Below are 922,746 nucleotides of genomic sequence, written 5' to 3'. Positions count from 1 at the left end.
CCCGTGCCGGTGCGGTACGTGGCCTGCGGCAGCGCTCCGATCGGCGGCCCGAGCGCGGTCTCGTGGAGGAACGCGACGTCCGCCTCGGTGGTGATCACCACGGGTGACGGGTGTCCGGCGCTGGCGAACAGCAGGTCGCGCCGCACCGGGTCGTAGCGCACGCAGACCACGGTGGCGAACTGCCGGCGCCCGAGGTTGTCCACCAGCCGGTTGAGCCGGGTCAGCGCCTCGCCCGGGTCGAAGCCCTCCAGCAGGTACGCCCGGAGCGCGTTGCGCAGCTGCCCCATGGCCGCGGCCGCGTGCACGCCCTTGCCGACCACGTCGCCGATGACCAGGTCGAGGTGGCCGCCCGGACCGACGATCACGTCGTACCAGTCGCCGCCGACCTCGGCCTCCGCGGAGCCGGCCAGGTAGCGGCTGGCGGTCACCGCGCCCGGCACCTTGGGCAGCGACCGGGGCAGCAGGCTGTGCTGCAGCGTGGTGGCGATCCGGTGCTCGGCCTCGTAGAGCCGGGCGTTCTCCAGCCTGATCCCGACCAGGCGGCCGAGCTGGGCGAGCACCACCTCGTCGAACGGGGTCGGGTCGTGCCCGTCGCGCCAGACGGCGAGCTCACCGAGCGGGTCGCCGGTCGCGCCGGCCAGCGGCACCACCGCGGACGGCTGCTCCGGGGTCTCCTCGACGCGCCGGGTCTCGAAGCTGGCACCGCGCACGGTCGCGACCACCCGGCCGGCGTTGACCATGCGAAGCGCGTGACCGGCCGCGGCCTCGATGACCGCGGTGGTGGAGCGGGCCGCGTTCAGGTCCGCGGCCGCGTCGACCAGCGCGCGCAGCCGGGCGGTGATCCGGCCGCGGAGCTGGCCCAGTTCCAGGTTCGCCCGGACCCGGGCGACCAGGTCACGCGCGGTGAACGGCTTGACCAGGTAGTCGTCGGCACCGGCAGCGAGTCCCTCGACGGACGCCTCGTCACCGGCCCGCGCGGACAGGATGATCACCGGCACGCCGCTGGTCCGCTGGTCCTTGCGCAACGCCTCGACCAGCGCGAACCCGTCCATCCGGGGCATCATCACGTCGGTCAGCACCAGGTCGAACGACGTGCCGAGCGCGGCGTCCAGCGCGGCCTGCCCGTCCGCGACCGCGACCACGTCCCAGTGCGGGCGCAGCAGCCGGGTCACGTGGTCGCGCAGGTCGCCGTTGTCGTCCGCGAGCAGGATCCGGCCCCGCCCCGGCGTCCGGGGCGGCGGGGCCGCGGCCGGTGGCTCCTCGGCCAGCCACGGCCGCGTCTCCTCCAGGAACTGCCGGCCGTCGACCTGGTCGGCCAGTGGCGCGGGCTCGATCATCCGGTCCGGCGGCAGGTGCGCGCTGCCGAACGGCACGGTCAGCCGGAACACGCTGCCCTCGCCGGGCGTGCTGGTGACCGTGACGGTGCCGCCGTGCTGCTCGATCAGCTCGCGGACCAGGGCCAGCCCGATGCCGGTCCCCTCGTGGCTGCGCGCCCGGACCCCGGCGACCCGGTGGAACCGTTCGAAGAGCTGCGGGATCTCCTCGGCCGCGATGCCCACGCCGGTGTCCGCGACCTCGACGACCGCGACCGGTCCGGCGGCCCGCGCCCGAACCGTGACGCTGCCGGTGAAGGTGAACTTCACCGCGTTCGACAGCAGGTTGAGGATGATCTTTTCCCACATCTCCCGGTCGACGTGCACCGGCGCGGGCAGCGACGGGCAGTCCACCACCAGGCGCAGCCCGGCCCGGTCGGTCGCGGAGCGGAACGTGCTGGCCAGCCGCGCCGTGTAGTCCGCGAGGTCGGTGGGCTGGTAGGTGGCGCGCAGCCGGCCGGCCGAGATCCGGGAGAAGTCCAGCACCGTGTTGACCAGCTTCAGCAGCCGGAACCCGTTGCGTTGCATGACCTCCAGCCGCTCCCGCGCGTCCTCGGCGAGGCCGGGCGTGGCGAGCGCGTCCTCCAGCGGGCCGAGGATCAGCGTCAGCGGCGTGCGCAGCTCGTGGCTGACGTTGGAGAAGAAGCTGGTCTTGGCCTCGTCCAGCGCGGTCAGCGCGGCCGCCTGCGCCCGCTCGTGCTCGTAGGCGCGCAGGTTCGCCACCGCGTTGCTGACCTGCGCCGCGACCAGCCGGCAGAAGCCCAGGTAGGCGTCGTCCCGCGCGAGGTGCCGGCTCAGGCCCAGCACCAGCACGCCCACGGTCTGGTGGCCGGCCGTGATCGGTGTCGCGAACGCCTCCGCGGCCGCGGAGTCGGGCGCCGTCGCCAGCAGGTCCGCGGTGGGCAGCAGCGTCTCCGCGTCGACGGGCACCGGCCGCACGTCCGCGTCCGCGGCGCCGCCGACCGCCAGGATCGGCGCGTCCCCGGACTCCAGGCGCACCATCGAGAACGGCACGTCCGCCGGGAACTCGCCGAGCACCCGCACGATCTCCGCGGCCAGCGCGGGCTGGCTCGCGGTCTCGCCGAGCCGGGAGCCGAGCGTGCTCAGCGCCGTGACCCGCCGCTCGCCGACCACGCGCGAGGTGGTGTCCGTGACGATGCAGTAGACGCCGCCGACCGTGCCGTCCGGCAGGCGGATCGGGTCGTAGGAGATGTCGAAGTACGTCTCCTCGAGGTAGCCGTGCCGCTCCAGCATGAAGCGGTGGTTCGGTGCCCAGTACGCCTCACCGCTCGCGACCACGCCGTCGAAGAGCCCGCCGATCAGGCCCCAGATCTCGCTCCACATCTCCCGGCCGGGCCGCCCGAGGTGGGCCGGATGCTTCGCGCCCATGGCCGGGATGTACGCGTCGTTGTAGAGCGCCACGTACTCCGGGCCCCAGAAGATGACGATCTGCGCGCGGGAGGCGAGCATCAGCGCGACCGCGCCGCGCAACACCGGCGGCCACGAGGCGGGCGCGCCGATCGCGGTCGCGGACCAGTCCAGGTCCCGCATCCGGGCGCCCATCTCCCCGCCGGTGTCGAACGCCAACGCGAGCTCGGCAGGGAGGTCGCCAACCGTCGTGTCCTGGTCCGATGCGGAGCCCATTGCGCATCCTCCCGACGCGTCCCCCGATTCGGACGGCCCTATACCCGCCCGGTGCCGCGCCGTAACACCGCGGCCCGGGCAACGCCGGGGACGGGGTTCAGGCGGCCATCCGCGCCCGGGTGACGACGGCGCGGCTCCGCGCGGCCTCGACCAGCGCGGCGAACGGCCGGAGGTCGTCGGTGCGCTCCGGGTGCCACTGCACGCCGAGCACGAAACCGGCGTCCGGGTCCTCCACGGCCTCGACCAGCCCGTCCTCGGCCCAGCCGGTGGCGACCAGCCGGCCCGGGTCCGCGACCGCCTGGTGGTGGAACGAGTTGACCGGCGCGTCCAGCCCCATGATCGCGGCCGCGCGGGAGCCGGGCGCGAGCCGTACCCGGTGGAATCCGTCCTGGTCGTCGCCGGGCATGTGCCCGGTGTGCCCGACCACGTCCGGCACGTGCTGGTGCAGGCGGCCACCGGACGCGACCGTGAGCAGCTGCATGCCCCGGCAGACGCCGAGCACCGGCAGGTCCGGCGCGGCCAGCGCGGCGCGCATCAGGAGCATCTCGGCCTCGTCGCGCTCCGGCACGCTGACCGTCAGCGGGTGCGGCTCGGCGCCGTAGTAGCCGGGGCTCACGTCCGAGCCACCGGTGAACACGATGCCGTCCAGGCCGTGCAGCACGTCGTCACCCGGATCGTCCGTGGTGATCAGCACGGCCCGGCCGCCGGTCGCGTGCACCGCGCGCACATAGGTCAGCGGCAGCACCGCGGACGGGACGTCCACCGTGCCGAACCGGGTGTCCTGTGCGTACGTGGTGAGTCCGATCAGCGGTCGCGTCATGCGGTCCTCCCCTGTTCCGAGCGTGTTGAACTCATCGGCGGCGCCGGGCACGGCCCGCACGCCGGCGGGTTGCGGTTCGGTTAGGCCTTCGCCGCGTTGACCAACGCGGCGAACGGCCGAAGGTCACCGGCCTCCTCCGGGTGCCACTGCACCCCGAGCAGGAACGGGTGCGCCGGGTCCTCGACCACCTCGATCAGCCCGTCGTCGGCCCAGCCGGTCGCGGTCAGCCGCCCCGGGTCGGCCACGCCCTGGTGGTGGTAGGTGTTCACCTCGGCCACCGGCCCGAGCAGCGCGGCGATCCGGCTGCCGGGGGCGCAGCGCAGCCCGTGCGTGCCGAACACGCCGGGCGCCGGGCGGTGCTTCTCGTGCCCGAGCACGTCCGGCAGGTGCTGGTGCAGCCGGCCGCCGTGCACGGCCGCGAGCAGCTGCATGCCCCGGCAGACCCCGAGGATCGGCAGGCCGGTGCGGAGCGCGGCGGTCAGCAGCGCGACCTCGCCGGCGTCCCGGTCCGGCCGGGAGTCGGTGGCCGCGGCCGGCTCCGCGCCGTAGAGGCCGGGTCCGACGTCCGCGCCGCCGGCCAGCAGCAGGCCGTCCAGCGCGCGCAGCACGCCGGCGTCACCGTCGTCCGGCGGCAGCAGCACCGCCCGGCCGCCGGCCTCGGTCACCGCCCGCACGTAGGTGTGCGGGACCAGGTCCGCGGCCGTGTCCCGCCAGATGCCCCAGGACGCCGGCTCCCGATAGCTCGTGATGCCGATGATCGGTCGCATCGTGCCACCCTAGATCGCGGGGCGACCGGTCATCGAGGCCCTTCCGGACCGCCTTCACCCGCAAGCGGACGATCCGTACCCCGTCAGGAGCATGACGGTCGTGCTCCCGCGGCACCGGTCGTCGCCGGCGCTCCTCCCGGCACGATCCACGGGTGGTCACCGTCACGAGCCGGGGCGGTCACCGGTCCCGGCGGCCGGATCCCAGGACCCGCGGTGCGGAAGAGCCTCGTAGCGGGCGGTGAGCGCGGCCAGCTCGGTGGTGAGCGTGGACCGGGCCTCGTCCAGGCCGGCCTCGGCGTCCGCGGTCCGGTAGGCGGCGATCCGCTCCCGCACCGACATGCCGACCGCGGTGGTGATCGCGCGGCGCGCGGCCGCGGACTCGTCCTGGCGGCGGACCAGGTCGCGCCAGGCCGCGTGCACGGCGGACCAGCCCGCGTCCACGTCCGCGCTCATCCGGGCCAGCTCGCCGCCGCCCGCCTCGGTCAGCCCGTCACCGGTGGCCCAGGCGTTGAACCGGCTGCTGACGATCAGCACCCGGCCGGCCGCCTCGCACACGGCCGGGTCCGCCAGCCCGCTGCTCAGCACCTCGCCCAGCAGCCGTGGCCCACCGGTCGGCGCGGGCGTACCCACGCCCAGGTCAGGAAGTCGCATGCGGAGAGCCTAGGACCCGCGCGGAGCGGCCCGCCCGGAGCCGCCGGACCCGCCCCGGAACAGACGCCGGCACCACGGCGTGATGCTGCCGTGGTGCCCGGCGGTCCTGCGGCCCGCACCCGTCGACGCAGCTTCGCGGCGGTACGTCAGCGGGGCCTGTGGCCCTTCTCTGTGTCCCGCCCCGGCCGGGAAGATCGCCCGCGACGAGTTGTTATCCAGAACACTGCCCTGGGTGGGACGTCCCCAAACCCGTAATCCGCGCCGCGCTACAGCGGTGTCACGTACGCGCCGGTGATGCCGCCGTCCACGACGAACTGGCTGGCCGTCATGAACGAGGCGTCGTCGCTGGCCAGGAACGCGACCGCGGCCGCGATCTCGGACGGCTCGCCGAACCGGCCCATCGGCACGTGCACCAGCCGGCGCGCGGCTCGCTCCGGGTCCTTCGCGAACAGCTCCAGCAGCAGCGGCGTGGCGATCGGGCCGGGGCAGAGCGCGTTCACCCGGATGCCCTCGCGGGCGAACTGCACGCCCAGCTCCCGGGTCATCGCGAGCACGCCACCCTTGCTGGCCGTGTACGCGATCTGCGAGGTGGCCGCGCCCATCAGGGCCACGAACGACGCGGTGTTGATGATCGAGCCCTTGCCCTGCCGGCGCATGTGCGGGATCGCGTACCTGCAGCAGAGGTAGACGCTGGTGGTGTTGACCCGGAGCACCCGCTCCCACGCGTCCAGCCCGGTCTCCAGGATCGAGTCGTCGTCCGGCGGCGAGATCCCGGCGTTGTTGAACGCGACGTCGACCCGTCCGTGCCGCGACGCGACGCCGTCGAACAGCGCCCGCACCTGGTCCTCGTCGCCCACGTCGCAGCGCACGAACTCGCCGCCGGTCTCGTCGGCCGCGGCCTTCCCGGCGTCCGCGTCCACGTCCGCGCAGACGACGAACGCGCCCTCGTCCCGGAACCGGCGCGCGGTGGCGAGCCCGATGCCGCTGCCCGCGCCGGTGATGACCGTGACCCGCCCGGCGAGTCTCCGCATGCGTACCGCCACCCCTCGATAGTTTTCGGGCGCGGCACGTCCGGCGCCGCTGCCGCCCGGTCCGCCCTCAGGGCCCGGTGTCGATGAAGACGTTCTTGACGTCGGTGAACGCCAGCAGCGCGTCCGGGCCCAGCTCGCGGCCCAGGCCGGACTGCTTCATGCCGCCGAACGGCGTCCAGTGCCGGACCGAGGAGTTGGAGTTGACGCTCAGGTTGCCGGCGTCGACCCGCCGGGCCACCCGGATCGCGCGGCCCACGTCACGGGTCCAGATCGAGCCGGAGAGGCCGTAGGCGGTGTCGTTCGCCAGCCGCACCGCCTCGTCCTCGCCGTCGAACGGCAGCACGGAGACGACCGGCCCGAATATCTCCTCCCGCCAGTGCCGGTCCCGCGTGCTCGCCGCGCGCAGCACGGTCGGCGGGAACCAGAAACCACCGGACCCGGCCGGTACGTCGCCGGCGAACAGCGTCTCCGCCCCGTCCACGTAGGAGGCGACTGCCGCCCGGCGCTCCTCGGAGATCAACGGGCCCATCTGCGCCGTCTCCAGCGCCGGGTCCGCCACCCGGAACGCGCGCACGGCCGGTTCCAGCAGCGCGAGGAAGTCGTCGTAGACCGCGCGCTCGACCAGCAGCCGGGAGCGCGCGCAGCAGTCCTGGCCCGCGTTGTCGAAGACCGCGCCCGGCGCCGCCTCGGCCGCGCGCGCCAGGTCCGCGTCCGCGAACACGATCGACGCGCTCTTGCCGCCCAGTTCCAGCGTCACGCGTTTGATCTGTGCGGCCGCGCCCGCCAGGACCCGTTTGCCGACCGCGGCCGACCCGGTGAAGCAGATCTTCCGGACCGCCGGATGGGTCACGAACCGCTGCCCCACCACGTCACCGCGGCCGGGCAGCACGGTGAACACGCCCTCCGGCAGGCCGGCGTCGAGCGCGAGCCCGGCCAGGCGCAGCGCGGTCAGCGGGGTGAGCTCGGCCGGCTTGAGCAGCACGGTGTTGCCGGCCGCGAGCGCGGGCGCGAAGCCCCAGGCCGCGATCGGCATCGGGAAGTTCCACGGCACGATCAGGCCGGCCACGCCGAGCGGCTCGTGGAACGTGACGTCCAGCCCGCCGGCGACCGGGATCTGCCGGCCGGTGAGGCGTTCCGGCGCGCCCGCGTAGTAGTCGAGCACGTCGCGGACGTTCCCGGCCTCCCACCGCGCGTTGCCGATCGGGTGGCCCGCGTTGCGCACCTCCAGCGCGGCCAGCTCCTCGACGTGCGCGTCCACCACCGCGGCGAAGCGGCGCAGCAGGCGGGCGCGGTCGCCGGGCGCGACGGCCCGCCAGCTCTCGAACGCCGCGGCGGCCCGGGCGATCGCGGCGTCGGTCTCCTCGACGCCCGCCATCTCGACGTCCGCGAACCGCTGCCCGGTGGCGGGATCGATGACGCTACAGTCGCTCGAACCCACGCCGCAGCTCCCAGTCCGTGACCGCGGCGTCGAACGCGGCCAGCTCCACCCGGGCGTTGTTGGCGTAGTGGGCGGCCACGTCGTCGCCGAACGCCGCGCGCACGAACGCGGACGACTCCCACAGCGCGAGCGCGTCCCGCAGCGTCGGCGGCACCCGTGGCGCGTCCTCGTCCGAGTAGGCGTTGCCCGGGTGGGCCGCCTCCAGCGGCAGCTCGCGCTCGATGCCGTGCAGCGCGCCGGCGATCAGCGCGGCGATCGCCAGGTACGGGTTCACGTCCGCGCCCGGCACCCGGTTCTCCACCCGCGTCGACGGCCCGTGCCCGGCGATCCGCAGCGCGCACGTCCGGTTGTCCACCCCCCAGCGCACCGCGGTCGGCGCGAACGACCCGGGCTGGTAGCGCTTGTACGAGTTGATCTGCGGCGCGTAGAACAGGCTCGCCTCGCGCATCGTGGCCAGCAGCCCGGCCACCACGTATCCGCCGACCCGGGACAGCCCGCCCGGCCCGGCACCCGGCATCGCGGGCGCGCCGGTGTGGTCGCGCAGCGAGAAGTGGATGTGGCAGGAGTTGCCCTCGCGCGCGTTCGGCTTCGCCATGAACGTGATCGACATGCCCTCCTGGGCCGCGATCTCCTTCGCGCCGTTCTTGTAGATCACGTGGTGGTCGGCCGTGGTGAGCGCCTCCGCGTACCGGAAGCCGATCTCGTGCTGGCCGAGGTTGCACTCGCCCTTCGCGCTCTCCGGAACCAGGCCGGCGCCGTACATCTCGTTGCGGATCCGGCGCAGCAGCGGTTCCACCCGCGCGGTGCCGAGCAGCGAGTAGTCCACGTTGTACAGGTTGGCGGGCGTGAGGTCGCGGTAGCCCTGGCTCTGCGCGGTCTCGTAGCTGTCCCGGTAGAGCACGAACTCCAGCTCGGTGCCGGCCCAGGCGGTGTAGCCGTACTCACCGAGCCGGTCCAGCTGCCGTTGGAGGATCTGCCGGGGCGAGGCCGGCACGTCACCGGAACCGTCCGGCCAGGCCAGGTCGGCCAGCAGCATCGCGGTCCCGGGCTGCCACGGCACCCGGCGCAGCGTGCCGAAGTCCGGCACCATCGCGAGGTCGCCGTACCCGCGCTCCCAGGAGGACATCGCGTACCCGTCGACCGTGTTCATCTCCACGTCCACGGCGAGCAGGTAGTCGCAGCCCTCGCCGCCGTGCGCCACCACCTCGTCGAGGAAGTGGGCGGCGTGGAACCGCTTGCCCTGCAGCCGGCCCTGCATGTCCGTGATCGCCAGGACGACCGTGTCCATCTCACCGGTGTCGATCGCCGCACGTAGCCCGTCCAGGGTGAGTCCCATGGTGATCTGGTCTACTACCAAACGCATTCGCGCACAACAATGCCCGGGCCTTTTCCCGGCCCGGGCATCGTGTCGTGCGGCTCGGCTCGGCGTCACTAGCTCAGCTCGGCCGCGACCTCCTGGCGGAGCGCGGCGAGCGTGGGGTGGAACGCGTTGCCCGGGCACTCGGTCGCGCCCGCGCCGATCGCCTGCCAGTCGCGGTGGCCGAGGATCGTGTTGACCTGGCCGCTCGCGCCGGAGACCGGGTTGCGGTAGGTCACCCGCGCGGTCGGGTCGATGTTGACCAGACCCGCGATGCCCGCCAGCACCTTGACCAGCGACTCCCGCGCGGCCGCGGTCGGCTGCCGGTTGGTGAACCGGCCGAGCAGCGAGACGCCCACGTTGCCGGCGTTGTAGCCGCCCACGTGCGCGCCGTTGACCGCCTTCGGCCGCCCGTCCGGGCCGGCCGTGCCGCCGTAGACCGGCACACCGTCGGTGCCGGACCAGCGGCCCTCGTAGACCGCGCCCGCCTCGTCGATCAGCAGCTGGTAGCCGATGTCGCCGTAGTCGTCCGCGATCGTGTCGTCGTAGTAGATGGCCCGGACCGTCGCGGCCGGGTTGGGGTCGTCGTTGTGCGCGTCCACGCCGGTGTGGTGCACGGTCAGCGTCTGGACCGGGAAGAATTCCGCCACCCACTTCTGGGTGCCGTCCGGGTTGAGCCGCAGCGACTCGTCCGCGCCCCACGCCTGCCGGGGCAGGTAGCGGTTGAGCGCGAGCGCCTGGGCGCCCCGCATCGGCAGCGCGTTCTTCGCCACCGCCGCGATCTGGCCGGCCGGGCCGTCGATCGTGTTGATCTCACGCACCACGGCCGGGCTGCCGTCCGCGGTCTGCACCTCGTAACCGGTGACACCGTGCGCCAGCACCATGGAGCGGTTGCCGGCCGCGGCTGATATGCCGTCCCGGCCGCCGTGGCAGCCGGCGAGTTCGAGCCACGCACCCCATCCGTTCGCGTCCCGCAGCCGCACCGCGGCAGCGGCTGAGGCCGTCACCGAGAGGTGCGTCAGCGTGAACTCCGCGACGTCGTTCTGCTCGCGGCTCGCCACCCGACCGCGCTGGTGCGCGAGCGTGCGCGGGATGCGGCGCGGCTCGTTCGCCGCGTAGGCGACACCACCGGCCGCCGCCGCGATCGCGCCCGCGCCCACCACCGTCGCGCCGGTGAGCAGTGTCCGTCGAGAAACCACGTGTGGACCTCCTGGTAGGTTCGGGCCCCGCCCACCGGAACTCCGGTGCGCGAAACCAGGTCAGCCGACATCGACCCCACTCTTACCCGGAATCGGTGTTCGGAACATCGATCCGGGACGCTCACACACTACTCATCGATGGCCACTGTGGAATCGACGTTTCGGCGTGGGCCGATGAACCAGTGGCGGGCCGAGACGAGCCACCAGAGCGCGACCAGCAGCAGTACGCCGCCGACCGCGAGCGGCGCGTAGTTGACCGCGGACCAGGTGAAGTCGCTGGTGAACGGCACACCGGCGGGCACGATCGGCAGGACGAAGTAGACCGAGACGACCGCGATCTCGAGCAGCGCGATCCAGCAGAGCGGCCGGTGGAGCCGGCCCAGCGTCCACGGTCCGGGCCGGAAGGCCGCACCCATCCGCAGCCGCAGCGCGATCGGGATCGCGAACGCCAGGTAGAGGCCGATCACCGCGACCGAGACCACGGCGTAGAACGCGATCGGCACGCCCTCGCGCTGGTAGAGCGCGGGCAGCGTGAGCAGCAGCCCGGCCGCGCAGACCGCGAGGATCGCCGCCGTCGGCGTACCGTTGCGGTCCACCCGCGACCAGAGCCGCCAGCCCGGCACCGCGCGGTCCCGGCTGAACGCGTACGCCATCCGCGAGGCCGACGTCACGCAGGACATGCCGCAGAAGAACTGGCCGACCGTGGAGATGATGATCACAACCTGGTAGAAGAACGGCGTGAGCGCGGTCTCGAAGATCGCCCCGGAGAAGCCGTACGCCTCGTTGATCGCGGTCACGTCGGTCGCCGCGAACAGGAACGACAGCAGCAGCACCCAGCCGCCGATCGCGGAGTAGAAGATCGACTGCCAGAGTCCGCGGGCCGCGGCCGTGGACGCGCCCCGGGTCTCCTCCGAGACGTGCGCGCACGCGTCGAACCCGGTGATCGTGTACTGGGTGAGCAGGAAACCCAGCGGCAGCACGTAGAACCAGTAGGCCGCGTCGCCGAAGCCGGAGTTGTTGAACCGTTCGGTGAAGACGAACTCGAAGCTCTGGTGCCGCTCCGGCACCAGCAGCAGGATCAGCACCACGGCCGTCGCGCCGGCCACGTGCCACCAGACCGACACGTTCTGCAGCAGGTCGATGACCCGGTGCCCGAACACGTTGATCGCCGCGTGCAGCGCCAGGATGATCACGAAGAGCACGAACGCCTGGCTGAGCGTGCCCGCCCAGCCCGGCACCAGCGCGGACAGCGTCAGGTTCAGGAACGTCGCGGCGCCGTAGTCGACGGACGCGGTGACCGCGATCAGCCCGATCAGGTTCAGCCACCCGGTGAACCAGCCGTGCACCGGCCGGCCCATCGTCGCGGCCCACCAGTAGATGCCGCCCGCGGTCGGGTACGCCGAGACCAGCTCCGACATGCAGAAGCCGATGATCAGGATGAACGCCGAGATCAGCGGCCAGCCCCAGGCGACCGCGACCGGCCCGCCGTTGTTCCACGCCTGGCCGAACGTGGTGAAGCACCCGGCCAGGATCGAGATGATGGAGAACGAGATGGCGAAGTTGGAGAACCCGCTCCACGTGCGCTTGAGCTCCTGCTTGTAGCCGAGTTCGGCCAGGCGCCGGGCGTCGTCGTCGATTTCGGTGCTCACGAAACACCTCCGGGACACGGACCTTCGCCGGTACGCAGAGGAGATCGTCGATCCGGCGGCTGCGCGCCAGTCTCGACCCGAAGGATCACCGCGGTCAATACGTACCGGTAAAACACCAGATTCGGCCGCGGCCGCGCCGGCCCGCGCGCAATTGCGTTGCGACCTGCCCGTACCCGCCGCATCCTGGGTGGGTGACGAGGGGCCTTCGGCCGGCCCCGCGGCGCCGGACGGGCCCGGCCATCTCTCTCGCCCGGGCTCGTTCCGGCGCTTCGCCGCACGACAAAGAAACCCCCAGGCCGATGCCTGGGGGTTTCTTATATGCACGGCGGTCTCGCGGTGCGCACCGCGTCCCTGCCGTGAGCCGCAGCGGGTTCCGGTGCCGTCGTTCCTTTCGGAACCATCGCCCCTGTCTCCCGCTGCTGTCTTCGACGGTACGCCGCGGCCCGGCCCGCGCGTGGCGGAACGCGGGAAAACGTCTACCGCCGCGCCGGCAGCTGGGCGTCCGGGCGGACCCGGTGGTAGGCGTTGGAGGCGTGCCGGCGGACCGCGCCGAGGCGGTGCCGGGCCGCGACCGTGGCGTAGCGCACGCGCTGGGCCGGCGGCGCGGTGCCGATGCCGGACAGCACATATCCCTGCGCGGCCAGGCGGTCGCCGAGCGCGTCCTCGCAGAGCGCGATCTGCCACGGCTCCAGGCGGTCCCGCCAGGTGCCGACGCGGTCGTCGCCGACCTCCGCGTGCGTGCGGACGTGCCATTTCTTGCGCTCGGGTACGGCCACGGACGCGACCTGGTCCGGCCGGGTCATCGCGTCGTCGAAGTCCTCGCCGAGGAACGCGCAGAGGCGGCGCAGCTCGGTCTCCGGGCTCTGCACCAGGCTCTCGTACCGCAGCGGGAAGTAGGAGTCCGGCGGGAGCGCGCGCTCGGCGCGGCGGGCGCTGTCGACGGACCGGGCCCAGGCGGAGATCGCCTTGTGGATGCCATCCCGGTGCCACGGCATCTCCAGCAGCGACGCCACGCAGTCGCGCCCGTCCCGGGTGATCGTGACGATCTGCGCGTCCGGGAAGAGCCGGAGCACGACGTCGACGTTGTGGATGTAGGACGGCCGCTTGTCGCCCCAGCGCGGCTTGCCGAAGCGCTCGGCGTACGCCTGGAAGACCGCGCCCATCGCGGAGCCGAGCGTGGGCGGGCCGGCCACGATCCGGGCGGTCACCGCGTCCCGGTCCAGCCCGAGGTCGGCGACCTTGGTCTCCTCCGTGAAGATCCAGTCGGCCAGCGCGCGGCGGCGGTCGGGCTTGCGGAGGTCGCCGAAGCGGTGCCGCAGGCCGTACCCGGACAGCACGAATCGGGTCTCGGGCGGGATCGCGATCCGCGGATGTGCGTGCAGCATGAGCTGCAGCATCGTGGTACCGGACCGCGGACACCCCATGACGAAGATCGGCCGGCTGTTCACGCCGGGTAAAACGATGCTTTATCGCCCGAGATACTCAAATTTCGGCAGCGAGCTCCGTCGTCAGTCGGCTCGGGGACGGGCGGCCGGGTCGGCCACGGGCACCCGGCGCACGATCGCCAGCAGGGACGCCTCCACGTCCTCGACCGGGCGCTCCGGCGTGAACACCAGCCAGTCCACCGCGACCACCAGGCCGACGCCGAACAGCGCGGACGACGCCACCCGCACGTCCAGGTCGGCCGGCAGGTCGCCGCTGCGCACGCCGCGCGAGATCGTCTCCGCGATCACCGAGATCGCCTCCTCGCGCAGCAGCGTGAGCGTCTGCTGCCACTCCCGGTTCGTCCGCCACATCTCGGAGAGCAGCAGCTGCGCGAACGCCCGGTACCGCTGGATGTAGGTCAGCTGCGCGTGCACCAGCGCGGCCAGTGCCTCGCGCGGCGGCAACCCGTCGACCGCGGTCCGGAACGCCTCCGTGAGCAGCCCGATGCCGTGCCGCAGCAGCCCCTCGAACAGCGACGTCTTGGACGCGAAGTTGTAGTAGACCGTCCCCTTCGCCACCCCGGCCCGGAGCGCGATGTCGTCGACCGTGGTGGCGGAGTAGCCCTGCTCCGCGATCAGCTCGACCGCGGCCTCGTACAGCCTCTGCCGCGTGTCGTCCCGCCGCCGCGTCCGCCCGTCCACCACACCCCGATCACATCACGAGGGAGGGGTGCAGCGTGCCCGGGGTCAGCACCCGTCCGCGCACCACCGCGGCCACGGTCAGCGCGAACCCGCCGGCCGCGAACGCGCCCAGCACCAGCGCGGCGGTGAGCACCGGCCCGGACCCGCCGCCGTCGATCGCGTGCCGCAGCCCGTCCACCACGTACGACAGCGGCAGGTACGGATGGATCCAGCGGAAGAACGCCGGCGAGGTCTCCACCGGGTAGGTCCCGCCGGACGAGGTCAGCTGCAGCATGAGCAGCGCCAGCGTGAGCAGCCGCCCGGGCGTGCCGAGCCACGCGCCGATCGCCTGCTGCACGCAGACGAACGCCACGGACGTGACCGTGAGCAGGCCGAGCGTCCGCCACGGGTGCACCGGCTCCAGGCCGACGGCCAGCACCACCACCGCGAACAGCACCAGCACCTGGGCCAGCCCGATCACCGCCGCGGGCAGCAGACCGGCGAGCGCGACCCGGTGGCCGGGCGCGCCGCTGTGCACGTGCCGGCGCTCGACCGGCCGCAGCAGCATGAACGTGATCATCGTGCCGACCCAGAGCGCCAGCCCGAGGAAGTACGGCGCGAAGCCCACGCCGTAGGTCGCGGCCCGGTTCTGCACGGACCGGTCCAGGCCCACCGGGTCGGCCAGGATCCCGGCGCGGGCGGCGGCGTCGGTGTACCCCGGGACGGATCCCGCGCCGTCGGCGAGCCCGCCGGCCAGCCGGTCCGCGCCGTCGCGCAGCCGGACCAGGCCGGTGGCCAGCTCGTGCCCGCCGCCGTCCAGCGTGACCAGGCCGTCGGAGAGCCGTTCCGTACCGTCGGAGAGCTGGTAGAGACCGCCGCTGAGGTCGGAGCCGGCACCGGCCGCGGTGCTCAGCCCGGACGAGAGCCGGTCCGCTCCCCCGGCGATGCGGTCCAGCCCGGCCGCGAACGCGTCGATCTGCGTGCGGGCGGCATCGAGGTCACCGGCGAGCCCGGGTGCCGCGTCCGCGACGGCCCGGGCGGTGGCGGCGACCCGGGTCATGTCCGCGCGCAGCGCCGCGAGGTCAGTGGCGCCGATCTGACCGGCCAGCCGGTCCGCGGTCTCGGCCGCGGTCGCGGCGGCCGCGCGGGCCGCGGTCAGCGCCGGGTCGCCGGCCAGCTCCGGATGCGCCACGACCAGCGCGTCGATCCGGTCGATCACGGTGTGCGCGTCGGTCCGCACCGCGTCCGCGAGCCCGGTCAGCGCGTCCAGGTTCGCCGCGACCAGGTCCGCGCCGTCCGCGATCGCGGTGGCGGCGGACGCGATCTCGTCCGCGTGCGCGGCCAGCTCCGGGCCGATCGTGTCGGCCGCGCGGTCCACCCGGCCGGCCAGCTCCCGGCCCGCGGCCGCGGCCTGCGCGGTGGCGGTGCGCAGCTCGCCCGCACCGGCGTCCAGCGTGGCCAATCCGTCCGCGAGCCGGTCCGCGCCGGCCGCGGCGCGCCGGGTGCCGTCGGCCACCTCGGCCGCGCCGCCGGTGGCCGTGTCCAGGCCGGTCGCGAGGTCACCGGCACCGCCGGACGCGGTGCCGAGCCCGTCGTCGAGCTGCCGGGCGCCGTCCGCGGCCTCGCCGGTCCGCTGCTTGAGGTCGGTGAAGCCGACCAGCATCCGGTCGAAGTAGTCACCGGAGGCACTGGCCGACGCGGCGGCCCGGATCTCGCCGAACGCGGTCCGGGCGAACTGGCCGGACAGGTAGTTCACGGCATCGTTCGAGACCACCTCCAACCGCGCCTGCCGTGCGGTGGCGGTGGCGTCCGGCCCGGCGGCCAGCGCGGCGGAGAAACCCGCCGGGATGCGCAGCATCAGGTGCACCTCGCCGTCCGCCAGCTCGCGCCGCGCGGTCGTCTCGTCCGTCACCCGCCAGCCGAAGACCTCGCGGTCCAGCAGCTCCGTGGCCAGGTCCGCGCCCGCGTGCACGGTGCTGCCGTCGCTCGCGGTCACGGGCACGTCCTGGTCGACCAGCGCGACCGGGATCCGGTCGAGCCGCCCCTGCGGGTCCCAGAACGCGGCGAGGTAGAGCGCGCCGTACAGCAGCGGCACCACGGCCAGCACCACCAGTGCCGCGATCGGCAGCCCGCCGCGGGTGAAACGCCGCAACCCGAGCCAGATCATGCTGCCACTCCCGTCGAGAACGTGCGGATGTCCTGGTCGAGCGCCTCCCGGCAGGTCACGATCACGGCCGGGCCCGCGGCCGCGACGGAGGCGAGCACGTCCCGCAGCGCCGCGCGCTCCACCGCGTCCAGGCCGAGATCGACGTCGTCCGCCACGATCAGGCGCGGCTCGCCCAGCCGGGCCAGGGCAAGACCCAGAAGCTGCCGGCGGTACGGCGTGAGCCGCGCGACCCGGGCCGCCGGGTCCAGCCCGAACGGCGTCTCCGGGCGGTCCCGCCGGCCGAGGAGCAGCGCGCGTTCACGCAGCTGCTCCGCGACGGTCAGCGCGGGCTCCGGCTCGTGCACGCCCGGGACCAGCGCGAGCGCGGCCGGGCCGGAGCGGCACAGCGTGCCGGCGTCGACCCGCAACCGCCCGGCCAGCGCGAGCAGCAGCGACGTGCGCCCGCTGCCGGGCGGGCCGGTGAGCGCGCACAGCTCGTGCTCGTCCACGTCGACGTCCACGTCTCGGAAGATCCACTCCCTGCGGTGGCGGACGCCCAGCCCTCGCGCCTCGACGACCGGCATCGCAACTCCCCATGTTTTTAGACTGACCAGTCGGTCTAAAAACATACCCCCATGGCACTTGTGCGGCACGGACGGTTGCGTCACTCCGTATTTACGTAACAATGGAGTTATGGAGAATGCCGAGATCACCGAGCGCCTCGCCCTGATCGAGGACCGGCTCGCCGCGCTCGAGGGCCCCACCGCGCCGGCCGTCACACCCGGCGACCGGTTCTTCGCGCTGCACGGCGTGCGGGACTCGATCGGCGCCGGCACCGTCTACGCCGGGCACGTCGAACTGCCGACCGGCGAGGTCTACGACTGGCAGTGGGGTCCGGTGCCGCTCCGGACGACGCTGGACGCGGACTGGGCCACGGCCGTGGGCGTGCTCAGCGCGCTGGCCAACCCGGTGCGACTGCGCCTGCTCCGCGAGGTGCTGCTCGGCACCCGCGGCGCCACCGAGCTCGGCGCGCTGGACGGCCTCGGCACCACCGGCCAGCTCTACCACCACCTGAAGCAACTGGTCAGCGCCGGATGGCTGCGCTCCCCCGCGCGCGGCGTCTACGAGGTGCCCGGCGACCGGGTCGTGCCGCTGCTGGTCATCCTGACCGCGACCGCCCGATGAGGGCGGCCGTCGCCACGGTGGTGGCGATCCTGGCCGCCGGGGGCGCTCTCGTCGCCGGTCCACGGCCGCCGTCGCTCGGCCCGGAGCAGACCGGGGACGCCGCGCTCGCCACGCTGGTCCGCGACGCCGCGGGCGATCCGGGCGGATACCGCGGGCTGTCCGTGGCACACGTGCAGGACGGCGCCGTGCGGTTCGCCGGGGTCGGCGACGACCGGATCACCCCGGACACCGCGTTCGAGATCGGCTCGGTGACCAAGGCGCTGACCGGCATGCTGCTCGCCGACCTGGAGTCCGACGGCCTGCTCCGCGCGCAGGACACGCTCGGCACGCTGCTGCCCGGCACCGGCGGCCCGGCCGCGTCGATCACGGCGGAGGAGTTGACCGGTCACCGGTCCGGACTGCCCCGGCTGCCGCCGCAGAACCCGGCGACGCTGTTCCTCCGGCAGGCCCGGGCGGCCGATCCGTACGCCGGGATCACCCCGGAGCGGATCGGCCGGGACGTCGCCGGGACGGAGTCGCTGGACGGACGCGGCCAGGTCGCCTACTCCAACTACGGCGTGTCCGTGCTCGGGCTGGCGCTCGCCACCCGCGCCGGCGTGCCGTACCCGCGGCTGGTCACCGACCGCGTCCTGACCCCGCTGGGCATGTCCCGCACCGTGTTCACGCTGGACGGCGCCGCGCCGCCGCCCGGCGCGGCCGAGGGCGGCACACCGTCCGGGCGGGCCGCGGCGCCGTGGACCGCGTCCGGCACCGCACCGGCCGGCACCGGCGCCTGGTCCACCGCGGCCGACCTGGGCCGGCTGCTCACCGCGCTGCTGGCCGGCACCGCGCCCGGCCAGGCCGCGACCACGCCCCGGTTCGACGCCGGCCCGGACGAGCGGATCGGGTACGGCTGGTTCACCCGCACCGTGGACGGCCGGCAGATCGTCTGGCACAACGGGGCCACCGGCGGGTTCCGGGCGTTCGTCGGCTTCGAGCCGGCGACCGGCCGGGGCGTGGCCGTGCTCGGCGACACCACCCGCAGCGTGGACGCGCTCGGCCTGCGCCTGCTCGGCGCGGACGCGCCGGACGAGACGCGCTCGCTGCCGGAGTGGAGCGTCACCGTCATCACCGTGCTGCTGCTGCTCGCGGGCGTCTCGCCGGTCACCACCGGGGCGGCACCGATCCGCCTCCGCGGCCGCCGCGTGATCGGTACCGAGCCGCCGGACCGGCTGCAGGTCGTGGACGCCGCGCTGGTCTCCGCCGGCTGCCTCACCGTGGTACGCCTGACCGGCGACTGGCAGGTCGTCCCGGCGTGGCTGTGGGCGCTCGCGGTGGGCCTGTCCGCCGCCGGCGCGGTCGTCGCGGCGCTGCGCTGGCGGGAGCTGAGAACGCTGCGGGAGGGCAGCAACGCGGCGTCCCGGTGGACCGGCACGGCGATCTCCGCCGTGACCGCCATCGCGCTGGCCGCACTGTTCCTGCTCCCCTGACCCGCACGGCGCGGGCGCTCCCCGCACCGGGTCGCCGCACCGGGCCCGCTCGCGGCACCGGCCGAGCGGAAACCCGGTGCGGGGCCGCCGCGCGCGATCACCCCGGTACACGGCCACCGCGCGCGATCACCCCGGTGCACGGCCGCCGCGCGCGATCGCTCACCCGGCGGGAGGCCGCCGGGTGCCGTCACTCGCCCGGTGCGAGGCGGCCGGCCGCGGCGAGGCGGCGCATCACCGCACGGTGCGGCACCGCGTGACTGATCCGGCCGCCCGCGCCGCTCGTGGTGACGGCCATGAACAGCGAGTTGAGCAGCGCCTCCTCGACCGCGTCCAGCACCGCCGTGAACGCCGGGTCCAGGTCGCCGTCCGGGATCACCGCCTGGCCGGGACGGGCGGTACTGAACGCGATCGCGTAGTCGCCGCTGCCGCCGCTGAACGCCGCGCCGACCCGGCCCATCGCGAAGACCGCGCGCCGGGCCAGGCGGCCGAGCTGGCGCGCGTCCAGCGGCAGGTCCGTCGCGACCACGATCATGCAGGAGTTGCCGGGCGGCGTGACCGGGGGTGCGTCCGGGATCAGCTCCGCCACCGGCAGCGGCACGCCGAGCACGGTCAGCACGCCGCCGACGTTCGACTGCACCAGCGCGCCGACGGTGCCGGCCCGGCCCGCCACCCGGACCATGCGCGACGACGTACCGGTGCCGCCCTTGAAGCCGAGCGCGGTGGTGCCGGTCCCGGCGCCGGCGCAGCCCTCGGCCGGTGGGGCCGCGGACGCGCCGCGCAGCGCGGCCAGCACGTGCTCCTCGGTGATCGGGCGGCGGCGGATGTCCGACAGGTAGCCGTCGTTCACCTCACCGACCAGCGGATTGAACGACAGGCCGTCCGGCCGGCGGTCCATCAGGTAGCTGAGCAGCGCGTCCGCGGCCCGGAACACGGACAGCGTGGCGGTCAGCACGATCGGCGACTCCAGCACGCCCAGCTCGTCCACCTGCGTCGAACCGGTCAGCTTGCCGTGCCCGTTGCCGGTGAACACCGCGGCCGGCCGCGTCCACCGCCCGGGGCCGAGCCCGACCGGCACGATCGCGGTCACCCCCGTACGCAGCGACGCGTCGCCGTCGACCGTGGTGTGCCCGACCAGGACGCCGCCGACGTCCGTGATCGCGTTGTGCGGACCGGTGGGCAGCGACCCGACGACCACGCCGAGGTCCCGGGCGCGACGGCTCGGCTGGTGCACGGCTCCTCCTCGAGGGACGCGATCCGGACAGCTAAACACAGTGGACCGTCCGGCGCGGGCCTGCGAAGATCCGCGGATGGTGGTGGAGCGACACGACCTCGACGGCCCGGGCGAGCTCGACGCGCTGCTGGAGTTCACCCGGCGCACCTGGACCGCGGTCTCCCGCTGGCACATCGGTGACATAGCGTGGACGTTCGGCCAGTTCAACGGCCCGGTGCCGGGGACGCGCACGTCGATGTGGCGGGAGGACGGGCACACGCTGGCCGCGATCACCGCGTTCGGCGCGGAACGCCAGGATGGCGCCACGCTCACGTTCCACGCGGACCAGGCCCGGCCGGACGCCGCGGACACGGCGCTGACCTGGGCGAAGACGGTGTATCCGGGCATGTCCGTCGGCATCCTGGAGACGGAGCACCACCTGGCCGCCGCGCTGGTCCGGGCCGGCCTGCGGACCGGTCCGGCCGACGACGGCCCGTTCTTCCTGGCGCACCGCGTCACGCTGGACGTCCCGCTGCCGGTGGTGAAGCCGGCCGGCTACACGGTGCGCCCGGTGCGCGGGCCGGACGAGATCCCCCGCCGGGCCGCGCTGCACCGGGCGGTCTGGGCACCGTCCTCGGTCACGGACGAGCGCTACCGCACGATGGCCGCGCGCCCGCCGTACCGGCCGGAGTTCGACACGGTCGTCGAGAGCGCGGACGGTGAGCTGGTCGCGTACTGCCTGGGCTGGTACGACGAGGCGAACCGGGCCGGGCTGCTGGAGCCGATCGGCACGCTGGCCCGGCACCGGCGCCGCGGGCTGGCCCGGGCCGCGATCCTGGCCACGCTGCACGCGTTCCAGGCGGCCGGCGGCGACACCGCGATCGTCTACGCGCGCGGCGACGACGGCTATCCGGTGCCGCGCGCGGTCTACCCGACGGCCGGTTTCACCGCGTTCGCCCGAACTCGCGTCTACCGCTAGAAGATGCCGGCCTCGTGGCAGGCCGCGGCGTAGGAGCCGGTGCACAGCTGCGGCGCGGTGTAGAAGCCGTCCGCGACCACCGTGTCCTTCACGTTCGCCCGGGTCACCGAGACCGGCGGGAGCAGCACCGACGTCACCTTGGCCGTGCCGTTGTCGGTGACCGTGGTCGCCTGCCCGGCGTAGGCGGTGCCGGTCGCGGCCGCCACCGCCATGTCCGCCGCGACCGTGGCCTGCGGCTTGATCGCCTTGTAGATCGTCGAGTGCTGCTCGCCGGCCAGGATCCGCTGGATCGCCGCGATCTCCGCGTCCTGCCCGGTGACCGGCGGCAGGTCGGTCACGCCCGCGGCCTTCAGCGCCTCGATCGCGCCGCCGGCCGTGCCGTCGTTGGCCGCGTACACCCCGCCGATCCGCTCCGCGCCCAGCGCGGTGATCGCCGCGGCCATCCCGGTCCGGGCCGCCTCCGCCGACCAGTCGGTCGCGTCGAACTCGCGGCCGATGGTGACCTTGCCGTCCAGCACGGAGTGCGCGCCCCTCTTGAACCCGGCCGCGTTCGGGTCGGCCGGCGCCCCGTTGATCATGACGATCGGCCGGGTGCGTTCCCCGCCCAGCGCGTCCAGCAGGGACTGCGCCTGGACCTGGCCGACCTTCTCGTTGTCGAACGAGACGTAGTAGTCGACCGGTCCGGTCGCCAGCCGGTCGTAGGCGACCACCGGCACGCCCCGCGCCTCCGCGTCCGTCACCACGGACGCGGCCGCGGTCGCGTCCACCGCGTCCAGGATCAGCACCCGGATGTCCTGGGCGAGCAGCTCCGCGGCCTGGGTCGCCTGCTGGGCGGCGTCCGAGTCGGCGTTGCGGTAGAGCACCTCGCAGTTCGCGCACACCTCGCCGATCCGCGCCTCGATGTAGGGCCGGTCGAACGTGTCGTACCGCGTGGTCCTCGACTCCGGCAGCAGCAGCCCGACGCGGTACCCGGCGTCGGCGCCCGGCGACGCGCCCGGTTCGCCGTCCCCGCCGCACCCGCCCGCCGCCAGCGCCGCCACGGCCGCCGCGGCCGCCACCATCCGCCTGCCCAACCTCACCACCCCGCCAGCCTAAGGATGAAATTTCGGGTTTCAGGAGGTTTCGAGTAGTCGCTTCGCCGGGCCGACCGTGGAGACCGAGACACCCAGCCGCTCGTGCAGCATGCCGGCCTGGTGCCCGAGCGCGCCGACCACGGCCGGAACGACCGGCAGCACCCAGTCCGCCAGCAGCCCGTGGTCCGGCAGGTTCAGGATCAGCACGGCCGCGGCCGCACCGCCGAACCCGTGCGCCAGCCCGCGCCACGCCGCCCGGCCGGTGTGCCCGACCGCCGCGCGCCGCGCCGCCTTGTCACCGAGCTTGGGAAAGCCGTCCAGCGCACGGGCGTCCCGCCGCCCGAAGTTCACCCCGGCCACCGCGGCCGCCACCGACGTACCGGCCACCACCGCCACCAGCAGGTCCCGGGTCACCAGCCACAGCAGCCCGAACACGCCGGCGCCGGCCGCCAGCGCGAGCAGCGCCCGCAGCCATTCCTTCCGCTCCCCCGGATACCAGTAGTACTTCGTCGTGGTCTCCGAGACCTGCTTCACGATCTGCCCCATGTCCCACCCCCGCTGAGTCGTAACTCAAACGTCACTGATCGTAATCATCGGCGGCGCTGGACGAACCGAATCCCAGGAACAGCCCGGACCTTCCCCGCCCGCCCCGGCGTGACGCCCCGCGGAGCGCTCCCGGCCAGGACGGGACGCGAGCGGCACCGCGCTCCCGCGACGGCGGGACGACGCGGCCGGGACCGGCACCGCCGCGGGGCCGCGTGGTCGTGGTGACCCACGGCGGATCCGGAAGGGAGGAGCGCCGGCGACGACCGGGGCCCGCGGGAGCATGCGGACCGCGACCACGCCGGGAGCGGGAAGAGCCGCTCCGAGGTTCTCGGTCGTCAGAACAGGATCGTGGCGAACGTGCCGGCGGAGCGGAAGCCGCAGCGGGCGTAGACGCGGCGGGCCGCGTGGTTGTAGTCGTTGACGTAGAGGCTGACGGTCGGCGCGACGCGGCCGAGCGCGTCGGTGACCACGGCGGCCATCGCGGGGGCGGCGATGCCGCGGCCGCGCCAGGCCGGGTCGACCCAGACGCCCTGGACCTGGGCGGTGTGCGGGGTGACCACGGCCAGCTCGGCCTTGAAGACGACCTGACGGTTCTCCACGCGGACGTAGGTGCGGCGGGAACGCACCAGCTCGGCGACCCGGCGCTTGTAGCCGCCGCCACCGCCGTCCGCGAGCGGCGAGACGCCGACCTCCTCGGTGTACATCGCGACCGCGGCCGGGAAGACGATGTCTATCTCCGAGTTCTCCGCGAGGCGGACCGCGGGGTCGGGACGGATCGCGGGCAGCTCGCCGGTGGCCAGGATCGGCTGGTTCGGCCGGACGTCGCGGGGGTGGCCCCAGGCGCCGGCGAGGCGGTCCCAGAGGCCGAGCACGGCGTCGGCGCGGCCCACGATCGAGGAGCAGACCCGGTGCTCGCCCGCGACCAGCTCGGCGAACGCCTCCACCGCGGGCGGCGTGGCGAGGATCGGGGTGAGGTGCGCGCCGGACCAGAGCAGCGACTCCAGGTGGCGGCGGGCGCCGTAGCCGTAGATCCGGCCGTCGCTGCGCCACCAGGAGAGGCCGTGGACGGCGATGCGCTCGGCGACCTGGGCGGTCGCGTACGGATCCGAGTCGAGGACCCTCATCACCGCCGAACGCTCGGTCTCGCCGAGCTGGCGAACCGGCATCGTCAGCACGCCCTCAAGCCTGCCAGATCCACGGGTCCTCGCGTGCATCAACTCCCCGCCCTTTCGCTTCACCCGGACGGGCATGCGGGGCAGCCCGCCCGGCGTACCTGATCAACGACTCGTCTGTTCGTTACCCCGAACGCCGGTCACCTATCGCGGTCATCACGAGATCGACGAGGCCGTCCGCGTAGTCCTGGTCGAGCGGGCCGGTGCGCAGCAGCCAGCGGTGGTACAGCGGCCCGAAGAGCAACTCCACCGCCAGATCGAGATCGACCTCCGGGGGTACGCCGCCGGCGCGCAGCCGGTCCTTGACCGCGTCGAGTTGCGGGCGGAGCAGCCGGTCGCGCACCTGCGCGGCCAGGTCGTCGTCGGCGAGCGTCTCGATCGTGAGCGCGCGGGTGGTCGCGGACAGCACCGGGTCGGCGAACTCGGCGACCGTCGCGCGCAGCACCGCGCGCAGGTCGGCCCGCAGGTCACCGGAGTCCGGCAGCGTCATGCCCTCGGCCGCCACCGTGTCGACGAGCGCGTCCAGCACGACCGCGCTCTTGCCACCCCACCAGCGGTAGATGGTCTGCCGGCCGGCGCCGGCCCGGGCCGCGATCGCGCCGACGGTCAGGTCGGCGTATCCGGTCTCGGCGAGCAGGGCGCGCGTGGCGTCCAGGATCGCGCGGCGGGAGTTCTCGTTGCGGCGGTTCGGATCGGGCACGGCGTCATCCTAACGCGGCGAGACGAGACGTCTCGTCTTGACATTGCACCCGGACTCCGTCATGGTTATCGGCGAGACGAGACGACTCGTCTCGCCACCGCTCCGGAGGTCACCGTGTCACACATCGCCATGGTCAGCATCCCGTTCCACGGCCACGTCAACCCGAGCCTCGATCTGGTGCGCGCGCTGGTCGCCCGCGGCCACCGGGTCACCTACGCCAACGACTCGTCCTGGGCGGCGACCGTGCGCGCCACCGGTGCGGAGCTGAGACCGTACGCGTCGACGCTGCCCACCGACGGCGGCGCGGACGAGGACACGATCGCGCAGCTGACACTGTTCCTGGACGACGCGATCGCGATGCTCCCGCAGCTGCGCACGGCGTACGCGGACGACCGCCCCGACCTGTACCTCTACGACATCGCCGGCGCCGCCGCGCGACTGCTCGGCGCCGAGCAGGGCGTCCCGGCGATCCAGCTGACGCCGACGTTCGCGCCGTGGGACGGCTACGAGGAGGAGATGGCGCCGTTCGTCGACGAGATGCGGGCCGACCCGCGCGGCGCGGACTACTACCGCCGGTTCACCGCGTGGCTCACCGCGCAGGGCTCCCCGATCACCGACGGGCCCACGTTCATGGGCCGGCCGGACCGCGGGCTGGCGCTGATCCCCCGGGCGCTGCAACCGCACGCGGACCGGGTCGATCCGGCGGTGTTCTCGTTCGTCGGCCCGCTGCTCGGCGACCGGTCCACCGCGGGCACCTGGTCCCGCCCGCCGTCCGCGGCGAAGGTACTGCTGGTCTCGCTCGGTTCCGCGTTCACCAACCACCCGGACTTCTACCGGCGCTGCATCACGGCGTTCGGCGACCTGCCCGGCTGGCACACCGTGCTGCAGATCGGCCGCGAGGTCGATCCGGCCGAGCTGGGCGAGGTGCCGTCCAGCGTGGAGGTGCACCCGTGGGTGCCGCAGCCGGCGATCCTGGCCGAGGCGGACGCGTTCGTCACCCACGCCGGCATGGGCGGCAGCGCCGAGGGCCTGTTCCACGGCGTCCCGATGATCGCCGCCCCGCAGGCCGCCGACCAGTTCGCCAACGCGAACCAGCTGGCCGCACTCGGCGTCGCCCGGGTGATCTCCTCGGAGACGGTGACGGCCGACGAACTGCGCGCGGCGCTGCTCGCGCTGACCACCGACCCGGCGGTGTCGGCCCGCTGCGCGGGGCTGAGCCGCGAGGTACGCGCGGAGAGCGGCGTGGAGCGGGCGGTCGCCCTGGTCGAGGCCGCACTGCCGGCCGCACGCGCTGACCGGCGGCCGGCCCGGTTTGCGGCCGGCGTGGTTCGGTGATCGATCCAGTCGGCGATCACCGAACCGCCGGCGCACGCGGGCCGGCCACCCACCGACGGCCGGCACCCGGGCCGGCCACCCACCGGTAACCGGCGCACGCCGGGCGTCCGCCTACGGTGGCCGGCTGCACGCAGTCCGGCCACCTACCGATGGCCGGGCCAGACAGTCCGGCTACCGGTAACCGGCGCACGCCGCTCACCCGCCCGCGGTGGCCGGCCCGGGCGGGCCGGCCACCTACCGGCAAGCGGCGCACGCGGGCCGGCCGCCTACCGGTGACGCGCGCAGGAGCGGACGGCCGGCCGGGGACGCCCGTGGCGGCGCGGTCGCGCGGACCCGGCGCCCGGCCGCGTGACCCCTCGCCCGACCTCCGCCCGCCGGTCCGCCTCCGCCCGCCGGTCCGCCTCCGCCTGCCGGCCCGCGTCCACGCCGGAACCCGAGTCGCGGAGGCACCCGGCGCCCTCGCCGGCACAGAGCAACCGGACCAGTTCCGCCAGCACGATCAGTGGCGCGAGCGTCTCGGCCAGGCCGCGCAGGTCCACCAGGCCGAGATTTCCGACGGCGACGCAGGCCAGCCCGAGCGAGAACAGCGCGCCGAATCGCCGCACGCGGTGGTCCTTCAGGCGGGCCGCGATCCGGCATGCGATGCGACTTGCGCGCGGGTTGCACACTCGACGGAAATGGCGCAGAGAATTGCCGGAGGCATCCGGATGCTGCGCCGGAACAGATTGGCGGGCACGTTTGGCACTTGATGTGCTAATGTTGCTCATGGCAATTGCCTTCCGCTCGCGACAGGCCGTTCGACGGATGATGCGATCGCCACTGCTGGGTCGGTGTTGGCGCACCGGCCCAGTTCCGTTCCCGCGAATGGCGAGCATCGCGGAACGATGACGGGCATCCCCGATCGCACATCAGACTACTCGGTGAATGACACCAAGTCGAATCAAGAGCGACTTCCGGTGAATCGCCTCCACCCGCTCCGGAAACACTTTTCCGGCCGCATGTGACGCGCATTCTTTCCGTCGGCAATTGCGGCTAGCCGATGCTCTATGCACTGGCCAGCGGGCACTCAAACTTGACACTTGCCCGACGGCACGGACCCGCGGCGTTTACCTGACAGCCATTGCCCCTGGCCGATTCCACTGGCAAGTGCAATCATGAGGTCACGTGACACCGGCAAGTGCCCGGGCGCGGATGCACCGTCTAAGGCGATCTTGAATACCGGCCCCTTGCGAGGGAACATTGTCCGAACACCCCAATCCCGTGGTCATGCGACAGCAATTGGCCTCGATGCTGCGCGAGGCACGGCACGCCGCCGGGATGACCATCGATCAGGTGGCGGCACACCTGCTCTGCTCGCCGGCGAAGATATCGCGCATGGAGACGGGCCGGCGCCCGGCGAGTCAGCGCGACGTCCGGGACCTTTGCGACCACTATTCGGTGGATACCGAAAAACGGGAGCAGATGATGGCCCTTGCCCAGGACGGACGCAGACGAAGCTGGTGGGACGAGTACGAGCTTCCCCGGGGATACAGCAATCTGATCGGCATGGAGGCGGCGGCGTCGTCCATGCGGGACTTCAAGTCGAGCACGATCAACGGCCTGCTCCAGACCGAGGAGTACGCGCGGGAGGTCATCAGCTCGTACTTCCTGCCCGCGAACCCGGCACTCATCGATCAGCTGGTCGCGGTCCGGATGGAGCGGCAGCGGGCGGTTCTGCGCCGGGACCCGTTGCCGGACATGCAGTTCGTGCTGGACGAGGCGGCGCTGCGCCGGGTCGTCGGCGGCCCCGTCGTCATGGAGGAGCAACTGGGCAGGCTGCTCGCGATCACGAGTGAGCTGCCGTCGGCGACGATCCAGGTGCTGTCGCTCCGGCGCGGCGCGCACGCGGCCATGGACACGACGTTCACGGTGCTCGACTTCCCGCCGGGCACGCCGCTGAAGCCGGTCGTCCACGTCGAGGACGTGTTCGGGGACATGAAGCTCGAACGGCAGGAGGACGTGGACAACGCGCGACAGGTCTTCCAGCGCGCCGCGGACGCCGCGCTGTCGCCCGGGGAGTCCCGGGAACTGCTGGAGGAGATCCGCGCGCAGTACGAACGCGAACAACCGCCGGAGCGGTGACGACGGCCGGGCGCATACCGACACCGACACGCAGGGAGGCACCCATGGCCACGGCAATGCCGGTACGCCGGTCCGCGACCGGCGTACCTCTCTCCTGGTTCCGATCGTCCCGGAGCGGGTCGACCGCCAACTGCGTCGAGGTGGCGAAGGCGGACGGCCCGGTGCTCGTCCGCGACTCGAAGGACCGGGCCGGGCCGGTGCTCGAGTTCGCGCCGCAGGCCTGGGCCGCCTTCGTCGACGGACTCACTCCCCGGCCGGCGAACCTCCGGAGACCGCGGTAGGCGGGAAGCGGAGGATGCGGTCGTCGGCCGAGGTCGGGGAGCCTCGGCCGTCGCGGTTGCTGGTGGTGACCCAGAGGGAGCCGTCCGGGGCGACCTCGACGGTGCGCAGGCGGCCGAACTGGCCCTGGAGAACGGCGGCCGGGGTGCCGGTGCCGCCGTCCGCGGTCAGTGGCACGGTCCAGAGGCGGGTGCCGCGCAGCGCGGCCACGTAGAGCGTGGAGCCGGCGACGGCGGCGCCGCTCGGCGAGGCCTGGGCGGTGGACCAGACGACCAGCGGGTCGACGTAGCGCGGGTCGTTGCCGTCACCCTCGACGGCCGGCCAGCCGTAGTTCGCGCCCGGGGTGATCAGGTTGACCTCGTCCCAGGTGTTCTGGCCGAACTCGGCGGCGTAGAGCCGGCCGGCCGCGTCCCAGGCGAGGCCCTGCACGTTGCGGTGGCCGAGCGAGTAGACGAGCGAGCCCGGCGTCGGGTTGTCGGACGGCACCGTACCGTCCGGGTTCAGCCTGAGGATCTTGCCGCCGAGGCTGGCCGGGTTCTGCGCGTTGGCCGTGGTGCCCGCGTCGCCGGCACCGGCGTAGAGCTTGCCGTCCGGGCCGAACGCGATCCGGCCGCCCGCGTGGATGCTGCCGCGCGGGATGCCGGTCAGGATCGCCTGCGGTGCGCCGATCGCGTCCAGCCGGAAGCGCACGATCCGGTTGTCGGTCGCGCTGGTCAGGTAGGCGTAGACCCATTCGTCCGGGGAGGCCGCGAGCCCGAGCAGGCCGGCCTCGCCGACCGGGGAGACACCGGGCACGGTGCCGACGGTCACCGGCGCGCCGCCACCGGCCGGGATGCGCAGCAGGCGCGCGGTTCCCCGCTCCGCGACCAGCGCGTCGCCGCCCGGCAGCCAGGTCAGCCCCCAGGGCACCTGGAGTCCCTGCGCCACCACCTGCGGGGCGCCGAAATCAAAACCCTCGGCCGACGGTACGGCGTCCGTCCCGGCCGCCGCGCGTGCGCTCACCCCGCCGGCGAGTGCCAGCCCGAGCGCGATCACCGAGGTCAGGGCAACGGTTCTGCGCATGGTGCGAACCTCCTCGAATGCATCGACAGTCGTCGTTACACCCGCAGGCTACCCCGAAAACGGACCATTCAAGCTAAGCGGACTCGCGGATCACCAGTTCGGTGGGCAGGATGACGGCGGCGTGCTGCTCACCGGCGATGTGCGCGAGCAGCAGGCGGACCATCTCCTGGCTGACCCGGCCGAACGGCTGGCGGATCGTGGTGAGGCGGGGCGTGATGGTGGTGGCGACCTTGGAGTCGTCGAAGCCGGCGATCGCGATGTCGTCCGGCACGCGTTTGCCGATCCGCTGCAGGTAGGTGATCGCGCCGGCCGCCATCAGGTCGGAGCAGACGAACACCGCGTCCAGGTCCGGGCCGGCGCGCAGCAGCCGTTCCATCGCGGCCTCGCCGGACGCCTGGCTGTAGTCGCCGGCCTCGATCAGCGCCGGGTCCACGTCGCCGACCACGTCGCGGTAGCCGGCCAGCCGGTCCACGCCGCCGGACGTGTCCAGCGGCCCGGTGATGATGCCGATCCGCTGGTACCCCCGGGAGCGCAGGTGGACGACCATCTGCCGGGCACCGTCCCGGTCGTCGGCCGCCACGTAGCTGACCTCGCGCTCGTGGCCGAGCGGGCGGCCGCAGACCACGAACGGCAGCCCGCGGCCCTTCAGCTCGTCGAGCAGCGGGCTGCCCAGGTGGTTGGAGACGACCAGCGCGCCGTCCACGTGCCCGGCCGTGACCCAGCGGCCGATGCGCTTGCGGTCCGCGCTGGTCCCGGCCACGGTGAGCAGCAGCGTGATGTCGTGCTCGGCCAGGATCTGGGTGCAGCCGCGCAGCAGGTTGTTGAAGTTCGGGTCCTCGAAGAGCCGGTCCTGCGGCTCGGAGAGGATGAACGCCACCGAGTCGGACCGCTGGGTGACCAGGCTGCGCGCATGCTGGTTGACCACGTAACCGGTCTTGCGGATCGCGCGCTCGACCGCCTCCAGCGCGGGGCCGCTGACGTTGTGGCCGCCGTTGAGCACGCGGGAGACCGTGCCCCGCGAGACACCCGCGACCGCGGCGACGTCGTCCATCGTCGGGCGATGACGCTGCGGACGGGTGCTGCGGGGACGGTTCGGTTCGGCCACGGGTCACATTCTCCCGTACGGGCGTATCAACCTTTCACCGCTCCCGAGATCAGGTCGGTCCGCCAGTAGCGCTGCAGCGTCAGGAACAGCACGATCAGCGGAATGATCGACAACAGTGATCCGAGGATCACGAGGCTGTACAGCGCGGGCACGGTGGAACCCTGGTTGAGCAGCGTGAACAGGCCGACGGTGACCGGGAACTTGTCGTCGCTGGAGAGCATGATGAACGGCAGCAGGAAGTTGTTCCAGATCGCCACGAACTGGAACAGGAACACGGTCACCAGCCCGGGGACCATCATCGGCAACGCGACCCGGGCGAAGATCCGGAACTCGCCGGCGCCGTCCGTGCGCGCGGCCTCGACCACGGTGTCCGGCACGGCCGCGGCCGCGTAGATCCGGGCCAGGTAGATGCCGTACGGGCTGATGATCTGCGGCAGCAGCACGGCCCAGTACGTGTCGGTCAGCCCGACCTCGGCCAGCAGCAGGTACTGCGGGACCGCCAGCGTGATGCCGGGCACCAGCACGCCGGCCAGCAGCACGTTGAAGATCGCGCTGCGCCCGGCGAACCGGTACTTCGCCAGCGTGTAGCCGGAGATGCCGGAGACCAGCGCGGACAGCGCGCCGCCCACGCCCGCGTAGATCGCGGTGTTGACCAGCCACCGCCAGTAGATGCCGTCGCCGTTGGCCGACAGCTCGCCGAGGTTCTCGAAGAACCCGGTGCCGGGCGCGAACGTGAACGACGTGAACAGGTCGGACCCGTTCTTCGTCGACGCGGCCACCACCCAGGCGATGGGCAGCAGGCAGTAGACGGCGCCGACCAGCAGGATCGCGGAGCCGAGCCAGGACGGGCGGTGGCGCGCTCCCGGCCGTACCGCCGGCGCCGGACCTTGATCTTGATCGTGCGACACAGCGACGGCGGTCACCGGTTCTCCCCTCCGAAGGCCTGACGGGACACCAGGCGCAGGAATCCGAACGAGAGCACGAGCGTCACCAGCGCGATGACGACCGAGCTGGCCGCGGCGGAGTAGATGTCGTTCTGCGAGAACGCGTCCCGGTAGACCTTCATCAGCGGGGTCCAGGTGGACGAGATCGAGTTGGTCAGCGAGCGGATCGTCAGCGGCTCCGTGAAGACCTGCAGCGTGGCGATCAGCGAGAACACCGTCGTCATGATCAGCGAGGGCAGCAGCAGCGGGATCTTGATGCGCAGCGCGATCTGCAGGTCCGACGCGCCGTCCAGCTGCGCCGACTCGTAGATCTCGCCGGGCACCGCGCGCAGCGACGTGAACAGCACGATCATGTTGAAGCCGACGCCGCCCCAGACCGCGATGTTGACGATCGCGAAGAAGACCGATCCGCCGTTCAGCGGGTCCGGCTCGGGCAGGCCGGCCGCGCCGAACAGGTCGTTGAACGGGCTGACCGCGGGCAGGTAGAGGAAGCCCCAGAGCATGCTCGCGATCACGCCGGGCACCGCGTACGGCAGGAAGATCGCCAGCTTCGCGAACCGGCCGAACCGCACCCGCGGCGCGTCGAGCAGGAGCGCGAAGAGCAGCGCCAGCCCGAGCATGAGCGGGATCAGGACCAGGCCGTAGAGCAGCACCCGGCCGGCGCTGCCGAGCAGCTCCGGGTCGCCCAGCGCGTTCCGGTAGTTGTCGAGGCCCGCCCAGATCTCGGTGCGGGCGTTCTTGCCGAGGCCGAGCCCGCTGACCTTGATCCGGCGGAAGCTCAGGTAGATCGCGTAGCCGATCGGCAGCAGCAGGAAGAGCGTGAACAGGATGATCGCCGGGGCGAGGAAGAGGTACGGCACCCCGCGGGGCGCCGTACCCTTCCGCGTCCGGCCCTCGGTGGCCGGGGTGTTCATCTCAGCCGGCGACCGTGAAGCCGTTTTTCTGCATGTCGGCGACCGTGGCCGACTGCATCTGGTCCAGCGCGCCGGAGAACGGCGTCCTGCCGGTGATCGCCTTCGCGAACGCGTCCTTGTACGTGTCGTACGTGACGTTCGTGTTCGGTCCCCAGGTGAAGCCGGCCGCGCCGCCCGCGATCGTCTTCGCGGTCGGGTAGAAGTCGGCCTGCTCCGGGAAGAACGCCGGCGGCTTCTGCAGGTGCTGGCTGGACTGCGCGCCGGTGGCGGCCGGGTAGATCGCGCCCGAGGTGATCAGCGAGTCGGTCGCGGCCGGGTCGGTGTTCATCCAGGTCGCGAACCTGATCGCGGCGGCCTTGTGCTTCGACGCCGCGGTCACGCCGGTCGACGAGCCACCCCAGTTGCCGGTCCGGTTCTCGCCGGCGGTCCACTGCGGCAGCGGCGCCATCGCCCACTTGCCCTTGGTGTCCGGCGCGTTGCCCTCCAGCACACCCGGGCCCCAGACCGCGCTCGGCCAGGCGATGATCGTGCCGTCGTTGAGCGCCTTGTTCCACTCCGGCGTGTACATCGGGTTGCCGGCGATCACGCCCTCGTTGACCAGGGTGCCCCAGTAGTCGGCGACCTTCTTGGTGGCGGCGTCGTTGACCGAGACCTTCCACGTCTCGCCGTCGATGCCCCACCAGGACGCGCCGGCCTGCTGCGCGAGCCCGGCGAACCAGCCCGGGTCCGCGGCGGAGAACGTGGTCAGGTACTTCTTGCCGTCCTTCTGCCGGACCGTACGGGCCGCGGCCGCGAACTCGTCCCACGTCTTCGGCACCGCGATGCCCAGCTCGGCGAAGATGTCGGCGCGGTAGTAGAGCATCATCGGCCCGGAGTCCTGCGGGATCGCGTAGACCGACTCGGTGCCGAGCGTGACCTGCTGCCAGGCGCCGTCCGGGAACTTGCCCTTGACGTCGGCGGTCTGCTCCGCGATGTCGGCCAGCACGTCGTTGCTGACCAGCGTGGGCAGCGACTGGTACTCCACCTGCGCCAGGTCCGGCGGGTTGCCGGCCTTCGCGGCGGTGAGCAGCTTGGTGACGATGTCGCCGCCGCCGGCCTGCTTGCTGAGCACCACCGTCGTGTCCGGGTTCTGCTGGTTCCACAGGTCGACGGTCTTCTCGATGCCGGGCGCCCAGGACCAGAAGCTGAGCTCGACCGGGCCGGTCGGCTCCTCGGCCGCGTCGTCGCCGGAGCCGGTGCACGCGGCCGTCGCCAGCAGCGTGGTGGCGAGCGCGGCGGCGGCGAAGATCTTGCCTATCGAAGGCCTCATCGGGAGCCTCTCTTCGACGTTTCGTGTGAGTCGTGAGCGCGTGCGGTTTCGCCCGGGCGGGGCGGCATACCTGCACGTCGGCCGGCCGACCTCACGGGTGCCCGTGGCGTGGCGGCGCGGCGGTGCCGGTGGTTACCGGCACGTGACTAGGCGGAAACAACTGTGAGCGCTCACAGCCTGGCGCTCAGCCAGCAAGCTGTCAATACCTGTATTTGCAGTTCAAAGCTGTGTAATCATGCGTCGAGTCCGTTGGGAGCGTTCACAGTTCGGAGCCGCACATGGTCCAGGTGTCTCAGTTGGCGGTACCGCGGGTCGCGCCGCTCATCCCCGGGTTGGACCGGATCGCCTACGGCGGGGACTACAACCCGGAGCAGTGGCCCGAGGAGGTGTGGGCCGAGGACGTGGCGCTGATGCGCGAGGCCGGCGTCAACCTGGTCAGCGTCGGCATCTTCAGCTGGGCGATGCTCGAGCCGAGGCCGGGCGTCCACACCTTCGACTGGCTGGACCGGCTGCTGGACCTGCTGCACGCCAACGGGATCGCGGTGGACCTGGCCACGCCGACCGCGGCGCCGCCACCGTGGTTCCTCCGCGCGCATCCGTCCGCCCGACCGGTCACCCGCACCGGCCAGGCACTGGGCGGCAGCGCGCGGCAGACGTTCTGCCCCAGCTCACCCGCCTACGCGGCCGCGGCCGCGGCGATCACCACGGAGCTGGGCCGCCGCTACGGCTCACACCCGGCCGTGGTGCTGTGGCACGCGCACAACGAGTACGGCGGCGCGAACGGCATCTGCTACTGCCCCGGTTCCGGCGTCGCGTTCCGGGCCTGGCTCACCGCGAGGTACGGCACGCTGGAGGCACTGAACGCCGCCTGGGGTACGACGTTCTGGAGCCAGCGCTACGCCGACTGGGACGAGATCGAGCCCCCGGTCGAGGCGCCGACCGCGGTCAACCCGGCCCAGGAACTGGACTACTTCCGGTTCTCCTCGGACGCGCACCTGGCGAACTTCCGGCGCGAGCGGGACCTCCTGCACACGCTGTCACCGGGCGTCCCGGTGACCACGAACTTCATGCTGGCGAACTGCAAGAACATCGACTACTGGAGCTGGGCGGCCGAGGTCGACCTGGTCTCCAACGACCACTACCTGCAGGCCGAGCGGCCGGACAACCACATCGAGCTGGCCATGTGCGCGGACCTCACCCGGTCGGTCGCCGGCGGCGCGCCGTGGCTGCTGATGGAGCACTCCACCGGCTCGGTCAACTGGCAGCCCCGCAACATCGCCAAGAAGCCGGGCGAGCTGGTCCGCAACAGCCTCGCGCACCTGGCCCGCGGCGCGGACGGAATCATGTTCTTCCAGTGGCGGGCCTCCCGGTCCGGCGCGGAGAAGTTCCACTCCGCGATGCTGCCGCACGGCGGGACCGACACCCGGATCTGGCGGGACGTGGTGTCGCTCGGCGGCCACCTGTCGGCACTGAACCCGGTGCGCGGCACGCCGGTGACCGCGGACGCCGCGATCGTCTGGGACTGGGAGTCCTGGTGGGCGCTCGAACTGCAGTGGCGGCCGTCGGCCGAGCTGTCGTTCCGGGAGCGCCAGGAGGCGTTCTACGAGGCGCTGTGGCGGCGGCACGTGACCGTGGACTTCGCCCGGCCGGACGCGCCGCTCGCGGCGTACCCGGTGGTGTTCCTGCCGACCGGCTACCTGCTGACCACGGCGGCGGCCGAGAACCTGCGCGCGTACGTGGCCGGTGGCGGCACGCTGGTCGTGTCGTACTTCTCCGGGATCGTGGACGAGAACGACGCGGTGCACCCCGGCCCGCACCCCGGCGCGCTGCGCGACGTGCTCGGCCTGCGGGTGGAGGAGTTCCTGCCGCTGCACTCGGGCGAGACCGTGTCGCTGGACTCCGGCGCCACCGGCGACGTGTGGGCGGAGCGGCTGCTGCTCGACGGCGCCACGGTGCTCGCGTCCTACCTGGACGGCCCGGCGGCCGGGGAGCCGGCGGTCACCACGCACTCGTACGGCGCCGGGCGGGCGGTCTACGTCTCCACCCGGCTGACCGGCGAGTCGCTGGACGCGTTCGTGGGCTCGCTCGGCCTGCCCGCGCACGACGACCTGCCGATGGGCGTCGAGGTGGTGCGGCGCGGCGAGTTCGTGATCGCGCTCAACCACACCGCCGCGGACGTGACGGTGCCGGGCTCCGGGGCGGAGCTGCTGACCGGCGAGTCCTGCCCGGACGGCGTCGTGGTGCCGGCCGGTGCGGTCCGGGTGCTGCGGACCCACGCTTGACAGCGACCGGCGTGAATGGTTCCGTGAGCGCTCACAGCGTACCGTCGGCAGATTTCAGATCTTCTCTGTCAACAGCGCTGTGAGCGCTCACAGAATTCTTAGGAGCTCCGGATGCTTCGCAGACCTGTCCTCGTCTCGATCCTCTCGCTCGGCCTGATCCTCGGCGCCGCCACGCCCGCGCTCGCCTCCCCGGCCGGCGTCACCAACGGCGGCTTCGAGACCGGCCTGTCCGGCTGGTCGGAGAGCGGCCACCGGGACGCGTCGTTCACCGAGGCCGGCGGCTTCGACGGCGACACCCGGCTCATGCATCACGCGTCGACCGCCCACCGGGTGGAGACCACCCAATCCGTCACCGGGCTCGCGCGCGGCCCGCACACGCTCAGCCTGCGGGTCCGGTCCGACGGCAACCAGCCGGACGCGTACGTGTCGCTGCGGCACTGCGGCTCCGGCGAACGACGGGCCGCGATCCCGCGCACCGGCGACCTGTGGGTGCGGCTGGCCGTCACCGTGACCGTCACCGGCGGGCGCTGCACGATCGTGCTGCACTCCACCGCCGCGGCCGGGCAGTGGACCCACTTCGACGCCGTCTCGTTCGGGCCCGGCTCGGCCCCCGGCCCGGCGGTGCGCGGCGCCGACGTCTCGCACATCACCAAGAACGAGGACCACGGCGCCGTCTACCGGGACTTCTCCGGCCCGCGCCGGGACCCGTTCCGGCTGCTCGCCGCGAACGACGTCAACTACATCCGGCTCAAGGTCTGGGTCGACCCGGTCGACGGCTACAACGACCTCGCGGACACGCTGGTGAAGGCGCGGCGGGCACACGCGGCCGGCCAGCAACTGCTGATCGACTTCCACTACTCGGACGCGTGGGCCGACCCCGGCAAGCAGAACAAGCCCGCGGCCTGGGCGTCCCTGCCGTTCCCCGCGCTCGTCGACGCGCTCTACGCGCACACCTTCGACGTGCTCGCCGCGCTGCGGGCACAGGGCACACCGGCCGCGATGGCCCAGGTCGGCAACGAGATCAACGGCGGCATGCTGTGGCCGGACGGGCGCTGGGACAACTGGGACGGACTCGCCGCGCTGCTCACCGCCGGCAGCAACGCGGTCAAGGCCGCGTCACCGTCCACCCGGGTCGTGCTGCACCTCGCCGAGGGCGGCGACAACGGCGCGCACCGCTGGTGGTTCGACCAGGCCGTCTCCCGCGGCGTCCCGTTCGACGTCATCGCGGTCTCGCACTACGTCTACTGGCACGGCACGCTCGGCGAACTGCAGGCGAACCTGATGGACCTCTCGACGCGGTACGGCAAGCCGGTCATGGTCGCGGAGACCGCCTACGGATTCACGCTCGAGGAGGGCGACCACGAGACGAACATCTTCAACGCCTCGCTGGCCGCGGCCGGCGGCTACCCCGCGACGCCGCGCGGACAGGCGGACGCGCTGCGCGACATCCTGACCGTGGTCGCGGGCGTGCCGGACGCGCTCGGCGTCGTCTACTGGGAGCCGACCTGGACGGCCGTGCCCGGCGCCGGCTGGGACCCGGCGGACCCCACCTCCGGGGACGGGTGGGAGAACCAGGCACTCTTCGACTACTCCGGCCGGGCGCTGCCCGCCTTGCGGGTCTTCACCCGCTTCTGAGGCGGACGTGACGTGCCGGCGCCGAGCCGGCACGTCACGCCGCGCGGGCACCGCCGAGCGGGCCCGCCGGCGTGCCACGAAGGACACCGCGGCAGCTCGGGCAGGGTGCGTCTCCGGCCACTCGGACGCGGTCCCGCGCATCTCGCGGGCGGCGATCTCCACGGCGTCGTCGCCGCCGTGGAACGGCCGGCCGTCGAGAACGTCGCCCCGCTCCGCGAAGATCGTGTAGAGCCCGCCGGCGGCGCCGTTCCCTTCGCACCGGGCGGTTCGGTGCGAGGGGAACCTCGGCTCGCCCGCGGCATGATCAGCCGAGAGCGGCAACCGCACAACGGCTCCTCGCCACCGACCGGTTCGCGGCGTCGGCCGGTTCACGCCGCCAGCCGGTTCGCGGCATCGGCCGGTTCACGCCGCCAGCCGGTTTACGGCACCAGCCGGTTCACGGCACCAGCCGGTTCACGGCACCAGCCGGTTCACGGCACCAGCCGGTTCACGGCACCAGCCGGTTCACGGCACCAGCCGGTTCACGGCACCAGCCGGTTCACGGCACCAGCCGGTTCACGGCACCAGCCGGTTCACACCGCCGCCCGGTTCACGCCGCCAGCCAGTTCACGCCGCCAGCCGGTTTACGGCATCGGCCGGTTCACGGCACCAGCCGGTTCACACCGCCAGCCGGTTCACGGCATCGGCCGGTTCACACCGCCGTCCGGTTCACGCCGCCAGCCAGTTCACGCCGCCGGCCGGTTCGCGGCGTCGGGCCGGCACCGGTTCGCCGCCTCCGTCGCCGGGCGGGAGCCTTCGCCCGGCTCCCGCCGGGCGCGGGGCCGGTGTGGTCGAGGCAGCGGTGGGCTCGGCGCCGGGACCGGCTCCGTCGCGGTGGGCGAACGGAGCCCTGGCGGAGTTGAGCCCGCCGGCGCGGTTGGCCCGCGGGAGCATGCGGAACCCGCGCCGCCGGGAGCGGGAAGAACGAGAAGTTGATCTTCAGGGTTCATTTCGGGGTTGGCGCCGATAGTCTTCCGATATATCGTCGAACTATCAACGACAACACGCCGACAGTGTGATCGGCGGGACGGAGAGCAGCCATGAAGGGCTTTGCCAGGGAATTCTTCGAGGACGAGGGGCGTCGGCGCGGGTTCGGGTTCCCGCCGTTCGGGCCCGGTGGGCCAGGCTTCGGGCCGTGGGGGCACGGCGGGCCGCACCACGGGCCCGGCGGGCATCGTGGGCGTGGGCGCGGCGGGCGCGGGCGGAACGTGCGCGCGGCGGTGCTGGCGCTGCTGGTCGAGCGGCCGATGCACGGTTACGAGATCATTCAGGAGCTGGAGCAGCGGACCGGTGGCATCTGGCGGCCGAGTCCGGGGTCGGTCTATCCGACGCTGCAGCTGCTGGAGGACGAGGGCCTGATCGTCGCGGAGACCGACGGTGGGCGGAAGCGGTTCACGCTGACCGAGACCGGCCGGGAGGCGGCGGTGAGCGCGGCGGAGACACCGCCGTGGGCGGAGTTCGGTGACGAGCACGTGTCACAGGCGCAGGACTTCCGGCAGGCCGCGTTCGGGATCATGAGCGCGCTCAAGGAGGTCGGCGTCAGCGGCACGCCGGAGCAGCGGCAGGCCGCGCTGGAGATCCTCAACGAGACCAAGCGCAAGCTGTACGCGATCCTCGCCGAATCCGAGTGAGCCACCACGACGACGACGCCCCGGGCCTGGTGGAAGCAGGCCCGGGGCGTCGCCCCTGAAGATTACTAGTGGACCGTCACGATCGGCTTCGTGGCGGGCAGCAGGTCGCGGAGTTCCTCCGGGAGGTCCGTGCCCATCTCGTCGGCGAGGCGCAGCGCCTCCTCGACCAGCGTCTCGACGATCTGCGACTCCGGCACGGTCTTGATGACCTGGCCCTTGACGAAGATCTGGCCCTTGCCGTTGCCGGACGCGACACCCAGGTCGGCCTCGCGGGCCTCGCCGGGACCGTTCACCACGCAGCCCATGACGGCCACGCGCAGCGGTGCCGGGAAGCCGTCGAGCGCGGCCGTGACCTGCTCGGCGAGCGTGTAGACGTCGACCTGGGCGCGACCGCAGGACGGGCAGGAGACGATCTCCAGGCCGCGCTCGCGCAGGCCGAGCGACTCCAGGATCTGGTTGCCGACCTTGATCTCCTCGACCGGCGGCGCGGAGAGCGAGACGCGGATCGTGTCGCCGATGCCCTCGGCCAGCAGCGCACCGAACGCGACGGCCGACTTGATCGTGCCCTGGAACGCCGGGCCGGCCTCGGTCACGCCGAGGTGCAGCGGGTAGTCGCACTGCTCGGCGAGCTGCCGGTACGCCCGGATCATGACGACCGGGTCGTTGTGCTTGACCGAGATCTTGATGTCCCGGAAGCCGTGCTCCTCGAACAGCGAGCACTCCCAGAGCGCGGACTCGACCAGCGCCTCCGCGGTGGCCTTGCCGTGCTTCTCCAGGAGGCGCTTGTCCAGCGAGCCCGCGTTCACGCCGATCCGGATCGGGACCTTCGCGTCGCCGGCCGCCTTGGCGATCTCCTTGACCTTGTCGTCGAACTGCCGGATGTTGCCCGGGTTGACCCGGACCGCGGCGCAGCCGGCGTCGATCGCGGCGAACACGTACTTCGGCTGGAAGTGGATGTCGGCGATCACCGGGAGCTGGGACTTCTTCGCGATCGCGGGCAGCGCGAGCACGTCGTCCTGGGACGGGACGGCGACCCGGACGATCTGGCAGCCGGCCGCGGTGAGCTCCGCGATCTGCTGCAGTGTGGAGTTGATGTCGGCGGTCAGCGTGGTGGTCATCGACTGCACGCTCACCGGCGCACCACCGCCGACCGCGACGGGTCCGACCATGATCTGACGGCTGGCTCGGCGGGGGGCGAGCGGCGGTGGGGGAACGGCGGGCATTCCGAGACTGATGGCGGTCACAATGCTGTCCTTCGACTCAGTTCAGAGTGATCGGGTTGACGATATCGGCGGTCAGCGTGAGCAGCGTGAACGCCCCGAAGATGAGAATGACGACGTAGGTCACCGGCATCAACTTGAAGTAGTCCACCCGGCCCGGGTCGGGCTTGCCGAGGCGCGCGTAGAACCAGGAGCGGATGCGCTCGAACCAGGCGATCGCGATGTGCCCGCCGTCCAGCGGGAGCAGCGGCAGCAGGTTGAAGATGCCGATGAAGAAGTTCAGCACGACCAGCAGATTGAGCGCGATCGCGTACTCCTGGCGCTCGACCAGTTCGCCGCCGAGCCGGGTCGCGCCGAGCACGCTGATCGGCGTCTCCGGGTCGCGCTCCTCGCCGAGGATCGCGGCCCAGAGAAGCGGGATCTTCTCCGGGATGCGCTTCAGCGACTCGAACGTGTTCCGCACCATGTCGATCACGCCGTGGTAGGTCAGCCCGAACGCGGCCGAGGGGCCGGCCACCGTCTTCGGGATCACCGGGCTGATGCCGAGCACGCCGACCGTCTCGATGTCCGCCGGCGTGATCTCCTCGACGGTCTCGACGCCCGCGTCCGGCTTGACCCGCTCGGCCAGCGGGATGACGACCGTGGCGGACTGCGTGGCGCCGTCGCGCTCCCAGGTGAGGGTGGTCGACTTGCCGCCGGCCGCGCGGATCAGGCCGCTCATCTGGCCCCAGCCGGTCACCGCCGTGCCGTTCACCGAGGTGATCACGTCACCGGCCTGCAGGCCGGCCTGCTTCGCCGCGCTCGGCGTGCCGGTCGCCGGGTCGCAGTCGACGCGCCGGCCGTCCACCACCACGATCTTCGGAGTGGTGCACTCGTTGATCGCGGCCACCTCGGGACGCACCTCGTCGGCGCGCGCCGGGTCGCTGAACGGGATGAACGCGAACGTGCCCCAGAGCAGCACGGTGCCGAGCGCGAAGTGCATCGCGGAGCCGGCGCTCATCACGATCGTCCGCTTCCAGAGCGCCTGGCGCCACATGGCGCGCGGCTCGTCCTCCGGTGCCACGTCGTCGTCCTGCGGCACCATGCCGACGATCTTCACGAACGCGCCGGCCGGGATGGCCTTCACGCCGTACTCGATCTCACCGCGGCGGAACGAGAACAGCGTCGGGCCGAAGCCGATGAAGAACCGGGTGACCTTCATCTTGAAGGCCTGCGCGGACCACATGTGCCCGGCCTCGTGCAGGGCCAGCGAAATGATCAGGCCGATCGCGAAGACCAGCACGCCGACCCAGAACATCCAGCTCATGCAGCTCCCCCGGTACGGGACGCCGGGCTACCGGCGATGATCTCTCGGGCACGCGTGCGCGCCCACGACTCAGCGGAAAGTACGTCGTCGACGGTACCCGGTTCCCCGAAATCGGGGGCCTCCGCGAGAACGTCACGAACGGTGTCCACGATGCCCAAAAACGGCAGATCGCCCTTGGCGAACGCGGCCACGCACTCCTCGTTCGCCGCGTTGTAGACGGCCGGGCGGCACCGGCCCTCGCGGCCGGACTGCTTCGCCAGCTCCACCGACGGGAAGGCCTCGTCGTCCAGCGGCTCGAACGTCCACGCGCTCGCGGTGCTCCAGTCGACCGGCTTCGCCGCGCCCGGCACCCGCTCCGGCCAGCCCAGGGCCAGCGCGATCGGCAGCCGCATGTCCGGCGGGCTGGCCTGGGTGAGCGTCGAGCCGTCCACGAACTCGACCATCGAGTGGATCATCGACTGCGGGTGCACGACGACCTCGATCCGGTCGTACGGAATGCCGTACAGCTCGTGTGCCTCGATCACCTCGAGGCCCTTGTTGACGAGTGTGGCCGAGTTCATGGTGATGACCGGGCCCATGTCCCACGTCGGGTGCGCCAGCGCCTGCTCCGGTGTGACGTTCCTCAGGTCGTCCCGCTTCTTGCCGCGGAACGGGCCACCGCTCGCGGTCAGGATCAGCTTGTGCACCTCGTCCGCCGTGCCGCCGCGCAGGCACTGGGCCAGCGCGGAGTGCTCGGAGTCGACGGCGACGATCTGGTCCGGGCGCTGGATCGCGGCGCGGACCAGCGAGCCGCCGGCGACCAGCGACTCCTTGTTCGCCAGCGCGAGCGTGCGGCCGTGCCTCAGCGCGGCCAGCGTGGGCGCCAGGCCGAGCGAGCCGACCACGCCGTTCAGCACGATGTCGCAGGGCAGCGCGGCCAGCTCGGCCATCGCGCCCGGCCCGGCCACGATCTTCGGGATCTTGAAGTCGCCGCTGGTCCAGCCGCGACGGGAGGCCTCCGTGTAGAAGGCGAGCGTCAGGTCCTGCGCGGCCGTGGCCTTCGCCACACCGACCACCTCGACGCCGAGTTGCAGCGCCTGACGGGCCAGCAACTCGACGTTGCCGCCGCCCGCGCCGATCGCCACCACCCGGAAGCGCTCGGGATTGCGCTCCACGATGTCGATGGCCTGCGTGCCGATGGACCCGGTCGAGCCGAGCAGAACGATGTGCCGAGGCGAACTCACGCCCCCATCATCCCCCACGCTCCCCGGCAGCCCGCCGACCGCCCGCCGCCTACCCCGCCGGCGGCTCGGCCGGGTCGAACTCGACGGCGAACGTCTCCGTCACGGCGAACATCGGCCGCGGCCGCGACGAGCGGCTGGTATCGCCGTCCCCCAGGCGACTGGTATCGCCGTCCCCCCACGCGAACAGCGTGACCGCCGGAACCCGGTTGCGGACGTCGACGCGGAGGAAGAAGGGCAGACCTGCGGCCGCGTCTCCCTTGGGACGATCGATGACGTCCTCGCGGCGGCTTCCGGCCGAGACGCCGGTTCGTGACCGGGTCGCGTCGCGGTCCGCGCGTGCGAGGGACGGAAGCGGGGAACAGATAGGTCCATGGGGATCTTTCGGCCGCTGAAAGGGCGGGATCTGGCGCTGCATGCGGCGGCGATCACGTTCTACGGCGGCATCGCGGTGGTGCCGGTGGCGTTGCTGGCGATCTGGGCGGCGAGCCTGCTGGCGGGGCCGGACGGGATGCGGGCGCTGGCGATGCCGGCGATCGAGGCGCTGCCCGATCGGATCGGGGCGGACCGGGCCGCGGCCGGGTTGCTGGACGCGGGGCTGGGGCTGACGCCGGGGCTGGCGCTGGCCGCGCTGTTGCCGGCCACGTTCTACGGCGAGGGGCTGCGGCGGGCGTTCGTGTCCGTGGCCGGGCCGCGGGAGTCGCTGGCCGGGTGGCGCGGGCGGGTGCTGCTGCTGCCGATCGTGGTGGCGTCGCCGGGGCTGCTGGCGGCGACGCTGGCGTGCGTGCCGTTCGCGGCGCAACTCTTCGAGCAGGGCGGGTGGGCGCGGTTCGGCGGGATCGTGGTGTCGTTCGCGGCGGTCTGGGTGGCGCTGACGCCGGTGCTGATCTGGGTGTACCACGGCCTGGCGCCGGGACGGTCGCCCGGATGGGTGCGCACCGTGCTGGTCGGGTCGTTCACGGCGGCGAACCTGTCCGGGTTCCTGCACGGGTTCATCCTGTTCTGCGCGTTGCCGCTGGATCTCGGGCTGCCGTTCGGCGGGCTGGACATGGTGGGCGGCGTGGTCGCGGTGGGGCTGTGGCTGTACCTGTTCCACGTGATCGTGCTGGCCGGTTTCGCGGCCAGCCGCAGCGGTTCCCGGCACACCACGCCGGAACCGGCCACCACACCGGAACCGGTCACCGCGACGGAACCGGCCACCACGACGCAGCCGACATCGACGCAACCGGTGGAGACGGCGGCGGCGCCGGACGCGCGAGTGGTGCCGGGCTCGGCGCCGGATGTGACGACCGGGGCCGGTGACGTGGACGGGGCCGGTCACGGACGAGCCCGGACCGCCGCGCCGGTCGGGCTCGGAGCGGAGCGGGCGCCCGTTCTCCGTACCGTTGAATGATCTTGATCTGGTTCTAGGATGTGGGGATGAGCACCGCGCCGACCCGGCGGGAGCAGGTGCGGACCGCGACCGTCGCGGAGATCAAGGCGGTCGCCCGGCGGCTGCTGGTGACCGGTGGGCCCACGGCGATCTCGCTGCGCGCGATCGGGCGTGCGGTGGGACTGACCGCGCCCGCGCTGTACCGGTACTTTCCCGGGCTGGACGCGCTGGTCGGCGCGCTGGCGGCGGACCTGTTCGCGGAGCTGACCGCGGCCGTGCGGGCGGTGCGGGACACGTTGGCGGGTGAGCCGCCGACGGTGCGGCTGACCGGGATGGCGCACGAGTTCCGGCGCTGGAGTCTGGCGCATCCGCGGGAGTTCGCGCTGATGTTCGGCGGCGTGCGCGAGGAGTGCGACAGTTCGGGGTTCGCGGCGCTGTTCCTGGACGAGCTGTCCGGGCCGACGGACCTGCTCGTGCTCGCCTGGAGCCGGGTGTTCGGGCTGGTCGCGCTGGAGGTCTTCGGTCACGTGCGGTGGGACGTGGAGCCGCTGTTCGCACGGGAACTCGATCTGCTCGCGGAGGCGTTAGGCTCGCGGCCATGACGACCTCGCGGGCCGATGTGATCATCGTGGGCGCCGGGCACAACGGCCTGGTCTCCGCGATCCTGCTGGCCCGCGCGGGCCTGGATGTGGTGGTGCTGGAGGCGTCGGACGTGATCGGCGGCGCCGCGCGCACCGAGACGCCGTTCCCGCGGGTGCCCGGCCTGCGGCATTCGACCGGGTCGTACCTGCTCGGCCTGATGCCACCGGAGCTGCTGCGCACGCTGGACGTGGACCTGCCGGTGCTGCGCCGCGACCCGCACTACTTCCTGCCCACGCCGGACGGGCCGTACCTGCTGTTCGGCCGCGACCGGGCGTCGACCCGCGCCCAGATGACGTCGTTCTTCTCGGCGGCGGACGTGGCGGCGGACGACGCGATGCAGGCGGAACTGTCGGCACTGCGCGACGATCTGGCCCCGGCCTGGCTGGCCCCGCCGCTGCCGGTCGAGGAGACCGCCGACCGTTACGTCCGGCCTTCGCTGCGGCCCGCCTTCGTCGACCTGGTGCGCGGTTCGGTGGCGGACTACCTGGCCCGGTTCGGCTTCGCGTCCGAGCTGCTGACCTCGATGTACGCGGTGACCGACGGCCTGTCCGGCCTGAACGCGGGCCCGGACGACGCCGGCACCGGCCACAACTTCCTGGTGCACAACATGTGCCGGCTGCCCGGCGCGGACGGCACCTGGATGATCACCGAGGGCGGGATGGGCACGGTCTCCGCCACGTTCGCGTCCGCGGCCAGGGCCGCCGGAGCAAAGATCTTCGCGGGTACGGCCGTGAGCGCGATCTCCGTCGACGGTGGCGCGGTGTCCGGCGTGACACTGGCGGACGGCCGGGAACTGCACGCGCCGGTCGTGCTGGGCGCCTGCGACCCGTACCGGCTGATGTCGCTGGTGCCCTCCGGCGCGCTGCCGTCGTCGCTGGTCGCGCGGATGGAGGCGGTACGGCGGCCGGGCACCACGCTGAAGGTGAACCTCGCGCTGTCCGGCTTGCCGCAGTTCTCCTGCCTGCCGGCGGGTTCGCCGAGCCCGTTCGGCGCCACGATCCACCTGCTGCCGGGATCGTCGGCCGGTGGCGCGCCGATGCGGGCGCTGCGCGAGATGTGGGCGTCCGTGGTCGCGGGCGAACTGCCGGCCGAGCCGACCATCGAGTGGTACCTGCACACCACCGTCGACCCGTCCCTGCAGGACCCGGCCGGTCACCACTCGTCGGCGCTGTTCGTGCAGTCGGTGCCGTACGCGCCGAACGGGGGCTGGGACGCGGCGCTGCCGTCCTACGTGGACCGGCTGCTGGACATCTGCGAGTCCTACGCGCCCGGCACGCGGAAACTGGTGGCGGATGCGGTGCCGCTGACACCCCCGGGCATCGAGGCACACTTCGGGATCACCGGCGGCCACATCCACCATGTCGACAACACGGTGTCGTTCACCGACCGCATGCCGTACGCCACCGGCCTGGACGGCCTCTACGCGGGCAGCGCGGGCACGTTCCCCGCCGGCAGCGTCATCGGCGCCGCCGGCCACAACGCCGCCAACACCATCCTGGCCGACCTCGCGGTCCGCAACTCTCGGTAAGCAATCCTTCCTTTCCGAGCGGCACGGCAACACTTTCCCGACTTCCGCGCGGCCGGGCGCCGGGCTTGCACGCGGCCGGGTGCCGGGCTGCCGGGTTGCCAGGTTGCCGACACGATTCGCAATATCGCGACATTTCCGTTTCGCTCTGTTTTTCAGGCTCTCGTTGCGGTCTCACGCCCCGCGAACAGCAATGCGAGCCGGAGGGACCAGCTTCGATCCCAGCCTGCAAAAGATCATTCCCGCATAACGGGCAGCATCGTTTGATCTTCATGCGCACCGCGCAGACCGCCGCCGCCTGCCTGCCCCGTCTGCCGTCGACCACCCCTTGGGGTGCAGATCATCGGCAGGGCCGCCACCACCACGCCAACCGGCGCCGGACAGCGGCAACCGGCAGGTCTTCCACCACGCAACCCCCACCGACGCGACCAAAGCTGGCGGCCCTGCCGATGATCTGCTCGGCTCGACCTGGAAGACGGCAGACGGGGCAGCCAGGCACACCAGACGAAACCCACCCCACCCACGAAAAAACAGCCGGGCCAACGAACGCCAAGCCCGCCGGAACCCCCGCCCCCTCCCCGGAGCCCGAGGCCCGCCGGAGACGCCCTGCGTGACCGGGTTCGGTGCCGGTCCGGGTTCCGCCACCGACAAACGCCAGTCTGAGCACGCGCTACGGTCTCGCCGACCGCACAGCTTCCGCCAACCGGGCGCCATCCCACCAGCCGCGCGACATCCACCAACCGCGCGGCATCCGCTAACCGCGTGGCATCCACCAACCGGACGGCATCCGCCAACCGGACGGCATCCGCGAGCCGCGCGGCCGACCGAGCACCGCAGGTCCACCCGCGACTTTCGCCGGCCTCCCCCGCCACCCGACCCGCCCGGCGCGACATGAGCCGCCAGCACGCCCCGGCTCTCCCGGCCACCCACTCAACCCGCAGGGAGGCCGCCCGCGGCCGACCGGTGCCCGCGGGAGCACTCGGAAGGTGCCCACGCCGGAAGCGGGAAAATAGCTCTTATGTTCGTAAATCCCCCGGCGGCCGGGCGACGAACGAAGTCTTGTCGTCGGTGGAGAATCCGCAGCTGCGGTAGAAACCGTGCGTGGCCGGGTCGCGGGAGCCGGTGGCGAGCATCGCCTTGTAGCAGCCGGCGTCCCAGGCGGCCGCCAGTGTGCCGGCCATCAGGCGTTTGCCGATCCCGCGGCCGCGAAGGCTCTCCTCGACGACCACGTTCTCGATCACCGCGTACGGCGAGGCGGACCGGCTGAGGTTGGGGATGATGTTCAGGTAGGTGGTGGCGGCCACCGCGCCGGCGTGCTCCCAGACGAGCAGGTGCAGGCCCGGGGTGTCGAGGATCCGCCGGTAGACCGCGTGGTCCGAGCCGTCGGCCAGGACCGGGTCGTCCGGGTTGAGCTGGTGGTACAGCCGGGTGATCGCGTGGAGGTCGGCGGCGGTCGCCTCACGGAGCATGGTCTGCAGCCTATGGGGCGGTGGCGAGGATGTTCGACAGGCGGGCGTGGCATTCGGCGACGAACGCGGGGAACGTGTCCCGGTAGTAGGCGACGCCGCTGACGCCGACCACGATCGCCCAGGCGCGGGCCCGCTGCCAGGTGGCGTCGTCGATGTCGAGCGAGGCCCGGTACGCGTCGCGCGCCTCGGCCGGCAGGTCCCACGTGGTGGCGTGTTCGGCGTCCGGATGGCCGGTGATCAGGCCGGCGAAGTCGATCACGGCGTGCAGCGCGCCGTCGCGGGCCAGCAGGTTCGTGGGTTTGAGGTCGGCGTGCAGCAGCACGCGCGGGCCGGTGGGGTCGGGCAGCAGCATGGCGTCCCGCCACATCCGTTCCAGCGTGCCGATGCCGGGGATCAGGCCGGCGCAAGCCGCGAAGCTGCGGTCGACCCAGTCGCCGGCGTCGCGCAGCAGACCGCCGCGGTATCCGCTCAGCGTGCCGTCCGCGAGGTCGAGGCCGTGCAGCGTGCGCACGAAGCCGGCCAGGTCGCGGCCGAAGGCGGCCCAGTCGTCGACGGTGTCCGGGCCGGCCTCGGCGCCGTCGATCCAGCGGTAGACCGCCCAGGGCAGCGGGAACACGTCCGACGGCGCGCCGTGGTGCACCGGTTCCGGGACGGTGAGCGGCAGCAGCGGCGCGAGCCGGGGCAGCCAGGCGCGTTCCTTGGCCAGCATGCCGGCGTTGTACGCGTTGCGGGGCACCCGGACGAGCAGGTCGTCGCCGAGCCGGAACATGGTGTTGTCGGTGCCGGCGCCGGCCCGTTCCAGCGGGCGGTCCGCCCAGTCCGGGCGTTCCCGCTCCAGCAGGGTCCGCACGATCGGCTCGTCGACCGGGATCTCGTCCTCGTGCAGTGCCACGGTCGCGATGATCGCGTCGTTCGCGGCGCCCGGCAAGCGATTTGCGGGCGGACGTGGACGTGGACCGGGTGCCGGGCGACGTGCCCGGCACCGGGCCGCGCGTGGGTCAGGAGGCCGGGGCCTTGCGGTCGGCGCGGATCTTGTGGCCGACCGAGGTGAGGCAGCGGCCGGACGGCAGGTCGAAGCGCCAGCCGTGCAGCTGGCAGGTGAGCTGGTCGCCGTCGACGATGCCGAAGCGGCTCAGGTCGGCCTTGAGGTGCGGGCAGCGGCGCTGCACCTCCCAGTCGCCCAGCTCGATGCTCTCCGCCTCGACCGCGCGCTCGTGCTCGTCGTACCAGCCCTCGGCGTACTGCAGGCGCTCGGTGGAGAGGCACTTGAAGAACGCGTAGACGAACTCGTTGTACTGCCCGATGCGGGCGGCGGAGAAGCGGCAGGAGAGGAAGAGCGAGTTGACCCAGTCGACCTCGCCGGTGAAGAGCAGGTGCTCGATCAGCGCGCGCTCGGTCTTGAAGCGGTACCGGACCTTCTCGTCCGCGTACGGCCGGACCTGCTTGCCGGGGAAGTCGACCACGATCGACTCGACCGACTCGCCGTCGTAGCCGACCAGGTCGAAGCGGACCGGGCCGCCGACGCCCTTGGCCATGTAGATCGACTCTTCGAGCAGCGGCTCGATGCGCCGCTTCATCTCCGCGAGCACGTCGATCTCCGGGTGCCGCCAGGACGCCTTCTCGGCCTCGATGATCGGGCGCTTGCGCTCCCGCATCTCCTCCAGGTGGGCGGCCTTGTTGGCGAAGAACTCGTCGACCGGCACCGGGTGCGTCGTCTCGATGCCGCCCTCGGCGTTGAGGACCGACTCGGAGCCGGGCAGCAGCACGACGCCGTTGGTGCCGCCGACCTTGGCGTACTCCGTCAGGAACACGCTCTGGTCCGGGAAGATCGCGCCCTCGTCGCCGAAGATGTCGTTGAACTGGTAGAGCGAGTCGTCCAGGAAGCACGGCGGGCCGGCGATCGGGAAGACGTGGTCGGCCTTCAGGTCGTCGATGTAGCGCCAGGTGCGGTCGAACTGCCGCTCGCGCTTCTGCTTGCCGAACGCGCGCTTCGCGGCCTCGGGCAGCTCGTAGACCATCGGGTACCAGATCGCGCCGGAGAACTGGAGCATGTGCGCGTGCACGTGGCCGAGCTCGGCGAAGCGGGACAGGTCGCTCGGGCGGGCGTCGTTCTGGTTGAGCAGGCGGACGCCGTCGTACTCCACCCAGAGCGAGGAGTCACCGATCGGGCCGTCGGTCGGCGAGATCAGCGCCTGGATCATGATCTTGAGGCCGCCGTCGAGCTCGACGACCTCCTCGTTCTTCGTCTTGATGAAGCTGCGGAAACCCAGCTCGCGCAGCTCGTCCTCGAGCTCGCTGGTCGGGTACTCCGGCAGCAGCACGGCCGCCTTCTTCGACACGAACCGCTTGAGGTTCTCCGCGTCGAAGTGGTCCCGGTGCAGGTGCGAGACGTAGAGGTAGTCGACCTTGCCGAGCGACTCCCAGTCCAGCTGCGAGTTGTCCGGGAAGGGGAACCACGACGCGAAGAAGGCCGGGTTCACCCAGGGGTCGGTGAGGATGCTTCCGGCCGCGGTGTCGATCCGCATGCTCGCATGACCGGTTCCCGTCACTCGCACGGCACTGCTCCCTTAAGCTACGACGGTCGGTGGTTCGGGCCAGACGTTACCGGACCCGCGCGGCGCGTCTCCGGTGCGTCGGCGAAGAGGGTGGATGCGTCACAGGAGGCTTGCTGCGTCCCGGCATCCGCCGCATGTCAGACTAATCGCGGATGTGAACGCACAGCGCGAGGAAGGACCCACAGTGGCGGATAGCGAGCCGGTGGTCGCACCCGATCAGCTCAAGCCCGGCAACCGCAGGGCGGGACGCATCCTCGGGGTGCTGACCATTCTGTCCCTGCTGGCCTGCACGCTGGGGAACCACGAGGGCAACATCGAGAACATCTTCCTGGTCGTGATCGCGGCCGGCATCGCGGTGGTGCTCATCGGCGACGTCGTGCTGCGCCGCGCCGGCCTGCGCGAATAAGGTTCCGAAACCAAAGATCGAGCCCGCTCCCCCGGTACGCCGGGAGGCGGGCTGATCTATATGTGCCGCCTCTATATGTGCCGCCGGGTCTCGGTGGCCCGGCGGGCTCAGTGGCCCAGCAGGATGTCCTTGACCTCCTTGAGCGCGGCGTCCACCTCGGCCTCGAAGTAACCGCCGGGCACCAGGCCGAACTGCAGCGTGTCCAGGTCGTTCTCGTTCACCGGCATCGGACCGCGGCCGGACATGGCCGTGAGGATGCCCTCGAACAGCCGGTCCACCTGGTCCGGGTCGTACCCGCTGCCGAACCGCCGCGGCTGGAACGTGCGGCGCAGGTGGTCCACGCGCTGCAGGTCACCGCCGGGGCCGCCGACGGGACCGCCGGGGCCACCCACCGGCGGGCCGCCGAAGCCACCCGGGCCGTCGCCGTAACCGTCGTCGTAACCGCCACCGGGCGGCGGGATGGGCGGGCCGCCGAACGCGCCGGGCGGCGGGCCACCACGGCCGGGCGGCGGGCCACCGGGGCCACCACCCATCGCGGGCGGGCCGGACTGCGGCTGGTTGCGCGGGCGCCGCTCCAGCTCGGGCAGGCGGATCTCCGCGGTCATGTCCATCTTGCCGTGCCGGCCGGGCTCGAAGCCGGGGAAGCCACCGCTGGGGGCGTCGAAACCGCCACGGTCACGGGGGTCGTCGTACGGGTTCTGGTCGTAACCGCCGGGGCCCATGCCACCGGGGCCCATGCCGGGACCCTGCGGTCCACGGGGGCCGGGGCCCTGCGGGGCGCCGGGACCCATGCCGCCGGGGCCCTGGGGACCGCCCGGTCCCTGCGGTCCGCCACGCGGCGGAAGATCGAAGCCGCCGGTACGCGGGTCGTCGCGCGGCGGCAGGTCGAACCCGCCGGTGCGCGGGTCCTCGCCGAAACCGCCGCGGTCACGGGGGTCCCGCGGGTCGCGGGGTTCGCGCGGGTCGCGGGGCTCCCGGGGGTCGCGCGGGGGCGGGCCGCCGAAGCCACCGGTGCGCGGCTCGTCGAAGCCGCCCCGGTCACGCGGGTCGCGCTGCGGCGGGCCGCCGAAACCGCCGGTGCGCGGCTCCTCGAAGCCGCCGAACGAGGGGCCGTCGTCGAAACGGCCGGGGCCGGCCGGGACGCGGCCGGGTGGCGGACCCATCCGGTCCGGCGGGCCCATCCGATCGGGCGGGCCCATGCGGTCCGGCGGGCCCATGCGGTCCGGCGGGCCCATCCGGTCGGGCGGGCCCATCCGGTCGGGCGGGCCCATCCGGTCCGGCGGGCCGAAGCCGGGGCCGTCGGGGCGGCCGGGGGCGTCGAAGCCGCCGGTGCGGGGGTCGTCGAAGCCCTGGTCGAAACCGCCCGGGCCGTCGAAGCCACCGGGACCGTCGTAGCCGCCCGGACCGTCGAAACCACCGGGGCCGTCGAAACCACCGGGGCCCGGGCCGAAGCCGCCGGGGCCGCTGTGCGCGCCGGGGCCACCGCTCATCCGGTCCGGCGGGCCCATCCGGTCCGCGCCGGCCGGGACGCGCTCGGGCCCACGGGCGCCGCCGCGCTCGTCGAGCTCGGCGAGCTGCCGCTCCACCCGGTCCAGGTGCAGGTCGACCTGCCACTCGTCGTAGCCGCCGAAGCGCACGCGGAAGACGACGTCGTGCACCTCCTGCGCGGTGACCGGAGGGCCGCTCTGCTCGCCGGCCAGCGTGGCCTCCACGCGGTCGAGGAAGGAGTCGACCTCCTCCACCTTGTAACCGCGGCGAAGCGCACGCCTCCGAAAGCGCTGACCCTGACTCGTCACTGTGTCTCCTGGTCCTGGTTCGCTCGCTCGGCGCCGGCGGGCGCCTTCGCACACGCGGCCGTCAGTGAACCTCGTTCATCACGGCCCCGAGCCCGGCGGCCGTGAAGAGCGTCCATCCGTGCGACGCCAAGACGTACATACCCGCGAGACGGAGGGTTCATCGTGCCTCCGCGCCGTCGACCGAGCTCGCCGCCAATTGCCCGCAGGCACCGTCGATCTCCTGGCCCCGCGTGTCGCGGACCGTGGTGGAGACGCCGGCCGCGCGCAGGCGGCGGACGAACTCACGCTCCACCGGCTTGGGACTCGCGTCCCACCGGCTGCCCGGCGTGGGGTTGAGCGGGATGAGGTTGACGTGCGCCAGCTTCCCGGCCAGCAGACGGCCGAGCAGGTCGGCACGCCACGGCTGATCGTTCACGTCCCGAATCATCGCGTATTCGATCGACACGCGCCGCCCCGTGCGCGCCGCGTACTCCCACGCGGCATCCAACACCTCGGCCACCTTCCACCGCTGGTTGACCGGAACGAGTTCATCGCGCAGATCATCATCGGGCGCGTGCAGGGACAGCGCAAGGGTCACCGAAAGGTCCTCATCGGCCAGTTTGCGCATGGCCGGGACCAGGCCCACGGTGGAAACCGTGATATGCCGCTGGGAAAGCCCCAAACCGTCCGGCGCGGGACTGGTCAGGCGCCGGACCGCGGCGATCACCCGCGGATAGTTGGCCAGCGGCTCGCCCATGCCCATGAACACGACGCGGGACAGTCGCGGCGGCGAGCCGGCGACCGCGCCGCTCGCCGCGACACCGGCCAGGTAGACGACCTGGTCCACGATCTCGGCGGTGGAGAGGTTCCGGGTCAGCCCGGCCTGGCCGGTCGCGCAGAACGGGCAGGCCATGCCGCAACCGGCCTGGCTGGACACGCACGCGGTGACCCGGTCCGGGTAACCCATCAGCACGCTCTCCACGAGCGCGTTGTCGTGCAGCCGCCAGAGCGCCTTGCGGGTGGCGCCGTCGTCGCAGGACAGCTCGCGCACCGGGGTGAGCAGGTGTGGCAGCAGGTCGGCGCCGATCTTCTCCCGGGCGGCGGCCGGGAGGTCGGTCATCTCCGCGACGTCACGCACCAGGCGCCCGAAGTAGTGGGTGGAGAGCTGCTTGGCCCGGAACTCGGGCAGGCCCAGCTCCTTGACGGCCGCGCGGCGCGCCTCGGGGTCGAGGTCGGCCAGGTGGCGCGGCGGCATCGCCGGACGACGGCGACGGGGGCCGGCCTGCGCGGGCACGGCGTCGTCGGGCGTCTCCGGGGTGCTGGGAACGACGGGGATGAGAGGGAGAGTCGGGCCCATCACGGTGTCTGCAGCTGCCTCACTACGTCGGGTCATTTCTCGCGGCGGGATTCTCACCAGGGTGGGAACACGGCCGCGACCTGTCCAGTCTCCCACGGTACGGCCGGTCGCAATGCCGCACAGGGTGCCAAAGCTGCGTCATCGCTCACCCCAACCCCCTCGCCGCGAGAGCCGGCCGGCCCTCGCGGCGCGCTCAGGAGCCGGGCGCGAGCACGGAGAGCAGCAGGAACGCCGTCGGCAGCGCGAACAGGATCGAGTCCAGGCGGTCCATCAGGCCGCCGTGGCCCGGGAGCAGATTGCTCATGTCCTTGATGCCGAGATCCCTCTTGATCATCGACTCTGCCAGATCACCGAGCACCGCGGAGATCGTTACGCCGATTCCGAACAGCGCGCCCCACCAGGGGGCCACGCCGAGCAGCAGGTAGACCAGCAACGCGCTGCCCAGAGCGGACGCGAGCGCGGAGCCGGCGAAGCCCTCCCAGGACTTCTTCGGACTGATCGACGGCGCCATGTAGTGCTTACCGAGGAAGACCCCGGCGACGTAACCACCGGTGTCGGTGAGCACAACCGCGACGACCGTGACCACCACGCGGGCCACGCCGTCGTCCGGGTAGGCGAGCAGTGCCGCGAACCCACCGAGGAACGGCACGTAGACCGCGATCAGCGTGGCCGCGGCCGCGTCCCGCAGGAACCCGGCACGGCCGTCACCGAGCCGCCACAGCATGCTGGCCAGCACCGTGACCAGCAGTCCGAGCGCGAGCGCGTCCGGGCCGGCGAACCAGGCCAGGCCGGCCATCAGCACACCGCCGATGGTCAGCGGGATCTGCGGCGCGCGGGCACCGCCGACCGCGAGCGCGCGGGTCATCTCCCAGACGCCGACCACGATCATGGCCGCTATCAGCAGCAGGAAGCCCTCGCGCCAGAAGAACAGGGAACCGGCGACCACGGCGCCGAGGCCGAGGCTGACGCCGATCGCGGCCGGCAGGTTGCGGCCGGCCGAGGGCAGGCTGCGGGCCTTCGCGGACTCGTCGTCGCCGGACGCGTAGGCGGCCTGGCGGATCGCGTTGCCGGCCGCGGGCGCACCGGTCCAGGTGGCCCTGCGGCGACCCTTGACCCGGCGGCGCGGCGGCTCCGGCAGGTCCTCGGAATCCGTCTCCCCCGGGCCGGCGGGGCGGGTGCCGCGCGGCGACCCGCCGGGTGTGTCGGGGCCCTTCCGCACCGGGCCGTCGAGGCCTGGGCGCACCGGGCCGTCGGTGCCCGGGCGTACCGGCGCACCGGGTCCCGGACGCATCGGACCACCGGATCCCGGACGCACGTCGGCACCCGGACGCGTATCGGTACCCGGACGCACGTCGGGGCCCGGGCGCGTGGGAGCGCCCGGGCGGCCGGGGATCACGGCCGGGGGCGGGCCGGACGGGCGGTCCATCACGAATTCCGTGGTGGCTCCCGTCTCCGATCCCGGCGGCGCGTAGACGGGTGCGATCGGCTCCCGGCCGGCCGGCCGGTCACCGCGAGGATCGCGGTCCGGCTGCTGCTCCGGCCGGTACGGGTCGGGCGCGGCACCACCGTGCCGCGCCCGCTGCCGTGCCTCGCGCGCGTCGTCGTAGGGGTCGAGGTGCGGCATCAGACCTCGAGGAGCTCGGCTTCCTTGTGCTTGACCAGCTCGTCGACCTGGGCCACGTACCGGTGGGTGAGGTCGTCCAGCTCCTTCTCGGCGCGGCGACCGTCATCCTCGCCGGCCTCGCCGTCCTTGACGATCCGGTCCAGCTCCTCCTTGGCGCGGCGGCGCACGTTACGCACCGCCACCTTGCCCTCCTCGGCCTTGCCGCGGGCGACCTTGACCATCTCGCGGCGGCGCTCCTCGGTCATCTGCGGCAGCAGGATGCGCAGCATCGAGCCCTCATTCGACGGGTTGACCCCGAGGTCCGAGTCGCGGATGGCCTTCTCCATGGCGCTCAGCTGGGAGGCGTCGTACGGCTTGATGATCGCCATCCGCGGCTCCGGGATGGCGACGGACGCCATCTGCGGAAGCGGCGTGGGCGTGCCGTAGTAGTCGATGACGATCCGGGAGAACATCGCCGGTGTGGCGCGACCGGTGCGGATGGAAGCCAGCTCGTCCTTGGCGTGCTCCACGGCACGCTCCATCTTTTCCTCGGCCTCGAGGAGCGTATCGTCGATCACCGCTCCGTCGCCTCCTCACTCCTGCTCGGCGGGTGCTGCGTCCAATACCCGGGGTCATCCACTGGTCCGGCAGGGCTGCTCGCCGCACGCGGCGCGGCGCCTCCCGTACCCCATCATGCTCTTCAATTTGATCTTGTGTTGCCCGCCCTAGGCGGTGATCAGGGTGCCGATCTTCTCGCCGCCCACGGCCTTGATGATCGTGTCCGGCCCCTCGGCGCCGAAGACCAGCATCGGCATCCCGTTGTCCATGCAGAGGCTGAACGCGGTCGCGTCGGCGACCCGCAGGCCCTGCTGCAGGGCCTCGGCGAACGTGACGAAGTCGAGCTTGGTGGCGGTCGGGTCGGTCCGCGGGTCCGCGGTGTAGACGCCGTCGACGCCGTTCTTGCTCATCAGGACCACGTCGGCGTTGATCTCCAGCGCGCGCTGGGCGGCCACGGTGTCCGTCGAGAAGTACGGCATGCCGGCGCCGGCCCCGAAGATCACGACGCGGCCCTTCTGCAGGTGCCGGATCGCGCGCAGCGGAATGTACGGCTCGGCGACCTGGGCCATCGTGATCGCGCTCTGCACGCGCGTCTCGACGCCCTCCTTCTCCAGGAAGTCCTGGAGCGCGAGCGCGTTCATCACGGTGCCGAGCATGCCCATGTAATCGGCCCGGTTGCGGTCCATGCCGCGCTTCTGCAGGTCGGCGCCGCGGAAGAAGTTGCCGCCGCCGACGACCACGGAGACCTGGACACCGCGCCGGACCACCGTGGCGATCTGCCGCGCGATGGCCGACACCACATCCGGGTCGACGCCGATGCTGCCGCCGCCGAAGACCTCGCCGGAGAGCTTCAGCACGACCCGCCGGGGCTTGCCGCCCGTCGGTGAGCCCGCCGCGTCCTCCACCGGAACGACCTGCTCGGTCACCACCGTCATGCGACCCGCCTTCCCTCAACCTGTTGTCTCTGACTTACCCGCCGGCGCTGCCACGCCGACACATGACCGTCGCGGTGTGCACCATATGCGACGAGGAGACCGCGGTGCCTGTCGCAGTACACCAACGGCCTCCTCGTGTCATGGCCTACGGCGCCGGCCTGCAAGCCGGCGCCGTGTCGTGCGTGAGCCCGGTATCAGGCCTGGCCGACCTCGAGCCGGACGAAGCGGGTGATCTCGATGCCCGCCTCGCCGAGAACCTGCTTCACGGTCTTCTTGCTGTCGGCGACCGAGGCCTGCTCGATCAGCACGGTGTCCTTGAAGAAGCCGTTGACCCGGCCCTCGACGATCTTCGGCAGCGCGGCCTCCGGCTTGCCCTCCTCGCGGGCGGTCTGCTCGGCGATCCGGCGCTCCGACTCGACGACGTCCGCCGGGACCTCGTCGCGGGTGACGTACTTCGGGCGCATGGCGGCGATCTGCATCGCGACGGCGCGCGCGTCCGCGTCGGCGGCCTCGTCGGACTTGCCGGTGTACTCCACCAGCACGCCGACGGCCGGCGGCAGGTCCTGCGCCTTGCGGTGCAGGTAGACGGCGGTGTTGCCGTCGAGAACGGCGAACCGGTTCACGACCAGCTTCTCACCGATCTTGGCGGAGAGCTCCTGGACGGCGGCGTCGACGGTGCGGCCGTCGGCCAGCGTGGAGGCCTTCAGGCCCTCCGCGTCGGTGACGCCGGCACCCGCGCCGTGCTCGACCAGCTCCTGCGCGAACGCGACGAAGTCGGCGTTCTTCGCGACGAAGTCGGTCTCACAGTTGATCTCGAGCAGCGCCTTGCCGGAGTGGGCGACGAGACCGTTGGCGGCGGTACGGCCGGCACGCTTGCCGACGTCCTTCGCGCCCTTGATGCGGAGCAGCTCGACGGCCTTGTCGAAGTCGCCCTCGGCCTCGGTCAGGGCCTTCTTGCTGTCCATCATGCCGGCGCCCGTGAGGTCGCGCAGCTTCTTGACGTCCGCGGCGGTGAAGTTGGACATGACTCTCTCTTCGATGTCTGTGTCGGCTGGCGGCAGGTGCGGTGCGGGCCGTCGCCGGCCCGCACCGCGTCGTGCTGCTTCTTGCTCGGCTTTACTCGGAGACGGCTTTACTCGGCGGCGGCCGGCGCCGGCTCGGCGGCCGGGGCCTCGGCGGGGGCAGCGGCGGCGGGAACCGTCGCGGCGGGCGCCTCGGCGTCGGCGGCCTTCTTCTCGCCGGACTCCAGCAGCTCACGCTCCCACTCGGCCAGCGGCTCGTCCGCGCCCACGGCGGTGCCCTGCGGCTTGTCGCCGCCACGGCCCGCGCGGCCGGAGCGAGCGATCAGACCGTCGGCGACCGCCGCGGCGACCACGCGGGTCAGCAGCTCGGCGGAGCGGATCGCGTCGTCGTTGCCCGGGATCGGGAAGTCGACCTCGTCCGGGTCGCAGTTGGTGTCCAGCACCGCGATGACCGGGATGCCCAGCTTGCGAGCCTCGTCGACCGCGATGTGCTCCTTCTTGGTGTCGACGACCCAGATCGCCGACGGCACCTTCTGCATGTCCCGGAGACCGCCCAGCGTCTTGGTGAGCTTGGTCTTCTCCCGGTAGAGCTGCAGGGTCTCCTTCTTGGTGTAACCCGCGGCGGTGCCGGTCAGGTCGCCCAGAGCCTCGAGCTCCTTCATCCGCTGCAGCCGCTTGTAGACCGTCTGGAAGTTGGTCAGCATGCCGCCCAGCCAGCGGTGGTTCACGTACGGCTGGCCGACCCGCGTCGCCTGCTCGGCGATGGCCTCCTGCGCCTGCTTCTTGGTGCCGACGAAGAGGATGCTGCCGCCCTCGGCGACGGTGTTCTTGATGTACTCGTACGCCTTCTCGATGTAGTCGAGCGTCTGGCGGAGGTCGATGATGTAGATGCCGTTGCGCTCGGTGAAGATGAAGCGCTTCATCTTCGGGTTCCAGCGACGGGTCTGGTGCCCGAAGTGCACGCCGCTCTCCAGCAGCTGGCGCATGCTGACTACAGCCATGGTGAAATGCTCCCTGCGTCGTCCCTGGTTGTGCCGCCGATGCCAGTCGGCTCGGCGCCTGGCGCCCGGTCGCCGGCCAGGGTGGGCCCGTCGCTTCTGCTTGCGCCGAGAACGGGACCAGGGAGGCCGGCGCCCCACGACGGGGAATCGATGATCACATTCCGTGATCATCGACCGCCGTGAAGAAGGCGCGCGAGGTCGACCGCCGGTGGCGGTCGCCGTGGACCAGCATACGCCGCTCCCGGGGTGCCGCCCCGGGAGGGCTCTCGTTTCCCGTTCTACCTGGCAGCGATCGCGGCCGCGAGGAGCAGGACGATCCCGAGCGGGAGGTACGCCAGCGGCGGGCGCCACCACGTGCGGTGATCGGCGGCGCGGCCGGTGGTCAGCAGCGCGTAGAGGCCGACGCCGGTGAGCGGCAGGCTGAGCGCCAGCGCGAGACCGCTGACCAGGTTGCCGGCCGCGGCGGTGCCGCCGGTGAACCCGTCCAGGAGCAGGCGCAGCGCCGGGATCTCCAGGAGCAGGGCGACCAGGCCGATGGGTACGGCGAGGATCGGCCGGCGGGTCGTGTAGACGCGCTCGCCGCCGGCCGGGGCGGAGTAGGGCGCGCCGCCGGCGGGCGCGTAGGGCGCGTCACCGGCGGGGACGTAGGGCGGCTCGCCGGGGGCCGGGCTGACCGGAATGTAGGGCGGCTCGCCGGCGGGCGGGATGAAGGCCGGGGCCGTGGGCGGGTGCGTGGCGCCGGGAATCAACGGGCTCGCGCCGGGGACCGCCGGTCCGGGGCTCACCGGTCCCGGGCTCGCCGCGGCGAGGTCCGGTGCGGCGGGGTCGGGGGCGGGTGGGCTCGCGGGCGGACGGCGCAGGGCGGCGCGGTCCAGGGCCTCGGTGCGGAACCGGGGGACGTCGCCGGTCAGCGGGTACGCCGCGGTGCGGCTCGCGTCCGGGGCCGTGACGCCGCTCACCTCCGGCGGCGCGGCGAACTCCGGGGCGGCCGGGGCCGCGGCGGTGGGCGTGACCACCGGAAGCGCCTCCAGGCCGCGCCCGGTGACGGCGTCGAGCTCGTAGCCGCGCTCCTGGCCGTGCCGCGACCGGGGCTCGGCCGTGTCCGGCGTCTCCGGCGTCCGGGTGCGTGGCACGTTCCAGTGGTCGCTGTACCCGGTCGGGTCGGTCAGCGGGTCCGAGGCGCGGCGGGGGCGGGTCGCCGCGCGGGGGTCGTCCGCGGGCTCGTCGGCGGCGGGGGTGCGCCAGTCGCCGTACCACTGCGGTTCTGGTTCATCTGCAAACCGACGTCCATCCACGGTCGGCACCGTATGTCACCGGAACTTCCGGGCGCTACTCCCCACGCGAGCGGGTACCACAACCACCGCGAGATCATCCGCGTTTCCACAGGCGGTTTCCCGCTCCACATCTCGATCATGAGCCGTTGCCCCCGCCCCCACCCCGCACCACGGTGAACCCATGACAACCACAACCCGCGCGGTCGGCGCCTACGGGGAACGAGTGGCACTGCGGCACCTGGTCGAGGCGGGGATGACCCCGGTCGCCCGCAACTGGCAGTGCGCCGACGGTGAGATCGACATCATCCTCTCCGACGGCGACGACGTCGTCTTCTGTGAGGTCAAGACGCGCCGGTCCACGACGTTCGGCGCGCCCGCCGAGGCCGTCGGCCGGCGCAAGCAGCAGCGGTTGCGGCGCGTCGCCTCGCACTGGCTCGCCGACGCACCCGGTCACGGTGGCCACGTCCGCTTCGACGTGGTCGCGGTGACCGCCCGGCGTCGTGGCGCGGCCTCGGTCGAGCACGTCCGAAGCGCGTTCTGACGGCCGCGATGAGCTACGCCAAGGTGTGCTGCGTCGGGCTGGTCGGCGTGGCGGGCCACCTGGTCGAGGTCGAGGTCGACATCGCGCCGGGCCTGCCCGGGGTCACGCTCACCGGCCTGCCCGACACCGCGCTCAACGAGGCTCGTGACCGGGTCCGCGCCGCGATCGTCAACTCCGGCGAGGAGTGGCCGAACCGGCGGCTCACCGTCAACCTCCTCCCCGCCACCCTGCCCAAGCGCGGCTCCGCCTTCGACCTGGCCATCGCGGCCGGCATCCTGGCGTGCGCCGGCGGGCTGCCACCGGTCGGCCTGGACGGCGTCGCGATCCTCGGTGAGCTGGGCCTCGACGGCACCGTGCGCCCGATCCGCGGCATCCTGCCGATGGTCGCCGCCGCCGCGCGGGCCGGTCTCACCCGCGCCGTCGTCCCGCTGCACAACGCGGACGAGGCGACCGTCGTCCCCGGCGTGGACGTCCGCGCGGTCGACACGCTGCAACGGCTGATCGGTTTCGTCCGCGGCTCGGGCACGCTGCTCCCGCCACCCGGCTCGCCCGGTCCCCCGGTGCCGCCCGGCCCGGACCTGGCCGACGTGGCCGGGCAGGCCGTCGGGCGCCGGGCCATCGAGGTCGCCGCCGCCGGCGCGCACCACCTCGCGCTCATCGGGCCACCCGGCGCCGGCAAGACCATGCTCGCCGAGCGCCTGCCGTCCGTGCTCCCCGAGCTGGACGACGAGGCCGCGCTGGAGGTCACCGCGGTGCACTCGATCGCCGGCACGCTGCCGCCCGGCGGCCGCCTCATCCGCCGACCGCCGTTCCAGGCCCCGCACCACACCGCCAGCCTGGCCTCGCTGGTCGGCGGCGGCTCCGGCCTGGCCCGTCCCGGCGCGCTGTCCCTGGCCCACCGCGGCGTGCTGTTCCTCGACGAGGCGCCGGAGTTCGCCGCGCGCGTGCTCGACTCGCTGCGCCAGCCACTGGAGTCCGGCCGGGTCACGCTCAACCGCACCGGCGGCACCACCGAATACCCCACCCGCGTGCAGCTGGTCATCGCGGCGAATCCGTGCCCGTGCGCGAAGCCCGCCGGGGACGCCGCCTGCGAGTGCACGCCGGTGGCCCGCCGTCGCTACCTCGGCCGGCTCTCCGGGCCCCTGCTCGACCGCCTCGACCTGCGCGTCCGGCTGCACCCGATGCGCGCGGCCGACCTGGTCGGCGCGGACACGCCGCGCGAGACCTCCGCCACGGTCGCCGCCCGGGTCGCCCAGGCCCGTGCCGCGGCCGCGGCACGCTGGTCCGCGCACGGCTGGCGCACCAACGCGGAGGTTCCCGGCGCCGCCCTGCGCCGGCCGCCCTGGCAGCTGCCCCGGCCGGACGTCGACCGCCTCCAGCGCGCGCTGGACAGCGGCTCGCTCACCGCCCGCGGCTTCGATCGCACGCTCCGATTGGCCTGGACCGTCGCCGACCTGGACGGTCTGGACCGGCCCGGGGCGGACGAGGTGGCCGAGGCCAGCCAGCTGCGCGCCGGGGAGCACGGATGAGCACGCGGGAGGACCGGCTGGCCCGGGTCGCGCTGAACTGGCTGCTCGAGCCCGGGCACCTGATCGGCTGGGAGATGGTCCAGGCACACGGTGCGCCCGAAGCGCTCTGGCGCATCCTGCACGACCCGTCCTGCCACTCCGGCACGCGGAACACGGCCGCCGCGCGCCTGCGGGCCGGTGACCCGCTGCGGACCGCCGAGGAGAAACTGGAGCGTGCGCAGCAGGTCGGAGCGCGGCTCGTCGTCCCCGGCGACGCCGAATGGCCCGACCAGGTCGCCGACCTGCGGACCATCGACCTGCGCGGCGGACCGCACCGGGTCGACCGGGACACCCGGCCGCCGCTGTGCCTGTGGGTCCGCGGGTCGCTGCCGCTCGCCGCGGCCCTCGCCCGCTCGGTCGCGGTCGTCGGCGCCCGCGCCGCCACGGAGTACGGGAACCGGCTGGCCACGGAGATCGGCTTCGACCTCGCGGGCCGGGGCTGGACCGTCGTCTCCGGCGGTGCGTACGGCATCGACGGTGCCGCACACCGCGCCGCGCTGCGGGCCGGCGGCGTCACCGTCGCGGTGCTCGCGTGCGGCGTCGACCGGCCCTACCCGGCCGGCAACACCGCGCTCTTCGAGCGCATCATCGACGGTGGCCTGCTGGTCAGCGAGTGGGCGCCGGGCGAGGATCCGCTGCGGCACCGCTTCCTGGTCCGCAACCGGCTGATCGCGGCCGCCACGCGCGGCACGGTCGTGGTCGAGGCCGCCGCCCGCAGCGGTGCCGTCCAGACGCTCGGCCGGGCGTGCGGCCTGCCCGGCCGGGTCGCCATGGCGGTGCCCGGCCCGGTCGGCTCCGCCATGTCCGTCGGCTGCCACGACGTGCTCCGCCACCAGCCCGGCACCCGCCTGGTCACCGGCGCCGCCGACATCCTGGAGGAGGTCGGCACCATCGGCGCCGACCTGGCGCCCCGCCCGCGCGGCGACGTCCGCGACCGTGACCGCCTCGACGACGAGTCCGCCCGCCTCCTGGAGGCGTTCCAGGCCGGCCGCGAGATCACGCCCGACCAGCTCTCCGCCCGGACCGGCATCGGCCCGCGCGCCACCCTCCGCCGTCTGGCCCTGCTCACCGAGCTCGGCCTCGTCACCGCACGCGACGGCGCCTACAAACTTGCCCGGCCGCGCCGTGGATCGCCATGACGGCCGCGCGCCGCGCGCGTGCCGAGTTGACGACCGGCGGTCCGGGGCGGACCGTCGACGGATGGGGAGCAGCGAGCCGCCGCGCACTCGCGCGACACAGGACGTGTACGAAGGCCTCCCGGCCGGGATGCGCACGATCGTCGACGAGTTCGCCCATCACGTGGCCACCGTCCAGGACCGCTCGGCACACACGGTGCGGGCCTACGTGGGCGACGTGGTCTCGCTGCTCGGTCACGCGGCCGCCGCCGGCTGTTCGACGATTGCCGACCTGGACATCGCCGAGCTGCGCAGCTGGCTGGCGACCCAGCGCGCGCACGGCGCCGCGCGCACCTCGATGGCCCGCCGGGCGGCGTCGGCCCGGGCGCTCACGGCCTGGGCACACCGAGCCGGCCACCTGGAGCACGACGTGGGTGCCCAACTGGCCAGCCCGCGGGCGCACCGCACGCTGCCCGGAGCACTCCGCGCGGACCAGGCGGCCGCGCTGGTCTCGTCCCCCGCCTCCGCATCGAGACAGGCCGGCCGCACGGCGGCCGGATCAACGGTGCCCGGTGCCACGCCCGGCCCCCGCCGGCCCGGGTCCGCAGTCGGACCTGCGGTCCCCGGCGCCGCTGCCGAGCCAACCGACTCCACCACCGCCACCGACTCCGGCGCCGCAGGCGAACCGGCGGCGCCAGCCACCACTGCCGAGCCAACCGGCTCCCGCGCCGCAGCCGCGCTGGGGATGCCCGGCGCCGCTGCCGAGCCAGCCGACTCCGGCACCGCAACCGGACCGGCGGTGCCCGGCGCCACTGCCGAGCCAGCCGCCTGCGGCACCGCAACCGGCTCCGGCGCCGCAGGCGAACCGGTGGCACCAAGCACCACTGCGGAGCCAGCCGACTCCGGCGCCGCAGTCGGCTCAGGTTCCGCAGCCAGCCCTGCGGTCGGATCGGTGGGCACCGGCCGGGTCTCGGGCGCTGCCGGAGGTGAAGCGGGCGCCGAGGCCGGCGGGACACCGCCCACACCCGTGGAGCTGCGCGACCGTCTCGTACTGGAGTTGCTCTACGCCACCGGCATCCGGGTCAGTGAGCTGTGCGGCCTCGACCTCTCCGATCTGGACCGCGCGCGCCGGCTGGTCCGGGTCCTCGGCAAGGGCAACCGGGAGCGCTCGGTCCCGTTCGGTGTACCGGCCGAGCGGGCGCTCGACGCCTATCTCCGTCTCGCGCGCCCCACCCTGGCCAGCGGGGACAGCGGACCGGCCCTGCTGCTCGGCGCGCGCGGAGGCCGCCTGCAGCCGACGATCGCGCGCCGGATCGTGGCGGCCTACGCGCGGGCCGAGCGGTTGCCGCACACGACGCCGCACGGGCTGCGCCATTCCGCCGCCACCCACCTGCTGGAGGGCGGTGCCGACCTTCGCTCGGTGCAGGAGCTGCTGGGGCACGCGTCGCTGGCGACCACGCAGATCTACACGCACGTGTCGGTCGAGCGGCTGCGTGCGGCGTACCGTCAGGCTCACCCCCGCGCCTGAAAAGCAGCGTCCGCGCCGCTGCGCCCCTTACGATCGACGGGTGGGCACTGGTGACGTACGGCCGCCGGACACAATCGCCGGTGCACGACTGCTCTTCTCACTGGATCCGGCCGTCTCCTACCTGAACCACGGCACGGTCGGCGTGACCCCGATCGCGGTGCAGCGCGCCCAGCAGCGTCTGCGCGACGAGGTCGAGCTCGATCCGATGCGGTTCTACACCCGGGGCCTGCGCGATCGGGTCGGGCACACCCGGCGGCACCTGGCGACGCAGTTCGGCGCGGACCCGGACGGCACCGCGCTGATCCCGAACACGACCGCCGGTGTCGCGATCGTGCTGCAGTCGATGGGCCTGCGGGCCGGCGACGAGATCCTGCTGACCGATCACGGCTACGGCTCGGTCGCGATCGCGGTGGCGCGGGAATGCCGCCGGACCGGTGCCGTGGCCCGCACCGTGGCGGTACCGCTGACCGCCGGCGACGGCGAGGTGGTGTCGCTGCTCCGGGCCGCGTTCACCGACCGCACCCGCCTGCTGATCGTGGACCAGGTCGCGTCCTCCACGGTGAAGCTGTTCCCGCTCGTGCCCATCGTGGAGGCCGCCCACCGCGCCAACGTGGCCGTGTTGGTCGACGGCGCCCACGCCCCCGGCATGCTGCCGCTGGCAGTCGACGGGATCGGCGCCGACTTCTGGGTCGGCAACCTGCACAAGTGGGCGTTCGCACCACGCTCGGTGGCGATGCTGACGGTGGCGCCGCGCTGGCGGGACCGCATCGAACCACTCGCCGTCTCCTGGGACCACGACGACGGATTTCCCGCGAACGTCGAGTCCCAGGGCACACTCGACTACAGCCCGTGGCTGTCCGCGCCGACCGGCCTCTTCGTGCTGCGCACCCTCGGTCACGACCGGGTCCGCGCCCACAACGCAGCATTGGCCGCCTACGGTCAGCGGGTGATCGGCGCCGCGCTCGGTCTCCGCCCCGCCGACCTGCCCGATCCCGGCGGCGCCGGCATCGCGATGCGCGTCGTGCCACTCCCGTCCGGCGTCGCCACGACGGACGCGGACGCGGTCGCCCTCCGCCACCGCATCGCGGACAAACTCGGCGCCGCAGTCGGCATCAACGCCTGGAATTCCCGCGGCTGGCTACGCATCTCCGCCCAGGTCTACAACCAGCCGGACGAATACGACCGCCTCGCCGCACGACTCCCCGCGCTGCTCACCGCCGGCAGCTGACCGAATGACATTCACTTTGCCCGCTTCCGGCGGGCCGATTTCCGCACACTCCCGCGGGCACCGGTCGTCGCTGGCGCTCCTCCCTGCACGATCCGTGGCCGCAAGACAAATCCGCACCCCACGCGCGAACGGCCCTTCTCCAACTCCTCCCGAACGACGCCGCCTCGACGATCCCGGCAGGCAGGCGACCGGAAACGTGCCCGGCACCGGCGTCGAAACCACCCTCCTTCGATTCCTCCGGTAACACCGCCCGAAAAACGAATCCAATCGTGCGCCACCTTCACGCGCTCTCCCACCCGGGCACACGGCACCACACCGGACCAGAGCACCCGTCACCGCAGCCGAACACCAAACCCACCATGTCCCCCGCCCCTGGACCAGGCCTCGCCCCGAACCACAGAACCGCCTAACCAGGCCAAGAAGCCGGTCCACGCTCAATTGCAGCGAAGGCACGATGGCACCTCAGCACGGCAACACGCTGGCGCGCCGACGTGCCGGCATTCAGTCGGCGCGGCAGCACTGCAGCGCGCCGGCACGCCAACACAGCGGCCCGGCAGCCCGGCGGCCCGGCGGCCCCGCGGCCCCGCGACGGCACAGGCCAGACCGGAGGACGCGGTAGTCAAGGCGAGCCGATAGCGACCGATGGCGAGCACGGCCAGCATCGTGCCGGTCCAGGTCGACGTCGCGACGGGCCGACGTCGGCTTGTCCCTGCTGGTTTGTGGCTTCGTTACTGGTCCAGTGTGAGCCGGGCTGCAGGTCTGCGGCGGGTTATCCACAGGCAGAAACTTTGTCCACAGATCCGAGAATCGGCATTCGGCGGGCGCACCGTTCACGCAATCCTCGGCTCATGCACCTCACCGCACTCCCCCTGGCCGTTCTCAGTCTGGCGGCACTCCTGCCGGCCGGCAGCGCGCCGCCTTCACGCTCCGTCACTCGCTCGACCGCACCGGTCTCGCAGGTCGCACCGACGCAGTTACCGGACACCAGATCGAGTCCGCCGGAGACACCATCGTCAACCGCACCTGCGGCAACCGCGCCTGCGGCAACCGCGCCACCTTCAGCCGGGCCACCGTCTGCCGGCGGCCCGACCCCGGCGACGTCGGGTCGCGGGCCGTCTACCGGCTCGTCCGCACAAGCCGGGGTCAGGTACAGCTGGCCGTTGAGCGGGCCGCCTCCGCAGATCGTCCGTCGCTTCGATCCGCCGCCACAGCGCTGGCTGCCCGGTCATCGCGGCGTGGATCTCGGCGCATCTCCCGGGACGATCGTTCGTTCCGCCGGAGCAGGCACGGTGCTCTTCGCCGGTCAGGTCGCGGGTCAAGGCGTGGTGAGTGTCGAGCATCCCGGCGGCTTGCGCACGACCTACCAGCCGGTGCACGTCGGCATCGCACGCGGCCAGCCCGTGACGGCCGGTACTCCCCTGGGCACGCTGGCCACCGGTCATCCCGGCTGTCCGGCTGCCGCCTGCCTGCACTGGGGTTTGCGCCGAGGTGCCGAGTACCTCGATCCCCTGCTGGTGCTCGGTCTCGGCCGAGCCCGCCTCCTGCCCCGGCAACCAAACCCTTGACCGCCGCAACCGACTGCCCAGGACACATCGCGCCGCAAGGGCCCACCACACCGCGCCGACACAGCCGCGCCACGAACACACCGCACCTCGCGTCCCTGACGCGCTGCTGATCCCGCGCTGCGATCGCTCCGCACCGCCGAACCCCTACGGCGCGGGCAGTGCGGGCAGTGCGGGCAGCGCGGGCAGCGCGGGCAGCGCGGGCAGCGCGGGCAGCGCGGGCAGCGCGGGCAGCGCGGGCAGCGCGGGCAGGAACGCGCCATGGCATTGCGCGGAACACGACACGACAGGTCCCGAACGCGGCGCGGGACACAGCACGGAACGGAGGGAAGCGCGGCGCAAAGGCAGCGCGGCACAGAACCGCCGCGCGGTCCTCCGCGAGACCTGGCGACTCCGCGCGACGCAGCCGCCCGTGTCCTCGGCCGGCCGCTCACGTCCCTAGCCACAAGCGACAAACGCCGCGGCCGCACCGGCCGCGAAACCCGACCTACCGGCCAGCCTCGTGGCGCACCGAGTGGGGAGGCCGGTCCCTACACATGCGGAGGCCCGGAGTGCGGTGGGATACCGCGGCCCCGGGCCGGAAAGGAGGGGAGAACGTCAGCTGGGGAAGCCGGTGTCCGTCGGCAGCGAGATCTCCGGCTTCTCCAGCTCCTCGACGTTGACGTCCTTGAAGGTCATCACGCGCACGTTCTTGACGAAGCGGGCCGGCCGGTACATGTCCCAGACCCATGCGTCCTGCATCTCGACCTCGAAGTAGACCTCGCCGTCCGAGTTCCGGACGTGGAGGTCCACGTGGTTCGCGAGGTAGAAGCGCCGCTCGGTCTCGACCACATAGGAGAACTGACGGACGATGTCGCGGTACTCCCGATAGAGCTGCAGCTCCATCTCGGTCTCGTACTTCTCGAGATCTTCTGCGCTCATCGTTGTCCGCCCTTCATCTGGCCATCTTCCCCCACCCACGTCGGCGGTCGTGGCTGCTGCTCCGATGCCACGCCGACGGTACTCCAGCCCGCGGCGACCCGTGCCATCGCCTCGGCCCCGGTGGCGGCGCCCACGGGCGCGGCACCGGTGCCGCCGGACGACACGACCGACGGGCGATCGGACTCCGCTGAGACCGGACGGCGGGCCCGCGGTGGGCTGCCGTCGCGGCCGGACGCGGCAGCCACGTTCGCGTACGAGTACCGATGCTCCACGCACGGGCCATGTTCCGCCAGTGCCGCGTTGTGCTCGGCGGTCACGTACCCCTTGTGGTCGGCGAAGCCGTAGGCCGGGAACTCGGCGTCCAGCTCCACCATGATCCGGTCTCGGGTGACCTTGGCGAGCACGCTCGCCGCCGCCACGCATGCGGCGACCTGGTCGCCCTTCCACACGGCGAGCCCGGGCACGCCGAGCCCGTCCACCGCGAAGCCGTCGGTGAGGACGTACTCGGGGCGGACGGCCAGCGAGGCCAGCGCGCGGCGCATGGCCGCGAGGTTACACACATGCAGACCGCGCGCATCCACCTCGGTGGGGGGTATGACCACGACCGAGTACGCGAGTGCCCGCTTGACCACCTCTGCGTAGATTCGCTCGCGCGCGGCGGCGGTCAGCAGCTTCGAGTCGGTCAGGCCGTCGATCTCGCCGCGTTTCCCGGTCGGCAGCACCACCGCGGCCGCGACCAGCGGGCCCGCGCACGCGCCACGTCCGGCCTCGTCCGCGCCGGCGACCAGCGTGAACCCGCGGCGCTGCAGCGCCCGCTCCAGCGCGTAGATGCCACCCTCACGCCGGACGATCGTCTTCGGCGGGCTAAGCACCGGCCGTCACCCGCCGCAGCAGGTCGGCCAGGCCGGCGGGGTGCACCGGCTCGGTCGCGGACGCCAGCTCGGACGCGGACCACCACCGGTACGACGTGATGCTCTCCCGTTCGATCTCGTCGAACCCGCTCGTGTCGATCTCACCGCCGGCCGCCCGTACCAGGAAGAACTCCTGTTCCTGCCGGTACCACACGCTGTCGAACGGAAACTCGGTCACCTCCGCGTGCACCGGCTCGCCGAGCTCGGCCACCGGCAGGTCCAGCCCGGCTTCCTCGCGCAGCTCGCGCGCGGCGGCCTGGGCCGGCGTCTCCCCCTCGTCGAGGCCACCACCGATCGTGAACCAGTACGGCTCGCCGGGCCGTCCCGGGTCGACGCCCCGGAACAGCAGCAGCCGCCCGGCCTCGTCGACCAGCAGCACACGAGCCGCCCGGCGCGGCACGAAGTCCACCATCACACCAGCCTAGGAGACCCTCAGCCGCCGCTGCCGGACGGGACCTGTTCGAACGTCTCCGGCGCGGACAGCCAGTCGACCCGGGAGAACGGCCAGAACAGCACGAAGGCACGCCCGACGACCGCTTCCTCGGAGATCGTGGACTTCGCCATGTCACCGTCCGACGTCGTCCAGTGCTCCAGCGAGTCGCCGGACTGTGAGCGGTGGTCGCCCATCACCCAGAGTCGGCCGTCCGGCACCACGATGTCGAACTCGGTGGACGCGGCCGGGTCCTGGATGCCGTTCTCCGCGTAGATGTACGGCTCGTCGAGCGAGACGCCGTTCACCTGGAGGCGCCCCTGTGCGTCGCAGCACATGACCCGGTCGCCACCGACGCCGATGATGCGCTTGATGAAGTCCTCGCCCTTGGGCGTGCTGCGCCAGCCCTCCGGCGCCTCGAACACGATGATCTCGCCGCGCGCCGGGTCACGGAAGTTGTACACGAGCTTGTTGACCAGGACCCGGTCGTAGACGTTGAGCGTGTGCTCCATGGAGGGGGACGGGATGTAGAACGTCTGGAGCACGAACGTCCGCACCAGGATGGCGACAAGCAGCGCCACACCGAGGAGGATGGGGAGTTCTTTCCAGAACGAACTGCGTGGCTTGTCGGTCTGCTCGTCGATCACGAAGGCAGCCTACGACGACGGGCTGAGAACCGAGACCGGGAACGCGCCTTAAACGCCAGAGATGCCAACAAGGGGACAGTGAGCACGAATCCTCCTTGAGTGTCAGGGGTCGTGTCCTGAGGCGCCGCGGCGGAGTCCGGCACGTCGTCCCACACCTCCGGTACGGGAATCCCGGCCCAGCTGTCCCGTGGCCAGACGATCACGAACGCCTGGCCGACCACGTTCTCCACCGGGACCGGGCCCTGGCAGCGGGCGTCCTGGGAGACCGACCGGTGGTCGCCCATCACGAAGATCTGGCCCTCCGGGATGACGATCTCCTGGAAGCGGCGGGAGCGGCAGTCGTTGCCGTCGCCGACCGTGTCGTCCAGCGGCGAGTCCTCGAAGATGTACGGCTCGTCGATCGGCATGCCGTTGACCAGGATGCGGCCCTGCTCGTCGCAGCACGAGACGGTGTCGCCGCCGACGCCGATCACCCGCTTGATGAAGTCCTTCTCACCGGGCCGGCCGACGCCGACCAGGTCGCCGATCGTACGGCTGAGCCTGGTCATGAACGTCAGCCCGGAGGTGTCGTCCGTGTGCTCCGGGGCCCACCGGTCGGTGCCGCGGAACACGACGACCTCGCCGCGCTCCGGCGTGCGCACGTCGTAGACGACCTTGTTCACCAGCACGCGGTCGCCGACGAGCAGCGTGTTCTCCATCGACCCGGAGGGGATGTAGAACGCCTGCACCAGGAACGTGCGGATCAGCACGGCCAGGCAGAACGCCACCACCAGCAGGATCGGCAGCTCCAGCCAGAGCGCCATCTGCTTCACCTGGCGCCGCGGCCGGTCGCCGCCACCGCCGTCGGAGCCGTCGACGTCGGCCACGCCGCCGGAACGGGCACCGCCCCGGCCACCGGAGTCGGCCGGCCCGCGGGCGCCCCGGCGGCGGCGTGGCCGCTCGGCGGCGGCGTCCTCCGGACCGGGCCCGTCGAAGAAGGAACCACCGCCGGTGCCCGGATACAGCACTACCGCCCGAGCCCCGTCCCCGTCGGAGTCCGCGGGGGGAGGCGTCGAGCGGTAGGGCGATGTTTCTCGACTGTCGCCGTCGTAGCGCCCGTACGTCACAGAAGCAAGCTTAGGTCGCGTTCGGCGTTACGGCTGCTGTCGGAGCGAGAGAAGGTTTACCCGGACGGGGGACGTCAGCGGGTGATCGCCTCACGCTTCTCCTTGATCTTCGCGGCCTTACCGCGGAGCTCACGGAGGTAGTACAGCTTGGCCCGGCGGACGTCACCGCGGGTGATGACCTCGAGGCGGTCGATCGCCGGGCTGTTGAGCGGGTAGGTGCGCTCGACGCCGACGCCGAAGCTCACCTTCCGGATCGTGAAGGTCTCCCGCAGGCCGGCACCGTGGCGCCGGATGACGACACCCTGGAAGACCTGGACACGGGAGCGGTTGCCCTCGACGACGCGCGCGTGCACCTTCAGGGTGTCACCGGCGCGGAAGTCCGGGATGTCGGTCCGCTGCGACTGGGCGTCCAGTGCGTCGAGCGTGTTCATCGCTGCTGCATCCTCAAGGCTCGTGGCGAATCCCCGCGCCATGGCCAGTGGCGGCGCGAAAGAAAACTATCCGTTGCGCATGCGGGGACGTGCCCCGATAGCGGCAACCTCTCTACTTTGCCACACCGGCCTCGGGCACCGGAAATCCGGCCCCGGTCAACGTGGCGACATCGTGCTTGTCCAGCGTTTCCGGTGCGGCACTGGCCAGCATATCCGGACGCTGCGCGGCCGTGCGCAGAAGGGACTGCGCCCGCCGCCACTTCGCGATCTTCCCGTGGTCGCCGGAGCGCAGTACCTCGGGCACCTCGCGCCCGCGCCAGACCGCCGGCTTCGTGTAGAGCGGCGCCTCCAGCAGGCCGTTCGCGTGTGACTCCTCGGTCAGTGAATCCGCGTTCCCGATCACACCGGGCAGCAGCCGCACGACCGCCTCCAGCATCACCAGCACCGCGACCTCGCCGCCGAACAGCACGTAGTCGCCGAGGGAGACCTCACGCACCCGCATCCGGGTCGCGGCCTCCTCCAGTACCCGCTGGTCGATCCCCTCGTACCGCCCGCAGGCGAAGATCAGCCGCTGCTCACCCGCGAACGAGTGCGCCATGGCTTGATCGAATCGTTGCCCGGCCGGCGTGGGCACGACCAGAACCGGCGCAAGATCAAGATCATCCGGCGGTACGGGCGTCAGCGCGTCGAACGCGGCACCCCACGGTTCTGGTCGCATGACCATGCCCGGGCCGCCGCCGTAGGGCGTGTCGTCCACGGTCCGGTGCACGTCGTGCGTCCAGGTCCGCAGGTCGTGCACGCCCACGTCGAGCAGCCCCGTGGTCCGGGCCTTCCCGATCAGGGAGAGCTCCAGCGGGGCGAAGTAGTCCGGGAAGATCGTCAGAACGTCGACGCGCATCTACAGGTCCAGCAGGCCTTCCGGTGGGTCCACCACGATCCGGCCGCCGGCCACGTCCACGGTCGGGACGATCTGCCGGACGAACGGGATCAGCGCCGTCCCACCCTGTGCCCGCTTGAGCACGATCAGGTCGGACGCGGCCGCGTGATCGATGCGCAGCACCTCGCCGAGCTTCTCGCCGGCGGTGTCGACCACGGTCAGCCCGACCAGCTCGTGGTCGCGGAACTCGTCCGGGTCGTCCAGCGGCGCGACCTCGGCGCTGTCCACGCAGAGCAGGACGCCCTTCATGGCCTCCGCCTCGTCCCGGTCGAGGATGCCCTCGAACGTCACGAGCAGTTTGTCCTGATGCGGCCGTACCGTCTCGATGGTCAGTTTTTTCGGCACCTCGAAGCGCACGGCGCCGTCCGGGACCGAGGCGCCGTCCGCCGGAGCGGTGCGGACCTTCGAGGAGATCTCGGTGGTCAGCACCGCCCCGGGGACGAAACGCGCCTCGGGCTCGTCCGTGCGCACGTGCACGGCGACCTCGCCACGCACGCCGTGCGCGCGGGCGATGTGCCCGATGATGAGGAGCATCGACTCAGTACGCGTCGACTATGTCGACTCGCACGCCACGCCCGCCGATCGACCCGATCACGGTACGCAGCGCCTTGGCGGTGCGGCCGCCACGCCCGATGACCGTTCCCAGGTCCTCGGGGTGGACGCGCACCTCCAGCCGCTTACCGCGGCGCGAGTCGACGAGCCGGACGCGCACGTCGTCCGGGTGGTCGACGATGCCCTTGACGAGGTGCTCCAGCGCGGGCCGGAGCGCCCCGTCAGCTCGCGTCGCCGGCGCCCGCATCGGCGGGCTCCTCGGTCTTGGCCTCGGCGGCCTTGGGCTCGGCAGCCTTGGGCTCGGCCTTCTCCGCCTTCGGCTCGGCCTTCTTCGACGCGGACTTGGCCGGGGTCACGCCCGCGGCGGCCTGCGACTCGGCGTCGTAGACGGCCTTGCGGTCCGCCTTCGGCTCCGCGACCAGGAGCGGCGGCGGGGCCGGCAGACCCTTGAACTTCTGCCAGTCGCCGGTCTTCTCCAGGATGCGCTGCACGGCCTCGGACGGCTGCGCGCCGACCGACAGCCAGTGCTGCACCCGGTCGGACTTGACCTCGATCACCGAAGGGTGCTCCTTCGGCTGGTAGATGCCCACGTACTCGATGGCCCGGCCGTCGCGCTTGGTCCGCGAGTCGGCCACGACGATGCGGTACTGGGGGTTGCGGATCTTGCCCATCCGCAGGAGCCGGATCTTTACGGCCACTGTCTGTTCGCTCCTGTTGCGATCTACACCGGCCTCGACGGCCGGTGCGCGGGTGAGCAGGCGGGCTCCCACGTGGGGCATGGGATCCGATGCTTCGAGGATTGGCGCCGCGCTCGTAGTTAGAGGGCAACAAACGCGTGCCGGATACCAGCTCACCATTGTGCCAGATCCGGGGCCCGCGTATGAAACGACCCCGCATCCCGTACGCATATCGGGCAAATGGCTCTTAACGCGTGAGGACCGGGCGGTTCCATCCGGGAAGCGGCACGCCCGGCTCCCACGACGGGTCCGGGACGAAGTCGGTCCAGGTGCCGTCGAACGGGAACTCGCCGGCCTCGATCCGCTCGACCACGCGCTTGCCCTCGGCCCACACCGCGTCCGCGTCCGGCACCCAGTAGTGGTCCGGGAAGGCCAGCCGCTCCGCGAACTCGTCCTCGTCCTTCCACCGCCACGTCCGGTCCGGCGCGACCACGATGTCCAGGTCCTGGTCGACCATGTCGACGCCCGCCACGGTGCCGTCGTCCCAGCGGAGAACGGGCGCCTCCAGGTTCACGTACCACCCGCTGAAATTCCCGGCGTCGTCCCGGAACCACCAGACCGAGTGCGCCTCACCGGGCGGCATGAACTTGAGCACGCCCGGCCCCTGCCAGACGCTCTCGTGCAGCCGGTAGTCCAGCTCGACCCACTCGCTGAACGGCATCGCGCGCATCCCGCGCCCGTCCGTCGCGACCTCGTTGAGCACCCGGGTGCCGCGGTCCAGCCAGACCAGCAGTCCGCGCTCGTCGTCGCTCACCACCCGCACCGGGCGGACCCACCCGATCCGATGGTGACGGACGTTCCGGTGCATTATCAGTCGGCCTCGCGCGAATCCCACGATCAGCCAGGTTAACCGTCGGTGGTGACCATGTCGTTACGACGCGGCCACCACCGATCGGATTTCAGTACGAACGTCCCAGCACCGCGATCAGGTCCGGCTCCGTCTCCGACTCCGGCACCGAACCGTCCGCGCGGATCAGGCACCGCACGGTCACCGCGGACTTGTTCGCCTCGGCCTCGCCCTCGACACCGACGGCGGACCACGGCACGCGCGCCCAGCCGGTGGCCGACGCCTCGATCGCCTCGCCCAGCGTCTTCACCTCGTGCGTGTTCGCCTCGCGGTGCGCCAGCGCCTGGTCGAAGAGCGCCTGCTGGTCGCCGGTCAGCGCCGCGGTCACCGCCTCGACCACGCCGGCCAGCGGCACGCTCGCCTTGCTGCCGTCGAACCGCCGGGCCACCGTGACATTCCCGTTGGCGAGATCCCGCGGGCCGATCTCGATCCGGATCGGGTAGCCCTTCAGCTCCGCGTCCACCGCGCGCCGCCCGAACGGGGTGTCGACCCGGTCGTCGAAGCCGACCCGTACCCCCGCGGCCTTGAGCTCGTCCCTGATCGTCGCGGCCGCGGCAGCGACACCCTCCCCGTCCTTGACGACCATCACGTGCGCCTGGATCGGCGCCAGCACCGGCGGGACCCGCAGCCCGTTGTCGTCGCCGTGGCACATGATCAGGCCGCCGACCATCCGCGTCGAGGTGCCCCAGGACGTGGTCCAGGCGTGCTCACGCGCGCCGCTCTGCGCCGAGAACGCGATGTCGAACGCCTTCGCGAAGTTCTGCCCCAGCTCGTGCGAGGTGCCCATCTGCAGCGCCTTGCCGTCGCCCATCATGCCCTCGAGGCAGTAGGTGTTGGTCGCGCCGGCGAACCGCTCCCGGTCCGTCTTGCGCCCGACCAGCACCGGCATCGCGAGCACCTTGACCATCAGGTCCTCGTAGGCCTCGTGCAGGATCTTCTTCGCGTACGCCCGCGCGTCCTGCTCCGTGGCGTGCGCGGTGTGCCCCTCCTGCCAGAGGAACTCACTCGTCCGGAGGAAGACGCGCGGCCGCATTTCCCACCGGACGACGTTCGCCCACTGGTTCAGCAGCAGCGGCAGGTCCCGGTACGAGTCGATCCACTTCGCCATGAACTCGCCGATCACGGTCTCACTGGTCGGCCGCACCACGACCGGCTCCGCGAGCTGCTTGCCGCCACCGTGCGTGACCACCGCGAGCTCCGGGGAGAAGCCCTCGACGTGCTCGGCCTCCCGGGTCAGGTAGCTCTCCGGGATGAACAGCGGGAAATACGCGTTCTCCGCGCCCGCGTCCTTGATCCGCGCATCCATCTCGGACTGGATCCGCTCCCAGATCGCATACGCCGTCGGCCGGATCACCATCGTCCCGCGCACCGGCCCGTTGTCGGCCAACTGCGCCTTGGCGATCAGATCCTGGTACCAGCGGGGAAAATCCTCCGCTCGGGGAGTCAGCACACGAGCCATAACCGCACATCCTAGGCCTCGCGCCGGACGCGCCGTCGGGCGACGGGCACCCCGGGAAACACGAAGATCAAATTCATGGTCCCGCTTCCGGCGTGGTCGCGCCGGGCGTGCTCCCGCGGGCAAACCTCCGGCTCCCCTCCGACTCCGCTGGCGCTCCGCTCCGGTCCGCCGACCGGAGCCGGTTCCGGCCCGCTCACCGAAAACCGGGCCGGTTCTTTTCGCCGCTTTTCTCGCTCTCATCTCGACCGCACGAAACGACATATCGGCGGATTGACCGGCGCGGGTCACGTTGCCCACGCAAGACCGGCACCGAGACCGGAACGCAGCCGGGGCGCCGAAGCAGCACCACCGCAAAGCCGCGCGACCGCAAAGCAGCACCACCACCAAGCCGCGCCACCGCAAAGCAGCACCGTCACCAAGCCGCGCCACCGCAAGCAGCACCACCGCGAAGCCGCACTACCGCGGCCAACTGAAGGGTTCGGCAAAGCCTGCGCCGAGGCGGGAAATGCGTGTGACCGGGAAGCAACCTGGCCGCGGCCAGCGGAAAGGACCCAAAGCCTGCGACCGCCGAGAAGCGTGTGTGGCCGAGAGGCAGTGCGTCCGCAGCCAGCGACAGGCCAGAAAAACCGGCGCCGAGGCCGGGCAAGCGCGTGCGACCGGGACGCAACGCCGCCGCAGCCTCCGAACAGGGGCGGCAAAGCGGGCATCTGGATCCGGGCGGTGCCGGTGGGACGGAAACAAAGCCGAGAACTGGCGCGGTCGAAAGCAGCGCAGCCGGAAAGCAACGCGACCACAGCCAGCTGAGGGTCCAGCAAAGCCGCCGCCGAGGCCGCAGAACAGGTGCGCCCGGAAAACAGCGTCACCGCAGTCAATGACGGGACCAGCAAAGCCTGCGACGAGGCCGGAGAGCAGGTGCGACGGAAAGCTGGTGCGACGGAAAGCAGCGCGGCTGCGGTCGGCGAAAAGCACCGCAAGCCAGTGGACGGGCGCTGAGCGCCCGAAATATACCCCTATAGCGGGCAGTCAGAGGAATCGCCGGAGTATGCGCCGGCTGTGCGAACGTCAATCTGTGCACTTTGTCAATCACAGCTTCAGCGAGTCGGCATATCTGACATTTCATCTTTAGTCGGCCGACAGGATAAGACTTCCGACGAAGAGCTTCGCGCCCATGCGGGAATGGATCATTGACCGATACGAAAAGTAGGTCAACTTCGGTAAATGACGACCTTTTCGTATCGGTCAATGATCCTTCCGCCGGCGCTGCACGCGCCGCTACCCGCGCTACCGCTGCCACCCGCGCTACCGCTGGCGCCGCTGCAGACGCCGCGACCGTGGCCCACCGGCGCCACTGCAGACCCGCACCGCGACCACCCACGCCACTACCGGCACCGCCGCAGACCCGCCACCGGCGGCTACCCACGCCGCCGCAGACCCGCCACCGGCGACCACCCACGCCACTACCGGCACCGCCGCGGACCCACGACCGCGGCCACCCGCGCTATCACCGGCGCCGCTGCGAATCCGCCACCGCGGCTACCCGCGCCACTATCACCGCTGCCACCGCAGGTGGCGCCGCAAGGTGGCGCCGCAGGTGGCGCCGCAAGGTGGCGCCGCAAGGTGGCGCCGCAAGGTGACGCCGCAAGGTGACGCCGCAAGGTGACGCCGCAAGGTGACGCCGCAAGGTGACGCCGCAAGGTGACGCCGCAAGGTGACGCCGCAAGGTGACGCCGCAAGGTGACGCCGGTGTCACCTGCGCCGGTGCCGGCGGAAGCACCGGCACGGGGCCGGAACGGGAGCGGCAGCGGGGCGGCAGCGGGGCGGCAGCGGGGCGGCAGCGGGGCGGAAAGCGAAGGGCGGCAGGTGGGGCGGATGCGGGTTCAGCGGAGGGGGTGGCCGCGGAGGATGATGTGGCGGGGGGTGCGGACGACCGTGAGGTCGCGGCGGGGGTCGGTGTCGTAGATGACCAGGTCGGCGAGGCCGCCCTCGGTGAGGCCGGGCAGGCCGAGCCAGGCGCGGGCGGCCCAGGAGGCGGCGGCGAGCACGGCCTCGGCGGGCATGCCGGCGCGGGTGTGCAGCAGCAGCATCTCCTCGGCGGCCTGGCCGTGGGCGATGCCGCCGCCGGCGTCGGTGCCGACGTAGATCGGGACGCCGGCCTCGTAGGCGGCGCGGACCACGGACGGGTGGCGGTCGCGGAGCGCGCGCATGTGGGCGGCGTACCCGGGGAATTTCTGGTCCGCCTGGGCGGCGATGTCGCCGAACGTCAGGATGTTGATCATTGTGGGTACGAGTGCGGTGCCGCGGCGGGCCATCTCGTCGACCAGCGCGGTGCTGAGCCCGGTGCCGTGCTCGATCGAGTCGACGCCGGCCCGGACCATGATCTCGACGCCCTCCTCGGAGAACGTGTGCACGGCCGCCCGCGCGCCGGCCGCGTGTGCCGCCTCGACCGCGGCGGTCAGCGTGGCCGCGTCCCAGCTCGGGGCCAGGTCACCGGCGCCGCGGTCGATCCAGTCGCCGACCAGTTTGACCCAGCCGTTGCCGGCCTTGGCCTGCGCGGTCACGGCCGCGGGCACGTCCACCGGCTCGACCTCGACCGCGGTGTTCCGCAGGTAGCGCCTCGGTGCCGCGACGTGCTGCCCGGCGCGGATCAGGCGTGGCATCTCCGGGTCGTCGTCCAGTTCCGCGTAGGGGAACGGCGATCCCGCGTCCCGGATCGCCAGCACGCCCGCGTCCCGGTCCTGGAACGCGAGCTCCCGTGCCTGTGCCAGCGAACCCACCGGCCCGCCGCCCGGCGCGATCCCGGCATGGCAGTGCGCGTCGACCAGCCCGGGGAGCACGAATCCGCGGTCCGCGATCGTCTCCGCCCCGGGCTGCGGCTCGAACGTCACCCGATCACCGACCAGCCACAGATCCCGGACCTCGTCCTCGGGCAGCAGCACCCCACGCACATGCAAGACCATGTGCTCAGTCTTACCGCCCGGCACGCGCGCGGTCACGTCACCGCGGGCCGGGCGGATCGACGTCAGTCCTCGTCGCGCTTCTTGGGCTTGTTCAGCTTGTTGAAGTCGATGTTGGGGAGCTTGAAGCCGGGCATGCCGCCGCCGCCCAGCGCGTTCGGGTCCATGCCCGGGGGGAGCTGGGGCATGCCGCCCATGCCCGGGAAACCACCCGGCATGCCACCGGTACGCGGCCGGTTGTTGCCGCCACCCTTCGTACCCTTGCGCTTGTTCTTCGGGCTCTTCGTGGCCTTGCGGCGGTTGCCGCCGCCGGGCAGGCCCATCATGCCGCCCATCTGCTTCATCATCTTCTGCGCGTCGGCGAAGCGGTTGAGCAGCTGGTTGACGTCCATCACCTGGACGCCGGCGCCGTTGGCGATGCGGGCGCGGCGGGAGCCGTTGAGGATCTTGGGGTTGGTGCGCTCGGCCGGCGTCATCGAGCGGATGATCGCGGTGACCCGGTCGAAGTGCTTGTCGTCGAGCTCGGAGAGCTGGTCCTTCATCTGCCCCATGCCGGGCATCATGGACAGCACGTTCGCGATCGGGCCCATCCGGCGGACCGCGACGAGCTGGTCGAGGAAGTCCTCCAGCGTGAACTGCTCGCCACCGAGCAGCTTCGCCGTCATCTTCTCCTTCTGGTCCTCGTCGAACGCGGCCTCGGCCTGCTCGATGAGGGTCAGCACGTCGCCCATGCCGAGGATGCGGCTGGCCATCCGGTCGGGGTGGAAGACGTCGAAGTCCTCCAGCTTCTCGCCGGTGGACGCGAAGAGGATCGGCTGGCCGGTGACCTGCCGGACGGAGAGCGCGGCACCACCGCGGGCGTCGCCGTCGAGCTTGGAGAGGACCACGCCGGTGATGCCGACGCCGTCCCGGAACGCCTCGGCGGTGCGCACCGCGTCCTGGCCGACCATGGCGTCGATGACGAAGATGACCTCGTCCGGGTCGACGGCGTCGCGGATGCCGGCGGCCTGCGCCATCATCTCCTCGTCGATGCCGAGCCGACCGGCGGTGTCGACGATGACGATGTCGCGGGCCTGGCGCTTGGCGTGCTCGATCGAGTCGCGCGCGACCTGGATCGGGTCGCCCTCGCCGTTGCCGCCGGAGGGCGCGTAGACCTCGACGCCGGCGCGCTGGCCGAGCACCTGCAGCTGGTTGACCGCGTTCGGCCGCTGGAGGTCGGCGGCGACCAGCAGCGGCTGATGGCCCTGGCCCTTGAGCCAGCGGGCGAGCTTGCCGGCGAGCGTGGTCTTACCGGCACCCTGGAGGCCGGCCAGCATGATCACGGTGGGCGGGTTCTTGGCGAACTGGAGCCGCCGGCCCTCGCCACCGAGGACGCCGATCAGCTCCTCGTGCACGATCTTGATGACCTGCTGGGCCGGGTTGAGCGCCTCGGAGACCACGGCGCCGCGCGCCCGCTCCTTGAGCGTGTGGATGAACGCCTTGACCACCGGAAGCGCGACGTCCGCCTCCAGCAGGGCGAGGCGGATCTCGCGCGCGGTGGCGTCGATGTCGGCGTCGGTGAGCTTGCCCTTGCCGCGGAGCTTGCCGAAGATCCCGGAGAGGCGGTCACTCAAGGTGTCAAACACTGCGCAACATCCCGTTTCTGTCGAAAAAGCACCGGCGCGAAGAGGCCCGCAGCAAGGGTAACCCGGTCGGTCAGGCGTGCGCGGCGGCGGCCAGCACGGCAGCCTCCACCTTCTCCCGGGCGGCCTCGTCGAAACCGGTTCCGACCAGGTAGAACGCGTCCACGACGTCACCTCCGAGCGTGGAGATCCGCGCGGCGCGCACCGACGCGCCGACGTCCTCGAGCGCGGACGCCAGCCGGTAGAGCAGGCCGGGCGAGTCCGCGGCGCGCACCTCCAGCACCACCGCGTCCGTGGCCACGTCCCGGTGCCAGACGACCTTCGGGGCGGCGCCGGTACGGGTCGCGGGTGCCCGCCCGCGCAGCCGCTGGGTCACGGACACGTCGCCGTTGAGCACCCGGCGCAGGTCGGCGGTGAGCGCGATCGGCTCGGCCGGCGTGCCGTACCGGGGCTGCACGCGCACCTCCAGCACGGCCCGCTCCCCCACCGTGGTGACGTCCGCGGTGAGCACGTCGAGCCGGTGCATGGAGAGACAGCCGGCCACGGCCGCAAGCAGTCCGCGCCGGTCCGCGGCCGCGACCGCCACCCGCTCGCCGTCCAGGTGCACCACGGGCAGCGGCGCGTCCAGCAGCTCCGGGCCGGGTGCGGCCGGCAGCGGCAGGGCGCCGGTGTCGAGCGCGGTCCGCACCCGGGCGACCAGCTCGCGGATCAGCCGGCCCTTCCAGTCCGACCAGGCGGCCGGGCCGGTGGCGATCGCGTCCGCGCGGGCCAGGCCGTGGAGCAGGTCGAGCGTGAGCGAATCCTCGACCGCGGTCGCGACGCGCGTGATGGTGACCGGGTCGCTCAGGTCCCGGCGGGTGGCCACCTCGGGCAGCAGCAGGTGCAGCCGGACCAGGCGCTCGATCAGCGCGACCTCGGCCGGTGGGAGCCCGATGCGCTGCGCGATGCCGGCCGCGATGGGCGCGCCGACCGCGCTGTGGTCGCCGGGCAGGCCCTTGCCCACGTCGTGCAGGAACGCGGCGAGCAGCAGCAGGTCGGGCCGGTCGACGTCGCGGGTGAACGCGGTGGCCTCGGACGCGGCCTGGACCAGGTGCCGGTCCAGCGTGAACCGGTGCACCGCGTTGTGCTGCGGCAGACTGCGCATCCGGGCCCACTCCGGCAGCCAGCCGTCGACCAGCCCGTACCGGTCGCAGGTCTCCCAGGTCGCGGGCAGGCCGGGGCCGGCGCCGAGCAGCGTGATCAGGGCCGACCGGGCCGCCTCCGGCCAGGGCGCGGGCAGCGGCGGGCAGTACGTGGCGAGCCACTCGCAGGTGGCGCGCGCGATCGGCAGCCGGTTGACGGCGGCGGCCGCGGCGACGCGGAGCGAGAGGCTGGGGTCCGGGCGCGGCCCGATCGCGGTTCGTGCCAGTACGAGTTCGCCGTCGTGCTCGACCACGTCCCGGGCGACCGGGCGGCGGGTCGGCCCGACCGCGCCGAGCGGCCGGCGGCGTCCGCTGCGGAGCCGGTCCGCGGCCCGCCAGGCGTCGTCGACCGCGTGCGCGACGGTCCGCGCGTCGCCCGAGACGCGGCGCAGCAGCGCGTCGCCGTCGTCGAGGCCGAGCGCGGTGGCGACGGTCTGCCGTTCCTGGGCGATCAGGCGGTCGACCCGGCGACCGACCGCGAGGTGCAGCGCGTCGCGGACGTCGAGCATGTGCAGGTTCGCGGCGCGGACGGCCGGGCGCATGGTGTCCGCGATCCCGGCCCGGCCCATGCCGCGCAGGATCGTCACGTCGCGCAGCCCGCCGGACGCCTCCTTGACGTCGCCCTCGAGCAGGAACGCCAGCTCACCGTGGGTTTCCCAGCGGGCGCGGGTGATCTCCCGCAGCGCCTCCAGGTTGCGCACCGCGGTGCGTCGCCACAGGTCCGCGGCCTCGGTGATCAGCCGCTCGGACAGCGCGCGGTTCCCGGCGACGTGCCGGGCGTCCAGCATGCCGAGCGCGGCCTTGACGTCCTCGGCCGCGACGTCCAGGGCTTCCCCGACCGTACGGACGGAGTGGTCGAGTTTGTGCTTCGCGTCCCAGATCGGGTACCAGATCGAGGAGGCCAGTTCGTCGATCCCGGTCACGCCGTCGTGCACCAGCACCAGGTCCAGGTCGCTGAACGGCGCGACCTCGCGGCGGCCGAGACCGCCCACCGCGACCAGCGCGACGCCGGGAATCCCGGCCGGAAGCAGAGTGGTCAGCCACGAGTCGAGCGCCGCCGCACGCGTGGAGCGTGCGGCGGCGCCGATGTCATTCATATCCGTGGGTTACAGCGCGTCGAGGCCGCGCTCGCCGGTCCGGACCCGGATGACGTCGTCCACGGACGTCACCCAGACCTTCCCGTCGCCGATCTTGCCGGTCCGGGCCGCCGTGACGACCGCGTCGACGACCTTCTCGACGTCGATCTCGTCGGTCAGCACCTCGACCCGGATCTTCGGCAGGAACTCCACCGTGTACTCCGCACCGCGGTAGACCTCGGTGTGCCCCTTCTGCCGGCCGTAGCCCTGCACCTCGCTCACGGTGAGCCCGGCGACGCCGAGGGCGTGCAGGGCCTCCTTCACCGCGTCGAGCTGGTACGGCTTGATGACCGCGGTCACCAGCTTCATGCTCAGTCCCTCCATCGTGGCAACGTAACCGGTGACCTGTTAGCCGGCGACCTTTTCGTCGACCGTGGCGGACGTGGCGGGTGCGGCCGGCGCGGCGGGGGTGCCGCTCGCCGGCGCGATGCCCGCCAGGGCGAACGCGCCGCCGCCACCGGTCGGGGCGGAGAAGTCGTACGCGCTCTCCGCGTGCTCGACCTGGTCGACACCCTCGGTCTCCGCCTCGGACGAGACGGTCATGCCGATCGTCTTGTCGATCGCGAGGCCCAGGACGATCGAGATGATCAGCGAGTACGCCAGCACCGCGAACGCGCCCGCGGCCTGCTTGCCGAGCTGCTCGACACCGCCGCCGTAGAACAGGCCCTGCGGGCCGGCCTCGCCGTAGAACTTCTGGGTGGCGATCAGGCCGATGGACAGCGCGCCGATCAGGCCGCCGACCATGTGCACGCCGACCACGTCGAGCGAGTCGTCGAAGCCGAGCTTGTACTTCAGGCCGACCGCCAGCGCGCAGATCGCGCCGGTGACGATGCCGAGGCCGATCGCGCCGATCGGCTCGACGTACGCACAGGCCGGGGTGATCGCGACCAGGCCGGCGATCGCGCCGGAGGACGCGCCGAGCAGCGTGGGCTTGCCGTCGCGGATCCACTCCACGACCAGCCAGCCGATGACCGCGGCGGCGGTGGCGACCTGGGTGTTCAGGAACGCGACACCGGCGATCGCGTCGGCCGCGCCCTCGGAGCCGGCGTTGAAGCCGAACCAGCCGAACCAGAGCAGACCGGCGCCGAGCGCGATGGTCGGCACGTTGTGCGGCTTGTACGCACCCGACGGCCAGCCGTTCCGCTTGCGCAGGATGATCGCGAGGCCGAGCGCCGCCGCACCCGCGTTGATGTGCACCGCGGTGCCGCCGGCGAAGTCGAACGCGCCCATCTCGAAGATCCAGCCGCCGCCCCACACCCAGTTCGCGACCGGGAAGTAGACGATGGTGGCCCACGCGACCGCGTAGACGATCCAGCCGGCGAACTTGGCGCGGTCCGCGAGCGCGCCGCTGATCAGCGCGACCGTGATGATCGCGAACATCATCTGGAAGACGGCGAAGACGAACGTCGGGACCGGGACCGCCTCGGACCAGGCGCCGGTGAGGTCCTGCGTCATGAACGCGTACTGCGTGATGTCGCCGAAGAAGCCGTTCGACGCGCCGAACGCGACGGAGAAGCCGTAGAAGACCCAGAGCAGGGACACGATGGCGATGGAGCTGAAGCTCATCATCATCATGTTCAGGATGCCCTTGGACTTGGTCATGCCACCGTAGAAGAACGCGAGACCCGGAGTCATGAGCAGCACAAGAGCGGACGAAACAAGCAACCAGGCGGTGTGCCCGGAATCGATGGCAATCTCCGGCACGCTGCCTCCTCTCGGTTTGAATTCCTCCCTCCCGGTGGCAAGGCAACATCGCCCCGTCGCCGGTTGGACGAGAGCTTCACGGGCCGCTGTTTCGCGCTGGGTCTCCAGTCCGTTTCTTGAGAGTCACGGGTTGTTTCCAACGTGTGAAGAAAAACTCACCATCCCTGAACAGGGGGTGCCATATCATCCGATCATCTATCGCAGAGTGTACTCAAGTGCATTCCGCTCGTAGTCGAGCAGACGAAGATCGCGCATCGGACGACGCAGGTGTCCCTTCTGCACGATGGTCACGAACGCGGGATCACCGGCCGCCGCCATCCGCCGGATGCCCTCGACGTGGTCGACGATCCGCTTGCGAATGGTCCGGACCAGGCGGTGCCGGTCGCGCGGGATCAGCCCGTACGCGTCCGCGAACAGCCGCAGCCGGCGTGGCCGGTTCGGCCGCTTCCAGCCCAGCGTCTGCGAGTCCCGGTCGGAGAAGAGCGGCACCCAGGTCCACGCCGCGTACGCCACGTCGTAGATCCGCGCGCCGGGCGAGGCCAGGTCGAAGTCGATCAGCGCGAGCGTGCCGTCCGGCCGCCAGATCACGTTGTGCGGCGCCGCGTCGTGGTGACAGATCACCTCGGTGTCCGGCGGCGGCGGGCCGAACGAACGCCACACCGCGCCGGGCGGCGGCTGGAACCCGTACTGCGCGTCGTGGAACATCCGCAGCATGGTGGCCACGGTGACCAGCGCCTCGTCCGTCACCCAGTGCTCGGCCAGCGGGTACTCGCCGCACTCGCCGTCGATGTAGGACAGCACCTCGCGGCCCTTGTCGTCTATCCCGAGCGCGCGTGGCGAGCCGCTGAAGCCGACGTACTCCATGTGGCGCAGCAGCGCGTGCACGGACGGCGTCCACGGGCCCGCGTTGCGGCGCACGGTGTCGCCGACCCGGTGCACGGTGGAGACGTTGCCGCCGCGCAGCGGCACCTCCTCGTACCCCGGCTCGGGGTGCAGCTGCGGCACGTACGGCCGGCCGGGCTGCTGGGGGGTCTGCGGCGGGTACTGGTGCACGGGCGGGGGCTGCTGCGGCGGCTGGTGGTAGACCGGCGGCTGCTGCTGCGTGTAGTGGTGCGGCTGACCGGAGCCGCCCGGGGGCGGCCACGACATGTCCGGCGCGCGGTGTGGGTGCGTCACGGCGGTTACGCGCCGGTCCCGAGCAGCGCGTCGACGAACTGCACGGGCTCGAAGGGCGCCAGGTCGTCCGGGCCCTCGCCCAGGCCGACCAGCTTGACCGGGATGCCCAGCTTGCGCTGCACCGCGATCACGATCCCTCCCTTCGCCGTGCCGTCCAGCTTGGTCAGCACGACACCCGTCACGTCGACCACCTCTGTGAAGACCCTCGCCTGCTCCAGGCCGTTCTGCCCGGTGGTGGCGTCGAGCACCAACAGCGTCTCATCCACCGGCCCGTGCTTCTCCACGACCCGCTTGACCTTACCCAGCTCGTCCATCAGGCCGACCTTGTTCTGCAGCCGGCCCGCGGTGTCCACCAACACCGTATCCACCCGCGTCTCGATACCCCGTTTCACGGCATCGAACGCGACACTGGCCGGATCGGCCCCCTCCGGGCCGCGGACCACCTCGGCGCCGACCCGGGAACCCCAGGTGGCGAGCTGCTCCGCGGCGGCCGCCCGGAACGTGTCGGCCGCACCCATCAGCACGGTACGCCCGTCCGCGATCAGCACCCGGGCGATCTTGCCGCAGGTGGTGGTCTTGCCGGCGCCGTTCACGCCGACCACCATGATCACCGCCGGGGTGTCACCGGTGGGTGCGGACCGCAGCGTCCGGTCCATGCCCGGCTCCAGCGCCGCGACCAGCTCCTCGGCCAGCAGCGCGCGCACGTCCGCCGCGGTCTTCGTGCCCAGCACGCGGGTGCGCTCGCGCAGCCGCTCGACGATCGCGGTGGTCGCCTCGATGCCGACGTCCGCGCCGATCAGGCTGTCCTCGATCTCCTCCCACGTGTCGTCGTCGATGTGGTCGCGGGAGAGCAGGCCGAGCAGGCCCTTGCCGAACACGTTCTGCGAGCGGGACAGGCGCGCGCGCAGCCGCACCAGCCGCCCGGCCGACGGCTCCGGCCTCTCGACGGCCGGCGCCTCCGGAACGGCCGGCGCCTCGACGGCCGGCGCCGCGGGGACGACCGGGGCGGGGACGGCCGGCGCCTCGGCGGCCGGCGGGGCGTCCACCACGGGCGTGGGCGCCCCGGCGACCGGCGGCGCCTGCCCCGGCCGCTCGGTGACGACCGGAGGAGAGGAGGGCGTAACGGGCGGCACCGGGGGGCGCCGGCGCAGCCGTGGCACCACCAGACCGAGCCCGCCGAGCACCAAGACGCCCAGCATCACCAGAGCGACGACCACGTAGTCCATGACCGAATCCTGTCAGATGGGCCCGCAGGCGTCCCGCCGACCGCTCCACCCCTTACCGGGCCTTCGATGACGCAACGCTCCCGGTCACCCCCGGAGTAACGGCCGGTGAACCGACGGCGTCGGGTGACGAGTGACACCCACCCCGGTGGCGCGTGGTCGATCTCGGTGGGCAGGATGAAGCCCACCATCCCCCGGAGGTCCGTTACATGACGACCGATCAGCCCAGCGAACCGCTGCTCATCGGCCCGCTGCTGCGACGTGTCGCCGGCACCAGGGCCACCATCTGGGTCGAGACCGCGCACCCGGCGGAGATCGAGGTGCGCGCGGGCGAGGCGGGCGGCCGGGCGACCACGTTCTCCGCGTTCGGTCACCACTACGCGCTGGTCGTGGTGAGCGGGCTGGCCCCCGACGCGGCCACCCCCTACGACGTGTACGTGGACGGGACGCACGTCTGGCCGCCGGCGGACTCGCCGTACCCCCGGAGTGTGATTCGGACCCGGGGCGACGCGGACCGCGCGGCGGACGCGAAGCTGGTGTTCGGTTCCTGCCGGGAGACGACGCAGCACGCGACGACGCGGCGGCTGCCCCCGGACGCGCTGGACGCCTACGCCCGGCGCCTGATGCGCGACGGCGACGGCGCGTGGCCGGACGCGCTGGTGCTGCTCGGCGACCAGGTCTACGCGGACAAGACCTCGGACACGGTACGGAAGCAGCTGAAGGCGCGCACGAAGCCGCACCACGGCGTGGGCGACGACGTGCAGACCTACGACGAGTACACCAAGCTCTACCTGGAGTCCTGGCGCGATCCGGAGATCCGCTGGCTGTTCTCCACCGTGCCGACCGTGATGATGTTCGACGACCACGAGATCATCGACGACTGGAACTCGTCGGCCTCGTGGCGGGCGGACATGCAGAACGAGCCCTGGTGGGCCGAGCGGATCATGAACGGCCTCGCCTCGTACTGGGTGTACCAGCACATGGGCAACCTGCCGCCGGACCGGTTGCAGGAGGACGCGCTCTACCCGAAGGTCGCCGGGGCCGCGGACGCGACCGAGATCCTGCGCGAGTTCGCCGCGCGGGTGGACCAGGAGGCGGACTTCGGGCACGACCCGGAGAGCTGGAAGTCCCGGCAGTACCAGTGGAGCTTCGCGGTCGACCTCGGGCGGACCCGGCTGGTGGTGCTGGACAACCGGTGCAGCCGGGTGCTCGACCCGGACCACCGCGCGATGCTGCCGGCCGCGGAGTGGTCCTGGTTCCTCGACCAGGCGCACGGCTCGACGTTCGACCACCTGGTGGTCGGCTCGTCGCTGCCGTGGCTGATGCCGCCCGCGATCCACTACCTGGAGGCGTGGAACGAGCGGATCAGCGCGTCCAAGCGGCCGCGGGTGGCCGCGTTCGGCGAGAAGGTGCGGCGCGCGGTCGACCTGGAGCACTGGGCCGCGTTCCAGAGCTCGTTCGAGGCGCTGGCCGACCTGTTCCGGGTGCTCGGCCGCAGCAGCACCGGCCCGGCGTCGATCTCGGTGCTCTCCGGGGACGTGCACCACTCGTACGTGGCGAAGGCCGAGCTGGGCCCCGGCGTGCTCACCCCGGTGCACCAGCTGACCTGCTCGCCGATACACAACCAGGTGCCGAGCTTCATGCGGCCGCTGATGCGGATCGGCTGGGCGCGCTGGGCCGGGCTGGTCGCCCGCGGGCTGGCGTTCAGCGTGGGCGTGCGCTCGTCGTCGCTGCGCTGGCGGAAGACCGGGGACGACCCCTACTTCGGCAACGCGGTCGCGACGCTGACCCACCGGGGCCGCCGGGCACGGGTGGTCATCGAGGGCACCACGCCGGACGGCCACCTGGACACGGTCGCGGACGTGCTGCTCACGACTCCGTGACCTCGTGGAACGGCCCGTTGTTGAACCAGAGCGCGTCGATCGTGTAGGCCCGGCCGGCACCGGTGAACCGCACCACGAGGCGCTCCGGCGACGGCTGCGCGGTGTCCGCGGCGAACCCGGTCGCGGGCGTCGCGGACACCAGGCTCACCACCCGGTCCACGATCTGGATCACCGCCTGCCCGCCGTCAACCTTGAAACTTCGGACATATGTTACTTTGCCGCCGGTTTCGGTCGCGGTCCAGCCGTTGACGACCGTCTGCTTCGGCGCGGCGGGCGCGGCCTCGGCCGTGGGAGCGCTACTACGGCTCGCGGTCCGGCTCGGCGACGGCACCGGGGGCTCCGCGACGGGCGATGACGGCGTGGCCGACGGTGTCACCGAGCGTGTCGGCTCCGGCGCGAGCGTTCCGACCGGCGGCACCGGAGCGGGCGATAACCTGCGCAGATCCGACGCACTCAACGGAATGGCGCGATCGGGCAGCGCCGTGTTCAACACGGGGCGTAAGCCCACCCACATCGTCACGGCCCCGAGCACGGTGGCCAGAACCCATGCCACCGCCCCGCCGCCCAGCTGCCAGATCCGCACGGGACTCATAGTGCCAACTCGGGATAGCGTGCTGCCATGCCCCTCGTCCTGCTCGTCGACGACGACCCCACGGTGCGCGGCGCCATCGCGCATACGCTGACCGACCTCGGACACGCCGTCCGCGCGGTCGGCAGTGCCATGGAGGCGCTGCAGGAGATCACCCACAATCAACCTGACCTGGTCATTCTCGACCTCGGCCTGCCCGACATCGACGGCGCGGACGCGTTGCGCATGCTGCGTACGATCTGCGACGTGCCGGTCATCGTCGCCACCGGACGGCGCGGTGAGCTGGACATCATCCGCCTGCTCAACGCGGGTGCGGACGACTACGTGGTGAAGCCGTTCTCCACCGCGCACCTGGCCGCCCGGGTCACCGCGGTGCTGCGCCGGGGCCGTCCGGCCGCGCCGGAGCGCAGCTCGGAGCCGGTCCGGGTGGGTGGACTGTGCGTCGACCCGTCCCGCCGAACCATCACGCTCGACGGCGAGGTCCTGAAACTCACCCGAAAGGAGTACGAGCTGCTCGCCTACCTCGCCGGCCGCGCCGGACAGGTGGTCACCCGCAAGGAACTGGTGACCGAGGTGTGGCGCGCGCCGTACGCCGGCTTCGAGAAGACGCTCGACGTGCACATCTCGTGGCTGCGCCGAAAGCTCGGTGAGACCGCCGCCCAGCCCCGCCTGCTGCACGCCGTCCGCGGCGTCGGCATCATGCTGGCCGATCACAGTTGAGGGCCGCACTCGCCCGGCTGGCGCTGGCCGTGACGTCGATGGTGGCGCTGTCGTTCGTCGTACCGCTGGCCCTGGTCGTCATGGAGATCGCCGAGGACCGCGCGCTCGCGGACGCGCGCCAGCAGGCGGTCGGCATGGTCGCGGCGCTGACCGTGACGGACGATCCGGACGTGCTCACCCGCGCCATGGCCGCGACCGCCGCCGGGGCCGACAACCGGCTGGCCGTGCACCTGCCCGGCGCGCCGCCGATGGGCACCAGCGTGGCCGACGCCGGCGACGTGGAGCTGGTGGAGTCGCGCCGGCAGGCGACCACCGCGGTCGTGCCCGGCGGCCAGGTCTACCTGCAGGCGACCGCGATCGACGGGAACCGTACCGCCGTGATCGAGGTCTTCGTGCCGGACGCCGACCTGCGCCGCGGCGTCGACGTGGCCTGGGCCGCGATGGCCGGGATGTCGCTCGTCCTGGTGGCCGGCTCGGTGTTCGTCGCGGACCGGATCGGCGTCCGGCTGGTCCGCGCCGCCCGCTCACTGGCCGGCGCGGCCCGCGCGTTCGGCGCCAAGGACCTCTCCGTGCGCGTCACCCCGGCCGGCCCGCCGGAGCTGCGCGAGGCCGCGACCGCGTTCAACACCATGGCCGACCGCATGATCCGGTTCATCGACAAGGAGCGGGAGCTCGCGTCCGACCTGTCGCACCGGCTGCACACGCCGCTGACCGCGCTGCGCCTGGACGCGGACCGCATCCCGCCCGGCCCGGTCGCGGACCGCGTACGGCAGGCGGTGTCGGATCTCCAACACGAGATCGACGAGATCATCAGCGGCGCGCGGCGGCCGGTCACGGAGCGTACCGACGCGCAGACCGATCTGGTCGAGGTGCTCGCCGACCGGCTGTCCTTCTGGGCCGTGCTCGCGGATGACCACGGCCGCCCCTGGCAGGTCGTCGGCGCGGACCGGCCGGTCTGGGTCAGCGTGCCCGAGGAGGACCTGATCGGCGTGGTCGACGCGCTCATCGGCAACGTCTTCGAACACACCCCGCAGGGCACTCCGTTCCTGGTCACGGTCTCGGACGACGCGCTCACCGTGTCCGACGCCGGCCCCGGCATCCGCGACCCGCGCGCGGCTCTCCAGCGCGGCCACAGCGGCGGCGGCTCCACCGGGCTCGGCCTGTCGATCGTCCACCGGGTCGCCACCGAGCTCGGCGGCGGCGTCCACATCGACCGTGGGCAGCTCGGCGGTGCGCGGGTCACCCTGCACCTCAAGCCGGCCGACGCGCACGCGCTATCTTGATCGCTCGTCACCCCCCGCAGTTGTCATTCCGCTGAACGGCCGGCACGCGCGCCGGTGGAGGGAAGAGCCAGTCCGTGAACATCCTCGAAGCGGTGCTGCTCGGCGCCGTCGAAGGCTTCACCGAGTTCCTGCCGGTCTCCAGCACGGGTCACCTCACGATCCTGGAGAAGCTGCTCGGTTACCAGATCGACGCACCGGACATCACCGCGTTCACCGCGATCATCCAGTCCGGCGCGGTGCTGGCCACGCTGCTCTACCTGCGCGGCGACATCCTCCGGATCATCAAGGCCTGGTTCCTGGGCCTGTTCAAGGCGGAGAACCGCGGCACCCCCGACTACCGGTTCAGCTGGGCGGTCATCCTCGGCTCGGTCCCGATCGCGATCATCGGTCTGCTCTTCAAGGACCAGATCGAGACCACGCTGCGCAGCCTCTGGTTCGTCGGCACCGCGCTGATCGTCTGGAGCTTCGTCATGTGGTTCGCCGACCGCGCGGCCACCCAGACCCGCCACGAGGCCGACGTGACCTGGAAGGACACGCTGATCATCGGCGTCACCCAGTGTCTCGCGCTGATCCCCGGCGTCTCCCGCTCCGGCGCCACCATGTCCGCCGGTCTGCTCCGCGACCTCGACCGCGTCACGGTCACCCGGCTGTCGTTCTTCCTGTCCATCCCGGCGCTGACCGCGGCCACGCTGCTGCAGGTCGTCACCGAGTTCGAGAACATCTCCAACGGCGTCGGCTGGGTCAACACGCTGGTCGCGACCGTGGTCAGCTTCATCGTGGCGTACTTCGCGGTCAACTGGCTGCTCAAGTTCGTCGCCAAGCACAGCTACACGGTCTTCATCGTCTACCGCATCGTGCTCGGCACGATCGTCCTCGCCCTGGTCGCGACCAACACCATCTCGGCCACGTAGGCACCACTCGACGGGTCGGCCGACCACGGCCGGCCCGTCGAGTCGTCCCACCACGCGCTGGCTGCCGCACGCCGCATATTTACCCATAAAGGTGCCCGCCGGCCATTCGTGATCGCCGCTCGCCAGCGTAAAGACCGGTAAAGATCATTGACCGATGCGAAAGCGCGGTCGAACGGCCGAAACGATCTCCTTTTCGCATCGGTCAATGATCCGGGGCCGCACCGGTGGCGCGGGGGCGAGCACGCGAACGCCGCCGCACGCGGGATCCGGCGACCCGCGGGAGCGGGTCGGGCAGAATCGGGCCCATGACGATCGATTGGACCGCGCCGGCCATCGCGCGCGCCTCGGAGCCCTTTGTCGCACCGGAGCGGGAGATGCTGGAGGGCTGGCTGGACTGGCACCGGCAGACGTTGCTCACCAAGTGCGCGGGGCTGACCGTGGAGCAGTTGAGAACCGCGAGTGTGGAGCCGTCGATCCTCACGCTGCTCGGCCTGGTGCGGCACATGGCCGAGGTGGAGCGGTGGTGGTTCCGCGTCTTCACCGGGGTGGCACCGGATCTCGACGACATCTACTGCACGCCGGACCAGCGCGACGGCGACTTCGAGAACGTCGCGGACGCGGACGCGGAGCGGGACCTCGCCACCTTCGTCGCGGAGACGGAGGAGGCGCGGGCAGCCGTCAAGGGCGTCCCGCTCGACCACATCTACCGGCACCCCACGGACGGGACCGAGCGCAACCTGCGCTGGATCTACGTGCACATGATCGAGGAGTACGCCCGGCACAACGGCCACGCCGACTTCCTGCGCGAGCGCATCGACGGCGTGACCGGCGACTGACCGGGGACCGGCCCTAGAGGTCGAGGGCGGCCCGGACGTAGCGGAGATCGTCCGGGCCGCTCCAGCGGAGTGCGGAGAGGCCGGCGGCGCGGGCGCCGCGGACCGCGCGGTCGTCGGCGTCGATGAAGAACACCAGCGACGGTGGCAGCTGGAGGGCCTGGCAGGCCGCGACGAAGAACCCCTTGGCCGGCTTGTGCACGCCGACCACGGACGAGTTGACCACCACGTCGACCTCGCCGGTCAGGCCCAGCGCGTCCAGGTCGGCGGGGAGCGCGTCGGTGCCGTTCGTGGCTATGCCGACCGGCAGCCCGGCGGCCCGCACGTCGCGCAGGAACGCCAGCATGCTCTGGTCGACGACGCCGCGCTCGGCCTGCCATTCGTGGACGGCCGCGCGCGCCCGCTCGGGGCCGCCGGCCGCGAACGTCAGCTCGTCCGCGACGACGGACATCCACTGGGCGTGCGACACCTCGCCGACCAGCGCGGGCTGCATGCGGCCCCACACGGTCGCGGTGTCCAGGAGCCGGCCGGGCTCCATCCCGTACCGTTGCTCGATCTCCTGGAGCTTGATGTCCGGTACGTGCCGGAGCACGCCGTCCAGGTCGACGAGCAGGGCACGTGCCCGCTGCCTACGCATCCGCATTCTCCTTGACGAGCTTCTGGCTGATGACCTCGGTGACGCCGGCGCGCATGGTGATGCCGTAGAGCGCGTCCGCGACCTCCATGGTCCGCTTCTGGTGGGTGATGATGATCAGCTGCGAACGCTCCCGGAGCTGCTCGAACAGCGTGATCAGACGGCCGAGGTTCACGTCGTCCAGCGCGGCCTCGACCTCGTCCATGATGTAGAACGGGCTGGGGCGGGCCCGGAAGATCGCGCAGAGCATGGCCACGGCGGTGAGCGAGCGCTCGCCGCCGGACAGCAGCGACAGCCGCTTGATCTTCTTGCCGGGCGGGCGCGCCTCGACCTCGACGCCGGTGGTGAGCATGTCCTCCGGGTCGGTCAGGATCAGCCGGCCCTCGCCGCCCGGGAAGAGCACCTGGAACACGTGCTCGAACTCGCGCGCGGTGTCCTCGAACGCGGACGTGAAGACCTCCAGGATCCGGTCGTCCACGTCCTTGACCACGGTGAGCAGGTCCTTGCGGGTCGCCTTGAGGTCCTCGAGCTGGTCGGAGAGGAACTTGAACCGCTCCTCCAGCGCCGCGAACTCCTCCAGCGCCAGCGGGTTGACCTTGCCGAGCAGCGTCAGGTCACGTTCCGCCTTGGCCGCGCGCTTCTCCTGCGTCGGCCGGTGGAACGGCGCCGGCTCCGGGACCGGCTTGCCGTCCCGCTCCGCGGCGGCGACGTCGGCCTGGCTCGGCGGCACCGGGTTCTGCGGACCGTACTCGCTGGTCAGCGTCTCGACGTCGAGCGAGAAGTCCTCGGCCGCCTTCGCCTCCAGCTGCTCCAGGCGCAGCCGCTGCTCCGCGCGGGCCACCTCGTCCCGGTGCACCTCGCTGGTCAGCCGCTCCAGCTCGCCGGCGAGCTGCTTGGCGACCGAACGGACCTCGGAGAGCTCGGCCTCGCGCGCGGACCGGGTGGCGGCGATCTCGTCGCGGCTCCGCGCGGCCGTCTCCAGCGACGCGACGATCCGGGTGAGCGCCGCACCCGCGCCGGTCACCACCGCGCGGGCGATGGCCGCACCACGGGCGCGGGCCGCCTTGCGCGCCGCGGCGCGTTCCCTGGCCTGGCGTTCCGCGTTCGCCTGCCGGAGCAGCGAGTCGGCCCGGCCGGAGATGGACGAGACCCGTTCCTCGGCGGTACGGACGGCGAGCCGCACCTCCATCTCGTTCTGCCGGGCCTGCGGCACACTCGCGGCCAGTATGTCCCGCTCATCCGTGGAGGGCTCCTCGTCCAGCGGCATCTCCTCCGCGACGCGCAGCCGTTCCTCCAGCTCCTCCAGGCGCATCAGGTCCTGCTCGCGGGCCTGCTCGGCCTTGGCGCGGGAGGCGGCGAGCCGGTCGGTCTCGGCCTTGGCGGAGCGCGCGGCGGCGCCCAGCTCGGCGAGCCGGCGGGCGGCCGCGTTGCGCTGGCTCTCCGCCTCGCGCTTGGCCGCGGCCGCGACCTGCACCTCTTCCTTGCGCGCGGCCACCTCCTCGCGCGCCTCGGCCAGCTCCGACTTCAGCCCCGCGATGGTCTCCTCGGCCGCTTCCCGGTTCGCCTTCGCCTCGTCGACCGCGGCCTGCACCTCGATGTAGCTGACCGCCTTGCCGGAGCCGCCGGCCGCGGCGAACGCGCCGAGCACGTCGCCCTCCGGCGTGACCGCGCGCAGCTCCGAATTGCTCGCCGCGATCCGGGCCGCGGACTCCAGGTCGGGCACGAAGACCACGTCGCGCAGCGCCCGGTGGACCGCGGGACGGACCTGCTCGGCGCAGGTGATCAGGTCGGGGGCCCAGAGCGCGCCGTCCGGTAGCGCGGGCCGCAGCGCGTCGAGCGAGCCCAGGTCGCCGGGGCCGGCCTCGCCCGCGACCAGCATCGCGGCCCGGCCGGCGTCGGAGATCTTGAGCGTGCGCATCGCCTCCACGGCCTCGTCCACGCCGGTCACCGCGACCGCGTCGGCCAGCACGCCGAGCGCGGCGGCGAGCGCGGCCTCGTGCCCGGGGCGCACGCTCAGCATGCCGGCCAGGCTGCCCAGCAGGCCCGGGACCTGCCCGGCCTTGGCCAGCAGCGCGCCGGCGCCGTCCTTGCGCTTGAGGCCCATCGCGAGGGCCTCCTCGCGCGCCTTCCAGCTGGCCGCGTCCTTCTCCGCCTTGCGCTCGGCCTCGGAGAGCTGGCGGACCACGGCGGACGCGGCGTCGTGCGCGGCGACCGCCTCGGCGTGCCGGGCGTCGAGATCCGCGTTGTCCCGGTCGGCCTCGGTCGACTCGGCGGAGACCGCGTCCACCGCGGCCTGGGCCCGCTCGGCCCGCTCGGCCGCGTCGGTGTGCGCGGTGACCAGCCGGGAGATCTCCTCCTGCGCGGTGGACGACCGGGCCTGGGCCGCGTTGACCTGGCCGGTCAGCTTCGCCAGGCCCTCCCGGCGGTCCGCGATCGCCTTCGCGGCGGTGCGCAGTGCCCGCTCCGCGTCCGCGAGCTGGCGCTCCATGTCCTGCCGGGCCTCGATCGCCTCGGCCAGCCGGGCCTTGTCCTCCTCCAGCGCCTCGCGGAGTTCCTCCTCCTGCGCCCGGACCTCCTCGGCCTGCGCCTCCAGCATGTCCGGGTCGCGGCCGGGCCGCTCCTCCTCGCCGGGCGCGGACAGGTGCCGCAGCCGCTCGCCGGCCAGCTGCTCGGTGGAACGGAAGCGTTCCTGCAACGCGGACAGCTTGTACCAGGCGTCCTGCGCGGCCGCGAGCAGTGGCGCGTCCTCCGCGTGCGCGGCCTCCAGCGTGGCGAGCCGCCGCTGGGCGATCTCGTTCTCCTTCTCCAGCTCACCGCGGCGGGTGCGGAGCGCGGCCTCGTCCGCGATCTCCTTCTCCAGCGTGGTGCGCAGCGTGGTGAGGTCGTCCGCGAGCAGCCGGAGGCGGGCGTCGCGCAGGTCGGACTGGATGCCGGCGGCGCGGCGGGCCACCTCGGCCTGGCGGCCGAGCGGTTTGAGCTGGCGGCGCAGCTCAGCGGTCAGGTCGGTCAGCCGGTTCAGGTTGACCTGCATGGCGTCCAGCTTGCGGATCGCCTTCTCTTTCCGCTTGCGGTGCTTGAGGACACCGGCCGCCTCCTCGATGAACGAGCGGCGGTCCTCCGGCTTCGCGTGCAGCATGCTGTCCAGCCGGCCCTGGCCGACGATGATGTGCATCTCGCGGCCGATGCCGGAGTCGGAGAGCAGCTCCTGGATGTCGAGCAGCCGGCAGCCGTTGCCGTTGATCTCGTATTCGCTCTCGCCGGACCGGAACATCCGGCGGGTGATCGAGACCTCGGTGTAGTCGATCGGCAGCGCGCCGTCGGTGTTGTCGATGGTGAGCGTGACCTCGGCGCGACCGAGCGGCGCGCGGCCGGCCGTGCCGGCGAAGATCACGTCTTCCATCTTGCCGCCGCGCAGCGCCTTCGCGCCCTGCTCGCCGAGCACCCAGGCGATCGCGTCCACGACGTTCGACTTGCCGGAGCCGTTCGGGCCCACCACACAGGTGATGCCGGGCTCCAGGCGCATGGTGGTGGCGCTGGCGAAGGACTTGAAGCCCTTCACCGTCAGGCTCTTGAGATGCACGAATCCGTATCCTCACCCCGGCGCCCCGCCGCAGGGAGGCCGGCGGGCAAGCGATTCCGCAGGGTAACCCGCGGTAGACGAGCATCACGCGGCGCCCTCGTCCCCGCCGCTGCCCCGAGTGGTCAACGAGCAGGCCAGGCTCCCGGGAACGTCCCACGCTAGCCGCTGAAACGGCCCGGACAAAGGGCTGCGCGCCGCCACGTTGAGTGTGTGTCGGCGCGCTCAGGGATTCTGTTGTTTCATTCGGGCGTACCCGATCGGGGGCAGTGCACTGCTGTGGGCGCCGGCGGGCCGACGCCCCGGAATCAGGTCAGCGCCGGTTCGCGCAGACTCAGCAGATCGTCCGCCTCGGCGGCGGCAGCGGCGAGCCGATCGTTGTCGGCACGCAACCGCGTGATCTCGAACTCCAGTGCCTGCACCGTGGCACGCAGACGGGTGACCTCGTCGACGAGGCGCCGGTCTTGCGCCATGCCGACGTGGCCGTAGAGGGCCTTCGCCATTTCTGTCTCCTCATAATGCGCTGCCGGAAAGGCCGGCCAACGCGCGCCCAGCAAATCGCGACTCCACGCTCATGGGCACACACGGCGTGATCGGGCGCGACTGGCGACACCTCCATAGTCCGCCGAGCCGCCAAAAGAGTCAAGCGCGGCGTGTCCCGCGCCACGTCGATCACGCCCGGTAATTAGCATTTTGCGGACGGTCCGACGGTTCTTAGGTCTTCCCTAGGTCTTCCTTAGGTCTGTTGGAAGTGTGCTGGTCACCCGTTTACGTTCGATCGGCAAGCTGCATTCATCGACCGCTCTGCGTGAGCAGGCGGTTCTTCCGTCTGTGGAGGCGTTCACCCCGTGTCACGGCGAGCCGAGCGAGCGACGAGCCAGCGAGAGCTGCCCCGGGCCGAGGAGATCACCTCCGGTGGGCGGCACAAGGCGAAGAAGGTCCGGAAGGCGCGCCGGCTGCCCGGCGGCACCGCGGGGCTGGTGGCTCTGGTCGCGGCCGTCCTGGCGATCTTCGGGCTGGCAGCCTACATGCTGCCGCCGAACGTGTCCGGCGGGTCCGCGGACGGCACGGTCGACGCCGCGAGCGCGAACCGTGACGACGTCGCCGCCGACCCGGCCGCGGCGCGCGGGGCCGACCGTCCCGCGGGAGAGATCAGCGGCGAGGCGATGTTCGGTGCGAACCCGGCCTCGCCGTCGCCGAGCCCGTCGCCGTCCGCCGCGCCGAAGGCCAGCGCACCGGCCGCGCCCGCGCCGCCCGAGGAGACCGAGCCGGAGCAGGACGGCGACGACGACGGTGGGAGCGGCGACGCCGGGAGTGGCGGCGACAGCGGTGGCGACAGCGGCGGCGACAGCGGGAACTCGGGTGGTGGCGGTGCCACCGACGGGATCACGTCGCTGGAGAACGCGGTCACCAAGATCGTGAACGCGCGGCGCGCGGAGGCCGGCTGCGGCGCGGTCACGAACAACGAGAAGCTGCGCACCGCGGCGCGCGGTCACAGCCAGGACATGGCGGACCAGAACTACTTCAACCACACCAGCGCGGACGGGCGGTCGCCGTGGGACCGGTCCAAGGCCGCCGGCTACCAGAACGCGATCGGCGAGAACATCGCGAAGGGCCAGCAGACCGCCGAGCAGGTCATGGAGTCGTGGATGAACAGCGACGGCCACCGCAAGAACATCCTCAACTGCGATGCCAAGGAGACCGGGGTCGGCCTCGCCTACGACGGCAACACGCCGATCTGGACCCAGATGTTCGGCGCCGGCAGCTGACGGCGGCGCGTCCCACGATCGGGGTGTCCCGCACGTCGTCAGGACGACGTGCGGGACACCCCGATCGGTACGCCACAGCGGATCTTGCAGGGAGGCCGCCCGCGGCCGACCGGTGCCCGCGGGAGCACTCGGAACGTGCCCGCGCCGGAAGCGGGAACATCGGCTTTTATCGGGGTCTGGGCTGGCAGCGCGGGCAGCTGAAGCTGGACCGGTTCATGAAGGACTCGCGGCGGACGGCGGTGCCGCAGCGGGCGCAGGGCAGGCCCTCCTGGCCGTAGACGTTGAGCGCGCGGTCGAAGTAGCCGGACTCGCCGTTGACGTTGACGTAGAGCGCGTCGAAGCTGGTGCCGCCCTCCTTGATCGCGGCGGACAGGACGTCGCGGACGTGGCCGAGCAGGCGGGCGACGGCCGGCCCGGTGAGCGCGTCGGTGGGGCGGGCGCCGTGCAGCTTCGCACGCCAGAGCGCCTCGTCGGCGTAGATGTTGCCGACGCCGGAGATCAGCGACTGGTCGAGCAGCGCGCGCTTGATCTCGGTGCGCCGGCGGCGCAGACGCGCGGCGAACTCGCGGTCGTCGAAGAGCGGGTCCAGCGGGTCGCGGGCGATGTGCGCGATCTCCGACGGCAGTTCGGCGCCACCACTGGAGACGGACAGGCCACCGAACGTGCGCTGGTCGATGAAGCGCAGCTCGGGGCCGTCGTCGTCGAAGCCGAAGCGGACCCGCAGGTGCGTCTCGTCCGGCGCCTCGCCGGGCTGGATCAGCAGCTGGCCGGACATGCCGAGGTGGCCGATGATCGCGTCGCCGGAGTCGAGCGGCAGCCACAGGTACTTGCCGCGCCGGCGGACGTCGGTGATCGTGCGGCCGGCCAGCACGTCGGCGAAGTGGGTGGCGCCGGGCACGTGCCGGCGGATCGCGCGCGGATGGCGGACCTCGACCGTGTGCAGGCGGCGGCCGACGACCCAGGGGGTCAGACCCGTGCGGACGGTCTCGACCTCGGGAAGTTCGGGCACGTGGTTCCTCAGATCGTGTAGGGCCAGACGGTGACGAGATAGGCGCCGTACCAGAGGCCGAACGCGGCGTAGCCGGCGAGCGCGGGGACGATCGTGCGCCAGCGGGCCCGGCCCAGCGCGGTCGCGAGCGGCAACATGATCAGCAGCACCGGTACGAGCAGGCGCGGCTTGGAATGGTAGTACCCGCCCTGCCCGACGACCAGCACGAGCGTGACCAGGCCGTAGGCGACCAGCGGCCACCACGGCCGGTGCAGCACGGCCGTGACCGCGAGCAGGACCGCGCCGATCAGGATCCAGGCCACGCTGACCTGCACCCAGCCGTTGCCGGTGCGCAGCGTGCTGTCCAGGAACGAGAGCGTGCTGCGGCCGAAGTCGAACGTGGAGCCCCAACCGGCGGTCTGCACCCGGAACCAGGCGTCCCAGTCGCCGATCCGGTGACCGGCCCACAGCAGGTACGCCGGGGTGCCGGCCATCGCGACCGCGGCCGCGCCGAGCGCGGTGATCCGGCCCCGGCGGTCCTCGGTGCGCCAGGCCAGCAGCGCCGCGACGCCGAGCGCCACCGTCAGCGCGAAGCCGGTCGGCCTGGCCAGCGCGCCGGCCAGGCCCAGCACGCCCATCCACACCCACGACCGGCGGTGCGCGGCCAGCAGCGCGCCGGCCGCGAGCGCCAGGAACAGGCCCTCGGAGTAGCCCATGTTCAGCACCACGGACATCGGCTGCGCGATCACCAGGACGGTGAGCACATACCCGGTGCGGCGGTCGTAGAGGCGCGAACCGAGCTGGAACAGCGCGACCGAGGCCGCGGCGCCGCAGGCCCAGGTGACCGCGAGCGCCGCGTCCGGCAGGCTCAGCCCGGTGAACGAGACCAGCCGGATCAGCGCCGGGTAGAGCGGGAAGAACGCGATGCCGTTGCCGACGAGCGTGCCGTCCTCGTCATAGGTGTAGCCGGTCGGGTAGCCCTCGCCGGCGACCCGGACGAACCAGCCCGCGTCCCAGGAGAGCAGGCTGTCCGCGACCGTGGCGCCGGGCAGCGCGAGCCAGGCGATGGCCGCGGACTGCAGCCCGCGGATCGCCACGAAGAGGCCGAGCACGACGACGACGTGCCAGAGCGGGGAGAGGCTCTTCTCCGCCATGGACACGGGCTGCGCGGTACGGGTCACGGTGACCCGTCGGCGTCCGCGCTCAGCGAGTGTGGGCCCTGATCGGACAGGTTGCGCCAGGCCGCCTCCGCGGCTCGCTGCTCGGCCTGCTTCTTGCTCTTGCCCTCGGCGCCGCCGTACCGCTCACCGGCCACCACGACCCAGGCGGTGAACGTCTTCGCGTGGTCCGGGCCGGCCTCGTCGATCCGGTACTCCGGCACGCCCAGGCCGAGCGACGCGGTCAGCTCCTGCAGGCTGGTCTTCCAGTCCAGGCTCGGGCCCTGCTTCGAGGACGCGGCCATCAGCGGGTCGAACAGCTTGTGGATCACCTTGGCCGCGACGTCCAGCCCGTGCTGGAGGTAGATCGCGCCGAGCAGCGCCTCCAGCGTGTCCGCCAGGATGCTGGCCTTGTCCCGCCCGCCGGTGGTCTCCTCGCCCTTGCCCAGGAAGAGGTACGCGCCGAGCCCGTCCGGGCCGAGCGTGCGGGCCACGTCCGCGAGCGCGGTCATGTTGACCACGCTGGCGCGCAGCTTCGCCAGCTTGCCCTCGGGCAGGTCCGGGTGGTCGGTGAAGAGCGCGGTGGTGATCACGACGCCGAGCACGGAGTCGCCGAGGAACTCCAGCCGCTCGTTGGTGGGCAGGCCGCCGTTCTCGTACGCGTACGACCGGTGGGTCAGAGCGCGTTCCAGCAGCTCAGGGTCGATCGACACACCGAAGGCGGACTCCAGGTGCCCGACCGACGGCCGGCGCCGTTTCTCCCGGTCGGTCATGCCACGTCCCCCGGTCCACTTCGGTCACGCCGCGGTCGGCACGAAGCCGATGATTCGTTCGCAAGCTCACTCAAGCCGGGCACCCCAAGTCCGCTACGGTCACGCCGTGGTCGGCGCTGAGCCGATGATTCGTTCGCAAGCTCACTCATGCCGGGCACCCCGGTTCGCTACCGGGACGCGGTGGTCGGCGCTGAGCCGATGATTCGTTCGCAAGCTCACTCATGAGCATCTCCGATAAGTGCGCACATGGCCGCCGTGGCGGCGCGTCGATGGAGGTCGGCGGCCAGGGCGATGCCCGAGGCCAGGTCGGCGCCGGAGGCGGCGCCGTGACAGACGACCACGGTCCCGCCGACGCCGAGGAGGGCGGCGGCGCGGGGCGGGGTCTCGTCGGAGGCGGTCGAGCCGTAAACGCCCTCGACGCCCTTGAGCAGCACGTTGCCGGTGAAGCCGTCGGTCACCACGACGTCGGCGAGCTCGCCGGTGGCGATCTCGTAACCCTCGACCAGGCCGGCGTACCGCGCGGCGCCGGGCAGCGCGCGCTCGGCCAGCGCGAGGTCGGCGGCCCGCCGGGGATGGTCGCCCTTGCCGGGTTCGGTGCCGATGGAGAGCAGGCCCAGGCGCGGCGCGGGCACGCCGAGGACGGCCGTGGCGTACGCGACGCCGAGCAGCCCGTGCTGGACCAGGGTGGTCGGGCTCGCCTCGATCGAGGCGCCCACGTCGAGCAGCAGCACCGGCCCGTGCGCGGCCGGCAACGTGGCGGCCAGCGCGGGACGGCGGATGCCGGGCATGCGCCCGAAGCCGAGCACGGCGGCCGTGACGACGGCGCCGCTCGGACCGGCGGACGTCATCGCGTCCGCGTGGCCCTCCGCGACCGCGGCGGCGGCCGACCGCACCGTGGTGTCGGCGCGGCCCCCGCTCGCCGGGGCGTCCGCCATCGCGACCGCGCGCCGGGCGCCGCGGACGGCAACCCGGGCCCGGTCGTACGGCGGGAGGGCATGAATGATCTCGTCGGCCACCTCGGAGGGGCCGACGAGCAGAAGATGCAGGTCGGGATCGACCCGGCACGCTCGCAGAGCGCCGTCAACCACGACGGCGGGTGCGGAATCCCCGCCGAGGAGGTCGACGGCGATCCGCGCGGTGCCCGGCTCCGTGAAAGGAGCCGAGGCACCGGGCAGTCGCCGTTGTGCAGGCGCGGTCCGACCGGTGGCCGGATGCGTCACCGCGCGGCGTCAGACCTCGAGGACCTGACGACCGTTGTACGTGCCGCAGGTGTTGCACGCCGTGTGGGGCAGCTTCGGCGAGCGGCACTGCGGGCAGGCAACGGTCGCGACCGCCGAGGTCTTCCACTGCGCCCGGCGCGACCGGGTGTTGCTGCGCGACATCTTGCGCTTCGGGACGGCCACGGTAATTACTCCTCGGTGTTGGTCAGGTTGTGCAAGGCGGCCCAGCGTGGGTCGACCTGATCGTGATTGTGATCGTCGGGCAGATCGTCCCAGTGCACCCCGCACTCGGAGCACAACCCTGGGCAGTCGTCGCGGCACAGCGGGTTGGTCGGCAGGGCCAGCACCACCGCGTCCCGCACGGCCGGCTCCAGGTCGATCAGATCGCCCTGCATCCGGCCAACTTCATCTTCGTCGGTCGTCTCGTCCGTGGCGCTGTTCTCGTACGCATACAGCTCTTGGATCGTGACGGTCAACGAGTCGTCGATCGTGCGCAGGCATCGGCCGCACTCGCCGGTGATCGGCCCGGACACGGACCCCGACACGAGCACGCCCTCGGACACCGACTCCAGCCGCAGGTCCAGGCTGATCTCGGCACCCTTCGCCACGCCGATCATCTCCACGCCGAGATCCGCCGGCGCCTCGACGACCCGGCTGATCTCACGCATGGCACCAGGACGGCGCGGCAGCTCGACGGTGTCGAGCACGAGCGGCGACCGGGGGTCGAGGTGATTCTCAGGGTTCTTAGGCATAGCGATTCTCTGTAGCGCGGTGGAAGGCACAGCAGTCTCCGGCCGTGCGGACGGCCGACGAAAAAGGTTACCCGACCGTCGGCGGCAGCGTCGAATCGCCCCAGGCTAGAACGGGAGTGGGCGCTCGCCCTCGTCGGCACCGGCGAACGAGCCGATCTCGCGCAGCGCGTGCATCTTGTCCCGGCCGCGCTCGATCGACGCCAGTGCGCGCGTCAGGAACTGCTCGAAGTTGGCCAGCGCGGTGTCGACGTAGTCGTCGACCTCCTCCCGCAGCCGCTGTGCCTCGGCGCGCGCCTCCGCGACGATCCGGGCGCCCTCGTGCTCCGCGGAGACCGTGATCTCGTTCACCGAGACCAGCCGGGCGTGCTCCGCCTCGCCCTCCGAGATGATCCGCTCGGCCTCGCTGCGGCCCTTGTCGATTATCCGGTCGCGCTCCTCCAGCAGAGCCGCGGCCTTGCGCAGATCCGTGGGGAGCTCGGCGCGCAGGTCCTCCAGCATGCCGATCATCTCGCCGCGCTCGACCATGCAATTCGTCCGGGACATCGGCACGGAGCGCGCCTGCTCCACGATGTTGATGATCTCGTCGATGCGGTCGAGCGGGTCCATACGGTCGGACGGGTCCACCGGCGCCTCACTCCTGTCACTGACTGCGGCCACTCCGCCGTTCTGCTTCACCATCATGCGGCCCCGGCGCCCGTTGCGGCGAAACCCACGTCATCGGCGCGTCGGATCCGTCGCCATCTCGTTACCGACCACCGGGGCTGCCCAGCGTCACCGGTCGCGCGGGATCGCCGGGCCGGGCGTTTTGCGAGAAGTCACGCCTGGCGCAGGCGAGCCCGCAGCCGGCGGTCCACCACGTCCGGGACGTGCGCGGAGACGTCGCCGCCCCACTTCGCCACCTCCTTGACCAGACTGGAGGAGAGGAACGAGTACAGCGGGTTCGTCGGCATGAACAGCGTCTCCACGCCGGCCAGCCCGATGTTCATCTGGGCCATCTGCAGCTCGTAGTCGAAGTCGCTGACCGCGCGCAGGCCCTTGACCACCACGCCCGCCTGCTGCGCCCGGCAGAAGTCGACCAGCAGGCCCTGGAACGAGGCCACCCGCACGTTGCCGTACGAGGAGGTCACCTCGGTGAGCAGCTCGATGCGCTCCTCGATGGTGAAGAGGCCGAGCTTGGACTGGTTGATCAGCACTCCGACGATCACCTCGTCGAAGAGCCGGCTGGCGCGGCCGATGATGTCCAGATGGCCGTTGGTCACGGGATCGAAGGATCCGGGGCACACAGCGCTCGTCATGATCGGCGACCGTACCAAAGAGTGGTCTCGCCGTACTTCCGGCTGCGGACCGCAGTGATGCCCTCCACCCAGGCAAGACCGGCACCGCGGCTGGAACGCTCGACGACCACCACTGCGTCCTCCGCGAGCCAGCCGTGCTCCACCAGCGCGGCCAGCATCTCCAGCACCTCGAGATCCGGCATCGGGTACGGCGGGTCCGCGAACACCAGGTCGTAGGGCTCTCCGGCCGGCCCGGCGAGCAGCGCGGTCCCGACCTTCGCCGGCTGCAGCACGGCCCGGTCACGCGCGTCGAGCGCCGCGATGTTGCCCCGGATGATCCGCCCGGCCTTGGCGTCGTGCTCGATCAGCAGCGCGTGCGCGGCGCCCCGGGACAGCGCCTCCAGCCCGACCGCGCCGGAGCCGGCGTAGAGGTCCGCGACCCGGGCGCCGTCCAGGTCGATCAGCGTCTCCAGCGTGTTGAACAGCGCCTCGCGCACCCGGTCGGAGGTGGGCCGGGTGTGCGAGCCGACGGGCACGGTGAGCCGCCGCCCGCCCAGCGCGCCGGCGACGATCCTGGTCACACGAGTCCCTTCGGGGGTGCGAAGGAGCCGTCCGGCTCCGGCGGGTACGGATGCACCGCGATCACCGCGTGCACCGGGATCGGGCCGTAGACGTGCGGGAACTCCATGTCCGTACCCTCGCCGAGCTCCCAGCGCGGCGGCTCCGGCAGGCGGGACTCGTCGATCTCCAGCAGCACCAGGTCGGTGCGGCCGCGGGCCAACGCGGTGGCCGGGAGGTGCACCTGCGCGGCCGTCGAACAGTGGATGAAGCCCTCGGTGGCCAGCGTGTCCGCCGTGTACTCCCCCGCGCGCTGCGCGGCCGCCCAGGCCTCCGCGGTGCAGAAGTGCAGGATCATGGGTCAGCCCTTCTCCAGGTATTCGGCGCGCTCGTCGTCGACGAGCGCGGCGACGGACGCGGCCAGAGCCGGGTGCCGGTCCAGCTCCGGGTCGTCCCGGACCAGCGCCAGCGCCTCCGCCCGCGCCTCCGCGATCATTGTCTGGTCCCGCAGCAGGGACAGCAGCCGCAGGTGCGAACGGCGGCCGGACTGCGCGGCGCCCAGCACGTCGCCCTCGCGGCGCTGCTCCAGGTCGAGCTCGGCCAGGCGGAACCCGTCGGTGGTGGAGGCGACCGCGTCCAGCCGCTGCCGCGCGGGCGTGCCCTCCAGCGCGTCCGTGACCAGCAGGCAGAGCCCGGCCGCGCTGCCCCGGCCGACCCGCCCGCGCAGCTGGTGCAGCTGGGAGACGCCGAACCGGTCCGCGTCCAGCACGATCATGACGGTCGCGTTCGGCACGTTCACACCCACCTCGATCACGGTGGTGGCGATCAGCACGTCGATGTCGCCGGCGGCGTAGGCGCGCATCACCGCGTCCTTCTCGTCGGCCGGGAGCTTGCCGTGCAGGATGCCGATCCGCACGCCCTTCAGGAAGTCCTCGGCCAGGATCGGCGCGACCTCCAGCACCGCGATCGGGGGGCGCTTCGCGTCCGAGCCGTCGGCGGGTGGTTCGACCTCGTCGTCGCCGTCCTCCGAGCCGATCCGCGGACACACCACGTACCCCTGGTGGCCCTTCTGCACCTCCTCGCGCATGCGCCGCCAGGCGCGCTCGAAGAACGCGGGCTTCTCCGCGGTCGGCACCACGTGCGACGCGATCGGCGAGCGGCCGCGCGGCAGCTGGGCCAGGACCGAGACCTCCAGGTCGCCGAAGACGGTCATCGCGACCGTGCGCGGGATCGGGGTGGCGGTCATCACCAGCACGTGCGGCGGCTGCGCGGCCTTGGCGCGCAGCGCGTCCCGCTGCTCGACGCCGAAGCGGTGCTGCTCGTCCACCACGACCAGGCCCAGGTCCTTGAAGTCGACGCCCTCGTAGAGCAGCGCGTGCGTGCCGACCACGATGCCGGCCTGCCCGGACGCGACCTCGGCCAGCGCGGCGCGTTTCGCCTTCGCGCCGAGCGAGCCGGTGACCAGCGTCAGGCGCGTCGCGTCCGGGTCGGAGTCCAGCTCGCCGGCCCGGCCGAGCGGGCCGAGCAGCTCCGCGATGCCGCGGTAGTGCTGCGCGGCCAGCACCTCGGTCGGCGCGAGCAGCACGGCCTGGCCGCCCGCGTCCACCACCTGGAGCATCGCGCGCACCGCGACCAGCGTCTTGCCGGAGCCGACCTCGCCCTGCAACAGCCGGTGCATCGGGTGCGGCGTGCCCAGGTCGGACGCGATCTCCTCGCCGACCTTGGCCTGGCCCTCGGTCAGCTCGAACGGCATCGCCGCGTCGAAGCGCTCCAGCAGGCCGCCCTCGCGGCGCGGGCGCGGCCGGGCCGGCCAGGACGCGGCCCGCACCTTGCGCTGGACCAGCGTGAGCTGCACCGCGAACGCCTCGTCCCACTTGAGGCGGTGCTTGGCGCGGTAGAGGTCGGACTCGTCGGTGGGCTTGTGGATCTCCCGCAACGCGCGGTCCAGGCTCATCAGGCCGTGCTCGCCGCGCAGCCGGGCGGGCAGCGGGTCCTCCGGCATGGTGATCACGTCGAGCACGGTCCGCACGGCCTTGGCGACGGTCCAGGTCGGCACCGCGGCGGCGGCCGGGTAGACCGAGATGAACGCGCCGGCGAACTCCTCGATGTCACCGGTCCCGTCGTCGTCGGAGTCGAGCAGCAGGTACTCCGGGCTGTTGAGCTGCCGCTTGCCCCGGAAGTCGGTGACCTTGCCGGCGAACATGCCCCACACGCCCGGCTTCAGCTCGCGCTGCCGCCACGGCTGACTGAAGAACGTCAGCGAGATCGTGTTGCCGGTGTCGTCGCCGACCAGCACCTCCAGCAGCGAGCCCCGGCGCTGCCGCATCTGCCGGGACTCGACCCGCTTGACCTGGGCCATGATCGTGACGTCCTCGCCGACCTCCAGCCCGCGGATGTCGGTGTGCTCGCCGCGCTGGTCGTGCCGGCGCGGGAAGTGGTAGAGCAGGTCGCCCGCGGTGTGCAGGCCGAGCTTCTCCGCGAGCGGCTTCGCCGACTTCGCGCCGAGGACCTTCTCCAGGGGGGTGTCGACCGTGACGGCCGTCTCCGTCATGCGTTCACTCCACGCCGATCAGCAGGGGGTAGACGGGCTGGCCGCCGTCGTAACCGCGCGCCTCCACGTACGGCCAGCGGGCCGCCAGGTGGGCGCGCAGCGTCGGCTCCAGCCCGGGTGGCGCGTCCGCGCCGAAGAGCAGCGTGACCAGCTCGCCGCCGCCGCCGAGCAGCCGGTCGAGCAGCTCGGTGCCGACCGCGGTGAGGTCCGGCCCGATCAGCGTGACCTCGCCCTCGATCAGGCCGAGCGCGTCGCCGGCCCGGCAGCGCCCGGCCATGGTCAGCGCCTCGCGGCTGGCCCGGGTCACCTCGGCCCAGCGGCAGGCGCCGGCCGCCTCGGCCATCGCGATCACGTCGTCCTCGAAGCTGCGGGCGTCGTCCCGGACCGCGAGCGCGGCCAGCGCCTGCACCGGTGAGCGGGTCGGCACCACGGTGACCCGGGGGCCGCTCACCTCGCGGGCCGCGGCGACCGCGACCGCGCGGGTGTCGCCGTCGTTCGGCAGCAGCACGATCTCCTCGGCGTCGCTGCCGGAGATCGCCGCGAGCAGCTCGCGCGGCGACGGGTTGCCGCCGACCACGATCGCGCCCTCGCCGGCGTAGAGCTCGGCGAGACCCGGGCCGTCGGCCATCACCACGGCCGCGCGGGCGCGGGACGGCGGCGCGGGCGGCGTGGCCACGTGGTCGGCGAAGCGGGTGACGGTGATCTGGTGCGGCCGGCCGGCGACCACCCCGGCCTCGATGGCCGCGCCCACGTCGTTGACGTGGACGTGCACGTGCCAGACCGGTGGCCGGCCGCCGGAGCCGACCACGACCAGCGAGTCGCCGAGCCCGCGGAGCGTGCGCCGGAGCCGGTCGATCGCATCGTCCGCCGCATCCAGCAGGTACTGCACCTCGTAGGCGAAGTCGGGGGAGCCGGTCTCCCGCGGGGTGGCCGGCGGGCGCGGGTGCGGCGACGGCGGGACCGGCGGCTCCTCGACCGGGGCCGGGTCGCCGTGGAACGACTCGGCCAGCGCGTCCAGCAGCAGGCACAGGCCGCGGCCGCCGGCGTCGACCACGCCGGCCCGGGCCAGCACCGGCAGCTGCTCCGGCGTGCGGGCCAGCGCGACGACCGCGGCCTCGGACGCGGCGCGGGCCACCGCGGCCACGTCGTCGGTCCCGGCGCGGGACGCGCCGTCCGCGGCCGCGGACAGCACGGACAGCACGGTGCCCTCGACCGGCTCGGCGACCGCGGAGTAGGCCGCCGCGGTCGCCGCGCGCAGCGCCGTGGCGAGCTGCCGGCCGCGCACCTCGGGCTCGTCGGCCAGCGAGTCGGCCAGGCCGCGCAGCACCTGCGAGATGATCACGCCGGAGTTGCCCCGCGCGCCGAGCAGCGCGCCGCGGGCCATCAGGTGCAGCGCGTGACCGTGCGCGGTGCGGCCGGTCTCGGCCGAGTTGTCCAGGTCGAGCGCGAGCGCGCGCTGCGCGGAGGTGAGCGTGAGCACCAGGTTGGTGCCGGTGTCACCGTCCGGCACCGGGTAGACGTTCAGCTCGTCGATCTCGCGCTGGTGCGCCCGGAGCGCGATCAGCCCGGCGCCGCTCCAGCGGCGCACGACCGTCGCGTCCAGGGTGTCCAGCACGGAAAAAGCCTATAGTCGGTCACCGACACTTTCGCGGCAGGAAGGTCCCCGAGACCCGATTCGCTGGTCGGGGGGCGCGTCGGGTAGCCTGGTCGGGTTGCCTAGGCCTAGTGCGCGGGTGACCTCATGTCTGCGGCCCGCGCCGCGGGACTTGCCGGTGGCGTTCCGTTGCCAGCGGCAGAGCATCGAATCGATCGACAGCAGGAGACTTCCGTGGCTAGCGTCTGCGACGTCTGTGGCAAGGGGCCGGGCTTCGGCCACAACGTGTCCCACTCGCACCGGCGGACCAACCGCCGCTGGAACCCGAACATCCAGACGGTGCGCACCCCCGCCGGTGGCGGCAACACCCGCAAGGTCCAGGCCTGCACCTCGTGCATCAAGGCCGGCAAGGTCACTCGGGCATAACGTCCCGGTTCGCTTCGCGTACGCCCTGTCGCTCCGGCGGCCGGGCGTACGCGCGTTTTATCTGCGTTTTTCGCGTATCGGCTCGCTTTCCGTACCTATCCTGGGGTAACTGACTGCGACGATACGAGCGCGGGGTGCAGATGGGCAGGACCACCGAGCCTGGCAGCGACGAGGCCGTGCTATCGCTCTCCCTCGACGGCCGGATCACCGACGCCGGTGACGGCACCCGCACCTTGCTCGGCTACCGCCCGGAAGAGCTCTTCGGCCGCCCGGTCGAGGACGTCATCCCCGAGCCCGGCGGACTGCTCAGCGGTCCCCGGCACGACCTCGGCGCCACGGTCCGCAGCGACTCCGCCCATTTCGAGCTGAGCTGCCGCTGCGCGGACGGCACGGTCTTCCCGGCCACGGTCACGGTGTGGCGCAGCATGGAGGAGCACGGGCTCACCATCACGGCCGCGATCCGCAGGCTGAGCACCGAGGACAAGCTCGCCGGCGCGATAAACCTGGTCGGGGCGCTGGTCCGGTCCTCGCACGACGCGATCATCGCGGCCGACCGGGACGGTATGATCACGATCTGGAACCCGGCCGCCGAGCGCCTCTACGGCTACACCGCGGCGGAGATGCTGGGTCGCTCGCGCAGCACGCTGTTCCCCGCGGACGGGCTGCAGCTGGAGGAGGAACGATTCCGCCGGACCATCTCCGGCAGCCACGTCGAGATGTTCTCCGCGGTCCGCCGGTGCAAGGACGGCCGGCTGATCACGGTCGCGGCCACCATCTCGCCGATCGCGGACGCACAGGGCCACATCATCGGCGTGGCCGGCTTCTCCCGGGACATCGGCGAGACGAACCGGGCGCAGAGCATGTTCCGCGGGCTGCTGAACGCGCTGCCGATGGGGATCATCGGGATCGGCGAGGACGGGCTGATCCGCTTCGTGAACCCGGAGACCGAACGGCTCTTCGGCTACGCCGCGGAGGAGGTGCTGGGCCTGCCGGTCGAGCACCTGCTCCCCCGGTCCGGCACGGCGGGCGAGTCGCTCCAGGGGGTCCGGAAGGACGGCAGCCGCTTCCCGGCCGAGGTCTCGCTCTCCCCGATCGACGTGGGCTCCGAGACGCTGATCTCCGCCACGGTCGTGGACACCACCGCGCGGATCGCGGCCGAGGCGGAGCACACCCGGCTGCAGCAGGAGCTGAACGCGGCGCTGCGGCTGGAGAGCGTGGGCCAGCTGGCCGGCGGCGTCGCGCACCACTTCAACAACCTGCTGGCGATCATCGACTCGCACGCCGGGTTCGTGGCCGAGGAGCTGAGCGGGCCGGTCACCGGCGCCAGCTACCGGGAGGCGCTCACCGACATCGCGCAGATCCGCAAGACCGTGGACCGGGCCAGCGAGTACGCCCGGCAGCTGCTGGCGTTCGGCCGGCGCGAGGTGGCCCGGCCGGTGCGGCACGACATCTCACGTACCGTCGCGGACGTCTACGCCCTGCTCAGCCACTCGCTCGGCGACAACATCACGCTCACCACGAAGACACACCAGGACCTGCCGCCGGTGGTGGTCGACCCGGGTCAGCTGGAGCAGACGCTGGTCAACCTGGCGCTCAACGCGCGTGACGCCATGCCGCACGGCGGCCGGCTCAGCATCACGGCCGAGCCGTGCACGAAGAGCGCGCCCGGCGCGCGGCCCAGCCGGCACGTCAAGATCCGGGTCACCGACACCGGCACCGGCATGCCCGCGGACGTGCTGGAACGCGCGTTCGAGCCGTTCTTCACCACCAAGGACCCGGTCTCGTTCGCCGGCATGGGGCTGGCCGTGGCGCACGGCATGGTCACCGCGGCCGGCGGCGAGATCAGCATCTCGTCCGACCCGGGCCGGGGCACCACCGTGGTGATCCTGCTGCCCACGGACGACGTCCTCGAACCGCGCCGCGACCCGGACGAGACCGTGCCCGGCAACGGCGCGGAGACGGACGGCCGGCACACCATCCTGGTCGTCGACGACGAGCCGGACCTGCGCGAGGTGGTCCGGCGGATGCTCGGCAAGTCCGGCTACGACGTGCTCACGGCCGCGAACGGGCACGAGGCGCTGGAGAAGGCCGGCGCGCACGCCGGGCGCATCGATCTGCTGATCACCGACATCATGATGCCCGAGATGTCCGGTACGGAGCTGGCCGAGCAACTGCGCGAGGCCCGCGAGGGCCTGCCGGTGCTGTTCATGTCCGGGTATGCCGCCCCGGTGCTCGCCGAGAAGGGCACGCTCGCCCCGGGCACGATCCTGCTGCAGAAGCCGTTCCGCAAGCAGGAACTGATCACCGCGGTCGGGAACGTGCTCTCGGTCAGCGTGTGACCGCGTACCCGTCACCGTAGACGGACCAGCGCAGCGGCGGGTTCAGGTCGAGGTTGCCGGCCCGCAGGAAGACGCGCTGGGCGGTGTCGACCCGGCTGGTGTCCCGGTGGGCCGCCTCCCGGCGCATCGCGGCCGTACGCGCGTTCAGGAACGCGGTCAGGTAGGCGACCTCGCCGCCGCCCTGGGCCGGCGTCCGGGCACGACGCGTCGCGGCCGCCCGGATGCCGCCGAAGCTCGCCGGATCCGCGCCGGGACCGTGCATGACCATCGCGTCGTAGTAGGCGAACTGGCCCAGCGCGCGCAGCCCGTCCTTCTTCGCCTGCCCGACCGCCGGGTTGAAGTAGACCCGGTCCCGCTCGGCGTCCTGCGCGGCGCGGAACGCCGGATCCGCCGCCGCGGCCCGCCACGCGGCCGGGAAGCCGGGGTCCAGGCCCGCGTGCGAGGCCGTGCCGTTCACCCGCGTCAGCGCCGGCAGGTAGCGGGCCAGCCGGTTGTTCTTCGGCCGCGCCGCGACGTACCGGCGCACGACCGGCAGCATGTCACCGGTGCCGGAGGTGAAGCCGACGATGCCGCCGGTGTAGCCCCGGCCGTCCCGGATGTCCTCGACGTAGCCGTACTGCGCCCGCCAGTTCAGCGACGAGTTCTCCGCGCTGGAGACCAGCTTCATCGCGATCTCCTTCTTCGCGGGCGCGGTCAGGTCCAGCCGCCCCACCTTCCGCTGCGGTGCGGCCGGGGGCGCGGGCGGACCCGGGCGCGCGACCCCCACCAGCACGAACGCGGTGGCGGCCAGCAGCACGGCGACGGTGGCCGACAGCAGCGCGACGGTCCTAGAGGACGCGCGCGAACGAGAGGCAGCCCGGCTCGTCGCGGTAGAAGCCGAAGTTCTCGATCCGGTCATACCCACAAGCGTTGTACATCGCGATCGCCTCCGGCTGGAGATCGCCGACTTCGAGGATCAACCGGCGGCGGCCCCGGGCCCGCGCCGACTCCTCGACCGCGGCCAGCACCCGGCGGCCGACGCCCCGGCCGCGCACGGTGGCCGAGGTGAACATCCGCTTCAGCTCCGCGTCCTCGTCGCCGTGCGCGCGCCAGCCCGCGCCGCCGACCGGTTCGCCGTCGAGGAACGCGACCACGAAGTCGCCGCGCGGCGGAACGAACTCGGCCGGGTCCATCGGGGTGTCGTCGCCGGTGCCGCCGTAGCGGGCGGCCAGCTCGGCGACCGCGGCCCGAATCACGGTCTGCGCCGCCGGCTCGTCGTAGCGCACCGACCGCACCTCACATTCCTTCACAGTGCGAGAGGGTACGACCACGACGAGCCGGAGCTCGGAGGTCACCGGCCGAATGAGATCCCCGCTACGGCACCTGCCCCGGCTCCTCGACCACGGCGTAGGTGTCCAGCGTCCGTTCCGCGATCCACGGTTCCAGCGGACAGCCGGCCACCGGCGGGTCGAGCGGCTCCTTCCGGCGGGCCGGGTCGAACCGGGTCACCTGGGTTCCCACCCGCCAGCCCGTGGAGCGGTCGAAGAGCAGTTCCGGCTCCCGCATCGGACTGTCGTCGAGCCGGACCGCCACGAGGTCACGTCCGTCCAGCGCGACCCCGGCCACGCTCACGTCGAGATCCACCAGCACGCGCAGCAGCATCGCCCGCTGCTCGGGCCGGAGCAACGGCTGCCATTCGGCGCGGTAGGCCCACGAGAAGACCTGCAATCTCCAATGAGGGTCATCGATGTCGACCGGTATCCCGGCGCTCACCAGATCCCGCCGCAGGACATCCGGATCGTCGTAGCGCGGACCGGCGACCGGGGCCGGCTGGCCGAGCACCGGCCGGTCGTCCTCGCCCGGCGGCCGGGGCAGCCCCCATGCCTCGTCGGCGGCCCTCTCCTGTTCCAGTCGGTCCCGGTAGGCCGGCAGCGCCGCCAGGTCATCGGCGTCCGCCAGGCGGAAGACCTGCTTCAGCTCGAGGACCGTGGTGAACCACTCCGCCGCACCGGACTCCTCGCACCGCGAGGCCGGATCCATGGTCCGGAGCGTGTCGTGCCGGATGTACAGGAGCTGACCCTTGCGGATCTCCAGCGGCGGTCTCCCGGCGCCGGCCTCCGCCAGTTCGCCGAGGACACGCCGCACCACCTCGGGATCGGACGTGAAGGACGGCGGCAACGGCTCCGACCGCTGGGTGTGCACCAGCACCGCGGCGACGCCGGCCGCGACCACCACCGCGACCGCGGCCGCCACCGGCACCAGCAGACGCGGGAACCGGAGCGGCCGACGGCGGCGGGACTCCCCGGCCTCGACGCGGGCCGAGACGGTACGCCAGACCCGGTCCAGTGCCTCGTCGGCCGGTTCCGGCACGGCCGAGGCGAAGTCGCGCAGTGCGGTGCGGGCGCGGTCGTCGGGCGTCATCGCGCGTCTCCTTCCAGTGCGGCGCGGACCTTGGCGCGCGCCCGGTGCAGCGAGGACTGGACGGAGCCGAGCGGGATGCCGAGCGCGGCGGCGATCTCGGCGTACTCGAGTTCCGCGACCGCGAACAGCATCAGCACGTCGCGTTGCCGCCGGGGCAGCCGGGCCAGTACGCCGGAGAGGCGGGCGACGTCGCGGGCCGCGTCGACCCGCGACGCCGCGGCCTCGTCGTGTTCCGGGTCCGGTGCCGCCTCGCCCCGGGCGGCCTCGCGCAACGCGCGGATCTCCACCCGCCGGTGCCGCCGGAGCACGTTCGTGGCGATGCCGTAGAGCCAGGGCAGCAGCTCGCCGCGGTCCGGGTCGAAGCGGCCCCGGTGCTCGTAGGCGACCAGGAACGTCTCCGCCACCACGTCCTCGGCGAGCTGCGGACCGACGCGGCGGGTGCAGTAGCGCAACAGCTCCCGCGCGTGCCGGTCGAACACGCTCGCCAGATCCGCCGCGCCCACGACACTCCCCGTGCCTGTCGTGGGTACGTCCCCGCCGGCCGGCGAGGCTCTCATCAGCGTCCTCATACCCGGTTCTTGTCACGCGGGGCCGGCCGTGTTCCCGAAGCGGGAGAACGGATTCAGATCTTGAAGTGGTCCCAGCCGAGGCGGCCTTCCCAGGCGGTGCCGTCCACCGTGACGCCGGCGCCCTCGCGGACCGTGCCCACCTGACGCCACTCCGCCGGCAGCGCCACGCCGGGCGGGAACGTCGCACAGAGCGCGTGATCGTCGCCGCCGCCGAGGATCCAGCCGTACGGGTCGGCACCGAGCGCGGTCGCGGCGTCGCGCATCTGGTCGGGCACGTCGAACGCGTCCCGGTGGACGTCGATCGCGACCCGGCTGGCCTTTGCGACATGCCCGAGGTCGGCGAGCAGGCCGTCCGAGATGTCGATCATCGAGGTGGCGCCGAGCCGGTTCGCGATCGGGCCCTGCCGGTACGGTACCTGCGGTCGGCGGTACGCGTCGACCAGGAGCTTCGGCGTGCGGAAGCCGCGGGACAGCACGGTGTAGCCCGCGCCCGCGAAGCCGACCCGCCCGGCCATCGCGAGGATGTCACCCGGTCGCGCGCCGCTGCGCACCACCGGCTGGAGCCCGTGCATGTCGCCGAGCGCGGTCACCGCGATGGTGAGCGTCGGGCTGGCGGACATGTCGCCGCCGACCACGCTCGCGCCGACGCTCTCCGCCTCCTCGGACAGGCCGTCCGCGAGCTCCTCGGCCCACGCCGCGTCCAGATCCGGCGGCGCGCAGAGCGCGACCAGGAGCGCCGTCGGGTACGCGCCCATCGCCGCGATGTCGGCCAGGTTCGCGGCCGCGGCCCGGTGCCCGATGTCGTTGCCGCTGCCCCAGTCACGCCGGAAGTGCCGGCCGTCGACCAGCACGTCCGTGGACGCGACCACGCGTCCGTCCGGCGCCGCGACCAGCGCCGCGTCGTCGCCCGGTCCCAGCAGGCAGGTCGGGCCGGCGGTCAGCCGCGCGGTGACCCGGGCGATCAGCCCGAACTCACCATCCTCTGCCACTGACGTCCCCTCAGTCACCCTGCGCTCCTCCTGCACACGGACCAGCACTTCCGTACGGTAGTTTCACCAATCGAGCCGCCGGCGGCGGCGGATAGGAGTCGTGTCGTGGTCCAGGCGTACATCCTCATCCAGACGGAGGTCGGACGCGCGCGTGACGTGGCCGCGCAGATCAGCAACATATCCGGCGTCATCAGGGTCGACGCCGTCGTGGGTCCCTACGACGTGGTGGTGCTCACAGAGGCCGCCACGGTGGACGAACTAGGGAAGATCGTCGTGAGCAAGGTTCAGCTGGTGCCGGGCATCACCCGCACCGTCACCTGCTCGGTGGTGCGGCTCTAGATGCCCGCCGAGAAGGACCGCACCACCCGTACGGCAGCGCTGTGGGCCACCGCCGTCGCGGTGCCCGCGGCGCTCGCCGTCGGATTCTTCGCCGTCTCGTCGCTGCCCTCGGCCCAGCCGTCGGCGGCCCCGGCGTCCGGGGCGCCGCAGCCGGTGTCGACCGTGCCGGTGGAGATGGCCGCGCCCGCGCTGAGCGAGGACGAGACGGTCGCCTGCCGCGCGCTGACCTCGCAGCTGCCGGTGACGGTCCGCAGCCTGCCGCAGCGCCCGGTCTCGGCCGGCCCGGAGCAGAACGTGGCCTACGGCGACCCGGCGATCACCGTCGCCTGCGGTGGCGAGCAGCCGTCGTTCCTGGCGACGGACCTGGTCTATCCGCTGAACAAGGTCTGCTGGCACGCGACGGAGACACCGGACGGCTCGGTCTGGACCACCGTGGACCGCCGCGTCCCGGTGACCGTGACCATCCCGAAGAACTACGACTCGCCCGGCCAGTGGACGACCGAGTTCTCCGCGACGGTGCTCTCCACGCTGCTCTCCCGCGACGACATCCCGACCGGCTGCCGGACCTGAGCCGCCGCCGGACCTGAGCCGCCGCCGGGTCCGCGGGTCAGTGCAGGCCGGGTCCGTGGCGCAGCCCGGCCCGGACCACCCGCGCGACCAGCGCCGGGTAGCCGAGGCCGGCCGCGGCCCACACCTCGGGGAACGCCGCGCCCGGCGCCAGGTCCGGCATCGCGTCGATCTCGTCGAGGACGACCTCGCCCGCGGCCGTGACCAGCACGGTCACCGTGGCCGGTCCGGCCAGGTCGAACGCGGCGCGGACGGCCCGGATCAGGTGCGGCACCGCGTCCGGCACGCCCTCCGGGCAGGCCACGGCTGGTTCGTCCGCCAGCACGCCGCAGATCACCCGGCGCCCGTCGGCCGCGCGAGCCCCGGCGACCGGGAGCCCGGCCGCGCTCGCGAGCCGCCGGGTGAACGCCCGATCCGCAGCGACCGCGGACGCCAGCATGCCGGATCCGGCGTACGGAATTCCGGCCATCTCCAGCAGGCCGACGACCTCGACGCGCCCACCGGGCAGCACCACGTCGGCGCGCGCGACCGCCGCGACCCCGGCACGCGCGATCTCGACCGGCACCGCCTCGAACAAGCCCGGGTCGAGCGCCGCCACGATCGCGGCCGCGCCGGGCTGCCCGTCGGCCACGACGGCGACCCGTGTCCTCCGTGAGTCGGTCACCGTCGTGACCCTACTCTCACCGCCCGCGGGCTCGGGCCGGCCGCCGCGCCGAGCATGCGGGCGGAAAGGCCCGGTGGCACGGTTCTCCGCCCGTGCGGCGCGAGCCGCGACCCCCGCACTCGGCGAGGGTCGGGCGGGCCCGCGGCCCCCGTCGGTCCGCGGGTCCGAAAACGGGTCAGGACCAGCGGAAGAGGCGGGTGGCCAGCAGCGTGACGAGGAGGGCGTAGGCGGTCAGGACGGCCAGCGCGGTGAGCGTGACGCCGGTGCCGGCCCAGGAGTGGGACAGTGCCTGGGACGCGGCGCCGAGCGGGGTGAACTCGGCGATCCGGCGCAGGTAGTCGGGCATGATCGGGCCGGGGGTCCAGACGCCGGCGAAGAAGAGCATCGGGAAGTAGACGAGCATGCCGATGCCGCTGGCCGCCTTGGTGGTGGGTGACAGCGCGGCGATCAGCAGGCCGATCGAGAACATCGTGATCGTGGCCAGCAGCACGATGCCGGTGAACTGGAGCGGCGAGGCCGGGAACGGTACGCCGAGGAACGTGATGCCGATCGTGACCGCGGCCACGATGGAGATCAGCATGGCGATCAGGTTCACGATCAGCTGCGCGCCGAGCAGCGGGGCGGGGCCGACGGGCGTGGTGGCCATCCGGCGGAGGACACCGCGTTCCCGGTAGCCGGCGAGGTGTGCGGGGAGCGTGCTGATCGCGATGGTGCCGATCGCCATGGCGACCACGATCGGCAGGTAGACGTCGATCGGCCGGATGCCGCCCATGTCCTCGGCGGGTTCGCGGAAGCCGGGCATCAGGCCGCCGAGCACGAAGAGCAGCAGGGACGGGAACAGCAGGCCGAAGCCGATGGACATGCCGTCGCGGGCGAAGAGCCGGCCCTCGGTCGCGGTGAGCACGAAAAGCGGTCGCATGATGAAATCTCCTGAAAAATCAGTCGTTGTTCAGGGCGCGGCCGGTGAGGGCCAGGAAGGCGTCGTCCAGCGTGGCCTGGTCCATGCGCAGTTCGCGGGGGCGGATGCCGGCGACCGCGAGCGCGGACACCACCGTGAAGAGCAGGTCACCGCCGCCGGTGATCACCACGGTGCGGCCGGACCGGTCGACCGTCACGCCGGGTGCGTCGGTCAGGAAGTCCGCGGGGAGCGGCGCGTCCGGCACGAACCGGATGCGCTGCTGGTCCGCCGCGGCCGTGCCGATCAGCCCGGCCGGCGAGTCGACCGCGAGCACCCGCCCGGCCTCGATGATCGCGATCCGGTCGCAGAGCCGGTCCACCTCCTCCATGAAGTGGCTGACCAGCACGACCGTCACGCCCCGGTTGCGCACCGACTCGATCAGGTCCCAGGTCTCGCGCCGGGCCGCCGGGTCGAGCCCGGTGGTGAGCTCGTCCAGGAACGCGACCTTCGGGTTGCCGACCAGCGCGAGCGCGATGGACAGCCGCTGCTTCTGCCCGCCGGAGAGCTTGGCGAACGGCGTGTTCTGCTTCTCCCCCAGGCCGAGCAGGTCGAGCAGCTCGCGCCAGTCGGCCGGGTCCGGGTAGAACGAGGCGTAGAGCCGCATCGCCTCGGCGACCCGCAGCCGGTCCGGCAGCGCGCTCTCCTGCAGCTGCATGCCGAGCCGGCGGCGCAGCTCCGTGCCGTCCCGCTGCGGGTCGAGACCGAGGATCCGGACTGAGCCGCCGTCCGGCCGGCGCAACCCGGCGGCCATCTCGACCGTGGTGGTCTTGCCGGCGCCGTTCGGGCCGATGATGCCGAAGATCTCGCCCTGCTCGACGGTGAGCGAGACGTCCCGCACGGCGACGGTGTCGCCGTACCGCTTGTTCAGGTTGCGCAGCTCGATGACGGACATGGAAGCTCCCTAACGGGTCAGCGGGCCGAGGCCGGGCGGATGGGCATGGTGCGGTACATCCGGTAGGTGGCGGTGAGCGTGAGGAGCAGGATCGCGGCGGCGATCGCGAGGCCGGCCGGCAGCGTGGCGGGCGGCAGGTCGAGCAGGCGGTTGATGCCCCGGCCGGCCCACTGGATGTCGAACGCGGCCTCGGCCGCGACCGGGGCCAGCGCCGCGACCGGGATGATCACCAGCCCGCCCCACAGCCGGTAGCGGTAGAAGCCGATGCCGATCAGCGCGCCGGCCACGAGGTAGACGAGGTTGAGGACGGTGCCGGTGAGCAGCGCGCGGGCCGCGTCGCCGGCGCCGGTCACCGGGTACGGCTCGGCCAGCCGGTCCAGCGTGCCGGTCGCCGCGTACACCGCGTGCTCGGGCAGGTAGCCGGCCACCTGGACGGCCGCGAAGAACAGCGCCGTCGCCGCGTACAGCACGAGGTGGGCCTCGGCGAGCTGGCGCCGGGTGACGCCCATCGCCACGTAGACCCGGGCGCCGACGACGGTGACGATGCCCATGGAGAGCAGCCAGTAGCGGGGTGGCGCGCCGCCGACGTTGAGCCACATGCTCGCGTCGAGCGTGCCGACGAACCCGACCGAGAGGACCACCACCAGGTAGACCGCGATCAGGATCGCCCAGTACATCGAGACCATCAGGCCCATGCGGCGGAACAGGCACGGGACGAGGACGGTGCGGACGCCGGGGTGGCGGTTCATCGTCGAGCCTCCTCAGTAGATCTTGCCGCGGATCGCGACGGTGCGGCCGATCGCGTGGACCACGGCGAACCCGGCGGTCACCAGCACGACGGTGAGCAGCGCGGAGACCGCGAAGGGCAACCGCAGACCGGCGAGTGTGGTCGCGCCGATCGGGCTCCACTCGGTGCCGAAGAACAACTCGGAGCCGAGCGCCGGGATCATCGCCGGCGCGATCAGCAGCAGTCCGGCGAACGGGCCGTACCGGTAGAAGCCGGCGCCGATCAGCCAGCCGGAGCAGAAGTGGGCTAGGTAGATCAGGAACGCGCGGACCAGCACCGCGACCGCGGTCCCGGCGGAGTGCACCGGGTACGGGCCGGTCAGCCCGTCCATCAGCCCGGCCGCGCCGTAGACGAGCCGCTCGACGCCGAACCCGGCGAGGGAGAGCAGCGCGAACGCGGCCGCGGAGCCGAGGCCGAAGAGCAACCCGCCGCCGATGAACTGCCGCCGGGTGACGCCGAACGCCACGTAGTGCCGGAGGAAGACCGGGACCAGCAGGATCGCGACCGGGCCGACGAACCACTTGACCGTGGAGGCGGTGCCGAGGTGCCACGCGCTCTCGGTCAGCGACCCGTAGACCGCGATCAGCGTGCCGACCAGCGCGACCACGACGATCAGCAGGGCGGCGAAGACCGCGTACGCCGGGCCGACACGCCGGAACAGCGAGGTGGCGACGGTGGTCATCGCCGTGCCCCGGCCGCGGTCAGGTGGATGAACAGGTCCTGCAGCCCGACCGGGGTGATCTCCAGCCGGGCCGCCGCGGCCTCCCGGCGCTGCCCCTCGGTGAGGGCGCCGTAGACCGTGGTGGCCTTGGTGCCGCCGAGCCGCTTGTCGCCCAGCACCGCGAGCTCGGTGCCGGCCACGAACGCGTCGACCGCGTCGGCCGGGCCGGTCACGGTGGCGCCGCGCCGGCGCAGCGTGTCCGTCTCCTCGTGCACCAGCAGCCGGCCCCGGTCGATGATCAGGACTTCCTCGAAGAGGTTCGCCACCTCCTCGATCAGGTGCGTGGAGAGGATGATCGTCCGTGGGTGCTCCGCGTAGTCCGCCACCAGCTCCTGGTAGAACGCGTATCGCGAGGGCGCGTCCAGCCCCAGGTAGGACTCGTCGAAGATGGTCAGCGGCGCGCGGGTGGCGAGGCCGATCGTGACACCGAGCGCGGACCGGCCGCCCCGGGACAGCCCGGAGACGCGCTTGCGCAGCGGCAGGTCGAACTGCTTGGCCAGCCGGGCCGCGTAGTCCGCGTCGAAGTCGGGCCGGAGCTCGGCCGCCAGGCCCAGCACCGCGCTGACCCGGTCGGTGTCCTCCGCGTCGACGTTGTCGCGGATCAGGCAGACCCGCCGGGTGACCCGCGCGTTCTCGAACGGGTCCTCGCCGTCGACCAGCACGGTGCCGGCCGAGGCACGGCGGAACGCGGCGAGCACGGAGAGCAGCGTGGTCTTGCCGGAGCCGTTGCGGCCGAGCAGACCGTAGATCTTGCCGCCGGCCAGGTCGAAGGAGAGGTCGTCCAGCGCGACCGTGTCGCCGTAGCGCACCCGCAGGTCGCGCACCGAGACCGGGAGGCTCATCGCCCGCCCTCCCCGCTGGTGACCTCGGCGGCGGCGATGCGCGCGACGACCTCGTCGAGCGGGATGCCGATCATGCGGGCCTCGGTGATCATCGCGTCGACCACCTCGGCGAAGAACCGCTCGCGGCGCTGACCCACCAGCCGCTCACGGGCCTGCGGACTGACGAACATGCCGATCCCCCGCTTCTTGTAGAGCACGCCCTCGTCGACCAGCTGCTGGAATCCCTTGGCCGCGGTGGCGGGGTTGATCCGGTAGAAGGCTGCGTACTGGTTCGTGGACATGACCTGCTCGTCCTCCCTGAGCGCCCCGCTGAGGATCTCGTCCTTGATCTTGTCGGCGATCTGTTGATAGATCGGGCTCCGGTCGTCGAACACCGCCTCGCCCCCTGACGTCGCCTCGTTGGTTCGTTACTTGTGTAATGAACCCTAGCACCAACGAACCAGCGCGCGGAAGCACGAAAACGGCCCCCGCCCATCGGGGCGGGGGCCGCGGTCCGGCGAAAGACCTACTCGAAGGTCACGTCTGCGGTGGTGTATTTGCAGGTGGTGCCGTCGGGTCCGGAGCCGGTTCTGGTGGGTTCCTTGCCGGTGGAGTTGCCGGTGAAGCGGGTGCAGATGTCCATGGTCTTGTCGCCGATGATGGTGATGTTGCGGAAGGTGGCGGTGTCGCCGTAGTTGGTGTTGACGCCGGCGAGGAGGTCGCCGGGTGCGGTGACGGTGACGGTGACGACGATGAGGGTGCGTTTGTACTGGGTGGAGCAGTTGCCGCAGGAGCGGTAGAGCTTGCCGAAGTCGGTGACCTGGAAGTTGGTGATGGTGAGGGTGCCGCCGCCGTTGTGCTGGAAGACCTTGTCGTCGGCGTTGCGGGCGCCGCCGCCGTTGATGGTGAACACGGCGTTGGTGCCGCCGCGGAAGGTGGCGGCGTCCTCGCCGACGTCTTCCCACCAGACGTTGATCAGGGTGCAGGTGCCGGCGCAGTGCACGCCGTCGGCGGCGGGGGAGCCGAGGATGACGTTTTTGAGGGTGGCGCCGTCGGCGAGGTCGAAGATCGGGTCTTGGCCCTCGTCCTGTCCGGAGCCGCCGAGTGCGCCGGTGCCGTAGTAGCGGGTCATGCCGCCGTCGAGCGTGCCGGAGACCTTGACGGAGGCGGAGACGGGCTTGGTGCCGGTCGCGGTCGGCCACGGCGCGTTCGGGCTCACCGCACCGCCACCGGTGGCCGCGCCGACCTTCACGAGCTGCCACTGCTGGCCGGCCGCGGCCCGGTCGCCGGTCGACGCCACCGCGTTGCCGCCGTCCGCGGTGGACCCACCCGCGATGGCGAGCACCTTGGAGCTGTTGCGGTTGACCAGCCGCACGTAGCCACCGCCCATGTCCTGCACGGACCACTGCTGACTGGCCGCGGTCCGGTCGCCGGTGGACTGCACGATCTGCGCACCGTCCGCCTTCGAGGCGCCCTTGACGTCGACGACCTTGCCGCTGTGCTTGGCCTGCAGCCGGTAGTTCCCACCGCCCATGTCGAGGAACGCGAACTGCTGCCAGTCGCCGTTGTTGATCGACCACTGGTTGAGCACGGCGCCGTCGGCCTTGGAGAAGTTCCGGACGTCCAGCGCCTTGCCGCTGTTGCGATTCTTCAGCACGTAGTGCGCGCCGGTGTCGATGGTCGCCGCGTTCGCCTGCTGGGTGAGGACGACCGTCCCCACGCCGAGGCCGAGCGCGGCGGCGCCGGCGATGAGGCCGGTCGTCACGCGCCGAAGCACGGACGGGCGGCTTTTCGCCTTCTCTGCCATGGTGAGACCTTTCCCTTTTCCGGCGGCAGACAGATAGTCATCTGTCATTGCGCCGGTGCGTTTCGCGTCGTCAATCCAGGAAGGCCGCCACGGCCGGGTCAACGCGCCACCTTAGGGAGCACAAGAGAAGAAGCCACGCTCAGTGACCATGATCCACTCACCACGCGCCACAGTGTGACCGCGTTTCAAGGCGGACTCAAACGGCACTTAAGACGGCTTCAGCCTCGTGGCCCAACCGTGATCATGAGCCAAAGAAAGACCAAAGAAAACACCGCGAGGGTACGAAAAAAGCGCGCGCGAGCGGTTCAGCGAACGAGAACGACGACGCGGCCACCGGCGTGACCGCTCTCGCTCAGATCGTGCGCGGCCGCGGTCTCGGTCATCGGGAAGGCCGCCGCGACCGGCAGCTCCAGGCGACCCGCCTCGATCAGCGCGGTGGCCTCTGTGAGCGCGTGCCAGGAGCGCCCCTCGCCGCCGTCCGTGGTGCGGGCGCCGTGCGCGGAGAAGTCCGCGATCGAGACCACGCGCGAGGCGTCGCCGGTCAGCTCGATCAGCACCGGCACCACGCCGTGGCCGGCCGCGTCCAGCGCCCGGTCCACACCGTCCGGTGCCAGCTCACGCACGCGGGCGGCCAGGCCGTCGCCGTAGGCCACGGGCGTGATGCCGAGCCGGCGCAGCAGGTCGTGGCGGGCCGGGCTCGCGGTGCCGATCACCCGGGCGCCGCGCTCGATCGCGATCTGCGCCGCGACCAGCCCGACACCGCCGGCCGCACCGCTGATCACCAGCGTCCCGGTGCCGGCGTCCGCCCCCACGCCGATCACGTCCAGCGCGCGGACCGCGGTCTCGGCCGGTGTCGGCAGCCCGGCAGCGACCTCGAAGGACAGTGCCGCCGGCTTGACCGCCCAGTGGGTGAGCACCGCGTGCTCCGCGGTCGCGCCACCGGCCGTCACGCCGAGGACCGCGTCGCCCACGGCCACGCCGGTCACGCCGTCGCCGACCTCGTCGACCACGCCGGCCGCGTCGCCGCCCGGGATGCGTGGCCCGGTCACCGCGATCCCGGCCAGGCCGGAGCGGACCTTCCAGTCCCACGCGTTCACACCGGCGGCCACGACCGCGATCCGGATCCGGCCCGGGCCGGCGTGCGGCTCCGGCACGTCGTCGTCCACGCGCAGCACGGACGACGGGCCGGTCTCCGAGAACCGGACCGCTCTCACGGCTGGTACCGCAGGAACTCGTCGAGGCCGCTGATCGCGAGCACGCGCGCGACGTGGCCCCGGTGATTGGTGACCCGCAGCCAGCCGCCCAGCTCGGCGCACCGGTTGTCGCCGCGGACCAGGCAGGCCAGCCCGGTGGAGTCACAGAACGCCAGCTCGCCGAGGTCGACGACGAGCCGGTTGCGGCCGGTGCCGACCAGGTCGCTGATCGCGGTGTCCAGCTCGGGCACGGTACTCATGTCCAGCTCACCGGCGAGGCGCACGGTGGCCGTCCGGTGGTCGCCGGTCTCCGGCGTGACGGTGAACGTCAAGAGACTTCCTCCGCTCCGCCCGAGATTCTCTTCCCGCATCCCGATCCTGGTCCAGATGGTTGCCGCCGAACAAGGGTAATCCGTCAGCCGATGGACATCCGGTAGGACGACTCCGATTGTTCGCTTTCTGTAGTGACGAAAATCCGGACCGTCGTCCCGTCGGCGCCGCTGACGACCTCGATGCCGTCCGTCAGCTGCTCCGCCAGGAACAGCCCGAGCCCGCCCGGGGAGGTCGGCTCCGGTGGCCGCTCCCCAGGCTTCCGGCCCGGCGCGGTGAAGCCGGCGCCGTCGTCCGCGACCTGGCAGATCAACCGGTCGGGGGCGCGCAGCAGCCGCAGCCGACCGGCGCCGCCACCGTGCCGTACCGCGTTGGTCAGCAGCTCGTAGGCGGCGAGCGCGAAGTCGTCCAGCCGGTCGCCGTCCAGGCCCGCGACCCGCGCCAGATCAGCGATGCGGTGGCGCAGTGCTGTGACGTCCGTCGCGGTGAAGGGCCGATCGAGGAGGAGGCCCGTTCCGGCGCTGTCGCCAGTCATCCACGCTCCTCCCGTCCGCGCGGTCACCGCGCGGTATCCCACGAACACATCGCGATCGTCCGGACCCGAGCCTAGTTGACCTCGGCCCGTCGATCACCAGCCCGATCCGGACACTCATGACGCGATCCGCTCGCCGGACCGGTGCGGGGCGGGCACCGGGCCGCTCAGCGCGGTGGCGAGCGGCAGCGTGAACGAGAACCGGGTGCCCCCGCCGGGGTTGTCCGCGACCGTGACCGTGCCGCCGTGCCGCTCCACGATCCGGCGGCAGATGGCCAGACCGAGGCCGGTCCCGGCATATCCGGTGCCCTCGTGCGCACGGTGGAACGAGTCGAACACGTGCGGCTTGTCCGCGTCCGGGATGCCGATCCCGCGGTCCGCGATCTGGATGTGCGCCCAGCCGACCGGGTCCGCGGTCGCGGTCACGTCGACGTGCGCGGCCGTGCCGGGGCGCACGTACTTCACCGAGTTGCCGATCAGGTTCTCCAGCACCCGGCGCAGCATGCCGGCGTCCGCGATCACCTCGGGCAGGTCGCCGACGAAGATCCGCGGCGGCGGCCGGTCACCGACCGCGGCGCGGCTGGTCCGCTCCGCCACCACCTCGGCCACCAGCGCGGCCAGGTCCACCGCGCGCAACCGCAGCGGCGCGTCCCGGGCCGTGGTGTAGGCGAGCAGGTCGTCGATGAGCATGCCCATCCGCTGTACGCCGCGGACCGCCTGGCCGATCGCGGACCGCGCCTCGTCCGCCGCCGGCCGCCACGCGCCCCGGTCGCCGCCGGGCGGGTCCGCGAGCACGTCCGCGAGGATCTCGTCGGCCGCCTCGCAGTGCCCGGAGACGATGGCGAGCGGGGACTTCAGGTCGTGCGCGACCACACCGGCGAACGCGGCGAGGTCGGACTCGTACCGGCGCAGCTCCGTGATGTCCCGGAAGACCGCGACCGCGCCGCGCTGCCCGGCCGCCGGATCGAGCGGGCGGCCGTCCACACTGATCAGCACGCCGTCCGGGCGGCTGGGGTTGCGGATCACCATCTCCACGCCGTCGGAGGACTCACCGGCCAGCGCGCGGGCCAGCGGCAGCTGCGCGGCCGGGAACGGCGTGCCGTCCGGCCGGAAGATCCCGTAGTGCTTCTGCCAGCCCTCCAGCCCGGGGATGTCGTGCGACACGCCGAGCAGCGCCCGGGCCGCGCGGTTGTGCAGCAGGAACGCGCCGTGCTCGTCCACCACGCCGACGCCGTCGCCGATGCTGTTCATCACGGCGGCCAGCAGACCGGACTGGCGGCGCGCCTCGCGTTCGGCCTGGCGCAGTTCCGCGGTCGCGGCCACCACCCGTTCCTCGGCGCGCGCCCGGCCGGTGGAGAGCACGTAGATCAGGCCGGCCAGCAGCGCCACGATCGCGCTGCCGGCCAGGCCGGTGGTGAGCGGCAGCGCGCTGTGCCCGCCGGGCAGCCGGGACGAGTCGGCCGTGGTGGTCAGCGTCCAGCGGCGGTCCGCGACGTCGACCGTGCGCTCCCGGTGCAGGTCCGGGCGGCCGGGCGAGGGCACGGTGGCGACCATGATCGGCATGCCGGTGCCGTCGGTCGCCGAGAGGCTGCCGCCGAGCAGTTCCTGACCGGCCGAGACCAGCACGTCGCCGAGGAAGTCCTGGCCGCGCATGCCCATCACCAGCCAGCCGGCGAACGCGCCACCGTGGTGGACCGGGGTGGCGAACACGAACGACCGCTGCTGCTGCGCCGGGGGCAGGTGCTGGTCGCGGATCAGCACGTACGCGTCGGAGACCGAGGCCCGGCCGGTGCGCCGGGCGGCGGAGAGCGCCACCGTGGGCTCCCGGGCCCGGGTCAGGTCGACGCCGAGCGCGGGCGCGGCGCCGCCGTCCAGCGTGCGGGAGTACACCGTGAACAGGTGCTCGGAGCTGCCCGCCTGCGGGGTGAGCGTGAGCGTGGCCGCGCCGAGCCGCCGCCAGCGCGCCTGGGCCGTCGCCACCCCGCCGGCCGGCACCGGTGCGACGTAGACGACCGAGGTGGCGCCGGGCAGCTTCGTGCCGGCCAGCGGCGCGGTCCCGGCCTGGAACGTGCGCGCGTCCAGCACGGACGCCTGGGCGAGCCCGGTCGCGGCGGTGCGCAGCAGGTCGACGTACCGGCGGGTCTCCACGCTGACCGCGGTCTGCGCGAGCGACGTGCGCTGTTCCATGATCCGGTCGGCGGCCGCGATGTCCTGCCGGTGCAGCGCCGTGGCGACGGCGGCCATGGCGGCCAGCCCGGCCGTCAGCACGATGCCGGCGACCGCGAGCGCGCCCCGGCGACCGTGCCATCCATCCACGACGCCAGTGTCCCATTCACCCTCTTTGTGGGGACCCGCTTCCGATGATCCAGACGGCATTCCTGTCGCGCGGCGCGGCCACCCCGGCCCGGGTCAGTCGAGCGCGGCCCGCACGTCCGCCACCAGGTCGTCCGGGTCCTCGATGCCGCAGGACAGACGGACGAAGCCGGGCGTGGTGTCGTCGCCCCACTGCGCGCGCCGGTCCGCGGTGGTGTGCAGCCCGCCGAACGACGTGGCCGCGAAGACCAGCCGGGACCGTCGCAGAAACGTGGCCACCCGGTCCGCGGAACCGAGATCGAAGCCGATCAGGCCCGGGATCCGGCGCATCTGCGCGCTCGCCACCGGGTACGCCGGGTCGTCCGGCAGGCCGGGCCAGCGCACGCCGGTCACCGCCGGGTGCGCGGCCAGCATCGGCGCCAGCGCGGCCGCGTTGCCGGTCTGCCGGGCCAGCCGCAGGTCCAGCGTGCCCAGCGAGCGGTGCGCCAGCCAGCAGTCGAACGCGCCCGGCACGCCACCGGTCTGCGCGCGCCAGGTGGTCAGCCCGGACAGCAGCGACCCGTCGCGCGTGCTGACGTAGCCGAGCAGCAGGTCGGAGTGGCCGGTCAGCGCCTTGGTGCCGGACGCCACCACCAGGTCCGCGCCCAGCTCCAGCGGGCGCTGGCCGAGCGGCGTGGCCGCGGTGTTGTCCACCGCGACCAGCGCACCGGCCGCGTGTGCGGCCTCGGCGACCGCGCGCACGTCGCAGACGTCCAGGCCCGGGTTGGCCGGCGTCTCCAGCAGCACCAGGCGGATGCCCTCGAACGACGGGTACGGCCCGGCCGTCGGCGCGGTCCGCACGTCCACGCCCAGCTCCGCGAGCGTGCCCGCGGCGAACGCGCGGACCGCGAAGTAGCCGTCCGACGGCAGCAGCACCGCGTCGCCCGGCCGCAGCACGGTCAGCAGCGCCGCCGTGATCGCGGCCTGGCCGGACGCGAACGCCAGCGTGTCGCCGCCCTCCAGCTCGCCGATCGCGGTCTCCAGCGCGCGCCGGGTCCGGTTGTCCGGCCGCCCGTAGCCGTCCGCGGCCCCGGCCGGCCCGGCCACCGGGTCCAGGTGGTACGGCGCCGCGAACACCGGGCCGGGCAGGAACGGCTCGCCCGGCACCGGCTCCGGCAGACCGGCGTGCACCACCCGGGTGCCGTCACCCTCAAGACTCATGCCGCCCATGATCCGCCTATCGGACCTCGTGCTGCAGCTCGCGGTTCATCAGTGCGAGCATCGCCACCTTCGGCGAGACGCCCTCGTGGCAGATCCGTTCCACCTGCTCGGTGATCGGCATGTCCACGCCGTGCTTGCGGGCCAGGTCCCGGATGCCCAGGCAGCTCTTCACGCCCTCGGCGGTCTGCCGGGTGGAGGCCTGCGCCTCCTCCAACGTCTCGCCGCGACCCAGGTGCTCGCCGAACGTGCGGTTCCGGGAGAACGGCGACGAACAGGTGGCGACCAGGTCGCCGAGGCCGGCCAGACCCGCGAACGTGAGCGGGTCCGCGCCGAGTGCCACGCCGAGCCGCAGCGTCTCCGCCAGGCCACGGGTGATCAGCGTGGCCTTCGTGTTGTCGCCGAGCCCCATCGCGGTGGCCACGCCGTAGGCGAGCGCGATCACGTTCTTCACCGCGCCGCCGAGCTCGCAGCCGATCACGTCGGTGTTCGTGTACGGCCGCAGGTACGGCGCGGTGACCGCCTTCTGCACCGCCTTCGCCCGCTCCAGGTCGGTGCAGGCCACGACGGTGGCGGCGGGCTGCCCCAGCATGATCTCCGGCGCCAGGTTCGGCCCGGTGACCACGACCACGCGCTCCGCGGCCACGCCGGAGGTCTCCACGATGACCTCGCTCATCCGCTTCGTGGTGCTCAGCTCGATGCCCTTCATCAGCGACACCAGCGACGCGTCCGGCTCCAGGTGGCGTACCCACTCCGCGAGGTTGCCGCGCAGCGTCTGCGACGGCACGGCGAGCACCACGATCTCCGCGCCGGTGATCGCCTCGCCCGCGTGCGCGGTGGCGGTGATCCGGTCCGGCAGCCGCGTCTGCGGGAAGTAGTCGGGATTGACCCGCCGGTCCCGGATGGAGGCGGCCACCTCCTCCCGGCGTGCCCACATCGTCACGTCCGTACCGGCGTCCGCCAGCACCTTCGCGAACGCGGTCCCCCAGGACCCGGCACCCAGCACGGCTGCCCGCATCAGGCCATTCCCTCCCGCTCGCCCGCGCGTCCCACGGGCTCGCTCGCCGCCTCGGCCCGGCCGCGGCGCGGCGCTGCCGAGTACTGCCACAGCGGCGGCGGGGTGCCACCGCGGATCTCCGCGAGCAGGTCGCGGACCTCCGTCATCATCGCCTCGGTGACCTCGTCCAGCACCGCGCGGGTCGGCTCGACCCCGGCCCACCGGCTCAGGTCCATCGGCGGGCCGGCCAGCACGGTCACCGGGGTCCGCGGGGCGAGGCGGAACGTGGAGTCCCGGGGGTCGAACACCCGGTGCGCGCCCCACTGGGCGACCGGGACGACCGGGGCGCCGGTGAGCAGCGCCACCCGGGCCGCGCCGGTCTTGCCGTGCATCGGCCACAGGTCGGGATGCCGGGTGGTGGTGCCCTCCGGGTAGATCACCACGGCGCCGCCCTCGCGCACCGCCGCGGCCAGCGTCTCCACCGACTGGGCCGCCTCCGCGCTGCCGCGCTCGACCGGCACCTGCTTGATCCGGCCGAGCCACGGCCCGACCACCGGCAGCCGGAAGAGGCTCGCCTTGCCCAGGAAGCGGGGCCAGGCGCCGTTGCTGTAGAGGAAGTCGGCCACCGGGAACGGGTCGAAGTGCGAGGAGTGGTTCACCACCACGATGAAGCCGCGGTCCGTGGGCATGTGGTGCGCGCCACGCCAGGTCGGCCGGGTCCAGACGCGCATGGCGGGAATCACGATCCACGCGGCCAGCCGCTGCAGGAAACCCAGTCTGTGCGGTGCCACGGCGATCCCCCTGTCCCCTCTCGGGCACGGCCGCCTGCGCCACACCCCGCAGGCCGGAGGCCGTGCACGGCCTGTGGCGAAATCATGCCTGCCCCGGCCCCGGCAGACCAGGGCGGGGCGGACGCGCCGCACCCGGAGCGTTCCCCGCCGCGCACCACGGGTCGATGGCGGCGCGCCGAGCTGGCACGATGAATCGGTGCAGAGGTGGGCGGTCGTCATCCCGGTCAAGCCGGTGTCGGTGGGCAAGAGCCGGCTGCGCGGCGCGGTCCCGGCCGCGGCGCACGAGCGGCTGGCGCTCGCGCTCGCCCGGGACACCGTGGCCGCCGTGCTGTCCTGCCCGGAGGTCGGCGAGGTGCTCGTGGTCACGGACGATCCGGCGGTGGCCGGCGTGGTGACCGCGCTCGGTGCCCGGGTCGCGCCGGACGCACCGGCCGCCGGCCTCAACCCCGCCATCCGGTTCGGGGAGAGCGGCCTGCCCGCCCGGTCCTGGCGCGCCGCGCTCACCGCCGACCTGCCCGCGCTGCGCCCGGCCGAGCTGTCCGCGGCGTTGCGCGCGGCCGCGGAGCCGCCCGCCCGCCGCCGGTTCGCCGCGGACGCGCCCGGCGTCGGCACCGTGCTGCTGACCGCGCCGCCCGGCGTGCCGCTGGACCCGTGCTTCGGCGGGGCGTCCGCGGCCGCGCACGCCGCGTCCGGCGCGGTGGCGCTGGGCGGCGACTGGCCGAGCCTGCGCCGGGACGTGGACACCGGCGCCGACCTGGACGCGGCGCACCGGCTCGGCGTCGGCACGCACACCGGCGCGCTGGTCCCGGCACCGTGCGGTCCGGCATCGACGTCCCACTGATCCCGCCACGGTCCGGACGGCCCTCGCCGACCTGTCTGAAGACAGCTTCCTCGTACCCCCGCTGGGTCTAGGGTTTGGTCCATGCAGGGGACCGTTGCGCGTTTCGACGAGGACACCCATCACGGCACGGTGCTGCTGGACGACGGGAGCGAGGTGGCGTTCGGCGCGGACGCGTTCGCCGCGTCCGGGATGCGGCTGCTGCGACTCGGGCAGCGGATGACCGTCGTCCGCGACGACCGGGGCGAGGTAATCTCGATCACCTTTCCCGGCCTGACCTGACCGTTCCGAAGCGGAATTCACGTTTCAGTAACTTTTTTCGGGTGATGATGATTCGGTGAACACCGCGCCAGCCACCGTCCGCCACCGAGGCCCCGACGGGAGATTTATTCGCGCCGATGTTCCTGCTGCTAGGGTCGAGGTCCCGCGCAGCGACGATCACGTCCCGCTGCACGCGGGCCGCGACTCCTCCGCCGATGAAGCCGGATCGCCCGTGACGACCGACGCTGGAGAGGTGGCCGCCATGACCCAGGACCAGATGTCCGACCCCGCGACCGAGATCCCGCCGGTCCAGGAGATGCCGATAGAGGACCTGCTCGGTGCGGACCCGGTGCCGGACGAGTCGCTGCCCGAGGACCGGTTCCTCAACCGCGAGCTGTCCTGGCTGGACTTCAACGCCCGGGTGCTGACGCTGGCCGAGGACCCGGACACCCGGCTGCTGGAACGCGCGAAGTTCCTGGCCATCTTCGCCAGCAACCTGGACGAGTTCTACATGGTCCGGATCGCCGGGCTGATGCGGCGCATACAGGCCGGCATCCCGGTCCGCGGCGGTGACCAGCTGCCGCTGCGCACCCAGCTGCGGATGATCCTGGAGAAGACGGCCGGCCTGGTCGCCCGGCACGCGGCCTGCTTCAGCGACGAGGTCCAGCCGAAGATGGCGGCCGAGGGCATCCACCTGGTGCACTGGGCCGACCTGAACGACGGCGAGCGCGAGGAGCTGCGGACCTACTTCCGGGAGCACATCTTCCCGGTGCTGACGCCGCTCGCCGTGGACCACGCGCACCCGTTCCCGTACATCTCGTCGCGCTCGCTGAACCTCGCGGTCTCGGTGCGCTCGCCGGAGAGCCCGCAGGAGCTGTTCGCCCGGATCAAGGTGCCGAACAACGTGCCCCGGTTCGTGGTGGTCAACTCCCCCGGCCAGACCGCGCGCTTCCTGCCGGTCGAGGACCTCATCTCGGTCCACCTGGACCAGCTCTTCTCCGGCATGCAGGTGGTCGAGTGCCACCTGTTCCGGGTGACCCGCAACGCGGAGCTCGAGGTCGACGAGGACCGGGACGAGGACCTGCTCAAGGCGCTGGAGCGGGAGCTGGCCCAGCGCCGGTTCGGCCCGCCGGTGCGGCTGGAGGTGGCCGCGTCCATCTCCGACCACATGCTCGAGGTGCTGGTCCGCGAGCTCGACGTGGACAGTCACGACGTGCTGCGGGTGCCCGGCCTGCTGGACATGTCCGCGCTGTGGCAGATCTACGGCGCGGTGGACCGGCCGGACCTGAAGGACAAGCCGTACGTGCCGGCCACCCACCCGCGGCTGATCGACGGCGAGGTGCCGCGCAGCATCTTCGCCTCGCTGCGCGACGGTGACGTGCTGGTGCACCACCCGTACCACGCGTTCTCCACCAGCGTGCAGCGCTTCATCGAGCAGGCCGCCGCGGACCCGAACGTGCTGGCCATCAAGCAGACGCTGTACCGCACCAGCGGCGACTCGCCCATCGTGGACGCGCTGGTCGAGGCGGCCGGCGCGGGCAAGCAGGTGGTGGTGCTGGTCGAGCTGAAGGCGCGCTTCGACGAGCAGGCGAACATCGGCTGGGCGCGGAAGCTGGAACGGGCCGGCTGCCACGTGGTCTACGGCCTGGTCGGCCTCAAGACCCACTGCAAGACCTCCCTGGTGGTACGGCAGGAGGGCACACAGATCCGCCGCTACTGCCACATCGGCACCGGCAACTACCACCCCAAGACCGCGCGGCTGTACGAGGACTTCGGGCTGCTCACCGCGGACCCCGAGGTGGGCGCGGACGTCACCGACCTGTTCAACGTACTCACCGGGTACAGCCGGCAGACCGCGTACCGCCGTCTGCTGGTGGCGCCGCACGGCGTGCGCGCCGGCCTGATCGACCGCGTCAACCGGCAGGTCGAGCGCGCGCAGCGGGGCCTGCCGACGCTGGTCCAGATCAAGGTGAACTCGCTGGTCGACGAGGAGTTCATCGACGCGCTCTACCGGGCGTCCCGGGCCGGCGTGCGGATCGAGGTGGTGGTGCGCGGCATGTGCGCGCTGCGCCCCGGCGTGCCCGGCCTGTCGGAGAACATCCGGGTCCGCTCGATCGTCGGCCGGTTCCTGGAGCACTCGCGCATCTTCCGGTTCGGCCCCGGGCCGTCCCGGGCGGACGTGGAGGCCGGCCGGCACGAGGAGCCGGCCGAGTTCTGGATCGGCTCCGCGGACATGATGCACCGCAACCTGGACCGCCGCGTCGAGGCGCTGGTGCAGGTCACCGACCCGGTCGCCACCCGGGAGCTGGAGACCGTGCTGCGGATCTCGATGAGCGACGAGTGCGAGGGCTTCGACCTGCAGCCGGACGGCGCCTGGGTGCGCCGGGTGTCCACGGTCGACAAGCCGCTCACCCACCTGCAGTCGGTGCTGCTGCGGCGCACGATCCGGGCCAACGGTTGAACGCGTTCCGACGAGTCAGTTAACTTTCGGCGGTTATCGTGACGACCATGCTGGAGGAAGAACGCAAGTACGAGGTGGCCACGGAGTTCGACCTGCCCGACCTGACGGGTGCGCTGCCCTCCGGCGGGCGGGTGGTGGCCAAGGAGCCGAAGGTGCTGACCGCGACGTACTTCGACACGGAGGACCTCCGGCTGGCCCGGGCCGGCGTCTCGCTGCGCTTCCGCAAGGGCGACGACGAGCCGTGGACCGTGAAACTCCCGGCGGACGTGCCCGGCACCCGGCACGAGATCTCCCGGGCCGGCAAGAAGGCGAAGACGCCGCCGGCCGAGATGTCCGCGCTGGTCACGCCGTACGCGCGGGGTGAGGAACTGGTCCCGGCCGTGGTGGTCCGCAGCGCACGCCGGGCGTACCTGCTGCAGTCCGGCGACGGCACCGTGCTGGCCGAACTGGACGACGACACCGTCGAGGTGCTGGACGGCGAGAAGGTCCGGTCCACGTTCCGCGAGGTCGAGGTGGAGCGCGCGGACGGCGACGCGGCGCTGCTCGACGCGGTGGAGGCGCTGCTGGTCAAGGCGGGCGCCACGGCCGGCACGTTCACGCCGAAGCACGCGCGCGCGATGGGCGCGGCCGCGAGCGCGGCGCCGGACCTGGTGCCGGCCGGCGAACTGCCGGACGCGCCGACCGCCGGCGACGTGGTGACCGCCGCGATCCGGGACGGCATCGGCCGCATCCTGGCGCACGACCCGCTGGTCCGGCTCGGCGCGCCGCTGCCGGGCGGCGACACCGCGGTGCACCAGATGCGGGTCGGCTGCCGCCGGCTGCGCAGCGACCTGCGTACGTTCGGCGCGCTGGTGAAGACGTCCTGGGCGCGTACGCTCCGGGACGAGCTGGGCTGGATCGCCGGCGTGCTCGGCGCGGCCCGCGACGCCGAGGTGCTGCGCGCCCGGCTGCGCAAGACCGCCGCGCTCGACCCGCTGGCGCCGCTGGACGAGCGGGCCGTGGACCGGCTCGACGCCCGGCTGGCGAAGCGGCAGCGCAAGGCGCTCGACGCGCTGGACGCGGCGCTGCGCACGCCGCGGTACCGGAAACTGGTCGACCTGCTGGTCGAGGCCGCCCGGGAGCCGAAGCTCACGCCGGACGCGGACGCGCCCGCGTCCGAGGTGCTGCCGCACCTGGTGTCCCGCCCGTGGGACGTGCTGGTCAACGGCAGCAAGGGCGTGGCCGGCGCGGCCGCCCTGCAGACCGGCGACTCGGACGAGCGCTGGCACGGCGTGCGGATCAACGGCAAGCGCGCGCGGTACGCGGTGGAGGCCGTCGCCCCGGTACTCGGCGGGCAGGCCGCCGCGCTCGGCAAGGCGCTGTCCAAGGTGCAGAACCTGCTCGGCGAGCACCAGGACGCCGCGATGGCCGCGGAGACGTGGCTGGACCTGGCGGCCGAGAAGCCGGATGATCATGGCATGGCAGTGACGGCCGGCCGGCTGGCCGAACGGGAGCGCGCGGTTATCCACGCCGTTCGCGGGGCATTCCCCGCGGCGTGGGAGAACGCGGCACAACCGAAGAAGACCGCTTGGCTGCGCTGAGAACCGTGCGGGCGGCCGGTGGCGTCCTGTGGCGCCCGGCCGCGCACGGGCCGGAGATCTGCCTGATCCACCGCCCGAAGTACGACGACTGGTCGCTGCCCAAGGGCAAGCTCGACCCGGGCGAGCACCCGCTGACCGCGGCCGTGCGCGAGGTCGGGGAGGAGACCGCGGTGCCCGCGGTCCCCCAGGTCCGGCTGCCCGCCATCCGGTACGAGACCCGGGACGCCGCCAAACTGGTCGAGTACTGGTCGATGCGTCCCCGCCCGGACGTCGAGGCCGCACCGTTCACGCCGAACGCGGAGGTCGACGACCTGCGCTGGCTACCGGTGCCGCAGGCCCGCAAGCTGCTCAGCTATCCGCACGACGGCCGGGTGGTGGACGCGTTCGCCGCGCTGCCGCCGGTCACCGCCGTGCTGGCCGTGGTCCGGCACGGGCACGCCGGCCGCCGCGAGGCCTGGCCCGGCGCGGACTCGGCACGCCCGCTGGACGAGGTGGGCGCGCTGGAGTCCCGCGAGCTGGCCGAACTGTGCGCGCACCTCGGGCCGCAACGGCTGATCTCCGCGTCGCCGCGGCGCTGCCAGCAGACGCTGGCGCCGCTGGCCGCGACCGTGGACCTGCCGGTCGAGGTGGACGCGTCGTTCGACGAGCCGCGCTCCGGCGAGCGGCCCGAGCAGCGGCACGAGGTCGCGGCCGACCGGATCCGGGTGCTGGCCGCGGCCGGCGAACCGGTGGTGGTCTGCAGCCAGGGCAAGATCATTCCGGATGCGCTGTGCCGGGTGGCCGGCCACGGCACGCCGCGCGACTTCCACAGCCCGAAGGGGACCGGCTGGCTGCTCGCGTTCGCCGGTGACCGCCTGGTCGGCTCCGACCGGCTGCTGCCGTCCGACTCCCGCGTGGTCCAGGCGTCCGCTCGCTCCTGAGAGGGAGGCGCCGGCCCGCCCGCACGGCGGATACTGCGTGGCGTGTGGGAGCGGGCGAAGACGCTGGCGAGGCGGAACCCGACGGCGGTGGACGCGGCGGTCGCGATCGCCTGCTTCCTGCTGACCGTCTCCGGGCACGGCGCCGTCGAGGACCCCCGGCCGGTCGTGCTGCTCCTCGCCGCGATCTCCACGCTGCCACTGGTCTGGCGGCAGCGGGCGCCGTTCCCGGTCGCCGTGCTCTGCGGCGCCGGCACGATCGGGCTGATCGTGGCGCACGGCTTCATCGACTGGCCGTACGGGCAGCTGGTCGCCACGTACACGGTCGCCGCGGCCAGCCCGTTCGCGGCCCGGGCCGTGCTGGCCGGCGGCACGCTGACCGGCGTGGTGTTCACCCAGCAGGTGATGGACAAGCCGCTCGGCGCGGTGCTCACCTCCGGCAGCGTCTTCGTGGCCTCGTTCGCGCTCGGCACCGGTGCCCGCGCCCGCCGGGACCGGATCTCACTGCTGGAGGAACGCGCGCTGCGGCACGCCGAGGAGCGCCTCCGGCACGCGGAGGAGCGGGCGGCCGTGGCCGCCCGGGAACGGGAGCGGATCGCCCGCGACATGCACGACATCCTGGCCCACTCGATCAGCATGATCGCGGTCCAGGCCGAGGCCGGGCCGCTGCTGGTGCACCGCGACCCGGACCGGGCCGCGCGCGCGTTCGACGCGATCTCCGGCACCGCCCACGACGCGCTCACCCAGCTGCGCCGCACGCTCGGCGTGCTCCGCGGCGGTCCGGACGACCGCGCGCCGCAGCCCGGCCTGGAATCCGTTCCCGAACTGGCCGGCCGCGCCCGGGAGGCCGGCCTGACGGTCACGGTCACCGAGCACGGCACACCCGCGGCGACGCCGCCCGAGGTCGCGGTCGCGATCTACCGCGTGGTCCAGGAGTCGCTGACCAACGTGATCCGGCACGCCCGGGCGACCGCGGTCCGGGTGGACCTGACCTGGTCGGCCGGCTCGCTACGGGCCGAGATCACCGACGACGGCCGCGGCGCCGCGGCCGCCGGGGACGCCCCGGGCCACGGGTTGATCGGCATGCGCGAGCGCGTCTCGGCGTGCGGCGGCACGTTCACCGCGGGCCCGGACCCGGGCGGCGGCTTCACGGTGACCGCGACGGTGCCACTGACCGCGACGGAGCCGCGGCACTCCCCCGGCCCCGTTCCCGGCCCGCCGGGAACAGGGCCGCGCGATCGGGCCGCACGGGAACCAGCCGACCCGGCCGCACGGGAACCAGCCGGGACGGCCGCACGGGAACCAGCCGGGACAGCCGCACGGGAACCAGCCGGGACGGCCGCACGGGAACCAGCCGGGACAGCCGCACGGGAACCAGCCGGGACGGCCGGCCCTACCGCGGATCCGCAGCGGAAGCGAGTCGTGGGATCGCCTGCTGACGCCGCCCGACCGGCGGCCGGCCCGCCACGGGACCACACCGCGGCACCTCCCACCGACGCGACCGACCCACCGGCGGCCGGTCCGCTGGCGGCCGGTCCGCTGGCGACCGGTCCGCTGGCGACCGGTCCGCTGGCGGCGCCGGAGGCGCCTCGGGGTGGCGTCGGCGGGGGTGGCGCGGCCGCGGGGCGGGGCGCGGACCGGGCTGAGGTCGCCCGTGGTTGACGAACGGCGCCGGGGCCCCCTCGGGTGCGCGGTCCGGCCGGGCGGCCGGGCCGTGCGCGAATCAGCGTGCCGCGCTCCGGAACCGGCGTGGGCCGCCGCATGCCCGTCCGCGGCCGGCGCGGGAGGTCTCCGGTGAGCGACGAGCTGCGGGTGCTGGTGGCGGACGACCAGGCGCTGGTGCGGGACGGCTTCTGCGTGATCCTGGACGCGCAGCCGGACATCACCGTGGTCGGCGAGGCCGGCGACGGCGACGAGGCGGTCCGGGCCGCGCTGGCGCTGCGCCCGGACGTGGTGCTGATGGACGTGCGCATGCCGCGCAAGAACGGCATCGAGGCGACCGCGGAGATCTGCGCGGCCACCGACGCCCGGGTGCTGATGCTGACCACGTTCGACCTGGACGAGTACGTCTACGACGCGCTGCACGCCGGCGCCAGCGGCTTCCTGCTGAAGGACATGCGCCGCAACGAGCTGGTCAGCGCCGTGCGCACGATCGCGGGCGGTGACTCGCTGCTGGCGCCGAGCGTGACCCGCCGGCTGATCGCGGACATGGTCGGGCGCGGCGGCACCCCGGCGAGCCCGGCCGGGCGCTGGGCGACCGCGCTGGCGTCACTGACCGCGCGGGAGACCGACTCGCTGCGCCTGGTCGCGCAGGGCCTGTCCAACGCGGAGATCGCGGCGCGGCTGTACGTCACCGAGCACACCGTGAAGACCCACATGAGCAACCTGCTGGCCAAGCTGGGCCTGCGCGACCGGGTGCAGGCGGTGGTCCTCGCCTACGAGTCCGGACTGGTCGTCCCGGGACGTCGCTCTCCGGACTGAGGCGGGCGGCCACTCCCGGTGGCGATCCGCGACGAGGCCCGCGGCCGGAAATCTGCTGCGCATGCTTGCCTTCCTGTCCGGGGCCGCCGTGCGCCGCCCCGTGCTCACCATCGTCGTCTGGGCCGCGGTGCTCGTCGCCGGCGTCGCGGCCGCGACCGGGTTGTTCAGCCGGTTGAGTCCGGACCTCGGCGCCGTGCCGGGCAGCGAGTCCGCCGTCGTGCAGGAGCGGCTGGACGCCGCGAACCCGGTGCCGGAGTCGATCACCGCGGTCATCGACGGCGCGTCCGCGCGGTCGGTGGCGGACGCTATGACGGCGGTGCGCGCGCTCGACGGCGTCGCCTCGGTGTCCGGCCCGGTGCCCACCACCCGTACCCCCGCGGTGGTCCTGGTCTCTGTGGTGTTGGACGGCGACGCCGGGGAGCCGGCCGCCGAGATCCTGCGGGCCGTGCCGGCCGCCGACGTCGTGGTCTCCGGCGGACCGTTGACCACCGCCGAGTACAGCGACCAGGCGCGGGCGGACGTCCAGCGCGCGGAGCTGATCAGCCTGCCGGTGGTGCTGGTGCTGCTGCTGGTCGTGTTCGGCAGCCTGCTCGCGGCCGGGCTGCCGCTGGTCGTGGCGATCGTCGGGATCGCCGCGAACTTCGGCCTGCTCTACCTGTTCAGCCTGGTCACGGACGTGTCCGTCTACGCGGTGCAGGTGACCACGATGCTCAGCGTGGGGCTGGCCGTCGACTACGCGCTGCTGCTGGTGAGCCGGTTCCGGGAGGAGCGCGCGGTCGATCCGGGCGTGCCGGGCGCGGTGCTGCGCGCGTCCGCGACCGCGGGCCGGACCGTGCTGTTCACCGGCCTGACCGTGGCGGTCGCGCTGGCCGGGCTGATGGTGTTTCCGGACCCGTTCCTGCGCTCGCTGGGCCTGGCCGCGGCCGGCGTGGTGCTGGTGAACATGCTGGCCGCGGTGACGCTGCTGCCCGCGATGTTGCACCGGTGGGGGCACCGGATCTCGCCGGCGGCCGCGTCCGGGGGCCGGGTCTTCGCCCGGGTCGCGGCCCGGGTGCAGCGGCGGCCGTTGCTCACGCTGGCCGGTTCCGCGGCCGTGCTGGTGGTGCTGGCGCTGCCGGTGGCGGGCCTGACGATCGGCACCGGCGACTCGCGCTCGCTGCCGTCCGCGTCCGCGACCCGCGAACTGGACGAGGCGCTGGCGCGGGACTTCCCGGCACTGTACGGCCCGGAGCCGTTGCTGGTGCCCGCGTCCGCGGCGGACGAGGCGCGGATCGCGGCCGTGCCGGGGATCGCGCGCACGGTCGCGGAGAACGGCGTCGTGCGGGCGTTCCCGGCGGAGCGGGCCTCGTCGGCGAGCACCCAGGACGCGGTGGCCGCGCTGCGGGCGCAGGGCTTCGAGGTGGCGGGCCAGGGTGCGCGGCTGGCCGACTACCGCGCGATGCTGGGTGAGCGCGCGCCGATCGCGGCCGGGCTGGTCGGGCTGGGCACGCTGGCATTGCTGTTCGCGTTCACCGGCTCGATCCTGCTGCCGGTCAAGGCCGTGCTCACCAACCTGCTCAGCATCGCGGCCTCGCTCGGCGTGGTGGTCTGGGTGTTCCAGGACGGCCACTTCGCCTGGCTGCTCGGCAGCGAACGGCTCCACGACACGAACCTGACAGTGCCGGTGCTGGTGGCCGCGATCGCGTTCGGGCTGTCCGTGGACTACGAGATGTTCCTGCTCTCCCGCATCCGGGAACGGCATCTGGCCGGCGACGCCCCGGATCGCGCGGTGGCGGCGGGACTTCAGCAGACCGGGCGCATCATCACGTCGGCCGGGCTGTTGCTGGTGGTGGTGTTCGCGGGCTTCCTGACCGGTGGCTTCGCACCGATCAAGCAGATCGGGCTGGGGCTGGTGCTGGCGGTCGCGCTGGACGCGACGCTGGTGCGGCTGCTGCTCGTACCGGCCACGATGACGTTGCTGGGCCGCTGGAACTGGTGGGCGCCGCGGCCGATGCGCTCGCTGCACCTGCGGTACGGCCTGCGCGAGGCCTGAGGTCGCACGATCTCCACTGCCTCGGCCCTACTGCCTCGGCCCTGCTGCCGGCCCGCGTACGCCGAGGGCGCCGCACCCCCGTGCGGGGTGCGGCGCCCTCGGCGTTTCCCTTGTGCTTCTCAGGCAGGGATCAGCGCTTCTTGGCGGCCGACTTCTTCACGGCCGGCGCCTTCTTGGCAGCCGACTTCGTGGCGGTCGCGCTCTTGGTAGCGGTGGTCTTCTTGGCCGGGGTGGCCGCGGTCGCCTTGGTGGCGGCGGCGGTCTTCTTGGCCGCGGTCGTCTTCGCCGGAGCCGCAGCCGTCTTGGCCGCGGTCGCCTTCGTGGCGGTGGCCTTGGTGGCGGCCGTCTTCTTCGCCGCGGTCGTCGTCGACTTGGCGGCGGTCGCCTTGGTCGCGGTCGCCTTGGTGGCGGTCGCCTTCGTCGCGGTCGCGGTCGCCTTCGTCGCGGTGGCGGCCTTCGCCGGCGCGGCCTTGGCGGTGGTCGCCTTCGCGGCAGTGGTCTTCGCCGCCGTGGCGGTGGTCTTCTTGGCAGCGGTCGCCTTCGGCACCTTGCCGCTCGCGACCAGCTCCTTGAAGCCGGCGCCGGGCCGGAAGGCCGGTACGGACGTCTTCTTCACCTTCACCGCTTCGCCGGTACGTGGGTTGCGGGCTGTTCGTGCACCGCGCACGCGCTTCTCGAAGACTCCGAAGCCGGTGATGGCGACGCGGTCGCCCTTGGTGACCGCGTTCTGGACCTCCGCGAGAACCGCGTCCAGCGCCGCCGTCGCCGTCTTCTTGTCTCCCAGGCGAGCGGCGAGCGCCTCGATGAGCTCGGCCTTGTTCACGAGATTTCCCTCCCGATGAAGCGAATGGACTGTTACACAATGATTCTGCGCGCACGGTATGCCCTGGGAGCAGCAGATACAAACATCCGTGGGAAAAAAGTCCTTGTGTCGCAACGGAATCACCCCCGCGTGACCCCCGTTTGCCGCGCCGAGGCGACGTTTCGGGGGTCACGCGGGGGTGAAAGTCCCGCTGTAATCGGGGTTTCCGAGGCCGGTTCCGAGGCGTACCTCAGGCGGATCTCAGGCTCGCTTAAGGCTTTCCTCAGGCCAGGGCCGGCTTGAAGGACGGCCGCTTCGCCTCGTACGCCGCGATCGCGTCCTGGTGCCGCAGCGTCAGGCCGATGTCGTCGAGGCCCTCCATCAGGCGCCAGCGGCTGAAGTCGTCCATCGGAAACGACCAGACGCGGTCACCGGCCCGCACCTGCCGCTCGGTCAGGTCCACCACGATCTCGGCGGCCGGGTCCCGCTCCGCCAGCGCCCACAGTTCCTCGACGGCCGCCTGCTCCAGCTCGACCGGAAGCAGCCCTTCCTTGAGCGCGTTGCCGCGGAAGATGTCGCCGAAGCGCGGCGAGATCACCGCCCGGAAACCCCAGTTGTGCAAGGCCCACACCGCGTGTTCGCGCGACGACCCGGTGCCGAAATCCGGGCCCGCGACCAGGATCGACGCGGACGAATAGGCCGGATTGTTCATCACGAATGCCGGGTCCTCGCGCCAGGCGCTGAAGAGACCGTCCTCGAAGCCCGTCCGCGTCACCCTCTTCAGGTACACGGCGGGAATGATCTGATCCGTATCCACATTGGAGCGCCGCAGCGGTACCGCGGAGCCGGTGTGCACGGTGAACTTCTCCATGGCGTTCGTCGGCCCTTCGTTACAGGTCTGCGGGGGCCGCGAGACGGCCCTTGACGGCGGTGGCGGCGGCGACCGGCGGGGACACCAGGTGGGTACGGCCACCCTTGCCCTGCCGGCCCTCGAAGTTGCGGTTCGAGGTCGACGCCGAGCGCTCACCGGGCTTGAGCGTGTCCGGGTTCATGCCCAGACACATGGAACAGCCCGCGAACCGCCATTCCGCGCCCGCCTCCGTGAAGACCTTGTCCAGCCCCTCCGCCTCGGCCGCCTCGCGCACCTTGGCGGAGCCGGGGACGATCATCATGCGTACGTCGTCGTGCACCCTGTGGCCCCGCAGCACGTCCGCCGCGGCGCGGAGGTCCTCCAGTCGCCCGTTCGTGCACGAGCCCACGAAGACAACGTCCACCGGGATCTCGCGTAACGGGGTGCCGGGGGTGAGGTCCATGTACTCCAGTGCCCGCTCGGCCGCGGTCCGCTCGTTCTCACCGGCGAAGTCGGCCGGGCTCGGCACCACGCCGTCCAGCGCGACGCCCTGGCCGGGGTTCGTGCCCCAGGTGACGAACGGGCTGATCGCGTCCGCGTCCAGGATCACCTCGGTGTCGAAGACCGCGTCCTCGTCGGTCGCCAGGCTCCGCCAGTAGTCGACGGCCTCGACCCACGCGGTGCCGGTCGGCGCGTACTGCCGGCCCTTCAGGTACTCGAACGTGGTCTCGTCCGGCGCGATCATGCCGGCCTTGGCGCCCCACTCGATGGACATGTTGCAGATGGTCATCCGGCCCTCCATGGAGAGCTTGCGGATGGCCTCACCGCGGTACTCCACGATGTGACCGCGGCCGCCGCCGGTGCCGACCTGGGTGATCAGCGCGAGCACCAGGTCCTTCGCGGTGACGCCGGGCCGCAGCTCGCCGGTCACGGTCACCGCCATGGTCTTCGGCCGGGCCTGCGGCAGCGTCTGGGTGGCCAGCACGTGCTCGACCTCGCTGGTGCCGATGCCGAACGCCAGCGCGCCGAACGCGCCGTGCGTGGCCGTGTGCGAGTCGCCGCAGACCATCGTCAGGCCGGGCTGGGTCAGGCCGAGCTGCGGCCCGATCACGTGCACGATGCCCTGCTGCTCGTGGCCGAGCGGGTGCAGGCGCACCCCGAACTCCGCGCAGTTCTTGCGAAGCGTCTCGATCTGCGTGCGCGACGTCGGGTCGAGGATCGTCATCAGGTCGCCGCGGCGGGCGTTGAACGACGGGTCCGCGTACCCGGTCGGGGTGTTGTGGTCCTCGGTCGCCAGCGTGAGGTCCGGCCGCCGCACCGCGCGCCCCGCGAGACGCAGTCCATCGAACGCCTGCGGGCTGGTCACCTCGTGCAGGAGATGGAGATCGATGAATAGCAGATCGGGCTCACCCTCGGCGGATCGCACCACGTGGGCGTCCCAGACCTTCTCGGCCAGGGTCCGCGGAGCAGCGGGTTGTGGATTGGCTCCCACCATCTGGACATCCTAAATTCTGGGAGGTATGTTTCGGCTTGTGGGACACAGTATGAGCGGTGTCGGCGTTCTCGACAAGGCGGTGGTCATCCTGGCCGCCTGTGTCGACGGCGCCAGCCTGGCCGAACTCGTCGAGCGCACCAAGCTGCCGCGCGCTACGGCACACCGGCTCGCGCAGGCCTTGGAGATCCACCGGATGCTGGTCCGTGACACACAGGGCCGCTGGCGCCCGGGCCCGCGACTCGGCGAGCTCGCCAACGCCGCGCCGGACGTGCTGCTGACCGCGGCCGAACCACTGATGGCCGCGCTCCGCGACGCCACCGGCGAGAGCGCGCAGCTCTACCTGCGCCGCGCGGACGAACGGCTGTGCGTGGCCGCGGCCGAACGGGCCAGCGGACTGCGCGACACGGTGCCGGTCGGTTCCGTGCTGCCGATGACGGCCGGCTCCGCCGCCCAGATCCTGCTGGCCTGGGAACCGCCCGAGGCGGTCATGCCGCTGCTGCCGCGCTGCAAGTTCACCGGCCGCACCCTCGCCGAGGTCCGCCGCCGCGGCTGGGCACAGAGCGTCGCCGAGCGGGAAGCGGGCGTGGCCAGCGTCTCCGCGCCGATCCGGGACCGCACCGGGCGGGTGATCGCGGCGGTCAGCATCTCCGGCCCGATCGAACGCCTCGGCCGCCGTCCCGGAGACCGCCACGCGATGGCCGTGGTCCGCGCCGGCCAGCGCCTCTCCGGACTCTAGAACGATCCGCGCCCACGGCCCTGAGGCCTGCGGGCGCGGTTTCCCCTTTTACGTCCACTCACATCGGCCAGCTCCCGTCCCGCCGGCCGCCACCCGGCCTCCGCCCCGGCTCGCTGTTCCCGGCTCGCCGTTCGCGGGATTGCCGATCGCGGCTTGCCGTTCGCGGGGTTGCCGTTCCCGGCTTGTCGATCGCGGCTCGCCGTTCCAGCCTCCGCCGCGGCTTGCCGATCGCGGGGTTGCCGTTCGCGGCTTGCCGTTTCTGGCTTCCGCTCCCGGGACTTCCGTTGAAGGGTTGCCGTTCCGCGCCTTGCCGGCCGGCGGCCCGACCGCATTCGCCGGCCCGCACCGCGCGTGCGTCGCGGGTCTCCGTCGCCGATGCTTCCGGTCCCGGCCTCACGCCTAAGCCGGCAGTCCAGCCTGGCGCCTGGCGTGCATTGCCGGACTCCGTCGCCGGACGGCCAGGGTTCCCCGGCTCTCACGCCCGCCGACTCCGGGCGGTGGCCCCACCGGATTCTCCCGGCACGCCACCCCGGCCTTGCATGCGTTGTCAGTCTTCGTCGCAAACCCGCCGGGACTTCCGGAAGCTTGGTCCCGCCCTTCCGGCCGCCGGCGCCACTGGACTCGCCAGGCACGCCAGCCCGACCTTGCATGCCTTGCCAAGCTTCGTCGCGAACCCGCCGGGGCTTCGGGGCTGCCATTCCGCTCACACATCCCGGCTGGGCTCGGGTGCCACCGGCACCCGAGGCGGGCGGGTACGCCGCAGCGGGAACTCACCATTGTGGGGCTTCTGAGCCGGCGTGAGCGGCGCCTCAACATCGCGGTTCGCGATCTTCCGACTTGCCAGGCGCGGGGCGTGCAGCTACCCCGCTTGGCCTTGTGTGCCTGCCTTGGGCATCGGCGGTCAGCACGGCCGACGATCGGGCTCATAGGCGTTGAGGCAGGCTCACCGCCGGCTGAGTGATCAATCAGGTGTGCGAAAGATAGATCCAACCTGCCAGTGGATCGCGATTTCGCTCACCTGATTGATCACTCAGGGGTGGGCGGGCATGGCCGACCCCTCAGAAGACGGGACGGCGCGGACACGCCGGACTACGGCGCATCGGACCCCACCCGGCCGCGTGACGCACGCCCCACCCGCAACCGGCCACGGTCAAGCCCCCGGCCCCCACGTGACACGCCGGATCCGCAACCGGCCGCGCAACACACGCCCGTACCCGCCCCCGGCCGCGTGACACACGCCCAACCGCAGCCGGCCGCGTGACGCACGCCCGATCCGCAGCCGGTCACGCGAACACGCGCCGGGTCCGATGCGCGGATTCCGAAGGCCCGGGCTTCGCGCGAATTCGATGCATGGGTTCGCACACAGGATGATCTACACGCGGGTGAGTAACGGATTCGGCCGCTACCGCAGCCAGACGCGGCACAGACGTGCCCACGGGAAGCTGGACGCCATACCGATCCGCACGTCGGATCCGCGCCGCGGCTCGCAACCGAACGCGGATTTGACGTGCGGACTTGCCGGAGGCGTGGGCTTCCCGGGGATTCGATGCATGGCTTCCCGCACAGTGACGATCTTCACGCAGGCAAGCAACGGACCTGAGCGCGACCGCAAAGCTACGGTCCCGGGGACGCGGCACAGGAGTGTCATCCGAACCCGCATGCCGCGCGTCTCACCAAGTCACGCGCACCCGCGCGCCGGAATGTCCGATCAGCTGAGGCGGCCGGTGCGCTGGGGTGACCGGTTAGCCGAGGTGGCCAGTGTGCAGAGGGGCCGGGCAGACAGAGGCGCCAGAAACCGGGTGCCGATGCGGAGAGGCGACCGACGCGGACGCGAACCGTGCGCGGAAGCGAAGGGGGGATGGGGTGGTGCGGCCGGGGGCGGGGTGGAGGACGTCGGCGGGGTTCGGTCGCGGGCGGGGCGGAGGCGGGATTGGGAGTTCGATGCGTGTGGGGTGTGGGGTGGGTTGGGGTGCTGGAGTGGCCTCGGATCTTGCAGGGAGGCCGCCTGCGGCCGACCGGTGCCCGCGGGAGCGTGCGGGAAGTGACCGCGCCGGAAGTGGGACAAGCCTGAAGGTTTGGTGCGAGGGCGTGCGGATGCGAGGGAGAAATCCGGTCGGTGGGCATGGCCGGGTCGCATCGCGGCGAGGCAAGGGTGAGGGGAAGCGGGGTGTGAGGCGAGGCCAGGATTTTTGGGAAAGGGCCAACGGCGGGTGGTGGAGCGGGAAGTATGGAAAAAGGAGGAAGCCCGCCTCGCTTTCGCGAGACGGGCTTCGTCTGTAGTCCCGAAGGGATTCGAACCCTCGCTACCGCCTTGAGAGGGCGGCGTCCTAGGCCGCTAGACGACGGGACCTCGGACTTGCTTTTCTTACTTGATCTTGCGCTTTCTAGCTTACCAGGTCCGCCGCGCTGGCTTGCGTGGCCCTACCTGCCTTGCCGTCTTGCTCAGCCTCCCTCGCGGGCGACCGCTGGAACCTTACCAGATCCAGCTCCGTGACCCTTTCGGGTTACGTTGCTGGGGTACCAGGACTCGAACCTAGACTAACTGAACCAGAATCAGTTGGGCTGCCAATTACCCCATACCCCATCGGCGCCCCGCTTGCGGCGCCGGAAAGAACTTTACCTGACCCCATGTTGCCCGCCAAATCGGGCCGCCGCCCGGTAAATCCGCAGATCCCCGGACGACGGCAACGATGCAGGTCAGCGGGCTGCTACCGGGTTGGTCAGCTCGCCGATGCCCTCGACCCGGACGGAGACGATGTCACCGTCGGTGATGGTGGAGACGCCGGCCGGAGTGCCGGTGAGGATGAGGTCGCCGGGCAGCAGCGACATCACGTGGGAGACGTAGGAGACCAGGGACGGGACGTCGAAGATCATGTCCTTGGTGCGGCCGAGCTGACGGACCTCGCGGACCTCGTCGCCGGGCCGGCCCACCTCGCAGCGGACCTCGAGGTCGGAGACGTCGAGCCGGGTCTCGATCCACGGGCCGACCGGGCAGAACGAGTCGAAGCCCTTCGCACGGGTGAACTGCACGTCGTTCTTCTGCAGGTCACGCGCGGTGACGTCGTTGGCGCAGGTGTAGCCGAAGATGACCTTCTCGGCGTCCCTGCGGTCGATCCGGCTGACCGGGCCGGTGCCGCCGATCACGACGGCCAGTTCGGCCTCGTGCTCGACCTGCTGGGACTGGATCGGCAGACGGATCGTGTCGTTCGGGCCGATCACCGAGGACGACGGCTTGAGGAACATCAGCGGCTCCTTGGGCACCGCGTTGCCCAGCTCGGCGGCGTGATCGGCGTAGTTGCGGCCGATCCCGATCACCTTGCTGGAGAAGATCGGGGCGAGCAGGTGGACGTCGGCGAGAGCCCACCGCTTGTTGGTGAACGTCACCGGTTCGAAGGGCGTCCGGTCGATCTCGGCGACGGTCAGTCCGGCGACGCCGGCACCGGCCTCGCCCTCGACCACTCCGAACGACACCCCACCGGCGTGAACGAAACGAGCAAAGCGCATACCCGGAAGCCTAAATCTCCAGCGTGAAACGGACGTGGCTGGGCGGGAAGCCGGGGCGATCCGCGTCACCACGGGCGGCCGCGCCGGATCGGCGTTCACCCGTCTCGTCCCGATCCGGCCCGTCGTCCTACGCTTGACGGATGCCCCTCCTCGACGAGCCCACCTGGCGTGCCCGCGAGGCGGCCCACCAGGCACGCGTCGACACGTGGATCGTGCCGCACCTGGAACGCCGCCGTCGTGGCATCGCACACCCGGTGCTGGACTTCCTGTTCTCGTACTACTCGCTGCGGCCCGCGCAGCTGCGCCGCTGGCATCCGGGGTACGGCGTGACGCTGGAGAACGGGCCGATCGCGGACGACGCCGCGGTGCTGGCGAAGCGCGCCGAGTCGGTGGCGTGGATCCGGGGGCTGCTGGCCGCGACCGCGGGACGGGCCGGGCAGTTCGGCTGCTTCGGGATGCACGAGTGGGCGATGGTCTACCGGCAGACGCAGGAGGAGGTGCGGCACAACGCGTGGCCGCTGCGCCTCTCGCCGGACGCGACCGCGGCGCTGGTGGAGGAGCGCGGCGTGCGGTGCAGCCACTTCGACGCGTTCCGGTTCTTCACCGGGCCGGCCCGGCCGCTGAACGTGCTGCAGCCGAGCCGGGAGCGGCAGACCGAGCTGGAGCAGCCCGGGTGCCTGCACGCGAACATGGACGTCTACAAGTGGGCGTACAAGCTCGGGCCGCTGGTCGAGTCGGAACTGGTGGCGGACGCGTTCGCGCTGGCCTACGACATCCGGAGCCTGGACATGCGGGCCAGCCCGTACGACCTGGCCGACCTGGGCTACCCGCCGGTGCGGGTGGAGACGCCGGAGGGCCGCGCGGAGTACGTGGCGCAGCAGCGCGCCTTCGCCGAGCGCGCCCGGCCGCTGCGGGCACGCCTGATCGCCGCGATCGACGCGCTCCCCGCCGGCCGGGCCGAGCGGCCCGGCCGTGACCCGGAGCCCGCCGTCACGACCGTGCGGTAGCGGGTCCGCGGGCGGCCACCGCGCTTACGCCGGGGATTCGCCGGGGGTGTCCCGGTCACCGGGCCGCTGCGGGTCGGACTCCCGGGCGCACTCGCGCAGCGCCTGGTCGAGAATGTCCTCCTGCAGGGCGGGCAGCGGCATCAGGCCCTGGAGGTAGGCCTCCACCTCGATCGGCGCGGTGTCGCCGGTGAGGGCGAAGTAGCGCACCCAGAGCATGTCGTAGGAGACGCCGATCGTGCGGCGGGTCTCCTCCATGGCGGCGTGGCGCCGCTGGCCACCCATTCGGATCATCACCGGCGAGGCTGTCAGGAGTCACGGCCGACATGCGGGTCCAGGATCCGGCGAGCGATCTCGCCGGCCGTGACGTCCTCCGGCCGGGCCGATTCGACGAGCGCGGTGAAGGCGGCCTGTTCCGCGAGGTCGTTACGGGCCATCAGGACGCCCTTCGCCATCGATCGCCCGGAGCCGGGCGGTGGCGCGCTCCAGTTCGTCACGCGAGCGGACGTTCGCCAACAGGACCATGGCCTGCTCGGCGAACATCAGGAGCAGTCGTTCCTCGTCCGCAACCTGGTACCGCAGGTTGTCGGCGCGCTCGACGATGGCGTCGGACGGCGGTCTTCGCCGTGGGACTGCCCGGCCGGCAGCGGACGCCGGGCGCGCTCAACTTCTACGGCACCGGGGACCGCCGTTCGACGACGAGGCAACGCACCTCGACCGTCCTGTTCGCCGGTCACGCCGCGGTCTTCGTCGCCAACGCCGCCGCCTACGAGCAGAGCGTCGAACTCGCCGCCCAGATGCGGCGGGCGATGGCCTCGCGGGCGGTCATCGAGCAGGCCGAGGGGATCGTCATGGTGAACGACGGGTGCACCCCCGCGGAGGCCTTCAACACGCTGGTCGCGATGTCCACCCGGGCGGACGTGAAGCTCCGCGAGGTGGCCCAGCGCCTGGTCGACGAGGCCCGGAAACGCCGCTGAGGACGCCGCACGTGGAACCGGCGGCGCACTCGTGCGGGTCGACCGCTCAGCCGCCCCAGGAGGCCCCGGCGGCGTAGTCGGCGAACCGTCTGGGCGGCCGGCCGGTGACCCGTTCCACCGTGTCGAGCGGGGCCGAGTCGCCGGCGGCGGCCAGTGCGGCGAACGCGGCCACGTCACGCGCGATCTGTGCCTCCGGGACGCCGAACGCGGCCATCGCGGACCGGTAGGCCCCCGCCGTACCGTCGAATCGCACGTCCCGGCCGGCGGCCGTGCCGACGATCGCGCAGGCCGCGCCGAACGAGAGCGCCTCCGGACCGGTGACCTCGTGGGTCACGCCGGCGTGACCGTCGCCGGTGAGCGCCGCGACCGCGACGGCCGCGATGTCGCCCGCGTCGACGAACGTCTGCCGCACGCCGCCGACCGGGATCGCGACCGTGCCCGCCTCGACCGCGGGGCGCAGGAAGCCCTCGTCGAAGTTCTGGTCGAACCAGTCGGCGCGCACGATCGTCCACTCGGTGTCGCCGTCGCGCACCGCCCGCTCGGCGTCGAGCAGCCGGTCGTCGCCCATGACGTCGATCGAGCGGCTGGACAGCAGCACGATCCGGCGCAGGCCGGCGCGGGCGGCCAGCGCGATCAGCTCCTGGTCGACGGGCACGCCGTCCGGTGCCATCAGGAACATCGCGGACCCGCCGGCGAGCGCGGGCTCCCAGGTCTGCGGCGCGGACCAGTCGAAGCGGAGCGGGGTGGACCGGGAGACCGGCCGGACCTCGGCTCCGGTGGCGCGCAGCCGCGCCGTCACACGTCGCCCGACCGTGCCGCCGGGCCCCAGCACAACAATCATGCCCGCAGTCAAACACCGAGGTACGACAGTTTTCGCATCGATTGACACGGATCGAGGCGGAGACATAGATTCGGGGTTCACCTCGGGGTCTGCCACCTGAGCCGTCCGCTCGTACGGAAGGCAGACCATGTCCAGATCACGGATCGTCGCGCTCGCCGCCGCCCCACTGCTCGTCGCGACCCTCGGCACCGCGACCATCGGCACCGCACAGGCCGGCACCGCGCGGGCCGCGGCCGAGTCCGCCCCGATCGGGTTCGCCTCGGTGAACGCGCTCGGCCAGAACGGCACCACCGGCGGCGCCGGCGGGCCCACGGTCACGGTGACCACCGCGGCCGCGCTGATCGACTACCTGTCGCGCACCGGGCCGTACACGATCCAGGTCCAGGGCGCGATCACGCTGCCGACCGGAACCACGGACGGCATGCACCAGGTGACCTCGGACAAGACGCTGATCGGGCTGGGCTCCACGGCGGAGATCCGCGGTGGCGGGCTGAACATCGGGCTGCCGGTGGACGACGACGTGACCGCGCCACCGGCGAACGCGGTGCACAACGTGATCATCCGGAACCTGCGGTTCAGCGGCGCCACCGACGACGCGATCAACGTGCAGATGTTCACCCACCACGTGTGGATCGACCACAACGACCTGTGCTGCGGCGACGACGGGCTGGTCGACATCAAGCGCGGGTCGGACTTCGTCACGGTCTCCTGGAACCGCACGCACGACCACGACAAGACGATGCTGCTCGGGCACGACGACGACAACGGCGCGCAGGACATCGGGCGGTTGCGGGTCACCTACCACCACAACTTCTTCGACGGCTCGGACCAGCGGAACCCGCGCGTGCGGTTCGGCGAGCCGGTGCACGTGTTCAACAACTACTGCCGGAACGCCAGCTACTGCATCGTCTCCGCGATGAACGCGGGCCTGGTGGTGGAGAACAACTACATCGAGAGCGTGAACAACCCGGGCCGGGTCGACTTCAGCGGTGACCTCGGCCGGCTGGTCGCGCGCGGCAACATCCTGGTCGACGTCAACCACGAGATCGAGACCCGCGGCACGGTCGTCGAACCGCGCACGTACTACGCCTACTCGCTGGACCCCGCCGCCGACGTCCCCGCGATCGTGGCCGCCGGCGCCGGCGTCGGCAAGATCTAGCATCAACCGGTATCGGGGCGCCAGAACCTGCCGCGGCGGCCGATCGCGTGGTCGATCCGTGCGGTCGCGGCGCCCTCGGTGAAACGCTGGACCGCCGTCTCGCAGGTGGCCCGGCGCTCGTAACCGTGGGCCGAGACGGCGAGCAGTCCCAGCTCGTCGTCGGTGACCGACCAGCACCACCGACGACGGTCGTCCAGCTGGACGGTCACCGCCCCGCCGGCGGCCCGGTCGCGCACCCGCTGAGCGGCCTCCACGGCGGCGTCGGGCGTGTCGAAACTGCCGGGCGAGACGCCGATGACGCGGTTGTTCGGGCCGACCAGGCGCCACACGACTCCGCCGCCACGGGTTCGATGAAGATGAAATCGCACCAGTCGGCCCGAGCTCCCGTTTCAGTCTGTCCCGTGCGGACTCGCCGGACGTGCGGATCAATCGCAGCCACGATGTTCCGGTGCGGCGGTGTATCGGCGAAACGCGATTTACGTGAACACGCGTCTAATGTGAACACTCCGCGCGGTAAATGATGTTTAATCGATTGACACCTATGTAATGACGGGCGTAACGTCGCGTTCCAGGACACCGAGGGGTCTGCCACCCGAGGATCGGCCCGGCCGCACCACCGTGCCGCCGTCACCCTCCGAAAGGCAGACCATGCGACGTCGCACCCTCCTCACCGCCGCCGCGGCCACGCCGCTCGCCGCCGCGCTCCCGGCCGCGTTCCCCGGCACCGCGCACGCCGCGGCCGACACCGCACCGACCGGATTCGCCGCGCTCGGCACCGGCACCACCGGCGGCGCGGGCGGGCCCACCGTCACCGCGACGAACGCGGACCAGTTCCTGGAGTACATCGACACCGTCGGCCCGCTCGTCATCCGGGTGAGCGGGCTCATCGAGATCAGCAGCAAGCAGGGCGTCCGGCCGAACAAGACGATCATCGGCGTCGGCACCAGCGGTCACATCGACGGCGGCGGCCTGGACTTCTACAAGTCGTACAACGTGATCGTCCGGAACCTGCTGTTCACGAACGCGGAGGACGACGCGATCAACGTGGGCCAGCAGTCCCATCACATCTGGATCGACCACAACACGATCCGCGGCGCGGTCGACGGCTCGATCGACATCGTCCGCGGGTCCGACTTCGTCACGGTGTCCTGGAACCACTTCGACCACTCCGACAAGGGCATGCTGATCAGCCACTCGGACGGCGCGGCCGGCACCGACGTGGGTCACCTGCGGGTCACCATCCACCACAACTGGTTCGACAACAGCCGGCAGCGCCACCCGCGGGTCCGGTTCGGCGAGCCGGTGCACATCTACAACAACTATTTCCTCAACAACGAGCTGTACGGCGCCGCCGCCACCGAGAACGCCGGCCTGGTCGTCGAGGGCAACTACTTCGAGAGCGTGCCGCACCCGCTCTTCTCCGCGAGCGGGTACGCCGACTCCGGTCCGGGCCGCGCGATCGCCCGCAACAACGTGTCGGTCAACTCCGGCCCGTTCGAGGTGTCCGGCACGGTGGTCGAACCGTCCACGTACTACTCGTACACACTGGACGCGCCCGCCTCGGTGCCGTCCCTGGTCCGCGCCGGTGCCGGCTACGGCCGCATCTGACCATCGATCCGGGGGTACGCCGCGGGCGTACCCCCGGATGCGCGTAGCACACCGGCGGCGCGCCGGGGCGGAAATCGCCGAGAAAAAACCGAAGGGCCAGTTTCCGCGCATTCACTCAGTCCGCCGATTAGGCGGATCCTAGGTTTTCCCCAGTGGCACCGACGCGATTCAGTGCGGTGCGTCAATTGTCTTCATGATGCAGATAGAAATGCATCCGTCATGAGGGCCGAGGGGGAATTCCAATGATTTCCACAATTGCGGCAGTCGGGGCTGCGTCAGCCCTGCTGCTCGGGGGGCCGGAGGCCGGCCTCGTCACCGAGCGGGCCGCATCACGACCGCCAGGGGCAGTCTCCGCGAAGGTGGTGTCGGTAGCCGGCTCCGGGTGCCCGGGGCGCCCCACGGTCACCGCACTGGGAACGGCGGATCCGACCGTGTTCACGATCCGGCACCCGAGCATCACCGCACGGGCCGGCGGACCGGCACAGATCTTCGACCGAACCAAGTTCTGCCAGGTCACGGTGGCCGTTCGCCCGGCCCGGGGCTGGACCTGGACGCTCAGCAGGGTCGAGCAGAGCGGACGCGCGCAGCTGGCCGGCGGCGCGGTCGGCACGGCCAGGTTCAGCTACTACTGGACCGGGGAGCCGAAGACCGGCATGCACAGCCGGACCCTGAAGGGCCCGCGCAACACCGCGTGGACAGCGGCCGACACGATCGGCCTCAAGCCGCTCGGCTGGGCGCCCTGTGGCTCGAGCGCGCACCTGAACATCAAGGCCGAGGTGTCGGCCCGGGCCGGTGTCGACCGGCGCCGGACCAGCACCATGACCGCCGGCGGCGCGGGGAATGCGCCGTCCACCTACCGGGTGTCCTGGAAAGCCTGCTGACACCCATTTCGAGAACCACCCATCCGCCACGTACGAAACCGGCGGACAGCTGATTGGAAAAACAATGCGCAAGGCAATTCTCGCTACCGGACTGTCGCTCAGCATGCTCGGCGCACTGCCGGCACCGGCCGCGAGTGCGGCACCGGCCGGACCGGACCAGTTCAAGGTGCAGGTCGTGAAGGCCGGCGGGTCGGGCTGCCCGGCCGGGTCCACGACCGTGGACATCACGGACGACAACCGGTTCTCGGTGATCTACGACCAGTTCTTCGTCTGGACCGGCCCCGGCTCGACGCCGCCCGAACACCAGAAGTTCTGCCAGGTGGTCATCGACGTCGACGTCCCGCCCGGCCTGACGTACAGCATCGTGGACATCACCCACCGCGGCTCCGCGGACCTGGTGAAGGGCGCGTACGGGTCCCAGCGGGCGTCGTACTACTGGACCGGTGAGCCGCAGACCGGGACCGCCCAGAGCAAGATCTGGGGCCCGTTCAGCGGCAACTGGAGCTTCAACGACGTGCTGAAGACCGTCAAGCTCGACCCGCACCCGTGCGGCTCCGCGGCCAACCTCAACGCCAAGCTCGAGCTCGGCGTGAAGGCGACGACCAAGGAGGCGAAGAAGTCCGAGAGCAGCATGTCGCACCACACCACGGACGGAAAGTTCACCACCGTCTTCCAGATCAAGTGGCACAACTGCTGATCTCGCGGCTGACGAACCGCCGAGGGGGTACGCCCTGCGCGTACCCCCGGCGGTTGATCCCCTCCTCCCCGCGGCGGCGGTGAATACTGGGAAGCCTGCCCCGACTTGAGAGGGAGGCTGCGTGCCGTCTGCAAACGCGCCCGGTGGGACCACCACCGGGTATCCGTGGCCCATCGAGACCACCACGCTGGAGAACGGTCTGCGGGTGGTCGTCAGTGCGGACCGGTCCGCACCCGTCGTCGCCGTGAACCTCTGGTACGACGTCGGATCCCGCCACGAACCGGACGGCCAGACCGGCTTCGCGCACCTCTTCGAGCACCTGATGTTCGAGGGGTCCGCGCATGTGGCGAAGACCGAGCACATGAAGCTGATCCAGGGTTCCGGCGGCTCGCTGAACGCGACCACGAACCCGGACCGGACCAACTACTTCGAGACCGTGCCGGCCGAACATCTGGAGCTCGCGCTCTGGCTGGAGGCGGACCGGATGGGCGGGCTGGTGCCGGCGCTCACCCAGGAGACGCTGGACAACCAGCGCGAGGTGGTGAAGAACGAGCGACGCCAGCGGTACGAGAACGTGCCGTACGGCGACGCGTGGCTGCGCCTGCTGCCGCTGCTGTACCCGGCGGGGCACCCGTACCACCACTCCACGATCGGCTCGATGGAGGACCTGAACGCGGCGGACCTGGCCACGTTCCAGGCGTTCCACACCACCTACTACCGGCCGAACAACGCGGTGCTGACCGTGGTCGGCGACACCACCCCGGCCGAGGTCTTCGCGTTCGCGGAGAAGTACTTCGGCGCGATCGAGTCCGGCGCGGTCCCCCCGCCGCCGGACTCCGCACTGCCCGGCGGCCTGACGGCACCGGCCCGCGAGGTCGTGCACGCGGACGTACCGGCGCCGCGGTTCTATCTGTCGCACCGGACCGCGCCGTTCGGCACCCGGGAGTACGACGTGGTCACCGTGCTGGCCGGAATCCTCGGCAACGGCCGGGGCAGCCGCCTCTACCGCCGGCTGGTGGACGAGGCGCGGCTCGCCCAGCCGGACAACATCGGCGCGTACGGCGTGGACCTCGCCTACGCGCCCGCGCCGCTGATCATCTCGGCCACCGCGAAGGACGGCGTGGACCCGGACGCCCTGGAGGCCGGCCTGACCGGCGTGCTGGACGAGCTGGCCGCCGGTGACATCACGGACGAGGAGATCGAGCGGGCGAAGGCGCTGCTCACCACGCAGTGGTGGCGGCAGGTCTCGACCGCGGGCGGGCGGTCCGACCTGCTCGGGCGGTACGCCACGCAGCTCGGCGACCCGGCGCGGACCGGTGACCAGCTGCCGTCCTGGCTCTCCGTCACGCGGGACGAGCTGGCCGCCGCGGCCGCCACGCTGACCGCGCAGAGCCGAGTCACGCTGATCTACCTGCCGTCGGAGAGCGCTTCGGATTCTGCAGAGGAGAACGACAAGTGACGCTGGTTTCCGAACGTCCCGGGACCGGCGCGCCCCGGCCGTACGCGTTCCCGCGGATCGTCCGGCGGGACGTCGCCGGCGGCCGGGTGATCGCCGCACACCTGCCCGGTCAGGCGCTCTCCGTCGCGACGCTGCTGCTCGACGGCGGTGCCGGGCACGAGCCGGCCGGCCGCGAGGGTCTCGCGTCCGTGGTGGCGAAGGCGCTGGAGGAGGGCACCGCGGCGCGGGACGCCACCGGGTACGCGCTGGCGCTGGAAGGGCTCGGCGCGGAGCTGTCCACGTCGGCCGACTGGGACACGTTCCTGGTCGGCACGTCCGCGCCCGCGCACCTGCTGCCGCGTGCGCTGGAACTGGTCGCGGAGGCGGCCCGGACGCCCGCGCTGCGCCCGGAGGACGTGGAGCGGGTCCGCGACGACGAGGTCACCGGCCTGAAGATGGACTGGGCCTCGCCCGGGCCGCGCGCGGACGCGGCGCTGCGGGCCGCGCTGTTCGGCGCGGACACCCGCTACGGCCGGCCACTGCACGGCGACCCGGAGTCGGTCGCGGCGGTGTCCGTGGACGACGTGCTCGCGTTCCACCGCGGCTGGCTGACCCGGCCCGGCGTGCTGATCGTGGTCGGTGACCTGGACGTGCTGGACCTGGACGCGCTGGCCGCGATCGCGTTCGCCGGCACCGCACCGGGCGCGCTGGAGGCGGACGGGCCGCTGGACGTGCCGGTCCCGGGCTCACGGCGGATCCTGCTGGTGGACCGGCCCGGGTCGGTGCAGTCCACGCTGCGGCTCGGCCACCGGGCACCGCACCGGGCGCACCCGGACTACGTGCCGATGACGCTCACCGGCACGGTGCTCGGCGGCGCGTTCACGTCCCGGCTCAACCACCTGATCCGGGAGGTGCGGGGCTACACGTACGGCATCCGCGGTGACTTCGGGCTGGCCCGGCGCTTCGGCCGGCTGCTGATCAGCGCGGGCGTGCAGACGAAGTTCACCGCACCGGCGCTGGTCGACACGATCGGCGAGCTGTCCCGCACCCAGGCCGGCGGCGTCACCGAGGACGAGCTGGCGGTGGCGCGCGCCTGGCGGGCCGGGCAGCTGTCGGTGGAGATGCAGACGCCGGGCGCGATCGCGGGCGCGCTGACCACGCTGGTCGTGCACGGGCTGCCGGACGACCACTACCCGCTGCTGCGCGAGTCGCTGCTGTCCGCCACCGTGGACGAGGTGTCCGCGGCCGCGGCCGCCCACCTGCACCCGGAGGGGCTGACCATGGTGGTCGAGGGCGACGCGGCGCTGATCCGCGACGACCTGGTCGCCACCGGTCTGGGTGAGGTCGTCGACGCCTGAGTCACCCGAAGGGTGGGGGCCATGTCCGGTTCCCACCCTTTTGGCGGGTGGCTCACAGACGTCTCACAGCATGGCTTCACCACAAGCGCAGCCTCGTTTGGCAAGGTCCGGGGCATGGGCGGGGAGAGGGCCGGGCGAGTCCTTGTTGCTGATGATGACGCGAACGTCCGGCAGTTGCTGTCGATGACGCTGCGCGCGGCCGGTTTCGAGGTCGTCACCGCGCCGGACGGTGCGCGTGCCGTGCGGGCGGCCGCGACCACGCACCCGGACGTGGTGGTGCTGGACATGGCGATGCCGGGCCGGAGCGGGTTCGACGTGGCGGACGAGATGCGCGCGTCGGACCCGCCGCCGGCGGTGCTGTTCCTGACCGCGCGACCCGATCCGGACCAGCGGCTGGGCGAGGCCGCGTTCCTGGCCAAGCCGTTCGCACTGGCCGACCTGGTGGCCCGGGTGCGCGCGCTGGCCGGCTGAACACGGTCGTCCGCGCCGCCGCCGCGGAGGCGCTGTGCCGGCGGCGGAGACGCGGTGCCGGGCGGCGGGCCGCGCCGACGTCGGTGGGCGGTGCGGGTGTTGCGTCGGATGACGCACCCGGCATTTCCTGGCGGTGAGGCGGGCGATGCCGATAGCGTCCCCGGCGTGAGTGTGGATCTTTCCCGGCGAAGCCGCCCGCTGACCACGATCTGCTGGGTGGCCGCGGCCCCGTTCGCGGTGTGGGCACTGGTGCGCGGCCTCGGCCTGGACTACGGGCCGGTCATCCAGCTGATCGCGTTCACGCCGTACGTCACCGGTGCCGCGCTCGTCGTCGCCCTGGTCACGCTGGCCCTGCGCCGCTGGCCGCCGGCCGTGCTCGCGGTGCTGGCCGCGGCCGTGCTGACCGTGATGGTGCTGCCGCGCGCGGTGCCGGACGCCGACCGGGGCGCGGCCGACGGGCCGATGCTGCGCGTGCTGACCGCGAACGTGCTCGGCGGTGGTGCGGAGCCGGACGCGCTGGTCGCGCTGGTCCGCGAGCACGACGTGGACGTGCTGGCGATCCAGGAGTTCACCGGCGCGGTCGGGGCCGCGCTGGACGCGCGCGGGCTGGGCACCGACCTGCCGTACCGGCAGTTGCACCCGATCGACTCGGCGGCCGGGTCCGCGCTCTACTCCCGCTATCCGCTCACCGACGTGGGCGTGCGCGTGCACTCGTCGCAGTTCACCCAGGCGTACGGGACGGTGAACGTGCCGGGCGCGGCGCCGGTGCTGGCCGAGTCCGTGCACCCGATGGCGCCGTGGGGCATGCCGGTGCTGGACGACTGGCGCGAGGATCTGGGCAACCTGCCCCGCGCCACGCCGGACGGCCCGGTGCGGCTGCTGCTCGGCGACTTCAACTCCACGCTGGACCACTCGCCGCTGCGCGCGCTGGTCGCCTCCGGTTACCGGGACGCGGCCGACGCGACCGGCCGGGGCCTGCTCGGCACCTGGGGCCCGTACGACGGCGACCCGATCCCGCCGGTCCAGCTCGACCACGTGCTCGCGGACGCACGCATCCGCGTCGAGTCGCTGGCGGTGCTGCGCCTCCCCGGCTCCGACCACCGCCCGGTCCTCGCCACGCTCCGGCTCCCCCGCCCGGCATGACGCCCGTACGGCGCGGCTCCCGCCGGATCTCGGCGGGAGCCGCGCGGGTGCGTGCCGGGCGCGGGCGGACGGGTGTGGAAGGTTCGTCAGGCCCCGTGGTCGACGCCGTAGGTGAGCGCGTCGACCAGGGCGTGCCAGGAGGCCTCGACGACGTTCTCGTGGACGCCGACCGTGGTCCAGCCGCCGTCGGTGGCGGCCTTCGTGCCGACCAGGACGCGGGTGACCGCGGAGGTGCCGTGCGAGCCCTCCAGGATCCGGACCTTGTAGTCGGCCAGCTCGAACGTGGCCAGCGCCGGGTAGTGCGCGGACAGCGACTGCCGCAGCGCCTCGTCGAGCGCGTTGACCGGGCCGTTGCCCTCGGCGGTGGCGATCACGCGCTGCTCACCGACCCGGACCTTGACCGTGGCCTCGGAGACGACCGCGCCGTCCTCGCGATGCTCGACGATCACCCGGTACGACTCCAGCGCGAACGGCCGGACCGGCTCGGCGCCCGGCAGCTCGGAGCGGACCAGCAGCTCGAACGACGCGTCCGCGGCCTCGAAGCTCCAGCCGTCCGCCTCCAGCTCCTTGACCCGCTTGGTGACCCGGGACAGCGCCTCCGGCTGGCCGGCCAGGTCGACACCGAGCTCCTTGGCCTTGAGCTCGATGCTGGCCCGGCCGGCCATCTCGGTCACCAGGATGCGCATGTCGTTGCCGACGACCGCGGGATCCACGTGGTTGTAGAGCACCGGGTCGACCTTGATCGCGCTCGCGTGCAGTCCCGCCTTGTGGGCGAAGGCCGCGGCCCCGACGTAGGCCTGGTGGGTGTCGGGGGCGATGTTGGCGATCTCGGCGATGCCGTGCGCGACGCGCACCGCCTTCTCCAGGCACCCGTCCGGTAGGACCGGGAGCCCGAGCTTCAGTTGCAGGTTGCTGACGACGGCGAACAGGTCCGCGTTGCCGGGACGCTCGCCGTAGCCGTTGGCGGTGCACTGGAAGTGCTTCACGCCGGCCTCGACCGCGGCGATCGTGTTCGCGACCGCGCAGGAGGTGTCGTTCTGGCAGTGGATGCCGAGGACCTCGGGCGAGATCCCGAGCCGCGCGGTCAGGTCCTCGATCGCGGCGGTGATCCGGGACGGGAGCATGCCGCCGTTCGTGTCGCACATGACCACGCGCTCGGCGCCGGCGTCCAGCGCGGCGCGGACCACGGACGCGGTGTAGTCCGGGTCGTGCCGGAAACCGTCGAAGAAGTGCTCGCAGTCGATGAAGACGCGGCGGCCGTGCGCGCGGACGTGCGCGACGCTGTCCCGGACCATCGCCAGGTTCTCGTCGCCGGTGGTGCGCAGCGCGCGCTCGACGTGCCGGATGTCCGACTTCGCGACCAGGCAGACGACCGGCGCCTCGGAGTCGAGCAGCGCCGCGATCTGCGGGTCGTCCGCGACGTCGACGCCGGCCTTGCGGGTCGCGCCGAACGCGACCAGCTGCGCGTGCCTGAGGTCGAGCTCGGTGCGGGCGCGGCGGAAGAACTCGGTGTCCTTGGGCATCGCACCCGGCCAGCCGCCCTCGATGAAGCCGACGCCGAACTCGTCGAGCAGCCGCGCGACCGCGAGCTTGTCCGCGACCGAGAAGCTGATCCCCTCGCGCTGCGCGCCGTCGCGGAGCGTCGTGTCGAACACCTGGTAGTCCATGGCGATACCTTCTTCTGGGTTTGTCAACACCAACAAAAAGACCCCCCGCGGTCGCGGGAGGTCTGCGCACTCGGCGAGGGGATGCCGGTGCGCTAGGTGCCAATAATCAGGGAAGTCACGAGCCAAAGCTTGCCACCGTTGTCCACTCCTCGGTGGCAGAAACCCACAATCCGGGACGGACCTTCAGGGTGAATCTCTCTGAGCTGCGAGAAGCTCTTCCGCCGTACGCCGATGATCTGCGGGTGAATCTCGGCCGCGTGCTGCTGGAGACGCCGCTGACCGACGCGCAGGCGTGGGGCGCGGCGCTGGCGTGCGCGATCGCCGCCCGGCAACCGGACGTGATCCGGGTGTTCACGGCGGAGGCGTCCCTCCGGCTGCCCGCACCGGCGGTGGAGCAGGCGCGCGCGGCCGCCTCGATCATGGCGATGAACAACGTGTTCTACCGGGCGCAGCACATGATCGGCGGCCCGCGGCATCCGGCCGGCCTGCGCATGCGCGCGATCACCTCGCCCGTGCTGGCCGCGGCCGGCGTCACCAAGGCCGACTTCGAGTTGTGGTGCCTCGCGGTGTCCGCGATCGCCGGCTGCGCCGTCTGCCTGCAGAACCATGACCAGGGGGTACGCCGTGCGGGGCTGGACGCCGGCGCGGTGCACGAGGCGCTGCGGATCGCCGCGGTGGTGCACGCGGCCGCGGTCACGCTCGACGCGGCCGGTTAGTTCCGCACGAACTCGGGTATGTCGATGGATGACAGAGCACGAGGGTCTACACAGAGGAGGAAAGCCATCATGACTGGCCCTACGCCTCAGACTCCGTACGAGTCGCGGGACACCTTCCGGACGCCGGACCCGGCGGACCTGTCGCAGAGCCGGCCCACGGGCTGGTCCGCGTGGGACTACCGGGAGGACTCCGGCGTGACCGGCGCGGCCCTGGCCGGTTACCGGGTCGAGGCCACCGACGGTCACATCGGCAAGGTCGACTCCGCCTCCACCGAGGTCGGCGCCGGTTACCTGGTCGTCGACACCGGGCCGTGGATCTTCGGTAAGAAGGTCCTGCTGCCGGCCGGCGTCGTCAACAACGTGGACCACGACGACCACAAGGTCTACGTGGACCGCACGAAGGAGCAGATCAAGTCCGCTCCGGAGTTCGACGAGGAACGGCACGGCGACCCGGTCTACCGCGACAAGATCGGTAGCTACTACGGCGACTCGTACACCACGCCGAGTCAGATCGCACCGCCGCGCGCCTGACGGCGGTCCGCGATCAGCGAACGGCCGGTGGAGCTGCAGCTCCACCGGCCGTTATTCTTCCGCGGGTGGAGACGACGCGCAGCTACCCGTTCTCGGCCACCTTCAACTTCCGTGACGTCGGCGGCTACCCCGGGCTGGACGGCCGCACGGTCCGCTGGCGCCGGCTGTTCCGGTCCGATTCCCTGCACCGGCTGGACGCCGCGGACGAGGCCGCGTTCCGCGAGCTGGGCGTGCGATCCGTCATCGACCTCCGCCGCCCGCACGAGATCACCCGGGACGGCCGGGTGCCCGAGCACTTCGGCCTCGACTACCACCACATCCACCCGGAGCACGCGGAGTGGGACGACACGCCGTTCGAGGGCAGCGGACTGACGAACGCTCGCTGGATGGCCGACCGCTACCGGGACATGGCCGAGACCGGCGCGGCCGGCTGGGCCGAGGCGCTCACGCTGATCGCCTCCGAGTCGGCCGCGCCGGTGGTCGTCCACTGCGTGGCCGGCAAGGACCGGACCGGCATCACGGTCGCGCTCACGCTCGGCCTGCTCGGCGTCTCCGACGACGACATCATCGCCGACTACGCGCTCAGCACCGAGGCCTCGGCCCGGTTCTCCGCCTACGTGCAGTCGACCTGGGCCGGCACCGGGGCGTACCCCACGCCGTTCTTCGGCTCCGAGCCCGAGACGATCGCCACCTTCCTCACCGAGCTCCGCGAGAAGTACGGCTCCGTCGAGGCGTACGCCCGGCACGCCGGCGTCACCCCGGACAGCATCGCCGCCATGCGCGCCCACCTCCTCAGCGCCTGACCGGCCCGCGCGCCCCGCCCGCCCCGGCCCGTCGGCGTCGGTAGCAGAGGGATATCCACAGACAGGTAGTCCGCGGATACCCGAGCCCTTCATCCGGGGGTGGAACGGGGCCAAGCTTGAGGCATGACAGATCGCGCGCAACTGGCCGACTTCCTCCGGACTCGGCGGGACGCGCTGCAGCCGGAGGACGTCGGGTTGCAGCGCGGGCCGCGGCGGCGGACCGGCGGCCTCCGGCGGGAGGAGGTGGCGGCGCTCTGCGGGATGTCGGCGGACTACTACGCGCGGATCGAGCAGCAGCGCGGGCCGCTGCCGTCGGAGGACATGCTGGCCGCGATCTCCCGCGGCATGCGGCTCTCGCTGGACGAACGCGACCACCTGTTCCGGCTGGCCGGGCACGCGACACCGCGCCGGACCGCGCACACCGACCACGTCGCGCCCGGCCTGATGCGGATCCTGGACCGGCTGACCGACACCCCGGCGATCGTGTTGAACGAGCTGGGCGAGACGCTGCTGCAGACCCGGCCCGCGATCGCGCTGCTCGGTGACGACTCGCGGTGGACCGGGCGATCGCGGGTGACCGTCTACCGCTGGTTCACCGACCCGGAGTACCGGCGCGTCTATCCGGTCGAGGACCACCCGCTGCACGGGCGGGTGTTCACGGCGCAGCTGCGCACCGCGTACGTCCGGGACGGCCGCGGGTCCCGCGCCGCGGAGATCGTCGACGCGCTGCTGGCGGTCAGCGACGAATTCCGCGAGATCTGGGCCGCGCACGACGTCACGGCCACGCACCTCGACGCCAAGCGGATCATGCATCCGGAACTCGGCGTGATCGAGGTGCACTGTCAGACCCTGGTCGACCCCGGCCAGTCGCAGACGCTGCTGGTGTTCACCGCGGTGCCGGGCAGTGCGAGCTACGAGAAGCTCGAACTGCTGTCGGTCCTCGGCGACCAGCGCTTCTGACCCTCCTTTCCGCATCCCACACGTTCGAGGGGACCACCATGTCCACAATCGCCCTGATCACCGGCGCCAACCGCGGTCTCGGCCGTGCCTACGCGCTCGCCCTGGCCGAGGCCGGCATCGACCTGATCCTCACCTACCGCACGCCCGCCAAGGACGCGATCGACGAGGTCGTCGCGTCCGCGCGCGGCCTCGGCCGGACCGCGGTCGCGATCCCGCTGGACACGCGCGAGGTGCCGGCGTTCGACGCGTTCGCGGACGCGGTCCGCGACACGCTGCGCGCCACCTGGGGACGCGACGACTTCGACTTCCTGCTCAACAACGCCGGGACCGGCCCGGGAGCCACGATCGCGGACACCACGGTCGAGATGGTGGACGAGGTCTACGCGGTGCACTTCCGCGGCGTCTTCTTCCTGACCCAGAAGCTGCTGCCGCTGATCGCGGACAACGGCCGGATCCTCAACTTCTCCACCGGGCTGTCCCGCTTCACCGGTGACGGCATCTACTCGGCGTACGGCGCGATGAAGGGCGCGGTCGAGGTCTTCACCCGCTACCTGGCGAAGGAGGTCGCGCCGCGCGGCATCTCCGCCAACGTCATCGCGATCGGCGCCACCGCCACCGAGTTCGGCGGCGGCGCGCTGCTCGACGAGCAGGTCGGCGCGCACATCGGCGGGCAGACCGCCCGCGGCCGGATCGGTCGCCCGGCGGACATCACCGGCGTCGTCGTCGCCATGCTCACCGGCGACACCGGCTGGGTCACCGCCCAGCGCATCGAGGCCTCCGGCGGCATGCTCATCTGAGCGCTCCCCCGGCCGCCGGACGTTTGCTGCGGCTCACCAGGACTCTTCTGCCCGATATATACGACATATCGGTACGCGAGGTGGCCCGGTAACGCGGAGTGGGGCCGAGACGACGCGGATGCAGGAAGCGGCACAGGCCCGATGACGCGGCCCGGCGCGAGACCCGGCTCGGCGCGAGACGCGGCTCGGCGCGAGACACGGCCCGGCGCGAGACACGGCCCGGCGCGAGACACGCCGGGAGTGGTGGGGCCGGCGGGGCGGTGCGGGCGGCGGAGGCGGTGCCGTCCGGGCGGCCACGGATCGTGCAGGGAGGAGCGCCAGCGACGACCGGTGCCCGCGGGAGCGTGCGGGACCGGAGCCGCCGGAAGCGGGAAGATCGATGTCGGAAAAGCCCGAAGGGCGCTTCTTCGGTGGCGGAAGCGCCCTTCGGTGAGCGGACCGGCTCAGAGGATCTTGTGGATCCAGCCGTGGGTGTCGGGGGCGGAACCGCGCTGGATGTCGACCAGCCGCTGGCGCAGGGACATGGTGACCTCGCCGGAGCCGCCACCGCCGACGGTGAAGGAGCCGGACGGGAAGCGGGCCTCGCCGATCGGGGTGATGACCGCGGCGGTGCCGCAGGCGAACGTCTCCCGGATCCGGCCGGACTCCGCGCCCGCGCGCCACTCGTCGAAGCTGATCGGGCGCTCGACCACCTCGTGGCCGGCGTCGCGGGCGAGCGTGATGACCGACTCGCGGGTGATGCCGGGGAGGATGGTGCCGGTCAGCGGCGGCGTGACGAGCGTGCCGTCGTCGAACACGAAGAAGATGTTCATGCCGCCGAGCTCGTCGATGTACTTCTGCTCGACCGCGTCCAGGAAGACGACCTGGTCGCAGCCGGCCTCGATCGCCTCGGCCTGCGCGGCGAGCGACGCGGCGTAGTTGCCGCCGCACTTGGCCGCGCCGGTGCCGCCGGGAGCCGCGCGCGTGTAGTCGGGTGAGACCCACACCGTGACCGGCTTGATGCCACCGGAGAAGTACGCGCCGACCGGGGACGCGATGACCACGTAGAGGTACTCCCGGGCCGGGCGGACGCCGAGGAAGACCTCGCTGGCGTACATGAACGGGCGCAGGTAGAGGCTGCCGTCCGCGTCGGTCGGGATCCAGTCCCGGTCGATCGTGATCAGCTCACGCAGCGAGTCGACGAACGCCGCCTCGGGCAGGCCGGGCATCGACATCCGGTCGGCGGACAGGTTGAACCGGCGGGCGTTCGCGTCCGGACGGAACATCGAGACGCCGCCGTCGGCCGTGTTGTACGCCTTCAGGCCCTCGAAGATCTCCTGGGCGTAGTGCAGCACGGCCGAGGCCGGGTCCATCGGGATCGGCGCGCGGGCCTCGACACGGGCGTCGTACCAGCCCTTGCCCTCCGCGTACCGCACGGTGACCATGTGGTCGGTGAAGATGCGACCGAAGCCCGGGTTCGCCAGGAGCGCGGTGCGATCGGCGGCGGCTACCGGGGTGGCATTCGGGCGAATCTCGAAGTCGAGCTTGTCACCACCGCTCATAGCGCTGGAACCTCCATATCCACGGTTTGCTGAAACTTACCCCGAACGGTCGTTCACGGGGATACGCAGGGCCGTGGACTGATCCGGACCGACCCTGCCTTACGGGTGCGACCGGATGGGACGAAGCGCGCTCAGGAAGCAGCGGCGGCCAGCCGGTCACCGACGTCGGCGGTGCGCAGCGGGGCCCCCGGAGTGCGGGCGGCCAGCTCACTCGCGACCGCCTGGGTTACTCGCGCGGCCTCGTCGGCGTGCCCGAGGTGGTCGAGCAGCAGCGACGCGGAGAGCACGGCGGCGACCGGGTCGGCGACGCCCTTGCCCGCGATGTCCGGCGCCGAGCCGTGCACCGGCTCGAACATGGACGGGAAGCGGCGCTCCGGGTTGATGCAGCCGCTGGCCGCGAGCCCGATGCCGCCGGTGACGGCCGCCGCGATGTCGGTGAGGATGTCACCGAAGAGGTTGTCGGTCACCACCACGTCGTAGCGCGACGGCGCGGTGACCATGAACATGGCGGCCGCGTCGACGTGCTGGTACTCCGTGGTGACGTCCGGGAAGTCGGCCTTGACGGCCTCGAACGTGCGCGCCCAGAGGCCACCGGCGTGGGTGAGCACGTTGGTCTTGTGCACGAGCGTGACCTTGCGGCGCTCGCGGCGCTGCGCACGGGCGAACGCGTCGCGGATGACCCGCTCGACGCCGAACCGGGTGTTCAGGCTCTCCTCGGTGGCGATCTCGGCGGGCGTGTTCCGGTGCAGGACGCCGCCGGCGCCGGCGTAGAGACCCTCGGTGCCCTCGCGGACCACCACGAAGTCGATCTCGCCGGGCTTGACCGCGCCGAGCGGGCCGGCGGTGCCGGGCCAGAGCTTGGACGGGCGCAGGTTCACGTACTGGTCGAAGTCGAAGCGCATCTTGAGCAGCAGCCCGCGCTCCAGCACACCCGGCGGCACGCTCGGGTCGCCGACGGCACCGAGCAGCACGGCGTCGAACCCGGCCAGCTCGTCACGGACCGAATCCGGAAAGACCTCGCCGGTACGGTGATAGCGTGCGGCACCGAGGTCGTAGTCGACGGTCTCGACGCCGGGGAGCACGGCCTGGATGACCTTGACGGCCTGACCGGTGACCTCCGGGCCGATGCCGTCGCCGCCCACCACCGCGATCCGTGCCACGCCTGAACTCCCTCACCACGCCGTCGTGAACTGTGCCGACCCTACGCTGCCGTCCCGATGTTCGGTACGCCCGTCCCACATTTCGGTTCGGTAACACACAGGAAACTAATAGCCGGCGGCCATCTGCGGTTCAGACGCCGCGCCTACGGTGAGCCGTGGACACAGTTGTTCACCGACGGGGGAAGCACCATGAGCACCACGGTCGTACTGCCGGAGCGGGTCAGGACCGCCACGGGCATCGTCGTCCGGCACCAGGTGCAGATCGGGGCGAACCAGTTCAACTTCTGCTTCGTCGCGCCACCGGCGATGGACCGGCGCGGCGCGGGCGAGGCGCTCGCCGACGCGGTCGCGGAGCTCCGCGCGCTGGACACCACGTTCGGCCCGCTGCGCGAGCGGAGCCTGGTCTCCCGGTTCCGCCGCGGTGAGATCTCCGCGGACCTGTACGCACCGCTCACCGACCTGGTCGACCGCTGCATCCTGATGCGCGCCGCCACCGACGGCTGGTTCGACGCATGGGCGGTGCCCGGCGGCTTCGACCCGAGCGGCCTGGTCAAGGGCTGGTCGGTGGAGCGCGCCGCGGCCCGGCTCCGCGCCGCCGGCATCGAGAACTACGCGATCCACGCGGGCGCGGACGTCACCGTGCGCGGCCACTCACCGGCCGGGCGCCCCTGGAAGATCGCGGTCCGCGACCCGTACGACGGGCGCCGCGTGATCGAGACGCTGGAGCTGACCTCCGGCGCGGTCGCCACCACCGGCGCCGCCGGCCGCCACGACCACATCATCGACCCGCACACCGGCCGCCAGGCCGACGGCTTCGCACTCACCACGATCATCGGCCCGGAACTCTCCGCCGCGAACGGCTACGCCATCGCCCTCTACGCCGCCGGCCCGACCGCGCTGAGCTGGTTCCCGACGGCGGACGGATACCGGGCCCTGGACCGCACGGGCCGCCGGTAACGCTCAGGCGCATTTCAACGGGCCGGCAACCGCCGACACGCGACACCCGACGCGGCACCCAGCGCAGAACGCGCGCAGCGCGCAGCGCGGCACTCGCGCAGCGCCCAGCGCGGCACTTCAGCGCGGCACGCGCGCGGCGCCCGGCGCGGCATTCGCGGCACGCGCGCGGTCCCCAGCGCGGCACGCGTGGCAGAACGCGCTGCGCCCGGCGCGGCACGCGCGCGGTGCCCAGCGCGGCACGTACGACACCCGGCGCGGCAGACGCGACATCCAACACGACAGGCGCGACGCCCGACGCGGCACGCACGACACCCAGCACGGCGCGCGCAAACGCGCGGCGCCCAGCGCGGCTTCCACGCGGCCTGCGCGCGGCACAACAGGCAGTCCGCGCCCGAAGCCTAGGCATAGAAAGGGCGCCCGCTGGCGTCACAAAGCTTGAGTCGCCAATCAGGTGAGCGAAAGATAGGTCAACTAGCGAAGTTGACCTATCTTTCGCTCACCTGATTGATCGCTCAAGTGCGCGTAGCGGCGATTCACGACAGCAACAACCACTTGCGCGACGAGATATGACGAAATTTCGGGCGCGGAGCATCCGGATCGCAGCCGACCGCGAGACGCACGCGCCAGCCGCCTGCTGGCGCCATTGGGCGGCGCCAGCCTTGAACATGGACTGAGCCGCCGCCGAATCCGCTCGTGCCCCCCACACCAGGCACGGCTCAGTACCACTAGCCGTAAGGCCATAATCCGGTCGCCCCTGAGCTCCGCACGCCGCGGTGATTTCGCACTCGACCTTCCGCCTTCGACCAGAGGCGCCAGTCGCAGCCGGACTCTGCCGGGCGGCGCCAGCCACAGGCCAAGCCCTTGACCCACCGCGCCGGCCGCAGCGGAACCCTGCCCCACCGCGTCAGCCGCAAAGTCCGGCAACCAGGCCGCCCTGCGATCCCGACCACCGCCGTAAACCCAGGGGGATCCGCACCGCGGCGTCAGCCGCGGCCGGCCCCGCCTGGCGGGCCGACCATAGCGAAGTCCTGCCCCACCGGGTCAACCGGAGAGTGCGCCAACCAGGTGGACCGTGGATTCCGCGTGCCGCAGTGAACCTATGCGGGATCGGCACCGCGGTGCCGAGCGCAGCGGGGCGCCGGGCGGGGGCGCCAGCCGCGGGGCGGCGGGTGCGGGACAGCAGGCGCGGGGGTAGCCGGCGCGGGGGCAGCCGCGCGGGGGTAGCCGGCCACGGTGGCCGGGAAATATGCCTGTCGCGGCGGACGTGCGGGGCGGCGGCGCCTGGTTTGGGGTTGGCGCCGGGGGACGTGCAGGGAGGAGCCCCTGGGCGACGACCGGTGCCCGCGGGAGCATGCGGGCCGGGTCACGCCGGAAGCGGGAAGATCGCTTCGTGTTTCTGCTCTTCGCGTCGCGCGCGGCTGTGGACCGGCCGCCAGGGGTGCCAGCGGGCCCTCACAAGCTCGGCAAAGAATGTGAGGGCCGACCGGTTGTCGGGTGGTGGTCCGTGAGGTCGCGGAGAACGCACCCGGGTGGCCGCACCCGGGGACACCGTCACCCGAAGACGGGTCCCCACGGGCGGTCGCCCCGGCCAGACGATCGCCCTGTGTGACCAATCAAATACGCTATAGCGATGCCGGTACGCGTGACAAGGCCCGTCGGCGGGTGGAAGCATTGTGGCTCAGCGTGTCGGTCGGGGCCGAGATGACCGAACGTGGAACGGATGGCATTCTTCCCCGGTGAGTTTCGACCTGGTGGTCTGGGCGCTTGACCGGACCGGTGAGCCTGCCGACGTGACGGCCGGTCATAAGAGGTGCGTCGCGGGCATTCACGCCGCCGGCGTACCCGACCGGCGTATCAATGCCTTCTACGCCGACCTGACGGCCCGATATCCCGATCGTGGCGCGGCCAGCAACGCCTCCCCGTTCGTCTCGAAGCCGCTGCACGTGGCACGGGACCATGTGGAGATGAAGCTGGTGGAGACCTGCCCGGACGAGGTGCTGCTCCTGATCGAGCAGCTGGCCGGCGCGCACAATCTCATGCTTCTGGACGTTCAGGGCGGATCCGTCTATCCGCCGCAGGCCACGGCCCGTCCCCCGCAGTAACGATCGGTCAGGCGTCGTCGCGCAGGTCCGCCGCACTCGCGGCGGCAGCGCCGATCGCCTCCGCGGCGGCGGTGAGCAGGTCCACGCTCACGGCCGAGTCGACCATCAGCGTCATCAGCGCCTCGCCACCGGCGGCGCGCCGCGCCACCTGCATGCCCGCGATGTTCACGCCGGCGCGGCCGAGGATCGAGCCGACCGTGCCGACCACGCCGGGGCGGTCCACGTACGTGAAGAAGAGCAGGATGCCGTCGGCGGTCAGTTCGGTGCCGTAGCCGTCCACCTCGGTGATCTTCCGAATCTCACGTGCGGCGCCGGTCACGGTGCCGGAGACGCTCAGCGCCCGGCCGTCCGGCAGCACGCCGCGCACCGCCACCTCCGGCGTGCCGCCCGGCTCGGACGCGAGCGCGATGAAGAGGCCGCGCGCCTCGGCCAGCATCGGCGCGTTGACGTAGGTGACCCGTTCCGCCGTGATCGACGCGAACAGTCCCTTGATCACGGCCAGCCGCAGCACCTCGGGCGCGGCGCCCGCACCGCACACCTCGACGGTGACGCTCGCCGCCAGCGTCCCGGCGATCGCGGTGAAGACCGTGCCGAGCTTCTCGGCCAGTGGGAGCAGCGGGCGGACCTCCTCGTCGACCACGCCGCCGGCCTGCACGTTCACCGCGTCCGGGACGAACTCGCCGTGCAGCGCCAGCCGCACGCTGCGCGCCGCGTCCAGCCCGGCCTTGTCCTGGGCCTCCACCGTGGACGCGCCGAGGTGCGGGGTGGCGACCACGGTCTCGTGCGCGAACAGCGGCGACGACGTGCACGGCTCCTTCGCGTAGACGTCCACGCCGGCGCCGGCGACCCGGCCCTCGGCCAGCGCGTCCGCCAGCGCCTGCTCGTCGATCAGGCCGCCGCGCGCCGCGTTGATGATCCGCACGCCCGGTTTGACCAGCGCCAGTTCGCGTGCGCCGATCAGGCCCACGGTCTCCGGCGTACGCGGCAGGTGCACGGAGATGAAGTCGGCCTCGCCGAGCAGTTCCTCCAGCGCGACGAGCTGCACGCCGAGCTGGGCCGCGCGGGCCGGCTGCACGTACGGGTCGTAGGCAATCAGCCGGGTGCCGAACGCGGCCATCCGCTGCGCGAACAGCACGCCGATCCGGCCGAGCCCGACCACGCCGACGGTCTTGCCGGACACCTCGACGCCGGTGTACCGCGACCGGCGCCACTCCCCCGCCTTCAGTGCGGCGCTGGCGCTCGCGGTGTGCCGGGCCACGGCCAGCAGCAGCGCCACGGCCTGTTCGGCGGCGGAGACGACGGTGGACGTGGGCGCGTTCACCACGAGCACGCCGTGCGCGGTGGCGGCCGGGATGTCGACGTTGTCCAGTCCGACGCCGGCGCGGGCGACCACGCGCAGCGCCGGGCCGGCCGCGATCGCCTCCGCGTCGATCCGGGTGGCGCTGCGGATCACCACCCCCTCCGCGACGGCGAGCGCGGCGAGCAGCGCGGCGCGGTCGGTGCCGTCCACCTGCCGCACGTCGAAGTCCTGGCGGAGCTGGGTCAGGGCCGCGGGGGCGAGCTCCTCCGCGACGACCACGACTGGCCTCATGACACCTCACAAGATCGACATAAACCGATCTCGTGAGGTTACGCCGCGGTTTCGCCGTACCGGCGGGTGAAAAATCGTTAGTCGAGGACCGTGTCAATCGGGACAGGCTCGTCGTCGATCTCCGGCACCGGGGCGCGGCCGACCGCCAGGCCGAGCGGGTTCGGCAGGATCGGGCCGTCCTTCTCCGGCCGCCCGTCGATCTCCCGAAACGTGCTCGCCTCCCGGGTCAGGACGTCCTTGAACAGGTCGAACGCGAGCTGCCCGAGCGGTGGGTAGATCCAGCCGGGCGACGGCCGCGCGCCCCGTCCCGCCAGGAAGTCCGCTATCTCCGCGCGGATCGCGGGCGGGGTGACCGGCGCGTGGTAGAGCACGCCGAGCGCCTCCGACCACCGGCCGGGCCCGCGCTCGTCGCCGGCGTCGTCGTGCGACTGCGAGTCGCGCATCTCGATCTGGAGCACCGAGACCGCCTCCGACTCCGGGCGGCCGAACTGGGTGAACAGGTCGGCGAACTCGTGTGCCTCGCCGGCCAGCCCACCGGCCGCGCGCAGCCGCAGCGCGAGCGGCAGCGTCAGCGCGCGTTCGCCGGCGTCACCGGTGGCGATCGCCTCGGTGGCCAGCCCGGTGTGCGCGGCCAGCACCCGGTTCAGGAAGTAGTTGGTGACCTCGGCACCGCCGCCGCGCCGGTCGAGGAAGAGCCGGCCCTCGCGGACCACCGGGCGGGGGTGCCGCGGGATCCGGACCATCGCGTACGGGCCGCCGGCCAGGCGCAGACCGGCCGCGTACGCGGTGACGTACTCGTGCACCGCGCCGGGCACGTGGTTGTCCGCGTCCACGAAGCCCACGTACGCGCGGCCGGTCATCGCCGCGATCGCGGTGCCGACCAGCAGCGCCTCGCCCTTGCCGGCGCGGACCAGCGCGTCGTCGCCGAGCAGCTCCGGCATGCCCGCCGCCTTGACGGCGGCGGCCAGACCGGGGTCGCGCTGGTGGACAACGACGGCCGTGCGGCCGGTGAGCCGGCAGAACTCCTCGACGCTGTCCGCCTCGGCCGCGAACCGGTGGCGTGCGCTGTTCGACACCAGCACGATCAGGCAGTCGTGCGGGATGCCGGCGAGCACACCCTCGATCACCCGGCGCGGCTCGTCCATGCACGGCACCACGATCACCATCTCGCGCATGACCGCGCGGATCTCCTCGTCCGCGACCACCTCGGTGCCGCCGGACGGTCCGGGCGCGTGCCGTCCCGAGTCCAGCTCCACCACGCGCTGCAGTTCGTGGATGCGGACCGCGCCGAAACGCTCGTGTCGAATGTGCTGCTCCAGCCGCATGGCGGGGTCCTTACCCGGAGCGGCGGGCATTGAAAAGCGCGCCGGGCGACCCCGGCGCGCTTTCCACCCGGACGATCAGGCGGTCTCGGTGATCGGCCGGTCCACCCAGCTCATCATGTCGCGCAGCTTCTTGCCGGTGACCTCGATCGGGTGCGCCGCACCCTGCTCGCGGTACTTGGTGAACGCCGGGCGGCCGGCGTCGTCGTCCTCGATCAGCTCGCGGGTGAACTGGCCGGACTGGATCTCGGAGAGGATCTTCTTCATCTCCTCCTTGACCGACGCGTTGATCACGCGCGGGCCGCGGGTGTAGTCACCGAACTCCGCGGTGTCGGAGACGCTGTACCGCATGCGCGCGATGCCGCCCTCGTACATCAGGTCGACGATCAGCTTCAGCTCGTGCAGGCACTCGAAGTAGGCGATCTCCGGCGCGTAGCCCGCCTCGGTGAGCACCTCGAACCCGGTCTGCACCAGCGCCGCGGCGCCACCGCAGAGCACCGCCTGCTCGCCGAACAGGTCGGTCTCGGTCTCCTCCTTGAACGTGGTCTCGATGACGCCGGCGCGGGTGCCGCCGATCGCCTTCGCGTAGGAGAGCGCCAGCGCGAGCGCGCCGCCGGACGCGTCCTGCTCGACCGCGACCAGCGCCGGGACGCCCTTGCCGTCCACGTACTGGCGGCGGACCAGGTGGCCCGGGCCCTTCGGCGCGACCATCGCCACGTCCACGTCGGCCGGCGGCTTGATCAGCTCGAAGCGGATGTTCAGGCCGTGGCCGAAGAACAGCGCCTTGCCGGCGGTCAGGTTCGGCGCGATCGACTCGGTGTAGAGCGTGCGCTGCACGGTGTCCGGTGCGAGCACCATGATCACGTCGGCCCACGCGGAGGCCTCGGCCGGGGTGAGCACCTTCAGGCCCTGCTCCTCGACCTTCGGGCGGCTCTTCGAGCCCTCCGGCAGACCGATGACGACCTCGACGCCCGAGTCCCGCAGGGACAGCGAGTGGGCGTGACCCTGGCTGCCGTAGCCGAGGACCGCGACCTTCTTGCCCTGGATGATCGACAGGTCGGCGTCGTCGTCGTAGTAGACCGTGACAGGCATGACTTCCCTTTCGTACGGCCGAAGCCGGTTCTTTGATGTGGTGGCTCTCATGCGGCGCGCAGCGCCGGTCCGGTGGTGATGGAGCGCGACCCGCGGCCGATCGCCACCATCCCGGACTGCACCATTTCCTTGATGCCGAACGGCTCCAGGTCGCGCAGCAACGCGTCCAGCTTGTCCGCCGTGCCGGTCGCCTCGATCGTGAGGGTGTCCGGTGCGACGTCCACCACGCGAGCCCGGAACAGGTTCGCCGTCTCCAGCACCTGCGACCGGACGGTACGGTCGGCGCGCACCTTGACCAGGAGCAGCTCGCGCTGGACCGCGGCGGCCGGGTCCAGCTCCACGATCTTCAGCACGTTGACCAGCTTGTTCAGCTGCTTGGTGACCTGCTCCAGCGGCGACTCGTCCGCGTTGACCACGATGGTGATCCGGGAGACCTCGGGGTGCTCGGTCTCGCCGACCGCCAGCGAGTCGATGTTGAACCCGCGCCGGGAGAAGAGGCCGGAGACGCGCGCGAGGACGCCGGGCTTGTTCTCCACGAGCACGGAGAGGGTGTGCTTGGTCATGACGGTGGTGCCTCTCAGACCGCGTCGTCGGGGAAGTCCGGGCGCATGTCCCGGGCGAACAGGATCTCGTCGTTGCTGAGGCCGGCCGGGACCATCGGCCAGACCATCGCGTCCTTGCCGACCACGAAGTCGATCACGACCGGCCGGTCGTTGATCGCCATGGCCTCCTGGATCACCCGGTCCACGTCGTCGGCGGACTCGCAGCGCAGGCCCACGCAGCCGAGCGCGTCGGCCAGCTTCACGAAGTCCGGGATGCGGTGCTTGTGCGTGCCCAGCTCGGTGTTGGAGTAGCGCTGCTCGTAGAAGAGCGTCTGCCACTGCCGGACCATGCCGAGGTTGCCGTTGTTGATCACGGCGACCTTGATCGGGATGCCCTCCAGCGCGCAGGTGGCCAGCTCCTGGTTGGTCATCTGGAAGCAGCCGTCGCCGTCGATCGCCCACACCACGGTGTCCGGCTTGCCGGTCTTCGCGCCCATCGCGGCCGGGACCGCGTAGCCCATGGTGCCGGCGCCGCCGGAGTTGAGCCAGGTGTACGGCTTCTCGTAGGAGATGAACTGCGACGCCCACATCTGGTGCTGGCCGACGCCGGCGGCGTAGATCGCGTCCGGGCCGGCGATCTTGCCGATCCGCTCGATCACGTAGTGCGGGGAGAGCGTGCCGTCCTCCGGCTCGTCGTAACCCAGCGGGTACTTGGTCTGCAGCTCCTTCAGCGTGTCGCGCCAGGCCGCGTAGTCACCGGTGCGGTGCGCCGCCTGCTCGGTCTCGATCGCGGTGATCAGCTCGTCGATCACGTGCCGCGCGTCGCCGACGATCGGCACGTCCGCGGCCCGGTTCTTGCCGATCTCGGCCGGGTCGATGTCCGCGTGGACGATCTTCGCGCCGACCGCGAACGAGGCCAGGTCGCCGGTCACCCGGTCGTCGAACCGGGCGCCCAGCGCCACCAGCAGGTCCGACTTCTGCATCGCGTAGTTCGCGGTGACCGAGCCGTGCATGCCGGGCATGCCCATGTGCTGCGGGTGCGAGTCGGGGAACGCGCCGCGGGCCATCAGCGTGGTGACGACCGGGATGCCGGTCAGCTCCGCCAGCCGGCGCAGGCTCTCGGTGGCGTGCGCCTTGAGCACACCGCCGCCGACGTAGAGCACCGGGCGCCGCGCGCCGGTCATCAGGCGGGCGGCCTCGCGGATCTGCTTGCCGTGCGGGTGCAGCGTCGGCCGATAACCGGGCAGCTCCAGCGTGGGCGGCCAGCTGAACGTGGTCTGCGCCTGCAGGATGTCCTTCGGGATGTCCACCAGGACCGGGCCGGGGCGGCCGCTGATCGCCAGGTGGAACGCCTCGGCCAGGATCCGCGGGATGTCCTCGGCACGCTGGATCAGGTAGTTGTGCTTCGTGATCGGCAGCGTGATGCCCTGGATGTCCGCCTCCTGGAAGGCGTCCGTCCCGATGTACGGCCGGGCGACCTGGCCGGTGATCGCGACGATCGGCACCGAGTCCATGTACGCGTCCGCGATCGGCGTCACCAGGTTCGTCGCGCCCGGGCCGGAGGTGGCGATGCAGACGCCGACCCGGCCGGTGGCCTGCGCGTAACCGGTGGCGGCGTGCCCGGCGCCCTGCTCGTGCCGGACCAGGATGTGCCGGACCGAGGAGTCGTAGAGCGGGTCGTACGCGGGCAGGATCGCACCGCCGGGGATGCCGAACGCGACGTCCACGCCGAGCGCCTCGAGCGACTTGACGAGCGAGCCGGCGCCGGTGACCTGGATCGGGGCGACGGCCGGCGCGGCCGGCGTGGCGGGCGTGGCGGCGGCCGCAGAGGACGCGAACGCGTGGGCTCGGTGGGCGAGAGTCTCGGGCGTGGGTCTGCTCATGGCTGTTCGGACCTTTCGGACCTTCGGTGCTGCTACATCTCGAATGTGTTCAACCGCCGCATGCTGGAGGCTGCTCCCATGTCAGCCGGCCCAGTCCCGGCCAATAAAAACGGCCCTCGTGTGGAGATCACACGGGGCCAGCGCACTCCCAAATCGAGGGGAGTGCGCTCAGATAAGTACTCGAGAGGACCGAGGGTCGCGGGTGATCGCGAACGTGGCGGTCAGGCACAGGGACATGCTGACAGCCTTACTCATCTCACGCGCTGAGTCAACCTATCCCATATATTGGTTCACGGACGCCCATGTTTCACCCGGACGCGTCCTCACCGTCCACCGCCGGAGCTATCTGACCAGCGGATATGGCCGATCTGCCGTGCCCGGCCGCGGCCGGCACCCGGTGTTCGGGCGACGCCGCCCTCAACCGCGCCTCCAGATGCTCGGCCGGGACGCCCCCGCCGAACAGGAATCCCTGGCCGAAGCGGCAGCCGGACGCCTCGACGACGGCCAGGTGAGCGGGCGCACTGATCCCCTCGGCCAGCACCTCCAGGCCGAGCCGGTGACCGAGCCGGACCACCACGTCGACCAGCGGCTCGGACGCGACCACCAGCTTCCGGTCGATCTTCAGGATGTCCACCGGCAGGTCCCGCAGCTGCCCCAGCGAGGAGTAGCCGGCGCCGAAGTCGTCCAGCGCGATCCGCACGCCGGTGTCCCGCAGCGCGCGCAGCCGGCGGCACAGCTCGTCCAGGTCCGTCGCGACCGCGTGCTCGGTCACCTCCAGCACCAGCCGCTGCGGTGGCACCCGGTGCGTGCGCAACGCCTCGGCAACGTGGCCGACATAGTCCGGCGCGTGCAGCTCGCGCGGCGACACGTTCACCGAGACCCACACGTCGTAGCCGTCCCGCAGCCACTCGGCGAGCCGGCGGCAGGCCTGGTCCAGCACCCACCGGCCGAGCTTGGTGATCAGCTCGGACTCCTCCGCGGCCGGGATGAACTCGTCCGGGCCGACCGGGCCGAGCTCCGGGTGGGTCCAGCGGAGCAGCGTCTCCGCGCCGACCGGGCGCGCCGACGGCAGCGCCACCACCGGCTGGAACACCACGCGCAACTCGTCCCGCTCGATCGCGCCGCGCAGCTCGTGCTCGAGCGTGATGCGGCGGCGCAGCGTGCGGTCGTAGGCCGGCCGGTAACGCTCGACCCGGCTCTTGCCGCGCAGCTTCGCGTAGCGCAGCGCGAGGTCGGCGTTGCGCATCAGGGTCTCCACGTCACCGGCGGTCTCCGCCGCGGCCATCCCGATGCTGGCGGACAGGAAGACCACGCCGCCATCCTGCTCGTACGGCGCGCCGAGCGCGTCGAGCAACCGGAGCGCGGCCGCCTCCGCCTCGTCCTCGGTGGCCCACATCAGCACCGCGAACTCGTCACCGCCGAGCCGCGCCACCGCGTCACCGGGCCGCAGGTGCATCCGCAGCCGGCCGCCGACCTCCATCAGCACCCGGTCGCCGACGTCGTGACCGCGGAGGTCGTTGACGCTCTTGAAGCCGTCCATGTCGATGCCGAGCAGCACGCAGGGCGCGCCGTGGAACGCCTCCTGCGTCAGCACGCGCAGCATGCCGCGCCGGTTGGCCAGGCCGGTGAGCGGGTCGGTGTGGGCCAGGCCGCGGAAGTGCGCCTCCCGCTCGCGCAGCCGCTGCGCGCCGCGCCGCACGTCGCGCAGCGCGAGGTACTGCCGGCCGACCAGCGCGACCAGCACCAGGCAGCCGGCGACCGCGCCGACCGTACCGATGGCGCCGGTCCGCAGGGTCTGATAGGCGGTCGCGCCGGTCAGCACGACCATCGGCAGGAACACCACCGCGGCACCGCGCCGGGTGGTGTCGACCTCGGCCGGCTCCGGCTCGCGATCGGTGGCCCGGGCCGCGACCGCGATCACGGTCAGCCCCGCGGGCAGCACCAGCGCGCTGGCCAGCACCACGCCGGCCCACTGCTGGCAGACCCCACCGGAGATGCCGGCCCCGGCCAGCGCGGCCGCGGTGATGCCGGCGCCGACACCCACCGAACCGCCGCGCGGCCGGGGCATGCGCACCGACACCATCGTGGTCAGGCCGAACGCGAGCACGGCGACGCCCAGCGGCAGGAGCAGCAGCCAGCACTCCTCCGGGGTGAGCTCGCCCAGCAGCCGGGTCGGCGCGGTGACCAGCGACCAGCCCAGAAACCAGATCGAGCCGGCGATCGCCAGCCCGTCGAGGAGGTGTTGCAGCGCCGTGGCCCCGGTGTCCGCGGCGCCGGGCAACATCAGCATCCCGGCCAGCAGCGTCACCGCCCCGGCCACCATGCCGAACGCGATCAGCCGGGCCGCGGTCTGGCTGTGCGCGGTCAGCGCCACGCCCAGCCCGGCCACCGCGGCCAGCGCGATCAGCGCGCTGCCGGCGGCCAGCAGGTGATGCGCGTGCCGGCGGCGCCCGGCCCGGCGGCGCGCGGACGAGACGAGCATGACCGAGGCCGGCACGGCCGAGAGCGCGGCGGCGAGTGCGGCGATCCAGACACCAGGAGGTAGGTGCACGTATTCACTCTGCCGGATAAATGCCGGACCGTGGGGACAGCGTGTGCGAAGCGTGGTATTCCGGTCACGCAATCAGGTGGCGTTTAACACGTCGTCCCGCGTGGTGGACGTAAGGGGCGCCTAATGCTGCCGTCGCGTTTACCCCGGTGCAACACTGGGGTTCATGCCCCAGCTGCGGTCAAGGACCTCTACGCACGGCCGAACGATGGCCGGCGCCCGCGCTCTCTGGCGGGCCACCGGAATGACCGACGACGACTTCGGCAAGCCGATCGTCGCCATCGCGAACAGCTTCACGCAGTTCGTACCGGGTCACGTCCACCTCAAGGACCTCGGCGGCCTGGTCGCCGACGCGGTGGCCGAGGCCGGCGGCGTGGGGCGCGAGTTCAACACCATCGCCGTCGACGACGGCATCGCCATGGGCCACGCCGGCATGCTCTACTCGCTGCCCAGCCGCGAGCTGATCGCCGACGCCGTGGAGTACATGGTCAACGCGCACTGCGCCGACGCGCTCGTCTGCATCTCCAACTGCGACAAGATCACGCCGGGCATGCTGATGGCCGCGCTGCGGCTGAACATCCCGACCGTGTTCGTCTCCGGCGGCCCGATGGAGGCCGGCAAGACCGTCGCGGTCGAGGGCGTGGTGCACTCCAAGCTCGACCTGATCGACGCCATGGTCGCGTCCGTCGACGACCGGGTCTCCGACGCGCAGCTCGACACGATCGAGCGCTCCGCGTGCCCGACCTGCGGTTCCTGCTCCGGCATGTTCACCGCGAACTCGATGAACTGCCTGACCGAGGCGATCGGCCTGGCACTGCCCGGCAACGGTTCCACACTGGCCACGCACGCGGCCCGCAAGGACCTGTTCGTCGAGGCCGGCCGGCTGATCGTGGACATCGCGAAGCGCTACTACGACGGCGACGACGAGTCGCTGCTGCCGCGCGCGATCGCCAGCCGGCCCGCGTTCGAGAACGCGGTCGCGCTCGACGTCGCCATGGGCGGCTCGACGAACACGATCCTGCACCTGCTGGCCGCGGCGCGCGAGGCCGAGCTGGACTTCACGGTCGCGGACATCGACGCGGTGTCCCGCCGGGTGCCGTGCCTGTCCAAGGTCGCGCCGAACAGCCAGAAGTTCCACATGGAGGACGTGCACCGGGCCGGCGGCATCCCGGCGATCCTGGGCGAGCTCAACCGCGCGGGCCTGCTGCACAAGGACGTGCACTCGGTGCACTCGGCCACGCTCGACGGCTGGCTCGCCGACTGGGACGTGCGCTCCGGCAGCGCGCGGCCGGAGGCGATCGAGCTGTTCCACGCGGCGCCGGGCGGCGTCCGGACGACCGAGCCGTTCTCCACCGAGAACCGCTGGTCGACGCTGGACACGGACGCGGCCGAGGGGTGCATCCGGGACCTCGAGCACGCCTACACCGCGGACGGCGGCCTGGCCATCCTGTTCGGCAACATCGCGCCGGACGGGTGCGTGGTGAAGACCGCCGGCGTGCCGGAGGAGGTCTGGAAGTTCTCCGGGCCGGCGAAGGTCTTCGAGTCGCAGGACGACGCGGTCACCGGCATCCTCGGCAAGCAGGTCGTCGCCGGTGACGTCGTGGTGATCCGCTACGAGGGGCCGCGCGGCGGGCCGGGCATGCAGGAGATGCTCTACCCGACGTCGTTCCTGAAGGGCCGCGGTCTCGGCCGCGCCTGCGCGCTGATCACCGACGGCCGGTTCTCCGGCGGCACGTCCGGGCTGTCCATCGGGCACGTCTCGCCGGAGGCGGCGTCCGGCGGGCTGATCGCGCTGGTCGAGGAGGGCGACGAGATCGTCATCGACATCCCGAACCGGTCGATCAACCTCAACGTCGCGGAGGACGTGCTGGAGGCGCGCCGGATCGCGCAGGAGAAGCGGGACCGGCCGTACACGCCGGTCGATCGCGACCGTCCGGTCTCGGCGGCGCTGCGCGCCTACGCGTCCATGGCCACGTCCGCGTCCGACGGCGCATACCGGCGCGTTCCGTAGCGCACCCGTCGTGGTCCGCGCCGAGGGCGGGTGGCTGGGCCACCCGCCCTCGGCGTGTCAGGCGGTCAGTTGGCGGCGGAGGTCCGCGGAGTCGTGCAGCGCGGTCATCTGGATGAAGCGGCCGTCGGCGACCCGGTAGATGGCGTACTCGACGATCTCGAACGAGGCACCGGACGGCGGTACGCCCAGCCACTCCTTCGCCGGCGTACCGGTGTTGATCGCCCGGATCGCGATCCGGTCGCGGTCGAGCAGGAGTTCCCGGATCTCCCAGTGCAGATCGGGAACCGCGTCCACATCGTGGCGTTGCACCGCGAGGACGTCGTCGCGGGTGCCGGGCTCGCCGTTCAGCAGGACGCGGTCGGCGATGAACTCCTCCATCCGGTCGAATCGGTGGGCGTTGAGATCCGCGATGTAACGGGCGTACCAGGCGCGCAGTTCGTTCTCGGTCATGATCCGGCTACCAGGCCAGCACGCCGTGCTCGTCCTGCAGCGTGCCACTGGGGCCGCCCGGTGCCGCCGTGGCGAAGCGTGCCACGACCCCGGCCGTCTCGGCGACGGGACGGCCGATGCCGTACGCCGCGAGCAGGTCGGTGGCGGTGGTGCCGGGCTCCAGCGCGGTGAACCTGATGCCGGGGTGGGCCTTGGCGTACTGCACCGTGAGCATGGTGGCGGCGGCCTTGGACGCGGCGTAGAGCGCGGCCGGCATGCCGTGCTCGGGACGGTCCGGGTTGGTGACCGCCCAGAACGAGCCCATGCTGCTCGACACCGTGAGCACGGCGGGGTTCGCGGACCGGCTCAGCAGCGGCAGGGCGGCCTCGGTGACGCGGACGACGCCGACCGCGTTGGTGTCGAACGCCAGGAGCGCCTTCGGGCCGGTGATCGGGCCGTCCGCGAGGATGCCGGCGTTGTTGATCAGGAGGTCCAGGCGGCCCTCCGCGGCGTCGATCACGGCGAGGGCAGCCTGGACCGAGGCGTCGTCCGTGACGTCGAGCTGGACGAACCGGGCGCCGAGCGCGGCCGCGGCCGTCGCACCGCGCTCCGGGTCGCGGGCGCCGACGTACACGGTGTGGCCGGCCTCGATCAGCCGCTTGGTGGTCTCGAAGCCGATGCCCTTGTTGGCACCGGTGATCAGCGTGATGGACATGGGTCTCCTCGGATCGGCGCGATTTTGTACCGCTCGGTTGCATCACCACCGTAGCAATTTTTGTACCGATCAGTTAGCAACCTGGGCCACAATTTGTACCAAGCGGTAGAGTGGGGGCATGAGCACGCAGACGCCGGCCGCGGGGCGGCCACGGGCCTTCGACGAGGAGACGGTTCTCGACCGGGCCACCGAGGTCTTCTGGCGGCACGGCTACGAGGGAACGTCACTGACCGCGCTGACCGGCGCGATGGGGATCAACCGGCCGAGCCTCTACGCCACGTTCGGGAGCAAGGAGGAGCTGTTCACCCGCGTCTTCACCCGGTATCACGAGCGGCAGGTGACCCGCGCCCGGGCCGCGCTCGACCAGCCCACCGCCTATGCCTCGATCGAGGCGTTCCTGCGCGCCAGCGCGGACGGGCTGACCGCCGACGACCACCCCGCGGGCTGCCTCTCCATCCAGGGCGGCCTGGCCTGCTCGCCGGAGAACGCGCGCATCTCCGGCGTCCTCGCCACCGGCCGCGCCGCCACCGAGGCGGCCATCGCGGACCGCCTGACCCGGGCCGCGGCGGAGGGCGACCTGCCGGACGGCATGGACCCGCGCGCGACGGCCCGGTTCGTGATGGCGCTCAGCGAGGGCCACGCCGTGCACGCGGCCGCCGGCGCGAGCCGCGACGACCTCCAGGCCTCCGTCGACATGGCACTGCGCGCGATCGCGCTGCGCCCCTGAGAAGGCGACACCCGCGACATGTCGTCCTGCGGGCCGCCACCGGTGACGCCACGCTGAGCGCGGAGTTTCTCGATCGGCTGAGGCATGACCCGGACATCTACCCGTCCCCGGTGAGCCTGTGGGCGACGTGGATCTCTTGAAGGTGTGACGGCACTGTGCGCGAGCGCAACCACCGCGACCGGTGACGGCCCGGCGGCTGCGATCGGGTGAACGCGGTCAGCTGCCCTCGGCGCGGCCGAGGCGCCAGTAGCCCATGAAGGCGACGGCCCGGCGGTCGACGCCGCAGCCGGTCACCAGGTGGCGCCGGAGCGTCTTGATGACGGCGGCCTCGCCGGCCAGCCAGGCGTAGAGGCGGCTGGCGTCCGTGAGCGGGGCGCCGGTGGCATCGACCGGGACCTCCCACAGCAGGCCGTGGTCGACGTCGACGTCCTCGATGGTGGCGGGGGCGGTGGCGACCTGTGAGTCGCCGAGGATGCGGGCGGTGGCGTCCTCGACGGCCGGGATCAGGTAGGTGCCGTGGGCGGCGCCGTCGCGCGGGAGCCAGGTGACGGTGACGCCGGCCGGGGCGGTCACCGCGAAGTGGTCGCCGGTCTCCGGCACCTCGATGAACGCCTCCCCGCGCGCGTCCGCGGGCAGCTTGGCCAGGATGGCGGCGATCGCGGGCGCGGCGGTCTCGTCGCCGCCGAGCAGCAGGAAGTCGGCGTGCGCGGGCGGGCGGAAGTCGTAGCCGCCGTGCGGGCCGGGGTGGTCCGCGTTCGGCCCGAGCAGCGCGATCCGCGAGCCGGGGCGGGCGGTCAGCGCCCAGCGGGAGGCGGGACCGTGGTCGCCGTGCAGCACCATGTCGACGTCCACCTCGCGCAGGTCGGGGCGGACCTCGCGGATCGTGTACGTCCGGATCGGGTTGCGCTGCGCCTCGGGGAGCGCGCGCCACTCGCCGTACCAGTCCGGGCCCTTGGGCAGGGTGTCGAAGCCGGTCTCCGGCAGCGGCGGGATCAGCTTGAACCGCTGGTCGTAGCCCGTGGACGCGAAGCGGTCCAGGTCGTCGCCGGTGAGCGTGACGCGCAGGAAGCTCGGACTGATCCGTTCGACGCGGCGCACCTCGGTGACGAAGAAGCGCCAGGGTCGGACCGTCGTGTCGGGCTCGGCGGTCAGGGTCACGGTTCCTCCCGGTGATAGGCATGGCTAACCTAACAAAGGCACCGGGAGGAACAAAAGCCCTGCTACAGGTGTGACATGACCAACGCGGCGGCCCCGAGCAGTCCGGCGTCGCCGCCGAGCGTGCTGCGGTGCACCCGGACCCGTTTGATGTAGTCGAGGCCGGCCAGCGAGGAGATCGCGGCACGGATCGGGTCGAAGAGCAGGTCGCCGACGTTCGCGACGCCGCCGCCGATCACCACGTCGTCCAGGTCGAACAGGCCGGCCGTGGCCACGATGCCGGCGCCGACCGCCTGGCCGGACCGGCGGAACGCCTCCAGCGCGACCGGGTGGCCGGCCCGCGCGTCCGCGGCCAGCGCGATCGCGTCGGCCGTCGGCTGCGTGGTCACCCAGCCGTTCGCCCGGGCCCAGCGCACGATCGAGGTGCCGCTGCCGAGCACCTCGACGCAGCCGCGGCCGCCGCACGGGCAGTCCGGGCCGTCCAGCGACACCGGGATGTGGCCGATGTGCCCGGCGTTGCCGGTCGGGCCGAGGTAGACCCGGCCGTCCAGGACCAGGCCGCCGCCGACGCCGGTGGAGACCACGATGCCGAGGAGCGCGGCCGACGTGTAACCGCCCCAGCGGTACTCGCCGAGCGCCATGCACTGCCCGTCGCCGCCCAGGTAGGCCGGGCGGCCGGGCAGCACGTCGCGCAGCGCGTCCAGGATCCGGTAGCCGCGCCAGGCCACGATGTTGACCGGGCTGACCGTGCCCGCGTACGGGTCGAGCGGCCCGGCCGAGCCGACGCCGATGCCCCGCAGCTCGGACGCCGGGCCGGCGGCGGCGACCTGGTGCGCCAGGGCCACCAGCGCGCCGCCGACCTTGTCCGGGTCGTCCGTCGCCGGGGTGGGCACCACCGCGCGGTCGCGGATGGTGCCGTCGGGCGTGACCACGGCGGCGGCGAGCTTGGTGCCGCCGACGTCGATCGCGAGTACCGGTCCCGGGACGGATGTGCTCATCGTGCGGTGCCTCTCAAGGACGGACGTCGTTCACGCAGCGCAGGACCGGCCTCGCGGTCAGCCCGGCGGCGTCCAGCGTGGCGTCCGTGTGCACCCGGAACGTGGTGGTCTCTCCGGGGAGGAGCGTAACCAGCGCGGTGTCCACGACGGCGGCGGGATCGAGACGATCGGCCTGCAGCGTCAGGTCCCGGAGCACGGTGCGCGCGGTGACGGTCACGTCGTAGCCGCCGTCGACCGCGGCCACGTCCGTGGCGTACCCCGGCGCCGGGTAGGTGATGTCCCGGTCCTCGGCGAAGAACCAGAGCGCGCGGTCGGCACCGGCCGTGACGACGACCAGTTCGGCGGCCGGGTCGCCGGGCGTGACGACGTCCGGCGGCAGCGGGATCGTCACGGACGCCCGGGGCCGGACGTCGAGCGGGAAGACGGACTTGGCCAGGATCTCGCCGTCCAGCGAGCGGCGGGTCGCCTCGACCTCGCCGGTCCACGGTTCCCGGCCGTCGTTGACCGCGATCACCGCCGGGCCGTGCGGGCGCGGCTGCACGGTCAGCAGGCGGTCGGCGTAGCCGCGCCGGAGCGCGTACCACAGCGGCTTGCGCCGGCCGTCGCCGTCGATGGCGGACCACGAGGTGACCGGCCAGCAGTCGTTCAGCTGCCAGACCACCGAGCCCATGCAGTACGGCCGGAGCGAGCGGAAGTGCTCGACGCCGAGCGTGATCGCCCGCGCCTGGTTGACCTGGGTCAGGAAGTGCCAGTCGTCGAAGTCCCGGGGCGCGGGCAGATGGTCGTTCAGGCCCCGCTCCAGCTTGAGGTTCCCGTCGGCCGCCTTCTGGTGGTGGGCGATCCCCGGCGACGACGGCGTGAGCGGCTCGTCGCTGATCGCGCGGCGCAGCGTGGCGAACGCCGGCGGCGCCTGGAAGCCGAACTCGGCCACGAACCGCGGCCGGTAGTCGCGGTAGTGCGTGTAGTCGACCCGGTTCCACACGTCCCAGATGTGCATGGTCCCGCGGGACGGCTCGTTCGGGTGCACGTCGTGGCTGCCGGACCACGGGCTGCCGGGCCAGTAGGGACGCGTCGGGTCCAGCGCACCGACGATCTCCGGGAGCAGGTCGAAGTAGTAGCCGGCGCCCCAGGTGCGGTCACCGAGCGCGGGCTGCCAGTCCCAGTCGTGCCAGCCCCAGATGTTCTCGTTGTTGCCGGTCCAGGCGACCAGGCTGGGGTGGCTCGCGAGCCGGACCACGTTCTCCCGGGCCTCCGCGGCCACCTCGCCGGCCAGCGGCTCCTCCTCCGGGTACGCCGCGCAGGCGAACGGGAAGTCCTGGAGCACCAGCAGCCCCAGCTCGTCGCAGACCTCGTAGAACTCGTCCGACTCGTAGAGGCCGCCGCCCCAGACCCGGACCGTGTCCACGTTCGCCGCGACCGCCTCGGTCAGCCGGCCGGCGAGCCGCGCCCGGGTGATCCGGGTGACCAGCGCGTCGTCCGGGATCCAGTTGACGCCGCGGGCGAAGAGCGGCACGCCGTTGACCGCGAGCGTGAACGCGCCGTCCGTGGTGTCCAGCGCGACCGTGCGGAAGCCGACCCGGCGGTGCCACTCGTCCAGCGAGGTGCCGCCGATCGTGGTCAGCGCCACGTCGACCGGGTGCAGCGGCTGCTCGCCGAGGCTGTGCGGCCACCACAGCGCGGGCTGCGGCACGTCGAGGACCAGCACGGCCGTACCCTCGTCGGGTTCCAGGGTCTGTTCGACGCGGACGCCGCCCACGGACGCGGTCAGGATCAGCGGGTCCGCGCTCGCCCGTTCCACGTCGACGTGCAGCTCGATCCGGCCGTCGCCGGCCTCGGTGACGGTGACCAGCGGCCGGACCCGCGCGAGCCGGCCGCCGGCCCAGGTGTGCAGGCCGATCGGGCGCCAGATGCCGGCGGTGATCAGCGTGGGTCCCCAGTCCCAGCCGAAGCTGCAGGCCATCTTGCGGATGAAGTGGAACGGCTCCGGGTACGCGTTGGGCCGGTCGCCGAGCCGCTCGCGCTCCGCCTCCGCGTAGTTCTTGGCGGAGGTGAACGCGACGCGCAGCGTGTTCCGGCCGGGGGTGAGGTGTTCCCGGGCGTCGAACCGGTAGCCGCGGTGCATGTTCGCGGTCCGGCCGAGCTCGGTGCCGTTCAGCGTCAGCGCCGCGATCGTGTCCAGCCCGTCGCAGACCAGGTCGGTGCGCGGCGCCAGCTCGTCCGGCGCCCAGTCGAACGTGGTCTCGTAGACCCAGTCGGTGCGGCCGATCCACTCCTGGCGCACCTCGTTGTCGTCCAGGAACGGATCGTCGATCACCCCGGCGGCCAGCAGGTCGGTGTGCACACAACCGGGGACGCTCGCGTCCACGGAGTGTCCGGCCCCGGTCAGCGTCCAACCGTCGTGCAGCGCGCGGTACGAACCCATGTGCCTCATCCCTTGATGCCGGAGAGTGCGATGCCCCGGGTGAAGTGCTTCTGGAACGCCAGAAAGAAGATCACCGTCGGCAGCGACGTCAACAGCGATGCTGCCATGATCACGGCCATGTTGTTGGGATTGAACGCGTTCGACGCGTTCAGCCGGGAGAGCGCGACCGGCACGTTCGCCATCGTGTCGTCCTGCACGATGATCAGCGGCCAGAGGAAGTTGTTCCACTCGGCGAGCACCACGAAGATCGCCATCGCGGCCAGCGCCGGGCGCATCAGCGGCATCACCACCCGCCACCAGATCCGGAACTCGCCGGCGCCGTCCACCCGGGCCGCGTGCACCAGGTCGTCCGGGATCGAGCGCATGTACTGCACCAGGAAGAACACCACGAACGCCTTGGCCAGCGCCGGCACGATGTAGCCCGGGTAGCTGTTGAGCCACTCCAGGTTGCGCACGATCAGGTAGTTCGGCACCAGCGTGACCTGCCAGGGGATCATCATGGACGCGACCACCACCACGAAGATCACCCGGCGGCCGGGCAGGTCCATCTTGGTCAGCGCGTACGCGGCCAGCGCCGCGACCAGCAGCGACAGCACCGTGATCGCGGCGGCGACGAACAGGCTGTTGCCCATGAACCGCAGGAATCCCCCGGGTACGTCCGGGTAGCGCTGGAACAGCCCGGCGACGACCTGATCCGCGCGCACGCCCGGATCCCAGGCCGGCTCGTGGAACGCGTCCAGCGTCGGGTCGCCCGGTACGAAGCTCGGCGGGTTCCTCGTCAGCTCCGGCACCGGCTTGAACGCGGCCGACGCCATCCAGTAGAACGGCACCAGCATGGTCAGTCCGGCCAGGTAGAGCGGCAGCCGGATCAGCTCGCCCTTCAGTCGGGTCATCACAGCTCCCTCAGCGCGCGGGTGACCCGCAGCTGGATCATGCTGATCACGAAGATGATCAGGAAGAGCGTCCAGGCGATCGCGGACGCGTAGCCGAGCTGGAACTTCGTGAACCCCATGTCGTAGAGGTACGGCACCAGCATCAGGCCGCTGTCCTGCACGCCGCCGACGCTGCTCACCGCGCGGAACACGATGTAGACCGCCTCGAACACCTGGAACGCGCCGATCAGCCCGGTGATCACCACGTACGTGGTGACTGGTTTGAGCTGCGGCAACGTGATGTAGCAGAACTGCTGCCAGGCGCTCGCGCCGTCCAGCCGGCCGGCCTCGTAGAGCTCCTCCGGGATCGCGTTCAGCCCGGACACGAAGATCACCATGCCGTACCCGCAGCCGCCCCAGACCGCCATCACGACCAGCAGCGGGATGGTCCAGTGCGGCGTGGACAGCCAGGAGACCGGGTCCGCGCCGAACCAGGACAGCACCGTGTTGGCCAACCCGAACCGCTCGCCGGAGAAGATCCAGCGCCAGATCAGCATGACCGCGATGGTCGACGTGACGGACGGCAGGAAGAAGATCGTGCGCAGCACCCGGTCGCGCCAGGACGTGCCGCGGAACGCCAGCGCCAGGGCCAGCGCCGCGGCCGTGGTGAGCGTGACCGTGCAGCTCACGTAGATCAGTGAGTTGACCAGGCCGGTGCGGAACCGCGGGTCCTCGAACCAGAGCCGGCGGAAGTTCTCCAGGCCGACCCAGGACGGCGGCCGCACGCCGTTGAAGTCGGTGAACGCGAAGTACAGCGCGTTGAGCAGCGGCCAGACGAGAAATCCGGCGAAGAGCCCGGCAAAGGGCAGAAGCATGACATATCCGGGTACGGCGCGGCGCCACCGTGCCCGTTTCCCGGCTCCGGCGGGTTGCGCGGTGGACGGCTTCTCGATCAGCGCGGTGGTCATGACGTCCCTCCTCGGAATGCGGGGCCGCCGGGCGTCGCACGCCCGGCGGCCCGGGACGTCAGCCCAGGTTGCCCTGCATGACCGCGGCGGCCTCGGCCAGCGCGGTCCGCGGGTCGGCGTTGTCGTTCACCACGGCCTGCAGGCGCTTGCTGACCTCGGCGCCGCTGGTCTCCCAGCCCTTGCAGTTGGGCGGGCCGGTCACCGAGTTGAGCGTGGTCTGCAGCGTCTGCCGGAGGTTGTCGCTCGCGTTCGCCTTGGCCAGCAGCTCCGGGCGCGGCGAGATGTAGAGCTCGCCGCCGCGGGTGAACACCTCGCGCTGCAGAATCTCCACCGCCTCGTCCGTGTAGAGCCACTTCACGAAGTCGGCCGCGGCCTGCGGGTGCTCCGTGTACGACATGGCCCCGACGATCTTGCCGCCGACGAACGAGCCGGCCCCGGCCGGTCCGGTGGGCAGCGGCGCGGTCTGCCACTTGCCCTTCAGCTCCGGCTGGCCCGAGTCGAAGCCACCGGCCAGGTACGACGCGCCGATCGCCATCGCGTACTCCCCCTTGGCCAGGCCGGCGCCGACGTCCACGGTCGCCTTCGGCACGCCGTACTTCCGGTACTGGTCGGCCCAGGTGGTGGTGGCCAGCACGGCCTGCTCCGAGTTGATCGTCACCTGCGTGCAGTCGTCCGAGTAGAGCGAGCCGCCGGCCTGCTTCAGGTAGTTGAACCAGGGCAGCCACTCGAACGTGCCCCACTCCTCGACCAGCGGCGTCGGCACACCGGACGCCTTGAGCTTGTCGACCGCGGTGAACAGCTCGGCCCAGGTCGCCGGCGGCGCGCCGACGCCGGCCTTCTGCAGCAGGTCGGGGCGGTAGTAGAAGACGTACAGCGTCATGTCCATCGGGATGCCGTAGACGGCGCCGCCGGGCGAGGTGATCGAGTTCCACAGCTCGGGGCGGGTCTGCTGCTTCGCCTGCGAGACGTCGTACCCGTTCAGGTCGATCATGCCGCCGAGCTCGCCGAACTCGATGCCCCAGGAGAGGCCGCCGGAGACGATGTCCGGCCCGCTGCGCGAGGTGGCGGCGGTCAGCACCTTGGCGTGGCCGTCGTCCCAGGCGATCGCCTGCACCTTGATCGTGACGTCCTGGTGGAGCTCCTTGTAGCGGTCCGCGGCGACCTGCATCGCGGCCGCCTGCTCGTCGCTGCCGGTGTTCCAGAACAGCAGCTCGGCCGGGCCTTCCGCGTCCTGCCGCGGTGTCGTGCCGGTGCCGGTGGTGGTGCAGCCGGCGGCGAGGAGCATCGTCGCCAGGGCCGCGGCCAGTGTCCTTCTATGCATCATCGTGCCTCCGATCGATCGGGCGGATATCGATGGGGGTTGACTGAAACGAGTAAGCGCAGCCACCGTATTGAATGCAGCGATGCTCGTCAATACTGGCAGTTGTTTGCATTGACCAACGTGCACTTAACCGGGCAAGCTCAACACCCGTGAAGCGACCCACCATCGCGGACATCGCACGCCGGGCCGGCGTCTCCAAGGGCGCGGTGTCGTACGCGCTGAACGGCCAGCCCGGCGTCTCCGACACCACCCGGCGGCGGATCCTCGCCATCGCGGACGAGATCGGGTTCAGCCCGAGCAGCGCGGCCCGGGCACTCTCCGGGGCCAGGGCCCGCGCGGTCGGGCTGGCGCTCTGCCGGCCGGCCCGCACGCTCGGCATCGAACCGTTCTTCATGGGGCTGATCAGCGGCGTCGAGGCCGAGCTGTCCGCCCGGTCGTACGCGCTCACGCTCCAGGTGGTCGCGGACCCGGACGCGGAGATCGCGGTCTACCGCCGCTGGTGGGGCGAGCGCCGGGTGGACGGCGTGCTGCTCTGCGACCTGCGCACCGACGACCGCCGGGTGCCGGTGCTGGAGCAGTTGCAGCTGCCCGCGGTGGTGGTCGGCGGGCCGGACGGGACCGGCGCGCTGCCCGGCGTCTGGTCCGACGAGGCCGCCGCGCTCGCGGAGACCGTCGAATACCTGGTCGCGCTCGGCCACCGGCGCGTCGCCCGGGTCGGCGGGCTGCCCGAGCTGCAGCACACGCGGGTGCGCACGGACGCGTTCCGCGCGGTCTGCGCGCGCCTCGGCCTGGACCGCGGCGACACCGTCACGGTGCCGTCCGACTACACCGGCGAGGACGGCGCCCGCGCCACCCGGCGGCTGCTCAGCGCGGCCCGGCGGCCGACCGCGGTGATCTACGACAACGACGTGATGGCGATCGCCGGGCTGTCCGTCGCCCAGGAGATGGGCCTGACCGTGCCCGGCGACCTGTCCGTCGTGGCCTGGGACGACTCGCCGCTCTGCCGGCTGGTCCGGCCGCCGCTCACGGCGCTGAGCAGGGACATCCCGGCGTACGGCGGGCAGGCGGCCCGGCTGCTGCTGGACGCGGTGGCCGGCGTCCGGGTCGCGGCGGTACGGACGCCGACCGGGCACCTGACGCCGCGCGGAAGTACGGCACCGCCGCGGACCCCCTGAGCGCGTTCCGCACGTGGATCACGGTCCTTACGATGACCGGATGGGTTCGCACAACTGGGATGGGCCCGGGGATCCGGCCGCCGGCGACCGCTCCTGGCCGGACGGCGAGGCCACGCGGGAGGACCGGCCGCGGCGGCGCGGCCCGTTCCCGCCCCGGATCATGCCCAAGTTCGGCGGGCCCCCGCCGCCACCGACCGGCTCGCCCCCGACCGGCTCGCCCGTCGTGCCGCCCCCGCCGGTGTCCGGCGCCGGGACGCCCGGTCACGGGCACGGCCACACGCCCGGTCACGGGCACAGTCACACGGCCGGGGTGCCGCGCGTCTTCATCGTGCTGGCCGCGCTCATCGCCGTCATCCTGCTCGGTGTCTGCGCCGCCGGCGTGCTGCTGGACGAGGGCGGCGGCGATCAGCCCGTCGCGGCGGACGGGCAGGCCGGCCGGGTCGAGGGCGGCGCGGGCGGGCTGATCGGCCGGGAGGGCCTGGACGGCATCGCGGCGGCCGGCGAGCGGCTGCGGGAACGGCCCTACCAGGTGAGCTTCCGGTTCCAACGGGCCACGTCGCTGATCCGGGCCGACGAGCCCACGCCGGTCCGGGTGGCCACGCTCACCTGGAGCGGCGAGCTGCGCAGCACCGGCGGGGCCGACCCGTCCTGGGACGCCCGGAGCCAGGTGACGGCGCAGGGCACGGACGGCGTGGAACTGGGCGTGGTGGACAGCCTCGCGGTCGTCGACACCGGCGGCGTGCGCTACCTCGACTCCGCGTCGCACGCCGGCGGCCGGCCGTGGACCGCCTCGACCGGCCCGGACCGGGGCACCTACTGCTGGCCGGCCGGCACGTTCCGGCGGGCGGACGGCGGCGTCACCGCGATCCCGCTGCCGGTGGCGGACCCGGTGGAGTACCTCGACGTGAAGTCCGCCTCGGTCACCACCGAGTCGCTGCCGGCGGACGCGACCCGGTACCTGCTCGACGACGGCATCACCCCGGGCGACCGGCTCGCCGCCGCGATCCACGCGCTGGCCACGGCGACCGGCATAGATCTGCCGGAGTACGCGCTCGCGATCACGGTCACCGCGGACGGGATGCTCGCCGGGGTCGAGCTGACCGGCATCGGCGCCGCGGCCGGCACCACGCTCTCCATGATCGTGCACTCCCCCGGTGCCGAGGTCGTGATCACGGCGCCCCCGGCCGACCAGGTCTCCGGCTGAGCCACCGGGGTTCTCCCGGCCACCCACCCCACCGGCAGGGAGGCCGCCCGCGGCCGACCGGTGCCCGCGGGAGCACTCGGAACGTCACCACGCCGGAAGCGGGAAGACGGTCTGCCCGCTCCTGTCGCTGTGGAACCGGTCGCTGTGGAACCGGTCGCTCCGGGAGCGGCCGCTCGGGAACCGGCCGCTCGGGAACCGGCCGCTCCGGAACCGGCCGCTCCGGAACCGGCCGCTCCGGAACCGGCGGGTTCGCTCAGGAACCGGTGGGCGACGGGCCGGCCGGGACCGGCGGGGACGGCTCGGCCCGGGTGGGCGACGGCGGGACCGCCGGAGACGGCTGGGACGGCTCGGCCGGGGTGGGCCCGGACGGCTCGGCGGCCGGGGTGGGGCGGGCCGCGATCGTGTCGCCGATCAGGTGCCGCTCCAGCGTGACCTGGGACTGGCCGGTGCCGCCGACCCGGATGTCGTCGTAGGCCTGCAGCGACTTGGTCTCGTCGAAGTACAGCACGGAGAGCGCGAGCGGCACCGGCTCCTCCGACTCCAGGCCGCGCAGCCCGGCGCCGCCGCTGGAGCCCTGCGTCATCAGCAGCGTGGGCGCGCCCGGCTCGAGCTCGCGGACCTCGCGGTTGTGGGTGTGCCCGGCCAGCACGACCGGCACGTCACCGGCGAGCGGGCCGGCCATCTTCGGGTCGTGGACCAGCGCGATCTGCACCGGGCGGCCACCGGCCTCGATGGTCGCGTCCAGCCGGGCGCCGGTCGCGGCGAGCCTGGCCTGCTCCTCCTCGGTGGTCTCCCGGCCCGCGGTCTCCTTGTCCGGCGTGAACCGGGGGTCGCCGATGCCGGCGACGGTCAGGCCGGCCACGTCCGCGATCTGGTTGTCCAGCACCACCGCGTTCTGCTGGCCGGCGACCGCGGCCTGGGTCGGCGAGGAGTCGTGGTTGCCGCGGATGTAGACGTACGGGACGTCGAGCAGGCCGATCGAGGCGACGTAGGACGCCTCCGGCTCGCTGCCCCAGTCCGTGATGTCGCCGGTGTCGATCACCGCGTCGATCCGGTACTGCTCCACGATCGTGCGGATCACCGGCCAGGCGGCCGGGTTCAGGTGCAGGTCGGAGACGTGCAGGATGCGGGTGGTGCCCTCCTGCGGCTCGTAGACCGGCAGCGTGGAGACCGTGGCGTAGATCCGGCTGACGTTGCCGACCAGGCGTTGCAGCTGCTCCGCGTACTTGTTGTAGTCGCTGGCGATCTTCTGCACGTCACCGATCAGCGCGGGCGCGTTGACCAGCAGGCCCTCGTACCGCGGCTCCTCGATCGACTGCGGGCGGATGGTGAGCGCGCCGACGCCGAGTGAGCCGAGCACCAGCGCGAGCGCGGTCAGCCCGGACGCGGCGACCGGGCGCGCCCGCCGGTAGATCAGCGCGGCCAGGATCATCGCGGCCAGCATCGAGACCGCGGCCGCGCGGAACCCGAGCCGCATCAGGCCGCGCTGGATGTCGCCGACCACGGACTGGGTCGCGCGCGTGATCCCGGTCGGGTCGTCGATCAGCGCCTCGACGCGCCCCTGGTCCAGCTCGCCGAGCTCGACCGTGAGCTGGGACGGTCCCTGGTGGGTGTCCAGGGCCAGCGAGCCGAGCGGCGGGATGTTGACCTTCGTGTCGCCGGTCAGCGACGGGCCGACGGACAGCTCCGCGCGGAACGGGCCGATGTCCGCGTCCACCCGGCCGGCCAGCAGCAGCCCGAGCGCGACGCCGGCGACCGCGACCGCCAGGATCGCGAGCGCGGAGCCGGCCCGGCGGGCGAGCGGACGGCGCAGCACGCGCGGCACCGCGCGCAGGCGGGACCGCGCCGCCGGCGTGGGGTCCTCTCCGGCGGCGGTGTCGGGCTGGTTCTCCGGACCGTCCATGTGCAAATTCTCGCCTGCCCGCCGTACGCGGGTGTGAAACCTGGGTGTGGATCTTCTTTCCGGTGTTTCCGGGTCAGATCTTGCCGGCGCCGCCGCCGCTGAACACGAGCCGGATGATCCGGTCGTCGTCCGCGGCCGGGGTGCCCCGCCCGTCCGTGTTCGACGTGCTGATCCAGACCGATCCGTCCGGCGCCGCGACCGCGGTGCGGAGCCGGCCGAACTGCCCGGCCAGCGCCTCGGACGGGCTGCCGAAGACGGTGCCCTGCTCGGTCGTCTCGACCAGCCACAGCCGCTGGCCCTTCAGGCAGGCCGCGACCAGCGTGCGTTCCACCATCGCCAGGCCGGAACAGGACGCCTCGTCGGTCGGCCAGGTGACCAGCGGCGCGGTGAACGCCGGGTCCGGCGACGGCGGTGCGCCCTCCACGGCCGGCCAGCCGTAGTTCTTCCCCGGCTCGATCACGTTCAGCTCGTCGAACGTGTCCTGGCCGAACTCGGTCGCGTACATCCGCTTGCCCTCGTCCCAGGCCAGCCCCTGCACGTTGCGGTGGCCGAGCGACCAGACCGGTGACGCCGCGTCCGGGTTGCCCTCGGCCGGCTTCCCGTCCCGGGTGATCCGCAGGATCTTGCCGCCGAGGCTCTTCGGGTCCTGCGCGAGGTCGCCGTCCGAGCCGTCGCCGGTGGTCGCGTAGAGGAACCCGTCCGGCCCGAACGCGAGCCGCCCGCCGTTGTGCACGCCGCTGCGCGGGATGCCGGTCAGGATCGGCTCCGGCGTCACCATCGGAAGGTCCTCGCCGGCCGGGTCCGCGCCCAGCGTGAACCGGCCGACGCGGTTGTCCTCCGCGGTCGTGTAGTAGACGAACACCGTACGGTCGGCCTTGAAATCCGGCGACACCGCGATGCCGAGCAGGCCACCCTCGCCGCCCGGCTCGATCGCGTCGCTGAGGTCCGCGATCGCGGACACCCGCGGCCCGGTCCGGTCCGACTCCGGCCCGACCTTCACCAGCCGTCCCGTGTCGCGCTCGGTGACCAGGGCGCCGCCGTCCGGCAGGAAACCGATCCCCCACGGTACGTCCAGGCCGCGCGCCAGCACGGTCACCGCCGCCTCACCGCTGCCTCCGCCACCGCGCGGTGCGACGCTGCCGCTCGGGGTGGGGAACCGCGGCGGTGAACCCGCCTGTTCCTCGCTCGGCGGCCCGAAGGAGCACGCGGTGAGCAGCGGGAACACCAGCGCCCCGGCGAGCAGCGCGCGGGTGGCCGGTCGACGGCGGGCTCGGATCACGCGATCCAGAGTAACCAGGCTCCCTGAGCGTTCCCGGACCGCCGGATAACGTCGTCAGCATGAAGATCTGGGTTCCGCACGAGCACGGCGCCGGATTGCTGGGTCCGCTGCCGCCGGACACGACCGTGGAGGTGCTGTCCGGCCCCGACGCACCGATGCCGTCCGCGCCGGACGGCGTCCGGTTCTGGGTGCCGCCGTTCCTGGCCCGCGACGGCGCCGCCGCCCTGGCCGCGCGCTTCCCCGACCTCGAGGTCGTGCAGCTGCTCAGCGCGGGTGCCGAGGTCTGGACCGGCCAGCTCCCCGCGCACGTGACGCTCTGCGACGCCCGCGGCGTGCACGACTCCTCCACGGCCGAGTGGGCGATGACCGCGATCCTGAGCCACCTGCGCGCCTTCCCGGCCTTCGTCCGGGCGCAGGCCGGCCGGGAGTGGGCCTACGCCGCGCACACCCCCACGGACGAGCTGGCCGGCAAGCGCGTGCTGATCGTCGGCGCCGGCTCGATCGGCACCGCGCTCGCCGCCCGCCTCCGCCCGTTCGAGACGACGGTCACGCTGGTCGCCCGCCGCGCCCGGCCCGCCGACGACGTGCACGCGGTCGAGGACCTGCCCGCGCTGCTCCCGCACGCCGACGTCGTGGTGCTGCTCGTCCCGCTCACCGACGCCACCCGCGGCCTGGCCGACGCCGGCTTCCTGGCCGCGATGCCCGACGGCGCGCTGCTGGTCAACGCGGCCCGCGGCCCCGTCCTCGACACGGAGGCCCTGCTCGCCGAGGTGTCCTCGGGCCGGCTTCGCGCCGCCCTCGACGTCACCGACCCGGAGCCGCTGCCCACCGACCATCCGCTCTGGACCCTGCCGAACGTCCTGATCACCCCGCACGTCGCCGGTTCCGTGCACGGGCTCCACCGCCGCGCCTACGCGCTGGCCGGCGCCCAGCTCCGCCGGTTCGCGGCCGGCCGGCCCCTGGAGAACGTGGTCACCGACGGATACTGAGCATCGCCGGCCCGGGCGTCACCGCGCCCGGGCACCGGTGGCTGCGTCGAGCCCGGCACCGTGCGGGTTCGGGCGGCGCGGCGTCAGTTCCGCAGTTCCGCGATGACCTGCTCGGCCACGGACGGCACCAGCCGGAACTCGGTGTGCCCGACGCAGCCCGCGTCGGTGTTCCGGGCGCCGTCGAGCATCGCGCTGGTGTACGGGACGACGACCAGGTCGCACTTCGAGTAGAACGTGCGGTAGTCGACGGCGCCGGGGGTCTCGTCGCCGGCGTTGAGCGCGCGCAGGAAGGCCGAGCCGGGGAGCACCTCGCGGCAGGAGGCGTGGAAGCGGCAGACCGACAGCATGTGGGTGCCATGGTGCGGGCCGGCGAGCGAGACCAGGTCGTCGACGGTGGCGGTGCCGCCGAGGGTGCGCACGTAGTAGCGGGCGACCACCGCGCCCATCGAGTGCCCGACCAGGTCGACCTTCGCGCCGCCGTGGTCCTCGCGGACGTCCCGTACGTAGTCGGCGAGGCGTTCGGCCGAGGTGACGTTGGACTGGCGGTACCGGTAGCCGAACGTGTGGATGTCGCCGCTGTCGTAGCCGGCCGCGCGGAGCCGGGTGACCAGCAGGTCCCAGGTGGCGGTGGAGCTGTTGTACCCGTGGATCAGGATCACCGGGCCGGCCGTCGCGGCCCGCGCGGGCGCGGCGGGGACCGCTACGGTGAGGATCGCGGCCGCGAGGGCGGCAGTGGCGCGGGCGGCGGCGGTGGCGCGGGCGCGGGCGGCGGCAGTGGCGCGGGCGGCGGCGGCCGTGCGGGCGGCGAGGAGCGGGCGGCGCATGCCTCGGACGATATGACCAGCACGCCCGATTCAGGGCTTATTTCGGAATTTCAGTCCTCGGTGGCCAGCGTCTGCTCGCCGGCCTTCAGCAGCTGCGGGACCGCGCGGGCCGGGACGCCGGTCAGGCGGATCACGGTGCCGTCGGTGAGCAGCGCGAAGACCCGGTTGCGGCCGCCCGGCGCGATCTCGGCGACCTCCGGCCACGCTATCCGCCGCGAGCCGAGCAGCGCGCGGACCCGCAGGCCCTGCGGGCCGGCGTCGGTGCCGGAACGGACCGCCCAGACGAGCACGGCCAGCGGGATCAGGCAGACGGTGAGCAACCACGGGTTCTCCGCGGCCACCGGCAGCGCGCCGACCGTCGCGAACGCGGCCGCGATCGCGATCGGGCCGGCCTGGCGGTATCGGATCACCGTGGACTTTCCGCTGCTCACCCCCGCATCCTCCCACCGGCGTCACCCGGCCGTGGACGGCGGGTGCGCGGAATTGTCGCAGGTGCCCGGCATACTGACCGCGGAACGGTCATGAGCAGCGGTTATCCGACCTTGGGGATCGAGGTATCGACATGGCGCGACTGGTGGCGATCGGCACGGAGAAGGGGTTGTTCCTCGCGACCCACGACGGCGGGGAGTGGGAGGTGAGCGCGCTCCACTTCGCGGTGAAGTCGGTGTACGCGGTCGCGATCGACACGCGCGGCGGCACGCCACGGATCCTGGTCGGCGCGTCGAGCGCGCACTGGGGACCGAGCGTGGCGATCAGCTCCGACCTCGGCAGGACCTGGGTGGAGCCGGACGACCCGGCCATCGTCTTCCCGGAGGACACCGGTGCCGCGCTGGAGCGGGTGTGGCAGCTGGCCCCGGGGCCGGCGGACCGGCCGGAGATCGTCTACGCGGGTACGGAGCCGTCCGCGCTGTTCCGCTCGGAGGACGGTGGGCGCTCGTTCTCCCTGGTCCGCGGCCTGTGGGAGCACCCGCACCGGCCGACCTGGGAGCCGGGCGGCGGCGGTCAGGCGATCCACACGATCCTGCCCGACCCGCGCGACGACGGGCGCATGGTGGTGGCGATGTCCACCGGCGGCGTCTACCGCACGGCGGACCGCGGCGAGACCTGGACGCCCGGCAACGCGGGCATCCGCGCGGTGCACGTGCCCGACCCCTTCCCGGAGTACGGGCAGTGTGTCCACAAGGTGGCACGGGACGGCGCCGACCCGGACCGGTTCTACGCGCAGGTCCACCACGGCGTCTACCGGTCCGACGACGGCGCGGCGAGCTGGACGTCGATCGCCGACCCGCTGCCGGGCGACTTCGGCTTCCCGATCGTGGCGCACCCGTCCAGGCCCGGCACGATCTACAACTTCCCGATGATCGCCGACATGGACCGGTTCCCGGCCGACCACCGCTGCCGGGTCTACCGGTCGCGGGACGCCGGCGCGTCCTGGGAGCCGCTGTCCGCCGGGTTGCCCAGCGCGCCGTTCTACCCGTCCGTGCTGCGCGACGCGATGTGCGTGGACGCGGGCGACCCGGCCGGCGTCTACTTCGGCGCCAAGTCCGGTGAGGTCTTCGCCAGCCTGGACGAGGGCGACTCGTGGACGCGGGTCGCCGCGCACCTGCCGGCCGTGCTCTGCGTGCGGGCGGCGGTGATCTGATGGGCGCGGTGATCCTGCTGCCCGGCGTGCTCCGCCCCGAGGCGGCCGGCGCGTCCCGGCTGGAGGTGGCCGCGCCCGGCACGGTCCGCGACGTGCTGGCCGAGGTCACGGCGCGGTGGCCGCGGCTGGCCAGGCGGCTACGCGACGAGCGGGGCGAGCTCCGGCGGTACGTCAATCTCTATGTCGACGGCGAGGAGTGCCGGCGGATGAGCGGTCTCGATACGCCGGTGCCGGACGGCGCGGAAATTCAGATCATTCCGTCCGTCGCGGGCGGGTGACGCGCACCGCCCCGCGCGTACCCGGTAGGTTGGGGACCGGCCCGGCTACTGTGCCGTAACTCACCGAGGCAACAATCGTTGCTGATGGATAGGTGCGGCCGTGCCGTGGTGCGGCGGATCCACCCTTTCGCGTTCCCTCGGCGACAGGACCACCCGGTGCCCACGTCCATTGTTCTGCCCGCGGCCGGCGCGCTGCTGCTCGCCGCCGGTCTCGCGGCGCTGCTCGGCGCACCCGGCCTGCCCGCACCGGGCGCGGCCGGCGGGGCGATCGTGCTGGTCACCGCGCAGGCCGCCGGCGCGCTGATCCGCCGGGCGCTGCAGATCCACGCGGCCACCCGGACGTTCGGGCCGTGCCGCGGCGCCGGGCTGCTCGGCATGGGCGCGGTCACCGCGGGGTGCACCGTGCTCGGCGTGCTGCTCACCCCGCCGGGCGTGCGGGAGCACGTGGCGCTGGGCGGGCTCGTCGCGTCCGCGCTGGTCTACCTGTCCGGGATCATCCTGATGCCGGGCACGGTCACCACTATCCCGGCCCGGCTCCGGCGCGGGATCGACGGCGCGGGCGTCGGCACCAGTCTGGCGTTCGCGGCGTACCTGATACCCGGCGACGAGCCGATGCCGGCGGCCGCGCTGGCCGCCACGCTGCTGGCCGCGGCCGCGCTCTCGGTCATAGTGATCACCGCGCTGCGGGTCACGACCTATCGCCCGGCCGCCTGGCTGTGCGGCACCGGCGCGGTCACGGCCATCCTCGGGCTCGGCGGGATCGTGCACTACGCGTACGAGGGGAACCCGTTCGTGCTGCTCGGCGCCACGATCGCCGTGGCGGTCGGGCCGCTGGTCGCGGCGGCCGGCGCGGAGCGCACCTCGCAGGGTCCCACGCCCGCGCCCGCCGGTACGCCCGAGTCCGTGCTCAGCGGCTATCCGGTGCTCGCGGTGCCGATGCTGATCGCTCTCGGCAGCGCGGTCTACCACCTGCTCGCCGGCCACACGTTCGACACCCGAGCCGTCCTGCTCGGGCTCTCGATCATCCCGTGTGTGGTGCTCCGGGAGATCCTGGCCGTGGTCGACATCCGGCGGTACAGCCGGCGGCTCGCCGCGCAGGAGGCGCAGTTCCGGTCGCTGGTCTCCGGCGCGAACGACCTCACGCTGATGCTCGACACCGACCTGGTGGTCCGCTGGCAGTCGCCGGCCGCGGCCCGGCTGTTCGGGCTCTCCGACGCGGAGGTGGTCGGGCACTCGTTCGCGTCGCTGCTGCACCCGGACGACCGGTCCGACGTGGCCGGCGCGCTCCGCGAGGTGCTCGAGGGCACGCGCGGGGAGCGGCCGCCGCTGGTCACGGCGCGGCTGCGGGACGGGTACGGCGCGTGGCGCGACACCGAGTCGACGATCAGCGACCAGCGCGACGTGCCCGCGGTGAACGCGCTGGTCGTGCACGTGCGCGACGTCGGCGACCGGGTGGCGTTGCAGCGGCAGCTGCACGAGGTGGCGTACACGGACCAGCTCACCGGCCTGCCGAACCGGCGCGAGATCATGCGGACGCTGACCGCGCAGCGGGCGGTGCCGGGGCACACCGGCGCGCTGCTCGTCGTCGAACTGCTCGGCATCGCGGACATCAGCGACCAGCGCGGGCGGGAGACCGCGGACGCGCTGCTGGTCGAGGCCGGGCGGCGGATGCGGACGCTGCTCACGCCGGACGACCTGCCCGGCCGGCTCGGCGGCGGCGAGTTCGCGGTGCTCACCGTGCAGGGGCCGGTGCTGGCGTACGCGCTGGGCACCCGGCTGCTGACCGTACTGACCGCGCCGTACCAGCTGCCCGGCACGATCATCGATCTGCACGTGAGCATCGGCCTGGCCGAGGTGGGCCCGTCCTCCAGCAGCATCGACGAGGTGCTGAACCGGGCCGACCTGGCCCGCCGCCGGGCACGCCAGCAGGGACCGGACCGGATCGAGTGGTACGACTCGTACCTGGAGGAACAGCTCGTCCGGCGGATGGACGTCGAGCGGGAGATCGTCGGCGTCGTCGAGCGCCGCGAGCTGGACCTGGTCTACCAGCCGATCCTGTCGCTGCCGGACCGCACCACGGCCGGCGTCGAGGCGCTGCTGCGGTGGCGGAACCCGGTGCTCGGCACGGTGCACCCCGGCGAGCTGCTGCCGGTCGCGGAGGATCTCGGCGTGCTGCCGGAGATCGGGACGTGGGTGCTGTCCACCGCGCTGCGCCAGCTGGCGGACTGGACGCCGGGGTACCCGGCGCTGACGCTGACCGTGAACGTGTCGCCGCGCGAGCTGGCCGTGCCGGACTTCGTGCACCGGGTCGCGGCGATGCTGAACGCGCACGGGATCGCGCCGGAGCGGCTGTGCATGGAGGTCGCGGAGGACCGGATCCCGGACGACATGCCGGCGGTGGTCACCCAGTTCGCGAAGCTGCGGGCGCTGGGCGTGCGGACCGCGATCGACGACTTCGGCGCGGGTCAGGCGTCGCTGGCGCAGCTGCGCCGGATGCCGGTGGACATGCTGAAGGTGGACGGCGAGCTGATCTCCCGTCCGGTCGATCCGGAGTCCGGCGGCCAGCCGCTGATCGACGTGATCGTGGGGCTGGGCCGGCGGCTCGGCCTGGAGATCGTGGCGGAGCGGCTGGAGACCACCGAGCAGGTCCGCGAGGCGGTGCGGGCCGGGCTGGGCCGGGGCCAGGGCTTCCGGTTGTCCCGGCCGGCACCGGCGGAACGCGTCGAGGCGTTCCTGACCGAACCGACGACGCTGTCCTGATCAGTCGCCCAGGAAGACGTACTGGTCGTGGTCGATCGACAGGTCCAGGGCGGCCAGGCGGGCCACGGTCTCCGCGGAGTAGGAGATCGCCGGGGTGGTGACCACCAGCGCGTCGTCGTAGGTGTTCTTCCGGGTGGCGTGCATCTCGATGACCACCTCGGCGCGCGCCCCCAGCCCGAGCGTGCGGCAGGCGGCGCGGATGCCGTCCGCGTGGGGCTCGATCGCGTCGAGGAGCCGGCGGACGACGTCCTCGGTGTCGTAGGTGGCGGCCGCCGGCTGCTCGTACCGCCAGGCGCTGGACCGATGGCGCGGCCAGGGCCGGCCGGTCGCCGGGTCGCCGCGCCGGTGAGCCTCGGTGGGCTGCAGTCCGACGATCTCGGTGATCTCGTCGGGCACGAGGCCGGGCCCGGCCTCGGTGGCCTCGTAGAAGGAGAGGTAGGCGCGCTGGCGCGTGGTCGGGGTGTCCGGCATGGACGGGAGTCCAGGTAACCGGCGTGCGGGATCGCCCGGTGCGGCGCGGCCCGGCCGGAGGGCGCCCTCCGGCCGGGCCGCGTCTGCGTCACCGGCTCGTGTGCCGGCCGTCCCGGTCAGCCCTGGGCGCCGAGGCGGGAGAGGATCAGTTCGCGGACGGTCTTGGCGTCGGCCTGGCCGCGGGTGGTCTTCATGACAGCGCCGACCAGCGCGCCGGCGGCCGCGACCTTGCCGTCGCGGATCTTCGCGGCGATGTCCGGGTTCGCAGCGATCGCCTCGTCGACCGCGGCGGTGAGCGCGCCGGTGTCGGACACGACCCCCAGGCCGCGGGCGGTCATGATCTCGCGCGGCGAGCCCTCGCCGGCGACGACGCCCTCCAGGACCGCGCGGGCCAGCTTGTCGTTGAGCTTGCCCTCGTCGACCAGCTGCTGAAGCTCCGCGACCTGCGCCGGGGTGGCGCCGACCGCGGACAGCTCGATGCCCTCCTCGTTCGCGCGCCGGGCCAGCTCGCCGAGCCACCACTTGCGCGCGCCCGCGGCGGTCGCACCGGCCGCGATGGTCGCCTCGATCAGCTCGACCGCGCCCGCGTTGACCACGGACTGCATGTCCAGGTCGGTCAGGCCCCACTCCTCCTGCAGCCGCTTGCGGTGCACCCGCGGCGGCTCCGGCAGCGCGGCCTTGAGCTCGGCCACCCAGGCGGCGTCCGGCGCCATCGGCACCAGGTCCGGCTCCGGGAAGTACCGGTAGTCGGTCGCCTCCTCCTTGGACCGGCCGGGACGGGTGTCGCCGGTGTCCTCCTGGAAGTGCCGGGTCTCCTGGAAGATCCGCTCGCCGGAGTCGAGCACGGACGCCTGCCGGATCATCTCGGCGCGGACCGCGCGCTCGACCGAGCGCAGCGAGTTCACGTTCTTGGTCTCGGTGCGGGTGCCCCACTCGGTGGAACCGGCCGGGCTGAGCGAGGTGTTCACGTCGCAGCGCATCGAGCCCTGCTCCATCCGCACGTCGGAGACGTCCAGCGAGCGGATGATGTCGCGCAGCTCGGTCACGTAGGCGCGCGCGACCAGCGGCGCCTTGGCCCCGGTGCCCGGGATCGGCTTGGTGACGATCTCGACCAGCGGGATGCCGGCCCGGTTGTAGTCCACCAGCGACTCGGTGGCGCCGTGGATGCGCCCGGTCGCGCCGCCGACGTGCAGCGTCTTGCCGGTGTCCTCCTCCAGGTGCACGCGCTCGATCTCGACGCGCACCATCTCGCCGTCCACCTCGACGTCCAGGTAGCCGTCGACGCACAGCGGCTCGTCGTACTGGCTGGTCTGGAAGTTCTTCGGCATGTCCGGGTAGAAGTAGTTCTTCCGGGCGAAGCGGCACCACTCGGCGATCGAGCAGTTGAGCGCGAGACCGATCCGGATGGTCGCCTCGATCGCGGCGCGGTTCGGTGCCGGCAGCGCGCCGGGCAGGCCGAGGCAGACCGGGCAGACCTGGGTGTTGGGCTCCGCGCCGAACTCGGTCGGACACCCGCAGAACATCTTCGTGTTCGTCCCGAGCTCGACGTGCGTCTCCAGGCCGATCACCGGCTCGTAGCGCGCGACGACGTCGTCGTACGGCGGCAGCACGGTCGTGGTCATGAACTTTCTCCCGGATTCTTCAGGCTTCCGCGGCGATCAAGAGCAACGGGCGGCGGGGGTACGGCGGGAGCCGCTGACCGGCTCCCGCCGTGTCTACGGCTTTACAGCGCCGGCGGTGTGAGCACGCCGACCGTGGACTCCAGCGCGGCCGCGACCCGGTACATCCGGTCGTCGGCCATCGTCGGCGCCATGATCTGCAGCCCGACCGGCAGGCCCTCGGAGAGACCGCACGGCACGGAGATCGCCGGGCCGCCGTACAGGTTCGTCGGGATCGTGAACAGGTCGGCGAGGTACATCTGGTACGGGTCGCCGGTGCGCGAGCCGAACGGGAACGCCACGAACGGCGTGGTCGGCGAGACCAGCACGTCGACCTGCTCGAACGCGGACGTGAAGTCGCGCGTGATGAGCGTGCGCACCTTCTGCGCCTGGCCGTAGTAGGCGTCGTAGTAGCCGGACGAGAGCGCGTACGTACCCAGGATGATCCGGCGCTTGACCTCGGGGCCGAAGCCGGCCTCGCGGGTCAGCGACATGACCTCCTCCAGCGAGTGGCTGCCGTCGTCGCCGGTGCGCAGGCCGAACCGGACGCCGTCGAACCGGGCCAGGTTCGACGAGGCCTCGCTCGGCGCGATCAGGTAGTAGGCGGGCAGCGCGTACTGGAAGTGCGGGCAGGAGATCTCGACGATCTCGGCACCGAGCTTGGTCAGCGCCTCGACCGAGTCCCGGTACGCCGCCATCACGCCGGGCTCCGCGCCCTCGCCGCCGAACTCGGTGACCAGGCCGATCCTGACGCCGGTCAGGTCGCCGGTCGCGCCGAGCCGCGCGGCCGCGACCACGTCCGGCACCGGCTGCGGGATGGAGGTGGAGTCGCGCGGGTCGTGGCCGGCGATGACCGAGTGCAGCAGCGCCGCGTCGTGCACGGTGCGCGCGCACGGGCCGGGCGTGTCCAGCGAGGAGGAGAACGCGATCAGGCCGTACCGGGACGTACCGCCGTAGGTCGGCTTGGCGCCGACCGTGCCGGTCACCGCGCCCGGCTGCCGGATCGAGCCACCGGTGTCCGTACCGATGGCCAGCGGTGCCTCGTACGCGGCGATGGCCGCCGCGCTGCCGCCGCCGGAACCACCGGGGATGCGGCCCAGGTCCCATGGGTTGTTCGTCGGGCCGTAGGCCGAGTATTCCGTGGACGAGCCCATCGCGAACTCGTCCATGTTGGTCTTGCCGAGCATCACGGTGCCGGCGGCGCGCAGCCGCTCGACGATCGTGGCGTCGTACGGCGGGCGCCAGCCCTCCAGGATCTTGGAGGCCGCGGTGGTCGGGACGCCCTTCGTGGCGAGCACGTCCTTGACCGCGACCGGGACGCCGGCCAGCGGGCCGAGCTCCTCGCCCGCGGCGCGCCGCGCGTCCACGTCGCGGGCGGCGGCGAGCGCGCCCTCCGTGTCGACGTGCAGGAACGCGTGCACGCGCTCGTCCACGGCGGCGATCCGGTCCAGGTGCGCCTGGGCCACCTCGACCGCGGAGACGTCACCGGACGCGATGGTGGCGGCCAGCTCGGCCGCGGTCAGCCGGGTGAGATCCGACATGGCTCAGGCCTCCTCATCCAGGATGCGCGGGACGCGGAATCGCCCGTCCTCGGCGTCGGGGGCGCCGGAGAGCGCGGCCTCCTGCGTCAGCCCGGGGACCACGACGTCGTCGCGGAACACGTTGGTCAGCGGCACCGAGTGCGAGGTCGGCGGGATGTCCGTCGCGGCGACCTCGCCGATCCGGGCGACCGACTGCAGGATCACGTCGAGCTGGCCGGCGAAGACGTCCAGCTCCTGCTCCGTCACGGCTAGCCGCGACAGGCGCGCCAGGTGCGCGACCTCCTCGCGGGAGATGGCGGCCATGGGATTGCCCCCTCGGTAGTTCGCTCTTCGGGTGACCTGTGACCGGCGTAGCGCTGGGCAGGGCCGGCGTGCACTTACGCTCGCGCGCAGCGTCGCACGGGTCGGTGACCTGTGCGAGTCTATTTGTCACCCTCGGCACCGGCCCGGGCGACTCCCCGGATGGATCGGCCGGTGCTCGCGGAGGTGCCGGGCGGCGTGTCGCCGAGCCCTTCCAGCACGCTCTCCGCCCGGCTCTCCGGCACGCCGTCGGACTGGTGCCCGCGCCGGTTGGTGGGGCGCCGGCCGGTCCGCCGCGGCGGGGTGTCCGCCGGGCTCTCCCGCGGCGCCCGGCTCCCCGGGGCCGGGCGGCTCTCGGCGCGGTGGGCGTCCTGGAGGACCGGCGGGCGGTAGCGGGACAGCCAGACGCCGAACTCCTCGGCCGGCATCGGCCGGCCGTAGAACCAGCCCTGCGCCACGTGGCAGCCGGCCGCGTGCAGCATCCGCCAGGTGCGCTCGTCCTCGACGCCCTCGGCGACCACGCGCAGGCCGAGCGCGCCGGCGAGCTCGATCATGGACCGGACGATCGCGGCGTCGTCGCCGTCCGCGGTCATGCCCAGCACGAACGAGCGATCGATCTTCACCTCGGACAGCGGCAGCCGGCGCAGGTGCTGCATGGACGAGTAGCCGGTGCCGAAGTCGTCGAGCGCGATCGCGATGCCGAGCCGGGAGAGCCGGGAGAGCGTGACCAGGACCCGGCGCGGGTCCGCCATCAGCGCGCTCTCGGTGATCTCCAGCTGCAGGCGGTCGGCGGGCAACCGGTAGCGGGCGAGGCGGTCCTCGATCTGGTCGACGATGTCGCCGGTGTGCAGGTCCCGGACGCTCACGTTGAGCGCGGCCCGCATCGGCAGGCCCGCGTCCCGCCACGCCGCGAGCTGCTCGATGACGTCGTCGACAACGCGGCGGGTGAGCAGCCGCATCACGGCGGTGTGCTCGGCCGCCTTGATCAGCTCTTCCGGGTGCACCATGCCGCGCTCCGGGTGCCGCCAGCGCAGCAGGGCCTCGACGCCGACCACCTCGCCGGTGTCGATCGCGACCTGCGGCTGGTAGTACATCCGGATCTCGCCGGCGCCGGGCAGCTGCGGCAGTCCGGTCCCGCCGGGCTCGGCGCGCACGCCGCCGGTCACCTCGAGTGCGGTGCGCAGGTCGCCGAGCAGGCTGAGCCGTTCCGGCGAGTTGTGGTCGGCCTCCGGCGCGTAGACCGCGACCGCGTCGCCGCGGTGCTTCGCCTCGTACATCGCGACGTCCGCGTGCCGCATCAGCGTCTCGAAGTCGGTGCCGTGCTCCGGGTAGACCGCGACGCCGATCGACCCGCCGATGTCGAGCGGCAGCCCGTCGAGCGGGACCGGCTCGTCCAGCGCCCCGGCGATCTCGACCGCCAGCCGCCGGGCGGCCGTGGCGTCCGCCAGCCGGGGCGCGAGCACCGCGAACTCGTCGCCGCCGAGACGAGCTAGCGTGGCCGGCGGCCCGACCACGGTGGCCAGCCGCTTGGCGACCTCGGTCAGCAGGCGGTCGCCGACCGCGTGGCCGAGCGCGTCGTTGACCCGCTTGAACCGGTCGAGGTCCAGCAGGAGCAGCGCCATGTGCCCGTTCGCCTCGCCGCGGGCGGCGCGCTCCGCGTGCCCGGCGATCTGGTCCGCGACCTCGGTGAGCAGCGCCTTGCGGTTGCCCAGGCCGGTGAGCGGGTCGAGCCGGGAGATCTTCTCGTGCGCGGTGGTGAGCCGCGCCATCCGGTAGACCGCGTAGAGCGGCACCAGGATGAGCGGGATCAGCGCGGCGCTCAGGTGCGCCGCGACCACCAGCAGCGGGCCGAGGAACAGCAGCGCGCCCGCGGACAGCAGCTCGAAGCCGAGACCGCTGACGAACATCGCCGGCCACCGTCCGCCGAAGCGCAGCCAGACCGCGACCGTGACGGTGCCGTAGGTGACCGCGAACCAGGCCGCCGAGGCCGCGACGACCGCCAGCACGTCCGTCCACGACGGATTGCCGCCGGCCCGGAACGCCAGCTCCGGCCCGGCCGTGAGCACCGCGGCGGCCGCGGCCAGCGCGAGCACGTGCTGGGCGGTGTTGAAGCCGGTGCGCCAGACGCTGCTGCGCATCCGAACGCCGCACACCCCGACCGCGACCACCTGCACGACGATCGCCGGGCCCAGACCCCAGCCCAGCAGGATCGCGAACGTGAGCGAGACCGAGGCGAGGATGGCCGCGCCGAGCCGGCGCCGCCCGATCGGCGTGAACGGCCGCGCGTCGATCAGCACGGCGAGCGCGGCCAGCACCCAGAAGGCGAGCGGGAGATCGGCGACCTGGCCGGGGAGCGCGAGCAGGGCCGGCACCGACGCGGCGGCGGCGGCCAGGCTCACGGCCCACACGAAGCCGAGGAACGGCACCGCGCGCTCGGCCGGCACCATGTTGCGCAGCGATGCGGGCTCCACGAGACCTCCCCCGGGTGTTGTAGGCCTCGGTCGACTCGTAGGCCTGCGTCGACGGCATTCACGATAGGTCGACGGACCCAGCGAGGCATGAAACGGGCGTAGCCGTGACTAACTTGATATACGTCACATGCAACCGCAATCACCTTGCGTCGTACGGCAATGACGCTCAGTTGCGGATGCAATCATCGGGGCGGGGGATGATCCCTACTCCGCCCTGTTCGTCGCCACCGCGCGGGCCGCGTCCGGGCCGTCGGTGAGCAGCACCTCGAAGCCGGCCTCGTCCAGCATCGGCACCCCCAGGTCGGCCGCCTTGTCCGCCTTGCTGCCGGGGTTCTCCCCCACCACGACGAAGTGCGTCTTCTTCGACACCGAGCCGCTCACCTTGCCGCCGCGCGACTCGATCGCCTCCTTCGCCGCATCCCGGGAGAAACCGGTCAGCGTGCCGGTGACCACGACGGTGAGCGACTCCAGCGGCCGCGGCGTGTCCAGGTCCCGCTCCTCGGCGAGCACCACGCCGGACGCGCGCCACTTGTCGACGATCTCCCGGTGCCAGTCGACCCGGAACCACTCGGCCACGCTCTCCGCGATGGTCCCGCCGACGCCGTCGACCACGACCAGCCGCTCCGCGCTCGCGGCCGCGATGGCGTCGACCGACCCGAACGCGCGCGCGAGATCCTTGGCCGCGCTCGGCCCGACGTGCCGGATCGAGAGCGCCACCAGCAGCCGCCACAGCTGCCGGTGCTTCGCCTCGGCCAGGTTCTCCAGCAGCTTCTGCGCGTTGCCGCCGAGCGTGCCGCCCTTGTTCACGAAGAACGACGACGTACGCAGCCGGTCCGCGTCGACCGCGAAGAGGTCCCCCTCGTCGAAGATCACGCCGTCGTCGATCAGCGCGGCCGCGGACCGGCTGCCGAGCGCCTCGATGTCCAGCACGTCCCGGCTGGCCAGGTACTCCAGCCGGCCGCGGCGCTGCGCCGGGCAGTACCGCGTGTTGGGGCACCGGATGTCGACGTCCGACTCCTTCGCGGGGGCCAGCTCCGCGTCGCAGGACGGACAGCGCGCGGGCATCACGAACGCCCGCGCGTCCGCCGGCCGCTTCTCCAGCACCGGCCCGAGCACCTCGGGGATCACGTCACCGGCCTTGCGCAGCACCACCGTGTCGCCGATCAGCACACCCTTGTGCTCGACCTCGCGCGCGTTGTGCAGCGTCGCCAGCTCCACGGTCGACCCCGCGACCCGGACCGGCTCCATCACCGCGAACGGCGTGACCCGGCCGGTGCGCCCCACGTTGACCTGGATGTCGCGCAGGACCGTGGTGACCTCCTCCGGCGGGTACTTGAACGCGATCGCCCACCGCGGCGCCCGGCTGGTCGACCCGAGCCGTCCCTGGATCGAGACCGCGTCCGCCTTGATCACCACACCGTCGATCTCGTGCTCGACGGAGTGCCGGTTCTTCGCGTACTCGTCGATGAACGCGGTTATCTCCGCGGCCGAGTCGACGAGGCGCCACCGGTCGCTGGTCGGCAGCCCCCACGACCTCAGTGCCGCGTACGCCGCGGACTGGCCGGCCGGCTGGAAACCGGACCGCGCGCCGATCCCGTGCACGACCATCCGCAGCGGCCGGGACGCCGTGATCCGCGGGTCCTTCTGCCGCAGGCTGCCCGCGGCCGCGTTGCGCGGATTGGCGAACGGCGCCCGGCCCTGCTCGACCAGGCTCGCGTTGAGCCCGGCGAACGCCTCGACCGGGAAGTAGATCTCCCCGCGCACCTCGATCAGGTCCGGCACGTCGTCGCCGGCGAGCCGCTCCGGGATCTCGCGGATGGTGCGCACGTTGGCCGTGACGTCCTCACCGGTGTATCCGTCGCCGCGGGTCGCCGCCCGGACCAGCCGGCCCTTCTCGTAGGTGAGGTTGATGGCGAGACCGTCGACCTTGAGCTCGCAGATGAAGCGCACCGGGCCACCGGCGTCCCGGACCACCCGCTCCACCCAGGCCGCCAGCTGCTCCTTGCTGAACACGTTGTCGAGCGACATCATCCGCTCGGCGTGCCGCACCGGCGTGAACAGCGTCGAGAACGTGCCGCCGACCCGCTGGGTGGGCGAGTCGGGCGTGCGGAGCGCGGGGAACTCCCGCTCGATCGCCTCCAGCTCGCGCAGCAGCGCGTCGAACTCCGCGTCCGGGATCGTCGGCGCGTCCAGCACGTAGTACCGGTACTGATGGTCGGTCAGCTCGGCGCTCAACTCGGCGTGCCGCCGGCTCGCCTCGGCCGTGGGCGGTGGGCCGGCGGCCTCGATCCCCGCGGCCGTGACCTGCGCGGTCATGCCATCCTCCGCGGTCATGTCGACCTCCGGCACGCCCCCGGTGGCCGTCATGTCCCCGTCCGGCGCCATCGCCGCGCTCCCCGCCATCGGCCCGTCCCCCGTCTGCCTCGTCGCGCCCGCTCCGGCGTCTCAGCCGTCTCCAGCACGGTAACGAGGAGGTCCGACGTTTTCGACGTCGACGGCCGGGAACCGCCGTGAACGGGCGATCGGCGCCGCGGCGGACCGGGGTCGCCAGGGCGACACATAAGCCACCTGGACGGCATGCCGCCCCCTACGTGTCACCCCGGCCGCACGGGGAGCCCCGGCGTCACACCGCTCGGAGGAGTCGACGCCGGGGCTCGGGCCTCTCCGTAGTTGCGAGCCAGGAGAGACGCTCATCAGCCTAGGGCACTTAATCGACTATGTCGACCAGGTTCCCCGGTCGATCTGTGTCGACATTGCCCGGCGACCGCCCGGCGGCCGTCCGGCGGCTGTCCGGCGCCTGCTCCGCGATGTGACGTCATCGACTACGTCAACTATGTCGACTTGATTGACCAGAATTCGAATTCGGTGATCTACTTGGCATTGCGAGCCAGGAGATTGGACGAATTCATGGGTACGTCGAAAAAGGATCGGGTGTACGACGCCATCCGGGCGAAGATCCTCAGCGGAGACCTGCCGGCCGGGCACAAGCTGCCGCCGATCCGGCTGCTCCAGGAGGAGTACGGCGTCTCGTACGGCACGCTCAATCTTGTGATCAACATGCTGAAGCTCGAGAAGCTGATCGTCGGCTATCAGGGCGACGCCATGTACGTGCGCCACAAGCCCGGGGAGCCGCCGGAGGACTGAGCCGGCGCGCTCCGCTGAGCACAGGTCGCCCACCGGTGGCGTCGCGCCTGCGGGTGCGGACGCGGTCCCGGCGTTAGCGTCGCGGTCAGGTGCACCCGGCACGGCGGGTGCCACGAACCGGGACAGGGGCGACGAACGCGATGGACCGCAACCTCACCAAGGTACTTCTCGACGAGTCGGAGATGCCGCGCCGCTGGTACAACCTCGTCGCCGACCTGCCGTCCCCGCCCCCACCGGTGCTGCACCCGGGCACGCACGCGCCGGTCGGCCCGGACGATCTCGCGCCGCTGTTCCCGATGTCGCTGATCGAGCAGGAGGTCACGGCCGAGCGGTACGTCGACATCCCCGAGGACGTGCTCGACGTGTACCGGCTGTGGCGGCCGTCGCCGCTCTACCGGGCGCACCGGCTGGAGAAGGCGCTCGGCACGCCGGCGAAGATCTACTACAAGTACGAGGGTGTCTCGCCGGCCGGTTCGCACAAGCCGAACACCGCGGTCCCGCAGGCCTACTACAACGCCGAGGCCGGAATCCGGCGGCTGACCACGGAGACCGGTGCCGGCCAGTGGGGCACCGCGCTCAGCTTCGCGGCGGCGCAGTTCGGGCTGGAGTGCGAGGTGTGGCAGGTGCGGTCCTCGTACGACCAGAAGCCGTACCGGAAAATCATGATCGAGACGTTCGGCGGCGTGATCCATCCGTCGCCGTCGACGCTGACCGCGGCCGGGCGCGCGGTGCTGGAGAAGGATCCGGACTCGCCCGGCTCACTCGGCATCGCGATCTCCGAGGCGGTCGAGATCGCGGCCCGGAACCCGGACACGAACTACGCGCTCGGCAGCGTCCTCAACCATGTGCTGCTGCACCAGACCGTGATCGGTGAGGAGGCGCTGCTCCAGTTCGCGAAGATCGGTGTCACCCCGGACGTGATCGTCGGCTGCACCGGCGGCGGGTCGAACTTCGGCGGCCTGACCTTCCCGTTCCTGCGCGAGAAGCTGGCCGGCCGGCTGGACGTGACGATCCGGGCCGCCGAGCCCGCCGGCTGCCCGTCGCTGACCCGGGGCGTCTACGCCTACGACTTCGGCGACACCGCCGGGCTGACGCCGCTGATGAAGATGCACACGCTCGGGCACGACTTCATCCCGGACCCGATCCACGCCGGCGGCCTGCGCTACCACGGCATGTCCCCGCTCATCTCGCACGTCTACGAGCTGGGCCTGATCGAGGCGGTCGCGATCCCGCAGTCCGAGTGCTTCGCGGCCGGCGTGCGCTTCGCCCGCACCGAGGGCATCGTCCCGGCCCCCGAGCCCACGCACGCGCTGGCCGCCTGCATCGACGAGGCGCTGCGCTGCAAGGAGTCGGGCGAGCCGAAGGTGATCCTCACCGCGCTGTGCGGGCACGGCCACCTCGATCTGGCCGCGTACGGCGCCTACCTGGCCGGTGAGATGACCGACCACACGCTCCCGGCCGGCCGGCTCGACGCCGCGCTCGCGGGGCTGCCGACGGTGACCGGGTAGGGCACCGGGCCACGCCGTCCCGGCCGGCTCGCGCGACGCGGGCCGGCCGGGTCAGACCGGCTCCGCCGGGATCGCCCGGTACGCGGACCCCAACAGTGTCACCAGCGCGTCGTCCGGTGCGAACTGCGTCCCGTCGATCGCGGCCAGCGGGCGCACCGGACTGATCGAGTTGCTGGCGAACGCGAACCGGAACCGGGACACCTCCGCCACCGGCACCGGCCGCACCTCCCACGGCACGCCGAGCCGGTCGAGGCCGTCCTTGAGCAGCCGCATCGACACGCCGTGCAGCATGCCGGCCGCCGGCCAGACCACCCGGTCGCCGTCGGAGAAGCCGACGTTCCACACCGTACCCTCGCTGACCAGGCCGTTCCGGTCGACGAACAGCGCGTCGTCGGCGCCCTGTGCCCGGGCCCGGCGCCAGTGCCAGGTCAGGCCGAACGTGGCGACGTGCTTCACCTCCGGCAGGTCCCGCTCGTACGACACCGTGCACACCCGCAGCGGCGACGTCAGCGCCGGGACCGGCGGGTCCACGGTGACCAGCACGTGCGGCTCCGCGGGCGCGACCGCGCTGGGCCGCCGGCCCTCGCCGGAGAAGACCGTCACCCGGACCGACGCGTCCGGCGTCCCGGCCAGCGCGTGGCGCAGCAGGCCGCGCACTCGCGCACCGTCCAGGCCACGGCCGAACAACGCGTGCGACTGCCGATCCAGCCGCTCCAGGTGATGCGTCAGGCCGTGCACGGCTCCCGCGCGCACCTGGAGGGAGGTGAAGTGCCCGTAGTTCGTCACGGCCAGCGCCCGCAGCTGCTCCGCCGTGGCCTCGGCGCCGTCGACCTGCGCGACCGTCATCAGCTCAGCGCGTCCTCGTGCAGTCGCCGGGCGGCGTCGCGGCAGGCGGCCAGCGCGGCGCGGGCGAACGCCGGGGTCGCACCGGCCAGGCCGCACGCGGGCGTCACCACCACCTGTTTCGCCAGTTGCGCCGCCGGGAAGCCCAGCTCCCGCCACAGCTTCCGCACCCGGTCCGCGACCACGGCGGACGCGACCCCGGCCGGGCCGGACGACAGCCCGGTGGGTGCGGCGCCGGCCAGCAGGCCCAGGCCCGCGTCGAGCGCCTCGCCGAGCGGATCGAGCCGCTCGACCAGGGACAGGTCCAGTGCGACGCCGGCGGCACCGGACGAACGGATCACGTCCAGCGGCACGTCCGGCGCGCAGCAGTGCACCACGACCGGCACCCCGGCCGCGTCCACGACCTGCCGGAGCAGTTCCGACGCGAGCGTCGCCTCGACCGCCCGGTACGTGCCCAGCCCGCTCTCGGTGCGCACCCGGCCGGCCAGCACGGCCGGCATCGACGGCTCGTCCAGCTGCAGCACGACGGTGGCGCCGGGCAGTCGGGCCGCGACGTCCCGGACGTGCGCGGCCACGCCCTCGGCGAGCGACGCGGTCAGGTCGCGGACCGCGCCGGGATCGCGCAGCAGCCGGCCGCCGATCGGCAGCTCGATGCTCGCGGCGAGCGTCCACGGCCCGGCCGCCTGGACCTTGACCGGGCCGGTGAACTCGGCGGCCTGCTCGGTCAGCTGATCGACGTCGCGGTCCAGCAGGTCACGCGTGCGCCGCAGGTCCTTGCCGGGCCGGGCCGCGACCCGCCAGCGGCCGGCGTAGAGCTCGACCGGCAGCTCGACCAGGAAACCGGCGCCGCGGCCGACGAGGTCGGCGCCGGGTCCGCGCGCGGGCAGCTCCGGCAGATGCGGAAAGTCGGGAAGATCCCCCAGGACCACCCGCTGGGCCTCGGCGACATCGATCCCCGGCAGCGATCCGATCCCGGTCGCCGCCCCTTCCGGCCACGGCCACACCGCTGCGTCACTCATGCCGCCGACTCTACTGAGCCGGACCGGCCGCCCCGTGCCCGGAGCGACGGAAGACCGGCGCGCCGGCCCGCTCAGGTGTGGGTGATCGTGCCCGAGCCCAGCACGACGTCCCCGTCCGGGTCCGGGCGGTACATCACCAGGGCCTGCCCGGCCGCCACCCCACGGGCCGGCGTGGACAGCGCCGCCACCAGCCCGCCGTCCACCACGGACACCCGCGCCGGGTACGTCTCGCCGTGCGCCCGCAGCTGCACCACGCAGTCCAGCGGCTCGGCCGGCGCGCCGGGCAGCCCGGTCCAGACCGGCCGGCCCGCGTACACCGTGGACACCGCCAGCGCGGCCGCCGGGCCGACCGTCACCGTGTTCGTCTTCGGGGTGATCGACAGCACGTAGCGCGGCCGGCCGTCCGCGGCCGGGACCGTCAGGCCCAGCCCCTTGCGCTGTCCGACCGTGTAGGCGTACGCCCCGCTGTGCGCGCCCACCACCTCGCCGGTCGTCGAGTCCACGATGTCGCCCGGCGCGGAGCCCAGCTTCGACTCCAGGAAGCCGCGCGTGTCACCGTCGGCGATGAAGCAGATGTCGTGCGAGTCCGGCTTCTCCGCGACGCCCAGCCCGCGCTCGGCCGCCTCGGCGCGCACCTGCGCCTTGGTCGACGAGCCCAGCGGGAAGAGCGACCGGTCCAGCTGTGCCCGGTTGAGCACGGCCAGCACGTACGACTGGTCCTTGGGCAGGTCGACGCTGCGCCGCAGCAGGCCGTCGGCGCCGAGCCGGGCGTGGTGGCCGGTGACCACCGCGTCGAAGCCGAGCGCGATCGCCCGGTCCAGCACCGCGGCGAACTTGATCTTCTCGTTGCAGCGCAGGCACGGGTTCGGCGTGCGGCCGGCCGCGTACTCCGCGACGAAGTCGTCGACCACGTCCGCGTGGAAGCGCTCGGCCATGTCCCACACGTAGAACGGGATGCCGAGCACGTCGGCGGCGCGGCGCGCGTCGCGGGAGTCCTCGATCGTGCAGCAGCCGCGCGCGCCGGTCCGGAACGTCTGCGGGTTGCGGGAGAGCGCCAGGTGGACGCCGGTCACGTCATGACCGGCTTCGACGGCGCGGGCCGCCGCCACCGCCGAGTCGACACCGCCGGACATCGCCGCGAGAACACGCACGTGAAACACCCTCCCCGGGTAAAGCCTCAGATCAACGGTACTAGCGGCTCAGCCGAGAACCGATTTGATTACCCCGGCCCGGCGGGCCCGCTCGACCGCGGCGGGCAGCGCGGCGATCAGCGCGTCCACGTCCGCGGCCGTCGAGGTGTGGCCGAGCGTGAACCGCAGCGACGAGCGCGCGCGGTCGTCGTCCGCGCCCATCGCGACCAGCACGTGCGACGGCTGCGCGACGCCGGCCGAGCAGGCCGAGCCGGTGGAGCAGTCGATGCCCTGCGCGTCCAGCAGGAGCAGCAGCGCGTCGCCCTCGCAGCCGGGGAAGGAGAAGTGCGCGTTGCCGGGCAGCCGGTCCTCGGGCGCGCCGTTCAGGATCGCGTCCGGCACCACGCCGTGCACGCCCGCGACCAGCCGGTCGCGGAGTCCGCCGACGCGGGCCGCGTACTCCTGCTGGTTCTTGACCGCGGTCTCGACCGCGACCGCGAACGCGACGATGCCGGCCGCGTCCAGCGTTCCGGACCGGACGTCGCGCTCCTGGCCGCCGCCGTGCAGCAGCGGCGTCACGGCCACGTCGCGGCCGAGCAGCAGCGCGCCGACGCCGACCGGGCCGCCCACCTTGTGCCCGGTGAGGGTGAGCGCGGACGCGCCGCTGGCGCCGAAGTCGACCGGGATCTGACCGACGGCCTGCACCGCGTCGGTGTGGAACGGGATACCGCGCGCGGCCGCGAGCGCGGCCAGCTCCGCGATCGGCTGCACGGTGCCGACCTCGTTGTTCGCCCACATGACGGTGATCATCGCGATCGCGTCGCCGTACGCGTCGAGCTCGGCCTCGAGCGTCGCGGGCCGGATCCGGCCGATCGCGTCCGCGTCGAGCCAGCCCGCGCTCGCGCCCTCGTGCGCGACCAGCCAGTCGACCGAGTCCATGATCGCGTGATGTTCGACGCCACTGGCCACCACCCGGGTGCGGGCCGCGTCCACCGCGCGCCGCGCCCAGAACATGCCCTTGACCGCGAGGTTGTCGCTCTCGGTCCCGCCGCTCGTGAAGATCACCTCGGAGGGCCGGGCGCCGAGCGCCGCACCGATCCGTTCCCGGGACTCCTCGACGCGCTGACGTGCGTGGCGGCCGGCGGCGTGCAACGACGACGCGTTGCCGACCTCGCGGGCCGTGGCGACGTATGCCTCGAGCGCCTCGCTGAGCATCGGCGTGGTCGCGGCGTGATCCAGGTAGGCCATCGCCCCTCAGCCTACCGGTCCTTACCGAGTGCTCCATCGGCCCGGACCACAGTCTGAGCGCCGCCGTTCAAACCCCGGCAAAACCCGAAATCCGCCACGATACGGGGAGGGAGCGCCCGGCACCGGCCGAGGAACCCGGCCGGGAGCTGGTCATACGTAAGGGCCGGGCGGATCCGCCCGGCCCCGGTACCGGTGGTCCGGGCGGCATCCGTGTCGGGCTCCCGACCTGGACGCCGCCCGGACCACCCGGGCGGAACACCTACTTGCGCTTGCGGATCTCGTCCGCGGCCTGCGGGACCACCTTGTTGAGGTCGCCCACCACGCCGTAGTCGGCCAGCTCGAAGATCGGCGCCTCGCCGTCCTTGTTCACCGCGACGATCGTCTTCGACGTCTGCATGCCGGCCCGGTGCTGGATCGCGCCGGAGATGCCGAGCGCGATGTAGAGCTGCGGGGACACCGTCTTGCCGGTCTGCCCGACCTGGTACTGGTGCGGGTAGAAGCCGGAGTCGACCGCCGCGCGGGACGCGCCGACCGCGCCGCCGAGCAGGTCGGCCAGCTCCTCGACCAGCTTGAAGCCGTCCGCGCCGCCCACGCCGCGGCCGCCGGAGACGACCACGGACGCCTCGGAGAGCTCCGGGCGCGCGCCCTTCTGCTCCGCGACCCGCTCGACGACCTTGGCCAGCTTGTCGGACTCGGTCGCGGTGACCGGGAGCGACTCGACCGACGGGGACGCCGGGGCCGGCGTGGGGGTCAGCGAGTTGGGCCGGAGCGCCACGATCGGCAGGCCGCGGGTCACCTTGGACTTGACGATGGTGGCGCCGGCGAACGCGACCTGGGTGGCCGTGCCGTCCGCGTCCAGCCCGACCGCGTCGGTGAGCACGCCGTTGTCCAGCTTGATGGCCAGCCGGGCCGCGATCTCCTTGCCCTCCTGGCTGGAGGCGAGCAGCACGGCGGCCGGGGAGACGCGCCTGACCAGCTCGGCCAGCACGGTCGCCTTGGGCGCGACCAGGTAGCCGTCGATCTCCTCGCTCTCCGCCGCGTAGACCTTCTCCGCGCCGTACTCCGCGAGCCGGGGCGTGAGCGCCTCCGCGGCGCCGGGCCCGCCCAGCACGACCGCGGACGGCGAGCCGATCTCCCGCGCGAGCGTGAGCAGCTCCAGGGTGACCTTCTTCACGCCCGAGGCGGCGGCCTCGACGACGACGAGAACCTCTGCCATGTCTCGGTACCCCCTTCTCAGACGAACTTCTCGGTGGCGAGGAACTCGACCAGCTTCACGCCGGCCTCGCCCTCGTCGACGACCCGCTGACCGGCGGAGCGCGGCGGGCGCTGCGCGTGCTCGATCACCGTGCTGGTGGCGCCCGCGAAGCCGACCTCGGACGGGTCCACGCCCAGGTCGGCCAGGGACAGCGTCTCCACCGGCTTCTTCTTCGCGGCCATGATGCCCTTGAAGGACGGGTACCGCGGCTCGTTGATCGTGTCCCACACCGAGACGACGGCCGGCGTCGAGGCGGTGACCACCTCGTACCCCTCGTCGGTCTGCCGCTCGACGGTCAGCGTGCTGCCGTCGACGGTGAGCTTGCGCGCGCCGGTGAGCGCCGCGACGCCGAGCCGCTCCGCGAGCATGTGCGGGAGCACCTGGACGCGGCCGTCGGTGGACTCCGAGCCGCAGAGGATCACGTCCGCGTTCAGCCGGCCGAGCGCGGTCGCGATCACCTTGGAGGTGGCGACGGCGCAGGAGCCGCGCAGCGCGTCGTCGACGATGTGCACGGCCTTGGCCGGGCCCATGGAGAGCGCCTTGCGGATCGACTCGGTGGCGCCGGACGGGCCCATGGTCAGCACCGTGACCTCGCCGCCGTGCGCCTCGGTGAGGCGCAGTGCCTCCTCGATCGCGTACTCGTCCATCTCGTTGATGACGTTGCTCGCCGCACCGCGGTCAACGGTGTTGTCGTCGGCACGCAGAGACCGTTCGGCACCGGAGTCCGGTACCTGCTTGACCAGTACCACAATGTTCATCGCGCTTCGACGACCCTCCTGTTAAACGGTTCTCGCCCGACGTTACGAATTCTCGTCCGGAACCGGAGCCCGCGGTGAGCCGGGGGCTGGTTCAGGCTTGCTCGGCTGCGCCTCCAGGGTCAACCACGATGCGTGTGGACTTGACCACGACCCATGTTACTTACTAGTAGGTTCCTGATCGCGGGCACGGAGAGTGACACACCTCACCCCATGGCACCCGAAACCCGCTAGAGTCGAGCCGGCGGGAGGAGTCGCGATATGTCAGTGCAAATCGCCCCGGTGCGGCGGATCGCTCCACCGGATCTCTGGTTGACCGGCGGCAGCCTCGTGTCGTTCGGCCACCATCGGCGGAAACGGCCGGACGACCACCGCTGCGTCTGCGGACGGCTCCGCGACGAGTGCGTACGCGTCGCCGTCCGCGCGCTGTGGAGCGTCTGACCGCTACGGCCGGAAGACGTACGGCGTGGTGGTGGTCAGCGCCGTGAAGCCGAGCCGCTCCAGGATCGGCCGACTCTCGTCCGACGCGTCCACCTGCAGCAACGTGAACCCGCGCTGCTCGGCGAGCCGCGCCCGGTATGCCACCAGCGCCTTGTAGATGCCGCGCCGCCGGTGCTCCGGGTGCGTGCCGCCGCCCCACAGCGTGCCGAACGCGGTGCCGGTGACGTAGCGGATCCAGGCCGCGCAGACCAGCGTGCGGGCCTCGTCGTCCGTCTCCGCCACCACGATCGTGACCGACTGCGGGTCCGCCGCGATCTCCCGCTCCATCGCGTCCGCCCACCACTGACGGGACGTACCGGGGTAGATGAGCTCGCCGAGCCGGGCGATCCGGTCCAGGTCCTCGCGGGACGTGACCTCGCGCAGCCGTACCCCCTCGGGCACCACCGGCACCGCGGCCGCGAGCGGCGCGACCGCGCCCACCACCACGGTCTCCCGCTCCTCGGCGGCGAACCCGGCCGCGGTGAGCCGGTCGGCGAGATCGCGGGGCAGGTCGTGGCCGTGCAGCTTCCACTCCACGCTCTCGCCCAGCTCGGTGAAGAGCGCGGTCTGCCGGGCGATCAGCGCGTCCAGCTCCGCGCCGTCCAGGTCGCCGAGGTCGGTGTACGTGATGAACCCGCCCTCGTCCAGCCCGCGCAGCCGCACCAGCGGGCCGTCCCGCTCGACGGTCGCGCCCGCCGGCAACGGGTTCGGCAGGTGCGCCCGCAACTGGGCGTCGTACGTGGCGAGCAGGGCCGTGGCATCAAGATCCGGTGTGGTCACGCCGTCCAGCCCATCACAGCACGGATGTTCACGCGAGCCGGTTAGGGTCGGTTCGTGCGCGCGCTGCTCAAGAGCTGGTTCGATCCCCGGGACGTGCAGCGGGTCGGCTCCACCCCGGACTACCGCTTCTCGCTGGCCAACGAGCGCACGTTCCTCGCCTGGGTGCGCACCGGGCTGGCGCTGGTGGCGGGCGGGCTGGCCGCGTTCCAGTTCCTGCCCCGCATGCCGACGACGTACCTGCGCGAGACGATCGCGGTGGTGCTGCTCCTGCTCGGCGGCGCGGTCGCGTTCCACTCGGTGCGGCACTGGACGCGCACCGAGCGGGCCATGCGGCTGGACGAGGACCTGCCGCCGTCGCACTTCCCGGCGCTGCTGGCCGGCGGCGTCACGCTCGGCGCGCTGGTGCTCGCGGCGGCCCTGGTCCTGCAGGTCCTCGGATGACCCAGCCGGTGCACGGGCCGGGCGTGCCGATCATCCGGACCGGGCTGGCCTGGCGGCGGACCGCGCTGTCGTTCGCCGCGGTCACGCTGCTGACGCTGCGGCTCACGCTCACCTCGGACGGCGGCGTGCCGGTGGCCGTGGCCGGCGCGCTGGCCGCGCTCGCCGCGTGCGGGACCGCGCTGGTCGTGGTGCGGCGCCGGGTGGCCGACCTCCGACACGGCCGCACCTCACCGAGCGGACACTCGCTGTTACTCTGCGCCGTTCTGACGCTCGGCTACGCCCTGATCGGTGCCGTCCTGATGATCCTCTGATGCCTCCGCCTGCCGATCGGGCGTTTCGCGCGGCATCATTGCGGCATGGCTCGACTGTTCGCGTTCGTCTTCCTGCTGCAGATCGCGATGGCGGTCGTGGCCCTGATCAGCTGCCTCTCCGCGGAGCCGGAGCAGATCCGCCGCCTGCCGCGGCTGGTGTGGGCGGTGGTGATCGTGCTGATTCCGGTGGCCGGCCCGATCCTGTGGTTCCTGGCCGGGCGGGTCCGGCCGGGCCGGGGGGCGGCGGGGGCACCGCGCCGGCCGCTCGCGCCGGACGACAACCCGGACTTCCTGCGCACGCTGGACTCGGACAAGGCCCGCCGGGACCGGGAGCAGTTCGAGCGGTGGGAGGAGGACCTCCGACGGCGCGAGGAGAAACTGCGCCGCGACGAGGACCCGAAGAACCCGGAGCTGCGCAACGGCGACGCCTGACAGCGAGAACGGCCGGGCGCACCCCGATGGGCGCACCCGGCCGCGTGGTTTCTCAGCCCCAGCGGTACTGCTTGACGAACAGCTTCACGCCCCAGCCGCCGCCGACGCACTTCGAGTCGTCCCAGCGGTCCGCGCGCTCGCCGAGCCAGGCGACCCGCTCGCAGGCGCGCTTGCTGCGGTAGCTGCCGGCGTACTGCCAGTTCGCCCGCTTGTGGCCCCAGCCGTGGCCGTTGTGCCGGTCGCGGTCCCAGCGGTCCCGGTCCCGGTCGCGGTCCCAGCGGTCCCGGTCGCGGTCCCGGTCCTGGTGGACCGCGGCGGACTTGGTGGCCTCGAACGACGGCGCGGCCTGGGCGGCACCGGCCGCGCTCAGGCTGACCGCGCCGCCGGCGGCGAGGGCGACCAGCGCCAGGGCAACGGAACGCTTCACACTTCGCATCTCAGACATCTCCCTTCAGAGTGCCCGCAATGAGGCACTGAGAGGATCATGTCGGACTTTCCGGACTTCACTAACCGAAACCGTATGATGACCATCAGTTATGGCTGAACGGTTGATGCCCGACCGGACACATGGTCAAACCCCACAAAACGGATATATGACGCGAGGCGGGCGCGTGGTCGCGCCCGCCTCGAACGAACGGCCGGTGTCAGGCCATGTCGCGCCGCTGGGTCAGCACGAACGCGGCCACCGCGGTCAGCAGCGTCACCGCGCCGCCGACCAGCGTGCCGTCCACCCAGGTCAGCGCGTACTCGGCGGTGCAGTCCGGCGTCGCGCAGGCGGAGTTCCAGAGCACCACCCGGCCGTTGACGAACGCGGCCAGATAGCTGCTCAGCATCCACCGGTCCGCCTCGGGCACCTCCACGGTGCTCAGCACGATCCGCAGACCGATCTCCCACAGCACCACGTACGCCGCGACCACGCCGAGCGCGGCCGCGGTGTGCCGGCCCAGCGTCGCGAGCGAGAAGCCGACCACGGTGGTGCCGAGCACGAGCAGCAGCGCGCGCACGGCCACCAGCACCAGGTCCGCCCAGAACGTGCCGGAGGTGTCACCGGCGAAGCCGCTGATCGTGCTCACGCCCCAGAACGCGGCGATGTAGGCGGTGGTCACCACGACCGAGACCGCGAACACCGCACCGGTCACCACGGCCAACTTCGCGCCCAGCACGACCGGCCGTCGCGGCCGCCAGAGCAGCAGGTTCGTCAGACCGCCGGACGACATCTCGGCGCCGATGAACGACGCGCCGACCAGGAAGCCGAACAGCGCCAGGAACGCGGCCACGAAGTAGACCAGGCCGCTGATCTCGCGGGCGAACACGAACGTGCCGTAGAGCTGGTCCTCCGGCCGGAAGTCGGCCGGGTCCGGCGGCACGCAGGTCGGGCCGGGCCGCTCGGTCCGGCACATCTCGTAGTCCTGGCGGGCGTACCCGTAGTTGACGGCCGCCTGCTCGGTGGCCTCGCGCAGCTCCACGTCGGTCGGCGTGTGCGAACTCGCCACGGTGCTGACCACCGCGACCAGGCAGGTGCCGATGAGGAGCACCGCCATCAGCTGTACGAACCGGCGCGCCACCAGCCGGCGGGCCTCGGCGTGGAGCAGGTTCACCGGGGCACCTCCGGGGCCGGGCCGGGCTGGAACGAGAACTCGTTGAGCGGTGCGGACGGCGCCGGCGGGAGCACGGCGTCGTCCACCTGCCGGTCCCCGTCCGGCGCCGGCGCGGTGCCGGTGAGCCGCAGGAAGACGCTCTCCAGGTCCGGCGTGAGCGGCGTCAGCTCGGCCACCCACAGGCCCTGGCCGCCGAGCAGCTCGGTGAGCCGGGCCGGCTCGGTGACCCGGTGCGCGACCAGGTGGTCCGGCGCGGCCGTCACCGCCACGCCGGCCGCGGCGAGTACCTGCGCGGCGCGCGGCAGGTCGGCCGTCCGGACCCGGAAGTCACCGTGGTCGAAGCTGGCCAGCACGTCGCTGACCGGCCCGGCCAGCACCCGCCGGCCACGCGAGATGATCGTGACCGAGTCACAGATCAGCTGGATCTCGGCCAGGATGTGGCTGGAGATCAGCACCGTGACGCCGTGCCCCGCGAGCGCGCGGACCAGGTCGCGCATCTCCCGGATGCCGGCCGGGTCCAGTCCGTTCGCCGGTTCGTCCAGGATCAGCAGCTCCGGCGCCTTGAGCAGCGCGGACGCCACGGCGAGCCGCTGTCGCATGCCGAGCGAGTAGGTCTTGATGATGTCCTTGCCGCGGTCCCGCAGCCCGACCTGGGCCAACACCTCCTCGACCCGGCTCTGCGGCACGCCACCCGCGGTGGCCAGCAGCGACAGCATCCGGCGCCCGCTGAAGTTGCCGAAGAACTGCGGGCTCTCCACGATCGCGCCGACCCGGCCGATCACCTGCGGCAGCGCGCCCGGCGAGGCGTGCCCGAGAATCCGCATCTCCCCGGCGTCCGCGCGCACCAGGCCGAGCAGCGCGCGCAGCGTGGTGGTCTTGCCCGATCCGTTCGGCCCGAGAAAGCCGTGCACCTGGCCCGGCTCGACCAGCATGTCGAACCCGTCCAGCGCGCGATGCGTCCCACCGCGCAGCTTGCGGTACTCCTTCCGGAGCCCCGCGATCTCGATCACCGGAGGCATCCGTCTCCCCTCGTCGTCACGCGGGCAGCCTACGGCTCGGCGACCGGCGCGCGCGGCAGGTTCGGGCACGACCGGAACGTGACGAGCGCTTCCCCAGCCGGGGCCCGGCCGTGGTTGCGTGGTTGGATGGGAAGCGTGTCTGAGGATCTCGTGATCGCCCTGGAGTCGGCCAGCGTCGTGCGTTCCGGCACGCATCTCCTGCGGGACGTGAGCTGGCAGGTCGAGCTGGACGAACGGTGGGTCGTGCTGGGGCCGAACGGCGCGGGCAAGACCACGCTGCTCAACCTGGCCGCCGGCCGGCTGCACCCGAGCACCGGCACGGTGCACGTGCTGAACGAGCGGCTCGGCCGCACCGACGTCAACGAGCTGCGCACCCGGATCGGCATCTCCACCGCGCACCTGGCCCAGCAGATCCCGGGCGAGGAGCGGGTGGTCGACGCGGTGCTCACCGCGGCCTGGTCGGTGGTCGGCCGCTGGCGGGAGAGCTACGAGAAGCAGGACGAGTCGCGCGGCCGGGCGCTGCTGCACCAGTTCGGCGTCGGCCAGCTGGCCGACCGCACGTTCGGCACGCTGTCCGAGGGCGAGCGCAAGCGGGTGCTGATCGCCCGGGCGCTGATGACCGACCCGGAGCTGCTGCTGCTCGACGAGCCGGCCGCCGGGCTGGACCTGGGCGCGCGCGAGGACCTGGTCGGCCGGCTGTCCACGCTCGCGATGGACCCGGACGCGCCGGCCACCGTGCTGGTCACCCACCACGTCGAGGAGATACCGCCGGGCTTCACCCACGCGCTGCTGCTGCGCGAGGGGTCGGTTGTGGCGCAAGGCCTGCTCACCGACGTGATCACGGGTGACAATCTGTCCAAGGCGTTCGGCCTGCCGCTGGTGGTGGAGCGCTCCGCCGGGCGGTACACCGCCCGCGCGGCCTGACTCGCCGAAGGGGGCGCGGATGACTCGGGTGGTCGTCGCCGGCAGCGCGAACATGGACCTGGTCGGGATCGCGCCGCGGCTGCCGCAGCCCGGCGAGACCGTGCTCGGCACCGAGTTCCTGCAGATGCCCGGCGGCAAGGGCGCGAACCAGGCGATCGCGGCCGCGCGCGCCGGTGCGCAGACCTGCTTCCTGGGCGCGATCGGGTCGGACGCGTTCGGTGTGACGCTGAAGGCCCGGCTCGGCGCGTCCGGCGTGGACGCGTCCCGGGTCCGGATCGTCTACGGCACGTCCGGCGTCGCGGTCATCATGGTCGACACCAGGGGCGAGAACTCGATCATCGCGACGCCGGGCGCGAACGCCGCGTTCACCCGGCTCACCGATCAGGAGCTGACCGCGGTACGGGACGCGGACGTGCTCGTCTGCCAGCTGGAGATCCCGGTCGAGACGGTCACCGAGGCCGCGGTCACGGCGCACGCGGCCGGCACCCGGGTGATCCTCAACGCGGCGCCCGCCCAGCGGCTGCCGTCCGAGCTGCTGGACGCGGTGGACCTGCTGGTGGTGAACGAGGGCGAGGCCGCGATGATCACCGGCAGGGGCCGGGACGAGCCGCGCGCGCTGCTCGACTACGTCAGCCGGGCCGTGCTCACGCTCGGCGCGGAGGGCGCCTGCTTCGTCGACCGGGACGGCACCGAGCTGCGCGTGCCGCCCTTCGCGGTCGAGACCGTGGACTCCACCGCCGCCGGCGACGCGTTCACCGGCGCGCTGGCCGTGGCCTGGGGCGAGGGGCGGGACCTGCCGGACGCGGTCCGCTGGGCCTGCGCCGCCGGTGCGGCCTGCGTGCGCCGCCTCGGTGCCAGCAACTCGCTGCCGACCCGCGCGGACATCGACGCGCTCTACGCCGCCGCCACCCCGTGAGCACCGGGGCTTCGCGCACGCTCTGATCGTCGCGTCGGCGGCCGGACGCGGACGGGCGGGTCGTCGGGCTCCGAGCGGGACGTGGTGCGGGCTGCCGTACCGCCGCACGGGTGTTGCCGGTGGGGTTCAGGACTCGCGGACCAGGGTGACGAAGCGGCTCACCTCGGAGCGCAGCACCTCGGCCAGCTGCGACAGGCCGGCCTGGTTGACGTCGTGACTGCCGTCGACCGCGGCCGCGATGCCCTCGACCAGGCCGGACATCTCGCGGATGTTGCCGGTCACCCGCTCCAGGACGGAGATCGCGCCGACCGCGGCCGCCTGGACGGTGGAGACCTGGTTGATGATGCTCTCGCTGGAGTTCGCGGTCTCGGTGGCGAGCGTCTTGACCTCGTTCGCGACCACGCTGAAGCCGCGCCCGGCCTCACCGGCGCGGGCGGCCTCGATGGTCGCGTTCAGCGCCAGCAGGCGGGTCTGCGACGCGATCTGCGTGATCAGGTCGACGGCCTGGCGGATCTGGTCGGACGCGTCGCGCAGCGAGCTGACCGAGCCGAGCCCGCGCTCCGCGTCCGCGACCGCGTCCCGGGCGAACGTGGAGAGGTTGTTCGCGGTCGCGCCCATCTCGGTGGCCGCCGTCGCGACCTGCTCGGAGACCGTGAGCACGGCGGACTCCAGCTGGTCGGCGAGCTCCAGCCGGCCCAACTTGGCGGCGTCGACCGCGTGCACGCCCTCCTTCATGTTGTCGCTGGCCAGATTGATCGTGGTGGCGGCCTGCTCGAACGAGCCGCGCATGCCGCGCGGCAGGAAGCGGCGGTGGAACCGGTTCTCGGCGGACGCGGTGAGCGCGGCGCCGGACTCCCGGACGAACGCGTCCGTGGTGTCGAGCAGCCGGTTCACGGCCTGGCGCGCGGCCTCGGCCCGCGGGTCGTCGCCGAGCTGCGGGATCCGTGCCTCCAGGTCACCGGCCGCGGCCCGGTCACAGATCTGGGCGATGACGGTCAGCGCCTCGCCGTCGTCGGCGGGCGCCGAACCCTTGGCGCGGCGCCTCACGCGTTCCTGCCGGACGTCACGTTCCGCACGATCTTGATCGGTTTCTGGTGCCTGGCGGCGTTCGTGGTCACGTGCACCCTCCCGGTGCCGGCCCGCGGCGCGTTGGCCCGCGACGGGGACGCGGTGTGGTCCGCCGACGGAGCCGGGCCGGCGTTGCGCCGGCCGTCCCCGGCCGCCGTGCCCGGGACCGGCGCGTGCGACGAGGTGGTCGTCGCCGTCCCGGCCGCACCGAGCGTGAGGTCGAAGACGAACTCCTCGTACGTGCGGCCGCGCGCGGCCAGCTCCTCCTGGAGCATCCGCCACGACGCGTCCAGCCCGTCGGACGGGCTGCGGTGCCGGTTCTCCTCCGCGCGCAGCCGGCCGTAGAGCTCCTTGACCGCGTTGACCGCGGCCCGGTCCGGGCGCCGCCGCGACGAGTGGTAGCCGATGATCCGGCCGGACGCGTCGCGGGACGGCGTGACGTGCGCGAGCACCCAGTACTCCGCGCCGTCCGAGGCCATGTTCACCACATAGGCGAAGATCTCGCGGCCCTCGCGCAGCGTGTCCCAGAGCAGCTTGAACACGACGCGGGGCATGTCGGGATGCCGAATGATGTTGTGCGGCTTCCCGATCACGTCCTCCTCGTCGAAGACGGAGAGGCGCAGGAAAACGTCGTTGGCGTACGTGAGCAGGCCCTTCATGTCCGTCTTGGTCACGATGATCTCGTGATCGGCGAAGGTCCGCTCGATGCCGGTCGGCTGTACGGCTGTTCGTCTCATGCCCTCACCACCCCCGCGTGAAAAGAGCGTTCATGAGAATGGTGCGCGATCGGGCGACTTCATGACGGGGGTTTGGGAGACTTTCCGGCCGGTACGCGGATGAGGTTCCCTTGTAGGCGTGACCGTCTACTACCGGGACGACAGCGTCGAGGTGACCTCCAGCCGGCTCCGGGTCGAGGCGGCCGCCTACCCGATCTCGCAACTGGAGTACGTCTGGCACACCCGCAGCCGCTTCACCTCGCGCGGCGCGGCCCGGCGCCTGGTCCGCTGGCTGATCGTCACGGCGCTCACGATTCCCGGCGTGCTGCTCGCGCTCTTCCTGATCGGACTGCCGTTCATCCAGGTCGACGGCGACCTGAACGTCGGCGTGCTGGCGCTCGGCGTGGCCGCGTGCGTGGTGCTGGCGCTCGCGCTCGCACCGCTGCTGGAGGTCCCGCTCACCATGCTGGACCGGATCAACGACCGTGGCGTGGAGCAGCACGAACTATGGGCGCAGATCGTCGGCGAGCAGGTCCTGCTGCTGCGGACGCACGACGCGACGAAGTTCGGCCAGATCTACCGCGCGGTCCAGCGCGCCGTGGAGGAGACCGGCTGACCCGCGACCGCACCGCGCCCGGGTGCCCGCCGGAGCACCGGCCGCGGATCCGCGTTCACCGGGGTCGCGGGGCTGCTCTCGACGGCGCGTTGCAGCGCCCGGTAGATCTGGTTGAAGCGGCGGGCGTCCGTGCTGTGCAGCAGCCGGACCGGGACGCCGCCGACCAGGGCCCACAGCTCGAGCTCGCGGGTGCCGCGGTCGTAGGAGCGGTCGACCTGATCGAGGAGGAGGTCGGCGAGCGGGACCGCGGCCAGCCCGACGACCACGGAGCCGGCCACGATCGCGGCGGTGGTCACCAGCGAGGTCTCGAGCAGCAGCGCGAGCAGGATGCCGAACGTGGCGGCGACCAGCGGGCCGAGCATGAGCAGGCCGAGCGCGCCGCGGTTGACGACGCCGGACCAGCGGCGGGCGCCGCGCCGGTGCCAGACGCGGTGCAGTGCGGCGATCGGGTAGGCGCGGTCGCCGAGCGCTATCCGGTCCGACGTTATCTCGACCGCCGGGTCCCGGTAGTACGTGGCCATGCTTCCTGTTTACCCGAAGTTCCGGTCCGTAGTCTGATCCGTACCCGACGGGAGGACTGTCTGATGGGCGAGTTCGTGCGGCTGGAGATCGCGGACGGCATCGGGACGATCCGGCTGGACCGGCCGCCGATGAACGCGTTGAACACCCAGGTGCAGGAGGAACTGCGGGCGGCGGCCACGGCCGCGGCCGGCGACGACGCGGTACGCGCGGTGGTGGTCCACGGCGGCGAGAAGGTCTTCGCGGCCGGCGCCGACATCAAGGAGATGGCCGGCCTGGACTACGCGCGGATGAGCGCCCGGGCCGGCGCGCTGTCCAGCGCGTTCGACGCGGTCGCGAAGATCCCGAAGCCGGTCGTCGCCGCGATCACCGGGTACGCGCTGGGCGGCGGCTGCGAACTCGCGCTCGCCTGCGACTGGCGGGTGATCGCGGACGATGCCCGGCTCGGCCAGCCGGAGATCAAGCTCGGTGTCATCCCGGGCGCGGGCGGCACCCAGCGGCTCGCCCGGCTGATCGGCCCGGCCCGCGCCAAGGACCTGATCTTCACCGGGCGGATGGTGGACGCGGACGAGGCGCTGCGGATCGGGCTGGCCGACCGGGTGGTGCCGGCGGCCGAGGTCTACCCCACCGCGGTGGAGCTGGTGTCCGCGTTCCGGACCGGGCCGGCGCAGGCGCTGCGGGCGGCGAAGGCCGCGATCGACGGCGGGCTGGGGATGGACCTCGCGGCCGGGCTCGCCTGGGAGAGTCAGCTCTTCGCGTCGCTGTTCGCCACCCGGGACCAGAAGATCGGGATGGACGCGTTCGTGGCGAAGGAGAAACCCCGGTTCACCGGTTCCTGAGCGAGGTTACCTCAGGGTAACGTGCGTCACATGACGATGATCGAGGGGCACGGCGGCGACCTGGCACTGGCGGCGCTCCGCGCGTACGGCGTCACGGAGATGTTCACGCTCTCCGGTGGGCACGTCTTCCCGCTGTACGACGCGGCGCACAAGGCCGGGTTCCCGATCTACGACGTGCGGCACGAGCAGTCCGCGGTGTTCGCGGCCGAGGCGGTGGCGAAGCTGCGGCGCACGCCCGGGCTGGCCGTGCTGACCGCCGGTCCGGGCGTCACAAACGGCGTGTCCGGGTTGACCAGCGCGTTCTTCAACGGGTCGCCGGTGCTGGTGCTGGGCGGCCGGGCGCCGTCGTTCCGGTGGGGCTCCGGGTCGCTGCAGGAGATCGATCACGTGCCGATCGTGGCGCCGGTGACGAAGCACGCGGCCACGGTCGCGTCCGCGCCGGACATCCCGGCCGCGATCGGGCTCGCGCTGCGCACCGCGCTCGCGCCGCACCGGGGGCCGGCGTTCCTGGACCTGCCGCTGGAGGTGGTCTTCTCGGTGGCGTCGGCCGAGATCTCCGCGGCACCCGTCGAGCTCGCCGAGGCCGACCCCGACGAGGTATCCCGCGCCGCCGCACTGCTGGCCGGCGCCGAGCGGCCGGTGATCATCGCGGGCTCGGACGTCTGGGCCGGCGACGCCGTCGACGCGCTGCGGGCCGCGGCCGAGGCACTGGACGTGCCGGTGTTCACGAACGGGATGGGCCGCGGCGCGCTGCCGCCCGGCCACCGGCTGACGTTCGCCAAGTCCCGCCGGGCCGCGCTCAAGGGCGCGGACGTGGTCGCGGTGATCGGGACGCCGCTGGACTTCCGGCTCGGCTTCGGCGACTTCGGCGCGGCCACCGTGGTGCACGTGGTGGACGCGCCGGCGCAGCGGGCCACGCACGTCACCCCGGCCGCCTCGCCCGCCGGGGACCTGCGGGCGATCCTGACCGCGTTCGCGGACCACGCCGGGGCGCGCACGCCGCACGACGACTGGGTGCGCGGGCTGCGCGAGACGGAGGACGCGGCGGCCGCGAAGCACGCGGCGGAGATGGCGGCGGAGAGCGACCCGATCAAGCCGGGCCGGGTCTACGGCGAGCTGCGCAAGGTGCTGGAGCCGGACGCGATCACGATCGGTGACGGCGGCGACTTCGTGTCGTACGCGGGCCGCTACCTGGAACCGGCGCGCCCCGGCACCTGGCTGGACCCGGGACCGTACGGCTGCCTCGGCACCGGCACGGGCTACGCGATGGGTGCCCGCGTCACGTACCCGGACCGGCAGATCTGCGTGCTGATGGGCGACGGCGCGGCCGGCTTCTCGCTGATGGACGCGGAGTCCCTGGTCCGGCAGAACCTGCCGGTGGTCATCGTGGTCGGCAACAACGGCATCTGGGGCCTGGAGAAACACCCGATGCGCGCGATGTACGGGTACGACGTGGCCGCCGACCTGCAGCCGGAGCTGCGCTACGACGACATCGTGCGCGCGCTCGGCGGCGCGGGCGAGACCGTGGCGAAGGCCGGCGACCTGGGCCCGGCGCTGGAGCGCGCGTTCGCCGCGGGCGTCCCCTACCTGGTCAACGTGCTCACCGACCCCACCGACGCCTACCCGAGGTCCAGCAACCTGGCGTAGTCAGAGGGCTGGCCCGGCCCCCACGGCACCGGCAGGGAGGAGCGCCGGCGACGACCGTTGCCCGCGGGAGCATGCGGAATCCGGCCCCGCCGGAAGCGGGCAGATCAAGATCTTGACTGGAGTCCTTGACCTGGACCTGCCCGGCCCACAGCTCGCGGCTGTGGGCCGGCCGGGCCGGAGGACAGCGGCTACACGGTGCTGCCGAAGACCTCGTCGCGGACGGCGTCCAGCGCGGTGCGGAGCGCGCCCTGCAGGACCGGCTCCTCGGTCACCTCGGTGACCACCACCTTCGGCGCGACCAGCGTGGTGGCCGCGACCTCGTGCTGCACCCGTTCCGCGAGCGCGCTGCCGCCGGCCCGGCCGACCTCGCCGGCCAGCACCACCATCGGCGGGTCCAGCACCACGGCCGCGCTGGCCACGCCGAGCGCGAGCCGGGCCGCCAGGTCGTCGAGGAACGGGCCGCCCCTGGTCCCGGCCGCGACGGCGGCGCGCACCACGTCGGCCGCGGACGCGCCCCGGAAACCGTGCTCACGACCGGCCACGCGGACCGCCTCCGCGCCCGCCAGCAGCTGGAACGCGCCCTTGGCGCCGCGCTTGCCGGTGTCCCGCGGAATCGGCGCGCCGGGCACCGGCAGGTAGCCGATCTCGCCGGCCGCGCCGGTCGAGCCCTGGTGCAGGCGGCCGCCGAGCACGACCGCGAGACCGACGCCGCGGCCGGCCCAGAGCAGCAGGAAGTCGTCGACGCCGCGCGCCGCGCCGACGTGCGCCTCGGCGACCGCGGCCAGGTTCACGTCGTTGGCGAACGCGATCGGCGTGTGCAGGTCCTCGCCGAGCGCGTCCCGGAGGCCGTGCCGCCAGCGGGGCAGATCCCAGGCGAACCGGATGTCGCCGGTGTCCGGCTCGACCAGGCCGGGGGTGCCGAGCACCACCCGCCGGACCGTCGCCATCTCCGCGTGTGCGCTGGTGGCGGCCTGGACGACCGCGGTGTGCACCACGCCGACCGGGTCGTCGGTGTCCTTCGTGGACAGCTCGACCCGGCCGATCACCGCGCCGGTGATGTCCGCGCACGCGGCCACCACCCGGTCCGGGCCGAAGTCCACGCCGACCACGTGCGCGCTGCCCGGCGTGACCGCGTAGAGCTGCGCGTTCGGCCCGCGCCCGCCGGCCTGCTCACCCACCCGGGTGACGAGCCCGCGCTCCTCCAACCGTTCCACCAGCTGGGATGCGGTGACCTTGCTGAGCCCGGTCATCTCGCCGAGCTGCGCGCGGGTGAGCGGTCCGCGGGCCAGCAGAAGCTCCAGGGCGGCGCGGTCGTTCAGGGCGCGGAGCAGGCGTGGAGTGCCGGGTCTCGGCGTGACGGCCATCCATCCCCCTAGTATTTAGGAAACTTTCCAATTACTGTGGCAAGCCTTGACTGGACTAAGCCGTAGCGTAGCTGTGACACCCTGACACCCTGGTCCCACGTACGGTCAGGACGCCGCTGTCTCCGGCTGACACTGGGGGGAATTGATGACCACCATCGATCCCGGGCTGCGGCGCCTGGCACTGGGAACGCTGCTGGCGGCGTTCCGGGGCCCGGTCGCGCCGGAGTGGGCCCGCGACCTGACCGCCGAGGGCCTCGCCGGGTTCACGCTGTTCGGCTACAACGTGGAGACGCCGGACCAGCTGGCCGCGCTGACCGCGTCGCTGCGCGAGATCCGCCCGTCCGTGCTGCTCGCGATCGACGAGGAGGGTGGCGACGTCACCCGGCTCGCACACGCGACCGGCAGTCCGTACCCCGGGAACGCCGCGCTCGGCGCCGCCGGTGACGTCGAGGCGACCCGCGCGATCTACCGGTCGATCGGCCTGGACCTGGCCGCGCTCGGCATCAACGTCAACCTCGCGCCGACCGTGGACGTGAACTCCGCGGACGACAACCCGGTGATCGGCACCCGCTCGTTCGGGGCCGACCCCACGCTCGTCGCGGCACACGCCGCGGCCGCGGTCGCCGGACTGCAGGAGGCACGCGTCGCCGCCTGCGCCAAGCACTTCCCCGGACACGGCGACACGGTGGCGGACTCGCACACCGAACTGCCGACCGTGGACGTGCCGCTCGCCGTGCTCCGCGAACGGGAACTGCCGCCGTTCGAGGCCGCGATCGGCGCGGGCGCGCGCACCGTGATGACCGCGCACATCCGGGTGCCGGTGCTGACCGGCGACGACCCGGCCACGTTCAGCCCCGCCGTGCTGCACGACCTGCTGCGCACCGAGTTCGGCTTCACCGGCGCGGTGATCACCGACGCGCTGGAGATGAAGGGCGCAGCCGTCGCGGCCGGCGGCATCGCACCCGCCGCGGTCCGCGCGCTGGCCGCCGGCGCCGACCTGCTCTGCATCGGCGCGGACGTCGACGCGGAACTGGTCGAGGAGATCGTCACGGAGATCGTGACCGCGGTCGCGGACGGCCGCCTCGCCCCCGACCGGCTCGCGGACGCGGCCGGCCGCAACGCCGCGCTCGCCGCCTGGACCGCGCAGCCCGCCGCGGCCGGACCGGTCGACCCGTCACTGCCGGACACCGTCGCCCGCCGGGCCGTCCGGATCGACGGCTCCGTCGCCGGACTCGACCTGACCGGCCCGCTGATGGTGCAGCTCGGCTCCACCTCGAACATGGCGGAGGGACGCGTACCGTGGGGGCTCGGCGGCTTCCTGCCGCACGCCGACCTGATCCACGTGGCCGCGGCCGAGGTCACGGCACAATCGCTGTGCGACCGCGCCGGCACCCGGCCGATCATCCTGGTGGGCCGGCACATCCACCGCTTCCCGGCCAGCCGCGCACTCGCCGAGTCCCTCGCCGCCACGCACCCGACCGTGATCGTCGAACTCGGCTGGCCGTCGTCCTCCTGGCGCCCGGCCGGCGCGTGCGCGGTCATCCGCACCCACGGCGCCACCCAGCCACTCGCAAAGGCCGCAGCCGCACTGCTCAAACCCTGACACCCGGCCCACGGGGGTACGCATCCGCGCACCGCGCCCGCCACCGGCCCCTCGGCCCGGCGGCGGGCGCGGTGCGTTCCACCCCGTCGCCGGCCCCGGCGGTTCTCCGCCCGGCGGTTTCCTGCCCGGCGGTTTCCTGCCCGGCGGTTTCCTGCCCGGCGGTTTCCTGCCCGACGGTTTCCTGCCCGACGGTTTCCTGCCCGGCGGTACCGCGCACGGGCGGTTCCCGGCCTCGGGGCCCGCTCCGCGGTTTCGCTTCCGGTTCTCAGCTTTGCGGTGCAGGCGTCCGCACCGCTACTGCGACCGCACCGCTTACAAACGCTCCGCCGCCCGCCCTCCGCCGCGCGAACTCACCGCCGTCGCACCACCGCAACCCACGCCGCGCGGCCCACGCCGCGCAACCCACACCGCGCAACCCACGCCGCGCGGCCCACGCCGCGCAACCCACACCGCGCAACCCACGCCGCGCGGCCCACGCCGCGCGGCCGTATCGGCCGTATCGCTGTCACGATGCATCGCCGTGGGGCCAGTCGCGCCTGCGAGCGACAGGTGATGTGCGGCCGGGCGCTCCGCGCCCGAAATATCGGCTTTTAACGGCTGCGCCCGGCGCGCCGGGGAGTTGGGTGTGCGGGGTCAGTCCTCCAGGCCGTAGAAGGACCAGCCGCGGTCGGGGAAGCCGGCGTTCTCGGCGACCCGGGACGACGCGATGTTGGTGACGTCGTGCAGGTAGGTGGGGATCGCGCCCTCGTCCAGGATCCGGCGGGCGGCCTGGGCGACCAGCATGCGGGCCAGGCCCTTGCCGCGGGCGGCCGGTTCGGTGCCGACGGAGATCTCGTTGCCGTGCTGGTCGTGCCGTTTGATGCCGACGCCGGCCAGGTAGGCGCCGGTCTCCGGGTCGCGGTGGATGAGCACCTCGGGGGCGAAGACGCGCAGCCACTCCGGGACCACCGGGTCGGTGACCGGGGTCCATTCGCCGGCGTCGGGGAACGGGGCCGGGTCGGTGGTCCAGCGGAACAGGCCGTGGAACGCCTGCCGGTCCGGTGCGCCGACCGCGTCCGGCACCTTGGCGAGCAGGTCGTCGATCGGCAGGTCGGTCAGCGCGCGCAGGGCCGGCACGCGCGGCACCGCGGCGGACAGCACCGTGCCGGTGGCCGGGGAGCCGACGCCGAGGAACGGGTGGATCTTGCCATCCCAGCCGGGGAGTATGCGGCGCTCGGAGCCGACGACCGCCACGGTCTGCCGCGGGGGCCACTGCCCGAGCCACGCCACCAGATGGTGATAGAGGCGCTTGTCCAGCATTGTGGCGCTCCTTGCCGATGCTCGGGTGAGTGGAGTCAATCAGCTTTCCGGCACCGCGCGGGCGATGCAAGCGACGCTGACCAACGCCACAGAAGACGACGCTAGTGTCGACGATCTTCCGGCATTCCCCGCCCCGGCGTGCGAACGTCGTGACCCACCCGTGCCGCGCCGCAGGCCGTGGATCATTGATCGATGCGTAAGTGAGGTCGATGTCGCCAGATGACCTCACTTACGCATCGGTCAATGATCGCCGCCCACGATGCAAACCCACCTCGCAAGGTGAGGGGTCACCCGAAAGCGCATCTATTACGAAATATCGGGCAAGACGCTGCACCGGGCGGGACGGGCGACCGGGTGCGGTAGCGAGTGCGGGCGGCGCGGCCGGGAATGGGGGGCGGCGAGGGGTAGCGTTCCGCTGGGCCGGGCGGCGCCCGGACCGGCGAAGCCGCCCCGGGGGGATGCGCGCGGGGCGCGCGTACCCCCGGGGCGGTGTGGTTGTCAGCCTGCGGCTGAGGTCTTGACCAGGGTGCGGATCTGGCGGAGGAGCACCGAGAGCGCGGCCAGGTCGCCGGCGGACTCGCCGAAGTCGGTCATCGACTTGCGGGCGCGGGTGAGCGCGGACGAGTTGGCCCGTTCCCAGGCGTTGACGCGGTCCTCGGCGGCGATGGTGTCGTCGGAGGACTGGAGGACCTCGGCGGTGAGCGCGGCCAGCGCGGCGTAGAGGTCGTAGCGGAGCGCCATCCGGGCGAGGGTCTGCCAGCGGTCGTTGCGCGGGAGCGCGGAGACCTTGGAGAGCAGCGAGTCGACGCGGAGGCGTTCGGAGAGGACGAAGTAGACCTCGGCGACCTCGTTGACGTCCCGGCCGGTGACGGACGCGGTCTCGACGATGTCGAGCAGGCCGAAGCTGTAGACCAGGCGGGTGGCCCAGACCGCGAGGTCGCGCGGCACGTGCTGTTCGGTCATCTCGGCGACGCGCGCCTCGAAGGCCTGCAGTTCGGCGCCCTGGAGCTGACGTTCCAGGCGCGGGAGCAGCGCGGCGATACCGGCCCGGAGGCGGGCGGTCTCGTCGGGTACGTCCAGCGGGGAGCGCCGGTTGCCGACGATCCAGCGGACCGCGCGGTCGAGCAGCCGGCGGCCCTCCAGGTAGACCAGGATCTGCGCGGACGTCGGGATGACGTTGTCCTGGGCCTCGACGGCGGCCCACAGGTCGCGCAGGCCGAAGACGTCGCGGACCACCGTGTACGCCCGGATGACGTCGGAGGCGGACGCGCCGGACTCGTCCATCGCACGGTAGACGAACGACGTGCCGCCGCGGTTGACCACCTCGTTGACCAGCACGGTCGTGACGATCTCGCGGCGCAGCCGGTGGCCGGGCATGCGGTCGGCGTAGCGTTCGCGCAGCGCGGTCGGGAAGTAGTGGGTGAGCACGTCCGCGGTCCACGGCTCGTCCGCGATCGAGTCCTCCAGGATCTCCTTCTCCAGAACGATCTTGGTGTACGCGAGCAGCACCGCGAACTCGGGCGCGGAGAGTCCGTGCTCGCGCGCGTCCAGCTCCGCGTCGCTCGGCAGCGCCTCCAGCTCGCGGTCGAGGTGCCCGGCCGCGACCAGGTCGGAGATCATCCGCCGGTGCACGGGCAGCAGCGACCGGGACTGCGCGCACGCGGTGCCGAGCGCCCCGGCCTGCTCGTAGTTGTCGCGCAGCACCAGCGCGGCGACCTCGTCCGTCATCTCGGCCAGCAGCGCGTCCCGGTCGGCGACGGTCAGGTCGCCGTCCGCGACCGCGCCACCGAGCAGGATCTTGATGTTGACCTCGTGGTCGGAGCAGTCGACGCCGGCCGAGTTGTCGATGAAGTCGGTGCCGATCTTGCCGCCGTTGAGCGCGAACTCGATCCGGCCGCGCTGGGTCAGGCCCAGGTTGCCGCCCTCGCCGACCACCCGCACGCGCAACTGGCCGCCGTTGACCCGGATCGGGTCGTTGGCCTTGTCGCCGACGTCGCCGTGCGACTCGGACGCGGCCTTCACGTAGGTGCCGATGCCGCCGTTGAACAGCAGGTCGACCGGGGCGAGCAGGATCGCCCGCATCAGCTCCTGCGGGCTCAGGCTCGCCGGGCCGGGCAGCCCGAGCGCCCGCGCCGCCTCCGCGGAGACCGGGATGGACTTCGCGGTACGCGGGAAGACGCCGCCGCCCGCGGAGATCAGCGAGGTGTCGTAGTCGGCCCACGACGAGCGCGGCAACGCGAACATCCGCTGCCGTTCCGCGAACGAGGTGGCCGCGTCCGGCGTCGGGTCGAGGAAGATGTGCCGGTGGTCGAACGCCGCGACCAGCCGGATGTGCTCGGAGAGCAGCATGCCGTTGCCGAACACGTCGCCGGACATGTCGCCCACGCCGACCACGGTGAAGTCCTCGGCCTGCGTGTTCAGCCCCAGGTCGCGGAAGTGCTTCTTGACCGACTCCCAGGCGCCGCGCGCGGTGATGCCCATCTTCTTGTGGTCGTAGCCGGCCGAGCCGCCGGACGCGAACGCGTCACCGAGCCAGAAGTCCGCCGCGACCGAGATCTCGTTCGCGATGTCGGAGAACGTGGCCGTGCCCTTGTCCGCCGCGACCACGAGGTACGGGTCGTCGCCGTCGTGCCGGACCACCTCGCGCGGCGGCACGATCTTGCCACCGGAGATGTTGTCCGTGACGTCCAGCAGCGCGGCGATGAACTGCCGGTAGCAGGCCACGCCCTCGGCCAGGAACGCGTCGCGGTCGGACGCGGGCGGTGCCTGCTTGAGGACGAAACCACCCTTCGCGCCGACCGGCACGATCACCGCGTTCTTCACCATCTGCGCCTTGACCAGGCCGAGGATCTCGGTGCGGAAGTCCTCGCGCCGGTCGGACCAGCGCAGGCCGCCGCGCGCGACCGCGCCGAAGCGCAGGTGCACGCCCTCGAAGCGCGGCGAGTAGACGAAGATCTCGTACATCGGGCGCGGCGCGGGCAGGTCCGGGATCGCCTGCGGGTCGAGCTTGAACGCCACGTACGACTTCGGCCGGTTGTCCTTGCCGCGCTGGTAGAAGCTGGTGCGCAGGGTGGCCTGCAGCAGCGTCAGGAAGGACCGCATGATCCGGTCCTGGTCGAGGCTGCTCACCTCGTCCAGCCGCTCGGTGATCTCGGCGACGATCGCGTCCGCGCGCGTGGTGCGCTCGGCCTCGCCCAGCTGCAGCCACGGCGAGAACCGGGTCTCGAACAGCCGGACCAGCAGTGCCGCGATCGCCGGGTACTGCACGAACGTGGACTCCATGTACTCCTGCGAGTAGACCGCGCCGGCCTGCCGCAGGTACTTCGCGTACGCCCGGAGCACCACTACCTGCCGCCAGGTGAGGCCGGCCCGGAGCACCAGCTCGTTCAGGCCGTCGACCTCGGCCTCGGTGCGCCAGGCGGCCGCGAACGCGTTCTCCACGTGCGGCCGGACCTCCTGCAGCGCGCGGTGCGAGTCGGGCAGCCGCAGGCCGAAGTCGTAGAGGAAGACCGAGGCGGGATCGAGCGAGATCTCGAACGGGCGCTCGTCCAGCACCCGGACGCCGAGCGAGTGCAGCACCGGGAGCACGTCGGAGAGGACCATCGGCTCGCCGTACCGGAAGACCTTGAACCGGACCTCGTCGTCCTTCGGGAACAGGTGCATCTCCAGCTGGCCGGCCTCTTCGAGCAGCTCCAGCTTCGCCAGGTCCTGCACGGACTCGTACGGGTTGTACTCGTCCTTGTAGCTCTCCGGCAGCGCCTCCACGTACCGGCTGTAGAGGCGTTTCGCCTGGCCGTCGCCGAGCTTGCGGTCCAGCACCAGGCGGAAGTCGTCGTCCCACAGCCGGGTGGCGTAGGCCAGGTCCTCGGCCAGCGCGTCCGCGTTCACCGCGCCGGGCGGGTTCGCCGGGTCGGTGCGCACGATGAAGTGCACGCGGGCCAGCATCGTCTCGCTGACCCGGGTGGTGTAGTCGACGCCGACGCCGTTCAGCTCGCGGAGCAGGATCTCCTGCATGCGCAGCCGGTTGACCGTGGTGAACCGGTCCCGCGGCAGATAGATCAGGCAGGAGATGAACCGGCCGTACCCGTCCCGTCGCAGGAACAGCCGCAGCTGCCGGCGCCCGGCCATGCGCAGCACGCCGATCACCGCGTGGTAGAGGTCGTCCACCTTGATCTGGAAGAGCTCGTCCCGCGGGTACGTCTCCAGGATCGCCATCAGGTCCTTGCCGGAGTGGCTGCGCGGCGACAGGCCGGAACGCTCCAGGATCTCCGCGACCTTGCGCTTGACCACCGGCAGCTCGGTCACGCTGGTCCGGTACGCGTCCGTGGCGAGCAGGCCCAGGAAGCGCCGCTCCCCCACCACCTCACCGGCCGCGTCGAACATCTTGATGCCGATGTAGTCGAGATAGGCGGAGCGGTGCACGGTGGCGCGCGAGTTCGCCTTCGTGATGATCAGGAGGCGCTTCTCCAGCACCTTCGCGTACGCCTCCGGCGTCATCGTGGAGAGCACGCGCGGCGCCTGCTGGTCGGCCCGCAGGATGCCCAGCCCGGAGCCCATCGTGGCGCGCAGCAGTTTCTCGTCGCCGTCGCCGTCGACCAGCTCGTACTCCCGGTAGCCGAGGAACGTGAAGTGCTCCTCGGCCAGCCAGTTCAGCAACTCGATCGAGTCGGTCAGGTCCTTCTCCGGCACCGGCGGACGGTCCGGCGTGTCCCGCACCGCGGAAAGCTCCACCGCGATGTCGAGCGCGCGCTGCCGCATCCGCGGCCAGTCCTCGACCGCGTCCCGCACGTCCGTGAGCACCCGCTGCAGCTCCCGGTAGAGCTGGTCGCGGGTGACCGTGTCACGCACCGGGTCGACGTCGATCCGCATCCAGCTCTCGACCAGGTCACCGTCGATGCCCTCGTCCGGCTCGACCTCGGCCGCGACCTCGGTCAGCGCGCCCAGCGGCTCGCGGCGCACCACCAGCAGCGGGTGGGCCAGCAGATGTATGTCGAGGTGGTAGCCCTCCAGCAGCGCGGTCACCGAGTCGACCAGGAACGGCATGTCGTCCGTGATCACCTGGATGACGGTGCGGCCCTGCTCGGACAGCTCGTCGATGGAGAGCTTCAGCTCGCCCGGAACGCGCTGAGCGGCCAGCTCACGGTGCTGGAGCGCGGCGTCGAGCAGCGACTTCGGCGTGTAGCCGACCAGCTCCTCGTCGGCCGCGAACCGCCAGAACCGGTCCACCAGGCTCGCGGTGTCGTGATCGTCGCCGGCCAGCGCGACCGCCTGCGCGACCAGCCGTTCCGCGTTCGGCAGGGGCTCCTCGAGCTCGGTGTCCTCCACCTCGCGAGCGCTCACCCCCGACTCGATCGCCTCGGACCCGGGTGCCGGGACGGCCCCCTCGTCGTCCTGGGTGTTGTCGTCCCCGCCGGTCACCTGGCGCCGGTCCATCGGTGCAGCTCCCCTCGCCCCACCACGCTGTGGGTCTGTTCCTCGACCCTGAGCCTAGGCCCTCGGCACGGCAGATCCGCCGCGCGACTGTGCCGGTGTCCCGCCAGTCGGGCCGGGCCGCACCGTCCCATCCTCTGCCACAACGGGATTTCCGCTGGTCAAAACCTTCAAACCCGATCCCGGGTACGGTGGACCGCTCTTTCCCACCGATTGGGTGGTTCGGAACGTCCACCACTTGTAAACCGATCTCCACTACCGTTGCGGGCATCGATTCCGGCCTGTCGGAAGGTAATCATGCTCAGGCTCCGCACGGCCGCAGTGACGGCACTGGTCCTCGCGAGCACGTCACTCACCGCGTGCTCCGGCTCGGACGGCCCCGGCGACACACTGAACGCGTTCCTGGCCGGCTGGCGCTCCGGCAACCTCGACGGCGTCGGCGTCGTCTCCGCGGCCGGGCAGACGATGAGCCCGGCGGACGTGAACGCCGCGATCCGGGCGCTCTCCGGCGAGCTGGCGGACACGCCGCCGGAGCTGAGCGCGCCCGAACCAGCCGAGGACAAGACGCTGGCCACCGGCGACGTGAAGGTCTCCTGGACGCTGCCGGGCGGGCGGCGCTGGGAGTACCAGGCACCGGTCCGGCTCAGCAAGGGCGACGACGCGTGGCGCGTGGTGTGGGAACCCGCGGTCGTCCACCCGCAGCTCAAGGAGGGCGACGAGCTGCGCGTCCAGCGGATCGCCGGCACCCGCGCACCCATCCTGGACGCGGCCGGCGCACCGATCTTCAGCGACCGCAAGGTGGTCGTGGTCGGCATCCACCCGAAGCTCGCCACCGACCTGGCCGGCACCGTCACCACGCTCAGCGCGGAGATGAAACAGTTCGGCGTGGACCTGGGCGGGCTCAAGGCCGAGGTGGAGGCCGCCGAGCCGGACGACGAGGTGGTCGTCGCCACGCTCCGGGACACCGACTACGCCAAGGTCAAGGCGAAGATCGAGAAGCTGCCGGGCGTGCAGACGCGGGAGGAGAACCGGGTCCTGGCGCCGACCCGGGTGTTCGCCCGCGCACTGCTCGGCACGGTCGGCGACGTGACCAAGGAGGACATGGACGCGGCGCCGGGCACGTTCGAGATCGGCGACCAGACCGGGCACGGCGGGCTCCAGGAACGGTACGACGAGCAGCTGCGCGGCACGCCCGGCGAGGCCGTGGTGATCACGCAGGCGGCGCCGGCCGGGGAACCCACGTTCACCGAGCTGTGGCGCGCCGAACCGGCCGCCGGGAAGCCGGTCCGGACCACGCTCGACCCGAAGATCCAGACGGCCGCGGACGACGCGGTCTCCACGGAGACGAAACGGGCCGCGCTGGTCGCCATCAAGATCTCGGACGGCTCGATCGTGGCGGTGGCGAACGGGCCGAACGGCGGCGCGGAGAACCTCGCGTTCACCGCGCAGGTGCCGCCCGGCTCGACGTACAAGATGGTCACCGCGCTCGGACTGCTGGACGCGAACATCGTCGGCAAGGACAGCCCGGTCGACTGCCCGAAGACGTACACGGTCGAGGGCCGGACCTTCAACAACGCGTACGACATGCAGCTCGGCACCGTGCCGTTCCACACCGACTTCGCCCGGTCCTGCAACACCGCGTTCGCCGCGCTGTCGACCAAGCTCGGCGCGCCCGGACTCGCCGCGGCCAGCGCGCAGCTCGGCATCGGCGGAACCTGGGACGTGGGCGCGGAGGCGTACACCGGCAAGGTCTCCACCGGCACCCCCGCCGCGGAACTGGCCGCGGCCGCGTTCGGCCAGGGCAAGACCGTGGTCAGCCCGCTCGCGATGGCCACGGCCACGGCCGCGGTCGCCCGCGGCGCGTTCGTCGCACCGAAGCTCGTCCTCGACCCGGCCCCGGCCGGGTCCCCCGCGCCGGTGGCGCCGCTCAAGGAGACGTCGGTGACGCCGCTGAAGGAGATGATGCGCGAGGTGGTCACGGCCGGCACGGCCACCGACCTCAAGTCGGTCAAGGGCGACCCGGTGTACGGCAAGACCGGCACCGCCGAGTTCGACGACGCGAACCTGGACAAGACGCACGGCTGGTTCGTGGGCTGGCGCGGCGACATCGCGGTGGCGGTCTTCGTCGAGGAGGGCGGCACCGGCGGAGGCGCGGCGGTACCACTGGTCAAGAACTTCTTCTCGGCCCTGTAACGGGCATTCCTCCTGCACTTCGAGGCGTCATCCACGTCATACCGACGACCGGATGACGCCTCGAATCACATTCAGCGTGGCGCGTGGCGTGCGGCGCGTGGCGTGCGGCGCGTGGCGTGCGGCGCGTGGCGTGCGGCGCGTGGCGTGCGGCGCGTGGCGTGCGGCGCGTGGCGTGCGGCGCGTGGCGTGCGGCGCGTGGCGTGCGGCGCGTGGCGTGCGGCGCGTGGCGTGCGGCGCGTGGCGTGCGGCGCGTGGCGTGCGGCGCGTGGCGTGCGGCGCGTGGCGTGCGGCGCGTGGCGTGCGGCGCGTGGCGTGCGGCGCGTGGCGTGCGGCGCGTGGCGTGCGGCGCGTGGCGTGCGGCGCGTGGCGTGCGGCGCGTGGCGTGCGGCGCGTGGCGTGCGGCGCGTGGCGTGCGGCGCGTGGCGTGCGGCGCGTGGCGTGCGGCGCGTGGCGTGCGGCGCGTGGCGTGCGGCGCGTGGCGTGCGGCGCGTGGCGTGCGGCGCGTGGCGGAGCGGCGCACGGCGGAGCGGCAAGAGCCACCGGCTGAGCCGGGGCGGTGCCTGCGGACTTCACCGGTTCCGAACGCATCCAGGCGGGCGGGTTCGGCCGGTTGGGTTGAATCCAGCCGACAGGGTCCGTGGGTTTCCTAGCGTTCAGCCGGGCAGGTTCGCGTCAGTCGGCGTCGCCGGGAGCGGGGGTTGCGCGACGAAGCCGTCCCGGAGCGGCCGACGGCTGGCCGGGCTGCGTGGGATTCGCACCGATGAGGCGTCGGAGACGGCCCAGAACCGTAGGCGATGGCCGGTCGTCGGGCTGGCCTGCCACCGACGGCGAACCAGCCGTCGCCGGGGCGACGGACTCGCCGGCCGCCGTCGTCGGTTCGGGCTCGTCGTCCGGCTTCCCCGCGGGGTCCGCGACCGGGTCGCCTTGCTCGGATGAACGGGCTTCCGCGGCGGGCTCGGCCTCCGCAGCAGGCTCGATCTCCGCAGTGAGGTCGGCCTCCGCAGCAGGCTCGGCCTCCGCAGTGAGCTCGACCTCCGCAGTGAGCTCGGCCTCCGCAGCAGGCTCGGCCTCCGCAGTGAGCTCGACCTTCGCAGCAGGCTCGGCCTCCGCAGTGAGCTCGGCCTCCGCAGCAGGCTCGGCCTGCCTGACGGAATCAGCTGCTTCCGCTGCGGGCTCGGCCTCCGTGACAGAAGCGGCTTCCGCTGCCGAATCGGCGTCATCCAGGTCGACCTCGTCGCCGGGGCCGCTCTCGGCGTCCCCGTCCGTCTTCGGCGTAATTTCTGCCTTTGGCGCAGCTTCGTCGTCCGCGTCAGACTCGCTCGTCGGCTCAGCAGCACCGCTGATCTCAGCAGTGCCGGAGGGCTCGGCGAAGCTGGCTTCAGCATCGCCACCCGTCTCAGGGACGGTGCCGGCTTCAGCAACACCAGCGGCCTCGGCGACGCCGGCCTCAGCACTAGCAGCCTCAGCAGCACCAGCGACCTCAGCACCAGCGGCCTCGCCGATGTCACCAGCACCAGCAGCACCAGCGAGGCGCTCAGCCTCGCCAGCGTCGGGGCCAGGGGCCTTAGCAGCACCAGCAGCCTCAGTGAAGTTCTCATCGCCACCGGCGACAGCGGGCTCAACGATGTCTTCAGCGGCACCAGTTCCGGCAGCGCCCTCAGCCTCACCAGCGCCGGCAGCCTCAGCGGCATTGCCGGCCTCGGCGGCGCCAGTCGGCACAACCTCGTTGGCCGCCGCGCCGTGGTCCGTCTCGGACCCCTCCGCTACCTCGACGATCTCGTTTGACGAGACCTCCTCGGCCGCTGCGGTACCGCCGATAGTGTCCGCCCCGTCGACCGTCTCAGCATCGCCGACCGCCTCGGCATCGGCGGGCGACTCATGCTCGCCGGACGTCCCGGCATCAGCGGCAGTCACGGCTCCGTCGATCGGTTCAATCGCGCCGAACGCCTCGGCGCCCGCATCGACCTCAGCGTCGTCGGCCAACCCGACCTCGCCGAGCACCTCGGCATCCGGGACAGCGTCGCCCGCGTCGGCCGGCTCATCCTCATCGGAGGCCTCGGCACCCGTGGCGCCGGCTTCGTCGGCCGCCTCGCGGTCGTCGGGCGCCTCGGCAACCGCGGCAGCTTCCACCTCGTCGGCCGGCTCGAACTCGCCAACAGCCTCGCCATCGACGGCCTCGGCCTCGCCCGGCGACTCGACATCGCCCGGCGACTCGACCTCACCGGACGACTCGATCTGACCGGACGACTCGATCTCAGCGGACGACTCGGTCTCGCCCGGTGACTCGATACCGGCGCCGTCGGTCTGCTGGGCCTCGGTAGCCGCCTCGGATTCGATGGGTGCCGAGGAGGCGGCGTTGGGAACGAGATCGCCGCCACCCTCCTCCTGCTGCGGCTCGGAAACGGACCCGGCATCGTCCTCCGCAGACACGGAGACGTCCTGCGCAGACGTGCCACCGCCGTCCGCTGACGGGGAGACGTCCTCAGCGGATGTGGTGTCGCCGGCCGGGGACGCAGTGCTGCCCACGGTGGGGGACGCGGCCGGGGCGGGCTCCTCGGCATCGGGGCCCGCGTCGTCCGGGCCGCCGGCGGGGGTGCCCGGGGACGGGCGGCGCAGGGATCCGCCCTGGTGTGGTGGGCGGCGGCGCAGGCCGCCCGGGCGTACCACGTCGGGGTTGGTGACGCTGGTGCTGGTGATGGGTTCGCTCGGGGGCACGTCGTCGGCCGGCGGACGGCGACGCAGGCCGCCGGGGCGCGGGGAGTCCGAGTCGGCGTCGCCGGGGTCGGCCGGCCGGCGTGGTGCGAGCAGGCCGGAGCGGCTGGTCAGGTCGTCGAGGTCCCAGCCGGTGCGGCGCGCGGGGGCGTCGGCGCGCTTGGCCGGCTTTCCGGGGCGCTGGCCGCCGGTCCGGCGGGACGCGTCCACGTGCTGCCCGGCGATGGTGAGCGGGGCCGGGATGACGCCGCCGGCCGGTCCGCTGACGGAGAGCGGCAGGTCCGGGTCGTCCGGCTCGGGTTTCGCGGCCGCGGCGGCCGCGGCCGCGAACCGGGCCTTGGCCAGCGCCGCGGCCTCGGCTATGGAGGTGGGGCTGGACTTGCGGGCCTGTGCCTCGCGGCGGGCCAGCGCCTCCCGCACCGTGTTCGGCACCGCGGGACCGCCCGCGTCGTCGGCCGGGTGCGGGCCGCCGGGCGACAGCGTGTCGTCGCCGGCACCGTCCCCGAACCGCACCGCACGTCCCCGGTCGGCGATCAGACGCGATCGCAGCCGTGCCACCGGATCGACGTCACTCTCGTCGGCGTCCGCACCGCTCCGCGCGCCGAACGCGGTCGCCGGGCCGGAACCCGGCACCGGATCGCCGTCGCCGTCGCCCGCCCCGAACCGTCCGGCGTCATCGTCACGCGCCCCGAACCGAACGGACTCGTCGACGCGCGTCCCGAACCGTCCGGCGTCATCGTCACGTGCCTCGAACCGTCCGGCGTCATCGGCGCGCGATCCGAACGGGCCAGCCTCGCCGGCGCGCGATCGGAACCGGCCGGTCTCTCCGGTGCCCGATCCGAACGGGCCGGCCTCACCGGCGCGCGATCCGAACCGGCCGGCCTCTCCCGCGCCCGATCCGAACCGGCCAGCCTCTCCGGCGCCCGATCGGAACCGGCCCGCCTCTCCGGTGCCCGGGCCGAACCGGACGGCGTCGCCGGCCGAGCGGGGGCCCGGCTGCGCCGGTACCGGACCGCGGACGCCGTCTCCGGCCGCCGTGAAGGCCGTCCCGTCGTCGTCGGCCGGGCCCACGCCGTCGTCGGTGGCATCACCCGGTGACCGGTCACCGCCGGCCGGGTCCAGCGGCGCCCCGCCACCGGTGGCGTCCAGCGGACCGCCACCGCCGGCGGAGTCCGACGGCCCGCCCGCTGCGTCACGACCCAACGGCCCGAACCCGCCGGCACCGCCGGACGACCCGTCGCGGCCGGCACCGCCCGACGATCCAGCACCGCCGACACCGCCGAACGGCCCGGCATCACCGGCACCGCTCAGCGGTCCGGCGCCGCCGGCCGAGTCCGCCGGGTCCTGAACGGCGGGGGCGCTCAGGCCGGCGAACCCGCCCGTGCCCCGCGCCACCAGCGCCTGGTACGTCGACATCTCCGCCCGGTCGCCGTCGGACGGCGCCGTCACCGACTCGACCGGGCCGGACGGCTCCGTCGTGTTCTCGCCGCGCGGTCGTGGCGCCGCCAGCAGCCGGCCGGCCGCCTCGATGCCGGCGCTGACCGTGGCCACGATCTCGGCCGCGTACGAGCCGTCCGGGTCGTAGTCCGGGTCGAAGACCGTGATCTCCATGCCGAGGCAGTGCGGCGTACCCACGAGGTGTTCGAGGAGGGCTTCGAGTTCGGTGAACGCGATCCCGCCCGGTTCCGGCGCGTCGACGGCCGGCATCACGGCCGGGTCGAGCACGTCCACGTCGATGTGCACCCAGAACCCGGCGCAGTCGGCGATCTGGTCCAGTGCCCACTGCGCGGACCGTGGCGCACCCTCCGCGCGCAGCGCCGGGACCGGGCGCGTCACGATCCCGGCGGCCTGCAGGTCGAGCCGGTACTCGTCGTTGGCCCGGATGCCCACCACCACCACGTCGACGTCCCGGTAGTACGGCCGGCGCCCCTCCAGCGCGGTCAGGTCCGCCTGCCCGCGGCCGGTGATCAGCGCGAGGCCCTCACCCGCGGCCGCGCCCACGTAGGACGCGTTGCCGGGGTGCCGGAAGTCGGAGTGGCCGTCCACGAACACCAGCCCGACGTGCCCGCCGACGGACTGGCCGAGGCGCCGCATGGCCAGCGCGGAGCCGAGCGACACCGAGCAGTCGCCGCCCAGGATCACCGGGAACTCGCCGTTGTCGATGATCGCGCCGATCCGGTCGGCGAGCGCCACCGAGTACGCCCCGATCGCGGGCGCGTGGCAGACGCCGTCGCCGGGCCGCCAGTCGCCCGGGTCGTACCGCGGCGGGGTGAGGCAGCCGGCGTCCCGGGCGCGGAGCCGGTGGAGCAGCCCCGCGTCCCGCAGCGCGCCCGGCGCCTTGGCGCAGCCCGGCACCGACGTCTCGGTCGGCGGGCGCAGACCGAGGTTGGAGGGTGCGTCGAGGACGGCGATCCGGCGCATGGCGGCGGCCTCTTAGAACAGCGCGTTCGCCAGCGCGCGGCGGGCGCTCGCGACGGCCGGGTCGTCCGGGCCGGCGACGGTGAAGAGCGAGAGCAGGTGGCGGCGCACCGTCTCGCGCTCGTCGCCGAAGACGCGGCGGATGAGCTTGATCAGCCGGTCGTACGCCTCGGCCGCGTTGCCGTTGAGCACCTCGACGTCCGCCGCGAGCAGCTGGGCCTTGACGTCGTCGGGCGCGCCGGCCGCGACGGAGAGCGTGGCGCCCGGGTCGACGCCCTGCACCCGGCGGAACAGCGAGACCTGGGCGAGCCCGGACTCGGCGGCCGCGTCGGCCGGTGACTCGTTGAGGATCTTCTTGTACGCCGCCTCGGCCGCGTCCAGGTCACCGTCCATCATCGCGTCGTCGGCCTCGGCCAGCCGCGGGTCCTCGTGCTGCGGTGCCTGCACGCCGGCGGCCTTGAGCACGGCCTCGATGTACTGCCGGACCTGGGCCTCGGGCAGCGCGCCCTGGAAGCCCTGCACGGGCTGGCCACCGACCACGGCCGCGACCATCGGGATGCTCTGGATCTGGAACGCCTGGGCCAGGCCCGGGTTGGCGTCCACGTCGACCTTGCCGAGGATCCAGGAGCCGCCGCCCTCCTCGGCGAGCCGCTCGAGGACCGGGGACAGCTGCTTGCAGGGCTGGCACCACTCGGCCCAGAAGTCGAGGATGACCGGCGTGGTCAGGGACCGCTCCAGCACCTCGGTCCGGAAGTCGGCGTCGGTCACGTCGATGACGGTGACGGCTCCGGACGGCGAGGCGGGGGCCGCGGTGGGGGCGGCTGGACGCGCCGCGGGCGCGGACGCGGCGGTCGGCTGCGGGGTGCTCCGCAGCGCACCGAGGTCGACCGCGCCGCGGGTGAAGATCGACGAGGTGATCCGTGGGTCGCTCATGGTTGTCTAGTCTCGCACGCGAAGCCGGGCCGTCGCCCTGACCGGACGCCGATCACGGTGTGCCGTCCCCTACAGGTTCGTGCGTCGCGCTGACCATGACGACCTGCCCGTCCACGCTCTCCACCGCGAGCAGCGTGCCGGGCGGGTAGTTCTCCAGCATCGCCGGTGGCAGCTGCACGGTGCCGTCGCCCGCGACGACCGCGAACTCCTGCCCGTCGCGGCCCTCCGCGCCGACCCGTCCGTCCCGGATGGTGATCGCCCGGCCGAGCCGCGCGCCGACCTCGGGGTCGTGCGTGACCACCACGATCGTGGTGCCCCGTTCGCGGTTGACGGTGTCCAGCGCGTCCAGGACCTCGTCGCGCGCGGACCGGTCCAGCCGGGACGTGGGCTCGTCGACCAGCAGCAGCCCGGGTGAGGCGGCCATGCCGACCGCGAGCGCGGCGCGCTGCTGGGCGCCGGGCGGCAGTTCGCCGACCGTGGCCTCGCCGAAACCGCCCAGCCCGACCAGCCCGAGGATCCGCTCGAACGGTTCCACGTCGGCCGGCCGGACCTTGGCGGCGCGCCGCTGGGCCAGCCACATGTTCGCGGCCAGCGTGGCGTGCGGCAGCAGGTTGCGCGCGGCGCCCTGGAGCACCACGCCGATGTCGGTGCCGCGCATGCGGGCCAGTTCCGCGTCGGCGGCCTTGCCCAGGTCGACCAGCCCGACCTGGACCCGCCCGGCGGACGGCCGCATCAGGCCGCCGAGCAGCGCGATCAACGTGGACTTGCCGGAGCCGGACGGCCCGACCAGCGCGACCGTGCTGCCGGGCGCGATGTCCAGGTCGACGCCGGACAGCGCGACCACGTCGTTGCCCTCGACCCGGTAGATGTGCACCACCCGCCGGCAGACCACCGCGATGCCGTTCACCCGATCACCCCACAACGCAGAAGATCAAAACCATCGGTGGGTACGCGGAGCGCACCCGCACCGTGCCGGGGAGCAACCGCGCCGTCGCCGCCCGCCGGGACCGTGCCACCGTGGTCGCGTCCCGTCCCGTACCGCCTGGCTCCGCCGCTCATCGCTCCTCCACCGCTCGCCGCAGGGACATCGCCGAACCGGCCGCGACACCGGACATCACCACGAGCGCGACGACCGGGCCGAGCGCCGCCCCGGCCCCCGGCCACTCCGGCGGCGCCAGCGGGCCCACGCCGTCCACGTAGTAGGTGATCGCGTCGCGGGTCATCCACCAGGACAGCGCGCCCGCGGCCAGTCCGAGCACCGCGCCGGCGGCGACCACCGCGAGCTGTGCGACCAGCTGGCTGTGCCACGCCGGACCGGCTCGCAGTCCCTGCGCGCGCAGCGCCCGCAGCTGCCTCACGCGCCGGGGCCGGTCCGCGCCGAGCACGACCAGCGCGCCCACGCCGAGCAGCACCGCGCCGGCCGCGGTGAGCAGGTGGAACCGCAGCGCCAGCGCGGGCCCCTGGCCGGCCAGCACCGTCGCCCGTTCCGCGATCGACCGTTCGCCCGTGATGCTCAGGCCGTTCCGGGTGAGCGCCGCGACCACCGCGTCCGGCGTGTCCGCGCGCAGCCACACCTGCGGTTCGACCGCGGCCGCGGCGTCGTAGGCGGCGATGTCCGCGTACTCCAGGTCGACGAGCGTGACCGCGCCGGCCGGTCCGGCCGTGAGCCGCCCGGCGCGCCCGATCGGCATCGGCCCGGTGGCGGACGGCACCGCGTCGGCCGGTTCGCCACCGGTGACCACGGGCAGCGGCATCGGCGTGGCGGTCGACACCAGCCGCAGGTCTGGTCGCCCGCGGGAGCGGTACGACAGGCGCGCGCCGGCCGCGTCGACGGTCAGCTGCGGGGTCTCCAGCACGGTCCCGGAGACGGTGCGCCAGCGAGCCGGGTCGGTCAGACCGGCATCGATCGGCCCGGACGCGTCCGCGATCTCGGTGACGGTCACGTCGATCGCGTACTCCAGCGTGTACGGCGTCTCCACCTCCATCGCACCGAGCCGGCAGCCGGCGGCGCAGGCCTCGACCGGGGCGCTGTACGTGTGCGGGCCGGCCACCAGCGTCCCCGCCTGCACGCGCACCATCGGGCCGGTGACCGGCAGCAGCGTGACCCAGAGCCGGCTGTTCGGCGGCGGTGCGACCGCGGTGGCGCGCACGGTCAGCGTGTCACCGGCGACCCGCAGCGGCGCCGGCGGCCGCGGCCGGATCAGCGACGCGACCGTGGCCGCGTCCGGCCCGTAGCGCGGGCTCCAGGCGGCGACCGTGGCCAGCCGGGTGCTGTCGACCGCGAGCGCGTTCAGTTCGGCGCGGGTGATCCGCGCGGCCGCCATCGCGTACCGCCCGTCCGGGTCGGCGTCCCGGACCGCGCGGAGCAGGTCCTGCTCGCCGAGCGGCGCGACGGTGAGCACGCGCGCCGCGCCGACGTCGATGCGGGCCCGCTCGGCCCGGCCAGCCGCCGCCACCGCGGACGCCGTGCCGGAGAACGCGACCATCGCGAACACGATCACGGCGAGCGCCACCACGCGCAGCTGGGCCGGCTGCCGGGCGAACTCGGCCGCGGCGAGCCCGCGCACCAGCCGGCCGCGGCGCAGTGCCCGGCCGGCCGCGCGCCCGGCCAGCAGCCCGGCGATCCGCGCGCCGAGCAGCCCGGCGGTGAGCGCGACCAGCATCGGTACCAGCAGCTCCAGCCCGCCGGCCGGCTCGTCCACGGTGGTCACCTGGTAGGCCGCGGCCGCGGCGAGCGCGCCCGCGACCAGCTCGGCCGTGCCGGCCAGGGCCTGCCGGTGCCGGGCCGGGGTGGAGCGCAGCAGCACCGCGACCGGCGCCACCACGGCGCGCCACTGCGCGGCCAGGCCGACCAGCAGCGCGCCGGTGACCGCGGCGACCGCCCAGATCATCGAGTTGGTGTCGGGCAGCACCGCGGGCGCGCCGTCCAGCGTGGTCGCGGACAGCACGGCGACGATCGCCCAGGCCGCGAGATATCCGAGGGGCGTGCCGGCCAGCACCGGCAGCACCGCCTCCGCGACGACCAGCACCCAGCGCAGCGCGGCCGGGGTGCCGCGCAGCGCGAACAGGCCGGCCTCGGTGCGGCGGAGCGCGACACCGAACGAGACCGCGAACCAGAGCACCAGCCAGGCGAGCAGCACCAGCGGCAGCCCGGCCAGTTCCAGGCCGTCGCGCAGCTGCGCACCGCTGGCGACGATCCGGGCGTCGAGCGCCGGCAGGTCGGTGCGGACCGCCCAGTCGTACCCGGGTGCCCAGGCGCCCACGGTCGGCGGCGCGGTGCGCGCCGCGTCCGGGAACGCCTCCGGGCGGCCGATCAGGTCGGCGGACTCGACGTAGTCCGCCGCGAGCGTGCGGTGCACGGTTTCCCGGGTGGTGAACATCGGGTCCGCGATCGGCTCCCGCGCCTGCCATCCGGCGAAGAACGTCCGCCCCGCCCAGTAGTCCCCGGACGGGTCGACCGGCGTGTACAGCCCGACCACCGTGAACCGGCTGATCGGGTACTTCTCGCCGGTGTAGAGGATCGCGGTGCCGCCGAGCGACAGCGCGGCCCGGTCCGCCACCCGCGCGCTGACCACGACCTCGTTCCAGCCGGTGGCGCAGCGCCCGGCCGTGATCGTCAGGTGGGCGCAGACGCCGGTGCGCCAGCCGAGCGAGCCGTCCAGCCCGTCCGGCAGCTCACCCGGTGGCGGCGGCACGTCCGCGGGATCGGCGATCCGACCGGTGATCCAGAGTCCGCCGATCGTGTCGAACCCGGGCACGGCCGGCAGGTCCGGGGACAGCTCCGGCGGGAAGGCGCGGCTGGGCTGCTGGCGGTCCGGCACGACCGGGGAGAGGTGCCGCTCGGCCGTGATCCGGCGCTCGGCCGGGGTCGCGGCCGCGACCTCGACGGCGGTGGCCGCGCGTTCCGCCGCCGAGGCGTAGAGCAGCGGTGCGGCCGCGGCCGCCGCGGCGGCCGCGGCCAGCGCCATCATCACCAGCGCGGACCGCCACCGGGCGCGCAACGCGGCGCGGATCAGCCCGATCATGACCGACCGTCCCGCCGTGCCACGGAACCACCCGCGTCCCCACGGACCGCGGAACCACCCGCGTCCCCGCGCGCCGCGGGTCCAGCCGTGTCCCGCCGGGTGACGGAGCCGCCCACGCCCCGGGTCACGGCACCGCCCACGTCCCGCCGGGCCGCCAGCGCGAGCAGCGCGGCGGTCGCGGCGAGCACGGCCGCGGCGGCCCAGTACGGCAACGGTGGCACCGTCGGTGGCCGCCCGTCCGCGAAGACCGGCAGCAGGTCGTGGTGCACGGTCCAGCTGAGCCAGCCGAGCAGCACACCGGCCGTGACGCCGGTCAGCACGAGCACCACCCGGTCCCAGCGGGAGGCGACGCCGACCACGGCCGCGGAGAGGCCCTGCGCGCGCAGCGCGGTCAGGTCGGCGGACCGCCGCGGCCGTTCCACGGTCACGATCAGCAGTGCCCCGGCCAGCGCCAACACCAGCCCGAACACGGCCGCGGCCAGGTAGAGCCGGGTGGACTGCCCGGGGCCCTCCGCGACGAGCTGCGCGGCGCGCCCGGCGACCGAGGTCTCGGCCGCCACGGTCAACCCGGCCGCGTGCAGCTCGCCGGGCAGGCCGGCCGGCGCGTCCGGGGACAGCCACACCTCGTACGCCGTGTTCAGGTCGGAGCCCTCGATCAGCCGGGTCGCGTACTCGTAGTCGATCAGCATGCCGTTGTGCCCCAGGCCGGGCAGCGAGGGCAGCCCGCCCACCATGGCGACCGGCCAGGGGCTCAGGTCGAAGCCGGCGGCCTCCCGGATGCCGTCCGCGTTCACCCCCTCCTCGGGCGCGGCCACCACGACCGGGACCGGCACCGGCACGTCCGACGACCGCAGCCGCACCTCGACCACCGAGTCCCGCGGGCTCACGCCGGTGAACGAGGCGGCCAGCCACGGCCCGTCCTGCTGCATGGTGAGCAGCGCGGCGCCGAGGTTGAAGCCGGGCCGCCAGCGGCCGGGCGAGCCGAGGTCCGCGCCGGTGAGCACGGTCCGGGCCGGGCCCTCCTGGCGCATCTCGAACAGGCGCAACCCGTTCGGCCGGGGCTGGAAGCCGAAGTGGGACAGCCGGCAGCCGCCCGCGCAGCCGTCCACCGGCGCGCGCACCGTGGCCGGTCCCGGACCCTCCGGCAGGGACAGCCGCACCGTGATCGGCCGGCCGCCCGGGTCCACCAGGTGCACCGCGATGTCGGTGGCGCTGACCAGGTCGTCCGCCTCCACGTCGAGCACCAGCGCGGTGCCGTCGACGCGCACCGGCGGGTGCGCGTCCGCGTGCAGCAGGCCGGTCAGCGCACGGAACCTGTCCTGGTCGAGCCCGCGCGGCCGGGCCGCGACCGTCGCCAGCCGGTCCGGTTCCACCGCGACCAGCGCGGTGCCGCCCTGCCGGGTCCGCAGCACCGGCATGGCGAACCGGCCGTCCGGGTCCGCCGCGTGCACCGCGTCGCGCAGCGCTTGTGGCGTGGCTGCGCGCACCGCCAGCACCCGGTCCGCGCCGACCTCCCACCGCGCGCGCTCGTCCGCGGCCCGGGCGCCGAGGTCGACCGCGGTGACGGCCTGGACCAGCAGCGCGATCGCGATCGCGAAGAGCGCCAGCACCCGGTGCCCACCGGGCCGCCGCGCCAGTTGCAGCGCGGCCAGGCCGGGGCCGAGCCGCCCGGTGCGCAGCCGGGAGGTCGCGACGCGCGCGGCCAGCGGCGGGACCAGCCGGGCCGCGAGCAGTCCGCCGGCCAGCGCGACCAGCGCGGGACCGAGCAGCGCGATGCCCTCCGCGTTCGCCGCGCCGACGTTGCCGATCTCGTACCGGGCCGCGGCCGCGAGCGCGACGACCACCAGCGTGACCGCGTCCAGCGGCCGAATCCGCAGCCGGGACGGCGTGCGGCGCAGCCCTTCCAGCACCGGGCCGCGCGGGCGGTGCGCGACCGCGGCCGCGACCACCACGGCGACGCAGCCGAGCGCGGCGGCGCCGGCCCAGATCAGCGACGGAACGACCGGCGGTCCGAAGCCGAACTCGGCGCGGGCGGCGAGCGCGGTCGCGCCGAACCCGGCGAGGAACCCGGCCGGGGCCGCGACCGGGATCGCGAGCAGGCCGGGCGTGACCGCGATCAGCGCCCGGGTGCCGGCCGGCGCGCCGCGCAGCGCGGCCAGCGCGGCCTCGTCCCGGCGCTCCGCGGCGAGCTGCGCCGCGGCCAGCAGCAGCACGAACCCGCCGATCAGGCCGAGCTGGGCCGCGGTGATCGCGGCGCCCCGGAACAGCGCGTCCTCGTTGCCGCGCAGCGCGGTGAGCAGGTCCGGCAGGCGGCTGGTCAGCCGCAGGTCACCGATCCGCTGCGGGGTGAGCCCGGCCAGGTCGGCGCGGGTCGCCGCGAAGTCCAGCGCCACGTCGGTGCGCAGCACGTAGTCGTGCGTGACGTCCACGATCGGCGTGCCGAGCAGCTCGAACCCGCCGCGGTCGCCGAGCAGCGCGCCACGGTCCAGCGCCAGGCCGGGCGCGGTGCGCGCGGTCCAGAACTCGTCGTCCGGGTCGGCCGAGCGGAACACGCCGGTGACGGTGAGCGGCACGGACGCGCCCGGCACGCCGGCCAGGTCGATCGTGTCGCCGGCGGCCACCCCGAAGCGCGCGGCGGTCTGCGGCCCGAGCACGATCTCGTCCGCCCGGGTCGCGCAGGCGCCGTCCACCTCCAGGTGGTCGCAGGCGCCGTCCACCCAGTTCATCCGGAACGTCTCCGGCCCGCGCGGGCCGGCGCCGGTGACGGTGGCGCCGACCGACCCGTACCGGTTGAACCGGGCGGCGGGCAGCAGGTCGGCCGCCACGGTCCAGGACGCCGCGATCCGGTTGGCGTCGCCGAGCATGACGCCGCCGAGCCGCACCGCGCGGGCCCCGGCCGCGGTGTCGTCGAGCGCCGCGGCCGTGGTGCCGGCGACGGCGGCACCGGCCCAGGCCGGGATGGCGGCCGCGGCCGCGACCGTCAGGCCGGCGAGCAACGCGAAGATCAGCAGCCGGGCGCGGTGGCCCCGGATCAGGCCGGCCAGCAGTCCCAGCACGTGCCACCCCCCATGGATCGCTGATCGTGGTAGCGACGATAGGCGATCCGGGGCAGGTCCGAGGTCCCCTGTGGATAACGTTCAGAACCGGGCGGGCTCCCGGTAGACGCCCCACGCCTCGCGCAGCACGCCGCAGATCTCGCCGAGCGTGGCCTCCGCGCGGGCCGCCGCGAGCATCGGCGGGATCAGGTTCGCCTCGGTCCGGCAGGCCGCCGCCAGCTCGCCCAGCACCCGCCGGACCACCGCGTCGTCCCGTTCCGCCCGCCGCGCGGCCAGCACCCGCCGCTGCTCGCGCTCCACCTCGTGCGAGATCCGCAGGATCTCCAGGTCCTTCGCGACCGTCCCGGTGTGCACGTTCACGCCGACGATCCGCTTGTCGCCCTTCTCCAGCGCCGCCTGGTACGCGAACGCCGACTCCGCGATCGCCGAGGTGAACCAGCCGTCCTCGATGCCGCGCAGGATGCCGGACGTGATGGTGCCGTCCGCGCCGAGGTTCCGGATCCGGGTGAAGATCTCCTCCGCGGCCGCCTCGATCCGGTCGGTGAGCGCCTCCACGTACCAGGAGCCGCCGAGCGGGTCGGCCACGTTCGCGACGCCGGTCTCCTCCATCAGCACCTGCTGGGTGCGCAGCGCGATCTCCGCCGACTCCTCGGTGGGCAGCGCGAGCGTCTCGTCCAGCGCGTTCGTGTGCAGCGAGTTGGTGCCGCCGAGCACGGCCGCGAGCGCCTCCACCGCGGTCCGCACCACGTTGTTGACCGGCTGCTGCGCGGTCAGCGAGACGCCCGCGGTCTGGGTGTGGAAGCGCAGCCACAGCGCCCGCTCGTCGGTCGCGCCGTAGACGTCCCGCAGCCAGCGCGCCCAGATCCGCCGCGCGGCCCGGAACTTCGCGATCTCCTCGAAGAAGTCCACGTGCGCGTCGAAGAAGAAGCTCAGGCCGGGCGCGAACCGGTTGACGTCCAGCCCGCGGGACAGGCCGAGTTCGACGTACCCGAAACCGTCCGCCAGCGTGTACGCCAGTTCCTGCGCGGCGGTCGAGCCGGCCTCCCGGATGTGGTAGCCGGAGACGGACAGCGGCTTGTAGCGCGGGATCTCCGCCGCGCAGTACTCCATCAGGTCACCGATCAGGCGCAGGTGCGGCTCCGGCGCGAACAGCCACTCCTTCTGCGCGATGTACTCCTTGAAGATGTCGGTCTGCAGCGTGCCGTCCAGACCGGACAGGTCCGCGCCCTGCCGCTCGGCCGCCACCAGGTACATGCAGAAGATCGGCACGGCCGGACCGGAGATGGTCATGCTGGTGGTGACCGCGCCCAGGTCGATGCCGTCGAAGAGCACGTCCATGTCCGCGGCCGAGTCGATCGCGACGCCGCAGTGCCCGACCTCGCCGAGCGCCTGGGGATCGTCCGAGTCGTACCCCATCAGGGTCGGCATGTCGAACGCCACGGACAGGCCACCGCCGCCGGCCGCGAGCAGCATCCGGTACCGCTCGTTGGTCTGCCGCGCGTTGCCGAACCCGGAGAACTGCCGAATCGTCCAGGCCCGCCCGCGGTAGCCGGTCGGGTGGAGCCCGCGCGTGTACGGGAACTCGCCGGGCCAGCCGATCCGCGCGAAGCCGGGGTACCCGGCGCCGTCCGGCGGGCCGTAGAGCGGCGCGACCGTCTCGCCGGAGAGCGTGGTGAAGTCGGCGTCCCGTTTGTGGGCCGCGTCGTACCGCGCCTGCCAGCGGGCACGTCCGGCGGCGATCTGCTCGGCATCCATGCCGCACAGTCTAGGGCGCAACCTTAACGATCGCTAAGGGTTCCGCGCTGCCGTCCCGGAGGTGCAGCTCCGCGTCGCAGAACGCGGCCGCCTCCGCGTCGTGCGTGGCGAACACGACCGCCGCGCCCCGGTCCGCCTCCGCGCGCAGCAGCTCCAGCACCCGCGCCCGGTTCACCGCGTCGAGCTCGCTGGTCACCTCGTCGGCCAGCAGCACGTCACCGGCGAGCGCCAGCCCGCGGGCCAGTGCGGTCCGCTGCTGCTGACCGCCGGAGAGCTCCTCGACCAGCTGCCCGGACTGCTCCGCGAGCCCGAGCGCGGCCAGCGCGGTCGCGGCGGACGCGCGGGCCTCGGACGGGCCGGCCCCGTTCGCCATCAGCGCGACCTGCAGGTTCTCGCCCGCGGTCAGGATCGCGGCCAGCCCGTTGTCCTGCGGCACCAGCACGATCCGCCGGGACACCGCATGGTCCCGGTCGCGGATCACCTCGCCGCTGGCGCGCACCTCGCCGGCCAGCGGGCGCAGCAGCCCGGCCATCGCGTGCAGCAGCGTGCTCTTGCCGGCGCCGGACGGGCCGGTCACCGCCAGGATCCGCCCCGGCTCCGCGCTCACGGTCACGTCCCGCAGCACCGGCTCGCCGCCGTAGCCGAGGGTGACGCCGTCCACGATCAACAGTGACATGGACCGGACCCTATCCCTTCCGTACGCCCACCGTCGCCCCCTATGCTGGGTGATCCTTGGTGGATCAGATGATCTCCCAACCGACAGGGGTGCCGCATGTCCTCGCTCGCACCGAACCTCGCGTCAGAACCCGCTCCGATGCCGGCGCCGACGTCCGCGCCGAAAGCCGCGCCGACGCTCGCGCCGGCGGCCGCGCTCGCCGCCCTGCTGCTCGTGGTCGCGCTCCCCGCGCCCGCCCGCGCGGCCGACGCGACGCCCGCCTACGACCTCGACGACGACTGCGTCACGCTCGCCGCACCGGCCGGGCACATCACCAAGAACTCCGGAGGGTACGGGTTCACCGGCTCGGCCGCGGCCGCCGAGCGGTTCCGGTTCGACGCCACCGCGCTCGGCCGCTACACCATCCGGGACTCCGCGGGCGCGTACCCGTACCAGAGCGTCATCGGTTTCGTCCTTCCCGGCCAGGCCTATGGCGACCGGGCCGACTGGACGGCCGTCACCACCGGCGACGGCCGCTACCAGCTCACCGCGACCGCGACCGGCCAGCAACTCGGCACGTTCCTCGGCCGGCTCGGCGGCGGGTCCGCGCCCACCACGCTCGTCGCCACGCCGGCCACCGGCTGCGTCCCGGTCGAGGACATCGCGACCGGCGTGACCGGCACCGCCGCGCCCGGCGTGAACCCGGACGGCACGCTCAACGGCTGGATCGACGGCCACGCGCACGTCACCGCGGCCGAGGCGTTCGGCGGCGACCTGCACTGCGGCGACGCGTTCGCGCCCGGCGGCCCCGCGGTCGCGCTCAAGGGCTGCGCGTCGCACGCCACGCTCGGCATCGGCGCGCTGCTGGAGGCGATCATCGCGGGCACCGACCCGATCGACTCGCGCGAGGACGGCTGGCCCACGTTCGGCGACTGGCCGCAGCCCAACAGCCTGCTGCACGAGCAGTCGTACTTCCGTGGCATCGAGCGCTCCTGGCGCTCCGGCCAGCGCGTGCTCAACACGCTGCTGGTGGCGAACCGGATCATCTGCGGCCTCTACCCGACCCGGGACACGTCCTGCGACGAGACCGAGCAGATCCGCGCGCAGTACCGGTACCTGCGCTCGATGCAGGACTACGTCGACGCGCAGAGCGGTGGGCCGGGCCGCGGCTGGTTCCGGCTCGCGGCCACGCCCGAGGAGGTCCGCGCGATCGCGGCGCAGGGCAAGCTCGCGGTCACCGTGGGCGTGGAGAGCTCGGAACTGTTCGGCTGCAACGTCACCTGCACCACCGCCGCGGTCGACGCCGGGCTGGACGAGCTGGCGTCGATGGGCGTCAGCGGCCTCTACCCGGTGCACAAGTTCGACAACGCGTTCGGCGGCACCCGCTTCGACTCCGGCGCGACCGGCGTCGCGGTCAACATCGGCAACCTGATCAGCACCGGCCACTGGTGGACCGCGGACTCCTGCACCGGCCCGTCCGACAACGAGCAACCGCTGGTCAGCGACGAGCTGGCGGAGCTGCTCCGGCTCGGGAAGCTGGGCCTGCCGCCGGGCACGATCCTGCCGGTCTACCCGAGCGGCCCGATCTGCAACACCCGTGGCCTGACCCCGATGGGCGAATACCTGATCGAGCGCATGATCGAGCGCGGGATGATCATCCACCTCGACCACATGGGGGTACGGACGGCGTCCGCCGTGCTGGACATCGCGGAGGCGGCCGGCTACCCGGGCGTGGTCTCGGTGCACTCCTGGTCCGACCGCACGCTGGTGGACCGGCTGCTCGGCCTCGGCGGCTTCGTGGCCGGCTACGCGCACGCGGCCACGGACGCGGGCGACGGCGAGCTCCCGTTCCTGGACGAGTGGCGGGCCAACCGGGCACTGCCCAACGGCGACACCATCAGCGGGTACGGGATGGGCAGCGACGTCAACGGCCTCGGCCCGCTGCCGCCGCCGCAGCTGGCACCGCCGGCCGGCCCGCAGCCGTACCCGTTCACCGCGGTCAACGGCACCACCGTCGACCGGCAGGTCTTCGGCACCCGCACGTTCGACCTGAACACCGACGGCGTCCCGCAGTACGGGCTGTACGCGGACTGGGTCACCGACCTGATCCGCCAGGCCGGACCGGACGGCGCGCTGCTGCGGAGCCAGCTGATGAACGGCGCCGAGGCGTACGTGTCGATGTGGGAAGAGGCCCGTGCATGACGTTCCCGCTGTTCCCGCCCGGGTTCCGGTTCGGCATGGCCACCTCCGCGTACCAGGTGGAGGGCGCCTTCGACCGGGACGGCAAGGGCCCGGGCATCTGGGACACGTTCACGGCGCGGCCCGGCACGGTCCGCAACGGCGACGACGGGCGGGTCGCGATCGACCACTACCACCGGTACGCGGAGGACGTCGCGCACATCGCCGCGGCCGGCACGCACGACTACCGGTTCTCGTTCTCCTGGCCGCGCGTGCTGCCCACCGGGACCGGCCCGGTCAACAAGCCCGGCCTGGACTTCTACGACCGGCTCGTGGACGAGCTGCTGTCGCACGGCGTCCGCCCGGTCCCGACGATCTACCACTGGGACCTGCCGCAGGCGCTGGAGGACGCGGGCGGCTGGCTGTCCCGGGACACCGCGTACGCGCTCGCCGACTTCGCCGCGGTCCTGGCCGACCGGCTCGGCGACCGGGTGCACGACTGGATCACGCTGAACGAGATGAGCGTGCAGACGCTCTACGGGTACGCGCTGACCTCGCACGCGCCCGGCCGGGGCCTCGGCTTCGACGCGCTGCCGGTGGCGCACCACCAGCTGCTCGCGCACGGGCTGGCGGTGCGGGCGCTGCGCGCGGCCGGCGCGGCCACGGTCGGCGTGGCCGCGCAGCACTTCCCGGTCGAGCCCGCCTCGGCCGCCGCGGACGACGTCGCGGCCGCGGAGCTGTTCGCCACGCTGACGAACTGGCTGTTCGCCGACCCGGTCCTGCGCGGCGGCTATCCGCCCGGGCTCGGCGATCGGCTGCCGGTGCGGGACGGCGACCTGGAGACCATCGCGGCGCCGCTGGACTTCTACGGCGTCAACTACTACGAGCCGACCCGGATCGAGGCGCCGCGCCCGGACCGGGACTACCGCGGCGTGCTGGAGGTGGACGTCCCGGCGGGGATGCCGTTCGCGCCGGTGCCGGTGCCGGCCGCGGAACGGACCGACTTCGGCTGGGCGATCGTGCCGTCCGGGCTGACCACGATCCTGACCACGCTGCGGGACCGCTATCCGTCGCTGCCGCCGCTGGTGGTGACGGAGAACGGCGCGTCGTTCCGCGAGCCGGTCGCGGACGGCCGGCGGGTGGCGTTCCTCGACGCGCACCTGCGCGCCGTGCGCGACGCGATGGCGGCCGGGGCCGACGTGCGCGGCTACTACGTGTGGTCCGCGCTGGACAACTTCGAGTGGGCGGCCGGATTCGAGGAACGGTTCGGCCTGATCCACGTCGACCCGGCCACGCTGGCCCGGACGCGGAAGGACTCCTGGCACTGGTTCCGTGACCTGATCGCCGCCCAGCCCCGGTCCTGACCCGGCCTCTGCGAGGGATCGGTCCGTCCCGCACGGCGCAACGCCTGCGCCGCGCGGAAAGCCAGCCGCACTGCGCGGTAGATCGGCCCGCACTGCGCGGTAGATCAGCCTGCCCTGTGGGATAGATCGGCCTGCCCTGTGGGATAGATCAGCCAGCGCTGTGGGATAGATCAACCTGCGCTGTGGGGTAGATCAGCCTGCACTGTGCGGCAACTCAAACGACCGCTGTTTCGGCAGTTCAAAGGCCCTGTGCTGACTCTCGATACCGACTGTTCGATCACTCAATACCCGGTGCGGCCGGGCCCGTGGTCCGGCGCAACCGGTCGACGAACGTGGCCGCGATCCGGGTCAGTCGCTCGGACCGCCCCTCCTCCGCCCACCCGTCCACCAGGCTCAGCAGCGCGCTGCCCTCGACCAGGATGATGAAGTCGTCGATCACCGCGTCGTCGTCCACGCCGGCCCGCAGCTCGCCCCGCTCCCGCGCCTCGCGCATGCAGACCCGCAGCAGCTCCCGGATCCCCAGGTGCGACTCGCGCCGCGACGCCGCCAGCCGCGGATGGGACAGCGCCGCCCCGGCGAACGCCACGTTCACGTGCGCGTCCGCCGCCCGCTCGTCGTCGAACGGCAGCGCCGCCTCCAGCGCCGCCCGCAGCGCGGCCAGCCCGGCCAGGTCGCCGCCCAGCCGGAACGCGCGCGCCACGATCCGCTCGTACATCGCGGCCTGCGCCGCCACCAGGATGTCGTCCTTGCCGCCGAGGAAGTGCGCCAGCACGCTCAGCGAGCAGCCGGCCTCGTCCGCGATCGCCCGGGTCGTGGTGCCCTCCACGCCGCGCGCCCGGACCACCCGCCAGGCCGCGGCCAGCAGTTCCGCCCGCCGCTCCCCATGATCGACCAGCCTCGGCACGCCCTCACCCTACGACCCGCCCCGGCCCCACCCCCGGAGCGCTGCCCGGCGGACGATCCCGGCTCGCGCACCGTCCGGCCCACGCACCGTCCGGCCCGCGCGGCGTCCGGCCCGCGCGCCGGTTCACCGCAAAGGGTCAGAACGCGTCCAGCAGCGACGCCGTCACACGCGTCAGAGCGCGCGTCCAGCAGCGACCCGCCGCATGCGTCAGAACGCCTCCAGTAGCGACGCCGCCGCCGAGTACGGGTCGCGCCGCCCGGCCACGACCTCGGCCGCCAGCTCGGTCAGCGCGGTGCCGCCGCGCAGCGCGGCCAGCCGGGCGCGCACCGTGCCCAGCGCGATCGCCTCCACCTCGGCGGCGGCCCGGGCCGCGCGGCGGCGGTCCAGCTCGCCGTGGGCGACCAGCCAGTCGTGGTGCTTGTCCAGCGCGGCCAGTGTCTCGTCGATGCCCTCGGCGCGGGACGCGACCGCGCGCACCACCTGCGGACGCCACTCGCCGGGCCCGCGCTCACCGAGGCCGATCATGCCCTGGATGTCGCGGTACGTGGCGTCCGCGCCGTCCCGGTCGGCCTTGTTCACCACGAACACGTCCGCGATCTCCAGGATGCCGGCCTTCACCGCCTGGATCGCGTCACCCATGCCGGGCGCCAGCAGCACCATCGTGCTGTCCGCCAGCGACGCCACCTCGACCTCGGCCTGACCGACGCCGACCGTCTCGACCAGGACCACGTCGCAGCCCGCACCCTCCAGCACGCGCACGGCCTGCGGCGTCGCGGCGGAGAGCCCGCCGAGGTGGCCGCGGTTGGACATGGACCGGATGTAGACCCCGGGATCGGTCGCGTGGTCCTGCATCCGGACCCGGTCGCCGAGGATCGCACCGCCGCTGAACGGGCTGGACGGGTCGACGGCCAGCACGCCGACCCGGTGGCCCCGCTTGCGCAGCGCGCGGACCAGCTCGTTCGTGGTGGTGGACTTCCCCACGCCGGGCGAGCCGGTGATGCCGACGACCCGGGCCCGCCCCGAGTCCGCAGCCAGCGCCGCGGCCATCTCGGGCAGCGATCCGTCGCCGGACTCGACCAGCGTGATCAGCCGGGCGACCGCGCGCGGGTCACCGTCCCGGGCGTGTTCGACCAGCAGCGGGATGTCGCGGCTGCGGCGCAATGACGTCACCCCGCCGAGCCTGCCACCTTGATGATCAGAGCGTCGCCCTGTCCGCCGCCACCGCAGAGCGCGGCCACGCCCACGCCGCCGCCGCGCCGGCGCAGCTCCAGCGCCAGGGTGAGCGCGAGCCGGGCACCGGACATGCCGATCGGGTGGCCGAGCGCGATCGCGCCGCCGTTCACGTTCACCCGCTCCGGGCTGATCCCGAGGTCCCGGATGGACTGGATGCCGACCTGCGCGAACGCCTCGTTGATCTCCACCAGGTCGAGGTCGGCCGCGGTCAGCCCCTCCTTGGCGAGCGCCGCGTTGATCGCGTTCGACGGCTGCGAGTGCAGCGAGTTGTCCGGGCCGGCCACGTTCCCGTGCGCGCCGATCTCCGCGATCCAGCTCAGGCCCAGCTCCACCGCCTTCGCCTTGGACATCACCACGACCGCGGCCGCGCCGTCCGAGATCGGCGACGCGCTGCCGGCCGTGATCGTGCCGTCCGGCGTGAACGCGGGCCGCAGCCGGGCCAGCGACTCGACCGTGGTGTCCGGCCGGATCCCCTCGTCCTCGCTGATCACGATCGGGTCGCCCTTGCGCTGCGGGATCGAGACCGGGGTGATCTCCTCCGCGAAGTGCCCGTTCTTCTGCGCGGCCGCGGCCCGCTGGTGACTGGCCGCGGCGAACGCGTCCTGCTCCTCGCGGGTGATCCCGTGCCGGGCGCCGTGCCGTTCCGTGGACTCGCCCATCGAGCAGCAGTCCCACGCGTCGGTCAGCCCGTCCAGCGCCATGTGGTCCTTGATCACCACGTCGCCGTACTTGTATCCCTGCCGCTGGCCGGTCAGCAGGTGCGGCGCGTTGGTCATCGACTCCATGCCGCCGGCCACCACCACGTCGTACTCACCGGCCCGGATCAGCTGGTCCGCGAGCGCGATCGCGTCGAGCCCGGAGAGGCACACCTTGTTGATGGTCAGCGCCGGCACCGACATCGGGATGCCGGCCTCGACCGCGGCCTGCCGCGCCGGGATCTGCCCCGCCCCGGCCTGCAGCACCTGCCCCATGATCACGTACTGGACCGCCGCCGGATCGACACCGCCCCGCTCCAGCGCCGCCCGGATCGCCACGCCGCCGAGCTTCGTGGCCGGGAAGTCCTTGAGGTTGCCGAGCAGCCGCCCCATCGGGGTCCGCGCTCCGCCGACGATTACCGATCCCATCGCTACCGTCCCTGTGGGTGGGTCGACGCTGACCTTAACGCTTGTTCGGGTAAGACTATCGTCCATGACCTCACCGCCCGATGCCGGATTCGTCACAGACGGATACATCGGCATCCTTCGCATCGATCACGTCGGCATCGCCGTACCCGACCTCGACGCCGCCATCGAGTTCTACGCCCGCGTCTTCGGCATGCGCTGCGTCCACCGGGAGACCAACGCCGAACAGGGCGTCCGCGAGGCCATGCTCTCCGTCGGCCCGACCACCGCCGGCGGCTGCCTCCAACTCCTGGCCCCGCTCACCCCGGACTCCACGATCGCCAGATTCCTGGACCGCAACGGCCCCGGCGTCCAACAGGTCGCCTACACCGTCACCGACGTCGACGCCGCCTGCGCCGCCCTCCGCACCCGCGGCGTCCGCCTCCTCTACCCCGAACCCAGACGCGGCACCGCCGGCTCCCGCATCAACTTCGTCCACCCCAAGGACGCCGGCGGCGTCCTGGTCGAACTGGTCGAACCCGCACACCCCCACCCCCGACACCCCTGACCGAACCAAGACCCAAAAGCCCTTCACCGCAGCTCTTCCCGCTTCCGGCGCGGCACGGCCCGCATGCTCCCGCGGGCACCGGTCGTCGCTGGCGCTCCTCCCTGCCGGTCCCGCCGCCCCAGACCCCCGGCACCCCTCCCCCGACCAGCTCACCCACCACCCCGTACGCCCCGCCACCCCGCACCGGACGTTGCGCACCACGGGCCGACGGACACACCGCGCGCCGCAAGCACCCCGCGCCGCGCCCGGATCCCCCGCACTGCACGGCGAGCCTCGTATCGCGGTTCCGCCGCGCCGCTGGCTCCGCGGCACAGATCGCAAGCCGCGCCGCGGGTCCCGTCCCGCACATCCCCCGCCGCTACACAGGCCCCGCACTACGCGCCGCCGGTCGCACACCGCCGACCCGGCGTCCCGGGTCTCGCGACGCGGGTCTCGCGACGCGGGTCTCGCGGCCCGGTGCGGCTCGCACGCGCGGCGTGGGGCTCGCGGCGCGGCGGTGGTCGCGGGTTTCTCCCGCGGCGTGCGGGACCGGCTCCGAGGCCGGCCGGCAAGCGGAGCCCTGGCGGAGTCTTGCCGGGCGGCGAGGTTGGCCCGCGGGAGCATGCGGGCCGCGGTGCGCCGGGAGCGGGAACATGTGGTGCGGCGGGTCCGTGTTCCGGGGCGTGCGGCCGGGCCCGCGGTGCATGGATAAGCGGTGCGTAGATAAACCAGTCTCCCGCCGGCGCGACGGAAGGGGCGCCACGACGTGTACCGGCGGCCTCACAACGTGCTAACGTGCGCAACGCCTCGCACCCGATCGGCGATTTTCCCGTTTGTGGGAGAAAGTTCAACGAGTCGGGGCTTACGGGGGTTAGTGCCGCATTAGGCCCGATATCCGACGTCAGCGAAGCGCCTGCTCGGCCCCGTCGGCCGAGTGGTCGATCCCTGTTGGACCGAATCGGCGATCAGGCCGGTGACCAGCGGAGTTGACCATGAAAGCGGTCCGGGACATGCCCCGCACGCTCTTGCGAAGCACCAGGGTACGTCTGCCAGTATGTCCCAATGCCCCAGCAGCAGGACTCTTCCCTCGCGTTCTTCGAGAGCGCGAAATCCGAGCACGACTTCACGGTCGTTCTCCGCGGTTACGACCGCGGCCAGGTGGACGCGCACCTGGGCCGGCTGGTCGCCGCCCTGAACCAGTCGGAGCAGGCGCGGGCCGAGGCCGAGCAGCGGATGAACGACGCGCAGCGCCGGCTGCGCCAGGCTGAGCAGCGACTCAGCTCGGTCGAGCAGAAGCTGACCGACACCAACAAGCAGCTCGAGGAGAACAACCGCCCGACGCTCTCCGGTCTCGGGACCCGCGTCGAGCAGATCCTCCGCCTCGCCGAGGAGCAGGCGAACGATCACCGCAGCGAGGCCAAGCGCGAGTCGGAGGGCATCCTCTCCGCCGCCCGCCTCGAGGCGCGGGAGATCACCGACAAGGCCCGTGCCGAGGCCGCCGCCATGAAGGCGACCGCGGAGCGCGAGGCCGGCCAGGTCCGCACGCACGCGGAGCGCGAGGCCGCCGAGGTCCGGGTGCAGGCCCGCCGCGAGGCGGACACGCTGCGCGCCGACGCCGACCGCGAGACCAAGCAGCTGCGCACCGTCACCGCCCACGAGGTCGCGGAGCTCAAGTCCACTGTCGAGCGCGAGGTCTCCACGCTGCGCGCCACCGCCGAGCGGGAGATCACCCAGCTCCGGGCGAAGGCGGCCCGCGAGGCCGAGGAGAAGCGCGCCGAGGCGACCAAGATGCTCACCGACGCCCGCGACAAGCGCGACAAGGACCTGCAGGCCCTCGCGCTGGAGCTCGCCGAGCGCCGGGAGAAGGCGGAGCGCGAGGAGTCGCAGCGCCACGCCGCCCAGGTCGCCGCCACGCAGAAGATGGTCGCCGAGGCCGAGGAGCGCGCCCGCGCCGCCGAGGACCGCGCCAAGGAGATCGAGCAGCGCGCCGAGGCCCGCCGCGTCGAGTCCGAGCGCAACGCGAACGAGACGGTCGAGAAGGCCAAGGCGCTCTCCGACAAGACCATCAACGAGGCCCGCGCCGAGGCGCACCGCCTGGTCACCGAGGCTCGCACCGAGGCCGACCACACCACGCAGGCCGCCCGCCGCGAGGTCGAGGACCTGACCCGTCAGAAGGACGCCGTCACGTCCCAGCTCGGTCAGATGCTCTCCGGTCTGGCCGGCATCGTCCCCACGCCGGCCGCCGCCGCGCCCGCCGCCGCCCCGGCCGCTCCGGCCGCCGCCGCCAAGCCCGAGGCCGAGGCCACGGACTCCGGCGACGCCACCGACGACAAGGTGCCGGCCAAGGCCGGCAACTGAGCACCACCGCGATCCGGGTTTGGCAGAACCCGGACGACACCGCATACGTCCCGTCAGGCCGGCTGAATGTCCGCGCGTGACGGGACGATGCATATGTGTGACGACCAGGTTTTGACCGTCGCTTCCAACAACTGCGACTACGGCGGCTCGTTGGTACGGTAGGTCCGCCGGGTTTGGCAGAACCCGACAGTTCACCCGAAAAAGCGACAACAATGAGAAGCGCATACGTCCCGTCAGGCCGGTGTGTATCCGGGCCGGACGGGACGGCGTGTGTGTGAGGATGGAACCATGTCACACGGCGGGGAAATCTTCGATCTCGGCGACAACATGGCTCCGGAGCCCACCTTCGAGTCACAGTTCAAGGGCTACGACCGCAAGCAGGTCGATCGGTACGTCGCCCGCGCCGAGGCCGAGATCGCCACGCTCGCCACCGAGCGAGAGCAGGCCTACGGCGAGATCCAGCGCATGGCCCGCGAGGTCGAGCAGCTGAAGGCCGAGGTGGCCGCGCAGCGTCGGCGGGCAGCCACCCCGGAGCGGGTCTCGTTCCGGCACCTCGGGCCGCGCGTGGAGCAGATCCTCGCGCTCGCCGAGGACCAGGCCGAGGCGATCCGCACCGAGGCGACGCAGGACATCGCGGACCGGCGCAACGAGGCCGACCGGGTGCTGAACGAGGCCCGGGAGGATGCGGACCGGATGGTCGCGGACGCCCGGACCCGCGCGCACGAGGCGGCCCGCGACTTCGAGATCGCGCTCGCCTCCCGCCGCGCCGAGGAGGACAAGGTCGACGCGCAGCGCCGGTCCACGGCCGAGGCGGAGATCGCGGCGGCGCGCGAGGAGGCCGACAAGGCCCGCAGCGAGGGGCAGGCCGCGCTGGCCCGCGCCCAGCAGGAGGCGCGCCAGCTCACCGAGCAGACCAAGCAGTACGTGCAGCGCACCCGCGCCGAGACCGAGGCGTACGTGCAGTCCTCGCGGACCCAGGTGCAGCAGGAACTGAGCCACTGGCGCAGCAGCGTCGAGCAGGAGATCAACCAGCGCAACGCCGCGGCCGAGCGGGAGCTGGCCGAGCTGCGCACCGCGGCCGAGCACGAGGTCGCGCAGCGCCGCACCGCGGCCACGCAGGAGATCAGCCAGCTCCGCGCCGAGGCCGAGAAGCAGATCGCCGACCAGCGCGCCGACGCCGAGCGGCAGCTCAACGAGGCCCGGCGCGCGGCGGACAAGGAGGCGGCCGAGGCGCACGCGCGGCTCACCGCCGTCCAGCAGGAGGTCAGCACCACGCAGAAGCAGCTCACCGCGCTGCGCGAGGAGATCTCCACGACCGAGTCCGCGCTGGCCGACCTGCGCGAGCAGACGATCACCGCGCAGCAGGAGTCGTCCAAGGTCGCGGAGAAGCTCAGCGGCGTGCAGAAGCAGCTGGCCACGGAGCTCAAGCGGCTCACCGACGCGCAGCGCTCCGCGGAGGCGGCCGAGCGGCACGCGTCCGACGTGCGCCGCCAGGTGCAGCGCGAGGCGAAGCGGGTGGCGGAGCTGGCGGCCGCGGCGGTGCTCGCGGCGGCGGCCGGCCCGGCGGACCAGTCCGACGACGACGCGTCCGACCCCGCCGGCGCTTCGGCCGATGCTGGTGCTTCCGGCTCGTCCGACGGTTCCGGTGCGAACGGGACGCGGGTGGCGCCGGCGGCTTCGACGGGCACCACGTCGTCCACGGGATCGGTGCCGTCCGAGGGCTCCTCGGCAGCCGGCGGTTCCTCGGCGGCCGGTGGTTCCTCGGCGGCCGGTGGTTCCTCGGCGTCGGATTCGTCCGCGCCTGAGGCGTCGTCCGCGCCCGAGGCGTCCTCGACGCCCGAGACGTCTGCGACGGAGTCGTCCTCGTCCACGGTGTCTCCGGCCGGTGCTTCCGCAGCGGGTGCTGCTGCGGCCGGTTCGTCTTCGGGCGGTTCGTCTTCGGGCGGCTCCTCTTCGGGCGGTTCGTCTTCGGGCGGCGCCTCGTCGGGCAACGACGCGACTCAGGTGCTCACGCAGCAGGATCTGGCGAAGGCCGCCGCCGCGGCACAGCGGGAAGCGGAGCCGAAGCGGCCGGCGGCCACGACCGGCTCGGCCGACACCACGCAGGTGATCACCGACAAGGGCGACACCACGCAGGTGATCGCGGACAAGGCGGACACCACCCAGGTGATCGCGGACAAGGGCGACACCACGCAAGTCATCACCGACAAGGGCGACACCACGCAGGTGATCGCGAACGAGGCGGACGCCACGCAGGTGATCCCGGCGGATGCGGTCCGGCAGGCGCAGGCCGCCGCGGTCGCGCCGAAGCAGACGGACGGCCCGCCGGTGTCGCTGAGCAACGCGACCGCCGCGCCGACCGCGGTCATGCCGACCGTGCCGGCCACGCCCCGGGCCACCGCGCCGGACGCCCGCGACGGCAAGGCCGCCGAGGAGCTGAAGGCGAACTCCACCACGGTCTGATCGGTTCACCGAGCGAGGGGCGGCCGTTACCGGCCGCCCCTCGCGTCGTTCATGGCACCGCCACCCCGCGCCCGATACGCTTGCGCGCTGGAGGTGTGCAGGTGAGCCAAAGGCCCGTGACAGCGGACGAGGATTCGTCGTCGCTCCCGGCGAGCGCCGGCCCGGACCTCGTCCCGCCGCCCGGCGATCCGGTCCCGCCCGGCGATCCGGTCCCGCCCGGCGATCCGGTCCCGCCCGGTGGCGCGCCCGCCGACCACGCCACCGCCGCCGGGCTGCACGTGATGGGCCGGGCCGACGCGGACCGCGCGTTCGGCGAGGCCAAGTTCGGCGAGCCCGGCCGGCCGCTGCGCCGCAACCCGTTCCTGACCGGTTTCCTCGGCGGCCTCGGGCTGGCCCTGGCGTACGCGCTGTTCGTCGGTCTCAGCAACGCGTCGTCCGTACTGGTGCTGGTCTTCATCGCGCTCTTTCTCGCGGTCGGCCTGCACCCCGCCGTGGTCCGGCTGCAGCGCTGGCGCGTTCCCCGTGCCCTGGCCGTGGCCCTGGTCGTGCTGTTCGTGATCGGCCTGATCGTCGGTGGCATCACCGCGCTGGTCCCGCCGATCGTCACCCAGGTCGGCGGCTTCGTCGAGCAGCTGCCCTCCTATGTGGAGGCTCTGCAGCGCAGCCGCACGCTGCGCGACCTGATCCAGGACTACGACCTGGTGGAGAAGGTCCAGGCGCTGGTCAGCACGGAGAACGCCTCACGTGTCTTCGGCGGCGTCTTCGGCGGCGCGCGCCTGTTCTTCGGCACGGTCTTCAACGTGCTGACCGTGCTCATCCTGACCATCTACTTCCTGGCCTCGTTCGAGCGGATGAAGCGGGCCGGTTACCTGCTCGTCCCCGCGTCCCGGCGGGCCCGCGTCCAGCTGATCGGCGACGAGATCCTCGCCAAGGTCGGCGCCTACCTGGTCGGCGCGCTCGCCATCGCGTTGCTGTGCGGCCTGTCCACCTTCGTCTTCGCGCTGGCCGTCGGCCTCGCCTACCCGTTCGCGCTCGCCATCGTGGTAGCCATCTGCGACCTGATCCCGCAGATCGGCGCGACGCTCGGCGCCGTCGTGGTCAGCCTGGTCGGCCTGGCCACGTCCCTGCCCGTCGGCATCGCCTGCATCGTCTTCTTCCTGCTCTACCAACAGATCGAGAACTACCTCATCTACCCCAAGGTCATGCGCCGCTCCGTCGAGGTCAGCGACGTAGCCGCCATCGTCGCCGCCCTCCTCGGCGTCTCCCTCTTCGGCATCATCGGCGCCCTCGTCGCCATCCCCGCCGTCGCCGCAGTCCAGATCATCATCCGAGAGGTCCTCATCCCCCGACAGGCCTCCCGTTGACGTCGGGGTCCCCGTTAGAGTGATCATGTTGATCCAACTCAAAATTGCAAATTGCAGCACCGTTACCGAACGGAAATCCGCCGCACAGCGCTTTGCGTGAATTCGCAGTCCGGGCGCGGCCTCTCGCCTGGCAAGGCTTCATATGCAAGCCTGTCCGAGAGCAATGCGGCCTCCACGGGCTAGCCGATCGGCACCGCGATCCACCGCATTTACCGCTCCAGGGCTATCCACTTTAGATCCTCGATGCGGATAGGATGTCGGCGGCAAACAGGGCACGTTTGTCGCCTCTTCATGCGAGTGGGGGTTCATCAGCGGACCGACGGGAGGAATCGTGACTGTTCCGCCGGACGCCCCGAAACCGCCGGACACCGCAAAGCCGCCGGACACCCCGGAGCCGCCGGACGCCGTGAAGCCAGACGCTCCCGCGCCGAACGACTCCGTGGCGGTCGGCCAGCTCCCGCTCGTCACACTCCTTCGCCAGGTGCCCCCCGCGCTGCTGGCGGCCGCCACCCTCGATCTGGGCCTCGATTCACCGAGCGAGAATCCGGACTGGGCGGACGTGCCGGCCGTCGTAACGTGGTTCGAGCAACTCCCGTCGGTGCCGGGCTCGCATCCACCGCTGATCCTCTTCGTCGAGCGTGTGGCCCACGATCCCACGGTTTCCGTCTCCCGCGAGCTGCACGAGTGGATCGAGACGAGGTCCGGCCTGGACCCGGCGACACAACGCGAGATCCATGTGACGACACTGCGCCACTCGGTCCGACTGCGCGCCTTGAGTAACGAGTCTTATACTGATGGTAAAGTCGGGCAAAACGGGCACCCGTCAACGCCCCATGGAGGAGATCCCGGAGCCTTGTCCAGTTCCGTACTGGCCCACACGCCATCCGCCACGGCCGAGATCACCGAGACGGGGAGCGGGCGCGAGCCGGTGCGCATCTGGGGCGGTGTCCCGCTTCGCAATCCGGACTTCACCGGCCGTGAGACGCTGCTCTCCAATCTGCGGAAGGCACTGGAGACCCGCTCGGCGGCGTCGGTCCTGCCACAGACCCTGCACGGCATGGGCGGCGTGGGCAAGACCCAGTTGGCCGTCGAATTCGTCTATCGGTACTCCGACCAGTACGACGTGGTGTGGTGGATCGCCGCGGAGCAACAGTCCCTGGTGCTGCAGTCGCTGCTCGACCTGAGCCGCCGGCTCGGCCTGCCACGCACCGAGGACATGCGGCAGACCGCCACCATGGTGATGGACGCGCTCGCCACCACCCCGCTCCGCTGGCTTCTGGTCTACGACAACGCGCTCAACCCGGACGACATCACCGGCCTCGTCCCGTCGGCCGGCGGCCACGTCATCCTGACCTCGCGCAACCAGACCTGGGCAAGCGTGTGGGACGCCATCGAGGTCGACGTCTTCGACCGGCCGGAAAGCGTCGAGCTCATCCGCAAACGCGGCAACGTCATCGCCCGGGAGGACGCGGAGGCCCTGGCGGAGAAGCTGGGCGACCTACCGCTCGCGCTCGACCAGGCCGCCTCCTGGCAGAAGGCGACCGGGATGCCGGTCGGCGAGTACCTCGAGCTGTTCGACCACCACGTGCGGGAGCTTCTGGACGAGGGGCGGCCGGCGTCCTACCCGACCACCGTCGCCGCGTTCGTCAACATCGCGTTCGAGCGTCTCCGCGTCGACGCGCCCGCGGTGGCCCAGCTCCTGGAGTTGTTCGCCTTTCTGGGCGCGGAGCCGCTGTCCGTCAGCCTGCTGCGGTCAGCGAAGAACAGCAACGTCTCGCAGCCGCTCGCCGGGGTGCTGCGGGACACCATCAAGCTGAACCGCACCATCCGAGCGCTTCGACAGTACGGCTTGGCACGGGTCGGCGGTGACCAGTCCATCCAGGTGCACCGCCTGGTGCAGCTGGTGCTCAGGGACGGGCTCAGCGAGGATCTCGCGGAGCAGAGCCGGCGCAACGCGCAGGCGATCCTCTCCGCGGCGAATCCCGAGGAACCCGACGAGTCCCGCTCCTGGCCGATCTACGCGCTCATCGAGCCACACCTGCAGCCGGCCGGGCTGATCTACTCCGATCGACGCGACGCGCACCAGGTGGTCATCGATCAGATCCGCTACCTCGGGGTCATCGGCGACAGCGAGGGAGCGCGGCGGCTCGGTGAGCTGACCGTCAACGTCTGGCAGAAGAACCGCACCGCGCCCAACCTGGGCCCGGACGGGGAGCACACCCTCCTCGCCACCCGGCACCTGGCGGTTGCGCTGAGCGACCTGGGGCTGAGCGGCCGCGCGAAAGCGCTCAAGCTCGAGGCGTTCCGCCGTTTCCAGGAGAATGCCGCTTTCGGCCGCCTCCACGAGCACACGCTGTCCACGTTGCTGTCCATCGGCACCGATCTCCGCGCCGCGGGCGACTTCAAGGAGGCCCTGGCCTCCGAGAACGATGCAGTGGAGCGGCACGAGGCGGCCTTCGGCGAGGACGACACGCTGACGATCAGCGCTCTCGGGAACCGCGCGGTCAGCCTGCGAATGCTGAGCCGGTTCCAGGAGGCCTACGACGTCGACATCAAACGGATCTCGACACTGCAGGACACCGTCGGCGAGAACAACTGGCGGACCCTGCTGGCCCAGTCGAATCTGGCTCGTGACCTGTACGGGCTCGGCCGCTACACGGAGGCCCTGGAGCTGCAGCGCGGCGTCCTGCCGCTCCATTCGTCGACGTTGGGCGATCGACACCCGCACGTGTTGCTGGCGATCCGCACGCTGACCATCGCGCTGCGGAAGACGGGCTCGTATCGCGAGGCGCTGCCATACGCGCGCACCAACTTCCGGGACCTGACCGCCCGGTTCGGCCCGGATCACGAGCACGTCCTCAGCGCCGCCATGACCCTCGCGAACACGCTCCGCGTGATGGGTCAGCCGGGCGAGGCACGCAATATCGCGATGAGCACGCTGACGAAGTACCGGCGTGTATTCGGGGACGAGCACCCGCTCACGCTCGCGGCGAGCACCAACACGGCGATCATCCTGCGCGCCCTCGGCGAGCACCGCGACGCCTTCGATCTGGACGAGCGGACGCTGCGATCGTTGACCAACGCCCTCGGTGCGGAGCACGGCTACACGCTCTGCGCCGCCTCGAACCACTCGAACAACCTTGCCCAGGCACACGACCTGCAGGCCGCCCGCGACCTGTCCCGGAAGACGTTGGAGCTGTCCCGCTCCGTACGCGGCGTTGAGCACCCGTACACGTTGGCCTGTGCCGTCAACAGCGCGCTGGACCTGGTGGCGAGCGGTGACAGCGTCCAGGGCCGGGAACTGCTGGACGAGACGGTGCTGGCGATGAGCCGGACGCTGGGACCCGATCACCCGGAGACCGTCGATGTCGGCCGCGGCAAACGCGCCGAGTGCGACATCGAGCCGCCGCCGACCTGACACCCGCGTGCGAGGGCACCGCGAGGACGCTCAGGCGGTACTGCCGAAGGCGGTCAGGTTCTCCTCGTCCTTCGGCAGGTCGCGAAGCACCCGGGTCATCGCGTCGTCGAGCGCCGGATTCGCCTCGATCACCACGTCGCCGACCGGAAGGCTGCGCACGTCCTCCAACAGCGCTCCGGCATGTATCCGTTCCAGCCCGTTCTCACGCATGCAGGCCTCCGCACCTCTGTCTCGTACGCCGGGGATCGGGCACAGATGTCGACAACGCTGGCGGCCGGGGCAAGGGACGATGCCCGCGACTGCGCCGCGATCCAGGTGCGACGCAATCGTCGCCGAGAGGCCGTCACGAGCGGCGAACACCCCGCGTGCTCAGCAGCCTCGTACGCGCTCTGACAGTATCTTACGCTCCGTACGACGCCTTTCACAGATGAACATCACTACCCTGCGCCACGAATAGCGTGTCGTGGGATTCCGGTCAGGACCGTCCATTCCGGATTGACCAGGCCTCCTGTTTGCGCGCCAGGTCCACCCGTGAGCGTTGCGTGATCACTGCGGGCAACGGCCTCGCCTCCAGTGCGCCGATCGCCGCGCCCATCGCGGTCACGAAGCGGCGCCCGGCCGGGGTCAGTTCAGCGGACCCGTCCAGCGCCTCCCACCCGGCCCGCACCTCGGTCCGCATCGCGGCGAACTGTGCCTCCGCCTCCGGATCGATGCCGCGCAGTCGCGACCACGTGTCCGCCACGCCCAGGAACGCGTACACCCCCTGCAACAACCCCCCGGTCGGCCGCGGGTCGGTCCGCCACGGGGCGAAGTGCCGCTCCGTGCCGGACGGCTCGTACATCGGGCACAGCGCCAGCACCGCGCTCAGCTTCGAGTGCTGGAACTCGTGCACCAGCGTCACCACCAGGTCCACGGCGGAGAGCGGCCGGGTCAGCCCGACCATCCCGAACGAGTCGCGCCCGGTGCCGCTGCGCGCCGCGCCGGTGCCGTCGTCGTGCAGCGGCACCAGCACGCGCAGCCCGGCGGCCAGCTCCGGCGCGCGGTCCGGCAGCACCCGGCCGAGCAGTTCCCACGCCTCCGCGAACACGTCGGCCCACCGCGCGGCCTCGTCCGCACCGAGCCGGGCGGCCGGCGGCGCGTGGTAGGAGTCGCGGTACGGATCGCCGTCCTCCAGGACCACGCCGGCGCCCAGCGAACGCCGCGGCTCCCACGAGGCGGCCGCCTCCGCGGGCACGCGCAGCAGCCGGCCGGCGCGGGCCAGCATCACCGACCCGTCCGACACCGTGATCCGCGCCGGGCCGTCCGACGGCCGGCCCGGCAGCCGTGCCGTGCCGAGCCCGGGCAGCGTGACCGCGCCCGCGGACGCGTACCCCCAGGTCTCCGCGTCGACGCCGGCCTCGGCCGCGGCCGCGGCGGCCAGCGCGCCCGGATAGCCGAGATCCGCGGAGGTGACCGTGCCGGACCGCAGCCGCCGCACCGTGCCGGCCGCCCACGCGCCGGTCAGCGGGCTGCCGAGCAGCCGCTCGTACACCTCCGGTTTGCGTTTCTGCGCCGCGGCCAGCGCCGCGACCGCCGCGTCCCGGTGCTCGACCGGTCCGGGCCAGTGCGTGCAGACGTACCGCAGCAGCAGCAGTGTGCGGCTCAGCTGGCTTTCCGCGAGCCGGCGGACCGTGTCCGCGCCGCCGAGCCCGGTGGCGAGCCCGGCGAGGTCGTCGTCGTCGAGCGAGTGGAATTCAGTCACGGTGCGCGACCGCCAATCTCTGGTGCACGTCGTCCGACACCACCGTGATCACGTGGCGGATCAGCTTGATCATGTCGGCGCAGTACACGGTCGGGTTCAGGAAGCCAGCTCCCGCCCGGTAGCGATGTGCGTAGTGCCCGGCGCCGCAGACCGTGTGCAGCGGGCAGGATCGGCACGTACTGCATAGTGCCCGCAGCCCGATCTGACGAGCCACCACGCCGGGATTCCCGAACGCCGCGTCGAACGGGTCGTCGAACACGGTCAGCCCGGTCGCGCACGCGCCCGGATAGGCCGACTTCAGCGAGTCGACCTGTTCGATCGCGCCGTCCGACTCCACCACCGCGACCGCGACCGGGCTCAGCCCGACCTGCTCGGACCGCCCGCCGCGGCCCAGGATCAGCCGGATGACGTCCTCGAACAGCCGGATCCGGATCGGCTGCGGCCGCTCCGCATACCAAAGATCAAAAACTTTGATCAGCCATTCACCGTACGGCGCACCCGCTCGCGATTCCGGCGGATGCGCCCAATTGGCGTGTGGCAACAGGAAGTCGAGGACCGGTGGCGCATATCCGCGCAGATGGTCATAACACTCGACCGGGTCCTGCGTGATGTCCACGGTGGCCAGCAGCCCCGCATAGGCCGCCCGGTGCTCCGGCGCGGTGAGCAGCCGCAACGCCCGATCGACCCCGGCGCTGCTGCCCCGCCCGTCCGCGTACCGCCGGTGCCGGTCGTTCGCCTCCGCCGTCCCGTCCAGGCTGACGCCCACCCGTACCCCGTGGTATTTCAGCAGGTGCAGTATCGGCTCGTCGAGCAGCAGCGCGTTCGTCTGCAGTTGCAGCTCCAGCGCGGTGACCGGCGCGATCGCCGCGGTCAGGTCCGCGAGCAGCGGCTCCAGCCCGGCCACGCCCAGCAGCAGCGGCTCCCCACCGTGCAGGATCACCCGTACGCGCGGCAGCTCATGGTCGCGGGCATGGTCCGCGATCCGCCCCGCCGCCGCCCGCCACGTCCCCGGCACCATCGCCATCGGCCGGTCCCGCCAGCTCTGGTCCGCCATCGTGTAGACGTAGCAGTAGTCGCAGGCCAGGTTGCAGCGCTGATGCACCTTCAGCACGAAGTCCCGGAACGGCGTGGGCCGCCACCCGTCCGCACGCAGCGCCGCGACGTCAAGCTCCACGTCCGGCCAGCGTGGCCTCGTCACGACCTGGATGGGACCGTTCATCGCCTCATCCCTTCGGCTCGACCCGCGCACGCGGTCCGAATGTTAGGTGGGCGGCGGCTCCACATCGCACTCGCCGCGCTGACCCTGACGCAAGGCCGACACGTGCGGGTGATCCGCCCCGAGGAGCTCCTCCAGCCTACCGAGACTCTCCGCCAGCCCGGGCACCCGTTCCGACCGCGCCCCCAGCAGCCCGTAGTCGACCGCACAGGTGAGCGTCTCCGGATGCGACTCGCCCCGGACCTCACACATCAACTCGAACGTGTCCGCCAGCAGCGCGGCCGCCGACTCCTCCTCGTGCACCATCGCCAGGTCGTTGGCCAGGCCCATCGACGCCGCGAGGGTGAACGGATGCCTCGGCCCGACGGTCTGCCGCAATGCCTCGAGCGCCAGCCGATCGATCTGCCGGGCCTTCCGCGCCTCCCCCTGCGCGCGCTGGACGATGCCGAAGTTCACCGACGCCGCCAGCGACAGCGGGTTGCGTTCCCCCAGACCCCGGCGGTACCGGTGGATGGCCATGGTCGCGAGGTCCCACGCGGAGGTGAACTGGCCGGTCGCGCACAGCGTGTTCGCGTACGTCATGACGGCGGCCAGCCTGTTGCTGTGGTCGGCCTGATAGGTGCCCTGGCAGTTCAGGTAGTTCTCCCGGCTCTCGGCCAGCGCCCGGTCGAGATCGCCGGCCTTGCGCGCCGCGACGGCGAGCGTGCGAGCCCCGATGAGCGCGTGGTCGTGCCGCGGTCCCAGCTCTCGTTTGATCCGTGGCAGGACCCTCTCCATGATCTCCATGGCCTCCTGGTAGCGGCCGAGTCCGTAGAGGTCACGTGCCACGTTGGAGTCTGACAGCATCGTCCAATAATTGACGTCGCCGTACAGTCGCGCCCGCTGTTCCGCGACGTGCCGGTCGATCTCGAGCGCGGCGGCGAAGTCGCCGAGCATCCGGAGTGTGACCGCCTCGTTGCTCTGACCGCCCAGGATCCGCGCCTGGTCCGACGTACGACGCAGGGCCTCCAGGCGCTTCCGCTCCATCGTGAGCGCCTCGTCGTACCGCCCGAACAGCCGTCTGTGCTGTGCCACGGAGACCACCACGTTGATGGTGAGGCCGTGCTCAGGCCCGAACGCGCTGTCACCCCGGATCTCGTCCCAGAGCTCGTCGGCGACCCGGGTGGCCTTCTCGTAGGCACCGATGATGAGCAACGCGTGCAGCAGGTGCCGTCGGCACTGATAGGTGAGCTCGTCCCGGCCCACGCCGCCGATGGCCCACTCCCGCTGGGCCTCCTCGGCCAGCCGCACGGATTCCGTGGGGTCCCCGGCCAGCGACAGGTACCGGATCTGGTCGGTGACCAGGCGGCGCGCGCCGGGATCCATGTTCTTGATCAAGCCGGAGACGCGTACGTGCCGCCGCAGCTGGGAGTGCAGGTCCCAGACCGACTCGCCCGGGTCGCCGGGGTTGGCGGAGATGAGGAGGCGGTGCGCACTGGCCCGGGCGAGCCGCAGTTCCTCCTCGGTCAGCGCGTCGCGCACGATGAGCTGCACCAGTCGGTGCACCTCCAGCCGCTGCGCGTCCTCGCCGACCCGGACCAGTCCGTAGCGGCCGAGACGCCAGACCGCCGCGGTCAGCTCCTCCGAGTCGTCCAGGATCCGGCCGAGCGGATCCGGGATCGACTCGCCGCCGGCCCGGCTGAGCAGCGCCAGCGGTACCGGCTCCGCGCTGAGGCAGGACAGCATGTCGAGCAACTGTGCGGCACCGAAGGACTCGCGCCGGAGACGCTCGTAGGCCAGCCCGAACGCGCTGGCCACCGTCTCCGAATAGCCGGTGGGACGACCCTGCGCCAGCAGTACCGCCGCCCGGCTCTGCAATTGCTCCACGTACTCGCTGACCGGGGTTCGGGTGTACGACTGCATGGCCGCCACCTGCTCCAGGGCGAGCGGCATGTCGCCCAGGAAGTCGGCGAGCCGCTCCGCGTCCGCGAACGAGATCCGGTAGCCGCGCTCGCGCAGCAGCTCGACGCTCTCCGGTCGCTGGAACACGTCCACCTCGATCAGCCGGCCGCGCTCCCGCCACGAGGCGACGTCCCGGGTGGTGATGACGACGTCGCCACCGGCCCGGGGCATGAACGTCTCGACCTCCTCCACCGCACCGACGTTGTCGAAGATCAGCAGCCAGCGTCCGATCCCGCCGTTCTCGAGCTTGTTGAGCATGGTCCGTACGGTCTGCAACGCGGATCGGCTGGGCTGGATCTCCAGGCGGTCCGCGATCCGGGTCATCTCGGCCAGCGCGGACGACGGCTGCTCGGCCGAGATCCACCAGATGCGGTCGTAGTCGGCCCGGCGGCGATGCGCGTACTCGGCCGCGAGCTGCGACTTGCCCATGCCGCCGAGCCCGTACAGCACGATCGGTTGCGGCGGCTCCTTGACCAGGCCCTTCGCGATGACGTCGAGCAGTTCCTGGCGGCCGGTGAAGGCCGGGTTCCGCTGGGGAAGACCGTCACTGATCGGGCCGTCCGGCAGTGCCGAACCCTGCGGGGGCGGATCCGGCGCGGCCGGCGCGGCCGGGTCCCGGCCCCGCTGAGCGTCGTCGGCGGCCAGCCAGAGTGCGTGGAAACGACGCACCTCCAGCTCCGGATCGGGTCGGTGCACCGCAACGGTGGCGAGTTGCCGGACCACACACTCCAATTTGATCCACCGGGACAGCCACTCGCCGCGCAGAATCGCGCCGACCGTCTCGTGGCTCACCGTGTCCGGCATGTCATCACGCTCGCTGATCGCGGCGCTGACCCTCCGATAGGCCGGACGACCCGCGGCGCGGTAGAGCACCTGCAACTCGGCGACGAGTTCGGAGCGCGGGCCGTCCGAGCCGCCCGGTCCGGATTCTCCATGGGCCACCCGTCACGCTCCAGGTCACGACCGCCAACACACCGCTGCCACATGCCAACAACCGTCAGGTTCTGTCAGAGACAGGATTCCATAGAACTACACGGCCCGACAGGAGTAAACATTTGGCGGCGATAAGGGCATCGGCGCGCTCCGATCCGACAATCCGTATCGGCAGAAACGGGAATTCCGCCGTTCGGAGGATCGATACGGGATTCGCGAACAGATGCCGGAATGGCTCGTCCGTTCGGAGGAGGCGCGACACGAGGTTGTCAGTCGTACCGGCGCGACCGGGCGGCCGTGGAGGACCGTCCGGTCAGCAGCGGTCCCCGTCCGTGTCGGTGTGGGCGCAGGAGATGCTGACGGGAACGAGCGGTGACGCCACCGGCGACCGGTTCCCGGCGGACGAGCGTGCGGTGGGGCTGTGAGCGCTCGATCGACGCGCTGGTGACGGGCGCGCTCTTCGGCCGACCGCGATCGGGCGTACCGGTGCGGCCGCCGCCTCGATCGTCGCCGTGACCTCGCTGCTACCGATCGGCCGGGCCCGCGGCCTCGCGACGTCGGTTCTGCGTCGCGTCCGACGGCATCGCGCTGGAAAATGCCGCCAGGTTCTCACTCGTCACGGGAAGATCTCGCAGAACCCGTTCGAGTGGTCCGTCGAGTTCGGTGCCGGATGCCGTGAGGAGATCACCCAACGGCAGCGCACGGACATCGCGAAGCCCAGCGTCGGATTCTTCCCGCGCTGCTTCGTTGAACTTCACAGTCACTCCCGGATCGACACAAAAATCCCACAATATCTTGTACCGTCTTGAGCCCGGGGGCTTGGGAGGCCAGGTCCGACCGTGCATGTGCACGCTACACCCGGACGCGCCGGCGACATGCGTACATTCAGGTGCGCGATTCATCGCGCGGGGGTCAGGTCGGCGGTGGTTCCACGTCGCATTCGCCGCACTGTCCCTGGCGAAGGCTCGACACCAGCGGATGGCCGGCGCCGAGCACTTCCTCCAGCCGGCTGAGGCTCTCCCCCAGCGCGGGGATGCGCCGGTCGTCGCGGGCGTCCAGCAGCCCGTAGTTGACCGCGCAGGCCAGCGTCTCGGGGTGCTCGGCACCGCGGACCTGGCGCATCACGTGCCAGGTGTCGGCCAGTAGCGCGGCGGCGGACTCGCGCTCGCCGGGCAGCATCGCGAGATCGTTCGCCAGCCCCAACGAGGCGGCGAGCGTGTACGGATGCCTCGGGCCCACGGTCTGCCGGAGGACGGCCAGCGTCTGGCGGTCGATCTGGAACGCCTTGTTGCTCTCGCCCTGCGCGCGCAGAACGATCCCGAGGTTGATGCATGCCGTGAGCGACAGGGGATTCCGGACGCCGAAGCTACGCCGGTACCGATAGATGATCATCGTGAACAGGTCCCACGCCTTGGTGAACTGGCCGGAGGCGCAGAGGGTGTTCGCATAGGTCATCACCGACGCCAAGGCGGCTTCATGATCGTCGGGATAGGTGGACAGACAGTCCTTCTGGTTCTCGTTGCTCACCGCCAGAGCTCTGTCGAGGTCACCGCACTTGCGGGCCGCCATGGCGAGCGTTCTGTTTCCCAGCAGCACGTAGTCGTGACGGGCTCCCAACTCCCGCCGGGTCTGCGGCAGAACCCGCTCCATGGTCTCCAGGGCCTCCGCGTAGCGGCCGAGGCCGTAGAGGTCACGCGCGATGTTGGAACCGGACAGCAGGGTCCAGTTGTGGGTGGAGCCGAAGGACCGGCGGCGCTCCTGTTCCACGACGCGGTCGAGCTCCAGCGCCTCGGCGAACTGGCCGAGCTGCCGATAGCTGGCCGCGAGGTTGTTCCGCCCGTGCAGGAACCGTGCCTCGTTGCCGGGCGACTGTCGCACGCGCGAGCGGAGGTCCTGCTCGAGTGCGAGTGCGTCGCGGTATCGACCGAAGATCCGATACAGCCGGCCCCTGCGGATCGCGATGTCGATGGCCAGTTCGTGATCCGGGCCGAAGTCAGGATTGTCCCGGATCTCCTGCCACAGCAGGTCGGCGGCGACGGTCGCCTCGTCATAGCGGCCCACTTCGGTCAGAGCTTCCACCAATCCTCGGCGTGCCTTGTAGGTCTGCTCGACCGGTGCGCCGGACCTGCTCCAGATGGCCAGGACCTCCTGGGCCAGATTCACCGCTTCGTGCGGATCGCCGGAGCGTGTGAGGTACCGGATCTGGTCGAGCACCGCCGCCCGAGCGGCATGCTCGGCACTGTTGACCAGCCCGCAGACACGCACGTGGCGCCGTAACTGGGAGTGCAGATCCCAGGTGACCTGGTCGTCGGGACGCCCCGGATTGGCGACACTGATCAGGCGGTGTGCGCTCGCCCGGGCGAGCCGCAGCTCGCTCTCGCTCAGCGCGTCACGCACGATGAGCTGCACCAGCCGGTGAATCTGCAGTCGCTGCGCATCGTCCCCCACGCGGGCCAGCCCGAACCGGCCGAGCCGGCCGACCGCCGCTTCGAGTTCGGTCTGGTCGTCGACGATCCGGCCGAGCGGATCGGGGAGCCGGGTGCCTCCGGCCCGGCGGAGCAATGCCAGCGGAATGGGTTCGGCGGCGAGGAAGGAGAGCATGTCGAGCAGGCGTGCGGCGCCGAGGGACTCCTGGCGGAGCCGGTCGTAGGCCAAGCCGAACGCGCTCGCCACCGTCTCCGGATAGCCGGCCGTCTCCTGCGACAGCACCGCTGCGGCGCGGCTCTCCAGGTGTGCGAGGTATTCGCCGGCCGGCGTCCGCGTGTATGACTGCATGGCCGCCACCTGCTCGAGCGCCAGCGGCATGTCCCCGAGCACCTCGGCGAGCCGCTCGGCATCGCTCTGCGAGATGCGATGGCCGCGGGTACGAAGCAGCTCGATGCTCTCCGGGCGCTGGAACACGTCGACATCGATGAGCCTGCCGCGCCCACGCCATGCTGCCGTATCCCTGGTGGTGACGATGACATCGCCGCCGGAGCTGGGGATGAAGGGTGCCATCTCGCCTGCCGGGCCCGCGTTGTCAAAGATGATCAACCACCGTCCGGCCGTGCCGGATTCGAGCCGGTTGAGCAGGGTGCGCACGGTCTGCTGGACGGACCGGCTGCGCGGCACGCCCAGATGGTCCGCGATCCGGGTCATCTCCGCCGGGGTCGCGTCGAACTGTTCCGCCGGCACCCACCAGATGTAGTCGTAGTCTCCGCGGTGCCGGTGTGCGTACTCGATCGCCAGATGCGTCTTCCCCATGCCGGCCGGGCCGTGCAACACGATCGGCATGTGGAGCTGAACCGCGAGCTCTGCCCCGACGCGATCGAGCAACTCATGACGTCCGATGAACAGGCCCTGCGGCGGCAGTCCTTCGCCGATCGGCCGTCTGAGCCCATGGGCGGCCGGCGAGCCGGTTGGCTGCCGGGCCGAACGCGTCAGATCCCGTTCGCGCTGACGGTCGTCCTCCGAGGACCACAGCAGGTGGAAGCGGCGCACCTCCGCCTCGGGGTCCGGTCTGGTCACCGCCATCGCGGCGAGTTGCCGGACCACGCATTCCACTTTGATCCACCGGGGGAGCACGGCACCGCGGATGATCGCGCTGACCGTCTCGTGGCTGACCGTGTCGGGCATGTCGTGGCGGTCGCGGATGGCGTCGCTGACCTTGCGGTACGCCGGGCGCCCGGCGGCGCGGTAGAGCAGTTGCAGCTCGGCCACGAACTCGGATCGCGAGATGTCGGGACCGCCTGTGCCGGAGTCTCCAGGGGTCACCCGTCACGCTCCACGTCTCGCGACCGCCGACCTCGCCGTCGGTGCCAACCGGCGTCAAGTTCTGTCAGGTTGTGACTTACATGGAACTACATAAATGCGGTGCGAGTAAATATGTAGTCCTGAACAAGGCACGGCACAACCGGAATGGGCTCGTCCTTTCGGGCGACCGCGCACGTGGAAAAGGGCCGCGAATCGCATCTCGCGGCCCTTTCACGGGGGAATGTCAGTTGTACGGGCGGAAGACCGGTGCGACCGGGCGGCCGCGGAGGAAGCCGTCCACGCTGCCCGCGTCCAGCGCCTTGGCGTAGACGGCGAGGGCGGCGTCGACGGCGTCGACGGTGCGGTCCACGTCGGTGTCGGTGTGGGCGTAGGAGATGCTGAAGGAAGGGGCGATGACGCCGTTGGCGATCAGTTCCTGGAGGAAGAGCGTGCGGTACGGCTGTGAGCGCTCGCCGGACGCGTCCTTCGTGTAGTAGATGAGGTTGCAGTCGCGGCCGAGGACGCCGAAATGGTCGCTGACGCCGTGCCGGGCCGCGGCCTCGGTGACGCCGGCGGCCAGGCGGGCGCCCTGGCGGTAGAGGGTCTCCACGACCGGCTCGGAGGCGTAGGCGTCCAGCACCGCGATCGCGGCGGCCAGCGCGTGGGTCTCGGCGCCGTGCGTGGTGGAGAGCAGGAAGACGCGTTCGCGGTCGTGGCGCAGGCCGCCGAGCTCCATCACGTCGGGGCGGCCGACCAGCGCGGAGATCGCGAAGCCGTTGCCCATCGCCTTGCCGTAGACCGCGAGGTCGCCGGTGACGTCGTGGACGTGCTGGGCGCCGCGGTCGTGCCAGCGGAACCCGGTCAGCGTCTCGTCGACGACCAGCAGCGCGCCGTGCTCGTCGCAGAGCCGGCGGACCGCGGCCAGGAAGCCGGGCGCGGGCGCGGTGGTGGTCTCGGCCTCCAGCACGAGCGCGGCGATCCGGCCCGGGTGCGCCGCGAAGACCGCGGCGACGCTGTCGACGTCGTTGTAGCGGAAGCCGGCGGTGAGCGCGCGCACCGAGGACGGCACGCCGCCGGGCATCGGGGTCGCGCCGATGAACCAGTCGTCGGTGGAGAAGAACGGGTGGTCGGTGCAGATCGCGACCATGTCCCGGCCGGTGTGCGCGCGGGCCAGCTTGACCGCGGCGGTGGTGGCGTCCGAGCCGTGCTTGGCGAACTTGGCCATCGCACCGTCGTGCCGGCCGACCCGGTCGAGCAGGCGTTCGGCGGCCTCGACCTCGATCGCGGCCGGGCGGGTGAAGTTGCTGCCGTGCGGGAGCGCGCGCATGACCGCGTCGACCACCGGCTGGTAGCCGTGCCCGAGCGTGACCGCGCGCAGCCCCATGCCGTACTCGATGAACTCGTTGCCGTCGACGTCCCACACGTGGCAGCCGGCGCCGCGGGCGATGAAGCCGGGCGCGTCCTCCGGGTACTGGTCGTCGCCCTTGGCGTAGGTGTGCGCGCCGCCGGGGATCATGGCGTGCGCGCGTTCCCGCATCTCCCGGGACACGTCGAACCTCATTGCGACTCCTTCTTCAGCGACCCGTCCGGGTTCTCCCACGGCGGCTTCTCCAGCGCGGCTCCGGTGACCCGGCGGCGGAGCTTGCCGAGCCGGATGCGGGCGCGCCGGGACTGCGCGACCGCGCCGAACGTGGCCGCGCTCGACAGCCGGGTGGCCAGCGGCTGGTCGGCCGTGGCCAGGAACGTGCGCATCACGTCCGCGATCAGCACCTGGTGGTCGGCGCCGGGCCGGGCGCGCCGGGCGGCCTTGCGCGCCTTCATCGCCAGGCGTGGCTCGTGGTGGGCCAGCACGTCGGTGCGGTCCCCACCGAACGTCATGGCCGGATGCATCCGGCGATAGAACAACCGCGACGGTACGGCCTGGAAGCGCCCCCGCAGGACCAGTTCCGCGACGATCCGGGCGTCGCTGGACAGGTACTGGCCGAGCAGCCGGGTGTCCCGCAGCGCGTCGGTCCGGATCACGCCGAACAGCTCGTTGAGCAGCGACCAGCGTTGCGCGAAGTGGGCGAGCCGCCGCACCGGGTTCGGGTCGGTCAGGTCGAGCCGGTCGTCCCAGTCGCTGACCCGGTTGCCGTCCGCGTCGATGATCACGGTCTGCGGGTACGCGCACACCACGCCGGGGTCCGCGTCGAGCACGGCCACGCACTCGCGGAGCAGCGACGGGGCCATCAGGTCGTCGTGCGCGGTGAGCCGGAAGTACTCGCCGCGGGCCAGCGACACGACCCGGGCGAAGTTGCCGGCCTCGCCCAGGTTCTCGTCGTTGCGGTAGATCCGGAACCGGGGGTCCCGCGCGGCGTACTCCTGGCAGATCTCCCAGGTCCGGTCCGTCGACCGGTTGTCGCAGACGACGACCTCGAAGTCGGTGAAGTCCTGGGCCAGCACGGACTCGAACGCGAGCGGCAGGTAGCGCTCCACGTTGTACGCGGTGACCCCCAGCGTGACCCTCATGCGATCAGCAGCTCCGCGTCCACGCCGAGCGCGGCCAGCGCGGCGGCGATCTCGGTCCGGTAGGCCGGGTTCGTGATGATCACGGCTGTCGGCCGGAGCGACGTGAGCACGTCCGGCGTCTCGACCCGGTGCGCGGTGACCGGCAGGTAGCGGCCCCACTTGCGCGGGTTCACGTCGACCACGGCCGCGAGCTGCCGGGTGCGGTCCGCGAGCGTCAGGAACTGCACGCCGCGCGAGCCGGCACCCCACATCACCGGGTTCGCGCCCTCGGCCACCAGCGTGGCGATCCGCTGCTCCCAGCGGTCCCGCTCGTCGTGGTGCCGGCGGGCGAAACCGGACACCGCGGCGAGGGTACGGTCGCGGTCCTCGACCTTCGCCGCCGTACCCCCGGACGGGGTCCTGTTGGCGGAGAGTTCGAGGTAGCGGAACATGCCGTGGAAGAACGTGCCGGAGTCCTCGACGGTCCAGCCGGCCCGTTCCGCGATCGTGGTCAGCGCGTACGCGTCGAAGTAGGAGACGTGCGGGTAGATGACCTCCCATCCGGCGGTGGACAGGTCGTAGCCCGCGTCCGGCACCTCGATGTACCCGTGCACGACCCGGTCCCCGGCGCGCTCACGGAGGTCGAGCAGGAACTCGTACGGGTCGTCGACGTGCTCGAACCAGTGCCGCGTGGTGAACAGGTCGAACTCCGGCAGCGCGGCACCGCGCGGCGCGTATCCGCTGTGGAACACCGCGCCCGACGGGTCCGGGCCCTCGGCGCCGGCGTACATCGCGTCGTACCCGTGCCCGGTCGCGCCGCTCACGTGGCACAGCTCCCGGAGGAACTCGCCCTGCCCGCAGCCCACGTCCAGGATCCGCTTGCCGCGCAGGTCGTACCGCTGGGTGAGGCGTTCGCACAGGTCCGCGGAGAACTTCTGGAACGCCGGCGAGTGGTGCAGGTTGGTGTCCATCGTCGTGTCGTAGACCAGCGCCGCGGGGTCGAACGCCACGTTCCGGACGTAGCCGCACCGCGGGCAGGCCGCGAGCGTCATCTGCCCGACCGGGCTGTTCGCCGCCTCGTCCGGGTCGGCCCAGTGCACGCCGCACAGCACCGGGATCTCGCCGAGGTCGCCGAAGACGGCCAGTTCCGCCGCGCCGCAGGCGTCACAGGTTCTCACGCGGCCACCCAGCGCAGCTCGCCGTCCAGCCGGCCGGCCGCGGTCAGCGCGTTGATGTGCTTGAGCCGCTGGTGTCGCGCGCCCATCAGGTCCTCGAGGGCCAGACCGTGCCGGCGGTACGCCTCGACGAGCTGCTCGATGCCCTTCGCGACCGTCCACTGCGGCGCGAACTCCGGCACCTCCGCCGCGACCAGGTCGCAGGTGACCCGGTAGTTGCGCAGGTCGGTGCCGGCGCCCTCGGCGAACGTGACGGTGCCGCCGACCAGGTCCCGCACCAGGTTCGCCACGTCCCGGATCAGGTAGTTCTCCGACGTACGGCCGATGTTGTAGGCCTTGGCGTGGATCCGGGTGCGGTCGACGGACAGCAGCGCCTCGAACGCGGCCGCGATGTCGTCCGCGTGCACCAGCGGGCGCCACGCGGTGCCGTCGCTCTGCAGCCGGACCTGGCCGGTGTGCAGCGCGTGCCCGACCAGGTCGTTGACGACCAGGTCGCCGCGCAGGCGCGGGGAGAAGCCGTACGCGGTGGCGTTGCGCAGGAACGTCGGGGAGAAGTCGTCGTCGGCCAGCTCCAGCAGCCCCTGCTCGGAGAGGTACTTCGACTCGCCGTACGGGGTGACCGGGTTGAAGCCCGCGGTCTCGTCCAGCGGCGCGTCGTCCTCGCCCTTGCCGTAGAGGCTGCACGAGGAGGAGAACAGGAAGCGCGTCGCGCCGGCCTCCTTGGCCGCGCGCGCCAGGCGCAGCGTGGACCGGTGGTTCACCTCGTAGGTGAGGTCCGGGTTCAGGTTGCCGATCGGGTCGTTGCAGATCGCGGCCAGGTGCACGACCGCCTCGATCCGCGCGTCTCGCAGCTGGTCCGCGGTGACGTCGCGCAGGTCGGTGCGGATCGCCGGGACCTCGACCGGCGCCGGGCCGATCAGGCAGTCCGCGAAGAGCCCGACGTCCAGGCCGACGACCTCGTGGCCGGCCGCGACCAGCCGAGGGACGAGCACGCTACCCAGGTACCCCTCGTGTCCGGTGACGAGGACGCGCATGCTGAACTCCAAGGTGTCGTCGTAGAGCTTCCGCAGACACGCTAGCTGCGAAAACGAGGATTTCTCATCGGCTCAACGTTGAGCGAATATCAGTCGTTCGTCAGCCGGGGCGCGGAGCTTCGGACCATTCGGGCCGGGTGTGTGAGACGCCACACCGCGCCGGTCGCGCCGGTCATCAGCGCCAGCATCGTGCTGTACGTGGTGAAGCCCAGCGAATCGAACGTGGCCGCCACGGTCACCGCGATCAGCTGCACCGCGATCAGGCACGCCGCCAGGTGCCGGTCCTCGGGCCGGGTCGCCCGCCGGTAGGCCAGGACGCCCAGCGTCAGCGCGGTCAGGTGCAGCCCCGCCAGCCCGGCCACGCCCAGCACCCCCATGGTGACCAGGTGCTGAAGCCACTCGTTGTCGACGAAGAAGTAGATCGTCGGGATGAACGTGCCCGGCCCGCGGCCGAAGAACGGGCGCTCCGCGAAGTACTGGAAGATGATCGCGTAGTCGTCGGTCCGGCCGGTGATGCTCGGATCGTCCGGCGCGCCGGTGAACATCGACACGATCGTGCCGATCAGGCCCGGTTTGACCGCCATCAGCGCGCCGCCGAGCAGGACGCCGAGCCCGGCCAGGTTGATCCGCACCCGCCAGCTCCAGGCCGGCAGCATCGCCAGCGCGCCGACCACCAGCGCGACGATGCCGGTCCGGGACAGCGTCATCGGGATCGCCGCGCCCATCAGCACGCCGGCCACGACCGCCCACTGCCGGACGACCTTCCGGATGCCGAACATCGCGTAGTGCACCGCGAACGGCAGCAGGATCGCCATCACGGTGCTGAACTCGATGTAGTGCTGCGCCGTGCTCGCCACCCGGAAGAAGCCGTCGCCGCGGGACATGAAGCCCAGCTCCTCGCCGTGGTGCAGGACCAGGCCGGGGACCTTGATGTACTTCGTGACGTCGACCGCGAGACCGGCCTGCAGCAGCCCGATGGCCGCCATCACCATGCCGCACCAGACCGAGATCTTCAGCAGGCTGTCCAGCCGGTCCCGGTTCGAGACGCCGTCCGCGCAGACCAGCAGCACGCCGAGGAACGCGGCGGTGCCGATGATCGCCCGGTCCGCCGCGTTCGCCTCCAGCGACGGCAGGCCGCGCAGGTAGCCGGCCGCGTACGCGGACAGCACGGCGGCGAGGTAGAAGATCGCGGCCCACCGGACCGGCTGCGGGCCGCGCAGCGCGAGCCGCGGGTGCAGCTTGGAGACCAGCCAGCCGAAGAAGAACACCATGCCGAGCAGCAGCGCGGGACGGCCGAGCGAGCTGAGCTGCTGGACGACCAGGTCCTGCGGGAGCAGCAGGTTCAGCATCACGAGCAGGCTGAGCAGGGCGGCGCCGTCGAGCAGGTGCCGGCGACCGCGGGTGGTGTAGGTCGAGCCGACCGTGCCGACGTCCTCGAGCAGCGACGGCTCGAGGTCGACCGGGTGGTGGAGCGTGGCCGGAGGGCTGCTCAAGGCTTCGTGGCCTCGGTCGGCTCGGCCGCCGGACGGGACCACGCGGCGTTGGAGAGCGGCAGCACGATCGTGGCGTCCTCGGGCATCGGGCGCGGCTTGTCGGCGGGCCTGGTGGCCTCGTGCGCGGGCTTCGCGTCCGGCGCGGCCGTGCCACCGGTGCTACCGGTGGTGCCGGTGGTGCCGGTGGTGCCGCCAGAGGCGCTTCCAGCGGCGGGGTTCCCGGCGGTGGGGTTCCCGGCGGCGGTTCCACCCGCGGTTCCGGCGGGCTTCTCGGTGGTCTTCTTCGTCAGGTTGATCTGCACAGCGGGCATCGCGGGGAGCGCCGGCTTCCGCATCGGCGGGCTGTAGGCCGGCGTGGCGCCGGCGGCCGGCGTGGCGGTGGCCGACGCGCCGTTGTTGGAAACACCGCTGCTCGGCGTGCCGTTGCTGGATGCGCCGTTGTTCGGCGTGCCGCTGGACGGCGTGCCGCTGGACGGCGTGCCGCTGGACGGCGTGGTGCCGGTTCGTGCCGTGCCGCCTGGTGCGGTGCCGCCCGGTGTGCTGCTGCCCGGTGCGGTGGCGCCGTTTCGAACCGGCATGGTGCCGTCGCCCCGGCCCGGGGTGGCCGGTGCGGTCGGCGTGGGTCCGGCCTCGGCCGGCCGGCGCTGGCCGTAGACCGCGCCGCTCCCCTTCTTCCCGGGCGCCGCGGACGTCACCTTGACGATCGGGGTGGCCGGGCCGGCGACCACGACCGGCGCGATCCGCTGCGTGCTGGAGATGTCCGCCGCGGAGGCCGGCATCACCGGGGTGACCGGCGCGACCGGCGCGACCGGGCGCGGCGGGATGAGCACCGGCACCGGTGCGGGGATCGCGGCCGCGCCCTCGACCTGGCGGCGGGCCCGGCGGCGGAGCACCGCGTCGACCGAGACGGCCACGCCGATGGTCAGGATCAGGCCGACGCCGAACACCACCACCAGCGCCCGCTTGAGCTTCGTGGTGACCTTCTCGACGCTGTCCGAGTTCTCCAGCGGCAGCGTGGTGATCTTCTCGCCGTCCTGCAGCCGGTAGGCCTCCTGCTTGGTGGCGACCTCCTCCCGTACCACCGTGATCAGCGCGGACAGCGCGTCCCGGGCCTGCCGCTCGGTCGGCGAGACCACCTCGATCGAGATGATCGGCGCGTTCGTGTCCAGCGTGGTGACGGTCCACTCGCCCTGGAATCCCTGCGCGGCCAGCGAGTCGGCCAGCGCCTTGCTCTGCAGCCGGATCAGCGTCGCCTCGGCCAGCGCGGACGGCTCCCAGGGGTTGACCTCCTGGGTCGTACCGATCGCCGCCTGGGTGGAGACAGTCGGCGGGATCAGCGTCACGTTGCCGATCGCCTTGTAGTCCGGCTTCACCACGAGCGCCATCCAGACCATGGCGATCACTGTCAGCAGCAACAGCGGCGCGGTCAGATACCAGCGTCGCCACAGCAGCTTGGCGACATCCGCGAAATCCATGGGGTCCTCTCGAGGCGGGCGAGGATTCGATCGGCCGGAGAATCGTATGAATATTTAAATTCCCCGGACTCCCGATATGCGCACGGGCTGTGGTGCCTTGCTGCCAGAGCGCTCGTCAAAGGAGTCTGACCGCGATTCCGGGTCTTTGGCAACCCTCGACAATTGCGCCGAAAAGGACGTTGTGGCAATCCGGTGACGTTTCGGTGATCTTCTCCATTTCCCGCGACCGTCGCGTGGCACACTTGCGACCGAACACTGCAGGTCACAGGCCTGAGTGACGGATTTCTTACTTCCGGTTCGCATGCCCTGGTACCGCTAATTACCGTTGCCGGGTCCTGGCCGTGATCAAGGTGGGAGTTATGGACGCTATCCCGTGCCGGCTGTGTGGAAACGCACTCACCGAGACGTTTGTCGATCTGGGCATGTCACCGCTCTGCGAAAGCTTTCTCCGTGCCGACCAGATCGACGCGCGGGAGTCCTTCTACCCGTTGCACGTGCGGATCTGTTCCGAGTGCCTTCTGGTGCAACTGCCGGCGTACGTGCCGGGCGAGGACATCTTCAGCGACTACGCGTACTTCTCGTCCTACTCCACCTCCTGGGTCGAGCACGCCCGCCGCTACGCCGAGACGATGACCGAGCGGCTCGGCCTCGGCCCGGACAGCCTGGTCACCGAGGTCGCCAGCAACGACGGCTACCTGCTCCAGCACTTCGTCGCGGCCGGCATCCCGGTGCTCGGCGTCGAGCCGGCCGCGAACATCGCCGCGGTCGCGCGCGAGAAGGGCATCCGTACCGAATCGGAGTTCCTGGGTGCCGACACCGGCGCCGCGCTGGCCGAGCGGTACGGCCGGGCCGACCTGGTCGCCGGCAACAACGTCTACGCGCACATCCCGGACCTGGTCGGATTCAGCGCCGGGCTGGCCGCGCTGGTCAAGCCGGAGGGCCTGGTCACGCTGGAGTTCCCGCACCTGCTGCGGCTGATCGAGCGCAACCAGTTCGACACGATCTACCACGAGCACTACCACTACCTGACGCTGCTGACCGCGCGGCGCGCGCTCGCCACCGCCGGCCTGGCCGTGGTCGACGTGGAGGAACTGTCCAGCCACGGTGGCTCGCTGCGCGTGCACGCGCGGCACGCCGCGGCCGCCGGCGAGCCGTCCACCAACGTCAAGTCCGTGCTCGACGCGGAGGCGGAGGCCGGGCTGCACACGGTCGAGGGCCACAAGGGCTTCGCGAAGGCGGTCTTCCAGGTCAAGCGCGAGCTGGTCGAGTTCCTGCTGACCGCGCGGGCCGAGGGCAAGACCGTGGTCGGGTACGGCGCGCCGGGCAAGGGCAACACGCTGCTCAACCACGCCGGCATCCGGTCCGACCTGCTGGCGTACACGGTCGACCGGAACCCGCACAAGCAGGGCATGTTCCTGCCGGGCACGCACATCCCGATCCACGCGCCGGAGCGCGTCGCGCAGGACAAGCCGGACTACGTGCTGGTACTGCCGTGGAACCTGCGCACGGAGATCAGCAACCAGCTCGCGTACGTCCGGGAATGGGGTGGCCGTCTGGTCTTCCCGATCCCGCACCTCGATGTGGTCTGACGGTTTCTCGGTGAGCTTCGGAACGAAAGGCAGTACAGCGTGAAGGTCGTCCTCTTCTGCGGTGGTTTCGGCATGCGCATGCGGGAAGGCGCCGCCTCGGCCCCCAAGCCGATGCAGCTGATCGGCGACCGCCCCCTGCTCTGGCACGTGATGCGGTACTACGCCCACTTCGGGCACAAGGACTTCATCCTCTGCCTGGGCTACGGCGCGGCCGCGGTCAAGGACTACTTCCTCCGGTACGACGAGACGATCTCCAACGACTTCACGCTGACCGGTGGCGGCCGGGACATCCGGATGTTCTCCACCGACATCAGCGACTGGAACATCACGTTCATCGACACCGGCCTGCGCGCCACCATCGGCGAGCGGCTGATGAAGGTCCGCGAGCACGTCCAGGACGAGGAGATCTTCCTGGCCAACTACGCGGACACGCTGACCGCCTCGGACCTGGACACCTCCGTCGCGTCGTTCCGCGACAGCGGCGCCGTGGTCAGCATGCTCGCGGTCCCGCCGGTCTCCACCCACCACGTGGTCGAGATGGGCGACAACGGCCTGGTCACCCGCGTCCGCGAGGTCCGCGACCTGATGCAGTACGAGAACGGCGGATTCTTCGTGATGAAGCCGGACATCTTCGAGTACCTGCACGAGGGCGAGGACATGGTCCCGCACGCGTTCGACCGGCTGATCCCCCAGGGCAAACTGCAGGCCCAGCGGTACGACGGGTTCTGGCGCGCCGCGGACACGTTCAAGGACCGCGCCGAACTGGAGGAGATGTTCGCCCGCGGCGACTGCCCGTGGATGCTCTGGGACGACAACCGCAACGGCGTCGCGCGCAAGCTCATCATCCCGGGCCAGCCCACCCGGGCCTCGTCGCTCGTGGCGGGCTGATGCGCCCGCTCGCGCTCACCGGCATCCGCTCGCTGGTCGCGCTCGGCGCCCACCCCGACGACATCGAGATCGCCGCCGGCGGCCTGCTCCTGCAGGTCGCCGCCGCGAACCCCGGCCTCGCGGTCCGCTACGTGCTGGCCACCGGCACCCCGGCCCGCCAGGCCGAGGCCCGCGCCGCCGCCGCCGCGTTCCTCCCCGGCGCCGACCTCACCTTCGACCTCGGCACGCTCCCCGACGGCCGCCTCCCCGCGCACTGGGACACGGTCAAGACCCAGATCGAGCGCACCGCCCGCGACACCACCCCCGACCTGGTCGTCGCCCCCTGGTCCGGCGACGCCCACCAGGACCATCGCCTGCTCGGCGAACTCGCCCCCACCGCGTTCCGCGACGCCCTCGTCCTCAACTACGAGATCCCCAAGTGGGACGGCGACCTCGGCCGCCCCACCGTCTACGTCCCCATGCCCGACGCCGTCGCCCACCACAAGGTCGCGCTCCTCCACGAACACTTCCCCTCCCAGTCCCCCCGCGACTGGTGGGACGACGAGGTGTTTCTCGGACTCGCGCGCATTCGCGGCGTAGAGTGCCGCACGCGTTACGCTGAGGCGTTCCATGCGCAAAAACTCACGCTGACGATTCCCTAGCGGACGGCCGGACGGTTCATACCGTCCCGCGAACCGGCAATTGCGCGACTCCGCACCTCCGCCGGGCACCCGGAACCGGTAGCGTATGCACTCGTCTTGCCGCTTCTCGGAGGAGCCGTACGCGTGCCGTCACGAGCCAGGCACGCCGAATGGCAATATAGGGACGTAAAGTGCGCAATACACCAGGAGTGGCCTTCGTGAACACCGTCGACCCTGTCCGGGATACCGAGACAGCGCTCCGTGATGTCCGTGACCTGCCGATCGGCGAGCTCCTGGCGTCTGCTACCCCTGAACTCGACAGCGCCCTCGGCGTCGTGCTGAGCGAGCTGTCCACGTCCCAAGAGAGCCTGGCCGCCTTCGGCAACGCGCCGTAACGCCGCCCGCGAGGACCACGCCGGCGCCGCTCCACCCGGGGAGCGGCGCTTTTGCTGCGTCGAAATGACGCGGTTCAGCGCCGCTATTCACGCGTACCGCGATCAGACAGTTCCGTGACCTCACAACCTGACAGATTTTGACGCCGGTTGGCATCGGCGGCGAGGTCGGCGGTCCCGGCATGTCAGGCGCGGCGCAGAAGTGATGTCGCGAGGCGGCGTAGCCGGGGGTCCAGGGCGAGCAGCAGGATCACCACCGTGGCCACGGCCGCGCAGCCGGTCAGCAGGAGGCCGAGGACGACGTGGGTGTCGCCCGGCAGCAGGGACTCCACCAGCAGGCCGGTGCCGAGGGCGGTCAGGCCGGCGGCGAACGGCGGCAGTGACGGCAGCAGGACCGTGCGGGCCTTCAGGCGCAGCACCCGGTAGAGCGCCACCCACGCGTACACCAGCGTCATCGTGCCCTGGACCGCGAACACCGTCCAGGCGATCGCCAGGACCTGGGTCGGGACCGGGGCGTCGCGCATCCACAGGCCGACGGCGACGATCGAGGTGGCGGCGGCCGCCGCCTCGACCCAGCCGATGACCGCGCCGACGCCGGGGCGGCCGGCGGCCTGGACGGCCGGGGTCAGGATGCTGCCGATCATCGTGATGGCGCCGGTCGCGCACAGCACCCGCAGCGCGCCCGCGGCCGGTTCCCATTCCTCGCCGACCAGCCGCAGCAGCGGGCCCGCGGTCGCGGCGAGCACGCCCAGCGCCGGATACATGATCAGCGCGGCGGCGTGCAGGAACTGGCCCAGCCGCCGCCCGAACGCCGCCCGGTCGTCCGTCAGCCGGGAGAGGTCGGCCAGTGAGACCTGGCCGATGCCGCCGGCCGCGACGCTGTTGACCATCTCGACGATCCGTACCGCGAAGCGGTACAGCCCGATCGCGGCCGGGCCGAAGAACGCGCCCATCACCAGCGCGTCGATGCGGCTGGAGACGAAGAACGCGGTGACCTCCGACAGCGAGTGCAGCGAGAAGCGCCGCAGGTCGCGCAGGGCCGGGCCGATGCCGCCGCGCCGGGGGCGCCATTCGGTGACGGTCCAGACGACCGCGACGGTCAGCGCGGACATGGTGATCTGCTGCACCGCGTACGCCCACACGCCGAGCCCGGCGACCGCCGCGCCGACGCCCAGCACGCCGGAGATCGACGCGACCGTGAGCACCCGCAGCGAGATGCGCTTCATGTCCATCCGGCGGCGCAGGATCGCGTCCGGGAGCACGGCGAGCGCGTTGAGCACGATCACCGGCGCGAGCGCCCAGCACACGTACGCGAGCCGGGGGGTGCCGTTCCAGAGCGCCCACAGCGGCGCGATCGCGGCGAGCAGGCCGGCGAACACCGTGGCCAGCCCGAGCGTGCTCCAGAACGCGGCGTCGAAGTGCCGGTCGGTGACGTCCTCGCGCTGGATCACCGCCTGCGCCGGTCCGTGCTGCATGAGCATCTGCGCGAACGTCACCCAGACCAGCGCGAGCGCCATCACGCCGAACTCGGCGGGCGGCACGAACGCGGCCATCACGAACGTCACGACGCCGGTCACCGCGAAGTTACCGCCGGTGAGCACGTAGGACCAGATCACGGCTCGGCGGACGGTTCCGCTGCTGTGCGGCCCAGCTTCAGTCATCGAGCGGCTCCCAGCAGCGAAAACGTACGACGGCAAGCAGTTGATCTTAAGAGGGAAATCGGGGAAACCGCAGGTCCGCTGGCGGTTCGGGGGCGGACTGCGGCCCCGGGTCGCGAATCGCCGGGGCCGAACGGCCAGGACCACCGCAGAAACCCGACAGACCGGCCGGTACGGGGGTTCCGGTAACTAGGAATTGCCTGGTAGAAACCATCGCACCCACCCCAACGCGAGGAGGCCGCGCGGATGCCCCGGCTCGGTATCGGTCTGCCCGTCCACAACGGTGAGAGGTACCTGCCGTCGGTGCTGGACTGCCTGCGCCGCCAGACGTTCACCGACTTCGTGGTCACGGTCTGTGACAACGCGTCGACGGACGCGACCGCGCGGATCGTCCGGGCCGTGGCGGCCGAGGACCCGCGCTTCCGCTACGTGCGCAACGAGACCAACATCGGCGCGCCCGGCAACTTCAACCGCGTCTTCGCGCTCAGCGACGCGGAGCTGTACGCGTGGGTGGCCGCGGACGACGAGTACGACCCGGCCTACTTCCAGCGCTGCGTCGAGCTGCTCGACCAGCGGCCGGACGCGATCGGCGCGTTCACCAAGGTCCGCCTGATCGACGAGGCCGGTACGCCGCTGGGCGTCCCGGACGAGCTGATCCGGCTGGACGATCCGGACCCGGCCGTGCGCTTCGGCGACCTGGCGTCGTTCCGGCACTCCTGCTTCAGTGTGTTCGGCGTCTACCGGCGCGCCGCGATCGCGCGCACCCGCGGCCTGCTGCCGTTCTGGAACGCGGACCGGGTGCTGCTCGCGGAACTGGCGCTGCAGGGACCGGTCGCGGTCTACCCGGCGCCGCTCTACCGGAACCGCCAGCACACCAGCCGGCTCACCTCCCGGGCCGCGCGGCGCGACATCCGCGACTACACGTCGGAGCCGGCGCCACGCGCGCTGACCTGGTATTACGCGAGTCAGCTGTGGAAGGCGATCCAGGCCGCGGACCTCGACGAGGCACAGCGCCGCCGGCTTCAGCGCGCGTTCGCCGGCTGGACCGTGCAGAACCCGGGCAAGCTCGCGAGAAGCGCGGTGCGCGGCGCGCTGGAGAGCGCCCGCGACCTGCGGCCGGTGCGCCGTGGCGGCGCCGCGATCAGCGGTGGCATGGGCCTGAGCTGGGCGACGCTCGAGCTGGCCTCCGCGCTGCCGTCCGGCCTGGGTTTCTGAGCGCCGAAACGCGGACCCCGGACCGCGGAACCGTTTTCCCGCTTCCGGCGTGGCCGGCTACCGGTGCTCCCGCGGGCACCGGTCGGCCGCGGGCGGCCTCCCTGCACGTCGACGGGTGGTCCGGCAGAGCGGCGTGGTGAAGGGCAGGCCGGCGGCCTGCCCTTCACCACGTGGCCGGAGGCCGACCGCGAACCGGGTGACCTGAGGCCGACCGCGCACCGGGGTGCCGCGGCCGCTCACCAGACCGGTTTGCGGTCGGCCTCCGAGACGTTGCTGTCCTCCCAGATGATGCCCGGCGAGTCCGCCCGGGACACCTCGCCGTACCCGTGCCTGGGCCCGAAGACGTTGTTCCGGAACAGCACGTTGCTGATCTGCGGATCGTTGCGGATGTTCACCGTGTAGCCGCCGCCGTTGAACCAGTTCTCCTCGACCAGCACGTTCTCCAGCGGCTCGAACTCCGCGCCGACCTGGAACGCCGCGTTGAACGACACGCCCGCCACCGTGCTGGTCGCGTCGAAGACGTTGCCGCGGATCGTGGAGTTGGACCCGCCGTTGGTCTGCATCAGGTCCTGGTGCGCCTCGTCCGACTGCGCCGGGTGCATCGAGTGGAACCAGCTGTCGGCGATGATGACGTTGCTGCCGACCCGCGGCCCCTCCTCGATGTTGTAGACGTCGACCCGGCTCAGCGTGTAGTTCCAGTAACCGGCCACGAAGCCGGTCTGCGCGCCGTCCAGGTCGCTGTCCTCGATCGTCAGGTTCGCGGTCCGCTGCTCGATCTTGAGCATGATGCCGCCGCAGGTCAGCTTCGACCGCTTGATCACCACGTCCCGGGCCCGCACGTCCAGGCACCCGTCGATCCGCTTGCCGTCGATCACGGTGCCGGCCTGGGTGATCCGCAGCGGCCCGGTGTACGCCGTCAGCGTCACGCCGTCCGGCACCCCGGTGCTGTCCTCCCCCGGCCGCGTGACCTCGGGCGGCGGCGCCGGTGACGGCGCCGGGGCGGACGTCGACGTGGACGAGGCGTCCGGCGAGCCGGTGGTCTCGGGCGAGGCACCCAGCCCGCCGGTACCGCCCGGTGTGGCCGCACCACCGGACGGCGGCACCGGGTTCGCCAGCCGGTACTGGTCGCCGGCCGCGGCGTTACCGGGGATCCACCCGGCCCGGCCGGCGTAGGCGACGCCGGCCACCGCCAGCAGGGCCACGGCCAGCACCCCGACGATCAGCGCGCGTCGTCGGCCGGCGGTCATCCGTCGACGCCCCCGAGGAGCCAGCCCAACCGGCCCGCGTAGAGCACGGCGGCCCCCACCAGCAGCAGCACGGCCACCGCGGCCACCACGATCGTCTTCTTGCTCACGTGCACGTACGTCTCCTCGGTCGTCCCGGTCTTTTCTTGATCATCCCCGAGCGACCCGGTCGTTGTCGGCCCCGTGGTCGTCACCGAACGGGAACCAGTCCGCCTCGCGCTGCCGGGGGATCTCCGCCGCGGCCGGCGCGGGCATCGGCACCAGCTCGGACCAGACCGAGAGGTACGCGGCCGCCTGGTGCTCCCACGCCAGCCGGCTGTGGAAGCGCTGCAACCCGATCTCCCGCATCCGCTCCCGGCCCTCCGGGTCGTCCAGCAGCGCGTCCAGTGCCTTCGCGAACTCCTCCGGCAGCGCGGACGGCGTGTAGACCGCGGCGCCCTCGGCGGTGCGCCGCGTCTCCAGCAGGTCGACCGCGACCACGGGCAGGCCGCGCGCCACGTACTCCACGGTCTTCGCCATGGTGGAGACGTTCGACATCGGGTCCGGCTGGTCCGGCTGGATGCCGATCGTGCCGGACGCCAGCAGCGCGTCCACCTCGTCGCCGCCGAGCCAGCCGGCGAAGTAGACGACGTCGTCCAGGCCCAGGTCGGTGGCGAGCGTGCGCAGCTCGGGCAGGCTGTCGCCGTCCCCGGCGATGACCATCTCCCAGTCGTCCCGGCCGCGCATCTCGGCCAGCCGGGACGCCGCGAGCACCGCCGCGCGCACGTTGTCCTGCGGGTTGATCACGCCGAGGTAGACGATCCGCTTCCGGCCGCCCGCCTCCGGCGCCGCCGCATGGGTGATCTCGCTGCTGGCCGGGCCGTTGCGCACCACGGTGACCCGTGCCGGGTCCTGCCGGCCGCGCCCGATCGCGATCTCCCGGTACGACTCGTTCGTCGACAGCACCCAGGACGCGCACGCCATGGAGAGACGCTCGAAGACCGTGAGGACGCGCAGCACCGCCGGGTTCGGCGTGTCCGTCTTGGCGCGGTAGAGCTCCGGGCTGAGGTCGTGGTGGTCGAAGACGAACGGCTTGCCCATCAGGCGCATCAGCAGCGCCAGCGGCCAGAACACGTCCGGCGGGTTGCACGCCTGGGCCGCGTCGACCCGGTCGGTGACCAGCAGGCGGAGCAGGTGCAGCGTGACGCAGAGGAACGACCAGGCGAACTCGCCGGCGAAGCTGAGCACGCCCGAGCCGGCGAACGGCTGGCGGAACGACCGGATCGCGGTGTCCCGGGTGCCGGGGAGCCGGGTCAGGGCCTGCGATCCGCGCGGGCAGATGACGGTGACCCGGTAACCGGCGGACTCCAGCGCGAGGCACTCACGAATCACCCGGCGATCCCGTTCCACGGGCAGATTCACCACGATGATCGCGACGTGCGGCCGCCGATCCCTGGCCACGTAAACCACTCCCCACGAACGGTAGAAATCGAGGCCGTACAACATTGTTCGATGGTTCTCAAAGTTGTCGGCCGTCACGCCACTTTGGCCGCCTGGCCTGCACGTTTACAAGGTCACCTAAGCCAAAGAGCGTGTCGGCTAAGCGACAAGCGGCGCATTGGAGAGCGAAAAGTCGGACATGCCGCACCGGACCGACAGGTTTCACAACGTTGAGCTTCTTGCCATTTCGACGGGTGCGCGGAAAGACTCGCTGAGGCAAATGATTGCCCCGAAAGGAACGTGCCCTGGTGATCAGCGTGGTGGTTCCCGCCCACAACGAGGCGGCGATGCTCGGCCGGTGCCTCGATCGCGTCACCGGCCCCGAGGTGCAGGTGGTCGTGGTGCCGAACGGCTGCACCGACGACACCGCCGCGATCGCCCGCGACCGCGGCGACGTGCACGTGGTCGAACTGGCCGAGGGCTCCAAGACCGCGGCGCTGAACGCGGGCGACCGCACCGCCACCGGCTTCCCACGCATCTATGTGGACGGTGACGTGGTGCTGACCCCGGGCTCGGTGCACCGGCTCGCCGAGGCGCTGCGCCGGACCGGCGCGCTGGTCGCGGTCCCGCGCCGCGAACCGGACCTGACCGGCCGCCCGCTGGCCGTCCGCGCGTACTACGCGATCCACAACCGGCTGCCCGCGGTTCGCACCGGCCTGTTCGGGCGCGGCGTGATCGCACTCTCCGCCACCGGCCGGTCACGGTTCGGCGAGTTCCCGGCCGTGATGGCGGACGACCTCTTCCTCGACTCGCTGTTCGGCGCGGACGAGCGCGTGGTCGTCGACGAGGCCGCCGCCGAGGTCGCCACCCCGCGCCGCACCGCCGACCTGCTGGCCCGCCTGCGCCGGGTCCGCTCCGGCAACACGGCGCTGCGCGCGGCCTCGGCCGGCACCCGGAGGTCCGACCGGTGGTCCTGGCTGCGCGACGTGGTGCTGCGCCGGCCCTGGCTGGCCCCGGCCGGCGTGATCTACGTCGGCCTCACCCTGCTGGCCGCGGCCCAGGCCCGCCGCGCCCCGAGCACCACCTGGGAACGGGACGAGTCGAGCCGGGCGGGAGCGGCGTGAGCGCGCGCCCGCACGGATCATCGGTGCGGTGCCGGTCGCCGCGTCACCACCGCGTAGAGGGGAGTCCGGCGTCATGACCGACGTGAGTGTCGTGGTGGTCTCGTACAACACGAGCGAGCTGACCATCCGCGGGCTGCGCACGCTGCTCGGCACGCCCAGCCTCGCGTCGTACGAGGTGATCGTGGTGGACAACGCGTCCTCGGACGGCTCCGCCGACGCGATCGCGGCCGCGCTGCCCGAGGTGCGCGTGGTCCGGCTGGCCGTGAACGTCGGCTTCGGCCGGGCCGTCAACGCCGGTGCCGCGCACGCGACCGGCGACTACCTGATGCTGCTCAACCCGGACGCGGAACCGGTCGGCGACGTGATCGGCGCGTTCCTGACCTTCGCCCGCGCCGTCCCCGCGTCCCGCGTCTACGTCGGCCGCACGCTCGACGTGCACGGCGCCGACGACGGCCGGTCGATCTACGCGCTGCCCACGCTGTGGGGCTACCTCTGCTTCGCCACCGGCCTCTCCACGGTCTTCCGCCGGTCCGCGCTGCTCAACCCGGAGGAGCTGCCGGACCGCCCGCGCGACCTGGCCGGCCCGGTCCCGGCCGGCTCCGGCTGCCTGCTGCTGATCGACCGCGCGCTCTTCACCGAGCTGGGCGGCTTCACGCCCGACTACTTCATGTACAGCGAGGACATCGACCTCTCCCAGCGCGCCACCGCCGCCGGTGCGGTGCCCACGCTGGTCCCGGACGCCAAGGTGCTGCACGTCAACGGCGCCTCGTCGACCAGCGTCGGCAAGCGCGTCATGGTCCTCCGCGGCAAGACCACGTATCTGCGCCTGCGCTGGTCCCCCGCCCGGGCGCGCGCCGGCCGGGCGCTGCTGGTCACCGGCATCGCGCTCCGGGCCGCCGGCGCGCGGCTCACCGGCCGCGCCGGTTACTGGCGCGAGGTCTGGTCGCAGCGCGCCACCTGGCTCCCGGGCTGGCCGGCCCCCGCGGAGCTGCCCCCGGTCCGCGAGCTCTGACCGTTCGCCCCCGAGCGTGCGCTCAGGGGCGAACGGGTTCAGGCGGTGCGCTGCTCCGGGCCGGTGACCGGGACCTCGGAGAAGGCGGCGACCGTACGGTCCGCGTACGCGCTGGAGTCGCCGGACTCCATCGGGCCGTCCCAGTCGGTGGGGAGCGGGACCGGCACGCCGGGCGCGACGCGGGTGACGACCTCGTTGAGGACGGTCTCGGCGTCGCCGACCCAGAGGTGCTTGGCCCCGTCGACCCCGATCACCTCGGCCTGGGGGACGGCCGCGAACCGGGAGACCGCCTCGGCCGGGCGCAGGTAGTCGTCGAACTCGGGGACCAGCGCGGTCAGCGGCTTGCCGGTCTCCGCCCAGATGCGCAGGTCGTCGGGCTGGGAGAAGCGCAGCGGCGGGGAGAGCAGGATCGCGCCGGCCACGGACGGGTCGCAGCCGAACTTGAGCGTCAGGTCGGTGCCGAACGACCAGCCGAGCAGCCACACGTTGGGCAGCTCCGCGAACTCGGCGTACTCGATCGCGGCCGCGACGTCGTAGCGCTCGCCGCGCGCGTTGTCGAACGTGCCCTCGCTGGTGCCGCGCGTGCTGCTGGTGCCGCGCGTGTTGAAGCGCAGCACCGCGACGCCGGCCAGCGCGGGCAGCCGCCACGCGGCCTTGCGGAACACGTGACTGTCCATCATGCCGCCGTGGGTGGGCAGCGGGTGCAGGCAGACCAGCGTGGCGACCGGCTCGCGGTCCAGCGGGCGGGCCAGCTCGCCGACCAGCGTGAGGCCGTCGGCGGTGTGCAGTTCGATGTCCTCCCGGTGGGCCGGCAGGATCGAGTTCGCGCGGATCGGGGCCATGACAGCAATCCTCTCAGCGACCGGACGGATGCCGCCGGTCGCGTGCCTTCCAGCAACCGCTGTGCCAGTGCCGGCGGTCGGTGAGATCGCCGCGCCCGTCCGCCGGCCAGGCCACGATGTGTGCCACGCCCGGCGGAATGGTCTGCTGACAGCCGGGGCAGCGATAGATCTTGACCGCGTTGGTCGGCGCTACGCCGCGGACCAGCCACTCGCCGTCGTTCCACGTCTGCACGGTCTGCACACCCTGACGGGCGCGGTCCCGGTCGACCGGACCGCCCTCGGCACGGCGGTGGTTACGGCGCGGGCTCACGGGATCAAGGGTACGGGCGGGCACGTACGCTCGCCTGGTGCACCGGGTCTACGCGTGGCTTCGGCGACACCCCTCGATCATGACCGCGCTGGTGGCCGTGCCGCTCGGCGTCGCCTCGATCCCGTTCGCGCTGGTCGCGGACGGTCTCGCCGGCGTGCTGGTCTGGCCGGTGGTGCTCGCGCTGGTGGCCGGCATGGTGCTGCGGCACCGCCGGCCCGGCGCGGCCTACCTGCTGGTGCTGGCGGCCGGGCTGACGCTGGTCGCGGTCTCGGACACGGTCGTGTTCCTGCCCGTCTACCTGGCCATGCCGATGGCGCTCTACTCGGTCGCGGCCGACGGGCCGGGCTGGGCCCGCTGGTCCGGCCCGTTCTGGATCGCGGTCGCGCCGGTGCTCGTGGTGGCCCGGCTGGCCACCAGCGACCAGGCCACGGTCGCGCTGACGGCCGGCGGCGTGGCGGTGCTCTGGACGGTCTACGCGGCGCCGCTCGCGGTCGGCTGGATCTGGGGCGACGCCACCCGCAGCCGCCGCCGCTGGTACCAGCAGCTGGCCGAGCGCGCGGACCGGCTGGAGCGGGAACGCCGCGCGCTGGACCGGGCCGCGGTCGCGGAGGAGCGGGCCCGGATCGCCCGCGAGCTGCACGACGTGGTGGCGCACCACGTCTCGGTGATCGTGGTGCAGGCGGACGGCGCCCGGTACGCGCTGGACTCCGCGCCGGACCTGGCCCGCGAGGCGCTGGGCACGATCTCGGCGACCGGCCGGGAGGCGCTGACCGAGCTCCGCGGCCTGCTCGGCGTCCTGCGCAGCGACGACGCGCTGCCCGGCACCGCCGGACCGCCCGGCACCGCCGGGCCGCGTGGCGACGACGGGCTCCGCGGTGATGCCGGGCCGGGCGGTGCCGGCGGGCGGCGCGGTGGTCCCGGGGACGGCCCGGCGCCGCAGCCGGGCGTGGCGGAGATCGCGGCGCTGGTCGCCGGCGCGGCGTTGCCGGCGACGCTGCGGGTCACCGGGCGGGAACGGCCGGTCCCGGCGGGGCTGGGCCTGACCGCGTACCGCGTGGTGCAGGAGGCGCTGACCAACGCGCTCAAGCACGGCGGGCCCGGCACGACCGCGGCCGTGACGCTGGCCTGGCGCCGGACCGCACTGATCGTCGAGGTGACGGACACCGGCGCGGGGCCGGCCGGCGGCGCCGGCGGCCACGGGATCGTCGGCATGCGGGAGCGGGTCGGCGCGGCCGGTGGCCGTCTGGAGACCGGGCCCGGGCCGGAGCGCGGCTTCCGGGTCCGGGCGGAACTGCCGTTCACCAAGGAGAGCGCATGATCCGGGTCCTGCTGGTGGACGACCAGCGACTGGTCCGCACCGGGTTCCGCATGCTGTTGCAGACGCAGCCGGACCTGACCGTGGTGGCCGAGGCCGGCGACGGCGGCGAGGCGATCGAGGCGGTCAGCGCGCACCGGGTGGACGTGGTGCTGATGGACGTGCGCATGCCCACCGTGGACGGCGTGACCGCGTGCCGCCGGATCCGCGCGCTGCCGGACCCGCCGCGGGTGCTGGTGCTGACCACGTTCGACCTGGACGAGTACGCGTTCGCCGCGATCCGGGCCGGCGCGTCCGGGTTCCTGCTCAAGGACGCGCCGCCGGAGGACCTGCTGTCCGCGATCCGGGTGGTGCACTCCGGCGACTCCGTGGTGGCGCCGTCGACCACCCGGCGGCTGCTGGAGCGATTCGCGCCGTACCTGCCGGACGACTCCGCCGGCCCCGGCCCGGCGGACGCGCTCACCGACCGGGAGCACGAGGTGCTGCTGCTGGTGGCGCGCGGCCGGTCGAACGCGGAGATCGCCGGTGAGCTGTTCGTCGCGGAGACCACGGTCAAGTCGCACATCAGCCGGATCCTGACCAAGCTGGACCTGCGCGACCGCGTGCAGATCGTCGTCTACGCCTACCGGAACGGCTTGGTCCGCTGAATGTGTACCTGAGGAGGATGCGCGGTCGACCTGAGACAGACGACCGCGGCGGCGCGCGTCCATAGCGTCGGAAGGCGTGCGAAACGTTCTCCTCTCCGGGCTGCGGGCCCGCCGGACCCGGCTGCTGCTGACCGCCCTCGCCGTCGCGCTGGGGGTCGCGTTCGTGACCGGCACGCTGATCCTGACCGACACCATGACCGCGAGCCTCTACCGGGACGCCGCCCGGGACGCCGAACCGGTGGCCGCCCGCGCGGTCGCCGACGGCCGGTTCTCCGACGCCGATCTGGCCCGGGTGGCCGCGCTGCCCGGCGTGACGGACGCGGCCGGCGAGGCCGCCGCGGAGTCGCCGGTGCTGGGCCCGGACGGCCGCGTGGTCTCGGTGCTCGGCGCGACCGCCACCATGATCCGGGCGCTGCCCGAGCGGCCGGAGCTGGCCGCGCTGCGCCTGACCGCGGGCACGTTCCCCGGGCCGGGCGAGGCCGTGGTCGACGCGGCCACCGCGGCGGAGCGTGGCTGGTCGCCCGGTGACTCGCTGACGCTCGTCGCGAACCGGCGGAACCCGCATCCGGTACGGATCAGCGCGCTCGCCGAGGGCGTCCCCTACTTCACCGTCTTCCTGCCGCCCGCGGACTTCCGCGCCGCGACCGGGGTGTCCGGCTGGGGCGCGATCCGGGTCGCCGGCGCGGACCAGCGCACGATCGCGGACACGGTCGCGGCCGCGCTGCCCGGTGCCCGGGTGAGCACCGGTGCCGAGTACGCGGACCGGCTGGCCGGCGCGCAGGTCGGCAGCGTGACCATGATGCGCGCCGGCCTGCTCGGCTTCGCGCTGGTGGCGCTGGTGGTCGCCGCGATGGTCATCCACAACACGTTCGCCATCCTGGTCGCCCAGCGGGAACGCGAGCTGGCGCTGCTGCGGCTCGCCGGTGCGCTGCGCGGTCAGCTGTTCCGGCTGGTGCTGGCCGAGGCCGCGATCGTCGGCGGGTTCGCGTCCGTGGCCGGCTTCGGGCTCGGCCTGCTGGCCGGGCAGTTCGGCGCCACCGGGCTCGAGTCGCTCGGCAACGGCCGGATGACCGCGCCCATGCAGGTGACGCCGCAGACCGTGCTGCTCGGCGCGCTGACCGGTGTCGGCGTGACCGTGCTGGCCGCGGTCGGGCCGGCCCGGAGCGCGACCCGGCTCGCCCCGATCGCGGCGCTGCGCCGCCCGGACGCACCGGTCGAGGCCGCCGCGTCGCGCCGCCGCGTGCTGGCCGGCACGCTGCTCGCGCTGGTCTCGGCCGCGATGGTGGGCGCCGGCGCGGTCGGCAACACCGTGGTGCTGGCCGCCGCGGGCGCGCTCCCGGCCATGCTGGCGCTGGTCGCGCTCGGCCCGGTGCTGGTCGTGCCAGCCTGGCGGCTCGCGGTCCGGCCGGCGCTGCTGGTCTTCGGCTCCGGCGGGCGGCTGGCGGCGCGGTCCGGTGAGCGGCAGCCGCGCCGGGCGGCCGCGACCGCGCTGGCGCTGACCGTCGGCATCACGGTGGTGACCACGTTCCTGGTCGGCGCGCAGTCGCTGGCCACCAGCTCCGCGGCGGAACTGCAGCGCCGGTTCCCGACCGACTTCGTGGTGGCCGCGCCGGACGGGCAGCGGCTCCCGGCGGACCTGGCCGCGCGGTTGGTCGCGCTGCCCGAGGTGCAGCGCGTGGAGCGGCGCGCGGAGCTGTGGGTGTTCACCGAGGACGACGTGACCGCGGCGGCGGCGCGCCGCGCGGTCGCGTCCGTGACCGACACCGTGCCGCTGGCCGTGGTCACCGACGTGCGGAGCCGGGCCGAGCAGATCAACCGGACCGTGGACACGCTGCTCGCCGTGGTCGGCGTGCTGGTGATCTTCTCGGTGCTGATCTCGGTCGCCGGGATCACGAACACGCTCACGCTCTCGGTGCTGGAGCGGACCCGCGAGTTCGGGCTGCTCCGGGCGCTCGGACTGAGCCGGCGTCAGCTGCGCGCGAGCCTGCTGGCCGAGGGGATGACGCTGGCGCTGATCGGGGCCGTGGCCGGGGTGGCGCTGGGCATCGGGTTCGGGGTGGCCGGCGTCTACGCGTCGATCCCGCACGCCTGGGCCGAGGTCTCCCTGCCGTACCCCCGGATCGGTCTGGTGGTGCTGGTGGCCGCGGTCATCGGGCTGCTCGCGGCCGCGCTCCCGGCACGACGCGCGGCTCGCGTCGCGCCGGTCGCGGCCCTGGCGGACGAGTAGGCGACGGCGGGTCCGGGGCGTCTTCCACCACGTCCCGGACCGCTCGCCTACTTCTTCAGGGTGTCGAGCGTGGCGACGATCCAGGTCTCCGCGCGCTCCTTGGTGAGGCCGAGGCCGCGCAGTGCCGCGCCGCCCGCGTCCTCGTGCTCGTCCAGCAGCGCCAGCAGCATGTGCTCGGTGCCGACGTAGTTGTGGCCGAGCCGCAGAGCCTCCCGGACGATCAGGTCGAGCAGCTTCTTCGCCCCGGCCGAGAACGGCAGGTGCGGCGGCAGCTCACCCTCGACCCGCGGCGGCAGCACGCCGGCGACCGCGACCTGGACGTCCGCGAGCGACACGCCCTGGTCCTGGATGGCCATCGCGGCGAGCGAGTTCGGCTCGTCGAGCAGGCCGAGGACGAGGTGCTCGGTGCGCACCACGTCGTTGCCGGCCGCGCGCGCGGCCTTGACCGTCTGCTCCATGACGACCTTGGCCCGGTGCGTGAACCGGCTGAACCGGCTCTCGTCGACCAGCCCGGCCGGGTCGCCGACGAAGCGCTTCTGCACGGCCTGCTTGCTGACGCCCAGGCTGCGGCCGATCTCGGCCCAGCTCGCGCCGGACCGCCGGGCCTGGTCGACGAAGTGACCGACCAGGTGGTCGGAGAGGTCGCCGAGGTGCTCGCCGACCAGGATCGCGTCGGAGACCCGGGTCAGGTGATCACCGTTCGGATGCTGACTCTTGACGTGCTCGATGAGGTCATCGAGCCGGATGACGGGTTCGGTAGCCATTCGTCAACCATAGGTTGACGCTAGCCGGAGCGTCAACCCCTAGTTGACGGTGCGGAAGCCCCGCCCCGCCACCACCATCCGCTCCAGCAGCGGCGCCGGTGCGAGGCCCGGTTCGCGTGACTCCCGGTAGAGCGCGCGCAGCGTCGCCAGCACCGTGTCCGGCCCGATCGCGTCGAGCATCTCGAACGGACCGGCCGGGTAGCCGCAGCCGAGCGTCATCGCCGCGTCGATGTCGGCCGCGGTGGAGTAACCGGCCTCCAGCATGCGGACCGCGTCGTTCAGATACGGGAAGAGCAGCGCGCGCACCACGAGACCGGCGCGGTCCGGACTGGACACCACGGTCCGGCCCAGCCGCCGCAGCACGGCGCGAACCGTCGCCCGCGTCCCCGGCGAGGTGCGGATCGTGTGCACGAGCTCGGCCAGCTCCGGGCCGGTGAGGTGCAGGCCGGCCACGTCCGCCGGGCGCCGGGTGGCCATCGCGATCTCGAGCACCGGCAGCGAGGACACGGTGGTGACCAGGACGGTGCCGGGTCCGCAGACCGCGTCCAGCTCCGCGAGGAGCGCCTTCTTCGCGGCGAGGTCCCCGTCGACGGCCTCCACCACGAGGTCCACCTCGGCGAGCCGGTCCAGACCGGACGCGACGGTGACCCGGCCACGCCCGTCCGCCGCCGGTCCGTCCGCCACTGGCCCCTCCGCCGGGAGCGAGGTGGGCGGCTCCGCGCGGTCCGCGTCCCCCGCGTCGTGGCCGGCGACCGCGACGACGGCGAAGCCCGCCGTGGCGAACGCCTCGACGAGCCCGGCCGCCGGTGCGCCCGCGCCGACGACGCCGATCGTGCGCACCGCCGCCGCGTCGCCGTCCGGGTCCGGCCCGGCGTCGTCGGCGCGGACCTTCGCGGAGCCCGGCTGCTCGTACGTGTAGAAGCCGCGCCCGGACTTCCGGCCCAGGAAGCCGGCGGTCACCAGCTGCGTGATCAGCGGTGCCGGGGCGTGGCGGCGGTCCCGGCCACCGCGGCGGTACATCGTGTCCAGGATCTCGGCGGCGACGTCCAGCCCGATCAGGTCGAGCAGCGCCAGCGGGCCCATCGGCAACCCGCAGCCCACGCGCATCGCCGTGTCCAGGTCCGCGCGCGAGACGTACCCGTTCCCGTACAGCGTGACCGCGTGGTTCAGGTAGCCGAAGAGCAGCGCGTTCGCGATGAACCCGGCCCGGTCGCCGATGACCACGCCGCGCTTGCCGAGCCGCGTGCAGAGCGCCGCCACGTCCGCGACCACGTCGTCCGCGGTGACCACGGTCCGGACCACCTCGACCAGCTTCATCACCGGCGCCGGGTTGAAGAAGTGCATGCCGATCACCCGGTCCGGCCGGACGGTGCCGACCGCGATCTCGGTGACCGGCAGCGAGGACGTGTTGGTGGCCAGGACCGCGGACGGCTTGCAGACCCGGTCCAGCTCCGCGAAGACCGATCGCTTGAGGTCCAGCCGTTCCGGCACCGCCTCGATCACCAGGTCGGCGTCGCGCAGCGCGTCCGTCCCGACCTCGAAGCGCACCCGGCCGAGCAGCGCGTCCCGGTCGGCCGGCGCGAGCTTCCCGCGCGCCACGGCCCGGTCGGTCGAGCCGGTCAGGATGCCCCGGCCCCGCTCCAGCGCGGCCTCGCCGATCTCCACCGCCACGACGTCCAGGCCGTTCCGGGCGAAGACCTCGACGATGCCGGCACCCATCGTGCCGAGGCCGACCACTCCGATGGTGTTCAACGCGCACGCCTCCTGTGTTGACGGACGTCAAGCGCGAGTCTCCCACGCCCTCGGCCCGCGGGCGGTCATCGCGGTCGCCGCGGGTCAGCGCAGGCCGAGCGTGCCGTCGACGGCGCGGACCACGTCTCCGCCGGCGCGGTCCCAGGAGAAGCGGGACGAGACGTCACCGGCCCGGGCCGCGCACTCCGCGAAGAGGTTGTCGTCCGCCAGCGTCTCCGCGATCAGCTTGGCCAGGTCGTACGGGTCGTCACCGGACGCCAGCGCGCCGGAGACGCCGGGCTGGATGATCTCCGGCATGGCGAACGCGTCCCGCCCGATCGCGGGCAGTCCACGCGCGGCCGCCTCGGCGAACACGATGCCGAACGCCTCCAGCCGGCTCGGCAGCACGAACAGGTCGTGCGTGTCGTAGAGGCCGGCCACCTCGGCCAGCGAACGCTCACCGAGGAACGTGACACCGTCCGGGATCTCGCCGTCCATCGGCCACTCGCGCGGCCCGGCCACGGTCAGCGTGATCTCCGGGTCGAAGTCGCGGCGCAGGATCTCCAGTGCGGCCACCACCAGGTCGCCGCCCTTGCGCTGGAACTCGCGGCCGACGAAGAGCAGCCGGTTGCGCGGGCCGGTCTTCTCCGGCAGCGGCCCCTCGACGGACGCGCCGGCCGAGATGCCCGGGTGCACGACGTGCACCTTCTCCGCGGGAACGCCGGTCACCTCGATCAGGTTCCGGGCCAGCCAGTGGCTCATCGCGATCACACCGGCGGCCCGGTCGTACACCTCCAGCTGCCGTTCCCGCCGGCGGCGCAGCTCGCCCGTGGTCAGGTGCTGGAACAGCGGGATGCCGGACGTCTCCTGGATGTGCAGCAGCCCGTCGAAGCTCATGTCCTGGAACGTGAAGTACGGCCGGTCCACGATCGCCAGGTCCTGGATCATGACGACCGCGTCCACGTCCGCCGCGTCCGCGCCACGCTGGATCGCCTGCCGCAGGAACGCGTCGGTCAGCCGGGACTGCTTCCACGTGGTGACCGGGCGGCTGTTGCGCCAGCGCACGTGCATCAGCTTCAGTGCGGTCTGCGCCCGGTGCGGGATCTGCACGCCGACGTCCGGCACCTCGGCGTGCCCGCGCATCGCCGCGCGCAGGTGCCACGGGATGTGGGACCAGGTGGCGATCGGGTTCGGAGCCCACAGACAGGCGAAGCCGATGCGGCTCACCGGACACCTCCATCATCACGTCGACCGCGATTGTTCCTGGTGGCGGCGCGCGGTTCCTCGCCGGGTCGTGTTGCCGACAGAGCCATGATCTGTGGTACGGCTGACAGCATGCGGACCGTATTCGTCACTGGTGTTTCGCGCGGCCTGGGTGCCGCGCTGTTCGAGCAGGTCGTCGCGGCCGGGGACCGGGTGGTCGGGATCGGCCGGAGCTTCACCGGCGCGCAGGACGATCTTGCCCTGCAGGAACCGGCGCGCGTCGCACTATTGACCGCAAACCTGAGCGATCCCTCAACGTTGCCGACGCCGGAGCAGCTGCGCGCGGCGTGCGCTCCGGACGGCGAGGTGGTGCTGATCCACAACGCCGGCCAGGTCACGCCGGTCGGCCCGGTCGGCGCGCTCCCGGCGGACGAGCTGGCCACCTCGATCACGGTCAACCTGACCGCGCCGATGCTGCTCACCAACGCGTTCCTGGCCGCGGCGGCCGGGCGTACCGCCCGGGTGCTGTTCATCTCGTCCGGTGCGGCCGGGCGGACGATCGAGAACTGGTCCGCCTACTCCGCGGCCAAGCGCGGCGGCGAGTTCTTCATGGAGATCCTCGCGGCCGAGAACGCGCACCGCGAACCGCCGCTGACCGTCGCGTCGGTGAACCCCGGCGTGATGGACACGGACATGCAGGCGGCGCTGCGGGACGCGGAGTTCCCGGCCCGGGACCGCTATGTCGGGCTGCACGAGCGGGGCGAACTGCCGGACCCCGGGACGGTCGCCGAGAGGATCATCCGCGAACATCTTACTTCCGAGTAGCCCTCGGTTCTAAGCTCAGCGAATGACTCCCGGGATGCCCGTCATCGACGACGGGAAGTTGACGTCCACCAATCCCGCCACCGGCGAGACGGTCGGCACCTTCCCCGTCGCGACGGCCGACGACGTGGCGCTCGCGGTGCGCCGCGCCCGCCAGGCCGGCGCGTGGTGGGCCGGCCTGGGCTTCGCCGCCCGGCGCGAGCGGTTGCGGCACTGGCGCACGCTGCTGGCCCAGCGGCTCGAGGAGCTGACCGCGCTCGTGCACCGCGAGACCGGCAAACCGCTCTTCGACGCGGCGGTCGAGGCGGCGAGCGCGCTCGAGCACATCGACTGGGCGGCGAACAACGCGAAACGGGTGCTCGGCCCGCGCCGGGTGCGCACCCGCCTGCTGGTGGCCGAGCACTCCGCGCACCTGGAGTACCGGCCGTACGGCGTGGTCGGCGTGATCGGCCCGTGGAACTATCCGGTCCTCACCCCGCTCGGCTCGATCGGTTACGCACTCGCGGCCGGCAACGCGGTCGTCTTCAAACCCAGTGAGTACACGCCCGCGGTCGGCCAGTGGCTGGCCGACGTGCTCGCCGAGGCCGTACCGGAACACCCGGTCCTCCAGGTGGTCCACGGCCTCGGCGACACCGGCGCCGCGCTCTGCCGGGCCGGCGTGGGCAAACTCGGCTTCACCGGCTCCACCGCCACCGCGCGCACGGTCATGGCCGCGTGCGCGGAGACGCTGACCCCGGTGCTGATCGAGGCCGGCGGCAAGGACGCCATGATCGTCGACGAGGACGCGGACCTCGACCTGGCCGTGGACGCCGCGCTCTGGGGCGGCATGTCCAACGCGGGCCAGACCTGCGTCGGCATCGAACGCGTCTACGTGGTGTCGGCGATCCACGACGAGTTCGTGGCACGGCTCGCCGCCGGCGCGCGGAAGCTCACGGTCGGCGCGGAGAACGCGCACCTCGGCCCGATCACCATGCCCGGCCAGATCGACGTCATCCGCCGGCACATCGACGACGCGCTGGCCCGCGGCGCCCGCGCGGTGGTCGGCGGCGCCGACGCGGTCCAGCCGCCGTACGTGTACCCGACCGTGCTGGTCGACGTGCCGGACGACGCGGCCGCGATCCGCGAGGAGACGTTCGGGCCGACGCTCACCGTCACCCGGGTCGCGGACGCCGACGAGGCGCTGGTCAAGGCGAACGCGTTGCCGTACGGCCTGGGCGGCGCGGTCTTCGGCCACCGTCGCGCCATCGCGCTGGCCCGCGGCATGCGGTCCGGCATGACGTCGATCAACTCGGTCTTCACGTTCGCCGGCATGTCCACGCTCCCGTTCGGCGGCGTGGGCGAGTCCGGCTTCGGCCGCATCCACGGCGAGGACGGGCTGCGCGAGTTCGCGGTGGCGAAGTCGATCACGTTCCGCCGCATGCCGTCGCCGCTGCCGATCCTGTCCTTCTTCCGCAAACCGGCCCACGAGCGCCTGCTGATCCGCGCGGTCAAGACCCTCTACGGCCGCAACCGCTCCTGACTCCTTCGCGGGGCGGCCGTTCGGGCGTGATCCACCGGGTACGGGCGCGTGCGTGCGGCCCGGTGCCCGTGCGGTAGCGCGGACGTGAAAGCCCGAACGGGCCCGGTGCGCGTCGCGGACCGGGCCCGAGGCGTCAGGCGGGGTCGCCGCCGTTGTTGATCCAGGCGTCCACCGCACCGTTCGGCGCGACCACCAGGTAGTCGTCCCGGCCGTCGCCGCTGACGTCGGCCAGCACCACGCTGTCGGCGCTGCCGGCGCCGCCGGCGATCCGGCCGCGGTGGGCCCAGCCGGGCACACCGTCGCGATCGCCGCCGCGGTTGAGCCACGCGTCCACCGCGCCGGTGGCCGGGTCGACGACCAGGTAGTCCGCGCGGACGTCGCAGTCGAGGTTGGCGAAGCGGACGTTTCCGGTGCCGGTGCCGCCGGCGATGGTGGGACGCGCGGTCCAGCCGCCCTGGCCGTCGCCGCCCCGGTTGAGCCAGGCGTCCACCGCGCCGGTCGTCGGGTTCAGCACCAGGTAGTCGGCCCGGCGGTCGCCGTCCAGGTCGGCGAACCGGATGTGCGCGCCGGGTGCGCCCGCGCCGGTGGCGATCCGGCCGCGCGCGGTCCAGCCGGCCTGGCCGGGGCGGTCACCACCGTTGTTGATCCAGGCGTCGACCGCGCCGGTCGTCGCGTTCACCACCAGGTAGTCGGCCCGGCGGTCGCCGCTGATGTCGGCCAGGTGGACGGTCGCGGGGGCGGCGCCGGTGCCGGCGGCGAAGCCGGCGTGCAGTGTCCACCCGGGATTGCCGGACGCGTCACCGCCGGCGTTGATCCAGGCGTCGAAGCCACCGCGCGCGTTCAGCACCAGGTAGTCGGCGCGGCCGTCGCCGGTGACGTCGGCGAACCGGATGTTCGCCCGGGCCGCGCCCACGCCCGCGGCGAACCGGGGCCGCTCGATCCACCAGCCGGCGGAGTCGTGGCACGAGCCGCCGCCCGGCTCGACGAGCATCCCGGCGTTCCGGGCCACGGTCAGCGCCGCGTGGAACGCGGTGGCCATCGTGCGGTAGCCGGCGTCGTTCGGGTGCAGGCCGTCCGGCAGGTCCGCGGTGGTGACCCCGCGCATGTCGGCCGGGACGATGCGCTGCCCCGCGGCCCGCCGTCGCTCGGCGATCGACGCCACCGCGGCGTTGTACGTGTCGATGCGCTGCTGCACGACCGGGTTCGAGGCCGGGATGATGAGCGCGAGCAGGATCGTCGCCGAGGGCGCCTCCGCGTAGATCCGGTCGAGCAGGGCGTCCAGCCGCCGCGGCGCGCCGGCCGGGTCGACGTTGTTGTTCATGTCGTTCGTGCCGATGTGCAGCGCCACCACGTTCGGCTGGTACTGCGCCACCACGCCGGGCGCGATCGCGGCGATCTGGTCGATCACCCAGCCGGAGTGTCCTTCGTGGTCCGGGTCCGCGCCGTCCCCGTCCCGCTGGGTGCCGACGAAGTCGACGGTGCCGCCGGCGGCGGCGACGGCCTGGTAGAGGTGGGAACGGTAGCCGTTGCCGCCGGCTCCGCCCCAGCCGTAGGTGATCGAGTCACCCAGCGGCATCAGACGGATGCCCGGCGCCGCGGCCGTGGCGGAGGTCGCGTGTGCCGGCTGCGCGGCGACCGTCAGCATCAACGCCGCCGCCGTCACCGCCGCGCCGATGGATCGAAGTCTGCTCATGGCACCATCCTCGACATCGGAGGCGCCCGGCGGAACGTGATGATCAGAACAGAGTCAGTTCGTTCTTCTCGATGCCGCGGAGCTTGTCGTAGTCGACGACGACGCAGCGGATGCCGCGGTCCTCGGCGAGCACCCGGGCCTGCGGCTTGATCTCCTGGGCCGCGAATATGCCGGCCACCGGCGCCAGCAGCGGGTCCCGGTTCATCAGTTCGAGGTAGCGGGTGAGCTGCTCGACGCCGTCGATCTCGCCGCGCCGCTTCACCTCGACCGCGACGGAGCCGCCGTTCGCGTCCTTGCAGAGCAGGTCGACCGGGCCGATCGCGGTCATGAACTCGCGCCGGACCAGCGTGAAGCCCTCGCCGAACGTGGTCGGGTTGGCGGCCAGCAGTTCCTGCAGGTGCGCCTCGACGCCGTCCTTGACCAGGCCGGGGTCGACGCCCAACTCGTACGACGTGTCCTGGAAGATCTCCTCCAGCGTGATCCGCAGCTCCTCGCCGGCCTTGTTGACCACGCGCCAGACGCCCTCGGACTCCTGGAGCTTGCACGGCGGGCTCATCCAGTTGAGCGGCTTGTACGCCCGGTCGTCCGCGTGGATCGACACCGAGCCGTCCGCCTTCACCATGAGCAGGCGGGTCGCCGGCGGCAGGTGCGCCGAGAGTCGTCCGACATAGTCCACCGAGCATCTCGCAATCACCAAACGCACCCGAGCAGGGTAGCGGAACACGGCAGAGGTGGCGCATGGGTGCCATGCTGTTCTATGTGCTGGAAGTTCTGACTGGTACCGGTCTGGCCGCATCTGCCGGACTCAACGCGTACATACCGATGCTGGCGATGGGCCTGCTCGCCCGATACACCGAGGTCATCAACCTGCCGAGCGGCTGGCAGTGGCTCTCGAACGGGTGGGTGATCGCGATCCTCACCGTGCTGCTCGCGATCGAGGTCGTGGCGGACAAGGTGCCGGTCGTCGACCACATCAACGACATGGTGCAGACCGTGGTCCGGCCGACCGCGGGCGGCCTTGTCTTCGGCGCGGGCGCCGGGTCGGAGACGGTGACCGTGACGGACCCGGCGGGCTTCTTCCAGTCCAACCAGTGGGTGCCGATCGCGGCCGGCGTGGTGATCGCGCTCGGCGTGCACGGGCTGAAGGCGGCGGCCCGGCCGGTGATCAACACGGCCACCGCGGGCGTGGGTGCGCCGGTGGCGAGCACCGCCGAGGACGCGACCAGCGTGATCATGTCCGTCGTGGCGATCCTGCTGCCCGCGCTCGTGCTGGTCTTCGCCGTCCTGCTGATCGGCGCGGCGGTCTGGATCTTCCGGCGCCGGTCCGCGCGGCGCTCCGAGCGCGCGGCCGCGCGGGCGGCCGGATTCCACGTGTGACACGGCGCCGGCAGACCCGGCATATCGCCCCGAATCGGTAATATCGCTGCGTGTCCTCCCGAGTGTCCATGCTGGGCGCGGCCCGTCAGGACGTGGCCGCCGCCCGTGGGCTGGCACGCGCGGCCCAGGCCGGGGCCGAGGAGGCCAGAGCCGAGACCCGCCGGCGGTACGAGGTGATCCGCGGCGCGCACGACACCTGCCTCGCGGCGCTGACCGAGGCACGGGAGACCGCGCGCGAGGAGATCTTCGATCGTTTCCACGGTGAGGCCGTCGCGCGCGCCGGCGTGCTCGGCCGGCTCGCGGCCGCCTGCGCCCCGGGTCCGGCGGGCGCGCCCTGGCCCGCGTGGCGGCCGGCCGCGGGGGGCCGGGCCGGGCTGCTGCGGATCGGCACGATCGCGGTGGACGAGGACGTGCCGACCGTGCTCGCGCTGATCCCGCTGCTCGACCGCGCCCACCTGGAGATCACCCGGGAGCCGGACGACGGCGACGGGCGGCACCACCGCGCGTCCACGGCGGACGGCCTGATCGCCGGCCTGCTGCTGCGCGCGCTCGGCGGCACGCCCGCGGGCGACCTGCGGATCTGGGCCTACGACCCGGACCGGCTGGGCGGCAGCCTCGCCGGGTTCGCGCCGCTGGCCGCGGCCGGCGTGCTCACCTCGGTCGGGCCGGGCGGGCTCACCACGATGCTGGACGAGCTGGTCGAGCACGTCCGCCGGATCAACGAGACCGTGCTGGCCGGCCGGTACCGCACGCTGGCCGACCGGCCCGGCCGCCGCCCGGAGCCGTGGCGGGTGGCCGTGCTGCTCGGCGACGGCGCGGAGCTGACCGCACCGCAGCGCGCGCAGCTGGACCGGCTGGTCCGCACCGGCGTCGCCGCCGGGGTGCACCTGATCGCGCGCGACGTGCCGCTCGCCGAGCACCCGGACGTCGAACGCGTGCACCTGACCGGCCGGGCGGCGCACTGCGACACGGCCGGGGTGCTGCCGGTCCGGCTGGATCCGCCGCCGCCGGCGGAGCAGACCTCGGCCGTCTGCCGCGAGCTGGCCGAGGCGCTGAGCGCTGGCCCGCCGCCCGCGCTGCTGGCCGACCTGCTCCCGGCGCGGCTCTGGCAGGAGAGCGCGGCCGCCGCGCTGACCGCGCCGGTCGGCGTCGGCCCGGACGGCGAGCCGATCGAGGTCACGCTCGGCGACGACCCGCCGCACGCGCTGATCGGCGGCCCGTCCGGCTCCGGCAAGACGAACCTGATCTACGCGTGGCTGGGCGCGCTGGCCGCCCGCTACTCCCCCGCCGAACTGGCGCTCTACCTGCTCGACTTCAAGGAGGGCGTGTCGTTCGCCCGGTTCGCGCCGAGCCCGCGCGACCCGAGCTGGCTGCCGCACGTACGGCTGGCCGGTGTGAACGTCAACGACGACCGCGAGTTCGGCCTGGCGCTGCTGCGGCACCTGTCGGCCGAGCTGCAGAGCCGGGCCCGGGCCGCGAAGCGGGTCGAGGCGGGCAAGCTCGCCGAGTTGCGCGCGGAGGACCCGGACGGGGCCTGGCCGCGGATCGTCGCGGTGATCGACGAGTTCCAGGTGCTGCTCGGCGGCCGGGACGCGGTGACCGCGGAGGCGGCCACGCTGCTGGAGGACCTGGCCCGGCGCGGCCGTTCGCAGGGCATCCACCTGGTGCTGGCCAGCCAGGACGTGTCCGGCATCGAGGCGCTGTGGGGCCGGCCGGGGCTGGTCGCGCAGTTCACCCTGCGGATCGCGCTGCCCAAGGCGCGCCGCATCCTGGCCGAGACGAACCTGGCCGCGGACGTGATCCCGCGCCATCACGCCGTGGTCAACGCGGACTCCGGCGCGCCGTCCGCGAACCGGATCGCGCGCCTGCCGGACGCCGGGGACCGCCGGGCCTGGCGCTCGCTCCAGGAGCGGCTGTGGCGCCTGCGGCCGCCGGGCGCGACACCGCCGCGGCTGTTCGACGGCGACGCCGTACCGTCGTGCCCGGATTTTCCGGCGTCCGATGGTGCGCCGCGCGCCGCGCTGGGCGAGGCGATCGACGTCGAAGCCCGCCCGGCGTACGTGACGATGCCGCGCGCCCCCGGCCGGAACCTGGCGATCCTCGGCACCCGCGGTGAGGACGCGGCCGCGATCCTGGCCTCGGCCGCGCGTTCGCTGGCCGCGTCGGCACCCGGCGCCCGGTTCAGCGTGGCCTGCCCGGACCCGGCCCTGGCATCGCTGATCGCACCGTTGCGCGCCGCGCTGCCGACCGCGACGTTCCACCTCGGGTCCGCGGCGCCGGACCTGTTCGCGGCGGTCGCGGCGGACCTGCTCGGCACCGCGCCGGACCGGCCGGCCCCGCACTACCTGCTCGGCCTGGCCCTGGACGCGTCCCCGGCACCCGGCTCGGCCGGCCCCACCGGCGCGCGCCGCGGTGTGATCCCGCCGCCGGCGCACGCCCCCGGTGTGCCGGCGCGCACGCCGGACGCGCTGCGGACGATCCTTGAGCAGGGCCCGGAACGACAGGTGCACGTGCTCGGCTGGTGGCGATCGGTGGCCCGGCTGCGGGACGGTCTGGGCGGGATCGCGGCCCGGTTCGACGCGATCGGCGCCTGGGTCGCGCTGGACGCGCACGGCGCGGACCTCGCACCGCTGAGCCCGGCCCCGGGCGGCCCGGCCTGGTTCCCGAGGCCCGGCCGGGCGCTCTGCTTCGACCGCTCCACCGACCACTCGCCGCGCGTGATCATCCCCTACGCACCGTCCGGGTCCGCGGAACCGGCGGCCGAAACCGGGGGCGGGTGATGAGCGTCGAGGAGTACCGCCGGCAGCTGGCCGCGCTCGCCGAGGCCACCGCCCGCCGGAACGCGGACCTGCTGGCCACCGAGCGCGCCTACCACGACGGTGCCGCCACCGCGACCGCGGAGCTGGTGCGCGCGGAGGCGATGGCCGGCGCCGCCGCGCGCCGTGCCGCGGCGCTCACCGCGTCCGTCGCCGAGGTGGACCGCGAGGCGTCCCGGATCTGGTCGGCGCTGCGCGCGATGCACCGCCGGCGGCCGGGCTGGGCGGCCCGGGTCGGCGATCCGCCGGAACCGCTGCTGCCGCAGAGCGCGGATCTCGGCTATCCCGACCAGAGCGTCCCGGAGGCCCGGGCGCTCGCGCTGCTGGGCCGCGCGTCCCGGCGGATCAGCCAGGCCGGGCGTGGCGCGCCCCGCCCGGCACCACCGCGCCGGGTGCTGCCGCTGCTGCCGGTGGTCGGCGCGGCCGCCGCCGCGTTCACCGCGCTGTTCGCGGCCGGCCTGGTCACGCTCGGCGGCGGTTACACGACCACGCAGCTGGTGCTGCGGACCGCGGGCTGGTCCGTCTTCTTCGTCGCCCCGTTCACCGGCCTGCCGCTGGCCGCCGCGCTGCTCGACCGCCTCTTCGGCAGCCGCCTGGACATCGGCGCGATCGGCCTGCTGGTGCTGGGCGGCATGGCCGCCGCCTCCGGCATCTCCATCGCCCTGGCCCACTGAGCGGACCGGGCGGTCCACTGAGATCCTCGGGCGCCGGACAGTGCGCAGGTGGGTTCTGTCCGGCTTCCGAAGACCTCAGGCGTCTAAGTTACCGCTAAGTACACCGCACGTGGAACCTCACACCGGCCGGACCCGCCGCACGCGGCCGGACGGCACGGCGCATAGTGGACCGCATGAACGCGATCTCCGTGCGCGGCCTGCACAAGTCCTACGGCGGCGTGCACGCCGTGAACGGCCTGGACCTCGAGGTGCGCACCGGTGAGATCTTCGCGCTGCTCGGCCCGAACGGCGCCGGCAAGACCACCACGGTCGAGATCCTGGAGGGTTTCCGGGCCCGCAGCTCCGGCGACGTCGAGGTGCTCGGCGAGGACCCGGCCGCACCGAGCGCCGCCTGGCGCGGCCGGGTCGGCATCGTGCTGCAGGGCACCGGCGAGTTCGACAACCTGACCGTCCGCGAGATCGTCCACCACTTCGCCGGCTTCTACAGCGGCGCGGACGACCCGGACGCCGTGATCGCACGCGTCGGCCTGGCGGCGAAGGCCCGGGCCCGTACCCATGCGCTCTCCGGTGGTCAGAAACGCCGCCTCGACGTGGCGCTCGGCATCGTCGGCCGCCCCGACCTGCTCTTCCTCGACGAGCCGACCACCGGCTTCGACCCGGAGGCGCGGCGCGAGTTCTGGGAGCTGATCCGCGACCTGAACGCGAGCGGCACCACGATCCTGCTGACCACGCACTACCTGGACGAGGCCGAGGCGCTGGCCGCCCGGGTCGGCGTGCTCGCCGGCGGCCGGCTGGTCGAGGTCTCCACCCCCACCGACCTGGGCGGACGGCAGAACGCGCTGCCCACGGTGAGCTGGCGCGCCGCGGACGGCACGCTCGCCCAGGAACGGACCGCGACACCGACCGCGCTGGTCACCCGCCTCGCCGCGGAGTTCGGCGGCGAGGTACCCGGTCTCACGATCAACCGCCCCACGCTGGAGGACATCTACCTCCGCATGATCTCCACGGAGGACCCCCGGTGAAGCTCGCCCTCCGCCAGGGCCGCCTGGAGATCATGCAGTTCCTGCGCAGCCGCGAGTCCGTGGTCTTCACGATCGGCTTCCCGGTCATCATGCTGGCGATCTTCGCGGCGATCTTCGGCGGCACCGAGATCGACGGCGGCGTCACGCTCACCCAGTACTTCGTGACCGGCATGATCGCCACCGGCCTGATGACCGTCAGCTTCCAGAACCTCGGCATCTGGATCCCGATCGAGCGCGACCGCGGCGTCCTGAAGCGCTACCGCGGCACGCCGATGCCGAAGTGGACCTACTTCGCCGGCAAGGTCGTGATGGTCCTGGCCATCGGCGTCGCCACCACCGCGCTCCTGCTCCTCATCTCGGTGCTCTTCTTCGGCCTCCGCCTCCCCGCCACCCCGGAACGCTGGCTGGCCTTCGGCTGGGTCTCGCTGCTCGGCATCACCGCCTGCACGCTGCTCGGCATCGCGATCTCCTCACTGGCCCGCACGTCCCGCAGCGGCTCCGCCGTGGTCACCCCGATCGCGCTGATCCTCCAGTTCACCTCCGGCGTCTTCCTGGTCTTCACCGCGCTCCCCGGCTGGATGCAGTCCGTCTCCGCCGTCTTCCCGCTCAAGTGGATGTGCCAGGGCCTCCGCTACGTCTTCCTCCCCGACTCCTTCGCCGCCCAGGAACCCGCCGGCACCTGGGAACTCGGCCGCGTCGCCCTGGTCCTCACCCTCTGGTGCGTGGCCGGCCTGGCCCTCTGCCTCACCACGTTCCGCTGGACCGCCCCCCGCGAGGGCTGAAAACCCGTTCCACACCGGCTTTCCCACTTCCGGCGCGGTCCCGTTCCGCATGCTCCCGCGGGCACCGGTCGGCCGCGGGCGGCCTCCCTGTCAGTCCCGCCGTGGCCCACGACAGACCCACCCCCGGGCCGGCTCCCGGCCCGGACTTCTGTTTCAACTCAGCCGGCTCCCGGCCCGGACTTTTGATTCGACCCAGCCGGCTCCCGGCCCGGGTCTCTGATTCGACCCAGCCGGCCCCCAACCCGGGTCTCTGATTCGACCCAGCCGGCCCCCAACCCGGGCCTCTGACTCGACCCACCCGGCGCCCGCCTCCGGCTGCCGGCCCGGCCCGGCCGGCACCCGACTTCGGTGGCGCGAGCCGGCCGACGCAAGATGTCGAGGTTCTTGGCGCCCGGGCACGCCGCGCCCGAAATTTCGGTATAAGGCCGGTCAGCGGCCGGTGGAGCCGTCGATGCGCTCGCGGATGATGTCGGCGTGGCCGGCGTGGCGGCCGGTCTCCTCGATCATGTGCACCAGTACCCATCGCCGCGTCGGCGGCAGGCCGCGACCCGGCGGGCGCGGCGCGGGATCGGCCAGGTCGGCCCAGCCGTCGATGACCTCGTTCGCCGCCGCGATCGCCCGCCGGTAGTCCGCGACCAGCCCCTCGACCGTCTCGCCGCCCGTCGGCCGCAGGGTGCGGCGCAGGTTCGTGATCGGCTCGCCCAGGAAGTAGAACCGCTCCACCGCCACCAGATGCTTGACCAGCCCGAGCAGGTTGGTCCCGGACGGGACGCCGGCCGCGCGCACCGCCGGCTCCGGCACGTCCGCGACCTTCTCCACCACCGCGTTCCGCAGATAGTCCAGGAACCCGCGCAACGTCGCCTTCTCCCCCGGATCGGTCCACGCCGGCCCGGCGTCCCTCGTCCTCGGCCGCCGCTTCCGCGGAACGGCCACCGCCTCCGGCGCCACGGCATCGACCGCTGCCGTCGGCCGCCGGTTCCCGCGACCCGCGACCGGCGCAGCATCGACCGGCGCCGCGGCATCGACCGCTGCCGTCGGCGGGCGGTTCCCGCGGCCCGCCTCCGGTGCCGCGACGTCAGACGGCACCGCCGGTGCACGCTGCTCGCGGACCGCCGCATCCGGCATCGTGGCGCCCGCCGGTGCCTGCTTCCCGCGAACCGCGCCGGGCGGTGCGGCGGAGGGGTCGGCGGCGGTCATCCGGCGGTCCGGCGGATGAGGAGGACGTTGTCGGTGACGGTGGCGGTCCGGCCGCCGGGGCCGGTGGCGCGGCGGCGGGGCATGTCGGCGCGGACGACGGACCAGCGCACCGGGTCCAGTTCGAGCGAGGCCGCGACCTCGGCGGGCGTGGGGAAGTACGCGTCCGGGTCCTGGTTCCACGACCACGGTGCGGTGGAGCCGTGGTCGACGACCAGCAGCAGTCCGCCGGGGCGCAGCGCGGCCGCCGCGGACCGCAGCACCCGCGCCCGGTCCAGGGCGAACCGCGTGTGGAAGTACTGCGCGGACACCAGGTCGAAGGTGCCGCCGGGGAACGTGACCGCGAGGTCGTGCCGTTCCGCGGTGATCCGGCCGGTCAGGTCCGGTGCGGCGGCGTGGGCACGCAGCCGGTCGACGGCCGCGTGGGCGATGTCGACCGCGGTGACCTGCCAGCCGCGCCGGGCGAGCCAGAGCGTGTCGCCGCCGGTGCCGCACCCGAGGTCGAGCGCGACGCCCGGCCGCAGCGGCGCGGCGACCTCGGCGAGCAGCGGGTTGACCCGCCCACCGGGCTGCCGGCCTCGATAGTGCTTCTCCCAGAACGCCGCGGCGTCGTCGGTTGTGGTGGTCATGCCGCCAGCATCACCGGGCACGTTTCAGGCTTGCAAGAAAAATTGCGGATCCGCATCATGGCGGGCATGGACATCACCGAGGACGTACTGGCCGGCGTCGGGTCACGGTTGCGAGCGCTGCGCCGCGCGCGCGGCGCCACCCTGGCCGGCCTCGCGGCCGAGACCGGGCTGACCGCGAGCACGCTGTCCCGTCTGGAGAACGGGAAGCTGCGGCCGACGCTGGAGCAGTTGCTGCCGCTGGCCCGCGCGCACGGCGTACCGCTGGATGATCTGGTGAATGCGCCGCCGACCGGTGACCCGCGCGTCCACCTGCGGCCGATCCGGCGGTTCGGGCTGACGATCGTGCCGCTCACCCGGCGGCCCGGCGGCGTGCAGGCGTACAAGGTCGTCTACCCGCCCGCCGGCCGGGAGGTCACCACCACACCGCAGACCCACGACGGGTACGAGTGGTTCTACGTGCTCAACGGCAGTGTCCGGTTCGTGCTCGGCGAGCGGGAGTTCGTGCTGGGCGCCGGCGAGGCCGCGGAGTTCGACACCCGGGTGCCGCACTGGATCGGCAGCGCCGGCGACCAGCCCGCGGAGCTGCTCACCATGTTCGGCGCGCAGGGCGAGCGCGCCCACCTGGAGCCGCGTCAGTAGTCGTAGAAGCCCTTTCCGCTCTTCCGGCCCAGCTCGCCCGCGACCACCATCCGCTGCATCAGCTCCGGCGGGAAGAACTTCGGGTCGCCGGAGTCGGTGTGGATGTTGCGGGCCGCGTGCAGCAGCACGTCGACGCCGGTCAGGTCCGCGGTGGCGAGCGGGCCCATCGCGTGACCGAAGCCGAGCCGGCAGGCCGTGTCCAGGTCCGCCGCGCTGACCACGCCGGACTCGACCAGCTTGACCGCCTCGACGACCAGCGCGGTGATCAGCCGGGTGGTGACGAACCCGGCGATGTCCCGCTCCACCACGATGCAGGTCTTGCCGAGCGCCTCCGCGAACGCGCGCGCGGTGGCCAGCGTCGCGTCCGAGGTCCGGTGGCCGCGGACCAGTTCGCAGAGCGGCATCATCGGCACCGGCGAGAAGAAGTGCGTGCCGATCACCGACTCCGGCCGGGACGTGACGGCCGCGATCTGGGTGACCGGGATCGCGCTGGTGTTCGTGGCCAGCACCGCGGCCGGTTTGCACACCCGGTCGAGCGTGCGGAACACGTCCTGCTTGACGTCCAGCCGCTCGAACACGGCCTCGACCACCACGTCCGCGTCCGCGACCGCGTCCGCGAGATCCGTGGTCGTGGTGATCCGGCCGAGCGCGTCCGCGGCGTCGGCGGCCGTGATCCGCTCCTTGGTGACGAACCGGTCGAGCGAGCCGCGGATCGCGGCCAGTCCCCGGTCGACGGCCGGTGTGTCCAGGTCGCGCAACGTCACCTGCCATCCGGCCCGCGCGGCCTCCTGGGCAATGCCCGATCCCATCAGTCCGGCGCCAACCACCGCGAGCCGTCCCGTCACGTTGCCCTCCCTTGAACGATCACTAAGGCGACCTTACGTGAGGAGGACTTTGGAGAACCTCCGGTGCGCCCCGGATCTTCCGGGGCAAGATGGGCGCATGCCCGATAGCACCGGCTGGTACCTGGCCGGGCCTCTCATCGCGTTCGCGCTCTGCCTGCTGCTCGGCGGGGTGCTGCGCTGGGCTCTGCGCCGGGACACCGACGCGCGGGGCGACACCGTGCTGCACGCGCTCGACCGGGAACTGGACGAGGGCCTGGGCCTGCTCGGCGACCAGGACTTCGGCCTGCTGACGCCGGCCGTCACCGCGGATGACGGCGGCACGGCGGAGGAGTTCCGGCGGCTGCTGCAGAACGCGGGGATCCGGGCCACGGTCGCGTCCGCACCGGACGGCCGCCGGCTGATCCTGGTCTTCCCGGAGGAACTGTCCCGGGCCCGCCGCCTGATCGCCCAGTAGCGAGACCACCGGGCCGGCCGGCAACGCCGTGAACCGGCCCGGCTCAACAGACCGGCACGGCCCGCACAGACCGGCACGGCCCGCACAGACCGGCGCGGCCCGGCAGACCGGCGCGGCCCGGCAGACCGGCGCGGCCCGGCAGACCGGCGCGGCCCGGCAGACCGGCGCGGCCCGGCAGACCGGCGCGGCCCGGCAGAGCGGCGCCATGGGCCGGTTCAGTAGTCGAGGTCGTCCGGTGCCTCGGAGCGGTGCACCGCCACGCCGAGCGCCCGCAGGTCCGCGACGAAGTTCGGGTAGCCGCGGTCGATGTGGTGCACGTGGCCGACCTCGGTGACGCCGTCCGCGCACAGGCCCGCGATGACCAGCCCGGCACCGGCGCGGATGTCGGTGGCGCGGACCGGCGCGCCGGAGAGCCGTTCCCGGCCGCGGACCACCGCGTGGTGCCCGTCGGTCTTGATCTCGGCGCCGAGGCGGGCCATCTCGTTCACGAACATGAACCGGCCGTCGAAGATGTTCTCCGTGATCAGCGACGCGCCCTCGCTGACCGCGGCCAGGCCGATCGCCATCGGCAGCAGGTCGGTGGCGAACCCGGGGTACGGCAGCGTGACGATGTCGACCGACCGCGGGCGCCGGTCCATCCGCACCCGGAACGAGTCGGGCGCCATGGTGACCGTGCACCCGGCGGTCACCAGCTTGTCCAGCGCGATCTCGAGGAAGCCCGGGTCGATACCCTGCACGGTCACGTCCCCGCGCGTCATCGCGGCGCCGTAGGCCCAGGTGCCGGCCACGATCCGGTCGCCGACCGCGGCGTGCACGACCGGCCGCAGCTCGGACACGCCCTCGATCCGCAGCGTGGACGTGCCGGCGCCCTCGATCCGCGCGCCCATCGCGGTCAGCATCGCGCAGATGTCCACGATCTCCGGCTCGCGCGCCGCGTTGTCGATCTCGGTGACGCCCTTGGCCAGCACCGCGGCCATCAGCAGGTTCTCGGTGGCGCCGACGCTGGGGAAGTCCAGCCATATCGTGGCGCCGCGCAGCCCGCCGGCCGCGGACGCGATCACGAAGCCGTGCTCCCCGGTGATGTCCGCGCCCATCCGGGCCAGCCCGGCCACGTGCATGTCCAGCCCGCGCGAGCCGATCGCGTCGCCGCCGGGGTGGGCGACCCGCACGTAGCCGCAGCGCGCCAGCAGCGGCCCGAGCACCGCGATCGACGCGCGCAGGCGCCGGACCAGGTCGTAGTCGGCGTCGGTGCCGAGCTTCTCCGGCACGTCGATGACGACCTCGCGGACCGGCGAGTTGACGTCCGGGTCGATGAAGTCGACGGTGCAGCCGAGCCGGTCGAGCACCTCCGCCATGATGGCGATATCGGTGATCCGCGGGACGTTGGCGATCACCGACCGCCCCGGCGCCAGCAGCGCCGCGGCCATCAGTTTCAGCGCCGAGTTCTTCGCCCCGGCCACCCGCACCTCGCCCGCGAGCCGGGCCCCACCGTTCACCGAGATCTGATCCACGGACCCATCGTATGGGCGGCCCACGCCACCACCCGCGCGATGAGACCGAGAAGACCCGGCACCCCGCGCACCCGAGTACGCGGCACCGGCGCCCGGACACTCCCCGGGCCCGGCGCGGACGCGAATCGCGCGACGCGACCCACGACGAGAGCCCACCCGCGGAACGGAACGCGGGCACGCGACACACGCCACGACGGGAATCGCCGGCCGAACGCCGAGCAGGCGACGCAACACGCGCCACGACGCGAACCCGCGGCAAGAACGCGGGCACGCGGCGCACGCCACGACGGGAACCCGCGGCGGAACGCGGGCGCGCGACGCGACGCTCGCCCCGACGGGAGCCGGCGCGGCCCTGGCCACGGCGGCACCGGCTCCGCCGCCGCGGGCGGAGCGGAGCCCTGGCGGAGCCGGAGCCCTCGGCGCGGTTGGCCCGCGGGAGCGAACGGGCCGCGCCACGCCGGAAGCGGGAAGAGCGACTGTCCGGCTCTTGATCTGCGGTTAGCCCGGCCGCGGGGCACCGCCTAGGGTGTCGGCATGGCTGTTCATCTGACGCGCATCTACACCAAGGCCGGCGACGGGGGCAGCACCCGCCTGGTCGACAACGAGCTGGTGCCGAAGACGTCGCCGCGGATCGCCGCCTACGCGGACGTGGACGAGACGAACGCGGCGATCGGCGTGGCGGTCGCGATGGGCGGGCTGACGGCGGAGATCCGGGCGGTGCTCGGGCAGATCCAGAACGACCTGTTCGACGTGGGCGCGGATCTCGGGAATCCCGTCGCGGAGAATCCGGCGTGGGAGCCGCTCCGGGTCACCGAGGAGTACGTGACGCGACTGGAGGGCTGGTGCGACGAGTTCAACGAGCGCTGCGCGCCGCTCGACTCGTTCGTGCTGCCCGGCGGCACGCCCGGCGCCGCGCTGCTGCACGTGGCGCGCACGGTCGCGCGCCGGGCCGAGCGGTCGGCCTGGGCACTGATCGAGGTGGACGGCGAGCGGACCGGCACGCTGCCGGCGAAGTATCTCAACCGGCTGTCCGACCTGCTGTTCATCCTGTCCCGGGTCGCGAACCCGGACGGCGACGTGCTCTGGAGGCCGGGCGCCGGCCGCGACGCACAGTGATCGAGGCGCCGGTCAGGTCGGCGAAGCGGCATGACCGGCGCACCGGCCGTCGGCGGGGACCGTCACATCGCGGCCAGCCGGGTGGAGACCTCGCCGGGCGGCGCGGACTCCAGCCAGGACAGGAAGCCGGTGACCGTGGTCTCCGCCATGGCGATCTCCACGGTTTCCCGGCCGGGCCAGGAGCAGCGCAGGATCACCCAGTCCGCCGGCAGGGAGTAGGCCTCCTGCCCGGCGGGCGTCCGGCGGGACACGATCACCAGGCCGGTGCGCGTGAGCGTGCGCTTCGGCCGCAGCGCGAAGCTGAAGATCCGGTACCACCGCAGGTCGTCGCCGACGAACCGGCCGAGCCCGTTGGACCAGCCACGCTCCGGCACGCTGACCGAGGTGCGCACGCTCAGCCGGATGGTGCCGCCGGCCCGGACGAACAGGGCACGGCGCAGCACCAGCGCGGCAATCGCCAGAAGCAGGAGGAGGACACCGATTCCGATCCACTCCACGATCAGCATCGGTGCCGCCCGGTCAGTGAGCCGCGGCGGCGGGGGCCGTAGCGCGGGAGGCCTCTTCGGCCAGGACCGTCACGCCGGACTTGGAGATCGAGAGGAACCCACCGGTGACGTCCCACGTGAGCTGCTCACCACCGGCGAGCTTGACCCGGACCTGGGACGGCTCCTTGAGCTGGCCGAGCAGTGGAGCGTGACCGGGCAGCACCCCGAGCTCTCCCTCGGTGGTGCGGGCGACGACCATCTCGGCCTCGCCGGACCACACCTTCTGCTCGACGGCAACGACCTCGACATGCAGCTGCTTAGCCACGCCTGACTCCTCGTCAACCGGCCGACCGGTGGATGCGGGTGATCCAGGGGACGGACCGCCGGGGATTTGCCCGAGTCTAGTCGGGCGTCCGGCAACGACCCAACCCGGGTGGTACGCGTTACACGCTGTTCACGACACCAGTTCGGGGTGTTCCGACAGGTACTCCGCAACGCGACCGGCCGCGACCGCCGCGAAGAACTCGTCCGCGACCGGCAGCAGGTGCTCGCCGCGGTAGCCGGCGCCGCGCCCGACGGACGCACCGGGCAGCCGCACCATGGTGAGGTCGTCCGGCCGCAGGTGGCGCAGCGCGACCACGTAGTCGAGCAGGTCGTGGCCGCGTCCGCTGAACGTCAGCGACTCCCCCGCCGCGCGCAGCACCCGGTCCAGCCGGAGCGGGTCGGTGAGCAGGCCGGAGTCGGTCGCCTGGGTGAGCACGGCCTTGAGGAACTGCTGCTGGTGCCGCTGCCGCGCGTAGTCGCCCTCGGCCAGGCTCTTGCGCTGCCGGACGAAGTCCAGCGCCTCCCACCCGCTCATGTGCTGCTCACCGACCTCGTAGGCCTTCTGCGGGCCCCAGCCGGGACGCAGCGTGCCGTTCGGGGCGCGATGGATGGAGAGCGTGCGCTCGTCGACGTACATGTCGACGCCGCCGAGCGCGTCCACCACCGCCTCGAAGCCGCTGAAGTCGAGGATCGCGCCGGCCTCGAAGCGCGGGATGCCGGTGCGGTCGATCACGGTACGGGCCAGCAGCTGGAAGCCCTGGGCGTTGTCGATCGCGCCGGTCTCCCGGTTCCGGCTGCCGTACGCCATCGCGCCGTTGATCTTCCCGGTCCCGCCGCGGTAGCCGGCCTTGGCGAACGCCGGGATGTCCACGATCAGGTCACGCGGCAGCGAGAAGAGGTACGCGTGCTCGTGTGCCGCGTCCACGTGCAACACCATGATCGCGTCGGCCAGCGGCGGTCGCGGCTCCTCGTTCGGCCGCGGGTCGATGCCGACCAGCAGCAGGTCGAGCGGGCCGTCCAGGTCCACGTCCGGCGCGCTCTCGCTGCTCAGCACGCGGGTGCCGCCCGGCGTCGCGACCGCCAGCGGCGCGAAGTCACCGGTGTCGCCGAAGAGGTCCGCGGTGACGACCCGGCCCTGGTAACGCTCCTCCAGCACGCTCACGCCGATGATCACGAGCCCGCTCAGCACCAGCAGCACCACGCCCAGGAAGACGCAGAACCGCACCCATCGCGGTTGTGCTGTCGCCCCGGCGCTCATTACCGAAGGTTACCCATAAATTACGAAAAGTAATCACACGACCGATAAAGAGGGCCCCGCCGCGGCGAGGCCCTCTTTATCGAACGAAAGCTGGTTACTTCATCAGCTCGTGCGCGTTGCGCTCCAGGTCCTCGAGACCGCCGCACATGAAGAACGCCTGCTCGGGGAAGTGGTCGTACTCGCCCTCGGAGATCTTCTTGAACGACTCGATGGTCTCCTTCAGCGGGACCGTCGAACCCGCGACGCCGGTGAACTGCTCGGCGGCGTAGGTGTTCTGCGAGAGGAAGCGCTCGATCCGGCGGGCGCGGCCCACCGTGACCTTGTCCTCCTCGGACAGCTCGTCCATACCGAGGATGGCGATGATGTCCTGCAGGTCCTTGTACTTCTGCAGGATTCGCTGCACCTCACGGGCGACCGAGTAGTGCTCCTGGCCGACGAACTCCGGCGCGAGCAGCCGCGAGCTGGAGGCCAGCGGGTCCACGGCCGGGTAGATGCCCTTGTCCGAGATCGACCGCTCGAGGTTGGTCGTCGCGTCCAGGTGGGCGAACGTGGTGGCCGGCGCCGGGTCGGTGTAGTCGTCCGCGGGCACGTAGATCGCCTGGAGCGAGGTGATGGCCTTGCCCCGGACGGAGGTGATGCGCTCCTGCAGCAGACCCATCTCGTCCGCCAGGTTGGGCTGGTAACCCACGGCGGACGGCATGCGGCCGAGCAGCGTGGACACCTCGGAACCCGCCTGGGTGAACCGGAAGATGTTGTCGATGAAGAGCAGCACCTCCTGGTTCTGGACGTCGCGGAAGTACTCCGCCATGGTCAGCGCCGCGAGGGCGACCCGCAGGCGGGTGCCCGGCGGCTCGTCCATCTGGCCGAAGACCAGCGCGGTCTTGTCCAGCACGCCGCCCTCGTCCATCTCCAGGATGAGGTCGTTGCCCTCACGGGTCCGCTCGCCGACGCCGGCGAAGACGGACGTACCGCCGAAGTTCCGGGCGACACGGATGATCATCTCCTGGATGAGCACCGTCTTGCCCACGCCCGCGCCACCGAAGAGGCCGATCTTGCCACCACGCACGTACGGGGTGAGCAGGTCCAGCACCTTGATGCCGGTCTCCAGCATCTCGGTCTTCGGCTCGAGGTCGGCGAACGCCGGGGCGGCCCGGTGGATCGGCCAGCGCTCGGTCACCTCCAGCTTCGACTCGTCGGCGTTGAGGAACTCGCCGAGCGCGTTGAAGACGTGGCCCCGGGTCACGTCGCCGACCGGCACGGACAGCGGCGAACCGGTGTCCCGCACCTCGGCGCCGCGGACCAGGCCGTCGGTCGGCTGCATCGAGATGGCGCGGACGATGTTGTTGCCCAGGTGCTGGGCAACCTCGAGCGTCAGCGTCTTGGTGCCCTCGGAGAGGGTCACGTCCACGTGCAGCGCCTGGTAGATGTCGGGCATCCCGTCACGCGGGAACTCGGCGTCGACGACCGGGCCGATGACCCGGACGACGCGACCCACGGCGGTCTGGGGCGCACCGTCCACCGGTGCAGCGCTAATTGTCATCACTCATCACTTCCCGCCGCCGCCAGCGCGTTGGCGCCGCCGACGATCTCACTGATCTCCTGGGTGATCGCGGCCTGCCGCGCGGAGTTCATCTCGCGTGTGTACGTCTTGAGCAGCTCGTCCGCGTTGTCCGAGGCGCTCTTCATCGCCCGCCGGCGGGCCGCCCACTCGCTCGCGGCCGAGTCCAGCAACGCCGCGTAGATCCGCGTGTTGATGTACTTCGGCAGGAGCGCGCCGAGCATCTCCTCCGGCTCCGGCTCGAACTCGTACGCCGGGCTCGGACCGCTCTCCCGCTTCTTCTCCTCGACGTGCATCGGCGCGAGGAAGCGCGAGTGCGCGGTCTGGGTCATCAGCGACTTGAACTGGGTGCTGACGATGTGGATCTCGTCGACGCCCCGGATGCCGTCCGGGCCGTACGTCTCCTCCGTGTCGTCCGCGCCGGCCTCGAACGCCGCCAGCAGGCTCTCACCGATCTTGCGGGCGTCCGCGAACGTGGGCTCGCCGGAGAAGCCGGTCCAGCTGGCCTCGACCGGACGGTTCCGGAACGTGTAGTACGAGAGCGCCTTGCGGCCCACCACGTACAGCGTCACGTCCTTGTTGTCCGCGCGAAGCCGCGAGATCAGACCCTCGGCCGTCCGGATCGCGTTGGCGTTGTAAGCGCCGGCCAGGCCACGGTCACTGGTGATGAGCAGCACGCCGGCCCGCAGCACCCGGGGACGGGCCTGCAGCAGCGGGTGGTCGATGGTGGCGTTCGAGGCGAGCTCGGTGAGCACGCCGGTGATCGCCTCCGCGTACGGCTTGGCCGCTGCCTGCCGCTCCTGCGCCTTGGCGATCTTGCTGGTGGCGACCAGCTCCTGCGCCTTGGCGATCTTCTTGGTCGACCGGACCGAGCGAACCTTACGGCGCAGCGCCTGTACCTGACCGGCCATGACTAGCTCTCGTCCGAGTCGACGTGCCGGGTGACGGTCTCGCGGCTGACCCGGTCGTCACCGAGCGCCTCGGCCGGGGCGTCGTTCACCCGGGTCGCGGCGGAACCGCTCTGGAAGAGCTGCTTGAACTCGGCCACGCCCGACTTCAGCGACTCGATCGCCTCGTCCGACAGCTTGTTCGTCGTCGCGATGCCGGTGACGACGTCCGACCGGTGCTGGCGCAGCCACTGCAGCAGCTCACGCTCGAAGCGGCCGACGTCCGCGACCGGGACGTCGTCCAGCTCACCGGTGGTGCCGGCCCAGATGGAGATCGTCTCCTCCTCGACCGGGTACGGCGAGTACTGCGGCTGCTTGAGCAGCTCGACCAGGCGGGCACCACGCTCGAGCTGAGCGCGGGAGGCCTTGTCCAGGTCGGAGGCGAAGGCGGAGAACGCCTCCAGCTCGCGGTACTGCGCCAGGTCGAGACGCAGGCGACCGGCGACCCCCTTGAGGCCCTTGACCTGCGCCGCGCCGCCGACCCGGGACACCGAGGTGCCCACGTTGATGGCCGGGCGAACACCGGAGTTGAACAGGTCGGCCTCGAGGAAGATCTGGCCGTCGGTGATCGAGATGACGTTGGTCGGGATGTACGCCGAGATGTCCGACGCCTTGGTCTCGATGATCGGCAGACCGGTCATCGAGCCGCCACCCAGCTCGTCGGAGAGCTTCGCGCAGCGCTCCAGCAGGCGGGAGTGCAGGTAGAAGACGTCACCCGGGTACGCCTCGCGGCCCGGCGGGCGGCGCAGCAGCAGCGAGATGGCGCGGTACGCCTCGGCCTGCTTGCTCAGGTCGTCGAAGACGATCAGAACGTGCTTGCCGTTGTACATCCAGTGCTGACCGATCGAGGAACCGGCGTACGGCGCGATGTACTTGAAGCCGGCCGGCGCGTCCGCGGGAGCGGCGACGATGGTGGTGTACTCCATCGCCCCCTTCTCCTCCAGGATGCCCTTGACCGTGGCGATCGTGGTGGCCTTCTGGCCGACCGCGACGTAGATGCAGCGGACCTGCTTCTTCGGGTCGCCGGAGAGCCAGTTGTCCCGCTGGTTCAGGATCGCGTCGAGCGCGACCGTGGTCTTGCCGGTCTTGCGGTCGCCGATGATCAGCTGCCGCTGGCCCCGGCCGATCGCGGTCATCGCGTCGATGGCCTTGATGCCGGTCTGCAGCGGCTCCTTCACGGGCTGCCGGGACATCACGTTCGGAGCCTGCAGCTCCAGCTCGCGGAAGCCCTCGGCCTCGATGTCGCCCTTGTCGTCGATCGGCGCGCCGAGCGCGTTGACGACGCGGCCCAGGAACGCGTCACCGACCGGCACGGAGAGCACGCGGCCGGTGCGCTTGACCGGCTGGCCCTCCTCGATGCCGGTGAAGCCGCCCAGGACGACGACACCGATCTCACGGGCCTCCAGGTTCAGGGAGACACCCAGGGTGCCGTCCTCGAACTCCAGCAGCTCGTTGGCCATGGTCGAGGGCAGGCCCTCGACGTGTGCGATTCCGTCGCCCGCATCGCTGACGATGCCGACCTCCTCGCGGGAGACCTCGGGCGTGTAGGACGAAACGTAGCGCTCGAGCGCACCCCGGATCTCATCCGAGGAGATGGTCAGCTCGGCCATCCTCAGCCTTCTCTTCTGTCGTCTCGGTGCCGTCCCCACCGTAATGAAGGGGCTTCCGAGGGAACGGACCTACTTGGCGAATGCCTTGCGGGCTTCGGTGAGCCGCCGCAGGATCGTGCCGTCGTACAGGTCGGAACCGACCCGGACGCTGATCCCGCCGACGATCGCCGGATCGACCGTGACCTTGAGGGACACGCCCCGGCCGTACAGCTCGGACAACTTGGCGGCGAGTGCCGCCTCGTCGGCCTCGGCGAGCGGGCGCGCGACGGTCACGTACGCCAGGTCGCGGTCCTGACGGTCCGCGGCCAGCTCGATCAGCCGGTCCAGCGACGCCACGAACCCGCGTCCACCGAAGCCGGACAGCGCCACCTCGACGAGGCGGACGGTCACCGGCTTCGCCTTGCCACCCAGCAGCTCGCGGACCAGCTCGGCCCGGCGGGTGGCCGGCACGGACGTGTCGCCGAGCGCGGCGGCCAGCGCCTTCTCGGCCGTGACCACCTTGCTGAAGCGGAACAGCTCGTCCTCGACCTCGCTCAGCTCGCCGGCCGCGGACGCGCTGACCAGCAGCGCGTTCACCCCGGTCCGCTCGACGGCGGTCAGGAACTCGCTCGGCGTCGACCAGCGCGCGGAGACGAGCGCGGTCACCACCTTCAGCGTCGGCGCGGACACCTTGCCGGTCAGCAGCCCGCCGGCCAGCTCGGCACGCTGCGCGGCCGGGGTGGACGAGTCGGACAGCGCACGCCGCAGCCGGGGCTCACCGGTGAGCAGCCGCGCGACCGCGAGCAGTTCGTCGCCCAGCGCGGCGACGTCCGCCGCGGACGCCGAGGAGGCGTACGCGGTCAGTTCGTCCGTCGCCGCGGCATAGGACTCGCGGTTGCCGATCGACATCAGCGCCGACCCCCCGACGCGGCGGGCGCGTCGATCTCGGCGATGAAGCGCTCGACGGTGCCCCGGCTGCGCGCCTCGTCGGCGAGCGACTCGCCCACGATGCGGCCGGCCAGGTCCACGGCGAGCGTGCCGATCTCGGAGCGCAGCTCGCGGACGAGCTGCTCGCGCTGCGTGCGCAGGTTCTCCTGCCCGGCGGCGATGATGCGGTCGGACTCCTCGCGGGCCTTGGCCAGGACGTCCTGACGGATCGCCTCGGCGTCGGCACGCGCCTCGTCCCTTATCCGAGCGGCCTCGGTCCGTGCCTCGGCGAGCTGCGCGCGGTACTGCTCGAGCAGCTCGTTCGCCTCGGCCTGTGCGGACTCCGCCTTGGCGATGCCGCCCTCGATGGCCTCGACCCGGGCCGCGAACGTCTTCTCCATACGCGGGAAGACGAACTTGGCCAGGATGAACAGGATCACGGAGAAAGCGACGAGACCGACGATGATTTCGGAGACGGGCGGCAGCAGAATGCTGGCGCCGCCGCCGTGCTCCTCAGCAGCGATGTAAGGGTTCATAACACTCCCATCTGGCCGGTGATGCGTCGTTCCCGCCGATCACCGAATCGGCTCCGCGGCGACGCGGAGACCGTCGACGTATTCGCTCAGTTGCCCAGCGCGAACGCGAGCACCAGGCCGAGGAGCGCGAGCGCCTCGACGACGGCGAAGCCCATGAACATGTAGACGCGGGTCAGGCCGGCGGTCTCGGGCTGACGAGCGGTCGCCTGGATGTAGGCCGCGAAGACCAGGCCCACGCCGATACCCGGGCCCAGCGCCGCGATGCCGTAGCCGACGACGTTGATGTTTCCGGCGATCTCTGCCAGTGGCATTTTGCGATTCCTCCTGCGTTGCCGCGTACGAGTTACGCGAACGATTAAGGCGAAAACTACTGTGTTGCGAAAGCTGTGGCGTGACGCGCCGGCCTCAGTGCGCCGGGTCCACCGAGGTCTGCAGGTACGTGGCGGTCAGCAGCGTGAACACGTACGCCTGCAGCGCCAGGATGAACAGCTCGAAGAGCGTCATCACGATCGCCATTGCCCAGCTGAACACCGCGACCGGCTTGAGGAACACCGCTTCCGCGTTCATCAGTGCGACACCGCCGAGCGTGAACACCAGCAGGATCATGTGGCCGGCGAACATGTTGGCGAAGAGTCGGATCGCGAGCGTGGCCGGGCGCAGCAGCAGCACCTGGAACAGCTCGATCGGCACCAGGATCGGCTGCACCCAGAGCGGCGCGCCGGACACCCAGATGCTGTTCTTGACGTACTGCCCGAGCCCCTGCGTCTTGATGCCGACGGCAATGTAGATGACGTAGGTGAAACCGGCGAGCACGATCGGGAACGCGATGTGCGAGTTAGGTGAAATCTGGGCGAACGGAACGATGCCCCAGAAGTTGTTCAGAAGAATGAAGACGAACAGCGTCGCCAGGTACGGCGCGAAACGCACGCCGTGCTTGTTACCGATGATGTCCTTGGCGATGCCGTCCCGGACGAAGCTGTAGATCGACTCGGCGATCCACTGTCCCTTGGTCGGTACCACCTTCGGGCTGCGGTAGGCCACCAGGAAGAACACGACGAGGATGGCCACCGAGAGCCACACCAGCAGCGTGACCTTCGTGAAAGCCTGCGCCCACATCGTGCCTTCGAGCGCCGGGATGAGAGTCGGGAAGTCGAAGCTCTCCACTCCGGGCGGAAACTCCGCGGCGAGAACGTGCGGGGACTTACTCAACGCATCCTCCGTCGGTCGGGGCCGTTCACGCGCCCAGCCTCTTCACGATCAGATAAACCCCTGCCACGGTGCCGCCGATCAGCCCGATCAGCAGTCCCACGTTCGGCAGATCGAGCCAGCGATCCAGCAGCCAGCCCGCGCCACCCCAGACGATCATGCCGCCCAACAGGTAGCCGACCGCCGACCAACCGGCATCGGCCCCGGAGTTGGGCTCAGGAGCTTTGGGTGAAGGGTCATCGGCCATGACGCGGCGACGATATCAGTCGCTGGCAGGAAGCTAGGACTCACCCCCCGCACAACTCAGTTGTGCGGTCCTCGCGGGGGTCCGGCTCATCGTGTGACACCGTACTCCCCGTCACACCGAACCGGGAGGGGACTCGCTGATTTCCGACAACGGTCACCTGAAGGACCTAGTCGGACAGGACTCCGGGTCGTATGGCGGCGGTGGCGCGCACGGACGACCAGATCTGCGCGGATATCCAGATCACCATGGTGCAGATCATGCCGATCGCGGTCATCCGCACGCCGGCCCAGTTCTGGTCGATCACGACCAGCAGCACCACGCCGAGCATCGTGATCTTGAAGATGTAGGTGGCCAGCCCGATGGTGAGGACCAGCTTCGGCATGATCGAGTCGGCCCAGGCGAGCGCGAGGTTCGACACCAGGTAGCCACCGGTCAGCAGCCCCACGCCGAGCAGCGCGCCGAGCAGGCCGGGGCCGTCGTCGACCACCCGGCCCACCACGGCGAGCACCACGGCCAGCACCGTGGTCGCGGCCAGCGGCCACCAGATGTGACCCAACCGAACGATCATCGTCTCCCCAGCCCTCGGCACCCGCCCTCGGCCAGCGAGAATACCGGCCCCTACCGGTGCCGCCGGTGCATCCCGTGCCCGGAGGACACCGCCGCGCAGCTGATGCCGAGGCAGAGCAGCAGGAATACGGCCACCAGAACGTCGAGCAGCATCATCGCCACCTCCGATCGACCTCTCCACCGAGCGTAACCAATATCGCGCGATCTGGTTACCATTCAGCCCGGTCGAAACGGTTACCATCGACGCAGCGAGGGGAGTACCCCGACAAGCGCACGCCGGTCAGTACGGATCCTCCGACAGGGTCCCCGGCGGGCCGCCCGCGAAGCGGCGGGTGGGGGAGACCTCGGACGGTGAACGTTCGAGGAGTTGCCGTGCACCCTCTCGACTCGATCGCGTCCCCCGGCCTCTGGGCCGCCACCATCGCCGGGCTGCTGGCCCTGCTCGCGGTGGACGTCTGGCTCACCCGCCGCCCGCACGAGGTGGCGATGGGCGAGGCGCTCCGCTGGACCGCGTTCTACCTCGCGCTCCCGTTCGTCTTCTTCGGCTTCCTGTGGTGGGTGTACGGCGGCACGCCCGCGATCGAGTTCCTGACCGGCTTCGTGGTGGAGAAGTCGCTGTCGGTGGACAACCTGTTCGTCTTCATGCTGCTGCTGGCCTCGTTCGCGGTGCCGCCCGCGCTCGCCCAGCGGGTACTGCTCTACGGCATCGTCGGCGCGCTCGTCCTGCGCGCCGTCTTCATCGCGCTCGGCGCCGGTGCGCTGGCCACCGGCACCTGGGTGTTCCTGCTGTTCGGCGCCGTGCTGGTGTGGACCGCGATCCGGGTGCTGCGGGAGGCCGGCGAGGGTCCGGAGGCGACGATCGACGTCGAGAACATGCGCACGGTCCGGATGCTGCGCCGCTGGCTCCCGGTGACCACCGAGTACGACGGCTTCAAGCTGGTCACCCGGGTCGACGGGCGGCGCGCGCTGACCCCGGCCGCGCTGGTGGTCACCGCGATCTTCATGACCGACATCGTGTTCGCGGTCGACTCGGTGCCGGCCGTCTACGGCGTCACCGAGGATCCCTACCTGGTGCTCGCCACGAACGCGTTCGCGCTGCTCGGCCTGCGCGCGCTCTACTTCGTGCTGCACGACGCGCTGGGCCGGCTGCGGCACCTCAACTACGGCCTCGGCGTCATCCTGGCGTTCATCGGCGTGAAGCTGGTGCTGCACTGGGCGCACGGCATCTGGTCGTGGGTGCCGGAGATCCCGACCGTGCTGTCGCTCGGCGTGATCGTGGTGGTGCTGGCCGCGGTGACCGCGACCAGCCTGCTCGCCACCCGGCAGGAGCGGCGGTCAGAGCGCCGGAGCCGGCCGGGCGTAGGCGGGGAACCGCTGGACGAGCGCGGTGACCTCGTCGGCAACCTCGTGCAGCGCGGCGAGCCCGGCCGCGGTGCCCGGGTCGGACCGCACGGCGCGGCCGATCAGTCCCGCGATCTGCCGTGAGGTGCCCTCCTCCATCCCCTGTGTGGTGATGCAGGCGGTGCCGATCCGGATGCCGGACGCGACCGTGGGCTTCTGCGTGTCGTACGGGATCGCGTTCTTGTTGAGCGTGATCCGGGCCAGGTCGCAGCGCTCCTCCGCGTCCCGGCCGGTGACGCCGAGCGCGGTGAGGTCGGCGACCGCGAGGTGCGTGTCGGTGCCGCCGGTCACGCACCTGGCGCCCTCGGTGTCCAGGCCGGCCGCGAGCGCCTGGGCGTTCCTGACCACCTGCCTGACGTACCCCTGGAACTCGGGCATCTGGGCCTCGCGGAACGCGACGGCCTTGGCCGCGACCGCGTGCATCAGCGGCCCGCCCTGGGTGAACGGGAAGACCGCCTTGTCGATCCGCGCGGCCAGCCCCTCCCGGCAGAGGATCATGCCGCCGCGCGGGCCGCGCAGCACCTTGTGGGTGGTCGCGCAGACCACGTCCGCGTGCGGGACCGGGGACGGGATCGCCCGGCCGGCCACCAGCCCGATGAAGTGCGCCGCGTCGACCATCAGATAGGCGCCGACCTCGTCCGCGATCTCGCGGAAGACCCGAAAATCGATGTTCCGCGGGTACGCCGTGGCGCCACAGATGATCATGCGGGGCCGATGCACCCGGGCCAGGTCGCGGACCTCGTCGTAGTCGATCAGCTCGGTGTCGCGGTGCAGCCCGTAGCCGATGGGGTTGAACCACTTGCCGGAGAAGTTGACCTTGCTGCCGTGCGTGAGGTGGCCGCCGAGCGGCAGGTCCATCGCGAGCACCGGGTCGCCCGGCTGCACCAGCGCCGCGTAGGCCGCCATGATCGCGGACGCGCCGGAGTGCGGCTGCACGTTCACGTGGTCCGCGCCGAACAGATCCTTCGCCCGGCTCACCGCCAGCTCCTCGGCCCGGTCGGCCGGGCCGCACCCGCCGTAGTACCGGTGCCCCGGGTAGCCCTCCGCGTACTTGTTGCTCAGCGTGGAGCCCATCGCGGCCAGCACGGCGGGCGACGTCAGGTTCTCGCTCGCTATCAGCTGCAGTCCGTCGCGCAGCCGGTGCAGCTCGGAGAGCAGCACCTCGGCGAGCTCCGGATCGGTCTCGTGCAGGGCGTCGAAGTCCGGGCCCCAGAAGGTCTCGCTCATGCCGGGCCTCTCCGCACGCCGCGGTTCCGCGGTGGTCGGCACTGAGCCGATGATCCACTCGCAAGCTCGTTCATGCCGCACCCCGCTCTCACCGGCAGGCCAGAACCCGAGTCTAGGTCCGTTTAGCACGCCGTTCGGGGGCAATGATGGTTCTCATGCCACAGGACGCGCTCTGCCTGGTCACCGGCGCCACCGGATACATCGGTGGGCGCCTCGCCCCGCGCCTGGCCGCGGCCGGGTTCCGGGTGCGCTGCCTGGCCCGGCACGCGAACCGGCTCCGGGACGTGCCGTGGGCATCCGACGTGGAGATCGTCGAGGGCGACGTCAGCAGGCCCGAGTCGCTCACCGCGGCGTTCGACGGCGTCGACGTCGCCTACTACCTGATCCACTCGCTCGGCCGGCGCGGCTTCGAGGAGATGGACCGGGTCGCCGCCCGCAACTTCGCGGACGCGGCCACGCGCGCCGGCGTCAAGCGGATCGTCTACCTCGGCGGACCGGACCCCACCGGTGACGTGCACTCCGCGCACCTGCGCTCGCGCGCCGAGGTCGGCCGGATCCTGCTGGACAGCGGCGTCCCCACGGCCGTGCTGCGCGCCCCGGTGATCATCGGGTCCGGCTCCGCGTCGTTCGAGATGCTGCGCTACCTGACCGAGCGGCTGCCGGTCATGGTCACGCCGCGGTGGGTCACCAACCGGATCCAGCCCATCGCGGTACGGGACGTGCTGCGCCGCCTGATCGAGGCCGCGAGCCTGCCGCCGGAGGTCAACCGCGGCTTCGACATCGCCGGCCCGGACGTGCTCACCTACGCGGAGATGATGCAGCGGTACGCCGCGGTGGCCGGGCTCCCCCGCCGCCGGCTGTTCCCGGTGCGGCTGCTCACGCCGTGGCTGTCCGCGCACTGGGTCGGCCTGATCACCCCGGTCCCGAACGCGATCGCCCGGCCGCTGGTGGAGAGCCTGATCCACGACGCCGTCGCGCACGAGAACGACATCTCGGAGTTCTCCCGGTGGGAGCCGACCCCGTTCGACGAGGCGGTCCGGCTCGCGCTGGCCAAGCTGCGCGACGTGCAGGTGGAGACCCGGTGGACCGGCGCGGCCGGCCGGGACGCGGCCGCGGAACCGCTGCCCACCGACCCGGCCTGGGCCGGCGGCAGCGTCTACACCGACGTGCGCAAGCAGCCGGTCGGCGCCCCGTCGGACGCGCTCTGGCGGGTGATCGAGGGCATCGGCGGCGAGAACGGCTGGTACTCGTTCCCGCTCGCCTGGTCCGCCCGCGGCTGGCTGGACACGCTCTCCGGCGGCGTCGGCCTGCGCCGCGGCCGCCGCGACCCGCACCGCCTCTACGTCGGCGAGGCACTGGACTTCTGGCGGGTCGAGGAGATCGTGCCCGGCCGCATGCTGCGGCTGCGCGCCGAGATGCGCCTGCCCGGCCGCGCCTGGCTGGAGATGTACGCCGACCCCGGCCCGGACGGCACGTCCACGTACCGGCAGCGCGCGGTCTTCCTGCCGCACGGCCTGGCCGGCCACGCCTACTGGGCGGCCGTCTTCCCGTTCCACGCCATCGTCTTCGGCGGCATGGCGCGCAACATCGCCCGGTCCTCCCGGCCGTCCTGAACGGCCGGGCTTCCGCGGCGCCCCACCTCACCTGGTGGACCCCGGTATGGCGGGTGTGAAGATCCTCTTCGGCCGGACTAGGCTTGTCTGCCTATCTCGCAGTTGGGGGATCTGTATATGGAGTCATTCAGTGTCGTCTCCGGCTCGCCGGCCCGGACAGCGCTGATCGCCGCCGCGCTCGCCGATCGGCTGAGGCCCGGCGACATCGTGCTGCTGAGCGGCAACCTGGCCGCGGGCAAGACCACGTTCGTCAAGGCGGTCGCCGAGGCACTGGGCTCCACCGACCCGGTCACCAGCCCGACGTTCGCGCTCGCGCAGTTCTACGCGACCAAGCAGTCGCGGATCCTGCACGTGGACAGCTACCGGCTGGCGGACGTGGAGGAGTACCGCGACCTCGGCCTGGCGGAGTACCAGGACGACGCGATCAGCCTGATCGAGTGGGGCGAGAAGATCGCCGGTGAGTTCCCCTGTCACCTCGCGATCTCGTTCGTCGCCACCGACGAGGCCGACGGCCGTTCCCTGACGTTCTCCGCCACCTGCGACCGGTGGACCGCCGCGCTCGGCGACCTGCACGCCGCTATCTCGAAGGACACCCATGGGTCTCACGCTGGCGATCGAAACATCGTCGATTAACTACGGCGTCACGCTGGACGGTGCGGAGACCGTCCTCAGGCGCGACGACCCGTCTTTCACCAGCATCGGCGGCCTGGTCGAGACCGCGCTCGCCGCGGCCGGGCGGACCCCGGCGGACATCGAGCTGATCGCGGTCGACCTCGGCCCGGGCAACCTCAGCTCGGTGCGCGCCGGTGTGGCGTACGCGAACGGCCTGGGCTTCAGCCTCGACCGCCGGGTGGTGGGCATCCACGGGCTGCGCGTGCTCGCGTTCACCGCCGCGCCGGAGCCGGACCGGCCGGTGCTCTGCCTGCGCAACGCGGGGGCCGGCAACGTCTACGCGGCCGTCTACGAGCACGGCAAGGCGACGCTGATGCGGCACGACAAGCTGACGTCGATCTGCGAGACGGTCCGCGCGTCGCACTCCGCGCTGATCCTGGCCGGCGCGTTCCGCGACCAGGCCCGCGCGCTGCTGACCGGCGTCGACGTGACCGACAGCGGCGTCGAGGTCCCGTCCTCGCTCGCCACCTGGACGCTCACGGTGTCCCCGCCGGCCGACGCCGACTGGGCACCCGCCGACTTCGTGAGCCCGATCAACGAGCAGACGCCACCGTTCACCGGGGAGATTCCGTGATCCTGCAGAACGTCACCGACGTGACGCCCGAGATCGTCGCCGCCGCGCGGGACAGCCTGCTGGCCGGCGGCGTCGCGCTGGTCCCGACGGACACCGTCTACGGCCTCGCGGTCGCGGCCGGCCGTCCCGAGGCCGCCGCCCGCATCTTCGCGCTGAAGAACCGGCCGGCCGCGAAGAACCTGCCGATCATGGTGGCCGGCGTCGACCAGCTGCCCACGCTCGGCGTGGTGATCACCGCGGACGCGCGCACGCTGCTCGACGCGTTCGCGCCCGGCCCGATCACGATCGCGTTCGGCGTCGACCCGGCCGCCGCGCCGGAGTGGCTGGCCGGGCGGGACGAGATCGCGGTGCGCATCCCGAAGGAGGAGGCGCTGCTGGCCATCCTCCGCGAGACCGGCCCGCTGCTCGTCACCAGCGCGAACGCGCACGCGCAGGAGACGCCGGAGACGGTCCCGGACATCCTCGCGATGCTGGACGGCGAGCCCGACGTCGTGCTCGACGGCGGCCCGCGCCAGTCCGTCCCGTCGACGCTGGTCAACTGCAACCTGCCGGCCCCGCGGATCGAGCGCGTCGGCCAGATCCCCGCCGACCAGATCGAGAAGGTGCTGTCATGACGTCCAACGGCCTGATCCTCGGCATCGAGACGTCCTGCGACGACACGGCCGTCGGCCTGGTCGACGAGCGCGGCCAGGTGGTCGCGTCCGCGGTCGCGTCGCAGGTGCTCATCCACAACCGCTACGGCGGCGTCTACCCCGAGGTCGCCAGCCGCGCCCACATCGACAAGATCATTCCGACGGTACGGATGGTGCTGGAGGACTCCGGCGTCAACCCGCGCGAGCTGGAGGCGATCGGCGTCACCCGCGGTCCCGGCCTGATCGGCTCGCTGATGGTCGGCCTGGACACCGCGTCCGGCCTGGCCGCCGGCTGGAACGTCCCGATCGTCGGCGTCAACCACCTCCGCGGCCACCTGCGCAGCGCCGACCTGGAGGAGCAACGCGTCGAGTTCCCCGCGATGATCCTGTTGGTCTCCGGCGGCCACACGCTGCTCGCCCGGATGAACGGGCCGTCCGACATCAAGCTGATCGGCAACACGCTCGACGACTCCGTCGGCGAGGCCTACGACAAGGTCTCCCGCATGCTCGGCCTCGGCTACCCCGGCGGCCCCGTCGTCGACCGGATGGCCGGCGCCGGCATCCCCAACATCCCGTTCCCGCGCCCGGTCATCAACCACGGCCTGGACTTCTCGTTCTCCGGCCTGAAGAGCGCCGTGATGCGCTACCTGGAGGCCGAGAAGGGCTGGAAGGTCGAGGACGTCGCCGCCTCCTTCGTCGCCGCCTGCATGGACGTGCTGATCGCCAAGTGCCGCCGCGCGCTGGCGGCGTACCCGTCGTCCTCGCTGGTCATCGTGGGCGGCGTGGCCGCCTCCCCGCCGCTGCGCGCCGCCGCCGCCCAGCTCTGCGACGAGGCCGGCGTCCGCCTCTGCCTGCCGCCGCTGAAGTGGTCCACGGACAACGGCGCCATGATCGCCATGGCCGCCTGGGACTACCTGGCCAGCGACAACCACACCCCGGTCCAGCCGCAGACGTCCCTCACGATCGAGAGCTTCTGAACCCGGGGACCGTGGATACCCGCTGCCGGCGTGCCCACGTGCGCACGCTCCCGCGGGCTCACCTTTCCCGGTGGTCCCGTCCGGCCACCGCCGGCCCCGGCCGCTCCGCGCCGTGACGTCGCCCCGCGAGGCGAGGTCACGGCGCGCCCGGCACCAGCCGAGCCACCGGCACGCTTCCGGACCGGCGGGACGGCAGATCGGCGGGACGGCGGACCGGCACGGCACGCCCGACATGTCGAACCCGCATCCGACCCGGAAGATCGAAGATCCTTTCCGGCCGGATCGCTGTTTTGCGCGGCCTGAAACAGCGATCCGAGCTGAAGAACCTCTCGCCCGGCGGGGCGGAGACCTTGTCGAAGCCGCGGTGACGCCCCGCCCTCGGCCCCTGAGGTTCACCACCCGCCGGAGGCGCCGGGCACGCAACCGGTCCAGAACCGGCCGGCACGCAACCGGTCAGGGCCGGCCGGAGCGCGGCCCACCCGGGCGGGGCGGCGCGGGCATCCGCCCGTGGGCGGCGCGGGCATCCGCCCGTGGGCGGCGCGGGCATCCGCCCGTGGGCGGCGCGGGCATCCGCCCGTGGGCGGCGCGGGCATCCGCCCGTGGGCGGCGCGGGCATCCGCCCGTGGGCGGCGCGGGCGTCCGCCCGTGCCGGTCAGCGCCTCGGCAGCAGCCGGGCCGCGAGCGGGTCGACGGTCGCCTCGATCTCGTCCGCGATGCGGACGAACGCCGCGTCCCCCCGCCCCCACGGGTCGTCCAGATCGTCGGTCGGCAGCGACTCCGCCCCCGCCCGCGCCGCGTCCACGGCCGCGACCAGCGCGACCCCGCGCGCGTAGACCGCCTCCGGCGTCACCCCCGGCTCCGGCAGGTCGTCGTCCGGGATCGTCGCCAGCAACCGCCCGAACTCGGCCAGCACGAACGAGCGCGCGGCCGCGTCCGGCCGCAGCGCCAGCACGTACTCGTGCTGGTCGGCCGTTGCCGTGAGGATCAGATCGGCCGCGTCGATGTGGTCGGAGCGCAGCTTGCGGGCCTCGAACGCGGACGCGTCCCCACCGCGGCGTTCGATCTCGCGCGCGGCCGGCGGGTTCATCTTCTCCCCCGCGTGCCAGCCACCGGTCCCGGCGCTGTGCGAGTAGATCAGTTCCTCCGCGGCCCCGGGGTCGCCGGTCAGCCGGCGGGTGAACGCCATGGTGAGCAGGTGCTCGGCCATCGGGCTGCGGCAGATGTTGCCCATGCAGACGTGCAGCACGGAAAACGGCGGCATTCAGTCCTCCTGGCCCAGCATGTCCGGCACCACGTCGCGGAGCTTCTCCAGCGGGATCGCGCCGGCGCGCAGCATGCGGGGCACGTCGCCGGTGACGTCCACGATCGTGCTCGGCACCGGGTCGACCGCCGGGCCGGCCTCCAGGTACGTCCGGACGGAGTAGCCCATCTGCTCCTGCGCGTCGGCCGCGGTCAGCGGTGCCGGGCGGCCGGTCTTGTTGGCCGCGGAGACCGCCATCGGGCCGACCTCACGCAGCACCTCCAGCGCGACCGGGTGCAGCGGCTGCCGGACCGCGATCTGGCCGTTCGTCTCGCCGAGGTCCCACTGCAGGCTGGGCGCGTGGTCGACGATGATGGTCAGCGGGCCGGGCCAGAACGCGTCGGCCAGGTCGCGGGCCGCCCGGGGCAGGATCAGCACCAGCCCGTTGAGCGTGTGCCGGGAGCCGACCAGGACCGGCGGCGGCGTACGGCCACGGCCTTTCGCGTTGAAGAGCGAGTTCACGGCGTGCGACGAGAACGCGTCGCACCCGATGCCGTACAGCGTGTCGGTGGGCATGACCACCAGCTCGCCGTTCTTCGCTGCCTCGATCGCGGCGGCGATGCCTCGATCACGATCGGCTGCGGATCGGCAGTCATAGAGCATCACGGGGAGAGTCTGCCATGGTCGACTGAGACCGCACCCGCACCGGTGGCAACGTTTGCGATTTCGTCCGCGATCGGCAGACTGGGTCGGGTGCCCGCCCAGATGAAGCCCACCCGCCGCCAGTTACTCATCGGACTGACCGCCGGACTCTCGGTGATCGTGCTGGTCGCCACGCTGGGGCTGATCCGCTGGGCCGACAACCGGTCCGGCGGTGCGGCCGAGGCCCAGCCGTTCGGCGCGGTCACCAGCAACGCGTCCACCGCCGGTGCCTGCGGCGGCGTGGCCACGTCCGCGCCGCGCGAGCTGCGCGCCATGTGGATCACGAGCGTCAACAACATCGACTGGCCGAGCCGGAAGGGCCTGCCCGAGGCGCAGGTGAAGGCGGAGTATCTGAGCTGGCTCGACCTGGCGCAGAAGCTCCACCACAACGCGGTCTTCGTGCACGTCCGGCCGAGCGGCGACGCGTTCTGGCCGTCGAGGTACGCGCCCTGGTCGGACTGGCTGACCGGCAAACGCGACGGGCAGAGCCCGGGCTGGGACCCGATGGAGTGGATGATCGCCGAGACGCACGCGCGCAACCTGGAGTTCCACGCGTGGTTCAACCCGTACCGGGGCAGTCAGCCGGCCGCGGCCAAGGGTGCCGGCGCCGACCTGAACCAGCTCGCGCCGAACCATCCGCTGCGCGCGCACCCGGAGTGGCGGGTGACCTACCCGAGCCAGAACGGGCGGTTCTACTTCAATCCCGGCGTGCCGGAGGCGCGGGCGTTCGTCGAGGACTCGATGCTGGAGGCGGTGGAGAAGTACGACGTCGACGGCGTGCACTTCGACGACTTCTTCTACCCGTACCCGGAGGACGGCGAGGACTTCCCGGACGACGCCGCGTTCGCCGCGCACAACCGTGGCATCCCCGACAAGGGCGACTGGCGGCGCGACAACGTGAACCTGCTGGTCAAGGAGATGTCCGAGCGGATCAAGGCGATCAAGCCGTGGGTGAAGTTCGGGATCAGCCCGTTCGGCATCTGGCGCAACCAGGGCACCGATCCGGAGGGCTCGGACAGCCGGGGCCTGCAGGCGTACGACGAGATCTACGCGGACACCCGCACCTGGGTCCGTGAGGGCTGGCTCGACTACATCGTCCCGCAGCTCTACTGGAACATCGGCTTCGACCGCGCGGACTACGCGCGGCTGCTGCCCTGGTGGACGAAGACGGTGGCCGGGACCGGCGTGCAGCTGTGGATCGGCCAGGCCGACTACCGCGCCGGTGAGGCCGGTGTCTGGAAGGAACCGGACCAGCTCAGCAAGCAACTCGCGCTCAACCGCACGCATCCCGAGGTGACCGGCAGCGTCCACTTCAGTGCCAAGCAGGTCAAGGCCGACAAACTAGGATCTGTCAGCCGGTACGCGAAGGACCACTACGCGACGCCCGCACTCCCCGCGGTGATGCCGCAGCTGCCTGCCGCGCCCCCGCCCGCGCCGTCCGTGACCTCGGCGGTTCGCGACCCGAAGACCGGCATCGTGACGGTCACCGGCCGCGCGGCCGACGGCTCGAAGCCGGCCTCGTACGCGCTCTACCGCGTCGACGGCGACAGGGCCGCGCTGGTGGCGACCGCCCGGGCGACCGACGCGGCCGACCAGCGGTGGGTCGACCCCACGGCCCCGGCCGGCCCGACCACCACCTACTGCGTGACCGCGCTCGACCGCTCCTGGAACGAGGGCACCCCCAGCCCGTCGATCACCGCCGGCTGAATTCGCCGCGTGACGCCGATACGGGCTCGCGCGGGTCGACATAGTCGATTATGTTGACGGCATGACATTGACGCTCGAACGCGAGCAGAATCGGACCGTGACCACCTCCGTGACTGTTCACGACGTGCCGGACGACGTGCTCGAAGCACTGTTACGACAGGCCCGCGAACGCGGCGGGTCACTCCAGGATCTTCTCCTGTCCGTGCTCACCCGCGAGGCGAAGATCAGCCGCAATCGCCAACTTCTCGCTGACATCAGGCGAGACCTTGAGTTGACCGGCGGCGCGGGACCGGACGCACCGGACGCCGCCGACATCATCCGCCGCGAGCGCAGGGGTGAATACGACGCATGATCGTGATTGATGCGTCGGTTCTCACCAACCTGACGGTCTACACCGACGAACGCGGGACCAGAGCGTCGGAGGCGATGAGCCGGGACACCGAGTGGGTCGCTCCCGAGCACTGGCGCGCGGAGACGTTCTCGGCCATTCGCGGGCTCACGCTCGGCCGCAAGATAGAGGAGGCGCACGGCGCCAAGGCCATCCGGCGAATAGCGTGGTTGACGGTTCGCAGCGCGCCGATCAGCCCGCTGGTGCCACGCATGTGGGAGTTGCGGAACAACATCAGCGCCTATGACGCCGCCTACGTCGCGCTGGCGGAGGACCGGGAGGCCACACTGGTCACCGCCGATGCCCGCATGGCGGCGACGGCCTCCGGCTACTGCGACGTCGAGTTGGTCGGCTGAGGGCGGCGGAGCGCGCGCAGCGCCAGGTAGAGGGCGAGGCCGATCGGGGACAGCAGGATCGTCAGCACCAGGATCGGCCCCACCAGCAGTGGATGCAGGCCGCGGTCCCGGGCGTCGAGGTGGATCCAGCGGCCGACGAAGAGGTCGAAGGCGATCAGGTGGGCCCAGACCGCGGTCACCACGCCGGGGCGCAGGAACAGGGCCTGGACGCCGGCGAGGTCGGGCGACAGCATCTCGGCGGCGAACGCGGTGAAGTCCGGCGCGATCGCGACCGGCCAGACCGCCAGCGGGGCCAGCACGATCAGCGGGGAGCCGGCGATCCGGCGGGTCACGGACCGGCCGGGCGCCAGGATCATCAGCGCCCAGAACGGCACGGCCAGCAGGAACGCGAGCGGGAACAGGACCGCGTTCACCGGGCACCGGCCGCGAGCGACGACGATCGCGCGCACGAGTGGTGGCGGACGACCCAGATCGCGGCGGTCAGCACCGAGAGCAGGCCGACCGCGCCGGCGGCGAGCGTGAGCGGGTCCGGCGCGACGACCGGCTGGCCGCGCAGCGCCTGCCAGGTGAGCAGCGCGGTCAGCCACGCGTAGCCGGCGCCGGCCACCACGAGCAGGCGGGCCCGGACCGCCGGATCGGTGAGCGATGGCCGGCGCCGCGACAGCAGCGTCAGCGCGAACGCGGTCAGTGGCAACGCCTGCAGGCCGTGCAGGCCCACGAAGTGGCCGACGCGCAGGTCGCCGCCGGCCGTGCTCCAGCCGACCAGTGGCAGGCCGGGCCCGCCGTCCTCGACGCCGACGCTGTGCGCGCCGGCCAGCGTCGGCGCGGCGCCGCCGGCCAGCGCGTCCAGCTGCGACGGTGTCGGGAACGTCATCAGGAAGCCGACGGCCATGCCGGCCAGCGCGATGCCGAGTCCGAGCCCGATCGCGAGTGCGGCCGGGCGGTCGGCGAGGCGCTGCCGCAGCAGGATCACGCCGAGGCCGAGCGTGGCGACGAAGACGACCATGATGCTGGCGGCCATCACGGACCAGACCGCGATGTCGAACGCGGTGGCGACGTTGAAGTGGCTCTGCCGGCCGCGCAGCAGCTGGCCGACGATCGCGACCATCTCGATGCTCAGGCCGGCCGCGACGGCGGTGCCGAGCCGCCGGCCGGCGCGGCGGCGGTGGTCGTCGAGCAGCGAGATCATCCAGGCGAGCGTGAGCGTGTAGACGACGATCGAGATCGCAAATTTGAGCGGCTTGAGCCAGATCGGCGCGCCGACCAGCACGCGCGGGTCCAGCCACAGCCCGATCGCACACGCCACGGCCAGCAGCACCATGGCGCCGGCGACCGCGACCAGCGGACGATGCACGGCCGGCCTCCCGTTGACCGGATCCCTCACGACGAACCCCCACTCGTTATGGATAGCGGCACTCGCCGCTATCGGTAAGTAGACTATCCACCGGAGCCGGGGAAGAGCGCAAGGGGCAGGGACTGGATGCGTGTCGCGGAGCTGAGTCGCACGACCGGGGTGTCGGTGCCGACGATCAAGTACTACCTGCGTGAGGGGCTGCTGCCGGCCGGCGAGCTGACCAGCCCGAACCAGGCCAGTTACGACGAGCGGCACGTGCGCCGGCTGCGGCTGGTGCGGGCGCTGCTGGAGGTGGGACGGCTGCCGCTGGCCACCATCCGCGAGGTGCTCCGCGACCTCGACGACCAGGCCGACTGGGACATGCACCACCGCCTGGGCCGCACGCTCTACCCGCTGGCCGGCGTGCGGGAGGACGCGCCGAGCGCGGAGCTGGCCGCCGCGATGACGGACGTGGACGCGCTGCTCGCCCGCTGGGGCTGGCAGGTCGATCCGGAGAGCCCGGGCCGCCGCCGGCTGGCCGAGGTGATGCTGACGTTCCGCGAGCTGGGCGTCGGCTACCTGATGACCGAGATCGACCGGTACGCCCGGGCCGCCGAGATGATCGCGGAGTCCGACCTGCGCGGCATCGCCACCAAGCCCTCGCCGGACGACGTGGTCACCGGCGCGGTGATCGGCACGATCGTCGGGGACGCGCTGCAGGCCGCGCTGCGCCGCCTGGCACACGAGCACACCTCGGTGCACCTGTTCAAGCGCTCGTGATCCGGTTCGTCCCCCCGGCCGCCGGCACAACCGGGGAGACGACCGGGGCGATCAGCCCTTCAGGCCGGTGTGGGCCAGCCCTTCGATGAACTGCCTCTGCGCGATCACGAACACGATCAGCACCGGGATCGCGGTCATCGACGCGGCGGACAGCTGCACGTCCCACATCGGCCCGCCGTACGCGTCGACGAACTGGGTCAGCGCCTGCGGCAGCGTGAAGTTGGCCGGCGTGGTGAGGAAGACGATCGGTTCCAGGTAGAGGTTCCAGCTGTGCAGGAACGTGAAGATCGCGACCGCACCGAGCGCCGGCCGGGCCAGCGGCAGCGCGATCCGCCAGAAGATCGCGAACCGGCCGAGCCCGTCGAGCCGCCCGGCCTCCTCCAGCTCGTCCGGCAGCGCCAGGAAGAACTGCCGCATGATGAACGTGGCCAGCACACTCGGCGCGCCCAGGATCGGCACCAGGATCAGCGGCCAGTGCGTGTCGATCATGCCCCAGGTGTTGAACATCTGGAACAGCGGCACGATCGTCACCTCGCTCGGGATGAGCAGCCCGGTGAGCACGAACAGGAACAGCGGGTTCGCGCCGGGGAAGCGGATCCGGGCGAACGCGTACCCGGCCAGCGCGGACACCGCCATGGTCCCGACCGTCACCACCAGCGCGATGTAGGCGCTGTTGAAGTACTGCTGCGCGAACGGCTGGATCTCGAAGACCTCGCGGTACCCGTCGAGCGAGAACGTGGTCGGCACCGGCGACGGCGGCCAGGAGAGGATCTCGCTGACCGGCTTGACCGACGAGGTGACCATCCACCAGGTCGGGAAGACGAACGGCACCGCCATCAGGCACAGCAGTCCGTACAGCGCGGTCTTGGCCCTAACGCTCATATTCGACCCACCTCCGGCGCGTCTGCCACTGGATCACGGTCAGCACCAGCACGATCAGGAACAGCAGCACGGAGAGCGTGGCGCCGTACCCGAAGTCGTGGAACTGGAAGGCCTGCTGGTAGAGGTAGTAGACGAGCACCGTGGTGGACGTGCCCGGCCCGCCCTGGGTGAGCACCGCGATCTGCGCGAAGATCTGCAGCGACCCGACCACCGTGATGATCGAGGCGAGCAGGATGGTCGGGCTGATCATCGGCACCGTGATCCGCCGGAACCGGGTCCACGCGGACGCGCCATCGAGTCTCGCCGCCTCGTAGAGCTGCGCCGGCACGCCCTGCAGCGCGGCCAGGAACAGCACCATGTTGAGCCCGACGTTCTTGATCACCTGGAGCACGATCACCGAGACCAGCGCCGTGACGTCGCCGCGCAGCCAGTTCGGCCCGTCCGCCCCGACCGCGGAGAGCGCGCCGTTGATGCCGCCGTCGTCCTGCAGCAGGAACTGCCAGACGATGGTCCAGGCGACCAGCGACACCACGACCGGCGAGAAGAAGATCGTCCGGAACACCGCGGTGCCGTGCAGCCGCTGGTTGAGCAGCACGGCCAGGAACAGTGCCAGCGCCATGTTGAGCAGCACCAGCCCGCCGCAGAAGAACGCGGTGGTCCGCAGCACCGACGGCAGCCGCGGGTCCGCGACCAGGTCCCGGTAGTTCGACATGCCGGTGAACGTGAACGTCCCGGCCAGCACGTTCCAGTCGTAGAGGCTGTAGTAGAAGATCAGCACGAGCGGTACGAGGACGAAGACCACGATGCCGGCCACCTGTGGCGCGACGAAGAGGTACCCGGCGAGACGGTCACGCCGGCGCGTCGTCCAGAACGCGCTCTTCGGCACCTCGGCGCTGCTCATGTCGCCAGCAACGGGTCGATGGTGTCGCAGACGCCGGACAGCACCGCCCGCACGTCCGCGTCCGGCTCCCAGAGCGGGTCGAGCGACGCCCGCACCTCCTGGGTCAGCTGCGCGTTGCCGGTGTGGCTGGGTTTGACCACGCCGTTCGCGATCCCGTCGATCACCACGGCCTGCAGCTGCGCGGGCGACAGCTTGGGGTTGGCCTTCGCCAGCGTCTCCGCGGTGAGCAGCGAGGTACGCGGTGGCGGGAAGAACGCGGCCAGCCGCACCGAGTTCTCCACATCGGTGAAGAACGCCAGGAAGTCCGCGGCCGTGTCCGCGTGCGCGCCGCGCCGGAGCACCCCGACGCCGCCCTGGCCGATCACCGAGTAGGTCCCGGCCGGCCCGGCCGGCAGCGGCACCAGGTCCCAGGCGAACGAGCCGTCCAGCAGCGACGCCCGGGAGATCTGGCTGACCGTCATGGCCGCCTGCCCGGCGAAGAAGTCCGCGGTGGTGCCGGGGCCGGGCAGCGCGGCATCCGTGAAGATCGCCCGGTGCAGGAAGGTCATGAAGTCGACCATCGGCGCCTGGTCGAACCCGCAGGTCCGGCCGTCCTCGCTCCAGGCCCGCGCACCCCAGCCGGTCCACATCGTGGCCAGGTTGTCCCAGATCCGGTAGTCGAAGTCGCGCACCACCAGGCCGGCCCGCCCGGTGGCCGCGTGCACGGCCGCGGCCGACGCGATCGCCTGGTCCCAGGTCCAGCCGGCGGACGGGACCGGCTGCCCGGCCGCGGCCAGCAGGTCCTTATTGACGAAGATCCCGAACGGCGAGTTGGAGAACGGGTAGCCGAACGTCTGCCCGTCCGCCTGCCACAGCCGCAGCGTGGCCGGGTTCAGGTCGTCCGGCTCGACCAGCACGTCGTCCAGCGGGACCAGCGCGCCGGCCGCGACGAAGTCCGGCGCCGCGCTCTCCGGCAGCCAGGCCAGGTCCGGTCCCTTGCCGCCGGCCAGCTGGGTGGTGAGCGTGGTGACGTAGCGCTCGAACGGCAGCGGGTCGAACGTGATCTTCGAGGCGCGGTCCGGGTGCGCCGCCACGTACGCGGCGCCGATCTCGTCGAACAGTTTCAGGTGGGCCGCGTTCGCGGTCCACACGGTCATCCGGAGTTCGGGTGGCCCGCCGGTGCCGGGCTCACCGCCACAGGCGGTCAGACAGAGCAGCGTCAGCGCCGCCGCCGTCGCACGGAATCTCATCAGGGAGTGCCCTTCCCATCAGCATAAGATCAATATCCGGAGATGTCCGGCCAGTGCAGCTCCACGCCCGCCGCGATCAGCCGGGCCTGGAAGTCGGCCAGCAGGCCGGGGTTGTCCCGCACGGCCCGCGGTGCCACGCCGCGGGCCAGGCAGAAGTCGGCGAGGAGGCCGGCGACCTCGCCGACGTTCCACTCGACCGGGTGCAGGCGGTACGCACCGTTGGTGATGTGCGTGGTGCCGATGTTCTTCCCGGCGGGCAGGAGGTTCTCCACCCGCTGGGGCAGCAGCGCGCCGAGGGGGATCTCGAACGGGCACGCCGCCACGTCGATGTAGGTGTCGCCGCCGGTCGACGGGTGCAGGTCGATCCGGTACATGCCGACGCCGACCGAGTCCGGGTAGCGCACCGCGCCGGCGTCCCCGCGCACCGTCAGCGCGAGATCCTGCTCGACCACGGTGTACTCCGCCCGGATCCGCCGCGACTCGCGGATGTAGGGCGCCTGCGCCAGCCCGTCCGGCCCGCCGGTGACGTCGCCGCGCAGCCGCAGGCCCGGCCAGCCGGTGCCGCCGTCCGGGCGCGGCGCCTCGGTCTGCAGCCAGTAGAAGACCGACCGGGACAGCTGCCGCGCGCGGGCGATGTGCGCGGCCGGGTCCGGCACGTCGATGATCGGCGACTCGAAGTAGTCGATGATCGGCCAGTTCACCACCGTGATGTCGCTCGGGTAGAAGCCCGGCTCGAACTGCCGCCGCGCCGCAATCCGCCGGAACGTCCACAGGTTGCTGTCGCCCGGGTTCGCCCGCTGGTCGGCCCGCACCTCCAGCGGGTCGTCGTCCGGGTTCGGCGTGAACGACCGCTCGGCCGGCTCCAGCGTGCGCGGGTTGACCATGGTCCAGGACAGCAACGGGCCGACCCAGAAGTCCGGCTTGTACGCGCGCCAGAAGTCGTACCCCTCCGGCTTGTCCACGGTGTGGTCGCCGTCCACGTGGTCGACCGCGAAGCAGACCGAGACCGCCTGCATGTTGTCCGGCTGCGCGACGCCGGGCGCGGACGGCTCGCCGGTCTCGGCCGCGGACTCGAAGCCGGTGACGTACTCGGTGCCGGTCAGCGGCAGCAGGTCACCGGTCTCGGTCGCGTCCAGGACGTACGGCGCGGTCAGCACGATCTCGCCGTCCGGCCCGTCCACGGTCACCGACGTGACCCGGTCGCCGTCGCAGGTGGCCGACACCGGCCGGTACGGCTGGAGCACCCGCAACCGCCCGGACCCCCGGTACGGCGCGAGCATCCCCTCGATCACCGCGACCGCCACCCGGGGCTCGTGACAGAGCGGGCTCACCCAGCCGGCGCCCGGGTTCAGCTCCCGCCACGCCCGGGACCGCTCGGTCAGCGGGTAGTGCACGCGGTAGTAGTCGCGGATCTTGTCCCGCAACGACCGGTAGCTCGCGGTGACGCCGAACTGCTCGACCCAGGTGTGCTCGTCCGGCGGCACCGCCTGGCTGGTCAGCTGCCCGCCGAGCCACGCGTACTCCTCGGTCAGGATCACCGACCGGCCGGCCCGCAGCGCGCTCAGCGCGGCGGCCACTCCCCCGAGCCCGCCACCCACGACCAGAACCTCGGCCTCCATGCGTCTCCCTCCACCAAGCTCGACCGTGCACTCACGTCCGCGGTGCACTCAGGTCCGCGGCCCACTCAGATCCGCGGTGCACTCAGGTCCGCGGCCCACTCAGATCCGCGGTGCACTCAGGTCCGCGGTGCACTCAGCGTCACGCCCTCGACCGGCGCGCACGGCAGCAGCCGGCGCGCGTCCGCCCGGGTCGTCTCGCCCGCGATCAGCGCGGTCAGCACCTCGGTCGCCTGCCGGCCCATCTCCCGGCGCGGGATCCGGTACCCGGAGAAGTCCACGTCGGTCGGTGCCGGCCGGGTCGGGTCGCCGAGCACCAGCACGGACAGGTCGCCCGGGAGGTCCAGCCCGCGCTCCCGCGCCACGGCCGCCAGCGCCACGCCGTCCGCGAACTCCTCGACCAGCACCGCCGTCACGCCGTCCGCGATCAGCAGATCCAGAACGGCACCGGGGGTACGCCCGGCGGCGCGCGCCCGGCGCGGCACGAGACGGTGGCGGACCGCCGCGTCCCGGTAGCCCGCGAACCGGTCGGCGAACGACTCGGGCACGCGCACCGCCGCACCGCCGGACGACTCGGTCCGCCCGCCCTCGCCCAGGTAGCACAGCTCGCGGTGGCCGGCCGCGACCGCGCGGTCCACCACGGCCGCGGTCGCCGCGGAATAGTCCGCGCCCACGTACGGCACCGGCCCACCCGCGTCGTCCCGCCGGCCGACCGACACGAACGGCTGCCCCTCCGCGACCATCCGGGCCAGCTCGTCGCGGTCGAGCGACCGGCCGAGCAGGATGCAGCCGTCCGCCAGACGCAACCGGTTGTCCTGGTGGAAGATCCGGCGGCGACCGTCCACCACCGGTGCGCTGGTGAACAGCAGCAGGTCGCAGCCGAGCCGTTCCGCGCTCTCCTCGATGCCGAGCAGGAACGGGTGGAAGAAGTCGCCGGTCACGGCCGGGAAGACCGGCTCGTAGGTGAACACGCCGAGAATCCGGTTGTGCCGGTCGGCGAGCCGGCGCGCGATCGGGTCGGCCACGTAACCGGTGCTGCGGATCGCGGCCAGCACCCGCTCGCGCGTCTCCGGCGCGATCCGCACGTCCGCGTCGGTGCGCCCGTTGAGCACCAGCGACACCGTCGCCTGACTGACGCCGGTCATCCGCGCGATGTCCTGCTGCGTGATCCGCTTCCGTGCCGCCGTCACTCCGGGTCGCCTCGCCTCGTCGGTCCAGATCGGTGCTAATGCGTATTAGGCAGGGCGCGCGGCCGGTTCGTCAACCCCCGTCGCCCGGAAGGTTTTCCCGCTGATAATTCGTATTAGCTTCTTGACGCGCGGGCTCCGGCGAGCCGAGACTCATCGACCACGCTCATTGGTCACTGAACGGAGGCATGACCCATGCACCGTCGCTCAGTCCTGCGCGGCGCCGCCCTGCTCGGCACGGCCGGCACACTCGGCACGGCCGGCGCACTCGGCAGCCCGTCCCCCGCCCGCGCGGCCGGCCCGGCCGGCTTCCCGAGCTACCGCTACCTCGGCACGCCGTTCACCAAGTCCGCGCTGGCCTACAACCCGACGAACGAGCTGATCTTCCCGTGCGTGCGCGGCGTCTACGACAAGATCAGTTCGTACCGCGGCCGCTACTACCTCTGGTACGCGCCGCACAACGCGCCCGGCGGCATCTGCCTCGCCTACGGCGACTCGCTGGCCGGCCGGTTCACCGAGCACCCGGCGAACCCGATCGTCCCGGCCGACTGGGCACCGCACTACTCGGTCAGTCACGTGTCGTCCCCGCACGTGCTCTGGCACGCCCCGAGCCGGCGCTTCTACCTGTACTTCCACGGCGAGAACAGCACCACCCGGCTGGCGGTCTCCGCGGACGGGATCACCTACACGTACCACGGCGAGGTGTTGACCACCGCGATGGTCCCGAACATCACCGAGGCCTCCTACGCGCGCGTCTTCGCGCACTCGATCCCCGCGCTCGGCGCCCGCTACGTCATGGTGTTCATGGGCTACCACCGCGTCGCGCCCGGCGTCCGCAAGATCTTCTGGGGCTGGTCCCCCGACGGTCTGACCTGGCAGTACGACCCGGTCCCGCTGGTCTCGCCCACTCCGGACGGCGAGACCGACCTCAGCGGCCCGCACCTGCTCACCCGCAACGGCACCGCCTACGTCGTCTACCACGGCGGGTCCGGCCGGATGTACCTCACCGAGGTCGGCCCCGCCTTCGACCGCGAGAACCACCTCGGCGTCTTCCACACCCCGCTGACCGGCGCGCCCGACCGCAACCGCGCGGCCGCACCCGCGTTCGGCACCGACAACGGCGTCTCGTACATGTTCTACGAGGCCGGCCAGCGCGACTCCACCACGATCGCGGTCGCCAGAGCCGTCTGACGAAAAAGCGGCCGAACCCGATCTTCCCGCTCCCGGCCGCGCACGTGCCGCACGCTCCCGCGGGCACCGGTCGTCGCCGGCGCTCCTCCCTGCGGGATCCGAGGGTGGGCACCGGAAAACCCCGCGGCCGCGCCGCGCGGACGGCGTGGTTCGCCCCGGCCCCGTGCGGAACGTGCAGGGAGGCCGCCCGCGGCCGACCGGTGCCCGCGGGAGCGTGCGGCAACCGGCCACGCCGGAAGCGGGAAATCCGCTCTCGCACGGTTCTGCCGGTCCGGTTCGCCGGTCCGGGAGATTGGCGCCGGGTGCCTACGCTCGGCGGCATGAGCGGGTGGTTCGTGATCGTGGAGGAGCAGACCGGCAACGGCGAGGGCCGGCAGTGGCGGGTGACCAACGTGGCGCCCGCGGCCGAGACCGAGGAGGGCGCGCAGGAGCTGGCGCTGCGGACCGCGCGGGAGTACCAGCCGGAGCATCCCTGGTCGCCGCGCCGGCGGCGGGTCTACCGGCTGGCCACGCCGGGCTCGTTCCTGGTCGCGGTCGAGGGGCGGACCGCGACGTTCCACTTCCGGGTGTCGTTGGGCGAGCAGATCTACGACGAGCCGGAGACCGGCCTCACGCGGTGACCGTGCGGAACGCGCGGACCAGCGCGTCGGCCAGGCCGCCGCGCCCCTCCGGGACGGCGCCGTTGATCTCGGCCCAGCCCAGGCGGGCGGAGATCGGCGTGCCGGGGACCAGCGACTCCCAGTCCTCCGCGGCCAGCGCGGTGGAGATGCGCCGGCCGACCTCGGTGGCCTGGGCCGTGCCGGCGCCGGGCAGCACCACCACGAACTCGTCGCCGCCGTAACGGGCCACGAAGTCGCCGCGGCGCATCACCCGGTTTATCACGCCGGCGACCCGCTGCAGCACCAGGTCGCCGGCGTGATGACCGTGCACGGTGTTGACCGAGGTGAAACCCATCAGGTCGCAGACGCCCAGCGCGGCGCGCTCGCCGTGCTCGGCCAGCTCCGCGACGTACCGCTCCAGGCGACGGCGGTTCGGCAGGCCGGTCAGCGGGTCGGACAGCGCCTCCCCGCCGGCCTGCGCGGCGGCGCGGCGCATCTCCTCCTGGTCCAGCCGGGCCGCGATGCCGTCCACGTAGACCTCGCGCAGCCGGTCGTTGCGCTGGGTGGCGAGCCGGAACGCGAGCCGGTCCGCGCGGTGCGCCGCCTCGTGGTCGCCGGCCCGGGCGTACGAGACGCTGCGCAACCGGGCCGGCTCGGCCGCGCCGAGCGTCTCCGGCGCGACCGTGACGGAGCTGAGCTGGGTGAGCGCCTCCGTGGTCCGGCCGTCCGCGATGGACAGGCACACCTCGCCGAGCCGGCGCAGGTCCCGGGCGCGCGCGCTGTCCCCGCCGTAGGCGAGCAGCGGCCACGCGTCGACCGGGCCGCGTTCACCGAGCGCGGCCCGGCGGGCGACCGTGTAGCCGTACGCCGCGCGGCTGCTCGGCCGGATCCGGTCCAGGTGACCGGCCCGGCCGATCCGGGTCAGGTCGTCGCTGACGTCGCGGAGCACGCGCAGGCAGCCGTCCGTGTCGCCGGCGTGGTCCAGCGCGATCGCGTTGCGCAGCCGGATGCCGGGCGCGGCCAGCACCTCCTCGGCCAGGCCGGCCGCGGCGCCGATCTGCCGGGCGCGCTCGATCGCGGAGAGCGCGTAGCCGTGGAACGCCAGGTACGAGTACGCCATCGCGAGGTCGTGCCAGCCCCAGGCGGTGTCCGAGTCCGGGTCGGTCACCGCGTTGAGCGCGCGGGAGCTCTGCACCAGGTGCATCACGCAGCGGTCGAGCGCACCCTGGTGGTGGGCGGCGAGCGCGGCGAACGCGTGCAGTTGTCCCCGCACGTACGGCTCCGGCAGCTCCTGCACGGCCTCGAACGCGCGGTCCATGGCCGGCCCGTACTCCGCGGTGCGCCCGAGGTTGATCAGCGTGCCGAGCCGCTGGACCAGCGCGTCGGTCCGGGCGTAGGGGTCGCGCGTGCTCTCCGCGACCTGCTCCAGCAGCCGGGACGCCTCCGCCGAGCGGTCGGCCTGCTGCAACGTGCGCGCCTCACGCAGGCGGTCGGCCTGGTCCGCGACCCGGTCGAGCCAACCCACTCGGCGCCTCCCTGATCTGTCGAGGCGGCGTACCCGCTCGGTCCGCCGCAAAGTTGTGGTCTCGAAACGACGAGCGGTGCGTCTTCGGCCCGCCGCGATGTGCGTACCGTAATGATTATGGCGTGACCCACGCTCATGGAAAGCCCCCAGCGGGCACGGAACGGACACGAGCCTCCGCGGTCGTGGCCCGCGGGACGTCTCGCCTGGACGAGGCCGGCGTTCCGACGCCGCGCGTCGACGCGGAGATCCTCGCCGCTCACGTGCTGGGCGAGTCCCGCTCGCAACTGCTGCTCTCCGACGGTTTCACCGAGCAGGCGCTGCTCGAGTACGTGAAGGTGATCGAGAAGCGCGCGACCGGCGTACCGCTGCAGCACATCACCGGCAGCGCGCCGTTCCGGCACATCGAGCTCTCCGTCGGCCCGGGCGTGTTCGTGCCCCGGCCGGAGACCGAGCTGCTGGCGGACTGGGGCCTGGCCGCGCTGGCCGGGCACTCCCGGCCGGTGGTGGTCGACCTGTGCAGCGGCTCCGGCGCGATCGCGCTGGCCGTGGCGAACGAGCGCCCGGACGCGACGGTCTACGCGGTGGAGCGGTCCCCGGAGGCGCTGACCTGGCTGCGGCGCAACGCGGCCGAACGCGCGGACGCCGGCGACCCGCACATCACCGTGGTGGAGGGGGACGTCGCGGACGAGTCCGTGCTGGCCGACCTGAACGGCACCGTCGACCTGGTGCTGTGCAACCCGCCGTACGTGCCGCGCGGCACGAAGGTCGCGGTCGAGGTCGACCACGATCCGCCGCAGGCCGTGTTCGGTGGTGAGGAGGGCCTGGACCTCATCCCCGCGGTGATCGGCACGGCCGCGCGGCTGCTGACGTCCGGCGGCTCGTTCGCGGTGGAGCACGACGAGACGCACGGCGCGGAGGTGCCGGCGCTGCTGCGCGAGGACGGCCGGTTCGCCGTCGTCCGGCTCCGGTACGACCTCGCGCAGCGCGCCCGCTACACCACCGCACACAAGGCTTGACTGAGGACCGGGCTCAGCTGAGGACCGGGCTCAGCTGAGCCGGACGTCCTCGCCCAGCTCGGCGCGCAGCCGGGCGAGCGCCCGCATGTCGCGCATCTTGACGGCGGAGGCGGAGATGCCGAGGATCTCCGCCACCGCCTCGACGCTGCGGTCCTCCCAGTGCCGGAGCACGACCACGGCCTGGTCGCGGTCCGGCAGCGTGGCGAGCGCGCGCAGCAGGGTGACCTGCAGCTCGGCCCGGCCGCCGCCGTCGACGCCGCGGTCGGGTGTCTCCGCGACGACGACGTCCCGGCGCCGCCTACGGTGGTCGAAGACCACGTTCATCAGGACCTTGCGGCTGTACGCGTCCAGGTTCGACGCGCGGCGCACCCGCCGCCAGGACGCGAACATCTTGGCCAGCGTGGTCTGGGTGAGGTCCTGCGCGAGGTGCCAGTCCCGGGTCATCAGGTAGGCGGTGCGCCGCAGCCGGGGCGTCGCCGCGGTCGCGAACTCGGTGAAGTCGGCGTGCCGGGCGGCCTTGCCGGTGACTCCCACGGTGGTGACGTCCAGCGCGGTCACGGCCACACTCCCCCGCGGCACACCAGCTGCACCCCGTGCGGGTCGACGCCGGGGACGTCGGCGTAGTCGTCGAGGAACTCCGTCGCGCGGTCCGGCTCGGCCAGCTCGACGCGGTACCGGCCCGGCAGGTCGGGCCCGTCCCCCACCCTGACGTTCCGGGTCATCCCGGCGTCCACCAGTTGCTCGACGGTCAGCGGGTCGGTCCAGGTGAAGCCGCGGACCAGCTCGTCCCCGCCGAGCCGGGTCTCGATCGCGGCGCGCTGCGCGGCCGTGACGTCGTCCCGCGCGGAGAGGAACAGCACCGGCTTCTCGGTCAGGACGAAGTCGGGGATGCCGCACTCCGACACCGACACGGGGCCGCCGGGTGGTTCCACGGCCGATGGCAGCATGGCCCCGGTGGCACCGAGCGCCGCCACCAGCGCGACCGCGGCCACCGGGCCGGCGACCAGCCGTCGCCGCCGGCGGATCCGGGTGCCGTCCGCGATCGCGCCGTCGGTGACGTCCCCCAGCGCCGCCGGCTCGTCCGCGACCGCCTGGCCGAACAGATCCTTGAGGTTCTCGTTCATCGTGCTCCCTGTCTCGGTGCCGGCTCCGAACGCCGTCACGGAGAAGGACAGGGTGGAACCCCGGTCAGGTCACTTACTTCCGGGACAGTTCGGTGTCGCCGGCCAGGCGCGCCGCCCGGTCCGCCTCGGTCAGCGCGTCCAGCACGCCGTCCACGTCACCGGCCAGCACCAGGTCCAGGTTGTACGCGGTGAAGCCGATCCGGTGGTCGGTGATCCGGTTCTGCGGGAAGTTGTACGTCCGGATCCGCTCGGACCGGTCGACCGTGCGCACCTGCGACTTGCGCGCGTCGGACGCCTCCGCCGCGGCCGCCTCCTGGGCGTGCGCGAGCAGCCGGGACCGCAGGATCCGCATGGCCTGCTCCCGGTTCTGCAGCTGGGACTTCTCGTTCTGGCAGGACACGACCACGCCGGTCGGCAGGTGCGTGATCCGGACCGCGGAGTCGGTGGTGTTGACCGACTGCCCGCCCGGCCCGGATGAGCGGAACACGTCGATGCGCAGGTCGTTCGCGTCGATCTGCACGTCGACCTCCTCGGCCTCGGGCAGCACCAGCACGCCGGCCGCGGAGGTGTGGATCCGGCCCTGCGACTCGGTGACCGGGACGCGCTGCACCCGGTGCACGCCGCCCTCCCACTTGAGCCGGGACCAGACGCCGTTGCCGCCCTCGGGCACGCCCTTCGTCTTGATCGCGACGGAGACGTCCTTGACGCCGCCCATGTCCGAGCTCTGCGCCTCGATGACCTCGGTGACCCAGCCGTGCCGCTCCGCGTACCGCTGGTACATCCGCAGCAGGTCGCCGGCGAACAGCGCGGACTCCTCGCCGCCCTCGCCCGCCTTGATCTCCAGGATCACGTCCTTGGCGTCGTTGGGGTCCCGCGGGATGAGCAGCTCGGCGAGGCGCTCCTCCAGCACGGGCAGGCGCGCGGACAGCTCGTCGGCCTCGGCCGCGAAGGCCGGGTCCTCGGCGGCCAGCTCGCGCGCGGCCTCCAGGTCCTCGCGGGCCTGCTCCAGCTCGCCGTTGGCCTTGTGGATCGGGGAGAGCTCGGCGAACCGCCGGCCCACCCGCCGGGCCGTGTTCTGGTCCGCGTGGATGGCCGGGTCGGCGAGCCGCTTCTCCAGGTCGGCGTACTCCTCCAGGAGTGACATCAGCCGTTCGTTGCTCATCTCATCAGCTCTCTACGTCACGAAGCGCGCTACGTCACAACCGGGCATGAACGACGAACGGCGCCCGCCCCTGAACGAACAGGAACGAGCGCCGTACGGAAAGCTACTTGGTCTTGGCGCCGGTCTTCTGGACCTTGGCGTACTTCTGCTGGAACTTCGCCACGCGACCCGCGGTGTCGAGCACGCGCTGCTTGCCGGTGTAGAACGGGTGGCAGGCGCTGCAGGTCTCGACGGAGATCTTCCCGTCCTTCGCGGTGCTGCGCGTGGTGAACGTGCTGCCGCAGGAGCAGGACACCTCGGTCACGGCGTACTGCGGGTGAATGTCCTTCTTCATGTGCCTCGGTCCTCTCGTGGGTGGTCGCCGGGTCGCTCGACGCCGATCGTGGAGCGTGAACCGGAACCGCTGGCCGATGGTCCAGTCTGCCATGTCCGGGGTGCGGGGCCCGCACCGGGAGACGGTGACCGTTCCGGCTGGTGCAACCGGAACTCACGGCAGCGCATTCCCGAGCGTGGCGATGTGCCGGGCGAGCGCCCCACGGGCCTCCGGTGACACGTCCAGGAAGCGCAGCCGCAGGTCGTCCCCGGTGCGCTGGGCCACGTTCCCGGCCAGCGTGACGGTGGTGCCGGAGACGCGCAGTTCGGCGGTCACGTCCGCGCCGAGGCCGAGCCGGTCGAGCGTCGGCACGGTGCAGTGCAGGCCGCCGAGGCTCACGTCGAGCAGCCGGCCGGCGTGCCGCTCGCCGTCCACGACCAGCGTGACCGGCCCGGTGTCGGCGTAGCGGGGGAACTCGCGCCGCTCCAGCTTGTCGGTCAGGTCGACCATGTTGTTGATCCGGTCCAGCGTCTCCGCGACGCCGCGGTCCAGGCTCTGCACCAGGTCGTGCTGGTCGGCCGCGATCTGGCGCAGCTCCAGTGTGGCGGTGTTCACACTGCCGATGCCGTCGGTGACGCCGCCGATCGCGGCGAACATCGCGGCCACGTCGGTCTCCAGCGAGGAGATCGTGCTGGAGATCTGCTCGGTGGACCGGGCGGACGCGGTGGCCAGGTCCTTGACCTCGCCGGCGACCACCGCGAAGCCCTTGCCCATCTCGCCGGCCCGGGCCGCCTCGATCGTCGCGTTCAGCGCCAGCATGCGGGTCTGGTCCGCCACGCCCGCGATCACCTGGGCCATCTCCGCGACGCGGCGCAGGCTCGCGGTGAGCGCGCCGGTGACCCGGTCCGCCTCGGCCGCCTTCGTCACCACGGATTCGGTGATCTGCGCGGCCGCGGCCATCTGCCCGTCGATCCGGTTCGTGGCCGCGCGCACCTGCTCGACCTGATCGACCACCTCGGCCAGCTCCATCGCGATGGTGGACGCGGTGTCCGCGATCGCCTCCTTCGCCCGTTCCCGCAGCAGCGCCTCGGAGCGCTGCTGCTGGGCCATGCTGGTGCTCATCTGCTGCTCGCGCGCGTCCTGGCCGGCGCGCAGGTCCTCCTCCTGGGCCGCGATCTTCGCGCGCGCGGTGCCGAGCGCGCGGCCGATGTCGCCGAACTCGTCCCGGCCGGTCGGCAGCGGGCGCGGCGCGAGATCCCCGGCCGCGATCGCCTGCACGCCGGCCACCATGTGCCCGACGTGGAAGCGGGTGTGCCACCAGAGCCCGACGCCCGCGTAGACGGCCAGCAGCACGCCGACCACGGTGATCGCCAGGATCGTGTCCTGCTCCGCCTCGAAGCCGTCGATCCGGGTGCCGATCAGCCCGCCGAGCGCGGTGTGGAGGTCGCCGGAGACCGCGGTGACCGCCTCGCCCAGCGGCGCCGGGTCGACCGCGACCGCGGTGCCGAGCCCGGCGTCGAGCGCGCTCGCGATGGTCTCCGCGGCGGCCGCGACCCGCTCCACCCCGGCCAGGCGCCCGGTCAGCGTGCCGTCGGACGTGTTCGCCAGCGACGTCTCCGCACCGGTCCGCAGGTTCCCGGCGACCGTGGTCAGCTCGCTGGCGTAGACGGCCTGCTCGGCGATCAGCGCGGTGCCGGCCGGGCTGACCGGCGCGGCCGCGCGGGCCGCGGCCAGCAGCACCCGCGGCAGCTGCACGACCTCCATGTCCATCACGTAGAACGAGTCGAGGTCCGGGTCGAGGATCAGGTTGGACTCGTTGGCGACGCCGGTGATGAACGCGGCCAGCGCCTCGCCGAACGCGATCCGGCCGGCTCCGGTGGTCGGGTCCCCGGCCGCCGCCGACGTGACCGCGGCGTGCGCCTCGTCCAGTCCGCCGTCCGCGAAGAGTTCCGGGTTGTCCGCCATCGCGGCGTCCAGCGCGGCCAGGTTCGGGCGCCGGCCGGTCAGCGCGCCGCCGAACAGCTCCAGCGCGGGCAGCAGCACGTCGTTGCCGTCGCTCTCCCGCTCGGAGAAGGAGATCTGGCCCTGCGAGAAGTGCACGAAGCCGTAGACCGCGCTCATGCACGGGACCAGCAGCACCACCATGATGATGGAGAGGCGCACCGTCATCCGGGTGCGGTCCCAGATGGCCAGTACCGGCAACAGCGGCCGTGGGTACATCCGGTTCATCCCCTCGCGCGCCGACTCCGATTCCACGTCCCCGTTCGGCCTCACTCGCCCGAAGCTGAGGATTTCGGGTGCATCGCCCGCTCGTGGGCGTCCGGGTCCAGGTAGAACGCGGGCCGCTGGTCCGCCTCGTGGTAGTAACGGTGGAAGACCGGCGTGGCCGACCCGGAGATCGGCGGCACGATCCAGCTCCAGTCCGCGGGCACCTGCCGGCCGGCCCGCTCCTCGTTGCGCAGGTGGGTGAGGAAACGCTCCGACTCGGTGTGGTGGTCGGAGATCTTCACGCCGGCCAGGTCGAACGAGTGCAGCACCGCGCGGTTCAGCTCGATCAGCGCGCGGTCCCGCCACATCGTGCCGTCGGACGACATGTCCAGGCCCATCCGCTTCGCCACCTCGGGCAGCATGTCGTAGCGTTCGGCGTCGCCGAACGTGCGCGCGCCGATCTCGGTGCCCATGTACCAGCCGTTGAACGGCGCCAGCGGGTAGTGCACGCCGCCGATGGTCAGCCGCATGTTGGAGATCGCCGGGATCGCGTGCCAGCGCAGGCCGAGCTCCTCGAACCAGGGCAGCTCCGGGTGCGAGATCCGCACCTCCAGCACGGACCGCTCGGAGAGCTCGAAGAGCCGTACGCCCTCGGCCGGCGTCTCGATCGCCAGCGGCAGCACGTCGTGGCCGGTGCCCGCGCCCCGCCAGCCCCGCGCGGTCATCGCCGCGGTGAACTCCACCATCCGCGGGTCACCGAGCACGCTGCCGTCGGTGCGCCGGTAACCCGCGTACCGGATCAACTGCTCGTTCCAGATCCGGGGGTACGGCCGGCCGGGCGTCGCCGGCGGGAAGATCGAGATGACCGGCCGCAGCATGCCGGGGTTGGACATGTTGCCGGCCTGCCGCAGGTGCCGCAGCAGCAGCGTGAAGATGTGGTCCGCGGTGTGCGCGTCCCGCCGGTCCAGCACCACCAGGCTGCGCCAGTAGAGCCGGCCGATGCAGCGGGAGGCGTTGCGCCAGGCCACCTTCGCGCCGTAGGCGACCTCGTCGAACGTCTGCGCGTAGGTACCGGTCGCGGCGATCTGCGCGCGCACCGAGGACAGCCGCTGCTCGACCGGGCCGAGGCGCTTGTCCTCGGCGTAGCAGAGCCGCAGGAACTCCTCCGCCTCGAGCGCGTCGACCGGCGCGTTCGGGTCCCACGGTTCGGTCGGGATGTCTCGATAACCGGGAACGGCCGTGTGCGACACACCACCATGATCAGCCACAAAAGCCACGCTTCGCGGTCGAACCCGAAAAAACCTCAGCGACGGTACGGGCGTCCGTACCGTCGCTGAGGTCGTGGGTCTTTACTCGCCCGGCGTCGACTTCGCGATCTGCATCAGGAACTCGATGTTGGTCCGGGTCTCCTTGAGGCGGCCGAGCAGCAGGTCCAGCGCGGCCTGCGACTCCAGCGAGTGGAGCACCTTGCGCAGCTTGTGCGTGATGGCCAGCTCCTCCGGCGCGAGCAGGATCTCTTCCTTGCGCGTGCCGGACGGGTGGATGTCGATGGCCGGGAAGGTCCGCTTGTCGGCGATCTTCCGGTCCAGCTTCAGCTCCGCGTTACCGGTGCCCTTGAACTCCTCGAAGATGACCGTGTCCATCATGGACCCGGTCTCCACCAGCGCGGTCGCGAGAATGGTGAGCGAGCCACCGTTCTCGATGTTGCGCGCGGCGCCGAGGAAACGCTTCGGCGGGTAGAGCGCGGTCGAGTCGATACCACCGGACATGATGCGGCCGGAGGCCGGCGCGGCCAGGTTGTACGACCGGCCGAGACGCGTCACCGAGTCGAGCAGCACGACCACGTCGTGGCCCAGCTCGACCAGGCGCTTGGCCCGCTCGATCGCCAGCTCCGCGACCGTGGTGTGGTCCTGCGGCGGCCGGTCGAACGTGGCCGCGATGACCTCGCCCTTCACCGACCGCTGCATGTCGGTGACCTCTTCGGGACGCTCGTCCACCAGCACCACCATCAGGTGGCACTCCGGGTTGTTGTGGGTGATCGCGTTCGCGATCGCCTGGAGCACCATCGTCTTACCGGCCTTCGGCGGCGAGACGATCAGGGCGCGCTGGCCCTTGCCGATCGGCATCACCAGGTCGATGACGCGGGTGGTCAGGATGTGCGGCTCGGTCTCCAGCCGCAGGCGCTCCTGCGGGTAGAGCGGCGTGAGCTTGTAGAACTCGGGGCGGCGCTTGGCCTCGTCCGGGTCCATCCCGTTGATCGTGTCCAGCCGGACCAGCGGGTTGTACTTGTCGCGCCGCTGCTCGCCCTCGCGGGCCGCCCGGACCGCACCGGTGATCGCGTCACCGCGGCGCAGACCGTACTTCTTGACCTGCGACATGGAGACGTAGACGTCGTTCGGCCCGGAGAGGTAGCCGGTGGTGCGGACGAACGCGTAGTTGTCCAGCACGTCGATGATGCCGGCCACCGGGACGAGCACGTCGTCCTCGGAGAACTGCGGCTCGTTGCCGCCCCGGTCGGTGCGCTCGCTGCCCTCACGCTCACCGCGGCCACGGCGACGCTCCCGGAAGCGGGAGCGCCGGCCGCGCCGGCCGCTGCCGTCCTCGTCGTCCGAGTCGCTGTCGTCGTTGCGGTCCCGGTCGGCACCGCGCGGCGCCCGCTCCGAACGGTCGTTGCGGTCCCGGTCGCGCTCGCCCCGCTCGCCGCGGTCGTTGCGCTCCGCCCGGTCGCCGCGCTCGGCGCGGTCACCACGGTCGTTGCGCTCGGCACGGTCGCCCCGCTCGGCGCGGTCACCGCGGTCGTTGCGGTCCGTGCGGTCGCCGCGCTCGGCGCGGTCACCACGGTCGTTGCGCTCGGCACGGTCGCCCCGCTCGCCGCGCTCGCCCCGCTCGACGCGGTCGCCACGCTCGACGCGCTCGCCACGCTCGGCGCGGTCGGTCCGCTCGGCGCGGTCGGTCCGCTCGGCGCGCTCCGCCCGCTCGCCGCGCTCCGCCCGCTCGGTGCGGTCGCCACGCTCGCGACGGCTGCGGCCCTCGCGCTGCGGCTCCGGTGCTTCCTCGGTCTCGGTGGTGCGCGGCTCCGGAGCGCCGGCCGCCCGGGAGGACCGGCGCGGTGCCCGCGTCGTCTCCGCCGGGGCCTCGGCGGGCGCGGTCGCGGTGGCGGTGGCGGTCTCGCGGACCTCGGCCCGCACCTCCTCGCGCACCGGTGCAGCCGCCGCGGCGACCTCCGCACGCTGGCGGGGGGCACCTCCGCCGGCGCCACCACCCTGCCGCTCGGAGATGGCGGCGACCAGCTCGCCCTTGCGCATCCGGGCCGTGCCGGAAATGCCGAGCGACGCGGCGAGGCTCTGCAGCTCGGGCAGGAGCATCGCCGTCAGGCCGGTCCCGGAGCGCCGGCGACGGGTGGTGCCGGCCGCGGCGTCATCAGCGACCTTGGAAGCATCCGACGTGATGTCGGTGGTGTCGCTCAATGGATTCCTTCCCTCGTAAGGCCGGGCTGCCCGGGTGTTGTCAGTGGTGGCCGGGCGGCCTCGGTTTCCCGCCTCGCACATCGCGTCACGGGAGTCTTGCGCACGGCAGCCGGAGAGCGGTTTCTAATCGGTCTGGATCGACAGATCAGGATCGCCGCCGACAGCGGCCGTGACATCTGCGGAACGGCGTCATGCCTAGGCAGGAGGTGAGACGGGCTGACCGCCGAAAGCTTCGGGGGTGCACCGACCCGCAGGAGATCATCGCTTGCTTCGCGGTCGTGCTGCTAGGTCTAGAGCGTAATCAACTCTTGCGACCTGCGGCAATAGTGTACCGCTTGGCGTGTCCCAGTGTACTACCGGACAGTCCCGCACCGTCCGCGTCCACCGACATCGGCGTGGCGGCCCAGCCGTCACCCGCGTCGAAGTCACCGGGCACCTGTGTCAATGCCAGCACGGAGGGCCCGGCACCGCTGATCACGGCGGCCACACCGGCCGCCCGGAGCCGCCGGACCAGCGCCGCGCTCTCCGGCATGCCGGGCGCCCGGTAGTCCTGGTGCAGGCGGTCCTCGGTGGCCGGCAGCAGCAGCTCCGGCGCGGTGGTCAGCGCATGGACCAGCAGCGCCGCCCGTCCCGCGTTGCGCGCCGCGTCCGCGTGCGGCACCTCGGCCGGCAGCGCGGCCCGCGCATGCGCGGTCAGGCCGCGGACATCCGGCACGAAAACCGTCGGATGCACGGCTGCGGACGGCGCCAGCCGCACCGCGTGCGCGCCGTCCGCGCCGGTCCAGGCGATGGTGAAACCACCGAGCAGGCACGGCGCCACGTTGTCCGGATGACCCTCGATCTCGTTCGCCAGGCGCAGCGCGGCCGCGTCGTCCATCAGCTCGCGACCGCCCACCACCAGCGACCGGGCCACCTCGATGCCGGCCACGATCGCGGCGGACGAGGAGCCGAGCCCGCGCGCCTGCGGGATGCGGTTGTCGCAGTCCAGCGCGAGACCGGGCGGGCGGGCACCGAGCACGTCGAACGCCGCGAACGCGGCGCGGGCCACCAGGTGCTCCGGGCCGGACGGCAGCTCACCGGCGCCCTGGCCGGTCACCGTCACCACGCAGCCGTCGTCCGTGACGCGGCCGGTGACGTGGTCGTGGAGCGCGAGCGCGAGCCCGAGCGCGTCGAACCCCGGACCGAGATTCGCGCTGGTGGCGGGCGCCCGCACGGTGACGGGGTCACTGACGAAGGAGAGAGCCACCCGATCAGCCTAGGAGGTCGCCGCAGTCCCCTCCGCGCGGGTGGGGTACCGCTTGTGGCCTGCGGTTAGCCTCCCGACCATGTACTTCTTCGCCACCGTGACCTCGCTGCCGACGCTGATCGCCGGCGTGGTGGGGCTGGTCCTCGTCCGCACGCGCGCCGGCTCGCTGCCGCCGCGTACCACGCGCTTCGCCACCGTCGGACTCACGCTGACACTGGTCTCCACGGTGCTCGGCACGATCTGGCAGATCGTCACGCCGATGGTGATCCAGGCGGCCGGGACGTCGCTGTTCGGGATCTACTCGTTCGGCCAGTGGATCGTCACCGGCGGGCTCTCCGTCGCCGGGCTCGCCCTGCTGATCGCGGCCGTGCTGGCGCGCGCCACGCCGCGCAACCCGTGGGAGGCCGCGGACCCGGGTCCGCGGCCTCCGTTCATTCGGTAGCGTCGTCCGCCCCGGGTTCGGGCTCGGGCGCGGGCTTCGGCTTGCGGCCCGCGCCCCGCAACGCCTGCCGCAGCGCGAACTCGATCTGCGCGTTCACGCTGCGCAGGTCGTCCGCCGCCCACTTCGCGACCGCGTCGTAGACCTGCGGGTCCAGGCGTAACAACAGCTTCTTGCGCTCCGGCATCGCACAGTGCCTCTCAGGAGTACAGCGACCCCGCGTTGACCACCGGCTGCGCGGCCCGGTCGCCGCACAGCACCACCAGCAGGTTCGCCACCATCTGAGCCTTGCGCTCCTCGTCCAGCTCGACCACGTGCTCGGCCCGCAGACGCTCCAGCGCGTTCGACACCATGCCGACCGCACCCTCCACGATCTGGAACCGGGCGCCGACGATCGCGCTCGCCTGCTGCCGCGCCAGCATCGCCTGCGCGATCTCCGGAGCGTAGGCCAGGTGGGTGGTCCGCGACTCCAGCACCTCCACCCCGGCCCGCTCGAACCGCTCACGCAGTTCCGCGGTCAGCTCCTCGCTGACCACCGAACTGTCCCGCAGGCTGGAGCGGCCGGTGTCGTGCGCCTCGTACGGGTAGCTGGTGGCCAGGTGCCGCACCGCGGTCTCGGCCTGCACCGCCACGTACTCGATGTGGTCGTCCACCGCGAACACCGCCGCCGCGGGATCCACCACCCGCCACACCACGACCGCCGCGATCTCCACCGGGTTGCCATCCGCATCCGACACCTTCAGCCGGTCGGTCTCGAAGTTGCGCACCCGCAACGTCACCCGCCGCCGCACCGTCAGCGGCAGCGTCCACTGGAGACCCTCGCTGCGGATCACACCCAGATAGCGCCCGAAGAACTGCACCACCTGCGCCTCGTTCGGGTTCACCACCACGAACCCGGTCGACGCGATCGCCAGGATCAGGCCGTACACCGCCACCGTGACGCCGACGACCACCTCACCGCCGTCCGCCTCCACGAACGGCACCGCCACCGCCGCGGCCACGGCCGCGAGCAGCACCAGCAGGCCGATCACCAGGAACCCGTTCACCCGGAAGACTCGCCGCTCCATGACATCTCCCCCATATCGAAGTGATATCACCATGCTAACACTGGGGAGCAAGGGCTTCCGGGCGCGGCTTCTTGAGCGGTGGGGTCGCGTGCAGGGCTGCCTCCGGCGGGCCTCGAGCTCCGGTGCATGGCGGGATTGCCGGGTGTGGGGGTCCGTGGGGCCGGCTGTTTTTTCGTGGCGGGTGTGGGTTGCGTCTGTGGGCCGGGATGGTGCTGGCGCACGTCCGCGAAAACCACCACGGCTGCGGTACGCGGGATTCGCGCGACCAGCCGACCCCGCTCGAACGCGCCAGTCGCATATCGGGCGCGTTGCGGAGGCTTGAATGCCGGCATTCGGGTGCTGATGCTATTCGGCGTCGCCGCATAGAGCCTATCGCGGTCGCGGTGTGCGGGGTGCCGAAAGTACGGTCCGGTTCGAAAGTCACGTGTCGCGAATGGTGCACGATCGCATGTGGGCCAGGGGGCCACATCGGGGCGGCGATGATCGACGCTTTGTGAAAGGCTTTCTCCATGCGGCAATTGCAGTTGTTCACGTCGGCGGGAATGGCGAAGATGCGAGATCGGACTGCGTCTCGTAATTACTCTGCCGCGCGTGACAAATTCCGTCGGGTACATGAGCGGCGCCGCTATTGGGGAAAGCGCCGCGGTCACATAGACCGACTGCGCCGGGAGTACGGCTACCCCTACGTCGAGGCCGTGGCGGCCGTCGACGGTGTGCGCCGTGGCTCATCCCCGGCTCGCCACGCGGCCCCCGCTCCGCGAACACGCCCGCCCGACCACGCAACCGCCGCACCACGGCTACCTTCACGCGACTACGCACTCACCGCGCCGCAAGCGCCTCCGCACGACCACGCCGCCGCCACGCCGCAGGCGCATCCGCGCGACCATGCAGTCACCGCGCAGCAAGGTGCTCCCCAAGCGCCTCCGCGCGACCACACGCCTACCTCGCCGCAGACATCCCCACGCGGCCACGCATCCGCCACGCCGCAGATACGTCCACGCGACTGCGCCCCTGCCACAGCACAGAGGACCTCACGCGGCCACATCCGCGCGACGCCGCAAGCGCATCCGCGTGACCACGTATTGGCTGCACCGCAGAGACCCCGGCGCGACCATGCACCCTTCATGCCGCCGACAGCCTCGCGGGACCGCACGCCCGCCACGCCACAGGCGCCCGTGCGCGACCACACGGCGGCCACGCCGCCGACGCCCCATGCGCGGCGGCACGCCCGCCGCGTCGGGGACGCCCTCGGCTGGCCGTGCGGCCGCGACGCGGCACGCGGGTTCGGGTGACGATGCGACTGCGGTGCCGCAGATGTCGCGCGACGGCGTGCCGGCCGTGCCGCGGGCAGCTTCGTGTGATCACTCGGCTGTCCGGCGGCGGGGGTCCGCGCGCGACCGCATGCCTGCGGGACACGAGAGACTCCGTGGTGGTGGCCGATCCGCGGCGCCGCAGTCCGATCCTGGTCGACCACGTGGGCCCGCGGGCACCGCGATCCGGCTCGGCCGCCAGGCGTATGCCACCACTGCCACAGGTAGGTTCCGCCAAGCGTGCGCGGCTGCTGCGGTGGTCATGTCACGCCCGATATGTGCCGCTACCACCGCAGTGAGGCTCCGCCAACCGCGTGCCGCTACCGGCCGGGCAAGTCCCCCGTCAGCCCCGTGCCCCAACCGCCGCAGGCCGGGCCGGACACGATGCCCCAACCACCGCGGGCACGACTCGCCGGGCGTGTACTCAACCGGCCGGGGCGGGACCGAACGCGTGCACCAACCGCCGCGGGGCAGGGCGCGCCGGGAAAGTGGTGGTGCCGTCGAGTGCGATTCGGTGGACGGCGAGATGGCCGGCATCACGCATTCGAAGGCGGGTATGCCTGCGGGGCCGGTGGGCTCGGCTGTCTGCCGAGAAGCGCGAGCTGCCGCCGGAAGGTTTCCGAAAAGATGCAGGCGAGGAGTGCGGCGCCAGCAGTGAGGAATAGTGCTGCCCTGCTCAGAGAGAAGTCGGCGGCGACTTTCGCGTGAAATCAGGGGCACTGCGCATCGTGAATTGCCCGGCGGGCTGCGGCCGGTGAGTCACGGTTACCGAAGTCGGGTTGTGGCGCGATGGCACGTCCGCCCAGAATGCGGCGTCGGGGGAAAGTCACGTCGGCGGCCGCGGGGGTGCGAATTCCGCAATTGGCCGCGGTCGGATCGGCCGGGAGACGGGGCATGGGGTGGGGAGCGGGCGGGAGGCGCGCGGGTGAAGGGGTCAGGGGGTGGTGCGGTTGCGGGTGGCGATGGCCCAGCCGCAGGCGTAGAGGAGGGTGACGGCGCCGCTGGCGACCATGATGTGGCGGGGGTCGACGTGGTCGATGACGGCGGCGACGGCCAGTTGGCTGATCGAGATGGCGATGGTGGTGAGCATCAGGTCGGTGGCGAAGACGCGGCCGCGCAGCGTGTCCGGGACGGCGCTCTGGAGGGCGAAGTTGGAGAGCATCCAGTTGGTGCCGCCGGCGAAGTGTGCGACGAAGACCAGGGCGACCAGCAGTGGGAACCATGGGGCGAACGCGGCGGTGGCGTAGGCGAGGCCGTAGACGGCCATCGAGATGGCGAGGCCGGGCAGCAGCCAGGTCTGGTGGTCGAGGAGGCGGCGGGTGGCCAGCGGGCCGGCCAGGACGGCGGCGCCGCGGGCGGCGAAGAGGATGCCGACGCCGGCCGGGCCCACGCCGTAGGCGGCGACGACCAGGGGGAACGCGGCGATGACGCCGTTGCCGAGGCCGACGGCGGACTTGACCGTGATCAGGGCGCGGAGGCGGGGGCTGGCGCCGATGTGGCGCAGCGCCTCGCGGATCGCGGCGAACGGGTGCGGTGGTGGGCCGTCCGGTGCGGCGGCCTGGAGGGGGCGGCGGATGCGGGAGGTGAGGAACGCGGCGATCAGCAGGCCGGCGCCGGCCATCGCGAAGCACGCGTACGGGCCGGCGAAGCCGCTGACCACGCCGCCGACCGAGGCGCCGACCACGACCATGATGCCCCAGGCGCCGCCGGCCAGCGCGTTCGCGTCGGGCAGGTCCTCGGGGTCGACCACGTTGGGCAGCGCGGCCTGGGCGGCGGGCGTGTAGAAGGCCTTGGCCACCGCGACCGCGGCCATCGCCAGCAGCGCGAGCCATGCGGTGCCGGCGTCCTGGACCGTGAAGAGCAGCAGCGAGGCGACGAGCGCGGCCAGGTTCGCGACGATCATCACGGTGCGGCGGTTGACCCGGTCGACGACCGTGCCGGAGTACGGCAGGAGCAGCGCGTTGAGGCCGGTGTCGACGGTCATCACGAGCGCGCCGAGCACGCCGCTGCCGGTGAGGTCGGTCAGCAGCACCAGCAGCGGGACCATGATGAACCAGTCCGCGCCGAAGACGACGAGTTCACTGAGGTAGAGCCGCCGGAAGTCCGGGTTCCGGGCCAGCAGCGACAGGGGTGAACTCACAGAGGGACCTTACCCAAATGATCAAGGCGCCTTCCGGACGGATCCGGAAGGCGCCTCGAACCGATCGGCTACTCCTGCGGCGGCAGCGGTGACTTGTTGCTGCGTGGCAGGCGGAGCACCTCGAACTGGTCGGTGCCGTCCCGCAGCGCGCCCGAGGGTGCGGCGGGCGGCTCCGGCGTCGTCTCCGGCACCGAGTCGACCCGCTCCACCGGGGCGGCGGCCGGAGCCGGGGCCGCGACCGGGGCGGGGGCCGGGACGCCGCCCCGTACCTGGTCCGCCTTGCGCGCCCGGCGCTCGGCGCGACGCTCACGCCGGCCCTCGACCAGCGTGTAGAGCGCCGGCACCAGCAGCAGCGTGAGCAGCGTGGAGCTGATCAGGCCGCCGATGACCACGACCGCGAGCGGCTGTGAGATGAAGCCGCCCTCGCCGGTCAGGCCGAGCGCCATCGGGGTGAGCGCGAAGATGGTGGCGATCGCGGTCATCAGGATGGGCCGCAGCCGGTGCCGGCCGCCCTCGATCACCGCCTCCTGCACGCCGTACCCCTGCTTGCGGTACTGGTTGATCAGGTCCATCAGCACGATGGCGTTGGTGACCACGATGCCGACCAGCATCAGCACACCGATCAGCGCGGGTACGCCGAGCGCGGTGTCCGTGGCCAGCAGCAGCAGGATCGCGCCGGTCGCCGCGAACGGGATGGAGACCAGCAGGATCAGCGGCTGGACGATCGAGCCGAACGTCGCCACCATGATGATGAAGACGATCGCGATCGCGGCCAGGACCGCGAGGCCCAGCTGCGAGAACGCCTCGGCCTGGTCGGCGCTGACGCCACCGATCTCCCAGCTCGCGCCGGCCGGCGGGGTCAGCTCGTCCAGCTCGGTGGTCAGCGTGGTGGTGGCCGCGCCGATGTTGGAGCCGCTGACCGTACCGGTGACGGTGACGCTGCGGTCGCCGTTGATCCGGGTGATCTCGACCGGGCCCTGCACCTCGTTGACGTCCGCCACGTCGTCCAGCGGCACGATGCCGCCCGGCGTCTGCAGCGGGTACGCCCGGAGCGCGGCCAGGTCCGCCGGGGCGGTGCCGCCGAGGTCCAGCACGACGTTGCGCTCGCCGGCACCGGTCAGCGTGACCTGCCCGATCGGTGCGTCGCGGAACGCGCCGGAGACCAGCTGGCCGATCTGCGCCTCGGAGAGACCGCGCGCGGTGGCCGCGGCCCGGTCGACCGTGATGTCGATGCGCGGCACGCTCTCGGCCAGGTCGCTGGTCACGTCCGTGACGTCCGGCGTGGCCGCCATCGCGTCCTGGACCTGCTTCGCGGCCGCGGCCAGCGACTCCGCGTCCGCGGCCTTGACCACGACCGCGAGCTCGTTGCCGCTGAATCCGCTGCTGGAGTCCGCGCCGACGGTGATCTCGCCGGCCGACGGGCCGAGGTCCTCGAACTCGCCGCGCAGCCGCTCGGTGAACGCCTCGGTGTCGACGTCCTCCTCGAGCGTGACGGAGTAGCTGGCGCTGTTCGCGCCGCTGCCGCCGCCGGTGAACAGCGCGGACTGGCCGCCGCCGCCCACGGTCGCCTGGTACGACTTCACCTCATCGGCGTCGGACAGCACCGCCTCGACCCGCTTGGCCTGCGCGTTCGTCGTCTCCAGGCTGGTGCCGATCGGCATCGTCTGGGAGATGCTCAGCGTGTCCTGGCCGGACTGGTCGATGAAGTTCGTCTTCAGCTGGGTGGCGAGACCACCGGTGATCGCCAGCACCACGACGCCGATGCCGATCGTGGTCCAGCGCCAGCTGGTGGCGAACCGGATGACCGGCAGGTAGGAGCGCTGGAGCGGGCTGCGCAGCTCCTTCTCCTCCGCGGCCTTGCGGGCGACCTCGGTCTCCTCCGCGGTGCCCTTCGGCGGGCGGAGGAACCAGTAGGCCAGCACCGGGACGATGGTCAGCGACACGATGAGCGAGGCGATCAGCGCGACCGTGACCGTGATGGCGAACGGTGCGAAGAGCTGGCCGACGAAGCCACCGACCAGCGCGATCGGCGCGAACACCGCGACCGTGGTGAGCGTGGACGCCAGCACCGCGCCGGCGACCTCCTGCACGCCGGTGGTGATCGCGCGCAGCTTCTCCTCGCCGTACCCGAGATGGCGTTTGATGTTCTCCAGCACCACGATGGAGTCGTCGACCACCCGGCCGACCGCGATGGTGAGCGCGCCGAGCGTGAGCAGGTTGAGCGAGTAGTCCTGGATCCACAGCGCGATCAGCGCGACCAGCACGGAGAGCGGGATGGAGACCGCGGTGACGATCGTGGACCGGACGGAGAGCAGGAAGACCAGGATGACGATCACGGCCATCACCAGGCCGAGCAGGCCCTCGGTGGCGAGGCTCTCGATCGACTTCTCGACGAACGGCGCCTGGTCGAAGACGACCGTGAGCGTGGCGCCGCTGGCCGCGGCCAGCTCCGGGAGCCGGTCGCGGATCTCCTCGGAGATGCGCACCGCGTTGCCGTCCGGCGTGGCGGTGACGGAGATGCCAAGGCTGTCCACGCCGTCCGTGCGCGTGTAGGACGTCGGCGCCGCCTGCACCTCGGCCACGGTGGCGACGTCGCCGAGCCGGACCGCGCGCCCGCCCGTACCGCTGAGGTAGATGTTCTGCAGGTCCTCGAGGGTGGTGATCGGCGTGCCCACCTGGACGGTCAGCGTGCGCTCGCCCTCGGTCAGCGTGCCGGCCGGGACGGAGACGCCGTTCGCCTGGAGCGCGGTGGCGATGCCGGCCGGGTTGACGCCGGCCGCGCCGAACTTGGCCAGGTCGGGCGTGATGGTGATGCTCGACGTGCGCGCGCCGGTGACCTCCGCGGTCCGCACGCCTTCGATGCCCTGGAGCTCGGGCAGCACGCTCTCGTTGAGCGTGGCCGCGAGCGCCGCCTCGTCCGCGCCGCCGGACGCGGCCAGCACGATGGCCGGCAGGTCGGCGGTGCTGCCGGCGAAGACGGTGGGGTCGACGTCCTCCGGCAGCTGGGCGCGGATCCGGCCCAGGTTGCTCTCGATCTTGGAGACGGTCTGGGTCAGGTCGGTGCCGAACTCGAACAGGACCTGGACCGTCGCCACGCCCTCGCTGGTGGTCGACGTGACCTCGTCGAGGCCCTCGATCCCCTGGACGCTGTTCTCGATCGGCTCGGTGACCCGCTGCTCGACGATCTCCGGCGACGCCCCGGGGTAGGAGGCGAAGATGAACGCAGCCGGGAACTCCAGCGAGGGCAGGAGCTGCTGCTTGAGGGACGGGATGGCGAAGGCCCCGAAGCCGGTCACGATGATCGCGATCAGGGCGACGAGACCCCGGTTCGCGAGACTCAGTCTTGCGAGCAAGGACATGAGCAGACTCTTCTCCTGCTGGGGTAAGTTAGCTCGACACGAATAGTTTGCCTTACGCGAACAAGTTGCCCACAATCGGGGACATCCCGTAGTTCACAAGGACCTGCGGTGCAGAAGGACCCAGACGGCGAGACGGCAGGAGACGCGGTGGCCGACGAGGACAAGGACCGGCTGATCGCGCAGATCATGGAAACCCAGCGCCGCCTGCAGTACCTGTTCGCGCACGATCGGTCCAACCCGCTCTTCGACGCGCATCTGACCATGCCGCAGCTCAAGATCCTACTCATGCTGGCCGCGGGCGGCGGGGCATCCGGGCAGGAACTGCAGCGCTTCATGGGCGTCAGCCTGGCCACCGTCACCGGGATCGTGGACCGGCTCGTCGCCCACGATCTGGTGGAAAGACATGAGGACCCGAACGACCGGCGGGTACGGCGGGTGATGCTCACGCCGCACGGCCGGCAGACCGTGGAACGCATCATCATGGCCGGCGCCGAACGCCAGGCCCGCGTGCTGTGCCGGATGTCCGCCGCGGACCTGGGCGTCGTCCTGCGGGCCACGGAGTTGCTGGTCGGCGCGGCGGAGGCGGACGCGGCCGCGGAGCGCGCCGGCGAAAACCTCCGGTAACGAAAAATTATCTGTTTTGTCCACATAGCCTGTAGGCATGGCCCGCCGCACGCTCACGCTCTGCGCGCTACTCGGCGCGCCGCTGCTGGCCGGCACGAACCAGACCTGGCACGGTCCGGCGCTGCGCGACCTCGCCACCGAGATCGGCGGCCCGACCCGGGCGGCCTGGATCATCTCCGCCTCGCTGCTCGCCGCGATCACCGCGGCGCCGCTGGCCGGGCGGCTCGGCGACCGATACGGGCCGAAGAGGCTGCTCCAGGCCGGACTGCTGACCACGGCCGCGGGTGCGGCGCTGGGCGGGCAGGCCGAGTCGATCCGCACCCTGATCTGGGCGCAGGTGATCTACGGCGTCGGCGCCGGCACCGCGCTCGTCCTCACCCACGTGCTCACCACCCGGATGGCCGGGGCCGAACAGCGGGCGCCGTTCCAGAACGCGTTCGGGGCCACCTACGCGGTCGCCGGCGTGCTCGGGCCGGTCCCCGGCGGGCTGCTGGCCGACGCGCTCTCCTGGCGCTGGCTGTTCCACGTGACGGCCGGCACCGCGTTCGTGCTGCTGGTCGTCGTCACGCTGACCGTGTCCGGCGCGCACCAGCGCGAACGCGTACCGCTGGATCTGGCCGGGATCACGCTGATGGCGCTGATCGGCGCGGGCGTGCTGATCGCGGTGTTCTGGGCCGGCGCACCCGGCCGCGGCCTGCCCTGGTCGCTCGGTGCGGCCGGCGTGACCGCGCTGCTGATCGCCGCGTTCGTGCGGGTGGAGCGCCGGGCCGCGGTGCCGGTGCTGCCGCCGGAGCTGTTCACCGGCACGGTGTTCCCGACCGCGTCCGCGATCGGCCTGCTCGGCGGCGCCGCGCTGTTCGTGACCGTGGCGAGCCTGCCGCCGTACCTGCAGCTGGCCCGCGGCGGCAGCCCGGCCGGGTCCGGGCTGGCACTGCTGCCGCTCTCCACCGGCATGCTCCTGTCCGTGGTGGCCGGGCAGGTGGCCGTGGTCCGGACCGGCCGGTACCGGATGCTGACGCTGGCCGGCAGCATGCTGGTCGCGGTCGGACTGCTGATCCTCGGGCGGATGGAGACGACCACGCCGCTCCCGGTGATCCTGCTGGCCACGCTGCTGATCGGGCTCGGCCTCGGGCTGGTCTTCCCGCTCGTGCAGCTCGCCGTGCAGAACGGCACGGACGCGCGGCACCTGGGCGTGGCCACGTTCGCCAGCCTCTACTTCCGCTGGTTCGGCGGCGCGGTCGGCCCGGTGCTGTTCGCCGCGATCGTCGCCGGTTCGCTACCGCCGCGGCTGTCCGACGCGAACGTGATGAGCACCCCGCAGACACCCGAGGGAGTGGCCCTCTACCTGCGCGTCTACACGGACGGCGTGCACACCGGGTTCCACACGCTGGCGGTGCTGCTGGGCGTGGCCGTGGTGCTGTCCTGGCTGCTGGCCGAGGTGCCGCTGCGGGTGACCACGCCGGTGCTGGCACCGGAGATGTTCGGCATGGCGCCGGCCACCCGCCCGGTCGACGAGCTGGAACGGGTGCTGGCCGCGCTGGCGCTGCGCGAGGACGCGGAACGCCTCTACGGCGAGCTGGCCACGCGCGCCCGGACCGGCGTCGGGCCCGGGGCGACCTGGCTGCTCGGCCGGATCGGCCGGAAGGGGACGCTGCGCCTCGACGGGTTGCCCGCCCACCGGCTGCTGCCGCCGGACCGGGTGACCGGCTGGCTGGCCGAGCTGCGGCAGGCCGGGCTGGTCACCGGCGAGCACGACCTGACGCTCACCGCGGACGGCGACGCGGTCTGGCAGCGCCTGGCCGAGGCCCGCACCGAGACGCTGGCGCGCCTGCTGGACGGCTGGCACCCGGACATGAGCCCGGAGGTGGTCGCGCGCCTGCGCCACCTGGCCCGCGACATGCTCGCCGGCCCCTCCCCGCGCTGAACGTCGCGGTCCCCGTGCCGTTCCGGAACGGCACGGGGAACCCCGGATCACGCCAGGTCGAGCGAGCGGGCCGCGGCGAGCACGTCGTTCGGGATGGTGGTCGGGGACGGGGCGGTGGAGATCGCCCACTCGGGGTCCTTCAGGCCGTGGCCGGTGACGGTGCAAACCACGGTCGAGCCGGCCGGGACCTTGCCCGCCTCCGCCTGCTGGAGCAGGCCGGCCACGCTGGCCGCGCTGCCCAGTTCCACGAACACGCCGACGGTACGGGCGAGCAGCCGGTACGCCGTGAGGATCTCCCGGTCCGTGACGGCCGCGATCAGGCCGCCGGACGTGTCCCGCGCGTCGACCGCCTTGGTCCAGCTCGCCGGGTTGCCGATCCGGATCGCGGTGGCGATCGTGGACGGCTCACGCACGGCCTCACCGTTCACGATCGGCGCGGCACCGGAGGCCTGGAAACCGAACATCCGCGGCGTCCGGGTGGCGTTGCCCGCGGCCCGGTCCTCCTGGTAGCCCATCCAGTACGCGCTGATGTTGCCGGCGTTGCCGACCGGCAGGCAGTGGATGTCCGGCGCGTCGCCGAGCGCCTCGACGATCTCGAACGCCGCGGTCTTCTGCCCCTGCAGCCGGTCCGGGTTCACGGAGTTGACCAGCGCGACCGGGTAGTCCAGCGACAGCTTCGACGCGAGCGCCAGGCAGTCGTCGAAGTTGCCGGAGACCTGCAGCAGCTTGGCGCCGTGCACCAGCGCCTGCCCCAGCTTGCCCAGGGCGATCTTGCCCTGCGGCACCAGCACCGCGCAGGTGATGCCGGCCCGCGCCGCGTACGCCGCCGCGGACGCGCTGGTGTTCCCGGTGGACGCGCAGATGATCGCCTTGGCGCCGTCCTCGACCGCGCGGGACACCGCCATGGTCATGCCGCGGTCCTTGAACGACCCGGTCGGGTTCGCGCCCTCGACCTTGAGGTAGACGTCGGCGCCGGTACGCGTGGAGAGCTCCGGCGCCGGCACCAGGGGCGTGTTCCCCTCGTGCAGGGTGATCACCGGTGTCGCCTCGGTAACCGGCAGCCGGTCCCGATACGCCTCGATCAAGCCACGCCACATGATGCTCTCCTCAGTCGGCATTCAGCCCTGGCGCCCTAGCCTGCCCTACCCGCGTGCACCGGGTCGAGGACACACCGGGCCGTACCCACCTGGCGGGACATGACGTGCCGGTGCGGGTGATTCGTGCCCGGCCGTCCGCGCCGTGCCGATCGGTGGCACTTTTCCGGGATATGCCGTGCGCCGCCGGTCCGGCATATTTTTTCGCAGCGCCGGGGGGCGCGCCACAGACTTTCGACCGAGCACCGTCAGACCGAGGAGCGGGACATGAGCGGCGACTTCACCGACACCAGCGGCACCGACCTGGACATCACCACCGAGGCCGACGCGTACGAGACCGCACCGCTGCACGACACGTTCCTCCAGCCGGCCGAGGGCGCGTACGAGATGGTGGAGATCGACCAGTACGGGGTGACCACCACGCACGTGGACACCGACTCCGACGGCGTCGCCGACTACTCCAACATCGACGCGGACGGCGACGGCAGCTCGGAGATGATCTACATGGACTCCGACGGTGACGGGCGGCAGGAGACCGTCGGCATCGACACCAACGGCAACGGCTGGCTCGACCGGGCCGAGTCCGACGTGGACGGCGACGGGGTGCCGGACGGCGTGGTCACCGACACCGACGAGGACGGCCTGGTCGACGTGCTGGAGATCGACGAGGACGGCGACGGCGTCCCGGACTACACGTTCACGGACACCGACTACGACGGCACGCTGGAGTCGTTCACCGCCGCGGTCCCCGTCGACCCGGCCGACGGCACCGCCGTGGCCGGCCCGTACGCGGCGGCCTGAACAATCTCGGCGGCACGCTGAACCACGCGGCGGCCGGCTCCCGTACGTGCGGTGGGTGATCAGTGATGGCGCCCGCATGGTCTTACCGGTGAGCATTCACCTCTGGCACATTCCTTCCGCGCCGGCCGGCGCGGCACACATCGGCATCGAAGGGCAAGGACATGAGCGAGGACTTCAGCGGCATCGACACCACCACCACGGACGAGGCTCCGGTGGAGTTCGAGTCCGTCTCGCTGAACGACGAGCTGGCGGCGCCGGCCGAGTACGAGAACGTGCTCACCGACACGGACACGGCCGGTAACACGTACACCTACATCGACACCGACGGTGACGGCGCGGCCGACTACTCCAGCCTGGACGAGAACGGCGACGGGGTCGCGGAGGCGGTCTGGGCGGACACCGACGGCGACGGCCTCAACGACACCGCGGCGACCGACACCGATGGCGACGGCCTGCTGGACTACGCGGAGGCCGACATCGACGGCGACGGCGTGACCGACGGCCTGGCCACGGACACGAACGCGGACGGCCTCGTCGACGTGCTGGAGATCGACGAGGACGGTGACGGCGTCGCCGACTACACGATCACCGACGCGGACCTGAACGGCACGCTGGAGTCGGTCACCTCGGACGGCACCACGGTCAACCTGGAGGACGGCTCCACCACCGGCGTCCCGTCCACCACGACGGACCCGTTCGCGGCCGCCTGACCCTCCCGATCGCACACCGGGGCGGCGGATCTTCGGATCCGCCGCCCCGGCGGCGTTCGTGGCGTCGGCCGCGCCGGCTGGTTCAGTGCCGTCGGCCGCGCCGGCGGCATTCGGGGTGTCTCGGCCGCGCCGGTGAGGTTCGGGGCGTGAGCCGCGCCGCGCACGTGACCGGCGGCGGGAACCGCGAGGGTGACCACCCACCCGGCCGGTGCCCGCGGGAGCAATCGGAACGTGCCCCCGCCGGAAGCGGGCAGACAGGCCCCTAGTTGTCGCCCTCGACGCGCAACACGCTGGCGATGCTGCGGACGATGTCCAGGTTGCGGAGTTCGTCGACGGTGGCGGCCAGCGCGGCGTCGCGGGCGGTGTGCGTGACGATCACCAGGCTGGCCTCGTCGCCGTGACCGGCCTGGCGGACCGTGGCGATCGAGACGTCGTGCTTGGCGAAGACGCCCGCGACCTGGGAGAGCACGCCCGCGCGGTCGGCCACGTCGAGGCTGACGTGGTAGCGCGTGATCGCGTCGCCCATCGGCCGGATCGCGAGCTTGGCGTAGGCGGACTCGCTCGGCGCCCAGGTGCCGGCCAGCCGGTTGCGGGAGACCGCGACCACGTCGCCGAGCACCGCGCTCGCGGTCGGCGTGCCGCCCGCGCCGGCACCGTAGAACATCAGCTGGCCGGCGGCCTCGGCCTCGACGAAGACCGCGTTGTAGGCGCCGCCGACGCCGGCCAGCGGGTGGCTGCGCGGAATCATCGCCGGGTGCACCCGGACGCTGACCGATTCGGTGCCCTGCGCGTCGACGTTGCGGGCCGCGATGCAGAGCAGCTTGATCGTGCTGCCCATCTCCCGCGCGCTCGCCACGTCCGCCGCGGTGACCTCCGTGATGCCCTCGCGGTAGACGTCCGCCGCGGTGACCCGGGTGTGGAACGCGAGCGAGGCCAGGATCGCGGCCTTCGCGCCGGCGTCGAAGCCCTCGACGTCCGCGGTCGGGTCGGCCTCCGCGTAGCCGAGCGCGGTCGCCTCCTCCAGCGCCTCGCCGAAGCCGGCGCCGGTCGAGTCCATCGAGCTCAGGATGAAGTTCGTGGTGCCGTTGACGATGCCGGTGACCTTGGTGATCCGGTCGCCGTGCAGCGACTCGCGCAGCGGGCGGAGCAGCGGGATCGCGCCGGCGACCGCGGCCTCGTAGTAGAGGTCGGCGCCGCCCTCGGCCGCGGCGTCGTGCAGCGCGCCACCGTCCTCGGCCAGCAGCGCCTTGTTGGCCGTGACCACGCTCTTGCCCGCGCGCAGCGCCTCGACCAGCCACGTCCGCGCGGGCTCGATGCCGCCGACGACCTCGATCACCACGTCGACGTCGTCGCGCTTGATCAGGCCGAGCGCGTCCGTCGTGAAGATCGACGGGTCGACGGGCAGGTCGCCGCGGTCACGGCCGATCCGCCGCACGGCGATGCCGACGATCTCGAGCGGCGCGCCGATCCTGGCCGTGAGGTCCTCGGCCTGGTCGTGCAGCAACCGGACGACCTCGGCGCCGACCGTGCCACAGCCGAGCAGGGCCACGCGAACAGCTGGTTTCGTCATCCCACATCCAATGCGAGCAGATCCGCTTCCGTCTCCCGCCGCACGATGACGCGCGCCGCACCACCCCGGACGGCGATCACCGGCGGGCGCGGCACATGGTTGTAGTTACTGGCCATGCTGCGGCAATACGCGCCCGTGCCCGGAACCGCAATAAGATCTCCGGGCTGCACGTCGGCGGGCAGGAATTCATCCTTCACCACGATGTCCCCGGACTCACAGTGCTTTCCCACCACCCGGGCCAGAATCGGCTGTGAGTCACTTCTCCGGGACGCCACCGTGGCGCTGTACGAGGCGTCGTAGAGCGCGGTGCGGATGTTGTCGCTCATCCCGCCGTCGACGCTCACGTACGTACGCATCTCGAGGTCCTTGACCGTGCCGACCTCGTAGAGCGTGAACATCGCCGGGCCGACGATCGCGCGGCCGGGCTCGATCGAGACGTGCGGCTTGACCAGCTGCTGCGCCTCGCACTCGTCCTCGACGATCTTGCGCATGCGGTCGGCCAGGTCCTTCGGGGCGGACGGGTCGTCCTGGGTGGTGTAGGCGATGCCGAAACCGCCGCCCAGGTCCAGCTCCGGGAGGTCCACGCCGCGGGCCGTCCGGATCTCGCCGACGAGTTCCAGCACGCGCCGCGCGGCCAGCTCGAACCCGCTGGTGTCGAAGATCTGGCTGCCGATGTGCGAGTGGAAACCGCGCAGCTCCAGCGTTCCCTCGTCCAGGACCTTCAGGGCCGCACGGTACGCGGTGCCGCCCGCGATGGAGAACCCGAACTTCTGGTCCTCGTGAGCGGTCGCGATGAACTCGTGCGTGTGCGCCTCCACGCCGGGGGTGACGCGGATGAGGACCTTCTGGCTCGTTTCCCTGGCCCTGACGATCTCGGTGAGCCGGTCGATCTCGTGGATCGAGTCCACGATGATCCGGCCGACGCCCGCGTCGACGGCCCTCTCCAGCTCGGCGACCGACTTGTTGTTGCCGTGGAAACCGATCCTCGCGGGGTCCATGCCGGCCGCGAGCGCGGTGGCCAGCTCGCCGCCGGAGCAGACGTCCAGGTGGAGGCCCTCCTCCGCGATGATCCGGACGACCGCCTTGCAGAGGAACGCCTTGCCGGCGTAGTAGACGTCGGCGTCGTGGAACGCGTCCCGGAACTCGCGGCAGCGGGCCCGCATGTCGTCCTCGTCCAGCACGAACGCGGGCGTGCCGAACTCCTCCTTGAGCTCCGCGACCGTCTTACCGGCGATCTCGACCACGCCGTCGGTGCCGCGCACGACGTGCCGCGGCCAGAGCTGCGGGAGCAGCGCGTTGACGTCGTCCGGCGTGCGCAGCCACTCGGGGCTGGTGATGTGCGCGCGCATGCCCTACATCCTCTCCGGAGCGGAGACGCCGAGCAGGGACAATCCGTTCGCGATCACCGTTCGGGTGGCGTCGTTCAGCCAGAGGCGGGCCCGGTGCAGCTCGGTGAACTCCTCGTCACCGTGCGGCAGCACGCGCTGACGTACCCCGTCGATCTTGGTGTCGTAGAACCGGTGGTACGCGGCGGTCACCTCCTCCAGGTAACGCGCGATGCGGTGCGGCTCACGGAGCTCGGCGGCGGAGGCGATGATCGCCGGGTACTCCGCGAGCGTCTTGAGCAGCTCCAGCTCCTTGTCCAGGCCGAGCAGCTCCGGCCGGAAGTCCGCGCTGTCGCCGCGCGAGTGGCCCGCCTCGGCCGCGTTCCGCCCGATGCTGGCGGTACGGGAGTGCGCGTACTGCACGTAGTAGACGGGGTTCTCGTTCCGGGCGCTGGTCCACAGGTCCACGTCGATGTCGATCGGCGAGTCGGAGGAGTAGCGGGCCAGCGCGTACCGCGCGGCGTCCACCCCGATCGCGTCGACCAGGTCCTCCAGCGTGACGACCGTGCCGGCCCGCTTGGACATCCGCACCGGGGCGCCGTCGCGGACCAGGTTGACCAGCTGGCCGATCAGGATCTCCAGGTTGACCCTCGGGTCGTCGCCGAAGCAGGCGGACATCGCCTTCATCCGGCCGATGTAACCGTGGTGGTCGGCGCCCAGCATGATCACGACCCGGTCGAAGCCGCGCTCGCGCTTGTCCAGGTAGTAGGCGCAGTCGGCGGCGAAGTAGGTCCAGTCGCCGTCCGACTTGCGCAGCACCCGGTCCTTGTCGTCACCGAAGTCGGTGGTGCGCAGCCAGACCGCGCCGTCCCGCTCGAACGTGTGGCCCTGCGCGGTCAGCCGGTCCAACGCGTGCTGCAGCGCCCCCCGGTCGTGCAGGTCCTTCTCGTTGAAGTACGTGTCGAAGTGCACGCCGAAGTCGGTCAGGCTCTTCTTGATCTCGGCGAACATCAGATCGACGCCGTACCGCCGGAACTCCTCGCGGGCCTCGGCCTCGTTCAGCTTCAGGATGTCCTGGTGCTCCTCGATCACGGTCTGCGCGATCTCGGAGATGTAGGCGCCGCCGTAGCCGTCCTCCGGCGCGGGCTCGCCCTTCGCGGCCGCGAGCAGCGAGTTCGCGAAGCGATCGATCTGCGAACCGGCGTCGTTGAAGTAGTACTCCGTGCCGACCTCGGCGCCGGCCGCGCGCAGCAGCCGGGCCAGCGCGTCGCCGACCGCGGCCCACCGCACACCGCCGATGTGCACCGGGCCGGTCGGGTTCGCCGAGACGAACTCCAGGTTGATCTTCTGCTTCGCCAGCTTGTCGCTCGTCCCGTAGCTCTCGCCCTGGGCGACGATCAGCCGCGCCAGCTCGCCGGCGGCGGCCGCGTCCAGGCGGATGTTCAGGAAGCCGGGGCCGGCGATCTCCACCGCTTTGATGCCCGGCTGCGCCTGGAGCTGGTCGACGAGCGCCTGGGCCAGCTCGCGCGGCGGCACGCCGGCCTTCTTGGCCACCTGCATCGCGATCGTCGATGCGTAGTCGCCGTGCTCGGGATTGCGCGGACGCTCCACCGAAATCGACGCGGGTAGCAGGGACGGGTCCAGGCCCTTGGCCGCGAACACGGCCCGGGCTGCGGCGAGGACGACCTCGGAGAGCGCTGCGGGAGTCACCGAGCCATGCTATCGGGGGTAGACTCGGGAACTTGGTGGCGGCCCGGTTACTCCTATATCTGGGGCGAGCACCCTCCCCCGAGACCGATCGACCTGACGAGGCATGATGAGCATCAGCACGCAGGGTGGCCCCGAGCGCCGGCCCTCCGTCGTTAAGCCGGCTGCCGGCGCCAAGCCGAACTCCCCCGGGGACGGCAAGCCTTCCCGCCCCGGTAGCGGCAAGGGCAAGGGCCCGCGCAAACCGGTCACCCCGGTCAAAGTCGCCCAGCAGCGCAGTTGGGGCCCGATCCTGCTCTTCGTGGCGGTCGGTGTCCTCGCGGTCGGCATCATCGGGTACGGCGCGTTCGCCGTGATCAAGGGCAGCGAGTCGTGGGAGGACCGCGCCGCGGGCATCGACGGCATCACCAACTACCGCGAGACCGACCCGGGCATGCTGACCGCCAACCACAAGAGCGGCCCGCAGACCTACAAGACCACGCCGCCGGTCGGTGGCGACCACAACACCGCCTGGCAGAACTGCATGGGCGACGTCTACGACGCGCCGATCGCGAACGAGCACGCGGTGCACAGCATGGAGCACGGCGCGGTCTGGGTCACGTACAAGACCGGCCTGCCGCAGGACCAGATCGACAAGCTCGCCGAGAAGGTGCGCGGCAACGAGTTCATGCTGATGAGCCCGGTCGACGGCCTCTCCAACAACATCTCGTTGCAGGCCTGGGGCTACCAGCTCAAGCTCGACAGCGCCGACGACGACCGGATCGACTCGTTCATCCGCGCGCTGCGCATCAACGCCACCCAGGAGCCGAACGCCGGCTGCTCCTCCGGCGTCACCGCCACCGGCACCACGCCGCGTGACATCGGCAACGGCATGCAGCAGGGCAGCTGACCCCGGTCATGAGCGCCGCCACCACCTCCTCCGCGCCGTCCACGGACGGCTCGGAGGAGGTCGCCCCCCGACGCCACCTCGGCACCCTCTGGATCGCGCTGGCGATCGTGGTCGGCCTCGCCCTGGGCTACACCGCCGGCCTCCTCACCCCGGCCGTCACCGCACCCGGCGACGACTCGGTCGAGGCCGGCTTCGTCCGTGACATGTCCACCCACCACGCCCAAGCCGTGGAAATGGCCATGATCATGCACACCAAGGCCCAGGACGAGCAGGTCGCGTCCCTGGCCGCCGACATCGCCATCACCCAGCAGGGCCAGATCGGCACGATGAGCGCCTGGCTCCGCGACTGGAACCTCAACCCCACCGGCAGCCAGCCGCGGATGGCCTGGATGCCCAACTCCCAGGGCAGCCTCACCAACGGCCTGATGCCCGGCATGGCCACCCCCGAACAGCTCACCCAGCTGCGCGAGGCCACCGGCGTCGAGGCCGAGAAGCTCTTCCTCGACCTGATGCTCACCCACCACCTCGGCGGCATCCACATGGCCGAGGAGGTCGTCGACCTGAGCGACGACAAGGACATCGACTGGCTGGCCGGCACGATGGTCGCCAGCCAGCAGCGCGAGATCCAGGCCATCCAGACCATCAAGAGCGAGCTCCCGGCCAACTGAGCTCTCCCTGCTCCCCAGAGCGGTCCGGCCTCCCAGCCGGGCCGCTCTTCCCGTCTCCGGCCGCCACCCCGGATACCGATTCGCGGTGCGCCCAAGGGGTTTGCTAGTCTCTAGGAGTCCTTGAGCCCCCGTAGCTCAGGGGATAGAGCGTCGCCCTCCGGAGGCGAAAGCGCAGGTTCGAATCCTGCCGGGGGCACATAGTCTGAGCTGCAAGAACAAGCCCCGCCACCTGGAAATCCAGGAGACGGGGCTTGGTCGTGTGTCCGGTTGCGTACGGTCCTGAGCAGCCCCCTACGGCCAGCCTTGCCAAATGCCCAACAGTGGAGCCTGCCACCTCAAAGCCCTTCCGGGGTTTGCCTCCACACCTCAAGTAACGAGCAGAGCTGAAAGCCATTGATGTGGCCGAGCCAACACCGAGGCACATTCGGCAGTCGCGCGAAATCATCGATACTGCGGCCGCAGAAACACGGCTGCGCGTGCGGGAAGCAGTTGAAGCCTTCCCGCACGCGTAGATTCTCTCCGCGCAGCCTCGTCGGGACCTACCGAATGAGGCGCCTCAGGTAGAAACGTTGATCTCGAACCGGATGGGCCACCGGCGGCCTGTCGCAGGACGTAAAACCATTCGACCTGTGCCTTCCAGCGTGTCGAGCTGCGCATCGGTCGCGGCTGATCCGAGATGAAGAGTCATCACGTTTGCCCACCGCTTGGACTTGCCGGACTCCCGAAAGTGCTGCGCGAGCCGACTGCCGAGTGGCTGTCGCGTCTGCCCCACGTACAGCCAGCCAGACCCTTCGGGGATGGCGTAGATCATCGGCCCCACCAGTCGCGACAATGATCGAAATCGATCAAAGTCACGGTGAATCGGATGAACCCTCCACGGGTCGGCCTGAGCGTGCAGGTCAGGTCCGCATGCGGCGATCATCAGGGACCAGGCCGGCGCCAACGGGTGTTCCGGACGTAGACGCATCAGACGACATCCTCGTCCTCGATGTCCTCGTCCTCGACGAGGTTCTCCTCCGGCTTGAGGTTGAACACGCCGTTGAAGATCGCCTGCGCCGCGGTGTTGGCCACCATCCAGGTCGTGAGATCGCCGAAAACCGGGTGGAGGGTGATGTCGCCGGCGGCCATCTGCTGGAGGGTCTTGATGTCCTCGTTCGCGCCGGCGAGCGCCGTAATGACACCGGCCCGCAGGCGGGCAACCTTCGCCGAGTTTGTCTCGATGACCGGGCCGCTCCGCGCGGCCTTCTTCCTCTCGGTCTCACGCACCGCACGGCTGGGGTCGGAGGTGAAGACGATGTCCCAGGCCCGCGCGGGCTTCGGCGCACCGTTGTCGTCCTCCGGCGGCGCCGACGGGTTGTTCCGGTCGACGAGCGGGACGACGTAGCTGCCCGGCGGCGGCGGCGTCCTGAGCGCCTCGTTGTCGGTGTACGAGTTGACCGCCCGGCGACTCGCGTCGAAGACGTTCGCGGCGCGAGCGAGCTGCCACAGCCCGGCCTCACTCTGACCGAGCGCGGCGACGACATCGTTGACGTTCGACCGGAACGGCACCTCACCGACCAGGAACGCGCTGCCGGTGTTCGACATCAGGAGCTTGTCGGCGACAAGAGCGATACCGCCCGCCACCTGGAGCGTCGCCCGAGCGTCGGAATCCCCGGCCCAGGCCTTCGGAACCAAGGTGGTGAAGTCCTGCGTCGGAACCGGCTCCCAAGCGGTGTCGAACAGGTTGTGCGGAATCGGGCCCCCGTTGTTCCAGGCGCGGGTGGCCTGTGCCTGAAGGGGGGCCTTCGCGGCGCGCCAGGGCACATCGATCAGGGTCATCAGGTACCTGGCGTATTGGCCGCGGCTGATCCGTGACATGCCGAGCGCGTTGCGGTAGTGGCGCTTCAGCCCGGCATACGCAGTCGGGGCGCAGAAATGGGAAACCAGGTAGACGGCGCGCCAGAGTGCGGTAGCCGGCGCGGCGGCGTGAAAGATGTTCGGCACCTCCGATACGGGCAGCAACCCGACGGCCATCGCCGCGACGTCCTTGTCGATGGAGCCGTCGTGCACGGCCCGTGGCAGCGCCCTTTGAAGCGCAGTTGCCTGAGAGGCGCTGCTGTCCCACGGCTTGAACTCGCCGTGCACGCTCGCGACCAGGGCGTGGACCGCATCGTCGAACTGTTCGTCGTCGGAAACCCCAGGGTCGGCGATCGCGCCCACACTGACGACGTGCTGGACCGGGATGAACGCGGCCTGTGAGATGCGGATGGCTTCGTCGTTCGGTGTAGTGGGATCAACGATCCCCTTCGCGAAGCGGGCGCGGAGGCCGTCCAAGACAGCCTCACGGCCGCGGGCGCGTCGTGCCGTCTCTGTGTCGCCGGCTCCGCGGCCCGGCTTGAACGCGAGCAGCGCCTCGACCATTTTGTCGGCTAGTTGGTCGTTCGTCAGTGCCGGGTACATCGCCCGCCAGGAGGAGACGAATCGGGTGATGCCGTCCCGGAGCATCTCCACCATGAACGAGTCGGAACCGTCATCGAACTCGATCTGCACGGGATGCGCCAGTACCGGCCGCGACACCCGCTTGGTGAGGATGCTGGCCGAATAGTCATCTCCGAGCAGGAGCGTCTGCCGGATCGTCTGGACGACCTGTTCGACGAGGTGCTGGTGGTCGCGAAAGCGGATAAGTAGTACCGCCTGCGGCCGGCCGTCCGGCCCGACGATCCCTGTGACGCGCGGCGCCTCGACCGAGGTAGGAGCTGCTCCGGCCCTGGGCTGAAGCAGGGGGATCAGCTCAGTCACAGGCGCATGCCCCTGCACGAGCATGAGTGTCGACGGACCGACGATCTCGTCGGTCAGTGTGTTGTTCTCGATGACCCGGGCGATGGCAGCTGGATCGGTGAGAGCGCGAGCAACGGCGTGGAGGCCATCCTCGGTGAGTGCAAGGTTCGCCTTGAGACCAGCCTTCACGAGAGCAACTCGCTCACGAGAGCTCGGCGCGACCGGCAGCACCGACCGGAAATTGGCGACGGGTACGAGCTCACCGTCGATGGTCACCTGCGGCCGATTGGCCGGCTGACCGGGATTGACGAAAGACGTCATGGTCCACCTCGGACCATACTTGGCCTGCTCCAGCCTCGTGCCGGAGGGCCGCAGCGAGCGCGCGGCCAAGGCCGATGTGCGCCGCCCCACGGGATGATCGAACGTCCGCGGGACGCGTCGTCATGGTCGGATCCGCGTCACGTATCAGCCGTTCGGGTGAGGGGTATGGACCCCTGTCCCCGGAACGCGTCCACGGCGGACAAGTTCCGTCCGCCACCGGGACTGAACTCCCGGTGTTTCGCATTCCCGCCGATGAGGGCGCGACTCGATAAAGCTAACACGACCGTTCAAGCCCGGCGACCACATGGCCGTGAGGGCTCTGGGAGCGTCCTACCGGATGTGTACCGAAATTTCGGCTCAATGGTTGACACCGACACCTTTCGCCCCTGCTCAGCGCCAGCATGGAACGGTTACCCCCGCGTCGCCCTCCGGGGGCGAGAGCGCAGGTTCGAATCCTGCCGGGGGCACAGGAGCTGAGGAGCTCCCTGTCCGCCGAATGCGCGGAACCGAGAGCTTGTCCTGCCTGCTCCGGGGAGCGATCCCCGGAGACCCCACGGTGTGGCGCGGGCTACGTTGCCGGCCTTCGGATGTGGTTGTCGCGGGTGCGTCGGAGCGGGCCGGTTACCGAGTGGTCGTCGCGGTGGCCGACCCGATCGTTGTCGGCGTAGATGGCGCCGACGACGAACACACACAGATCTGCAGGCGTAGATGTGTCGGTCTTTCATGCGTACGGCTACACGACTGCTCCGCACTGTCGATGGCCGCCGGCCGGAACCGCCGAATCGGGAGACCGTCGCGGTCCCGGTCGTGCCGGCCATCGGCGATGCGGTAGAAGCCGTCGTGGTGGGGACCGGAGGCGGGTGAGTGTCGTGAGGTCGCCGCGCGAGCCGCGCACCACCCGGACGGGGCATACCTCCGCATGGTTCCGGGCGGGCCTGCCGTGCCGAGGACGGACCGGCGGCTGACTGGTGATCCCGGGGTTATTCCTCGTGTTCGAGGATTTCCTGGGAGGCGAGTTGGGCGAGTTCCTCGACGGCGCTGAGGGGGATCAGCAGGGCGATGTCCCAGGCCTCGTCGTCGGCGCCGACCAGGATGCTGGCGTGGCCTTCGGTGGTGGACCAGTAGACGGGGGCGCCGGCGGCGGTGCCGATGGCGAGGGAGCGGTGGCTGAGGCGGTCGGCGGTGCGGATGTCGATGAGGCGGGTGAGGTCTTCGAGGGTGGCGCGGATGTTGAGCTGCCAGTCGCGGGTGGCGAGCTTGACGAGGGCGGGGCGGTGGCCGGTGGCGTCGGTGGAGAGCGCGGCTTCCATGCTGACGTCGACGGTCCGGTCGTTCATGATGAAAACCATAGCGACGGGCGGCGGCGGGGCACATCAGGCGCGGCATACTGGGCCGATGGCGACCCTCTCGCCCGGTTTTCGCGGACGATCCCGCGAAGCGGAGCCGAAGCTTCCGCCCGGGCAGTATCTGACTCATGACTTTCCGGTTCTCTCCGCCGGCCCGACGCCGAAGGTGCCGACCGAGCGGTACGAGTTCACGATCGGCACCGAGACCGGGGAGAAGCATTCCTGGTCCTGGGACGAGCTGCTGAAGCTGCCGGCGGAGACGCCGACGGTGGACATCCACTGTGTGACGAAGTGGTCGAAGCTGGGCACGTCCTGGAAGGGTGTCTCGCTGGACACGCTCTTCGAGGACGTGGAGAGCGCGGCCGACTACGCGATGGCCCACTCGTACGGTGGCTACACCACGAACCTGCCGCTGGAGGACCTGCTGGACGGGCAGGCGTGGCTGGTCTACGAGTTCGACGGCGAGCCGCTGCACCCGGAGCACGGCGGGCCGGTGCGGCTGCTGGTGCCGCACCTCTACTTCTGGAAGTCGGCGAAGTGGGTGCGTGGCATCTCGCTGCTGCTGGACGACGAGCCGGGCTTCTGGGAGGCCGCCGGCTATCACGATTACGGGGACCCGTGGCGCGAGCAGCGGTATCAGGGCGACTGAGCTGGCGGACGGCCACGCTGGTCGAGGCGCGGGCGGAGAACGCGTCCGCGCGCACGCTGGTCTTCGACGTGCCGGGCTGGCCGGGGCATCTGGCCGGCCAGCACGTGGACGTGCGGCTGACCGCGGACGACGGCTACACCGCGCAGCGCAGCTATTCGATGTCGGCGCCGGCCGACGGCGCGCGCGTGGAGATCACCGTGCAGACCGTGGCGGACGGTGAGGTCTCGCCGTACCTGGTGGACGTGCTGGCCGTCGGCGACGCGGTGGAGCTGCGCGGGCCGATCGGCGGCTGGTTCGTCTGGCGGCCGGAGCAGCTGGACCCGGTGCTGCTGGTGGCCGGTGGGTCGGGTGTGGTGCCGCTGATGGCGATGATCCGGGCGCGGCGGAAGCACCACAACCGCTCGGTGTTCCGGCTGATCTACTCGGTGCGGACGCCGGACGACGTGTACTACGCGGACGAGTTGCGCCGGCGGGCGCGGGACGACCACGGGCTGGAGGTCACGTTCGTCTACACCCGGTTCGGCGAGGACGCGCACCGGATCTCGGTCGCGGACGTGAACACGCACGGCTGGCCGCCGGAGCTGGAACCGGCCTGTTTCGTGTGCGGGCCGACCGGGTTCGTGGAGACGGTGGCGGACATCCTGGTCGCGCTCGGCCACGATCCGCGCCGGGTCCGGACCGAGCGGTTCGGTCCGAGCTGACCCGGCCCGCACCCGAACGGTGCGGGCCTGGCTGACCCGGCCCGCACCCGAGCGGCCGGGTCAGCCCGGCCCGGCGAAGGGCTGGGCCGCGGAGAACGTGGGGAGCAGGCCGCGGGACCGGGCCTGGGCGAACGACGGAGCATTCGTGTCCTTCCCGGATAAAACGGGCGTGGAGGCCGGCCAGTCGATCGCCAGATCCGGGTCCATCGGGTGGATGCCGTGCTCCGCGGACGGGTTGTAGGCGGTGGACACCAGGTAGGTCATGGTCGCGTCGTCGGTCAGCGCGCAGAACCCGTGGCCCAGGCCCTCGCTCAGGTAGACGGCGCGGCGGTCGGTGTCGTCCAGCACCACGCCCTCCCACGCGCCGAACGTCGGCGAGCCGACCCGCAGGTCGACGACCACGTCGAGCACGGACCCGCGCGCGCAGGTGACGTACTTGGCCTGGCCCGGCGGCACGTCCGCGTAGTGGATGCCGCGCACCACACCGGCCGCGGAGACGGAGATGTTGCCCTGCGTCATGGCCACCGGGCGGCCCAGCACCTCGGCGAGCTTGTCGAACCGGAGCCACTCGGTGAAGCTGCCGCGCGCGTCGCCGTGCACCACCGGCGTGACCTCGTAGGCGCCTTCGATGCTGAGGGGGCGGATCTTCATCGGCTCACCTACCTGTCCAGTCGCAAGATTCTTTCACTGTACCGAGCCGGGGTGCGGCACATAATGGCTGGTCGGAGGAGGTGCGTAGGCTCATGTTCATGAGACTTCTGGTCACCGGCGGCGCCGGCTTCATCGGGTCCCATTTCGTCCGCGAAGCGTCCTCCTACCCGGGTCTGGAGCAGGCGCGGATCACCGTGCTCGACGCGCTCACCTACTCCGGGAACCGGCAGAATCTCGATTCGGTACGGGACATCCGGTTCGTGCACGGGGACATCTGCGACGCGGCGGTCGTGGACGGGCTGATGGCGGAGACCGACGCGGTCGTGCACTTCGCGGCCGAGACGCACGTGGACCGGTCGATCGACGGCGGCGCCGCGTTCGTGCGCACCAACGTGCTCGGCACCCAGGTGCTGCTGGACGCCGCGACCCGGCACGGCGTGCGGCGGTTCGTGCACGTCTCCACGGACGAGGTCTACGGCTCGATCGAGACCGGTTCGTGGCGGGAGGACTTCCCGGTCGCGCCTAACTCGCCGTACTCGGCCGCGAAGGCCGGGTCGGACCTGCTGGCGCTCGCCTACCATCGCACGCACGGGCTGCCGGTGCTGGTCACCCGCTGCTCGAACAACTACGGGCCGTACCAGTTCCCGGAGAAGGTCATCCCGCTGTTCGTGACGAACCTGCTGGACGGGCGCACGGTGCCGCTCTACGGCGACGGCGGCAACGTGCGCGACTGGCTGCACGTCGACGACCACTGCCGCGGCATCGCGCTGGTCCTGGCCGGCGGCCGGGCGGGCGAGATCTACAACATCGGCGGCGGGACCGAGCTGACCAACCGGGAGCTCACCGGGCTGTTGCTGGACGCGTGCGGGGCGACCTGGGACTCGGTCGACCACGTCGAGGACCGCAAGGGCCACGACCGCCGCTACTCGGTGGACATCACCAAGATCAAGACCGAGCTGGGGTACGAACCGCGGAAGGACTTCGCGGCCGGCCTGGCGGAGACGGTGGCCTGGTACCGGGACAACCGCGCGTGGTGGGAGCCGCTCAAGAAGGCCTGACCACCGAGGGCCTGACCGCAGCGGGGGTACGACTCGGTCGTACCCCCGTCATCGGGTGGTCAGACCTTGCGGCCGAAGAGCAGGCGCCACGGCATCAGCGCGGACTCGATCTGCACCCCGAGGCTCATCTTCGAGACGCCGTCGGCCCGCTGCTCGAAGCGGATCGGCACCTCGTAGATCTTCCCGCCGTGCCGGACCGTGCGGTAGTTCATCTCGACCTGGAACGCGTAACCGTTGCTGTGGATCGAGGCGACGTCGATCGCGCGCAGCGTCTCCGCCTTCCACGCCTTGAAGCCCGCGGTCACGTCCTTCACGCCGAGGCGGAGGATCGTGTTGACGTAGAAGTTCGCCCAGGCGGACAGGAACTTGCGGTGCAGGCCCCAGTCGCCGGCGACCGAGCCGCCGGCCACGTACCGCGAGCCGATCACCACGGCCGCGTCCGTGGACAGCAGCTTCTCCACCATGATCGGGACGACCGACGCCGGGTGGGACAGGTCCGCGTCCATCTGGATCACGACGTCCGCGCCCTCGTCCAGCGCGCGCCCGATGCCGGCCACGTAGGCGCGGCCCAGGCCGTCCTTGGTGGTGCGGTGCAGCACGCCGAGCGACTGCGGCGACTCGAGCGCGAGCTTGTCGGCGAGTTCACCGGTGCCGTCGGGGGAATCGTCGTCCACCACCAGGACGTGGAGGTTCGGCAGTCCGAGGGCGGACAGCATCTCGACGAGCCTGGGAAGATTGTCCCGTTCGTTATAGGTGGGGACAACGACCGTGATCTTGGGGGAGCTGTCTCCCATATCTGTGCCCTCTTACCCTGCTACTAGATCCGACATCCAGGCGACGGGCCGACGCCGACGCCCTTGTTGACCGCCATTTCAACCCCGAAACCGTAACGGATGACGCAAGAGATCGGTGCACGTGATGGCGGCGCGCGGTCGTCCGTGCGCGCACACCGTACCGGTAGGCACCGTACCCTTCCCTCCCAGGCCCGCCATCCGGACAAAAATCCCTGATCGCCGGCCCTCACCCGATCGGGTCACGCAATCCGCGCGGCCCGCCATGTCCGATATGCGGACAACTGCACCAGAGCGAACGGCGCCATCCACCACAGCGCGCCGGCCAGCCGGCCGTGCGGGGACAGCCCGACCAGCAGCAGGCCGCCGACCGCGGTCAGCGCCATCACTCCCATGGTGACACCCGCGACGAGCCGTGCCATCTCCCGCGGTGGCCACCGGCGCCGCAGCGCCCAGCCGAGCCCGGCCGCGGCCAGCGAGACGCCGCTCAGCACGTCCACGGCCTCGGCGAGCCACAGATATCCCGGGCCGGGCATCGCGCCCCGCCACTCCGCCCAACCGTCAAGGCCGGACAGCTCGGCCTGCGCCCAGGACGCGCCGAGCACCACGATCAGCAGGACCGTGGTGCGGCCGGCCCGGGCGGCGGCGAGCACGTCCTGCAGGCCCGCGGCGATCTGGCGGGCCGGGCCGAAGTCCGCGACCGCGGCCTCCGCGCCGTCCACCTCGGCCGCGTCGGTCAGCGCGTCACGGATCTCGGCCAGCATGTCGCGGCGCAGCCGGGCGGGGCCGCGCAGGCGCCCGGCGACGTCGGCCACGTACTCGTCGATGACGCTCGGCACCACCCCAGTCTCGCCGGCCGGCGGTCCGGCGGCCATCGGGGAACGCCCTGATCGTTACGATCGCGCGGTGCTGGTTCGCTCGCTCGCGGCGCTGACCGCGATTACCTTGATCATTATTGCGCTGAGTATCCGCACACTCGCCGACGGTGCCATCGTGCAAATCTCCGGCACCGTGCTCTACGCATCCATGATCTACGCCGTCGTCGTGTTCCTGCTGCCGCGCGCGCGGCCCCGGGTCTCCGGCGCGATCGCCGTCGGCCTCTGCTGGGCGGTCGAGTTCTCGCAGCTCACCGGCGTTCCCGCCGCACTGTCCGAGCGATCGGCACTGGCCCGCCTGGCCCTGGGCGCGCACTTCGATCCCATCGACGTGCTCTGGTACCCGGCCGGAGTGGTCCCGCTCGTCCTGCTCCACACGCTGCTAGCCTCGAAGCGTCCGAGCGCGCGGGGAGCGGTCAATGACTACTGAGAGTACGGAATTCCGGCCGTCGTCGTTCCCCTGCCAGCAGTGCCAGGCCTCGCCGGACGACCAGCAGCTGGTCCGGGCCCCTACGGGATGGGTCTGGCGCTGCCGCCGCTGCCACGCGGAGACCGGCCGCACGCTCCCGTTCGACCCGCGCCTCGCGCCGGACGGCCGGGAGACCGCGTGGGCCGCGATCGACACGCTGAAGATCTTCGTCCCGATCATCGCGCCGATCGAGAACGAACTGATCTACGAGATCGTCCGGCCGTACTTCATGGCCGGCTGGTGCGTCCGGGACCTGCTGCACGCCGTCAACTACCTGCCGGACGGCACCACGCACCCCGGGCAGGGCGTCGCCTGGGTCCGCGGCGAGGACCGCGACCGCACGCTGTGGCGGCTCCGGCAGCGGCTGCGGCGCTGGCGCTTCTCCGACCGCGAGGAGGGCGAGGACGTGATGAACGGCCCGTACTCGACGACCGCCCGCGCGATGGCCGAGCTCGGCGCCGGCCAGCGGGCCCGCGCGGTCGCCCGCAACCTGGAGTGGCAGGAGCGGGCCGCGGCGGCCCGCAGCGCGGCACACAGCGGCGCCCGCGAGGTGGCCCGCCGGCAGGCCAAGATCGCCGCCAGCCTGGCCCGCGAGGCGGCCAGCCGCGCGGACGCGGCCGAGCGCGAGCGCCTGGTCGCCGACATCGCCCGCGGCCGCGAGGCGGCCGAGGTCCGGCGCGGGTCCGCCGACCAGCCGCTCCCGGTCCTGCGCGAATCCGCCGACCAGCCGTCCCCGGTCCTGCGCGAACCCGCCGATTAGCGGATCTCGCCGAGGCGAGGTCCGGGCGACGGCCGGGTGCGGCGCGGACGTCCGCACACCGGTGTCGATGTGGGCTCGTCCGCGCGGTCGGCCGGGTCAGCGGCCGCCGCCGAACATCAGCTCCTCCGCCTGCTTGGCGTAGGCGATCAGCGTGGGCTCGTCCCGCTCGGGCACGCGGTAGTCGCGCTCGCGGATCAGCGCCAGGAACTCCGGCGGCAGGCCGACGCGGCGGCGCTGCACGAACCGGGCCAGGTCCTTGCGCCACATCCAGTCGCCGTCGGTCTGCACCGACGATCCGTTCATGATCTGGCGGCCGGGCTCGAACGGGTCGTCCGCGATGTCCATCGCGCCGATCAGCAGGTGGCCGGCGCGCAGGTACGCCACCACCCGGGCCGCGTCCGGCAGCTCCTCGTCGAGGACGCTGTCGAAGATGCTCGGCTGCGGCTCGTCCGACCGGATCGGCCCCAGCTCGACGAACATGCCCGCAGTCTTCAGCCGACCGTCACTCACCAGCGCCCGCCCTCGGTTGGAAGGTTACCCACTCGCCATTGTCGCGGATCGTGGGTGTCTGGCCGGCCGGCCCCGGCCGCTGCGTGCCGACCGCGTCGGTCGGCGCCATCACCGGCACGCCGAGCGCGTCCGCGACCTGCTGCCCGGCCGCCGGGACGCCCGCGTCCGCGTCGACCCGGCCGGTGTGGCACGACACCAGCCGGACCGGCCCGCCGTCGTAGTGGGGGTTGTTCCGGATCGCGTCCGCGATCTGGCCCGGGTGCGTCCAGTTCGACGGGTAGTCGTCGCCGTCCGCACCGACCAGACCGGGATGGAACAGGCCGTTCGGCTCGCCGTGCACGACCACGTCGTGATAGCCGGGCACCGGTGCGACGTGGTCGTAGTTCCACATCGTGCTGCTGTCGTAGCCGACCGCGGTGCCGCCCGGCCGGTGGTAGACCGGGTCGCCGCCGTCCAGGTACGAGTCCGGCGGGCGTTGCGGCTCCTGCGGGTCGTCGGCCGGGTCGCGGTCCCGCCAGTCGGACCGGCGGCCCATGTCGTCGCCGTCCGCGCCGGCACCGGTGCGGCCGGGACCGCCGTTGCGGCCCGGCCGGCCGGCCCAGGCGAGTTCCTGCGTGGACTGCTGGGCCGCGGTCACGCTGCTCGCGTCCGCGGTGCGCGGGCGACCCGGCGCCGGGCCGCCGGGTGCCGCGCCGTCGTCCGGCGTGCGCGTGGTGGTCGCGTCGCCGCCGGGCGTTCTGGTTCTGCTCAAGGCCGTTGTCCATCCGCTCGAACGGAGCCGTGGACCGTCGAGTATGCCGAGCCGCGTCCGGTCAGACGCGCACCGGGATCGCCGAGGAGGTGCCGAGCACCGTGCCGGCCTCGTCGAGCGCGTCGGCCACGATGTACTCCGGGGTGCCCGGCACCCGCAGCGTGGTCTCGAAGCCGGAGCGGGGCTCCTCCACCGCGCCGCCGTTCAGCGCGCCCGGCTGGGTGCCCCAGCGGGCCCGCCAGCGCGCCACCCGGGTCGCGCCGTTCCAGCTGGCCGAGACAACCACGCCGCCGTCCTCGACGCGCAGGCCGAGCGCGGGCTGGTCGGCCGGCGTGCCGGTCCACTCGGACCGGTAGGCGCGGTAGGACTGGTTGTCCGGCGGCAGGTGGCCGGCCAGCCGCACGGTGCCGTCCGCGTGGTGCTCGGTGAAGTGCGGCACCTGGCCCCAGCCGACGAACGAGCCGCCGTCGGCCAGTTCCCGGAAGCTGCCCTGGGTGGGCGCGGACAGGCGGTCCGGGTGCACGTACTCCGCGACGAACGTGGTCCTCCGTGCCGTCTCGTCCAGCGTGAACACGACGCCGCGCGAGTACTCCCGCTCCTTGGTGATCCCGGCGCCGTTGTCGAACAGGCCCCACGAGCCGTCCCGCCGCTGCCGGAAGTCGTGCTGCCAGGAGAACGAGGTCCGCTCGTCCACCTCGAAGTCCGACTTCTTGCCGCCGACCCGCCAGACGACCGCGCCGCTCTCCCGGTCGATCTTGTAGCAGGCCCAGGTGTGCCGCGCGGAGACGATGAGGTTGCCGTCCGCGGCCAGCCCGACCGAGTTCGCGTGGAAGTAGTCGTACGGCAGGTGCGCCGCGTCGCCCTGCGGCAGCGGCGCGTACGACTCGTCCAGTCCGACGTGGTCCTTGGCCCGCCACTCGAAGACCTTCTTGCCGGTTGCGATGTCCACCTCCTGGATCACGCCGTCGTGCAGCACGCCGTCGGCCGGGCCGCCGAGCGGGCTCAGGTCGTACGGGATCGGGTCGTACACCCAGAACAGCGCCGTGTTCCGCGAGGTGATCACCATGTCGTGCTGATCCGCCTGCTCGGTCCCGGCCGCGCGCACCCGGGCGATCTCCCGGTACGCCTGGTCCGCGATCACGAACTCGCCCTGCCCGACGCCCTGCCCGCCGGTCCCGCCGATCGTGCCCTCCCACCAGGTCAGCACCGGCTTCCCGCGGTAGACCTGGGCCTTGAGGTCGATCGCCACGGTCGCCGGGTCCGGCACCTTGCGGAACCAGACCGGCTGCCCGGTCTCGTCCACGATCAGCGGCCCCCAGAGCCCGGTGCCGGACGCGGGGGTCAGGAAGATCGCGCCGGCCACCGTCCCGGCGGCCGGCACCGTGATCGTCACGTCCGGCAGCGTGCGCAGGTCCGGCCGGGACCGGTACTTCGGCTCCGGCGCCGCGGCCGGCGCCGGCGGGTCCGGTTCGTGGCCACGCCCGAGCGCGTAGCCGACCCCGCCTCCGGCGCCGCCGGCCACCAGCGCGCCACCCACACCGACAAGAAGATTTCTCCTGGAGATGCTCACGTCGCGAGCGTTCCCCGCACCTCACAAGATCTATCTCAATAGAAGATCACAATTGTCTGTGTACTTCCTGGCACGACGACCGCGACGACCGCGACGACCACGACGACACGACGGCCACGACGCGTGACCCGGGCGCGGGCGTGACGGGTGACGGGGGTGGCTCGTGGTGACCGGCGACGGCACCGGAAGGGAGGCCGCCCGCGGCCGACCGGGGCCCGCGGGAGCACCGGGAGGCGGCCCCGCCGGGAGTGGGAACATCTGCCCTATCTCTTCCGGGTGTACGCCTCGTAGGCGTCGACGACCTCGTCGGTGGGACCGTCCAGGCGGATCTCGCCGGACTCGAGCCAGATGGTGCGTTCGCAGGTGTCGCGGATGGATTTGTTGGCGTGGCTGACCAGGAAGACGGTGCCGGCCTGGCGGCGGAGTTCGCGGACCCGGTCCTCGGAGCGTTTCTGGAAGCGGGCGTCGCCGGTGGTGAGGGCCTCGTCGATGATCAGCACGTCGTGGGTCTTGGCGGCCGCGATGGCGAAGCGGAGGCGGGCGGCCATCCCGGACGAATAGGTACGCATCGGCAGGGAGATGAAGTCCCCCTTGTCGTTGATGCCGGAGAAATCCACGATCTCCTGATATTTCGCCCGGGTCTCGGCCGGGGTCATGCCCATCGCGAGGCAGCCGAGCACGACGTTGCGTTCGCCGGTCAGGTCGCGCATCAGCGCGGCGTTCACGCCCAGGAAGGACGGCTGGCCACGGGTCAGGACGCGGCCGCGGCGGGCGGGCTGGAGGCCGGCGATCGTGCGCAGCAGCGTGGACTTGCCGGAGCCGTTCGTGCCGATCAGCCCGATCGCCTGGCCCTGGTACGCGGTGAAGGAGACGTTCTTGACCGCGTGCACCTCGCGCTTGGACGGTCGGGCGCGGCGGAGGACCATGCGGCGGAGCGCGGAGATCGGGCTGCCCGGGCCGGAGCGGCCGCGGACCTGGTAGACGACGTCGAGGTTCTCGACGATCACGGTGGGCTCACTCACGGCCGTACTCCTCCTCCGCCGCCCAGAAGAACAGGAAGCCGCCGACACCGATCGCCAGCGACCACAGGCCGGCGGAGAGCCACAGGTGGTCGGGCATGCGCGCGTCGGGCAGCGAGCCGATCAGCGCGTACCGGATCAGGTCGATGAACGCGACCATCGGGTTCCAGTGCAGCAGCACGGCGAGCGGCCCGGGCGCGTCGTCGATGAAGTCGTCCAGGCTGTAGAAGACGCCGGAGCCGTACAGCCAGGTGCGCAGCACGAACGGCATCAGCTGCTTCAGGTCGGTGGTGCGGGCGGCCAGCCGGGCCAGGATCATCGCGAGGCCGGCGCTGAACACGGTCTGCAGCACGATCACCGGCAGCACCAGCAACCACGACCAGGTGATCGGCTCGCCGGTGACCAGCACGATCGCGGCGAGCACGGCCAGCGCCGCGAGCAGCTGCTGCACCTGCACCAGGGTGAGCGCCAGCGGCAGCGAGGCGCGCGGGAAGTGCATGGCGCGGACCAGGCTCACGTGGTCCGCGATCGATCGCGTGCCGGCCATCGCGACCTGCTGGGTGAAGTGGAAGACGAAGACCCCGGTGCAGAGGTACGCGATGAAGTTCGCGACGCCGTGGTCGGTGCCGAGCAGCACTCCGAAGATCAGGTAGTAGACGCCCGCGTTGACCAGCGGGGTGATCACGGTCCAGAACGAGCCGAGCGTGGCGGACGCGTAGGACGCGGTGACCTTGGCGTGCGCGAACGTGACGATGAACGCGCGCCGGGACCAGAGCCGGCGTACGTACTCGGCCACGTCCGGCCGCTGCCCGCTGACGATCAGCCCGTACTCCCGGGCGAGCTGCGTCGATGGCGCTTCGATCATGCCTGACCTCTCTATGGACGGGACGATACCGTCTCGTCGCGTCGAAGGTTAGGTGACGCGCACGACGAGACGCAACCGTCTCGTCGCAGCGTTACACTCCCGAGTATGGAAACGGGTGTGGAACCGGCCAGGAAGCGCGCACCCGCTGGTGCGGCCGTGCTTCGCCCGGACGTGACGGACGCGATCCGCGACGCCGTCTTCGCGGAGCTGGCGTCCGCCGGTTACGGCCGGCTGTCGATCGAGGCGGTGGCGCGCCGGGCCGGCGTCGGCAAGATGGCGGTCTACCGGCGGTGGGGTTCGAAGCTCGCGATGGTGATCGACCTGGTCGGGTCCGTCGCGGTCGACCTGTCCGCGCTGCCGGACACCGGTTCGCTCCGCGGCGACCTGGAGACGTTCCTCGGGCTTGCCGCCCGCGCGCTGCGGCACCCGCTGGCCAACCAGATCGTGCCGGACCTTCTGGCCGAGGCCGCGCGCACGCCGGAGATCGCCCAGACGCTGCAGGCCGCGCTGCGCACCCACCAGCGCGAGGCGGGCGCGCTGCTCACCGCGCGCGCGGTGGCACGCGGCGAGCTGCCCGCGGACGCGGACCCGGACCTGCTGGTGGACCTCACGATCGGGCCGCTCTACTGGCGCCTCGCGGTGGTCCGCACCCCGCTGCCGAAGGGGTACGTCCGGCGACTCGTGGCCGCGGTCGTGCCCGGCTGACGGCCGGGTCAGCCCCTCGGCGTCGGGTCAGCCCCTCGGCGTCGGGTCAGCCCCTCGGCGTCGGGTCAGCCCGGAGCGCCAGCGTGGGGCACTCCGCGATCGCGCGGCGGGCGTGCGTGACCAGCTGCGGCGGGAGCGGGTCGCCCTTGAGGATCGGGTAGCCCCACTCGTCCAGCTTCACCTGCTCGGGCAGCAGCTCCGCGCACATCCCCCGGGCCACGCAGGTGATCGGGTTGACGCGCAGGAACTGTCCGGCCTCGGCCTGCGGGAGCTTCGCCATGCCTACCTCCAGGATCCGTCCCGGTCGCGCGCGGCCGGCAGCGGCAGCAGCGGGTCCGCGGCCGCACCCCGGCAGGTCGCGCCGCCCAGATGCGTCTGCAGGTCCGCGGCGAACGCGGAGAGCGCGCTGTTCACCAGCCGGGTCGCACCGTCCGGGTGACTGCACGCGCCGCGGCCGTTGACCATCGCGAGCCGCCGGGTGAGACGCTGCCGGACCGCGGGCGAGCACCGGCCGTACCCGACCGCCTCCATGTCGTCCGCGATGGCCGGCAGCCCGAAGACGCACGGGCCGCACTGCCCGGCCGACTCCTCCGCGAGGTAGCGGGCCACCCGCGCGGTCTCCACCAGCCCGCAGCCGGTGGCCGGGAGCGCCACGATCGCGCCCGCGCCGACGGTCACGCCGAGCGTGCCGGCCGGGTCGTGCGACAGCGGCAGCAGCTCGTTGCCGGGCAGCGGGACCCAGGTGCCGAAGTAGCCGCCGACCAGCGCCGCGCCCAGCGTCTCGGTCGGCCCGCCGGCCAGGTCCAGCACCGCGCCGAGCCGGGTGCCCGGCGCGATCTCGTAGACGCCCGGCCGGTGCACCGCGCCGCCGATCGTGACCAGCGTCGAGCCGGGGTCGGTGTCGGTGCCGACCGCGCGGAACCACTCCGCGCCGTGCAGCGCGATCAGCGCCAGGTGGGCGAGCGTCTCCACGTTGTCGACCAGCGTCGGCCGGCCGGCCACGCCGCGGTCGGCCGTCCGCGGCGGCGCGAACGTGGGCCGCGCGTCGCCGGTGTTGATGTACTTGACCAGCGCGGACGACTCGCTGGCCACGTACCGCCGGGGCAGCCGGGCGACCTCCCAGCGAACCGGGTCGGTGCGGCGGCGGGCGATCTCGCGCTCCAGCCGGTCGGCCAGCCCGGCGCCGCGCTCCACGCACAGCACCACCCGGTCCGCGCCGACCGCGTGCGCGGCCAGCACCGCGCCGTCCAGCACCAGGTGCGGCGCGTAGCTGAGCAGTGCCCGGTCCTTGCTGCTGGCCGGCTCCGACTCGCAGCCGTTCGCGACCACCACCGGCGTCCGGCCCGCCTCGGCCACCGCGGCCAGCTTCCTCCCGGTGGGGTAACCGCCGCCGCCCCGGCCGCGCAGGCCCGCGCGGTGTACCGCGTCGATCAGCCGTCGCTGTCCGGTCTCGCCCGCGTACGCGCGCAGCGGCAGGTCGCCGTAGGCGGCGCGATGCTCCTCCAGCGTTCCGGCCGCGCGCAGGAGCCGGGGCGCGGGCCGGGTGTCGTGGCGCTGCCGCGGCCGCTCCGCCATGAGCGTCACCGAAACCTCCTGGATCATCAGCGGGTACGGGTGGAGAAGTCCCCCGGCAGGCGCACCGGTTCCGGGGCCGGGCGGGCCGCGGCCACCGGCTTCGTCGCGGGGGCCGGCTTCGGCGGTGCGGAGTCGATCGGCGGCCGGTCCCGCCCGGCGATCCGGATCGGCACCGCGACCAGCACGGAGACGATGCTGACCACGGCCGTGACCAGGCCGATCGGGCTGGCCGCGTCGGTGCCGGCGCCGATGCCGTGGGCCAGCGCGATCGGCCAGCTCAGGTACGCCAGCCAGTGGATGCCCTTCCACAGCCGCAGGTTGATCCGGGAGCGCAGCAGGCTGGTGATGATCAGCGCGAGCAGGACGTCGAACGAGATCGCGCCGAGCCCGAGCCAGAACGGCTGATACCGCGACAGGAACGGGATGACCGCGTCGGCGAACGTGATCGGCACGTAGTCGTCGGCCGCCACCGTCACCACGTGCACCAGCAGCAGCGCCAGCGTGAGCAGCGAGATGTTGCGGTGCAGCCCGGCCAGCGCGAACCGGGGCCAGCTCGCCGAGCCGACGCGCAGCGGGCCGAGGATGCCGAGCAGGATCGTGGCGGTCATCAGCAGGATCGCGACCATGCCACTGGACCGGGCGGCGAACCACATGATCAGGCCACCTCCGCGCGCGCCGGGTCGCTGGGCCAGCCGGCCGAGGTGGTGACCGCGCCGTCGTGCGCGACCAGGCGGGCCGGCAGCCGGCGGTTGGCCAGCCAGCGCGGCGCGCCCCGGCCGCGGATGATCGAGGCGGTGGCGGCCGCGTTCGCGTCCACGCAGCTGCCGGCCGCGACCGAGACCGTCCTCCAGACCGGCGCGGGGACGTCGCCGGTGCGCGGGTCCACGATGTGGTGCACCTGCCGGTCGCCGCGCCGCCACCGGCGCTGGGTGACGCTGGACGTGGCCAGCGCGCCCGCGGTGATCGAGACGACCGGGTCGGTGGCGCCGGCCGGTGCGCGGTGGCTGTCGCCCACGCTGATCAGCCAGCCACCCTCCGGCGCCGGGCCGGCCGTGGCCAGGTCGCCGCCGAGCGAGACCAGTGCGCCGCAGCCGAGCGTGGCGATCCGTGCGGCGGCCCGGTCGGCCGCGAACGCCTTGCCGGTCGCGCCCACGTCGAGCAGGATCCGGCGCGGGACCAGCACGCGCCCGGCGTCCGGGTCGAGCTGGACGCGCCACCAGCCGGGGGCCGGCCGCAGCGGTTCGCCCTCCGGCAGCGCGCGGCCGCGCAGCGCGGCGTAGTCCCGGTCGTACCCGAGATCGATCACCGCCTGGCCCACGGTCGGGTCGACCAGGCCGTTCGTGGCGGACGCGGCGCGCAGCGCGGCCTGCAGGATCTCGGTGAGCAGCGGGCTGATCGAGACGGCCCGGCCGGCGTGCGCGGTGAGCCGGACCAGCTCGGAGTCGGCCCGGAAGCGGCTGCAGACGGCGTCGATCCCGGCCAGCTCGGTGCGCAGCATGCGTTCCGCCTCGGGCAGCGCGGCCTCGTCCGTGACCAGCAGCAGCGCGGTGGTGCCCCAGACCGGGAAGGTGACCCGGGACGGCGCCACCCGCGGCGGGCTCATGCCGGGCTCCGGCCGGCGTCGCGGTGCCGGCGTCCGTGCGCGGGCTCGCTCATGATCCGCCCGTCGTGGCGTCGCTCTCCTGTTGCGGAGCCGGCTCGGGCGCGGCGGGCGGCGGTGCCAGTGCGGCACCGCCCTCGTCGTCCTCGTCCTCGTCGTCCGGTTCCGGCGCGTCCGAGGGCTCCGCAGCGGGTTCGTCCGACGGTTCGCCGTCCGGCGTGGGGGATCCGGTGGCTTTCCCGGCCGGATTCCCGGACGGTGCGACCGTGGCCGGTTCGGTGGTGGTCGTGCCCTTCTCCTCGGCGGCCGCCGAGGAGCTGCCCTGCGCGAAGATCCAGCCGAACGCGAGGGAGAGCACTGCCGCACCGACCGCGGCCGCCTGGGTGACCAGCCGCTGCCGGCGCAGTCCCTGGTCCCGGCGGTCGACGTGGCGGGGTTCGGTGTTGTCCATGACTCCCTCTTCGCCGGTCGAAACGGTGGATACCACGAGGTACGGACGGCGTCCCCGCGATGGTTCACCCGGCCGCTGCGCGATCCGTTTTGCGACCCGCCTGCAACGCAGAAAGCCTGGCGGCGGCCGGTGCGCCGCCGATGGCAACACTGCGGGGCGGAAGTGCCGAACCGCGACACCTCAGAGGGGAGCCAAAAGTGATCAATTACGTGCGAGTCATGATCCGCGAGCGCATCAAGTCGGACCGCGGCGCCAGCGCCGTCGAGTACGGCCTGCTGGCCGCCCTCATCGCCGTCGTGATCATCGGCGGGGTGACGTTGGTCGGCAGCAACCTCAGTGCCACGTTCACCAAGGTCAGCACCAAGGTATCGCCCTCGCCGTGACCCATGGCCGCTCAGCTCGACGCGGCGGCCACCGTCCGACCGCCATCGAATCCTGAGCAGAGGAGTACGACCGTGCCGCTCCGCCCGTGCGTGCCTCCGTCCCCGTCCGCGCCTTCCCCCGGGCCGGCGCGGGGCCGGAGGCCGGACGGCGGCGCGGCGGCGGTCGAACTCGCGATCGTCCTCCCCCTGCTGCTCGCCGTCGTCTTCGGCGTCATCGACTTCGGCCGGATGATGGCCAACCAGATCACCCTGAACGAGGCCGCCCGCGAGGGTGCCCGGGCCGCCGCGTTCAACCAGCCGGTGCAGGCCCAGGTCGACCGGGTCGCGCCGGGCATCACCGTGTCGTTCTCGCCCTCCCCCGTCGCCTGTGCGAGCGCGGACCCGTCGCTGAACGTGACCGTGACGGTCTTCCAGACCTGGTCCCCGATCACGCCGCTCGGCCCGATCCTGACGCTGATCAGCAATGACAGCTCGGCCGCCAACGGTTTCACGCAACGCGCGAAGGGTGTCATGCAGTGCGCAGGCTGAACACGATCTTCCGGAGGAACCGGCGCGGTGACCGTGGTGCGGTCACCGCGCTCGTGGCGATTCTGCTGACCGGCGGCGTGCTGCTCGGCATGGGCGCGCTCGTGGTGGACGTCGGCCGGATCTACGCGGAGCGGGAGGAACTGCTCACCGGCGCGGACGCCGCGGCCTGGGCGGTGGCGAACCAGTGCGCGGCCGGCCTGTCGCCGTGCGCCGCCTACACCGCGAGCGCGCAGAGCTACGCGAACCTGAACGCGTCGGACGGCGCGGTCACCGTCTCGCTGGTCTGCGGGCTGAACCCGAAGATCTCGCCGACCTCCACCTGCCCCGCGGAGAACACCAGCTCCACCAGCCTCTCCCGGTGCATCGGCACGCGCGCGGCCGCGATCGCCGCGGCCGGTTCCGGCGCGGTCGGCTACGTCGAGGTCTACACCAGCACCAGGAATCCGGACGGCAGCACGCTGCTGCCGCCGGTGTTCGCGCGGGCGCTGGCCGGCGGCTCGAACACCGACGGCACGCCGGTCGGCGCCTGCTCCCGGGTCACCTGGAACACGCCGGCCGTGGTCGGGCCGGTCGCCTCGTTCGCGGCGGCCGTGACCGCCTGCGTGTACAACGGCCTGACCACGAACGGGACGCTCTATCCGGCCACGGTCCGGCCGATCCACATCCTCGGGGACAACGCGGCGCACACCGGCTGCCCGGCGCCGACGCTGCTCGGCGCCCGGAGCGGCTTCGGCTGGCTGGACTCCAGCGACTGCACACGCAACCTGACCTATCCGTCGAACACCGCGGGCGGCACCGCCGGGCTGCTCAGCGCGCTGCTGTTCACCAGCTGCACGACCGTGCTGAACGCCGCGGTGACCAGCGGTACGCCGGTGAACTTCCCGATCTACGACACGCTCAGCGGCGGCACCGCCCACCTGATCGGCTACGCGCCGTTCGTGGTGACCGGCTGGCGGCTCACCGCGGTGCTCGGCCTGCTGCCGCAGACCCGGAACGAGCCGGCCGTCGGCGCGTGCACCGGCACCGAGCAGTGCGTCTACGGGTACTTCAAGCCGCTGCCTCGGTCAGTTCCCGGTAGCTATGGGGTTACCACCCTCAAGCGCGCGGGCTAGACACCGAAGAGCATTCCGTGAAGAGACGGATGCTGGCGGTGATGGCCGCCCTGGTGCTGGCGGCCTTCGGCGGCTTCGCGGTGATCGCGTACGTCCGCGGCGCCGAGGAGCGCGCGGTGGCACAGACCGACCCGGTGTGGGTGCTCGTCAGCACCGGCACGATCCCGGCGGGCACGACCGCCGCGCAGATCCGCGAGCGGGGCCTGACCCAGCGCGTCGCGATGCCGGCCGAGACCGTGCCGCAGGGCGCGCTCGGCGAGCTGGCCGCGGACCTGGACGGCCTGGCCCTGACCGGCGAGGTCGGCGCGAGCCAGCTGCTGCTGGCCGGCATGTTCGGCACGCCCACCGCGCTCACCGGCGGCCTGCCGGTGCCGGCCGGGAAGCTGGCGGTCAGCGTGCAGGTCGGCGCCGCGGCACAGGTCGCGGGCTACGTCCGGCCCGGCGCCACGGTGACCATCTTCAACACCTACGAGTCCGGCAGCGGCCGGGTCACCCGGGTGCTGCTGCCCGAGGTGGACGTGATCGGCGTGGGCGAGCGCGGCAGCGCGGGCGCGGCGGTGACCGCGGTCCAGCAGAACGGCGCCGAGGCCCCGCCGGCCACCACGATGCTCACCGTCGCGGTCGACCAGGGCCAGGCCGAGCGCCTGGTGCACGCGTCCCAGACCGGCTCGCTCTACCTGGCGCTGCGCGACGAGACCACGGCGGTGTCGGTCGGCGACGGCGTCTCGGACCGCGACCTCTTCGACTAGCCGCACCGGAAAGGAACGAGGCGAGACCCATGAACCTGACGCACACGCTGTACCTCGAGGCGAACCCCTCGTTCCGGACCGTTCCGGGCGACGACTACCTGACCAGCGGCATCAAGCTGTGCGAGTCGTTCCCGGAGCTCGGCGCGGAGCTGGGCAAGCGCGCGGACATCAAGGTGGTGATCTTCGGCAGCACGGTCGATCTGGGCGCGGTGCTGGAGTTCGCGGCCTACCACCGGGTGCACCGGCCGTCCGTCGGCGTGGTGCTGGTCCGCGAGGTGATCGACCTGGCGACGCTGCAGGAGGCACTGCGCGCCGGCGTCCGCGAGGTGGTCCCGGCCGGTGACCATTCCGCGCTGGTCGCGGCCTGCCAGCGCACCGCCGACCTGGCGAACGCGATCACCACGATCAGCCCGTCCGTGATCACCTCGAACGAGCCGTCGAACGCCAAGATCGTCACGGTGTTCGCCGGCAAGGGCGGCTGCGGCAAGAGCGTGGTCGCCACGAACCTGGCCGTGGCGCTGGCCGCGAACGGCGCCCGCCGGGTCTGCCTGATCGACCTGGACCTGCAGTTCGGCGACGTCGGCATCATGCTGCAGATGGCGCCGGAGCGCAGCATCGCGGACGCGATCCCGATGGTCGGCCGGCTGGACACCGACGGCGTACGGTCGCTGCTCACCCACTACCGGGCCGGCGTCGACACGCTGCTGGCGCCGACCACGCCGGCCGAGGGCGACCAGGTCACCCGCGAGGTGATCACGGAGCTGCTGGGCGTGGCCCGGACGATGTTCGACTACATCGTGGTCGACACGCCGTCGTTCTTCAGCTACCAGGTGCTCTCCGCGCTGGACGTGACCGACTGGTACGTCCCGATCGTGGTCCCCGACCTGCCCACGCTGAAGAGCGTCCGGCTCACCCTGGACATGTTCGACATGCTCCAGTACCCGCGGGAGAAGGTCCGGACGCTGTTGAACCGCTCCGACTCGCAGGTCGGCCTGAGCCACGGCGACGTCGAGCAGGCGATCGGCACCGAGATCCACATCCGCATGCCCTCGTCGCGCGACGTGCCGGTCAGCGTGAACAAGGGCATGCCGCTGGTCATCGACCACCCCGTCCACCCGGTGAGCGTGGCCATCCGCAACCTGGCCGACCTCATCGCCGGCGTCGCCCCGGTGGAGGCGGCACCCGTCCCCCGCCGCCGTCGCGGCCTCCTCTCGCGTAAGGGCTGAATCCGTTGGGTCTCGCAGACATCATCCAGGCGCGCCAGTCCGGCACCGGAGCGATCATCCGCCACGCCGAGGGCCCGGTCACCCAGGAGCGCTCGGTGGGCGAGCGCGCCCGCGCGGTCGGCCGCCAGGTGGCCGACCCGGTCAACGAGGTACGGGCGCGGATCCAGCGCGAGCTGGGCGAGATCCTCGGCCCGAAGCTCTACACCGAGATCGACGAGGCCGAGGACCTGGAGCAGCAGGTCCGGCAGACCATCGCGGAGCTGCTGGCCCGCGAGGAGACGCCGCTGACCGGCGCGGACCGGCTCCGGATCACCCAGGACGCGGTGGACGAGATCCTCGGGCACGGCCCGCTGGAGTCGCTGCTGCGCGACCCGTCCATCTCCGAGATCATGGTCAACGGGCCGCGCCGCGTCTACGTCGAGCGCAACGGCCGGCTGCAGAGCGCGGACGCGCAGTTCACCGACGAGACGCACCTGCGCCGGATCATCGACCGGATCGTCTCCCGGGTCGGCCGGCACGTGGACGAGGCCAGCCCGATGGTGGACGCCCGGCTCGCGGACGGCAGCCGGGTCAACGCGATCGTGGCACCGCTGGCGCTGGACGGCTCCTCGCTGACCATCCGCAAGTTCGCGGCCGAGACGCTGACCGTGCAGGACCTGATCCGGTTCGGCACGCTCACCCGGCAGACCGCGGACGTGCTCCAGGCCTGCGTCGAGGCGCGGCTCAACATCGTGGTCAGCGGCGGCACCGGCTCCGGCAAGACCACCACGCTGAACATCCTGTCCGGGTTCATCCCGACGGACGAGCGGATCGTCACCGTGGAGGACGCGGCCGAACTGCAACTGCGCCAGGACCACGTGGTACGCCTGGAGTCGCGCCCGGCGAACTCCGAGGGCCGCGGCGCGGTCTCCACCCGCGATCTGGTCCGCAACGCGCTGCGCATGCGCCCGGACCGGATCGTGGTCGGCGAGGTCCGGGACGGCGCCGCGCTCGACATGCTCCAGGCGATGAACACCGGCCACGACGGCTCGCTCACCACGCTGCACGCGAACACGCCGCGGGACGCGCTCGCCCGGCTGGAGACGCTGGTCCTGATGGCCGGCATGGACCTGCCGATCCGCGCGATCCGGGACCAGGTCGCGTCCGCGGTCGACCTGATCATCCAGGTCGCCCGGCTGAAGGACGGCTCCCGCCGGATCACGCACGTCACCGAGGTGGTCGGCATGGAGTCGGACGTGGTCTCGCTGCAGGACCTGTTCCTCTTCGACTACCACGCCGGGGTCGACTCCGAGGGACGGTTCCGCGGCACGCTCAACTCGACGGGTCTGCGGCCGACGTTCACGGAGAGGTTCGAAGCACACGGCGTGGTCCTGCACCCGGAGATGTTCGGAGGTCCGATCCGATGAGGCGCGCGGCTGCCCTGTCCGTCGCCGCGCTGGGGCTGTCGCTGGTCATCGGTGCGGCCCCGGCGCACGCGGAACCGGTCGAACTGACGCTCAGCGGTACCCGGGTGACCCCCGGCCAGGTCTCGTTCCGGCTCACCGCGCACGGACTCGCGGACGGGCTGGACGCGTCCCGGCTGCGCGTGCTGGTCGGCGACCGCGCGCTCGCGGCGGAGCTGGACGGGCGCCGGCTGCGCGCGTCCGTCCCGGCCGAGCTGGCCGGCGTGGACGCGACCGTGCGGGTCGTGCTGGCGGTGCCGGGCGGCGGCGACTTCGCGGTGGCGACCGAGCGCGTCTCGTTCGCCGGCGCACCGGCGTCCCCGGCGACCGGCCCGAGCGGCCCGAGCGGCCCGGCGTCGGACGCGAGTCAGCCGGCGGTGGGCCCGAACGGACCCGTAGCGGACGCGACCGCGCCGGCGACCGGCCCGAACGACCTCGCGGTGGACGCGAGCGACCCCGCGGCGGACGCGACCGGTCCGGCGCCGGACCGGTCGGTCCCGGGTCCGGGTCCGGTGGGCGCGTCGCGGATGCCCGCGGCGGTGACCACCACGTCCGCTCCGGCCGCGTCGGTCCCGGAGCGGGCCGTCTCGCCCGCTCCCGTACCCTCGGCGGCTCTTGATCTTGAAACTGCCGGTAGCGGCGGCGGGTCCGGTCGCGGGCTGCTGGCCGCGGCCGGTGTCGCCCTGGCCGCGTCCGCCGCGATCGGGCTCTGGCTGCTGTTCTCCGGTGGCGGCGGGCGCAACGAGTTCCAGCGCCGGCTGGACACGCTGCGGCAGTTCACGGACGCGCGCGGCACCGCGCCGGACGAGCAGCGGTTCACCGCGCAGACCCGGCTGGTGCTGGGCATCCTGCACTGGCTGGACGGCCGGCTGAGCCCGAAGCTGCGGGCCTCGATCGAGCTGTCCGTGCAGCGGGCCGGCGTCTCGCTGGACCCGGCCGAGTGGCTGCTGGTCCGGATCGCGATCACGGTGGTCGCCGCGGTGGCGATGGGCGCGCTGTTCGGCTCGTGGTTCGGCCTGCTGTTCGGCGCGCTGGCCGGCTGGGTCTGCCCCGGCCAGTGGCTGTCGTTCCGGGCCGGGCGGCGCAGCCGCGCGTTCACCGACCAGCTGCCGGACGCGCTGCGGCTGATGGTCGGCGCGCTGCGCTCCGGCTTCACGCTCAACCAGTCGATCGACGCGGTGGTCCGCGAGGGGCAGGCGCCGGTGAGCACGGAGCTGGGCCGCGCGATGGCCGAGACCCGGCTCGGCGACGACCTGGAGAACGCGCTGGACCGGGTCGGCGAGCGCAACAACAACCCGGACGTGGGCTGGATCGTGATGGCGATCCGGATCCAGCGCGAGGTCGGTGGCAACCTCTCCGAGGTGCTGGAGACCGCGGTGCACACGATGCGTGAGCGGGCCAAGCTCAACCGGCACGTGCGCGCGCTCTCCGCCGAGGGCCGGCTCTCCGGGATCATCCTGTTCGCGATGCCGTTCGTCATCGCCGCGGTGCTGCTGGTGCTGCGGCCGGAGTACGTCCGCCCGCTCTACACCGAGCCGGCCGGGCTCGCCATGGTCGCGGTCGCGGCCGTCCTGCTCACCGTCGGCGCGGTCTGGCTGCGCCGTCTCGTCGAGGTGAAGGTCTGATGTTGCTGCTCGTCGCCGGTCTGTGCGCGCTCGCCGGGAGCGCGGTCGTCCTCGCGCTGGTCGCGGTGCCCGCCCGGGAGACCGCGGGCGGCAACCTGGTCCGCTCGCTGCACGCGTTCGACCGGGCGCGTGCCCGGGCCGGCACGCACCGGGTGGAGCCGGGCGCCCGCCGCTCCGCGGTCCCGGCCTGGCTGCGCGCGCTCGGCGACCGGCTGGAGCACCTCGGCCGCGTGCTGACGCCCGGCACCGGCGTGCAGCGGCTGGAGCGTCAGCTGGACTTCGCCGGCAACCCGGCGAACATGACCGTCGACCAGGTGCTCCGCGGCAAGGGCATCGGCCTGGTCAGCGGCCTGCTGACCTGGCTGGTCGTGGGTGCCCTGCTGGACGGCGCGCAGGGTGCGCTGCTCGGCGCGCTGGGCGGCGCGATCGCCGGGTTCTACGCCTGCGACGTGATCGTCCGCAACCGGGCCACCGCCCGCCAGCAGGAGCTGACCCGCAGCCTGCCGGACGTGCTGGACACGCTGGTGATCAGCGTCGAGGCCGGTCTCGGCTTCGACGCGGCGCTGGCCCAGGTGGCCCGGCACGGCAAGGGTCCGATGGTGCGTGAGCTGTTCCGGGTGCTGCAGGAGATGCAGATCGGCAAGTCCCGCACCGAGGCGCTGCGCGCGATGGCCGCCCGGACCACGGTGCCGGAGCTGAAGGGCTTCGTCTCCGCGATCATCCACTCCGGCGAGCTGGGCGTGCCGATCGCGTCGGTGCTGCGCGAGCAGGCCGGCGAGATGCGCACGAAGAGCCGGCAGCGCGCGGAGGAGCAGGCGCAGAAGGTGCCCGTGAAGATTCTCTTCCCGGTGCTGTTCTGCATCTTCCCGGCGATGTTCGTGGTGGTGCTCGGGCCGGGCATCCTCTCCGTCCTGAACTCCTTCTGATCCTCGCGGCCAGGCCCCGGAGGTGGGAGACCACGCGTCACGCCCCCGCCTCCGGGGTCACCTATCGGACGAGCAAGTTGCACGTCAGACGCCGCAGTACGAATACTCGGTGTATGCGAGCCGACACCTTGGGAGATCATTTTCTCCCGACGGCCGGCACCGCCGTCCGGGATCCCAGCCCGATGTTCGCCACCCGGAGCGGGACCACCGCGGAGGTCCAGCAGCTCGCCGACGAGGTCTTCTCGGCGCCGCGCTGGGTCACCGGGATCGGTGGCGCCCCGGCGCGGTGCCGCCTGCGGGTCCTGCGCTTCGGGCCGGTGATCATGTCCGACTGGGAGGCGGACGAGGCGATCCAGGTGATCGCGCCGGACCTGGACGACTACAACATCGGCCTGGCCCCGGCCGGACGGCTGTTCACCGAGCAGCGCGGCATCGTCACCACCGCGACCACGCTGGAGGGTGCGGTCTGCCGGCCCGGCTCACCGGCGCGCGCGTGGTGGCGTCCGGACACCCGTCCGGTCACCGTCGCGCTCGCGCCCGGCGCGCTGGAGGCGGAACTGGAGGCGCTGCTCGGGCACCCGGTCCGCGGGCCGCTGCGGCTGTCCCGCCGGTTCGACCTGACCCGCGGCATGGGCCGCAGCTGGGGCGCGCTCGCCGGGCTGGTGCACGCGGAGCTGTGCGCGGCGGACGGCATGATCTACCGCCCGATGATCGCGGAGCGGCTGTGGGCCTCGATGCTCGGCGGCCTGCTGCTCGCGGTGCACCACCAGTACAGCGACGAGCTGAACGAACCGGCGGCGCCGAGCCGGCCGCGCTCGGTCAAGCGGGCGATCGACGCGATCGAGGCGGACCCGGCCCGGCCGTTCACCACGGCCTCACTGGCCCGGGTGGCCGGCATCAGCGCGCGCTCGCTGCAGGACGGGTTCCGCCGGCACGTGGGCGTCACCCCGATGGTCTACCTCCAGGAGGTACGGCTGGGGCGCGCGCACGTGGAGCTGTCCACCAGCGCACCCGGGGCGATCACGGTCTCCGAGGTGGCGCACCGCTGGGGGTTCGTCCACCTCGGGCGGTTCGCGGCCGCGTACCGCCGCCGTTTCGGCCTGCTGCCCTCGGAGACGCTGCGCGAGCCGTGACCGCCGGCCGGGTCATTCGCCTGGGTCGCCCTGGCCGGCGGCCGGCCGGGGCACGACCGGGGCGCGCGCCGGGGCGGCGGGGCCGCGTTCGGTCAGCACGGACCAGGGCGCGGTCCCGCCGGAGATCACCGACCACTCGCCCCGGGACCCCGCGCGCAGGTGGGTGAGCACCCGGTCGGCGGCGTCCACCCCCTCCTCGACCAGCGCGGTCAGCGGCGACCGGGCCGGCGGGGCACCCGGTGACAGCGCCGCCTGCGCGGCCTCGTAGTGGGCGAGGAAGTGCGCGGCACGGCGGAGCGCCTCGAGCGCCCGCGCGGCGTCGCCTTCGATGTCGGATGGCTGAGCCACGCCGGACGCCTCCGCTTCCGCTCGTCTCTTCTCGTTCCGTCACCGGCCGCTCCACTGAGGGCGATGGACGGCCGGTGCCGAATCTATGCGCAAGTGCGCCCCGCAGTCGATCCGATCCGCGCAGTAACAGTCCGAATTGCGCATCAAGCTCGTCATCCCTCGGGAGGAGGGCCGCGCCACCATCGGTTGACGGCCCGTCGGCCACGGAATCAGCCTGCGGGCTGTCGCGGCCGCGCCGCCCGTTTCCGTACCGTCCTGCTATGACCATGACCAGGGAGGTCGTCTGGGTGCGCTCGCCGCACGCGGGCGAACTGCGCGGCGCGCTCGCGGCCGGCGGCGGCCACGTCACGGTCGCCGGGCACGGGCTGCTGCGGGTCACCGGGCTGACCGCGGCGCAGGTGGGTGACCTGGCCGTCGAGTGGGGTGCGCCGATCCACGAGCTGCGCACCTCGCACCATGCGGACTGATCTCCGGACGCTCGGCGTGGTGGTCCGGTGCCGGCGGTTCGCCGCCCGGCACCGCGCGCTGGTCGACGCCGGCCTGGCCGCGCTGCTGCTCACCGTGCAGTTCTCCCAGCGCGCGCCCGGCCCGGCCGGCCTGGCGCTGGTCGTCGCGCTGCACGTGCCGCTGATCTGGCGGCGGGCCCGCCCGGTGCCGGCGTTCTGGGCCACGCTCGCCCTCGCCGTGGTCTGCGACCTGCACGCCTTGCGGTACGAGCCGCGGCAGCCGTTCGTGTTCGCCGTGCTGCTGGTGGCGACCTACGCGGTCGCGGTGTACGAACCGGACCGCCGGCACCTCTGGGCCGCGGTCGCGGGCGGCGAGCTGGCCTGCGCGCTCATGCTGGCGTCCGGCCGGAGCTGGGCCGAGTACTCCGGCGCGCTGCTGTCCGCGTCCGCGCTGCTGGCCGCGGCCGCGTCGCTCGGCGTGGTCCGGCAGACCCGCCGCGTCTACCTGGCCGAGCTGGAGGAGCGCGCCCGCCGGCTGGAACGGGAGAGCGACCAGCAGGCCCAGCTCGCGGTCGCGGCCGAGCGCGCCCGGATCGCCCGGGAGATGCACGACATCGTGGCGCACAACCTCACGGTGATGGTCGCGCTGGCCGACGGCGCCGCGCTCACCGTCGCCCGCTCGCCGGAGCTGGCCGCGGACACCATGCACACGGTCTCCGCGACCGGCCGGCAGGCGCTCGGCGAGATGCGCCGGCTGCTCGGCCTGCTCCGCGAGGACTCGCCGGCCCCGGCACCGCGGGTCAGAGCGCCGCAACCCGGTTTCGCGGACATCGACGGGCTGATCACCCAGGTGCGCGCCGCGGGCCTGACCGTGACCGTCGCGCAGCGCGGCCGGCCGGTCGCGGCCTGGGGCCCCGGTGCCGGACTGACGGCGTACCGGCTGGTCCAGGAGGCACTGACGAATACGCTCAAGCACGCGGGACCCGGCACCACCGCCCGGGTCGACCTGCACTACGAGCCGCACGGGATGGAGCTATCGGTGACCGACGACGGACGCGCACCCGCCCGGACCTCCCCCGGCACCGGCGGGCACGGCCTGGCCGGGATGGCCGAGCGGGTCGGTTCCTACGACGGCACGGTCGAGTCCGGCCCGCTCCCGGAGGGCGGCTGGCGGGTCCACGCCCGGCTCACGTTCGGCGGGGTCGCATGATCCGCGTCGCGCTCGTCGACGACCAGCCGCTGCTGCGCCTCGGCTACCGGATGGTGCTGGAGTCCGAGCCCGACCTGGAGGTGGTCGGCGAGGCCGGGGACGGCGCGGCCGGTGTCGACCTGGCCCACCGGATCGTGCCGGACGTGGTGCTGATGGACGTGCGCATGCCGATCCTGGACGGCATCGAGGCGACCCGCCGGATCGCCGCGTCCGGCCTGCCCACCCGGGTGCTGGTGCTGACCACGTTCAACCTGGACGAGTACGCGTTCTCCGCGCTCCGCGCCGGGGCCAGCGGTTTCCTGCTCAAGGACGTGCCGCCGGCCGACCTGCTGACCGGCATCCGGGCGGTGGCGGCCGGCGACGCGATCATCTCGCCCAGCGTGACCCGGCGGCTGATCGACGCGTTCGCCGCCCACCTCCCCGACCCCGGTTCCGGGCGGCCGGCCACGCCGGACGCCCGGCTGGCCCGGCTGACCGACCGGGAGCGGGAGGTGATGACGGAGATCGCCCGCGGCGGCTCCAACGCGGAGATCGCCGCGCACTTCAACGTCTCCGAGGCGACCGTGAAGACGCACGTCGGGCGGATCCTGACCAAGCTCGGGCTCCGCGACCGGGTGCAGGTGGTGATCTACGCGTACGAGACCGGCCTGATCCACCCGACCGCGGACTGAGCCTCAGAAGTCCAGCGACACCCGCGCCCGGACCGGCGAGGTCGGCTCCTGTGATCCGGCCGCCGGCTCGATCGTCAGCGCGATCACGTCCGTGTCCCGCACCGAGGAGACGAATCCCGTACCCGAGCCGGAGCCCGCCGGCATCACGTCGGCCGGTGCCGGGTACGCACCGTCGATCAGCCACATCTGGTACGCCTGCCCGGGCGCCGGCGGCGCGCCGTCGGCCAGCAGCACCACGCCCTCGTCCCGGGACCTCGACACCACGACCGTCACCTGGCCGCCACCGGTCACCTCCGCGGTCCGCAACCGCGCGTCCGGCGCGGCCAGCACCGCCTCGATGCGCGCCGCCTGGGCCCGGGCCGCCGCCGCGATCCCGGCCTGCTCGCGGACCCGCTGGTCCTGGTAGGCGAAGACGGCCGCACCGGTCCCGGCCGCCAGCGCCACCGCCGCGGCCGCCGCGAGCACCCGCCGTCCCCAGGCCGGCCGGCCCGGCGCACGCGCGGCGGCCCGGCGCACCGGCGTCACCTGCCGGGTGACCGCGACCCGCGCCATCACCTCGTGGCGCAGCCGGGGCGGCGGCACCGACCAGGTCGCGTCCGCCAGCCGGGCCGTGGCCTCGCGCAGCTCGTCCACCTCGGCCGCGCACGCCCGGCAGGTGCCGAGGTGCCGGTCGAACGCGGCGCGCTCGATGTCGTCCACCGCGTCCAGCACGTACGCGCCGACCAACGCGTGAATGTCCATGGTCATCGCGCCACCTCCACACCGAGGCAGTCGCGCAGCCGGATCAGGCCGTCGCGCATGCGGCTCTTGATGGTGGGCAGCCCGGCGTCGAGCAGCCGGGCCACCTCCGGATAACTGTGCCCGCCGTAGTACGCGAGCGTGACCGCCTCGCGCTGCAGGTCGGTGAGGCTGCCCAGGCAGCGGCGCACCTGCTGCTGCTCCAGCCGGCTGGTGACCTCCTCGACCACCTCGTCGTACGGGACGTCCGCCTCGGCGGCGGCGACCCGGCGGACGCGTTCGGTGCCGGCCTGCTCGGAGCGGACCCGGTCGACCGCCCGCCGGTGCGCGATCGTGAAGACCCACGCGGTGGCGGAGCCGCGGGCCGGGTCGAACCGGCCGGCCGTGCGCCACACCTCGACCAGCGCCTCCTGCGCGACCTCCTCGGCCTGGGCCGGATCGCGCAGCACGCGCCGGATCAGGCCGTAGACGCGCGGCGACACCAGCTCGTAGAGGCGGGCGAACGCGGACTCGTCGCCGCGCGCCACCGCGCGCAGCAGCCGGTCGGGCTCGGCCTGCCCGGCAGCGTGCTGCGGCGCCGGTGGCACCGCGGACAGATGGTCGGTCATACGGCTCAGCTTGCCTTCTCTGCGCGCTCGATCACAGTAGGGCGTTCGGTGCGCCCCGCCGCGCGGATGGGTGCGAGGCTGTGCGGCATGAAGATCGGTGCGGTGCTCTTCGACATGGACGGGACGCTGATCGACTCGCACGGGGCGATCATCCGTAGCTGGACCCGGATCGCCGAGGAGTACGACCTGCCGCTCGACGACATCCTGGCCGTGCACGCGGGCCGGCCCGCGTGGAGCACGCTGGAGTCGGTGGCACCGTGGCTCGGCGCCGAGCGGATCCGGCAGGCGGCGGCGCGGCAACTGGCCTGGGAGTACGACGACCTGGACGACGTGGTCGCGATCGACGGCGCGCTCGACCTGATCGAGGGCGTCGCCGCCCGCGGCGTGCCGTGGGCCGTGGTGACCAGCGCGGACGAGCGGCTGGCCCGGGCCCGGACCGGTGCGGTCGGCATCGACCCGCCGCTGCTGGTCAGCACGGACGACATCAGCGCGCCGAAGCCGGACCCGGAGGGCTACCTGCTGGCGGCGCGCCGGCTCGGCGTACCGCCGGAGCGTTGCCTGGTCGTGGAGGACGCGCCCGCGGGGGTGGCCGCGGGGCGCGCCGCCGGCATGCGGGTGGTCGGCGTGGCGGGAATCACCGGCGACGTAACAGTTACAAATCTGGTCGAAATCCTCGAACTTCTCGACTGACGAGCCGGAAATCCGGGCTACTGGTTCGCATTCGCAACGCAACCCGGCTGGACGGGACCGGTAGTGCTCCAGGAAACTGTGCCGGTACTTCCGTAGTGCTGACTTCCTCGGTGCTGTGGCTCGGGAGCGCTGTGGCAAGGACGTAGGGGTGGGGATGACCGAACCAATCCTGGCGGTCGATGTCGGGACGTCCGGCACATCGGCGGCGCTGATTGTCGGTGACCAGACGACATTGCTCAAGGAGCCGCTGACCGGCGCCCTCGTCTGGCCGTCCGCCGTCTGCGTCGACGACAACGGTTTCGTCGTCGGCACCGCCGCGGAGCGCCGCAAGCGGTCCGTGCCCCGGCGGTACATCGACGGTCCGCGCCGCGCGGTCGACGCGCAGGCCGCGATGCGCCTGGACGACCGCGAGGTGACCGGCAACGAGGCGGTCGCGGCCTACCTGGCGGAGATCGGCCGGGAGGCGCAGCGCGTCTACGGCGGGCAGGTCTGGCGGCTGACGCTGTCCGTCCCGGCCGGTTACCTGCCCGGCGACCCGCGGCGCGACGCGATGGTCGCGATCGGCGAGGCCGCGGGCTTCGTCGACGTCGAGCTGATCCCGGACGCGGTCGCCGCCGCGCTCGACCCGCACACCGGCGCGGACCTGCGGCCCGGCTCGCTGGTCCTGGTCTGCGACCTGGGCGCGAACTGGACGGCCTCGCTGGTCCGGGTCGCCGGCAACGACTCCGCGCTGCTGGCCACGCAGAGCTCGACCGCCGGGCACGACCTGGAGGCGCTGCTCATCAAGGACCTGCGCACCGAGGGCCGGGCCTGGCTGGAGCCGCTGCTCGCCGCGCCCGGCGACGGTGGCCTGCGGGCCTACTACGAGGCGATCGACTTCGTCCGCCGGCTGAAGCACCAGCTCGGCGACTCGCTCGAGGTCGAGGACCACCTGACGCCGCTGACCCCGCCGTACAAGCTGAGTCGCGCCTGGCTGGAGGCGTTCGCCGAGCCGGCCGTGCAGGCGCTGGTCGCCAGCGCGCATGCGGTGGTCGGCGCGGTCGGCGCCACGCTGGCGGACATCTCCACCGTGGTGCTGACCGGCGGCGCGTCCCGGCTCCCGGTGGTCGAACCGGCACTGGCCGGCAGCCTCGGCCACACGCTGCGGCACGCGCCCGAGCCGGAGCTGGCCGTGGTGCGCGGCGCCGCGCAGTGGGCGGCGAACGCGGAGAGCCGCGCCGTCGCCGCGGACGCCCCGAGCTGGCGGATCGAGCCGATCTCCTGGGAGATCCCCGGCGGCGACGCCAAGCTGCTGCGCTGGAACGTCGGCGAGGGCGAGGCGTTCCGCGAGGGCACCGTGGTCGCGGAGGTGCGCACCGGGGACGAGCGCGTCTACCAGCTGACCGCCACGCACGCGGGCGCGCTGCTGCGCCACACCGTGCCGCCCGGCGGCCAGGTCGGCACGACGCTGGTCACGGCCGCCACCCGGGACGCGGCCGCGCTCGCCGCCGACCCGCCGACGCAGCGCCTGCAGCTGCGCACCAGCGGCTCCTGGCTGCTCACGCCGGACCGGCAGGTGCTGGTCGAGTGCGACACCACCGGCCGGCACATCCGGTCGTTCGTGATCGCGACGGGCGAGCTGATCGGCGAGTTCCGGCCGGACTACGGCGCCGGCACCGCGCAGGGCGCCCGGATCTTCTTCGACCCGGAGGGCCGGCTCAGCCTGATCGCCTGGGACACCGAGGGCACGTTCTCGGTCTGGGACGTCGAGACCGGCAAGCTCTCCACCCGGTTCCGCGACTCGGTCGGCCCGGTCCGCGTGCTGGTCGACGAGCCGAGCTGGCGGCTGGCCGCGGAGGCGGACGGCAAGGTCCAGGTCGGCCGCTACCGGCGCGGCGTCACCACGCTGTGGGACCTGCGGACCGGCGAGCGGCTGGAACGCACCGGTGACGAGACGTGGGAGCAGCGCAACCCCGGCTTCCGGATGCGCAGCCCCACGGACGCGTTCAGCACCGAGAGCATCAGCCCGGACGGCAGGCTGCGCGCGCTGGTGACCTCCGATCTGGACGGTTCCGGCGTGCTGAGCCTGCAGGACATCGAGAGCAGCCTGGAGGTGTTCCGGGTGCCCGCCCCGGCGGCGCCGGAGGCCGAGGGCTTCGTGCCCCGGCTGCTGACGTCGTTCACCGCGGACGGGAAACTGCTGCTGGCGAACTGGGACTACGCCGACCGCAGCCTGGTCGACGCTTGGGAGATGTGAGCGGGTGAACCCGGACATGGGCCCGGTGCTGGCCATCGACTTCGGCACCACGACCTCCTCCGCGGCGCTGATCGACGGTGAGCAGATCCGTCTGCTCCCGGAGCCGGTCAGCGGCGGGTACGCGTGGCCGTCCGCGGTCTACTGGGACGGCGAGCGCATGCTGGTCGGCACGCTGGCCGAGCGCCGCAAGCGGGCCGACCCCAACTCGTACGCCGTGGAGTTCAAGCGCGGCCTCAAGGGCGACCGGCCGATGCCGCAGGGCGACCGCACGTTCCGGCCGATCGAGCAGGCCGCGTCCGTGCTGACCGCGCTGCGGATGGAGGCCGAGCGCATGCACGGCGGCCAGATCACCCGCGCGCTGGTCACGGTGCCGGCCAGCTACGGGCCGGACGACATCCGCCGCCCGCAGATGATCGCCGCGGCCGAGGCGGCCGGGTTCAGCACCGTGGAGCTGCTGCCGGAGCCGGTCGCGGCCGCGTACGCGCCGATCCCCGGCCCGACGTTCCTGCCCGGCGAGCTGATCCTGATCTACGACCTGGGCGGCGGCACGTTCGACACCGCGCTGATGCGGGTCGGCGCGGAGGGCCCGGAGGTGCTCGGCCACGACGCGATCGACGACTGCGGCGGCCGCAACATCGACGCGCTGCTGGCCAACCGGATCCAGAACGACGGCGAGGAGTGGCTGGCGCCGCTGATCGCGTCCGTGGTCACCGCGCCCGGCACGCCCGCCGCGCTGCGCCTGAGCATGGCGCTGGCCGACTTCGCCCAGCGCATCAAGCACCAGCTCAGCGACGTGGAGAGCGTCGAGGACTACCTGATGCCGACCACCCCGGCGTACGAGCTGGACCGGTCCCAGCTGGCGCTGCTGGCCGAGGCGGTGCTGGAGCGCACGGTGCGGTGCTGCGCCGACCTGCTGGCCCGGCACAAGGTCCACCCGGACACGATCAGCGCGATCCTGCTGGTGGGCGGCGGCTCCCGCATGCCGGCCGCGGCGGAGGCGCTGACCAAGGCGTTCAACCGCCCGCTGCGCCGGGTGGACGAGCCGGAGCTGGCCACGGTGCAGGGCGCGGCGCGCTGGCTGACCCGCAGCGGCCCGCGCGTCATCACGTCCAGCGCGGACTCGTCCCGCACCGTGCCGCTGTCCTTCACGCTGCCCGGCGGTGGCGGCCAGCTGCTGCGCTGGTTCGTCGCCCCCGGCGACACGTACCCGGTGGGCTGGCCGCTGGCCCGGGTCCGGCTGCCGTCCGGCGCGGTCTGGGACCTCACCTCGTCGGTGCCGGGCACGGTGGAGCGGCTGCTGGTCCCGGCCGGTGACGCGGTCGCCAGTCAGCAGTGGCTGGCCCTGTCACGTCCGTAGCAGGGTCCCCACCTCGACCACGGCCCGCCGGGCCGCCTCGCTGACCGACGTCAGGTTGGCGAACGCGTGCACCATGCCGGGCACCCGCCACGCCCGTACCGGCACGCCGGCGGCCCGCAGCGCCGCCGCGTAGGCCTCGCCCTCGTCGCGCAGCGGGTCCAGCGCGGCGGTGACCACGATCGCCGGCGGCAGGCCGGTGAGATCCGGGGCGCGCAGCGGCGAGTGCCGGGGGTCGGCCGTCACCGGTCCGGGCAGGTAGTGGCGGCGGAAGAAGTCGAGGTCGCGCGCGGTGAGCACCGGGCCGGACCGGAACCGTGACCGCGACGGCCACTCGCCGACGTGGTCGGCCAGCGGGTAGAGCAGCGCCTGCGCCACCGGCGTCCGCTCGCCGCCGCGCAGTGTCCGGCAGGCCACGGCCGCGAGGTTCGCGCCCGCGCTGTCGCCGCACACCGCCACCGCCGGCGCGCGGGTGAACGCCCAGTTCACGGCCGCGCATGCGTCCTCCACCGCGGCCGGGAACGGCGCCTCCGGCGCCAGCCGGTACGCCACCGACAGCACCCGCGCGCGGGCGGACACGCACAGCAGCCGACACGTCTCGTCGTGCGTGTCCAGGTCGCCGGCCACGAACCCACCGCCGTGGAAGAAGACCACGAGCAGATCAGACCCGTCAGCCGGTACGTAGTGCCGGCCGCGCAGCCGCCCGGCCACGGTCACGTCGTGCACCGCGCCGACCGGGGTGGGCCGGCCGCCCATCAGCGCGGCGGTCCGCCGGATCCGCCGGCGGGTGCGTTCCGGCGTGCCGGCGGAGAGCCCGGCCTGCCCGCGCCAGCGCTGGACCCGCAGCAGCATCGCGATCGTCGGGTCGATCGGGTCGCCGGACTCCGGCGTACCACCGATGAACCGCTGCACCGGCGCCGGCAGCGCCAGCAGCCGCCGCAGCACGAACGCCTCCACCCGGCCGATCAACGCGGTGACCCCTCTCGATGCAGGTCGGACACCTGCACGGGCCGCGAAGCGTCCACATAGGATGAACACACGGGGGCACACGCGAGGTCCGGAGAACCCGGCCTGATCGCGTTGCGCAACATGGGAATCCCGTCATTCCACAGTGAATGGTGTCCCCGTTCGAGCGTCCGCCGGTCCGGCGATCCACGACCCCCGGACCCATTGACGGTAGCTTCGGGCACCGAGGAGAGGAAGAGCATGACGACGGCGGCCGACGACGCCCGGATCCGGGTTATGCAGGGCTTCACGGCGGCGGTCGCGGAGCGCGGCTACGCGGCCACCACGATCGCGGACATCGTCGCGGCGGCGCGCGTCTCCAAGCGCACGTTCTACGAGCATTTCCCGGACAAGGAGGCGTGCCTGCTGGCCACCTACCGGGCGAGCGCGGACCGGCTGGAGCGCATGCTGCGCGAGGCCGGGCGGCAGACCGGCGACGGGTGGCGCGAGCGGGTGCACGCGCTGGTCACGGCATACCTGGAGGCGCTGGACGCGGTGGGCCCGGCCAGCCGGACGGTACTGGTCGAGGTGCAGGCCGCGGGGCCGCGCGCGTTCCGCATGCGCAGCGAGACGCAGGACCGCTTCGCCGCGCTCTTCGTGGAACTGGTGGAGTCCGACCCGGCACTGCCGCCGCTCACCCCGGCACTGGCGATCGCGCTGGTCGGCGGCATCAACGAGTTGCTGCTGCACGTCGCGGACCCGTACACCCGCGACGGTGAACCGTTCACCTCGCTGGTGGACACGGTGGCGGAATTCGCGAGCGCGGTTATCGGACGTGGGAATTCCACTCTCCATCCCGGAAACGGCGGGGGATCCGTACCGGCGAAAAGATCTTGATCTTTGGTTGGAGCTGATCAATTGGTTCGGGAAATAATGCTGGGATGGACCGACCGGAGTGGGCCCCGCCGGGCATCGACGTCGAGCGACCGAGTGCAGCGCGGCTGTACGACTACTTTCTGGGTGGTTCACACAACTTTGCGGCGGACCGAGCGATGGCTCAGCAACTGCTCGCCACCGCACCGGACATTCCGCTGATCGCCCAGGCGAACCGCGCGTTCCTCCGGCGCGCCGTGCAGATGCTGGCCGAGTCGGGGATCAGACAGTTCCTTGACATCGGCTCGGGCATTCCGACGCTCGGCAACGTGCACGAGGTCGCGCGGGAGGTCGTGCCGGACGCCCGAGTGGTCTACGTCGATCTCGACCCGGTCGCGGTGGCGCACAGCTCCGTGCTGATCCGCGGGCAGGAGGGCGTCGCCGCGATCCAGGGCGACGTGCGCAAACCGGGCGACATCCTGCACCACGAGACGGTCCGCAACCTGATCGACTTCACGGAGCCGGTCGCGCTGCTGGTCATCGCGCTGCTGCAGTTCGTGCGCGACGAGGACGACCCGGCCGGCATCATGGCCCAGTTGCGCGGCGCGCTCCCGTCCGGCAGCTACCTCGCGCTCTCGCACGGCGTGGTCGACGGCTGGCGGCACGACAAGGAGATGGTGAAGAACCTCTACAGTCGCACCACCACGCCGCCCGCGTCCCGCACCCGGGCCGACGTGGCCCCGTTCTTCGGCGACTTCGAGCTGGTCGACCCCGGCCTGGTCTGGGTCACCCAGTGGCGCCCCGACCAGCCCAGCAAGATCGACGGCATCAAGGCGGCGAAGTCCGCGGTGGTCGCCGGGGTGGGGCGCAAACCGTGATCGTCGAACCGGCCCCACGGGGCTTCACGGACGGCTCGCACATCACCCGGGTGGCACGCGCCTGGGCGCGGGCGGTCGCCGGCGCCAGCTACGTGCCGATGGCCCACGTCGACATCGAGCTGCGGCTGGCCGGCTTCACCACCCGGCTGCTGCGCGTGCTGACCAGCCAGCCGTTCGATCCGAGCCCGGCCACCCAGATCGGCGTCGAGCTGGTCGAGGCGCACTTCGCGTCGCCGGAGACGCTCGGCCACACCATCAACGTGCTCGCCGACCGCCTGCCACCGCTGGCCGGCACCTCGCTCGACTCGTCCGGCCGCCGGGTGATGCGCGTGCTCAGCGCGCTCTCCGTCGGTTACACCCGGGGCCTGCGCGAACGCACGCTGGACGAGCAGGAGAGCATCCGGCAGGCCACCGTGCTCGCCCAGCTGCAGACCGAGCACGCGCTCCGGGAGAGCCAGGAGGCGTTCCGGCACGCGGCCGTGCACGACCAGCTCACCGGCCTGCCCAACCGGATCTTCTTCGAGAAGCAGCTCGCCGACCTGATCGAGGCCGGCGGCGCCCGGCACGTCGCGATCTGCTTCATCGGCATCACCAGCCTGCAGGCGATCACGGACCGGTTCGGCCACGTCCTCGGCGACAAGGCGCTCACCGTCACCGCCGACCGGCTGCGCACGCTGGCCCGCTCGCTCGGCCACCCGCTGGCCCGGTTCGCCGGCGACCAGTTCGTCATGCTGATCGAGGACCCGGCCGGCACGCCGCACCTGGCCGGTGTGGCCGACCAGATCATCGCGACGCTCTCCACACCGGTCCACACCGACCGGCACCTGCTGCCGATGTCCGCCAGCATCGGGGTGGTCGACCGCCCGGTCGCCGGGATGGACGCGAACGACGTGATGCGCGCCGCCGGCATGACGCTGCAGTGGGCCAAGGCCGAGGGCACGAACCGCTGGCAGCTGTTCGACCAGGCCCGCAGCGACCGCGAGATAGCCAAGCACGCGCTCACCGCCGACCTGGCCGGCGGCATCGACCGCGACGAGTTCTTTCTGGAGTACCAGCCGCTCGTCCGTCTCGAGGACCGCGCCGTCATCGGCGTCGAGGCGCTGGTCCGCTGGCATCACCCGCGCCTCGGCCGGCTCAGTCCCGGTCGCTTCATCGACCTCGCGGAGGAGTCCGGCCAGATCGTCCGGCTCGGTGGCCGCCTCCTCGACAAGGCCTGCCGCCAGGCCCGCGAGTGGGCGAAGCTGACCGACAGCCCGCCGTACGTCAGCGTCAACGTCGCCGTACCGCAACTCCGCGACGGCGCCGGCCTGCTCCGCACCGTCGACAACCTGCTCCAGGAGGTCGGCCTGGCCCCCGAGCTGCTCCAGCTGGAGATCACCGAGAGCGCCTCGATCCCGGACGACCCGCAGCTCCGCCGCACCCTGGACGACATCGCCGGCCTCGGCGTCCGCCTCGCCCTGGACGACTTCGGCTCCGGCTACTCCAACCTCGGCTACCTGCAGAACCTGCCGGTCAACCAGCTCAAGATCGACATGCAGTTCGTCCGCGACTGGAAGCCGTCGTCGACCAAGTCGCTGCTCCCGTCGCTGGTCAAGCTCGCCCACGACCTGCGGCTCTCCGCACTGGCCGAGGGCGTCGAGACGCTGCAACAGGCGGAGTACCTCGAGTCCATCGGCTGCGACCACGTCCAGGGCTACTACTTCGGCAAGCCGCAGGCCGCGTCCTCCATCACGTCGCTGCTGCTGGAGTGGAGCGCGGAAGAGATCTGACGCTCACCAGGGCACGACCCCGTCACGGTTGACGAGGATCCCGGTGGGCCCGTCGGCGCTGAGCGTGGCCAGCCGCACGATCGCGTCGCTGCCCTCGGTGACCGTCTGGGTGCCCCGGTGACCGTTCAGGTCCGTCTCGGTGTATCCGGGGTCCGCGGCGTTGACGAGCATGCCGGGCAGCGCGCGGGAGTACTTGAGGGTGAGCATGGTCAGCGCGGTCTTGGAGACGGCGTAGACCGGCGGCACGATCTGCCAGTCGAACATGTCGTGCGCGACGGTCTCCGCGAACGAGCCCACCGACGAGGAGACGTTGACGACCCGGGGATGCCGGGAGGCCCGCAGCAGCGGGACGAACGCGTTGGTCACCCGCAGCGCGCCCCACAGGTTGACGTCCAGCAGCGCGGCGGCGTCCTCGGCGGCGGTGTGCTCCAGCGGTGCGACCACGGTGTTGGCGCCGGCGTTGTTGATCAGGACGTCGCAGCGCCCGTACTCGGCGCGCACCCGGGCCGCCGCGTCGTCGACGCTGCGCTGGTCGGTGACGTCCAGCCGCAGCAGCCCCACGCCCAGCTCCGCGGCGGCCGCCCGGCCCCGCTCCGGGTCCCGGGCGCCGATCAGCACGGTGTGCCCGGCCGCCGCGAGCCGCCGCGCCGTCTCCCGCCCGATGCCCTTGTTGCCGCCGGTGATGACAGTGATCGTTTCCATGCCGTCCACCCTGCGGCCGGGAGCGGGAACGCGGAAGGCGACGTGTGTCGGTGGGACTGCCGGTACCACCCACGGCGGCGGGCCGGCGCATCCACGGCCGGATACGATCCCCTCATGGTGACCGGGCAGGTGCGCGCGCCGAGCTTCGGAACGCTGCTACGCGGGCTGCGGGACCGCTGCGACTTCCAGCCGCCGGGGACGGTCGCCACCACCCGGCGCGCCCCCGGGCTGCGCCGCGAGGAGCTGGCGCTGCTCGCCGGTGTCTCGGTCGACTACCTCGTGCAGCTCGAGCAGGGGCGCGCCGCCCGCCCGTCCGCGCCGGTGGTCGCCGCGCTGTCCCGGGCACTGCGCCTCGGCGCCGAGGAGTCCGCGCTCCTGCACCGCGCGGCCGGGCTGGCCCCCGCGACCGGGTCGGTGACCCGGGTGGTGCCGGACAGCATCGAGCGGATGGTCACCCGGCTGCGGCAGTGGCCGGTCGCGGTGTACTCGGCCGACTGGTGGCTGCTGCGCTGGAACCCCGCCTGGACCGCGCTGCTCGGCGACTCCGGCGCGCTCCACGGCCGGGCCCGGAACGTCGTCTGGTTCGAGATGACGCAGCCCGACCCGGACGTGTGGATCGACCCGCGCGAGGACGACATGTTCCGCGACGCCATCGTCGGCGACCTGCGGGTGGCCTACCTCGAACATCCCGACGACGCCGAACTGGCCGATCTGGTCACCGCCCTGCACGAGGTCAGCCCCGAGTTCGCCGAACGCTGGACCGCGGCCCGACCCGCCCGCTACCGGGGCCTGCGCAAACACGTCGACCATCCCGTCGCCGGCCCGCTCGTGCTGGACGGCGACATCTTCCAGGCCCCCGGCTGCGACCTGCGGATGATCGTGTACTCACCGGCCCCGGGCACCGACGACGCCGACCGTCTCGCCCGCCTCACCGCGCCCGGGGCGCCGGGTGAGCGGGACACGGCGGGCTGACGCCGCGCGCCGCACCTCAGAGCGTGACGGTGCGGGACTCCTTGATGGACGTCTCGGCCGCCTCCAGGACCGCGACGATCAGACGTCCGAAATGGACACCGCACGGGTGCGGCGCGCGGTGCTGGGCGGCCTGGACGAGCTGGCTGATGGCGGAACCGAACGCCTCCACCGAGGAGGACGAGTGTTCCGGGACCGGCACCGCACCGGCCGTACCGTGGAAGACCGTGGTGTTGCCCTTCAACGCCGCCGGCGCCTCGAGCGTCAGGGCCAGCGAGCTGACCGCGCCGAGCATGTGCTTGACCAGCACGTGCGTCGTGTTGTTGGCGCCGGGCAGCGCGGTCACCGAGGTCGGCATGCCGAGGACGGCCAGCAGCACCGCCAGCGCGTGCGGGCCCACGTCCCAGAGTCCACCGGCCTCCTTGCGCCACGACGACCCGGCGTAGGGGCTGCCGTCGCCGTAGATGGAGGCGAAACGGTCGGCCCGGGCGCCGGTCCAGCCGCCGGTGGTGACCGCCTCGCGGATGAACTCCTCCACCGGGGTCTGGAAGCGGCTGGTGAAGAAGACCACGGACGCCACGTCGTGCTTCTCCACCGCGGCGACCAGGCGGTCGGCGGCCGCGACGGAGAGCGACAGCGGCTTGTCCAGCAGCAGGTGGCGGCCGGCGGTGGCGGCGCGGGTGGCCAGGTCGGCCTGGACGTCCGGCGGGAGCGCGACGGAGACCGCGTCCACGTCCGCGATGAGCGCGTCGACGTCGTCGTAGGCGGTGATGCCGAACCGGTCGGCGACGGCTCGCGTGCGGGCGGAGTCGCGGCCCCAGACGCCGACGAGGTCGGCCTCCGGGTGGGCGGCCAGTGCCGTGCCCTGCGTCTCAGCGGCCCAATAGCCCGTGCCGAGCAGTCCGAATCTCATCGTCGCTCCTCATCGCCGTGCCGGTCAGTCGACACCCCACCCTAGGGGTATACGAATCCGTTACCCGCGCGGGTTCACGATGCGATGTGGAGCGTGGCGATGTGGAGCGTGCCGCGGTGACACCGCCCGGATGGCCGGACGGCACGGCGGCGGTCGACGGCCGGCCCGGCGGCCCGCTGCCCGGCGGCGGGAGGCGACTCGTTGCTCAGCGGCGGCGCTTGCCGGCGTGCTCGCGGGCCAGCAGCATCGCCTCGTGCGCCTCGGCCGCGGCCTCGGCGGCTTCCTCGGCGAGCGCGATCGCGGCGATCTCGGCTATCCGGGCGGCCTCGTCGGCGGCGCGGGCCGCGGCGGCCGCCCGGTCGTACATGCGGTGGGCGGCGCGCTGTTCGGTCTGGTAGCGGTACGCCACCCGCTCGCGCTCGCTCTGCAGCGGCGACTGGTCGGTGGTGGTCACCCGGAAGACGTCACGCAGCTCCTCGACGGAGATCTCACCGCGCTTGTACGCCCCCAGCGCGGCCCGCGACACGGTCCGGTCCCGGTCCTCGCCGGACTCCGGCCGCGACTCGGGATCGGCGTCGGTATCGGGATCGGCGTCGGCATCCGCGTCGAGCGACTGCAGCGCGGCCGCGGCGGCGATCTCGGCGGCCGCGTCCTCCACGTCCTTGCGGGCCGCGTCGTAGGCCGCGTCCGCCACCTCCTGCGCCGCCCAGGCCTCGTCGCGGGCCTGCTCGGCCGCGGCGGCCGCCGCGCGGGCCTGCTCGGCCGCGGCCGCGGCCCGCCCGGCCTTGGCGTAGGCGGCGGACGCGTGTGCGGCCAGCTCGTCCGCCTCGGCGCGGAGCAGCTTCGGGTCCGGTCCGCGGTGCGGCTCGCGGGTGGTGACGCTGACGACCGCGAGGAAGATCAACGCCACGATCACCGAGCCGCCGGCGATCAGCAGCCCCCACACGGCCACCGACAGGTCATAGCGCTCGGCCCAGTCAAACCCCACGGTCCCCGACCCTCCCCGATCCCGGACGTCGGCACATATCTTCCGGGCCGGAAATCACGTGCCGGTCACGACCCGGCGAGCGCCCGGACAATGGCATGGAACAGCGCGTCCTTGCGCCGTTCGGTCTCCGGGAGCGCGTCGTACGGCACCAGGCAGGGATGGGTCCTCGCGACCGGGTCCTTGCGCGGGCCGTACCGCCAGCCGTCGTCGACCTTCAGGGCGCACCACGCGTCGTGCAGGTCCTCGGGCGTCGCGCCGGCGAGGACCGCGCGGATGCTGGCCTCGGTGGCCACCCGCTCCCACCGCTCGGGCACCTCGGGCGACGGCTGCGGATCACCGATCGCGGTCTGCAGCGCGCGGTTGGCCGCGTGGCAGACCGCGGCGACGGTGCCGATCGGGAAAACGGTCATGCCGGCCCCTTCCGAACCCGCGCGTAGAGTGGCCCCGTGCACCATGGAGACGCCCGGTGATCGGCGCACTCAACCTCGCGATCATTATCGCCTCGCTGCTCGTCGCCGCCTGGGCCGGTTTCGCCGGCTTCCGCGGTCGCGCGCCCGACCGGGTGCAGTTCGCCGGGCTCGTGCTGCTGCAGGCGGGCGTGCTGGCGATGGGCGTGATCGCGCTGGTGGCGCTCCTCGGCGGCGAGCGGCCGGCCGAGCCGGAGACGTTCGCCGGCTACCTGGTGACCATGGTCTGCTGGCCGGCGGTCGCGTTCGTGCTGGCGCGGATGGAGCCGACGAAGTGGGGCTCGGTCACCGTCGCGGTGGGCTGCCTGGTGATCCCGGTGCTGGTGCTCCGGCTGGAACAGATCTGGGGATAGGACGTCGATGACGACCGAGGCGCACGGGATGCGCCCGACCGGGCGCGGGCCCGGCCGGGTGGTCCTGATCATCTACTGCATCTTCGCGCTGGCCGCGGGCGCCCGGGCGGGGGTGCAGATCGCCACGAAGTTCGGCGAGGCGCCGCTGGCCTACGCGCTGTCCGCGGTCGCGGCCGTGATCTACCTGGTGGCCGCGGTCGCGTTGTCCCGCAACTCGCCGGGCGGCCGCCGGGTCGCGCTGGTGGCGATCGTGATCGAGCTGGTCGGTGTGGTCGTGGTCGGCCTGCTCAGCGTGTTCGACCCGGCGGCGTTCCCGGACGCGACGGTCTGGTCGAACTTCGGTCAGGGCTACGGCTACGTCCCGCTGGTGCTGCCGCTGGTCGGGCTCTTCTGGCTGCACCGCACGCGCGCCACCACCCCGGCCGAGGCCTGAGGCCGGCCGGCCGCACGCCATGACGCCGGCCGCCGACCGCGCGCCGCGGCCCGGCAGTCACCGGCCGCGGCGCGGTGCGGGGTTCACCAGCCGCGGCGCAGCCGGACCCAGCGGTAGCCGTACCCGTTGAGCTTCACCGCGGACAGGTCCTCGGTGATCGGGTCGTAGCCGTCGTCGGAGAGCACCTCGACCGGGTGGTCGGCCTCCTCGGCCAGCGACGACATGTCCACCTCGCAGTCGTCGCCGCCCAGGTTGTGCAGGAACAGCATGCACCCGGTGGTGTCGACCGCGCGGTGGGCCAGCACGCCGTGCGGCACCGGCACGTCCACGTGCTGGCAGGAGCCGCCGCCGACCTCGGGTGCCTCGCGCAGCGTGCGGATCATGCGCTCGAACCAGGAGAGCAGCGAGTTCCGGTCGCCGCGCTGCGCGGTGACGTTCAGCGTCTCCCAGCCGTACTCGCCGCCGCTGACCGGTGGGCGCAGCGGCTCGTCCGACGTGGTGAAACCGCCGTTCGGCTGGAAGGACCACTGCATGGGCGTACGGATCGCCATCCGCCCCGGCAGGCTCAGGTCCTCACCCATGCCGATCTCCTCGCCGTAGCGCAGCACGGGCGTGCCCCGCAGGCTGAACTGCAGCGCGTAGGCCAGCTCGATCCGGCGCCGGTCGTTGCCCAGCATGGGTGCCAGCCGCCGCCGGATGCCCCGGTCGTAGAGCCGCATGCCCTCGTCCGGCCCGAAGGCCTCGAAGACGTCCTGGCGCTGGTCCGCGGTGAGCCGGGACAGGTCCACCTCGTCGTGGTTGCGCAGGAACGTGGCCCACTGCCCGCCGTCCGGCAGCGCCGGGGTGTCGCGCAGCGCGTCGATGATGCCCTCCGGGTCCTGCCGGGCGAGGGCCAGCATCAGCCGCGCGTTCAGCATGAAGTCGAAGAGCATGTGCAGCCGGCCGCCGAAGTAGTTGGTCAGCTCGGCCGGTTCCACGTTCGCCTCGGCCAGCAGCATCGCGTCGCCCTGGCGCCACTGGATGTGCGACCGGAGTTCGGTGAGGAATTCGAAGTCCTTCGGCGAGTTCGGATTGCCCGGTTCGGTGCGCTCGATGATGAACGGCACCGCATCCATCCGAAAGCCGGAAACGCCCAGCTGCAACCAGAAAGCGCAGATCTTCTTTATTTCCTCGCGCACCTCGGGATTGGTGATGTTGAGGTCCGGCTGGAAGTCGTAGAAGCGGTGGTAGAACCAGGCCTTCGCGGTCCGGTCGTAGGTCCACGTCTCCTTCTGCTCGCCCGGGAACACCATGCCCTGGCCACGATCGGACGGCTCGGTGTCCGACCAGACGAACCAGTCCCGGTACGGCGAGTCCGGCGACGACCGCGCCGACTGGAACCACGGGTGCTCGTTCGACACGTGGTTGACCACCAGGTCGATGATCACGCGAATGCCCCGGTTACGGGCCTCGTGCAGCAGTTCCGCGAAGTCGCCGAGCGTGCCGAAGCGCGGGTCGACGTTGTAGAAGTCGGTGGCGTCGTAGCCGTCGTCGCGGTTCGGTGACGGGTGGATCGGGTGCAGCCAGAGACACGTGATACCGAGCCGGGCCAGATAGTCCAGCCGGCCGATCAGTCCCCGGATGTCGCCGACCCCGTCGCCGTTCGAGTCCTGGAACGTGTCGATGTCGAGGCAGTAGACGACGGCCTTGGAGTACCACCGCTCATTCATGAGCACGACGTTTCCAGTCGGTGCCGACACCAAACCGACATGGACGGGTGAGATCATGTGCGCGGGGACCGGCGCGGCGCAGGGAGATGCAGAAACGAACGAGGAGCGATGGCGACCATCTACGACGTCGCACGGCGCGCGGAAGTCTCCCCCGCGACCGTTTCCCGAGTGGTCAACGGACATGCCAATGTGGACCCCGTCCTGGTGGAACGGGTCCGGCAGGCCATGGCGGACCTGGGTTACCGGCCCAACGCGGTCGCCCGGAACCTGCGGCGGAGCCGCACCACGCTCTGGGCGGCGATCATCTCCGACATCGGTGATCCGTTCTACACCGCGATGGTGCGCGGCGTGGAGGACGCCGCCCGGCCGGCCGGGTTCTCCGTCGTCCTCTGCAACACGGACGACGACGAGGCCAAGGAGGGCGGGTACGTCGACGCCGCGCTGGCCGAGCAGATGGCCGGGGTGATCGTCGCGCCGGCCGGGCCGGGCGCGCCGCACGTGCGCCGGCTGCTGGACGCGCGCGTGCCCGTGGTGGTCGTCGACCGGCAGCCACCGGAGCTCCGGGTGGACACCGTGCTGGTCGACAACGAGCTGGGCGCGCAGGCCGCGACCGCGCACCTGATCGAGTCCGGTTACGCGCGCATCGCGTGCATCACCGGCCCGGCCACGGTCTCCACCGCGACCCAGCGCGCGGCCGGCTACCGGGCCGCGCTGCAGGAGCACGGCCGGCCGGTCGACGACGCGCTGATCCGGCACGCGGACTTCCGGGAGGAGTCTGGTTACGAGGCGATGCGGGCCCTGCTGGCGCTGGCGGAGCGGCCGGACGCGGTCTTCGCGGCGGGCAATCGGCTGGCCCTCGGCGCGCTGCGCTGCCTGCGGGACCGTGGCGTGCCCGTACCCGGTGAGGTGGGTCTGGCGGGTTTCGACGACCTGCCCTGGGCCGCGCTGATCCGGCCCGCGCTGACCACGGTGGCGCAGCCGACCTATGAGCTGGGGCGGGCCGCCGCGCGGCTGCTGGCCGCGCGGATCGCCGAGCCGGCCCGGCCGCCGTCGACCATCACGCTCGCCACCCATCTGGAGATCAGGGACAGCTCGGTTCGTTTCGGCCGGGGGGTCGCCGGGTAGTCGACCGATCGTGACCATGAGCGCCGACAATCCCTCGCAGAACCTGACCGGACTCAGCGGATGGGTGGCCGGTGTCATCGAATCGCTCGGTGAGATCGGCGTCGGCCTGCTCGTCGCGCTGGAGAACATCGTCCCGCCGATCCCCAGCGAGGTCGTGCTCGCGCTGGCCGGCTACCTGGCCAACCAGGGCGGCGTCAACCTGGTGCTGGTCTGGGTCGCGGCCACGATCGGCTCGCTGGCCGGTGCGATCGCGCTCTACTGGGTCGGCCGCGGCCTCGGCGAGGAACGCCTGAAGCGCTGGCTGGACAAGGTGCCGCTGGTCGAACGCGACGATCTGGAGAAGGCCGACCGCTGGTTCGAGAAGCACGGGAAATGGGCCGTGCTTCTCGGCCGCTGCGTGCCGGTGGTGCGCAGTCTCGTGTCCGTGCCGGCGGGCGCCAACCACATGCCGATGCCGATCTTCATCGCGTTCACCGCGCTGGGCAGCGGCGTCTGGAACACGATCTTCATCGGCGCGGGCTACGCGCTCGGCTCCCGCTGGCAGGACATCGAGCAGTACAACCGGTGGTTCGACTACGCCATCTGGGCGATCTTCGCCTGGATCATCGGGTCGTGGGTGTTCAACCGCGTCCGGGCTCGCCGGCGGAAGCGGGCGCGGCAGCACTGAGCAGGTGCCGGTCCGCGCCGAGCAGCAGCCGCTCGACCGCGGTCCAGGTCGTGGTGGTGACCAGGTAGAGCACCGCGGCGAGCGGCACGACCAGGGCGAACAGCACGGTGCCGTACGGCAGGAAGCGCATCACCCGCATGATCTGCGCCTGGCCGGGCGGCGCGTCGGCCGGCGTCGGGTTCGCGGCCTGCACCAGCGCCATCCGCCGGGACGACCACCAGGCCAGCACGGTCAGCATCGCCAGCAGCACCGCGAAGAGCGGCAGCCCGCCCTCGGTGACGTGCGCGCCGAGCGCGGTGCCGAAGAACCGCTCGTCCAGCAGCGCGTTGTGCTCCCCGGCCAGCGTGGGCGTGGTGAAGAGCCGGTACATGACCGTGAAGAACGGGATCTGCAGCAGCGCGGGCAGGCAGCCGCCGAGCGGGCTCGCGCCCTCCTCCCGGTACAGCTTCAGCATCTCGGCCTGCAGCGCGGCCGGATCGTCCTTGTGCCTGGCCTGCAGTTCGCGCAGCTTCGGCGCGAGCGCGGCGGTGCGTCGCTGGCCGCGGATCTGCGCCCAGGTCAGCGGCGAGATCAGCAGGCGGACGCCCATGGTGAACAGGATGATCGCGATCGCGGTCGCGGCGGTGCCGGCGAACGGTTCGGCGAACGAGGCGATCGAGGTGACGACAGTGGACGCGACGCCGGCGGCGCCGTCGATGGGACCGAACGCGAGCATGACAGAACCCCTCAACACGGTGGTACGGACGGGAAGAGCTAGGCGACCGAGGGGAGGGTCGCCGGAGCTCGTGGCCGGGAACGGCCGGCCGCGTCCGGATCACGGAGTCGAGGGGTGCGGGTGTTGAGCGCGCGCACGCGCATCGCGGCGCCGCGGTGGGGCGCCGGGTAGCCGGGGCCGCACAGCCGGCCGGTGGCGAGGTGGATCGCCAGCACGACCGCGACGAGACCGGCGGCCGCGAGCGCGATCATCTCGGCGGGGCTGGAGCCGGCCGGGGCGGCCTGGGTCAGCTGTGCGGCGGTCCACGCCCACAGCGACCACAGGAACCCGGTCAGCACCATCGATCCACCATACCTAGTCGCGTCGAGCGCTGTTCCGCTTGATCACGTACTCCACCAGTTCGATCAGGAGTTCCTTGCCGGACGCGCGGTCGCGGGCGTCGCAGAGCACGACCGGCACCTCGTCGTCCAGGTCCAGTGCGGTCCGCACGGCGGCCGGGCTGAACTTCTGCTCGCCGTCGAAGCAGTTCACGCCGACCAGGAACGGCAGGTTCCGCGTCTCGAAGTAGTCGATCGACGGGAAGCAGTCGGCCAGCCGCCGGGTGTCCGCCAGCACCACCGCGCCGAGCGCACCCTGGGCCAGCTCGTCCCAGAGGAACCAGAACCGGTCCTGGCCGGGCGTGCCGAACAGGTAGAGCACCAGGTCCTGATCGATGGTGATCCGGCCGAAGTCCATCGCCACCGTGGTGGACGTCTTTCCCTCGACGCCGGAGAGGTCGTCGGTGCCGACGCTGACGTCGGTCAGCATCTCCTCGGTCTGCAGCACCCGGATCTCGCTGACCGCGCCGACCATCGTCGTCTTGCCCGCGCCGAACCCGCCGGCCACCAGCACCTTGAGCGCGACCGGGGCGCGCCGTTCCTCAGCGGCCATCGACGCCCGCCCGGTGCGCGACGGAGAAGTTGTCGCCGACCCGCGTGACCAGCAGCGCCATCTCGTAGGAGATCAGGCCGATGTCCGCCTCGGAGCCGGCCAGCACGGCGAGGCAGGAGCTCCGGCCGGCCGTGCTGATGAAGAGGAACGCGTCCTCCATCTCCAGCAGCGTCTGCCGGACCGCCCCGGCGTTGAAGTGCCGGCTGGCACTGCGCGCCAGGCTGGCGAAGCCGGAGGCCATGGCGGCCAGGTGCTCGCCGTCCTCCCGGGACAGCCCACGCGAGGCACCGATCAACAACCCGTCCGCGGAGAGCAGCACCGCCTGACGGGTGTGAGGCACCTTCTCGATGAGCTCGTCCAGGAGCCATCCCGGTTGGCCGAACAACGTCATGCCGCAGTCTCCCACAACGTTCCGTGACCGTCGTGCCGGTCGATGCCGTCCCCGCCGGGCACGCCGATCACCGAGCGTGCGGCAGCGCCCGCGCGCGGTGCGTTTCTCGGTGCAGACATCCCGGCGGCCCTTCCTGGTTCTCGCGTGCGACGAGGACATCATCCCTCGTTGCGCAACAGGAGATCGAGGCGGGCGGCGGTTTCCGTTGTGCGTGACGACGCCGACGCGCTCCGCAGTCGCTCCCCTGTGGAACGTCGTCCGCGGTTGCGTCGGAATGCCGACAGATCCATCGACAAACGCGCGCGGCCACTACTCTTCGTGACCGCGCGGGAGTGCTGTGGAGCCGGGCGGTGGGCGTCCCGGCCGGGGGACGCCCACCGGGCTCCGGTGGAGGGGATCAGACGTCGATCGCCTCCTCGATGCGGCGCAGCTGGTGCCGGGCCAGCGCCAGGTTCGCCCGTGACTTGCTCAGCGCCAGGTAGAGGAACAGGCCCTTGCCCGAGCGCGACTTGAGCGGCCGGATCAGGTGGTACTGCTCCCCCAGCGTGACCAGGATGTCCTCGATCTCGTCGCGCAGCTGCAGCATCTCCATGGCGCGCAGCTTGGCGCGTACCACGTCGGTGTTGCCGGCCGCGGCGACCGTGAGGTCGAAGTCCTTGGTCCCGCCCGCGATGCCCAGCGCCATCCCGCTGGTGTAGTCGACGAGCGCCACGCCGATGGCCCCGTCGATCTGCATCGCGTCCTTGAGTGCGACGTCCATGTCTGGCATTTGCGTGCCTCCGATGAGGGGTCGGCGTGGAAGGGCGGCACGTGAGCCGCTTACGGGTTCCGAGGATGCGGTCGTCCGCCCGGCATCGGTCGCACTGGTTGTGCGACCGGCGCGTCGCCCGGTGTCACACGCTTCGGACGACCGCGGCAGGCGAGTTGCGAACTTCTGCAACTGCGCAAACCCGGAAGCCGCCAACCACGAGGCAGGTCGCACCGTGTCGGTGCCGCTCTATCAGGCGAAGGCCGAGATGTTCCGCACGCTGGGCCACCCGGTCCGGATCCGGGTGCTGGAACTGCTGCAGGACGGTCCCAAGCCGGTTCGCTCGCTCCTCGCCGAGATCGACGTGGAGGCGTCCAACCTCTCCCAGCAGCTCGCCGTCCTGCGCCGCGCCGGCATCGTCCTCACCTACCGCGACGGCCCGCTGGTGATGTACGCGCTGAGCACCCCGGACGTGGCCGACCTGCTCGCGGCCGGCCGCCGGATCCTCCGCGCGGTGCTCGCCGACCGCGACGGCCTGCTGGTCGAGCTGGGCTCCGCGGGCACCGAGGCCTAGCGACGGCGCTACGGTTGCTCACCATGCCCGAGGGACACAGCATCCACCGCCTCGCGATCGCGCACCGCCGGCTGCTCGCCGGCCAGACCGTGGAGGTGAGCAGCCCGCAGGGCCGGTTCGCGGCGGACGCGGCGCTGGTCACCGGCCGCGTGCTGGAGGACACCTCCGCGTACGGCAAGCACCTGTTCCACCACTACGCCGGCGACCGGATCGTGCACGTCCACCTGGGGCTCTACGGCAAGTTCGCGACCGGGCCGCTGCCGGTGCCGGACCCGGTCGGGCTGATCCGCATGCGGGTGGCCGGCGAGCGCGGCTGGCTGGAGCTGCGCGGGCCGACCGCGTGCGAGGTGCTGGACCCGCACGGGGTGGCGCTGATCCACGCGCGGCTCGGCCCGGACCCGCTGCGCGACGACGCGGACCCGGGCCCGGCGTACGCGCGGATCTCCCGCAGCAACGCCGCGCTGCTCCAGCTGATCATGGACCAGTCGGTGCTGGCCGGGCCGGGGCTGATCTACGCGACCGAGGTGCTGTTCCGGGCCGGGCTGCTGCCGACCACGCCGGGCCGGGCGCTGTCCGCGACCGCGTTCGCGGAGATCTGGGAGGACCTGCGCGCGCTGATGAAGGACGGCGTGGCACAGGGCCGGATCGACACCGTGCACGTGCGGCACACGCCGGAGGCGATGCGCCGCGCACCCCGGGTGGACCGGCACGGCGGCGAGGTCTACGTCTACCGCCGCGCCGGGCAGCCGTGCCTGGTGTGCGGGACGACCGTGCTGAAGGGCTCGCTGGCGAACCGGAACACCTACTGGTGCCCGGCCTGCCAGCGGTGATCTCGCGGTTCTACCGCCCGGCGGCCGGCCGGTGAAGATCTGCCAAACCCGCCCGGGCCGCTCCCGGCCGCCGCTAGCGTGATCGGGAGGGAAGCACGGCGTGCGGCGGGTCCGGGAAGCGCCCGCCGCCCGCCGACTCCCGTCTCCCGCGCACCCGGAGGGCCGACCTGTGAGCCTGATGCCGACCACCACGGACCGGACCGCCGGCCTCGCGCGAGGCGCCCTCACGCTCGGCGTCGAGGAGGAGTTCCTGCTGCTCGACGCGCGGCGGCCGGCACCGGCACCGGTCGTCGACGACGTCCTGGAGCGCGTCTCCCCGGCGTTGCGCGCCTCCGTGCGGCACGCCTACCTCCGCACCCAGATCGGTGTGGCCGGGCCGCCGGCCGGTGACCTGGACGCGCTGTGGCGGTCGATGAGCCTGCTCCGCGAGGGGGTCGCGGACGCGGCCGAGGCGGCCGGCGCCCGGCTGACCGCGATCGGCGCCTGCCCGCTGACCGGCCCGGACGCGCCGGTCGCGGACCTGCCGCGGTGTCACCGGACGGCGGAGCGATTCGGCCCGCTCGCGCCCGGCCACGGGCTCAACGGCACGCTCGTACGGGTCGGCGTGGACGACCCGGAGCTGGCCGTGCAGGTGCTCAACCACGTCCGGCCGTGGCTGCCGGTGCTGCACGCGGTCACCGCGAACTCGCCGTTCTACCAGGGCATCGACACCGGGTACGCGAGCTGGCGATCGATCATGTGGGAGCGCTGGCCGTCGGTCGGCCCGACGCCGCTGCTGGAGTCGTACGCGCACTACCGGCACCTGCTCGACGACCTGATCGCGTCCGGCGTCGTGCTGGACGAGAGCATGCTGCACTGGCACGCCCGGCTCGCCCCGGACGGAAGCGCGGTCGAGCTCCGGATCGGGGACGTCTGCCCGTCGCTGGCGGACACCGCGCTGGTCGCCGCGCTGGTCCGGGCGCTGGTCGGCACCGCGATCACGGACGTCGAGGCCGGCCTGCCGGCCCCCGCGATCAACCAGCAGCTGCTGTCCGCCGCGCACTGGCGGGCCGCGCACGACGGGCTGGAGGGCCTCGCGGTCGACCTGGTCAACCAGCGCCCGCGACCGGCCTGGCACCTGCTGCGCCGGCTGTTCGACCTGGTCCGCCCGCAGCTGGAACGGCACGGCGACCTGGAGATCGCCACCGTCCTGATGAGCCGGCTGCGCTCGCACGGCTCCGGCGCGGCGCGGCAACGGGCCTCGTTCGCGCGGCACGGTTCACTCGACGGCGTGCTGGCCGCGTTGACCGAGGCCACTCGCGGGTAAATCATCGTCGGTGTGGTGATGAAACGGCTGATCGTCGTCGGTGGCGACGCGGCGGGCATGTCCGCCGCCTCCCAGGCCCGCAAGCGCGTCCCGGCCGACCGGCTGGAGATCGTCGCGTTCGAGCGGGGGAACCACGGGTCGTACTCGGCCTGCGGCATCCCCTACTGGATCGGCGGCACGGTGAAGACGCGCGACGAGCTGATCGTCCGCACGCCGGCCGAGTTCCGCGAGAACCAGGACATCGACCTGCGGGTACGGCACGAGGTCGTCTCGATCGACCCGCACGCCCGTACCGTGTCGGTGAAGTCCGACTCGGGCGATTTCGATCTCGAGTTCGACCACCTGGTGCTGGCCACCGGCGCGGTGCCGGTCAGCCCGCCGTGGGCCGACGTGGACTTCGGTGGGGTCTTCGGCGTGCAGACGCTGGACGACGGCGACGGCCTGGCCTCGTGGCTCACGCCGGAGGTGCGGCGAGCGGTGGTGATCGGCGGCGGCTACATCGGCGTCGAGATGGCCGAGGCGCTGATCAACCGGGGCCTCGACGTCACGCTGCTGGAACGCGGCGAGCAGCCGATGTCCACCGTGGACCCGGACATGGGCGCGCTGGTCCGGGACGCGATGGCCGGGCTCGGCATCGACGTGCGCACCGGCGTCACGGTGACCGGCCTGGCCGGCGCGGCCGGCCGCGTCACCGGCGTCGTCACCACGGCCGGCGAGGTCCCCGCGGACGTGGTGGTGCTCGGTCTCGGCGTCCGCCCGAACACGTTGCTGGCCCGCTCCGCCGGTCTCCCGGTCGGCGAGCACGGCGGGCTGCTGACCGACCTGCGCATGCGGGTGCCCGGCCACGAGGGCGTCTGGGCCGCCGGTGACTGCGTCGAGACCCGGCACCTGATCACCGGACGGAACGTGCACCTGCCGCTCGGCACGCACGCGAACAAGCAGGGCCGGGTGGCCGGCATCAACATCGGCGGCGGCTACGCCACGTTCCCCGGCGCGATCGGCACCGCGGTCACCAAGGTGTGCGACCTGGAGGTGGCCCGCACCGGGCTGCGCGAGCGCGAGGCCACCGCGGCCGGGTTCGACTTCGTCACCGCGACCGTCGAGACGACGAACCGGGCCGGCTACTTCCCGGGCAGCGCGCCGATGCACGTCAAGCTGCTGGCCGAGCGCCGGACCGGCCGGCTGCTCGGCGCGCAGATCGTCGGCCGGTCCGAGGCCGCGAAGCGGATCGACGCGCTCGCGGTGGCGCTCTGGTCCGGCATGACGGTGGAGGAGATGACCGCGCTCGACCTCGGTTACGCGCCGCCGTTCGCCCCGGTCTGGGATCCGGTGCTGATCGCCGCGCGCAAGGCCGCGGAAGAGGTCCACGGCGCGGATCAATGAACGAATTCCGGTAGTTTGGCCGAATGGTGACCGACAGCCGGCCCTCGCGGGAACACGCGCTCGAGCTTGAGGCCGACGCCGAGCTGTACCCCGCGGACCGCAGCGAGATCCTGCTGGACGCGGCCGCGGCCTGGCGCGCGGCCGGGGAGACCGAGCGCGCGGCCGAGATCTACCGCGAGCTGGCCGAGGTGCGCGACCAGCACGGGCTGTACGCCATCATCGAGCTCGTCGAGCACCATTTGGCGCACGGCGAGCCGGACCGGGCCGACGACCTGCTGCGCCGGTTGCGCCGCGATCCGCTCCTCGACGACGGCCACTGCATGATCGCCGGGGAGCTGCTCGAGATCCGCGGTGACCTGGCCGGCGCCGAGCGCTGGCTCGGGCGCGGCGCCGCGATGCTCACCGAGGAGCAGCTCGACGAGATGGAGGCCAGCCGCGCCCCCGACGCGACCGTGGCCGGCATGCTGCTGAACTCGCGCCGCCGCGTCCGGCGGGCGCTCGGCCGCGACCCCGACATGCTCGACGACCTCGCGCCCGCCGAGATCCCGCGCGACCCGGACGAGCGGATGCGGCACATCGACGCGGCGCTCGGCGTCCACGGCGCCGCAGGCCAGGTCCCGCCGAAGGACCCGCCGCGCAACGCGCCCTGCCCGTGCGGCTCCGGCCGCAAGTTCAAGCGGTGCTGCGGCGCGCCCGCCCAGCCGCTTGGCTGAGCGATACGTCACTGCATCCGGCCGCGTCCCAGCTCACGCCGCCCCGGCCGACAGTGGAATTTCCACAGGAGCAAAAACCAGGTTCGATCATCTTCAAGGGACGGTACCGGCCGGTATGCTGGCCACCCTGATCGAGCGGGCCGCACGAGGGGACACCGTGGAGCTGAATCTCACGGGTGACCGGGTGATCGGCCGCTGGGCCCACATCATCCGCCGGCGGTTCCCGGCCGCGGAGACGCTGTCCGAGCAGGCACGTGACGACATCGCGTCGCTCGCGTCCACGCTCCGGCTGGTGCCCGCCGACACCCCCTGCCCGGTGCTGGACGAGCTGTTCCGCGGCCGGCCCGGCCTGACCTCGGTCGCGGTCGAGGGGCCGGACGGACGGCTCGGGCTGATCATGCGGGAGCGGTTCCTGCTGGTCATGTCCGGTGCGTTCGGCTACGGCCGGCCGCTGTCCAGCCGGCAGACCGTGGCCGAGATCACCGACTGGCACCCGCTGGTGCTGCTGGCCGGCACCAGCGTCCTCACCGCGGCGCAGCGGCTGCGCACCCGGCCGCGCGAGGCCCGCTACGACGACGTGATCGTCTCCGACGGCGACACCCGGCTCAGCTCCGTCTCGGCCGCGCTGCTGCTGGACACGCTGACCGAGCGGCTGTCCGCCAAGGTCATCCGGGACGAGCTGACCGGGCTGGCGAACCGCGCGCACTTCCTGGAGCAGCTCGAGGCGGCCTGCATCGACGCGTCCGACCCGGACCAGCCGGGCCCGCGCGTGGTGGTCGCGTTCATCGACCTGGACCACATGAAGAAGATCAACGATTCGTTCGGCCACCACGTCGGCGACGTCGTGCTGACCTCGCTGGCCGCCCGGCTGGCCGCGGTCGCGAAGGAGGACGAGCTGGTCGCCCGGCTCGGCGGCGACGAGTTCGCGGTGCTGACCCGGCTGCCGGAGGAGGCCGGCGAGCACGAGGCCAAGGAGATCGGCGACCGGTACCGGGCGGCCGCGGCGGAGACGGACCCGGCGGTCCCGCCGGCCGCGCGGACCAAGGCGAGCGTGGGCGTGGCGACGTCCGGCGCGCAGGCCGACGCGGAGACCGTGCTCAGCGCCGCGGACATGGCGATGTACCGGGCGAAACAGGCCGGCGGCGACGACGTGGTGACCGTGCTCGGCGTGGACGCCGGCCTGCCGGGTGACGTGGAACAGGTCGACCGGTCGGTGCGGCAGGCGATCGCCGGCGACGAGTTGCGCCTGGTCTACCAGCCGATCGTGCGGATCCAGGACCGGTCCGTGGTGAGCGTGGAGGCGCTGGTCCGCTGGGAGCACCCGCGGCTCGGACGGCTCTCCCCCGACCGGTTCCTGCCCGGCGCGGAGCGCACCGGGCAGATGCCGGCGCTGGACCGCTGGGTGCTGCGGACCGCCTGCGCCGACCTGGTCGCGCTGACCGAACGGCTCGGTGACGCGGCGCCGCCGTCGGTGAACGTGAACGTCTCCACCCGGACGCTGACCACGCCGTTCGACGAGACCGTGCTGGACGTGCTGGCCGAGACCGGGCTGCCACCGGACCGGCTGCGGCTGGAGCTGCCGGAGACCGCGGACCTGACGCTGCTCGGCGGCGCGCACGCCCGGCTGGAGCGGCTGCGGGAGGCCGGCGTGCACCTCACGCTGGACGACATGGGCGCCGGCTCGACCACGCTGCGCCACCTGTCCACGCTGACCGTGCACGGCATGAAGATCGACCAGGTGTTCGTGGCCGGCATGCTGGAGAACCCGCGCGACCACACCGTGGTCAAGCTGCTCACCGACCTCGGCCACGGCCTCCAGCTGCGGGTCACCGCGGAGGGCGTGGAGACGGCCGCCCAGCTGGAGGCGCTGGCCGCGCTCGGCGTCGAGCACGCCCAGGGCTGGCACCTCGGCCGCCCGGCACCGCTGGAGGACCTGGCCGCCGCGCTGGCCGCCGGCTGAGGGCGGGCCGGGCCGTGGGCCGCGGTGCCGGCCGTGTGTTTCGTGGTGCCCACACGGACACCCGGGGCCCGCTCCGAGCATGCGGGCCGCACCACGCCGGAAGCGGGAGAAACCGGTCCGGCGTCCGGTGAACCGTGAGCGATGTGTGGCGATCGACGCACCCGGGTACCAGGAGTGAAACCCCCACATCACTCCAGGAGGTGCACCGTGCGGCTCCCCACGTTCACTCGGTCGGCGGGCACGACGACCACCGCCGAGGAAGAGACCACCGCGGCCCGTCCCCCGGTCGCGCCCCGCGCGCAGGCCGACACGCCGCCGCGGGCGAAGGTCGACGACCGTACCCCGTACGCGAAGAGCTCCACCGACACGGAGCCGGCGACCGAGGTCATCGAGCGCCCGGCCACGCCGCCGGCGCCGCCGGTGGTCGTCGACCACGGTCCGCGCGCGCGGACCAGCATCATGGCCACGATCGGCCTGGCGCTGAGCGTCGGCGCGGCCGCGCTGGTGCTGTCCGGTCCGCTCGGCGGCTACGGCATCGCGGTCGCCGCGATCGCGTTCCTCGCCTCGGCCGGCGGTTTCGTCGCCACCCGGCGGCGGCACGTGGCCGGCAAGTTCGACGGCCTGATCGGCATGCTGGTCAGCGGCGCCGCGCTGGTCGTCGGCATCCTCTCGGTGACCGGCGAGCTGTCCTGGCTGAGCCTGGACACCGACACGGTCCGGCCGGCGCGGGAGTGGCTTGACGCACAGTTTCCGAACTGGTTCTGACGGGCATATGTAGTTCAGGCACGACGGAGCGGTTCGCTCGGGAGGGCCGGGGCAGGGGGCGGTTCGCCCGATGCCGAGCTTGGGGGCGGTGGTTCACCGCCCCCAAAATGCTGTTCAGGCAACGTTTCGCCGCCCGGGCGCCGATCAACGCAACGAATCGCCGCCGGACGCAAGCGTTAACGGTGGATCGGAAAACAGCGTCGGCCATAGCGTTCTTCGTGAGATCCCTCGCTGAAGAACCCGTGGAGCCGCACCCATGTTCTCGCATCGGCGCTTCCTCATGTGCCGCCCGACCTACTTCGCCGTCGAGTACGCCATCAACCCGTGGATGGACCCGGCCGCGCCGTACGACACCGAGCTGGCCGTCCGGCAGTGGACCGCGCTGCGAGCCGTCTACGCGGATCTGGGGCACACGGTCGAGGAGATAGACCCGCTGCCCGGCCTGCCCGACATGGTGTTCGCGGCGAACGGCGCCACCGTGGTCGACGGCACCGTGCTCGCCGTGCAGTTCCGCGACCCGGAGCGGGCCGACGAGGGGCCGGCGTACGCGAACTGGTTCCGCCGGGCCGGCTTCGACGTGGTCGAGGCGAAGGCGGTCAACGAGGGCGAGGGCGACATCCTGCTGGCCGGCGACATCCTGCTGGCCGGCACCGGCTTCCGGACCGCGCACGAGTCGCACCTGCAGGCGCAGGAGGTGCTGCGCCGCCCGGTGGTGTCGCTGCAGCTGGTCGACCCGAACTACTACCACCTGGACACCGCGCTCTGCGTGCTGGACGAGCGCACGATCGCGTACCTGCCGGAGGCGTTCACGCCCGGCAGCCGCGAGGTGCTGCGCCGCCTGTTCCCGGACGCGATCCTGGCCGGCGCGGACGACGCCGCCGTGCTCGGGCTGAACGCGGTCAGCGACGGGCACCACGTGGTCCTGCCGGTGCAGGCCGGGAACTTCGCCCAGCAGCTCGCGGACCGCGGCTTCCGGCCGATCGGGGTGGACCTGTCCGAGCTGCGCAAGGCCGGCGGCGGCCCGAAGTGCTGCACCCTCGAGATCCGCGCGGGAGACTGACATGATCATCGATGACCTCACGCTGACGCCGAAGGCGCTGGCGGACGCGGAGCGGTGGACCGCGCACAACTACCACCCGCTGCCGGTGGTCATCGCGGAGGCCGAGGGCGCCTGGGTGACCGACGTCGACGGCCGTCGCTACCTGGACTGCCTGGCCGGATACTCCGCGCTCAACTTCGGGCACCGGCACCCGGCGCTGATCGCGGCCGCGCACGCGCAACTGGACCGGCTCACGCTGACCAGCCGCGCGTTCGTGCACGACCGGTTCGCGGCGTTCTGCCGAGGGCTGGCCGAGCTGTGCGGGCAGGATCTCGTGCTGCCGATGAACACCGGCGCGGAGGCGGTGGAGACCGCGATCAAGGTGTCCCGGGCCTGGGGTTACCGGGTCAAGGGCGTGGGCACCGGCCGCGCGAACATCATCGTGGCGGACGGGAACTTCCACGGCCGGACCACCACGATCGTCAGCTTCTCCACCGACGCGGACGCGCGGAACGACTTCGGTCCGTACACGCCGGGCTTCACCGTGGTTCCCTACGGCGACCTGGCCGCGATGGCGTCCGCGATCACCGAGGACACGGTGGCGGTGCTGATCGAGCCGATCCAGGGCGAGGCCGGTGTGCTGGTGCCGCCGCCCGGATACCTCACCGGCGTGCGCGCGCTCTGCACCGAGCGGAACGTGCTGTTCGTCGCGGACGAGATCCAGTCCGGCCTGGGCCGCACCGGCACCACGTTCGCCTGCGACCACGAGGGCGTCCGCCCCGATCTGGTCCTGCTCGGCAAGGCGCTCGGCGGCGGCATCGTGCCGGTCTCCGCGGTCGCCGGCCGCCGTGACGTGCTCGGCGTGCTCCGCCCCGGCGAGCACGGCTCCACGTTCGGCGGCAACCCGCTGGCCTGCGCGGTCGCCGCCGAGGTGGTGAACCTGCTGGCCACCGGCGAGTTCCAGCGCCGGTCCGCCGCGCTCGGCACCCGCCTGCACGCCGGGCTCACCGACCTGATCGGCAAGGGCGTCATCGCGGTACGCGGGCGCGGGCTCTGGGCCGGCGTGGACATCGACCCCGCGCTGATGACCGGCCGCCGCGCCTGCGAACTGCTGCTGGAGCGGGGTGTCCTGGTCAAGGACACGCACGGCTCCACGATCCGGCTCGCTCCTCCGCTCACCGTGACGGAGGACGACATCGACGTCGCACTCGGCCGGCTGGCGGCGGTCCTCAGCTCCCCCTGAGGCCGCCTCACGAAAAGGGCCGCCCGGTGGGCGGCCCTTTTCCGTGCTGCAGCGCGTGTCAGTTCGTACCGAACGGGTTGTACAGCTCGTTCGGCGCCTCGGTCACCTCGGCCGGGTTCGGCGGCGTGACCGTGACCGGCGTGCCGTAGTCGGTGTAGTCGATCTTCAGCGGACCCGCGGCCTCCGGCGACACCTTCTGGATGTCCACGGTCAGGTTCGACAGCCGGCCCTGCGCGTCCGTGGTGGCGGTGAACGGCACCTTCTGCGCCGCGCCGTCCCCGATCGTCACGGTGCCCAGCCCGGTCACGCCCGCGACCTTGGCCAGGTCCACCGTACCGGTGAAGGTGTTGGTGCCGCTCTGCTGCACGTCCGCGCTGGCCGCGATGAACTGCGACGCCTTGGCCGGGTCGGTCTGGCCGGGCGCGATGCTGAAGTTGCCGGTGCCGGACGCCTTCTGCGCGTCCAGGTGCATCCAGCCGGCCGGCAGCGCCTCGCCGAGACCGGTCACCTTCGCCCACGCGTCCTTGCCGATCAGCAGCGTCTGCAGCGTGATGTCGCCGCCGTTCGCGCCGGTCAGCCGCATCGTGGTGTCGCCGGTCTCCTTCACCGGGTCGATCTGCCCGGTCACCGAGACCGCGTCACCGACCGTCATCGTGGTCTTGAAGCTGGTCGTGCCCAGCGCCTGCGTCGACGCGGCGAGCGCGGTGTCCGCCGCGCTCGGCGGCACGGTCGTGGTCGCCGCGGTCGGCGTCACCCCGACCGACGGCAGGGAGATGGTGGGCTCCCCGTTCTCCGCGCAGCCACCCAGCGCGAGCGCGCCCGCGACGGCCACGCTCGGCACCCACAGAATTCGGCGGTCCATCAACGTCTCCTTCATGTCCGGCTGTCCATGTCTTTCCCCGACCGCGTCGGTCAGCAAACGAACCCCAGGCCGGGTTAGGGTCAGGCCATGGCGCAGTTGCTGGACGACGCAGCGGTAGGCAAGGCACTCGCGCAGCTCACGGGCTGGATCGGCGATCAGGAGGTGATCGTGCGGACCGTCGAGTTCCCGAGCTTCCCGGCCGGGATCGTGGCCGTGGTCGATGTCGCCAAGATCGCTGAAGAGCTCGACCACCATCCCGACATGGACATCCGGTGGCGCACGGTCACGTTCCGCCTGACCACCCACTCGGACGGCGGGGTCACCGACCACGACGTGCTGCTGGCGACCCACATCGACGAGATCGTGGCCCGCGTGCTGGAGCAGGGGTAGATCCGGCATGATGTAGCTGCTCCGGCGGGAGGTTGAAGCGTGAGATTCGAGATCAGCAAGGTGCTCGACGCCATCGAGCGGCGATTGTGCGTCGACCCGGCGATGGCGCGTGCCGTCCTCGACCTGTCGGAGATCGTCCGATATCAGGACCTGGACCAGGGCCGGCCGGCCAGCATGCTGCGCCTCGGCATGGTCGTCGACGCGCTCGGCCGCCAGCTCGCCGAGGAGGACGTGCCCGTCTACGTGGTGCTGCCCCGCGCGCTGCTCTCCGACGCCGACCTCACCTCGAACGAGCGGATGGTCGCGCGCCGCTGGGCCGACGACGGGCTCGTCGAGGTCGTGCCGCAGATGAACGACCGGGTGCTGGAGATCGCGGACATCCTCGGCCTGCCCGTGCTCAGCCGCGACCGATTCGAGGGCTTCCGCGGTTCGTACCCGTGGATCGGCGACCCCGGCCGGCTCGTCGCCCCGATCGTCGGCCACGGCGGCGCCGCGCTCGTCGCCCGCGTCGGTGGCGGCCAGGCCGCGCCCGGCGCCCCGTCCCAGGCCGGCGTGCGCCTGATGAGCCGCATCTGGCGCTGCCCGGAGAGCCCGTGCGCCAGCTTCGGCGGCGCCGACGGCGGCGACAGCTTCTTCGCCGACCTCCGCCAGCCCGAGCAGGAGGCCCGCCCCGGCGCCCAGCCGCCGCCCACGCTGCGCAACGGCACCCCCACCTGCCCCCGGCACGGCGCCCGGCTCTCCGACGCCGGCCCGCGCCCCGCGGCCGAGGCACTCGCGATCCGCGTCGGCGGCGTGGTCCGCCAGCGCTTCGTCGTCGTCGAGAACGAGCCGCTCGAGGTCGGCCGCGCCCCGGACGGCGGCATCATGCTCGGCCAGTGGCTCTCCGACGAGGCCCGCAAGTGGATCAGCCGCGCCCACGTCCGCTTCGACCTGCGCGGCGGTGAACTCTCCGTCACCGACGTCAGCACGAACGGCACCGGCATCCGCCCCGGCGGCAGCATGGACGAGGACGACCGCCTGATCATCAAGCGCAAGACCCGCGTCCTGGAGCCGAACGACCTGGTCGAGCTCTACCCCGGCGTGCACGTCGGCCGGGCCCGCAACTGGAGCTCCGGCGGCGTCTCCGACCCGGTCTCCGTCCTCACCGACGCGCCGACGATGAGCCTGCGGGTCGTACCCCGGTCGTAACCGCCCGCTCCCGGCCGCGTTCCCGCCACGGCGGGGCGGGAACGCGCCGGGACGTCAGACGGAGCGCACCGCGTCCACCAGGCGCGCGGTGTCCGTCAGGTCCGGAAGGACCACGGCAGCCCCGGCGGCCCTCAGCTCGGCGGCGGTGTAGCGGCCGGTCGCGACCGCGATCGCCGCCGCCCCGGCCGCGTGCGCCGCCGCCACGTCGAGCGGCGTGTCCCCGATCAGGATCGTGCCGAACCCGGCCGGCGCCGGGTAGCGGGCGGTGAACGCCTTCCGGGCGACCGTCACCAGGTCCGCCCGGACCGCATGGTCCCGGCCGTAGGCCGCGACGGCCAGGTCGAGGTGGTCGCCGAGGCCGACGGCGGCGAGCTTGGCCCGCGCGACCGGCCCCAGGTTGCCGGTGAGCACCGACTGCACCACGGACGGTTCGCCCGCGAGCGCGCTGATCGCCTCGGCCGCCCCGGCCAGGACGGTGCCGCCGCCGGTGTGGAAGTCGTCGGCCGCCGGCACCAGCGACTCCATCTCGGCGATCAGGTCGTCCGCCGCGGCCGGCACGCCGTGCGCGTGCAGCACGTCGGTCATGATGGCGCGATCGGTACGGCCGGCCAGCGGGACCGGGTGCACCAGCGGCGCACCGTAGAGGTTCCGGAACGCGCGGTCGGCCAGGCGCCAGCCGTATCCCGCGGCGTCCAGCAGCGTACCGTCGATGTCCCACAGCACCAGGCGGGTCGGCACCATCCGGGTGTACCCCTCTCAGTTCATCCGGCCGACGGCGGCACGCAGCCGGGCCAGGTCCCGGCGGCGCCGCTCGTAAGTGATCGCCAGCGTGACCAGCACGACGCCGCCCACGGCGAACGGGAGCCAGCGTGGCAGCAGATCCCACACGCGCGCCACCTCGGTCACGGACAGCAGCAGGAGCGTGCCGCCACCCAGGACGACCGGTGACTGACGGCGGCGGATCGCGCCGGCCACCACCAGGACGATCGCGCCGGCGCCGAGCAGCAGGCGGCGCTGCCAGGACGCGTCGCCGAGCAGGACCGCGGCGAGGCTGGGCAGCAGCGCGGCGGTGACGCCGACCGCGTACGCGCGCCAGCTGCTCAGCGCCGGCCACCGGCGCGCGGCGAGCACGCCGACCACGGCCGCGACCAGCGCGGCGGGAAGCGTGTACGCCTCCCACACGCCGATCCGCACCGCGCCGAGCAGCAGCCACCAGGCCAGCAGCAGCCAGCCGGCCGCGGTCAGGCCGAGCGGCCAGCGCCACGGACCGAAGATCGCCCGCACCCCGACCGCGATGCTCCAGAGCAGCGCGACGGCCGCGGCGTACCGCAGGTCCACGCCGATGACCAGCAGGAACGCGACGACGGCGGTGGCGTGCGCGGCCACCTCGACCGGGCCGGCCTCGCCCGGGCGGGCGCGGCGCAGCAGCGCGCCCAGCGTCAGTGCGGCCACCGCGACGCCGAGGATGATCAGCGCGGTCGTCCGCAGCGGCAGGTCGGCCGCGGCGCCGGTCGTGCCGGCCAGCGCGATCGCGGCCAGCACCGCACCCAGCCAGCCGCTCAGCCGGGCGCGCAGCCCGCGACCGGTCGCGCCGATCACCACGCCGGCGATCAGCGACAGGCCCACCGCGGCCAGCGTGGTGGCCGGCCGGGGCGACGCGCCCGCCAGCGCCGCGCCCTTCAACACCAGCCCGACGGGTACGAGCAGCGCCGCGGTCCGCGGCACCCACGCGGCGACGAGCAGCGCGGCCAGCCCGAACGTGAGACCGGCGGCCGGGACCGCCGGCCACGGGGCACCGGCGGCGGCCAGTCCGACCAGGATCGCGGCCGCGGTGACCGCGGCGGCGCCGAGCGTGGCCCGGCGGGTGCGGGAGCGGTCGGCGACCCGCACGGCCAGCCACACCACCGGGATCAGCAGCGCGACGGCGACGGCCTCGCTCCACACCGGCAGCGTGATCGGATCCGGCGAGAGGCCCACGCCGGTGGGCGCGGTGGACCAGCCGCGGTCGAACCAGGCGTAGGGCGCGAGGACGACCGTGTAGATCGCGTTCGCGACGCCGAGCAGCACGGCGACGGCGAGCGGGGCGCCGGCCAGCGCCAGCAGCGTCCGGCCCCGGGCCGCGGGCGACCACGGCGCCGTCACGGCTGCCCCCGGCGCCGTCACAGGTGCCCCCGGCGCCGCCGGGGGTGACCACGGCACCGGCGGCGGGGAGGAATCGGGTCCGGGGTCCGGTGACGCGGGGTCCGGGGAGTCGGCGAGGAGCGGGCGGGCGTGGGCCGCGAGGGCGGTCAGCAGCAGCGCACCGGCCGCGTAGAGCACGCGCGGGTCGCCGCCGGGGTCGAGCGGCAGGCCGGCGAGCAGCATCACCAGGCCGGTGGCCACGCCGGCCGCGCCCAGGTAGGCCGGCCACCGGCGACGGACCGCGGCCACCGCGAGCAGCACCGCCGCGGCCGCGGCGAAGAACAGCCGGGCCGCGCCGGGCCCCTCCCAGCCGGACCGGGGAAGCGCGCCGGCCAGCACCGCGATCGCGGCGAACGGCACGCCGGTCAGCGCCACGCCCAGCGTCAGGCGGCCGAGGAGCGGGTTCCGGCCGTACGCGAGCAACGGGACCGCCACGCCGAGCACCACGGCCAGCGGCAGCAGCACCGCGAACGCGTCCGGCCGCCCGGCCGTGAACGTCAGCGCGAGCACCACGGAACCCGCACCGGCCAGCGCGCGGACCAGCACGGACCGCGCGAACCGGGCCGGTGCGGCGGTGAGCAGCAAGACCGCGCCGGCGGCCAGGTCGAGCGCGGCGGTCAGCTCCACCGGCATGCCGAAGCCGAGCGGCAGCGACAGCACCCCGAGCGTCACCGCGACGATCACCGGGTCGTGCCAGCCGCGCCATCCGCCACCCCGGTGCCGCATCCCGCCGGGCACCGCGGCTGGTTCCGCGGCAGACCCCGCGGCGAGCGGAGCAGCGCCAACCGGGCCGGCCACGCCCACCGGGCCAGCGGCCACCGAACCGGGCGCGGCCACCGGGCCGGGCGCGGCCACCGGGCCGGGCGCGGCGCCGACCGGTGCGGGGGCGACCGCCTTCGGGGTGTACAGCGGCAGCAGCGGTGCGATCGCCAGCGGCAGGACGGCCAGCGCGAACGGGAACTGCCAGTCCGCGATCGTGTCCAGCCGGTCCCGCTCCGCCGCCCGGGCGATCATGACGAGCAGGCCGCTCGCGGCCGCGATCGCCAGCACCGCGTACGTGCCGCACAGCACGGTCAGCGCGCCGGCGCGCGGGCCCGGCCGGACCGCCGCCGGGAGCCGGGGCAGCACCGCGCGCACCGCCAGCGCGATCACCACCAGCACCGCGGTCGCCGTGACCAGCGAGAACCGGTCGCCGTACTCGACCACCGGCCGCACCGACGCGATCGCGACCAGCACCACGAGGACGCCGGACGCCACCGCCTGGAACCGCGGGCGGCGGGCCACGACCGAGGCCGCGACCAGCAGCAGGCCGGTGAGCAGCAGTGCGGTCGGCGCGACGTACCCGGGGACCCGCTCGTCCGCGATCAGCGCCAGCAGCGAGGCGGCGAACGCGGCGAACAGCCAGCCGCCGAAGAGCAGCCAGGCGAGGCCGCGCAGTCCGGTCCGTACCGCCGGATCGGTGGACCGCGCGGCGGCGCGGACCGGGAGCGGGAAGCGGGCCGCGACCAGGTCGATCGCGGCCGTGCCGGCCAGTACGAGCGCGGTCAGGTACGGGCCGGAGCGGCTGAGCAGCAGCGACAGCACGGGCTGGACGAGCAGCAGCGCGGCCAGCCGGGGGCCGGTGAGTCCGGTGGCCCAGCCGTAGCCGGCCGCGATCGCGGCGGCGAGCAGCGCGACCACGCCCGCGTACCGCGCGGGGTCCATGGCGGTGACGCCGAGCAGGTTCACGTACCAGACGGCGTAGCCGTCGAGCAGGATCAGCAGCATGCCGAGCGCGGCGAACGTCTCCGCGGTCGCCCGCAGGTTGCGGCGCAGCGCGACCGGCGGCGCGGCCAGCGCGAGCGCGGTGACGGTGGCCAGGATCGCGGCGCGGCCGGCCGGCCCGAACGTGGCCCAGGCGATCGTGGTGAAGACGATCGCGGCGGTGCCGAGCAGCAGTCCGCCGAGGATGAACAGCACGTTCTGGACGGTCCGGGTGGTGGCCTCCGGCCGGGCCGCGGGCACCAGATCCGGCACCGGGCCCGGCAGTGGGCCGGGTGCCGGGACCGGCGGTGGGACGGCGACCCGCTCGGCGTGGATCTGGGCCAGCAACCCGTTGCGCCGCTGTTGCAGCCCGCGCAGACCGGTCGCCCGCTCGTCGTAGACCCGCCGGGCCGCCTCCAGCTCCTGGCGCGCGGTCTCGACCAGCGGCACCAGCGCGGCGATCCGCCCGTCCAGCCCGATCACCTCGGCCGCGACCGGGTTCGGCGCGCGGCCGCAGCCGGGGCAGCCACGCTCCAGCGTGGCGGTCACGCCGCACCAGGGGCACGGGTACTCAGGCGCGAGGGTGGCGTTCACGTCAGGCTGCACCCCGGCATCCTGTCGCGTTCGCGGACCGCGCGGACAGAGTTCGCGTACCTAACCCGGGACTAGTCGTGGATCGAGGCGTGCACCCAGGAGAGATAGTCGGGGTTGCCGGCGCCGACCGGGACCGCGACGATCTCCGGCACCTGGTACGGATGGACCGCGCGCAGGTGCTCGATCAGGTCGTCGAGCCGGTCCGTGGTGGTCTTGAGCTGCACCACCCACTCGGAGGCGGTCTCGACCGCACCCTCCCACCAGTAGGTGCTGGTGACCGGCCCGCCGACCTGCGCGCACGCGGCCAGGCGGGCCTGGACGGCGGAGGTGGCGAGTGAGTCGGCGGCCGGGCGGGCGTCCACCGTGGTGGTCACCAGATGAGTCTGCTCCACGCCGGGCACGCTACCGCTCGCGGCGCCTCGCCCGCATCGGCCGCGCGGGCTGTGGCTGATGTGCCTCGATCCAGTCGTCGATGCGCTTCCACCAGTCGAAGAGCCACTCGATGCGTTCCTGCTCGCCGGCGGGGATCTCCTCCGGCGGTACGGACCAGAAGCTCATCATGATGGTCTTGTCCGTCGGCAGCTCCCGCCACACGTCGCCGACCGTGAGCATCTTGTCCAGCCCGGTGTGCGCCACGAAGATCACGCCGGCGTCCGGTGCCGCGTCGATCGCCGCGTTCAGCCCGCCGGGTTTGGGTGCGAGCACGTGCCGCATGTTCTCCGCGCGCCGGGCCATCCGTTCCAGGCCGAGTGAGCGGAGCCGGTTGATCGCCTTGACCCGGCGCTTCGGCGTGAAGTTGCCGCCCTCCGGGAAGATCACCAGTGCGTCGTTCGGGTCGAGGCCGACCGTGACGTCGAAGATCTGTTTCTCGATGTCCTCGCCGGGCGTGCGGCCGGGTGCGATGAACCGGGTCGGCAGCCGGTTGAGCAGCACGTCGATCGCCGGGTCCCACTGCAGCGTGTTCTTGAGGACGATCCGCGGCTCGCGGTCGAACCGGTTGACCAGCGAGTGGATCAGGATGAACGAGTCGCCGGGGCCGGCGTGCCGGCAGACCACGATCTCCGGGCGGCCGGGCAGTGCCACGTCCGGGTTCGTACCGACGATCTCGATGTCCACATTGAGCGCGGCGCGGCAGAGCCGGAACAGCGTGTTGAGGAACGCGCCGGTGACCACGTAGTGGGCGCGCTGGAACGCCGGCGACCGCTTCCGCCAGCCGAAGCCGGACGCGAGCCACAGCGCGAGCAGCACGAGCAGCGCGGCGGCGTCCCAGACCACGTAGACGACGCCGACCCAGACCACGCGCAGCAGCCGCAGCCGGCCGGGCAGGACCGGTGCCAGCAGCAGCGGCACCAGGAGCAGAATCGGCAGGCCCATCAGCAGTACGGCGGCGAGCGCCACCATCGCCGGGCCGAGCACGAGCCTGCGCAACCACCGTGGGGGTAACGGCATGCGGTCTACTCCGTCTTCACGTTGGCCTGCAGGTAACGGCGGGACGCGGTGTAGGCACGGCTGATCCGGCGGCCGGCCGCGGCCATGTCGCGGTATGCCCAGGGGCTGTCGTCCCGCGGCTCGCCGCCCCCGGTGGGCAGCACGTGCACCGCCACGTCGTCGGGCAGCGACGCCATCTCGCGCGCGAACCGGTGCCGCCGGGCGATCTCGAACGCCACCTGCGCCACCTCCCACGGGCGGCGCGGCGCGACCAGCGCCCGCTCGATCCGGCCCACCTGCAGCACGAAGATGAGCTTTGCACCGCAGCGCACCGCCTCGTCGACCGGGATCGAGTTGACGATGCCGCCGTCCACGTAGTGCTCGCCGTCGATCTCGGACGGCGGCAGCAGGCCGGGCACGGACGCGGACGCGAGCACCGCGCGGACCAGCGGCCCCGTGGTGAACCAGTGCTCCGCGGCCCGTTCGATGCTGGCCGCGCAGCACCGGAACGGCACCCGCAGCTCCTCGAACGTGGTCTGCTCGCCGAGCTCGCGCTCCAGCAGCCGGCGCAGCGGCGTCGGCGAGTGCAGGTGGGTGCGGGCCGCGAACCGGCGCAGCTGCCGGGCGAGCGAGTCGCCGTAGACCTCGCCGGCCTCCGGCGACGCCCAGAGCCGGACCAGCCGGTCGGTGACCGACTCGGTGGGGTCGGCCGCGACCAGCGCGCCGTTGACCGCGCCGATCGACGTGCCCACCACCAGGTCGGGCGTGAACCCGGCGCGGAACAGGGCACGCAGCATGCCCACCTCGACGGCGCCGAGCACGCCGCCACCGCCTAGCACGAACGCGACCGGGCCGTTGACCATGGGAAACATCCTTACATGTCGTCGCTCGCGGACCGGGGCCGCCCGTTTCGCACGGTACGTCCGCCCGCGTAACGTCCCGTTGACAACACGTTCGGATTCGCGCAGCCTGATGTATCCGCTTGTCCCGACCAGGTGATCAGGTGTGAGAGATGCCCTCGCTGCACCCCGGCGGGCTGCTGGCCCGCAGGTATCGCATCATCGATCGAATCGGCTCCGGCGGCATGTCGGTGATCTGGCGCGCGCACGACGAGGTTCTCGACCGCACGGTGGCACTGAAGGTGCTGGCCGCCTCGCTCGCCGCGGACGCCCGCTTCCGCTCGCTGGTCCGGCAGGAGGCGCGGGCCGCCGCCGCGTTCGTCCACCCGCACGTCACCGCGGTGCACGACTACGGCGAGGAGATCGACCCGGACGGTACGGTCACCGCGTTCGTGGTGATGGAGCTGCTGCACGGCGAGGTGCTGGAGGCGCGGCTGGTCCAGGGCCCGCTGGACCGCGACCACGCGGTGCGGGTCTGCGCCGAGGTGGCGGAGGCACTCGCGGCCGCGCACCGGCTCGGCATCGTGCACCGGGACGTGACACCGGCCAACGTCATGCTGACCGCGCTCGGCGCGAAGGTGCTCGACTTCGGCATCGCCACGCACGTGGGCGCGCCGGACGAGGACGAGGAGGGCGACACGTTCGGCACGCCGGCGTACGTGGCGCCGGAACGGCTGGACGGGACGCCGGCGCAGCCCGCCACGGACGTGTACTCGCTGGGCGTGCTGCTCTACGAGACCGTCACCGGCCGGGTGCCGTACCCGGCGGAGACCTGGGACGACCTGACCGAGGCGCTGGCCGGTACGGCGGCGCCGCCGGTCGACGGGCTGCCGGACGACGTGGCCGCGATCTGCCTGCGCTGCCTGGACCGGGACCCCCGGGCCCGGCCGACCGCGCACCAGCTGGCCGCGTCGCTGCGCGCGCTGCTGCCGGTGCCGGCCCCGCCGCGGGGACGCCGCCGGGTGGCGCTGCTCGCGGCCGGCGCGCTGATGGCGGTCGCGGCCGTCTCCGCCGCGCTGGTCGCCGGCACGCTGCTGCGCCCGCCGGACGACGCCGGCCTGGCCGCGCCGTCCGCACCGGCCGCGCCGGACTCGCGGGCCCCGGCGACCGCGGCGGCGACCACGCCGGCGCCGGCGCCGGCGTCCCCGCGGCACGTCCCGGTTCCGGCGCCGGCCAGCGCGACCGCGCCGGTGCCGACCGTGCGCGAGGCGATGGCCGCGCTCGGGCACATCCTGGACGACGGCGTGGCGCGCGGCGAGATCACCGCGGAGGCCGGCCGGGACCTGCGCAACCTGGTGCGGAACCTGGAGGCGAACCTGACCGCGGGCGGCGTGACCGACCTGGCGCCCCAGGTGCGCAACCTGCACGTGAAGGTGGGCGACCGGCTGCGCGAGGGCTCGATCTCCACCGAGTACGCGACCGAGCTGGGCGCCGCGCTGGACCGGCTCGCGATCGCGGTTTAGACCAGCGTGATCCTTCCCTTAAGTACCTTTTAACTTCCCGCCGTTGTTGATGTTGGCCGCTAACGTTCTGCCGTGGCGAGCGACGTACGCCCAGATTCACCCACTATGTCGCTCCGCCGCCCACCGCGTGCGACTGACCGGCCGGAGTCGCGCGCGCTCCACGGATAGGGATGATCGATGACCACCACCACAGGGCCCCGCCGGGTACGCGAGATCGCGGTCTTCGGCGCCGCCGGGGTGATCGCCGCCGGTGCGGTCGCCTACTTCGTCGCGCCGTCCCAGGCCGCCACCGAAGCCGCGCCCACGGCTACGGCGGCGGCCGCCACCGGCCGGCAGATGGAGGACCTCGACCGCGGCGTGGTCAGCGTCCGGACCGGCGCCGACAACCTGGTCAGCTGGCGTCTGCTCGGCACCGAACCGGCCGCGGTGACGTTCGACGTCTACCGCGACGGCACCCGGATCACCACCACGAGCGCCACGAACGTTCTGGACCGGGGCGCGGCGGCCACCGCGTCGTACACCGTCCGGGCCGTGCTGAACGGCGTGGCGCAGGCGGCGTCGCCGGCCTCGCTGACGTTCGGCGGCGGCCACCTGGACGTGAAGCTGTCCGTGCCGCCGGCCGGGAACGGCTACACCTACTCCGCGAACGACGCCTCCGTCGGCGACCTGGACGGCGACGGCGACTACGAGTTCGTGGTCAAGTGGGACCCGTCCAACTCCAAGGACAACTCGCAGGCCGGCGTGACCGGCAACGTGTACGTCGACGCGTACACGCTGCAGGGCCGGCGCCTGTGGCGGATCGACCTGGGCCGCAACATCCGGGCCGGCGCGCACTACACCCAGTTCCAGGTGTACGACTACGACGGCGACGGCCGGTCCGAGGTCGCGATGAAGACCGCGGACGGCACGGTCGACGGCGCCGGCCGGGTGATCGGCTCCGCCACGGCCGACCACCGCAACGCGTCCGGTTACGTGCTGGCCGGCCCGGAGTTCCTGACCGTCTTCGACGGGCAGACCGGCGCCGCACTGTCCACCGTGAACTTCGTCCCGCCGCGCGGCACGGTCTCGGCCTGGGGCGACTCGTACGGCAACCGGGTGGACCGGTTCCTGGCCGGGACCGCGTACCTGGACGGCTCCCGCCCGTCGCTGATCATGGCGCGCGGCTACTACACCCGCTCCGTGATCACCGCCTGGGACTTCCGGGACGGCACGCTGAAGCAGCGCTGGACGTTCGACACGAACACGTCCGGCAACGGCGCGTACGCCGGCCAGGGCAACCACCAGCTGTCGATCGCGGACGTGGACGCGGACGGCCGGGACGAGATCGTCTACGGCGCGATGGCGCTCGACGACAACGGCGCCAAGCTGTGGAACACCGGCAACGGCCACGGCGACGCGCTGCACGTCGGCGACCTGATCCCGGCCCGTACCGGCCTGGAGGTCTTCAAGGTCGACGAGGACAGGACGAAGCCGGCGATGTGGATGGCCGACGCCCGGACCGGCGCGATCATCTGGAGGACGGCCGCGAACGGCGACAACGGCCGCGGCGTCTCCGGCGACGTCTACGCCGGCTCGCCCGGCGCCGAGTCCTGGTCGTCCGCGGACGCCGGCCTGCGCAACACCGCCGGCACCGACGTCGGCCGCAAGCCGTCGATGACGAACATGCTGATCTGGTGGGACGGCGACCCGGTCCGCGAGCTGCTGGACGGCAACAAGATCGCCAAGTACGGCACGGCCGGCGACACCCGCCTGCTCACCGGCGACGGCGTGGCCAACAACTCGACCAAGGCCAACCCGTCGCTGTCCGGCGACATCCTCGGCGACTGGCGCGAGGAGCTGGTGCTGCGCACGGCGGACAGCACCGCACTGCGGATCTACTCGACCCCGTACCCGACCACCACGCGCGTCCACACGCTGATGCACGACGCGCAGTACCGCACCGCGATCGCCTGGCAGAACACCGCCTACAACCAGCCGCCGCACCCGAGCTTCTTCATCGGCGCGGGCATGGCCACGCCGGCCCAGCCCGCCATCGTCGTCCGGTAGCCCTGCCGACACGCTGGAAGGGCTCCCCGTTGGTTGCGCCGGGGAGCCCTTCCGGCGTTCCTGAGGAGATCCGCCGGAGGGCATCCTCACAGGCCGCGCGCTCCGGCCGTACCCACGATGGTTTGTCTGGTTCTGTGGTCTGTCGCCCGATCATCGCCGCGGGAAATGGCCGATCCGCGCCGCCCTGATGATCCGTGCGGGCAGGCCCGCTCCACCGAACGGACCTTATCCACAATTCCGACATTTCATAGATTTGCCAGCCTGTTCACATTTACGTCACAGGCGGTGTGCATGTTCGGAAGGGTCCGGCCTGCCATGGCCCGGCGGCTGATCGGCGGAGTCTCCGCCGCGGGCGTCGTGGTGCTCATGGCAGGGTTCGTCTCACCCCCGGCCTCGGGAGCCACGACAGCCGCGGCGCCCGTCCCGGTGTCCTGGAAGACACCGGCGGCGGACGTCCGCGGAGTCGTCGACACGGTCGCCACCAGCGAGGGGCTGATCAGGCTCGGCGGTCTCACGTTCATCGGCGCGTCGGCCTACTCGGTCGCCGACCGGCGCGTCGTCCGGATCGACCCGGCCACGGGCGCGGTCACCACGATCGCCGGCGTGGCCGGCGAGGAGGGCTGCGCCGACGGCGACACCGGCGCCGCGGTGCGGTTCGGCGGCGAGACCTATCCGAGAAGCGCCGGCGCGATCTTCGAGCCGATCATGGTCGGCACCGACGGCAGCCGGCTCTACGTGCGGGACCAGGGGTGCGGCGTACGCAGCGTCGACCCGCTGACCGGCGCCACCCGGACGCTCACCGACGTGGCCGGCAGCGACGACCACGGCGTCCCGTGGTCGGTCCACGTCGCCGGCGGCACGCTCTACACCGCGGACTGGGACACCGGCTCCGACCCGCTCACCACCTCGCAGGAGATCTTCGCCCGCGACCTGGCCACCGGCGCCACCCGGCAGCTAGCCACGGTACCGGAGGCCCTGGACGTGGTGGTCGCGGACGACAGCTACGTGTGGGCGCTGGGCCGCAGCCGGATGCACCGGATCGACCGCGTGACCGGCGAGCGCACCGCGATGCCGTACGCGTTCAACTGGTCCGCGGACGGCGACATCACCGACCGGGGCAACGGCCCGTACTGGGACGGCCAGGTCATCTCCGTCGGCGACTACCTCTTCTTCGTCGCACCGAACTTCTACGACTGGAACGAGATCGGCTGGTTGCACAAGACCACCGGTGAGCGTGGCTCGTTCGCCAGCGGCTACGGCACGCCGGTGGGAGACAGCGAGAGCTCCTGGTACCCCGACTCCCGCAGCTTCCACTACCTGTCCGGCCTGGGCACCGACGGCAAGAGCCTCTACATCGCGGACTACGGCGTGGCCTGGGGCGATTCCCCGCAGCCGTCCGCGCTGCTGGCCGTGCACGGCGCCGTCCGGATGCCCGCGCCGCCGAAGCCGCCCACCGGCCCGGATCCGTCACCGACGACGCCGGAGCCGACCACGCCGATCGAGGAGCCGGAGCAGGAACTCGACGGGTACGTGGCGCTCGGCGACTCGTTCCAGTCCGGCGAGGGCGCGTACGACTACTCGCCCGGCACCGACCTGCCCGGCATCAACCTGTGCCACCGGTCGGAGAACGCCTACCCGAAGCTGCTGCAGCGGGACGGCGTCGCGAAGGACATGCACCTCTACTTCCGCGCGTGCAGCGGTGCGGTCATCGACGACCTGGAGTCGCGCACGGTCAGCACCAGCGGCGCGCCGTGGAGCGACCCGAGGAGCGGCTGGAGCCAGCTCGACTGGCTCGCGGAGCACACCGACCTGGTCACCGTCGGGATCGGCGGCAACGACATGCGGTTCTCCTCGATCCTGCAGACGTGCATCGTGGAGAGCATCAAGGACGAGATGGTCTGGGACTGGTCCGACCACAGCTGCGAGGGCGAGTTCGCCCGCCAGGTCGAGGACGACCTCGCGGCGCTCACCGCGAAGCAGGCGAACGGGCTGACCCGGCTCCAGGAGGTCTACGACAAGGTCCGTGACCGCGCACCGTACGCGCGGGTGGTCGTCGTCGGATACCCGCGGTTCTACGTGGAGGGCGGTCGCAGCAACTCACTCAGCGACAACTTCTGCGCCGGTATCCGGATGACCGACCAGCGCTGGATCAACGCGCAGATCCGCCGGCTCAACGACGCGATCAGCCGGGCCGCGGTGAGCATGGGCAGCCAGTTCGTGGACGCCTACAACCTGCCGAACGGTGCGGAACTGTGCAGCGGCAGCAGCGACTCGTTCCTCAACGGCGTCGTCCTGTCGCCCGACTGGCCGCCGAAGTGGGAGGCCGCGCAGAGCGAGTCCTACCACCCGACCGCGTCCGGGCACCGGAAGATCGCCGACGCGATCAACGGGGTGGTCAACCAGGTGCCGCTGGGCACCGCGTACTCCGTCCACCCCGGACAGACGATCGGGCACAGCTACCGGGTGAACAACGGCACCTCGGTCAGCTTCTCCACCCGGTGGCCCGGCAGCGACGTGGTGATGAGCCTGCGGTCGCCGTCCGGCCGCGTGATCACCCGGACCACGACCGCGTCCGACGTCCGGCACATGGTCGGGCCGACGTACGAGACGTACCTGGTCGACAAGCCGGAGAAGGGCACCTGGACCGTCACGCTGTACGGCGCGGACGTGGACCCGCAGGGCGAGGAGACCCGGCTGGTCATCGACGAGGAGAAGATCGCGAACAAGCTGCCGGTGCCGCAACTGGACGCGCGGCAGTCCGGGCGCACCATCACCGTGGACGCCCGCGGCAGCCGGGACGCGGACGGCCGGATCGTCGAGTACCTGTGGGACTTCGGCGACGGCAGCACCGCGGTCGGCAGCACCGCCTCGCACACGTACGCGGAGCCCGGCACCTACCTGGTCACGCTCGCGCTCAAGGACAGCGGCGGCGGTGAGTCGTTCGCGTCGTCGACCCGGACGTTCACGATCACGCGGTACGCGTTCGGCGGCTTCCAGGCACCGGTCAAGCCGGCCGGCATGACGAAGCTCAAGCCCGGCGGCATCGTGCCGATGCGGTTCAGCCTCGGTGGCAACCAGGGGCTGGACATCATCAAGGGCGCGCCGAGCAGCGTCCGGGTCGACTGCCGGACCGGCGCCACGATCGGCGGCTCGGCACCGGCGAACGCCGGACTGGTGGTGCTGCTCTACGAGAAGGTACGGGACACGTACACCTACTACTGGGTGACGGATCCGCGCTGGGCGGGCACCTGCCGCACGTTCAGCCTCCCGCTGCGGGACGGCAGCACGCACGTGGCGACGTTCGACTTCCGTTGACGCGCCCGGCCGGGACCGCTGCCCAGCGGTCCCGGCCACCGGCTCGGCCCTGATCGGGATTCCCACCCGGTCGGGGCCTTTCCCGTTCCCGTCGCGACCGGCCCTCGGCACCGGCCGGACGCCGGCCGCGTCACGCTGCCCGCTGGCACCGGCCGCGTCACGCCGACCGCCGTCGCCGGTGGTCAGCGGATGCGGGCGCCGGCCGAGTCGAAGAGGAGCAGGCGGTCCGGGTCGACGGCGACGGTCAGGGTCTCGCCGGGCCGCGGGAGGCCACCGGCGGCGGGAAACCGGAGCACCAGGTCGCCGTCGCCGGTGTCGCGCCCGTCCGCCGGTGGTTCGTAGGCCGGGTAGAAGCCGTAGCCGGAGTGGACGCGCGGCTCGGTGCGCGGGAGCAGGCGGCCGATGACGCCACGGCGGGGCTCGGGCTCGGGTGGGTCGGCCAGCAGGCCGGCGAGGTGCGCGGGATCCGCGGTCTCGATCATGGTGTGGGCGGGCGGCGTCGGCAGCCCGCCCGCGTCCAGGTGGACGATGCCCTCGAACCCGTGGTTCTCGACGTGCCGGACCCGGCCGCGCAGGCTGGCGCCGTCCGCCGGCGCCGGCGCCGTGGCCCGCAGCGCGTCCGGGCGCAGACCGACCGTGACCCGCTCGTGCCGGAGCAGCGCCGCCGTGCGCGCGTCGCCGGCCGACAGCATCAGCACCTGACTGCCCAGGTCGACCGCCACCCGCCCGTCGACCGGATAGATCGCGCCCTCGAACAGGTTCGCCCGCGGCGCGCCGAGGAACGCCGCGACGAACACGGTGGCCGGGTCGTCGTAGACCTCGCCGGGCGTGCCGACCTGCTGGAGCACGCCGTCCCGGAGCACGGCCACCCGGTCCGCCACGGCCAGCGCCTCCACCTGGTCGTGCGTCACGTAGAGCGTGGTCACGCCGACCCGGCGCGCGGTCGCGGCCACCTCGCCGCGCAGCTCGGCCCGCAACCCGGCGTCCAGGTGGGCGAGCGGCTCGTCGAGCAGGAAGACGCGCGGCTGCCGGACCAGCGCCCGGGCCATCGCCACCAGCTGCCGTTCCCCGCCGGACAGCTGCGCGGGCCGCCGGTCCAGCACGTCACTCAGGCCGAGCCGCGCCGCCGCGCTCGCGACCAGCTCGGCCACGCCCGGCGCGGACCGCAGCGGGAACCCGATGTTCTGCGCGACCGTGAGATGCGGGTAGAGGGCATAGTGCTGGAAGACCATCGCCACGTTCCGGTCCCGGGTGTGCAGCGCATCGACGATCCGATCACCGAACCGCACGTGCCCCGTGGTCGGCGTCTCCAGCCCCGCCACCAGTCGCAGCACCGTGGACTTCCCACACCCGGACGGCCCCAGCAACACCATCAGCTCGCCGTCGGCGACCTCCAGCGACAGATCGTCCACGGCCACGGTCCCGTCATCGAACACCTTCCCCAGGTGGTCGAGCCGCACGGCCGTCATGCCGACATGGTGAAGTGCTCCCCCGGCCCCCCGCCACCCCACATCGACAGACGGCACTCTCTCCGCGCCGAGCGGTCACCCCGTCGACTCACCCGCAACGGGACGCGAGGACCGGCGGGCCTTCACCGGCGCGACGGGGAGCCGGCCGACGAGACGTCCGCGACGGCGGGCCACCCGAGCGCCCGCCGGCCGGGCCCACGCCGTCATATAATCGACAATACTCAATTGGATGACTCGGTGTCCGCCCTGTCGAGCCAGCCGTCGTGGTCGGTGTCGATGAGGCGGGTGTCGGGGCGGCCGTCGTGGTCGGTGTCGTAGTCGGCGTGGTCGACGAGGCCGTCGGCGTCGATGTCGTGGCCGGTGAAGTCGGTGCGGCCGTCACCGTCCCGGTCGACCAGGATCTCGACGCCACCGCCGGTGCGGCCGCGGACGCGGTGCGGGTCCCAGGCGCCGTCGCCGTCCGCGTCGACGCGGATCGAGTAGCCCTCCGGGACCGGCGGCGGAGTGTCACCGACCGACTGCGTGACGGCACCACCCGAGCCCTGGCCGGGGGCGACGCCGAAGCCCTGGCCGGCCGTGGCACCGAAGCCCTGGCCGGCGGCGGCGCCGAAGCCCTGCTCGGTGGCGCCACCGAAACCCTGCTCGGCGGCGGGCGCGGCGCCGAAGCCAGTCGTCGGGGCCGCGGCGCCGGGACCGGTGCCGTGCAGGAACATCGCGGGGCCGGCGGGACCGTCGCCGGCTGGGCTGACGCCGGCCCGGCCGAACCCGGTGACGGCCGGGCCCGGGACGCCGCCGTCCGCAGCCGCGCCGAAGCCGGCCGCGGATGGCCCGGCGTCGGCCGGGAAGAGGTCGCCGAACAGGCCGAACATGCTGGACCGGCTGGTGCGGGACTCCACCGTGCGGTGGCCGCTGTCGCCCGTACCCGTGGTGGCCTGGCTGCGCAGCAGCGCCGCCTCGTCGGGGGCGAGCGTGTAGCCGGCCAGCGCCCGGTCCGGGTCCGTGGCCAGCGCGGCGGCGAACGCCGGGTCGGTGACCAGGCGTTCCAGCGCGTCGTCGAAGCCGGGCATCAGTCCAGCTCCGGCATCGGGACGGGCTGCGGGCGGGGGTGGCAGGCCCCGCACTGCAGCGCGTCGTCGACGACCAGGCCCTCCGCGCGGCGGCGGGAGTCGGAGCGGTGCACCTCCAACAGGTACGGGCCGAACCGCGCGTGATCCTCGCACACGCCCCGGCCGCAGAACCGGCACGAGCCGCGCGCGGCCTTGGCGCAGAACCAGCAGAGCACGTGGCCTCCTCAGGGCACCGACATCAGAACAGGGTCACGGTCTCGTCGACCGCCGGCACGGACGAGACCGCCGGCACGGACGACTGCTCCACGGGTACGGACGGGGGCAACGTACCGCTGGAGATGGTCGGTTCGCCGGTCGTCGCGGAAGGTTGCGGCTCCCCGGTCGGCTCCACCGGCGGGTTCGTCGTGGGCGGCGGGGGCGGTGGCGGTGCCTGGGTGGTCGGCCGCGGCGGCACCGGCGATCGCGTCACCGGGGGCGGCGGCGGCACCGCTCCACCACCGTTGTCGTCGTCCTCGGTCGGCACCACGAAGCCCGGCACGGACGGCGTCGGCGAGGTCGTCGGGGACGGCGAGGACGAGGGCGACGTGGACGGCGACGGCGACGGCGAGTCCGACGGCGACGGTGAGGGCGTCGGCGAACCGGACGGGGTCGGGATCGGGTCCGGCAGGCCGTCACCGCAGTCCAGGTCGTCGCGCGTCTCCGGCTGCGTCACCCGGTCCGCCAGCACCTCGCCGCGGGACACCAGGACCTGCCCGTTCTCGACCGCGTACCACGCGGCCTGGGTGCTGCTCACCGCGATCCGCGCGCTGGAGATCTCCAGCGACAGCGGCCGGAACGCACCGCTGGTGGACGCCGTGTCGGTCAGGATCCGCCCGTCCGTGAGTTCCAGGCTGCCGTACGGCGTGCGGGTCCGGTCGCCGTCGGTGCGCAGGTCACGGACCTCGGCGGTGCTGCCCGCGCAGAGCACGGAGAACGCGCCGCCGCGGAACGTCAGCGACGCCCGTGCCTCCGTGCCGACCCAGACCTCGGCGCCGACCGGCAGCTGGTAGCGGCTGCCCTCGTCGAGCCGGACCACCCGGCCGGCCACGCCGACGTCGACGGTGCCGGTCTCGGCGGTGAGCAGCACCCGGTCGGCGGGCATCTCGGCCCACGCGGGCGCGGGCCGCAGCTGTGCGGCGGTGAGCGCCAGCGCGAGCAGCAGGAGCAGCAGCACCAGCCACCAGAGCCGGCGCTCGAACCGGCCGTCCAGCCCGTAGTCGACGCCGCCGGGCGGCATGCCGGGCGGGGCGGCCAGCGGCGGGTAGTCGCCGCCGGAGTGCACGCCGGTGGACGGGCGCAGCGGCGGCCGGTCCGCGCCCTCGAACGACGAGCTGCCGGCGAACGTGGCCGCCGCACCCGCCATCGCCGGGATGGTCCACAGCCGGACCGGCGTCCGCGCGACCGCGACCGGGCCGGGGTAGCCCTCGCCGACCGGGCCGATCATGGTGCCGCGCCGCAGCTCGCCGCCGTCCGGCAGGACGATCGCGCCGGACTCGATGATCACCGCGTCGGTCGGCCCGTCGAGCCGGATCGCGTCGCCGGGGTTGACCGCGGAGGAGCGCGCGGCCGCGAGCATGCCCATCCGGCCCTCGGGCGAGAGCCCGGTCAGCGCGGGGGTGTCGTCGAAGAGCGCCTCCGCGTACGCCCGGTCGGTGGGCGGCGGGCCGGGCAGCGGGCCGATCGCGTTCGCCACCGCGGTGGACGGGATCGCGAGCAGCACGGCGTCGCCGGCCACGTACCAGTCGAGTGCGGCCGGGGCACCGGCGAGCGCGGCGTCCATCCCGACCGTGGAGCCGGGGCCGGCGTGCTGGCGCAGGATGCCGCCCGGGTCGCCGGGGCGCCGGCCCTGCAGCGCGCCCTCGATCACCACGTAGACCGTGGGTTGCGCGCCGCCGGCCGAGATCAGCTGCCGGCCGTCGCCGGGACGCTCCCAGTGTGCCTGCCGGGCGAGCCGGGTCAGCACCTCCGCGGGGAGCCGGCCGAGCATCGAGCGGTTGAGCGCGTGCAGCCGCCGTGGCGTGTCCTCGGCCCGCTTCCGCTCCCGGCGCATCTCGCTCAACCGCCGCAGCCGGCGGGCGAGCCAACCCACCAGCAGGTAACCCAGGGGCGCGCACAACCCGCCCACGACCAGCAGCAACAGCAGCCGCGGGCCGAATCCGCCGTGCCAGAGGCCGGAGATCAGCCCCTGCACCCGGTCGGCCCAGACGCGGTAGAACACGTTCGCCGCGATCACCAGCCACAGCACCGCGAGCGTGCCGTAGAGCGCGACCAGGCGGCCCTCCGCGTCCAGCTCGCTCCAGCGCGGCGGGCGGCGGCGCAGCCGGCCGGTGACGAACGCGAGCCCGCGGGCGCGCAGGTTCGGGATCTCCAGCCAGTCCATCAGCACGTAGTAGCCGTCCAGCGCGAGCAGCGGGTTCAGGTTGAACAGCGCGTTCAGGTACCACGCGAAGGCCAGCTTGAACGCGAGCGGCGCGACGGCCGGGAAGATCAGCCCGACGACCTGCGCGGAGCCGGCCAGCACCAGGCCGGCGGCCGGTCCGGCGAGCGTGGTCCGCAGCCGCGCGCGGCGGCCGGCCATCCACACGTCGCTGGTGTCCACGAAGACGGACGGGATGCCGAAGTAGACGAGGAAGCCGGCGGCCGGGACGCGCCGGCCCATGTGCTTGGTGGCCAGCGCGTGGCCGAGCTCGTGCGCGGCGAGCGCCACGACGTTGAGCGCGAGCAGCACGATCGCGCCGACCAGGAACGAACCGTTCGAGACGAAGACGGACTGGTCGCCGCGCCACCAGGTCCAGGTGAAGAGGCCGAAGCCGGCCAGCGCGAGGATGCCGAACAGCACGGCCGCGACCGGCGTGAAGAAGAACCGGCCACCGAACCGGTAGAGCACGTCGACGATCGGGTCCACGTTCGCCACGGCCATCCGGCGGCCGCGCGCGGCGGCCAGCAGGCCGGCGCCGACGCGCAGCGCGAGCGGGCGGCGGCGCGCCTGCTCCAGCGGCCGGAACGCGTCGACCGGCAGCTCGCCGAGCATGCGGTGCGCGGCCAGGTCGGCGACGAGACGGCGGACCTGGTCGGGCGCGAGCCGGCCGGATATGTGGGCGAACTCCGCGACCAGCCGGGCGACGGTACGCGACCCGTCCATCAGCTCGGCGAGCTGCCACTCCTCCGGGCTCAGCCGCAGGTAGCTGGACGGCCCGGCGTCGTCGGGCGAGCGGAGCATCACGTACGGCACGCCGCGGACGCTGGTCAGCTCCGCGGTCTCGATGCCGGTGCGCAGCTCGGGCCGGGCCCGGGCCGGGTTGATCCGGTCGATGACCGCGGACCACACGTCGGTGTCGGCAGGCCCGATCGGCTGGCCGGGAGCGCGTCCGGCGAGGGCCTCCCAGACGCTCAGCCGTGTTTCAACGATCGACACTGCAGGATCTCCGTTTTCGCCTGGTGACCCCCTGTCACCTGGGGCTCGCCGCCCCGCCAGGAAGAGTATCGACCGGGCGCCATGACCGATAGTGGCGCGTGCCGGTGGGTGCACACAGGTGTGGCGGGCGACATGACCAACCCCCTTGGTCATGTCGCCCGCCACGTGGGGAGCAGGCGGGGCGAGCCCCGCCCTCGTGCGGCTATCGGTGGTGCGTCAGGACGCCTCGGCGAGCGTCGCGGTCGCGGTCTTCTCCGCGCCGCTGCGCTTGTAGGTGACCGTCATCTGCTGGCCGACCTTGCCGGCCTGCACCGCGGTGATCACATCGTCCGAGCTGTTCACGGCCTTGCCGTCGATCTGGGTGATCACGTCGCCGCGCTGGATGCCGGCCTTCTGCGCCGGGCTGTCGTCGCTGACGCTGCTGACCAGCGCGCCGCCGCCCTCGGCCTCGGTCAGGCTGACGCCGAGGAACGGGTGGCTGACCTTCTGCCCGGTCTTGAGCGCCTCGGAGACCTCCTTGGCCTTGTTGCTCGGGATCGCGAAGCCGAGGCCGATCGAGCCGCTGCCCTGGCCGGAGGTGGCGATCGCGGTGTTGATGCCGATCACCTCACCGTTCGTGTTGACCAGCGCGCCGCCGGAGTTACCCGGGTTGATCGGCGCGTCGGTCTGCAGCAGTCCCGCGATGGACTGGCCGGCCTGCTGCTGCTGGCCGCCGCCGAACGGGCTCTGCTCCTCCTCGCCGGCGACCTGGATGGTCCGGTCCTTGGCCGAGATGATGCCGGCCGTGACCGAGCCCTGCAGGCCGAGTGGGCTGCCCAGCGCGAGCACGGTGTCGCCGACCTTCACGGCCGCGCTGTCGCCGAACTTCGCGGCGGTCAGGTTCGAGACACCCTCGGCCTTGACCACGCCGAGGTCGGTGCGCGCGTCCGTACCCACGACCTGGGCCTCGGCCTTCGTGCCGTCCGCGAAGACGACGGTGACCCGGCCGCCCTGCGCGCCGCCGACCACGTGGTTGTTGGACAGGATGTAGCCGTCCTCGGTGAGCACGACGCCGGAGCCCTCGCCGGAGTCCGTGGTGATCGAGACCACGCTGTCCTGCACCGCGGCCGCGATCGACGCGAGCGAGGAGCGGTCGATGACCGGGGCGGGCTCGCCGTTGGCGGTGTTCGTCGTGTTGACGCCCGGGATGTCGTCGTCCATCGCGTTGGCCGTGACCGCGCCGACCGTGCCGGCGCCGAGCGCGAGCACCACGGCCGCGGCGGCGGTCGCGGCGAACCGGCCGAACCGGCGGTCACCGGGCGGCGGCGTCGGCCCGGCGGGGCCACCGGCCCACGGCGGCACCGGGCCACCGGGGTGGCCGGGCTGGCCCGGCTGCAGACCCGGGTGCCCCTGGCCGGGATAGCCGGCGGGCTGATACGCACCGGCCGGGACCGGCTGGGCCCACTGGGAGGTCGGCTGCGCGCTGGTCGGCGCCGCGGCCGGCGGCAGGTGCGACGTCTGGCCGGCGGGGGCGGCCCACGGACTCGGCGGGTACTGCCCGTAGCCGGGACGCCCGGCCGTGGGCGGGGCGACGGCGGTCGGCACCGGCTGGGTGACGGGCTCGGATGTGAGCGGCCGGTTCGCCTCGTCACTCGAGCCGGACGGCCCCCGCAGCCCTTCGGCCGGGTGCCGGTAGCCCTCGGCGGGGGTCCCCTGCGCCTCTCCGGCGGGGGCCTGCTGCCCCTCGGGGGTGGTCTCGTGCTCGTTCATGTCTCCCACCTTCCCGCCGACATCTGCGACGGCCCTGAAATCGCCCTGAAGGTTAACTGTGAATCCAAAACGGGGGATATATCAGGGCTTATCAGGGCGGATATCCGACGCGACCGCATCGGCCCCCTCATCCTCCGGGAAGTCTTCCAGCTCCTCATCAGCGTCGTCCGAGTCGGCGTCGAGCTCGGTCGGCACCAGAGGCAGTCTTACCCGGAACGTGGCGCCGTTACCCGGCAGGCTCTCCACCTCGACGACACCCTCGTGGGAGGAGACGATCGCCGCCACGATCGCCAGGCCGAGCCCGGTGCTGATGGTGCCGGCCGCGGTCCGCGTCCGGGCCGCGTCCGCCCGGTAGAACCGCTCGAACACGCGGTCGATCTGCTCCTGGGTCAGCCCGCCGCCGGTGTCGATCACCTCGACCACGCCGGCGACCCGCCGCCCGTCCGCGTCCGTCTCCGCGCGCAGCCGCAACGTGACCGACGCGTCCGCCGGCGTGTGGGTCAGCGCGTTCGTCATCAGGTTGCCGAAGACCTGCCGCAGCCGCGACTCGTCGCCGGTCACCACCAGTGGCCCGGACCCGGGCGCGATGTCCAGCGTGATCTTCCGGTCCGGCGCGATCGCGCGCGCGGCCTGCACCGCGTCCGCGGCCAGCACCGGCAGCTCCACCGGGCTCAGGTCCAACGGGCGTTCCCGGTCCAGCCGGGCCAGCAGCAACAGGTCCTCGACGAGCAGGCCCATCCGCGCGGCCTCGTCCTCGATCCGGCGCACCAGTTTCGGCGGATCCGTGGCCGCGCCCTGCCGGTACAGCTCCGCGAAACCGCGGATCGTGGTCAGCGGCGTACGCAGCTCGTGCGACGCGTCCGCCACGAACTGCCGCATACGTGCCTCCGAGTTGCGGGCCCGCGCCTCGGACGCCTGCGCCCGCAGCGCCGCGTCCCGCGCGACGGTCTCCGCGGACCGGGCCGCCGCCTCGGACGCGGCGCGCGCGGCGAAGCCGGCCTCGATCTGGGTGAGCATGCCGTTCAGCGCGCGGGACAGCCGGCCCAGCTCGCTCTGCGGCTCCTCGATGCCGGGCTCCGGATCGGGCACGCGGCGGGTCAGGTCACCGGCCGCGATCGCGCCCGCGGTCTGCTCGATCTGGTCCAGCGGACGCAGACTGGTCCGCACCATGCCCGCGCCGATCGACGCCAGCATGATCAGCACCGCGCCGCCGACCAGCCCGTCGATCCAGATCAGCCGCTTGACCGCGAGATCGACCTGCTCCAGGTTCTCCCCGATGTGCAGAACCTCGTTGTTCGGCAGCACCGTGACCAGCATGCGCCAACGGATCTTGCCGTTCGTCGACTTCACCGTGTACGCGGTGTTGGCCACCGCGGTTATCTCCTCCCGGCCCTCGACCTGCGGCGGCAGGTCACCGGCACCGAGATGGTTGTCGTAGACCGGGTCCTTGCCGACGCCGTTCATCGCGGTGACCCGGCCGTAGTAGTCGGTCGGGACCGTGACCTCGCCGCCGTTGACGAACATGGCGGCCGCGTTCGCGTCGTTCGCGATCTGGTGCAGCTGGTCGTCGACCAGCCGGACCAGATAGGAGCGCAGGAAGTACGCGCTGCTGACGCTGATCACGATGAGTGCCACGCCGACCAGCACCAGCACACTCGCGACCAGCTTGAGCCGCAGCGGCGTGCTGCGCAGGCGGGCCTTCACCGTCGCCTACTGCGCGGGCTTGCGGAGCACGTAGCCGACGCCGCGCAGCGTGTGGATCAGCCGGGGCTGCGTGGTGTCGACCTTGCGCCGCAGGTAGGAGATGTACGACTCGACGATGTTGTCGTCGCCGCGGAAATCGTAGTTCCACACGTGATCGAGGATCTGCGCCTTGGAGAGCACCCGGTTCGCGTTCAGCATCAGGTAGCGCAGCAGCTTGAACTCGGTCGGCGACAGCTGCACCCGGTTTCCGGCCCGGTAGACCTCGTGCGTCTCCTCGTCCAGCTCCAGGTCGGCGAACGTCAGCCGGGAACTCTCCTCGGCCGTCGCACTGGTCCGGCGCAGCACCGCACGGATGCGCGCGGTCAGCTCCTCCAGACTGAACGGCTTCGTCACGTAGTCGTCGCCACCCAGCGTGAGCCCGCGGATCTTGTCGTCCGTCGCGTCCCGCGCGGTCAGGAAGACAACCGGCGTGCGGGTGCCGCCCTCCCGCATCAGCTTGATGACCTCGAAACCGTCCAGGTCCGGCAGCATCACGTCGAGCACGACCAGGTCGGGACGCCGGTCCCGGGCCGCCGCCACCGCCGCGCTGCCGCTCACCGCGGTCGCGACGTCGAAGCCCGCGAAACGCAGGCTGGCCGACAGCAGCTCCAGGATGTTCGGGTCGTCCTCGACGACGAGCAGTCGTGCCTCAGTCTGTGTTGCGGCCATGCCGCCATCATTACGCGCTGTTCTGGAGGGTTTCTGGAGACCCACTGAGAACAGTCTGTGAAAAACCAGGCCCCAGAACCTTCGATGGTACGGCGGGAGCCGCCCCGCCACCCGGGCACCCGCCGCGCTCCGGACGACAGCCCGACCGTCGCATCCGCGCACTCGTCGTCGGCCGGCGTCGTCAGGTGCGGAGCAGCCGGCGGATCCGGGTCAACGTCGCGTCCAGCACCTCGCCGATCTCCCGGACCTGGTCCTCGGTCGCCCGCACGCCCTCGATCATGGCCTGCGCCTCGTCGACGAAGATGCCCAGCGCCTCCTCCAGCTCGCCACGCTCCCTCGCCCCGGCCCGGCCCGTGCCACCGGGCTCCGTGCCGGGCGCACCTTCGGCGTCGGCCGCGTGCTGGGCGCGGGCCGGCCCGGCGGCCCCGGCCGACCTGCCGGGCACCGTCTCCGGTGCGGGTGGCTCGGGATGGCCCGGATAACCGTTGTCGAAGATGATCCGGATGCCGCTGGGCATGGTCAGCGGCGGTGTCCCCGCTCCCCCGCCTCCGGGCATACCCAACCCGGACCGCCCACCACCCGGCACGCCGGGCACCCTTCGGCCGCCGGGCATCCCAGGACCGCTAGGCGCCCCCGGACCGCCCGGTGCGCTGGCGCCGTCTCGCACACCCGGACCGCCGGGTGCACTCGGCCCGCCCGGTGCCCTCGAACCGTCCGGTGCCCTCGAACCGCCCGGCGCCCTCGAACCGCCCGGGGCCCTCGAACCGCCCGGGGCACTCGAACCGCCCGGGGCACTCGAACCGCCCGGGGCACTCGAACCGCCTGGGGCACTTGGGCCGCCGGGCGCGGTCGGGCCGCCGGGCGCACCAGGCGCACCGGGTGCGGTCGGGGCAGCGGGTGCCGTCGGGTCACCCGGTGCACCTGGACCGCCGGGCACACCCGAACCACCGGGTGTGCCCGGGGCTCCGGCGGTGGTGCCGGGGACCGGCTGCTCCCGGCCGGGCCAGCCCTGGAACGGCGGCGCGGGCGGGGTCCAGCGCGAGGTGGGCTGCTGGGTGCGGCGGGGCTGCCGGGTCGCGTCCCGCAGCTCGCGCTTGAGGTCGCGGACCGAGCCCTGCACCTGCGACTGGATCTGACCGGCCAGGCTGCTCAGGTCGCTGATCGACGCGGAGATCTCGGCCTCCAGCGCCTGCAGCTCGTCGACCCGCTCGCGCAGCTCCTCCCGACCGGCTTCGGTGATCTCGTATGTCTTGCGGGCACCCGCCGCGACGTGCGTCACCAGCCCTTCCGCCTCCAGCCGCGCCAGCCGCGGATAGATCGTGCCGGCGCTCGGCGCGTAGAGCCCGAGGAAGCGGTTCTCCAGCAGGCGGATGAACTCGTACCCGTGCTTGGGGCCGTCATCAAGCAGTTTGAGCAGGTAGAGGCGGAGGCGCCCGTGACTGAAGACGGCCGTCATGCCGACCCCTCGGCCGGGTCCCGGCGCGTCGGCCCGGCGGCTGCGGGCTCGTCACCCGGGCGGTCGTCCTCGTCCGTCACGGCGGGGCGGGACAGCAACGCGATGCTCCCGGCGATCGCGGAGGCGCTCAGCCGCCCCTCACCGCGGCCGAGCCGCCCGTTGATTGTGCTGCCGCCGATCACGCTGTGCCCCGCCGCCAGCTCCGGGAACGCGCTGGTCACCTGGCCGGCCGTGGCGTGCAGGTCGATCGCGAGGTCGCTGTCTGCCGGCACCCGCGCGGTGATGCTGCCGGACGTGGTGTCCAGCCGGATGTCACTGCCGGCCGCACCGTCGAGGTCACAGGTGATGCTGCCGGACACGGTGGTGCCGCGCACCCGGGTCGCCGGGCTGTCCGCCAGGATCAGCTCGCCGGAGACCGAATCCATGATCAGTTCACCGGCCACGCCCACCGCCTCGACCGGACCGGAGACGAGGTTCACCCGGGTCCGCCCGCCGACGCCCATCAGCGTGATGCTGCCAGCGGTGACGTCCACGTCGGTACGTTCGCACAGGCCGGAGGCGATCACCCGGCCGGAGATCAGCCCGAGGGCGACGTGGGACGAGGGCGGCACGGCAATCGACACGTCGACCGCGATCCGCTTGGCCAGCTGCATGATCCACGAGAGTAGCCCGAACCAGGCGCCGACCTCCTCCTGCCGCACGCGCAGCACGCCACCCTCCAGATCGACCCGGAGTGCACGGCCGCCGACCTTCGACACCTCGATCCGCGCGGGCCCGTCCGCACCGATCACCGTCAATCGGCCGGCCAGCAGGCTCACCTCCAGACGGCGCACACCCTCATCACAGGTGATCTTCGCGGGTTCCTCGACCGTCCACGTCGCCATGCCGCCCCCAAAGCGCTGCTCGTCGCGCCGTCAGCATACGCGATACATCGCGATACAACCACCACTCGCGACATCCTTCTCGCTGCCACCGACCCCCGCGCACCGCGTCGCCCGATCACCCGGTCACCCGCGCCGCGCATCGCGCCACCCGGTCACCCGCGCCGCGCACCGCGCCACCCGGTCACCCGCGCCGCGCACCTCGACCGCCCCACATCGCCGCGCGCGGGCCCTCAGCCGACCGGGCGTCCGCCGCACACGCCGCAGACGGCGCGACGCCCGATGCGCCTCAGCCCTCCGGTCGCCAGCGGTTCAGCTCTCCCGGCCGCGGGGCGGGGCCGGGCAGCGGCGGGCCGTCCTGGCCGGCCAAGCCCTGGATCAGCAGCGCGAGGTGCCGGCGCCGGAGCTGGATGGTCCGGACGGCGTCGGCCACGCGGATCGCGGCGCAACCCTCCAGCACCAGCGCCAGGTCCTCCGAGGTCACGTCGGCCCGGAGCCGTCCGCTCGCCTGCGCGCGCTGCACGAGCGACGCGGCCAGCTCGTCAGCCCTCGTCGCAACCTCCACCAGCTCCGCCGTCGGCGTGAAGGAGCCGGCCAGTCGCACCGTCAGCGAATGCACGTCGGCGTCGACCACCCGCTCCAGGAATCCGGCCAGCGCCGCCCAGCCGTCCGGCTCCGCCACGGCCCGCTCCGCCTCCAGGACGAAGCGGTGCAGACCGCTGAGGCACAGCTGCCGCAGCAGGTCCTCCTTACCGGCGTAGCGCCGGTAGAGCGCGCTGATGCCCACGCCCGCCCGGCCGGCGACCGCGGAGATCGGCGCGCCCGGGTCGTGCACGAACACGTCCCGCGCCGCGGTGAGGATCACCTCGTCGTTGCGCCTGGCGTGCCCGCGCCGGCCGGAGAGCCCGCGGCTGGATTCGTCCGTCACCACATTACTCTAGCACTGGAACGGATCATTCCGCTCCGGTAGGCTAACACGGAACGAAGCATTCCGTTCTGATGTCGCGGGATCGCTCCAGAACGAATCCCCGGTGCACCAGTACAAGAAAGGGAGACACGATGAACGACCCGCAAAGACGCTCATCCGTACGGGACACCGCCGGGCCGGTGAAGGACCGAGCCGACACGAATCCCCGCCCGCCCGACGAGCCGCCCCCCGAGGAGATACCGCCCGAGGCCGCGTCGGCGGAGACCCCGGTCCGCTGGCGGGAACTGCTGGCGGACGCTCACGCCGCGCTCCGCGTTGTGGTCAAGGGGGTGCCCGTGGGCGGCTGGGACCTGCCGACGCCCTGCACCGAGTGGACCGTCGGCCAGGTTCTCCGGCACACGGCCGGCAATCAGGCGCGGTTCGCCGCCGCCATCACCGGAGGGCGCTGGCCGCCCGATGATCCCTACGCGCCGGGCCACTCGCCCCCGGCCGACCCGCTGCGGATCACCACGGAGTCCGTCGCGCTGGCCCGCTCCGCGTTCACCACCGTGCCCGACTCCGCGATCGCTGTGCCGACGCCGCTGCCGGCCGGCCCGCTCCCGCCGTGGATCGCGGCCGGCGCCTGTGCGCTCGACGCCGCGATCCATGCCTGGGACATCGCGGTCGCCACCCGGCAGCCGTCACCACTCACCCCGGAGATCGCCTATGCGCTGCTCCTGATCTCGACCGAGTTCGTCGAGCAGGTCCGTCCCTACGGCGCGTTCGCCGCCCCCTTCGACCCGATCGAGGAGGCCCGCGCGCTCGGCAGCGCCTACACCGGCGAGCTACCCGACGACGACGCCTCCTCCGTGCTTCGCTACCTGGGCCGCAACCCGGCCTGGAACCCTTGACCCCGCGCCGCGACATCGCGCTCGCCGCGGAGCGGGCGCCCGGCCTCGCGCATGCGCGGTCCACCCGGGGCAACCCGCGCATCGGACCATGCGGCACCCACGGCCTCCTCGCTGCTCCAGCTGACGCGGCTGGAGCGGCTGGAAGCGAGAAGCCTCCGGGCCGCGTCGGTGCGGCGCCGGAGGCTTGGTGGGGTGAAGGTCAGGCTGCCAGCGGCAGGCGTTCCTGAACCGGTGCGGACGCGGAAGCCGCAGCCGACGCGGAAGCCGAGGCCCCGGCGGACGCCGAACCCACGGCGGACGCCGGAACGGCGGCCGACGCCGGAACCGCAGCCGGATCCGACGCCAGAACTGACACCGGAACCGCGGCAGAAACGCCGGCTGACGCCGCAGCCCCGGCCGAAATCGGAACCGCAGCCGGAACCGGAACCGGAACCGCGGCCGGAACCGGAACCGCGGCCGGAACCGGGAACCGGGTGGGAGTCGGGACCGTGATGGGAGCCGGGACCGGGGCCGGGCGGCGGTAGGGGCGGGCGACGCCCTCCGCGGCGCGGGCCAGGACCCGGCGGTTCGCGTCGAGGTCGGGGTGCAGCGCCGGCTCGACCGTGACCACGGCGGTCAGGTCGCGGATCGCGATGACGCGGAAGGCGCAGGCGAAGAGGCTTTCGGCGGAGAGGAAGGTGGCGACGGTGCTGTCCGGGCCGTTCGGGCCCTCGCGGTAGCTGAGCCGGATCGGCACGACGACGGCGCCGGTGTCGACGGCGGCCTGGAACACCGCCGGGCGCCAGCGGCCGGTGAGTGAGTTGTCGGCGCGGTGGCCGGGGCCGCCGGCGACACCGCAGCCGGTGGTGCCGGCCGGGAAGACGGCGACCAGGTTGTCCGCGCGCAGTGCGTCGGCGATCCGGCCGACGGTGGCGGGCAGCATCCTGGGGTGCCGGCGGTCGATGAAGATCGTGCCGACCAGCGTGGCCAGCACGCCGATCACCGGCCAGTGGCGGATGTCGTGCTTGGCGGTCATCCGGGCCGGGGAGACGGCCAGCAGCGCGACCGTGTCCAGCCAGGAGTTGTGGTTGGCGACGAGGAGTGCCCGGCGGCGGGGCACGGTGCCGGCACCGCGCACGACGAGGCGGACGCCGGCGGCGGCGAGCACCGCGCGGGCCCACCAGCGGCCGGCAGCGTGCCGGCCGGAACCGGTCAGGAACGGAAGGAGTGGCAGGAGTGCGAGACCACCGGTCAGGGCGGCGACCAGCGCCACGGCGCGGACGGCCTGACGAAGGGTGGAGACGCGCCGGTGGAAGCCCGGGACGGGCAGACAGCCGCTGTCGCAGTTGGACCGGGGCTGAGCGAGCGGGGCGGGCAGCGAAGGGCGCCAGGGCGGCACGACGGCCGGTCCGGGAAGGACGCCCGACGGGTCAACGGTGTCCATGTTCACTGTGTAAGTGGGTGATGCCTCAGCGGCGTGTCGGTCTTCCCCGCTCCCGGTGTCAAGCACATGAACGATGCACGCAAGCACGATCACCCCTGGGCGTGACTCTGCGTCATGACTCGGGAGGCGGGCCGGAAATCTGCCGGGCAAACCGTCCGCGGACCGGAAAAGCGTGCTGAGCAGGCCCCTCAGGCACATGAACCGCCCGGACACAACCGAACGTGCATGGAGGGCCGAAAGACCCTAATGCTGTGAATCTCGACACGGACGGATGTCGGCGACAAGACGTCGAATCACACGGCGTAGCCTGGAAACCGAAGTCTGACCCCACGTCAGCTCGCGGCAGTCAACGAATGCCTGTCACCTACCGCGACACAGACAAACCGCTCTGAAAGAGGCGATACCGGCCGTGTCGACCCAGCAAACTTCGCAGGACAATCCTCTGGCGGGCTTCGGCCCCAATGAGTGGATCGTCGAAGAGATGTACCAGCGGTACCTCGCCGATCCGACGAGCGTGGATTCCGCGTGGCACGACTTCTTCGCTGATTACAAGCCGACGGCGGATGCTGGTTCGATCGCGACGCCGACGGAGGCCACCGCGGCCGCCGGAGCCTCGTCGGCCGCCCGCGCCGGCACCGACGCACCCGCGGCCGGGAAGGACGCGGCCAAGGCCGCCGCCCCGGCCAAGCCGGCCGCGAAGCCGCAGCCGAAGCCCGCCGCCGCACCGGCACCCGCGGCGAAGGCGAAGCCGAAGAAGGAGCCGGTCAAGGTCACGCCCGGCACCGCACCGCTGCGCGGCATCGCCGCCAAGATCGTGCAGAACATGGAGGCGTCGCTGGCGGTCCCGACCGCCACCAGCGTCCGCGCGGTCCCGGCGAAGCTGCTGGTGGACAACCGCATCGTGATCAACAACCACCTCGCGCGCGGCCGGGGCGGCAAGGTCAGCTTCACGCACCTGATCGGCTACGCGCTGGTCAAGGCGCTGGCGCTGCACCCGGAGATGAACAACCACTACGTCGAGACCAACGGCAAGCCCACGATCGTCACGCCGGAGCACGTCAACCTCGGCATCGCGATCGACCTGGCCAAGCCGGACGGCTCCCGTTCGCTGGTGGTGCCGAGCGTCAAGGGCTGCGAGAACCTGGACTTCCGCGGCTTCTGGCAGGCCTACGAGGAGATCGTCCGTCGCGCCCGCCGCAACGAGCTGACGATGGAGGACCACTCCGGCGCCACCGTCTCGCTGACCAACCCGGGCGGCATCGGCACCGTGCACTCCATGCCGCGGCTGACCGTGGGCCAGGGCGCGATCATCGGCGTCGGCGCGATGGAGTACCCCGCGCCGTACGCCGGAATGTCCGATGAGACCCTCACCGACCTGGGCGTCAGCAAGGTCATCACGCTGACCAGCACCTACGACCACCGGATCATCCAGGGTGCGCAGTCCGGCGAGTTCCTCAAGGTCATGCACGAGCTGCTGCTCGGTGAGCACGGCTTCTACGACGAGATCTTCACGGCACTGCGCGTGCCGTACGAGCCGGTCCGCTGGGTCCGCGACGTCGCCCGCACGTCCGAGGGCCAGATCGACAAGGCCGCGCGCGTCGTCGAGCTGATCCACGCGTACCGGGTGCGCGGTCACCTGATGGCGGACACCGATCCGCTGGAGTTCGAGATCCGCCGGCACCCGGACCTCGACGTGCTGGAGCACGGCCTGACGCTGTGGGACCTGGACCGCACGTTCCCGGTCGGCGGCTTCGCGGGCAAGCAGAAGATGAAGCTCCGCGACGTGCTGGGCGTGCTGCGCGACTCGTACTGCCGCCGCGTCGGCATCGAGTACATGCACATCATGGACCCGGAGGAGCGCCGCTGGATCCAGGACCGCATCGAGATCAAGTACGAGAAGCCGTCGCCGGAGGAGCAGAAGCACATCCTCAACCGGCTGAACGCGGCCGAGGCGTTCGAGACGTTCCTGCAGACGAAGTTCGTCGGTCAGAAGCGGTTCTCGCTGGAGGGCGGCGAGTCGCTGATCCCGCTGCTCGACGAGGTCCTGCAGGCCTCCGCGGAGAGCCAGCTGGACGAGGTCGTGATCGGCATGGCCCACCGCGGCCGGCTGAACGTGCTGGCCAACATCGTCGGCAAGCCGTACGAGAAGATCTTCTCCGAGTTCGAGGGCCACCTCGACCCGAAGTCGGCGCACGGCTCCGGCGACGTGAAGTACCACCTGGGCATGACCGGCAAGTTCACCACGCCGGACGGCGAGTACGGCACCACGGTCAGCGTCACGGCGAACCCGTCGCACCTGGAGGCCGTCGACCCGGTCCTGGAGGGCATCGTCCGCGCCAAGCAGGACCGGCTCAACCTCGGCCTGGAGGGCTACACGGTCCTGCCGCTGATGGTGCACGGCGACGCCGCGTTCGCCGGCCAGGGCGTGGTCGCGGAGACGCTGAACCTCTCCCAGCTGCGCGGTTACCGTACCGGTGGCACCGTGCACGTGGTCGTCAACAACCAGGTCGGCTTCACCACCGCGCCGGAGTACAGCCGGTCCTCGCTCTACAGCACGGACGTGGCCCGGATGATCCAGGCCCCGATCTTCCACGTGAACGGCGACGACCCCGAGGCCGTGGTCCGGGTCGCGCGGCTGGCCTTCGAGTACCGCCAGACGTTCAACAAGGACGTGGTGATCGACCTGGTCTGCTACCGGCGCCGCGGTCACAACGAGGGCGACGACCCGTCGATGACCAACCCGCTGATGTACGCGATCATCGACAACAAGCGCAGCGTCCGGAAGGCGTACACCGAGGAGCTGATCGGTCGCGGCGACATCACGGTCGCGGACGCGGAGGAGCAGCTGCGCGACTACCAGGGCCAGCTGGAGCAGGTCTTCAAGGCCACCCGCGACGCGAACACGTCGTCGTCCGGCCGGCGGGCCCGGGCCGCCGTGCCGGAGCCGGAGCCGGTGGTGGAGACCGCGATCGACGCGGAGACCGTGGCCCGGATCGGTCAGGCGCACATCGAGCTGCCGGAGGGCTTCACGCCGCACAAGCGGGTCCAGCAGCTGCTCGACCGCCGCGCGAAGATGGCCCGCGAGGGCAACATCGACTGGGGCTTCGGCGAGATCATCGCGTTCGGCTCGCTGCTCAACCAGGGCGTGACGGTGCGTCTCTCCGGCCAGGACTCGCGGCGCGGCACGTTCGTGCAGCGGCACGCGGCCGTGGTCGACGGCCGCACCGGCGCGGACTTCCTGCCGATCAGCCAGCTCGCGGCCGGTCAGGCGCGGTTCTTCGCGCACGACTCGCTGCTGTCGGAGTACGCGGCGATGGGCTTCGAGTACGGCTACTCGGTGGAGAACACCGAGGCGCTGGTCCTCTGGGAGGCCCAGTTCGGTGACTTCGCGAACGGCGCCCAGTCGATCGCGGACGAGTTCATCTCGTCCGGTGAGGTCAAGTGGGGTCAGCAGTCCGCGGTGACGCTGCTGCTGCCGCACGGCCACGAGGGTCAGGGCCCGGACCACACGTCCGGCCGCCCGGAGCGCTGGCTGCAGCTCGCCGCGGAGGACAACATCCGGGTGGCGAACCCGACCACCCCGGCGAACCACTTCCACCTGCTGCGCCGCCAGGCGCTGTCGCCGAAGCGGAAGCCGCTGATCGTCTTCACGCCGAAGTCGCTGCTGCGCCACAAGCTGTGCGTGTCGTCCGTCGCGGACTTCACCAACGGCACGTTCCAGACCGTGATCGGCGACGCCGGCATCCCGGACGCGTCGGCCGTGAAGCGCGTGCTGTTCTGCAGCGGCAAGGTCTACTACGACCTGTTCCAGGCGCGGGCGGAGCGGAAGATCACCGACACGGCCATCGTCCGGATGGAGCAGCTCTACCCGCTGCCCGTCGAGGAGCTGAAGGCCGAGCTGGCGAAGTACCCGAACGCGGAGGACTTCGCCTGGGTCCAGGAGGAGCCGGCCAACCAGGGCGCGTGGAGCTTCATCGCGCTCAACCTGCTGGAGCACCTCGACGGGCTGCGTCTGCGCCGCATCTCCCGCCCGGCCGCGGCCGCGCCGGCGGTCGGCTCGGCGAAGCTGCACGAGGCCGAGCAGGCCGCGCTCATCGAGGCGTCCCTGCCCCGCCCGTAGGACCGTAGGAACCGTAGGACCGCATGAGCACCGCTCCCCGCCACCCGGAACCTCGGGTGGCGGGGAGCACCCGTCTGAGGAGCAGAAACAGCATGTACTTCACCGATCGCGGCATCGAGGAGCTGACCGAGCGCCGCGGCGAGGAGCAGGTCACGATCGAGTGGGTCGCCGAGCGGCTGCGCGACTTCGTCGACCTCAACCCGGAGTTCGAGACCCCGATCGAGCGCCTCGCCACCTGGCTCGCCCGGCTGGATGATCCGGACGACGAATGATCCGCCGAGGTGATCAACGTCCCGCGTGACGTTGATCAAGGTACAAAGACCTGGGTGTTCCCCCGGTCACCACGGGTAGGTTGAGCCTCGTGGGGCGAAGCGTCTACATTGCCGGGCTCGGACCCGGCGGCGGAAAGTCAACGATCGCGCTCGGCCTGGCCGAGCTCCTCTCCCGGCAGACGCCGCGGGTCGGCGTGTTCCGGCCGCTGGTGGCGACCCGGGGTGAGGCCGACCCGATGCTCGCGCTGCTGCGTGAGCGGTACCGGATAGACCGGCCGTACGAGGAGCTGTTCGGCACCACGTTCGCGGAGGCCTCGGCGATGGTGGCGGCCGGCCACCGCGAGGAGCTGATCTCGCGCGTGGTCGACCGCTACCGCGCGCTGGAGCGGCACTTCGACGCGGTCGTGGTGATCGGCAGCGACTTCGACGACAACGGCGAGCCGGGCCCGGGCCTGCCCCGCGAGTTCGCGTTCAACGTGCGGCTCGCGACCGAGTTCGGCAGCGTGGTGATCCCGGTCGTCGACGGCCGGGACGCGGACGCGGACGAGGTCGCCTCCGCCGCGCGCGGCGCGTACCACAGCGTGCAGGACCTGGGCGCCACCGTGCTCGCGGTGATCGCGAACCGGGTGCCGCCGGGCACGCCCGCGCCGGCGGACCAGACCGTCCCCACGTACGTGATCCCCGAGGTGCCGACGATCTCCGCGCCGACCGTGGCGGAGCTGGCCGAGGCGCTCGGCGCGGAGGTGCTCAGCGGCGACGCGAGGGCGCTCGACCGGGACGTGCTCGATCTGGTGGTCGGCGCGGCCCACGTACCGGTGCTGCTTGATCATTTGACCGACGGCTGCCTGATGATCACTCCTGGGGACCGGGCCGACCTGCTGGTGGCCGCGGCCGCGGCGCACGCGGCCGGCGAGGTCTCGGTGGCCGGCCTGGTGCTGACGCTCGGCGAGCGCCCGGACGCCCGGGTCGCGCGGCTGATCGAGAACCTGCACAGCGGCCTGGCCGTGCTGTCCGTGAAGACCGACAGCTACCACACGATCGCGGCCGCCAGCCGGATCGAGGCGGGCCTGAACGGCCGCAACCCGCGCAAGGTCCAGACCGCGATCGGCGCGTTCGAGTCCGCTGTGGACACGGACGAGCTGGTCCGCCGGCTGGACGTCACGCGCAGCGCCCGGGTCACCCCGATGATGTTCGAGTACGACCTGATCGACCGCGCCCGCGCCGACCGGAGAAGGCTGGTGCTCCCGGAGGGCACCGAGGAGCGCATCCTGCGCGCGACGGAGATCCTGCTGCGCCGCGGCGTGGCCGACCTGACGCTGCTCGGCGACCCGGACGAGATCACCCGCAAGGCGCGCGAGCTGGGCCTGGAGATCGGCGGCGCCGAGCTGGTCGACCCGGCCGCCAGCGAGTGGGCCGAGGAGTTCGCCGAGACGTACGCGGAGATCCGCAAGCACCGCGCGATGACGTTGGAGCTGGCCCGGGACGTGGTCCGGGACGTCAGCTACTTCGGCACGATGATGGTGCACACCGGCCGTGCGGACGGCATGGTCTCCGGTGCCACGCACACCACCGCGGCCACGATCCGCCCGGCGTTCGAGATCATCAAGACCGTGCCGGGCGTCTCCGTGGCGTCCAGCGTGTTCTTCATGCTGCTCGCCGACCGGGTGCTGGTCTACGGCGACTGCGCGGTCAACCCGGACCCGAACGCGGAGCAGCTCGCCGACATCGCGCTCTCCTCCGCGGAGACCGCGGCGCGGTTCGGCATCGAGCCGCGGGTGGCGATGCTCTCCTACTCGACCGGCACGTCCGGCGCGGGCGCGGACGTGGAGAAGGTCGCGGCCGCCACCCGGATCGTCCGCGAGCGCCGCCCGGACCTGCCGGTGGAGGGCCCGATCCAGTACGACGCCGCGATCGACCCGGGCGTGGCCGCCACGAAGCTGCCGGACAGCGCGGTCGCGGGCCGGGCCACGGTGTTCGTCTTCCCGGACCTGAACACCGGCAACAACACGTACAAGGCGGTCCAGCGCTCGGCGAACGCGGTCGCGGTCGGCCCGGTCATGCAGGCGCTGCGCCGCCCGGTGAACGACCTCTCCCGGGGCGCCACCGTCAAGGACATCGTCAACACGGTCGCGATCACCGCGATCCAGGCCGCCGGAGAGTCGAAGTGACCCGCGTACTGGTGCTCAACACCGGATCCTCCTCGCTGAAGTACCGCCTCTTCGACGGCACGGACACGGTCACCAAGGGGCTGGTGGAGGAGGTCGACGATCACCAGGCCGCGCTGCGGGACGTCCTGCGGGAGCTCGACCTGCGGAACCTCGACGCGGTCGGGCACCGCGTCGTGCACGGCGGCCCGGACTTCACCGAACCCACGCTGATCGACGACGACGTGGTGCGCACGATCGAGCGGTTGATCCCGCTGGCGCCGCTGCACAACCCGGCGAACCTGGCCGGCATCGAGACCGCGCGCAAACTGCTGCCGGACGTGCCGCAGGTCGCGGTCTTCGACACCGCGTTCCACAGCACGCTGCCGCCGGAGGCCGCCACCTACGCGATCGACGCGGAGACCGCGCGGAAGAACCGGGTCCGCCGGTACGGCTTCCACGGCACCTCGCACGCCTACGTCGCACGCCGCACCGCCGCGCTGCTCGGCCGGGACGCCGGGCAGACCAACGTGATCACGCTGCACCTCGGCAACGGCGCCAGCGCGGCCGCGGTCGAGGGCGGCCGCAGCGTCGCCACCTCGATGGGCCTGTCCCCGCTGGAGGGCCTGGTGATGGGCACGCGCAGCGGCAGCCTGGACCCGGCGATCATCTTCCACCTGCACCGGGTCGGCGGCATGTCGCTGGACGAGATCGACGAGCTGCTGAACAAGCGGAGCGGCATGCGCGGCCTGGCCGGCGTCAGCGACATGCGGGAGGTCGAGTCGCGCCGGGCGAGCGGCGACGAGGCGGCCACGCTCGCGTTCGACGTCTACACGCGACGGATCAAGGAGCTGGTGGGCGCGTACTACGCGGTGCTGGGCCGGGTGGACGCGATCACGTTCACCGCGGGCGTCGGCGAGAACTCGCCGACGGTGCGCGCGGCCGCGCTGGCCGGGCTGACCGGGCTCGGCATCGAGGTGGACGCGGACCGGAACGCCGCGCCGGAGCGCGGCGAACGGATCGTCTCCACCGAGGGGTCGCGGGTGGTGGTGTGCGTGGTGCCGACCGACGAGGAACTCGAGATCGCCACGCAGGCCCGCGCCGTTCTCGGCGGCTGACCGGGAACTACAGAACGAAGAAGAGCACGACCGCCACGACGGCGACCGCCGCCACCACCCCGCCGATGATCAGCGGGAGGTTGCTCGACTTGGCGGGAGCCGCCGCGGCCTGCTGCTCCTGCTCCTGACGGTTCATGTAGGCCCGGAACGCCATGGTGCTGCCGCTCGGGTCCTCGTACTCATCTGCCATGCCCCGACGATAGCGAAGCGCTACGACATTCACGCATAGCCGTACGCCTAGCCGACACGTGGCCCGAAAAAGCACCCCATGGGGCACATTTCCATCGAGGTACGTCAAAGTCTGACACGCAGAGTGATGGTCTAGAAACCGAAGGTAATGTATCTGCGCGGCCTTAACAGAACCAACCGTTCGGCCAGGGTCGATGACCGGCGGCGCCCCTACCGTTCCAGACATGACGATGCGGAGCGCGCGTGTGCTGCTCGCCGCCGCCCTGCTGATCGCGCTCTCCGCCTGCCAGGCCGCGCAGGCCGCCGCGCCGGAGGCGCTGAGCCGGGCCGCGGGCGTGGCGCCCGTCACACCGTACCCGGTCGGTGTCCGCACGCTCGACCTGACACGCGGCCCGGACCGCCCGCTGCCCACCACGGTCTGGTACCCGGCCGACGGCCGCAAGGGTGAGCAGCGCATCCGCAAGGACGCCCGCCCGGCCGCCGGCCGCTTCCCGATCGTGCTGTTCAGCCACGGCCTCAAGGGCTCGCCGCAGCACTTCACCGCGCTGCTCACCCGCTGGGCCGCCGCCGGGTTCGTGGTCGCCGCCCCGGCGTACCCGTTCACCCACGCGCGCACCACGAACTTCCAGCGCTGGGACGTCCGCAACCAGCCCGGCGACGCGGAACTCGTGCTCCAGGACCTGGTCGCGCGCAACGCGCTGCGCGGCGACATGTTCAAGGGCCGCCTCGACGTCGGCCACGTCGCGGCCGCGGGCCACTCCGCCGGCGGATTCACCACCGCGGGCCTGTTCATCGAGGGCCACGACCCGCGCCTGCGGGCCGGCATCGTGATCGCCGGCGGCGGGCTCCCCGGCACGTTCGCCGGCCCGGAGGCCGCCATGCTCTTCGTGCACGGCGGCGCCGACCCGGTCGTCGCCCCTTACGTCGCGCGCGCCGCCTACGACCGCGTGCCGTGGCCCAAGGCGTTCGTCACGCTCGCCGGCCAGGGCCACGGCGAGTACCTGACCCCCGGCAACCGCGGCTTCGCGGAGGCCAACAACACGATGACCGACTTCCTCCGCTGGACGCTCTACGGCGACCGCGGCGCCCGCGCCCGCCTCCCCGTCGACGCCACCCTGGCCGGCGTCTCCACCATCACCGGCAAGATCTGACAACCAGACCCGCTTCCGAGCCGGGAGACGAGACCAAAATCTTTGATCTTCCCGCTTCCGGCGTGGTGCGGCCCGCATGCTCCCGCGGGCCAACCGCGCGGTGGCCTCCGGCTCCGCCGGCGCTCCGCTCCGGCCGCCGCGTCGGAGCCGGTTTCCCGGTGGGCACCGAGACCCGCGCGACCGCCGCGCCGGTCGCCTCGGGCCGAGCGGCGGACTTCCCGGGCGGGGGCACGGTGGTCGATCAGGGGGTCGCGCGGGCACAATCGGGCGGGTGCGCCGCCGTCGTGATGTGCTTGCTCTCGTCGTACCGCTGATGCTGCTGCCCGCGGGTTGTGCCGTCGACCTCGGTGGCGGGGCGGGTCCGGCGCGGCCGGCCGTGGCCGAGCCGACGCCGGCGGACGCGGGGCCGCCACCGCCCGGCGTGGCACCGGCGGAGTCGTTCGAGGTGGGGCAGCGCACGCTCCGGCTGGCGCGCGGTGAGCGGGAGCTGCCGACCACGGTGTGGTACCCGGAGTCGGAGACCGGCGAGTTCCCGGTCGTGATCTTCAGTCATGGGCTGGGCGGCAAGCCGGCCGACTATCGCGAGCTGCTGACGAGCTGGGCGGCGGCCGGGTTCGTGGTGGCCGCGCCGGCCTACCCGAACACGACGGCCGGCAGCCAGCAGAACGCGCTGGACGTGCTCAACCAGCCGGCCGACGCGGCGCACGTGCTGACCGCGGTGCTGGCGCTGAACGAGGAGGACGGCGACCGCTTCGCCGGCCGGCTGCTCACCGACCGGGTCGGTGCCGCCGGGCACTCCGCCGGTGGGATCACCACGATCGGCGAGTTCACCCGCGGCCGGGACACCCGCCTGGACGCCGGCATCGTGCTGGCCGGCAGCACGCTCGGCGTCGGGACCGGCTTCTCCGGCAAGGAGACGCCGATGCTGTTCGTGCACGGCGAGCTGGACCAGGTCGTGCCGTACTCGTCGGGCAGGTCCGCCTACGACGCGGTCCCCTGGCCGAAGGCGCTGCTCACGCTGCCGGAGGGCGACCATGTCGGCGCGCTGTCCCGGGGCGACGCCTTCGAGCTGCTGGCCGCCACCACGACCGAGTTCCTCCGCTGGTCGCTCTACGGCGACGAGGGCGCCCGGGACCGCATCGCCGAGGCGGCCGCGTCCGGCGGCGACATCGCCGAGTTCGACGACCGGCTCTAGGACCGCGACCGGGCGTCGCCCCGTTTCAGCGCCTGGTGAGGGCCATGTCGAGTGCGTAGAAGCTGTGGCTGATGCGCAGGGGACGACGAAGGCCGTCCGCGACCGAGGCCAGCGCGTGGAGGGTGCGCGGGTCGAGGTCGAACCGCTCGCCGATCGCCGCGAGCGGCCACTCCCGACGGGGGTGGAGAACCTCGACGCCGACCGGGTTGCCCGCGGCGTCCACGTCGACGAGGGTGCCCGGATCGAACTCCACGGTGCGCACCGACGCGCCGCCCGCGAGGGTCACGTAGACCGCGTCGGCTTCCTGGTCGTACACGGTGCTGATCGCCATCGCGCCCACGCCCCTCACCGGTTCACCCAGGCGGCCGTGATCACGAAGTCCTCGTTCGTCGCCCGGACGCACACCCTGAGTTCCTGCCCCATTCCCCCGTAGCCCCGGATCCAGACGGTGCCCAGCCTGCCGGGCGCACGATCGATCGGGTTCCGGAGCGCCTTCTCCACGTCCTCGACCAGGACGTCGCGCTGCCACATCCGCCGTAGCGCGTGTGCGGTGAATTCGACTGGCACGGCGTCACGCCCTTTCCGGAGGCTGATCGACGACCACGAACGGGACGGTCTTGAGCAGGACACCACCGACGAGGAATCTCAGTCGGTGCCGGCCGAAGTCCTGCAGGGGAAGCGCGATGTTGGCGGCCAGGATGGCGCGCAGCAGATCCGGGTACGCGTCGGCACCGACGCTGCGGACCGAGGACACCCCGCGGAAGCTGACGATCGTGCGGTCGTCCGGCCCCTGGAAGTCCAGGTCGGCGCGGGGCAGGGCACCCACCGGCGCCGCCGCGTCGGCGAAGGTCACCCGGGCGGCGATCCCGATCGGCACGACCCCGGGCAGCTGCTCGACGTAGATCCGGTCGATGCCGGCGGCGACCAGGTGGACGATGGCCCCCTCCGCGCGGACGTGGTCGCACAGCATCAGAAAGTCCAGTTCCGGCACGATGAGCCCTTTCAGTCGTTCCGCCGGCGGCCGCACCGCCCCGAGGCGACGACACCGTCACCTCGGGCGGCTACTCATCGGCACAACATAGTCGATTATGTCGGGCCACGAAACGGCGGTATCAAAAGTGGTGCCGGGGGTGGAGTACGGACATCCGGGACCACGCGTGGCCCGGCCGGCGACGACTCCACCACCGCCTCCGCGGACCCCGACCGGCCGCCCCGAGCCACCCGAGGCGACGTTCCGGTTACGCCGCCGAGATGATCGGCCCGCCGCCGGGAAGGTTGCTGTACAGATCGGGCCGGGTGGTGAGCAGACTCGCGGCGAGGTCGACAGCCGCGTGCGCGGCGGAGGCCGCATCCCGCCGGCCGATGACGTCGGTGTAGGCCGCCAGGTCACGCCACTCCCCCACGGCCGGGGCGAGGATCACCGTGGATTCGCGCGTGACCAGGTGATGAAGCAGGTCCGCATCGGCGACGAGCCGATGGGACTCGACGAGACAGAGCAGCGGCAGCCCCACGACGGCGCCCTCGCCGAACACCTCCGACATGGGCTCACCGACGTGCACGGAGCCGCGACAGAACGCGTCGATCGCGGAGGCGTCCAGCAGGATCCGTATCGGGCGGTCGGTCATTCGGCACCCCGTGGCGGCAGACCGAGCCGCCGGCGCAGCGCATCCCGCTTCTCCCGGGTCCACTCCCGCTCGACGGCCAGGCGACGCTCCCGAGCACGCCGCTTGCCCTCCTCGGTCACGGTGATCCCCGCGGCGGCGAACAGATCGAAGTCGCCGGCGGCGGGCTCCGGCTCCGCGGGAGTGGCCATGGGATCAGGGTAACCCCGCCCCGGCGGATCGGCGGGGCTCACCGGCGGCGACGACCGCTTCGCCGGATGCGGATCGACAGGCACTGGCATGAATCACTCCGGAGGTAGTAGGAACCGTCGATACCAACATAGTCGATTATGTGCGGACGCAGGGGTGGGGCCGTGGGGCCGGTATCGTACGTGTGGTGAGCACTGAGTCCGCTTCCCCCGCGGCCCCGCCCGTCGTCTCGCCGCTGACGCTGAAGGCGGCGGTGTTGCTGCTGAAGGCGCAGGCGGTGGTGGTCGGGGCGATCGCGATCTTCCTGGTCTTCAAGGACATCACCTCGACGCCGACCGACCTCGGGGTGGCGCTGAGCCTCACGGTGTTCACGGTGCTGGCGTCCGCGGCGATCTACGCGGTCGCGCGGGCGCTGGGGAACCACCGGGGTGGTGCGCGCGCGCCCGGGATCGTGGTGCAGCTGATGCTGCTGGCGATCGGCTACTACATGATCGAGGGCGGTTTGGCGTGGCTGGGGATCACGCTGATCGTGCTGGGGATCGCGGTGATCGGCCTGATCCTGGCGCCACCGTCCACCCGCGCACTGGGCTACGGGCCGCAGGAGGACGACGCGGCCTGATCCGCGTCCGCGTCATCCGGCCGCGCGTGGCCCGAGGCGACCGGCGCGGCGGTCGCGCGGGTCTCGGTGCCCACCGGGAAACCGGCTCCGACGCGGCGGCCGGAGCGGAGCGCCGGCGGAGCCGGAGGCCACCGCGCGGTTGGCCCGCGGGAGCATGCGGGCCGCACCACGCCGGAAGCGGGAAGATCAAGGTTTTGGTCTCGTCCCCGTGGCCGATGCGGCTGCCCTCAGGAGCAGGGGACGTACCACGCCGGAAGCGGGAAGAGACGTCTCGGGGCCGTGCACGTGCGTCACGCCGGGAGCGGGTCAGGCGGCCGGAAGCGACCGGGCGCGGCTCAGAAGCCGGTGCGGCGGGTCAGCAGGGTGATGGTGGCCTTGCCGTTGGCCGCGCCGGCGGAGGCGGCGGTGGTCAGGGCGGTCAGGACCTTCCAGGCGAAGCTGGACTCCGACGGGAGGGTGGCGCCGCGGACCGTCGGGACGCTGACCTGGACCGTGAGCGCGTCGTCGGTCACCGAGAAGCGGCACTCGAGGTCGGCGCCGCGCGGGGCGATCGCGAGCAGCATGGCGCAGGCCTCGTCGACGGCGATGCGCAGGTCCTCGATCTCGTCGAGCGCGAAGTGCAGGCGGGCCGCGAGGCCGGCCGTCGCGGTGCGCAGCACGCTGAGGTAGCCGCCGTCGGCGGGCACCGTGAGCAGCACGACGTCATCGTCCGTCGTGGGCTCCATCGTCAGATCAGTCACCGGGCCATCCCCCCGATCGGCGACTCTACCGCTTCCGCCGCCCGTGAGGTGCAACGTGTCGGTGTGGTATTTCCAGCGGTCCGGTGCGGCAAACCGGCCGGCGCACCGCGACGGGTGCACCGGCCGGGACGGCGGGCCGTCAGGCCTGCTTGGTCTCCCAGAAGATCTTGGAGATCTCCTCGATCTTGCCGAGCAGCTCCTCGGCCTTGGCCGGGTCGGCCGAGCCCTTGGCGCCGGCGGCGCCCGCGAGCTTGGTGGCCTCGTTGAAGAGGCTGTGCAGCTGCGGGTACTTCTCGAAGTGCGGCGGCTTGAAGTAGTCGGTCCACAGCACCCACAGGTGGTGCTTGACCAGCTCGGAGCGCTGCTCCTTGATGATCAGGGCCCGGGTGCGGAACTCCGGGTCCTGGTTGGCCTGGTACTTCTCGCAGATCGCCTTGACCGACTCCGCCTCGATGCGGGCCTGAGCCGGGTCGTAGATGCCGCACGGCAGATCGCAGTGGGCGCTGGCAACGGTACGAGGAGTAAACATGCGCGGGAGTCGCATCAGGAATCCTCCGATGAGCAGTTGCGATGATCCTCAGCGGGAACACTACTCCTGGCATTCGTGCCCCGACCGAGAGAGGTGAAACGCGTGATCCTGCCGGTACTGGTGCACGGGCCGTCGATGGTGCCGACGCTGCGTCACGGCGACGCGGTGCTGGTGTGGGAGCGGGCCCGGATCCGGCCCGGTGACGTGGTGGTGGCCGAGTTCCGGTCCCGGCCCGGGCTGCTCGTCGTCAAGCGGGCCGTGCGGGAACAGGACGGAGGTTGGTGGTTGGAGGGCGACAATGCCCTGATCACAGACGACTCCCGGGCGTACGGTGTGGCCGATGTGCGCGGTCGTGTGACATTTCGATACTGGCCGAAGCCCGGGTTTCTGGGCCGCTGACCGTTACTGTCGAGTTCGACCCCACTCACCCGTGGGGTGCACGCCGGGCACTATGCTCGGCCGCTACACCGGGTGACCCCCGTGCACTCCGCCGGTCAGCGCTGACCACGGCCTGCTTCCGGCTGAGCATGTCTTTCTCCTGCTCGGCCGCTTTTGCGCGCCGGGCGTTCTCAGTCACGGAGTGGAGTCCCCAATGACATCCGCTGATCCCGTCTTCGAGCTGCACCGCGGCGGCAAGATGGCCGTCGCGTCGACGGTGCCGCTGAGCAGCCGCGAGGATCTGTCGCTCGCGTACACCCCCGGCGTGGCCCGCGTCTGCGAGGCCATCGCGGAACGGCCCGAGCTGGCCGTCGAGTACACCTGGACCGGTAACGCGGTCGCGGTGGTCACCGACGGTTCCGCCGTGCTCGGGCTCGGCAACATCGGGCCGCGCGCCGCCATGCCGGTGATGGAGGGCAAGGCGGTCCTCTTCAAACAGTTCGGCGGCGTGGACGCGGTGCCGATCTGCCTGGACACCCAGGACGTCGACGAGATCGTCCGCGTGGTGACCGCGCTGGCCCCGTCGTTCGGCGGCATCAACCTGGAGGACATCAGCGCGCCGCGCTGCTTCGAGATCGAGCGCCGGCTGGACGAGGCGCTGCCGATCCCCGTCTTCCACGACGACCAGCACGGCACCGCGATCGTCACGCTCGCGGCGCTGCGCAACGCGGCCACGCTGCTCGGCCGCGACCTCGGCGACCTGCGCGTGGTGATCAGCGGTGCGGGCGCGGCCGGTGTCGCGGTCACCAAGATGCTGATCGCCGGCGGCGTGCGCGCGGACCGCGTGGTGGTCTGCGACTCCAAGGGCATCCTGCACCGCGGGCGGGCCGGGCTGGGCGGCGCCAAGGACGAGCTGGCGGCGCTGACCAACCGGGTCCGGCTGACCGGCGGGATCGAGAACGCGCTGGACGGCGCGGACGTGCTGATCGGCGTCTCCGGCGGCACGATCGACGAGTCCGCGGTGGCCCGGATGGCGCCGGGCGGCATCGTCTTCGCGCTCGCCAACCCGACGCCCGAGGTGCATCCGGACGTCGCCGCGCGGTACGCGGCCGTGGTGGCGACCGGCCGGTCCGACTATCCGAATCAGATCAACAACGTGCTGGCGTTCCCCGGCGTGTTCCGCGGCGCGCTGGACGCGGGGGCCCGCACGATCACGGACGCGATGAAGGTGGCGGCCGCGGACGCGATCGCGGGCGTGGTGTCCTCCTCGCTGACCGCGGACGCGATCGTGCCGTCCGCTCTGGACCCGCGGGTGGCTCCGGCGGTCGCGGCGGCCGTGGCGGCGGCGGTCTGACACCGGCCGCGGACCGGTGACCGGTCCGCGAACCGGCCCGGCGCGGCCCCGGCGGCGATCCGCACCGCCGCCGGGACCACGCCGGTGGCCGACGCCCGGCCGCCCGGCCACGGAAGCGCTAACGTGCGTTTCATGCGTGCTGCGTTCGCGTCCAGGATCGACGAGACCGACCCGCTCTCCGCCCTGACGGTCGGCGAGCGCCCCGAGCCGGCGCCCGCCGGCGACGACTGGGTGACCGTGGAGGTGCGGGCCAGCTCGCTCAACCACCACGATCTCTGGTCGCTGCGCGGCGTCGGCCTGACCGAGCGGCAGCTGCCGATGATCCTCGGCTGTGACGCGGCCGGGATCGCGCCGGACGGCCGCGAGGTGGTCGTCTACCCGGTCGTCCCGACGCCGGGCGACCCGCGCGGCCTCTCCATCCTCTCCGAGCACCATCAGGGCACGCTCGCGGACCGGGTGGCGGTGCCGGCGGCCAACCTCGTCCCGAAGCCGGCCGCGCTCACGTTCGAGGACGTGGCGTGCATGCCGACCGCGTGGCTGACGGCGTACCGGATGCTCACCTCGCGCGGCCGGGTCGCGGAGGCGGACGCGGTGCTGGTGCAGGGCGCCGGCGGCGGCGTGGCCACCGCGGCCGTGGTGCTCGCGACCGCGATGGGCAAGCGGGTCTACGCGACCAGCCGCGACCCGGGCAAGCGGGAGCGGATCGGCGCGCTCGGCGCGACCGCGGTGGAGCCCGGCGCGCGGCTGCCCGAGCGGGTCGGCGTGGTCATCGAGACGGTCGGCGAGGCCACGTTCGACCATTCGCTCAAGTGCGCGGGCTTCGGCGCCCGGATCGTGGTCGCCGGCGCGACCGCGGGCCATCTCCCCCGGGTCAACCTGCGCCGGGTGTTCGCGATGAGCCTGGAGATCCTGGGTACGTCGATGGGCACGCCGGACGAGCTGGCCGCGCTGCTGGACTTCTGCGCGGAGACCGGTGTCCGGCCGGTGGTCGACTCGGTGTTCGGCTTCGGCGAGGCCGGCGCCGCGTTCGCGAGGCTGGCATCCGGCGAGGCGTTCGGCAAGATCGTTCTCGACCACACGCGCTGACGCACCGTGAGCGACCGCAACCGCGCCGCGTAATCGGCAGTTAACCGGAGAGTCACCCGACATGCGGCGGGACAGCCGGCCGGAGAAGCGCCACACCGTAGTCGGGCGACTACTCCGGCGCGCCGATGATCGGTGCCTTCTCCGACGGTTAGGGACGTGCCGGAGAGGGAACGATCCACCGGGTGCATTGCGGCGTGGATCGCGTCGATCGCGTGCACGCAAGCCCATTACGGTGATCGTCCGGTTTCAGTGAGTCCACATGCGCCATTTGATCTCGGGGATAGCGCGGGACTGGTGATCGGCCGGTTACGCGCCTCCGACCACTCATGCACTTTGGTGGCAGATTTTCCGGCAGCACGCGACCGTCCGGGGTCGTCCGGCGTTTAGCTTGCATGACCTGCCCGAACACGGCCCGGCAACGACCGGCCGCGGCCGTACCAGCTTGACGGTGAGTATCTTGGCCTGCAACGGAAAGTACAGTTTCGCGAAGTCCCGGACGCGACGCGTGTAATCTGCTAGGAAGCGGGTACCCGCCCAATATCAGGTTGAGAGACCTAGATCCAACAGATCGCGGTCGTGGCAGCCAGCACAAGAAACCGGGCCGGAAATGACGGCAATGCGGCGGGGACCGTACTACATTGACTTTTGACTGTCGCGTGCCGGGTGTCGGAGGAAGACCGAAATTCGGACAAAGAGGTCGTGAGCTAGCTCACCGCTCCCAACTTTTTCGGAGCGCGCCTCTTGACTTTGCCGGAGTTCGTGAAAGCATTCACAAGCGAAAAGAGTTACGCGGATGTTGCCGGTAGGCGCACGCAGTGCGACCACTCCGCCACACCCGAGGGCTCCCCAAACGCCTGCTCACGCACTGTTGGCCGATGGCTGCACACCGTCGCGATCAACGCCGCGCGCGCATAAGTAATAGGTAATACGCATTCACTGAAGCCGATCCGAAGAACAAGGAGTGTTGCCGCCATGGACTGGCGCCACGATTCTGTCTGCCGCGACGAGGACCCTGAGCTGTTCTTCCCGATCGGGACGTCCGGCCCGGCGCTCCTGCAGGTCGAGCAGGCCAAGTCGGTTTGCCGGCGCTGCCCCGTGACCGAGGAGTGCCTTGCCTGGGCGCTCGAGTCGGGTCAGGACGCGGGCGTCTGGGGCGGAATGAGTGAAGAGGAGCGGCGCGCCGTCAAGCGTCGCGGCGGCCTGCGGGTCCGCGCTCACTCCGCCTGAACCACCCACACACGCTGCACGCCCCGGGAGCACCCCTCCCGGGGCGTTCTGCTGTGCGAGGTCGACGGCGGCGCGGTTCATCGCGGCCCGAATGCCCAGGCGAGGACCGCTTTAAACCCGAAAAACCCGAAAATCGCCCTATGGTACGGATGCGGCGCACCCGGTCCGGCAGAGACGACTCCCCGCCCCGGTTCTCCCGTGCGGACGTCACCGCGCGGCGTCCCTCGCGGGGGCAGGTAACCGGCCTCGGTACGCACGCTTCCTGTCGGTCGCGGCCTGATGTTGAGCCGCGGACCCGGTGTTGGGCCGCGGACCCGATGGCGGCTGCGGACCTGATGACGGCTGCGGACCCGATGGCGGCCGTAGGGCTGTTGGCGGCCGCGGACCCGATATGTCGTTCGCGGGTGACAGCAAACGGAACGGTATGCCGTCGAAGCAGCACTACGTGCTTCGCCTTAGCGGCAAATGTCGTGCCGCGAGAAACCCGCGCACCTGTCGCCGCCGCTGCCGCACCCGACACCTCATGAGGCGTCGCGGGCTCGCGACACCGCGTAGCCGCGCCGTTCGCAGCCGCCCAACGGTGACGGTCGGCGGACTCCGCTGAACGCCCCTGCCTCCACGGCAGCGAGCGACGCTCCGGATGCCGCCACCTCCACGGCAAGCGCCGACCGAGCTCTGCCGTTACGGCTGGCGGGGCAGCCACGGCTATCCCAACGGCGGCAGCGGGCGAAGCACCACGGCGACCGCAACGGCAGCTGCGGCCGAAGCAGCCCGGGGTCAACCCAGCAACAGCGGCGGCCGAGCGCCACGGCTTTCCCCACAACAGCGGCGGCCGAAGCACAACGGCTATCCCGACAAACAGCGGAGGCCGAAGCACAACGGCTCCCCGACACCAGCGGCGGCCGAGCGCGGCAACTACCTCAACGGCAGTGGCGGCCGAGGCGGCGCGACGCAGATTCGTCGCGCCGCGAACGGCGCGCGGTGGGAGTCACGCCGCCAGTGCCGTGCTGGGCACGGTGACCGCGTCCGCCCGGGACAGCACCAGCCGCGCGATGTCCCGCGCGTCCGTGAGCGGCGGCGCGACCGCCACAACTCCCCCGGCCGATCGCGCCGACTCGACCACCGTGTCGTAGAGCCGGCCCGGCGCCAGGAAGTATCCGGCGATTGCGATCCGGCGCGCCCCCGCGGTCCGCAGCGCGGCCACGGCCTCGGCCCCGGTCGGTGCGGACGCGGACGCGTAGGCGACCGTGCACGGCACGCCCAACAGGTCACCGAGCGCGACCGCGGCCTGCGCCACCGTGCCGCGCGCGGTCGCGTCGTTCGTGCCCGCGGCGGCCAGCACGACCGCGTCGAACCCGGGGTCCGGCACCCCGATGCCGGCCTTCGCCGGCTCCCGGCCCTCGGCTTCCGGCGCCCGGTGACCCGCCGTCTCGGGTGGGTGCGCGCGACCGTACCCGTGGAGGGGTGGGAGGTCGGTGACCTCGCCGAGGCGGTGCAGCAGGCCGGCGAGGAGCAGGTCGGGGACCACGCCGTCGAACGGGCCGATCACCTCGCTGATCGCGGCCGGCATCCGTAGCCCTTCGGCCCGTGCCGTGCGCAGCACCTCGGGCATGTCGACCCGGCCGTGGTACGCCGCGGTGAGCAGCAGCGGCACCAGGATCGCCCGCGCGTACCCGGCGGCCTCCAGCGCGGTCAGCACCTCGCCCGGCCGTGGGCCGGCGTGGTCCAGGTAGGACGCCCGCACGTCCAGGCCGGGGCGCAGCGCCGCGACCGCGCGGACCAGCGCGCGGGTGGCGTTGGCCGCGCGCGGGTCCCGGCTGCCGTGTGCGACCAGGACCAGCGCGGTGTCGTCGGTGCGCGGCGCCGCCTCGGTGCTCAGAGGTGGAGTCCGCATTCGGTCTTCTCGAACATCGCCCAGCGGCCGGCGCGCGGGTCCTCGCCCGCCTTGGTGCGCCGGGTGCACGGCCAGCACCCGATCGACGTGTAGCCCTTGCGGAACAGCTCGTTGACCGGCACGTTCCAGCGCGCGATGTACCGGTCGACGTCCGCCTGGGACCAGGTGGCGATCGGGTTGACCTTCACCTTGCCCTTCTTCGGGTCGAAGCCGACGATCGGCGTGTTCGCCCGGGTCGGCGACTCGTCGCGGCGCAGCCCGGCCGCCCACGCGTCGTAGCCGGCGAGCGCGCGGTTGAGCGGTTCGACCTTGCGGATGAAGCAGCACTCGTCCGGCGCGCGGTTGAACAGCCGCGGGCCGTACTCGCCGTCCTGCTGGCCGACCGTGAGCCGGGGGCGGACCGAGCGCACGTTCACCGGCAGCGTCGCGGCCACGATGTCGCGCACCTTGAGCGTCTCCGGGAAGTGCAGGCCGGTGTCGAGGAAGACGACGTCGACGCCGGGGTTCACGCGGGACACGATGTGCGCGAGGACCGCGTCCGCCATCGAGCTGGTGACGCAGAACCGGTCACCGAACGTCTCGGCGGCCCAGCGCGCGATCTCCTCGGCCGGCGCGCCCTCCAGCAGCCTGTTGCCCTCGGCCGCGATCGCCTTGAGCTCCTCCGGGGTGCGCCGTGCCTCCTCGGCCGGCGCGGGTTCCGGAGCGACCGGCGCGACCAGCGCCGACATGGTGGCCGACAGCTGCGGTGCCGCGTCGACCTTGATCAGGCCGAGACCGGCCGCGGATATCGGGCTCATCGGGTCTCCACCGCCTCTCGGAGTATTCCGATGAACTTGATGGAAAATACGCGCACGCAGGAACGGCACTCCCAGGCGCCGTGCGACTCCTCGTGCGGGCGAAGGTCCTCGTCCCCGCAGTACGGGCAGTACAGGGGTGCGGCACGTTCGCTCATCGAAGCTCGTCCTCCTCGACCCTCACGACCCAGTCGGCGAACCGCTCGCCGTCCGTGCGGCCGGCCAGGTAGCGCCGGGTCAGCCGCTCCACGTACTCGGGAAGCTCGTCCGCGGTGGTCTTCAGACCGCGCAGCTTGCGGCCGAAGCCGGCCTTCTGCCCCTCGGCCATGCCCAGTCCGCCGCCGAGGTGGACCTGGAAGCCCTCCACCTGCTTGCCCTCCGGCCCCATCACCAGCTGGCCCTTTAGCCCGATGTCCGCGATCTGGGTGCGGGCGCAGGCGTTCGGGCAGCCGTTGATGTGGATGGAGATGTCCTCGCCCGCGAGGTCGCCGAGCCGCTGCTCCAGCCGCTCGACCAGCTGCTGGCCGCGGGCCTTGGTCTCGACGATCGCGAGCTTGCAGTACTCGATGCCGGTGCACGCCATGGTCGAGCGGCGCCAGACCGACGGGAACGACTCCAGGCCGATCTCGCGCAGCCCGCTGACCAGCGAGTCCACCTTCTCCGGCGCGATGTCCAACACCAGCAGCTTCTGGTACGCGGTCAGCCGCACCCGGCCGCTGCCGTGCGCCTCGACCACGTCGGCCAGCTTCCGCAGCTGCTCGCCGGAGGTCCGCCCGACGACCGGCGCGGCGCCGACGTACCGGTTGCCGTCCGCCTGCGCGTGCACGCCGATGTGGTCGATCGGCTTCTCCGGCAGCTCCGGCGCCGGGCCGTCGAGCAGTGCGCGGCCGAGGTACTCCTTCTCCAGCACCTCGCGGAACTTCTCCACGCCCCAGTCGTTGACCAGGAACTTCAGCCGCGCGCGGTGCCGGAGCCGGCGGTAGCCGTAGTCGCGGAAGATGCCGACCACGCCCTCCCAGACGTCGGCCAGCTCGGCCAGCGGCACCCAGACGCCGAGGCGCCGGGCCAGCATCGGGTTCGTCGAGAGGCCGCCGCCGACCCAGAGGTCGAAGCCGGGGCCGTGCTCCGGGTGGACCACGCCGAGGAACGAGATGTCGTTCACCTCGTACGGCATGTCGGCCAGCCAGGAGATCGACGACTTGAACTTGCGCGGCAGGTTCGAGTACGCCGGGTCGCCGATGAAGCGCTCGACGATCTCGTCGATCGCCGGCGTCGGGTCGATCACCTCGGCCGCGGAGACCCCGGCGACCGGGCTGCCCATCACCACGCGCGGGCAGTCGCCGCACGCCTCGGTGGTGGAGAGCCCGACGTCCTCCAGCGCCTTCCAGATCGCGGGCACGTCCTCGACCCGGATCCAGTGCAGCTGGATGTTCTGCCGGTCGGTGATGTCCGCGCTGCCGCGGCCGTACCGCTCGGAGATGTCCGCGATCACCCGCAGCTGGGCGAGGCTGAGCTGACCGCCGTCCACCCGGACGCGGAGCATGAAGTACTTGTCCTCGAGCTCCTCCGGCTCCAGCACGGCGGTGCGCCCGCCGTCGATGCCGGCCTTGCGCTGCGTGTAGAGCCCCCACCAGCGGAACCGGCCGCGCAGGTCGGCCGGGTCGATCGAGTCGAACCCGCGGTGGGCGTAGATGTTCTCGATCCGGGCGCGGACGTTGAGCGGGTTGTCGTCCTTCTTCGTGCGCTCGTTGGGGTTCAGCGGTTCACGGTGACCCAGCGCCCATTGGCCCTCACCGCGCGGGCGGCGGGCGGGGCGGGCGTTGCCGCCGGTCGTGGGTGTGGTGCTAACCGCCATCGCGGCGTCCTCCGGTGTAACTCGTGTGGAAGGACGCGCAGGCACGGCGGCCACCCCGGATCATCCAGGGACAGCGACGTCATCGTCAGGGACCGCCGTATGCACGCCCAGGCAGAAAGGTGCGGGGCGAGGTCAGCAGGCCGGACAGATGGCGCTGCGCACGCGGCCGTAGTCGACGTGACGGCGGGACGTCAGCCCCAGCGTCACGGCACGGTTCGCGGCGGTAGTCACGCCCATCATGCTGCCACATCGTCCGGCCCCCGGCCAGGGTCGGAGCCGGCCGTCCCAGATGCCGGTTACGCTGTGGTTACCGTCACGCCGTAACACCGTGTTCATCCACGTCCGTGCGCGCTGGCGACCAGCCGATAGTCTCGGGCCGTGAGTTTCACGTTCCCCCGTCGTCTCGCGCGGCTCACGCTGGCCGCGCTGCTCGTCGCGCCCGTGCCGCTCGGGCTGCCCGGCACCGCCCACGCCGCCGTGCCCTGCGGCGGCGGCGAGGGCAGCGACCCGCCCGCGCAGCGCGGCTGGGCGCTGGACCGGCTCGCACCGGAGACCGCCTGGCCGCTCAGCCGCGGTGCCGGCATCACGGTCGCGGTGATCGATTCCGGCGTGAACGGTGACCACCCGGTGCTGGACGGCAAGGTCGTCGCCGGGCGGGACTTCGGCTTCCAGGACTTCGACGGCCAGTGCGACCTGGCCGGGCACGGCACCGTGGTGGCCGGCATCATCGCCGGCCGCGACGGCGTGGACGCGGCGTTCTCCGGCATCGCGCCGGACGCCACGGTCCTGCCGCTGCGGGTGCTCGACGAGATCGGGTTCTCCGACGACGAGTCCGCGCCGGGCCGCATCGCGCAGGCGATCGAGTTCGCGGTGGACCAGGACGTCGACGTCATCAACCTGTCGCTGGAGACCGAGGACACCGAGGCGATGCGGGCCGCCATCGCGTACGCGGAGCAGCGCGACGTGGTGGTGGTCGCGGCCGCCGGCAACCTCCAGGAGGGGCAGAGCCAGAGCAGCACGGTCTTCCCGGCGGCGTACGAGACGGTGGTGGCCGTGGCCGGTGTCGACGAGGCCGGCAAGCACGTGGGCTCGTCCGTGCGGGGCTCGTTCGTGGACGTCGCGGCGCCCGGTTTCAACCTGTTCGGCCCGGCGCCGACCGGTGACAAGTACTTCTTCCAGAACGAGGGCGGCACCAGCTTCGCCGCCGCGTACGCCTCCGGCACGGTCGCGCTGATCCGCTCGTACTTCCCGGACATGCCGGCGAAGGAGGTCCGGGAGCGGCTGCTGGCCACCACGGACGCGCCGCCGCTGGGCCGGGACGAGGAGGTCGGCACCGGCGTGGTCAACCCGTACCTGGCGATCACGGCGGTGTTCAGCGAGAAGTCGCCGCGCCCGGCGGCCGGCGTCACCCCGGTCGGCGAGCCGGCGGATCCGGCGGCCACGGCCCGGCTGGTGGCGCTGTGGGCGATCGCGATCGTGCTGGTGCTGGCGGTCGCGCTGCTGGCCGGTGCGCCGCTGGTCCGGCGCGGCCGCCGCAACGGCTGGCGCCCGGACCACAACAACGCCTGAGGGGTACGGGAGGACCCGTACCCCTCGAACTCTCAGCGATAGCCCGGCGGCGGTGGCTGCTGCGGATAACCCGGCGGCTGCTGACCGGGCGGCGGATAGCCGGGACCGGGCGGCTGGTACCCGGGTGGCGGCTGGTGTCCGGGTGGCGGCTGGTAGCCGGGTGCGGCGTAGCCGGGGCCGGGAGTGGCCGGGCGTCCGCGACGGCTCGCGGCCACCGCGACGACCACGATCAGCAGGACCACCGCGACCGCGACCGCCACCGCGATCCACAGGTAGCCGCTGAGCGGTGAGCTGTCGTCCGCGGCCGGGGCGGCGTCACCGGTGGTGCCGTCCATCGGGTTGCCGACCGGGTTCGCGGTCACCGCCGGCACGTCCGCGCTCACCGCGGCGAGCGCGTCGATGGTGCCGAAGCCGTACTGCGCGTCGCGGCCCGGCGTGCCCTCGTCCCGCGCGGTCGCGGTCAGCCTGTTGATCAGGTTCGTCGCGTCCAGGTCCGGGTGCTTCGCCTTGACCAGCGCGGCGACGCCGGACACGATCGCGGTGGCCGCGCTGGTGCCGCTGCTGCGGCCGTACCCGTCGGTGCCGTACTCCTCGGGCTGGGCCACGAAGATCTCCGTGGCGGGTGCGGCGATGCCGGCCTCCGCGCCGGTCGCGCTGCCGGTCCAGAACTCGCCGTTCTGGTCCAGGCCGGTGACCGCGAGCACGCCCGGGATGTTGGCCGGCGGGCTGATCACCGGGCCGGTCTGCTCGGTGTTCCCCGCACCGGCCACGATGATCACGCCCTTGCCGAGCGCGTACGCCGCGGCCTCGCGGTCGAGCGGGTTGATGTACGTGAGGTCGCCGGTGTTGTTGTACCGGGTGATCGACATGTTGATCACGTCGGCGCCCTGGTCCACCGCGGCCCGGATCGCCTCCGAGTAGGTGGTCTTGCCCTGGCTCTCGCTGCCGACCGAGATGGACAGCACCGTGGCCTCCGGCGCGATCCCCTTGATCCTGTCGTCGCCCGTGCCCTGGCCGGCGATGATGCTGGCCATCGCGGTGCCGTGGAAGCCGTCGTCCGTCAGCCCGCTCTTGCCCGCGCCCGAGTTGCCGTAGCCGCCGCCGTCCTTGAGGTCGGCGCCCCGCAGGTCGGGCCGGCTGGTGTCCACCCCGCTGTCGATCAGCGCGATCGTGACGCCCTTGCCCTTGCTGCCGGCGGCCCGCTGCACCTCCGGGATCTTCAGATAGTCGTCGTAGTACCACTTCTGGTACTCACCGATGGTCTGCGGTGCCGCGGCCTGCGCCGCTCCCGGTGGCAGCAGGACGGTGCCGCCCAGGACCATCGCGGTGGCCAGTGCCGACGCGAACCTCATCGAGCCCTTTCCCCGTCGTTCCACGCGCCGTCGACCAGAGGGCGCGTCCTCCGCACGAACCGAAAGGCCCGGCCCGGTGATCACCGAACCGGGCCTCCTCCGTAGAGGTCAGCTCCAGACGCGGGCGTTCGACATCTCGGTGGAGACGTAGTTCTCCTTGGCGACGCCGACGGCGCCACCGATGTCGTTCAGGATCTGGTTGATGTCGCGGACGGCCGCGTCCCAGGAGGCCTGGTGCTGCTCGTAGGCGACCCGGTCCTCACCGTCCCACTGGAGCTTCTGCAGCATCTGCCGCAGCGTGTCCAGCTTCTCGTCGATGCTCTTCGAGATCGAGTTGATCTGCTGCGTCGAGCTCTCGAGAACCGCGTAGTCAACTTTCACAACGCTCATGACGTCACTCCTACCTTCGCGCTGATTCAGCCGTTGAGAGCCGACTGGAACTTGTTCAGCATCTGCTGCTGCTCCTCATCGTTCACCTGGTGCGTGGTGCCCGACTTGTCCAGCAGGTCAGCGATGTTGTTCAGCGCCTCCTGGAGCTTGTTGGTGTCCTCCGACCAGCGATTCATCAGCTGCTGGAAGCCGGTGGACGCGGAACCCTGCCAGGCGATGGCCAGGTCGTCCACCACATTCCAGAGCTTCTTCAGCTCGCCGTCGACCTCACTCCGCGTGGACCGCACGTCATTCGCAGCGGTATGCAGTGTCGCGTGATCGACCTCGAACGGGCCCGCCATGGTCACTCACCCCTTCGTCATCGTTAGTGCAGCCAGTCGCTGCGCCTCCCCCGCGGCGGCGTCTGAAACCCCACCGACGGACACTTGGCCTTGACGGTAACGCACCAGGTCCAGTGCTTACAGCCATGGCCGGGGCCCCGACGACGATATGTCCAATTTAGACGTTTTTATCGGACTTCGCCGTCGGGGCAAAATGTCTTCCTAAGGCTCTGTCCAGGCAGTTTGGATCAAGTTCTGTCCGTCGCGCCGGCGCACCAGCGTCCCCCGGCCCGGCGGCTGTGGGCTTGGTCGCAGATTGCCGACGATCTGGCCCTCCTCCTTGTTGCCGGACATCAGCAACGTCGGGGTGTCCAGCTCGCGGAGCCGCTGCAGCACCTGCTCGTAGCCGGCCCGGGCGGCACCGCCCACCCGGCGTGCCAGGATCAGGTGCAGGCCGATGTCCCGTGCCTGCGGCAACAGGTCGGTGATCGCGCTCAGCGGGTTGCTGCCACCGGTGGCCACCAGGTCGTAGTCGTCGACCAGTACGTACAGGTCCGGGCCGCGCCACCAGGACCGGTCCCGCAGCTGCTGCGGTGTCACGTCCGGGCCGGGGATGCGGGCCTGCAGCGCGCCCCGGATCTGCTTCATGTTCGTCGCGAACACCTCGCCTGACGGCGAGTAGTCGAGCAGGTGGTCGCCCTCGATCGCGCCGAGCAGGCCGCGCCGGTAGTCACCGATCACGATCCGCGCCTGGGCCGGTGTGAACCGCTCGGTGATCTGCCGGCCGATCAGCCGCAGCAGGTTGGTCTTGCCGCACTCCGCGTCGCCGTAGATCACCAGGTGCGGCTCACCGGCCGTGTCCAGCAGCACCGGGGCCAGGCTGGCCTCGTTGACGCCGAGCGGCAGGCCGGGCGCCGACGGGTCGACCATCCGGTTCAGCTCGGCGACCGGCAGCAGACGCGGCAGCAGACGCACCTTCGGCGCCGGTGCGTGCGGCCAGGCCGCCCGGATCTGCTCCACCGCGGACGCGGTCGCCTCGGCCAGGTCGTCCAGCTGCGACTTGCCGTCCAGCCGGGAGATCGCGGCCAGGAAGTGCAGCTTGTCCCGGGTCAGACCGCGGCCGGGCGAGCGCTCCGGCACGTTCGCCGCGGCCCTGCGGTCGATCTCGGACTCGTTGGCGTCGCCGAGGCGCAGCTCCAGTCGCGTACCCAGCAGGTCGCGCATCTTGATCCGGACCTCGGACCAGCGGGCCGCGGTCAGCACCACGTGCACGCCGTAGCCCAGACCGCGCTGGGCCAGCATCATGATCGTCTGTTCCAGCTCCTCGTAGTCCTCGCGGAGCGTGCCCCAGCCGTCCACCACCAGGAACAGGTCGCCGAACAGGTCGTCCGGCACCTCGCCGTTCGCCTGCCGCCGCCGGTACGTGCTGATCGAGTCGATGCCCATCGCGGTGAACCGCGCCTCGCGCTCGTCGATCAGCGACATCACCTCGGCCACGGTCCGGCGCACCGCCTCGCCGTCGCGGCGGCCCGCCACGCCGGAGAGGTGCGGCAGGCCGTCCAGCGCCCGCAGCGCGCCGCCGCCGAAGTCCAGGCACATGAACTGCACCTCGCGCGGCGAGTGGGTGACCGCCAGCGACATCAGCAGCGACCGCAGGATCGTGCTCTTGCCGGACCGCGGGCCGCCCACGATGACCACGTTGCCGCCCGCGCCGGACAGGTCCGCCACCAGCGGGTCGCGGCGCTGCTCGTACGGCCGGTCGACGATGCCGACCGGGACCATCAGCTTCGCCGCGTTCCGCCAGGCGGCCGGCGACAGGCCGTACACCGGGTCCGGGGTGAGCGGCGGCAGCATCGCGTCGATCGTCGGCGGCACGCCGAGCGGCTCCAGCCACACCTTGTGCGCCTCCGGGCCGCGGCCCTGCAGCTGCTCGATCAGCACGTCCAGCATGCTCTGCTGCCGGCCGATGCCCTCTTCCTCCTCCTCAACCATGATCATCTGTTCGGAGATCTCCGGCACCGGGACGAACTCGGTGCCGTACTCGAGGATCTGGCGCTGCACCACGGCCTGCGAGCGCACCGCGCGGCCCGGCGGCTTGTACGGGCCGGACACGTACGCGGCGCGGAACCGCAGCATGGTGGACGTGTCCGACTTGAGGTAGCCGTGACCGGGCGCGTTCGGCAGCTCGTACGCGTCCGGCACGCCCAGCACGATCCGGGACTCGACCGCGGAGAACGTGCGCAGACCGATCCGGTACGACAGGTGCGTGTCCAGACCGCGCAGCTTGCCCTCCTCCAGGCGCTGCGACGCGAGCAGCAGGTGCACGCCGAGCGACCGGCCCAGCCGGCCGATCATGACGAACAGGTCGATGAAGTCCGGCTTCTGCTGCAGCAGCTCGCTGAACTCGTCACAGATGATCAGGAGGCTGGGCATCGGGTCCAGCTCCTCGCCGGCCGCCCGCGCCTTCTCGTAGTCGAACCGGGACACGTAGTTGCCCGCCGCGCGCAGCACCTCCTGCCGGCGCGTCATCTCACCGGCCAGCGCGTCCTTCATGCGGTCGACCAGCGGGAGCTCGTCCTCCAGGTTGGTGATCACCGCGGAGGTGTGCGGCAGCGCGTCCAGCGACGCGAACGTGGCGCCACCCTTGAAGTCGACCAGCACGAAGTTCAGCTCCGCCGACGAGTGGGTGACCGCGAGCGCGCCCACGATCGTGCGCAGCAGCTCCGACTTGCCGGAACCGGTCGCACCGATGATCAGGCCGTGCGGGCCCATGCCCTCGTGCGCGGACTCCTTGAAGTCCAGCTCCACCACGTTGCCGTCCGGGCCGAGCCCCACCGGGATCCGCAGCCGGTCCCGGTGCGGGCGCTCCCGCCACGTCTGGTTCACGTCCACGCCCGCGGCGTCGCCGATGCCGAGCAGGTCCGGCAGTTCCATGCTGCGGGCCAGCGGCTCCTCCGACGTGGCCGCGCTCTGCTGGGACAGCCGGTACGGCGACAACTGCCGGGCCAGCGCCTCCGCCTGCACCAGGGTCAGCCGGTCCGGCTTGCCCAGGTGCGTGCTCGACTTGCCGCGGAACACCTCGACCGAGTCGGCCGACACGTCCAGGCAGAGCAGCCAGCGGCCGGCATCCCGGGGCACCGCACCGGACAGGTCGACCACGGTGGTGCCGAGCAGCGCCTGGCCGTACAGCTGGCAGTTCGCCGACACCTCACCGCCGTCCAGCACGATCAGCACGTGCGGCAGCGAGGTCAACGGCTTCGCGTCCGGGCTGAACCGGGGCCGGCTGGCCAGCTCCTCGGCCAGCATCTGCTCGGCCGCGAGCAGCGTGCTGAACACCATCCGCCGGGACCCGGCGGCGTCGTTGCGGCGCGGGTGCTGCGCGTGCGGCAGCCACTTGGTCCAGTCCCAGCTCGCGGCCCGGTCCGGCGCGGCCACCACGGCGATCATCAGGTCGTCCGGTGCCTGGAACGTGGCCAGCTGACCGATCATCGCGCGGGTCAGGCCCAGCGTCGGCTCCCGGTCACCGCGCAGCACGATCCGGCTGAACGCGCGGATGGACAGCGCGATCGGCAGGTCCGGCACCACCGAGTGGGACTTGACGAACCGGCGCAGCGCGATCGCGGACATCGGCTCCAGGTCCTCGACCGGCTTCGTCTCCGGCGTGACGATCTGCACGGCCAGCTGCTGCGGGCCGAGCGCGACCCGGACCTCGCCGAAGTCGTCCTCGGTGACCCGCCGTTCCCACATCCGCCGGGACGCCGCGAACGAGAAGAGCGCGTCCGACTCCGGGTGCTTCCAGGTGGTCGCGGCCCGCTGCTGCTCGGCCGCGCGCCGGGTCCGCTTGCGCACCTGCGCCAGGTACCGCATGTAGTCCCGGCGGTCCGCGTTCAGCTCGGCCTTGTCGTTGTTGCCGCCGAGCTGGCCGACCGCCATGCCGAGCATCGAGACGCCGAACAGGCCACCCGCCACCCACATCAGGGTCCCGCCCTGACGCCCCGCGTAGAGGAACGCCATCGCGCCCACGCCGCAGAGCATCGGCAGGATCATCATCAGCTGGCCGAGGCCCTTGGGCAGCTCCTCCGGCAGCTCGGGCGGCGACTCCAGGAGCACCTCACCCCTGGGCAGCTGTGGTCCCTGCCGCCGCGGTGGCCGCCGGAACAGCACCGTACTCATCCGCGTCTCGCCTCCCCGAAGTTCCCCCGTCGGACGCCGCCCTCAGCGAGGCTGGCGTCGGGTGGGCATCCTAGCGTTCGTCATCGTAGGTACGCTCCTCACGAAACGTGCGTGCCTTGGATCCACGGGGAGGCAACCTTGGCAGCCACAGCCAGCGGAAGCAGCAGGGTGACGATCGTCGCGCCCAGGACGCGGCTCGATCTCGCGCTGCCCTCGGACGTGCCGTTGGCCGACCTGCTGCCGACCGTGCTGCGGCACGCCGGCGAGGACGTCGCCGACCAGGGCGCCGCCCAGGGCGGCTGGGCGCTGGCCCGGCTCGGCGGCAAGCCGCTGGACAGCTCGCGCACCGCGGTCGAGCTGGAGATCCGCGACGGCGAGATGCTCTACTTCACGCCGCGCGCCGCCGCCCGCCCCGAGGTGGTCTTCGACGACATCGTCGACGCGGTCGCCACCGCCACGCAGAACCGCGAGGGCCGCTGGGACGCGGCCATGACCAGGCGTTTCTCGGTCGGCTTCGCGGCCGCCGCGCTGCTCGCCGGCGCGCTCGGCGTGCTCTTCAGCGGCCCGCCGCACCTGCCCGGCGGTGCCGCCGCGCTCGCCGTCGCCGCACTGCTCATGCTCACCGCGACGCTGCTGTCCCGCGCGGCCGGCGACGGCCGCAGCGGCGCCGTGGTGGCCGGCGTCAGCCTCGTCTTCGGCACCGTCGGCGGCACGCTGCTGCTCGCCGGCGACACCCCGCTCACCGCGCTCGGCGCCCCGCACATGCTGCTCGGCGCGGCCGTGCTGCTGATCCTCGGTGTGATCGGCACGCTCGCGGTCGGCTATGCGACACCGCTGTTCCTCGGCTCCGCCGCCGCCGGTGTCGCGCTCGCGCTCGGCGCGGCCGTCTGCGTCCTGGCCGGCCTCTCCGCCGCCTCCGCCGCCGCGATCGTGGCCGCCGTCGTCTTCGCGTTCCACCCGGCGCTGCCGATGATGTCGTACCGTCTCGCCCGCGTGCCGGTCCCGTCCATCCCGACCGGCCCCGACGACCTCAAGGCCGACGACGAGTCCGTCGACGGCCGCCGCGTCCTGCAGCTCAGCGAGCGCGCCGACGAGTTCCTGACCGCCCTGATCTGGACCGTCTCCGCCATCGTGTTCGGCGCCGAGATCATCCTCGCCGTCGACGGCCGGCTCGGCGCCGTCCTTCTCTGCCTGGTGCTCGCGCTGCTCCTGCTGCTGCGCGCCCGTCCGTACCCGAGCCGCCGCGAGCGCCTCCCGTCGCTGCTCGCCGGCGGCGCGGGCCTGATCCTCACCGCGTTCGCCGTCTTCGGCTGGGGTGGCTGGGCCGCCCGGCTCGGCCTGGTCCTCGGCGGGCTGATCCTGGTCGCGGCGATCTCCCTGATCTACGGGCTCTCCGTCGCGGGCAAGCGGATCGCGCCGATCTGGGGCCGTCTCCTGGACATCGCGGAGATCCTCCTGATCCTGGCGGTCGTCCCGCTGGCGGCGTGGGTCTGCGGGCTCTACACCTGGATCACCACGATTACCGCCTGAAACCCGATTTTCCCGCTTCCGGCGGCGCCCGTCCCGCATGCTCCCGCGGGCACCGGTCGTCGCCGGCGCTCCTCCCTGCTGGTCCCGGCCCACCGGAACTGCCGGTCTGGTCCGCGGCGCCGGAGCTGTCCGGTGCCGAGGTCCGCGCGGTTCCGGCCCCGCCCGGGCCCGACCTACCGGCCGGGCCGGGCGGGAGCCGGCAGCGTGCCGGTCAGGTCCGGCGCGGGGCCGCGCCGAGGTTCTGCTTCTCGATGCTGGTCGGCGTGAACCAGAAGTACTGCGCCTCCGGCCCGGTCCCCAGCAGCACCGCCATGTCGACGTTCAACCGCTGGAACAGCTTGACGTCCCGGCCGGTGAGCCGCAGCGGAGCCGCACCCACCGTGGCCTCCGTGGCGTTGAGTCGCTGCACGACGGCGAACGTCGCGGCGCGCAGGATGGTCCCGGCGGCCGGGACCAGCTGCTGGACCACGGTCAGCCGGGCCTGCCACGGCTGCAGCGGCTGCTGGAGCGCCACCTCCGCGGCCTCCGGGTGCACGTCGACCACGTGCAGGATCGGCTGGATCGCGGTGCCGGACGGGATGGAACCCGGGTTCGCCAGGCCGTGCACCAGCATCAGCCGGTCCGGCCGGCCGGTGGCCCACTGGCCGAGGTTCTGCCACTGGTCCGGCGTGTGCGAGCTGACCACCACGCGGGCGCCCAGCGCGAGCGCGCGGAAGACGATCAGGCGCGCGGCCCACCAGTTGCCGACGAGCGCCACATCGACACCGGACGGGCCGAAGACCTCCAGCGGGACCGGCTTGCCGTTGCGGTCCCGGCCGAGCAGCAGGCCGCCGCGGGGCACCGGGGTGGTGAGCGCGGCGAGGCCGTCCGGTTCCGTGGTGAACCGGCCGGTGACGGCGTGCAACTGGGTCATCCGATCGCTCCTCCGGTCGGCGCGGTCGCGTAGATCGCCGCGGCGTGCTGTCCGTCGAGCCGGCGGAGCTGGATGCCGCACTGGTTGAAGACCCCGACGACCGCGGACAGCGTCTCCGCCGTGTTGGTGGCGCGCGCGGCGACGTCGACTATGGCCTGCATGCGCAAGTCGCCGTCCGGCTGCCGGTTGAGGACGACCGCGACGGTGGCGGCCAGCGCGCCGACCTCGGTGAGACGGCGGGCGGCCACGGACAGACCGGACGGTGAGAGCCGGGTGGCGAGGTAGCCCACGTGCACCGCCTCCGTGCCCTGCCAGCCCGCCCAGTTCTCCCGCTGGACGGCCGGCCCGGCACCGGTGCCGTCGCCGGTGACGGCGGCGCCGGTCAGACCGGCCACGGTGGCGACCGCCGCGGTCAGCTCCGTCGCGGTGAGCGGCGCGGCGACGAAGCCGGCACTGTCCAGCGTCTTGCCGATCCGGCCGAGCAGCGCGGCGAGCGCGCGGTGCACACCGTCGGGTCCGCCGCCGCGGCTGGCGCTGGCCGAGAGCGCGTCGGCGGGGCGCAGCCGGGCCGCGACCCAGACCCGGGAGTCGGCCGGGACGGGGAGACCGCCGAGCAGCTCCCGGTACGACTGGACGGCCGGCGCCGCGTGGTCGAGGAACGAGGTCGGCGCCGGTACGAGATGCGTGACCACCTGCAACGCGGAGACCGGCAGCGCGGACTCGGCGAGGATCCGCCCGATCCGGTCGACGCCGAGGCCGACGTCGGCGGTGGCGGCGTCGTCGCCGGCGGTCACGGCCAGCGCCACGAACCAGCCCATGTCGTCGCGCCCGATGCCGATCGGCGTGCCCCGCTCACGGATCTCGGTGACGGCCAGGCCGGGTGCGAGCGCGGCCAGCTCCCGGCCGGGGCTCGCGGCGGCGGCGCGGGCCCGGTCCCGGAACCGGCGGCTGACCACCCGGTGCTCGAACCACCAGCGGTTCTTCCGCCGGGCGAACGCGAGGACCAGCAGCACGACCGCGAGGACTCCGGCCACGGCCGGCGCCCAGACCGGGCCGCCGAGCGACGCGAGCACGGCCACGACGGCCACCTCGACGCAGACGAGCTGGGCGACGGACAGACCGCCCAGGTGGCCGCGCCGGCGTTCGGCCGGCAGCGGTGGCGCGCCTCGTCGCCTCGTGTCGGTAACTGTCATCCCCGTGTGCCCTTCTCGCCTCGCGGTCCCGCGGCGCACCGCAGGTCCCCCGGCCCTACCGGCGGACCCTTATCGTAGGGACGCGCGCGACACCGCAGGAACCCGTGGCGGACGCGGCACCGTTTCAGGAGGATTGTGCATGCGTACCCGCCGAGATCAGGTCCAGGCGTACCGCTTCGTCACCCGCCGCATCGTATCGGCGATGGTCTCCGGTGAGCCCGAGACCAATGATCTGCCGATGCGGCGACTCGGGCTGGCCCTGGTCGGCAGCGTGCTGGTGGGAGCGATCGTGCTGGGCGTGTTCGGCGCGTACGGGCTGCTGACCGAGAACAAGGCGCCGCTGGCGAACGACACGCTGGTCATCGACAAGGAGTCCGGCGCGACGTACGTGTACACCCGGGACAAGCTGTTCCCGGTGACGAACTACGCGTCCGCCCGGCTGATCCTCGCCGAGGAGGCGCCGGAGATCCGCCGTGTGTCGGCCGGCGCGCTGCGGGAACTGCCGCGCGGCCGGACCGTCGGGATCATGAACGCGCCGGACGCGCTGCCGAACCCGAAGAACCTGTCCGGCTCGACCTGGCGGGTCTGCTCGAACCGGACCGCGTCCGAGGGCGACGCGCCGGTGAGCAGCCTGGTGGTGGACCGGTCGCTGACCGGCGCGGCCACGCTCCCCGGTGACGAGGGGCTGCTGGTGCACGTCGGCGACCCGCGTACCAAGGACGCGGTGTTCTACCTGGTGTGGAACAACACCCGGCTGACCGTGCCGAGTCCCACGCTGGTCGGCCTGGACGAGGGCGACTCGATCGAGGTGGCCGAGGAACTGGTCAACGCGATCCCGGCCGGCCCGGACCTGAAGCCGGCGCAACTGCCCGGCCAGGGCACGCCGGCCGACGAGCCGGTGGACGGCCGGACCGCGACGGTCGGCACCGTGTTCAAGGTCGGCGACCGGTTCTACGTGCTGGCCGAGTCCGGCCTGGCCCCGGTCGGGAACCTGATGGCGCGGCTGTTCCAGGACAGCGGCGCGGAGGTGCGGGACACCACCGCGCAGGAGGCGGACCGGCGGCAGGCGACGACGCGGGTGGAGCCGGACGGCTTCCCGTCCGACATGCCGCGGCTGAGCCAGACCGTGACCCCCACCAGCAACGGCGCGATCTGCGACTTCTACGACGTGGGCACCAACCGGAACACCGTGGAGGTGTACCCGACGCGTCCGGCCGAGCTGGCCGTGGGCCTGGAGGACGGCACCGACTCGGCGGCCCGCGGCGCGACCGCCACGGTGGACCGGGTGCTGGTGACCGGCGGCACCGGCGCGCTGCTCCAGCCGGTGCTGCCGGACGGCACGGCCGCGCCGGGATCCACGGTGTTCCTGCTCACCGACCTGGGCCAGATGTTCGCGCTGGGCACCAACGACGGTGACGCCAAGACAGCGCTCGGCTACGGAGGGGCGTCCGCCTCGCCGGTGCCGGCCGCTCTGATCGATCTGATCCCGGCCGGACCGCCGCTGGACATCGCACTCGCGCGCCGAAGCGTGACGAGCACGGCGACAACCGGATAGTTCGGACACCGGACGGGCGGCCCCTGCAACGGCGTGCATCCATTGGTTACGCTGGCACTTCGGGGTCGCCGCGGTGGTTCGTCGATGTGGCTGTTCGTCGATGCGTGATGTGTGATGCGTCGACGTGTGATGCGTCGACGTCCGAACCACCGTCGTCCCGCACAGGCCAGCCGAATCGAATTTCGCTATGGACGGGGAGGCGAACGGTCATGAGTCCGGCTGCTCGCGGTGGAAACACCACTGTAGACGTCGATTCACTGCAAGAGTTCCAGGACCAGCTCAGACAGCGGCTCAGCGAGGCCGATCACGTGATCAACGTGCTCAACAACCGGCTGAGCGCGCCGCTGGCGGTCGGCACGTTCCACCACGCGGCGAGAATCAGCGCGAACTACGCGAGCCTGCAGTCGCAGCACCTCGCGAACGCGCGCCGGCTGCGCACCGCGATCGTCGCGGCACAGACCGCGACGGCCGAGATCCTGCGTAACTACACCACGACCGAGGAGCTCAACCGGGTGAGCGCCGACGAGATCGCGTCGACCGTTGGCGACCTGGCCGCACCGCTGCGAGGAACGGGCAATGTCTGACCTGAGGTCGTACTACGAGGGCGAGAGCCACGAGACTCTCTACAACCAGCTGCAGAACGGCGACCCGGCCTCGGTCGAGGCGGCGAGCGCGGACTGGAGCACGGTGTCCAGCACGCTCGACGACATCTCGGCCGCGCTGACCCGCGACCTCGCCGCGCTGAACGAGAAGTGGAACAGCGACTCCGGCGACGAGTTCAGCCGCCGGGTGACCGTGATCGCCACGTTCGCCTCGGACAACGCGAATCTGGCCGGTGAGGTCAAGCTCGCGCTCACCTCGTTCGCGGCCGACCTGAAGACCGCCCAGGCCAAGGTGGACGACCCGGCGGACACCGACGACAACACCAGCACCTGGGGCGGCGCGCTCACCGGCGGCGCCGTGGCCGGCGTGCCCGGTGCGGTGGTCGGCGCGGTCTGGGGCCACAACCGCGACGAGGAGCAGCGGGAGAAGGCCAAGGCGCGCACCGTCGAGCTGATCTCCAACCTCGCCAGCGACTACCAGCTGTCCTGGGCCGGCGGCGGGGTCACCCCGCCGCCGCCCCCGGCGGACCTGCCCGGCTCGGTCGACAACGACGGCCCCGGCAACACGCGCGGGCCGGGCGCGACCCACGTCAGCGGACTGACCGGCACCGGCAGCGGTTCGGGGACCGGCACCGGCCGGGCCGACGCGCCGGACAGCCCGTCGCGGGTCTCGGACACCGGCACGGCGGGCGACCCCGGCACCACCACCGGCACCGGTCCGTCGACCTCGCTCTCCGGCGTCACCGGCGGCAGCGGGAACGGCGGGAACGGCACCGGCCTCAGCGCCGCCACCCCGGGCCTCGGCACCGGTGGCGGTGGCGGCGGTGGCGGTGGCGGGATCGGCGACAACTTCGGCGGTGGCGGCCTCGCACTCGGCGGTCTCGCCGCGGGTGCGGGCGGTCTCGCCGCGGGCGCGCTGGGTCTCGGCAACGGCGGCCAGTCCGCGGCACGTCCGGGCGGCGGCACCGGTTCCTCGGCCATGAAGCCGGGTGGCAACACCGGTGCGGGCGCGGGCGGCAAGGGCACCGGCACGGCCGGCGCCGGCAAGGACCGGCTGGGCGTGCCCCGGCAGGGCGTCGGCGGCGTGGACGGCCACCACGGCCTGCAGAACCGCAACGCGGCCGGTGCCAAGGGCGCCCAGAGCGCGGCCGGCGGCCGTGGCCTGACCGGCGAGGACGACGACGCGGACGAGCGCACCACCTGGCTGACCGAGGACGACATGGTGTGGGGCCAGGACGGCTCCGCTCCCCCGCCGGTCCTCGGCGGTCGCTGACCGACCACGCGTGAGCGAGGCGTCATCCGGTCCGGATGGCGCCTCGCCCGCGTAACCGCTACTGCCCCGTGCCCGGCTTGCCGAGCGGCACGGTCAACGCCGCCTCGGTGCCGCCGCCGTCCCGGTTGCGCAGCTCGATCGTGCCGCGCAGCTCACCGGTGGCCAGCGAGCGCACGATCTGCAGGCCGAGCCGGCCGTCCCGCCCGTCCACGAAGCCGTCCGGCAGGCCCTGGCCGTTGTCCGCCACGGTGATCAGCAGCTGCTTGCGCTGCCGCACGACCGTGACCACCACCTCGCCGACCGGCTCCGCGTTGCCCTCCGGGACGGTGAGCTCGCCCGGGTCCGCCCCGTCCTCCTCGCGCGCCGGGAAGCCGTGCTCGACCGCGTTGATCAGCAGTTCGTTCAGCACCATGACCAGGCTGGTCGCGGTCTCCGCGGCGAGCACGCCGAAGCTGCCCTCGCGCCGGATGGCGACCGTGAAGTCGGTGGCCGCGACCTCGGTGGCCGCGGTCGCGACCCGGTCCAGGATGCCGTCGAACTCCACGGTCTCGTTGCCGTTGCCGGTCATCGACAGCGTCTCGTGCACCAGCGCGATCGACGCGACCCGGCGCACCGACTCCTCCAGCGCGGACTTCGCGGACGCGCTGTCCACCCGGCGGGCCTGGAGTCGCAGCAACGCGGCCACGGTCTGCAGGTTGTTCTTGACCCGGTGGTGGATCTCCCGGATCGTGGCGTCCTTGGTGACCAGCGCGCGGTCCCGCCGGCGCACCTCGGTCACGTCGCGGACCAGCACCAGCGCGCCGATCGGCACGCCGGCCGGCATCAGCGGCAGCGCGCGCAGCAGCACGGTCGCGCCGCGCGCCTCCATCTCACGCCGGGCCGGCGACTCGCCGCGCAGCGCGGAGAGCATCTTCGCGGTGATGTCCGTGCCGTCCAGCGGGTCCCGGGCCAGGCGGCCGGTCAGCGCCGGCAGGTCCTCGCCGACCAGGTGCGAGGAGAAACCCAGCCGCCGGTACGCGGACTGCGCGTTCGGGCTGGCGTAGGTGACCCGGCCGCTGGCCGCGAGCCGGATCAGCCCGTCTCCGACGCGCGGCGCGGACGTGGTCTCCCCCGGGTGCCGGGCCGGCGGGAACGTGCCGTCCGCCACCATCTGCGCCAGGTCGTCCGCCGTGGTCAGGTAGTTCAGCTCCAGCTGACTGGGCGTGCGGGCGGTGGAGAGGTTGGTGTCCCGGCCGATGATCGCGATGACGTCGCCGGGCTCGCCGTCGTCGTCCCGGGTCCGCACCGGGATCGCCTCGTGCCGGGCGGGCGTCTCCCCGTACCAGACCGGATCGCCCTCCCGCCAGATGCGCCCCTGGTGGTGCGCTATCACCAGGTGCGCGACCTCGGCCCCGCCGATGATCCGCCCGACCTGGTCGTCCAGGTACGCCGTCGGCCCGGTGGTCGGCCGCACCTGCGCCACGCAGAGGAACGACCGCGCCGTGCTCCGGTCACCGACGGGCACCCAGAGCAACAGGTCGGCGAAGGACAGATCGGACAGCAGTTGCCAGTCGCCGGCGAGCCGGTGCAGGTGGTCGATGTCGGCGGAGGAGAGCTTGGTGTGCTCCTCGACGAGGTCGCGCAGCGTGGACACGCCACTAGCCTTTCACAATCACGTTTCCGCCCAGGGCACAGTCACGTCCCCACGGCCACCCGGCCGGAGAGCTCAAGAGCGAAGAGCCGTTTTCCCGCTTCCGGCGTGGCCACTTCCCCACTGCTCCCGCGGGCCCCGGTCGTCGCTGGCGCTCCTCCCTGCCGGTTCCGCGTCGGCCCACGACAACCCACACCGCCACCCCGGCAACCGGCGTCCCCCGCGACCGGCGGCCACTGACCGGCGTCCCCGCGACCAGCGGCTTCCGGCCGACGGCTTCCGGTTGGCAGCCCCTGGCTGGCAGCCCCTGACCTCAGCCGGCAGCCGCGATCTGGGCTGTCGACCCGCGATCTGGGCCGTCGACCCTCGGTCGGGGCCGACGATCGCGAACCCTGCCGACACCCACGGACCGGCCGGCAGCTTGCGGTCCCGGCCGGGGCGGAACGGCGGCGGCGCGCGGCGGCCCCCGGGTTGGTGAGCCGGGGGCCGGGGACGCGTGGCGTGGCGTGACGGCGGCGGAGGTCGCGGTTCGTAGCGGCCGCCCACCCGGCCGGCTCCGGCGCCGCGTGCGGAGCGGAGCGCCGGCGGAGCCGGAGCACTCGGCCAGGTTTGCCCGCGGGAGCACTCGGGGAGCGACCACCCGGGGAGCGGGAGATCAAGGGTTTGACCTCGATCTTCGGTTACAGCGTCGCGGTGACCTTCTTCAGGCCGCGGGGGGCGTCCGGGTCCTCGCCGCGGGCGACCGCGAGCGCGAGCGCGAGCTGCTGGGCGGGGAGGATGTCGAGGAGCGGGGCGTAGCGCTCGTCGAGTGCGGGGATCACGATCCGGGCGGAGGCGCCGGGCACCTCGCCGGAGCCGATCGCCACCACGTCGGCGCGGCGCTCGGTGAGGCGGCCGAGCACCTCGCTCATCGAGGCGCCGCCGGGGCCGGAGCCGACGACCGCGAGCACCGGTACGTCCGGCGCGGCGAGCGCGAGCGGGCCGTGCATCAGGTCGGCGCCGGAGAACGACAGCGACGGCAGGTAGCAGGTCTCCATCAGCTTGAGCGCGGACTCGCGCGCGGTCGGGTACGCGTAGCCCCGCCCGGTGGTGAGGATGCGCGCCGCGAACCGGTAGCGCGCGGCCAGCTCGGTCGCGGTCGGGTCGGCGAGGACCCGCTCCGCGTGCGCCGGCAGCGTCTCCAGGACCGCGCGCTCCTCGGCCGGCAGCGCGCCGTCGCCGGCCCGGATGCCCTCGATCAGCATGAGCAGCGCCTGCAGCTCCGCCACGTACGACTTGGTGGCCGCGACCGCGCGCTCGTGCCCGGCCGCGACGTCGATCACGTGCTCCGCGGCCTCGGCCAGCGGCGAGTCGGGCACGTTGACGACCGCGACGGTGAGCGCGCCGGACGCGCGGGCCACCCGCATGACCTCGGTGAGGTCGGGTGAGCCGCCGCTCTGGCTGACGCCGACGACGAGCGCCTGGGAGAGGTCGGGGCGGGCACCGAAGACCGTGATCGCGCTCGGCGAGGAGCTGCTGGCCGGGAGCCCGAGCCGGATCTCGGTCAGGTACGCGCCGTAGAGCGCGGCGTGGTCGGACGTGCCGCGCGCGACGAAGACCACGTGCTTCGGGCGGCGGGCCACGACCGCGGCCGCGACCGTGGCGATCGCGGTGGCGTGCGGCGCCTCCAGCAGGCGGGCGATGCCGGCCGGCTGCTCCGCGATGTCGGCGGCCATCCCGGCCCCGGGCTGCACCTCAGGCATGACGACTCCTCGCGCACTACGTGACTGTTCCGTGCTCAATGCTGCACGAAAGAAGCTTGTTTCGCAACGTATCGAGCAACAGCGGCCGGGATGGATGCATGGCGCCCGTCGTGCCATAGGCTGCGGTTGCGGGGTAACGATCAACGACAGCTCGACAGCCAGACATACGCCTTCACAAGGGACATAAGGCTTTGACTGAGGGGATAGGCGACCCACGCCTCTCCGCGGAGGGCGAACTGGCCCTGGCCCGGATGGCGCTCGACGAGGCGGACTTCGGGCACGCCGCGGACCACGTGGCCGGCGCGCTCGCGCACGCCCCGACCATGCCCGAGGTGCACGAGGTGCTGGCGAAGCTGGCCGCGCGCACCGGCGGCGCCCTCGACCTCTATCCGCTGGCCGACCACGTGTTCATCGGCGCCGTGGTGGCCCGCGGTCACCTGCTCGCCGCGGCCGGGCAGCCCGGCGAGGCGCTGGAGCTGCTGGCCGCCGCGACCGGGCACGCGCCGAACGCGGACTGGGCCGGCGTGCCGTGGGTGGCCGACCCGGAGCTGGCGTCCCGGATCGAGCCGGACCAGCTGGCCCGCACGATCATGCAGGTCTGCGCGGGCGTGCCCGACCCGGTGCCGGACGAGCAACGCGGGCCGCTGCAGCCGTACCTGCGGGTCGCCAAGCACGCCGCGGCCGCGCATCCCCGGCACGCGCTGCTGCTCGGCGCCGCGTCCGCGCTGGCCCGCCGGATGGGCGAGACCGCGATCGCGATCGAGTGGGCGCAGCGCGGCGTGCGGGTCGCGCCGACCAAGCTGGGCGAGGTGTGGCTCGGGTACGCGTTCCGCAGCGCCGGCCGGACCAAGGAGTCGATCGCCGCGCTCCGCCGCGCCGTCGCGCACGATCCCGCGGACCTCTCCGTCTACGCCGACATCGCCGGCACGCTCGCCGACAGCGGGCAGCTGGACGAGGCGATCCGCTGGATAGACGACGCGCTGGCCCGGGACGCGGAGTTCGACTGCGCGGTGCACACCGCGCACCGGCTGCGCTACCGCCGGGACGGCCGGCTGTCGCACCTGGTCGCGCTCGCCGACTTCCAGCGGCACCACCCGGACGACTCGCACGAGCACACCGACCTCGCGGAGTGCTGCCAGGACCGGCCGTGGCTGGGCCGGCTGCCGGCCGCGGGCGAAGCGGTGATCAACGTGCTGCGGCAGATGCTGGAGACCGAGGGGCCGATCACCGGCGGACGGCTGCGGCTGAGCAACCTGGAGCCGCCGTCCGCGATGCGCACGGTCGGTGCCGCGCTCCCGGACATGGCGGTGATCGTGGAGCGGGTCCCGGAGCCGGACCTGCGACTTCCCCGCCGTACCGGTGGGCGGTCGGTCTGGGAGTTCTTCGAGACGGACGCGCTGCCCGCGTTGCGCGAACCGTCCGAGGCCGCGGTCGAGCGGATCCGGCAGGTCGCGCTGCCGGCCTGGCCGCACCCGCAGGCCGCCTACGACGCCGCGGTCTCGCTCGCGCTGCTGGAGATGGACGACCTGCTGGCGCTGCTGGTGCACCCGCCGGCGCCGCCGGCCACCGAGCTCGGCGCCGCGCTGGCCGCCCACGACCCGTCGCTCTGGGTGCGCAGCGTGCAGGTGTGGGCGTGTCTCGGGCTGCTGCACCACCGCACGGACGAGCCGTGGGAGAGCAGCACCCGGCGTCGCGTGCTGGTCGACCTGGCCTGGGGCGTGGAGGACTGGATCACCGAGGCCGCGCTGTTCGCCCTGGTCACGGCCGCGTGGGTGACGCCGGAGCTGCGGGCGGACGTGGCCGGCCTGGTCCGCGACCGGCTGGCCGACATAGCGGTGGTGGTGCGGCAGCGCCCGGTCACGATCGCCTGGTCGGTGGCGCAGCTCGCGCTGGCCACGCCGGAACTGGACGCGAAGACCGAGCTGATGGCACGGACGATCATCGCGGCGGAACGCCCGGCGGAGGAGACACCGGCCCCGCCGCCACCGCGCAGGACCGGTTTCCTCCGGCGGCTGTTCAGGCGATGACGGCGATCAGGTCGCCCTCCTGCACGACGTCGCCCTCGTGCACCGCGACCCTGGTCAGCGTCCCGTCCGCCTCCGCAACGACCGGGATCTCCATCTTCATCGACTCCAGGATGACCAGGGTGTCGCCCTCGGCCACGGTGTCGCCCTCGTTCGCCACGACCTTCCAGACGTTGGCCACCATCTCGGCGTGGATCTCCTCGGACATCGCTCCCGGTCCCTCCGTCGTCGCGCCTCGTTACCCTGCATCCAATCATGACGCGGGCGCCCGCAGGCCGAGCTCGCTGGGCGATTAGCATCAGAGGTGGACCAGAGCCGCCGGCCCGCCGTGAGACCGGGACGGCGGCGCACCGACGAGCGGAAGGACGCGGCCATGGCGAAGAAGGCCCGTAAGAAGAAGGCCCGTAAGAAGAGCGGCGCCAACCACGGCAAGCGCCCCAACAGCTGAGCTTGCTCACGAAGAAGCCGCCGTCCCCTCGCGGGAACGGCGGCTTCACTCGTCTGCTCAGTCGGGAAGGTACTCCCGGGTGCCGGCCTCCACGACCAGCTCGCTCAGCTTCGACCGCAGTCGCGCCCGAAGCTCCTCCGGCGCGGTCTCGTCGCCGCAGCAACGGGACACCAGCGCCTTCACCTCCTGCTCGATGCCGAACTCGCGCAGGCAGGGCGAGCACTCGTCCAGGTGCTCGCGGATCACCTCGCGGCGCTCGTCGGCGCACTCCAGGTCGAGGTACAGGTAGACCTCGCCGAGCACTTCGTCGCAGTCCGTCTCGTGTGGCTCGCCGCAACTCACCGCGTCACACCTCCTGCGCTGCCGCCGACTCGGGGGACCGGTTGAAACCCCGGTCCGCAGCGTAGCGCTCCAGCAGCTTGCGGAGGTTACGCCGGCCTCGGTGCAGCCGCGACATCACGGTGCCGATCGGCGTGTTCATGATGTCCGCGATCTCCTTGTAGGAGAAGCCCTCCACGTCCGCCAGGTAGACGGCCAGCCGGAACTCCTCGGGCAGTTGCTGCAGCGCGTTCTTGATGTCGCTGTCCGGCAGCCGGTCCAGAGCCTCGGTCTCGGCCGACTTCAGCCCGCTGGACGTGTGCGACTCGGCCTCGGCGAGCTGCCAGTCCGTGATCTCCTCGGTCGGCGCCTGGATCGGCTGACGCTGCCGGCGACGGTACGAGTTGATGTACGTGTTCGTGAGGATGCGGTACAGCCAGGCCTTGAGGTTCGTGCCCTCCTCGAACTGGTGGAAGGCCGCGAACGCCTTCAGGAAGGTCTCCTGTACCAGATCCTCTGCGTCGGCCGGGTTCCGCGTCATGCGGAGGCCCGCCGCGTACAACTGGTCGACGAACGGCATCGCGTCGCGCTCGAAGCGCGCGCGCCGGTCCTCGGCTGTCTCCGCTCGGGTCACCCGTTCGTCTCCCCTCCGCTGTCCCGCAGAGGATACGTGGAGTGCCCCGGCAATGGTTTCGGAAACGTCGGGTGTCAGGTGTGTCACCCGGCCGGTTGTCGCCAACACAGACAATTTGCCCCGATCTTCGGCTTCGGTCGGCGCTGCGGGCCACTCGGGACCGTTCAGCAGCACCCTGACGCGCTCGGCGCCTGAACCGGCAGTCGTCCGCCGGCCCGGGTCACGTACTGCGGATCGCACGAGATCAACCCCTTCCGCTCGTTGCCTCCGGGGGCTTCAACCACGACCGGGGTCTCCACATTCCACGACCGATCGAGGGTACGGAGTGAGCCGCGGCTCAGTTCGCCCAGCCGTTCGCGCGCAGCCAGGCGACGACCTCGGCAGCGATTCCGGCCGGGTCGCGCCGAAGGTCGTGGGTCTCGCCCGGCCGGATCCGGACCGTCACCGCACCGGACGGTTCCGGCACGCCGAACGCGTCCCGGTCGCCGTTGACGACCAGCGTGGGCAGGCCGGTCTCCAGCTCCGGCGCGCGGCTCCGGTCCGGCTTGCCCGGCGGGTGCAGCGGGAACGCCAGCGCCACGATCGCGGTCGCGCCGAGCTCCCGCGCGGTGCGGCAGGCGACCCGGGAGCCGCTGGACCGGCCGCCGAGCAGCAGCGGGCCGGGATGGTCCGCGCGCAGCCGCCGGACCACGCCGGTGAACGCCTCGTCGAGGTGCCCGGCGGGCGCGGGCGCGCGCCGGCCCGCCACCCGGTACGGCTGGGTGACCCGTGCCACGGTCACGCCGGCCGCGCACGCGGCGTCGCGGAGCGCGACCAGGTCGGGCGCGTCCACGCCGCCCCCGGCGCCGTGCCCCAGCACCAGCAGGCTCACGGACGCGGCCGCGGGACGGTCGACGTCCACCCGGGCCGGCCCGCGCGCCGTGTCGATCGTGATCGTCTCCATGCCGGTCATCCCACCACGGCGCCGGTCCGCCGGGTGCGGAACGGCCCCTCCACGCGTCACCGCACGGCGACGCCACCGTCCCGCGGCACGACGGACGACGCACGACGGACGACGCACGACGGCACGACGTGCCGCGGTCGGCCTCTCGTGTCGGCCGCATACGTTGGCCGCCACGCATCGGTCGTCGCGCGCCACGCATGGGTCATCGCGCGCCACACATCGACCCCGCGTGTCGGCCGTCGCGCGCCGCGCCGGCCGCCGTTCGCCACGATTCGGCCCCGCGTGGTCGGCCCCACGCGCCGACCGCCGTGCGCCACGCGCCGACCGCCGTGCGCCACGCGTCGACCGCCGTGCGCCACGCGTCGACCGCCGTGCGCCACGCGCCGGCCGCCGTGCGCCACGCGCCGGCCGCCGTGCGCCACGCGCCGGCCGCGCCTGCCGGCCGCCACGGCGGCGCCGCCGTGCCCGCCCTCCGTCGCGCTCCGCGGGAGGGCGGGTGGAACCGGTTACCGCCCGACCGGCACGAGTGCCAGCAGTTTGTCGCGGACCGGTGGACCGGTCAGGGCCGCCGGATCGCCGACCTCCGCGTCCTCGTGGACCTGTTCCTGCCAGACGCGGAGCATGGCCCGGCGCTCGCGCGGGGTCGTGCCGCCCCAGACCCCGTGGCAGTCACCCACCTCGAGCGCCCAGGCCAGGCACGCGCCCTGGACCGGACAGGAACCGCACAACGCGATGGCGCCGTCCGCCGGCTCGTTCGGAGCCGGGAAGAAGGTCTCCGGATCGACGCTCTGACAGACCCCCCGGGTCCGCCAGGCCTCGTCCAGGCTTCGCTCGTCGAGGGCACGGAGCAGTCGCGGATCCTTGCGAGCTGCGGCGACCTCTTGCGGGCGTGGCATGCGCGCCCGTGTCATTCACCCACCTCCCCCGTGGGGCTGGCAACGTTTTCATCGTGTGGCGCGACCACACCGAAACACAATCGCGCCAACCGCCGGCGCTGTGTTCTACCGCACTTCACATAGGACAGGCAAGGGTTTCAATCCAATATCGGGGAATTGCTCACATCTTTTTACAAAGAAGTGGGGATCAGAAGAGCGTCAATGTCGCCGGATCTTCCGGCGCCGGGCGAAGCGCATCCGCTGCAATTGGGGCAATGAGTTCAGGACCGTCATTCCGGACGTTGCCGACGGCCGGGCCGACCGGCCGCAATTCCAGACCGGCGAGATAGTCGTCGGGCGGCGGGGCGAGCAGTGACTCCTCGCCGTCGGCCGGGCCGAGCCAGGCGTCCCACCGGTCCGGCGGCAGCAGCAGCGGCATCCGCTCGTGCACCGCGCTCAGCGTCGACCGCGCGGCCGTGGTGATGATGCTGCAGGTCAGGACCTTGGCGTCGCCCTCGCCCCAGACCGTCCAGAGGCCGGCGAAGGCCAGCTCGCCACCGTCCGCCGGGGTCATGTAGTACGCCTGTTTCGCGCCCTTGCCCGCCGGCTTGACCCACTCGAACCAGCCGTCGGCCGGCACCAGGCACCGGCGTCGCGTGAACGACGGCGCGAACGCGCGGGATGTCGCGACCGTCTCGGCACGCGCATTGATCATGCGGGCACCGGCGCGCACATCCGTGGCCCACGGTGGCAGCAGTCCCCACCGCGCGGTTTGCAGAACCCGCTGTTCACGCCGTTGGGAGAGACGGACGATCGGCACCGGCTGGGTCGGCGCAACATTGAATCGCGCGGTAATCGGCGTTTCGGTCTCGTCCTCGGCACCGAATAGCGCGCTGAGGTCCACGGAACTCCGGGTGGTCGCATACCTGCCGCACATGCGGTCCACGCTACGCCGCGGGTACGACATTCCTCCCGGACCACGCGTTTCCCGATCAGCGAGAGAGAGACGGAGAGCAATGGACGGACACGTCAGACTGTAACCGTGGCAAAACTCACCGTCATGCCGTGGCGTGCTCCCGTCGCGGCCGGCCCGGTGGACGCGGTCGTTCACCTGCCGGGCTCGAAGTCCGTCACCAACCGCGCGCTGGTGCTCGGCGCGCTGGCGGCCGGCCCCTCCACGCTCTCCTCGCCGCTGCTGGCACGGGACAGCGCGCTGATGGTGGCCGGGCTGCGAGCGCTCGGCGCGCACGTCTCCACCGCCGCGGACGACCGCTGGGTGGTCCGCCCCGGCCCGCTGCACGCGGCCGGCCGGATCGACGTGGGCCTGGCCGGCACCGTCATGCGGTTCCTGCCGCCGGTGGCCGGCCTGGCGGCCGGGCTGGCCACGTTCGACGGCGACGCACTCGCCCGGCGGCGGCCGCTCGGACCGCTGATCGAGGCGCTGCGCGCGATCGGCGTCCGGGTCGAGGGCGGGCCCGGCGGCGTGCTGCCGCTGGCCGTGCACGGCACCGGCGAGGTGCGCGGCGGCGAGGTGGTGATCGACGCGTCCGCGTCCAGCCAGCTCGTGTCCGGTCTGCTGCTGGCCGGCGCGCGGTTCGCCCGGGGCATCACGGTGCGGCACGTCGGTCCGCCGGTCCCGGCCGCGCCGCACCTGCGGATGACGGTGCAGATGCTGCGCTCGGCCGGGGCCGGCGTGGACGACGCCACGCCGGACGTGTGGAGCGTGACACCCGGCCGGCTCGCCGGGCGCGGTTGGGAGATCGAACCGGACCTGTCCAGCGCGCTGCCGTTCTTCGCGGCCGCGTTGGTCACCGGCGGGCAGGTGGTGCTGCCCGGCTGGCCGCGCAGCAGCATGCAGCCGGTCGAGCAGCTGCGCGGCCTGCTCCGCCGGATGGGCGCGGACGTGCGGCTCGGCACCGGTGGGCTGACCGTGCGCGGCACCGGCCGGGTGCGCGGGCTGGACGCGGACCTCTCCGGGCTGAGCGAGCTGGCACCGGTGCTGGCCGCGCTCGCCGCGCTGGCCGACTCGCCGAGCACGCTGCACGGCATCGGGCACATCCGCGGCCACGAGACCGACCGGCTCGCGGTGCTGGCCCGGGCGCTCGGCGCGCTCGGCGCCGGCGTCACCGAGCAGGCGGACGGCCTGCGGATCACGCCGCGGCCGATGCGCGGCGGCGTGGTCGACACGGACCGGGACCACCGGATGGCGCACGCGGCCGCGGTGATCGGCCTGGCGGTGCCCGGCGTGGAGCTGAGCGACGTAGCGTGTACCTCGAAGACGCTGCCCGAGTTCCCGGCGCTATGGTCGGCGATGACGGCGGGCACCTGAGGGTTGTCCGGCGGGTGGCGCCCCGGCGCGGTGACCGAACGGCCCCGGGTGCGACACCGGACGACCCCATCGACAGAGGGAGAGCTGCGCTGACCGGCAAGCGGCGGGAGTACGACGAGGACGACGTCCGGATCCGACCGAGCAAATCCTCACGCCCGCGGACCCGCACCCGGCCGAAACACGAGGACGCGATCGAGGGGTTCGTGATCGCGGTCGACCGCGGCCGCTACACGTGCATGGTGGACGACGCGCCGCTGACCGCGATGCGCGCCCGCGAACTGGGCCGCAAGTCGGTGGTGGTGGGCGACCGGGTGGCGCTGGTCGGTGACGTCTCCGGCAGCACCGGATCGCTGGCCCGGATCGTCCGGATCGGCGAGCGCACCTCCGTGCTGCGCCGCACCGCGGACGACGACGACACCACGGCCGAGGGCCGGGTGGAGCGCGTCGTGGTGGCGAACGCGGACCAGCTGGTGATCGTGAGCGCGCTGGCCGACCCGCCGCCGCGCACCGGCTTCATCGACCGGTGCCTGGTCGCGGCGTACGACGCGGGCATCACGCCGCTGCTCTGCCTGACCAAGGCCGACCTGGCCGGGCCCGCGGAGGTGCTCGGCTACTACGCGGAGCTGGACCTGCCGCACGTGCTCTCCGAGCCGGACGGCGACCTGGGCGCGCTGCGCGAGGCGCTGGCCGGCCGGGTCTCGGTGATGGTCGGCCACTCCGGCGTGGGCAAGTCGACGCTGGTCAACCGCCTGGTGCCGGACGCGGACCGGGCGGTCGGCGTGGTCAGCGCGGTCGGCAAGGGCCGGCACACGTCCACCAGCGCGGTCGCGCTGCGGCTGCCCGCCCGGCGCCGGCGGGAGGACCCGGGCTGGATCGTCGACACGCCCGGCGTCCGCAGCTTCGGCCTGGCGCTGGTCTCCGCGGAGAGCCTGCTGCACGGCTTCCCGGACCTGGTCGAGGGCACCGTCGACTGCCCGCCGAACTGCGAGCACACGGAGACCGACCCGGAGTGCGCGCTGCCCGCGTGGGTGGCCGCCGGGCACGCGGACGTGCGGCGGCTGGAGTCCTACCGCCGGCTGCTGGCGTCCCGATCCGGCGGCGACGGGCTGGAAGGACCCGACCGAGGTTAGCCCGCTCGGCGTGATCGGCTAGTTTTTCCGCCATGGCCAGCTATGCCGACGATCTCTCGCTCGCCCACGTGCTCGCCGACACCGCGGACTCCATCTCGATGGCCCGGTTCCGGGCGTTGGACCTGCACGTGGAGGCCAAACCCGACCTGACACCGGTCTCCGACGCCGACACGGCGGTGGAGAAGGCGATCCGCGCCACGCTGGCCCGCACCCGTTCGCGGGACGCGGTGCTCGGCGAGGAGTACGGCCAGACCGAGGCCGCGGTCGGCATAGGCACCCGGCGCTGGGTCATCGACCCGATCGACGGTACCAAGAACTTCATCCGCGGCGTCCCGGTCTGGGCCACGCTGATCGCGCTGATGGAGGGCGACACGCCCGTGGTCGGCCTGGTCTCCGCGCCCGCGCTGGGCCGCCGCTGGTGGGCCGCGACCGGACACGGCGCGTTCGCCGGCAAGCACACCGCCGCGGCCACGCCGATCCGGGTCTCCGGCGTGAGCCGGCTGAGCGACGCGAGCTTCTGCTACTCCGACCTGATGGGCTGGGAGGAGTCCGGCCGGCTCGCCCCGGTGCTGGACATCATGCGCCAGACCTGGCGGAACCGGGCGTACGGCGACTTCTACGGCTACATGCTGCTGGCCGAGGGTGCGCTGGAGGCGATGGTCGAGCCGGAGCTGTCGCTCTGGGACGTGGCCGCGCTGGTCCCGATCGTGACCGAGGCCGGCGGCCGGTTCACCGACCTGACCGGCCGGCCGGGCCCCGGTGGCGGCAGCGCGGTCGCCACGAACGGCCGGCTGCACACCGAGGTGCTGGAGCGGCTGTCGTCGCCGGGGATCCGGGCGCTCTGACGCTCACGACCGGCCGCCCGTCGGAAGATCACCCGACCGATCGGCCTCAGTTGCACCGGTGCAACTGCGGGCCGGACCCGGCGCGGTCTATCCTCGCCAGGTGATGTCGGCTGGATGGCTCTTCCTCGGCGCGATGATCATCGCGTACGGCGTCGCCAACCTGCTTCAATCCATTGCGGCGACCCGGACGACGGTGCATCACACGTTCGACCCGGGCTTGCTGCTGCGGTTGGCCGGCCACCGGGCGTACCTCGTCGGTCTGGTGTTCCAGATCCTCGGTTTCGTCCTGGCGTTCCTGGCCCGGAGCGACCTGCCGCTGTTCCTGGTGCAGGCCAGCGTCGCGGCGGGGCTCGGCGTGACGGCCGTGCTCGGCGTCGCGCTGCTCAAGTGGCGCCTGCCGCTGGCCGAGGTCGGCCTCATCGTCGTGCTGTTCGGCGGCATCACCGCGCTCGTGGTGGCCGCGGAGCCCGCGCCCGCCCGGCCGTTGCCGCTGGCCGGCGTGCTCGCGCTGGCGCTGTCCGTGCCCGTGATCGGCGTGCTCGGCGCGTTCGCCGCCCGATTGCACGGTGCGCCCGGCTCGGTCGCGCTCGGCTCGCTGGCCGGCATCGCGTTCTCCGCCGCCGCGGTGGCGGCCCGCCCGCTCGCCTCGCTCCACTCGGTCGGCGGGGTGCTCAGCGACCCGCTGCTCTACCTGCTGATCGTGCACTCGATCGTGGGTCAACTGCTGCTCGGCCTGGCCATGCAGCGCGGCTCGACCACGGCCGCGGTGGCCGCGATGGACGCGGCCGGCGCGGTGCCCGCCGCGGTCATCGGCCTGCTGCTGCTCGGCGACCGGATCTGGCCGGGCCGCGAGTGGCTGGCCACGCTGGGGTTCGTGGTCACGCTGCTCGCGGTGATCGGCCTGACCCGGTACGCCGAGCCTCAGCACCACCATGAGGTCGCGGCGGCCCGGAAACGGGTGACGCCGCCGCCCGCTCCCAAAGGAAACTACGTTCCCCTCACCGTAGGCTCGGAACGATCTCAGAATTGAGTGGGTGACCGGACCGCGCCGGACCGGCCCGGTCCGGCGCGTCACCCGCGTCCGCGTCCCTACGCCGTCGCCGCACGCGGCGTCAGCAGGCCCTGGTAGACCGCCTCGAGCGCGGACGCGGTCCGCTCCCAGGTGTAGCGGCACCGGACCCGGTCCACGGCCGCGTCACCGTACGCGGTCCGCTGCACCTTCGTGCCGATCAGCTCGCGCAGCGCGTAGCCGGCCGCGCGGACGTCGCCCGGCTTCACCAGCCGTCCGGTCACCTCGTCGACCACGCTCTCCGCGATGCCGCCGAGCGCGTAGCCGACCACCGGGACGCCGCACGCCATCGCCTCGACCGGCACGGTGCCGCTCGGCGGGGTCCGTGGCGTGCAGGCCACCACGTCCGCGGAGCGGTACCAGCCGGCCATCCGCTCGTGCGGCACCGCGCCGACGATCCGCACCCGGTCCGCCACCCGGCTGCGCCGGGCCAGCTCGCCGAGCGCGCGCACCACGTCCCGGTCCGCGTCGCCTCCGATGATCACCAGCTCCGCGCCCGGAACGTACCGCAGCGCGCGGATCAGGTGGTCCTGGCCGTGGCCGGGGCCGAGCCCGACCGAGAGGATCCGTTCCATCCCGCCGGTACGCGACTCCGCCGCACCGTCCGGCGCGAACATCGTGGTGTCGACCCCGGACGGGATCAGCGCCACGGACGCACGCGCCGCACCGAGCCGGGTCAGCTCGTCCGCCTCGTCCGGCGACTGGGCGACCGCCACGTCCGCGGCCCGGGTCAGCACCCGCTCCATCGCGATGCGCTCACCGAGACACGCGTCCGGCTCGCCCAGCGAGCGCTGCGCGGACCCGACCGAGTAGAACGTCTGCACCATCGGCAGCCCGGACGTGCGCGCCGCGGTCGCGGCCGCGAGCCCGCCGAGCCAGTAGTGGCCGTGCACCACATCCGGGATCCAGCCGCTGGACCACCGGTCCGCGAGCCGGCGGCCGACGCCGGCCAGTTGCGCCACGAAGCGGCCGGCCGCGCCCTGCGGCGCCGGCGGCGACACCCGGTGGACGGCGTAGCCCTTCTCGGTGAAGACCTCATCGCCGTCGGCCGGCCCCGAGCCGCGGCACTCGAAGATTCGCACATCGTGGCCGAGCGCGGCCAGTTCGGCCGCCACCCTGGACGTGCCCGCCTCCATGGGACGGGCATTGGCCCTGATCAGGCCCACGCGCATCGCTCACCTCCGCTGTTTCGACATACGGACACCAAGAAACCAGCCGCCGGCAGGGTGACGTACAGCTGAGAGAGCCGGTCACTGGTTAACCCCACGGCGGTCCGGCAAAACATCGCCGTCCCGGATAACGCGGACGATCCGTGGGTACGCCGTGTCCATGCCCCTCACCGCACCGCTCTCCGAGTCGACGATCGTGATAACCGGCGCCTCCGGCGGCATCGGCGCGGCGACCGCCCGCGCGCTCGCCGCCCGGGGCGCGTCCGTGGTGCTGGCCGCGCGCGGCGTGGAGGCGCTCGGCCGGGTCGCCGCGGACTGCCGGGCGGCCGGTGGGCGCGCGCTCGTCGTGCCGACCGACGTGACCGACCCGGCCGCGGTCACCGACCTGGCCACCCGCGCGGCCGCCGCGACCGGGCGGATCGACGGGTGGGTCAACAACGCCACCGAGGCCGTCTACGGGCTGCTCACCGACGTGCCGCCGGAGGAGTTCCGCCGGGTGGTGGAGGTCAACCTGCTCGGCACCGCGTACGGCATGCGGGCCGCGCTGCCGCACCTGCGCGCGGCCGGCGGCGGCGTGCTGGTCAACAACGCGTCCGTGCTGGCCGAGATCACCATGCCGTACATGTCGTCGTACAACGCGGCGAAGCACGGCGTGCGCGGGCTGTCCGACACGGTCCGGCAGGAGCTGCGCCACGAGCCGTGGGCGCGGCGGATCTCGGTCTGCACGGTGCTGCCCGCGACGATCGACACGCCGTTCTTCGCGAATGCCGCGAATCATTCCGGGCGCCGGCCCGCGCCGCCGCCACCGGTGTACCCGCCGGAGGTGGTGGCGCGCGCGATCATCCGGATGCTGGAGCGGCCGCGCCGGGAGACGTACGCGGGCGCGGCCGCGGCGTTGCTCGGCTTCCAGTGGCGGCTGCTGCCCGGGATCACCGAGCGGGTGCTCGGCGCGTACGGGGCGCGGACCGTGCTGAGCGACCGTCCCGCGCCGGACACGACCGGCAACCTCACCGGCAGCCGGGCCACCGGGCGGGCGCGCGGCGAGTGGCACGGGATGGGCCGCATGCTGGCCCGGACCGGCGCGGCGACCGGGCTGGCGGTCGGCGCGGCGGCCATCCTGACCGCCCGGCGCCGCCGCGCGTCCTAGCCACGGCCCACCCGGACGCTCGACCCGGCCGCAGCCCGCGACCGACCCAGCCACGGCCCACGACGACCCGGCCCCCGACCGCCCGGCCCGCGACGACCCGGCCCACGACCGCACGGTCCGCGACCGCTCGGTCCGGGCTGTCCGCTCAGGACCGGCGCCGCACGTACCGGAGGAACAGCAGCTCGTCGTCCGTGAGCACGTGTCGCAGTTCCATCGCCCGCGGCGCGGCGGGTGGTCCCGTGACGATCCGGCTCGCGCCGGCTCCGGCCAGCCACGGGCTCAGCGTCAGGCACAGCTCGTCCACCACGTCCGCCGCGACGAGCGCGCCGAACAGCGCGGGCCCGCCCTCGCAGAGCACGCCGGGCAGCCCGCGCCCGGCCAGCAGCCCGGGCAGCGCGGCCGCGTCCAGCTCCTCGTCGCCGCAGAGCAGCACGTCCGCCACGCCGGACAGCGCGCGCCGGCGGTCGGCCGGCGCGGCACCGACCGTGATCACCAGCGGCCGGACCGGCGCGGCCGCGAACGACGGGTGCTCCGGCCCGAGCTCGTACAGCCGCGCGGAGACGACGGCCAGCCGCGGATGGTCCGGCAGCCCGTGCGCGCGGCGGTGCGCGATCGCGTCGGCGCCCAGGACCAGCGGGCCGTAGCCCTCGGCCCGCAGCGTCCCCGCGCCCACCACCAGCACGTCCGCCAGCTGCCGCAACAGGCCCAGGACGTGCTGGTCGTTGGCGTTGCCGAGCCCGCCGGACCGCCCGTCCAGCGTGGCCGCGCCGTCCGCGCTCGCGACGAAGTTGACCCGCAGCGACGGCCGCTCCATCGCGTACGTCTCGACCAGGTCGGCCGCCGCGTAGTCGAGCGTTCTCATACGTTGTGCCGGGTGTAGACCGGTTCGCGCCAGCCGAGCACCGCCTCGGTCAGCCGCACGGCCGACACCGCCGCCGGTACGTCGTGCACCCGCACGATCCGGGCACCCTGCACGATGCTCAGCACCACGGCCGCGAGCGTGCCCGGCAGCCGCAGCCCGCCCGGCAGGTCCAGCGTCTCGCCGATGAAGTCCTTGTTCGAGACCGCGGCCAGCGTCGGGTAGCCGATCGCGGTGATCTCATGCAGCCGCCGGCACAGCTCCAGCGTGTGGCGCGTGTTCTTGTTCAGGTCGTGGCCGGGATCGATGATGATCCGCTCCGGCGGCACGCCCAGCGACACCGCCTTCGCCGCCCGCGCGGCCAGGAACACCGCGATCTCACCGGCCACGTCCTGGTAGACCGGCCGCGGGTGCGGCGTGCGCGGCGGTGACGCCAGGCTGTGCGTGATCACCAGCGCGGCGTCGCTCGCCGCGACCAGCGAGGCGAGCGCGTCGTCCTGCAGCCCGCTGGTGTCGTTGATGACGTCCGCGCCCGCGTCGATCGCGGCCCGGGCCACGCCGGTCCGGTACGTGTCCACCGAGATCACCACGTCGCTGGCCGCGCGCACCGCCTCGACCACCGGGATCACCCGGTCCAGCTCCTCGGCCTCGGTGACCTCCGGGCCGGGGCCGAACGGCACGCCGCCGATGTCGATCCAGTCCGCGCCGTCCGCGGCCGCGGCCAGCACCGCGTCCACGGCCGCGCGCAGCGCGAACGTGCGCCCCCGGTCGAAGAACGAGTCCGGCGTGCGGTTGACGATCGCCATCACCGCGACCTGCCGGGAGAAGTCGAACTCGCGGGCGCCGAGCCGCCGCTTCGGCGCGATGAACTCCGGCTGGAAGAAGCCGCCCACCGAGCCGGTCCCGCCCGGGCCGGGGAGGCCGGACGGCGGAGCGGCAGCCGACGGACCGGGAGTGCCGGGTGGCGGAAAGCTCACTGATCGAGGCCCTTCTCGATGGCGTACCGGGTCAGTTCGACCCGGTTGTGCAGCTGCAGCTTGCCGAGCGTGTTCTGCACGTGGTTCTGCACGGTGCGGTGGGACAGCACCAGCCGCTCCGCGATCTGCTTGTACGACAACCCCTTCGCGACCAGCCGCAGCACCTCGGTCTCCCGGTCGGTCAGCCGCGGCGCGCCGTCGTCCGCCGCGCGCGGCGGCTCGGTCGCCAGCCGGCGGAACTCACCCAGCACCAGCCCGGCCAGCCCCGGCGTGAACACCGCCTCACCGGCCGCGGCCGACTCCACCGCGGCCAGGAACTCGGCCTGACCGGCGGACTTCAGCAGGTAGCCGGTGGCGCCGGCCTTCACCGCGTCCAGCACGGACTGCTGCTCACCGCTGGCCGACAGCATCAGGATGCGCACGCCGGGCAGCGCGGCCAGCAGCCCGCTGATCACCTCGACGCCGTCGATGTCCGGCAGCTGCAGGTCCAGCACCACCAGGTCGGGCCGGGCCGCGGCCGCGATGCGCACCGCCTGCCGCCCCTCCCCCGTGGTCGCGACCACGTCGTGGCCGGCCTCGGTCAGGTCGCGGGCGACGCCGTCCCGCCACATCGGGTGGTCGTCCACCACCATCACGCGGATCACCAGGCCACTCTAGTGGTGCCGCGGCACAGCCCCGGCGGACGCGGAGAAACCGGACCACAGCCCCAGGAACATGATGCCTTTCCCGCTTCCGGCGTGGTCGCCTTCCCAGTGCTCCCGCGGGCACCGGTCGGCCGCGGGCGGCCTCCCTGCCAGTTCCGCGGGCGGCCGGGACGAACCCCACGGCGGCACGGCGGCCGCGGGTCAGCGGCGCGGGATGTGGAGTTCGACCTCCGTACCCTCGGCGGGTGTCGAATAGATCTCGACGGTGCCGCCGAGGTCGGCGATGCGGCCGCGGATGGACTGGGCGACGCCGAGGCGGCCCTGGGAGGCGGCCTCCTCGAGACGGCCGTCCGGGAACCCCGGGCCGTCGTCGCGGACCGAGACCGTGATCGTGGCGTCGTCGTCCTCCAGCAGGACCCAGGCGCGGGCGGCCGGGCCGGCGTGCCGGTCCACGTTGTCCAGCGTGGCGCGGACCGCGGCGGCGACCGTCTCGGCCGCGCGCACCGGCAGCGGCACCGGGGTGGCCGGGCTCGCGATCGACACCGTGTCCGAGGCGAACCGGCCGAGCACCACCCGCAGGTCGGCCTCGCCCTCCTCGCCCGGTGCCGGGCCGGCCGGGCCGTCCGCGATCAGCATGCGCAGCTTCGCCTCCTGCTGACCGGCCAGCCGGGCCAGTTCGCCGGCCTCGCCGTCCAGGTGCGCGCCGCGCCGCTGGACCAGCGCCAGCACCTGCAGCACCGAGTCGTGGATGTCGCGGGCCAGCCGTTCCCGCTCGCGGGTCGCGGCCTCCAGCTCGATCGCGCGTTGCATGCGCTCCTCCGCGTCGACGGCCAGCCGGGCCACCAGCCCGACCACGAAACCGGCCAGCACCATCAGCGCGAAACCGTTGAGCGTGGACGGGTGCAGCCGGTCCCGGACCACGACGTCGGCGGTGCCGAGCAGCAGCGCGGCGGTCAGCCCGCGCCGCCGGCCGCCGGAGACCGCCCAGGCCAGCACCGGTGCGCCCAGCCAGGCGACGGCCAGCGTGGGCACGCCGTCGCTCAGCGCGTCCTGACCCACCACATAAGGACTGATCACGACCACGGCCAGCGAGACCGCGAGGTCCGCGATCAGCAGCGGCCAGCCGCGCCAGGCCGGGCGGGCGAACGCGGCGGTCGCGAACGCGGTCCAGCCGACCATCAGCGCGAGCACCGGGCCGGCCGCGACCGGGTTCGCGTACTGATCCACGTTGCGGACCATCAGGACCATCACGTACAGCAGCGAGGCGATCCGGTACGCACCGATCGCCCGCCACATGGGAGCCGCCAGACCTTGCTGCACGGTGCCACGGTGCCACACTCGTCGCGCCCCGGAGCGACCGAACGCGTACTGTGGGGATGCCGTACGCCCTTGACCAGCAGGCGAGGGGAACTGGGCATGGCCGACCACCACCCCGTCTCACCGCTCGCGGTTCCGCCCGCGGGCGCCGTCGCGCTGCTCGAGCGCCGGTTCGACGCGGCCGGCGTGACCGCGCTCCGCCATCACGTGGCCGCCTGCGCCGCGACCGCGGGACTGCGCGGCGAGCGTCTCGACGACTTCGTGCTCGCGGTCTACGAGCTGCTCACGAACGCGGTCCGGCACGGCGGCGGGCAGGGGCGGCTGCGGCTCTGGCACGACCCCGGGTCGGTCACCTGCGAGGTGGTCGACACCGGCGGCGGCTTCGACCCGGTCACGGCCGAGCGGCCCGCTCCGCCACCGGTCCCGGCCACGCCCGGCGGCTGGGGACTGTTCCTGGCGGACAAGCTCACCGACGACATCGAGGTGACGAGCGGCCCGCGGGGCACGACGGTGCGCGTCACCTCCGCCTTGACCTGAACCGCACGTGAGGTCCTACCGTCGGCTGATGATCGACAGCGTCTTCGACCGCCGCCATCTGCTCACCACGATCGGCGCGGTCAGCCTGGTCTTCCTGGCCGCGTTCGAGTCCCTCGCGGTCACCACGGTCATGCCGATCATCACGGCGGATCTCGGCGGCCGGGCGCTCTACACGCTCGGCTTCGCCGCCACACTCGCGGCCGGCGCGGTCGGCATGGTCACCGGCGGCACGCTGGCCGACCGCCGCGGTCCGGCGCGCCCGCTGCTCGCCGCGATCGGCGTGTTCGCGGCCGGTCTCGCGCTGGCCGGCCTGGCGGAGAACATGACCGTCTTCATCGCCGGCCGGCTCCTGCAGGGCCTCGGCTACGGCGCCTACACGGTCGCGCTCAACGTGGTCGTCGCGCGCGTCTACCCGCCGTCCCTGCACCCGCGCCTGTTCGGCCTGTTCGCCGCCGCATGGGTGGTGCCGTCGCTGATCGGCCCGTTCGCGGCCGGCCTGGTCACCGACGCGCTCTCCTGGCACTGGGTCTTCCTCGGCGTGCTGATCCTGGTCGCGCTGGTCACCACGCTGATCCTGCCGGCGTTGCGCCGGGTCGCCCCGGTCGAGCCCACGCCGCTGTCCGGCACCGACCTCCGCCGGATCGCCGCCGCCGTGGTGGTCGCCGCCGCCGTGGTCGCGCTCAGCCTCGCCTCGTCCTGGCCGCTGGTGGTGCCGGTGCTGGTCGCCGCCGCGCTCGCGCTCCGCCCGCTGCTGCCGCCCGGCACGCTGCGCGCGGCCCGCGGCCTGCCGTCCACCGTCCTCGTGTGCGGTGCGGCCGGTGCCGCGTTCTTCGGCACCGAGGCCTACCTGCCGCTGCTGCTCCAGGACCGGTACGGCTATCCCGCCTGGCTCTCCGGCGCGTTCCTCACCGCGGCCGCGCTCTCCTGGGCACTTGCCTCGGACCTGCAGGGCCGCCGGTTCGCCGCAACCGTGCCGCACCGGACCGTGATCCGCCTCGGTGCCGCGCTGCTGGCGCTCGGCGTGCTCACCGTCCTGGCCACCGCCGCGCTGGGCCTGCACCCGCTGGTCGCCGGCGCCGGCTGGCTGCTCGCGGGCGGCGGGATGGGCGCGATGTACCCGCGGATCAGCACCGCGGTCCTGGCGTTCTCCGCACCGGACACCCAGGGCTTCAACCTCAGCGCCAAGGCCATCGCGGACGCGGCCGCCAGCAGCGTCACGCTCGCCGTCACCGGCCTGATCTTCCACTCGCTCGGCACCGCCGGCTTCACCGGCGCGCTCGCCCTCACCACGGTCGCCGCACTGGCCACGCTGCTGGTCGCCGGCCGGATCACGGCCACGGCCGCCGCCGACCCGGCACCCTCGACACCCTCACCGGCGACGAGCGGCGCACCGACCGGATAGCGCACCGACGGACGGGCCGTGAGCAACCCGACGCGACGCCACAAGCAACACGGCACCGCAAGCAACACGGCACCGCAGGCAACACCGCACCACCAGCGACGCGACACCGCAGGTAACGCGTGCACCGCAAGCAATGCGTGCACCGCCAGCAACGCGACGCCGCAAGCAATGCGGGCGGCGTGCCGGCAGACGGCACACCGCCCGGGCCTCCGCGACCACCGCGGGACCGGGCTTCCGGGACCACCGCGGCACCGAGATTCACGTGACCGCCAGCGGTACCCGGGCCCAGGACCATCACGGCACCGAGGCGCCCCACACTGCGGCTTCCGGCGCCACAGCGGCACCGCGGCATCCCGGACCACAGCGGCACCGCGGCATCCCGGACCACAGCGGCACCGCGGCATCCCGGACCACAACGGCGCTGAGGTTTCCCGGACCGCCTCGCCACCGGGGTTTTCGGGACCACCGCGGGACCGGCAGGGAGGAGCGCCAGCGACGACCGGTGCCCGCGGGAGCACTGGGGACCCGGCCACGCCGGAAGCGGGAAGATGCGCTTCTGCGGTTCTTGTCAGTGGAACAGCGCGCTGACCGACTCGCCGTTGTGGATGCGGCGCATGGCCTCGGCGAGGGCCGGGGCGACGGAGAGCGTGCGGAGCTTGGGGACGCGTTTGACCGCGGGGATCGGGACCGTGTTCGTGCAGACGATCTCCGCCACGCCGGGCTGGTCACTGAGGCGCTGCAGCGCGCCGCTGGAGAAGAGGCCGTGGGTGCAGGCGAGGCGGATCGAGCGAACCTTGAGTTCGCGAAGGTGGTCCATCAGTTCGATCACGGTGCTGCCCTTGGCGATCTCGTCGTCCAGGACGATCACGTCGCGGTCCACCACGTCGCCGATCACGGCGGAGATCTTGACCTTGTCGTCGCTGAAGCGCTGCTTGGCTCCGGCCGCGACCGGCGTGCCGAGCATGCGGGCGAACGCGGCCGCCTCCTTGGCGTTGCCCAGGTCGGGCGAGACGACCACGGTGTCGGTCAGGTCGTACTGCTTGAAGTGGTCGGCCAGTTCGCGCAGCGCGTGCAGGTGGTCGACCGGGATGTTGAAGAAGCCGTGCACCTGCGGCGAGTGCAGCGTCATCGCGAGCACCCGGTTCGCGCCCGCGGTGCTCAGCAGGTCCGCGACGAGCCGGCCGCCGATCGAGATGCGTGGCGCGTCCTTCTTGTCCGATCGGGCGTAGGCGTAGTGCGGCAGCACGACCGTGGTCCGGGCCGCGGACGCGCCGCGCGCCGCGTCCAGCATGAGCAGCAGCTCGACCAGGTTCTCCTGGACCGGCGGCACCAGCGGCTGGATCAGGAAGACGTCGCGCTCGCGGCAGTTGGCCTGTAGCTGGACCTCCAGGCAGTCGTTGGCGAATCGGGAGACGCGGGTGGGGAGCAGGGGGACGCCGAGGTGGCTGCAGATCTCCTCGGCGAGCTCCGGGTGGGCACTTCCGCTGAACACTGCGATGTCACGCACGGCGAGCAGCTTAGCCACGCGCTGATCACCACTGAGCAGGCCCGGCCTAACTCTGCCCTAAATTTGAGAGCGCTCTCTTGACGACACCGGCATCGATGAGGTCGTATCCAGATGTTCCACAAACCATCTGATTCGACCGGAGGTGCGCCCACATGCACCGGATACCCGGGGCACACCGACCCCGCCGTGCCCGCTGGTTCATCGGCAGCAAGATCGGCCGCGCGCTGCTCGCGCTGTCCGTCGTCGCGACCGGCCTCGGCGGCGCGTTGTACCTGACCAACAGCGAACCCGAAGCGTCCGCGGCCAGCACGCTGGTCTGGTCGGACGAGTTCAACGGCGCGGCCGGCACCCGGCCGGACGGCAGCAAGTGGGTGCAGGAGACCGGCGGTCACGGCTGGGGCAACAACGAGCTGCAGTACTACACGAACAGCGCGAGCAACTCCGCGCTGGACGGCAACGGCAACATGGTGATCACCGCCCGCCGGGAGAACCCGGCCGGCTACCAGTGCCACTACGGCTCGTGTCAGTACACGTCCGCCCGCCTGATGACGAACGGCAAGTTCACCCAGACGTATGGCCGGTTCGAGGCGCGCCTGAAGCTGCCGAAGGGCCAGGGCATCTGGCCGGCGTTCTGGATGCTCGGCGCGGACATCGGCTCGGTCGGCTGGCCGAACAGCGGCGAGATCGACATCATGGAGAACGTCGGCAAGGAGCCGAACACGGTCTACGGCACCATCCACGGCCCGGGCTACTCCGGCGGTGGCGGCCTGACCGGCTCCAAGGTGCACAACGCGCCGCTCGGCGACGCGTTCCACACCTACACCGTGGACTGGTCGCCGAACCTGATCGTCTGGTACCTGGACGGCGTCGAGTACACCCGGAAGACCCCGGCCAACCTGAACGGCAACCGGTGGGTCTTCGACAAGCCGTTCTTCATGATCATGAACCTGGCGGTCGGCGGCAACTGGCCGGGCAACCCGGACGGCAGCACCCAGTTCCCGCAGAGCCTGGTCGCGGACTACGTGCGGGTCTACTCGTACGACGGCGGCACCCAGCCCCCGCCGGCCACCGGCGGCGTCTCGCTCAAGGGCGTGCAGTCCGGCCGCTGCATCGACGTGCCGAACGGCGCGTCGCAGGACGGCCTGCCGCTGCAGATCTGGGACTGCAACAACACCGCGGCGCAGAAGTGGACGTTCAACGGCAACGGCACGCTGACCGCGGTCGGCAAGTGCATGGACGTGGCCGGCGGCAACCCCGCCAACGGCACGAACATCCAGCTCGCCAACTGCAACGGTTCGGGCTGGCAGCAGTTCACCCTGAGCGGCGCCGGCGACCTGGTCAACATCGCCGCGAACAAGTGCGTCGACGTGCGCGGCAGCAACCCGGCCGGTGGCGCGAAGCTGCAGCTGTGGGACTGCGCGGGCACGCCGAACCAGAAGTGGAACCGGGCGTAACGACACGGCTCGGAAGCGGAGCGGGTCGCGGTGTTCCACCGCGGCCCGCTCCTGCTGTCATCCCTTGAGCACGCCGTTCACGAACGCGACGCTCCGGCCGTGGAAGTCGGCGCGGCCGCCCTCGTGACCGTCCCACTCGTAGACCGCGATGTCCTTCTCCGCCCCGCCGTACGCGTTCACCGCGGCGAAGATCCCCGAGGGCGGGCAGGTGGCGTCCATCAGCGCGGCGGACGCCAGCAGCGGCGCGGTCGCCTTCGGCGTCAGGTGCAGCAGGTCGATGTAGTCCAGCGTCCGCCGCGCGGTCTCGATCCGCCCCGGGTTGACCCGGAAGAAGCGGACCACCTCGTTGAACGGGTCGCTGTCGGTCAGCCCGACCATCCGGCGGATGTGGCAGAGGAACGGCGCCTGCGACACCACGGCCTTGACCAGCGACGGTACGAGCGACGCCGCGGCCAGCGACAGCGCGCCGCCCTGGCTGTGGCCGGTCACCGCGAGCCGGGACGCGTCCACGCCGGGCAGGTCGGCCGCGCTCTCCACCGCACGCGCCGCGTCCGCGAACAAACGCCGGTAGTAGTAGGTGCGCGGATCGAGGATGCCCCGGGTCATGAAGCCGGGGTGCGACGGCCCGGCCCCGTCCGGGCCCGGGTCCGGCGTGTCACCACCGCGCCAGCCGGCACCCTGCCCTCGGGTGTCCATCACGAAGTGCGCGTAGCCCGCCGACGCCCAGAGCAGCCACTCGTGCGGCAGGCCGCGGCCACCGCCGTAGCCGATGAACTCGACCACCACGGGCAGCGGGCCGTCCGCGGCGGCCGGCACGTTCAGCCAACCCTTGACCGGCTGCCCGGCGAAGCCGGTGAACGTCACGTCGTAGGTGCGCAGACCCGCGAACGGGGTCTCCACCGGCGTGGCGACCGCGGGCGCGGCGGCGGACCGCGCCTCGGCCAGCGTCTCGGCCCAGAACGCGTCCAGGTCGTCGGGAACGTGCGGCTCGGGCCGGTAGTTCCGCAACTCGTCCAGCGGGAGATCGAAGAGCGCCATAAGGCGGCAGATTACCGGAGGTACCGGGTCGCGAGGCACCTCACCAGCGGGTGCCGGTGATCCGCTCGTAGACGTCGACGTAGCGGGCGCGGGTGACCTCGACCACGTCGGCCGGGACCTCCGGCGCGGGCGGCGTCTTGTCCCAGCCGGTGGACATCGACCAGTCGCGCACGTACTGCTTGTCGAACGAGAACTGCACGCGGCCGGGCCGGTAGTCCGCGCCGGGCCAGAACCGGGACGAGTCGGGCGTCAGCACCTCGTCGCCGAGCGTCAGCACGCCGTCGGCGTCCCAGCCCAGCTCCAGCTTGGTGTCCGCGATGATCAGGCCGCGCTCGGCCGCGATCTCGGCGCCCCGGCGGTACACGTCCAGCGTGATGTCCCGCAGCTGAGCGGCGACGTCCGCGCCGACCTCCTTCTCCACCTCGGGGAAGGTCATCGGCTCGTCGTGCTCGCCCATCGGCGCCTTGGTGCTCGGCGTGAAGATCGGCTCCGCCAGCTTCGACGCCTCCACCAGGCCGGCCGGCAGCCGCACGCCGGAGACCACGCCGGTCGCCAGGTAGTCCTTCATGCCGGAGCCGGTCAGGTAGCCGCGCGCGACGCACTCGACCTTCGCCATCCGCAGGCGCTTGCACCGGATCGCGCGACCGGCCCACTCCTCCGGCACGTCGGTCGCGCTGATCACGTGGTGCGGGATCAGATCGGCGAGCTGGTCGAACCACCAGAGCGAGAGCTGGGTAAGGATCTTGCCCTTGTCCGGGATCGGCGTGGGCAGCACCACGTCGTAGACCGAGATGCGGTCGGACGCGACGAGGATCAGATCCTCGCCGTCCGCGTAGACGTCCCGAACCTTGCCCGAATGCAGCAGCTCCACGCCCGGTAGTACATCACGACCGCTACTTGCGCCGGCGGCCGCGGGACACCAGGAGGAGGACGACGACGATCACGACGACGACGCCGACGCAGCAGACCGCGCCGAAGAGGAAGAAGCCACCGCCACCGCCGCGGCGGCGCCGCTCCTCGATCAGCGCGTCGGCGACGCCGTTGGTGCTCGCCCAGGCCGCGGCCGGGACGAGGATGCTCAGGGTCAGGGTGGTGAACAACGCACCCAGTCGGGCGGTCCAGCGCTTCAGGTCAGCCATACCTCCATCTTGACCTTCTCTCGCAAGGATGGCGACCTGACCCCCGTTCGGGCGTCGTTTCAGGAATCGCCGGACGGCGGAGACTGGCTGCCGCTGACAGGACGGATATTGACAGGTTGCCCCTGCGCGGACTTAATGAGGCGTCACTCGTGTCGGGCTGGAGACATCATGGGCCTTTCCAGATCAACCCTGCTGCGGACGATTGCCGCGGTGACGCTCGCGCTCGGTGCCGCCGCCTGCGACACCGGTGGCGCCGCCGACGCGGCGGAGGTGCGGCTCACGTTCTTCTTCTGGGGCGGCGACAAGCGTGTCGCACTGACGCAGCAGGTGCTGGATCTCTATCACCGGCGGCATCCGGAGGTCTCCTTCTCGGTCGCTTCCCAGCCCAATTCCGGTTATTTCGACAAATTGGCGGAACGCATCGACGGCGGTGACGCGCCGGATCTGTTCCAGATCGACGACAACTACCTCACCGAGTTCGCACAGCGTGACTACCTGCTCGACCTCGGGCCGTACGTGGCGGACGACCGGATCGACCTGACCCAGGTCTCCAACGGCCTGGTGCGGTACGGCCGGGTCGGCGGCGCGCAGGTCGGCGTCGCCGCGGCGGAGAACACGGCCGCGCTGGTCTACGACAAGACGCTGCTCGACCGGCTGGGCGTGGCCGCGCCGACCAACGGCATGGACTACCCGCAGTACCTGGCGTGGGCCGCGCAGGTCAGCGAGCGCAGCGCGGGCGCGGTGGCCGGCACGATGGACCCGTCCGCCGACTACAAGGCGTTCTGGCTCTGGCTGCGCGCCCAGGGCAAGGAGTTCTACGCCGGTTCCGCGCTCGGTTTCACCGAGGCGGACGTGACCGCCTGGTTCACGCTGTGGCAGGAGGCGCGCGCCGCGGGGATCACGCCGGCCGCACCGGTCGTGCACGAGGCGAACGTCGGCGACGCCACCAAGCAGCTCGTGGTCACCGGCAAGGCCGCCACCTCGTTCATGTGGTCAAACCAGCTGCCCGAGATGCAGCAGAAGACGAAGAGCGAGCTGGGCATCGTGGCCTACCCGGGCGGCGAGGACGCGGCCTGGGCGCGCGCCTCGATGTACTGGAGCGGGTACCGCGACACCGCGCACGCGGACGTGGTGGCCGACGTGATCGACTTCCTGGTCAACGACCCGGAGGCGGCGGAGATCCTGGGCACCGAGCGCGGTCTCGCCCCCAACCTGGGCAACCGGCGCGCGCTGGAGATCTCGCTGAACGACCCGGTCATGAAGGCGTCGATCGCGTACACCAACGAGATGAGCACCCGGTACGGCAAGGCGCCGCTGCCGCCGCCGAAGGGGCACGGCGCGATCCGGGCCGCGCTGGTCGAGGCCGCCGAGGCCGCGCAGAGCGAGACGCTCACGCCGGCCCTCGCCGCGCGACAGTTCGTCACGGAGGCGAACGCCGCGCTCAGATGACCGCCGGTGCGTAACCACCCGCGTTAGCCGACGCCGTGAAAGGGTAGGCACGGCGCAGGTTTCGGCACGGGTGGAGGATCGCGTTGGAGACGTACGTCAACCGGGAGCTGGAGCCCGATCTGGTGGCACTCGCCGAGGCACACGGCGTCGCCACCTGGTACGAGAACTGGCGCCGACAGCCGACCGACGTCAGCCGCGCCGCCGTCACCGGCACGCTGCGCCTGCTCGGCGTGGACGCGTCCACGCCGGACGCGGTCGCGGCCGCGCTGGCCTCGGTCCGCGCCGCACACGACCCGGGCCGGCTGCCCGGCACCGTGGTGCTGCGCGAGTCCGCCGCCCGTGAGCTGCCGGCCCCCGGCGTGATCACGTTCGAGGACGGCACCTCCCGCGAGGTCGGTACAGGGCTGCCGGCCGGGCTGCCGCTCGGCTGGCACACGCTGGCCTGCGCCGGTCAGGAGGTCACGCTGGTCGTGGTGCCGGACGCGCTGCCCGAGGCGCCGCGCGCGTGGGGCTGGATGCTGCAGCTCTACGCCGTGCACTCGGCGGACTCCTGGGGCATGGGCGACTTCGGCGACCTGCGCACGCTGGCGGCCTGGTCCGGCGAGTCGGGTGCCGGGCTGACGCTGCTCAACCCGCTGCACGCGCCGGCGCCGGTGCACCCGGTGCCGTCCTCGCCGTACTCGCCGTCCAGCCGCCGCTTCTGGAACCCGCTCTACCTGCGCGTCTCCGACGTGCCCGGCTACCCGGCGAAGCAGGCGGAGATCGACGCGCTGCGGCCCGCGCTCGGCGACCTGATCGACTACGACGAGGTCTGGCGGGCCAAGCGGGCCGCGCTCGAACTGCTCTTCCCACTCTCCGGCTACGCCGGCACCGACGATCAGGACCTGCGCGGGTACGCCACGTACTGCGCGATCGCCGAGGTGCACGGCGCGAACTGGCGACAGTGGCCGGCCGAGCTGCGCCACCCGGCCGGTGACGCGGTGGCCGCGCTCGCCGCGGAGCTGTCCGACCGGGTCGCGTTCCACTGCTGGCTGCAGGAGCTGTGCGCGGCCCAGCTCGCGGCCGCGAACGAGGCGGCCGCCGCGGCCGGCATGCCGGTCGGCATCGTGCACGACCTCGCGGTCGGCATCGACCCGGGCGGCGCGGACGGCTGGATGCTGCAGGACGTGCTCGCGGCCGGGGTGCACGCGGGCGCGCCGCCGGACGCGTTCAACCAGCTCGGGCAGGACTGGGGCCTGGCCGCGTGGCGTCCGGACCAGCTGGTCGCGACCGGCTACCGGGCGTACCGGGACATGCTGCGCGGCATCCTGCGGCACGCGGGCGGCCTGCGCGTGGACCACGTCGCCGGGCTGTGGCGGCTCTGGTGGGTGCTGCCCGGCGCGGGCGCGGCGGACGGCACCTACGTCACGTACGACCCGGAGGCGATGGTCGGCATCCTGGCGCTGGAGGCGCACCGGGCCGGTGCCGTGGTGATCGGCGAGGACCTGGGCACCGTGCTGCCGATCGTGACCCGCGGCCTGCAGCGGCGGAACATGCTGGGCTCCGCGGTGATGTGGTTCGCCCGCGACCCGGACGCCTGGGCGGACGGTTTCGTCCCGCTGGCCGACTGGCAGCCGAACGCGCTGGCCTCGATCTCCACGCACGACCTGCCGACCGCCGCGGGCTTCCTGACCGAGGAGCACATCCGGGTCCGGGCCGAGCTGGAGCAGCTGGCCGGCCCGGTGTCGGAGGCCGAGGCGGAGGCGCGGCGGGACCGCGCGCAGCTGATCGCGCTGCTGCGCGCGGACGGCTTCCTGACCGCACCGGACCCGTCCGTCGCCGAGATCATCGCGGCGATGCACGAGGCGCTGGCCGCGACGCCGTGCCGCCTGGTGGTGGCGTCGCCGTACGACGTGCTGGGCGAGCTGCGGCAGCCGAACCTGCCGGGCACGGTCGATCAGTACCCGAACTGGCGGATCCCGCTGCCGGTCACGCTGGAGGAGTTCCGCGCGGACCCGCGCGTCGAGCGCATCGTCAAGACCCTCAACACGCACTGAGGGCCCGGCGCGATCGCGCCGGGCCCCCGTCGTGCGATGCCGCTACCGGCCCGCGCACTGGCCGAGGGCGAGGCCCCGGACCGTGTTCGGGCGGCCGTCGTTCACCGGCGCCGGCGTGTTGCCGGTGCAGGCGAGCGCGCCGGTCACGGTGTTCGCCGCGACCGTGTTGACCGCGGTGCCGGTGTTGCCGCTCAGCAGCGCGGCGCCGGTCACCGTGTTCGTGTCGAGCGTGACGCCGCCGCGGCCGGCGAGCACGCTGACCGCGCCCTTGATCGTGCCGTCGGTGACGGTGACCGCGCCGGTGCTGCCGATCAGGCTGATCGCGCCGGTCACGGTGGCGTCGTCGATCTCGACGGTGCCGCCGAGCAGCGCGGTGATCGCGCCCTGCACGGTGCCGCCGTCGACGATCAGCGACGCGCCGGGCAGGACCGTGATCGCGCCCTTGACCGTGGCGCCGGTGACGCAGACCAGGCCGGACCGGACGGTCAGCGCGCCGCGGTGGGTGCCGGTCACGCTCTCCGTGCAGGCCGGGCCGGTCGTGGCGCGCGGCGCCGGGTCCGCGGTGACCGGCGAGTGCTTCGCCAGGTACGCGGTGAGCAGGGTCAGGTCGTTGTCGCCGGTGGTGACGCGGTCCGTGCCCTTGCTGAGCGTGGTGAAGTTGTCGCCGCCCGCCGCGAGGAACGAGTTCGACGTGACCCGGTACGTGCCGGCCGGGTTGATCGGCTTGCCGTCGAGCGTGATCGAGGTGATGTGCGCGCCACGGGGCGCGTCCACGACGTACCGGTAGCTGAAGCCCTTCGACACGCCCAGGTGCAGCTTCGGCCGGGACGCGCCCTCCGGCTGCCACTGCTCCTCCAGCACCGCCTTGATCTGCGCGCCGGTAAGCGTCTGGGTGATCACGTCGTTGGAGAACGGCTGTACCGCGAACGCCTCGGAGTAGGTGACCACGCCGTCCGGCGCGTACAGCAGGTCGGTCCGCAGCCCGCCCGGGTTCATGAAGGCGATCTGCGCACCGCCCCGGCCGGCGTCCTTGGTGCCCTCCAGCTGCACGTCCGCGATGAAGTTGCCGAGCGGCGACTCCAGGCCGCGGTTCTCGTTGCCGTCGGTGTAGGCCCGCTTGACGTCCGCGGTGATCTTGCCGAGCGGCTGGGCGCCGAGCACGGCCGCGTTCGCCACGGCCGCGTCCACGATGCCGGCCACCGTGCCGTTGGACGGCGCGCCGACCACGTCGACCAGTGCCGCGGTGGAGGCGGTGACGTCGCCGGTGGCGGTGTCGACGGTCAGCGTGACCTTGCTGATCAGCTTGCCGTAGTCGCCGCCCTGGATGACCGGGCGGGTCCGGTTCGTGCCGGGGATCGGCGCCACGAACGCGTACGGCTGGTGCGTGTGCCCGCTGAAGATCGCGTCGATGTCCGCGCCGGCCCGCATGAACCCGCCGAACACCGGGTCGGCGGCCAGGTCGTCGGCGGAGCGGATGTTCGCGGCGGCCGCACCCTCGTGGGTGATGAGCACGACCACGTCCGCCTCGCCGTTGCCCTCGTCGCCGTCGGAGAGCTCGGCCGCGACCGTGTTCGCCTCCGCCACCGGGTCGCGGAACTCGACGTCGCGGATGCCGTCCGGGCTGACCAGTTCCGCGGTCTGGACGGTGACGACGCCGATGTAGCCGACCCGGACGCCGCCCAGCTCCTGCACCGAGTACGCGGGCAGGGCCCGGACGCCGCCGGAGTAGACGTTCGCGCCCAGGTAGTCGAACTGCGAGCGCGGGATGACCCGGCCGAGCAGATCGGTCATGCCCTTGTCGAACTCGTGGTTGCCGACGGCCGACACGGCCAGCCCGCCGGCGTTCAGCACGTCCAGCGTGGGGTTGTCGTCGTTGATCGCGGAGACGAACGTCGACGCGCCGATGTTGTCACCGGCGGAGATGAACGCGGTGTTCGGGTTCGTGGCCCGCAGCTGGTCCACCAGGCCGATCAGCTGGGCCGCGCCGCCGACCGCCTGGCCGTTCACGGTCGCCGGCGACTGCAGGCGGCCGTGGAAGTCGTTGATGCCGAGCAGTTGCAGGTCCACGGTGGCCGGGGCCGCCTGGGCGGGCACCGCGGTGGCGACCAGTGCCACGGCACCGGCAAGCGCCACCGCGGCGGTGGAAGGGGTCAGACGCATCGGATGAGGCCTCCGGGAAGAATGGCTGGAGGGTGATCCTAGGGTCCGCAGTTGACGATCATGTGAACCGGCGACCAATGAACATGTGGACCGCGCCGGTGATCAGGTGGACCGCACCGGTGATCAGGTGGACCGCACCAGGCCGAGCTCCGGCCGCGTGACGCCGGGGAAGACCTCGGCCAGCGCGGTCGCCGAGACGCCGCAGCGCTTCCGCAGGATCTCGCCGATCACGGTCCGGTAGTCGGTCGTCACCGCGAGATCGCCGTTGACCAGCCGGCCGGTGCCGAGGCCCGGCCACGCGCCGTGCACGAGGCCGCCGCGCACGGCGTCGCCGAGCACGAACATCGCGTTGCCGTACCCGTGGTCCAGCCCGCCGGAGCCGTTCTCGGCCACCCGCCGGCCGAACTCGCTGATCGTCAGCAGCGTGACCTTCCGGCCCGCGGTGTCCGCCGCGAACGCGGCCAGCGCGGCGGCCAGTTGCCCGAGGTTGTCGTGCATGCGCGCGCCGAGCCCCTCGTGCATGTCCCAGTCGCCGGAGTCGACCGCGGCCGCGACCAGGCCGACGTCTCCCTTGATCAGGCGGGCCACGTCGCGCAGCGCCCGGCCCAGCTCGGTGTCCGGATAGGTCACGTCGCTGGTGATCCCGCGCAGCGCCCCGACCGCGGCGAGCGCGTCGACGGCCGACCGCGCCGGTGCCGCCAGCTCGGCCGGCACCCCCGTGTACAGCGCGGACAGCGCGGTGGACATCTTGTTCTTCGACTCGCCGCCCAGCGTGAACGTGTCGATGGCGCGCAGGCCCAGGTCCGCCGACGGGCCGGCCAGCAGCCGGTGCGGCTGCGCCGAGCCCACCGCGACGCCGGCCAGCGCGCCGGTCGTGCCGAGGCCGCCCAGCATGCGGTCCAGCCAGCCGGTGCGCGTGGACGTGCCGGCCGCGGCGCGCTCCAGCTCCTCCATCGCGGCGAAGTGCGACCGGTTCGGCGCGGCCTGGCCGACCGCGTGCACCGCGGCCAGCTTCCCCGACTGCCACAGCGGCGCCAGCGGGGCCAGCGCCGGGTGCAGGCCGAACATGGCGTCGCCGGCCACGATCCGCGACTTCGGCACCGCGATGCCGGGCCGGGCCGCGTAGTAGTCCGGGTCACCGATCGGCACCACCGCGGACAGGCCGTCGAAGCCGCCGCGCAGCGAGAGCACGACCAGCACGTCACCGGTGTGCGGCGTGGCCGCGAACGCCAGCTGGCTGGAGAGCCCGGCCCCGGTCAGCCCGGCGAGCCCGGCCGCCAGCCCGCGTCCCAGCAGCCCGCGCCGGGTCAGCCCGTTGTTCTCCGCGCATCCGCACTCGGTCGGCAGTGTCATCAATTCCACACCAATCAATCGGGGGTACGTCGGTCAGCGCACCAGGAAATACGGCGAGTCGAGGAGTAGAGCGACGAGGTACGGAAAATTGGCGTTGACCGCCGGGTCGGTCGATTTCAGCGCGCTTCCCGGGCTTTTTCCGAAATAGGCCGCGAGCGCGGTGGTATGGGCCGCCGCGAGTTTCGTCCCGAACAGCCGCAGCGCGAGCGCGTCCACCAGCCCGCCGTAGGTGGCCGGCACGGTCGGCACCAGCGCGGCCCGCAGCGACGCCGGCCGGGTCAGCTGCTTGTACCACCAGTTCGCGGCCAGGTTCATGTGCAGGTTCCACCGGGTCAGCAGGCCGGACGGCGACGCCCACGCGGCCGCGACGTCCGGGTAACCGTTCGGCGGCGCCCACGCCATCGGCTGGTGCCCGCTCGGCTCCAGCGCCCAGTAGAGCGAGGTCAGCCCGGCCGTGCCGGACGCGTCCGGGCCGAACCCGAGCGTCCGTACCGTGGCGGCCAGGTCCTCCAGCGGGGTGCGCTGCTTGCGCCCGGCCGACGCGGCGAACTCCGCGGACGTGAACAGCGCGCGCAGCACCGGCGCGATCGCGGTGCCGTTCGCCAGGTAGACCTTGGCCAGCGTGGTGACCAGCGAGGCCGGCGGCTCGTCCGCGACGAACCGCACGCACAGCTTCCGGGCGATCCGCTCGGCCGTGGCCGGGTGGGTGGCCAGGTAGTCGAGGAACGCGGTCACGGCCGGCTCACCGGCCGGGTCCGCGTTCGGGTGGCTGAAGCCGAGCACGGTGATCGCGCCGGTCGCGTGCGCGGCCGGGTCGTACCGGTAGAGCCCGGTCTTGGTGTTGACGGTCGCGCCGGTGAGCAGCAGCGCGGCCTGGCGCACGTCCGGCTCGCCGTGCGCGCCCAGCCCGACCGTGTGCAGCTCCAGCAGCTCACGGGCGTAGTTCTCGTTCGGCTTGGCCTTCGTCGAGTAGCGGTTGTCCAGGTACGTCAGCATCGCCGGGTGCCGCGCGCTCGCCTTCAGCATGTCCGCGAACCGGCCGAGCGCGTGCCGGCGGATCACCGTGACGTCGTAGTCCGGGCGGCTGTCCCAGACGTCGCCGTTCGGGCAGGTGACGTTGAGGTGGTTGGACCAGAAGTCGACCATGGCCTCGAACAGCTGCCGGTTGCTCCAGATCGCCCGGGTGACCGCGGCCGTGCCGAGCTGGAACATCGCCTCCCAGCCGTACGTCTTGAACACGCCCGCGCTCGCGGCCGCGCGCACCGCCGTGACGTCCCGGCCGGCCAGCGGGAACCGGGCGACCAGCGCGGCGCAGGCGTCGTCCGCGATCGAGGCCGGGTTCAGCTGCCGGTCCAGCCAGCGAGCCGCGCCCAGCGAACGGATCTCCGCGATCGAGGCCGGCGTCGGGCCGTAGGTGGCACGGCGCAGCAGGTGCAGCAGCGGGTCCACGGCGACCAGGTCGGCCGCCGCGGCCCGGGCGGTGCCGGTCGCGGCCGCGGCCGTGCCGGGCACGCCGGTCGCGAGGGTCGCGCCGGCCGCGGTGGCGGCGCCGAGCAGCGTGCGCCGGGAGGTCTGTGCGGTCATGCCGGTAGATGTCGCCGGGCCGGGCGGTAATCTGAACCGCCGCAACCGGACTGCCCCCGGCCGCAACCGGACCGCACCCGACCGGATTCTCAGATGGGCGCGGGTTCTCATATTTGCGCGAGATCAACGCGGCGCGAGAGGGTTGACGGGTGGGCAGAGAGAAGCGGGACGGCACGGTCCGCCGGATCGTGCGCGGCGGCGGCGTGGCCGAGGTGGTCCCGGACCGGGACCGGGAGAACGCGTTCCTGCTGCTGGTGGACGGCACCCAGCAGTCCCATGTGGACCTGGCCGATCCGTCCGCGCTGGAGTTCGAGTACATGCGCCGGATCGCGGCCGTCCTCGATCTGACCGCGCCCCCCGGTGACCCGCTCCGCGTGCTGCACCTGGGCGGTGGCGCGCTGAGCCTCCCCCGCTACCTGGCGGCGACCCGGCCCGGCTCCACCCAGCGGGTGGTGGAGATCGACGGCGCGCTGGTCGAGCTGATCCGCGAGACGCTGCCGCTGCCCAAGGACGCGAAGATCCGGGTCCGCGTGGGCGACGCGCGCGAGGTGGTCACCGGCAGCCCGGACGCGGCGTACGACGTGGTGATCGGCGACGTGTTCGACGAGGCCCGCACGCCCGCGCACCTGACCTCGGTGGAGTTCGTCGGCCAGGTCGCCCGGGTGCTGCGCCCGGACGGCCGCTACATCCTCAACATGGCGGACAGTCCCCCGCTGCGGTTCGGCCGCAACGCGGTGGCGACCGTGCGCGCGGTGCTGCCCGAGCTGTGCCTGATCGCGGACGCGACCGTGCTGCGCGGCCGCCGGTACGGCAACCTGGTGGTGGCCGCGGGCCGCACCCCGCTGCCGCTGCCCGAGCTGCGCCGCCGGATGGCCGGCGACTGGTTCCCGAGCCGCGTCGAGGCCGGCCCGGAACTGGACCGCTTCGCGGACGGCGGCCGCGTGGTCACCGACGCGGACGCGGAGTCCTCCCCGCCGCCGCCGGAACTGCTCCGGCCGGAGCGCCCCGAAATCTGAGGTCTTTCGATATATTGGCGGCACTTCCGAAGGCGGATCAGCGGTCGACAACCCCGGATGGGCAGCTAATGAACCCGGACGGGTGGCCAATGCCCGGCGCGGCGACGGTCGCCAATGTTCGATGTGTCGGAAGTAGGCATTTCCAATACAGACCTTGCGTCCGCCAATTGATTCAGAGTTCAATCATTGCGGACTTCGAGGGCTTCTCGGCCGACGGCTGCGACCGGTAGGAGGAACCGCTGTGGACACGCCCGTCACGGTGGCGATTGTCGACGACCATCCGGTGGTGCTCGAGGGCGTGCGTTCCTGGCTCGCCGACGATCCGCGGATGCGTGTGGTCGCGACCGGTTCGTCCATCGACGACGTGCTGTCCGCCGCCGGCGACGTGAAGGTGCTGCTGCTCGACCTCAGCCTGCACGGCCGCATGGTGATCGACCGGGTCTCCGAGCTGTGCGAGGCCGGCCTGCGCGTGGTGGTCTACTCCGAGCACACCGACCCGGACACGGTGCTCCGCGTGGTCGAGGCCGGCGCGGTCGCGTTCCTGGCGAAGAACGAGGGCAAGGAGCACTGCGTCGCCACCGTGCTCGCCGCCGCGATGGACCAGCCGTACGTGGCGCCCTCGCTGGCCGGCGCCATGGTCGGCGACCGGCGGCCGGAGCGCCCCGCACTGTCCGAGAAGGAGCGCGAGGCGCTGCTGCTCTGGTTCCAGTCCATGTCGAAGGCGTCGGTGGCCCGCCGCATGCAGATCAGCGAGCACACCGTGAAGCAGTACGTGGACCGCGCCCGGATCAAGTACGCGAAGGCGGGTCGCCCGGCCGCGTCCAAGGCCGCGTTGCTCGCTAGGGCAATCGAGGACGGTCTGATAAAACCAGACGATGTCCAGGAATATCGGTCAAACGCGTCCAATCGGTACTGAACGGGGGTTGACCCCCGCACAGGTGTCATGACTGTGGAGCCTTCAACCACCAGAGTGGGGCATTGAGGAGGTTTCTTTCATGGCCGATCACTCGTCCTCCTACTTCCGCCTGACGGAAGGGGCGCGGCTGCCCGAGGGACCCCGGCTCCACGAGGGCGAACAGCTGCTGTGGCACGGTCGGGCGAGCGTCGCGGAACACCTGTACAGCGAGACCATGACCCGCTCCGCCGTCCGGTGGACGCTGCCGTCGTCGACGACCGTCATGGTCACCGACCGGCGCCTCACGTTCGCCGGCCCGATGGAGCTCGAGGACGGCGCCGAGCGTGGCCGGGCATGGAGCCACCGCGCGTGGATCCGCCGCCGGGACAGCCGGGCCATGGTCGGCCAGCTGCTCTACCAGTGGCCGTACCACCTCTACGTGCACTCCACCCAGGAAGTGCTGCTGGTCTGCGGCGCCGCGCTGGCCGGCGGACGGCCCACGCTCGCGCTCTCCGGCGGCGACGTCGGCGGCGGCTTCCTCGCCAACATCCTGCGGCGGGCGATCGCCGGCTTCCGGATCCAGCACGCCGACGTGCTCGGCCTCAACGAAACCAAGATCGCGACGCTGGGCGGGCTGATGAACGGCCCCAACTTCCAGCGCAAGGTCGGCTCCGTGCCGCTCCCCGGCGCGCTGCTCCTCGGCTTCCAACAGGAACGGGAGTACGCGGACGCCGCACTCGCGGCCGTGCACCGCAGCCGCGCGCTGCACTGACTTTCCCCGGCGGGCCGGCTGCCACCGACCCGTCCGACGAGGCTTCTCCACCGGTCCCGGCGGAGAAGGCTCACGTGTGGTGGGTGTGGAACCGGCGAACCAAGGGTGGGGGCGCCGGTTCCACCCCCACCCCTGTCGCCCTCAGAGCAGGTTCGCGCCCGCTCCGGCGTTCGCCCGGCTGATCACGTGGTCGACGATGCCGTACTCCTTGGCCTCGTCCGCGGTGAACCAGCGGTCCCGGTCCGAGTCACGCTCGATCTGCTCCGGCGTGCGACCGGTGTGGAACGCGATCCGCTCGTTCATGACCTTCTTGATGTGCAGCATGCTCTCCGCCTGGATCGCGATGTCCGCCGCCGTACCGCCGATGCCGCCGGACAGCTGGTGCATCATGATCCGGGCGTGCGGCAACGCGTACCGCTTACCCGGCGTGCCCGCGCACAGCAGGAACTGGCCCATCGAGGCCGCCATGCCGATCGCGATCGTGGCCACATCGTTCTTGATGTACTGCATCGTGTCGTAGACGGCCATGCCGGCGCTGATCGAACCACCCGGCGAGTTGATGTACAGCGAGATGTCCTTCTCACTGTCCTCCGACGCCAACAGCAGCATCTGCGCCGTGATCCGGTTCGTCACCGCATCGTCCACCTGGCTGCCCAGGAAGATGATCCGCTCACGGAGCAGCCGCTGGAACACCTCGTCATCGAAGCTGCCGCCGCCCGCACGCATCACGAGCTCGTCCCTGTCCATGCGCAAACCACCCCTCGGATAAACGTCTCGGTCAACACTCCGCCGCCGCGGCCCCCGAACCAAGCGATTCCCCGCACAGCGAACACCGACCATTATTCGCCCTGCCCAGCACACCCGCGGCCACGCCTCACCACCAGCCAAAACACAATCGGGCCGCAATCGTTTTGCACATCCGCACATCCCCGGGCTAGGGTTAACGAGCCGACGCGGGGTGGAGCAGCTCGGTAGCTCGCTGGGCTCATAACCCAGAGGTCGTCAGTTCAAATCTGGCCCCCGCTACGAGGGTCGAGGGCGTCATGTTCGCGGAAAGCGCGAACGTGGCGCCCTCTTCGCATTCTGCTCCGGGGCCGAGCCCCGGAGGCCCCGCGTGCCGGGGGCGCGCTGCGTGGCCGGCTGCCGGATATCTGCTGGCGTGGCTGGCCGGGGCGAGCCCTGGGCCCGCGTGCCGGGGGCGTGCTGCGTGGCCGGCTGCCGGATGTCCGGTGGCGGGGCCGCCGGGGCGAGTCCTGGTGTGACTCCGCGTGTCGGGGGTGGCTGCGTGGCCGGGTGGCGGGGCGGCTGGCGAAACCGCGTGTTGCGGTCCTGGGGGGCTGGGTTAGAGGCGGAGGGGGGAGTAGAGGGTGGTGGGGGAACTGGTCAGGAGGGACCAGTAGCGTTCGCCGTAGGACCAGTGCCACCACTCGGTGGGGTAGTTGATCAGGCCGGCTGAGGTGAGGGCGTCGGACAGGAGGCGTCGGTTCGCGGCGGCCTCGGCGGAGATGTTCGGGGCGGCGGTGAAGCAGGCGTTGTCGCTGTCGTCGGGGGTGGCGTCGACGGCGGTGCCCATGTCGAGTTCGTTGCCGTCGGCGTCGCAGAGCGTCAGGTCGACGGCGCCGCCGGTGCTGTGCGGGGCCACCTCCACCGGCGAGACGAACTTGGTCGTCTCGACGTGCACGCGTTCGTCCGGCCAGTGGGGGTAGCGGCTCCGCAACTGGTCGCGGTAGCCGTTGAAGATCGCCAGCTGCGCGTCGTACGGCCGGTATCCCTCGATGACCAGCAGCCGCAACCCGTCCGGAAGCTCCGCCTGGGCCTTCAGCAGTCGCTCGATCACCCCACGGCGCAGCAGCGCGAACCGTCCGCTCTCCTCCGCGGCCCGCTCGTCGACCCGCAGCACCTCCCGCGCGTCAACCAGCTCCTCGCCGTTCTCCCCCAGCACAACCGCCGCCACCACCGGATCCGACAACAAAATCATCAACCCACTCCCCCAGTCCCCACACTTCCGCCACCAGCCACCCGGCAGCCACCCACGACACGCGCGGCACCCAGGGCTCGGCCCCGACAACCCACGCCACCAGACATCCGGCAGCCCGCCACGCAGCCACCCTCGGCACGCGGAGCCCACCAAGGCTTCCCCGCAGCCCACGCCACCGGACATCCGGCAGCCGGCCACGCAGCACGCCCCCCGGCACGCGGGCCCAGGGCTCGCCCCGGCAGCCACGCCACCGGACATCCGGCAACCAGCCACGCAGCACGCCCCCGGCACGCGGGCCCAGGGCTCGCCCCGGCAGCCACGCCACCGGACATCCGGCAACCAGCCACGCAGCACGCCCCCGGCACGCGGGCCCAGGGCTCGCCCCGGCAGCCACGCCAGCAGATATCCGGCAGCCGGCCACGCAGCACGCCCCCGGCACGCGGGGCCTCCGGGGCTCGGCCCCGGAGCAGAATGCGAAGAGGGCGCCACGTTCGCGCTTTCCGCGAACATGACGCCCTCGACCCTCGTAGCGGGGGCCAGATTTGAACTGACGACCTCTGGGTTATGAGCCCAGCGAGCTACCGAGCTGCTCCACCCCGCGTCGGCTCGTTAACCCTAGCGTGGATCGGCGGAAACTGCGAATTCGTTGATCGGGGTCCTCGCTCCGCCGGGCCAACTGGGGGCGGGGTGCCGTGGGATCACGCGGGTGCGGGCTCTGGAGCAGGGGCGATGGTGGGGCGGAGGACGAGGGCGGCGACGGCCGTGGTGGCCAGGATGAGGTGCCGGGTGGAGATTTCGGCGCGCATCGACGACTCCAGCCGGCCGATGCGACGGCGCGCATGCCACGCGCGGAGCAGCCGGCCCACCGGTGACCACGGACGGCGGCCCCCGCACCGGAGTTCGGTGCGGGGGCCGCTGTCCGGGCCCGACGATCAGCCGGTCACGTGACCGCCGAGACCCGGCAACTCACGTTGCACGACCGCGTCACCGGCCAGCCGGTCACCGGGGCCCGCGTCCCGGCCGACGCCCGCAGCCGCGCCGCCGGCCAGCCGGTCAGCGAAACCTACGTCCCACCCGGTGCCCGCGGACGCCTCGCCGGCCGGCCGGTCAGCGGGAACCGTGGTCCGGTCAGTGCCCGCGGCCGGTTCGCCGGCCAGCCGGTCAGCGGGGCCTGCGTCCCACCCGGTGCCCGCGGCCGCGTCGCCGTCCGGCGCCACGGTCGACAGACCAGCGGTCGGCAGGAGACCGGCGGTTGGAAGCGGAAATCCGCGGTTCGGCATCATGGGACCGCTGACCGGTTCGTGCGGCGCGACTCGGTCGCCCGCCGATCCGGCTTCGATCGCTTCGAGCGGCCCGGTGTCGCCGTCGATACCGTCCGTCGGCGGAAGCCGCCGGCTGGCGGACAGCGTGTCGCCGGCACGGAACCCGGGGGCGGCGGCACCGGCGTCGGGAGCCTCGCCGTCGCCGTCCGATGCGCCGTCATCACCCGATCCGCCGGGACCGGGATCAGAGCGCACGTCGCCTTCGGCCGCCGGTGATCCGGCCTCGGCGATCCCAGCGGCCGCCGCGGTCCCGCGCGATGCGGCTGCCGTCTCGATCACGCCCGACGCAGCTGACGCCGCCTCGCCGAACGCGGCCACCGCTTGCGTCTCGCACAACGCAGCTGTCGCCTCGGTCTCGGTTGCACCGGCTCCGGCCGACCCCGCTTCCGCCGTCCCCGTCACGGCCGTACCGGTGTCCGCCGGTGCAGCCGCCGTCGTTCCGGCGTCGGCGAGGTCGGGCGGCGGCCAGCCCGCGGGCAGTGCCCGCGCCCATCCGTCGGCCAGTCGCCGCTGCACCAGCGCACCGCTGAATCGCCCGGACTCGGCAGGCTCGTCGGCGGAGGATTCGTGCTCCTCGCCAGCCGGCTCGGCGACGGCCGGCGCACGACCACCGCCGGCGAGATCACCGCGGGGCAGCGTCGAGAGGCCGGCGCGCGGCACGAGATCGACGTCGCTCAGCACGTGATCGTCGGTGCCCGACGCGAGATCACCGCGAACCGGCGCCGGATCCCCGCCAGCCGACGCGAGATCACCGCGAACCGAGGCCGAATCGCCGCCGGATGGCGCAAGCTCACCGCGAACCGAGGCCGGACCGCCACCGGCCGACGCGAGATCACCGCGGATCGGCGCCGGAGCGCCGTTGGCCGACGCGAGATCACCGCGGATCGGCGCCGGTACGCCGTTGGCCGACGCGAGATCGCCGTCGGTCCGCGCCAGGTCGCCGCCGGTGAGCGCGTGGTCGCCGGTCAGCCAGGCCAGGGCCGCCAGGTCCGCCGCGGGGACCGGGTCGCCGGCCGAGATCCACTCGACGTCCACGGGGCCGAGCGACGCCAGTTCGTCGTCCGGTTCGCCGTCCGATCCGGCTCCGCCCGCGCCACCGGGTGCCGCCGGCCCGCCGAGAGGCCCGCCGACCGAATCACCGACCGGATCGCCGGCCGGGTCGTCGACCGGCTCGTCGACCAGCAGCGGAAATTGGTCCGCGTCCGGTGATTCCAGCGCGCTGCGGGCGACCAGCCATTCGTAGATCGTGCGCAGCGGCGCCCGCGGGTTCTCCTGCCGGCAGTTGACCGGCGGGACCAGCGAGGACGGATGGCTCGGATGTTCGACGCAGTGGGTGAGTGCGCGGCCGACCGCGTCCGGATGGCTGCCGCCACCGCCGGAGTCACCGCAGGCCCGGCACTCCCAGCGCCAGAACGGTACGCCCAGCGCCGGGCGGGACCGGAAGACGCGCAGCGGCCGGGCGAGGTCGATGTCGTCGTCGATCACGGCGGCCGGGGCTTCGAGGGTGGTCATGAACGCCGCCCCTTCCCGAAGAGACAAATACCCTACGGGCTCATTTTTCAGACGAAAAACGAAGAAGGTGCCAGTATCGGAGAATTACGGAACGTTAACCACGCCGGACACCGTGGCCTGGTCGATCTCCGAGATCCGGATGGTGAACTTCACGGTCCACTCGCCGGGCAGCGGGAAGTTGACCGGCCCCAGCCCGTGGCTCTCGTCCAGGATCGCCATCGGCGCGTCGATCGGCTCCAGCCCGGCGGACGGCAGCGCGATCGTCACCCGGAACTCCTCGATCGGGATCGGCTTGCCCTCCGGCGTGTAGACGAACCCGTGCAGCGTGTTGTACTCGCCCCGCTGCACCGGGTAGATCTCGTACTGCAACGTGTAGATCGGGCTGGTCAGCGTCTGGCTGAACGTCTCCGGCACCACCACCGGCGCCTCCTCGCCCACGTTCCGCGACGGCGTGGTCTGCACCAGCACCGCGCTCGCGGCCAGCACCACCGCGGTCACCGCGAGCTCGACCGCGACCGACCGCCGCAGCCAGACCGCCGGCGGCCCGCCCGGCACCAGCCGCGCGGTCCAGCCGGTCGCGGTTCCGGTCACCAGCCGCCGGACCAGCAGCCGGGCCGCGCCGGCGACCGCGAGCACCACGCCGAGCAGCGCGGTCTTCGCCAGGACCAGCTGACCGAAGCGCGTGGTGACCAGCTGGCCGACCGTGCCGACCTCGACCAGCACCTGGATCACGCCGCCGGCGATCAGGCAGTAGACCGCGAGCGCGGCCCAGCGCGACCAGACTGGCAGGATCACCCGCAGCTCGCGGGTGTCCGCGCGGCGCAGCAGGAACACGGCCAGCGCGATCAGCCCGCCGAGCCAGACCGCCATCGCGGCGAGGTGCGCGAAGTCCGCGAAGACCGTGACGACCGGCATCCGGGACGCGATCGGGTGCCCGGACAGCGGCCAGGTCACCAGCCCCGCGACCGCGACGCCCGCCAGCGCGATGCCACGCGCACGGGAGAGACGAGGAGCGCGGGAGAGGCTGGGAGCAAGACCGGCCAGCAACGGTACGGCCAGCGCCAGTACGGCCAGCCGGCCCAGGTGTGCCAGCCCGAACTGGCTGAGCAGCACCTCACCGAGCCCGGCGGCGGTCGCGTCCAGCGGTCCGCCGCCGTACGCGTAGGGCGCCTGCAGCCAGATCGCCGCGACCGCGCCCAGTGCGATCAGTCCGGCCCCGGCGAACATCATGATCCGTGGCCCGCGCCGGCCGGCCGGTGTGCGCAGCAGCCGACGCGGCCACAGCGACAGCATCAGCAGCGCCGGCCCGACCAGCAGCGTGAGTCCGAGGTAGCCGAGGTACTTCGCGACCGAGATGCCGGCCGTCACGCCCGGGTCGACCGCGTCGCCGGTGACCGCGCCGTCGAAGGTCGAGCGCGCGCCGACCGAGTAGGAGAAGCCGCCGCCGACCGGGTGACTGTCCGCGGACACCACCCGGTAACTGACCGTGTACGTGCCGAGCGGACGCTCCGCCGCCGCGATCGGGATGGTCATCACCGCGCCGGCCAGCGTGGGCTCGCCGCCGGTGACCGGTGTCCCGTCCGGCGCGACGACCTTGACCCGGCCCGGGACCAGCCGAACCGCCTCACTGAACGTGATGGTGACCGCGGTGGGTGCGGCGCCCACCACCGAGCCGCGCGCCGGCACGGTGTCGACCACGACCGCGTGCGCGGACGCGGGCGAGACCGGGCCGATCAGCACGACCAGCGCACCGAGGACCACAGCGGCGACCAGCCGTACCCACCTCATGTCGTGTTGTTCGGATGTGGGCCTCGTGATGGTTCAACGCGCGACCGGACTTTTCCCCGCATCCTTACCCACCGCATTGACGACCTTGCATCTAAGTCATAGCGTCTGGTCGATCCCCGGCCGTCGTTTCCGAATCACCCTGGCCGGAGTGAACGCAAACCTGTGCTCGGGAGGATCCATGCGACTGCTCAATCCCCCCACGACCCGGCGGCGGCTGCTGGCGCCGGCGCTCGCCGGCGTCCTGATGCTCACGCTCACCGCCACGCCCGCCGGTGCGGCCGGTGAGCGCTACCTCGACCCGAAGGCGTCCACCCCGGCCCGGGTGGCGGACCTGCTGCGCCGGATGACCGTGGAGGAGAAGGTCGGTCAGCTCCAGCAGATCGCGGTCAACCGGATGCAGGGCGACTGCACCTGGAGCGGCGGGGCGCTCAACGAGACCTGCATGCGGGAGGTTCTCGCGGATCAGCACGCCGGTTCGGTGCTCTCCGGCGGCGGCGCGGCCCCGGCCGTGAACACGCCGCGGGCCTGGGCCGAGATGGTCAACGCCATCCAGCGGTACGCGATCGAGAACTCCCGCCTGCGCATCCCGATCGTCTACGGCGTGGACGCGGTGCACGGGCACAACAACGTGATCGGCGCGTCGATCTTCCCGCACCAGCTCGGGCTCGGCGCCACCTGGAACACCGCGCTGAACCAGCGGACCGCGGAGTCGACCCAGCGCGCGGTCGCCGCCACCGGCACCACGTGGAACTTCTCGCCGGTCGCCGACCTGGCCCGGGACCAGCGCTGGGGCCGCTACTACGAGACGTACGCGGAGGACCCGGTGCTGGCCGGCACGCTGGCCGCCGGCGCGGTCACCGGCCTGCAGAACCGGGTGTCCGGCCGCCCGGTCGCCGCGACCGTCAAGCACTTCGCCGGTTACTCCGAGCCGTTCAACGGGCACGACCGCGCGCCGGGCGACCTGTCCCCGCGCTACCTGCAGGACACGATCCTGCCGCCGTACAAGGCCGCGGTGGACGCGGGCGCGCTGACCGTGATGGTCAACTCGGGCGCGGTCAACGGGATCCCGGCCACCGGCTCACGCTGGCTGCTCACCGATCTGCTGCGCGACGAGTGGGACTTCAAGGGCGTCGTGGTCAGCGACTGGAACGACGTCCGGCTGCTGCACACCGCGTACCACATCACCGACTCCTACGCCGGTGCGGTCGCGGCCGCGGTCAACGCGGGCGTGGACATGGCGATGGTCCCGCCGGACGACCGGGGCTTCCACCAGGCCGCGCTCGACGCGGTGAACCAGCGGCTGATCTCGAAGAAGCGGCTGGACCAGGCGGTCGGCCGGATCCTGACGCTGAAGTTCCAGCTCGGGTTGTTCGACAACCCGTACGTGGACCCGGCCGCGGCGGACGCGACCGTGCTGCAGGCGGACCGGCCGCTCAACCGGCAGGCCGCCACGGAGTCGCTGGTGCTGCTGCGCAATTCCGGTGGCACGCTCCCGTTCGGCGCGAGCACGAAGAAGATCGTGGTCGCCGGGCCGCAGGCGGACAACCTGACCGACCAGGTCGGCGGCTGGACGGTCGGCTGGCAGCGCGTCCCGGACGGCGTCACCATCCCGGGCACCACGATCCTCGACGGCCTGCGTGACACCGCGCCGGCCGGCACGACCGTGGTCGGCACGTCCAGCCCGGACGACGCGGTGGCCCAGGCCGAGAGCGCGGACGCGGTGGTGGTCGCGGTCGGTAACCGCGCCGCGGCCGAGGGCGAGGCGGACATGCCGAACCCGGTGCTCGCCCCGGACCAGCAGGACCTGGTGGCGCGGCTGGAGGCGACCGGCACGCCGGTGATCGTGGTGGTGGTGTCCGACCGGCCGCTGGTGCTCGGGCCGGCCAACGAGACGGACGCGCTGCTCGCGGCGTGGAACCCGGGCAGCGAGGGCGGCAACGCGATCGCGGACGTGCTCTACGGACGGGCCAACCCGAGCGGCCGGCTGCCGGTGTCCTGGCCGAGCCAGATCGGCAACCAGCCGCTGTACTACCAGCAGCTGCCGGGCACGAACGGCGGCGTCGGCTCGGGCTACACGCCGGCGTACCCGTTCGGCGCGGGCCTGTCCTACACCACGTTCAGCACGGGCGGTGTCGCGCTCGCGTCCGGCACGGTCCGGGCCAAGGACAACGTGCGGGTCACGGTCACCGTGTCGAACACCGGTGGCCGCGCCGGTGACCTGGTGGTGCCGGTCTACGTGGGCCAGGAGGTGGCGAACCCGCTGGCGCCGCCGCGCCGGCTGGTGGCGTTCACCAAGGTGCCGCTGGCCGCGGGTGAGACGCGGACCGTGACGCTCAACTTCCCGGCGTCCCGGCTCGCGGTCACCCCCGGCGACATGATCTCCACGGAGTCGCCGCGCGTCGCGCCGGGCCGGTACCTGGTGACCGCCGGCGAGTCCTCCGCCACGCTCACCGTCCGCTAGCCCCACTCGTGATCGAGGCGTCCCGGTCCGCGGGGCGTCTCGATCACGGCTAGACCGCGGCACGGAGCATCAGCACGCCGCCGTAGACCAGCGCGGCCGTGGTGCCGAACAGCATCAGCACCGCCCAGAACGCGCCGGACAGGCTGGTCAGCCGGTGCAGCGCGCCCGCGTCCGACGAGTTGTGGTCGTAGCCGCGGGCGCGCAGGAAGATCAGCATCGTCTCGACCGCGGCGATCAGCAGGAACCAGGCCCAGACGTGGGCGAAGAGTTCCCGCATCGGTGGTTCCACCGCCAGGGCGACATAACAGATCACCACCATCAGCGCGGGTACGACGAGCCAGCCGAGCAGCCCGCGCACGGCGAACAGCATGACGAACAGAAATCCGAGGCTGGCCCAGAGCGTCGCGTCGACCAGGTCCCGGGCGAGCAGCCACGCGGCGGCCAGGCCGAACAGCGACGGCGCGACGTACCCGATGAACTTGACCGCCACGTCGACCGCCCATGGCATGTCCTCGTCGAAGTACGTCGCACCGCCGCCGTCCCGGAACAGCCGGATCGCCCGGACCCGCTGGAACAGCAGCCTGGCCAGCAGCGCGTGCCCACCCTCGTGCGCGATCGTGTCGATCAGGCCGAAGATGACGTACGCCGGCACCGCCAGCAGCCAGGCCAGCAGCGCGCCGGCCCAGGCCACCTTGTTGACCCCCGGATCAGGAACGGCCGCGGCGATCTCCAGTAGACCGGGCATGCCGCCAAGCTATCCGCGGCTCAATATTGATCACCATCCCCGACAAGGATGCTATCCGTCACCGGACAATCGCTTGACGTAGCGGACTGCGCTACTCCATGGTGAGCCTCGGCCACCCGTCCACGTCGGCGCGCAGCGCCCGGTCGTGCGTGGCGAGCACGACCGCCGCCCGGGTGTCGCCGAGCGCCGCGGTCAGCTCGTCGACCAGCGCGATCGACAGGTGGTTCGTCGGCTCGTCAAGCAGCAGCACGTGCGGGCGCCGGGCCAGCACCAGCGCCAGGTCGAGCCGGCGCCGGCGGCCGGTGGACAGCTCGCGTACCGGCCGGTCCAGCTCTCCGGGGTCGAGCAGGCCGAGGCTCGCCAGTTCGACCGTGCCGCCGGCCGCCGCGAACAGCCGGCGCGCGGTCTCGGTGCCCGGCTCCGGCGACTCCTGCGCGAGGTACCCGACGCGCTGGCTCCGCGCGACGCGCCGGGTGCCGGTCGTCGGTTGCAGCCGGCCGGCCAGCACCGCCAGCAGTGTGGACTTGCCGGCGCCGTTCCGGCCGTCGACGTGCAGCCGCCCGGACGGGCCGACCGTGAGCGAGACCGGCCTCGCCAGCCGGCCGGCGACGGTCACGCCGTCCAGCGCGATGGTGGCGTTGCGCGGCAGCTCGGGCAGGCACAGGCGCAGCGGTGGTTCCGGGACCGTGACCGCGTGCGCGGCCAGCTCGTCCTGCCGCCGGTGGAACGTGCGGACCTGGGACGACGCCCGGGTGGCGCGCTTGTGCTTGTTCGTCCCCTTGTCCGGCCGCCAGTTGTCGATCAGGCGGTCCTGCGCGTCGGCCAGGTGCGCGGTGAGTCGCGCGTGCTCCGCGCGCTGCCGGTCGTACTCCTCCACCCAGCGCTCCCGCTCGGCCGCGCGACCGGCGAGGTATCCGGCGTACCCGTCGCCGTAGACGCGCGGCAGGTCGTCGCGGGACGGGTCCAGGTCGACGACCGAGGTGACCACCGCGGCCAGCAGCGCCCGGTCGTGGCTGACCAGCACCACGCCGGCCCGGGTGGTGGTCAGCTTCGACGTCAGGTAGGCCAGCCCGTCGTCGTCGAGGTGGTTGGTCGGCTCGTCCAGCAGCAGGAAGTCGTGCTCCGCGCCGAGCAGGCAGGCGAGCCGGACCCGGTAGCGGCCGCCGACGGACAGCTCGGCCAGCGGTCGCGCCCGGTCCCGTTCCGCGCCCAGCGCGGCCAGCGCGGCGTCGACCCGGTGGTCGGCGTCCCAGGCCTCCAGCGCCTCGGCCGCGTGCAGCGCGTCGGCGTATCCGTCGGCCGCGCCACGCTCCTCCCGGGCCAGCGCCGCCGCGGCCGCGTCGAGCGCGCGCAGCGCGGCCCTGGCGTCGTGCAGCGCGGCGTCGATCACGTCACCGACCGTGGCGTCGCCGGCGGCGTGCAGTTCCTGCTCGGCGAGGCCGATCGTGCCGGCCCGGCGGACCGTGCCGGAGTCGGGTTCGAGGGTGCCGGCGAGCACGGCCAGCAGCGTGGACTTGCCGCGTCCGTTCTCGCCGACGATGCCCCAGCGCGAGCCGGGCGTGACGGTCAGGGCGGCGCCGCGGAGCACGGGGACGCCGCCGCGCGCGAGATGGATGTCGGTGGCGGTCAGCTGCGCACGGGCGCGCGCGGGCAGAATCGTTGAGGTTGGCATTGCTCTCCCAGCACGGAGCGGCGCGCCCGGATGATCGCGGGCGGCGCTCGACGAGGCTTACGTGGACGGCGAGGAGGCCGGCAGCGCGGCCGGCGGCCGTCTCACAGGTAGAGCACGTACGGCATGGGCCCGATGCTAACCGGGGGGCCACGGCGGCGGCATCCGGTTTTGTTCAGGCCGGCGGCGTCAGGGCGCCGGTCAGGGTGCGCAGGACCAGGCGCAGCGTGTCGTGGCGGGACGCGCCGTCCGCGGTGTAGGCCCAGCCGGCGTAGAGCTGTGACCAGATCAGGGTCTCCACCCACCCGGGCGGCAGCTCCGGGTCGATCGTGCCGTCCCGGTGGCCGCGGGCGACCGTCTCCGCCAGCCGGGGGTCGCAGCCGTCCGAGTCGCTGTCCCAGACGGCGTCGCCGGCCGGTGACGGATCGGCGAACAGCAGCGACAGCAGGTCGCCGAGATCGAAGTACTCGCGGGCCAGCCGCACGACCGCGGCGCGGCCGGTGCCCTCCGGCAGCCGGGCCAGTTCCACGGCCCGGCCCATCCGCGCGACGCTCTCTTCCTTGATCGCCGCGAGCAGGTCGGAGCGGTCCGGGAAGTACCGGTGCAGCGTGGTCCGGCCGACGCCGGCGGCGGTGGCGATCTCGCCGAGCGAGGCGGCCGAGTTCCGCCCGAGCGTCGTGATCGCGGCGTCCAGGATCGCCCGGCGGGTGCGCGCACGACTGCCGGTCTCCGGAACGTCGGTCGTCATGCCGTCCGAGGATACTCCCTTGACCATAACGGAACAATCATGTTCCACTCTGGCCCATGCGAGTTCTGCTCGGTTATCTGCGCCCGCACCGCCGTACCCTCGTGCTCGGTCTCGTCCTGGGTCTGCTCGCGAGCACGGCGAGCCTGGCCACGCCGCTGGCCGCCAAGCAGATCATCGATTCGCTCGGCGACGGCTTCCCGGTTGTCCCGGTCCTGGCGCTGCTCGGGCTGGTGGTGGTCGGCACGATCATCTCGTTCCGGCAGTGGAAGCTGATGGCCACGGTCGCCGAGCAGGTCGTCTACCAGGCGCGGGTCTCCGTGGTCCGGCGCTACTTCGCGGCCCGGATCGACGCGCTCACCGGCCGCCCGACCGGCGAGCTGGTCACCCGCGCCACCTCCGACCCGCAGTTGCTGCACGACGCGTCCGCCAGCGCGGTCAACCTGATCAACAGTGCGGTCGCGGCCGCCGCCACGCTGGTGCTGATGGCCGTGCTCGACCTGGTGCTGCTGGCCAGCACGCTCGTGGCGGTGCTGGCCGTCGGCGCGGTGATGGTGACGCTGCTGCCGTCGATCGGCCGTGCGCAGGAGGCCGCGCAGGGTTCGATCGGCGAGCTCGGCGGCACGCTGGAGGGCAGCCTGCGGGCGATCCGGACGGTGAAGGCCAGCCGCGCCGAGGAGCGTCAGTCCGACCGGGTGGTGGCCGCGGCCGAGAACGCGTTCCGGCACAGCCTGCGCGCGGCGCACCGGGCCGCCGAGGTGATGACCGTCTCGTGGACCGGCGTCCAGCTCGCCGTCATCGTGGTGCTCGGCATCGGCGCCTGGCGGGTGGACGCGGGCCTGCTGGAGGTCTCCGGCCTGATCGCGTTCCTGCTGTACACGTTCCAGCTGATCGGCCCGCTCGCCGAGATGACCCAGAACCTGACGACGTTGCAGGCCGGCATCGCGGCCGCGTCCCGGCTCCGCGCCGTCGAGCAGCTCCCGGTCGAGGACCTTTCCGAGCTGCCGCCCACGTCGTCGCCGTCCGCCCCGGTCCTGGAGCTGCGGCGGGTCTCCGCGCGCTACGCCGAGGACGGCCCGGACGCGGTCCACGAGATCGACCTGGCGGTTCCCCGGCACGGTCACACCGCGATCGTCGGCCCGTCCGGCGCCGGCAAGACCACGCTGTTCTCCCTGATCCTGCGCTTCGTCGAGCCGACGAACGGCATGCTGCTGCTGAACGGTGTCCCGTACGCGAACCACCAGGTCCGTTCGCAGATCGCCTACGTCGAGCAGGAGACCCCGCTGCTGCCCGGCACGATCCGCGACAATCTGCGTTTCACCCACCCGGACGCCACCGAGGCGGAGCTGGCCACCGCGCTCGCCGCGGTCCGGCTCACCGACCGGGTCGCCGCGCTCCCCGCGGGCCTGGACAACCCGGTCTCCGCCACCGAACTCTCCGGCGGCGAACGTCAGCGCATCGCCCTGGCCCGCGCCATCATCCGCACGCCCGACCTGCTGCTGCTCGACGAGGCCACCGCCCAGTTGGACGCGCTCACCGAGCGGGCGCTGCAGGAGTGCATCCGGGAGCAGTCCCGGACCGGCGCCGTCGTCACGATCGCGCACCGTCTCTCCACGGTCCTGGACGCCGACCACATCGTCGTGCTCGACTCCGGCCGGATCCGTGCCCAGGGCACCCATGCCGAGCTCCTGGCGTCCGACGCGCTCTACCGCAGCCTGATCGAGGCGCTCCGGATCGCCACCCCCGAGACATCTCTCACCTGACCGGCCCCGCGGCTCAGCTCCCCCCCGCCCGACGCCACCCGCAGCACACCCATCAGCTCTCCGCGGCCGGCGCCACCCGCAGCACACCCATCAGGTCGGTGATGGTCAGCACCTGGCGCACCACCTCGTGCGCCCGCTCGACCACCAGCCCCGCACCGGCCCGCTCGGCCAATTCCCGGCAGGTGAGCAGCACCCGAATCCCCGCCGAGTCCAGAAACGTCACCCCACCCAGATCGAACACCACACTCTCGACCCGCGCCCCACCGAGCACCTCATCGACCGCCGCCTCCACCTCCGGCGCCGTATCCCGATCCATCTCCCCCACCACCCGCACCACCACAACCCCCGCACCCCGCCACCCCACCTCAACCCCCCACACCAACGCCCCCACCCCCACAAAAAGCAGCCCAGCCCAACCAAGCCCAACAAAGCCCAACCAAGCCCAACCCAACGAAGCCGCACCACACCACGCAGCCCCACCCGCCCCGCGGGGCCTCCGGGGGCTCGGCCCCCGGAGCAGAATGCGAAGAGGGGCGCCCGTCCGCGCTTTCCGCGGACAGACGCCCCTCGACACTCGTAGCGGGGACAGGATTTGAACCTGCGACCTCTGGGTTATGAGCCCAGCGAGCTACCGAGCTGCTCCACCCCGCGTCGGCTCGTAGAACATTACCGCAGTGGTCACCGGGGGTGCAAACGACCCCCGGCGCGTACCGCCGGGGGTCGTTCTCGGTGTGGGATCAGCCCTGTGGGCTGGGTGAGGTGACGGCTCGCTGTGCCGCGTCCCAGTCCCTCATCGCGGCGTCGAGCGCGGTCAGCGCCCTGCCGTACCGCTCGAAGTCACCGGACCGCTGTGCCTCCCGGACCTCGGTGATCGCGGCCTGGACCCGGTCCGCGGCCTGGTCGAGGCTGACGTTGCCGGCCGGTGCGGACGGTGGCGTGTTCGGCGTGGGCGTGGCCGGTGCCGCGGGCGACGCGGAGCCGCTCGGTGCCGGTGTCGCCGGTGTGCCGCCGCTCTGGTCCGGCGGTGTGGACGGCGGCGAGGTCTGTCCGCGCCGGGCCCGGTCGACCAGCGTGTTGATGCCCTCGGTGATGCTGTTGGCGAGCACCACGTACTTGCCGTCGCCGTAGGAGAGCAGCACCCTCTGCAGCAGCGGGTACGCGCTCTCGTCGTTGCTCTGCACGTAGATCGGCTCGACGTAGAGTATGCCGTTGCCGAACGGGAGCGAGAGCAGGTTGCCGTAGTCGATCCGGGCCGCTCCGTCCGCGGTGAGCTGGCTGATCGCGGTTCGCGCGTCGCCTTCCGTGGTCATCCGTTGGAAGACCTGTTCCGGGCCGAGCACCGGGGTGGAGTCGGGTAGTTCCAGGACCTGCAGCTTCGGGTTGCCGGCCTCGTCGTACCAGCCGGACATGATCGAGGCGAGGTTCTGCCGTTTCGCCGGGCTGAGCGCGGCGGTGAGCTGGAACGTCGTCTCGGTCTGCGTGCCGAGCTGGGTGTTCAGGTAGTACGGCGGCTGCCTGGTCTGCGAGTCGGACTGGCCGGGCGTGTTCGGTACGGTCCAGAAGTCGTCACCGGTGAAGTAGCCGCCCGGGTCGGTCACGTGGAACTTGGACAGCAGGTTCCGCTGCACCTTGAACAGGTCGACCGGGTAGCGCAGGTGCTCGGCGAGCGCGGCCGGGATCTCCGACTTCGGCTTGACCAGGTCGCCGCCGAACGCCTTGTTCCACGCCTTGAGCACCGGGTCCTGCGTGTCGAACTCGTAGAGCGTGACGGTGCCGTCGTACGCGTCGACGGTCGCCTTGACCGAGTTGCGGATGTAGTTGACGTCCTGTCCGGCCAGCGCGAACGCGCCGACGCCGGTGGTGGCGTCCTCGGTCTCGGTCTGCAGGTTGATCCGCTGCGAGTACGGGTACGTCGCGGACGTCGTGTAGCCGTCCAGAATCCAGACGATCTTGCCGTCCACGACGGACGGGTACGGGTCGCCGTCGATGGTGAGGAACGGCGCGACCTTCTCCACCCGGGAGCGCGGGTCACGCACGTACATCAGCCGCGAGTTGTCGTTGACCGCGTCGGAGAGCAGGAAGTTCGTCTCCGCGTTCTTCACCGCGTAGAGCAGGCGCCGGGTCAGCGAGCCGATCGGGATGCCGCCGGAGCCGGTGTACGTGTAGTACGTGTTCGTGTTGCCGGCGCCCGGCCGGTCGAACTCCGCCGCGTTCGCGCCCTCCGCGGCCGCACCGACGATCGCGTAGTCGTTGGCCTCCTCGCGGGTCTGCTCGCCGTAGTAGACGCGCGGCTGGTCGACCTTGATCAGCTCTTCGTTGGAGCTGCACTCCTGCAGCTGCTCGGCCTGCTGCGGGTCCTCCACGGCCTCGTTGAGGAAGCCGGAGACGAAGTACGGCTGGCCGTTGCAGACCACGCGGTTCGCCGGCGCGGCCACCAGCCCGTACCCGTGGGTGTAGACGGTGTGGCGGTTGATCCAGTTGTTCTGCTGGTCGGTCAGCTCGCTGTAGTTGATCTCCCGGACGCCGACCACGTAGTCCTGGCTCTTGCCGTCCACCTCGTAGCGGTCGATGTCGAGCTTCGCGCCGAAGTCGTAGAAGCCGCGGACCTGCTGGAGCTGCGTGTACGTCTCGGAGACCAGCTGCGGGTCGAGCAGCCGGATGTTCGGCACGACGGACGAGTCGCTGGTCAGCTCCGGCGGCGGGGTCAGGTTGCTCGCCCCGAACGCCTGGACCTCGCTGGCCGCGACGCCGAACGCGTCCCGGGTGGCGCTGATGCTGCGCTGGATGTACTCCGCTTCCTTGTCCCGGATGCTCGGGTTGACCTCGAAGGTCTGCACCGCCCACGGGTAGATGCCGCCGATCGCGACCGCGGAGATGCCGAGCAGTGCCAGCGAGACGCCGGGCCAGGTGAGGTTCCGCATGACCGCGTTGGAGAACACGATGATTGCGATGGCCACCACGATCGAGATGTACGCCAGGATCTCCTTGGCCGGCAGCAGCGCGTTGATGTCCGCGTAGCCCGCGCCGTACAGGTCGGTGCCGTTGTTGTAGTTGAGCAGCAGCGCCCGCCGGTCGAGCACGTAGGCGACCGCCTTGAGCAGCACGAACATCGCGACGAGCGTGGTCAGGTGGGCGCGGGCCGCGGTGGTCATCCGGTCGCCGATGCCCTGCAGCCGGACGCCGCCGAAGATGTAGTGCACGGCGAGCGCGCCGATCACGGACAGCACCACGGCGGTGAAGCCGACGCCGAGCAGATAGCGCCAGAACGGGAACTCGAAGACGTAGAAGCCGATGTCCACACCGAACTCGGGGTCGGCGACACCGAACGGCTGCTTGTTGCGGAACAGCAGCCAGTCCTGCCAGCGGCTCTGCGCGGAGAGGCCGGCGAACAGGCCGACGATGACGGACAGCACCGCGATCCAGGTGCCGACGCGCGGCGTCAGCACCATCCGGTACCGCTCCAGCGTGGCCTGTTCGGCCGACGGTGGCCGCAGCATCGGGCGCAGCCGGAACGCCAGGTAGAGGTTGCCGCCGACGATCACGGCCATCGCCGCACCGACCGTCAGGAAGAGCAGCAACTGGGTGATCAGCTTGCCGGTGAAGACCTGCGTGAACGCGACCTCGTCGAACCACAACCAGTCGGTCCAGGCATCGACGCCCCAGCCGAGCAGGGTGAACAGAACGAACACCCCGATCAGGACGCCGATGGTCGCACGGCCACGCCGGCTCATCCTCGGTAGGGGACTGTTACGCACTACCACGGTTGGCTCTCCGCCCGCTATAGGTCCTGCGCCAGCCGGTGCCTTCCGGCCGGAGTTGTCTCTGTTACACGCACAAGACTACGGCCTGTGGTCGCCGGAGTCGTCAGGCGCCTCGCTCACGTTCTGATCTCACAAACGGCGTCCTTACAGGAAAAACTCAGCAAAGCTCGGGGGTACGGCCGGCACGCATCGCCTCCAGGGCGGACAGCGCGTCATCGAGCGTGGCCACTCGGTACATCGGCAGGCCGTCCACCGCGTTCTGCTTCGCCTCCTCGCAGTTGCCCTCGGGAACGAGGAACACCTGCGCGCCGGCCCGCTTCGCGCCGACCAGCTTCTGCGGGATGCCGCCGATCTCGCCGACGTTGCCGTCGCCGTCGATGGTGCCGGTGCCGGCGACGACCTTCCCGCCGGTCAGATCCTCCGGCGTGAGCTTGTCGATGATGCCGAGCGTGAACATCAGGCCGGCGCTCGGCCCGCCGATCTCGTCCAGCTTGATCTCCAGCGTGAACGGCGGCTTCTCCTGGATCTCCACGCCGATCCGCGGCTGACCGTCCATCTCCTGCGTGGTGATCTGCACGGTGGTCTTCTGCCCGGCCCGGGTCACGTCCAGCGTGCGCGCGGTGCCGGCCGGCTTCGCCCGGACCAGCTCGGTCAGCCCCGGCGCGGACTCGACCGCGGTGCCGTCCACCGCGGTGATCACGTCGCCGTCCTGCAGCTTGCCGGCCGACGGGCCGTCCGCGGCGACCTTCGCCACGGTGACCAGGATCGGCAGCCCGAGCTCGCGCAGCGCGGCCGTCTCCGCCGTGGTCTGCGAGGCCTGGAACTCCTCCGCGTTGCGCTGGTCGACCTGCTCCTCGGTCTCGTCCGGCGGGTAGATCAGCTCGCGCGGCACGACCGCCTCGGTGCCGTCGAACCAGCCCAGGATCGCACTCACCAGGTTCGGCTCGGGCTGCACGCCGACCGTGGTCAGGCGGAGCTGGCCGGTCGAGGTGGACGTCTCGGTGCCGGAGATCTGGATGATCTCGGCGTCCTTGTCCTTGCCGAGCGTGTCGACGGTCGGGCCCGGCTTGAGGATCACGTAGGGAATCGGGGCGTACACGGCTGCCATGGTCAGCACGAAGGTGATGAGCGCACCGGCAAGGACCGTGAAGCCGCGACGTTTCATGCCGCTGAGCGTACCCATCGCGGCGCGGCTGTTCGTTTCCTGTGCATCCGGTACCGATTCGCTATGAGCGCAAGGCCGGGAGCGGCCGGAACTCCCTCGGCGCGCGTACCGTTGAGGGCGTGCCTGACATCCCGTTCGGTTTCGCCCTGCCGGGCGCACAGCCGCCCGACCCCAACGACCCGCAGCAGATGCAGCAGTTCATGGCTCAGCTGCAACAGCTCCTCGCGTCGCCCGGCAACGGCCCGGTGAACTGGGATCTGGCCAAGCAGGTCGCGCTGAGCCAGCTCACCGCCAGCGGGGACTCGTCGCTCACACCGTTCGAGCGAAACTCGGTCACCGAGGCGCTGCAACTCGCCGACCTGTGGCTCAATCCGGCCTCCGCGCTGCCCTCCGGCATCCGCACCTCCGTCGCCTGGAACCGGACGGAGTGGGTCAACCGGACGCTCGACGTCTGGAAGAAGCTCTGCGACCCGGTTGCCGGCCGGATGGTCTCGGCCATGGGCGACCTGGTGCCGGAGGAGGCCCGCGCCCAGCTCGGCCCGATGCAGTCGATGGTCGCCACGCTCGGCGGCGCGCTCTTCGGCGGCCAGCTCGGCCAGGCGCTCGGCTCGCTCGCGGGCGAGGTGCTCTCCGCCGGCGACATCGGCCTCCCGCTCGGCCCGGCCGGCATGGCCGCGCTGGTCCCGGCCAACATCACCGCCTACGGCAAGGGCCTCGAGCTCCCCGAGGACGAGGTCCGGCTGTACGTGGCGCTGCGCGAGGCCGCGCACCAGCGTCTCTTCGAGCACGTCCCGTGGCTGCGCGCGCACGTGCTCGGCGCCGTCGAGTCGTACGCGGCGGGCATCACCGTCAACCGCGAGGCGATCGAGGAGGCGATGGGCCGCATCGACCCGGCGAACCCGGAGTCGATGCAGGCGATGGCGCTGGAGGGCATCTTCAGCCCGGAGGACACGCCGCAGCAGAAGGCCACGCTGAACCGGCTGGAGACCGCGCTCGCGCTGGTCGAGGGCTGGGTCTGCCACGTGGTCGACTCGGCCGTCGCCGACCGCCTGCCCAACGTGGTCCGGCTCGGCGAGGCGTTCCGCCGCCGGCGCGCCGCCGGTGGCCCCGCGGAGCAGACGTTCGCCGCGCTGGTCGGTCTGGAGCTGCGCCCGCGCCGGCTGCGCGAGGCCAGCACGCTCTGGGCCGCGCTCACCGAGCACCGCGGCGTCGCCGGCCGGGACGCCGTCTGGAGCCACCCCGACCTGCTCCCCACGGACGACGACTTCGCCCACCCGGAGGTCTTCGCCCGGTCCCAGCTCGACTTCGACATCGCCGAGCTGGACGATCTGCCGAGCGTCGACGAGCCGCCGGCAGATCCGGATCCGGGTCCCGGTACCGAGAAGTCCTGAGTCGTCAGCCGCCGAGGAGGGCCCGGGTCACGTCCCAGCCCTCCACGGCGGGGTCCAGCGCGTGCAGGTCGTCCGGCGTGCGCAGCCGTCGCCACTCCGGCGCCGACCCGACCTGCTCCGGGCGGTCCGCCGACCGCCGCAGCGCCCCGGGGTCCGCGGAGTCGAGATCGAAGTTCGGCAACCACGCCGGTACGGGCAGGTTCGCCGCCACGCCGACCAGCCCGGGCCCCGCGTCCGCACGCGCGATCGCCAGCGGCCGGGTGGTCAGCGGCCGCAGCAGCTTCCCCACGGTCAGCCCCGGCAGGTTCGGCGCGTCGCCCGCCACCAGCGCGGCCTGCTCGTAGCCGTCCGCCGCCGCGGCCGCGAAGATGCTCCCGGCGTCGAGCTCGCCCACCTGGTAGACCGGCATCCCGGGCCACCGGATCCCCTCCGCCAGCTCCCGGTCCGCCCCGGTCACCGCGATGGCCGCGTCCACCTGCGCCAGCCCGCGCAGCAGATCCACCACGTCCTCCGCGAGCGCGGCCCGCCACGTCCCGAGCCGCACCCCCGGCGGCGCCCACTCCACCGGCACCAGCACCGCCACCGCCACCCGCCGCGTCATTCCCTCACGCTATCCCGCGCCGCGCCGGCCTCCCGTCCCCGGTCGCCGCCGCCCGCTCACCGTCCACGCCGGGCGCGCGGGGGCCGGGCTTGCGACGCGGAACCGGCAGGGAGGAGCGCCGGCGACGACCGGTGCCCGCGGGAGCATGCGGGGGACGAGCCGCCGGAAGCGGGAAGGATGTCTAGTCGTCCATGACCATGCCGGTCGCGGCGGAGATGCCCTCGAGGTATCCCCGCGCCCGCTCGGTGCGCGGATAGCGCCCGACCAGGTCCCAGAAGCGGGCGTTGTGGCTCGGCACGACGAGGTGGACGAGTTCGTGGAGCAGGACGTAGTCGATCACCCACTCGGGCATCTCCTGGATGCGGTGGGAGATGCGGATGGTGCGGTCGGCGGGGGTGCAGGAGCCCCAGCGCCCGTTCTGGTTGGTGACCCAGCGGACGCTGTCCGGCAGGACGTGGTCGCGATGGTCGTCGAGGTATCGCGCGATCAGGCGGCGGGCGCGGGCCAGCAGCTCGGCGTCGGTGCGGAGGAGGCGTTCCTCACGGGCGGCGAGGCGGGCGAGCATCCGGTCGACCCACTCGGTCTCCTCGGCGCGGGAGAACTGGTCGGGGATGAGCACGACCACGCGCTCGCCGTCCCGGTACGCGGACACCGTCCGGCGCCGACGCTGACTGCGCCGCACCTCGACGACCGGCTTCCGCGTAGCAGCCATTACCGGCCCGCGGAGCCCCGGGTTCCGTTCACATCGGCACGCTAATCCCTGGAGGCCAGGGGTTCGCAAGAGCCATCCGGGTGAGCCGCGACCAAAAAGTCCTCTTTCGGCCCACAAGTCCGAAAAAAATTTGTCGCGACAGCGAGACTACCCGGCGGTTTCCGCGGTTGAGCATCGGGGGTGGACCCGTTTGATCATCGAGGTGGGCGACGGGCAAAGCTTCTCCGGCGTGTCCGCACGAAACTGCCCAAAACCGGGCAATTCGGCGGGCAGACTCCACCTCGGCGTACGCGCCGGACATGGAATCGACCGCAGCTGGGTACGGGTCCGCGAGGACCGAAGACCCACGGCGGCGGTCGCAGGAAACCGCCGGCGCCGATAGGTCGCCGCGCCGGAACACCGGGGCGCGGCAAAGCCGGTCACCGAACTAGGAGGGGCACGTGGCCACCAAGACCCAGTCGTACAACGGGTACTGCGTGAAGTGCAAGGAGAAGCGCGACTTCGAGGGCTCCGTGGAGGTGTCCAAGACGGGGATGAACATGGCCAAGGGCAAGTGCCCGGTCTGCGGTACGACGATGAACCGCATCCTCGGCAAGGCCAACAAGGCCTGACGCGGCACGCTTTGGCAGGGGCGGCTCCGGCCGCCCCTCAGCTTTTCCAGGGAATGCCGTTACCGCGACGGCGTAAACACGTTGAGTAATAACGAGGGGCTGTGGATAACCCGCCCCGTTCTGTGGATAACGCGGTGCACAACCGTGCGAGCCTGTGGATAACTCGGGCCTCGACCCGCGCGGTGTGACACTGTGTCACCCATGGCCGCGTCCCCGCCGTACCGTCCGATGCTGATTCCCGGCCTGAGCCGGGTCTGGCGGGACGAGGGCTCGCTCCAGCTCGGCACCGGCACCCGCCGCGGCATCGTGCTGGCACCGGCCCCGAGCGGCGCCGGTGAGCTGCTCGACCTGGTCGACGGCACCCGCTCGGAGGGCACACTGCTGCGCCACGCGCACCGGCTCGGGCTCGCCGAGGAGGAGGCGCGGGCGCTGCTCGCCGCGCTGCACGAGGCCGGGCTGCTGTTCGGCGCACACCACTTCCTGCCCACCGGGCTGGCCGGCGAGGTCCGCGCGCGGCTGTCCGGCGAAGCCGCCTCGATCGCGCTGGGTGACGCCGCCCCTGTGGACAACCCGGCTCGTGTGCTGCGCCGCAGATACGCGGCCGACGTCGTCGTCACCGGTCCCGGGCCGGCGGCCGGGCCGATCGCGGTCGCGCTCGCCCAGGCCGGCGTCGGCCGGATTCATGCCGACCTGACCGGTCCGGTGCTGGCCAGCGACCGGGCCGGCGGCGCGGTGACCGGGGACGCCGGCCGGGCCCGGGCGGTGCGGGCCGCGATCGCCCGCGTCGCGCCGGACGTGCGGACCGGCCCGGTGCCGCGCGGCAGGGCCGCGCTCGTGGTCCAACTCGGCATGGACCGTCCCGCGCCGGTGCTCGCGGCCGGGTTCGCGCAGCGCCGGCAGGCGCACCTGCTGGTCGGCGCGCGGGACGGCACGATGGTGGTCGGCCCGCTGGTGCCGGCCGCGGGCGTCCCCTGCCTGCGCTGCCTGGACCTGCACCGGCGCGACCGCGACCCGGTCTGGCCCGCGCTCGCCGCGCAGCTGGTGCCCCGGCCGGGTGACGAGCCCCCGGCCGGCGGGGCCGCCACCGTGCTGGCCGCCGCGGCCTACGCGGCCGAGCAGGTGCTGGCCCACCTGGACGGCGGGACGCCGGAGACGATCGGCGGCGCGACCGAGATCGACGGGCCGTCCCGGATGCGCCGGCGGCGCTGGGCGCAGCACCCGTCGTGCGACTGTGGGCGCCGGCACCGCCGATCTCCTCGCTTCCGGCCCGGCACCTTCACGGATAGCCAGGCACAATGATCTGGTGACCGATATCCCCCGACGGGCGGCCGCTCGCACTGCCAAGCTCGCCAGCCTTCCGCTCGGCTTCGCCGGCCGGACGGTGCTGGGGCTGGGGAAGCGCGTCACCGGCATGGCCTCCGACGTCATCTCCGCCGAGATCCAGCAGCGCACGGCCGAGCAGCTGTTCAGCGTGCTCGGGCAGCTCAAGGGCGGTGCGATGAAGTTCGGGCAGGCGCTGTCGGTGTTCGAGGCGGCGCTGCCGGACGAGCTCGCCGGACCGTACCGGCAGGCGCTGACCAAGCTGCAGGAGGCCGCTCCCCCGCTGCCCGTCGCCAGCGTGCACAAGGTGCTCGCGGCCGAGCTGGGCGAGGACTGGCGGGCCAACTTCGCCGAGTTCGACGACGTCCCGGCCGCCGCGGCCAGCATCGGGCAGGTGCATCGCGCCGTGTGGCGCTCGCCACCCCCGGGCCGGGGCCGCAAGCGGGTGCCGGACCGCACGGTGGCCGTGAAGATCCAATATCCGGGTGCCGGCGACGCGCTGCTCTCCGACCTGAAGCAGCTGTCCCGGCTGGCCGGCATGTTCCGCGCGATCCAGCCCGGCATGGACGTGAAACCGCTGATCACGGAGCTGCGTGAGCGGATCACCGAGGAGCTCGACTACGAGCTGGAGGCGGAGACCCAGCGGGCCTTCCACGCGGGGTACGCGGGGGATCCCGACATCTACGTCCCCGAGGTGGTCCGGGCCACGCCGCGCCTGCTGGTCACCGAGTGGATCGACGGCACCCCGCTCGCCGCGGTGATCGCCGACGGCACCCAGGAGGAGCGCGACGAGGCCGGCCGCCTGATGGCCGTGCTGCACTTCTCCGCACCACGGCGCTGCGGCCTGCTGCACGCCGACCCGCACCCGGGCAACTTCCGGATCCTGCCGGACGGCCGCCTCGGCGTGATCGACTTCGGCGCGGTGGCCCGGCTGCCGGACGGCCTGCCCGAGCCGGTCGGCCGGCTGCTGGCGCTGGCGCTGGCCGGCGACGCGGACGCCGTGCTGGCCGGGCTGGTCGAGGAGGGTTTCGTCAAGCCGGACGACGACCACCTGGACGCGCCCGGGCTGCTCGAGTTCCTGCTGCCCATGCTGGCGCCGGTGGTCGAGGAGGAGTTCCGGTTCACCCGCGCCTGGCTGCGTGGGGAGGCGGTCCGGCTGGGCAGTCCGAAGAGCCCGGCCTACCAGCTCAGCCGGCATCTCAACCTGCCGCCGTCGTACCTGCTGCTGCACCGGGTGACGATGGGTTCGATCGGCGTGCTCTCCCAGCTGGAGGCGCGGGCCCGCTACCGCGGCATCGTCGAGGAGTGGCTGCCCGGTTTCTCCGCCTGATGGGAAAGCCCCCGGCCGGGACGGCCGGGGGCATCGAACAAGGGTTATCCGCGCAGTTCGCGAGCGGCCCGCTGACGGGCCTCCATCGCGACGCGGCGTGCGGATCGAGGTGCCTCAGCGCTCCGAGTGGCGGCCTGAGGCTGTCGCATTCGTACCCTCGACAGCGCTTCGTGAAGTAGTTGCATCTTGCCGGCTCCGTTCAGGGAAGCAGTGATTCCGGGATTCATCTCGAGTTGCAGTGCCGGCAGGTGACCGGCATCGACGCTGATCGGGTGCATGTCAGGCCGCCAGACGGACGTTGCTGCGGGTCTCGGCCAGCTCGTTGGCCGCCATCCGCGCCTCGACCTCGGTGCGCAGCTCGGCGTCGCGCGCGGCGTCCTCCTTGCGCGGACGGCCACGGGGCCGCTTGCGCGGGACGACCGCGCCACGCTCGAAGATCTCGCCGCCCCAGACGCCCCACGGCTCGGCACGGTCCACGGCGCCGCTCAGGCAGGCGGTGCGCAGCGGGCAGTCCCCGCACAGCGACTTCGCCAGCTCGAGTTCGGCCGGGACGTCCGAGAACCACAGGTCGGGGTCGAACTTCCGGCAGGGCAGGTTTGCCTCCAGCTCGACGTTCGTGTCGAGCACGGCAAGGGCCAGACTCATCGCCCGGTCACCTCTCTCTCGCTTCGATCTCGTAGATCGCTTTCCGACTTCGTACGGGGTCGGAGTCGTTTCCGAACCCGGTGTGCGGGCTTCGAAAATGACGAAGGCCGCGGATCCCGGTAGCGGGTTCCGCGGCCTCGAGGTGAGCCGGTTGGTCTGATGAAGTCAGACCGGCCTTCCTCGAGGTGGAACACCGCGGGCACCGCCGAAGGCTCGCTTCGCCATGCCCTTGTTGCCCGTGATCCCGTTGTGTCCCGTAGAGCCGTTGCGGCCCTTGAGGGACTCGTTGCCACCACTCACCAGGGACACAGCGGTGCCCTGGAGCTCGATCTCGCCAGACGCCACCGGCAGGCCGTCTTGCACCCGGAGTTCGGCCTGGGTGCAGACCTGATCCACCTGCGGGACGTCGGACACGATCGACCTGACCGGCCACGGCGACACGTGCGTCGCCACGGAACCGGACCGGACCGGACCGGCAACGGACAGCAGGAGGGCAGGGGACATCGATGGGATCTGCAGCATCGTGTAGATCTCCACGGGGGTCACCTTCTCTCTCCGACTAGCCGTTGACGAATACGGGTTGCACCCCGTCCGAGCAGCAAGAAGACCCGCGCTCGTGAGGTGTGATCTGAGGCTAAGCCCCTCCCACGCGAGAGGGCAAACGAATTAATGCGGGTTTTCAGAAGTTTTTTGGGCGGTCACTTCATCGACGGTCGCGCCGCCGATCAGCGCCATCACGGACGCGCCGTAGAGCCGCTGCTTGCGCGGACCGATCCCGGCGATCTCCAGCAGCTGTTCCGGCCGGCTCGGACGGCGCTCCGCGAGGGCCACCAGCGTGGCATCCGTCAACACGACGTATGCAGGTACTTTCTGGCCTCCGGCGACCCGGGCTCGCCAGTCGACCAGCCGGTCGTAGAGGTCCTCGTCGAGGTCGCTCGGGCAGCCCGGGCAGCGGCCCAGCTTGCGGTCCGCGCCGGCCAGCAGCGTGGCGCCGCAGACCCGGCAGGACGCGATCGGGACGCGCCGCCGGTCGGGTTTCCGACTCGGCGTCTCCGGCCGCGGTCCGGCGGTGGCGGTGGCCGGCTTCTCGAAGCTCGGCATGAACCGGCACGGCCGCCGCGGCCGCCCGCCCGGCGACCGGCTCTGCCCGTAGGAGAGCCACAGCCAGTGCCGGGCCCGGGTCACGCCGACGTAGAGCAGCCGGCGTTCCTCCTCCAGCGCCTCCGGCGTCCGGGCGTACGAGGTGGGCAGCGTCCCGTCGGCCAGCCCGACCAGGAACACCGCGTCCCACTCCAGGCCCTTCGCCGAGTGCAGCGACGCGAGCGTGACGCCCTCCAGCGCGGGCGCGTGCTGCTGCGCGGCGCGCCGGGCCAGCTCCTCGTTGAAGCCGGCCAGCGTGGCGTCCCGCTGCACGGCCCCGCCCTCGCCGATCGGCAGGATCTCCGGTACCGCCGCGAAATCCACGGCCAGCTGCACCAGCGCGGCCAGCGCCTCCCACCGCTCACGCGCCGCGCCGCCGGGCGGCGGTGCGTCCGGCGCCCAGCCGGTCGCGGCGAGCGCGTCCACCACGGCGGTCCGCAGCGGCGTCCCGGACGGCGTGGAGCGGGTCGCGGCGCGCAACGCGATCATGGCCTGGCGGATCTCGGTGCGCTCGAAGAACCGCTCCGCGCCCTGCACCACGTACGGCACCCGCGCGTCGGTGAACGCGGCCTCGTACGCCTCGGACTGCGCGTTCGTCCGGAACAGCACCGCGATCTCGCGGGCCGGCGTGCCGGACCTGATCAGCTCGACGCAGCGGCGGGCCACCGCGGCCGCCTCGTCCGGCTCGTCCGCGAAGATCCGCAGCTCCGGCTCCGGCCCGGGGGTGCGCTGGCCGACCAGTTCCAGCCGCAGCCGTGCCTCCGCGCCCCGGGCCGCCGCGATCACCGTGTTGGCCAGCGCGACCACCTGCGGCGTGGACCGGTAGTCGCGAGTCAGCCGGACCACCGTCGCGTTGCGGAACCGGCGGGCGAAGTCGATCAGGTACGACGAGGTGGCGCCGGTGAACGAATAGATGGTCTGGCTCGCGTCGCCGACCACGGTCAGGTCGTCCCGGCCGCCGAGCCACGCGTCCAGCAGGCGCTGCTGCAGCGGGTTCACGTCCTGGTACTCGTCGACCACGAAGTGCCGGTACTGCGACCGGACCTCCTCGGCCACGTCCGCGTGCTCCTCGATGCCCCAGACCGCGGCGCGCAGCATGTCCTCGAAGTCGATCACGCCCTGCGAGCGTTTGACCCGCTCGTACTCGGCGAACACCTCCGCGACCCGCTCCGGGGCCAGCGGCGGTTCCCGGGTGGCCTTCACCGCGGCGACCGGGTACTCCCCCGGCTCGACCAGCGACGACTTGGCCCACTCGATCTCGCCGGCCAGGTCGCGCGCGACGATCCGGTCCGCGCGCACGCCGGTCCGCCCGGCCGCCAGCGTGACCAGCCGCGCCTTGCTCTCCAGCAGCTGCGGCATCGCCCGGCCGTCCAGGATCCGCGGCGCGAAGTAGCGGACCTGGCGCAGCGCGGCCGCGTGGAACGTGCGGGCCTGCACGCCGGGGACGCCGAGCGCGGCCAGCCGGGCGCGCATCTCCGCGGCGGCCCGGGCCGTGAACGTGACCGCCAGCACGTGCCGGGCGGAGATCTCCGCGGAGCGGACGCGGTGCGCGATCCGGTGGGTGACGGCCCGCGTCTTGCCGGTGCCCGCGCCGGCCAGGATGCAGACCGGCCCGGCCGGCGCGGTCACCGCCCTGAGCTGGTCCGGGTCGAGCCCGGATATGACGCTGTCACCCACGGCGTTCGAGCCTAGGTCATCGCGCCGCGGGAAACCTCACGCCGGGCGCGGGATTATCCGCACATCGGCCCTGGTTGGGGATGATGATCGGGTCATCACTGTCTGTCATAGGGGAGAGAACCTGCGATGTTGACCATGTACTCGACGAGCTGGTGCGGCTACTGCCATCGCCTGAAGTCGCAGCTCGACCGTGCGGGCATCGGCTACGAGGTGGTGGACATCGAGGCGGACGACGAGGCGGCGGCGTTCGTGATGAGCGTCAACGGCGGGAACCAGACCGTACCCACGGTTCGCATTGTTCCCCCCACTGGCGGGAGCGAAATCGTAATGACAAACCCGACGATCAAGCAAGTCAAGGAAGCCATCGCGGGTACGGCTCCGGTCGCTTGATCGCAGCTCCACAAGCCTGAGATCGCCTGAGCCTGCGGTACGCGGACGGTCGGCAACCGGCCTTCCCGTGTCGCAGGCTCGCGGCTCAGTGCTCCTCTGCGGGCTCCGCGAGGTGTCGATGCAGCGTCGCCCGCGAGACTCCCAGCACCTTGGCGATGGAGTTGACGCTCTCGCCCTTCGCCCGCCGGGCACGCGCAACAGTCAGGATGTCCTCGTTGACGACCGTTGGCCGCCCGCCGGTCCGGCCCTGAGCCTTCGCGGCGTCCAGTCCGGCCCGCGTCCGCTCGCGGATGATGTCGCGCTCCAGTTCCGCGAAGGCGGCCATCATGGTGAAGAAGAACTTCCCCTCCCCGGTAGGCGTGTAGACCCCGGAGAGCTTGCCGGTCAGGATGCGCAGGCCGATGTCTCGCCCATGGAGATCGTCCGCGATGGTGAGCACGTCCTTCACCGAGCGACCGAGACGGTCAAGCTTCCAGACGCACAGGGTGTCGCCGGGCCGCGCGTAATCCAACGCGGCAGCGAGGCCCACACGGTCGGTGTTCTTGCCGCTCGCCTTGTCCTCGAAGACCCGGGCACACCCGACCTCAGCGAGTGCGTCTCGCTGTAGCTGTGCGTCCTGTGCGTTGGTGGAGACACGGGCATATCCGATGAGCTGGCTGACGCCAGTGGGTATCGCCATGCAGAGACTGTCTCATAACTCGTCTCAAAACATCAAGCTCGTAAGCCATGTTTCGAGACGAGTTATGGACAAGGTTTCAGCCTCGCCGAGCCCTCCGGCTGAGCCGTCTCATAATCCTTCGTTTTTGAACACCCTCTGAGCAGGACGTTTGCATACACATGAGGGTGGGGGTACGACCCCTAACGCCTTCATCCGAGGACCGGCAGGTAATAGCAGCTCAGATTCCGCCACAGTTTCAGAGTCTTTCTGAACGGGTTAGAACGAGCCCGCACAACCCTTGAGCTGGTCAAATGCCTCCGTCAGGAGCGAAGCGCAGTGACAATTTCCGCCGCCAGTTCGCTACTTCCCGCAGCGACGAACCGCTGTCGCCGGTCCATGGCCTTGGTGATCTCGTCGAACGAGCCGAAGCGATAGTCGAGCGGCACGGGGTCGCCGTCCAGGTCGAGCACGGTTCCTCCGGCGGCGTGCAGGATGTAGTGGCCTGGCGCGAGGTCCCAGACGGCGAAGCCCTTGGCGAACTCGATGACGGCCTCGGTCATGCCTGCGGCGACATGGCAGAGGCTGACGGAGCCGAAGTCCACGCCGATACGGCCCCGGCTCTTGCCATCCTCTGACGGCTCATCAAGCGTGTTCATGAGCTGGGTCTTCTGCGAGAGCGGGAGGAAGCGTTCACCGGGCTTCATCAGGAAGTTGGTCACCATCGACTCGGCGAGTCGCTTCGGTGGACGCGGACCGAGTTCGTAGGTCTCGCCGTCTGCGGTCACGACGAAGGCTCGGTCGACGCCCTGCTCATCGCGAGCGCCGACGTAGAGCTGAAGGTGGTGGAAGATGTCGCCGACGACGGCGATCACCGGTTGAGCCGCAGCGCGTGAGTAGACCATGACGTGCGTGTAGCCAAGCACGCCCCGCACGGCGAGTTCGCTCGTGTCGAGCGGGTCCACCAGCACGCACAGGTCGGGGTCGGGGTCGTCGCCGATCACCTCCGGCTCCGCTTCCTCGGAGGCATAGACGAACGCGCCGAGAACAGGGGTGAGGAGTTCCCGGTAACGCCGATGCATCCACAGGTCGTGCTCAGACAGGAAGTTGTCCGCGTGACGCAGGTTCTCGCTCTCGCCCCGCCGGCCGGTCAGCGCAGCCTCTACGAGGCGGGGTCGCAGTTCCAGCATCACCGATCTGACCATCTCGGCGATCTTCATAGCCTGCGAGGGAACGTTCCTGGCTTGATCCATCAGTGCCTCTCCAACGGTCAACGCAGCTCAAGCGGTGGTTCGATGCCGGGTGGGCTCATGGTCGCGGCGATGAAGACGGCCTCGAAATTCGCGGCCTTCATAATCGTCGCTCCGGTCAGATCGTCGAAGCTCTCTACCTCCAACGAGTTGCCCTTCGTCATCGCGCCGAAGACAGCGAAGTACAGCTCCGCTCCCGGGTAGCGGGCTCGCAGCTCACGCGCCACCAGGCCCACCACGTCCGCGTGCTTCACCTCGAAGTCGCAGATGACGATGACCGGCGCTTCGACCGTCTCCGGGTAGTGGGACTCCTTGGTGAAGGTCACCTCGTTCTTCACCCGGTGGCACCGGAGGTACCCGATAGCGGACCGGTTGAACTGGGCTGAGGCGAGGAAGGTCGCCATCACCAGGCCCGCCTCGTTGATCCCGAAGCAGATGTCAGCGTTGAGCCGTCGTCCGAGGCTCTTGATCTGCTTCATCAGGCGTTGGACGCCGAAGCCGAACGTATTCCAGGTGAGATCGAGTAGCTGGCCCGGATTCGGGTTGGGCAACGAGAACGCACAGATGGCTGGATTCCCGTTGTCGATCGTAGGCACCTGGAGGTTGAAGTCCGGCCCGATGATGTTGTCCACGCCCGGCGACCCGCCGACGACGGCGTTACGCGGCTGGAGCGCGTCGCTGGTGGCGGTCATGGAGGGACGAGCGGCCACGCTCTTCAGCGCGAGTTGGTCCTCGGGACCTAGCTTCTCGTACGCCTCTTGCACAAGGTCACTCGGCGAGATGGTCTCGTCCGCGGTGCCATGCGGGCCACGCCCGTACGCGGTAGCGAGGATCAGCAGACTGGCGAACGACGGTGGTGATCCGGCTCCCGCGCTTCCCCGCGCTCGTGCCCAGCTCTCCCACGCGTTGATGGTGGTTCCACCAAGAGTGGTCTGATTACCGGCAACGGTGTTGTACCGGGCTGCGGCTTGATCCTGTGACAGCCCCGCCGCGTACCGATGCGCCTGGATGCTGGGCAGATCCTGGTGCCGGTTCATCAGCTCGCGAGCGGCGGCGCTGACCGACCCGCATTCCATGTAGAGATCCTTGCCCTGTCGTGCCAGCTCTCGTCCGCGCGCCTGCGGGGACTGGCTGCGTTGTGCCGCTGCTCCCATTCCGGCCTCTCCGTCACCGATGCCGAGCCATCCGTCATCACCGGTCGTGACGGCCACGCTACTGTTGCCCACTCGAATGGGCAAGCGACGTCGATCATGGGTGTATCCGCAGCTCAGCCCTACACACAGATCCGATCGTCCACGACCGACCACAGAGGTGTGTCCGAGGCTGCGCAGATGCGATCGTTTTCGCGTCGATGCACCTCATCGACTCACCAGTGCCCCGCCCGCCGCTCTCAGCAACCGAGCGAGGGGCGGCGGGCGGCAACGGTCAGGAGGGAGAACCGATGGCTGAGACAGCGACTCTCCACGCTCCCTCGCGACCCGACTGGACGTGCAAGGTGTCGAGCTGTGGTCAGGCGTGGCCGTGCGAGGAGAGACGCGCTGCGCTGCTGAGGACCTTCCGGCATTCACGGCTCCTACTCCGGATGTACATGGCAGCCCACATGCACGAAGCCATCGCGGATGCGGTCCGGCACCCCAAGCCCGCCGACATCGACTTCTGGCCACGGTTCATGGGCTGGATTCCCCGAACGCCCAACCGCCTGATCGACGCGACCTCCCGCTGAAACCCGAGCCCTCTCGAAGCCCGTCAGAGCCGGCCCTCCTGACGGGAGTGGGCGGGCGTGGCGGATGCCCCCGCTCCCGTCACGCCCGCCCGCGCTCACGCGCCACCACTGACTGACCAGGACAGGAGGACCGATGTACCAGGCAATCGTCAGTCCGCAGGAGGACAAGTTCATCGCTGTCCGGGCGGGTCAGAACGCGGCCATGCAGCTTCCCTCCAGGTACTACGCCGAGCTTGCCGACCTGGCCGATCAGAACGCGGTCATGCCCGGCTGGTTCGCCGAGGTAGCGCGACAGGCGTGGGGGTTGGACCTGACGGCGCGCCCGGTCAACGAGGCGCTTGTGGTCCGGCCACCGTCGGTTCTGCCGGTCACGTACAGCCGCGCCTCATGGGAGATCAACAAGGGATGCAACTTCTCCTGTGAGCACTGCTACCTCGAACAACGCCCCTTCGCCGGGCTACCGCTCGCGGACAAGCTGCGTCTGATCGACATGCTGCGCGACATGGGCGTCATCTGGTTCGAGATCACCGGCGGCGAACCGCTCATCGACCCGGACTTCGTGCCCTCGTACGATCGAGCCCACGCGGCCGGGATGATGATGGAGATCTTGACCAACGGCTCCCGCCTCTACCGGGAAGACCTGCTGGACGCGTTCAGAAGGCGTCAGCCGCACAAGATCACCGTGTCGATGTACGGGGCAAGCCCGGAGACCGCCGACGCCCTGACGCAGACACGAGGGGCGTTCAAGAACGCCTATCGCGGGCTCGTCGCGGCGGCTGCAGCCGGGCTTCCCGTCGAGGTCACCCTGATCATCACCAAGCACAACGTCGCCGAGCTGGACGAGATGCGAGCGATGGTGCGAGATCTCGGCCTGCGGTTCAAGGAGTACGCCTCCATCTCACCGACCTACACCGGCAAGGGCTCCACGCTCGCTACGCAGGTTCCCGACCTGATCGGCAAGAGCGATGTCTTCCAGGGCTGCCCGGCGGGACACACGTCGTTCCACGTCGACCCGCACGGTTTCGCGACGATGTGCAAGGTCGGCCGGGACAACCCCATCAGCTTGATCACCGAAGGCCCGCAAGGGCTCTTGCGTCTGCCCGGCATCGCAGACGCCCAGATGCTTCGCACAGGTGGATGCACGGGCTGCAAGCTCTCATCCACCTGCCGGGTATGCCGACCCATGGCACGGGTGTACCAGGAGGCGAAGGCTCCACTCAGTCACTACTGTCAGCACGGCATGAAGGAGGCTTCATGAGCCCCGTCCCGATCGAGATCATCAGCCGCCCGCAGCAGGCGCTCAGCACCGTGATCCGCTCGGCACCCGCGCCGGAGCCCACCGGGGTCGTCATCACGCAGATCGACGACCTGACCGGCGGCAACCAGCGCGGTTGCGGCGACGACAACCCCTACCGCTAGGCACGGCCACAACCCGGTAAGACCCTGGGGCGTTGTCGTGCCAGACGTCCCAGGGCCATCCGGTCGACCAGGAAGTTCACATGTCAGTTCATCGAGTCTCGTATGACGCCCTGCCCGTAGGGACCCGTGCCGCCATTGAGCAGATCACAGGAACCCCGATCACCGTTGAGCCGGTAGCCGAAGGCTTCAACAGCGCGGTGGGGGTGAAACTGGCGAGCGCCAAGGGGCATTTCTTCGTCAAGGCGCTCCGATCCGGCAACCGATGGTCATGGACGCAGGCAAGAGAAGCCGAAGTCGCGCCGCACGTGCACGCAGTTGCGCCGAAGCTTCATGGGCGAGTCGTGAAATACGGCTGGGACGTACTCGTCTTCGAGATGTTGCAAGGCAGCGTGGCCGATTACAGCCCTAGCTCATTTCATGTCCCGGTAGTCGTCGACCTCTTAACCCAGATGAGCGAAATCCCGCGCCCGGACATTGAGTTGCGGGATGCCGGCCAGCGACTTCAAGCCTACGTTCGCCCCGGTAGCGTTCACCACTTCATCGGCGACTCCCTACTGCACACCGATCTTAACAACGCCAACATCATCGTATACAAAGGGAAAGCTCGGATCGTTGATTGGGGATGGGCCACCCGAGGTGCCCCATGGCTCGATGCCGCCTACTGGGTAATTTGGCTTATCGCATCCGGGCATCAGCCACCCTCGGCCGAACGCTGGGCAAGCAAAGTGCCGACATGGCAAATAACGACAGGCGAAGGACTCAACGAGTTTGCAACAGCAAACGCGAGGCTATGGTCTCATATCGGCAAGGGCAGCACAGATCCCTGGACCGAGCGCATGGTTGACGCCTCGGCCGAATGGGAGGCATTCCGGCTACGTTGCTAACCCGACGGCTGCGGCAAAGCAAATGTGCCGACAGAAGGCCCTCAGCGCGGAGCACTCTGGTTGCCCAGCAGGGACGACGGCGGTGTGCTCAAGAGTTGGCAGCCCACGCCCCCACCGAAGATCATGACGGGATCGCCAGGGGGCCTGAGATCTACACTGCGGCCCGAACGAGCCTGGGCGGTACCCGGGGTCTAGGGTAGACCCGCCCAGCACGCCAGAAGGCCGCTGAGGCGGTGGCGGATGTCGAAAGCGGCAATCCGACCCTCCAGCCCACCCTCGACCAGCCCAAACGCTCCGGCCTCGCGCGCGTGCGAAACCGGAATAACTGCTTCGCAGTTATGCTGCCTACCCTTTGTATAGACCCCTACGGGGTCTTCTACTGCAAAGCTGGTTACCTGCTTACGGTCAACCACCAACCGTTTACAGCTCCACCTCATAACCGCTATATCCAGCTTACGGTAAGCCGCTAGCCCAGCTTACGGTTAGCCGCATATCCCCGTTAAACCCCAACAAACCCCTACGGGGTCTTATACTGCAAGGCTGGTTTAGCCGCCTACCGTTAACCCAGCCAACCGTTTACAATTTCAGCTCCATAGCCGCTATAGCATTTTACGGTTTAGCCACATAGCTGCCAATGGCCCCCTACGGGGGCTTCTGGGCAATATCCGATATCCAGCGAAGAAAAAGACCGCCGCCCGGAATATTGATGCAACACTCGCACCAAGCCTGAGCCATTAAGGAAGCTCATATAGACGGTTATAGGCTCTCCGAAGAGAGCCCATAACGCCTCAACTAACTCGATAAGCGGGTATCTGCGATTGCGTCGGAGTCGCTATCCCGAGGCAGGTAAAGGTTATCGCTTACATCAATGATCGCACGTGGCGCATCGGCTGGCAGGTCCTGAAAGAACCGGGTAAAGAAGCCCGAGGCGTAAAGCTTGTCCTTCGCCTCTTCGAGGGTCTCATAATCCCCTCTATCCCACCAGAGATGCGGCTTACCGAAGGCTTCGGCAGGCACGTCACCGAAACTGATTGCTTGACGCTGCTCAAGGAAGCCAAGCAGATCCCCGGGAGTGATGACGAGCAAGCCCATACCGGCATACGCCTTGAACCCACGCCTGGTCAGGAACTCCCGCCGTTCCTCCTCCGTTGACCTCTTCCACCAGTTGCCGTAGGTCTCCCCTGTTGGGACCCATTGGGTCACCGGCTTGGCCTTACCGGCCTTCAACGCCTGCTCCCGGTCGTTGGCAAGCTGGGCGACCTGGGAGGCGTAGGCCACTGCTTCGAGGCGACCAGCCCGGAACTCCTTCGTGAGCTGGTTCATCTCGCCGTCAATGATCGCGAGCTTGCGGGCCTGCTCGTCGTCACCGGCTTTCGTGACCGACTCCATGATCTCCAGGTCGCCGATCTGTATGAGAAGCAACTCCTCCACCCACGCGTACAGGCGCTCCGCAGTGAGCGCCGCACCCTTGCACGCTGGCTGCCCCTTGCTCTTGTTGCCGTGGCATCGGTATCGCGCCTTCCTGCTACGGGCCGGCTCCGCCTTCGTGAAGTACAGGGGATTGCCGCACGTGAGGCAGAACGCGACACCGAGCAGGGCAGAGGACGACCCTCGCGGCTTCCTGTACTTCACGGAGTTCACGGCGTCCTGGAGGACGGCCCACTCCTCCATGCCGAGGACCGGCTGCGATCTCATGATGGGTGCGCCGTCGTCACCTCGCAGGACGGAGCCATCGGCCGTCTGGTATTCGCCCAGGAGTGACCGGTTGGTGAGGATCGCCTGGACCGCGTTCGGCAGCCATTTCCTGCCCCTGGCCTCCGGAGCGATCAGACGCGTCGTGCTCTCCCCTCTGGCCGACCGGAGACGAGCGATGTCCTGGACCGTGGGGATCTCCTGCTCGTTGAGCCATTGCGCCACCCCCGAGAAGCTGGGCGTGTCGATGAACCGCCGGATCATCTCCTTGAGGACGGGACCGTACTCGGGATCAAGCTCCAACGTGAAGCCGTCTGAGCCCTTCACGGACCGTCGGCCGAACGGGACCAGACCGCCCGGCCACCGTCCGTGCTGCCGCATGGCCTCGCGCGAAGCTCTGATCCGTGCGGTGATCGCGTCCAGCTCAGCTTCCGCCACAACCGCGAGGATCTGAACGACCACCTTCCCCCACGGCTTGGACAGATCGAAGCCCTCCTCGCACGAGATGAGGCCCTTGCCGTGCTTCGAGCACCACTCCATCAGCCCGGTAAGGTGGCGGACCGACCGAGCGATCCGGTCGATCTTCAAGACGATGATGTGGTCGAACTCGTCCTTGCGGTTCGTGAGCCAGTCACCGATGGACGGACGCATCCACGGCGACGTGGAGCCGGAGACGTCGATGTCGACCGCCCAGCCGACCAGCTCCATCTCCTCGCTCTCGGCCCTCTTCGTGATGCGCCTACGCTGCGTCTCCTCGCCCGTCTGGTTCTCGTTCGAGACCGAGAGGCGGACGACACCCAGGGCTCTGGGCTTGTTCACTGGTTCCGCCCCATGCTGACTGATCACCTCAGCCAGTGGGGCAACTCTACAGACCGTGCCCACGCTGCGCTTCGAGGACGGGTCCGCGCTGACCAACCCGTCCATCGTCCAGGTGAAGGCCCATCTCGCGGAGCTCGCCGCCTGAGCGCTGTGCCATATATACGGCCGCCGATCTTGATCATTTACGATCGGCGGCCGTATTTGTTCGGCAGAATGCCTGATTTCTATTGATCTGCGCCTTGGACATTCGCAATGCGCGTCCCCCGCGTATCAATGAAGCGGTTCATAATGGGCGATGGCGAAACGATCGGCTGACACGTGGAGGTTGCGGTGTCCCCTGCTCCGAGCCCGATAGTGCGGCGACGCCGGCTCGGACAGGCGCTGCGCCGGCTGCGGGAGACCGCCGGCCTCACCGGTGACCAGGTCATCGAGCGGATCGGCTGGGCCTCCGCCTCCAAACTGTCCCGTCTGGAGAACGGCCGCAGCCGCCCCGACCTGGGCGACGTGCTCGACCTGCTCGATCTCTACGGCGTCGACGGCGAGTCCCGCAACGAGCTGATCGCGATCACCCGGGACGCCGGAAACACCCGGGCCTGGCTGCGCGCCTACCCGGTGATGACGCCGCAGCAGCGCGACTGGGCCGAGTTGGAGGCCGGCTGCGTCGACATCCGGGAGTACGCGCCGTCCTACGTTCCCGGCCTGCTCCAGACCCCGGAGTACGCGCGCCTTCGCCTGATCTCCGCGCACCCGCTGGCCAGCCCTCCCGCCGACGGCCACAGCCCGGAGGGCCTGGAGAACCAGATCCACGCGCGGATCGCGCGGCAGGCCCTGCTCACCCGCCGCCACGACGCGCCGCGCTACGACGTGGTGCTGGAGGAGACCGCGCTCACCGGCCGCGGCGGCCCGCCCGACATCCTCCGCGGCCAGGCCGCCCACCTCCGCCGGATCGGTGCGCTGCCCAACGTCACGATCCGGGTGCTGCCGCGCACCGCCACGGTCGGCAACTGGTACCTGGCGCACACCAGTTTCTCGATCTACCGCTTCGCCGACCCGCAGGACCCGGAGACGGTCGCGGTGGAGACCCTCGAACGGGACATGTTCGTCAACGAGGCCGACGAGGTCCGCCACTACGCCACCGTCTACGACTGGCTCCGCGACGCGGCACTCTCCCCGGAGGACTCCATGCGGTGGCTCGTCGAGGCCGCGGAGACCCTGCACGCCACGGTGCACCCACCGGCTCAGCGTCGCGCTCCGGACCAGCATCTCTCCTCCTGAGACCGACCCCCGCCGCGCGCCCCGATCTTGATCTTCGACGCGCCCCCCGGCCCGGCGACAACTCACGTACGGTGGTGGGGTTACGCAAAGTGAGAGACTTTCACTCGATCGGGTGGCGCTGAGCCGTGCGGAAATCTCCGTGCTTGCCGGGTCCGAATAGCTGCCAGGAACATGTCCGTGGTGGACGGTTGCACTTTCCACTTAGGTGGGAATTGCATGCCGGCCACTACCGAGGGTCACGGCGTCGCTGGGGAGTGGATCATGCGCTATCTGATCGTCCGCACCGATATCCGGCCGGTGGAGACGGGGTCGATGGAGTCCGTGTGGGCCGACGGGAAATCGGTGCGTGATGAGCGGACCACGCCCGAGCCGCGGCGCCAGACCGTGCTGGCGCAGGACCGGTCCGCCGCGCTCGACCTCGCGCGGGCGCTGTCGGCGATGGGCTCGGTGCGCTCCGGCCGCCAGCGCGTGAAGATCATCAGAGTCGGCGATCCCCGTGGCTGGCAGGCCCGCGACCTGGAGCCGCTGCCCGACGAGGCCCGGTGACGGCCGGAACGCGCACCGCGGGCCGCGCCCGGGCCCCGGCCGCTACTCCGCCACCCAGTTGGCGATCAGGTAGTGCGCGATGGACGCCCCCATCGGCAGGCCGACCCGCAGTCCGTCGTGCGTCAGCACCGTGCCACCGTCCAGGACGGTGCGGATCTCGCGCCGGGTGAACCACCGGGCCTCGACGATCTCCTCCGGGTCCACCGTGACCGGCAGCGACGGATCGGCGGTCGCGGTGAACCCGAGCATCAGCGAGCCCGGGAACGGCCACGGCTGGCTGGCGACGTAGCTGATGCCACCGATCGGCAGCCCCACCTCCTCCGCCACCTCGCGGATCACCGCGGCCTCGGCCGACTCGCCCGGCTCGACGTACCCGGCCAGGCAGGAGAACCGCCGGATGTCGGCCGCCCCGGTCCAGGCCGCGTTGTTGCCCAGCAGGCAGCGGCCGTCCGGCCCGGCCACGCCGTCGTGCACCAGCACGATCATGGCGGGGTCGGTCCGCGGCCAGACCTGCTTGCCACCGGCGTCGATCCGGCTCCACCCGGCCTCGTGCGCGCTGGTGGCGCCGCCGCTGACCGGGGAGAAGCCGTAGGCCGCGTGCCAGTTCGCCAGCGCCAGCGCGGTGGTCATCAGCCCGGCGTCACGGTCGTCGAGCTGGTGGCCCACGTCACGCAGGTTCACCGGCCGGGCGCCGGCGACCGTGGGCAGCGGCGCGTCGACCGCGAAGACCGGCCCGCCGTCCGGCTCCTCGCCGAGGAAGAGCCGGGACTCCACCGGTACGCGCGGCGCGCTCTCCGGCGTGAAGAGCAGCAGCCGGTTGTCGTCGGTGATCAGGGTGCGCCCGCCGGAGCGGGTGTCCAGCACGAGCACCCGGGCCCGTTCCCAGGCCGCGGCCAGCCATTCGGCGTCGCGCCGCCGGTGGGCGGAGCGGTCCAGTGTGGTCCGGGCCAGCGGTGGGCCCGGGCGTTCGTGCGTCACGGTTGTGCTTTCTCGATCGGGGTCAGGGCCGCGAGCGGCGCTTCGATCCGCGAGGCGTCGCCGAGCACGACGGTGACCGCGCGGGCCGGTGCGAGGTAGGTCGACGCGGCGGCGAACACCTCGTCCCTGGTGACGGCCGCGAGCCGGGCCGAGTGCTCGGCGAGGTGGTTCAGGCGCAGGCCGGAGCCGGCGTACGTGGTGGCCAGCCCGGCCAGCCCGGCCTGGGTGGCGACGCCGAGCCGGAGGCTGCCCAGCGCGTACTGCCGGGCCTGTTCCAGCTCGTCCTCGGCCGGCGGCAGGCTGGCGATCCGGCCCAGTTCGTAGAGCGTCTCCAGCATCGCCGGGCCGGTGACCTCGGTGGCCACGTCCGCCGCGACGGTGAGCGAGGAGCCGGCGACCAGGTGCTCGATCGCGGAGTGCGGCCCGTACGTGTAGCCCTTGTCCTCGCGGATGTTCTCCACCCAGCGGGACGAGAAGTACCCACCGAAGATCAGGTTGGCGATCATCAGCGCGGCGTGGTCCGGGTGCGTGCGGGGCACCGCGGGCAGCGCCATCCGCAGCGACGACTGCACCGACTCCGGCCGGTCGACGACCATCAGGGCACCGGGGACCAGCGACGGTACGGCCGGGACCGCCCACTTGGTGGCCGGCACGTCACCGCCGATCGCCCAGCCGCCGAGGATCTGCTCCGCGGTGTCGATCGCCTTGGCCGGGGTGATGTCGCCGACCAGCACCAGCGTGGCGCCGGCCGGCCGGACCCGCTCCGAGTGCAGCGCGCGCAGCTGGGCCGGGCGGATCGCCTTGACCTGCTCCGGCTCGGGCAGCTGGTTCGCGTACGGATGCCGGCCGTAGATCCGTTTGAGCAGCGCGGTGCGGGCCACGTGCTGCGGCTGGCTCTGCGCGACCTGGATGTGGTCGACCAGGCGGGCGCGCTCGGTGGCCACCTCCTCGGCCGGGTAACGGGCCGCGGTGAGCACCTCGCCGAGCAGCTCCAGGATCCGCTCCAGGCCGCCGACCAGGCCGTTCCCGGAGAGGATCAGCCGGTCCGGATCGACGCCCGCGCTCAGTCCGCCGCCGACCGTCTGCAGCTCCGCCGCGATCTCCACGGAGGACATCGTGTCGGTGCCGGACAGCAGCGTCTGGGCGAGCATGGCGGCGCGGGCCGGGTGCGCCTTGCCGAACGGGATGCGCAGCCGGACCTCGACCAGCGGCACGGACGGCCGCCGGATCGCGATCACGGTGAGCCCGTTCGGCAGCGTGGCCTCGGCCTCCTTGGGCAGCTGCAGCTTGGTCGTCGGCCCCAGCGCGGGCAGCGTGGTGACCAGCTCGGGGACCTGGACGGGCTTGATCTTCGCAGGGCTCATCGTGCCGCTCCCGGGATGACCTCGACGGTGGCCCGGCGCTGCGGCCGGAGGGTGGCCGCGGCGGCCCGGATCTGCTCCTCGGTGACGTCGCCGAGCAGCACGGGCAGCTGGTTGAGCAGCTCCGGCTCGCCGCGCTGCTGTTCCAGAACCGCCATCCGGAGGGTACGGCTGAGCACCGCGTCCGTGTCCCGGAGCAGGTGCGTCGCCATCCGCGCCTGGGTGCGGGCCAGCTCGCCCGGGGCCAGGCCGTCCTCGGCCAGCCGGTCCAGCTCCTCGTCGATGCTGCGGAGCAGCTTGTCCGTGTCGCCGCCCGGTGGCAGGTGCGCCTGGAGCAGCAGCGCGGTGGGGTCGCGCACCTCGAACGGCTCGCCCATGAAGCCGAGGTAGCCGCCGACGCTGGTGACCGACCGGTCCTTCAGCACCAGGCGCTCGACCAGCCGGGACGCGTCGCCGTCGGTCAGCACCTCGGCGAGCACCACGTACGGCAGGTAGCCGGCGAAGTCGGTGATCGGGTCCGGCACCCGCCAGGCCGCCGCGACCGCGGGCAGCGGCGCGAGCCGGTCCGTGTACGACCGGCGGCGCTCCGCGGTCAGGTCCGGCTCGTCGAACGACGGCCGCACCGGGGCCGGCCGCGCGGGCACGCTGCCGAAGTGCCGCTCGATCAGCGCGGTGGCCTCGGCCACGTCGAAGTCCCCGGCCACGGAGAGCACCGCGTTGCCGTTCGCGTAGTACCGCTCGAAGAAGTCGGCCGCGTCCGCGACGGTGGCGCTCTCCAGGTCGGTGAACGACCCGTAGCCGTCGTGCGCGTTCGGGAACGTGTCGAACATGACCGGCGGCAGCGACAGCCAGGGGAACGCGCCGTACGGCTGGTTGAGCACGTTGACCCGGATCTCCTCCTTCACCACGTCGACCTGGTTGCGCAGGTTCTCCTCGGTGAGCCGGGGGCCGCGCATCCGGTCCGCCTCGAGGAAGAGCGCACGCTCGAGCGCGTTGCTCGGCAGCACCTCGAAGTAGTCCGTGTAGTCCAGGTGGGTGGAGCCGTTGAAGGTGCCACCGGATCCCTGCACGTGCCGGAAGTGCGCGAGTTTCTCCAGGTTCGCCGAGCCCTGGAACATCAGGTGTTCGAAGAGGTGCGCGAAGCCGGTCCGCCCTTCCGGTTCCGAGCGGATGCCCACGTCGTAGACGACGGCCACGCCGACCACGGGTGCGCTGCGGTCGGGGGCCAGGACGACGCGCAGTCCGTTGGCGAGCGTCACGCGCTCGATCGGGTACCGCGTCGCGGCTATTTTGTTGGATCTCCGGGCCACCCTGCGACATTAGCGCTTTCCCGCGCCATCGGCTCCCGACGCACCCGGTCCACCTTCCCAGCATGCGGACATCATCTTGACCGGGAAGCCCCACCGAATCGATTGTTCCTATCAAACAAGTAGGCAATATCTGGATTGGATCTCGATGAGCTCTCTTCGGCTGCGAACCCTGGCCGCCGCCGTGGCCCTCGCCACGGCCACCGTGGGCGCGCTCACCGCCTGCGGTGACACCGGCGAGGCCGCCGGCGCGGACGGCGGTCCGGTGACGCTGCGGCTCGGATACTTCCCGAACATCACGCACGCCTCCGCCGTCGTGGGCGTCGAAAAGGGCATCTTCCAGGACAAGCTCGGTAGCAACGTCACGCTGGAGACCAAGACCTTCAACGCCGGCCCGGCCGCGGTCGAGGCGCTCTTCTCGGACGCGATCGACGCCACCTACATCGGCCCGAACCCGACCGTCAACGCGCACTCGAAGTCGAACGGCGAGGCGGTCCGGGTGGTCTCCGGGTCCGCGTCCGGCGGCGTCGCGCTGGTGGTCAAGCCGGAGATCAACGGCGTCGAGGACCTCCGGGGCAAGAAGATCGCCACCCCGCAGCTGGGCAACACGCAGGACGTGGCGTTCCGCTACTGGCTGAAGGAGAAGGGCCTCACCGCCACCAAGGAGGGCGGCGGTGACGTCTCGATCGTGCCGCAGGAGAACGCGCAGACCGTCGAGACGTTCACCAGCGGCGCGATCCAGGGCGCCTGGGTGCCGGAGCCGTTCGTGTCCCGGCTGGTCAACGCGGGCGGCAAGGTCCTCGTGGACGAGCGCGACCTGTGGCCGGACGGCAAGTTCGTGATCACCAACCTGATCGTCAGCACGAAGTTCCTCAAGGCGCACCCGGACGTGGTCAAGGCCCTGGTGGCCGGCCAGGTCGCGGCCAACGACCACCTGCACAAGAACGAGGCGGACTCGCAGAAGGCGATCTCCGACCACATCGGCAAGATCACCGGTAAGCCCCTCGACCCGGAGCTGATCGCGCAGGCCTGGAAGACGATCGAGTTCACCAACGACCCGATCGCGTCCTCGCTGGCCACCGGCCTGGACCACGCGGTGGCGGTGGAGCTCACCCAGCCGGTCGACCTGAAGGGCCTCTACGACCTGTCGTACCTCAACGAGGCACTGAAGGCCGCCGGCGAGGCCGAGGTCCCGCAGCCATGACCACCACCCAGGCGCCGGCCGAGGCCGCGGTCTCCCTCGACGGGGTGACCAAGGTCTACGGCCGCGGCGGTGAGGCCGTCCTCGCGCTGGACGGCCTCAGCCTGACGGTCCGGCCCGGCGAGTTCGTCTGCCTGGTCGGCGCGTCCGGCTGCGGCAAGAGCACGCTGCTCAACCTGGTCGCCGGCCTCGACTCACCGTCCGGCGGCGAGATCACGGTGGCCGGCGGCGCCCGGCCCGGCCTGATGTTCCAGGAGTCCGCGCTCTTCCCCTGGCTGAGCGTCGGCGCGAACGTGGAGCTGCCCCTCAAGCTGCGCAAGGTCGGCAAGGCGGAACGCCGGGAGCGGGTCGCGGACCTGCTGCGCACCGTGCACCTGGGCGACTTCGGCACCCACCGGCCGCACCAGCTCTCCGGCGGCATGCGGCAGCGCGTCGCGCTGGCCCGCACGCTCGCGCTGGACACACCGGTGCTGCTGATGGACGAGCCGTTCGGCGCGCTGGACGCGATGACCCGGGACATCCTGCACGACGAGCTGGAGCGCATCTACCTGGAGCGCGAGCTGACCGTCCTGTTCGTGACGCACAACGTGCGCGAGGCGGCCCGGCTGGCCGACCGCATCGTGCTGCTCTCCAGCCGGCCCGGCCGGATCATCCACGAGACCGTGGTGGACGCGCCCCGGCCCCGGCGCATCGACGCGCCCGAGGTCGCCGCGATCGCGGCCGACGTCACGGACCGCCTGCGCAGGGAGGTCATCCGCCATGGCCAGTGACACGCTCGTCACGCGGGAGCCGGAGGCGATCTCCGGCCTCGACGCGCTGGAGATCGCCGGCCGGGAGAAGGGCCCGTCACGGGCCGGCCGGCTCTGGTTCCAGACCTGGCCAAAGCTCACCGCGGTCGCGCTGGCCGTGCTGGCCTGGCAGGTCGTGGTCTGGTCGGGCTGGAAGCCGGCCTACGTGCTGCCCGGCCCGGACGTGGTCGGCCCGGACCTGTGGGCGTACGTGCGGTCCGAGGCGTTCTGGTCCGGTCTCGGCACCACCGCGCGGCGAGCCGGCGTCGGCTTCGCGGCCGCGGTCGGGGTCGGGCTGCTGCTCGGGCTCGCGGTCTCCAGCAGCCGGATCCTGCGCGCCGCGATCGGCTCGATGATCACCGCGCTGCAGACCATGCCGTCGATCGCCTGGTTCCCGCTCGCCATCATGCTCTACCAGCTCAGCGAGCAGGCGATCTTCTTCGTGGTGGTGCTCGGCGCCGCGCCGTCGATCGCGAACGGCGTGATCCACGGCGTCGACTACGTGCCACCGCTGCTGCGCCGCGCCGGGCACAACATCGGCGCCCGCGGCCTGACGCTCTACCGGTACGTCATCGCACCGGCCGCGCTGCCGGCCATCGTCGCCGGGCTCAAACAGGGCTGGGCGTTCGCCTGGCGCAGCCTGATGGCCGGCGAGCTGCTCGTGGTGATCGCGACCAAGACGTCGATCGGCGCGCAGCTGCAGTACGCCCGCGAACTCAGCGACACCGAGCGACTCATCTCGATCATGATCGCGATCCTGGTCTTCGGCCTGCTGGCGGACGCCGCGTTCGGCGCCGCCGACCGGGCCATCCGGCGCCGCTGGGGACTGCTGGACCGCAACAGCTGAGGAGGAACCGCCCATGTACGTCTCGGCGCGCAGTGACTACGCGGTCCGCGCGATGCTCGCCATCGCGGACACCGACCACCGGGAGACGCGTGAGCTGGTGAAGGCCGCCACGCTCGCCACCTCGCAGGAGATCCCGCTCAGCTTCCTCCAGGGCATCCTGCTGGACCTGCGCCGGGCCGGGCTGCTGCACAGCCACCGAGGCGTCGAGGGCGGGTACGCGCTGGCCCGCCCCGCGGACGCGATCACGGTCGGCGACGTCCTGCGGGCGGTGAGCGGCTCGCTGACCATGGTCCGCGGCCTGCCCGCGGACGCCGCCGGCTACCACGGCGTCGCGGCCGGCCTGACCGACGTCTGGCTGGCCGTGCACGAGGCGATCGAAGAGGTCGTCGACACGGCCACGCTGGCGGACCTGCTGTCCCGGGCCCGCCTGGAGCATGAAGCCACCACACGGTAGAAACAGGAGCGGCACATGCGGAAACTCATCCTGCTCGCCCTGGTCGGGCTGGGCGCGCAACTCGTCGACGGCAGCCTCGGCATGGCGTACGGCGTCACCTCCACCACCCTGCTGCTCGCGATCGGCACCAACCCGGCCGCGGCCTCCGCCACCGTGCACCTGGCGGAGATCGGCACCACGCTGGTCTCCGGCGCGTCGCACTGGCGGTTCGGCAACGTCGACTGGCGGGTCGTCGCGAAGATCGGCATCCCGGGCGGCATCGGCGCGTTCGCCGGGGCGACCTTCCTGTCCAGCCTCTCCACCGAGGTCGCGGCGCCGGTGATGGCGCTGATCCTGCTCGCCCTCGGCATCTACATCCTGGTCCGGTTCACCGCCTGGGGCCTGCCCAAGGACCGACTGGGCCAGCCGCTGCGCAAGCGCTTCCTGGCGCCGCTCGGCCTGTTCGGCGGCTTCGTCGACTCCACCGGCGGTGGCGGCTGGGGCCCGGTCGGCACGCCGGCGATCCTGGCCAGCGGGCGCCTGGAGCCGCGCAAGGTGATCGGCTCCATCGACACCAGCGAGTTCATCGTGGCGGTCGCGGCCAGCATCGGTTTCCTGCTCGGCATCGGCAGCGAGAACATCGACTTCACCTGGGTGGTGGCGCTGCTGCTCGGCGGCGTGATCGCGGCGCCGATCGCGGCCTGGCTGGTCCGGCACATCCCGCCGCGGATCCTGGGCGCGGCGGTCGGCGGCATCATCGTCCTGACGAACACCCGGTCGCTGCTGCGCAGTGACTGGATCGACGCGCCGGACACCGCGCGGTACGCGGTCTACGCGGTGATCTACCTGGTCTGGGCCGGCGCGATCGCGTACTCGTGGCGGCAGTACCGGGCGTACCGCGACCTGGAGACCGTCGAGGCGATCGACGCCGAGGCGGAGAAGCACCGGGCCGCGGCGGTCTGAGCACGGCGTGGGGCGGTCCGGACCGGACCGCCCCACGCACTCACGGCTCCGAGCCCTGGGCCGACGCGTCCGGCGCGTCGAAGAACGGGATCCGGAACTCGACTATCACGCTCTCCACGGCGGACGACTCGTACCAGGGAAGGAACGCGGCCAGCGACGCCAGCCCCACCCCCAGCAGCGCCAGCGTGAAGACCAGCGCCATCTCCCCCATCCCGCCCTTTCCGTTGCTCACCGCAGAACCCCCGTTTGCGTTCACCCGACGACGAGTCGACATGTCTCAACGTCTCGCCCGAGCGCTTAGCATGTCCGGTCAAGGGTCGATGCACAGTCGACCATCGGACGCTTCACCTCGGCCGTACGGCTCCTTACATCAGCACTACGCGCACATCGGCGGAACGGACCACATCAATTGCCACCGGGGTACGGGACGGAGCCGATCAGCTCGGTCAGGGCCGCCCGGTCGAGCAGGTCCGCCGGACGGACCGTCACGTCGTCCCGCACGTAGTAGAACGCGGCCCGCACGTGCTCCACCGGCACCCCGGCCAGCGCGGCCCAGGCCAGCCGGTACGCCGCCAGCTGCACCGCGGCCGCCTGCGCCGCCTCCCCGGACGGCTGCGCGCCGGTCTTCCAGTCGACCACGTCGAACCGGCCGCCGAGCGCGGGGAAGACCGCGTCCATCCGGCCGCGCACCACCACACCGCCGATCACGGTCGCGAACGGCACCTCCACCTCGATCGGTGTCCGGTCCGCCCACTCGCCGGCCAGGAAGCGCGCCTGCAGCTCGGCCAGCTCGGCGTCGTCCGCGGCGCCGGAATCCGCGGCGCCGGGCAGCTCGTCCAGGTCGAACAGCCGCGCCGGACCGAAGCGCTGCTCCAGCCAGGTGTGGAACGCGGTGCCCCGGCGCGCGTACGGCGCCGGCGCGGCAGGCATCGGGCGGCGCAGCGAACGGGCCAGCGCCTGCGGGTCGCGGCGCAACGTGACCAGCTGCGAGACGGAGAGGTGACCGGGCAGCGCCACCTCCAGCGGGCCGTCGCGGCGCGCGTGCTCGGCCCGCTCGGCCAGCAGCAGATCCGCCTCCCGCCGCCAACCGGCCACCTCGGCCTCCTCCGCCGGATCGCGCGCCTCCGCCGCACCCGCGTCCGCGGCCCCGTTCCCCCCGGCCTCGGACCCGGCCTCGGACCCGGCCTCGGACCCGGCCTCGGACGGCGGTTCGGCCGACCGGGGCGCGTCCGCCGGTGGCGGCTCCTCGTCCGCGGTGGACGGTGCCGGGGGCGCGCCGAGGGCCGCCTCCAGCGGGCTCACGTGGATCTCCGGCTCGGTCTCCGCCGCGGGCGCCGAGCCGGCCGCCGCGAGCAGCTCACGCACCAGGTCGGCCGCCTCCTCCAGCGCCGGCCGGCGGGAGCCGAGCGGATCGGCCGGCCACTCCACCCGTACCGTCGCCGATGCTCCCGGGTTCTTCGCGCCCGGCTCCGGGGGCGGCTCCCAGACCGGGACGTCCCCGTGCCCGGCCAGGCAGGAGGCGCGGATCTCCTCGAGGAACACGGACGCACCGCGCGGCTTCACCACCCGGTCGCCCCACCAGAAGCCGGAGCAGAGCAGCAGCCGCCGCGGCCGGGTCACCGCGACGTAGGCGAGCCGCCGCTCCTCCCGCTCGTCGTGCTCCTTCCAGTCCTGCGCGAACCGCTCCAGCGCGCCGGCCACGTCCCGCTGCGTCTCCGCGCCGGACAGGTCCAGCGCGGGCAGCCCGTCCCGGTCACCGCGCAGCGGGAACGGCAGCACGCCGATCCCGGCCAGGTAGTGGTCGGAGCCGCGGACCGGCCCCGGCCAGACATCCCTGGTCAGCCCGGCGACCGCGACCACGTCCCACTCCAGGCCCTTGGCCGCGTGCGCGGTGAGGATCTGCACCGCGCCCTCGACCACGTCGACCTGGCCGGGCGCCAGCCCGCGCTCCTCCTCCTCGGCCGCGGCCAGGAACGCGAGGAAGCCGGAGAGCGTGCCGCCGTCCGCCTCGCCGGCGAACCGCGCGGCCACGTCACCGAGCGCGTCCAGGTGCGCGCGGGCCAGACCGGCGTCCCCGGCCGCGGACGCGCGCACCGCGACCTCCACGTCCAGGCCGATCGTCCGTTCCACGTCCGCGACCAGGTCCGGCAGCGGCGCGTCCAGGCGGTCCCGGAGCAGATCCAGTTCGGCCGCGTACGCGTGCAACCGGTGGTAGCCCTCGGCCGAGAACTGCTGCGGCGCACCCAGATCGGCGAGCGCCTCGACCAGCGTGGCCTCGTCCAGCGGGTCGTGGATCACCGCGTCGTCCGGATCGGCGTCCACCGCCCGGTCGCGCGCCAGACGCTGCGCGCGCCGGTGCAGCGCCACCAGGTCGCGCGGGCCGATCCGCCAGCGCGGGCCGGTGAGCAGCCGCAACAGCGACGCGCCGTCGGCCGGGTCGGCCAGCACCCGCAGCGTGCTGACCACGTCACGCACCTCCGGCGTGTCCAGCAGACCACCCAGACCCACGACCTCCACGGGTACGCCACGGGCGCGCAGCGCGTCCTCGATCACCGGGATCTGGCTGCGCAACCGGACCAGCACCGCGGTCGTCGGCCGCCTCTCGACCGGGATCTCCTCCGGCAGCGCGGTGTCGTCCTCGCCCGCGGCCTGCCACGCCCGGACGATCTGGTCGGCGATCCAGTCCGCCTCCGCGTCGTGCGTGAGCAGCAGCGCGGCCCGGACCGTGTGCCCGCCGAGCGGCTCGGCCGTGCCCGGCGTCGGCCGCAGCGCCGCGACCCGGGCGCCCGCGGTGCGCAGCGGCAGCGACAGCGCGTTCGCGATCTCCAGGATCTCGGGGCGGTTGCGCCACGACCGGGTGAGCGCACGTATCGGCGCGCTCTGCCCGCTCCGGTGCCTGAAATCAGTGGGGAACCGGTCCAACGTGCCCGCGCTCGCGCCCCGCCAGCCGTAGATCGACTGGCACGGGTCGCCGACCGCGGTGACCGGGTGGCCGTCGCCGAACAGCGCGCGCAGCATCACCACCTGCGCGTGGCTGGTGTCCTGGTACTCGTCGAGCAGCACCACCCGGTACCGGTCCCGTTCGACCCGGCCGACCTCCGGATGGTCGCGGGCGACCCGGGCCGCGCGCGCCATCTGGTCGCCGAAGTCCATCGCCTCCAGTTCCAGCTTGCGCGCCTCGTACGCGCGGACCAGCGGCAGCACGCCGAGCCGGGCCTGCTGCCGGCCGAGCACGTCCCGGACCGGCCGGCCCGGACTGCCCGGCAGACCGCCGACCTCGCCGATGAACCGGCCGGTCCAGCTCGCCAGCTCGTCCGTGCTGACCAGGTGCTCGGCCAGCTCGCCGGAGAGCGCCAGCACCGCGTCCGTGATCGTGCCCGGCGCCCGGCCGACCACGCCGAGGTCACCCGGGAAGTTCCGGACGATCATGTCGACCAGCTGCCAGCGGGACGCCTCGGTGAGCAACCGCGTGGACGGCTCGAACCCGCCGCGCAGGCCGTGCTCGGTGACCACCCGGGCCGCGTACGAGTGGTACGTCGCCACGGTCGGCTCGCCCGCGATCTCCCGGCCCAGCCGGCGGACCAGCTGGCCGAGCCGGGTCCGCACCCGGTGCGCTAGCTCGCCCGCGGCCTTCCGGGTGAACGTCAGGCCGAGGATCTGCTCCGGGCGGACGAACCCGTTCGCCACCAGCCAGACCACCCGCGCGGCCATCGTCTCGGTCTTGCCCGAGCCGGCGCCGGCCACCACCAGCAGCGGCTCCACCGGCGCGGCGATGATCGCGGCCTGCTCCGGCGTGGGCGGGTGCAGGTGCAGCAGCCGGGCCAGCTCGCCCGGCGTGAACCGGGGACCGGCGTCGGCCCGGATCCGGCGGGGCCTCTCGGGAGTGGTGAAGAGGGCGGGCTGTTCCGTCACGTACCCGGTCTCCTGATGGGTGGTTCGACGACCTGCCGGCCGCGGCCGGAGACCGGGCAGGCGGTCTGCACCGGGCAGGTCCGGCACTTCTTGTTGACCACGGCGGAGAACGTGGACGCCGCCATCGTGTCCGCGGTACGCCGGACCAGCTCCTCCGCCCAGCCTGGATCGGGGCTGTCCGCCACCGCGCCCTGGCTCTGCTCGCGCGCCGCCTTCGTGTCCGTGCCGAGCTGCACCAGCGCGGCCCCGCCGGACTCCAGGCCGAAGTCCGCGAACCCGCCCGCCTCGACCGCGGCCTGATAGCCGGCCAGCTGCGGGTGCTCGGCCACGTCCGCCGCGGTCACCGCGGTCGACCGGCCGGTCTTCAGGTCCACCACGACCAGCCGGCCGGCGTCGTCGACCTCCAGCCGGTCGACCCGGCCGACCAGGTCGATCGGGCGTTTCGTGCCGTCGTCCAGGCGCACCGCGAACTCGTGCTCGATCGCCAGCAGCCGGCGCGGGTTCGCGGCCAGCCAGCGCAGCAGCTTGTCCACCATGCCCTCGGCCCGGGACTGCTCCGGGCCGGCCAGCCAGCGCGCGGCCAGCTCGATCATCGGGAACCGGCCGGCCACGTACTCGATCAGCCGCTCCCGGTCCGCGTTCGCGTCCTCAGCCAGCATCGCGGCCGCGTGCACCAGGTTGCCGATCCCCTGCGCGGGCCCGGCCGGCGGGTTGCCGCCGTGCCGTTCCAGCAGCCAGCGCAGGCTGCACCGGAGCGCACCCTCCATGGTGGACGGCGTGACCCGGACCGGCTCGCCGTCGTCGGCCAGCGGCCGGTCGTCGGACAGCCGGCGCAGGCCCCACCACTCGTCCGGGTGCGCACCCGGCACCCCGGCCCGCGCCAGCCGGGCCAGTTCCCCGGCCGCCGCCCGCCGCCGGTGCTCGCTCGCCCGCGGATCGGTCAGCGCGGTCCGCAACTCGGCCACCAGCGCGGCCAGCGTCAGCGCGCGCGGCACCGTCCTCGCCTGAAGATCAAGATCCTCCGCCGGTACGTCGCCGAGCTGCCCGATCTCGTGCAGGAACCGGCTCGGCTGCTCCTCGCCGTCCGCGGTGCCGACCGACGCCGACTCCACGGCCGTGACCAGCAGGCTCGCCCTCGCCCGGGACGCGGCCACGTAGAACAGCCGCCGCTCCTCGTCCAGCAGCGCGGACGTCTGCCCGGCCAGCGCGGCCGCCTCCGGACCGGCCCGGCCGGAGAGCAGGTCGACCAGGCGCTCCGAGCCGAGCAGGCTGCCGCGCAGCCGCAGATCCGGCCAGACGCCCTCCTGCACACCGGCGATCGCCACCACGTCCCACTCCAGGCCCTTCGCCGCGTGCGCGGTGAGCAGGCGCACCGCGTCGCCCCGGTCCGCGGACGGCGCGATCGAGTCGGCCGGCAGATCCTGGCCCAGCACGTGATCCAGGAACACCTCGGTACGCGCGCCGGGCAGCCGGTCCGCGAACCGGGCGGCCGCGTCGAACAGCACCAGCACCGAGTCGAGATCACGGTCGGCCGCGTCCGCGCGGGCCCGCTCCACGTGACCGCTCTCCCCGGCCCGCGGCGGCGCACCCCGGACACTCGCCGCGTACCAGCGGTCCGCCAGACCGGTCGCCTGCCACAGCGCCCACAGCACGTCCTCGACCGAGTTCGCCGGGTCGGCCGCGGCCGTGCGCACCGTCTCCAGCAGGTGCGCGACGGCCCGCACCGGCCGGGCCCAGCGGCGGTCCACACCGTCCAACGGCGCCGGGTCGCGCAGCACCGCCACGATCAGCTCGCCGGACGAGCGGCGGTCGTCGTTCCGGTGCGCCAGCGCCCGCAGCCCCTGCCGCAGGCGGCGCTCGGCCAGCGGGTCGGCGCCACCCAGCGGCGAGTGCAGCAGCGTGACCGCGGCCTCCTCGTCCAGCGCGTCCGGCTCCAGCGCGCACCGCAGCACGAGCAGCAGCGGCGCCACCGCGGGCTGCAGGTGCAGCGGCAGATCCTCGGCGTAGGTCACGGTCGGCACGCCCGCCGCGTGCAGCGCCCGCTGCAACGGCGGCAACTGCAACAGCGCCGACCGGACGATCACCGCCATCCGCGCCCACGGCACGCCGCCGATCAGGTGCGCTTCCCGCAGCGCATGTGCCACGTACGCCGACTCGGCCACGGCCGACCGAAACGTCCGCACCCGCAGCGCTTCCCCGAGCCCTCCACTCCCGGCGCCGTCTTCCTCAGCAGGGCCGTCTTCTTCCGCGGGACTGTCTTCCTCTGCGGGACTGTCTTCTTCCGCGGCGCTGTCGGCCTCTGCGGGGCTGTCTTCCTCCGCGGGACTGTCGGCCTCCGTCGGCTCGGCGTCGGCGGTGCTGGTGCCAACGGGGTCAGCGGCAGTGCCGGGGTCGGTTTCGAGGGCGCGGGCCGCCGCGGGGGTGCCGGCCGACGGAGCCGGTTCGGGATCCGGGGTGGGTGCCGGGTCGGACGCGGGTGGGGGCGGCGGTGACGTCAGGTTGCGGTGGGCGACCGGGCCGCGCAGGCGCCGACCGACGCGGCGAACGGCGTCGACCAGGTCCGGGGTGGCCCGGTAGGAGACGGTCCGGGTGACGGTGGCCGCCGGCGCGCCGGAGGCCGTGCGGAACCGGGCCGGGAACGCCGTCACGATCGACGGATCCGCGCCCCGGAAGCCGTAGACCGACGAGTCCGGATCGGCGAACGCGACCAGCGGCCGGCCACCACCCGCGATCAGGTGCAGCAGTGCGACCTGCGCCGGATCGGTGTCCGCCAGCTCGTCGACGTAGACGTGGCCGACCCGCCGGCGCTCCGACTCCAGCAGCTCCGGATCGTTTGTGAGCAACGTCATCGCGGCCCGCACCAGTTCGGCCGCGTCATAGGCCGCCGCCGCGCGCCCGGTGCTGTCGCGCAGCGCGAGCACCGCCGCGTACTCCCGCAGGAACCGTGCCGCCGCCGGCCAGTCACTCCGCCCCAGCCGCTCCCCCAGCCGGGTCAGGTCGGCCGGCCCGACGCCCCGCTCGACCGCCCGCAGCATGAGGTCACGCAGCTGCGTCGCGAACGCCCTGGTCCGCAGCGCCGGCCGCAACCCCGTCGGCCAGCCGTACGGATCGTCACCCGACGGCCCGGCATCCGCACCCACGGTGGGCTCCGAGACCTCGGCCACGTCACCGGGCGAACCGCCCGCGCGACCGGGTGCGGCACCCGGCCGGTTCGCGGTGGACGGGTGTTCCGCGGCGGGTGGCCTGTGGAGCAGTCGGGCCGTGTCCGGCGTCGGGTGGGCGGCGGCGTCCGGGTCGCCGACGATCTCCAGGAGCTCGCGGATGACCAGGTCCTGCTCCGGGCCGGTGAGCAGGCGCGGTGACGGCTCGCCGCGCTCGGCGGCGGCACGGCGAAGGAGGCTGTAGGCGTACGCGTGGAAGGTTCTGATCATGGGTTGGTGGACCACGTCGTGGTCGTCGAGCCCGGCGATCCGGGCCTCGATCCGCTCCCGGAGCGACTGCGCGGCGCGCCGGCCGAACGTCAGGACCAGGATCCGCTCCGGGTCGGCGCCGGCCTCGACGCGCGCGGCCACGGCCTCGACCAGCGTGGTCGTCTTGCCGGTGCCCGGCCCGCCGACCACGAGCAGCGGACCGTCCGTATGGGCGACGATCCGGTCGTGCGCGGCATCCGGCAGCAACGCCGGCGCGGCGACCGGCGGCCGGCGCACCAGCCGATACGTCCGCCGAGGCACCACAGTCATCGCGCTATCTCACCACGGCCCACCGACAGCCCACATATCGCCTGGTCCCACCCACTCCCCGCCCCACGCTCCGCCCCGGCACGACGCCGCTCTCCAGCCCATCCCGCGCGACGCCACCCACCATCCACCGCCCACCCCCGCGCGACGCCACCATCCGCCCCGCCCCGCGCCGCACAAAGCCCGCGCGACGCCACCCTTCACCTCACCCCGCGCGATACCGGTTTCCGCATCACCCCGCGTGGCACCGCTTCCGCCTACCGCGCCTCCACGCGTGACGCCCACCACCGCCGCGTGTCTCCCACACCACGCCGCCAGGTGCGCGGTGCGCCCGCCTCCCGACGCGCATCCGATATGTCCGCATGTGGCGGACGCCGACCTCCGGACATGAAGCGGGACCGGTTGCCGGACATATCGCAATCACGGAAAGGATCATTGACCGATGCAAAAGTGAGGTCATTCAGCGAAGTTGACCTACCTTTCGCATCGGTCAATGATCCATAAGGCCGATTCACTCCACCGGCCGGAAGCAGCGCGAGCGACATAGGGCGAAATTTCGGGCGCGGAGCGCCCGAAATCGCAAGCAACCCGGCACAGGCACCGGCAGATGTCACGGGTGGCTCGCACCATTCCGGCACCGCCGGAACCGCAGAGACCAGCACCGCCGGAACCGCAGAGACAGCACCGCCGGAACCGCCGGGCCGGCACCGCCGGAACCGCCGGGACCAGCGGCGCCGGAACCGCCGGGACCAGCGGCGCCGGAAACCGCAGGGACCAGCGGCGCCGGAACCGCAGGGACCAGCGGCGCCGGAACCGCGGGGACCGGCGGGGCAGGAGGGGTTGGGGGCTTGTGAGGCGGGAGTGGCAGGGAGGCCGGCCTGCGGCCGACCGGTCTCCGGCGGGAGCGGCGGAAGGTGATGCGGACGGGCCGGGACCCGGGGTTATGGGGTTGTGGTGAGCCGGGGTTCGAGGGCGTCGAAGGCGGCGTCCAGCGTGTCGGCGACGATCAGGTCGGCCAGGGCGCGCTCGCGGACGAAGTTGGCGTCGGTGAGGGAGCGGAGCCAGGTGAGCAGGCCGTCGTAGAAGCCGTCCGTGTTGACCAGCACCATGGGCTTGCGGTGGATCGCGAGCGAGCCGGTGGTCCAGACCTCGAAGAGTTCGTCGAGCGTGCCGAGGCCGCCGGGGAGCGTGATGAACGCGTCGGACTTCTCGATCATCAGGGATTTTCGGGACATCATGCCGTCGGTGATCGCCAGTTCGTCGGAGGCGGTGTCGGCCACCTCCATGTCCACCAGCGACTGCGGGATGATGCCCAGCGTGTAGGCGCCGGCGGCGCGGGCGCCGTCCGCGACCGCGCCCATCATGCCGACGCAGCCGCCGCCGGAGACGAGCGTGTGGCCGCGGGCGCCGATCTGGCGGCCGGTCTCGGTGGCGAGGTCGAGCCAGCGCTGCTCCAGGTTGTTCGCCGAGGCGCAGAAGACGCAGATCGCGGCCATCAGGAGTCCTCCACGTCACGCCGAAGGTCACCGGCCGCGGTCTGCTCGGCGGCGATCGCGGCGTCCGCCTCCACGATGTAGCGGACCGCCTCGTCGACGTCGTCGGTGACGCAGATCAGGTCGAGGTCGGCCGGGCCGATCTTGCCGTCGACCGCCATCGTGTCGCGGAGCCAGTCGAGCAGGCCGCGCCAGTACGCCGTGCCGATCAGCACGACCGGGAACCGCGTGACCTTGCCGGTCTGCACGAGCGTGAGCGCCTCGAACAGTTCGTCCAGCGTGCCGAAGCCGCCGGGCAGCACGATGAAGCCCTGCGCGTACTTCACGAACATGGTCTTGCGGGCGAAGAAGTAGCGGAAGTCGATGCCGACGTCGACCCACTCGTTGAGGCCCTGCTCGAACGGCAGCTCGATGCCGAGCCCGATGGAGAGCCCACCGGCCTCGCTGGCGCCCTTGTTCGCGGCCTCCATCACGCCCGGCCCGCCGCCGGTGATCACCGCGTATCCGGCGCGGGCGAGCGCGCCGCCGACCCGCTCGGCCGTCTCGCACTCCGGGCTGTCCGGCTTGCTGCGGGCGGAGCCGAAGACGCTGACCGCGGGCGGCAGATCGGCGAGGCTGTCGAATCCCTCCACGAATTCGGAAAGGATGCGCAGTGCCCGCCACGCGTCCCTTGTCTTCCAGTCCGCGCGCTGCCGGGAGTCGAGCAGCTTCTGGTCCGCGGTGGACGGCTCGATCGAGTCGCGCCGCAGCGTGACCGGCCCCCGGTGCCGTTCCGGTGTCAGTCGCCCGCGGCCGCTCATGCCGTCTCCCCCGCGTCGTCCCCTGGCCGGCACGGGCCTCCGCGCCGAGTCGGCGATTCGCTCATGACACACCCCTCATGCGATCACCGTAATGCACGACGGGGACGGGTATCTGACCGTCCGGCCGACCCCGGCCGGGCGGATCTGGAGAAAATTCGACAGAAACTAAGGACGGCCGCAACCAAACTTAAGGAACGAACGTCTTTAATTCACAAAGTGCGCAGCACGGCGCCCGGGCACCGGCCCGGGTCACCTCGGGGGGAGGAGCCACCGTGCTCAACAGGAACGAGATGCTCCGGCATCGACGTCAGATGCAACGGCGCATCCGCGACGTCGTCGCCGAACGGCGAATGGCCCTGCTGGACGGCGCGGCCACGGCAGAGTCCGAGGACGAGAAGTCCGAGGAGAAGTCCACACAGGATTGTGCAGCGTGAGACGGGCCCCGCGGGAGCGGGGCCCTTTCTCATGAGGCCAGCCAGCGGTGCAGCGTCGCCGCACCGTCCCGGATCCGGCCGATCTCGACGTGCTCGTCCTGGGTGTGCGCGAGGTTCGGGTCGCCGGGGCCGAAGTTGAGCGCCGGGATGCCGAGCGCGGCGAATCGGGCCACGTCGGTCCAGCCCAGCTTCGCGGCCGGGCGTTCGCCGACCGCGGCCAGGAACTCGCGGGCCGGCGCCGCGCCCAGGCCGGGCAGCGCCGCCGGCGCCGCGTCGGTGATCTCCAGGTCGAAACCCGCGAAGACCTCGCGTACGTGGGCCTCGGCCTCGGCGATCGACCGGTCCGGTGCGAAGCGGTAGTTGACCTCGACCTCGCAGCGGTCCGGGACCACGTTGCCGGCCACGCCGCCGTGGATCCGGACCGCGTTGAGCCCCTCCCGGTACGTGCAGTCGTCGATGGTGACGGAGCGCGGCGCGTAGTCCTGCAGGCGGCGCAGCACCTCACCGGCCGCGTGGATCGCGTTGACGCCGCGCCACGACCGCGCCGAGTGGGCCCGCCGGCCGGTGGTCCGGACGATTGCGCGCATGGTGCCCTGGCAGCCCGCCTCGACCACGCCGTAGGTCGGTTCGAGCAGGACGGCGAAGTCCGCGGTGAGCCACTCCGGGTGTGCCCGGGAGACCAGGTTGAGCCCGTTGAACTCGGAGTCGATCTCCTCGGCCTCGTAGAAGAAGTACGTCACGTCGTACCGCGGGTCGGGCACGGTCATCGCGACGTGCAGCGCCAGCGCGGTGCCGGCCTTCATGTCCGCGGTGCCGCAGCCGTAGATCAGGTCGTCGACCAGCCGGGACGGGAAGTTGTCGTTCAACGGCACGGTGTCGAGGTGCCCGGCCAGCACCACCCGCTGCTCCCGGCCGAGGTCGGTGCGGGCCATCAGCGTGTTCTGCTGCCGCCGCACGGTCAGGTGCGGCGCGTCGGCCAGCACCAGCTCGATGCAGTCGGCGATCTCCTTCTCGTTGCGGGAGACGGACTCGATGTCGACCAGGGCGCGGGTCAGCGCGACCGGGTCGGCCAGCACGTCGGGGGTCAGCGGGTTCGCCATGGGTGGCACGGTACCTTCTCACCTGTGAGTGACGTGTCTACTAGTGCAGCTTGGGGCATCGGCCTCGCCACGGTCACGGCCGACGGGCAGGTGCTCGACACCTGGTACCCGGCGGGCCGACTCGGCCTGGGCGCGCCGGAGATCACCGGTCAGCCGGCGAACACGCCGCTGCCGGACGCGGACGGCGCCACGCTTCTCGGCCTCCCGGCCGGGGTGCTCGGCGACCGGGCGCTGCCGGGTCTGCGGACCGTGGCGGTGCTCACCGTGATCGGCTCGCTGGCCGAGGCGCCGAAGGACACGTTCGACGTCTACCTGCGCCTGCATCTGCTCTCGCACCGCCTGGTCACGCCGAACTCGGTGAATCTGGACGGCATCTTCGGCCTGCTGGCGAACGTGGCCTGGACCTCGGCCGGCCCGTGCCCCGGTGACCGGATCTCCGAGCTGCAGATCCTGGAGCGGGCGGCCGGCCGGCACCTGACCGTCTACGGCGTGGACAAGTTCCCCCGGATGATCGACTACGTGGTCCCGTCCGGCGTGCGGATCGCGGACGCGGACCGGGTCCGGCTCGGCGCGCACCTGGCCGCCGGCACCACGGTCATGCACGAGGGGTTCGTGAACTTCAACGCGGGCACGCTCGGCAACTCGATGGTGGAGGGCCGGATCTCCGCGAGCGTCGTGGTCGGCGAGGGCTCGGACGTCGGCGGCGGCGCCTCGATCATGGGCACGCTGTCCGGCGGCGGCAAGGAGCGGATCCGGATCGGCGAGCGCTGCCTGATCGGCGCGAACGCGGGTGTCGGCATCTCGCTGGGCAACGACTGCGTGGTCGAGGCCGGGACGTACATCACGGCCGGCTCGAAGGTGCTGCTGCCGTCCGGCGAGGCGGTCAAGGCGGTCCGGCTCTCCGGGGCGGACAACGTCCTCTTCTGGCGGAACTCGCTGACCGGCGCGCTGGAGGCACGGCCGCGCAAGGGCACCGGCATCGCGCTCAACGCCGCGCTGCACAGCAACGACTGACGTCCCGTCCGAGGCGTCCCGGTGCCGTGGACCGGCATGAGGACGCCTCGGACGGCCGTTCACTCCCGGCCCGATCGCAGCGGGCCGCACCCGCAGGCGCTAGCGTCTTCGGTGTGACCGTCGCGTTGGTCGTCACGCTGATCCTGCTCGCGGCCGCTCTGGCCGCGCTGTACCTCATGCGTGCCCGGATATCGCTGCTCCGCGCCGAGATGCGCGCCGACCGGGTCGCCGCCGAGGCGCTCCGGGACCGTATCGCCGGGCTGGAGCGCGACGTCGCCCGCCTGGAGCGGGACGTCGCGGCCGGCACCGAGCGCGCCGACGGGCTGGGGCAGGAGCTGGCCGATCTCCGGGAGAGCAACCGCAAGCTGGCGGAGGCGGCCGAGGCCACGGTGCACGACCTGCGCGGGCCGCTCGGCACGGTGCTCGACTTCCTGGAGCCGCTGCAGAACCGCCGCTACTCGGAGCAGCTGGACTTCCGGGGCAAGCAGTACGTCCGGTTCGCCAAGGACGCGGCGCTGCGCCTGCGCGAGCTGATCGACGCGCGCACCGGCTGAGAGACCACTACCACAGCCGTCACCCGGGCGATACAACATGATCACTCTGCGCGTCGAACAAACCCGACATATCCGTATTGGAAACCCGGTCGGGTATCACACCGCCGAAGGGAAAGGGCCGAAACGCTGGGACACCTCATACTTTCGGCTACCACCGGCCAGCTCATTAGGTTAGTGTCGAGATCCTAACGAGGGAGGACTCCATGACCGTTGCAGCGACCCGTGGGCACCAGTCGACTCGGCTCGACCGGTCGACTCGGTTCGACCACGACGCGGCCGCAGCCGAGGGCACCGAACTCATTAATGCCCTCGCGGCACTTCCTGAAACCCACCCGTCGCGACCGGCTCTCCGCCAGCAGACGATCGAGGCCTGGCTGCCGCTGGCACGCCACCTCGCGCTCCGTTTCTCCGGCCGCGGCGAGGCGATGGACGACCTGGTCCAGACCGCGATGATCGGCCTGATCAAGGCGGTCGACCGGTTCGACCCCACGTTCGGCGTGGACTTCGCCGGTTACGCGATCCCCACCATCATCGGCGAGATCAAGCGGCACTTCCGCGACCGCACCTGGTCCGTCCGGGTGCCGCGCCGCCTGCAGGAGATGCGCCTGGCCATCTCCGAGGCGAACGCGACGCTCTCCCAGGACCTGGGCCGCTCCCCCACGGTCGCGGACATCGCGGTCCACCTCAACGTGACCGAGGAGGAGGTGCTGGAGGGCCTGGAGGGCGCCCGGGCGTACACCGCGACCTCGCTCTCCACGCCGGTCACCGAGGAAGGCGGCATGGAGCTGGGCGACACGCTCGGCTCCGAGGACCACGAGTACGAGCTGACCGAGCTGCGTGTCGCGCTCGGCCCGGCGATGGCCGCGCTGGACGAGCGCGAGCAGAAGATACTGACCCTGCGCTTCTACGGGAACCTCACCCAGTCGCAGATCGCGGACCAGATCGGCGTCAGCCAGATGCACGTCTCGCGCCTGCTGGCCAAGGCGCTGGTCAAGCTGCGCGGCCACCTCGCGGCCGACTGAGACACGACCAGAAGCGTGCGGGGGTACGAATCGAGAGCTCCACTCCCGCGCTTCGTCAGGAGACCCGGTCACCGGTTCGGTGCCGGGTCTCCTGCATGTCCGGCCCACCCACGCCCTGGGCGGGGACGCCGGTGGGTAGCGTGGTGATCATGCGCATCGGAATCGCGATCCTGCAGGACCGGCCGTGGCGGGAGAACGCGCCCCGCTGGCGTCAGGCCGAGGCGTGGGGCTTCGCCCACGGCTGGGTCTACGACCACATCGGCTGGCGGACACTGGTCGACCGCCCCTGGTTCGACGCGGTGCCGACGCTGGCCGCGGCCGCGACGGTCACGTCCACGATGCGGCTCGGCACGTTCGTGGCGTCACCGAACTTCCGGCACCCGGTGCCGTTCGGCCGCGAGGTGACCGCGCTGGACGACATCAGCGCGGGCCGGCTGCTGCTCGGCGTGGGCGCGGGCACGGGCGGCACCAGCTTCGACAACACCGTGCTCGGCGCGGCGGAACTGACCCCGAAGACCCGGTTCGAGCGGTACGCGGAGTTCGCCGAACTGCTCGACCTGCTGCTCCGCGAGGACCACGTGACCTGGCGGGGCGAGCACTACGCCGCGGTGGACGCGCGGAACCTGCCCGGCTGCGTGCAGCGCCCCCGCGTGCCGATGATCATGGCGGCGAACGGCCCCCGGGGGCTGCGCCTGGTGGCGAAGCACGCACAGGGCTGGGTGACGACCGGCGGCGAGCCCGGCGCGGCGCTGACCCCGCCGTCCGGCGCGGAGCTCCGGGCGCAGCAGAACGCCTGGTGGAAGACGGTCGAGGAGCTGTCGAAGCGGCTGGACGACACGCTGGACCGGGCCGGCCGGGAGCGCGGCACGCTGGACCGCTACCTGAGCCTGGACTCCGCCCCGGTCTTCTCGCTGAGCAGCGTGGACGCGTTCGCGGAGGCGCACGGCCGGGCGGCCGAACTGGGCTTCACCGACATCATCACGCACTGGCCCCGCGCGGACGGCTGGTACGCCGGCGACGAGGCCGTCCTGGAGAAGGTGGCCGCGGAGTTCCTCACCGCGGCGCCGTGACCGGGTTCTGACGGCCCGGGGACACCGGGCGCACGGCACGGACACCGGGCACACGGGTCGGGCGCACGGCGTACCGGTGGCGGAATCTGATCTTTGCCGGACCGGGGTCTGGCGCGAGCGGCGTGCAGCCAGCACCATGGATCCCACCCGACCCCGGCCCGGCAGGAGCGCCAGCAGATGACCGCGACGCACACCGACCAGGACTTCTCCCTGCGGCTTCGCAAGGAGACCGGCCGCGCGCACCGCTCGGCCGAGGGGGCCGGTTATCTCTCCGCGCTGACCTCGGGCGAGCTGGACCGGGCGGGTTACGCCCTGCTGGTGGCGCAGCACTGGTTCATCTACGACGTGCTGGAGTCCGCGGCCGAGGTGATGCGGGCCGACCCGGTGGCGGCGCCGTTCGCCGCGCCGGAGCTGACCCGGCTGCCCGAGCTCGCCGCCGACCTGGAGTTCCTCCTCGGCGCCGAGTGGCGGGACCGGATCGAGGCGACGCCCGGCACCCGGGACTACCGCGCGCGGATGACCGAGGTGTGCTTCGGCGACCCGGCCGGTTTCGTCGCGCACCACTACACACGCTATCTGGGCGACCTGTCCGGCGGGTTCTACATCGGTGACGCGATCCGCTCCGCCTACGGCCTCGACGTCGACGGGGTGCGGTTCTACCGCTTCGACGCGCTCGGCGACCCGGGCGAGTTCAAGAACCGATACCGCGCGCTGCTGGACGACGCGCCCTGGGACCGGGCGGTGCAGGACCGGCTGATCGACGAGGTGCTGGTCGCGTACGACCTGAACAACCGCGTCTTCGCCGACCTGCACCGGCTCACGTCGGGCTGAGCGTCAGCGGGACTGCAGCGCGTCGAGCGCCACGGCCATCGCGATGACCAGGCGGCGGTCGATGTGCGGGTTCGGCACGGACACCACGTACTTGTCGCGGAAGCCCCACTGCTTGACCACGGAGAAGACGGTCTCGCCGGACGGCGTGACGAAGTCGAAGTGGTACGGCAGCCAGGAGAGCGAGTCGACGAAGCGCCGCAGGATCGCCACCAGCTGGCTGCGCTCCTGACCGCGGACCTCGCCCACGTGCGGCTGCTCGACGATCCAGGTGGAGCGCAGCAGCGACGCCTTGAAGTCCTTGCGGAACAGGCCGATCGGCGCGCCGTTCGGGTCGGTGACGTCGTAGGTGGCGCCGAGGTCCATGACCTGCCGGGCCTTGAAGCCGAGCACCGGGACCTGCTTGCTGTCGTCCGTGTAGAGCGTGACCTGCTCCTTGAACGCCATCCGCTTCTGCTGCGCGAACGCGATCATCTCGCCCTCGGAGCCGTCCGCGTTGACCGCGCGGACCTCGTACTGGTTGACCATGAGGCGGACCCGCTGCCGGACGTGGAACTGCTGGGTCGCCTGGAGCCGCTGAAGGTCGGTCATCGCTGTTGTTTCCTCTCACCGGATTTCGTCGGCCGCAGTCTGGCACACCCGTGCGACATTTCATGTCCGCCGTGAAGCCAGGGTCTGACCGATCTTCGGAGGGTCCTCGCTCGATCGGCCATTTCCGGAGCCCCGGCCGCGTCCCAACGGGGGACATCGCGGGTAGCACTAGTGACGCCGGCTCGATGACCGCCTGAAATGGACGGTGGAGTCCGTTATATCCCGGGAGGCGACTCATGTCCGGAACTCTGCTGTTCGTGCACGGCACCGGCGCACATCGCATCGACGACGAGCTCTCCCGGCTACGCGCCGGGCTCGCCGCCGAGCCCCGGCTACGCGACGTCCGGGTGCACGGGGTGGCCTGGGGCAGCGCGGTCGGTCCGGCCGACCTGGACGTGACGCCGGTGCTGCCGCCGCGCCCACCCGCACCGGAGTCGGCGGCGGAGGTGACCCCGGCGGAGATCACCGTGGCCGCGTGGGACCTGCTGCTCGCCGACCCGCTGCTGGAACTGCGCATGCTGGCGGAGCTCTTCGATCCCGGGCCGGCCGGCCCGGACGCGCTGGACAAGCGGCTGGACGCGATGCCGCTGCCGGAGCTGGGTCACGTGGACCGGGCGACGCTGGAGCGGGCGATCACCGAGGTACGGGACGCGCCGGAGACCACGGACGCGGCGCTGGCGGTCGGCGACGCGGCCGATCCGGAGCTGTGCGCCGCGGTCGCGCGCGCGATCACGGCCACCGCGCTGCGGGCGGCGCCGGACGCGCCGATCGCCCGGACCGGTGCGGTGCGGGACGAACTGGCCGCGATCCTGGTCACCGCGCTGGAGCCGATCCCGGAACCGGCCGAGGGCCTGAGCCGTGGACTGGGTGAGACGCTGGTCCGGCGGGTGCTGCACCCGCTCGCCGCGCGGCTGGCGGCGCGGGGCCTGGAGCGCCGCCGCGCCCCGCTGATGGAGCCGGCCACCGACGTCGTCCGGGACATCGCGTTCTACCTGCGGCGCGGCGCGGCGGTCCGGACGCTGATCGCAGCGGAGGCGGCGCGGGCGGAGCCACCGGTGGTGCTGCTCGGGCACAGTCTGGGCGGGATCGCGGCCGTCGACCTGCTCTCCGGGCCGGACCGGCCCGGATCGGTGCGGCTGCTGGTCACGGCCGGTTCACAGGCGCCGTACCTGTACCTGATGGACGCGCTGGACCATCTGCGGCCGGGTGTGCCGGGTGCCGCGTTCACACCGTGGCTGAACGTCTACGACCGGGCCGACCTGCTGGCGTTCTGCGCCGCGCGGGTCTTCCCGGGCGCGGTGGACGAGGAGATCGACGCGGGTGTGCCGTTCCCGGCGGCGCACGGCGCCTACTGGGACCAGCCACGCTTCCACGCGCTCCTCGCCCACCACTGGCCGGGCTGAGGGGCCGGCGCGTTATGCCTCGCTGCCGGTGATGGTCGGCCACGAGTAGGCCAGCAGCGCGGACGCGGCACCGAGCAGCGCCAGCGAGACGCCGCGGGTGCCGATCGGCAGCGCGGCGAGGATCAGCAGGATCACGGCAATGATGTAAAGAACGGCAGGGATCGACATGAGAGCCTCCGGGGGGTTCGGATTAGCTGTGCGGCGACTTCGATACCCCCGCGCTCATGAGCGCTAAACAAGCGCCTGCCACCACCCGTCGACCGGCGGTGGGTCCGCCACGTCCACCCGCTCGCCCGGCCGGGGCACCGCGAGCGCGACGCCCCGCGCCCGCGCCGCCGCCCACACCCGGTCCGGCGGCTCCGACCAGGAGTGCATGGCCAGCGCGAAGGTGGCCCAGTGCACCGGGATGAGCAGGCCGCCGCCGGCCTCGCGGTGCGCGGTGACCGCGTCCTCCGGCTCCATGTGGATGTCCGGCCAGGGATCGGCGTACGCCCCGGCCTGCATGATCGTGGCGTCGAACGGCCCGTACGCCTCACCGATCGCGGCGTACCCGGGAAAGTATCCGGTGTCGCCGCTGTAGAAGAGCCGGTGCCGGGGCCCGGTCAGCACCCACGACGACCACAGCGTGGCGTCCCGGGCGAAGAGGCGCCCGGAGAAGTGCCGCGCGGCCGTCGCGGTGAACCGGATGCCGCCGGCCTCCGCGTGCTCGTCCCAGTCCAGCTCCACGATCCGCCGCACCGGCACACCCCAGCGTTCGAGGTGGGCACCCACGCCGAGCGGCACCAGGAACGGCGCGTCCTGCCGGGCCGCGAGCGCACGCACGGTGGGCAGGTCGAGGTGGTCGTAGTGGTCGTGCGAGACGACGATCGCGTCCAGCCGGGGCAGGTCCTCGATCGGCAGCGGCATCGGGTGCAGGCGGCGCGGCCCGGCCAGCGCGGACGGCGAGCAGCGGTCGCTCCAGACCGGGTCGAGCAGCACCCGGGCGCCGTCGATCTCGACCACCGAGGTGGAGTGGCCGAGCCAGGTGACGTGCAGGCCGTCCCGGGCGGTGAAGTCCGGCCGCAGCACCGGGACCGGCCGGACCGGGCGGCGCTTCCGGGCGCTGAAGATCATGCCGAGCATCGCCTCGCGGGTGGTGCCGGGCTTCATCAGGTGCGGCGGATCGACGTTGCGGAACGCGCCGTCGCGGAACTGCCCGGACTTGGCGATCCGGTCGGCGCGGTCGAGCGCGCCGGGCAGCCGGCGGACGGTGCGCCGCGAGGGGTGCGCGGGTGGCCGGGCGCCGAACGCCGGCGGCAGGCCGCGGGCCGCCCAGGCGAGCCCGGCCGCCACGGCCAATGGGGCGAATACGGATCTAAGCCGCATTTGCCCAGGATCGCACGGGGAGCGGGCGCTCCCCGTGCGTACCGCTGATCAGCCCGTGACGTTTTCCAGCGCGGGCAGGTAGCCGCTGGCGTATCCGGCGTTGTTCGGATGGAATGTGCTGGCCAGATTGAGCAGGTTGACCCGGTTGATCCACGGAGCGCCGGAGCAGACCCCGTGCCCGGCGAAGATCGGACGGGTGTCCGCCCAGGTCAGCCCGGCCGCCCGGGCTCGCGCCGCGGTGACGGCGGCGAGGTCGTCGGCCGCGGCGTTGAGCGCCTGGCGCTTGGTCAGGCTGAGCCCGCCCGGGCAGGCGCCGGTCTCGAAGAGCCGCGGATAGCCGAGCACGACCACCTCGGCGGACGGCGCCCGCGCCGTGATGTCCGCGTACGTGCGGTCGAGCCGGCCCGGCAGCACGGTCCGGATGTAGGCCCGGGCCGCCTCCACCACGCCAAGGCAGACCTCGTCGCTGCCCAGCACGCAGGAGATCGCGCCGGTCGCGAAGCCGGCGTCGTTGCCACCGATCGTGATGGTGACCAGGTCGGTCCCGGCGCCGAGCGAGGCCACCTGGGTGGCGCGGACGTCGTCGGTGGTGGCGCCGCCGCAGGCGACGAACGCGAACGAGGACGTCTGGTGCCGGTTCGCCCACAGCTGCGGGTAGCCGTTGGGGCTGCGCATGCAGCTACCGGTCGCGCCGGTGGCACCGGTGCCGGACGAGTAGGAGTCGCCGAGCGCGACGTAGTCGACGGGTGCGTCGGCGTGCGCGGCCGGCCCGACGGTGATCGCGGCCAGCACGGTGGTGAACGTGACGGAGAGCCTGAGTGCCCACTTGCCCATCCGAACCTCCTAGGGGGTGCGAAGAGCGTAAAGCGGGCGTTACCAGCAAAGATAGACGGTGATTTTTCCTTTACCCGCAAGTAACATGAACTGACTGTCCGCTGTGTCGGTCGTCCTATGAATGCAACGGCGGAGCTGTCACGATCCGGGCATGGGTGGGGAGATCAAGTCCGGCCGGGTCGGCATCGCGCTGACCGCCGTCGCGCTCGGCGGCTTCGGCATCGGCACCAGCGAGTTCGCGGCCATGGGGCTGCTCCCGGAGATGGCCGCCACGCTGCACGTCTCCATCCCGTCGATGGGCTACGGCATCAGCGCGTACGCGCTCGGCGTGGTGGTCGGCGCGCCGCTGATCACCGCGCTCACCGCGCGACTGGACCGCAAGCTGCTGCTGCTCGGCCTGATGGTCGCGTTCCTGGTCGGCAACGGCCTCTCCGCGATCGCACCGAACGCGCCGCTGGTCTACCTGGCCCGGTTCATCGCCGGGCTGCCGCACGGCGCGTACTTCGGGATCGCGTCGGTGGTGGCCGCGCGCCTGGTCCCGGCGGACCGGGCCGGCCGTGCGGTGGCCGGCGTGATGATGGGCCTGACCGTCTCCAACATCATCGGCGTGCCGGTGGCCACCGCGGTCGGCCAGCACGTGCACTGGCGGGCCGCGTACGGCATGATCGCCGCGATCGGCCTGCTCACCATCGCGGCGGTGCACTTCCTGGTGCCGGCGGTCCCGGCCGCGGCGCACGCCACGATCCGCACCGAGCTGGGCGCGTTCCGCCGTCCGCAGGTGTGGTTCGCGCTGGTCACCGGCATCGTCGGGTTCGGCGGCATGTTCGCGGTCTACAGCTACGTCGCGCCCACGCTCACCGAGGTCAGCGGGCTGCCGGCCGGCGGGGTGCCGTGGGTGCTGGCGGTCTTCGGCGTCGGCATGACCGTGGGCACGCTGCTGGGCGGCCGGCTCGCCGACCACTCGATCATGGGAACGCTGCTCGGCGGCATGATCGGCATGCTCGCGGTGCTCGTTCTGTTCGCGACCACCGCGCAGTACGTTCCGGCCGCGATCGCGCTGATCTTCCTGATCGGCGTGGCCTGCCAGGTGATCGGCACCGCGCTCACCATGCGGCTGATGGCGGTCTCGCCGGACGCGCCCGCGCTCGCCGCCAGTTCCAACCACTCCGCGCTCAACCTGGCGAACGCGGCCGGTGCGTGGCTCGGCGGCATGGTGATCGCGGCCGGGTACGGGTACCTTTCCACCGCCTGGGTCGGCGCGGTTCTCTCCGTCGCGGGCCTGGTCGTCCTGTCCGTGTCGCGCGTGGTCGAACGCGCACAACCACCCCTCCCGGCGGGTTTGCCCGCGCCGCAATCGGGTAGATGATCAACGGCCGTTCTCGTCTAAGGAGTTCCCCATGCGTGTTCTGGGCGAGCGCTACCGCCTCGAACAACGCATCGGTGTGGGCGGGATGTCCGAAGTGTGGCGTGGGCACGACAACGTGCTGGACCGGCCGGTCGCGGTCAAGCTGATCGCGCCGCACCTGGCCGAGGCGGAGGCCGTGGTCGAGCAGGTGCGCACCGAGGCGCGCTCGGCCGCACGGCTCGCCCACCCGAACGTGGCCAGCGTGCACGACTTCGGCATGTCCTCGGTGCTGCCCGGGCAGCCCGCGCCGTACATCGTGATGGAGCTGGTCGAGGGCGAGACGCTCGCCGACCACCTGCGCGCCGGCCCGCTCGACTGGCAGATCGCGGTGCGCGTCTGCGCCGAGGTGGCGGCCGCGCTGGCCGCCGCGCACGTGCACGGCATCGTGCACCGGGACATCAAGCCGGCCAACATCATCCTCACGCCGGCCGGCGTGAAGGTGCTCGACTTCGGCATCGCGGCGCTCGTCGGTGAACCGGACTCCGGCCTGGACGGCACGATCGTCGGCACGCCCGCGTTCGTCGCCCCCGAGCGCCTGGAGGCCGACACGGTCACGCCGGCCACCCCGGCCGCGGACGTCTACGCGCTCGGCGTGCTCCTCTACCTCTGCCTGGCCCGCCGCCTCCCGTGGACCCCGTCCGACCTGCCCGGCGTACCGCCGAACGCGATCCCACCGGGCGTCGAGGCGGCCCCGCTGCCGCCGGTCCCCGGCCTCCCCGACGAGGTCGCCGCGCTCTGCCTGCAGTGCATATCGCGTGACCCGGCGGAACGCCCGACCAGCTTCGCGGTCGCGCTGCTGCTCGCCGAGGCGGTCGACGCGCAGGTCTACGTGCCGCTGACCGGCGTCGCCCCACTGGTCCGCGAGGTCGCGCCCGGCACGGCGTGGGAGGACCAGGCCACCGACGTCTTCGAGGCACCGGGCCGCCACCGAGCGGATCCCTGACCACCGCCATCACCCGGCCCGCTCACCGCGGGCGGCGGCGGGACGACGGTTGGCCCCGGCGACGAGGCGGGGGCGGCCGGGAGCCGCCCCCACCCCGACGTCACGGGTTGATGGTGATCCGGAGCGGCGTCGTGTTCCGGATGTCCTGCGCGTTGCCGGCCAGCCGCAGGTTGTTGAACGTGACCGCGCCGACCGCCGGCCCCTGGTTCGGCTCGGGCAGCTCGTTCGCCCAGACGCCGAAGCCGGACTTGGCGTCGAACGCGTCGCCGGACTTCCGCGCACCGGTGATCGAGACGTTGGTGAACACGGTGTCGGTGATCGGGTTCACCGGCCGCCCCGCGGCGTCGTACTGGGTCTGGAACATGATCCCGCTGTACGTCGGGTCGACGATGTCCAGGTTGCTCACCCGGATGCCCTGGAACACCTTCGACGCGGAGAAGAGCCACATCGCGGGGAACGTCTGCGCTCCCCAGAAGTGGCCGCCGGACCGGACGATCGAGATGTTCTCGAACCGGGTCGGCGGGTCCGCGCCGAACCCGTTCATCGGATACCCGAAGTCCAGCGAGCTGATCGTGACGCCGGAATAGACCAGCGTGTCCGCGATGTAGATGTTGCGGAACGTGTTCGCGTAGCCGCCGTAGACCGCGACGCCCGCGGCCCGCCAGGTCAGCGTGCTGGTCAGGTTCTCGTAGACGTTGTCCCGCTCGTCCGCGCCACCCGCGTCGATCGCGGAGAACAGCGCGAAACTGTCGTCGCCGGTGGCCCGCGCGTCGTTGTTGGACACCAGGTTGCCGGTGCTGCCGTTGGTCATGTTCACGCCGTCCGCGAACGTGTTCCGGATCCGCGAGTTCCTGATGACCATGTTGTCCGTGTTGGCGCCCCAGTAGAGGCACACCATGTGCTCGACCCAGATGTTGTCGATCGTCTGGTTCGCCAGGTTGGCGAAGTCGAACACCTTGCCGGGCCCGTCGATCCGCGACGTGTAGTTGCCGAAGTAGGCGAACCCGGAGAAGACCGACCCGTTCGCGCTCGCCTCGGACCGGAACCCGATGTCCGTGTTCTCCTGCCCGGCCGGCGCCTGGAAGCGGGTGAACCACGGGCCGGCGCCGATCACCCGTACCGCCTTGCCGTAGACCTGGAACTTCGAGCCGGTCTGGTAGTCGCCCGCCGGCAGGTAGACGCCGGCCAGAGCGGCGTCCTGCCGGGCCCGGTCGAGCGCGTCCTGCACGGCCTGGTGGGTGAAGCCGGCCGGCACCGCGTACCGGGCCGGGTCCGGGTTCGGCGCGGCGGCGACCTGCTCCAGGTTCACGAAGTCGATCGCGAACGGCCCGCTGTTCGCCGCGTCCTTCTGCAGCCGGATCGTGGCGCCGGCCGGGACGGTCGTGCCGAGCAGCACGTTCGCCTCGTCGTAGATGTGCCGCGGCGGGCCGGACGACGGGTTGTTGTTCGGCGCGGCCTCGTCGCCGTAGAGCCAGGCGAACCGCGAGGTCAGCGAGATCGCCTTGAGGAACGCGCCGTTGACGTAGATGTTCAGCGTGGAGTTGCTGCCGTCCGGGATGGAGAACCGGGTGACCAGCGTGTTCGTGCTGGCCCGGGTGGTCCACTGGACGTACGCGCCGGTGCTGTTCAGCGTGACCGCGCGCCGCCCGGACGCCTCACCGGCCAGGTCGCCGACCGTGCGGTTCGGGCCGACCGGCACCGCGCCGCCGCCGATCTGGCCGTCCTCCGCCTCGTACACGGCATAGGGCATGTTCGCGCCCCGCCCGACGAACAGCGGCGTCTCGCTGGTGTTGTTCGCACGCTTCGCCGCGAGCTCGTTGGCGTCGTCCGCGAGCACCACGCGGACCGTGAACCGGCCGTTGGCCGCGGCCCACGTCCCGAGCGACACCGGTGCCGTGGTGGCGCCGGCGGCGATCACCCCGTTCGACGAGCCGCTGAGGGTACGTACGACCGCACCGGCCTCGTTCAGCAGCGTCAGCGTGATCCCGTGCGCGCCGGCCGCGGACGCGATCGTGCCCTGGTTCCTGATCGCGACCGTGAACGTGGCCGTGGTGCCGGCCGACGGGTTCGACGGCGACCAGCTCACCGGCGACGCGACCAGGTCCGAGCTGGGTTCCGGTTCCGGGTCCGGCACGACGGTGCCGGCAACCTGCAGCTCCGCGACCTGCGCGCCGGTGGCACCGGTATTGGAGGTGAACCGCAGTTGCACCTCCGTCACCGTGGCCGCGACGCCGATGGTGACGGTGTTGCCGGTCGCCGGGTCGAACGTGCGGTTCGCCGCGCCGGCCAGGCCGGTGAACCCGGTCGCGTCCGGCGCGCGCCCGAGCACCTGGATGTTCTGCACCCGGGTGGACCACGCCGGGTCCGGGTTGAGCCGGACGGTCACGGACGTGACGGACGCGGTGCGGCCGAGCGCGACGGTCAGCGTGGCCGGATACGCACCGGCCGCGCTCTCCCAGTAGGTCGCGGTGTTCCCGTCCGTCGCGTTGGCCGCCACGAACGAGTGGACGGTCGACGAGCCGGTCGTGGGCCGGCCGAGCGCCAGGTTCGGCTCCGCCGGGTTCGTGGTCTGCTCGCCCCACACCTCCAGCGTGGACAGTTGCGCGGCCGGCCAGCCGGTGTTCGCGGTGATGCTCAGCCGCAGGTGGCGGACCGTGGCGGAGAGCGGGACGGTGACCGTGTTGCCGCCGCCCGGGTCGAACGTGCGCCCGGCCGCGGCCGCGAGCGTGGCGCCGGTCGCGCCGTCCTGCACCGCGATCGTCTGGGTACGGGCCGCCCAGCCGGCGGGCAGCCGCAGCACCGCGCGGGTGACGGCCGAGGCCGCCCCCAGGTCCACCTGGATCCACTGCGGCCAGGCGTTGTTCGTGCTCTCCCAGTAGGTGGCCGGGTCGCCGTCGCCGGCGTTGGTGGCGGTGTAGGAGCCGTTCCCGCTGCTCGCGGTGAACGTCTTGGCGCGGGCCAGGTCGGCGGGGGCCGCGCCGGCCGGGGCGGACTGGACGGTGAGGACGGTCGAGGTGAGCGTGACGGCGGCGGCCAGCAGCGTGGCCAGTCGTTGTCTCATGGCGGTCCTTCGGTGGAGAAGGGCGACATCCGGGCAGCCTGCGTCAATATTCCGCTCAGAAGTCGGCCATGAGACAGGCAGTCGTACGGATTTTGCAGTCGACTGCGCTAAATGTTGCAGACACGCTACGGGGGCGTCAACGATCGACGTCCATGCGTACGCAAGATGCCGCTTTTATCCGCAAAGGCCGGTGTCGTTCTCCCCGATCGGCCGGAAACCGGCGCGCACCCGCCACCGCACCGGCGGCACGTCGTTGGAGGCGTTGTACCGACGCCTCTGCCCGCGGCCCGGCGGGTCACACCGACCGGCGACGTCGAGGCACCGTTCGGCGCACATCGACGCGGGCCGTTAGCCCTATCGGGGTAGCCCGGACAGCCGGACCGCACGCTTGAGCGCTCAATGTTCCGGCACGGACAACGGATTTCCGGCGCCGCCGCGATCCGGCAGATTCTTCATCAGCGCCACGGCGGCGCGCGAGTCATGACTCCCGGAGCCCGCCGGGCACCGTCGGCCAGCGGCGGCGCCCGGCGGGCCGCCAAGAGGACACGAAGGACCGGCACCATGCACCAGTTCCCGCCCGCCCGCAGGCACCGCCGACGCGTCGTCAACCGGTGCCGGCCGGGGGGCCGCGCGGCGCGGCGGGACACACGGCGGCCACCGGGCGCGCCGGCACAGTGAGCTACCGGTAGGGGCGGGCGAAGGGCTGGGGAGACACCCGTCCGCCCCTACCGGTGACGGACCCGAAAGGTGAGCGCATGCGGACCCTCTACCGCTGGCGCTGGGTGGCGATGTCGGTGGCGGCGTTGGCGACGACCGCCCTGATCGGCGGGCTGTCCGTGCGAGCGGACGCGACGACGGCGGAGAAACCGGTGGCGCCCGCGGGCGACGCGGAGACACTCCGGTTCCGGCTGCGCAGCGAGCCGGTCGAGGCGCCGGCGCCGGGCACCACCACGCCGCTGCGCATCCGGCTGACGAACCCGCACGACGACCGGGTGCGGATCGACGCGCTGACCGGCCACGTGCTGACGGTGTCCCGGCCGGACTGTCACCCGGGCACGTCGGACCTGACCGTCGGGCCGCACGGCGGGCCGCCCCGGCTGCCGTTCACGCTCGGTCCCGGCGAGACCGCCGACGCCGGGACGATCCCGGTGTTCGTGCCGCTCGCGGTGTCCGCCGCCTGCCGCACCGCCACCTACCAGTTCCTGATCATCGGTACGGGAGTTCGCCTGCCGATCCCGGACTCCGCTTGAGAATTTTTCGACGATCGCGCTTTTCCGCGATAAAATTCCCGCGACGCGTACCGGTGCCCACGCTCTGTTACCGCCGACACTCCCGACCCCGGGTGTGCCGGTCAGCTCCGGCGGTACGCCGAATCGGCTCCCCGCCCGGCGGGGAGCCGATTTTATGCTGGAGCCCATGAATTGGGACGATCTTCTGGACCGGGCCGCCCGGCTGGCGAGCGGCGGGACGCGCCGCATCCTGGGCATCGCGGGTCCGCCCGGCGCCGGGAAGTCGACCGTCGCCGCGCGCCTCGCAGCCGCGCTCACCGACGCGGGCGCGGCCGTCACGGTCGTACCGATGGACGGTTTCCACCTCGCCGACGCGGAACTGCACCGGCTCGGCCGGCACGCGCGCAAGGGTGCGCCGGACACGTTCGACGGTGCCGGGTTCGTCGCGCTGCTGCACCGGCTGCGCTCCGAGACCGGCGGCGTGGTCTACGCACCGGTGTTCCGCCGCGAGATCGAGGAACCGGTCGCCGGTGCCGTCCCGGTGCCGCCGGAGACCCGGCTGGTCATCACGGAGGGCAACTACCTGCTGGTGCCGGACGGCGTCTGGGCCGACGTGCGCGGACTGCTGGACGAGGCCTGGTACCTGGATCTGGACGAGCCGGAACGGCTGCGCCGGCTGGTGGCCCGGCACATGGCGTTCGGCCGGGACGAGGCGGAGGCGCGGGCGCGGGCGCTCGGCAGCGACCAGTCCAACGCGGAACTGATCGCCACCACCAAGGGCCGCGCCGATCTCATCGTTCCCCTGACATGACACCGTCGCTATTGCACTGATCCGTGGTCCGGGCGGACGATATGCGCTCACACCTATCGGCTGATAGACCAGAATCCGACACGAGACCGGATCCGGAGGTTGGCAGGCCCGTGACCGCCCGTCGCATGATGGCCGCCCACGCCGCGGTGATGGTCGTGCTCGGCGGCGCCGTCTTCACCCCGCTGCCGGACTCGCTGGTCTTCGCGCTGATCGGTCTCGTCACGATCGGCACGATCGTCGCCGGCGTGCGGATGAACGGGCCGCTGCGCCGCGCGCCGTGGTGGTGGCTGGCCGCGGCCGCCGGCGTGATGGCGCTCGGCGACACGTTCTACAGCCAGCACGCGCAGGGCGCCCGGCTGATCGTGTCCGAGGTGGCCTACCTGGCGATGTTCCCGCTGATCGTGGTCGGCCTGATCCAGCTCACCCGGCCGAGCGGGCTGCTCCGGGACCGGTCCCGGCTGATCGACTGGCTCACGTTCGGCGCCTCGGTCGCGCTGCTCGCCTGGGTGCTGCTGCTCGGCCCGGCGCTGCGCACCGACGGCGGCGACGTCACCAGCGCGGCCACCCACTCGCTCGGCTGCCTGTTCCTGCTGCTGGCCACCGTCGGCGTCACCATCGACACCCGGCTCAGCGCGTCCGTCACGCTGCTCGCCGTCGGCGCCGGCGGCCTGCTCTTCGGCGACGTGGCCTGGCTGGTGCTCGACCTGCGCTACGGCGGCTGGCCGGACGGCAGCCCGTTCGAGCTGGCCTACCTGCTCTTCTACACCGCCTGGGGCCAGGCCGCGCTGCATCCGTCGATGTCCAGGCTGACCTCGCCGCCCTCGGCCGACCCCGGTGAGCTGCGGCTGGTGTGGAAGGTCCTGCTCGGCGTCTCCGTGCTGATCCCGCCGGGCGTGCTGCTGGCCGAGACGCTGCGCGGCGAGGTCGTCGACGGCGCGATGATCGCCGCGCTGGCCACCGTGATCTACGGCGCGGTCTTCGCCCGGCTGTTCGACGCGGTGGAGAAGCACCGGCGGCTCCTCGGCCGCGAACGGCACCTGCGGGAGATCTGCGGCGCGCTGGTCGCCGCCGCCGGCCCCGACGAGGTCGAAGGCGCGATCCGGGGCGCGATCAGCGCGCTGCTCAACGACGCCACCCACCGGATCGTGCTGTCCGTGCACCGCGCCGACGGCAAGCCCGCGGCCGCCAGCAGCGTCTGGGGGCCCGGGATGCCCACGCCGTACCCGCTGCCCACGCCGGCCGCGGCCCGGCGCACCCGCCTGCTGCGCACCCACACGCTGCACCCCGCGCTCGCCGACCAGCTCGGCAACCTCCCCGGCACGCTGGTCTGCCCGCTGGTCCTGGACGACACCACGATCGGCCCGCCCCGGGTCGGCGCGCTCTTCGTCGCCGCCGACACACACGTGCTGCGCGGTCTCCAGGACAGCATCGAGGTGGTCGCGGTCCAGGCCACCCTCGCCCTGGAGCGGATCTTCCTGACCGACGAGATGACCCGGCGCGAGTCCGACCAGTACGTCTCCGCCGTCGTCCAGAACACCAGCGACGTGGTCCTGATCGTCGACGAGGCCGACCGCATCCGCTACTGCTCCCCGTCCCTGGCCACCGTGCTCGGCGTCCGGCCCCGCGCCTTCGGCACGCTCGCCGACCTGGTCCAGCCGGACGACCGCCCGCAGGTGACCAGGACGTTCGAGCTGGCCCGGGGCTCGGGCAGCGCGGAGGGCGTCCGCGAGGAGTGGAGCCTCCTGCGCGACGACGGCAGCCGCATCGTGCTGGACGTGAGCTGCCGGGATCTGCGCGCGGACCGGCTGGTGCGGGGCTACGTGCTGACGTTGTGCGACGCCGCCGGCCGGCACCGCAAGGAGCAGGCGCTGATCCAGCGAGCACTGCTGGACTCGGCTCCGGGCAAGAACCGGCGCTCCGTCACCAATCGGTTCAAGTAGCGCCTGGATCGCGGTCGTGAGCGGCCGCCGCGTGCGACTGCTTGATCTAGAGCCGACTCTAGTTCATAGCGTTGCCGATGTGCCCGCCGGAAAGACCGGCGGAGAACACATCATGAGGTCTGACGACGATGACTTTTGTCCAGAATCCTGAGGTCGCCGCCGCGCTCGCGGACCTGATGGGAGACGCCGTGCCGCAGCCGGCGACGACCCCGCACGAGATCCGCGCCGCCGTGGCCGCCACCTACCCGGTCCTGACCGCGCGGCTGCCGGTCCAGCCCGTGACCGAGCGGACGTTCACCGCCACCACCGCCGACGGCGGCGAGCTGCGGCTCGGCTGGTTCGCCCCGGCGGACCGTGCCGGGAACCCGTCGGCCGCGGTCGTGCACGCCCACGGCGGCGGCATGATCGCCGGATCCGTCGAGACGCTCGCGCCCTTCGTGCGCGAGTACGTCGGCGCCAGCGGCGTCCCGTTCCTCTCGGTCGAGTACCGCCTCGCACCCGAGTCGACCGGCACCACGCTCGCCGAGGACGTCTACACCGGCCTGACGTGGCTCCACGAGCACGCGGCCGAGCTGGGTGTCGACCCCGCCCGGATCGCGCTGATGGGTGAGAGCGCCGGTGCCGGCCTGGCCGCCGGAGCGGCCATCCTCGCCCGGGACAACGGCGTCGCGGTGGCGCGGCAGATCCTCGTCTACCCGATGCTCGACGACTCGAACGTCGACCCCGACCCGTTTCTCGACGGCATCGCCACCTGGTCCTACCGCGACAACCGCCTCGGCTGGGACGCGCTCCTCGGCGAACGGCGCGGTGGCGCGGACGTCCCCGCCGTCGCCGCGCCCGCCCGCCTCACCGACTTCACCGGAATCGCGCCCGCCTACCTGGAGGTCGGCGCGCTCGACATCTTCCGCGACGAGACCATCGCGTACGCGTGTGGGCTGCTCGCCGCGGGCATCGATGCCGAGCTGCACGTGCTGCCGGGCCTCGTGCACGGCTGGGACCACTACGCGATCGGCAGCACGATCCGCACCCGCGTGATGCGGTTCCGCATCGACGCGATCACATCCCTCTGACCGACGAGCACGGAGAACACGCGATGAGCGACACCACCGACCTGCACGAGATCTACCGCGACTACATCGAGGCCATCAACAACCGCGAGTTCGACCGCATGCACGAGTTCGCCCACGAACGGCTCACCTTCAACGGCGAGCCGGTGTCGCGGGACGAGTACGTCGCGACGATGAAGGCCCACCTGGCCGCGGTGCGGGACTTCACGTGGCGTCTCGACGACCTCGTCGTCGAGGACGACCGCGTCGCGGCGCGCCTCACCGACACGGGCGTGCCCGTCACCGAGTGGCTCGGGCTCCAGCCCACCGGCCGGAGTGTCGAGTTCACCGAATACGCCTTCTACCACTTCACGGACGGCCGCTTCGACGACATGTGGTACCTCCTGGACGTCCAGCGCATCCAGGATCAGCTGGGCGCCTGACCGGCTGCCGCCGGAGTGCGAGCCGGCCGGGGTCGGGGCGCTCCCCCGGCCCCGGCCGTCCGCTTCGATACGGGGCCTAGGACAGCCGCCGCACCGCTTCGTCGACACGCGCATCCGACGCGGTCAGCGCGACCCGGACGTGCTTCACGCCCGCCGGCCCGTAGAACGCCCCCGGCGCGACCAGGATCCCGCGCTCCGCGAGCCAGCCGACCGTCTCCCAGCAGTCCTCGTCCCGCGTCGACCACAGGTACAGGCCCGCCTCGGAGTGCTCGACCCGGAAGCCGGCCGCGGTCAGGGCCGCGCGGAGCCGCTCCCGACGGTCCGCGTACCGGGCGCGCTGCTCGGTCACGTGCTGCTCGTCGCCGAGTGCCGCGGTCATCGCGTCCTGCACCGGCTCCGGCACGATCATGCCGGCGTGTTTGCGCACGGCCAGGATCTCGGACACGATCGCCGGGTCGCCGCCCAGGAAGCCACCCCGGTAACCGGCCAGGTTGGAGCGCTTGGACAGCGAGTGCACCGCCAGGATGCCCGTGTAACTGTCACCGCGCACCTCGGGTGCGAGCACGGAGACCGGCTCCGCCTCCCAGCCCAGCGGCAGGTAGCACTCGTCGCTGGCCACGATCGCGCCGCGCTCGCGCGCCCAGTCGACCACCTTGCGCAGGTGCGCGGCCGGAAGCACCCGGCCGGTCGGGTTGGACGGCGAGTTGATCCAGACGAGCCGGACCCGTTCCGGGCCGAGCGCGGTGAGTGAGTCGGACCGGACCGCCCGGGCACCGGCGAGCGTGACGCCCACCTCGTACGTCGGGTAGCCGATCTCCGGGATCACCACGGTGTCGCCGGGGCCGATGCCGAGCAGCGTGGGCAGCCACCCGACCAGCTCCTTCGAGCCGATCGTGGGCAGCACGCCGAGGCCGGGCAGGTCGGCGCCGCAGGTGGCCGCGAACCACGCCGTGATGGCGGCCCGCAGGTGCGGGTTGCCGGCGGTCAGCGGGTAGCCGGGCGCGTTCGACCCCGCGGCCAGCGCATCGCGCACGACCGCGGGGACCGGGTCGACCGGCGTGCCGATCGACAGGTCGACGAGCCCACCGGGATGGGCGGACGCCGTCGCCTTCGCCGGGACGAGCTGGTCCCAGGGAAAGTCCGGCAGTCGCGCCGCGAGGCCGGTCAGTGGCCCTCGCCGCGCGGCGCCTGGCCGGCGACGAACGGGTCGTCCTTGTCGATCTTGCCGACCTTCGAGGCGCCGCCGGGCGAGCCGAGGTCCTCGAAGAAGCTGTAGTTCGCCGAGGTGTAGTTCTTCCACTGGTCCGGCACGTCGTCCTCGTAGAAGATCGCCTCGACCGGGCAGACCGGCTCGCACGCACCGCAGTCGACGCACTCGTCCGGGTGGATGTAGAGCATGCGGTTGCCCTCGTAGATGCAGTCGACCGGGCACTCCTCGATGCACGCCTTGTCCAGAACATCGACGCAGGGCTCGGCGATGATGTAGGTCACGGGTCTCTCCTCCGATGCAACGCCGCTCGCTTCACAACCCACGGCGCATAAGAGCCTAGTATCTCGCCGGGGAGGGGGTCGATCGTGCTCCGTAGGCAGGATGTGGGACACCGGGTCGTAGTGCGGCGAATTGTCGGTTCCCGCGGCGGACGGACGCTCTTTTCGGACTCCCTCGGCGAACTGGTCGCGCTGAGCGAGACCGATCTCACGATCGCGACCTCGGCCGGCACCGTCCGCGTGCCGCTGGACGAGGTGCACCGGGCGAAACGGGTGCCGCCGACCCGGCGCCCGACGGCCGCCGACGTGATCGCGTCCGAGATCGCCGCGAACGAGGCCTGGCCCGCGCCGGTGCAGGAATACCAGGGCGGCTGGCTGCTCCGCGCGGCCGGCGGCTGGACCGGGCGGGCCAACAGCGCGATCCCGATCGGCGACCCGGACCGGCCGCTGGCCGCGGCCGTCGACGCGGTCGAGGCCTGGTACCACGCGCACGGGCTGCCGCCGCGGATGAACGTCCCGCTGCCGCTGGCCGCGCCGGTGAACGCGGAACTGGACGCGCGCGGCTGGGCGACCGCGCCGCTCACGCTGTTCCAGACCACACAGGTCGCCGCGATCCTGGAGGCGACGCCGGACCGGCACGACCTTCCGGCGGTACGGGTGCGGGACCGGATGACCGAGGAGTGGCTCGCGGTCGCGGCCGCCCGCAAGGGCACGCCGCCCGAGGTCGCCCGGCACATGCTGACCGCGGTGCCGGAGATCGCGTTCCTGGAGGTGTACGGCGACGACGGCACCCCGATCGGGATCACCCGCGCCACGGTGACCGGCGGTGGCGAGTGGCTCGGCGTGTCCCTGGTCGACGTGCTGCCGGAGCACCGGCGCCGCGGGCTCGGCTCGCACCTGGTGCGCGCGGCCGCGCTGTGGGGCCGGGAGGTCGGCGCGCGGCGGGCGTTCCTCCAGGTCGAGGAGCACAACGCGAGCGCGGTCGCGCTCTACGCCCGCCTCGGCTTCAGCACTCACCACACCTACCTGACCCGAACCGCCCCCGCCTGACCCTCGCTCGCCTCCGGGGCACCCCCGGGCTCACCCGGCCACGATCCGCGCGTCCGGGGACACCCCGGGACACCCGCCCGCCGCGATCCCGCGCGTCCGGGGCACCCGGGAACCCGCCCACCGCGACCCCGCCCGTCCGGGGCACCCGGGAACCCGCCCACCGCGACCCCGCGCCTGAGTGATCAATCAGGTGTGCGAAAGGTAGATCGTCCGGCGAAGTGGATCTATTTTTTGCACACCTGATTGATCACTCAGGGAGGGCGGCGTCCGCGCGCGGACGTTATGTCACGATATTTCGGGCACGCGGGACCGGCTCCCGGGACGCACGCGGGACCCCGCGCGGCGGCGAGTTCCCGGGTCGCGGCAGGGGCGCGGCGACCCGGGAATCGCGGATCGTGGTGACCGGCGGCGGAACCGGCTCCGCCGCGGCGTCCGGAGCGGAGCGCCGGCGGAGTCGGAGGACACCGCGCGGTTGGCCCGCGGGAGCACGCGGATCGCACCGGGCCGGAAGCGGGAAGATCGCTTTTCGCACGTGACCGCGCGACGCCGGGACGTGCCCGGCCGCCGGATGCTCCCCGGACGCGATCGGCGGATCTCCGCCGGCCTGCGACGTGGTTCCCTAGCGCCGGACCGTGCTGCGCCGGGTCTTCGTCGGGCGGGCGGCCGCCAGCCGGTTCTCCTCGTAGCGCTTGAGGGACTGGGAGCGGTGGTCCCAGCCGAGGACCATCAGCACGAGGTAGCCGAGGACCGCGCCGCCGACGGTGAAGCCGAGGTAGAGCCAGATCTGGGCGAAGAACGCGCCGGCCCCGTTCCGGAACGGCGAGTCGCCGCTGATGAACGGGCCCACCAGGACGGTCAGCAGCATCGCGGCGGTCACCAACGCGACCAGGTCGCCGCTCCACGAGTCGAGCGGGCGGGCGCGGCCCCAGCGGAACGCGAGCACCGCGGTGATCAGGCCGATCACGACGAACATGACGGTCGAGACCGTGTCCTGCGCGCTCAGGTCGTCGTCGAACGCGAACCGCCCGACGAGCCGGGCCACCACGTTGACCAGAAACAGCACACCGGCGAGCACGCCAACCGGCAGCCAGCGGTTCCTCATCGTGACGCTCCCCTCCCCTGCCCGCAGACGATGCGCGGGCGGGACTCATAGGTCCAGCTGAACTTCTCGCGACCGGCTTCCTCGCCGTCCTTGCGGAAGATACGCCACGCTTCTTGGGAGAACCCTCGGGAGCCCGGCTCGAATTCACAGTCCGGTCCGGGGTCGCGGTACTCGACCGCCGGTTCGGTGACGGCGGTGCGCGGGCCGTACTCGGTGTCGATCCGGTCGAACACCCGGGTGCCCCAGAGCGTGACCGTGATCGTCCGGCTGGACACGCGCACGTCGGCCAGCACGCCGTGCCCGGTGTCGTTGCGGACGCGAAGGTCCTGGCCGGGCCCCGCGGTCGCCTCCAGCACGGCCGGCAGATACTCCCGGTAGGTCGCGTGCGGGTGGTGCTCGACGATCTCCAGCCCGGCCAGGTAGGCGGCCTGGAACACGGTCGCGGCCAGCTGCGGGCTCGCCCCGTCGCCCGCGAGCGCGCGCAGCGAGACCGTGTCGCCCGGCTTGACCAGTGCGGTCACCGGCCGGTCCGGCACCGGCTCCGGGCCGTACGAGGTGTACGTGGCGATCGGCTGCGTGATGCCGAGCCGCTTCACCTCCTCGGTGGTCATCGCGGGCCGGGTCTCGGTGAACGTCGCGGTCACCGTGCGCTCGCCGGTCTTCGGGAGCACGGCGAGCAGGTCGCGGGCGAGTGCGGCGACGTCCACGGTGCGGCCGGTGACGCTCTCGGTGACCCGCGGCCAGCCGCCGTCCACGTCGACCGACGCGTCCCGGACCGGCGTCTCCAGCCCGGCCAGCACCGGCGCGAGACCGTCCCGCAGCCGCCGCTCGTCGATCCGCGGGGTGAGCGGGTCGCCGTCGAAGACCAGGCTCCGCGCGATCACCTCGGGCGCTATGTCGAACGCGCCCGCGTGGACCGGTGCCGCGGTCGCGGGTACCGCGAGGCCGTCGAGCAGCCGGTCGACGTCCGCGCGGGTGGTGGCCGGCGTGGTCTCGGTGAGCGCGACGCGCGCCACGTCCCGGCGCGCCCAGGCCTCGGTGACCGCGACCGCGGCGGCGTGCGGGTCGATGCCGCGCCCCGGCTCCGGGTAGACCGCGGTCGGCGTGGTGCCGTCGTAGGTGATCGCGCCGGGCGTGCCGGGCGTGGCGAGCCTCGCCCGGACCGCGGCCGCGTGCAGCACGTCGTGCAGCCTCGCCTCGTCGACCGTGACCACCGGCGGCACGTCCGCGACGCCGAGCAGCCGCCCGTTGCGGGTCGCGGACGCGATCGTGGCCGGCACGTCGACGGCCAGCCCGATCGCGGCCGGGTCGACCTTGACGATCTCGGTGCCGGCCAGCGAGACCGTGAACGGCTCGGTCAGCCGGCGTGCGCCGCCGAGGTCCGCGCGCAGCCGCTCACCGGCCTCCGCGCTGGTCAGGCCGCCGAGCTCGACGCCGAGCACGCGGGTGCCGCGCGGCACGTCGCCCCGGCCGGCCCAGGCCACGCCGGCGCCGCCGGCGAGCACCGCGACGACCAGCACACCGGCCATCGCGACCGGCCAGCGGCGGCGGGCCGCGGTTTCCTCGGCCGGGTGGGGGACGTCCGGCATCGCGGTGGGGGCGAACCCGGCGATGCGGGCGAACCGCACGGTCGGGGCGTCGTCCTCGGAGGGAGGGGGAACGGTCACGGTCGGCACCTCGGAAGCAGTGGATCAGCCGGAGCCATCCTGCCCGCGAGTTATGACGAACGGATAACGTTTCCCCTGCTCAGGAGCGGTGCGGCGGAAGAATCGCGCGGTATGCGACGACCGCGAACGCCATCGAGCCGGTGAAGATCGTGGCGAGTCCGACCCAGTTGTTCCCGGCCAGCAGAATGTCCCCTTCGCTGGTGCTGCCGGCCGCGACCATCAGCACGGCGAACCAGGCGACGGCCGGCAGCGCCATCGCCCACTTCGCGCCGATGGTCCGCAGCGCGAACCGGGCCAGCGCCACGTTCGCCACCACCGCGCCGAGCGCGGACGCGCCGATCAGGACGCCGCCGACGCGCAGCGGCGTGAAGAAGACCTCCAGTATCGCGGTCACCACCGCGGCCAGCACCACCAGCACCCCGCCGGTTATCCGCAGCGTGAGGTCGGTGACGGTGATGCCCTTCGCCTCCGGCAGCGGCTCCAGCCACTCCGGGTCGATCTCCAGCGCCGGGACCCGGTGCGGGTACGGCGAGGGGGGCGGTGCACTCACCTCGACAGCGCTCCGACGGGCAGCTCGGCGTCGATCCCGGCGAACAGGTCGCTCTCCCAGCCGTGCGGCCCGTCGCCGGGGCCGCGCTCGCCGTACGCCAGCGTGTAGAACTCGACGCCCATGAACTCGCCGCCGAAGTTGCCCGCGATCGAGTAGAGCCAGGAGTCCAGCGGGATCTGGCTGGCGTGCGCCTTCATCGCCGCGACCTTGGCGTCCGCGGAGTCGGTCGCGTCGATCCGGGCCGCGATCTCCTCGTCGGAGGAGCCGAACGGCAGCTCGTCCGGCACGTCGACGCCGGAGAACGGGTTGCCGGTGGTCGCGCCGAACTGCTCGATGCCGGCCGCGAGCACGCTACGCGGCGTGGCCTGGAAGTAGATCTTGTCGGGCCCGAAGCCCTCCGCGCGGGCCAGCTCGCAGGCGCGCATGGTGACCCGGTGCGCCTGGATGTGGTCCGGGTGGCCGTAGAAGCCGTTGTCGTCGTAGGTGACCACCACCTGCGGCCGGGTCTCGCGCATGATCTCGACCAGGTAGCCGGCCGCGGTGTCCAGGTCTGCCTGCCAGAACGCGCGCGGCGCGGAGTTGGTGGCCAGGCCCATCATCCCGGAGTCGCGGTAGCGCCCGGCGCCGCCGAGGAACCGCCGGTCGGTCACGCCCAGCGCGGCGCAGGCCGCGTTCAGCTCCGCCACGCGGTAGCCGCCGAGCTGGTCGGCCGCGTCCGCCGCCAGCCCGATCAGCTCGGGCAGGTGGATCTCGCCCTCCTCGCCGAGCGTGCAGGTCACCAGCGTCACCTGGGCGCCGGCGGCCGCGTAGTGGGCCATCGTGGCGCCGGTCCCGATGGACTCGTCGTCGGGATGGGCATGCACCAGCAGGAGGCGGCGGGCCGCGCTGTGCGTCGTCACCCGTGACACTTTACGCGGGGCCCCGGCCACCGGAGAAACAGCCCAAAAGCGCGGTTTCTGGAGGATGATCTGACAGTGGACTACCCAGGACTAGCCGCTCGCACCCGCCGGTTCACCAACGGAAGCCCGCTCTCGGTCAGCGTCGCGGGCGACGGCGGCCGGGTGGTCTTCATCCGTTCGAGCGGTCCCGAGGACCCGGCCGGCTGCCTGTGGATGCTGGACGCGTCGACCGGCACGGAACGGCTGGTCGCGGAGCCGGTCGAGCTGACCGGCGACCGGCACGAGGGCATCACGTCGTACGCGCTGGACCGCAACGGGCACATCGCGGCGTTCACCATCGCCGGGCGGCTGTTCCGCGCCGACCTGATCAACGGCGACGTGGTCGAGGTGGCCACGTCCGGTCCGGCGGTGGACCCGCGCCCGGACCCGGCCGGCGAGCGGATCGCGTACCTGACCGCGCACCCCGGGCTGACCCCGCGCGGCGAGCCGACCGCCACGACCGCGCTGCACATCGTGGAGCCGGACGGCACCGACGTGATGCTCGCCGGCGAGCGGGACAGCAACGGCACGGTCGCCTGGGGTTCGATCGACTACCTGGCCGGTGAGGCGTTCGACCGGGGTCGCGGCTACTGGTGGTCGCCGGACGGGCGAACCGTGCTGGCCGCGCGGGTGGACACGTCCCGGCTGCCCCGGCTCTACCTGCACGACCCGGTGGACCCGGGCGAGCCGGCGCCGAGCCTGGCCTACCCGCGCGCCGGCGGGCCGAACCCGCAGGTCAGCCTGCACCTGCTGGACCTCGACGGCGGCTGGGTGGACGTGCACTGGGACCGGGAGACGTACCCGTACCTGGTCTCGGTGCGCTGGGCGGACGGCGGCCCACTGATCGCGGTGCTGCGCCGGCTGCAGCAGCACGGCCTGGTGCTCTCCGTCGACCCGCGCACCGGCGAGACGCAGGTCCACGCGGAGCTGACCGACCCGCGCTGGGTCGAGCCGATCGAGGGCACGCCCTGCCACCTGCCGGACGGCCGGGTGCTGGTCGGCGGCGAACTGGCCCACGACGGGTACGACGCCCGCTGTCTCTTCGCGGACGGCAGCCTGCTCACGCCGCCCTCGCTCTACGTGCGCCGGGTGGTCGGCCCGGTCGCCGGCGGCGCACCGGACCTGCTGGTCGAGGGCACCGACGGCGAACCCTCGGAGCAGCACGTCTACCGGATCCGGGGCGCGCTCGGCGCCGGCGGCATGGAGGCGAAGCGGCTCACCCCCGAGCCCGGCTGGCACGTCGCCGCCGCGGCCGGCGGGCTGGTCGTGATCGGCCGGCTGTCGCTGGACCACGCCGGCACGCAGTGGACGGTCTGGCGTGGCGAGACCCGCGTCGGCGGGCTGACCTCGCTCGCGTCGCCGCCGCCGTTCGCGCCCCGCCCCGCGCTGTCCCGGGTCACCGACCGCCGGCTGCCGGCCGCGGTGCTCTACCCGCGGCAGCACGCGGGCGGCCGGCTGCCGGTGCTGCTGGACGTCTACGGCGGGCCCGGCCGGCAGGAGGTGCTGGCCGCCCGCGCCTGGTGGCTGGAGCGGCAGTGGTGGGCGGACGCCGGCTTCGCGGTCGTCACGGTGGACAACCGGGGCACGCCCGGCATCGCGCCCAGCTTCGAGAAGGTGGTGCACCGGCGGCTGGCCGACATCGCGCTGGCCGACCAGGTCGACGCGCTGCAGGCGCTCGGCGAGAAGCACCCGGACCTGGACCTGCACCGGGTCGCGGTCCGCGGCTGGGCGCTCGGCGGCTGGCTGGCCGCGCTCGCGGTGCTGCGCCGCCCGGACGTCTTCACCTGCGGCGTCGCCCGCACGCCGCTGACCGACTGGTCGCTGCACAACACCGCGTTCACCGAGCGGTACCTGGGGATGCCGGACGACGAGGTGTACGCGCGGCACAACCTGGTGGAGATCGCGGCCGAACCGCCGGCGCGGCCGTCGGAGGCGCGGCCGCTGCTGCTGGTGCACGGCATGGCGGACGACTCGATCATCGCGGCGCACACGCTGCGGCTCTCCGCGGCGATGGTGGCGGCCGGCCGCCCGCACGCGGTGCTGCCGCTGTCCGGGGTGGCCCGGCTGGCGGCGGACGGCGTGGTGGAGGGCCTGCTGCCGCTGGAGCTCGACTTCGTCCGCCGGCACATCTGACGGCCCGTTCCCGCCGGCGGCGGATCAGGACCATGACATCCCGCTGCCCGCTTCCGGCGTGGGGACGTTCCGAGTGCTCCCGCGGGCACCGGTCGTCGCCGGCGCTCCTCCCTGCCGGTTCCGCGGTGGTCCCGGCGAACGAACCCGGCGCTCGTCGCATGCGCGACGCGCGGAGGGCTGGGGCTCCTGGCGTACCGGTGCTGTACTGGGACGCGTGACGGATTCATCTCGGTCAGAGACCTCAGCGACGCCCGCGCCCGGTTCGCCGGCCTCGCCGGAGCCGTCGGCCGCCGAATCGCCGTCGGGCGCGGCTTTCCCGTCCGGCACGCCGTCGTCACCCGGCGGGTCGCCGTCTTCGTCCGGCGGGTCTTCGTCCGGTCGGTCGCCGTCGTCTTCGTCCGGCGGGTCGTCGCCGTCTTCGTCCGGCGGGTCGCCGTCGGCGGGTGGGGCGGCGGGTGCCGGGGCGGCGCCGAAGCGGCGCGGGCTCGACCGGCGTGGCTGGACGCTGGTCGTGGCCGGCGCGCTGGCGCTGATCCTGCTGCTGATCTGCGGCGGCCTGCTCGCGGCCGTCGCGGCCGTGCGCGGCGCGCTCAGCGAGACCCGGCACGACCGGGCCGTGGCGGCGGAGGCGCGCGGTGACGTGGACGCCGCCTGCCTCGACCTGGAGCAGCGGCTCAATCGCCTGACGCCGCCGGGGGCCACGAACGGCCCGGCCGCCCGCGCGAAGGCGATCCGCGACGAGAACGTGGCGGCCCGGCCGTTCCTGCTCGAGCTGGACCGGCTGCGCGAGGCCCGGCCCGGCCACGACGAGGAATACCTGGAGCAGTCCTGGTCGGACGGCTGGCGGCAGGTGATCGACGCGCGGGCGAGTTACGCGGACGCGCTGGACCGGGCGGCCGACGGCGGCGATCCCGCGTTCTACCTGGCCCCGCGCGACGAGGACGCGGACCCGGTGGCGGACCAGCTGATCGAGGACGGCCCGGCCGGGTGCGACGGTCCGCTGCGCCGGCTGACCGACCCATCGCTGTAGCTCGATGCAAGATCAACCGTCCATCTTGATCAGTGACCTTGGACACATTGTCCCGCAACCGGCCGGCAGGGGTTTCGTAGCCGCCCCGTAACACTCAGACTCCCTTGCGGATGGTCTGCGTCACACACGGCGTAACGTGTGTCACAGACGAGCGCGCGTTCACCGCATCAGGGGAGCCTGAATGACGTCGACGGCGACGAGGCCGGGCCGGGCCGCGATCACGGCCAGGACGCTCCGCACCGATCGGTGGTGGCTGCCACCGCTGATCACGTTCGTGGGCCTGGGCGCCTGGGTCACCTACGCCACGGTTCGGGTGTTCCTGCACGACAACTACTGGGTCGAGGCGTACCAGTACCTCACGCCGTTCTACTCGCCGTGCGTGACCGAGCGGTGCGTCGAGGAGGCGGCCCACTTCGGTCGCTTCCTGCCCGGCTGGTGGGTCATCCCGGACGCCGCGATGACCCTGCCGTTCCTGCTGCTCTTCCGGTTGACCTGCTACTACTACCGGAAGGCGTACTACCGGGCGTTCTGGCTCTCGCCGCCGGCCTGCGCGGTCCCGGACGGGCACCGGCGGTACACCGGTGAGACGCGCTTCCCGCTGATCTTCCAGAACGTGCACCGGTACGCGTTCTACGCCGCCGCGATCATCTCCGTGATCAACACGTACGACGCCGCGCTGGCCCAGGCCACCGGCCTCGGTCTGGGCAACGTGATCCTCTGGGTCAACGTGATCATGCTGTGGGCGTACACGTTGTCCTGCCACTCCTGCCGGCACATCGCGGGCGGGCGGCTCAAGCACTTCTCGAAGCATCCGATCCGATACCGCTTCTGGACGTTCGTGTCCGCGCTGAACGTCCGGCACATGCAGCTCGCCTGGATCACGCTCGGCACGCTCGCGCTGACCGACTTCTACATCATGGCGCTGGCCGCCGGCTGGTTCTCCGACCTGCGCATCATCAACTGAGGGCCGATCATGACGCGAACAGAACGGCACCGGTACGACGTGGTGGTCATCGGCGCGGGCGGCGCCGGGCTGCGCGCCGCGATCGAGGCACGCCTCGCCGGGCGGAAGACCGCGATCATCTCCAAGTCGCTCTTCGGCAAGGCACACACCGTGATGGCCGAGGGCGGCGCCGCGGCCGCGCTGGGGAACGTGAACTCGCGCGACAACTGGATGGTCCACTTCCGGGACACCATGCGCGGCGGCAAGTTCCTGAACAACTTCCGGATGGCCGAGCTGCACGCGAAGGAGGCGCCGGACCGGATCTGGGAGTTGGAGACGTACGGCGCGCTGTTCGACCGGACCAGGGACGGCCGGATCTCCCAGCGCAACTTCGGCGGCCACGAGTACCCCCGGCTGGCCCACGTCGGCGACCGGACCGGGCTCGAGATGATCCGCACGCTGCAGCAGAAGATCGTCTCGTTGCAGCAGGAGGACTTCCGGGAGTTCGGCGACTACGACGCGCGGCTGCGGGTCTTCGCCGAGACCACGATCACCGAGCTGATGCTGGACGGTGACCGGATCGCCGGCGCGTTCGGCTACTACCGCGAGTCCGGCGAGTTCGTGCTGTTCGAGGCGCCGGCCGTGGTGCTGGCGACCGGCGGCGTCGGCAAGTCCTACAAGGTCACGTCGAACTCCTGGGAGTACACCGGCGACGGTCACGCGCTCGCGCTCCGGGCCGGCGCGAACCTGATCAACATGGAGTTCCTGCAGTTCCACCCGACCGGCATGGTCTGGCCGCCGTCGGTGAAGGGCATCCTGGTCACCGAGTCGGTGCGCGGCGACGGCGGCGTGCTGAAGAACTCCGACGGCAAGCGCTTCATGTTCGAGTACGTCCCCGACGTCTTCCGCAAGCAGTACGCGGAGACAGAGGAGGAGGCCGACCGCTGGTACGACGACCCGGACAACAACCGCCGGCCGCCCGAGCTGCTGCCCCGCGACGAGGTGGCCCGCGCGATCAACACGGAGGTCAAGGAGGGCCGCGGCACCCCGGCCGGCGGCGTCTACCTGGACGTCAGCACGCGCATGCCGGCCGAGACCATCCGCAAGCGCCTGCCGTCGATGTACCACCAGTTCAAGGAGCTGGCCGACGTCGACATCACGGCCCAGCCGATGGAGGTCGGCCCGACCTGCCACTACGTGATGGGTGGCGTGGAGGTCGACCCGGACACCGCGGCCGCGCTCGGCGGCGTGCGCGGGCTGTTCGCGGCCGGTGAGGTCTCCGGTGGCATGCACGGCTCCAACCGGCTCGGCGGCAACTCCCTCTCCGACCTGCTGGTCTTCGGCAAGCGGGCGGGCGAGCACGCGGCCTTCCACGCCTCCGGCGGCGAGCGGCCGCGGGTGTCCGCCGAGGCGCTCGAGGCCGCGGTGGCGACCGCGCTCGGCCCGCTGGAGCGCACCGGCGGCGACAATCCGTACCACCTGCAGCAGGAACTTCAGGCGATCATGGGCGACCTGGTCGGCATCATCCGGCGCGAGGCGGAGCTGTCCGAGGCGCTGAAGCGGCTGCACGAGCTGCGCGCCCGGGTCGCGACCGTCGGCGCCACCGGCGGCCGCCGCTACAACCCGGGCTGGCACCTGGCCCTGGACCTGCGGAACATGCTGGTCGTCTCGGAGTGCACGGCCCGCGCCGCGCTGGAACGGGCCGAGTCGCGCGGCGGGCACACCCGCGAGGACTTCCCGGCGATGGATCCGGCCTGGCGCCAGGTCAACCTGGTCTGCGCGCTGGACGGCGACGACGTGACGCTGACCCGGAAACCGCTGCCCCGGATGCGGCCGGAGCTGCTGCGCCTGTTCGACCGGGGGGAAATGTCGAAATACCTGACGGACGAGGAACTGGCCGAGTTCGACGCGCTCCCGGAGGCATGAGCAGATGGGCACCACGCGCAACTTCAGGGTCTGGCGGGGCGACGCGGACGGCGGCGACCTGCGGGACTTCCAGGTCGAGGTGAACGAGGGCGAGGTCGTGCTGGACATCATCCACCGGCTGCAGGCCACCCAGACGCCCGATCTGGCCTGCCGGTGGAACTGCAAGGCCGGCAAGTGCGGCTCCTGCTCGATGGAGATCAACGGCATGCCGCGGCTGAGCTGCATGACCCGGATGTCCACGTTCACCCCGGACGAGACCGTCACGATCACGCCGCTGCGCACGTTCCCGGTCATCCGCGACCTGGTCACCGACGTCTCGTACAACTACCTGAAGGCGCGTGAGACGCCCGCGTTCGCGCCGCCGGCCGAGCTGGCACCGGGTGAGTACCGCATGCAGCAGGTGGACGTGGAGCGCTCGCAGGAGTTCCGCAAGTGCATCGAGTGCTACCTCTGCCAGAACACCTGCCACGTGATCCGCGACCACGACGAGAACAAGCCGCCGTTCTCCGGGCCGCGCTTCTTCATCCGCGCGGCCGAGCTGGACATGCACCCGCTGGACGTGCGCTCCGATCGCAAGGAGTTCGCGCAGGCGTCGATGGGGCTCGGCTTCTGCAACATCACGAAGTGCTGCACCGAGGTCTGCCCGGAGCACATCAAGATCACCGACAACGCGATCATCCCGATGAAGGAGCGCGTGGTCGACCGGCGCTTCGACCCGCTCGTCTGGCTGGGCCGCAAGATCTTCCGGCGGGATCAGCTGGAGGAGGCGGCGCCCGATCCGGCGCTGGGCACGATGCCGGCCCGTGAGCCGCACCCGGCGCACCGCGGACCGCAGGCGCCGGCGACGGACGCGGCCGGGCACCTGGCGATCACCGAGCTGACCTTCGAGAACCAGGGCGCCGGCTCCCCGTTCGGCGACGACGTCCGGTTCCCGCTACCGCCCGAGGAGATCAACTACCACCATCCGGTACGCGGTGGGAGCGACCGCACCCCGTCGCAGGCGATCTCCGAGGCGGTCGAGGACGAGCCGCACCACTGATGCCGTCGCTACCCGGCGGCGGTCAGGTGGGCCCGGAGCGCCTCGACGATCGGCACGTCCGCGGGCAGCCAGGGCACCGAGTCGAGCTCGTCCACGGCGAGCCAGCGCAGCTCGCGGTGCTCCAGCGCGCGTGGCTGCGCGTCACCGACCAGCTCCGCGAGGTAGACGCGCAGCACCGCCCAGCCGTTGCCGAGCGGGACGTCGACGCCGAGCCGCGCCCCCGGCCGTACCGTGATGCCCAGTTCCTCCGCGCATTCGCGCGCCACCGCGTCGGTCTCGGACTCGCCCGGCTCCACCTTGCCACCGGGGAACTCGAAGCGGCCGGCGACCTCGGGCGGCGCCGATCTCGCACAGGCCAGAACGCGTCCGCCGGAGAGGATGGCAGCGCCGACGACGACCTTGGACCTGGCCCGTTCCGTGTACACGGGCAACCAGAGTGCCAGATCAATCGGTATTTCGGGTGGACGGCATCACCTCTTAGTACGAGAAAGAGGTGGTCCAGTAGCCATGGACATGCCAGCCCGTCAGCGGGAAGACTAGGGGCGACATCATGACGACACGGCGACGATTTGGCCACAAGCCGGCAACGACGCTCTGCATCAGGGCTACCAGCCTGGGGGAGGCGTGGCGATGCGTGCTCTCTGGAGCAACAGCGGTCGCACTGCGAACCGCGATTATCTGAGTGACGCCCTGACCGTGCTGTCCGGGTGGACCCGCGACGGCCAGCAGCTCAGCCGAACCCTGGCCCTCAACGAGGCGCAACACGCGGACCTCACCGAGCGTATCCAGGTTGCGGCCGACGCGCTGCACCTGCGTCCGGAGATCCGGCGCCTGGAGGGCGAGACGCGCATCCGCGTCTCCGTCGCCGGCGCGGACACCATAACGGAGGGTCAGGTCGCGCTCGCGGCGCGTATCGAAGACGCCTACCGTACCGTCACCGCCGCCTGAACCGGCATCGCCGCGGCGCCGGCCGCCGCCGGGGCGGCACGACTTCGGTGATCCAGACCACAGCGCGACCCGACTAGCCTTCATGTCATGGCACAGGCGACCTATGACCGCAAGGAACAGCTGAAGCAGATCGAGAGCGGCCTCCTGGAGGGCGAGGACATCATCGCCGTCTACGACGCGGTCGGTGTCGGCACCGGGTTCATCGGCCTGACCAACCGCCGCGTGATCATCCAGGACAAGTCGTTCGTCGGCAAGAAGTTCGCGATCACCAGCATCCCGTACGCGAAGGTGACCAGCGTCAGCGTGGTCAGCAACGCCTCCTGGGCCGGCTCCTTCTTCGGCTCCAGCACCATCGCGATCAACGTCGGCACCCACACCTACGAGGTCGAGTTCCGCGGCGACCACAAGGCCCACCACGTGCACAACGTCATCCTCTTCTACATCTCGTAGCGGACCGGGACGGGGCGGGCGTCAGATCCGGGTGACCGGCAGCGGCGTCTCGGTGACGTCGCCGTCGTCGGTGCGGCGCAGTTCGTAGGCGCCGGCCGCGTCGCGGTCGACGATCGCCTCGGCGAGCGTGGTGCCGCGGAAGACCAGGCCCGCGCCGTTGTCGGTGGCGTAGCCGTGCGGTGCCAGCACCCCCTCGCGCATCAGCCGGTGCATCAGCGGCCGCCGCCGCTCCTCCGCGTCGTAGTGGACGCCGTTCGCGTACGGCAGCCAGCCCAGCCCGTCCGTGAACCCGCGCAGGTCCGGCCCGAAGCTGTCGGTGGTGCCGCCGAGCGTCCAGCAGATGCTGCCCGCGGAGACGCCACCCATCACCACGCCGCTCTGCCACGCCTCGTGCAGCACCGGCGGCAGGTCGTGCACCCGCCAGACCGCCATCATGTTCGCCACGCTGCCGCCACCCACCCAGATGACGTCCTGCGCCAGCAGGTGCGCGCGCACGTCGCGGTGGTTCGGCATCGGGAACAGCGCGAGATGCGAGACCTCGAACCCCGCCGCGCTCAGCGCCGCGTAGAAGGCCGCGCGGGAACCGATGTCGTCCCCGCCCGCCTGCCCGAGGAAACACAGCCTCGGCCGCCGCCCACCGGTCCTGGCCAGCTCCGCCGCGTAGCGGTAGACCGGACCGGCCGCCCAGTCGTACGGCCCCGCCCCGCCCCGCTGGAACACCATGCTGGTCGCCACAATCGTCGGCTCGTCCGCCGCCACGACGCCCCCCCCTATCGATCGTGAGAACAGGCAGTGCGGCACGCCGGAGACCGGCGTGCCGGCACCGGCGTCCGGTCCGCGGACCGGTCAGACGTTGAAGCGGAACTCGACGACGTCGCCGTCCTGCATGATGTAGTCCTTGCCCTCCATCCGGACCTTGCCGGCGGACTTGGCCGCGGACATCGAACCGGCGGCGACGAGGTCGTCGAAGGAGACGATCTCGGCCTTGATGAAGCCGCGCTGGAAGTCGGAGTGGATGACGCCGGCGGCCTCGGGTGCGGTGGCGCCGACCGGGACGGTCCAGGCGCGGGCCTCCTTCGGGCCGGCCGTCAGGTAGGTCTGCAGGCCGAGCGTGCGGAAGCCGACACGGATCAGCTGGTTGAGGCCGGGCTCGGTCTGGCCGATGGACTCCAGCAGCTCACGCGCCTCCTCCTCGGGGAGGTCGATCAGCTCCGACTCGATCTTGGCGTCCATGAAGACGGCCTCGGCCGGCGCGACCAGCTCGCGCAGCGAGGCGAGGAACTCCTCGTTGGCCAGCTCCTCCTCGTCGACGTTGAAGACGTAGAGGAACGGCTTGGACGTGAGCAGGTGCAGCTCGTGCAGCAGCTCGACCTCGATGCCGGCGTTCGCCGCGCCCGCGTAGAGCGTGGTGCCCTCGTTCAGCAACTCGGCGGCGGCCTTCGCGGCGGCGGCGACGGCGGCCCGGTCCTTCTTGAGCTTCGCCTCCTTCTCCAGGCGCGGGACGGCCTTCTCCAGCGTCTGCAGGTCGGCGAGGATCAGCTCGGTGTTGATCGTCTCGATGTCGTCCTTCGGCGAGACCTTGCCGTCGACGTGCACCACGTTCGGGTCGGAGAACGCGCGGACGACCTGGCAGATCGCGGAGGCGTCGCGGATGTTCGCCAGGAACGCGTTGCCGCGGCCCTGACCCTTGGACGCGCCGCGGACCAGGCCGGCGATGTCGACGAAGGAGACCGGAGCCGGGATGATCTTCTGTGACTCGAAGATCTCGGCCAGCTTGTCCAGCCGCCCGTCCGGCAGCCCGACCACGCCGACGTTGGGCTCGATGGTGGCGAACGGATAGTTCGCCGCGAGCACGTCGTTCTTGGTCAGGGCGTTGAACAGGGTGCTCTTGCCGACGTTGGGCAGGCCGACGATGCCGATGCTGAGACTCACAACGCACCAGGATAGTGCCCGCGACGAACACGTATCGTCCCTGGTGATGATCTATCGGTATCTGACCGCCGCGGTGCTGGCCCGGTTCACGGACGAGGGCGCCCGGGTGGCGCTGGTCCTGCTGGCGCTGGAGACGGCCGGGAGCACGGTGCTCGGTGGTGCGCTGGCGGCCGCGTTCATGGTGCCGCACGTGCTGGCCGGGCCCGCGGTCGGCGCGCTCGCCGACCGGGCGCGCCGCCGCGCGCCGGTCTACCTGCTGCTGATCGGCGGGAACGGCGTGGCGATCGCGCTGTGCGGCCTGCTGACCGGCCGGGTCCCGGCCGCGGTGGTGCTGGTCATCGCGGTGCTCGGCGGCTGCTGCGCCCCGCTCGGCACCGGCGGCCTGTCCAGCCTGATCAAGGAGCTGTTCCCACCGGAACGCCGCGACCGGGTGTACGGCACGGACGTGATGACCTACAGCCTGGCCGGCATCTGCGGCCCGGCCGTGGTGGCCGGGATCGCGGAGCTGGCCGGGGCGCGGCCGGCCACGCTGGCGCTCGGCGCGGGCGCGATCGTGGCCGGGCTGATGGTGCTCACGCTGCCGTTGCCGGCCCGCGCCGCGCCGGAGGCCGCCGGCAACGTGCTGACCGGCGGGTTCGGCGCGGTCTGGCGGATCCGGCCGCTGCGCGCGGTGACGCTGGCGACCGCGCTGGGCTCGGGTGCGCACGGCGCGTTCCCGCTGATCACGACGCTGCTGGCGATCGAGTTCCACGCCGGGTACGCGGCCGGTGCGCTGCTGTCCGCGACCGCGATCGGCGGGCTGGCCGGGTCGCTGCTCTACGCGCGCCACCCGATCGGGGCGAGCCGTCCCGAACGTACCGTCATGATCTGTCTGTTCGCCTCGGCCGTGCCGATGGCGCTGGTGCCGATCGTGCCCGGCGTGCTCCCGGCGCTGCTGCTCTTCGGCGTGGCCGGGTTCTTCTTCGGCCCGCAGTCGGCCGCGCTGTTCGCCAGCCGGGACCGGCATGCGCCGCCGGCCGTGCACACCCAGGTCTTCACGCTCGGCGCCGGGCTGAAGGTGACCGCGGCCGCGCTGGGCGCCGCGCTCGCCGGGTACGCGGCCGGGGCCGGCGCGGACGGCCTGATCCTCGCGGCCGCGGGCGTGCACGCGGCCGGCGGCGTGCTCGGCGCCGTCCTGCTGCCCCGCGAGTAGGAAAGCTGCCCGCAACCGACCGTGGGTCTGAGGCGTGCAGCTGGTACCGGAACCGGACGACACACGGAGAGGCATCCACATGGTGAAGCGGCTCGGCGCGCTCGCACTGGCGGTACTGACGCTCACGGCCTGCACGAACAGCGGCGACGACACCGCGAAGGGACCGGCGCCGTCGCCCACCGGCGCGGTGAGCCCGGCCGCACCGGCGACCGCCGCGCCGTCCGGCGCCGCACCCGTGCCGTCCGGCGCCGCGCCCGCGCCGTCGTCCGGTGCCGCGCCCGCACCCGCGCCGGGTGAGACCGGCTCCGGCGACTGGAAGTCCGCGCTGGCCGCCGCGCTCGAGTGCCCCGCCGCCGCGCTGCCGGTGGAGCAGGGTCCGCTGGTGAACCGGGACCTGACCGGCGACGGCGTGCCGGACGTGCTGGTCGCCGCGGCCTGCACCGGCTCCACGTCGAGCTGGCCGTCCGTGGTCCACGCCTACGACGGTGCGCCGCCGGCCGGTCAGTGGCGACGGCTGGGCGTGCTGCTCAGCCAGGCGGACGGCGTCGACGAGCGCGGCCTGCGGGTCAAGAAGATCCTGATCGACGACGGTACGGTCGTGGTCACCTCGCGCGCGTTCCAGCAGAAGGACGACAACGCGTCCGGTGGCACGCTGACCGTCACCGACCGGTTCACCTGGTCCGGCGCCGGGTTCACCCGGGGCGAACGTACGATCGCCTGACCATGACGAACTCTCCGCGCCTGCCCGGCGGCACCCAGGTCGTGCTCCGCGAGGCCTCCGTCGACCTGGCCGGCGCGCGGGTGCAGCGCGGCGCGACCGGCCGCGTCGTCGGCGACTCCGAGTCCGGCGGCTACCTGGTCCGGCTGTCCGACGGCCGGCAGCTGGCCGCGGGCCGCGGCGAGCTGGCGCTCCGCCGGGCGCACCAGCGGGACATCGGCGTCGGCGACCGCCCGCGGGGCGGCGCGTCGACGTCGGCCGACCACCGGTTCGTCACGGATCACACGATCTACGCCGCGGTGGTCGGTTCGCGCGCGTTCGGCCTGGACACCGAGGAGTCGGACACCGACGTGCGCGGTGTCTACGCGGCGCCGGCGGACGCGTTCTGGTCGCTGCGCAAACCGCCGCCGCACGTGGACGGGCCGGCGCCGGAGCACTTCTCCTGGGAGGTCGAGCGGTTCTGCGAGCTGGCCCTGAAGGCGAACCCGAACCTGCTCGAGGTGCTGCACTCACCGCTGGTGGAGACGATCACGCCGCTCGGCGCGGAACTGCTGGAACTGCGCGGCGCGTTCCTGTCCCAGCTCGTGTACCAGACCTACTCCGGGTACGTACTGAGCCAGTTCAAGAAGATCGAGGCGGACCTGCGCCGGGACGGGGAGCCCCGCTGGAAGCACGTGATGCACCTGCTCCGGCTGCTGCTCGCCGCCCGGGACGTGCTGACCACCGGTGAGTTCCGGACCGACGCGGGCGAACACCGCGAAGGCCTGCTGCGGGTACGCCGCGGCGAGCGCCCCTGGCCGGAGGTGGAGACCTGGCGGCTGTCGCTGCACGCGCAGATCGACGACGCGCTGGACCACACGCCGCTGCCCGCCGGGCCGGACGTGGACCGGGTGGACGCCTGGCTGCGGTCGGTGCGGGCGCGCAGCGCGGCGGAGGCACTGCGGTGACCCGGGACATGACGACGCTCGACCTGGCCGAGCTGCGCGCGATCACCGCCGGTCAGCCGTACCCGCTGCTGTTCGTGACCGTCTCCGGCGCGCACCTCTACGGGTTCCCGAGCCGGGACTCGGACGTCGACCTGCGCGGCGCGCACCTGCTGCCGCTCGAGGAGGTCGTCGGGCTGCGCACCGGCCGGGCCACCGTCGACACCGCGTGGGAACAGGACGGTGCGGAGATCGACCTGGTCACCCACGACGCGTTCAAGTTCTTCCGGCTGCTGCTGAGCCGCAACGGGTACGTGCTGGAGCAGCTGCTGTCGCCGATCGTGGTGTCCAGCTCACCGGCACACGAGGAACTCCGCGCGCTCGCGCCCGGCACGGTCACCCGCCACCACGCGCACCACTACCGCGGCTTCGCCCAGACCCAGCACCGCCTGTACGCGAAGTCCGGCGAGCTGAAACCGCTGCTCTACACGTTCCGGGCGTACCTGACCGGCCTGCACCTGATGCGGTCCGGTGAGCTGAACGCGCACCTGCCGACGCTGGCCGGGCTGGTGCCGGAGGCGCCGGGCTACCTGGCGGAGCTGGTCGCGGCGAAGGCGGCCGGCGAGCACCGGGCCGCGGCCGGGCTGGTGTCCCCGGCCGTGGACCGCGACCTCGGCACCCTCGAGGCGGCGCTGGAGGAGGCGCGCGCGGCCACCCGGCTGCCGGAGCGCCCGGCCGCCGAGGACGCCGTGCACGACCTTCTCGTCCGACTTCGTACCGGCTGACCGGGTCTGCCGTTCTCGCCGAGGTCCGGGCGCGCGTACGATCGCCGTATGGCGGAAAAGGTGATCCTCGGCCTGAGGGCGGACACCCTGGCCCGGGCGCGGAAGGCCGCGGCCGAGGAGGGTCTCACGCTGGCGGCCTGGCTGGACCGCGCGGCCCGGCGTGAGGCGCTGCGACAGGCCGCCCGGCGCCACGAGGAGTGGCTCACCGCCAACCCCGACGTCCGCGACGAGCTGGACGGCTTCGACCGTCTGGCGGAGAAGCTCGAGACCAACTGGAACGACCTCTCCGACGCCGCGTGAACCGGGGCGAGATCTGGACCATCGGGGGCCGCAGCGACCTGCGGTACCGGGTGGTGGTGCTGTCCGGGGACTCGCACAACGAGCGGCCCAGTGCCGCGCCGTTCTGCGCGCCGATCGTGCGTCAGCGCGGCACCACGGAGCTGCCGCCGTTCGCGGTGCCGCTGGCCGAGGCGGACCCGCTCTCCGGCGTGGTGGTGGTGAACCGGATGCGCCGGCTGCCGGCCAGCGCGGGCGCGGAGAAGGTCGGGATGGTCACCGGGGCCAGCCTGGTCCGGCTCAACGAGGCGTTGCGCGACCTGTTCGAGCTCTAGGAACAACTGTTCGTCGATACGGTTTCGGGTGTGGCGGGTCCGAGCGGCCCCCACCGCCCGGACCCGTTTCCCGCCCCGGTGTCACGTCTTGAGACGGTCCGGTGTCACGCGTTACGGCGGTCCGGTGTCACGCGTTACGCCGGTTTGCGATCGTTCCGGCCAGCACGGCCGCGAGGCCCGCGTAGATCAGGAAGGCGCCGGTGCCGATCGCGCCGGTCAGGTAGAGCGGGTCCAGGACGACCTGGTCGCTTCCGACCGTCACGGTCGCCACGTAGACCGCGATGCCGCCGGCACCGATCACGGCGGCGCCCGGTACGCCCAGCCGGCGCAGCAGCGCCCACAGCCCGAGCGGGACCACCGCGGCCGGGATCGCCAGCAGCAGCAGGCCGGCACCGATGTTCGCGTCCACCGTGTCCGCCCACAGCGTGACGTTCAGCAGCAACAGCACGCCGGCCGGGACGAACCAGGACATCGCGAAGACGGCGGCTCCGCCGACCGCACCGAGAAACACCTGCTTGCCATTCATGTGGACGATCATGCCGCCGCGCGCGGTCACGGCCCTGAGTGTCGATACTCAGAACCGCCCGGTGTCCGCCCACCACCCGGGTGACGTCGCGGCCGAGGACGCCCGGTCGACGTGGCGAGGCCCGGTCCGGCCCGCGCCGCCGCACCGCACCGACCGGCCGATCGGTCACGGTGATGTCCGAAACCCGCGAGCCACGGTACCGGCGGCGGGGGCAGGATCGGGGGCGTGGAGTTGGACTTCGAGCGCTGCTACCGGGCCGTGGACAGCCGCGACGAGCGGTTCGACGGGTGGTTCTTCACGGCCGTCACGTCGACCGGCATCTACTGCCGCCCGTCCTGCCCGGCCGTCACGCCCCGCCGGGAGAACGTCCGGTTCTACCCGTCCGCCGCGGCCGCCCAGGGCAACGGCTTCCGCGCCTGCCGCCGGTGCCGCCCCGACGCGGTGCCCGGCTCCCCGGAGTGGGACTCGCGGGCCGACGCGGTCGGCCGGGCGATGCGGCTGATCGGCGACGGCGTGGTCGACCGCGAGGGCGTGCCCGGCCTGGCCCGCCGCCTGGGTTACACCGAGCGTCACCTGCAGCGCCTGCTGGTGGCCGAGGTCGGTGCCGGTCCGCTGGCGTTGGCCCGGGCACAGCGCGCGCAGACCGCGCGCATCCTGATCGAGACCACCGGGCTGAGCCTCACCGAGATCGCGTTCGCGGCCGGTTTCGGCAGCGTGCGGCAGTTCAACGAGACGATTCAGGCGGTGTTCGACGCCAGCCCGTCCCAGCTGCGGGAGTCGCGGCGGCAGCGCACGGCGTGGGCGCTGCCCGGCCCGGCCGAGCCCGCGGGTCCCGGCGTGGTGCACGTCCGGCTGTCCTACCGCGCGCCGCTGCACGCCCCCGCGCTGCTCGATTTCCTGGCCGCCCGCGCGCTCCCCGGCGTGGAGGAGGCGAGCGCGACGACGTACCGGCGGGCGCTGTCCCTGCCGCACGGCCCGGCGATCGCGGAGCTGACGCCGCGCGACGGCTACGTGGCGGCCACGCTGCGGGTCGCCGACATGCGCGACCTGGCACCGGCCGTGGCCCGCTGCCGCCGGCTGCTCGACCTCGACGCCGACCCGGACGCGATCGACGGCACGCTCGACGCCGACGCTTACCTGTCACCCTCCGTCTCCGACGAGCCGGGCGTGCGCGTCCCGCGCGCGGTGGACGGCTTCGAGATGGCCGTGCGCGCGGTGGTCGGCCAGCAGGTCTCGGTCGCCTCCGCCCGCTCGGTCCTCACCCGCCTGATCCGCGCCGCGGCCGGCCTGCCCGCATCCGGCCCCCGGACCGCCCGCACCCGTCCGGCCGCCGTTCCCGCACCGCCCGATCCCGCCGCCGCCGACGCGGCATCCACCGCCATCCCGATGCCGGACGGCGGCACGGTCCTCGGCGGCATGGTCCTCGACGACACGGTGCTCGACGGGGGCGTGGCGTCCGATGGTCCGGTCATCGGCGGCTCGGCGGGACTGGTGCCCTTCCCCGGCGCGGAGCGGCTGCTGGAGCTCCCGGACGACGCCTTCGGCATGCCGGCCGCGCGACGGGAGACGCTGCGCGCGCTCGCCCGCGCCGTCGCGGACGGACTGGTGCTCGACCCGGGCAGCGACCGCGCGGAGATCACGGCACGGCTGACCGCGCTGCCCGGCATCGGCGCGTGGACCGCCGGCTATGTCGCGCTGCGCGCACTCGGCGACCCGGACGTGCTGCTCCCCACCGACCTCGCGGCCCACAAGGGCGCCCAGGCCCTCGGCCTGCCACACACCCCCGCCGCACTGGCCACGCGCGCCGAGCAGTGGCGCCCGTGGCGCTCCTACGCCCTGATCCGCCTGTGGCGCGCCGCCGCGGCGACCCCCCACCCGGCCACCGCCGCCACCCCACCCCCGCCCCGGACCCGGGCGGCGGCAGGTCCGGCCGCGAGCTCGGGCCCACCCAAGACGGACACCGCCGCGAACCCCGCCACCGCAGCAAGGACACGTCCGGCCACCACGGCCGCACGCCACAACGGCGGAGGTGGAACTCCGGCGGGCACAGACGCAAGCCCGGCGGGCACGAGTGCCACGGACGCGGTTGCGTGCGCGGTCGCTGCGACGGCTTCCGGTGTCACCGAGATCTCTGCCGAAACCACTGCGGTGTCGTCCGAAACCACCGCAATCCACCCGAATGCCACCGCGATTCCCGCAGATACCGCGATCCCCGCGGATGCCACCGAGGCGGTCACCGCCGAAACCACAGCGGTCACCGCCGGAACCACAGCGGTGTCTGCCGGAACCACGGGAGTCCCTGCCGGAACCACCGAGGCGTCTGCCGGGACCACCGCGGTGTCCGCCGGAGCTGGTGCGGTGGTGATCGGCGAGGGCGTGGCCTCTTCCCGGAACGTCGCGGTGGCTGTCGGGGGTCGCGTGGCCGGGCGGCGGCGGGACGGCGCGGGAGCGCGACCGACGGCGGCGGCCGAGAGCGTTGATCCGGGTGCTGTCCCCGGCACCCCGACCTGAGATCCGAGGAGATCATCATGACCACACTGGACCATGCGACGACGGTGACGCCGGCCGGACCGCTGACGATCGTGGCCGGGCCGGACGGGCGGGTGCGCGCGACCGGCTTCACCGCGGACGTGCCCGGGCTGGTGGCGCTGATCCACCCGAGCCTGCGTGCCGGCGTCGCGCTCCGCGAACGCGCGGAGCTGGGCGGTGTCTCCGCGCGGGTGGCGTCCTACCTGGACGGCGACCTGACCGCGATCGACGACGTGCCGGTGCAGCAGTACTCCGGCGGAGCGTTCATGACGCACGCGTGGGAGGTGATGCGCGGGATCAAGGCGGGCGAGCCGGTGACGTACACGCGGTTCGCGGAGATGGCGGGGCGGCCGGCGGCGATCCGGGCGGCCGCGGCGGCCTGCGCGCGGAACGCGGTGGCGTTCTTCGTGCCCTGTCACCGGGTGCTGCGGGTGGACACGTCGCTCGGCGGATACCGGTGGGGGCTGGAGGTCAAGCAGTGGCTGCTTGACCACGAAGCACATCAATGAGCCGGAATGCGGACAGGAGTGAGCAACCCTCCACCGGGTCAGACATCGACGCAGTTGCTACCGTCACTGTGTGCAGCGTGATCGCCACTGGACTCTGAGTGGCGGCCCGCGCCGCCATCCGGCACGGAATTTATGGCGAATTAGGCGTTACCTCCACCCGTACCGGTGGCAGATGCTCTGGTTGCTCCTGACCGGGCTGGGCGGAACCGCTGCGAGCCTGGCCGTCCCGTTGGTGGTGCAGCGGGTCGTGGACGGTCCCGTCGCGCGTGGTGACGCGTACGGGCTGCTGCTGCTCGGTGCGCTGGCCCTGCTGTTCGGCGTGGTCGAGGCCCTGCTGATCTTCATCCGGCGGTGGACGCACGCGGCCGCCGCGGTGGGGCTGGAGGCGGCGATCCGCGACGACCTCTACGCGCACCTGCAGAGGCTCCCGGTCTCGTTCCACGACCGGTGGCAGTCCGGACAGTTGCTGTCCCGGGCCACCAGCGACCTCGGCGTGATCCGGCGGTTCCTGTCGTTCGGGCTGATCTACCTGGTGGTCAACACGATCACCTACGTGACGGTGATAGCGATGCTGCTGCGGCTCTACTGGCCGCTCGGGCTGGTCGTGGCCGCCAGCGCGGTGCCGCTGTTCGTCTTCGCCCGGCAGTTCGCGCGCGGTTACCTGTGGGCGTCGCGGGCGCTGCAGGAGCAGCAGGGCGACGTGGCCACGCTGGTCGAGGAGACCGCGGTCGGGCTGCGGACGATCCGGTCCTACGGGCGCAGCCGGTTCATGGCCGGGCGGTTCGCGGACGAGATCGGCGAGCTGCGGGACATCGCGATCGACAAGGCCGGGCTGCTCTCCCGCGCGTCCGCCAAGTTCGACCTGGTGCCGAACCTGACGCTGGCCGTGGTGCTGGTGGTCGGCTCGATCGCGGTGGCGGGCGGCGAGCTGACCATCGGCCGCCTGGTCGCGTTCGCGTCGCTGCAGCTGTTGCTGATCTGGCCGGTCGAGTCGCTCGGCTGGATCATCGCGAACGGGCAGGAGTCGATGACCGCGGCCGACCGTGTCTTCGAGGTGATGGACACCCGGCCCGCGGTCACCGACACGCCGCGGGCCCGCACCGTCGAGCCGGGGCCGGGCCGGGTCGTCTTCGACGACGTGCACTTCAGCTATCCCGGCACCACCCAGCAGGTGCTGCGCGGCGTGGACCTGGAGGTGCGGCCCGGCGAGACGATGGCGATCGTCGGCGTGACCGGCAGCGGCAAGACGTCGCTGGTCTCGCTGGTCCCCCGGCTGTACGACGCGACCGCCGGCCGGATCACGCTGGACGGCACCGACCTGCGCGACATCCGGCTCGACTGCCTGCGCGGGCTGGTCGGTGTGGCGTTCGAGGAGCCGGTGCTGTTCTCCATGTCGGTCCGGGAGAACATCACGCTCGGCGCGCCCGGCGCCACCGACGCGCAGATCGCCGACGCGCTCGCGGTCGCCCAGGCCGGCTACGTGTACGAGCTGCCCTGGGGCCTGGACACCCGGATCGGCGAGCAGGGCCTGTCGCTGTCCGGCGGGCAGCGGCAGCGGCTGGCGCTGGCCCGCGCGGTGCTCGCCCGGCCGCACGTGCTGGTGCTCGACGACCCGCTCTCCGCGCTCGACGTGCACACCGAGGCGCTGGTCGACGACGCGCTGGCCCGGGTGCTCAAGGGCACGACCGCGCTGCTGGTGGTGCACCGCCCGTCCACGATCGCGCTCGCCGACCGGGTCGCGCTGCTCGCGGACGGCCGGATCGCGGCCGTCGGCACCCACTCGGAGCTGCTGGCGACCGTGCCCACGTACCGCGCGGTGCTGGCCGCCGAGACCACCCCGGCGCACGGCTCATGAGCGGCAGCGTCGGCGCCGACGGGGCCCGCGTCGGCGGGCCCGCCGACCGCCGGGCCTGGCGCGGCCGGGCCGTCGAGGAGGACGCGGAGCGGGCCGCGGCCGAGGCCCCGGACGAACGCGCGGTGCTGCGGCTGCGGTCCCGCAGCCGGCGCCTGCTCGGTGACCTGCTGCGCCCGCACCGGGGCATGCTCGGCGTCACCGTCGCGCTGCTGTTGCTGCAGAACGCGGCCGGTATGGCCGGCCCGTTCCTGGTCATGCTGATCATCGACTGGGGCATCCCGCCGCTGGCCACCGACCGTGACATCCGCCCGCTGATGGTCCTCGGCACCGCGTTCCTGTGCGCCGCGCTGATCGAGTACGCCACGAAGCGCGCGTTCCTGCTGCTCTCCGCGCGAATCGGCCAGTCCGTGCTGTACGACCTGCGGCAACGCGTGTACGACACGTTCCAGCGGCTCAGCGTCGGTTTCCACGAGCGGTACACGTCCGGCCGGATGGTGGCGCGGCTGACCAGCGACATGGACTCGATCGCGGAGCTCTTCGACGGCGGCATCAACGACCTGGTGCTGGCCGGTCTCTCGGTGCTGTCGGTGGCCGGCATCCTGCTCTGGCTGGACGTGCCGCTGGCCCTGGTCACGCTGCTGTCGTTCCCGTTCCTGCTGCTCATCTCGCGGTGGTTCGCGCGCGCGTCGTCGCTGGCCTACCGGCGCAGCCGCGAGGCGGTCACGCTGCTGATCGTCTGGTTCGGCGAGTCGCTCGGCGGCATCCGGGCCGTGCACGCGTTCCGCCGTGAGCCGCGCAACCAGGAGATCTTCGCCGGGATCAACGACGAGAACCGCCGGGCCACGCTGCACGCGTACCGGCTGATCGCGATCTACTCACCGGTGATCAAGCTGATCGGGAACGTGACGATCGCGGTGCTGCTCACCTACGGCGGCTGGCAGGTGATGCGCGGGCAGACCGACGTCGGCGTGCTGGCCGCGTTCCTGCTCTACCTGCGCCGGTTCTTCGAGCCGATGCAGGAGCTGAGCCAGTTCTACAACGCGTTGCAGTCCGCGACCGCGGCGCTGGAGAAGCTGGCCGCGGTGCTCGACGAGAAGCCGTCCGTGCCGGAGCCGGACCACCCGCACCCGCTGCCGCCCGGGCGTCCGCCCGGCCGCGTCGAACTGCGCGGCGTCGAGTTCGCGTACCGGCCGGGCAAGGTGGTGCTTCCCGCGCTGGACGTCGGGCTCGCGCCCGGCGAGACCGTGGCGCTGGTCGGCGCGACCGGCGCCGGCAAGTCCACGATCGCGAAGCTGGTCGGGCGGTTCTACGACCCGACCGGCGGCACGGTCCGGCTGGACGGCGTCGACCTGCGCGACCTCACCGACGCCCAGCTGCGCCGCGCGGTCGTGATGGTCACCCAGGAGAACCACATCTTCTCCGGCACGATCGCGGACAACATCCGGTTCGGCCGCCCGGACGCCACCGACGACGAGATCCGCGCCGCCGCCGCCACCGTCGGCGCCGACGCGTTCATCCGCCGGCTCCCCGACGGGTACGACACCGACGTGCACAAGCGCGGCGGCCGGCTCTCCGCCGGTCAGCGGCAGCTGGTCGCGTTCGCCCGCGCGTTCCTCGCCGATCCCGCGGTGCTGATCCTCGACGAGGCCACGTCCGCGCTGGACGTGCCGAGCGAACGCCTGGTCCAGCGCGCGCTGCGGACCATCCTCGCCGACCGCACGGCGCTGGTCATCGCGCACCGGCTCTCCACCGTGGAGATCGCCGACCGGGTTCTGGTCCTGCACGAGGGCCGCGTCATCGAGGACGGCCCGCCCGCCGCCCTGATCCACGCCGGCGGCCGCTACGCCGCCCTCCACCAGCAGTGGCGCGAGTCCCTCATCTAGGCCCGGTATCGACGTGGGGGTCGGAGCGGGGCGCGGCCCAGGAGCCGCAGCCCGGCCGTCCACGTCGATGCAGGGCTCGGTCGACCCGCTCTAGCGGTCGGTCGGGAGCGGGTCGTCGTAGGCGCCGGAGGGGCCGGCCAGGCGGTCGCGGCCGTTGGGGTAGGGCCAGGCGTTGGGGGTGCAGCCGTGCAGGCCGAGCGTCTGCTGCTGCATGACCGGCGCCGGCCCGCCGGGCTCCGGGCAGAGCTCGTGCCCCTGGAAGAGCCGGTGCCCGATCTCGTGGTTGATCAGGTAGGCGCGGTACTCGGCGAGCGGCTCACGCCAGTGCGGGACGCCGTGGGTCCAGCGGGCGATGTTGAGCACCACGCTGTCGCCGTTGCGGCAGGACGTGTAGCGGTCGGCGCCCATCGCGCAGAGCCGGTCGCGGGTGCCGGGCGTGGCCAGGAAGACCGTGAAGTCCGGACGGTCCGCCGGCCCGGCCCGCCGCAGCCGCCACCGGCCGCCGGTGATCCAGCTGCGGTCGTCGGCGAGCACGGCGGCGACCTCGTCCGCGAACTGCTCCGGGGTGACGCCCTCGATGCCCTCCTCGACCGAGATCCGGTAGCGCAGCAGCGTCCCGGCGCGGCCGGCGGTCTCGCCGGGACCGTCGGCGGTCCGCCAGCGGCCGGGCCCGTCACCGGGGAAGGTGATCTCCGGTGGTTCCTCCAGCTCCGACGGCAGCGGCAGCGGAACGGTCGCGACCGGCGCCGGCGAGAACGGGGGCGCCGGCGAGAACGGGGGCGCCGCCGGCACCGCGGTCGCGCAGCCGCTCACCGATATCGCGCACAGCGCCGTGACCAGCGTCTTTCTCCACACGAGCGATACTCCCGTCGTCCTGTTGTGCTGCCCGGTTGACGGTCGGCAGATCGCGAAAGTTGAGTGGCGGAACCGGCAACCTTTCGCCGGGCTCGTCCGTCATGGGCAGCGACGAAGGGGGTGACGGTGGGACGGGGAGACCGGGAGTTCGCCGAGTTCGCCCAGGGCGCGTCGGGGCGGCTGCTGCACGCGGCCTTCCTGCTCACCGGCGACCGGCACCGGGCCGAGGACGCGGCGCAGACCGCGCTGGTCCGCACGTATGCGGCGTGGCGGCGGATCCGGCGCCAGGACCCGTACGCGTACGCTCGGGCGGTCCTGGTCAATCACGTCCGGGACGGCTGGCGGCGGCCGATCCGGGAGTACGCCACCGCGGAGTTGCCCGACCGGCCGGACGCCACGGACGTGGCGGGCGAGGTGACCCGGCGCCGCTGGCTGGCCGACGCGTTGGCGCTGCTCACGCCGCGGGAACGGGCGGTGATCGTGCTCCGGCACTACTTCGACCTGACCGAGGTCGTGGTCGCGGAGGAGCTGGGCATCACGGTCGGCGCCGTGAAGAGCATGAACGCGCGGGCGCTGCAGAAGCTGCGCTCGCGGATCGGCGAGCCCGCACTGAAGGGAGGGCTGTCGTGACGGACCTGGAGGCCCTGCGCCGGGAGTTGCGCGAGCCGCTCGGGGCGGCGGCGGGATCGCTGGACCTCGGCGTGATCGTCGCGAAGGGACGGCGACTGCGCCGGCGCCGCCGCCTGACGGTGGCGGGCGCGGTCGCGGCGGTCCTGGCCGTGGGCGCCGCGGTGCCGGTGCTGTACCGGTCGCCGGCGCCGCCCCCGACGGTCGTGGCCGCCACCCCGGCCGCCGACGTCATGATCCGCACCGGCGCCGCGGACGGCCGGGCCTTCACGCTGGAGCCGGCCGGTGCCGGCCGGTTGCGGTTGCGGACCGGCTGGGCGATGGGCGCGTCGTTCGTCGTGCAGGACGAGGCGGTGTCGGATCGCGCGCCGGGCTTCCACGTGTTCACCGTGCCGGGCGAGACGGGCGCGGTCTTCGGCTATCACGTGGGCCGCGCGGACCGGATCAGCGGCCGGGTCGACGGCGAGTTGCACGACGCCCGGCTGTGGCCGTGGAGCGGCGATCCGTCCATCGTGGTCTTCTGGTTCCCGGCGGCGCCGGTGGGTGACCCGGTGGTGCGGGACCTGTCCGCCGCGAGCTGACCGGCACGTCACCAAATCCGCTGGGGTCCGGCGGCGGCCGGCCGTACCCTTGGCGCATGACGGACACGGAGCGTTTCGCACGCGCCGGCGTCCCCGAGCGACCGTCGCTGGACGGGCTCGAGGACACCTGGTCGCGCCGCTGGCAGGAGGAGGGGACGTACGCGTTCGACCGGTCCAGGGACCGCGCCGACGTGTACGCGATCGACACGCCTCCGCCGACCGTATCCGGCGAGCTGCACATGGGCCACGTCTTCTCGTACACGCACACCGACACGGTCGCGCGGTTCCAGCGCATGCGCGGCAAGACCGTCTTCTACCCGATGGGCTGGGACGACAACGGGCTGCCCACCGAGCGCCGGGTGCAGAACGTGTTCGGGGTCCGGTGCGACCCGGCGCTGCCCTACGACCCGGCGTGGACGCCGCCGGCCCGGCCGATCCCCGCGGAGGCCCGCAAGCACCCGGTCTCGATCTCGCGGCGCAACTTCGTGGAGCTGTGCGCGTCGCTGACCGCGGAGGACGAGCAGGAGTTCGAGGCGCTCTGGCGGCGGCTCGGGCTGTCCGTCGACTGGTCGCTGACATACACCACGATCGGCGAGGCGGCGCGGGCCGCGTCGCAGCGCGCGTTCCTGCGCAACCTGCGCCGGGGCGAGGCCTACACGGCGGACGCGCCGACGCTGTGGGACGTCGGGTTCCGCACCGCGGTCGCGCAGGCGGAGCTGGAGGACCGGGAGCGGCCGGGTGCGTACCATCGGCTGGTCTTTCACGGTCCGCGCGACGTCCTGATCGACACGACGCGCCCGGAGTTGCTGCCCGCGTGCGTCGCGCTGGTCTGCCACCCGGACGACGACCGGTACCGCGACCTGGTCGGCGGCACGGTCACCACGCCGCTGTTCGGCGTCGAGGTCCCGGTGCACGCGCACCCGCTGGCCGCGCCGGACAAGGGCACCGGCATCGCGATGGTCTGCACGTTCGGCGACCTGACGGACGTCACCTGGTGGCGTGAGCTGCGGCTGGACACGCGCGTCGTGATCGGCCGTGACGGCCGGCTGCTGCCCGACGGCCTCGACCGGGAGCCGTACGGCGAGCTGGCGGGCCTGACCGTCAACGCGGCGCGCAAGGAGATCGTCCGGCTGCTGACGGAGTCCGGCGAGATGGTCGGCGAGCCGCGGCCGATCACCCACCCGGTCAAGTTCTACGAGAACGGCGAGTCACCGCTGGAGATCGTCGCGACCCGGCAGTGGTACGTCCGCAACGGCGGCCGGGACGCGCGGCTGCGCGACGAGCTGCTGGCCCGCGGGCGCGAGCTGAACTGGGTGCCGGGCCACATGCGCCACCGCTACGAGCACTGGGTGGGCGGCCTGACCGGGGACTGGCTGATCAGCCGGCAGCGGTTCTTCGGCGTGCCGGTCCCGGTCTGGTACCGGCTCGACAACGCTGGCGAGCCGGATTACGACAACCCTCTCACACCGGACGAGTCCGCGTTGCCGATTGATCCCTCTTCCGAGTGTCCGCCCGGTTATGTCGAAGTTCACCGTGGACGCGCGGGTGGCTTCGTGGCGGATCCGGACGTGATGGACACCTGGGCGACGTCCTCGCTGACGCCGCAGATCGTCGGCGGCTGGATGCGGGACGAGGACCTGTTCGCCCGGGTCTTCCCGATGGACCTGCGGCCGCAGGGTCAGGAGATCATCCGGACCTGGCTGTTCTCCTCGGTCGTCCGGTCGCACCTGGAGCACGGCGTGCTGCCCTGGCGGGACACCGTCCTCTCCGGCTGGATCCTGGACCCGGACCGCAAGAAGATGTCCAAGTCGAAGGGGAACGTGGTCACCCCGATCGCGCTGCTCGAACAGCACGGCTCGGACGCGGTGCGGTACTGGGCGGCCAGCGGGCGGCCCGGCACCGACCTCGCGTTCGACCCCGGCCAGATCAAGGTCGGCCGGCGGCTGGCGACGAAGATCCTGAACGCGTCCAAGTTCGTGCTCGGGCTGGGCGCGGCCGGCGCGCCGCGGGAGACGCCGGACCAGCCGCTGGACCGGGCGATGCTGACCGCGCTGTCGGCCGTGGTCCGGACCGCCACGGACGCGCTGGACGGCTACGACCACACGGGTGCGCTGACCGCGGCGGAGACGTTCTTCTGGACGTTCTGCGACGACTACATCGAGCTGGTCAAGGAGCGCGCGTACGGGGACGGGCCGGCCGCGGTCTCCGCCCGGGCCGCGCTCGCCATCGCGCTCGAGGTGCAGCTGCGCCTGTTCGCGCCGTTCCTGCCGTACGCGACCGAGGAGGCGTGGTCCTGGTGGCGGTACGGTTCGGTGCACCGCGCGCCGTGGCCGACCGTGCACGAACTGCCGGCCGACGGCGACCCGGCGCTGCTCCGGCTGGCCGGTGACGCGCTGTCCCAGGTGCGGCGCGCGAAGTCGGAGCGCAAGCTGTCGATGAAGGCGGAGGTCCCGCTGGCCGAGGCGCTCGGCCCGGCGGACGTGCTGGACCGGCTCGCGCTGGTCGAGGGCGACCTGCGGGCCGCCGCGCACATCGCGAAGCTGGACCGGCTGCCGGACCGTACCCCCGATCTGGTCATCGCCTGCGCCTTCTGACCGGCCCGGCCGGGGCGCTGTCCTACAGCGGCAGCGCCCCGGTCAGGAACCGGACGCCGAGCAGCACCGTGACCAGCGCGGGGCCGCCCAGCAGCGTCGCACCCTGCAGGCGGTAGCCGATCCGGTGCCGGGTCAGCTCCAGCGCGTTGCCCAGCACCACCGCGCCGGCCGCGATCATGTACAGCGCCCACCAGCGCTCCGGCCAGCCGGGCAGGTCCGCGCGGAACGCGAAGAACGCGGGGCCGACGGTGGCGCCGAGCAACGCCAGGCCGGCGACCGTGCGGTGCAGCGCGCGGGCGACCGGGTGGCCCGGCGCCCAGAGGTAGGTGCCGGCGACCGCGAGGCAGGGCAGCGTGACCATCAGCGGCCAGCCCCAGCCCATCCGCTTCGCGATCAGCAGCACGCCGACCGTACCGATGATCAGGCCGGCGCAGAGCACCAGGTAGCCGAGGAACGCGACGCCGCGGCCCCGGGTCAGCAACACCACACCGGACGCGGCGATCAGCGCGGCCGGGATCAGGATCGCGTTCGCCCAGGGGCGGCCGGTGTCGTCCCAGACCAGGTTCGACACCATGACCGCGAGCAACGCGACGCCGAGCGAGAGCGCGGCGATGTACCGGGGATGAGTCACGCCGCCGACTCTGCCAAGTCGTGGCGGCCGGGGCCATCCTGCTGGCCCTACCGTTCCGGAACGGTCAGCACCACCGGGTCGCCGACCGCCACCGGGCCGGGCTCGACCGGCGAGGCGTAGACGCCGAAGCACACGTCGCGCTGCCCGGCGATCGCGCGCAGGATGCCCGGGTCGCGGCGCCCGGTCACCGGATCCACGTTCACGATCATGCAGCGTTTGTCCCGGCGGTCCAGGTGCAGGCGGGCGCCGCCGACGGTGAGCGTCGCGCCGATCCACGCCTCCTCCGGGAACGCGGGCGCGGTGTCCCCGGCCTCGATCAGCAGGTTCGGCCGGAACCGCAGCGGGTCGACCTCGGCGTCGTCGAGCAGCCGGGACAGGGCGTCGACCGACTGGGTGCTGAGCACGCTGAGCGGCGCGGAGTCGAACAGGCCGCGGTCGACCTTCATCACCCGGACGCCGTCGCCCAGCTCGGCCGCGAGCACCGGGTCGTCCACGTCGAGCTTCTCCCCGGACGGCGTGGTGACCTGCACCGGCGACGCGTCCGGCCGGTCCGGCTCGGTCAGCCACGGGCGGTAGTGCAGCAGGTCCGGCCGCTGCCGGATGGTCAGCCACGGGAAACCGTTACGCGCGGGCAGGTCCCGGACGAACGCCCAGCGGCGGTCGCCGGCCAGGCCGAACCACCCGAGGTCCGCGCGGTCCAGCGGCTCCGCGGCCATCGACTTGACCGGGTAGCGCCACAGTGCGGCGACCCTGCCGACCTCGATCCCGTGCGTCACCAGCCCCACCCTGTCGAGCCGGGGTGAGGCTGTCAACCGGCGCGCCTAGAAGTCACCCCCGAAGTCACCGCCGCCCCAGTCACCGCCGCCGAAGTCGCCACCGCCGTCGAACCCGCCGCCGTCGGCCTCGGCGCCGCCGCCGTCCTCCAAGCCCTCCTGGTAGCCGTCGGAGTAGCCCTCGTCGAAACCGGCCATGCCCGGGTCCGCGAACGCGGGCGAGAACAGCGCGTCGAAGATCAGCATGCCGCCGACCACGCCGGCCGCGGTGCCGAGCGCGGTCTTCCAGACCGGCGTCGAGTACCACCCCTGCGGGACGGGACGGCCGTTCACCCGGCCGCCCGGGTAGTAGTACGGCGTCTGCGGGCCGGAGTGCGGGCCCGCCTTGAACGTCTGGCCCTGCACGCTGACCTCGCGCTCCTTGGTCAGCGTCCCGGCGCCGCGGGCGGCCGCGAGCTGCGGCACCTCCGGCCCCGGGTCGATGCCCATCGCGACGCGGGCCGCCCGGATGTAGGCCAGGCCCTCCAGCGCGGTCTCCCGGGCCAGCTGGAACTGCGTGACCGTGCGGGCCTGGTCGAGCTGGCCGCCGGCCGCGTTGTAGCGCTCGGACGCGTCCGCGAGTGCCTGCCGGGACGCGGGGTCGTCGCCGTGCAGATTCATCACCTGGCCGCCGAGCCGCTCGTACCACCGCTGGGCCTCGGCGCGCGCGTCGGCCAGCTCACGCTCTCGCCGGGACGCGCTCGATCGCTGCCAGTAGAAAACGAAACCGCCGATCATCACGACCAGCACCAGCACCAGCACGAACTCCATGAAATGAACGGTAGCTCCGATATGCGAGCGCTGCTCAGGTCACCCGCGCTGTGAATCTCCTGTGCGACGCGTCCGCTCCGGCCCGGAGCGGACGACCGGGGCGCCAAGGTGATCATTTCTCGGATCGCCGCCGTGGCGGTCACCGGCGCGCGGCGCGCACTGCGGCATCCTCGATGGATGGAGCTCTCGACCGTGGTCGTGGTGATCGTCTGTCTCGGTACCGGCGGCGCGCTCGGCTGGCTGCTGGCCCGCTCACGCGCCTCCGCCGACCTGGCCCGGCTGGAGGCGACGCTGGATGCCACCCGCGACGGCGAGCAACGGCTGGAGGCGTCGCTGCGCGCGCTGTCCTTCGAGTCGACCGCGCAGTCCCAGGAGGCGGTGGCCCGCGCGGTCGCGCCGCTGCACGACGCGCTGCGCCGCTACGAACAGCGCGTCGCCGAGCTGGAGCACGACCGCGTCGACGCGTACGCGGAGCTGCGCGAACAGGTCCGGGCGATGAACACGGTCGCCGGCGGGCTGCGGACCGAGACGAAGCAGCTGGTCGCCGCGCTGCGGGCGCCGCAGGTGCGCGGCCGGTGGGGCGAGCACCAGCTGCGTCGGGTGGTCGAGGCGGCCGGCATGCTGGAGCACTGCGACTTCGCCGAGCAGGTCACCGCCGCGACCGACACCGCGACGGTCCGGCCCGACCTGGTGGTGCGGCTGCACGGCGGCCGGACCGTGGTGGTGGACGCGAAGGCGCCGTTCGAGGGTTACCTGACCGCGATGGAGGCCCGGGACGAGCGCAGCCGGGACACCGCGCTGGACGCGCACGCCCGGCACCTGCGCGGGCACGTGGACGCGCTGGCCGCGAAGTCGTACTGGGCCGCGTTCGACGACACGCCGGACTTCGTGGTGCTGTTCGTGCCGGCCGACACGTTCCTGGACGCGGCGCTGCAGCGCGACCCGATGCTGCTGGAGCACGCGTTCGCGCGCAACGTCGTGCTGGCCACGCCGGCCACGCTGATGGCGCTGCTGCGGACCATCGCGCACGGCTGGCGGCACTCCGAACTGACCCGGAACGCGACGATCGTGCACGGCGTGGCGCGCGAGCTCTACGGCCGGCTGTCCACGCTCGGCGACCACGTGACCAAGCTCGGGTCCTCACTCGAGGGCGCGGTGTCGGCCTACAACCGGGCGGTCGGGTCGCTGGAGTCGCGCGTGCTGGTGAGTGCGCGCAAGCTGGCCGACCTGGGCGTCTCCCGCACTCCGCTGGAGACGCCCGCGCAGATCGAGGTGGCGCCGCGTCAGCCGCAGGCGCCGGAGTTGGTCACGAGCTCTGAAGAGCGGCCTTCCTCATATCCCGCTTGAGCTCCTGCGGCAGCGAGAACGTCAGCCGCTCCTCCGCCGTGAGGATCTCCTCGACCTCGCCGAAGCCGCGCGCCGCCAGGTGCTTCAGCACGTCCATCACCAGATCGTCCGGCACGCTGGCACCGGAGGTCAGGCCGACCGTGGTGGCACCCACCAGCCACTCGTCCTGGATCTCGTGCGCGAAGTCGACCAGGTGGCCGGCCCTCGCGCCGTACTGCAGCGCGACCTCGACCAGGCGCACCGAGTTCGACGAGTTCGTCGAGCCGACCACGATCATCACGTCGCAGTCCGGCGCGATCTCCTTGACCACGTGCTGCCGGTTGGAGGTGGCGTAGCAGATGTCGTCGCTCGGCGGCGAGACCAGCAGCGGCAGCTTCGTCTTCAGCCGGGCCACGGTCTCCATCGTCTCGTCGACGGAGAGCGTGGTCTGGGACAGCCAGACCACCTTGCTGGGGTCACGCACGGTGACCTTGTCGACGCCGTCCGGCCCGTCGACCAGCTGCACGTGCGCGGGGGCCTCACCGGCCGTACCGATGACCTCCTCGTGCCCCTCGTGCCCGATCAGCAGGATGTCGTAGTCCTCGGCCGCGAACCGGCGGGCCTCGTGGTGCACCTTCGTCACCAGCGGGCAGGTCGCGTCGATCGCGCGCAGGTTCCGCGCCTTCGCGGACTCGTGCACCGTGGGGGCCACGCCGTGCGCGGAGAAGATGACGGTGGCGCCCTCCGGCACCTCCTCGTTCTCCTCCACGAAGATCGCACCCTTGGCCTCCAGCGAGGAGACCACGTGCTTGTTGTGCACGATCTGCTTCCGGACGTAGATCGGGGCACCGTAGAGCTTCAGTGACTCTTCGACGGTCTGCACCGCCCGGTCCACACCCGCGCAGTAGCCACGCGGCTTGGCCAGCAGGACCCGCTTACGGCTCGTCTCGCTCACATCCGCCATGGTACGCACCTCGGCGCCGAGTCCCGCGGTCGTGCGTTCTGCCCCACACCGATTCCGCCGGGGCTCAAAATAGCCTCATGCCGGACGAACAGGGAAAACTGGCCGCACTGGGCACGGCGCTCCCGATCGCGCTCCGCCGCAGCCTGGCCCTGCTCAGCATGCTCGCCGGCGGCTGGCTGATCTTCATGTCCGTCACCTCGGTCGCCAACCCGCGGCTCGTCGTGCTCGCGGCCGGCTACCTGCTCGGCGGCGCCCTGCTGCTCTACGCAACCCGCTGGCGGGTGTTGCACCGCTGGACGCTGCTCGCCGCGATCCTCGGCGGCCTGGCCGGCACCGGCCTGTCGCTGCTGGTGCGCGAGCAGGGCTCGATGGCCGCGTTCTCCTACACGCTGCGCCGCGGCTACCCGCTGCACGCGGTGCACTGGACCGCGCCGGGTGAGACGGTCGCGGAGGCACGCGCCGCGCTGGCCGACGTGCCGGTCCGTCCCGACTGGGGATACGCGACCGCCGACCTGCTGTTCTGGGCCTACTGCAGCCTCGCGGTCGCGGCCCTGGTCACACTCGTGGTCCGCTTCTCCAGACGCTGATGTACCCGCTTCCGGCGGGTCACCTTCCGCACGCTCCCGCGGGCACCGGTCGTCGCCGGCGCTCCTCCCTGTCAGGACCGTGGGTGGTCACCACGAACCCGGGCGGGCGGAAATGTCAGGGGTGGGTTCTAGGGTGTGGGGGTGACACAGACCGGGCCGCAACCGACGACGGGCACCGCGCCACGCAACGGCGCCGGTGCGACCGGTGCCGCCGGTGCGCCCGGCGCCAGCACGGCGGAGGAGCCGTGGCCGGTCCGGGTGGTCAGTCAGAAGGTCAGCGCCTGGATCGCCAAGCTCGGCTGGGTCTGGGTCGACGGCCAGGTCGCGCAGATCAACCGGCGCCCGGGCAGCGGCACCGTCTTCATCACGCTGCGCGACCCCGCCGCGGAGCTCAGCCTGACCGTCACCACGAGCCACGAGGTGCTCAGCGTCGGCGCGCCCGAACTGTCCGAGGGCGCCCGCGTCGTGCTCCGCGCCAAGCCGGAGTTCTACGCGGCTCGCGGCACACTCAGCTTCCGGGCCGACGAGATCCGTCAGGTCGGGCTCGGCGAGCTGCTGGCCCGGCTGGAGAAGCTGAAGCGCCTGCTCGGCGCCGAGGGCCTGTTCGCCCGCGAGCGGAAACGCCGGCTGCCGTTCCTGCCGCAGCGCATCGGCCTGATCACCGGCCGCGCGTCCGCCGCCGAGCGCGACGTGCTGACCAACGCGCGCCGCCGCTGGCCCGGCGTCGACTTCCGGGTCATCAACGTCGCCACCCAGGGCGTCTCCGCCGTCCCGCAGATCCTCGACGCGCTCAAGGTGCTCGACGAGGACCCCGGCACCGACGTCATCGTGATCGCCCGCGGCGGCGGCAGCGTCGAGGACCTGCTGCCGTTCTCCGACGAGGCGCTGTGCCGTGCCGTCTTCGCCGCCCGCACCCCCGTGGTCAGCGCGATCGGCCACGAGGAGGACACGCCGCTGCTCGACTACGTGGCCGACGTGCGCGCCTCCACCCCCACCGACGCCGCGAAACGCCTGGTCCCCGACCTCACCGAGGAGCAGCGCCTGATCGCTCTGGCCCGCCACCGCCTGGACCGCGCCGTCACCCACCGCCTCGACCGCGAGTCCCAGCGCATCGACGCCTGGCGCTCCCGCCCGGTCCTGGCCCGCCCACACGTCATGCTCGACCAGCGCGCCGCCGACGTCACCGCCCTCCGCGACCGGGCCGAGCGCACCCTGGGCCACCGCATCTCGACCGCGACCACCGGTCTCACCCACACGCTGGCCCGGCTCCGCGCGCTCTCCCCCGCCGCCACCCTCCAGCGCGGCTACGCCATCGTCCAGCGCACCGCCGACGGCCACGTCATCCGCACCCCCGACGAGGCCGCCCCCGGCACCCCCCTCACCATCCGCCTCACCACCGGCTCCCTCCCCGCCGTCGTCACCACCCCGGACCACGCCTCCGCCCCCGGCGGCGGCACGACCGGCAGTGGCGAGCCCACGGCGCCCGAGACAGCGGCGCGCGAGACAGCGGCGCGCGAGACAGCGGCGCAAGGACCCACGGCGCGCGAGGCCACGGCACAAGAAGCCACGGCGGCGCCGGAGACGACCGCGAAGCGGAAGCGGGCCACGACCGCGAAGTCCCGGAAGGACAGTGCATGACGACGGAGCAGAAGACGCCGCCGAAGATGAGCTACGAGCAGGCGCGCGAGGAACTGGGCCGCGTCGTCGAGCGGCTGGAGGCCGGTGGCACCTCCCTGGAGGAGTCCCTGGCCCTCTGGGAGCGCGGCGAGGAACTGGCCGCGCTCTGCCAGCGCTGGCTGGACGGCGCCCGCGCCAAGCTCGACGCCGCCCGCGAGGCCCGCACGCAGTAACCGGCTCGCGAGGCTCGCACACACAGCACGTTCGGCCCGCCGGGCCGTCACGCCGAAGCCCGCACGCATTGACGCGTGCGGGCTTCGGCGTGCGCCGTGCCGGGCGGCAGGGGGAGCCGCCGCCCGGTAAGGCCGACCGGCGCGGACGGCCGGTGGCCGTCCGCGCCGGGGTGGATCAGGTGGTGATGTCCGTGCCGGTGAAGCCGGCCGGTGGGTCGACGTACTGGCCGGCGCGCGGGGCGGGTGGGAAGCCGATCTCGTTCCAGCCACGGAAGGTCATGGTCATCGCCATCCGCTCGGTCCCGACCTTGACGGTTGCCGTGAAGACCGAGATGCGGTTGTCGATGTCGGTCTCGGCGCGGAACGGCACGTTCTTCGCGGCGTCCTCGAAGATCTTGGTTTCCGGGTCCTGGTCCAGGCTGCCGAACTTGGTCGGGCTGAGCGCGGTCAGGTCCATCGTGCCGCTGAACGTGTGCGCGGTGTTCTGCTGGATCGTCCGGATGCTGCGCTCCACGTAGGCCGGGTCGAGCGCGATCTGGTCCATCGCCTCGGTGAGCCCGCCGGCCTGGTCCGGGTCGATGCGCAGCCACTTCTGGCCGTCGAGGCCCTCCGGGATCCGGCCGGCGCCACCCAGGTCGCCGAGGATCTGGCGCATGTCCATCTTCATGAACAGGAACTCGGGCGTGATGTGGTACTCGAACGTCATCGTCTCGTCGGCCTCGCCGGCGATCGTGACCGTGGCGTGCACCGAGTCGGTCTCGTTGTCGACCAGGACGGTGCCGCCCATGCCGGGGTCGTAGGAGATGTCGTAGGCGAACCGGCCCTCGCTCATCGCGGCGAACGAGGAGGCCAGCGCGGCCTTCGGGTCGACCGCGGGCGCGGAGGACGTGGCGGGTGCCGGGGCGGCGGCGTTCCCGCCGGGGAGGTTGGCGCAGCCGGCGAGCAGGGCCGACAGCGTGACGGCCGCGGTGACCGCGGTGACTGACTTACGCATGTCTGGATTCACCTCAGGACTTGCCGTTGAGCTGCGCGTACGTCTCGTCGGTGGCCTCGACCACGTCGGTGCCGGCCGGCTTGGCCGGCGCCGCGGCGGCACCGTACTCGGAGATCGTGATGGTCAGTGGCGTGCCGCCGAGGTCGTAGACGACGGAGGTGAGCCGGCCCCGGTCGTCGAGCGTCGCGGTGAACGGCACGGTCTTGAGCTTCGCGTCGGGCTCGGTGCCCTCCTGGGTCAGCACGTACTCCGAGGGGGTGTGATCGTAGAGGTTGGCCACGCCCTTGTACTGCCCCGGGCCGGTCTGCTCGGCGGAGACCAGGCCCTTGCCGAGCGGGTCGGCGACGTCGGCCAGGTCGGCGTCCGCGAAGGAGATGCCGGTGAAGTCCTCGGCCCGGTCCGGGTCGAACATCAGCCACTTCTTGCCGTCCAGGCCGAGCGGGGTGAGCTCGCCGGTCCCGGCGCCGAACGCCTCGGCGAGGACCGCGAAGACGTCGGTCCGCAGGTAGGTGGCGCGGGGCTCGGTGTAATAGAGCTCCAGCGAGAAGGCGGGCTCCTCGGACGTCGTCGAGGTGAGCGCCATGGACCGGCTGGGCCCGTGCACGACGCCGGTGGTCTTCATCCCGGCGGACTCGGCGCTGAACGCGTAGTGGGTGTCGACGTTGATCGCGTTGACGGACGCGGCGAGCGCGGCCTTCGGGTCGGCCGGGATCGGCGGCGGCGTGGCCGACGCGGGTGCGGCGGCCGGATCGGCTGACTGCTCCGCCCCGCAGCCGCCGAGGGCGATCGCGAGCGCGGCGAGACCGGCGACGCCGGCCCGGAATCCCCGTGAGGACTTCACTATGAACTTCTCCATCAGAGAGTGCTGGAAGAAAGCTGGGAGCACCGTACCGATGGGGTGTGACAGATTTTCGGGATTTTTCGGCGGGCTGCCGGGGCGTCAGGCCAGGCTGTCGGCCAGTTCCCGCAGCTCGCCGGCGTCGGCTGTGCCGACGATCACAATGGTGCGGTCCGGGGTGAGCAGGACCAGCGCGGTCTCGTTCGCGCGGGCGGAGTAGGACTGCCACTGCTGTCCGTCGATCGTCACCGGCGCTCCGGGGCGGGCGCCGGTGGTGAGTTCCGCGGGGAGCAGTCTCTCGGCCGGGACCGAGCTCTCGACCAGCAGGACCGCGCCGCCGGACGGGCTGACGTACCCGATGCGCAGGGATTGTCCGCCGTCGACCGTGCCGAAGCTGGACGTGGTCGCGCTCCACTCCTCGCTCAGCCCGGTCGGCACCAGGACCGGGAACGCGCCGGACGCGCGGGCGGACTGCACGGACGGGGTGACGTCACGCGCGATCGGGTCCGCGCCGTCCAGGAAGAACTGGTAGTAGGCGACCATCAGCGCGAGCGGCACCATGATGGCCGCCAGCGACAGGACCATGTCCTTCCAGTTGCGCTCGCGCCGGGCCGCCGGGGCCGGTACCGCCGCCGGGGAGGAGCTGTTCTGGTCCGCGTCCACGTCACCATCCTGACGGATCCGGGCGGTGGACCGTCATCCGGCACACCCGGGCGCGACCGACACCACTGCCGGCGACCCTGTCCCCGCGGGGACGGAACGTGCCAGGATCGGGTGAAGACGCCCAACGCACAGCGTAAGGCGATCGACCGACTCCGCAACGTAGCGAGGAGGCCGCATGACCGCCAACATTCCGCAGGATCTCGACCGCAACCTGGCGCTCGAACTGGTCCGGGTGACCGAGGCCGCCGCGATGGCCGCCGGCCGGTGGGTCGGCAAGGGTGACAAGGAGGGCGGGGACGGCGCGGCCGTCGACGCCATGCGCAAGCTGATCAACTCCATTTCGATGCGCGGGGTGGTGGTGATCGGCGAGGGCGAGAAGGACAACGCCCCGATGCTCTACAACGGCGAGATCGTGGGCGACCAGTCCGGCCCGGAGGTGGACGTCGCGGTCGACCCGATCGACGGCACCACGCTGATGGCGAAGGGCATGCCCGGCTCGATCGCGGTGCTGGCCGCCGCGCAGCGCGGCGCGATGTTCGACCCGAGCGCGGTCTTCTACATGGAGAAGCTGGCGGTCGGCCCGGAGTACGCCGCGGTGATCGACATCGAGGCGGGCGTGCAGGAGAACCTGCGCCGGATCGCCAAGGTCAAGGGCGGCGGCGTCTCGGACGTGACGGTCTGCATCCTGGACCGGCCGCGGCACGCGAACCTGGTCAAGGAGGTCCGCCACGCGGGCGCCCGGATCAAGTTCATCTCGGACGGCGACATCGCCGGTGCGATCTCCGCGGCCCGGGAGAACGCCGAGGTCGACGTGCTGATGGGCATCGGCGGTACGCCGGAGGGGATCACCGCGGCCTGCGCGCTGAAGTGCATGGGCGGGGAGATCCAGGCGAAGCTGTGGCCGCAGGACCAGGCCGAGCGGGAGAAGGCGCTGGCCGCCGGCCACGACCTGGACCGGGTGCTGACCACGGACGACCTGGTCACCGGCGACAACTGCTTCTTCGTCGCGACCGGCGTGACCAGCGGCGACCTGCTCAAGGGCGTGAGCTACCGGTCGGGTGGCGCGTACACCCAGTCGATCGTGATGCGGTCGAAGAGCGGCACGATCCGGACCATCGACTCGTTCCACCGGCTGGAGAAGCTGGCCCACTACTCCTCGATCGACTTCAACGGCGAGATCCCGCTGGCCGACTGATCCGGTGCCCGGGGCGCCACCACGCGCCCCGGGCCGCACCGGTCAGGCGTGCCAGCGCAGCGAGAGACCGGAGGCGGCGCGTTCGGCGCGGATCTCCATGACCGTGCCCAGGATCGTCGCCCGGTCCATCACCACCGGCTCGTCGTCCAGGCCGAACGTGACCCGGTCGCTGCGGAACACCGGGGTGCCGGCCGGCTGGCGCAGCAGCGTGGCGACCGGGTCGTCCAGCAGCGCCGGGCGCAGCCGCTCGCGGGCCCGGTGCACGACCACGCCCTGCTCGGCGAGTGCGTGGTAGAGCGAGGTCCGCGCGAAGTCGACGTCGAGCAGCGCGGCACCGTACGGCGCCCGGACCCAGGACACCTGGTGCAGCGCGGGCCGGCCGGCGATCAGCCGGACCCGCTCCAGCCGGGTGATCCGCTCACCGGCCGGCCGGCCGAGCGCGTCGGTGGCCCAGGCCGGTGCCTTGCGCATGCCGATGCCGATCAGGTCGGTGCCGACCACGTGACCCTGCTCGCGCAGGTCGTCCGCGAGGCTGCGCAGCGAGTCCAGCTGGTACGCCGCGGCCGGCTCGGCCACGAACGTGCCGCGCCCGGCCTGCTGGCTGAGCAGCCCGTCCGACTCCAGCCGGGCCAGCGCGGCGCGCAGCGTGGCGAGCGTGACGCCGTACGCCGCGCTCAGCTCGCGCTGCGGCGGGAGCGCGGAGCCGGGCGGGTACTCCCCCGCCCGGATCTTCGCGGCCAGGTCGGCCGCGATCGTCAGGTACTTCGGCTCGCGCCGCTCTCGCGTCTCCACCCACCAGACATTAGGCCCTGCATCGACGCGCGAGCGCACGGCTTCGCGACGCGCGAGCGCACGGCTTTCCGACGCGTGGCCGGGCGGCACCCGGGCCACATCACAGCCCGGCCGGCCACGTCGTTGCGGGGCCTAGATCGCTTCCCGGAAGCGGGCGATCTGCGTGCCCAGCTCGGCCGGGGACGCGCCGTCCAGCAGGCGGCGCATCAGCGCGGACGCGACCACCACGCCGTCCGCGTCCCGGACCGCCGCGGCCGCGTGTTCCGGCGCGGAGACGCCGAAGCCGATCAGGACCGGCAGCGCGGTCAGCGTCCGCACTGCCGTGGCCAGCGGGCCGGCCGCGGCGTCGAGCCGGTCCCGCTCGCCGGTCGTGCCCAGCACCGACACGGCGTAGACGAACCCCTGCGCGCCGGCCGCGATGTCGCGCAGCCGGTCCGGCCGGGTGGACGGCGCGACCAGCGGGATCAGGTCGAGCCCGGCCGCGTTCGCCGCGTCCCGGATCGGCGCCACCTCGTCGAGCGGCGCGTCCGGCACGATCAGGCCGGAGATCCCGGCCTCGGCGAGCCGCCCGGCGAACCCGGGCCGGAGCGCCAGGTTGGCGTAGGTCATCACGATCAGCGGCACCTCGGCCCGCAGCGCGCGGACCTCGGCGAGGATTCCGTCTACGGTGGTGCCGCGGGCCAGCGCGCGGTCCGACGCCTCCTGGATGGTCGGCCCGTCCAGCATCGGGTCGGAGAACGGCAGCCCGATCTCGATCGCGTCCGCGCCGTTGTCCCGGTACGCGCGCAGGCAGTCGGCCCAGTCCTCGGTGACGCCCCCGGTCACGTACGGCACGAGCTTCTTGGCGTTGTCGTCGGCAAAAATCACTGGAACATCTCCATGTCCTTGTCGCCACGGCCGGAGAGCGTCATCAGGACGGTGAGTCCGGCCAGGTCACTCGCGTTGCGGACGATCCAGGCGAGCGCGTGCGCGGACTCCAGCGCCGGGATGATCCCCTCGGTCCGGGCCAGCCGGTGCACCGCCTCGATCACCTCGTCGTCACCGGCGGTCGCGTAGGTCGCCCGGCCGGTCGCGCCCAGGTGTGCGTGCTCCGGCCCGATCCCCGGATAGTCCAGGCCGGCCGCGACCGACGACGCCTCGGCGATCTGCCCGTGCGCGTCCTGCAGCACCATCGACCGGTGTCCGTGCAGCACGCCGGGCGAGCCGCCGGTCATCGCCGCGCCACCGGCCGCCTCCACGCCGACCAGCCGGGCACCGGTGTCCGCGAAGCCGGCGAACGTGCCGGCCGCGTTCGACCCGCCGCCGACGCACGCGACCACCACGTCCGGCACCCGGTCGACCTGGCCGCGCGCCTCCTCGCCGATCACCCGCTGGAACTCGCGGACCATCCACGGGTACGGGTGCGGGCCCATCACGGAGCCGATGCAGTAGTACGCCTCCGCGGTGTCCGCGACCCACCGGCGCATGGCCTCGTTCGTGGCGTCCTTGAGCGTGCGGCTGCCGCTGCCGACCGGCACGACCGTGGCGCCGAGCATGCGCATGCGGCGTACGTTCGGCGCCTGGCGCTCGATGTCGCGCTCGCCCATGAAGACCACGCACTCCAGCCCGAGCAGCGCGGCCGCGGTGGCGGCGGCCACGCCGTGCTGGCCGGCGCCGGTCTCGGCGAGCAGGCGCCGCTTGCCCATCCGGCGGGCGAGCAGTGCCTGACCGAGCACATTGTTGATCTTGTGGCTGCCGGTGTGCGCCAGGTCCTCGCGCTTGAGCAGCAGCGTCAGGCCCAGCTCCGCGGAGAGGCGGCGAGCCGGCGTGACCGGGGTCGGCCGCCCCGCGTAGACGGTGAGCAGTTCGTCGAGCTCCGCGCGGAAGCGGTCGTCGGCCCACGCGTCGCGGAACGCGGCCTCGACCTCCTGACAGGCCGGGATCAGGCTCTCCGGCACGAACCGCCCGCCGAACTCACCGAACCGCCCGCGCTCGGCGGGCTCGCTCATCACACCCATCGCACACCCCCATAGTTATAGAACTCTCGGGCGAGTGTGTCACATCTTTCCCGAGAGTTCTAGAACTGTGGTGCGACCGGCCGGGTGCGGACCGCGGATCAGTCCAGGTCGTAGGCGGCCGGCACGGTGCGGCGCCGGCGGAACAGGATGGCCGCGATCGCGCCGCCGAGCAGCCCGAACAGGTGCCCCTGCCAGGAGACCGTGCTGGTGGTGGGCAGGATGCCGAGCAGCGACCAGCCGTAGAGCAGGCCGATCAGCAGCACCACGCCGAGGTTCCACCAGCTGCGCTCCACGATGCCGCGGGTGAACAGCAGCCCGAGGTAGCCGAAGATGATGCCGCTGGCGCCGACCACCACGGTGTCCGGGCTGCCGGTGAACCAGACGCCGACGCCGGAGACCGCCATGATGAACGCGGTCGACCAGATGAACCGCTTACCGCCCGCGGCCAGCACGAACGTGCCGAGCAGGATCAGCGGGATGCTGTTGCCGTAGAGATGATCCCAGTCCGCGTGCAGGAAGTGGGCGAAGACGATGCCGTCCAGGCCCTCCACGTGGTACGGCAGGATGCCCAGCGAGTAGTCCAGGCCGAGCCGCAGGAACACGTCGAGCGCCTCGATGACGAAGAGCAGCGGGACGACCGCGCACATCGCCACGAACGCCCGGCCGATCGAGGCGTAGAACGCGTCGGTGCCGAACCGGCCGACGGCATCCTGGTCCGCGTAGTTGCTCACAACTCACAGAGTTACAGGCGGTCGCACGGTTCGCCAGCCGGGCGGCCGAGGTCACAGATCACGCCGGTCAGCGCAGCCGGGCCAGGGCGGCACGCAGCTCACGGGCGTGCGCGGACAGCTGCGTGTAGACGCCGGGCAGGCCCGGTCGCGCACAGCCGATCCCCCAGCTCACCACGCCGACCTGTCGCCAGGTGCCGTAGGCGTCGCGCCGGACCAGCGGCCCGCCCGAGTCGCCGTAGCAGGCGTCGCGCCGGCCGTCGGCGACGTACCCGGCGCAGAGCATCTCGTCCGGCCGGTACGTGTAACCGGCCTCGCGGTACGCACTCACGCAGGTGTGGTCCGCGACCAGCGGCACCTCGGCGTACCGCAGTTTGCGCTGCTGTGCCTGGTCCTCGCCGGTGGCGCCCCATCCGATCACGGTGAACCGGCCGGTGTCGTACCCGGACGCGTCGTTGACCGGGATCGTCGGCAGCGGCAGCCGGCGGTCGAGCTGCAGCAGCGCCCAGTCGTCCCCCTCGGTCACCTGCCGGTAGCCGGCCGCCACGATCATGCGGACCACCCGGGCCTCGCGGGACCGCCGGTCGTCCAGGTCGACCGTGTCGGCCGTGACCGCGATCCCGTCGACCGGCAGGCCGGCGGCACAGTGCGCGGCGGTCAGCACCACCCGCGCCGCGACCAGCGTGCCGGCGCACCCGGCGGAGACCCGGACGACCCACGGGAACTGACCGGTGCGGGCCGCGTCGCCGCCGACCACCTCCAGGTCGTGGCGCCCCGCCGCGGCCGGTGCCGGCAGGGCCGCGGCCAGGGCCAGGACCAGGGCAACGAGCAGCAGGGGTACGCGGAGCGCGCGCTCCCATCCGTACCGGCGAAGGGTCTTGCCTGTGCTGTGCCGCATCTCAGGCAGCATAAGTGGGCAAATGCACCCTCTGCCGCATATCCGGCCAAGACGGGACGACGAAGGGGCGCGCCGGCGAACCGCCCGCGCGCCCCTTCCGGCGTTCTTTCTAGTACCAGCCGACGCTCTGCGAGTGCGCCCAGGCCTCACAGGGCGTGCCGTAGCGGCCCTTGATGTAGCCGAGGCCCCAGCTGATCTGGGTGGCCGGGTTGGACTCCCAGTCGCTGCCCGCCGAGGCCATCTTGCTTCCCGGCAGGGACTGCGGGATGCCGTAGGCACCGGAGCTCGGGTTCTGCGCCTGGTGGTTCCAGCCGGACTCCTTCGTCCACAGCTTGTCCAGGCAGGGGAACTGGTCGATGCCGAAGCCGGAGTCCAGCATGATCGCGCAGCCGGTGGCGCGGTTGCCGCTGTACTCGCCGCACGACGCGGGGATCGGGCCGGCGAACGCCGCGGGTTCCGAGGCGTCCTCGTTCGCCGCGGCCTCCTCCTCGGCCTTCTTCCGCTCCGCGGCCTCCTTCGCCGCCTTCTCCCGCTCGGCCTTGCGGCTGGCGGACTCCTCGGCGGCGGCGGCGCGCTTGGCGGCGGCCTTCGCGGTCTCGGCGGCCTTCTCGGCGGCGAGCCGCTCGGACTCGGCCTCCTTGGCGTGCACCTTGGTGTACTCGGCGTGCCGATCCTTGACGTACTGCTCTTCCGCGAGCGTGGCTTCGAACTCGGCCTGCGCGGAGACGCTCTGCTGTTGAATCTCACGGTCCTGGCTCAGGTACACGCCGCCGATGACCCCGGAAACCAGGAGGGCGACGGACGCCGAGCGGACACCGTAACGGCTCCACAGCGGACTCACGAAGGGGTCCCTTCGTCGGGGGCAAGGACGCGACGCGAAGATCCACCCCGGATCGGCCATCGACGGCCAACCACGGAGCGTGACAGATCCACGCCGCAAGCGTCCCCGACTCGACAGAGCCGGCCCCGCTGCCACCCGGATCCGAACGGTCCGGGTGGGCCGGAAGACGATCTCCGGCAGCGAGGGTCTCGACGGACGCCCGTCGAACACCCTCACCCAGCGCAAGGCTTAAGTGAAATCCTCAGGCACATTTGTGATATGTGCCACACCTGGAAAGCCTTCAGATGCGGACATATCCCAGTTGATCTAGACCCTCTAACGTGGGATATCCTCCAGCAGGTCTGTGACCACCTCAGCAATCGGTGACCGCTCCGATCGGGTCAGCGTCACATGGGCGAAGATCGGGTGACCCTTCAGCGCCTCGATCACGGCCGTGACCCCATCGTGACGACCCACTCGCAGATTGTCACGCTGCGCGACGTCGTGGGTGAGCACCACCCGCGAGCCCTGACCGATCCGGGACAGCACGGTCAACAGCACGTTCCGCTCCAGCGACTGCGCCTCGTCCACGATGACGAACGCGTCGTGCAGGCTCCGCCCACGGATGTGGGTCAGCGGCAGCACCTCGAGCATGCCGCGCGCCAGGACCTCCTCCATCACGTTCTCGTGCACCACCGCGCCGAGCGTGTCGAAGACGGCCTGCGCCCAGGGCGACATCTTCTCCGACTCGGACCCGGGCAGATATCCCAGCTCCTGCCCGCCGACCGCGTAGAGCGGGCGGAAGACCACCACCTTCTTGTGCCGGTTCCGCTCCATGGTGGCCTCCAGGCCCGCGCAGAGTGCCAGTGCCGACTTGCCGGTGCCGGCCCGGCCGCCCAGCGACACGATGCCGATCGACTCGTCCAGCAGCAGGTCCAGCGCGATCCGCTGCTCGGCCGACCGGCCGCGCAGCCCGAACGCCTCCCGATCACCACGCACCAGCTTCACGGTCCGGTCGTGCATCACGCGCGCCAGCGCGGAGCCGCGCGGCGAGTGCACGACAAGACCGGTGTGCACCGGCTTTCCCGCCACCTCGTCCAGCTCGAGCGCCTCACCGGAGTAGAGCCGCTGCACCTCACCCTCGGAGAGCTCCAGGTCGGACATGCCGGTCCAGGTCGCGTCCATCGCCTGACCGTGGCGGTACTCGTCCGCCACCAGACCGACGGACGCCGCCTTGACCCGCAGCGGCATGTCCTTGGAGACCAGCGTCACCTCGCGGCCCTCGGCCGCGAAGTTGAGCGCCACGGAGAGGATGCGGGCGTCGTTCGACTCGTTCCGGAAGCCGTGCGGCAGGATCGAGTCGTCCGAGTGGTTCAGCTCGACGCGCAGCGTGCCCCCGGCGTCATTGGCGAGCACGGGCTGGTCCAGCCGCCCGTACTTGACCCGCAGATCGTCGAGGAGCCGCAGCGACTGCCGCGCGAACCAGCCCAGTTCCGGATGGCTGCGCTTGCCCTCCAGCTCCGTGATCACGACGAGGGGCAGAACCACCTCGTGCTCCGCGAAGCGGTGGAAGGCCGCGGGATCGGACAGCAGCACCGACGTGTCCAGGACGAAAACCTGGACGGACCGGGCTTGAGGAGGCTCCCCGTCCGTGCTTCCCGCCGCCTCGTGGTGCTCGCTGGCGTCGGTTGCGGACTCGGTCACGGGGAGGGCGGTCGGGTCGTGATCGGCCCGAGAAGTGGTTGGACGAATCGTCACAGGCCTGCTCCGAACGGGCGTGCACCCGAACCCCACCCGCAATCCGCCTCCACCGGTGGCCCTTGCATGTCACGGGGTCGGATGCGGGCCCCGTGGCGCACTCCGTCGCAGGTCCGGGCCGGGCCGGCCGGCTCGGGAAAACCCCGTGCCGTGAGTAAGACGCTAACTGCACAATGCGACTACGACCAGATGCACAAGGTTACGTTTTCCCGCCCTGTAGGTGCTGGCCAGCGATGAGTGAAGACATTCACGTACTGTCAAGACTGATTTTCGGCGCAGTGAATGAGCCCCTGTTCACTCGGTCGTGACGGATATCTGCGGGTACGCTGACCGGCGTGTCGTCGAACCGAGTAACCCCCACCGAGGCCTGGCAGGCCACCGCGAGCCGAGCGGCTGACTGCGCCCTCTTCTTCGACTTCGACGGCGTCCTGTCGCCGATCACCGACGACCCCGGCGCGTCCGAGCCGGTGCCCGAGGTGCTCGAGGCGCTCGACGCACTCTCCCGCCTCGTCCGCCGCGTCGCCATCGTCTCCGCGCGCCCGGTCGACTTCCTGCGCGCCCGCTTCGGCACCCTGTCCGAGGTCGACCTCTTCGGGCTGTACGGGCTGGAGCGCAGCCACGGCAAGGGCGAGACGGTCACCGAGCCGGCCGCGCTCCCCTGGGTCCCGGTCGTCGAGGAGGTCGCGTCCGACGCGCGCACCACCCTCGGCGACAAGGCCTACGTCGAGTTCAAGCGCCTCTCCGTCGCGCTGCACTGGCGCAAGACCCCCGAGCACGCCGCCGAGATCGAGGCCTGGGCACACGCCGAGGCCGAGCGCCGCGGCCTCAAGGTCCAGCTCGGCCGCAAGGTCATCGAGCTCAAGCCCCCGGTCGACCGCGACAAGGGCTTCGTGATCAGCGAGGCCGTGCTCTCCGTCGGCTGCGCGTGGTACTTCGGCGACGACGTCTCCGACATCAAGGCCTTCGACGCACTCCGCGCCCGCACTGCCGTCGAGCCCGGCTTCCTCGGCGTCTGCGTGGCCGTGGCCAGCTCCGACGAGACCGGCCAGGAAGTCTCCGACGCCGCCGACTTCACCATCGAGTCCCCGGTGGCGGTCGGCGCGTTCCTCGCCGACGCCGTCAAGATCCTCCAGGCCAACGCCGCCTGACCCGCACGCCGCCCCGGCCTCCCGTTCCCGAGAGGCCGGTGCCCCAACCCGGCCGCACACCGGGCCTTTCCGCCGGTCCGGCCACACCGGCTTTCCGCCGGTCCGGCCACACCGGCCTTTCCGCCGGCCGGGCCATGCCGGCCTTTCTGCCGGCCGCACCCCGGCGTAGCCGGCCGCGCCTCGGCACACCGGCGTCCCTCCCGCCTGCGACCGGCTTTGTGGAACTCCCGACTTCGTGGATGCCGTGTGGCGGATCGTCGTCATCCGGCTCGGATGGCAACGACTTGCCACACGTCATCCCCCATCAAGCAGGACGACACCACGGAATGCCGGCCGAAAGCTCAGGCTCGGGCGCCACGCGTCGGAAATATCGTCATATCCGGCTCGGCTCGCGATCGCTGTCGCCGTGCCATGCCACCGTTCGCGGCTGAGCGATCTATCAGCCCAGCGGAAACGTGGCCGGCTTCCCGAATGAACCTTTCTTACCGCACTGACTGACCACTCGGGCCCGACAGCGCGCCGCGTTCCCGGACCGGTGCGAGACCCCTTCAGCGGCCCGCACACTGTCACGCCGCAAAACGCTATATACCGAAATTTCGGACACCCGCGGCCCGCGCGCGGATCACCGGCGAATCGCGAATCGCAATCCGCTCGTTCGGGCGCGGGCCGGACGCGGGCGCGGGCGCGGGCGCGGGCCGGACGCGGGCGCGGGCCGGGCGCGGGGGTTCGGGCTTGTGGGGCGGGACCGGCAGGGAGGAGCGCCAGCGACGACCGGTGCCCGCGGGAGCATGCGGAAGACGAGCCGCCGGAAGCGGGAAAAGCAATCGGGTCCGGCAGGTCTTCGGTCGTCAGGCGCCGAAGCGGCGCTGGCGGTCGCCGTAGGCGCGGAGGGCGCGGAGGAAGTCGGTGCGGCGGAACTCCGGCCAGTTGGCGTCGCAGAAGTAGAACTCGGACTGGGCCGACTGCCAGAGCAGGAAGCCGGAGAGGCGCTGCTCCCCGCTGGTCCGGATGATCAGGTCGGGGTCGGGCTGGCCCTTGGTGTAGAGGTGTTCGGCGATGTGGTCGACGTCGAGGACCTCGACCAGTTCCTCGATGGTGCCGCCGGCGCGGGCGTGCTCGGAGAGCAGGGACCGGACCGCGTCGGCGATCTCGCGGCGGCCGCCGTAGCCGACCGCGAAGTTGACCTCGACGCCGCCGGAGCGGGTGCGGGTCTTCTCCTGGGCGGCCTTGAGCGTGGTGGCGGTCTCGGCCGGGAGCAGGTCGAGTGCGCCGACCATGCGCAGGCGCCAGGGGTTGCCGTCCTCGGCGAGCTCGGTGCCGAGAACCTCGATGATGCGCAGCAGCGGGTCGAGTTCCTTGGCGGGGCGCCGCAGGTTGTCGGTGGCCAGCAGGTAGAGCGTGACGTGCTCGATGCCGGCCTGGTCGCACCAGTCGAGCAGGTGCTTGATGCGCTCGGCGCCGACGCGGTGGCCGTCGTTCGGGTCGATGAAACCCATTTCCTTGGCCCACCGGCGGTTGCCGTCGACGATGACGCCCACGTGCCTGGGCACCGGCTTGCCGACCAGTTTGCTGGTCAGCCGCCGCTCGTAGGCGCTGTAGACAAGGTCCCGCAGATTCATCACCACGCAGCCTAGCCATCGTGGCAAGTGACGCCAGGGCCGGACGGGCACCGGTTCCTGAGATTAGCGGCTTTCGTCCGCCTTTGCGCGGCTCTAAAAACGTCACAATCCGGCCACATGGGGGACGCCCGAGTGGTCGGACGTCCCCCGGCCGCACGGCGGATCAGCCGAGCCGCGCCCGGACCGGCCGAGCACGCGACCCAGGCCGGGCACGCGACCCAGGCCGGGCACGCGACCCAGGCCGGGCACGCGGCCCAGGCCGGGCACGCGGCCCAGGCCGGGCACGCGGCCCAGGCCGGGCGCGCGGCCCAGGCCGGGCGCGCGGGACGGGCCGGCTCAGCCCAGGCGGGCCCGGAGCGCGTCCAGTTCCGCCCAGAGCGCGGCCGGCAGCTTGTCGCCGAACCGCTCGAACCACTCGGTGATCAGCGGGAGTTCCGCGCGCCACTCGTCCGGGTCGACCGCGAGTGCGGCCTCCAGCGCACCCGGCGGGAGGGACAGGCCGGTGACGTCGATCGCGGACGGCGGTGGCAGCAGGCCGATCGGGCTCTCCACGGCGGCACCCCGCCCGTCCAGGCGCTCGGTGATCCACTTGAGCACCCGGATGTTCTCCCCGAAGCCGGGCCAGAGGAAACCGCCGTCGTCGTCGCGGCGGAACCAGTTGACGTAGAAGATCTTCGGCAGTGCCGCGTCCGGGGCGGACTTCCCCAGCGAGAGCCAGTGGTTGACGTAGTCACCGGCGTGGTAGCCGATGAACGGCAGCATCGCCATCGGGTCGCGGCGCACCACGCCGACCTCGCCGGCCGCGGCCGCGGTGGTCTCGGACGAGAGCGTGGCACCGAGGTAGACGCCGTGCGTCCAGTCGCGCGCCTCCGCGACCAGCGGCACCGTGGTCTTGCGCCGCCCGCCGAACAGGATCGCGTCGATCGGCACGCCGTGCGGATCGTCGTACTCCGCGGCCAGTGTCGGGCACTGGCCGATGGGCACGCAGAACCGGCTGTTCGGATGCGACGAGGGTGTCCCGGACGACGGCGTCCAGGACTCGCCCGTCCAGGACGTGAGGTGCGCCGGCGGGTCGCCCATGCCCTCCCACCAGACGTCGCCGTCGTCGGTGCGCGCGACGTTCGTGAAGATCGCGTTGCCGCGGGCGAGCGTGCGCATCGCGTTCGCGTTCGTCGTCCAGTCCGTGCCGGGTGCCACGCCGAACAGCCCGAACTCCGGGTTGATCGCGTAGAGGCGGCCGTCCGGCCCGAAGCGCATCCAGGCGATGTCGTCGCCGATCGTCTCGACCTTCCAGCCGGGCAGCACCGGGTCGAGCATGGCCAGGTTGGTCTTGCCGCAGGCGGACGGGAACGCGCCGGCGATGTGCCGCACCCGCCCCTCCGGCGAGGTCACCTTGATGATCAGCATGTGTTCGGCCAGCCAGCCCTCGTCGCGGGCGAGCACGCCGGCGATCCGCAGCGCGTAGCACTTCTTGCCGAGCAGCGAGTTGCCGCCGTAGCCGGAGCCGTACGACCAGATCTCCCGGCTCTCCGGGAAGTGCGAGATGTACTTCGTCCGGCTGCACGGCCACGGCACGTCCGCGTCGCCGGGCTCGATCGGCGCGCCGACGGAGTGCAGCGCCCGGACGTACCGCGCGTCCGACCCCATCGCCGCCAGCACCGCGCTGCCCATGCGCGTCATGATGCGCATGGAGGCCACGACGTACGCGCTGTCCGTGATTTCGACCCCGAATTTGGGATCCTCGGCGTCCAAGGGACCCATACAAAAAGGGATCACGTACATGGCACGACCACGCATAGCGCCGCGGTACAGCTCCGTCATCGTGCGCTTCATCTCGTCCGGCGCGACCCAGTTGTTGGTGGGGCCGGCGTCGGCCTCGTCGGCCGAGCAGATGAACGTGCGCTCCTCGACCCGGGCCACGTCGGACGGGTCGGTGCGCGCCCAGAACGACGCGGGACGGTGATCCGGGTTGAGCCGGACCAGCGTGCCCGTTCCGACCAGCTCGTCGGTGAGCCGGCGGTACTCGTCGTCGGACCCGTCGCACCAGACGACGCGGTCGGGCTGGGTGAGGTCGGCGACCTGGCGGACCCAGGTCAACAGATCACGGTGGTCGGTGGTGGGGGCTGACATCACTGATCTCCTTAGGTCGACGTTGACCGTTCGCGTGTACGGAGACCGGGCGTAAGCACGTTCGCGCACGCCTGGGTCCGTCACGGGAGTTCTCCACAGCGTAAGGCGAATGACGTTTCAGTTCAGCGCGTGTTTTCCGTGAACAAGTGCACAAACAGCGGTACTGCTGCACTTTCACGGTGGTTTCTATGGCCGGGCGCGCAGTTGCGCGCAAGAACTTTCGGGGAGAGGCCGGGTCTGCACAATCCGGACTTTTTGCCATAAGCTCGGAGTCAACCGACATCCCAGGCGTACCTCCCCAACCCCGTCACCAGGAGGCAAGCAATGGGCACTGATCACTCTTCCGACTCACCGTCCAAACCCGCGGAGCCCTCGCTGGGCCTGGAGTCCCTGGACTCCGCGGTCGAGGACGCGGCCCTGCTCGACGCGGTCCGCGCCGGCGACCCGGACGCCTACGGCACGCTCTGGGAACGTCATTCGGACGCGGCCCGCGCGCTGGCCCGCACGCTGGTCCGCGACCCGGCCGACGTCGAGGACCTGGTCGCCGAGACGTTCGCCAAGGTGCTGGCGAAGCTGCGCGCCGGCCAGGGGCCGCAGCTCGCGTTCCGCGCCTACCTGAGCACCACGCTGCGGCACGTCTGCTACCACCGCGTCCGCCGGGACCGGCGGCTGCAGTTCACCGACGACCTGACGCGGTACGACGTGAGCGAGCCGTTCCCCGACCCCACGCTGGCCGCGCTGGAGCAGGCGTACGCGGCCCGCGCGTTCCGCAAGCTGCCGGCCCGCTGGCGCGAGGTGCTGTGGCGCACCGAGGTGGAGGGCGCCACGCCCAGCCAGGTCGCACCGTTGCTCGGCCTCACGCCCAACGCGGCCGCGGTGCTCGCCCACCGCGCGCGGGAGGGGCTGCGCCAGGGCTACCTGCGCGAGCACCTGGCCGGCGCGGCGTCCGCGGACTGCCGGTGGACCAGCGACCGGCTCGGCGGCTACCTGCGCGCCCGGCTCTCCGCGCGGGAGCGCACCAAGGTGGGCCACCACCTCGCCCGCTGCCGGCAGTGCGCGCTGCGGGTGGGCGAGCTGAGCGAGGTCAACGGCGGTCGATGCCGGGTCCGCGTGCGGCACGCGCGCGCCTGAGTACCCTGGCCGGATGCACAAGCTGTGGGCACGCTTCGGCCACCTCGTCCAGGAGATCGGCAAGTTCGGCGTGGTGGGCGGCATCGCGTTCGTGGTCGACTTCGCGATCTACGCGTTCTGTCTGCAGGGCCTCGGGATGGAGACGCTCACGGCCAAGGCGATCGCCGCGTCGATCGCCGCCACGCTCGCGTTCTTCGGCAACCGCTTCTGGACCTGGCGACACCGGGAGCGGTCCGGCCTCGCCCGCGAGTACGGGCTCTACTTCTTCTTCAACCTGGTCGGAATTGGTGTGGCGCTCGGCACACTCGCGCTGACCCATTACGGGCTCGGTTCGGTCTGGCCGGTTTTTCAGACCGAGGCCGCCGACTACATCTCTGCGCAGTTCCTGGGCACGGCGCTCGGCACACTCGTCCGGTTCTGGTCGTACCGGACGTTCGTCTTCGTAGCGACGACGCCACCGCCCGTACCTGCGGAAAGTACGGAACGTGACTAAGGACACCGCAATGAATTTGCTACCGACCGGTCCCCCGCTCGCACCCGACAACCTGTCGTAAGGTGGCCGAATGCGTCTTCTCCGTCTGCTGCCGGAACGGTGGCAGAAGCTGATCCGCGAGGCGGCCAAGTTCGGCATCGTCGGCGGCGTCAACTTCGGAATCAACTTCGCCATCTTCAACATCCTCATCCTGACCGTGATGCAGGGTGGGCAGCTGAAGGCGAACGTCGTCGCGACCGGCATCGCGACCCTCACGTCGTACCTGATGAACCGGCACTGGACGTACCGTGACCGCCCGAAGTCGAGCATGCGCCGTGAGTACGTGCTCTTCTTCTTCTTCAACGCGGTCGCGCTCGGCATCGAGTCCGGTGTGCTCGCCGCGTTCAAGTACGGGCTCGGCCTGGAGACACTGCTGGCGCTCAACATCGCCAAGTTCGGCGGCCAGATCCTCGGCACGCTGTTCCGGTTCTGGTCGTACCGCACGTTCGTGTTCCGCAAGGTCCCGGCCGGCCAGGTCGACCACCTGCACATCGACGACATCGACCCGCAGGCGATGGCCGACCTCGACCTCACCGCGGAACTGGCCGAGCACTCGACCCACCAGGACGACGACGAGGGCGCGGACGCCCGCCCAAACGGCGTCACCGCGGTCGCCCCTCAGCAGCGGACCGCGGATAGCAACACCCCCGTCCCGAACCCGACGTCCTGACCGGGACCGTGATCCGGTCCGGCACGGGTGAGCCGGCGGACGTGTTCTTCGAGGACCTCACCCCGGGGCTGGTGTTCGACCTCGGGGTGACGGCCGTCGACGAGATCGAGATGATCACGTTCGCGGAGCGGTTCGACCCGCAGTGGTACCACGTCGACGGCGACCTGGCCGCCCGCAGCCCGTACCGGGGCCTGATCGCGAGCGGCTGGTTCACCGCGAGCCTGTTCATGCGCGCGTACGTCGAGCATCTGCTCCAGCGCGCCGCCGCGGACGCCTCACCGGGCATCGAGGAGCTGCGCTGGCTCGCCCCGGTCCGCGGCGGGGACCGGCTCGGCACCCGCCTGGAGGTGCTCGGCCGCCGGCCGTCCGACGCGCGGCCCGGCCTCGGCACCGTCACGCTCGAGGGGACGATGAGCCGCCTCGACGCCGCCGGATACCCGGAGGAGGACGTGCTCCGCCTCCGGTTCCGTGGCTGGTTCGTGCGCAGACCGGCCCGCTAGGCCGGGTTCCCCTGCGTCCTCAGCGCGTCCCGCAGCTCGTCGTCGCCGAGCGTGTGCTTGTCCCGGTCCGCCTCGACCAGCTCGTACAGCGTGGTCTGCACCTGCTCGATGCGCGGGATGTCGGTCAGCACGGACTGGCCGCGCTCCCCGGCCGACTCGATGGTCAGCGTGCCGGAGCCGAGCAGCCGCTCGACGAAGCGCTGCGTCATCGAGTGGTCGTTCACCCGGGACAGCGGGATGTCCCGCCGGTCGCGGTTGAGCACGCCCTTCTGCAGCAGCACCCGCTCGTTCGTGAAGACGTAGTGCGTGGTCCGCCGGACCAGGAACGGCCAGAGCGCCAGCCAGCCCACGAGCACGACCGCCACCACGACGATCGCCAGCTGGCCGATCAGCCAGCCCTCGGGCAGCAGGAAACTCGCGCCGACGGCCGCGACCGCGAGCACGGTGACGGCCACCGGCCCGATCAGCGCCTTCCAGTGCGGGTGAAGGTGCAACACGACGTGCTCGTCACTGGTGAGCACGTCCTCCGGAAAGGCCACGGCATCCTCCTCTAGGGGATTTGCGCAGCACGGTAGCGCGTGCGTACCAAACGTCCGACGCAGGGTCACGATCATCCGAAAACCAGCCGTTCGCCGGTACGGACCTGAGCCCGCGGTCAGCGCAGATGCACGACGTCACCGGCGGCCAGCGGGCGGTCACCGGCGGGCGTGCGGACCAGCAGCCGCGCGTCGTCGTCGACACCGGTCACGAAGCCGGACACCTCCGCCCCGTCCGGCAGCAGCACCCGCACCCGCTTGCCGATCGTGCCGCAGCTCTCCCGGTAGGCCTGCCGCAGCCCGCTCGCCTCCGCGTCGCCGCCGGCCTCCCGCCAGCGCGCGTACCAGTCCGCCAGGCTCCGCAGGAACGCCTTGAGCAACGGCTCCCGGTCCGCGTCCGGCGCGCCGGCCAGCACCAGCGACGTGGCCGGCGGACCGGTGGGCCGGTCGGGCAGCTCGTCCGCGCGCAGGCTCACGTTCAGCCCGACGCCCAGCACCACCGCGCCGGACACGCCCTCGGCCAGGATCCCGGCCGTCTTCCCCTCACCGTCGCCGACCGGGACCAGCAGATCGTTCGGCCACTTGAGCGAGGCGTCCAGGCCGGTCACCCGGTGCACGCTCGCGCACAGCGCCACCCCGGCGAGCAACGGCAGCCAGCCGTACGCCGCCGTGGGCACCGCCGCCCAGCCGCGCGCCTCGTCCGGCACGTTCGGCCGCAGCAACACGCTCAGCGACAGTCCGGCGCGGGCCGGCGACTCCCAGGTGCGGCCGAGCCGCCCACGCCCGGCAATCTGCCGCTCGGCCACCACGATCAGGCCCTCCGGCTCGTCGTCCCGGGCCGCGGCGGCCACGTCCGCGTTCGTCGAGCCGGTCTCGGCCCGCACCTCCAGCCGGCGCCACAGCGCACCCGGGGTCAGCAGCGCCCGGCGCAGCGCCCGCTCGTTCAGCGGCGGCCGGCCCAGATCCGAGTACGGGCTCCCGCCCGCGGCGAACGACATCCGCCCAGCCTACGGCCCCCGGCCCACCCCGGCCCGGTCGCCCGCCCGGCTCTGCTTACCGGGCTCAATATTGAGGCACCGGCCTGCCGGGCCGCCGTGGGCGGGCGGGTCGGGCAGGCGAGCCCGGCGGCGGGCGCGGGCCCGGCCTCGCGCCGAGCGCCGGGCCGGGCCGGCAGACGTGCCGGGCCGGGCCGGCAGACGTGCTGGGCGGCCGCCCGAACGGTGGTGTGGTCAGTCGGCCGCCCGGACGGCGGTGCAACCAGTCGGCCGCCCGGACGGGGTGGTGCGATCAGCCGGCCGCCCGGACGGCGGTGCGATCAGCCGGCCGCGTGCCGGCTGGAGTAGATCGTCGACCGAGGGCTAGGCGCGCTCGGCGCGGACTCCGGCAGCTGCGCCGCGACGGCGGCCGCGGCCGGCCGGGGCAGGCTCAGCGAGACGCTCTGCCGCGTGGGCAGGTCGCGCGGTCGGCTGTCCCGGGATCCGGAGCGCTCGGCGAGCGCGGCGATCCGCGCCAGCTCGGCGAGATCACCGAGGTTCGCGAAGCCCTTGCGGCCGGCCCGGCTCGGTGTGCTCTCCACGGCACCTGCCGGCTGCGCGGACACACCGGCCCGCCGGACCGGGGACTGCGCGTCGGCCGGACGCCGGCCGGCGGTGCCCGGCTGCGCGGCAGCGGCGGCGCCGGGCTGGTCCGCCCGGCCCTCGGGCCGCGCCGCGTACGGCTCGCCGTCGCGGGCACCGGCCTGTCCGGGCACCGGACCGCGGACGCCGGCGTTCCGGCCCGGCGCCGCGCCACGGCCGGCGAAGTCGTAGTTCTCGCCCGGCACCGCACCACGGCCGGTGAGGTCGTGGTTCCTGCCCGGTGCCGCGTCCCGGCCGGGGAGGTCGTGGTTCTCGCCCGCCGCCGCGCCACGGCCGGTGAGGTCCCGGTTCACGGCGCCCGGACGCGTGGTCGAACCGGTGCGGCCCTCGTAGGCGGCCCACCCGTCCGAGCCGGTCCGGCCCTCCGCGGCCGTCCAGCCGTCGGCCCCGGACCGGTTCTCCGACGCGGGCCAGCCGTTCGAGCCGGGCCAGTCGGCGGGGCCGTTCCACGGCGTACCGGTGCCGGTCGGCGTCCGGCCGGTGTTCGGGGCGCGGTGCGCCGTCGAGGCAGCCCCGTGGCCCCACGCCGCGTCCGCACCGCCGGCCGTAGCGGACCCGTGGCCCCACGCCGCGTCCGCGCCGCCGGTCGTGGCGGGCCGGTGCCCGGTCAGGTCACGGTCGCCGGCCGGCGCACCGGCACCGGTCCACAGAGGCGCACCGGCCGCCCGATCACGGGTGTCCGGGTAGCCGCGCCCGGCCGGCAGATCCCGGCCCGCGGCCAGGTCACCGAACACCGCCGTGGTCCGGTCCACGGCGGGCTCCCGGCCCGCCGCGAGCTCCCGGCCCGCGGGGGCGTCCCGCCCCACGATCACGTCGCCACCGGTGGTCACGTCACCGCGGGCGCTCATCTCCTCGCGTGTGCTCACCTCCCCGCGCGCGGCCATGTCAGCGCGCGTGGTCATGTCGGCGCGCGTGGTCATGTCGGCGCGCGAGGCCATATCGGCCCGCGACGTCATGTCGGCCCGCGTAGCCATGTCGGCTCGCATGGCCATGTCAGCGCGCGAGGCCATATCGGCCCCCGTTGCCATACCGGCGCGCGTGGCCATGTCGGCGCGCGAGGTCATGTCAGCGCGCGAGGTCATGTCAGCGGCCGTGGCCACGTCAGCGCGGGTCGCCATGCCAGCGGCCGTGGTGACGTCGTGGTTGGTGGCCGGGTCCCGTACCGCCGGGTTCCGTTCGGCGGTCAGGTCGCGGCCGCCGGTGCGGGTGGCCGGCGTGAGCGGCGTGACCTCCCGTGCGTTCGTGAAGTCCCATCCCGTGGTCGCGTCGCGGCGTGCGGCCGGCTCGCCGGCCGCGGTGAACTGACCGGGCGCCGGGAAGCCCCGGTCCGGTGCGAGGTCCCGGCCGGCCCGCCGGGAGCGGCCACCGGCCTGCTCGCGGGCGGCGGCCAGCTCGCCGCTCGTCAGCGGGTCCATGACGGCGGCGGCCGCACGCGGCGCCCGCTCGTTTCGCTGGGTGCTCGCCTCCCAGGCCGGGACGGCGTCGAGGCCGGGAGCGGGGAGCCCGGTGCCGGCCGCGCGCCGGCGACGGGCGTTGTCCGCGAAGTCGTTGCGGTCCACGGCGGCGTCGAACCCGCCCACGGACCGCCGTTCCTCGCCACCGGGCCGGTGGTCCGGCGCGTCCCAGGCGACCGGCAGGGCCGGCGCCCGCACCACGGTCGCCGCGTCCGTGAACCCGGCACCGTAGCCGCCGTGCCGCCGGCCGTCGCCGCCCGCCGGAGAGTCTCCGGCCGCATACTCGCCGCCTGGGTACTCACCGCCTGGGTACTCACCGCCTGAGTACTCGCCGGCCGGGTACTCGCCGGCCGCGCCGAAGCCGTCCGCGGCACCGCGGGTACCGAAGCCGGGCTCGGGTCCGCGACCCGAGCCCGCACCACGATCGCCACGATCGCCACGCGAAGCACCGTCGTCGTATCCGCCGCGCGGGGCGGCACCACTCGCACCGAAGCCGTTCGGGCCGGCGCCGCGGGCCGCGCCACGGTCGCCGCGCGGGACGGCCGCGTAGTCGTCGCCCGGGATCGCGCCACCGGTGCCGTTGCCGTAGCCGGCCGGACCGGTGACGTCCCGGTACGCCGCCCCGCCCGCGCCGGTGCCGCCACCCGCGTCCCGATATCCCGCCCCGGTCGCGCCCGCGTCGCGGTACCCGGTGCCGGTGGGCGTGCCCTCCGGGTAGCCACCACGACCGGCGTCCGCGCCGGTGGCCGGGCGGTAGGCGGCCGCCCCGCCCCGCTCGTCGCGCGCACCGTCGTGGGCCCCGCCCCGGACCGGCGTGCCGCGCTCGGCCCGCACCGGGCCGTACGGGTCGCCGTAGCCCGGTCCATAGTGGTCGTCCGCCGGCCCGGTGGCACCGTAGTCGTCGAACCGGTCCGTGGCGTCGCGCCGCCCGGCGTCCGCGGTGGCGTCGGCCGGGGTCGCCCGCCCGTCGCCGTAGCCGTTCGCGGCCGCGGCGTCGTATCGCTCACCGGCCGCGCCGCCCCGCTGACCGGGTGCCTCGCCGTATCCGTCGGTGTCGTAGGCCGGGTCCGGCGTGCCCGCCGGCCAGCCCGGCCGCCCGGCTCCCGGCACCGGCCGGCCACCGGGCACCGGGTAACCACCGGACGCGTCCCGGTTCCCCGGCGCCCGGTGATCACCGGAAGCGCCGTGCCCACCCGAAGAACCGGGTCCACCGGAGGCGTCGTAGCCGCCCGGCACGTCGTAACCATCCGCGGCCCGGTAGCCGCCTGCCGCCTGGTAACCGTCCGTCGTCCGGTAGCCGTCCGCCACCCGGGAGCCGGCCGGCGGCTCGTACCCGCGCGACGTGTCGTACCGCGCCGCGCCGGCGTCGTGCGCGCCGGAGACCGGGCGGACGGCCGCGAACGCGCCGGAGTCCTCGCCGGCGTCCGCGGTCCCCGCGGCGTCCGGCCAGTAGGACAGCGTCGCCGCGTCCGGCGCCGGGCGTGGCGCGGGCCGCGGGCGCACCGGCCGCGCGACCGTGTCGTCACCGTTGCGTCCCTGCGGCGCACCGGGCCGCACCCCGGTCGCCGGCCCGGGCACCGCCGGCGTACCAGTGGCACCCGTCCCGCCGGAACCGGCCGGGACCGCCGGCCCCGGCGACGGACGGGACACCGCCGGCCGGGCGTCGTTTCCGGGGGCACTCGGCCGCAGGCCGGGCGTGCCGTCGCCGTATCCGGCGGCCGCGTACGAGCCGGGGCCGTACGTCTCGGCGTCCGGGTAGGAGCGTGCCGTGCGCGTGCCCCAGCGGCCGTCGACGGAACCGGTGGCGGGCTCGAAGTCCGAGGCGTTCGTCAGCGGGGGCTCCGGGGTCGCGGGCGACGGCGTCTCGTCGTACCGTCGCGGGTCTCTGGGTGTGGTGGTGCGCGGCCGGGAGGCCGTGTGCCGTCCGTGCGGGCGGCGCCCGATCGCCGGGAGGAGCTGGGTGAGCTCGGAGACGACCGGGATCAGGATGGTCGGCGCGGTGATCCGGCGTCGCTGCTCGGCGCGGGGGTGGACGACCTTGCCGCGGGACCGGCGGGCCGGGGTGTTGGCGCGGCGCGCGGCCTCGGCGGCGGCGAGGTGCGGCAGTTCGCGCGCCGGGATGTGCGCGGCACGGCGGGCCGACTCGATGCGCTGCTCGTCGTCGCTGAGCGACTCGTCGAACCCTTCGCGGCGACGGGCCGCGGCACGGGACGCCGCGCGCAACGCGAGGCTGAGCGCGATGAGAGCGGCCAGGCCGCCGGCGATGAGGGCGACGCCGTAGTACGTCACCGCGGGGTCCCTGTCGTCACGCCACGTGTAACGAAACGGGCAATGTCGGCGGTACGCCCCCGAACGATTGAGCGAAGCCGCGCGAATCCGGGTAACCCGCGCCGCCCGGATTGGTCATACGATCCGAGGTGTGACCGACACCGACGTCAATCCGCACACCACCGCGGGCCGGCTGGCCGACCTGGATCGCCGCGTCGAGGAGGCCGTGCACGCGGGCTCGGCACGCGCGGTCGAGAAGCAGCACGCGCGCGGCAAGAGGACGGCTCGGGAGCGCATCGCGCTGCTGCTCGACGAGGGGTCCTTCGTCGAGCTGGACGCGCTGGCCCGGCACCGTTCGACGAACTTCGGGCAGGAGCGCAACCGGCCGTACGGGGACGGCGTGGTCACCGGCTACGGCACGATCGACGGCCGGCAGGTGTGCGTGTTCGCGCAGGACTTCACGGTCTTCGGCGGTTCGCTGGGCGAGGTGTTCGGCGAGAAGATCGTCAAGGTGATGGACCTGGCGATGAAGACCGGCTGCCCGGTGATCGGCATCAACGACTCCGGTGGCGCGCGGATCCAGGAGGGCGTGGTCAGCCTCGGCCTGTACGGCGAGATCTTCTTCCGGAACGTGCGCGCGTCCGGCGTGATCCCGCAGATCTCGCTGGTGATGGGCCCGTGCGCGGGCGGGGCGGTCTACTCCCCCGCGGTCACCGACTTCACCGTGATGGTCGACCGGACGTCGCACATGTTCATCACCGGGCCGGACGTGATCAAGACGGTGACCGGCGAGGACGTCGGCATGGAGGAGCTGGGCGGGGCGCGCACGCACAACACGACCAGCGGCAACGCGCACTATCTCGCGTCCGACGAGGAGGACGCGATCGAGTACGTGAAGGCGCTGCTCTCCTACCTGCCGTCGAACAACCTGGACGATCCGCCGGTCTTCGACGCGGACGCGGACCTGGCCCCGGACGACGTGCTGGACACGCTCGTCCCGGACTCGGCGAATCAGCCGTACGACATGCATGCCGTGATCGAGCGGCTGGTCGACGACTTCCTGGAGGTGCAGCCGCTCTACGCGCCGAACATCGTGGTCGGGTTCGGCCGGGTCGAGGGCCGCCCGGTGGGCGTGGTGGCGAACCAGCCGACGCACCTGGCCGGCTGCCTGGACATCGCGGCGTCGGAGAAGGCGGCCCGGTTCGTGCGGACCTGCGACGCGTTCAACATCCCGGTGCTGACGCTGGTGGACGTGCCCGGTTTCCTGCCCGGCACCGGCCAGGAGTGGGACGGGATCATCCGGCGCGGCGCAAAGCTGCTGTACGCGTACGCGGAGGCCACCGTGCCGAAGCTGACCGTGATCACGCGGAAGGCGTACGGCGGCGCCTACGACGTGATGGGCTCGAAGCATCTGGGCGCGGACCTGAACCTGGCCTGGCCGACCGCGCAGATCGCGGTGATGGGCGCGCAGGGCGCGGTGAACATCCTCTACCGCTCCGAGCTGGCCGAGGCCGGCGATCCGGCGGCGCTGCGCGCGGAGCTGGTCGCGGACTACGAGGACACGCTGGCGAACCCGTACACGGCGGCGGAGCGGGGCTACGTGGACGCGGTGATCAAGCCGTCGGAGACCCGCGCCCACCTGATCCGCGGCCTGCGTGCGCTGCGCACGAAGCGGGAGACGCTGCCGCCGAAGAAGCACGGCAACATCCCGCTGTAGAAGGTCCTTCGGGCATCGCCGCGTCCCGGCCGAAACACCCGGCGCCCCGCGTCCGGCCGGGGCTTGCGGCGACGGTGCGCCGGACGGCCTAGCCGAGGGCCGGCAGCTCCGGCAGGTAGGTGCCGGCGAGCAGCAGCACGCCGCCGACCAGCGCGGCCAGGTTCACGGCCAGGAACACGCCGACCCAGAAGATCGCCGGCACCCGGGTGATGCCGGCCAGCTGGTCCGCGTCCGACTGCGGCATCCGGCCCCAGCTGCGCATCGACTGCAGCTCGAAGACCGGGCGGACGCCGCCGATCAGCAGGAACCACACGCCGGTGTACGCGAACGCGGCCTGCACCTCCGGCTCGGCGTACCAGGAGACGCCCAGCACGATCGCGCCGGTGACCAGGATCGAGACGATCCCGTAGACGTTCCTGATCATGATCAGCATCGCCAGCAGCGCGGCCACCGTGACCCACAGCAGCAGCGTGATCCGGTTGCCGCCGAGCAGCCACGCGCCGAGCAGACCGATCAGTGACGGCGCCACATAGCCGGCCAGCAGCGTGAACGTCATGCCCGGTCCGGTCGGCCGGCCGGCCGAGAGAGTCAGCCCGGACGTGTCCGAGTGCAGCTTGATGCCGGTCAGCCGGCGACCGGTGAGCACGGCGGCGAGCGCGTGCCCGCCCTCGTGCGCGATCGTGATCGCGTTGCGGCCCACCCGCCAGGTGACGCGCACGAACACCACGGCCAGCGCGATCAGCGCCGTGATGAGGACGAGCAGGAACGGCGGGTCCGGTTGCGCACCGAGGAGCTGGTCCCGCAGATCAGTCAGGCTGTCGATCGACACAGCTCGCGAGCCTAGCTCAGGATGCCCGGAGACTCCTGGGAAGCCGGAGACTCCTGGGAAGGAAGTGCGGAGTTCTCGCGTACCGGCCGAATGTCCTTCGTTTCCCGCAACGATCCGGGCGCAGGCGGCATAGTCGGCCAGGGCGAGCATCACCGGACCGCACCCGGCCGCGCTGAGGCTCACACGAATCGACACCCACGGGGGAACGACAATCATGCGTAACACCAAGCTTCGCCGTCTGGCCGTGCTCGCTGCCGGCTCGGTGCTCTTCACCGGGATGGCGCTCGGTACCGCCGGTGCCGCGTCCGCGCACGGCTCGCACGGTCACGGGAACTCGCACGGCGGCTACTCGCAGTCCTCCGGCGACGAGGACGCGGCGGAGGCCAAGCTCAAGTGGCTGATCCTCAAGTGGCTGGCCGCGCACGACTACGAGTGCAGCGAGGACAACGTCGACGCGGTCGCGGACGCGCTGGACGACACCAGCGACGACAGCGACAGTGACAGCGGCAACGACGGCAACGGTGGCGACAACGGCGACCGGGACTGGGACGACGACGGCGTCCTGAACGACGTCGACATCGACCTGGACCTGGACGTCGAGATCGACCTGGACGTCGACCTGGACCTCGACCTGCTCTGACCGGCGGACAGCGCCGGGAACGACGAACGGCGACAGCGGACCTCATCGTCCGGCTGTCGCCGTTTCGGCGTGTGGCGTTTCAGGCCTGACGGCGTGCGCCGACGGGAACCCGCATCGGCGTTCCCACGGGCACGGAATCCCGCACCCGCTGCGGCACCGCCCGGTGCAGCAGAAACCATGACCCGACCGCGGCCACGGAAATAATGACGATCGCCGAGAGCGCTATCAGCAACGCTGTGCTGGCACTCGCCACGGTCAACGCGGTGGCGGCGATCGTCCACATCGCGACGGCGGTCCTGGTGCAGTGCCGCTTGTAGTAGCTCACGTCGTCCTCCTCTCTCCGTTGCACGGTGGATACCCGCCGGGTGGCAGATCTACGCATGCGGAAAGCGAGGAACGTCAGTCCTTGTCCGGCTTGAAGAGCGCCACGATCAGCTCGAACTGGCGCTGGTTCTCCTCGTCGTTCCACACGTTGTCCGGCGTACCCCAGTAGATCTGGTATGCCCGGTCCGGTGCGGTCACGAAGTGCCGGATCAGCACGTGGTTGCGGTAGTTACCGGGCGGCCCGTACGCGAACTCCCAGTCGGCGGCGCTGTCGAAGTAGTCCACGCTCTCGATCTTGATGAGCTGGTACTGCTCCCACTCGAACCGGCGCTCCTGCTCGATCCCGATGACCGCCGCCTTCGCGTCCGGCGCCGGGTTCTGGATCTGCGTGATCAGCATGACCCGGCCGCCGCCGTTGCCCTCGTGGAACTCGATGTGCGTGCCGTAGTCCCGCACCTCCCACGTGTTCGGGATCGGCACCGACCAGCCCTTGGGGCTGTCGTAGGTGCGCCAGCCGGCCGGCATGGTCAACGCCGGCACGCCCGGCGCGGGGCTGCCGGTCGGACGCGGAGCCGCGCTGCTCGGCGCGGCCGACGGCGCCGCCGTGGTCGGGGTCGGCGCCGCGTTCTCCCCGCCGTCGTCGCCGGTCAGCCGCGGCACGATCAGCGCCACCGCGACGATCACGGCGATGACCAGCGCGATCACCACCCACAGGCGCGGATCGGCGGCCAGCCGGCCCGGACCGCTCCGCGCCGGCTTCTCGTCGTAGTCGTCGTAGCCGGCCGACGGCGAGCCGACCACCTGGGTGCGGTCGTCGTAGTCGTCGCGCGGCGCGGACCGGGCGAACCGGGCCAGCGGCGCGCCCAGCGTCTTCTTCGCGTCGCCCCGGTTCGGGCGGCCGGTCTTCGCGGCCTGCGACGGCACCGGGTTCTGCGGGACCACCGCGGTGGCGTCCGGGTTGGTGCGCGCCCAGGCGGCACGCGCCCAGTCGCTGTCGCCGGACGACCCGTCGGACCCACCGGGGGTACGGGTGGGAGCACCGGCCCCGGCCGGCGCGCTGATCACGCTGGTGGCGTCCGCCGGGCCGGATCGGATGATCGTGGTGCCGTCGGTGTCGTCCGGTGCGGCGGCGTCCTCGGCGTCGGCGGACCCGGTCACCGTGGCTCCGGTGACGCTGATCGTCTCGCCGCCGCGCTCGGCCGTCCCCGCCTCGGCGGCATCGGTCGCGGCCGGCTCGCCCTCGGTGTCGTCCTTCGCACCGTCGGTCTCGGCCGTGGTCTCGCCGGCGTCGTCCGCCGCCGCACTCGCCGTGTCGGCAGGCTCGGTTCCGGATCCCGCCTGGTCCGCCGTCCCCGGCCGGTCCCCGGCACCGGGCTCGCCCGTGCGGTCCGGCTCGTCCGCGGAGCGCGGCTGGCCGGCGGCTCCGGGCCGCTCGGTGGCGTCCGCGCCGTCGGTCGATGCCGGCTCGTCCGCGGCGGCCGTGCCGGTTCCGGTGCGACCCGCGCTCTCGGCGGTGGCCGACGGGCCGGACACCGGGACGGCGGTGATGCCGGGCAGGCCGGTGCCGAACGTCGGGCCGGCCGTGCGGCCGCCGAAGCCGCTGATCACCGGGAACGCGCCGCTGGCACCCGTACCCAGCGGGTCGATCCGGGGGTTGTTCCGGACAGCCGGGGCGGTGGCCGAGCCGGACGCGGCGACTCCGGCTGCACCCGGGTCAGCCGCGTCCGGCTCGGCGGAGCCCGGCTTGATGGAGCCCGGCCTCGAAGCGTCGGCGCCCGAGAGGGGCGGCACGACGGTGGTCTCGTCCGGCGTGGTCGTACCGCCGGATGCATTCGATTGTGAACCGCCGCCCGGCGCGCCGGCGCCCGGGGTGACCGAAACCGACGTTCCGGCAGCTCCGGGCCGCTTGGGCGGGTCGATGCGGGTGGTCGCGTCGCGACCGCCGAGCAGGTGACCGCCGGTGATCCGGGTGGTGGTGTCCTGCTGCGGCGGCTCGGTCCGGGACGGCTTGCGCGGATCGATGCGGGTGGTCGCGTCCTGCTGCGGGGACTCGGTCCGGGACAGCTTGCGCGGATCGATCCGGGTGGTCGCGTCCCGGTCCGGGATGCGCGTGGTGGCGTCGCCGACCGGCGTGCCGTCGAGCCGGGTGGCGTCCAGCGGCGGCTTGTTCTCCGCGGCGGCCGCGCGGCCCTTGGAGAAGATCGGCGGGTGCGAGCCGGTGACCGGCGCGATCGAGGACCGCTGACCCGTCGTCATCGGCGGGCGCGGCGCGGGTACCGCGGGCGAGGACTGCGTGTCCCCGCCGACCCGGGTGCCGCCGGGGCCGCGACGTGGCGTCTGCCACAGGTTCAGCGGCGCACGCGACTTCCGGCCGGCCGCGCGCATCAGCATGCGCTCGGCCTCCTCCGCGGAGAGCCGCTCCGTCGGGTCCTTGCGCAGCAGCCCGGCCAGCACCGGGCGCAGCGGTCCCGCGTTGCGCGCGACCGGCGGCGGCTCGGTGGCCAGCGCGGCGAGCGTGCCGATCGCGGACGGGCGCGCGTACGGTGACTGCCCCTCCACCGCGGCGTAGAGCGTGGCGCCGAGCGACCACAGGTCGGCCTGCGGACCGGCCGTGCCGTCCCGGGCGCGCTCCGGCGCGATGTAGGCCGGGGAACCCAGCACCAGGCCGGTGCGGGTCACATTCGGGTCGCCGGGCACGGTGGCCAGACCGAAGTCGGTGAGCACGACCCGGCCGTCCTCACCGATCAGCACGTTGCCCGGCTTGACGTCGCGGTGCACGACCCCGGCGCGGTGCGCGGCCCGGAGCGCGTTGAGCATCCCGAGCCCGATCTCGATGCCGCGCGCCGGCGGCACCGGACCCACGTCCGCCAGGATGTCCTGCAGCGAGCGTGAGGCGACGTACTCCATGACGATCCACGGGTCGCCGTCCGTGCGGAGCACGTCGAAGACACGTACCACGTTGATGTTGTTCAGGCGGGCGATCGCGCGCGCCTCGCGCAGCGACCGTTCCCGCATCTCACGGCGCTCGTCCACGGTCAGCCCGGGCGGCGGGACCAGTTCCTTGATCGCGACGTCCCGGTGCAGCACCTCGTCGCGGGCCAGCCAGACCCGGCCCATGCCCCCCTGGCCGAGCGGCCGGAGCAGCCGGTATCGGTTCGCGATCAGTTCGGGGGCAGACATCCAGAGGAACGTACCCGCACCCGCCCTCATCACACCAATTGACCCACGTCGAGGGAGACACGCATCAGTTTGTTATCAAGCGTTCTGGCCTTAGTCTGGCCTAATGCACTCCGGCAACCGTGCTCCAGATCTCACGATCCTCCGCGGTACGCCCAACCCCCAGGAGATCGCCGCACTGGTGGGCGCACTGCGTGCGCTGACACGGCCCGAGCCGGCGGATCCCGACCGCTCGCCGTCGTGGTGGGCACGCTCCACACGCCCCGGCTACACACCGCCTTGGCGACGCTCCGCACTGCCCCGGTGACACACGAGTAACCATCCCATGTGAGAAATCGCATCCTCCGGACAATTCGCCGCGCACCCTCGAGGTGCCCCCAAGCGGCGACCGGGATTGGCTAATCTCGATTCCTGGCGCGTCTCGATTCCTGGCGCGTGGGGAGGAGTCAGATGGCGGCCCCCGACGAGGACCTGGGCCCGGCGTGGCTGCGCGACTACGGCCGGATCGAGGCCGACATCGAGGCGATGTCCCAGTTCGCCCGCGGCCTGACCGCCGAGATCCAGGACAACTACCTCCCGCACGCCTCCCGCGTGATCGCCGACATGGAGTCGGACCACCCCCAGCCGGCCGAGGCCTTCGCGGAACACCTGCGCTTCCTGGAGGCCCACCGCGCCGCCACGCACGCCGCCACCGACAACGTCTACTGGTACATCCAGGGCTACACCAGCCTCGCGAACGCCGCCGCCGACATCAGCACCCGCTACGCCGACGCCGACGCCTTCTCCGCCGCCCGGGCACAGGACGTCCGAGAGGCCCTGGACGCCACCGGCGCAACCCCCGACGGAAACCCCGGGACGGTGCTCTGACCATGGCGATCGACAACGGCCGCCCCGACTGGACCGGCACCCCGTGGCACCATCGGGACATACCGTTCATGTGGGCCGCCGTCGCCCACCACACCCCCGACGCGTACGCCCCACACCTGGCCGGCTGGCGCCGCACCACGGAACTGCTGTCCGAGCACGTGGCACGCATGCGCACCTACCGCGACAACCTGGCCATCGCCTGGAACCCCACCCGAAGCCCCGCCGCCGCGATCTACCTGGCCCGCTTCGACACCGACATCGCCAACGCCCAGGCCACCCTCGACGCAAGCGTCGCCAACTACACGGCCTACACCGCCGCCCTCACCATCGTCTCCGAGGCCCAAACCAGGCTGCGCCCCATCTTCGACGAATACACAACCAACACCGCCGCCGAAGCCGCGCGACAGGAAATGACCTCCGCCTCCAACGGCCGCGCGGGCGCCGCAGCCTTCATGGCCGCCCCGGACACCGAACGACGACAAGCGGAGCTGACCGCAATCGCCCGATCAGTGATGTACCGCGCCAGCCAGGAACTCATCGAAGCGACCGCAGCACTGCAGATTGCGCCGAAATATGAGAATCGCTCTCCCGTATTCACTCCACTCGACAATGGAATGGCGCCACCCTCAATACCGACAGTCATTCCCTTGCCGCAGGCAACGCAATCAAGCCTCGTGACTGATGCCACCGGGCCAGGAAGCCAACAAGGGTCGAACGAGACTGTCGGTGGGCCAATCCTTAGTCACGCCACTACGTCACCTCAAGGACAATTTACTACCAACCCACGATCCGACTACACACACAATATTCAGCAAATTTCCACGAACCCGTCCTCTAACATTATTGGCACGCCCAGCCCGATACCGAACCCAAACAGCAGGCATAGACCAACAGAGACTCTAAAGAACGGCTTGATCATAGGCGCTCCGACACCCCTCCCGCACGGACCCATTAAATCGAGTGGCACTCCACCAACCAAGAGCGCAGTTAGCAACTCGACCGCCAGCACCTTCCCATTCGTGCCGCCGCTTGCTGGATCAAGTCGACAATTAATCGACCTATCAATAGATTCAAGAGAGCCAGATAGCGCGTGGGCGTCCGACGTCGGCGTCAATCAAATTATCACGGCCGACCCGACCCCCAGAGCAGTTGATCCTGGGCCAGCAATTGGGCTTGACCAATGAATCACCATGCCATGCGAATCTCCCTGACACTGGCAATACTCATGCTTCCACAACAGCCAAGCCAAGGCGTTGCGACATCGTGGCACCTCGAATACTTGAATATCACCGAAGCGCACCGGATATCGAGAGGAAGCGGTGTCGTAGTCGCTGTTATTGACTCGGGAGTTGAGCCAATTCCTAGCCTTGAACACGCACTATTACCAGGAATCTCGTTTGTGGAAGGCGACGACTCGCAGGGCTCAACCGACGAGCACGGACATGGTACCGCAATATCGAAGCTAATTGCCGCCTCCGAAAATGATAGAGACAAAGGAATATCTCCAGCGTCCAAGATCCTCCCCGTAAGGGTGTTGGACGGGCGCGGGAATGGACAGACAGATGCAACAACAGAAGGAATTCGATGGGCTACAGACCACGGCGCCGATGTGATAAACGTGTCAACAACCGGCGGCCCTGACAGCGATCTACGGCGAGCCGTCGAAGACGCAATATCCAAAGACATCATAGTTGTTGCGAGCACTGGAAATAGACCAGAACAGAACATAATAGGTTTCCCGGCTTACGTGGACGGCGTTGTCGCTGTAGGCGCCACCGATCAATTGGGAAACGTCTCAGCCATATCAGCAACAGGCGACAAGCTCTCTCTTGCAGCCCCAGGTGTTGGATTATTGGGCGAGTCCGGGAGCAACGGCCAGTCTGGCACTGGAACGTCGGGGGCGGCGGCGATTGTGTCGGGGGTGGCGGCGTTGGTGTGGAGTCGGTATCCGGAGTTGTCGGCGGCTGAAGTGGTGCGTCGGATGACGGCGACGGCGGTGGACAAAGGGGCGCCGGGGCGGGATCCGGAGTACGGGTTCGGGATCGTGGATCCGGTGGCGGCGCTGACCGCGGACGTGCCGCCGCTGGAGGCGTCGGGGGAGCCGACGCGTGGGGGTGCGAGCGGGCAGGCGGCTCCGGCGCCCGAGCGGAACACGCCGGGGCGGGTTGCCGTGATCGTGGTGGCGGTGGCCGCGAGCTTGCTGGGGGTGGCGCTGCTCGTCGTCCGGCTTCGAGTTCGGAGACGTGGGCCCGGCGGCTGACGGCGATCGGCTGCGTTCGGGGCCGCGGCGACGCGACCCCGAACGAGCACCGTGGCCGCAGCGGGGCGGTCGGGCAGCGTTGCCCGACGCGGACCTGAACCAGGCGCCCCGACGGGTGGCCGTGGGTGGTGGCGGTTGAGCCCCTCCCGAGTCCAGCACTGTAGGGAGGGAATCTTGCGGGCCTGATTCCTCGCCGTTACAGCCGGGTTTAACTTTTGCCCGATTTATCCGTGACGCGCCCGGTTGGGGTGGGGAAACGCGGCTACCGGTAGCGTGGGGAGCCGTGCAGATCTCGAACCGGCCGCGCCTGATCCTGGGCTCGGCGAGCCCGGCCCGCCGTACCCTCCTGAAGTCCGCCGGGATCGATGTGGACGTGATCGTCAGCGGGGTGGACGAGTCGGCGGTGGAGGCGGTCAGCGCGGACACGTTGTGCCAGGTTCTGGCGCGGCTGAAGGCGGCCGCGGTGGCCGACCGGGTGCGGCAGACGGAGGCGGCGACGCTGCCGGGGACCGGTCCGGCGACGCTGGTGCTGGGGTGTGACTCGGTGCTGGCCTTCGACGGGGAGATCCTGGGCAAGCCGGCGGACGCGGACGACGCGGTGCGCCGCTGGCAGGCGATGCGCGGGCGGAGCGGGACGCTGCACACCGGTCACAGCCTGGTCGACGTGGGTGGCGGGCGGGTGGCCGAGGGTGTCGCCGCGACGGTCGTGCACTTCGCGGACGTGTCCGACGACGAGATCAAGGCCTACGTGGGTACGGGTGAGCCGCTGCACGTCGCTGGTTCGTTCACGATCGACGGGCTGGGTGGCGCGTTCGTGGAGCGGATCGAGGGCGACCACGGGACCGTGGTCGGGCTGTCGTTGCCGCTGCTGCGCCGGCTCGTCGCGGAGCTCGGTCACTCCATCACGGACTTCTGGGCCACCGCCTGACGCAATAGCGTGAGCGTCATGGATTTCAAGACGCTGCCGCATTCGCCGGAGTTGTACGCGTACGCGCTGGCTCATGGTATGCCGTTGGACGATCTCACCCGGGAGCTGATCGCCGAGACGCACGCGGCGCTGAGCCCGCGGGAGTCGGACATGCAGGTCTCGCCGGAGCAGGCCGGCCTGCTGACGCTGCTGACCAGGCTGACGGGCGCGCGCACGGCGGTCGAGGTGGGCACGTTCACCGGGCTGTCGGCGCTGTCGATCGCTCGCGGACTGCCCGAGGACGGGCGGCTGACCTGCTTCGACATCTCGGCGGAGTACACGGCGGTGGCGCGCCGGTACTGGACGCGCGCGGGCGTGGACAAGAAGATCGAGCTGCGGATCGGGGCGGCCGCGGACGGGCTGCGGGAGCTGCCCGCGGAGCCGCACATCGACCTGGTGTTCATCGACGCGGACAAGGTCGGCTACCCGGCCTACTGGGCGGAGCTGGTGCCGCGGATGAACCCGGGTGGCCTGCTGATCATCGACAACGTGCTCCGCGCCGGTCACGTACTGGCCCCGCGCAACGACGCGGACCGGGCGATCGCACGCTTCAACGACATCGTGGCCGCCGACGACCGGGTCGACGCGATCATCCTGCCGCTGGCGGACGGCATCACCCTCGCCCGCCGCCGCTGACCGGCCGCGCCGCGTTTGCTCTGCTTACCTGCCGCAACTTTGAGCGCCGCCCGCACGCCGGCGCCGGCCATCGCCGAGGTAAGCAGAGCAAACGCGGCCGGAACACGATCACGGAACCGCCGGGTCCCACGTGGGTGAGCAGAGCAGATCCGGGTGGAACGGGATGCGCGACGGCGCCCGTGAGCGGCGTACCGGGTGGGCGGGCGACGGTGGTCAGGTGAGCCGTGGGGGCACGGAGTGGCGGAGGCGGAGCGTGAGCAGCGCGGCCGTGACGATGAGAGCGGGCAGCAGCAGGAAGGCCGGGTGCGGGCCGATGTGGTCGGAGAGCGCGCCGAGCAGGAGCGGGGCCGCGCCGAAGCCGATCACGGCGGTGTAGTTGGCCCTGGCGGCCGCGAGGTCGGCCTGGCCGGGAGCGGCGGCCAGGGCGAGGGAGATGGTGAGCGGGTAGTGCATCGCGTTGCCGAACCCGAGCACGATCAGGCCGGTGGCGGCGAGCCAGCCGACCGGCGGCGTCCAGAACAGGACGAAGCCGATGGCGGAGACGCCGAGTGCGGCGAGCAGCAGCGGGACCGGCGGGACGCGCAGCGCGATCCGGCTGCCGGCGAGGCGACCGGCGAACATGCCGCCGACGATCGCGGCGACGGTGGCGGAGGCGCCGCCGGGTGACATGCCGGCGTGGCCGCGGAGGACGTCGGCGGCCCAGAGCGACAGGCAGACCTCGATCGACCCGGTGACACAGAGCATGGACCAGGCCAGCCAGTACGACCGGGGAAGCCGCTGGGACGGAACCCGGGCACCGGCCCTGGCCTCTTCCCCGACTCCGGCCCCGGCGGAGGCACTCGAGCCGCCGGAACCGGGCGGACCACCCGAGCCCTCGAACCCGGCAGGCGCGGCCCCACCGTCGGCCCCGCCGGAGCCCGCAGGACCGGCTGACGCGGAAGAACGCGCAAACCCGGCAGGACCGGCAGGACCGGCAGGCACGATGAGGTCGCCGGGGCCGGCCTGGGCGGCGGGACCACCGGGCCGGCCGCGGATGCCGGAGGGGGCGGGCGTGGGCGGGCGGCGGGTGCGTCGTACCGCGGATGTGGTGATGGTGATGGCGACCAGCAGGATGAGCGCGCCGATGCCGGGACGCCAGGTGTCCCAGAGCCGTACGCCGAGCCCGGTCAGCAGCGGGGAGATCATGCCGAAGCCGACCGCCGCCGCGTTGGCCTCGGTGATCGCGGTCGGGGCGAGCGGGCCGTGGCGTGCGGTGAGGGCGCTGACCGCGCAGCTCACCACCGTCCAGCCGCACATGGAGGCCAGCGTCGCGGCGGTGAGCGTGACCGGCAGCGGGCGGAACGAGATCAGCAGGATCGTGGCGGCCGTGACGCCGCCGAGCGCGCACCACATGGTGCGCGCCCGGCCGAGACGGCGGGACAGCGGTGGGTAGAGCACGCCGCTGAGCAGGCCACCGACCGCGAGTGCGGTGCTGTGCAGGCCGGCGACCGCGGCGGTGGTGCCCTGTTCGTCGCGGAGCAGCGGAACGACCGGCCCGAAGCCGTAGAGGAAGTAGCCCCACAGTCCGAGCTGGACGTAGATCAGCCACGTGGCCCGGTCACGGTGGAAACGCACCGGTCCACCGTAGATCGGTCAGCGGACGCTGCGCGCGAACATCCGGGCGGCCCAGGCCGTGGCGAGCACGGCCAGCACGAGCGTGATGGTGAGCCCCTGCCAGACCTCGGGCGCGCCGGGGTTGCCCGCGAACAGCGCGCGGGTGCCGTCGACGGCCCAGGAGAACGGGTTCCAGTCCGCGACGCGCTGCAGCCAGACCGGCGCGAACGTGAGCGGCAGCAGGATGCCGGAGAGCAGCAGCAGCGGCTGGGACACCGTGTTCATCACCGGGGCCAACGCGTCCTCGCTCTTGAGCAGCAGTGCGACGCCGTAGGAGAGCGCGGACGTCATGAGCGCGATCAGCGCCAGCATCAGGTATGCCAGGAGCAGGTCGCCGATCGCCACGCGGAGGCCGAACGGCATCGCCAGCAGCGTGATGATCACGGCTTGGACCAGCAGGCTGACCACGTCCTGCAGGGACCGGCCGAGCAGCAGTGCGGTGCGGCTGACCGGGGTGACCCGGGACCGCTCGATCACGCCGGCGCGCAGTTCGGAGATGAGGCCGAAGCCCTGGAAGAGCCCGCCGAAGATGGCCAGCATGACCAGCAGTCCGGGGACGAACGTGCGGTAGACCTCGGCGTCGCTGATCGCGCCGCCGGCCGACAGGGCGGGCTTGAGCAGCGGCGCGAACAGCAGCAGGAACATGAGCGGCTGGAACAGGTTGATGAAGATCCAGACCGGCTGGCGCAGCAGCAGTCGCAGCTGGTTCTGGAAGACGAGCCAGATGTCCCGGAAAAATTTCATGGTCAGCTCTCCCGCAGCGATCGGCCGGTCTTCTCCAGGAACACGTCGTCGAGGCTGGGCCGGTGCAGCTCGATCGTGCCGAGCGCGATGCCGGCGCCGTCCAGCGTGCGCATGATCTGCGGGATGGCGGTGCCGCCCGCGTCGACGTAGAGGCGCAGGCCGGCCGGGGTCTGCTCGAGACTCGTCACGTACGGCGCACCGTCCAGCAGTGCCGCGGCCACGGCGGTGGAGCCGTTCACCCCGACGGTGACCACGTCGCCGGCGATCTCGCGCTTGAGCTCGGCGGGCGTGCCCTCGGCGACCAGCGTGCCGTGGTCCATGATGGAGATCCGGTCGCAGAGCGCGTCGGCCTCGTCCAGGTAGTGCGTGGTGACGAAGACGGTCATGCCCTGGTCGCGGAGCCGGCGGATCTCGTCCCACATGTGCACCCGGCTCTGCGGGTCGAGCCCGGTGGTCGGCTCGTCCAGGAACACCACCTGGGGCTGGTGGATGACGCCGAGCGCGATGTCGACGCGGCGGCGCTGACCGCCGGAATACGTCGCGCAGGGCCGGTCGGCGAACTCGGTGAGCTGGAACGCGGCCACCGCGGCGTCCGCGCGGCGCCGGGACTCGGCCTTGCTCACGCCGTAGAACCGGGACTGCAGCACCAGTTCCTGGCGGGCGATGCTGCCGTCGTTCGTGCTGCCGCCCTGCGCCACGTAGCCGATCCGGCGGCGGACCTCGCCCGGCGCGCGGAGCAGGTCGGCGCCGGCGATCGTGGCCGCGCCGCCGTCCGGCTCGATCAGCGTGGCGAGCATGCGCAGCGTGGTGGTCTTGCCGGCCCCGTTCGGCCCCAGGAAGCCGTAGATCTCGCCGGCCTTGACGTAGAGGTCGACGCCGCGCACGGCGTCGACCGATCCACGGCGGGTGCGGAACGACTTCCGCAGCCCTTTGGTCTCGATCATTTCCCCGCTCAACTCCCCCAGTTACATCGACATGAGCGCACGTCCGACGGACGCGCGCCCACGCTAACGCGATATAACGTGGTTAATCAAGCTTGATTATTACTCAATATCGTCGGTGAACCCCTGCCAGCCCTCCGGCCAGGGCGCGGCCGACGGCAGGTACGGCTCGCCGCTCTCCACCAGCCCCGCGATCCGCTCGCACCACGCGATCTCGCCCTCGGCCCGGGCCATGTGCAGCTGCCACATCCAGGCCACGTGCGGCGGCTTGCCGGACGTCGGGCTCATCCAGCCGGACTCCATCGCGGCCCGGAGGCTCTCGTTGTTCGCCCGCAGCAGCCGGGCGCGGTTGCGCAGCGCGGCCGCCGCCTCCTCCCGTGGCAGCGCCGGGAGCAGCGAGAACGCGGCGAAGAACGGGTCGACCGCGCCCTCCAGGTTCCACCACGCGCCGCGCAGCAGGTTCTGGAACTCGTCCTCGCCCTTCGGCGTCAGCTCGTACGTGGTGCGGGCCGGCCGCGCGCCGACCTGTTCCGTCGCCACCTCACGCAGCATGCCGTCCTCGGTGAGCTTGCGGAGCGCGTGGTAGATCGAGCCGGGCTGCACGTTCGCCCACCGGTCGGCGCTCCAGCTGAGCAGTTCGCGGCGGACGTCGTACCCGTGCACCGGCTGGGTCCAGCGCACGAGACCGAGGATCATGAGGCGAGTGGTAGACACGCCATGAAGCGTAATAAACAAACTTGACTAGTTGACCGGCCACTAAACTTCCGATCAGTAACTTGTCGCCGGGATCTCCAGGAGCGTGCCGTGCGCAGAGTGCTCATCGCCAACCGGGGCGAGATCGCCGTCCGGGTCGTCCGTGCCTGCCGGGACGCGGGGCTGGCCAGTGTGGCCGTCTACGCGGACTCCGACCGGGACGCGCCGCACGCGCGGCTGGCGGACGAGGCCTACGCGCTGGGCGGTGACACGCCCGCCGAGACCTACCTGCACATCGGCAAGCTGCTGGACCGTGCCGCGCGGGCGGGCGCGGACGCCGTACACCCCGGTTATGGTTTTCTGTCCGAGAACGCGGAGTTCGCGCAGGCGGTGCTGGACGCGGGCCTGACCTGGATCGGCCCGGCACCGGCCGCGATCCGCGACCTCGGCGACAAGGTCACCGCGCGGCACATCGCGCGGCGTGCCGGCGCGCCGCTGGTGCCCGGCACGTCCGCACCCGTCGCCGGCCCGGACGAGGTGCTGGCGTTCGCGGACGAGCACGGGCTGCCGGTCGCGATCAAGGCGGCGTTCGGCGGCGGCGGCCGCGGGCTCAAGGTCGCGCGCACCCGTGCGGAGATCCCGGCGCTGTTCGAGTCCGCGACCCGCGAGGCGGTGGCCGCGTTCGGCCGCGGCGAGTGCTTCGTGGAGCGATACCTGGACCAGCCGCGGCACGTCGAGGCGCAGGTGCTCGCGGACACGCACGGCTCCGTGATCGTGGTCGGCACCCGGGACTGCTCGCTGCAGCGCCGCCACCAGAAGCTGGTCGAGGAGGCCCCGGCGCCGTTCCTCACCGACCGGCAGCGCACGCAGATCCACGAGTCGGCCAAGGCGATCTGCCGGGAGGCCGGCTACCACGGCGCCGGCACCGTCGAGTACCTGGTCGGCCGGGACGGCACCGTCTCGTTCCTGGAGGTCAACACGCGGTTGCAGGTCGAGCACCCGGTCACCGAGGAGACCTCCGGCATCGACCTGGTCCGCGAGCAGTTCCGCATCGCGGCCGGCGAGAAACTGCGCTTCGACGCGGACCCGGCGCCGCGCGGGCACGCGATCGAGTTCCGGGTCAACGGCGAGGATCCCGGCCGGGGCTTCCTGCCCGCACCCGGCACGGTCACGTCGCTGGTGCTGCCGGCCGGTCCCGGCGTCCGCGTCGACGCGGGCATCGAGAGCGGCAGCGTGATCGGCGGCGCGTTCGACTCACTGCTCGCCAAGGTGATCATCGTCGGCGAGACCCGGACCGAGGCGCTGGAGCGGGCCCGCCGCGCGCTCGACGAGATGACCGTCGAGGGCATGGCCACCGCGCTGCCGTTCCACCGCCTGATCGTCCGCGACCCGGCGTTCACCGGCGAGCCGTTCGACGTGCACACCCGCTGGATCGAGACCGAGTGGTCCGGCGGCGTCCCGCCCTTCACCGGCGGCACCGGCGCCGGCACGGACACCGCCGAGCGCGAGACACTGGTCGTCGAGGTCGACGGCAAGCGCCTGGAGGTGAGCCTGCCGGCCGGCCGCACCACCACCGCCGCACGCACCGGCCGGGCCGCCCCGCGCCGCGGCGGCACCCGGGGCACCACCACCACGGCCGGCGGCGACACGCTCACCTCACCGATGCAGGGCACCATCGTCAAGCTCGCGGTCGCGGAGGGCGACACGGTCGCGGAGGGCGACCTGATCGTGGTGCTCGAGGCGATGAAGATGGAACAGCCGCTCAACGCACACCGGGCCGGCACGGTCACCGGGCTGACGGCCACGGTCGGCGGCACGGTCACCGCCGGCGCCCCGATCTGTTCCATCAAGGACTGATTCATCGTCCCGCTTCCGGCGTGCGCGCGTCCCGGTGCTCCCGCGGGCACCGGTCGGCCGCGGGCGGCCTCCCTGCCGGTTCCGGCGTGCGTGCGGAGAGCCGGTCAGCGCGTCACGGCCGGGTAGACCTCCACGTCGTAGATCAGCCGGACCGGCTCGCCGTTGGTGATGCCGACGAAGATCGGCGCCGCGGCCGGGGTGTGGCCCTTGCGCCAGACCTCCGCCTCGGCGGCGGCGCGGGACTCGGGGTGGGTGCCGCCACGCCGGTGGAGGTCGACCACGCGGCGGGCGGTGTTGCGGTCCGTGTCGAGCTGGATCCGTAGCAGCGGCATCGCACCTCCCATACGGTCTGCGACCAATTGCACGCCGCGCGACGACGTACGGTCAATCCGGTTAAGTAGTTTGGCACCTAACTATCAGGGGGCTAAGGTATCCGGGTGGACACCGACCGATTGCACAACGCGCCGCTGGGCAGCCTGCTGGCGCTCGCCGCGCGGCTCGCGCAGCAGCAGTGGGGTGGATACCTGGCCACGCACCACAACCTGACCCCGGCTGGCGTCGCCGTGCTGACCACACTGGGCATGCACGGTGGCGACCTGACCCACAGCCAGGTGGCGCAGGCCTGTTTCTTCAAGCCGGCCACACTCACCGGCATCGTCGACACGCTGGCGAAGTCCGGGCACGTGGCCCGCCGACCAGATCCGGACGACCGGCGCACCATCCGCCTCGCCCTCACCGATTCCGGGCGGCAGGCGCTGGCCGCGATCCGCGCGGTCCGCGAGTTCAACGCGCCGATGACCTCGGTCGACACCGATCCGGCGAAGGCCGCGATCATCCGCGAGTTCCTGCTCGAACTCATCTCCACCCATGGAGGACCCTGATGACCACCACCGCGGTCGAGGTGAAAGACCTCGTCAAGCGATATCCGAAGGCACCGGTCAACGCGGTCGACGGGATCACCTTCGACGTGACGCCCGGCGAGATCTTCGGCCTGCTCGGGCCGAACGGCGCCGGCAAGTCGACCACCATCGGCATCCTGACCACGCGCGTGCGGGCGACCAGCGGCAGCGCGAGCGTGGCCGGCCGGGACGTGATCCGCGACGGGGTCCGGGCGCGCAGCTCGTTCGCGGTGGTGCCGCAGCGCAGCAACCTGGACCGGTCGCTCACCCCCCGGCAGAACCTCACCTTCCACGCGGCCTACCACGGGTTCTCCCGGGCGTACCGGAACGCCCGCGCCGACGAACTGCTGGAGCAGTTCGGGCTGGCCGAGCAGGCGAACAAGAAGCTCGACGCCTACTCGGGCGGCATGGCACAGCGCCTGATGATCGCGCGGTCGATGATGCACGAGCCGGCCGTGCTCTTCCTGGACGAGCCGACCACCGGGCTGGACCCGCAGTCGCGGATCTTCCTGTGGGAGCGGGTCCGCGAGATGCGCGACCGCGGCGTGACCGTGGTGCTGACCACGCACGACATGGACGAGGCCGCGGAGATGTCGGACCGGGTCGGCATCGTCGACCACGGCAGGCTGCTGGCGCTGGACACGCCGGCGGCGCTCACCCGCCGGCTGACCGGGCAGGCGGTGCTGGAGCTGAGCGTGACGCCCGCGCCCGGGGAGTACCCGGAGAAGCTGATCGCCGCGCTCGCCGAGATCGACGGCGTGGCCCGGGGCGAGCAGGTCCCCGGCGCGGGCGCGGCCCCGGCCCCGCCCGCGAGGGCCGCGATGGCCGCGATGGCCACGGCGGCCTCGGCCCGCGGCGGCGGTGGTGGCCGGCCACCCGGCCCGGCCGCGCCGCAGGACGGTGACCCGGTCACCCTGCGGCTCTACCTGGACCGTGCGCCGGCCGGCCTGCTGGGCCCGGTCGTCTCGGTGCTCGACGCGCGCGCGGCCACGCTGGCGAACGTGCAGATCGGCGAACCGAGCCTGGAGGACGTCTTCATCGACCTGACCGGAAGGGGTCTGCGATGACCACGCTGACCGACACCACGCCGACCGGGACCGCACCCGCGGCCGCGCCACGGCCGTCCGCGTTGAGCGCGTTCACCGCGATCCTCTGGCGGGACGTCTTCGTCACCGGCAAGGAGCTGTGGGTCTTCCTCGCGCAGACCGCGCTCCAGCCACTCTTCATGCTCTTCGTCTTCGCGAAGGTGCTCAACGCCGGCGGGTACGTGTCGACGGAGTACTCGCTCCTGCTGCTGCCCGGCATCGTGGCGCTGGCCGCGTTCCTGACCGCGCTGCAGACCGTGTCGTTCCCGTTGATCATGGAGTTCTCGTTCACGATGGAGATCGAGGACCGGCTGCTGGCACCGCTGCCCACCTGGGCGGTCGCGGCCGAGAAGATCGTGCTCGCGATGATCCGTTCGATCGCGTCCGTGGTGATCATGTACCCGATCGGCTTCCTGGTGCTCGGCGACGTGCCGTGGCACACCGCCGGCGTACCGCTGCTGGTCGTGGCCCTGCTCCTGGGCGGCTGGGTGGGCGCGGCGATCGGGCTCACGCTCGGCACGATGGTGCCACCCTCGAAGATCAGCATCGTGTTCGCAGTGATCATGACGCCGCTGATGTTCACCGGCGCCTCCCAGTACCCGTGGAAGTCACTGGAGTCGCTGCCCTGGTTCCAGGTGGTCACGCTGTTCAACCCGCTCACCTACCTGTCCGAGGCGGTCCGGGCCGCGTCGATGCCACAGATCCCGCACATCGCCCCGTGGATCTCCCTGCTCGCGCTGGCCGGCTTCGGCATCGCCTTCACGGCCACCGGCCTCCGCGGCTTCCGCCGCCGCGCCGTGGCGTAACGCCGTGACATAACCCGCGCCGCGTGGCAACCCGCGCGGCGTGGCAATCCGCGCCGCGTGGCAACCCGCGCGGCGTGGCAATCCGCGCCGCGTGGCAACCCGCGCGGCGCGGACCCGCCCGCGAAGCAAGCCGCGCCGTGACCCATGGCAAGCCCCGCGGCACGGCAACCAGGGCCGCGAGGCGAGCCGGACCGCATGGCAAGCCGCGCCGCGAAGCAACCCGCGCCGCGGTGGCGCCGGCCGTGGGTGGGTTGTGCCGGTTGCGGGACCGGATCCGCCCGGCGGTAGCGAACCGCACCGCATGGCAACCCGCGCCGCGAAGCATCGCCGCGCCAGGACGCACGTCTGGCCGCGCGGCGCGGCGCCGCGAGACACGGCACGGCGCGAGACGCGGCCCGAGACGAAACGCGGCCCGAGGCGAAACGCGGCGCAAGACGAGACGCGGCCCGAGACGAAACGGGAGGCAACCGGCGCCGCATGGCAACCGGGCCGCGAGGGAACCCGCGCCGCGAAGCAAGCTGGGCCGTGGCGCATGGCCGGCCACGCGGCATGGCAACCCACGAACCGAACCGAGCCGCGAGGCGTGGCAAGCCGAACCGCGCCGCGTCGGGTGACGGTGGGCCGTGGAAATCGCCGGGATACGGCACTCGCCGGGCGACGACGAGAAATGGCATCCACCGGCACCTCGCACTCGCCGAACGACGGCAAAGCGGCAATGCCGGAACCCGGCACCCATCGGACGACGGCGGGAAGCAACACCACGGAACTCGCACCCACCAGCGAGAAACGGCATTGCGGAACCGCACCCGCCGGGTGACGACGGGAAGCGGCACTGGGCACTCACCGGGTAACGGCGAAAAGCGGCATCCGCCGCCACCGGGCGCCTGGCGGGTCGCGGCGCCCGACGGGTGGCGGCGGACCACAGCACCTCACGGATGGCGCCGGACCACAGCACCCCACGGATGGCGCCGGACCACAGCACCCCACGGATGGCGGCGGGTCGCGGCGGATGCCGCGGCCCGCCGCCGGGGTGTTTCCCGGCCGACCACGCGTCGTGCAGGGAGGAGCCCTGCGACGACCGGTGCCCGCGGGAGCACGCCCGAAGTGACCACGCCGGAAGCGGGAAGACGGCCCTGTCGTTTCGGGCTTTCTCGGTTCGCCGGTCGTGTCGTCCCTAGGCCAGGTGCGGGTTCGCCTCGGTGACGAGGCGGCGCAGTGCCGCGTCGGCCGGCATCGGGGCGAGGCCGGGCCGGTTGCGTGGGCGCAGCGAGACCTCGCCGGATGCCGCCTCGGCCGGGCCGATGATGGCCGCGTACGGCACGCGCTGCTGTGCGGAGCGTCGTACCCGGGACGACACGGAGCCGTCCGCCACCACCTCCGCGCGGAGCCCGGCGTACACCGCCGCGCGGCAGAACTCGCGTGCCGCGTCGTCCTGCGCGGCGGAGATCGGCAGCACCTGGAGCTGGCGGGGGGCGTACCACAGTGGGAACGCCCCCTCGTGCACCTCGATCAGGTACGCGAACAGCCGCTCCATGCTGCCGGCCAGACTGCGGTGGATCATCACCGGTACCTGGCGGGCACCGGCCGCGTCCACGTAGGAGAGGTCGAACCGGGCCGGCTGGTGGAAGTCGAGCTGGACGGTGGAGAGGGTCATCTCCCGGCCGGCCGCGTCCGCCACCTGGATGTCGATCTTCGGCCCGTAGAACGCGGCCTCGCCCGGCTCCGCCACGAACTCCCGCCCGGACGCGCGCAGTACGTCCCGCAGGATCGCCTCGGCGCGGTCCCACATCGCGCCCTCGCCGACGTATTTCGGGCCGTCGCCGCGCAGCGACAGGCGGAAGCCGGCCGGTTTCACGCCGAGCGCCGCGTGCACCTTGTCGATCATGCGCAGCACCAGGTCGACCTCGTCGGCGACCTGTGACAGCGGCGCGAACACGTGCGCGTCGTTGAGCCACATGCCGCGCACCCGGCTGAGCCCGCCGAGCACGCCCGAGCGTTCCGCCCGGTACATGCCGCCCAGTTCCGCGATCCGCAGCGGCAGGTCCCGGTAGGAGCGGCCGCGGGACCGGTAGATCAGCGCGTGGTGCGGGCACGCGGACGGTCTCAGCACGAACTCGTCGTCGGCGGAGAGCGCCATCACCGGGAACATGTCGTCCGCGTAGTGCGGCAGGTGCCCGCTGGTCAGGTACAACTCCTTCTTGCCGAGCGGCGGCGAGTTGACGTGCTGGTACCCGGCGCGCCGTTCCTCCTCGCGCAGGTACTCCTCCACGGCGTGCCGGGCGGCCGCGCCGTCCGGCAGCCACAGCGGCATGCCGGAGCCGGCCAGCGGGTCGGTCGCGAACAGTTCGAGTTCCCGGCCCAGCCTGCGGTGATCGATCATGACAAGACTCCTTCGGGGTACGGCCGAGGCCGCCCGCTCGGAGCAGAGAACGACGCAGGCCCCGGAGCGTGAGCGCCCCGGGGCCTGCGTGTGTCGATCTGCGTCAGCGCAGCAACAGTCGCCGCCGGGGAGAACCCGGCGTCGTCGTCAGCTGGCCGTATCGCATGTGTGCACCGTACCCGTACGGGAGTCGTTTTCCGTAGCCGTTTTCCGGCGGCCGACCGCTGAGCGGGCCGCCGGCACGGGACCTGCCGGCGGCCCCGGCACCGCTCGTCACCGGCCGGCATCGCGAGCGACCGGCTGGGCGGGTGCCGACGCCCGACATCGAGAACGGGGGACCCGATGTCGTGGGCCCCTCTACGGTACGCGCCGCGCGGCTCGCCGAGCGCCATATGGGGACGTTTCGCCCCGGTGAGTCACGGCATAGATCGACTACTCGAGATCGTGCAGCATGAGCTGGCGCGCCGCCTCCGCGACCGACCCGGACAGCGACGGGTAGATCGTGATGGTCTGGGCCAGCTGGTCCACGGTCAGGTTGTTCTCCACCGCGAGCGCGATCTGCTGGATCAGCTCGCTGGCCTTCGGCGCCACCACCACGCCGCCGATCACCTGCCCGCTCGGCCGGCAGAACATCTTCACGAAGCCGTCGTGCAGGTCGTCCATCTTGGCCCGGGCGTTGCCGTTCAGCGGCAGCATCACCTGGCGGGCGGTGACCCGGCCGGAGTCCACCTCGTCCTGCGAGACGCCGACCGTGGCCAGTTCCGGGTCGGTGAAGACGTTCGCCGCCACGGTGCGCAGGCGCAGCGGGCGGACCGCGTCGCCGAGCGCGTGCCACATCGCGATCCGGCCCTGCATCGCGGCCACGCTGGCCAGCGGCAGCACGCCGGTGCAGTCGCCGGCCGCGTAGATGCCGGGCACGTTCGTGCGCGAGGTGCGGTCGACCGTGACGTAGCCACCGCGGGCCACCTCCACGCCGTACTCCTCGAGGCCCAGGTCCTGGGTGTTCGGGATCGAGCCGACCGCCATCAGCGCGTGCGAGCCGAAGACCTCGCGGCCGTCCGCCAGCGTCACCTTGACGCCCTCGCCGCCGCGGATGACCGACTCGGCCCGCGAGTTGTTCAGGATGTTCATGCCGCGGGACCGGAAGACGCGCTCGATCGCCATCGCGGCGTCCGCGTCCTCGTGCGGCATGACCCGGTCCCGGCTGGAGACCAACGTCACGTTAATTCCCATCGCCAGGTAGGCGCTGGCGAACTCCGCACCGGTCACGCCGGACCCGATCACGATCAGGTGGTCCGGCAGTTCCGGCAGGTCGTAGATCTCCCGCCAGGTCAGGATGCGCTCGCCGTCCGGCATCGCGGACGGGAGCTGACGCGGCGTGGCTCCGGTGGCGATCAGAACCGTGCGGGCATCGATTGAATACTCAGCGTCACCATTGTCCGGCGTGACCAGCACCCGGTGGGTGTGACCCAGCGTGTCGTCGCCCAGCCGCGCCCGGCCGGACACCATGGTCACACCCGCCTTGATCAGCTTGTCGTGGATGTCCGACGACTGCGCCAGCGCCAGCCGCTTCACCCGGGCGTGCACGGCGGGTGCGTCCACGGTCACCGCCTCCAGGCCGTCGGAGTCGATGCCGAACTCCTCCGTGTCCCGGAACGCCGTCACCACGCCCGAACTGGCGATGAAGGTCTTCGAGGGTACGCAGTCGAACAGCACGCAGGCACCGCCCGCGCCGTCCTGCTCGACCACCGTCACCTCGGCCCCCAGCTGCGCGGCGACGAGCGCCGCCTCATATCCGGCCGGACCGCCACCGATGATGACGATTCCACCTGCCACCGCACTGCTCATGCCCAGTTCCTCCCGACCACGATCTGGTTTTTCCCCGTAAACCAGATACGACACGCTCGGTCATATTCTCCCCCAACCGTCCGCCGGGCTATCGTCATCGCCGTGCGTCATTACGCCGCGTATGGCTCAAACCTCGACCCAGCCCGCATGCATGCTTACGCTCCGCACTCGCCCATGATCGGGGTCGGGTGGCTGGAGGGGTGGCGGCTGACCTTCGCCGGGGAGGACGTCCTCGGTTGGGAGGGCGCCGTCACCACGGTGGTGGAGTCGCCGGGCGACCGCGTGTTCGTGGCCCTCTACGACGTCGACGAGTTCGACGCCGCCCAACTCGACGAGGTCGAGGGGGTGAACTCCGGCACCTACCGGAAGCTGACCGTGCGGGTCGCCACCCTCGAGGGCGAGGTCACCGCGTGGGTCTACGTGCTCAACGGGTACGAGGGCGGCCTGCCCACCTCGTGGTACCTGACCGAGATCGCGAACGCGGCCCAGGCGGCCGGTGCGCCCGACGACTACGTGGCCGAGCTGCGCGCCCGCCCGACCCGCACCGCCAAACCCGACTGACCGCTCCCCCGCCGGTCAGTCGTCGGGCCAGACGATGGCGGACGCGGACTCCAGCAGGCCGAGCAGTTCCGCGCGCTCGGTCAGGGAAAGCACCTCGTAGGCCTGGCCGGCTATCCGGTCGGTGACCGCGTCCGCCCAGAGCCGCCGCCGGATCAGCGGCGGCACCTTCGGGTAGGGCGGCTGCCAGCCGTACGCCACCGCCCCCGCCTCGCCCTCGGGCCCGGAGATCACCGCCTCCAGCGGGCTCAGACCGCTCACCCGGGCGGCGATCAGGTGCGCCCCGGTGCGGTGCTCGCGCAGCAGGTGCAGCAGGATCGCGGCCTGGCCGCCGGCCCGCTGGTCCGGCACCGGCATCGCCCGCCACGCGGCGAACAGCGGCAGTCCGGCCGGGTCCGCGGCCAGCACCACCCGCCGGCACAGCTCGATCAGCCGGGCCAGCCGTGGGAACGTGGACAGCCGCTCCACGCCCCAGCGCGCGCACTCGGCCAGGTGCTCGGCCGCTATCTTCGACGGCGGCAGCACGGTCGCGGCCGCGTCCCAGCCGTCCGAGACCGCGTCCGGCGCTATGAAACCCAGCGCGGCGGCCACCGTGTCCGCCCGCACGTCGCCGAGCGCGCCGCCGCGCGCGGCCACGTAGTACGCCCAGCCGGAGAGACCGAGCCGCCGCGCGCGCTGCAGCGTCAGCGGGTCCTCCGCGAACGCCCCGCCGAGACGCAGTATGTGCGCCTTCGCGGCAGCCGCCGCCTGGTCGGGGGTCACGCGCCCGATTCTGCCTTGGCCGGCCCGCCCCGGTCAGTCCTGCCCCGGCGCGCCGCACCTTTCCGCCGGCCACCGTCGGCGAACGGCGCCGCAGGCTCGACGAACGGTTCGGCGGCGCCGCGGTCCGGGGTGGCACCGGACGCCTCCAGCGCGGCCGCGGCGTCCCCGTGCCGGCGCCGGGCCGCGCTCGCCGCCCGCTCCGCGGTCTTGCGCGCCAGCTTGCGCCGGCTGACCTCGTGGTCGGCCTCGTTCCGCTCGGCCTGCAGCGCGGCGATCCGCTCGGAGAGGTCCGCGACCGCGGCGACGGCGGCCCGCTCGGCGCCCTCGGCGGTCGCGAGGTCGGCCTCGGCCCGCTCCCGGTCGCGCAGCGCCGCCCGCTCGGCCCGCTCCAGCGCGCGCCGCGCGGCGTCCTCCGCCTTCCGGGCCGCCTCCGCCTTCCGGGCCGACGACCGGCCGGCGATGACGGTACGGCCGGCCGGCTCGTCCTCCGCGTCCACGCCGGGCGCGGAGGCGGGACGGACGGCCGGGTCACCGGAGCCGCCCGGCGTCCGCGGCCCGGATCCGCCGCGACGGCCGCGCACGCCCCCGTCCGCGCGACCCGTCGCCGATACCGGCCCGGCCGCGGGGCGCGCCCGTCCGGCGCCGTCCCGGCCCGCCCCGGCGCCCTCGTCACCGGGGTCGTCGACCTCCGGGGACTCGGCGTCCGGTGCCGCGACCAGGCGCAGGCGGGGCCGGGGTACCTCGCCGAAGCCCGCGTAGGAGACCGGCCGCAGCAGCCGGCCGGACCGGACCGACGCGGCGATCTCCTCATCGGACAGTGCCGCGGTCAGCGTGTCCTCCACCTCGGTCAGCGGCAGCTTCGCGGTCGACACGCCGGCCGCACCGGCGAGCGTGCGCGCCTCCGCGACCAGCGACGCCACCAGCCGCCGCCGTTGCCCGGAGAGCTCGCGCAGGTCGGCGCCGCGCAGCTCGCGCTGGGCCGCGCGCATCTCGCCGGCCAGCGCCGCCAGGTCGGCCAGCAGGTCCGGCCGGCGGATCGCCAGCAGGTTGACCAGCCACGCCGCGATCACCGGTTTGCGCAGCGCCGCCGTCTCCTTCGCGCCGGCCACGTCACCCCGGGCGCGCGCCTCGGCCACGGCCGCGTCCCGGGCGGCCGTGAAGCGGTCCGGCGGCTCGGCGTAGAGCCGGCGGAGCAGGTCCGCGCCGAGGCTCACGACACGGTCGTCCCGGGCTCGAGCCGGGCGTACTCGAAGTCCAGCAGCAGGTTCAGGTTCCGGTTGACCACGGCCAGCCCGATGTCGCTGAGCAGCGCCTCGTGCAGCGCGAACGCCCGCCGCGGGTTGACCTCCCGGCCGAAGTCGACGGCCTCGGCCATCCGCATCCACGGCCCGGAGATCGGCAGGAACAGCGTGTCCACGTCGGCGTCCGGGATCGCGAACGAGTCGCCCGGGTGGTAGACGTTCGTGCCGTCCGCCTCGACCAGCCAGGCCAGGTTCGGCACCCGGGGGATGTCCGGGTGGATGATCTGGTGCGCGCCGCCGTGCGCGCTCACCGCGAAGCCGGCCACCTCGATCGACTCGCCCGGCTGCACCGTGGTGATCAGACTGGTGAGTTCCGGGATCGCGGCCGCCACGCCCGGGTGCGCGAAGACCGGCACGCCGCGCTCCTCGACCACGTCCGCGATGCGCTCCGGCTCCGCGTGGTCGATGTGCTCGTGGGTGAGCAGCACGGCGTCCGCACCGTCCAGGGCGGCCCGTTCGCTGAACGCGCCCGGGTCGATGACCAGCACCGCGCCGTCGCGCTCCAGCCGCACGCAGGCATGGGTGAACTTGGTGATCCGCATCGACGCCTCCTCCTGGCCGTGGCCGTCCCGCGGCCGAACCGTGACGCTACCGAAGGTTCCCGCACGGAACCCGTTCATCCGCCGGGTGCGTCTGACCGGTCACGCACGCCCCGCCGCGGCGCGCACTCACGAGGGGATCCGACAATCATGGCCACGGTACGACGACAGCGCGCACTCGCCGCGTTCGGCGCGACGGGTCTGGCGCTCACGCTGGCCCTCGCCGGCTGCGGCGCGGACAGCGCCGAGAACGCCTCCACCAGTAGCGCCGGCGAGGCACCGGCCGCCGCGCCCGCGGTGCCGCAGGACGCGGGTGGCGCCCAGGACAGCAGCGGCGGCGGCACGACCGGCAAGGGTGACGGCACCGGCGCGGCGCCCGGCTCCGGCGGCGGCGCCCCGGTGATCAACCGGGACGTGATCTACACCGGCTCGGTGACGGTCCGGGTCACGGACGTCGACGCGCAGGCCGAGGCCGCGATCCGGCTGACCGAGGTCGCGGGGGGCTTCGTCGGCGCGGACGCCCGGTCCACGGACGTGAACTACGCGAACACGCCGTACGAGAAGGCCACGATCACGCTGCGGATCCCGCGGGACGCGTTCTACGACGTGCTCGGCAAGATCTCCGCGCTCGGCGAGCAGGAGAGCCGGAAGATCGACGCGCAGGACGTGACCGAGGAGGTCGTCGACCTGGACTCGCGGATCGCCAGCCAGCGCGCGCAGGTGGAGAGCGCCCGCAAGCTGCTGGCCCAGGCGAAGTCACTGAACGACCTGGTCTCGCTGGAGAACGAGCTGGCCCGGCGGCAGGCCGAGCTGGCGTCGCTGGAGGCGAAGCGGGACCGGCTCAAGGACCTGGCCGCGCTCTCCACGCTCACGGTCGAGCTGGTGCAGGACACCGCGCCGCCACCGCCGGCCGAGGAGCCCGACGACCGCGGCTTCCTGGTCGGGCTGCGCAACGGGTGGGACTCGTTCCTGACGTTCGGCGCGGTGGTGCTGACCGTGGTCGGCGTGCTGCTGCCGTGGGCGATCGGCGTCGGCGTGCCGGTGCTCGCGCTGGTGCTGCTGTGGCGCCGGCTGCGGCGTCGCCGTCCCGTCGTCGCGGTGAACGCCGCGCCCGCGGCCCCGCCGGCGTCCGCCCCCTGATCATCGACGGGTACGGGTGGCGCGTCCGCCCGGCCGGCGCGCGGGCCACCCGCACCCTCGACTGATTTTGATCTTCTAGAACGCGCCGCTGGCGAGCGCGGCCAGGGCCGTGTGCGTCATCACCCGGATGCCGTAGCCGATCGCGCGCTCGTCCACGTCGAACCCGGCCTGGTGGATGTCGCGGCGGACCTCGGAACCGGGCGTGCTGGTGCCGAGCCGGATCATCGTGCCCGGCACCTGCTCCAGGTAGAACGCGAAGTCCTCGCCGCCCATGCTGATCTCGGCCTCGACGACGCGCTCCGGGCCGAGCGCGGCACCGGCGGCCGCGGAGATCAGCGCGGACGTCATCCGGTCGTTGATCACCGGCGGCACGCCGCGCGTGTAGACCACGTCGGCCTCCGCGCCGGTCGACGACACCACGTCCTTGATCAGGCGGGTGACCAGCTCGGGCGCCTCCCGCCAGGCCTCCCGGCTGAGGATCCGGATGGTGCCCTTGGCGTAGCCCTCGGCGGGAATCGCGTTGTAGGCATGCCCGGCGTTGACCGTGCCCCAGACCATCGAGACACCGGCGCGGGCGTCCATCCGGCGGTCCAGCAGCGCGGGCACGTCCACGATCACCCGGCCCAGCGCGTGCACCAGGTCGGTGGTCAGGTGCGGCCGGGCGGTGTGTCCACCGGGGCCGCGCAGCTTCACCTCGATGGTGTCCGCCGCGGCCGTGAACGGGCCGGAGCGCACGCCGACCAGGCCGGCCGGCAGCTGCGGGTAGCAGTGCAGCGCGAAGATCGCGGCCACGTCCTTGAGCCCGCCGGCCGCGATCACGTGCGGCGCACCGGACGGGATCGCCTCCTCCGCGGGCTGGAACAGCAGCCGCACCCGGCCGGGCAGCTGCCCCTCCTGGTTCAGCTTGGCCAGCGCCAGCCCGAGCCCGAGCAGGATCGTGGTGTGCACGTCGTGACCGCAGGCGTGCATGACGCCGTCGACCGTGGATCGGTACGACACGTCCTTGGTGTCCTGGATGGGCAGCGCGTCGAGGTCGGCCCGGAACGCGATCACCCGGTCGCCGGTGCCGATGTCACAGATCACGCCGTTGCCCTTGGGCAGGAACCGCGGTTGCAGACCGGCCGCGGCGAGCTCGCGGGCGACCAGCGCCGCGGTCTCGAACTCGTGGTAGGACAGCTCCGGGTGCGCGTGGATGTGCCGGCGAACGGCTACCAGCTCGGCCCCTCGTGACGCGAGCCATCGGTCGAGTTGACCGGGCAGGGGGTCGGCCCCGGGTGGAGTATCGGGCCAGGACGACGTCAGCTCGCTGCTGGGCAGCGTCAACGCACTCGTCACGTCGGATTCTCGATCACTGTTGATGGGGATGGATGTTGACTCGGACAGCCTAGACCTCACATGGTGACGCTGCGCAACCTCGTTACGGTAGTGATCGGGTCGCGGTCCGTCACGAAAGCGCTGGTAAGGACGCTTGAGGGTCGGTGGGGCGCCGTCTGCGCCGTGGTCCCGCGCAGGCACTCGCCACCTCCCTTTCTACAACGCGTAACGGCGTCGCGGGACACGAGTGCACTTCGGGCGAGTCCCGTATACACCGGACAGCCAGCGGTTGTACTGATCAAAATTACCCCTGGTCAAGGGGGCGTCATCGGCGATTCGGCATGGTCGGCCGCCATGTCCTTGGTACCCCATGGGGCCAAGCGCACACCGCGCACGCGGTTCCGCGAAGGCCACTCGTTCGAGTGATCGAGAAGTTCTCAGAACGTCTCGGACGGGCGATGGACACCCCAGACGTCGCGCAGCGCATGGCACACCTCACCGACGGTGGCCCGCGCGCGCAGTGCCTCCCGCATCGGGTAGAGGACGTTCGCGGTGCCGGCCGCGGCGTCACGCAGCGTCGACAGCGCGGAAGCCACGGCGTCACCGTCCCGGTCGGCGCGCAGCCGCGCCAGGCGGGCGGCCTGCGCGGCCTCGATCGACGGGTCCACCCGCAGCGGCTCGTACGGCTCCTCGACGTCGGCGGCGAACCGGTTCACGCCGACCACCACGCGCTCGCCGGCGTCGATCTCCTGCGCGACCCGGTAGGCGGACGCCTCGATCTCCCGCTTCTGGAACCCGGCCTCGATCGCGGCGACCGAGGAGCCGAACGCGGCGACCCGGTCGATCAGCTCGCGGGCACCGCGCTCGATCTCGTCGGTCATCGCCTCCACCACGTACGAGCCGGCGAACGGGTCCACGGTCGCGGTCAGGCCGGTCTCGTACGCGAGCACCTGCTGGGTGCGCAGCGCGAGCCGGGCCGCCTTCTCGGTGGGCAGCGCGATCGCCTCGTCGTAGGAGTTGGTGTGCAGCGACTGGGTGCCGCCCAGCACCGCGCCGAGCGCCTGCACCGCGACCCGCACCAGGTTCACCTCCGGCTGCTGCGCGGTCAGCTGGACGCCCGCGGTCTGGGTGTGGAAGCGCAGCATCAGCGACTTCGGGTCGGTCGCGCCGAACTCGTCGCGCATCAGGCCGGCCCAGATCCGGCGCGCGGCGCGGAACTTGGCGACCTCCTCCAGCAGCGTGGTGCGGGCCACGAAGAAGAACGACAGCCGGGGCGCGAAGTCGTCGACGGCCAGGCCCGCCTCGATCGCGGCGCGCACGTAATCCACGCCGTTGGCCAGGGTGAACGCGACCTCCTGCACAGGCGTCGCGCCGGCCTCCGCCATGTGATAGCCGGAGATGGAGATCGTGTTCCATTTCGGCGTCTCCGTGCGGCAGTACGCGAACGTGTCCGCGACCAGCCGCAACGACGGTTTCGGCGGGAAGATGTAGGTGCCGCGGGCGATGTACTCCTTCAGAATGTCGTTCTGGATCGTGCCGTTCAACATTGAACCGGGAATCCCGTTCTCCTCCGCCACCAGCTGATAGAGCAGCAGCAGCACGGAGCCGGGCGCGTTGATCGTCATGGACGTGGAGACCTTGTCCAGCGGAATGCCGTCGAAGAGGCGCCGCATGTCGTCGATCGAGTCGATCGCCACGCCGACCTTGCCCACCTCGCCGTGCGCGATCGGCTCGTCGGAGTCGTACCCCATCTGCGTGGGCAGGTCGAACGCCACGGACAGGCCGGTCGTCCCGGCCGCGAGAAGTGCGTGGTAGCGGGCGTTGGACTCGCTCGCGGTGCCGAAGCCGGCGTACTGCCGCATGGTCCAGGGACGCGCCGTGTACATCGTCGGGTACACGCCCCGGGTGTACGGATATTCGCCCGGGACGCCGAGCCGGCCGGCCAGGTCCGGCGGGAGATCGGACTCGCCGTAGACCGGCTTGATCGGAAAACCCGACTCCGCTGAACGATCCCTCATTTTGCGATCCTATGACCGCCGTCACCGTCGATGGGTGAGGTATTCCGCACAACATGTTTCGTCATCGTTGCGCGGCCGCGATGAAAGATAGACCGAGTGCCACTCGGCGGACACACAGGGTCGAGTTCCCGGAGAGTTGGTACCCCGCACCTTTCCTCACGGCGGGCGACCCCGCAAGATAGGGGGGTTGGTTCCGGCCCTCGACTCCCCCGGGCGGCATTTCCAGTGACACAGATTCCGACGTGGAACAGCCCTTCTGTGGGCCCGACCGGAGGCCGCGCCGTCCCCGGCGCGACGATCGGCGGCAGGTACAGCCTGCGCACCGCGGTGGGCCACGGCGGCATGGGCACCGTGTGGCGGGCGTCCGACACGCTGCTGCGCCGCGACGTCGCGGTCAAGGAGGTCGTCCTGCCCCCGGGGCTCGCCCCCAGCGACCGGGACCAGATGTACGAGCGGACGCTGCGCGAGGCCCGCGCCGCCGCCGCGCTCCAGCACCCCGCGGTCGTCCAGGTCTACGACGTCGTGCACGAGGGCGGCCGCCCGTGGATCGTGATGGAGCTGCTGGACGCGCGCTCGCTGGCCGACATGATCATCGAGGACGGGCCGCTGGCGCCGCGCGCGGTCGCCAAGATCGGCATCGCGCTGCTCGGCGCGCTCGAGGTCGCGCACGCGGCCGGCGTGCTGCACCGCGACGTCAAGCCGGCGAACGTGTTGATCGCCGCGGACGGCCGGTGCGTGCTCACCGACTTCGGCGTCGCCCGCATGCCCACCGACGTGCAGCTGACCACGCCCGGCATGGTGCTCGGCTCGCCGCACTTCATCTCGCCGGAGCGGGCGATGGGTCAGGACTTCGGCCCGCCCAGCGACCTGTTCTCGCTCGGTGTGACGCTCTTCACGGCCGTCGAGGGCCGGCCGCCGTTCGACAAGGGCGACCCGATCGAGACCATGCACTCGGTGGTCGAGGACCCGCCGCTGCAGCCGGTCCGCGCCGGCTCCCTGGCGAACGTGCTGCTCGGGCTGCTGGAGAAGGACCCGGCCCGGCGGATGGACGTCACCACCGCCCGCCGGCTGCTGCGCGAGCTGCTGTCCGGCCCGCTGGCCAGCAACGTGCCGCCGCACCTGGCCACCGACCCGTACGCGGTGGTGCCCGCCCAGCGCCCCCGGCAGAACCCGAACGCGCCGATGTCGCCCGCACCGCCGCAGGCCCCGCCGAAGCCGCCGCCGAGCGGTGCGATCGGCGGCCCGGCCATGCTGGCGCCGGGTGAGTCGCTGACCGACCGGCTCCGCGCGATCCAGTCCGGCGAGCAGTCCGGCGGCGCGTCCCCGGTCTCCCCGGCGGCGTACGGCGGCATGCCCGCCGGCCCGCCGCCGATGGGCGCGCCGTGGCAGCCGCACAACGACACCACCGCGCCGATCCCGCCGCACGTCAGCTACCCCAGCCACCCGGGCATGGCGCCCACCGGCGCGATGCCGTCGATGTCGCAGAGCGGCGGCGTGTACGGCGGCGGTGGCGGCGGATCGTCCCGCGGGACCGGCGGCGGCGCGCTGGACTCCGCGAAGCGGCTCGGCTCCCAGGCGGTCGGCACGGTCAGGTCCTGGCCCCGCCGCACCCAGGCGATCGCCGCGGCCGGCACCGCGGCCGCGCTGATCCTGGTCGTCGTGCTGTTCAACCTGGGCGGCGGCACCGAGGAGCCGACGCCCACCCCGATCGCGGGCAACGAGACCACCACGTCCGAGCCGGCCACCCCCACGATCCCCGTCGAGCAGTACGCGAACCGCGGCATCTCGGTCGACGTCCCGGCCGGGTGGCGGGTCGACGACGCGGAGCAGCGGGTCTACGTCGACTTCACCGACCCGGAGGACAAGGGCCGGCGGCTGCGCATCACGGTGGAGAACGGCGGCGACCTGGACAGGTTCGTCACCGCGGCCGAGAACTTCCTGGCGGACAACCCCACGTCCTGCCCGAAGCCGTACACGCAGGTGCAGCGCAACCCGGCGGAGATGTCCGGCGTCGAGGCGATCGAGCTGGAGTACACCTGCGGCCAGGGCGACGCCGGCCGGCACGGCATCCGGCGCTTCGTCGCGTCCGGCGGCAAGGTCTACTCGTTCTTCCTGACCACCACGGAGGCCCGGTTCCAGGAGAGCAAGCCGATCTACGACCAGACGGTGCAGACCTTCACGCTCACCGCGTCGTAGCGCGGCGTCACCCGCCGGGACCGGATCTTCCGGTCCCGGCGTCGTGCTATCAAGGCACGATGAGCAACTCGTTGATCGCACAGGCCGAGGCGTGGATCGCGGACGACCCCGATCCGGTCACCCGGAACGAGCTGCGATCGGTTCTGGACGACCCGGCCGAGCTGGCCGACCGCTTCGCCGGGCCGCTCACGTTCGGCACCGCCGGGCTGCGCGGGCCGCTGCGTGCGGGGCCGAACGGCATGAACCTCGCGGTCGTCACCGGCGCCGCCGCCGGCCTGGTCCGCTGGCTCGCCGAGCAGGACGCGACCGGCCCGCTCGTCATCGGGTACGACGCGCGCCACGGCTCCCGGGCGTTCGCGGAACGCACCGCGCGGGTCGCCACCGGCGCCGGCCGGGAGGCGCTGCTGCTGCCCCGCGCGCTGCCCACGCCGGTGCTCGCGTTCGCGGTCCGGCGGCTCGGCGCGGCCGCCGGCGTGATGGTCACCGCCAGCCACAACCCGCCGCGGGACAACGGCTACAAGGTCTACCTGGGCAACGGGCTGGGCGGTCCGCTCGGCGACGGCGCCCAGATCGTGCCACCGGCGGACGCGGGCATCTCGGCCGCGATCCGGGCCGTCGGCCCGCTGGTGGACGTGCCGCTGGGTCCCCCCGGCACGGTGCTGCCCGAGGAGATCGTGACGGACTACGTGACCGCCGCGGCATCGTTGGTGTCCGGCTCGTCCGATCTGACGGTCGCGTACACCCCGATGCACGGCGTCGGCGGCCCGGTGCTGACCGCCGCGTTCGAGGCCGCCGGCTTCGCCACGCCGCTGGTGGTCGCCGCGCAGGCCGCGCCGGACCCGGACTTCCCGACCGTGGCGTTCCCGAACCCGGAGGAACCGGGCGCCACCGACCTGCTGCTGGCGCTGGCCTCGTCGTCCGGGGCGGACCTGGCGATCGCGAACGACCCGGACGCGGACCGGTGCGCGGTCGCGATCCCCACGGCCACCGGCTGGCGCATGCTGCGCGGCGACGAACTGGGCGTGCTGCTCGCGGACGCGCTGATCCGGCGCGGCACCGACGGCCTGTTCGCCACCACGATCGTCTCGTCGTCGATGCTGCGCGCGCTGTGCACGGCCCGGGGCCGCGCCTACGACGAGACGCTGACCGGCTTCAAGTGGATCGTCCGCGCCTCCGGCGGCGATCTGGTCTTCGGGTACGAGGAGGCGCTCGGCTACTGCGTGGCGCCCGCGCTGGTCCGCGACAAGGACGGCATCACGGCCGCGCTGCTGACCGCCTCGCTGGCGCTCACCCTGAAGCGGGAGGGCCGCACGCTCGCCGACCGCCTGGACGAGCTGGCCGCGGAGTTCGGCGTGCACGCCACCGACCAGCTCTCGGTCCGCGTCGGCGACCTGTCCGAGATCGCCACGATGATGACGAGGCTGCGCGCCGCCACCCCGGCCACGCTGCTCGGCGAGCCGCTCACCGCCGCCGAGGACCTCCTCCCCGACGCCGACGTGCTGATCCTCCGCACCGCCTCGGCCCGGGTCGTGGTCCGCCCGTCCGGCACCGAGCCCAAACTCAAGGCCTACCTCGAGGTCGTCGAGCCGGTCGGCGACGCACCGGTCCCGGCCGCCCGCGACCGCGCCGCCACCGCCCTGGCCACGCTGCGCACCGAGGTGGCGGTGGCCCTCGGTGTCGGCTGACGGTAGCGTTCGAAGCCTGCTGACGGCAGTTTGGGCTGGTGAGGGGCTACGATCCGCGCATCGTCGATCGCGAGCTGGACGAGCTGCTCGAGGGCCTTTCCGCGATCAGCTTGGAAGGGCCCGAAGGCGTTGGCAAGACGGCCACCGCTCAGCGTCGCGCGAAGACTGTCCTCGCGCTGGACGAGCCGGCGCAGCGGCAGCTGACAGCCGCGGACCCCGGCAGACTCGAGCGGGCGTTACCGCCGGTCCTGATCGACGAGTGGCAGCGGGCGCCCGCGGCATGGGACCTGGTCCGGCGCAGCGTCGACCGGGATCCGAGCCCGACGGGTGGTGGCGCTGGAGGTGAAGCTCGCGTCCGACGTGTCGGACGAGGACGTGAAGCACCTGCGCTGGCTGCGAGACCGGCTCGGCCCCGACCTGCTCGACGCCGCGGTGATCACGACAGGCCCGGACGCGTACCGGCGGGCGGACGGGATCGCCGTCATTCCGGCGGCCCTGCTGGGCGCCTGAAACAGATCAAGGGATCGGCGTCCGGGGACGCCGATCCCTTGATCAACGGGGGGTGAGGGGAAGTGTGTGGGTCAGCCGCCGAATTCCTGGGTCCAGTAGATGGTGCCGTTGGTGTCGCGGGCGACGCCGACGCCGATCTTGGTGGCTTTGCAGTTGAGGATGTTCTTGCGGTGGCCGGGGCTGTTCATCCAGCCGGTCATGACGCCGGTGGTGTCGGCGTAGCCCCAGGCGATGTTCTCGCCGACGGCGGGGGCGTAGCCGGCGGCCTTGACGCGGGCGGTGAAGGTGGAGCCGTTGCGGCCGGTGTGGGAGAAGTAGCGGTGCTTGGCCTGGTCGGAGGAGTGGCCGCGGGCGGCTTTGGTCAGTGCGGGGGAGGTGGTGAGTTTCTTGCAGCCGGCCTTGGTGCGTGCGGTGTTGGTGGCGGCGACGACCTGGGACTCCAGCGTGGTGGCCGGGGTCACGGCGGCGGTCGCGGTGGTGGCGGTGCCACCGATCACGAGGGCGGCGGTGACGGCGGTCAGGGCGGCGGAGCGGATCAGGTTGCGCAAGAATTCGGCCTCTCGGTCGGCGTTGCTTACGCCGGTCAAGTTCGGCCGGGTGCGTGGACCCTTGATGAATCGACGTGGTGCTATGCGGTGAGCGCTCGGTTCCCACCCGGTTGCCGGCTCCGGACAGGCGAAGACCCCGCCGGTCGAGGGGCCGACGGGGTCTTCTTCGGAAGCGGGCCTACCGCTCCAGACCGCTCAACGCCTGATAGTCGATCTTGCCGTTGGGCAGCAGCGGGAGCGCGTCGATCGCGCGGATGTCGAAGCCGGTGGAGTGCAGGCCGGTCCGCTTCACCAGGTCGTGCCGGATGACCGTGCGCAGGTCGTCGTCGGCCGCCTCGGCGTAGACGACGATCCGGTCGTCACCGCTGACCGCCGCGACCGGGCCGCGGCCGGTCAGCATCCTCTCCACGTCGTCCAGGTTGAGCCGGACGCCGAAGACCTTGCTGAACCGCTTGATCCGGCCGCTGAGGAACAGCAGGCCGCGCTCGTCCACCCGGCCGACGTCGCCGGTCGGCAGCACGCCGGCCAGGTCGTCGCCGCGGACCAGGTCGGCGGCGGAGTCCGCGTACCCCATCATCACGTTCGGCCCGGTGTAGACGATCTCACCGGTGCCGTCCACGTCCGGCGAGTCGACCAGGAACGCGCCGCCGGGGATCGCGGCGCCGGCCGACTCGGCTGCGTCCGGCAGGAATCCCGGCGGGAGCACGGCCATCCGGCCGGCCTCGGTCTGGCCGTACATCACGATCAGCTCGCCGCCGGCGGTACGCATGCGGGCGCTGAAGTCGACCACCAGGTCGCTGCGCAGCCGCCCGCCGGCCTGGGTGAGCGTGCGCAGCGTGGGCACGGTCTGCGGGTCGAACCCGATCCGGCGCAGCATCTCGCACTGGTACGGCACCGTGGCCAGCGAGGTGATCCGCCGGTCCGCCGCGGTACGCCAGAACCCGGCGTCGAGCAGCCCGCGCGGGTCGAGCAGCACGGTCCCGCCGGCGGCCAGGTGCGTGTTCAGGACCATCAGCCCGTACGTGTAGAACAGCGGCAGGCTGGTGACCGTGGTCTCGGTCGCGTCGATGCCGAGCGCCGCGACCACCGAGGCCACGTTCCGGAACAGCGCGTGCCGGGACAGCCGCACCAGGCGCGGGTTGCCGGTCGAGCCGGACGTGGCCAGCAGCAGCGCCAGGTCCGGATGCGTCTCGGCACCGCCGGGTCCCGCCCACAGCGGGCCCAGAACCGCACATTCCCGCACGTCGTACGGGGTGAGGCGATCCTGGGTCCGGTCCGCGACGCCGGTGATCACGCCGGGCCGGTACCGGTCGATCAGGTCGCCGAGCGTCTCCGCGGGCAGTCCCGCGTCGATCAGCGCGACCGGCCGACGGGCCTGCACCGCGCCCAGGTAGCGGACGACCGAGTCGATGTCCGTGCGGGTCAGCGCGAGGACCGGGCCGGCGGGCAGGTCCGCGTACCGGTCGGCGGCCGCGTCCACGGCCGCGATCAGCGCGGAGCCGCTCAGCTCACGCCCGCCGATCGGGTCGATCAGCGCGGCGCCCGGGTGCGGCAGCGTGACCGCGTCCGCGTCGGACAGCCCGGTCGCGGCCGAGCCGGCGGCCTGGGCCGGCACGGTCCGCCGGTCCGCGTCGGTGAGCCTCATGCCCGGCCCCTCTCGGCGCCGCGGCCCCGCCGGCCCGGCCCACGCGCGCCGGGCTCGGGCGGCATGCCGCGATGCGGTCGTGGCCGGCGCCCGGCCGGCGATGCGATCGCCAGGTGCCTCATCCGGTCAGCCCGCCGTCCACGCCCAGCACCTGGCCGGTGATGAAGGCGGCGTCCGGGCCGAGCAGGAACGCAACGGCCGCGGCGACGTCGTCCGGGGTGCCGAGCCGGCCGAGCGCGGTGGCGGCGACCCGCTCCTTGCGCGCCGTCTCGGAGAGCGAGGCGAGCATGTCCGTGTCGACGTAGCCGGGCGCGACCGCGTTGACCCGGATGCCGAGCGGCCCGAGCTCCTTGGCGGCGGCGCGGGCCAGCCCGGCGACCGCGGCCTTGGTCGCGCCGTAGACGGCCTGGCCGGCGGCTCCGGTCGTACCCATGACGGAGGAGACCAGCACGACGGCCGGCCGGTCGCCGCGGCGCAGCAGGCTGATCGAGGCCTGCAGCGTGTGCGCGGCACCGGCCGCGTTCACCGCGAAGAGCCGGTCCACGGCCGCGGCCGGCATCGCGCCGAGCATGGCGGCGTCGTGCGTACCCGCGTTGATCACCAGCGCGTCCAGGCGGCGGTGCGCGGTGAAGATCTCCCGGGCCACCGCCCGCATCGCGTCCGCGTCCGCGACGTCGCCGCCGACCGCGAGCGCGCCCGGGAGGACGCCGGCCACGTTCTCCGCCCTGCTGGCGTGCAGGCAGAGCGTGTGGCCGTCCGCGGCGAGGCGGGTGGCGACGGCCCGGCCGATGCCGCGGGACGCGCCGGTGACCAGCGCGACCCGGCTAGTCAAAGTCGACCCCCTGGCGCTCCAGCACCTTGCGGGCCGCGGCGAACGAGCTGATCGCCAGCACGTCCTCCGTGTCGATCATGACGTCGAAGGCCTGCTCCAGCGCGGCGACCAGCGCCATGTGCGCGAGCGAGTCCCACTTCTCGATGCCGCGGTACTCCAGGTCGTCGACGGCGGCGTCGGCCGGGAGCTCGAGCGACGCGCGAAAGACCTCACGCAGGCGGTCCAGGGGTGGCAAAGAAGACTCCTTTGCGGCGATTTTTAGCGTTCTGGCGCTTTTCTTCCGCCTGTCCAACGAACGATCAAGATGCTTGGTCGTTAGGTCGGGTGGCAAAGCGCCGCAAAGTCGAGGTACCAGGGGGTTTTCACCGTGAGCGTGCTGGCCGGGTCGGCAATCCTGATCACCGGGGGTACGGGCTCGCTGGGCAAGGCGTTCCTGCGCTACGCCCTCGACCACCTGAACCCGAAGCGGCTCGTGGTGTTCTCCCGCGACGAGCTCAAGCAGTACGAGACGCGTCAGCTGATGGGCGACGACCCGCGGCTGCGCTGGTTCATCGGCGACGTCCGCGACCGGGAGCGGCTCACCCGCGCGATGCACGGCGTCGACCACGTGGTGCACGCGGCCGCGCTCAAGCAGGTCGACACCGCGGAGTACAACCCGTTCGAGTTCGTCCGGACCAACGTCTACGGCTCGCAGAACGTGGTCGAGGCCGCGATCGACTGCGGCGTGCGGCGGGTCGTCGCGCTCTCCACGGACAAGGCGTCCAGCCCGATCAACCTGTACGGCGCGACGAAGCTGACCGCCGACAAGATCTTCATCTCGGCGAACCACTACGCGGCGAACCACCCGACCCGGTTCGCGGTGGTCCGCTACGGCAACGTGGTCGGCAGCCGCGGCTCGGTGGTCCCGTTCTTCCGCAGGCTGCACGCCGAGGGCCGCAGCCTGCCGATCACGGACAAGCGGATGACCCGCTTCTGGATCACGCTGGACCAGGCCGTCCGGTTCGTCTCCACGTCGTTCGACATGATGAACGGCGGCGAGCTGTACGTGCCCCGGATCCCGTCGATGCGCATCCTCGATCTGGCCAACGCGGTCGCGCCGGACGTCTCCACGTACGAGATCGGCATCCGCCCGGGCGAGAAGCTGCACGAAGAGATGATCTCGCTGGACGACGCCTCCCGGACGCTGCGCCTGCCCGACCGGTACGTGGTCCAGCCGACCATCGCCAGCTGGGGCTACACCCCGCCGGCCGACGCCGAGCCGGTGGCGGACGACTTCGTCTACCGCTCCGACACCAACGACCTGTGGCTCTCCATCGACGAGCTGCGCGACATGATCGGCACAGGTGCCTGACGATGCTTCCCTACGGACGCCAGTCCGTCGACGACGACGACATCGCGGCGGTCACGGCCGCGCTCCGGGGTGACTTCCTCACCACCGGGCCGACCGTCGGCGCGTTCGAGGCGGCGCTCACCGCGAACCTCGGCGGCGCCGGCTGCGTGGCGGTGACGTCCGGGACGGCGGCGCTGCACACGGCGTACGCGGCGATCGGGGTCCGGCCCGGCGACGAGGTGATCACCACGCCGATCACGTTCGCGGCCACCGCGGCCACGGCCGCGCTGCACGGCGCCACGATCGTCTTCGCGGACGTCGAGGAGGGGACCGCGAACCTGGACGCGGCCGCGGTCGACGCCGCGGTCACCACCCGGACCAGGGCGATCACCGCGGTCGACTACGCCGGCCACCCGGCCGAGTACGAGGCGCTGACCAAGGTGGCCCGGCGCGCGGACGCGACGCTGGTCGGCGACGCGGCGCACTCGATCGGCTCGGTCTACCGCGGCGTGCCGGTCGGCTCGCTGGCGGACGTCACCACGCTGTCGTTCTTCCCGACGAAGAACCTGACCACCGGCGAGGGCGGCGCGGTCGCGGCCACCGACCCGGTGCTGCTCGGCCGGGCCCGGCGGTTCGCCAACCAGGGCCTGGTCCGCGACCGGGAGCGCATGCGCACGCCGGACGAGGGCGGCTGGCACCAGGAGGTGCACTCGTTCGGCCTGAACTACCGGCTGCCGGACGTGCTCTGCGCGCTCGGCCTGAGCCAGCTGCGCCGCCTCGGCCAGTTCAAGGCGGCGCGGGCCCGGCTGGTCGCCCGCTACAACGAGATGCTGGTGGACGTGCCCGGGCTGGGCCTGCCGGTGCAGCGCGCCTGGACCGACCCGATGTGGCACCTCTACCCGGTGCGGATCGCGGACGGCCGGCGCCGCGAGGTCTACGACCGGATGCGGGCCGCCGGGATCGGCGTGCAGGTCAACTACCTGCCGGTGCACCTGCATCCGGTCTTCGCCGACCTCGGCTACCGGCGCGGGATGTGCCCGGCCGCGGAACGGTTCTACGGCGAGCAGCTGTCGCTGCCGCTCTTCACCGACCTCACGGACGCCGACCAGGAGCGGGCCGTCGAGGCGCTGCGGGCCGTCCTGGGCTGATGCACCACGCGAACCACTTCTACGGCCACGCGCACGTGCTGGCCCGGTACTGCGGACTGGACGACGCGAACCCGCCCCGGATCGCCGGCTACCTGCAGCACGGGTGGAACATCGGCGACGGCCTGGGCGAGGGCACCCGGCTGGTCGCCGGCCGGCCCACGTTCGCCTGGTCGGAGGCCACGGCCCGGCGGGCGCGGCTGGCCGGGCGGCCGGCCGTGGTGATCGGCGCGCCGTTCGCGTACCTGATCGCGCACGCGGAACGGGTGCTGGCCGCGGAACGGCCCCGGCTGGCCCCGCCGGCGCTGAGCGTGCCGGGACCGGGCGACATGCGGCGGACCGGCACCATCTGGTACCCGTTCCACGGCTGGGAGAAGCAGCAGGTCCGCGGCGACCACGACGCGCTGATCGACACGATCCGGTCGGTGGAGACCGAGCCGGTCACCGTCTGCCTCTACTGGCAGGACCACGACGACCGGCGGGTACGCGCGCGGTACGAGCGGGCCGGCTTCCGGGTGATCTGCCACGGCCGCCGCGGGCTGAAGTGGCGCGGCACCGACCCGCAGTTCCTCGACCGGCAGCTCGCCGAGCTGCGCGGGCACCGCCGGGTCGCGTCCAACCGGCTGTCCACCGCGATCTTCCACGGCATCGCGGCCGGCTGCGAACCGGCCGTCTACGGCGACCCGATGACGCTGTCCGGCGAGGACCTCCGGTACGGCGGCCACGCCCGGGTGCGCCGTCAGTGGTCCGCGCTGCACGGCGAGCAGATCGACCCGCGTACCGCGCGCGAGGCGGCCCGCGCCGAGCTCGGACTCGATCACCTGGCCGGCCCCGAGGAGCTGCGCGATCTGCTCGGCTGGCCCCAGGACGTCCCCATCCCCGCACAGCCGACGCCGGATCCGAGGGCGACCCGTGGCAGATCTTGACCAATCCACCGTGAAGCTCATCGGCGGCGAGGCGATGGCCTGCTCCGACGCGGAGCACGCGGCCGGTGGCGCCGCGCTGGAGCTGCTGGCCGGCGCGTACGCGGGCGCGGACACCCGGGTGCTGCTCGCCGGCCCGCACACCACGGCACTGACCGACGCGCTCGCCGACCGGTGCGCGGCCGTGACCTGCCTGGTCCGCTCGCACGCGGACGCGCAGGCGCTGGCCCGCCGGCACGAGCGCAACCCGCGGGTCCGGGTGCTCTGCGGCAGCCTGGACGCGTTCCCGGCGGACCCCGGCCACGACCTGGTGCTGGCGCTCGGCGGGCTGGCCCGGCTGCACGGCCCGGACGGTGCCCGGCTGACCTGGCAGGCCGCGCTGGACCGGCTGATCGGCGCGGTGGCCGACGCCGGCGTGCTGCTGCTCGGCGTGGAGAACCCGCTCGGGGTGCACCGGCTGACCGCGGCCGGCGGACTGCCCGCGCCGGACGCCGCCGAGCCGGTCGGGCACAGCGCGCTGGTGGCGCGGCTGCGCGAGGCGGGGCTGCATGTGGCGCCGAGCTACGCGGCGTTCGCGGATCCGGCTCGGCCGACCGTGCTGGCACGCACGCCGGAGCTGGACGCCGCCTCCGGCACGGTGCCGCTGCTGGCCGCGGAGGCCGCGGCCGCGTTCGGTGCGGCCACCCGCCGCCGGCCGCTGCTGGACGACCCGCGCCGGCTGGCCGGGGCCGCGCTGCGCGCCGGGCTGGGCGCACAGCTCGCGCCGGCCTGGGTGGTCGCGGCCGGGCGGCAGCCGGTGTGCCCACGCGAGCCGCTGCCGCCCGCGTTCATCGCCGGCGGCGCGCACGCCGCGCACTGGGACACCGCGGTCGCCTACGAGCGGGCCGACGACGGCCAGTGGTCGCGCCGCCTGCTCTCCGACTCCGGCGCCGCGCTGCGCCTGGTCGGCCGGGTCACCCGCATGCCGGAGCTGCTCACCGGCCGGGTCGCGCCGGACCGCCTGCTGGAGGAGCTGCTGCTGGCCGCGTGCGCGGAGCACGACCTGCCCGCGGTCCGCCGGCTGCTGCGCGGCTACGCGGACTGGCTGGCCGCGGCGCCGCCCGGCGGCCACCTCGCGTTCGCCACCTGCGACAACGTGCTCACGGACGGCGTACGGCACGAGCTGCTGGACCCGTCCTGGCACCTGTCCGCGCCGATCCCGGTGGACGAGGTGCTGGCCCGGGCGCTGCGCGGCCTCGCGGTCACGCTGCTCACCGCCGGGCTGCCGCACCCGTGGCCGGCCAGTCTGGACGTGGAGAGCCTGACCGTGTCGCTGAGCGCGGCGGCCGGCCGCCCGCTGACCCGGGAGGCCGCGCGGGCGGCCGTGGCGCTGGAGTGCGAGATCCAGGCCGCCCGCTGGCTGCTGCCCGAGCAGGCCGAGCAGGAACTGCGCTGCGAGCTGGGCTCGATCACGGCCCGGCACACCGCGCTGGCCGCGCGCGACTGGCGTGCGATGACCGGCGCGATGGACCGGCTGGCCGCGGAACTCGCCGAGGCGCGGGACGAGGTCGCCTGGTGGGAGGAGCGGGTGCGCACCTCGCACCGCGAGCACGAGCGTCACCTGCACCGCTACCAGAACTCGCGCAGCTTCCTGGTCGGCCGCGCGGTCACCGCGCCGCTGCGCCTCGCCCGTCAGACCGTCCGCAAGGTCGCCGGAGGTGGCCGATGACCAGGAGTGACATGTGAGCCCCGTACCCACGGTGAAGCTGCGCCCGGCGTGCGACGACGACCGGGACCTGATCCTGACGTGGCGCAACCACCGGGTGGTCCGCCAGGCCAGCTTCACCACCCACGAGATCGCGCCGGACGAGCACGCGGCCTGGTGGGCCCGCGTGACCGCGGACGACTCCCGGCACGTGCTGATCGCCTGCGCCGACGACACGCCGGTCGGCGTGGTCATCTTCGACGAGTCCGGCGACGGCGCGGACTGGAGCTTCTACCTGGACGTGGACGGGCTGGAGGCGCGCCGCGCGCTGCTGCCCACCTGGATCGCCACCGAGATCGCCACGCTGGACCACGCGTTCGGGCCCGCCGGGTACGCCGAGCTGCGCGGTGAAGCGCTGGCGAAGAACTCGGCCGTGGTCAAGCTGCACGAACGCTTCGGCTTCACCGTCACCGGCGAGTACCAGCGCGAGGTGGACGGCGAACCCGAGACGGTCCTGCGGTACGCGCTCACGGCCGCCGCCTATCGAGAGGAAGAGCCCGCATGACGGACCGCCAGATCCGCATCGATCACCAGCACGTGGGTACGGCGCACCCGCCGTTCGTGATCGCCGAGATGTCCGGCAACCACAACGGCGACCTGGCGCGCGCGCTGCGGATCGTGGACGCGATCGCGGACGCCGGCGCCAGCGCGCTGAAGATCCAGACGTATCGCGCGGACACGCTGACCATCGACGTGGACGGCCCGCGCTTCCGGATCAGCGACGGCCACGAGCTGTGGGGCGGCGAGAACCTCTACCGGCTGTACGAGCGGGCGCACACGCCCTGGGAGTGGCACGAGCCGATCTTCGACCGGGCCCGGGAGCGCGGGCTGACCGCGTTCTCCAGCCCGTTCGACCCGACCGCGATCGACCTGCTGGAGAAGCTGAACGCGCCGGCGTACAAGATCGCCTCGTCGGAGCTGGTGGACCTGCCGCTGATCCGGCTGGCCGCGTCCACCGGCAAGCCGCTGATCATGTCGACCGGCATGGCGAGCGTGGCGGAGATCGACGCGGCGGTCCAGGCCGCGCGCGGCGCCGGCTGCGCGAACCCGGTGCTGCTCTCCTGCACCGCCACCTACCCGGCGCCGGTCGAGGCCGCGAACCTGCGGCGGATCCCGGTGCTCGCGGACGCGTTCGGCACGATCGCCGGGCTCTCCGACCACACGCCCGGCATCGGCGTGGCGGTCGCGTCCGTGGCGCTGGGCGCCGCCGTGATCGAGAAGCACGTCACGCTGTCCCGCGCGGAGGGCGGCGTGGACGCGGAGTTCTCGCTGGAACCCGCGGAGCTGGCCGCGCTGGTGGTCGAGGCGCGACGCGCCCACGCGGCGCTCGGCTCGCCGCGGATCGGCGCGGACCAGTCCGAGGAGGAGGGTCTGCGCTTCCGGCGGTCGCTCTACGTGGTCGAGGACGTGGCCGCCGGTGACCTGGTCACCCGGGACAACGTCCGCTCGATCCGCCCGGCCGGTGGTCTCCCGCCCGGCGACATCGATCTGGTCCTGGGCCGCACGTTCCGTGCCTCGTACCCCAAGGGCACGCCGCTGACCTGGGACATCGTCTGATCGGGCCGGCCGCCGCGCGGGTGGGACGCGCGGCGGCCGGTCAGTTCGCGGTGACCGAGAACGAGTTGGTGACGAAGTCCTTGCCGCCGGCCGCGCTGGTGATCTCGTAGCCGAACTGGACGTTGCCCACGGTCACGTCACCCCACCAGCCGTTCGTGCGCAGCCACTGGGCGACCGCGCGGATGTCGACCGTGCCGGAGTTCGTGTTGCCGGTGCGGATGAACGAGTAGACGTTGTTCGCACCGTTCGAGCCGCGGTAGATGTCCCAGGTGTGGCCGCCGACCGACGCCCGGACCTGAAACGTGCCGAGCGGCCCGACCGGGCCGTACTTGTTCATCCACAGCATGATCTCGTGGGCGTTGTCCGAGGACCAGATGTCGTACGCCGTGGTGAACGCGACGCCGCTGGTCGGCACCGTGACGTTGAAGCTGCTCGTGGTGGTGCCCAGCGCGCTGACCCGCTTGCCGACCCACCTCGTGGCGTTCGGGTAGGACTTGATGCCGCCGGTGTTCGGGTGGTCGGCCCAGACGCCCCAGTTGCTGTACGAGTTCGCCCAGATGGTCTGTGCGCCGTACCCGCTGCCCCAGATGTTGTTGTAGAGGGTGTAGCCGCCGTTGGTCCAGGTGCCCCAGCGGTCGCTGGACGACCAGACCGCGGCGTGCGCGGGCGCGGCGACGGTGAGCGTCAGCGCGAGGACGAGCGCGCCGACGGCGAGACGTGCGGTACGCAACACGATCACACCTCCGTATTTCGGACCAGTAAGACGAATCGCGCCCCAGGTTAGTTTTGACTCCAAACGAAGTCAAGTTGTGACCATCGATGCCTTGCCCACGAAAAAGGGCCCCCGGCAGGGGCCCTTTTTCGCCGGAACGGTTACCGCGCGCGGCGCGCCAGCAGGAACACCGCCGAGCCGACGCCGACCAGCGCCACGCCCGCGAGCACGGTCAGCACCACGTCCGGACCGGTGATCGGCAGCGTCGGGGTGTCGTCCCTCGGCGGCGCCGCGACCGCGGAGGTGGTGACCGACGGCGCCGGCGACGCGCTCCCGGTCGGCGCGGGCGACGGCGAGGCGGGCGCGTCCCGCTCCGCGATCCACTGCGCCACGTCCTGCGGCGTGCCGACCGCCCTCGTGAACGGCGGCAGGTAACCCTCGGTCTGGCCGGCCAGGTTCGGGTGCAGGATCGTGCCGTCGGCCTGGCCCTCGACGCCGACCACCCACGGCGCCGCCGAGCAGATCTCGTGACCGGCGAACGCGTCCTCGACGTCCACGTAGGCCACGCCGGCCAGCTTCGCCTGCGCGGCCAGCACCGCGTTCAGCCCGGCCATCACGCGGTTGCCCAGCGCCCGGATCTCCACCGGGATGTTCGGGCCGGTACACGTGCCGGCCGGCGAGAACGGCTGCGGATAGCCGGTGAGCACGACCTTCGCCTTCGGCGCCTTCTCCTTGACCGTGGTCAGCACGGTGCCGACCGCGGCCGGCAGCGTGGTCTGCAGCGCGGTCTCGATCGCGGCCTGCGCCGCCGCGCAGTCCGCCTCCCGGCCCGGCGTCATGCAGGCCGCGAACGCGCCGGTCACGCCCAGGTCGTTCGCGCCGGCCGTGATGCTGACCAGATCGGTCTCGTCGCTGATCGCGGCGGCCGCGGTGAGCACGTCGGCCGCCTTGCCACCACTGCAGGCGGCACCGGTCAGCCGGACCTGCTTCGCGTCGGCGGCCGCCCACAGCCGGGAGTAGGCACCGGCCGTGTTCCGGCAGGCGTCGAGCGGTGTCCCGGCGCCGACGCCGGCCGCGTACGAGTCGCCGAGCGCCACGTAGTCCACCGTGGGCAGCGCCGCTCCGGCCCGGGCCGGAGCGCCGAACCCGGCCGTGGCCAGGAGCGCGACCGCGACGGCCGCGCCACCGCGAAGAACACCAGACAAAGACAAGACCATCTCTCCTCAGGACCGGACGCGGGTACGCCGTCGAGCAGGCTGACATGTCCCGACAGCTCAGGGGAAGCCCAACCGCTGTTCATTCTCGTTCCGGCGCCCGGGACCCGGCCGGGGACGCGGAACGCCCCGCCGGCCGTGTGGCCGACGGGGCGCTCCCCTGGTTCCGTGCTTACTTGATCGTCAGGTACGCGTTCTGCCAGCGCACCTTGCCGTCCTTGTCCCAGCCGCCGGCCAGGACGCGCTTGCCGCCCTTGGTGGCGTTCGCCGGGATCTGGATGGCCGAGGCGAACGTGCCGTCCGCCTTCGCGGTCGCGCCGCCGACCCGGACCTTCATGCTGCCCGAGTACAGGTAGAGCCAGACCGACTCGCCCGGCTTGAAGCCGTAGCCGGTGATGGTGGTCCGCGAGTTGCGGTACAGGACGTACCCACCGCTGCTCGACAGGCCGCCACCGGCGGGCGAGATCGCCGGCCACACGATGGTCGGCAGGGCGGCGTCCGGCGTACCGGTGACACCCGTGGACCAGTCGCCGTTGACCGCACCGTTGACCGCGCGGACCGTGACCGTGTACTGCGTGCCGCCCATCAGGCCGCGGATGGTGCAGACCTTGTTCTCGGCACCGACCGCGGCGCACCAGAACGACTTGCCGGCGGCGACGGCCATCGCCTGGTACTTGGTGGCACCGGTGACGCCGTTCCACTCGACCCGCAGGCCCTGCGCCACGTTGGTCACCTTGACGTCGGCCGGGATGCCCGGCTTGCCGCCCGGCACGGTGCCCGGGCCGTCGATGGTCACCTCGGAGCTGCCCGCGGCGGCGGTGTTCGCCCAGATCATGTACTTCGTACCCGCCGTGGCGGTGTCGAAGGTGCACTCCAGCGGGGTGGCCGAGGCCAGGATCTCGCAGGAGTTACCGGCCGGGTTCGACTTCACCGTGTAGCTGGTGATGGCGAGCGCGGTGCTGGTCGGCGGCTTCCAGGAAACCTTGACCTTGCCGCCCTCGACGGCCTCGGCCTTGGCCTCGGTGACCGGTCCGGGCGGACCGGCGACCACGGCGCTGCTGGTCACCGTCTTGGAGTCGTCGTTACCGGCGACACCCAGCGACTTGATGGCGAACGTGTAGCTGGTGCCGCTGGTCAGGCCGTTGACGGTGCAGCTGACCACGTCGTCACTGGAGACGTAGGCCGCGGTGCAGGTCTTGCCGTCCGGCGTCGAGGTGACCGTGTAGGACGCGATACCCGCGCCCAGGTCGGCCGGCCGGCGGAAGCTGACCTTGACCGCGCCCGCACCGGCCGGCGTGGCACCGGCGAGGTACGGGATGCCCGGCGCACCGGTGGCCGAGGTGACCTTCTCGCTGTCCGAGTAGTAGTTCGGGTCGGAGGAGAGCGCCCGCACCCAGTAGGAGCGGGTGCCCGGCGCGCCGACGATGTCGTACTCGCACTCGGTCGACGTGGCGCTCACACCGGTCAGCTTGTTGCAGGCGCCCGAGATCTCGCCGTCCGCGCTGTTGTACACGCGGAGCGAGTCCACCGGCACCTGGTTGCCGGTCGGCAGCGCCCAGGTGACCTTCACCGTGTCGGTGTCGACCGGCTCGACCTTGACGCCGGTCGGGGCGGCCGGACGGCCGACCACGTCGTAGGAGTCGGTGTAGTTCGTGGTGGTACCACTGATCACACCGCCCTGCGCCTTCACCTTGAACTTGTAGCTTCGGCCGGCCTCCAGACCGGTGATGCCACAGCTCGGCGTGGTGATGTTCTGGCAGGTGTCACTGACCGACTTGACGGTCGGCGACGCCTCCACCGAGTACAGCCCCGACGGGTAACCCTTCTGCGCGGTCGGGTTGTTGACCGGCGCGGCCCACTTGAGCAGGATCGCGGTGCCGGTCATCAGCTCCGGGTTCGAGATCACCGGCATCGACGGCGAGCCACCGTAGTAGGTGGTGGCCGCCGCGTCCGAGCCGCCGACCGCGTTGTTCGCGACGACGCGCACGGTGTACTGCTTACCGTCCACGAAGCCGGTCACCGGGCAGTTGGTGATGACGTTGCCGCACGAGTAGGTCGGGTCGGCCGTCAGCGGGTCCGCGGTGGTCTCGGCGACGGTGACGGTGTAGTCCACCACCGGGCCGCCGGACGTCGCGGGCGTCCACCAGACCTCGCCGTCGTGCGTGGTGCCGACACCGGCGCTGTCCGTGGTCGCGTTCACGATCACGTCGAGCGGCGCACCCGGCCGGCCCGGCGTGAGCGCCGGGGACGCGGCCGAGGACGTGATGCCGGTGTCCCCGCCGCCGATGGCGTTCACCCAGAACTTGTACGACTTGGCCGGGTCGAGCCCCTCGACCACGCAGGACGTGCCCGAGGTGGCGCAGCCGCCGCTGGCCGGCGTGGTGGTGACCGTGTAGGACGCCGCACCGGCCGCGGGCAGCCACTGCAGGTCCACCTTGCCGGAGCCGGTGACCGTCGGGTAACCCATGGCCCAGACCGGCTTCTCCGGCGGGCCGGGCGTCGCGGTGGTCGAGGCGTTCGCCGAGGTGCCCTTCGACGTCTCCTCGGCGGTCTCGTAGCCGGCGACCGTCACCGAGACCGTCTTACGGGGCTCGAGGCCACCGATCAGGCAGCTGGTCGTGGTGACGTTACAGGTGGCCGTGTCACCGTCAGTGTCCGTCGCGGTGGCGATGTAGTGGTGGACGGTCGCGCCCGGGATCGCGTTCCACGTGACCCAGACCGATTCCTGCTTCGGCGTGACGGTCACCCCGGTGGGGGCGGCCAGCGCCGCGGCGGCCGGTGCCGCCAGCAGGGTTGTAGAGAGAGCACCCGCGAAGGCCACAGCGCCGAGACGGGCGCTCAAACCTTCCCGTGGTGCCCAGCGTGAGCGCGTTGCGCGCTCGCCGCCATGGACTATCGACATTCTTCCTACCCCCGTGTGGGTGCGGCCGGCACCTGAGTTGACCGGCGGAGACTCTCCGTAAGGTAAGCCAGCACAGAGGGTGATTGTTGGCGTTTCGCGCATATCGGTCGTGACTTGCGCTGCCGAGTCCCGATTTGGTCACATCACGACGGTTCCGGCCCGCTTCTACCAGGCGGTCCGGCCACCATCGACGACAACGTTCGCACCGGTCACATACGTCGATCGCGGCGAGGCCAGGAACAGCAGCGCGGTCGCCAGCTCGGCCGGCTCGCCCACCCGGCCCAGCGGCGTCTGCGCGCCCAGCCGGCCGACCAGGCCCGGGTCCGCGCCCGGCCCGGGGAACGCGCCCGGGGTCAGCGTGTTCACCCGCACGCCCAGCGGGCCCAGCTCCGCGGCCGCGTACCGGGCCAGCTGCACCACGCCGGCCTTGACCGCGCCGTAGTAGGGCGGGTTGCCCGCGGCCGGGTCGTCGTAGACCGGACGCGGGCTGACCAGGCCGTACATGGACGACACCGCGATCACCGACGGCGACCCGTCCACCGCGGCCTTGCACAGCAGGTCGCGGGTGGCGGACAGCAGCCGCTGGAACGCGGTCAGTGCCAGGTCCGCCGCCTCCGCGTAGTCCGCGGACGAGGCCGTGACCAGCGAACCGGCGCGGCCCACGTGCGCCGCGTGCACCAGCACGTCCAGTCGTCCGGCACGGTCCCGCAGCGCCGCACCGAGCGCGGTCACGGCCGCGTCCGAGGTCACGTCGCAGACGAACGGGTGGCAGCCGGCCACCGCGTCGCCGGAGCGGGACACCGCCCACACCGTCGCGCCGGCCGCGGCCAGCACGGACGCGAACGTGCGGCCGAGCCGCCCGGTCGCGCCGGTCACCACGGCGGTGCGGCCGCTCAGGTCGAACAGATCGGTCACGGCGTCCATCGGCTCGGGTCGAGCAGCTCCAGCGGCACGTTCGGCAGCACGGACAGCACGTGTGCGCGCTCCGCCCCGGACAGCGGCGACCGGGACGCCAGCATCGCGTTCGCCCGCAGCTGGGCCTCGGTGTCCGCGCCCACCACCACGGACGTCACCCAGGGCAGGCCCAGCACGTACGCCATGCACAGGTCCGCCCGGTCCGCGCGGCCCAGCTCCAGCGCGACCCGGTCCAGCGTCTCCACCACCGTGTTCCGCGCGGCCGGGTCCAGGTGCGGCCAGCGCACCATCCGGCCCGCCACCAGCAGCCCCTGCAGGTAGACGCTGCGCACGGTGACCACCAGGTCCGGCCGCTCGGCCAGCGTGTCCGCCAGGTCGGGCGCGAGCCACCGCCGGTCCAGCACGTTGCACGGCAGCTGCACGTAGCCGAGGCCGGGCAGGCGCAGCACCGCACGCAGCTCGGCCGGTGACTGCACGCTCACGCCGACGCGTTCGGCGAGCCCGCTCTCCGCGTACCGGCGAAGGGTCTTCCAGGCGGCGCCGCCGACCGCGAGCGCGTCCGCGGCCCGGTGCAGCAGGATGGTCAGCGGTTCGCCGAGATGCTCGGCACTGCGCGCCACGCTGGTGGTGACCGCCTGCGCCAGCGACGACTCGCAGCTGGCCACCGCGCCGAGCGGCGCGACCTTGGTGACCGCGCGTAGTCCGGCACCGGCCGCGCCGATCCGGCGCTCGCTCTCGCCGTACGCGCGGGCCGTGTCCACGTGCGTGATCCCCAGGTCGGCGGCCGCGTGCAGCAACGCCGCGGCCGACGCGTCGGTGGGACCACCGGTCGAGTTCGCGATGCCGTAGGCGCCGCCGAGCTGAGCGCCGCCGAGCACGAGCGCCGACTGCCGATAGCCGCCGCGGTCTCGCACGGGCAGCGCTGCGCGCAGGTCCGTCATGCACTGACCAACGGTGAAGTCACCGAACGGGTGCGCGACGCGTTGGGCACTGCGGAAACGTCGCCGTCGAGTCCCGGGAGCGCTGGGCCTGCCCATGCATCACGCGAACTACTACTACGGGCATGCGCACGTACTCGCCCGCTACTGCGGCCTCGCCGACCCGGCGCACCCGCCGCGGATGCTGGGCTACCTGCAGCACGGTTGGAACATCGGGGACGGGCTGGCGCCGGGCGTGCCGTTCGTGGACGGCAGCCCGCTGTTCGTCTGGTCCGAGGAGACCCGCCGCCGCGCGGTGTCGCAGGGCCGCCGCAACGTGATCGCGATCGGGTCGCCGTTCGCGTACCTGCACGAGCTCGAACCCCCGGCCGGGACGGAGCGGGACGGCACGATCTTCTACCCGTTCCACGGCTGGGAGGGTCAGCAGGTGCTGGGCGACCACCAGCGGCTGATCGACGAGGTGAAGTCCGTCGAGGACGGTCCGGTCACCGTCTGTCTGTACTGGAACGAGCACCGGGTCCGCGGCGTCCGCCGGCTCTACGAGCGGGCCGGCTTCCGGGTGATCTGCCACGGCTACCGCGGCTTCTGGTGGCGCGACCACGACCGTGAGTTCCTGGTCCGGCAGCTGGGCGAGCTGCGCCGGCACCGCCGGGTGGTGTCCAACCGGCTGTGCAGCGCGATCTGGTACGGGCTGCTCACCGGCGCGGACGCGGCCGTCTACGGCGACCCGATGGTGCTGGAGGACGGCGACATGACGTTCGGCGGCGAGCCCCGGCTGCGCCGTCAGTGGCCCGAGGTCTACGGCTACGCCACCGACCGTGAAACCTGCCGAGCCCTGGCCCGCCGGGAGCTCGGCGCCGACAATCTGGCCCGGCCGGCGGAGCTGCGGAGCATGCTCGGCTGGTCGGCGCCCCTGGAGAGGTGCGCCTGATGTCCGACCGCCCCGCCGCTCTGCTGCCCGAGCCGGCCCACGCGGCCCCGGAGCCGCCGATTCCGGGCCAGATCAACCCGGCCGCGGCCGCACTGGCGAACCTGACCCGGATCGGCGGTGAGATGTTCGCCTGGTCCGATCCCACGGCCGGCTGCGGCGGCGCGCTCCGGTACCTGCTGCGCACGCTGGTGCCGGCACCCGGCGCGCCGGTGCTGGTCGCCGGCCCGCACCACGACGAGCTGATCACCGTGCTGCACGACGCGGGCGCGGCCGTGACCTGCCTGGTCCGGTCGCTGGGCGACGCGGAGGCGCTGGCGCTGCGGTTCCCCGCGGTGACCGTGCTCTGCGGCGGCGCGTCCCGGCTGGACCCGATCACCCGTTACGCCCTGGTGGTCTGCCTGGACGGCTTGGAGCGGCTGAACTCGGCCGAGGGCACGCCGCTGACCGACGACGACCTGCTGGCCACGCTCGCGAAGGCGGTCGCGCCGGACGGCACGCTGGTGCTCCGGCACGAGAACCCGCTCGGCGTGCACACGGCCGTGGAGCTCGACCCGGGCGCCCGGGAGCGGTCCGACTCGGCCTGGTACCCGCCGGGTTCGGCGGCCGACCGGCCGGCGTCGCTGGCCGAGCTGACCACCCGCCTGGCGATCTTCGGGCTGCACTCCACCGCCGGCTACGCCGCGTTCCCCACGCCCGGCAATCCCACCGTCCTGATCGGACCGGGCCTGCTGGGCGAGGTCGGCGCGCCGCTGCGCGGTCCGGTGCAGGCCGTGCTGGCCCGCGCGTTCACGGACGCCTACCGGGACCGGCCGGTGCTCAGCGACCCGCGCCGGATCGCCGGGCGGGCGCTGCGCGCGGGTGCGGAGGCGGTGCTGGCCCCGGCCTGGGTGACCGTGTCCCGCGCGGCCGGCGAGGTGCCGTCGCACGCGCTGCTGGCCGGCGACGCGGACGGGCCGCACGCGTACACGCTGACGCCCGCGGACTGGGGTGCGACCGCGACCACGCTGGTCCCGGCGGACGAGTCGGTGCGCCGGGGTGGCCTGCGCCGGGTGAACGGCGCGTTCCCGGTGCCCGCCGGCGTGGTGCTGGAGGAGCGGCTGCTCGGACTGTGCGCGCGCGCCGACCTGGTCGGCCTGCGCACCGAGCTGCGCCGGCTCGCGGCCTGGCTGGACGGGCAGTCCCGGGACGGCTGGGTGAGCGGCCCGATGGCGCTGGCCGACGCCGGTGAACTGCTGGACGACGGCGCCCAGCTCGGCCTGGCCCCGCCGCGCTGGTCGCCGGATCGGCCGGTGCCGGTGGAGACGGTGCTGACCCGGGTGGCGTGGCGGTTCGCCGCGCGGCTGATCACGTCCGGCCAGCCGCACCCGTGGCCGATCACCAGCAGCGCCGTGGACCTGACCGGGCTGCTGCTCGGCATGATCGACCGCACGCTCCGCGCGGACTCGCTGCGCGCCGCGATCGAGCTCGAACTCGACCTGTCCGGCCTGCCGCTCGCCGAGCGCGACGGCCGCCGCCGGGAACTGCTGGCACTCGCGCCCGGTGCCGCCACCATCGACGTGCCCGGCTACCGCGAACTGGCCGAGGCGCTGTGGCGGCAGCGCTACCAGGTCAGCCACCTGCTGGCCCAGATGGAGTGGACCGAGCAGATCATCCGCTCCCGCGACCTGCACCTGTCCAAGATGGACTGGGAGATCCAGCTCTACCGGAAGTCCTGGCCGGGCCGCTTCCTGATGGTCGCGCGCAGCGGCTACAAGCTGGTCCGCAGCGACACCCGCAAGCTCTCCAAGAAGATCAGCAAACGCCGCGCCGCCGCCCGCCGCGCCAAGCGCGACCTCGCCTTCCCGCAGCCCGGCGACGTGATCTGACCGGGCCCGGGGCGGAGTCCGGTTCTCGAACTCCGCCCCGGGCGGAAAACCCTTCAGAAGCCGCTTTTCCCGCTTCCGGCGTGGCCGGGTTCCGAGTGCTCCCGCGGGCACCGGTTCCGCGGTGGCCGGTCAGGACCTGATCGTGGTCCGGGTGGTGAACTCCTCCAGCAGGTCGTGGCCGTCCCAGACCGGGGCGAAGGAGAGCGCCTGGCCGAACGGCACGATCCGGTCCAGGCCGCGGCCGGGGATCGCGGTGACCAGCTCCCGCAACTCGTCGCCGGTGAAGCCGAAGTGGCTCAGCGTCTGGTCGCGCGGGGTGATCAGCGGTGCCAGGTCGCGCAGGGCGTCGAGGCGGGCGACCGCGACCACGCCGGTGCCGAGCCAGTCGCGGGGCGGCTCGGCGCCGTCCGCCAGGTGCAGCCAGGCCAGCTCGTTGCTGGGGAAGCGCACGCCGGCGGCCCGGCCGTCCGCGGCCAGCCCGTACGTGCGGATCCGCTTCTCCACGGCCATCGCGGCGTCGACCGTCCAGCCGCGACGGTGCACGGCGTCGGTGAGTTCCCGGCAGAAGCCGTCCAGCGCCTTCTCCGCGTCCGCGGCCGGGCCGGTCACGTAGAGCGTGCGCGGCGACGAGCAAGCCGCCTGGTCGAACCAGTAGACGTCGTTCGCGTAGCCGTCCGCGGCGGCGCGCTGCGCGTCACCGGGCGCGGCCAGCCAGCCGGCCGCGGACAGCACCGCGAACGACGACCGGTCCGGGAACGTCAGGTCGCGGGCCAGCGGGTGCAGCGGGTACCGGCGCAACTCCGTCACGCTGGCGTCGCCGCCCCAGAGCACGCGCAGGTCACAGGCGGCGGACAGCTCCGCGGTGAGCGCGTCGTCCCGGCCGTAGGAGACCATCCGCTGGGTGCGCGCGATCACCGGGTCGGCGTCCGCGAGCGCGTCGTTCAGCGCGGCCAGCACGGTGTCCGCGGCACCGGCGGACCGGCTGGACAGGCGCACCACGTTACGGTTGCCGGCCAGCGCGCTCAGCGCCCAGGAGTAGACGAACACGGTGTCCACGTTGGCCGGTGGCACGTGGAACACCAGGCCGCGCGGGCGGCGTACCGTGTGCGGGTCGGCCCTTCGCAGGTGGGCGGCGGTCCGGGCCAGCTCGGCGCGGCGCAGGAAGAAGCCGAGCGAGCCCAGCTCCGGGTGGGCGCGCGCGACGGACGGCGCGAGCAGCCGGGCGGAGAGCGCGCCGAGGAAGCCGACCACGCGCGGGTCGCCCACGGTCAGCGCGTCCTCGGCCGGCAGCAGCCCCTCGGCGGTCGCCGGGAAACGGACGATCACAGCGCGGCCCTCCCCTGTGCCGGTACGGCGTAGACGTCACTGCAACCGCGCGCCTCGGCCCGCGGCAGCCGGCCGAGCACCTCGAACCGCTTGCCCGGCCAGACCCCGTCGTCGACGCCGTGCACCACGCCGAGGTCCTCGGTGAGCAGCACGTTGCCCGGGTACGACGTGGGCAGCGTGCTGACCAGCTCGATCAGGCCCGGCGTGCCGGCCGGCTGCTCGGCCCAGGTGCGCGGATCCCGGATGATCACGTCGGCGAAGTCCGGGCAGTACAGGCCGCCGCCGTCCGGCCCCTCCAGGAAGACCGTGCCGATCTGCTCGACCATGCCGTAGAAGTTGTGGATCCGCCGCAGCCCGGTGTCCGCGGTGAACCGGGACCGGAACTCGGCCGGCGACACCGCCTGGTCCTGCAGCTTCTTCCACCCACCGGAGTGGACCAGCACGCCGTTGCTCAGGTCCCAGCCGCGATCCCGGGCCAGCTCGTAGAGATGCAACCAGACCATGAAGGTGAACCCGAAGATCAGGAACGGCCGGTCGCCGTGCTTGCCGAGGAACGCCTCGACGGTGTCCGGCTCGACGGCGCCGTCCGCGTCCAGCGCCCACGCGTGGTCCCGGCCGAAACCCATCATGCCGAGCACCCCGGCGCCGCGCGCGGAGAACGTGCGCCGGTCGGCCAGGATCGCGCGCGTGTCGACCAGCAGCATCGGCAACCGGTGCGGGCCGAGCACGGTCTGCATGGTCCGGGACAGCATGCGGCTCTGCGCGGCCGCGGCGTGCTGGTCCAGGAAGATCCGGCTCGGCGTCCCGGTGGTCCCGCTGCTGGTCAGCGTCTTGAAGACGGCCGCGTCCGGGATGCTCTTCAGCGCGTGCGTCTTGAACATCCGGACCGGCAGCCAGGGCAGCTCCTCGATCCGCTGATAGCGCCGGCCGGAGTCGTGCCCGATCGCGTCCATGATCTGGCGGTACGGCGGGCAGCCGGCCCGGTGCGCCGTCAGCCGCTCGACGATCTCCGGCAGCAGCCGTTCCTCCTTGGCCGGCTGTGTCAGCCGGAAGACCTCCGGCGCGCCCAGGGTGTCGGTCGGCACGCGGTCACCCCCGTCTCTGAAGCTCGTTGACCCTCGGGGCTGTTGCCCCAGGAGATGAAACGAGAGCGGGAGCGACACGGATGCGGATCGTCGGAATCGTCCAGGCCCGGATGGGCTCCGAACGGCTGCCCGGCAAGGTGCTGCGGCCGCTCGGGGAGCGCAGCGTGCTCGCCTGGGTGATCCGCGCCGCGCGCGCCGCCGGCTGCCTCGACGACCTGATCGTCGCGACCAGCGACCGCCCCGAGGACGCGGCCGTCGCCGCCGAGTGCGCCACGCTGGGCGTACGGGTGTTCCGCGGCCCGGCCGAGGACGTGCTGACCCGTTTCGTGGGCGCGCTGTCCGGCGTGCTGCCCGCGCAGAGCCGCGGAGTCGACGCGGTGATGCGGTTCAACGCGGACTGCCCGCTGCTCGACCCGGACGTGATCCGCACCGCGGTCCGGCACTTCGCGGCCTCGCCCGGCCTCGACTACCTGAGCACGTCGCTGCACCGGGTGCTGCCGCTCGGCACGGACGTGGAGATCGTCTCGGTGGACGCGCTGCGCCGCGCGGACCGGCTCGCGACCGGGTTCCACCGCACCCACGTCACCTCGTACGTGTACACCCATCCGGAGGACTTCACGGTCACCGGCATCGCGCTGCCGCCGGACCGATCCGGGCTGCGCGTCACGCTGGACACGATCGAGGACTGGCGGCTGATCGAGGCCGTGGTCACCCACTTCGGCGACCGGATCATCGGGGTGGCCGAGCTGTCCGCCTGGCTGGACGCGAACCCGGACGTCCGCGCGCTGAACGGTGAGGTGCGGCAGAAGGCGCTGGCCGACCGGTGACCGCGGTCGGGCTGCGCTGCGACGCGGGCGTGACGATGGGCGTCGGCCACCTGGTCCGGTGCCTGGCGCTCGCGGAGGAACTGCTCGCCCGCGGCTGTCGGGTGGTGCTGCTCGGCGACGTCGGCGCGGTGCCGTGGACCGCCCGGGAGATCGACCGGCTCGGCCTGCCGGTCGTCGCCGCACCCGCGGACCCGGCCGCGCTGGCGCTGACCGCGTGGCGGCTCGGCCTGGACGCCGTGGTGATCGACTCGTACGTGACGGACCCGGACTGCGCGGCCGCGCTGCGCGCCGACGGGGTCACGGTGCTGGCGATCGTCGACGGCGACCTCCGCGGCCAGTCAGCGGACCTCTACCTGGATCAGAACCTGGACGCCGAACTGTCCGCACCGCCGCTCCCGCCGGGTGCGGTCCGGCTGGCCGGGCTGCCGTACGTGCTGCTCCGCGACTCGGTCCGGTCCCGCCGCCCGCCCGCGCCCCGGCCGCGGCCGACCGCCGGTCCGCCGTCCGTGGTCTGCTTCCTCGGCGGGACCGACCCGGCCGGCGCGGCGCCGGTGCTGGCCGTGATGCTGGCCGAGACCGGGGTGCCGCTGGACGCCACCGTGGTCTCCCCGGCAACAGCGCCGAGCGTGCCGGCCGGGCCCGGGCAGACCTTCCGGTTCGTGCCGAACACGCCGGACCTGCCCGCGCTGCTGGACCGCGCCGACCTGGTGGTGTCCGCGGCCGGCACGTCCACCTGGGAACTGCTCTGCCTGGGCGTCTGCCCCGCCCTGGTGACGGTCGCGGACAACCAGCGGCTCGGCTACGACGCGATACTGGCCCGCGGCCTCGGCTTCGGCCTGGGCGCGGTCGCGGACCTGCCCTCCCCCGCCGCGCTGCGGACGCTGCGCACGGCGCTGACCTCCCCGGAACGGCGGCACGCCCTGGCCGCACGCGGCTGGGCCGAGGTCGACGGCGACGGCCGGGTCCGCGCCGCGGACGCGCTCCTCACGGCCGTCGCCACCCGCCCGCCACGCTGAACCCGCCTGCCGTCACATACCCACCCACATCGGACGCCGGCCGGCTTTGCTCTGCTCACCGGCCCACAGCGGGCGCCGCGCTCGGCACGGGCCCCTTCGCTCTGCTTACCGGCGCCGTCGGGCATCAGGCGCGGCGCCGGGCCGATTTGCTCTGCTTACCAGCGCAAAGCGGGCACTTCGACCGCCCCGAGACGCGTTCCAGCCGCACCGGACGGCAGGCGCGGCGCAGGTGCCGCTCCACCCTGCTTACCGGCACAAACCGGACGCCGAGTGGGCCGATTTGCTCTGCTTACCACGCCGCGACCGGGCTGCCGAACCCCCGAGTCGCCGCCTCAAGGGCGGCCCGCCGGACGCTTCGAGGCACCGCTCCGCCACCGGGCCGCAGCGTCGTCCCGGTGCGGTCGAGGTCGCACCGCCCACCCGGACCGCGCCGGGCGTCGCACCACCCACCCGGACCGCGCGGGGCGTTGGGTGGATCTCCGGGACGCCGCGGTGGGGATCAACCGTCGGACATTTGCCCCGGAACGGGCGCGGAGGTGATGGTAAGCAGAGCAAACGGCCGCGCGAACGCGACGGGCTCGGAGCGGGCCGGGTGCGACCCGCTCGTACCCCGTGGGAAGGGTTTGGGTCTTCAGGCGCGGGAGCCGAGGGCCTGGTTGATCGCGCGGCCGAGTGCGGCGATGACCAGGGAGACGCTCGGCCGGATGGTGGACTCCTCCATGCTCACGCCGCCGCCGAAGCCGGCGCCGGACGCGATCTCCTCCAGGCGCTTGTGTGCCTGCTCCAGGGCCTCGTTGTCCAGGCCGAGCGTGGGCTCCATGCGCGTCGCGGCGAGCAGCGTGGCCAGTGCGGCGGTGCGCTCGTCGGGGAGGGACTGGCCGGTCAGCGCCTCGGCGAGGCGGGCGCGGATGCCCTGCTCGTGGCTGTGGTCGGCGGTCGGGTAGCGGTGCAGGTGGATCACGCCGCCCATCGCGGTCTCGTCCACGTCGCGCACCACGCCGCGCTCGACCAGGTCGGCCAGCACCCGGTCGCGCAGGCCGTGCCGGAGGCGCTGCAGCCAGGACGAGGACGTGTGCGGCGTGTCCGAGTCGATCTTCGCGAGGACCGCGTCGAGGATCGAGTCGCCGACCGGGGTGTTGTCCTTCACCACGAGCGAGTCGCCCGACATGGTCAGACGGCCCACCAGCGCCAGCTCCACCAGGACCGCCGCGGCCATGCCGAGGTCGAGCGCGATCCGCGACCCGACCGCGCGCCCCGACTTGTCGTCGTACGCCAGGACCAGCAATTCCTCGGGCAACGTAATGGGAGCCATGGCCATGACCATAGTGGCCGCCCCCAAGAGCGCGGTAGGGGCTGGCTAGGGTGATGCCGGTGCAGGCCATCATCGCCACGCTGGGCTACGTGTTCTCCGCCGACCGGCGGGAAGTTCTCATGATCAGACGGGACGCGCGCCCGGACGACGTGCACTTCGGGTACTACAACGGCCTCGGCGGCAAGCTCGAGCCGGACGAGGACGTGGTGTCCGGAATGCGACGCGAGATCCGGGAGGAGGCCGGCATCGCCTGCGACGCGCTGGACCTGGCCGGGACGATCTCGTGGCCCGGTTTCGGACGCGACGGGGAGAACTGGTTCGGCTTCGTCTTCCGGATCACCGAGTGGTCCGGCACGCCGCTGGAGTCGAACCCGGAGGGCACGCTGGTCTGGACGCCGGTCGAGGACGTGCTGGCCGGTGCGGTGCCGATGTGGGAGAGCGACCGGCACTTCCTGCCGCTGGTCTTCGCGGAGCGGCCGCGGGTCTTCCACGGCGTGATGCCGTTCGCCGCGGGCCGGGCGCTGTCCTGGAGCTACTCCGACTGACCACCGGTCGGGGCGGGCCCGGGGTCGCCGGAGCCCGCCTCGACCGCGGTGCGCTCAGAAGCGGGGCATGCCGCCGAACTGGCGGTCGCCGGCGTCGCCGAGGCCCGGCACGATGAACTTGTGCTCGTTGAGCTTCTCGTCGATCGACGCGGTGACCAGGCGCAACGGCAGACCGGAGGCGCGCAGGCGCTCGATGCCGGGCGGCGCGGCCAGCACGCACACCACGATGATGTCGGTGCAGCCGCGGTCGGTCAGCAGGCGGCAGCAGTGCTCCAGCGAGCCGCCGGTGGCCAGCATCGGGTCGAGGACCAGCACCGGGTGACCGGTGAGGTCGACCGGGAGCGACTCCATGTACGCCCGGGGCTCGAACGTCACCTCGTCGCGGGCCAGGCCGACGAAGCCCATCGACGACTCGGGCAGCAGCGCGAGCGCGGAGTCGGCCATGCCCAGCCCGGCGCGCAGCACCGGCACGATCAGCGGCGGCTTGGCCAGGCGGGTGCCGGACGTGGGCGCGACCGGCGTCTGCACCGGGAACTGCTCGACGTCGAACGTGCGCGCGGCCTCGTAGACGAGCATGGTGGTGAGCTCGGTGAGCGCCGCACGGAACGCGGCCGAGTCGGTGCGCGCGTCGCGCATCGCGGTCAGCCGGGATTGGGCAAGGGGATGATCAACGACGAGTACGTCCACGGTCGTTCAACCTACCGGCAGCGGCCGACGCGAACGAGTAGACCTCACACATCGTCTCCGCGTACGCCGCCGGAGTGTGCCGCGCGGCCTGCACGGCCGCGGCCGCGCCGATGGTGCGCGCCCGATCCGGGTCGGCCAGCAGGTCCAGGACCGTGTCGGCGAAGTGTCCCGGCTCCGGGCGGGCGAGCACGGCGGCGCCGCCGAGCGGGCCCTGGCCGTGCAGCACCTCGTCGCACATCACCGCGGGCACGCCGGCCAGCGCGGCCTCCTGCAGCACCAGCGCCTGGGTGTCGGACAGCGACGGGAAGACGAACGCGTCCGCGGTGCCGTACGCGGCCGCGACCACGTGCGACGGCTGCTCGCCGGCGACCGTGATCCGGTCCGCGGCCGCCGGGCCGGCCGCCTCGATCAGCCCGGCCAGCCAGCGACGCTCGAAGACCGCGCCGACCAGCACCAGCCGGGCGTGCGGGTCACGCGCGGCGATCCTGCCGAAGCTCTCGATCAGCAGGTCGACGCCCTTCTCCCGGTTGACCCGGCCGACGAAGAGCAGCACCCGGTCGGACTCCGCGATGCCGTGCTCGGCGCGGAACGCCGCGACCGCCTCCGGTGTCGTGGGCCGCGCGGCCACCCCGGTCGGGACCAGGAAGATCCGCTCGTCGGGCACCGGCAGCGTGATCCGGTTGAGCGCGGCGCGGGTCGGCACGATCACCGCGTCCGCGTCACCGAGGAGCAGCCGGTTGTAGTTGTCGACGGCCTCGTGCCGGCTGCTGATCCGCTCCGGCGCGATCCGGGCCGGGCGCCGGCCGGTGGCGCGGCGGGCCACGCTGGCGGCCCGGCCGGCGACGCTGGCCGCACCGCTGGCGGCGCGCCCGGCCACCAGGCGGGTGCGCGCGGCGGCGCGGCGGGCGTAGCGGACCGCGCGCGGGCCGGTGACCGGGAGCAGGTGCGGGTCGCGCACCGGCACGCCGAGGCGGCGCGCGTAGAGCTTGGTGATCGCGTTCAGCGCGCTGGCCGGGACCCGGTAGGCGTCCGCGTACGCGTGCAGGTCGGTGTGATACGTGTGGATCATCGGCAGCCCGAGCTTGCGCGCCGCGACCACGCCGAGCAGTCCGATCGTCCCCGGCGTGTGCACGTGCACGATGTCCGGCCGGAACGCCTCGATCTGGTCGAGGGTGGCGCTGGCCCCGGTCTCCCGGAGCAGCCAGGGCGACAGTCGCAGGTTTGCCACCCCGCACGGCAGGGCACGCAGCGTCAGCAGATTGTCCTCCGCCACCTGGTCGGGGTGCCGGGGCACGATGGTCATGCCGGGGTGACCCTGCTCGGCGAGCGCGGTGGTGAGCGTCCGGATGGACGTGATCACGCCGTCGCGGCGGGGCAGGTACGTATCGGAGAAGTGCACTACTCGCACAGCGAGAGACAATCGGAGCCGTCGGTCAACGTCAAGTGTCAATTACCTCTCAGAACGATGAAGACTGCCTATCCGGCCGTGATTGATCATGAAACGTGAGACCTGCGTAGACTCCGGGTCATGACGGTTTCACCGAGTGCCCTCGCGGACGTGGCCCGCTCGGAGGCCAGCCTGCGGGCGTTCCTGCACGGCCTGCCGGGCGTGGACAAGGTCGGTGCCGACCAGCGCGCGGCCGTGCTCGGCACCCGTTCGATCAAGACCTCCGCCAAGGCGTGGGCAATCGATCTCGCCACCCGAATGGTGGATCTCACGACGCTGGAGGGTGCGGACACCCCCGGCAAGGTACGCAACCTGTGCCAGAAGGCACTGCACCCGGGGCACGGCGCGCCCCGGGTCGCCGCGGTCTGCGTCTACCCGGCCATGGTGCCGGTCGCGCACGAGGTGCTGCGCGGCAGCGGCGTGCACCTGGCCAGCGTGGCGACCGCGTTCCCGTCCGGGCAGGCCCCGCTGAGCGTGAAGCTCGCGGACACCCGGGCCGCGGTCGAGGCCGGCGCGGACGAGATCGACATGGTGATCAACCGGGGTGCGTTCCTGTCCGGCCGCTACACCGAGGTCTTCGAGGAGATCGTGGCGGTCAAGGAGGCGTGCGGCGACGCGCACCTGAAGGTGATCCTGGAGACCGGCGAGCTGGTCACGTACGACAACGTGCGCCGCGCGTCCTGGCTGGCGATGCTGGCCGGTGGCGACTTCATCAAGACCTCGACCGGCAAGGTCCCGGTCGCGGCCACGCCGCCGGTCACGATGATCATGCTGGAGGCGGTCCGTGACTTCCTGGCGCAGACCGGTCGCACGGTCGGCGTGAAGCCGGCCGGTGGCATCCGCACCACCAAGGACGCGATCAAGTACCTGGTGCTGGTCAACGAGACGGCCGGCGAGGCCTGGCTGGACCCGGACCGGTTCCGGTTCGGCGCGTCCACGCTCCTCAACGACCTGCTCATGCAGCGCAGCAAGCTCGCCACCGGCCACTACACCGGCCCCGACTACGTCACCCTGGACTGAAGCCATGGCAGCCTTCGAGTACGCGCCCGCACCCGAGTCCCGGTCGGTCGTCGAGATCAAGCCGTCCTACGGCCTGTTCATCGACGGTACGTTCACCGGCCCGCAGGACGGCGGAGTGATCAAGACGGTGAACCCGGCGACCGAGGAGGTCCTGTCCGAGGTCGCCGAGGCCGGCGAGGCGGACGTGGACCGTGCGGTGGCCGCGGCCCGGTCCGCGTTCACGCACGTCTGGGGGCCGATGCCGGGCGCCGAGCGGGCCAAGTACCTGTTCCGCGTCGCCCGGCTGCTGCAGGAGCGGGCCCGCGAGTTCGCGGTGCTGGAGTCGCTGGACAACGGCAAGCCGATCCGCGAGTCGCGCGACGTCGACGTGCCGCTGGCCGCCGCTCACTTCTTCTACTACGCCGGCTGGGCGGACAAGCTCGGTTACGCCGGGTTCGGCCCCGCGCCGGCCCCGCTCGGCGTGGCCGGCCAGGTCATCCCGTGGAACTTCCCGCTGCTCATGCTGGCCTGGAAGATCGCGCCGGCGCTCGCCGCGGGCAACACGGTGGTGCTCAAGCCGGCCGAGACCACCCCGCTGACCGCGCTGCTGTTCGCGGAGATCTGCCAGCAGGCGGAACTGCCGGCCGGCGTGGTCAACATCGTCACCGGCGCCGGCCGGACCGGGCGGTACCTGGTGGCGCACCCCGGGGTGAACAAGGTCGCGTTCACCGGCTCGACCGCGGTCGGCCGGGAGATCGCCCGCGCGGTGGCCGGCACGTCCAAGCGGCTCACGCTGGAACTGGGCGGCAAGGCGGCGAACATCGTGTTCGACGACGCGCCGATCTCCCAGGCGGTCGAGGGCATCGTCGACGGGATCTTCTTCAACCAGGGGCACGTGTGCTGCGCCGGGTCGCGGCTGCTGGTCCAGGAGTCGATCGCGGACGAGCTGATCGAGTCCCTGAAGCGGCGCATGTCCCAGCTGCGGGTGGGCGACCCGCTGGACAAGAACACCGACGTCGGCGCGATCAACTCCGCCGAGCAGCTGTCCCGCATCGCGGAGATGTCGGACGTGGGCGAGTCGGAGGGCGCCACGCGCTGGTCGCCCGCGTGCGAGCTGCCGGACCGCGGCTACTGGTTCCGGCCGACGCTGTTCACCGGCGTCTCGCAGGCGCACCGGATCGCGCAGGACGAGGTGTTCGGCCCGGTGCTGTCCGTGCTCACGTTCCGCACCCCGGCCGAGGCGATCGAGAAGGCCAACAACACGCCGTACGGACTGTCCGCCGGCATCTGGACCGAGAAGGGCTCGCGGATCCTCGCGGTCGCGGACCGACTCCGGGCCGGCGTGGTCTGGGCCAACACGTTCAACAAGTTCGACCCGGCCTCGCCGTTCGGCGGTTACAAGGAGTCCGGTTACGGCCGCGAGGGCGGTCGCCACGGCCTGGAGGCGTACCTCGATGTCTAGCCACACCCCCAGCCAGAGCGCGGAGGCCGGTGTGCGGTCCGGCTCGCGTCTTGCCGTGCGCAAGACGTACAAGCTCTTCATCGGTGGAAAGTTCCCGCGCAGCGAGTCAGGGCGGACCTATCCCGTGAACGACAGCAACGTCGCGCTCGCGTCGCGCAAGGACCTCCGGGACGCGGTCGTCGCCGCGCGCAAGGCCTTCCCCGGCTGGTCCGGTGCCACCGCCTACAACCGCGGCCAGGTGGTCTACCGGATCGCCGAGATGGTCGAGGCCCGGCGCAAGGAGTTCAAGGCGCTCGGCGTGCCGGCCCACGAGGTGGACGCCGCGGTCGACCGCCTGGTCTGGTACGCCGGCTGGAGCGACAAGATCGCCCAGGTGCTCGGCGGTGCGAACCCGGTCGCCGGCCCGTACTTCAACATCTCCGCCCCGGAGCCGTCCGGCGTGGCCGGCGTGCTCGCGCCCGTCGACTCCGCGCTGCTCGGGCTGGTGTCCACGGTCGCGCCCGCGATCGTCACCGGCAACACGGTCGTGCTGCTCGCCGCCGAGGCCCACCCGCTGACCGCGATCACCGTCGCCGAGGCGCTGGCCACCTCCGACGTCCCGGCCGGCGTGGTCAACGTCCTCACCGGCCGGCCCGCCGAGACCGCGCCCTGGCTCGCCGCGCACGCCGACGTCAACACCCTGGACCTGGCCGGCGCCGACCCCGACCTGGCCGCCACCCTGGAGACCGCCGCCGCCGACACGCTCACCCGCGTCCTGCGCCCGGCCCCCACCGACTGGTTCGCCGACCCCGGCCTCCGCCGTCTCAAGGCCCACCTCGAGACCAAAACCGTCTGGCACCCGAAGGGGATGTAGCCCGCACGCTCGGGGCAGCGAACGGAGGCGCCGATGACTACGCTGCACCTGCCCGATGCCGAGCGACAGAAGTCGACGCTGACCGATCTGGAACAGAACGGTCTCGGCTGACGCCGCCCGATGTACTACGGGCGGTAGGATTGCGGTGTGATACGGCTGGGTGACCTTGAGCGTGCGGTGATGGACGTCCTGTGGGACGGGGCCGGCGGGGGTCACACGGTGCGGGACGTGGCGGATGCGCTGAAGGACCGCGGGCTGGCGTACACGACCGTGATGACGGTGCTGGACCGGCTGGCCGGCAAGGGCATGGTGGAGCGCGAGCGCGCGGGCCGGGCCTGGAGCTACCGGGCGGCCGCGGCGCGCGAGGCGTACATCGCGCAGCTCATGCTGGACGCGCTGGACCTGGCCGGGAGCCGGGACGCGGCGCTGGTGCGGTTCGCCCGGTCGGTGAGCGGGACCGAGGCCGAGGTGCTGCGCAGCGCGCTGTCGGACGAGGCCGGAGGCGGGCAACGATGATCCACGCGCTGCACTTCGCGGGCGGGGCGCTGCTCGCCTACCTGACCGCGCGGGTGCTGGCCCGGGCCCGGTGGACCTGGCGGATCCCGCGCGTCGCGATCGTCTCCTGGCAGCTGATCGGGTTGGGCTTCGGGCTGAGCGCGATCGGCGTACCGCTGGCGCTCGGTCTGGTGCCCTATGACGCGGCTCCCGGCACCGCGCTGCGCATGCTGGCCGCGGACCTGACCGGTGGGCGGCTGCCCGCCGGGCTGGGCGTCGGGCATCTCGCCGCGATCGCGGTCAGCCTCGGCATCGGCGCCACCCTGATCGGGACCACGATCAACAGCCTGGTCCGGGCGGTACGGGCCCAGCGCCGCCACCGCGACCTGCTGACCCTGGTCGCCCGGGACGATCCGGCCGCGCCCGGCGCGCTGGTGCTCGACCACCCGAGCGCGGCCGCGTACTGCCTGCCCGGCCTGCACCCGCGCGTGGTGGTCAGCGCCGGCACGCTGAGTCTGCTCGACCGCGCGCAGCTCGCCGCCGTGCTGGAGCACGAGCGCGCGCACGCGGACGAGCGGCACGACCTGGTGCTGCTGCCGTTCACCGCGCTGTGCCGGGCGCTGCCGTGGGCGGGCTGGCTGCACGCCGCGGCCGCGATGGTCGCGCTGCTGGTGGAGATGCGCGCGGACGACCGGGCGCTGGACAAGCACGCGGAGGGGCCGCTGGCCTCGGCGCTGCTCCGGTTCGCCGGGGCCGGGCCGCGACTGACGCCGAGCGGCGCACTGGGCGCGGCCGACCGGGACGTGGAGGCGCGGGTGCAGCGGCTGCTGGTGCGCCGCCGGCCGGCCCGGGTCCGCGGCGCGGTGACGCTGGCCGCCGCGACCATGCTGGTCGCGCTGCCGATCTCGCTGTTCCTCTCGTAGGACATCCGGTACTCCCCCTCCGGGAGAAACCCGATCCCATATGTAGCGTTCCTACATGTAGCCTGTGGACACGACGGAGCCACGGGGGAGGACGCGCGGATGGACGCGGTCGAGTGGGCACGGGTGCAGTTCGGCGTGACGGCGGGAGTGCACTTCCTGTTCGTCCTGGTCACGCTCGGCCTGGTCACGCTGCTGGTGGCGATCGAGGCCGCCTGGGTGATCACCGGCCGCCCCGGTGCGCGGCGCGCGCTGCGCTTCTGGGGCACGCTCTACGTGATCAACTACGTGGTCGGCATCGCCTCCGGAATCGTGCTGGAGTTCCAGCTCGGGCTGAACTGGAACGGCATCTCCCGGGTCGCCGGCAACGTGATCGGCGCGCCGCTCGCGATCGAGACGCTGGTCGCGTTCGTGCTGGAGTCCACGCTGCTCGGGCTCTGGATCGCCGGCTGGCACCGGGTCCGGCCGTGGGCGCACCTGCTGCTGATCTGCGGCGTCGCGCTCACCGCGTACCTCTCGGTCTTCTGGATCATGGTGGCCAACGCCTACCTGCAGAACCCGGCCGGTCAGCGAATCCGCCCGGACGGCACGGCCGTGCTGACCGACCCGGGCGCGCTGCTGACCAACCCGGCGCTCACCCTCGCGCTGGTGCACGTGGCCGGCGCCGCGCTCGCCTGCGGTGGCTTCCTGATGGCCGGCGTCTCCGCCTGGCACCTGCTCCGCCACCGGGCCACCGCGTTCCGCGCCACCGCCCGGCTCGGCCTGCTCACCGGGCTCGGCGGGCTCTACCTCAGCTTCAACTCCGGCTGGGCACAACTCGGCCCGGTCGGCGCGGTGCAGCCCACCAAGTACGGCGACGAGGCCGAGAAGCTCGCGGCCGCCACCGGCTTCGCGGCCCGGTTCGGCGGGCAGCCCGCCGACTACCTGCCGCCCGGGTGGATCGACATCCCGTACGAGATCATGCAGTTCACCGCGTTCGGCCTGGGCATCTTCGTCTACCTGCTGCCGCTGCTGTTCCGCGACCTGCTGCTGCGCCGGCGCTGGTCCCTGACGCTGCTCGTCTGCGCCGCGCCGCTGCCGTTCGTGGCCGCGATCTGCGGCTGGCTGCTGCGCGAGGTCGGCCGCGCGCCGTTCGCGATCTACGGCCTGTCGCCGGCCGCGGACGCGATGACGCCGCGGACGCCCGCGCTGGCCGCCGCGTCCTGCCTGCTCTTCACGGTCCTGGTGGGCGCGCTCGGCGTCCTCAACTGGACGCTGCTGCTCCGCGTCGCCGGCCGCGGCCTGGACGACCCACCGCTCGGCCGGCCGGCCGACACCGCCGCCGAACCCACCCCGAAGGCGCTGGTCTGACCCATGTTCTGGATCCTGCTGCTCGGCGCGCTCCTCACCGCGTACCTGACGGCCGCCGCCCGTGACTACGGCCCGGCGCTGCTCGGCGACCGCGGCCCGTTCGACCCGCACTTCTTCGGCCGTCAGGTCTGGCTGGTCGCCACCGCCGGGCTGCTCCTCGGCGCGTTCCCCGCGCTGGAGGGCGAACTGCTGGCCCGGCACGCCGCCGTGGTCACCCCCGCGCTGGCCGGGACCGTGCTGGCCACGGTCGCGATCCCGCTGCGCCGCCGCCGGCTCGCCGCGCTCGGCTCCGCGGTCGCGGCCGGCGGCTGGGGCGGGCTGCTCGGCGCGCTGCTCACCGGCGAACCGGCCGGCATCGCGGTGCTGGCCACGACCGTGCTCGCGCTGACCGCGGCCCAGGGCGCGGCCCTGCGGGCCGACACCACGAACACCACCCGAATCGCTCTGCTCACCCTGGGTGTCGTCACCGCCGGTGCCGTCGTGGTTGCGACCATCGCCACGGTACGGATGGACACTCCCACCACGTACGCCGGGCTGCTCCTGCTCGTGGTCCTGATGGGCGCGCTCGCGGTGACGGCAGCGGCCGCGCGACGGCACCGGTGGCGGCTCACGCGGGCCGGCATCGCGGTCGCGCTCACCCTGCCGGTATTCGTCGTCGGGCTGCTGACCTGGCCCTATGCGTTGATCCCGGAGCCGGACGGCAGCGGCGGCGAGACCTGGCGGCACACGCTCGCGGACCCGGCCACGCTCCGGCTGCTGACGTTCGCCGCGCTGCCCGCGCTCCCGCTCGCGCTGCTGGCCCACCTGGCGGGAACACGTTCCCGGCGAAGTCAGGTAGAAGGTCACTCGCAGGAGTTCGGCCGGCTCTGGTTGACTTGACCGCGATGCGCCCGTTCGATCCCCGCCTGCTGCGGCGAGTGCCCGCGACCCGGCGCCACCTCGCCCTGCTGGGTGTGTTCGGGGTGGCCGCCGGGATTTTGATCATCTCGCAGGCGACCGCGCTCGCGGCCGCGCTGACCGCCGCCTGGCAGGGCCGGCTGGACACCACCGCACTCGCCGCGTTCGTCGCGATCATCGTGCTGCGCGCGGGCCTGACCTGGGCACAGGGCGTCGTCGCGGCCCGCAGCGCCGCGACCGTGAAGGCGGCGCTGCGCGCGGAACTGCTCGGCGCGGTCGGCGCACGCGGGCCCGGCTGGCTCAGCGGGCAGCGGGCCGGCGAGATCGCCACACTGGCCGGCCGCGGGCTGGACGCGCTGGACAACTACTTCACCGGCTACCTGCCGCAGCTCATCATGGGCGTGACCGTGCCGGTCGCGGTGCTGTCCCGGCTGGTCTTCGCAGACCTGACCTCGGCCGTCACGATCGCCGCGACGCTGCCGCTGATCCCGGTCTTCGGCGCGCTGCTCGGCTGGCAGGCCCAGGCCGCGACGGAGCGGCAGTGGCGGCGGCTGTCGATGCTCGGCGGCCACTTCCTCGACATGGTCGCCGGCCTGCCCACGCTGCGCGTCTTCGGCCGCGCGCGGGCCCAGGTCGAGGTCGTCCGGCGGATGGCCGACGGCCACCGGATCGCGACCATGAAGACGCTGCGCATCGCGTTCCTCTCCGCGCTCGCACTCGAACTCGTCTCCACGCTCTCGGTCGCGCTGGTCGCGGTGCCGGTCGGCCTGCGCGTGCTGGACGGCGCGCTCACGCTCCAGGTCGCGCTGCTGTTGCTGCTGCTGGCGCCGGAGGCCTACCTGCCGCTGCGCGCCGCGGGCGCCCGATTCCACGCCAGCATGGAGGGCCTGACCGCGCTCGACGCCGCGTTCACGCTCTCCACCGTGCCCACCGCGCCGGCCACGGACGGCCCCGGCACCGCTTCCACCGACCCGGTCCCCGCCGGTTCCGTTCCCGCCGGCCTGGCTTCCGCCGGTGTCGCTTCCGCCGGTGCTTCCGGTAGCTCCGCTCGCTCCCGGCCTTCCTCCGGTGGCGGTGTCACTTCCCGCGACACCGCGGCCGGCGGGATCACCGACGACGGCACCGTTGCCGGCGGTGTCACCCTCGGCGGTGCCGTTACCGGCGGGATCGCCTCCGGCGGCGCTGCTTCCCGCGGCGCTGCCGTCGGCGGGGCTGCTTCCGGCGGTGCCGCCCTCGGCGGGAGTGCTTCCGGCGGCGGTGGCGCCTCGATCGGTGGAGGCATTTCCCGCGGCGCGTCCGCCGATCGGGCGGCGGTCGCCGAGGACGGTGCTGTCGGTGCGCTCTCCGGTGGCGCCCGGACGTCCGGCTCGGCCGCCGGCGGTGCCCGTGGGACCGGCACCGGACGGTTCGCGGCGACGCGGCCGGCACCGACGGCGTTCGACGAGATCGTCTTCGAGGACGTCACCGTCGCCTACGACCGGACGGTCGCGCTGCGGGACGTCTCGCTGACCGTGACCGCCGGCGACCGGATCGCGATCGTCGGCCCGAGCGGCGCCGGCAAGAGCACGCTGCTCGGCCTGCTGCTCGGCTTCGTCACCCCGGTTTCCGGCCGGGTCCTGGTCGACGGCGTCGACCTGGCCACGATCGACCCGGAACAGTGGCGCCGCCGGCTCGCCTGGGTGCCGCAGCAGGCCCACCTGTTCGCCACCACCATGGCCGGCAACATCCGGCTCGGCGCACCGGACGCCCCCGACGCCGACGTCGCCGCGGCCGCGAGCGCCGCGCTGCTCGACGACGTGATCGCCGGCCTCCCCGACGGACTGGACACCCGCCTCGGCGAACGCGGCCACGGCCTCTCCAGCGGCCAGCGCCAGCGGGTCGCGCTGGCCCGCGCGTTCCTGCGCGCCGACGCGCCGCTGCTGCTCCTGGACGAGCCCACCGCCCGCCTGGACGGCGGCTCCGAGGCCGCGGTCCTGGACGCCAGCCGCCGTCTGGTGACCGGCCGCACCGCCCTGCTGGTCGCCCACCGCCCCGCACTGCTCGCCGAGGCAGGCCGCATCCTCCGCATCGAGGACGGCCACCTGACCGAACTCCCCGCCCTGGTGACGACATGACCCCCACGCGGCCCGACCCCGACAACCCGGCCACCGCCGGAGACCCCGCCCCGGCCGGCGCAGCCGGCAGCGTCCCGGCGACAGCCGGTGAGGCCGACGTCATCCACCCGCCGACCGGCACCGGCGGCGACTCCGGTGGCGGTGCACCTACCGCGTTCGGCAGCGCCGACGGTGATCCCGGAGCAGCCGGCACGGCCGGTAGCGCACCCCGAACAGCCGGCACGGCCGGTGACGCACCCCGGACAGCCGGCACGGCCGGTAGCGCACCCCGAACAGCCGGCACGGCCGGTGGTGTGGCCGGGACAGCCGGCACGGCCGGTGGTGTGGCCGGGACAGCCGGCATGATCGGCAGGCGGGGCACCGGAGCCGGTGGTGTCCGCTCGATCGGGGTGGACATGGCCGATGCCGCCACCGCCGGCGTGGGGGCCGGCATCGCCGGAGGCGGCGGCACGGTGGTCGCGGGCACCTCGCCGGAGGCTGCCGGCGGCGCTGATGAAGTCGATGGGGCGCCGGCCGGCCGGGACCGCGCGGCCCGGTGGCCGGAGGCGATCGTGCTGGCGATGGCGCGGCCCTACCTGGCGCGGCTGATCGGCGCGGGGCTGCTGGCCGCGGCCACCGAACTGGCCGGTCTCGCGCTGATGGCGACCGCGACCTGGCTGCTGATCACCGCGGCCGACATGCCGCCGCTGCCGGTGCTGACCATCGCGATCGTCTGCGTGCGGGCGCTCGCCGTCGGGCGCGGTGTGCTGCGCTACACCGAGCGGCTGGCCGGCCACGACGCGGTGCTGCGCCTGCTCACCGACGTGCGCACCCGGGTCTTCGGCGCGCTCGCCGCCCGCCGCTCCCCCGCGCCGGACGCGCACTCCGGCGACGCGCTCAGCCGGCTGGTCTCCGACGTCGACGCGGTGCAGGATCTGTTGATCCGCGTGGTGGTCCCGGCGGCCGCCGCGGCCTGCGTGGCGGTGCTGGCGGTGGCCGGGGCCGCGTTCATCGCACCGGCCGCGACGCTGCCGCTGGCCGCCGGGCTGTTGGTCGCCGGCCTGCTGCTGCCGGTGGTCGCGGTCGCGCTGACCCGGCGTACCGCGGACCGGATGGCACCGCTGCGCGGCGAGCTGGCCGCGGACGCGATCGACCTGACCCGCGGCGCGGCGGACCTGGCCGCGTTCGGCGCGACCGGTGACGCGCTCGCCGCGGCCGCCGCCCGCGCCGGTGAACTGGCCCGGCTGGAGCGCCGGCTGGCGCTGACCGGCTGGGCCGTCGACGGCGCCGGTGTGCTCGTCTCCGGCCTGACCTCGGCCGCCGTGCTGGTCACCGCGCTGCGGTCCGGCGCGAGCGGCGCCGAGGTCGGCGTGCTCGCGGTCGGCACGCTCGCCGCGGTCGAGGCGACGCTCGCGATGGTCGTGGCCGCCCGGCAGTGGGCTCAGTTGCGCGGCGGCCTGACCCGCGTCGCGGAGCTGCTGGCCGCGCCGTCCCTCACCGACGTACCCGCGGAGCCGGACACCCGCGCCGGGACCGTCTCCCCGGCCGGCACGACCGCCCCCGCCGGCATCGGTTCGCCCGCCGGAACCACGGCCGCCACGGCGTCCGCGGACCGCACCGGGCCGAAACCGCGGAACGCGGACGGCGCGGGGCTTGAGCCGCGGAACGCGGACGGTGCCGAACCGGAGCTGCGGAACGCCGACGGTCTCGGGCTGGAACTGCGGAACGCGGACGGTGCCGGGCTGGAGCTGCGGAACGTGGTGGTCCGTTACCGGGCCGGTGACGCGGCCGCGCTGGACGGCGTGGACCTGCGCATCCCCGCCGGTGCCCGGATCGCGATCGCGGGCCCGAGCGGCGCCGGCAAGAGCACGCTGCTCGGCGTGCTGATCGGCGCGGTCACGCCGGAGTCCGGTGCCGCGACGCTGGACGGTGTGCCGATCACGGCGTACCCGGAGCGGGACCTGCCCGGGCAGGTCGGCGGCCTGCTGGCCGAGGCGCACGTCTTCCACGCCGGCGTCCGGGAGAACCTGCTGCTCGGCCGGGAGGGGGTGGACCCGGTGGAGCAGGCCGCCGCGATGCGCGCCGCGGACCTGCTGGACTGGGTGGAGGAGCAGCCGGACGGCTGGGACACGCTGGTCGGCGAGGGCGGCGCCAAGCTCTCCGGCGGCCAGCGGCAGCGGCTGGCACTGGCCCGCGCGCTGCTCGCCGCCCCCCGTCACCTGCTGCTCGACGAGCCGACCGAGGGACTGGACCCGCAGGCCGCCGACCGGGTGCTCCGGCAGGCGCTGGACGCGTTGCCGCCCCGGACCGCGGTGCTGCTGGTGACGCACCGCCTGCGCGGCCTGTCCGGCTTCGACGAGGTGCTGGTGCTCGACCGCGGCCGGATCATCCAGTGCGGCCGCCACGACGACCTGATCACCCGTCCCGGCTGGTACGCCGACACCTGGCTGGCCCAGGAGGCGGCGGAGCGCGGGTACCTCGCCGTCGCACCCTGACCGGGAGCGGATCGTCCGGCTGACGGTCCGCACGCTCCGTCACGCCCGTCGACGACCCGCCCACCGCCGCGATCCGTTCTCCACCCGCCGGCACCCGCCTCCCTTTGCTCTGCTTACCGCGAGGGAACGCCCGACTTACCGGACGTATCGCCCGGCGCCCCCGGGCGATTTGCGCGGAGATGGACAGGTAAGCAGAGCAAAGGTCCCACGCACGTCGGGAGTGGGCGGACCGGAGGGTGCCGCGAGCCGTCGGGGTCACTCGCCGTGACGGAGCGGGAGCCGCGGGACGGCCGCCCGGCGCGGGCCGGACGTGCCGGCGTGACCGGGCGGGGTGCTGGATTCGCGCGGTCCGGCGGGAGCTGTCGGCCGTACCGTGGCGGGTGGTGGATCGTGCGGAGACGGAACCGGCGCCCACCGCGGGAGCGATGGGCGCCGGGACGGGGTCGGCCGGGTCAGCGGAGCGTGACGGGACGGTCGAGGTAGTCGACCGCGTCGGTGACCGTGCGGCCGCGCCGGCCGGTGCCGAAGGACAGCAGCGAGCGACGGCGGCGGGCCGGCTGCTCGGCCGCGTGGGCGAGCACGGCCGGACGGGACGGCGCGACCGGTCGGGACGGGCCGGGGTGCGTCGAGCCGTGGTGGGGCAGCGCGGCCGGCGGGGCCGGGACCGCCGCGACCCCGGTCAGCGGACGCCGGGACGGGCCGGCCGGGGCCGCGACCACGGCCGCGGCGGTGAGCAGCGACCGGGCCGGGACCACGGCGTCGGTCGGGACGACCGCGGTGGTGACGGGCGGCACGACCGGGACGCGGCGCCGGACGACGCGGCGCAGACCGCGGCGGACCGTGCGCAGCGCCGGCACCGGGACGCCCTTGACCCGGGCCAGGACCAGCGCGCCGACGACTGCGGCGACGGTGGTGACCGCGCCGGCCAGGCCGAGCGCGCCGCGGGCGCCGAGCGCGTCGCAGAGCCAGCCGAGCACGGGCGCGCCGACGATGCCGGCCAGCGAGGAGACCAGGCCGAGCGAGGCCAGGATGCGGCCGCGCATGTCCTCGCGGGTGTCCAGCTGGATGCGGGTGCAGACGACGGTGTCGAAGATGACCGCGCCGGCCGCGATCGGCAGGATCAGCAGCGAGAACGTGATCAGGTTCGGGGCGGCGGCGGAGAACAGCTGGAGCACGCTGATCACCGCGCCGGCGACGATCAGCACCCGGTGCGTGGCCCTGCCGGTGCTGGCCAGCAGCAGGCCGCCGAGGACCGCGCCGACCGCGAAGACGGTGGAGGTGATGCCGTAGCCGCCCGCGCCGCCGTGCAGCGGACCGGCGACCATGGCGGCCATGGTGACCTGGTAGTTGCGGCCGAGCGAGCCGATCACGAACGCGAGCGCCAGGATCACCAGCACGACCGGCTGGGTGAACAGGTAGCGCAGGCCGGCCCGGACGCCGGCGTCGGCGGAGCCGGCCTCCGCGCGGGCCAGCGGGTACATCTCGGCGGGGCGCATCATGCCCAGCGCGAGGATCACCACGCCGAAGCTGGCCGCGTTGATCGCGAAGAGCACGCCGGGGCCGGAGAGGCCGACCAGCACGCCGCCGAGCGCCATGCCGACGATGCGGCCGCCGGAGCTGAGGACGGAGCCGAGCGCCAGCGCCGGGGCGAGCGAGTCACGCGGGACCAGCGCGGAGCCGAAGCGGCCGAGCGCCGGGCCCTCGATCGAGCTGATCACGCCGGAGAGCAGCGCGACGCCGTAGATCGGCCAGAGCGCGTCGGAGCCGGCCACGGTGGCGGCGACCAGCGCGACCGACAGTGCCGCGCGGATCGCCTGGCTGATCACCAGCACCGGGCGGGACGGCAGCCGGTCGGCGAGCGCGCCGCCCCAGCTGCCGAGCAGCAGGACCGGCAGCGACTGCAGCATCACGATGAGGCCCATCGCGGTCGCGGACCCGGTGGCGCTGAGCACCAGCCAGTTCAGGCCCAGTACCTGCATCCAGGTGCCGCCGATCGAGACGATGTCGGAAGCGGCCCAGAGCCGGTAGTTGCGCTCGCGGAGCGGCGAGAACATCGGAGCCAAAGCGGCGGTACCCCCTGTGCGGAACGACGGTGACGCGTGTTCCTTCGGCGGGGTGCCGCGGGTCCTTCGGGCGGGGCGGGCGGTACAACGTGATCGCAACTGACCGGTGGAGAGCTATCCCACACCGGATGTCACGACCGTCACGTATGCCGGGTCTGTCCGCCCAGAAAACGGCCGATCGTGCTGCTCAGCTCCGCCCAGCCGGCCCGCTCACCGGCGAGCGCGCGGCGGCCGGCGTCGGTCAGCCGGTACGTCCGGCGGTCCCGCCCGTTGACGGTGCTCCACTCGCTCTCCACGTGCCCGGCGCGTTCAAGACGGCGCAGCGCGGGGTAGATGGTGCCGGTGGGCAGGTCGAGGGTGCCGCCGCTGCGGGCCTTCAGCGCCTCGATGATGGCGTAGCCGTGCATCGTGTCGCCCTCCAGGACCGCGAGCAGGAGAGCGTCGAGGTGGCCGTGCAACGAGTGCGCCTTCACAAGTAGCTAGGCTACTAATAGAGCCCGGTGGCCTCACCGAACCGGGGTGAGGCGTTCACGTTCATTCCCGGCACACTAGGGTGTCCTGTGCGCGACGTCACCGATCCGGATGCCTGCACCGCCGCAGCGCGCCGAACACGAGAGCCATACGGAGGTCACCGTGGCCGCCCAGACGCCCAACCGGCAGGATGCCGACGAGCCCGAGACCGGCGTTGACGACGCCGTGACGAGTGCGGCGGTCGAGGACGACGACACCACCGCCGTCGAGGCCGGCGACACGACCGCGGTGGAGGACGACGACACCACCGCCGAGATCGACCGCTCGCTCTGGGAGGAGACGAGGATCGACCCGGTGTCGATCGCGTTGCCGTCCGGCGTCGGTTACACGCTCCGGGCGTACCGGCCGGCCACCGAGCTGACGCCGACCGAGATCGAGGCCGCGGACGACGACGACCCGTTCGCCGCGCGCGCCCGCCGGCTGCGCGACGAGGACGAGGACGAGCTCGACGACGACGAGGACGGCGAGGTGGTCATCCTCGACGAGGAGGCCAAGGAGCTGTTCGAGGAGGCCGAGAAGGACGAGAAGTCCGGCGACTCGGACGACGAGGACGCCGACTCGGCCGACAAGGACGCCGACTCGGACACCGCGGCGGCCGAAAAGGAGGAGGAGGCCGAGGAGGTCCCGGCCTTCCTGACCCACAAGGGCAAGCTCCTGCTGTTCAAGAGCCCCGAATCGCTCGTCGCTTTCGTCCGTTCGGGTGCCCCGCACGACCTCGCTCAGCTCGATACTTGGGGCACACTGGCAGAGCGTCTCCAGCCGGCGGACGTCGTTCCGCTCGAGGACGACGACTACGGCCTGGACCTGGTGGTGGAGAACCTCCGGGGTGGCGCGGACGCGTGGGACCTCGGTCTGCTGATCGAGGCCGGCGAGGTCGCCCGCGACCTCGGCTACGCTCTTCGGTTGGCGCCGGTGCTGACCGCGCTCTCCCCGGGCTCTCCGCTGGACGACCTGGACGAGGCGCTGCGGTCCGCGTCGCGAGGTGGCATCGGTGGCTTCATGGGCCGGCGCCGTCTCAAGCGCATCGGTGCGCAACAGGCGAGCCTCGGCTGGCGCACCATCATCGGCAAGATCTCTGCTGTCGTGGACTGGCGCGACTGACCCTTTACGGGGAGCATCAGTCTTTGGCACACGACATGTGTCCTGGGAGGAGGACGACGCCGTGGCGCTCGTGCGGGTGTACTGCGGTCTGGCGTCGGCGGATTCGTCCGCGCGGCGGGCCACCGAGGGTCAGTCCCTCATGGTGGCCGTGGTGGACGACGCCGGCCGGCAGCTGCACGTCTCCGAGATAAGCGACGACGCGTCCGGGTTCGCCCGGCTCAGCTCGCTGCTCGCGGAGCGCGCCAGTGGTTCTCCCAGCGTGTCGGTCGCCGCCGACAGCGACGACCTGCTGGTCACCTCGCTGCTCACGGCCGCGGGACGCCCGCTGGCCGTGGCGGACGACGACGACGCCGACGACTTCGCCTCCCGGTTCGCCGGCGACGAGGCCCCGTCCTCCCCCGGGGCGCGCCGCGCGGTCGGGCTGGCCCGGGCGTTGCAGGCCGGCGCGCTCACCGCGATAAACGTGGCGCCGCCGGCCGGCCTGGTCGGCTACCAGCCGGTCCTCAACGCGCACGCCGCGCTCGCCATCGGGCGGCACGCCGCCGCGGTGGCGCTGCGCGAGGTGCTGCGCGAGCTCTACCCGGCCGCGTTGCGGGCCTACCCGGACCCGGCCGACCCGCTCGTGCTGGCCGTGCTGGCGGCCGTCCCCGAGCCGAGCCGGCTCGGTGGCGGCGCGCCCGGCCGGGACCGCGAGATCACCGTCACCACCGAGGCGATCGCCTCGCAGATCGTCGCCGACGGCGTCGCGCCGGCCGAGCAGGTGCACGCCGCGATCACCGCGTTGCAGGCCTCGGTGAACGAGGCCGCCCGCCGCGGCGTCAACCGCGCGCTCGCCCCCACCGTCGCCGAGACCGTCCGGCAGGCCGTCGCGGCCGTCCGGGCCTGCGACGCCGCCTGCGAGACGCTGGTCGCCACGCTGGCCTCCCGGATCGTCGCGCCGGCACCGGCCACGGACCGCCGTCTGCTCGGCGCGTCCGCGGAGCCGGCGGCGGCCGCCCCGTCCGCGGCGCCGCTGCACCCGGTGCGTGGCGGTGGAGCCGCGGCCGCCATGGGCAGCCGCCGGGCCCGCATCCAGGCGTCGGAGGGTCAGACGCCGGGCGCGCCGGTGCCGACCGGGCCGCCCCCGTTCGCGGTGGCCGCGTCCAGCGACATGACCGGCCCGGACACCTCGCTCAGCCCGCTGAGCCGCCCCGACACGTCCTCGATCCAGCTGGACTCGACGACCGGCGCGTTCCGGCGCGTCGACCTGACCGCGGGCCGCCGCGCCGCGCGCGAGGGCACCGGCGAGAACGTGCCGGTCAGCCCGGCCGGCCGCCGCCCCGACAGCCTGGCCAACCGGCCGGTCTCCGCGCCGCCGCCCCCGCCGCCGGGCCTCACGCCGATACACCCCGGTGTCCGTCCCGGGCCGAAGCCGCCGACGCGTACGCCGAGCCCGGCCGACTCCGGCGAGCCGTTCCGCGCGCCGCTGACCACGGCCGCGATCAACAGCAGCCGCGCCGAGCACCGGCAGCGGATGGCGGAGCTGACCTCGCGCGACACCGACCTGCCCGCGGCGAACGGCATCAACACGCCGCCGCCCGCCGGTGGTGGCCTGACCGACATAAGGCTCGGCATGCCGCCGTCCCGGACCACGCCGCCGCCGCCGGCGCCGGAGCCGGGCTCCCGGGCCGCGTGGCCGACGCACCAGGACGCCGACGAGCGCGCGCACACCGGCGAGCAGCCGCAGCTGCGCGGGCCGGCCGGCCCGGAGGCGCCGACGATGGCGGAGACGCTGCGCGTCCGGCCGCCGTGGCAGTCGGACGACCTGCCGCCGGAGCCGCCGGTGCTGCGACTGGTCGAGCCGGTCAACGGCCGTGGCGACGATCCGTCGCTCGGCACCGAGTCGTACACGCCGCCGCTGCGCCTCGTCGACCCGACCCGGCGCGTCGCGGACGCGCTTGACAGCTCGACCCCGCTGCCGGTCGACGAGGGCGACGGCGACCTGCTGATCTTCTCCGCCACCGCGTCGGCCTGGTTCACCGGGCACAGCAAGGAAGACCCGGTGGTGGAGACCGAGGCGGAGCCGAACTGGGGGCGGATGGACTCCGCCTGGCAGGCCGCGGAGCAGGCGGCCCGCCCGGCCGTCGGCGCCGAGACCAACGCCGGTCTGCCCAAGCGCGTCCCGCAGGCCAACCTGGTGCCCGGCTCCGCGCTCCGCGAGGACCGGCAGCTGCGCATCGTCCGCGACGCCCAGTCGCTGGCGGCGAACACCACCGGATACTTCCGCGGCTGGCGTCGCGGGCAGGAGATCGGCGGGTTCGCGGTCGGTGGCCGCCCGGGCCGCGAGTCGGCCGGCGGCTGGGACTTCACCCGCGATCAGGGCAGCCGGGTGGACGACACCAACGACGACGAGTACGAGTTCCGCTCGGCGACATATCGCTCATAATGTCACTTTGAGTAGTTCTCCTCATCTGCCCACTGACCTCGGTGTCGTTGCCCACATGTCGGGCTATTGACTACAGGGCGTGATAACAAGCACGATTCTGCTGGGGGCGTGGCGGCTCCACATCCCTTGTCGCCACCCCGTGGCGAAAGGCTTGGAACCATGCTCAACCGGCCCACCATCACGCGGCGGGGCCTGCTCGTGGCGACCGCGTCCGCGCTCACCGTGGCCGCCTGCGGCACCGACGACGAGTCGACCGGCCCCAGGACCGCCTCCAGCACCGACCTCGTGATCGGCGGCATCCTGGAACGCACCGGGACCGGCACCGCCATGGGCGAGCTCCAGGCCCGCGCGATGGAGCTGTTCCAGGTCCAGGTGAACGCGGAGGGCTTTCAGGTCGGCACGCAGCGCCGCACGCTGCAGCTGAAGATCGTGGACAGCGGCGGTGATCCGAAGAAGGCCGGCGAGCTGGCCCAGCAGCTGGCCAACCGGGACGGCGTCAACGCGCTCATCGGCGGCACCGTGCCGGAGACCTCCAGCGCGATCTCCGACGTGGCGCAGGAGCTGCAGGTGCCGTTCCTGTCGCTCGCGTCCGCGGACGACATCCTGACGCCGCTGTCCGCGCGCACCTACACGTTCAAGGTGACGCCGGACGCCCGGGACGTCGCGCAGGCGCTGGCGCAGGAGATCGACCGGCAGGAGATCGCGAAGGCGTCGATCCTGGCCGGCACCGGCCGGCACGGCGACGCGGGCGTGCGGCACATGGGTTCCGCGCTCGCCAGCCGGGACATCACGCTCGGCAGCACGGTCCGGCTGCCCGCCGGTGATCAGGACTTCGCCGCCGCGGCCGCTGAGGCGGTCCTGGGGCGCCCGGGGGCCATCATCATATGGGCGATGTCGCCCGACGCCGGAAAGGCCGCTCGTGCGCTTCGTGCGGCCGGTTACACGGGCCGCTTCTTCTTCACGCCGGAGGCGGTCACCGAGGAGACGCTCTCCGAGGAGAACGCGGACGCGGTGGAGGGCTCGTACGCGATCAGCCCCGGCTCGCTCGGCGCCTCGTCGCTGACCGAGACCGGCCCGGAGGGTCAGCGCCGCCGCGACCTGATCCAGCGGTACGTGACGCAGTACGGCTCGTTCAAGGGCTTCGCGCCGTACGCCGGGGACGGCATCAGCCTGCTGATCCAGGCCGCGTTCCAGGCGAAGAGCGTCGACCGCGGCCGGCTGCGCGCCTACCTGGAGCGGTCGTCGCTGGAGGGCATGGCCGGCGCCTACGCGCTGACCACGATCCGGCACGGCGGCATGGAGGCCGACTCGCTGGGCGTCTTCAGCGTCAACCTGAACAGCTGGGTGCGCACGTCCTGACGCACGACGAAACGCCCCGCCGTCCGGTGGGGCGTTTTTTCGTGACCGCGGAAAAACCTGCGGGGGTACGGAATGATCCCGTACCCCCGATGGGTCTTTCGCCGTTGGACCCGGTGGTCAGGCCGGCGCGACCGCGCGCGAACGGCGCATCGACAGCACGTACTCCACCAGGGAGATCAACACGTGCTTCGTCGACTCGCGGTTACGCGCGTCGCAGCTCACCACGGGCACCTCGCTGGAGATGGCGAGCGCGTCCCGCACATCCTGAGCGTTGTGGTACTGCATCCCGTCGAAGCAGTTGATGGCCACGAGGTACGGCAGCCGCCGGTGCTCGAAGAAGTCGATCGCCGCGAAACAGTCCGCGAGCCGGCGGGTGTCCACCAGCACCACCGCACCGATCGCGCCGCGCACCAGTTCATCCCACATGAACCAGAAACGCGTCTGACCCGGCGTACCGAACAGGTACAGGATCAGGTCGCGATCGATCGTGATTCGACCGAAGTCCATGGCGACCGTGGTGGTGGTGGTCTTGCCCGGCACCTGCCGGGTGTCGTCCACGCCCACGCCCGCCGACGTCATGATGGCCTCGGTGGTCAGCGGAGTGATTTCCGAGACCGAGCCGACCAGCGTCGTCTTTCCGACGCCGAACCCACCGGCGATGACAATCTTCGCCGATGTCACGCGCCCGGCCATAGGGCGGTGCGCCGTGTCAGAGCCTGCGAAGTCCACTCAGCACCCTCTCCAGCAATTCCGTGCCCACCGCGTCGTTCGCATCCTCCAGGGACGTCGGCTCATACACCGCGACAAGGCCGTCGGCGGCCATGTCGGCGATGAGGACCCGAGCGACCCCGAGCGGAAGTGACATCCGCGCGGCGATCTCCGCGAGTGACTGCAGCCGGCCGTCACACAGCGCGGCTATGTATTGATGCTCTCGACCGTGTCCGCCGTTGTTGGAGCCGGAGGACCGGCCCCGTACCGTCGTCTCAATCAGCGCTTCGAGTGCGATCTCCAACCGTGGCCGGGTCCGGCCTCGGGTAACGGCGTACGGCCTGACCAGCGCGCCGGTCGGCTCTTCGCGTTCGGCCATCGTCGCCGTTCACCCCCTCTGTTTCCTAGGTAGCGGTTTCAAGATCGCGGAAACCCGTCGTCGCATTTATATAGTGCTCCGGCCGGCTCGCGCCGGCCATCGCCTCGGCTTGTTAGCCAACCATCCCCGCCGCGGTACGCGGAGCCGGGGTCAGGGCGTCGCCCACCCGGTCCACCAGCAGGGCCATCTCGTAACCGACCTGGCCGACGTCACAGCTCCGCGCGGCCAGCACGGCGAAGGACGAGCCATCGGAGATCGACATCAGGAAGAGAAACCCGTTGTCCATCTCCACGACCGTCTGGAGCACGGCGCCGCCCTCGAAGCAGCGGGCCGCGCCCTGAGTCAGGCTGACCAGACCGGACGCGATGGCCGCCAGCTGGTCGGCCCGGTCCCGCGGAAGATCACGGGACCCGGCGAGAAGCAGACCGTCGGCGGATACGGCGACCGCATGCGCGACACCCGGAACGCGGTCGGCGAAGTTCGCCAGCAACCAACCGAGGTCCTGCGTTGTTGTCATCCCTCATGCTCCTTGCCAGCCTGCGAGGATTGCTGCCCGTCCAATGTTCCCTCTGAACCGGTCGGGTTGTCCTTGGGACCCGTGGTACGCCCGCGCTGCACGCCGCGGTGGTAGGCGGACAGAAGTCCGCGCACCCCCTCGGGCGACCGCTTGTTGACGACCGTGGTCCCCTTCTCGATTCCACCAGGAACGAGCTGTGCCATCGGCTTGCGCTTCGGCAGGCCCGCCTGGGTGGTCTCAGACGCCGTGTCACCCGCGGCCGCGGCGACCGAGGCGGCCGTCCGCCAGCCCTCGTCGGCCGCGGTCCGCCACCCGGAAGGCTCGGTGGAGATCCGCTGCGACGTGGCGCCGTCGCCGGTGGTGACCGGCGCCCCGGACCCGGCGGTGACCGGCTCCGGCGTGCGCGCTGCACCACCCGGCGTGGGAAGACTACGCTTTCTCGCCTCGATCGTCCCGTACTGCTGGGTCGGGGCGCTCGCGGCCTCGGCCGGGCTGGGCGTGGCCGCCGCACCGGTCGGACCGGTGGCCGGCTTACCGGACGCCTTCTGCGTGCGGAACCAGGCCGACTCGAGCTCCCGGAAGATCGGCAGCTCCATGGTCTCGTCCACCACCGGCTGCTGCCTCGGCGCGGCCTGGGGGGCCGGCTGAGCGGGCGTGGCCGGAGACACCGGGGACGGGATCGGCTGCGCCGACGACGGGACCGCGGCGACCGGCGGCACCGTGGGTGCGCCGTTCTCCGGACGGTACCGCGGGATCTCGGCGGTCAGGTCCAGCGACGAGGCGAGCTTCTCCGGCACCGGGGGTGCCGGGTTCTCCGCCGCGGGTGCGATCGGCGGCCACACGGGCGGTGCCGAGGGCGCCGACGTCGGGCCGCTCGCCGGCGGGGCCGACGCGACCGGCGGGACGGAGAGCGGCGGCACCGGGCCGCGCTGCTGCTCCGGCGTGGCCGGCTTCTGCCGCGGGATGGTCGGCGACGCCGGTCCGGCGAAGTCGTCCATCGGCGCCGGGCCGTCCTGGCGCGGGCGCTGCGGCAGGCCCTCGGCACGGCTGCCGTTGGCGCCGAACGCGTCGGTCGCACGACCGTTGCGCGGGCCGCCACCGGCCGGGCCGCCACCGAAGCCGTTGAAGCTGCCGAAGCCGTTGTTGCCGTTGTTGCCGTTCGAGGGGCCGCCGTTCGACCCGTTGGTGCCACCGCCCGGCGCGGCGCCGGTCAGGTCGGACCAGGCCGGCATGGACCGGGTGGGGCCGCCCGAGGTGGGCGCCGGGTCGTTGCCGAACCCGCCGAACGACGGGAGCGGCTCGCTCGCGAAGCCGCCGAGCGACGGCGCGGACTCCCGCTGCGACGGCGGGCGGCCGGAGCCACCCTCCAGCGCCAGCGGCGAGCCGAAGCCGCCCGGACCGCCGCCGAACGCCGCCGGCTCGGGCCGGGCACCGCCCACCGTGGCCGGGGTCCGGCCACCGCCGACGGCCGTGTGCGACGCCAGCACCGCCGTGGGCAGCGTGACCTCGGCGACGGTGCCGCGCTCCTTGGCGGAGCGCAGCTCGACCTTGACGCCGTGCCGGGCCGCCAGGCGGGCGACCACGACCAGGCCCATCATCCGGGAGACCGTGACGTCCACGGTCGGCGGACGCTGCAGCCGCTCGTTCAGGTCGCGCATCTGGTCCGGCGCGATGCCGATGCCACGGTCCTCGACGGACAGCGTCGCGCGGTCACCGTAGATCCGGGCCTCGACGATGACCTGCGAGTCCGGCGGCGAGAACGCGGTCGCGTTGTCGAACAGCTCGGCGACGAGGTGCACGAGGTCGTTGACGGCGTGCGCCGAGATCTCGATGTCCTTGTCGATGTTGCCGAAGTCGATCCGGGTGTAGTGCTCGACCTCGGACTGCGCGGCGCGCAGCACGTCGATCAGGGCGGCCGGCTCGCGCTGCACGCGGGTGGAGTCCGCACCCGCGAGCACCAGGAGGTTCTCGTCGTTGCGGCGCATTCGGGTGGCCAGGTGGTCGAGCTGGAAGAGCTCGGCCAACCGGTCCGGGTCCTCCTCGCCGCGCTCCAGCCGGTCCAGGTGACCGATGAGCCGGTCGACCAGGATCTGCGAACGGCGGGCGAGGTTGACGAACATGGTGGAGACGGACGCGCGGAGCACGGCCTGCTCGGCCGCGGTGCGCACCGCCTCCAGGTGGACCGCGTTGAACGCCTCGGTCACCTGACCGAACTCGTCCCGGCTGCGGACCGGCAGCGGCTCGGCGATCTGGTTGGCCACCTGCACCGGCGACAGCTGCGCGGAGATCGCCGGGTCACGGAGCCGGGCGACCGCCTGCGGCAGGCCGTACTGCGCGACGGAGAGCGCGCCGTGCCGGAGCTCGCGCAGCGAGCGGGCCATCGACCGGGCCACGAGCCAGGCGAAGAGGATCGCGAGGAGGAGCATGCCGAGCAGCACACCGGTCTCCACGAGGACTCGCCGCTGCACGTCGTTGCGCAGCGTCGTAGCCTCGGTGACGGTCTGCTCGTCCAGTCGCTTCTCCACCGTGCGGAACAGGTTGTTCTTGCCGGCCATCCCCTCGTCCCACTCCTCCGCGGAGAAGCCGAGCGACGTGATGTCACCGTCCTGGTTCGCCTCGATCTTACCGGCGTTGGACTTCGCCTCACGCTCGTCCGGGCCGGCGATCACCTGTCGCTTGTAGTCCCGGTCCTCCCGGGTGGCGACGGTCTCGAACGCGGCGGCCGCCTGGTTCTGACCGGTCAGCGTCGCGATGTAGTCCTTGCGGAGGTTTGGGGTGATCTCGCCCTGGGCAAACGCGCTGTGCACGATGACGCGCTGGGTGGAGAGGTACTCCTTCTCCTGCGCCAGCGCGGCGCTGGCCCGCATGCGGTCGCTCAGGCCCGGGTCACCGGCGAGCTGGGAGGCGGAGTTACGGATCTGCAGGAGACCGTTGATGATGCCGTCGTAGCTCTGCTTGGCGAACGACAGCTGCAGCGAGTTGTTGCTGACCTGACTGCGCGTCGCGGGCAGCTCCTCCAGGCTCGCGTCGGCCGTGTCGAGCAGCGTCTCGAAGTTGCTGTCCGGCAGGTCGGTGAGCAGCGTGCGCTGCTGCGAGTAGGGCTTCTTCGCGGCGTCCACGACGGCGTGCGTCTGGTTGAACGTCTCCAGCAGGCCCGCCTTGGCGTCGCGCTGCGAGTTCGGCGTGCTCAGGAACCGGGCAGCCGCGGCCCGCTCGTTCTGCAGGCTGTCGATCAGCTCGCCGGAGTACTGCTCCAGCTGGGCGATCGTGCGCGCCTGGTCGGCGTCGCGCGCCTCTTCGATGTGGTCGATCAGACCGCTGGTACCCACGACGATCGTCGCCATGGTCGGCACGATCATGATCAGTCCGAGCTTGGACCAGATCGGCAGGTCGCGGAGTCGGCTGCCAGGCCAACGGAGACGTGAAGAGACGGCTCCCGCCGCCCTCTTCCTTGGCTGCTCGCTCACGTCACCGCCCCTCAGCATCCGCGCCACCCCGAGTGGGTGGCCGCCGAACATAGTTCGACCCGGGTGGGCCGAACCTTCGAGATTCCATCACGACGAGTGTCAAAGAGAAAGCCCAGGTTGGGTCGGACTGGGAGTGTGGTGGGATGTTCATGACGTTTGACTGCAACGTGTCTTCCCGGAGCTACCCATAGTGACCAATTCTCCTGCCCGCGTCGTTCTGCTGGCCGGACCCTCGGGGTCCGGCAAGTCCTACATAGCCCGGCGAGCCGGCTTTCCTGTGCTTTGCCTTGACGACTTTTACAAGGATGGCGACGACCCGACGCTACCTCGAACGGCCGAAGGGACGGATTGGGAGTCGCCTCAAGCCTGGGATTCTGCCATGGCGGTCGAGACGATCGCCCGCCTGGCCGAGAGTGGCCGGGCCGAAGTGCCGGTTTACGCAATTGGGGTAGATCGGCGGATAGCCACTCGGCTGCTCGACCTGGCCGGTTCGCCAATTTTTATGGCCGAGGGGATATTTGCCGCCGAGATCGTACGCGAGCTTCGGGACCGAGGGCTACTGGCCGAGGCATACGCACTCCGGCGATCGCGGACCGTCACGTTCGCCCGCCGGCTGAGCCGCGACCTGACCGAACGGCGCAAGCCCCCGGCCCTGCTGGTCCGGCGCGGGCTGCAGTTGCTGCGGGCCGAGCCGGTGGTGCTCCGCCGTCAGGTGGCGCTCGGCTGCCGGGCCGCGAGCGCCGGGCGGATCGTGCGCGAGGTGCGGGCGATGGCCGGCGCCCCGGACCCGGCCGGGACGCACGGCGAGCCCGCGGTCAACTGACGGTGCACGACCGCTAAGGAACCGCAAAGCAAGTCGTAACAGATCTTTTACAGCGGCCGCTCTGTGATCAACTTTGAGTAGGCCGGCTTGATCACTTCGTTGATGATCGAGAGGCGTTCGTCGAACGGGACGAACGCGCTCTTCATGGCATTAATGGTGAACCACTGCATCTCGGCCCATCCGTAGCCGAACGCCTCGGAGAGCAGCGCCATCTCGCGCGACATCGACGTTCCGCTCATCAGCCGATTGTCCGTGTTGACGGTGACCCGGAATCGCAGATCGCGCAGCAGCCCGATCGGGTGTTCCGCGATCGACGGCGCGGCGCCGGTCTGCACGTTCGACGACGGGCACAGCTCGAGCGGGATGCGCTTGTCCCGCACGTACGACGCGAGCCGGCCGAGCACCGGCGCGGACTCACCGGTGATGTCGTCGACGATCCGCACGCCGTGGCCCAGCCGGTCCGCGCCGCACCACTGGATCGCCTGCCAGATCGACGGCAGGCCGAACGCCTCGCCGGCGTGGATGGTGAAGTGGAAGTTCTCCCGCTGCAGGTACTCGAATGCGTCCAGGTGCCGGGTGGGCGGGAAGCCGGCCTCCGCACCGGCGATGTCGAAGCCGACCACGCCCGAGTCCCGGTGCCGGACCGCCAGCTCCGCGATCTCCTGTGAGCGGGCCGCGTGCCGCATCGCGGTGACCAGCGTGCCGACCCGGATCGTCCGGCCGGCCGCGGCCGCCTCCGCCGTGCCGTCCCGGAACCCGGCGAGCACGGCCTCCACCACGGCGTCCAGGCTGAGCCCGCGCTCCAGGTGCTGCTCCGGCGCGTAGCGGACCTCGGCGTAGACCACGCCGTCGGCCGCGAGGTCGAGCGCGCACTCCCGGGCCACCCGGTGCAGGCCCTCCTCGGTCTGCATCACGGCCACGGTGTGCGCGAACGTCTCCAGGTAGCGCTCCAGCGAGCCGGAGTTGGCCGCGGTGACGAACCATTCGCCGAGCGCGGCCGGGTCGGTCTCCGGCAGCGGGTGCCCGATGCCGTCGGCCAGTTCGACTATCGTTGCGGGCCGCAGACCGCCGTCCAGGTGGTCGTGGAGCAGGGCCTTGGGTGCTTTGACGATCTCGTCGTACGGAATTGCGACCATGGAGAGACATTAGTGCCTCCCGGAAAGGAAATCAGGCCGGTTTGAACGCCTCCGTGCTAGCCCGGCTCCGCTGCCCGGTCTGCGCCGCCCGCGGTGCCGGCGCCCCGCTGACCAGCGAACCCCGGGACGGCGCCGCGCTGCGCTGCCCGGCCGGGCACAGCTTCGACGTGGCCCGGCAGGGTTACGTCAATCTCAGCACCGGCCGGACGCCGCACGTGGGCGACACCGCCGAGATGATCGCGGCCCGGGAGGAGTTCCTCGGCGCCGGGCACTACGACTTCGTGATCGACGCCCTCGGCGAGGCGGCGCGCACGGCGTACCCCGGCGTGGGTCTGGTCGTGGACGCCGGTGCCGGCACCGGCCGGCACCTGGCCGGCGTGCTGGCCACGCTGCCCGGGGCCGACGGCCTGGCGCTCGACGTCTCCAAGCCGGCGCTGCGGCGCGCGGCCCGGCGGGTCCCGGCCGCGCTGGCCGACACCTGGGCGGGGCTGCCGCTGGCGGACGACGCGGCCGGCCTGGTGCTGAACGTGTTCGCGCCGCGCAACGGCGCCGAGTTCCGGCGGGTGCTGCGCGCGGACGGCCGGCTGCTGGTGGTCACGCCGGAGCCGGACCACCTGGGCGAGCTGGTCGACGCGCTGGGCCTGCTCCGGGTCGACCCGGACAAGCCCGACAAGATCGCCCGCAGCCTCGGCGGTCACTTCACCGAGCTGGCCGGCACCACCCACCGGCGCGAGCTCCACCTGACCGCGGCCGAGGTCGCCGCGGTGGTCGGCATGGGACCGAGCGCCTGGCACGCACACGCGGGCCCGGCGGCGGCCGCCACGGTCACGGCCGCGGTCCGGATCGGCACCTGGGCGCCGTCAGACTGACAGGTCGATCTCCTCCCAGCCGACCGGCGGCTCGTGGTACGGCCCGCGGAACACGATCGCCCACTCCAGCGCCCAGCGCCGCTGCCCGATCGCGTTCGCGTCTATCGCACCGGGTGACGGCAGCCCGAGCCGTTCCGCCTCCAGGTACGCGTAGTCCAGGCAGTAGTAGAGGTCGAGCAGCGCGGCCGCCTCCACCGCGTCGCGCGGCGCGACCAGCGTGCGGGACCGCCACTGCCGGTAGGTCTCACCGGCCGCGAGGTTCGGCAGCAGGCCCATCAGGCGCCCGTCCGGCGGCTCCATCGGGTCCAGGTGCTTGGTCAGGCCGAGCACCCAGGCCAGCGCGAAGACCGCGTCGTGGTGCAGCACGAACGAGCGGTGGTCACCCCGGCCGCCCATCACGAACTGCCACTCCGGGCCGGTGACGCTCTCCACCAGATGCGACCCGAGCAGCCAGCTCATCGCGGCGTCGGGCGGCATCCCGAAACACCGGGCCAGCACGACGTGCAGGATCGCCGCGCGCGCCTCCACCTGATCGGTGGGCCGCAGCTCCACCTCGTCGCCCGGCTCCCACACCAGCGGAAACCCGTCCGGCGGCACCGGAAGACGCAGTCGGCGCAGCTCCTCGAGACTGGCCGCACGTACCGCCTGGGGGTCGGGAACGGCTAGGACCACAGCATCCTTCCCCATCGCGTCCTGCCCGGCGGGACCGCCGGTGCTCCCCCACCTGCGGCACAGAACGCCGGGACTGTCGACACAGCACCCCAATGCTCTCGGCCGGAAACCTTAGCTGGTCAGCGACGCCTGCACCATGGGCAGTCCGATCCGCTCAATGATGAGTGGCGTCCGCGCGGCCGGCTGGTCCGCGATGGTAATCGCACCGTGCGCGAGTTCGCGCGCCCCCTCGATCCGCGCCGCGTCGTCCGCGCGCAGTTCCAGCAGCGGCTGACCGCGCCGCACCGGGTCGCCCGGCTTCACCTTCAGCATGATCCCGGCGCCCGCGCTGACCGCGTCCTCCTTGCGCGCCCGGCCCGCGCCGAGCCGCCACGCGGCCACCCCGATGTCGTACGCGTCCATCGCGGTCACGTAGCCGTCCGCGGCCGCGTACAGCGTCTCGGTCTCCGGAGCGACCGGCAGCGGCGCGTCCGGGTCGCCGCCCTGTGCGCGGATCATGTCCCGCCAGCGGTCCATCGCACCGCCCCCGGCCAGCACGTCCGCCGGGTCCACGTCGGTCCGGCCGGCCGCGGCCAGCATCTCCCGGGCCAGGCTCAGCGTCAGCTCGACCACGTCCGCCGGGCCGCCGCCGGCCAGCACCTCGACGGACTCCTCGACCTCGATCGCGTTGCCGATCGCGAGGCCGAGCGGCGTGGACATGTCGGTCAGCACCGCGACCGTGTTCACGCCGTGCGCGCCGCCCAGCTCCACCATGGTGCGGGCCAGCTCGCGCGCGTCGTCCAGGTTCTTCATGAACGCGCCGGAGCCGACCTTCACGTCCAGCACCAGCGCACCGGTGCCCTCGGCGATCTTCTTGCTCATGATGGAACTCGCGATCAGTGGGATCGCCTCGACCGTGCCGGTCACGTCGCGCAGCGCGTAGAGCTTGCGGTCGGCCGGTGCGAGCCCGTCGCCGGCCGCGCAGATGACCGCGCCGACGTCGCGCAGCTGGGTGCGGAACTCCTCGTTGCTCAGCCGGGCGCGCCAGCCGGGGATCGACTCCAGCTTGTCCAGCGTGCCGCCGGTGTGGCCGAGGCCGCGGCCGGACAGCTGCGGCACCGCGACGCCGCACGCGGCCACCAGCGGGGTGAGCGGCAGCGTGATCTTGTCACCGACGCCGCCGGTGGAGTGCTTGTCCGCGGTGGGGCGGCCGGCCGCGCTCAGGTCCAGCCGCTCGCCGCTGGCGATCATCGCCGCGGTCCAGCGCGCGATCTCCGGCCCGGTCATGCCGCGCAGCAGGATCGCCATGGCCAGCGCGGACATCTGCTCGTCCGCGACCACGCCGCGGGTGTACGCGTCGATCACCCAGTCGATCTGCGCGTCGCTGAGCACCTGACCGTCCCGCTTGGCCCGGATCACGTCGACCGCCGCGAAACTCATGCCGTCTCCTCCGCCGCGCTTCCCCGACGACCGTCGTCGGACCCTGCGCCAGCACGTTCTGTCATGCCGGAATTCCCTCGTTGAACGCGGCCGGCGGGTCGCCCTCGCCCGCCCACGACATCGCGCCCTCCGCGTCCACCACGACCACGCGTGGCGTCCGCGCCCGGCCCCACCGGACACCCTCCTCGGTGTCCGGCCAGATCGGGCCCTCCTCCAGGATCCCGGCGCGCTCGGACTCCTCGGCACCGCTGGAGCGGTCCCAGTACCCGGTCCACACCTGCTTGCCACCGTCCAGCTCCGGGTGGATGAAGACGGTGCCCTGGCCGATCCAGCTGGACAGCCGCACCGGCACGCTCGGCGCCGGCGAGCTGGTCACCACGGCCAGGTCCGCCGGGCCGAAGCCGTGCGGCATCAGCTCGTCCATCAGCAGCGGGCTCGGGTACGCCTCGACCAGGCAGCTCGGCCCGCCGTTCTCCCACAGCAGCTGACGGCACCGGCCGCACGGCATGATCGGCTGACCGGTGGCGTCCACGCAGGAGATCGCCACGATCCGGCCGCCGCCGCTCGCGTGCAGCTGGGACACCACGCCGCACTCGGCGCAGAGCGCCACACCGTACCCGGCGTTCTCCACGTTGCAGCCGACGATCACCCGGCCGTCGTCGACCAGCGCGGCCGCGCCGACCGGGAATCGCGAGTAGGGCGCGTACGCCCGCTGCATCACCTCGACGGCAGCGGCGCGCAGTTCGGCCCAGTCGATCTCCATAGTCACGCCCTCAATCCTGACGTATGCGCACGGATCCGGGCGTCCGTAACGAAGCATGGACGCCCGGGACCCGCAACGCTAGCTCTTGACGTAGGGCTTGCCGTCCGCGGCCGGCGCGCGCACCCGGCCGACCAGTCCGGCCACCGCCACGATCGTCGCGATGTACGGCAGCATGTTCAGGAACTGGCTCGGCACCGGACTGCCGATCGCGCTCAGGTAGATCGCCAGCGTGTTCGCGAAGCCGAAGAACAGCGCCGCGAGCAGCGCGCCCACCGGCCGGAACCCACCGAAGATCAGCGCCGCGAGCGCGATGAAGCCGGCGCCGGCGGTCATGTTCTTGCCGAACGCGCCGGTCGAGACGAGCGTGAAGAACGCGCCACCGAGGCCCGCCACCACGCCGCCGAGCAGCACGTTCAGGTAACGCGTGCCGCGCACCCGGATGCCGACCGTGTCGGCCGCGGTCGGGTGCTCGCCGACCGCGCGGGTCCGCAGACCCCACCGGGTCCGGGCCAGCCCGAAGTGGATGACCGCGACCAGGATCAGCGCGATGTAGACCAGCGGGCTGGTGTCGAACAGCACCGGCCCGACAACCGGGATGTCGGCCAGCACGGGGATGCGCAGGTTCTGCATGCGCGGCGGCGTGTTGAACGCGGCCGCGTCGGTCTGCATCAGCCGCTCGTAGAGGAACCCGGTGACGCCGAGCGCCAGCAGGTTGAGCACCGTGCCGATCACCACCTGGTCGACCAGGAACCGGATCGCCAGCACGGCCAGCAGTGCCGCGATCAGTACGCCGCCGGTGACCGCGCCGAGCACGCCCAGCCAGACGCTCGCGGTCATCGTGCCGATCAGCGCCGCGCCGAACGCGCCCATCAGCAGCTGACCCTCGATACCGATGTTGACCACGCCGGTGCGCTCGCAGAGCACGCCGCAGAGCGCGCCCAGGATCAGCGGCACGGCCAGGCCGAGCGAGCTGCTCGCGGTGCCGACCAGCGGCAGGAAGTTGCCGGCCACCTGCCAGCAGAGGAAGGACAGCACGAAGCCGAGCACGCCGGCGACCAGCAGCACGGTGAACCACCGCCGGGCCACGCCGACCAGCAGGCCGACGCCCGCGGCCACGGTGAGCGCGCCGAACACGGCCGCGCCGAGCTTGCCGTCGATGCTGAGCGCGGCGCCGGTGGCGTCCTCGCCGAGCGTGAACCGGGCCGGCGCGGACTCGGCCAGCAGCGCGAAGCCGACCGCGGCGAGCAGGCCGATGACGACCAGCACGGCGCCGCTCCGGCGCTCCCGCGTCCAGTACTTAGCGGGCGCCAGGTCGTCCACCGTGAGAAGGGTCGTGGACATGGTCACCAACCCTTCGCGATGCTGGTCGACAGCCGGGCCGCGCGCGCGGCCCGCAGCCGGAAGATGGCCTTCACCAGGGCGGGTGCCGCGATGAAGATGACGATGAGCGCCTGCAGCACGGTCACCAGTTCCAGCGAGACACTGGCGTACGACTGCATGCGGTTGCCGCCGGCGCGCAGCGCGCCGAACAGGATCGCGGCCCACAGCACGCCCCACGGCTTGCCGCGGCCGAGCAGCGCGACCAGCAGGCCGTCGAAGCCGATGTTCGCGGCCACCAGCGGGTTCAGGGCGTAACCGGTGCCGAGCACCTGGGTGGCACCGCCGAGGCCGCCCAGCGTGCCGGAGACGGTCATCAGCAGCGCGTACGTCGCGGTGACGCTGATGCCGGCCGTTTTCGCCGCGTCCGGGTTCGCACCGACGGCGCGCAGCTCGAAGCCGAACGTCGACCGGTTCAGCAACCAGGACACGCCCCAGGTGGCCAGCGCGGCCAGCACGATGCCGAGGTGCACGCGCTGGTCGCCGCCGAGCAGGGCGGGCAGCTGCGCGGAGGACTCGACCGGCTTGCTGATCGCGTCCTGCCGGTTCGGGTCGTGCACGCCCGCCTGCATGATGATCCAGCCGAGGAACAGGGCGGCGATGTAGTTCAGCATGATCGAGGTGATCACCTCGTGCGCGCCGAACCGGGCCTTCAGGATGCCGGGCAGGAAGCCCCAGAACGCGCCGCCGGCCGCGCCCGCGACCAGCGCGACCACCAGGTGCACGCCGATCGGCAGCGGGATCAGGAAGCCGGCCAGCGCGGCCGCGATGCAGCCCATGATCGCCTGGCCCTGGGCGCCGATGTTGAACAGGCCGCCGCGGAACGCCAGCGTGACCGCGAGGCCGGTGAACACGATCGGCGCCGCGTAGGTCAGCGTCTCCGAGATCGGCCGCAGCGCGGTGCTCGCCGAGGCCGCGTCCGGGTCGAAGATCGCGCCCTTGAACAGGTTCGCGTACGCCTCGCTGACCAGCTCCCAGCTCGCGGTCAGCGCGTCCGTCGGCCGGGCCGTGAAGTAGCCGTAGGTGGCCAGCACGTCCGGGTCGGACAGGATGATCAGCACGGCGCCGATCAGCAGCGCCGCGATGATCGCCAGCACCGTCACCGTGACCGTGTTCGCCGACCAGATGGCCGTGACGATCCGCCCGGCCGTGAGCTCACGCCGGGACTCTTCCACCTTCATGCCGCGTCCTCAGTAACGCCGGCCATCAGCAGGCCGATCTTCTCCACCGGGGTGTCCGGGCCGACGATCGCGAGGATCCGGCCCCGGTACATCACCGCGATCCGGTCCGCGAGCCCGATCACCTCGTCCAGCTCGCTGGAGACCAGCAGCACGCCGGTGCCGACGTCCCGCTCGTGCACGATCTGCGCGTGGATGAACTCGATCGAGCCGACGTCCACGCCGCGGGTGGGCTGGCAGGCGATGAACAGCTTCAGCGGGCGGGACATCTCCCGCGCCACGATCACCTTCTGCTGGTTGCCGCCGGACAGCGTGCCGACCGGCGCGTCCGCGGACGGCGTGCGCACGTCGAACTTCTCGATCCGCTCGGCCGCGTTCGCCGCGATCCGCTCCGGGTTGAGCACCATGCCCCGGGCGTACGGCGCCTGGTCGTAGACGTCCAGCACCAGGTTCTCCGCGACGGAGAACTCCTTGACCACGCCGTCGACGCTGCGGTCCTCCGGCACGTAGCCGACGCCGGCCCGCAGCACCTGCCGGGTGGAGCGACCGGCCATCGGCGCGCCGGCCAGCGTGACCGTGCCGGCCTCGATCTCGCGCAGGCCCATCAGGGCCTCGATCAGCTCGGTCTGCCCGTTGCCCTGCACGCCCGCGATGCCCAGCACCTCGCCGGCCCGCACGGTCAGGTCCACGCCGGCGACCTGCACGGTGCCGCGGTCGTCCCGGACGGTCAGCCCGGACACCTCCAGCACCGGCTCACCCGGCGTGGCCGGCGCCTTCTGCACCTCGAGCACCACGTCACGGCCGACCATCAGCGCGGCCAGCTCGTCCTTGGTCGACTCCGGGGACGCGGTGCCCACGGTCCGGCCGCGCCGGATCACGGTGATCCGGTCGGCGATCGCCTTCACCTCCTGGAGCTTGTGGGTGATGAAGACGATCGACTTGCCGGACGCCTTGAGCGTGCGCATCACCGCGAGGAGCTCCTCGGTCTCCTGCGGCGTGAGCACGGCGGTCGGCTCGTCCAGGATCAGCAGGTCCACGTTGCGGGTGAGCGCCTTGATGATCTCGACGCGCTGCTGGACGCCGACCGGCAGGTCCTCGACCAGCGCGTCCGGGTCGACGCGCAGGCCGTACCGCTCGGAGACCTCCTTGATCTCCTTGCGCGCCCGGCGGCGGTCCAGCCAGCCGAGCCGGCCGCCGCGGACGTGCTCGGCGCCGAGCATCACGTTCTCCGCCACGTCGAAGACCGGGACCAGCATGAAGTGCTGGTGCACCATGCCGATGCCGGCCGCGATCGCGTCGCGCGGTCCCTTGATCTGCACGGGCTCGCCGTCGACCACGATCTCGCCCTCGTCCGGCTGCAACAGCCCGTAGAGCACGTTCATCAGGGTCGACTTGCCCGCGCCGTTCTCGCCCAGCAGGGCGTGAATCTCTCCCGGCTCCACCGTCAGGTCGATGTGGTCGTTGGCGACCAGGTCACCGAACCGCTTGGTGATGCCACGCAGTTCAAGCTTCAGGGCGGACCTCCTGGATCCGGTGCCTCGGCGGCTGGTGGCCGCTGGGGGGCGAGGCGGTGTTCGGGGCCGGCGATGCTGCGGGACACCCGCGCGCGCGGATGCCCGGCGGCCCCGCCGGGACCACATCCGGGCCGGCCGCCGCACGGATCTCCGCGCGGCGGCCGGGTGATGCCGAGGATCGTTCAGCGCCGGTGCCGGCCGGCCCGTGACCGTGGGTCAGCGAGCCGGCCGGCACCGCACCGAACGATTCTCACTGCTATCAGATCATCACTTCGGCGCGGCTTCCGACTCAACCTTGATCGTGCCGGCGATGATGTCGTTCTTGAGCTGGTCGATCTCGGCCTTGAGCTCGGCCGGGACCTTGCTGTCGAACTCGTGGTAGGCGCCGAGCGAGACGCCGCCGTTCTCCAGCGTGCCCTTGTAGCCGACGGCCGCGTCGAGCTTCTCGCCCTTCGAGCCCTTCAGCGCCGCGTCCTTGACGCCGCCGGAGACGCTCTTGACGACCGTGCTGAGGAACGCCGAGCAGTACTGCGCCGCGACCTCGCAGCCGTCCGAGTCGACCCAGATCACGCTGTACTTGCCGCCGGACTCGGCGGCCGCGGCCGCGGTGCCCAGGCCGGTGCCGCCGGCGACCGGCAGGATCACGTCCGCGCCCTGGCCGACGAACGTGTCGGAGATCGCCTTGCCCTTGGCCTGGCTGGTGAAGTCCTCCGCGAACGTGCCCTTCTGGGTGGCCTTGTCCCAGCCGAGCACCTTGACGGACTTGCCCTTGACCTCGTTGTACTTCGCGACGCCGTCGACGAAGCCGTCCATGAAGATGGTCACCGGCGGGATGTTCATGCCGCCGTAGGTGGCCACCGTGCCGGACTTCGAGTAGCCCGCGGCCAGGTAACCGGCCAGGTACGACGCCTGCGCGGTGTCGAACTGCAGCGGGTAGACGTTCGTCGCGTCCGGGATCGCCGCGTCGACGATCGCGAACTGCGAGTTCGGGTTCGCGGCCGCGATCTTCTTCGTGGCGTCGGTCATCAGGCCGCCGACCGCGAGGATCAGGTTGCACTTCTGGGCCGCGAAGTCGGTCAGGTTCGGCTCGTAGTCCGCGATCGCGTTGGACGCGGTGAACTTCGTGCTGATGTTGCTGGCCTCGGCCTTGGCGGCCTCCAGGCCGGCCCAGGCGGACGCGTTGAACGACTTGTCGTCGATGCCACCGGTGTCGGTGACCATGCAGGTGCTGTAGGCGGGGGCGTCGCCACCGCCGGCGGCGTTCTCCTCCGGAGCCTCGCCACACGCGGAGAGGGCGAGCCCGGAGGCCGCCAGCACCGCAAGAATCTGAATCCCACGCGCAGCGCGCAAGAGGGTCTCCTTCCAATCACTGCACACCGCACGACGGGCGGTGAATCCCACGAGACGGAGAGCGTACGCTGCCCCAGGTCACGGGTTAGACAACCGTGCACTACCTGTTGGAGCACCGTTACCCGCACGTAACTCTCCTGATCAACATTGCACCGCCGATCCGGGGCTTCGTGGGGGAATTCGCCACATGTCGCACGGATCCCGCCGGCCACCCGTGACCCAACGGTGACCGAACGACCCCGGCCGCCCGGAAAAAATTTTACGAACCGGTAACCCAACGTCAAGATCAAGATCGAGGCCACCCGAGGGTACGCACGCCACCTCCCACCGGGCCGCCCGCACTCCCCCGCCCCGCGCCGTTTCGATCTTGCATTTATGCGGAATCGATCACTATCGGTCAGGACGCGGCGACGGATAGGATCGGGTGGATGTGACGACACACCGACCATCCCCGGGGAGTCCTCATGCGACTGACGGACCGGCGGGTCCTCATCGGCGCCGGCGCGATCGTGGCGCTGGCGATCGCCGTCACCGGCATCGCGTTCGCGTCCACCTCCGGCGACGACGGTCCGGGCGCCGCCGCCCCGCCCGCGGCCGAGGCCACCCCGGCGCCGCGCCGCTCCGCGATCCTGCCCGGCCGCCCCGGCGAGTCCGCGCAGGTCATCCTGCCCACCCCGGCACCGCCCGGCTCCGAGGCGCCCGGCGCCACCGACCCGTGGAACCAGGCCGACGCCGACTTCCTGCGCAAGATGATCCCGCACCACCAGCAGGCGCTGGAGATCTCCGCGCTGGCCCCCGGCCGGGCCGCCAACCCGCAGCTCGTCGCGCTGGCCGAGCGCATCTCGGACACCCAGACGCTGGAGATCGGCTCGTTCCGCGGCTGGCTGCGTCAGCACAACCTCGGCGAGGACCTGCCCGGCCACGACCACGACACCATGCCCGGCATGCAGAGCGCCGAGCGCATGGCGGAGCTGGCCGCCCTCGAGGGTGACGAGTTCGACCGCCGCTTCGTGGAGATGATGACCGACCACCACGCCGGCGCGATCGCGATGGCGAACGAGGCACTGCGCGGCGGCACGAACACCTGGATCCAGCAGACCGCCACCTCCGTCGCCCACGAACAGGGCGTCGAGATCGACCGGATGAGCGCCATCGTCATCGGCTGAGCACGGGCATGGCGCCCGGACGGGCATGGCGCCCGGACGGGCATGGCGCCCGGACGGGCATGGCGCCCGGACGGGCATGGCGCCCGGACGGGCATGGCGCCCGGACGGGCATGGCGCCCGGACGGGCATGGCGCCCGGACGGGCATGGCGCCGGGTCGTCAGGGGACCCGGTGCAGGGCGGCCAGGAGCGTCTCGACGGCGGGGCGGCCGGCCCGGCCGGAGCTGACCAGGGCGTCCAGGCGGCGGGCGCCGGCGCCGGGTAGCGCGGTGACCCGGATCGCGGCGGTGTCCACGCCGCGCAGCGCCAGGTCCGGCACGACCGCGGCGCCCTGCCCGGCCGCGACCAGCGACAGCATGGCCGGGAAGTCCAGGCAGGAGTGCGCGCGCCGGGGCACGAAGCCGTGTTCGCGGGCGATCCGCTCCAGTGCCTGCCCGGCCGCGGACGACGCCGGCGAGCCGACCCACGGCCGGTCCGCGAGGTCCGCGTACGAGTCCGGCGCCGGCCACCGCGCCGGCACGACGATCCGGTACGGGTCCGCGCGCAGCGGCACCACCGTCACCTGCCGCCGGGTGTCCAGCCCGAGGCTCTCGTCCCGTTCGAAGAGCATCAGGTCGATCCCGCCGAGCCGCAGTTCACGCAGCGCGGGCGCGCCCTCGATCTCGACGATCGTGCAGGCCACGGCCGGATGCTCGGCGGCCAGCAGCGTGAGCGCCGGCACCAGCAGGTGCCGGATGACCGTGGAGAACGCGGCCACCCGGACCCGCCCGGCGGCCTGCCCACCCAGCCCTTCCAGCTCGCGCTGCGCCTCGGTCAGCTCACGTTCGATCGTCTCGGCCCGCGCGGCGAGCAGGCGGCCGGCCGCGGTCAGCACGGCCCGGCGGCCGGTGCGGTCGACGAGCGGCCGGCCGACGCTGTGCTCCAGCTGGGCCAGCTGCTGGGACACCGCGGACGGCGTGACGTGCAGCGCCGCGGCGGCGCCGGCCAGGCTGCCGCGCCGGGCGATCGCCGCCAGCACCCGCAATCGACGTGGATCGAGGTCCACTGAAGTCCGCCTACAGTTTCGCTTAAGGAAGTCTCGCTTCCACGTTAGCGGTCCTGTCCGTCAGCATCGACGGCATGGACATCTCGTTGATCGCGATCCTCGGCTGGGCCGGTGCCGGTGTGCTGCTGCTGGCGTACGCGCTGGTCTCCACGAAACGGCTGGCCGGCGACGGCTGGCGGTTCCAGGCGCTGAACCTGGCCGGCGGCCTGGCGCTCGCCGTCAACTCCGCGTTCTTCGGCGCCTGGCCGTCCGCGGCGCTGAACGTCGTCTGGGTCGCCATCGGCACGGTCACCATCGCCCGGATCGCCGCCGCGGCCCGCCGCCCGCCCACCGGCCTGGCGCGCCCGTCTCGCTGATCGCGAGGGTGGCGACGGAACGGGCCCGCCCCCGGCAGGGAGCGGGCCCGTCGTCGGCGGGACCGGGTTACAGCTCGGCGCAGGCGCCCGGCTCGCGGTGGTCCACGGTGTTCCGCACACCGTCGTTGACCGGGGCGACCTTGTTGTACTCACACTCCAGGCTGCCGCCGATCGTGTTGCCGGCGATGACGACCGCACCCTTGGTGTCGTGCACGTCCAGGTCGCCGGAGATCCGGTTGCCCGCCACGTACACCTGGGCCAGCTCGTCCGCCCAGACGTCACCCGTGACGCTGCTGTCCAGCAGCGAGAACGTGCCGCCGCCGGTGACCCGCACGTCGCCGGCCACGGTCGCGCCGTAGGCCAGCAGCGTAGCGCCCTTCGACACCTCCACCTTGCCGCGGATCGTGCCGCCGTCGACGCAGGTGACACCGCGCTTGACGGTGATGCTGCGGGACGCGTCGCGCAGGACCGTGTCACAGGCCGGGTACTGCGGCTGCGTCTGGACGTTCAGCTCGCTGAACCGGACGGCCGCCGCGCTGTTCGTCCGCGGGTCGTCGAGCTTCAGCACGTCGAAGCCCTTCGCGATGTCGTTCGAGTAGATCAGGCCGTTGTAGTAGTACGCCGACCACGATCCACCGGTGGCCGTGCCGGTGGTGCTGAGCGGGCCGCGCTCCCAGTAGCCGAGCTCCACCGGGTTCGCCGAGTCGGTGAAGTCCCAGACCGAGACGCCGCCCTGGTACCACGCCTGGACCAGGATGTCCCGGCCGAACGCGGGGATGATCGAGCCGTTGTGCGCGACGCAGTTCTCGTTCCACGCGTTCTCACGCGGGATCTTGAAGTAGCTCTTGAACTCGAGCTTGCCGCCGGTCAGGTCGTAGACCGCGTCCGCGCCCCGGGTCGGCCCGATCTCCGGGTTGCAGGTGGCGAGCCCACCGCCGCCGAGCTCGTCGGTGAAGATCACCTTGGTGCCGGCGTTGTTGAACGAGGCGGAGTGCCAGAACGCGAAGTTCGTCAGGTCCCGCACCCGCTCGGTGACGACCGGCGCCGCCGGGTCGGAGATGTCCAGCAGGATGCCGTCACCCATGCAGGCACCCGCCGCGATCTTCTTCGCCGGGTACGCCGTGATGTCGTGGCAGCCGGTCGTCGCGGAGCTGCCGTTGCCGCCCGGGTTGCCGCCGTCCGGGAACAGGTTCGGCGCGGTGATCACCGCCGCGTCCGTCGGCTTGTCCAGCGGCACCTTGATGATCGAGATGGAATCGTGCGGCGGGAGGCAGTCCGGGTACGTCGCGGACGGCGAGTACGACGAGACGTAGACGTACACGTCCTTCTTGGACGGCACCAGCGTGTGCGTGTGCGACCCGCAGTTGGTCTCGACCGACTTTATGTACTTCGGCGCGGCCTTGTCGGTGATGTCGAAGATCTTGATGCCCTCCCACGCGTTCTTGTCCGACGCCGGGAGAGCCGTGCTGTTGCACGAGTCGTCGCTGCGGGACGAGTCGGTGGAGAGGAAGAGCAGGTTGCCGAGGACCGAGATGTCGTTCTGCGCACCCACGCAGACGACCTCGCTGACGACCGCCGGCGCCGCCGGGACGCTGATGTCGTAGACGACGAAACCGTTGTAGTTTCCGGAGAACGCGTACTTCCCCTGGAACGCCAGGTCGGAGTTCAGCTGGCCGAACGCGGCCGACTTCGGCACGTTCGCCAGCTGGGTGAGGTTGTCACTGTGGACGATCTCGTCGACGCCGGGGATCTCCGCAGCATAGGCGGCGGTGGGTGCCGAGGCCACGGCCACGAGCGTGGCGGCGGTCGCGGCGAACCCGGCGAGACTGAGCCTGCGTAACCCTCGTGGGGTGTGGCTGGTCATACACACTGCCCTTCGATCAGGACGGCGCGGCTGCCGTACCTGGACATCGAAGCATTTGCACTCCGCAAATACCAGCCCGTTGTGAACTTCCCACCACTCTGCGTTCGTTACGCAACAGGACCGTCATAACTGAGCGGCCGGTCAACCAGGTTGCGCAGGACCCCGCGGCGACCTGCCGATGGGTTACTGTTCTCGAATGCGCGCACGTCTGTCGGACATCGCCCAGCAGGCGCAGGTCAGCGAGGCGACCGTGTCCCGCGTCCTGAACGACCGGCCGGGCGTCGCCGGCGACACGCGCCAGGCCGTGCTCACCGCGCTCGACGTGCTGGGTTACGAGCGTCCGGCCCGCCTGCGCAAGCGCAGCGCCGGCCTGGTCGGCCTGATCGTGCCGGAGCTGAACAATCCGATCTTTCCGGCGTTCGCGCAGGAGATCGAGTCGAGCCTGTCCCAGACCGGTTACACGCCGGTCCTGTGCACGCAGACGCCCGGCGGCGTCACCGAGGACGAGTACGTGGAGATGCTGCTGGACCGCCAGGTCTCCGGCATCGTCTTCGTCTCCGGCCTGCACGCGGACACCACGGCCGACCTGGAGCGATACCGGCGGCTCACCACCCGCCCGCTGCCGATCGTGCTGATCAACGGCTACACGCCGGACGTGGACGCGCCGTTCATCTCCTGCGACGACCGGGACGCCGCCGAACTGGCCGTCGCCCACCTGGTCGCGCTCGGCCACCGGCGGATCGGCTTCATCTCCGGCCCGGACCGGTTCACGCCGGTGCGCCGCAAGATCGAGGGGTTCCGCGCGGCCATGACCCGGCTGACCGGCACGCCCGGCCCGGAGCTGGACCCGCTGATCTCGCTGTCCCTGCTGTTCGGTGTGGAGGGTGGCGACGCGGCCACCACCCGGCTGCTGGACGCGGGCGTCACCGCGATCATCTCCGGCTCGGACCTGATGGCGCTGGGCGCGGTGCGGGCCGGCCGGCGACGCGGGCTCTCGGTGCCCGGCGACCTGTCCGTGGTGGGTTTCGACGACTCACCGCTGACCGCGTTCACCGACCCGCCGCTGACCACGCTGCGCCAGCCCGTGCACCCGATGGCGGTGGCCGCGGTGCGCGCGCTGGTCGACGAGATCAACGGCCACGCGGCGCCGCGCTCGGAGTACGTGTTCCGTCCCGAGCTGGTCGTCCGCGGCTCCACCGCCGCCGCCCGCACCACGCTGGCGGTCCCCGCCTGAGTCCGTGCCCGGGCCGGGTCCGATCGGTCAGGCGGAGAGCTTGGCCGCGATCCGCCGCATGCCCGCCTTGATCTCCGCGGACGTGGGCGGCTCAGCCGCCTCCAGGTGATCGTGGTCGTGACCGTCCTCGTCGAGCAGGCCGGACAGGCCCGTGTCGCCGAAGCTCTCGTCGCCGAGCTGCGGCGGCTCCTCCTCGGCCAGCCGACGCGCCTTCTCGATCTCGTCGCGGATCTCGGCCGCGGCCGTGGACGGCAGCAGCGGTTCCACCACGGCCATCAGCTGCTCGTCCGCCACCACGGACTCGGCCAACGACAGCGCGTGCTGCCGCTCGTACGGCCCGCAGACCACCGGTTCCCACTCGTCGTCGTCGGACAGCGGCCCGAACGTGATGATCCACGGCAGGTCCAGCGTCGGCGAATCGTCCGGCAGGTCAAGCGTCACCAAAGCCCCCATGGGCCTCATCATGCCAAGTGGAGCCGGTCGCCGTCATGATTCTCGACCGGGCCGCCGGAGTAGTCCCAGACCTTGCCGTGCGGACTGGTCGCCGCCCACGCGGCCGCGAACAGCAGCATCTGGTTGAGCAGGTAGAGGTAGACCAGCAGGCCGACCGCGCCGGTGACCACCGTGTACGCCGGGTTGTGCTGGGCGAGCCCGATCACGTACCGGCCGACCGTGTTGAGCAGCGTCACGCCGACGCCGACCTGCAGCACCGACGGCGCCACCCGGCGCAGTGTCATCCGCAGCCGCGGCACGGCCACCAGCAGCGCGGCGCCGAGCAGCATGTTGAGCATCAGCTGCATCAGCCAGGCGAACGCGGAGGTGAGGAAGTTGAGTCCGCCGGCCAGCCAGCCGATCAGGCCCTCCAGCGCGTCCACCGCCGCGATCGACGCGGCCAGCATGATCAGGATGCCGAGCAGCACGCCCAGGTCGACCAGGCGCCGGACGATCAGGTTGCCGGGCTGCTGGTCGAGCCGCCAGATCAGCCGCTGCGACGAGCGGATCGCCTCGACCCAGCCGATGCCGGAGAAGAGCAACCCGAACACTCCGATCAGGCCGACCCGGCCGCGGCTGTCCAGGATCGCGTTCGGGTCGATGATCTGCATGTTCTGCGACAGATAGTGCCGGACCGCGTCGAACAGGTCCAGGTTGAAGCTGAGCAGGAACCCGAAGACGGAGTACGCCAGCAGGCCGATCGCGAACAGCGCGAAGAACGAGTAGTACGCGATCGCGGCCGCGCACCGGCCGGCCAGCACCTCGCCGTACCGTTCCTGGGCCAGCCAGAAGTGATCGAAGACGCGGCTGGCCCGGCGGGCGCGCACGACGGTGTCGTCCACCGCGTGGAGCACCCGGCCGAGCACTAGCGCAGCGGAAAGTCGCGTCGGGGCTGCCAGGCGCCTTCGCCGTTGTGCAGGAACAGCGTGAACGCGTCAACCTCGAAGCGCGCCTCGAAGTCCGCCAGGTCCTCGTACGCCGCGTCCAGCGCCTCGGGCGTCACGTCCTGGGCGATCGTGACGTGCGGGTGGTACGGGAACTTGAGCTGCCGGTCGATGTCCTCGGCCGCCGCGATCGCCGAGGCCAGCCGCTCGCACTCGCCGATGCCGGTGGCGACCGCCACGAACACCACCTGGGTGAGCGGCCGGAACGTGCCGGTGCCGCGCAGGTGCAGCTCGAACGACGGGTGCGCGGACGCGACCGCCGCCAGGTGCTTCTCGATGGCGGGCAGCGCGTCCGCGTCGATCTCGGTCGGGCCGAGCAGCGTGACGTGCGCGGGCACGAACGCGGCCTGCGGGTCACCGGCCTCGGCGCGGCGCGCGGTGAGCACGCTGCCCCACGGCTCGGGGATGTCGACCGCGACGCCGACCTTCGTGGTGTGCGGCACCTACGCCTTCCCCGCGAGGAAGCCGATGCGGTCGTAGACGGTCGCCAGCGTGGCGGCCGAGACCTCGCGCGCCTTCTCCGCGCCCGCGGCCAGCACCTTGTCCAGCTGCGCCGGGTCGTCGAGGTAGGTCTTGGTGCGCTCCTGGATCGGCGTGACGAAGTCGACCACCACGGCGGCCAGGTCCTTCTTCAGGTCGCCGTAGCCCTTCCCGTCGTACGCGCCGGTCAGGTCCTCGATCGTCCGGCCGGTGAGCGCGGAGTAGATGGTCAGCAGGTTGGCGATGCCCGGCTTGTTCTCCGGGTCGAAGACGATGTCGCGGCCGGTGTCGGTGACCGCCGACTTGATCTTCTTGCCGGACCGGGACGGCGTCTCCAGCAGCTCGATGATGCCGTTCGGCGACGAGGCCGACTTCGACATCTTCGCGGTCGGCTCCTGCAGGTCGGTGATCTTCGCGGTGTCCTTGATGATGTGCGGCGCCGGCACCGTGAACGTCTGCCCGTACCGGTGGTTGAAGCGCTGCGCCAGGTCGCGGGTCAGCTCCAGGTGCTGCCGCTGGTCCTCGCCGACCGGCACCGCGTCCGCCTGGTAGAGCAGGATGTCCGCGGCCTGCAGGATCGGGTACGTGAACAGGCCGACGGAGGTGCTGTCCGCGCCCTGCTTGCCCGACTTGTCCTTGAACTGGGTCATCCGGCCGGCCTCACCGAACCCGGTCAGGCAGTTCATCACCCAGGCCAGCTGCGCATGCTCGGGCACGTGCGACTGCACGAAGAGCGTGCTCCGCTCCGGGTCCAGGCCGATCGCGAGCAGTTGCGCGGCGGAGACGCGGGTGCGCCGGCGCAGCACCGCGGGGTCCTGCGGGATCGTGATCGCGTGCAGGTCGACCACGCAGTAGAACGCGTCGTGCGTGTCCTGCAGCGGCACCCAGTTACGCAACGCACCCAGGTAGTTGCCGAGGTGGAACGAGTCGGCGGTCGGCTGAATGCCGGAGAGCACCCGGGGACGCGGCGTTTCAGACATGGACACCATTCTGTCAGCGCCTCGGGAACCTTGTCACACAGGTATGGGTCGTACCCTGCATGGAGAGAGTAGGTTGAAGGTTCAACTATCGCGATGACGACGCCGGGAGGCCACGGTTGCTGGCACAACGCGACGAGGAGATCGGCGACGATGACGAGCGCGCCCTCACGGAGATCTACCACGCCTGCTACCGGCGGCTCGTGACGCAGGTCTACGCGTTCACCACGGACCTGACCGAGGCGCAGGACGTGGTGCAGGAGGCGTTCGCCCGCGCCCTGGCCCGGCCGGGCACGCTCACCTCGCTGGACAATCCGGAGGCCTGGCTGCGTACCGTCGCGATCAACGTGGTCCGGCGGCGCTGGCGGCGGCGGAAGCTGCTCGACACGATCCTGCTGCGCGACCGTCCGCTGGTCGAGGCCGTCGCGCCGCCACCCGGCCCGGAACGGCCGGACGTGCACGCGGCGCTGGCCCGGATCCCGGCCGGCTACCGCCAGGTGATCACGCTGCACTACTTCGCCGACCTGCCGGTCGAGGAGATAGCCGCGCTCCTCGACCTGCCCACCGGCACGGTCAAGTCCCGCCTCTACCGGGGGCGGGCCGCGATGTCCGAGCTGCTCGCGGACTACCCCGGGCACGCACCAGAACCGGCACCGGAGAAAACCGAGACAATGCCCAAGCCAGCACCGGTACGACGCAAGGCCGCCCCGCTGCCCGGGGTCGCGGCCGCGGGGGTGGAGGTGGTCCGTGCCCGCTGAGGACCCGTCGCTGGACGAGCGCCTCGACGCCGCCCGCAACGACGTGCTCGGCCGCATCTCGCAGCCACCGCTCGGCGCGCTGCGGGCCCGGGCGCACGCCCACCGCGCCCGTCGCCGGCGCGTCGCCACCGCCGCGGTCGCCACGCTCGCGGTCCTGACCGGCGGCGTGGTCGCGCTGCGCCCGCAGCTCGGCGGCGACACCGGCCGGGGCGCGCCGATCGCGGCCGTCCCGGTCACCGCGAGCCCGTCCGGTGCCGCCGGCCCGACGCCGGACACGTCCGTCACCAGCAGCGACGGCATCACGCTGATCGGCCTGGAGGACCGCGCCGAGATCACCGAGCTGCCCGGCCGGATCGGCCAGGTCGCGTTCGTCGACAAGACCACCGGGTACGTGCTGAACGACTGCACCGGCGACCCGCGCTGCGCCCGCACGCTGGCCCGGACCACGGACGGCGGCCGGACGTGGGAGACCAGCCCGGTCGACACCGACCTGGAGATCACCGAGCTGAACGCGTTCGCCGGCGGCACCGTGGTCCTCGGCTCGAAGACCGAGTCGCTGGTCTCCGGCAACTCCGGCCGGGACTGGACCCGCGTGCCGAACGACGCCGCGTCCACGAACTCGCTGACCGACGGCGACGTGATGTGCCGCCGTCAGGCCGAGAGCGGCGCGTTCCGGACCGCGGCGCTGTCCACCGGCGGCCGCGCGGTCGCACTGGCCACCCAGCCCGCGCTGGACGTGCGCTGGGTCGCGCCGGCCGCCACCGCCTCGCGCGCGTGGTGGGTCGCGGGCGTCGACCACGCCGGCCGGGCCGCGGTCGCGGTCACCCACGACGCGGGCAAGAGCTGGGACCTGCGCTCGTTCGGCACCGGCGGCGTCGAGGGCATCTCGGTCGCGGTCCGCAACGAGCACGTCTACGTGATCGTCACCGGCAAGGACGACGCGGTGCTGGCGATCCACCACTCCACCGACGGCGGCGGCTCGTTCCACGCCACGCGCACGGCCGGCGGCGCCGACCGGCCGGGTTCGGTGTCCGGCGAGGCGGTGCCGCTGCCGGACGGCCGGCTGCTGGTCGCCAACGGCGGCGCCACCTGGTGGGTCAGCGCCGACCACGGCGCCACGTTCACGAAGCTGACCGGCTCGCTGCCGACCGTCGGCGAGCTGCGCCGGACCACGGCCGGCTGGGTCGCCGAGAACCTCTACGGCGCCGGCTACGTCGCGTTCTCCACCGACGGACTCACCTGGCAGAAACTCTGGATCACCTGACGCGCCCGCCCTTCTGGGCGCGACACGCGAATGGCCCCGGGCGTCGCCCGGGGCCATTCGCACGACCGGGACCGGGCGCCCCCGTGCCGCGGGACGCCTCGATCACGGGCCGGGGTCAGCGGCGGTGCGCGCCCGGCGCCGCGGTGGCGGCGAACGTGGTCGGCGGCGTGAACGAGCGGGCCGCGTAGGCCTTCTCCACCGCGGCCCGGACCTCGTCCGCCGCGGACACCTCGACCAGCGCGAGCACGCACCCGCCGAAGCCGCCGCCGGTCATCCGGGCGCCGAACGCGCCGGCTTCCAGCGCCGCGGAGACCGCCAGGTCCACCTGCTCCACCGTGATCTCGAAGTCGTCGCGCATGGACGCGTGCGACGCGGTCATCAGCGGGCCGATGCCGCGCACGTCGCCGGCCCGCAGCAGCTCCACCGTGCGCAGCACCCGGTCGTCCTCCGTGACGATGTGCCGGGTCCGGCGGCGCAGCACGTCGTCGTCCAGCCGGGCCAGCGCGTCGTCCAGCCCGGACAGCTCCACGTCGCGCAGCGCGGGCACGCCGAGCGCGGCCGCGGCCGCCTCACAGCTGGCCCGGCGCTCCGCGTACTCCCCGTCGACCAGCTGGTGCGGCGCGTTGCTGTTGATCACGAGGATCGCCAGGCCGGCCGCGGCCAGGTCGAACGGGATGTGCTCGACCTCCAGCGTGCGGCAGTCCAGGAACAGCGCGTGGCCCTCCCGGCAGCGGATCGACGCGGACTGGTCCAGGATGCCGCTGGGCATGCCGACGTATCCGTTCTCACCGAGCTGCGCGATCGCCGGCCGCTCCTCGACCGGCACGTCCAGCCCGCCCAGGTCGACGAGTGCGCCCAGCACGGCGGACTCCAGCGACGCGGAGGACGACAGGCCGGCGCCGAGCGGCACGTTCGAGGTGATCGCCAGGCGGGCACCGGGCACGTCGTACCCCCGCTCGCGCAGCGCCCAGACGACCGAGGCCACATAGGCGCCCCAGCCGGGGACGCCGCCGGGTGTGAGGTCGTCCTCGGTGAAGCGGATGGTCTCGCCGTTCAGCGCGGACCACGCCTCCCAGGACTTCCCGGGGAGCCGGGCGGCGGACACCTCGGTCCGCTGCGGGATGGCGAAGGGCAGCACGAAGCCGTCGTTGTAGTCGGTGTGCTCGCCGATCAGGTTCACCCGGCCCGGCGCGACCCAGGTGCCCTCCGGCGCGCCGGAGAAGATCGACGCGAAGTGCGCAGCCGACGATTCGTTCGCAAGCTCACTCATGCCGTCTCCTCCGCTTCGCTCCCCCGACGACATTCGTCGGGCCCTGAGCTGGCCGATTCGTTCGCAAGCTCACTCATGCCGCCACGTGCTCCCGGTAGAAGGTCCAAGCGTCACCGATCATCGCCTGCAGCGTCGGCTTGGCCGGGACCCACCCCAGTTCGGCGCGCGCCTTCGCGGACGACGCGACCAGGGTCGCCGGGTCGCCGTCGCGGCGCGGCGCGACCTCGACCGGCAGCTCGGCGCCGGTGACCTCGCGGACCGCCTCGGCCACCTCACGGTTGGAGAAGCCCTGGCCGTTGCCGAGGTTGTAGAACCGGTGCTCGCCCGGCTTCGACGTCTCCAGCGCCAGCAGGTGCGCGCGGGCCAGGTCCTCGACGTGGATGTAGTCGCGCACGCAGGTGCCGTCCGGCGTCGGGTAGTCGTCGCCGAAGAGCGTCAGCTTCTCCCGCTTGCCGGCCGCGACCTGCAGCGCGATCGGGATCAGGTGCGTCTCCGGGTCGTGCCGCTCGCCGATCGCCCGGTCGTCGCGGATGTAGGCGCCGGCCACGTTGAAGTAGCGCAGCGACGTGACGCCCAGCCGGTGCGCGAACGCCTCCGAGGTGAGCGCCATGTCGAACGCCAGCTTGGTCGCACCGTACGTACTGGTCGGCAGCGTCACCGCGCTCTCGGTGATCGGGATCTCGGTCGGGTTGCCGTAGCAGGCCGCGGTCGAGGAGAAGACGAACCGGGGCACGCCGGCCGCGCGCACCGCGTCCAGCAGGGCCAGCGAGTGCACCACGTTCTGCTGCCAGTACAGCTCCGGCTTGGCCATCGACTCACCGGCCGCGATCAGCCCGGCGAAGTGCAGCACGCCGTCGAACCCGGCGCCCGGCGTGAGCACGGTGGCCGCGTCCTTGATGTCGGCCTCGACGAACGTCGCGTCCGGCGCGACCGACTCCGCGTGCCCGGTGATCAGGCTGTCGAGGACGGTCACCTCGTGCCCGGCGTCCAGCAGCAGCCGGCTGACCACACTGCCGATGTATCCGGCACCGCCGGTGACGAGCAATTTCACGTCCGTGGCCTCCTAAGTCGTGTTGTCACCGATCATAGTTCCACCACAATCGCTCAAGAGTCAACACATTCAAACATTCGACGGTACGAGAAAGGGGCCGCCGGGGACGGCGGCCCCTTCTGTCGCCGCAGCGTCAGCTCGCCTCGCGGATGATGCCGGCGCCGACCGTGCGGTTCGTGGTCTCGTCGATCAGGATGAAGCCGCCGGTGGTGCGGTTGCGGCGGTACTCGTCCGCGAGCAGCGGCACCGTGGTGCGCAGCCGGACCCGGCCGATCTCGTTCAGCCGCAGCTCGGTCGCGCCCTCGTTGCGGTGCAGCGTGTTCACGTCGATCTGGTACTGCAGCCCGCGCACCACGGCCCGCGCGGTCCGGGTGGTGTGCTTGATCGTGTACTTCCCGCCCACGGTCAGCGGCCGCGACTCGTCCATCCAGCAGATCATGGCCTCGATGTCCTGGGCCGGGCTCGGCTGGTTGTGCGGCCGGCAGATCATGTCGCCGCGCGAGATGTCGATCTCGTCCTCCAGCCGCACCGTCACGGACATCGGCGGGAACGCCTGCGCGATCGGCCCGTCCGCGGTGTCGATCGAGGCGATCTTCGAGGTGAGCCCGGACGGCAGCACCATCACGTCGTCGCCCGGCTTGAGCACGCCGGACGCGACCTGACCGGCGTAGCCGCGGTAGTCGGTGACCGTGGTGGACTGCGGGCGGATCACGTACTGCACCGGGAACCGCACGTCGACCAGGTTCCGGTCGGACGCGATGTGCACCCGCTCCAGGTGGTGCAGCAGCGACGGCCCGTCGTACCACGGCGTCTTCTCGGACCGGGTGACGATGTTGTCGCCGTGCAGCGCGGAGATCGGGATGACCGAGAGGTCCGGCGCGTCCAGCTTGGCCGCGAACGAGGTGAACTCGTCCGCGATCCGGTCGTAGACCGCCTGGTCCCAGTCGACCAGGTCCATCTTGTTCACGCACAGGACCAGGTGCGGCACGCGCAGCAGCGAGCAGAGGAACGCGTGCCGCCGGGACTGCTCGACCAGGCCCTTGCGCGCGTCCACCAGGATCAGCGCGAGGTCCGCCGTGGACGCGCCGGTCACCATGTTGCGGGTGTACTGGATGTGCCCCGGGGTGTCCGCGATGATGAACTTCCGCCGCGGCGTGGAGAAGTACCGGTACGCGACGTCGATCGTGATGCCCTGCTCCCGCTCGGCCCGCAGGCCGTCGGTGAGCAGCGCCAGGTTGGTGTACTCGTCGCCGCGTGCCGCGGAGACCGCCTCGACGGCCGCCAGCTGGTCGGTGAAGAGCGACTTGGTGTCGTAGAGCAGGCGGCCGATCAGCGTGGACTTTCCGTCGTCCACCGAGCCGGCGGTGGCGAAGCGGAGCAGGTCCACGGTGCGCGAGTCGTCCGCCACCGGAGCAGGTGCAGTCATGATCTAGAAGTAGCCTTCCCGCTTGCGGTCTTCCATCGAGGCCTCGCTGACCCGGTCGTCGCCGCGGGTCGCGCCGCGCTCGGTCAGCCGGGTGGCCGCGACCTCCGCGATCACCTTCTGCACCGTGTCCGCGTCCGACTCCACGGCCGCGGTCAGCGACGCGTCGCCGACGGTCCGGTACCGCACCCGCTTGGTGACGATCTCCTCGCCCTCCCGGGCCCGCAGGTACTCGTTCACCGCGTAGAGCATGCCGTCGCGGACCACCACGTCCCGGTCGTGCGCGTAGTAGATCGACGGGAGCTCGATCCGCTCGCGTTCGATGTACCGCCAGATGTCCAGCTCGGTCCAGTTGGACAGCGGGAACACCCGGATCGACTCGCCGGGCTGGTGCCGGCCGTTGTAGAGCGACCACAGCTCCGGGCGCTGGTTCTTCGGGTCCCACTGGCCGAAGTCGTCGCGGAACGAGAAGACCCGCTCCTTGGCGCGCGCCTTCTCCTCGTCCCGGCGGGCGCCGCCGAACAGCGCGTCGAACCGGTACTTCTCCTGCGCGGCCAGCAGCACCGGCGTCTGGATGCGGTTGCGGGTGCCGTCGGCCGGCTCGCGGACCGTGCCCGAGTCGATCGCCTCCTGCACGGACGCGACCACCAGGTTCAGCCCGAGCTGCGCGACCCGGCGGTCCCGGTACGCCAGGACCTCGGGGAAGTTGTGGCCGGTGTCCACGTGCATCACCGGGAACGGGATGCGCGCGGGCGCGAACGCCTTCTCCGCGAGGCGCAGCATCACGATCGAGTCCTTGCCCCCGGAGAAGAGCAGCGCCGGGCGCTCGAACTCGGCGACCACCTCGCGCATCACGAAGATGCTCTCCGCTTCGAGGGCGTCAAGATGCGACACCCGGTAAGTAGGTGAGGTCATTCCCGAGCCAACTCCAATTCCCGACTAAGCCGGTTGGTCAAGTGCTGAAAGCTGTCCATCACGGTACCTGCAAGTGCCCGCGGAGTGCAGAAAGCAACCGAGGAGCGAGATCCTTGCGGCAGACGACCAGGTCAGGAAGGCGGGGATTCGCGCCGTTATATTCCAGCGCAGAACCATCGACCCGGCTAGCGTGCAGGCCGGTGGCCGTGGCCACAGCCACCGGCGCGGCCGAGTCCCACTCGTACTGGCCGCCCGCGTGCACGTACGCGTCCACCTCGCCGCCGATCACCGCCGCGATCTTGGCGCCGGCCGACCCCATCGGGACCAGCTCCGCGCCGATCTCCTCGGCCAGCGCGCTGAGGAACGCGGGCGGGCGGGACCGGCTCGCGGCCAGCCGCAGCTTCCCGCCGGTGGCGGACGCGACCGGCATCGGCGGGTACGCCGGCGGGTGGTCCGTGGCGATCACCCGGTGCTGGGCCGGCAGCGCCACCGCGCCCGCGGCCAGCCGGTTCGGGTGCGCGCACCCGGCACCCCACAGCGCCACGTGCACGGCCCAGTCCGTACGGCCCTCCTCGGAGAACTCCCGCGTACCGTCCAGCGGGTCGATGATCCACACCCGGCTCGCGTCCAGCCGGGTGCCGTCACCGGCCAGCACACCGCGCGCGTCCTGCTGCTCCTCGGACAGCACCGCGTCGGCCGGCCGGTGCCGGGCCAGCTCCGACATCAGGAAGTCGTGGGCACGCTTGTCCCCGGCCGCCTTGAGCGCGGCCGGGTCGTCGTGCCCGACCTCCGCGCGCACCTCCATCAGCAGCTGACCGGCGCGACCGGCCAGCCACCGGGCGAACGCCCCGTCGATGACCGGCGGGCTCTCGCCGCCCTGACTCTCACCCATGCCTCAGTCCCATCGCCTCGATGCCCCTGCCGGGCGCCGTTCAGTAGGCGCCGGAGGAGCGGGCCACCACGGCCACCGTACGCAGCAGGATCGTCAGATCCAGTGACAGTGACCAATTCTCCACGTAACTCAGGTCCAGTCGCACGGCCTCGTCCCAGGTGAGGTCCGAGCGGCCGGAGACCTGCCACAGTCCGGTCATCCCCGGCTTGACGACCAGCCGGCGGCGGGCGTCGTCCGGGTACGCGGCGACCTCGGCCGGCAACGGTGGCCGCGGCCCCACCAGCGACATCTCCCCGCGCAGCACGTTCAGCAGCTGCGGGAGCTCGTCCAGGGAGAGCCGGCGCAGCCAGCGGCCGGCCGGCGTGACCCGGGGATCGTCACGGATCTTGAAGAGCACGCCGTCGTGCTCGTTGAGGTGGCGCAGCTCGGCGAGCCGGGCCTCCGCGTCCGGGTACATGCTGCGGAACTTGTACATGACGAACTCGCGCCCGTCCCGCCCCACCCGGACCTGCCGGAAGAGTACCGGCCCGGCCGAACCGAGGCGCACCGCGGCGGCCAGCGCAAGCAGCAGCGGCGCGCTCAGCAGGAGCAGCACGGCCGCGCCGGCCCGGTCGACGATCTCCTTCACCACCCGGGTGGCGCCGTCCAGCCGCGGGTGCTCCACGTGCAGCATCGGCAGCCCGTCCACCGGCCGGACCGTGGTCCGCGAACCGGCCACGTCGATCAGCGCGCTGGCCACGATCAGGTCGGCCTCGTTGCGTTCCAGCCGCCAGGCCAGCCGGCGCAGCGCCTGCCCGTCCAGCTCCGGGCAGCTGAGCACGATCACGGTGTCGGCGGACGCCGCGTCCACCGCCTCGGCGACGTCGTCGAACGTGCCGTAGACCGGCAGCCCGACCGCGCCGTCGTGCCGCGGCGGCAGGCACGCGCCGACCACCTCGTACCCGTGGTAGCGCTCGCGCCGCAGCTGACGGCTCATGTGGATCACGGCGAGCTCGTGGCCGACCAGGATCACCCGGCGCAGGCACTGCCCGCGGGTACGCGCCAGGTGCAGGCGCCGGCGCAGCAGGAAGCGGACCGAGACGGTGGCCGCGGTGGCGACCGGCAGCGCCATCAGCACGTACGAGCGGGCCAGCGGCAGCTCCAGCGCGTACGAGACGATCGCGGCCGCCGCGGTCAGCCCGAGCCCGGCCCGGATCACCCGTTGGTACTCGTCGATGCCGACGTAGAGGAAGCGCCGCTCGTAGCAGCGGCCGAGCGCCAGCACCGCGATCAACGCGATCGGCAGCAGCACGGAGAGCAGCGCGTAGACCCAGTTGCGGGCCGTGACCACCTGGCCGAAGCGCAGCCCGAACGCGAGTGCGCCGGCCAGCACGCCGACGATCAGGTCCGCGCCGAGCAGCCGCCGTACGTAGCGGCCCTCCCAGCCGTACCGCCGGGAGGCCGCGGCGTGCCGGCCGGGCGTGCGGCGCAGCGGCCGCCGCTGCCGTTCGGATGCGGCCGCCGGCGCGTCCGAGACCGGGCTGACCGGCGCGACCGTGCGGTCGAACTCGGCCTGGATCCGTTCCATCGACACGGTGGCGGCCGGGTCGTCCCAGTCCGGCCAGTCGATCGGCCGGGGCCCGCCCGGACGGGGACCCGCGGGCCGGGTCCCGCCGGGGTGCGGTCTCGCGGGCTGCCGGGGCGGCGCGGCCGGCACCGGGCTCGGGGCGTCCGGGGGATGGACCTCCTCGACCAGGATGCCGTCCGGGGTGACCCGATAGAGCACCGGCCAGGTGGCGTCCGCGTCGCGCACCCGCCCCTGCTCCACCGTGCCTCACCCCCGCAGCCTGCATGACGGGCCGGCGCTACCGGCCCGCCCAGGTGACCAACTCCTGATCACCCGGCGGCGTCACGGCTACGTTAGGGGGTAAAAGGGACGAAATATCAGAGTTCAGCGGCCGTGGTAGTAGTTCTGCGCGGGTTCCAGGCCCTTTTCGACGATCATCTCGGTGAAGTCGGCCGCGCGGTCGACCAGGAACTCCAGCTCCTTGCGCTCGGCCCCGGAGAAGTCGGAGAGCACGTAGTCGGCCGGGTCCTGCCGGCCGGGCGGGCGGCCCACGCCGAACCGCACCCGCGCGTACTCCTTGGTGGCCAGCGACTTCGAGATCGAGCGCAGCCCGTTGTGGCCGCCCTCGCCGCCGCCGCGCTTCGCCCTCAGCTCGCCGAACGGGATGTCCAGCTCGTCGTGCACCGCGATCACGTGCTCTACCGGGATCTTGTAGAACTGCGCCAGCGCGGCCGTCGGCCCGCCGGAGAGGTTCATGTAGGTCAGCGGCTTCGCCAGCACCAGCCGCGGGCCGCCGATGCCGAGGCGCCCCTCGGCGACGTCCGCCACCGCGCGCCGGTGCCGGCCGAACTTCCCGCTCACCCGCCTCGCCAGCAGCTCGGCGACCATGAAACCGACGTTGTGCCGGTTTCCCGCGTACTCCTTGCCGGGGTTACCGAGGCCCACGATCAGCCACGGCGCGTCGTCGATGGCGACCTGGTCCGACATGACTCCCTCTCAGGCGGAAACGCCCGCTCCCGCGGAACGCGGGGAGCGGGCGCCTCACATGGCTCGCGACGAAAGCGAAGGGTCTTACTCGGCGGCCTCGGCCGACTCGGCCGCAGCCTCGGCCTCGGCGGAGTCGCCCTCCAGGTCGGCCGCGGTCGGCGCGGCGGAGATCAGCGCGATGACCTGCGCCGGGTCCGCGACGAGCTCGGTGCCCTTCGGCAGCGGGATGTCGCCGGCGGTGATCTGCGAGCCGGCCTCGAGGCCCTCGATCGAGACCTCCAGCGCGTCCGGCAGGTGCAGCGCCTCGGCGGAGACGGAGAGCGTGTCGCTCTCGTGCACGATGAGCGTGTTCTTCGCGGCCTCACCGGTCAGCGTGACCGGGATGTCGACGGTGACCTTCTCGCCGCGCTTCACGATGAGCAGGTCGATGTGCTCGAACGTGTCCTTGATCGGGTCGCGCTGGATCGCCTTGGCCAGCGCCAGGATCGGGCTGCCGCCCGAGATGTCGATCGCGAAGATCTGGTTGGCGCCACCGTGCCGGATGGCGGCGGCGAACTCACGGGCGGGGAGCGCGATGTGCTGCGGCTTCTCGCCGTGCCCGTACAGCACGGCGGGGACCTTGCCGGCGCGGCGGGTACGGCGGGCGCCGCCCTTGCCGAACTCGGTGCGAAGCTCGGCGCTGATCTTTACCTCGGACACGGAAGTAACTCCTGATGCTTTCGTCGGGCTCGTGTGCGATGCTCACCCGATCATGACCGGATGAAGTGGCTGCGGTGCCGGGCGAGAGGCGCGCTGGGCACGGGCCCGGGGCTCAGAAAGGGCCCAGAACACCGCGTCGATCACGATGCCTCCATGCGGCCAGTGCTTCGTCAGCATCGGCCCGCAGGGCACCCTCGCCGTGGCAACCTGACCAGTTTACCCACGGCGTTTCGCCACCCCGACGTGACCCCCGCTGCTCCGCACCCTCCGGCTGCTCAGCGCCGTGCGCACGAACGCCCTGTCGCCGGTCGGGAGCCCGACCGGCGACAGTCCTACCGGAGGTCAGTTCACACCATCCGCCACAACCGGCGGAGGGTTTTAGCCAGGAAAAAGGGCCAAAGCCTAGGAAAGGCCACCGAACAGCGTCGTCACCGAGCCGTCGTCGAAGACCTCGCGGATCGCGCGCGCCAGCAGCGGCGCGATGGACAGCACGGTGATCTTGTCGAGCGTCTTCTCCGGCGGCAACGGCAGCGTGTTCGTGATGACGATCTCGCTGATCGGGCCGTTCTTCAGCCGCTCGGTGGCCGGGTCGGACAGCAGCGCGTGGGTCGCCGCGACCACGATGTCCGCCGCGCCCTGGTCGTGCAGGATGTCCGCGGCCTTGGCGATCGTGCCACCCGTGTCGATCATGTCGTCGACGATCAGGCAGACCCGGCCCTCGACGTCACCGACCACGCGGTTCGCCACCACCTGGTTCGGCTTCAGCGGGTCGCGGGTCTTGTGGATGAACGCCAGCGGGCAGCCGCCCAGCCGGTCCGTCCAGCGCTCCGCGACGCGCACCCGGCCGGAGTCCGGCGCGACCACGGTCATCGGCCGGCCCTTGTACTTCTGCTCGACGTACGACGCCAGCGTGTCCATCGCGAACAGGTGGTCGACCGGCCCGTCGAAGAAGCCCTGGATCTGCGCGGTGTGCAGGTCCACGGTCAGGATCCGGTTCGCGCCCGCGGTCTTCAGCAGGTCGGCCACCAGCCGCGCGGAGATCGGCTCGCGGCCGCGGTGCTTCTTGTCCTGCCGCGCGTACGGGTAGAACGGCAGGACCACGGTGATCCGCTTGGCCGAACCTCGCTTCAGCGCGTCCACCATGATCAGGGTCTCCATGACCCAGCGGTTGACGCCCTCGGTGACGGACTGGACGACGAACGCGTCCGATCCGCGCACCGACTCATTGAAACGGACGAAGATCTCACCGTTGGCGAACTCGTACGAGTCCGACGGTGTCGGCGCGACCCCGAGGGTCTTGCCGATCTCCTGCGCGAGTTCCGGGAAACCCCGGCCGCTGAAGAGCATCAGGCTCTTACGGTTCTCCGCGACGATGCTGCCCATCGGCGTAACGCTCCCCGGGTCGAGGGTCTGTGTGTCACCGGCGGACGTCATCGTCGCCAGCAGATGCAGTATCTCCCCGTCAGCTGCTCGATCCATCGGGGTCCGCGACGTCGTTATTAGCCTCACCCTGGCTTGCGCGCGCCCTGCCTGCGGCTTCGGCTGCCGCGGTGCCCGGCCGGCGCCGCTCCACCCAGCCCTCGATGTTGCGCTGACGCGCGCGGGAGACGCCGAGCGCGCCCGGCGGCACGTCCTCGGTGATCGTCGAGCCGGCCGCGGTGTACGCCCCGTCGCCCACGGTCACCGGCGCCACGAACATGTTGTCCGCGCCGGTCCGCGCGTGCGCGCCGATCACCGAGCGGTACTTGTTGACGCCGTCGTAGTTGACGAAGACCGTGGCCGCGCCGATGTTGCTCTGCTCGCCGATGGTGGCGTCACCCACGTACGACAGGTGCGGCACCTTGCTGCCCGCGCCGATCTCCGAGTTCTTCGTCTCGACGAACGTGCCGACCTTCGACTTCTCGTGCAGCCGCGACTTCGGGCGCAGGTACGCGTACGGCCCGACGCTGGCCCGCGCGCCGATCTCCGCCTCCACCGCGTGCGCGCGCAGCACGGTCGCGCCGGCGCCCACGGTGGTGTCGATCAGCGTCGTGTCCGGGCCGACCGTGGCACCGGCGGCCACCCGCGACGTACCGCGGATCTGGGTGTTCTGGTCGATCGTCGCGTCCGGCTCGACGGTCACGGTGACGTCGATCCAGGTGGTGGCCGGGTCCAGGATCGCGACGCCGGAACGCATCAGCGCGGTGTTGACCCGGTCGCGCAGCCGCGCGCGCAGCCCGGCCAGCTCCACCCGGTCGTTGCAGCCCAGCGTCTCCTCCGGGTCACCGGCCACGTGCACGCCGACCGGCTCACCGGCCGCGGCGAGCAGGCCGAACACGTCGGTCAGGTACTCCTCGCCCTGGTCGTTGTCGGTGGAGAGCTTGCCCAGCGTGGTGCGCAGGGTCGCGGCGTCGAACGCGTAGATGCCCGCGTTCACCTCGGCGATCAGGCGCTCGGCCGCGGACGCGTCCCGCTCCTCGACGATCCGCTCCAGCCCACCGTCCGCGGCCCGCACGATGCGGCCCAGCCCGGCCGGGTCGGTCACGGAGGCGGCCAGCACGGTGGCGGCGGCGCCCGCGGTCTCGTGCGCCTCGATCAGCGCGCGCACGGTCTCGCCGCGCAGCAGCGGGACGTCACCGTTCAGCACCACGACGGTGCCGGTCAGCCCGGCGTCCAGCGACTCCAGCGCGATCCGGACCGCGTGGCCGGTGCCGTTCTGCTGTTCCTGGCGGACGGTCAGCGCGTCCGGCGCGATCTCGGCCAGGTGCTGCGGCACCGCGTCGCCGCCGTGACCGACGACGACCAGCGTGGTGTCCGCCCCGGCGGACGCGGCCGCGCTGAGCACGTGGCCGACCAGCGTGCGGCCGAGCAGGGGGTGCAGGACCTTGGGGAGGCTTGACTTCATCCGCTTGCCCTCACCGGCGGCGAGGACGATGACGGTGCGGGGCCGGGCCTGGCTCACGAGATGCTCCGATTCAGGCGGTAGCGGGGTGCGGCCCCATGCTAGGCCAGAAGGGGTGACCGGGCCGGGATCCCCCCAGTCGCGAATCGGACGCCGGCTCGATCGTGGGAGAGCTCGGCCGCTAGGACTCGAACCTAGAATGTCGGGACCAAAACCCGAAGTGTTGCCAATTACACCACGGCCGATCGCAGCGCCCCGTCAGCGTAGCGCCTTGCCGTACCGGCACGGAACCGACATTGCCCCACCGGACCCGCCGCCGGGAGCCGGACCGCCGCCGGGAGCCCGGCCCGCCGCCCGCCGCCGGGAGCCGTGGTGATCGGCGAACCTGGCAGGATGGGCGGATGGCCGACGACACCGCGCATCCTCCGGAGGCGTCCCGCGCGTCCGCCCGCACCGCCAAGAGCGGTTCCCGCGTGCGCATGTCCGCCGCCCAGCGCCGCGAGCAGCTCATCGTGATCGGCCGCCAGCTCTTCGCCGAGCGCGGCTTCGACGCCACCTCGATCGAGGAGGTCGCCGCGCGCGCCAAGGTCTCCAAGCCGGTCGTCTACGAGCACTTCGGCGGCAAGGAGGGCCTCTACGCCGTCGTCGTCGACCGCGAGGTCCGCTCGCTGCTCGACCGGATCACCACCGCGCTCACCGCCGGCCACCCCCGCGAACTGCTCGAGCAGGCCGCGCTCGCGCTGCTGGAGTACATCGAGGAGGAGACGAACGGCTTCCGCGTGCTCACCCGCGAGTCCCCGCTGCTCTCCGCGTCCGGCAACTTCTCCAGCGTGCTGAACGACGTCGCCCACCAGGTCGAGCACATCCTCGGCGACGAGTTCAAGTCCCGCGGCTACGACCCCAAGCTCGCCGAGCTCTACTCGCAGGCGCTGGTCGGCATGGTCGCGCTGGTCGGCCGCTGGTGGCTGGAGGTGCGCAAGCCCCGCAAGGAGGTCGTCGCCTCGCACCTGGTCAACCTCTCCTGGAACGGCCTCTCCAACCTCGCCGCCAAGCCGACGCTGATCACCCGCCCGGGTAGGTAGGTCAGCCCTTCGCGGGCGTGACCTGGTTGCGGCGGAGCGCCCCCTCGGTCCGGGCGGGCTCCGGCGGGCCGGCCTTGTCGTAGAGGCCGGCGGTCAGCACCAGCGTGCCGATGACCAGCCAGACGATCGCGTTGACCATGGACCAGTTGAAGATGTTGAGGTCGGTCCGCAGCACCGCGATCCCGGCCAGGCCGCCGGCCAGCAGCACCCAGCTGCCGTAGTAGTTGATCCAGTGGCTGAGGTCGCCACCGATCACGTAGCCGGCCGCCAGGACCGCGCCGATCAGGATGGAGACCAGCGAGAACGCCATGTTGGTCCGCATCCAGAGCGCCCAGATGCTCTCCCGGGAGAAGAAGTCGTCACCGGTGGAGGCGATTGCGCCCATGACGCCGAAGGCCAGGATGAGGACGCCGCACAGGCCGGAGACCGCCCGGTAGAACGGCCGCAGGGGGTGATTGATCGGGATGTGAGCCATGTCGCCCACCTTCCTAGCGCGCTCGTCGGCCATGGACCGGTGGTCCCGCGTCCGCGGGCCGCACCTGCACTCCATCCTTCCCCAGGACACCTGCGCATATGCACGAAACCGCCCAGAGTGCGGGGCACCCTGGGCGGCGGCGGAGCGGAGAGGCTTGGGTCAGTGCGAGGTGGCGACCGAACGGTCCGCCGGGGCACTGCGCGAGTAGAGGCCGGCGGTGATCATCAGAGTGCCGACCACGAACCACACGATCGTGGTGATGATGCTGTGGTTCAGCACGTTCGCGTCGGTCCGGATGACCGCCAGGAACAGCATGCCGATCACCAGCGTCGCCCAGCCGAGGTACGTGTAGGCGATCGTGTCCGCGTTCCGGCCGACCACGGTGCCGAGCACGACCAGCGCGCCGATCACGATGGAGAGGAGCGAGTTGGCCAGGTTGGTGCCCTGGCCGAGCACCTCGCCGACGCCGATGCCGAGCGGCGGCTCACCGCCGGTCCGGATCGCGCCCAGCACACCGAACACGATCATGTAAAGCCCGCTCAGACCACCGACGATGCGGTAGATCGGCCGCAGCGGGTGGTTGACGGGCATGTGCGACGCCATCGGTCCTCAACCTCCAAGTGGGGCGCACGCCGGTCGCACGCCGCGATCATCCGAACGGAGATTGTGACGTATGCGCGTGCACCGTGCCTCCGCAGCCCGGCGCGACGCGGCACACCTCACTACCCGTCGCCGAGCCGGTCGGCGAGGTCGAGCCACGCCTCCTCGGCCTCGGCCCGCTCCGCCTGCACCGCCTTGAGCTGTGCGTCCAGCTCCGCGACCCGGCCGTAGTCGGTGGCGTTGGCGGCGAGCTGCTCGTGCAGCTTCGCCTCCTTCTGCTCCAGCTTCGACACCGCGCGCTCCAGCTTCCCGAGCTCCTTCTTGCCCGCGCGCACGTCGGCCGCCGACAGCGTGTCCGAGCGGTCGGGCTTGGCGGCCTTCGACGTCGCGGCCGGGGTGGTGGGCGCGCCGCCGATCCGCGACAGGTACTCGTCGATCCCGCCGACCAGGTGGGTGATCTGACCGTCGCCGAGCAGCCCGTAGACCGTGTCGGTGACGCGCTCGACCAGGTAGCGGTCGTGACTGGCCACGATCAGCGTGCCCGGCCAGGTGTCCAGCAGGTCCTCCAGCGAGGCCAGCGTGTCCGTGTCCAGGTCGTTCGTCGGCTCGTCGAGCAGCAGCAGGTTCGGCTCGCCGGCCAGCAGGCGCAGCAGCTGCAGCCGCCGCCGCTCGCCGCCGGAGAGGTCGGAGACCGGGGTCCAGAGCCGCCGGTCGGTGAAGCCGAACACCTCGGCCAGCTGCGACGCGGACAGCTCCCGGTCGCCGAGCTGGACCCGGCGGGCCACCTCCTCGACCGCCTCCAGCAGCCGCAGGTGGCCGGGCAGCTCGTGCAGTTCCTGGGAGAGGAACGCGGCCTTGACGGTCTGGCCCCGCCGGAACGCGCCGGAGTCCGGGGACGTGATGCCGGCCAGCAGGCGCAGCAGCGTGGTCTTGCCGGCGCCGTTCGCGCCGAGCAGCGCGATCCGGTCGCCCGGCCCGATCCGCCAGGTGACGTCGTCCAGGATCTTCTTCGGCCCGGCGAAGAGCGTCACGTCCTCCAGGTCGTAGACCTGCTTGCCGAGCCGCGACGTGGCCAGCCGGGTCAGCGACACCGAGTCGCGGGCCGGCGGCACGTCCGCGATCAGCGCGTTCGCCGCGTCGATCCGGAACTGCGGCTTGGAGGTACGCGCCGGCGGTCCCCGGCGCAGCCAGGCGATCTCCTTGCGCAGCAGGTTCTGCCGGCGGGCCTCGGTCGCGGCCGCGACCCGCTCGCGCTCGGCCCGGGCCAGCGTCCAGGCCGCGTAGCCGCCCTCGTAGGCGCGCACGGTCTGGTCCGCGACCTCCCAGGTGGCGGTGCAGACCTCGTCCAGGAACCAGCGGTCGTGGGTGACCACGACGAGCGCGCCGCGCCGCTTGAGCAGGTGCGCGGCCAGCCAGTTGACGCCGGCCACGTCCAGGTGGTTGGTCGGCTCGTCCAGGATCAGCAGGTCGGAGGTGCGGATCAGCAGCGCGGCCAGCGCGACCCGGCGGCGCTCGCCACCGGACATCGGGCCGACCGGCGCGTCCAGGCCGAGGTGGCCCATGCCGAGCCCGTCCAGCACCGCGCGCACGCCGGCGTCGCCGGCCCACTCGTGTTCCGCGCCGAAGCCCTCGTCGAGCCAGGCGGTGCCGAGCACCACGTCCCGGACGGTGGCATCGCCCTGCAGCGTCAGCGACTGCGGCAGCTGGGCGACGCGCAGGTCACGGCGGTGCGTGACGCGGCCGTCGTCCGGCTCCTCCTGCTTGGTCAGCATGCGCAGCAGCGTGCTCTTGCCGGCCCCGTTGAGGCCGACCACGCCGACCCGGTCGGTGTCCTCCAGGCCGAGCGACACGTTCGTGAGCAGCGCGCCGACGGCGCCGTAGCCCTTCGAGACGCGGTCGAGATTGACCAGGTTCGCCATGACTCCCCAGATGCTTGTTACAGGATGCGGGCGCCGGGCACGGGACCGTGCGCGGTGCCGGCGGCACGGCAGAGGCCGGACGCCTCGATCTCCGTGGTGAGCGCTTCCGCGTGCGCGGCGTCGCGGGCGAGGAACAGCACGGTCGGGCCGGAGCCGGAGACCAGGCTGGCGCAGGCACCCGCGGCGAGACCCGCCTTCATCAGGCCGGCCAGGCCGGGCCGCAGCGAGAGCGCGGCGGCCTGCAGGTCGTTGCCGAGCGCGGCGGCCAGCACCGCCGGGTCCTTCTGCCGGAGCGCGGCCAGCAGCGCGTCCGCGCTGCCCAGCGGCGTGGGACCGGCCGACTCGGCGCGCAGCCGATCCAGCTCGCGGTAGACCTCCGGGGTGGACAGGCCGCCGTCCGCGACCGCGACCACCCAGTGCCAGGAGTGCGGTCGGACCAGGACCGGGCTGATCGTCTCGCCGTGACCGGTGCCGAGCGCGGTGCCGCCGTAGATCAGGAACGGCACGTCCGAGCCGAGCGTGGCCGCGACCTCGGCCAGCTGGTCGCGGGAGAGCCCGATGCCCCAGAGCGCGTCGCAGGCGACCAGTGCGGCGGCCGCGTCCGCGCTGCCGCCGGCCAGGCCGGCCGCGAGCGGGATCTGCTTGCGCAGGTGCAGCCGGGCGTGCGCGGGGACGCGGGCGTAGTCGGCCAGCGCCTGCACCGCCCGGATGATCAGGTTGGAGCCGTCCAGCGCGAGCGAGCCGGTGCCCTCGCCCTCCATGGTCAGGCTCAGCGTGTCGCCGCGCCGCGCGGTCAGCTCGTCGTACAGCGAGATCGCCTGGTACACCGTGTTCAGCTCGTGGAAGCCGTCGTCGCGCAGCGGCCCGACGCCCAGGTGCAGGTTGATCTTCGAGGGGACGCGGACCCGCACCGGGCCCGTCATCGCCGAGCGGGGACGGTCGTCCTCCGGCCTCCAGGCCTCCGTCACCGCGCGACGCCCCGGCCCGGGACGGCGCTCCTACCGGCCGTGTCGATCATCGCCGCCCACCTCCTCGTCGCTCGGCTCGGCGCAACTCTACCGCCAAGCCGATCCGGCGTTAGGAACCCGCCGCGGCCGCGATCGCGATGAACTGCTCGACGTCCAGCTGCTCGCCCCGGGCACGCGGGTCGACACCGGCGGCGAGCAGCACCTTCTCGGCCAGGTCCGGCCCGCCGGCCCAGCCGGCCAGCGCGGCGCGCAGCGTCTTGCGCCGCTGCGCGAACGCCGCGTCGACCACGGCGAAGACCTTCTCCCGCGGTACGCCGTCGCGGGGCGACTCGCGCCGGGTGAACGCGACCAGCCCGGAGTCCACGTTCGGCACCGGCCAGAACACGTTCGGCGGCACCTTGCCGGCCGGCCGGGCCGGGCCGTACCAGGCGAGCTTCACGGACGGGACACCGTAGATCTTGGAGCCGGGCGCCGCCACCAGCCGGTCGGCGACCTCCTTCTGCACCATCACCAGGCCGGTGCGCAGGCTGGGCAGCGTGGCCAGCAGGTGCAGCACGACCGGGACCGCCACGTTGTACGGCAGGTTCGCGACCAGCGCGGTCGGCGCCGGTTCGGGCAGCGCCGTGACCTTCAGCGCGTCCAGGAGGTGCACGGTGAGCCGGTCCGCCCGGTCCGGCAGCCGCTCCGCGGCCGTGCGCGGCAGGCGGGCGGCGAGCACCGGGTCGATCTCCACGGCGTGCACGTGCCGGGCGGCGCCGAGCAGGCCCAGCGTGAGCGAGCCGAGGCCGGGGCCGACCTCCAGCGCCACGTCGTCCGGCGTCAGCCCGGCCGCGGCCACGATGCGCCGCACCGTGTTGGGGTCGTGGACGAAGTTCTGCCCGAGCCGCTTGGTGGGCGCCACACCGAGGCTGGCCGCCAGCTCCCGAATCTCCGCGGGCCCGAGTAATCCGTCCATGACGAGCGATCCTAGAGCCTGTATCGACGTGCGGACTCCCGCGACGTGCGACCCGGCTCCCACGTCGATGCCGGCTCTGGGCCGCTCCGGGTCCGGGGCGGCCCACAGCCGGGGCGTGTTCGGCGGATCCTCGCCGGCCTGCGGCGCGGATCCACCGACCCGCCCTAGCGAGCGTGCCGGAGGTTGGTGGTGAAGGCGCGCCACGAGCCGGGTGAGAAGGCCAGCACCGGGCCGGCCGGGTCCTTGGAGTCACGGACCGCGACGATCGCGCCGAGATTGTCCGCGACCTCCACGCATTGGTTGGCACCACTTCGGCTTGACTTGCGCCAGCGGGCGCCCGACGAGTCAATCACTGCGATTCAACTCCCTTATCAGGCTTGTGATCATGGCCGCTGAATCACCCTCGCTCAGCGCCGACGCCGCAAGGCTAACCCAAACTTCTTCATAGGCCTCGATCTCTTGCGATTTGTCGAGATAGATCGCCCCTGTGAGTGATTCGCTGTAGACCGTTGGAGGTTCTCTCCGCTCATTTCCCTCGGATGGAAATTCCAAAATCGTGAAAGCACCGGCCACCGAGGCGCGATGCAGCCCGATCGCGAGCGGAAGAACCCGTATCGATATATGTGGCTGTTCGCCCGCCTTCTGCAGATACGCCAGCTGCCGGGCCATCACGCCGGGCGGGCCCGGGTCGCGGCGCAGCACGGTCTCGCAGACGATCGCCTCCAGCGCCGGCGGCTCCGGGAACGACCGGGCCAGCAGCTCCTGCCGCTCGCGGCGCAGGTCGACCCGGCGGCGGCGCTCCTCGTCCCCCATCCCGGGCTGGTCGGCCCGGATCGCCGCGTCCGCGTAGTCCCGGGACTGCAGCAGGCCGGGCACCAGGGACGGCTCGTACATCCGCAGCCGGGACGCGGCCGCCTCCATGCCCACGTAGACCTCGAACCAGCGCGGGACCACGTCGCCGTACGAGTGCCACCAGCCCTTGGCCTTCGTCTCCTTGGCCAGCGCGACCAGCGCCTGGGTCATCTCCTCGGATGCGCCGTAGCGCTGGCAGAGCACCTTGACGTCGGCACCCCGGACCGGCACCGCGCCCTTCTCGATCCGCCACAGCTTCTGGATGGAGCACTCCAGCTCCGCCGCGGCGGCCTTCACCGTGACACCGGCCTGCTCACGCAGGCGGCGCAGGTATCTGCCCAGCTGACGGCGGGGCACCGTCGATCCCGGCTCGGCGTCCACGCGCTTCCTCCGCTCAGGGAATGCTCTGGCTTCCGTCATGGAATGCCTACCGACCGATCAAGGCGAAAGTCAATGGCGAGCGACGATTTCCGGTCACGGAATATTGCACCGGCGGTGCTTTGCCCAAATGATTGGACGGCGCGGCCCGGTTCTCGGGCCCTCGACGTCCACTGCCGCGGCCGGGCGGCACCCGACGGGGAGGCGACGCCGCCCCGTTCGAGTCAGTCCGGGAGGTAACACGGTGCCGTACGGGCGAACATGCCGCGATTCACTCTCCAGGGGTCCGCAGCCGGCCCTATTCTCGTCCCGCCGCCACCCGTCTGGGCAGACAAGATGAATGAATTTCAGGCCATGTCGCACGACGCCGGCCCTCCGGGTGTCCGGCACATTCCGGATTCGTGCTGGCAGTGCGCACGCTGCCGGTCCGAATGGCCGTGCGAATCGTACAAAAGGGCCGCCCTGCGCGACTATCGCCGCAACCGGGTGGGGCTCGCCATGCTGATGGCGACGTACCTGCACCGGTTCGCGCGGGACCGGCCGGCCGCCGAGTGCGCGCGGGCCGGCGCACGCTTCCTGGGCTGGTGCCGCACCCGGCGTCCGGGACGGGCGGCATGGTGAGCCCGCCGGCCCGCCGCCCGGCCCCGGCCGAGCCGGTCGTCGGCGAGACACTGCATCTGCGCGAGCAGGACTACCGGTTCGGCGTGGGCGTGCTGACCGCGACCGTGTCGTTCGTGGTGGGCCTGGTGCCCTTCGACAACGAGCCGTGGTGGCACATCCGGGCCTGGTGCCGGCGGGCGCCGTCCGATCCGGGCGCGCAGCGCGAGCTCTACGTGCGCGCCCGGTCCGTGCCCCAGGCCCGGTATCCGGTGGCGTTCCGGTGACCGGGCGTCACCAGCCGCCGAACGCGCGCTCCCCGTTCGCGGAGACCGCGGCGCAGAGCTCGGCCAGGTCCCGGCCGGTGGTCTCGGCCAGCGCGCGCATCGTCAGCGGCACCAGGTAGGACGCGTTCGGCCGGCCACGGAACGGCGACGGCGTCAGGTACGGCGCGTCCGTCTCCACCAGCAGGTGTTCCGGCGACGTGACCCGGGCCGCCGCGCGCAGCTGCTCCGCGCTCTTGAACGTCACGGTCCCGGCGAAGCTGAGCAGGTAGCCGCGGCGCACGCACTCGGCCGCGAACTCCGCGTCGCCGGAGAAGCAGTGCAGCACCACGGTGTCCGGCGCGCCCTCGGAGTCCAGCACGCGCAGCACGTCCGCGTGCGCGTCCCGGTCATGGATCATCAGCGCCTTGCCGTAACGCTTGGCGAAGCCGATGTGCGCGCGGAAGCTCTCCTCCTGCGCGGTCCGCCCGTCCTCGCCGGTGCGGAACGTGTCCAGCCCGGTCTCGCCGATCGCCCGCACCCGGTCCTGCGCGGCCAGCGCCTCGATCTCCCGCAGCGCCTCGTCCAGCCGGTCGCCCAGCCGGGGCGCGTCGTTCGGGTGCAGCGCGACCGCGGCCAGCACGGACGGGTGCTTCGCGGCCAGCTCCGCGCCCCATCGGGACGACGCCACGTCCACGCCGACCTGCACCAGCCGGTCCACGCCCACGGCCGCGGCCGCGTCCACCAGCCGCTGCACCGGGTCGCTGGTGCCGGGACCGGGCACGCCGGCCTCGTGCACCGTGATGTCCAGGTGGGTGTGGCTGTCGATCACCGGGACCGGCAGCGCGTCCGGCGCCGGCGGGAACTCGCCCATCCGGCGAGGGCTGTGCTTCTCACGGGAACTCACGGCCGCCAAGGCTATCCCGCGCGCGGATCACCGGCGCGTACCGAGTGCCTTCGCGACCGCGGTGAGCAGGCTCTCCCGGTTGAACGGCTTCTGGATCAGCGTGCTGTTCTCGTCCAGGTGCCCGCGCGGGTTGAGCACGCCGGCCGTGTAGCCGGACATGAACAGCACCCGCAGGTCCGGGTAGTGCGCGCGCATCTCCTTGGCCAGCTCCGACCCGGTCATGCCGGGCATCACCACGTCGGTGAGCAGCAGATCCGGCCGCGCGCCCGCGTGCAGGTGGGAGACGGCCGAGGCCGGGTCGGTGGCGACCGTGACCGTGTAGCCGGCCGGCTGCAACAGGTAGCGCACCAGCTGGGCCAGCTCCGGCTGGTCCTCGACGACCAGCACGTGTCCCTGGCCGCGCAGGTTCTCCACCGGCAGGACCGGCGGCTCCTCGGTCGCCTCCTTGGCCGGCAGGAAGATCTTCACGGTGGTGCCGATGCCCGGGTCGGAGACCAGCCGGATGTGCCCGCCGCTGTTGTGCACGATGCCGTAGACCGTGGCCAGGCCGAGGCCGGCGGCGCCGCGCGCCTTCTTGGTGGTGAAGAACGGCTCGAACGCGTGCGACCGGGTCTCGGGGTCCATGCCGCTGCCGGTGTCCGAGACGGCCAGCACCACGAACCGGCCGGACGCCGCCTCGTCCTCCAGCCCACCCGGATCGATCATGGTGTTGTGCGCCTCGATGGTCAGCCGGCCGCCGCTGCCCATCGCGTCCCGCGCGTTGACGGCCAGGTTCGCCAGCGCCTGCTCCAGCTCACCGCGGTCGGCCTGCACCACCCACAGGTCGTCGTCGATCTTGAACCGTAGGTCGATGTGCTCGCCGAGCGCGCGGGTCAGCAGGTCACGCGCGCCGTCCAGCAGCTCCGGCACGGAGACCGTGTGCGCGGTCGGGCTGCGCCGGCCGAACGCGAGCAGCTGATGGGTGAGCGCGGCGCCGCTGGCCGCGGCCCGCATGATCGACTGGGCCATCGCCTCGACGTCCGAGCCGGGCTCCGCGTCCGAGGCCAGCACCTCCGCGGAGCCGGCGATCACGGTCAGCAGGTTGTTGAAGTCGTGCGCGATGCCGCCGGCCAGCTGCCCCAGGCTGTCCACCCGGCGCAGCTGGTCGAGCTGGCGCTGCATGTCACGCGCGGCGATCCGCTCGGTGATGTCGCTGACCAGTGCGAGCGAGCCGGTGATCTCGCCGTCCGGGCCGAGCAGCGGCGCGGCCGACATCTGCACCCACAGCGCGCTGCCGTCCGCGCGGATCAGCCGGCACTCGTACACCTCGGAGCGCCCCTGCTGCCGGTCGGCCAGCCGCTTGGCGAGCCGCTGCTGCCCCTTGTTGTCCAGGAACCCGCGGACCGACAGCCCCAGCAGTTCCTCCCGGGTCAGCCCGAGCATGCGGGCCATCTGCGCGTTCGCGAACGTGGTCACGCCGTCCCGGTCGAACTGCCAGACGCCGTCCAGCGTCGTCTCGACGATGTTGCGGTACCGGTCCTCGGACGCCCGCAGCGCCTCGACCGACCGCGCGGTGTGCAGCGCGGCCGCGGTGTGCTCCGCGATCAGCCGGGCCGTCTCCACGTCCGCGTCCGCGTACGTGGCGCCCTCCGTGGTCCGGGCCAGCGCCAGGTAGCCGAGGAACGCGCCGTCGGTGATCAGCGGGCAGGCCAGCACGGCCGAGATCCGCGCGCCGGCCACGTTCGTCCAGTGCTGCGGCGGCGCGAGCTTCTGGAACTCCTGCTGGTCCATGGAGCTGAAGACGATCGTCGCGCCGGCCCGCAGCCGGTTCAGATGCCCCTGGTCGACCCGGTCGCTGAAGCCGCCGAGGAACTCGCCGAGCATCTCCGGGCCGTCGTGCGTCCGGTGCGCGGTGATCATCGGGCCGAACCGGCCGTCCTCCCGGACCAGCCGGATGCCACCACCGTCCCCGACGATCCGGGCGGCGGCCTCGGTGGCGACCTCGATCACCGACTCCACGCGCGTGCAAGCGGCCGTCAACGCGGACGTGAGGTCGGTCAACGCATCATGGGTGATTCGCGCCGCGGTCTCCATGAAGACACTATCCGCTGGTCAGAGCCGCTTCGGAGGCGGAATGAGGAACCTTGCTCGCGTCACCTTACGTTCACTCGCCGTCTACCATGCAAAAGTAGGTTACGGCGAGTGAGCGTGTTTCCAGAGGCTCGTAACGTCAACGACGCGCCGACGGGCCTGCGCGTCACCTTCCAGGGCACTCTCTACCCGGCCGACCAGATCGCCCGCGGCGCCGCGTTCGAGCTGTTCAGCACCGTCGAGGACGACGGCTTCCGCCGGGTGTCCCGCAACGGCGCGCTCGGGCCGTTCCATCGGTTCGTGCACGCCTCCGAGGTGGAGGGCGTCAGCGTCGGCGGCCACGCCCAGCCGGGGCTCGGCGTGCTCGGCGACGGCACGCCGGACGACCCGCTGGACACGCCGCTGATGGTGCCGCTGTCCCGCGGCATCCGCTGGACGGACGTGCACCGGGCGGCGCAGAACCCGGCGTACCGGGACGACCCGATGCTGGCCGCCATCCGGCACACCGCGTCGATCCGGCGCGGCACCCGCATGATCAAGGTGCTGTCCGCCGCCCAGATCGCCGGCTACCTGCGCGGCTGGCTGCCCTACGGCTTCTGCTACCGCGAGTACGACGTCGCCCACCTGCGCACGCCGGCCGACCTGATGCTGCTGCGCACGGACGGCGAGGCCGGCCGGGGCGTGCCGGAGGTCGTCTACGCGCTGCGCTGGCGGGCCGGCTCGCCGGACGACTACGAGGTCCCGGCCGGCGCGGAGCAGAGCGGGCTGCGCGAGGTGCCGCCGCACGACCGGATCGGCGCGCCGGTCCTCGGCACCGGGTTCACGCCCAGCGACCGGCACCTGATCCCGGAGTTCGTCACCCGGGACATGGCCGACCTGCCGATGCCGGCGAACGCGGCGCTGATCGCGTACACGGCGGACGGCACCGAGGTGGTGCTCTACACGTATCAGCCGGAGCAGCGCGGCTGGCTGCGGATGGTCGGGCCGCAGTGGCGGCACCTGGTCACCGGCATCCCGGAGATCCCGCCGGACCAGGAGTACCTCCCGGTCGGCGACGCCGTGCGGTCCACGATCCTGGTCGGTACGTACGGCGAGCGCGAGTACGAGGCGGTCGCGGACCTGCCCGGCGGCTTCCGGGTGCTGGCCATGACCCGGGCCGCGCGATACCCGGTGGAGAACGTCAGCCGCCGCGCCGCGTTCGGCCGCTGGCGCGGCGCGCTCTGCCAGGTGCTGCACACCGACTCGGGGTGGACCCGGCTGCGCCTGGCCCGGCCGGACGCGGACGCGATCGCCCGGCTCGGCGCGCAGTGCTACGAGCGCGGCGTCTACGAGGTGTGGGCACCGGCCGGCGAGCTGACCGACCAGGAGACCGTGACCTCCCCGTACCGGTGACCGGGGCGTCGCCGGCGATGATCGCGACGACGCCCCGGGCACGGCGGGTCAGCCGCCGAGGCGGGCCAGCTCCTCCTCGACGACGGACGGGTCGAGCTTGCGGAACACCGGCTTCGGCGCGGCCAGCGGGGTGCCCGCGACGACGTCGGCCGGCTCCCACTTCGCGCCGGCCGTGTAGTCGCCGGTCAGGATCGGGTACGACGGGCCGCCGTCCAGGTCCTCGACCTCCTCGATCCGCGGCTGCGGCGCATGCACACCGGTGCCGCCGAGCAGCTCGTGGATCTTCTGTGCGGAGTGCGGGAGGAACGGCGTGAGCAGCCGGTTGCAGTCGCTCACCGCCTGCAGCGCCACGTGCAGGACGGTGCCCTGCCGCGGCTTGTCCTCCGCCGCCTTCAGCTTCCACGGCGCCTGGTCGGAGAGGTACTTGTTGACCTCCGCCACGATCCGCATCGCCTCGCCGATCGCCGCCTTCTGCCGGTGCTTGCCGATCAGCTCGCCGACGCTCGTGAAACCGGCGCGGACCGTCGCCAGCAGCGCCTCGTCCTCGGGCGTCAGCGGGCCGGCCGCCGGGATCTCGCCGAAGTTCTTCGCCGCCATCGAGATGGACCGGTTGACCAGGTTGCCCCAGCCCGCGACCAGCTCGTCGTTGTTGCGCCGGAGGAACTCGGCCCAGGTGAAGTCGGTGTCGTTGCTCTCCGGCCCGGCCGCCGCGATGAAGTAGCGCAGCGCGTCCGCGTCGTACCGCTCCAGGAAGTCCCGCACGTAGATCACCACGGACCGGGACGAGGAGAACTTCTTCCCCTCCATCGTCAGGTACTCGCTGGAGACCACCTCGGTCGGCAGGTTCAGCCGGCCGCGCGGGCCGGGCTCGCCGCCACGGTCGCCCTCGCCGGAGTAGCCGAGCAGCAGCGCCGGCCAGATGACCGAGTGGAAGACGATGTTGTCCTTGCCCATGAAGTAGTACGCGTTCGCGTCCTTGCCCTCACCGTCCGCGGACCACCAGCGGCGCCACGCCTCCGGGTCGCCGGTGCGGCGCGCCCACTCCACGGACGCGGACAGGTAGCCGATCACCGCGTCGAACCAGACGTAGATCCGCTTGTCGGTGCGGTCCTTCCAGTCGGCGAGCGGGATCGGCACGCCCCACTCCAGGTCCCGGGTGATCGCGCGCGGCTGCAGATCGTCGACCAGGTTCTTGGAGAAGCGCAGCACGTTCGGCCGCCAGCCCTCGCGGGTGTCCAGCCACGAGTTGAGCGCGGACACGAAGCCGGGCAGGTCGAGGAAGAAGTGCTCGGTCTCGACGAACTTCGGCGTCTCACCGTTGATCTTCGACTTCGGGTCGATCAGGTCGGACGGGTCGAGCTGGTTGCCGCAGTTGTCGCACTGGTCGCCGCGCGCGCTGTCGTACCCGCAGATCGGGCAGGTGCCCTCGATGTAGCGGTCGGGCAGCGTGCGCCCGGTGGACGGGGAGATCGCGCCGAGCGTGGTCTTCGCGATGATGTACCCGTTCGCGTGCAGCCCCTCGAAGAGCTCCTGCACCACCGCGTAGTGGTTGCGCGTGGTGGTGCGGGTGAACAGGTCGTAGGAGAGGCCGAGCCCGTGCAGGTCCTCCACGATGATCCGGTTGTACCGGTCGGCGAGCTCACGCGGCGTGACGCCCTCCTTGTCCGCCTGGACCTGGATCGGCGTGCCGTGCTCGTCCGTGCCGGACACCATGAGCACGTCGTGACCGGCCATCCGCATGTACCGGCTGAAGACGTCGGAGGGCACCCCAAAGCCGGAAACGTGACCGATGTGGCGCGGGCCGTTGGCGTATGGCCAGGCAACCGCCGCGAGAACGTGACTCATGACAGTCAACTGTAGTGACCCGCCCGCGAGCGCCGCGAACCTATTGACCCGCCACTCCGGGGCGCAACACACCACACGATATGCACACAACCAGCCACGATCCGTAGTCAAATGTGATGGTGACGGGTAGCCAGAACCACGATCAACCCCCAGACCCTTCGCCGGTACGCGACGCGGCCGTCCCCGTCACGCCGAAGGCACCGCCCGCGGAGGTCCGGCACACCGTCCCGCTCCCGCTGCACCGCCCGCCCACCGGCGACACCGCCACCCGGACCACCGAGGAGCTGACCGTCGTCCGGCGCCCCCGGCACGGCCGCCCGGACCCCGACGACGACGCCACTCCCCCACCCGGCCCCGCCCCGTCCGCCCGCTCCGCCGCATACGCCGACCCGGCCACGCCTGCCGGCCCGGCCACGCCTGCGTCCCCGGCCACGCCTGCCGGTCCGGGGACGCTCGCGTCCGCCGGCCCGGTCACGCCTGACGGTCCGGTGACGCCCGCCGCGCCAACTGCGTCGGTCGAATCCGCCGGGTCCGTGACGCCGACGGGCTCCGCGACGCCTGCTGGGCCCGCAGCGCCTGCCGGATCCGCGACGCCTGATGGGCTCGCGGCACCTGCCGAACCCGCGGCGCCTGCCGAACCCGGGACGCCCGCCGGAACCGCGACTCCCACCCAACCTGCGACGCCCGCCGGAACCGCAACGCCCGCCGAACCCGCGACGCCCGCTGCGCCCGAGAGCCCCGCCGAATCCGCGCCCTCCACCGGAACCGTGGCCCCCGCCGAATCCGCGGCCCTCGGTGGCACCGCGGCCCCCGCTGGAACCACGGATCCCGCCGAGCCCGCGACGGCTGCTGAGCCCGCGACGCTCAGCGGGCCCGCCGGATTCGTGACGTCCGGCGAGGCCGCCGGGGCGGGCGGGACCGGCGAGGCCGAGGCCGACGTGGTGGCCGGCTCCGGGCCGCTGTCCAGTGCGGACGCGGCGCTGGGCAGCGAGAGCCAGGCCGGTTTCGAGATCGTGGCCGGGGCCGGCGGTGCGGACACCGTGCCGCCCGCACCGGCACAACCCTCCGCCGACCGCCCGATCTCTCCCGCGCCCACCGGGCACCGCGGCAAGCCGGTGCGCATCGAACCGGTGCGCATCGAACCCGCGCGTCCCGAACCGGCGCGTATCGAACCGGCGCGCATCGAACCGGCGCGCATCGAACCGGCGCCGGTCGAGTCCGCGGGGCTCGCGAGCGCGGGTTTCCGGAGCGCGGCGTTCGAGGGCGCGCGGCCCGGGCCGGTGGTTCCGCCCGCGCCGGATCGCGCCCCCGTCGCCGCGCCGCGCGAGCGCGCCACCTGGCTGTCCCCGGCGGCCGACCGGGCCGACGCCGACGCCGCGTGGCCGTCACTCGGCATGCGCATGGGCAGGCCGTCCGCCGTGGAGCCGCCGCCGAGGCGCCCCGGGACCCGGCTGCCGCGCAACCCGGCCACCGGCCTGCCGCTGCTGGTGGTGCTGGCGCTGCTCACCGCGTTCTTCGCCTGGGTCAGCGCCGAACCGCTCTGGCTGGCCGTCGGCCACGGCACGCCCGGCACCGCGACCGTCACCCGCTGCTCCGGGCCCACGCTGGCGCAACGCTGCGAGGGCACGTTCGTCAGCGCGCACTTCACCGCGGAGGACGTCGCCGTGCTCGGCGTGCCCAGCGGCAGCCGCGCCGCGGGCACCCGGCTGCCCGCCCGGATGGTGGACGAGGGCGCCGGCCGGGCACACGCCAGCTTCCACGGCCTCGGCCTGCACCTGCGCTGGTCACTCGGCCTGGCGCTGATCTTCCTCTGCGGGTTCGGCATCGTCTGGGCGACCGGCGCGACCCGGCTGGAGACACGCCGGTCCCGCACCCGCGCGATCATGATCAGCCTCGGCGCGCCACTGACGCTCCTCCTCGGCTTCCTCATCGCCGCCTGGTGACGGCGACCACCACCTCGCTACGGCAGCACCCCGATCACCACAACGCCGCCCGGTCACGACAGCGCCACTCGGTGCCAGCACCACCGCCCGGTCACGACAGCACCGCCCGGCGACAGCACCACCGCCGGTCACGACAGCACCGCCCGGTCACCACAGCGCCGCCCGGTCACGACACCACCGCCCGGTCACCACAGCGCCGCCCGGTCACGACACCACCGCCCGGTCACCACAGCGCTGCCCGGTCACGGCGCCGCCGTCTACTGACGGCGGTCGCCGCAACCGGTCCGCGCACGTCCCCCGTGATCCAGACGTCGCTCGGGTCGCCGGGAGCGGCGCGAACGACGCCGGATCGGCGGATCGTGTGCGGCGGGCGGCCGCGGTGGGCGGTCAGCCGCCGGTGACGAGGTTGTACACCTCGCGGCGGCGCAGGCCGTGCAGCGCGGCCACGGCCGTCACCGCGTCGCGGCGCGAGACGCCGGTCGCCTCCTCCTCCGCCACCTCCGCCTTCAGCTGCTCGTCCGAGGGGCGGTCACCGGACGACGGCGCCGCGCCGGCCACCACCACCGTGATCTCCCCGCGCGGCCCGGACTCCGCCGCCCAGCCGGCCAGCGTGGCGAGCGCGCCGCGGCGTACCTCCTCATAGGTCTTGGTCAGCTCGCGGCAGACCGCGGCGGACCGGTCCGCGCCGAAGACCGCCGCCAGGTCCGTGAGCGTGCCGGAGATCCGGTGCGGTGCCTCGAAGAACACCAGCGTGCGCGGCTCGGCGGCGAGTTCACGGAGCCGGGAGCGGCGCGCGGAGCCGGACCGTGGCAGGAAGCCCTCGAAGCAGAACCGGTCGCTCGGCAGCCCGGAGAGCGCCAGCGCGGTGGTCACCGCGCTCGGCCCGGGCGCGGCCGTCACCGGGATCTCCGCGTCCAGCGCGGCCCGGACCAGGCGGTATCCGGGGTCGGACACGCTCGGCATGCCGCCGTCCGTCACGATCGCCACCACCGCGCCGCCGCGCAGCGCCTCGACCAGTTCCGGGGTACGCCGCTCCTCGTTCCCCTCGAAGTAGGAGACCACCCGGCCGGCCACGGTCACGTCCAGGTCCCGGGCGAGCCGGGCCAGCCGCCGGGTGTCCTCCGCCGCCACCACGTCGGCCGACGCCAGCGCCTCGCGGAGCCGCGCGGACGCGTCCCCGACGTTGCCCAGCGGCGCACCCAGCAGGATCAGCCGTCCGCCGTCTGCCACAAGCTCACCTCGAAATCCCGTCGACCATCGATCGGAAGTGGGGGCGGGTTGCCCCCTCCACCGCCCATGCAGCCTACGATCGTCCGGTGACCTCGGCGGCAACAGCGCAGACAGAAGGCCTCGCGGACCCGGCGATCGACCCCGACGCTCCCGCGAAGGCCACCTCACCTGCCCAAACGGGTGACAGCGGCGTCCCCGCGATCGTGCGGCGGCGGCTGGTCCCGTGGGATCGGCGGTTCGACGGCTATTCGTGGGCCGCCACCGGTTTCGTGGTGGCGATCGCGGCGCTGGTCCGGCTGGTCGGGCTGGCGACACCCAAGGGCCTGATCTTCGACGAGGTCTACTACGCGACCGACGCCTACGACATGCTGTCCCGCGGCATCGAGTGGAACGAGGAGACCAACGGCCCGGCGTACGTGGTGCATCCGCCGCTGGGCAAGTGGCTGATCGCGCTCGGCCAGGCGGTCTTCGGCAACAACGAGTTCGGCTGGCGGATCTCCGCCGCGGTGGCCGGCATCCTGTCCGTGCTGATCCTGACCCGGCTGGCGACCCGCCTGTTCGGCTCCGTGATCCTGGGCTGCACGGCCGGCCTGCTGCTCGCGCTGGACGGGTTCCACGTGGTGATGTCGCGGACCGCGCTGCTCGACATCTTCCTGCAGTTCTTCGTCCTGGCCGCGTTCGCCGCGCTGGTGCTGGACCGCGACCACCGCCGGCGGCACTGGCTGCACGCGATCGAGCGCGGGACGGTGCAGCCGACCGGCCGGATCGTGTTCGCGTTCCCGGGCGGTGTGCCGTGGTGGCGGCTGGTCGCGGCGCTGATGCTCGGCTGCGCGCTCGGCGTGAAGTGGAGCGCGCTCTCCGTCCTGCCGGCGTTCTTCCTGCTGGTGTGGCTCTGGGAGGGCGGCGCGCAGCGTACCGCCGGGATCCGCTGGGGTTATCTGAAGTCGATCCCGTACGCGCTGGGCTGGAGCCTGATCGCCGGCGTGATCATCTTCGTGGTCTACCTGACCACCTGGACCGGCTGGCTGGTCACCGACGACGGCTACTTCCGGCACTGGCTGGCGGACAGCGGCCGCGAGGAACCGCCGGTGATCGGCGCGCTGATCAACCTGTGGCACTACCACGACGAGGCGTACGGCTTCCACAACCAGCTGGTGACGAAGCATCCGTACCAGTCGTGGCCGTGGCAGTGGCTGCTGCTGGGGCGCCCGGTCGCGTTCTTCTGGAACAGCGACCTGCCGTGTGACGCGTCGCAGTGCGCGGCCGAGGTGCTGCTGCTCGGCACGCCGGTGCTGTGGTGGTCGTTCGTCCCGGCCGTGTTCGCGCTGATCTGGTTCGGCATCGCGCGGCGGGACTGGCGGGCGCTGTTCATCCTGCTGGGCGTGCTGAGCAGCTTCCTGCCGTGGTTCTACTACGCGGTGGCGGAGAGCCGGACGATGTTCTCGTTCTACATCCTGCCGGCGGTGCCGTTCTTCGTGCTGGCCGTGGTCTACGTGCTCGGCGCGATCATGACGCCCACGTCGCCGGCCCAGCGCCTCGACCCGGAGGCGGTGCTGGAGCGCCGCAAGGTCGGCGCGGTGGTGCTCGGCGTCTACGTGATCCTGGTGGCGGTCTGCTTCTGGTACTTCTACCCGGTCTTCGTGGGTGAGTCGATCCCCTACTCCGACTGGTCGGCCCGCATGTGGCTGGGGAGTCGCTGGATCTGAGCCGCGGCGCGACCGCGTTCGATCTGGGGCCCGTCCGATCCGGACGGGCCCCAGATCTTTGTGCCGGCTGTGCCGCGCGCCCTGCGCTCCCGTACCGGCCGATGCGCGGGCCGGGACCCCGCCGCGCGGAGGCAGAGCGCCCCCCGTTGCCGCCGCCGACGCTGATCAGCGTGCTTTTCGGGGCACCGGGGTGTCAACCATGGTGAATAGGAAACGACAGAACGCCACACAACGGTTGATCGCTTCGGCGGCTGACCCCCGATCAACCGACAATACGAACCGTAAAGGTTCTTTAGAGTGTGGCGTCGCGGCACCGTTCCACAGTGGACCCGCGTGGACCCGGGCACAAAAAAGGGCGCGCTCCGATCGCCTGCCACGGGGGAAGCGGGCGATAGGAGCGCGCACCACAGATGTTAACCACCTTGGGATCACCCGCACAACGGGTGGCGGGTGAACAGATCGCACGCTATAAATCACCCAAATCAAATAAAGCACCCTTTCCGGACATTTCGGACGGGGGCACCCGGTCCGGGACACTGTGGATCACCGATCGGCCCGGCAAACCGGATGTCTGCTGACTTATCCCTCAGTCGCGTTGCGGACAGCGAAGGGCCGCGCGGCACGCCGTAACCTTTTCCGAGCCGCCGCAACATGCCACGTCAATCACTTAAGAAATCACCACAGGCAAATGCATCACGCACACCACCAATGCGATCATCAGTATTTCGTATCGTTCCCTCGTGCGATCGGCCATCATCCGGGCGAGTGACTGGATAGGCTTTCTCATCTGCGCTTTTCCTAATCTCGGAGAGTGACTCAGCACGATCCCCCCACTGACCGGTCGAGCGCCCCCAGCGGCCTCGACGACACCCACGCGGCCCCGGCGGACCACGAGCCCCGTCGCACGCTCCACCACGAAGAGAATGATCTTCCGCTGGCCGGAATGGCGCATGCGGAAACCGCGCACATCGAACTCGGATATACGAAGGCCTATTCTCTGGATCTGCCTACGGATTCCATCGACGACGACGATACGGTCGCCACCACGGTGCTGCCGGTCAATGCGCCGTCGGCCGGGCCGGTCTTCGTGGACACGACCGGCCGTCGCCGGCGGCGGCTGCGCAGCCTCGCGGTCGTGGTCGGCGCGCTCTCGCTGGTCTACACGGGCATGGTCGGCGTCAGCCTGGCCGGCGGCCCGGTCAGCCCGCGCGCGCTGCTGCCGTTCCCCGAGGTGCTGGAGAACGTGGTGCCCGGCATCGTCAAGCCGGAGCCGTCACCGTCCGAGCCGGAGCCGGTCCGGTCGGCCGAGCCGCAGCGCGAGGCGGTGGACCCGTACCAGGCGTACCCGTTCCCGGCACCGGACGCGCTGCCGCCGCAGCAGCAGCCGCCCGCCCCGGTGCGGACCGGCGGCGCCGGGCTGGGCGTGGCACCCACGCCGGCCCGGACCACGTCGCCGCGGCCGCTGGAATCGGCCAAGGTGACGCCGACGCCGAGCCGGGTGCCGGAGGCGACCACCACCCCGACGCCGAGCGGCTCGCCGGTCTCGCCGAGCCCGTCCGCACCGAACCAGGGCGGCGTCGGCGGCGGTGCCGGCGTCGGCATCGGGATCGGCACCACCGACCCGCGCACGGAGTCCGGCGGCACGAACAACGGCACCACCGGCGGTACGGCCGGCGGCACCACCACCGGTGGCAGCGGCGCCAACGACAACGGCGGTGGCGGTGCCGGCGGCACCAACGCCGGCACCGGCACCGGAGGCAACACCGGTACCGGGACGGGCACCACCTCCGGCAGCGGCACCGGGACCGGAACCAGCGCCGGGAACGGAAGCAGCAACGCCGGGAACGGGAACGGCAGCGGAAACGCCGGCACCGGTGGCACGGGCGGCGGAACCGGCACCGGTGGCACGGGCGGCGGAACCGGGACCGGTGGAAGCGGCAGCGGCGGACCCGGCGCGGGCGTCCAGACGCCCGTCGAGCAGCCGCCGACGACCGGCGGCACCGGCGGCGGCACCGAGGCCCCCGCGCCGGGTCCGCAGCCCGAGCCGCCCTACATCGCGCCCGAGCCGCCCTACGTCGCGCCCGAGCCGCCCTACGTCGCCCCCGAGGCGCCGGCCGCGCCCGCGCGGGAGAGCTTCCCGGCCGTCCCGGTCGCGCCCGTCGACGAGGTCCGGCCGGCGGCGCCGCTCGGGACCGTCCTCGAGGAGAGCGAGAGCGAGAGCGAGGACGACGGCGAGGACGACGGCGACGGCACCGGCCGGGCCGACGAGACCGACGACGAGAGCCCGGAGATCGACACGTGATAGTGACGCCGCCCCGCTCGGACGCCGCCCCACCGCCCCGGCGGCACGCCCGCGCCACGACCGCCCGCCGCATCGTCCCGCGTCCCCGCCTGCTGGTCGCCACCACGCTGCTGGTGCTGCTGGCCAGCGTGCTCATGGTCCGCGCGTACGCCGCTGCGGCGCTCTCCCCGGACGGGTTGCACACCAGCTCCGGCAAGCAGGGCGCCGTCCCGGCGGAGATCGTCGGGGGCGGCCCGATCATCAACACCGCGCGGGGCGGCGCGCAGTCGTACCGGCTGCCGGAGAAGACCATCGCGCTGACGTTCGACGACGGGCCGGACCCGTGGTGGACGCCGAAGGTGCTGCGCACGCTGGCCGAGCACGACGTGGACGCCACGTTCTTCGTGGTCGGCAGCGGGTCGGCGCGGCACCCGGACCTGGTCCGGCAGGTCGCGACGGAGGGCCACGAGCTGGGCGTGCACACGTTCACCCACCCGGACCTGACCCGGATGGCGGGCTGGCAGCGGCGGATCGAGTACTCGCAGACGCAGATGGCGATCGCCAGCGCGACCGGGGTGAAGACGTCGCTGATCCGCTTCCCGTACTCGTCGCACGCGTACGCGATCGACGACGAGAACTGGCCGCTCTACCGGGAGGCCGGCGACCTCGGTTACCTGCCGGTGCTGAACGACACGGACAGCAAGGACTGGGCGCGGCCGGGCGTCGAGCAGATCATCAAGAACTCCACGCCGGAGGGCACCCAGGGCGCGATCATCCTGTTCCACGACGCCGGTGGCGACCGCGCGCAGACCGTGGCGGCACTGGACCGCTTCATCCCGATGATGAAGGAGCGCGGCTACCGGTTCGTGACCGTCTCGCAGGGCCTGACCCAGGCGATGAAGTCCGCGGCGCCGGCCGGCAACGCGACCGCGCGGACCGAGCAGGCGGCCTCGGACGGCGAGATCTGGCGCGGTTCCGCGCTGGTGTGGGTGATCCGGATCGCGGACACCACGGTCGACGCGCTCGGCGTGCTGTTCGTGATCGCCGGCGCGCTGACGCTGATCCGTACCCTGCTGATGCTGGTGCTCGCCGGCCGGCACGCACGCAAGCGGCGGGCGAAGGGTTTCCGCTGGGGGCCGGAGGTGACGGCGCCGGTCTCGGTGATCGTCCCGGCCTACAACGAGAAGGAGGGCATCGAGGCGGCCGTGCGGTCACTGGCCGGTGGCGACTACCCGCACATCGAGGTGGTGGTGGTCGACGACGGCTCCAGCGACGAGACCGCGGCGCTCGCCGAGGGGCTGGGCCTGCCGAACGTGCGGGTGGTCCGGATCCCGAACGGCGGCAAGCCGAACGCGCTGAACACCGGCGTCGCGTTCGCCTCGCACGACCTGATCGTGATGGTGGACGGCGACACGATCTTCGAGCCGGACTCGATCCGTCGGCTGGTGCAGCCGTTCGCGGACCCGACCGTGGGCGCGGTGGCCGGCAACGTGAAGGTCGGCAACCGGAACAGCCTGGTCGCGCGCTGGCAGCACATCGAGTACGTGATCGGTTTCAACCTGGACCGCCGGCTCTACGAGACGCTGCGCTGCATGCCGACCGTGCCGGGTGCGATCGGCGCGTTCCGGCGGCAGGCGCTGCGGCAGGCCGGCGGCATGAGCGACGAGACGCTGGCCGAGGACACCGACGTGACCATGGCGTTCCTGCGCAACGGCTGGCACGTGGTGTACGAGGAGAACGCGCGCGCCTGGACCGAGGCGCCGGCCAAGCTGAGTCAACTGTGGAAGCAGCGCTACCGCTGGTCGTACGGCACCATGCAGGCGATGTGGAAGCACCGGAAGGCGCTGGTCGAGTCCGGGCCGTCGGGCCGGTTCGGCCGGGTCGGGCTGCCGATCCTGGCGCTGTTCGGCGTCACGCTGCCGCTGCTGGCCCCGGTGATCGACCTGCTGACGCTGTACGGCCTGCTGTTCCTGGGCCGCACCGAGACCGTGATCGCCTGGTTCACCATGCTGGTCATGCAGATCGTGACCGCGATGGTGGCGTTCCGGCTGGACCGGGAGTCGATGCGTCCGCTGTGGACGCTGCCGTTGCAGCAGTTCGCGTACCGGCAGCTGATGTATCTGGTGTTGATCCAGTCCGCGGTGACCGCGTTGACCGGCGCCCGGCTGCGCTGGCACAAGCTGCAGCGGACCGGCGACGCCCTGGTCGGCACCGCGCCGCGGGACCGCACCCCGGTCGGCTGAGGCACCCACCGCCGGGATCGAGGCGCCGGTCAGGTCGTTCCGTCGACGTGGCCGGCGCCTCGACCACCGTGCCGGCGGCTCATCGCGCCGGTGCGGCCAGCGTCTCCAGCACGGCCGGCACCGGCGGGAAGACCACCCGCAGCGAGGTGCCCTGTCCGGGCCGGTCGGAGAGCGCGAGCGTGGCGTGGTGCACGTCGAGGATCCGCTTCGCCACCGCCAGCCCGCGGTCCGGCCCGTCGTCGATCTGCGCCACCGCGCTGTAGTAGAGGTGGGTGAAGAGGCTGGGCCGCTCGGTGTCCGGCTGGTCCAGGTCGTCCAGGCGCACGGCCGGACCGCTCGCGGCCTCGGTGGTCACCCGCACCCGGCCGCCGGGCGGCGTGTATTTGACGGTCGCGAAGAGCAGGTGCATGAAGACCTGCTCCAGCCGTACGGGGTCCGCGTAGATCGGCAGCGACGGGCCCTGGCCGTGCAGGATCCAGATCTCCTTGGTCGCCGCGATCGGCCGGACCGCCTGCACCGCACGCTCGGTGATCCGGGTCAGGTCGACCTCGCGCAGGTGCAGCGCCTCGTAGCCCTCGTTCTCCGGGTCGGCCATCGCCAGCAGGTGCGCGACCAGTTGCCGCATCGGGTCCAGGTGCCGCCGGGTGGTCCGGACCAGCGCCTCGGCCAGCACCGGGTCCGGCTCCCGGTCGGTGCTGACGCTCTCCAGGTACGCGCCGAACTCGTGCAGCGGCGCGCGCAGGTCGCCGGCGAGCAGGTTCGCGAAGTCGTCCCGGCGGCGCTCGATGTCCTGCAGCCGGGCCACGGTCCGGTTCAGCGCCTTCGCGTACCGCCGGAGTTCGAGCTGCGCCGTGACCTGGCGGGACAGCGCCCGCAGCGCCTGCAGCTGGTCGAGGTTGAGCCGGCGCGGCTCGGAGTCGATCACGCAGAGCGTGCCGAGCGCGAAGCCGTCGCTGGTGACCAGCGGCGCTCCGGCGTAGAACCGCACGCCCGGGTCGCCGACCGCCAGCGGGTTGTCGGCGAACCGCCGGTCCTCCTGCACGTCCGGCACGACCATCAGGTCCTTGCCGAGGATCGCGTGCGCGCAGAACGACACCTCGCGTGAGGTCTCGTCCATCTCCAGCCCGATCTTGGCCTTGAACCACTGCCGGTCCGTGTCGACCAGGCTGACCAGCGACATCGGTACGCCGCAGACGTGCGACGCGAGCTTGACGATGTCGTCGAACTCCTGTTCCGGATCGGTGTCCAGCACCTCCAGGTCGTGGAGCGTGGCGAGCCGTCCGGCCTCGTTCTCCGGCTTTGCCGCTTCCATCTGGCCACCCTCCGCTGCTGTGAACGCTGCGCTGCCAGAGATATCAGCCGCAGGGTGCAGAAACGGCCGCTTCCCGCCGAACGAGGCCTCAGGCGTCCGAGCCGGTGTAGCTGAACCAGTCGAAGTGCACGGTTCCGCGGAACGCGGACAGCCCGATCACCCGGCCGGTGAAGCCGCCCGCGACCTCGGTCGACAGGTACCGGCCGTCCAGCTCGGCCAGCGAGACGAACTCGTCGTCCGCGACCAGCCCGAGCCGGACCAGGTCCGGCGAGTCGGTGGGTGAGTCCGGGTCCGGGCCGGCCGCGTCGATCGCCACGGTCAGCAGCACCGGGCCCGGCGGGCGGCGGTGGATGCCGACCACCTGGCGCAGCGGGCCGATCCGGGCCTCCGCGATCACCTGGTCGCCGTCGACGTGCACGCCGTACCAGTGTCGTTCGTCCAGGCGCACCATCAGGCCGCCGGCCGCGCCCGGCTCCGCGTCCGCCCGGGTCTGCACGCGGCAGCTGAGGTGGGTCTGGCGGCGGCCGGCGAACCCGCCCTCCGGCACGGTCAGCCAGCCCTCCCGGACGTCCAGCCGGGCGGTCGCGACGCGCGGCTGGATCCACCGGGGGTGCAGCCGCGGCCCGCGGAAGTCGTCGTGCTCCTCGCCGCCGGAGTCGGGCCAGGGCGCGGCGGGCAGCGTCGGCCCCTCGGTCACCGGCGCCACGTCACCGATCACCGGCCAGCCGTCCACCCAGGTCACCGGCGCCAGGAACGTCTCGCGGCCGAGCACGTGATAGCCGGGGCTGCCGCCCCGCGGGCGGACGCCGAGGAAGAGCAGCCACCAGGTGCCGTCGTGCGCCTGGATCAGGTCGCCGTGGCCGGTGTTCTGGATCGGCCGGTCGGTGCTGCGGTGGGTGAGGATCGGGTTCGCCGGGCACGGCGTGAACGGGCCGTCCGGGCGCGGGCCGCGGGCGATCGAGACGCCGTGCCCGCGCTCGGTGCCGCCCTCCGCGATCAGCAGGTACCACCACTCGCCGATCCGGTAGAGGTGCGGTGCCTCCGGGTACTGCGCGCCGGGCGTGCCGGACCAGACCCGCCGCGGCGTCTCCAGCGTTTCGCCGGTCTTCGGGTCGATCCGTGCCTGCTTGATCCCGGCGAACGTGCACCAGCAGTTGCCCTCGGCGTCCCAGGCGAGATCCGGGTCGATGCCGGTGATGCCGGGCACCCGGACCGGGTCGGACCACGGGCCGCCCGGGTCGGTGGCGGTCACGATCACCGTGCCGCCGCCGGAGAGGTTCGTGGTGATCAGCCAGAACAGCCCGTCGTGGTGGCGCAGCGTGGGCGCGTAGACGCCGCCGGACGCCGGGACCCGCGGGCCGAACCCGAGCTGCTCCTCGCCGAGCGCGTTGCCGATCTGCCGCCAGTGCACCAGATCGCGGCTGTGCAGGATCGGCACGCCGGGCACGTACTCGAAGCTGGAGGTCGCGAGGTAGTAGTCCTGGCCGACGCGGCACACGCTCGGGTCGGGGAAGAAGCCGGAGACGACGGGGTTCCGAAAAGCGCCGATGGCGAACTCCCAACAAACCTCAAAGTATGAGCATTTTCCGGCCTTGTGGCTCGGGCGCACCCGTGACGGATGTGGCCGAAAAATGCTCAGATCAAAGGGTACGGTCGTGACCGTACCCTTTGATCTCGGGTTAATCCACGATCTTGATCTTGATCTTCTTCGCCGTCAGGACACCGCGCAGGCCGCCCCGTTGAGCGTGAACGCGGTGGGCGCCGGGTTCGCGCCGCCGTGCGTGCCGTTGAAGCCGAACGACGTGCTGCCACCGACCGGGATCGATCCGTTCCAGGCCGCGTTGGTCGCGGTGACCTCGGCACCGGACTGGGTGACCGACGAACTCCACGACTGCGTCACGGTCTGGCCGCCGGTGTAGGCCCAGCGCAGTGTCCAGCCGTTGATCGCGCTGCCGCCGGCGTTCCGCACGGTCACGTTCGCGGTGAAGCCGGTGTTCCACTGGTTCACGCCGTACGTCACCGCGCAGCCACCGGACGGCCCGGGCGTGGTCGGGCCCGGCGTCGGCGAGCCGGTCGTCGCGGTCGGGGTCGGCGTGCCGACCGTGCCGCCGAAGCCCGCGGCCGCGCCGTCGTAGGCCGGCTTCCTCGCGTAGTTGTCGTCCCAGATCAGCGCCGCGCCGTACCCCGGGAACACGTCCGGCACCCAGGAGTACCGGTCGGTGATGCCCCAGACCGTCACGCCGGTGCAGCGGGCGACGTTCGTACAGGCCGTGAAGACCTTCTGGTAGTCGCTCCGCTGCGTGGCCAGCTCGGACGCGTCGGCCGGCGTCGGCAGGCGCACGTCCAGCTCGGTGATCCGCACGTCCACGCCCAGGTTCGCGAAGCGCTGCAGGTTCGCCTGCAGGTCGGACGGGACCTGCCCGAGGATCAGGTGCGCCTGGAACCCGACGCAGTCGATCGGCACCCCGCGGGCCTTGAAGTCCTGCACCAGGTTGTAGATCGCGGTGCTCTTGGCGTTGATCGCGTCCGTGGAGTAGTCGTTGATGCACAGCTTCGCGGCCGGGTCCGCGGCCCGCGCGGCGCGGAACGCCTCCTCGATGTACGAGTTGCCGATCCGCTGCTGGAAGATGGACTGCCGCCGGGAGCCGTTGTCCTCGAACGCCTCGTTCACCACGTCCCAGGCGACCACCTGGCCGGCGTAGTGGCCGGCCACGTTGGTGATGTGGTTCCGCATGGCGGCGAGCAGGTCGGTGCCGCTGCTGATGCCGTCCACCCAGCCGGGGTACTGCTGGTGCCAGACCAGCGTGTGCCCGTAGAGCTCCTTGCCACCCGAGGCCGCGTAGTCCGCGACGGCGTCACCGGCGGCGTAGCTGAACGAGTTGCGCGACGGCTCGGTCTCCGACCACTTCATCGCGTTCTCGGCCACCACCAGGTTGAACTCGGTGTCGGCGATGTTCTTGTACGCGGGCTCGCTCAGATAGCTCGAGGTGAGCGCGAAGCCGACCGTCTTGCCCTTCGCCGCGGCCAGGCTCTGCAGCGTGGTGGCGGCGGCGGCGAGCTGCGGGATCGCGATCGCAGCGCCGGACGCGAGCAGCACGGCCGCGGCCGCGAGCAACGGCCGGCGGTGACGTCTCGGCGGGCGCTTCGAGTCGTCGGTCATCGGGAGTCGGTCCTCTCCGGGGGAAGGCTCCCGGGACGCGGCGGTGGAGACGCCGCGAGATCCAGTTCCATCTATGGGAGCGATCCCAAGTATTGGCCGACGCGCTCGCCAGCGTCAATCTCTTACCGGAAATGTCCCGGAAGGAGATCAGAGCGCCGCGGTGCTGTCCCGGACCACGAGATCGGTCGCGAGCTCGATCCGCGGCGTCTCGATGTCCTCGCCCTGGGCCAGCCGCAGCACTGTTCGCGCAGCCAGCAGCCCCATCTCGGCCAGCGGCTGGCGCACCGTGGTGAGCGGCGGCGAGGCCCAGCGCGCCTCCGGAAGGTCGTCGAAACCCACCACGCTGATGTCGTCCGGCACCCGGAGCCCTCGCCGGCGAACCGCCTCGTACACCCCGAACGCCATCTGGTCGCTGGCCGCGAAGATCGCGGTCGGCGGATCGTCCAGCTCCAGCAGCGCGGCGCCACCGGCGAACCCGGACTCGTGGTAGAAGTCGCCCTGGAAGAGCAGCTCGTCCGCGACCTCGATGCCGACCGCCTCCAGGCCGGCGCGGTAACCGTCGAGCCGGGCGCGCGAGCAGAGCAGCCGCTTCGGCCCGGCGATGAACCCGATCCGCCGGTGGCCCAGTGACAGCAGGTGCTCGGTCGCGCTCAGGCCGCCCGCCCAGTTCGTCGCGCCGATCGTCGGGATGTCCATCGCGGGCACGCCGGCCGGGTCGACCACCACCATCGGGATGTTCAGCCGCCGCAGCTCGGCCAGCAGCGGCGGCGACAGGTCGGACACGACGAAGATGACGCCGTCGGTGGCGCGGGCCCGCAGGTTCTGCAGCCACTGCCGGGCGGACGTGGAACGCTGGTGGATCGCGGAGACCACGGTGCCGACGCCGGCCGCGTGCGCCACGTCCTCCACCCCGCGGATGATCTCGACGGCCCACGGGCTGTCCAGATCGTTGAAGACCAGGTCGATCAGGCTGGCGGAGACCCGGCTGCGGGCGGCGCGACGCCGATAACCGTGCTGGCGCAGCAGCTCCTCGACCCGCTCCCGGGTCTGCGGCGACACGTCCGACCGGCCGTTCAGCACGCGCGAGACGGTCGGCACCGAGACGCCCGCCTCCGCGGCGATCGCGGTGATGGTGACCCTGCGTCCCTCGCCGACGGTCACGGACGCCTCCCTCTTCGCATACGACTGTCCCGCCTATCTTGCCCCAGCCGCACCACAATCGGGGATCTCGCAATTTACGAATCAGTACCGGAACCCCACCGCCGCGCGTCAGCACCGCTCCCGAGCCCCGCGAGGCGCGGGCGACCAGAGCTGGCGCGGCCACCGGCAGACACGCCTTTCGTCTGCCGATGGCCGTGCCAGCGCCGGAGGTGGCGCCGAGCCGGAGGAGCGAAGCGACGACCAGAAGCTCAAGTCTTCCGTGCGCCGATCACCCGCTGCAGCACGATGAAGAGCAGCAGCAGCGCGCCGACCGCGATCCGGGTCCACCAGGAGAGCAGGCCCTCGAACTGGATGATCGTCTGGATCACGCCGAACACCAGCACGCCCAGCACGGTGCCGAGTACGAAGCCGGAACCGCCGGTCAGCAGCGTGCCGCCGATCACCACGGCCGCGATCGCGTCCAGTTCCATGCCGATGCCGGTGTTGCTGTACCCCGCGCCGGTGTAGAACGTGTAGAGCACACCGGCGCCGGTCGCGCAGAGGCCGCTCACCGCGTAGACACCGACTTTCGTCAGGCCGACCGGCAGGCCCATCAGCAGCGCGGACTGCTCGTTGCCGCCGATCGCGTAGACGTTGCGGCCGAAGCGCGTGTAGTGCAGCGCCACGAACGCGACCGCGACCACGATCAGCGAGACGACCACGCTGGGGTCGATCCGGTAGTCGCCGAGGGGGACCATCGTGTTGGCCGTCTCGGTGAAGAACGGGTGGCTGATCCGGATCGAGTCCGTGCTGATCACGTAGCAGAGGCCGCGGGCCAGGAACATCCCGGCCAGCGTGGCGATGAACGGCGGCACCTCGAAGAAGTGGATGATCGCGCCCATCGCGCTGCCGGACACCGCGCCGACCACCAGCACCAGCGGGATCACCGTGCCCGGCGACCAGCCCTCCTCGGTGATCAGCCAGGCGCAGAGCATGGTGGACAGCGCGAGCATCGACCCGACCGACAGGTCGATGCCGCCGCTGAGGATCACGAACGTCATGCCGACCGCGAGGACCAGCAGGAACGCGTTGTCCTTGAACACGTTGAGCAGGACCTGGAGGTCCGCGAAGTTGTCGTAGGTGAGCGCGCCGCCGATCCACATGAGCAGCAGCACGCCGGCGGTGGCCAGGATCGGCACGTACCGCTGCCGGCCGGTGAAGACCTTGGCCAGCCGCACTCCGGTCGGCGACGTAGTCGTGGTCATGTTCTACCCCAACTCCCTCATGCCGGCACCTTCGCATTCGTCGTCGGCTCGGACGGGCTGCCGGACGCGGGTGGCGTGCGGCGCGGTCCCCATCGGCCGAAGACCTTGCTCCGGAACGCCGGGGACTGCAGCAGGCAGACGACGGTCACCACGACCGCCTTGAAGATCAAGGTCGTCTCCGGCGGTACGCCCAGCGTGTAGACCGTGGTGGACAGCGTCTGGATCACCAGCGCGCCGATCACCGTGCCGCCGATCGAGAAGCGGCCGCCGGTCAGCGCGGTGCCGCCGATCACCACCGCGAGGATCGCGTCCAGCTCGATCAGCAGGCCGGCGTTGTTGCCGTCCGCGGACGAGACGTTCGAGCTGATCATCAGGCCGGCCAGGCCGGCGCAGAGTCCGCTGATCGCGTAGACCAGCAGCACCAGGCTGCGCGCCCGGATGCCGACCAGCCGGCTGGCCTCCGCGTTGCCGCCGACCGACTCCAGCAGCAGGCCGAGCGCGGACCGGCGCATGACCAGCGCGGTGACCGCGACCATGGTGAGCGCGATCAGCACCGCGGCCGGCAGCGTGAAGAGCCAGCCCGCGCCGATCCACTTGTACGGCGCACTGTTGATCGTGATGATCTGCCCATCCATGATCAGCTGCGCGACGCCACGGCCGGCCACCATCAGGATCAGCGTCGCGATGATCGGCTGGATGCCGATCCGGGACACCATCACGCCGTTGAACGCGCCGAACAGCAGCGCGACGCCGAGCGCCATGGCGACCGCGAGCAGCACGCCGCTCACCGCGTTCTGGTCGGACTGCCGGCTGATGTGCAGGCAGGCGACCGCGCCGGCGATGGAGACCACGGAGCCGACGGAGAGGTCGATGCCGCCGGTCGCGATCACCAGCGTCATGCCGAGCGCCACCAGCATCAGCGGCGCGCCGAACCGGAGGATGTCGATCAGGCTGCCGTAGAGGTGCCCGTCCTGCATCCGGATCACGAAGAAGTCCGGCTTCTCGATCAGGTTGCCGAGCAACAGCACGACCAGCACCAGCACCGGCCAGAACAATCGGTGCCTCGTCACCGCGGTCATGCCGCGCTCCCCTCGACGCCGCGGACCCGCCGTGACCGGCGCCGGGCCACCGCACGCTTGCTCATGAGTCCTCCCCGCTCGCGATGGTCTGCATGATCCGGTCGGCGGTCAGCGACTCGTCGTTGGCCAGCTGTGCCACCAGACGCCGGTCCCGCAGCACGCCGACCTTGTGACTGAGCCGCAGCACCTCCTCCAGCTCCGCGGAGATGAACAGCACCGACATGCCGTCCTCGGCCAGCGAGACCACCAGCCGCTGGATCTCCGCCTTCGCGCCGACGTCGATGCCGCGCGTGGGCTCGTCCAGGATCAGCAGCTTGGGCTGGGTGATCAGCCACCGGGCGAGCAGCACCTTCTGCTGGTTGCCGCCGCTGAGGTTGCGCACCAGCGCCTCCGGGTTGGCCGGCCGGATGCTCAGCGCCTCGATGTACCGCGCCACCAGCTCGTCCCGGCGGCGCGGCGGCACCGGGCGCAGCCACCCGCGCGCGGCCTGCATCGCCAGGATGATGTTCTCCCGTACCGTCAGGTCCTCGACCAGGCCCTCGGTCTTGCGGTTCTCCGGGCAGAACGCGATGTTCCGCCCGATCGCGGTGCTCGGCGTCCGCACCGACAGCGGCGTACCGTCGATGGTGATCGTGCCGGTCTCGGCCCGGTCCGCACCGAAGATCAACCGCGCCACCTCGGTACGCCCGGAGCCGAGCAGCCCGGCCAGGCCGACCACCTCACCGCGGTGGATGGACAGGTCGAACGGCGCCACCAGGCCGGTCTTGCCCACCTGGTCGGCCCGCAGGAACGGCTCCTGCCGCTCCAGCGCCGCCAGGTCGCGCCGTGGCTGCTCCTCCAGCTGCTCCAGCACGGAGAGCTCGGTGCCGATCATCTTGGAGACCAGCTCGATCCGGCTCAGCTCGTCGGTCCGCCACTCGCCGACCAGACGGCCGTTGCGCAGGATCGTCATCCGGTCGGAGATCTCGTAGATCTGCTCCAGGAAGTGCGAGACGAAGAGCAGCGCGACGCCGTCCTCCTTGAGCCGCCGCATCACCCGGAACAGCTGCTGCACCTCGCCGGCGTCCAGACTGGACGTGGGCTCGTCCAGGATCACCACCTTGGCGGAGATGGCCACCGCCCGGACGATCGCGACCAGCTGCTGGATCGCCAGCGAGTAGCTGGCCAGCGGCGCGGTCACGTCGATGTCCAGGTCGACCCGGGCGAGCAGTTCGCGGGACCGCCGCCGCATCTCCGGGTAGTTGTTGACCAGGCCGAGGAACCGCGGCTCGCGGCCGATGAAGATGTTCTCCGCCACCGAGAGGTTGGGGCAGAGGTTCACCTCCTGGTAGACCGTGCTGACGCCGGCCTGCTGCGCCTTGAGCGGGCTGCTGAAGTGCACCCGCTCGCCGGCCAGCACGACCTCGCCGGCCTCGGCCTGGTAGACGCCGGTGAGCACCTTGATCAGGGTGGACTTGCCGGCGCCGTTCTCGCCCATCAGGGCGTGCACCTCGCCGGGGAGGAGCCGGAAGTCGACACCGGCCAGCGCGGTGACGCCGGGGAACTCCTTGGTGATGCCCTTCATCTGCAGAATCGGCTGTGGGTCCGGCATCGCGCCGTGCTCCTCTCCTTGCTGCCTTCCCGTCGTGCGGCGGCGCCGCCGGCCCGGTGGACGGGCCGGCGACGGCGCGGTCAGTACTGCCGGTTGGGAAGCGCGGCGGCGGCCTGGTCCTGGGTGAAGACGCCCTCCTCGGTGAGGATGCGCTTCTCCACGGTCTCGCCGGCCACGACCTTCTTGACCAGGTCCATCAGCTGCGGGCCGAGCAGCGGGTTGCACTCGACGACCACGTTGATCTTTCCGTCGACCATCGCCTGGAACGCGTCCTTGACGCCGTCGATCGAGATGATCTTGATGTCGGTGCCGGGCTTCTTGCCGGCCTCCTCGATCGCCTGGATCGCGCCGAGCGCCATGTCGTCGTTGTGCGCGTAGAGCACGTCGATGTCCGGGTTGGACTGCAGGAAGGCCGTCATGACCTCCTTGCCCTTGGCCCGGGTGAACTCGCCGGTCTGCGAAGCGATGATCTTGAAGTTCGGGTTCGCCGCGATCGCGTCGCCGAAGCCCTTCTTCCGGTCGATCGCCGGCGCGGCACCGGGCGAACCCTGCAGCTCCACGATGTTGACCTGCTCGTTCTTGCCCTCGTACTCCTTGAGCAGCCAGTCGGCGGCGCGCTGACCCTCCACGATGAAGTCCGAGCCGATGAACGTGACGTAGAGCGAGGTGTCCTGCGAGTCGACGGCGCGGTCGGTCAGGATCACCGGGATGCCGGCCGCCTTCGCCTCCTTCAGCACCGGGTCCCAGCCCGTGTTGACCACCGGCGAGAACGCGATGACGTCCACCTTCTGCTGGATAAACCCCCGGATCGACTTGATCTGGTTCTCCTGCTTCTGCTGCGCGTCGGTGAACTGAAGTTCGATCCCCTCCGCCTTGGCGGAGTCCTGGATGGACTTGGTGTTCGCCGTGCGCCAGCCGGACTCCGCGCCGACCTGCGCGAACCCGAGGACGATCTTGTCGTCACCACCGGCCGCGCCGCCGTCGTCGTCCCGCGTGCCGTCACCACAGGCCGACAGGCCACTGGCGACCAGGCCGGCCGCCGCGACGACCGCGAAAAGCTTCCTCCTGCTTGCGTGCATAGCTGTGACTCCTCTGCCGAAGAACGCCGTGTACGTCGCTGCCCCGGCCCGCGGGTGCCCGCGCGAGCCGGTGTGCCGGCCCCGCGAACAGGGACCGGGAAAGGGACAAACGTTGTGCCGCGTTGCGTGAACCAGGTGCCATGTGCTGTGGTGCCATGTGCAGGTGGTGCAAGGGCTCGGCCGGACGCGCCCGCAATCTGCCCGATCGGGCTTTACGGCGCGGCTGTCACGGCCTCGTTACAAGGACGTTGCGCAGTAGTGTTAGCGCTAACAATCGATGAGTCAAGGGGTGGCCCGGGTCACAACTTGGCCACGATGATCACAAATACCTACAGGTCGGGCCGAGAAATCGGTCTACCAGGCCGATCACCATGGTGCGGGTGGGCGATAACCTAAGGCGGTGACATCGACTCCCGACGCGACGCGACCGGCGGTCATGACCGACGTCGCCCGCCTCGCCGGTGTCTCGCACCAGACCGTCTCCCGCGTGCTCAACAACCACCCCAGCGTGCGGCCGGACACGCGCGAGCGGGTCATGCGCGCGGTCACCGAGCTGAGTTACCGGCCCAACGCGATGGCCCGCGGCCTGGCCAGTCGCCGGTCCCGGGTGCTGGGCGTGGTGAGCTTCGACACCATACTGTTCGGTCCCGCGTCCACCCTGCTCGGCATCGAGCGGGCCGCGCGCGGCGCGGGTTACGGCGTGAGCATCGTCGCGCTGGAACGCGTCGACCGGGCCGGCGTGCTCTCCGCGGTCGACGGCCTGGCCGCGCAGGGCGTGGACGGCATCATCATCATCGCGCCGCAGATGGCCGCGCAGGCCGCGCTGCACAGCCTGCCGCCGGGCCTGCCCGCGGTCGCGGTCGAGACCGGGCAGGACGGCGTGCTCCCGGCCGTCTCGGTCGACCAGGCCGAGGGCGCTCGGCTCGCGGTCCGGCACCTGGTCGAGCTGGGCCACCGCACCGTCTGGCACGTGGCCGGCCCCGGCGACTGGCTGGAGGCGCGCGACCGCGTGCACGGCTGGCGCGCCGCGCTGGAGGAGGCCGGCTGCCCGGTCCCGCCGGTGATCTCCGGCGACTGGGGCGCCCGCTCCGGCTTCACCGCCGGCGCCGCGCTGACCGGCCGCGACTCGGTCACCGCGGTCTTCACGGCGAACGACCAGATGGCACTCGGGCTGCTGCGCGCGCTGCACGAGCGCGGCGTCCGGGTCCCCCAGGACATCAGCGTGGTCGGCTTCGACGACATCCCGGAGGCGGAGTTCATGCTGCCGCCGCTGACCACGGTCCGGCAGGACTTCGACGAGGTCGGCCGGCGCAGCATCGCGGCACTGCTGCGGATCGTGGAGGGCACCGGCGACGACGAGGAGGAGCCGCCACCCGCCGTCGTCCCGCCGACGCTCGTGGTCCGCCGCTCCACCGCCCCACCGCGCGCCTGACCGCACGGGCGCGGTGCGCCGGGCCTCGCGGGGCGACCGGTGCGGACCGGCCGGGACATGACAACGGCCCCTCTCCGGATGCTGGAGAAGGACCGTCAGGCGGTGGACCTCAGGCCGCGCCGGCGTCGTTCCCGCGCCGGCCGAGCCGGTAGTGCTCGTTCAGGCGAAGGGCCTCTTCGAGCTGGTCCTCGAGGATGATGATGCGGCACGCGGCCTCCAGGGCCGTGCCCTGGTCGACCATCTCCCGGGCCCGTGCGGCGAGCCGCAGCTGATACCGGGAGTACCGGCGGTGCCCGCCGGGTGAGCGGAGCGGTGTTATCAGTTTCGCCTCGCCGAGCCGGCGCAGGAAGTCCGGTGAGGCGCCGATGATCTCCGCGGCGCGGCCCATCGTGTAGGCCGGGTAGTCGTCGTCTCCGAACATGTCATCGGGTGGGGCCATATACATCTCCATGTCGAGGGCCCCGGCGCAGTAGCGCCGGGGCCCAGGGTTTACGGGTAAACACCATTTACCGGCGGAGATGCCGGGTTGTCGTATCCACACCCACCGCCACAGGCGACATGGGGTGCGAGGATCGCATAAGCGTGACCGGAGACCACCTCTCGTTCGATGGAGACTGCGGTGTCCGCCACCGAACCCAACAAGCGTTCCGGCAGCGGGCGATCCAACGGTGCTCTACCCTCCCTTTCCTCTGCGTTCTGAAAATTTCGTCATGCCGTCTGCCGGTGCCGGAGCCCCACGACAAATCTCATGGCCCCCGCACGTGCGGCAGATCTCGTGCCTCGCGGAGCCCCGGAACTGCATCGGCCCCGCCTGCAACTGTCTTTCCTTACTGCTCCGGGCTCGTCTCGCCCGGTCCTACCGTCTGCGTGTGTCGCAGTCCCTGCTGTCAACACCAGGAACATTAGCCGCATCCGCCGAGAAAAACTAGTACCGGCGACCTAGATTTTCTCGGCGTGTCACGGAGGTCTCCCGGTGGCCGGCCGGCGGCCCGGTCCGGCGCGGGGCGGCCTTTTTGCCGATCGTTTGATCCGGGACGTGCTGGCGTGCGTACTTGCTGCCGGACGGGGCGGCGAGACACGCGGGGTTAGGGCCTGGCGATCGACAAGCTGGAGGATGCATTGCGACATGGCAGCAGCATCGACCTGAGTCTCCTGCGGCAAGGGGCGCACAGCGCGTCCATCGCCACGCTGCAGCGGAACATGGGCGAGGGAGCGCGGATCGTCGACTTCTGCATCCCCTGCAACCCGTACTTCCCGACGCCGGAGATGTTCGCGGAGCTGTCCGCGAACCTGGAGAGCATCCTGAAGTACTACCCGAGCAGCGCGGACACCATCACCAAGCAGCTGTGCAGCGCGCTCGGCCTGCACCCGCAGACCGTGGCGATGGCGAACGGGTCCACCGAGCTGATCACCTGGATCGACCACCTGCTGATCAAGGAGAGCGTCGCGATCCCGATCCCGACGTTCGGGCGGTGGACCGACCAGCCGCTGGAGACCGGCAAGCGGGTCGACATGTACCCGCTGCAGGAGGCGGACAACTACCAGCTCGACCTGGACGACTACGCGCGCTTCATCCGGCAGCGCGGGTCCCGGGTCGCGGTGATCTGCAACCCGAACAACCCGGACGGCGGTTACCTCCCGCGGCGGGAGATCCTGCGCTTCGTCGACATGCTGCACGACCTGGACCTGGTGGTGATCGACGAGTCGTTCATCGACTTCGTGGACCAGGAACGGCAGCCGTCCGTCGCGGCCGAGGCCGGCATCCGGTCGAACATGCTGGTGCTGAAGAGCCTGGGCAAGAACTTCGGGCTGCACGGCATCCGGTTCGGCTACATGGTGGCGAACCCGGCGCTGGCCACGAGGATCGGTTCGGCGCTGCCGAAGTGGAACCTGAACTCGCTGGCCGAGACCGTGGTCCACATGATCAAGGACCACGAGGCCGAGTACCGGGAGAGTCTGCGCCGGCTGTCCCGCGACCGGATGCGGATGGCGGACGAGCTGACCCGCGTGCCGGGTCTCACGGTCTGGCCGTCCCAGGGCAACTTCCTGCTGGTCAAGCTGGGGCCCGGCTGGGACGGCGTGGAACTGCGCGACTTCCTGATCTCGCGGTACGGCATCTACGTCCGCGAGTGCGGGAACAAGCTCGGCATGACCAGCCAGTACCTGCGCTTCGTCGTGCGCCCGCCGGAGGACGTACTCCGGCTGGTGGAGGGCATGCACGCGTACGGGCGGTACCTGCACAGCGAGGGCATGACGCACGTCGAGGCGGAACACGAGAGCGCCGACCTCATCGTGCACCCGGCCAACCGCGCGGCGCTGACCAACGGAACCGGCATGCACGCCGTGGTCCGCTGACGGCATCGCCCGGTCCGGTCACCCGGCGGCCGTGGCTCCCCGGTGGGCGCCGGGAGCCACGGCCGCCGCGAGCAGCGGTTCGGTGCGCCCGCGGTGAGCCAGGTCACGCAGACCGCGCGCGGTGCTGGTTCTAAGATCCGCGCCATGCCTGCGACGCTGTCCACTCCCGACTTCGATTCCGCGAACGCCTACCCGGAGGTCGGTCTGCTCCGAACGGCGCTGCGCGACGGCGACTGGCCCGCGGTACGCGCGCTCTACGACCCGATGGGATGGGACGGGCGGGCGCTGCTGGTGCAGGAGGCGGCCGACCTGCCGGACGCGGGTGACCAGCTCCGGCGGGCGGTGGCGGCGGACCCGGCGGACGGCGCCGCGGCGGCCATGCTCGGCGGCCACCTGATCGTGGCCGGGTGGCGGGTGCGCACCGCCGCCCCGGCGCGGTACGTCAGCCGGGAGCAGTGGGCCGGCTTCCACGACCACCTGCGGCAGGCCGAGGCGGTGCTGTCCGCCGCGACCGCGCACGACCCGGGCAATCTGACGGCCTGGCAGCAGCGGATCACCGCCGCACGCGGGCTGCAGGCGGGTCAGGCCGAGGCGCGCCGCCGGTACGAGCGGGTCGCCGCGATCGATCCGCACCACCGGGCCACCCAGTCCCTCTACCTGCAGCAGCTCGCCCCGAAGTGGGGCGGCGACCGGGCGGCGATGCACGGCTTCGCCCGCGAGCGGATGCTGGCCGCGCCGGACGGCGCGCACAACGCGGTGCTGGTGGCGGAGGCGCACCTGGAGCACGTGTTCATCGACGGCGTGCGGCACCTCACCACCGCCCCGGTACGCGCGGAGCTGCACGAGGCGGCGGAGCGTTCCGTCTGGCACCCGGCGTTCCGGCGTACCCCCGGCTGGGTCGTGGTCCTGAACCACTTCGCGGGCGCGTTCGCCGCGGCCGGTGAGTACGCGGCGGCCGCCCGGGTCTTCCGCGAGCTCGGGCCGCACGCGACCGACTATCCGTGGAACTACCTGCAGCGGTTCCTGGAACGGTTCTCCCGCCACCCGGGCCGCACGTTCGCCCGGTTCCGCAGGCGGGCACTCGCATGATGGTCACCGAGTCGGAGATCGACGGCGTCCCGGTCCTGCACGCGCCGGCGGCCGGGCCGGTCCGCGCCGCGCTGGTCTTCCGGGCCGGTCAGGCGGACGAGACCCCGGTCCTCGCCGGCGTGACCCACCTGGTCGAGCACCTGGTGCTGCGCCGGGCCGGCGGCACCTGCGGGGGCGTCTCGCCGGTGGTCACCACGTTCGCCGTGGCGGGCACCGTCGCCGACGTGCACGCGCACCTGCAGCACGTCTGCGCCGCGCTGGCCGCGGACCCGGCGCCGCAGCTGGACGCCGCGAAGGCGGAGCTGGCCGCGGAGGCGTCGCAGCGGACCCCGACGATCTTCGACTCGCTCGCGGTGGTCCGCTACGGCGCGCGGCACCACGGCCTGGCCGGGCTGCCGGAGTGGGGACTGCCCGCGCTCACCGCCGCGGACGTGCGCCGGTGGATCGACACGTACTTCACCCGGGAGAACGCGGTCCTGTGGACGACCGGCGAGGTCACCGGGCTGCGGCTGGCCCTGCCGTCCGGCGCCCGCCGGCCGGTGCCGGACGCGACCGCGCTGCCGGACCGGTTCGGCCTGTTCCGGCCGCCGCCGTACGCCGCGATCGTCCGCGACGAGCTGCAGCCGGCCGGTGTCGTCACCGAGGTCTACGCGGGCGTGCTGGAGCGGGCCGTCTTCGCGGCCACCGGCTCGGTGGCCGGTGCGGGCGCGTACCGGGTGAAGGCGCATCACCGGCCGCGCGGCGACGGCCTCGCCTCGGTCACCGTGCTCGCCGAGATCTTCTCCGGTGACCCGGGACCGATCGCCGGCGAGTTCCTGGACGCGCTGGCCGCGCTGCGCGCGCAGCCGGTCCCGGCCGAGCACGTCGCGGCCGCGCGGCAGGAACTGGACCGGGCGCTGATCGCGCCGGACGCCGCCGTGTCCCGGCTGCCCGGTCGCGCGTTCGGGCTGCTCACCGGCGCACCGGAGCCGCCCGTCGAGGAGCTGCGCGCGCGGCTGCGCGCGGTCACGGCCGACCAGGTCGGTGAGCTCGTGGCCGCGTCCCGCGGTGCGGAGCTGCTGCTGACGTCGTGGAGCGGGCTGATCGGGTCGGCCCCGGCCGACCCGGAACCGGTGACCGGCCGACGGTTCCGCTCGCTGGAGAGCCGCCGGGCCGCGCTCACCATGGACCGGACCGGGATCACCCGCACCTGGCCGGACACCCGGCCGGTGACCGTGCCGTTCGCGTCCACCGCGGTGCTGCTCAAGTGGCCGGACGGCGGACGGCGGCTGGTCGGCGTGGACGCGCGGCACGTGGACGTCGAGCCGACGCTGCACGAGACCCCGGCGGACGTGGTCCCGGCCGTCGACGCGGCGGTACCGGCGGACCGGCACGTGGCGCTGCCGCCGCGCGACGCGGACGCGATCCCGGTCCCACGGCCGCGCGGGAAGCACCCGGTCCGGTACGGCGGCGCCGGCGCGCTCTTCCTCGGGCTGGTCGCCTGGGTGCTGGCCTGGGCCGCGCTGATGCTGGCGATCACGCCGGGCGCGTCGTCCGCGCCGGTCACGCTGTCCGGGATCTTCCTGGTCGCCTGGACCTGGGGCGGCTTCCGGCTGCGCCGGGTGCGGAACACCACGGTCGCGCACCGCCGCCTGACCCGTGCGCGGGAGGCCGCGGCGCGTTCGTGAAAACGGGGCTGCGCGGCCAACTGAAGATCATTTAAGATCCGCGCCATGCTTCCCCCGTTGCCGGCGCCGGACTTCGACGCCGCGACCCCGTACCCCGAGATCGGGGCTCTTCGAACGGCGCTCGGCGCCGGTGACTGGCCGGCCGTCCGCCGCCTCTGGGACGCGGCGGACCGGGCCGGCCGGGCGCAGCTGGTCGCCGCGATCGGCGACATCGAGCGGCCGGCCGAGACCGCGCACCTGGTGACCGTGCTGAACGCCGCGCTGGCGGCGGAGCCCGGCGATCCGGCGGCCGGTGCGATGCTCGGCGCCCACCTGGTCTCGGCCGGGTGGCTGATCCGCGGCTCGGGCTGGGCGCGGTCCGTGTCCGAGCGGCAGTTCACCGACTTCCACGGGTACCTGCGCCGGGCGGAGGGGGTGCTGATCGAGGCGACCGCCCGCAACCCGGACAACGTGGCCGCCTGGCAGTGGCGGATCACCGTGGCCATGGGGCTGCAGCTGGGGGCGGACGAGGCCCGCCGCCGGTACGACCGGGTGGCCCGCGTCGACCCGCACCAGCTCAACGCGCAGGCCGGCCTGCTCCAGCTGCTCTGTCCCAAGTGGAGCGGCTCGTGGGAGCAGGTGCACACGTTCGCCCGGGAACGCATGCTGGCCGCCCCGGCGGGCGCGCACAACGCGGTGCTGGTGGTGGACGCCCACCTGGAGCACTGGCTCAGCCTGCCGAGCGGCGAGGACGCGGCCTACCTGACGTCGCAGCCGGTCCGCGACGAGATCTACGAGGCGGCGCACCGGTCGATCTGGCACCCGGAGTTCCGCCGTACCGTCGGCTGGGTCTGGGTGCTGAACATGTTCGCCGGGATCTTCACGATGCTGGAGGACCACCGCGCGGCCGCCGGCCTGTTCGCGGCGCTCGGCCCGCTGGCCACCCGGTCGCCGTGGACCTACCTGGGCAGGGACCCGGGTGAGACGTTCGTCCGGCGCCGGGCGGACGCGATCGCGGGAGCGAGGGCGGCGGCATGACGATCGCGCACACCGAGGTCGACGGCGTGCCCACCGTGCTCGCGCCGGTGGACGGCCCGATGACGGCCGGGCTGGTCTTCCGGGTCGGGCGGGCCGACGAGACGCTGGCCCGGTCCGGGATCACCCACCTGATCGAGCACCTGGCGCTGCACGGGCTCGGCATGACCGACTACCACTTCAACGGCGCGACCTCGCCGATCACCACCACGTTCCAGTCGCAGGGCTCGGAGTCCGACGTGGTGGCGTTCCTGAACGGCGTCTGCGGCGCGCTCACCGACCTGCCGCTGGACCGGCTGGCCGTGGAGAAGGAGATCCTGCGCACCGAGGAGGCGGGCCGCGGCAGCTCGGCCGCCGAGCCGATGGCGGTCTGGCGGTACGGTGCCCGCGGTCACGGCGTGATCGGCTACCCCGAGTTCGGTCTCGCCGCGCTCACCCCGGACGACCTGCGCGCCTGGGCCGCCCGCTGGTTCACCCGGGCGAACGCGATGCTGTGGATCGCCGGCGACCGGGTGCCGGCCGGGCTGCGGCTGTCGCTGCCGGACTCCGGCACCCGCATGCCGGCGCCGGCGGTCACGTCCGCGCTGCCGGTGACGCCCGCGTACTTCCACGGGCCGAGCGAGCGGGCCGTGGTGTACGAGGGGATCGTCGCGCGCAGCACCGCGGCCGGGGTGTTCGCCGGTGTGCTGGAGCGCGCGCTGTTCCGTTCGCTGCGGCAGGAGGGCGGGTACTCGTACCACGTCGGCGCGGACTACCAGCCCCGGGACGCCACCCACGCCTCGGTCTACGCGCTCGCGGACATGCTGCCGGAGAAGCGCGGGCCGCTGCTCGGCGAGTTCGTGGACGTGCTGGCCGCGCTCCGGTACGGCCGGGTCGAGCGGACCGACGTCGACGCGTACGTCACGAAGGCGGAGTCGGCCCTGGACGGCGCGGACGCGGCGGCGCGCCGCCTGCCCGGCCTGGTGCAGAACGAACTGCTCGGCTACCCCACCCTGTCCCCGGCCGAGCTGCGCGCGCAGTTGCGCGCGGTCACCCCGGAGGACGTCGCCGCGGTCGCCGCCGAGGCGCACGCGTCGTCGCTGCTGATGGTGCCGGCGGGCCGCAGTCCGGACTGGGCCGGGTTCACGGCCGCGCCGACGGACTCGGCCCGGCCGGTCTACGGCGACCGGTACCCGTTCCGGGCGAACCGCGGGCAGTCGATGGTCATCGGCCCGGAGGGCGTGTCCCTGCAGGGCGACGGCGGCGTGGTGACCGTGCGGTACGCCGAGGTCGCCGCGATGCTGGCCTGGCCGGACGGGGCCCGCCGGCTGATCGGTTTCGACGCGATCTCCGCGCACCTGGAGCCGGCGCTGTTCACCGTGACCCCGGCCGCGATGGCCGCGATCGACGCGGCCGTGCCGCCGGAGCTGCGCGTGGCGATGCCGGCCCGGGACCCGGAGGACATCCCCCGGCCGCCGTCCCGGGTCCGCCTCGCACGCCGCCGGGCCGGCCGGACGCTGCACCGGGCGCTGCACCGGACGGCGGACCGGATCGCCGCGGTCTCCGACGGCGTGCGGTGGACCCTGATCATCGCGCTGTTCCTGGTGAACATCCGCCTGATCGACGCGCTCGACGGGAACACGCCGGTGCGGGCGACCGTGATCGCGGTGAGCCTGCTGGTGGCGCTGCTGCTGACCGACCGGGGGATCCGCGGCCTGCGCCGGCTGGCGGGCTACCTGCTGCGGTAGAGCCCCTCCGCGTAGCTCGGGCCGTAGTAGGCCTCCAGCTGCTCCAGCGTCTCCGGCGTGTCCGGCTGGACGTCCTTGACCAGCCGGGCATGCCGGGGCAGCACCTCGGGGTGCCAGGTCTCCGGCTGCCACAGCTCGGAGCGGAGGAACGCCTTGGCGCAGTGGAGGAAGATCTGCTCGATCTCCACCTCCAGCGCCAGGATCGGCCGGTGGCCCTTGACCGTCATGTCCGCGAAGTACGGCGCGTCCCGCACCAGGCGCGCCCGGCCGTTGATCCGCAGCGTCTCGGTGCGGCCGGGGATCAGGTAGAGCAGGCCGACGTGCGGGTTGCTCAGCACGTTCAGGTAGCCGTCGGCGCGGCGGTTGCCGGGCCGCTCCGGGATCGCGATCGTGGCGTCGTCCAGCACCAGCGTGAAGCCGGGCGGGTCGCCCTTCGGCGAGGCGTCGCAGCTGCCGTCCGCGGCCGACGTCGAGATGACGCAGAACGGGGACGCGGCCAGCCACTCCCGGTCCCGCGCGTGCAGCGTGACCCGTTCCTTGTTGACCGCGCGCGGCATCGGCACGCCGAGCAGCTCACGCAGCTCCTCCGGCGTGCCGATGACGGCGTTCTGTGCGAGATCCATCGAAACTCTCCTCCCCGTAGCCCGTTGGCGCCGAGTCTAGGAGAGGCGGGCGGCCCGGCCGGAAGCGTTTTTCCGGCCAGGGGCCGCAACATTCCCGCCAGATCCGCGGTCAGGGGCGGCCGAGCGCCCGGTACTCCCAGCCGGCCGCGCGCCACTCGGCCGGGTCCAGCGCGTGCCGGCCGTCCACGATGGACTTGCCGGCGACCACCGCGGCCATCGCGGCCGGGTCGATCCGGCGGAATTCGGTCCACTCGGTGAGCAGCACGACCACGTCCGCGTCGCGGGCCGCGTCCAGCGCGCTCTTGCCGTAGGCCAGCTCCGGGTGCACGCGCTTCGCGTTGTCCATCGCGGCCGGGTCGAAGACGGTCACCTCCGCGCCCATCCGGTGCAGCGTGCCCGCCACGTCCAGCGCGGGTGCGTCGCGGATGTCGTCGGAGTCCGGCTTGAACGCCGCGCCGAGCGCCGCGATCTTCTTCCCGGCGACGTCGCCGCCGGCCAGCTCGGTGACCAGGTCGACGGTCCGGGCCCGGCGGCGCTGGTTGATGCCGTCGATCTCGCGCAGGAAGCCGACCGCCTGGCCGACGCCCAGCTCCTCGGCGCGGGCCATGAACGCGCGGATGTCCTTGGGCAGGCAACCGCCGCCGAAGCCCAGGCCGGGCCGCAGGAACCGGCCGCCGATCCGGGTGTCGAACGCCAGCGCCTCGGCCAGGTCGGAGACGTCCGCACCGGTCGCCTCGCACACCTCGGCCATCGCGTTGATGTACGAGATCTTGGTGGCCAGGAACGAGTTCGCCGCCACCTTCACCAGCTCCGCGGTGGCCAGGTCGGTGACCTTCAGCGGTACGCCCTGCGCCAGCACCGGCTCGAACGCGGCGCGCAGCCGCTCCTCCGCCCACGCGGACGCGACGCCGAAGACCAGGCGGTCCGGCTTCATGGTGTCCTCGACCGCGAAGCCCTCGCGCAGGAACTCCGGGTTCCAGGCCAGCTCGACCTCGTCACCGGCCGGGGCGGTCTCCTTGACCAGCGCGGTCAGCCGGGCGGCGGTGCCGACCGGGACGGTGGACTTGCCGACCACCAGCGCCTTGCGGGTGAGGTGCTTGGCCAGCGCGCCGACCGACGCGTCGACGTAGGTCATGTCCGCCGCGTGCGAGCCCTTCTGCTGCGGCGTGCCGACGCAGATGAAGTGCACGTCGCCGAAGGCCGCGGCCTCCTCGAACGACGTGGTGAAGCGCAGCCGGCCGGACTCGAGCGCCTTGGTGAGCAGCTCCGGCAGGCCGGGCTCGAAGAACGGCACCTCCCCGGAGGCGAGCCGGGCGATCTTCTGCTCGTCCACGTCGACGCCGAGCACCTCGAAGCCGAGGACGGCCATGCAGATCGCGTGCGTCGCGCCGAGGTAGCCGGTGCCGATCACGGTGAGGCGAGGGGTGTTCACAGTCGTCTCCCAAAGGTGTTGATGCATCAGGAACAGGGGGTGTTGGAGGTGCCCTTGGCGGCGCCGCTGACCTCGTTGTCGCAGGCGACCCGGTTGTCCTCGACCGGGGTGAGGTTGAAGCCGTAACCGGGTCCGTCGACGGTCGCGACGTTGCGGGAGAAGACGTTGCCCCTGCCCCAGCCGTCCACGACGGAATGCGTCTGGAAACCGTCCAGCGACGAGTTCGTCCCCGTGTTACCGGAGATGGTCCAGCCGTTGCCCTTCACGTCGACCCAGGAGTCGGCGTGCCCACCGGCGAGCGCCGCACCGTCGAAGGCGTTCCCGGCGACGGTGCCGCCGGTCGTGCCCTCCTTGATGTCAACGTTCTCCGCGGTGACCGCGGTGATCGTGTTGTTCCGGACCACGTTGCGGTCGCTGGTGTCCGGCGCGCAGCCGGTGATCTCGCACCAGTTCGACTCGGCCGTGCCGATGTAGACGCCCTCGCCGAACTGCGGCTTGCGCTGCCCGGTGTCCCGGATCGTGTTGCGCTCGACCACGTTGTCCGAGCTGAACCGCCGCAGGTGGACGGCCTCGTCGCCGATCCGTTCCACGGTCAGGCCGGCGATCGTGGTGTGCTGGACGCCGTCGGCCATCACACCCTTCTGCGCGTTGCGGACCGTGAAGCCGAGCACCCGCCAGTGGCTCGCGCCGTCCAGGTGCAGGCCGTAGCCCTTCGTCACGCCACCGCCGTCCAGGATCGCGCCGGCGCCGCCGCAGAGCGTGATCGGCGCGTCCGCCGTGCCGGGTGCCGACGCGACGAACTCGTCCTGATAGACGCCGTCGGCCAGCCCGATCACCGCGCCGGGCCGCGCCGCGGCCAGCGCCGCGGTGAGCCCGGCCGCGTCCGACACCGGGACCGTGGCCGCCGGGCACTCGACCGGCGACGGCGCGGACGTCCCGGCGCCGACCGGTCCGGTCGGGAGCGGCCCGGTGGCGAGCGGGGCGGCCGTGCCGACCGGTCCGGGCACGGCCGAGGCGGTGGGCGGCGCGGCGTCCGGGGCCCCGGCGCTGCACGAGCCGAGCGCGGACATCGCGGCGAGCAGCGAGATCCCCACCGCGACACCGCCGGCCATCGCGGCCCGGCGGGCCGGGGACGGCGTCGGCGACGTCATGCCGCCGCCCGCAGCGACTTCGTGTTCTCGTACGGGTGGAAGAACCCGGTCCGCCGCCGGCGCACGCCCTGGATCGCGGAGAACGCGATGACCAGCACGATCGTGGTCCACAGCATCGTCATCGGGCTGGCGTAGTGCCGGAACTTCACCCAGAACGAGCTGGTGTCGTACCAGGCGCCCGCCTGGTTGTCCGCGGCCGTCAGGTCACCGTCGGCCCGGGACAGGTCCAGCGCGCTCGGCCCGACCCCGGAGATCACGTTGTGCGAGACGACCGAGCCCTCGACGGCGCCGACCAGCGCGATCCCGTGGTTCGTCGCCTCCTCGACCGTGTTGCCGCGGATCTCCGCGGACGAGTCCCGCACGTAGACCCCGTTGTCGACGTCCGTGACGATGTTGCCGGTCACGGTCGCGGCGGTGACCTCGTCGCGGACCGCGATGCCGTGCCGGACCGCGCCGCTCACCCGGTTGCCGGTGATGGTCACCCGGTTCGCGCCCTGGCGGGCCACGATGCCGGCCTCGCTGCCGATCACCTCGTTGTTCTGCACGTCCACGTTGATCCCGCCGATCACCTCGATGCCGTACCGCCCGTTGTGGGTGACCTCGCTGTTCGACACCGTGTTCGAGCCGTACGCGCCGACGAACTGCCCGGAGGCGGACGCGTCCTCGGCCAGCGGCAGCCCGTTGACCGTGATGCCGTTGCCGCCGTTGCGGTCCGCGATCGCGTCGCTGATCCGCACCTGCTGCGCGGCCCGGGACAGTACGAACCCGTCGCCACCGTTGTTCCGCGAGGTCACCTTCTCGATCACCAGGCTGGACGCGAAGCGGTGCATGACCACGCCGTCCTCCAGGCTGCCCTCCACCGTGGAGTCGGTGATGTTCACGCCGGTCGCGCCGGAGATGAACAGCCCGAACGCGTTGCCGCTGATCGTGGCGTGGTCGATCGAGCCGGAGACGTAGGAGAGGCCGGGCACGTCGAACCGGGTGTCCGGCGCGACCAGGTCACCGGTCGGCGACGCGAAGATGTCCCCGGCACCGGGCGCCACGTTCGTACCGTTGCGCCGCTCCTGCTTGGCCTTGTCCCGCGCGGTGTTGCCGCTGACCTTGGTCTGCTCCACGCCGCCGGTGTTCGGCCGGTCCGTACCGGTCAGGCTCAGCCCGCCGGTGCGCCCGCTCCAGAACCCCAGGTTCTCGAGCGACGCGTACGTCATGGAGAACTGCCCGCCGATCGCCCGCAGGTACGCGCGGCCGTCGTCGACCAGCGTGTCCGTCGTACTGGTGCGCGGATCCCAGCTCATGATCTTCGTCGGTGCCTGCACCGAGCCGTCGATCATCAGGTCGCCGCCGAACGAGACGATCGAGACGAAGCCGTTCGCGCTGCTCGCCAGCTTCAGCGTCAGACCGCCCGGGTTGGACAGCCGCAGCTTCGCGCCCAGGTTCAGGTAGATGTTCTCGGTCAGCAGGTAGCTGCCGTCCGGCTGGCGGACGAACGTCTGCGGCGCCAGCTTCAGCAGGTCCGCGACCGTGTACGGCTCCTTCTGCTGGGTCAGCACCAGCGTGTAGCCGTCGCCGGTGTCCAGCCGGTACGGCTTCGTCCAGTCACCGCCCTTCATCCGGGCCACGCCGGTCACCGCGCGCACCGCGTTGAGCCGGGTGTCCTCGCCGACGACCAGCGCCGCCTGCCGTTCGGCCGCCTCGGTGGCCGTGGTCGTGTCGTCCGCGGCCGCCGGCACCTGCCACGCGGTCGCGCCGAGCAGCGCCGCGGCCACCGCCGTGATGATCCGGTGTCTCATACCGCCGCCTCCGTGACCGGCTCGGACGTGATCGTCGCGGGGGTGAGGTGTGCGGCGAGCAGCGTGGCCGCGCTCTGCCCCTCACCACCGACGGACTCGCTGCTCCGGGTGAGCCAGCCCTGCTTGTTCATGGTCACGAACGCGTACAGCTTGATCGGCAGCGCGATGAAGATGACCACCAGCGCGGTCACCGGCAGCAGCAGGATCTCCTGCGGGTGGCGGCGCAGGTGCGACCAGCCGCGCACGCCCCGGCCGAGCAGCAGCCAGATCAGCGCCAGCACGATCGAGTGCCCGGTCAGCTCCAGCCGGCTGAAGATCAGGTAGCCGAGCGCCATGCCCATCGTCACCGGCGTCAGCAGGATCTGCAGCACCGTGATCTTGGTGACCATCGGCACCCGCCACAGCCAGCCCTTCCACAGCGCGGTCAGGTACGTCCGGTACGAGTTGCGGCTCCACCGCACCCGCTGCTTCACGAACGCCCGGAACGAATCCGGGAACATCGACAGCGCCCGGGCCGACGACTGGTGCACGGTCCGGTAGCCGGACGCCAGCACCAGCCAGGTCAGCCGGCCGTCGTCGCCGGCCACGCACCGCCGGCCCAGGAAGAACTCGTCCTCCAGGTGGGACAGCACCGGCAGGATCGCCGTCCGCCGGTACGCCGCCGTCCGCCCGGACAGGCAGGCCACCGCCCCGGCCCGGCCCATCGCCGGCACGTAGTCGTAGTAGCGCAGGTTGACCAGCCAGTCCGCGACCCGCCGCCACACGCTGGTGGTCCGCTGGTACACGTTCTGCTGCGTGCCGACGCCGCCGACCTGCGGATCCACGAACGGCATCTGCACCGCGTCGAGCAGCCCCGGCAGCCAGCGCGTGTCCGAGTCGACCAGCACCACGATCTCGCTCGTCGCCGCCCGGATGCCCACGCCGAGCGCGGACCGCTTGCCCGAGTGCTGGAACGGGATCACCCGCACCCGCGGGTCCTCGACCGCCCGCAGCCGCCGGATCACCTCGGTGTCCGCCAGGTCCGGCACGATGATGACCTCGTCCGGGTTCTGCTCCAGCCAGGTGTCCAGGCACTCCAGCAGGATGTCCGGGTCCTCCCGGTAGGCCGGCACCACCACGCTCGTGGAGGCCCGGAAGTCGTTCACCACCGGCCGCGCGAACCGCGACAGCACGGCCCGGTACAGCCACAGACACCACACGAAGATCCCGGCGAGCCCCAACGGCATGAGATCACGCCACGAGGTCTGTCCCACCGCCTCCACGACCCACGACCAGACGACGTCGAATATCTCCGGCACGTTCGACTCCCTGTCGACACCCCGCGCATTCCGTGCGCGGCCAAACGAAAGAGCTCACACCCGCGGGCAGCACCCAGCACCGCGCCTTTTCACACAGACACGGAACAGTGGGTACGACCGAGAAGCGGGAAACAGTCCGGCCGGTGGCTACGCTGCCGCCGACAAAGTCAGCGGTCCTAGCGGACGGACGCCGAAGCGCGATGCACGGCCGCGAGGGCCGGCGTGCCGGAGCTGCGCGAACTCAGGGAGTCCTGGTTCAGACAGAACATGAGAGCGTCTCCTTGGTGTAATCCCAAGGACGTCGGTTTCGCCTCTGGCTCCCCGCCGGACATGGGCGACCAACTCGCCCGGCGGATCAACACCTCGCCCACGGCCCCCATCGGGCCGTTCGCCGCAAATCCTGTCATCGAACCGTCGAACAAGCAACAAGAAAGGCTCATGCGGAAGCGCGCTTTACACCCACAAAGAACGGGACACAAAACAATTAAAAGCAACATTCCCGCACGCCGTAACACCCCACTATGACGCACATCTCAACCCCCTTCCCGCCGCGGCGACCGCACCCCCACAACACCACAGGCGAGCACCCACAAACGCAGCCGAAGGCACCGAACGGTTCCCGGACCCGGCTGATCTCGCGCCGCCCCACGCCGGACGGCAGCATCTCCGGCGGCCACCCCCTCAGCGGCGAGGGCGTCACCACCAACCCACCGGCCAAGCGGCCGACCTAGCCGCCGCACCTATGGAACCCATGGAAGTCAACGATTTCTACTGGTACAGCCGCCAGATCACCGACCAGCTCGCATCCAAGATCAGCCCGAAGTACCGGCAGATCGTCTTGACCTCCGGAGGCGCCGGGACCTGGAACCTGGCGATCCCGGACCTCGTCGGCGCCCTGTCATCGCCACTCGTGCGGCCCACTCCGGCTTGGAGGCCGCCCGCAACGAATGGCTCACGACGGCGCAGGAGCAGGGATGAAAGGCAACGAACGCAACAGCCCGACGCCACGCCCCCACCGGATCGCACACCGCACACGCCAGCGAAACGCCCCCACCGACCCGCGGGGCGTCCGGGGGCTCGGCCCCCGGAGCAGAAATGACGAGACGCCCCGCGTTCGCGCTTTCCGCGAACACGAGGCGTCCAGAGTCTCGTGGAGCTGTGGGGATTTGAACCCCAGACCCCCTCGATGCGAACAAAGTTCGGATCACAGCCAAACCGTCCCTTCCGTCGTCCATGCAGCCTGAGGCCGCTCCGCGGGAGGCATTGGGTACGCCGGCACGCGTTTGACTCACCCCCTCCGCTCCCACCCCACTCCCACACGCCGAACCGAGCCACCACACGCCCCTGCCCTGCCGGGGTCCGTCGGCACCGCCCAAGACGCCCCACAGCACCGCCGCGAGTCTCCATGCTCCAATTTTGTCGGACCCCCCACGTACCCTTCTGGCTAGCGCTACCCAGAAGGAGAAACCATGACCGAAGTCGATCTTGCTGATTTGATCAAGGAACTCGATCAGACAGCTAAAGACGAATTCGCCTCAGGTCCGGAGGTGGTCGACAAAGGCCACAATCTAGACATCGACGACCTCCCCATTCAGGCAAGAAGGTGGCACAGAGTAACCGACGCCGTTGCAGTCGTTGCCGACCTCAAGAACTCCACGCGTCTGGGTACTGGAAAGCACGCCAAGAGCACTGCGAGCATCTATCAGGCCAGCACAGGCGGAGTCGTAAGAATCTTCGATGAATTTGACGCCGATTTTCTCTCTATTCAAGGCGATGGGGCATTCGCACTCTTTTGGGGTGACAAGCGTTACGAACGCGCCCTATGCGCTGGCATCACAATCAAGACCTTTAGTCTCAAGCTGGTGAAACGACTAGAGGATCGCTGGCCCAATGATGAGGAAATCCCCAAAACGGGCTACAAGGTAGGGATTGCAGCAAGCCGTCTCCTAGTAAAGCGAGTCGGCACACCAAGAAACCCGAATCAGCAAGAGCCCATTTGGCCCGGCAAGGCCGTGAACTATGCCGCCAAAGCCGCACAAGGAGTGGACCGGCACTTCATGGCCGTCACGGGAACTGTCTGGGATGAAGTCTCGAAAAACGAATTCCTCACGTACTCATGCCCGTGTGGCGACGGCCCAAGCCCGACCATTTGGGAAGACCACACCATTGACCGCCTGCCCGACGGCGATCCGGACGCCGAAGGAAGAAAGCTCTCTTCTCAGTGGTGTGAAACTCACGGCGAGGAGTTCTGCGCAGCCATTCTCCGCGGCAACAAGAAGCGCGTCGAAGTCAATTCAGCCAAGATGAAGGAGGTCGCAAACAATCTTCGAAGCGCAATCTCACTAACCGCCGAGCAAAAGCGCACCGCTCTACGGGCCCGACGTTCCGGCATGGGATTTTAACCTACCAAGCAGCCGCACCGCTAGAAATCTCACTCCGAGGAACGATGCGAAGCAACTATCAAGCCTACGATCACATCGCAAGTGCGCTCAGAATGAACGCGATTCTCAACCAAAGCGACGTGGATTACACCGAGGTTCAGTCCCTTCCTGATCGCAGCAAGCTTACCTATGGCAATGGATTCTACGCCAATTGTACCGCGGTATTTATCGACATTAGGGGCTCGTCCAAGCTCCCGCAAGTTCACAGAAGGCCGACTCTTGCCCGGATCTATCGATCTTACATTAGCGAGATCATCGCCGTGATGAACTCCCTGGAAACCTGCAATGAGGTCAATATTGTTGGCGACGGGGCTTGGGGAATCTACGACACACCCAAAAAGCCAGACATTAATGCAGTTTTCTCACTGCTAGCCAGCATGAACTCTGTCATCCAAATGCTGAACAAAGAACTCGCCCGAAAGGCGATCGCAGGTTTAACGGTCGGAATTGGCGCGTCATGGGGTCGAGCCCTGGTCATCAAAGCCGGGTACTCAGGTAGTGGCATCTCGGACGTGGTCTACATGGGAGATGTCGTAAATTCTGCGGCCAAGCTAGCCGCAGCAGGAAACCAGTCATATGGCGATCAAACGATCATGATGTCCGACGATTTCCACACGAATCTTCAAGACACATACAAGGCAATGACATCAATAAATCTTCGCCACAACTGCTTTCAGGCAAACGTCGTCAACAGCACGATGGAGGCCTGGACGAAACAGTATTACGGATAGCTAGGTTGCTAGAACAAATACAGCCGTCAAGCCAAGGAAAAACAAGCCCGATAACAAGAGAATTACAGCTAGTCCACCCCAGAAAAATTTCGCAGTTGCCACCCGCGAGTTTGAAGAAATCTGCTGCGAAATCTCTCCGACCAGACGTTCTTTATCCTCAATGAGGCCCAGAAAGGCTTTCGAATAGTCCGCAGAATTTTTGCCGTACTTACGCGCAATGTGATTAAAGTACAGCGTACTTGTAGGAGCCTCTGTAGCACGAAGCCTAGGCCAGAGCGCTACGCCAGCAAAGACGCCCGCCAGCATAACGCACGCAGCACACAGCGAAGCCAGAACGACAGTGACAACGGAGTGCTTACTCTCCGCCTTCAAGACATTAAAGATTATCCCACCAGCGACCCCGGCAGCAGCGAGCGACACCGCAGCTTTCGTCTCACTGTGCTTAATCCAATCATTAACAAGCGCCAGTGCCTTCCACGCGTCATCCGTCGACAGGTTCGATGACTCAGGCCCCTTGAGGGCTTCACGCTTCCGCCAAAGAGACATAGATATACCTTTTCAATCGAGCCAAACCCTCAGCAACCCCGGCGACCACTTTCCGACAACGCACAGCCTGATTCAATCAGGCGAGCCCATGCCGGTGCAGCAAAAATGAGGACAGGCCCATCAGGGTCCTTGCTGTCGCGGACATACGCCATGCGTTCAGCGACGGCCACCTCGACGCATTGACCGCCATTGGGGCCACTTCGAGCGGACTTCTTCCAGATCAGGTTTTCCATTTCTGCGCCACTTCCTTGATCAGGTGGGTGGATAGACGTCGCGGGAGGGCCTCCCCCAGAAGACCTTCCCAGATGCGGCGGGTGGCATCAATGTCTGCGGGAGCCTCGATGAGGAGGCCGCGGAGGTGGGTGTCGATGTAGACGACGTCGGGGGCGTCGGGGAGGCTTGCCAGGACGAAGGAGCCGGACATGCCTCGGTGGGCTCCGACGTCGGTAGGAAGGATGTGGATTTCGGCGCGGCCGGTGGTGTTGGCATGAGCCAGGGCTTCCAGTTGGTCGCGCATGATGGTGGGGCTGCCGACGGGGCGGTGAAGAGCTGCCTCCTCCAGGATCATGATGAGCTGGGGTGGGGTGTCGCTGTCGAGGACGTGTTGGCGGTGGAATCTGGCGTCGGTGGTGCGCTGGAGGGTTTCGTCGTCGGCGGTGGGCATGCCGGCCTGGAGGATGGCGCGGGCGTAGGCCGGCGTCTGGAGTAGGCCGTCGATGGTGAGTTGCTGGTAGGCGCGCAGCGCTGTGGCGGTCTCCTCGATCTCGGCCCAGGGGCGGAACCAGTCGGGCATGATCTCGCGAGTTGCGGCTTCCTGTGCGGCGTCCAGGATTCGGCCGAGAAGTCCGTTGGTGTGGAGTACGTCGTCGGCGCGGTAGATGAGGTCGCCGCTGGCAGGGCGGCGGCCGGTTTCGACGGCGGATATCAGGCTGTCGGAGAAATGAATCTCCTTGGCGAGTTCCTGCTGACTGATGTTCTGCCTTTGTCGGGCGAGTTTCAGTTCTTTGCCGAGTGCTCGCAGTAGCGGATGCACGGGCGTGCGCTGCTCATTCGCCATGAGGCACCACCGGGGTTCCACCGGCCAATGGTGGAGTGCCACCACATATTCTCAAACTTAGACCTAAGGTGCGTTGGCCATGAAACACCTTTTCTCGTCCTCGGCATTCAGGAATAGTTTCCCCAAAGGGCGGGTGCGCACACGCCATCAATCGGGATGCACCGTGTGGCGCAGCGCCGGCAAACGAGGAGGAGATCTCTTTGTCTGAGTCCGAGAATGGCGGATATGTGGTGGGCACGGAGGGGCATCCGGGATGGTGCTCCCCGGCGGAATGCCTGGCGGATGCGCCGTATGCCGCTCGGCATAGGTCCGTCCCCATGAGGCTGGAGCTATGCAACGATCTGACGGGTTTTTGGCTCACCATCAGGGTGACGCAACCGGTGGCGGACCCGCATGACGAGGGGGTTGAAATCGACATGCGGTCGGACGATGTCGAGGATGCGGTACGCGAGATAATCCTCAGCCGAAAGAGTCTGGCGGGAATGAACAGGCTGACGCTCTCGCTCATAGCACGATCCGCGATAGATGAGATGGCGGTACCCAGAGACCCGACCGGCCTGGAGTCGTAGGCCATGGCTGGCGAGAGTAAGCGCCGTGAGGGTGCGGACGATTTCCATACTGTTGGCGACATCGTTCACCTCGACAAATTCAATGTGAAAGACGGTGTGCGAGACCTCGATGTGCGGATCGTGCAGGGCTCGCATCTGCTCTGGTCTGTGCTGAATGTGCAGTGGGTCCGCATTCGCGCAGTCGAAGTGAACGGCGATGAGGAAGTCGGACCGGTGAGCCTCTTCGTCGTGCACAAGGATGCGCTGAGACGCGAAGCGGCAGAGGCATAGGTGGAGCTGAGGAGTGGGTGTGGGCCGCTCGGGACCGGCCACCGATCCTCTACCAAGCCATTCCGCAATTCCACCGGCCTTTCTCCGATCCTCACCAGAGGAAGGCTGGAGGCTGAAGGCCTTCTCACGGTCTCGATTCCGGGAAATAGTCCTAGCGACAGAAAGGGACGCGTCGCCAGGTGGTTTGCGTTTCCAGCTTTGTCGCCGAGTCGAGGAGGAGAGATTTATGCCGTCGCAGACGACAGGTGGGACCGGGGTTCGTATCGAACATCCGAGATGGTGTGTTTCGGAGTGGTGCCTGGCGGATTCGCCGGATGTGCACCAGCGGCATCGGTCGGGGCCGGGTGAGATTCGGCTTGAGGAGGATGCGTGCGGGACGCGGCTCGTGGCGTGGGTTGCCGAGTCTGTGTGTGCGCCGGGGGAAATGCGTCTGGAGATAGATGTGTTCACGGATGACTCGGACGAGGCGCACCACGAGCTGGGGATCGCCTTCAAGGATCTTCTGGAGCTGTCCAAGTTCTGCCTGAATGCCATGGTGGACGGCGTGGCTGCGGAGGCCCAGCCACGGGAGTTCACGGCATCGGATGCGGGATAGGCCATGGCGGGTGAGTGCGGAAGCCATGGTCGGGATGAGTGCTGCCGTCTGGCCGGAGACACGATTTACCTCGGGGATTTCGATCGGGCCGGTGACGTCCGTGCCATCAGAATCCGCCTTGAGTTCCACTCGCCTGAGCTGTTGACTATGCAGAAAGCGGATTGGATCAAAATTGTTGGTATCGCGATAATCGGAAGGAACAAGGACCGTCCGGTAGGTGCATTTGTTGTGCAATCTGCCTTCCAGCACCCCGAGATCGCGGAAGCGCAAACAGAGCGGCTCATCGGGTAGTCACGGCTCAAGCGAGCGGTCTGCTTGCGCATCGTGGGAGAGGTCGGCCTTGAACACGAGGTCGGCCTTCTCCGCATGGGGCCGGGTAGCTTCCGCGCGTCACACCGGGGAGGCGCGTGCGGACCTTCCTAACGGCACGCTCAAGTGATGTCCCCTCGTCTCGGCTCCAGCGGCGCGAGGGTGAGTGCGCCGGCCGGAGTTAGCCATAGAGATCACGCCTGATGAAGAGCGTTGGTCTCGGACCCAGCCTGCCGGATCATGAGGGTGGTGACCGGGCTACGGCTGTCAGCCGTGCGGCGGCAGACAGGTCAATCGTTCACCAGTAGCTCGTATTCAAGGGCTGCCAGGTCTGCGCGCATGGTGAAGCAGGTGACCTCGAAGGGCCGGCCGGACTTGTCGTAGCTGGTGTGCATGACTTCGAGCACCGGTACGCCGGCTTGGATATTGAGGGCGGCGGCCTCGCCGGGGGCCGGGAGCCTGGTGGTGACCTCTTCGCGGATGCGGTCGATCCGGTAGCCAAGGTCCTCGAAGCGGGAGTAGAGCGATCCGCGCCCGAGGAACTTCGACCGGGCGATCGGTGAGGTCTGGGCGATGTCGGTGGGCACGTACGTCACGCCGATCTGGATCAGCTCTGCGTCGGCGTGATACCAGTTCTCGCGGCGTACGACGGGCTCACCCGCTTCGATCAGGAGGCGGTCTGACACCTTCCGTGGTGCCGGCCGCCGGGTTACCGATCGGCATTCCACGGTCGGTGTTCGTCCCTGTTGCAGAACCTCCATGCGGAAGGGCGATGTCCCGCTCTCGGTCCGGGAACGCCGGGAGTACCTCGCGGCGCCGAACCGTAGGAGCCGAGGCCTGCTACGAACGAACGTCTCGTAGAGGAAGCTCGCGTACCGCGCCCACTGACCTGCGGTGTTGCGCGTTTCGGCGTCGCTGGACGCGGATCGCGCACGCTGTGCCAGGTCTTCGAGTTGGTGGTGATCGACGTAGGGCGGGATGGGGCCGCGGGCGATTGAGTCCGGGGCGCTGCTCTCGGCTTCAGTCCGCGCATCCGCCAGGCTGGTAAGGGCGTCTCCCGCGTCGAAGGCCGAGTCAAGGGCTGCGGCTATCTCGGGTGTGGGCGGCTTGCGGCCGGTCTCGATGTCCCAGAGGTAGGCGTGCGAGTAGTGGACCAGCCGGGCCAGTTGCCGGAGTGACAGGCCACTGTTCTCGCGCAGCTCCCGCATGAGGTGCGGAAAGCGTGGATCGGCGTTGCTCACCGGGCCTCATTCTTGACTGGGTCGGGGGTCGGCTTCGACGCGTTCCGGCGCGTGCGGCGCTGGACCAGGGCGACGCCACCGAGGACCAGAATCATTCCCCCGATCATGGGTACGGTGATCGCCTCGTTGACCACGAGCGCTCCCAGAATGACGGCGACCACGGGGAGCAGATACGTCGTGGTGGAGGCTGCGGTGGGGCCTTCGTCGCCGATGAGCCGGTAGTTCAGGACGTAAGCGACGCCGGTGCCCAGGATGCCGAGGATGAGCAGGCTGAGTACCGCGTCCAGCCGCCAATCTGGAGCGGTGAGTCCGCCGAACGGCAGCGCGACCACCATGATCGCTGTGCCCGCGGCGAGTTGGGATGCGGAGAGCATCAGCGGTGGGATGCCGCGGTTGGTCAGGAACTTGCCCATGTAGACGTAGGAAATTCCGTAGCTCGCGGATGCGGCCAGGATGGCGAGACCGCCCCAGCTCGCGATCTCGGACGCGGACTCCCATGGGGTGAAGATGAGGATCGTGCCGGCGAAGCCGAGTGCCAGCCCCGCGCCGCGCTGCGGGGTCACTTTCCGGTCGGTGCCGGCCAGGAACGCGACCAGCATGGTCCACAGCGGGGTGGTGGCGTTGATGACGCCGGCGACGTTCGATCCGACCGTCTGTTCGCCGATCCCGAACAATGTGTACGGGATGGCGTTGGCGACCAGCGCCGCCACGAAGAGGTGCGTCCAGGTCGCCAGGCCGGTGGGGATGCGCATGCCGCGCGCCAGCGCGATGGGGGCGAGGACCATGGCGCCGAGAGCTAGGCGGATGAGCACGATCTGCACCGGGCTGAAGCCGCGGAGTGCGAGCTTGATCCAGAGGAATCCCGAGCCCCAGAGGAGGGCGAGGAGAGCGAGTCTTGCCAGGCTGCTGCGGCTCACGTACGGCCTCCGTCAGTCTTCTATCGGCATTTCGTAGTCGAGGCCGTTGAGGTCTCCGCGCATGACGAAGCGGGTGACCTCGAACGGTTTGCGCTGTTCGTCGAGGCTGGTGTGCAGCACCTCGATCACGGGTACGCCCGGCGGCATCGCCAGGCCGGTCATCTCTTCCGGGTTCGGCATGCGCGCGGAGATCTCCTCACGGATGCGCGCGATGGGGTAGCCCAGGTCTTCGAAGCGGGCGTAGATGCTGCCCTTACCCAGCTTCTTCTCCGAGGCAAGCGGCGAGTCGCCGGCGATGTCGACCGGGATGTACGTGACGCCGACCTGCACCGGTTCGTCATCGGCGAAGTACCAGTTCTCGCGGCGGATGACGGGGGTCTGCGGGTCGATACCGAGGCGGTCTGCCACGTCGGCCGGTGGCGGCTCGGTCGTGACGGAGCGGCACTCGGCTTTCGGGACGCGGCCCTGCTTGGTGACCTCGATGCGGAACGGGGACAGGCCGGTCTCGCTGCGCAGACGGCGCGAGTACCGGTTGGAGCCCAAGCGCATCAGCGGGGTCTGTGGGCGCACGAAGACGCCGCGTCCGTGCTGCGCGATGACCAGGCCTTCGCTCTGAAGGATGCTGATGGCCTCGCGTGCCGTGTTGCGGGCGGTGCCATAGCGGGAGGCCAGGTCGCGTTCTGAGGGCAGCTTGCCGCCGGGCGGCAGCTCGCCGCGCTCGATGCTGGCGCGCAGGTCATCGGCGATGCGGCGGCTCGGGAGACGGGTGTCAGCCTCGGGTTTGTCGCTCATGGTCGGTGCCTGCCTGTTCTCGATGCGTCTCTCGGCAGCGTACCGCAACTGGCTCAAGCCAGCTCTTGACAGACGTCACTCCCTCGCCCAAACTGGCTCAAGCCAGTTGACTGGCTCAAGCCAGTTGAGAGCTAACGGCAGGGAGTGCGTGTGCATATCTACCCGTTCTCACAGGAACCCACGGCGGAGGATCTCGCCGCTGTGGAGGAGGAAATGCCGCTGATCATGGCGGAGGTCAAGCTGCTGGACGCCGAGATCCGGCTCATGGTCACCGGAGGCGACGAGATCACGCGGCACCAGGTGCGGCAGGCCGAGCGCGTGGTGATCCGCGAGGCGCGGGCCTATTACGGCCGACACCGTGCGGCGATCCAGCTTGCGGGGAGGGCCGCCTGATGGAGACCTACCCGATGCCCGCTCCGGAGAACGACGGCCGGTTCACATACGGGCTGCTGTTCGACCTGGCGGAGGTGCTGGAGCGGCGCGGCTACCCACCGATCACGGCCGGCTCGGACCTGGTGCGGCTTCAGCAGAGCATTTTCCGCTTCCTCTACGCCAAGCCCACCAGCGCTGAAGGAGTCGCGCGATGACCGTTTCCGCGTACCCGCCTCAGGTGATGGATCTTCTCCCCCGTGCTCAGGAGTTGGTGGCCTCGCTGGGGGTCATCCCGTCTGAGAACCGGATCAAGACGGAGCTGAAGGTGGGCCGGCCGAAGGCCAAGGCCATCCGCGCGGCGCTGGAGAACGGGGCGCCGGCCGATCCCGAGGTGCCGGAGCAGGCGACTCAGGAGACGACGCCGGACCCGGTGCCGGAGGCGACCGAGCCGGAGACCTTGCCGGTTCCGGCGACCGAGAGCGCACCGGCGACGGCCGAGGTGTCGGAGCTGCGTGGGGAGGTCGCAGACCCGGGCACGGCGGTCAAGGTGCGGTCGGTGCCTTCGTGGCCGGTGCTGATCCTGGCGCTGCCCGCGTTCGCGGCCGTCTGGTCGGGGTGGGTCGGGCTCGGGGAGATGACCGGGTTCGGGGTGGTGCACCCGCTTCCGGGGATCGCGGACGGGTTCAGCCTGAACACCGCGATCACGCTCCCGATCGGTGTCGAGACCTATGCGGCGTACGCGCTGCGGATCTGGCTTTCGGCTCAGGTCAGCGTGCGGGCACGGCGGTTCGCCAAGTGGTCCGCGATCGGCTCGCTGGTCCTCGGTGCGCTCGGCCAGGTCGCCTACCACCACATGGAAGCCGCGGGCATCACCGAGGCGCCCTGGCAGATCACGACCGTGGTCGCGTGCCTGCCGGTCGCGGTCCTCGGGATGGGCGCGGCGCTGGCGCACCTCAATCACGACGGACGTTCCTAACGTCGCCCGGCGGCGCGGCCCCTCGGCCTGGAAACCAGTGCCGCGCCGCCGGTCCCTTCACACCGTTTCGCCCGAAGGCTTCTTGGAGGAAGAACCCTCATGGTCTCAGGACCCAAGGACAACAGCTCAGGCGACTTCGACTGGCGTGCGGCGGAAGCCGAAATGGCGGATGCCCCGGTGGTCGACCTGGACGCGGCGCGTGTACGCCGCAACCGCTCAACAGCAGACACCCACTTCGACGCGGCGCTCGACGAGACGCCGCAGCCTGGCGGCATGCCGGTGGAGCCGCGGGCCGCGCGATCGGGGCGGCTGCCGATCGTGCCGGTGGACTGGTCGACCTGGCCGAACATCAAGCACAGCCTCAAGCAGACGGCCGCGCTCACGTCGTACCGTGTCGGCTTTCATGCCCTTCGCTCTCCGCTGTATCTGGTGAAAGCGCTGTTCTGGGCGGTGGTCGGGGTGTTCCGGCTGGTCGGCCGTCAGATCAAGTGGTGGTGGGTGTCGGAGCAGTACGGGCTTCGGCAGGCTGCCGCGGACGCGAACGATCCGCAGATGTGGTTGAAGCTGCATCGGGAGGTCAAGGCCACCCGCGCGTGGCGGGGTGCGGTCCTGATCGCGGAACTGCTGGCCGGCGCGATCGGTGGGCCGCTGTTCTACGCTGCTGCGCCGTGGTGGGCACTCGGCGCGGTCGGCGCCGGAGGAGTGGTGTTCCTGGCGCACCTCGGGCGCCCACAGGATCGGCCGATCGTGACGCCGGCGACGGTGACCGGACGGTACCGGCGGATCAACCCGGACATCATCCTGCGCGCCTACTACGCCGCGGGTCTCGGGCATCCGGATCGGACCAATCAGCAGATCAGCTTCGGGTCGACGATGGCGCGGGACGCGTCCGGGACAGGATCTCAGGTCGACATCGATCTGCCGTACGGGAAGACGTTCGACGACGCGGTGAAGGCGAAAGGGTCGATCGCGTCCGGGCTGGATGTGTCGATCAACCAGGTCTTTCTTACCCGGGACACCACGTCGCACCGGCGGCATCGGCTGTTCGTGGCCGATCGTGACCCGCTCGCCATCGCGGCCGGCCGGACGCCGCTGCTGGACGGCAAGCCGCGCGACATCTGGACCGACGCACCAATCGGGCTGGATGAGCGGGGGCGCAAAGTGGGGCTGCTGCTGATGTGGATCGCGGTGCTGGTCGGGGCGCAGCCGCGGAAGGGCAAGACGTACTTCGCGCGTGCTCTGGCGCTGTTTGCGGCGCTCGATCCGTACGTGCGCCTCACGGTGGTGGACGGGAAGCTGTCGCCGGACTGGGACAAGTTCCGGCTGGTCGCGCACCGGATGGTGTTCGGGACCGTGCCGAACCACCGGGACAACGACCCGATCACGCACCTTCTTGAGGCGCTACGGGAGATCAAGAAGCACATCGAGTCGGTGAACGAGTTCCTGTCGAAGCTGCCCACGGCGGAGTGCCCGGACGGGAAGCTCACGCGGGAGCTGTCCCGGAAGTACAAGCAGCTTCGGGTGTGGGTGCTGGTCATGGAGGAGTTCCAGGTCTACTACGAGACCGACGACCAGGCGGTGAACAAGGAGATCGCGGCGCTGCTGTCGTACATCATGGCGGTCGGGCCGTCCGCGGGCGTGGTCATCCTGTCCAGCACGCAGAAGCCGTCCGGGATCGGGGCCGGGGATGTGCAGCGGCTGTTCAACCGGTACCGGGACAACCACACGGTGCGGTTCGCGCTCAAGTGCGGCAACCGGGATGTGTCCATGGCGCTGCTCGGCTCGGACGCCTACAGCGAAGGGTTCGACGCGTCCGCGCTGCCGTCCGGTGCGCAGTACCGGGGCGTCGGCATCCTTTACGGTGCGGCGGACGAGACGCCCACGGTCCGCTCCTACCTCGCGGATGCCGAGGACGCGGAGAAGATCCTCACGGCCGCGCGGCGGCACCGGGAGGCAGCCGGCACGCTCACCGGGGACGCAGCCGGCGAGTCCATCGCTCGTGAGGTGCGGGATGTGCTGGCCGATGTCCGGTCGGTGTTCCTGCCGGGGGAGAACGGGCTGCACTGGCCGACGATCGCCGGCCGGATGGCGGAGCGAATGCCGGAGCACTACGCGGACATCACGGCCGACGCGATCTCAGCCCAGCTCCGCGAGCATGTACCGAGCGTGAACGTCAAAATCCGCGGCGAGGTGCTGAAAGGTGCCCGCGTGACTGACCTGGATGCCGCGATCGAGCGGCGTAAGAGCGCCTAGTCGGTAGCGGCGGCGCTGCTACCGGTAGCGCCGCCGCTACCTCAACCCGCTACCACCCTGGCCAGCCGCTATCTGTCGAGGTAGCGGGTAGCGCCAGCGACCCCTTGCGCCCAAAAACCGGCCCTGGAGGCACCTTCATGCCCACGTACGCCGCTACCGCTACCGACCAGATAACCGGCACTGCGCTTCTCCTCCTGATCCTCGCCGTTGTCACCGGCTGTTACCTCTTCGGGTGCTGGCTCTGGCCGTTCGGGGTCTGCCCGCGCTGCCACGGCACCGGCAAGCGCCGCTCACCGTTCGGCCGTGCGTTCGGGCTCTGCCGGGGATGCGACGGAGACGGCCGGCGGCTTCGCATCGGCCGGCGCGTGATCAACGCGCTACGCGACCTGCACCGGAACGGCCGCTGATGGACACGGCTCACACCGCCTGGTGCGCGGGCAACCACCGATGCGGCATGGGCGAACACCGCTCCGAAGACATCGTGGTGAGCCTGCCGCATCGGGGCCGTGCCGTCGTCTGGCGCACGCGGACGGAGAACGGCCGGGAGTACGCCGAGGTCCGGCTCTGGGTTGCGCTCGCGCCCGGTGAGAAGCCGGCGCGTCGGCAGTTGCTCGCCATGCTCTCCGGCCTCCGCGTCCTGCTCGGCCGGGTCGCGCTCGCCGCGCGGCCGGCACCGCACCCGTACCGCTGATCCACAGCTCAACTGGAAAGGAGGCCGCATCATGAACAGCCCCGCGCACGACCAGCACGCCGAACAAGCCGTCATCGGCGCTGCCCTGCTCGCGCCGTCGACTGTTGCCGAGCTTGCGGCCAAGCTCAGCCCCGGCGACTTCTACCGACCGGCCCACGGTGCGCTGTGGGAGGCCATCTGCCGACTGGATGCGGCCGGTACGCCGGCCGATCCGATCACGCTCGCGGCGCATCTGGCCGAGGTCGGGGATCTGGCGCGGGTGGGTGGGGCGCCGTACCTGCACACGCTGATCTCCGAGGTGCCGAGCGTCGCCAGTGCCGGCTACTACGCGGAGATCGTGGCGGGGCACGCGCGGCGGCGGGAGGTGTCGACGCTGGGGCTGCGGCTCACCCAGCTCGCGGACTCCGGCACGGACACAGCCGATGTCCTGGCGACCGGCCGCGCGCTGCTCGACGACACCGGGGCTGCCGCGGGGTGGGCGCCGCTGATTCCGCTGGGCACCGGGCGGCATCTGCCGGTGTTCCCGGCTCATGTGCTGCCGGGGTGGGTGGCGGACATGGTGCGGGCGGTCTCCGAGTTCACACAGACACCGATCGACCTGGCGGGCGGGATCGCGCTCGCGGCACTATCGACGGCCGCCGGTGGACGCGCCGAGGTGGAGGTGCGCGGATCGTGGCGGGAGCCCACGAACCTGTTCACGGTTGTGGTGCTGCCGCCGGGGTCGCGGAAGTCTGCGGTGTTCGCGGCGATCACGGGGCCGCTGCTTGCTGCCGAGTCCGCGTTAGTGGAGCGGACCAAGCCCGCGATCATCGAGGCGGAGTTGGCGGCGCGGGTCGCCGGTAAGACCGCGGAGAAGGCCGCACAGGCAGCGGCGAACGCGGACGCTTCCGGCCGAGACACGCTGCTCGCGGAAGCAACGGCCGCCGCGATGCAGGCCGAAGCCGTCACGGTCCCCGGTGTGCCTCAACTGGTGGCGGATGACGTGACCAGCGAGACGGCCGCGCAGTTGCTCGCGGACCAGGGCGGCCGGCTGGCGGTGCTGTCGCCGGAGGGCGGCATCTTCGCCACGATCGCCGGCAGGTACTCCGGCACGCCCAACCTGGAGGTGTTCCTCAAGGGCCACGCCGGGGACATGATGCGCGTCGGCCGGCTATCCCGAGAGGCCCTGCACATCCCCAAGCCAGCGCTGACGCTCGGCCTGGCCGTGCAGCCGGATGTGCTGCGGGATATCGCGTCGATGCCGGGTTTCCGCGGGCTCGGGCTGCTGGCGCGCATCCTGTTCGCGCTGCCGGAGAACACGGTCGGGTTCCGGCGCATCGGCGCTGACCCCGTGCCGGTCGAGATCGCGGACGCGTACCAGGAAAGCCTTGGTGCCCTTGTTCTGACGCTCGCGGAGTGGACCGATCCGGCAGTCCTGCCGCTCACCGAGGACGCCAACGCGCGGGTGCTCGACATCGAGCGTGCGGTAGAACCGCGGCTTGCGCCCGGTGGGGCGTGGGGGCACATCGTGGACTGGGGCAGCAAGTACACCGGCGCCGTCGTCCGGATGGCCGGGCTGATCCATCTGGCGGAGCACCTGCGCGACGGATGGGGCAGGCCTGTCGAGGCCGGCACGATCGACCGGGCGGCGCAGCTCGGCGACTACTACGCCGCCCACGCCCTGGCCGCGTTCGACGACATGGGCGCCGATCAGGCCACACGCAACGCGCGGCACGTGCTCGCGTGGATCGAGCGCACTGGCGCCACCACGTTCACCAAGCGCGACCTGTTCCGCGCCACGAAGTCCGCCACGATCCGGGCGGTCGCGGACCTGGAGCCGGCGCTGAGCGTGCTGGATGCCCACGGATATCTCCGCCAGGTTGACCCACCGGCACGCCCACGGACCGGCGGCCGGCCACCGTCACCAATGTTCCTCGTCAACCCCGAGGTGCACCGGCCGGCCGCCACCGTCCACCCGATCGGCGACACCCGGCGGACGGCATGAAGCCGCTGACACAACTGACAGAACTGCCACAACCCCCGTACCGCAGAGGTTCTGTCAGTTCTGGCAGTTCTGTCACAGCCGTTCCGGACGTCCGGGGCACGGACGCCGGACGGTGGCTCCGGGGACCCCCGCAGACGATCTCCACTCCCCCGCTTCGATCTCGCCCATCGGCCGGAAGGGCTTCCGAGTGCACACCACAGAGACCCCATCAGTAGAGATCGTCAGCAGGATTTTCACCGCCGAGGAGGCCGCCGCGATCCTGCGCGTGCGGAAGAGCTGGTTGGAGCGGCAGGCAGGGATGCGGCGGATTCCGTTCACGCTGCTGGGCGGCTCGTACCGGTTCACGGCCAGCCACCTTCAGGCGATCATCCGCATCTTCGAGAGCGGACCCGCTCAGGAGGCCGCTCCCGCCGAGGTCACGCCGATCATCCAGCGCCGGCGCACCCGCCAGTCCGAACCGGCGCTTCACGAGCCGCTGCGGGCGCGGCCGCGCAAGACCTCAGCTCAGCAGAACGCAGCCTGACCCACCACGATCCGGAGGAACGATGGCGTACGCGGAAAAGCGCGGGAATCTCTGGCGCGCCCGGTGGGTGAGCCCGAGCGGCAAGCTCGAATCGCAGTCTGGTTTCAAGACGCGCAAGGCAGCGGAGGATTACGCGAACGACCAGGAATCCTCGGTCCGGAAGAACACGTACGTGGATGTCCGGGCCGGTCAGGTGACCGTCGCGGAGATCGCGAACGCCTGGTATTCGGGGCTGGACCTGGAGCCGACCACGATGAGCAACTACCGGTACATGACCGAGGTCTACATCCTGCCGGAGTTCGGGGAGCGGGCCGTGGGCTCGCTCACCGAGCATGAGATGCCGATCTGGGAGCGGAAGTTGGTCACCGGCGGCCTCAGCCGGCGCTCGGCCAGGGACGCACGGTCGACGTTCGCGACGATCCTCGCGAGCGCGGTCCCGCGATACATCCAGATCAACCCGGCGGCGCGGAAGAAGGGCACTGGGCGAAAGGGGACGCGCCGGATAGAGAAGATGCAGCAGCGGCAGAAGGTGTGGGCGTCGCCGCTGGACGCGCTCCTGATCGCTGAGCGCGCGGCATCGCTCTCCGGGCAGGACACCGACTTCGTCATGGCGATCACGATCGCCTACACCGGCATGCGGTGGGGCGAGGCGATCGGCCTGATGCCGGACTGCGTCGGGAAGAACAAAATCGACGTGCACTGGAAGCTGTACGAGCTGAACGGGCGCTTCTACCGGGGCCGGCCGAAGGACGGCTCGATGCGCTCGCTGGACCTCCCGCCGTTCCTCAGTTCGATGCTCAGCGAGTACATGCGCCTCAATCCGCCGCGCACCTGCTCGTGCACGCTGAAGGCGACCGACACGGATGAGATCACCTGGTGCTCCGGCGACGCGTACGTGTTTCTTGGCTCGCAGCGCGGACACTTCCGCCGGTCCAACTACAGCGAGCGCGTCTTCCGGCCGGCGGCGGACGGCTGGCACCCAGTACGGAGGGGCAGCAGCCCTCGCGCCCGAAAGCCGGTCCTCGTCGACGCGAGTCAGCCGTGGCCCGGCAGCCCGTTGCCGCCGTGGCCGGCGGTGGTGCCGGGCAAGCCGTTCCAAGAGCCGCGGGGCCGGGGCATCGTGCCGATCCCGGCCGAGATACCAGTGGCTTCGTGGCTGCCGATCCTGCCTGATCTGACGCCGCACGGGCTACGCCACGGGCACCACACGTGGATGGATGAGGCCGGGGTGTCGTACGTACTCCAGTCGGAGCGCATGGGACATGAGGTGCCCGGCATGCGTGGCGTTTACAACCACGTGAGTCCCGCGATGCGCACGAAGCTCGTCAACGCGCTGGAGCAGATGTGGGCCGACTCGCTTCGGGCACGTGCTCAGCTATCGCAACGGTCCGCAGTACCGCTCCTCGATCGGCTTCTTGCGGCTACCAAGTCCGTACGACCGTTCGCATTGAAGACACCATCCTTTACAAGAGGTACCTAGGCGACTACTTAGAGGTTATGAAGTTCGTGCAGAGGTACTGGGGCCTGATCCTGCTCGCGTTGCTACTGACCATGTGGTGGACATGGCAAGTCGGGCCGCCCGTCCTCTACGCCCTGTCCGGCCTGGTGATCTTCTGGTCCTTGTTCACGGCACCCGCCTGGTGCGGCGCCGAGAACAGCAAGAACTCCAAGGAGAGGTACTGCCGCAACAACTCGTACGGGCTCATGTTCGGCTGCCACCTGCGTAAGCATCGCTGGCAGAAGTTCAAGCTTCTCTTCTACAACCGGCGCTGGGCGGACTTCAGTAGAGGACTTTGGGCTTCTACCCCCGCCCGCCTTGCCACCGTGTCCGGGGTGATCGGCACCGTCTCGGCCGTCGCTACGGGCGTGAGGGACTTCGGCCCGATGGTCCTGTAAGCGGGTCACGCTTGCCGCGTCGGCAACGACACCAAGGGCACCACGCCGGGAGATCCACTCCCATCTCGCTCCCAAATTCGGACACCAAAAGGTCAAGGGCGGTCGCCGAAGTTCCGGCGACCGCCCTTGACCTGCATTTTACGTTGGTGGAGCTGTGGGGATTTGAACCCCAGACCCCCTCGATGCGAACGAGGTGCGCTACCAGACTGCGCCACAGCCCCAACCCCGCCTCGGGTTTCCCCCGGCGGAACGTGGACAACATTAACAGGCCCGCGGACCCGCACGCGAATCACCCCCCGCGTGTCACGCGGAGTCCGGCCGCCGCAGCTGGCCGGGGCCGCCGCCGGCCTGGTAGGGGCGGCCGCGCAGGCCCGGTGAGCGGTAGGAGACGGAGCCGCCGCGGGGCTTGGCCGGGGGTGGCGGTGGGCCGGCCGTGCCGTCGGCCGCGGCGGGCAGGTCGGTGTCCGGGCCGCGGTCCAGGCCCATCGCGGCCCGGCGGATCGCCTCGCGCTGGGCGGCGAGGCGCAGCCGGTCGGCCCGGCGGGCCTCGGCGCGGCGTCGCTGTTCCTGCCGGACCTCGGCCTGGCGCCGGGCCAGCCACGCGGCCTCACGGGCCTCCTGGCGGCGCCGGCGGCGTTCCGTTATGGCGCGGTTTCGCAGGTGCACGACGTAGACGACGAGCAGGGCGCCGGTCACCGAGACGCTGATCCAGAAGCCGGGGCCGACGACCGCGACGCCGAGCAGTTGTACGCCGTTGAGGAGGACGAGCGCGGCGAGGACGCGCCGGCGCCGGGTGACGGCGGTGGCCTGCCGGCGGCGGCGCGCGGGACGCCGCGGTGCGCGCCGGGCGCCGTCCGGGACCAGCCGCAGTGATCGGCGCCGGCCCCGCCGGCCGCCGGGGCGGCCGGATCCGGGTGGGCCGGACACCGGAGTGGACGACTCAATCCTCGCAGAGCTGGACAAACCCGCATGATCAGGCGAAGATGGCACGGAACTGCCGGAATCCGGCGGCATCAGATGCCGGGGCGGGTTGATCGGGCGTCGTCCGGGCACGGTGCGGCGACGGCGGCGGCGCTCAAGCACCCTGGCCGTCGACTGCGCCCGCTCCGCCACCTGGCGCTCGGTTGCGTCGTACCGGCGGACCAGCGCCGGCGCGAGGGCGAGCAGCCCGGCGGCAGCGAGGACGGCGAGGAGCACCGAGGTCGGCACCCTCAACCCTCCCGTCACCCCATCGACGACCGCATGATCGCCGTCAAGTCCCAGTTCTTCGAGGTTACGGGGGCCTCAGGAGCAAAACGGTACGGCGCGCCGACCGTACCCCGGTAAAAAGATCATGCGGTGTGCTGGCGCAGCCGGTGCCACCGGCGCAGCAGGCCGCCCTCGGTGAGGACATCTTCGCTGGTCAGCGAGTATCCGATGTGATCGCGCCACGCGCCGTCGATGTGCATGTAGCGCGCGTGGTAAGCCTCCTCACGAAAACCGAGCTTCTCCACGACGCGCCGGGAGGGCTTGTTCTCGGGGCGGATGTTGACCTCGACGCGGTGCAGCCCGGCCGGGCCGAACGCATGGTCCACGGTGAGCGCCAGCGCGGTCGGGATGATGCCCCGGCCGGCCACCCGCGAGTCGACCCAGTAGCCGATGTACGCGGAGCAGAACGCGCGCCGCACGATGTTGCCCAGGTTGATGTGCCCGACCAGGCGTTCCGGCCGGCCGGGCTCGCGCAGGCAGACCGCGAACGGCATGCTCTCGCCGCGCCGCGCGGACCGGCGCATGTCCTGGTAGACGTACCGGAAGGCGGCGGTGGAGTTGAGCTCGTGCCACGGGCCGGGCGGCGCCGACTCCCACGGCGACAGCCAGGCCCGGTTCGCGATGCGCACCTCGGACCAGGCGGCCGCGTCGGAGCGCCGGTACGGCCGCAGCAGCACCGGCCCGTCGGCCAGCATGACCGGCCACCCGGGAGTGTCCCCCCAGATCACTCGGTCACCGCCGCCGGTCGAGCAGCAACACGTCCACGGTGGAGCCCGCGGCGGCGCTGGTCACCCGCTCCCCCAGCACGAGCAGGCCGTTCGCCTCCGACATGCCGGACAACGTGTACGGCCCACCGGCCAGCGGCTGCACCGTGTAGCCGCCGCCGCGCCGCTCGGCCACGTGCGCGGGCCGGAACTCGCGCAGGCCGCCCGGCGACGAGACGGTCTCCAGCAGGTGCGCCCGCACGCTCGGCCGGAACACCGGCTCCGCGCCCGCGAGCAGCTGGATCGCCGGCCGGGCGAGCACCTCGAAACCGACCAGTGCGGCGCCTGGGTCCCCGGGCAGACATATGATCGGCACCTCCTCGGCACCGACCGTACCGAATCCGAGCGCGGTTCCGGGATAGAGCGCCACATCGGTGAACGTGACCGGTCCGGTGCGCCCGACGTCACGCCGGGAGAGTATCCGTCGGACCATGTCGCCGGGGCCGGTTCCGGTGCCTCCGGTGGTGATCAGCAGGTCGGCGCGGAGCGTCTGGTCCTCCAGCAGCGTGCGCAGGCCCTCCGGGTCGTCGTCGCAGATGCCCAGCCGGTACGCGAGCGAGCCGGCCTCGACCGCGGCCGCGGTGAGCGCGTGCGAGTTCGCGTCGACGACCTGGCCGGGCTGGCTGGCCCGGCCCACCTCGACCAGCTCGTCGCCGGTCGCGACCACGACCACGCGCGGGCTGGGCCGCACCACGACGTGCCCGATCCCGGACGCGGCGAACACCGCGACCAGGGCCGGGCTGACGTAGGAGCCCGCGCGGGCGAGGACCGAGCCGGCCGGCAGTTCCTCGCCGGCGCGGCGCAGCCCGTACCCCCGCTTGGGGGCCTGGTAGATCTCGACGGCGGCCATCCCCTGGTCGGTCCACGGGACCGGCACCACCACGTCCGCGCCCATCGGCAGCGGCGAACCGGCCGCGACCGAGAAGCACGCGCCGGGCGTGAGCCGGACCGGGCGCCAGCTGGCGGCGCCGAGGTCGCCGACGACGTTGAGGCGGACCGGCCGCGGGTCCGGCACCCGGCCCTCGTGCATGCCGAAGGCGGGGTGCGAACCGCTGCGGCCGGCCGCAGCGATGTCCTCCCAGCGCGCCGCGTACCCGTCGATGGCCGCCTGGTCGAAGGCGGGCACCGGATGCGGGCTGGTCACGTCCTCCGCGAGCACGTTCCCGTACGCCTGGGTGAGGTCGAGGTCGAGCGGGGGCAACGGCCGTAACCTGCGCAGCACGCTGCCCAGGTAGTCGGCGAGTGGCGTCAGCTCGTTAGCGGCCGCCTCGGCGTCGGCCGTCGCGGTCATCCGGTTTGTCCTCCGACGTAGTCGCCCAGCCAGGCGCGGAACGCCGGGCCGATGTCGTCCCGCTCGGCCGCGAGCTGCACCACGGTCTGCAGGTAGCCGAGCGGCATGCCGGTGTCGTACCGGGTGCCGCGGTAGACGATGCCGTGCACCGGGGTACCCTCGGCCAGCAGCGTGGCCATCGCGTCGGTGAGCTGGATCTCGCCGCCGCTGCCGGGCTTCGTCTCCTTGATGACGTCGAAGATCTTGCCGGGGAGCACGTAGCGGCCGACGACCGCGTAGTTGCTCGGCGACTCCTCCTTCGACGGCTTCTCCACCAGGCCGGTCACCCGGACCACCTCGCCGTGCTCGGCGAAGCCGTCGGCCGGGGCGACCGAGGCGATGCCGTACCGGGAGACCTCGTCGTCCGGCACCTCGATGAACGCCAGCACGATGCCGCCGGTCCGGGCCTGCAGGTCGAGCATGGCGGGCAGCAGCGGCTTGTCCTCCTCGACGAACTCGTCGCCGAGCAGCACCGCGAACGACTCCTCGCCGACGTGCGAGGCGGCGGTGCCGACCGCGTGGCCGAGGCCGAGCGGCTCGCCCTGGCGCACCGTGTAGATGTCCGCGAGCTCGCTGGTCCGGCGCACCTCGTGGAGGCGCTTGTCGTCGCCCTTGGTGCGCAGCCGCTCCTCGATGTCCGGGCGGCGGTCGAAGTGGTCGACCATCGAGGTCTTGCCACGGCCGGTCACCAGCAGCACGTCGGTGATGCCGGCGGCCGCGGCCTCCTCCACGATGAACTGCAGCACCGGCCGGTCGACCACGGGCAGGAGTTCCTTGGGTACGGCCTTGGTCGCGGGCAGGAACCGGGTCGCGAGTCCGGCGGCGGGGATGACCGCCTTGACGGCTCGGCGGCCTGGGGTGGCCTGCGGGGTGTCTGTCGTGGTCATGGCTCGGGTCACGGCACCTTCGCTGAGGGTGGGGTCCGACATGCCGCGAGACTATCGGCCACGGCTCTGCCGCGGCGTCTGCGGTCCCGACGGCACGCCGGAGGACGTCGCGGCTGCCCCCTCATCATCTGCCCCATCGGCCTCACCCGCCACCGAAACAGGATTAAGACGGACATCAAGCTCAGAATCCAGCGCCAGCAGCGGTACGGCCGGGACCGTCACGACCGTGGGTTCACGCGGCGGTGGCGGCGCACACACCCGGTACGTGTCGCGCCCGGCCCGCTTCGCCGCGTAGACCGCCTCGTCCGCCGCGTCCAGCACGCGCTGCGCGGACGCGCCGTGCCGCGGGTAGACCGCGATCCCGATCGAGACCGTGACCGGCACCCGCAGCCGCTCGCCGACCGGCACCGGGCTGTCCCGCACCGCCGCGCCGAGCCGCTCCGCGACCGTGGCCGCGCCGTCCGCGTCCGTCTCCGGCAGCAGCACCACGAACTCCTCGCCGCCCTGCCGGAAGGCCAGGTCGACCTCGCGCAGCCCGGCCCGTACCCGGCGGGCGAACTCGACCAGCACCGCGTCGCCGACCGCGTGCCCGTGCGTGTCGTTGACGGCCTTGAAGTGGTCCAGGTCCAGCACCAGCACGGCCAGGGTGCGCCCGAACCGGCTGGCCCGTTCCACCTCGCGCCGGATCGACTCCTGCAGGTAGCGGTAGTTCCACAGCCCGGTGACCGGGTCGGTCAGCGACAGCCGCTGCGCCTCCTCGTGCACCCGCACGTTCTCCACCGCGACCGCGGCCTGCCCGGCGAACGTGCGCAGCGTGCCCAGGTCCACGTCGTCGAAGTCGTCCGCGCCGAGCCGGTCGTAGAGCGCCAGCACGCCGGTCGCGGCCGGCCCGCTGTCCGCGGCCGCGTCGTCGTGCGGCGGGCAGAACGGCACCGCCACGTACGTGCGGCAGCGCGGCTCCTCCGGGCAGAGCGGCTCGCCGTCCGGGTGGACCCGCCCGCGGCGCGGCTCCGCGGTCGCGGCGACCGCGCCGAGCAGGCCCCGTCCGACCGCGATCCGCAGCGCGGCCGGTTCCGCGTGCGGCGTCCGGTCGCCGAGCCCGTCCGCGCACCGGCCGACCAGGTGGCCGGTCTCCGGGTCGTGCAGCAGCACCAGACCGGCCCGCGCGCCGGTGGCCACCATCGCGGTGCGCAGCAGCACCCGCAGGATCCGGTCCAGGTCGTGCGTGCCGGACAGCGTCTCGCCGAGCGTGCGCAGGTTGCGACGCAGCTGGTCGCGGCCGGCGGTGAGCGCCTGCACGTACGCCTGGGTCTCCCGGGTCATCCGGTTGAACGCGCCGCCGAGCCGGGCCACCTCGTCGTGCCCGCGCACCGGCACCCGGGTGTCCAGGTCGCCGCCGGCCACCCGGTCCGCGGCCCGGACCAGCTCGGCCAGCGGCCGGGTGGTGGAGCGGGCCAGCGCGGCGGCGACGAGCACGGCGAGCGCGCCGGCCAGCAGCACGATGCCGAGCAGCACGGCGAAGAGGTCGCGGCGGTCCGGAGCGGGCACCGAGACGGCCAGCGGCAGCGGCTGGCCGGGGACCGGGCCGAGGCGGCGCAGGTACCGGCCGTCGCCGGAGACCGCGGTCCGGTCGCCGGTCAGCCAGCGCACCGACGCGGGGCCGGCCGGTGCGGCGCCGTCCCGCGGTGCCGCACCCGCGGCGTCGTCCAGCAGCGTGACGCCGCCGCCGGTCGCGGCCGCCAGCCGGCGCACCAGCGTGCCGTCCACCGCCTGCACCACGTAGACCACGGCGACCCGGAGCCCGAACCCGTCGCGGATCTCGACCCGGGCGGTGATCGCGCGCGGCGGGCCGCCGGACGGCTCCGGCGCGGCGCAGTCGGCCCACGGTGACGCGGGTAGTCCCGCGGTGGTCAGCTGCGGCGCGCCGGTCGCGTCCACCACCTGCACGGCGGTGGCCAGGCCGCGGGAGACGACGAGTTCGGCCAGGCCGGCGCGCTGGCCCGGGTCGGGGAGCACGGCGAGCGCGGACGCGCTGGCGGCGAGCCGCTCGCAGAGCGCACCGATCTCGGTGCGGACCGCGCCCGCGGCCAGCTCGAGCCGCTCGTGCGCCCGGTCCCGGCCGAGCGCGTCCACCGCGCCGCCGACGAAGACGGCGCCGAGCAGCACCGGGCCGAGCACCACCGCGAGGAAGGCGGAGGTCAACCGTCCGCGCAGGGTCACGCCTCTCCCCCCATGACGCCGAGCCCGTTAGCTGCGATGCTGGCACAGGACGACCCGATTGCCAGGGTTGTGACTGGAGTGTTGCGTGCCGGATTTTTCGGATCAAGACGACTTTGTGGTGAAGGCCGGCAAGACCTCGGTACGGGGCCGGCTGCTGGCCGCCCGGCGGGCGCTGCCGGAGGAGAGCCGCCGTGCCGCGGCCGCGCGGGTCCGCCGCGCGCTGGGTGACCTGATAGCGGCGGAGCGGCCCGCGGTGGTCGCCGGCTACGTGCCGGTCGGCGCGGAACCGGGCGGCGCGGGCCTGCCGGACGTGCTCACCCGGATGCTGCATCCGGACGGCACGCTGCTGCTCCCGGTCCTGCTGCCGGACCTCGACCTGGACTGGGCCGAGTACGCGGGGCCCGCGTCGCTCACCCCGACCGGGCGCGGGCTGCGCGAGCCCTCCGGCCGCAGGCGGGGTCCGCGGGCGGTCGCGGACGCCGAGCTGGTGATCGTGCCCGCGCTCGCGGTCGACCGGCGTGGCGTGCGTCTCGGCCGGGGCGGCGGATCCTACGACCGCGCGCTGGCCCGGTGCGGCGCCGCGCTGGTGGTGGCGCTGCTGCACGACGACGAGCTGGTCGACGAGCTGCCCGCCGAACCGCACGACCGGCGCGTCCAGGGCGTGATCACCCCGGCCGGCGGGTTCGTCCGGGTGGGGTGAGAGCCACCTCGCTGGACGCGGGCCACCCCGATGACGGATCATTGGCACTCGGAATTCCGGAGTGCCAATCACGCGAAGATCCTGCGGAGGGGAACGTGCCCACCTACCAGTACGCCTGCACCGAGTGCGGCCACCAGCTCGAGGCGGTGCAGTCGTTCAGCGACGAGCCGCTGACCGAGTGCCCGGCCTGCCAGGGGCGCCTGCGCAAGCTGTTCAACTCGGTGGGCATCGTGTTCAAGGGCTCCGGGTTCTACCGCACCGACTCGCGCGGCGGCGGCACCGCGGCCGAGTCCGGCAAGCCGGCCGCGTCCTCGACGGAGACGAAGAGCACCTCGGAGACGAAGAGCGACAGCGCGGCGAAGCCCGCCGCGGCCGCCTCCGGCAGCTCCTCGACGACCACGTCCGGCAGCACGGCAGCCAGCGGTTCGTAACCCGCCGTCCACAGAACGCGCGAGTTATCCACAGATCCCCACGTTATCCACAGGCTGACATCCCCAGCCTGTGGATAACTTTTTGTCACCTCACCAGTGCGGTGGGCGGTCCTCCAGCAGGCGGTCGTCGTTACCGCCGCCGGTGTAGTCTCCCCAGCCCCGGTCCGTGTCGTCGGACGTCTGGTCCGGGAGCACGGGCAGGTCGTCGTCGACCAGGTCGACGGTGCGCTCGTCGTCGATGCCGGCACGCGGCTCAAGCTCCGGATTCACGCGCACAGCGTACCCACCCGAAGATGTCCGGCATGCCCCGCCGGTGGGTCCCCCGGGTAGCGCGTTGGTAGCGTCAGACGGCGTGCGCACCCCCGACGATGACAGCCCCTGGCGGGACGTCTCCGGCTCGCCCCCGTCCGCCGCCGAGACCGGGTACACCGGGCCGCCGCCGCAGGCCTACCCGGCGCCGGACTGGCGGCCGCCGACGCTGCGGCCGTCCCCGCCGCCACGCCGGCTGCCCGCACAGGACACGCAGGCGCTCGACGCGGCCGAGTCCCGCGCGCGCGGCCTGAGCTACGGCGTCGGGATCGGCGCGCTCGTCGTGATGGTGATCGCGCTCTGCGCCGTCTGCGGGCGCTTCCTGTTCTAGATCTTCCAGTTCATCGCGGCGCCGGTGTCACCGGTCATCACCACGAAGTAGCCGGTGATGACCGCGAGCACCACCGCGACCACGCCCAGCCCCACGGTGACCGCCCTCGGCGTGCCGGCCCGCCGGCTGAGCAGCAGCAGCGCGCCGGTGACCAGACCGAGACCGAGCGAGAAGAAGAACGTCCGCTGGCCGTACGAGGCGTGCTCACCGATCTGGTCCAGGAACTGCTCCGGCGTGCCGTCCGCCTCGCGCATCTCGTAGAACGCGTTACCGGAGATCATCGAGAACAGCGCGGAGAGCGGCGCCACCACCGCGAGCAGCGCGACCGCCCAGTCGATCCGCGCCCGGACCGCCGGCCACACCGCGAAGACGATCGCCCCCAGCGCGAGCAGGGGCACGAAGACAACCGCCGCATGCACCAGAAGCACATGCGCCGGCATGCCGTTGATGGTCTCGAACACGATGACTCCTCAGGCCGTTCCGCGTTTGCTACGTCATCACAGTCACCACCTGATCGGTCCGGTTCCCGATCTTGCCTGACATTCCGCTGATGTGTTCGCGACCACCACCTGTGAGCAGCGCTCTTGAGCCGTACGCGGTGACGTGTTGTCATGGTTGGATGCCTACCGCGGACGAGCAGCTGCGCACGCACGGGCTGAGGGTGACCCGCCCTCGGCTCGCCGTGCTCGACGTGCTCGCCACCGGCGGCCACCTGGAGGTCGAGGAGATCGCCCGGCAGGTCCGGTTGCGCCTCGACTCCGTCTCCACCCAGGCGATCTACGACGTGCTGGGCGCGCTGTCCCGGGCCGGCCTGGCCCGGCGCCTGGAGCCGGCCGGCAGCCCGGCCCGCTACGAGGCCCGCACCGGCGACAACCACCACCACGTGGTCTGCCGCGGCTGCGGCCAGGTCGCGGACGTCGACTGCGTGGTGGGCGAGGCTCCCTGCCTGGACCCGCACAACACCTCCGGCTTCGAGGTCGACGAGGCCGAGGTCACCTTCTGGGGCCTCTGCCCCACCTGCCAGTCCCGCCGCTCCGCCGAGCGGTAACCACGCCGCCGCCCGGCCGCCCCGCAGCCATTCTCAGCTCTGCTTACCTGGACAAAACGCCCCGAACAACACGCCGACTGGCGCCAATTCGCGCCGTTTCGTCCAGGTAAGCAGAGCAAATAATGCCCGAAGATCCCCGCGGTCCCGGTCAGCGTCACATCACCGTCCGCCGCTCCCGCCGGAGACCGGTCGGCCGTCGGCCGGCCTCCCTGCCGCTCGCGCGGTGCCAGGGCGGCACGGCGGCCGCCGGCGGTCCGGCGTCGCCGGCCGCCGGCGGAGACCCGCGTGGTCAGTCCTCGTCGGCGGCGCGCGGCCGGGGTGCCGGGTCGGGGTGCAGCGTGGACTCGACGGCGGACCACGGGTCCTTCGGCTCGGCGGTGGCGCCGGCCGGGCAAACCGCGCGGAAGTCGCACCAGGAGCAGAGCCGGCCGGGCGTGGTCGGGAAGGCCTCGTCCGGGTCGGTGCCGGTGGTGAGCGCGGCCTCCGCGGCCATGATGTCCTGGGCGGTGTCCTCGGCGCGGCGGACCTGGCGGGCCAGCGACTCGTCGGTGTGCTCGTGCGCGGTGACCGTGCCGGACGGCAGGTGGTGCAGCTCGACCCGGTGGCAGGGCGCGTGGAAGACCTTCTCCGCGGCGAACGCGTAGAGCGCCAGCGCCTGGGAACCGCGGGCGTCGTCCGGTCCGGTGCCGGAACGGCCGGTCTTGTAGTCGACAATGACCAGCTCACGGCGGCCGTCCGCGGTGAGCCGGGCGTCGATCCGGTCGGCGCGGCCGCTCAGCGCGAGCACGGTGGTGCGGGCGGCCACGGTCCGCTCGACGCCGACCGGCTCGACCGCCGGGTCCAGGCCGGCCAGGTATCCGTCGAGCCACGCCAGCGCGGCCCGCCACGCCGCACGCTCCTGCTCGACGTCGCGGTATCCCTCCCGTACCCAGGTGGCCTTGAGCAGGGTCGGCAGCACGCCGGGACGGCGGCGGTCGGCGGGCAGGTCGAACCAGTTCTTCAGCGCGGTGTGCACGCTCGCGCCGAGCGAGTTGTGGCCCCACGGCGGGCCCTTCGGCGGCGTGGGGCGGTCGACGTACGCGTACCGGTAGCGCCGCGGGCAGTCGATGAACGACCCGAGCTTGCTGGGGGTGCAGACGAAGAGCCGCTGCGGCATGCCGGGGAACCCGAGCTGCTCGGGCACCGCGGACCGGCCGGTGGACGAAGACCTGCGCACCCCTGCGATCCTGCCAGGCGGGTACGACGGTTACATCGCCTGGCTGGTGTACTGGGTCACGAACGCGGCCACCGAGTCCGCGATGAGCTGCACCGCGATCGCGGCGAGCAGCAGGCCGGCGATCCGGGTCAGCACCTCGATGCCACCCGGCCGGAGCACCCGGACGATCACGTCGGAGAAGCGCAGGACCAGCAGCACCACCAGCATCACGGCCACGATCCCGGCGCCGATCGCGACAAAGTCCGCGGTGTTCTCGCCGTTCTGCACGAACAGCATGGTGGCCACGATCGCACCCGGGCCGGCCAGCAGCGGTACGCCCAGCGGCACCAGCGCCACGTTCGAGGTGGCCTGCCGGTCGGACACGTCGTCGGTCTTGCCGGTGAGCAGTTCCAGCGCGATGAGGATCAGCAGCAGGCCGCCGGCGCCCTGCAGCGCGGGCAGGTCCACGTGCAGGTAGTCGAGCAGCGTCTGGCCGAGCAACGCGAACACGACGATGACGCCGAAGGCCAGCGCGACCGCCTGCCGCCCGGCCTTGCGCCGGTCGCGCTTCGGCAGCGCGCCGGTCAGTGCCAGGAAGATCGGCACCATGCCCGGCGGGTCCACGATGACCAGCAAGGTCACGAACACCTCGCCGAACAGCTTGAGATCCACACGGTCACGCTACCCGTGATCAACTTGGCTCAGAGCGGCGGGACTCCGGACGCGGCCGTCACGATCTTGTCGAGCACCTCCGGCGCGGTGGTGAACGCGCCCAGCCGGACCGTCTTGTGCGTACCGTGGAAGTCGGAGGAACCGGTCACCACCAGGCCGAGCCGATCCGCGAGCCGGCGCACGTGTTCGCGTTCGTCCACCGAGTGGTCCTCGTGGTCGGCCTCCAGGCCGAACAGCCCGGCCGCGGCCAGTTCGGTGATCATCGAGTCCGGCACGATCCGGCCGCGCCGGGTGGCACGCGGGTGGGCGAGGACCGGCACGCCGCCGGCCGCGCGGACCAGGCGCACCGCGGTGAAGACGTCGATGTCCGCCTTCGGCAGCCGGTAGCGGCGGCCGAGCCACTGCGGGCCGAACGCCTCGGACGTGGTGGTGACCAGCCCGGCCCGGATCAGCGCGGCCGCGATGTGCGGGCGTCCGACCGAGCCGCCGGCCGCGTACTCCATCACCTCGGCCCAGCTCACGCCGATGCCGTCGGCGCGCAGCAGCTCGACGATCGCCTCGCCGCGCCGTTCCCGGTCGGCCCGCACCCGGGTCAGCTCGCCGGTCAGCGCCGCGTCCGCGGGATCGATCAGGTACGCCAGCAGGTGCAACCCGATCCCCGCCGGCTCGCCGTGCCACCGGCAGGAGATCTCCGCGCCCCGGATCAGCGTCAGCCCGTCCGGGCGCGCCACGGCCGCCTCGGCCCAGCCGGCCGTGGTGTCGTGGTCGGTGATCGCCATCACGGTCAGTCCGGCCGCGGCGCCGGCCCGGACCAGCTCGGCCGGGCGGAGCGTGCCGTCACTGGCGGTGGAGTGCGTGTGCAGATCGATGCGCGGAGTCACCCGTCGAGTCTGCCTCAGTGCCCTATCGGGTACGGGAGCCCGGCACCGCGCCCAGCCTCGGCACGTACTGCCAGCCGGTGCCGACGTCCGCGGGCAGCGCCACGGTGCCGCGCGTGCCGTCCGCCCGGCAGGTGACCGCCGTCCGGTCCGCGCCGGCCAGCAGCGTGTCCGCGGAGATCCACACCGCGGCCGTGCCGGTCGGTGCCGCGCAGACCGCCGTGCCCTGCTCGCCGCCGAGCAGCCGGTCCACGCCGGCCATCCGGAAGCCGTCGTCGCCGGCCTGGTAGACGTGGCTGCCGTCGGTGGACAGGCGCACCCCCGGGTCCCCGTCCGTGGTCAGGCCGAGCGCGCAGCCCCCGGTCGTCCCGATGGTCAGCGTGGCGTCGCTCGTGGCCAGCCGGGCCAGGCACACCCGGTCGCCGTCGGCCTCGCGGACCAGCGCGGTGGTGGCACCGTCCGCGCGCGGCCCGAGCACGGTCAGCACCCGCGGCTCGAAGGCCGGCACGGCCGGCGCGGCCGGGTCGAACAGCGCGTGTCCCCCGTCGTCCGCCCGGATCAGCACGCCGTCGCCGACGAACCCGACCGGGCGCGATCCGGCCGCGATCGGCGCGCCGGCCGTCACCGCCAGCCCGCGCGTGGTCAGGGCGCCGACGTGCAGCCGGCCGTCGGCGACGAACGCGATCCGCTCGCCGGCCGGGTCGAGCGCCCAGTCGTCGCCGTTGCCGCTGAGCGCCTTCGTGGTGCCGTCCTCCAGCAGCAGCAGCCGGACGCCGAGCTCGCCGCCGTACACCCAGCCGATCGGCACCCGGTAGGCGCGGGTGACGCTCCCCACACCGGGCAGTGTCACGACCGACCCGCCGGTGGTCCACAGCCGGTCACCGACGCGGATGTCCAGGTCGATGCCGGTGAGCCGGCTGCCGACGTCGCGGCGGTCGGCGGTGGCGGACCCGTTCGCACCGCGCTCGGCCTCGGCCACCGCGGGTGGTGACGGCACCGCGCTGGGCGCCTCCACCGCCGCGCCGTTGGGAAGCATGCCGGTGGGTGTGCCCCCGTCGCCGCCGCGGAGCACGCCGAGCCCGTAGACGGACGTGCCGACCAGCAGCGCCGCGGCCGTGGAGGCGACCGTCAGCCGGCGGCGGCGGAGCACCCGCGCGCGGGCGATGGCACGGGTCGCGGGATCGTCCGCGGACGGCGCGTTCTGCGTGGTGGCCGCGAAGAGGTCGCGAAGCCGGTCCTCGAGCACCGGACTCACCGCCCCTCCCGTGCGAACTGCGGCCGGGGCGCGGGCGCCGGCGCGGGGGCCGGGTGCGGGCGGGTGGGCAGCGGCCGCGTCGGGAGCACCGGCTCGCGGTGCGACCCGGTGGCGGACGGGTCCGGCACCGGCACGCCGGAGTCCGGGTCGATGCCCTCGGCCGCCAGGCGCTGGCGCAGCGCGTTCAGCGCCCGGAACGTCTGGCTCTTCACCGTGCCGGGCGAGATGTTCAGCAGCGTCGCGGTCTGCGCCTCGGACAGGTCCTCGTAGAAGCGCAGCACCAGCACGGCCCGCTGCCGGGTGGGCAGCGCCCGCACGTGCCGCCAGAGCGCGTCCCGCTCCAGCTGCGCCTCGATCTCGTCCGGCGCCGCGCGCTCCGGCAGCACCTCGGTCGGGCGCTCGCCGTGCCAGCGGCGACGCCACCAGCTGGTCGCGGTGTTGACCAGGACGCGGCGCGCGTACGGCTCGACCGCCTCGATCCGCCCGAGCCGCCGCCACGCCAGGTACGTCTTGGTGAGCGCGGTCTGCAGCAGATCCTCCGCCGTGGCCCAGTCCCCGGCCAGCAGGTACGCGGTGCGCAGCAGCGCGCCGGACCGGGCCGAGACGAAGTCGCGGAACTCGTCGTCCACCCGGTTGGCGACGACGTGCAGGTCTCGATCGGCGCTGACCGGCGCCGCCTCCGAGTCACCCTCCATCGTCACCCTCCCCGCGCGCGTCAAGCAGTCCCAGACAGACTCACACGACACGGGGAGCGATATCTATGGGCGAACGGCTGATTCGCGGACGGGTCAGGCGTCGTCGCCGGGGTCCGCGTTCTTGCCGAGCCGGGCCTCGACGGCCTGCGGCTCGTACATCTCCTCGACCACGCGCAGGTAGAGCTCGTTCGGGTTGGGCAGGTGCTTGACCTCGCGCAGCGCCTGGTCCTGACCGGCCGACTCCAGCACGAACGTGCCGTAGTTCAGCATGCGGCCGACCGGGGACTGCTCGTACTTCATGTCCGTGACCCGGGCCAGCGGCATCATCGCCACCTTGCGGGTGATGATGCCGTTGACGACCATCACCCGCTTGTTGGTCAGGATGAAGCGGTCGAAGTACCAGTCCGCGACGTTCCACGCCACCCAGCCCATCACGCCGAGCCAGACGATCACCGCGACCGTGGTGAACCCGCTCGCCGACTCCTGTCTGGCCAGGAAGCCGGACAGGTAGCCGAGCAGGAACGTGGCCGCGGCACCGATCAGCAGCGGTGTCCACAGGTGAACCCAGTGCCGTTTCCACTCGCCCCGGTATCGCTCGGTGGGGAAGAGGTAACGCGCGACCAGCGTGGTGGGCTCGTCCTCCAGCGGAAGGACGCGACGCGGCCCCAGCGGCATGCCGGAGGAGTCGACGCGCAGTCCTTCGAACTCTTCCGCCTCGAACTGCGGCGGAACGAACCCGTCGTCGGGGCCGGGAGGCCTCGATGCCGTCGTCATGACCGGCTCAGGCGACCAGGCTGGTGAAGAACTCGCTGAAGCCCTGTGCGATGTCGCCGATCGTGCTGCCCAGAGACTGGAACACGTCGGCTGCCGAGTTCGGCCGGAACGCAACGAAGAAGATCAAAAAGGCGATTCCGAGCCAGGTGAGGATCTTCTTGACCGACATTGCGGGCCATCCCCCTTCGCGGCTGTCAGAGTCCGTTTAGCGCCGCGTACTCAGAGTATCAGTTGCACTTCCGACTGTGAACGAATGACCCAACGCCGGACCATTCACTCAGGGCGTTCACGCCCGTCCATGAAGGTACGGAGACGGGGCACCGTACACAAGCTCGGGTGGCACCCACTCCGACAGATCGTGAAGAACGACATGTTCGGCAAAGAGGTACCCCGCGCTCGCGGGCCAGGCTACCGCATACAGCCACATCCCACGTGCTTCTCCGGCATACGCGCTGCGGTCCGCCGGTGACTTGACGGACCACAGTGGAGTCGGGTGTCCGCCCACCTTGATCTTGGCGTGCGCGCCGCTCGCGCCCGCGATGGCGGAACCGAGCAGCTCCCCGCAGTCCAGGCCGGGCAGCCCGGCCAGCCGGGTGCCGAGGCCCACGCCGGGCTCCTCCGCGACCAGCACGATGTCGGCCGGGCCGTCGGCGAGCGGGGCCGGCCCGCTGTACGCCAGCGCGGTCGCCCGCACCCCGGTCCGCTCGTCGCCGGCCCAGCCGACGCCGGTCACGGTCCACCCGGGCAGCAGCGGCCACGGACACCACAGCGGAATGCGTGAGTGACCGTTCGCGGTATGCGCGGTCACGCTCTCCACTATCTCCGGACCGATGTGCTCGGCCACGTGCAGCGGGGCAACCGGGCCGCAGCCGTCACACCGCCAGTCCGGGTGCATCAGGTCCGGCGGCCGGACCGGGCCCCCGCATCGGGGACAACTCACCGTCACGCCCACAGGACTACGGTGCGTGCCCGCCGCCCCCGCCGTCAAGCGAATCGGGTTTTTCGTCCCCGACCGGGACGGCATGGGCACGGATCCAGGCGTGCATCGCGATACCGCTGGCCACGCCCGCGTTGATCGAACGCGTCGAGCCGTACTGGGCGATGGAGAACACCTGGTCACACGCGTCACGGGCGACATCGGACAGCCCGGGACCCTCCTGACCGAACAGCAGCACGCACCGGCGCGGCAGCACCTCGGACTCCATCGGCCGGGCGCCGGGCAGGTTGTCGATGCCGATCACCGGAAGATCACCCGATCGGGCCCACGCCACGAACTCCTCGATCGTGGGGTGGTGCCGCACGTGCTGGTAGCGGTCGGTGACCATGGCGCCGCGCCGGTTCCAGCGCCGCCGGCCGACGATGTGGACCTCGGCGGCCAGGAACGCGTTGGCGTTGCGCACCACGGTGCCGATGTTCAGGTCGTGCTGCCAGTTCTCGATCGCGACGTGGAAGTCGTGCCGGCGCCGGTCCAGGTCGGCCACCACCGCCTCGCGCCGCCAGTACCGGTAGCGGTCCACGACGTTGCGCCGGTCGCCCTCGGCCAGCAGCTCGGGGTCGTAGCGCGAGTCGTCCGGCCAGGGGCCCGGCCACGGGCCGACGCCCACCTCCAGCCGCGGTTCCGGCTCCTCAGAAGCTTCCACGGGGTCCAGACACTAGACCAGCCCGAGCGCGGCCCCCAGGTCGGTCAGGAACCGTCGCTCGTCCGCGGAGACGCGTGGCCCGGCGACGTGCCCGGACCGCGCGGCGGCGCAGACCTTCGCGGCGATCGCCTGGATCCACTGCCGGTAGGCGGCGGAGTCGGCCGGGTCGGCGTGCTCGGCCAGCACGCGGGCCGCCTCCCGGCTCGCGGCCAGCACCGCGGCGAGCCCGGCGACCGGGTCGGTGAACTCCTCCGCGTCCGGCCCGTCCTCGTCGGTCTCCGCGTAGACCGCGGCCACCACGGCGCGGACCAGGTCGCTGTCGGAGGCGCGGCCGGCCGCGATCGCGGCCAGTCCGGCGAGCCCCTCGGCGACGGTGCGGCCGGGCGAGTCGTGCTCCGCGGAGGTGGCCGCGATCACGACGCGGCCGGGCAGGCGGACCAGGAGGGTCCACTGCGCGGCCGGGATCGGCGACGCGGGCGCCCACGCGGCGAACCGGCGGCGTTCGGAAGCGGACGGGCTCGGCATGGCGACGACCTCCTGCGCGTCAGCATATGACCGCACGGTCGCCCGCCCGCGCAAACCCCGAGATCAGAAATCGCCCGCCGGTACGGCCCGGGTCGCCGGACCCCGCGTGACGTCGGTTACGACGGCGGCGTTCAGAGGATGGAGCGGTGTCCACACGCTCAAACTTTCCCCGGACGCAATGAGCGGCGGGGCCCTCCCCGGCACCCGCCGCCCACGCTCTGTTGGAGAAGATTTTGCCTCACCGTCCGTATTCAAGGGAAGGGTTCCGGCTAGTTGTTTAGGCGACAGTTATCTATTCGTGACGTTACCTATCGTATTTTTACGTGAGGCGTGACACAGTGTCACCGCAAGGGATATCCCTACCTCAATCGGCATTCGCAGGTCGGACAGGCTGTCCGAGAGCGGTTGCTCGGAAACGCTCCCACTACGGTACGTAACGCGTGAAAGATCTTCGTTCTCAACTGGCACCGTTGCGGAGCGAAGTCGGGTGGGAATTGCATGCAGAAAATCTGCACCGCCACGCCCGGCTAGCCACCGACTCCGCGGGGTATCCACCCAGGTGAGGCGGGCGCCACTCCCCGCGGGCGGCCCGCCGGGGAATGCACCGCCCCAGGGATTCGTTTCGATGACCGGAGACGGCAAGGCCGGACACGGCCAGATCGGAGACATCACATGGCGACCGTTGCGCTGACCGACGCGAACTTCGACGACGTGACGAGCAAGGACGGCATCGTGCTCGTCGACTTCTGGGCCAGCTGGTGCGGCCCGTGCGTGAGGTTCGCCCCCACCTACGAGGCGGCCTCCGAGAAGAACCAGGACATCACGTTCGGCAAGGTGGACACCGAGGCCGAGCAGCAGATCGCCGCGAAGTTCGGTATCCGCTCGATCCCGACCATCATGGCGATCCGCGACGGCGTGATCGTGTTCTCGCAGGCCGGTGCGCTGCCCTCCTCGTCGCTGGACTCGGTGATCGAGCAGGTGCGCGCGCTGGACATGGACGAGGTCAAGTCCCAGCTCGCCGCGCAGAGCAAGTAACGACCACCCGGACCGATCGAGGGTACGGCGGGGGAGGTTCTCCCCGGCCGTACCCTCGATGTCGTCGTGCGGTCAGTCGACGTGGGCGAGGTAGCGGTCCAGGGTCTCGGCCAGTACCTCGGCGCCGGGCCGGGCCCAGACGTCCGCGTGGAAGACCTCGACCTCCACCGGCCCGGTGTAGCCGGCCGCGTCCACCGCCTCCCGGAAGCGGCGCAGCTCGACCACGCCCTGACCGGGCAGGCCCCGGCCGAGCAGCACGCCCTCGGGCAGCGGTGTGACCCAGTCCGCGGCCTGGAACGTGGCGATCCGGCCCTCCGCGCCGGCCCGCGCGATCTGCTCCCAGACCTCCGGATCCCACCAGACGTGGTACGTGTCGATGCACACGCCGACCGCCTCGGCCGGGTACGGCCGGGCCAGGTCCAGCGCCTGGCCGAGCGTGGACACGACGCACCGGTCGGAGGCGTACATCGGGTGCAGCGGTTCGATCGCCAGCTGCACGCCCGCGGCCAGCGCGTGCGGGACCAGCTCGCCGATCGCGTCACCCACGTGCCGCCGGGCCGCGTCCACGTCGCGGGAGCCGTCCGGCAGGCCGCCGGAGACCAGCACCAGGATCGGCGTGCCGAGCGTGTGCGCCTCGTCGATCGCGCGCCGGTTCTCGTCGAACCAGCCCGGCTCCTGGAAGAAGCCGCCACGGCAGAGCGTGGTGATCGGCAGGCCCAGGTCGCGGGCGAGCGCGGCGGCCTTCTCCACGCCGTAGGCCTGGGTCTCCTCGCGCCACAGGCCCACGCCGCCGATGCCCGCCCCGGCGGCGCCCCGGAGCAGCTCGTCGACCGGCCAGTGCTTCGTGGTCGCGGCGTTCAGCGAGAACCGGGCCACGCTCATGACAGCTCCGGGATCTCGACCCGCCGGCCCTCACGCGCCGACTGCAGGCCCAGCTCGGCCAGTTGCACGCCGCGCGCGCCGGCCCACAGGTCCCAGGTGTACGGCTCGTCCTCGGCCACGTGCCGCAGGAACAGCTCCCACTGCGCCTTGAAGCCGTTGTCGAACTCGTCGTTGTCCGGCACCACCTGCCACTGCGAGCGGAAGTCCTCGGTGACCGGCAGGTCCGGGTTCCACACCGGCTTGGGCGTGGTGGCCCGGTGCTGGATCCGGCAGTTGCGCAGGCCGGCGACCGCGCTGCCCTCGGTGCCGTCCACCTGGAACTCGACCAGCTCGTCGCGGTAGACACGCACCGCCCAGGACGAGTTGATCTGGGCGATCACGCCGCCGGCCAGCTCGAAGATGCCGTAGGCGGCGTCGTCCGCGGTGGCGTCGTAGGCGGTGCCGGACTCGTCCCAGCGGGTCGGCACGTGCGTGGAGATCTGCGCGGTGACGGACTTGACCTCGCCGAAGATCTGCTCCAGCACGTAGTGCCAGTGCGGGAACATGTCGACCACGATGCCACCGCCGTCCTGCGACCGGTAGTTCCACGAGGGACGCTGCGCGGCCTGCCAGTCACCCTCGAAGACCCAGTAGCCGAACTCGCCGCGGATGGACAGGATCCGGCCGAAGAAGCCGCCGTCGACCAGCCGCTTCAGCTTGCGCAGGCCGGGCAGGAACAACTTGTCCTGGACCACGCCGTGCTTGATCCCGGCCGCGTCCGCGAGCCGGGCCAGGTCGACCGCGCCGGCCAGGTCCTCCGCGGTCGGTTTCTCGGTGTAGATGTGCTTGCCGGCGTCGATCGCCAGCCGCAGCGCCTTCTCCCGCTGCGCGGTGACCTGGGCGTCGAAGTAGATCTCCACGTCCGGTCGGGCCAGCGCGGCGGCCAGGTCGGTGGTCCAGTCGGTGAGCCCGTGCCGCTCGGCGATCTCGCGCAGTTTCGCCTCGTTGCGGCCGACCAGGACCAGCTCCGGGTAGAGGCGGTCACCGTTGCTCAGCGGCAGGCCGCCCTGCTCGCGGAGCGCCAGCAGTGACCGGACCAGATGCTGCCGATATCCCATCCGGCCGGTCACGCCGTTGAGCACGATGCCGATCGTCCTTCGCGCCATGGTGCGGTCCCTCCAGGCTCCCCAGGTAAGCGCTTTCCTGGGCACAGTAACGGCGTGCGCAGCAGGCGGGCAAGCCTTTCCCGGAACCTTCGCCACCCGCGGAGTCGATATCCTGCCCCCGCAGCTTCCGACGAAGGGACGGGCGTCCATGGCGACGTTGGCCGAGGTCGCGAAACGGGCCGGAGTATCGCCCGCGACGGCCTCACGAATCATCAACGGCAGTCCCAAACCGGTCACCGAGGCGCTGCGCGAGCGGGTGCTGGCCGCGGTCGAGGAACTGCAGTACGTGCCGAACGCGCACGCCCAGTCGCTGGCCCGGGCGAACCGCAGCGCGATCGGCGTGATCGTGCACGACGTCTCCGACCCGTACTTCGCGGAGATCACCCGGGGCCTGCAGCGCGTCGCGACCGAGCACGGCCGGCTCGTGATCATCTGCAACAGCTACCGCGACCCGGCCCGCGAGCTGGAGTACGTCGAGCTGCTGCGCGCGCACCAGGTGGCGGCGCTGGTGCTGGCCGGGTCCGGCTACCACGACGAGGACTTCACCGCGGCGCTCGTCGGCAAGCTGCAGGTCTACGAGAAGGGCGGCGGCCGGGTCGCGGTGATCGGTCGCCACCAGCACGCGGGCGACGCCGTGGTGCCGGACAACGAGATGGGCGGCTACCTGCTCGGCACGGAGCTCTACGCGCTGGGCCACGAGCGGATCGGCGTGATCGCCGGGCCGAAGCTGCTCACCACGACCACGGACCGGCTCTCCGGACTGCGGCGCGCCGCCCGGGAGCGGGGGCACGAGCTGCCGGCCGCGCGGATCGCGTACGCGGACTTCGACCGGGACAGCGGCGCCGCCGCGGCCGCCGCGCTGCTGGACGCGGAGCCCGGACTGACCGCGATCGCGGCGCTCAACGACTCGATGGCGATCGGGGCGCTGGCGCTGCTGCGCAGCCGCGGAGTGGACGTGCCGGGCCGGGTCAGCGTGGCCGGGTTCGACGACATGCCGGTCGCGCGCGACGTGACGCCGGCGCTGACCACGGTGCGGCTGCCGCTGGCCGAGATGGGCGCGCGGGCGATGACGCTGGCCCTGGACGGCGCCGGCGAGCCGGGCAACCGGATCGAGGAGGTCGGCGCGGAGCTGATCCGCCGGGACAGCGCCGGCCCCGCCCCCGCCCTTCCGTGATCGCCGCGTCCGCCACGCCGGCCCGGCGGTCCGGCGGACACCCGGCTCACGACACGGGCGTGTCGCGGCTGGACAGGTGATCGAACGTGTGTTCGAATACTGGTCATGCGCTGGGCGAACCTGTCGGCTCCCCCCGACGACGGTTTCCCTCAGGAGCCATCCCTGGGGGCGGCGCCGGCGGCACCACCCCTGCCGCTGGCGCTGCCCAGCGCCGTCGTCCGGACGTTCGACACGCCCGGGTTCGCCGGCATGACGTTCTACGAGGTGCGGGCGAAATCCATCATCAACCGCGTCCCGGGTTCGTCGCGGGTGCCGTTCGAGTGGACGATCAACCCCTATCGCGGGTGCGGCCACGCGTGCACGTACTGCTTCGCCCGGAACACGCACACCTACCTCGACCTGGACGCCGGGCACGACTTCGACACCCGGGTCGTGGTCAAGGTCAACGCGGGTGAGCTGGTCCGGCGCGAGCTGGCCGCGCGCGGCTGGCGGGGCGAGCACGTCGCGATGGGCACGAACGTCGACTGCTACCAGCGCGCCGAGGGCCGCTACCGGCTGATGCCGGAGATCATCGCGGCGCTGCGCGACTTCGCGAACCCGTTCTCCGTCCTGACCAAGGGCACGCTGATCCTGCGCGACCTCCCGCTGCTGCGCGAGGCCGCGTCCGTGACCCGGGTCGGCATCTCGATGTCGGTCGGGTTCGTCGACGAGAGCGTGTGGCGGTCGGCCGAGCCGGGCACACCCAGCCCGCGCCGCCGGCTGGACGCGGTCGCGGCGCTGACCGACGCGGGCTTCGCGGTCGGCGTGCTGATGGCGCCGATCCTGCCGGGCCTGACCGACACGGCCGCGTCGATCGACGAGACCGTGGCCGCGATCGCGGCCAGCGGCGCGGTGAGCGTGACGCCGCTGCCGCTGCACCTGCGGCCCGGCGCCCGGGAGTGGTACGCGCGGTGGATCGGCCGCCATCACCCGCACCTGGTGCCGCGCTACCGCGAGCTCTACCGGGCCGGGTCGTACGCGCCGAAGGCGTACCAGCGCGAGGTGGCGGCGCTGGTCCGGGCGGCGGCGCGGCGGCACGGGCTGGACGGTGCCGCACCGGGTGCGGCGCGCGCGGTCCCGGCCCCGCCCGCCGAGCCGGAGCCGGAGCAACTCACCCTCCTCTGAGTAGAGTCGGTGGGGTGAGCGATCCGAGAGAGATCCTGGCCGGCACGTCCACGATCGTGGTGGTCGGCGCGTCCCGTGACCCGGCCAAGTCGGCGCACAGCGTCCCGCTGCAGATGATGCGACACGGCTGGCGGATCATCCCGGTCAATCCGTACGGGGCTGAGATCTTCGGCGTGCCGGCCTATCCGACCCTCGCCGACGTGCCCGAGCCGCTGGACATGGTGAACGTGTTCCGGCCGTCCGCGGACGCGCTGGACGTGGTCAAGGCCGCGGTCGAGATCGGCGCGCGCTCGATCTGGCTGCAGCTGGACATCGTCAACGCGGAGGCGCGCCGGCTCGCCGAGGCGGCCGGCATCCCGTACGTGGAGAACCGCTGCCTCGCGGTGGAGCGCGCACTGGGCCGGCTGTCCCGGGTGAGCGGCTGAGGCCCGGGCGTGCCGAGCGACCGGCGGTGGGCCGCCGAGATCGCGGCGGACACGTTGCGAGCGCTCGAGGCCGGGCACTACGGGCTGGACGGGCACCGGGTCGCGCTCGCCGAGTCGGTGCAGCGCTCGATCGCCGGGACCGTGACGTACCCGCCGGAGTCCCTCGGTCCTGACCCGGTGACCGCACCGGCCGGCGGGACCGTGGAGGTGCGCGGCGAGACCACGCTCGCCGCGACGCGCCGGCTGGCCGCGGCCGGCCACCGGGTGGCGGCGCTCAACTTCGCGTCCGGCCGGACGCCGGGCGGCGGCTTCCTGCGGGGCGCGATCGCCCAGGAGGAGACGCTGGCCCGCTCGTCCGCGCTCTATCCATGTCTGGCCGGCAACCCGATGTACGCGGCGAACCGCGCGTCCGGCGACCCGATGTACACGGACGCGGTGATCTACTCGCCGGACGTGCCGGTGTTCCGTGACGACCGCGGCGGGTGGCTGGACCGGCCGTACCCGTGCGGGTTCCTGACCTGCGCGGCCGTGAACGCGAGCGTGCTCCTGCAGCGGACGCCGCCGGACGGCCGGGCGACGGCCCGGGCGCGGATCACGGCGGCGATGCGGCGGCGGATCGCGGCGGTGCTGACCGCGGGGCTGCGGCACCGGCACGACGCTATCGTGCTGGGCGCCTGGGGATGCGGCGTCTTCGGCAACGATCCGGCGACCGTGGCACGGCTGTTCGCGGAGGCGCTGCACGGGCCGTTCGCCGGCGCGTACCCACTGGTGGTCTTCTCGATCTTCGACCCGTCGGCCCGGCAGCCGGTCCTGCACACGTTCCGCGAGGCGCTGGCACACCGGTCGTAGACTTCGGCCGTGCCCACGGTGCTCCGTCTCGCAGTGGTGCTCGCCGTGCTCGGCGCCGGCGCGTCGACCGGCTGGGCCGTCCGGAGCGGCGCGGACCTGTCCGGCGTCGGCTCGGCCGGTGCGTTGCTGTTCCTCGGCGTCGCCTGGCTGCTGCGGCAGCGGGACCGGAACCGGCCGATGCGCTGGCGGCCCGCGATCCGGCTGCCCGGCGGCGCGACCGCGCCCGGCCTGGTCGCGCCGCGGTCCCGGGCGGAGACCGTCTGGTTCCTGGTGATGAACGCCGCGTTCGTGGTCTGGGCGGGTGGCGTCGCCGGCTGGCTGGCCCGGC

At 72.4% G+C, this 922,746-nt stretch carries 811 protein-coding genes, 9 tRNA genes and 12 pseudogenes (2 of these 832 running past the window's edge); 350 read left to right on the top strand and 482 right to left on the bottom strand.

From position 1 onward, the window contains the following. The 13 genes from J2S44_RS26030 to J2S44_RS25970 form a co-directional block, all read right to left on the bottom strand. Window positions 1-3,017: the 5' portion of a SpoIIE family protein phosphatase gene (locus tag J2S44_RS26030; RefSeq protein ID WP_310419128.1), read on the bottom strand. It extends 643 nt beyond the left edge of the window; 3,017 of the gene's 3,660 nt are visible here — the first part of the coding sequence; it begins with the start codon at window positions 3,015-3,017; its stop codon lies off the left edge, out of view. Between the two features lie 97 nt (window positions 3,018-3,114). Continuing rightward, entirely contained in the window at window positions 3,115-3,837 is a 723-nt protein-coding gene (locus J2S44_RS26025; RefSeq protein ID WP_310419125.1) for a gamma-glutamyl-gamma-aminobutyrate hydrolase family protein, read from the bottom strand. An 80-nt stretch (window positions 3,838-3,917) separates the two neighbouring features. Beyond that, the gene (locus tag J2S44_RS26020) at window positions 3,918-4,604 is read right to left on the bottom strand and encodes a gamma-glutamyl-gamma-aminobutyrate hydrolase family protein (protein WP_310419123.1); all 687 of its coding nucleotides are present in this window, start codon (window positions 4,602-4,604) and stop codon (window positions 3,918-3,920) included. 162 nt (window positions 4,605-4,766) lie between these two features. After that, window positions 4,767-5,255 (bottom strand): hypothetical protein, encoded by a 489-nt coding sequence (locus tag J2S44_RS26015; protein WP_310419120.1) that lies wholly within the window; start codon window positions 5,253-5,255, stop codon window positions 4,767-4,769. Between the two features lie 266 nt (window positions 5,256-5,521). After that, entirely contained in the window at window positions 5,522-6,286 is a 765-nt protein-coding gene (locus tag J2S44_RS26010) for a 3-oxoacyl-ACP reductase (protein WP_310419117.1), read from the bottom strand. A gap of 67 nt (window positions 6,287-6,353) precedes the next feature. Beyond that, window positions 6,354-7,661 (bottom strand): aldehyde dehydrogenase family protein, encoded by a 1,308-nt coding sequence (locus J2S44_RS26005; RefSeq protein WP_310429925.1) that lies wholly within the window; start codon window positions 7,659-7,661, stop codon window positions 6,354-6,356. Window positions 7,662-7,704: 43 nt separating this feature from the next. Further along, window positions 7,705-9,087: a glutamine synthetase family protein gene (locus J2S44_RS26000; protein ID WP_310419115.1), complete on the bottom strand. Its 1,383-nt coding sequence runs from the start codon at window positions 9,085-9,087 to the stop codon at window positions 7,705-7,707. Between the two features lie 68 nt (window positions 9,088-9,155). Further along, window positions 9,156-10,280 (bottom strand): peptidoglycan recognition protein family protein, encoded by a 1,125-nt coding sequence (locus tag J2S44_RS25995; protein ID WP_310419112.1) that lies wholly within the window; start codon window positions 10,278-10,280, stop codon window positions 9,156-9,158. Window positions 10,281-10,408: 128 nt separating this feature from the next. After that, entirely contained in the window at window positions 10,409-11,929 is a 1,521-nt protein-coding gene (locus tag J2S44_RS25990; RefSeq protein WP_310419109.1) for an amino acid permease, read from the bottom strand. A 476-nt stretch (window positions 11,930-12,405) separates the two neighbouring features. Next, the gene (locus J2S44_RS25985; protein ID WP_310429923.1) at window positions 12,406-13,353 is read right to left on the bottom strand and encodes a sulfotransferase family protein; all 948 of its coding nucleotides are present in this window, start codon (window positions 13,351-13,353) and stop codon (window positions 12,406-12,408) included. 84 nt (window positions 13,354-13,437) lie between these two features. After that, on the bottom strand, window positions 13,438-14,058 hold the full coding sequence (locus tag J2S44_RS25980; RefSeq protein WP_310419106.1) for a TetR/AcrR family transcriptional regulator: 621 nt from the start codon (window positions 14,056-14,058) through the stop codon (window positions 13,438-13,440). A 7-nt stretch (window positions 14,059-14,065) separates the two neighbouring features. Next, window positions 14,066-16,201 (bottom strand): YhgE/Pip domain-containing protein, encoded by a 2,136-nt coding sequence (locus tag J2S44_RS25975; protein ID WP_310419103.1) that lies wholly within the window; start codon window positions 16,199-16,201, stop codon window positions 14,066-14,068. Continuing rightward, a complete protein-coding gene (locus J2S44_RS25970) occupies window positions 16,198-16,764 on the bottom strand; it encodes an ATP-binding cassette domain-containing protein (protein ID WP_310419100.1) in 567 nt (188 codons plus the stop codon). The genes J2S44_RS25975 and J2S44_RS25970 overlap by 4 nt, the downstream gene beginning before the upstream one ends. Window positions 16,765-16,873: 109 nt before the next feature. Between J2S44_RS25970 and J2S44_RS25965 the strand changes: the two genes are divergently transcribed. Together J2S44_RS25965 and J2S44_RS25960 are read left to right on the top strand one after the other, a co-directional pair. Further along, window positions 16,874-17,365, top strand: coding sequence for a helix-turn-helix domain-containing protein (locus tag J2S44_RS25965; protein WP_310419097.1), 492 nt, complete (start codon window positions 16,874-16,876; stop codon window positions 17,363-17,365). Next, window positions 17,362-18,834, top strand: coding sequence for a serine hydrolase domain-containing protein (locus J2S44_RS25960; protein WP_310419094.1), 1,473 nt, complete (start codon window positions 17,362-17,364; stop codon window positions 18,832-18,834). Before J2S44_RS25965 ends, J2S44_RS25960 begins: the two co-directional genes overlap by 4 nt. A 187-nt stretch (window positions 18,835-19,021) precedes the next feature. On the opposite strand, the gene J2S44_RS25955 is transcribed toward J2S44_RS25960, so the two are convergent. Further along, window positions 19,022-20,065 (bottom strand): P1 family peptidase, encoded by a 1,044-nt coding sequence (locus tag J2S44_RS25955; protein ID WP_310419091.1) that lies wholly within the window; start codon window positions 20,063-20,065, stop codon window positions 19,022-19,024. A gap of 76 nt (window positions 20,066-20,141) precedes the next feature. Between J2S44_RS25955 and J2S44_RS25950 the strand changes: the two genes are divergently transcribed. Next, window positions 20,142-21,023 (top strand): GNAT family N-acetyltransferase, encoded by an 882-nt coding sequence (locus J2S44_RS25950; RefSeq protein ID WP_310419088.1) that lies wholly within the window; start codon window positions 20,142-20,144, stop codon window positions 21,021-21,023. Here the strand turns inward: J2S44_RS25950 and J2S44_RS25945 are convergent. The 4 genes from J2S44_RS25945 to J2S44_RS25930 all read right to left on the bottom strand — a co-directional run bounded on the left by J2S44_RS25945 (window position 21,020) and on the right by J2S44_RS25930 (window position 24,514). Next, window positions 21,020-22,102, bottom strand: a complete 1,083-nt coding sequence (locus J2S44_RS25945) for a sugar ABC transporter substrate-binding protein (protein ID WP_310419086.1) — start codon at window positions 22,100-22,102, stop codon at window positions 21,020-21,022. The genes J2S44_RS25950 and J2S44_RS25945 overlap by 4 nt on opposite strands. A gap of 33 nt (window positions 22,103-22,135) precedes the next feature. Further along, window positions 22,136-22,642, bottom strand: a complete 507-nt coding sequence (locus tag J2S44_RS25940) for a hypothetical protein (RefSeq protein WP_310419083.1) — start codon at window positions 22,640-22,642, stop codon at window positions 22,136-22,138. A gap of 335 nt (window positions 22,643-22,977) precedes the next feature. Beyond that, the gene (locus tag J2S44_RS25935; RefSeq protein ID WP_310419080.1) at window positions 22,978-23,817 is read right to left on the bottom strand and encodes a GNAT family N-acetyltransferase; all 840 of its coding nucleotides are present in this window, start codon (window positions 23,815-23,817) and stop codon (window positions 22,978-22,980) included. A gap of 121 nt (window positions 23,818-23,938) precedes the next feature. Beyond that, entirely contained in the window at window positions 23,939-24,514 is a 576-nt protein-coding gene (locus tag J2S44_RS25930) for a TetR-like C-terminal domain-containing protein (protein WP_310419075.1), read from the bottom strand. A 129-nt stretch (window positions 24,515-24,643) separates the two neighbouring features. Here J2S44_RS25930 and J2S44_RS25925 point away from each other — a divergent pair, with 129 nt between their 5' ends. Then, complete coding sequence (locus tag J2S44_RS25925; protein WP_374728018.1) at window positions 24,644-25,849, top strand: macrolide family glycosyltransferase; 1,206 nt, start codon at window positions 24,644-24,646, stop codon at window positions 25,847-25,849. Window positions 25,850-26,115: 266 nt separating this feature from the next. Here the strand turns inward: J2S44_RS25925 and J2S44_RS25920 are convergent, their stop codons facing one another. Then, window positions 26,116-26,454 carry a hypothetical protein gene (locus tag J2S44_RS25920; protein ID WP_310419070.1) on the bottom strand — a complete coding sequence of 113 codons (339 nt, stop codon included), beginning with the start codon at window positions 26,452-26,454 and terminating at the stop codon, window positions 26,116-26,118. Window positions 26,455-27,115: 661 nt separating this feature from the next. Here J2S44_RS25920 and J2S44_RS25915 point away from each other — a divergent pair. Then, window positions 27,116-27,970, top strand: a complete 855-nt coding sequence (locus tag J2S44_RS25915) for a helix-turn-helix domain-containing protein (protein ID WP_310419067.1) — start codon at window positions 27,116-27,118, stop codon at window positions 27,968-27,970. A 44-nt stretch (window positions 27,971-28,014) separates the two neighbouring features. After that, window positions 28,015-28,251 carry a DUF397 domain-containing protein gene (locus J2S44_RS25910; protein WP_310419064.1) on the top strand — a complete coding sequence of 79 codons (237 nt, stop codon included), beginning with the start codon at window positions 28,015-28,017 and terminating at the stop codon, window positions 28,249-28,251. Here the strand turns inward: J2S44_RS25910 and J2S44_RS25905 are convergent. From J2S44_RS25905 to J2S44_RS25885, 5 genes are all read right to left on the bottom strand, one after another. After that, window positions 28,214-29,311, bottom strand: a complete 1,098-nt coding sequence (locus J2S44_RS25905) for a PQQ-dependent sugar dehydrogenase (protein ID WP_310419060.1) — start codon at window positions 29,309-29,311, stop codon at window positions 28,214-28,216. The two genes, J2S44_RS25910 and J2S44_RS25905, sit on opposite strands and share 38 nt — an antisense overlap. 73 nt (window positions 29,312-29,384) lie before the next feature. Beyond that, window positions 29,385-30,362 carry a LacI family DNA-binding transcriptional regulator gene (locus J2S44_RS25900; RefSeq protein WP_310419057.1) on the bottom strand — a complete coding sequence of 326 codons (978 nt, stop codon included), beginning with the start codon at window positions 30,360-30,362 and terminating at the stop codon, window positions 29,385-29,387. Window positions 30,363-30,442: 80 nt separating this feature from the next. Further along, window positions 30,443-31,339 carry a carbohydrate ABC transporter permease gene (locus J2S44_RS25895; RefSeq protein WP_310419052.1) on the bottom strand — a complete coding sequence of 299 codons (897 nt, stop codon included), beginning with the start codon at window positions 31,337-31,339 and terminating at the stop codon, window positions 30,443-30,445. Next, window positions 31,336-32,274, bottom strand: coding sequence for a carbohydrate ABC transporter permease (locus tag J2S44_RS25890; protein ID WP_310419048.1), 939 nt, complete (start codon window positions 32,272-32,274; stop codon window positions 31,336-31,338). The genes J2S44_RS25895 and J2S44_RS25890 overlap by 4 nt, the downstream gene beginning before the upstream one ends. Before the next feature lies 1 nt (window position 32,275). Then, a complete protein-coding gene (locus tag J2S44_RS25885; protein ID WP_310419045.1) occupies window positions 32,276-33,583 on the bottom strand; it encodes an ABC transporter substrate-binding protein in 1,308 nt (435 codons plus the stop codon). Between the two features lie 296 nt (window positions 33,584-33,879). On the opposite strand from J2S44_RS25885, the gene J2S44_RS25880 reads away from it, so the two are divergent. From J2S44_RS25880 to J2S44_RS25870, 3 genes are all read left to right on the top strand, one after another. Further along, window positions 33,880-35,865 (top strand): beta-galactosidase, encoded by a 1,986-nt coding sequence (locus J2S44_RS25880; RefSeq protein WP_310419042.1) that lies wholly within the window; start codon window positions 33,880-33,882, stop codon window positions 35,863-35,865. A gap of 111 nt (window positions 35,866-35,976) precedes the next feature. Further along, window positions 35,977-37,500 carry a glycoside hydrolase family 53 protein gene (locus J2S44_RS25875; RefSeq protein WP_310419039.1) on the top strand — a complete coding sequence of 508 codons (1,524 nt, stop codon included), beginning with the start codon at window positions 35,977-35,979 and terminating at the stop codon, window positions 37,498-37,500. Between the two features lie 1,079 nt (window positions 37,501-38,579). Beyond that, entirely contained in the window at window positions 38,580-39,170 is a 591-nt protein-coding gene (locus J2S44_RS25870) for a PadR family transcriptional regulator (RefSeq protein WP_310419035.1), read from the top strand. Window positions 39,171-39,235: 65 nt separating this feature from the next. Here the strand turns inward: J2S44_RS25870 and ispG are convergent, their stop codons facing one another. From ispG to dxr, 3 genes are read right to left on the bottom strand one after another with little or no spacing between them, the layout of a single operon-like run. Further along, on the bottom strand, window positions 39,236-40,414 hold the full coding sequence (gene ispG / locus J2S44_RS25865) for a flavodoxin-dependent (E)-4-hydroxy-3-methylbut-2-enyl-diphosphate synthase (RefSeq protein WP_310419032.1): 1,179 nt from the start codon (window positions 40,412-40,414) through the stop codon (window positions 39,236-39,238). Window positions 40,415-40,430: 16 nt separating this feature from the next. After that, entirely contained in the window at window positions 40,431-41,696 is a 1,266-nt protein-coding gene (locus tag J2S44_RS25860) for a M50 family metallopeptidase (protein ID WP_310419030.1), read from the bottom strand. Then, a complete protein-coding gene (dxr, locus tag J2S44_RS25855) occupies window positions 41,693-42,919 on the bottom strand; it encodes a 1-deoxy-D-xylulose-5-phosphate reductoisomerase (protein WP_310419026.1) in 1,227 nt (408 codons plus the stop codon). The genes J2S44_RS25860 and dxr overlap by 4 nt, the downstream gene beginning before the upstream one ends. A 370-nt stretch (window positions 42,920-43,289) precedes the next feature. On the opposite strand from dxr, the gene J2S44_RS25850 reads away from it, so the two are divergent. From J2S44_RS25850 to J2S44_RS25840, 3 genes are read left to right on the top strand one after another with little or no spacing between them, the layout of a single operon-like run. Further along, complete coding sequence (locus J2S44_RS25850; protein ID WP_310419023.1) at window positions 43,290-44,309, top strand: YhjD/YihY/BrkB family envelope integrity protein; 1,020 nt, start codon at window positions 43,290-43,292, stop codon at window positions 44,307-44,309. A gap of 26 nt (window positions 44,310-44,335) precedes the next feature. Then, on the top strand, window positions 44,336-44,890 hold the full coding sequence (locus J2S44_RS25845; protein WP_310419020.1) for a TetR/AcrR family transcriptional regulator: 555 nt from the start codon (window positions 44,336-44,338) through the stop codon (window positions 44,888-44,890). After that, the gene (locus J2S44_RS25840; protein WP_310419017.1) at window positions 44,887-46,458 is read left to right on the top strand and encodes a phytoene desaturase family protein; all 1,572 of its coding nucleotides are present in this window, start codon (window positions 44,887-44,889) and stop codon (window positions 46,456-46,458) included. Before J2S44_RS25845 ends, J2S44_RS25840 begins: the two co-directional genes overlap by 4 nt. A gap of 1,013 nt (window positions 46,459-47,471) precedes the next feature. On the opposite strand, the gene J2S44_RS25835 is transcribed toward J2S44_RS25840, so the two are convergent. The 3 genes from J2S44_RS25835 to J2S44_RS25825 form a co-directional block, all read right to left on the bottom strand. Further along, window positions 47,472-47,924, bottom strand: coding sequence for a GNAT family N-acetyltransferase (locus J2S44_RS25835; protein WP_310419014.1), 453 nt, complete (start codon window positions 47,922-47,924; stop codon window positions 47,472-47,474). 10 nt (window positions 47,925-47,934) lie between these two features. Then, window positions 47,935-48,816, bottom strand: a complete 882-nt coding sequence (locus J2S44_RS25830) for an aminoglycoside phosphotransferase family protein (protein WP_310419012.1) — start codon at window positions 48,814-48,816, stop codon at window positions 47,935-47,937. 106 nt (window positions 48,817-48,922) lie between these two features. Further along, a complete protein-coding gene (locus J2S44_RS25825) occupies window positions 48,923-50,479 on the bottom strand; it encodes a Rieske 2Fe-2S domain-containing protein (protein WP_310419009.1) in 1,557 nt (518 codons plus the stop codon). Window positions 50,480-50,663: 184 nt separating this feature from the next. Between J2S44_RS25825 and J2S44_RS25820 the strand changes: the two genes are divergently transcribed. After that, a complete protein-coding gene (locus J2S44_RS25820) occupies window positions 50,664-50,885 on the top strand; it encodes a DUF2631 domain-containing protein (RefSeq protein WP_310419006.1) in 222 nt (73 codons plus the stop codon). A gap of 107 nt (window positions 50,886-50,992) precedes the next feature. On the opposite strand, the gene J2S44_RS25815 is transcribed toward J2S44_RS25820, so the two are convergent. From J2S44_RS25815 to J2S44_RS25780, 8 genes are all read right to left on the bottom strand, one after another. Then, window positions 50,993-52,681, bottom strand: coding sequence for a DivIVA domain-containing protein (locus J2S44_RS25815; protein WP_310419003.1), 1,689 nt, complete (start codon window positions 52,679-52,681; stop codon window positions 50,993-50,995). A 157-nt stretch (window positions 52,682-52,838) separates the two neighbouring features. Next, window positions 52,839-54,017: a dual-specificity RNA methyltransferase RlmN gene (gene rlmN / locus J2S44_RS25810; protein ID WP_374727907.1), complete on the bottom strand. Its 1,179-nt coding sequence runs from the start codon at window positions 54,015-54,017 to the stop codon at window positions 52,839-52,841. Window positions 54,018-54,210: 193 nt separating this feature from the next. Beyond that, on the bottom strand, window positions 54,211-55,308 hold the full coding sequence (locus J2S44_RS25805; protein WP_310418997.1) for a phosphatidate cytidylyltransferase: 1,098 nt from the start codon (window positions 55,306-55,308) through the stop codon (window positions 54,211-54,213). Window positions 55,309-55,640: 332 nt separating this feature from the next. Next, complete coding sequence (gene frr, locus J2S44_RS25800) at window positions 55,641-56,198, bottom strand: ribosome recycling factor (protein ID WP_310418994.1); 558 nt, start codon at window positions 56,196-56,198, stop codon at window positions 55,641-55,643. A 147-nt stretch (window positions 56,199-56,345) separates the two neighbouring features. Next, complete coding sequence (gene pyrH, locus J2S44_RS25795; protein WP_310418991.1) at window positions 56,346-57,113, bottom strand: UMP kinase; 768 nt, start codon at window positions 57,111-57,113, stop codon at window positions 56,346-56,348. 194 nt (window positions 57,114-57,307) lie between these two features. Then, a complete protein-coding gene (gene tsf / locus J2S44_RS25790; protein ID WP_310418988.1) occupies window positions 57,308-58,138 on the bottom strand; it encodes a translation elongation factor Ts in 831 nt (276 codons plus the stop codon). A gap of 107 nt (window positions 58,139-58,245) precedes the next feature. Then, window positions 58,246-59,136, bottom strand: coding sequence for a 30S ribosomal protein S2 (gene rpsB / locus J2S44_RS25785; RefSeq protein ID WP_310418985.1), 891 nt, complete (start codon window positions 59,134-59,136; stop codon window positions 58,246-58,248). Between the two features lie 278 nt (window positions 59,137-59,414). Continuing rightward, the gene (locus J2S44_RS25780; protein WP_310418982.1) at window positions 59,415-60,431 is read right to left on the bottom strand and encodes a hypothetical protein; all 1,017 of its coding nucleotides are present in this window, start codon (window positions 60,429-60,431) and stop codon (window positions 59,415-59,417) included. A 160-nt stretch (window positions 60,432-60,591) separates the two neighbouring features. Between J2S44_RS25780 and J2S44_RS25775 the strand changes: the two genes are divergently transcribed. The 7 genes and pseudogenes from J2S44_RS25775 to J2S44_RS25745 all read left to right on the top strand — a co-directional run bounded on the left by J2S44_RS25775 (window position 60,592) and on the right by J2S44_RS25745 (window position 67,955). Next, on the top strand, window positions 60,592-60,951 hold the full coding sequence (locus J2S44_RS25775) for a YraN family protein (protein WP_310418979.1): 360 nt from the start codon (window positions 60,592-60,594) through the stop codon (window positions 60,949-60,951). Between the two features lie 8 nt (window positions 60,952-60,959). Next, the gene (locus tag J2S44_RS25770; RefSeq protein ID WP_310418976.1) at window positions 60,960-62,480 is read left to right on the top strand and encodes a YifB family Mg chelatase-like AAA ATPase; all 1,521 of its coding nucleotides are present in this window, start codon (window positions 60,960-60,962) and stop codon (window positions 62,478-62,480) included. After that, on the top strand, window positions 62,477-63,658 hold the full coding sequence (dprA, locus tag J2S44_RS25765; protein WP_310418973.1) for a DNA-processing protein DprA: 1,182 nt from the start codon (window positions 62,477-62,479) through the stop codon (window positions 63,656-63,658). The genes J2S44_RS25770 and dprA overlap by 4 nt, the downstream gene beginning before the upstream one ends. Window positions 63,659-63,719: 61 nt before the next feature. Continuing rightward, window positions 63,720-63,989 (top strand): annotated as a pseudogene (locus J2S44_RS25760) (site-specific integrase); the annotation flags it as partial. Between the two features lie 669 nt (window positions 63,990-64,658). After that, a pseudogene (locus J2S44_RS25755) lies at window positions 64,659-65,162 on the top strand (tyrosine-type recombinase/integrase); the annotation flags it as partial. Window positions 65,163-65,202: 40 nt separating this feature from the next. Continuing rightward, window positions 65,203-66,390 (top strand): aminotransferase class V-fold PLP-dependent enzyme, encoded by a 1,188-nt coding sequence (locus J2S44_RS25750; RefSeq protein ID WP_310418970.1) that lies wholly within the window; start codon window positions 65,203-65,205, stop codon window positions 66,388-66,390. 848 nt (window positions 66,391-67,238) lie between these two features. Next, window positions 67,239-67,955, top strand: coding sequence for a murein hydrolase activator EnvC family protein (locus J2S44_RS25745; RefSeq protein WP_310418968.1), 717 nt, complete (start codon window positions 67,239-67,241; stop codon window positions 67,953-67,955). 144 nt (window positions 67,956-68,099) lie between these two features. Here J2S44_RS25745 and J2S44_RS25740 read toward each other — a convergent pair whose 3' ends face one another. The 20 genes and pseudogenes from J2S44_RS25740 to ftsY all read right to left on the bottom strand — a co-directional run bounded on the left by J2S44_RS25740 (window position 68,100) and on the right by ftsY (window position 87,929). Beyond that, window positions 68,100-68,237 (bottom strand): hypothetical protein, encoded by a 138-nt coding sequence (locus J2S44_RS25740; protein WP_310418965.1) that lies wholly within the window; start codon window positions 68,235-68,237, stop codon window positions 68,100-68,102. A 312-nt stretch (window positions 68,238-68,549) separates the two neighbouring features. Continuing rightward, window positions 68,550-68,873: a DUF2469 domain-containing protein gene (locus J2S44_RS25735; protein WP_033343857.1), complete on the bottom strand. Its 324-nt coding sequence runs from the start codon at window positions 68,871-68,873 to the stop codon at window positions 68,550-68,552. Continuing rightward, window positions 68,870-69,745 (bottom strand): ribonuclease HII, encoded by an 876-nt coding sequence (locus J2S44_RS25730; protein ID WP_310418962.1) that lies wholly within the window; start codon window positions 69,743-69,745, stop codon window positions 68,870-68,872. Before J2S44_RS25730 ends, J2S44_RS25735 begins: the two co-directional genes overlap by 4 nt. Beyond that, window positions 69,738-70,196, bottom strand: coding sequence for an NUDIX hydrolase (locus J2S44_RS25725; protein WP_310418959.1), 459 nt, complete (start codon window positions 70,194-70,196; stop codon window positions 69,738-69,740). Before J2S44_RS25725 ends, J2S44_RS25730 begins: the two co-directional genes overlap by 8 nt. Before the next feature lie 20 nt (window positions 70,197-70,216). Then, entirely contained in the window at window positions 70,217-70,861 is a 645-nt protein-coding gene (gene lepB, locus J2S44_RS25720) for a signal peptidase I (protein WP_310418957.1), read from the bottom strand. Beyond that, window positions 70,858-71,664: a signal peptidase I gene (lepB, locus tag J2S44_RS25715; RefSeq protein WP_310429921.1), complete on the bottom strand. Its 807-nt coding sequence runs from the start codon at window positions 71,662-71,664 to the stop codon at window positions 70,858-70,860. Before lepB (J2S44_RS25715) ends, lepB (J2S44_RS25720) begins: the two co-directional genes overlap by 4 nt. Before the next feature lie 377 nt (window positions 71,665-72,041). Further along, window positions 72,042-72,398: a 50S ribosomal protein L19 gene (rplS, locus tag J2S44_RS25710; protein WP_310418954.1), complete on the bottom strand. Its 357-nt coding sequence runs from the start codon at window positions 72,396-72,398 to the stop codon at window positions 72,042-72,044. Between the two features lie 112 nt (window positions 72,399-72,510). Further along, complete coding sequence (gene trmD / locus J2S44_RS25705; protein WP_310418951.1) at window positions 72,511-73,296, bottom strand: tRNA (guanosine(37)-N1)-methyltransferase TrmD; 786 nt, start codon at window positions 73,294-73,296, stop codon at window positions 72,511-72,513. Beyond that, complete coding sequence (gene rimM, locus J2S44_RS25700) at window positions 73,297-73,869, bottom strand: ribosome maturation factor RimM (RefSeq protein WP_310418948.1); 573 nt, start codon at window positions 73,867-73,869, stop codon at window positions 73,297-73,299. 4 nt (window positions 73,870-73,873) lie between these two features. Continuing rightward, window positions 73,874-74,134 (bottom strand): RNA-binding protein, encoded by a 261-nt coding sequence (locus tag J2S44_RS25695; RefSeq protein ID WP_033343864.1) that lies wholly within the window; start codon window positions 74,132-74,134, stop codon window positions 73,874-73,876. Beyond that, a complete protein-coding gene (gene rpsP / locus J2S44_RS25690) occupies window positions 74,109-74,585 on the bottom strand; it encodes a 30S ribosomal protein S16 (RefSeq protein ID WP_310429919.1) in 477 nt (158 codons plus the stop codon). Before rpsP ends, J2S44_RS25695 begins: the two co-directional genes overlap by 26 nt. A 226-nt stretch (window positions 74,586-74,811) precedes the next feature. Next, on the bottom strand, window positions 74,812-75,459 hold the full coding sequence (locus J2S44_RS25685; RefSeq protein ID WP_310418945.1) for a ribonuclease FAU-1 family protein: 648 nt from the start codon (window positions 75,457-75,459) through the stop codon (window positions 74,812-74,814). Between the two features lie 64 nt (window positions 75,460-75,523). Next, a complete protein-coding gene (gene proS / locus J2S44_RS25680) occupies window positions 75,524-76,930 on the bottom strand; it encodes a proline--tRNA ligase (RefSeq protein WP_310418942.1) in 1,407 nt (468 codons plus the stop codon). A 1,877-nt stretch (window positions 76,931-78,807) separates the two neighbouring features. After that, window positions 78,808-79,887, bottom strand: a complete 1,080-nt coding sequence (locus tag J2S44_RS25675; RefSeq protein WP_310418939.1) for an amidohydrolase family protein — start codon at window positions 79,885-79,887, stop codon at window positions 78,808-78,810. Window positions 79,888-79,949: 62 nt separating this feature from the next. Continuing rightward, window positions 79,950-81,509, bottom strand: a complete 1,560-nt coding sequence (ffh, locus tag J2S44_RS25670; RefSeq protein ID WP_310418934.1) for a signal recognition particle protein — start codon at window positions 81,507-81,509, stop codon at window positions 79,950-79,952. A gap of 70 nt (window positions 81,510-81,579) precedes the next feature. Then, window positions 81,580-83,775 (bottom strand): annotated as a pseudogene (locus J2S44_RS25665) ([protein-PII] uridylyltransferase); the annotation flags it as partial. Window positions 83,776-83,793: 18 nt separating this feature from the next. After that, window positions 83,794-84,132: a P-II family nitrogen regulator gene (locus J2S44_RS25660; protein ID WP_306839497.1), complete on the bottom strand. Its 339-nt coding sequence runs from the start codon at window positions 84,130-84,132 to the stop codon at window positions 83,794-83,796. A 39-nt stretch (window positions 84,133-84,171) separates the two neighbouring features. Beyond that, window positions 84,172-85,527: an ammonium transporter gene (locus tag J2S44_RS25655; protein ID WP_310418932.1), complete on the bottom strand. Its 1,356-nt coding sequence runs from the start codon at window positions 85,525-85,527 to the stop codon at window positions 84,172-84,174. Between the two features lie 195 nt (window positions 85,528-85,722). Next, entirely contained in the window at window positions 85,723-86,703 is a 981-nt protein-coding gene (locus J2S44_RS25650) for a phosphotransferase (RefSeq protein WP_310418929.1), read from the bottom strand. 5 nt (window positions 86,704-86,708) lie between these two features. Next, entirely contained in the window at window positions 86,709-87,929 is a 1,221-nt protein-coding gene (gene ftsY, locus J2S44_RS25645; protein WP_310418926.1) for a signal recognition particle-docking protein FtsY, read from the bottom strand. 206 nt (window positions 87,930-88,135) lie between these two features. On the opposite strand from ftsY, the gene J2S44_RS25640 reads away from it, so the two are divergent. Further along, a complete protein-coding gene (locus J2S44_RS25640; protein WP_310418923.1) occupies window positions 88,136-89,809 on the top strand; it encodes an alkaline phosphatase D family protein in 1,674 nt (557 codons plus the stop codon). On the opposite strand, the gene J2S44_RS25635 is transcribed toward J2S44_RS25640, so the two are convergent. After that, window positions 89,796-90,392 carry a DNA mismatch repair protein MutL gene (locus tag J2S44_RS25635; protein WP_310418920.1) on the bottom strand — a complete coding sequence of 199 codons (597 nt, stop codon included), beginning with the start codon at window positions 90,390-90,392 and terminating at the stop codon, window positions 89,796-89,798. The genes J2S44_RS25640 and J2S44_RS25635 overlap by 14 nt on opposite strands. A 36-nt stretch (window positions 90,393-90,428) precedes the next feature. On the opposite strand from J2S44_RS25635, the gene J2S44_RS25630 reads away from it, so the two are divergent. The 4 genes from J2S44_RS25630 (at window position 90,429) to J2S44_RS25615 (ending at window position 94,148) form a co-directional block, all read left to right on the top strand. Further along, window positions 90,429-91,118: a response regulator transcription factor gene (locus tag J2S44_RS25630; RefSeq protein ID WP_307244016.1), complete on the top strand. Its 690-nt coding sequence runs from the start codon at window positions 90,429-90,431 to the stop codon at window positions 91,116-91,118. Next, the gene (locus J2S44_RS25625; RefSeq protein WP_310418919.1) at window positions 91,115-92,401 is read left to right on the top strand and encodes a HAMP domain-containing sensor histidine kinase; all 1,287 of its coding nucleotides are present in this window, start codon (window positions 91,115-91,117) and stop codon (window positions 92,399-92,401) included. The genes J2S44_RS25630 and J2S44_RS25625 overlap by 4 nt, the downstream gene beginning before the upstream one ends. Window positions 92,402-92,475: 74 nt before the next feature. After that, on the top strand, window positions 92,476-93,312 hold the full coding sequence (locus J2S44_RS25620) for an undecaprenyl-diphosphate phosphatase (RefSeq protein WP_310418916.1): 837 nt from the start codon (window positions 92,476-92,478) through the stop codon (window positions 93,310-93,312). A 311-nt stretch (window positions 93,313-93,623) separates the two neighbouring features. After that, on the top strand, window positions 93,624-94,148 hold the full coding sequence (locus J2S44_RS25615) for a DinB family protein (RefSeq protein WP_310429917.1): 525 nt from the start codon (window positions 93,624-93,626) through the stop codon (window positions 94,146-94,148). 13 nt (window positions 94,149-94,161) lie between these two features. On the opposite strand, the gene J2S44_RS25610 is transcribed toward J2S44_RS25615, so the two are convergent. The 3 genes from J2S44_RS25610 to J2S44_RS25600 all read right to left on the bottom strand — a co-directional run bounded on the left by J2S44_RS25610 (window position 94,162) and on the right by J2S44_RS25600 (window position 98,859). Continuing rightward, on the bottom strand, window positions 94,162-94,782 hold the full coding sequence (locus J2S44_RS25610) for an HAD family hydrolase (RefSeq protein WP_310418913.1): 621 nt from the start codon (window positions 94,780-94,782) through the stop codon (window positions 94,162-94,164). Continuing rightward, entirely contained in the window at window positions 94,775-98,359 is a 3,585-nt protein-coding gene (gene smc, locus J2S44_RS25605) for a chromosome segregation protein SMC (protein ID WP_310418911.1), read from the bottom strand. The genes J2S44_RS25610 and smc overlap by 8 nt, the downstream gene beginning before the upstream one ends. Before the next feature lie 305 nt (window positions 98,360-98,664). Next, window positions 98,665-98,859 (bottom strand): hypothetical protein, encoded by a 195-nt coding sequence (locus J2S44_RS25600; protein WP_306834311.1) that lies wholly within the window; start codon window positions 98,857-98,859, stop codon window positions 98,665-98,667. 345 nt (window positions 98,860-99,204) lie between these two features. Here J2S44_RS25600 and J2S44_RS25595 point away from each other — a divergent pair, with 345 nt between their 5' ends. Beyond that, window positions 99,205-100,125, top strand: a complete 921-nt coding sequence (locus J2S44_RS25595; protein ID WP_310418909.1) for a CAP domain-containing protein — start codon at window positions 99,205-99,207, stop codon at window positions 100,123-100,125. Between the two features lie 166 nt (window positions 100,126-100,291). Here the strand turns inward: J2S44_RS25595 and mutM are convergent, their stop codons facing one another. The 12 genes from mutM to fakA all read right to left on the bottom strand — a co-directional run bounded on the left by mutM (window position 100,292) and on the right by fakA (window position 111,013). Then, entirely contained in the window at window positions 100,292-101,134 is an 843-nt protein-coding gene (gene mutM / locus J2S44_RS25590; protein WP_310418907.1) for a bifunctional DNA-formamidopyrimidine glycosylase/DNA-(apurinic or apyrimidinic site) lyase, read from the bottom strand. Between the two features lie 8 nt (window positions 101,135-101,142). Next, a complete protein-coding gene (locus J2S44_RS25585; protein ID WP_310418904.1) occupies window positions 101,143-102,267 on the bottom strand; it encodes a putative hexosyltransferase in 1,125 nt (374 codons plus the stop codon). 23 nt (window positions 102,268-102,290) lie between these two features. Beyond that, on the bottom strand, window positions 102,291-103,043 hold the full coding sequence (rnc, locus tag J2S44_RS25580; RefSeq protein WP_310418901.1) for a ribonuclease III: 753 nt from the start codon (window positions 103,041-103,043) through the stop codon (window positions 102,291-102,293). Between the two features lie 215 nt (window positions 103,044-103,258). Continuing rightward, window positions 103,259-104,218 carry a phosphate acyltransferase PlsX gene (locus tag J2S44_RS25575; RefSeq protein WP_310429915.1) on the bottom strand — a complete coding sequence of 320 codons (960 nt, stop codon included), beginning with the start codon at window positions 104,216-104,218 and terminating at the stop codon, window positions 103,259-103,261. A gap of 54 nt (window positions 104,219-104,272) precedes the next feature. Beyond that, window positions 104,273-104,446, bottom strand: a complete 174-nt coding sequence (rpmF, locus tag J2S44_RS25570; RefSeq protein WP_307243996.1) for a 50S ribosomal protein L32 — start codon at window positions 104,444-104,446, stop codon at window positions 104,273-104,275. A gap of 5 nt (window positions 104,447-104,451) precedes the next feature. Next, complete coding sequence (locus J2S44_RS25565) at window positions 104,452-105,015, bottom strand: YceD family protein (RefSeq protein WP_310429913.1); 564 nt, start codon at window positions 105,013-105,015, stop codon at window positions 104,452-104,454. 105 nt (window positions 105,016-105,120) lie between these two features. Continuing rightward, on the bottom strand, window positions 105,121-105,621 hold the full coding sequence (locus J2S44_RS25560; RefSeq protein WP_306839505.1) for a hypothetical protein: 501 nt from the start codon (window positions 105,619-105,621) through the stop codon (window positions 105,121-105,123). Window positions 105,622-105,830: 209 nt separating this feature from the next. Then, window positions 105,831-106,310 (bottom strand): pantetheine-phosphate adenylyltransferase, encoded by a 480-nt coding sequence (gene coaD, locus J2S44_RS25555; RefSeq protein ID WP_310418898.1) that lies wholly within the window; start codon window positions 106,308-106,310, stop codon window positions 105,831-105,833. Continuing rightward, complete coding sequence (gene rsmD, locus J2S44_RS25550) at window positions 106,307-106,870, bottom strand: 16S rRNA (guanine(966)-N(2))-methyltransferase RsmD (protein WP_310418897.1); 564 nt, start codon at window positions 106,868-106,870, stop codon at window positions 106,307-106,309. Before rsmD ends, coaD begins: the two co-directional genes overlap by 4 nt. Then, entirely contained in the window at window positions 106,867-107,205 is a 339-nt protein-coding gene (locus J2S44_RS25545; RefSeq protein ID WP_310418894.1) for a DUF952 domain-containing protein, read from the bottom strand. Before J2S44_RS25545 ends, rsmD begins: the two co-directional genes overlap by 4 nt. Window positions 107,206-107,208: 3 nt before the next feature. Beyond that, window positions 107,209-109,398, bottom strand: coding sequence for an ATP-dependent DNA helicase RecG (gene recG, locus J2S44_RS25540; protein WP_310418891.1), 2,190 nt, complete (start codon window positions 109,396-109,398; stop codon window positions 107,209-107,211). 4 nt (window positions 109,399-109,402) lie between these two features. After that, window positions 109,403-111,013 (bottom strand): fatty acid kinase ATP-binding subunit FakA, encoded by a 1,611-nt coding sequence (gene fakA, locus J2S44_RS25535; protein WP_310418888.1) that lies wholly within the window; start codon window positions 111,011-111,013, stop codon window positions 109,403-109,405. A 213-nt stretch (window positions 111,014-111,226) separates the two neighbouring features. Here fakA and rpmB point away from each other — a divergent pair, with 213 nt between their 5' ends. Together rpmB and J2S44_RS25525 are read left to right on the top strand one after the other, a co-directional pair. After that, a complete protein-coding gene (rpmB, locus tag J2S44_RS25530; protein WP_033343896.1) occupies window positions 111,227-111,418 on the top strand; it encodes a 50S ribosomal protein L28 in 192 nt (63 codons plus the stop codon). A gap of 140 nt (window positions 111,419-111,558) precedes the next feature. Then, window positions 111,559-113,757: a hybrid sensor histidine kinase/response regulator gene (locus tag J2S44_RS25525; RefSeq protein ID WP_310418885.1), complete on the top strand. Its 2,199-nt coding sequence runs from the start codon at window positions 111,559-111,561 to the stop codon at window positions 113,755-113,757. Here the strand turns inward: J2S44_RS25525 and J2S44_RS25520 are convergent. The 5 genes from J2S44_RS25520 to J2S44_RS25500 all read right to left on the bottom strand — a co-directional run bounded on the left by J2S44_RS25520 (window position 113,747) and on the right by J2S44_RS25500 (window position 117,733). Beyond that, the gene (locus J2S44_RS25520) at window positions 113,747-114,553 is read right to left on the bottom strand and encodes a chitosanase (RefSeq protein WP_310418882.1); all 807 of its coding nucleotides are present in this window, start codon (window positions 114,551-114,553) and stop codon (window positions 113,747-113,749) included. The two genes, J2S44_RS25525 and J2S44_RS25520, sit on opposite strands and share 11 nt — an antisense overlap. Before the next feature lie 31 nt (window positions 114,554-114,584). Continuing rightward, window positions 114,585-115,046 (bottom strand): GNAT family N-acetyltransferase, encoded by a 462-nt coding sequence (locus J2S44_RS25515; RefSeq protein WP_310429911.1) that lies wholly within the window; start codon window positions 115,044-115,046, stop codon window positions 114,585-114,587. 64 nt (window positions 115,047-115,110) lie between these two features. Continuing rightward, the gene (locus J2S44_RS25510) at window positions 115,111-116,157 is read right to left on the bottom strand and encodes a hypothetical protein (protein ID WP_310418879.1); all 1,047 of its coding nucleotides are present in this window, start codon (window positions 116,155-116,157) and stop codon (window positions 115,111-115,113) included. Continuing rightward, on the bottom strand, window positions 116,154-116,660 hold the full coding sequence (locus J2S44_RS25505) for an RNA polymerase sigma factor (protein ID WP_310418877.1): 507 nt from the start codon (window positions 116,658-116,660) through the stop codon (window positions 116,154-116,156). The genes J2S44_RS25510 and J2S44_RS25505 overlap by 4 nt, the downstream gene beginning before the upstream one ends. A gap of 119 nt (window positions 116,661-116,779) precedes the next feature. Beyond that, entirely contained in the window at window positions 116,780-117,733 is a 954-nt protein-coding gene (locus tag J2S44_RS25500) for a thiamine-phosphate kinase (protein WP_310418875.1), read from the bottom strand. A gap of 87 nt (window positions 117,734-117,820) precedes the next feature. Here J2S44_RS25500 and J2S44_RS25495 point away from each other — a divergent pair, with 87 nt between their 5' ends. Beyond that, entirely contained in the window at window positions 117,821-118,054 is a 234-nt protein-coding gene (locus J2S44_RS25495; RefSeq protein WP_310418872.1) for an Lrp/AsnC ligand binding domain-containing protein, read from the top strand. Beyond that, window positions 118,055-118,624, top strand: a complete 570-nt coding sequence (locus J2S44_RS25490) for a DUF3515 family protein (RefSeq protein ID WP_310418868.1) — start codon at window positions 118,055-118,057, stop codon at window positions 118,622-118,624. It abuts the gene before it with no gap. Between the two features lie 37 nt (window positions 118,625-118,661). Here J2S44_RS25490 and J2S44_RS25485 read toward each other — a convergent pair whose 3' ends face one another. From J2S44_RS25485 to J2S44_RS25415, 15 genes are all read right to left on the bottom strand, one after another. Further along, window positions 118,662-119,285: a D-alanine--D-alanine ligase family protein gene (locus tag J2S44_RS25485; RefSeq protein WP_310418865.1), complete on the bottom strand. Its 624-nt coding sequence runs from the start codon at window positions 119,283-119,285 to the stop codon at window positions 118,662-118,664. Window positions 119,286-119,460: 175 nt separating this feature from the next. Continuing rightward, the gene (locus tag J2S44_RS25480) at window positions 119,461-120,204 is read right to left on the bottom strand and encodes an ABC transporter permease (RefSeq protein ID WP_310418862.1); all 744 of its coding nucleotides are present in this window, start codon (window positions 120,202-120,204) and stop codon (window positions 119,461-119,463) included. 19 nt (window positions 120,205-120,223) lie between these two features. Continuing rightward, window positions 120,224-121,135 carry an ABC transporter ATP-binding protein gene (locus tag J2S44_RS25475; RefSeq protein WP_310418859.1) on the bottom strand — a complete coding sequence of 304 codons (912 nt, stop codon included), beginning with the start codon at window positions 121,133-121,135 and terminating at the stop codon, window positions 120,224-120,226. A 17-nt stretch (window positions 121,136-121,152) separates the two neighbouring features. Next, window positions 121,153-121,884, bottom strand: a complete 732-nt coding sequence (locus J2S44_RS25470) for a hypothetical protein (RefSeq protein WP_310418856.1) — start codon at window positions 121,882-121,884, stop codon at window positions 121,153-121,155. A 12-nt stretch (window positions 121,885-121,896) separates the two neighbouring features. Then, a complete protein-coding gene (locus J2S44_RS25465) occupies window positions 121,897-122,604 on the bottom strand; it encodes a hypothetical protein (RefSeq protein WP_310418853.1) in 708 nt (235 codons plus the stop codon). Continuing rightward, entirely contained in the window at window positions 122,601-123,485 is an 885-nt protein-coding gene (locus J2S44_RS25460; protein ID WP_310418850.1) for an ATP-binding cassette domain-containing protein, read from the bottom strand. The genes J2S44_RS25465 and J2S44_RS25460 overlap by 4 nt, the downstream gene beginning before the upstream one ends. Further along, window positions 123,482-123,859 (bottom strand): GntR family transcriptional regulator, encoded by a 378-nt coding sequence (locus J2S44_RS25455; protein WP_310418847.1) that lies wholly within the window; start codon window positions 123,857-123,859, stop codon window positions 123,482-123,484. Before J2S44_RS25455 ends, J2S44_RS25460 begins: the two co-directional genes overlap by 4 nt. Before the next feature lie 131 nt (window positions 123,860-123,990). Continuing rightward, window positions 123,991-125,229 carry a pectate lyase gene (locus tag J2S44_RS25450; RefSeq protein WP_310418844.1) on the bottom strand — a complete coding sequence of 413 codons (1,239 nt, stop codon included), beginning with the start codon at window positions 125,227-125,229 and terminating at the stop codon, window positions 123,991-123,993. A 347-nt stretch (window positions 125,230-125,576) separates the two neighbouring features. Next, on the bottom strand, window positions 125,577-126,485 hold the full coding sequence (locus J2S44_RS25445) for an NADP-dependent oxidoreductase (protein WP_310418841.1): 909 nt from the start codon (window positions 126,483-126,485) through the stop codon (window positions 125,577-125,579). Further along, window positions 126,482-126,796 (bottom strand): STAS domain-containing protein, encoded by a 315-nt coding sequence (locus tag J2S44_RS25440; RefSeq protein ID WP_310418838.1) that lies wholly within the window; start codon window positions 126,794-126,796, stop codon window positions 126,482-126,484. The genes J2S44_RS25445 and J2S44_RS25440 overlap by 4 nt, the downstream gene beginning before the upstream one ends. Window positions 126,797-126,879: 83 nt before the next feature. Continuing rightward, window positions 126,880-127,329 (bottom strand): ATP-binding protein, encoded by a 450-nt coding sequence (locus tag J2S44_RS25435; protein ID WP_310418835.1) that lies wholly within the window; start codon window positions 127,327-127,329, stop codon window positions 126,880-126,882. A gap of 114 nt (window positions 127,330-127,443) precedes the next feature. After that, the gene (locus J2S44_RS25430; RefSeq protein ID WP_310418833.1) at window positions 127,444-129,642 is read right to left on the bottom strand and encodes an ATP-binding protein; all 2,199 of its coding nucleotides are present in this window, start codon (window positions 129,640-129,642) and stop codon (window positions 127,444-127,446) included. A 93-nt stretch (window positions 129,643-129,735) separates the two neighbouring features. Further along, complete coding sequence (locus J2S44_RS25425) at window positions 129,736-130,839, bottom strand: cystathionine gamma-lyase (protein ID WP_310418830.1); 1,104 nt, start codon at window positions 130,837-130,839, stop codon at window positions 129,736-129,738. Window positions 130,840-130,855: 16 nt separating this feature from the next. Further along, a complete protein-coding gene (locus J2S44_RS25420; RefSeq protein ID WP_310418827.1) occupies window positions 130,856-131,854 on the bottom strand; it encodes an NAD(P)H-dependent glycerol-3-phosphate dehydrogenase in 999 nt (332 codons plus the stop codon). Then, a complete protein-coding gene (locus J2S44_RS25415; RefSeq protein ID WP_310418824.1) occupies window positions 131,854-132,624 on the bottom strand; it encodes a lysophospholipid acyltransferase family protein in 771 nt (256 codons plus the stop codon). The genes J2S44_RS25420 and J2S44_RS25415 overlap by 1 nt, the downstream gene beginning before the upstream one ends. Before the next feature lie 196 nt (window positions 132,625-132,820). Here J2S44_RS25415 and cofC point away from each other — a divergent pair, with 196 nt between their 5' ends. The 8 genes from cofC to J2S44_RS25375 all read left to right on the top strand — a co-directional run bounded on the left by cofC (window position 132,821) and on the right by J2S44_RS25375 (window position 143,194). Beyond that, window positions 132,821-133,465 carry a 2-phospho-L-lactate guanylyltransferase gene (gene cofC, locus J2S44_RS25410; RefSeq protein ID WP_310418822.1) on the top strand — a complete coding sequence of 215 codons (645 nt, stop codon included), beginning with the start codon at window positions 132,821-132,823 and terminating at the stop codon, window positions 133,463-133,465. Between the two features lie 81 nt (window positions 133,466-133,546). Beyond that, window positions 133,547-133,744, top strand: a complete 198-nt coding sequence (locus tag J2S44_RS25405; RefSeq protein ID WP_310418819.1) for a cold-shock protein — start codon at window positions 133,547-133,549, stop codon at window positions 133,742-133,744. A 241-nt stretch (window positions 133,745-133,985) separates the two neighbouring features. Next, complete coding sequence (locus tag J2S44_RS25400) at window positions 133,986-136,184, top strand: RNA degradosome polyphosphate kinase (protein ID WP_374727906.1); 2,199 nt, start codon at window positions 133,986-133,988, stop codon at window positions 136,182-136,184. Between the two features lie 47 nt (window positions 136,185-136,231). Then, window positions 136,232-137,764, top strand: coding sequence for a CYTH and CHAD domain-containing protein (locus J2S44_RS25395; RefSeq protein ID WP_310418813.1), 1,533 nt, complete (start codon window positions 136,232-136,234; stop codon window positions 137,762-137,764). After that, window positions 137,752-138,684, top strand: coding sequence for an NUDIX hydrolase (locus J2S44_RS25390; RefSeq protein ID WP_310418810.1), 933 nt, complete (start codon window positions 137,752-137,754; stop codon window positions 138,682-138,684). Before J2S44_RS25395 ends, J2S44_RS25390 begins: the two co-directional genes overlap by 13 nt. Window positions 138,685-138,726: 42 nt before the next feature. Next, window positions 138,727-140,343, top strand: a complete 1,617-nt coding sequence (locus tag J2S44_RS25385; RefSeq protein WP_310418807.1) for a sensor histidine kinase — start codon at window positions 138,727-138,729, stop codon at window positions 140,341-140,343. A 132-nt stretch (window positions 140,344-140,475) separates the two neighbouring features. Continuing rightward, window positions 140,476-141,162 carry a response regulator gene (locus J2S44_RS25380; RefSeq protein ID WP_310418804.1) on the top strand — a complete coding sequence of 229 codons (687 nt, stop codon included), beginning with the start codon at window positions 140,476-140,478 and terminating at the stop codon, window positions 141,160-141,162. Between the two features lie 61 nt (window positions 141,163-141,223). After that, window positions 141,224-143,194: an MMPL family transporter gene (locus J2S44_RS25375; RefSeq protein WP_310418801.1), complete on the top strand. Its 1,971-nt coding sequence runs from the start codon at window positions 141,224-141,226 to the stop codon at window positions 143,192-143,194. Window positions 143,195-143,324: 130 nt separating this feature from the next. Here the strand turns inward: J2S44_RS25375 and J2S44_RS25370 are convergent, their stop codons facing one another. From J2S44_RS25370 to leuC, 3 genes are all read right to left on the bottom strand, one after another. Then, complete coding sequence (locus J2S44_RS25370) at window positions 143,325-144,017, bottom strand: HU family DNA-binding protein (protein WP_310429909.1); 693 nt, start codon at window positions 144,015-144,017, stop codon at window positions 143,325-143,327. A 262-nt stretch (window positions 144,018-144,279) separates the two neighbouring features. Further along, complete coding sequence (gene leuD / locus J2S44_RS25365; protein ID WP_310418798.1) at window positions 144,280-144,867, bottom strand: 3-isopropylmalate dehydratase small subunit; 588 nt, start codon at window positions 144,865-144,867, stop codon at window positions 144,280-144,282. A gap of 19 nt (window positions 144,868-144,886) precedes the next feature. Then, window positions 144,887-146,341 (bottom strand): 3-isopropylmalate dehydratase large subunit, encoded by a 1,455-nt coding sequence (gene leuC / locus J2S44_RS25360; RefSeq protein WP_310418796.1) that lies wholly within the window; start codon window positions 146,339-146,341, stop codon window positions 144,887-144,889. Between the two features lie 49 nt (window positions 146,342-146,390). On the opposite strand from leuC, the gene J2S44_RS25355 reads away from it, so the two are divergent. Further along, window positions 146,391-147,077: an IclR family transcriptional regulator gene (locus J2S44_RS25355; RefSeq protein ID WP_033343917.1), complete on the top strand. Its 687-nt coding sequence runs from the start codon at window positions 146,391-146,393 to the stop codon at window positions 147,075-147,077. 2,277 nt (window positions 147,078-149,354) lie between these two features. On the opposite strand, the gene J2S44_RS25350 is transcribed toward J2S44_RS25355, so the two are convergent. The 3 genes from J2S44_RS25350 to J2S44_RS25340 form a co-directional block, all read right to left on the bottom strand. Then, a tRNA-Glu gene (locus J2S44_RS25350) sits at window positions 149,355-149,427 on the bottom strand. Window positions 149,428-149,589: 162 nt separating this feature from the next. Then, a tRNA-Gln gene (locus J2S44_RS25345) sits at window positions 149,590-149,661 on the bottom strand. A 113-nt stretch (window positions 149,662-149,774) separates the two neighbouring features. Beyond that, the gene (locus J2S44_RS25340) at window positions 149,775-150,581 is read right to left on the bottom strand and encodes a fumarylacetoacetate hydrolase family protein (protein ID WP_310418793.1); all 807 of its coding nucleotides are present in this window, start codon (window positions 150,579-150,581) and stop codon (window positions 149,775-149,777) included. A gap of 140 nt (window positions 150,582-150,721) precedes the next feature. On the opposite strand from J2S44_RS25340, the gene J2S44_RS25335 reads away from it, so the two are divergent. After that, a complete protein-coding gene (locus J2S44_RS25335) occupies window positions 150,722-151,588 on the top strand; it encodes a 3-methyladenine DNA glycosylase (protein WP_310418790.1) in 867 nt (288 codons plus the stop codon). 24 nt (window positions 151,589-151,612) lie between these two features. On the opposite strand, the gene J2S44_RS25330 is transcribed toward J2S44_RS25335, so the two are convergent. Continuing rightward, complete coding sequence (locus J2S44_RS25330) at window positions 151,613-151,879, bottom strand: hypothetical protein (protein ID WP_310418787.1); 267 nt, start codon at window positions 151,877-151,879, stop codon at window positions 151,613-151,615. A gap of 14 nt (window positions 151,880-151,893) precedes the next feature. Beyond that, on the bottom strand, window positions 151,894-152,082 hold the full coding sequence (locus J2S44_RS25325; RefSeq protein ID WP_310418784.1) for an ANTAR domain-containing protein: 189 nt from the start codon (window positions 152,080-152,082) through the stop codon (window positions 151,894-151,896). Window positions 152,083-152,211: 129 nt separating this feature from the next. Between J2S44_RS25325 and J2S44_RS25320 the strand changes: the two genes are divergently transcribed. Then, a complete protein-coding gene (locus J2S44_RS25320) occupies window positions 152,212-152,562 on the top strand; it encodes an ANTAR domain-containing protein (protein ID WP_310418781.1) in 351 nt (116 codons plus the stop codon). A 46-nt stretch (window positions 152,563-152,608) separates the two neighbouring features. Here the strand turns inward: J2S44_RS25320 and J2S44_RS25315 are convergent, their stop codons facing one another. Then, window positions 152,609-153,403: an SDR family oxidoreductase gene (locus tag J2S44_RS25315; protein WP_310418778.1), complete on the bottom strand. Its 795-nt coding sequence runs from the start codon at window positions 153,401-153,403 to the stop codon at window positions 152,609-152,611. A 127-nt stretch (window positions 153,404-153,530) separates the two neighbouring features. On the opposite strand from J2S44_RS25315, the gene J2S44_RS25310 reads away from it, so the two are divergent. Beyond that, the gene (locus tag J2S44_RS25310) at window positions 153,531-154,562 is read left to right on the top strand and encodes a pectate lyase family protein (protein WP_310418775.1); all 1,032 of its coding nucleotides are present in this window, start codon (window positions 153,531-153,533) and stop codon (window positions 154,560-154,562) included. A 2-nt stretch (window positions 154,563-154,564) separates the two neighbouring features. On the opposite strand, the gene J2S44_RS25305 is transcribed toward J2S44_RS25310, so the two are convergent. Continuing rightward, window positions 154,565-154,891 carry a YegP family protein gene (locus tag J2S44_RS25305; protein ID WP_310418773.1) on the bottom strand — a complete coding sequence of 109 codons (327 nt, stop codon included), beginning with the start codon at window positions 154,889-154,891 and terminating at the stop codon, window positions 154,565-154,567. A gap of 319 nt (window positions 154,892-155,210) precedes the next feature. Between J2S44_RS25305 and J2S44_RS25300 the strand changes: the two genes are divergently transcribed. From J2S44_RS25300 to J2S44_RS25270, 7 genes are all read left to right on the top strand, one after another. Then, window positions 155,211-156,170 (top strand): pectate lyase family protein, encoded by a 960-nt coding sequence (locus J2S44_RS25300; protein ID WP_310418770.1) that lies wholly within the window; start codon window positions 155,211-155,213, stop codon window positions 156,168-156,170. 242 nt (window positions 156,171-156,412) lie between these two features. Then, complete coding sequence (locus tag J2S44_RS25295) at window positions 156,413-157,051, top strand: DUF4360 domain-containing protein (protein WP_310418767.1); 639 nt, start codon at window positions 156,413-156,415, stop codon at window positions 157,049-157,051. Window positions 157,052-157,115: 64 nt separating this feature from the next. Further along, window positions 157,116-157,748: a DUF4360 domain-containing protein gene (locus tag J2S44_RS25290; protein ID WP_310418764.1), complete on the top strand. Its 633-nt coding sequence runs from the start codon at window positions 157,116-157,118 to the stop codon at window positions 157,746-157,748. A gap of 121 nt (window positions 157,749-157,869) precedes the next feature. After that, complete coding sequence (locus J2S44_RS25285) at window positions 157,870-159,207, top strand: M16 family metallopeptidase (protein ID WP_310418761.1); 1,338 nt, start codon at window positions 157,870-157,872, stop codon at window positions 159,205-159,207. Next, on the top strand, window positions 159,204-160,544 hold the full coding sequence (locus J2S44_RS25280; protein WP_310418758.1) for a M16 family metallopeptidase: 1,341 nt from the start codon (window positions 159,204-159,206) through the stop codon (window positions 160,542-160,544). Before J2S44_RS25285 ends, J2S44_RS25280 begins: the two co-directional genes overlap by 4 nt. A gap of 114 nt (window positions 160,545-160,658) precedes the next feature. Further along, window positions 160,659-161,015, top strand: coding sequence for a response regulator transcription factor (locus J2S44_RS25275; protein ID WP_310418756.1), 357 nt, complete (start codon window positions 160,659-160,661; stop codon window positions 161,013-161,015). Between the two features lie 165 nt (window positions 161,016-161,180). Further along, entirely contained in the window at window positions 161,181-162,158 is a 978-nt protein-coding gene (locus tag J2S44_RS25270; protein WP_310418753.1) for an endonuclease/exonuclease/phosphatase family protein, read from the top strand. An 86-nt stretch (window positions 162,159-162,244) separates the two neighbouring features. Here J2S44_RS25270 and cimA read toward each other — a convergent pair whose 3' ends face one another. Continuing rightward, a complete protein-coding gene (cimA, locus tag J2S44_RS25265; RefSeq protein WP_310418750.1) occupies window positions 162,245-163,825 on the bottom strand; it encodes a citramalate synthase in 1,581 nt (526 codons plus the stop codon). Between the two features lie 242 nt (window positions 163,826-164,067). On the opposite strand from cimA, the gene J2S44_RS25260 reads away from it, so the two are divergent. The 5 genes from J2S44_RS25260 to J2S44_RS25240 all read left to right on the top strand — a co-directional run bounded on the left by J2S44_RS25260 (window position 164,068) and on the right by J2S44_RS25240 (window position 167,632). Beyond that, window positions 164,068-164,541 (top strand): carboxymuconolactone decarboxylase family protein, encoded by a 474-nt coding sequence (locus J2S44_RS25260; RefSeq protein ID WP_310418748.1) that lies wholly within the window; start codon window positions 164,068-164,070, stop codon window positions 164,539-164,541. A gap of 69 nt (window positions 164,542-164,610) precedes the next feature. Beyond that, complete coding sequence (locus tag J2S44_RS25255) at window positions 164,611-165,072, top strand: PRC-barrel domain-containing protein (RefSeq protein ID WP_310418745.1); 462 nt, start codon at window positions 164,611-164,613, stop codon at window positions 165,070-165,072. Between the two features lie 65 nt (window positions 165,073-165,137). Continuing rightward, window positions 165,138-165,875: a tyrosine-protein phosphatase gene (locus J2S44_RS25250; protein ID WP_310418742.1), complete on the top strand. Its 738-nt coding sequence runs from the start codon at window positions 165,138-165,140 to the stop codon at window positions 165,873-165,875. A 123-nt stretch (window positions 165,876-165,998) separates the two neighbouring features. Continuing rightward, on the top strand, window positions 165,999-166,835 hold the full coding sequence (locus J2S44_RS25245) for a helix-turn-helix transcriptional regulator (RefSeq protein ID WP_310418739.1): 837 nt from the start codon (window positions 165,999-166,001) through the stop codon (window positions 166,833-166,835). A 38-nt stretch (window positions 166,836-166,873) separates the two neighbouring features. Beyond that, window positions 166,874-167,632 carry an SDR family NAD(P)-dependent oxidoreductase gene (locus J2S44_RS25240; protein ID WP_310418734.1) on the top strand — a complete coding sequence of 253 codons (759 nt, stop codon included), beginning with the start codon at window positions 166,874-166,876 and terminating at the stop codon, window positions 167,630-167,632. Window positions 167,633-168,075: 443 nt separating this feature from the next. On the opposite strand, the gene J2S44_RS25235 is transcribed toward J2S44_RS25240, so the two are convergent. Continuing rightward, on the bottom strand, window positions 168,076-169,173 hold the full coding sequence (locus J2S44_RS25235) for a branched-chain amino acid aminotransferase (protein ID WP_310418732.1): 1,098 nt from the start codon (window positions 169,171-169,173) through the stop codon (window positions 168,076-168,078). A gap of 131 nt (window positions 169,174-169,304) precedes the next feature. After that, the gene (locus J2S44_RS25230; RefSeq protein ID WP_310418729.1) at window positions 169,305-170,333 is read right to left on the bottom strand and encodes a 3-isopropylmalate dehydrogenase; all 1,029 of its coding nucleotides are present in this window, start codon (window positions 170,331-170,333) and stop codon (window positions 169,305-169,307) included. A 189-nt stretch (window positions 170,334-170,522) separates the two neighbouring features. On the opposite strand from J2S44_RS25230, the gene J2S44_RS25225 reads away from it, so the two are divergent. Together J2S44_RS25225 and J2S44_RS25220 are read left to right on the top strand one after the other, a co-directional pair. Continuing rightward, a complete protein-coding gene (locus J2S44_RS25225; RefSeq protein WP_310418726.1) occupies window positions 170,523-171,290 on the top strand; it encodes an FAD:protein FMN transferase in 768 nt (255 codons plus the stop codon). A gap of 1,736 nt (window positions 171,291-173,026) precedes the next feature. Then, window positions 173,027-173,392, top strand: a complete 366-nt coding sequence (locus tag J2S44_RS25220) for a hypothetical protein (protein ID WP_310418724.1) — start codon at window positions 173,027-173,029, stop codon at window positions 173,390-173,392. A 7-nt stretch (window positions 173,393-173,399) separates the two neighbouring features. Here the strand turns inward: J2S44_RS25220 and serA are convergent, their stop codons facing one another. The 6 genes from serA to J2S44_RS43130 form a co-directional block, all read right to left on the bottom strand. Further along, on the bottom strand, window positions 173,400-174,983 hold the full coding sequence (gene serA, locus J2S44_RS25215) for a phosphoglycerate dehydrogenase (protein ID WP_310418721.1): 1,584 nt from the start codon (window positions 174,981-174,983) through the stop codon (window positions 173,400-173,402). Window positions 174,984-175,060: 77 nt separating this feature from the next. Beyond that, complete coding sequence (locus J2S44_RS25210; protein ID WP_310418718.1) at window positions 175,061-176,308, bottom strand: mannosyl-3-phosphoglycerate synthase; 1,248 nt, start codon at window positions 176,306-176,308, stop codon at window positions 175,061-175,063. A 75-nt stretch (window positions 176,309-176,383) separates the two neighbouring features. Beyond that, a complete protein-coding gene (gene ilvC, locus J2S44_RS25205) occupies window positions 176,384-177,397 on the bottom strand; it encodes a ketol-acid reductoisomerase (protein WP_307243856.1) in 1,014 nt (337 codons plus the stop codon). 47 nt (window positions 177,398-177,444) lie between these two features. Next, window positions 177,445-177,960 carry an acetolactate synthase small subunit gene (gene ilvN, locus J2S44_RS25200; protein WP_307243853.1) on the bottom strand — a complete coding sequence of 172 codons (516 nt, stop codon included), beginning with the start codon at window positions 177,958-177,960 and terminating at the stop codon, window positions 177,445-177,447. 14 nt (window positions 177,961-177,974) lie between these two features. Further along, on the bottom strand, window positions 177,975-179,822 hold the full coding sequence (locus tag J2S44_RS25195) for an acetolactate synthase large subunit (protein ID WP_310418716.1): 1,848 nt from the start codon (window positions 179,820-179,822) through the stop codon (window positions 177,975-177,977). A gap of 307 nt (window positions 179,823-180,129) precedes the next feature. After that, window positions 180,130-181,425 (bottom strand): putative bifunctional diguanylate cyclase/phosphodiesterase, encoded by a 1,296-nt coding sequence (locus tag J2S44_RS43130; protein ID WP_445343975.1) that lies wholly within the window; start codon window positions 181,423-181,425, stop codon window positions 180,130-180,132. Window positions 181,426-182,536: 1,111 nt separating this feature from the next. Here J2S44_RS43130 and ilvD point away from each other — a divergent pair. Then, complete coding sequence (gene ilvD, locus J2S44_RS25185) at window positions 182,537-184,381, top strand: dihydroxy-acid dehydratase (RefSeq protein ID WP_310418713.1); 1,845 nt, start codon at window positions 182,537-182,539, stop codon at window positions 184,379-184,381. A 57-nt stretch (window positions 184,382-184,438) separates the two neighbouring features. Here ilvD and J2S44_RS25180 read toward each other — a convergent pair whose 3' ends face one another. Beyond that, window positions 184,439-184,831, bottom strand: coding sequence for an ester cyclase (locus J2S44_RS25180; RefSeq protein WP_310418710.1), 393 nt, complete (start codon window positions 184,829-184,831; stop codon window positions 184,439-184,441). A 7-nt stretch (window positions 184,832-184,838) separates the two neighbouring features. Beyond that, complete coding sequence (locus J2S44_RS25175; protein ID WP_310418707.1) at window positions 184,839-185,525, bottom strand: SDR family NAD(P)-dependent oxidoreductase; 687 nt, start codon at window positions 185,523-185,525, stop codon at window positions 184,839-184,841. A 118-nt stretch (window positions 185,526-185,643) separates the two neighbouring features. On the opposite strand from J2S44_RS25175, the gene J2S44_RS25170 reads away from it, so the two are divergent. After that, entirely contained in the window at window positions 185,644-186,252 is a 609-nt protein-coding gene (locus tag J2S44_RS25170) for a TetR/AcrR family transcriptional regulator (RefSeq protein WP_310418705.1), read from the top strand. Between the two features lie 216 nt (window positions 186,253-186,468). On the opposite strand, the gene J2S44_RS25165 is transcribed toward J2S44_RS25170, so the two are convergent. The 6 genes from J2S44_RS25165 to J2S44_RS25140 form a co-directional block, all read right to left on the bottom strand. Beyond that, window positions 186,469-187,410 carry a siderophore-interacting protein gene (locus J2S44_RS25165; protein WP_310418703.1) on the bottom strand — a complete coding sequence of 314 codons (942 nt, stop codon included), beginning with the start codon at window positions 187,408-187,410 and terminating at the stop codon, window positions 186,469-186,471. A 62-nt stretch (window positions 187,411-187,472) separates the two neighbouring features. Beyond that, window positions 187,473-188,405 carry an ROK family protein gene (locus J2S44_RS25160; RefSeq protein ID WP_310418701.1) on the bottom strand — a complete coding sequence of 311 codons (933 nt, stop codon included), beginning with the start codon at window positions 188,403-188,405 and terminating at the stop codon, window positions 187,473-187,475. 13 nt (window positions 188,406-188,418) lie between these two features. Next, entirely contained in the window at window positions 188,419-190,827 is a 2,409-nt protein-coding gene (locus J2S44_RS25155) for a glycoside hydrolase family 2 protein (RefSeq protein ID WP_310418698.1), read from the bottom strand. 5 nt (window positions 190,828-190,832) lie between these two features. Then, on the bottom strand, window positions 190,833-191,720 hold the full coding sequence (locus tag J2S44_RS25150; RefSeq protein ID WP_310418696.1) for a carbohydrate ABC transporter permease: 888 nt from the start codon (window positions 191,718-191,720) through the stop codon (window positions 190,833-190,835). After that, complete coding sequence (locus tag J2S44_RS25145) at window positions 191,720-192,667, bottom strand: carbohydrate ABC transporter permease (protein ID WP_310418693.1); 948 nt, start codon at window positions 192,665-192,667, stop codon at window positions 191,720-191,722. Before J2S44_RS25145 ends, J2S44_RS25150 begins: the two co-directional genes overlap by 1 nt. A 58-nt stretch (window positions 192,668-192,725) precedes the next feature. Further along, window positions 192,726-193,991, bottom strand: a complete 1,266-nt coding sequence (locus J2S44_RS25140) for an extracellular solute-binding protein (protein WP_310418689.1) — start codon at window positions 193,989-193,991, stop codon at window positions 192,726-192,728. A 146-nt stretch (window positions 193,992-194,137) separates the two neighbouring features. Between J2S44_RS25140 and J2S44_RS25135 the strand changes: the two genes are divergently transcribed. Both J2S44_RS25135 and J2S44_RS25130 read left to right on the top strand, forming a co-directional pair. Then, complete coding sequence (locus tag J2S44_RS25135; protein WP_310418686.1) at window positions 194,138-195,163, top strand: LacI family DNA-binding transcriptional regulator; 1,026 nt, start codon at window positions 194,138-194,140, stop codon at window positions 195,161-195,163. A 40-nt stretch (window positions 195,164-195,203) separates the two neighbouring features. Beyond that, window positions 195,204-196,367, top strand: coding sequence for a hypothetical protein (locus J2S44_RS25130; RefSeq protein ID WP_310418684.1), 1,164 nt, complete (start codon window positions 195,204-195,206; stop codon window positions 196,365-196,367). Window positions 196,368-196,620: 253 nt separating this feature from the next. Here the strand turns inward: J2S44_RS25130 and J2S44_RS25125 are convergent, their stop codons facing one another. After that, window positions 196,621-198,270, bottom strand: a complete 1,650-nt coding sequence (locus tag J2S44_RS25125; RefSeq protein WP_310418681.1) for a metallophosphoesterase family protein — start codon at window positions 198,268-198,270, stop codon at window positions 196,621-196,623. 73 nt (window positions 198,271-198,343) lie between these two features. Continuing rightward, on the bottom strand, window positions 198,344-199,567 hold the full coding sequence (locus J2S44_RS25120; protein ID WP_374728016.1) for a PQQ-dependent sugar dehydrogenase: 1,224 nt from the start codon (window positions 199,565-199,567) through the stop codon (window positions 198,344-198,346). A gap of 41 nt (window positions 199,568-199,608) precedes the next feature. On the opposite strand from J2S44_RS25120, the gene J2S44_RS25115 reads away from it, so the two are divergent. Continuing rightward, window positions 199,609-200,538 (top strand): 2-hydroxyacid dehydrogenase, encoded by a 930-nt coding sequence (locus J2S44_RS25115; protein ID WP_310418678.1) that lies wholly within the window; start codon window positions 199,609-199,611, stop codon window positions 200,536-200,538. Between the two features lie 83 nt (window positions 200,539-200,621). Here J2S44_RS25115 and J2S44_RS25110 read toward each other — a convergent pair whose 3' ends face one another. Both J2S44_RS25110 and J2S44_RS25105 read right to left on the bottom strand, forming a co-directional pair. After that, window positions 200,622-201,362 carry an esterase/lipase family protein gene (locus tag J2S44_RS25110; RefSeq protein WP_310418675.1) on the bottom strand — a complete coding sequence of 247 codons (741 nt, stop codon included), beginning with the start codon at window positions 201,360-201,362 and terminating at the stop codon, window positions 200,622-200,624. Window positions 201,363-201,412: 50 nt separating this feature from the next. Then, window positions 201,413-201,793, bottom strand: a complete 381-nt coding sequence (locus J2S44_RS25105) for a PH domain-containing protein (protein WP_310418672.1) — start codon at window positions 201,791-201,793, stop codon at window positions 201,413-201,415. A gap of 131 nt (window positions 201,794-201,924) precedes the next feature. Between J2S44_RS25105 and J2S44_RS25100 the strand changes: the two genes are divergently transcribed. The 3 genes from J2S44_RS25100 (at window position 201,925) to J2S44_RS25090 (ending at window position 206,042) form a co-directional block, all read left to right on the top strand. Beyond that, window positions 201,925-203,004, top strand: a complete 1,080-nt coding sequence (locus tag J2S44_RS25100) for a WD40/YVTN/BNR-like repeat-containing protein (RefSeq protein ID WP_310418670.1) — start codon at window positions 201,925-201,927, stop codon at window positions 203,002-203,004. Beyond that, window positions 203,004-203,282: a ubiquitin-like small modifier protein 1 gene (locus tag J2S44_RS25095; RefSeq protein ID WP_310418667.1), complete on the top strand. Its 279-nt coding sequence runs from the start codon at window positions 203,004-203,006 to the stop codon at window positions 203,280-203,282. Before J2S44_RS25100 ends, J2S44_RS25095 begins: the two co-directional genes overlap by 1 nt. 156 nt (window positions 203,283-203,438) lie before the next feature. Continuing rightward, window positions 203,439-206,042 (top strand): putative bifunctional diguanylate cyclase/phosphodiesterase, encoded by a 2,604-nt coding sequence (locus tag J2S44_RS25090; RefSeq protein ID WP_310418665.1) that lies wholly within the window; start codon window positions 203,439-203,441, stop codon window positions 206,040-206,042. Here J2S44_RS25090 and J2S44_RS25085 read toward each other — a convergent pair whose 3' ends face one another. The 6 genes from J2S44_RS25085 to ligA form a co-directional block, all read right to left on the bottom strand. After that, a complete protein-coding gene (locus J2S44_RS25085) occupies window positions 206,043-206,513 on the bottom strand; it encodes a DUF4279 domain-containing protein (protein WP_310418663.1) in 471 nt (156 codons plus the stop codon). A gap of 116 nt (window positions 206,514-206,629) precedes the next feature. Beyond that, entirely contained in the window at window positions 206,630-208,135 is a 1,506-nt protein-coding gene (gatB, locus tag J2S44_RS25080; RefSeq protein ID WP_310418660.1) for an Asp-tRNA(Asn)/Glu-tRNA(Gln) amidotransferase subunit GatB, read from the bottom strand. A gap of 101 nt (window positions 208,136-208,236) precedes the next feature. Beyond that, the gene (gatA, locus tag J2S44_RS25075) at window positions 208,237-209,712 is read right to left on the bottom strand and encodes an Asp-tRNA(Asn)/Glu-tRNA(Gln) amidotransferase subunit GatA (protein WP_310418658.1); all 1,476 of its coding nucleotides are present in this window, start codon (window positions 209,710-209,712) and stop codon (window positions 208,237-208,239) included. Between the two features lie 3 nt (window positions 209,713-209,715). Then, window positions 209,716-210,015: an Asp-tRNA(Asn)/Glu-tRNA(Gln) amidotransferase subunit GatC gene (gatC, locus tag J2S44_RS25070; RefSeq protein WP_310418656.1), complete on the bottom strand. Its 300-nt coding sequence runs from the start codon at window positions 210,013-210,015 to the stop codon at window positions 209,716-209,718. Between the two features lie 119 nt (window positions 210,016-210,134). Then, window positions 210,135-212,483: a putative bifunctional diguanylate cyclase/phosphodiesterase gene (locus tag J2S44_RS25065; RefSeq protein WP_374727903.1), complete on the bottom strand. Its 2,349-nt coding sequence runs from the start codon at window positions 212,481-212,483 to the stop codon at window positions 210,135-210,137. A 204-nt stretch (window positions 212,484-212,687) separates the two neighbouring features. Next, window positions 212,688-214,817, bottom strand: a complete 2,130-nt coding sequence (gene ligA / locus J2S44_RS25060; protein ID WP_374728015.1) for an NAD-dependent DNA ligase LigA — start codon at window positions 214,815-214,817, stop codon at window positions 212,688-212,690. A gap of 573 nt (window positions 214,818-215,390) precedes the next feature. Between ligA and J2S44_RS25055 the strand changes: the two genes are divergently transcribed. Further along, a complete protein-coding gene (locus J2S44_RS25055; RefSeq protein WP_310418652.1) occupies window positions 215,391-215,627 on the top strand; it encodes a winged helix-turn-helix domain-containing protein in 237 nt (78 codons plus the stop codon). A 140-nt stretch (window positions 215,628-215,767) separates the two neighbouring features. Further along, window positions 215,768-217,135 carry a TrpB-like pyridoxal phosphate-dependent enzyme gene (locus J2S44_RS25050; RefSeq protein WP_310418649.1) on the top strand — a complete coding sequence of 456 codons (1,368 nt, stop codon included), beginning with the start codon at window positions 215,768-215,770 and terminating at the stop codon, window positions 217,133-217,135. Between the two features lie 51 nt (window positions 217,136-217,186). Here the strand turns inward: J2S44_RS25050 and J2S44_RS25045 are convergent, their stop codons facing one another. The 6 genes from J2S44_RS25045 to J2S44_RS25020 form a co-directional block, all read right to left on the bottom strand. Beyond that, entirely contained in the window at window positions 217,187-217,981 is a 795-nt protein-coding gene (locus J2S44_RS25045; protein WP_310418646.1) for an aminotransferase class IV family protein, read from the bottom strand. Next, window positions 217,981-218,997, bottom strand: coding sequence for a uroporphyrinogen decarboxylase/cobalamine-independent methonine synthase family protein (locus J2S44_RS25040; RefSeq protein ID WP_310418644.1), 1,017 nt, complete (start codon window positions 218,995-218,997; stop codon window positions 217,981-217,983). The genes J2S44_RS25045 and J2S44_RS25040 overlap by 1 nt, the downstream gene beginning before the upstream one ends. Before the next feature lie 71 nt (window positions 218,998-219,068). Continuing rightward, the gene (gene mnmA, locus J2S44_RS25035) at window positions 219,069-220,148 is read right to left on the bottom strand and encodes a tRNA 2-thiouridine(34) synthase MnmA (RefSeq protein WP_310418641.1); all 1,080 of its coding nucleotides are present in this window, start codon (window positions 220,146-220,148) and stop codon (window positions 219,069-219,071) included. A 48-nt stretch (window positions 220,149-220,196) separates the two neighbouring features. Further along, on the bottom strand, window positions 220,197-221,375 hold the full coding sequence (locus J2S44_RS25030; protein ID WP_310418639.1) for a cysteine desulfurase family protein: 1,179 nt from the start codon (window positions 221,373-221,375) through the stop codon (window positions 220,197-220,199). 259 nt (window positions 221,376-221,634) lie between these two features. Next, window positions 221,635-222,591, bottom strand: coding sequence for an electron transfer flavoprotein subunit alpha/FixB family protein (locus J2S44_RS25025; protein ID WP_310418637.1), 957 nt, complete (start codon window positions 222,589-222,591; stop codon window positions 221,635-221,637). Between the two features lie 17 nt (window positions 222,592-222,608). Then, the gene (locus J2S44_RS25020) at window positions 222,609-223,388 is read right to left on the bottom strand and encodes an electron transfer flavoprotein subunit beta/FixA family protein (protein WP_310418634.1); all 780 of its coding nucleotides are present in this window, start codon (window positions 223,386-223,388) and stop codon (window positions 222,609-222,611) included. Between the two features lie 258 nt (window positions 223,389-223,646). Between J2S44_RS25020 and J2S44_RS25015 the strand changes: the two genes are divergently transcribed. Further along, window positions 223,647-223,826, top strand: coding sequence for a hypothetical protein (locus J2S44_RS25015; protein WP_310418632.1), 180 nt, complete (start codon window positions 223,647-223,649; stop codon window positions 223,824-223,826). Between the two features lie 3 nt (window positions 223,827-223,829). On the opposite strand, the gene J2S44_RS25010 is transcribed toward J2S44_RS25015, so the two are convergent. Further along, a complete protein-coding gene (locus J2S44_RS25010; RefSeq protein WP_310418629.1) occupies window positions 223,830-224,645 on the bottom strand; it encodes a GNAT family N-acetyltransferase in 816 nt (271 codons plus the stop codon). Between the two features lie 54 nt (window positions 224,646-224,699). Between J2S44_RS25010 and J2S44_RS25005 the strand changes: the two genes are divergently transcribed. The 3 genes from J2S44_RS25005 to J2S44_RS24995 are packed head-to-tail and all read left to right on the top strand — an operon-like array spanning window position 224,700 to window position 225,829. Beyond that, window positions 224,700-225,086 carry a YidH family protein gene (locus J2S44_RS25005; RefSeq protein WP_310418626.1) on the top strand — a complete coding sequence of 129 codons (387 nt, stop codon included), beginning with the start codon at window positions 224,700-224,702 and terminating at the stop codon, window positions 225,084-225,086. Beyond that, on the top strand, window positions 225,083-225,397 hold the full coding sequence (locus J2S44_RS25000) for a DUF202 domain-containing protein (protein ID WP_310418624.1): 315 nt from the start codon (window positions 225,083-225,085) through the stop codon (window positions 225,395-225,397). The genes J2S44_RS25005 and J2S44_RS25000 overlap by 4 nt, the downstream gene beginning before the upstream one ends. 45 nt (window positions 225,398-225,442) lie before the next feature. Next, the gene (locus J2S44_RS24995) at window positions 225,443-225,829 is read left to right on the top strand and encodes a PLD nuclease N-terminal domain-containing protein (protein WP_310418621.1); all 387 of its coding nucleotides are present in this window, start codon (window positions 225,443-225,445) and stop codon (window positions 225,827-225,829) included. 52 nt (window positions 225,830-225,881) lie between these two features. Here J2S44_RS24995 and J2S44_RS24990 read toward each other — a convergent pair whose 3' ends face one another. The 3 genes from J2S44_RS24990 to J2S44_RS24980 form a co-directional block, all read right to left on the bottom strand. Next, on the bottom strand, window positions 225,882-226,256 hold the full coding sequence (locus J2S44_RS24990) for a hypothetical protein (RefSeq protein ID WP_310418617.1): 375 nt from the start codon (window positions 226,254-226,256) through the stop codon (window positions 225,882-225,884). A 217-nt stretch (window positions 226,257-226,473) separates the two neighbouring features. Then, a complete protein-coding gene (locus J2S44_RS24985; RefSeq protein ID WP_310418614.1) occupies window positions 226,474-227,427 on the bottom strand; it encodes an ABC transporter permease subunit in 954 nt (317 codons plus the stop codon). After that, window positions 227,424-228,446 (bottom strand): ATP-binding cassette domain-containing protein, encoded by a 1,023-nt coding sequence (locus J2S44_RS24980; RefSeq protein WP_310418611.1) that lies wholly within the window; start codon window positions 228,444-228,446, stop codon window positions 227,424-227,426. Before J2S44_RS24980 ends, J2S44_RS24985 begins: the two co-directional genes overlap by 4 nt. A 126-nt stretch (window positions 228,447-228,572) precedes the next feature. Here J2S44_RS24980 and J2S44_RS24975 point away from each other — a divergent pair, with 126 nt between their 5' ends. Beyond that, entirely contained in the window at window positions 228,573-229,370 is a 798-nt protein-coding gene (locus J2S44_RS24975; RefSeq protein WP_310418608.1) for an ABC transporter ATP-binding protein, read from the top strand. A gap of 19 nt (window positions 229,371-229,389) precedes the next feature. Next, window positions 229,390-230,286: a ribokinase gene (locus J2S44_RS24970; protein WP_310418605.1), complete on the top strand. Its 897-nt coding sequence runs from the start codon at window positions 229,390-229,392 to the stop codon at window positions 230,284-230,286. A 126-nt stretch (window positions 230,287-230,412) separates the two neighbouring features. Here J2S44_RS24970 and J2S44_RS24965 read toward each other — a convergent pair whose 3' ends face one another. Both J2S44_RS24965 and J2S44_RS24960 read right to left on the bottom strand, forming a co-directional pair. After that, window positions 230,413-231,333, bottom strand: coding sequence for a methyl-accepting chemotaxis protein (locus J2S44_RS24965; protein WP_310418602.1), 921 nt, complete (start codon window positions 231,331-231,333; stop codon window positions 230,413-230,415). Next, entirely contained in the window at window positions 231,330-232,091 is a 762-nt protein-coding gene (locus J2S44_RS24960; RefSeq protein ID WP_310418599.1) for a PAS domain-containing protein, read from the bottom strand. Before J2S44_RS24960 ends, J2S44_RS24965 begins: the two co-directional genes overlap by 4 nt. A gap of 118 nt (window positions 232,092-232,209) precedes the next feature. On the opposite strand from J2S44_RS24960, the gene J2S44_RS24955 reads away from it, so the two are divergent. Continuing rightward, window positions 232,210-232,686 (top strand): DUF6232 family protein, encoded by a 477-nt coding sequence (locus J2S44_RS24955; protein WP_310418595.1) that lies wholly within the window; start codon window positions 232,210-232,212, stop codon window positions 232,684-232,686. Here the strand turns inward: J2S44_RS24955 and J2S44_RS24950 are convergent. Next, on the bottom strand, window positions 232,647-233,207 hold the full coding sequence (locus tag J2S44_RS24950; RefSeq protein ID WP_310418592.1) for a DUF6232 family protein: 561 nt from the start codon (window positions 233,205-233,207) through the stop codon (window positions 232,647-232,649). The two genes, J2S44_RS24955 and J2S44_RS24950, sit on opposite strands and share 40 nt — an antisense overlap. A 63-nt stretch (window positions 233,208-233,270) precedes the next feature. Between J2S44_RS24950 and J2S44_RS24945 the strand changes: the two genes are divergently transcribed. Then, window positions 233,271-234,044 carry an enoyl-CoA hydratase/isomerase family protein gene (locus J2S44_RS24945; protein WP_310418589.1) on the top strand — a complete coding sequence of 258 codons (774 nt, stop codon included), beginning with the start codon at window positions 233,271-233,273 and terminating at the stop codon, window positions 234,042-234,044. Window positions 234,045-234,074: 30 nt separating this feature from the next. After that, window positions 234,075-235,691: an acetolactate synthase gene (locus tag J2S44_RS24940; protein WP_310418586.1), complete on the top strand. Its 1,617-nt coding sequence runs from the start codon at window positions 234,075-234,077 to the stop codon at window positions 235,689-235,691. Between the two features lie 188 nt (window positions 235,692-235,879). Here the strand turns inward: J2S44_RS24940 and J2S44_RS24935 are convergent, their stop codons facing one another. Then, window positions 235,880-237,055, bottom strand: a complete 1,176-nt coding sequence (locus J2S44_RS24935; protein ID WP_310418583.1) for an ROK family transcriptional regulator — start codon at window positions 237,053-237,055, stop codon at window positions 235,880-235,882. Between the two features lie 145 nt (window positions 237,056-237,200). Here J2S44_RS24935 and J2S44_RS24930 point away from each other — a divergent pair, with 145 nt between their 5' ends. Further along, window positions 237,201-238,658 carry a glycoside hydrolase family 3 protein gene (locus J2S44_RS24930; protein WP_310418580.1) on the top strand — a complete coding sequence of 486 codons (1,458 nt, stop codon included), beginning with the start codon at window positions 237,201-237,203 and terminating at the stop codon, window positions 238,656-238,658. Window positions 238,659-239,291: 633 nt separating this feature from the next. Here the strand turns inward: J2S44_RS24930 and J2S44_RS24925 are convergent. Continuing rightward, a complete protein-coding gene (locus J2S44_RS24925) occupies window positions 239,292-239,957 on the bottom strand; it encodes a GNAT family N-acetyltransferase (RefSeq protein ID WP_310418577.1) in 666 nt (221 codons plus the stop codon). Between the two features lie 498 nt (window positions 239,958-240,455). Further along, complete coding sequence (locus tag J2S44_RS24920; RefSeq protein WP_310418574.1) at window positions 240,456-245,390, bottom strand: NAD-glutamate dehydrogenase; 4,935 nt, start codon at window positions 245,388-245,390, stop codon at window positions 240,456-240,458. A 294-nt stretch (window positions 245,391-245,684) separates the two neighbouring features. On the opposite strand from J2S44_RS24920, the gene J2S44_RS24915 reads away from it, so the two are divergent. Beyond that, window positions 245,685-247,580, top strand: a complete 1,896-nt coding sequence (locus tag J2S44_RS24915; protein ID WP_310418571.1) for a penicillin-binding transpeptidase domain-containing protein — start codon at window positions 245,685-245,687, stop codon at window positions 247,578-247,580. Between the two features lie 4,241 nt (window positions 247,581-251,821). On the opposite strand, the pseudogene J2S44_RS24910 reads toward J2S44_RS24915, so the two are convergent. The 7 genes and pseudogenes from J2S44_RS24910 to J2S44_RS24880 all read right to left on the bottom strand — a co-directional run. Further along, window positions 251,822-252,713, bottom strand: a pseudogene (locus J2S44_RS24910) (arginase family protein); the annotation flags it as partial. A gap of 12 nt (window positions 252,714-252,725) precedes the next feature. Continuing rightward, window positions 252,726-253,643, bottom strand: a complete 918-nt coding sequence (locus J2S44_RS24905) for a tetratricopeptide repeat protein (RefSeq protein ID WP_310418568.1) — start codon at window positions 253,641-253,643, stop codon at window positions 252,726-252,728. Window positions 253,644-253,695: 52 nt separating this feature from the next. Beyond that, a complete protein-coding gene (locus tag J2S44_RS24900) occupies window positions 253,696-254,550 on the bottom strand; it encodes an ABC transporter ATP-binding protein (RefSeq protein WP_310418565.1) in 855 nt (284 codons plus the stop codon). A 148-nt stretch (window positions 254,551-254,698) separates the two neighbouring features. Beyond that, a complete protein-coding gene (locus tag J2S44_RS24895; protein ID WP_310418562.1) occupies window positions 254,699-257,668 on the bottom strand; it encodes a hypothetical protein in 2,970 nt (989 codons plus the stop codon). Then, window positions 257,665-260,724, bottom strand: coding sequence for a hypothetical protein (locus tag J2S44_RS24890; RefSeq protein WP_310418559.1), 3,060 nt, complete (start codon window positions 260,722-260,724; stop codon window positions 257,665-257,667). Before J2S44_RS24890 ends, J2S44_RS24895 begins: the two co-directional genes overlap by 4 nt. Window positions 260,725-260,805: 81 nt before the next feature. Beyond that, complete coding sequence (icmA, locus tag J2S44_RS24885) at window positions 260,806-262,479, bottom strand: coenzyme B12-dependent isobutyryl-CoA mutase large subunit (protein WP_310418556.1); 1,674 nt, start codon at window positions 262,477-262,479, stop codon at window positions 260,806-260,808. 10 nt (window positions 262,480-262,489) lie between these two features. Beyond that, window positions 262,490-263,155 carry an ATP-binding cassette domain-containing protein gene (locus J2S44_RS24880; RefSeq protein ID WP_310418553.1) on the bottom strand — a complete coding sequence of 222 codons (666 nt, stop codon included), beginning with the start codon at window positions 263,153-263,155 and terminating at the stop codon, window positions 262,490-262,492. A gap of 96 nt (window positions 263,156-263,251) precedes the next feature. Here J2S44_RS24880 and J2S44_RS24875 point away from each other — a divergent pair, with 96 nt between their 5' ends. Further along, entirely contained in the window at window positions 263,252-265,336 is a 2,085-nt protein-coding gene (locus tag J2S44_RS24875; RefSeq protein WP_310418551.1) for an amidohydrolase family protein, read from the top strand. Next, the gene (locus tag J2S44_RS24870; protein WP_310418548.1) at window positions 265,333-266,676 is read left to right on the top strand and encodes a GH1 family beta-glucosidase; all 1,344 of its coding nucleotides are present in this window, start codon (window positions 265,333-265,335) and stop codon (window positions 266,674-266,676) included. The genes J2S44_RS24875 and J2S44_RS24870 overlap by 4 nt, the downstream gene beginning before the upstream one ends. Before the next feature lie 277 nt (window positions 266,677-266,953). Here J2S44_RS24870 and J2S44_RS24865 read toward each other — a convergent pair whose 3' ends face one another. The 3 genes from J2S44_RS24865 to J2S44_RS24855 all read right to left on the bottom strand — a co-directional run bounded on the left by J2S44_RS24865 (window position 266,954) and on the right by J2S44_RS24855 (window position 269,937). Further along, a complete protein-coding gene (locus J2S44_RS24865; RefSeq protein WP_310418545.1) occupies window positions 266,954-267,580 on the bottom strand; it encodes a TetR/AcrR family transcriptional regulator in 627 nt (208 codons plus the stop codon). A 207-nt stretch (window positions 267,581-267,787) separates the two neighbouring features. Further along, a complete protein-coding gene (gene meaB / locus J2S44_RS24860; protein WP_310418542.1) occupies window positions 267,788-268,750 on the bottom strand; it encodes a methylmalonyl Co-A mutase-associated GTPase MeaB in 963 nt (320 codons plus the stop codon). Next, the gene (locus J2S44_RS24855) at window positions 268,747-269,937 is read right to left on the bottom strand and encodes an acetyl-CoA C-acetyltransferase (protein WP_310418539.1); all 1,191 of its coding nucleotides are present in this window, start codon (window positions 269,935-269,937) and stop codon (window positions 268,747-268,749) included. Before J2S44_RS24855 ends, meaB begins: the two co-directional genes overlap by 4 nt. 64 nt (window positions 269,938-270,001) lie before the next feature. On the opposite strand from J2S44_RS24855, the gene mce reads away from it, so the two are divergent. From mce to fxsT (J2S44_RS24830), 5 genes are all read left to right on the top strand, one after another. Continuing rightward, window positions 270,002-270,481 (top strand): methylmalonyl-CoA epimerase, encoded by a 480-nt coding sequence (gene mce / locus J2S44_RS24850; protein ID WP_310418537.1) that lies wholly within the window; start codon window positions 270,002-270,004, stop codon window positions 270,479-270,481. A gap of 1,041 nt (window positions 270,482-271,522) precedes the next feature. Beyond that, window positions 271,523-272,818 (top strand): DivIVA domain-containing protein, encoded by a 1,296-nt coding sequence (locus J2S44_RS24845; RefSeq protein WP_310418534.1) that lies wholly within the window; start codon window positions 271,523-271,525, stop codon window positions 272,816-272,818. A gap of 288 nt (window positions 272,819-273,106) precedes the next feature. Continuing rightward, window positions 273,107-275,281: a Laminin subunit beta-1 gene (locus J2S44_RS24840; RefSeq protein WP_310418531.1), complete on the top strand. Its 2,175-nt coding sequence runs from the start codon at window positions 273,107-273,109 to the stop codon at window positions 275,279-275,281. 281 nt (window positions 275,282-275,562) lie between these two features. After that, window positions 275,563-276,645: an AI-2E family transporter gene (locus J2S44_RS24835; protein WP_310429901.1), complete on the top strand. Its 1,083-nt coding sequence runs from the start codon at window positions 275,563-275,565 to the stop codon at window positions 276,643-276,645. Window positions 276,646-277,126: 481 nt separating this feature from the next. Further along, window positions 277,127-280,063: an FxSxx-COOH system tetratricopeptide repeat protein gene (gene fxsT / locus J2S44_RS24830; protein ID WP_374727902.1), complete on the top strand. Its 2,937-nt coding sequence runs from the start codon at window positions 277,127-277,129 to the stop codon at window positions 280,061-280,063. Between the two features lie 30 nt (window positions 280,064-280,093). On the opposite strand, the gene J2S44_RS24825 is transcribed toward fxsT (J2S44_RS24830), so the two are convergent. From J2S44_RS24825 to J2S44_RS24770, 12 genes are all read right to left on the bottom strand, one after another. Then, window positions 280,094-280,273 carry a hypothetical protein gene (locus tag J2S44_RS24825; RefSeq protein ID WP_310418525.1) on the bottom strand — a complete coding sequence of 60 codons (180 nt, stop codon included), beginning with the start codon at window positions 280,271-280,273 and terminating at the stop codon, window positions 280,094-280,096. Window positions 280,274-280,538: 265 nt separating this feature from the next. Next, on the bottom strand, window positions 280,539-281,804 hold the full coding sequence (locus tag J2S44_RS24820; RefSeq protein ID WP_310418522.1) for an HEXXH motif domain-containing protein: 1,266 nt from the start codon (window positions 281,802-281,804) through the stop codon (window positions 280,539-280,541). Next, window positions 281,797-283,023 carry an FxsB family cyclophane-forming radical SAM/SPASM peptide maturase gene (locus tag J2S44_RS24815; protein WP_310418519.1) on the bottom strand — a complete coding sequence of 409 codons (1,227 nt, stop codon included), beginning with the start codon at window positions 283,021-283,023 and terminating at the stop codon, window positions 281,797-281,799. Before J2S44_RS24815 ends, J2S44_RS24820 begins: the two co-directional genes overlap by 8 nt. Window positions 283,024-283,065: 42 nt before the next feature. Continuing rightward, the gene (gene fxsT, locus J2S44_RS24810; RefSeq protein ID WP_310418515.1) at window positions 283,066-285,903 is read right to left on the bottom strand and encodes an FxSxx-COOH system tetratricopeptide repeat protein; all 2,838 of its coding nucleotides are present in this window, start codon (window positions 285,901-285,903) and stop codon (window positions 283,066-283,068) included. 515 nt (window positions 285,904-286,418) lie between these two features. Further along, window positions 286,419-286,652 (bottom strand): hypothetical protein, encoded by a 234-nt coding sequence (locus J2S44_RS24805; RefSeq protein ID WP_310418512.1) that lies wholly within the window; start codon window positions 286,650-286,652, stop codon window positions 286,419-286,421. A 154-nt stretch (window positions 286,653-286,806) separates the two neighbouring features. Beyond that, window positions 286,807-289,593, bottom strand: a complete 2,787-nt coding sequence (gene fxsT, locus J2S44_RS24800; protein WP_310418507.1) for an FxSxx-COOH system tetratricopeptide repeat protein — start codon at window positions 289,591-289,593, stop codon at window positions 286,807-286,809. A 277-nt stretch (window positions 289,594-289,870) separates the two neighbouring features. Continuing rightward, window positions 289,871-291,187, bottom strand: coding sequence for a glutamate-1-semialdehyde 2,1-aminomutase (locus J2S44_RS24795; protein WP_310418504.1), 1,317 nt, complete (start codon window positions 291,185-291,187; stop codon window positions 289,871-289,873). Next, entirely contained in the window at window positions 291,184-292,134 is a 951-nt protein-coding gene (locus tag J2S44_RS24790; protein ID WP_310418501.1) for a glycosyltransferase family 2 protein, read from the bottom strand. Before J2S44_RS24790 ends, J2S44_RS24795 begins: the two co-directional genes overlap by 4 nt. Then, window positions 292,131-293,291, bottom strand: a complete 1,161-nt coding sequence (locus J2S44_RS24785; RefSeq protein WP_310418499.1) for a class I SAM-dependent methyltransferase — start codon at window positions 293,289-293,291, stop codon at window positions 292,131-292,133. Before J2S44_RS24785 ends, J2S44_RS24790 begins: the two co-directional genes overlap by 4 nt. Beyond that, window positions 293,288-294,322, bottom strand: coding sequence for an NAD-dependent epimerase/dehydratase family protein (locus J2S44_RS24780; protein ID WP_310418496.1), 1,035 nt, complete (start codon window positions 294,320-294,322; stop codon window positions 293,288-293,290). The genes J2S44_RS24785 and J2S44_RS24780 overlap by 4 nt, the downstream gene beginning before the upstream one ends. Before the next feature lie 89 nt (window positions 294,323-294,411). Then, the gene (locus J2S44_RS24775) at window positions 294,412-295,815 is read right to left on the bottom strand and encodes an O-antigen ligase family protein (RefSeq protein ID WP_310418493.1); all 1,404 of its coding nucleotides are present in this window, start codon (window positions 295,813-295,815) and stop codon (window positions 294,412-294,414) included. Continuing rightward, entirely contained in the window at window positions 295,812-297,290 is a 1,479-nt protein-coding gene (locus J2S44_RS24770) for a YveK family protein (RefSeq protein WP_310418490.1), read from the bottom strand. The genes J2S44_RS24775 and J2S44_RS24770 overlap by 4 nt, the downstream gene beginning before the upstream one ends. A 359-nt stretch (window positions 297,291-297,649) precedes the next feature. Here J2S44_RS24770 and J2S44_RS24765 point away from each other — a divergent pair, with 359 nt between their 5' ends. From J2S44_RS24765 to J2S44_RS24750, 4 genes are all read left to right on the top strand, one after another. Then, complete coding sequence (locus J2S44_RS24765) at window positions 297,650-298,879, top strand: methyltransferase domain-containing protein (protein ID WP_310418487.1); 1,230 nt, start codon at window positions 297,650-297,652, stop codon at window positions 298,877-298,879. Window positions 298,880-298,918: 39 nt separating this feature from the next. Further along, window positions 298,919-299,767, top strand: coding sequence for a sugar phosphate nucleotidyltransferase (locus J2S44_RS24760; protein ID WP_310418484.1), 849 nt, complete (start codon window positions 298,919-298,921; stop codon window positions 299,765-299,767). Beyond that, the gene (locus tag J2S44_RS24755; protein WP_310418481.1) at window positions 299,767-300,408 is read left to right on the top strand and encodes a PIG-L deacetylase family protein; all 642 of its coding nucleotides are present in this window, start codon (window positions 299,767-299,769) and stop codon (window positions 300,406-300,408) included. Before J2S44_RS24760 ends, J2S44_RS24755 begins: the two co-directional genes overlap by 1 nt. Before the next feature lie 197 nt (window positions 300,409-300,605). After that, window positions 300,606-300,782, top strand: a complete 177-nt coding sequence (locus J2S44_RS24750; protein ID WP_310418478.1) for a hypothetical protein — start codon at window positions 300,606-300,608, stop codon at window positions 300,780-300,782. 182 nt (window positions 300,783-300,964) lie between these two features. Here J2S44_RS24750 and J2S44_RS24745 read toward each other — a convergent pair whose 3' ends face one another. Next, window positions 300,965-302,440: a lipopolysaccharide biosynthesis protein gene (locus tag J2S44_RS24745; protein WP_310418477.1), complete on the bottom strand. Its 1,476-nt coding sequence runs from the start codon at window positions 302,438-302,440 to the stop codon at window positions 300,965-300,967. 243 nt (window positions 302,441-302,683) lie between these two features. Between J2S44_RS24745 and J2S44_RS24740 the strand changes: the two genes are divergently transcribed. After that, window positions 302,684-303,652 (top strand): glycosyltransferase family 2 protein, encoded by a 969-nt coding sequence (locus tag J2S44_RS24740; RefSeq protein ID WP_310418475.1) that lies wholly within the window; start codon window positions 302,684-302,686, stop codon window positions 303,650-303,652. A gap of 236 nt (window positions 303,653-303,888) precedes the next feature. On the opposite strand, the gene J2S44_RS24735 is transcribed toward J2S44_RS24740, so the two are convergent. After that, window positions 303,889-304,899, bottom strand: a complete 1,011-nt coding sequence (locus J2S44_RS24735; protein WP_310418472.1) for a hypothetical protein — start codon at window positions 304,897-304,899, stop codon at window positions 303,889-303,891. Window positions 304,900-305,046: 147 nt separating this feature from the next. Further along, a complete protein-coding gene (locus tag J2S44_RS24730; RefSeq protein ID WP_310418471.1) occupies window positions 305,047-306,336 on the bottom strand; it encodes a glycosyltransferase family 4 protein in 1,290 nt (429 codons plus the stop codon). A gap of 287 nt (window positions 306,337-306,623) precedes the next feature. On the opposite strand from J2S44_RS24730, the gene J2S44_RS24725 reads away from it, so the two are divergent. Together J2S44_RS24725 and J2S44_RS24720 are read left to right on the top strand one after the other, a co-directional pair. After that, complete coding sequence (locus J2S44_RS24725) at window positions 306,624-307,439, top strand: glycosyltransferase family 2 protein (protein WP_310418469.1); 816 nt, start codon at window positions 306,624-306,626, stop codon at window positions 307,437-307,439. 73 nt (window positions 307,440-307,512) lie between these two features. Next, window positions 307,513-308,451 carry a glycosyltransferase family 2 protein gene (locus J2S44_RS24720; protein ID WP_310418467.1) on the top strand — a complete coding sequence of 313 codons (939 nt, stop codon included), beginning with the start codon at window positions 307,513-307,515 and terminating at the stop codon, window positions 308,449-308,451. A gap of 38 nt (window positions 308,452-308,489) precedes the next feature. Here the strand turns inward: J2S44_RS24720 and J2S44_RS24715 are convergent, their stop codons facing one another. Together J2S44_RS24715 and J2S44_RS24710 are read right to left on the bottom strand one after the other, a co-directional pair. Next, the gene (locus J2S44_RS24715; protein WP_310418465.1) at window positions 308,490-309,293 is read right to left on the bottom strand and encodes an alpha/beta hydrolase; all 804 of its coding nucleotides are present in this window, start codon (window positions 309,291-309,293) and stop codon (window positions 308,490-308,492) included. 13 nt (window positions 309,294-309,306) lie between these two features. Continuing rightward, window positions 309,307-309,603, bottom strand: coding sequence for an Rv1322 family protein (locus tag J2S44_RS24710; protein WP_310418463.1), 297 nt, complete (start codon window positions 309,601-309,603; stop codon window positions 309,307-309,309). 37 nt (window positions 309,604-309,640) lie between these two features. On the opposite strand from J2S44_RS24710, the gene J2S44_RS24705 reads away from it, so the two are divergent. The 3 genes from J2S44_RS24705 to J2S44_RS24695 all read left to right on the top strand — a co-directional run bounded on the left by J2S44_RS24705 (window position 309,641) and on the right by J2S44_RS24695 (window position 313,792). Then, a complete protein-coding gene (locus J2S44_RS24705; protein WP_310418461.1) occupies window positions 309,641-310,921 on the top strand; it encodes a sensor histidine kinase in 1,281 nt (426 codons plus the stop codon). After that, window positions 310,918-311,565 carry a response regulator gene (locus tag J2S44_RS24700; protein WP_310418460.1) on the top strand — a complete coding sequence of 216 codons (648 nt, stop codon included), beginning with the start codon at window positions 310,918-310,920 and terminating at the stop codon, window positions 311,563-311,565. Before J2S44_RS24705 ends, J2S44_RS24700 begins: the two co-directional genes overlap by 4 nt. A 76-nt stretch (window positions 311,566-311,641) precedes the next feature. After that, on the top strand, window positions 311,642-313,792 hold the full coding sequence (locus J2S44_RS24695) for an FtsX-like permease family protein (protein WP_310418458.1): 2,151 nt from the start codon (window positions 311,642-311,644) through the stop codon (window positions 313,790-313,792). Window positions 313,793-313,839: 47 nt separating this feature from the next. Here J2S44_RS24695 and J2S44_RS24690 read toward each other — a convergent pair whose 3' ends face one another. The 3 genes from J2S44_RS24690 to J2S44_RS24680 all read right to left on the bottom strand — a co-directional run bounded on the left by J2S44_RS24690 (window position 313,840) and on the right by J2S44_RS24680 (window position 317,514). Further along, a complete protein-coding gene (locus J2S44_RS24690; RefSeq protein ID WP_310418456.1) occupies window positions 313,840-314,556 on the bottom strand; it encodes a Clp protease N-terminal domain-containing protein in 717 nt (238 codons plus the stop codon). Between the two features lie 39 nt (window positions 314,557-314,595). After that, the gene (locus tag J2S44_RS24685) at window positions 314,596-316,308 is read right to left on the bottom strand and encodes a 3-hydroxyacyl-CoA dehydrogenase NAD-binding domain-containing protein (RefSeq protein ID WP_310418454.1); all 1,713 of its coding nucleotides are present in this window, start codon (window positions 316,306-316,308) and stop codon (window positions 314,596-314,598) included. An 84-nt stretch (window positions 316,309-316,392) separates the two neighbouring features. Beyond that, the gene (locus J2S44_RS24680) at window positions 316,393-317,514 is read right to left on the bottom strand and encodes a glycosyltransferase family 4 protein (protein ID WP_310418453.1); all 1,122 of its coding nucleotides are present in this window, start codon (window positions 317,512-317,514) and stop codon (window positions 316,393-316,395) included. Window positions 317,515-317,622: 108 nt separating this feature from the next. Here J2S44_RS24680 and J2S44_RS24675 point away from each other — a divergent pair, with 108 nt between their 5' ends. Next, the gene (locus tag J2S44_RS24675) at window positions 317,623-318,315 is read left to right on the top strand and encodes an SDR family NAD(P)-dependent oxidoreductase (RefSeq protein ID WP_310418451.1); all 693 of its coding nucleotides are present in this window, start codon (window positions 317,623-317,625) and stop codon (window positions 318,313-318,315) included. Between the two features lie 22 nt (window positions 318,316-318,337). Then, window positions 318,338-319,831, top strand: coding sequence for an aldehyde dehydrogenase family protein (locus J2S44_RS24670; RefSeq protein ID WP_310418449.1), 1,494 nt, complete (start codon window positions 318,338-318,340; stop codon window positions 319,829-319,831). Between the two features lie 133 nt (window positions 319,832-319,964). On the opposite strand, the gene J2S44_RS24665 is transcribed toward J2S44_RS24670, so the two are convergent. Both J2S44_RS24665 and nucS read right to left on the bottom strand, forming a co-directional pair. Continuing rightward, complete coding sequence (locus tag J2S44_RS24665) at window positions 319,965-321,524, bottom strand: GDSL-type esterase/lipase family protein (protein WP_310418447.1); 1,560 nt, start codon at window positions 321,522-321,524, stop codon at window positions 319,965-319,967. Between the two features lie 43 nt (window positions 321,525-321,567). Beyond that, window positions 321,568-322,227 (bottom strand): endonuclease NucS, encoded by a 660-nt coding sequence (nucS, locus tag J2S44_RS24660; protein WP_307243645.1) that lies wholly within the window; start codon window positions 322,225-322,227, stop codon window positions 321,568-321,570. Window positions 322,228-322,283: 56 nt separating this feature from the next. Between nucS and J2S44_RS24655 the strand changes: the two genes are divergently transcribed. From J2S44_RS24655 to J2S44_RS24635, 5 genes are all read left to right on the top strand, one after another. Then, the gene (locus J2S44_RS24655; protein WP_310429900.1) at window positions 322,284-322,901 is read left to right on the top strand and encodes a DUF4126 domain-containing protein; all 618 of its coding nucleotides are present in this window, start codon (window positions 322,284-322,286) and stop codon (window positions 322,899-322,901) included. Window positions 322,902-322,969: 68 nt separating this feature from the next. Beyond that, window positions 322,970-325,681 carry an FtsK/SpoIIIE domain-containing protein gene (locus J2S44_RS24650; RefSeq protein WP_310429898.1) on the top strand — a complete coding sequence of 904 codons (2,712 nt, stop codon included), beginning with the start codon at window positions 322,970-322,972 and terminating at the stop codon, window positions 325,679-325,681. Continuing rightward, window positions 325,681-326,391 carry a hypothetical protein gene (locus tag J2S44_RS24645; protein ID WP_310418445.1) on the top strand — a complete coding sequence of 237 codons (711 nt, stop codon included), beginning with the start codon at window positions 325,681-325,683 and terminating at the stop codon, window positions 326,389-326,391. Before J2S44_RS24650 ends, J2S44_RS24645 begins: the two co-directional genes overlap by 1 nt. Window positions 326,392-326,555: 164 nt before the next feature. Beyond that, on the top strand, window positions 326,556-327,413 hold the full coding sequence (locus J2S44_RS24640; protein ID WP_310418443.1) for an ABC transporter ATP-binding protein: 858 nt from the start codon (window positions 326,556-326,558) through the stop codon (window positions 327,411-327,413). Window positions 327,414-327,445: 32 nt separating this feature from the next. Continuing rightward, entirely contained in the window at window positions 327,446-328,195 is a 750-nt protein-coding gene (locus J2S44_RS24635) for an ABC transporter permease (protein ID WP_310429896.1), read from the top strand. 429 nt (window positions 328,196-328,624) lie between these two features. On the opposite strand, the gene J2S44_RS24630 is transcribed toward J2S44_RS24635, so the two are convergent. Continuing rightward, on the bottom strand, window positions 328,625-329,050 hold the full coding sequence (locus tag J2S44_RS24630) for a DinB family protein (RefSeq protein WP_310418441.1): 426 nt from the start codon (window positions 329,048-329,050) through the stop codon (window positions 328,625-328,627). Between the two features lie 338 nt (window positions 329,051-329,388). Then, window positions 329,389-330,018 carry a class I SAM-dependent methyltransferase gene (locus J2S44_RS24625; protein ID WP_310418439.1) on the bottom strand — a complete coding sequence of 210 codons (630 nt, stop codon included), beginning with the start codon at window positions 330,016-330,018 and terminating at the stop codon, window positions 329,389-329,391. Between the two features lie 66 nt (window positions 330,019-330,084). Between J2S44_RS24625 and J2S44_RS24620 the strand changes: the two genes are divergently transcribed. Further along, the gene (locus J2S44_RS24620; RefSeq protein WP_374727901.1) at window positions 330,085-330,657 is read left to right on the top strand and encodes a helix-turn-helix domain-containing protein; all 573 of its coding nucleotides are present in this window, start codon (window positions 330,085-330,087) and stop codon (window positions 330,655-330,657) included. Here the strand turns inward: J2S44_RS24620 and J2S44_RS24615 are convergent. Next, window positions 330,651-331,502: a 3-hydroxyacyl-CoA dehydrogenase family protein gene (locus J2S44_RS24615; protein ID WP_310418434.1), complete on the bottom strand. Its 852-nt coding sequence runs from the start codon at window positions 331,500-331,502 to the stop codon at window positions 330,651-330,653. The genes J2S44_RS24620 and J2S44_RS24615 overlap by 7 nt on opposite strands. 97 nt (window positions 331,503-331,599) lie before the next feature. Here J2S44_RS24615 and J2S44_RS24610 point away from each other — a divergent pair, with 97 nt between their 5' ends. Continuing rightward, window positions 331,600-331,956 (top strand): hypothetical protein, encoded by a 357-nt coding sequence (locus J2S44_RS24610; RefSeq protein WP_310418431.1) that lies wholly within the window; start codon window positions 331,600-331,602, stop codon window positions 331,954-331,956. A 215-nt stretch (window positions 331,957-332,171) separates the two neighbouring features. Here J2S44_RS24610 and murA read toward each other — a convergent pair whose 3' ends face one another. Next, window positions 332,172-333,491, bottom strand: a complete 1,320-nt coding sequence (gene murA, locus J2S44_RS24605) for a UDP-N-acetylglucosamine 1-carboxyvinyltransferase (protein WP_374727900.1) — start codon at window positions 333,489-333,491, stop codon at window positions 332,172-332,174. A gap of 510 nt (window positions 333,492-334,001) precedes the next feature. Here murA and J2S44_RS24600 point away from each other — a divergent pair. Next, window positions 334,002-334,583 (top strand): cob(I)yrinic acid a,c-diamide adenosyltransferase, encoded by a 582-nt coding sequence (locus J2S44_RS24600; RefSeq protein WP_310418425.1) that lies wholly within the window; start codon window positions 334,002-334,004, stop codon window positions 334,581-334,583. A 62-nt stretch (window positions 334,584-334,645) separates the two neighbouring features. Here J2S44_RS24600 and J2S44_RS24595 read toward each other — a convergent pair whose 3' ends face one another. The 12 genes from J2S44_RS24595 to J2S44_RS24540 form a co-directional block, all read right to left on the bottom strand. Continuing rightward, complete coding sequence (locus tag J2S44_RS24595; RefSeq protein ID WP_310418422.1) at window positions 334,646-335,089, bottom strand: DUF2550 domain-containing protein; 444 nt, start codon at window positions 335,087-335,089, stop codon at window positions 334,646-334,648. A 13-nt stretch (window positions 335,090-335,102) separates the two neighbouring features. Then, window positions 335,103-335,393: a F0F1 ATP synthase subunit epsilon gene (locus J2S44_RS24590; protein WP_310418419.1), complete on the bottom strand. Its 291-nt coding sequence runs from the start codon at window positions 335,391-335,393 to the stop codon at window positions 335,103-335,105. A gap of 129 nt (window positions 335,394-335,522) precedes the next feature. Continuing rightward, window positions 335,523-336,650 (bottom strand): LCP family protein, encoded by a 1,128-nt coding sequence (locus J2S44_RS24585; RefSeq protein ID WP_310418416.1) that lies wholly within the window; start codon window positions 336,648-336,650, stop codon window positions 335,523-335,525. 94 nt (window positions 336,651-336,744) lie between these two features. After that, window positions 336,745-338,190 carry a F0F1 ATP synthase subunit beta gene (gene atpD / locus J2S44_RS24580; RefSeq protein ID WP_310418413.1) on the bottom strand — a complete coding sequence of 482 codons (1,446 nt, stop codon included), beginning with the start codon at window positions 338,188-338,190 and terminating at the stop codon, window positions 336,745-336,747. Then, window positions 338,190-339,119, bottom strand: a complete 930-nt coding sequence (locus J2S44_RS24575; protein WP_307243614.1) for a F0F1 ATP synthase subunit gamma — start codon at window positions 339,117-339,119, stop codon at window positions 338,190-338,192. Before J2S44_RS24575 ends, atpD begins: the two co-directional genes overlap by 1 nt. 2 nt (window positions 339,120-339,121) lie before the next feature. Continuing rightward, window positions 339,122-340,765 (bottom strand): F0F1 ATP synthase subunit alpha, encoded by a 1,644-nt coding sequence (atpA, locus tag J2S44_RS24570; protein WP_310418410.1) that lies wholly within the window; start codon window positions 340,763-340,765, stop codon window positions 339,122-339,124. Window positions 340,766-340,834: 69 nt separating this feature from the next. Next, entirely contained in the window at window positions 340,835-341,656 is an 822-nt protein-coding gene (locus J2S44_RS24565; protein WP_310429894.1) for a F0F1 ATP synthase subunit delta, read from the bottom strand. Beyond that, on the bottom strand, window positions 341,653-342,207 hold the full coding sequence (locus tag J2S44_RS24560; RefSeq protein WP_310418407.1) for a F0F1 ATP synthase subunit B: 555 nt from the start codon (window positions 342,205-342,207) through the stop codon (window positions 341,653-341,655). Before J2S44_RS24560 ends, J2S44_RS24565 begins: the two co-directional genes overlap by 4 nt. Window positions 342,208-342,293: 86 nt before the next feature. Beyond that, a complete protein-coding gene (gene atpE / locus J2S44_RS24555) occupies window positions 342,294-342,518 on the bottom strand; it encodes an ATP synthase F0 subunit C (protein WP_310418404.1) in 225 nt (74 codons plus the stop codon). A gap of 94 nt (window positions 342,519-342,612) precedes the next feature. After that, window positions 342,613-343,416 (bottom strand): F0F1 ATP synthase subunit A, encoded by an 804-nt coding sequence (atpB, locus tag J2S44_RS24550; RefSeq protein ID WP_310418401.1) that lies wholly within the window; start codon window positions 343,414-343,416, stop codon window positions 342,613-342,615. A 25-nt stretch (window positions 343,417-343,441) separates the two neighbouring features. Then, entirely contained in the window at window positions 343,442-343,660 is a 219-nt protein-coding gene (locus tag J2S44_RS24545; RefSeq protein WP_310418398.1) for an AtpZ/AtpI family protein, read from the bottom strand. 166 nt (window positions 343,661-343,826) lie between these two features. Next, entirely contained in the window at window positions 343,827-344,216 is a 390-nt protein-coding gene (locus J2S44_RS24540) for a Cg1360 family ATP-synthase-associated protein (RefSeq protein ID WP_310418396.1), read from the bottom strand. A gap of 383 nt (window positions 344,217-344,599) precedes the next feature. Between J2S44_RS24540 and J2S44_RS24535 the strand changes: the two are divergent. Beyond that, window positions 344,600-345,559 (top strand): annotated as a pseudogene (locus J2S44_RS24535) (TerC/Alx family metal homeostasis membrane protein); the annotation flags it as partial. A 3-nt stretch (window positions 345,560-345,562) separates the two neighbouring features. On the opposite strand, the gene glyA reads toward J2S44_RS24535, so the two are convergent. Beyond that, window positions 345,563-346,855, bottom strand: coding sequence for a serine hydroxymethyltransferase (gene glyA / locus J2S44_RS24530; RefSeq protein ID WP_310418392.1), 1,293 nt, complete (start codon window positions 346,853-346,855; stop codon window positions 345,563-345,565). A gap of 155 nt (window positions 346,856-347,010) precedes the next feature. Here glyA and J2S44_RS24525 point away from each other — a divergent pair, with 155 nt between their 5' ends. From J2S44_RS24525 to tsaD, 5 genes are all read left to right on the top strand, one after another. After that, a complete protein-coding gene (locus tag J2S44_RS24525; RefSeq protein ID WP_310418390.1) occupies window positions 347,011-348,468 on the top strand; it encodes an SDR family oxidoreductase in 1,458 nt (485 codons plus the stop codon). Window positions 348,469-348,585: 117 nt separating this feature from the next. Further along, window positions 348,586-349,101 carry a tRNA (adenosine(37)-N6)-threonylcarbamoyltransferase complex ATPase subunit type 1 TsaE gene (gene tsaE / locus J2S44_RS24520; protein WP_310418387.1) on the top strand — a complete coding sequence of 172 codons (516 nt, stop codon included), beginning with the start codon at window positions 348,586-348,588 and terminating at the stop codon, window positions 349,099-349,101. After that, entirely contained in the window at window positions 349,064-349,714 is a 651-nt protein-coding gene (gene tsaB / locus J2S44_RS24515) for a tRNA (adenosine(37)-N6)-threonylcarbamoyltransferase complex dimerization subunit type 1 TsaB (protein ID WP_310418384.1), read from the top strand. The genes tsaE and tsaB overlap by 38 nt, the downstream gene beginning before the upstream one ends. After that, window positions 349,711-350,328 (top strand): L-threonylcarbamoyladenylate synthase, encoded by a 618-nt coding sequence (locus tag J2S44_RS24510; RefSeq protein WP_310418382.1) that lies wholly within the window; start codon window positions 349,711-349,713, stop codon window positions 350,326-350,328. Before tsaB ends, J2S44_RS24510 begins: the two co-directional genes overlap by 4 nt. Beyond that, window positions 350,325-351,323 (top strand): tRNA (adenosine(37)-N6)-threonylcarbamoyltransferase complex transferase subunit TsaD, encoded by a 999-nt coding sequence (gene tsaD / locus J2S44_RS24505; RefSeq protein ID WP_310418379.1) that lies wholly within the window; start codon window positions 350,325-350,327, stop codon window positions 351,321-351,323. Before J2S44_RS24510 ends, tsaD begins: the two co-directional genes overlap by 4 nt. A 652-nt stretch (window positions 351,324-351,975) precedes the next feature. On the opposite strand, the gene J2S44_RS24500 is transcribed toward tsaD, so the two are convergent. Continuing rightward, window positions 351,976-352,584: an arsenate reductase/protein-tyrosine-phosphatase family protein gene (locus J2S44_RS24500; RefSeq protein WP_310418376.1), complete on the bottom strand. Its 609-nt coding sequence runs from the start codon at window positions 352,582-352,584 to the stop codon at window positions 351,976-351,978. Continuing rightward, window positions 352,585-353,226 (bottom strand): L-threonylcarbamoyladenylate synthase, encoded by a 642-nt coding sequence (locus J2S44_RS24495; RefSeq protein WP_310429892.1) that lies wholly within the window; start codon window positions 353,224-353,226, stop codon window positions 352,585-352,587. A 90-nt stretch (window positions 353,227-353,316) separates the two neighbouring features. Here J2S44_RS24495 and J2S44_RS24490 point away from each other — a divergent pair, with 90 nt between their 5' ends. From J2S44_RS24490 to J2S44_RS24480, 3 genes are all read left to right on the top strand, one after another. Further along, window positions 353,317-354,972, top strand: a complete 1,656-nt coding sequence (locus J2S44_RS24490; RefSeq protein WP_310418375.1) for a glycoside hydrolase family 10-like protein — start codon at window positions 353,317-353,319, stop codon at window positions 354,970-354,972. 61 nt (window positions 354,973-355,033) lie between these two features. Further along, on the top strand, window positions 355,034-355,324 hold the full coding sequence (locus J2S44_RS24485; protein WP_310418372.1) for a hypothetical protein: 291 nt from the start codon (window positions 355,034-355,036) through the stop codon (window positions 355,322-355,324). Next, the gene (locus J2S44_RS24480) at window positions 355,321-355,716 is read left to right on the top strand and encodes a type II toxin-antitoxin system VapC family toxin (RefSeq protein WP_310418369.1); all 396 of its coding nucleotides are present in this window, start codon (window positions 355,321-355,323) and stop codon (window positions 355,714-355,716) included. Before J2S44_RS24485 ends, J2S44_RS24480 begins: the two co-directional genes overlap by 4 nt. Here J2S44_RS24480 and J2S44_RS24475 read toward each other — a convergent pair. Both J2S44_RS24475 and J2S44_RS24470 read right to left on the bottom strand, forming a co-directional pair. Beyond that, window positions 355,689-356,129, bottom strand: a complete 441-nt coding sequence (locus J2S44_RS24475; protein WP_310418365.1) for an ABA4-like family protein — start codon at window positions 356,127-356,129, stop codon at window positions 355,689-355,691. The two genes, J2S44_RS24480 and J2S44_RS24475, sit on opposite strands and share 28 nt — an antisense overlap. Then, entirely contained in the window at window positions 356,126-357,070 is a 945-nt protein-coding gene (locus J2S44_RS24470; RefSeq protein ID WP_310418363.1) for a hypothetical protein, read from the bottom strand. The genes J2S44_RS24475 and J2S44_RS24470 overlap by 4 nt, the downstream gene beginning before the upstream one ends. 126 nt (window positions 357,071-357,196) lie before the next feature. Between J2S44_RS24470 and J2S44_RS24465 the strand changes: the two genes are divergently transcribed. Then, window positions 357,197-357,829, top strand: coding sequence for a MerR family transcriptional regulator (locus J2S44_RS24465; RefSeq protein ID WP_310418361.1), 633 nt, complete (start codon window positions 357,197-357,199; stop codon window positions 357,827-357,829). Window positions 357,830-357,880: 51 nt separating this feature from the next. On the opposite strand, the gene J2S44_RS24460 is transcribed toward J2S44_RS24465, so the two are convergent. From J2S44_RS24460 to J2S44_RS24440, 5 genes are all read right to left on the bottom strand, one after another. Next, on the bottom strand, window positions 357,881-358,711 hold the full coding sequence (locus J2S44_RS24460) for a carbohydrate ABC transporter permease (RefSeq protein ID WP_310418358.1): 831 nt from the start codon (window positions 358,709-358,711) through the stop codon (window positions 357,881-357,883). Beyond that, a complete protein-coding gene (locus tag J2S44_RS24455) occupies window positions 358,701-359,612 on the bottom strand; it encodes a carbohydrate ABC transporter permease (RefSeq protein ID WP_310418355.1) in 912 nt (303 codons plus the stop codon). Before J2S44_RS24455 ends, J2S44_RS24460 begins: the two co-directional genes overlap by 11 nt. Further along, window positions 359,609-360,841 (bottom strand): ABC transporter substrate-binding protein, encoded by a 1,233-nt coding sequence (locus J2S44_RS24450; protein ID WP_310418352.1) that lies wholly within the window; start codon window positions 360,839-360,841, stop codon window positions 359,609-359,611. The genes J2S44_RS24455 and J2S44_RS24450 overlap by 4 nt, the downstream gene beginning before the upstream one ends. Before the next feature lie 29 nt (window positions 360,842-360,870). Further along, window positions 360,871-362,460 (bottom strand): FAD-dependent oxidoreductase, encoded by a 1,590-nt coding sequence (locus tag J2S44_RS24445; RefSeq protein WP_310418349.1) that lies wholly within the window; start codon window positions 362,458-362,460, stop codon window positions 360,871-360,873. Between the two features lie 116 nt (window positions 362,461-362,576). After that, window positions 362,577-363,647, bottom strand: coding sequence for a LacI family DNA-binding transcriptional regulator (locus tag J2S44_RS24440; RefSeq protein WP_310418346.1), 1,071 nt, complete (start codon window positions 363,645-363,647; stop codon window positions 362,577-362,579). A gap of 192 nt (window positions 363,648-363,839) precedes the next feature. Here J2S44_RS24440 and J2S44_RS24435 point away from each other — a divergent pair, with 192 nt between their 5' ends. Both J2S44_RS24435 and J2S44_RS24430 read left to right on the top strand, forming a co-directional pair. After that, a complete protein-coding gene (locus J2S44_RS24435) occupies window positions 363,840-364,835 on the top strand; it encodes a glycoside hydrolase family protein (protein ID WP_310418343.1) in 996 nt (331 codons plus the stop codon). A gap of 320 nt (window positions 364,836-365,155) precedes the next feature. After that, on the top strand, window positions 365,156-365,455 hold the full coding sequence (locus J2S44_RS24430; protein ID WP_310418340.1) for a hypothetical protein: 300 nt from the start codon (window positions 365,156-365,158) through the stop codon (window positions 365,453-365,455). Here the strand turns inward: J2S44_RS24430 and J2S44_RS24425 are convergent. Beyond that, a complete protein-coding gene (locus tag J2S44_RS24425) occupies window positions 365,445-366,959 on the bottom strand; it encodes a GGDEF domain-containing protein (RefSeq protein ID WP_310418337.1) in 1,515 nt (504 codons plus the stop codon). The two genes, J2S44_RS24430 and J2S44_RS24425, sit on opposite strands and share 11 nt — an antisense overlap. A 182-nt stretch (window positions 366,960-367,141) precedes the next feature. Here J2S44_RS24425 and prmC point away from each other — a divergent pair, with 182 nt between their 5' ends. Continuing rightward, entirely contained in the window at window positions 367,142-367,975 is an 834-nt protein-coding gene (prmC, locus tag J2S44_RS24420; RefSeq protein ID WP_310418335.1) for a peptide chain release factor N(5)-glutamine methyltransferase, read from the top strand. A 30-nt stretch (window positions 367,976-368,005) separates the two neighbouring features. On the opposite strand, the gene J2S44_RS24415 is transcribed toward prmC, so the two are convergent. The 8 genes from J2S44_RS24415 to thrB all read right to left on the bottom strand — a co-directional run bounded on the left by J2S44_RS24415 (window position 368,006) and on the right by thrB (window position 377,495). Then, window positions 368,006-368,533, bottom strand: coding sequence for a SigE family RNA polymerase sigma factor (locus J2S44_RS24415; protein WP_310418332.1), 528 nt, complete (start codon window positions 368,531-368,533; stop codon window positions 368,006-368,008). Further along, complete coding sequence (locus tag J2S44_RS24410) at window positions 368,530-369,099, bottom strand: hypothetical protein (RefSeq protein ID WP_310418329.1); 570 nt, start codon at window positions 369,097-369,099, stop codon at window positions 368,530-368,532. The genes J2S44_RS24415 and J2S44_RS24410 overlap by 4 nt, the downstream gene beginning before the upstream one ends. A gap of 73 nt (window positions 369,100-369,172) precedes the next feature. Further along, window positions 369,173-370,261, bottom strand: a complete 1,089-nt coding sequence (gene prfA, locus J2S44_RS24405; RefSeq protein ID WP_310418326.1) for a peptide chain release factor 1 — start codon at window positions 370,259-370,261, stop codon at window positions 369,173-369,175. Between the two features lie 103 nt (window positions 370,262-370,364). Beyond that, complete coding sequence (gene rpmE, locus J2S44_RS24400) at window positions 370,365-370,595, bottom strand: 50S ribosomal protein L31 (RefSeq protein WP_310418323.1); 231 nt, start codon at window positions 370,593-370,595, stop codon at window positions 370,365-370,367. Window positions 370,596-370,748: 153 nt separating this feature from the next. Then, window positions 370,749-372,794, bottom strand: coding sequence for a methyl-accepting chemotaxis protein (locus tag J2S44_RS24395; RefSeq protein ID WP_310418320.1), 2,046 nt, complete (start codon window positions 372,792-372,794; stop codon window positions 370,749-370,751). 50 nt (window positions 372,795-372,844) lie between these two features. Then, window positions 372,845-374,032, bottom strand: coding sequence for a nitric oxide synthase oxygenase (locus tag J2S44_RS24390; protein ID WP_310418318.1), 1,188 nt, complete (start codon window positions 374,030-374,032; stop codon window positions 372,845-372,847). A 99-nt stretch (window positions 374,033-374,131) separates the two neighbouring features. Then, window positions 374,132-376,249 carry a transcription termination factor Rho gene (rho, locus tag J2S44_RS24385; protein ID WP_310418315.1) on the bottom strand — a complete coding sequence of 706 codons (2,118 nt, stop codon included), beginning with the start codon at window positions 376,247-376,249 and terminating at the stop codon, window positions 374,132-374,134. Between the two features lie 301 nt (window positions 376,250-376,550). Then, window positions 376,551-377,495 carry a homoserine kinase gene (gene thrB / locus J2S44_RS24380; RefSeq protein WP_310418311.1) on the bottom strand — a complete coding sequence of 315 codons (945 nt, stop codon included), beginning with the start codon at window positions 377,493-377,495 and terminating at the stop codon, window positions 376,551-376,553. Between the two features lie 79 nt (window positions 377,496-377,574). Between thrB and J2S44_RS24375 the strand changes: the two genes are divergently transcribed. Beyond that, window positions 377,575-377,937 (top strand): hypothetical protein, encoded by a 363-nt coding sequence (locus J2S44_RS24375; protein WP_310418308.1) that lies wholly within the window; start codon window positions 377,575-377,577, stop codon window positions 377,935-377,937. Here J2S44_RS24375 and J2S44_RS24370 read toward each other — a convergent pair. From J2S44_RS24370 to J2S44_RS24355, 4 genes are all read right to left on the bottom strand, one after another. Then, window positions 377,927-378,121 (bottom strand): type II toxin-antitoxin system antitoxin, encoded by a 195-nt coding sequence (locus J2S44_RS24370; protein ID WP_310418305.1) that lies wholly within the window; start codon window positions 378,119-378,121, stop codon window positions 377,927-377,929. The two genes, J2S44_RS24375 and J2S44_RS24370, sit on opposite strands and share 11 nt — an antisense overlap. A gap of 13 nt (window positions 378,122-378,134) precedes the next feature. Then, on the bottom strand, window positions 378,135-379,001 hold the full coding sequence (locus J2S44_RS24365) for an SPFH domain-containing protein (protein ID WP_310418300.1): 867 nt from the start codon (window positions 378,999-379,001) through the stop codon (window positions 378,135-378,137). 2,244 nt (window positions 379,002-381,245) lie between these two features. Further along, window positions 381,246-382,451, bottom strand: coding sequence for an MFS transporter (locus tag J2S44_RS24360; protein ID WP_310418296.1), 1,206 nt, complete (start codon window positions 382,449-382,451; stop codon window positions 381,246-381,248). A gap of 68 nt (window positions 382,452-382,519) precedes the next feature. Beyond that, window positions 382,520-385,810: an efflux RND transporter permease subunit gene (locus J2S44_RS24355; protein WP_310418293.1), complete on the bottom strand. Its 3,291-nt coding sequence runs from the start codon at window positions 385,808-385,810 to the stop codon at window positions 382,520-382,522. A gap of 108 nt (window positions 385,811-385,918) precedes the next feature. On the opposite strand from J2S44_RS24355, the gene J2S44_RS24350 reads away from it, so the two are divergent. Both J2S44_RS24350 and J2S44_RS24345 read left to right on the top strand, forming a co-directional pair. Next, a complete protein-coding gene (locus J2S44_RS24350) occupies window positions 385,919-386,434 on the top strand; it encodes a MarR family winged helix-turn-helix transcriptional regulator (RefSeq protein WP_310418290.1) in 516 nt (171 codons plus the stop codon). Window positions 386,435-386,471: 37 nt separating this feature from the next. Further along, window positions 386,472-388,358: an MFS transporter gene (locus tag J2S44_RS24345; RefSeq protein ID WP_310418287.1), complete on the top strand. Its 1,887-nt coding sequence runs from the start codon at window positions 386,472-386,474 to the stop codon at window positions 388,356-388,358. 47 nt (window positions 388,359-388,405) lie between these two features. Here J2S44_RS24345 and thrC read toward each other — a convergent pair whose 3' ends face one another. Further along, entirely contained in the window at window positions 388,406-389,455 is a 1,050-nt protein-coding gene (thrC, locus tag J2S44_RS24340) for a threonine synthase (RefSeq protein ID WP_310418284.1), read from the bottom strand. A gap of 264 nt (window positions 389,456-389,719) precedes the next feature. On the opposite strand from thrC, the gene J2S44_RS24335 reads away from it, so the two are divergent. Then, a complete protein-coding gene (locus tag J2S44_RS24335; protein WP_310418281.1) occupies window positions 389,720-390,253 on the top strand; it encodes a hypothetical protein in 534 nt (177 codons plus the stop codon). 161 nt (window positions 390,254-390,414) lie between these two features. Then, on the top strand, window positions 390,415-390,963 hold the full coding sequence (locus J2S44_RS24330) for a hypothetical protein (RefSeq protein WP_310418278.1): 549 nt from the start codon (window positions 390,415-390,417) through the stop codon (window positions 390,961-390,963). Window positions 390,964-391,225: 262 nt separating this feature from the next. Here the strand turns inward: J2S44_RS24330 and J2S44_RS24325 are convergent, their stop codons facing one another. The 3 genes from J2S44_RS24325 to argS are packed head-to-tail and all read right to left on the bottom strand — an operon-like array spanning window position 391,226 to window position 395,568. Then, a complete protein-coding gene (locus tag J2S44_RS24325; protein ID WP_310418275.1) occupies window positions 391,226-392,533 on the bottom strand; it encodes a homoserine dehydrogenase in 1,308 nt (435 codons plus the stop codon). Further along, a complete protein-coding gene (gene lysA / locus J2S44_RS24320) occupies window positions 392,530-393,882 on the bottom strand; it encodes a diaminopimelate decarboxylase (RefSeq protein ID WP_310418272.1) in 1,353 nt (450 codons plus the stop codon). The genes J2S44_RS24325 and lysA overlap by 4 nt, the downstream gene beginning before the upstream one ends. Window positions 393,883-393,885: 3 nt before the next feature. Then, window positions 393,886-395,568 (bottom strand): arginine--tRNA ligase, encoded by a 1,683-nt coding sequence (gene argS, locus J2S44_RS24315; protein WP_310418270.1) that lies wholly within the window; start codon window positions 395,566-395,568, stop codon window positions 393,886-393,888. A gap of 106 nt (window positions 395,569-395,674) precedes the next feature. On the opposite strand from argS, the gene J2S44_RS24310 reads away from it, so the two are divergent. The 3 genes from J2S44_RS24310 to J2S44_RS24300 all read left to right on the top strand — a co-directional run bounded on the left by J2S44_RS24310 (window position 395,675) and on the right by J2S44_RS24300 (window position 397,318). Further along, on the top strand, window positions 395,675-396,454 hold the full coding sequence (locus tag J2S44_RS24310; protein ID WP_310418267.1) for a thioredoxin-like domain-containing protein: 780 nt from the start codon (window positions 395,675-395,677) through the stop codon (window positions 396,452-396,454). A gap of 8 nt (window positions 396,455-396,462) precedes the next feature. Continuing rightward, window positions 396,463-397,122, top strand: a complete 660-nt coding sequence (locus J2S44_RS24305; protein ID WP_310418263.1) for a DUF305 domain-containing protein — start codon at window positions 396,463-396,465, stop codon at window positions 397,120-397,122. Between the two features lie 124 nt (window positions 397,123-397,246). Further along, a tRNA-Arg gene (locus J2S44_RS24300) sits at window positions 397,247-397,318 on the top strand. Between the two features lie 360 nt (window positions 397,319-397,678). On the opposite strand, the gene J2S44_RS24295 is transcribed toward J2S44_RS24300, so the two are convergent. Then, on the bottom strand, window positions 397,679-397,933 hold the full coding sequence (locus J2S44_RS24295; RefSeq protein WP_310418260.1) for a GIY-YIG nuclease family protein: 255 nt from the start codon (window positions 397,931-397,933) through the stop codon (window positions 397,679-397,681). Window positions 397,934-398,088: 155 nt separating this feature from the next. Beyond that, the gene (locus tag J2S44_RS24290; protein WP_310418257.1) at window positions 398,089-400,200 is read right to left on the bottom strand and encodes a hypothetical protein; all 2,112 of its coding nucleotides are present in this window, start codon (window positions 400,198-400,200) and stop codon (window positions 398,089-398,091) included. 382 nt (window positions 400,201-400,582) lie between these two features. On the opposite strand from J2S44_RS24290, the gene J2S44_RS24285 reads away from it, so the two are divergent. Next, window positions 400,583-400,667 (top strand) — tRNA-Arg (locus J2S44_RS24285). Between the two features lie 513 nt (window positions 400,668-401,180). Here J2S44_RS24285 and J2S44_RS24280 read toward each other — a convergent pair. Beyond that, the gene (locus tag J2S44_RS24280; protein WP_310418254.1) at window positions 401,181-401,537 is read right to left on the bottom strand and encodes a hypothetical protein; all 357 of its coding nucleotides are present in this window, start codon (window positions 401,535-401,537) and stop codon (window positions 401,181-401,183) included. 58 nt (window positions 401,538-401,595) lie between these two features. On the opposite strand from J2S44_RS24280, the gene J2S44_RS24275 reads away from it, so the two are divergent. Together J2S44_RS24275 and J2S44_RS24270 are read left to right on the top strand one after the other, a co-directional pair. Next, window positions 401,596-402,195 (top strand): sulfite oxidase-like oxidoreductase, encoded by a 600-nt coding sequence (locus J2S44_RS24275; protein WP_310418251.1) that lies wholly within the window; start codon window positions 401,596-401,598, stop codon window positions 402,193-402,195. Then, the gene (locus J2S44_RS24270) at window positions 402,165-402,896 is read left to right on the top strand and encodes a ferredoxin reductase (RefSeq protein ID WP_310418248.1); all 732 of its coding nucleotides are present in this window, start codon (window positions 402,165-402,167) and stop codon (window positions 402,894-402,896) included. Before J2S44_RS24275 ends, J2S44_RS24270 begins: the two co-directional genes overlap by 31 nt. A gap of 60 nt (window positions 402,897-402,956) precedes the next feature. Here J2S44_RS24270 and J2S44_RS24265 read toward each other — a convergent pair whose 3' ends face one another. Beyond that, a complete protein-coding gene (locus J2S44_RS24265; RefSeq protein ID WP_310418244.1) occupies window positions 402,957-403,547 on the bottom strand; it encodes a dTDP-4-dehydrorhamnose 3,5-epimerase family protein in 591 nt (196 codons plus the stop codon). 98 nt (window positions 403,548-403,645) lie between these two features. On the opposite strand from J2S44_RS24265, the gene rfbB reads away from it, so the two are divergent. Further along, the gene (gene rfbB / locus J2S44_RS24260) at window positions 403,646-404,605 is read left to right on the top strand and encodes a dTDP-glucose 4,6-dehydratase (protein ID WP_310418241.1); all 960 of its coding nucleotides are present in this window, start codon (window positions 403,646-403,648) and stop codon (window positions 404,603-404,605) included. 59 nt (window positions 404,606-404,664) lie between these two features. On the opposite strand, the gene J2S44_RS24255 is transcribed toward rfbB, so the two are convergent. Then, window positions 404,665-405,399: a polyprenol monophosphomannose synthase gene (locus J2S44_RS24255; protein WP_310418238.1), complete on the bottom strand. Its 735-nt coding sequence runs from the start codon at window positions 405,397-405,399 to the stop codon at window positions 404,665-404,667. 239 nt (window positions 405,400-405,638) lie between these two features. Beyond that, a complete protein-coding gene (locus tag J2S44_RS24250) occupies window positions 405,639-406,235 on the bottom strand; it encodes an HAAS signaling domain-containing protein (RefSeq protein ID WP_310418234.1) in 597 nt (198 codons plus the stop codon). On the opposite strand from J2S44_RS24250, the gene J2S44_RS24245 reads away from it, so the two are divergent. Together J2S44_RS24245 and J2S44_RS24240 are read left to right on the top strand one after the other, a co-directional pair. Then, the gene (locus tag J2S44_RS24245; protein WP_310418232.1) at window positions 406,222-406,701 is read left to right on the top strand and encodes a ribosomal maturation YjgA family protein; all 480 of its coding nucleotides are present in this window, start codon (window positions 406,222-406,224) and stop codon (window positions 406,699-406,701) included. The genes J2S44_RS24250 and J2S44_RS24245 overlap by 14 nt on opposite strands. Beyond that, a complete protein-coding gene (locus J2S44_RS24240; RefSeq protein WP_310418229.1) occupies window positions 406,691-407,500 on the top strand; it encodes a hypothetical protein in 810 nt (269 codons plus the stop codon). The genes J2S44_RS24245 and J2S44_RS24240 overlap by 11 nt, the downstream gene beginning before the upstream one ends. 96 nt (window positions 407,501-407,596) lie before the next feature. On the opposite strand, the gene J2S44_RS24235 is transcribed toward J2S44_RS24240, so the two are convergent. The 5 genes from J2S44_RS24235 to J2S44_RS24215 form a co-directional block, all read right to left on the bottom strand. Beyond that, window positions 407,597-407,980 (bottom strand): hypothetical protein, encoded by a 384-nt coding sequence (locus tag J2S44_RS24235; protein WP_310418226.1) that lies wholly within the window; start codon window positions 407,978-407,980, stop codon window positions 407,597-407,599. A gap of 22 nt (window positions 407,981-408,002) precedes the next feature. Continuing rightward, entirely contained in the window at window positions 408,003-408,761 is a 759-nt protein-coding gene (locus J2S44_RS24230) for a DUF8616 domain-containing protein (RefSeq protein WP_310418223.1), read from the bottom strand. Between the two features lie 61 nt (window positions 408,762-408,822). Beyond that, a complete protein-coding gene (locus J2S44_RS24225) occupies window positions 408,823-410,331 on the bottom strand; it encodes an arylsulfotransferase family protein (protein WP_310418221.1) in 1,509 nt (502 codons plus the stop codon). A 263-nt stretch (window positions 410,332-410,594) separates the two neighbouring features. After that, the gene (locus J2S44_RS24220; protein WP_374727899.1) at window positions 410,595-411,353 is read right to left on the bottom strand and encodes an ABC transporter ATP-binding protein; all 759 of its coding nucleotides are present in this window, start codon (window positions 411,351-411,353) and stop codon (window positions 410,595-410,597) included. Beyond that, a complete protein-coding gene (locus tag J2S44_RS24215; RefSeq protein ID WP_310418214.1) occupies window positions 411,346-412,215 on the bottom strand; it encodes an ABC transporter permease in 870 nt (289 codons plus the stop codon). The genes J2S44_RS24220 and J2S44_RS24215 overlap by 8 nt, the downstream gene beginning before the upstream one ends. A 117-nt stretch (window positions 412,216-412,332) precedes the next feature. Between J2S44_RS24215 and J2S44_RS24210 the strand changes: the two genes are divergently transcribed. Beyond that, entirely contained in the window at window positions 412,333-412,920 is a 588-nt protein-coding gene (locus tag J2S44_RS24210) for a TetR/AcrR family transcriptional regulator (protein ID WP_310429890.1), read from the top strand. 46 nt (window positions 412,921-412,966) lie between these two features. On the opposite strand, the gene J2S44_RS24205 is transcribed toward J2S44_RS24210, so the two are convergent. Genes J2S44_RS24205 through J2S44_RS24185 form a run of 5 tightly spaced genes read right to left on the bottom strand, consistent with a single transcriptional unit; the run spans window position 412,967 to window position 416,546 of the window. Further along, window positions 412,967-413,200, bottom strand: a complete 234-nt coding sequence (locus J2S44_RS24205) for a ferredoxin (RefSeq protein WP_310418211.1) — start codon at window positions 413,198-413,200, stop codon at window positions 412,967-412,969. A 2-nt stretch (window positions 413,201-413,202) separates the two neighbouring features. Continuing rightward, window positions 413,203-414,495 carry an NADH-ubiquinone oxidoreductase-F iron-sulfur binding region domain-containing protein gene (locus J2S44_RS24200; RefSeq protein WP_310429889.1) on the bottom strand — a complete coding sequence of 431 codons (1,293 nt, stop codon included), beginning with the start codon at window positions 414,493-414,495 and terminating at the stop codon, window positions 413,203-413,205. Window positions 414,496-414,521: 26 nt separating this feature from the next. Beyond that, window positions 414,522-415,148: a ferric reductase-like transmembrane domain-containing protein gene (locus J2S44_RS24195; RefSeq protein ID WP_310418206.1), complete on the bottom strand. Its 627-nt coding sequence runs from the start codon at window positions 415,146-415,148 to the stop codon at window positions 414,522-414,524. Between the two features lie 2 nt (window positions 415,149-415,150). Beyond that, window positions 415,151-416,098 (bottom strand): FAD:protein FMN transferase, encoded by a 948-nt coding sequence (locus tag J2S44_RS24190; RefSeq protein WP_310418204.1) that lies wholly within the window; start codon window positions 416,096-416,098, stop codon window positions 415,151-415,153. A 49-nt stretch (window positions 416,099-416,147) separates the two neighbouring features. Further along, entirely contained in the window at window positions 416,148-416,546 is a 399-nt protein-coding gene (locus J2S44_RS24185) for a hypothetical protein (protein WP_310418201.1), read from the bottom strand. A gap of 197 nt (window positions 416,547-416,743) precedes the next feature. On the opposite strand from J2S44_RS24185, the gene J2S44_RS24180 reads away from it, so the two are divergent. The 9 genes from J2S44_RS24180 to J2S44_RS24140 all read left to right on the top strand — a co-directional run bounded on the left by J2S44_RS24180 (window position 416,744) and on the right by J2S44_RS24140 (window position 425,670). Then, on the top strand, window positions 416,744-416,929 hold the full coding sequence (locus J2S44_RS24180) for a Flp family type IVb pilin (protein ID WP_033345576.1): 186 nt from the start codon (window positions 416,744-416,746) through the stop codon (window positions 416,927-416,929). A gap of 72 nt (window positions 416,930-417,001) precedes the next feature. Next, window positions 417,002-417,457 carry a TadE family protein gene (locus J2S44_RS24175; RefSeq protein WP_310418198.1) on the top strand — a complete coding sequence of 152 codons (456 nt, stop codon included), beginning with the start codon at window positions 417,002-417,004 and terminating at the stop codon, window positions 417,455-417,457. After that, entirely contained in the window at window positions 417,445-418,569 is a 1,125-nt protein-coding gene (locus J2S44_RS24170) for a pilus assembly protein TadG-related protein (RefSeq protein ID WP_310418196.1), read from the top strand. Before J2S44_RS24175 ends, J2S44_RS24170 begins: the two co-directional genes overlap by 13 nt. 17 nt (window positions 418,570-418,586) lie before the next feature. Beyond that, entirely contained in the window at window positions 418,587-419,318 is a 732-nt protein-coding gene (gene cpaB, locus J2S44_RS24165) for a Flp pilus assembly protein CpaB (protein WP_310418193.1), read from the top strand. 29 nt (window positions 419,319-419,347) lie between these two features. Further along, on the top strand, window positions 419,348-420,544 hold the full coding sequence (locus tag J2S44_RS24160) for a CpaE/TadZ family protein (protein WP_310418190.1): 1,197 nt from the start codon (window positions 419,348-419,350) through the stop codon (window positions 420,542-420,544). Between the two features lie 5 nt (window positions 420,545-420,549). Further along, complete coding sequence (locus J2S44_RS24155; RefSeq protein WP_310418188.1) at window positions 420,550-421,950, top strand: TadA family conjugal transfer-associated ATPase; 1,401 nt, start codon at window positions 420,550-420,552, stop codon at window positions 421,948-421,950. After that, entirely contained in the window at window positions 421,947-423,611 is a 1,665-nt protein-coding gene (locus J2S44_RS24150; RefSeq protein ID WP_310418186.1) for a type II secretion system F family protein, read from the top strand. The genes J2S44_RS24155 and J2S44_RS24150 overlap by 4 nt, the downstream gene beginning before the upstream one ends. Continuing rightward, window positions 423,611-424,537 carry a type II secretion system F family protein gene (locus tag J2S44_RS24145; RefSeq protein WP_310418183.1) on the top strand — a complete coding sequence of 309 codons (927 nt, stop codon included), beginning with the start codon at window positions 423,611-423,613 and terminating at the stop codon, window positions 424,535-424,537. Before J2S44_RS24150 ends, J2S44_RS24145 begins: the two co-directional genes overlap by 1 nt. A gap of 113 nt (window positions 424,538-424,650) precedes the next feature. After that, window positions 424,651-425,670 carry an AraC family transcriptional regulator gene (locus J2S44_RS24140; RefSeq protein WP_310418181.1) on the top strand — a complete coding sequence of 340 codons (1,020 nt, stop codon included), beginning with the start codon at window positions 424,651-424,653 and terminating at the stop codon, window positions 425,668-425,670. Window positions 425,671-425,682: 12 nt separating this feature from the next. Here J2S44_RS24140 and J2S44_RS24135 read toward each other — a convergent pair whose 3' ends face one another. Next, window positions 425,683-426,018: a hypothetical protein gene (locus J2S44_RS24135; RefSeq protein WP_310418178.1), complete on the bottom strand. Its 336-nt coding sequence runs from the start codon at window positions 426,016-426,018 to the stop codon at window positions 425,683-425,685. Between the two features lie 260 nt (window positions 426,019-426,278). Here J2S44_RS24135 and J2S44_RS24130 point away from each other — a divergent pair, with 260 nt between their 5' ends. Genes J2S44_RS24130 through J2S44_RS24120 form a run of 3 tightly spaced genes read left to right on the top strand, consistent with a single transcriptional unit; the run spans window position 426,279 to window position 428,345 of the window. After that, window positions 426,279-426,485, top strand: a complete 207-nt coding sequence (locus tag J2S44_RS24130) for a DUF8746 domain-containing protein (protein ID WP_310418175.1) — start codon at window positions 426,279-426,281, stop codon at window positions 426,483-426,485. Further along, the gene (locus J2S44_RS24125) at window positions 426,475-427,674 is read left to right on the top strand and encodes a sensor histidine kinase (protein ID WP_310418171.1); all 1,200 of its coding nucleotides are present in this window, start codon (window positions 426,475-426,477) and stop codon (window positions 427,672-427,674) included. The genes J2S44_RS24130 and J2S44_RS24125 overlap by 11 nt, the downstream gene beginning before the upstream one ends. Continuing rightward, a complete protein-coding gene (locus J2S44_RS24120) occupies window positions 427,671-428,345 on the top strand; it encodes a response regulator (RefSeq protein WP_310418169.1) in 675 nt (224 codons plus the stop codon). Before J2S44_RS24125 ends, J2S44_RS24120 begins: the two co-directional genes overlap by 4 nt. Window positions 428,346-428,348: 3 nt before the next feature. Here J2S44_RS24120 and J2S44_RS24115 read toward each other — a convergent pair whose 3' ends face one another. Both J2S44_RS24115 and sigK read right to left on the bottom strand, forming a co-directional pair. Then, window positions 428,349-429,092, bottom strand: a complete 744-nt coding sequence (locus J2S44_RS24115; protein ID WP_310418166.1) for an anti-sigma factor — start codon at window positions 429,090-429,092, stop codon at window positions 428,349-428,351. Beyond that, complete coding sequence (gene sigK / locus J2S44_RS24110) at window positions 429,089-429,691, bottom strand: ECF RNA polymerase sigma factor SigK (protein WP_310418163.1); 603 nt, start codon at window positions 429,689-429,691, stop codon at window positions 429,089-429,091. Before sigK ends, J2S44_RS24115 begins: the two co-directional genes overlap by 4 nt. 87 nt (window positions 429,692-429,778) lie before the next feature. Here sigK and J2S44_RS24105 point away from each other — a divergent pair, with 87 nt between their 5' ends. The 3 genes from J2S44_RS24105 to J2S44_RS24095 all read left to right on the top strand — a co-directional run bounded on the left by J2S44_RS24105 (window position 429,779) and on the right by J2S44_RS24095 (window position 433,974). Then, window positions 429,779-430,381: an HAD-IA family hydrolase gene (locus J2S44_RS24105; RefSeq protein ID WP_310418161.1), complete on the top strand. Its 603-nt coding sequence runs from the start codon at window positions 429,779-429,781 to the stop codon at window positions 430,379-430,381. 154 nt (window positions 430,382-430,535) lie between these two features. Beyond that, entirely contained in the window at window positions 430,536-432,617 is a 2,082-nt protein-coding gene (locus J2S44_RS24100) for an Hsp70 family protein (RefSeq protein WP_310418159.1), read from the top strand. A gap of 4 nt (window positions 432,618-432,621) precedes the next feature. Then, window positions 432,622-433,974: an Hsp70 family protein gene (locus J2S44_RS24095; RefSeq protein ID WP_310418156.1), complete on the top strand. Its 1,353-nt coding sequence runs from the start codon at window positions 432,622-432,624 to the stop codon at window positions 433,972-433,974. Here the strand turns inward: J2S44_RS24095 and J2S44_RS24090 are convergent. Then, window positions 433,963-434,940, bottom strand: a complete 978-nt coding sequence (locus J2S44_RS24090; protein WP_310418153.1) for an alpha/beta hydrolase — start codon at window positions 434,938-434,940, stop codon at window positions 433,963-433,965. The two genes, J2S44_RS24095 and J2S44_RS24090, sit on opposite strands and share 12 nt — an antisense overlap. Before the next feature lie 237 nt (window positions 434,941-435,177). Between J2S44_RS24090 and J2S44_RS24085 the strand changes: the two genes are divergently transcribed. Genes J2S44_RS24085 through J2S44_RS24075 form a run of 3 tightly spaced genes read left to right on the top strand, consistent with a single transcriptional unit; the run spans window position 435,178 to window position 438,436 of the window. Continuing rightward, window positions 435,178-435,813, top strand: coding sequence for a TetR/AcrR family transcriptional regulator (locus J2S44_RS24085; protein WP_310418150.1), 636 nt, complete (start codon window positions 435,178-435,180; stop codon window positions 435,811-435,813). A gap of 44 nt (window positions 435,814-435,857) precedes the next feature. Further along, window positions 435,858-436,667 (top strand): SAM-dependent methyltransferase, encoded by an 810-nt coding sequence (locus tag J2S44_RS24080; protein WP_310418147.1) that lies wholly within the window; start codon window positions 435,858-435,860, stop codon window positions 436,665-436,667. Continuing rightward, on the top strand, window positions 436,664-438,436 hold the full coding sequence (locus tag J2S44_RS24075; protein ID WP_310418144.1) for a putative bifunctional diguanylate cyclase/phosphodiesterase: 1,773 nt from the start codon (window positions 436,664-436,666) through the stop codon (window positions 438,434-438,436). The genes J2S44_RS24080 and J2S44_RS24075 overlap by 4 nt, the downstream gene beginning before the upstream one ends. Before the next feature lie 3 nt (window positions 438,437-438,439). Here J2S44_RS24075 and J2S44_RS24070 read toward each other — a convergent pair whose 3' ends face one another. Further along, a complete protein-coding gene (locus J2S44_RS24070) occupies window positions 438,440-439,138 on the bottom strand; it encodes an SDR family NAD(P)-dependent oxidoreductase (RefSeq protein ID WP_310418141.1) in 699 nt (232 codons plus the stop codon). Between the two features lie 114 nt (window positions 439,139-439,252). On the opposite strand from J2S44_RS24070, the gene J2S44_RS24065 reads away from it, so the two are divergent. Beyond that, the gene (locus J2S44_RS24065; protein ID WP_310418139.1) at window positions 439,253-440,110 is read left to right on the top strand and encodes a helix-turn-helix domain-containing protein; all 858 of its coding nucleotides are present in this window, start codon (window positions 439,253-439,255) and stop codon (window positions 440,108-440,110) included. Between the two features lie 16 nt (window positions 440,111-440,126). On the opposite strand, the gene J2S44_RS24060 is transcribed toward J2S44_RS24065, so the two are convergent. From J2S44_RS24060 to J2S44_RS24050, 3 genes are all read right to left on the bottom strand, one after another. Then, on the bottom strand, window positions 440,127-441,020 hold the full coding sequence (locus J2S44_RS24060) for a Gfo/Idh/MocA family protein (RefSeq protein ID WP_310418136.1): 894 nt from the start codon (window positions 441,018-441,020) through the stop codon (window positions 440,127-440,129). Between the two features lie 205 nt (window positions 441,021-441,225). Further along, on the bottom strand, window positions 441,226-442,008 hold the full coding sequence (locus tag J2S44_RS24055) for a hypothetical protein (RefSeq protein ID WP_310418133.1): 783 nt from the start codon (window positions 442,006-442,008) through the stop codon (window positions 441,226-441,228). A gap of 65 nt (window positions 442,009-442,073) precedes the next feature. Next, a complete protein-coding gene (locus J2S44_RS24050) occupies window positions 442,074-442,418 on the bottom strand; it encodes a RyR domain-containing protein (protein WP_310418130.1) in 345 nt (114 codons plus the stop codon). A gap of 56 nt (window positions 442,419-442,474) precedes the next feature. On the opposite strand from J2S44_RS24050, the gene J2S44_RS24045 reads away from it, so the two are divergent. Next, window positions 442,475-442,828, top strand: a complete 354-nt coding sequence (locus J2S44_RS24045) for a hypothetical protein (RefSeq protein ID WP_310418128.1) — start codon at window positions 442,475-442,477, stop codon at window positions 442,826-442,828. Window positions 442,829-442,835: 7 nt separating this feature from the next. Continuing rightward, the gene (locus J2S44_RS24040) at window positions 442,836-443,261 is read left to right on the top strand and encodes a hypothetical protein (protein ID WP_310418127.1); all 426 of its coding nucleotides are present in this window, start codon (window positions 442,836-442,838) and stop codon (window positions 443,259-443,261) included. An 83-nt stretch (window positions 443,262-443,344) separates the two neighbouring features. Here the strand turns inward: J2S44_RS24040 and J2S44_RS24035 are convergent, their stop codons facing one another. Then, window positions 443,345-444,970, bottom strand: a complete 1,626-nt coding sequence (locus J2S44_RS24035) for an alpha-amylase family protein (RefSeq protein ID WP_310418124.1) — start codon at window positions 444,968-444,970, stop codon at window positions 443,345-443,347. A gap of 108 nt (window positions 444,971-445,078) precedes the next feature. Here J2S44_RS24035 and J2S44_RS24030 point away from each other — a divergent pair, with 108 nt between their 5' ends. Together J2S44_RS24030 and J2S44_RS24025 are read left to right on the top strand one after the other, a co-directional pair. Then, window positions 445,079-446,095 carry a LacI family DNA-binding transcriptional regulator gene (locus tag J2S44_RS24030; protein WP_310418121.1) on the top strand — a complete coding sequence of 339 codons (1,017 nt, stop codon included), beginning with the start codon at window positions 445,079-445,081 and terminating at the stop codon, window positions 446,093-446,095. 16 nt (window positions 446,096-446,111) lie between these two features. Next, complete coding sequence (locus tag J2S44_RS24025) at window positions 446,112-446,762, top strand: DedA family protein (RefSeq protein WP_310418118.1); 651 nt, start codon at window positions 446,112-446,114, stop codon at window positions 446,760-446,762. Here J2S44_RS24025 and J2S44_RS24020 read toward each other — a convergent pair. The 5 genes from J2S44_RS24020 to J2S44_RS24000 form a co-directional block, all read right to left on the bottom strand. Continuing rightward, the gene (locus J2S44_RS24020) at window positions 446,716-447,477 is read right to left on the bottom strand and encodes a YidC/Oxa1 family membrane protein insertase (protein ID WP_310418116.1); all 762 of its coding nucleotides are present in this window, start codon (window positions 447,475-447,477) and stop codon (window positions 446,716-446,718) included. The genes J2S44_RS24025 and J2S44_RS24020 overlap by 47 nt on opposite strands. 38 nt (window positions 447,478-447,515) lie before the next feature. Further along, window positions 447,516-447,818, bottom strand: coding sequence for a DUF6412 domain-containing protein (locus J2S44_RS24015; protein ID WP_310418113.1), 303 nt, complete (start codon window positions 447,816-447,818; stop codon window positions 447,516-447,518). A gap of 13 nt (window positions 447,819-447,831) precedes the next feature. Beyond that, complete coding sequence (locus J2S44_RS24010; protein WP_310418110.1) at window positions 447,832-448,407, bottom strand: GTP-binding protein; 576 nt, start codon at window positions 448,405-448,407, stop codon at window positions 447,832-447,834. Beyond that, window positions 448,397-448,798 (bottom strand): roadblock/LC7 domain-containing protein, encoded by a 402-nt coding sequence (locus tag J2S44_RS24005; protein ID WP_306834920.1) that lies wholly within the window; start codon window positions 448,796-448,798, stop codon window positions 448,397-448,399. Before J2S44_RS24005 ends, J2S44_RS24010 begins: the two co-directional genes overlap by 11 nt. Before the next feature lie 397 nt (window positions 448,799-449,195). Beyond that, on the bottom strand, window positions 449,196-449,567 hold the full coding sequence (locus tag J2S44_RS24000; RefSeq protein WP_310418108.1) for a hypothetical protein: 372 nt from the start codon (window positions 449,565-449,567) through the stop codon (window positions 449,196-449,198). A gap of 214 nt (window positions 449,568-449,781) precedes the next feature. Between J2S44_RS24000 and J2S44_RS23995 the strand changes: the two genes are divergently transcribed. From J2S44_RS23995 to rocD, 9 genes are all read left to right on the top strand, one after another. Next, on the top strand, window positions 449,782-450,120 hold the full coding sequence (locus J2S44_RS23995) for an ArsR/SmtB family transcription factor (protein WP_310418105.1): 339 nt from the start codon (window positions 449,782-449,784) through the stop codon (window positions 450,118-450,120). 23 nt (window positions 450,121-450,143) lie between these two features. Continuing rightward, window positions 450,144-450,950: an Fpg/Nei family DNA glycosylase gene (locus J2S44_RS23990; RefSeq protein WP_310418103.1), complete on the top strand. Its 807-nt coding sequence runs from the start codon at window positions 450,144-450,146 to the stop codon at window positions 450,948-450,950. A 178-nt stretch (window positions 450,951-451,128) separates the two neighbouring features. Continuing rightward, window positions 451,129-452,256, top strand: coding sequence for a carboxylate-amine ligase (locus J2S44_RS23985; RefSeq protein WP_310429887.1), 1,128 nt, complete (start codon window positions 451,129-451,131; stop codon window positions 452,254-452,256). Window positions 452,257-452,274: 18 nt separating this feature from the next. Further along, entirely contained in the window at window positions 452,275-453,639 is a 1,365-nt protein-coding gene (locus tag J2S44_RS23980) for an FAD-dependent oxidoreductase (RefSeq protein WP_374728014.1), read from the top strand. 23 nt (window positions 453,640-453,662) lie between these two features. Next, window positions 453,663-454,352 (top strand): SEC-C metal-binding domain-containing protein, encoded by a 690-nt coding sequence (locus tag J2S44_RS23975; protein ID WP_310418100.1) that lies wholly within the window; start codon window positions 453,663-453,665, stop codon window positions 454,350-454,352. Between the two features lie 115 nt (window positions 454,353-454,467). Next, window positions 454,468-456,312 carry a putative bifunctional diguanylate cyclase/phosphodiesterase gene (locus tag J2S44_RS23970; RefSeq protein ID WP_310418098.1) on the top strand — a complete coding sequence of 615 codons (1,845 nt, stop codon included), beginning with the start codon at window positions 454,468-454,470 and terminating at the stop codon, window positions 456,310-456,312. A gap of 207 nt (window positions 456,313-456,519) precedes the next feature. Then, window positions 456,520-457,077: a hypothetical protein gene (locus J2S44_RS23965; RefSeq protein WP_310418095.1), complete on the top strand. Its 558-nt coding sequence runs from the start codon at window positions 456,520-456,522 to the stop codon at window positions 457,075-457,077. A gap of 256 nt (window positions 457,078-457,333) precedes the next feature. Beyond that, window positions 457,334-458,137, top strand: coding sequence for a dimethylargininase (gene ddaH / locus J2S44_RS23960; protein WP_310418092.1), 804 nt, complete (start codon window positions 457,334-457,336; stop codon window positions 458,135-458,137). A 1-nt stretch (window position 458,138) separates the two neighbouring features. Next, the gene (gene rocD / locus J2S44_RS23955) at window positions 458,139-459,359 is read left to right on the top strand and encodes an ornithine--oxo-acid transaminase (RefSeq protein ID WP_310418089.1); all 1,221 of its coding nucleotides are present in this window, start codon (window positions 458,139-458,141) and stop codon (window positions 459,357-459,359) included. Window positions 459,360-459,417: 58 nt separating this feature from the next. Here the strand turns inward: rocD and J2S44_RS23950 are convergent, their stop codons facing one another. Further along, the gene (locus J2S44_RS23950) at window positions 459,418-460,221 is read right to left on the bottom strand and encodes a hypothetical protein (protein WP_310418087.1); all 804 of its coding nucleotides are present in this window, start codon (window positions 460,219-460,221) and stop codon (window positions 459,418-459,420) included. A gap of 87 nt (window positions 460,222-460,308) precedes the next feature. On the opposite strand from J2S44_RS23950, the gene J2S44_RS23945 reads away from it, so the two are divergent. Beyond that, on the top strand, window positions 460,309-460,611 hold the full coding sequence (locus tag J2S44_RS23945) for a 4a-hydroxytetrahydrobiopterin dehydratase (protein WP_310418084.1): 303 nt from the start codon (window positions 460,309-460,311) through the stop codon (window positions 460,609-460,611). A gap of 39 nt (window positions 460,612-460,650) precedes the next feature. Beyond that, on the top strand, window positions 460,651-461,799 hold the full coding sequence (locus tag J2S44_RS23940) for an FHA domain-containing protein (RefSeq protein ID WP_310418081.1): 1,149 nt from the start codon (window positions 460,651-460,653) through the stop codon (window positions 461,797-461,799). 54 nt (window positions 461,800-461,853) lie between these two features. On the opposite strand, the gene J2S44_RS23935 is transcribed toward J2S44_RS23940, so the two are convergent. The 5 genes from J2S44_RS23935 to J2S44_RS23915 are packed head-to-tail and all read right to left on the bottom strand — an operon-like array spanning window position 461,854 to window position 468,608. Next, window positions 461,854-462,540: a haloacid dehalogenase-like hydrolase gene (locus J2S44_RS23935; protein ID WP_310418077.1), complete on the bottom strand. Its 687-nt coding sequence runs from the start codon at window positions 462,538-462,540 to the stop codon at window positions 461,854-461,856. Between the two features lie 15 nt (window positions 462,541-462,555). Continuing rightward, a complete protein-coding gene (locus J2S44_RS23930) occupies window positions 462,556-466,329 on the bottom strand; it encodes an SCO7613 C-terminal domain-containing membrane protein (RefSeq protein WP_310418074.1) in 3,774 nt (1,257 codons plus the stop codon). 59 nt (window positions 466,330-466,388) lie between these two features. Continuing rightward, window positions 466,389-466,709 (bottom strand): divalent-cation tolerance protein CutA, encoded by a 321-nt coding sequence (gene cutA / locus J2S44_RS23925; RefSeq protein ID WP_310418071.1) that lies wholly within the window; start codon window positions 466,707-466,709, stop codon window positions 466,389-466,391. Window positions 466,710-466,719: 10 nt separating this feature from the next. Further along, a complete protein-coding gene (locus J2S44_RS23920; RefSeq protein ID WP_310418068.1) occupies window positions 466,720-467,766 on the bottom strand; it encodes a 1-acyl-sn-glycerol-3-phosphate acyltransferase in 1,047 nt (348 codons plus the stop codon). A 5-nt stretch (window positions 467,767-467,771) separates the two neighbouring features. After that, the gene (locus J2S44_RS23915) at window positions 467,772-468,608 is read right to left on the bottom strand and encodes a patatin-like phospholipase family protein (RefSeq protein ID WP_310418065.1); all 837 of its coding nucleotides are present in this window, start codon (window positions 468,606-468,608) and stop codon (window positions 467,772-467,774) included. Between the two features lie 149 nt (window positions 468,609-468,757). Between J2S44_RS23915 and J2S44_RS23910 the strand changes: the two genes are divergently transcribed. From J2S44_RS23910 to J2S44_RS23900, 3 genes are all read left to right on the top strand, one after another. Beyond that, window positions 468,758-470,107: a serine/threonine-protein kinase gene (locus tag J2S44_RS23910; protein ID WP_310418063.1), complete on the top strand. Its 1,350-nt coding sequence runs from the start codon at window positions 468,758-468,760 to the stop codon at window positions 470,105-470,107. A 177-nt stretch (window positions 470,108-470,284) separates the two neighbouring features. Continuing rightward, complete coding sequence (locus J2S44_RS23905) at window positions 470,285-472,153, top strand: rhamnogalacturonan lyase (protein WP_310418060.1); 1,869 nt, start codon at window positions 470,285-470,287, stop codon at window positions 472,151-472,153. A gap of 291 nt (window positions 472,154-472,444) precedes the next feature. Then, window positions 472,445-475,468, top strand: coding sequence for a PxKF domain-containing protein (locus J2S44_RS23900; protein WP_310418058.1), 3,024 nt, complete (start codon window positions 472,445-472,447; stop codon window positions 475,466-475,468). Between the two features lie 182 nt (window positions 475,469-475,650). Here J2S44_RS23900 and J2S44_RS23895 read toward each other — a convergent pair whose 3' ends face one another. The 10 genes from J2S44_RS23895 to J2S44_RS23850 form a co-directional block, all read right to left on the bottom strand. Then, a complete protein-coding gene (locus tag J2S44_RS23895) occupies window positions 475,651-476,937 on the bottom strand; it encodes an ABC transporter ATP-binding protein (RefSeq protein ID WP_310418055.1) in 1,287 nt (428 codons plus the stop codon). 221 nt (window positions 476,938-477,158) lie between these two features. Next, complete coding sequence (locus J2S44_RS23890) at window positions 477,159-478,004, bottom strand: hypothetical protein (protein ID WP_310418052.1); 846 nt, start codon at window positions 478,002-478,004, stop codon at window positions 477,159-477,161. Next, window positions 478,004-478,219: a hypothetical protein gene (locus J2S44_RS23885; protein ID WP_306834945.1), complete on the bottom strand. Its 216-nt coding sequence runs from the start codon at window positions 478,217-478,219 to the stop codon at window positions 478,004-478,006. The genes J2S44_RS23890 and J2S44_RS23885 overlap by 1 nt, the downstream gene beginning before the upstream one ends. 23 nt (window positions 478,220-478,242) lie before the next feature. Further along, complete coding sequence (locus tag J2S44_RS23880) at window positions 478,243-481,458, bottom strand: cyclic nucleotide-binding protein (RefSeq protein WP_310418049.1); 3,216 nt, start codon at window positions 481,456-481,458, stop codon at window positions 478,243-478,245. A gap of 216 nt (window positions 481,459-481,674) precedes the next feature. Next, complete coding sequence (locus J2S44_RS23875) at window positions 481,675-483,207, bottom strand: S1C family serine protease (protein WP_310418046.1); 1,533 nt, start codon at window positions 483,205-483,207, stop codon at window positions 481,675-481,677. An 81-nt stretch (window positions 483,208-483,288) separates the two neighbouring features. Continuing rightward, complete coding sequence (locus J2S44_RS23870; protein WP_310418043.1) at window positions 483,289-484,911, bottom strand: sensor histidine kinase; 1,623 nt, start codon at window positions 484,909-484,911, stop codon at window positions 483,289-483,291. A gap of 6 nt (window positions 484,912-484,917) precedes the next feature. Beyond that, window positions 484,918-485,619: a response regulator transcription factor gene (locus tag J2S44_RS23865; protein ID WP_033345541.1), complete on the bottom strand. Its 702-nt coding sequence runs from the start codon at window positions 485,617-485,619 to the stop codon at window positions 484,918-484,920. 181 nt (window positions 485,620-485,800) lie between these two features. Next, a complete protein-coding gene (locus J2S44_RS23860) occupies window positions 485,801-487,075 on the bottom strand; it encodes a PadR family transcriptional regulator (RefSeq protein WP_310418041.1) in 1,275 nt (424 codons plus the stop codon). Next, on the bottom strand, window positions 487,072-487,959 hold the full coding sequence (locus J2S44_RS23855) for a DUF4097 family beta strand repeat-containing protein (RefSeq protein WP_310418038.1): 888 nt from the start codon (window positions 487,957-487,959) through the stop codon (window positions 487,072-487,074). Before J2S44_RS23855 ends, J2S44_RS23860 begins: the two co-directional genes overlap by 4 nt. 286 nt (window positions 487,960-488,245) lie before the next feature. Further along, window positions 488,246-488,884 carry a TetR/AcrR family transcriptional regulator gene (locus tag J2S44_RS23850; protein WP_310418035.1) on the bottom strand — a complete coding sequence of 213 codons (639 nt, stop codon included), beginning with the start codon at window positions 488,882-488,884 and terminating at the stop codon, window positions 488,246-488,248. Window positions 488,885-489,015: 131 nt separating this feature from the next. Here J2S44_RS23850 and J2S44_RS23845 point away from each other — a divergent pair, with 131 nt between their 5' ends. Beyond that, window positions 489,016-489,774 (top strand): TIGR03086 family metal-binding protein, encoded by a 759-nt coding sequence (locus J2S44_RS23845; protein WP_310418032.1) that lies wholly within the window; start codon window positions 489,016-489,018, stop codon window positions 489,772-489,774. Between the two features lie 199 nt (window positions 489,775-489,973). On the opposite strand, the gene J2S44_RS23840 is transcribed toward J2S44_RS23845, so the two are convergent. After that, window positions 489,974-491,197, bottom strand: a complete 1,224-nt coding sequence (locus J2S44_RS23840; protein WP_310418029.1) for a lysophospholipid acyltransferase family protein — start codon at window positions 491,195-491,197, stop codon at window positions 489,974-489,976. A 409-nt stretch (window positions 491,198-491,606) separates the two neighbouring features. Here J2S44_RS23840 and J2S44_RS23835 point away from each other — a divergent pair, with 409 nt between their 5' ends. The 4 genes from J2S44_RS23835 (at window position 491,607) to J2S44_RS23820 (ending at window position 498,851) form a co-directional block, all read left to right on the top strand. Continuing rightward, window positions 491,607-495,317: a multifunctional oxoglutarate decarboxylase/oxoglutarate dehydrogenase thiamine pyrophosphate-binding subunit/dihydrolipoyllysine-residue succinyltransferase subunit gene (locus J2S44_RS23835; protein WP_310418026.1), complete on the top strand. Its 3,711-nt coding sequence runs from the start codon at window positions 491,607-491,609 to the stop codon at window positions 495,315-495,317. Window positions 495,318-495,409: 92 nt separating this feature from the next. Beyond that, window positions 495,410-495,589: a DUF6104 family protein gene (locus J2S44_RS23830; RefSeq protein WP_310418023.1), complete on the top strand. Its 180-nt coding sequence runs from the start codon at window positions 495,410-495,412 to the stop codon at window positions 495,587-495,589. A gap of 80 nt (window positions 495,590-495,669) precedes the next feature. Further along, the gene (gene pta, locus J2S44_RS23825; RefSeq protein ID WP_310418020.1) at window positions 495,670-497,757 is read left to right on the top strand and encodes a phosphate acetyltransferase; all 2,088 of its coding nucleotides are present in this window, start codon (window positions 495,670-495,672) and stop codon (window positions 497,755-497,757) included. Next, window positions 497,754-498,851, top strand: a complete 1,098-nt coding sequence (locus J2S44_RS23820; protein WP_310418017.1) for an acetate kinase — start codon at window positions 497,754-497,756, stop codon at window positions 498,849-498,851. Before pta ends, J2S44_RS23820 begins: the two co-directional genes overlap by 4 nt. Before the next feature lie 7 nt (window positions 498,852-498,858). On the opposite strand, the gene J2S44_RS23815 is transcribed toward J2S44_RS23820, so the two are convergent. Continuing rightward, window positions 498,859-499,041, bottom strand: a complete 183-nt coding sequence (locus tag J2S44_RS23815) for a hypothetical protein (RefSeq protein ID WP_310418014.1) — start codon at window positions 499,039-499,041, stop codon at window positions 498,859-498,861. A 229-nt stretch (window positions 499,042-499,270) separates the two neighbouring features. On the opposite strand from J2S44_RS23815, the gene J2S44_RS23810 reads away from it, so the two are divergent. Together J2S44_RS23810 and J2S44_RS23805 are read left to right on the top strand one after the other, a co-directional pair. Continuing rightward, window positions 499,271-500,191 (top strand): alpha/beta hydrolase family protein, encoded by a 921-nt coding sequence (locus J2S44_RS23810; protein ID WP_445343974.1) that lies wholly within the window; start codon window positions 499,271-499,273, stop codon window positions 500,189-500,191. A gap of 271 nt (window positions 500,192-500,462) precedes the next feature. Beyond that, window positions 500,463-501,386 (top strand): alpha/beta hydrolase family protein, encoded by a 924-nt coding sequence (locus J2S44_RS23805; protein ID WP_310418009.1) that lies wholly within the window; start codon window positions 500,463-500,465, stop codon window positions 501,384-501,386. A 25-nt stretch (window positions 501,387-501,411) separates the two neighbouring features. Here the strand turns inward: J2S44_RS23805 and J2S44_RS23800 are convergent, their stop codons facing one another. The 5 genes from J2S44_RS23800 to J2S44_RS23780 form a co-directional block, all read right to left on the bottom strand. Then, window positions 501,412-501,735 (bottom strand): DUF2283 domain-containing protein, encoded by a 324-nt coding sequence (locus J2S44_RS23800; protein WP_310418005.1) that lies wholly within the window; start codon window positions 501,733-501,735, stop codon window positions 501,412-501,414. After that, the gene (locus J2S44_RS23795) at window positions 501,732-501,953 is read right to left on the bottom strand and encodes a DUF4258 domain-containing protein (protein WP_310418002.1); all 222 of its coding nucleotides are present in this window, start codon (window positions 501,951-501,953) and stop codon (window positions 501,732-501,734) included. Before J2S44_RS23795 ends, J2S44_RS23800 begins: the two co-directional genes overlap by 4 nt. A 4-nt stretch (window positions 501,954-501,957) precedes the next feature. After that, complete coding sequence (locus J2S44_RS23790; RefSeq protein ID WP_310417999.1) at window positions 501,958-502,377, bottom strand: DUF6941 family protein; 420 nt, start codon at window positions 502,375-502,377, stop codon at window positions 501,958-501,960. 247 nt (window positions 502,378-502,624) lie between these two features. After that, window positions 502,625-503,011, bottom strand: coding sequence for a hypothetical protein (locus J2S44_RS23785; protein ID WP_310417998.1), 387 nt, complete (start codon window positions 503,009-503,011; stop codon window positions 502,625-502,627). Continuing rightward, complete coding sequence (locus J2S44_RS23780; RefSeq protein ID WP_310417995.1) at window positions 503,008-503,199, bottom strand: hypothetical protein; 192 nt, start codon at window positions 503,197-503,199, stop codon at window positions 503,008-503,010. Before J2S44_RS23780 ends, J2S44_RS23785 begins: the two co-directional genes overlap by 4 nt. Before the next feature lie 185 nt (window positions 503,200-503,384). Here J2S44_RS23780 and J2S44_RS23775 point away from each other — a divergent pair, with 185 nt between their 5' ends. Then, window positions 503,385-503,816, top strand: a complete 432-nt coding sequence (locus tag J2S44_RS23775; protein ID WP_310417993.1) for a hypothetical protein — start codon at window positions 503,385-503,387, stop codon at window positions 503,814-503,816. Window positions 503,817-504,151: 335 nt separating this feature from the next. Here J2S44_RS23775 and J2S44_RS23770 read toward each other — a convergent pair whose 3' ends face one another. After that, window positions 504,152-504,541, bottom strand: a complete 390-nt coding sequence (locus tag J2S44_RS23770; RefSeq protein ID WP_374728013.1) for an ATP-binding protein — start codon at window positions 504,539-504,541, stop codon at window positions 504,152-504,154. A gap of 154 nt (window positions 504,542-504,695) precedes the next feature. After that, window positions 504,696-505,100, bottom strand: coding sequence for a superoxide dismutase, Ni (gene sodN, locus J2S44_RS23765; protein ID WP_306834967.1), 405 nt, complete (start codon window positions 505,098-505,100; stop codon window positions 504,696-504,698). An 87-nt stretch (window positions 505,101-505,187) separates the two neighbouring features. On the opposite strand from sodN, the gene J2S44_RS23760 reads away from it, so the two are divergent. The 4 genes from J2S44_RS23760 to J2S44_RS23745 all read left to right on the top strand — a co-directional run bounded on the left by J2S44_RS23760 (window position 505,188) and on the right by J2S44_RS23745 (window position 509,130). After that, on the top strand, window positions 505,188-505,484 hold the full coding sequence (locus J2S44_RS23760) for a S26 family signal peptidase (protein ID WP_374727898.1): 297 nt from the start codon (window positions 505,188-505,190) through the stop codon (window positions 505,482-505,484). 193 nt (window positions 505,485-505,677) lie between these two features. Then, on the top strand, window positions 505,678-506,817 hold the full coding sequence (locus J2S44_RS23755) for an NAD(P)-dependent malic enzyme (protein ID WP_310417986.1): 1,140 nt from the start codon (window positions 505,678-505,680) through the stop codon (window positions 506,815-506,817). 132 nt (window positions 506,818-506,949) lie between these two features. Beyond that, the gene (locus tag J2S44_RS23750; protein WP_374727897.1) at window positions 506,950-507,903 is read left to right on the top strand and encodes a zinc-binding dehydrogenase; all 954 of its coding nucleotides are present in this window, start codon (window positions 506,950-506,952) and stop codon (window positions 507,901-507,903) included. 972 nt (window positions 507,904-508,875) lie between these two features. After that, entirely contained in the window at window positions 508,876-509,130 is a 255-nt protein-coding gene (locus J2S44_RS23745; RefSeq protein WP_033345527.1) for a WhiB family transcriptional regulator, read from the top strand. Window positions 509,131-510,118: 988 nt separating this feature from the next. On the opposite strand, the gene J2S44_RS23740 is transcribed toward J2S44_RS23745, so the two are convergent. The 3 genes from J2S44_RS23740 to J2S44_RS23730 form a co-directional block, all read right to left on the bottom strand. Further along, a complete protein-coding gene (locus J2S44_RS23740; protein ID WP_310417982.1) occupies window positions 510,119-511,024 on the bottom strand; it encodes a sirohydrochlorin chelatase in 906 nt (301 codons plus the stop codon). After that, window positions 511,006-511,752 carry a phosphoadenylyl-sulfate reductase gene (locus J2S44_RS23735; RefSeq protein WP_310429883.1) on the bottom strand — a complete coding sequence of 249 codons (747 nt, stop codon included), beginning with the start codon at window positions 511,750-511,752 and terminating at the stop codon, window positions 511,006-511,008. The genes J2S44_RS23740 and J2S44_RS23735 overlap by 19 nt, the downstream gene beginning before the upstream one ends. Before the next feature lie 220 nt (window positions 511,753-511,972). Next, window positions 511,973-513,673: a nitrite/sulfite reductase gene (locus tag J2S44_RS23730; protein WP_310417980.1), complete on the bottom strand. Its 1,701-nt coding sequence runs from the start codon at window positions 513,671-513,673 to the stop codon at window positions 511,973-511,975. Between the two features lie 378 nt (window positions 513,674-514,051). Here J2S44_RS23730 and mycP point away from each other — a divergent pair, with 378 nt between their 5' ends. After that, a complete protein-coding gene (mycP, locus tag J2S44_RS23725) occupies window positions 514,052-515,242 on the top strand; it encodes a type VII secretion-associated serine protease mycosin (RefSeq protein WP_310417978.1) in 1,191 nt (396 codons plus the stop codon). A gap of 32 nt (window positions 515,243-515,274) precedes the next feature. Here the strand turns inward: mycP and J2S44_RS23720 are convergent, their stop codons facing one another. From J2S44_RS23720 to eccCa, 4 genes are all read right to left on the bottom strand, one after another. Continuing rightward, complete coding sequence (locus J2S44_RS23720) at window positions 515,275-516,594, bottom strand: S8 family serine peptidase (RefSeq protein WP_310417975.1); 1,320 nt, start codon at window positions 516,592-516,594, stop codon at window positions 515,275-515,277. Window positions 516,595-516,702: 108 nt separating this feature from the next. Further along, window positions 516,703-516,984 (bottom strand): WXG100 family type VII secretion target, encoded by a 282-nt coding sequence (locus tag J2S44_RS23715; RefSeq protein ID WP_310417972.1) that lies wholly within the window; start codon window positions 516,982-516,984, stop codon window positions 516,703-516,705. Between the two features lie 26 nt (window positions 516,985-517,010). Continuing rightward, entirely contained in the window at window positions 517,011-517,325 is a 315-nt protein-coding gene (locus J2S44_RS23710) for a WXG100 family type VII secretion target (protein WP_310417969.1), read from the bottom strand. A gap of 201 nt (window positions 517,326-517,526) precedes the next feature. After that, entirely contained in the window at window positions 517,527-521,477 is a 3,951-nt protein-coding gene (gene eccCa, locus J2S44_RS23705) for a type VII secretion protein EccCa (RefSeq protein ID WP_310417965.1), read from the bottom strand. A gap of 168 nt (window positions 521,478-521,645) precedes the next feature. On the opposite strand from eccCa, the gene eccD reads away from it, so the two are divergent. Then, on the top strand, window positions 521,646-523,007 hold the full coding sequence (gene eccD, locus J2S44_RS23700; RefSeq protein ID WP_310417962.1) for a type VII secretion integral membrane protein EccD: 1,362 nt from the start codon (window positions 521,646-521,648) through the stop codon (window positions 523,005-523,007). 211 nt (window positions 523,008-523,218) lie between these two features. Here the strand turns inward: eccD and J2S44_RS23695 are convergent, their stop codons facing one another. Then, window positions 523,219-523,920 carry a hypothetical protein gene (locus tag J2S44_RS23695; protein WP_310417959.1) on the bottom strand — a complete coding sequence of 234 codons (702 nt, stop codon included), beginning with the start codon at window positions 523,918-523,920 and terminating at the stop codon, window positions 523,219-523,221. Continuing rightward, window positions 523,917-525,113: a type VII secretion protein EccE gene (locus J2S44_RS23690; RefSeq protein ID WP_310417957.1), complete on the bottom strand. Its 1,197-nt coding sequence runs from the start codon at window positions 525,111-525,113 to the stop codon at window positions 523,917-523,919. The genes J2S44_RS23695 and J2S44_RS23690 overlap by 4 nt, the downstream gene beginning before the upstream one ends. A 139-nt stretch (window positions 525,114-525,252) precedes the next feature. Here J2S44_RS23690 and eccB point away from each other — a divergent pair, with 139 nt between their 5' ends. The 3 genes from eccB to J2S44_RS23675 all read left to right on the top strand — a co-directional run bounded on the left by eccB (window position 525,253) and on the right by J2S44_RS23675 (window position 528,543). Further along, complete coding sequence (eccB, locus tag J2S44_RS23685; protein ID WP_310417953.1) at window positions 525,253-526,668, top strand: type VII secretion protein EccB; 1,416 nt, start codon at window positions 525,253-525,255, stop codon at window positions 526,666-526,668. 209 nt (window positions 526,669-526,877) lie between these two features. Next, the gene (locus J2S44_RS23680) at window positions 526,878-527,252 is read left to right on the top strand and encodes a DUF2563 family protein (protein ID WP_310417950.1); all 375 of its coding nucleotides are present in this window, start codon (window positions 526,878-526,880) and stop codon (window positions 527,250-527,252) included. Next, complete coding sequence (locus tag J2S44_RS23675) at window positions 527,245-528,543, top strand: hypothetical protein (protein WP_310417947.1); 1,299 nt, start codon at window positions 527,245-527,247, stop codon at window positions 528,541-528,543. The genes J2S44_RS23680 and J2S44_RS23675 overlap by 8 nt, the downstream gene beginning before the upstream one ends. A 58-nt stretch (window positions 528,544-528,601) precedes the next feature. On the opposite strand, the gene J2S44_RS23670 is transcribed toward J2S44_RS23675, so the two are convergent. Together J2S44_RS23670 and J2S44_RS23665 are read right to left on the bottom strand one after the other, a co-directional pair. After that, window positions 528,602-530,176: a sensor histidine kinase gene (locus J2S44_RS23670; protein WP_310417944.1), complete on the bottom strand. Its 1,575-nt coding sequence runs from the start codon at window positions 530,174-530,176 to the stop codon at window positions 528,602-528,604. A 677-nt stretch (window positions 530,177-530,853) separates the two neighbouring features. Beyond that, on the bottom strand, window positions 530,854-531,888 hold the full coding sequence (locus tag J2S44_RS23665; RefSeq protein WP_310429881.1) for an SIS domain-containing protein: 1,035 nt from the start codon (window positions 531,886-531,888) through the stop codon (window positions 530,854-530,856). 278 nt (window positions 531,889-532,166) lie between these two features. Here J2S44_RS23665 and J2S44_RS23660 point away from each other — a divergent pair, with 278 nt between their 5' ends. Then, window positions 532,167-533,942, top strand: a complete 1,776-nt coding sequence (locus tag J2S44_RS23660; protein ID WP_310429879.1) for a tetratricopeptide repeat protein — start codon at window positions 532,167-532,169, stop codon at window positions 533,940-533,942. Here the strand turns inward: J2S44_RS23660 and J2S44_RS23655 are convergent. Next, entirely contained in the window at window positions 533,932-534,147 is a 216-nt protein-coding gene (locus J2S44_RS23655) for a biotin/lipoyl-binding carrier protein (RefSeq protein WP_307243353.1), read from the bottom strand. The genes J2S44_RS23660 and J2S44_RS23655 overlap by 11 nt on opposite strands. Before the next feature lie 165 nt (window positions 534,148-534,312). Between J2S44_RS23655 and J2S44_RS42960 the strand changes: the two genes are divergently transcribed. After that, window positions 534,313-534,387, top strand: coding sequence for a 50S ribosomal protein bL37 (locus J2S44_RS42960; RefSeq protein ID WP_369700219.1), 75 nt, complete (start codon window positions 534,313-534,315; stop codon window positions 534,385-534,387). Window positions 534,388-534,444: 57 nt separating this feature from the next. On the opposite strand, the gene rsrA is transcribed toward J2S44_RS42960, so the two are convergent. The 5 genes from rsrA to J2S44_RS23630 all read right to left on the bottom strand — a co-directional run bounded on the left by rsrA (window position 534,445) and on the right by J2S44_RS23630 (window position 538,094). Continuing rightward, window positions 534,445-534,729, bottom strand: coding sequence for a mycothiol system anti-sigma-R factor (gene rsrA / locus J2S44_RS23650; protein WP_310375787.1), 285 nt, complete (start codon window positions 534,727-534,729; stop codon window positions 534,445-534,447). A 4-nt stretch (window positions 534,730-534,733) separates the two neighbouring features. Then, window positions 534,734-535,579 carry a sigma-70 family RNA polymerase sigma factor gene (locus tag J2S44_RS23645; RefSeq protein ID WP_310417941.1) on the bottom strand — a complete coding sequence of 282 codons (846 nt, stop codon included), beginning with the start codon at window positions 535,577-535,579 and terminating at the stop codon, window positions 534,734-534,736. Window positions 535,580-535,676: 97 nt separating this feature from the next. Continuing rightward, window positions 535,677-536,291, bottom strand: a complete 615-nt coding sequence (locus J2S44_RS23640; protein WP_374727896.1) for an alpha/beta hydrolase family protein — start codon at window positions 536,289-536,291, stop codon at window positions 535,677-535,679. 497 nt (window positions 536,292-536,788) lie between these two features. Next, entirely contained in the window at window positions 536,789-537,193 is a 405-nt protein-coding gene (locus J2S44_RS23635) for a WhiB family transcriptional regulator (protein WP_310417936.1), read from the bottom strand. Window positions 537,194-537,365: 172 nt separating this feature from the next. Then, a complete protein-coding gene (locus tag J2S44_RS23630) occupies window positions 537,366-538,094 on the bottom strand; it encodes an SOS response-associated peptidase (protein ID WP_310417933.1) in 729 nt (242 codons plus the stop codon). 123 nt (window positions 538,095-538,217) lie between these two features. Between J2S44_RS23630 and aroA the strand changes: the two genes are divergently transcribed. From aroA to J2S44_RS23610, 4 genes are all read left to right on the top strand, one after another. Next, a complete protein-coding gene (aroA, locus tag J2S44_RS23625; protein ID WP_310429877.1) occupies window positions 538,218-539,486 on the top strand; it encodes a 3-phosphoshikimate 1-carboxyvinyltransferase in 1,269 nt (422 codons plus the stop codon). Between the two features lie 203 nt (window positions 539,487-539,689). Then, window positions 539,690-540,616, top strand: a complete 927-nt coding sequence (gene rsgA, locus J2S44_RS23620; RefSeq protein ID WP_310417931.1) for a ribosome small subunit-dependent GTPase A — start codon at window positions 539,690-539,692, stop codon at window positions 540,614-540,616. A gap of 32 nt (window positions 540,617-540,648) precedes the next feature. Beyond that, the gene (gene hisN / locus J2S44_RS23615) at window positions 540,649-541,461 is read left to right on the top strand and encodes a histidinol-phosphatase (RefSeq protein ID WP_310417928.1); all 813 of its coding nucleotides are present in this window, start codon (window positions 540,649-540,651) and stop codon (window positions 541,459-541,461) included. Window positions 541,462-541,594: 133 nt separating this feature from the next. Beyond that, a complete protein-coding gene (locus J2S44_RS23610) occupies window positions 541,595-542,491 on the top strand; it encodes a DMT family transporter (protein ID WP_310429875.1) in 897 nt (298 codons plus the stop codon). A gap of 59 nt (window positions 542,492-542,550) precedes the next feature. Here J2S44_RS23610 and J2S44_RS23605 read toward each other — a convergent pair whose 3' ends face one another. Next, window positions 542,551-543,702 (bottom strand): glycosyltransferase, encoded by a 1,152-nt coding sequence (locus J2S44_RS23605; RefSeq protein ID WP_310417924.1) that lies wholly within the window; start codon window positions 543,700-543,702, stop codon window positions 542,551-542,553. A 157-nt stretch (window positions 543,703-543,859) separates the two neighbouring features. Between J2S44_RS23605 and J2S44_RS23600 the strand changes: the two genes are divergently transcribed. Then, window positions 543,860-544,846: an SDR family oxidoreductase gene (locus J2S44_RS23600; protein WP_310417922.1), complete on the top strand. Its 987-nt coding sequence runs from the start codon at window positions 543,860-543,862 to the stop codon at window positions 544,844-544,846. 145 nt (window positions 544,847-544,991) lie between these two features. On the opposite strand, the gene J2S44_RS23595 is transcribed toward J2S44_RS23600, so the two are convergent. The 4 genes from J2S44_RS23595 to macS all read right to left on the bottom strand — a co-directional run bounded on the left by J2S44_RS23595 (window position 544,992) and on the right by macS (window position 548,646). Next, window positions 544,992-545,708, bottom strand: coding sequence for a pyrimidine reductase family protein (locus J2S44_RS23595; protein ID WP_310417918.1), 717 nt, complete (start codon window positions 545,706-545,708; stop codon window positions 544,992-544,994). After that, on the bottom strand, window positions 545,705-546,571 hold the full coding sequence (gene folP / locus J2S44_RS23590; RefSeq protein WP_374728012.1) for a dihydropteroate synthase: 867 nt from the start codon (window positions 546,569-546,571) through the stop codon (window positions 545,705-545,707). The genes J2S44_RS23595 and folP overlap by 4 nt, the downstream gene beginning before the upstream one ends. 107 nt (window positions 546,572-546,678) lie before the next feature. Continuing rightward, window positions 546,679-547,314, bottom strand: a complete 636-nt coding sequence (locus tag J2S44_RS23585; RefSeq protein WP_310429873.1) for a response regulator — start codon at window positions 547,312-547,314, stop codon at window positions 546,679-546,681. A 213-nt stretch (window positions 547,315-547,527) separates the two neighbouring features. Further along, entirely contained in the window at window positions 547,528-548,646 is a 1,119-nt protein-coding gene (gene macS / locus J2S44_RS23580) for a MacS family sensor histidine kinase (RefSeq protein WP_310417911.1), read from the bottom strand. A 96-nt stretch (window positions 548,647-548,742) separates the two neighbouring features. Here macS and J2S44_RS23575 point away from each other — a divergent pair, with 96 nt between their 5' ends. Further along, complete coding sequence (locus tag J2S44_RS23575; RefSeq protein ID WP_374728011.1) at window positions 548,743-549,180, top strand: ATP-binding protein; 438 nt, start codon at window positions 548,743-548,745, stop codon at window positions 549,178-549,180. Between the two features lie 28 nt (window positions 549,181-549,208). After that, window positions 549,209-550,582 (top strand): MFS transporter, encoded by a 1,374-nt coding sequence (locus J2S44_RS23570; RefSeq protein ID WP_310417906.1) that lies wholly within the window; start codon window positions 549,209-549,211, stop codon window positions 550,580-550,582. Between the two features lie 568 nt (window positions 550,583-551,150). Here J2S44_RS23570 and J2S44_RS23565 read toward each other — a convergent pair. Beyond that, window positions 551,151-552,089, bottom strand: a complete 939-nt coding sequence (locus tag J2S44_RS23565; protein WP_310417903.1) for a ribose-phosphate diphosphokinase — start codon at window positions 552,087-552,089, stop codon at window positions 551,151-551,153. 152 nt (window positions 552,090-552,241) lie between these two features. On the opposite strand from J2S44_RS23565, the gene J2S44_RS23560 reads away from it, so the two are divergent. Continuing rightward, entirely contained in the window at window positions 552,242-553,543 is a 1,302-nt protein-coding gene (locus J2S44_RS23560; RefSeq protein ID WP_310417900.1) for a family 16 glycosylhydrolase, read from the top strand. A gap of 57 nt (window positions 553,544-553,600) precedes the next feature. Here J2S44_RS23560 and J2S44_RS23555 read toward each other — a convergent pair whose 3' ends face one another. Genes J2S44_RS23555 through J2S44_RS23545 form a run of 3 tightly spaced genes read right to left on the bottom strand, consistent with a single transcriptional unit; the run spans window position 553,601 to window position 555,720 of the window. Further along, window positions 553,601-554,581: an acetylxylan esterase gene (locus tag J2S44_RS23555; RefSeq protein WP_310417897.1), complete on the bottom strand. Its 981-nt coding sequence runs from the start codon at window positions 554,579-554,581 to the stop codon at window positions 553,601-553,603. Window positions 554,582-554,621: 40 nt separating this feature from the next. Then, complete coding sequence (locus J2S44_RS23550; protein WP_310417894.1) at window positions 554,622-555,452, bottom strand: phosphoribosylaminoimidazolesuccinocarboxamide synthase; 831 nt, start codon at window positions 555,450-555,452, stop codon at window positions 554,622-554,624. A gap of 22 nt (window positions 555,453-555,474) precedes the next feature. Further along, a complete protein-coding gene (locus J2S44_RS23545) occupies window positions 555,475-555,720 on the bottom strand; it encodes a hypothetical protein (protein WP_310417890.1) in 246 nt (81 codons plus the stop codon). A gap of 168 nt (window positions 555,721-555,888) precedes the next feature. Here J2S44_RS23545 and J2S44_RS23540 point away from each other — a divergent pair, with 168 nt between their 5' ends. Then, complete coding sequence (locus J2S44_RS23540; protein ID WP_310417887.1) at window positions 555,889-557,169, top strand: ABC transporter substrate-binding protein; 1,281 nt, start codon at window positions 555,889-555,891, stop codon at window positions 557,167-557,169. An 83-nt stretch (window positions 557,170-557,252) separates the two neighbouring features. After that, window positions 557,253-559,205: a 4-alpha-glucanotransferase gene (locus tag J2S44_RS23535; RefSeq protein WP_310417885.1), complete on the top strand. Its 1,953-nt coding sequence runs from the start codon at window positions 557,253-557,255 to the stop codon at window positions 559,203-559,205. A 42-nt stretch (window positions 559,206-559,247) separates the two neighbouring features. Here the strand turns inward: J2S44_RS23535 and J2S44_RS23530 are convergent, their stop codons facing one another. From J2S44_RS23530 to J2S44_RS23520, 3 genes are all read right to left on the bottom strand, one after another. Further along, a complete protein-coding gene (locus J2S44_RS23530) occupies window positions 559,248-561,365 on the bottom strand; it encodes a bifunctional metallophosphatase/5'-nucleotidase (RefSeq protein ID WP_310417882.1) in 2,118 nt (705 codons plus the stop codon). A gap of 123 nt (window positions 561,366-561,488) precedes the next feature. Then, entirely contained in the window at window positions 561,489-562,718 is a 1,230-nt protein-coding gene (locus tag J2S44_RS23525; protein ID WP_310417879.1) for a DUF1501 domain-containing protein, read from the bottom strand. Between the two features lie 33 nt (window positions 562,719-562,751). Next, a complete protein-coding gene (locus J2S44_RS23520; protein ID WP_310417876.1) occupies window positions 562,752-564,302 on the bottom strand; it encodes a DUF1800 domain-containing protein in 1,551 nt (516 codons plus the stop codon). 149 nt (window positions 564,303-564,451) lie between these two features. Between J2S44_RS23520 and J2S44_RS23515 the strand changes: the two genes are divergently transcribed. The 3 genes from J2S44_RS23515 to J2S44_RS23505 all read left to right on the top strand — a co-directional run bounded on the left by J2S44_RS23515 (window position 564,452) and on the right by J2S44_RS23505 (window position 566,985). Then, window positions 564,452-565,318 carry a spermidine synthase gene (locus J2S44_RS23515; protein ID WP_310417873.1) on the top strand — a complete coding sequence of 289 codons (867 nt, stop codon included), beginning with the start codon at window positions 564,452-564,454 and terminating at the stop codon, window positions 565,316-565,318. Window positions 565,319-565,559: 241 nt separating this feature from the next. Next, window positions 565,560-566,234 (top strand): response regulator, encoded by a 675-nt coding sequence (locus J2S44_RS23510; protein ID WP_310417871.1) that lies wholly within the window; start codon window positions 565,560-565,562, stop codon window positions 566,232-566,234. A gap of 79 nt (window positions 566,235-566,313) precedes the next feature. Continuing rightward, window positions 566,314-566,985 carry a hypothetical protein gene (locus J2S44_RS23505; RefSeq protein ID WP_310417869.1) on the top strand — a complete coding sequence of 224 codons (672 nt, stop codon included), beginning with the start codon at window positions 566,314-566,316 and terminating at the stop codon, window positions 566,983-566,985. Between the two features lie 141 nt (window positions 566,986-567,126). Here J2S44_RS23505 and J2S44_RS23500 read toward each other — a convergent pair whose 3' ends face one another. Further along, window positions 567,127-567,732: an ATP-dependent Clp protease proteolytic subunit gene (locus J2S44_RS23500; RefSeq protein ID WP_310417866.1), complete on the bottom strand. Its 606-nt coding sequence runs from the start codon at window positions 567,730-567,732 to the stop codon at window positions 567,127-567,129. Window positions 567,733-567,937: 205 nt separating this feature from the next. Here J2S44_RS23500 and J2S44_RS23495 point away from each other — a divergent pair. Continuing rightward, window positions 567,938-568,011: transfer RNA gene (locus J2S44_RS23495), tRNA-Met, on the top strand. 316 nt (window positions 568,012-568,327) lie between these two features. Here J2S44_RS23495 and J2S44_RS23490 read toward each other — a convergent pair. The 4 genes from J2S44_RS23490 to J2S44_RS23475 all read right to left on the bottom strand — a co-directional run bounded on the left by J2S44_RS23490 (window position 568,328) and on the right by J2S44_RS23475 (window position 573,585). Further along, entirely contained in the window at window positions 568,328-568,963 is a 636-nt protein-coding gene (locus tag J2S44_RS23490; protein ID WP_310417863.1) for a M15 family metallopeptidase, read from the bottom strand. A gap of 527 nt (window positions 568,964-569,490) precedes the next feature. Then, window positions 569,491-569,564: transfer RNA gene (locus tag J2S44_RS23485), tRNA-Met, on the bottom strand. Between the two features lie 331 nt (window positions 569,565-569,895). Continuing rightward, window positions 569,896-571,797 carry a hypothetical protein gene (locus J2S44_RS23480; protein WP_310417860.1) on the bottom strand — a complete coding sequence of 634 codons (1,902 nt, stop codon included), beginning with the start codon at window positions 571,795-571,797 and terminating at the stop codon, window positions 569,896-569,898. Window positions 571,798-571,881: 84 nt separating this feature from the next. Next, a complete protein-coding gene (locus tag J2S44_RS23475; protein ID WP_310417857.1) occupies window positions 571,882-573,585 on the bottom strand; it encodes a copper resistance CopC/CopD family protein in 1,704 nt (567 codons plus the stop codon). 178 nt (window positions 573,586-573,763) lie between these two features. Between J2S44_RS23475 and J2S44_RS23470 the strand changes: the two genes are divergently transcribed. Further along, complete coding sequence (locus tag J2S44_RS23470) at window positions 573,764-576,046, top strand: glycoside hydrolase family 3 N-terminal domain-containing protein (RefSeq protein ID WP_310417854.1); 2,283 nt, start codon at window positions 573,764-573,766, stop codon at window positions 576,044-576,046. 49 nt (window positions 576,047-576,095) lie between these two features. Here the strand turns inward: J2S44_RS23470 and J2S44_RS23465 are convergent, their stop codons facing one another. The 3 genes from J2S44_RS23465 to J2S44_RS23455 form a co-directional block, all read right to left on the bottom strand. After that, the gene (locus J2S44_RS23465) at window positions 576,096-576,791 is read right to left on the bottom strand and encodes a M50 family metallopeptidase (RefSeq protein ID WP_310417851.1); all 696 of its coding nucleotides are present in this window, start codon (window positions 576,789-576,791) and stop codon (window positions 576,096-576,098) included. A gap of 91 nt (window positions 576,792-576,882) precedes the next feature. Further along, complete coding sequence (locus J2S44_RS23460) at window positions 576,883-578,463, bottom strand: ABC-F family ATP-binding cassette domain-containing protein (protein ID WP_310417848.1); 1,581 nt, start codon at window positions 578,461-578,463, stop codon at window positions 576,883-576,885. 172 nt (window positions 578,464-578,635) lie between these two features. Beyond that, on the bottom strand, window positions 578,636-579,208 hold the full coding sequence (locus tag J2S44_RS23455) for a TetR/AcrR family transcriptional regulator (protein WP_310417846.1): 573 nt from the start codon (window positions 579,206-579,208) through the stop codon (window positions 578,636-578,638). Between the two features lie 56 nt (window positions 579,209-579,264). Here J2S44_RS23455 and J2S44_RS23450 point away from each other — a divergent pair, with 56 nt between their 5' ends. After that, on the top strand, window positions 579,265-580,968 hold the full coding sequence (locus J2S44_RS23450) for an ABC transporter ATP-binding protein (protein WP_310417843.1): 1,704 nt from the start codon (window positions 579,265-579,267) through the stop codon (window positions 580,966-580,968). A gap of 52 nt (window positions 580,969-581,020) precedes the next feature. Here the strand turns inward: J2S44_RS23450 and J2S44_RS23445 are convergent, their stop codons facing one another. The 4 genes from J2S44_RS23445 to J2S44_RS23430 form a co-directional block, all read right to left on the bottom strand. Next, entirely contained in the window at window positions 581,021-581,308 is a 288-nt protein-coding gene (locus tag J2S44_RS23445) for an STAS domain-containing protein (RefSeq protein ID WP_310417840.1), read from the bottom strand. A gap of 237 nt (window positions 581,309-581,545) precedes the next feature. After that, window positions 581,546-581,619: transfer RNA gene (locus tag J2S44_RS23440), tRNA-Met, on the bottom strand. 86 nt (window positions 581,620-581,705) lie between these two features. Then, entirely contained in the window at window positions 581,706-584,729 is a 3,024-nt protein-coding gene (locus J2S44_RS23435; RefSeq protein WP_310417837.1) for a UPF0182 family membrane protein, read from the bottom strand. A gap of 157 nt (window positions 584,730-584,886) precedes the next feature. Beyond that, window positions 584,887-585,894 carry a YlbL family protein gene (locus J2S44_RS23430; protein ID WP_310417834.1) on the bottom strand — a complete coding sequence of 336 codons (1,008 nt, stop codon included), beginning with the start codon at window positions 585,892-585,894 and terminating at the stop codon, window positions 584,887-584,889. A gap of 188 nt (window positions 585,895-586,082) precedes the next feature. On the opposite strand from J2S44_RS23430, the gene J2S44_RS23425 reads away from it, so the two are divergent. Next, a complete protein-coding gene (locus J2S44_RS23425; RefSeq protein ID WP_510183886.1) occupies window positions 586,083-587,285 on the top strand; it encodes a zinc-dependent metalloprotease in 1,203 nt (400 codons plus the stop codon). A gap of 4 nt (window positions 587,286-587,289) precedes the next feature. Here the strand turns inward: J2S44_RS23425 and J2S44_RS23420 are convergent, their stop codons facing one another. Together J2S44_RS23420 and J2S44_RS23415 are read right to left on the bottom strand one after the other, a co-directional pair. Continuing rightward, on the bottom strand, window positions 587,290-587,886 hold the full coding sequence (locus J2S44_RS23420; protein ID WP_310417829.1) for a hypothetical protein: 597 nt from the start codon (window positions 587,884-587,886) through the stop codon (window positions 587,290-587,292). A gap of 181 nt (window positions 587,887-588,067) precedes the next feature. Then, window positions 588,068-588,598: a M48 metallopeptidase family protein gene (locus J2S44_RS23415; protein ID WP_310417826.1), complete on the bottom strand. Its 531-nt coding sequence runs from the start codon at window positions 588,596-588,598 to the stop codon at window positions 588,068-588,070. A 440-nt stretch (window positions 588,599-589,038) separates the two neighbouring features. Between J2S44_RS23415 and J2S44_RS23410 the strand changes: the two genes are divergently transcribed. From J2S44_RS23410 to J2S44_RS23400, 3 genes are all read left to right on the top strand, one after another. Continuing rightward, window positions 589,039-589,209 (top strand): DUF5679 domain-containing protein, encoded by a 171-nt coding sequence (locus J2S44_RS23410; RefSeq protein WP_306835039.1) that lies wholly within the window; start codon window positions 589,039-589,041, stop codon window positions 589,207-589,209. A gap of 201 nt (window positions 589,210-589,410) precedes the next feature. Beyond that, complete coding sequence (locus J2S44_RS23405; protein WP_310417823.1) at window positions 589,411-590,508, top strand: hypothetical protein; 1,098 nt, start codon at window positions 589,411-589,413, stop codon at window positions 590,506-590,508. 4 nt (window positions 590,509-590,512) lie between these two features. Beyond that, a complete protein-coding gene (locus J2S44_RS23400; RefSeq protein ID WP_310417818.1) occupies window positions 590,513-591,859 on the top strand; it encodes an ABC1 kinase family protein in 1,347 nt (448 codons plus the stop codon). A gap of 279 nt (window positions 591,860-592,138) precedes the next feature. Here J2S44_RS23400 and J2S44_RS23395 read toward each other — a convergent pair whose 3' ends face one another. The 3 genes from J2S44_RS23395 to J2S44_RS23385 all read right to left on the bottom strand — a co-directional run bounded on the left by J2S44_RS23395 (window position 592,139) and on the right by J2S44_RS23385 (window position 595,321). After that, entirely contained in the window at window positions 592,139-592,504 is a 366-nt protein-coding gene (locus J2S44_RS23395) for a WhiB family transcriptional regulator (protein WP_310417815.1), read from the bottom strand. Between the two features lie 165 nt (window positions 592,505-592,669). Then, entirely contained in the window at window positions 592,670-593,041 is a 372-nt protein-coding gene (locus J2S44_RS23390) for a hypothetical protein (protein ID WP_310417812.1), read from the bottom strand. A gap of 129 nt (window positions 593,042-593,170) precedes the next feature. Beyond that, on the bottom strand, window positions 593,171-595,321 hold the full coding sequence (locus tag J2S44_RS23385; protein WP_310417809.1) for an ATP-dependent DNA helicase UvrD2: 2,151 nt from the start codon (window positions 595,319-595,321) through the stop codon (window positions 593,171-593,173). 126 nt (window positions 595,322-595,447) lie between these two features. On the opposite strand from J2S44_RS23385, the gene J2S44_RS23380 reads away from it, so the two are divergent. Further along, complete coding sequence (locus J2S44_RS23380) at window positions 595,448-595,711, top strand: mycoredoxin (protein WP_310417806.1); 264 nt, start codon at window positions 595,448-595,450, stop codon at window positions 595,709-595,711. 85 nt (window positions 595,712-595,796) lie between these two features. On the opposite strand, the gene J2S44_RS23375 is transcribed toward J2S44_RS23380, so the two are convergent. The 3 genes from J2S44_RS23375 to J2S44_RS23365 all read right to left on the bottom strand — a co-directional run bounded on the left by J2S44_RS23375 (window position 595,797) and on the right by J2S44_RS23365 (window position 598,827). Then, complete coding sequence (locus tag J2S44_RS23375; protein ID WP_310417803.1) at window positions 595,797-596,390, bottom strand: recombinase family protein; 594 nt, start codon at window positions 596,388-596,390, stop codon at window positions 595,797-595,799. A 299-nt stretch (window positions 596,391-596,689) separates the two neighbouring features. Further along, window positions 596,690-597,586 carry an inositol monophosphatase family protein gene (locus J2S44_RS23370; RefSeq protein WP_310417798.1) on the bottom strand — a complete coding sequence of 299 codons (897 nt, stop codon included), beginning with the start codon at window positions 597,584-597,586 and terminating at the stop codon, window positions 596,690-596,692. A 50-nt stretch (window positions 597,587-597,636) separates the two neighbouring features. Next, on the bottom strand, window positions 597,637-598,827 hold the full coding sequence (locus J2S44_RS23365) for a hypothetical protein (protein WP_310417796.1): 1,191 nt from the start codon (window positions 598,825-598,827) through the stop codon (window positions 597,637-597,639). Window positions 598,828-599,216: 389 nt separating this feature from the next. Here J2S44_RS23365 and J2S44_RS23360 point away from each other — a divergent pair, with 389 nt between their 5' ends. The 4 genes from J2S44_RS23360 to J2S44_RS23345 all read left to right on the top strand — a co-directional run bounded on the left by J2S44_RS23360 (window position 599,217) and on the right by J2S44_RS23345 (window position 601,642). Then, complete coding sequence (locus J2S44_RS23360; RefSeq protein ID WP_310417793.1) at window positions 599,217-599,339, top strand: hypothetical protein; 123 nt, start codon at window positions 599,217-599,219, stop codon at window positions 599,337-599,339. Window positions 599,340-599,472: 133 nt separating this feature from the next. Beyond that, window positions 599,473-600,597: a radical SAM protein gene (locus J2S44_RS23355; RefSeq protein WP_310417790.1), complete on the top strand. Its 1,125-nt coding sequence runs from the start codon at window positions 599,473-599,475 to the stop codon at window positions 600,595-600,597. After that, entirely contained in the window at window positions 600,594-600,758 is a 165-nt protein-coding gene (locus J2S44_RS23350; RefSeq protein ID WP_310417787.1) for a hypothetical protein, read from the top strand. Before J2S44_RS23355 ends, J2S44_RS23350 begins: the two co-directional genes overlap by 4 nt. Before the next feature lie 80 nt (window positions 600,759-600,838). Next, window positions 600,839-601,642, top strand: a complete 804-nt coding sequence (locus tag J2S44_RS23345; protein ID WP_310417783.1) for a protein kinase family protein — start codon at window positions 600,839-600,841, stop codon at window positions 601,640-601,642. Window positions 601,643-602,434: 792 nt separating this feature from the next. Here the strand turns inward: J2S44_RS23345 and J2S44_RS23340 are convergent. Continuing rightward, complete coding sequence (locus J2S44_RS23340) at window positions 602,435-604,153, bottom strand: recombinase family protein (RefSeq protein ID WP_310417780.1); 1,719 nt, start codon at window positions 604,151-604,153, stop codon at window positions 602,435-602,437. Between the two features lie 49 nt (window positions 604,154-604,202). Here J2S44_RS23340 and J2S44_RS23335 point away from each other — a divergent pair. The 3 genes and pseudogenes from J2S44_RS23335 to J2S44_RS23325 form a co-directional block, all read left to right on the top strand. Continuing rightward, window positions 604,203-604,298, top strand: a pseudogene (locus tag J2S44_RS23335) (thioredoxin domain-containing protein); the annotation flags it as partial. A 185-nt stretch (window positions 604,299-604,483) separates the two neighbouring features. Continuing rightward, window positions 604,484-605,428: a helix-turn-helix domain-containing protein gene (locus J2S44_RS23330; protein ID WP_310417777.1), complete on the top strand. Its 945-nt coding sequence runs from the start codon at window positions 604,484-604,486 to the stop codon at window positions 605,426-605,428. A 261-nt stretch (window positions 605,429-605,689) separates the two neighbouring features. Then, a complete protein-coding gene (locus J2S44_RS23325; RefSeq protein WP_310417772.1) occupies window positions 605,690-605,974 on the top strand; it encodes a hypothetical protein in 285 nt (94 codons plus the stop codon). 42 nt (window positions 605,975-606,016) lie between these two features. Here J2S44_RS23325 and nudC read toward each other — a convergent pair whose 3' ends face one another. From nudC to J2S44_RS23310, 3 genes are read right to left on the bottom strand one after another with little or no spacing between them, the layout of a single operon-like run. Next, window positions 606,017-606,952 (bottom strand): NAD(+) diphosphatase, encoded by a 936-nt coding sequence (gene nudC, locus J2S44_RS23320; RefSeq protein WP_310417769.1) that lies wholly within the window; start codon window positions 606,950-606,952, stop codon window positions 606,017-606,019. Then, the gene (locus J2S44_RS23315; RefSeq protein WP_310417766.1) at window positions 606,949-608,316 is read right to left on the bottom strand and encodes a M16 family metallopeptidase; all 1,368 of its coding nucleotides are present in this window, start codon (window positions 608,314-608,316) and stop codon (window positions 606,949-606,951) included. The genes nudC and J2S44_RS23315 overlap by 4 nt, the downstream gene beginning before the upstream one ends. Then, window positions 608,313-609,581: a M16 family metallopeptidase gene (locus tag J2S44_RS23310; protein ID WP_374728010.1), complete on the bottom strand. Its 1,269-nt coding sequence runs from the start codon at window positions 609,579-609,581 to the stop codon at window positions 608,313-608,315. The genes J2S44_RS23315 and J2S44_RS23310 overlap by 4 nt, the downstream gene beginning before the upstream one ends. A 187-nt stretch (window positions 609,582-609,768) precedes the next feature. Here J2S44_RS23310 and J2S44_RS23305 point away from each other — a divergent pair, with 187 nt between their 5' ends. From J2S44_RS23305 to J2S44_RS23285, 5 genes are read left to right on the top strand one after another with little or no spacing between them, the layout of a single operon-like run. Then, complete coding sequence (locus tag J2S44_RS23305; protein WP_310417764.1) at window positions 609,769-610,824, top strand: ABC transporter substrate-binding protein; 1,056 nt, start codon at window positions 609,769-609,771, stop codon at window positions 610,822-610,824. Next, the gene (locus J2S44_RS23300) at window positions 610,821-611,591 is read left to right on the top strand and encodes an ABC transporter ATP-binding protein (RefSeq protein WP_310417762.1); all 771 of its coding nucleotides are present in this window, start codon (window positions 610,821-610,823) and stop codon (window positions 611,589-611,591) included. The genes J2S44_RS23305 and J2S44_RS23300 overlap by 4 nt, the downstream gene beginning before the upstream one ends. Beyond that, window positions 611,581-612,456, top strand: a complete 876-nt coding sequence (locus J2S44_RS23295) for an ABC transporter permease (protein ID WP_310417759.1) — start codon at window positions 611,581-611,583, stop codon at window positions 612,454-612,456. The genes J2S44_RS23300 and J2S44_RS23295 overlap by 11 nt, the downstream gene beginning before the upstream one ends. A 13-nt stretch (window positions 612,457-612,469) precedes the next feature. After that, entirely contained in the window at window positions 612,470-612,910 is a 441-nt protein-coding gene (locus J2S44_RS23290) for an RrF2 family transcriptional regulator (protein WP_310417757.1), read from the top strand. Between the two features lie 15 nt (window positions 612,911-612,925). Continuing rightward, entirely contained in the window at window positions 612,926-613,852 is a 927-nt protein-coding gene (locus tag J2S44_RS23285) for a sulfite exporter TauE/SafE family protein (RefSeq protein ID WP_310417754.1), read from the top strand. Window positions 613,853-613,892: 40 nt separating this feature from the next. Here the strand turns inward: J2S44_RS23285 and J2S44_RS23280 are convergent, their stop codons facing one another. The 5 genes from J2S44_RS23280 to J2S44_RS23260 all read right to left on the bottom strand — a co-directional run bounded on the left by J2S44_RS23280 (window position 613,893) and on the right by J2S44_RS23260 (window position 623,794). Beyond that, window positions 613,893-614,084: a hypothetical protein gene (locus J2S44_RS23280; protein WP_310417750.1), complete on the bottom strand. Its 192-nt coding sequence runs from the start codon at window positions 614,082-614,084 to the stop codon at window positions 613,893-613,895. A gap of 173 nt (window positions 614,085-614,257) precedes the next feature. Beyond that, entirely contained in the window at window positions 614,258-617,764 is a 3,507-nt protein-coding gene (locus J2S44_RS23275; RefSeq protein ID WP_310417748.1) for an ATP-dependent helicase, read from the bottom strand. Next, window positions 617,761-621,504, bottom strand: a complete 3,744-nt coding sequence (locus tag J2S44_RS23270; RefSeq protein ID WP_374727895.1) for an ATP-dependent helicase — start codon at window positions 621,502-621,504, stop codon at window positions 617,761-617,763. Before J2S44_RS23270 ends, J2S44_RS23275 begins: the two co-directional genes overlap by 4 nt. A 938-nt stretch (window positions 621,505-622,442) precedes the next feature. Next, complete coding sequence (locus J2S44_RS23265; protein ID WP_310417746.1) at window positions 622,443-622,997, bottom strand: LOG family protein; 555 nt, start codon at window positions 622,995-622,997, stop codon at window positions 622,443-622,445. Further along, on the bottom strand, window positions 622,997-623,794 hold the full coding sequence (locus tag J2S44_RS23260; protein ID WP_310417743.1) for an LOG family protein: 798 nt from the start codon (window positions 623,792-623,794) through the stop codon (window positions 622,997-622,999). Before J2S44_RS23260 ends, J2S44_RS23265 begins: the two co-directional genes overlap by 1 nt. A gap of 272 nt (window positions 623,795-624,066) precedes the next feature. On the opposite strand from J2S44_RS23260, the gene J2S44_RS23255 reads away from it, so the two are divergent. Then, window positions 624,067-624,228: a hypothetical protein gene (locus tag J2S44_RS23255; RefSeq protein WP_310417740.1), complete on the top strand. Its 162-nt coding sequence runs from the start codon at window positions 624,067-624,069 to the stop codon at window positions 624,226-624,228. A 29-nt stretch (window positions 624,229-624,257) separates the two neighbouring features. On the opposite strand, the gene dapE is transcribed toward J2S44_RS23255, so the two are convergent. Continuing rightward, window positions 624,258-625,328 (bottom strand): succinyl-diaminopimelate desuccinylase, encoded by a 1,071-nt coding sequence (gene dapE / locus J2S44_RS23250; protein ID WP_310417737.1) that lies wholly within the window; start codon window positions 625,326-625,328, stop codon window positions 624,258-624,260. A gap of 24 nt (window positions 625,329-625,352) precedes the next feature. On the opposite strand from dapE, the gene dapD reads away from it, so the two are divergent. The 5 genes from dapD to J2S44_RS23225 all read left to right on the top strand — a co-directional run bounded on the left by dapD (window position 625,353) and on the right by J2S44_RS23225 (window position 629,819). Beyond that, window positions 625,353-626,342 carry a 2,3,4,5-tetrahydropyridine-2,6-dicarboxylate N-succinyltransferase gene (gene dapD / locus J2S44_RS23245; RefSeq protein WP_310417735.1) on the top strand — a complete coding sequence of 330 codons (990 nt, stop codon included), beginning with the start codon at window positions 625,353-625,355 and terminating at the stop codon, window positions 626,340-626,342. Between the two features lie 113 nt (window positions 626,343-626,455). Next, window positions 626,456-626,896 carry a phytochrome family protein gene (locus J2S44_RS23240; RefSeq protein ID WP_310417732.1) on the top strand — a complete coding sequence of 147 codons (441 nt, stop codon included), beginning with the start codon at window positions 626,456-626,458 and terminating at the stop codon, window positions 626,894-626,896. Between the two features lie 203 nt (window positions 626,897-627,099). Continuing rightward, a complete protein-coding gene (locus J2S44_RS23235; RefSeq protein ID WP_310417729.1) occupies window positions 627,100-627,918 on the top strand; it encodes a SigB/SigF/SigG family RNA polymerase sigma factor in 819 nt (272 codons plus the stop codon). A gap of 149 nt (window positions 627,919-628,067) precedes the next feature. Beyond that, window positions 628,068-628,988, top strand: a complete 921-nt coding sequence (locus tag J2S44_RS23230; RefSeq protein WP_310417727.1) for an LLM class flavin-dependent oxidoreductase — start codon at window positions 628,068-628,070, stop codon at window positions 628,986-628,988. 177 nt (window positions 628,989-629,165) lie between these two features. Then, entirely contained in the window at window positions 629,166-629,819 is a 654-nt protein-coding gene (locus J2S44_RS23225; RefSeq protein ID WP_310417725.1) for a biliverdin-producing heme oxygenase, read from the top strand. 3 nt (window positions 629,820-629,822) lie between these two features. Here J2S44_RS23225 and J2S44_RS23220 read toward each other — a convergent pair whose 3' ends face one another. Beyond that, the gene (locus J2S44_RS23220) at window positions 629,823-630,407 is read right to left on the bottom strand and encodes an LURP-one-related family protein (protein ID WP_310417720.1); all 585 of its coding nucleotides are present in this window, start codon (window positions 630,405-630,407) and stop codon (window positions 629,823-629,825) included. A 236-nt stretch (window positions 630,408-630,643) separates the two neighbouring features. On the opposite strand from J2S44_RS23220, the gene J2S44_RS23215 reads away from it, so the two are divergent. Beyond that, window positions 630,644-631,810, top strand: a complete 1,167-nt coding sequence (locus J2S44_RS23215) for a hypothetical protein (protein WP_310417718.1) — start codon at window positions 630,644-630,646, stop codon at window positions 631,808-631,810. 12 nt (window positions 631,811-631,822) lie between these two features. Here J2S44_RS23215 and J2S44_RS23210 read toward each other — a convergent pair whose 3' ends face one another. The 3 genes from J2S44_RS23210 to J2S44_RS23200 form a co-directional block, all read right to left on the bottom strand. Next, a complete protein-coding gene (locus tag J2S44_RS23210) occupies window positions 631,823-631,945 on the bottom strand; it encodes a hypothetical protein (protein WP_310417715.1) in 123 nt (40 codons plus the stop codon). Window positions 631,946-632,041: 96 nt separating this feature from the next. Then, window positions 632,042-633,175 (bottom strand): MBL fold metallo-hydrolase, encoded by a 1,134-nt coding sequence (locus J2S44_RS23205; protein WP_310417713.1) that lies wholly within the window; start codon window positions 633,173-633,175, stop codon window positions 632,042-632,044. Between the two features lie 48 nt (window positions 633,176-633,223). Next, window positions 633,224-634,009: an SGNH/GDSL hydrolase family protein gene (locus J2S44_RS23200; protein ID WP_310417710.1), complete on the bottom strand. Its 786-nt coding sequence runs from the start codon at window positions 634,007-634,009 to the stop codon at window positions 633,224-633,226. A 151-nt stretch (window positions 634,010-634,160) separates the two neighbouring features. Between J2S44_RS23200 and J2S44_RS23195 the strand changes: the two genes are divergently transcribed. Next, window positions 634,161-635,375 carry an MFS transporter gene (locus tag J2S44_RS23195; RefSeq protein WP_310417706.1) on the top strand — a complete coding sequence of 405 codons (1,215 nt, stop codon included), beginning with the start codon at window positions 634,161-634,163 and terminating at the stop codon, window positions 635,373-635,375. 31 nt (window positions 635,376-635,406) lie between these two features. Next, window positions 635,407-636,357: a serine/threonine-protein kinase gene (locus J2S44_RS23190; protein WP_310417703.1), complete on the top strand. Its 951-nt coding sequence runs from the start codon at window positions 635,407-635,409 to the stop codon at window positions 636,355-636,357. Window positions 636,358-636,457: 100 nt separating this feature from the next. Here J2S44_RS23190 and J2S44_RS23185 read toward each other — a convergent pair whose 3' ends face one another. Further along, entirely contained in the window at window positions 636,458-639,418 is a 2,961-nt protein-coding gene (locus J2S44_RS23185; protein WP_310417700.1) for a galactose-binding domain-containing protein, read from the bottom strand. A 755-nt stretch (window positions 639,419-640,173) separates the two neighbouring features. Between J2S44_RS23185 and J2S44_RS23180 the strand changes: the two genes are divergently transcribed. The 5 genes from J2S44_RS23180 (at window position 640,174) to J2S44_RS23160 (ending at window position 644,887) form a co-directional block, all read left to right on the top strand. Next, a complete protein-coding gene (locus J2S44_RS23180; protein ID WP_310417697.1) occupies window positions 640,174-640,668 on the top strand; it encodes a hypothetical protein in 495 nt (164 codons plus the stop codon). Between the two features lie 166 nt (window positions 640,669-640,834). After that, the gene (locus J2S44_RS23175) at window positions 640,835-641,458 is read left to right on the top strand and encodes a nucleoside/nucleotide kinase family protein (RefSeq protein ID WP_310417694.1); all 624 of its coding nucleotides are present in this window, start codon (window positions 640,835-640,837) and stop codon (window positions 641,456-641,458) included. Window positions 641,459-641,568: 110 nt separating this feature from the next. Next, window positions 641,569-643,398: a PAS domain S-box protein gene (locus J2S44_RS23170; RefSeq protein WP_310417691.1), complete on the top strand. Its 1,830-nt coding sequence runs from the start codon at window positions 641,569-641,571 to the stop codon at window positions 643,396-643,398. Window positions 643,399-643,526: 128 nt separating this feature from the next. Continuing rightward, window positions 643,527-644,468, top strand: coding sequence for an alpha/beta hydrolase fold domain-containing protein (locus J2S44_RS23165; protein WP_310417687.1), 942 nt, complete (start codon window positions 643,527-643,529; stop codon window positions 644,466-644,468). 23 nt (window positions 644,469-644,491) lie between these two features. Further along, window positions 644,492-644,887, top strand: coding sequence for an ester cyclase (locus J2S44_RS23160; RefSeq protein ID WP_310417684.1), 396 nt, complete (start codon window positions 644,492-644,494; stop codon window positions 644,885-644,887). Window positions 644,888-644,963: 76 nt separating this feature from the next. Here J2S44_RS23160 and dapC read toward each other — a convergent pair whose 3' ends face one another. Further along, window positions 644,964-646,055 (bottom strand): succinyldiaminopimelate transaminase, encoded by a 1,092-nt coding sequence (gene dapC / locus J2S44_RS23155; RefSeq protein WP_310429868.1) that lies wholly within the window; start codon window positions 646,053-646,055, stop codon window positions 644,964-644,966. Then, a complete protein-coding gene (fdxA, locus tag J2S44_RS23150; RefSeq protein WP_306835075.1) occupies window positions 646,052-646,378 on the bottom strand; it encodes a ferredoxin in 327 nt (108 codons plus the stop codon). Before fdxA ends, dapC begins: the two co-directional genes overlap by 4 nt. Window positions 646,379-646,462: 84 nt before the next feature. Here fdxA and J2S44_RS23145 point away from each other — a divergent pair, with 84 nt between their 5' ends. Further along, window positions 646,463-647,425 carry a GNAT family N-acetyltransferase gene (locus tag J2S44_RS23145; RefSeq protein WP_310417682.1) on the top strand — a complete coding sequence of 321 codons (963 nt, stop codon included), beginning with the start codon at window positions 646,463-646,465 and terminating at the stop codon, window positions 647,423-647,425. A gap of 619 nt (window positions 647,426-648,044) precedes the next feature. On the opposite strand, the gene J2S44_RS23140 is transcribed toward J2S44_RS23145, so the two are convergent. The 4 genes from J2S44_RS23140 to mshB form a co-directional block, all read right to left on the bottom strand. Continuing rightward, window positions 648,045-648,527: a hypothetical protein gene (locus tag J2S44_RS23140; protein ID WP_310417679.1), complete on the bottom strand. Its 483-nt coding sequence runs from the start codon at window positions 648,525-648,527 to the stop codon at window positions 648,045-648,047. Next, entirely contained in the window at window positions 648,524-650,194 is a 1,671-nt protein-coding gene (locus J2S44_RS23135; protein WP_310417675.1) for a VanW family protein, read from the bottom strand. The genes J2S44_RS23140 and J2S44_RS23135 overlap by 4 nt, the downstream gene beginning before the upstream one ends. A 79-nt stretch (window positions 650,195-650,273) precedes the next feature. Further along, window positions 650,274-650,744, bottom strand: coding sequence for a hypothetical protein (locus J2S44_RS23130; RefSeq protein ID WP_310417672.1), 471 nt, complete (start codon window positions 650,742-650,744; stop codon window positions 650,274-650,276). Next, window positions 650,741-651,652 (bottom strand): N-acetyl-1-D-myo-inositol-2-amino-2-deoxy-alpha-D-glucopyranoside deacetylase, encoded by a 912-nt coding sequence (gene mshB, locus J2S44_RS23125; RefSeq protein WP_310417669.1) that lies wholly within the window; start codon window positions 651,650-651,652, stop codon window positions 650,741-650,743. The genes J2S44_RS23130 and mshB overlap by 4 nt, the downstream gene beginning before the upstream one ends. 66 nt (window positions 651,653-651,718) lie before the next feature. Between mshB and J2S44_RS23120 the strand changes: the two genes are divergently transcribed. The 5 genes from J2S44_RS23120 to J2S44_RS23100 all read left to right on the top strand — a co-directional run bounded on the left by J2S44_RS23120 (window position 651,719) and on the right by J2S44_RS23100 (window position 658,753). Then, the gene (locus tag J2S44_RS23120; RefSeq protein WP_310417666.1) at window positions 651,719-653,815 is read left to right on the top strand and encodes a S9 family peptidase; all 2,097 of its coding nucleotides are present in this window, start codon (window positions 651,719-651,721) and stop codon (window positions 653,813-653,815) included. Window positions 653,816-654,326: 511 nt separating this feature from the next. After that, window positions 654,327-654,845, top strand: coding sequence for a hypothetical protein (locus J2S44_RS23115; RefSeq protein ID WP_310417663.1), 519 nt, complete (start codon window positions 654,327-654,329; stop codon window positions 654,843-654,845). A gap of 181 nt (window positions 654,846-655,026) precedes the next feature. After that, window positions 655,027-655,809 (top strand): succinate dehydrogenase subunit SdhC, encoded by a 783-nt coding sequence (sdhC, locus tag J2S44_RS23110; protein ID WP_310417660.1) that lies wholly within the window; start codon window positions 655,027-655,029, stop codon window positions 655,807-655,809. Window positions 655,810-655,818: 9 nt separating this feature from the next. Then, window positions 655,819-657,714, top strand: coding sequence for a fumarate reductase/succinate dehydrogenase flavoprotein subunit (locus J2S44_RS23105; protein WP_310417657.1), 1,896 nt, complete (start codon window positions 655,819-655,821; stop codon window positions 657,712-657,714). 4 nt (window positions 657,715-657,718) lie between these two features. Further along, a complete protein-coding gene (locus tag J2S44_RS23100) occupies window positions 657,719-658,753 on the top strand; it encodes a succinate dehydrogenase/fumarate reductase iron-sulfur subunit (RefSeq protein ID WP_310417655.1) in 1,035 nt (344 codons plus the stop codon). Between the two features lie 8 nt (window positions 658,754-658,761). Here the strand turns inward: J2S44_RS23100 and J2S44_RS23095 are convergent, their stop codons facing one another. Next, window positions 658,762-659,178 carry a (deoxy)nucleoside triphosphate pyrophosphohydrolase gene (locus J2S44_RS23095; protein ID WP_310417652.1) on the bottom strand — a complete coding sequence of 139 codons (417 nt, stop codon included), beginning with the start codon at window positions 659,176-659,178 and terminating at the stop codon, window positions 658,762-658,764. A gap of 205 nt (window positions 659,179-659,383) precedes the next feature. On the opposite strand from J2S44_RS23095, the gene J2S44_RS23090 reads away from it, so the two are divergent. Both J2S44_RS23090 and J2S44_RS23085 read left to right on the top strand, forming a co-directional pair. After that, entirely contained in the window at window positions 659,384-659,701 is a 318-nt protein-coding gene (locus J2S44_RS23090) for a 4a-hydroxytetrahydrobiopterin dehydratase (RefSeq protein WP_310417649.1), read from the top strand. 87 nt (window positions 659,702-659,788) lie between these two features. Next, complete coding sequence (locus J2S44_RS23085) at window positions 659,789-660,151, top strand: PH domain-containing protein (RefSeq protein ID WP_310417642.1); 363 nt, start codon at window positions 659,789-659,791, stop codon at window positions 660,149-660,151. 21 nt (window positions 660,152-660,172) lie between these two features. Here the strand turns inward: J2S44_RS23085 and J2S44_RS23080 are convergent, their stop codons facing one another. Together J2S44_RS23080 and ychF are read right to left on the bottom strand one after the other, a co-directional pair. Beyond that, complete coding sequence (locus J2S44_RS23080; protein WP_374728009.1) at window positions 660,173-660,940, bottom strand: Type 1 glutamine amidotransferase-like domain-containing protein; 768 nt, start codon at window positions 660,938-660,940, stop codon at window positions 660,173-660,175. Window positions 660,941-660,997: 57 nt separating this feature from the next. After that, on the bottom strand, window positions 660,998-662,083 hold the full coding sequence (gene ychF / locus J2S44_RS23075) for a redox-regulated ATPase YchF (protein ID WP_310417641.1): 1,086 nt from the start codon (window positions 662,081-662,083) through the stop codon (window positions 660,998-661,000). A gap of 46 nt (window positions 662,084-662,129) precedes the next feature. Between ychF and J2S44_RS23070 the strand changes: the two genes are divergently transcribed. The 6 genes from J2S44_RS23070 to J2S44_RS23045 all read left to right on the top strand — a co-directional run bounded on the left by J2S44_RS23070 (window position 662,130) and on the right by J2S44_RS23045 (window position 666,312). After that, entirely contained in the window at window positions 662,130-663,275 is a 1,146-nt protein-coding gene (locus J2S44_RS23070) for an MFS transporter (protein WP_310417640.1), read from the top strand. Window positions 663,276-663,354: 79 nt separating this feature from the next. Beyond that, complete coding sequence (locus J2S44_RS23065) at window positions 663,355-663,996, top strand: hypothetical protein (protein ID WP_310417638.1); 642 nt, start codon at window positions 663,355-663,357, stop codon at window positions 663,994-663,996. 2 nt (window positions 663,997-663,998) lie between these two features. Beyond that, complete coding sequence (locus tag J2S44_RS23060; RefSeq protein ID WP_310417636.1) at window positions 663,999-664,940, top strand: nucleotidyltransferase domain-containing protein; 942 nt, start codon at window positions 663,999-664,001, stop codon at window positions 664,938-664,940. Window positions 664,941-664,948: 8 nt separating this feature from the next. Beyond that, the gene (locus J2S44_RS23055) at window positions 664,949-665,701 is read left to right on the top strand and encodes a nucleotidyltransferase domain-containing protein (protein WP_310417633.1); all 753 of its coding nucleotides are present in this window, start codon (window positions 664,949-664,951) and stop codon (window positions 665,699-665,701) included. A 48-nt stretch (window positions 665,702-665,749) separates the two neighbouring features. Further along, window positions 665,750-666,001 (top strand): hypothetical protein, encoded by a 252-nt coding sequence (locus J2S44_RS23050; RefSeq protein WP_307243178.1) that lies wholly within the window; start codon window positions 665,750-665,752, stop codon window positions 665,999-666,001. Beyond that, window positions 665,998-666,312, top strand: coding sequence for a type II toxin-antitoxin system PemK/MazF family toxin (locus J2S44_RS23045; protein WP_310417631.1), 315 nt, complete (start codon window positions 665,998-666,000; stop codon window positions 666,310-666,312). The genes J2S44_RS23050 and J2S44_RS23045 overlap by 4 nt, the downstream gene beginning before the upstream one ends. A gap of 127 nt (window positions 666,313-666,439) precedes the next feature. On the opposite strand, the gene J2S44_RS23040 is transcribed toward J2S44_RS23045, so the two are convergent. Next, window positions 666,440-666,838 carry a hypothetical protein gene (locus J2S44_RS23040; protein ID WP_310417628.1) on the bottom strand — a complete coding sequence of 133 codons (399 nt, stop codon included), beginning with the start codon at window positions 666,836-666,838 and terminating at the stop codon, window positions 666,440-666,442. Window positions 666,839-667,063: 225 nt separating this feature from the next. Here J2S44_RS23040 and J2S44_RS23035 point away from each other — a divergent pair. From J2S44_RS23035 to J2S44_RS23020, 4 genes and pseudogenes are all read left to right on the top strand, one after another. Further along, window positions 667,064-668,590: pseudogene (locus J2S44_RS23035) on the top strand (AlkA N-terminal domain-containing protein); the annotation flags it as partial. A 776-nt stretch (window positions 668,591-669,366) separates the two neighbouring features. Further along, the gene (locus J2S44_RS23030) at window positions 669,367-669,876 is read left to right on the top strand and encodes a methylated-DNA--[protein]-cysteine S-methyltransferase (RefSeq protein ID WP_310417625.1); all 510 of its coding nucleotides are present in this window, start codon (window positions 669,367-669,369) and stop codon (window positions 669,874-669,876) included. Between the two features lie 172 nt (window positions 669,877-670,048). Beyond that, window positions 670,049-671,731: an ABC transporter ATP-binding protein gene (locus J2S44_RS23025; protein ID WP_310417621.1), complete on the top strand. Its 1,683-nt coding sequence runs from the start codon at window positions 670,049-670,051 to the stop codon at window positions 671,729-671,731. Beyond that, entirely contained in the window at window positions 671,728-673,614 is a 1,887-nt protein-coding gene (locus J2S44_RS23020; protein WP_310417618.1) for an ABC transporter ATP-binding protein, read from the top strand. Before J2S44_RS23025 ends, J2S44_RS23020 begins: the two co-directional genes overlap by 4 nt. Window positions 673,615-673,704: 90 nt before the next feature. Here J2S44_RS23020 and J2S44_RS23015 read toward each other — a convergent pair whose 3' ends face one another. Continuing rightward, a complete protein-coding gene (locus J2S44_RS23015; protein WP_310417615.1) occupies window positions 673,705-674,469 on the bottom strand; it encodes a DUF3152 domain-containing protein in 765 nt (254 codons plus the stop codon). A gap of 126 nt (window positions 674,470-674,595) precedes the next feature. Between J2S44_RS23015 and J2S44_RS23010 the strand changes: the two genes are divergently transcribed. The 3 genes from J2S44_RS23010 to valS are packed head-to-tail and all read left to right on the top strand — an operon-like array spanning window position 674,596 to window position 678,271. Then, window positions 674,596-675,099, top strand: a complete 504-nt coding sequence (locus J2S44_RS23010; RefSeq protein WP_310417612.1) for a SigE family RNA polymerase sigma factor — start codon at window positions 674,596-674,598, stop codon at window positions 675,097-675,099. After that, on the top strand, window positions 675,096-675,677 hold the full coding sequence (locus J2S44_RS23005) for a hypothetical protein (RefSeq protein WP_310417610.1): 582 nt from the start codon (window positions 675,096-675,098) through the stop codon (window positions 675,675-675,677). The genes J2S44_RS23010 and J2S44_RS23005 overlap by 4 nt, the downstream gene beginning before the upstream one ends. A gap of 56 nt (window positions 675,678-675,733) precedes the next feature. Then, on the top strand, window positions 675,734-678,271 hold the full coding sequence (gene valS / locus J2S44_RS23000) for a valine--tRNA ligase (protein WP_310417607.1): 2,538 nt from the start codon (window positions 675,734-675,736) through the stop codon (window positions 678,269-678,271). Window positions 678,272-678,293: 22 nt separating this feature from the next. On the opposite strand, the gene J2S44_RS22995 is transcribed toward valS, so the two are convergent. The 3 genes from J2S44_RS22995 to J2S44_RS22985 are packed head-to-tail and all read right to left on the bottom strand — an operon-like array spanning window position 678,294 to window position 680,485. Further along, window positions 678,294-678,902, bottom strand: coding sequence for a hypothetical protein (locus J2S44_RS22995; protein ID WP_310417604.1), 609 nt, complete (start codon window positions 678,900-678,902; stop codon window positions 678,294-678,296). A 47-nt stretch (window positions 678,903-678,949) separates the two neighbouring features. Next, window positions 678,950-679,678, bottom strand: coding sequence for an MOSC domain-containing protein (locus tag J2S44_RS22990; protein WP_310417601.1), 729 nt, complete (start codon window positions 679,676-679,678; stop codon window positions 678,950-678,952). A 45-nt stretch (window positions 679,679-679,723) separates the two neighbouring features. After that, a complete protein-coding gene (locus tag J2S44_RS22985) occupies window positions 679,724-680,485 on the bottom strand; it encodes a hypothetical protein (protein WP_310417598.1) in 762 nt (253 codons plus the stop codon). Between the two features lie 177 nt (window positions 680,486-680,662). On the opposite strand from J2S44_RS22985, the gene J2S44_RS22980 reads away from it, so the two are divergent. Then, window positions 680,663-681,832, top strand: a complete 1,170-nt coding sequence (locus J2S44_RS22980; protein ID WP_310417595.1) for a DNA recombination protein RmuC — start codon at window positions 680,663-680,665, stop codon at window positions 681,830-681,832. Here the strand turns inward: J2S44_RS22980 and J2S44_RS22975 are convergent. Continuing rightward, window positions 681,792-682,766 (bottom strand): 4-hydroxy-3-methylbut-2-enyl diphosphate reductase, encoded by a 975-nt coding sequence (locus J2S44_RS22975; RefSeq protein WP_445343962.1) that lies wholly within the window; start codon window positions 682,764-682,766, stop codon window positions 681,792-681,794. The two genes, J2S44_RS22980 and J2S44_RS22975, sit on opposite strands and share 41 nt — an antisense overlap. Before the next feature lie 86 nt (window positions 682,767-682,852). Here J2S44_RS22975 and J2S44_RS22970 point away from each other — a divergent pair, with 86 nt between their 5' ends. The 3 genes and pseudogenes from J2S44_RS22970 (at window position 682,853) to J2S44_RS22960 (ending at window position 685,212) form a co-directional block, all read left to right on the top strand. Then, entirely contained in the window at window positions 682,853-683,362 is a 510-nt protein-coding gene (locus tag J2S44_RS22970; protein WP_310417589.1) for a hypothetical protein, read from the top strand. A 258-nt stretch (window positions 683,363-683,620) separates the two neighbouring features. Next, window positions 683,621-684,784 (top strand): annotated as a pseudogene (gene xseA / locus J2S44_RS22965) (exodeoxyribonuclease VII large subunit); the annotation flags it as partial. Between the two features lie 212 nt (window positions 684,785-684,996). Further along, window positions 684,997-685,212: an exodeoxyribonuclease VII small subunit gene (locus tag J2S44_RS22960; RefSeq protein WP_307243143.1), complete on the top strand. Its 216-nt coding sequence runs from the start codon at window positions 684,997-684,999 to the stop codon at window positions 685,210-685,212. A gap of 175 nt (window positions 685,213-685,387) precedes the next feature. Here the strand turns inward: J2S44_RS22960 and J2S44_RS22955 are convergent, their stop codons facing one another. From J2S44_RS22955 to J2S44_RS22945, 3 genes are all read right to left on the bottom strand, one after another. Continuing rightward, entirely contained in the window at window positions 685,388-686,206 is an 819-nt protein-coding gene (locus J2S44_RS22955; protein ID WP_310417586.1) for a hypothetical protein, read from the bottom strand. A 13-nt stretch (window positions 686,207-686,219) separates the two neighbouring features. After that, window positions 686,220-687,047, bottom strand: a complete 828-nt coding sequence (locus tag J2S44_RS22950; RefSeq protein ID WP_310417583.1) for a hypothetical protein — start codon at window positions 687,045-687,047, stop codon at window positions 686,220-686,222. Between the two features lie 99 nt (window positions 687,048-687,146). Beyond that, window positions 687,147-687,707, bottom strand: coding sequence for a DUF4245 domain-containing protein (locus J2S44_RS22945; protein ID WP_310417580.1), 561 nt, complete (start codon window positions 687,705-687,707; stop codon window positions 687,147-687,149). Between the two features lie 175 nt (window positions 687,708-687,882). Between J2S44_RS22945 and glpX the strand changes: the two genes are divergently transcribed. Next, complete coding sequence (glpX, locus tag J2S44_RS22940) at window positions 687,883-688,902, top strand: class II fructose-bisphosphatase (protein WP_310417577.1); 1,020 nt, start codon at window positions 687,883-687,885, stop codon at window positions 688,900-688,902. A gap of 42 nt (window positions 688,903-688,944) precedes the next feature. On the opposite strand, the gene J2S44_RS22935 is transcribed toward glpX, so the two are convergent. The 7 genes from J2S44_RS22935 to phoH2 form a co-directional block, all read right to left on the bottom strand. Beyond that, window positions 688,945-689,694, bottom strand: a complete 750-nt coding sequence (locus J2S44_RS22935; protein ID WP_310417575.1) for a GntR family transcriptional regulator — start codon at window positions 689,692-689,694, stop codon at window positions 688,945-688,947. A gap of 132 nt (window positions 689,695-689,826) precedes the next feature. Continuing rightward, window positions 689,827-690,561, bottom strand: coding sequence for a tryptophan synthase subunit alpha (gene trpA, locus J2S44_RS22930; RefSeq protein WP_310417572.1), 735 nt, complete (start codon window positions 690,559-690,561; stop codon window positions 689,827-689,829). Beyond that, window positions 690,558-691,691 carry a tryptophan synthase subunit beta gene (gene trpB, locus J2S44_RS22925; RefSeq protein WP_310417569.1) on the bottom strand — a complete coding sequence of 378 codons (1,134 nt, stop codon included), beginning with the start codon at window positions 691,689-691,691 and terminating at the stop codon, window positions 690,558-690,560. The genes trpA and trpB overlap by 4 nt, the downstream gene beginning before the upstream one ends. A gap of 98 nt (window positions 691,692-691,789) precedes the next feature. Beyond that, window positions 691,790-692,422, bottom strand: coding sequence for a rhomboid family intramembrane serine protease (locus J2S44_RS22920; RefSeq protein ID WP_310417566.1), 633 nt, complete (start codon window positions 692,420-692,422; stop codon window positions 691,790-691,792). A 67-nt stretch (window positions 692,423-692,489) separates the two neighbouring features. After that, entirely contained in the window at window positions 692,490-693,317 is an 828-nt protein-coding gene (locus J2S44_RS22915; RefSeq protein ID WP_310417563.1) for a S1 family peptidase, read from the bottom strand. Between the two features lie 109 nt (window positions 693,318-693,426). Further along, entirely contained in the window at window positions 693,427-694,158 is a 732-nt protein-coding gene (locus tag J2S44_RS22910) for an aggregation-promoting factor C-terminal-like domain-containing protein (RefSeq protein ID WP_310417561.1), read from the bottom strand. Between the two features lie 315 nt (window positions 694,159-694,473). Further along, window positions 694,474-695,745 (bottom strand): RNA 5'-3' helicase PhoH2, encoded by a 1,272-nt coding sequence (gene phoH2 / locus J2S44_RS22905; protein WP_310429865.1) that lies wholly within the window; start codon window positions 695,743-695,745, stop codon window positions 694,474-694,476. A 485-nt stretch (window positions 695,746-696,230) separates the two neighbouring features. Between phoH2 and otsB the strand changes: the two genes are divergently transcribed. Next, window positions 696,231-697,043, top strand: a complete 813-nt coding sequence (gene otsB, locus J2S44_RS22900; protein ID WP_310417556.1) for a trehalose-phosphatase — start codon at window positions 696,231-696,233, stop codon at window positions 697,041-697,043. Between the two features lie 848 nt (window positions 697,044-697,891). On the opposite strand, the gene J2S44_RS22895 is transcribed toward otsB, so the two are convergent. Then, on the bottom strand, window positions 697,892-698,662 hold the full coding sequence (locus J2S44_RS22895) for an isoprenyl transferase (RefSeq protein WP_310417553.1): 771 nt from the start codon (window positions 698,660-698,662) through the stop codon (window positions 697,892-697,894). A 336-nt stretch (window positions 698,663-698,998) separates the two neighbouring features. Next, window positions 698,999-700,792: a phosphoenolpyruvate carboxykinase (GTP) gene (locus J2S44_RS22890; protein ID WP_310417550.1), complete on the bottom strand. Its 1,794-nt coding sequence runs from the start codon at window positions 700,790-700,792 to the stop codon at window positions 698,999-699,001. A gap of 324 nt (window positions 700,793-701,116) precedes the next feature. On the opposite strand from J2S44_RS22890, the gene J2S44_RS22885 reads away from it, so the two are divergent. The 4 genes from J2S44_RS22885 (at window position 701,117) to J2S44_RS22870 (ending at window position 703,625) form a co-directional block, all read left to right on the top strand. Continuing rightward, on the top strand, window positions 701,117-701,923 hold the full coding sequence (locus tag J2S44_RS22885) for a sigma-70 family RNA polymerase sigma factor (RefSeq protein WP_310417547.1): 807 nt from the start codon (window positions 701,117-701,119) through the stop codon (window positions 701,921-701,923). A 13-nt stretch (window positions 701,924-701,936) separates the two neighbouring features. Then, window positions 701,937-702,416 (top strand): GtrA family protein, encoded by a 480-nt coding sequence (locus tag J2S44_RS22880; protein ID WP_310417544.1) that lies wholly within the window; start codon window positions 701,937-701,939, stop codon window positions 702,414-702,416. Window positions 702,417-702,486: 70 nt separating this feature from the next. Then, window positions 702,487-703,125, top strand: coding sequence for a GtrA family protein (locus J2S44_RS22875; RefSeq protein ID WP_310417541.1), 639 nt, complete (start codon window positions 702,487-702,489; stop codon window positions 703,123-703,125). Between the two features lie 8 nt (window positions 703,126-703,133). Beyond that, window positions 703,134-703,625 (top strand): MaoC/PaaZ C-terminal domain-containing protein, encoded by a 492-nt coding sequence (locus tag J2S44_RS22870; RefSeq protein WP_310417538.1) that lies wholly within the window; start codon window positions 703,134-703,136, stop codon window positions 703,623-703,625. On the opposite strand, the gene J2S44_RS22865 is transcribed toward J2S44_RS22870, so the two are convergent. The 3 genes from J2S44_RS22865 to J2S44_RS22855 all read right to left on the bottom strand — a co-directional run bounded on the left by J2S44_RS22865 (window position 703,622) and on the right by J2S44_RS22855 (window position 709,541). Then, window positions 703,622-704,164, bottom strand: coding sequence for a PH domain-containing protein (locus tag J2S44_RS22865; RefSeq protein ID WP_310417536.1), 543 nt, complete (start codon window positions 704,162-704,164; stop codon window positions 703,622-703,624). The two genes, J2S44_RS22870 and J2S44_RS22865, sit on opposite strands and share 4 nt — an antisense overlap. A gap of 116 nt (window positions 704,165-704,280) precedes the next feature. After that, window positions 704,281-705,159 carry a biotin--[acetyl-CoA-carboxylase] ligase gene (locus tag J2S44_RS22860; RefSeq protein WP_310417533.1) on the bottom strand — a complete coding sequence of 293 codons (879 nt, stop codon included), beginning with the start codon at window positions 705,157-705,159 and terminating at the stop codon, window positions 704,281-704,283. 317 nt (window positions 705,160-705,476) lie between these two features. Beyond that, entirely contained in the window at window positions 705,477-709,541 is a 4,065-nt protein-coding gene (locus tag J2S44_RS22855) for a hypothetical protein (protein WP_310417530.1), read from the bottom strand. A gap of 130 nt (window positions 709,542-709,671) precedes the next feature. Between J2S44_RS22855 and J2S44_RS22850 the strand changes: the two genes are divergently transcribed. Further along, on the top strand, window positions 709,672-711,237 hold the full coding sequence (locus tag J2S44_RS22850) for an acyl-CoA carboxylase subunit beta (protein ID WP_310417527.1): 1,566 nt from the start codon (window positions 709,672-709,674) through the stop codon (window positions 711,235-711,237). 88 nt (window positions 711,238-711,325) lie between these two features. On the opposite strand, the gene J2S44_RS22845 is transcribed toward J2S44_RS22850, so the two are convergent. After that, on the bottom strand, window positions 711,326-712,066 hold the full coding sequence (locus J2S44_RS22845; protein WP_310417524.1) for a M50 family metallopeptidase: 741 nt from the start codon (window positions 712,064-712,066) through the stop codon (window positions 711,326-711,328). Between the two features lie 214 nt (window positions 712,067-712,280). Between J2S44_RS22845 and J2S44_RS22840 the strand changes: the two genes are divergently transcribed. Continuing rightward, window positions 712,281-712,706 (top strand): hypothetical protein, encoded by a 426-nt coding sequence (locus tag J2S44_RS22840; RefSeq protein WP_310417521.1) that lies wholly within the window; start codon window positions 712,281-712,283, stop codon window positions 712,704-712,706. A 79-nt stretch (window positions 712,707-712,785) separates the two neighbouring features. On the opposite strand, the gene J2S44_RS22835 is transcribed toward J2S44_RS22840, so the two are convergent. Beyond that, window positions 712,786-713,031 carry a hypothetical protein gene (locus tag J2S44_RS22835; protein WP_310417518.1) on the bottom strand — a complete coding sequence of 82 codons (246 nt, stop codon included), beginning with the start codon at window positions 713,029-713,031 and terminating at the stop codon, window positions 712,786-712,788. A gap of 2,365 nt (window positions 713,032-715,396) precedes the next feature. Then, window positions 715,397-716,210 (bottom strand): annotated as a pseudogene (locus J2S44_RS22830) (serine/threonine-protein kinase); the annotation flags it as partial. 103 nt (window positions 716,211-716,313) lie between these two features. Here J2S44_RS22830 and J2S44_RS22825 point away from each other — a divergent pair. The 6 genes from J2S44_RS22825 to J2S44_RS22800 all read left to right on the top strand — a co-directional run bounded on the left by J2S44_RS22825 (window position 716,314) and on the right by J2S44_RS22800 (window position 720,937). After that, window positions 716,314-716,514 (top strand): acyl-CoA carboxylase subunit epsilon, encoded by a 201-nt coding sequence (locus tag J2S44_RS22825; protein ID WP_310417515.1) that lies wholly within the window; start codon window positions 716,314-716,316, stop codon window positions 716,512-716,514. 143 nt (window positions 716,515-716,657) lie between these two features. Beyond that, on the top strand, window positions 716,658-717,074 hold the full coding sequence (locus J2S44_RS22820) for a hypothetical protein (protein WP_310417512.1): 417 nt from the start codon (window positions 716,658-716,660) through the stop codon (window positions 717,072-717,074). A gap of 2 nt (window positions 717,075-717,076) precedes the next feature. After that, window positions 717,077-718,258 carry a hypothetical protein gene (locus J2S44_RS22815; protein ID WP_310417509.1) on the top strand — a complete coding sequence of 394 codons (1,182 nt, stop codon included), beginning with the start codon at window positions 717,077-717,079 and terminating at the stop codon, window positions 718,256-718,258. Window positions 718,259-718,269: 11 nt separating this feature from the next. Continuing rightward, on the top strand, window positions 718,270-719,334 hold the full coding sequence (locus J2S44_RS22810; RefSeq protein WP_310417506.1) for a S8 family serine peptidase: 1,065 nt from the start codon (window positions 718,270-718,272) through the stop codon (window positions 719,332-719,334). Window positions 719,335-719,617: 283 nt separating this feature from the next. Continuing rightward, a complete protein-coding gene (locus tag J2S44_RS22805) occupies window positions 719,618-720,262 on the top strand; it encodes a Maf family protein (protein WP_310417503.1) in 645 nt (214 codons plus the stop codon). Window positions 720,263-720,280: 18 nt separating this feature from the next. Then, window positions 720,281-720,937, top strand: a complete 657-nt coding sequence (locus J2S44_RS22800) for an O-methyltransferase (protein ID WP_310417501.1) — start codon at window positions 720,281-720,283, stop codon at window positions 720,935-720,937. Window positions 720,938-721,150: 213 nt separating this feature from the next. Here the strand turns inward: J2S44_RS22800 and J2S44_RS22795 are convergent, their stop codons facing one another. From J2S44_RS22795 to J2S44_RS22780, 4 genes are all read right to left on the bottom strand, one after another. Beyond that, entirely contained in the window at window positions 721,151-722,551 is a 1,401-nt protein-coding gene (locus J2S44_RS22795) for an MFS transporter (protein WP_310417497.1), read from the bottom strand. 18 nt (window positions 722,552-722,569) lie between these two features. Further along, window positions 722,570-723,334 carry an ABC transporter permease gene (locus J2S44_RS22790; protein ID WP_310417494.1) on the bottom strand — a complete coding sequence of 255 codons (765 nt, stop codon included), beginning with the start codon at window positions 723,332-723,334 and terminating at the stop codon, window positions 722,570-722,572. A 2-nt stretch (window positions 723,335-723,336) separates the two neighbouring features. Then, window positions 723,337-724,278: an ATP-binding cassette domain-containing protein gene (locus J2S44_RS22785; protein ID WP_310417491.1), complete on the bottom strand. Its 942-nt coding sequence runs from the start codon at window positions 724,276-724,278 to the stop codon at window positions 723,337-723,339. 99 nt (window positions 724,279-724,377) lie between these two features. Beyond that, window positions 724,378-724,989 (bottom strand): PadR family transcriptional regulator, encoded by a 612-nt coding sequence (locus J2S44_RS22780; protein ID WP_310417487.1) that lies wholly within the window; start codon window positions 724,987-724,989, stop codon window positions 724,378-724,380. Window positions 724,990-725,079: 90 nt separating this feature from the next. Here J2S44_RS22780 and J2S44_RS22775 point away from each other — a divergent pair, with 90 nt between their 5' ends. Continuing rightward, on the top strand, window positions 725,080-726,825 hold the full coding sequence (locus tag J2S44_RS22775; protein ID WP_310417484.1) for an acetyl/propionyl/methylcrotonyl-CoA carboxylase subunit alpha: 1,746 nt from the start codon (window positions 725,080-725,082) through the stop codon (window positions 726,823-726,825). Window positions 726,826-726,929: 104 nt separating this feature from the next. Here J2S44_RS22775 and J2S44_RS22770 read toward each other — a convergent pair whose 3' ends face one another. Further along, window positions 726,930-727,157 (bottom strand): hypothetical protein, encoded by a 228-nt coding sequence (locus J2S44_RS22770; RefSeq protein WP_310417480.1) that lies wholly within the window; start codon window positions 727,155-727,157, stop codon window positions 726,930-726,932. Between the two features lie 105 nt (window positions 727,158-727,262). On the opposite strand from J2S44_RS22770, the gene J2S44_RS22765 reads away from it, so the two are divergent. From J2S44_RS22765 to J2S44_RS22755, 3 genes are read left to right on the top strand one after another with little or no spacing between them, the layout of a single operon-like run. Beyond that, a complete protein-coding gene (locus J2S44_RS22765) occupies window positions 727,263-727,706 on the top strand; it encodes a MarR family transcriptional regulator (RefSeq protein WP_310417477.1) in 444 nt (147 codons plus the stop codon). Further along, window positions 727,706-728,791 carry an ABC transporter ATP-binding protein gene (locus J2S44_RS22760; protein WP_310417474.1) on the top strand — a complete coding sequence of 362 codons (1,086 nt, stop codon included), beginning with the start codon at window positions 727,706-727,708 and terminating at the stop codon, window positions 728,789-728,791. Before J2S44_RS22765 ends, J2S44_RS22760 begins: the two co-directional genes overlap by 1 nt. Continuing rightward, window positions 728,788-729,615 carry an ABC transporter permease gene (locus J2S44_RS22755; protein ID WP_310417471.1) on the top strand — a complete coding sequence of 276 codons (828 nt, stop codon included), beginning with the start codon at window positions 728,788-728,790 and terminating at the stop codon, window positions 729,613-729,615. The genes J2S44_RS22760 and J2S44_RS22755 overlap by 4 nt, the downstream gene beginning before the upstream one ends. Window positions 729,616-730,789: 1,174 nt before the next feature. Here J2S44_RS22755 and thrS read toward each other — a convergent pair. Beyond that, window positions 730,790-731,995, bottom strand: coding sequence for a threonine--tRNA ligase (gene thrS / locus J2S44_RS22750; RefSeq protein ID WP_310417468.1), 1,206 nt, complete (start codon window positions 731,993-731,995; stop codon window positions 730,790-730,792). 432 nt (window positions 731,996-732,427) lie between these two features. Then, a complete protein-coding gene (locus J2S44_RS22745) occupies window positions 732,428-733,843 on the bottom strand; it encodes an NAD(P)H-quinone dehydrogenase (protein WP_310417465.1) in 1,416 nt (471 codons plus the stop codon). Window positions 733,844-733,945: 102 nt separating this feature from the next. On the opposite strand from J2S44_RS22745, the gene J2S44_RS22740 reads away from it, so the two are divergent. Then, complete coding sequence (locus tag J2S44_RS22740; protein WP_306835167.1) at window positions 733,946-734,404, top strand: gamma-glutamylcyclotransferase family protein; 459 nt, start codon at window positions 733,946-733,948, stop codon at window positions 734,402-734,404. 15 nt (window positions 734,405-734,419) lie between these two features. On the opposite strand, the gene J2S44_RS22735 is transcribed toward J2S44_RS22740, so the two are convergent. The 3 genes and pseudogenes from J2S44_RS22735 to J2S44_RS22725 form a co-directional block, all read right to left on the bottom strand. Next, window positions 734,420-735,163, bottom strand: coding sequence for an SCO6745 family protein (locus tag J2S44_RS22735; protein ID WP_310417462.1), 744 nt, complete (start codon window positions 735,161-735,163; stop codon window positions 734,420-734,422). A 587-nt stretch (window positions 735,164-735,750) separates the two neighbouring features. Then, window positions 735,751-736,377, bottom strand: a pseudogene (locus tag J2S44_RS42955) (hypothetical protein); the annotation flags it as partial. After that, window positions 736,374-737,006, bottom strand: coding sequence for an MBL fold metallo-hydrolase (locus J2S44_RS22725; protein ID WP_310417456.1), 633 nt, complete (start codon window positions 737,004-737,006; stop codon window positions 736,374-736,376). The pseudogene J2S44_RS42955 and the gene J2S44_RS22725, both read right to left, overlap by 4 nt. Before the next feature lie 147 nt (window positions 737,007-737,153). Between J2S44_RS22725 and J2S44_RS22720 the strand changes: the two genes are divergently transcribed. Continuing rightward, window positions 737,154-738,143 carry a DUF4349 domain-containing protein gene (locus J2S44_RS22720; RefSeq protein ID WP_310417453.1) on the top strand — a complete coding sequence of 330 codons (990 nt, stop codon included), beginning with the start codon at window positions 737,154-737,156 and terminating at the stop codon, window positions 738,141-738,143. 75 nt (window positions 738,144-738,218) lie between these two features. On the opposite strand, the gene J2S44_RS22715 is transcribed toward J2S44_RS22720, so the two are convergent. Both J2S44_RS22715 and J2S44_RS22710 read right to left on the bottom strand, forming a co-directional pair. Continuing rightward, window positions 738,219-739,658 (bottom strand): amidohydrolase, encoded by a 1,440-nt coding sequence (locus tag J2S44_RS22715; RefSeq protein WP_374727894.1) that lies wholly within the window; start codon window positions 739,656-739,658, stop codon window positions 738,219-738,221. 236 nt (window positions 739,659-739,894) lie between these two features. After that, window positions 739,895-741,475 (bottom strand): acyl-CoA mutase large subunit family protein, encoded by a 1,581-nt coding sequence (locus J2S44_RS22710; RefSeq protein ID WP_310417448.1) that lies wholly within the window; start codon window positions 741,473-741,475, stop codon window positions 739,895-739,897. Between the two features lie 225 nt (window positions 741,476-741,700). Between J2S44_RS22710 and J2S44_RS22705 the strand changes: the two genes are divergently transcribed. The 3 genes from J2S44_RS22705 to J2S44_RS22695 all read left to right on the top strand — a co-directional run bounded on the left by J2S44_RS22705 (window position 741,701) and on the right by J2S44_RS22695 (window position 745,866). Next, a complete protein-coding gene (locus J2S44_RS22705) occupies window positions 741,701-743,671 on the top strand; it encodes a serine/threonine-protein kinase (protein ID WP_310417445.1) in 1,971 nt (656 codons plus the stop codon). A gap of 59 nt (window positions 743,672-743,730) precedes the next feature. Beyond that, window positions 743,731-745,356 carry a phospho-sugar mutase gene (locus J2S44_RS22700; protein WP_310417442.1) on the top strand — a complete coding sequence of 542 codons (1,626 nt, stop codon included), beginning with the start codon at window positions 743,731-743,733 and terminating at the stop codon, window positions 745,354-745,356. Window positions 745,357-745,683: 327 nt separating this feature from the next. Then, entirely contained in the window at window positions 745,684-745,866 is a 183-nt protein-coding gene (locus J2S44_RS22695) for a DUF4143 domain-containing protein (protein ID WP_310417439.1), read from the top strand. Window positions 745,867-745,937: 71 nt separating this feature from the next. Here J2S44_RS22695 and J2S44_RS22690 read toward each other — a convergent pair whose 3' ends face one another. The 4 genes from J2S44_RS22690 to J2S44_RS22675 form a co-directional block, all read right to left on the bottom strand. Continuing rightward, window positions 745,938-746,453, bottom strand: coding sequence for a CAP domain-containing protein (locus J2S44_RS22690; RefSeq protein WP_310416669.1), 516 nt, complete (start codon window positions 746,451-746,453; stop codon window positions 745,938-745,940). A gap of 139 nt (window positions 746,454-746,592) precedes the next feature. Continuing rightward, window positions 746,593-748,059, bottom strand: coding sequence for an AMP-binding protein (locus tag J2S44_RS22685; RefSeq protein WP_310417436.1), 1,467 nt, complete (start codon window positions 748,057-748,059; stop codon window positions 746,593-746,595). Window positions 748,060-748,177: 118 nt separating this feature from the next. Continuing rightward, window positions 748,178-748,891, bottom strand: a complete 714-nt coding sequence (locus tag J2S44_RS22680) for an SDR family NAD(P)-dependent oxidoreductase (protein WP_310417433.1) — start codon at window positions 748,889-748,891, stop codon at window positions 748,178-748,180. Beyond that, on the bottom strand, window positions 748,884-749,126 hold the full coding sequence (locus J2S44_RS22675; protein ID WP_310417430.1) for an acyl carrier protein: 243 nt from the start codon (window positions 749,124-749,126) through the stop codon (window positions 748,884-748,886). Before J2S44_RS22675 ends, J2S44_RS22680 begins: the two co-directional genes overlap by 8 nt. 138 nt (window positions 749,127-749,264) lie before the next feature. Between J2S44_RS22675 and pseB the strand changes: the two genes are divergently transcribed. Genes pseB through pseI form a run of 6 tightly spaced genes read left to right on the top strand, consistent with a single transcriptional unit; the run spans window position 749,265 to window position 755,590 of the window. Beyond that, window positions 749,265-750,242 carry a UDP-N-acetylglucosamine 4,6-dehydratase (inverting) gene (pseB, locus tag J2S44_RS22670; RefSeq protein ID WP_310429864.1) on the top strand — a complete coding sequence of 326 codons (978 nt, stop codon included), beginning with the start codon at window positions 749,265-749,267 and terminating at the stop codon, window positions 750,240-750,242. A gap of 2 nt (window positions 750,243-750,244) precedes the next feature. Beyond that, window positions 750,245-751,369: a DegT/DnrJ/EryC1/StrS family aminotransferase gene (locus tag J2S44_RS22665; RefSeq protein WP_310417427.1), complete on the top strand. Its 1,125-nt coding sequence runs from the start codon at window positions 750,245-750,247 to the stop codon at window positions 751,367-751,369. Next, a complete protein-coding gene (locus J2S44_RS22660; RefSeq protein ID WP_310417426.1) occupies window positions 751,369-752,292 on the top strand; it encodes a hypothetical protein in 924 nt (307 codons plus the stop codon). Before J2S44_RS22665 ends, J2S44_RS22660 begins: the two co-directional genes overlap by 1 nt. 10 nt (window positions 752,293-752,302) lie before the next feature. Then, complete coding sequence (locus J2S44_RS22655) at window positions 752,303-753,997, top strand: hypothetical protein (protein ID WP_310417423.1); 1,695 nt, start codon at window positions 752,303-752,305, stop codon at window positions 753,995-753,997. A gap of 13 nt (window positions 753,998-754,010) precedes the next feature. Then, window positions 754,011-754,538, top strand: a complete 528-nt coding sequence (locus J2S44_RS22650) for a GNAT family N-acetyltransferase (RefSeq protein ID WP_310417420.1) — start codon at window positions 754,011-754,013, stop codon at window positions 754,536-754,538. Continuing rightward, window positions 754,535-755,590, top strand: coding sequence for a pseudaminic acid synthase (gene pseI / locus J2S44_RS22645; RefSeq protein WP_310417418.1), 1,056 nt, complete (start codon window positions 754,535-754,537; stop codon window positions 755,588-755,590). The genes J2S44_RS22650 and pseI overlap by 4 nt, the downstream gene beginning before the upstream one ends. A gap of 40 nt (window positions 755,591-755,630) precedes the next feature. Here pseI and J2S44_RS22640 read toward each other — a convergent pair whose 3' ends face one another. The 5 genes from J2S44_RS22640 to J2S44_RS22620 all read right to left on the bottom strand — a co-directional run bounded on the left by J2S44_RS22640 (window position 755,631) and on the right by J2S44_RS22620 (window position 762,274). After that, complete coding sequence (locus J2S44_RS22640; RefSeq protein WP_310417415.1) at window positions 755,631-756,323, bottom strand: glycoside hydrolase family 12 protein; 693 nt, start codon at window positions 756,321-756,323, stop codon at window positions 755,631-755,633. A gap of 140 nt (window positions 756,324-756,463) precedes the next feature. After that, window positions 756,464-757,507 carry an SGNH/GDSL hydrolase family protein gene (locus J2S44_RS22635; protein WP_310417412.1) on the bottom strand — a complete coding sequence of 348 codons (1,044 nt, stop codon included), beginning with the start codon at window positions 757,505-757,507 and terminating at the stop codon, window positions 756,464-756,466. Window positions 757,508-757,688: 181 nt separating this feature from the next. Then, window positions 757,689-760,337 (bottom strand): fibronectin type III domain-containing protein, encoded by a 2,649-nt coding sequence (locus J2S44_RS22630; RefSeq protein WP_310417409.1) that lies wholly within the window; start codon window positions 760,335-760,337, stop codon window positions 757,689-757,691. A gap of 246 nt (window positions 760,338-760,583) precedes the next feature. Further along, on the bottom strand, window positions 760,584-761,333 hold the full coding sequence (locus J2S44_RS22625; protein WP_310417406.1) for an SDR family NAD(P)-dependent oxidoreductase: 750 nt from the start codon (window positions 761,331-761,333) through the stop codon (window positions 760,584-760,586). Further along, window positions 761,330-762,274: an aldo/keto reductase gene (locus J2S44_RS22620; protein WP_310417402.1), complete on the bottom strand. Its 945-nt coding sequence runs from the start codon at window positions 762,272-762,274 to the stop codon at window positions 761,330-761,332. Before J2S44_RS22620 ends, J2S44_RS22625 begins: the two co-directional genes overlap by 4 nt. Window positions 762,275-762,368: 94 nt before the next feature. Between J2S44_RS22620 and J2S44_RS22615 the strand changes: the two genes are divergently transcribed. Both J2S44_RS22615 and J2S44_RS22610 read left to right on the top strand, forming a co-directional pair. Beyond that, entirely contained in the window at window positions 762,369-763,202 is an 834-nt protein-coding gene (locus J2S44_RS22615) for a hypothetical protein (protein ID WP_310417400.1), read from the top strand. Continuing rightward, entirely contained in the window at window positions 763,202-765,067 is a 1,866-nt protein-coding gene (locus tag J2S44_RS22610; RefSeq protein ID WP_310417396.1) for a serine/threonine-protein kinase, read from the top strand. Before J2S44_RS22615 ends, J2S44_RS22610 begins: the two co-directional genes overlap by 1 nt. A 129-nt stretch (window positions 765,068-765,196) precedes the next feature. On the opposite strand, the gene J2S44_RS22605 is transcribed toward J2S44_RS22610, so the two are convergent. Both J2S44_RS22605 and J2S44_RS22600 read right to left on the bottom strand, forming a co-directional pair. Continuing rightward, entirely contained in the window at window positions 765,197-766,393 is a 1,197-nt protein-coding gene (locus J2S44_RS22605; protein ID WP_310417392.1) for an acyl-CoA reductase, read from the bottom strand. Then, window positions 766,390-767,478 carry a LuxE/PaaK family acyltransferase gene (locus tag J2S44_RS22600; RefSeq protein WP_310417389.1) on the bottom strand — a complete coding sequence of 363 codons (1,089 nt, stop codon included), beginning with the start codon at window positions 767,476-767,478 and terminating at the stop codon, window positions 766,390-766,392. Before J2S44_RS22600 ends, J2S44_RS22605 begins: the two co-directional genes overlap by 4 nt. An 80-nt stretch (window positions 767,479-767,558) precedes the next feature. On the opposite strand from J2S44_RS22600, the gene J2S44_RS22595 reads away from it, so the two are divergent. Beyond that, window positions 767,559-768,305 carry a cytidylyltransferase domain-containing protein gene (locus J2S44_RS22595; RefSeq protein ID WP_310417386.1) on the top strand — a complete coding sequence of 249 codons (747 nt, stop codon included), beginning with the start codon at window positions 767,559-767,561 and terminating at the stop codon, window positions 768,303-768,305. A 35-nt stretch (window positions 768,306-768,340) separates the two neighbouring features. Next, a complete protein-coding gene (locus J2S44_RS22590; protein ID WP_310429862.1) occupies window positions 768,341-769,321 on the top strand; it encodes a PseG/SpsG family protein in 981 nt (326 codons plus the stop codon). 631 nt (window positions 769,322-769,952) lie between these two features. On the opposite strand, the gene J2S44_RS22585 is transcribed toward J2S44_RS22590, so the two are convergent. Then, window positions 769,953-770,633, bottom strand: coding sequence for a GOLPH3/VPS74 family protein (locus J2S44_RS22585; protein WP_310417383.1), 681 nt, complete (start codon window positions 770,631-770,633; stop codon window positions 769,953-769,955). A gap of 59 nt (window positions 770,634-770,692) precedes the next feature. Here J2S44_RS22585 and J2S44_RS22580 point away from each other — a divergent pair, with 59 nt between their 5' ends. Next, complete coding sequence (locus J2S44_RS22580) at window positions 770,693-771,178, top strand: NUDIX hydrolase (RefSeq protein ID WP_374727893.1); 486 nt, start codon at window positions 770,693-770,695, stop codon at window positions 771,176-771,178. Window positions 771,179-771,232: 54 nt separating this feature from the next. On the opposite strand, the gene upp is transcribed toward J2S44_RS22580, so the two are convergent. Together upp and J2S44_RS22570 are read right to left on the bottom strand one after the other, a co-directional pair. Next, on the bottom strand, window positions 771,233-771,865 hold the full coding sequence (gene upp / locus J2S44_RS22575) for a uracil phosphoribosyltransferase (protein ID WP_310417377.1): 633 nt from the start codon (window positions 771,863-771,865) through the stop codon (window positions 771,233-771,235). Beyond that, window positions 771,846-773,273, bottom strand: coding sequence for a glycosyltransferase (locus J2S44_RS22570; RefSeq protein ID WP_310417374.1), 1,428 nt, complete (start codon window positions 773,271-773,273; stop codon window positions 771,846-771,848). The genes upp and J2S44_RS22570 overlap by 20 nt, the downstream gene beginning before the upstream one ends. A gap of 120 nt (window positions 773,274-773,393) precedes the next feature. On the opposite strand from J2S44_RS22570, the gene deoC reads away from it, so the two are divergent. From deoC to J2S44_RS22525, 9 genes are all read left to right on the top strand, one after another. After that, window positions 773,394-774,332: a deoxyribose-phosphate aldolase gene (deoC, locus tag J2S44_RS22565; RefSeq protein WP_310417371.1), complete on the top strand. Its 939-nt coding sequence runs from the start codon at window positions 773,394-773,396 to the stop codon at window positions 774,330-774,332. Between the two features lie 4 nt (window positions 774,333-774,336). Then, the gene (locus J2S44_RS22560; RefSeq protein ID WP_310417368.1) at window positions 774,337-775,773 is read left to right on the top strand and encodes an aldehyde dehydrogenase family protein; all 1,437 of its coding nucleotides are present in this window, start codon (window positions 774,337-774,339) and stop codon (window positions 775,771-775,773) included. Next, window positions 775,766-776,626 (top strand): aldehyde dehydrogenase family protein, encoded by an 861-nt coding sequence (locus tag J2S44_RS22555; RefSeq protein ID WP_310417366.1) that lies wholly within the window; start codon window positions 775,766-775,768, stop codon window positions 776,624-776,626. The genes J2S44_RS22560 and J2S44_RS22555 overlap by 8 nt, the downstream gene beginning before the upstream one ends. Before the next feature lie 147 nt (window positions 776,627-776,773). Continuing rightward, complete coding sequence (locus J2S44_RS22550) at window positions 776,774-777,142, top strand: BlaI/MecI/CopY family transcriptional regulator (protein ID WP_310417363.1); 369 nt, start codon at window positions 776,774-776,776, stop codon at window positions 777,140-777,142. After that, window positions 777,139-778,044 carry a M56 family metallopeptidase gene (locus tag J2S44_RS22545; RefSeq protein WP_310417359.1) on the top strand — a complete coding sequence of 302 codons (906 nt, stop codon included), beginning with the start codon at window positions 777,139-777,141 and terminating at the stop codon, window positions 778,042-778,044. Before J2S44_RS22550 ends, J2S44_RS22545 begins: the two co-directional genes overlap by 4 nt. Window positions 778,045-778,143: 99 nt before the next feature. Then, window positions 778,144-779,391 (top strand): cytochrome ubiquinol oxidase subunit I, encoded by a 1,248-nt coding sequence (locus tag J2S44_RS22540; RefSeq protein WP_310417356.1) that lies wholly within the window; start codon window positions 778,144-778,146, stop codon window positions 779,389-779,391. Between the two features lie 3 nt (window positions 779,392-779,394). Next, complete coding sequence (locus tag J2S44_RS22535; protein ID WP_310417353.1) at window positions 779,395-780,270, top strand: cytochrome d ubiquinol oxidase subunit II; 876 nt, start codon at window positions 779,395-779,397, stop codon at window positions 780,268-780,270. 5 nt (window positions 780,271-780,275) lie between these two features. Continuing rightward, the gene (locus tag J2S44_RS22530) at window positions 780,276-782,402 is read left to right on the top strand and encodes an ABC transporter ATP-binding protein/permease (protein ID WP_310417350.1); all 2,127 of its coding nucleotides are present in this window, start codon (window positions 780,276-780,278) and stop codon (window positions 782,400-782,402) included. A gap of 341 nt (window positions 782,403-782,743) precedes the next feature. Further along, on the top strand, window positions 782,744-784,876 hold the full coding sequence (locus tag J2S44_RS22525; RefSeq protein WP_374727892.1) for an amino acid ABC transporter ATP-binding/permease protein: 2,133 nt from the start codon (window positions 782,744-782,746) through the stop codon (window positions 784,874-784,876). A 452-nt stretch (window positions 784,877-785,328) separates the two neighbouring features. Here the strand turns inward: J2S44_RS22525 and J2S44_RS22520 are convergent, their stop codons facing one another. Together J2S44_RS22520 and J2S44_RS22515 are read right to left on the bottom strand one after the other, a co-directional pair. Next, complete coding sequence (locus J2S44_RS22520) at window positions 785,329-786,930, bottom strand: MFS transporter (protein ID WP_310417347.1); 1,602 nt, start codon at window positions 786,928-786,930, stop codon at window positions 785,329-785,331. Window positions 786,931-787,079: 149 nt separating this feature from the next. After that, the gene (locus J2S44_RS22515) at window positions 787,080-787,412 is read right to left on the bottom strand and encodes a PadR family transcriptional regulator (RefSeq protein ID WP_310417344.1); all 333 of its coding nucleotides are present in this window, start codon (window positions 787,410-787,412) and stop codon (window positions 787,080-787,082) included. 109 nt (window positions 787,413-787,521) lie between these two features. Between J2S44_RS22515 and J2S44_RS22510 the strand changes: the two genes are divergently transcribed. The 3 genes from J2S44_RS22510 (at window position 787,522) to J2S44_RS22500 (ending at window position 792,355) form a co-directional block, all read left to right on the top strand. Next, window positions 787,522-788,571 (top strand): SatS C-terminal domain-containing protein, encoded by a 1,050-nt coding sequence (locus tag J2S44_RS22510; RefSeq protein ID WP_310417339.1) that lies wholly within the window; start codon window positions 787,522-787,524, stop codon window positions 788,569-788,571. A 61-nt stretch (window positions 788,572-788,632) separates the two neighbouring features. Next, window positions 788,633-790,996 carry a transposase gene (locus J2S44_RS22505; protein ID WP_445343961.1) on the top strand — a complete coding sequence of 788 codons (2,364 nt, stop codon included), beginning with the start codon at window positions 788,633-788,635 and terminating at the stop codon, window positions 790,994-790,996. A gap of 159 nt (window positions 790,997-791,155) precedes the next feature. Continuing rightward, a complete protein-coding gene (locus tag J2S44_RS22500; protein WP_310417333.1) occupies window positions 791,156-792,355 on the top strand; it encodes an ABC transporter substrate-binding protein in 1,200 nt (399 codons plus the stop codon). Window positions 792,356-792,472: 117 nt separating this feature from the next. Here the strand turns inward: J2S44_RS22500 and J2S44_RS22495 are convergent, their stop codons facing one another. The 4 genes from J2S44_RS22495 to J2S44_RS22480 all read right to left on the bottom strand — a co-directional run bounded on the left by J2S44_RS22495 (window position 792,473) and on the right by J2S44_RS22480 (window position 797,444). Continuing rightward, window positions 792,473-793,048: a GTP-binding protein gene (locus J2S44_RS22495; RefSeq protein WP_310429858.1), complete on the bottom strand. Its 576-nt coding sequence runs from the start codon at window positions 793,046-793,048 to the stop codon at window positions 792,473-792,475. 16 nt (window positions 793,049-793,064) lie between these two features. Continuing rightward, window positions 793,065-793,442, bottom strand: coding sequence for a DUF742 domain-containing protein (locus J2S44_RS22490; protein WP_307242987.1), 378 nt, complete (start codon window positions 793,440-793,442; stop codon window positions 793,065-793,067). A 112-nt stretch (window positions 793,443-793,554) separates the two neighbouring features. Further along, window positions 793,555-793,959: a roadblock/LC7 domain-containing protein gene (locus J2S44_RS22485; RefSeq protein ID WP_033343732.1), complete on the bottom strand. Its 405-nt coding sequence runs from the start codon at window positions 793,957-793,959 to the stop codon at window positions 793,555-793,557. Further along, the gene (locus tag J2S44_RS22480) at window positions 793,956-797,444 is read right to left on the bottom strand and encodes a sensor histidine kinase (RefSeq protein WP_374727891.1); all 3,489 of its coding nucleotides are present in this window, start codon (window positions 797,442-797,444) and stop codon (window positions 793,956-793,958) included. Before J2S44_RS22480 ends, J2S44_RS22485 begins: the two co-directional genes overlap by 4 nt. A 172-nt stretch (window positions 797,445-797,616) precedes the next feature. On the opposite strand from J2S44_RS22480, the gene J2S44_RS22475 reads away from it, so the two are divergent. Beyond that, entirely contained in the window at window positions 797,617-798,249 is a 633-nt protein-coding gene (locus J2S44_RS22475; RefSeq protein ID WP_310417327.1) for a uridine kinase family protein, read from the top strand. A gap of 47 nt (window positions 798,250-798,296) precedes the next feature. On the opposite strand, the gene J2S44_RS22470 is transcribed toward J2S44_RS22475, so the two are convergent. Then, entirely contained in the window at window positions 798,297-799,385 is a 1,089-nt protein-coding gene (locus J2S44_RS22470; RefSeq protein WP_310417324.1) for an adenosine deaminase, read from the bottom strand. Window positions 799,386-799,426: 41 nt separating this feature from the next. On the opposite strand from J2S44_RS22470, the gene J2S44_RS22465 reads away from it, so the two are divergent. Continuing rightward, window positions 799,427-800,254, top strand: a complete 828-nt coding sequence (locus J2S44_RS22465) for a putative RNA methyltransferase (protein WP_374727890.1) — start codon at window positions 799,427-799,429, stop codon at window positions 800,252-800,254. On the opposite strand, the gene J2S44_RS22460 is transcribed toward J2S44_RS22465, so the two are convergent. From J2S44_RS22460 to J2S44_RS22430, 7 genes are all read right to left on the bottom strand, one after another. Beyond that, window positions 800,246-800,941 carry a DUF4272 domain-containing protein gene (locus J2S44_RS22460; protein ID WP_306835247.1) on the bottom strand — a complete coding sequence of 232 codons (696 nt, stop codon included), beginning with the start codon at window positions 800,939-800,941 and terminating at the stop codon, window positions 800,246-800,248. The genes J2S44_RS22465 and J2S44_RS22460 overlap by 9 nt on opposite strands. Before the next feature lie 96 nt (window positions 800,942-801,037). Then, complete coding sequence (locus tag J2S44_RS22455; protein WP_310417321.1) at window positions 801,038-802,345, bottom strand: thymidine phosphorylase; 1,308 nt, start codon at window positions 802,343-802,345, stop codon at window positions 801,038-801,040. 61 nt (window positions 802,346-802,406) lie between these two features. Beyond that, on the bottom strand, window positions 802,407-803,108 hold the full coding sequence (locus J2S44_RS22450) for a cytidine deaminase (RefSeq protein ID WP_310429854.1): 702 nt from the start codon (window positions 803,106-803,108) through the stop codon (window positions 802,407-802,409). A 78-nt stretch (window positions 803,109-803,186) separates the two neighbouring features. Then, entirely contained in the window at window positions 803,187-804,449 is a 1,263-nt protein-coding gene (locus J2S44_RS22445; RefSeq protein WP_310417318.1) for an ABC transporter permease, read from the bottom strand. A 2-nt stretch (window positions 804,450-804,451) separates the two neighbouring features. Beyond that, window positions 804,452-805,666, bottom strand: a complete 1,215-nt coding sequence (locus J2S44_RS22440) for an ABC transporter permease (protein WP_310417315.1) — start codon at window positions 805,664-805,666, stop codon at window positions 804,452-804,454. Next, window positions 805,663-807,117, bottom strand: a complete 1,455-nt coding sequence (locus J2S44_RS22435; protein WP_310429852.1) for an ABC transporter ATP-binding protein — start codon at window positions 807,115-807,117, stop codon at window positions 805,663-805,665. Before J2S44_RS22435 ends, J2S44_RS22440 begins: the two co-directional genes overlap by 4 nt. Before the next feature lie 327 nt (window positions 807,118-807,444). Next, window positions 807,445-808,509 carry a BMP family lipoprotein gene (locus tag J2S44_RS22430; protein ID WP_310429850.1) on the bottom strand — a complete coding sequence of 355 codons (1,065 nt, stop codon included), beginning with the start codon at window positions 808,507-808,509 and terminating at the stop codon, window positions 807,445-807,447. Window positions 808,510-808,991: 482 nt separating this feature from the next. Here J2S44_RS22430 and J2S44_RS22425 point away from each other — a divergent pair, with 482 nt between their 5' ends. Then, entirely contained in the window at window positions 808,992-809,693 is a 702-nt protein-coding gene (locus tag J2S44_RS22425) for a DUF305 domain-containing protein (protein ID WP_310417312.1), read from the top strand. Window positions 809,694-809,851: 158 nt separating this feature from the next. Here J2S44_RS22425 and J2S44_RS22420 read toward each other — a convergent pair whose 3' ends face one another. Continuing rightward, complete coding sequence (locus J2S44_RS22420; protein WP_310417310.1) at window positions 809,852-810,736, bottom strand: LysR family transcriptional regulator; 885 nt, start codon at window positions 810,734-810,736, stop codon at window positions 809,852-809,854. A gap of 74 nt (window positions 810,737-810,810) precedes the next feature. On the opposite strand from J2S44_RS22420, the gene J2S44_RS22415 reads away from it, so the two are divergent. Then, complete coding sequence (locus J2S44_RS22415) at window positions 810,811-811,092, top strand: CBU_0592 family membrane protein (RefSeq protein ID WP_310417307.1); 282 nt, start codon at window positions 810,811-810,813, stop codon at window positions 811,090-811,092. Between the two features lie 493 nt (window positions 811,093-811,585). Here J2S44_RS22415 and J2S44_RS22410 read toward each other — a convergent pair. Then, window positions 811,586-812,956, bottom strand: a pseudogene (locus tag J2S44_RS22410) (LVIVD repeat-containing protein); the annotation flags it as partial. A gap of 178 nt (window positions 812,957-813,134) precedes the next feature. Between J2S44_RS22410 and J2S44_RS22405 the strand changes: the two are divergent. Next, entirely contained in the window at window positions 813,135-814,190 is a 1,056-nt protein-coding gene (locus tag J2S44_RS22405) for a LacI family DNA-binding transcriptional regulator (RefSeq protein ID WP_310417304.1), read from the top strand. A gap of 27 nt (window positions 814,191-814,217) precedes the next feature. Here the strand turns inward: J2S44_RS22405 and J2S44_RS22400 are convergent, their stop codons facing one another. From J2S44_RS22400 to trpS, 4 genes are read right to left on the bottom strand one after another with little or no spacing between them, the layout of a single operon-like run. Further along, window positions 814,218-814,643, bottom strand: a complete 426-nt coding sequence (locus J2S44_RS22400; protein WP_310417301.1) for a hypothetical protein — start codon at window positions 814,641-814,643, stop codon at window positions 814,218-814,220. A gap of 8 nt (window positions 814,644-814,651) precedes the next feature. Further along, window positions 814,652-815,524: a YihY/virulence factor BrkB family protein gene (locus tag J2S44_RS22395; RefSeq protein ID WP_310417299.1), complete on the bottom strand. Its 873-nt coding sequence runs from the start codon at window positions 815,522-815,524 to the stop codon at window positions 814,652-814,654. A 23-nt stretch (window positions 815,525-815,547) separates the two neighbouring features. Next, window positions 815,548-816,069, bottom strand: coding sequence for a 2'-5' RNA ligase family protein (locus tag J2S44_RS22390; protein WP_310417296.1), 522 nt, complete (start codon window positions 816,067-816,069; stop codon window positions 815,548-815,550). Beyond that, on the bottom strand, window positions 816,070-817,086 hold the full coding sequence (gene trpS, locus J2S44_RS22385; RefSeq protein WP_310417294.1) for a tryptophan--tRNA ligase: 1,017 nt from the start codon (window positions 817,084-817,086) through the stop codon (window positions 816,070-816,072). It abuts the gene before it with no gap. A gap of 116 nt (window positions 817,087-817,202) precedes the next feature. Here trpS and J2S44_RS22380 point away from each other — a divergent pair, with 116 nt between their 5' ends. Beyond that, window positions 817,203-817,841 (top strand): RNA polymerase sigma factor, encoded by a 639-nt coding sequence (locus J2S44_RS22380; RefSeq protein WP_310417291.1) that lies wholly within the window; start codon window positions 817,203-817,205, stop codon window positions 817,839-817,841. Next, window positions 817,831-819,105 (top strand): hypothetical protein, encoded by a 1,275-nt coding sequence (locus J2S44_RS22375; protein WP_310417288.1) that lies wholly within the window; start codon window positions 817,831-817,833, stop codon window positions 819,103-819,105. The genes J2S44_RS22380 and J2S44_RS22375 overlap by 11 nt, the downstream gene beginning before the upstream one ends. Window positions 819,106-819,220: 115 nt before the next feature. On the opposite strand, the gene galK is transcribed toward J2S44_RS22375, so the two are convergent. From galK to J2S44_RS22320, 11 genes are all read right to left on the bottom strand, one after another. Further along, window positions 819,221-820,375, bottom strand: coding sequence for a galactokinase (gene galK / locus J2S44_RS22370; protein WP_310417286.1), 1,155 nt, complete (start codon window positions 820,373-820,375; stop codon window positions 819,221-819,223). 73 nt (window positions 820,376-820,448) lie between these two features. Beyond that, window positions 820,449-821,426: a UDP-glucose 4-epimerase GalE gene (galE, locus tag J2S44_RS22365; RefSeq protein WP_310417283.1), complete on the bottom strand. Its 978-nt coding sequence runs from the start codon at window positions 821,424-821,426 to the stop codon at window positions 820,449-820,451. 133 nt (window positions 821,427-821,559) lie between these two features. After that, window positions 821,560-822,852: a sulfate adenylyltransferase subunit CysN gene (gene cysN, locus J2S44_RS22360; protein ID WP_310417280.1), complete on the bottom strand. Its 1,293-nt coding sequence runs from the start codon at window positions 822,850-822,852 to the stop codon at window positions 821,560-821,562. Between the two features lie 3 nt (window positions 822,853-822,855). Beyond that, complete coding sequence (gene cysD / locus J2S44_RS22355; protein ID WP_310417278.1) at window positions 822,856-823,764, bottom strand: sulfate adenylyltransferase subunit CysD; 909 nt, start codon at window positions 823,762-823,764, stop codon at window positions 822,856-822,858. 58 nt (window positions 823,765-823,822) lie between these two features. Beyond that, window positions 823,823-824,656 (bottom strand): 3'(2'),5'-bisphosphate nucleotidase CysQ, encoded by an 834-nt coding sequence (locus J2S44_RS22350; RefSeq protein WP_310417274.1) that lies wholly within the window; start codon window positions 824,654-824,656, stop codon window positions 823,823-823,825. A 40-nt stretch (window positions 824,657-824,696) separates the two neighbouring features. Then, complete coding sequence (locus J2S44_RS22345) at window positions 824,697-826,223, bottom strand: sugar transferase (RefSeq protein ID WP_445343973.1); 1,527 nt, start codon at window positions 826,221-826,223, stop codon at window positions 824,697-824,699. Between the two features lie 363 nt (window positions 826,224-826,586). Continuing rightward, complete coding sequence (gene pth / locus J2S44_RS22340; protein ID WP_310417268.1) at window positions 826,587-827,189, bottom strand: aminoacyl-tRNA hydrolase; 603 nt, start codon at window positions 827,187-827,189, stop codon at window positions 826,587-826,589. Window positions 827,190-827,273: 84 nt separating this feature from the next. Next, complete coding sequence (locus J2S44_RS22335; protein ID WP_310417265.1) at window positions 827,274-827,888, bottom strand: 50S ribosomal protein L25/general stress protein Ctc; 615 nt, start codon at window positions 827,886-827,888, stop codon at window positions 827,274-827,276. Between the two features lie 402 nt (window positions 827,889-828,290). Then, window positions 828,291-829,271, bottom strand: a complete 981-nt coding sequence (locus J2S44_RS22330; RefSeq protein ID WP_307242949.1) for a ribose-phosphate diphosphokinase — start codon at window positions 829,269-829,271, stop codon at window positions 828,291-828,293. Between the two features lie 79 nt (window positions 829,272-829,350). Then, entirely contained in the window at window positions 829,351-830,829 is a 1,479-nt protein-coding gene (glmU, locus tag J2S44_RS22325) for a bifunctional UDP-N-acetylglucosamine diphosphorylase/glucosamine-1-phosphate N-acetyltransferase GlmU (protein ID WP_310417263.1), read from the bottom strand. 113 nt (window positions 830,830-830,942) lie between these two features. Continuing rightward, window positions 830,943-831,014 (bottom strand) — tRNA-Gln (locus J2S44_RS22320). A 156-nt stretch (window positions 831,015-831,170) separates the two neighbouring features. On the opposite strand from J2S44_RS22320, the gene J2S44_RS22315 reads away from it, so the two are divergent. Then, on the top strand, window positions 831,171-831,851 hold the full coding sequence (locus J2S44_RS22315; protein WP_374727889.1) for a TetR family transcriptional regulator: 681 nt from the start codon (window positions 831,171-831,173) through the stop codon (window positions 831,849-831,851). 1 nt (window position 831,852) lies between these two features. Here the strand turns inward: J2S44_RS22315 and J2S44_RS22310 are convergent, their stop codons facing one another. The 7 genes from J2S44_RS22310 to J2S44_RS22280 all read right to left on the bottom strand — a co-directional run bounded on the left by J2S44_RS22310 (window position 831,853) and on the right by J2S44_RS22280 (window position 838,001). Continuing rightward, window positions 831,853-832,326, bottom strand: a complete 474-nt coding sequence (locus J2S44_RS22310) for a DUF4383 domain-containing protein (protein ID WP_310417260.1) — start codon at window positions 832,324-832,326, stop codon at window positions 831,853-831,855. A gap of 159 nt (window positions 832,327-832,485) precedes the next feature. Next, window positions 832,486-832,929: a DUF4383 domain-containing protein gene (locus J2S44_RS22305; RefSeq protein WP_310417258.1), complete on the bottom strand. Its 444-nt coding sequence runs from the start codon at window positions 832,927-832,929 to the stop codon at window positions 832,486-832,488. 119 nt (window positions 832,930-833,048) lie between these two features. Beyond that, window positions 833,049-834,845 carry an ABC-F family ATP-binding cassette domain-containing protein gene (locus J2S44_RS22300; protein ID WP_310417255.1) on the bottom strand — a complete coding sequence of 599 codons (1,797 nt, stop codon included), beginning with the start codon at window positions 834,843-834,845 and terminating at the stop codon, window positions 833,049-833,051. Between the two features lie 17 nt (window positions 834,846-834,862). Next, on the bottom strand, window positions 834,863-835,813 hold the full coding sequence (locus J2S44_RS22295; protein WP_310417252.1) for a 4-(cytidine 5'-diphospho)-2-C-methyl-D-erythritol kinase: 951 nt from the start codon (window positions 835,811-835,813) through the stop codon (window positions 834,863-834,865). A 109-nt stretch (window positions 835,814-835,922) separates the two neighbouring features. Beyond that, window positions 835,923-836,768 (bottom strand): 16S rRNA (adenine(1518)-N(6)/adenine(1519)-N(6))-dimethyltransferase RsmA, encoded by an 846-nt coding sequence (rsmA, locus tag J2S44_RS22290; protein WP_310417250.1) that lies wholly within the window; start codon window positions 836,766-836,768, stop codon window positions 835,923-835,925. A gap of 164 nt (window positions 836,769-836,932) precedes the next feature. Then, window positions 836,933-837,118, bottom strand: a complete 186-nt coding sequence (locus J2S44_RS22285; protein ID WP_310429846.1) for a DUF397 domain-containing protein — start codon at window positions 837,116-837,118, stop codon at window positions 836,933-836,935. Further along, complete coding sequence (locus J2S44_RS22280) at window positions 837,114-838,001, bottom strand: helix-turn-helix domain-containing protein (RefSeq protein WP_310417246.1); 888 nt, start codon at window positions 837,999-838,001, stop codon at window positions 837,114-837,116. The genes J2S44_RS22285 and J2S44_RS22280 overlap by 5 nt, the downstream gene beginning before the upstream one ends. A 611-nt stretch (window positions 838,002-838,612) precedes the next feature. On the opposite strand from J2S44_RS22280, the gene J2S44_RS22275 reads away from it, so the two are divergent. Continuing rightward, the gene (locus J2S44_RS22275; protein WP_310417244.1) at window positions 838,613-838,882 is read left to right on the top strand and encodes a hypothetical protein; all 270 of its coding nucleotides are present in this window, start codon (window positions 838,613-838,615) and stop codon (window positions 838,880-838,882) included. Window positions 838,883-838,889: 7 nt separating this feature from the next. On the opposite strand, the gene J2S44_RS22270 is transcribed toward J2S44_RS22275, so the two are convergent. Continuing rightward, window positions 838,890-839,732, bottom strand: coding sequence for a TatD family hydrolase (locus J2S44_RS22270; protein WP_310429844.1), 843 nt, complete (start codon window positions 839,730-839,732; stop codon window positions 838,890-838,892). 60 nt (window positions 839,733-839,792) lie between these two features. Next, window positions 839,793-841,838 carry a PAS domain S-box protein gene (locus J2S44_RS22265; protein WP_310417241.1) on the bottom strand — a complete coding sequence of 682 codons (2,046 nt, stop codon included), beginning with the start codon at window positions 841,836-841,838 and terminating at the stop codon, window positions 839,793-839,795. A gap of 108 nt (window positions 841,839-841,946) precedes the next feature. On the opposite strand from J2S44_RS22265, the gene J2S44_RS22260 reads away from it, so the two are divergent. Further along, a complete protein-coding gene (locus J2S44_RS22260) occupies window positions 841,947-843,227 on the top strand; it encodes a hypothetical protein (RefSeq protein WP_310417238.1) in 1,281 nt (426 codons plus the stop codon). A gap of 48 nt (window positions 843,228-843,275) precedes the next feature. Here J2S44_RS22260 and metG read toward each other — a convergent pair whose 3' ends face one another. Beyond that, entirely contained in the window at window positions 843,276-845,072 is a 1,797-nt protein-coding gene (metG, locus tag J2S44_RS22255) for a methionine--tRNA ligase (protein ID WP_310417235.1), read from the bottom strand. A gap of 884 nt (window positions 845,073-845,956) precedes the next feature. Here metG and J2S44_RS22250 point away from each other — a divergent pair. Beyond that, window positions 845,957-847,015, top strand: a complete 1,059-nt coding sequence (locus J2S44_RS22250; protein WP_310417233.1) for a hypothetical protein — start codon at window positions 845,957-845,959, stop codon at window positions 847,013-847,015. Between the two features lie 387 nt (window positions 847,016-847,402). Here J2S44_RS22250 and rsmI read toward each other — a convergent pair whose 3' ends face one another. Continuing rightward, window positions 847,403-848,245 (bottom strand): 16S rRNA (cytidine(1402)-2'-O)-methyltransferase, encoded by an 843-nt coding sequence (gene rsmI, locus J2S44_RS22245; protein WP_310417230.1) that lies wholly within the window; start codon window positions 848,243-848,245, stop codon window positions 847,403-847,405. 86 nt (window positions 848,246-848,331) lie between these two features. On the opposite strand from rsmI, the gene J2S44_RS22240 reads away from it, so the two are divergent. From J2S44_RS22240 to J2S44_RS22230, 3 genes are all read left to right on the top strand, one after another. Next, window positions 848,332-849,951 carry a dolichyl-phosphate-mannose--protein mannosyltransferase gene (locus J2S44_RS22240; RefSeq protein ID WP_374727888.1) on the top strand — a complete coding sequence of 540 codons (1,620 nt, stop codon included), beginning with the start codon at window positions 848,332-848,334 and terminating at the stop codon, window positions 849,949-849,951. A gap of 943 nt (window positions 849,952-850,894) precedes the next feature. Beyond that, window positions 850,895-852,253 carry a hypothetical protein gene (locus J2S44_RS22235; RefSeq protein ID WP_310417227.1) on the top strand — a complete coding sequence of 453 codons (1,359 nt, stop codon included), beginning with the start codon at window positions 850,895-850,897 and terminating at the stop codon, window positions 852,251-852,253. Further along, complete coding sequence (locus J2S44_RS22230; RefSeq protein WP_310417225.1) at window positions 852,250-854,475, top strand: bifunctional polysaccharide deacetylase/glycosyltransferase family 2 protein; 2,226 nt, start codon at window positions 852,250-852,252, stop codon at window positions 854,473-854,475. Before J2S44_RS22235 ends, J2S44_RS22230 begins: the two co-directional genes overlap by 4 nt. A gap of 79 nt (window positions 854,476-854,554) precedes the next feature. On the opposite strand, the gene J2S44_RS22225 is transcribed toward J2S44_RS22230, so the two are convergent. The 8 genes from J2S44_RS22225 to J2S44_RS22190 all read right to left on the bottom strand — a co-directional run bounded on the left by J2S44_RS22225 (window position 854,555) and on the right by J2S44_RS22190 (window position 865,101). Then, window positions 854,555-855,787, bottom strand: a complete 1,233-nt coding sequence (locus J2S44_RS22225) for a GAF domain-containing sensor histidine kinase (protein WP_310417222.1) — start codon at window positions 855,785-855,787, stop codon at window positions 854,555-854,557. 88 nt (window positions 855,788-855,875) lie between these two features. Further along, entirely contained in the window at window positions 855,876-857,396 is a 1,521-nt protein-coding gene (locus tag J2S44_RS22220; RefSeq protein WP_374727887.1) for a glycoside hydrolase family 43 protein, read from the bottom strand. A 105-nt stretch (window positions 857,397-857,501) separates the two neighbouring features. Beyond that, window positions 857,502-858,947, bottom strand: a complete 1,446-nt coding sequence (locus tag J2S44_RS22215) for a glycoside hydrolase family 10 protein (protein ID WP_310417219.1) — start codon at window positions 858,945-858,947, stop codon at window positions 857,502-857,504. Window positions 858,948-859,094: 147 nt separating this feature from the next. Continuing rightward, window positions 859,095-860,108, bottom strand: coding sequence for a LacI family DNA-binding transcriptional regulator (locus J2S44_RS22210; RefSeq protein ID WP_310417216.1), 1,014 nt, complete (start codon window positions 860,106-860,108; stop codon window positions 859,095-859,097). A 248-nt stretch (window positions 860,109-860,356) separates the two neighbouring features. Further along, window positions 860,357-861,352: a galactofuranose ABC transporter, permease protein YjfF gene (gene yjfF, locus J2S44_RS22205; protein ID WP_310417214.1), complete on the bottom strand. Its 996-nt coding sequence runs from the start codon at window positions 861,350-861,352 to the stop codon at window positions 860,357-860,359. 17 nt (window positions 861,353-861,369) lie between these two features. Beyond that, a complete protein-coding gene (locus J2S44_RS22200) occupies window positions 861,370-862,431 on the bottom strand; it encodes an ABC transporter permease (protein ID WP_310417211.1) in 1,062 nt (353 codons plus the stop codon). Between the two features lie 61 nt (window positions 862,432-862,492). Then, window positions 862,493-864,022 (bottom strand): sugar ABC transporter ATP-binding protein, encoded by a 1,530-nt coding sequence (locus J2S44_RS22195; protein WP_310417208.1) that lies wholly within the window; start codon window positions 864,020-864,022, stop codon window positions 862,493-862,495. A gap of 80 nt (window positions 864,023-864,102) precedes the next feature. Continuing rightward, window positions 864,103-865,101: an ABC transporter substrate-binding protein gene (locus J2S44_RS22190; protein WP_310417205.1), complete on the bottom strand. Its 999-nt coding sequence runs from the start codon at window positions 865,099-865,101 to the stop codon at window positions 864,103-864,105. Between the two features lie 436 nt (window positions 865,102-865,537). On the opposite strand from J2S44_RS22190, the gene J2S44_RS22185 reads away from it, so the two are divergent. Further along, the gene (locus tag J2S44_RS22185; RefSeq protein WP_374728008.1) at window positions 865,538-866,533 is read left to right on the top strand and encodes a LacI family DNA-binding transcriptional regulator; all 996 of its coding nucleotides are present in this window, start codon (window positions 865,538-865,540) and stop codon (window positions 866,531-866,533) included. 109 nt (window positions 866,534-866,642) lie between these two features. On the opposite strand, the gene J2S44_RS22180 is transcribed toward J2S44_RS22185, so the two are convergent. Further along, entirely contained in the window at window positions 866,643-866,972 is a 330-nt protein-coding gene (locus J2S44_RS22180; protein ID WP_310417199.1) for a MerR family transcriptional regulator, read from the bottom strand. A gap of 680 nt (window positions 866,973-867,652) precedes the next feature. On the opposite strand from J2S44_RS22180, the gene J2S44_RS22175 reads away from it, so the two are divergent. From J2S44_RS22175 to J2S44_RS22155, 5 genes are all read left to right on the top strand, one after another. Next, complete coding sequence (locus J2S44_RS22175) at window positions 867,653-868,888, top strand: pyridoxal phosphate-dependent aminotransferase (protein ID WP_310417196.1); 1,236 nt, start codon at window positions 867,653-867,655, stop codon at window positions 868,886-868,888. A 144-nt stretch (window positions 868,889-869,032) separates the two neighbouring features. Further along, on the top strand, window positions 869,033-869,977 hold the full coding sequence (locus J2S44_RS22170; RefSeq protein ID WP_310417193.1) for a hypothetical protein: 945 nt from the start codon (window positions 869,033-869,035) through the stop codon (window positions 869,975-869,977). Then, entirely contained in the window at window positions 869,974-871,644 is a 1,671-nt protein-coding gene (locus J2S44_RS22165) for a hypothetical protein (protein WP_310417192.1), read from the top strand. Before J2S44_RS22170 ends, J2S44_RS22165 begins: the two co-directional genes overlap by 4 nt. 45 nt (window positions 871,645-871,689) lie before the next feature. Further along, entirely contained in the window at window positions 871,690-872,661 is a 972-nt protein-coding gene (locus J2S44_RS22160) for a tetratricopeptide repeat protein (protein ID WP_310417189.1), read from the top strand. Then, window positions 872,658-874,385 carry a M16 family metallopeptidase gene (locus tag J2S44_RS22155; RefSeq protein WP_310417186.1) on the top strand — a complete coding sequence of 576 codons (1,728 nt, stop codon included), beginning with the start codon at window positions 872,658-872,660 and terminating at the stop codon, window positions 874,383-874,385. Before J2S44_RS22160 ends, J2S44_RS22155 begins: the two co-directional genes overlap by 4 nt. On the opposite strand, the gene J2S44_RS22150 is transcribed toward J2S44_RS22155, so the two are convergent. From J2S44_RS22150 to J2S44_RS22130, 5 genes are all read right to left on the bottom strand, one after another. After that, window positions 874,370-875,008, bottom strand: coding sequence for a pyridoxamine 5'-phosphate oxidase family protein (locus J2S44_RS22150; protein ID WP_310417183.1), 639 nt, complete (start codon window positions 875,006-875,008; stop codon window positions 874,370-874,372). The two genes, J2S44_RS22155 and J2S44_RS22150, sit on opposite strands and share 16 nt — an antisense overlap. A gap of 109 nt (window positions 875,009-875,117) precedes the next feature. Beyond that, window positions 875,118-876,440, bottom strand: a complete 1,323-nt coding sequence (locus J2S44_RS22145) for a UDP-glucose dehydrogenase family protein (protein ID WP_310417180.1) — start codon at window positions 876,438-876,440, stop codon at window positions 875,118-875,120. Window positions 876,441-876,466: 26 nt separating this feature from the next. Then, window positions 876,467-877,591 (bottom strand): NosD domain-containing protein, encoded by a 1,125-nt coding sequence (locus tag J2S44_RS22140; RefSeq protein ID WP_310417178.1) that lies wholly within the window; start codon window positions 877,589-877,591, stop codon window positions 876,467-876,469. Continuing rightward, on the bottom strand, window positions 877,588-879,381 hold the full coding sequence (locus J2S44_RS22135) for a right-handed parallel beta-helix repeat-containing protein (protein WP_310417174.1): 1,794 nt from the start codon (window positions 879,379-879,381) through the stop codon (window positions 877,588-877,590). Before J2S44_RS22135 ends, J2S44_RS22140 begins: the two co-directional genes overlap by 4 nt. Continuing rightward, a complete protein-coding gene (locus J2S44_RS22130; RefSeq protein ID WP_310417171.1) occupies window positions 879,378-880,679 on the bottom strand; it encodes a glycosyltransferase in 1,302 nt (433 codons plus the stop codon). Before J2S44_RS22130 ends, J2S44_RS22135 begins: the two co-directional genes overlap by 4 nt. 1,469 nt (window positions 880,680-882,148) lie before the next feature. On the opposite strand from J2S44_RS22130, the gene J2S44_RS22125 reads away from it, so the two are divergent. Together J2S44_RS22125 and J2S44_RS22120 are read left to right on the top strand one after the other, a co-directional pair. Continuing rightward, a complete protein-coding gene (locus J2S44_RS22125; RefSeq protein ID WP_310417168.1) occupies window positions 882,149-883,081 on the top strand; it encodes a hypothetical protein in 933 nt (310 codons plus the stop codon). Between the two features lie 44 nt (window positions 883,082-883,125). Next, on the top strand, window positions 883,126-883,851 hold the full coding sequence (locus tag J2S44_RS22120; RefSeq protein ID WP_310417165.1) for an adenylate/guanylate cyclase domain-containing protein: 726 nt from the start codon (window positions 883,126-883,128) through the stop codon (window positions 883,849-883,851). On the opposite strand, the gene J2S44_RS22115 is transcribed toward J2S44_RS22120, so the two are convergent. Genes J2S44_RS22115 through J2S44_RS22105 form a run of 3 tightly spaced genes read right to left on the bottom strand, consistent with a single transcriptional unit; the run spans window position 883,852 to window position 885,454 of the window. Continuing rightward, window positions 883,852-884,397, bottom strand: a complete 546-nt coding sequence (locus tag J2S44_RS22115; RefSeq protein WP_310417163.1) for a Pycsar system effector family protein — start codon at window positions 884,395-884,397, stop codon at window positions 883,852-883,854. Between the two features lie 29 nt (window positions 884,398-884,426). Then, window positions 884,427-884,630, bottom strand: coding sequence for a DUF397 domain-containing protein (locus tag J2S44_RS22110; RefSeq protein WP_310417160.1), 204 nt, complete (start codon window positions 884,628-884,630; stop codon window positions 884,427-884,429). Continuing rightward, window positions 884,618-885,454, bottom strand: a complete 837-nt coding sequence (locus J2S44_RS22105; RefSeq protein WP_310417157.1) for a helix-turn-helix domain-containing protein — start codon at window positions 885,452-885,454, stop codon at window positions 884,618-884,620. The genes J2S44_RS22110 and J2S44_RS22105 overlap by 13 nt, the downstream gene beginning before the upstream one ends. Window positions 885,455-886,026: 572 nt before the next feature. Between J2S44_RS22105 and J2S44_RS22100 the strand changes: the two genes are divergently transcribed. Continuing rightward, window positions 886,027-886,293, top strand: a complete 267-nt coding sequence (locus J2S44_RS22100) for a hypothetical protein (protein WP_310417154.1) — start codon at window positions 886,027-886,029, stop codon at window positions 886,291-886,293. Between the two features lie 442 nt (window positions 886,294-886,735). After that, complete coding sequence (locus tag J2S44_RS22095) at window positions 886,736-886,888, top strand: hypothetical protein (protein WP_310417152.1); 153 nt, start codon at window positions 886,736-886,738, stop codon at window positions 886,886-886,888. A 599-nt stretch (window positions 886,889-887,487) separates the two neighbouring features. On the opposite strand, the gene J2S44_RS22090 is transcribed toward J2S44_RS22095, so the two are convergent. From J2S44_RS22090 to J2S44_RS22080, 3 genes are read right to left on the bottom strand one after another with little or no spacing between them, the layout of a single operon-like run. Further along, window positions 887,488-888,438, bottom strand: coding sequence for a UTRA domain-containing protein (locus J2S44_RS22090; RefSeq protein ID WP_310417149.1), 951 nt, complete (start codon window positions 888,436-888,438; stop codon window positions 887,488-887,490). After that, window positions 888,435-889,355: a DMT family transporter gene (locus tag J2S44_RS22085; RefSeq protein WP_310417147.1), complete on the bottom strand. Its 921-nt coding sequence runs from the start codon at window positions 889,353-889,355 to the stop codon at window positions 888,435-888,437. The genes J2S44_RS22090 and J2S44_RS22085 overlap by 4 nt, the downstream gene beginning before the upstream one ends. A 12-nt stretch (window positions 889,356-889,367) precedes the next feature. Further along, the gene (locus J2S44_RS22080) at window positions 889,368-890,147 is read right to left on the bottom strand and encodes a GntR family transcriptional regulator (protein WP_310417144.1); all 780 of its coding nucleotides are present in this window, start codon (window positions 890,145-890,147) and stop codon (window positions 889,368-889,370) included. A gap of 150 nt (window positions 890,148-890,297) precedes the next feature. Between J2S44_RS22080 and J2S44_RS22075 the strand changes: the two genes are divergently transcribed. The 10 genes from J2S44_RS22075 (at window position 890,298) to J2S44_RS22030 (ending at window position 898,842) form a co-directional block, all read left to right on the top strand. Beyond that, window positions 890,298-890,540, top strand: coding sequence for a DUF6284 family protein (locus tag J2S44_RS22075; protein WP_310417141.1), 243 nt, complete (start codon window positions 890,298-890,300; stop codon window positions 890,538-890,540). Then, entirely contained in the window at window positions 890,540-890,734 is a 195-nt protein-coding gene (locus tag J2S44_RS22070; RefSeq protein WP_310417138.1) for a hypothetical protein, read from the top strand. Before J2S44_RS22075 ends, J2S44_RS22070 begins: the two co-directional genes overlap by 1 nt. Beyond that, the gene (locus J2S44_RS22065) at window positions 890,731-891,495 is read left to right on the top strand and encodes an ABC transporter permease (RefSeq protein WP_310417136.1); all 765 of its coding nucleotides are present in this window, start codon (window positions 890,731-890,733) and stop codon (window positions 891,493-891,495) included. The genes J2S44_RS22070 and J2S44_RS22065 overlap by 4 nt, the downstream gene beginning before the upstream one ends. Before the next feature lie 162 nt (window positions 891,496-891,657). Beyond that, a complete protein-coding gene (locus J2S44_RS22060; RefSeq protein ID WP_310417134.1) occupies window positions 891,658-893,748 on the top strand; it encodes a cell division protein FtsK in 2,091 nt (696 codons plus the stop codon). Between the two features lie 137 nt (window positions 893,749-893,885). Further along, complete coding sequence (locus tag J2S44_RS22055) at window positions 893,886-894,155, top strand: hypothetical protein (RefSeq protein WP_310417132.1); 270 nt, start codon at window positions 893,886-893,888, stop codon at window positions 894,153-894,155. After that, window positions 894,155-894,439, top strand: coding sequence for a hypothetical protein (locus J2S44_RS22050; RefSeq protein ID WP_310417129.1), 285 nt, complete (start codon window positions 894,155-894,157; stop codon window positions 894,437-894,439). Before J2S44_RS22055 ends, J2S44_RS22050 begins: the two co-directional genes overlap by 1 nt. 28 nt (window positions 894,440-894,467) lie before the next feature. Continuing rightward, window positions 894,468-896,423 carry a DUF3987 domain-containing protein gene (locus J2S44_RS22045; protein ID WP_310429839.1) on the top strand — a complete coding sequence of 652 codons (1,956 nt, stop codon included), beginning with the start codon at window positions 894,468-894,470 and terminating at the stop codon, window positions 896,421-896,423. Window positions 896,424-896,535: 112 nt separating this feature from the next. After that, window positions 896,536-896,946 (top strand): helix-turn-helix domain-containing protein, encoded by a 411-nt coding sequence (locus tag J2S44_RS22040; RefSeq protein WP_310417126.1) that lies wholly within the window; start codon window positions 896,536-896,538, stop codon window positions 896,944-896,946. A 22-nt stretch (window positions 896,947-896,968) separates the two neighbouring features. After that, window positions 896,969-898,426, top strand: a complete 1,458-nt coding sequence (locus J2S44_RS22035; RefSeq protein ID WP_310417123.1) for a tyrosine-type recombinase/integrase — start codon at window positions 896,969-896,971, stop codon at window positions 898,424-898,426. A 17-nt stretch (window positions 898,427-898,443) separates the two neighbouring features. Next, complete coding sequence (locus J2S44_RS22030; protein ID WP_310417120.1) at window positions 898,444-898,842, top strand: hypothetical protein; 399 nt, start codon at window positions 898,444-898,446, stop codon at window positions 898,840-898,842. Between the two features lie 144 nt (window positions 898,843-898,986). Here J2S44_RS22030 and J2S44_RS22025 read toward each other — a convergent pair. The 6 genes from J2S44_RS22025 to J2S44_RS22000 form a co-directional block, all read right to left on the bottom strand. Then, window positions 898,987-899,063 (bottom strand) — tRNA-Ala (locus J2S44_RS22025). 82 nt (window positions 899,064-899,145) lie between these two features. Further along, the gene (sepX, locus tag J2S44_RS22020; protein ID WP_310417117.1) at window positions 899,146-900,057 is read right to left on the bottom strand and encodes a divisome protein SepX/GlpR; all 912 of its coding nucleotides are present in this window, start codon (window positions 900,055-900,057) and stop codon (window positions 899,146-899,148) included. 116 nt (window positions 900,058-900,173) lie between these two features. Then, window positions 900,174-900,785 carry a GNAT family N-acetyltransferase gene (locus J2S44_RS22015; RefSeq protein WP_310417114.1) on the bottom strand — a complete coding sequence of 204 codons (612 nt, stop codon included), beginning with the start codon at window positions 900,783-900,785 and terminating at the stop codon, window positions 900,174-900,176. 37 nt (window positions 900,786-900,822) lie between these two features. After that, window positions 900,823-902,145: a molybdopterin molybdotransferase MoeA gene (locus tag J2S44_RS22010; protein ID WP_310417111.1), complete on the bottom strand. Its 1,323-nt coding sequence runs from the start codon at window positions 902,143-902,145 to the stop codon at window positions 900,823-900,825. Then, entirely contained in the window at window positions 902,142-903,071 is a 930-nt protein-coding gene (locus J2S44_RS22005) for a UTP--glucose-1-phosphate uridylyltransferase (RefSeq protein WP_310417108.1), read from the bottom strand. Before J2S44_RS22005 ends, J2S44_RS22010 begins: the two co-directional genes overlap by 4 nt. Before the next feature lie 51 nt (window positions 903,072-903,122). Continuing rightward, window positions 903,123-905,291 (bottom strand): GGDEF domain-containing protein, encoded by a 2,169-nt coding sequence (locus J2S44_RS22000; RefSeq protein WP_310417106.1) that lies wholly within the window; start codon window positions 905,289-905,291, stop codon window positions 903,123-903,125. Between the two features lie 85 nt (window positions 905,292-905,376). Between J2S44_RS22000 and J2S44_RS21995 the strand changes: the two genes are divergently transcribed. Together J2S44_RS21995 and J2S44_RS21990 are read left to right on the top strand one after the other, a co-directional pair. Continuing rightward, complete coding sequence (locus tag J2S44_RS21995; protein WP_310417103.1) at window positions 905,377-905,991, top strand: 5-formyltetrahydrofolate cyclo-ligase; 615 nt, start codon at window positions 905,377-905,379, stop codon at window positions 905,989-905,991. A gap of 95 nt (window positions 905,992-906,086) precedes the next feature. Continuing rightward, window positions 906,087-906,422, top strand: coding sequence for an FmdB family zinc ribbon protein (locus J2S44_RS21990; protein ID WP_310417100.1), 336 nt, complete (start codon window positions 906,087-906,089; stop codon window positions 906,420-906,422). Between the two features lie 90 nt (window positions 906,423-906,512). Here J2S44_RS21990 and J2S44_RS21985 read toward each other — a convergent pair whose 3' ends face one another. Then, entirely contained in the window at window positions 906,513-906,692 is a 180-nt protein-coding gene (locus J2S44_RS21985; RefSeq protein WP_310417098.1) for a hypothetical protein, read from the bottom strand. Between the two features lie 82 nt (window positions 906,693-906,774). Here J2S44_RS21985 and J2S44_RS21980 point away from each other — a divergent pair, with 82 nt between their 5' ends. Then, window positions 906,775-907,062, top strand: a complete 288-nt coding sequence (locus J2S44_RS21980; protein ID WP_310417095.1) for a translation initiation factor 2 — start codon at window positions 906,775-906,777, stop codon at window positions 907,060-907,062. Here the strand turns inward: J2S44_RS21980 and J2S44_RS21975 are convergent. Beyond that, on the bottom strand, window positions 907,059-907,523 hold the full coding sequence (locus J2S44_RS21975; protein WP_310417091.1) for a DUF2231 domain-containing protein: 465 nt from the start codon (window positions 907,521-907,523) through the stop codon (window positions 907,059-907,061). The two genes, J2S44_RS21980 and J2S44_RS21975, sit on opposite strands and share 4 nt — an antisense overlap. 158 nt (window positions 907,524-907,681) lie before the next feature. Between J2S44_RS21975 and J2S44_RS21970 the strand changes: the two genes are divergently transcribed. Further along, window positions 907,682-908,110 carry a Fur family transcriptional regulator gene (locus J2S44_RS21970; RefSeq protein WP_310417088.1) on the top strand — a complete coding sequence of 143 codons (429 nt, stop codon included), beginning with the start codon at window positions 907,682-907,684 and terminating at the stop codon, window positions 908,108-908,110. 289 nt (window positions 908,111-908,399) lie between these two features. On the opposite strand, the gene J2S44_RS21965 is transcribed toward J2S44_RS21970, so the two are convergent. The 10 genes and pseudogenes from J2S44_RS21965 to J2S44_RS21920 all read right to left on the bottom strand — a co-directional run bounded on the left by J2S44_RS21965 (window position 908,400) and on the right by J2S44_RS21920 (window position 915,744). After that, window positions 908,400-909,266, bottom strand: a complete 867-nt coding sequence (locus tag J2S44_RS21965; protein WP_374728007.1) for a RecB family exonuclease — start codon at window positions 909,264-909,266, stop codon at window positions 908,400-908,402. A gap of 90 nt (window positions 909,267-909,356) precedes the next feature. Continuing rightward, window positions 909,357-909,977 carry a MarC family protein gene (locus tag J2S44_RS21960; protein ID WP_310417082.1) on the bottom strand — a complete coding sequence of 207 codons (621 nt, stop codon included), beginning with the start codon at window positions 909,975-909,977 and terminating at the stop codon, window positions 909,357-909,359. A 29-nt stretch (window positions 909,978-910,006) separates the two neighbouring features. Next, on the bottom strand, window positions 910,007-910,858 hold the full coding sequence (locus J2S44_RS21955; protein WP_310417079.1) for a PHP domain-containing protein: 852 nt from the start codon (window positions 910,856-910,858) through the stop codon (window positions 910,007-910,009). 22 nt (window positions 910,859-910,880) lie between these two features. After that, the gene (locus J2S44_RS21950; RefSeq protein ID WP_310417076.1) at window positions 910,881-912,110 is read right to left on the bottom strand and encodes a hypothetical protein; all 1,230 of its coding nucleotides are present in this window, start codon (window positions 912,108-912,110) and stop codon (window positions 910,881-910,883) included. After that, window positions 912,107-912,805, bottom strand: a complete 699-nt coding sequence (locus J2S44_RS21945; RefSeq protein WP_310417072.1) for a SigE family RNA polymerase sigma factor — start codon at window positions 912,803-912,805, stop codon at window positions 912,107-912,109. Before J2S44_RS21945 ends, J2S44_RS21950 begins: the two co-directional genes overlap by 4 nt. 93 nt (window positions 912,806-912,898) lie before the next feature. Then, window positions 912,899-913,513 (bottom strand): annotated as a pseudogene (locus J2S44_RS21940) (PH domain-containing protein); the annotation flags it as partial. Window positions 913,514-913,586: 73 nt separating this feature from the next. After that, window positions 913,587-913,748 carry a hypothetical protein gene (locus J2S44_RS21935; RefSeq protein ID WP_306835363.1) on the bottom strand — a complete coding sequence of 54 codons (162 nt, stop codon included), beginning with the start codon at window positions 913,746-913,748 and terminating at the stop codon, window positions 913,587-913,589. Between the two features lie 117 nt (window positions 913,749-913,865). Next, window positions 913,866-914,603 carry a DUF6758 family protein gene (locus tag J2S44_RS21930; protein WP_310417069.1) on the bottom strand — a complete coding sequence of 246 codons (738 nt, stop codon included), beginning with the start codon at window positions 914,601-914,603 and terminating at the stop codon, window positions 913,866-913,868. Next, window positions 914,536-915,219: a TrmH family RNA methyltransferase gene (locus tag J2S44_RS21925; RefSeq protein ID WP_310417066.1), complete on the bottom strand. Its 684-nt coding sequence runs from the start codon at window positions 915,217-915,219 to the stop codon at window positions 914,536-914,538. Before J2S44_RS21925 ends, J2S44_RS21930 begins: the two co-directional genes overlap by 68 nt. 12 nt (window positions 915,220-915,231) lie before the next feature. Further along, a complete protein-coding gene (locus J2S44_RS21920) occupies window positions 915,232-915,744 on the bottom strand; it encodes a hypothetical protein (protein WP_374728006.1) in 513 nt (170 codons plus the stop codon). A gap of 672 nt (window positions 915,745-916,416) precedes the next feature. Between J2S44_RS21920 and trxA the strand changes: the two genes are divergently transcribed. Then, window positions 916,417-916,779, top strand: coding sequence for a thioredoxin (gene trxA / locus J2S44_RS21915; RefSeq protein ID WP_310417059.1), 363 nt, complete (start codon window positions 916,417-916,419; stop codon window positions 916,777-916,779). A gap of 72 nt (window positions 916,780-916,851) precedes the next feature. Here trxA and J2S44_RS21910 read toward each other — a convergent pair whose 3' ends face one another. Next, entirely contained in the window at window positions 916,852-917,661 is an 810-nt protein-coding gene (locus tag J2S44_RS21910) for a sugar phosphate isomerase/epimerase family protein (protein WP_310417056.1), read from the bottom strand. Beyond that, window positions 917,658-918,806: a Gfo/Idh/MocA family protein gene (locus J2S44_RS21905; protein WP_310417054.1), complete on the bottom strand. Its 1,149-nt coding sequence runs from the start codon at window positions 918,804-918,806 to the stop codon at window positions 917,658-917,660. The genes J2S44_RS21910 and J2S44_RS21905 overlap by 4 nt, the downstream gene beginning before the upstream one ends. A 148-nt stretch (window positions 918,807-918,954) precedes the next feature. On the opposite strand from J2S44_RS21905, the gene J2S44_RS21900 reads away from it, so the two are divergent. From J2S44_RS21900 to J2S44_RS21880, 5 genes are all read left to right on the top strand, one after another. Beyond that, window positions 918,955-919,980 (top strand): LacI family DNA-binding transcriptional regulator, encoded by a 1,026-nt coding sequence (locus J2S44_RS21900; protein WP_310417050.1) that lies wholly within the window; start codon window positions 918,955-918,957, stop codon window positions 919,978-919,980. 105 nt (window positions 919,981-920,085) lie between these two features. Beyond that, window positions 920,086-921,144 carry an Rv2578c family radical SAM protein gene (locus J2S44_RS21895; RefSeq protein WP_310417047.1) on the top strand — a complete coding sequence of 353 codons (1,059 nt, stop codon included), beginning with the start codon at window positions 920,086-920,088 and terminating at the stop codon, window positions 921,142-921,144. A 14-nt stretch (window positions 921,145-921,158) separates the two neighbouring features. After that, complete coding sequence (locus J2S44_RS21890) at window positions 921,159-921,569, top strand: CoA-binding protein (protein WP_310417044.1); 411 nt, start codon at window positions 921,159-921,161, stop codon at window positions 921,567-921,569. A 9-nt stretch (window positions 921,570-921,578) separates the two neighbouring features. Next, window positions 921,579-922,418 (top strand): TIGR02452 family protein, encoded by an 840-nt coding sequence (locus J2S44_RS21885; protein WP_310417041.1) that lies wholly within the window; start codon window positions 921,579-921,581, stop codon window positions 922,416-922,418. 9 nt (window positions 922,419-922,427) lie between these two features. Then, window positions 922,428-922,746: the 5' end (the start) of a hypothetical protein gene (locus J2S44_RS21880; protein ID WP_310417038.1), read on the top strand. Its footprint extends 431 nt past the window's final position; the window shows 319 of its 750 coding nt (coding positions 1-319); the start codon lies at window positions 922,428-922,430; its stop codon lies off the right edge, out of view.

It is taken from the genome of Catenuloplanes niger, from assembly GCF_031458255.1.
Taxonomy (GTDB): Bacteria; Actinomycetota; Actinomycetes; order Mycobacteriales; family Micromonosporaceae; genus Catenuloplanes; species Catenuloplanes niger.
Note: the sequence above shows the minus strand (reverse complement) of the source record. Positions and strands in the feature narration are given on the sequence as shown.

Coding starts and splice junctions, on each gene's coding strand:
- J2S44_RS23380 (WP_310417806.1), top strand. CDS start 595,448: ATGTTGACCATGTACTCGACGAGCTGGTGCGGCTACTGCCATCGCCTG.
- deoC (WP_310417371.1), top strand. CDS start 773,394: ATGACGGTTTCACCGAGTGCCCTCGCGGACGTGGCCCGCTCGGAGGCC.
- J2S44_RS23505 (WP_310417869.1), top strand. CDS start 566,314: ATGGCCGATCACTCGTCCTCCTACTTCCGCCTGACGGAAGGGGCGCGG.
- J2S44_RS25860 (WP_310419030.1), bottom strand. CDS start 41,696: ATGAGCTGGATGTTCTGGGTCGGCGTGCTGGTCTTCGCGATCGGCCTG.
- J2S44_RS23830 (WP_310418023.1), top strand. CDS start 495,410: ATGTACTTCACCGATCGCGGCATCGAGGAGCTGACCGAGCGCCGCGGC.
- J2S44_RS24925 (WP_310418577.1), bottom strand. CDS start 239,957: ATGCTGGACAAGCGCCTCTATCACCATCTGGTGGCGTGGCTCGGGCAG.
- rimM (WP_310418948.1), bottom strand. CDS start 73,869: ATGCTCCTCATCATCGGGCACATCGCCCGCGCGCACGGCGTGCGTGGC.
- gatA (WP_310418658.1), bottom strand. CDS start 209,712: ATGTCGGATCTCACCCGGCTGACCGCGGCCGAGCTGGCCGCCACCATC.
- J2S44_RS24205 (WP_310418211.1), bottom strand. CDS start 413,200: ATGGCGAAGCTCCCGCAGGCCGAGGCCGGACAGTTCCTGCGCGTCAAC.
- J2S44_RS23860 (WP_310418041.1), bottom strand. CDS start 487,075: ATGACGGCCGTCTTCAGTCACGGGCGCCTCCGCCTCTACCTGCTCAAA.
- atpA (WP_310418410.1), bottom strand. CDS start 340,765: ATGGCCGAGCTGACCATCTCCTCGGATGAGATCCGGGGTGCGCTCGAG.
- J2S44_RS24735 (WP_310418472.1), bottom strand. CDS start 304,899: ATGACCGCCGGCCGACGACGCGCGCTGATCGTCGGGGTGCTGGCCGTG.
- J2S44_RS24595 (WP_310418422.1), bottom strand. CDS start 335,089: ATGCTGATCGTGGAGTGGATCGGAATCGGTGTCCTCCTCCTGCTTCTG.
- J2S44_RS22620 (WP_310417402.1), bottom strand. CDS start 762,274: ATGACGGACCTGCGCGCAGCGCTGCCCGTGCGAGACCGCGGCGGCTAT.
- J2S44_RS24335 (WP_310418281.1), top strand. CDS start 389,720: ATGAGCGGCGACTTCACCGACACCAGCGGCACCGACCTGGACATCACC.
- J2S44_RS22115 (WP_310417163.1), bottom strand. CDS start 884,397: ATGTCTCTTTGGCGGAAGCGTGAAGCCCTCAAGGGGCCTGAGTCATCG.
- J2S44_RS24975 (WP_310418608.1), top strand. CDS start 228,573: ATGGGAAGCGTGTCTGAGGATCTCGTGATCGCCCTGGAGTCGGCCAGC.
- J2S44_RS25960 (WP_310419094.1), top strand. CDS start 17,362: ATGAGGGCGGCCGTCGCCACGGTGGTGGCGATCCTGGCCGCCGGGGGC.
- J2S44_RS23070 (WP_310417640.1), top strand. CDS start 662,130: ATGATCTATCGGTATCTGACCGCCGCGGTGCTGGCCCGGTTCACGGAC.
- J2S44_RS22170 (WP_310417193.1), top strand. CDS start 869,033: ATGCCTGCGACGCTGTCCACTCCCGACTTCGATTCCGCGAACGCCTAC.
- J2S44_RS22700 (WP_310417442.1), top strand. CDS start 743,731: ATGAGCAACTCGTTGATCGCACAGGCCGAGGCGTGGATCGCGGACGAC.
- J2S44_RS24145 (WP_310418183.1), top strand. CDS start 423,611: ATGTTGCTGCTCGTCGCCGGTCTGTGCGCGCTCGCCGGGAGCGCGGTC.
- J2S44_RS22405 (WP_310417304.1), top strand. CDS start 813,135: ATGGGTTACTGTTCTCGAATGCGCGCACGTCTGTCGGACATCGCCCAG.
- J2S44_RS24740 (WP_310418475.1), top strand. CDS start 302,684: ATGCCCCGGCTCGGTATCGGTCTGCCCGTCCACAACGGTGAGAGGTAC.
- J2S44_RS22615 (WP_310417400.1), top strand. CDS start 762,369: ATGCATCACGCGAACTACTACTACGGGCATGCGCACGTACTCGCCCGC.
- J2S44_RS22800 (WP_310417501.1), top strand. CDS start 720,281: ATGGATTTCAAGACGCTGCCGCATTCGCCGGAGTTGTACGCGTACGCG.
- J2S44_RS22815 (WP_310417509.1), top strand. CDS start 717,077: ATGGCGATCGACAACGGCCGCCCCGACTGGACCGGCACCCCGTGGCAC.
- J2S44_RS23190 (WP_310417703.1), top strand. CDS start 635,407: ATGCGTGTTCTGGGCGAGCGCTACCGCCTCGAACAACGCATCGGTGTG.
- J2S44_RS25890 (WP_310419048.1), bottom strand. CDS start 32,274: ATGAACACCCCGGCCACCGAGGGCCGGACGCGGAAGGGTACGGCGCCC.
- J2S44_RS23475 (WP_310417857.1), bottom strand. CDS start 573,585: ATGAGGTGGGTACGGCTGGTCGCCGCTGTGGTCCTCGGTGCGCTGGTC.
- J2S44_RS23575 (WP_374728011.1), top strand. CDS start 548,743: ATGGCCGACCACCACCCCGTCTCACCGCTCGCGGTTCCGCCCGCGGGC.
- tsaD (WP_310418379.1), top strand. CDS start 350,325: ATGACGTCCAACGGCCTGATCCTCGGCATCGAGACGTCCTGCGACGAC.
- J2S44_RS22545 (WP_310417359.1), top strand. CDS start 777,139: ATGATCCACGCGCTGCACTTCGCGGGCGGGGCGCTGCTCGCCTACCTG.
- J2S44_RS22825 (WP_310417515.1), top strand. CDS start 716,314: ATGCACTCCGGCAACCGTGCTCCAGATCTCACGATCCTCCGCGGTACG.
- J2S44_RS22745 (WP_310417465.1), bottom strand. CDS start 733,843: ATGAGCAGTGCGGTGGCAGGTGGAATCGTCATCATCGGTGGCGGTCCG.
- rplS (WP_310418954.1), bottom strand. CDS start 72,398: ATGAACACGCTCGACGCACTGGACGCCCAGTCGCAGCGGACCGACATC.
- J2S44_RS22310 (WP_310417260.1), bottom strand. CDS start 832,326: ATGGCTCACATCCCGATCAATCACCCCCTGCGGCCGTTCTACCGGGCG.
- J2S44_RS22265 (WP_310417241.1), bottom strand. CDS start 841,838: ATGGAGACCGCGGCGCGAATCACCCATGATGCGTTGACCGACCTCACG.
- J2S44_RS22455 (WP_310417321.1), bottom strand. CDS start 802,345: ATGAGTTTCGCGGCGGTCGACGTGATCCGGGCCAAGCGGGACGGTCAG.
- J2S44_RS23640 (WP_374727896.1), bottom strand. CDS start 536,291: ATGACCGGCATGGAGACGATCACGATCGACACGGCGCGCGGGCCGGCC.
- J2S44_RS24790 (WP_310418501.1), bottom strand. CDS start 292,134: ATGAGGGTCACGCTGGGGGTCACCGCGTACAACGTGGAGCGCTACCTG.
- J2S44_RS22015 (WP_310417114.1), bottom strand. CDS start 900,785: ATGCTGGCCGACGGGCCGGTGCTGCTGCGGCCGTACCGGCGCTCCGAC.
- J2S44_RS25225 (WP_310418726.1), top strand. CDS start 170,523: ATGAGCACCACGGTCGTACTGCCGGAGCGGGTCAGGACCGCCACGGGC.
- J2S44_RS24950 (WP_310418592.1), bottom strand. CDS start 233,207: ATGGCCACGTACTACCGGGACCCGGCGGTCGAGATAACGTCGGACCGG.
- J2S44_RS24365 (WP_310418300.1), bottom strand. CDS start 379,001: ATGGAGCGGCGAGTCTTCCGGGTGAACGGGTTCCTGGTGATCGGCCTG.
- J2S44_RS23730 (WP_310417980.1), bottom strand. CDS start 513,673: ATGGCGGTTAGCACCACACCCACGACCGGCGGCAACGCCCGCCCCGCC.
- J2S44_RS22185 (WP_374728008.1), top strand. CDS start 865,538: ATGACCGACGTCGCCCGCCTCGCCGGTGTCTCGCACCAGACCGTCTCC.
- J2S44_RS22500 (WP_310417333.1), top strand. CDS start 791,156: ATGCTCAACCGGCCCACCATCACGCGGCGGGGCCTGCTCGTGGCGACC.
- J2S44_RS24815 (WP_310418519.1), bottom strand. CDS start 283,023: ATGAACGGTCCCATCCAGGTCGTGACGAGGCCACGCTGGCCGGACGTG.
- J2S44_RS23465 (WP_310417851.1), bottom strand. CDS start 576,791: ATGCCCGGTCTACTGGAGATCGCCGCGGCCGTTCCTGATCCGGGGGTC.
- J2S44_RS25510 (WP_310418879.1), bottom strand. CDS start 116,157: ATGACGCCCGACGACCGCGCCCGCACCGCACTGCGCGACTTCGCCTCG.
- J2S44_RS25905 (WP_310419060.1), bottom strand. CDS start 29,311: ATGCGCAGAACCGTTGCCCTGACCTCGGTGATCGCGCTCGGGCTGGCA.
- glpX (WP_310417577.1), top strand. CDS start 687,883: ATGACCGCCAACATTCCGCAGGATCTCGACCGCAACCTGGCGCTCGAA.
- J2S44_RS25000 (WP_310418624.1), top strand. CDS start 225,083: ATGACCCAGCCGGTGCACGGGCCGGGCGTGCCGATCATCCGGACCGGG.
- J2S44_RS23750 (WP_374727897.1), top strand. CDS start 506,950: ATGCGTGCTGCGTTCGCGTCCAGGATCGACGAGACCGACCCGCTCTCC.
- J2S44_RS25630 (WP_307244016.1), top strand. CDS start 90,429: ATGCCCCTCGTCCTGCTCGTCGACGACGACCCCACGGTGCGCGGCGCC.
- J2S44_RS23950 (WP_310418087.1), bottom strand. CDS start 460,221: ATGGACCGCCGAATTCTGTGGGTGCCGAGCGTGGCCGTCGCGGGCGCG.
- J2S44_RS24525 (WP_310418390.1), top strand. CDS start 347,011: ATGCCACAGGACGCGCTCTGCCTGGTCACCGGCGCCACCGGATACATC.
- J2S44_RS22755 (WP_310417471.1), top strand. CDS start 728,788: ATGACCACGCTGACCGACACCACGCCGACCGGGACCGCACCCGCGGCC.
- pyrH (WP_310418991.1), bottom strand. CDS start 57,113: ATGACGGTGGTGACCGAGCAGGTCGTTCCGGTGGAGGACGCGGCGGGC.
- J2S44_RS23855 (WP_310418038.1), bottom strand. CDS start 487,959: ATGGCGACGTGGACGGTCGAGGAACCCGCGAAGATCACCTGTGATGAG.
- J2S44_RS22100 (WP_310417154.1), top strand. CDS start 886,027: ATGGCTGGCGAGAGTAAGCGCCGTGAGGGTGCGGACGATTTCCATACT.
- J2S44_RS24755 (WP_310418481.1), top strand. CDS start 299,767: ATGCGCCCGCTCGCGCTCACCGGCATCCGCTCGCTGGTCGCGCTCGGC.
- J2S44_RS22590 (WP_310429862.1), top strand. CDS start 768,341: ATGGGCGTCGGCCACCTGGTCCGGTGCCTGGCGCTCGCGGAGGAACTG.
- J2S44_RS26000 (WP_310419115.1), bottom strand. CDS start 9,087: ATGCGTTTGGTAGTAGACCAGATCACCATGGGACTCACCCTGGACGGG.
- J2S44_RS24255 (WP_310418238.1), bottom strand. CDS start 405,399: ATGGGAGACAGCTCCCCCAAGATCACGGTCGTTGTCCCCACCTATAAC.
- ilvN (WP_307243853.1), bottom strand. CDS start 177,960: ATGACCAAGCACACCCTCTCCGTGCTCGTGGAGAACAAGCCCGGCGTC.
- J2S44_RS25735 (WP_033343857.1), bottom strand. CDS start 68,873: ATGAGCGCAGAAGATCTCGAGAAGTACGAGACCGAGATGGAGCTGCAG.
- J2S44_RS22895 (WP_310417553.1), bottom strand. CDS start 698,662: ATGAATCTGCGGGACCTTGTCTACAGCGCCTACGAGCGGCGGCTGACC.
- J2S44_RS25095 (WP_310418667.1), top strand. CDS start 203,004: ATGGGCGCGGTGATCCTGCTGCCCGGCGTGCTCCGCCCCGAGGCGGCC.
- J2S44_RS25775 (WP_310418979.1), top strand. CDS start 60,592: ATGACAACCACAACCCGCGCGGTCGGCGCCTACGGGGAACGAGTGGCA.
- J2S44_RS22030 (WP_310417120.1), top strand. CDS start 898,444: ATGAAGTTCGTGCAGAGGTACTGGGGCCTGATCCTGCTCGCGTTGCTA.
- J2S44_RS24280 (WP_310418254.1), bottom strand. CDS start 401,537: ATGAACGACCGGACCGTCGACGTCAGCATGGAAGCCGCGCTCTCCACC.
- J2S44_RS43130 (WP_445343975.1), bottom strand. CDS start 181,425: ATGCTGCGCGTGCTGACGCAGGAGGCGTTCCACGGCGCGCCCTGCGTG.
- J2S44_RS25340 (WP_310418793.1), bottom strand. CDS start 150,581: ATGCGCTTTGCTCGTTTCGTTCACGCCGGTGGGGTGTCGTTCGGAGTG.
- J2S44_RS25210 (WP_310418718.1), bottom strand. CDS start 176,308: ATGCGGCTGGAGCAGCACATTCGACACGAGCGTTTCGGCGCGGTCCGC.
- J2S44_RS24995 (WP_310418621.1), top strand. CDS start 225,443: ATGGCTCGACTGTTCGCGTTCGTCTTCCTGCTGCAGATCGCGATGGCG.
- J2S44_RS24455 (WP_310418355.1), bottom strand. CDS start 359,612: ATGAGCAGCGCCGAGGTGCCGAAGAGCGCGTTCTGGACGACGCGCCGG.
- J2S44_RS22480 (WP_374727891.1), bottom strand. CDS start 797,444: ATGCTGAGGGGCGGTGACGTGAGCGAGCAGCCAAGGAAGAGGGCGGCG.
- J2S44_RS25845 (WP_310419020.1), top strand. CDS start 44,336: ATGAGCACCGCGCCGACCCGGCGGGAGCAGGTGCGGACCGCGACCGTC.
- J2S44_RS21910 (WP_310417056.1), bottom strand. CDS start 917,661: ATGAGCGTGGCCCGGTTCTCGCTGAACGCCGCGACCACGAAGCACTGG.
- J2S44_RS24035 (WP_310418124.1), bottom strand. CDS start 444,970: ATGAATGAGCGGTGGTACTCCAAGGCCGTCGTCTACTGCCTCGACATC.
- J2S44_RS24370 (WP_310418305.1), bottom strand. CDS start 378,121: ATGCCGGAGCGCAAGAAGCTGTTGTTACGCCTGGACCCGCAGGTCTAC.
- J2S44_RS22510 (WP_310417339.1), top strand. CDS start 787,522: ATGCCTGCACCGCCGCAGCGCGCCGAACACGAGAGCCATACGGAGGTC.
- J2S44_RS25435 (WP_310418835.1), bottom strand. CDS start 127,329: ATGACTGGCGACAGCGCCGGAACGGGCCTCCTCCTCGATCGGCCCTTC.
- J2S44_RS22215 (WP_310417219.1), bottom strand. CDS start 858,947: ATGACCGACGACTCGAAGCGCCCGCCGAGACGTCACCGCCGGCCGTTG.
- J2S44_RS25295 (WP_310418767.1), top strand. CDS start 156,413: ATGATTTCCACAATTGCGGCAGTCGGGGCTGCGTCAGCCCTGCTGCTC.
- J2S44_RS25140 (WP_310418689.1), bottom strand. CDS start 193,991: ATGATGCATAGAAGGACACTGGCCGCGGCCCTGGCGACGATGCTCCTC.
- J2S44_RS24395 (WP_310418320.1), bottom strand. CDS start 372,794: ATGTACCCACGGCCGCTGTTGCCGGTACTGGCCATCTGGGACCGCACC.
- J2S44_RS24305 (WP_310418263.1), top strand. CDS start 396,463: ATGAGCGCCGCCACCACCTCCTCCGCGCCGTCCACGGACGGCTCGGAG.
- J2S44_RS25355 (WP_033343917.1), top strand. CDS start 146,391: ATGAGCGGTGTCGGCGTTCTCGACAAGGCGGTGGTCATCCTGGCCGCC.
- J2S44_RS23755 (WP_310417986.1), top strand. CDS start 505,678: ATGACATCCGCTGATCCCGTCTTCGAGCTGCACCGCGGCGGCAAGATG.
- J2S44_RS22460 (WP_306835247.1), bottom strand. CDS start 800,941: ATGGGGAAGGATGCTGTGGTCCTAGCCGTTCCCGACCCCCAGGCGGTA.
- J2S44_RS24150 (WP_310418186.1), top strand. CDS start 421,947: ATGAGGCGCGCGGCTGCCCTGTCCGTCGCCGCGCTGGGGCTGTCGCTG.
- J2S44_RS25965 (WP_310419097.1), top strand. CDS start 16,874: ATGGAGAATGCCGAGATCACCGAGCGCCTCGCCCTGATCGAGGACCGG.
- J2S44_RS23290 (WP_310417757.1), top strand. CDS start 612,470: ATGTACGTCTCGGCGCGCAGTGACTACGCGGTCCGCGCGATGCTCGCC.
- J2S44_RS25030 (WP_310418639.1), bottom strand. CDS start 221,375: ATGGCCTACCTGGATCACGCCGCGACCACGCCGATGCTCAGCGAGGCG.
- J2S44_RS24325 (WP_310418275.1), bottom strand. CDS start 392,533: ATGACGAAACCAGCTGTTCGCGTGGCCCTGCTCGGCTGTGGCACGGTC.
- J2S44_RS25745 (WP_310418968.1), top strand. CDS start 67,239: ATGCACCTCACCGCACTCCCCCTGGCCGTTCTCAGTCTGGCGGCACTC.
- J2S44_RS23100 (WP_310417655.1), top strand. CDS start 657,719: ATGGGCACCACGCGCAACTTCAGGGTCTGGCGGGGCGACGCGGACGGC.
- J2S44_RS23305 (WP_310417764.1), top strand. CDS start 609,769: ATGAGCTCTCTTCGGCTGCGAACCCTGGCCGCCGCCGTGGCCCTCGCC.
- rfbB (WP_310418241.1), top strand. CDS start 403,646: ATGAGACTTCTGGTCACCGGCGGCGCCGGCTTCATCGGGTCCCATTTC.
- J2S44_RS24345 (WP_310418287.1), top strand. CDS start 386,472: ATGGCCCGCCGCACGCTCACGCTCTGCGCGCTACTCGGCGCGCCGCTG.
- valS (WP_310417607.1), top strand. CDS start 675,734: ATGACGGACACGGAGCGTTTCGCACGCGCCGGCGTCCCCGAGCGACCG.
- rpmE (WP_310418323.1), bottom strand. CDS start 370,595: ATGAAGAAGGACATTCACCCGCAGTACGCCGTGACCGAGGTGTCCTGC.
- J2S44_RS24670 (WP_310418449.1), top strand. CDS start 318,338: ATGACTCCCGGGATGCCCGTCATCGACGACGGGAAGTTGACGTCCACC.
- cysN (WP_310417280.1), bottom strand. CDS start 822,852: ATGACTGCACCTGCTCCGGTGGCGGACGACTCGCGCACCGTGGACCTG.
- trxA (WP_310417059.1), top strand. CDS start 916,417: ATGGCGACCGTTGCGCTGACCGACGCGAACTTCGACGACGTGACGAGC.
- J2S44_RS24720 (WP_310418467.1), top strand. CDS start 307,513: ATGACCGACGTGAGTGTCGTGGTGGTCTCGTACAACACGAGCGAGCTG.
- J2S44_RS25175 (WP_310418707.1), bottom strand. CDS start 185,525: ATGTCCATCACGCTGATCACCGGTGCCAACAAGGGCATCGGCTTCGAG.
- J2S44_RS22140 (WP_310417178.1), bottom strand. CDS start 877,591: ATGACGTCGCCGACGCCGTCCCCGGCCCGCCGGGCCGCGATGGCCGGC.
- J2S44_RS24600 (WP_310418425.1), top strand. CDS start 334,002: ATGGCTGTTCATCTGACGCGCATCTACACCAAGGCCGGCGACGGGGGC.
- J2S44_RS22710 (WP_310417448.1), bottom strand. CDS start 741,475: ATGAGGGATCGTTCAGCGGAGTCGGGTTTTCCGATCAAGCCGGTCTAC.
- J2S44_RS25020 (WP_310418634.1), bottom strand. CDS start 223,388: ATGAACATTGTGGTACTGGTCAAGCAGGTACCGGACTCCGGTGCCGAA.
- J2S44_RS24245 (WP_310418232.1), top strand. CDS start 406,222: ATGACGCTCGGCACCACCCCAGTCTCGCCGGCCGGCGGTCCGGCGGCC.
- J2S44_RS24160 (WP_310418190.1), top strand. CDS start 419,348: ATGAACCTGACGCACACGCTGTACCTCGAGGCGAACCCCTCGTTCCGG.
- icmA (WP_310418556.1), bottom strand. CDS start 262,479: ATGGATGCCGAGCAGATCGCCGCCGGACGTGCCCGCTGGCAGGCGCGG.
- J2S44_RS22165 (WP_310417192.1), top strand. CDS start 869,974: ATGATGGTCACCGAGTCGGAGATCGACGGCGTCCCGGTCCTGCACGCG.
- J2S44_RS22820 (WP_310417512.1), top strand. CDS start 716,658: ATGGCGGCCCCCGACGAGGACCTGGGCCCGGCGTGGCTGCGCGACTAC.
- J2S44_RS24115 (WP_310418166.1), bottom strand. CDS start 429,092: ATGACCATGGACATTCACGCGTTGGTCGGCGCGTACGTGCTGGACGCG.
- J2S44_RS22885 (WP_310417547.1), top strand. CDS start 701,117: ATGGGCACTGATCACTCTTCCGACTCACCGTCCAAACCCGCGGAGCCC.
- tsaB (WP_310418384.1), top strand. CDS start 349,064: ATGGGTCTCACGCTGGCGATCGAAACATCGTCGATTAACTACGGCGTC.
- J2S44_RS25335 (WP_310418790.1), top strand. CDS start 150,722: ATGCCCCTCCTCGACGAGCCCACCTGGCGTGCCCGCGAGGCGGCCCAC.
- J2S44_RS24500 (WP_310418376.1), bottom strand. CDS start 352,584: ATGCCGCCGTTTTCCGTGCTGCACGTCTGCATGGGCAACATCTGCCGC.
- J2S44_RS22495 (WP_310429858.1), bottom strand. CDS start 793,048: ATGGCCGGGCGCGTGACATCGGCGAAGATTGTCATCGCCGGTGGGTTC.
- J2S44_RS23205 (WP_310417713.1), bottom strand. CDS start 633,175: ATGCGGCTTAGATCCGTATTCGCCCCATTGGCCGTGGCGGCCGGGCTC.
- ilvD (WP_310418713.1), top strand. CDS start 182,537: ATGCCCCAGCTGCGGTCAAGGACCTCTACGCACGGCCGAACGATGGCC.
- J2S44_RS24310 (WP_310418267.1), top strand. CDS start 395,675: ATGAGCATCAGCACGCAGGGTGGCCCCGAGCGCCGGCCCTCCGTCGTT.
- J2S44_RS24130 (WP_310418175.1), top strand. CDS start 426,279: ATGACCATGACCAGGGAGGTCGTCTGGGTGCGCTCGCCGCACGCGGGC.
- rocD (WP_310418089.1), top strand. CDS start 458,139: ATGATCATCGATGACCTCACGCTGACGCCGAAGGCGCTGGCGGACGCG.
- J2S44_RS22985 (WP_310417598.1), bottom strand. CDS start 680,485: ATGGAGTTCGTGCTGGTGCTGGTGCTGGTCGTGATGATCGGCGGTTTC.
- J2S44_RS25310 (WP_310418775.1), top strand. CDS start 153,531: ATGTCCAGATCACGGATCGTCGCGCTCGCCGCCGCCCCACTGCTCGTC.
- J2S44_RS24355 (WP_310418293.1), bottom strand. CDS start 385,810: ATGTCCTTGCTCGCAAGACTGAGTCTCGCGAACCGGGGTCTCGTCGCC.
- J2S44_RS25235 (WP_310418732.1), bottom strand. CDS start 169,173: ATGAGCGGTGGTGACAAGCTCGACTTCGAGATTCGCCCGAATGCCACC.
- yjfF (WP_310417214.1), bottom strand. CDS start 861,352: ATGACCACGACTACGTCGCCGACCGGAGTGCGGCTGGCCAAGGTCTTC.
- J2S44_RS25695 (WP_033343864.1), bottom strand. CDS start 74,134: ATGCGGGCGCCGGCGACGCGAGCTGACGGGGCGCTCCGGCCCGCGCTG.
- J2S44_RS24875 (WP_310418551.1), top strand. CDS start 263,252: ATGTCCTCGCTCGCACCGAACCTCGCGTCAGAACCCGCTCCGATGCCG.
- J2S44_RS25255 (WP_310418745.1), top strand. CDS start 164,611: ATGACTGGCCCTACGCCTCAGACTCCGTACGAGTCGCGGGACACCTTC.
- J2S44_RS23185 (WP_310417700.1), bottom strand. CDS start 639,418: ATGAGACAACGACTGGCCACGCTGCTGGCCGCCGCCGTCACGCTCACC.
- J2S44_RS24770 (WP_310418490.1), bottom strand. CDS start 297,290: ATGGATTTCGCGGATGTCGCCAAGCTGCTGTGGCGACGCTGGTATCTG.
- J2S44_RS23220 (WP_310417720.1), bottom strand. CDS start 630,407: ATGACCGACCTTCAGCGGCTCCAGGCGACCCAGCAGTTCCACGTCCGG.
- J2S44_RS23635 (WP_310417936.1), bottom strand. CDS start 537,193: ATGACACGGGCGCGCATGCCACGCCCGCAAGAGGTCGCCGCAGCTCGC.
- J2S44_RS24560 (WP_310418407.1), bottom strand. CDS start 342,207: ATGAACCCTTACATCGCTGCTGAGGAGCACGGCGGCGGCGCCAGCATT.
- J2S44_RS24015 (WP_310418113.1), bottom strand. CDS start 447,818: ATGGTGCTGACCGGGTTCCTGTGGTCGCTGTGGGCGTGGACCGCCGCA.
- J2S44_RS25600 (WP_306834311.1), bottom strand. CDS start 98,859: ATGGCGAAGGCCCTCTACGGCCACGTCGGCATGGCGCAAGACCGGCGC.
- J2S44_RS24880 (WP_310418553.1), bottom strand. CDS start 263,155: ATGTCACTGTTGATCGTGGACGGCGTCACCCTCGGCTACGGCGGCGAG.
- J2S44_RS23605 (WP_310417924.1), bottom strand. CDS start 543,702: ATGCGCGTGGGCCTGATCAGGGCCAATGCCCGTCCCATGGAGGCGGGC.
- J2S44_RS23715 (WP_310417972.1), bottom strand. CDS start 516,984: ATGAGCGTTGTGAAAGTTGACTACGCGGTTCTCGAGAGCTCGACGCAG.
- J2S44_RS23905 (WP_310418060.1), top strand. CDS start 470,285: ATGACCACCACCACAGGGCCCCGCCGGGTACGCGAGATCGCGGTCTTC.
- J2S44_RS25050 (WP_310418649.1), top strand. CDS start 215,768: ATGGACCGCAACCTCACCAAGGTACTTCTCGACGAGTCGGAGATGCCG.
- J2S44_RS22595 (WP_310417386.1), top strand. CDS start 767,559: ATGCGGATCGTCGGAATCGTCCAGGCCCGGATGGGCTCCGAACGGCTG.
- J2S44_RS22010 (WP_310417111.1), bottom strand. CDS start 902,145: ATGACCGCGACGGCCGACGCCGAGGCGGCCGCTAACGAGCTGACGCCA.
- J2S44_RS22275 (WP_310417244.1), top strand. CDS start 838,613: ATGGTGAGCCCGCCGGCCCGCCGCCCGGCCCCGGCCGAGCCGGTCGTC.
- J2S44_RS23630 (WP_310417933.1), bottom strand. CDS start 538,094: ATGTGCGGCAGGTATGCGACCACCCGGAGTTCCGTGGACCTCAGCGCG.
- J2S44_RS21895 (WP_310417047.1), top strand. CDS start 920,086: ATGCGCTGGGCGAACCTGTCGGCTCCCCCCGACGACGGTTTCCCTCAG.
- J2S44_RS22980 (WP_310417595.1), top strand. CDS start 680,663: ATGGAGCTCTCGACCGTGGTCGTGGTGATCGTCTGTCTCGGTACCGGC.
- J2S44_RS25770 (WP_310418976.1), top strand. CDS start 60,960: ATGAGCTACGCCAAGGTGTGCTGCGTCGGGCTGGTCGGCGTGGCGGGC.
- J2S44_RS23785 (WP_310417998.1), bottom strand. CDS start 503,011: ATGACCGACCGCCCGATACGGATCCTGCTGGACGCCTCCGCGATCGAC.
- J2S44_RS23710 (WP_310417969.1), bottom strand. CDS start 517,325: ATGGCGGGCCCGTTCGAGGTCGATCACGCGACACTGCATACCGCTGCG.
- J2S44_RS24140 (WP_310418181.1), top strand. CDS start 424,651: ATGCGAGCCGACACCTTGGGAGATCATTTTCTCCCGACGGCCGGCACC.
- J2S44_RS23585 (WP_310429873.1), bottom strand. CDS start 547,314: ATGGTGGTGGACGACCACCCGATGTGGCGGGACGGCGTCGCCCGCGAC.
- J2S44_RS25640 (WP_310418923.1), top strand. CDS start 88,136: ATGACGACCGATCAGCCCAGCGAACCGCTGCTCATCGGCCCGCTGCTG.
- J2S44_RS22840 (WP_310417521.1), top strand. CDS start 712,281: ATGCGTAACACCAAGCTTCGCCGTCTGGCCGTGCTCGCTGCCGGCTCG.
- sodN (WP_306834967.1), bottom strand. CDS start 505,100: ATGCGACTCCCGCGCATGTTTACTCCTCGTACCGTTGCCAGCGCCCAC.
- metG (WP_310417235.1), bottom strand. CDS start 845,072: ATGAGTCACGTTCTCGCGGCGGTTGCCTGGCCATACGCCAACGGCCCG.
- J2S44_RS25015 (WP_310418632.1), top strand. CDS start 223,647: ATGTCAGTGCAAATCGCCCCGGTGCGGCGGATCGCTCCACCGGATCTC.
- J2S44_RS25245 (WP_310418739.1), top strand. CDS start 165,999: ATGACAGATCGCGCGCAACTGGCCGACTTCCTCCGGACTCGGCGGGAC.
- J2S44_RS24195 (WP_310418206.1), bottom strand. CDS start 415,148: ATGTGGTTCGCCGCCCGGTCCAGTGGCATGGTCGCGATCCTGCTGATG.
- J2S44_RS22050 (WP_310417129.1), top strand. CDS start 894,155: ATGGACACGGCTCACACCGCCTGGTGCGCGGGCAACCACCGATGCGGC.
- J2S44_RS22790 (WP_310417494.1), bottom strand. CDS start 723,334: ATGAAATTTTTCCGGGACATCTGGCTCGTCTTCCAGAACCAGCTGCGA.
- J2S44_RS25525 (WP_310418885.1), top strand. CDS start 111,559: ATGGGCAGGACCACCGAGCCTGGCAGCGACGAGGCCGTGCTATCGCTC.
- J2S44_RS24635 (WP_310429896.1), top strand. CDS start 327,446: ATGCAGTTCCTGCGCAGCCGCGAGTCCGTGGTCTTCACGATCGGCTTC.
- J2S44_RS24905 (WP_310418568.1), bottom strand. CDS start 253,643: ATGAGCGACCCACGGATCACCTCGTCGATCTTCACCCGCGGCGCGGTC.
- ddaH (WP_310418092.1), top strand. CDS start 457,334: ATGTTCTCGCATCGGCGCTTCCTCATGTGCCGCCCGACCTACTTCGCC.
- proS (WP_310418942.1), bottom strand. CDS start 76,930: ATGGCTCGTGTGCTGACTCCCCGAGCGGAGGATTTTCCCCGCTGGTAC.
- J2S44_RS21920 (WP_374728006.1), bottom strand. CDS start 915,744: ATGCCGAGCCCGTCCGCTTCCGAACGCCGCCGGTTCGCCGCGTGGGCG.
- J2S44_RS23355 (WP_310417790.1), top strand. CDS start 599,473: ATGTACCAGGCAATCGTCAGTCCGCAGGAGGACAAGTTCATCGCTGTC.
- J2S44_RS24895 (WP_310418562.1), bottom strand. CDS start 257,668: ATGATCGGGCTGATCCGCGCCGCGTTGCGCGCCCGGTGGCGGTCCGCG.
- J2S44_RS23570 (WP_310417906.1), top strand. CDS start 549,209: ATGATCGACAGCGTCTTCGACCGCCGCCATCTGCTCACCACGATCGGC.
- J2S44_RS23025 (WP_310417621.1), top strand. CDS start 670,049: ATGCTCTGGTTGCTCCTGACCGGGCTGGGCGGAACCGCTGCGAGCCTG.
- tsaE (WP_310418387.1), top strand. CDS start 348,586: ATGGAGTCATTCAGTGTCGTCTCCGGCTCGCCGGCCCGGACAGCGCTG.
- J2S44_RS22120 (WP_310417165.1), top strand. CDS start 883,126: ATGCGAAGCAACTATCAAGCCTACGATCACATCGCAAGTGCGCTCAGA.
- ilvC (WP_307243856.1), bottom strand. CDS start 177,397: ATGCCTGTCACGGTCTACTACGACGACGACGCCGACCTGTCGATCATC.
- J2S44_RS23970 (WP_310418098.1), top strand. CDS start 454,468: ATGCTGGCCACCCTGATCGAGCGGGCCGCACGAGGGGACACCGTGGAG.
- J2S44_RS24980 (WP_310418611.1), bottom strand. CDS start 228,446: ATGCCTCCGGTGATCGAGATCGCGGGGCTCCGGAAGGAGTACCGCAAG.
- J2S44_RS22685 (WP_310417436.1), bottom strand. CDS start 748,059: ATGAGGCTCACCGACGCGGACCGGCGGACCGTGCCGGCCCAGGCCGCC.
- J2S44_RS23350 (WP_310417787.1), top strand. CDS start 600,594: ATGAGCCCCGTCCCGATCGAGATCATCAGCCGCCCGCAGCAGGCGCTC.
- J2S44_RS24945 (WP_310418589.1), top strand. CDS start 233,271: ATGGGCGAGTTCGTGCGGCTGGAGATCGCGGACGGCATCGGGACGATC.
- J2S44_RS23660 (WP_310429879.1), top strand. CDS start 532,167: ATGGCGCTCGACGAGGCGGACTTCGGGCACGCCGCGGACCACGTGGCC.
- trpS (WP_310417294.1), bottom strand. CDS start 817,086: ATGTCTGAAACGCCGCGTCCCCGGGTGCTCTCCGGCATTCAGCCGACC.
- J2S44_RS22330 (WP_307242949.1), bottom strand. CDS start 829,271: ATGGGCAGCATCGTCGCGGAGAACCGTAAGAGCCTGATGCTCTTCAGC.
- pseI (WP_310417418.1), top strand. CDS start 754,535: ATGACGGACCGCCAGATCCGCATCGATCACCAGCACGTGGGTACGGCG.
- J2S44_RS23545 (WP_310417890.1), bottom strand. CDS start 555,720: ATGGCTGACCTGAAGCGCTGGACCGCCCGACTGGGTGCGTTGTTCACC.
- J2S44_RS23200 (WP_310417710.1), bottom strand. CDS start 634,009: ATGGGCAAGTGGGCACTCAGGCTCTCCGTCACGTTCACCACCGTGCTG.
- J2S44_RS23665 (WP_310429881.1), bottom strand. CDS start 531,888: ATGGCCGCCGACATCGCGGAGCAGCCGGCCGGCATCGCCCGCCTGCTG.
- J2S44_RS23425 (WP_510183886.1), top strand. CDS start 586,083: ATGCAGCAGTTCATGGCTCAGCTGCAACAGCTCCTCGCGTCGCCCGGC.
- J2S44_RS25145 (WP_310418693.1), bottom strand. CDS start 192,667: ATGACCACCGCGCTGATCGAGAAGCCGTCCACCGCGCAACCCGCCGGA.
- J2S44_RS23555 (WP_310417897.1), bottom strand. CDS start 554,581: ATGGCGCTCTTCGATCTCCCGCTGGACGAGTTGCGGAACTACCGGCCC.
- J2S44_RS22200 (WP_310417211.1), bottom strand. CDS start 862,431: ATGACCGCGGTGACGAGGCACCGATTGTTCTGGCCGGTGCTGGTGCTG.
- J2S44_RS23530 (WP_310417882.1), bottom strand. CDS start 561,365: ATGCGTCTGACCCCTTCCACCGCCGCGGTGGCGCTTGCCGGTGCCGTG.
- J2S44_RS22445 (WP_310417318.1), bottom strand. CDS start 804,449: ATGTCCACGACCCTTCTCACGGTGGACGACCTGGCGCCCGCTAAGTAC.
- J2S44_RS22960 (WP_307243143.1), top strand. CDS start 684,997: ATGACGACGGAGCAGAAGACGCCGCCGAAGATGAGCTACGAGCAGGCG.
- J2S44_RS22060 (WP_310417134.1), top strand. CDS start 891,658: ATGGCGGATGCCCCGGTGGTCGACCTGGACGCGGCGCGTGTACGCCGC.
- J2S44_RS23990 (WP_310418103.1), top strand. CDS start 450,144: ATGCCCGAGGGACACAGCATCCACCGCCTCGCGATCGCGCACCGCCGG.
- J2S44_RS22785 (WP_310417491.1), bottom strand. CDS start 724,278: ATGATCGAGACCAAAGGGCTGCGGAAGTCGTTCCGCACCCGCCGTGGA.
- J2S44_RS25490 (WP_310418868.1), top strand. CDS start 118,055: ATGCCCGCCGAGAAGGACCGCACCACCCGTACGGCAGCGCTGTGGGCC.
- J2S44_RS22080 (WP_310417144.1), bottom strand. CDS start 890,147: ATGAGCGACAAACCCGAGGCTGACACCCGTCTCCCGAGCCGCCGCATC.
- sdhC (WP_310417660.1), top strand. CDS start 655,027: ATGACGTCGACGGCGACGAGGCCGGGCCGGGCCGCGATCACGGCCAGG.
- J2S44_RS24920 (WP_310418574.1), bottom strand. CDS start 245,390: ATGGACCGGCGCCAGGTGACCGGCGGGGACGACAACACCCAGGACGAC.
- J2S44_RS24215 (WP_310418214.1), bottom strand. CDS start 412,215: ATGATCGAAGCGCCATCGACGCAGCTCGCCCGGGAGTACGGGCTGATC.
- J2S44_RS23140 (WP_310417679.1), bottom strand. CDS start 648,527: ATGAGGAACCGCTGGCTGCCGGTTGGCGTGCTCGCCGGTGTGCTGTTT.
- leuD (WP_310418798.1), bottom strand. CDS start 144,867: ATGGAGAAGTTCACCGTGCACACCGGCTCCGCGGTACCGCTGCGGCGC.
- J2S44_RS23695 (WP_310417959.1), bottom strand. CDS start 523,920: ATGACCCAGTTGCACGCCGTCACCGGCCGGTTCACCACGGAACCGGAC.
- J2S44_RS24625 (WP_310418439.1), bottom strand. CDS start 330,018: ATGACCACCACAACCGACGACGCCGCGGCGTTCTGGGAGAAGCACTAT.
- J2S44_RS24085 (WP_310418150.1), top strand. CDS start 435,178: ATGACGACGGCGGCCGACGACGCCCGGATCCGGGTTATGCAGGGCTTC.
- J2S44_RS23895 (WP_310418055.1), bottom strand. CDS start 476,937: ATGACGGCCGTGCGGCTCGACCACCTGGGGAAGGTGTTCGATGACGGG.
- J2S44_RS23235 (WP_310417729.1), top strand. CDS start 627,100: ATGACCGTTGCAGCGACCCGTGGGCACCAGTCGACTCGGCTCGACCGG.
- J2S44_RS25115 (WP_310418678.1), top strand. CDS start 199,609: ATGAAGATCTGGGTTCCGCACGAGCACGGCGCCGGATTGCTGGGTCCG.
- J2S44_RS26020 (WP_310419123.1), bottom strand. CDS start 4,604: ATGCGACCGATCATCGGCATCACGAGCTATCGGGAGCCGGCGTCCTGG.
- J2S44_RS23680 (WP_310417950.1), top strand. CDS start 526,878: ATGAGTCCGGCTGCTCGCGGTGGAAACACCACTGTAGACGTCGATTCA.
- galK (WP_310417286.1), bottom strand. CDS start 820,375: ATGAGTGAGCTTGCGAACGAATCGTCGGCTGCGCACTTCGCGTCGATC.
- J2S44_RS23875 (WP_310418046.1), bottom strand. CDS start 483,207: ATGAACGAGCACGAGACCACCCCCGAGGGGCAGCAGGCCCCCGCCGGA.
- J2S44_RS23270 (WP_374727895.1), bottom strand. CDS start 621,504: ATGACTGTGGTGCCTCGGCGGACGTATCGGCTGGTGCGCCGGCCGCCG.
- J2S44_RS22415 (WP_310417307.1), top strand. CDS start 810,811: ATGGACATCTCGTTGATCGCGATCCTCGGCTGGGCCGGTGCCGGTGTG.
- J2S44_RS23370 (WP_310417798.1), bottom strand. CDS start 597,586: ATGAAGATCGCCGAGATGGTCAGATCGGTGATGCTGGAACTGCGACCC.
- J2S44_RS25240 (WP_310418734.1), top strand. CDS start 166,874: ATGTCCACAATCGCCCTGATCACCGGCGCCAACCGCGGTCTCGGCCGT.
- J2S44_RS22150 (WP_310417183.1), bottom strand. CDS start 875,008: ATGGATCTCGCACAGAACGCCGTCATCGGCACGCCGGAGGAGCTGCGT.
- J2S44_RS23770 (WP_374728013.1), bottom strand. CDS start 504,541: ATGGAGCCCACGACGGACGATGACGTCGTGCTGCTCACGGTGCCCGCC.
- J2S44_RS24330 (WP_310418278.1), top strand. CDS start 390,415: ATGAGCGAGGACTTCAGCGGCATCGACACCACCACCACGGACGAGGCT.
- J2S44_RS23315 (WP_310417766.1), bottom strand. CDS start 608,316: ATGAGCCCTGCGAAGATCAAGCCCGTCCAGGTCCCCGAGCTGGTCACC.
- serA (WP_310418721.1), bottom strand. CDS start 174,983: ATGAGGCCAGTCGTGGTCGTCGCGGAGGAGCTCGCCCCCGCGGCCCTG.
- J2S44_RS23020 (WP_310417618.1), top strand. CDS start 671,728: ATGAGCGGCAGCGTCGGCGCCGACGGGGCCCGCGTCGGCGGGCCCGCC.
- J2S44_RS22890 (WP_310417550.1), bottom strand. CDS start 700,792: ATGTCAGCCCCCACCACCGACCACCGTGATCTGTTGACCTGGGTCCGC.
- J2S44_RS22300 (WP_310417255.1), bottom strand. CDS start 834,845: ATGGCGAACCTGGTCAATCTCGACCGCGTCTCGAAGGGCTACGGCGCC.
- glyA (WP_310418392.1), bottom strand. CDS start 346,855: ATGAGCGAGACCTTCTGGGGCCCGGACTTCGACGCCCTGCACGAGACC.
- J2S44_RS24290 (WP_310418257.1), bottom strand. CDS start 400,200: ATGACGTCTTTCGTCAATCCCGGTCAGCCGGCCAATCGGCCGCAGGTG.
- J2S44_RS24480 (WP_310418369.1), top strand. CDS start 355,321: ATGATCGTGATTGATGCGTCGGTTCTCACCAACCTGACGGTCTACACC.
- J2S44_RS21970 (WP_310417088.1), top strand. CDS start 907,682: ATGCCTACCGCGGACGAGCAGCTGCGCACGCACGGGCTGAGGGTGACC.
- J2S44_RS24620 (WP_374727901.1), top strand. CDS start 330,085: ATGGACATCACCGAGGACGTACTGGCCGGCGTCGGGTCACGGTTGCGA.
- J2S44_RS24915 (WP_310418571.1), top strand. CDS start 245,685: ATGCTCAGGCTCCGCACGGCCGCAGTGACGGCACTGGTCCTCGCGAGC.
- J2S44_RS24240 (WP_310418229.1), top strand. CDS start 406,691: ATGACTACTGAGAGTACGGAATTCCGGCCGTCGTCGTTCCCCTGCCAG.
- J2S44_RS24185 (WP_310418201.1), bottom strand. CDS start 416,546: ATGGACAACACCGAACCCCGCCACGTCGACCGCCGGGACCAGGGACTG.
- J2S44_RS23810 (WP_445343974.1), top strand. CDS start 499,271: ATGCGGAGCGCGCGTGTGCTGCTCGCCGCCGCCCTGCTGATCGCGCTC.
- J2S44_RS23300 (WP_310417762.1), top strand. CDS start 610,821: ATGACCACCACCCAGGCGCCGGCCGAGGCCGCGGTCTCCCTCGACGGG.
- J2S44_RS22540 (WP_310417356.1), top strand. CDS start 778,144: ATGGACGCGGTCGAGTGGGCACGGGTGCAGTTCGGCGTGACGGCGGGA.
- J2S44_RS23050 (WP_307243178.1), top strand. CDS start 665,750: ATGGCGGAAAAGGTGATCCTCGGCCTGAGGGCGGACACCCTGGCCCGG.
- J2S44_RS22525 (WP_374727892.1), top strand. CDS start 782,744: ATGATCGGCAGGCGGGGCACCGGAGCCGGTGGTGTCCGCTCGATCGGG.
- J2S44_RS23525 (WP_310417879.1), bottom strand. CDS start 562,718: ATGACACTGCCGACCGAGTGCGGATGCGCGGAGAACAACGGGCTGACC.
- J2S44_RS23740 (WP_310417982.1), bottom strand. CDS start 511,024: ATGCGGACTCCACCTCTGAGCACCGAGGCGGCGCCGCGCACCGACGAC.
- J2S44_RS23165 (WP_310417687.1), top strand. CDS start 643,527: ATGACTTTTGTCCAGAATCCTGAGGTCGCCGCCGCGCTCGCGGACCTG.
- J2S44_RS23690 (WP_310417957.1), bottom strand. CDS start 525,113: ATGACAGTTACCGACACGAGGCGACGAGGCGCGCCACCGCTGCCGGCC.
- J2S44_RS25470 (WP_310418856.1), bottom strand. CDS start 121,884: ATGAACCGCCACCCCGGCGTCCGCACCGTCCTCGTCCCGTGCCTGTTC.
- lysA (WP_310418272.1), bottom strand. CDS start 393,882: ATGCGCGCGCACATCACCAGCCCCGAGTGGCTGCGCACGCCGGACGAC.
- J2S44_RS22970 (WP_310417589.1), top strand. CDS start 682,853: ATGCCGGACGAACAGGGAAAACTGGCCGCACTGGGCACGGCGCTCCCG.
- J2S44_RS24065 (WP_310418139.1), top strand. CDS start 439,253: ATGGTGACCGGGCAGGTGCGCGCGCCGAGCTTCGGAACGCTGCTACGC.
- J2S44_RS25480 (WP_310418862.1), bottom strand. CDS start 120,204: ATGCGACCGCTTTTCGTGCTCACCGCGACCGAGGGCCGGCTCTTCGCC.
- J2S44_RS22725 (WP_310417456.1), bottom strand. CDS start 737,006: ATGCGGATCACCAAGTTCACCCATGCCTGCGTGCGGCTGGAGCGCGAC.
- J2S44_RS24025 (WP_310418118.1), top strand. CDS start 446,112: ATGAGCGCCGACAATCCCTCGCAGAACCTGACCGGACTCAGCGGATGG.
- thrC (WP_310418284.1), bottom strand. CDS start 389,455: ATGTGGCGTGGCTTGATCGAGGCGTATCGGGACCGGCTGCCGGTTACC.
- J2S44_RS24780 (WP_310418496.1), bottom strand. CDS start 294,322: ATGCGCGTCCTCGTCACCGGACACGAGGGGTACCTGGGTAGCGTGCTC.
- J2S44_RS22665 (WP_310417427.1), top strand. CDS start 750,245: ATGCTTCCCTACGGACGCCAGTCCGTCGACGACGACGACATCGCGGCG.
- J2S44_RS25085 (WP_310418663.1), bottom strand. CDS start 206,513: ATGCCGGACACCCCGACCACGCGCCAGCGCGCCTACCTCTCCTTCTAC.
- J2S44_RS22160 (WP_310417189.1), top strand. CDS start 871,690: ATGCTTCCCCCGTTGCCGGCGCCGGACTTCGACGCCGCGACCCCGTAC.
- J2S44_RS24040 (WP_310418127.1), top strand. CDS start 442,836: ATGACGACCGAGGCGCACGGGATGCGCCCGACCGGGCGCGGGCCCGGC.
- J2S44_RS24765 (WP_310418487.1), top strand. CDS start 297,650: ATGGACGCTATCCCGTGCCGGCTGTGTGGAAACGCACTCACCGAGACG.
- J2S44_RS25425 (WP_310418830.1), bottom strand. CDS start 130,839: ATGAGTCTTGAGGGTGACGGCACCCGGGTGGTGCACGCCGGTCTGCCG.
- J2S44_RS25130 (WP_310418684.1), top strand. CDS start 195,204: ATGGGTTCGCACAACTGGGATGGGCCCGGGGATCCGGCCGCCGGCGAC.
- J2S44_RS24700 (WP_310418460.1), top strand. CDS start 310,918: ATGATCCGGGTCCTGCTGGTGGACGACCAGCGACTGGTCCGCACCGGG.
- atpD (WP_310418413.1), bottom strand. CDS start 338,190: ATGACAATTAGCGCTGCACCGGTGGACGGTGCGCCCCAGACCGCCGTG.
- rnc (WP_310418901.1), bottom strand. CDS start 103,043: ATGACCGACCGGGAGAAACGGCGCCGGCCGTCGGTCGGGCACCTGGAG.
- J2S44_RS23175 (WP_310417694.1), top strand. CDS start 640,835: ATGAATTGGGACGATCTTCTGGACCGGGCCGCCCGGCTGGCGAGCGGC.
- J2S44_RS24855 (WP_310418539.1), bottom strand. CDS start 269,937: ATGGGATCGGTAATCGTCGGCGGAGCGCGGACCCCGATGGGGCGGCTG.
- J2S44_RS22195 (WP_310417208.1), bottom strand. CDS start 864,022: ATGCCGGACCCACAGCCGATTCTGCAGATGAAGGGCATCACCAAGGAG.
- J2S44_RS23260 (WP_310417743.1), bottom strand. CDS start 623,794: ATGAGCGGCCGCGGGCGACTGACACCGGAACGGCACCGGGGGCCGGTC.
- J2S44_RS25025 (WP_310418637.1), bottom strand. CDS start 222,591: ATGGCAGAGGTTCTCGTCGTCGTCGAGGCCGCCGCCTCGGGCGTGAAG.
- J2S44_RS21935 (WP_306835363.1), bottom strand. CDS start 913,748: ATGTCGGTCAAGAAGATCCTCACCTGGCTCGGAATCGCCTTTTTGATC.
- J2S44_RS25475 (WP_310418859.1), bottom strand. CDS start 121,135: ATGTCCGTCATCGAGCTGCGCAACCTGAACAAGCGGTACGGCGACACC.
- J2S44_RS24125 (WP_310418171.1), top strand. CDS start 426,475: ATGCGGACTGATCTCCGGACGCTCGGCGTGGTGGTCCGGTGCCGGCGG.
- J2S44_RS24265 (WP_310418244.1), bottom strand. CDS start 403,547: ATGAAGATCCGCCCCCTCAGCATCGAAGGCGCCTACGAGGTCACGCCG.
- J2S44_RS25675 (WP_310418939.1), bottom strand. CDS start 79,887: ATGGTCTTGCATGTGCGTGGGGTGCTGCTGCCCGAGGACGAGGTCCGG.
- thrS (WP_310417468.1), bottom strand. CDS start 731,995: ATGATCGATCACCGCAGGCTGGGCCGGGAACTCGAACTGTTCGCGACC.
- J2S44_RS22400 (WP_310417301.1), bottom strand. CDS start 814,643: ATGGGGGCTTTGGTGACGCTTGACCTGCCGGACGATTCGCCGACGCTG.
- J2S44_RS24100 (WP_310418159.1), top strand. CDS start 430,536: ATGACCGAACCAATCCTGGCGGTCGATGTCGGGACGTCCGGCACATCG.
- J2S44_RS25835 (WP_310419014.1), bottom strand. CDS start 47,924: ATGCTCCGTGAGGCGACCGCCGCCGACCTCCACGCGATCACCCGGCTG.
- J2S44_RS25180 (WP_310418710.1), bottom strand. CDS start 184,831: ATGACCGAGAACGAACTGCGCGCCTGGTACGCCCGTTACATCGCGGAT.
- J2S44_RS22955 (WP_310417586.1), bottom strand. CDS start 686,206: ATGCGTAAGTCAGTCACCGCGGTCACCGCGGCCGTCACGCTGTCGGCC.
- J2S44_RS25040 (WP_310418644.1), bottom strand. CDS start 218,997: ATGAGTGACGCAGCGGTGTGGCCGTGGCCGGAAGGGGCGGCGACCGGG.
- J2S44_RS22880 (WP_310417544.1), top strand. CDS start 701,937: ATGCACAAGCTGTGGGCACGCTTCGGCCACCTCGTCCAGGAGATCGGC.
- J2S44_RS24105 (WP_310418161.1), top strand. CDS start 429,779: ATGAAGATCGGTGCGGTGCTCTTCGACATGGACGGGACGCTGATCGAC.
- J2S44_RS22470 (WP_310417324.1), bottom strand. CDS start 799,385: ATGGTCGCAATTCCGTACGACGAGATCGTCAAAGCACCCAAGGCCCTG.
- J2S44_RS24275 (WP_310418251.1), top strand. CDS start 401,596: ATGGCGACCCTCTCGCCCGGTTTTCGCGGACGATCCCGCGAAGCGGAG.
- J2S44_RS23480 (WP_310417860.1), bottom strand. CDS start 571,797: ATGACCACCCTCGAAGCCCCGGCCGCCGTGATCGACGACGACATCGAC.
- J2S44_RS25840 (WP_310419017.1), top strand. CDS start 44,887: ATGACGACCTCGCGGGCCGATGTGATCATCGTGGGCGCCGGGCACAAC.
- J2S44_RS22055 (WP_310417132.1), top strand. CDS start 893,886: ATGCCCACGTACGCCGCTACCGCTACCGACCAGATAACCGGCACTGCG.
- J2S44_RS25170 (WP_310418705.1), top strand. CDS start 185,644: ATGAGCACGCAGACGCCGGCCGCGGGGCGGCCACGGGCCTTCGACGAG.
- J2S44_RS23160 (WP_310417684.1), top strand. CDS start 644,492: ATGAGCGACACCACCGACCTGCACGAGATCTACCGCGACTACATCGAG.
- J2S44_RS22180 (WP_310417199.1), bottom strand. CDS start 866,972: ATGGCCCCACCCGATGACATGTTCGGAGACGACGACTACCCGGCCTAC.
- trmD (WP_310418951.1), bottom strand. CDS start 73,296: ATGCGCGTCGACGTTCTGACGATCTTCCCGGACTACTTCGCCCCGCTG.
- J2S44_RS22270 (WP_310429844.1), bottom strand. CDS start 839,732: ATGGGCGAGTTCCCGCCGGCGCCGGACGCGCTGCCGGTCCCGGTGATC.
- J2S44_RS24610 (WP_310418431.1), top strand. CDS start 331,600: ATGCCCGATAGCACCGGCTGGTACCTGGCCGGGCCTCTCATCGCGTTC.
- J2S44_RS22720 (WP_310417453.1), top strand. CDS start 737,154: ATGGCCACGGTACGACGACAGCGCGCACTCGCCGCGTTCGGCGCGACG.
- J2S44_RS24970 (WP_310418605.1), top strand. CDS start 229,390: ATGACTCGGGTGGTCGTCGCCGGCAGCGCGAACATGGACCTGGTCGGG.
- gatC (WP_310418656.1), bottom strand. CDS start 210,015: ATGGCCGCCATCTCCCGCGAGGAGGTCGCGCACCTGGCGCGCCTGTCG.
- hisN (WP_310417928.1), top strand. CDS start 540,649: ATGGCCAGCTATGCCGACGATCTCTCGCTCGCCCACGTGCTCGCCGAC.
- J2S44_RS24675 (WP_310418451.1), top strand. CDS start 317,623: ATGCGGACCGTATTCGTCACTGGTGTTTCGCGCGGCCTGGGTGCCGCG.
- J2S44_RS22125 (WP_310417168.1), top strand. CDS start 882,149: ATGACCGAAGTCGATCTTGCTGATTTGATCAAGGAACTCGATCAGACA.
- J2S44_RS25910 (WP_310419064.1), top strand. CDS start 28,015: ATGGCCACGGCAATGCCGGTACGCCGGTCCGCGACCGGCGTACCTCTC.
- J2S44_RS22225 (WP_310417222.1), bottom strand. CDS start 855,787: ATGGAAGCGGCAAAGCCGGAGAACGAGGCCGGACGGCTCGCCACGCTC.
- J2S44_RS22760 (WP_310417474.1), top strand. CDS start 727,706: ATGACCACCACCGCGGTCGAGGTGAAAGACCTCGTCAAGCGATATCCG.
- J2S44_RS23090 (WP_310417649.1), top strand. CDS start 659,384: ATGCGTGCTCTCTGGAGCAACAGCGGTCGCACTGCGAACCGCGATTAT.
- J2S44_RS25805 (WP_310418997.1), bottom strand. CDS start 55,308: ATGCGTCCGGGACCCGGTGCGCCGGTACGCCCGGGCACCGACGGCCCG.
- J2S44_RS22660 (WP_310417426.1), top strand. CDS start 751,369: ATGCACCACGCGAACCACTTCTACGGCCACGCGCACGTGCTGGCCCGG.
- J2S44_RS25950 (WP_310419088.1), top strand. CDS start 20,142: ATGGTGGTGGAGCGACACGACCTCGACGGCCCGGGCGAGCTCGACGCG.
- J2S44_RS23325 (WP_310417772.1), top strand. CDS start 605,690: ATGCGCTATCTGATCGTCCGCACCGATATCCGGCCGGTGGAGACGGGG.
- atpE (WP_310418404.1), bottom strand. CDS start 342,518: ATGCCACTGGCAGAGATCGCCGGAAACATCAACGTCGTCGGCTACGGC.
- J2S44_RS22585 (WP_310417383.1), bottom strand. CDS start 770,633: ATGGCTCCCATTACGTTGCCCGAGGAATTGCTGGTCCTGGCGTACGAC.
- J2S44_RS22305 (WP_310417258.1), bottom strand. CDS start 832,929: ATGGCGTCGCACATGCCCGTCAACCACCCGCTGCGGCCGATCTACCGC.
- J2S44_RS23225 (WP_310417725.1), top strand. CDS start 629,166: ATGACCGCGACGCACACCGACCAGGACTTCTCCCTGCGGCTTCGCAAG.
- J2S44_RS23230 (WP_310417727.1), top strand. CDS start 628,068: ATGCGCATCGGAATCGCGATCCTGCAGGACCGGCCGTGGCGGGAGAAC.
- rpsB (WP_310418985.1), bottom strand. CDS start 59,136: ATGGCTGTAGTCAGCATGCGCCAGCTGCTGGAGAGCGGCGTGCACTTC.
- J2S44_RS24485 (WP_310418372.1), top strand. CDS start 355,034: ATGACATTGACGCTCGAACGCGAGCAGAATCGGACCGTGACCACCTCC.
- J2S44_RS22560 (WP_310417368.1), top strand. CDS start 774,337: ATGGCAGCCTTCGAGTACGCGCCCGCACCCGAGTCCCGGTCGGTCGTC.
- J2S44_RS25315 (WP_310418778.1), bottom strand. CDS start 153,403: ATGATTGTTGTGCTGGGGCCCGGCGGCACGGTCGGGCGACGTGTGACG.
- J2S44_RS24445 (WP_310418349.1), bottom strand. CDS start 362,460: ATGGAGGCCGAGGTTCTGGTCGTGGGTGGCGGGCTCGGGGGAGTGGCC.
- J2S44_RS23595 (WP_310417918.1), bottom strand. CDS start 545,708: ATGAGAACGCTCGACTACGCGGCGGCCGACCTGGTCGAGACGTACGCG.
- J2S44_RS23815 (WP_310418014.1), bottom strand. CDS start 499,041: ATGGCAGATGAGTACGAGGACCCGAGCGGCAGCACCATGGCGTTCCGG.
- dprA (WP_310418973.1), top strand. CDS start 62,477: ATGAGCACGCGGGAGGACCGGCTGGCCCGGGTCGCGCTGAACTGGCTG.
- J2S44_RS24745 (WP_310418477.1), bottom strand. CDS start 302,440: ATGACTGAAGCTGGGCCGCACAGCAGCGGAACCGTCCGCCGAGCCGTG.
- J2S44_RS24010 (WP_310418110.1), bottom strand. CDS start 448,407: ATGGCCGCTGAGGAACGGCGCGCCCCGGTCGCGCTCAAGGTGCTGGTG.
- J2S44_RS21900 (WP_310417050.1), top strand. CDS start 918,955: ATGGCGACGTTGGCCGAGGTCGCGAAACGGGCCGGAGTATCGCCCGCG.
- J2S44_RS25150 (WP_310418696.1), bottom strand. CDS start 191,720: ATGACCCGACTGAAGGGCGAGCTGATCCGGCTGCCGCTCTACCTGGCC.
- J2S44_RS23840 (WP_310418029.1), bottom strand. CDS start 491,197: ATGGACACCGTTGACCCGTCGGGCGTCCTTCCCGGACCGGCCGTCGTG.
- J2S44_RS24050 (WP_310418130.1), bottom strand. CDS start 442,418: ATGACCGTTTTCCCGATCGGCACCGTCGCCGCGGTCTGCCACGCGGCC.
- J2S44_RS25375 (WP_310418801.1), top strand. CDS start 141,224: ATGCTTGCCTTCCTGTCCGGGGCCGCCGTGCGCCGCCCCGTGCTCACC.
- J2S44_RS23360 (WP_310417793.1), top strand. CDS start 599,217: ATGCACGAAGCCATCGCGGATGCGGTCCGGCACCCCAAGCCCGCCGAC.
- J2S44_RS25155 (WP_310418698.1), bottom strand. CDS start 190,827: ATGGGTTCGTACCGCGCGCTGCACGACGGTTGGACGCTGACCGGGGCC.
- J2S44_RS25330 (WP_310418787.1), bottom strand. CDS start 151,879: ATGATCCGAATGGGTGGCCAGCGGCGCCACGCCGCCATGGAGGAGACC.
- J2S44_RS23845 (WP_310418032.1), top strand. CDS start 489,016: ATGAACGACCCGCAAAGACGCTCATCCGTACGGGACACCGCCGGGCCG.
- J2S44_RS22490 (WP_307242987.1), bottom strand. CDS start 793,442: ATGGCCGAACGCGAAGAGCCGACCGGCGCGCTGGTCAGGCCGTACGCC.
- J2S44_RS24435 (WP_310418343.1), top strand. CDS start 363,840: ATGCACCGTCGCTCAGTCCTGCGCGGCGCCGCCCTGCTCGGCACGGCC.
- J2S44_RS22520 (WP_310417347.1), bottom strand. CDS start 786,930: ATGTTCTCGCCGCTCCGCGAGCGCAACTACCGGCTCTGGGCCGCTTCC.
- J2S44_RS24645 (WP_310418445.1), top strand. CDS start 325,681: ATGAGCGTCGAGGAGTACCGCCGGCAGCTGGCCGCGCTCGCCGAGGCC.
- J2S44_RS25110 (WP_310418675.1), bottom strand. CDS start 201,362: ATGCGCCGCCCGCTCCTCGCCGCCCGCACGGCCGCCGCCGCCCGCGCC.
- J2S44_RS25195 (WP_310418716.1), bottom strand. CDS start 179,822: ATGAGCAGACCCACGCCCGAGACTCTCGCCCACCGAGCCCACGCGTTC.
- gatB (WP_310418660.1), bottom strand. CDS start 208,135: ATGACCACGACCGTGCTGCCGCCGTACGACGACGTCGTCGCGCGCTAC.
- J2S44_RS25045 (WP_310418646.1), bottom strand. CDS start 217,981: ATGACGGTCGCGCAGGTCGACGGCGCCGAGGCCACGGCGGAGCAGCTG.
- pth (WP_310417268.1), bottom strand. CDS start 827,189: ATGTCGGACCAGGTCGCCATCGACGACGCGCCGTGGCTGATCGTGGGC.
- J2S44_RS23890 (WP_310418052.1), bottom strand. CDS start 478,004: ATGCCCGGCTTCGACGACGCGCTGGAACGCCTGGTCACCGACCCGGCG.
- J2S44_RS22235 (WP_310417227.1), top strand. CDS start 850,895: ATGGCGCATGCGGAAACCGCGCACATCGAACTCGGATATACGAAGGCC.
- J2S44_RS24690 (WP_310418456.1), bottom strand. CDS start 314,556: ATGGCTACCGAACCCGTCATCCGGCTCGATGACCTCATCGAGCACGTC.
- J2S44_RS23055 (WP_310417633.1), top strand. CDS start 664,949: ATGACGACGCTCGACCTGGCCGAGCTGCGCGCGATCACCGCCGGTCAG.
- J2S44_RS24430 (WP_310418340.1), top strand. CDS start 365,156: ATGAGCGGGTGGTTCGTGATCGTGGAGGAGCAGACCGGCAACGGCGAG.
- J2S44_RS25055 (WP_310418652.1), top strand. CDS start 215,391: ATGGGTACGTCGAAAAAGGATCGGGTGTACGACGCCATCCGGGCGAAG.
- J2S44_RS24835 (WP_310429901.1), top strand. CDS start 275,563: ATGGGCCGGGCCGACGCGGACCGCGCGTTCGGCGAGGCCAAGTTCGGC.
- J2S44_RS22110 (WP_310417160.1), bottom strand. CDS start 884,630: ATGGAAAACCTGATCTGGAAGAAGTCCGCTCGAAGTGGCCCCAATGGC.
- J2S44_RS22105 (WP_310417157.1), bottom strand. CDS start 885,454: ATGGCGAATGAGCAGCGCACGCCCGTGCATCCGCTACTGCGAGCACTC.
- J2S44_RS25400 (WP_374727906.1), top strand. CDS start 133,986: ATGACCCAGGACCAGATGTCCGACCCCGCGACCGAGATCCCGCCGGTC.
- J2S44_RS24545 (WP_310418398.1), bottom strand. CDS start 343,660: ATGGCCGATGACCCTTCACCCAAAGCTCCTGAGCCCAACTCCGGGGCC.
- J2S44_RS25975 (WP_310419103.1), bottom strand. CDS start 16,201: ATGATCTGGCTCGGGTTGCGGCGTTTCACCCGCGGCGGGCTGCCGATC.
- J2S44_RS25160 (WP_310418701.1), bottom strand. CDS start 188,405: ATGAGCACATCCGTCCCGGGACCGGTACTCGCGATCGACGTCGGCGGC.
- J2S44_RS24870 (WP_310418548.1), top strand. CDS start 265,333: ATGACGTTCCCGCTGTTCCCGCCCGGGTTCCGGTTCGGCATGGCCACC.
- J2S44_RS22555 (WP_310417366.1), top strand. CDS start 775,766: ATGTCTAGCCACACCCCCAGCCAGAGCGCGGAGGCCGGTGTGCGGTCC.
- rlmN (WP_374727907.1), bottom strand. CDS start 54,017: ATGGGCCCGACTCTCCCTCTCATCCCCGTCGTTCCCAGCACCCCGGAG.
- J2S44_RS24190 (WP_310418204.1), bottom strand. CDS start 416,098: ATGAGCCCGCCGCGGGTGGCGCCGTCCCGGGTCACCTTCCCGGTCTGG.
- J2S44_RS24375 (WP_310418308.1), top strand. CDS start 377,575: ATGTACTTCTTCGCCACCGTGACCTCGCTGCCGACGCTGATCGCCGGC.
- J2S44_RS25585 (WP_310418904.1), bottom strand. CDS start 102,267: ATGGCGGAGAAGAGCCTCTCCCCGCTCTGGCACGTCGTCGTCGTGCTC.
- J2S44_RS23285 (WP_310417754.1), top strand. CDS start 612,926: ATGCGGAAACTCATCCTGCTCGCCCTGGTCGGGCTGGGCGCGCAACTC.
- J2S44_RS23405 (WP_310417823.1), top strand. CDS start 589,411: ATGGCCGCGTCCCCGCCGTACCGTCCGATGCTGATTCCCGGCCTGAGC.
- J2S44_RS22345 (WP_445343973.1), bottom strand. CDS start 826,223: ATGGAACGGATCCAGGCCGAGTTCGACCGCACGGTCGCGCCGGTCAGC.
- J2S44_RS24935 (WP_310418583.1), bottom strand. CDS start 237,055: ATGGCCGTCACGCCGAGACCCGGCACTCCACGCCTGCTCCGCGCCCTG.
- J2S44_RS24120 (WP_310418169.1), top strand. CDS start 427,671: ATGATCCGCGTCGCGCTCGTCGACGACCAGCCGCTGCTGCGCCTCGGC.
- J2S44_RS23040 (WP_310417628.1), bottom strand. CDS start 666,838: ATGAATGGCAAGCAGGTGTTTCTCGGTGCGGTCGGCGGAGCCGCCGTC.
- J2S44_RS24020 (WP_310418116.1), bottom strand. CDS start 447,477: ATGCTCGCGTTCGGTCCCATCGACGGCGCCGCCGGCGTCGCGTCCACT.
- trpB (WP_310417569.1), bottom strand. CDS start 691,691: ATGGGTGTGATGAGCGAGCCCGCCGAGCGCGGGCGGTTCGGTGAGTTC.
- J2S44_RS23900 (WP_310418058.1), top strand. CDS start 472,445: ATGTTCGGAAGGGTCCGGCCTGCCATGGCCCGGCGGCTGATCGGCGGA.
- J2S44_RS23675 (WP_310417947.1), top strand. CDS start 527,245: ATGTCTGACCTGAGGTCGTACTACGAGGGCGAGAGCCACGAGACTCTC.
- eccB (WP_310417953.1), top strand. CDS start 525,253: ATGCGTACCCGCCGAGATCAGGTCCAGGCGTACCGCTTCGTCACCCGC.
- J2S44_RS24410 (WP_310418329.1), bottom strand. CDS start 369,099: ATGAACGAGAACCTCAAGGATCTGTTCGGCCAGGCGGTCGCGGACGAG.
- ligA (WP_374728015.1), bottom strand. CDS start 214,817: ATGACCGCGGAGGATGGCATGACCGCGCAGGTCACGGCCGCGGGGATC.
- J2S44_RS25610 (WP_310418913.1), bottom strand. CDS start 94,782: ATGCGTAGGCAGCGGGCACGTGCCCTGCTCGTCGACCTGGACGGCGTG.
- J2S44_RS22875 (WP_310417541.1), top strand. CDS start 702,487: ATGCGTCTTCTCCGTCTGCTGCCGGAACGGTGGCAGAAGCTGATCCGC.
- J2S44_RS23460 (WP_310417848.1), bottom strand. CDS start 578,463: ATGCCAACCTCAACGATTCTGCCCGCGCGCGCCCGTGCGCAGCTGACC.
- J2S44_RS25545 (WP_310418894.1), bottom strand. CDS start 107,205: ATGATCCTGCACTTCTGCACCGCGGAGGCCTGGGCGGCCGCGCAGCGC.
- J2S44_RS25290 (WP_310418764.1), top strand. CDS start 157,116: ATGCGCAAGGCAATTCTCGCTACCGGACTGTCGCTCAGCATGCTCGGC.
- J2S44_RS22035 (WP_310417123.1), top strand. CDS start 896,969: ATGGCGTACGCGGAAAAGCGCGGGAATCTCTGGCGCGCCCGGTGGGTG.
- J2S44_RS23980 (WP_374728014.1), top strand. CDS start 452,275: ATGAAACGGCTGATCGTCGTCGGTGGCGACGCGGCGGGCATGTCCGCC.
- prfA (WP_310418326.1), bottom strand. CDS start 370,261: ATGAGCAACGAACGGCTGATGTCACTCCTGGAGGAGTACGCCGACCTG.
- lepB (WP_310429921.1), bottom strand. CDS start 71,664: ATGGCGCTCTGGCTGGAGCTGCCGATCCTGCTGGTGGTGGCGTTCTGC.
- J2S44_RS25885 (WP_310419045.1), bottom strand. CDS start 33,583: ATGAGGCCTTCGATAGGCAAGATCTTCGCCGCCGCCGCGCTCGCCACC.
- J2S44_RS22005 (WP_310417108.1), bottom strand. CDS start 903,071: ATGACCACGACAGACACCCCGCAGGCCACCCCAGGCCGCCGAGCCGTC.
- rsmA (WP_310417250.1), bottom strand. CDS start 836,768: ATGGACGGATTACTCGGGCCCGCGGAGATTCGGGAGCTGGCGGCCAGC.
- J2S44_RS26010 (WP_310419117.1), bottom strand. CDS start 6,286: ATGCGGAGACTCGCCGGGCGGGTCACGGTCATCACCGGCGCGGGCAGC.
- J2S44_RS23520 (WP_310417876.1), bottom strand. CDS start 564,302: ATGACCGCACAGACCTCCCGGCGCACGCTGCTCGGCGCCGCCACCGCG.
- J2S44_RS23470 (WP_310417854.1), top strand. CDS start 573,764: ATGCGACTGCTCAATCCCCCCACGACCCGGCGGCGGCTGCTGGCGCCG.
- J2S44_RS23180 (WP_310417697.1), top strand. CDS start 640,174: ATGCGGACCCTCTACCGCTGGCGCTGGGTGGCGATGTCGGTGGCGGCG.
- J2S44_RS23415 (WP_310417826.1), bottom strand. CDS start 588,598: ATGGCTGCTACGCGGAAGCCGGTCGTCGAGGTGCGGCGCAGTCAGCGT.
- J2S44_RS23195 (WP_310417706.1), top strand. CDS start 634,161: ATGGGTGGGGAGATCAAGTCCGGCCGGGTCGGCATCGCGCTGACCGCC.
- J2S44_RS21945 (WP_310417072.1), bottom strand. CDS start 912,805: ATGGAGGGTGACTCGGAGGCGGCGCCGGTCAGCGCCGATCGAGACCTG.
- J2S44_RS24665 (WP_310418447.1), bottom strand. CDS start 321,524: ATGAGCAGACTTCGATCCATCGGCGCGGCGGTGACGGCGGCGGCGTTG.
- J2S44_RS23105 (WP_310417657.1), top strand. CDS start 655,819: ATGACGCGAACAGAACGGCACCGGTACGACGTGGTGGTCATCGGCGCG.
- J2S44_RS23745 (WP_033345527.1), top strand. CDS start 508,876: ATGGACTGGCGCCACGATTCTGTCTGCCGCGACGAGGACCCTGAGCTG.
- recG (WP_310418891.1), bottom strand. CDS start 109,398: ATGACGGAGACGGCCGTCACGGTCGACACCCCCCTGGAGAAGGTCCTC.
- J2S44_RS24235 (WP_310418226.1), bottom strand. CDS start 407,980: ATGTTCGTCGAGCTGGGGCCGATCCGGTCGGACGAGCCGCAGCCGAGC.
- cysD (WP_310417278.1), bottom strand. CDS start 823,764: ATGACCTCACCTACTTACCGGGTGTCGCATCTTGACGCCCTCGAAGCG.
- J2S44_RS23945 (WP_310418084.1), top strand. CDS start 460,309: ATGGCGCAGTTGCTGGACGACGCAGCGGTAGGCAAGGCACTCGCGCAG.
- J2S44_RS22070 (WP_310417138.1), top strand. CDS start 890,540: ATGGAGACCTACCCGATGCCCGCTCCGGAGAACGACGGCCGGTTCACA.
- J2S44_RS24585 (WP_310418416.1), bottom strand. CDS start 336,650: ATGAGCGCCGGGGCGACAGCACAACCGCGATGGGTGCGGTTCTGCGTC.
- J2S44_RS24940 (WP_310418586.1), top strand. CDS start 234,075: ATGACGATGATCGAGGGGCACGGCGGCGACCTGGCACTGGCGGCGCTC.
- J2S44_RS25875 (WP_310419039.1), top strand. CDS start 35,977: ATGCTTCGCAGACCTGTCCTCGTCTCGATCCTCTCGCTCGGCCTGATC.
- J2S44_RS24060 (WP_310418136.1), bottom strand. CDS start 441,020: ATGAGATTCGGACTGCTCGGCACGGGCTATTGGGCCGCTGAGACGCAG.
- J2S44_RS25915 (WP_310419067.1), top strand. CDS start 27,116: ATGCGACAGCAATTGGCCTCGATGCTGCGCGAGGCACGGCACGCCGCC.
- J2S44_RS23490 (WP_310417863.1), bottom strand. CDS start 568,963: ATGATTTTGTTGTCGGATCCGGTGGTGGCGGCGGTTGTGCTGGGGGAG.
- J2S44_RS23985 (WP_310429887.1), top strand. CDS start 451,129: ATGCCGACCACCACGGACCGGACCGCCGGCCTCGCGCGAGGCGCCCTC.
- cimA (WP_310418750.1), bottom strand. CDS start 163,825: ATGGACTACCAGGTGTTCGACACGACGCTCCGCGACGGCGCGCAGCGC.
- J2S44_RS25460 (WP_310418850.1), bottom strand. CDS start 123,485: ATGAGCCTCCCGGTCTCGGTGCGCGACCTGCGGGTGCGCTACGGCGAC.
- J2S44_RS22450 (WP_310429854.1), bottom strand. CDS start 803,108: ATGGAGATCGACTGGGCCGAACTGCGCGCCGCTGCCGTCGAGGTGATG.
- J2S44_RS23060 (WP_310417636.1), top strand. CDS start 663,999: ATGACGAACTCTCCGCGCCTGCCCGGCGGCACCCAGGTCGTGCTCCGC.
- J2S44_RS24465 (WP_310418361.1), top strand. CDS start 357,197: ATGCGTGTCGCGGAGCTGAGTCGCACGACCGGGGTGTCGGTGCCGACG.
- J2S44_RS22190 (WP_310417205.1), bottom strand. CDS start 865,101: ATGCACGCAAGCAGGAGGAAGCTTTTCGCGGTCGTCGCGGCGGCCGGC.
- J2S44_RS23975 (WP_310418100.1), top strand. CDS start 453,663: ATGGTGACCGACAGCCGGCCCTCGCGGGAACACGCGCTCGAGCTTGAG.
- leuC (WP_310418796.1), bottom strand. CDS start 146,341: ATGGTGGGAGCCAATCCACAACCCGCTGCTCCGCGGACCCTGGCCGAG.
- J2S44_RS23560 (WP_310417900.1), top strand. CDS start 552,242: ATGCACCGGATACCCGGGGCACACCGACCCCGCCGTGCCCGCTGGTTC.
- J2S44_RS22425 (WP_310417312.1), top strand. CDS start 808,992: ATGCGACTGACGGACCGGCGGGTCCTCATCGGCGCCGGCGCGATCGTG.
- mce (WP_310418537.1), top strand. CDS start 270,002: ATGACCTCACCGCCCGATGCCGGATTCGTCACAGACGGATACATCGGC.
- tsf (WP_310418988.1), bottom strand. CDS start 58,138: ATGTCCAACTTCACCGCCGCGGACGTCAAGAAGCTGCGCGACCTCACG.
- J2S44_RS25850 (WP_310419023.1), top strand. CDS start 43,290: ATGGGGATCTTTCGGCCGCTGAAAGGGCGGGATCTGGCGCTGCATGCG.
- J2S44_RS23215 (WP_310417718.1), top strand. CDS start 630,644: ATGTCCGGAACTCTGCTGTTCGTGCACGGCACCGGCGCACATCGCATC.
- J2S44_RS23450 (WP_310417843.1), top strand. CDS start 579,265: ATGCGAGTTCTGCTCGGTTATCTGCGCCCGCACCGCCGTACCCTCGTG.
- aroA (WP_310429877.1), top strand. CDS start 538,218: ATGCCGTGGCGTGCTCCCGTCGCGGCCGGCCCGGTGGACGCGGTCGTT.
- J2S44_RS23735 (WP_310429883.1), bottom strand. CDS start 511,752: ATGTCGGCGCTGGTCGCGCCGGTCGCTCCGGAACCCGCGCCGGCCGAG.
- J2S44_RS24845 (WP_310418534.1), top strand. CDS start 271,523: ATGCCCCAGCAGCAGGACTCTTCCCTCGCGTTCTTCGAGAGCGCGAAA.
- J2S44_RS25660 (WP_306839497.1), bottom strand. CDS start 84,132: ATGAAGCTGGTGACCGCGGTCATCAAGCCGTACCAGCTCGACGCGGTG.
- J2S44_RS24715 (WP_310418465.1), bottom strand. CDS start 309,293: ATGGCCCCGATCCGCGCGAACTCGATCCTGCCGGCCCACCGGGAGGAC.
- J2S44_RS25940 (WP_310419083.1), bottom strand. CDS start 22,642: ATGGGGCAGATCGTGAAGCAGGTCTCGGAGACCACGACGAAGTACTAC.
- J2S44_RS24200 (WP_310429889.1), bottom strand. CDS start 414,495: ATGGCGGAGCGGCCGCGGCAGCGCCACGACACCCGGCCCGCGCCCCGG.
- J2S44_RS24005 (WP_306834920.1), bottom strand. CDS start 448,798: ATGACGTTGTTCGGCCAACCGGGATGGCTCCTGGACGAGCTCATCGAG.
- J2S44_RS24930 (WP_310418580.1), top strand. CDS start 237,201: ATGACCACCATCGATCCCGGGCTGCGGCGCCTGGCACTGGGAACGCTG.
- J2S44_RS23780 (WP_310417995.1), bottom strand. CDS start 503,199: ATGGCCACTCCCGCGGAGCCGGAGCCCGCCGCCGGCGACTTCGATCTG.
- J2S44_RS23915 (WP_310418065.1), bottom strand. CDS start 468,608: ATGGTCAACGGCCCGGTCGCGTTCGTGCTAGGCGGTGGCGGCGTGCTC.
- J2S44_RS24460 (WP_310418358.1), bottom strand. CDS start 358,711: ATGAGCGTTAGGGCCAAGACCGCGCTGTACGGACTGCTGTGCCTGATG.
- J2S44_RS22350 (WP_310417274.1), bottom strand. CDS start 824,656: ATGGGTGAGAGTCAGGGCGGCGAGAGCCCGCCGGTCATCGACGGGGCG.
- J2S44_RS21930 (WP_310417069.1), bottom strand. CDS start 914,603: ATGCCGTCCCGGTCGGGGACGAAAAACCCGATTCGCTTGACGGCGGGG.
- sigK (WP_310418163.1), bottom strand. CDS start 429,691: ATGACCGACCATCTGTCCGCGGTGCCACCGGCGCCGCAGCACGCTGCC.
- J2S44_RS24650 (WP_310429898.1), top strand. CDS start 322,970: ATGCTGGGCGCGGCCCGTCAGGACGTGGCCGCCGCCCGTGGGCTGGCA.
- ftsY (WP_310418926.1), bottom strand. CDS start 87,929: ATGGACTACGTGGTCGTCGCTCTGGTGATGCTGGGCGTCTTGGTGCTC.
- J2S44_RS21905 (WP_310417054.1), bottom strand. CDS start 918,806: ATGGCGCGAAGGACGATCGGCATCGTGCTCAACGGCGTGACCGGCCGG.
- J2S44_RS25870 (WP_310419035.1), top strand. CDS start 38,580: ATGAAGGGCTTTGCCAGGGAATTCTTCGAGGACGAGGGGCGTCGGCGC.
- J2S44_RS24495 (WP_310429892.1), bottom strand. CDS start 353,226: ATGCTCTATGACTGCCGATCCGCAGCCGATCGTGATCGAGGCATCGCC.
- J2S44_RS26025 (WP_310419125.1), bottom strand. CDS start 3,837: ATGACGCGACCGCTGATCGGACTCACCACGTACGCACAGGACACCCGG.
- J2S44_RS25125 (WP_310418681.1), bottom strand. CDS start 198,270: ATGGACGGTCCGGAGAACCAGCCCGACACCGCCGCCGGAGAGGACCCC.
- J2S44_RS23920 (WP_310418068.1), bottom strand. CDS start 467,766: ATGCCGTTACCCCCACGGTGGTTGCGCAGGCTCGTGCTCGGCCCGGCG.
- dapE (WP_310417737.1), bottom strand. CDS start 625,328: ATGGCGAACCCGCTGACCCCCGACGTGCTGGCCGACCCGGTCGCGCTG.
- J2S44_RS22610 (WP_310417396.1), top strand. CDS start 763,202: ATGTCCGACCGCCCCGCCGCTCTGCTGCCCGAGCCGGCCCACGCGGCC.
- J2S44_RS23455 (WP_310417846.1), bottom strand. CDS start 579,208: ATGACGACCGACGTTCCGGAGACCGGCAGTCGTGCGCGCACCCGCCGG.
- J2S44_RS23065 (WP_310417638.1), top strand. CDS start 663,355: ATGGTGAAGCGGCTCGGCGCGCTCGCACTGGCGGTACTGACGCTCACG.
- J2S44_RS25725 (WP_310418959.1), bottom strand. CDS start 70,196: ATGGTGGACTTCGTGCCGCGCCGGGCGGCTCGTGTGCTGCTGGTCGAC.
- J2S44_RS23265 (WP_310417746.1), bottom strand. CDS start 622,997: ATGGCCGCGATCTGCGTCTTCTGCGCCTCGGCGAACAACCTGGAGCAG.
- J2S44_RS24295 (WP_310418260.1), bottom strand. CDS start 397,933: ATGATCTACGCCATCCCCGAAGGGTCTGGCTGGCTGTACGTGGGGCAG.
- J2S44_RS22530 (WP_310417350.1), top strand. CDS start 780,276: ATGCGCCCGTTCGATCCCCGCCTGCTGCGGCGAGTGCCCGCGACCCGG.
- J2S44_RS25465 (WP_310418853.1), bottom strand. CDS start 122,604: ATGACCACCGTCGCCACCTCGCTGTTCCGGCGTGTCGGCCCGGCGTAC.
- J2S44_RS25925 (WP_374728018.1), top strand. CDS start 24,644: ATGGTCAGCATCCCGTTCCACGGCCACGTCAACCCGAGCCTCGATCTG.
- J2S44_RS23610 (WP_310429875.1), top strand. CDS start 541,595: ATGATCATCGCGTACGGCGTCGCCAACCTGCTTCAATCCATTGCGGCG.
- J2S44_RS25970 (WP_310419100.1), bottom strand. CDS start 16,764: ATGCCGGTCGTCGAGGCGCGAGGGCTGGGCGTCCGCCACCGCAGGGAG.
- J2S44_RS24795 (WP_310418504.1), bottom strand. CDS start 291,187: ATGAGGTTCGACGTGTCCCGGGAGATGCGGGAACGCGCGCACGCCATG.
- J2S44_RS25405 (WP_310418819.1), top strand. CDS start 133,547: ATGCAGGGGACCGTTGCGCGTTTCGACGAGGACACCCATCACGGCACG.
- J2S44_RS23420 (WP_310417829.1), bottom strand. CDS start 587,886: ATGACGCGGCGGGTGGCGGTGGCGGTGCTGGTGCCGGTGGAGTGGGCG.
- J2S44_RS23430 (WP_310417834.1), bottom strand. CDS start 585,894: ATGAAACGTCGCGGCTTCACGGTCCTTGCCGGTGCGCTCATCACCTTC.
- J2S44_RS24000 (WP_310418108.1), bottom strand. CDS start 449,567: ATGCCAGACATGGACGTCGCACTCAAGGACGCGATGCAGATCGACGGG.
- J2S44_RS23600 (WP_310417922.1), top strand. CDS start 543,860: ATGCCCCTCACCGCACCGCTCTCCGAGTCGACGATCGTGATAACCGGC.
- J2S44_RS22485 (WP_033343732.1), bottom strand. CDS start 793,959: ATGACAACAACGCAGGACCTCGGTTGGTTGCTGGCGAACTTCGCCGAC.
- J2S44_RS24825 (WP_310418525.1), bottom strand. CDS start 280,273: ATGCGTGAGAACGGGCTGGAACGGATACATGCCGGAGCGCTGTTGGAG.
- J2S44_RS22535 (WP_310417353.1), top strand. CDS start 779,395: ATGTTCTGGATCCTGCTGCTCGGCGCGCTCCTCACCGCGTACCTGACG.
- J2S44_RS22135 (WP_310417174.1), bottom strand. CDS start 879,381: ATGAGACACCGGATCATCACGGCGGTGGCCGCGGCGCTGCTCGGCGCG.
- J2S44_RS25985 (WP_310429923.1), bottom strand. CDS start 13,353: ATGGGGTGTCCGCGGTCCGGTACCACGATGCTGCAGCTCATGCTGCAC.
- J2S44_RS23395 (WP_310417815.1), bottom strand. CDS start 592,504: ATGAGTCTGGCCCTTGCCGTGCTCGACACGAACGTCGAGCTGGAGGCA.
- coaD (WP_310418898.1), bottom strand. CDS start 106,310: ATGACGAGCGCTGTGTGCCCCGGATCCTTCGATCCCGTGACCAACGGC.
- J2S44_RS23655 (WP_307243353.1), bottom strand. CDS start 534,147: ATGTCCGAGGAGATCCACGCCGAGATGGTGGCCAACGTCTGGAAGGTC.
- J2S44_RS25275 (WP_310418756.1), top strand. CDS start 160,659: ATGGGCGGGGAGAGGGCCGGGCGAGTCCTTGTTGCTGATGATGACGCG.
- J2S44_RS26015 (WP_310419120.1), bottom strand. CDS start 5,255: ATGCGACTTCCTGACCTGGGCGTGGGTACGCCCGCGCCGACCGGTGGG.
- J2S44_RS24450 (WP_310418352.1), bottom strand. CDS start 360,841: ATGAGATTCCGTGCGACGGCGGCGGCGCTGACGCTGCTCTGTCTGACC.
- J2S44_RS25560 (WP_306839505.1), bottom strand. CDS start 105,621: ATGGACCCGCTCGACCGCATCGACGAGATCATCAACATCGTGGAGCAG.
- J2S44_RS21965 (WP_374728007.1), bottom strand. CDS start 909,266: ATGCCGCAGCGGCTCTTCGTCTGCACCCCCAGCAAGCTCGGGTCGTTC.
- J2S44_RS22155 (WP_310417186.1), top strand. CDS start 872,658: ATGACGATCGCGCACACCGAGGTCGACGGCGTGCCCACCGTGCTCGCG.
- J2S44_RS25300 (WP_310418770.1), top strand. CDS start 155,211: ATGCGACGTCGCACCCTCCTCACCGCCGCCGCGGCCACGCCGCTCGCC.
- J2S44_RS23865 (WP_033345541.1), bottom strand. CDS start 485,619: ATGGCCGCAACACAGACTGAGGCACGACTGCTCGTCGTCGAGGACGAC.
- J2S44_RS23295 (WP_310417759.1), top strand. CDS start 611,581: ATGGCCAGTGACACGCTCGTCACGCGGGAGCCGGAGGCGATCTCCGGC.
- J2S44_RS25420 (WP_310418827.1), bottom strand. CDS start 131,854: ATGCGGGCAGCCGTGCTGGGTGCCGGGTCCTGGGGGACCGCGTTCGCG.
- J2S44_RS24030 (WP_310418121.1), top strand. CDS start 445,079: ATGGCGACCATCTACGACGTCGCACGGCGCGCGGAAGTCTCCCCCGCG.
- eccCa (WP_310417965.1), bottom strand. CDS start 521,477: ATGAGTACGGTGCTGTTCCGGCGGCCACCGCGGCGGCAGGGACCACAG.
- J2S44_RS25100 (WP_310418670.1), top strand. CDS start 201,925: ATGGCGCGACTGGTGGCGATCGGCACGGAGAAGGGGTTGTTCCTCGCG.
- J2S44_RS23375 (WP_310417803.1), bottom strand. CDS start 596,390: ATGGCGATACCCACTGGCGTCAGCCAGCTCATCGGATATGCCCGTGTC.
- J2S44_RS23935 (WP_310418077.1), bottom strand. CDS start 462,540: ATGGTGCCGACCCGCCTGGTGCTGTGGGACATCGACGGTACGCTGCTG.
- J2S44_RS22770 (WP_310417480.1), bottom strand. CDS start 727,157: ATGCCGCTGCTACGGATCCAGCTCGACACGGACCGCAACACCGCCCGC.
- J2S44_RS23720 (WP_310417975.1), bottom strand. CDS start 516,594: ATGAGGTTCGCGTCGGCACTGGCCACCGCGATGGTCCTGGGCGGCACC.
- J2S44_RS24080 (WP_310418147.1), top strand. CDS start 435,858: ATGGACCGACCGGAGTGGGCCCCGCCGGGCATCGACGTCGAGCGACCG.
- J2S44_RS22440 (WP_310417315.1), bottom strand. CDS start 805,666: ATGAAGGTGGAAGAGTCCCGGCGTGAGCTCACGGCCGGGCGGATCGTC.
- J2S44_RS22860 (WP_310417533.1), bottom strand. CDS start 705,159: ATGTCGTTCGCCGCGGGCGGGAGCCCGTACTCGGATCTGGGCCGGCCG.
- J2S44_RS23500 (WP_310417866.1), bottom strand. CDS start 567,732: ATGGACAGGGACGAGCTCGTGATGCGTGCGGGCGGCGGCAGCTTCGAT.
- J2S44_RS25900 (WP_310419057.1), bottom strand. CDS start 30,362: ATGGACGACGTCGCCGCGGTCGCGGGTGTCTCGCGGGGCACGGTCTCC.
- J2S44_RS22315 (WP_374727889.1), top strand. CDS start 831,171: ATGGCCGACGACACCGCGCATCCTCCGGAGGCGTCCCGCGCGTCCGCC.
- J2S44_RS24960 (WP_310418599.1), bottom strand. CDS start 232,091: ATGAGACGAACAGCCGTACAGCCGACCGGCATCGAGCGGACCTTCGCC.
- J2S44_RS23910 (WP_310418063.1), top strand. CDS start 468,758: ATGCCCTCGCTGCACCCCGGCGGGCTGCTGGCCCGCAGGTATCGCATC.
- J2S44_RS23030 (WP_310417625.1), top strand. CDS start 669,367: ATGACCACACTGGACCATGCGACGACGGTGACGCCGGCCGGACCGCTG.
- J2S44_RS22065 (WP_310417136.1), top strand. CDS start 890,731: ATGACCGTTTCCGCGTACCCGCCTCAGGTGATGGATCTTCTCCCCCGT.
- J2S44_RS24070 (WP_310418141.1), bottom strand. CDS start 439,138: ATGGAAACGATCACTGTCATCACCGGCGGCAACAAGGGCATCGGGCGG.
- J2S44_RS23085 (WP_310417642.1), top strand. CDS start 659,789: ATGGCACAGGCGACCTATGACCGCAAGGAACAGCTGAAGCAGATCGAG.
- J2S44_RS24575 (WP_307243614.1), bottom strand. CDS start 339,119: ATGGCCGGTCAGGTACAGGCGCTGCGCCGTAAGGTTCGCTCGGTCCGG.
- J2S44_RS23540 (WP_310417887.1), top strand. CDS start 555,889: ATGGGCCTTTCCAGATCAACCCTGCTGCGGACGATTGCCGCGGTGACG.
- J2S44_RS22810 (WP_310417506.1), top strand. CDS start 718,270: ATGCGAATCTCCCTGACACTGGCAATACTCATGCTTCCACAACAGCCA.
- J2S44_RS25395 (WP_310418813.1), top strand. CDS start 136,232: ATGCTGGAGGAAGAACGCAAGTACGAGGTGGCCACGGAGTTCGACCTG.
- J2S44_RS26005 (WP_310429925.1), bottom strand. CDS start 7,661: ATGGCGGGCGTCGAGGAGACCGACGCCGCGATCGCCCGGGCCGCCGCG.
- J2S44_RS25565 (WP_310429913.1), bottom strand. CDS start 105,015: ATGCCTAAGAACCCTGAGAATCACCTCGACCCCCGGTCGCCGCTCGTG.
- J2S44_RS23345 (WP_310417783.1), top strand. CDS start 600,839: ATGTCAGTTCATCGAGTCTCGTATGACGCCCTGCCCGTAGGGACCCGT.
- J2S44_RS24840 (WP_310418531.1), top strand. CDS start 273,107: ATGTCACACGGCGGGGAAATCTTCGATCTCGGCGACAACATGGCTCCG.
- J2S44_RS22915 (WP_310417563.1), bottom strand. CDS start 693,317: ATGCGGCACAGCACAGGCAAGACCCTTCGCCGGTACGGATGGGAGCGC.